This is a genomic window from Yoonia sp. 2307UL14-13, assembly GCF_037572755.1.
In the GTDB taxonomy this organism is placed as follows: domain Bacteria; phylum Pseudomonadota; class Alphaproteobacteria; order Rhodobacterales; family Rhodobacteraceae; genus Yoonia.
On record NZ_JBBIFZ010000001.1, the window covers coordinates 165,112 to 1,070,506 of the forward strand.

Below are 905,395 nucleotides of genomic sequence, written 5' to 3' on the forward strand. Positions count from 1 at the left end.
TATCAAGAGGGGTCGCGGCGGGATAGTCGCCTTCGAGGAAATTCGCTTTGGTCATGGGGCCTTGTCTGCCACAAGTGTTGCAGTCTGATGACAAGTATCGCGGGCTTAGCTGGGGTTGTCCAGCAACTCGGCCGCCAGCCGTTTGTTCAGCTTGCGCCCACGCGCGAGAGCCTGTTCATCCAGCCGCTGTACGATATCGGCAGCAGCCGCGTAGGATCGTTCGATCCGTGTGGCAAGATAACGGGCCAGATCCGGCTGTGGCGAAATCTGCCGGTCGGCGAACAGCTTCATGATCAGGGCCTGCAACAGCGCATCATCGGGGTTGCTGATCTGTGCAATGGTCGTGGCCTGCATCCGGCTGGCAAGGTCGGGCAGGGCGATAGGCCACCGGCTGGGCGGTGTTGCCGCGGTCATCAGCAATGTACCGTCGGTGTTATGCAGGTGATTGTGAAGGTGGAACATCGCCTCTTCCGACGCGGCAGGCAGCGTTTCCATGTCTTCGACGATGATCGTAGAGGCCCGTGGCATCGTGTCTTGCAACGCGCTGGCGTCCAGCAAATCGCCGCCTGTGCGGTTCTGGAATATCCGCGCCAGATGGCTTTTCCCGCAGCCATCCGGGCCGGTGATCACCAGCTTTCGGTCGGGCCAGCTTTCGGGCGCTTCCAACATGGCAAAGGCCTGCGCATTGGGTTCGGCCACAAAGAAATCATCCGGACCCAGCGCGACACCTGTCGGCCAGTCAAAGGAAAGTTGCCTTGCCATATCAGTCGTCTGTCGAAAGCCCGCGGTAAAGGCGGCTTTCCTTATAGCGGTCGATCCCGTAGCGGGCGATGACCCCAAGCATGGCGGCGACGGGGACAGCGACGAGCATGCCGACAAAACCGAAAAGCGACCCGAAGACGGAAAGCGCAAAGATCAGCCAGACCGGATGCAGCCCCACCGAACTGCCAACGAGCTTCGGGGTCAGGATGTTGCCTTCGAAGAACTGGCCAAGGGCGAAGATCGCGGCAACGATGCCGATCGAGAACCATTCTCCCCAGAACTGAAAGATGGCCAGGCCGATGGCGAGCACCCCGCCGACCAGCGCGCCCACGTACGGGATAAAGGAAATCAGCCCGGCAACAAAGCCGACGACCAGCCCGAAATTCAGTCCGGCGATCATCAGGGCGATGGCGTAGTAGGTGCCAAGGATCAAGCATACGGTGCCCTGGCCACGGATGAAAGAGGCGAGGGTGTTGTCGATATCCTTGGCGATCTGCCGGACGGTTGGGGCGTGATCGCGGGGCAGTAATTCGTCGATCTTCGCGGTCATGTTGTCCCAGTCCAAAAGCAGGTAGAAGGCAACGACCGGCACGACGACCAGCAGGATCACGACGTTGATCAGGCCAAGGGCGGAACTGAGGACGCCATTGACGAACTCGGCCCCTTTCGACTGGATCGTTTCGCCGATTTTCAGCAACTGTTGGCGGATCGTGCTTTGTTCATCGACTAGCGAAGGGAACCGTTCTGTCAGGAAGCCCTGCAGACGTTGGAACAATTCGGGCGCGGTGTTGATCAGTTGTGAAGTCTGTTCGACGAGGGTCGGAATGACCAGCAGGATCAACAGCACAAAGATCAAGATCGCCACCAGCGTGATGATCGAGACCGCCACGGCCCGGCTGCATCCGGCCTTTTCCAGACGGTCCGCGATGGGATCAAGGCAATAGGCAATCGCGCCGCCCAGTACGAATGGCAGGATCACATCGCCCAGAAACCACAAAATGACGACGAAGATCGCGATCGCGATCCCCCAGTATTTTGCTTGTTGTCCGACGGGTAGTGCCATGTGCGATCCATTTTAATCTCAGGCGATAAATGCGTTATGGATCGCGCATGTGCAAGGTGGTCGGCGGATTTACCGGCTTTGCGCCACCCGCGCGGCGATATCCAGGGTGATCTGGTCGGCCACCAGATCGCTGTATCCCGTCGCACCAAAAGCCGACCGGCTGACGGCACCGCTGATCCGAAAGCTAAGCTGGCTCAGGTCGTTTGCCGCCGTACCAGCTTGCCGGAACACGGCCGCGTTCAGGGTGACGGGGCGGGTGACACCGCGGATGGTCAGCATGCCCTCGATCTTGCCGCCGGCCGACAGGTTGCGTGGGTCATTGGCGCGGATCGCGGTCGAGCGAAAGCGGATCGTCGGGTGGGCGCCGGCATTCAGGACAGAGGCCCCTTTCAGCGCCTCAGTCGCAAAGATCAGCCCAGTGCGGGCGCGGCTGACATCGACGGTGACATCAACGGACGAGTTACTGAACTGGTCGAAATCGATGAGGATGCTGGCCTGTCGCACGGGCATGGAGCCACGGTTCTGGGCGCCGCTGAGCGAATAGATGAACCCGACTTCGGATCTTTCGGCTTGCAGCGCATAAGGCGTCGGCGCTGCCGCACTGGCGATCGGGATCAGAAACAGGAGGAAAGCGAAGAGGCGGGACATGGGACGTTCCTTTCATGTGGATTGTACATGGGATACGTCCGGCGAGGGTGGTTTATTCCCGCAGATCACGGCCAAGTTAGAGACCAACAAGAAAGTGTTGCAACTTATTATGGCGTGTATGGGTATGGATCATCGTAAAAGCGCTGCGAGGCTTTGGGCGGGTGTTCCGACCAAATGAACTATGCCCAGAGTATGCCCCATCAGCTTCGGGTCTTCTTCGAATTGATCGATCAGCACCAGAATTGAGGTTGTGTTTGGCATCTTCCAGACAGTGAGAATTTGCGTGACGGGATCAAATACATCGTCATCAGGTTCGGGCGCGGTGAAAGACATTGGCTCCCACGCCGTTCGCTGGGAAATTGCGGCGGTGATCTGGGCTGTTGCCTCAGCCATCTGCCTATCTACTTCGTCATATTCAAACGGCGTATCCTGAAGCGGATATGTGCGGAGAAGCGGAACCGGGAACGAAAAGGCTGCCTCCAGTGCGGCCTGCGCATCGTCTCTGAAGCCGCTCGTTTTGTCCCACCACCAGTCCTGAACACGCTCAAACAGGCGCCCGATCGCCGTTTTAGGTGCGCCCAAGTCATCAAGCTCTGCGACGGTCAGGCCAGTCGCCTGCTGCAAGCGGTCGAATTCAGCCTGATAGGCCTTCTCCGCCGTCTCACCAAGTTCTCCGTCTTGCGCTTCCGCCGCAATGCGAACGGCAAGGTTTGCGGTATCTTGGACGGGAACGAGGAATAAGTCGGTGTCGTTCATGACCTGCAGAAACTCCAATCAAATTGTGCGAGTTTGACGAATATCTGGCCAACGGCAAAAAAACCATGCCCGGTTTCCCGGGCATGGGTGTCTCAAATGTCCCGCATCACAAGGTCCGACCCCTTCCAGTCCAGATCGAACAGGTCACGCACCTCGTGCACCCGGTTTTCGGACCCGGAGGCCCATTTGAGCAGCTTGAGAACGGCTGCCCGCGCGTCACGCCCGTCGGCAAGGGCAAAGGCTGCGGGTTGCAGCCGCCGGTCGATCTTGTCCTTGACCGCCATCGCGTATGTCCGCCGGTCCGACATGTCGAACCCGTCGGCAAAATCCGTCAGGTCGGCCACGTGTCCGTTGACCTTTGCCATCAGCTGCGACTGATAGGTTCGCACCCGGTCGGCTACGTCATCATGCAGCAGCGGCAGCACGTCATCGACCGCGCCTTCGACGATCCAGGCCAGTACGTTTTTCTCCAAACTGACACCGGCCAGCGCCTTGTGCCGCAGGGCATAGGCGTCGGCCTTGAGTTTCAGCCGGTGCCCGTCCTCGAAGGCGACGACATAGCCTTCGACATCCCGCAGCGCCCGCCCTTGCAGGACAAAGGCGTTGGCATCGGTGACCTGCCCGAATGTGGCGGCCACTGGCACGCCATACCGACCTGCAAGCGCGACAAGATCGGCGTGGCTCAGGTAAGCCCCGCTGATGATGTCCCGCACGGCAAGCAGCGTGATCGCCGTCTCCGCGTATTCGACGACAACCCGGTTGTCGGGCCCGGTGAACTCGAAAATCGGGGTCTGACCTGCCGCCATCGCGTCAGCCGACAGCCGTTTCACCCCGTCAGAGGCCACGGCAAGCGCCGCCCGCGCCTGATCGGTGATCCCCATCCGGGTCATGAACACCATCTCATCTTTGATGATCGCCGGATGGATCATGGACCCGTCGAGTTTGTCCATGATCACATGCGGCCGCGTCCAGTCGACCTGATTCGGCTGTTCCCGTTCCCCGATATTGAAGAACTTGTGGAAAGGCCGCGCGATCAGTCGCTCATCGCCGCCGAATTTCAAACCACGGCATTGCTGGGCGATCGGGTTGGCGGATGTGTTGTCGGTGACGAACACATAGTCGACCATGGTGTAATCCGCGCGTTCCGACACCACGATCCCGTCATCATACGAGATATGGGGCAGCACATCGTCCAGGGTTTGAATTTCGATTTTCATTGTCCTTCTCCAGAAAATAAAGAAGCCGCTTCGGGGTGAAGCGGCTTGCGTCGGTTGTCATGTCGGATTGATTTACCCGATCGATAACCTTTCAAGCAGCCGCGTTTGCGCAATATTTGGCTGGCCATAGCCGAACAAGCCTTTGCGCAGGGCAATGGCTGAACACTGGCTGAGGTTTTGACGCATGATGTGCATGATCGGCTCCTTGAAACATTCGGATATGGCAAGGTGTGCAGGTGAATCAACCTCAATGTTGGAAACTATCCCTGCGTGTCATTTTTGCCCAAAACAGGGCGTCACAATTCGACAGGGGCGCACAGGGCTTGTGTGCATTTGTGTGCATCACCAACGGCACATTTCTTTGTGACACGCTCTTGCGGCGCGACGACCGTCGCATTTGCTGAGAAAACCAGCCTGTTTTTGGTAAGATGCCGATCTGCAAAACTGCATGTGATCACGCGCGGATCACGCGGTGACACGAGACATTCCGCAGGATGTGCAACGGCGTGAAGCGATGCCGGGTGTTGCCTACAATTTTCCGAAATAAGTTAACAAAAACAATATTTTAAATTGCACACTCTTGTGTCTTCTGCTGGGCTGTTTTCCGCCAATGACCGATGTTTAGTGGTAACGGCGCGGCCTGATCCCCCCGGTCGCCACACTCTCAAATACCGGAGCATTCCTATGAAGATTACCTATCTTGTGACCGCCAGCCTGCTGGCCCTTTCCACCGCCCCTGCCTTTGCCGAAACCGTCGAAAGCGGCGGAACGGGGCTAAGCCTGAAACTGTCCGGTCAGGTCAACCGCGGCGTTCTGTTCGCCGACGACGGCACCGACACCAACACGTTTTTTGTCGACAATGACAATTCTTCGACCCGCTTTCGCCTGACCGGCGAAGCGCCGATCAATGATGACTGGCGCGCGGGTTTCAACATCGAAATCCAGGCGGAGTCGAATTCGACGGCTGACGTCAATCAGAATGACCCAAATCCCAGCAGCGAAAACTTCCTGTCCGAGCGCAAGCTGGAAGGCTACATCGAAGGCAACAGCTTTGGCCGCCTGACCTTTGGTCAGGGCGATACGGCGTCCAACAACACGTCGGAGGTTGATCTTTCGGGCACCGCCGTCGTCGGCTATTCCGGCGTCGAGGATGCAGCGGGTGGCGTTCTGTTCCGCAATGCCGATGGCACATTGTCCGACACAAGCGTTGGCGCAGCATTTACCAACCTGGATGGCCTCAGCCGCCGTGACCGCGTGCGCTATGACACGCCGTCCTTTGGTGGTCTCAGCTTTGCCGCATCGGTGGGCGCCGATAGCGAAGACGCGGATGAGACGTTCTATGACATCGCCGCCAACTACAAAGGCAGGTTCGGGTCCTTACAAGTCGCTGGCGCGGTGGCTTACGCCAACCAGACCGTCGCGGATGCAGAACAGGAAATCGTCAACGGCTCGTTCTCGGCTTTGCATGACAGCGGGTTCAGCCTGACCCTGGCCGGTGGTGTGCAGGAAACCGAAGGCGTCTCGGACGATGTCACCTTTGGCTATGTCAAAGCCGGATATCAGGCCGATTGGACATCGCTGGGCACGACTGCCTTGGCCGTCGATTACGCCGTGAACGAACATGTGCTGGGTCTTGACGACGAAAGCACCTCTTATGGTCTGCTTGCCGTGCAGAACATCGATGCGGTCGGCACCGAGCTTTACGCCGGGCTGCGTAATTATGAGGTCGACGGCGCCGGTGATCTGGACGACGTCACCGTCCTGTTGGCCGGAGCACGGTTCAAGTTCTAAGTGTCCCCCGGGGCGATGCGCTGGTGAGAGGGCGCTCCCCCCAACATGTCTCGGCCGGGTTTCATGGGCCCGGCCGGGGCTTTTTGACCTCTCGCGCTTGCGCGTCGTGGCGGTGCCCCCTAAACGGTTGTTCACACAGCCGAAGTTGGGGTCAAAAGATGCGCCTGAGCCGCTATTTCCTGCCAGTTCTGAAAGAAACGCCGCGCGAGGCGCAGATCGTCAGCCACCGTTACATGTTGCAGGCGGGGATGATCCGCCAGTCGAGCGCCGGGATTTATTCCTGGCTGCCGCTGGGGTTCAAGGTGCTCAAGCGGTTGGAGCAGATCGTGCATGAAGAGCAGCAGCGGGTCGGCCATCTGCCGATGCTGATGCCGACCATTCAGTCGGGCGATCTGTGGAAGCAATCGGGCCGGCACAATTCCTACGGCCCTGAAATGCTGCGCTTTCATGACCGGCATGGGCGCGAGATGCTGTATGGCCCGACCAACGAAGAGATGATCACCGAGATCGTGGCGGCCTATGTCAAAAGCTACCGCGATCTGCCGCTGACGCTGTATCATATCCAATGGAAGTTTCGCGACGAACGCCGTCCAAGGTTCGGGGTCATGCGGGGCCGCGAGTTCTATATGAAAGACGGCTATAACTTCGACCTGTCGAAAGAGGCGGCATTGCACGCCTATAACCGCCATTTGGTCAGCTATCTGCGCACATATGAGCGGATGGGTCTGCAAGCGATCCCCATGCGCGCGGATTCCGGCCCGATTGGCGGGGATTACACGCATGAGTTTCTGGTGCTGGCAGATACGGGTGAATCCGAGGTCTTCTATGACAGCGCCATCACCGATCTGACGTTTGGCGATCGCGCGGTCGATGTGGACGATTACACCGCCTGTCAGGCGGTCATGGACGAATTCACGTCACGCTATGCCCGCACGGATGAGACCCATGATGAGGCGCTGTTCAACGAGGTGCCGGAGGATCGGCGCCGGTCTGCGCGGGGGATCGAGGTTGGTCAGATCTTCTATTTCGGAACCGAGTATTCCGAGAAGATGGGCGCCATTGTCCAGAATGAAGACGGCAAGCAGGTGCCGCTGCATATGGGATCGCATGGGATCGGCGTCAGCCGGTTGGTAGGCGCGATCATCGAGGCGTCGCATGACGACAAGGGGATCATCTGGCCCGAAGGTGTGACGCCGTTCCATTGCGGGATCGTGAACCTCAAGCAGGGGGATGAGGCGGCGGATGCGGAATGTGACAAGCTCTATGACAGCCTGAGCGCCCTGGGGCTTGAGCCGCTGTATGATGATCGGGATGAGCGGGCAGGGGCCAAGTTTGGGACGATGGACATGATCGGGCTGCCTTGGCGGATTACCGTCGGGCCACGGGGCCTCAAGAATGGTGTCGTCGAGTTGACGAGCCGCCGGACAGGTGAAAGCGAGGAATTGCCGCCTGAACAGGCGGTCGCGCGTATTGCCGAGATTTATCAGGGCGTCGCATGAGCCTTACCGATGTCGACTGGTCGCTGATCCCGTCACCGTCCGACGACGGTGGTGCCGACCATCTTGAAGGGATGGCTTTGGCAGACGTCGATTTACCATCGACTGACGGTGGGTCGGTGAACCTGTCGACCATGCGTGGTCTGGCCGTCGTCTACGTCTACCCCATGACAGGTCGCCCCGACCGCGATTTGCCCGATGGATGGGATGACATCCCCGGTGCGCGCGGTTGCACGCCGCAATCCTGTGCTTTTCGTGACCACTTTGCCGAGATGCAGGAATTCGAGGTGCAGTCGCTCTACGGTCTGTCGGTGCAGGACACCGGCTATCAGAAAGAGGCTGCAGGGCGGCTGCATCTGCCGTTTCCGCTGTTGTCGGATGCTGACGGCGCCTTTGGTGACGCAATGGAGCTGCCGCGGTTCGAGGCTGATGGGCAAAAGCTGCTCAAACGGCTGACGATGATCGCGCGGGATGGTGTGATCGAACAGGTATTCTATCCCGTCTTCCCGCCTGATCAGGATGCGCGGAATGTGATCGATTGGCTACGTGATAACGCCTGATGTCGCTTAGCGATTAACCTTGGTGGATGAATCTGCTAGCTTGCAAAAAAAAACGAGGCAGCAGATGACCACAATAGCAATAGGGGCGCGGGCATGATCCGTGCGCTTTGTCTGATCGGGGGCCTGACCGGGGCGGCGGGGCTTTCGCAGTTTCCCGAGTTTTCGCAGCAATACCTGCAGCGGTTGGCGGGGCAGGCAGAGGCCTTGACCCTTGTGGTCAAGGAATTCGATACAACCGCGCTTGAGGCCGGTCTGGGACGGGAACAAGCGTTGGAGCAGATGACCGGGACGCCCCTTTTGGACGGGCGACAGGCGGATATGCGCCGTGTCTTTGCCCGGCATGCAAGGTTGAGCGAGAACCTGACAATCCTGCGGGAGGCCTCTCCACTGCAGCTTTTGGTCCTGCCGCATCGTATGGCGGATGGCCCCACGGTGCAGGATGTCTGGGCGGATTTCGTCCCGGCTGTGCCGGTCAGTACCGCCGGGGTCACGGCGGCTGGTGCCGGGTTTCTGGGGGGATGGTTGGTTTTGGCAGTGGTGTTGAGCGTGATCACGGCGCCGATCCGATGGATGCGGCGCACGCCAACAAAGACGCAGAAGCGCCGTGAGCCGGCGATGCGTACCGATCCACCCGTCGCGCGTCCGACGCTGGTGTCCGATAATGAACCAAAACGGCCACGGCTTGCCGGGGTTCAACGGTAGTCTGGCGACCTGAAAGGGTGTGGCCCGGTTCTGCGCGAGGAGTGTGTGTGATGAGATGTCTCAAAGTTCTGTCCATCGCGGTGAGTGTAGCTACTCCGCTGGATGCGCAGGATGTGCCATCGGGTTGCTATGTCAGGGACTATTCCGAGGCGCACCTTGCGCAGAACCCAGAGCAGATTGTTGATCGCATCAGCATTATCTTCGGCCCGCATGACGGCGTCCTTTTGGCCGATGTCAAAGTGCTACTGGCAAATCAGGGCAGCGCGGCGCGCGATGGCAATGGCGGGGCGTATGTCTCTGAGACGGCAGCAAACTTCAGCAGCCCTCTTCAATTCGGCGTAGAATGCGACGGCGGTTACTTTGATGTCATTGAGTTCGATGATGAAGCCATGACGATCGAAACGCCCGGGATCCGGATATCGGGCGAGGGCTGCGGTGGTGAGGGGATCGAGACATATCTTGTCGAGGCGGGCAGTGAGGCCACACGCTACATTCTGTACCGGGACGAGCTGGGGGCGTGTTTCTGATACACGCGACCATCATGGCACCTGACGTCGCTCTCTCACCCTGTATTTAGCCGCTTGACGCTGTCACCCCTTCAACCCACTTTGCGCGCAAACCGCCCATAGGAGCTTTCATGGCCAAGGTGCAAACCACCGCCCCGTTTTCCAGGTTCGAATGGATCATCGCCTGGCGCTATATTCGTGCCAAACGGGCCGAAGGCGGGGTCAGCACGATGACCTGGATCAGTCTGATCGGGGTCACGCTGGCCGTTTTCGCGCTGATCGCAACTTTGGCCGTCCGGTCCGGCTTCCGGGCCGAGTTCATAGATACGATCGTGGGGGCGAATGCCCATGTTTCGGTCGTGCGCCCGCGTGAGACGATCGCGGACTTCGAGGGCATCGCCGAACAGATCGCGCTGGTCGACGGGGTCGTCAGCGTCTCGCCCTTGATCCGCGGTCAGTCGATGGCCGGGGCAGGCGGCCGCGTCGCGCTTGCCGATATCTATGGCATCCGACTGGAGGACCTGAAATCGTCCGAGGCGATTGTCGATAGCGAACGCACGATCGGCAATATCGACGATCTGCCGAACGGGATCGCGTTGGGATCTGCGCTTGCGAACAATCTCGGCCTGACGATCGGCGACAAGGTTGAAATTACCATCCGGTCGGGGGCGAATACGCCGTTCGGGCAGTCGATGCGGCGAAACGTCTATGACGTGGTCTTCATCTTCTCGACCGGGCGGTTCCAGATTGATGAGGTACGCGCCTATCTGCCGTTCGAAACCGCGCAGTTGATCTTCAACCGCGATGGAACGGCCGATGAGCTTGAGGTGCGGCTTGATGACATCAACCGCTCCGAAGAGCTGAAACAGGACATCGCCAACGCCGCCGGTCCCGACATGTGGGCCTATAGCTGGCAGGATCGCGTCGGCCGGTTCCTGCGCGCGCTGACGATCGAGGACAACGTGATGTTCATCATCCTGTCGATCCTCGTGCTGGTCGCGTCCATGAACATCATCAGCGGCCTGATCATGCTGGTAAAGAACAAGGGCCGCGATGTGGGCATCCTGCGCACGATGGGGCTGACCGAAGGGTCGATCCTGCGTGTGTTCTTTATCTGCGGTGCGGGGATCGGGACCTTGGGGACCTTGCTGGGCGTGGTTTTGGGCTGTTTTTTCGCGATCTACATCGACCAGATTTTCAGCCTTGTGAACTACGTCTCTGGCGGTGGCGTGTGGGATCCGTCGATCCGGGGCATCTACAATGTCCCTGCCGAATTGCACCTGACCGATGTGTTGAAAGCGGTGTCATTGTCGCTGGGTCTGTCATGGATCATCACGATCTTTCCAGCGCGTCGTGCCGCACGGATGAACCCGGTGGAGGCGTTGCGTTATGAGTGATCCGACGCTTGACATCAGCGGCCTTACGAAAGCCTACAACCACGGCCTGCCCAACGAGGTGCAGGTGTTGCAGGGGGCGTCATTGACCGTGCAACCGGGCGAGATTGTTGCGCTGGTCGCACCATCGGGGGCGGGCAAGTCGACCTTGCTGCATATCGCGGGCCTCTTGGACACCCCGGATCAGGGCACCGTGACGATCCGCGGTGAAGACATGACCAATCTGTCGGACCGCCGTCGCACCGCCGTCAGGCGGGCGACCGTCGGGTTCATCTATCAGTTCCACCATCTGCTGCCGGAATTCACTGCGCTCGAAAACATCGTGCTGCCGCAGCTGGCGAATGGCGTGCCGGACAAGGACGCCGAGGCGCGGGCGCTGGACCTGCTGGGCCGGGTCGGTGTCGCCGAGCGCGCCACGCACAGGCCCGCAGCGCTGTCCGGTGGCGAACAGCAGCGGGTCGCGTTTTGCCGTGCGCTGGCGAATGAACCGTCGCTTCTTTTGGCGGATGAACCAACCGGTAACCTTGACCCCGAAACATCCGACCGCGTGTTCGATGCGCTAATGGCGCTGGTACGGGACAAAGGGCTTGCCGCGGTGATCGCGACCCATAACCTTGAACTCGCCGCCCGGATGGATCGCCAGGTACGCCTCACCGGCGGCGCACTGGAGGCCGCATGAAAGTTGCGCTCACCGAGATCGAGGAACGCAGTTTCGCGGCGCTGACAGGCCATGGTGCGGGCAAGCGGCAGGCCCGGTCAGTGGCCAAGGCCGTCGCACGGGCCGAGGCGTTGGGAAATGTCATCTGTGGCCTCTACTATCTGGAAAGCTATTGCCTACAGCTGACATCCGGCCGGGTGAAGGGTCTGGTCGATCCTGTGGTCAGCCGCCCAAGGCCAGGCTCCGTCTTGTCGGACGCACGATACGGTTTCGCGCAATATGCGTTCGAGGTCGCGCTGCACGCAGCCACGAAGTCGGCCTGCACCAACGGCGTCGCGACGCTGGCAGTCGCGCATGCGCATACCTGCACCTCGCTCGGCTATTTCACCGAACAGATCGCGGGTGAGGGGCTGATCGGGATCGGGTTCACAAATGCGTCCCCCGTCGTCGCCCCGCCGGGCGGAAACAAGGCGGTGATCGGGACCAATCCCATCGCGATGTCGGTGCCGGGCGAGGACGGGTTGGCGATGCACTTCGATTTCTCCACCTCTGCCGTGGCGCTGGGCAAGATCACGATGGCCAAGGCAGCAGGCGAAGCTATCCCGCTTGGCTGGGCCGTCGACGCCGACGGACAGCCAACCACCGACCCTGACGCGGCCTTGAATGGCGCATTGGTCAGCGCAGGCGGTTACAAGGGGTGGGGTTTCGGCCTGATGGCGGAATTACTGGCGGCAGGCATGACCGGATCGGTGAATTCGCTGGATGTGGGTGGGCTGAAATTGCCAGACGGGCCGCCTCATGGCCTTGGGCAGTTCTACATCATGATGGATGCCGGCACCTATCACGACGGCTTTGCCGACCGCTTTGCGCGCGTGGCGCAGGCCGTTGCAGAACAAGACGGTGCGCGCATCCCCGGCGCTAACCGACAAGTCATGACAGAGGTCGACGTGCCCGATACGCTTTGGGAAAAGGTCCTCACACTCTCTGCGTGACGAAAATCCCCGCCGCCATCAGGGCAATCCCCGCAGCACGGGTCATTGACAGGGGCGTTTGCTGCGCGGTGAACAGCCCGAAATGATCAATCGCCGCGGCGGAAATCAGCTGACCCAGCAGCACGAAAAACACCGCATTGCCCACACCCATCGTCGGCGCGATCCACGTGATGGACAAAACGTAAAAGGCGATCAGCGCACCTGCCAGAAACAGATGGCGCGGGGCGCCGGCCAGCTTGGTCACTGCCGCTGGACTGGTGATCAAAGCCACAATCGCCGCGACAGCAAACGCCACGACGAACAATACGGTCGCGGCCACCGCTGGTGACCCGATGTACCGCCCCAGCGCCGCGTTCAGGGCGGCAAGGATCGGAATGCCGATACCCGCGCTGAGCATGATCAGAATGTGGTGGGGCATGGGCGATCCTTCGCTGTTATTCACATGCGGCTGATCCAGATCAAACGATTCTCGGCCACATTCGCTATACTCTAGCCAAAACAGGAGGCAGAGCATGCGGTATTTCATCATTTTGGCCACGATGGCTATGGCGGGCTGCGTCGCCGAGGAACCGATCGACGGTCGCAAGGCCTTCATCGCCGATTGCGCCGGGTGTCACGGGGCGGATGGCACAGGCAATGGACCTGATGCGCGCGCGCTGGCCACGACCCCGCCTGACCTGACGACGATCAGCGCCCGCAACGGCGGCACCTTCCCGCGCGATCAGGTCATGAGCACGATCGACGGGCTGGATCGCGGGGTCCATTTCAGCAATGCAATGCCCGAATTCGGGGCCGGTGACATGGGCGATACGATCATCGTCGAACGGGACGGATTGGGCACGCCGGTGCCAGAGCGGCTGCTGGCCCTGACCGAGTACTTGGAAGGCATTCAGCAGTAACGCCCCCTGACAATGGCGTGAAAAACGAAAGCGTGGGTTTCCTTATGGATAGGGTGCGGTAGGTCCTATGATCAAACGCACCAACGATAGGAGCCCCCAATGCGTCTTTTGCTCAACGCCGCCCTTGCCACCGCCATCGCGCTGCCCGCCGCCGCCGGGCCTGTCAGCTTTGCCAATGGCTGGCAGGAACAGCGCCTGTCATTGTTCAGTTCCAACGATTACAGCTTTGGCAACAACCTGAGCATGGTGTCCAACGGCTCGGTGTCCATCGCCTGGACCCGGGTTGGTCAGGCCGATTGGGGCAGCCGCAGCGCATCATGGAGCTGGACGGTCGAACAGTCGGTGCCCGCGACGAACCTCGCCCAAAAGGGTGGGGACGACCGCAATATCTCGCTCTATTTCGTCTTCGTCCCTGAAAGCGTGGCCCCCAGCCTGCAAGGCGCCAATATTCGTAGTCTGTTGGGCAATGATGACGTGCGCATCATCCAATATGCCTGGGGCGGAAACCATTCGCGCGGGCAGGTGATACCGTCACCTTATGGCCCCAGCGGGCAAGGTGTGACCGTCGCGCTGCGTCAGGCCGGGACCGGATCGCATAGCGAACGTGTTGATCTGGCTGCGGATTATGCGCGTGCCTTTGGCGGGCAGCCGGGGGCCTTGGTCGGTCTGGCCGTGTCGGGCGACAGCGATGATACCGACAGCGTAATCCGCGCGGCGATCGGGAACCTGAGCCTCGGCTAACGCGCAGCGATCTGGGTCGTGGGCGTTCGTCCCGCGATCTCGAGGATCAGCTTGCGTTTGACGGCCTCAGTGAATGCGGGGCCGCTTTCTGCGGGGATGACGAATGCGTTCGGACCGCCGATTATGTTCTGTTCATAGGCCGTCGGCAGGTCAAATCCGATCTGTCCGCCGCGCAGGATCGGCAGGGCGTTGATCGTGATGCCATCAGCGACGACCGTGTCGCGGGCTTGGCTGACCGGCGGGCCAAAACTGTTTCCCATACTATCCCCCGAAAAGTCGATCACGCGGCGGAAGCCTTTGATATCGTTGCCATTGATCTGCTCCATCCCATAAAGCAGGGCCGACCCGATCGCATTCCGCCCACCCGCTTGCCGGGGCGGCCCGATCAAGGCGTCAGCGAAGGCTGCGGCGCTCTCTGCGTCCGCGATGATCGTCCAATCGACGACCGTGGCCTGGTTCGTGGCCCATTCCACGTAAGTGACCGCGATAGAGCCGTAGAGCGTGTTCCGGATCGCCGAGACGACCGCCGGATCGGTGATCGCGGTGGCGTAGGATTGGCGCTGGAAGGCGAGTTCGTCCGCGTCGATAGAGCCTGAGGCGTCGGCCAGCAGGACAAGTTCGAGGTCGGTTTCGATCTGTTGGGCGGCGGCAGGGGTCGCGAGGGTGGCGAGGGTGAGGATGAGATGGCGCATGTGGGGGAGGTAGGGCGGATGGGGGTGTGAGCAATGGGTGCAGCAGGCGTACAGAATGTGTACACACGTTTGACGCGCAGTAGGGCGGGTTTTTTTTCCCACAGGCAATATGTCAGTTACTTCTTGACCAATCCATGACGCAGCTTGGTTTGATCCCGATTGCCAAAACGGGACATCCGCCGTTTCGCCCCGCGTCCAGCCGATAGAGCAATTTGCCCATCCATGTCGTTGATGCGCCAAACTTCTTGTAGACATCCTCGGTGCCCTCGGTTCCGTCCTTCTTGAGAACCTTTCCCAAGCTACGAAAGAACGTATTGTCGAGTGAATTGCCCCTTGTAAGGATAATCCCAACGTCGATCGCGCCGGCGTCATAAAACGCGGAGAACGCATAAAGATCGCGATCGTAGGTTTGATCTTTACTATTCCATTCAAGATCCAGCGCAACTTTGCCATTCACGAAGTCGATGCGATGCCCGTCAAGGAATCCTTCGCGGATGTACTCTCGGAGGATGTTCGACTTCTGCTTGGCGTGGATCAGCCGGACATGCAGATCGGCAACGATGCGTGCTTCGTCCCAGCCTTCGGCGAACAAGTCATCCACGTATTTTGCGATCTGGCCTTTGCTGCCTCCTGGTTCGCGGATCATTGCTGTCGAAATCTGGAACTGCTGCAGCGCCGAGAGGATATCTGCGAATTGATCTGGAAAACTAGATTGCAGAATTGTCGCGGCGTTTCGGTAGCTGACAATCTCGAACTTTTTGCGAATCTCTGCCGGAAATATCCGATCCACGGTGTCCGGGCTGTCTGCAACCTTGCCTTCGGAGACGTCACCGTCCGTTTCGGTCATTCCGCAGCGACGCCCGAGTTGTGCTTGTAGGTATCCCAGGTCGGCTTGTAATCATCATCTGCCTGATTGCCCCAGACGGTCCAGTTTTCCCTTTTTCCACGACCGAAAAGCTCAAGATAGGGGCCCCAGCTGCAGGATTCGATGATGTCGTACTGCTCGTCCGGTTTCCGCGAATGTTCCCGTTTCCGGGTCCCGAATAGGTTGACTTGGCGTCGACCGGCAGCGAGCGTCCGCGCGTTCTTGCCGCGCACGCCGAACAGGATGATTTCTGTCACGTTGCGGAAGTAAAACCCGACGCCACGCCCGTCGGATCCACCATCCTTTCTGACCTTATGCCAGATGATGTTGGATTTGTATTCGAAGCCCCAGGCAGAAAGAACCTGCAATCCTTGAGGTAGCAGTGCATTTGGGACCCAAAGATAGCAATGTGCCGTATCTTTCAGATGCTCGGCGACGGGTAAATCGCATATGTCCTGCAACTCCATCGTCGGATAGCGCGCCAGACGCTTGTGTTCCGGCGCGACCTTGCCGGTTCTGTTGGTGAAGCGCCAAGGTGGGTCTGCCATGACAGTTGCGAAGCGCTGGCTATCCAGAAAATTCGACAGATCCTGTGATGCTTCGTGTGTCATGCCGAGTCCCCTTGATTAAGCGCTATATAGAACAAATTCCGAACAAAACCTCAACATTTAGTTAAGGGACATGGGGCTCAAACATCCAACTCCTCCACAAACCGCGCGTTCTCCTGAATATACTGGAACCGCAATTCGGGCTTCTTCCCCATCAGACGCTCGACCAGATCGGCTGTATCCCCCGGCTCATCGTCATGCACGGTCACCCGGATCAGTTTGCGGGTTTTGGGGTCCATGGTGGTCTCTTTCAGGTCCTTGGCGTCCATTTCGCCCAGGCCCTTGAAGCGCTGCACGTCGATTTTGCCTTTGCCGCCCAGGCCCTTGGCCAGAACGGCCTCTTTTTCCGCGTCGTCGGCGACATAAACCCGCCGCGCCCCTTGCGTCAGCCGGTAGAGGGGCGGGCAGGCCAGGTAGAGGTGGCCCTGGTCGATCAGGGGCCGCATTTGGGTGAAGAAGAACGTCATCAGGAGCGAGGCGATATGGGCGCCGTCCACGTCCGCGTCGGTCATGATAATGATCTTGTCATAGCGCAGGTCATCGACGTTGAACCGGGTGCCCATGCCGACACCCAGCGCCTCGCAGAGGTCGTTGATTTCGGCGTTGGACGACAGCTTGTTGGATGCGGCGCCCAGCACGTTCAGGATCTTGCCTTTGAGCGGCAATAGCGCCTGATTTTCTCGGTTGCGCGCGCCCTTGCCAGAGCCGCCCGCTGAATCACCCTCGACAATGAACAGCTCGGTCCCCGCTCGGTCCTTGGACGTGCAGTCGGTCAGTTTGCCGGGCAGGCGCAGTTTCTTGGTGGCACTCTTGCGGGCGGTTTCCTTTTCCTGCTTGCGGCGCAGCCGTTCCTCGGCCCGCAGCACGAGGAAATCGAGGATGGCACCGGCGGATTTCGTGTCGTTCGCCAGCCAGTTGTCGAAATGGTCGCGCACGGCACCTTCGGTCATTTTTGCCGCCGCCTCGGTCGATAGCCGGTCTTTGGTCTGGCCTACAAAGGCGGGGTCACGGATGAAACAGCTGACCAGCGCGCAACCGCCCGACATCAAATCATCACGTGTAATCTGCGCCGACTTCTTGTTTCCTGACAATTCACCATAGCTTTTGATCCCTTTGAGGATCGCCGACCAGAAGCCTGTGACATGCGTCCCGCCTTCGGGCGTGGGTACCGTGTTGCAGTAGGACTGGATGAAACCATCGCGCACGGGCGTCCAGTTGATCGCCCATTCGACCTTGCCCGGCTCACCATATTTTTCGTTGAAATCGACGGTGCCGGAGAAGGGTTTGTCGGCATAGGTCGTGGCGGTGCCGAGTGTTTCTTTCAGATAGTCGGAAAGACCGCCGGGGAAGTGGAAGGTCGCCTCGGTCGGCGTTTCCCCATCGCCGATTTCGGATTTCCAGCGGATTTCGACGCCACTGAACAGGTAGGCCTTGGACCGGATGGATTTGAACAGGCGCGCGGGTTTGAATTTGTGGTGGCCAAAGATGTCGGGGTCCGCGTGGAACGTCGTCGTGGTGCCGCGCCGGTTCTGGGTCGGCCCGAGTTTCTGCACCGGGCCAAGGGGGACGCCGCGGGAAAAGCGCTGTTCGTAAAGCTCTTTGTTCCGCGCGACCTGCACGACCATGCTGTCGGACAGCGCGTTGACCACGGATGCCCCGACACCGTGCAGGCCGCCGGAGGTCTGGTAGGCCTTGCCGCTGAACTTGCCACCTGCATGCAGCGTGCAGAGGATCACCTCGAGCGCGCTCTTGTCAGGAAACTTGGGGTGAGGGTCGATGGGGATGCCGCGCCCGTTATCCTTGATCGTGATGGAATGGTCAGCATGCAGATCGACCTCGATCCGGTTGGCGTGGCCTGCGACGGCCTCGTCCATGGAATTGTCCAGCACCTCGGCCACGAGGTGGTGCAGGGCGCGTTCATCGGTGCCGCCGATATACATGCCCGGTCGTTTGCGGACGGGTTCGAGCCCTTCGAGAACTTCGATGGAATCCGCGTTGTAGTCGTCGGGTGAATCCCCGGGGAAGAGATCATCGGCCATGGCTGCTGCTCATTTCTTTTGGTTTGCACCATAATGGCAGGTGGGTCGGGTTCGGGCAATGTGCAAAGGCGCTAACGCTGCAGCATGTCGAGGGCGGTGGTCCAGTTTTCGGCGGGGATGATCAGCGTCTGAATATTGCCGCCATCGCTACGGACCGCCGAGACGATGCCAAGGACGATCATCTGGCCATCGATCATAGTGACCAGCGGCGCGCCGGAATCGCCCTGCATGATGGGGCAATCGTTGAGGACCATGATATCGGCACCCTCGCCGGACGGTGTGCAGTTTTCGGCCACCGACAGCACATGCGGTCTGATCCCGGGATAGCCCGCGATGCGGGGTTCGGGCCCGATCTCTTCACTATGGGTTTGATGGACCGCCCTTAGCGGTTGATCCAGAACCAAAAGCGCCCAATCGCTGGCGCGGCTTGGGCTGAGAGAATTACTGGTCGGGTCCTGATCGCCGGGAAGGGTGTAATAAAGCGCGTTCGCCGCACCTTGATGCGTCCCGCGCTGGTAACCCACGACGAAACGAATGCTTTCGGCCGGTATCCAGCGTTTTCGGGCGCGGTTGAACAGGCAATGGGCCGCCGTCACGACGATATCGTCGGCGATCAACGTGCCGGTGCAATGGCTGCGCACGTCGATACTGGCAAAATTGACGCGGCCGATGACGTGCCATGGTGGTTGGGCCGCGTCGACGATGGTGCGGGCGCGCACGGCGTCGCATCCGATATCAGGCGTCGGGCCGACCCCGCAGATATCGCTGCTGGTCTGCGCATATGCCGGCGCGGCCGTCAGCAGGGTGAGGAGGAGTGCTTTGATCACTCCGTATCCAGAAACTGGTCGCCGATCAGGATGCCGTCGCCGGTGTCAAAGATGATCTCGGCGGAGGTCTCTCCGCGCCGGTCGGTCATGATCAGAAGCCCGTTTTCGATCACATAGGTCCCGCTTTGTGCGTCACCGTCGCTGAAAGTGAAACCACCGCCATCGAAATTCCCACTGACCGAGCCAAAGCTGTCGCCGGTGAAGGTGCCGTCGGGGCGGAACGTCGTCTCGGACGAACTGGCGATACCGCCTTCGATCCCGCTGCCCGGGGTGAAGCCGGTATAGTTGAAATCGTAAAGCCCACCGTCGAGCGGCGTGCCATCCGCGACGGGGGTCACTTCGCGATAGTCGATCGTGCCATCGCTCCATGCCCGTTCGGATCGGTTCCAGGTCAGCTCTTCGCGGCGTCCGTCGGCATAGGTGATATCGATGCGCCGCCTGCCATTCTGGGTATAGATACCGAAATCGGGATCGAAGGCGTCCATCATGGAATTGCGGTCGATTGTGTCGACGCCACCGGGCGGCGTGCCCCGATACACGTGACCATCGGGGTAGAACACCAGTATTTCATGATCGATGTCGATCCGCGTCATACCGTCAAGCCCGATGCCGACGACCTGCCGCCAGCCCCACCAGACCCCCGACATCTCTCCGGCTGTGGCGACGGGGAGGAGCTGATCGTCCGTTCCGCCGACAAAGGTCAGGCCGTCGAAGAACGGGATGATCTCACCGGAGAAGGTATCGCTGATCTCGCGCAACTCGTCCTCGTCCGAGAAAGACCCGCGAAAGCCCAGCAGGGTTTTGCGGTCGCCCAGATCGACGGCGATCAGGATATAGAGCTTGCGACCGTCGAAACGATAACCACGCATCAGGGCGGGGCGTCCGGCCATTTCGATGGCATCGGCGGCGCCGAGCGCTTCAAAATCATCCCGATCCTCAGGGTCTTCGAACAGGGTCAGGTTGTCGATCAGGAACCGGCCCAACGTGCCGGTATCGGGCTGTGAGGTGCTGAGGAAGACGTAGCAGAATTCGCAACGATCGCCCGGCAGGTCAGAAAGGAAGATCTTGACGCCGTCCTTTTCCCGCCCTTCGTCCCAGCCTTGCGGCGGGTCATAGAGGATGTCCCCGAATTGACGGTCCTGCGCGGGCAGGGGGCCTGCCCAAAGCGTGGCGAAAATGGGTAGCAGGCGCAGATACGATTTCATCGAAGACATGATGGCAGTGTGCCGGACGAGCCGGTGCCCGGCAAGGTGGGGAAGTGCGGTTCCCATTTCCGCTCGTCAAGCGTGTGCGGTCGCCCTAAAGTAGCGCAAGCGACGACAGCGTAAAGGCAATGATGTAGCAGTTAAGACCCCCACCCGCATCGCCAACGCCAAAGCGTACAACTGGTTCCCTTGTCTTCACCAACCGGCAGATGCGGCAGCAGGCGCGGCGCTGGCATCGCGATAATCCCGCCTTTATGGAAGAAGCGCTGCAATCCATGGACCGCTGTCAGGACGCGGCAGAGCGGGATCTGGCGCGCCGTTGGCATACAGAGGCTTTGGATATCGGGTTCTGGACCAAGAAGGATGTCGTGCAATACCCGCTCGCTTGCCTTCATGCGGGTGGCAGCCTGATCACAGTCCCGTCGTTCTGCCAATATCTGGATCAATTTACCGAAGCGGATAAGGATATCATGCAAAAATTGCTCGACACCGCCCCGCTGCATTACTGGACCTATCTGAAAAACAAGACGGCTGAGGGGAGGTGGACGCCATGAGCGTTTGTGAAGAAACGCTGGGACCGGGCCTGGCCGCCTATCAGGAAATGACAGATGCCGGACGTTTCTGTGAACTTGCCGATTTCGACGACAACCTCGCCCGGATTTGCCGCGGTGCGACGGGTGAGGCCCGAAATCGGGCGTTGGAGGCGGCGGATAAACGGATGCTTTGTTCGGTCCTGCGTTGCTGCGATACGAACGCGATCCCGGCAGCGAGCGGTTCCGGGCGCAACCAGTATCAGACCTGTGCGGATCGCACCTTGTCGGCGGCAGAGGGATTCATGGGCCATGACAGCCGGTTCAAGCCCGAGGTCAGCTATAACATGCGCACAAATCCGCCGACCCCGCTGATGGAAAAGGGCCTGTTCGGCGGGCTGACGACCGAGAGCATTCCGTGGAACCCGGGCGGGATCGCCCACATCAAGAACCGGATCGAACAGGACGGGGGAGGGCCGTATGAGGCAGGCAACGCACGCAGGCCCGACGTCACAATCGTGCGCGACCCCAGTTCGCCGCCCGTTGGGCCGAACATCTTTCGGATCGTGGATTTTAAGTTTGGTGGGGATACGATGGGCGCACAGCAGGAGCTGGCTTACAAGCGGATAGGCGGTGGGCGAGACCCACTGGTTTTGGATACGCAGGAATGCGATTGTTCGAACGATGACGAAACGCGAGGACAAGTTGCCTTGGCGATTGCCTCTCAAAGTGCGCGGGAAAACGACCGCTCCGCGCTGGAACGGCTTGGATGGGGTGCATTGGGAACTGTGGCGATGGTCGGAGCTGCCGCTCTTGCGCTTGTGCCCTTAGACGGCCCTGCGGGTGAAACCGCGTCTGGCGCCGGCGCTCTTGCCGCCTTCTCACGCGCCTTTTCTGCGGTCGGTTGGACAGCGACCCGGCGACAGGCAGCAGCAGCGGCATCAGCGCAACGGTGGCGGGCGATCTATGGCGGAGGGCCTTGATATGGGTGAAATGGATTTCAATCCGTCCGAAGTGCTGGAGGCCATCGCGCCGACAGTGATGCATGGCAAATCAGAATATGTTGTCGGGCGTATTTGCTTTTCGATGATGTTTTTCATGCCAGCTGACGGTAACTATTCCACGCCGCCGCGGATGGTCGAGGCTGAGCAACGTGTTGCGACGGAGTTTCCAAGAGAAATCTATGAGCATTGGGTTTTCGAAGATCCTTATGCGCGAAACTCCAAAAAGGGCGAGACTGCGCCCTCGTTAACCGATCGTTTAGCCAATTTCATGACTAACAATGAAACGCATTACAACGGTGCATTTGGCGGAAAATATTGGGTTGGTCGGAAGGATGGCATGGCACCTCCTGTTCAATTTTTACAGTGGTACTATGATCGTGTCCTCGAAAAGGAGTCCCATGCGGAGTTGGACGAAGCGAATATTTTTCAACTCAACATACCGCTCACCGTTATTGATGACTTGGCTCGTCCAAAATTTACCCAAAAGCTGTTCAGCGACCTCTGCCAGATATTGCAACCGCTATCCGCTGTTGGCGGTTTGTGTATGGCCACGCCTTTGGCTGCCATCTTGCAGCAAAAGCAGAAAGAGCTGGAAACACTCCTCCCCATCACCGACAACCACCCCGGCCTTCTGTTCGGTAGCGCGTTCAACATGTCTCAGCACACCCGTTTCCGTATGAGCGCGGTCAACTGGCTGACCGCCATCCGTGGCGACTTGCTGGAGCTTTGCGGCGGGCGTGATGGTGTGCTGGACACCCTCACCCGCCCGGGGATCGAAACCGCGCCTTACGGTGACGCGGGGCTGCTCATCCAGGCGGGCGAGACGCCGCAGATGGGTAACCTGGCCGAAGGCGTGATCCTGCCGCATTACGGCGACGTGGCCCGCGCGCTACGCCCGGCGCGTCTGCATATCGATGGCGGGCGGGCGCCGCATGTTGCCTACTACGGCCCCGAGGCGACCAATTATTCGGACGAAAAGATGTGGGCCGCCCAAAACGCCTGGCTCGCCCGGTTCGACGAGATGGTCTAAGGCGCTACTCCCCCGCCGCCTTCGTCTCGAACCGCAGCCCCGCGGCGCTGCGGTTGGGGAAGCCTTCCCAATAGGTGTGCTCGTCCGTTTCGTTCCCGTTGTCATCCACCGCCCACACACCATCCTGCGCGACGGGGACAAGGTCGAAATAGGCCGCCTTGTCCGTATCCCTCTTCAAATGCAGGTCCAGATAGGCGCTGATAAAGTGCTGGCTGATATTGTTCATCCGCACATTGTCCCAGACGGGATCTGCATAGTGCTCGAACGGGGCCCAGCCAAGCGTCTCCGACACGGCATAGCTTTCGGTAGGCGCGGGCATGGGGGCGCCCGCATTGTGGTTGGCGTTGTCAAAGGTCAGCAGGTGCCGGGTCGTGTTCACCGTGTCATCAAAGATGCCCCGGATATCGTCATAGATCGACACGTCGTCGATGCCCCCCGCGATCAGCATCAGCGGTTTGTCGATCCCCGCCCAGCCATCGGCATCCCAGAACCCCGTGTTGTTCCCCCAGGGGCCGAAGGCGACAAAGGCTTTCACCCGGTCATCCTTCAGCGCCGCATGGCTGTCGGTACCCATCATGTTCCGCTCCAACAGCCCCTGCGGTGCGCCCCATTCGTATGCGGTCGACGCCCGCGTCACGCCAGCGCCCGCGTAGATCAGCGCGCCATAGCCGCCCATGGAATAGCCGATGATGGCCACGTTATCGGCCTGGATGATCTGCCCCAGATCGCCGTCCAGCGCCGTCACGCTGTCGATCACGAACCGCTGGTCCCACGGTCGGTTCACCAGGGTCGAGCCAAAGGCCGTCTGGTCGTCATATGTGCTGTCCGGATGGTCGATCGAGGCCACGACATATCCCTTGGAGGCGAGGTTTTCGCCCAAGGGTGACATCAGGTGCCGATTGCCAGGATAGCCGTGCGAAATAATGACGAGCGGGTAGGTTTCGGACGTGTCGGGATTTGCGTCGCGGGCGGCTTGGCCGGTCAGCGTCGCCTCGGTTTCGCCGTCCCGCAGGAATGTCGTATAGGTCCCGCCCGGTGCGGTATCGTCGGTGGCCGGGTACCAGATTTCCACGGTCAGTGCGCGATCATATCGCGCGATCTCACCGTCTGCCCCGGTGTTCACCACGTCGATCTGGTCGGGGTTGGTAAAGGTCATCGTCTGCACGCCGATCTTGTGGTCCCCGAACGCAGCGTGTTCCGGCGCGTCGGGGCGCACGATGTCGATCCGGTTTTCGGCGGTGGCTGTGCTGGCCGTGACGATGGCGAGAGTGGCGGGGAGGGCGCGCATGGGTGGTCTCCTGCTGGGTTGTTCGACGGGATGGTAACGCAGTGGGATTTGGATGCCAGCACAGAGTGCACGACCCCGATCATAGTGGTGACCCGTGTGGTCATCTCACCGAACGTTGCGGTATGGATTTCGACTATGTCAGTGGTCTTTTGGCGGATCGGGGTAAGCGTCGAATGGCCCTGAATGACGGTACAAGTGCGCGCCCACCGGGCTAGCGATGATGACCGGAACCGTCTTGGTAGGGCGCGTTACCCGTCGAATTCATCAAAAGCCACAGCCGACCGCAAAAAGCCTATCCGTTCGGCATTGCGCTCAGCAATGCAGCGGGCCATCCCACCGTCCGCAGCGAAGGGGAGCGTGCCGCTCAGTGCGCAGTCCAACTGGTGGCTTTCACGCCAGATGCCTTGGGCGTAGGATATTGCGGTGTCACCGGCATCGCCTTGGTTGTTCGTGATTGCCGCAATGGCGCTTGCTTCGCTTTCATTCAAAATAGCCTGCCAAACCATGCTTTCATGTGCCCAGCAATCGGTCCAATCCTGCCCCACCTTACAATGGTGGTCCCGTATGTCGGCGGCTTGCACAATGCCAAGACAGGATTGCGGGTCGGGGTTGTCGTTTACACAGTTGGACAGCAGGTCTATCCCTCCTGCCGTGGCGACGCTGGCGATCTGTCCGATCCCGTTGCGCGGTGTGTCCGGCGTGACGGAACCGCCATCGCAGGCAAGCATTGCGCCGCGTCCACCGGGTGAGTTTACTCTTATTCTGCCCTCGGCAATGCGGACAGTTTCGTTTTTATTGCCGTAGGAAAACACCGCAGCGGATACCTCATAAGATGTATCGCCATTGTAAAATCTTATTTGTTCGAAATAGCTGCCGCTCACCCGATTGAACGGCACGGCCTGAAGATCGCTTATCGTGGAGGACAGCGATAATTCTGGCCTGTCCAGATCAGCGCCGAACGCATAGGAAACGATATCATCGGATCGGCAAAGCGCCACTTGCTTTGCCCCATCGTCGAATGTGCAGTGCATCAACACTGTACTGCCGTTTCGGCAGGCGTCGGCCGCTTGCGCCGCGCCCATGTTCGGAAACACGAGGCAAAAAAGCCCAACTGTTGTTTGGATGATCGTGGATGATTTGATCATGTGCGGCCTCTGGCTTCGGCACCTCTTGACGCATGCAGAAAGCCTGCATCTTCGCTTTGTTGTCAAGGAACGGATCGGTACGCAGTTGGTGCCGCGTCCGCCCGAAGCCTATTATCGGTGACCTCGCCTGGCGGAATTACCAGATAATCTCAGCTCAACCGGAACAGCGTATTGTCGCGACCCGCAGCAGGGCAGCGGTCCATATCACGGCACCCACGGATGCCACGGCATTCAGTCCGCGGCCAAGCCAAAAATATTCATAAGGTGGGCCGAACCCATGCAAACCTTCCAACCACGTGCCAAGGGCATAGGTGGCTACCAACAACGTGAATGTCATCACCCATGTGATGGCGCGTCGTCCCAGATGCATTTTTCAGCCTTAGTTGGAATCCAAGTCAATGGGTATGCGAGGGTTGGGGGTCTACTCACCCCGCCCGCAAACCCGTTTCGACCAACAACCCCCGCCGCTTGGCTTCGTAATAATATCCACGTGCATACCAGCCGACCGCCGTATCCTCATCCCCGTCCGAGACGAGCCATGCCCCCCGCAGATACCGGCCCGCATAGATCAGGTTCGTTTCCGCGTCGAGCAGCCCCTCGGGCGATCCGCGATAGCCCATCGTGCGCGCCGTTTCGGGCAGGATTTGCATCAGCCCGTAATAGGGACCGTTCCGGGCGGCGGGGTTGTGGGTGCTTTCGCGGATGATCACTTTGTGCAGCAGGGTCACCGGAATGCCATGCACGTCGGCGTATCTGTTGATCAGGGCACGTAGTTCGGGTGTTTCGTTGGGATAAAGCGGAATGGCGCGGGATGCTTGCCGCGGTTCTGGCTCGCTGCGTCCGCAGGCGGCGAGGCCTGCCAGTAATCCGATAAGTGTCAGACGACGTGTGATCATGGTTTCTGCTCCTCTCTGCGATCTTTGCGGTCGCGTCTATCGGCCAGTCTGTTCGTTAACAAACCCCGGCAGCGACGCGCGGCGGGGTCCGATGGAATTCCGATAGAATTCCGATGGTTTTCCGATCACGTTTCAGACCCGTTTGTTATGCAATAACGCAGGCCCGGATCAGGGTGACCAACGCAGGAAATTCCCGATCATCCGCAACCCCGCGGCTTGGCTCTTTTCCGGGTGGAACTGGGTGCCGATGATCGTGTCGCGCCCCACGATCGCGGTGACGTCGCCCCCGTAATCCACATGGGCCAAGCGCTCGGCCGGGTTGGCGACATCCATCGCATAGGAGTGGACAAAATACGCATGTTCTCCGGTGCTTATCCCATCCAGAACGGGGTGCGGGTGGTCGATGACCAGGTCGTTCCACCCCATATGCGGCACCTTCAACGCCGGGTCCGTCGGAGCGATCCGCCGGATGTCACCGGCGATCCAGTCGAACCCGGGCGTTTCCTCGTATTCATGGCCCGTCGTCGCCAACATCTGCATGCCGACGCAAATGCCAAAGAACGGACGCGCCTTGACGGTGACCGCCTCCACAATCGCCTCTGCCAAGCCAGAGCGGGCAAACAACTCCGCCCGGCAATGCGGAAACGCCCCGTCACCCGGCAGCACGACGCGGTCGGCTTTGGCCACGACTTCGGGGGCGGACGTCACGACGATGTCGCCCGCCCCGACCTCGGCCGTCATACGTTCAAACGCCTTCTGGGCCGAGTGCAGGTTGCCGCTGTCGTAATCGACCAGCGCCGTGATCATAAGCTACCCTTGGTCGACGGGATCGCATCGGCCTTGCGCGGGTCGGTCTCGACCGCCTCGCGCAGCGCGCGGGCGACAGCTTTGAACGCCGCCTCGGCGATGTGGTGGGCGTTGAAGCCATGCAGTTTATCGATATGCAACGTGATGCCGCCGTGGGTGCTCAGCGCCTGAAAGAATTCGCGCACCAGCTCGGTATCGAAGGTGCCGATCTTGCCGAAGGGCAGGTCCAGATTGCAGATCAGATAGGGCCTGCCCGACAGGTCGAGCGCACAGCGGACCTGCGCGTCGTCCATCGCCAGATCGCACGCGCCATAGCGGCGGATGCCACGTTTGTCGCCCAATGCCGCGGTCAGCGCCTGACCAAGAACGATGCCCACATCCTCGACCGTGTGGTGGTCATCGATATGCAGGTCACCTTTCGCACGCACGGTCATGTCAATCAGCGCGTGGCGCGACAGCTGATCCAGCATGTGGTCGAAGAAACCGACCCCTGTCTGATTGTCGTAAACCCCGGTCCCATCTAGGTCGATGGTGACGGTGATATCCGTCTCGGCGGTTTTGCGGCTGATCGTGGCTGTCCGCATGGTCTGATCCCTCGTTACGTCACCGCTCTATAGGGCGATCGGGGAGGGGGGCCAAGGCCCCGTGCATTTTCAGCAATATTTAAGGGTTACGGTTTATCGATCGTGAAGACAGCAGCGAAAGGACCCGCGATGAAAGCGATGATCATGCGTGAACAGGCCGATAAGGCGACGGAAACCGCCCAGGTGCTGATGGATAAGGGGTTTCAGGTCGTCTGCGTCGAAAGCCAGCGCTATGCGCGGGCGGTTCTGGCGGCAGAGCCGATCGATCTGCTGGTGCTTGACGAAACGATCCACGGGCGGCTGACCCATGCCGTGGCGTTGCTGGGTGAATTGCGCCACCCTTACATCAGCACGATCCTGATGACCGACCTGCAGGGCGGGGATATGGGGGAACTCTACGATCTGATCCCGTCGCTTTATGCCATGGCGGGGTGCGACATCAGCGGCGATGTCCTGGGCAAGCTGGCCATCGCGGCCATCGAAAACGTGGATCAGGCGGCGGTGCGCGTGGCCCGACATCAGGCGGCCGATCTGGCCGAGGCTGCATTGGATGATGCGATGCCGGAACTGATCGCGGACGATGCGCCCCGCAAATCCGATCCAATGGCGGCCTTGGCTGCCGCAATCGCAAAGCCGGACGCGGATGAGATCCTCATTCTGACGGAAAAGGACAAGACCACCTTGCCACATTTCGTGCGCAGGCCCACGTCACGCACGATTTCTGCTCCGCAGTTTGCACGCATCAGTAGAAGTGCTGATGCCAGTTTGGCGCTGCAATAAGGCCAGATTGTCGGCAAACGGGTACATTGTCAGCGGTTCGGCAAAACAATCCGAACTGTTAACAATTCTTTATGCATGGGGGATCACCAGTCACGATTTCAACGAGGCCGCGCCCTAATTTGCGCCGGATCACTTGCCAATATGACGCCAAGGCAACGGCCTTTTCGACCGTCATGCCCGTTAATTGGTAAGGAGTTTATCGTGACCAAATTTATCCCTCTCGCCGCCATCGTTGTGACGTGTGTCCTTGGTTCCGCGGCGATTGCCGACGGCGATCAGCCTGCCCCGGCCTATATCAACGACATGCCCTATCCGGCCGAAGTCCCGGTGTACACGCCGCGCGTCGTCTTTGATGATATGCCGTTTCTGGCCGTCGGGCCTGTGTTCGGCGACATGCCTTATCCGGCGCAGATGGAGGCGTACACACCAATGCGCATCTTCGCCGATCTGCCCGCCCCGTCCTATGGCGCGCAGCCCGTCGATCATGCAGCGCTTGATATCGATGGATAAAATGCAAAAGGCCGGTCGCAACGACTGGCCTTTTTGCTTTCGAATGGAGCGGGCGATGAGATTCGAACTCACGACCCTAACCTTGGCAAGGTTATGCTCTACCCCTGAGCTACGCCCGCGCGCCAATTCGTGAAGCGTCATCTATAAAGAGACGGCCCGTTCCGCAAGGGGGAAAGTTGTCCTTCACACAGGTTTTTTCAACTTGCCGAAGATGATCGAACGTCAGTCAAGGTGAGCCCCTTGCTTCACCCTGCAGTACACTCTGCGCGCACTGCAAACAGTCCAAACTGTGCACCGCAAGTCAATCAATTAAGCGTAATTCAATTTGTGCCCCATCGGGCAAATCTCTGATCGCCAGTGCCCAATCGCCGGAATGTTCTATCAATTCCTCTATGGGCACGCTCCGAATGTTTGACGCATCATACTCGCCGCCAAGCACACCCGGAATAACCAAATAGTAAGCATAGCCTTCCTTTAAGCTACCCAAATTCTGACAGGCCAATTTGACCAGGTTGGACATATTCCAATCCACCTGAAAGTCTTCATCTTCAATAAGTTGGAGATAGTCTTGCGAGTTCTCTGCCACCATTGCGCAATCTAGCTCTTCCGGGCAAATACGCCAAACGGCTTGATTTTGGTCCAAAACTAGGAAGTTACCGAATTCATTGCGCCCGACAATTTCTGTAGCGTTCAGGCCGGTCCACCCCCAGTGTTCATTAATTTTGTGTATAATGCTCGACACTTGGTTCGACCGTTTAGTTCAGATATCAATATCAGCGACGCTGCAACTCTGATCAAGGTCGGTTTTGTCCCGCGTTGCCATCATCCTGTAATTGACCTCTCGGGTTAAGACGATGGCCGCCGCTGGTTTCATCCCGACCCCATGCCGCTCTCCCTGAACTGGATCAAATCCCACCGATTGCCGAACGGATCGGCGAAGACCGCGACCTGGCCATAGGGTTCATCGCGTGGTGGCTCTTCGAAAATCACGCCTTTGGCCACAATGGCAGCATGATCCCGATCAAAATCATCCGTTTGCAAAAACAACCAAACACGGCCGCCGCCCTGATTGCCGATGGCAGCGACCTGCTGGTCCCCGACGGCTTTGGCCAGCAGAAAAGCCGTCTCCGCCTCTTTCGGCGCCACCCGCACCCAGCGCTTGCCGCCGCCAAGGTCGGTATCTTCCAGCAGGTCGAACCCCATTTGACCCACGAAAAACGCGATGCCCGCGTCATAATCGGGGACGAGGATCGAGACGAGGGCAAGCCTCAATCGCAGGTCCAGTCTGCATCATATGGCGGGTTCGCCAGGGTTTGCAGAAACGCCTGATCACCCAGCTGTTCGTAAATGACGCGGGTGGTGTAGTGGCCATAGTTCAGGCCGTCCGGCCCTGTCCAACTCCAATCGACGATCATGTCATAGGTGAAATCCAACTGATCCCCGGCGTTCAGGCCTGGCATCGCATTGGGTTGGTTCGCCAGAAAACCGGCGAAATTTTCGCCGTCCCACGCGGCGAAGGGGCCAACCCAGATCACTTCGTGCGTGACCTCGGCGTTTTGAACGGGAACACGGACTTTCAAATAGCCATCGCCCGGCCCGTAACCTTCATCGTCCACCTTTTCGCAGAGGAAAAGCGGCAACGAAAACTGGGCCTGCGCAATGGCCACGTTCATGACCGGATCCGAAGAATCAAAGCCTGTGACAGGATCGCCGTCCTGCGCCAGAACAGGACCGGTAAGGCCGATGAAGAGGACCGTTGCAACACGACCGAGCATCACTCAAACTCCACCAGCAGATCCTTGGCATCGATCTGCCCGCCCGCCTGCACATGCACGGCCTTCACCACGGCGTCGCGTTCGGCGTGGATGCCCGTTTCCATCTTCATCGCCTCGATGGTCAGCAGCAGGTCGCCTTCCTTGACCTTCTTGCCCGCAACGGCGGCAACCGTTGCCACCACCCCCGGCATGGGCGCACCCAGATGGTTGGCATTGCCGTCCTCGGCCTTGGGGCGAAGGACCTTCTCGGCCGCCGCCAGCCGGTTCATCACCCGGATCGTGCGCGGCTGACCGTTGAGTTCGAAGAACACCTTGACCTCGCCATCCTCGTTCATATCCGCAACGGCCTGCAGCCGGATCTCGAGGATCTTGCCGGGGTCGATCTCGGCCACGATTTCCTCGCCCGGCTCCATCCCGTAGAAGAACGTCCGCGTCGGCAGCGTGCGCACGGGGCCATAGATGCGGTGACGGCCCATGTAATCAAGGTAAACCTTGGGGTACATCAGATAACCGTTCAGGTCCTCGTCATCGATCTCCATATCGTCCAGTTGCGCCGAAATCTCCGCCCGGGTCGCTTCCAGATCAACCGGTTTCAGGGATTTCCCGGGCCGTTCGGTGATCGGTTTTTCACCCTTGAGGATTTTCTTCTGGATCGCCTTGGGCCATCCACCGGGCGGTTGCCCCAGCGCGCCGCGCATCATGTCCACGACGCTGTCCGGGAAGACGACGTCGACGTTCGGGTCCTCGACCTGCGCCCGCGTCAGCCCCTGGCTGACCATCATCAGGGCCATGTCGCCGACCACCTTTGAGGACGGCGTGACTTTCACGATATCGCCGAACATCTGGTTCACGTCGGCATAGGTCTGCGCGACCTCGTGCCAGCGTTCTTCAAGGCCCAGGGAGCGCGCTTGCGCCTTGAGGTTGGTGAACTGGCCGCCGGGCATTTCGTGCAGATAGACCTCGGAAGCCGGGGCCTGCAGGCCGGACTCGAACGCCGCATAGTGGGCACGGACCTGTTCGAAGTAATTACTGATCTCGCGGATCGCGCTGATATCAAGGCCGGTATCGCGGGGATTGCCGCGCAGGGCCTCGACGATGGAGCCCAAGGTTGGCTGTGAGGTGTTCCCTGACAGCGCGTCCATTGCCGCGTCCACACAATCCACCCCGGCCTCGGTCGCGGCGAGGATCGTCGCGATGGCCGCACCCGATGTGTCGTGGGTGTGGAAGTGGATCGGCAGTTTGACCTCCTCCTTCAGTGCCTTGACCAGAGCTGTCACAGCAGCGGGCTTCATCAACCCCGCCATGTCCTTCAGCCCCAGCACATGGGCGCCTGCGGCCTCGAGTTCCTTGGCCATGCCGACGTAGTATTTCAGGTCATATTTGGACCGGTTGGGGTCCATCAGGTCGCCGGTGTAGCAGATCGTACCTTCGCAGACCTTGTTTGCCTTGATCACGGCGTCCATGGCGACACGCATGTTTTCAACCCAGTTCAGGCTGTCGAAAACGCGGAAGACGTCGACGCCCGATTTGGCTGCCTGGGCCACAAAGGCCTGCACCACATTGTCGGGATAGTTCGTGTAGCCCACCCCGTTAGAGGCGCGCAGCAGCATTTGCGTCATGATGTTCGGCATCACCGCACGGATATCCCGCAGCCGTTGCCAGGGACATTCCTGCAGGAACCGGTAGGCCACGTCGAACGTCGCACCGCCCCAGCATTCGACGCTGAACAGCTGATGCATCTTGGTGGCATAGGCCGGGGCCGCGCCGATCATGTCGATGGACCGCATGCGCGTCGCCAGCAGCGATTGGTGCCCATCCCGCATCGTCGTGTCGGTGATCAGCAGTTGCTTTTGATCGCGCATCCAGTCGGCCACGGCCTCCGGCCCGAATTCGTCCAGGATGTTGCGCGTGCCGGGCGTGATATCGGTCGTCGGCTTGACCGGCGGTTTCGGCATCCGCACTTCGGCGGCGGGGCGGGGGCGCCCCGCCGTTTCAGGGTGCCCGTTCACCGTGATGTCGGCGATATAGGTCAGGATTTTCGTCGCCCGGTCACGGCGTTTCTGGAAATCGAACAGCTCTGCCGTCTCGTCGATGAACTTCGTGTGGTATTCGTTGTTCAGGAAGGTCGGATGTTTCAGCAGGTTTTCGACGAACGCGATGTTGGTCGACACGCCGCGAATGCGGAATTCGCGCAAGGCGCGGTCCATCCGGGCAATCGCCATCTCTGGTGTTGGTGCCCGCGCAGTGACCTTGGTCAGCAGGGAGTCGTAATAGCGCGTGATCACAGCCCCCGAATAGGCCGTTCCGCCGTCCAGACGGATGCCGGGGCCGGTGGCTGACCGGTACATCTGAATGCGCCCGTAATCGGGGATGAAGTTGTTTTGGGGGTCTTCGGTCGTGACCCGGCATTGCAGGGCGTGGCCGTCGAGTTTCACGTCGTATTGAGACGCACATCCCGTCGCTTCGACAATCGACTTGCCCTCGGCAATCAGGATTTGGGCGCGAACAATGTCGATACCCGTGACCTCTTCGGTGACCGTGTGTTCGACTTGGACGCGCGGGTTCACCTCGATGAAGTAGAACTCGCCCGTGGCCATATCCATCAGGAATTCGACCGTGCCCGCGCATTCATAATTCACATGGGCGCAGATTTTCTTGCCCAGACTGCAGAGCTGCTCGCGCTGGGTGCCGGACAGGTACGGGGCAGGGGCGCGTTCGACGACCTTCTGGTTACGGCGCTGAACGGAACAGTCGCGTTCCCACAGGTGGTAGATCTGACCGTGACTGTCCCCGAGGATCTGCACCTCGACATGGCGGGCGCGCATGATCATCTTTTCCAGATAACCCTCGCCGTTGCCGAACGCCGCCTCGGCCTCGCGACGGCCTTCGAGCACCTTCTCTTCCAGTTCATCCTCGGACATGATCGGGCGCATGCCGCGCCCGCCACCGCCCCAGGACGCCTTGAGCATCAGGGGATAGCCGATTTCGGCGGCTTCCTTCTTGATGGCCTTCATATCGTCGCCAAGAACCTCCGTCGCGGGAATGACGGGGACACCTGCGGCGATGGCGACCTTGCGTGCGCTGGCCTTGTCGCCAAGGGCGCGCATCGTTTCGGCCTTGGGGCCGATGAATGTGATGCCATTGTCGGCGCAGGCATCCACGAATTCGGGGTTTTCGGACAAAAGACCGTAACCCGGATGGATCGCATCCGCGCCCGACATCTTGGCGACCCTGATAATCTCGTCGATCGACAGATAGGCCGCGACGGGCCCCAGCCCCTCACCGATCCGGTACGCCTCATCCGCTTTGAACCGGTGCAGACCCAGCTTGTCCTCTTCGGCGAAGACGGCGACCGTCTTCTTTCCCATTTCATTAGCTGCCCGCATGATGCGGATCGCGATCTCACCCCGGTTGGCAATCAAAATCTTCTTGAACTCGGCCATGATCCGTCCCCTTCGCAATCGCAGCATTGCTTAAGCAGTTTGTGACGGCAGGTAAACCGGTACTAATACGGATTTGGCGCTAACGGTCAGAGTTCCTTGGCCGGTTTGCGGGACAGCAGGATGTAGCGCGTGACGGCATAGTTCAGTTGAGCGGCGTCACCGGACGTGCCGAACAAGACCGCTTTTTCGTCATTGTGCGTGCGCGTGCGACCGTCCGGCGGACAAGAGCCGAAGGTGATCGATTTGGCCTTTCTGGCGGGATCCAGCGCCTTGATGCTGTCGCCGGTGACGCTGGTCAGCAAGAGCCAGTGATCACCCAACGCCTTCTTATAATCCGTCGTATATTTCTTGTCCTTGTAATCGACCCAGACGGCAACAAGACCGCCACCGTACAAATGGCCGATGATCTGCGCGTAACCATCATCTGGCGTCGGCAAAGCTGTGTTACCGTGGCCATATTCAACCGCCTTCATGCCAAGCGCACGCGCACCGGCCGCGACGGCCATCGCGGACGAGCCGGTTTGAAAAGCACCGCCCTTTTTGAGGATTTCATTTGCCTTGATGGGGGTCAAATCCGCCGGTTGAAGACCTGCGGGCCAATGTTTCGTGCGCGATCCGATCGCTGTTGCAGCCATCGTCAAAGAACACAGCGTACAGCCCCATTGGCTGATCGTCTTCGTGCCTTTGCCGAGGTTCGTCGTCGCATAATCCCGTTGTTTGAATGCGACGGGATCATCCGCTGTTTTGTTGGTCTGCTTGCCTGCCTTGGCGGCCATTTTGCCGGCGGATGCCCCGTGGCCCGCCGGCGGGGCAAAGGATTGGTTGCCGCCGAATGGATCAAAGGCAAAGCTCTGAAATCCGACCGACGCCCCGGCGAGGCCCGCGATCTCGCGGGTGACGGGCAGGAACGGGATTGCATGCGCGTTCGCGACGTTTCCATTCAGTTTGATCCATGTCTTACCATGCGGATCGATACGCCCGTCACAGCTGTCGGGGCGCCACCGCATGACGATGGACTGGAATGCGGTGATCGCAGCGACCGTCAAAGGGCCGCAATCACGATCGACGATAAGGGTCTTGCCCTCGCACGCGGCCTTGAATTGCGGGTCGTTTGCCATCCAGCAATTCAGCAGATCCTGCACGACGCCGGTGTCGCCCTTGTCGTTCGGTGCGCCCTTGCCAACGGCCTGTACAATCCCGTGCGTCATCATCTCGGCAAAACCCCTTCAACTCGTATCCGTGTTTGATGTCCACAAATCGTGACCATTTCAAGACAGACGGCCCGATCGGGCGGAACGTTCCGCACGGCACGATGTTGGTTTTCGGCAAACGATAGGAGAGCGACATGACACGGTTCGAAGGCAAACGCATTCTGATCACAGGCGGCACCAGCGGTATCGGCTTCGCCACGGCCAAACGGATCGTCGCAGAGGGTGGCGAGGTCGCCGTGACGGGCGTAACGCAGGACCACCTCGACGAGGCGGGGCGCGACCTGCCGTCGGGCAGTCTGGTCCTGCGAAATGATGCGGCCGACCCGCAAGCGGCCAAGGATCTCGCCGAAAAGATCAAAGAGCAGATGGGCCAGATCGATGGCGCCTATCTGAACGCGGGGTTCGGCACCAACATGGCGACCGAAGATGTCGATGCCGAAGGCTTCGATGCGATGATGGATGTCAATGTCCGTGGCGTTGCCTTGCAGATGGCCGCCCTGAAACCGCTGATTGCGGATGGTGGCGCGGTGTTGGTCACGTCGTCCGTCGCGCCCTATCTGGGTGGGGCGAAAGGCGCGATTTACGCCGCAACCAAGGCATCCTGCCTTGCAATGGCACGCAGTTGGGCCAAAGACCTCGCCTCGCGCAACATTCGCGTCAATGCCGTCGCACCCGGCCCGATCGAGACGAATTTCTTCGAAGCTCTGGGCGAGGGCGGTGAGGAGGCGGAAGAGATGAAAAAGCAGATTGCCCAGGCCGTGCCTTTGGGTCGGATGGGCAAACCCGAAGAGGTCGCCGCCGTGACATGTTTCCTTTTGTCGGACGATGCCGCCTATGTGTCGGGTTCGGAATACATGGTCGACGGAGGCATGACGCTTCGCTAAATGCGCAACGTGCCCGGCAGATCGGCAAGCGTTCGCGCCCCGATCTGCCCCATATTGCTGATCATGTCCTGCCGCAGGATATCCACCACATGGGCCGCACCTTTGGCGCCCAACGCCGCAAGACCATAGTGAAAGGCCCGCCCCAACATCACGAAATCCGCGCCAAGCGCCAATGCGCGGAGAATGTCCAGCCCGCCCTCGATTCCGCTATCCAAGATCACCGGCAGAGTGGTCGCCGCCCTGATCGCAGGCAGCACGTCGATCGTCGCCGGTCCCCCGTCGAACTGCCGCCCTGCATGGTTGCTGATCCAGATCGCGTCCGCCCCTTCATCGGTCAACCGTGCGGCATCATCGGCGCGACCCACGCCTTTGACGATCAGCGGGCCGTCCCAGACTTCGCGCAATGATTTGAAATAATCCCAGTCGGGCGAGGTCCGCAGCAGATAGCCGATATGCTGGTTCGAGGGCAGGGCGCTGCGGTTCTGCGAATAATCGTCCATCAGCTTCATCCGTGGCATGCCGGTCTGCCGGATACCGTTCAGCCAGACCGGGCACATCGCCGCCTGCATGGCAAGGCGTGGCGTCAGCTTGGGCGGGTTGGTCAGCCCCCCACGGGTTTGCCGTTCTCGTCGCGACGCGACAGGAACGTCCACGGTCATGACCAGCGTATTGAATCCCGCGGCCCTGACCCTTTTCAGAATGTCATCGCGAATATCCGGATCGCGCGGCGGGTAAAGCTGAAACCACGCATGATCGCCCGCCAGCGGACCCACATCCTCGGGCAACTGCGTAGAGACGGTGGATAGCGTAAACGGCAACCCTTCTTTCGCCGCGGTCCTGGCCAGCATCTTCTCGGCGCCCGGCCAGATCAGGCCCGACATGCCAACGGGGGCAATGCCGAAGGGCAGCGGGTAGGTCTGGCCCAGAAATCTCGTACCGAGGTCAGGATCGAATTCCCCATGCAGGATCGACGGATTCAGCAGCACCCGATCCAGCGCCGTGCGATTGCGCCGCTGCGTGGCCTCCACCCCGGTCGCGCTGTCCAGATATTCCCACACGAAATGCGGGATTCGCCAACGGGCGCGGGCCTTCAGATCGGAAATCGCGGGGTAGCGGCTGTGTAAACGCATGACTTATCCAATCAACAAATGTCCGCCGAGGCCCAGAAGAAATCCTGCCACCGCGCCCAGGGCCGGTCCAAACCGGTTTTTGACCTTCGCCTCCGGCGCGATGTCCTGAAACACCAGATAAAGGATCGCCCCTGCCGCTGCCAGCATGATCGTCGCGGTCAATTCCGGCCAACCTGCAAGAAGGAAGTAACCCGCCAGCGCCGCCGCCGGACCAATCAAGCCCAGCAAGACAAAGCGCCGCAGGATAGTATGACCGGTTGCTCCGGTCTGCAACTGCTCGCGATAGGCGTTGAATCCCTCCGGCAGGTTCTGAAGCCCGATCATCAGTGCCAATAACACGGCCGTGCTGCCGCCATTCGCGAAGACGGCGCCGAGGGCGAGGGCCTCTGGGATGAAATCGGCCAGCATGGCGACAAGCTGCGCCCGGCTCGAGCCACTGCGTTCAAGTTGCCGATCGATCAACGACATCACGACGGCACCCGCGGCGATCCAGCCGATCACGGCGAGCGGGCCAAGATGTTCCTGTCCTTCGGGGATCAGCACGAACACGACGGCGCTAAGAAGGGCGCCACCCCCGAACGCGATGACGGCATGTCTGAAATCGGTCCGCAACCAGTCGGACCGGATGTTTTCCTGACGGGCGAGCCACCCACCAAGCGGGATCATCGCACCAGCCAATCCGGAAAAGAGAACAAGCTGCAGCATGGCCATGAAGTATCGCAAGCAACCGTCTAACGGAAGCGCGGAACATTAGTAGAACAAGGGCTTTCCCTGTGTTTGGATTCGGGGTAGTTTGCCCGCTATGAGTGATTTCACCGAAGAAGATGCGTTCGAAGCCGCCGTGCCGCTAAGCCAGCGCGCGATGGCACGACCTGCCATGCCCTATCTGGACGGGCTGAACCCCGCACAGCGCAAGGCGGTCGAGACGTTGGATGGGCCCGTTTTGATGCTTGCCGGGGCAGGGACCGGCAAGACGAAGGCACTGACGACGCGGATCGCGCATTTGCTGGCGACAGGCACGGCGCGACCCAACGAAATTCTGGCGGTGACGTTCACGAACAAGGCCGCGCGCGAGATGAAAAACCGCATCGGCGGCCTGATGGGTGAGGCGGTTGAGGGGATGCCGTGGCTGGGGACGTTTCACGCGGTCTGTGCCAAGCTACTACGCCGTCATGCAGAACTGGTGGGGTTGAAATCGAATTTCACCATCCTCGACACAGACGACCAGATCAGGCTAATGAAACAGCTGATCGCTGCTGCCGATATCGACGACAAACGCTGGCCCGCGCGGATGCTGTCGGGGATTATCGATGGCTGGAAGAACAAGGCGTGGACGCCGGACAAAGTGCCCGTCGCGGAAAGCGGCGCGTTCGATCACAAGGGGGTGGACCTTTACGCGGCCTATCAGCGCCGCATGCTTGACCTGAACGCCGTCGATTTCGGCGACATCCTCTTGCACATGGTCACGATCTTTCAGAACCACGACGATATTCTGCAGCAATATCAACGCTGGTTCCGCTACATCCTCGTGGATGAATATCAGGATACGAACGTCGCCCAATATCTCTGGTTGCGCCTGCTCGCCGGTGGGCACAAGAACATCTGCTGCGTTGGCGATGACGACCAGTCGATCTATGGCTGGCGCGGGGCCGAGGTGGGCAATATCCTGCGGTTTGAAAAGGATTTTCCCGGCGCGCATGTGGTGCGGCTGGAGCAGAATTACCGATCGACCCCCCATATCCTCGCTGCCGCGTCCGGCGTGATCGCTGCGAATAAGGGGCGGCTGGGCAAGACGCTGTTCACCGCGCAGGAACACGGCGAAAAGGTTCGCCTGATCGGCCACTGGGACGGCGAGGAAGAGGCGCGTTGGATCGGTGAGGAAGTCGAGGCGATGCAGGGCGGCACCCGTGGCATGGACCCGATGAACCTCGACAAGATGGCGATCCTTGTCCGCGCGTCCCACCAGATGCGCGCGTTCGAGGATCGGTTTCTGACCATCGGCTTGCCCTACCGCGTCATCGGCGGCCCGCGTTTCTACGAACGGATGGAGATCCGGGATGCGATGGCCTATTTTCGCCTCGCCGTCAGCCCAGAGGATGATCTGGCGTTCGAGCGGATCGTGAACACCCCCAAACGCGGCCTTGGCGACAAGGCGGTGCAGACGATCCAGCGCACCGCGCGGTCAAACGGCGTGTCGCTGGTCGAAGGGGCGCGGCTGTGCTGTCAGGGTAAATTGCTTGGCGGTAAAGGGCTGAAAGAACTGACCAGCTTGGTCGCTTTTCTTGACTTGTGGAATTATTTGACCTTCGAAGCAGGGAACCCGGACGAAATCAACAAACGTCGTGACGAAGTGGCGGTTTTGGAGTCTGACGACTACGACGGCGATTTATCTGTTGATGAACGAAAAGGGCGAATCGAGTGGTTACAACGTATCATTGTCATTCTGAGTGGCGACCATATCGAATTTGCTAAGATGGTTTTAGAAGACTCCGGCTACATGGCCTTCTGGCAAAACGACAAAACGCCCGAGGCGCCCGGACGGCTCGAAAACCTCAAGGAACTGGTCAAGGCGCTGGAGAATTTCGAGAATCTGCAGGGGTTCCTCGAACATGTCAGCCTGATCATGGACAACGAAACCGAAGAGGCGGGCGAAAAGGTCAGCATCATGACCCTGCACGCGGCCAAGGGCCTCGAATTCCCCGCCGTGTTCCTGCCGGGGTGGGAAGACGGGCTGTTCCCCTCGCAACGGTCAATGGATGAAAGCGGGCTCAAGGGCCTGGAGGAAGAACGCAGGCTCGCCTATGTCGGCATCACGCGGGCCGAGGAGCTTTGCACGATTTCCTTCGCCGCGAACCGCCGCGTCTACGGCCAATGGCAGTCGCAAATGCCGTCGCGGTTCATCGACGAATTGCCCGAAGAGCATGTCGAGGTGCTGACGCCGCCCGGTCTTTACGGCGGCGGCTACGGGGCGGCGGGCATGTCGGCCAGCGCCTCGCCCGCCATTGCGGGCGGTTTGCAATCCGATCTGCACGAACGCGCGGCTGAGGCGAATGTGTATAACTCCCCCGGCTGGCGCCGCTTGCAAGCGCGGGGACAGCAACGCGGCATGTCGCAGCCGAGCGAGGCGCGGAATATGACCATTGATCTGGACGCCGTGTCTGCCTTTACCGAGGGCGACCGCGTCTTCCATCAGAAATTCGGCTATGGTGAGGTAATGGGGATCGAGGGCGACAAGCTGATGATCGAATTCGACAAGGCCGGGTCGAAACATGTTGTGGCGAAATTTGTCGTGTCCGCCGGGCAGGCGGATGATGTGCCGTTTTAGGGGGAGATTTTTCGTGACGAAAAATCTCCCGTCCCGAAAAATTTGGCCAAATTTTTCTTAGGTCATCAACATTGGCCAAAGTGACACGACCAGCAACACCGCCATCGTTACGTTGAACATGCGCAACCTGCGCGCCGTCCCCAGCCAGCGGCGTACCTGCACCCCCATCCATGCCCAGACAGTGACCGAGGGCAGGTTGGTCGCCGAAAATACTACGGCCACCAGCGACGACCCTGCCAATACACCCATGTTCTGCGGCGCATAGGCGCTGATCGCTGTGATCGCCATGAACCATGCCTTGGGGTTGACCCATTGAAACGCCGCTGCCTGAAGAAAGGTGAAGGGCTTGCCCGTCACCTCTTTCGCCTCAGGTGCCACGGCATTCGCGATCTTCCACGCTAGCCACAGCATATAGGCCGCGCTCAGCACTTTCAGGACGATGTTGAGAACCGGATAGCTTTCAAACATGCGCAGAAGGACGACACCGACCATCACCACCATGAACGCATGGCCCAGCGAAATGCCCAGCATATGCGGGACCGTCCGGCGCAGCCCGTAATTCGCACCAGAGGCCATCAGCATCAGGTTGTTCGGCCCCGGCGTGATGGAACTGGCAAAGGCAAAGCCGATGAGGGCGATGAGGATTTCGGTTGTCATACGCGCAATAATAGGCGCGCTTTGGCACAATGAAATTGCCAAATTGTGCAGCACCTTTATTCTTTCGCAATAAATGACGGTGAATGACCCCATCAACGGCGTGACATTGCGCGCCCTATCGGCGGATGGCCGGATCAGCAATCTATAGCTGGCGGACAAGGTGGGCCTGTCCCCTTCCGCCTGCCTGCTCCGGGTGCAGGATCTTGAACGCAGGGGGGTGATCAAAGGCTATCGGGCACGGCTTGACCCAGCCCAGACGGGGCGGGCTTATGTGGTCTACGTGGCCGTGGGTCTTGCCGAACATACCAAAGCCGCGCAAGAAGGGTTCGAACGGGCGATGCAGGCGGCGGAGGAAGTGACCGAATGCCACAACGTCGCTGGCGCGTTCGAATACATGCTGCGGGTTGAAGTCGCCGATCTGCCTGCTTACAAAGCGTTCCACACCGACATCCTCGGCACAGTGCCGCATGTGCGGTCGATCACCAGTTACATGGTGATGGGGTCGCCCAAGGACGTACGAAGTTAGGACATCCCGAGCTTTCGCCGCATGTCACGATAGACCGCCTCGCGCGCCGTGTCCTTTTTCCGGTTCCGCTTTTCCAGCGCCTTCAGCACACGGCGGGGATCGCAGCACCAGTAGGGCGTGCCGTCCGCGTCGCGTTCCGTGGCGCCGTCCATCAGGCTGTCATAGGGATCGGCATGCGCAATCACGATGTCCAGCATACCCCGTTCCGTCACGAACAGCCAATCCAGATGATCCGCTGTCGGCGGGTCTGGGCGCCACGCCGTGCAGGCCTCAAGCGTGCCGCGTTCGCCGCCCCAGCCGTCAAGGTAGGCAGCAACCGCTTCCAGATCGCGCAGACAGGCTGCGACCCGGTGCAGATTTTCAGGCGACAGTTCCGGCACGACGTCAAGGTCGTTCGGGGCCAGATCAGCCCCATGCAGGGCCAGCACCTGCGATCCGCAGAGCACCCATTGCACATCATGCGTCGCCAGCGCTTTGATCAGCGCGGTTGGCTGCAGGGCAGGGCGGTCCGTCGGATCAAGGCGCATGACCGACTAGATATCATCGCGCGGGATACGCAGCACCTGACCGGGAAAGATCAGGTTGGGGTCAGTCACGATATGCTGGTTGGCCTGCAGGATGGGTTGGAAGTCGGGGCTGCCGTATTGCGCCTGCGCGATGTTGGTCAGCGTGTCGCCCGCCTGCACGGTATAGGGCTGCCACCCGCGATAGCCGGGCAAGATCAGTGGACCAAACAGGATGGGGATCAGAGCCGACGGACCATCCGCGGTGGCGCCGTCATCGGCAATCGACAGGAAAACGCGGGTCAGCTTGAAAGCATTGGTATCAGGGACGGTGATCGACCCCTGAAACTGGCGCAAGCCCAGTGATCCGACGCTCAGTGTTCCTGAAACCTCATCATGACCTTCGGTGACACGCACGCTCAGCGTGCCTTCGAACCCGGCGGCATTGCCCGCGATCAGGATTTCGGACCCGACAAGATCGAAGGGCTTGGGTTGTTGAATATCAAGTGTAACGGACATGAAAATCATCCTTTCTGAGAAAATGTGCAGTCTTCAATGCGGGTCAGACTACAGCAAAATGCCTGCTTTTGATAGATCGGCGGCGCGGATGTGGCCGGTTTGGCCTTGGCAACGCGGCCCCGGCTTTTCATAGTGCGATCAGCAACGGCGGTCCCTGGATCGCTCCGACGCGGAGTGGGGCGGGGCATCCCCGTCTACGAGTATGAGCTTGGCAAACGCGGCGTTACCGGCGCTGGGCTGCACCCAGGACAGGTAACGCGGGACAGGAATAGCAGGGGCCGTTCGTTGCGTGACGTGATCAATCGTGAATAGGCGCAGGCTGGCACAAAATCTGGCGGCCTCTTTGGCGGGTGGGGCGTGGTCGGCTTCGCAGCTTGCCACAACCTTGCGCCGACGCTTACCGGCGCGGTTCGAGAAATACGCAGAACCACTTGCCGCCCATCTGATCCAGACACATCCAGCACCCTTTGCGCCACCCGCGTCAAAGATCGCCGCCGCGCTGAAAGCCGAACCGGGGTTCCGACGCATTGTGCGCAGTTGTCAGCGTCGGGGTGACTGGCCCGCACCGGATTTGCAGCCGCCCTGCATGGCCCCGGTTGATGCCTTTGCCCGGCTTGATCTGCCGCAACTGTCAACGCGCGAAGCATTGGCTGACTGGTTGATGCTGCCGCCGCGACGGCACGCTTACTTCGCTGATCCGACCAGCCGTTTCGAAGAGCATGGCGAAACGGCGATCAATCACTATCACTACCACATCCTGCCCAAACCCCGTGGCGGTCAGCGGCTGATCGAGGCGCCAAAGACCAGTTTGAAAGCGCTGCAGCGCAAAATTTTGAAAGATATCCTGTCGCCTGTGCCAACGCATCCCGATGCTTTCGGTTTTGTGCCGGGGCGCGATTGTCGTGCTGCGGCCGCGCGGCATACCGGCGAAGCGGTCGTCATTTGTTCCGACCTGCAGAATTTTTTCCCATCGATCGGGGCCGGGCGGGTGTTCGGGCTGTTCCGGTCCTTGGGATATCCGCACCAGGTCGCGACAGACCTGACGGGCCTGTGCACGAACTGCACGCCCATCCGGGTGCGCGACCGGATGTCTGGCGACATGCAACCCCTGCTGCGCGGGTCGCATCTGCCGCAAGGCGCGCCGACATCGCCGGCCTTGTCTAATCTTGTGGCCTATCGGCTCGACCTGCGCCTGTCCGCCCTCGCCAAGCGGCTTGGCGGGCAATATAGCCGCTATGCCGATGACCTAGCGTTTTCTGGGGATCGCACGATCATCGACACCGTGCATGGCCTTGTGCCCGACATCATCCGCGACGAAGGTTTTCGCCTGAACCCGCACAAAACCCGGACGATGGGCACGGCCTCGCGTCAATACGTCACCGGATTGGTCGTCAACCAGCACATCAACGTGGATCGGCGCAGCTATGATCGGATCAAGGCGGTGATCCATGCCTGTGGGAAACCGGGCGATCACCGTCTCGCCGATCCGGCATTTCGCGACAGTCTTTTGGGCTTGATCGGCTGGGTCGAGCAGGTCAATCCGCATCGCGGGCGTAAACTGCGGGAACGATTGGACCGCGCAGTCACAGGCGCCAGGCAATAAAAAAACGGCGATGCCCGGGAGGAGGTGGGCATCGCCGCTCTTATGTCTGCGCCTCACACAGGGAGGAGGAGAGGCAAGGCGCATTTGCCGCAGACCCGGGAGGAGGTGGGTCTTTGGCGTTCACGGTTCCGCCCGGGAGGAGGTGGGCGGTTCCGAAACCGGTGGCATAAAGTGGCGGTACCCGGGAGGAGGTGGATACCGCCACCTTATTGCTGACCTGACGTTCAGGGAGGAGGAAGAGCGTCAGGTCTGTGTCAGATCGGCCCTAAAGGGAGGAGGAGGCCGACCCGATCCTTGAATTACTTGCCGTAGGCGGCTTTGTAGGCGACGGCCTTGATCATCGACCGGTGAAGGCCCAGATCGGCGAGGTCACGGTCGGACAAAGCGGCCAGCTCGTTGAACGTCGTGCGGTACTCTTTGCGCTTCGCGGCACTCTCGACCCATTCGGCGCGCAGCGCGGCAAAGCGCTGTGCAAGGGAGAAACCGGCAAAGCCTGTTTCGGTATTGTATGTCATCTGCTCATCTTTCAATTTCGTCGTGTTGCGGTATCTTCCGCCCTGTTGCATCCATCATGTATGATGATGCTGCGCTTGCACAATGCTTGTCTGGTCAATGCTGCTATGCAGAAATTGCATAAGCATTATTGACCTAACGTCATCAATTTGTTGCATTTTTGGGCGTCTGTTTCCGCCACCTTGCGATTTGCCGAAAAAGTGCCAGATGTTGCCTGCGAAACAGTCAGTCTGCGAACCGGAGGAACCACATGCCCGTCACCCACGATGAAATTCTGGGCGCTTTGCGGCGCCTCACCTTGCCGGGCGGCGGTGACCTCGTCTCGCAGGACATGGTCCGGGCCTTGAATGTCGAAGCCGACACCGTCCGTTTCGTCATCGAAGCCGCCACGCCCGAGGAAGCGGCCAAGATGGACGGGGTTCGCAAAGCGGCCGAAGACATCGTCAAAACCCTGCCGGGCGTCAGCGCGGCGTCGGTCATCCTTACCGCCCATGGCCCGGCTGCCAAGGCGCCCGAACCGCCATCGCTGAAGGTCGGGCGTCATCCGACACCGCAGGCGGGTCCAGCCAGGGTCGCAGGCGTGGACCGGATTATCGCCATCGGCTCGGGCAAGGGTGGGGTCGGCAAATCCACCGTTTCGTCGAACCTCGCCGTCGCACTTGCGAAAGAGGGGCGGCGGGTCGGGCTGTTGGATGCCGATATCTATGGCCCGTCGCAACCGCGCATGATGGGTGTCAGCAAACGCCCGGCCAGCCCCGACGGCAAGACGATCATTCCCCTGCAGGCGCATGGCGTGACGATGATGTCCATCGGGCTGATGGTCGATCCGGACAAGGCCGTCGTCTGGCGCGGTCCGATGCTGATGGGGGCCTTGCAGCAGATGCTGGGACAGGTGCAGTGGGGCGAGCTTGACATATTGATCGTGGACCTCCCACCCGGAACGGGTGATGTGCAACTGACGCTTTGCCAGAAAACCCACCTGACCGGGGCCGTCGTCGTCAGCACGCCGCAGGACGTGGCGCTTCTGGATGCGCGCAAGGCCTTGGATATGTTCAAGACGTTGAACACGCCCGTGCTGGGGCTGATCGAAAACATGTCCACCTTTGTCTGCCCCACCTGCGGCACCGAAAGCCACATCTTTGGCCATGGCGGCGTGGCCGCCGAGGCGGAAAGGATCGGTGTCCCCTTCCTGGGCACGCTGCCCATCGATCTTGATACGCGGCTGGCCGGTGATGCGGGTGAGCCGATCGCGGTTGGTGATAACGCCATGGCCGAGGCCTACCGCCACCTTGCCCGCCGCTTTATCGACGGCGGCATGGCGTGATCATCCGGCGGGCAGAGGTGGCGGATTTCGACGCGCTCTGGCCGATCTTACGCGATGTCTTTCGGGCCGGGGACACCTATGCGGTCGATCCGCAGATCAGCAAGCACGCTTGCTTTGATTACTGGATGACCCAGCCCACCGCCACATATGTGGTCGAGACCGACGAAATCCTTGGCACCTATTACATCCGCACCAACCAACCCGGCGGCGGCGCGCATATCTGCAACTGCGGCTACATCGTCGCACCGAATGCGCGCGGGCATGGGCTCGCCGGGCAGATGTGTGAACACAGTCAGGATGAGGCGCGCAAACTGGGCTATCAGGCGATGCAGTTCAATTTCGTCCTGGCCAGCAACGAAGGTGCGGTGCGGCTGTGGCGCCGGTTGGGGTTCGAGACCGTAGGCACGATCCCGAATGCGTTCGATCATCCTAATCGGGGCATGGTGGATGCTTTCTTGATGTATAAGCGGCTTGAGTGATCAGAGCACGTCACTAGACGGTAGCCATCCCGCAGACTGTCGATGGACCGGCACGGCGGGCTTCTTCTCCGTCATGCAACGTCGACACATTGGCAGCTTACGCGAATGACCGGTTTGACTGTGTCATGATCGATTGCGGTGATGATGCCAGTAGGAGCGATCTGGGAAACCATGGAATCAATGTGGTTTCCGAATCACATTCATGGGATTTTCTGGCGATCACGCTGGTAAGTCAGCCTCGATTTGGTGAACAAAGTTACGCGAACCGGGCGTAATCCGTAAAATTTGAAACTTTTTTCAATCCCAACAAGTCGATTGTTCTATCTACATATTGTGTCCATTTGACCGAAATACCCCACAAATATGTCAAATGAAGGCCCAACACATCAATATCTTGTTCTAGGGGCCTCCCAAAAACACCATGTAGTACCATGAATTCCCAAAAAGTTGTTGATCGGTGAGGGAACTGGTGGCACAACTAAGACACGGTAACGACGGACAACATCAAAGAGGCGCCAAGAACCTCTACCGGCAAAAGCAGGTTTCATACAGGCTTCGTCATTACCCAACCAAATCCGGCGCGTGAGCGAGCAGACATCCCCCCAGGTGGCACGCGCGATCGGACTTTCCCCCAACGAGGGGCGGAACCGGCGGATTGTGCAGTGGCAGCAGCGCAATCCGCCGTTTTCATTTCAAGGGCATTGGGGGCGAATGAGTTAAGGGAACCAGGGGACAGTGGTTCAGAGTTTTACAGGCGAACACACCATCAAGGTGGACGGGAAGGGACGCATGTCGATCCCTGCCGATTTTCGTCGTGTGCTCGAAGAAGGTGACCCCGAGTGGACGCCCGGCCTGTCGCCCCGCATGTACCTGCTTTACGGCGATCACCTGAAAAATGAATTGCACGGCTACACGGTTGACGAATTCAACGCGGTCGTGGCCCAGATCAACGCGCTCCCCCGCGGATCTGACCGCAAGAAAAAGCTGTCCCGCTTGATCATCGGTCAATCCATCCGGCTGGATGTGGACAAGGACGGGCGGACCGTCATGCCGATCAAGCAGCGTCAGAAACTAGGCCTCAGCGAAGGGATGCTGACCTTCAGCGGGCTGGGCGATCACTTTGAAATCTGGAAGGCAGAAACATTCGAGGACAAGGTCGCCGATGACCTGCAGGGCTGGCTGAGTGAGCAGGAGGATGGGTTCGATCCGCTCATCCTGCTGGATGAGTAGATCATGCCACCTGCTGCCGCACCCGAACCTCATATCCCCGTCCTGATTAGACCGCTGATCGCAGCGGTCTCGCCTGTTTCCGGGACATGGCTTGACGGTACCTTCGGCAATGGTGGCTACACACGTGCTTTGCTGGACGCCGGGGCCGATAAGGTCATCGGCGTCGACCGTGATCCGCTTGCATTCGAGATGGCGGCGGACTGGGCAGGTGGCGACGACCGGATCGAGTTAGTCGAAGGCGTCTTTTCCAGGCTCGACGAATACGCCGCCGACATTGACGGCGTGGTCCTCGACCTGGGCGTCAGTTCCATGCAGCTTGACCTGCCCGAGCGTGGCTTTTCCTTCATGCGCGACGGGCCACTCGACATGCGGATGAGCCAGTCTGGCCCGTCAGCGGCAGATTTATGCAATGAGGCAGAGGAGGCGGACCTTGCCGATATCATCTATCTTTATGGCGAAGAGCGCGCGTCGCGCCGCATCGCCAAGGCCATCGTGGCGGCACGCCCTGTCACAACGACTGCGCAGCTGGCGAAAGTGGTGGAAGGGTGTCTCCCCCGCGCAAAACCCGGTCAGTCCCACCCGGCGACCCGCACCTTCCAGGCGCTCCGCATCGCGGTCAACAGCGAATACGAGGAACTGGCGCAAGGCCTGATGGCCGCTGAGCGGGCCTTGAAGCCCGGCGGGCAACTGGCGGTCGTGACCTTCCATTCGGTCGAGGACCGGATGGTCAAACGGTTCTTCGCCGCGCGGTCGGGCAATGTGGCGAACGCCAATCGCTACGCACCCGAAACCGAACAGGTCACGCCAGCCTTCCGCATCGAAAAGCGCAAGGCCATTGGCCCGGGCGATCAGGAACTGGCGGAAAACCCGCGCTCGCGGTCGGCCAAACTGCGCGTCGCGATCCGTACCGACGCACCGGCACAAGACATCGACCCGGCATCGCTTGGGATGCCAATCAGAAAGGGGGGCAGGTAATGCGTGGTTTTTTATATGTTTTCGCCGCTCTGGCCGTGATGGGGCTGGCCTTTTGGGCCTATCAGGAAAACTACAAGACGCAGCAGGCGATCAAAGAGGCGCGGCTGTTGCACGCTCAGATCGGCGCGGCGCATGAACGGCTGGGCATTCTGCGCGCCGAATGGGCGTATCTCAACCGGCCCGACCGGCTCGCCGACCTGGCCGAACTCAACTTCGACCGTCTGGGCTTGCTCCCGCTGATGCCCGACGCCTTCGGCAAGGTCGATCAGATCATCTATCCGATCCCGCCCATCGCGCCGATCACCAACCCGATCGAACTCTCCAGCGACGCCTTTGCCGATGTAAAGGACCCGCTATGAGAACGCCGCTCCGCCCACTCGCCCGTATTCTCAAGGCCCGCGCACAAGGCGAAGACCCCGCCGTCATCGAGGCTGAAAACAAGCGCCGCCGTCACGAGGAAATGGCAGACAAGGCACGGCAACGCGCCGAGGGGCGTTTGCTGGTGCTCGGCCTCGCGTTCTTCTGCGCCTTCGTCGTCATCGGCGGGCGCATGGGCACGCTTGCGTCTTCGATGCCCGAGGAGCCGCGCGCGTCGGCCGTCGGGAACCCGATCATCGGCCAACGCTCTGATATCGTTGACAGAAACGGGCGCATCCTCGCGACGAACCTTGAAACCCATTCGCTTTACGCCCACCCAAAGGACATGATCGACCCGCTGCATGCGGCGTCGGGTCTGGCCGCGATCTTCCCGGATCTGGACGAAGAGGAACTGATCCAGGATTTCACCGGCGACCGCAAATTCCTCTGGGTCCGCCGCCAGATCAGCCCTGAACAGATGCAGCAGGTCCACGATATCGGCTCGCCCGGTCTGCTCTTTGGCCCCCGCGAAATGCGGTTGTATCCAAATGGTCCCATCGCCGCCCATATCCTCGGCGGTGCCAGCTATGGCCGTGAGGGCGTGGCGAGCGCCGAGGTCATCGGCGTGGCCGGCGTCGAACGCAAATTCGACGCCTATCTGCGCGACCCCGCAAACGAAGGCGCACCACTGCAACTCTCCATCGACCTGACCGTTCAAGCCGCTGCCGAACAGGTGTTGGCGGGCGGCATGTCGATCATGAACGCCAAGGGCGCGGCATCGGTTCTGATGGATATCCATACGGGCGAGATCATCTCGATGGTCTCGCTGCCGGATTTCGACCCCAACAACCGCCCCCGCGTGCTGACCAATGGCGACCAATCCGACAGTCCGTTGTTCAACCGTGCGGTGCAGGGTGTTTATGAACTCGGCTCCGTCTTCAAGATATTCACGATTGCGCAGGCGATGCAGTTGGGCCTCGTCAATCCGAACACGGTTATCGACACGCAAGGGCCGCTGACCTGGGGCCGGTTCCGCATCCGCGATTTCCGCGATTACGGGCCGGAGCTGAGCGTGACGGATGTCATCGTCAAATCCTCGAATATCGGCACCGCCCGCATCGCCATGATGATCGGCGCTGACCGGCAAAGGGCGTTCCTCGGCTCACTCGGCTTCCTTGAACCCACCCCGGTCGAGATGGTCGAAGGGCCGACCGGTAAACCACTCCTCCCGCCGAACTGGTCGGAAATTTCAACGATGACAATCTCTTACGGGCACGGACTGTCATCTTCACCCCTGCATCTCGCCGCTGGTTATGCGACCCTCCTCAACGGCGGTACGCGGGTCAAACCAACGCTCCTGCGCCGCGAAAACGCGCCCGAGGGTGAGCGGGTCGTCAATGAAGCCGTCAGCCGCCGGTCCATGGCGATGCTGCGGCGGGTCGTGACCGATGGCACGGCGTCCTTCGCCGAGGTGCCGGGCTACAATATCGGTGGTAAGACCGGCACGGCCGACAAACCGCGTGAACGCGGCGGCGGCTATTACGACGACAAGGTCATAGCAACCTTTGCGTCTGCCTTTCCTGCCGAAGACCCGCAATATGTGTTGATCGTGACGCTCGATGAACCCTCAGAGGAATCCAGCGACGAACCACGCCGGACCGCGGGTTGGACAGCCGTACCCGTCGCCGCTGAAATGACCCGCCGCGTCGCCCCTCTTCTGGGCCTCAGACCGCAAGTGGACACCCCCCAATCCGTCGGTGTAACACTCACCCGAAACTAGGCAGGGGGCGCCGATGAAAACGCTGGCAGAGCTGGGATTACGGGCGCAGGGTGGATCCGACGCCACCATCACCGGGCTGTCCGTCGATAGCCGGGAGGTCAAACCCGGCCATCTCTTTGCGGCCCTTCCCGGCGCGCGCGTCCATGGCGGCGCATTCATCCAATACGCCTTGCGCATGCGGGCCGCCGCGATCCTGACCGATGCTGAGGGGGCCGCGATCGCAACCGACGAACTCGCCGCATCGGATGCCGCCCTGATCGTCTCGCAAGACCCGCGTCAGACGCTCGCCCAAACCGCCTCGCTTTGGTTCGGCCCGCACCCTGAAACCATCGTTGCGGTCACGGGGACCAATGGCAAAACTTCCGTCTCGACCTTTTGCCGCCAGATTTGGGAGGCGATGGGGATCGCAGGCGTCAACCTTGGCACAACCGGCGTCGAAGGCGCCTGGACCCATCCGCTGAAACACACCACGCCCGAGCCGATTACGCTGCACCGCGTCCTGGCCGAAGCGCGAGCCAACGACATCACCCATGTCGCGATGGAGGCGTCATCCCACGGCCTGGACCAACGCCGCCTCGACGGCGTGCTGCTGACCGCTGCCGGGTTTACCAACTTCACGCAAGACCACCTCGACTATCACGGCACGTTCGAGGCCTATTTCGACGCCAAGATGGGCCTCTTCAAACGGGTCCTGTCCGAGGATGGCGTGGCGGTCATCAACTATGACGACCCCAAGGGGCTTGAGGTCGCCGACATCTGCTCTGACCGCGGGCAAGAGGTGATCAGCGTCGGCCATTACAAGGACGCGCGTCTGCGTCTGACCGGCCAGCGGTTTGACGCCACGGGGCAGGACATCCTGTTCTCATGGCAGGGCCAGCCACATCAGGCGCGCCTCAATCTGATCGGTGGTTTTCAGGCCGAAAACGTCCTGCTCGCCGCCGGTCTGGTGATCGGGGCCGGTGCGAAGCCTGCCGAAGTCTTCGCCGCCCTCCCGCAACTTGGCACCGTGCGCGGTCGCATGGAACTCGCCGCGACCCGCGACAACGGGGCGGCGGTGTTCGTGGATTATTCGCACACGCCCGACTCCGTCGCGACCGCGCTCAAGGCCCTGCGCCCGCATGTCATGGGCCGCATCGTCGTCGTCGTCGGCGCAGGGGGCGACCGCGACACCGGCAAACGCCCCCTGATGGGCGCCGCCGCCGCTGAAAACGCCGAAATCGTCATCATCACCGACGACAATCCGCGGTCCGAGGACCCCGCCACCATCCGCGCCGCCGTCATGGCCGGGGCGCTGAACGCAGGCGGCACCGACAGCATCACCGAAATCGGTGACCGGGCCGAGGCGATCCTGCGCGGCATTGACGCGCTGCAACCGGGCGATGCCCTCTTGATCGCAGGGAAAGGCCACGAAACCGGCCAGATCGTCGGCGATGCCGTGCTGCCCTTCGACGATGCCGAGCAAGCGAGCGTCGCTGTCGCCGCGCTCGAGGGCAAGATATGACGCTCTGGACCTCTGCCGATGCCGTGGCCGCGACAGGCGGCGAAACCACCGCAGACTGGCAGGCCAGCGGCGTCTCTATCGACACCCGCACGATCCAGCCAGGTGACCTCTTCGTCGCCCTGAAAGACATCCGCGACGGCCACGATTTCGTTGCCCAAGCGCTCGAAAAAGGGGCCGCTGCCGCCTTGGTCAGCCACCGCCCTGAAAACGTCCCCGATGACGCCCCCCTCCTGATCACCCCCGACGTCCTGAAAGCGCTCGAAAGCCTCGGCACAGCCGCCCGCGTCCGCACCAAGGCGCGCATTGTCGCCATCACCGGCTCTGTTGGCAAAACTTCTGCCAAGGAAATGCTGCGCACGGTCCTTGCGACGCAAGGCAAAACCCACGCGGCAGAGGCATCGTACAACAACCACTGGGGAGTCCCTCTCACGCTCGCGCGAATGCCCGTCGACACCGATTACGCGATCATCGAAATCGGCATGAGCAACCCCGGCGAAATTGCACCCCTGTCCAAAATGGCCCGGCCCCACGTCGCGATGATCACGACCATCGCCGCTGCTCACCTCGCCGCCTTCGATAACCTCGCCGGCATCGCCGTCGAAAAAGCGAGCATCTTCGACGGCCTCGAACCCGGCGGCATCGCCATCATCAACGCGGATATCGAAACCACCCAAATTCTGCAGAACAACGCCCAGAACATCGTCCTCTTCGGCGAAACCGCGCCAGACTGGCAGGTCCAGGACGTCCGGCTGACCGGCGACGTCACCGTAATCAAGACGCGCAAAGGCGACCACGATTACCTCTTCAAACTCTCCGTCGCCGGGCGGCATTTTGCCATGAACGCCGTTGCCGTCCTCGCCGCGACCGAGGCGCTGAGCGCCGACCCCGTCGCCGCATCGCTACAGATCGCCCAATGGAAACCACCCGCCGGGCGGGGCACGCGCGAAACCATCGCACTCGACAGCGTGAACGAAGACGAAACGCTCGACCTGATCGATGACGCCTTCAACGCGAACCCGACGTCACTTAAAGCCGCGCTCGAGGTCATTGCAGGCAGCGCACCGCACAACAATGTGGGCCGGACGATCAAGGGGCGCCGGGTCGCGATCCTTGGTGACATGCTCGAACTTGGCCCGGACGAGGTGCAGATGCATCGCGACATGGCCGACGACAAGCACCTGAAATCGCTCGATTTGATCCACTGCGCCGGGCCGCTGATGCATCACCTCTGGCAAGCGCTGCCCGAACATCAGCGCGGGCGCTGGGCCGAACACGCAAGCGATCTGACGGGCCAGGTCACCCGCCTTGTCGATGCAGGCGACGTTGTGCTTGTCAAAGGCTCCAAAGGCAGCAAGGTCAGCCTGGTCGTTGACGCCATCCGCAAACTGGGGCATGCGCGCCCCCAAGAAAAATAAGGTCTTTCACATGCTCTATTGGCTCACAGCGCTTTCGGATGGCGGCGATTTTTTCAACCTCTTCCGGTACATCACGTTCCGGGCGGGCGGCGCTTTCATGACGGCGTTGTTCTTCGGCTTCATCTTCGGGCCACCGCTCATCAACGTGCTGCGGCGCAAGCAGGGCAAAGGGCAGCCGATCCGCAGCGACGGGCCGGAGGGTCATTTCGAGAAGGCGGGGACACCAACGATGGGCGGGCTCCTGATCGTCGGGGCGCTGGCCACATCCACGCTCCTCTGGGCGCGGCTCGACAACCCATTCGTCTGGATGGTGCTGTTCGTGACGCTTTCCTTCGCCGCCATCGGTTTCGCCGACGACTATGCTAAAGTGTCCAAACAAAACACGGCAGGTGTGTCCGGTAAGCTCCGGATTTTGCTGGGCATTATCATCGCAGGCATCGCCGGCTACTGGGCTGCAATGTACCACCCCGAGGACCTCAGCAACCAACTCGCGCTTCCCGTCTTCAAGGACGTGCTGATCAATCTCGGCGTCCTTTTCATCCCCTTCGCGATCATCGTCATCGTCGGTTCGGCCAATGCGGTGAACCTGACCGACGGGCTCGACGGCCTCGCCATCATGCCCGCAATGATCGCCGCCGGCACCTTCGGCATCATCGCCTATGCCGTCGGGCGCACCGATTTCACGCAATATCTCGACGTGCATTACGTGCCGCAAACGGGTGAAATCCTGATCTTCTGCGCGGGTCTGATCGGTGGCGGCCTTGGTTTCCTATGGTACAACGCGCCCCCCGCCGCCGTCTTCATGGGCGACACCGGGTCACTGGCTTTGGGCGGCGCGCTCGGCGCCATTGCCGTCGCCACGAAACACGAGATCGTCCTGGCCATCGTCGGCGGTCTCTTCGTAGTCGAGGCCCTCTCGGTCATCATCCAGGTCGCCTATTTCAAACGAACGGGCAAGCGCGTCTTCCTCATGGCCCCGATCCACCATCACTACGAGAAGAAGGGCTGGGCCGAGCCGCAGATCGTCATCCGCTTCTGGATCATTTCGCTGATTTTGGCGATGATTGGATTGGCGACGTTGAAAGTGCGGTAGGGTAGGTGAAACCCACGCGCGGTGAGGCCAAATGCGTCGTCACTCGGTTGTCGTTCTGGGTCCACCCTAGCGAACGCCGTAGGATGGGTGCTTGCATCCATCACACCGCCCAACGACCGGCTCGGCGCACAGTAAACGGGCAGTGTGTCGCGCAAAACCATTCAACGTCGTGGTGATGCTTACCAAACTGCGCTATCGCCATCAGATGACACAACTCCGACCAATCGGCACGCTGTTGTACGCTGACCCAGACGGTTTGCTGAGACGCTGCGCAAAACCACCTGCACCGATCTGGGCACCAATTCTGAAAGAACTGATCGAAAAACTCCACGCACATTACGGTGATGCGCTGGTCAGCATCGCATTACGCGGTTCGGTCGCGCGTGGCATGGATGTTGTTGGCGTGTCCGACCTTGACCTTGTCGTTTTTCTCAACGGGCGGAGTGACGGTTTGAACCTGCATTCGGCGCTCATGCCCGATCTACCGATCGAAGTTGCGGTTGTTGATGCAGCAACTTTTCCACATGGTGCATCCGGGGACTGGATGGCATTCACGCTTGCACTTTCCGGGTGGCACATCCACGGTGACGACTTCATTGCGGACTTGCCGCCACCACACCTTGGGCAGCATGCAATGGGCCACCTCCCACGCGCGGACCGGTGGCTCGCGAAGTGGTCCGTCTATTGGGTCGAGGAGCCTGAAGATGCTGACCGGCAAGATATCTGCCAATGGCTGATGAAGCGCATCGTCCGATCCCTGATGGAAAGCCAGATGATCCGCCTGAACGCTTATAGCCGCGATATCTATCCTTGCGCCAAAGTGGCGGCTGACGCTTTCCCTGCTCATCAAACAGCGATCTGGAAAGCGGCTGAATGCGCCATCGCGCCAACGACGAACCATGAAGAGATCGCAGCCATTGTCGCCGACCTTGCACCGGTTCTGTTGCGAGAGCAGGCAGTGCTCAGTTCTTAACCCCCCATTAACAAACCCCAACGCACGCGCCGTTAACCCGACCCAAGCTGCACAAACGTGCGCACGCTGTGTGTACGGCGTGTGTACGCAAAGCATACGCCGCAAACAGCTCTGAAACCCTTGTTAACCAAGGGATTCCTGTCCCGCCGGACCCGGACCCGCCTTTCCGGTTAACCCTTCCTTTACCGCTCTTGAACGTTGCATCCCCAAACGGCACTCTGCGCGCCACAAACAAGGGGCAGGGCGATGATTCCAGTGCAGGGTTTTGCGGGGCAGGTGGTGGCGATCCTTGGCCTCGGACGAACAGGCCGCGCCGCCGCCACAGCGCTCGAGGCAGGGGGCGCAGAGGTCGTCGTGTGGGATGACAGCGCCCCCGCGCGCGAGGCCGCCGAGGCCGATGATCTGACTTTGCGCGACATGACAAAAGTGCAGTCTTTCGAAGGGGTTAGCGCCCTCATCACCAGCCCTGGTATCCCGCACCTTTACCCTGCGCCGCACCCCGCCATCGCCGCGGCATGGGCCGCGGGCGTGCCTGTGGACAACGATATCGGCCTGTTCTTTCGGTCCTTCGCCACGCCCGATTGGAATAATTTCGACACGACGCCTAGGGTCATCGCCGTCACCGGCTCCAACGGGAAATCGACGACTGCCGCCCTCATCCACCACATCTTGATAGAAAACGGTCGCCCGACACAACTTGCAGGCAATATCGGGCGCGGTGTCCTTGATATCGACCCTGCCCACGACGGAGAGGTCGTGGTGCTGGAACTCTCTTCCTACCAAACCGACCTCGCCCGGTCGCTCACCCCGGATGTTGCTGTTTTCACGAACTTGTCGCCCGATCATCTCGACCGGCACGCGGGCCTCGGCGGGTACTTCGCGGCCAAGCGTAGGCTCTTCGCCGAAGGTGGTCCCGACCGTGCCGTCATCGGTGTAGACGAGGCGGAAGGGCAATACCTCGTCAACCAACTGACCGAAGGGCCGGAAGACGACCGCGTGATCCGTATCTCATCCGGCCAGAAACTGACCCGCGGTTGGTCGGTCTTCGCAAAGAAAGGGTTTCTGTCTGAATACCGCAAAGGGCGGCAGGTCGGGTCGATAGATTTACGTGATATTAAAGGCTTACCCGGCACACATAACCACCAGAACGCCTGCGCCGCTTATGCCGCATGCCGGACACTGGGATTGGGACCCAATGGGATCGAGGCTGCGATGCGGTCTTATCCCGGCCTGCCGCATCGCAGTCAGGTCATCGCAGAGATCGACGGCGTGGCTTACGTCAATGACAGCAAGGCGACCAATGTGGACAGCGCGGCAAAGGCCTTGCAGGCCTTCCCGAAAATCCGTTGGATTTGCGGGGGGTTACAGAAGGAAGGTGGCCTTGATGGGATGCTGCCGCATCTAGGAAGTGTGGTGAAAGCCTACGTGATCGGGCGCGAGGCCGAAGGCTTTGCGCGGCAGCTTGGCGGGTTGGTGGCAGAGGTTTGCACGACGATGGAGACGGCCGTTGCAAGAGCGGCGGCAGATGCGCAGACAGGCGAGGTCGTGTTGCTGGCACCGGCAGCGGCCTCGTTCGATCAGTACGATAACTTTGAAGAACGTGGCGACGACTTCATCGCTCAGGTGCAGCGGGTGACTGCGTAAGGTCGGTTTGAACCCACCTCAGGTCATCGCAATGGCACGGCCAGCCACCCATCCCGACGACCAGGCCCATTGGAAATTGTACCCACCGAGCCAGCCGGTCACGTCCATACATTCTCCGATGAAATACAGGCCGGGGACGTTTTGGGCCTGCATTGTTTTCGAGGACAAACCATCCGTGTCCACGCCACCGACAGTGACTTCGGCGGTCCGGTAACCTTCACTGCCCGATGGCTTTACCGGCCAGTCGGAGAGGCTGTTGCAGATATTTCTCAGCGCCGCATCGCTCTGGTCGCCGATATTGCCGTCGAGGGGGAAGGTTTCGCTCAGGTGATCGACCAATCGCGCGGGCAAGTGTTGGGACAGAACGGTTGTAAAGGCCCGACGACCGGCGGATTGACGATACGCTTGCAGGGTGGGCATCAGATCCGTGGTCGGTAAAAGGTCGATGCTCACCGTCTCGCCTTCGCACCAGTAAGACGAGGCCTGCAGTACGGCGGGCCCGGAGAGACCGCGATGGGTGAAAAGGATGGCTTCATCAAAGCTGACCCCGTTCGCAGTGACCCGCGCAGGGGCCGCGACGCCCGAGAGTGGCTTGAACTTGTCGTCAGAGAACGTGAGCGGCACGAGCCCAGGACGTGGCGTGACGACGGGCAGGCCGAATTGCCGAGCGATCTGGTAGCCAAGGCCAGTGGCACCCATCTTGGGGATGGATTTGCCGCCCGACGCCACAACGAGGTTGCGGGCAGTGATCTGCCTATCGCGCCCCTCACGAACTAATGTGACTGTGAAATGTGTGCCATCATGGCCGATTTCGCCAACGTCGGTTTGCAGCCAGAGCTGCGCGTCGGCCCTATCCATCTCTGCCCGAAGCATCGCGATGATGTCTTTTGCGGATGTGTCACAGAAGAGTTGGCCGAGCGTTTTCTCATGCCACGGAATCTTGTGCTGATCGACGAGATCGATGAAATCCCATTGCGTATAGCGGCTGAGTGCTGATTTACAGAAGTGTTCGTTCTGGCTGATGAAATTGGCGGGGCTGGTGTGCATGTTGGTGAAATTGCACCGCCCGCCACCCGAGATGCGGATTTTTTCGCCCGGTGCCTTGGCGTGATCGATCAGCAGCGTGTCCGGCCCGGCATGGGCGGCGCACATCAGGCCCGCAGCGCCTGCGCCGATGATCAACGTGTTGCATTTCATCCGGTCAGGAATGCGCGCCCAGATAAGCCACCAGAATATCCAGGGCCGCTTGCAGATCACGCTTGTCGATCATCTCGGTCACGGTGTGGATATAGCGCGTACCGACCGTGATTCCAACGGCGCGGGCGCCTGCGGCGGCTTGCTGCGCGGCCGCCCCGTCCTGACCACCGGCGGCCAGCATGGTGCGCTGATATGGGATCTTTTCCTTGATGGCGAGCGCTTCGATCTCCGACACCAATGCCTTGTCGGCAATGAAGGAACTGTCGCGCACGTGCAGCCCGAAACCCTCGCCCTGCTGTGTGGTTGCATCCTTTTCGGGGATGCCTGGCGTATCGCAGGCAAGCGTCACGTCAATCCCGAGCCCGATATCGGGCCGGATCGCGTAAGAGGCGGTGCGGGCACCCCTTAGACCCACTTCTTCCTGACACGTGAAGGCGACGTGGATTTCGGCGCCGCGCCCGTTGTCGCCCAGCTTGCGGATCGCTTCGATCCCCAGCCAACAGGCGATGCGATTGTCGAGCGCCTTGGACACGCACTTGTCCCCCATCTCAAGGAACGGTTCGTCCATGACCACAAAATCGCCGACTTTGACGACATCGTGCGCTTTTTTGCCCAGACCGAGATCGATAAAGAACTCGCCCACATCCGGCACCTTCTTGCGGTCTTCGGGTTTCGAGATATGGATGGGCTTGCCACCGGGATTCATGACCCCCTTGTAGTCACCGTCGTCGGTGCAGACCAGAACACGCCGCGAGAACAGATTGCGCGGATCGAAGCCGCCGACGGGTTGCAGATAAAGAAAACCGTTTTTGTCAATATGACTGACGAGAAAGCCGATTTCGTCCATATGACACAGCAGCATGATTTTCGGCGCGCCGTCCTTCGCGGCGTCCCTTCGGCAGAGAAGTGAGCCCATCGCATCCGTCTTGACACCATCGAACAACCCATCGATCTCGGTTGTGATCAGGTCGCGTACCCGATGTTCATTGCCTGGCACACCGGGCGTTTCGCAAAGACGTTTGAGCAGGTCGATGTTCAAAACTACATCCTCGTATACTGATTTGTTTTATTGACCCTACAACACCAGAAAGTCTTAACGCGCACAAATGTTTCTGGCATGTGGACAGCTAGATGTCATTGACCTCTTAGTCGTTGGGCGTTCTGGATGGTGCAGGCGTATGATTACACAATTATACGTGTATCGCGCCGTAAAAAAGCGATAGCCCTTATCTGATGAAGCTGCGATCCAGTGATTGCAAGGCTCTGACGCCATTTAACGATCTGTCCGCTTGGTGTGGTCGTGCATTTGCGTCGTAAGCGGTCGGACGCTGTCCCAAAAACCGTCGCATCGGACCGGGGTTTTCGGTAAGAACGGACTGTTATCGAGTGGTTTGATCTGTATATTCGGTTACGCACTTTTGTCGATATCGGTTAAATCCGATATGTTTTTGGACCATAGCGTTTGGCCGATCAAAGTTATTCTGCTCGCGTTATTCGCGACACAAGGATCACCACAGCTGCGTGGTGCGCAAGCTCACCCGATTGCGGTTTTTGATAGCGACTTCATCGGATCAGGATGGGCTATTTGGTCCGAATATGTTGTGCCGGTTCTACGGATTATTGTTTTTGGTATCCTCGTTTGTCTTCACGACAAACGACCATCACCACCTGATCTGGCTTGCATACGTGTCGATCTGTTTGATCGGCGTTTTTCAGACCGGCTCCGTCGGCGCAGTGTTCTTGGTCGTGACCGGCACAATACTGTTTTTCAAGCCCTCGCTGAAATCTACGATGTTGTTTAGGCCCCCAATTCTCCGGTGACCTGTCCGATAATTACGGTGTTGTTGGCTTGGCTGTTGCGATTGTCGCAAGAAAAATGTCGCTTGGGGTTTCCTGGTCGCAGAGATACCCCTCGGATGCAAAACCCGGATAAGACGGATCGTAGCCCGAGAGTTTTGACTTTGATATCATCACGTTATCTCATGTAGGGCAGGCGACAGGTTTCTGCTATTTCGTATTGTGACGTATGATCATGCCTTGGGAACTTTACGTCAAGATAGCCGGAATTTCGTCCCGCTACCCACTTATCCCCAAGAAACTGCTTTACACAACGCCCTCTTTGCATCCACCATATCTCGTAGGGGACAAGGTGATGAACACCGCCCCTAGAGCAGGCACCTAGCGTTTGGGCGCTGCCATGTCCCGGACGCCAAAGCAGTGAGGCCGAGCATATGGCATTGTCCGAGCAATACCTAGAGGCGGAAGACCTTCATCCCATTGATCTGGTGGAACACATCGCCGAGACCCATGCGTGGGAATTCGATCGCATCCATGATGACCAAATCGCCATGGCCGTAGAGGGCCAGTGGCGGACCTATTCCATCACGCTGGCCTGGTCCGGCTTTGACGAGACGCTGCGGTTGATCTGCACCTTCGATATGGAACCGCCCGCCGAACGGCTGCCCGCGATTTTCGAGACGCTGAACACGATCAACGACCGCTGCTGGGCCGGTGCATTTACGTGGTGGGACGAGCAGCAGTTGATGGTCTATCGTTATGGTCTTGTCTTGACGGGGGAACAAACGGCGGGGCCCGATCAGATCGATACGATGATCAACACCGCTGTCGCTGCATGTGAACAATACTATCCCGCGATTCAACTTGTCACCTGGGCGGATCGAACCGCGAAAGACGCGGTCGAGGTCGCGATCGGCGGTGCGTTCGGGCGCGCGTGATAAATCGGGTAAGGTGGGTTTAAACCCACCTGTCCTTTGCCTAACCTCCCGGTGTCGAAAGGGGGGATCATGATGGATCAAGACATCGCCACGCGCGGCCTTGTTTTACTGGGTTGCGGCAAGATGGGCTCGGCCATGTTGGCAGGATGGCTGACGCATGGTTTGCCATCGCAGTCCGTCTGGATCATCGATCCACATCCATCGGATTGGTTACACACGCAGCAGGTGCATCTGAATACCGACCTGCCCTCTGATCCGGCGATCGTCATCATCGCTGTAAAGCCGCAAATGATGGGCGACGCTTTGCCGGTCATGGCTGCGCTGGGCAATGGATCGACTTGTTTCGTCTCGATCGCCGCTGGAACCCCGATCGCGCATTTTGAAGATGTGCTTGGCCCGCAGACCCCGATCATTCGGGCGATGCCGAATACACCAGCGGCCGTTGGGCAGGGTATGACCGCCTTGATCGGCAATGACCAAATCACCGACAAGCACATGAACATGGCCGAGACGCTGCTGCAGGCGGTCGGCCGTACGGTGCGGCTGGAGGACGAGACGCAAATGGATGCGGTGACGGCCGTCTCGGGCTCTGGCCCGGCTTATGTCTTTCATATGATCGAGGCGATGGCGGCGGCGGGACAGGCCGAAGGCTTGTCGTCTGCTCTCGCTTTGGAATTGGCCAAGGCAACTGTTGCCGGGGCTGGTGCCCTGGCGATGACGGCGAAAGAAGATCCGACACAGCTGCGGGTGAACGTCACCTCGCCCAATGGCACGACGCAGGCCGGTCTGGATGTGTTGATGGATGAGCGTAAGGGTTTGAAGCATTTGATGAAAAACACGGTGAAAGCGGCTGCCGACAGATCCCGGGACCTGGCCCGTGGCTGAGATTTCCTTTGACGACTTTCTGAAGGTTGATGTTCGGGTCGGCACTGTCCTGCGCGCTGAACCTTACCCTGAGGCGCGCAAGCCCGCCATCAAGCTCTGGATCGATTTTGGGGACGATATCGGCGAAAAGAAGACGTCGGCCCAGATCACGGTCCACTATGCGCCTCAGGCCTTGGTCGGCCGTCAGGTGCTGGCTGTCGTGAATTTCCCGCCCCGCCAGATCGGTCGATTCATGTCCGAGGTTCTGGTGCTTGGTATGCCGGATGAAAATGGGGACGTCGTTTTGGTTGGTCCCGACAAACAGGTCCCGGAGGGAGGGCGCTTGCATTGAAAAAGTTGCTGATCACACGGGTGATTCCCGAAGCGAATATCGCTGCGGCACGTGCGCGTTTTGATGTGACGGTTCTGGATCGGACCGAAGGGTTGAGCGTGGTGGAATGTCAGGAGGCTTTGGCCACTTATGATGCGATCCTGCCAACGCTGGGTGACCAATTCGTCAAAGAAGCGTTTGCCGGAGACATTCGGTGTGGTGTGCTGGCCAATTTCGGCGTCGGGTACAATCATATCGATGTCGCGGCTGCGAAAGCCGCCGGTGTGTCCGTATCGAACACGCCGGACGTCGTGACGGATGCGACGGCCGATATCGGCATGACCTTGATCCTGTCCGCCTGTCGCCGTGCCGGTGAGGGTGAGCGGTTGGTCCGCGCAGGGAAATGGGATGGCTGGGGGCCGACGCAGATGCTGGGCACCCATGTGACCGGCAAGACCGTCGGTATCATCGGTATGGGCCGGATCGGACAGGCCGTCGCGCGCCGCTGCCACTATGGCTTTGAGATGCCTGTGATTTACTACAACCGGTCCCGGAAGGACGTGGATGTTCCAGCGCGTCAGGTGGATGGCCTACACGGTCTGATGGCGGCGGCAGATATCGTTGTCGTCACGGTGCCAGGCGGTGGTGCGAATACGCGGATGATCGATGCCAAGGCGCTGGCCGCGATGAAATCAACCGGGGTCTTTGTCAATATAGCCCGCGGTGACGTGGTCGATGAACAGGCATTGATCGATGCGCTGGCCAGCCGGTCGATCGCGGCGGCGGGTTTGGATGTTTTCGAGAGGGAACCTGTTGTGCCGGATGCGCTGACCGAGATGGAACATGTTGTTTTGCTGCCCCATTTGGGGACAGCGGCGCTGGAAGTGCGCGAGGCGATGGGGCAGATGGCGTTGGACAATATGATCGCTTGGGACGAAGGGCGTATCCTGCCGCAGGCGGTTTGAAGGTTGAGGCGATTATCGGAATGCGATCGGAGTGTCTGCGCCTTGATCCCAATGGGCCGTCAATGACAGGTCGGAGGCGCCGCTTGACAGTTCGCAGCCACCGCGCCAACCCTGCCTCATGATCGATCTGCGTCCCGTGGGGTATGTCATAGGCCTGCTCGTTGCGGCACTGGGCATCACAATGTTCGTGCCGATGGCGGCGGATATGATCGCGGGGAACGATCATTGGTTCATTTTCTTCGAAAGTGCCATCGTCAGTTTGCTGGTTGGCGGCCTGATGGCCCTCGCATGCGCGAATGGCGTGTCCGAGGGGTTATCCCTGCGGCAAACCTTTTTGCTGACTTCCCTCGTCTGGTTGACGCTGCCGGTTTTCGGTGCGTTGCCGTTTGTCCTGGGCGCGACCCAGGCCAGCATTACGGACGGCTTTTTCGAGGCGATGTCGGGGCTGACGACGACAGGGGCGACAACGTTGGAGGGGTTGCAAGCATTACCCGTCGGGCTGCAAATCTGGCGGGGTATTCTGCAATGGCTGGGCGGCGTGGGGATCGTCGTCGTGGCGATGGTGTTCTTGCCCGAGTTGCGCGTGGGCGGCATGCAAATCTTCCGGTCGGAGGGCTTCGATACGTCCGGCAAGATTCTACCCCGTGCGGGCGAGATCGCGAGCCGGATTTCCGTCATCTATGTTGGTCTGACCATCGCCTGCGTCACCGCATATTTCGCGGCAGGGATGAGTGGATTCGACGCGCTTGTGCACGCCATGACAACTGTCTCGACCGGCGGAATGGCGAATTATGACACATCTTTCGGCGCATTCGGCCCGGCTGTTCACTACGTCGCGATCACCTTCATGCTGCTTGCGGCGCTGCCGTTCGTGCGGTTCGTGCAACTTCTTGCAGGGTCGGCGCAACCGCTATTCCACGACCGGCAGATCAGGGCGTTCTTTCTGTCCATCGGGTTCAGCGCATTGTTGATAGCATCCTGGCTTTGGGGTCGGTCCGGGTCGGTCAGTGAAGGCGCGTTTCGCGATGCCTTGTTCAACGTCACCTCGATCATGACGGGCACCGGCTATGCCAGTGCCGATTACATGCGTTGGGGGACGTTCCCGGTGACGATGTTCTTTCTGATCGGTTTGATCGGAGGCTGTGCCGGGTCGACATCCTGTTCCGTGAAGGTGTTTCGTTATCAGCTGCTTTTCGCGTCGGTGAGAAGCCAGATCCGGCAAATTCATTCACCTCACGGGATCTTTACCCCCCGCTATGACGGACGCCCGGTGAGCGAGGATGTTTTGAATTCGGTTATGGCGTTTCTGGTCGCCTTCATCCTGTCTTTAGGCGCGACTGCGGTGCTGTTGGGCATGACAGGTCTGGACTTCATCACATCCGTTTCTGGCGCTGCGGCGGCCTTGGGCAATATCGGCCCCGGCTTGGGGCTAGAGATCGGCCCGGCAGGCAATTATGCCGATATCAATGATCCAGCCAAGTGGATTTTGGCCATCGCCATGCTGGTCGGGCGCTTGGAAATCATGGTCGTGCTGACAATTCTTTCGATCAAGTTCTGGCGGAACTGACGTCTACCAGCAACTGACCAGAACGGTCACATCAGCCGCCTTTCGCGTCAGCGCAACCGGAGAGATCGGGCCCGCGGGGTCCCGGGTAACCGCCGCGATCCCCTGATTGGCAAGAACGTCGACGATCTGCTGCGCGTCCAGTGAAAAGTTCACTTCTTGCGGAAGCACCTGTGTCGTACCGTCGGCGCGGGGCAAGAGCATGCCGATAACGGCCCCGCTGTCATCGAAGACAGGCCCACCGGCGTCACCCTCTTGCGGCAGGATGGATAACCGTTTGACCCTGTCATCACCGGTCAGCCCGCGGATATCGACGACCTGGCCAAAGGTCAGGGTCGGCGCACTAAGGACGCCATTGAACGGGTATCCGGCCACGGCGATCTGATCTTGCAGGCGGGGAACGGTCGTGAGGAATTCCGCGATGCCGATCGGGGCAAGGTCATCGGAAGGACGAAGGATGGTGATGCCCAATTCCTCGTCGGTGAACACGAGTTCGGCATCATGTTCGCGGTCAAAGGTGATCCGCTCGCATTGATCTATCACCGCCGGCGTCGTGACGACCGCGCCGTTATCAGAGACGAAAAAACCCGACCGTGACAGCTTTGGCTGCCGCACGGACAGTCCCGACACCATGTCGATCGCCTGATCTTCGCCCGGTGGCGTGATGTCAGGGTCGAGCACGCCATCCAGCCGCTGAAAGCTGACCTCCATCTCGTCCAGTATGCGGAGGCGACGCTGTTCATCATCCTGCGGCCATACCAGTGTGAAGCCTTTGATTTGGCCAGCCTCCAACGTCGCCATGGTATAGGAATGGATGCCGCCTCCGATGCCCTCGATGGTGAACCGGTTGCCGTCACGGCTGCGTGGCCCGTCAGGTGGTACGATATCGAGGATCTGCATCACTTCGTATAGCCCGACGAATTTGCCCTGATCACCTTTTTGGCTGATGAACAGCACCTGCGCGTCGGGAATATCGCCACTTGCGTCGAACCGGACGAACGGCGGTTGATATTCGGTAAAGCTGACGACATCGGTAGGAATTTCCATTTGGATGCCGGATGCGTCATCGCGCACCAGGCGCATGTTCATCCCGTCCAGCACGCTGTTGTATTGGTCCAGCAACATCGCCCGCTGTCTGGTGGTCAGAATACCGGTCGCCGCCTGATTGTTGGCTGTCTGCCACGCTTCCATCGCGCCACGTGTGCCGCGCCCGAACGATCCATCGATCGCGGCGTCGTAGAAACCGGCCCATTTGAGAGCCACCTGTAGTTCTTCGCGTTCTTCCCGACTTAGCGTGCGTTCCGATGCGCGCGCCTCTTGCGGTGTTTCGTCCGCCGCTTCGACAGGATCATCCGGAATCGAAGCGCCATTTTCGGAGGGGGCGGTGTCGGCAGGTGGCGTTGCTGCAGTCGCGCCGATGCCGCCGCCGATCGGCCAGAATTGTTGTTTGAAGAACTGCCCGTTTTTGACGAAACTGTCGGAGGGGATCGCGCCGCGCGACAGCAGCCGGTCCAGCGTGACCGTTGCATTTCGCTCGTCGAACGGGCCGATGAAGATGCCGTAAAACCCGTCACCCAAATAAAATCCGGCCACATCGTCCAGCCGCCGCGCGTATTCACGTGCGCGGTCCTGCGCGCCGGTCAGTGTCTGGCGTGCCTCGATCTGTACCCAAAACTGTCCTTGAGCCAAGGCAGAGGTCGCCCATAGACAGAAAAACAAGAATGTGATGATCGCCTTGATCATTGATGTCCCGATACCAATTTCGCCCCAGCAACTGACTGGCCCGCGATACGAAAAGAGGCAAGAGTTGATCCGATAAACTTTATGCAAATGCCGCATTAAGTCGCAACCCGTTGCCTAATTGACCCTGCACCCGGGCCGTCCTATTGAGCCGGTAAAGCAGATGAGGGTTAAGATGGCGGAAAAACCACGCAGTTTTCAGGAGATCATCCTGCGGCTTCAGACCTATTGGGCGGGCCGGGGCTGTGCGATCCTGCAGCCCTATGACATGGAGGTCGGGGCAGGGACGTTCCATCCGGCCACGACCTTGCGCGCCCTCGGATCAAAGCCATGGGCGGCCGCCTATGTCCAACCGTCGCGCCGTCCGACTGACGGGCGCTATGGCGAAAACCCGAACCGGCTGCAGCATTATTACCAATATCAGGTGCTGATCAAACCTTCGCCGCCTGATCTGCAGGACATCTATCTGGGGTCGCTCGAAGCTATCGGCATCGACGCCGCCATGCATGACATCCGCTTTGTCGAGGACGATTGGGAAAGCCCAACCTTGGGTGCTTGGGGCCTCGGGTGGGAGGTCTGGTGTGACGGGATGGAGGTCAGCCAGTTCACCTATTTCCAGCAGGTCGGCGGGCATGACTGCAAACCCGTCTCGGGCGAACTGACCTATGGGTTAGAGCGTCTGGCGATGTATGTTCTGGGCGTCGATCACGTGATGGACATGCCTTTCAACGATCCGCAAACGCCGATCCCGCTGACCTATGGCGATGTCTTCAAGCAAACCGAGCAGGAATATGCGCGCTGGAACTTCGACGTGGCGGATACCGAGGTTCTTCTGCAGCACTTCAAGGACGCCGAGGCCGAATGCCAGCGCATCCTGAATGAGCCGCATGATGACCCCAAAACCGGCATGCGGATTATCATGGCGCATCCGGCCTATGACCAATGCATCAAGGCGTCCCATGTCTTCAACCTGCTCGACGCGCGGGGCGTGATTTCGGTCACTGAACGGCAAGCCTATATCGGGCGGGTGCGGGCGCTGGCCAAGATGTGCGCCGATGCGTTTGTGCAGACCGAGGCCGGGGGGCAGGCCGCCTAATGGCACGTATCTTTATCTTGGGGATCCTTGTGACCGCCCTTATCGCTGGCATCGCGCTCTATTATTTTCAGGTCTACGCCTTCTACGACGAGGTGCAGGCGGACAATGCGGATGTGCGCCTGACCAGTGTCGTCACCGGCGAAGCGGAGCCGATCTTGTTTGAGAATTTCGAGGCGATTGACTCGGATTCCAGCCCCATCCGCTACCGCGCCTGTTTCACCACGCCGATCAGCCTGGCTACCCTGACCGAAACCTATGTGATCCGCGACGATGCCGAACCGCTGAATGCACCCGGATGGTTCGAGTGCTTTAATGCGGCCCAAATCGGCGCCGATCTGGACACCGAAGCTGTCGCCTTCCTTGGCGTCGCAAACATCACCTACGGCATCGATCGCCTTGTCGCCGTCTATCCCGATGGCCGCGCCTATGCCTGGCACCAGATCAACGCATGCGGCGAGGTTGTTTTCAACCGCGAGCCCGTCCCCGAAAACTGCCCCCCAGCCCCTGAAAGCCTGCAATAATGCCCGATCTTCTGATTGAACTCTTTTCCGAGGAAATTCCCGCGCGCATGCAATCCCGTGCGGCGCAGGATCTGAAAAAGCTGGTAACGGATGGGCTGGTTGAGGCGGGATTGACCTATGCGGGCGCGGCGGCGTTTTCGACGCCACGCAGGCTGGCGCTGTCGGTTGAGGGGCTGACGGCGGAAAGCAAGGCGGTGCGCGAGGAACGGCGCGGGCCGAAGGTCGGCGCGCCGGACAAGGCGGTTGAGGGGTTCCTGCGCGGGGCAGGGGTCACCCGCGAGGACCTTGAGGTGCGCGATGACAAGAAGGGTCAGGTCTACTTTGCGGTGATCGAAAAGCCAGGACGCAAGGCGGCGGATATCGTGGCCGAGGTGCTGGAAAGGACGATCCGCAACTTCCCATGGCCCAAGTCGATGCGTTGGGGGACCGGCGCGCTGAAATGGGTGCGCCCGTTGCAATCGATCCTTTGCATTCTGGCGGATGAGGCTGGGGCCGAAGTGGTGCCGCTGACCGTCGAAGGTTTCACCGCTAGTAACACGACCCGCGGCCACAGGTTCCTTGCCTCTGATCCGTTTTCTGTTGTGTCTTTCGATGATTACGAGGCGAAGCTGAAGCGCGCGCGCGTGATCCTGCGGGCCGAGGAACGGGCGGAGCTGATCTGGCAGGACGCCACCAATCAGGCCTTTGCGAATGGGCTTGAGGTGGTCGAGGATCGCGGGCTTTTGGCCGAGGTCGCGGGGCTGGTCGAATGGCCCGTCGTTCTGATGGGCAAAATCGACGATGACTTTCTGGGTCTGCCGCCCGAGGTGCTGCAGACATCCATGAAAGAACACCAGAAGTTCTTTTCGGTGAAGAACCCCAAGACGGGGCGGATCGAACGCTTTGTCACCGTCGCGAATATGGAAACCGCCGATAACGGGGCGACGATCCTCGCGGGGAACCAAAAGGTGCTGGCGGCGCGGTTGGCGGATGCGAAGTTCTTTTGGGAGAATGATTTGCGGGTCGCGCAGGCGGCGAAGATGCAGCCTTGGCTGGACTCGCTGGCGAATGTGACCTTTCACAACAAGCTGGGCAGCCAGAAGGACCGGATCGACCGGATCGCAGCGCTCGCGCGTGAGATCGCGCCGAGTGTCGGGGCCGATCCTGATCTGGCCGCGCAGGCAGCGCAGGTGGCCAAGGCCGATCTGTCGTCGGAAATGGTCTATGAATTTCCCGATCTGCAAGGGCTGATGGGGCGGTATTATGCAGAGGCCGCAGGTTTGCCCGCCGAGGTTGCGGCGACCTGCGAGGAACACTATTCGCCGCTGGGGCCGTCAGATGACGTGCCAACCGCGCCAATCTCGGTCGCCGTGGCTTTGGCGGACAAGATCGACACGTTAACCGGTTTTTGGGCGATTGATGAGAAACCCACCGGGAGCAAGGACCCATTTGCGCTGCGCAGGGCGGCGCTGGGGGTTATTCGGTTGGTTTTGGATAATAACTTGTCATTTTCATTTAAGAAATTGATGGATGATGCCTTGACCGCATTCACCGCGAATCGTCTCGAAGTGCTCCAGAATGAATTTCTCGATCCAACCGACGCACTGCTCTCACAAGTGAATGCAAAATTCATGGAATTGCCTGACCTCGATTTTAGGTCCAATGATCCTGTTGAGGTTATCAAACGGCTTGTTTCCAAACCTGAGGTGTTGGAACCAATGCTGATCGAAATGATGAAAGATCGGTTAGGGCGGCCCGAGTTCTCGATCCCTGTTACTGAGTCAATTCTCTCCTTCTTCCACGACCGCCTGAAAGTCTTCCTCCGCGACAAGGGTATTCGCCATGACATCATCGACGCTTGCATCGCGATGCCGGGGAATGATGATCTGACCTTGCTCGTCAAACGGGCGGAGGCTTTGGCCGAAACGCTTGCCACCGAGGACGGCGAAAACCTGATCCAGGGATTCAAGCGCGCGAACAATATTCTCACCCAGGCGGAAGAGGCGGATGGAGTCGAATACTCTTACGGGGCCGACGTCAAATACGCCGAGGAAGACGCCGAAAAGGCGCTTTTTGCGGCCCTTGATGCTGCAGATGCAAAGATCGCGCCGGCCATGGAAGTGGAAGATTTCAGCACGGCGATGACCGCTATGGCGGCACTTCGCGCACCGATTGATCAATTTTTCACCGATGTACAAGTGAATGCCGATAGCCAAATCCTCCGCCGTAACCGGCTTAACCTTTTGTCGCGTATTAGAAATATCTGCCTCAGCGTCGCGGATCTGGCGAAAATCGAAGGGTAGACTAAAGGTCACATATACCAGCCTATACACGTAAACGTTTTATGGCTTATGCTGCACTTGAACAATGATCGGTGCCGCAGTGCAGCAACAGACCCAATATCAGCCAATGACGCTCATCACCGCGACCGCGCCGATGAACGCGTCAGTGCATGGCGGGCGGGCGAAATGTCTGCAGCGGCTGGTGCGGTTGGACATGCCGGTGCCGGTCACCGTGGCGCTGTCTTTCGATACGGTTCACGACATCGCGAAGGGGCGCATGCCGGACATGGATTCGCTGCTGCAGCCTTTCGGGGACCAGCCGCTTTTGTCCGTCCGTCCCAGCAGTCAGGACCCGGATTGGGGTGGTCCCAGCGCGATCCTGAATATCGGGATGAATGATGCGCGCCACGCGGCGATGGCCCGACAAATGGGTGAGCATGCGGCGACGGCGCTGTATCTGCGCTTTGTCCAATCCTACGCGATCCATGTGGCACGGTTGGACCCGGAGGAGTTTTATCTGCCGGACGTGCCCGACGCCGACAGCCTGCGCGCAATGCTGGATACCTATGAAACCGAAACCGACGAGCTATTCCCGCAAGAAACGCGGGTGCAACTGTCCGAGGTGCTGCGATCCATGGCGCGTGCCTGGGACGGGACGACGGCCCGTCTGTTGCGGCAGGCGAAAGGCGCGCCCCAGGATGCCGGGCTTGGCCTTGTGGTGCAGGCCATGGCGCTGGGCGTCGGCAAAGGCGAATGCGGATCGGGGGTGATCCAGTATGTCAGCGGCGATACGGGTCTGCCACAGATCACCGGCCGTTACCTTGGCCAAAGCCAAGGGCGCGAGGCGTTGGGCGATGCCGATGGAGCGATCTATCTGACAAAGGACGCGCGCGGGCCGTCGCTGGAAGAGCTGAACCCCGATGCTTTCGAGGCATTGGTTGCCTTTGGCGATCTGTGCCGCAAGCATCTGCGCGAAGAGATGCAGATCGAATTTGCGATCGATGCGGATGGTCTGCATGTGTTGGACGCCATGCGCATCCAGCGTTCATCACGTGCAGCGGTGCGGATTGCGGTCGATCTTGCCACTGAACAGATCATTCCGCGGGAAGAGGCCGTGTTGCGGGTCGAACCTGCCGCCTTGTCCGAGATGCTGCATCGCCAGATCGATCCGCGCGCCAAACGGGATGTGATCGTGTCAGGGATCGCCGCCAGCCCCGGTGCCGCCGTGGGGCGGATCGTGCTGACTGCCGCCGAGGCGCAAGCCAGCGCGGCACGGGGTGAGCCATGCGTGCTGGTCCGGCGTGAAACGACGCCGGAAGACATTCGCGGCATGCATGCCGCTCAGGCCGTTCTGACCATGCGCGGTGGCGTCACCAGCCACGCCGCCGTGATCGGGCGTGGTCTGGGTGTGCCGTGCGTCGTGGGGGCTTCGGACCTCAGCATTGACCGTAAACATGGCCGGATCATCAGCCCCGACGGCCGGAGTTTCGCCGCCGGCGACATGATTACCGTCGACGGCACGACCGGTCAGGTTCTGGTAGGGGAGCCGCCGATGCTGGAAGCGGCGCTTGATAGTGCGTTTCAGACCCTGCTGGAATGGGCGGATGCGTTTCGCGACATCGGCGTGCGCGCGAATGCCGATACGCCTGCGGATGCGCGCACCGCCCGGAACTTCGCGGCCGAGGGGATCGGCCTCGTGCGGACGGAACATATGTTTTTCGAAGGCGATCGTCTTGGCGTGATGCGCGAGATGATCTTTGCCGAAGATGGTGATGACCGGCGGTCCGTTCTTGACCGGCTTTTGCCGATGCAACGCGCTGATTTCCAAGCGCTTTTCGAAATCATGGAGGGGCGCACCGTTTGCGTGCGCCTGTTTGACCCGCCGCTGCACGAGTTCCTGCCATCGGACAAGGCCGGGTTGCGCGATCTGGCCGAACAGCTTGCCATGCCGATCGCGGAAGTGGCTGAACGAGTCGATGCGCTAAGCGAATACAACCCAATGCTGGGCATGCGCGGCGTTCGATTGGGTATCGCTATCCCCGAAATCTATGACATGCAGGCCCGCGCGATATTCGAGGCGACGGCAGCGGTGATCAAATCCGGCATCGATATCACGGTCGAAATCATGATCCCGCTGGTCAGCGCGATGCGTGAGGTCGAATTGGTCAAGGCGCGGGTCGATGGTGCTGCGACCGCCGTAATGACGACGACCAAGACGCAGTTCGATTATCGCCTTGGCGTCATGGTCGAAACGCCGCGCGCAGCACTTCGTGCCGAAGATATCGCGGCGCATGCCGAATTCTTGTCTTTCGGGACCAATGACCTGACCCAGATGACCTATGGGTTGTCTCGCGATGATGCGGGCCGCTTTATGTCGGCATATGTGCAGCAGGGGGTCTATGCCGAGGATCCTTTTCATACGCTGGACATCGAGGGTGTGGGCGAACTGATCGCGATGGGCGCTGCGCGCGGGCGCATCGGGCGCAAAGATGTGATCCTTTCGATCTGTGGCGAACATGGCGGCAACCGCTCGGCCATTGCGTTTTGCCGGGAACATGGCTTTGACTATGTGTCCTGTTCGCCGTTTCGGGTGCCCGTTGCGCGACTCACCGCCGCACAGCTGGCGCTGCAAAGTCGGGCCAAAACCGTCACAAAGGCACCGCTTGTGACCTAAATGCGGCAATCTACACGATATTGAAGCAACAATAATGGTGTGACCCCCCGGTCTGGTTGCGAGTGCTGGGACAGTCCGGGGGTGGGGGTAGACGTGTGGGCTGCTTTCCCTTAAGGACACGCTCGCTACGCGGGGCGACCTGCAAAATTCCTGGGTGGGGAATACGGAAGATGATGAAGAATATGTTTCGCGCCGCTCTGGCGGTGGCGCTCATGCTTGGTTTTGTGTCTGCGGCTGCCGCAGATCAGGTTCTGGCCAGTCGTCTTGGCGCAGTGCTGGGACAAGAGCGTCAGGCGCTTTCTGTCGTTCCAGACAATAGACTGTCCGCATTGACCAGCTTGCCGCCGGCACCCGAACGCGGTGTATCGACCCGCAGTGGCGTGCGCTATGACCGCACATTCCTGGCGTCGCAACCCAAAGCGGACGGAGGCGCGCAGTGGCGCTGTCTGTCAGAGGCGCTGTATTTCGAAGCACGCGGTGAAACCGTGCGTGGTATGTTCGCGGTGGGCGAAGTGATCTTGAACCGGGTCGATAGCGGACTTTTCCCCGACTCGCTGTGTTCGGTCATCAATCAGGGCACAGGTCGCAAATATGCCTGTCAGTTCACCTATACCTGCGATGGTCTGGCTGAAACGATCGCCGAGCCGCGCGCATGGGACCGCGTGGGTAAAGTCGCCCGGATGTTGATGGATGGCGCGCCGCGCAATCTGACCAGCGGTGCGACCCATTATCACACCCGTGCCGTCAACCCGTCATGGGCGCGCGTTTACCCGCGCACCACGTCTATCGGTTCACATCATTTCTATCGGAAACCGACGCGGACGGCCTCGAACTGACGTCGCATCCTGCGCTTTGCGTGACGTGCCCGCCCTTGCTCTGACGTGGGTGGAGCTTTATCCAGCCCGGGTGACCTTTTGCCGCTGGACCCATGCATGACAGATGACATTCGCTTGGCCTTTGCACATCCCAGTGAACGGGCCGAGGCTAGCAGCACAACACCTTGCGACCGTATTTCGCTGCGCGACTATGTGGTCGAGGTCGAAATTGGCGCGTTCCAGCAAGAGCGCGGCAAATTGCAGCGCGTGCGCTTCAATGTCGTGGTTGAGGTCCTGCCGCTCAGCGGGCCGATCGACGACGACGTGGATCGCATCCTGTCCTATGACAAGGTGACCGAGGCGATCGGGATCGAGCTCGAGGCTGAGCGGCTCAATCTGCTTGAAACACTCGCTGCCCGCGTGGCCGAGCGTATTCTTCTTGAACCGCAGGCCGAGCGTGTTTTCGTGCGGATCGAAAAGCTGGATCGCGGTCCATTCGCCTTGGGGGTCGAGATTGTGCGTGCCCGGGACGGGATTGATCTGGCCGGGCAAGACCACGTGCCCGCCCCGCATCCCCGTGTCGTCTATATGTCCAATGATGCGATCAACGCCCCGCATATGTCCGCATGGATTGATCAACTTGCCGGGATGGATGCGCCGCTGATCATCTGTGTCGGTGCTGCGCCCGTCGCGGCCCCCCAAGCCAGCCACGCGCTTGCCCAACGCAGGATCGATCTGCTTGCGATCGAGCAGAACGCCTGGGTCCTCGCAGCCCGCGACCCGCGCTGCATGGTTGTCGGCACGCGGACCGAACTCGACTGGGCGATGAAGAACGACCAGATCTGCATCTGGGCCCCTTCCAAGATCGTGCTTGACGCGGTGGATGGCCCATCCGCCAGCCCAAGTGATGCCATGATGCTCGTTGCCTGGTTCGCTGAAGAGATCGAGGCGGCGGAACTTTTGGTGATCGGTGCGGATGCACCAAAGACTGACTGCCCCGTGCGCAGTATCGACGTCGCTGCGCGGGACCTATGAAAGACTATTATCAGCCGATCCCCCATTTCAACACCGCAAGACCCGCGGATGCGCTACCGCTTGCCGGGGGGTGGTGCTGGTTCGATCATGTCATTTTTCGCGACCGGGGCGGGCAGCATCGTATCATTGATGCCAAGGATGTGCCGGACGATGTGCTGCACCGGTTAACGGCAAGCCGCACGCCCATCGGTGCCTTGTCGATGGACCGCCCGCGCATCATGGGCATTTTGAACGTGACGCCAGACAGCTTTTCCGATGGGGGGCAGTTCGGTGACGTGACGCAGGCGACCCGGCATGCTTTGAAAATGGTCAAGAATGGCGCGGATATCATTGACATTGGCGGTGAGAGCACGCGGCCCGGTGCGGAGCCTGTGCCAGTACATGACGAAATCGCCCGCACGGTCCCGGCGATCAAGGCGATCGTGGCGCAGAGCAATGTCATGCTGTCGGTCGACACCCGCAAGGCGGCCGTCGCGCAGGCCGCGGTCGCTGCGGGGGCCGGGCTGATCAACGATGTGGCCGCAATGACCTTTGACCCCGGCATGGGTGCGATGATGGCGCAGGCGGGCTTGCCGGTCTGCCTGATGCATGCGCAGGGCGATCCTGCAACGATGCAGGCCGATCCGCGCTATGATGATGTTTTGCTGGACGTCTACGACCTTCTTGATGATCGGATCGGTGCAGCAGTCTCAGCCGGTATTTCCCGCGAATGCATCATCATCGACCCCGGCATCGGCTTTGGAAAAACGCTGCAGCATAATCTGGCATTGCTGCGCGGTCTTCCGTTGTTTCATGCGCTGGGCTGCCCGGTTCTGTTGGGTGCGTCGCGCAAACGGTTTATCGGCACTCTCGGCGCCACTGAGCAAACGCAGGACAGGATGGCCGGATCGGTGGCTGTCGCGCTGTACGCGCTGCGCCAGGGGGTGCAAATTGTCAGGGTCCACGATACATTCGAAACCAAACAGGCGTTCGACCTGGACTGGGCGATCAACAGGGCAGAGTGATCATGACACGCAGATTCTTTGGGACAGATGGAGTACGGGGTGAGGCGAATGCCTTTCCCATGACGGCTGATATGGCGCTCAAGGTCGGGGCGGCCGCTGGGCGCTATTTTCGGCGCGACGGATCCGCGGCGCATCGGGTGGTGATCGGCAAGGATACCCGGTTGTCGGGCTACATGTTCGAAAACGCGCTGACCGCCGGTCTTACCAGTACGGGGATGAACGTTTTTCTGTTGGGGCCGATCCCGACGCCAGCGGTCGGGATGCTGACGACATCATTGCGCGCCGATGTCGGCATCATGATCTCGGCCAGCCATAACCCGCACCACGACAATGGGATCAAATTCTTTGGGCCTGACGGGTTCAAACTTTCGGACGAGGCAGAGACCGAGATTGAAGCGTTGATTATGGGTGAGGTCGAACCCGCGCAGGCGCAGAATATCGGCCGAGCAAAGCGCATTGATGATGGCCGCTTTCGCTATGTGGAACGGGTCAAGGCGACGTTTCCGGCGGGCATGCGGCTGGATGGGCTGAAGGTCGTGATCGATTGTGCGAACGGCGCGGGCTACAAGGCCGCGCCCGAAGCACTATGGGAACTGGGCGCGACCGTCATTCCCATCGGTGTGGCGCCCGATGGTTTCAACATCAACGAGGGCTGCGGATCGACCAGCACCGCACTGGCAGCAGAAACGATCCTGCGAGAAGGGGCGGATGTGGGCATCTGCCTTGATGGTGACGCAGACAGGGTCATGATCCTGGATGAGACGGGGCAGGTCGCCGATGGCGATCAGGTCATGGCACTGCTTGCCAATCGATGGGCGGCGCAGGATCGTTTGAAGGGCGGCACGCTGGTGGCAACGGTCATGTCGAACCTCGGCCTGGAGCGGTTTCTGACGGGCCAGGGCCTGCGGCTCGAACGCACAGCTGTCGGCGACCGCTATGTCGTCGAGGCGATGCGCGCGAATGGCTGGAACCTGGGCGGCGAACAATCCGGCCACATCGTGATGACGGATTATGCGACGACTGGTGATGGGCTGTTGGCCGGGCTGCAGTTTCTGGCCGCGATGATCGAGACGGGGCAGCCCGCCAGCGCACTCAGCCACAACTTTGACACCGTACCGCAGATGCTGAAAAACGTGCGCTATGTTGATGGCAGCAGTCCACTGGAGGCCGAAAGCGTGCGCAAAGTGATCGCTGATGCTGAGGACCGCCTGGCCGGGAAAGGGCGCTTGTTGATCCGCAAATCAGGTACAGAACCCTTGATCCGGGTGATGGCCGAGTGCGAAGATGACGGACTGCTTGCGCAGGTCGTTGACGGAATCGTGGCCGAGGTCGAGGCTGTGGCTTAGAACAGTCGCCGCAAGCTGCGCCATTGGCTTATGGCGAGCCCGCACAGGATCAAAGCCAAGGCTGCGAAAAAACGCCATGGCAAAACCTCGTTCAGAAGCCACACGCCAAACAGCACCGACCATAGCGGCACCTGATAGTTGACTAGCGTCATAAAAACCGTCCCGGCGGTGCGGATCGTGGCGACGCGGATCAGCGCGGCCAGCGCGGTGGGGACCAGCCCCAACAGGATGATGGCGAGGGTCGGCAGGGATTCCCGCGGTGAGGGCACGCCTTCGACCAGCAACATCAACGGGATCAACGCGACGGCACCGACGCAAAGCAATATGGCGGCCATCGTGATCGGGTCGATCGGGGGGCAACGGCGGGTCATGACGCTGGAAATGGCATAGGACATCGCCGCTGCGATACAGGCAAGCTGCCCCCACGGCTCCAGCCCCGCACCGATGCGCAAAACGCCCGGGCCGATCAGAACCAACGCGCCGACAAAGCCAAGACTGACACCGATCGCATTGCGCGCGTTGAGCTTTTCATCGGTAAACATGTGGGCCAGGGGCAGCACGAACAAAGGCAGCGCCGCCATCGAAATACCGGCAAAGGCCGACGGTACGAATTGCTGCCCCCAGCTGAGCAACGCAAAGGGCAAAGCGGTGTTTAAAAGGCCGATCACGACAAGATAGCGGATCATCCGCCGGGACATGTCGGGCCACGGTCGCCGCATGACCCACATCAGGGCTAGCAGGGCCAGCGCCCCAAGGGTGGTGCGCGCGCAGGCGACGGTAAATGGCCCATAGCCGCGCAAGGCGACGGAAACGACCATGAACGTCCCACCCCAGATCAGGCCAAGTGCAGCGATCGACAGCCAATTCGCCGGGGTTGGATGGTTTACCATGATCAAATCGGTCCTTTATGCGTCGTTGCCGTTCTTGTCCCCATGCGGCGTGGAAGCCAAGCGCAGAAATGTGCGCTCCTCGCGCAGGATGAATTTTTCCCTCTGAGCGAAGGCATAGTTTTCCTGTCCGATCGGATCGGCGGCGAGCTTTTGGCGATATTCTTCATAGACCGCAAGCGACGGGATGTTGTAGATGCCGTAGGCCAGCGTCGTCGATCCTTCGTGCGGGGCAAAATAGCCGATCAAATCCGCGCCATTGCGCGGGATCGCCTGGCCCCAGTTGCGGGCATAGGTTTCGAATTGCGCCTTCTTGGTCGGGTCGATGTGGTAGCGAATGATGCAGGTCAGCATGTGGGTCCTTTCCTTATCTGTGATCAATTCAAAATATCCTATTGGTTGGCGTAAATGCTTCGACTAAGATCGAAGTATGAAAGAAGGACCACCCATCGCCCATGTCGCCAGCCTGATCGGGGATCCGGCCCGGGCCAACATGTTGACCGCCTTGCTGAGCGGGAAGGCCCTGACCGCGACCGAGCTGGCGCATGAGGCGGGGGTCAGCCAGCAAACCGCCAGCAGCCATCTGACGAAACTGCTGGACGGGGCATTGCTGCAAATGCGCAAACAGGGACGGCACAAGTATTTCGCCCTGGCGAATGCAGATGTGGCATCTGTGCTCGAGTCGCTGATGGGTCTTGCCGCATCCGACAGCGCGCCGCGCACACGCACGGGCCCCCGTGATGTGGCGATGCGCCATGCACGGGTGTGCTACAACCACCTGGCCGGAAAATGCGGTGTGCAGTTGTTCGAAAGCCTCCGCAATCGCGATTTTGTGGGCCAGGACGCTGAACAGATCACCCTGACGGATCGTGGCCGCGACTTCATGCGTGACTTCGGTATCGATATCGACGCATTGCAGGTGCAGCGCGCGCCGCTCTGCCGAACCTGTCTGGATTGGAGCGAACGGCGCACGCACCTTTCCGGATCATTGGGCCGGGCGATGCTGGCGCGGATGGAAGAACTGCGCTGGATCAAACGCGACCCCGACAGTCGGGTAATCCTATTTCAAGGCGAAGGCGCAGCGGCATTCGCGCAGACGTTCAGGATTTGACCGTCCCCTTGCGTTGTCTCACATCAAAGGCGGCGTCCGGCGCGGTGTTATGTTCGTGTCCCGCCGGAACGAAAGTCGGGTCGGAGCGTTTTGAATATAAGTAAAAACGGAAAGGAGTGTATCATGAGTAGTGGTTATCTCATTGCCGCATTGGCCCTTGCCACGATGGGTCTGGCTATCGGATTTACGATGTGGAGCAAGAAACGGACCGAAGAGCGGTTGCATAAGGACGCACCGAAGTCATCCTTGGCAAAGGATGGTCCTGGCCCGCAGCCGTTTCGCTGAATATAAAGGCCCGGTTTCCACCGGGCCTTTATGATCGGGAACGGGCCGAAACCCACCTTACTCAGGTTAATTCTTGGCCTTGTCGACCATCTTGCCGTCAGAAATCCACGGCATCATCGCCCGCAGTTTCTCGCCCACCTGTTCGATCTGGTGTTCATCGTTGATCCGACGGGTCGCCTTGAAGGATGGCTGACCTACGGCGTTTTCCTGCATAAAGTCACGCACGAATTTGCCGGTCTGAATGTCGGTCAAAACATCCTTCATCCGCTTCTTGGTTTCATCATATGGCAGGATGCGCGGGCCGCTGACATATTCGCCGTATTCGGCCGTGTTCGAGATGGAATAGTTCATGTTCGCGATCCCACCTTCGTAGATCAGGTCGACGATCAGCTTTACCTCGTGCAGGCACTCGAAATAGGCCATTTCGGGCTCGTACCCGGCCTCGACCAGTGTTTCGAAACCCATCCGGATCAGTTCGACCAGACCACCGCACAGCACGGCCTGTTCACCAAACAGGTCGGTTTCGCATTCCTGACGAAAGTTCGTTTCGATGATGCCAGAGCGCCCGCCACCGATTGCGGAACAATAGGACAGGCCAATTTCCATCGCCTTGCCCGAAGCGTCCGTGTCAACGGCCACAAGACATGGCACGCCGCCACCCTTGGTGTATTCACCGCGGACGGTGTGGCCCGGGCCCTTGGGTGCCATCATGATGACATCGACACCCGGCTTGGGTTCGATCAGACCGAAATGCACGTTCAGACCGTGGGCAAAGGCGATCGCGGCGCCCTCTTTAAGATTGTCATGCACGTATTTCTTGTAGGTTTCGGCCTGCAATTCGTCGGGCATGGTGAACATGATCAGGTCGCACCAGGCTGCGGCTTCGGCGATGCCCATGACTTTCAGGCCTTCGCCTTCGGCCTTCGCGGCCGAGGGCGATCCCTCGCGCAGGGCGACGACAAGGTTCTTGGCGCCTGAGTCGCGCAGGTTGAGGGCGTGGGCATGGCCTTGAGAGCCGTAGCCCAGAATGGCGACTTTCTTGTCTTTGATCAGGTTCACATCGCAATCGCGATCATAGTAAACGCGCATGGTTTATCCTTTCTGCTGGTTTGGTGCCGTGGTAGCGCGGAGCAGTGTATTTGGGCAGGTTGGAATTTTGAGTATTTTTCGCAAGATGATGATTGTTATGCGCAAACAGACGAATTATCCATATTCTTATGCTTGATGGTGCCGATCGCGCGATTTTGCGCCAACTACAGTCTGATCCGACCCTGACCATGCCGGAATTGGCCGACCGGGTGGGCAGCACACCTGTGCGGGTCACGCGGCGGGTGGATCGGATGATGGATGCCGGTGTGATCACCGGGCAAGAGGCGATCATCGATTGGCAGGCGCTGGGATATGCGGTGCAGGTGTCTTTGCGGATCACGCTGGACAAGACCGTCACGCGGGCATTCGACGATTTTCTGGCCGCGGCGCGGGCGGTGCCTGAGGTGTTGGAAATCCAGACCTTTCTTGGCCGCGTCGATGTACGCCTTTCCCTGATCGCAAGGGATTTGCCTGATTATCAACGGCTCTACCGCGACCGGATCCTGACGCTGCCGCATATCGCGGACATCGAGGCGCTGATGGATGTGGCCAATGTGAAATCGGATCGGACCATTCCGCTATGACCTTGGACGATATCGATTGGGCAATCGTCTCGGCGCTGCAGAAAGACGCAGCGCAACCGACGACACGATTGGCGAAGAAGTTAGGGCTGAGCCAGCCTGCCACATGGCGGCGGATCAAGCGGCTGCAAGACAGCGGCGTGATCACCGGGCGACGGCTGATGCTGGATCCGGCAAAGGTCGGCTTTGGGGTGACGGTATTTCTGGGGGTCAAGCTGGCGGCGAAGGGTCGGGTCAGTCTGGAGGACTTCGAGCGCGCGATCAGCGGCATCCCCGAGGTTCAGACCGTTGACCACGTGCTGGGCCTTTATGACTATCGGCTGAGGGTGATCGCCCGAGATCTGGCTGATTTCGAACGGGTCCTGCGGCGGCGTATCATGACCCTGCCCGGTGTCGGCGATGTCGAGGCTAATGTGCTGCTGAGCGAAGAAGGACGGCCAGGTCCGATCCCAAAGTAACTGGATGCTCATCTTTTCCGTCTATTCTTACGGCATGCAAATGAAAGGATATGTACGGCTGATGCATCGGGCGTTGCAAAGTTGGGCTGGTGTCGTGCTTGCTGCGGCACTGACGACAATGGCGGCCGTGTTGGTCGCCACTGCGCTCGCATATATTTTGTATCCGTCCGGTGCACTTGCCGACGCGATGTTCCTGACACCGATCATTACGATCACGACTGCATTTCCATTCTGTATATTTGTCTGGGCGCAGGTGCGGGACAAAATCCGTCTCAGCACCAAGCTCCAGCATCTGGTCAACCGCGATCGCCTGACCAACGTGGCCACGCGCGATTACTTTTTCCGCAGGATGGCCAGCAGGCCCAAATCGGACGGAATCATGCTGATGGTGGACATCGATCACTTCAAGCGGGTCAATGACACGTACGGCCATGTCGCCGGCGATGCCGTCATCCGTCATGTCGCGCAGATTCTGGTTGCGCAGACCCGGCGCGATGACATCGTGTGTCGTTTCGGCGGCGAGGAATTCATGGTCTTTCTGCGTGATCAGGACCTGGATGATGGTTTTGCAGTAGCCGAACGAATGCGGGCTGAAATCGCGACGGCCATGGCGAAATCCGGCGACACTCAGATCCCGGTGACAGTGTCCATTGGCGGCGCGATCAAGGAACCGGATGCGGATGTTGCTGTGGTGATCAGCGTCGCCGACGCGGCTCTTTATCAAGCGAAGCGCGACGGCCGGAACCGGACGCATTTCGCTGATCCGCGCGGGATAGAGGCAGCGCCGCAACAACGCGCAAGCTGAATCGGCCTTTGTTTCCCTGCCATGATCCGATACGCTGCAAGCCTCTGATCTGGGGAGAGTGGCAATGCATGACGGTGGTTTTTCAACGGTTGATCCGGATGGCCTGATGGAGTTTTCGGTCGTGTTCACCGACCGATCACTGAACCATATGTCCAAACGATTTCAGGGGGTGATGAACGACATCTCCGGGATGCTGAAAGAGGTCTATAAAGCCGATCACGTGGCGTTGATCCCTGGTGGCGGCACCTATGGGATGGAGGCCGTCGCCCGTCAATTCGGGCGGGATGCGCATGCCTTTATCGTCCGTAATGGCTGGTTTTCGTTCCGTTGGACGCAGATTTTCGATGCAGGCCAGTTCACTGCAAAGACGACGGTCATGAAGGCGCGGCAGGCGGGCAACGATACGCGCGCGCCCTTTGCGCCCGCCCCGATCGAGGATGTCGTCGCGGCGATCAAGGATGCGAAACCCGATGTGGTGTTCGCGCCGCACGTGGAGACATCCGCCGGGATCATCCTGCCGGATGAATACGTAACGGCGTTAGCCTCGGCCGCACATGAGGTCGGCGCGCTGATGGTGCTGGATTGCATCGCGTCCGGCTGTGCCTGGGTAGATATGAAGGCAACCGGCGTGGACGTTCTGATCTCGGCCCCGCAAAAGGGGTGGTCGTCGACGCCATCGGCCGGGTTGGTCATGATGTCTGACCGTGCGGCAGAAAGGTTGGCGGCGACGACGTCGAATTCTTTCACCGTCGACCTGAAAAAGTGGCACAACATCATGCAGACCTATGAAAATGGGGGCCACGCCTATCATGCGACGATGCCGACCGACGGGCTGTTGGCCTTCCGTGACACGATGCTGGAAACGCGGGAATTCGGGTTCGCGGCACTGAAAGAGGCGCAGTGGAAACTGGGCGATGCGGTGCGCAAGGCACTGAAAGACAAGGGCATTCGGTCGGTCGCGGCGGAAGGGTTCGGTGCGCCCGGCGTCGTGGTCAGTTATACCGATGACCCGGATATCCAGAACGGGTCGAAATTCGCGGCCGAGGGCATGCAGATTGCAGCAGGTGTACCCCTGCAATGCGACGAGCCCGATGATTTCCGTACGTTCCGGTTGGGTCTGTTCGGGTTGGACAAGCTGTATGATGTCGATGCAACGCTGGCGCGGTTGTTGCCGGTGCTGGATCGGCTGCTCTAGCCTTTTGCGCCAAGCCCCAGCTGCATCACGGCGCGTCGGATTGGGGCGATGTCATGCAGGGCGGTTATGCCCCGCGACCGGAGTTCCTGCATGAATGGATGGCCGGCGATAGAGGTTCGGTTCAGCACATCGATCCCGGTGACCCGCAGTGCGATATCGGCACGACGCGCGCGTTCATAGGCGCTCAGCATCTTTTCATTCCCCAGTCCGGCCGGGTCGTTTTGTGCCAATTCCAATAGCGTCGCCAGGTCTTTCAATGACATGTTCAGGCCCTGCGCGCCGATTGGTGGCATCACATGCGCCGCCTCGGCGACCAGAGCTGTACGTTGCGCAGTCAGCGCCTTTGCGGTTTGGCTGATGATCGGCCAAATGGTGCGCTTGCTGGCCAGTTTCAATGGCCCGTAATGATAGGCCGCGCGTTCGTTGGCCGCGGCTTCAAAGTCTTCATCCGGTAGGGCAGCCAAACGCTGCGCCTCGGCCCCATGTTCCATCCAGACAAGGGCGGAACAGGGCTCGCCGTTGTAATCGGGCAGGGGCACCAGCGTGAACGGACCGCCGGAATTGTGAATTTCGGTCGAGATGTTTTGATGCGGCGCATCGTGTGTGAGGGCGCAGGTGACCGCTTTTTGCCCGTAACGTCGGGTGCGCACCCCAATACCGGCGGCCTGCCGCACCGGCGATGATCGCCCATCGGCGCCGATCACCAAACGGGTCTGTATTCGGCTGCCATCGGTCAGCGTCACGATAGCCGTCTCAAGCCGGGGCAGCATGGCCGAAAAACCGACGCCGGGGCGAAAATCGACGTTCCGCAACGCATCCAACCGCCCGACCATCTCGCGACGGAGCAGCCAGTTGGGCAGATTCCAGCCAAAGGGCTTGTCCGAGATATCGCTGGCGTTGAAGTCGCGGATGACTGGCGGGTTTGCCGCCGCATCCATCATACGCATGACTTGCAAAGGTGTCGCATGTTTGGCAAGACGCGGCCACAAACCGGCGGTTTCAAGAAATCTCTGCGCAGGTTGCAGGAACGCCGTCGTGCGCAGATCCGCCCCGTCTGCATCCCGTTCCATCACCGGCGGCGTCGGATCGACGATGACTACATCGAACCCCGCAGCCCCAAACGCCGCTGCGGCGGTCAACCCGGCGACACCGCCGCCAGAGATCAGAATATCGGTCTTGGTCCGTTGCATATCAACGACATAAGCGGGTCTATTGCCGTGGAAAAGGTCTAGCGCACGGCCTGCGACAAGAAAGCCGCGAGATCATCGGTGTGATGGTGGATATGGTCGTCATACGCGCCGACAGGATGCACATGCACTGTGCGCATGCCCATGGCAAACGGCACGGCGAGATTGCGCGCCTCATCCTCGAACATGGCGGCCTTTTTCGTGACGACGCCGTCTTTTGTAAACACGGCGGAAAAGGCATCCTGCGTCGGTTTCGGTTTGAACGCGGCGTGTTCGACCCCGTAGACTGCATCGAACAACCGCGTCAGGCCACGCGCGGCGAGAACCCGTTTCGCGTGATTTTCCGATCCGTTGGTATACACGATGCGGCGGCCTGGTAGGGCTTTGATTGCATTGATCAAATGCGGATCGGGGGCCAGGTGCGAGATATCGATATCATGCACGTCGGCCAGAAAGTCATGCGGGTCGATATCGTGTTCGACCATTAGCCCGGCAAGCGTGGATCCATGCGTTTCCCAATAGTCGATGGCAAGCCGCCGCGCGCCAGGTTCATCCAGCCCGGTCAGTCGCATGACATAGGCGGCAAACCGAATATCCATCAGCCCGAACAGGTCCGCCGAGGGCGGATAGAGCGTGTTGTCGAGGTCGAAAACCCAGGTGTCGATATGTACGAAATGCTGCGCGACCATGGCCGGACCCTAGGTGTGGGCGGGGCCGTGCGCAATGTCTTTGGCTTGATCCACCAGCCGGGACAGGCGTAAGATCAAGAGGTTAACAGAAAGCAACCCATGCAAGACCAGCGCAATTCCCAAAAAGACGCCTATGCCCTTATCCTCGAGGCGATCGATAGCCACGTCTACACGCCCGGTGACAGGCTGGTCGAAAGCGAATTGGCCGAGCGCTTTGGCGTGTCTCGCACGCCCATCCGTGAGGCCCTGCAGCGGCTTGAGACGCAATCGCTTTTGACCCGCGACGGGCGGTCGCTGATCGTCGCCTCGCTGGATCATTCGCAATTATCCGAACTTTACGTGGTGCGCGGCGAGCTTGAAGGGCTGGCCGCCCGACTTGCCGCCCGCCACGCGACGCCGGAAGAGGTGAAAGTGCTGCGCGACATGCTGGAGGATGATCGCAAGCTGGTGGACGACCCCGCGGCACTGAGCCGTGCAAACCGCCGGTTTCACAAGCAGATTCACCTCGCGTCCCATAATCGTTTTCTCGTGCAGCAGCTTGATCTTGTTCACCGGTCCATGGCGCTTCTCGCCACGACATCGCTTGCGGCGGAGGGTCGTGGCGAAGGTACGTTGGAAGAACATGCCAAGATTGTCACCGCGATCGAGGCCGGGGATGGCGATGCGGCCGACCAGGCGTTGCGCGATCACATCTCTGAGGCGTTTGTGACCCGCCTGAAACTGGACGCAGCGGCGGTCGAAGCGGCGGAATGATTGCGCCAACCTTTGGGTAGCAAGACCCCGTGTGCCGTCTTGTCCCAATAGAACGGCCGCGCCGCCAATTCATAGATGCCTTTGTACGCTGCGATTGCAGCGAGCGGAAAATAGAATTGCAGGCTGAGCGCCCATGGGATCAGCCATGACTTTCCCGCCTTGCGGGCGCCAATCGCGGCGCAGGCAAAGCGCACCAGTTCAGACACGACGAACAACCCGACGATCGCCCAAAATATGCCCTTCGGCACCATATTTCCGAGCGGATGTTGCACACCGAACGGGATGATCCAAAAGCTCCACAAGAGCGGGGCGAGCAGGAATTGCGACAACGTGCCCAGCAGTAATAATTGCAGTCCCCAAAAGCGCCACGCGCCCAGATCCCGCCATAGCTTGTAAGGATTGCGCATATGCACACCATAGGTGATCGCATAGCCTTTCAACCAGCGTGACCGTTGTTTGATCCATGGCCAAGTGCGCCCGTTCGCCTCTTCCTCGGTCGTGGTGTCGATCAATGCGGTCCGATAGCCGTGACGGGCAAGCCGCACCCCAAGGTCGGCGTCTTCGGTGACGTTGTGGGCATCCCAACCGCCGAGTTTCTCCAATACATCGCGCCGGAAAAACAGGGTCGTGCCACCCAGGGGGATGACCAGGCCAAGCCGCTGCAATCCCGGCAGCACCACCCGAAACCAGGTGGCGTATTCAAGGCTGAAACAACGGGTAAGCCAGTTCACGCGGCTGTTGTAGTAATCAAGCGTTCCCTGAAGACATGCGGTCTGGGGTCCGGCATTGGCAAAGTGATGTGCGACCTTGTGCAACTGATCCGGTGCTGGCGCATCTTCGGCGTCCCAGATTCCGATGATGCTGCCGCGCGCGAAATCAAGCGCATAATTCATGGCGCGCGGTTTGGTTTTTATGGTGCCCTTGGGTACGACAACCGGCCGCATCCACGTGGGCAGGATCGTCCTGCCCAATGTCGTTCGGGTCGTCACATCGTCGGATTCCAGAACGATGATCACGTCCAGCAATTCACGCGGATAGTCGAGCGCCTTTAGCCGGGTGAGCAAATGGTCCGCGATAGCGGTTTCGTTGTAAAGCGGCACCAGCATCGTGATGACGGGCAGCCGAACCGGTGTGACATCGTGTTGTTGTGGCGGTGGTTTTCGCAGGCTCATCCAAATGATCGTAGCCTTGAGCGCCGTGTCGCAGGCGAGGATCAGGATGGTCCAAAGGGCAAGTGCGCCAAACAAGGCCGCGGGGGCCTGCCACATCGTCACCGCCGACAGGGCAACGACAATGGCGCCGACGAAAGCGGCCCTGCGATGGTTCCAGCTGCGACAGCTTTCGGTCGGGGCGGTCCGCGCCTCTGCCTTGTCGACCAGTGTCGGACCGCAAAGCGCATTGATTGTCCGGATCAACTGCTCTTCGGTCGTCAGCGCCATCCGGTGCCGCCCGAAACAGGCCTGCAACTCTGGTTCGAAATTGACGAATTTCTCTGGCCGGGTGGTGAGGATGATGGTCGTGCCGCCGATCTGCCGCCATGGCATCAATCCCGTCCGCAGACAGTGCTGCGCCCCGAACCGCCGGATCAGGGCGATGTCGGGCGGTTGGCAGGTCGGATCGATCCGTTGCGCGCCCGCTTGCTCTGCCAGGATCGTGGCGATGGAAAGCTGTGAAACACCGAAACGGCGACAGTAAATGTCGGCAAGCGATACGCCGCGTTTGCCGGCATCGTGCTCGGCTGCGCAGGCCATGTCGTACGAGATATGGGCCCCTTGCAAAAGCCCGCGGCTGAGCGGGTCTTGTGGCCCACCTTCGCCCGCTGCCTTGTTGTCCGTGCTGATCAGTTGCATTTCACCCTCGCCACGTCGTTCGAGACCATGGCGGAACGGGGTTAATGGCCGGTTAAGCCTATGTTTCGCCTAGGGATTGCTTTGATCGGCCATCGCCTGCGAGAACCTTTCGAACAGATAATAGCTGTCCTGCGGGCCGGGGCTTGCCTCGGGGTGGTATTGCACGCTGAAAACTGGCTTGTCCTTTAGTCGGATACCGCAATTCGATCCGTCGAAAAGCGATACATGTGTTTCGGCGACACCGTCGGGCAGAGTCTGGCTGTCGACCGTAAACCCGTGATTCATCGACGTGATTTCGACTTTTCCGGTTTCCATGTCCTTTACGGGGTGGTTTGCGCCGTGATGGCCGTGGTTCATCTTGATCGTTTTTGCACCCAACGCCAGCGCAAGCATCTGGTGACCAAGGCAGATGCCGAAAACGGGGATATCTTTGCGTAAAACCTCTTTGATCATCGGCACCGCATAAGCGCCTGTCGCCGCCGGGTCACCGGGGCCGTTGGAGAGAAACAGACCATCGGGATCGTGCGCCATGACCTCATCCGCAGTCGCGGTCGCGGGCAGGACCGTAACGTCGCAACCCGCACTGGCCAGGCAACGCAGGATGTTGCGTTTGGCCCCGTAGTCAATGGCGACGACTTTGTGTTTCGGATCGTCCTGTTTGGGATATCCATCGGGCCAGGCCCATCGCATTTCGTTCCAGCGATAGGATTGGGCGCAGGTGACGTCCTTAGCCAGATCGAGCCCCTCAAGCCCTTGAAATGCCCGGGCTTTGGCGACCAGCGCCTCGATATCGAAATTGCCTTCGGGGTCGTGGGACAGCGCGACGTGAGGGGCCCCCTGCTGCCGGATGGCGCGTGTCAGCCTGCGGGTGTCGACGCCGCCCATGCCGATGCGGTTGCGGCTGGCCAGCCACGTCGTCAGCTCTTCCGTCGCGCGCCAGTTCGACGCCAGTGTCGGATCCCATTTGACGACCATACCCGCCGCGAAAGGATCGGTGGTTTCGTCATCTTCCGGATTGACGCCCGTGTTGCCGATATGGGGGAAGGTGAAGGTCACGACCTGGCCCGCATACGAGGGGTCGGTCATGATTTCTTGGTAGCCTGTCATCGCGGTGTTGAAACAAAGCTCTGCCACGGTTTCGCCGGTCGCGCCAAAGCCGTTGCCGTAGAAAAGCGTGCCATCCGCCAGTGCCAGACATGCCGTTGGTTTCTGCGCCATTTTTCTTTCCCCGCTGCGGCCAAATTGGGCCGGGTTTAAGGGGCCATGACGGTGTGGTCAAGCCTTGGAAATAAGGGCCATGACGTTACGCGACCCCGCCTTGTCACATGGCGCCGCAACCGCTAGGCTGACTGCCTGAGATCGGGTCAGAACGGGACAATTTCATGGAAATGCGCGAGCGGGTCAATGCGGCCCTGAAGGATGCGATGCGGTCGAAAGAGGCGGACCGTTTGTCGACCTTGCGGCTGATCAACGCGGCCATAAAAGACAAGGATATCGCGATGCGCGGCGGAGAAGAGGACGCTGGTGTTTCCGATGCCGACGTGACCGCGATCATGAGTCGGATGGTCAAGCAGCGCCAGGAAAGCGCCCGCGCCTACGAAGAGGGCGGGCGGTTGGAACTGGCCGAGAAAGAACGCCTTGAAATCAAGGTGATAGAGGAATTTCTGCCCAAGCAGCTGAGCGAGGACGAAGCCGCGCAAGCCGTGGATGATGCCATTGCCACGGTCGGGGCCGAGAGCATTCGGGACATGGGCAAGGTGATGGGTGTTCTTAAGGAGAAATACACCGGCCAGATGGATTTTGGGAAGGCTGGTCCGCTGGTCAAATCCAAACTTGGTTAACGGCTGAAAACGTCCGTTTTCGCGATCGGAATTCTGTCGGAAAACCATCGGAATTCCATCGGACCTTCGCGTGCGGTCCGGTAAGAGCTTTGAAAGGTTAACGCGGCCCGATCCCATCGATATCGGCGACTGCATGCACCATTGCTGTCCGAAAAAGATCAAAGCGCTTGGTCTGTCGCGGTGCCGCAATAAAGGCGAGGTTGAGCGGCAGGCTTTCCGCCCGCCAATGGGGTAGGACGTCGATCAACGCCCCCGCCGCGAGCGCATCGGCCACCAGCCATTTCGGCATCACCGCAAAGCCGATACCGGACAGTGCCGCCTGCTGGGCGAGGAAGATATTGTCGGTTGTGATCGCGATGGGTGGGATGACCGTAACGGCGGGCTGATCAATGTGTTCCAACCGGATGCGCGCGCCGTCGAACGGCGTTATGGCAGCGCAGGGCAGCGCGTCGAGGTCCGCAGGCGCGCGGATCGTTTTGCCCTTTAGCAATGCAGGCGCTGCGACGACAAGCCGTTCGATTTTTCCCAATGTTTGCAGGACTAAAGTGTCGTCCGGCACCGGGCCGATCCTGATCCAGAGATCGCAGCCGATCTCAGTGAAACGGATCGGGTTATCATCCAGAAGCCAGCTTAAGCGGACTTGGGGATGCGCCTCTTGAAAGGCGATTGCCGCGCGGGCCAGATGCATCTGACCCAAGGCGACAGGCGCCACAACCTTGAGCGGCCCGCTGACGTCATCATCGCGCATCTTTTCCACGAGGCGATCCCACGCGGCCAACAGCAAATAGGCGTCTTGCAGGCAGGTCTGCCCCGCTTCGGTCAGGGCGAGCGCATGAGTGCTGCGGCGGATCAACGGGATGCCAAGTTGCGCCTCTAGTGTAGCGAGTTGCCGACTGGCGGAAGCCTGCGAGATATCCTGATCCCGTGCCGCGGCACTGATCGACCCGCGGGCCGCGATGCGGGTGAAGTTGCTGAGGAGAGTCAGGCGGTCAATCGGGTTGCTCATACGGCAGGTGTATAGCTGAAGTGCAGCTTATCCGTCTACCGTATGAGATGGAACAGGGTCATCTTACCACCCATCGCAATGACGAGGAGCAAGACGATGGAGACCTTTACCTTTTCCGATGGCCGCACAGTGAACCGGATGGGCTATGGCGCGATGCGTTTGACCGGACAGCCCGGCAATTTCGGCCCTTATGAAGACTGGGATCAGGGGGTGGCGCTCTTGCGCCGTGCGGCGGATCTGGGTGTCCAGTTTTTCGACACCGCCCGGTCCTATGGACCGCAGACTGCGGATCGGATCGTGGGCGAGGCGCTGGAAGGCCGCGATGTGTTTCTGGCGACGAAGGGCGGGATCGATAAGCTCAGCCCGACCGAGATGAAGGTGGACGGATCACGCGACACGCTGCTGCGGCAGGTGGATGATGCGCTGATCAATCTGCGGCGGGACCAGGTGGACCTGTTTCAGTTGCATCGGGTGGATCCGGAAGTGCCGATCGAAAAATCCATTGCCGCTTTGGCCGAGGCGCAGGCCGAGGGTCGGATCGCCCATATCGGGCTGTCGAACGTCACACGCGATCAACTGGATCGTGCGTTGGATGTGGCCCCGATCGTATCGGTTCAGAACCGGTTCAACATGGCCGAGGACGGGCAGGGCGATCTTGTCGATTTCACGGCTGCAAAGGGGATCGCATTCATTCCCTATGGTCCGTTGGGCGCGCATCCGATGCAGCAGGGGGCGAAACTGCCCGCGCGGGCAGCTTTGGACTGGCTGCTGAACCGGTCGCCGAATATCATCGTGATCCCGGGGACGACCTCGATTGCGCATTTGGAGGAGAACGTGGGGTGAGTGGGCCTAGCCCCGCAGCGCCCGTTTTAGGTCATCATAAAGCGCCAACCTTTCGCCTGCGTCGAGGAAAGCGCCGATTTCGACCTCGCGGTCACCGCCCCGCAGGGTGATGTAGTTTTCGACCGGCCCGCCCTTGGGGTGCAGGTGGACGGTGATCCAGTACCTGTTGGCCTCCCACTCCTGCGTGTCGCCTTTGGGGTTGTGACGGGTCAGGTGGGCCTTGGTTTCGTCCACCGTCAGTTCTTCGAGCACTTCGCCCCGCTTGTAACTGACATCGAGGGCGAACCAGAGGCCGCCGATCATCAACAAAAAGAAGGGCAGGAGGCCCCAGAGGATCGCGGTTCCGAGAAGTGTGATCAGCGGCAGCGACACAAGCGCCGCCGTCGCGCCCATGAACAGCACAAAGTCTTTGCGCAGCAGCGAACGATAGGGCCAGAGACTGAGCTGCCAGTCATGCGTTTGCGCGGTGGGTTCAGGCGACCATTCGTAGGGCATGGTGCGGTTCTAACTTTTTGGGCGGGCCGCGCCAAGGGAACGGATGTCGCGGGGCCTTGTAACCACCCCGCATTCGCCTGATGTAGAGAGGTGGAGGTGTTTGTCATGGCACGACCGAAAGTCGTTATCATCGGTGCAGGATTTGGCGGCTTGGCCGCTGCGAAGGCATTGAAGCGCGCACCGGTCGATATCGAGATTGTGGATCGCCGGAACTATCATCTGTTTCAGCCGCTTCTGTATCAGGTGGCGACCGCCGATCTATCGCCTGCAGACATCGCCTGGCCCATTCGCAGCATCTTTTCCCGGCAGAAGAATGTGGCTGTGACCTTGGCTGAGGTGCAGGGTGTCGATCTGGAGGCGCAGCAAGTGCTAAGTGCCGCTGGCCCGATCGACTATGATCATCTGATCGTCGCGACCGGCGCGCAGCATGCCTATTTCGGCAATGATCATTGGGAAGAACATGCGCCGGGGCTGAAGCGGTTGGTGGATGCGACCGAAATCCGTCGTCGCATTCTGATGGCCTTTGAACGCGCCGAGTTGGCACAGGACCCGGAGGCGCAGGCGCGCGAGTTGACCTTTGTCGTGGTTGGGGCGGGGCCGACGGGGGTCGAAATGGCGGGCGCGATCGCGGAATTGGCGCATTTCACGCTCGCCCGCGATTTCCGCCGCATCCGGTCACGCGATGCGCGGGTGATTTTGGTGGAGGCCGGGGACAGGGTGTTGTCGCCGTTTCCCGAGGATTTGTCTGCCAAGGCACGCGCTTCGTTGGAGAAGCTGGGGGTCGAGGTTTGGACCGGGGTAACGGTAGAGGATATCTCAACGGAGGGTGTGCAGACCTCGGACGGATTTGTGCCGTCAGCGACGGTGATTTGGGGTGCGGGTGTCGCGGTGAAGCATCTGGAGGCTTGGCTGGGTGTTGAGATCGACCGGGCAGGGCGCGCTATGGTTGGGCCGGATTTGACGGTGCCGGGGCATCCGGACGTGTTCGTGATCGGGGATGCCGCGAAGATGCCATGGGCGGATGGCAAGGATGTGCCGGGCATTGCGCCTGCGGCGAAGCAGGCAGGAGCCTATGTGGCGGATGTGATTGCGGCACAGGTGGCGGGGCGCGCGCGTCCGGGGCCGTTTCGGTATCGCCATGTGGGCAATCTGGCGACGATTGGCCGTCATGCCGCGGTGATCGATTTTGGCCGGGTGAAGCTGTCGGGCTTTGTCGCCTGGTGGCTATGGGGGGTCGCCCATATCTATTTTCTGATCGGTGTGCGGCAGCCCCTGATAGTGGCGGTCAGCTGGTTTTGGTCGTATGTGACGTATTCGAAGGGGGCCCGGTTGATTACGGGGCGGCCGGTGCAATCATCAAAGCAGCATCCGCCCCAGACTTGATCCGGGGCACTACACTTTCATGCGATGAGGTTTCGGGTCGGGTGTATCCCCGGTCCCGCGCTATGGTGGATGAGTTCCACTATGTATCAGCGTATTTGAGGGTGATGCAGCTTATTCCCCCAAGCGCGGGTTCTCACTGAAATGTACCGGCACGATCACGGCCCTTTGCCATAGTCGGGAATACACGAAGCGCCCCAAAATTCGCAGCTTCGCCGCCAAACGGCGAAACGGCCGCAAGAGTTCGCGCTTGATTTTATTCCACCCGAAAGGCATCCGTATCTTCGCTGCCGGTCTGACCGGCTCGGCGCGGGGAATGGTCGTTTTTGCAGCGGCTTTGGGAAGAAATCCCGATACGACTGCGTGGCTTGATTGCGTGCAAACCGCAGGATGCAGTTGGCGATAGTCGAGACCAAGAAAGTCCGGGTCTTCGACGCTGAACATCTGTCTGTCGACCGGTGCTGTGACGGTTCGTGTTTCTGATAGCAACCTTTCGGCACGTTGTCTTGAAATCAGATAACCTGCTGTACTGTGCAGGTCGGACACCGGTCGGGATAGTCGGAACCCTTCCGGCGAGATAGTTCGAAAATTTGCGTGAAGCGCAGTGACTTCGGAGGTATCGATCTTGATACATGCGACATTTTTCGGGATCCATGCGTCGCTGTTTAAAAACTGACCAATATCGGTTGATAACTTGACGTCGTCCTCGAGGACTATGCTGTATTCGTGATGAGACGCGCAGATCATACGCCAGACTTTTCTATGGCTAAGCAAGCAGGCGATCTCGGGCATCGTCATGTGCCATTTCTCTTTCGCCCGGGTCGATAGGGGCGGTATGTCGGCCGAGGCGAGTGTTTTGCCGTCGACGGCCTCGACTCTGATCGCATTCACGCCAAGCTGTTCGAACTGCTGTTCCATATGTTGGCGCCGGAGTGCCGAGCGTGCGAGATTAATATAATAGCACGAAATCGGATGCATGAATTCTTCATCTATATCGACGGAAGGCGACCTTGCGGGCCGCCTTCGTTATTCTTCGGTATTTCGGTATTGTCTGTCAATGAGACGGTTGCTTGTCCCAGTCTTCCTGCTTGGGCAGGGTTTCGAATGTATGCTCGGGCGGTGGGGATGGCAGTGTCCATTCCAGCGTGTCGGCATATTCGTTCCATGGGTTGTTCTCGGTCACACGCTTGCCTTTCAGTAGCGTGTAGAAAAGCACACCGATGAAGAACAGGAACGATGCGAAAGACAGGAAAGCGCCGAGGCTTGATACGTAGTTCCACGTCGCGAAGGCGTCGGGATAGTCGATATAGCGCCGTGGCATACCCTGCCGCCCGAGGAAGTGCTGTGGGAAGAAGGTGATGTTGGCACCGATGAACATGGCCCAAAAGTGCAGCTTACCCGCCCATTCGGGATACATGCGGCCCGACATCTTGGGCAGGTAGAAGTAGATCCCTGCGAAGATGGCGAACACCGCGCCCAGCGACATCACATAGTGGAAGTGGGCGACGACATAGTACGTGTCGTGATACACCCGGTCGACGGCGGCCTGTGACAGCACGATGCCCGTGACCCCACCGACGGTGAAGAGGAACAGGAAGCCGAAGGCCCAGAGCATGGGTGTCTTGAATTCGACCGAGCCGCCCCACATCGTTGCGATCCAGCTGAAGATCTTAACACCCGTCGGCACCGCGATGACCATCGTCGCCAGCATGAAGTAGGACTGCTGCGTCAGCGACATACCCACAGTATACATGTGGTGCGCCCAGACGACGAAACCCAGCACACCGATCGCGACCATCGCGTAGACCATCGGCAGGTAGCCGAAAATCGGCTTGCGGCTGAACGTGGCGATCACGTGGCTGATGATGCCGAAGCCGGGGATGATGATGATGTAAACCTCGGGGTGGCCGAAGAACCACAGGATGTGCTGATACAGGATCGGGTCACCGCCACCTTCGGGCTGGAAGAAGGTCGTGCCGAAATTCCGGTCGGTCAGCAGCATGGTGATCGCGCCGGCCAGAACGGGCAGGGCGAGAAGGATCAGCCATGCGGTCACAAAGATCGACCATGCGAAAAGCGGCACCTTGTGCAGCGTCATGCCGGGCGCGCGCATGTTCAGGAAGGTGGTGATCATGTTGATCGCGCCGAGGATCGAGGACGCGCCGGACAGGTGCACCGCGAAGATGGCGAGGTCCATGGACATCCCGCCTTCGGACGTGGACAGCGGCGGGTAAAGCACCCAGCCGACGCCCGAGCCCAGCTGACCATTGCCGCCGGGGGCCAGCATGGAGGCCACGCCGAGCGATGCACCGGCTACGAACATCCAGAAAGACAGGTTGTTCAGGCGCGGGAACGCCATGTCGGGCGCACCGATCTGCAATGGCATGAAGTAGTTGCCAAAGCCACCGAACAGCGCAGGGATGACGACAAAGAACATCATCAGAACGCCGTGATAGGTGATCATGACGTTCCAGAGGTGCCCGTTCGGCGTACATTCACCCGGTGCGGCGGCAAAGAACCGTGCCCCTTCAGCGCACATGTACTGCACGCCGGGATTCATGAGTTCCATCCGCATGTAGACGGTGAAGGCCACCGAGATGAAACCAAGTACACCGGCCACCCAGAGGTAGAGAATACCGATGTCTTTATGATTGGTGGACATGAACCAGCGGGTGAAGAACCCGCGTTCGTCGTGATGCTCTTCGCCGTGGATGGCTGCGTCTGCCATGTGGCTCTCCCTCGTGATGGCTACATTGGGATCGTCCGTGGACGGATTCCCATCTTTGCGACGCTTCTAGCCACTCGCCCGTGCGGGGGCAACAAAGGATGCTGATTTTGCGCTGGGTTAAATTGGCGCAGGTTTGCGACCCTTGTCAGGTCGCGGGGGACCTGCTTTGTTGCCTGCAGGCGATTGAAAGGATTGGCTTTTGGCGCAGGACGAACCGGCCTTCACCATTGGTATCGAAGAAGAATATCTGCTGGTGGATCGCCAGACAGGGGCGTTGGCCGCGGCACCGGATGCATTGATGGACGCTTGCAAGACCGATCTGGAGGGCAAGGTCAGCCCGGAATTCCTGGAATGCCAGATCGAGATCGGGACGGGCGTTTGCGCGACCATCGCCGAGGCGCGGGCCGATTTGCAGCATTTGCGCCGCACTGTGGCGCGGCATGCCGCCGATCATGGCTTGGCCCCGATTGCGGCTTCGTGCCACCCGTTTGGGGACTGGAAAGATCAGCATCATACCGACAAGGACCGTTATAAGGCTCTTTACCGCGATCTGGCGGGTGTCGCGCGCCGTATGCTGATTTGCGGGATGCATGTCCATGTAGGTATTCCGGACAAGGACATGCGGATCGATTTAGTCAATCAGCTCAAATACTTCTTGCCGCATCTTCATGCGTTGTCGACGTCTTCGCCTTATTGGCAGGGCCAGGATACGGGGCTGCATTCCTATCGCCTGAGCGTCTTTGACAATCTTCCCCGCACCGGTCTGCCGCCGCAGATGACGAATTGGGCCGATTTCGCATCGACCGTCGAGACGCTGATTGATCTGGACTTGATCGAGGACAGTTCGAAAATCTGGTGGGATCTGCGCCCATCGGCACGCTTCCCGACGATCGAGTTTCGCATTTGTGACGTGACCCCGCGGCTGGAGGATACGCTGACCCTGGCCGCGTTGATCCAGTGCCTGACCCGGATGGTATGGCGCTTGGGGCAGGATGGTGATGGCTGGCGTGTGATCGATAACTTCATGATCAGCGAAAACCGCTGGCGCGCGCAAAGGTACGGCGTGACCGAGGGGCAGATCGATTTCGGGCGGAAAGAGCTGATTTCGTTTGAGACGGCCATCGATGATTTGCTGGGCCTGATTGCCGAGGATGCCGAAGCGCTGGATTGCGTGGCCGAGGTCGGCGCCGCCCGGCGCATTGTGGCGGAAGGCAGCAGTGCGGATCGTCAGCGCGCGGTGCGGTACAAGGCGCTTGAGACGGGTGAAAGCGACCACGCTGCATTGCAGGCCGTGGTCGCATCATTGGTTGCGGAGTTTCATGAGGGGTTGGCGGATAGCTGACAGTCGTCGAGCCTTGTTGTCCCTGTGATCTATGCCTGGAATTCGGGGCGCTGCCCGGTCATAGCCTGATGAACACCTCGGCCAGCGCGATGAACAGCGGGATACTGAGAATGGCGATTGGCGTGCCCAGCCCCGTGGACGTGCCGACATAGGCCGAGGAATTCGCCTCGGGCAAGGCGGCCCGGATCGTGGGCGGGCCGGAGATGTCCGAGCTTGACGCCGCCATTACCGCGAGCAGGATAACGCCACCTGCAGAGAAACCGGTCAGTTCGTGGGCGATCATGCCGACGCCGAACCCCAGCAGGCCATGCAGGATCGGGGCGGTGATCCCGTAGAGGATATAGGCATGCGCGACCTTGCGCAGTTCGGCGAAGCGTGCCCAGGCCTCCATCCCCATGATCAGCATCAGGATCGACAGGAGGCCGCGGAAGAGCGGTTCGTAGAAGCTGGCATAGACGGTTTCGGGCCGCGCGAGGATGCCAAGGGCGAGGCCGGCCAGAAGGGCCGAGATGGCGGGGCTGCGCAGTGTCTCGACAAGGATGTCGCGGATCATGTTTGTGTCTTCAGCAGGTGCCCGGCGTGGGCCGCCAGCGGTCATCGTGCCACCTGCATTGATGGTCACGTTCGTTGCGGTTTTCCGCGCTGCACTGAGTTTCGCCATGGTGATGGCTGTGACTAGCGCGGCGATGTCCATGAAGGGGTAAAGCGCGCCGATGAAACCTTCGTAGGCGACCCCTTCGTCATCGAGGATCGCCATACCAGCAGCGAGGGTGGAGGCCGACACAGCGCCGAAGAGGCCTGCAGTGGCCAGACCGTCGATCTCTGACACGCCCTTCAGCCGCGCCAGCGTGCGGCTGCCGATCAGGACAATGCCGATCCCGACCAGGCAGGCGCCGATCCCCGGCACGAGGAGTGACATCAGGTCCGCGTCGCGAATTGAGATGCCGGCATTCATCCCGACCTTCAGCAAAAGGACGATGACGATGAATTTGTAGACCGGCTCTGGCACCTCGAAGCGGCTACCGAGGGCCGCCAACATCATCCCAGCGATCAGGAATGACAGCGTGGGCTTTTGCATTTGTTCGAGGATCGTCGTCGCGATGGTGGCGAGAATGTCCATGGCCGGGCTCCGCTAATGGGTTTCGGCTGATGTAGCGGTGCGGGCATAAGAAGAAAAATATATCTTTTATTATATTATATTCTATAAAAGCGAATGAATTTGAATTATCACCATCTGCGATACTTTCGCGCCGTCGCGCAGGAGGGGCATTTGGGCCGCACGGCTGAACGCATGAATGTGTCCCAATCCGCGTTATCGGTGCAGATTAAACAGTTGGAAGAAGCGTTGGGTCAGGCCTTGTTCGACAGGGTGGGGCGCACGCTGGTCCTGACCGAGGCCGGGCGGATCGCGCTGGATCATGCAGAGCGGATTTTCAGCGCGGGTGACGAGTTGCTGGCGACCCTACAGCGGAGCAATGCGGGCGCACCGCCATTGCGCGTCGGGGCGCTGTCCACGTTATCCCGGAATTTTCAGTTGCGGTTTCTACGTCCGCTGCTGGCGGACCAGGCGGCCCGTGTTTCGCTGAAATCGGGGAGCATGGGCGTCTTGATGGCGGATTTGCAGGCGCTGTCTTTGGATGTGGTCCTGACGACGCAAGTCCCGGAGGCCGAGGGCGACTTTGCCGCGCAACGCATCGCCGAGCAGCCGGTCGCGATTCACGGGGTGCCGGAATTGCTGGATCATCCGACCCTGGCTGATCTGCTGATCCATGCGCCGGTGATCCTGCCGACGGAAAGCGTCATCCGGGCGGGGTTCGAAAACCTTGTCGCGGGGCTTGGCCTGACCCCGCGGATCGTGGCGGATGTCGATGATATGGCGATGGTCCGCCTGCTGGCGCGCGAAGGTGTCGGGCTTGCCATTGCGCCGCCGGTCGTGGTGGCGGACGAGGTGGCAAGCGGTCTGTTGGCGACGGCGCCGTTCGACCTTGGCATTGTCGAGCCGTTCTTCGCCGTCACCATGCCGCGCCGTTTTCCTCATCCTGGCCTGGCGCAGTTGTTGCGCGCGCAGGTGTGATGCGCTTCGCGCGGTTATCCCGCTGCCGCACAGCCCGCGCAGCTGTTGCGGAGCCGCAAGCTGAAATCGTGGTCGGTGGCGTTGGGGTGGTAGAGATCGCCGTTGGCCTCGTAGTTCGTGGCGAAGCAGCCACCTTGATAGCTGTCGTCAATCCCTTGTGCGCCACAGGCGGTTTTCAGTTTGCCGCAGCCGACGAGATCGACCCGGTTCTTCAACTCGTAGAGCCCATGGGTGACGTCGCCCAGCCGGGCGAGCAGGTGGGTTTTGTCCATGGCGAGTACCTTGGAGCAGGGGGAGACTTCGCCGTCGACTGTGATCGAGACCGATGATCGCCCGGCCTGGCAGCCGAAATAGCTAGGCCCGGGGTCTTCTTCCTCGAATTCCGTCACCAGCAGCGGGCCGTCGCGGTGGGCCATGTACCAATGATGCAGCTTTTCGAGGTTGGTGACGTAGGCGCGGCGTTCGTCCTCGGGCCAGTCCACACCGGTGGCGTAGCCGATGGTGAACTGGTTGACGCCCGCATCATGCAGAAATTTGACGTCGTCCAGCAGCTTGTCGCAGTTGCCGGGCATGACCGTCATCTTAACGCCGACCCAGTCCTGATATCCGGCGAGTTTCATCAGCCCCGCGAAGGCCCGGTCGAAGGTGCCGCGCCCTTTCTTGTCGATGCGGAAGCGGTCATTGGCTTCCTGTAGCCCGTCGAGGCTGACCATGACCATGATGTTGTGGTCGGCGCAGTATTGGGCGATGTGATCGTTGATGAGCGTGCCGTTGGTGGTCATGTTGAAACAGACCTTTTTGCCCGTTTCACGCGCCTTTTCTTCGGCATATTCGGTTGTCATTTTGACGGCCCGGAAATTGACCAGCGGTTCGCCCCCGAAATGGGCGATGTGGAGTTCCTGTTCGTTCTTCGCATAGCGAAACAGCAGGTCGACGGCTTTCTTCGCGACCTCTTCGGGCATCCGTCGGTGGCCCAGCATGTCCTTTTCAAAACAATAGGTGCAGGCGAGGTTGCAGCCTTCGGTATAGACCATCTCGATCTGAGAAATGGCGGGGAAGAGCGTGTCGTTGACCTGTGCGACGGCCTCGAACAAGAGCGCGTCAAGGTTGTCCTGTGGCAGGTCGGAATTGCGGGCGAGCAGTTTCGCCATGTCCTGGCAGCCGGTCTTGCCGGATTGCAGGGCAGTGGGCAGTTGGGATGTGAGGATATCCTCCACATTGCCGATGTCGAGCATCGTGGCCTCCTGTGTATAGATGTCAGGTATCATCCCGCGCGGACGCGGGATGAACGGGATCAGGCGGTTTCGGCCTGGATCAGGAAGCTGGGACGGCAGCGGAAACGACCGCTGCAGGTGAAGCAGGAGGCGTCTTCGTCACCGATGGTGAATTCGCCGACCGTACCGCTGACGGGGCTGCCGGCGCCGGATCCGCCAAGCTCGCTGACGACGCTGGTGGCGACACGTTGGGCGATTTGCTGCATTTCTTCATTGGTCATGGAAATGGCCTTTCTGAAAAATGAATATTGAAAATAATAGTCTTGATAATGGATGCAGTATGCCAGAAAGCGTGTGTTTTCGCAATGATCGCGGTCGGTCAGGCCGTGGTCGGGACATTTCCCATTGTGCTTTCAAAGGCTTGCCTGAGCGCGACGTCAAGGTCGTTCATCGTCACCGGCAGCCCCAGACTGACCAGCGACGTCACCCCGTGATCGCTGATTCCGCAGGGTACGATTCCGTCGAAATGGCTGAGATCAGGATCGACGTTTATCGATAGTCCGTGGAAGCTGACCCATTTGCGCAGGCGGATGCCGATCGCGGCGATCTTGTCTTCTGCGAGGGTTCCGTCAGGTTGGCGTAGTTTCTCGGGTCGTTCGACCCAGACGCCGACGCGACCGTCGCGGATTTCGCCTTTGACGTTGAATGTGTCGAGCGTAGCGATCACCCAGTGTTCGAGGTCCTGGACAAATCTACGCACATCGCGGCCCCGTTTGCCGACATCGAGCATGACGTAGACGACCCTCTGCCCCGGGCCGTGATAGGTGTATTCTCCGCCGCGACGGGCTTCGTATACGGGAAAACGGTGCGGGTCGATCAGGTCGGTGGGCTTGGCGGAGGTACCAGCAGTATAGAGTGGCGGATGTTCGAGCAGCCAGATCGCCTCGTTCGCGGTGCCTGCGGCGATGCCTGCCACGCGCGCCTCCATCGTGCGCAGCGCCATGTCGTAATCGATCAAGCCGTTGCTGATGATCCACTCTACCATGCCTGTCAGGTAACGCTGCGGGGAGGGGATGAAAAGGCCCACGATTTCCCCCTTGGCAGGGGAAATGTGGTCGTCTATACGCCGCCAAGCACTTCGGCTTTGACATGCGGTCGTGGCGGAATTGGTAGACGCGCAGCGTTGAGGTCGCTGTGAGGTAACACTCGTGGGGGTTCGAGTCCCCCCGACCGCACCAAAGTTCTTGGAGGAGCGTCATGCCCAAAGGTTACATCATTGCCCACATCACCGTGCGTGATGCGGAGGCGTATAAAGAATACATCGTGCGGGATACGCCATTGATCGAGGCGTATGGAGGTCGTCCGCTGGTGCGCGGTGGTCAAGGGGAGGTTCCGGAAGGTGTGGCCTTTGACCGGCATGTCGTGTTCGAGTTCCCGGATTATGAGAGTGCGAAGGCCCTATATTATTCGCTGGGATATCAGGAGGTTGCCGAGATCAGGCGTAGGAATGCTGAAAGCATGATCGTGTTGGTTGAGGGCGTTTAAGGTAGGACCGCCAGCCAGACCCAGATCGTGAGGATCGAGAGTCCGGTGCCCATGAGGACCGCTGATGCCGCGACCCGCCGCGCAGTGCCGTAGAGATTGGCGAAGATGTAGGCATTGATGCCGGGCGCCATGGCGGCGGTGAGGACGGCGGAGCGGAGTTCGGTTTGTGTGAGCGCGTTGGCGTGACCGAGGCCGATGACGATGGCTGGATGGATGATCAGCGAGATTGTGACGACGAAGAGGATCGTACGCATGTCGCCCTCGGGCCGGTAGCGGTAGAGGACACCGCCGAGGCCGAAGAGGGCTGCAGGGAGGGCAGCGCGGATGATCAGGTCGAGCGCATCGGTCAGGACGTTTGGCAGGGGCAGACCGGTCAGGTTGACAATGAAGCCCAGCGTGATCCCGATGATCAGCGCGTTGTGGAACATCGCCTTGATGACTTTGCCGGGGAGGGATGGGAGGCTGCCGCCGCGGCTCCGGGCGATTTCCATCGCGGTGATGCCGACGGCGTAGCAGAAGGGCGAGTGGATCGCGATGATGGCGTAGTTCGCCTCGAGCGCGGTGGCCCCATAGGCCCGTTCGGTGATGGGCAGGCCGAGGAGGAGTGAGTTGGAGAAGAGGCAGCAGAAGCCGATGGCGACGCTGTCTTCCCATGGGCGGTTGAAGATGAGGCGTGCGCCGATCAGGCCGAGCAGAAAGCCAGCGAAGGCGCCCGCGTAGAAGGAGCCAAGGAGTCCGACGTCGAAGTTTTGGCCGAGATCGAGGGTGGAGATGGCCCGAAAGAGCAGGCATGGGATGGCGAAACCTTGGGTGAATTTCATCAGCCCGTCGACGCCGCTATCGCTGAAAAACCCTTTCCAGACAGCCAGATAGCCGAAGCCGATGACGATAAAGACAGGCAGGATGACGTCGATCAGGGCGGCCATGGTTGATCCGAATGGGCGGCTGCGCCGCATTATATTTTTGGATGCCTCCGGCAGAGGTATTTTTGAACAAAAGAAGGGGTGGGGTTAGGCCGGGAAGGTGAGGGTCATACCGTCATAGGCGGGGTGGATGTGGTCGGGGGTTTCGTTTTTGACCGTTTCGTAGTCGAGGTCGTTGTGCATGTTGGTGAGGACCGCCTGTTTGGGTTGGACCTTGGCGATCCACTCCAGCGTTTTGTCCAGATGGGCGTGGGTCGGGTGTGGCGTGCGGCGTAATGCGTCGACGATCCAGCAGTCCAGGTTTTTGAGCGTTGGCCAGGCGTCGTCGGGAATGTCGGAGACGTCGGGGAGGTAGGCGACGTCGTTTACCCGGAAGCCAAGGGCGTCGATGGGGCCGTGGTTCACTTGGAACGGGGTGAGAGTGATCGGACCGGCGGTGCCGTCTATCGTGATATCGCCGTCGATGTTGTTGAGTTCGCAGATCGGTGGATAGGCCGATCCCTTGGGTTGGACGAAGGCGTAGCCGAAGCGGGAGAGCAGGTCGTTTGTCGTGTCACCATCCGCCCAGACCTGCAGCCGCTGCTTCATATTGAAGACGATCATCCGCAGGTCATCGATGCCGTGGACGTGGTCGGCATGGCCATGCGTGTAGACGACCGCCTCGAGCGTGCCGACCTCGGCGTCGAGCAGCTGGCTGCGCAGGTCGGGGGAGGTGTCGATGAGGACGCGGGTGATGTTGTCTCCGCTCGCCCGGGTGATCAGGAGCGAGCAGCGGCGTCGGTGGTTTTTGGGGTTGGCGGGGTCGCACTCGCCCCAGAGACCGCCGAGCCGGGGGACTCCGCCGGAGGACCCGCAGCCGAGGATGGTGAAGGTGAGCGTGTCGCTCATTGCGCGGCCTTCCAGAAGAGCCGGTCGAAATTGGCGGTCGTTTGCGCGGCGAAGGCGGCGTAGTCCATGTTGAAGAGCTCTGCGCCGACTTTGGCGGTGTGGGCTGTGTAGGCCGGTTCGTTGCGTTTGCCCCGGTGGGGTGGCGGGGCGAGGTAGGGGCTGTCGGTTTCGACGAGTATGCGGTCGAAAGGTGCGGCGGCGAAAATGTCGCGCAGGTCCTGGCTTTTGGGGAAGGCGGCGATGCCGGACATAGACAGGTAGAAGCCGAGATCGAGAGCAGCTTTGGCAAGATCAGCGCCGCTGGAAAAGCAATGCATGATGCAGGTATAGGGGCCGTTCTTGAACTCATCTGTGAGGATTTGGGCCATGTCATCGTCGGCGGCGCGGGCGTGGATGATCAGCGGCAGCTTGGTTTCGCGGGCTGCGTCGATGTGGATGCGTAGCGACTGCTTTTGGATGTCGGCGCTTTCGCTCGTGTAGTGATAGTCGAGCCCGGTTTCGCCGATGCCGACGAATTTGGGGTGACCGGCGAGGGCGATCAGTTCGTCAGTGCTGACCAGCGGTTCGTCAGCGGCGCTCATCGGGTGGGTGCCGGCGGCGTAGAAGACTGGGGCGTGGGCCTCGGCGATGGCGCGGACTTGCGGCTCTAACCGGAGTTTCGTGCAGATCGTGACCATCCGGGTGACGCCCGCATCGAGGGCGCGCTGGATGATTGCGGGCCGTTCGTCGTCGAAATCCGGGAAGTCCAGATGGCAATGGCTGTCCACGATGTCAGGCTGGGTCATCTGTGCCGCTTTCACGCTGCGGCGACACCTTGCGCCGTCTGTTCGATCTTGAAAAGCATATCAAGGATCAGCGCGGCAGGGTCAAGGTTCACCGCCCGCCCGTGGCGGGAGCGGTTGGAGAGGTCTTGCTGTACCTGCGCCCAGGCCCGCGCGGCGCGGTCATCGGGGGAGAGGCGGGCGAGCAGGCGCGCCTCTCCCGGGGCCCCCTGGGCGCCGGGTTCGCCGATCAGGCCGGCGCGGGCTGTGCGGGACAGGAACATGTCGATCAGGTCGAGGGTTAGGCCGAAACGGGTGTCGGCGGTGCGGCCTGCGCAGCTATCGGCGAGTTTGAGGGCAGCGGGTCGGTCGATGATCGGGAGGCTGCCCATCAGTTTGACGATCTCGGCATAGAGGGGGAGCCCGTCATGGTTGAGGAGCCGGATCGCGTCGCCTGCGGAGCCACCTGCGAGGGTGGCGAGGCTTTCGGAGTTTTCCGCCGCGTTGCCCGCTTGGGTCAGCGCCTTTTGCAGGTCATCGGGTATGAGGGTCTGGCAGCGCAGGACGCGGCAGCGGGAGCGGATTGTTGGCAGAAGTCGCGACGGTTGGTGCGCGATCAACAGCAGCGTGGTGTTTGCGGGGGGCTCTTCGAGTTCTTTCAGAATGGCGTTGGCGGCGTTGCGATTGAGTTCGTCAGCCGCGTCCACGATGACGACCCGGTGTCCGCCATCGGCGGCGGACATCTGGAAGAAGGTTTTCAGGCTGCGGACGGCATCGACGGTGATATCCGCCTTCAGTTTCTTGGTCTTATCGTCCCATGGTCGCCGGATCAGGGCGAGCCGGGGATGGGCGCCGGATTGGATCAGGCGGGCATCGGGGTGATCGGGGGGTATGTCGAGGGTTGGGTCGAGCAGGTTGCCCTCAGCGCCTGAGAGAAGGAAGGCAGCGATTTTCCATGCGAGGGTGGCCTTGCCGACGCCGCGCGGGCCGGTGATCAGCCAGCCGGAATGGAGGCGGCCGGAGGCATGGGCGTCGAGGAAATCCCGTTGCGCCTGATCCTGTCCGTAGAGTATGACCGTCTCGCGCGGATGCGGAGCGCCGTCGATCCGATCGGGTTCGGGGATCGCGTCGTCGCTCATGCGTGGGCTGCGATTTCGCTGGCGATCTGGTCTTCGGTGCGGTTGCCGTCGATCAGGACGCAGCGGTTTGGGTGCGCATGGGCCAAGGCGAGGAAACCGTGGCGGAGCGTTTCCTGGAAGGGGAGTCCGAAATCCTCAAACCGGTCTTCGCCGGATTTTCGGGCGAGGCCGCGTTCCAACGCCGTTGCCGGGTCCATGTCGATGATGAAGGTCAGATCGGGCTCGCGTTTGATCATCAGCGTGTGGAGTTGATCGACCATGTTGCGCAGATCGCCACGTGTGGCGCCTTGGTAGATGCGGGTGCTGTCGGCGAAGCGGTCGCTGATGACGATCTTTCCTGCGGCCAAACTGGGTTCGATCGTCTTTTCCAGATGATCGCGGCGGGAGGCGGTGAAGAGCAGGATTTCGGTCTCGGCGGACCACCGATCCGGGTCGCCGGTCAGGACGAGTTGCCGGATTTCCTCGGCCCCCGGGCTGCCGCCCGGTTCGCGGGTGAGCACGACCTCATGTCCCTTGCCGCGCAGGTGATGCGCAAAGCGTCTTGCCTGAGTGGATTTGCCGGAACCGTCGATACCTTCAAACGTGATGAAACGCGGGGGTTTCATGCTTCTTCCGGCACCTCTTCGGCTGTGTCCGCGCCGGGGCCGAACTTGTCCCAAAGGACTAGGGCTGCGGTGCGCAGGCGTGTCGTAAAGCCGCCGCGGGCCACGTCGGTTTCCGCGACAAGCGGCAGGCGTTTCTCGGGCAGACCGTCAAGATTGATCACCAGCTCAGCCAGTTGATCACCTGCAGTGATCGGTGCCTCGATCGGACCGCTATACACCACCTCTGCATCGATACCGCCTTCGTTCAGGACCGGCACCAGCAGCGTCGTGTCTTCGGCGACGGTCAGTCCGACGGTGGGCGCATCGCCCATCCAGATTTCCGCCTCGGCGATCCGGGTGCCGGCGGTGGCGACCTCTTTCTCGGCGAATTGGCGGAAGGCCCAGTTGACGAGGCGTTCGGCCTCTTCGGCACGGGCCTCGCGGGTTTGCAGCCCGGTGATGACGAAGATCACGCGCCGGTCACCCTGCTTGGCAGAGCCGGTCAGGCCGTATCCGGCCTCTTGCGTGTGCCCGGTTTTGAGGCCGTCGGCGCCGATGCCCAGCGTCAGGAGTGGGTTTCGGTTGCGTGAATTGGAAGGAACCCGACCGTCGAAGGCGAATTCCGTTTCCGCGAAAAGCGGGTAGAACGTCGGGTAGTCGGTAATCAGGCGGTTCGCGAGAATGCCCAGATCTTCCATCGACATCCGGTGCCCGGCGGCAGGCCAGCCGTTGGAGTTGACGAAGGTGGAGTTCATCATACCCATCTGCTGCGCGCGTTGGGTCATCAGGCGGGCGAAACCCGCCTCTGTCCCGTCGGGTGACAGCGCCTCGGCCAGGACGGCGCTGGCATCATTGCCGGACAGCACGATGACGCCGCGCAGCAGGTCTTCGACGCTGACCCGGTCTGTCGTGTCGAGAAACATGGATGAGCCGTCATAGGCCGCGGCTTCGGCAGAGACGGGTAGAACCTCATCAACGGTCAAGCGGCCATCGGCGATGGCCTCGAACGTCATGTAGATCGTCATCAGTTTCGACATCGACGCCGGGGGCAGGGGCGTGTCCTCGTTCTTGGCGAGAAGAACGGTGCCTGTGCCCTGATCATAGACATATGCCGCCTCGGCACTGGTGTCGAAGCCCTGTCCGAGGGCCGCTGTCGCGGTCAGGCTGGCGCAGAGGGCAAAGATACGAGCTGAGAAAAGCATGGTCTAGCTATCCGTTTCCACAAGGAATGAATCAACAAAGCCCAGATCCTTGATCCGCGTCAGCGTCGTGTCGGCATCAGCACTTTCGGCGGGCGAGGAAACGACGCGCCAGACGGTGCGCCCACCGACCTCTTGCGCGACGACGGATGTGGGGATGTTTGCGGCGCGTAAACGATCGGCGGCTGCATCCGCATTGGCCTGCACGCTGAAGACGCCGATCTGCAGTTGTGGCCCGTCAAGGTTCGCAGATGCGGCGGCGGGTGTGGCAAGGATTGCGGTGTCGGCAGGCTCCTCCGTCGGTTCTGCGGGTGGCAGATTAACCTCTACCCGGTCCGGCGTGGCTGCGTCGGCTGCTGCCGCTGCCGTTCCGATCGCCGCTGTGGCGACGGTTGCGGTCGCCGCACTGGCCGTTTCTGCGGCCGCATCGGTCGCGGTATCGGCGGCGCCGTCGAGAGCCGTGGTTTCGACATTCACGGGTGCCGCCAGGTCAGCGACGACGGGATTTTCTTCGGATGTTTCGGTGACGGTTTCTTCACGCCGCAAGGCAACGACGTAGAGTTCGGTCGGCGCACCCGGCAGAACCCCGAGTTCTTCGGCAGCGTCGGATGAAATCTGCAGAAGCGGCCCGGGATTTTCCCGTTCGCGCCGGAACAATGCGCCGACCACGGTTTCGCCTGTGGCGGTGTTGCGGATCAGGGCGCGTTCGGGTTCGCGCACGTCGGGGTGTGCCACCCATGTGCCGCCCAGGGATGGGCGACCATCCCACAGGCCGCGATCGGTGACTTCGAAAATGTCGGGGCGTTCGACATCTTCTTCGCCGGTGGTGGTCCGCACGGTCGTGCCTGAGCTTGCCGCGGCGGTCGTGCTGTCCTCGTCGTCACCGCCGGGAAGGGCGAATTCGCCGTTTTCATCGCAACTGGCAAGGGCCAGCCCGGCAACCAATAAAAGCGACCGTCCCCATATGCCTGTGTTGTCCAGATTGATGCCTGTCATCATCCGCCCCCTTATTGCCCTGCTTTTACAGGGTTTTCGACTGTTCTTCAGCCCTTGTTTCGGTGCCACATGATGCGCTGCTCATTTTATGCGGCCCAATATTTGGACTTTACATCATGATTTGGCCGTTACGATAGCGTCGTGCATACGTTTTTGGAAGTCTTTGGGCCCGTTTGTCGGCGGATTTCCACGGAAGTTCGCGATGGTGGTTCGGTGGTTGTCCGAGCGGAGCCTGCGACAACGGCTTTTCGAATCGCACGGACGCCGATAAACGGTTCGGACGCGGAGGTTTGGCAGAGTGGTCGAATGCATCGGTCTTGAAAACCGACGGGCGTGAAAGCGTCCCCAGGGTTCGAATCCCTGAGCCTCCGCCAGAACACCACACGGGTCGGTTTGAGCCTTCGCTGTCGTCTGCGACGAGCGTATTTTGGTCGCCCGCGATTTTCATAAGATCGCCAGCAAAGCAGATGCCGGGCATGACGCTAGTCCGGCGGGGTGGTGACCGTCAGGTCGGCCAGAGTTTCGGCGACCGTGGGGTCCGGCAGGCATGTTTTGCGTGTGGTCAAGTCCACGTGCAGCATCAGGGAGGCGACCGTTGCGGCCAATTCGCCATCGCCGCGGTAGAGGTTATGGTGCAGACCAAGGCGCTTGCCTTCCTTGTCGGTCAACAGTGTCTCAACACGCAGGTGGTCGCCTGTGTGGACTTCGGCCAGATATTTGATCGTGTTTTCGACGGTGAAATAGCTTTTGCCTGCCGCAATATAGGCGGCATCGGCGCCGATCATCTCCATGAACAGGTCGTTGGCCTTGGAGGCGACGTCAAGATAATGGGTTTCGTTCATGTGACCGTTATAGTCGGCCCAACTGTTCGGCACCTGCCGCGTATGGACAAGTGGCACGGTAACGGTGGACGAGCGAAACAAGCGGTTTTCATGCGCCCCGATCACGCCACCCGCGCCATTGCCGGAGTACTTCAGCGCACGCATCATGCCGACTAGATTGTCGTCGCGAAGACGCTCCAGATCGCGGATCGACATGTGGCCGGATTGATCATCGGACTGGCCTGCGATCAGGTCGACCAGATCTTCGGTCAATTCGGGTGTATCCATCAGCTTGGTCCAGGGCCATTTCAGGGCCGGGCCGAATTGCGCCATGAAGTGTTTCATCCCCGCTTCGCCACCGGCGATCCGATAAGTTTCGAATATCCCCATCTGCGCCCAACGCAGGCCAAAGCCCATACGGATCGCGTCGTCCAGTTCCGCGGTCGTGCAGATGCCATCCTTGATAAGCCATAACCCCTCGCGCCAGACAGCTTCGAGCAGGCGATCGGCGATATGGGCGTCGATCTCTGCCCGGACATGCAGGGGGAACATGCCGATATCACGCAGGGTATCGGCGGCACGGATGCAGGTTTCGGCATCGCCCACCAATTCGACAAGCGGCAAGAGATACACGGGGTTGAAGGGGTGGGCGACGATGATGCCTGTGCCGCCCGTGTTCAATTCCGATGGTTTGAAGCCGGAGGTCGAAGAACCGATGACAGCACTCGATTTGGCCGCAGCGGTGATTTGCGCGAAGACCATGTGTTTGAGATCCAGCCGCTCAGGCACGCTTTCCTGAATCCAGTCTGCGTCTGCGACGGCCTCTGCCAAATCATCATGAAACGTCAGCGTCCCTTCATGCGGCAGGGACCGATCATAAAGCCCGGGCAGGCTGCGCCGCGCATTGGCGAGGACTTCGTCGATCTTGCGCGGGGCCTCTGGATCCGGGTCGAACAGGGCCACATCCCAACCGTTCAACAAAAAACGTGCGGCCCAGCCGCCGCCGATGACGCCGCCGCCGATGATCGCGGCCTTCATGCCGTGACCGGGGCGCGTTTGATCAGGCCCAGTCTTTCGCGGACCGCCTGCGGTCCGACGACCCTGGCGCCCATATTCTCGATCACCGTGACGGCCCGTTCGACCAGTTGGGCATTGCTGGCCAGCACACCTCTGTCGAGGAAGAGGTTGTCTTCCAGGCCGACACGCACGTTCCCACCTGCCAGCACGGCTGCCGCGACATAGGGCATCTGATCGCGACCGAGGGAGAATGCCGACCACGTCCAATCCTCGGGCACGTTGTTGACCATCGCCATCAGCGTGTTCAGGTCGTTGGGCGCGCCCCAAGGCACACCCATGCACAGCTGCACCAGCGCGGGTGTGGCGATCGTGCCTTCTTGCACCAGTTCCTTGGCGAACCACAGATGGCCGGTATCGAATGCCTCGATCTCGGGCTTCACGCCCATTTCGGTCATCATCCCGCCCATTGCCCGCAACATGCCCGGCGTGTTGGTCATGACATAATCGGCCTCTTCAAAGTTCATCGTGCCGCAATCAAGCGTACAGATCTCTGGCAGGCAATCACGTATGTGGGCGATCCGTTCGTGGGCGCCGACCATATCGGTGCTTTCGCGGTTTACCGGCAATGGCGCCTCGGTCGATCCGAAGACCATATCGCCACCCATCCCGGCAGTGAGGTTCAGGACGACATCGACCGCAGCGTCGCGGATGCGCTCTGTCACCTCGCGATAAAGGTCGAGCCGTCGCGATGGCGCCCCCGTTTCGGGATCGCGCACGTGGCAATGTACGATCGCCGCGCCGGCCTTGGCTGCATCGATCGCGCTTTCCGCGATCTGCTGTGGTGAGCGTGGGACGTGTTGCGAACGGTCTTGCGTGCTGCCGGACCCGGTCACGGCACAGGTGATGAAAACCTCGCGATTCATGGTCAATGGCATGTTGCTTTCCTTTCCACACGAGACCGCCGTTCTGACAGCGCAAAGGTCGCGTGATCGACTGGTTCAGTTTGCATCGCTGCTTCGGGTCGTCGACACTTTCACGATCCGCCGCGGCCCTTACGCAAGCATTCGCCACGTCGACAACATGCGATAAAGATATCGCAACACGCTGATGATCGACATCGATATGGCAGCGATCAAGCCAAAAGCGCTGAGCGCAAAAAGCGGTCCCCCGCCATCGGATAGGATAAAGGTCATGAAGAAAAGAACAGGCAGCAGGATGATCAAGATCGGTTTTCGCGCAGGGGTATTGGACTGTATTTGGTGCAAAGATGTGCGGTGCGCGCGCAGTGATCGTGATCTCAATGACTATCCTCCGAAGTTCTTGTTACACTATTGTATTTAATCATCTTTTTTGGTTTTTCAATGCTGTGGCATATCGTTTGGTGCAATTGTCGGGAAACATAAGGGCGGACCGGCGTGGCACGGAATATTGCCCATTTTAGCCAGTCGCCGGAAGGGATATGGTGGCGCATGCCGTGAAACGATCGTTCCGTTAATCGTGGGTTAGCGGAACTTTACTTTTCATTAACCGAGCAATACTAGACGTGCTTTCGTCGATATGAGTGCTGGTCCTATTTAATGATGAATCCTCCAAACATGGTCTGCGTTTTCTGATGACTGCCTTGCAGCGTAATCAGGCATTTATAGCGGATCAGGCTTGTTCGATGCTCCCGCAGAACGTTCTTATCGTCGAAGACGATGTGCTTGTGGCTTTGGATGCCGAGCATCTTTTGGAGCGACTGGGTATTCGCCAGACACGTCGTGCCGTTCGCTTGACCGAGGCGCTGGAGGTATTGCGGATGCAAGCATTCGATTTCGGCATACTCGATGTCAATCTGGGTGGCGAAACGGTGTTTCCGGTCGCCGATGCAATGATCGCGCGAGGAATCCCGTTTGTCTTTGCCAGCGGCTATGGTCGGCTGCCCGCCATGGCCAGCCGGTTCGCGCATGTCCCTTTGTTGGCCAAGCCTTATGACGGTGACCTGTTGCGCGACGCGATGCTTGCAGAGGACCGTCGCTAGGCGCGGGTCGCGAAAAATCCGATACAGTCGAATTTCTGGTCGGGTGTCTGCCAGGCGGTGTCCATGATCAGCCTGAGCGAATTCGCGAAGGTGCGCCGCTTGTTTCTGGGCGTTTCGCCGCGTGCGACGATCCGGTCATGAATGCTGTTTTCCCATCCACGCCACGCGGCGATGAATTGCCGTGTGTAGCCGTGATAGCGCCAGTCGATGATCTGCAGGCCGGCGGCTTTGCACAATTTTTGGAGCGAGGTTTTTGTGAAGAAATGCAGGTGCCGGGGCAGATCGAGCATTTCCGAAATCTGCGCGTTGCGTTGAAAATAGATCGCACCGCAATTCGGTACTTCGCAATAGAAAAGCCCGTCATCGGTCAGGTGATGTCGCACGTTTTCCAGCGCGCGTGTCGGCGATATGCAATGTTCCAGCACGTGGGTCATCGCGATCGTGTCGAAGGCGGTATTGCCCAGTTCGCGCGGCAGGTCTTCGGCGGTGCCCGCATAGGTTTCCAGCCCCGATTGCCCGGCATAGTCGCGCGCAGCCGCGTCCGGATCGACGCCGACAACCTGAAAACCCCGTTGCCGCATCGCCGTCAGCAGGTCGCCATTGCCGCAACCGATGTCGATGAATTTGCCTGCATGCACCGATTTTGCGGCAATCGCGTCGGCCAGGTGTGACGGCTCTTCGTCCGCCATCCAGGCGAGCTTGGTCAGGATCCTGTCGGCGAGCGTGACCGGAATATCGGGCATATGCGTTTCGGATCCTTGGGTATAGTAGGCCGCCAGATCGTAGTGCGCAGCGATCTGGTCGGGCGTCGGCATGTTCCGGACAAAGCCGCAATCGCAGTCCGGGCACCACATGACATCGCCAAAGGCAGTATCTTTGCCGGATTTGACGTCAAAAGTAAGTGAGAGCCATGGTTCGGCGTTGGTATGGCCGCAAAATTCGTCTGTCGTCCGCATAAAAAATCCACTTCAAAATAACCAGATTTTACGGCCTGAAAAATGTTGGCCGCAGATATTCAAATTGGGGCGAGCGTAAATCGCTCACCCCTACAATACGTCAAAACGGGCGATTGCGGTAAGTTTTTTGGGGTCGTGCGGTCAGACTTCGCTGAAACTGCCGTATTTTCCGGCATGAAATACCAAAGGTGCGCCACCTTTATGATGTGCCTTGGTGACAAGTCCGACGACGATGACATGGTCACCGGCATCGTGCGTGGCCTCGAGGTTGCATTCGAACGTCGCAAGCGCGCCATCGATCAGGGGCATGCCGCAATGCGATAAGTGTGTATCGACATCGTTAATGGCGGTCTTTGAACGCACGACGGCGGCGCAGACATCCTGCTGGTGGGCGCCGAGCACGTGGATGGCGAAACGCCGTGAGCCCGCGAAATGTTCGAACCTTTTCGATGACTTGGCGGGCGACCAAAGCACCAGCGGCGGGTCGAGCGAGACGCTGGCGAAGCTGTTGGCGACGATAGCGACGGGACCTTCGGGGCTGTCGGTGGTGACGACCGTGACGCCGGTGACGAATGTGCCAAGCGCATTACGAAAACTGTCTGCGTCGGTGCCGGGGTCGAAAGTCGCGATGGTGCCTGCATCCATTATGGAACCTCTTGCCCTAGGGCGGCTGTGTAAAGTTCGAACCAGGTCTGCCGGTCCATTTTTACATTCAAAGCGTCCGATAGCGATTTGATACGGTTGAGATTATTCGTTCCCATAACCGGCATGATGTTGGCTGGATGCGCGAGCAGCCAGGCCACGGCGACGGCCCCGATATCAGTGTCGTTGGTCTGCGCCACTTTGGTCATGGCTGTGCGCAGTTCCGCATTGCCTTCGCCGGAAACCAGCGCGCCGCCACCCAGGGGCGACCAAGCCATGATCGGGATGTTCCGCTCTTGCAGGTAAGCGACATCACCATTGGTAAAGCCTTTATGGGCTGATAGCGACAATTCGATCTGGTTGGTGATGAGCGATGTTTTCATCGCTGATTGCAGCAGCGTCCAGTCGTGGAGTTTGAAGTTGGACACACCGACACTGCGCACCTTGCCGCTGGCCACGATTTCGTCGAGCGCTGCGCCGGTCTCTTGATGGTCCATCATCGGGTCGGGGCGGTGAATGAGGAGTGTGTCGATCTTGTCGATGTTCATCAGACGAAGCGAGTGGTCGACAGACGCGATGATGTGGTCGCGGCTGGTGTCGTAGTATTTCACGCGGGCGTCGCTGTAGCGACCCATGGGGGCGACGATATCGCATTTGGTAACGATCTCGATCTGGTCCTTGAGGGCAGGGGCGGTCTTGAAGGCATTGCCCAGCACTTCCTCGGCCGCGTAACCGCCATAGATATCTGCCTGGTCCATCGTGGTGATGCCCTGTTCCAGACATGCCTCGATCTTGGCCTGCACATGGGCGGGCGAGGTGTCGCTGTCATCGCCCAGCCGCCACATCCCATAGATGATGCGGCTGAAGGAAAGGTCGTCGGTAATCTGGATGCGGTTCACGTGCGCGGTCCTGTGCCCAATGGGGTCGCTGGTGTTTCGGATGGCACACGGCCGTATTCATGCGGCAGTGAGCAGGTTTTCAAGTTCGGCATGACGCGGCTGCCGAAATGCTTGGCCTCGTCGATATGCGGGTAGCCAGAGAAGATGAAAGCACGGATACCCATCTTTTGATAGCCTTCGATTTTCGTCATGATCTGGTCGGTCGAGCCGACAAGGGCCGCGCCGCAGCCAGAGCGAGCGCGCCCGACACCTGTCCAAAGGCCGGGTTCGGTGTAGCCGTATTTGTCGGCCAGCTCGCGGGCGCGTGCCTGATGGGCGACGCCGAGGCTGATGCTGTCATGCGCCCGGTCGCGGATCAGTTTGCCGTATTCGTCATCCAGCTTGCTGGCGATGTAGTCGGCGTATTCCTTGGCTTCTTGTTCGGTGTCGCGCACGATCATGTGGACGCGCAGGCCATAGTCGAGCGTGCGGTTATGGGCCGCGGCCCGTTCGTTCACGTCCTTCATGCGCTGTTCGAGCATGTCGGTCGTTTCGGGCCACATCAGGTAGACGTCGCACTGCGCGCCGCAGAGTTCGAGGGCGGCTGGCGAGTAGCCGCCGAAGTATAGGAGTGGCCCGCCGTTTTGTTGATAAGGTTTTGCGGGGTCGGTGGGGACGTTCTTGAACTGGTAGATCTCGCCGTCGTGGTTGATTTCGTCCCGCGTCCACGCCTGACGCAGGATTTCGACGACCTCATGGGAGCGTTTATAGCGATAGGCGCTTTCGGCCACTTCGCCGGGGAAATCGCTGCTGATCACGTTCAGCGTCAGCCGACCCTTAAGCATGTGGTCCAGTGTCGCGACCGTGCGGGCGAGCATGATCGGCTGCATCTCACCGCAGCGGATGGCGGCGAGAAAGTTCATCTTGGTCGTCAGCGGCGCCATGCCTGCGACGAAGGACAGCGTGTCTTGGCCGACCTGATAGGAAGACGGGGCGAGGATGTTGCGGAAGCCCTGTTCTTCGGCGGTCAGCGCGATGTCGCGGCAGTGCTCCCAGGATGAGCGCAGATCGCCGTCGGGGACGCCCAGGAATTGGTAATCGTCCGAGCAGAGGGCGGAAAACCAGCTGACTTCGGCGCCGTCAAGATCGGCGCTGGTGACCGGAACGATGGTCATTGATTCTTATCCTCCCCTTGGCGTGTTCGCTCTTGCGTAACATGCGAATTTCAGTGCAACAATAGTATATCAATTTGCGTGGTTGCCAAGGGAGGGGCCGCTGTGGCGAAAGCCTCTGCCTTGCCGAAATACATTCAGGTCAGTGAGATGCTGATGCGCGAGATTGCCGCGGGGCATCTGGCAGATGGTGCGCGGTTGCCGCCTGAACGCGAGATGGCGGATGATCTGGGGCTTGCCGTGGGCACGCTGCGCAAGGCGCTGGCGGATGTTGAGGCGAAGGGGCTGCTGGAGCGCGTGCAAGGGTCTGGTAACTATGTGCGGCACAAGCCTGTGGTGGACTCGGTCTATGCGTTTTTCCGGTTGGAACTGCTGAAAGGCGGAGGATTGCCGACCGCCGAAGTATTGTCTGTCGACCGGATGATAAAGCCCGCCGATGCACCCGATTTCGGGCGAGACACCCACGGGCACCGCATCAGGCGGGTCCGGTCGCTGGATGACACGGTTATCGCGCTTGAAGAGATATGGCTGGATGGTGGGCAACGTGACGTCATCGGGGCTGATGACTTGTCAGAGTCACTTTATCACTTTTATCGCCACGATCTGGGGTTGGTGATCGCAGCCGTCGAGGATCGGATAGGTGTCGCAGACATGCCGGAGTGGACACCGGATGATTATCATCTGAAGGCCGGACAGGGCACCGGCTATATCGAGCGGGTCAGCCGCGATGGGGCCGGGCAACCGGCGGAATTTTCACGCACCTGGTTCGATCCGGATCGGGCGCGTTACGTCTCACGCATGGGTAAAGGTTAACAATCGTGGAAACGGTGAATTACGGCCTGATCGGCTGCGGCATGATGGGCCGCGAACACATCCTGAATATCAATCTGCTGCCGCATGGGCGAGTGTCGGTGGTCTATGACCCGGTGACGGAATTGGCCGAGTCAGCTGCGACGTTGGCGGGTGACGCCCATGTGGCGTCGTCGTTGGAGGACCTGCTGGCGTTCGAGGCGCTGGATGCGGTTGTCATCGTCAGCCCCAATTATCTGCACGTGCCGCAGTTGCAGCAGATCGTTGCGACCCGGCCACTTCCGATCCTGTGCGAAAAGCCATTGTACACCAAACCGGAAGATGCACCGCTGATCTCTGATCTGTTTGCCGATTACCCGCATCCGGTCTGGGTCGCGATGGAATATCGCTATATGCCCCCAATTTCCGCCCTGATCGCGCAGGCGGAACAGGCGACGGGCGGGATCAAGATGCTGACGATCCGCGAGCATCGCTTTCCGTTCCTTCCAAAGATCGGCGACTGGAACCGGTTCAACGCCAAATCAGGCGGGACATTGGTCGAAAAATGCTGCCATTTCTTCGACCTCATGCGTCTGATCCTGGACGACGAACCGGTGCGCGTGATGGCCAGCGCAGGCCAATCCTTGAACCATATTGACGAGCGTTACGATGGGCAGGTGCCGGATATCTGGGACAACGGCTATGTCATCCTTGATTTTGCGAAGGGTGCACGCGCGATGCTGGAATTATGCATGTTCGCGGAAGGGTCGAAATGGCAGGAAGAAGTGAGCGCCGTTGGTCCCAAGGGCAAGATCGAAGCGCTGGTGCCAGGGCCGGGGCGGTTCTGGCCCAAGTTGTTGGGCACACCACCGGTGCCGCAGCTGATCATCTCGCCGCGTGCGCCGAAGGGGCCGTATGTCTCTGAAATTCCGGTCGATCCCAAGCTGTTGGAAGCGGGCGATCACAATGGGTCGACCTTTTATCAGCACCAACGGTTCAACGCGGTCTTGCGTGGCGGGGGTGAGGTCGAAGTGACGTTGTCGGACGGCGCCAAAGCCATCGAAATCGGGTTGGCTGCACAGGAAAGCGCACGGACGGGGCAGGCGGTCACGCTTTAGCGCAACGGCCCGGGCCCGCTCTTATTCCACTGCGGCGATGTTGGCCGACAATGTGACGACGCAATCATCGCCTTCGCAGGTCACGTATTTGGACGGTATGTGGACCCGGCCAGCACTGGTCGAGATGATGTAGGCATTGTTTTCGTAGCCAACGTAATCACCCAATATCGTAATTCCGTTACCGTTAAGTGTGAGGGCCATTTCGTCTGCCGACGTCGCTATAGGCGTGAAAGCCATTACAGTCGCGACAATCATGAATTTGGATACAATGATATTTTGTTTGCGCATATTACCACCTAGACAGCTACAAAATTGACTAAATTATGCCACAATTATGTCCGGGTTTGGCTAAGTGTCAATGAAATAGTGCGGCGCATTTTCTTTGAGAGACAAAGGTGTCGCGCCGTCACAGCGGACCGTCACGAAGTGTGTTCCAGACAGGCGACCGTTGCTAAATCGATTGAAATCAGACACATGAAGCGATCCGCGAAGCAGGCGAACCAAAGTGGAGAATTCAGGAACGGCATGAGTAGCTTTTCGGAAACCGATCTGCGCGGCCACGCGCGCCTTTCTGTCGCACCCATGATGGACTGGACGGATCGGCATTGCCGGTATCTGCATCGGCTGATGTCGCGCCATGCATTGCTTTATACCGAAATGGTGACGGCCCCGGCCGTGCTGCATGGCGATCGGGATCGTTTGCTTGGCTTCGATCCGGCCGAGCAACCTGTCGCGCTGCAACTCGGTGGTTCCGATCCGGCACAGCTGGCAGAGGCGGCGCGGATCGCCGCGGCGTATGGTTATGCCGAAGTCAATCTGAATTGCGGATGTCCGTCGGATCGCGTCCAATCCGGGCGCTTTGGCGCCGTACTGATGGAAGAGCCGGCGCTGGTGGCGGAATGCTGCAGCGCGATGATTGCCGCGGTCGATATCCCGGTGACGGTCAAATGCCGGATCGGGGTCGATGAACAGGACCCAGCGCAAGTTTTGCCGGACTTTCTGGAGAAGGTGAGTGGTGCGGGCGTCAGCCGCTTTGCGGTTCATGCCCGAAAGGCCTGGTTGCAGGGGCTGTCGCCCAAGGAAAACAGGGACATTCCACCGCTGGATTATGATCTGGTGTTGCAGATGAAGGATCGGTTTCCACATTTACATCTGTCGATCAATGGCGGCATCGCGACGCTGGATCAGGCCGAGGCATTCCTTGCGCAGGGGCTGGATGGTGTGATGATCGGGAGGGCGGCGTATCATACGCCCAGCGATGTGCTGCTTGAGGCGGATGCGCGCATTTTCGGCAATCCGGCGACAATCACGGCGGAGGACGTGGTGCATCGCATGCTGCCCTATACCGAAAGTCATCTTTCGGCGGGCGGGCGGCTGCATCAGATCACCCGGCACATGCTTGGCCTCTTCCACGGTAAACCGGGGGCGCGGAAATGGCGATGGGCTTTGTCGGAAAACGCCCATCGCGAAGATGCGGGCATCGACGTTGTGTTGAACGCCTTGACCCATGTGTCATCGCTGGCGGTCGCTGAATAATCGGCCTACACCAGAGCCACGTTGAAACGACCCAAAGATTGAACAGCTATGGATGATGTATTGGTGTTGGCTGCGATGGCAGTCATGTTGCTGGTAACCGGGGCCGCGGCGGGTTTTTTGGCCGGATTGTTCGGGGTCGGTGGCGGGATCATTCTGGTTCCGGCGTTCTTTTTCGTTTTCAGCGCGCTTGGTTTCGATAGCCCGCAGCTGATGCAGATTTGTCTGGCCACGTCGCTGGCCACGATCATCGTGACATCGATCCGGTCGGTTCTGGCTCATGATCGCAAGGGCGCGGTCGATTGGTCTGTGCTGACAAGTTGGGGCCCGGGTATCGTGATCGGCGCTTTGGCGGGTGTTTTCATAGTGGCTCTCCTGCCGTCGGGCCTGTTGCAGGTGATCTTTGGACTTTTGGTCGTATTTGTTGGCCTATACATGTTTCTGGGCCAGGCGCGCTGGCGTTTGGGGCGCCGGATGCCCACGGGTATACCGCGCGCGGGCCTGTCTGCGTTGACAGGGTTTTTGTCGGTGTTGATGGGCGTTGGCGGTGGGTCGTTGGGCGTGCCGGTTATGACCCTTTACAACACGCCGATCCATCGGGCTGTAGGCACGGCAGCCGGTTTCGGTTTTTTCATCGCGGTGCCGTCAGTGATCGGGTTTTTGTTGGTCGATATCGCGGTCGCACCGCCGTTGACCTTTGGGGCCATCAATCTTGCCGCATTCGGTTTGATCGTTCTGATGACCCTGATCACCGCCCCGATAGGAGCGGCGACAGCGCACCGGATGGACCCGCAACCACTGCGCAAGTTTTTCGGGATGTTTTTGGTGCTGGTCGGGTTGGTCATGTTGTGGCAGGCGTTTTGAACGCCAGTAGCGCGCTTGACCAAGACGGCTATGCGGTGTTTCCGGTTGAGAGCGCCGTGTCGGCATGGGCTGCGGCGGCTTTGCCTTTGGCGACCGAGGTTGCGGCCCGAGATGATGCGCGCCGACATGGTGGGACGTGGTCCGTCGGGGTCGATGCGCTGCCCAATGCGCCGGACGGCAGCATTGGTGGGGTCGCCTTGACGGGCACTTGGCTGGACCATATCGAACCGCCAAAGGTGTGGCATCGCGCGCAGGTCTCCACAGTGTTTCCCGGATATCCACAGCAGGATGCGGATGAAAGCGATGCCGCCCATACCTACCGGATCAGGCGTGACGCGGCCCATGTTGATGGATTGCTGCCCGTTGGCCCAGATCGGCGGCGATTTCTGTTGGAGCCGCATGGGTTCATCGCGGGTATTCCGTTGAATGATGTCGCAGCCAGCCCCTTGGTCGTGTGGCCGGAGAGTCATCGGATCATGGGCCGGGCATTTGCCGCGTTGTTCGAGGGAGTCGGCCCCGACGGTTGGGCGAATGTCGACATGACCGACGTCTATCAGGCAGCGCGGCGCGAGGTGTTTGCCACCTGCGCGCGCGTACCCGTGATGGCCCGACCCGGGCAGGTGGTGCTGTTGCACCGACATCTGCTGCACGGTGTCGCCCCTTGGAAAGGTCACGCGGGGCATGTGCCACGGGTCGTCGCCTATTTCAGGCCGCAGATCGCTATTGAGAATTGGCTTTAGCTGCGCCTTCTAATTTTCTGAAATCGTGTAATGTTTTTCCGCCTTCATCGACGAACAGACCGGGGAGAACCTGTATTTCCGCCATATCGTCCAAACGCAGATCGGCAAAGCATCCGTCGGTTTCGTTCCAGACGATACAGGTCCAAAGGCGCCCCCAGAACATCAGCTTGAGCGGCCGCGCGATCAGGCGCCCATCGCCGGACCTGATGTCGAGCTTTTGCCGGGCGCGGATCGCTTGTCGGATCGTGGGCAGAAATCGCAACGCCTGTGCCGCTGATGCAAACGGGGGGACCGCCAGCGTTGCGGGGTCGTCGGGCATAATCGCATCGAGCTTGGTTGCAAGGGCGCTTGCGATGCTGGACAGTTCACTGTCGGCACCTTGCGCCACGGCAGAAAGACCAAGCTGCAATGCCTCGAGTTCGATCGTCGTCAGGTGCATCGGCGGAAGGGTGACGGTCTCTTCCACACGATACCCCGTCCCACGTTCGCCCAGGACCGGCAGGCCGGATGCAATCAATGTCTCCATGTCGCGGTAGATGGTGCGTGGCGACACATTTGTCTGCGCCGCCAGGTCCACTGCTTTGTGCAGGCCACCACCCCGCAAGATGTGTGTGATTTTCATAAGCCGTTGGGCGCGTGACATGGGGGTGATTGACCTCTTGCTGCTCACAACTGACATTTTTCTGTCACAAAAGGTCACCAAGTGCATCACAAATGATGCAGTTGCGCAGGGTCAGCCGCCCGTTATGCCTATCTTTGTGTCATGGATCGCCATATTTCTTAGGAAGATTGACGAAGTGTTTGCGCCACGGCGCTGGAGGAATGTGACATGCTCAACAATATCGGCCTTCCCGGCCTGCTACTGATCGCCGTTGTCGTTTTGGTCCTGTTCGGACGCGGCAAGATTTCCAGCCTGATGGGCGAGGTCGGCAAAGGCATCACTGCGTTCAAGAAAGGTGTCGATGATGGCAAGCAAGAGATCGACGACAGTCTTGCCAATGCCCGCGACGTGACCCCCGAAGAAGAAAAAGACAAAGTCTGAGTGCCGCAGAAGGACCGCGCCTGATGTTTGGTCTTGGCATGAGTGAGATGGTCGTGATCGGCATCGTTGCGCTGATCGTGATCGGACCGAAGGATTTGCCCGGTCTGTTCCGCACGATGGGGCAGTTCACTGGCAAGGCGCGTGCGATGGCACGGGAGTTTTCGCGCGCAATGGACGCCGCCGCCGACGAAGCGGGGGTCAAGGATATCTCGAAAACGATCAACGCGGCAGCCAACCCCAAACAGTTCGGCGTGGACAAGATCAAGGAAGCGACCGGTATGACCAAGGGCCCTGCGACGCAGGCCCTGTCCGAGGAGCGGCAGGCCGCCAAAGAGAAGATGAGCGAGGCCATGGCGAAGGCCGCTGTCGAACGCAAAGCGCGTGAGGAAGAGGCCATGGTGTCCAAGCCCGAGGCCGACACATGAGCGCCGCCGACGACATCGACGACAGCGCCGCCCCCCTGATCGAACATCTGGCCGAGCTGCGGACGCGATTGATATACAGCGTTTCCGCCTTTCTGGTGATGATGATCCTGTGCTTTTCGGTGGGTGGGGCGCTGTTGGATTTTCTGCTGACCCCGATCGAGCGGACGATGCGGAACCTTGGCAACCCGAACCCGGTGATGCAGTACACCGCACCGCAGGAATACTTTTTCACGTTGATTCGCATTTCCGTTGTGGGCGGATTGACCCTGGCCTTCCCGATCATCGCATATCAACTTTGGCGGTTCGTGGCGCCGGGACTGTATCGCAATGAAAAACAGGCGTTTTTGCCGTTCATCATCGCCTCACCGGTTTTGTTCGTCCTGGGTGCCGCCTTTGCGCATTACATCGTTGTGCCGTTGGCGATGGCGTTTTTCCTTGGTTTTGCGGACCTGCCGTCGTTCGTGACGGCAATTATGGCGGAGGCTGTGCCGCCGCCGCCGGGCGCAGAGTTGTTGCCTGGCGCCGATGACGCGGCACCTTTGCCAAGCAGCGGTGTGGACATCGTGTTCAACGGCAAGGTCAACGAAACGCTGGATATCACGCTGAAAATGATCGTCGCGTTTGGCGTGTGCTTTCAGCTGCCGGTGCTGTTGACGCTGATGGGGACCGCGGGGCTGGCCAGCTCGCGCGGGTTACGGGGCACGCGGAAATACGCGGTCGTGGGTATTTTGGTCGTCGCCGCGCTGGTCACGCCGCCTGATGTGACGACACAACTGATCCTGTTCGTCGTCGTGTATGGGCTTTACGAAATCTCGATCCATCTGGTCGCCGCGGTCGAGCGCAAGAAGGATCGGCAGGCGCGCAAGGATGGCGTGATCGGTGAGGACGAGAGCCTGTTCGACATCGATGGCGACGATGAGACCGAAGAAGGCGGCACCGCGTGAACGAAGACCATTTGGCGCGAATTGCCGATGCGCTGGAACGGATCAGCCCGCCGCCTTCAGTCGCTCCTGACTTTGGCGCGGCTTCGGCTTTTGTCTGGCATCCCGACCCCGACCGTTTGACGCCGGTGCAGCAGATCAACCGCGTCGATGTGGGTTTGCTGGTCGGTGTAGACCGCGCGCGTGATACGCTTTTGGCGAATACGGTCCAGTTTGCAAGGGGGCTACCTGCCAATAACGCCCTTCTCTGGGGCGCGCGGGGGATGGGAAAATCAAGCCTTGTGAAGGCGATCCATGGTGCGCTGCAATCCGATCATCCGAGGCTGAAGATTGTGGAAGTGCAGCGGGAGGATCTGCCCAGCATTGGCCGGTGCCTTGATCTTTTGCGTGGTGCTGCAGAGCGGTTCATCCTGTTCTGTGACGATCTGTCGTTCGGCCATGATGACGCGCATTACAAGTCGCTCAAAGCCGTTCTGGATGGCGGAATTGCCGGACGGCCCGATAATGTCGTGCTTTACGCCACGTCGAACCGGCGTCATCTCATGCCGCGCGACATGATCGAGAATGAGCGATCCACGGCCATTTCACCGTCCGAGGCGGTGGAGGAGAAGGTTTCCCTGTCCGATCGGTTCGGGCTGTGGTTGGGCTTTCACCCTTGTGATCAGGATGCGTACCTCGCGATGATACGCGGATATTGCGACGCCCATGGCGTTGAGATCGATGACGCGACTTTGCGTGCCGAAGCGATTGAATGGCAGGCGACGCGCGGGTCCCGGTCGGGCCGCGTCGCATGGCAATACTTTACCGATCTGGCCGGTCGCCAGGGCATTTCCATTACATAAGGTGGATCCGGGTCCACCTTACGTATCGAAGCGTTACGGCAGATAATCGGTCGGATCGACGCTTTGCAGGCCGCGCCGCACCTCGAAATGCAGGAAGCTCGGATCGCCCTCACGCACCTTGCCGATCGTCTGGCCGCGGGTTACGGCATCGCCCTTGGATACGGTAAGGTTGTCGATATTGGTGTAGACGGTCAGCAATCCATCGCTGTGCTTGACGACGATGATGGCGACGCCGCTGGTGTTGTTCGTGACAGCTGCGACGGTGCCGGCATCCGCCGCCTTCACATCCGTCCCGGCGGGCACCCCGATGTCAATGCCTTCATTGCTGCCAGGCGCATAGGCCCGGATGATACTGCCCTGCACCGGGAAACTGAACCGCGCAGCGCTGGCCGGGGTCTGATTGCCAAGGTCCGGCGCCTCGGGAATGGCCGCGGGCGCGATCGGGGCCGCCGATGCCGGTTCCGGCAACGGCGTCGCTGCGCTGGGCGGGACGGGGGTTTCGGTGCCGGCACCGGGCGCGGTCACCTCTGCCGGTGCGGCGGCTGCAGGCGTTGCCCCGCCACGCGGGATCAACAAAAACTGCCCTTCGCGGACGGTGAATTGTGAATCCAGCCCGTTCCAGTCGGCGATAGCGCTGACCGGTACGTTATAAAGGCGTGAGATTGCAAAGACCGTCTCACCCCGTGCGACCTGGTGGCGGATCGGCTCTGCCCCGGTCGGGGCGGCGGCTGGCGCTGCCGCCGTCGGTGTGGAGGTGACCGGGTCAAGCGAGGTGGTCGTGACCTGATTGTTCGCGTTTGCCCGGTCGATCGCCCCGCCCGCGATGGCAGAGACATCAAGCGGCTGCGTGCCTGCCGCCGGGATCGCACCTGTCGCGGCGGACGGTTCCGCCACCCGCGTGGGCAGAGCGATGATTTCATCGCGCCGCAGGATCACGTCCGGTTCAATCCCGTTATATTCGGCCAGTTCATTCGCATCGAGACCAAGGCGGATCGCGATCCCGCGGATCGTGTCATCCTGCCGGGCGACGACGACCTGATAATTCGGGTAGGATATGATCCCCCGATCATCGGGGCTGGGTCGACCAGGCAGGTTCTGGATCGCCCGGCTTGTGTCAAAGCCGTTCGCATTGTCCCGCAGATCGAAATCGAAAGGTTCATCACAGGCGGCCAGCAATGCCAATGCGGCCCCCGTCATGCATAAACGTGTCCTGATTTTGCGCCCATACGCCATAATACCGCTCCTCAAGTCAGTCGCCCCTTGTTGCCGGGGTCGTACTATATCTTGTGTCGCACTCTACTCCTGTCCGAGCCCTTCAAGCAAGGGGACAAAGCGCACAGCACGCAATTCGTCGTAATCATAGCCATTTTCGTGCCGTGTGACGCGGATCAGGCTTTGAACAGTGTCGGATTGACCGACCGGAAGGACCATGATGCCCCCTACACGTAGTTGTGCGAGCAGCGGCCCGGGCGGGTCTTCCGCTGCGGCGGTCAGCAGGATCCGGTCGAACGGGGCCTGTTCCGAAAAGCCATAGCTGCCGTCGGCGGTGAAGGTGGTGATATTCGTCATATCCTGCCGCTCGAATATCGCGCGGGCAGCGGTGACAAGGCTGCGATAGCGATCGACGGTATAGACCCGACGCGCGAGTTTGCTGAGGATCGCCGCCTGGTAACCAGAGCCGGTGCCAACCTCCAACACTTTGTCCCGGTCGGACACTTGCAAGGCCTGCGTCATCAGGCCCACGACCGAAGGCTGGCTGATCGTCTGCCCGCAGGTGATCGGCAGGGGCATGTCCTCATATGCGCGGTCGGCAAAGATGCCACGAACGAAAAGCGCACGGTCGACCTTTTCCATGGCGGTCAGGACCCGCGCATCGGTCACCCCCTTGCTGCGAAGGGCGTAGAGGAATTGCATCTTGGTCGCCGCGTCGAAGGTCACCTGAGCGCGCCTTTCAGCGTCTCGACCATGGCATAATCCGTCAGGTCTGCGCGCATCGGCGTGATCGAGATATAGCCGTCGAGGTTTGCCGCCGCATCCGTGCCGGGTGCTGTGGGTTCGTGCTGCGGGCCACCTCTGACCCAGAGAAACTTGCGCCCGGTGGGTGATGTCTGCGCCTCGGCCCGAAAGCGGGTGTTCAGGCGGAAACCTTGCGTCGTTGCCGCCATGCCTTTGACGGCATCGGCAGGAACGGGTGGGAAATTGACGTTGTAGAACAGCTTGTAATGCGCATCGTCCCACAGCGCGTCGTTCATCAGCGCCTGCACGGTGGCCACGCCATGTTCTGCTGCTGCTTCGAACGGGTTGTCCAGATTTGCATTGTCGGGCCCGTAGAATTGCGACAACGCGATCGACCTGACCCCTTGCAGCGCACCTTCGATACAGGCGCCGATCGTGCCGGAATAAAGCGTATTTTCGGCGGCGTTGTTCCCACGATTGACCCCCGAAAGGATTAGGTCAGGGGGCGTATCTTGCAACACATGATAGATGCCTGCGATCACGCAATCGGCGGGGGAACCTTCGGCGGCATAGCGCCTCTCTTCGAACCGCGAAATCATCGTGGGATGGGTGTAGCTGATGCAATGTCCCACGCCCGATTGTTCAAAGGCAGGCGCGACGGTCCAGACCTCTCCCTTTGGGCCCGCAACCGCGTGCGCGATATCGGTCAGCACCTTCAGCCCCGGTGCGTTGATCCCGTCGTCATTGGTGATGAGAATGCGCATATTCGCCCCTATCTTCGCAGAATTTACCTAAGCGAGGGGGCAGGGGACGGCAAGCAGCCGTGCCTAGGCGGTGCGATGTTGGCGCAAACCGTAGAAAGTCAGCAACGGTATCAGGATAAACGCGATCCACTGCGGCATGGGCCAGGGTGAACCCAGTTGCGTCAGGCCGTAGTAGATGAACAGGCCGGACCAGCCAAGCTGCATGGCCGCCAAAGCGATGGCAAGCGGCCAAGAGGGTATGCGGGCCAGCCAGAACAGCGCCAAGGCCATCACCACCAAATTGACCGTGATTGCGTGCCACAGCACGCCCGCCATAGACGTCAGATGCGGCGTTGCCAGCGTTTCCTGGTAGACCGCGTGATACTCCGGCCCGCCGCCGACCACGTGAACACCGGTGATCAGGGCCATCAGAACCGCGCAGATCGTGATAGGAATGTTCATCAAGGTGCTCCTTTATGGTCCGGGTCGGATGTGGGAATTCCACCTTCATATTGAAAGTACAATCAGTCGCTGACTGTGACGATTGTCACGCAACTTGAAGAAAATGTCTGGCGCGATGATCAGCCCAGAATTTCGGGCAATAGTCGGGCCGCCTCGACCGCTGGATCGGTCAGCACATCCCGGTTTTCGCCCGGATAGAAACGTGCGCGCGTCGCGGTCGGCATCGGGGCCGGTTCAAGGATGCGCACGACCGGACCGGTCTTGACCGTTTCCACCTGCCACGACCGGGCGAGCGCGATTTGCGCGGCCTTCGTCGCACCATATCCGCCGAAAAAGGCGGACCCACCGCGCGGATCATCGAAAAAGACCGCTTTGCCTTTATCACCAAGAAGCGGCGTGACGTAACCCATCAGGCGCGATGTGGCCGTGACATTGACGTCGATGGATTTGGCCATGTCTTTGGCGGCGATATGATTTGCAGGCGACAAGGGGGCGGCATGGATCGCCGTGTGCAGCCAAAGGTCCAGACGCCCCCAGCGGTCATAAATACCGCGGCAAAGCTGCTGCATCGCCTCATCGATGGTGATGTCCATCGGCGCCAGCGTCGCCTGTCCGCCTGCGGCCTGAATGGCATCGTCCAGCTCTTCCAATGCACCGACGGTTTTGCCCACGGCAATGATATGATGGGTCGGGGCCAGCGCCTTGGCCAGAGCCGCGCCCAGGCCCCGCGAGGCGCCGGTGATAAGAGCAGTCTTTGTCATGCCGCGCCTCATGCGCCGATGCGCGGCAAGGGTCAAGGGGCGCTTACGCGCCGGGTACGGTTAGGGTGTGGGTCGTACCGCTCCGATCCGACAGGATGACCTGCGTATCGCCGATTGCCGCGACCGTCATGCCAAAGGCGCGCTGTCCATTGGTCAATCGGGCGATCCGCCCACGGGATGACCGCAAAAGAACCATTGGCCCGTCATGGGCCTTCATAATCCCGATGACCGCGACGCCGCGCAAATCCATAGCGTCGACAAGCGTCGCTTGCGCGGCCACATGGGCCGACGTTTGATCTGTCATGATATTACCGCTTCGTTTTCTTGTTGGCGCGACTGATGCCAGAAACGTTTGTCAAGAAACAGGCAACAATACGTGATTGACGCGAGGTATTTCGTCGCGTTTTCGCCATAATCTGCGGGCTTCGGCAGGAAGCCGCCGGGTGACGTGGCGGCGGCCTATGCCGGCGCGCAGATCAGGGTGCCATCTTCCTTGTAGACCGGTGCGCTCAGCGGCATTTCGAGAAGCGGCAACACGGCCTCCGACGGGCGGCAAAGCGCGACACCTTTCGGCGTGCAGACGATCGGACGGTTGACCAGGATCGGATGGGCGACCATGGCGTCGAGCAGGGCGTCATCGCTTACATCGGCATCCGTCAGCCCAAGTTCCTCTGCCGGGGATTTTGACGTACGCAACGCTTGGCGTGGGGTCATGTCCGCAGCCGCGAAAAGGGCCTGAAGTTGCGGCCGGGTCCAGCCGGTCTGGAGGTAATCTACGACGACAGGTTCAGTGCCGGAGGCGCGGATGACGGCCAGAACATTGCGGGAGGTTCCGCAGTCTAGATTGTGGTGGATGACGGTGGTCATGAATAATTCTCAGCATCCGAAATTGCGTCTTGCACCTGCGAACGAAGCTCTGTGATTTCTTCGTGCGGGTTGAAGTCGGGATAGGCATCAAACCAAAAAGTCAGGCCTAAAGCGGTCATCTGCCTCTGCATATCCAAGGTCGTCACGAACTCGAAATTTCCGCCTAGCGAGACACAAACAACCTGACAGCTAAACTCTTCCTGCAACTTCAGTAGCTCAATCCGTTTTGGATACATCTTGCGTATAATGGCGCGAACATGCGCCTCTAACGGCTCTTCAGACTCGAGGGTGGAGTTGTATCTCCATAATGACTGTCGCCGCTTCAGCGTATGCCCCCGCGGCGTTTGATAGGCCTCACCCAACGAGTATGCACGATCGGGTTCAATCCCTAGAATTTCGGTGATCTTATTTGGATCAGTCGCACCTACCGCGCGGAAATACGCATATTGATCACGCTTGATCGGATAGTTCCACGGCAGGTCTGTCATTCCGCCGCCGTTTTCGCCTGAAATCCCTGCTCCATCATATCCGAAGGTGCGACCGGGTACTCGCCCGAGAAACAGGCGTCGCAATAGGCGGGCGCGTTGTCGTCGCGGCCCTGTGCCTCACCGACGGCGCGATAAAGACCGTCGAGCGAAATGAATTTCAGGCTGTCGACTTCAAGATGTTCGCGCATTTCCTCTTCGGACATCGTCGCCGCCAGCAGTTTTTCGCGCTGGGGTGTATCAACGCCATAAAAGCACGGCCAAGCGGTCGGCGGGCTGGCAATGCGAAAATGGACCTCTGCCGCGCCTGCATCCAGGATCATTTCCTTGATCTTGCGGCTGGTCGTTCCGCGCACCACGCTGTCGTCCACCAGGATGACCCGCTTTCCCTTGATCAGCGCGCGGTTGACGTTCAGTTTCAGCCGCACCCCCATGTTGCGGATCTGTTCGGTCGGTTCGATAAAGGTGCGCCCCATATACTGGTTCCGAATGATCCCCATGGCGTAGGGAATGCCTGATTCCAGCGCATAGCCGATGGCGGCGGGAGTACCGCTATCAGGTACGGGACACACAAGATCGGCCTCGACCGGTGCCTCCTTCGCCAGTTCCCGTCCGATGTTTTCGCGGGTTTCATAGACCGAACGACCGCCGAGGATGCTGTCGGGCCGACTGAAGTAGACATGTTCGAAGATGCAGAAACGGGACCGGTTCGGGCGGAAAGGAAAGTGACTTTCGACACCTTTTTCCGCCGTGATCACAACCATCTCACCCGGTTTGACTTCGCGAACAAACTCGGCCCCGATGATATCAAGTGCACAGGTTTCGGACGCCAATGCCCAACCATCGCCGATCTTGCCGAGGACCAGCGGCCGCACGCCAAGCGGATCGCGGCAACCCAGCAGTTTCGTTCGCGTCATGGCCACGATGGAAAACGCGCCTTCGACCTTGCGCAGGGCCTCTTCCATCCGGTCGGGGATATTGCGGCCCATCGATCGTGCCATAAGGTGGATGATGCATTCGCTGTCGGACGAGCTTTGAAAGATCGAACCGCGTTCGATTAATTCACGGCGCAGTTGCAGGGCGTTGGTGATGTTACCGTTATGTGCGATCGCGGCCCCACCCATCGCAAACTCACCGAAAAAGGGCTGTACGTCACGAATGGCGGTCTGCCCTTTGGACCCGGTCGTCGAATAACGGACATGGCCGATTCCGATCGGTCCCGGCAGGCGGGCCATCATCTCGGGCGAGGTGAAATTGTCGCGGACAAGCCCGATGCGGCGGGCCTGGTTGAAACCGGTCTCGGCGTCGTGGGTGACGATCCCACCGGCCTCTTGCCCCCGATGTTGCAGGGCGTGCAGGCCGAGCGCCACGAAACTGGCGGCATCAGCGACACCGACGACGCCGAAAACGCCGCATTCCTCCCGTAATTTATCATCATCGAAGGGATGGGCAGGGGGCATCTGAGGGGCCAAAGGGCAGCTCCGAATCCGGTGACACTGGTCTGGGTCTGTCTTAGTCCGTCACGGCCGATGTGTCACGAAACGATCATAATTTCTTGGCGTCATGCCTGGAAACAGACTTTTCGTGACAAAAAGTCTTGCAGCCAACCCGCACCAGAGGGTTGGCGCGCCATTTTTTAGGACAATACCGTTACTCGGCAGGTTGACCGCAGGTGCCCACCAGTTGCTGGTACTGCTCTGTAATCCATCCCAGCGCCTGTTCGGGATCCTGATCTTCCAGTTGACCGGTCATCTGGGCAAAGACCACCGCCGACCGGCTATCATCGACAATCGGCACTTCCTGATTGGCGAAGACCGTGTCGTAGACAAAGAACGCGACAGCGACCAAAAGAATACCGCGCAAGACACCGAAAAAGAAGCCAAGCGCCTGGTCCACACCGCCAAGGGCCGATCGCTGGACCACGCTCGAGAAGAGCGGTGTAAAGATGGATACGACGACCAACGCGACCGCGAACACCGCCGCAAAGGCTGCGATAATCGCCAATTCGCAGCTGTCACCGATGAAATCTCCAATAACCGGGGTCTGCTTGATCAGTGGCTCAACCTGATCGGCGAAGATGAACGCGACGATCGTCGCACCGATCCAGCCCAAGATCGCCATCGCCTCGCGGACAAAACCGCGGCTATAGGCCAACACCCCGGAAACCAGAATGATGAATGCCACCCCCGCATCGAGAAGTGTGAAGCCTTCCATGGTCTTTCTCCTGCCCGTCAGCGCTTACCGCGCGCCAAAAACCTCTTCCACAAATCCGGCAAGGTCTACCGCTTGGCGCAGCCCGATGCCAGAAACCGCCGGCTGTTTGGCCTGTTGCGGCATGATCGCGCTTGTAAAACCAAGTTTCTGGGCTTCTTTCAATCTATTTTCCGTTTGAACGACGGGACGGAGCGCGCCGGAGAGGCTGATTTCGCCAAAAACGACAGCCTCGGATGGGAGCGCGGCATCCTCTCGGGCCGAGACGAGCGCAGCGGCGACGGCGAGGTCCGCGGCGGGTTCCGAAATGCGCAAACCCCCTGCAACGTTGAGGTAAACGTCCAGTCCGGTGAAGGGGACGCCGCAGCGGGATTCCAGCACGGCGAGTATCATGGCGAGCCTGCCGCCATCCCATCCGACCACGGATCGGCGCGGTTGGCTGTGTGGCGAAGGTGCCACAAGTGCCTGGATCTCACAGAGCATGGTGCGGGTACCTTCGAGGCCTGCGAACACGACCGATCCAGGGGCAGGGGTGCCCCGTTCCGACAGGAAGATGGCCGAGGGATTCTTGACCTCGGCCAGGCCTTTGCCGGTCATTTCGAACACGCCGATTTCATCCGCGGGGCCGAAACGGTTCTTGACCGATCGCAGGATCCGGAACTGGTGGCCGCGTTCGCCTTCAAAATAAAGTACCGTATCGACCATGTGTTCGACGACGCGGGGACCCGCAATGGCGCCTTCTTTCGTGACGTGTCCGACCATGATGACGGACATGCCGTTTCGTTTGGCAAAGGTGGTCAGCTCGTGGGCGGAGGAGCGGACTTGGCTCACGCTGCCGGGGGCGCTGTCGACATTGTCCGCCCACATCGTCTGGATGGAGTCGATGATCGCGAGGTCGGGTTTTTCGGCCTCCAGCGTCGTCAGGATATCGCGCAAGTTCGTGGCGGCGGCGAGCATGACCGGGCTTTTCTCAAGCCCCAGACGGCGGGCGCGCATTTGGACCTGTGCGTTCGATTCCTCGCCAGAAATATAGATGACTTTCAGGCCATTACGGGCAAATCTTGCAGCGGCTTGGAGGAGTAGGGTCGATTTGCCGATCCCCGGATCGCCACCGACCAGCAAGGCGGAGGCTTTGACCAGACCGCCACCCAGCACACGGTCCAATTCGCCGACCCCCGCCTCGGTCCGGGGCGGCTCTTTCTCCTGTGTTTCAAGGTCGGTCAGGCTGATCGCTTTGCCACGCGAGGCGCCGAGTGTTTTGCCCTTCGGACCGCTGGCCAGCGCCTTGTCTTCGGTGATGGTGTTCCACGCGCCGCAGCCGTCACAACGGCCGGACCATTTGCTGAAGGTGGCGCCGCATGCGTTGCAGGAATAGGAGAGGTCTTTGGCCATGTTCACCTTTTGGACCAGTTTGGAGCATTCAGCAAGATCAGCAGGTCACCCGCTGCATCTTGTTCAGACGCCGCGAGGGATTATTGATCACAGCCATGGGCAGCGGCTTGGTTATGAAATGCATGGGCCAGGTCTTTTGCCTTCTGTTCAGTCGGCAATCTGAACTCGATGGTAGGAATGGCCACAACCTCGCCGGTCAACAGAGTATCAGCCGATGGACCACCCGGCGCATAGGCCGTCGTAATTCGATAAGATGCAGGTGACGGCAGTCGTTCGACCGCTTGCGCAAATTCGAAAAAGTTTGGCGCGTCCTCATGAGCAACCAAGGTTTGCTGGCCATCAATAGTGATGACCTCGGCCATCACTCTCACATAAAGCGTAAAACGATCGTTATTCAACAGGTCGCGAGCACCATCGCGATCTGGCCAAGACGACCTGTTGTCTTCGCTGCTCACCGCCCGAATATCGTCGAATTGGTTCAACATTGCTTCGGTCACAGGTTTGCGTGAGATGCGGAGCGTCACCTGTTGGTTGTTTGGCACCATCCTGATAGTCCCAAAGTTGTAGCTTTTCAAGTCCGCACGCATGACGACGCGGCTTATTGCGACGGGTTCGCCTTCCGACCCAACCTGATCAACGCTTACAAACAGATCGCAAGCATTGAGCGATATTATCGCTTCGTCACCGATTGCGTTGGTCAGTATGGCGACCAGTCTTTCATCGGTCGGTTGACGTATCAGGAATAAATAGGCAGCGATGGCAGCGGCGGCCAAGGTCAATACCTCTGCTAATCTCTTCAACTGACATGCTCCCTTTAGATTGCCGGAAGGCGTTAGCTATCTTACTTTTCTGCCTTTGCCTTTGGCGTCAGCGCCGAGATGATGATGGACGCCAGAATGCAGGCTGTGAACATGTATAGTCCCCAACCAGTTTCCACTTTCCCAACGCCGACGCCTTTGAAGACGACGATGTAGAGCGCGATGAGAAAAACATCGGCCATCGCGAGTTTGCCGATCCAAGACAAAACAGGAATAGTGTTATCTTTCAAAAGGTTAAAGTGAACAAGGGCGATGCCGATCGTTTTCAGATAGGGCGCGAACAACGCGAATGCCGTCACGAGAAGCGCGAGCGCAACGTCGCTTTCCCACAAAGCCTGCATGCCGGTGATGACGCTGATTTCGTTCAGCCCGAAGAGCGGTAAAAGCCCGGCCCGCATCAGGGGGGCGAACCAGGCGATGGGGAACAGGATCAGCAGCGTCAGATTGGCGATGCGCAAGATGTTTAACATGAGAAACCTTAATGAAACCTTGGACCTATGTAGGGGCGGGTCGGCCTATTTACCAAAGGTCTTGCGGTTGTAGCGGGCGCCAAGCTGGGTCAGCACCTCGTAACCGATTGTTTTTGCTTGGCTCGCGAGGTCGTCAACACTTTGTTTCGGGCCGATGAGCGACAGTTTAGTGGGCACTTCGGGCAGGTCGGTGACGTCGATGGTCAAAAGGTCCATTGAGACCCGCCCGACCAGTTTGCAGGGGATATCACCATGGTAGAGCGTCGCCTTGTCCGACAGGATGCGGAACAGGCCATCGGCGTAACCGCCTGAGACCGTTGCGATTTTTGTGGGCCGTTCGGCCTGCCACGTGTTGCCGTAACCCACAACCTCGCCCTCGGCCAGATCGCGCACCTGAATGACGGGCAGGTCGAGTTCGACGGTCGCTTGCGCCTGTTCGAACGGCAAACCGCCGTAAAGGCCGATGCCGGGGCGGGTCAGGTCGAAATGATAATCGGGGCCGAGGAGGATCCCGCCTGTCGCCGCCAGTGATCGTGGCGCGCCGATCCCGTCGGTCATTTTCTTAAAGTTATCAAGCTGATGCGGGTTCATCGGATGGTCGGGTTCATCCGCGCAGGCAAGATGCGACATCACCACGGTTGGACGTTGCGCCAATGCCAGTTCGGCGACTGCCGCCCATTCCTGCATCTCCATTCCCAGCCGGTTCATGCCCGTGTCGAGTTGAATGCCGAATGGATGGCCGGGCAGAGTTTCGAAATGCATGGTCAGCTGATCGACGCTGTTCAGCATCGGGGTCAGCCGCAATTCGCGGATCAGGTCGGTGTCGCCTTTCATATGCCCCGAAAACACCGAAATATCGGGCTTTTCACCCAGTTCGTTGCGGATCGCCACGGCCTCTTCCGCGACGGCGACGAAGAATTGGCGCACACCGGCCTTGAACAGTGCCTTGGCCACGTTGACTGCACCCAGCCCGTAGCCATTGGCCTTCACCACGGCGGCGGTCTTGCAATTCGTCATGCCATCCAGGGCGCGCCAGTTGGCGACGACGGCGTCGAGGTCGATGGTGAGGCGTCCGGTGCTCATGGCCCGTCTTTTGGCAGGGGGCGGGGAGGGCGGCAAGTGGTTAACGATGCGTGCGCCGAAATCCGGCGAAATAGCCGTGGCACGGCTGCAATGGTGGTTAACGCCAAGCAAAGTGGGGGTTTCGTGACTGACACATTGCGTGCAGCAGACGTACACACAGCGTACACACACTTGTGCAGCTTGGCCGTGATTAACGGGGCGTCCGGTGGCCCGCTGTTAACGATTGCCATTTTGTTGCCGATTTTTTCGGATTAACAGGCGCGAAAGAGGAATGAGGGACATTTTGGGCATTCTGAAGAAAGTCGTTACACAACTGGAAACACCTCGCGACGAGCGCCCTTTGGGCAGCGGGTGGCTGTCCGGCGCGCTCGCGCTGCTGGCGTCGTTGGCAGGGCTTTTGATCGTGCTGCTGCGATGGTTCCCCGAGACGTTTTCATACCCCGAAATCGCGTTTATTCAGGATAGCGGCGTCGTCACGGTGTTCCTGCGTTTCGTGTTGCTGTCGGGCTATGCCCTGTCGCTGCTGAGCCTGATCCTGAGCGCGCGGAAATCGCTGGGCTGGACAGCTTTGGCCGTGTCGGTCGTCGCGTCGCTGATGGCCAATACCCAACCGCAGATCGGGGCAGAGCCGCCGCAGGCGTTCTATTTCGGTCTCGACTATTTCATCATCAACGTGTTGGTCGTCGGTTTCCTGTTCGTCCCGCTGGAGCGGTTTTTCCCGGCACGTTCCGAGCAGACGGTGTTTCGCGCCGAATGGCAGGAGGACATGTTCTATTACCTCGTGTCGTCCATGCTGGTGCAGATTCTCGGGTTCATCACGCTGGCACCGTCGAACTATTTGAATGCGCAAATCCCGTTGGATGACGTGCGTGTCTGGATCGTCGCCATGCCGTTCTGGCTGCAGGTCGTCGTCATCATGATGGCCACGGATTTCGTGCAATATTGGGTGCATCGGGCCTTTCATACATTTCCGTTTCTGTGGCACTTTCACGCGATCCACCATTCGACGAAAAAGATGGATTGGCTGGCCGGCGCCCGCATGCATTTCATCGAAATCGCGGTGCTGCGCAGCTTGACGGCGGTGCCGATGTTCACGCTTGGGTTCGATCCGGCCGCGATCCAGGCGTATCTTTTGATCGTCTATTTCTATTCCAGCTTTATCCACGCCAATATCGGGTGGACGTTCGGGTTTATCGAACGGTTCCTGGTCACCCCGCGTTTTCACCATTGGCATCACGGATCGGACCGGGCGGCGATCGATATCAACTATGCCTCGCACTTTCCGATTTATGACTGGCTGTTCGGAACCCACCATTTGCCCGAGAAAGAATGGCCAGAAAATTACGGGGTTGTCGGTGATACGGTGCCGCGAGGATATTGGCGCCAATTCGTGTATCCGTTTCGAAAACCGAAACAGAACGAGCCGGCGGAGTAGCACCGTGCAAGGGCGTTAATCACGAAGGAAAAATTCTGTCGCTGACTGGGCACACTTAGCCAAAAGGCGATGCAAGAGCATTTGTGCCCCAACCTCTCTGCGGTACGCATGTCGTGTACGAGTATGAAAGGTTTATTATGCGAATTTGCTCTGCGCGTCTTTTCGCGCTGTTTCTAACGACGTCTTTGCCAGCCACAACATTCGCCCAAAACGATGCCCGCACCATTTCATGCGGCCAAGTCTATACGATTGCCTCTGGCGATACGCTGAGCCAGATCAACCGGCGGGCCTATGGGGACCTGGTGTTCGACAATCTCTACCAAGCCAACCGTGCCGTGATCGGGCCGAACCCGAACGTGATTTTCGTGGGTCAGCAGTTGGAGATTCCCTGTCCGTTGGATGAAACCGTTGCCGCCGCCGCGGCAGAGGCGCCGGTGGTGGAAGAGCCGACACCGGAGGAATTGGAGCCGGTCTCGACGACCGGTAAGCTGACTTTCACCTTCAACAAAGCTTCGGCCCCGAAATTCATCATCAATAGCGGGATCATCGATCTGTATCTGGCCGAAATTGCAGAGGTCACAGAGGGGCGCGTCAGCTTTGTCGATCCGGTCGTGATGAACCGCGATCCGGCGGTGCAGTTCGATCTGATCCAATCCGGTGATGTCGATGCGACCTATGTGTTCAACGGCTATCTAAGCGAGTCCCATCCGTTGCTCCAACTGCCGATGCTGCCGCTGATGGGTGGCTCTGCCGAGCAGACCGCCGTGTCGCTGTGGCGGTTGCACGCAGAGTATCTGGCCGAGACCAACTATTTTGACGATGCAAAGCTGTTGGGTTTCGTGGCAGCCCCGGCGGCGCATATCTGGCGGTTGAGCGATGAGCCGGTGGTGGCCGGGCAGGGCATCGTCGATCAGAACAATTATGCCGTCCCTTACTTTGATGGTCTGGACACGCGCGGCCCGGCCAAGGTGCGCGAAGAGAACGAGATGCGACTGGCGGCCTTCAATGAAGAGGCGAACGGGACGTTGACGTTCTTCATGGCCCATGGTGCGGCCCGCGCGGCGGGTGTCTGGACGGATGACCGGACGGTGACCGAAGTGGCCAATGGTCTTTACACGCCCACATTCTCGGTCGTTTTGTCGAACGATGCCTGGGGCCAGATATCGCCGCAGGATCAGGCGGCGATCGACGCGATCTCGGGTGAGGTTCTGGCGGTGCGCTCGGCCTCTTGGGATGCGTTCGACAATGGACACCGGTCGCATATGCTGACCACGGGGTTGAACGTGGTGAAAGCCGATGACGCGATCCTGGCAGAGCTCGAAGCGACGTTGGCAGATCGACTTGTCGCATGGTCGGCGGATGCTGCAGCTTTGGGTATTCCGGCCGTTGAGGCCATTTCGGCATATCGTGCGAATATCGCGGCGCTGCAGGACCTTCTGGTGTTTGAGTAGGACGTGGAATCAGAGCCGGGTTTGCCGGCTCTGGTCTTTTCTTTAGCTGGCTTGGGGCGGTCCTTCTTCGGGTCTGTCCAGCAGCGTTTCTATTTCGTCCATCTGTGCCTGCGTCAGCGGTCCTTTTTCCAAGGCACCGCACAGATCCACCACCTGTTCGGGCGTGCGAAAACCGGGGATCGGCATGGCGTTGGGCGTGCGGGCCCAAAGCCAGGCGATGGCGCCCTGAGGCAGGGTCCGTCCGTCGGATTTCAGGATGTCGCGGGTGGCGTCCAGTTGTCCCAGATAGTGGTCAGTGATCTTGCCGTCCTTGAAATAGTCCTGCCAGCCGGGGTTGCTGCCCCGGATTTCATCGCGACTGAATTGCGTCTTGCCGTCGTATTTGCCGCCCAGAACCCCCATCGCAAGGGGGGAACGGATGAGCGAGAGCAGGTTCAGCTTTTCGACAGCGGGCACCATGTGACCGGCGGGTTTCAGAACGTTCATAGCGTGTTCCACGGCCGTGAAACCGGGGCGGTCTGCGAAGGCGGCGGCACTTTCGGGAAAGTCGGTTGACCAGCCGTAGGCGCCGATCGTGCCGTTTTCATAGAGTTCGGCCAGCATGTCGAAGGTCGGTTCGGCCTCGGCGATTGGCAGTTCGTTGTTGTGGTGCAGCACCAGATCGATCCGGTCGCGCCCCAGCCGTTTGAGCGAGACGTCAATGGTTTGCCGGATCATGTCGGGGTCGTTGATCGGGCCTGTCAGTTGATTGGTTTCGGTGTCGATTTCCAGCCCGATCTTGGTGGCGATGGCTACGTCGGGGTGGTTTTTAAGCGCGGTGCCAAGCACGATTTCGGAATGCCCGCAGCCATAGGCCTGGGCCGTGTCAAAATGGGCGATCCCATGTTCGAGCGCTGTGGCGATGGCGGTCCGGGAAACGGTATCGTCGACCTCACCCCAGCCGACGGCGCGTCCGTCCATGAAGAACGGCCCGCCGATGGCCCAGCAACCAAGGCCGAGGGTGGGTTGTGTGGGAATGTTTTGGAAGTCAGCCATCTTTCGTCTCCAATCTGTCGGTGTAAATCTTGATCTTGTGGTTCAGGTAGGCCTCGCAAATGTCGAGTTCGGCGCGCCGCGCGGCCAGCGTTTCGGCGTGGGCCTGCAGCAGGGCGAGCCGTGTCGCCTGTTGTGCGGGGCTGTCGGCGTCCGGCGCGTGGGCAGAGGCCGCGAAGTGCTTGACGTCATCCAGCGGCATGCCGGTGACGCGCAGCCGTTCGAGCGTCGTCAGCCAGTTGACGTCATCGGCGGAAAAGTCACGCCAACCGCGCGCGTCGCGGGTAATCGGCGCGAGCATGTGCGACTTTTCGTAGAACCGGATGGTGTCCTGGGTCAGCCCCGAGCGGGCGGATGCTTCGGCGATTCGCATGGGCGGTCTCCTTTGACCGCCATGCGTAACGTATTGGAGTCACTCCAGGTCAAGGGGTGGGGTGTGAGACCGACCTTAGAAACGTTCATCCCCTTGTTGCCACGGCTTCACAAGGTTGCCGAAGCGGGTGAACTGGCTTTCGAAGCTAAGCTCGACCGTCCCGATGGGGCCGTGCCGTTGCTTGCCGATGATCACCTCGGCCTTGCCGTGCAGGCGCGACATGGCCTCTTGCCATTCGACCATTTTTTCCAGTTCGTGATCGCCGGGTTTTTCCCGCTCCTTGTAGTATTCCTCGCGGAAGACGAACATCACGACGTCGGCGTCCTGCTCGATCGTCCCGGATTCACGCAGGTCGGAAAGCTGCGGGCGCTTGTCGTCGCGGCTTTCGACCTGACGCGACAGCTGGGACAGGGCGACGACAGGGATGTTGAGCTCTTTGGCGATCGCTTTCAGCCCCATCGAAATCTCACCGATTTCCTGCACCCGGTTGTCGGATGTGCCCCGCACCAGTTGCAGATAGTCCACGATCAGCAGGTCCAGCCCGTGGGTCCGTTTGAGACGACGCGCCCGGGCGGCGAGTTGGGCGATGGGGATCGCAGCGGTGTCATCGATGAAGAGGGGGCAGGCTTCAAGGTCTTTGGCAGCCTCGACGAAGCGCCGAAACTCCGTTTCATCCATGTCACCCTGTCGGATCTTGTGGGATGAGACCTCGGACGCTTCGGCAAGGATCCGGCCGGCAAGCTGTTCGGCCGACATTTCGAGTGAGAAAAAGCCGACCACCCCACCGTCAACCGCGCCGTCAGAGCCGTCCGACAGCTTTCCCCTGCGATAGGCCTTGGCCACGTTGAAAGCGATATTGGTGGCCAGCGATGTTTTTCCCATGGACGGACGCCCGGCGAGGATCAGCAGGTCGGATTTGTGCAGGCCGCCCAGTTTCTTGTCCATATCGGTCAATCCGGTGGCCAGACCGGCGAGTCCGCCTTCGCGTTGATAGGCGCTGTTGGCGACATTCACGGCCTCGGTCACTGCGCGCAGGAAGGATTGGAACCCTTGTTCGGTCGTGCCCTGTTCGGCCAGATTGTAAAGCGCCTGTTCCGCTTCGACGATCTGTTCCTTGGGTTCGCTGTCCACGTCGACTTTGGCGGCCTTGTCGGCGATGTCGCGGCCCAGATTGATCAGTTCGCGGCGCGTCGCCATGTCATAGATCATCTGTGCATAGTCGCGCGCGGCAAAGGCCGAGATCGCGGCACCGGCAAGCCGGGCGAGATAGGCGGGACCGCCCAGTTCCTTGAGCCCCTCGTCGTCTTCGAGGAACGCCTTCAAAGTCACGGGCGAGGCGAGAGCGTTTTTCGAAATCCGTGCTGCAGCGGTTTCGAAAATCCGCGCATGAACAGGATCATAGAAATGCTTTGGCCCGATGACCGATGCGACACGGTCATAAACGTCGTTATTGGTCAGGATGGCGCCCAGAAGCTGCTGTTCGGCCTCGATGGAATGCGGCATCAGGTCGGCGGAGGTGGCCTCTACGCCGGTGGCGTTGAATGCGGTGACTTCGTTCATTTTTCTCTTACCCCTCGTGACGCGCCTCTTAGCAGGCCGATTGCAGGGGGCGCTATCAGGATATGATTGGGGATGTCCTGCGGGATAACTCTGTGGATTGTGTTTCTTTGCAATCAGCCATAGCACAGTTTGTGCATCGTGGGTGCAAAATCACCAGATAGGCAGTGTGGCACCGATTCTGTCACGCTATTTGTTCACAGGTCGGTGGACAAGTTTTTGACCAAATAGTTAAGCTGGTTTCCAGCTTTCAGGGTCATTCAGATAAGCCTCGACCGCATCCAAGGTACCGGCGTCATAGGCTTTGCGCGCCTTCGCCTCGGCCAGCACATCCCACCATGTGCACAGATAGATCAGCTGCACGCCATGATCGCCCAGCCGTTCGCGCACCCCGTCGTATATGTCGTAAAAGAATATCAACGCAGTGGCTTCGCATGTGGCACCCGTGTTGCGGATCGCGTCCACGAAAGACAGTTTCGAGCCGCCGTCAGTCGTCATGTCCTCGACCAGCAGTACGCGCTGACCCTCGGTCATGAGCCCTTCGATCCGGGCATTGCGCCCGTAACCTTTGGGTTTCTTGCGCACATAGGTCATCGGTAGGGCGAGGCGTTCTGCAATCATGGCACCAAAGGGGATACCCGCGGTTTCGCCGCCAGCCACGTTGTCGAAGGCTTCGAAACCCGCCTCGCGCATGATGGTGACGGCGAGAAAGTCCATCAGCGTCGTGCGGATGCGCGGGAAGCTGATCAGTCGTCTACAATCCACATAGGTCGGTGCCTGCCTGCCTGACGAGAACGTGAATGGGGTTTCGGCGTTGAAATCGACGGCCCCTGCTTCAATCAGCATGCCTGCGGTCAGCCGCGCGATTTCGTCTTTGCTGGGAAAGGACGTGGGGATCATGTGCGCTCTCTTCTGGTGTTCAGCCTTCGACGTGCCAATGCAGATCGAAACCCGGATCGAACACCGTGACCGGTCCGTCGGCGGTGTCGATATGGGTGGGATATGTGACCGGGTCGCCCTTGCGCAGGGTGATCCTGTCTTCGTTCGGTGGCAGCCGGTAGAATTGCGGGCCGTTGAGGGATGTGAAGGCTTCGAGTTTCTTCAGCCGGTCGGCGGCGTCGAACACCTCGGCCAGACAGGACATCGTGTTCGGCGCGGTGAAGATACCGGCGCATCCACATGGCTGCAGCTTGGCTGCATCCGTATGCGGTGCGCTATCGGTGCCGAGGAAAAAGCGCTTGTCGCCGGACACGGCCGCCTGGACGAGGGCGACCCTGTGTGCCTCGCGCTTGGCCACGGGCAGGCAGTAGAAATGTGGTTTGATCCCGCCGGCGAGGATGTTGTTGCGGTTGATGATCAGGTGATGGGTCGTGATCGTCGCCGCAAGGTTCTTGTGCGTGTCGCGGACGTAGTCGACGGCGTGCTGGGTCGTCACATGCTCCATCACGATGCGCAGGTCGGGAACCTTTTTGCGCAAGGGTTTCAGCACCTTGTCGATGAACACCGCCTCACGGTCGAAGATGTCCACGTCATTGTCGGTGACTTCGCCATGGACGCAGAGCGGCATCCCGATCTCGGCCATCGTTTCAAGCACCGGGCGGACCTTTTCCATATCCCGGACGCCGGAGGCGGAATTCGTCGTGGCCCCGGCGGGGTAGAGTTTGACGGCCGTGGCGATGCCTGCATCATGTGCCGCAGCCACCTCTTCGGGGTTGGTGTCCTCGGTCAGATAAAGTGTCATGAGCGGGGTGAAATCCGCGCCCGCGGGCAGCGCGGCAAGGATACGGGCACGGTATTCAACGGCGTCGGTCGCCGTCACCACGGGCGGAACAAGGTTCGGCATCACGATCGCCCGGGCAAAATGGCGTGTCGTCTCGGGCAGGACGGCCCGCATCATCGCGCCGTCGCGCAGGTGAAGATGCCAGTCATCCGGGCGGCGGATCGCCAGGCTGGTGATGGATTTATCGCTCATGTGGCTGGAGTTACACGTTTGCGCGGCAAGTGGCCAGTGGCCCTGTCATACCCCTTGCGCAGGGCGTGCAGGCCCTCGATATAGAGGTCACGGAACGGAAAATATTGCCGGAGAGATCGATGCTTGGCTTCATCATTGCTGTAATCGCAGGCTTTTTGACACCGCAACTGGAAGGCCCTGTGGGTGCGCCGATCGTGAAAGCGATGGAAGGCCATATTCCGGTTGAGTCCGTTGAAAAACGGCTGATCGCATTCATGATCGCCATGCTGATCGCCGGAGTAGCAGCGGCGTTTTTGAACAGCGGTACGCCATTCTGGGTAATCTTGGGCGGTATTCTGGGGTATTTCGGCACCCGCCTGTTCGAGGCGGGCAAGAAGGCAGTGGACGAACGCAACGGCAGCGCTGACTAAGCTGCGCGCTTTCCGTCCAGTCGCAGCAGCGTCTTTTCGAAGAAAGCGTCCTGCCGCCGGTTCAGCATGTATTGGCAAACAATCCGGGCGAGACCTTTGTGGTTGGTCCGCAACAGCTGCGTTACCAGCGATTTGGCGTAGGTCGGATCGTAGCGCCGCGCGCGCAGGAGTTGGCCAAAGCGTTTGCGGTCGAGTTTGCGTTCCATCGCAAGTTTGATCAGCAGGTCATGGATACCCAGCCGATCGAAAGCATGATCGAGCTGCGCCCCCAAAAGCGGGCAGGGCAGCATCGTCACATTCGGCCGTCTGAACAGCATCGCATGTATCGCATCGAGCGATTGGGTCGGGTCATAGGCAACAAAGACACGATCGGCGGCGTCGATCATGTCGGGCGCATAGCCATAACGGCTCGAGAAATCGCGCCGTCTTTCGGCAATATAGCGCGGATCCCAGCCGGTGATTTGCGCATTCAGCGTCGCTTGCGGGCGGATCGCCACAACAGTCGCACCGGGGGCCGCCACGGAATAGGCCGCCGCCGCATAACCGCCACCATGCGCGCCATGAAACAGGATGTTTTCGAAATCTTCAAAGAATCCGTCATCCGTCAATCGGTCGAAAAAGTCGAACAATGCCGGGTCGCGAAACCAGCTTTCGCCAGTCGACAAAAGTGCCAGATGTGACCAGCCATCCTGACGGGCGTAGCCAAAGCCGCGCGGTTCTGCATCGGTATTGTGCTGCCGCACGGTTTCCGTGTTTTCGAAGGTGACCAGCAGGTTGTTCCCGGCTTCCAGAAAGCATGCGAAATGATGCTGTCCGAGTTGTTCGAAGAATCCCAGGTCATCGCCCACATCGTCGATCTGCCCAAGCCAGGCATTCAGGTCCAGATCGACCAGATCCGTGTCGATGTTCAGTTGTGGGTCTTGCATGCAGCGCTCCGCCAGAGGTGAACGTCACCTCGTCACTATCCTTTACGCATGCATTGCGGCAGAAATGCGGGATTATAAAGCCCTGACTGGACGGAAACTGTACTAAAAGAACGCCTGTAGTCCGGTTTGTGCACGTCCAAGAATAAGTGCGTGCACGTCATGCGTGCCTTCGTAGGTGTTCACCGTCTCGAGATTCACCATGTGGCGCATGATCTGGAACTCCTCGCTGATTCCGTTGCCGCCATGCATGTCCCGCGCGGCGCGCGCGATATCCAGCGCCTTGCCACAGTTATTGCGCTTCATCAGGCTGATCATTTCCGGTGCTGCTGTGTCGTTTTCCATCAGCCGACCCAGTTGCAGCGCACTTTGCGTACCGATGGCAATCTCGGTCTGCATATCCGCAAGTTTTTTCTGGAAAAGCTGCATTTGCGCAAGCGGTCGCCCGAATTGCTTGCGATCCAGCCCATATTGTCGGGCGGCGTGCCAGCACGCCTCAGCCGCGCCCATGACACCCCAGGCGATCCCGTATCGTGCCCGATTCAGGCAACCGAAAGGCCCTTTCAGGCCCTGAACGCCCGGTAGCAATGCGTCTTCGCCGACCGCCACATCATCCATGACAATTTCGCCGGTGACCGAGGCACGAAGGGACAGCTTGCCACCGATCTTCAGCGCGCTGAGGCCCTTCATCCCCTTGTCCAGCACGAACCCCCGGATCTTGCCATCATGCGCGTCGGATTTCGCCCAGACGACAAACACATCGGCGATGGGCGCGTTGCTGATCCACATCTTCGCACCGTTGAGAACGTAGCCGCCATCAGTCTTCTTTGCGGTGGTTTTCATCCCCGCCGGGTCGCTACCCGCATCCGGTTCTGTCAACCCGAAACAGCCGATCAGATCGCCCGATGCCAGACCCGGCAGGTACTTTGCACGCTGGGCGTCCGACCCGTAGGCATGGATCGGATACATCACCAATGACGATTGCACCGACATCATCGACCGATAGCCGCTATCGACCCGCTCGATCTCGCGCGCGACAAGGCCGTAGGTGACATAGCCAGCACCCAACCCGCCATATTCCTCGGGGATCGTGATCCCCAACAGACCGGCATCGCCCATCGCCTTGAAAATGTCCGGATCGACCGTTTCCTCGCGATAGGCATCGGTGACCTTGGGCTGCAACGTGCCTTGCGCAAAAGTATGTGCCGCATCCCGCAGCATCCGTTCGTCTTCGGTCAACTGGTCTTCTAGCCGTAGCGGATCTGCCCAGTCGAACGGGCCGAGATCGGGGCCGAAGCCGGTGGCTTTGATAGGTGTCGCTTCGTTCATCGCTCGGGTCCTCCGCTATTGATATGAAGGTATGACTTTGGTCGGGCGGGGGCAATGGATGGGTTGACGCGGACAAGGCGGAATGCAGCTATGCGGAAACGGGAGGCATGGCGATGAAATCGATCGACAACGTGCAAACGGCGCTGGCCGACGAAAACTATGTCTGTGGGCGGGCGCTGGCGACGGTGGTATTTCTCTCGCTCAAACTGGGCCGTCCGCTGTTTCTGGAAGGCGAGGCCGGCACGGGAAAGACCGAAATCGCCAAAGCCATCGCAGCAGCTTTGGGCCGCCGCCTGATCCGGCTACAATGTTATGAAGGTCTCGACGCCGCATCGGCTGTCTACGAATGGAATTTCGCCGAGCAGATGATCGCCATCCGCGCGGCCGAGGCGGCGGGCGGGGCGGACCGCGATGCTCTCAAGACCGAGCTTTTTGCCGAAGACTACCTGATCGAACGTCCGCTCTTGCAGGCCATGCGCCCGCAAGAGGGTGGCGCGCCTGTTTTGCTGATCGACGAACTGGATCGCACCGATGCGCCGTTCGAGGCCTTCTTGCTGGAAGCATTGTCAGATTTCCAGGTTACAATCCCCGAACTGGGCACCGTCAAGGCCCCGGAGCCGCCTATCGTCATCCTCACCTCAAATCGCACGCGCGAGGTGCATGACGCGCTCAAACGCCGGTGTCTCTACCACTGGGTCGACTACCCCGATTTCGACCGCGAAATCGAAATCCTGCAGGCCCGGGCGCCCGAGGCCGCGATGGCGCTTTCACAGGAAGTCGTGGCCTTCGTCCAGAAATTACGCACCGAAGACCTGTTCAAGAAACCCGGCGTGGCCGAAACGATCGACTGGGCCAAATGCCTGCTCGCGCTTGACGTCATCAACCTCTCGCCCGAGGTCATCGCCGACACACTCGGCGCGATCCTCAAGTATCAGGACGACATACAGAAACTCGAAGGGTCCGAGGCCAAACGCATCCTGGACGAAGCCAAAGCCGACATCGCCACAGCATGATCCTTCTTTTGTTCAAAAATACCTCACAGGGGTCCGGGGATGTGAAATCCCCGGTCCGGCGTTGCCTATATGGCTGAGCTTGCCGAACTGGAGCTGCCGGACGATCCGAAACTTGCCCGGAACATCACCCATTTCGCGCGCGCCTTGCGCAAGGCAGGTTTGCCGATCGGACCGGGGCGGGTCGTCGAGGCGATCCGCGCTGTCGAAGCAGCAGGCTTTACCGAACGTGCGGATTTCTACTGGACGCTGCATGCCTGTTTCGTGTCGAAACCCGAAGAACGACAGGTTTTTGCCCAGCTGTTTCGGCTTTACTGGCGTGATCCGCGTTATCTGGAACAGATGATGTCGTTCATGACCCCCATGGTGCGGGGTGTGCAGGAAGAACGGCGCGCACAAGCGGCTGAGAAACGCGCCGCCGAGGCGTTGCTTGACGGGCAGGAACGGGATCTGCCCCGGCCGGAAGAGGCCGGGGAAGAGGTCGCGACTTCCATCGACGCTTCGCACACGATCTCGACCGGGGAACGACTGCGCAGCCTTGATTTCGAACAGATGAGCGGGGCCGAAATGGCGGCGGCCAAGCGGATGCTGGCGCGGTTGCGCCTGCCGGTGCCGCCGATCCAAAGCCGACGAACACAAGCGTTGCCCGGCCATTTGCCCGATTGGCAAGGGACCATGCGCAAGGCGATGCGCCGGGGTGGTGAGGTGACCGATTTCGTGACGAAACGACGGCGCGTACGATATCCCAATCTTGTGGTCCTTTGTGATATTTCCGGGTCGATGTCGCATTATTCACGCGCTGTTTTGCATTTCCTGCACAGCGTGGCCAACCGCGAGGGGCAGGGCTGGGCGCAGGTACATGCCTTTACCTTCGGCACCCGTCTGACCAACATCACCCGCCACCTGCGCACGCGCGATGTGGATGCCGCGCTCGCGGCGGCAGGGGCCGAAGCGCAGGATTGGGAAGGCGGCACGCGGATCGCGGCGTGCCTGCATGACTTCAACCGTGACTGGTCCCGGCGGGTGATGGGGCAGGGGGCTGTCGTGCTGCTGATCACCGACGGGCTCGACCGTGACCCGGATGCCGATCTGGGGCGCGAGATGGAGCGGTTAGGGCTGACCGCGCGCCAGCTGATCTGGCTTAACCCCTTATTACGATGGGAAGGTTTCGCGCCGAAAGCGCGGGGGATCATGCAGATGCTGCCCCACTGTTCGAGCTTTCGCGCGGGGCACAACATTGCATCCCTCGAAGGCCTGGCAGAGGCCCTGGCCCGACCGGAGGATGCCGGGCAGAAGGCGCGGTTGATGGCGATGTTGGCGTAAGATGGGTTTCAACCCATCCCACGGATGCGCAGCTTTCGGGTCGTTTGCCCCAAGGTCGCTTTGCTAGCCCAAGGTCATCGATCAAGGAGAGAATGATGACTTTGACCTATTTGCCCTACGACGCCGCCGAAGTTGCCAACCTGCGCGCAGGCGGGCCCGATGCCTATGGCCATCCGGCGGAACGCGCAGTGTCCTCCGGTGTCGGAACACCCTGCCGCGCCTGTCTCAGGAATGTGCCGGAAGGGGCCGATATGCTGGTTTGCGCCGCACGGCCTTTTGCGGATTTGCACCCCTACGCCGAGACGGGGCCGGTATTCTTTTGTGCGGATGAATGCACGCCACATCAGGGCGGGGATGTACCGCCGATCCTCGAGAACTCACCGGACTATCTGGTGAAGGCCTATGACGCGACCGATCGCATCGTCTACGGCACGGGGCAGATCACCCGAAAGGCCGACATCGCGCGCTATGCCGCCCAGCTTTTCGAACGCGATGAGGTGGCGTATGTTGATGTACGTTCGGCCCGCAACAACTGCTTTCTGACAAGGATCGTCGACCTGCCATGACAGACATCACCGACATGCCCAGGCTGGCCCTGGATTGGCATCGCGCCGGGCGCCGGGTGGCCATCGCGACGGTCGTTGAAACATGGGGGTCGGCACCGCGGGCGGTCGGGTCCCAACTGGTCATTGATGCCGATGGTGCGATGGAAGGGTCGGTGTCGGGCGGTTGTGTCGAAGGCGCTGTGATCGTCGAGGCGATCGAGGCGCTGGAAGACGGCAAATCCCGGGTGCTGGAATTCGGTGTCAGCGATGATGAGGCTTTTGCAGTAGGCCTTGCCTGCGGGGGAGAGATCAAGGTGCTGGTCGAGCCTGCGGGCACGGCGTTGCCTGTGTCAGTGCTGGAAAACCTGGTGGCTGCACGTGCAGCCACGCGGCCCGTTGCATACGTTGCCGATTTGCAAGGTGGCCCACCACACCTGTCCGGGACGACGGAGTATCCCGACCGCTTTCGTCTGGATCGGTCCGGCATTGAAGAGGACGGTCGCACCTTCGTCGCCATCCATAATCCGCCGCTGCGCATGATCATCGTGGGCGCCGTTCACATCGCTCAGGCTCTCGTGCCTATGGCGCGGGCCTGTGGTTATGCGCCGGTGATCATCGATCCCCGCGCCGCCTTTGGATCGGCTGAACGGTTTCCCGGAGAAACGATCATCGAGGATTGGCCCGATGCCGCCATGGCCGCATTGACGCCGGACGCGCGAACGGCGGTGGTGACCCTAACCCATGATCCGAAACTGGACGATCCCGCGATCATGGCAGTACTGCGGTCTGATATCTTTTATCTGGGCTGTCTCGGCTCGACCCGCACCCATGCCAAGCGGGTGGCCCGCCTGCAAGAGGCAGGGTTTTCGGCGGAAGAAATCGCGCGCATTCATGCCCCGGTCGGCCTTGATCTGGGTGGTCGCCAACCCGCCGAGATCGCGGTGAGTGTGATGGCGGAGGTCACGCAAGCCTTGCGGCAAGGGGCATGAAGTTCGGGCCGGTTCCAGTTGCGGACGCTGCTGGTTGCATCCTGGCGCATTCGGTGCCGTTGCCGGACGGGCGTTTGCGCAAGGGCCTTTGCCTAAACGCGGACGACATCGCGCTTTTGCGCGCGGCGGGGCGTCGGAACGTGATCGTCGCGCGGCTTGAGGCGGGCGATATCGGCGAGGATGACGCAGCTACCCGCTTGGCCGCGTCCCTGACCGCTGACAATGGTGATTTGCGTGTGACCAGGGCCGCGACTGGGCGCGTAAACGTTTACGCCACGCGGCCCGGTGTGATCGCGCTGGATGTCGCAGCCTTGCATGCCTTCAACGCGGTCAACCCGATGATTACCGTGGCCACGCTTGCCCAGCATACGCGCGTCGAGGTCGGGACGATGCTGGCGACCGTCAAAATTATCGCCTACGCGGTGCCCGAAGCGGATGTCGTACGTGCCGCGGACATTGCCATAGGTGCGATTGGACAGGCGCTGCCGGTTTTTCGAAGCGCGACATTGATCGAGACGGTTTCGCCGGGTGCAAAACCGTTGAAAGGGCGGGACGCGCTGCAAACGCGGTTGTCGCGTCTTGGGGTGGTGCTGACCGATCCGGTCAGTGTGGGGCACGGTGCCGCCGACATCGCAGCGGCGTTGGCCCGCGCACCGGGTGAAGTCCTGTTCATTCTCACCGCGTCGGCCACATCGGATGTCGGGGATGTGGGGCCAACCGGACTGATAGCCGCTGGCGGAGGATTGGTGCAGTTCGGCATGCCTGTCGATCCTGGAAACTTGTTGTTTTTAGGGACTTTGAAGGGCAAACCTGTCATAGGTCTTCCGGGCTGCGCCCGAGCGCCCGCATTGAATGGCGCTGATTGGGTGATGGAGCGAGTGATTTGCGGGATCGATCTGACCCCCACCGATTTCGCGGGGATGGGCGTTGGTGGTCTTCTCAAGGAAATCCCGAGCCGTCCAAAGCCGCGGGCAGACATCTGATATCAGCGCGTTTACGTTGCCGCGCCGATATGGGAGGGAACCGTCTCTGTTCTGGCGGGTTTTTCCGTGATGCCGACGAATGGCATGAAAGACTCGTGAGGACGATATGGAAAAGAAACATCTGAAAAGCACCACGTCGCTGGTGATGAGCCTGGCGCTGGTCGCCAACCCGCTTTGGGCACAAGAGACGACCGAGGCAACCGATATCGCAGCCTGCGCCGGTCTGACCGAAGAGGGTGTCTTTGGTGACATCATCGATCCGGAAGCACTGGATGCGACGTTTCCCTGCCGCGGGCCCGACGATCTGATCATCGCTGATCAAGACGCGCTGAATGCGGCGATCACGGCCCAGGTGGAAACCGATGCCGGTGAGGTTGTGGAGCAGGCGACAGATGAAGTTGCCGAGGGCGCTGAAGTCGTCGAAGAGCAAGTCACTGAAGGTGCCGAGAGCCTGACCGAAGCGACAGACGATGCGGCGGCAACTGTCGAGGAAAATCTGGCCGCGACGCCGGAAGAGGTGGCGCCGGACACGGAAGAAGCCGTGACGGCGGATGCCGAGGTCGAAGCGGAAGCGGATGCATCGACCCAGGAGGTTGCGACGTCTGATGTCGACAGCGAAGTCGCGTCCGAGGCCGACATCAATGCCGAAGCATCTGCCGACAACGAAGAGGCCGCTGAAACAGAAGCGGCGGAAGGGGCCACCGACCCGGCCCTGCCAGAGGGTGATGATGCCGCACAGATCGCGGACACGCCTGTCGTGAATGAAAACGCTACCGACACCCAAACCGATTTGGCCACCGAAGAAACCGTGACGCCCGAGGCTGATGCGGAGGTTGCCGTTGATGTGGATACCGACGCCGATGCCGAGGCCGAGGCCGAGGCCGCGACGGACGAAACGGCGACAGCCAACGATGAAACCGACGTCGCCGCTCAGGAGGCCGAGCCCGAGGTACCACCGGCGGCCGCCGATGTGGACATCGATGCCTTGGCCGACGCCGAAGCTGAAACGGTCACTGAAGAGGATGTCCGCACCAGCAATCAGGACTTTGATACCGATGTGACCGGCCAACAGGCGGCTGAAGCTGTTACCGACGATGATGACGATGAAGGTCTGACCGATTTCCAGCAAGCCCTGTTGCTGGGGCTTGGTGCGGTCGTTGTCGGCTCGGTTCTGGACAACGGCGATGAGGTCGTTTCGAACTCGGGCGACCGTGTCGTTGTCGAACGCAACGGTGATTTGGTCGTGCTGAAGGATGACGATGTTCTGTTGCGCCAGCCCGGATCGCAGGTGCAGACGCAAACATTCGACGACGGCTCGACCCTGACGGTTGTCACCCGTGCGGATAATACGCGGATCGTGACCATTCGCGGCGCCGATGGCCGTGTGATGCAGCGCAAGCGCGTGTTCGAGGACGGTAGCCAGGTGATCCTGTTCGATGACACACAAGCGGCGGAGCCTGTGGATGTCGCGACATTGCCCGAGCGGCCAAGCGCGCCGTCGGTCAGCATGTCCGACGATGTGGACACATTGCGCCAGGTCTTGCTGGCGAACCAGAATGCCCGATTTGACCGCTCTTACTCGTTGCGGCAGGTCCGCACCATCCGTGAAGTCCGGGAACTCGCCCCCGAGGTCGAGCTTGATACGGTGACGTTCGCCACCGGTTCGGCTGCGATAGACCCAAGCCAGGCCGAAGAACTGGTCGATCTTGGCAATACGATTTCGGACATCATCGCCGAGGATCCCGGTCAGGTGTTCCTGATCGAAGGTCATACGGATGCCGTAGGCGATGCGGGCTATAATCTGGCCCTGTCGGATCGTCGGGCAGAGACGGTTGCGCTGGCATTGACCGAGTATTTCAGGGTTCCGCCGGAAAACCTGATTACCCAGGGCTATGGCGAAAGCAATCTGAAGGTCGCGACGCTGGAGGCAGAGCGGCAGAACAGGCGCGCTGCCGTGCGAAATATCACGCCGCTATTGCAGTGATCGAAAACGGAAAAGCCCGCATTGCGCGGGCTTTTCTTTCGAAACTTGTGCGAAAAATTCGTTATTTTGGCAAAGGCCCGATCAACATGACCATTTGCCGACCTTCCATTTTTGGGAAGTTTTCGACGCGGCCCGTTTCTTTGGTGTCCTCTGCCACTCGCTCTAGCAGTTGCCGCCCCAGCTCCTGGTGCGCCATTTCCCGGCCACGGAACCGCAAGGTGATCTTTACCTTGTCGCCGTTTTCAAGAAATTTGAACACGTTTCGCATCTTCACATCATAATCGTGATTGTCGGTATTCGGGCGGAACTTGACCTCTTTGATTTCGATGGTCTTCTGCTTTTTCCGCGCTTCGGCCTCTTTCTTTTGCGTTTCGTACTTGAACTTGCCGTAATCCATGATCTTGCAGACCGGCGGATTGGCGTTGGGCGAGATTTCGACGAGGTCCAGGCCTGCGTCGTCTGCCATGTTCATGGCGCGGTCCGGGCTGACCACTCCGACGTTTTCTCCATCGGCCCCGATCAGGCGGATTTCGCTGGCGCGAATGTTTTCATTGATGCGGGGGCCGGTATCGCGCTGCGGTGGCGCGTTGTGGGGTCTACGTCCTATGGGTCTGATCCTTGAGTCGTTTCATGTGTGTAGCGTGTAAATTAGACGTCGTGTGTAGCGTCTTCAACCGCAAAAGGTGCGGTTTTCGGCCAATTCTCCGCCGTACTGCGCTTCACCTTTCCCTGCGCTTCTGACATATCCGACCCGAGGCCCGTGTGGGGGCCGATATCGTTCTTTTTGGAAGGATCAGACCGATGAGGGCAATCTTAATTCTGGTTGTGTTGGCTGTGTTGGGGTTTTTTGGATACCAATACGCCGTCGAAGGGCGTAGCCTGGGTGAAGCCGTGGGTGTGCTGACCGGCGATGCCGCGGCGCCCGATACGGCAGAGGCGACGGAGGATGCAACAGCCGAAGAAGAGGCGCCATCGGATGACGCACCGGCAGAGGAAGCAGCAGACGATGCCGCGGCTGCCGTCGATGAAGCGACTGATGATGCGGCTATAGCGGTTGACGAAGCCACAGACGATGCTGCGGCCGCCGTTGACGAAGCGACAGACGATGCCGCTGCTGCGATCGACGAGGCGACCGACGCGCTTGACGAAGCTGCGGATGCCGCGGCCGCAAGCACCGATCAGGCCGCGGATGCGGCTGCCGATGCGGGCGATGACCTGATGACAGGGGCGAGCGAGTTGCTGACCGTCGATGGTTTTGACGCCGATCGTGTCATCGAACTTGTCGAAGGTGCGGATATCCCGGACCTGCAAAAGACAACGCTGACCACAGCGATCAATTCGGCACGTGACAATCCCGAACTGCTGCAACCGGTTCTGGACCGGGTCAAGCAGGTGATGGGCTTGGAATAACAGCATCTGACCGATGAAAACGTATGGCCGCGTCTTGCAAGACGCGGCCATCTTGTTTTGGGCCACCGGTCATCTGTCTGGTCAACGATGCGGTATCCGGCGATGACACGACCGCAAAAAACCTGTCGCCAAGACCAGCTATTGGGCGATATCACCGTCAAAGATGTCCTCGTTGATCCGCATCAAGGATGCGTCCTGTGTTCGTTGCTAAAATAAAGCGACAACAAGGAGAGATCGTATGGAGTCATCAAAGCCCACATCCGATGTAGCAGAGTCCGCGGCAGAGATCACCGGGTTCGAAACTGGCGAGTATCCCTATGCCAAAAAGCTCGCCCGGGCGGAGTACGAGCATGAAAAGGCCGCGCTTCAGGTCGAGCTGCTCAAGGTGCAGCATTGGGTGCAGGAAACCAACCAGCGGATCGTGATGTTGTTCGAGGGCCGCGATGCCGCCGGGAAGGGGGGCACGATCAAGCGCTTTACCGAACACCTTAACCCGCGCAGTGCCCGCGTCGTTGCGTTGAACAAACCCACCGACAAAGAACGCGGTCAGTGGTTTTTTCAACGTTACGTCAAGCATTTACCGACACATGGCGAGATCGTCCTGTATGACCGATCGTGGTATAACCGTGCGGGCGTCGAACGGGTCATGAGTTTCTGTGAACCGTCCGAATATCTCGAATTCATGCGGCAGACACCAGAATTCGAACGCATGCTGACACGTAGCGGGATCCGGCTTTTTAAATATTGGTTTTCGGTCACGCAGGAAGAACAGCGCGCCCGGTTCAAATCGCGCGAGACCGATCCGCTGAAGCGTTGGAAACTGTCGCCCATCGATCAGGCAAGCCTTGATAAATGGGAGGACTATACCGAGGCAAAAGAGGCGATGTTCTTTTACACCGATACCGCTGATGCGCCTTGGACGGTTGTGCGGTCAAACGACAAAAAGCGTGCCCGGCTGAACTGTATGCGGCATTTCCTGGCCCAGTGCGACTATCCCGACAAAGACCCCGCCATTGCGAAGGCCCCCGATCCAAAGATCGTGATGCAGGCGAACCATGCGGTGACCCATTCCGATCACATTCTGTCCGCGTCGCTTCACCCCAAAAGCCGCCGATCCTGACCCAAGAAAAGGAATTGAGCCATGACACATACCCCACATGAACTGGCCGAAGAATTTCCCGACCAGATCGAACGGATGCATTCTCTTCGAGAGACTGACGGGCATTTTGCGCGCATGTCCGACGAATACCATGCGCTGAACCGCGCCGTGCACCGTGCGGAAACGGATGTAGAGCCGACCTCTGACACGCATATGCAACAGCTGCGCAAGGCGCGGATGAAGCTGAAGGATGAGATTTATAGCTATCTGAAATCCTAGGGGGCTGGCATTCGCGCCTATGGTTGCGTTGTCACGCCTCTCTCCAGTTGCCGGGTGCAATTCCGTCCAATGTCCATGAGCCGACCCGCCAGCGCACCAAGCGCAGCGTGGGAAAGCCGATATGCGCTGTCATGCGTCTTACCTGCCGGTTACGCCCTTCGCTGATCGTGATCTCGACCCATCTGTCCGGTACGGATTTGCGGAATCGGACCGGTGGATCGCGCTCCCATAAATCAGGCGGGTCGATGAGCCGGGCCTTGGCGGGTCGGGTCGGCCCGTCTTTCAGTGTGATCCCGTCGCGGAGCGGTTGCAGGTCGGTGTCGCTGGGCGCGCCTTCTACCTGCACCAGGTAGGTTTTTCCCAGCTTATTTTTCGGGTCCGCGATCTTGGCCTGGAGTTTGCCGTCATCGGTCAGAACCAGCAGCCCTTCGCTGTCCCGATCCAGCCGTCCTGCCGGATAGACCCGGTCCAGATCGATATGTGTCGACAAGGTGGGGCGCGGTGTCGGGCTGCGCGCATCGGTGAATTGCGACAGGACGCCGAAGGGTTTGTTGAACAGGATTACGCGGGTCATGGTGGGGGTGTAGCTGCGTGGGCAGCGGATGGCCATGACGACTTGGTTTCGTGTGGGCAGTGCATATGTTGGGCACACAGAGTGGAGGTGCCTGATGCCCCGTTTGGTTCGGATGTTTGGTCTTGTGGCGGGGCTTTGGCTGCTGTCGTTTCACGCGGTGTTTGCCCAGCAGGATGATGTGACGCTGCCTATTGACGATGTGGCGGCGTGGGTGGATGGCTTTGTGCCGCATGCCATCAGGCAGGCCAAGATCGCGGGCGCTGTCGTTGTCGTCGTTGACCGATCTGGCGTGGTGTTTCAGCGCGGATATGGCCTGTCCGATTGGGATGCGGGCACTGCCGTCGACCCTGAGCGGACCTTGTTCCGACCGGGGTCGATCTCGAAACTGTTTGTCTGGACGGCGGTGATGCAGCAGGTGGAGCGCGGTGCGATTGATCTGGATGCGGATATCAACACCTATCTGGATTTTGAGATCCCCCCGTTTGACGGCCAGCCGATCACGATGCGTCAGGTGATGACGCATACGGCGGGGTTCGAAGAGGCTTTGCGGTATTTGTTCGTGACCGACCCGATGCCGCTGGAGGATTACGTGAAGCAAGCCTTGCCCGCGCGTGTCTTTGCCCCCGGCAGCACCACCGCCTATTCGAATTATGCCACCAGCCTCGCTGGATATGTGGTTGAGCGGGTCAGCGGGCAATCTTTTGACGCTTATGTGGCCGAGAATATTTTCGCGCCGCTCGGGATGGACCGGTCCACATTCGCGCAGCCATTGCCCGATGAATTGGCCGATCAGATGTCGCAGCGCTATAACGAGGCGGGCGGTCCGGCGCTGGGTTTTGAGATGTTCGGGGCGGCGCCAGCGGGGGCTCTGACCGCAAGCGGTGCGGATATCGGGCGATTTATGGTTGCGCAACTGAATGATGGTGCGGGTCTTTTGCGCCCTGAGACCGCGCGGATGATGCAGGACTACCGCGCGCCGGGCATTGAGGGGCTCAACCGCATGGCGCTGGGGTTCTATGAGAAACGGGTGAATGGCCATCGCGGGATTGGCCATGGTGGTGATACGCAGGGGTTTCATAGTGATCTGACGATTTTTCCTGATGCGGGTGTCGGGCTTTATATCTCGATGAATAGCAGCGGGGTGGGGGCCGAGCGCCTCGCGATCCGGCATCTGCTGCTGGAAGGGTTTGCCGACCGCTATCTGCCGCCGCGTGGTCCGCAGGATGTCGTGCCGGGTGTTGACGCCGAGACGGCGCGGGCGCATGCGGAATTGGTCGCGGGGAGTTATTATGGCACGCGCGCGTCGTTTACGAATTTTCTCAGTCTTTTGGGGTTTTTGGGTCAGGCCAATGTTGGTGTGACCGAGGAGGGCGAACTGTCGTTTCCGGTGCTGTATGGGCTGGGGATCGGTGCCCCCGATTGGGTGGAGGTAGTGCCGTTCATTTGGCAGGATCGCTATTCCAGCAGCACTGTGGCGGCAGAGGTGGTGGATGGTGAGGTGGTGCGGCTGAGCACGGATATCTTCTCGCCCTTTATGGAGCTGATCCCGGCCCCGCCTGGCCGGAACGCTGCTGTTTTGGCACCGGTTTTGGGGGCTGCGCTTTTCGTCATTCTGTTGCAGGCCGTGTTGTGGCCCGTGCGTCGGATTGTCCGCGGCCGGATGGGCGTGCCATTTGCGTTGCAGGGTGGTCATCTAACAGTCTACCGCGCAACGGGGCTGTTCGGCTGGGGCGTCGTGCTGGCAGTGTTGGGATGGGTTGCGTTTGGCGCGATCGCGTCATCTGATCCGGCCTTGTTGGGTGGTGATTTGGATTGGCTGATGAATGGCTTGCGGGTGCTGACCCCGGTTGCGGCGGTTGGATTGTCACTGGCAGCAGTCGCGCATTTCCTGATGTCCTTGCAGGCCGGACGGTCGTGGTTTGCCCATGTGGGGCGGTTGGCGTTGCTTTTGTCTGCTTTGATGTTGGTCTGGGCCGTGATGTCGTTTCACCTTTACGGGTTTGATCTGCGGTTCTAGGCGCTTTGATATGCAACCGGGTTGTGGCTGGTATGAAAATATGCGGCCGTGCATTTTCCCTCTTGCAACGAATCCGCACTTGCCCCAAATGCGCCCTCACAAGACGCCAACGCACGCGCCTCTGGCCGGTGACAGTCATCACACGTGTTTACGTAGCGACGGTAACGTCTCTTTTGGAACTGAGCGGTCTGAGGCGGTGAAAATCCGTTATGGCCGGGTCTGCAGGAGATGACCCATGACTGTACACTTCGCGCCCGACGCGGCGCTTTTCGCTGTCGCATCCACCTCTCGTCTTGATGCTTACGTGGCCACTCGTCGCTTTGACAAACCAACGCTGGTGATGGACCTCGATCGTGTCGAAACGCAATATCGTGCCTTGCACGCCGGGCTGGGCCGCGCTGATATCCACTATGCGGTGAAGGCCAATCCGGCGCGTCAGATCATCGCGCGTCTGGTCGATCTGGGATCGCATTTCGATGCTGCGTCGCGGGCTGAAATCGCCCTGTGCCTCGAAGAAGGCGCCGACCCGTCAGAGGTTTCGTTTGGCAACACGATCAAGCGCGCGTCCGATATTGCATGGGCCCGGGATCAGGGGATCACCCTGTTCGCGGCGGATGCGGCGGAGGAGCTTGAGAAGATTGCGGAGAATGCGCCCGGTGCATCGGTTTATATCCGCTTGGTGGTCGAAACGTCACCCGGTGACTGGCCTTTGTCGCGCAAGTTCGGTTGTGATCGCGATATGGCGCTGCGCTTGCTGGATATGGCGAAGGCGCTGGGGCTGAACCCAGTCGGTTTTTCGTTCCATGTCGGCTCTCAGACCCGCCATGCCGAGATGTGGGTGCCGACGCTGGACGTGATGGCCGGTATCTGGCAGGCCGCGATTGATGCCGGCCACGACCTGACCATGTTGAATATCGGTGGCGGCTTCCCGGCCTTTCACGGTGAGCCGATAGACACGCCGACCCTTTACGCCGCCAAAGTGATGGAGATGGTCGAGGCCCGTTTCCCCGACGTGCCCCGCATCATGGCGGAGCCGGGGCGTGGCATGGTGGCCGAGGCTGGTGTGATCGTGGCCGAAGTCCTGCTGGTCAGCCGCAAGTCGGACCGTGACATGCATCGCTGGGTCTATCTGGATATCGGTCGCTTCTCGGGTCTGGCCGAGACCGAGGGCGAGGCGATCCGTTATCAGTTTGACACGGCGCGCGATGGCGATCCGATGGGCGCATGTATCTTGGCCGGGCCAAGCTGCGACAGTGCAGACGTTCTATATGAAAAACGCCCTGTCCTGTTGCCCCAAACACTAAGGGCTGGTGACCGGGTTTTGATCCGCAATACCGGGGCCTACACATCGACCTATTCGTCGGTCTGTTTCAACGGCTTTCCGCCGCTGGATGTCGTGGTAATCTGAACCGCGGCGGCGCACAGTATACATTTGTGCGCCGCTAACCATTTATAAAAGAACGGTTTTTTGTTTACAGGCTGGTAAAGCCCGCTAGTTTGCGTTGAAAGATCAGCGTGAAAGGCGCAGGCAATGCCACCGATTGAAGATCACCCGCTTCGCTATGCGATGGCCAATGAACTGCACGCGCGGCCGTTTCCGCCGGTGCTTGCCCCCAGCCGCGCCGCCTATCTGGCGATCAAGCCTGCGCAAAACGCTGCCGGACGGGATCGGGCGGCCGATCGCGCGCATTTGGTTGCGTTGTTGGACCGGTTCGCGGCACCACATCCGCAATCCGATGCGACCCATTATTATGGCCAGATTGGCAAACACTTTCTGAAATGGGAAAGCCATACAGAGTTCGTGACCTATACGATATTCGGCGAAGGCGTCGCGCAGAACCCGTTCGATGCCGCGACCTTTGCGATCTTTCCCGAAGACTGGCTGGCAGATGCGCCGGGAACGCGCGTGACCTCTGCCTTGATCCGCATCGAAGTGGCCGAGGGCGACGATGGTATCATCGAGAAAGTGAACGATTGGTTCGTGCCTGAAAGCCTGGCCATTTCGCGGGTGCTCGAGGATGATCTGGTGGTCGCGGGCGATTTCAGGATCGATCCGGCGGGGCACATGCGCTTTGCCGTTTTCGCGCGCCCGCAGACCGGCAAACGCCGGGTCGGACGTGTGGTGCAGCGGTTATGCGAGATCGAAACATACAAGGCGATGTCGATGCTGGGTCTGTCTCGTGCCCGGTCGCTGGGCCCACAAATGGCCGGGATCGACGCGACGCTGACCCGGCTTTTGGGCGATATGTGCGGCCCGATCAGCGAACCTGCGGTGGTACTGCAATCGCTGCTGGAGGTCTCGGCCGAGTTGGAGAATATCATTGCGCAATCGTCATTTCGTTTCGGCGCGACAGGGGCTTACGAGACGATCGTGAACCAGCGGGTCGAGGTCTTGCGCGAAGAGCGTTTCGGCGGGCGTCAAACCTTTCGCGAATTCATGATGCGCCGGTTCGATCCGGCAATGCGGACGGTGAAATCGACCGAAGGGCGGCTCAAGGCGATGTCGGACCGGGCGCTACGCGCTGGTGATTTGCTACGGACACGGGTGGATGTGGAACGCTCGGCGCAGAACCAGGAATTGCTGACCAGCATGGATAAGCGGGCCGATTTGCAGTTGCGGTTGCAGCGCACTGTCGAAGGGCTGTCCGTGGTTGCGATCAGCTATTACGCCGTGAACCTGGTGCTTTATCTGGTGGGGCCTTTGGAAGAGAGCTTTGGACTGTCCAAGGCGTTCATGGCCGCCGTGGCGACCCCGATTGTGCTGCTGGGTGTATGGATGATGGTGCAGCGCATTCGCAAGTCGATGGAGTGACGAACTTCATAGACCCCTGATTCTTGGGTCGAGCGCGTCACGCAGGCCGTCGCCGATATAGTTCACTGACAGCACGGTCAGCGAGATCGCGAGGCCGGGGAAAAGCACCCGTTCGGGAAAGGCGACCATACGGTCGACGCTGTCGAACAGGATTTTCCCCCAGGTGGGGAAGTCGGACGGGAAGCCGAGGCCGAGGAAGGACAGCGCGCTTTCGGTGATGATCGCTGTGGCGAGCCCCAGTGTGGCGGACACCATGATGGGCGACAGTACGTTGGGCAGGAGGTGCCGCGTGATCATCCGCCGTGCGGGTGTGCCGATGGACCGCGCGGCGAGGACGAATTCACGCTCTTTCAGCGCCATGACGTCGCCGCGCACGATGCGGGCGGTTTGCATCCAGGATGTGATTCCGATGCCTGTGACGATCAGGATGAAGATTCCGTTTTCGGGGCCGAAAGCGGCACGCAGCGGGTCCCGGAAGAGGAGCATCATCACGAGTAGCAGCGGCAGTAGGGGCAGGGCCAGAACGAGGTCGGTGAACCGCATGAGCAGCCCATCGAGGCGGCGGAAATAGCCTGCGACGACGCCGATCGTCGTGCCGATCAGGATCGCAAGGATCATCGCCGTCCATCCAACGGCGAGGCTGATCCGCCCGCCTTGCATGATGTTGGCCATGATATCGCGACCCAGATGATCGGTGCCCATGGGGCGCGTCCAGCTGACCTTGGCGTCGCCGTCCCAGAGCGCGACATAAAGCGGTCGGACATCTTTGTTGCGGATGTCGAGTTTACCGGGGTCGACGTCCCAGATGACCGGGCCGACAGCCGCGAAGAGAGTGATGAATACGAGAAATCCGAGGCCAAGCACCGCGCCCTTATGGGTTTTGAATTGATCCCACACATCCCACCATTGGCTGCGCGACACCGGGGCGGGTGCGTCTTCGGGAAGCAGGTCAGCGCCGGGTGTGATCTCAGTCATAGCGGATCCGTGGGTCAAGGACGCCGTAGAGGATGTCGGCGATCAGGTTCATCAGGACGATCAGGACGGCGAGGAGAAAGGTGATGGTCATGACCATCGGGATATCTGCACCTTGCAGCGCAAGGATCAGAAGCTGGCCGAGACCGTTCACCTTGAAGACCTGTTCGGTGATGATCGCGCCGCCGAAGATGGACGGGATGCCAAGCGCGATGACGGTCACGACGGGAATCATCGAATTGCGCAGGACGTGTTTCATGACCACGATGCTTTCCGACAGGCCCTTGGCGCGGGCGGTACGCACGTAATCCTGCCCGAGGTTGTCAAGCATGGAGGCGCGCATGTATCGGGCGATCTGTGCGGTGGTCTGCAGGGCCAGCACCATGACGGGCAGGACCATTTGCCAGATCTGGAATTTGAAGGTCTCCCAATCGCGGACGACGTGGGTTGTATCGTAGATCGACGGCAACCAATCGAGTTGCACCGCGAAGATCACGATCAGCAGCGGCCCGGTGAAAAAAGGCGGGATCGAGAAGCCGATCATCGTGATGAACGTGCCCGATTGGTCGAAGACCGAATATTGCTTGTAGGCCGAGATGATCCCGATGGGCAGCGCGATCAGGATACCGACGATATAGGACATGCCGACCACCCAAAGCGTCTGCGGCATCCGCTGGGCGATAATGTCGAAGACCGGCGCGCGGGACTGGAAGCTGATGATCCGCTGTTTGCCATCGGCGAAGTTGGTGCCAAAGGCATTGTCGATCCAGTATTGCGGCTCGACCACGAAGAACTGGTAGAGCCAGAGAGCGAAGCGGGTATACCATGGCTCGCCCAGTCCCAGCGCTTCACGCATCCGTTGTTTGACCTCGTCGGGGATGGTGAGTGGCATCTGCCCCATCGGATCGCCGGGGGCGAGTTCGAGCAGCATGAAGATGACAAAAGCGATGAACAAAAGCGTCGGGATCGACAAAAGCAATCTGCGGATTGTGAATGTCAGCATGGGGCGCCTTGGTTGATAGCTTTAGAGGGGCCCAGCCCCGGATCGCGGTCCGGGGCTGCGCGAGGCTTTAACGGTTATCGCCTGTACGGTACCAGTCGGCTGCATTCCACAGCTCACTGTCCCAGACGTTCAGATCCACACCGCCAAGGCTGTTGGCGTGGGCCGACAGACGACCACGGTGCACCAGCGGGATCATCCCGCCGCGGCTGACGATGATGTCATTGAGCTGACGCGCGATCGCTGCCCGCTCATCGGCGTCGGCCGTCTGTGTCAGCGCTGCGTGCAGTTCATCATACTCTTCGTCACAGAAGCGGCTGATGTTCTCACCCTGCCATTGGGTTGCCGGTGATGGTGCCTTGTCGCACAGACCATTGCCCAGATAGGATTGTGGATCGGTCCCGTTGAACGTGTTGGCATACATCTCGACGTCGGCGTAGAACTTCTGGAACGTATCCGGAGAGCCTGGATCGCCGCCGAAGAACACGGACGAGTCGACATTGCGCAATTCGGCTTCAATCCCGATTTCGGACCACCATTCCTTGATCAGTGCCTGAAAGTCCTGACGGACGGCATTTGTGGAGGTCTGGTAGAGGATCCTCATCGGAACACCGTTTACTTCGCGGACGCCGTCACCATCGGTATCGGTGAACCCGGCCTCGTCCAGAAGCGCGTTGGCCCCGTCGATGTCCTGCGTGTCGCAGGTGAAGGTGTCAGAGTTCACGGCCTCTGGCGCGGGCACCCAGTTGCAGGTCACTTTACCGGCCTGGCCATAGCCGACCTCGACCAGCAGCGGACGGTCGATAGCCATGGACATGGCTTGGTATACCGCTGGTTCGCCGAGAAACGGGTGTGGACGGATGACAGCGCGTTCGTCTGGTCCAAGCGCCGGATCAGGGTTGGTATTATTGAGCATGATCCGTTCGACCAGTGGGCCGAAGCCCGCGACCGGTGTACCCAGCCCGCCTGCTTCCATCGACGCGATCACATCGGGGGCCAGTTGTAGGTTCCAGGCATAGTCGAATTCGCCGGTTTCCATCACAGCGCGACCGGCTGCTGTCGCATCGCCACCACCCTTGAACGTCACTGTCGCGAAGGCCGGCTTGCTTGGGTCGCGGTAGTTTTCGTTCGCTTCCAGCTGGATCACGTCGTTGGTGCGGAAATCTGTCACCACGAAAGGACCGGTGCCGATGGGGCCAAAGTTCTGGTCGGTGCATTCGGGTGCGCGTGCGCCCATGCAATCGGCGAATTGCGCGGCCTGAATGATCGGGCTTTCACCGCCGACGAAGGGGCCGTAAGGGAAGGGCGTTTCGTTTTCGAAATTCACCACAACCGTCAGGTCATCAGGAGTTTCCACTGATGATACGCCTTCGAATTTCGTCACTTGCGCGCAGCCTGATTCAGGATCCGTGCAGTATTCATAGGTGAATTTCACATCAGCCGAGGTGAATGGTGTGCCATCCGACCATAGAATACCTTCGGTGATCTTCCACGTGATTGATTTGAGGTCTTCGGACACGCCGCCATTGGCGACCGTGGGGACTTCATCGACCAGCCAGGGGATCAACTCGCCCTGCGGATTGTAGCGCGCAAGCGGCTCGACGATCAGCGACGCGGATTCCACGTCCTTGGTGCCGCCGGACAGGAACGGGTTCAGGATCGAGGGTGCTTGCCAATAGATGATCTTGACCTCGCCGTCGCGTCCACGCTCGCCTTCATGCGCGTCGGCCAGGGCCATCGGCGCGAAGGCGGCTGTTGCAACTGCGCCCAGAAGGGCCGTTTTGAGTTTCATGTGAGTAGTCTCCTTGTTGGTTAGCTCTTATGGCCTCGGGTCGCCGCGTTTTATGATGCGGTCTCTTTTAACAGGTGGCAGGCGGTGAAATGGCCGGGTTTGACCTCGCGGTAGTCCGGTTCCACCTCTTTGCAGATATCCATGACCGCCGGGCAGCGGGTGCAGAAATTGCACCCCTTGGGCGGGTTGGCGGGTGAAGGCACGTCGCCTTGCAGGATGATCCGCTCGGTCGTCTGTGCAAGGCTCGGGTCCGGTTCGGGGACCGCTGACAGCAGCGCCTTGGTGTAGGGGTGCAGCGGGTCCGCATAGAGCGACTCGCGCGGGGCGAGTTCGACGATTTTACCGAGGTACATGACGGCGACCCGCGTCGCGATGTGGCGGACCATGGATAGGTCGTGGCTGATGAACAGGTAGGTGAGCCCGAATTGCTCCTGCAGGTCTTCGAGCAAGTTGACGACCTGTGCCTGGATCGAAACGTCGAGCGCCGCGATGGGTTCGTCGCAGACGATGAATTTGGGGTTGAGCGCGAGTGCGCGGGCTATCCCGATCCGTTGTCTTTGCCCGCCGGAAAAAGCGTGGGGGTAGCGTTTCGCGAATTTGCGGTTCAGACCAACCGCGTCCATCAGGTCACCGACCTTTGCCCGCTTTTCGTCCTCGGACAGGTTGGTGTGTTCGTCGAGCGGTTCCTTGATGATCGCCTCGACCGTCATGCGCGGATTGAGCGAGGCTTGCGGGTCCTGGAAGACCATCTGCATCGTGGGCCGCATCGTCCGCAGTTTGGGTTGCGGCGTCGCCCCGATTTCGGTGCCGTCGATACTGACCGAACCGGACGTGATATCGTAAAGCCGCAACACCGCCCGCCCGCAGGTGGATTTGCCGCAGCCGGACTCACCGACAAGGCCCAGCGTTTCGCCTTCCATCACGTCGAAGCTGACGCCATCGACGGCTTTCACTTCGCCGACCCGACGCCGCAAAAGGCCAGCATAGATCGGGAAGTGCATTTTTAGGTCACGAATGCTAACCAGGGCTTTGCGATCCTTCGACATATCAAGCATCGCGGGGCGCTCCGGTGCTTGCATCAAAGAAGCAGGCGGCGTCGTGCCCATGCCCGACATCATAGCGGGGCGGGTTTTCGCGGGCGCAGCGGTCGAAGGCCACATCGCAACGGTCGCGGAAGGCGCAGGCGCTGGGCTGGTCGACCATGATGGGCGGCTGCCCTTCAATGATGGTCAGCCGTTTAGAGCGTTCGCCATGGATCGTCGGGATCGTTTTCAGGAGGGCGCGGGTATAGGGGTGCTGCGGGTTCTGAAATAGTTCCTTCACGGGGGCGTGCTCGACCACCTGGCCCCCATACATCACCATCACCCGGTCGGCGATGCCTGCGATCACGCCCAGATCATGGGTAATCCAAATGACGGCCATGCCGAGTTTCGTCCGCAATTCCTTCATCAATTCAAGAATTTGCGCCTGGATCGTCACGTCGAGTGCGGTGGTCGGTTCGTCCGCGATCAGCACCTGTGGGTCGCAGGCCAAGGCGATGGCGATCATCACGCGCTGCCGCATGCCGCCGGAGAATTGGTGGGGATAATCGTTCAGCCGCCGCTTGGCGTCGGGGATACCGACCAGTTCAAGAAGCTCCTGCGCACGGGCTGTTGCCTGGCGCTTGTTCATGCCCATATGCTTGCGCAAAGGTTCAGCCAGCTGCGAGCCGACGGTAAAGACAGGGTTGAGCGAGGTCATGGGGTCCTGGAAAATAAACCCGATTTTGCCACCGCGGACAGACCGCAAGGTTTCTTGATCGACCGAAAGCAGGTTCTTGCCGTCGAAATTTACCTGACCACCGCGGATATCGGCTGGGGGAGTCGGCAGAAGGCCCAGCAGCGACATCATCGTCACGGATTTGCCCGATCCGCTTTCACCGACCACGCCCAGCAGTTCGCCTGGCTTGAGGTCAAAGCTGACATCATTTACCGCGTGAACCTCACCACCCCGTGTTTTGAACACAGTTTTGAGGTCCCGGACATCGAGAACAGGCAGCGCCCCGTCGGGCATATATAGAACCCTCCCCGGTGGTTCATTGTTTTTCGAACCGCTTTTTGCGGAATTGTTACGGACGGTAACAGGTATCTGGAATCCCGCAAGACGATTCCCGTTTGTGTTTCCCGACATTCGCCGCGACACTGGGCATGTGATGAATTGAGAGGCGCTTAGTTTGAAGTCTTACACAGCACGTGAACTGATGGATCGGCTGGTCGGGTTTCCGACAATCAGCAGTCAGAGCAATCTGGAGTTGATCTATTTTGTTGAGGATTATCTGACGGGTCTGGGTGTCGCGTCCGTGCGTGTTCCGAATGCTGATGGAACCAAGGCCGCGCTTTATGCCCATATCGGACCAGAGGTGGATGGCGGTGTTGTCCTGTCGGGTCACACGGATGTGGTCCCCGTTGAAGGGCAGAATTGGGACAGCAATCCGTTTGTGGTGACCGAGCGGGATGGCCGTCTGTATGGGCGGGGGACCTGCGACATGAAAGGCTTTGATGCCTTGGCGCTGTCCGCCGTGCCACTGGCGCTGGAGCGCGGGATCAAGCGGCCTTTGCAGATCGCGCTCAGCTATGATGAAGAGATCGGCTGTCTCGGTGCGCCACCGATGATCGACCATATGGTCGCCAACGGGATGCCCCGCGCCGATACTGTGCTGGTGGGCGAGCCGTCGATGATGAAGGTCGTGACCGGCCATAAGGGTGGCATGGGATATCACATGCATTTCAAAGGGTTCGAGGTGCATTCGTCGCTGCAGCATACCGGCGTGAACGCGATCATGATGGGGGCAAAGCTGATCGAATGGGCTAATGCGGTGAATGCCGAGAACGCGGCGCAAGCGCCTTCCGACTTGGCCGCGGATTTCGTGCCGCCCTACACGACCGTCCATGTCGGCATGATCAAGGGCGGAACGGCCCACAACATCACCGCCAAGGATTGCCATTTCGATGTGACGTTCCGTGTCGTGCCGGGTGAGGATGTCGCGGCGTGGGAGGCGCGGTTGGCTGAGAAAGTGTCGGAGATCGCTTCAGAGATGAGGGCGGTTCATCCCGACGCGGGCATTGATGTGGACCAGTTCTTTGCGATGCCCGGTCTTGCGCCGGAGGTAGACGGCAAGGCCGAGGGTATGGTGCGTCAACTGACCGGCGACAATGCGCGCGGCGTCGTCAGCTACGGCACCGAGGCGGGGCAGTTTCAGGAACGTGGTTACTCTGCCGTGATCTGCGGCCCCGGCGATATCGCGCAGGCGCATCAGCCGAACGAATTCATCAGCGTCGATCAGTTCCGGCAGGGCGAGGCGTTCATCAGTCGCCTTGTGGATATGCTCGCCGCCTGACACATGTTTGACGAGAGCCTTACAGGAGAGAACCGCATGCCCGTCAAAAACCGATTTGCCGAACTCCACCCCGAGATCACCGCGTGGCGACGGGATATTCACCAACACCCCGAAATCCTGTTCGAAACACATCGGACATCCGCGCTGGTGGCCGACAAATTGCGTGCCTTTGGCTGTGACGAGGTGACCGAAGGGATTGGCCGGACCGGTGTCGTCGGGGTGATCAATGGCCGCTCCGACACGTCGGGCAAGGTGATTGGCCTACGTGCCGATATGGATGCATTACCGATCCATGAGGCGACGGGGCTGGACTACAAGTCAAAGACCGATGGTGCGATGCATGCCTGTGGGCACGATGGTCATACAGCGATGTTGTTGGGCGCGGCGCTGTATCTGGCCGAGACACGGAATTTCGATGGGAAGGTCGTCGTGATCTTCCAGCCTGCAGAAGAAGGTGGCGGCGGGGGCCGCGAGATGTGCGAAGACGGCATGATGGACCGCTGGGGCATTCAGGAGGTCTATGGCATGCACAACTGGCCGGGACGGCCTGTGGGGACATTCGCGATCCGGGCGGGTGCGTTCTTTGCGGCGACCGATCAGTTTGACATCGTGATAGAAGGGAAGGGCGGTCATGCCGCCAAACCGCAAGAGACGGTGGATTCGACCCTCGTCGCGGCGCACGTGGTGACAGCGCTGCAATCTATCGCAAGCCGCAACGCCGACCCCGTGGATCAAGTTGTGGTGTCGGTGACGTCGATTGAATCATCGTCCAAGGCGTTCAACGTGATCGCGCAGCGGGTGACGATGAAGGGGACGGTCCGCACCATGTCGACGGGGATGCGCGACCTGGCCGAGAAGCGCCTGAAAGAGATCTGCGAAGGTGTGGCGGCGACATTCGGCGCGACGGCGAAGGTCGATTACTACCGTGGCTATCCCTGCATGGTGAACCACGAAGATCAGACGACCTTTGCCGCCGACGTGGCGCGATCGGTCTCTGGGCAGTGCGAAGACGCGCCTTTGGTTATGGGGGGCGAGGACTTTGCGTTCATGCTGGAGGAACGACCCGGCGCCTACATTCTGGTCGGTAATGGCGACACAGCCTCTGTCCATCACCCCGAGTACAATTTCAACGACGAGGCGATCCCAGCCGGATGCTCCTGGTGGGCGGAGATTGTCGAGCAGCGGATGCCTGTCGCGTGATGCTCAATCCCGAATTTCTGGTGTCGGATGAGGCGGCTTTGCGCGACCTGTTTCCGCAGACACATGCGGTGGCCATAGCGAAGTCGCTGACACATATCGATCAGCACGTGCGCGATTTCATTGCCCGCTCTCCCTTTGTCTGCATCGGCACGCAGGCCGCAGACGGCACCGCCGATGTCAGCCCGCGCGGTGACCCGTGCGGGTTCGTCAAAGTGCTGGATGAGAGGACGCTGCTGATCCCGGACCGCCCCGGCAATAATCGGTTGGATACATTGTCGAATATCGTCAGCAACCCGTCTGTTGGCCTGCTGTTCATGATCCCCGGCTATGATGAAACGATGCGGGTGAATGGCATGGCGCATGTGACGCGGGACCCGAAACTGCTGGCGGTGCAAGAGCGGGAACCGCGTGTGGCGATTGTTGTGACGGTGGCCGAGGTCTTTATCCACTGTGCCAAGGCATTCCGGCGGTCGAAACTATGGGACCCGGAGGCTTTGCAGGACCGGTCCGAGATGCCGTCGCTGATCAAGATTGTGCTGGATCAGACGTCTGGGGCGCCCGAGGATGCGGCAGAGCAGAAGAAGCTGGATGATGATCTGGAGGAGTCGTACCGGCGGTCTCTGTATTGATGTTGGCCCGGGCCGCGCCCGACCCTCCCCCCGGGGAGGGCGCTTTGCGACGTTTCAATCGGTAAGAGCAGTGTGGGTGTTGCGCGGTCTTTCACCGTCCAGCCGTCAGGAGCGCCCACCCAGGGTCGGGCGCGGCCCTCTGTTCCGGCTCACCCCCCCGTATGCGACATATGCCGACTGACCTGCCCATCGACCTGCTGCCGCGAATAGTCGAAATCGTGCCCTTTGGGTTTGAGCGCGATGGCGGCGCGGATGGCGTCTTCCAATTCGAAATCGGCCTCTGAGGCACGCAGAGGCCCGCGGAGGTCGGAGTGGCCCTCTTGCCCGAGGCAGGTGTAGATTTCCCCCGTACAGGTGATCCGCACGCGGTTACAGCTTTCGCAGAAGTTATGGCTCAGCGGCGTGATGAAGCCGATCTTTTGGCCTGTGTTTTCGACACGGACATAGCGAGCAGGGCCGCCGGTGCGTTCGGGCAGGTCGGTCAGGGCTGACCGTGTTTCCAGTTCCGCCCGCAGGTCTTTCAGTGACCAATATTGCCCTAGCCGGTCTTCGTTGCCGAGGTCACCCATGGGCATGACCTCGATAAATGTTAGGTCCATGTCGCGGCTGGCGCACCAATCGGTGAGTGTGAAAAGTTCTTCTTCGTTGAAGCCTTTCAACGCGACCGTGTTGATCTTGACCCGCAGGCCCGCGTGCTGGGCGGCGTCTATGCCTTTGATCACCTGCGGCAGGCGGCCCCAGCGGGTGATTTGGGCGAATTTCGCCTCATCCAGGGTGTCCAATGATACATTGATCCGGCGGACGCCCGCAGCATAGAGGTCATCTGCGAATTTCTCGAGCTGACTGCCATTGGTCGTGACCGTCAGTTCGCGCAACGCGCCGCTGTCCAGATGCCGCGACATGGATCGGAAGAAGGTCATGATATCACGGCGGACCAGCGGCTCACCCCCCGTGATCCGCAGTTTCCTGACCCCAAGCCGGATGAAGGCGGAACACATCCGGTCAAGCTCTTCCAGCGTCAGAAGTTCTTTCTTGGGCAGAAAGGTCATGTTTTCCGACATGCAATAGACGCAGCGGAAGTCGCAGCGGTCGGTGACCGAAACGCGCAGATATTCGATGGCGCGCGCAAAGGGATCAATGAGCGGAGCTGTCATGAGGTGCAGCGTATGGCCGGGCGGAGGGCTGCGCAAGCGGGAACGGGGTACTCTATGACGTTGGTCGCTGTCATGTGATGGCGGCGAAGATACGCCGCCGGTAGGTGGGGCTGCTATTGAATGACATAAGGGTGCCAGATAGCGTCAGCACCATGAAAAAACTTGTTTTGATCCTGCCCTTTGCGGCGCTCGCGGCCTGTACTGAGCAGCCAGGCCTCTTTGGTAACACCACTGGCACGCCCGCCACGGCGACACCCACGCCAACGCTGGACCCGACGCCGCCACCTCCGCCGCCGTCTGATGCACGAACGGTGGATCAGTTTGACACGACCAGCGAAGAGGACCGACAGGCCGCCGTAACGGTCGAGGCATCCGGCGGAGCGCGGTCCCTGGGGACGACGATCGCGTCGCTCGGGCCACCGACAGAGCCGGGGATCTGGATGAAGACGCCTTTGGTTAGCGAATTGACCCCGGGCCGCGTGGCGTATCAGGGGACAGAGATCAACGTGGAATTACGGCCCTCGGGAGGCGCGGCTGGCTCGGGGAGCCAGATCAGCCTCGCGGCGATGCGGCTGTTGAACGCCCCGCTGACCGGGTTGCCGGAGGTTGAGGTGTTTGCGCGGTAGTCGGGGTGATGGGTGCGAGCACTGATCGGTGCTGGCAGCAAGGAAATCAAGCGACGCTGACTTAAGGAGATTTCTGAGGCATATCATCAAGATCTGACCGAAATCTGATTAAGTCAGATGCTAGTTTGAAGCATCAAACATCAAATGGTGCTAAACAAGATGAAGATTAGAAGCGGGCTTTGCTGTATGCTCATGGTCGCTGATGCGACGTTCGCTGAAGACTGCAAACAGCTGTCAGATGAGGAACTCATAGAGGCAGTGCTGACATACGAGCAGTCGAGATTGTTAATACCAGACGAGTATGAATTTGGATCACCGCTCACCTTTTTAGAACGCCAACCCGGTTGCTGCGCTATCGAAAGGGAGAACCATGACTTCACTCCTTTGCCGAGTATTTTTGATTGGTTCATGCCTTATGATGCAGTTATGGTATCGATAGGATTTCCATATGAATTACCAAGCAGAGAAGAATACATCGTCGTATATCTCGTATCACCATGCGGCGTAGTCGGTGACCGCTTTGGCCAGCACGTATCCCCTTTGAGCTCTCAGGTGGATTAATTTGCTTGCTTCCATAAAGCGTAGGGTGGGTGATTTCACCCACCATCCGGTAACTTCCGTCCTGCCTCTTTCACCGCGAACGCTTTCATCCCGTCCGCGTGTTTTTCCAAAAACGCCCGCACCCGCGCCGCATCGTGCTTTGATAATTCCCGCAGCCACCAGGCGATGGCTTTCTGGATGAACCAGTCGTGGTCGCTTACGTAAGAGGCGGCCCAGCCGAGGATGCGGTCGCGGGCCTCTAGCTCCGCTGGTTTGGGGTTATTTTGTTTGGTCCAGGGCAGTGTCATCACGAGCGCGGCGCGGCGGGTCCACATGTGGTCGGACGTTATCCAGCGTTCGACTTCGTCCAGTCGCGATGGATCGGCTGTCAGACGTTTTTGCCCGGCGATGCTTGCATGATCGGCCACGGCCCAGGCGTCGAAATCGGGGACCCATGATGTGATCAGGTCCCATGCGCCTTGGTCGTCGGGGCGGATGCGCGCTTGGGTCAGCAGTTTTGCCGCGGCGATGCGGCCCTCGTGTGTGTTCCCTTTCCAGAGGCCCTTGGCGAGCGCGAGCCTTGTGTCGAGGTCAATCGCCGCGCGCCATTCCTTGACGAAGGCATCAATCTGCGGGTTCGCGACGCCCAGATAGGGGCGGTCGACCTTGTGATAGCGGTGCATCTCGGCCGCCTTGACCGGATCACCGGCGGCGCGGAGGAGAGCTGTGGCCTCTTTCGGGGTCACTCCACCGTCACCGATTTGGCGAGGTTGCGCGGTTGGTCGACGTCGGTCCCCTTGGCGACCGCCGTGTGGTAGGCGAGCAGTTGTGCGGGCACGGCGTAGAGGATGGGGGCGAGGAACGGGTCGATTTCGGGCATCAGGATCGTTTCCCAGACGCCGTCGCCGGCCTCCTTCGCGCCTTGGCTGTCGGTGATCAGAAGAACCTTGCCGCCGCGCGCCATGACCTCTTGCATGTTGGATATCGTCTTGTCGAAGAGGTCATCACGGGGGGCCATGACGATAACGGGAACGTGTTTGTCAACGAGGGCGATCGGGCCGTGTTTGAGTTCGCCGGATGCATAAGCCTCGGCGTGGATATAGCTGATTTCCTTGAGTTTTAGCGCACCTTCGTGGGCGAGGGGATACATGGCGCCGCGCCCGAGGAAGAGGATGTCGCGCGCTTCGGCAAGTTTGTAGGACAGGCTCGCTGTGCGTTCCTCGATTTGGAGTGCGAGGTTCAGGATGCCGGGGAGCGCACGCAGGGCGGTGAGCTTTTCGGTCAGTTCCGCGTCGCTGATATGCCCACGCGCTTGCGCCGCTTTCAGTGCGAGGATGGCGAGTGTCGTCAGCTGGCAGGTGAAGGCCTTGGTGGAGGCCACGCCGATCTCGGTCCCGGCGAGGATCGGTAGGGCGAGGTCGCTTTCGCGCGCGATGGAGCTTTCTGGGACGTTAACGACCGACAGGATCTTGTCGGCCTTGCCGTCCATGTAGCGCAGGGCGGCGAGCGTGTCGGCCGTTTCGCCGGATTGGCTGACAAATAGCGCGACCGTGCCGGGTGTGACGGGCGGTTCGCGATAGCGGAATTCAGAGGCCACGTCGATTTCGACAGGCAGCCGTGCGATCCGTTCGAACCAGTATTTCGCGACCATGCAGGCGTAATAGGCGGTGCCGCAGGCGACCAGCGTCAGCCGTTCGATCTGCGTGAAGTCGATGCCGGGGTTGGGCAGGGTCACCTCGGTCGCCTCGGCGTTGATGTAGTGGGCCAGCGCGCCTTGCAGCACGGTCGGCTGCTCGGCAATTTCCTTGGCCATGAAGTGTTTGTAACCGGCCTTGTCCACCTGCGCTGTGTCGATCTGAATCATCTTGAGCGCGCGGTTGGCGATGTTACCCTCGCGGTCGCGGATTTCGACGGAGTTGCGGGTGATGATCGCCCAGTCGCCCTCTTCCAGATAGGTGATCTTGTCGGTCATGGGGGCCAGCGCGATGGCGTCGGAGCCCACGAACATTTCGCCTTCGCCGTGCCCGATGGCGAGTGGGGAGCCTTTGCGGGCGGCGATCAGCAGGTCGTCTTCGCCGTCGAAGAGGAAACACAGCGCGTAGGCCCCTTCGAGCCGCGCGATGGTTTGCTCAGCCGCGTCGCGGGGGCTGAGGCCCCGGTCGCGGTAATGCTGGGCGAGGAGGGCGACGGTTTCGGTGTCAGTGTCGGTTTGGAAACTGACGCCGTTTTCGGCGAGAAATTCGCGGAGTTCGCGGAAGTTTTCGATGATGCCGTTATGGACGACGGCGACCCCGCCCGCCTGATGGGGGTGGGCGTTTTTGACGTTCGGTTCGCCATGGGTGGCCCAGCGTGTATGGCCGATGCCGGATTTGCCGGGGAGCGGTTCATGGACCAGCAGGTCGCTGAGGTTCACCAGTTTGCCAACGGCCCGCCGCCGGTCGAGCCGGTTGTCGTTGACCGTCGCTATCCCGGCGCTGTCATAGCCGCGATATTCCAAGCGTTTCAGCGCTTCGACCAGGATGGGCGCAGCTTCGTGATCGCCCAGAACGCCAACAATACCGCACATATCAGGATCCTTTTGCTTTTTTGGCCCGTAGCTTTTCGAACAGACGCTTGGCGAAACCGGGTTTGTTGTCTTGCTGCGCGCGGGCAACGGCGAGGTCACCGGCGGGCACGTCGCGGGTGATGACAGAGCCGCTGCCGGTCATGGCTTGATCGCCGACATTCACCGGCGCGACGAGCATGGTATTGGAGCCGATGAAGGCGTCCGCGCCGATCGTCGTTTTGTGTTTGAACACGCCGTCATAGTTGCAGGTAATGGTGCCCGCGCCGATATTGGCCCGCGCGCCGACTGCCGCGTCGCCGATGTAAGTCAGGTGGTTGACCTTGGCCCCTTCGTCGATCTGCGCGTTCTTGATTTCGACGAAATTGCCGACCTTTACGTCCTCGGCCAGTTCCGCGCCGGGGCGGAGGCGGGCATAGGGGCCGACGACTGCGCCGCGCGCGACATGGCAGCCTTCGAGATGGGAAAACGCGCGGATCGTGGCGCCGGATTCGACGGTGACGCCGGGGCCGAAGACGACGTTCGGCTCGATGATTGTGTCGCGTCCAATGACGGTGTCATGGGCGAAAAAGACGGTTTCGGGGGCGGTGAGAGTGACGCCGTTGTCTTGTGCCTCGGTCCGCGCGGCGGTTTGGAACAAGGCTTCGGCGCGGGCGAGGCCTGCGCGGGAATCGACGCCCAGTGTTTCGGCTTCGTCGCAGCGCACGACGGTGGCGGTGAGACCGCGTGCGCGAGCGATGCCGATGATGTCGGTGAGGTAGTATTCGCCCGCCGCATTGTCATCGCCGACCGCGTCGATCAGGTCGAAGAGCGTTTCGGATTTGGCGGCGATGACGCCGCTGTTGCAGAGGGTCACCGCGCGTTCTTCATCATTTGCGTCTTTGAATTCAACGATCCGGTCGAGTTGGTCGTCTTTCATGATCAGCCGCCCATAGCGGCCCGGATCGGCGGCCTCGAACCCCAAGACAACGACATCATGGGTCAGCCGCGCGGCGGTCATGGCGGCGAGCGTTTTGGGTCGGATAAAGGGTGTGTCGCCGTAGAGGACGATGACGTCACCGTCAAAGTCTTTCAGCGGGTCCTCTGCCTGCGCGACGGCATGGGCTGTGCCAAGTTGTTCGGTTTGTAGGGCAATTTGTGCGGTATCGTCATAGGCTTTCGCGGCTTTACCGACGGCCTCGGCCCCGTGCCCCGCCACGATAACGGTCTTCTCGGGCAAAAGCGCGGCGCCGGATTTCATCGCGTGGATCAGCATAGGTGCACCGCCGATCCGGTGCAGCACCTTGGGCATGTCGGAATTCATGCGGGTGCCCATGCCCGCGCCCAAGATGATCAATGCCGTGCTCATATTCGCCTCGAATGACTTTTCTGCGACTTCTAACCAGCTAGATGATTATCACAAGGTGCCGGGGTTCACATCAGTTTACACGGCGTTACAGAGAGCGGGCAAAAAGGGGTACGCGATGCGCTGTGTGATTTTCGATCTGGACGGGACGTTGGCGGATACGAGCGGTGATCTGATCGCTGCTGCCAATACGTGTTTCAGAGGCCTCGGCTTGGGTGATTTGCTGGATCCTGCGACCGATGCCGCGACGGCCCTGCGCGGTGGGCGCGCGATGCTGAACCTTGGCTTTTCGCGGGTTGAAGGGTTCGGCGCGGATGAAGTGGATCGGCAATACCGGGTCCTGCTCGAGGCTTATGCCGATGACATCAACACGCATACGGTGATGTATCCGGGCGCGATCGCTGCCGTCGATACCCTCAGACAACAGGGTTATGCCGTTGGGATCGCGACGAACAAACCGGAACATCTCGCCGAAAAGCTGATGCAGTCGCTTGGGGTCCGCGATCAGTTCGCCTCTTTGATCGGTGCAGACACGCTAAGCGTCCGCAAGCCCGATCCCGAACATCACTTCGAGGCTGTGCGTCGCGCTGGCGGTGACGCTGCGCGGTCGTTGCTGGTGGGGGATACGCAGACAGATCGCGATACGTCGCGCAATGCCGGCGTGCCTTCGGTGCTGGTCACATTCGGACCCGGACGCGATGCCGTTCTGGCCCTCGAGGCGGACGCCAAGATTGATGATTACGCCGAATTGCCCGATGTGGTGGCGCGTCTGATCGGTTGACCTTGCGGTAGATGCCCCGCAAAGTTTCAACATGACCGAAGTGTTCACCGGCAGTTTTACCCAGCAGGAACCTATCCCGGAGGACGGGATCGCGGCGGCATTGGCCGTGATGCAGCATGGTCGCCTGCACCGCTATAATGAGGCACCGGGTGAGGTGGCCGAGACGGTGCTGTTGGAAGAGGAATTTGCGGCTTCGGTCGGGGCCAAATATTGCCTTGCCGTCGCCTCGGGCGGTTACGCGATGACCACGGCTTTGCGGGCCAGTGGTGTCGGATATGGCGACCACGTGCTGACCAATGCCTTTACGCTGGCCCCCGTACCGGGGGCGATTGCGGCGGTCGGCGCTGTGCCGGTTTTTATCGGTGTGACCGAGGAACTGGTGATTGATCTGGACGATCTGGGAGCAAAGCTGGATCAGGCCAAGGTGCTGCTGCTCAGCCATATGCGTGGCCATATCTGCGACATGGACCGGTTGATGGCGCTATGTGATGCTGCAGGCGTCACCGTCATCGAGGATTGTGCGCATACGATGGGGGCGGCTTGGGATGGCGTTCCCAGCGGGCGCTGGGGCCGGTTCGGCTGTTATTCGACGCAAACGTACAAGCACATCAATTCGGGTGAGGGTGGCTTCCTCATCGGCGACGATCCCGATGATATGGCCCGCGCGATCATGCTGTCGGGCAGCTATATGCTGTTCGACAAGCACCGCGCGGCACCGCCGCCCGAGGTGTTTGCGCAGATCAAATACGAGACGCCGAATATCTCGGGGCGGATGGACAACCTGCGCGCGGCTGTGCTGCGACCACAGTTGAAACGGTTACCCGAACAGGCGGCACGCTGGAACGCGCGTTACCGAGCGTTGGAAGACGGCTTACGCGAAACGCCCGGCCTGCATCTGGTCGCGCGGCCCGCCAAAGAACAATTTTTCGCGTCATCGTTCCAGTTTCTTCTGTTGGATTGGAGCGCCGACGCCATTGCCGATGTGCTAGGCCACTGCAAGGCGCGAGGGGTCGAGCTGAAATGGTTCGGCGATGCAGAGCCTGTTGGCTTTACCTCTCGCTATGACAGTTGGCGCTATGCCCCGTCCGCGCCTATGCCGGTGTCGGATCGAATACTGGCCGGGGTTGTCGATATGCGCCTTCCGTTGACTTTCAGCCTTGAGGATTGCGCATTGATCGCGCGGATCATCAAGCAGGAGGTCGGGGCAGCATGGCAAAGGCAGGTCGCTGCCGAATAGGTGGAGAAATGACTCGACAGAGCGGACTGCCGGGCCTTATATCTGAACAAGCGTTCAATTAATGGGGTTCGTCCGATGTTCCACGCCTCAATGACATTTGATCTTGGCGATGACGTGAACGCCTTGCGCGACATGGTTCACGCCTGGTCGCAGGAACGGGTAAAGCCGATGGCCGCTGAGATCGACCGGACGAATACCTTTCCACCCGCGCTGTGGCCCGAAATGGGCGAACTGGGCCTGTTGGGGATTACCATAGATGAAGAATACGGTGGGGCCGGGATGTCTTATCTTGCCCACACAGTGGCGATCGAGGAAATCGCGCGAGCGAGCGCGTCTGTTTCGCTGTCCTACGGGGCGCATTCCAATCTGTGCGTCAATCAGATCAAGCTGAACGGGAACGAGGATCAGAAGGCGAAATATCTGCCGGGTTTGATTTCGGGTCAGCATGTCGGTGCATTGGCCATGTCCGAGGCCGGGGCTGGGTCGGACGTCGTGTCGATGTCGCTGCGTGCCGAGAAACGCAATGACCACTATCGCCTGAATGGCAACAAATACTGGATCACCAACGGCCCCGACGCCGACACGCTGGTCGTTTATGCCAAGACCGACCCCGATGCCGGATCGAAAGGAATCACCGCCTTTCTGATCGAGAAAGAGATGACCGGGTTCAGCACCTCGCCCCATTTCGACAAGCTGGGCATGCGGGGGTCGAACACGGCGGAACTGATCTTTGACGATGTGCAGGTCCCGTTCGAGAATGTGCTGGGCGAGGAAGGTAAAGGCGTCCGCGTCCTGATGTCCGGTCTGGATTACGAGCGCGTCGTGCTGGCGGGGATCGGCCTCGGCATCATGGCCGCCTGTCTGGACGAGGTGATGCCATACATTTCATCGCGCAAGCAGTTTGGTGAGCCGATCGGGAATTTTCAGCTGATGCAGGGCAAGATCGCGGATATGTATACGGCGATGAACTCCGCGCGGGCCTATGTCTATGAGGTCGCGCGCGCCTGCGATCGCGGTACGGTGACGCGGCAGGACGCGGCGGCGTGTTGTCTTTATGCCTCCGAAGAGGCGATGAAACAGGCCCATCAGGCGGTGCAGGCCATGGGTGGGGCTGGGTTTCTGAACGACGCCCCGGTCGCCCGGATTTTCCGCGATGCCAAGCTGATGGAGATCGGGGCCGGGACGTCGGAAATCCGTCGGATGCTTGTCGGGCGCGAGATGATGGGGGCGATGGTGTGACAGGGCGCCGCCGTATATTTCGGGGGATGAAGACACTGACTTGCACCAATGCACTGTCGGACGGCCACGCTGAAAGTGATCGATGAGATATTGGGCGTTCTTCCTGCCGGTCGGTTGCCTCGTTGCCTTCGCCGCCTACCTCGGTGTCCGCGCCGGGCAGGTCCCGACCGAAACCGAGATCATCAATCGATATGCGGCGGCCTATGTGGCCGAGGTTGGCGATGGCGCGGCGCTGACTGACTGCGCGGCGACGCCCCATCCCCATGACGCGATCCGCATGGTTGTTGTGTGTCAGCCAGCGCAGGGCGACCCTATGACCTTTCTTGTGGGTCCTCGGGGTCGTTTGATTTCCGAGGGTGAAAGAGGTGTCGGGGCATGAAGTTTCTGGTTTCACTTGCTTCCTGTTCAATCGCGAATGCGCAGAGTCTTGACGCCTTGACGGTTGATGCCGATGCCATCAGGGCCTGCCACACGTCAACTCCGATCGGCACGATCTATCCTGATTGTCTGGGTCAGGCATCGAATGCGTGTCAGGCGCAGGATGGCGGCAGCACAACGCAAGGCATCGCGGCCTGCATCAGCGCGGAAACAGCGGTATGGGATGCGTTGCTGAACGAAGAGTATCAGGCGCTACGCGCTCATTTCAGCGGTGTTCAAGGCGGCGGCACTGACGCCACGACGGATGAGTTGCTGGACTATCTGCGCGGTGCGCAGCGGGCTTGGATCGCTTTTCGTGATGCCGATTGTGACTTGCGCTATACACAGTATCAGGGCGGGGCGATCCGATCGATCGTGGGTGCGAATTGTCGGATGACCAAGACAGCAAGCCGTGCGCTGGAGCTTAGGGACATGCGGCAGCCATGAGCGTGACGGAACATGAAGCAGCCTTAGAGCTTGTCGCAGAGGCTGCCCGGAACGCGGCCTTGGGCGGTGGCGAAAAGGCCCGTGCCCGTCACCTGAGCCGGGGCAAGATGCTGCCGCGGGATCGCGTGGCGGGGCTGCTTGATCCCGGTTCGCCGTTTCTTGAGGTCGGTGCGACGGCTGCCCACGGCATGTATGACGGCGCTGCCCCCTGTGCCGGTGTCATTGCGGGCGTGGGGCGTGTGAACGGTGTCGAGGTCATGGTCGTTTGCAACGATGCGACTGTGAAGGGCGGCACCTACTACCCGCTGACCGTTAAGAAACACCTAAGAGCGCAGGAGATTGCCGAGAAATGTCATCTGCCTTGCGTCTATCTGGTGGACTCAGGCGGCGCGAACCTGCCCAATCAGGATGAGGTGTTCCCGGATCGCGACCACTTTGGCCGGATTTTCTATAATCAGGCGCAGATGTCCGCCAAGGGGATTCCGCAGATTGCAGTTGTGATGGGCTCTTGCACCGCTGGCGGGGCTTATGTGCCTGCGATGGCGGATGTATCGATCATCGTGAAGGAACAGGGGACGATCTTTCTGGCTGGCCCTCCGTTGGTAAAGGCGGCGACGGGCGAGGTGGTCTCGGCCGAGGATTTGGGCGGCGGCGATGTGCATACGCGCCTGTCCGGTGTGGCTGATTACCTGGCCGAGGATGACGCGCATGCGCTGGCTTTGGCGCGGCAGGCAGTGGCATCATCCGCATTAAAGAAGTCGTTTCATGTCAAGCGGTTGACGCCTGAATCTCCTGCGCTTAATCCGGCGTCTATGTTCGATGTCGTCCCCGCTGATCTGCGGACTCCTTATGACATCCGCGAGGTGATCCGCCGGATCGTGGATGGCTCTCGGTTCGATGAGTTCAAGGCGCGTTTCGGGGAAACGCTGGTCTGCGGATTTGCCCATATCGATGGCTGGCCCTGCGGCATTATCGCCAATAACGGGGTGCTTTTTTCGGAGAGTGCGCAGAAGGGTGCGCATTTCGTGGAACTGTGTTCTCAGCGGCGCATCCCGTTGGTGTTCCTGCAGAATATCACCGGATTTATGGTGGGACAGAAATACGAAAACGAAGGGATCGCGCGGCACGGGGCCAAGATGGTGACGGCGGTGGCGACGACGTCGGTGCCGAAGATCACGATGGTGGTCGGTGGGTCGTTTGGTGCAGGAAATTATGGAATGGCAGGAAGGGCTTACAGCCCGCATTTCATGTGGTCTTGGCCAACCTCACGCATTTCAGTGATGGGTGGTGAGCAGGCCGCGGGTGTGCTTGCGACCGTCAAACGCGACGCGATCGAGCGTGGTGGCGGGGAGTGGTCGGCGGAGGAAGAGGCGGCGTTCAAGAAGCCGACGATCGACATGTTCAATGAACAATCGCATCCGCTTTACGCCTCGGCCCGGCTCTGGGATGACGGGATCATCGACCCGCGCAAAAGCCGTGAGGTGCTGGCACTGTCGCTTTCCGCGGCGCTGCATGCACCCATCAGGGAGACACGTTTCGGCGTGTTTCGGATGTGATGCACCGGGCGTACACACGGCGTACACACAACGTACACACGATGTGCACACATTCCCTGATGTCAGGAGAGTGCGATGCGCAGCATTAAGGATCGCATTCTTGACCAAATGCCGCAGGTCAAGATGCCGACGCTGGGCCAGAGCGTCGATATCCCGGTTTATGTGATCCACAACAGCGGCGACCCAGAAGACTATTTCTTTATCTTCGATTTCGAACAGTTCGTGGAGCGGTCGCGGTCGGGCATCTTTGTCAGACCCAGGCTGAAGGTGTGGGCGGGGCGGAGCGACTTTGGACGCAGTGCGTTTGCGCGACAATTTCGTGAGAGTTTCGCGGCTGAGTTTGACGCGGCCCGGCAGGCGCTGGCTGCTGGCGGGGGGAAGAAGAACGGTTGGTTTAGCTGGAGCCTTGGCAAGGACCTGCTAGGTGGCGCGGTGAGCGGGTTTGTCGCCAATATTGTGCTGCTGGTGGCGATGTCGGCGGGCAAGCTGGTCTGGTCCGCGCTGCCGTTGCCGGGTTTTCTGCGCGAGAAAAGCGACGGTGAAAAGCTGGAAAGCAGCATCACCGAGACGCAAGGCAAGGTCGATCAGGCATTGGCAGGGATGCAGGTGACGTTGCATCGGGCGCTTTACGATCATGCCCGCAAATTTGGCCCGGTATCGCAGCGTGATCTGGATTATGATGCCTGGCCATTGCCCGCCTTTGTGACTGAACACCTGACGGATCGGACGTCGACATCATGGTGGTAGCAGGGGTGATGATCGGGGGCCGTGCATGAAACCGCAGATGCCCGAAGACGGTCAGTTTCGCGTTGGCAAGCCGGACAACGCCACGGATGCGCGTTGGATCTATGTAACGCCCGAGATGGCCCTGGCGCATCCGAAGGGGCAGTTGGGGCTGCTTTTATGGGCTTTGGTGGCGTTCAATCTGCTGATGGGTGTCGTTCGTGTTTATCAGGGTGTCACGATCACACCGCTTGCGCTGATCTTTGGCGTGGCGAACCTGACGGTGGCACTGCTTCTTGCTATCCGGTCGCCGTGGGCGCTGCCGGCCGTTTTCGTGCAGGTGATCGGGGGTATTCTTGCGGCTTTTTTCATCGTGCTTGGACCTGTTGATGTCGTCATCCGGGCCGCGTTGGGGATCGGGTTGCTGGTTTATCTCGTCGATGGCGACCGCCCCAACCTGATCTATCGCCACCGTTTCCGCGCCTATAGCGATCTGGAGGGCCAGGATCGCTGGACGGGAGGGGACAATGTTTGACAAGATTCTGATCGCCAATCGCGGTGAGATTGCCTGCCGCGTGATCCGCACGGCGCGGGCCATGGGCGTGCGGACTGTTGCAGTTTACTCTGACGCAGATGCCAAGGCGCTGCATGTGCAGCAGGCGGACGAGGCGGTGCGCTTGGGGCCAGCGCCGGTCGCGGAGAGCTATTTGCGGGGTGACCTGATTATCGCGGCAGCGCAGGCGACGGGCGCGCAGGCGATCCATCCGGGGTACGGTTTTCTGTCAGAGAACCCGGATTTCGTGGAGGAGGTCGAAGCGGCGGGTCTCGTTTTCATCGGACCGTCGGCCAAGGCGATCCGCGCAATGGGGCTGAAGGATGCGGCCAAGGCACTGATGGCGGAGGCCGGTGTGCCCGTCGTGCCGGGGTATCATGGTGACAATCAAAACCCTGACTTTCTGGCCGAGAAGGCTGAGGAGGTCGGTTATCCGGTGCTGATCAAGGCCGTTGCCGGTGGTGGCGGTAAGGGAATGCGGCTGGTCGAGGGGCCGACGGATTTTCTTGAAAACCTGTCCTCTGCTCAGGCTGAGGCGCGGACGGCGTTTGGCAATGCGGATGTCTTGATCGAGAAATTCGTGACCTCGCCCCGGCATATCGAGGTGCAGGTTTTTGGAGATGGCGACGACGCCGTGCATTTGTTCGAGCGGGATTGTTCGCTGCAGCGCCGCCATCAGAAAGTGATCGAAGAGGCGCCCGCGCCGGGCATGACGGACGCCGTGCGCAGAGCGATGGGCGATGCCGCTGTCCGCGCCGCCAGGGCGATCGGCTATACGGGTGCGGGTACGATCGAGTTTATTGTCGATGGATCGGATGGGCTGCGCGAAGACGGCTTCTGGTTCATGGAGATGAACACGCGGTTGCAGGTAGAACACCCGGTGACCGAGGCCATTACCGGCGTCGACCTTGTGGAGTGGCAGTTGCGTGTCGCGTCTGGGGAGCCTTTACCTGTGCGGCAAAAGGATTTGGCGATCAGCGGTCATGCGTTCGAGGCACGCCTTTATGCCGAGGATGTGCCCGCGGGGTTCCTGCCCGCGACCGGGGTGATCGATCATCTGGTCTTTCCAGACAGCGCGCGGATCGATAGCGGTGTCGATGCCGGATCGGAGATTTCGCCTTGGTATGATCCGATGATCGCGAAGGTCACCGTGCATGGACCGGATCGGGCGGTGGCCCTGCGGTCTTTGTCATCGGCATTGGATGCGACGCAGGTGGCGGGGACCGTCACCAATCTTGGCTTTTTGCGCAAGCTGGCGCGGGATCCGGGTTTTGCCGAAGGTGATGTGGATACGGGCCTGATCGCGCGGCGGCAGGATGATCTTTGCGTCGCGCTGCAGCCGCGTGCGCGCGACGTGGCGATTGCGGCGGTTGTCGCGGCGGATGTGCAGCGGGATGCGCTGACAGGATTTACCTTGTGGGCACCGCTGACTCGCGATGTTGTCCTGTCGTATGCGGATGAGCCTGTCACCGCCCGGCTGACGATCCGCGATGCGGATCATTGCGAGGTCGCCGTCGGCGATGAGGTCATTGCCCTGACATGGCATGGGCAATGGGGGGCGGAGGCGGTGCGTCATGGCGCGCGGGTCACCGTGTTCGGGGCAGAGACGCTAACGTTCGCGTTACCGGATCTGCTGGATCGTGGTGCGTTGTCCGCTGGTGGTGATGTGGTGCTTGCACCGATGCCCGGGCTGGTGCGCGATGTCGCGGTAACCGATGGCGCGCGCGTGGCCGCGGGTGACCGACTGGTTGTATTGGAGGCGATGAAGATGGAGCATGTCTTGCGTGCGCCGCGCGATGGTGTTGTCGCCTCTGTCGGGGTAAGCGCCGGTGATCAGGTGACGGCAGGCGCGCTGATGGTCGCGCTGGAGGCCGAGACATGATCCGCCTGCATCATTGTCATCAGACACGTTCGATGCGCAGCCTGTGGTTGCTTTATGAGCTGGGCGTGGATTTCGAGCTGCTGGTCTATCCGTTCGACAAGACGTTGCGGGAAGAACCGTATCGGTCGCTTAACCCGACGGGTCGCGTGCCGACATTGGAAATCGATGGCTTCGTGATCCATGAAAGCGGCGCGATCGCCGAATATCTGTGTGAGCGGTTTCCCGACGGTGGCCTGGGTCGAGACCCAGGCGACGACGATCGTGCCGCCTGGCTGGACTGGATCCATTTCGCCGAGACGATCAGCCAGCATACCGCCGCCCTGACCCAGCAGCACGTGGCGCTTTATGAGGATCACATGCGCTCGCCCATCGTCATGCAGCTGGAGGCGAAGCGGCTGGCGAAGACCTTGGGCAAGGTCGAGGCGGGTTTGGTGGGAGATTATCTGCTGTCATCGTTTTCAGCCGCTGATATCGGGGTGGGGCAGGCCGTCTATATGGCGGGGCATTTTGTGGAATTGGCGCGTTTCCCGCGGTTGTCGGATTGGTTCGACCGGTTGCAGGCCCGGCCTGCCTATCGGAAGGCGTTGCCGGGCGGGCCGGGGCTTTATGCGCAGGATTTATATCCGCCTTGGCCGTTGGATACATGAGCGGCTGTGCCGCATATCATGCTTTTGTGGGGGCTCTGCCCCCGGCCCGATGGGCCTCCCCCGAGGTATTTTTGAACAAAAGAAGGGTGGATCGTGGCTGAGGTCGTGCGCATTTATGAGGTTGGGCCACGGGATGGGTTGCAGAATGAGCCGGGAGTGATTTCGGTGGCGGACAAGGTGGCGCTGATCGATTTGCTGGCCCGGTCCGGGCTGCGCGATATCGAGGTGGGCAGTTTCGTGAGCCCGAAATGGGTGCCGCAGATGGCCGATACGGATCGTGTGCTGGCCGGTCTGACGCTGTTGGATGGCGTGCACTATGCCGTTTTGGTGCCGAACATGCGCGGGTGGGACGGCTTTGCGGCGGTCCGTGTGCCGGGCGTGACGTATGAGATCGCTGTGTTCATTTCCGCCTCGGAAGGGTTTTCGCGGGCCAATCTGAATTGTTCGATCGCCGAATCCGTCGCGCGGCTGGTGCCGGTTGTCCGCGCTGCCGAAGCGGCGGGTGTCGCCGTGCGCGGATATGTGTCTTGCGTCACCGACTGCCCTTTTGACGGGCCGGTTGCGCCAGATGCCGTGGCGCGCGCCTGTGAGATGCTGCGTGATGTGGCGCGGATGCCGCTGTCGCTGGGTGATACGATTGGACACGGCACGCCGGAAACGGTGGCACACATGCTGGATGCGGTGACCGCGATCGTTCCCGTCACGGATTTGGCCGGTCATTTCCATGACACTGGGGGGCAAGCCCTCGCCAATATCGAGGTCGCATTGGAGCAAGGCGTGCGCGCCTTCGACAGCGCCGTGGGCGGTCTGGGTGGCTGTCCCTATGCGCCGGGCGCGCCGGGCAATGTGGCGACCGAGGCGGTTCTGGCCCTGCTGCATGATCGCGGATTTGAAACGGGCGTCGATGCGCATGCCATTGCCCAGGCCGCGGCCATGGCGCGCGCGATACGGGAGAAAGCACATGCTGGTTGATCTTGAGGTGGATGCGCGCGGTGTCGCGACGCTTTGGCTGGCGCGACCGGACAAGCACAATGCGCTGTCGCAGGCCGTGATCGATGACCTGCAGGTGACGGCTGACAGGATCGCCGCGGATCGTGAGATTCGTGTTATCGTTCTGGCCGGGCGGGGCGCGTCGTTCTGCGCCGGTGGCGATCTGGGCTGGATGCGGGATCAAATGGCGGCAGATGCCGCGATGCGACGGGCCGCCGCCGGATCGATTGCGCGGATGTTGGGCGCTCTGAATGGCTTGCCCCAACCCGTCATCGGTCGGGTCCATGGCAATGCGTTCGGGGGCGGGGTCGGGATGGCCTGCGTTTGCGATGTGGCGATCGCTGCGGATCATGTGAAATTCGGCCTCACCGAGACCAGGCTGGGTCTGATTCCCGCGACCATCGGCCCTTATGTCCTGGCCCGTTTGGGCGAAGCGGCCGCCCGGCGCGTTTTCATGTCGTCGCGTGTGTTCGGCGTGGACGAAGCGGTGAGGCTTGGCATCGTGGCAAAGGCGGTGGCCGCGGATGCGCTGGATGCGGCCGTAGAGGCCGAGGTCGTGCCTTATCTGGCCTGTGCGCCCGGTGCCGTCGCGGCGGCGAAACGCTTTGCCCGTTCTCTTGGTCCGGTCATTGATGAAGCGGTCATCGCCCGATCCATCGATGCCTTGATCGCCCAATGGGAAGGCGACGAGGCGGCGGAAGGCATTGCCGCGTTTTTCGAAAAGCGCGCGCCGCGATGGAACCCCACGTCATAGCGTAATCGTCAGATTTCCGTCTCACTTTGGACCGATTTGCCCGGTTGATTGGTGCCGAAAAGGGGACGAACATGCAATTTGACTGGCCGACACCTGACCAAATCACCTATCGCATCCATCGCCTGCGCCGTCTTGTCGCGCTAGCCATCGCGCTGCCGGTTCTTGTCCTTTTGGGCGGATCGTTGATCGATACGGCCTTTATCAGCCCCGATCGTGCGACCCTGGCGGCGATGGCGGTCGCCGTCATGGTCGTTGGTCATGTGATCCTGTTTCCAAATGCCGGGCTTGAGACGATCGCCATGTCGCTTGGGGTGACGGCGATGAGTGTTGCAGCCCCCTGGATAAAGGCAATCGCTGTCGTGGCACCACTGGAATATCAAACGGCCGCGCTGGTCATGCTGATCATCCTTTCCGTGATCGCGACCGGTTTGTTGATCGCAGGTCTGCAAGTCGCTTTGGGATTTGTCATGATGATCGGCCCGATGAAGGCCTGGCGTCTGCGTGGCGCGGTGAATGTGCCCTGTTCCCCCGAAGTTGCCCGTGGTCAGTTTGCGCTTCAGCCGAATGTGCGGCGTGGTCGTATCCTGACGGGACAAGCAGACGAAAACGGGTTTTTCGATGTCGCGATCCTGGCACCGCAGATCGCCGATCCCGAGACGCCCGGCAATCCCATGATCGTCCGCGTGGCGGCGAAACTGATGGCCGAGACAACCGACAGCCAGCAGACGATGCTGGTCTTGCCGAATGGCCGCATGACCGTGACGTCCGAGCAGTTCACGAAAACGGCGGATGGTTGCCGCGTCGAAATTACCGAGTTGCCTGGCGATTTTACCATCGGGATGTACCTGATGTTCTGGTTGACCGATCAGCAGATGGATAACCTGACCGAAACCGCGGATCTGATTTCGGGCCATCTGGCACGGGCCAATGGTCTGGCACATGGTGTATCGTTCATGTCGATCATCGGCGCCGTGCTCGCGCCTCAGCCGAAGGTTGTTGGCGGCGCGGACTAGGCGGCGTCTGCATTTGGAACGCACCATCGGCGCGAGACCCATTTTTCCGCTGACAAGCTGATTTGACCGCAGCGATTTGGTTCATCGGAAGGGCAAATCGGCGATGATGGCAGAGGCAAATGGGCCGCGTCCCGCAGGGATTTCGCCAGTTAAGCGGATCAGAAAACAGTCCGGGGACTGTTTTTCCGCGCAGACGCCCATTTCGTCGTCAACAGAGCTTGAATTAGCCCGCTAGTCCTGCGCTTATTCGGCGGGTAAACGATCCCCCAGATCGCTTACTGGTCCGCCTCATCCTAGAACTGAGCAATTTTGGCTGAAACCGGTGGTGCGTTCTAATGCAGACGCTGCCTATGCGCGTTACACCATCATTTCTTTCGTCGCGCTGAGTGTAATATCGACATAGTCCCGTTCGACCCGATCAATGTCCCATTGCAGGCGGGTCAGGTAGACCGTGTCACCGTCATTGTCTTCGGCGATGTGCTGTTTGTTGGCGGTTGCGAATTTTTCGATGGCGTCCTTTTCGCCGTGGACCCAGCGGGCAGAGGTGAATTGCGATGCCTCGAACCGGACAGGCAGTCCGTATTCCATTTCGATCCGGCTGGCCAACACTTCGAATTGCAGTGCGCCCACGACACCCACGATGAAGCCGGATCCGAAGGTCGGTTTGAATACCTTGGCGGCACCCTCTTCGGCGAATTGCATCAGTGCTTTTTCGAGGTGTTTGGCCTTCATCGGGTCGCCCGCGCGGCAATTTTGCAAAAGCTCTGGCGCGAAGGAAGGGATGCCGGTGACCCGGATCGCTTCGCCTTCGGTCAGCGTGTCGCCGATGCGGAGTTGCCCGTGGTTGGGGATGCCGATGATGTCACCTGCCCAGGCCTCTTCCGCCAGTTCGCGGTCAGCGGCCAGGAAAAGGACAGGGTTGGTGATGGCCATCTGCTTTTTCGATCGTACATGGGTCAGCTTCATGCCGCGTTCGAAATGGCCGGAAGCCATGCGGACAAAGGCCACACGGTCGCGGTGTTTCGGGTCCATATTGGCCTGCACCTTGAACACGAAACCGGCCACGTTCGGTTCTTCGGGCGCGATTTCGCGTGGTTGGGCCGTTTGCACCTGTGGTTCGGGCCCGTAAGTGCCGATGCCATCCATCAATTCCTTGACGCCGAATGAGTTGATGGCGGAGCCGAACCAGATCGGCGTCATCGACCCGTTCAGGACGCTTTCGGGGTCGAGTTGGGGCAGCAACTCCTTGGCCATCTCGATGTCTTCGAGGAATTTCCCAAGGAGGTGTGCGGGCACATGTTCGGCCAGCTTGGGATCGTCGAGCCCCTTGATCTGGATGCTTTCGGCCACCTTGTTCCGGTCCGCCCGGTCCATCAGTTCCAGCCGGTCGCGCAGGATGTCGTAGGTGCCCATGAATTCGCGCCCGACACCGATCGGCCAGGCGGCGGGGGTCACGTCGATTGCCAGGTTTTCCTGGATCTCGTCGATGATTTCGAAGGTGTCGCGGCTTTCGCGGTCCATCTTGTTGCAGAAGGTCAGGATCGGCAGGTCGCGCAGGCGGCAGACCTCGAACAGTTTCTGCGTCTGGCTTTCGACGCCCTTGGCCCCGTCGATCACCATCACCGCCGCGTCGACGGCGGTGAGCGTGCGATAGGTATCTTCGGAAAAGTCCGAGTGGCCGGGCGTGTCGACGAGGTTGAACCGGTAGTTTTCGAAATCGAACGACATTGCCGATGCGCTGACCGAAATCCCCCGGTCTTTTTCCATCTGCATGAAATCGGACCGGGTGCGTCGCGCCTCGCCTTTGGCGCGGACCTGACCAGCCATCTGGATCGCACCGCCATACAGCAGGAATTTTTCGGTCAGCGTCGTCTTGCCCGCGTCGGGGTGCGAGATGATCGCGAAGGTCCGACGGCGGGCGATTTCGGGGGGAAGGTCAGGGCGGTTCGTCATGGCGGGTCGTTTATGCGGTCGCCGGAGAAAGGGCAATGCGCCGCGTCGTTAACCGGGGATTCGTTGTTGTCGGATAAGCAAGGGGAGAGGTAATCGGGAGTTTGGCATGCGGGGCCTGATGGTTTTGCTGATCGTGCCCATCGCCGCCTGCGGCGGTGGCGGAGGGGGTGGCGGCGGCAGCGGGATCGACCCTCGCCTTGCGCGGGTCGATGTCTATGAGGCGCAGCGTGTACGTGTTTTGGGCGATCCTGGCGCTGGTGTCGTGGGGATGGCTGCGACCGAGACAGCCGATGTGCCCATCACGGGGGCGATCACCTATGACGGGTCTGTGACCATCAGTGTCGAAACATCCGTTCCGATCTTTCTCGCGGGCGATGCTGCCATCACCATGGATTTCGCCGCTGGCGACGTGTCGGGCGAGATGCGGAACATGTTCGGCCGCAGGGAGGGTCAGGCCTTGCAAGACTATGCGGGCACGCTGGTGATCGCGGACGGTACGGTCGATGATGCGAATGGCTGGTCCGTCGACTATGCGGGCACGCTGGAGAGCGGCTCTGATACGCTCGTCTTCGCCGGGCAGGTCGTCGGGTCGCTTTATGGTGCAGAGGCCGAGGCCATCGCAGGGGCGGAGTTCGGTGCGCTGATCGATGTGAATGGCGACATCGTGGACGGGAGTCTGACGATCGTCGCGGAAGAGGAAGGCGGGGCATCTGATGTCGATTAATCGCGAGATGTAACCGGATGTTAACCAACCTGCGTTGATCATCCGGGTCGATGAGATATCCGTTCCTTTGGATGGCCGCGATCTGGGCCTTTTCCGCCTGTGGCGGCGGGAGTGGCGTCGGCGCCGACGCGCCGGACTATCGCGATCGTTTGGACGGCGTGCAGGCGATGTTCGCAACACCGGCGGCGGCGCTGCCGACCACAGGCCGCTTGACCTATACCGGGCAGATGCAGATCGACCTGGCATTGCCGGGTGGGGTCGGGCCCTACCTTGGTGACGCACATATGGCATTCGATTTCGATAGCCGGGACGCCGCTGTGACCGGGACAGTGGATGGGTTTCGACACGGTGCCGACACGTTGTCCGGCGCGCTGACCATCTCGGAAGGTCGGATTTATCCGGATGCCGATCCGATACGGGACTATCAATTCGAGGCTGAATTTTCGGGATCGCTGTCCGCCGCCACGGAAAATTATCGCCTGTCGGGTGAGGTCTATGGTGATTTCAAAGGGGCCGAGGCAGAGGCGGTCAATGGCGTCGTCGCAGGAACGATGCGGTCAGACACCGACGAGGTCACGCTGTTTGACGGTTCGTTTTTCGGGATCCAGGATTGATCCGCGCCGGAGGCACATCCGCGATTGGGCCACGATCACAAAGATGGACTGACAGCCTTATCCCGTCGACGACGACGATTGCATTTTGGTCGCATCGCAGTTGGACCAGCCGGTGGTCGGCGCTTTTGTCGATCGATGCATGCGGCGTTGACACCAGCTGATCCGCCCGTATCAGCGCCGTACCATCGATGATGGTTTGATGCGGATGCAAGATCAGGTCACGCCGGTTGCCCAGGGTTTGCGCCGGAACCTTGACCAGCCCGTCGGCAGCACAAGCGCGGGATGCGACCTTTCGCACCTGCAGAACGGTGCAGGCATCGTCATTGACCGCAAGGACCTCATCACCCGGTTTCAACGCCCCGACAGCGCGGTCCGATCCATCCCGCATTTTGACCATCGCCTGTTCCGGCAGGATTCCGAACGTTATCTTGTCCATCAAACTGGCCAGCGTCGTGTCGCTGCTGTGGATCAGGCGATAGCGGGCCTGTCCGTTTGGCTGGTCCAGTGAAAGTATAAATACCCGGGCATCGGTGGAAACGAGTTGAAAGCAGCGCAGCGTACCTCCCGCATCATCCATGAACGTCAGCGCCCGGCAGGGCCGGAGGGGCGTACCACATTGGGCCAGATGCAGTTTTTCGTCTTCATACATTGCCCGCGCGAGGGGGGCATGGGGCGTGACCGCATAGATGTCATCGCAGAGCGGGGGCCGCGGATTGGCCAAGGTTTCACCCATGGTCACACCGTCCGACACCACAAAAGAGCTGCCGTCGAAGACTGAAAATGTAAGGGCCAGATCGTCCATCACAGATGTATATCGCCCAAAGTCATGTAGGAAAATATAACCAAAAGCGCAGGGTACGCGACGTTCGGTCCTGCATTGCAGCAGTTTGGGGCGCTGTCCGTAAAATCTGCGGCGCAGATTTTTCGCTGTTTCGCGAACGGGCCGTCCTCACCTGTCTTGAAAACCAAGAATTCCGGTTCGGATTTCCTGGTTTTCGCTTTAAGCAGAGCGCGAGGTCGCATTGCGGCGAAAACAGTGGAGTGGATGATGGATCTGGGAATCAAGGGAAAGCGCGCGCTGGTTTGCGCGTCGTCAAAGGGGCTTGGACGTGGATGCGCTGCGGCGCTGGCCGAAGCGGGTGTCGACCTGGTGCTGAACGCCCGCGGCGCGGAGGCGCTGGACGCGACGGCTTTGGCCCTGCGGAACGCGCATGGCATCGATGTCACGACGGTCGCCGCTGATGTCGCCACAGACACGGGGCGTGATGCTCTTCTTTCTGCGGCGGGTGACGTCGATATTCTGGTGAACAATGCGGGCGGCCCGCCCCCCGGCCTTTGGTCCGACTGGGACAGGGACGATTTCATCAAGGCACTGGACGCCAACATGCTCGCGCCGATCGCGCTGATGAAAGCGCTGCTGCCCAGCATGATCGACAAAGGCTGGGGGCGTGTCGTCAACATCACCTCGGGGTCGGTCAAGGCGCCCATCCCGCAGTTGGGCCTCTCCAATTCCGCCCGGGCTGGTCTGACCGGCTATGTCGCCGGGACCGCCCGGCAGGTCGCCCAGCACGGTGTGGTCATCAACAACATGTTGCCCGGCATTCACGCGACGGATCGGGCGATCAGCCTTGATACGGGTGTGTCGCAGGCGCAAGGTATCTCGATGGACAAAGCCAAGGCGCAGCGTGAGGCGACAATCCCCGCCCGCCGTTATGGTACGGCGGAAGAGTTCGGGGCGATGTGTGCTTTCCTGTGTTCACAGCATGCGGGCTTTATCATCGGGCAGAACATCGTGCTGGATGGCGGCGCGATCAACGCGACGATTTGATGGCGGAAAAGTTCAGCCTCAAGGATCATCTATTCAATGTCGATACGGTCACTTTGCTTGGTGGTCATTTCGAGGATGCGGGGGTATTCGACGGGGCACCGTTCGTTTCTGCCGTCATGGCAGAGATGCCGCCGCTTGAGTTGAAGGCGCGGATCAATCTGATCGCGGACGTCCTGAGGCACCATCTGCCCGGTGACTTTCCGGCTGCCGCAGATGCGATCCTGGCGGCCTTACCGCCGCCATTGGACCCCACCTTGAAGGACGATGATTTCGGGCATTTCATCTATGCGCCGTTGGGTGTTTATGTCGAACGTCATGGCATGGAAGATCACCGCGACCGCGGTCTTGATGTGCTGGAAGCCGTGACCCAGCGTTTTTCGATGGAGTTCTCGATCCGTGCTTTCCTGAACCGGTGGGAAAGTAAAACGCTGGAGCGGATGCAGGATTGGGTGGTGCATGATCATTATCATGTCCGGCGTCTGGTCAGCGAAGGCACGCGGCCCAAACTGCCATGGGGGCAGAGCGTGGGCGTGACGCCGGAGCAGACACTGCCATTGCTGGATAAGTTGCATGGCGATCCGACCAGATTTGTCACGCGGTCTGTGGCCAATCATCTCAATGATTTGACAAAGAAGGATCCCGGGTTGGTGATCGGCCGGCTGGAGGCCTGGCAGGCTAGCGATGTGCAGAATGATGTCGAGTTGACCTGGATGCGCAAACACGCGCTGCGCGGGCTGATCAAGGCGGGTAATCCGGCGGCGATGACACATCTGGGCTATCGGCCCGATGTTTCGCTGACCGTGGATGGTTGGGCGATCACACCTGACGCTTTGGCGCGCGGTGCGGCGGCTGAGGTGAGATTGGGGCTGACCGCGCAGGAAGATGCCCCGCTGATCATCGACTATGTCGTCGATTTCGTGAAGGCCAACGGGACAACCGCGCCGAAAGTCTTCAAATTCAAGGTGTTGGACGCCAAGGCTGGAAAGCCGATGACGTTGAAGAAGAAACATGTGTTCAAGGACAATGCGACCACGTTCACCCTGTATCCCGGTCCGCATCGCATTCATGCGCAGATAAATGGCCGTATCGTTGCCTCGTCCTCATTCACGCTGACCTGACCTTGCCCCGGCTTGGCAGAGTTGTTAGGTGCGCTAAACCCAATCGTTTCAGTCAGGGATGTTACCCCGCCGCATGCCCCCGCCGCGTCTTGAGATCAGGAATATCGTAAAAGACTTTGGCGGGCGCCGTGTGGTCGACAATGTCGATCTGTCCGTGATGCCGGGGCAGGTGACCTGCCTTTTGGGCCCGTCCGGTTGCGGTAAGTCGACGACCTTGCGGATCGTTGCAGGGGTCGAGATGCAGGATAGCGGCACGATTCATGTGGATGGCGGGTTGATCTGCGATACGGTTTATCGCGTGCCGCCCGAGCGCCGGCAAATCGGGCTGATGTTCCAGGATTTCGCGCTGTTTCCCCATCTGACCGTTGGTCAGAATGTGGCCTTTGGGCTGAAGCGGCGTGGAGCGGCTGCGCGGGTGAAGGGGCTGCTGGACAAGGTCGGGATGGCGCATTTCATCGACGACTATCCGCATCAGTTGTCGGGGGGAGAGCAGCAAAGGGTGGCGCTTGCCCGCGCGCTGGCCCCCAAGCCGCATATCATGTTGATGGACGAACCGTTTTCGGGGCTGGACGATCGTTTGCGCGACGATATCCGCGACGAAACGCTGGCCATTCTGAAGGCCGAAGGTGCGGCCGTTCTGCTCGTCACGCATGAACCGGGCGAGGCGATGCGCATGGCGGACGAAATCGCATTGATGCGGGACGGCCGCATCGTGCAGCACGGCGCGCCTTATAACATCTACAACGCGCCCGTGGATATAGACGCAGCGCGTTTTTTCAGCGACATCAATGTGATAACCGGCAAAGTCCAAGGTGCATTGACCGATACGGCCTTTGGCCAGTTCCTTGCCCCGGGTGTCCCGGATGGCACCGAAGTCGATATCGTGATCCGCCCGCAACATCTGAAAATCGACTTTGACAGGCAAGGCCGAGGTCCCAATCCGACTTCTCAGGATGGCACGGCGGCCCGCGGCGTCGTCGAACGGGCGCGGTTTATGGGTATGTCGAGCCTTGTCGAATTCCGTATGGATTTCGACGGGTCGATCCTGAAAGCCACAGTGCCGTCAGTGTTTCTGCCGCAACCCGGCACGGCGCTATGGCTGATGATCCGCCGGGATCGGTGTTTCGTCTTTCCGAAAAGGCGGGCTTAGTCCTTATTGTATCGGTCCAGCACCTTCGCCATCTCGCGCGCCAGTGTGGGAACATGTGGTTCCTGCAAAAGTGACAGGTGACCGCCGGGCACATCGATCACCTCGAACCCTTTTTTGGCCACATCGGCCCAGCCAAGGCCGGATTTGATCGCCGCATCGGTGTCGTAGAACTGGCTTTCGGCGCGGAAGATGGTCAGCGGCACGTCAAGCGGTTGGGCGTCATAGGCGTTCACCGCCATTTCGTTCGATGCGATGAATTCGAACACAGTCATTGGTGCTTTGGTTTCGCCCTGCGCCTCGGCTTCGCTGATTTTCTTTTTGTTGATCTTGTTGCGCCAGTTATACAGACGGTTGCGCAACACGTCCTGCACAAAGCCGGGGCCCATGTAATGCGCCCGTCGGGCCATGGCGAACACCCGTCTAAGCCCACGGTACTCATCCCGCCCGCCCGGTCCGGCAGCATCGAACAGGGCGAGCATCCCGATCTCGCGCCCGATGTCCTTGAGCTGCCGGGCAAGCTCGAACGCCATGTAGCTTCCCAGCGATACGGCCATCAGATGGATCGGCCCGTCGGGGTAGTGATCGTTGATGTCAGCGCAGTAGCGGCTGGCGGTGTTGACGATCCCGGTAGGGGTGTTTTCGTCCAGCGATCCGACCGAGACGCCCATCATCGGCTGGTCATCACCAAGATGGGCGGCAAGGGGGCGAAAATACTCTTCGTTCGTGCCGAGAATATGGATGCCGAGCAGCGGCGGCTTGCTACCTTTGGGCTGGATTGGAATGATGTGTTTGGGACCGCTGCTGCCGTCTTTCAGCAGCCGCGCAAGCTGACTGGGGGTGGGGTTGGTCTGAAAGTCCATCAGGCCGATGGATGACCCCGACATCGCCTCGAGCCGCCCGATCAATTCAACAGACAACAGGGAGTGGCCGCCGAGATCGTAGAAACTCTGATCTGGTCCGACCTGATCCCGCCCCAGGACTTTGGCCATGATCGCGCAGATATCGGCCTCTAACCCGATGGTTGGTCGGAGGTCGGTTGAGCCGCCGATCTCACCTGCGCTGGGTGCGGGCAGGGCGGCCTTATCGATTTTACCACCAGCGGTTCGCGGGAATTCCGGGACGTGAACAAGGGTCGGTTGCATATGCGATGGCAAAACCTCGGCCACGTCCGTGGTCAGCGCATCGATATCAACTGCATCGCTGTCATTTTCCGGACTGACCCACGTGACGAGCTGTGCTGCCGGTGTGCCCTTGTTTGCCACGCCCGCGATCACGTGCAGATCGGGGGCAGCCTCTTCCACGGCTTGTTCCACCTGCCGCAGATCGATCCGGTATCCGCGGACTTTGACCTGCCGATCCTCGCGCCCGAGGAAGTGAAGCGTGCCGTCGGGCCGCCACTGCGCCGTGTCGCCACTGCGATACATGCGCCCGCCCGGCACGAACGGATCGGGCAGGAACGCTTTGTCCGTTTCCTCGGGGCGATTGATGTAACCGATGCTGACCGCCGGCCCGCCGATGACCAATTCGCCGGGCGCACCACGGGGGGCAAGGCTGCCATCCGCCGCCATGACATACGCGCGGGCATGGGCGGTGGGGCGTCCGATTGGGATGTCTTCGTCAGGCAGGGCCTGCCCGGCCGTGTGCAAGGTGCAGGTGATCGTCGTTTCCGTCGGCCCATAGCCGTTCATCCAAGTGACATCAGGTACCAGCTTTTGCCATGCGACAAGGCTTTGCGGTTTGACCTGTTCGCCACCGACGATGATCAGGCGCATGCTGTCCGGCGTCTGTTTGCCGCTATGGCCCATGAAATCCGTCAGAATGGCCCAGAAGGCCGTTGGCAGGTTCATGATCGTCGGTCGCAGCGTGGCGCATCGATCAAGAAACGTTCCGGCCGATTGGGCCATCTCGTCGCTCCGCAGGATCAGCGTCGCCCCGTTGAGCAGCGTCGGAATGACCTCTTCCAAGGCGACATCGAAAGACAGGCTTGCGAATTGCAGAACGCGGTCGTCGGCTGTCAACCCGAAAGCGTCCGTGATCGCGGCGATATGCGACAACAGGTTCGCACGCGAGACCTGGACACCTTTGGGTTTGCCGGTCGAGCCGGAGGTGTAGATGATGTAGGCCCGTGCATCCGGGTCGATCGCGGGCAACGGTGTGGCCGGTGCTGCGCTGGCTTGATCCGGGCGGATGAGGAGTAGCACGCTGTCATGATCATATGCGACGATGGCCCGCGCGCCACTATCGGACAGCATGTGCGCGCGGGTCGCTTCGGGATAGGTCGGGTCCACGGGCAGAAAGGCCGCCCCGGTGCGCAGGATCGCCAAAAGCGACACGATGAAATCGACCGACCGCGGCAGGCCGATGGCGACCACATCACCGGTCGAGATTCCTTGCGCGGTCAACGTCGCTGCCAACGCCGCCACGCGGTCGCGGAGGTCGGCGTAGGTCAGACGCTCATCTCCGCCAGCGATTTCCAATGCGGTCGCGTTTGGATTGCTCCGTACGACTTCGTCAAAGCGACGGGCAAGACAATCGCCGATCGTCCTTAGCGGGATATCGGGTGCCGCCAGCGCGATCAGTGCGTCATGCTCATCCTTGGGCAGCATCGACAATGTGCCGACCAAGGCGTCATCGGCCGTGTCCGCCATGCGATGCAACAATGTTTCGACGTGGCCTATCAGCCGCGCCGCGACCGGATCGGGGATGATTGCCGGATCATGTTCCAGCATCACCCGCAGCCTTTCGCCGCCATAGACGGCGAGGGTGAGGGGCAGACCGCCTTCCTCGTGCAAGGTGATGGGGATGTCCTTGTGCCAGTTCACGATACCCTGCAGATCGGCGTTTTCGTACATGACCAGACTGTTGAACAGGTTCTGCTGTCCCGACAGGCCGGCCCATTCGCGTATCTTCGGCAGGGGCGTCTGCTCGAACGGGTAAAGAGCCAGCGTATCCTGTCGCAACTTTTGCAACAGATCGCCGAATGTCAGGTCGCGGGACAACCGCACCCGCATGGGGAGCGTGTTGATGAGGCAACCGACGGTGTCATGCGTGCCGTGGATCGCGTGGCGGCCTGTCCGGACGATGCCGAACGTCGCCTCGTCGAGGCCCTGCCAGCGGGTGAGCGCAAGGGCCCAAGCGGCCTGAACCAGATTGGCCATCCTGCTGCCAGCGGACAGGGCGCGCCGTTCCAGTTGCGCAGTCAGTTCGGCAGACAGGTACCGCTCGGCCTGCTTTTTGCGTTGTGATTTGCCGTCGACCCTTTCAAAGGTGGACATGCTCGGGGCACCCATATCCTCAAAACCGGCAAGATATTCCCGAAAGTAAGTCTCGGCCGCGCATCGGTCTGGAATACCCGAGGCGAGCGTCCGGCTGAAATTCTCATAAGTGGACGGGACTGATGATTGTGGTGGCAACACGCCGTTTTCGACATAGCCCAGCAGGTCGCGCAAAACATGAGCGATACTTCGCCCATCGACGACTGCATGGTGCGCCGTCCAGATCATTTTCGCGGTTTGGTCAGGGAAACGGATCAGCGATACCCGCCATGGTGGCCCTTTGGCAAAGTCGAAGCCAGCGACACGGTCTTTTTCCAGAAAGCCTTCGAAATCGCCGGGTTGGTCCGATATTTCATACGCACTGACGGATGGCGTCGTCTGATCGACGACGCATTGCATCGGACGACCGCCTGTTTTGATGTCGAAAGCCAGCCGAAGCGCATCGTGCCGCTGAGAAATCGCCGCCCAGGCGTCATTCAGCGTAGGAATGGATGCGTCAGCAGCATCCAATTCAACCACCACTTGTTCGACATTGACCCACGGCTGTTCGCCAACCGTGCTTTCGTAGATCATGCCGAGTTGTAGCGAAGTGAGCGGAAATCCTTCGGACTGCACCTGCTGAAATGCTTCTTTCATGCCAACCCCAGAACCCAATAACGATACAAATACAAACAATAATTGGGTGAAATTTTAACGCAGTATTATTCTTTCGCAACTCTTTATGATTGTGCAGCCGATTTAGACGACGCCTAAGGCCACTCGACATCGCGCCAGCAGGGACCAAGTTATTGACAGTATTCAACTGAAACCCTGATTGGACCCACGATGAGCTGGAACCCTGCCCTTGATCCCGATTGCCCCACCGACGATGATATCGATGCGATCGAAACCGTGATCGTCCCGCGTGCCCGCGACCTTGGCGGTTTTGAGGTGCGGCGCGCCTTACCCGCGCCGCGCAGACAGATGGTCGGGCCGTTCATCTTTTTCGATCAGATGGGCCCGGCGGAATTCGTGACCGGCGAAGGGCTGGATGTGCGCCCGCATCCGCATATCGGCTTGGCGACGGTGACGTACCTGCTGAAGGGGGCCATTCACCATCGCGATAGTCTGGGCACGGATCAGTGGATTCATCCGGGCGCGATGAACCTGATGATCGCCGGGCAGGGGATCACCCATTCCGAACGGATGGATGGCGCCGCGCGGGCGCAACCCCAAAGCCTGCTTGGCATCCAGACATGGCTTGCCTTGCCCAAGGGAGCCGAAGACCGGGATGCCGGTTTTATCCATGCGCCAGAGGCCGACCTGCCGCTGATCACCGGGGAGGGGAAAGAGGTGCGCCTGGTGCTGGGCCATGCTTATGGAGAGCGTGCACCCGTCGAAACACCGTCCGAGATGTTCTATCTGGATGCGCAACTGCAACCCGGCGCGTCCCTTCCGATGCCGGATGATCACGAAGATCGCGGCGCTTATGTATTGGAGGGAACGGTCACGATCGCCGGGCAGGATTTTCCGGCTGGTCAGATGATGGTGTTTCGGCCAGGTGACCGCATCAATATGAAGGCGGGTCCGGAAGGGGCCCGTGTCATGCTGCTTGGTGGCGCGACGCTGGAGGGAGATCGCTACATCTGGTGGAATTTCGTCGCGTCGAGCCGCGAGCGGATCGAAGAGGCAAAAGAGGCATGGCGCGCCGGTGATTGGCAAAATGGGCGTTTTCAGCTGCCACCCGGTGATGATCAAGAGTTCATCCCGTTGCCGGATCGCTGATCACCAGTCTTTGTTGTGGTCCAACCATCGTTGGATATCCGCCGCCCGCGCCTTGGCGACAGGTACTTCGGTATCGTCATCCAGTTTTACCTGCGGCTTGCCGTTGGTTTGGATAAGCCGCGGCTGTGCAGCGGCGGAGATCCACCATGACCGATGCGGCTGAAAACCATCGGCGGCATCGACTTGCGCCAGGGCGTCCCGCATCCGTCCGCGGATCATGATCGTATCGTTGGGCAGGCCGATGCGGATGTAATGCTCTTGTGCATGCAGATAGCGCACGCGCGACAACGGCACCGATCGGTCGCCGATGTTCAACAGGCGCGGCGCGGCCTCTTCCTCGGCCTCGGTGTCCTGGCCGGTGCCTTGCAGGACGAAGCGAATGAACAACGTCTCGAGCGTCAGCCCGGTGACGAGGACGTTGAAATACAATGGGAACGCGCTTTCGCGGTGTTCCATACCGGTGAACACCACGATAAGACCACGGGCCAAAACGAAAACGGCCAACAGTCCCAGGGCCGATGTGATGGGTGTGTATAGCGGCAGGCGGGGGAGGGCGGTTTGCAGCATCGCCAAAAGGCCGATGACCAGAAAGACGACGCTGGTGTAGGCAAGGATCGATGTCGTCCAGATGAAAACGGCGAAGGGTGCGCCGTGGACCGCACGTACGTCGTTGGGGTCACCCGCAAACAACATGGCACCGCAAAGCGCAAGAAAAATGAGCCCGGTGGGGCGTACCAGCAATTTCACGTATCGTGAAATGCTCAACGTGAATTTCCCGAAAAACACGTCATGCAGAACGACTTCGCGACAAAAGGCTTTTTGGATGCGGCCAAGACGTGTCACAGAGAATTATCTTTCAAGTGGTGCCGCGGGAACGGCGCTGGTGTTGGATGAAAAGACTGTTTCAAAAGGGTCTTTCGGTAAGGGCATTTTCGATGAGTTTCATGGTAAATTTGTGTGCCCTTACCGCACTTTTTACGGCATAAAATAGATGAATTCTGTCACAATCACGGCATTGGCCCGGCAGCCGGGTCAATGCGGCGATGTATTGACTTGCCCGGTGTTTGTCGCGGCGGCGTTTTCTGACAAAAACCGGGAAAATGGCATTGACGGCTTGCGACACTTGGCCTATTCCGCCCTTCACGCGCGGTTGTAGCTCAGCTGGTTAGAGTACCGGCCTGTCACGCCGGGGGTCGCGGGTTCGAGCCCCGTCAACCGCGCCACTTTTTCACCCGTCGTTCAAGAATGCGATCGCGGCATCTAGCTGCGTATCGATGCCGTCTTTGGCCTTCTCCACGTCGACCGCGACAGTGAGATCGGGCGGGATGCCGATCCTCTCGTAAAGACGACCATCCGAAGTGAAATACCGCTGATGTGACAGCCCCAGTTCCCAGCCATTGGGCAAGCTGAAATCCAGGACATCGGATAGCCCGCCTGACGTCGGCGTGCCCAATACCGTCACCTGCGGCAGTTCACGCATGGCCATGGTAAAGATCTCGGCGGCGCTGCCGGTGAATCCGGTCGTCAAAACGACGGTTGGCTGCGTCAGATACGTTTCACCAGAGGGCCGCACACTGACATGCAGCGGATCGGTATAGCCGGTTTCCGTCCGGATTGTCTTGGACAGTGCGGGCCGTTCCTGATCGGTGAAATAACTGGCATAGGCCAGTGACACATCATCGCTGCCACCCGGATTGTATCGCACGTCGATGATGATGCCCTTGGCATTGGCAAAGGCCCTCGCGACATTGGCAAAGTCGGAACGGGCAGCGTCGGCCGTTTTGCGATTCAGCCCACCATCAGCCCGCATCTGGGTCAGGTAGACATATCCGATCCCCTCCGCCGCCCATCCATACAGGATGCCGCTGCCGTCGATCGCTGTCAGTTCATTGAATTGCGCCAGCGTATTGTCCCGCACCATGTGCCGGTCTTCATGCCACTCCGGCCGGGTTTCCGGAGAGTGGACCTCGCCTTGGGTGGTCGCGATGTAAAGGTGACCATCATTCAGCCCAGCGAGCGCCTGCTTGAACAGATCGAACAGCGCATCATCGTCCAACACCGTGTCCGTATCAGGTCTGTACCTTGTCCGTCGCGCCGCCCAATCGATCCCGTGCAGATCGAAAAAGGCATAATGTTCCGCCATCGCGTGCCAGAATACGTCGAAATTCTCTTGCGCGGTTCCGGGGCTGGCGGGGGGCGTGCTGCATAGATCAGGCAATGCCGTAATGGGATTGGCGTGGATCGGATTGATCACGCCCCCGGCATCGATCCGCAGGCGGTCGGCTTCGGCGGTGATTTCGACTTCTTCCAAAGCGTTCAGAAGCCATAGATGCGCGGGCAGGCGATCGACCCGCATACAACTGACATCGGTGACTTGATAAAGGTCGATGATGGCGGGTCCGATATCCAAATGCAGGCCATAGCCTTCGGTCTTCCAGGTGCCACGCATCTGGCTATTGGGTTTATAGACGAACCAGCTGACCGCGATGATCGCCACGACAGCCGTGATCGCCCCCAACACCCATTTCAGCGGTCTGATCACTTTGTCATCGCGTGCAGGATGCGCGCCCAGGATCGCATGCCCTTATGGAACGAAGACAGGTCGTATTTTTCGTTGGGTGAGTGGATTTGGTCGTCGTCTTTGCCGTAACCGATCAGCATCGCATCCATACCAAGGATATCCTTGAAATAACCTGCAATCGGGATCGACCCGCCGCACCCGACATAGGCCGCCGGGTTGGGCCATTCGTCCGACAGTGCCTTGCGCGCCTGTTCGAATGCGGGATGGGTCGTCGTCATCTGCCCGGCCGGACCGGCGCCATGATCGCTGAACGTGACCTCACAATCGGGTGGCAACATATCCTGCACCATCTTCCGAAAGTTTTTGCGGATTTTCAGCGGGTCCTGCTGCCCGACAAGGCGAAAACTGATCTTGGCATGCGCCTGTGACGGCAAAACCGTCTTGAAGCCCGCACCGGTATAACCGGACCACATCCCGTTGACCTCGCAAGTCGGGCGCGACCACAGCATTTCAAGCGGGCGGCGGCCATGCTCACCAGCGGGCTCGGACAGTCCAACCTCACCCAGAAAGCGCTTTTCATCGAATTTCAGGTCGTCCCAAGCGGCTGTCAGTTCGTTAGAGAGTTCAGGGACGCCATCATAGAAATCCGGGATTGTGATCCGGCCGGTATCGTCGTGAAGCGACGCGATGATCCGCGCCAAGACCCGGGCGGGGTTCATGGCAAGGCCCCCATACATGCCCGAATGCAGGTCCTTGTTTGGTCCTGTGATCGTCAGTTCCTCACCCAACAACCCACGCAGTTGGGTGATGATCGTCGGCGTGTCGTCACCATAAAGGCCGGTATCGCAAATCAGCGCGATATCGGCGGTCAGTTCATCCCGGTTCTCTTCCATGAACGGCACGAGGGAGGGCGAACCGGATTCCTCCTCACCCTCGAAAAAGATCGAGATATTGGCGGGCAGGCTTCCGTGAACAGCTTTCCACGCGCGGCAGGCCTCGACAAAGGTCATCAACTGGCCCTTGTCATCTGACGAACCACGTCCGCGAATGACCTTGCCATTTGGCGTATCCTCGACCTGCGGATCGAACGGGTCACGATCCCAAAGCTCAAGCGGATCAACAGGTTGCACGTCATAGTGCCCGTAGAACATGACATGTGGACCTGTGCCATCGCTATGCGCGACAACCATGGGGTGGCCCGGTGTTGTGCGTTTGCTGGCAGTAAATCCGATGGAATTCAGATCATTGACCAGCCAGTCCGCCGCTTTGTCGCATTCCGCGACATAAGCTGGATCTGTGGAAATCGACTGAATGCGCAGCAAGGCAAGCAGGCGGTCTGTCGCGTCCGACAGATGTGCATCGATATGTTCGAGGACGGGATCGAGCGTCATGATATGGCCTTTCTTTTCCGCTTTTTGGCAGGGTGACAGGATGTTGGCCGGGGTCAATCCGATTCCGCGAACGGAGGAAGGGATCGAAGATGTTGCAAGAGTATTGGGACATTTGGGCACATGACATTTTCGGCGGGCATGTGCGCCTTGCAGCTGCGGCCTTGGCAGGGATCGTGGGCGGCGGCGTGGTTGGTCTTTTCAAGATGTTTTTTCGCAATGACATCGATAGCGTTCAAAGAAAATTCCACGATGAGCGGCGCGAGAAAGTCGCGGGGCGCCTTGGGCCGGCGGCGACATCGGCAGAGATCGACGCAGAGATCGAACGTGTTATCGCGCGTGAGCGGGCCGAAGCGCTGGAGGTCCCCGACATTGTGATCCAACTGGCCCAGCGGCCGCAAGATGGGCGGTATTTCGACGCTTTGCGCCGTTTCGCACAGACCAAGTATCAAAACAGTCAGGCACTTCACCCCCTGGAAACCCTGTCGCGTGGTCCGCTGGGGTTTGTCGCGGATATGCTGGGATCGGATGGTCCTGCTTGTCTGGATCGCTACGACACCGCGCTGCCCCACAGAACGTGGGAATTGCAGAACGCCGTCCGTCAGATCGGCCTGCCCGATTACGCCGATCCGATCGACAAGGCGACGGGCATCTATCTGCATCGCAAACAATTTCTGATGGATGCGATTGCGACCGGCATGCCGCGGGAACAGGCTGCCGCGCATCCGGATTTGCCCGGCTATGACGGCGTTGCGGGGCAGCTTGGGCGCTTGGGGGGCTATGAGACGTTCGTTGCGGCGGCAGATGCGTATCTAAAGGAAAACTATCCATGGCAGGATGCAGGTCAGTAATCCCTGACTTGATCCAGATCATTGTCGGGTTACGCTGAACCCATACATTTTGATGACGTAGGGCGACAGTTTGTAGCGTATTGCCCGGGGCAATTCAGCCCTATATGACCTTAGAACGATTCAAAGACCGGACCGGCGTGCACTGCTTGGTGGATGGTATGAAGGGGAAATCAGTGGATTATTCTGCACAGCTGGACACCGCAATCGCACGCTTGCACGACGAAGGCCGTTATCGCACTTTTATCGATATCGAGCGGAAACGCGGCCAGTTTCCCCATGCGACATGGTCGAAACCCGACGGAACCGAAACGCCGGTCACCGTTTGGTGTGGCAATGATTATCTGGGCATGGGCCAGCATCCGGTGGTGCTGGAAGCGATGCACGAAGCGATCGATGCGACGGGGGCCGGATCGGGCGGGACGCGGAATATCTCGGGCACGACGGTTTATCACAAGCGGCTCGAGGCGGAGTTGTCCGACCTGCACCGTAAAGAGGCTGCTTTGCTTTTCACCAGCGCCTATATTGCCAATGACGCAACGCTCAGCACGCTGCCCAAACTTTTTCCCGGTCTGATCATCTATTCGGATCAACTGAATCACGCTTCGATGATCGAGGGCGTGCGCCGCAATGGCGGCGCCAAGCGGATTTTCCGGCATAACGATCTGGACCATCTTCGCGAATTGCTGGCAGCGGATGATCCCGCAGCGCCCAAACTGATCGCGTTCGAATCGATCTATTCGATGGATGGCGATTTTGGCCCGATCGCGGCGATCTGTGACCTGGCCGATGAATTCGGTGCGCTGACTTACATCGACGAGGTGCATGCCGTCGGCATGTATGGCCCACGCGGCGGCGGCGTGGCCGAGCGTGATGGCCTGATGGGGCGCATCGACATCATCAACGGGACGCTGGCAAAGGCCTATGGGGTAATGGGCGGCTATATCGCGGCATCGGCAAAAATGTGCGACGCGATAAGATCTTACGCGCCGGGTTTCATCTTTACGACGTCGCTGCCACCGGCCGTAGCGGCCGGTGCCGCGGCAAGTGTCGCGCATCTGAAGACCGATAATGCGCTGCGCGAACGGCATCAGACCCAAGCGAAGGTACTGAAATTGCGGCTGAAAGGGATGGGCCTGCCAATTATCGATCATGGCAGCCACATCGTGCCGCTGATCGTGGGTGATCCGGTTCACACCAAGCAGCTTTCGGACATGTTGCTGGCGGATTTCGGCATCTACGTTCAGCCGATCAATTTTCCAACCGTGCCCCGCGGCACCGAGCGGCTGCGCTTTACTCCGTCGCCCGTTCACGGACCGCGCGAAATGGATGCACTGGTCGGCGCCTTGGATGATCTTTGGTCGCATTGTGCGCTAAATCGCGCTGACCTTGCTGGCTAAGTCTTTTTCAAGATGTGCATGAAGGTTGTGGATATGTTACGGTTTTACAGCCGTTTTTTTCGATTTGATTCGGAAATGTCGCGGTGCGGGGCAGTAAACGACGGGACAGTCGATGATCGGGAAGGACTCCAGGCGCGATGATGCGGCCGATGTCGAGCAGGCCAAAGGGTTTGACGACTACGAGCTGCGTTTGGGCGACGTCATGCGTGGTGAGCGTGCGACGATGGGAAAGAGTCTGCTTGACGTTCAACGTGAATTAAAGATCAAAGCCGCTTACATCGCCGCTATCGAAAACGCCGATCCCTCCGCCTTTGACACGCCGGGATTTATCGCCGGGTATGTGCGGTCCTATGCCCGCTATCTGAACATGAACCCGGAAGAGACATTCGCGGCATTCTGCAAGGAAAGCGGTTTTGCGACAGCCCATGGCATGTCGGCTCAGGCGTCGTCGCGGAAAGCGTCGGCGGGCGAACCGGCGACGACCCCGCTTGGCAAGGATATTTTCGCTGACGCCCCCACACCGTTCATTCCGGCGGGCGAGGCGATGTTTTCGCAGATTGAACCGCGTGCCATCGGCTCGATCGCTGTCGTTCTCGCGATGATCGGCGGCCTTGGCTATGGTGGCTGGACGATCCTGCAAGAGGTGCAGAAGGTGCAATTCGCGCCGGTCGAACAAACACCGGTCGTGATTTCCGATCTTGATCCTTTGGCGGGCGCATCGAACGCGATCGAAAGCGGCAACAACGTCGCTGCGATCGATAATCCGTCGCCGGAAGCCCTGGATCGTCTTTATCGCCCGCAGGCCCTGGACGTGCCGGTGCTGGTCGCGCGCGACGCGCCGATTTCGACGCTGACACCGGGAACGATCGGCGCGCTGATCCCGCAGGAAGAGCCTGCCGAGGCGATGATCGTCGCTGATCTTCCCCCGACCGAGCGCAGCGCGCCACCGGTTCAGGTGGTCGAACCACCTGTGCCGGAGTTGCAGCTTGTCGCCGTTCGCCCCGCCTGGGTGCGTGTGCGCGCCGCGGATGGGTCTGTCATCTACGAAGGCGTGATGGAGCCCGGGCAGAACTTTGTCGTCCCCGCCACCGAAGAGCCTGCGACATTGCGGGTCGGTGAAAGCGGCGCGATGTATTTCGCCGTGAATGGCGTGCATTACGGCCCGGTGGGTGATCGTGGCGTGGTGACGTCCAATGTGCAGTTGACGACCAATAGCGTGACGGCGGCATACACCGTGGCCGACTTGACCGCAGATGATGATCTGGCCGAGATCGTCAACGTGGCCGAGGTCGTCTCGGACGAATAATCGCAGTCCTCACGGTTGCTGCACGCGCGTCAGCTGCCTAGGTTAAGGTTGAACCTATTCAGCGGAAAGCGCGCCCATGTCACTCAATCACATTCGTCCATGGCGGAACATCTATCGGCGAAAATCGCGCCAGATCATGGTCGGGTCCGTACCGGTGGGTGGCGATGCGCCGATTTCGGTGCAGACGATGACCAACACGCTGACGACGGATGTGAAGGCCACGATCGATCAGGTGAATGCGGCGACCGAGGCGGGGGCGGATATCGTCCGTATTTCGGTGCCCGACGAGGCGTCGAGCGCGGCGCTGAAACAGATCGTTCCGCATGTATCGGTGCCGATCGTTGCGGACATCCATTTCCACTACAAGCGCGGCATCGAGGCGGCTGAGGCGGGCGCGGCCTGTCTGCGGATCAATCCCGGCAATATCGGGGATGAAAGGCGCGTGCGCGAGGTGATCAAGGCGGCGCGCGATCATAATTGTTCGATCCGGATCGGTGTGAATGCCGGATCGTTGGAAAAACATCTGCTTGAGAAATATGGTGAGCCGACGCCGGAGGCGATGGTCGAAAGTGGCTTGGACCATATCAAGATATTGCAGGACAACGATTTTCACGAGTTCAAGATTTCCTGCAAGGCGTCCGATGTGTTCATGGCGGCTGCCGCGTATCAGCAACTGGCTGAGGCCACCGATGCCCCGATACATCTGGGGATCACCGAGGCCGGGGGGCTGGTGTCCGGGACGATCAAATCGGCGATCGGTTTGGGCAACTTACTGTGGATGGGGATCGGGGACACGATCCGGGTGAGCCTGTCGGCCGATCCCGTGGAAGAGGTGAAGGTCGGCTATGAAATCCTGAAATCGCTGGGATTACGCCATCGCGGTGTGAACATCATTTCCTGCCCATCCTGCGCGCGACAAGGGTTCGACGTGATCAAGACCGTCGAGATTTTGGAGAAGCGGCTGGAGCATATCAAGACACCGATGTCGCTGTCGATCATCGGTTGTGTGGTCAACGGCCCGGGTGAGGCGCTGATGACGGATGTCGGCTTTACCGGTGGCGGGAATGGGGCCGGCATGGTGTATCTGGCGGGCAAGCAGAGCCATAAGCAATCGAACGATGACATGATCGAACATATCGTAGAGCAGGTGGAAAAGAAGGCGGCCGAGCTGGATGCGCAGACGGATGTCGCGGCGGAGTAGGCTTAAAACGCTCTTGATTGTTAAGGTGTTGTAAAGAATTGGCTATTTTTGACGGAAATTTTCTGTTGAAGCTCTGCTGATGGGCTTTCTCTTCGTAATATCAATGCCTTAAATGACTCTGGTCCTGTCGGAAAAGCGTCGGATAAACGTCGGAGTTCCGTCGGACCCTCGCGCGCGTTCCAGCTGGATTTCCTTAACCTTTGGCAGTTTTCCGGGTGAACGATGACCAAAGCGTTATGGGTCCGTTCGCGGGGTCGCCGGGCTAAGACTTTTCGTTACGAAAAGTCTTTTGGGGCATCAGTCTTCGTGACGAAGACTTATTGGGCGTTGCCTTTAATTGGCTGTTCGCAGCTCTTCGACCAGTTGTTCCATCTGCGCCAGTTCGACATAGCCCCGCACCATTTGATCCTCGAACACGAAGGTCGGTGTACCGCTGATTTGCAGCCTTTGCGCAAGCGCACGGTTTTCGCGGATGATGTCGCTGACGTCATCGCTGTCCATCGCGGCGGTGATCGCCGCAGTATCGAGCCCTAACGTATCCCCGAGGCGGTTCAATGTCTGGGCCGTCACATCGCCCTGAAACTCCATCAGCGTGTCGTGCACGTCCTTGTAGGCGTCATCGCCCGCGACCAGTTGCGTGGCGATGGCAAAGCGCGAGGCCAGGACCGATTGTTCACCCAAGATCGGCAGTTCCTTGATCACATAGCGGATGTTCCGATCAGCCTCGATCAAGGCGACGACCTCGGGGTGGGCCCGTTTGCAAAAACCGCAGCGATAGTCGAGAAATTCGACGATGCGCACGTCGCCGTCGGGGTTGCCGCCGACGAAGGAGTGGTCGTCATAAAACAGGGCATCTTCGTTCGCACCCGCCATCGCGCGGTCGGCGACGGTTTGGGCATTCTGTTCGCGTTGGCGCAGAATGCCGATCGCCTCTTGCAGAACTTCGGGGTTTTCGAGCAAGTAGGACCGTACCTCTTCCCCGAAAATCGCCCGTTCTTCATCCGTCATCGCATCAAGCTCTAGCCCAAAGGTCGGTTGTGCGGTCAGCATGAGGATAGGAAGGGTCAGACGAAGAAGCATCATGCACGCTTTCAAAGGGATACCATGCCCTTTCAAAGATCATATCCGCCGCCGCGTGCCAAGATGCATTGACGTCACATGCCGGTGAGGGGCAAACAGGCACAAAACAAGAAGGGCAGCAGATGCGGCGATCGGTCAGAGGCGACGTTGATCCGTTTATCGTCATGGACGTGATGGAGGCCGCACGCCGGGCCGAGGCGTCGGGCCGCGATATCGTGCATATGGAGGTCGGGCAGCCGGGGACGGGCGCGCCGCGGGCCGCGCTGGAGAAGCTGGCGAGTGCTTTGGACCAGCCGCTTGGCTATACCGTTGGCCTGGGGCTGCCCGCGTTGCGGGATCGCATCGCGCGTCATTATGGCGAATGGTACGATCTGGACCTCGACCCCCATCGCATCGTCATCACGAGCGGGGCGTCGGGGGCTTTCCTGTTGGCCTTTTCCGCATTGTTCGACAACGGCGCGCGGGTGGGTTTGGGAACGCCCTGTTATCCGTCGTATCGTCAGATCCTGAAAGCCGTCGGGTTGGTGCCTGTCGATATTCCGACACGCTTTGAACATCGGTTCCAACCGCAACCTGCCGATGTGGCCGCCCGCGACCTTGAGGGTCTGATCGTCGCGTCCCCGGCCAATCCGACCGGTGCGATGCTGGACAAGGCGGCCTTGTCCGATCTTGCCGCGGCCTGCGCCGATCATGACGTCGCCTTCGTGTCGGACGAGATTTACCATGGCATCGATTACGACACATCCCCGGTAACGGCGTTGTCGGTCACGGATGATGTCTATGTGGTAAATTCGTTTTCCAAGTATTTTTCGATGACCGGTTGGCGGGTCGGTTGGATGGTCGTCCCCGAAGATCATGTGCGCACCGTGGAACGGCTGGCGCAGAACATGTTCATCTGCGCGCCGCATGCCGCCCAGCTTTTGGCGCTGCACGCGATGGATTGCACCGAAGAGTTGCAGGCGAACAAGGCGACCTATACCAAAAACCGCGACTTGATGATTGCAGGACTGCACGCTGCGGGTTTCGACAGGTTCGCCCCGCCGGATGGGGCCTTTTACATATATGTCGATGTGTCGGCTTACACGGATGATGCGCAGGTCTTTGCCCGCGAGATATTGGATCGGGCTGGTGTCGCCGTGACCCCCGGTCTTGATTTCGACGCGACGCGCGGCCATCGCTGGTTACGGTTTTCATATGCCCGATCCACAGCGGATATGCGGGAGGGGTTGGATCGTTTGGCGGCGTTCATGCAGGTCCGCGCCCGATGATCAGGCTTGCCGCTGCCATCATGATGCTGGCCAATGTGGCGATGGCGGAGGTGCGGGTGGACCCGGCGCGCAGCGTGATCAGCGACGGATGGTGGCGGTTGAATGTCGCGCTGGGTCTGTCGGATGTCACACCTTATCGCCTGTTCACGCTGGATGAACCCTATCGCCTTGTCGTTGACCTGCAGGATGTCACCTGGGGCGATGTTGCGGAGGAGCAGCTGTTGGCGCCTGGACGCGCACGTGCGGTTCAGTTCGGCACCCTTTATGATGGGTGGTCGCGTCTGGTGGTCGAATTGGCAGAGCCCATGGCCGTTGTCGAAGCGGAGATGACCACACGGCCAGACGGCCCCGCGCTTGCCATCGTGCTGAAAGGTGTCTCGGCCGAGGAATTCGCCGCGCATGCCGGTGCGCCACGCGCGGTGTTGGCGGCGGATGACAGCACGCCGCTTTCGCCCGTTGATGATGGCACCCGTGTCGTCGTTATCGACCCTGGCCATGGCGGGCTTGACCCAGGGGCGGATCAGGGCGGCGTGCATGAGGCCGACCTGATGCTTGATCTGGGTCGCGAGGTCGCGGCGGCCCTGCGGGATGTGCCGGGGATCACGGTCGTCCTGACCCGTGAGGACGACGTTTTCGTGCCGCTTGCCACCCGGGTCAGTCTGGCGCGGGCAGCGGGGGCCGATCTGCTGATTTCGTTACATGCAGATGCGCTTGAGGAGGACGAGGCGCGGGGCGCATCGGTCTATACGCTTGGCGCTGACCGGGGCGATGCGGCGAGCCGTCGGATGGTCGAACGGCATGAACGGGGTGATATCCTGTCCGACGTCGATCTGCAGGGGCAGGGGGATCTGGTCGCCAACGTGCTGATGGATATGGCGCGGCAACGGACGGGGCCAGAGGCCGCGGCGTTCGCCGATGATGTCGTCGCGCAAATGCGTGCCGCCGGCGTGCCGTTGAATTCCCGCCCGCGACGGGAAGGGCAGTTCGCCGTCCTGGCCGCCGCCGATTTCGCCGCGGTGTTGATCGAGACGGGGTTTTTGTCGGATGCGGGGGATCGCGCAAGGCTGCAGACGGCGGAAGGGCGCGCGCCGTTGGTTGATGCGATTGCCGCAGCCGTCGCAGACTGGGTCGACGGCTAACGTTTGTACTGGGCCAGCCAGACGGTGTGCTGTCCGCAATCCGGATCCTCGGGGGTGAAGCGCAGGACCTTGAACCCGTTTTCCGCAAGCAATGCATCATATTCGTCGGGTGCCAGAGAGGCGTGATAAATCGGTATGCCGGCGACGGTTCCGATCGCCTCACCCGCCATGTGCCCCGATGTGAACATCAGCGTGGCGCGGGGGGCTGCGTGCGCGGCGAAGACGGCGAACATTGCGCGCTGATCCTCGACCGACAGGTGGAAAAAACTGTCCCAGGCGATGATCGCATCGAAGGTCTGACCCAGCTTCAGCGCGCGCATGTCCGCCTCGATGACTTTGGCATGCGGTATGTTCCGGGCATAGGCCGCGACCATTGGTCCGGCCGCATCCACACCCGTCATCCGCGCGCCCCGGTCGGACAGGTAGGCGCCGATGGGTTGGCCTGTTCCGCAGCCCAGATCGAGGATGCGCACCGGCCCTGTCGCGCGCGGCGCTGCCGTCAGCATGCGGTCCAGCCAGGCCTTTTCCATCAGGCTGCGGCTGCGTGTTTTGGCCCATTCGTGGGCATGCTTTTCATAGGTTGGAATAACGTCTTCGGCTTTCATGACATCGACATGGGTAGGAACGGCCTATGCTGCAAGAGCAAGATCGTCCGACGGCGTCGTCTGAGCGACATTTGGCCTTTTGACGATCACCGGATGCGGGCGTATAAGCGAGTCCAAATAAATATAGGCAATCACTATCGTGCTGCGGTTCATCCTGTCATTTTTCGGCGCCATCTTCACCCTGCTTACGATGGGGGCGGTGATGGGTGCGCTTACGCTTGGCGGCGTATTTTACTTATATGGCCGTGACTTGCCGACATACGAGACATTGTCGCAGTACACGCCGCGGATGATCAGCCGAATCTATTCGCGCGAGGGGCGGATCATCGACGAATTCGCGCAGGAGCGTCGGCTGTATACGCCCGCCGAAGAGATTCCCGATATCGTCAAGCAGGCCTTTATCTCGGCCGAGGACAAGAATTTTTATACCCATGCCGGTTATGACCCGCGCGGTATGGCGGCTGCGTTGTACGATGCCGTCCAATCGCGGGGCGAGAATCTGCGCGGCGCGTCGACGATCACGCAGCAGGTGATGAAGAACTTTTTGCTGGACGGGTCGCGTACGGGTGTTGCGGGTATCGAACGCAAGATCAAGGAAATCATCCTTGCGACCCGGATCGAACAGGCGATGTCCAAGGAGAAGATCCTTGAACTCTACCTGACCGAAATCGACCTTGGCGTCCGGTCATTCGGTGTGACCGCCGCCTCCTTGTCATATTTCAACAAGCCCCTTGTCGAACTGACCCCGGCAGAGGCTGCATTCCTTGCGGTGCATCCAAAGGCGCCTTATAGCTATCACCCCGTAAATGACCGCGAAGCGGCGATCGGGCGGCGAAATTTCATCCTGCGCGAGATGTATCAGAACGGATATATCGACGCGAATGAGCTTGAGGTCGCGCTCGCCGATCCGCTGCGCACCGTGCAAAACGGTGATTTCCCCAGCTTCCGCGACAGCCTGCCGCCGCGTAGTTATTTCACGGATGAAATCCGTCGCCAGCTGAGTCAGAACTTTGGCGAGGAAGAGTTTTTCTCGGGCGGTCTATCGATCCGCGCGACGGTCGATCCAGAATTGCAGCTTTCCGCCGAAGAGGCGTTGCAGCGTGCGCTGGAGGAATATGACCGGAGCACCGGTGAATGGCGCGGCACGGGCGTCACCGTTCCCGAGCAGGCGTTGGACAGCGAAGAGACCTGGCGTGTCGCATTGCGCGCGGCGGATGTACCGCGCAACATCGCGCTGGAAAACAGATGGTATCCTGCCGTCGTTCTGGAGGTGGAAGAGAATCAGCTGCGTCTGGGTATCGAAGGTCTGCTTGATACAGATGCCCGGCCGTCTGTCGTCCCGCGTGAAGACATCCAATGGATGCGCGGAGATTTCTTTGAAAACTTCACACCCGGGGATGTCGTGCATGTCCGCCAGATGACGGCGGATGCGGACGGATCGTTCATTCGCTGGACGCTGCGCCAAGTGCCGGAAGTGCAAGGCGGTTTCATGGCGATGGATGTCAACAATGGTCGTGTCCTCGCCATGCAGGGTGGTTTCAGCTATGAGGATTCGGTGTTCAACCGTGCCACACAGGCACAGCGCCAGCCCGGATCATCGTTCAAGCCGTTTGTCTATGCTGCCGCGTTGGACAGTGGCTATTCACCCGCGACCATCGTCGTGGATGCCCCGATCGAGATCAATACGCCGCAAGGCACATGGCGGCCCAAGAACGCCTCGAACCAGTTTTATGGCCCAACCCCGCTGCGCACGGGGATCGAACGGTCGCGGAACCTGATGACCATTCGTCTGGCGCAGGAGATCGGGATCGATACCGTCGGTCGCTATGCCGAGCGTTTCGGCGTCTACAACGATATGAACCGGGTGCTTGCCGCATCGCTGGGGTCTGACGAGACGACGCTGTTCAAGATGGTCGCCGCCTATGCGATGTTTGCCAATGGCGGTGAGCGGGTCGAGCCTACATTGGTAGATCGTGTTCAGGACCGTTATGGCAATACGGTTTACCGTCATGATCAACGCATCTGCGAAGATTGCGATCTGGCCAATCTGCCGTCTGGACAAGGCCCGCGGATCACGTCGAACCGCGACCGTGTGATGAACGAGATCACGGCCTATCAGCTGACATCGATGATGCAGGGCGTGGTCGATCGGGGCACGGCAAGCAGCGCGATCAATCTGCCCGTGCCGATCGCCGGTAAGACGGGCACCACGAACGACGCCAAGGATGTCTGGTTCGTGGGCTTTTCGTCGAACGTCGTAGCGGGCTGTTACATCGGCTATGATACGCCCCGCACGTTGGGGCGTGGTGCATCTGGTGGTGGCCTATGCGGACCGGTGTTCAATCGCTTCATGACCGATGCGATCGAACGGTTCGGGGGCGAGCAGTTCAGCGTGCCCGCCGATTGCCAATTCATCAATATCGATCGCTTCAGCGGTGCACGCCTGCCCAACGGGGTATCGGGCGACAATGTGATCGGCGAATGTTTCCGCCCCGGCGAAGAACCGCTGTTCGGGATCATGTTCGACGGTGGCTTTGCCATGGCGGCTGACCTTCCGTTGTTCGACGAAGTGCCCCGTCAGGGCCGTCAGGTCAGGACATCGACCGGCGGCACCGCGACCGTTGGTCCGAAGGCGACGTTTGGAACGCTGTCTTCGGGTGGGTTGTACTGACCGCCGCTTCTTGCTGCGGTCGAAATCCCGCGTTATCACCTCTTGATCCCAACGCCAAATCAGGTGCCGAACATGCGCGCAGAAATCCAGAACTCGGTTGACGCGATCGAAAAGTCGCTGGCGCTGCTTGCCCAGCGGATGGATCGCGACACCGCGCCGCATCGGTTGGAGGAATTCAACGCGCGGGTCGAGGATCCGACTTTGTGGGACAACCCCGACGCGGCGCAAAAGCTGATGCGCGAGCGACAGATGCTGGTCGATGCAATGGGGAATTACGATGGTATCAAGCAGGAATTGTCGGACAACGTCGAACTGATCGAACTGGGCGAGATGGAAGACGACGCCGATGTCGTCGCCGAGGCGGAGGCGGCGATCGTGGCTTTGGAGAAAAAGGCAGCCGAGAGGGAGCTTGAAGCGCTTTTGGATGGTGAGGCCGATGGCAACGACACCTTCCTTGAAATCAATGCGGGCGCCGGTGGCACGGAATCATGCGACTGGGCCAATATGCTGGCGCGCATGTATGTCCGCTGGGCCGAGAAGAAGGGTTACAAGGTCGAATTGCAATCCGAGCAGGCGGGGGATGAGGCCGGGATCAAATCCGCCGCTTACAAGATCACGGGCCACAACGCCTATGGCTGGTTGAAATCGGAGAGCGGCGTGCATCGCCTGGTCCGGATTTCGCCGTTCGATAGCGCGGCCAAGCGGCATACGTCGTTTACGTCGGTGAAGGTCTATCCGGTCGTCGACGACAATATCGAGATTGAGGTGAACCCGGCCGATATCCGCATCGATACCTATCGTTCTTCGGGCGCGGGCGGGCAGCACGTGAACACCACGGACTCGGCGGTGCGCATCACGCACCATCCGACGGGGATCGTCGTGACCAGTTCCGAGAAATCGCAGCACCAGAACCGCGACATCGCGATGAAGGCGCTGAAATCGCGGTTGTATCAGATGGAGTTGGACAAACGCTCGGCCCTGGTCAACGAAGCGCATGAAAGCGCGGGGGACGCGGGATGGGGAAACCAGATCCGTTCGTATGTGCTGCAGCCTTATCAGATGGTCAAGGACCTGCGGACGAACCATGAGACGTCGGACACCAAGGGTGTGCTGGACGGTGATCTAGACGGGTTCATGGCGGCCACCCTGGCGATGGACATGTCGGGTAAGGGTCGCGACGAGGCGCATGCCGATTAGGCTGGGCGTCTTGCCCGCCGCGCTGTTGCTGGCTGCATGTATGTCCGATGCGCCCGCGACTCGCGCCGCCGAGACGGTTCTGCGTGTCGATCCGAATTTCCCCGGGCTCGCCTATTGCATCGTCAACAGTGAGTTGGAGATCGGGGGCGTCCGTTTAGGTATGTCCGAGGCAGACGTGATCGCGCGATTGGGTACGCCTGATCGTATTCAGCGCACACCGGAATTGCGGGTGGACTATGTCAGCACGCGCTTGACCTATGACGGTTTGCTGGTCGATCTGCATGTGGGCGGTGTCGTGGATATCTATGCGACGTCCCCGCGCTGGACGACGCCTTCGGGTTTCGCTGTCGGTATGTCCCAACAAGCGGTCTGGGACATGTTCGGCGTGCCGCTCAATCGGATCGCGTCGTCGGAAGGTGATGCTTATCATCAGGTCTATGGCTGTGATTTCTCGGAACTTGGTGAGGGCCTTGAGGTCTTTATCGATGATGACCTGCGCGCCAGTGGTGTGACCGTGTTTTCGGATAAGCCATAGACGTGGTGCTTGATCCAGAACAAAGTTTTCCCGATGTCTTGATGCGATGGTGACGGTGGGGAGGGCGTGATTGATGGAGAGTGGCGGGGCAGAGCGGCCAGTGGTCAAAACGTTGCAGGTTGCCGATTTGCGCGCAGCCCTTTCGGCGGCCTGGCGCGACTTTCGCCGGGCCCCGCAATTCGGCCTGTTCTTCAGTGCGGTTTATGTCTTGGGTGGTTTTGTCTTGCTTTGGCTGGGGGCGGGGCATGTCACGTGGATCCTGACGGCGTCATTGGGGTTTCCGTTAATCGCGCCATTCGCTGCCGCTGGCATGTACGAGGTCAGCCGTCGGATCGAACAGGATCAGCCGCTGATCTGGGGTGAAATTCTGGGCGTTGTCTGGGCCGAACGGGGTCGGCAGCTCCCGTGGCTTGGGGCGATCATCGTGATATATTTTCTGTTCTGGACCTTTCTGGCCCACATGATCTTTGCCCTGTTCATGGGGTTGTCGGTGATGACGAATGTGTCGGACAGCTGGGACATTTTCCTGACACCCAACGGCCTGATGATGATTGGGGTCGAGGTGATCGTCGGCGCGGTTCTGGCGTTTCTGTTGTTTGCGCTGACTGTCATCAGCTTGCCATTGGTCTTGGATCGTGAGGTGGATTTTGTGACCGCCATGCTGGTCAGCATGCAGGCGGTGCAACGTAACCGGGTCGTCATGCTGATCTGGGCGCTGATCATCGCGGTTGCGACTTTCGCTGCGCTTTTGCCTTGGTTTTTGGGACTGATGATCGTCCTGCCGCTCTTGGGGCATGCGACATGGCATCTGTATCGGCGCGCGGTGGTGTAAGGGTCGTTGCCGGCGCGTGTCAGATCTCAAAGCCAAAGCCGCCGTTCGCCGCGCGGCAGGTAAGGCGTAAAGGGCGGACTAAGCCGACTTTGTAGCTCTTGCTGTGAAGACACCCGCAATGAACAGGCAACTCGCTCCCATGCGGTTCAATATCCGCATTGCGATAGGCTTGCGGAACTGCGTTCGCAGGCCATGCGCGCTGAAGAGCCAGAACAGGCTATTGAGAGCGGCAACCGCCAAGAAAGTCGCAGTAAGTACGGAAAACTGCTGAAAGATAGGTCCCGCAGGATTAACGAATTGCGGGACGAACGCGACATAAAAAGCCGGGCCCTTTGGGTTTAGCACGCTAATCAGGAATGACTGCCAGAAAAGTCCTTTCAGAGGCTTTGAGTTGGAAGCGTTCTCGACAGAAATTCCATCTACAGGTGCAGTCCAAAGCGAATAAGCAAGCCATATCAGGTAGATCGCTCCGGCCAACTTCAGAAGTGTGAACAGAAATGCAGACGTGGCCAAAACTGCACCCGCACCAGCCAGCGACAAAGACATTGCAACGAATGCGCCCAAGACAACACCGGGTACAGTCGCCATTCCGGAGCGTTTACCCTCGCGGATCGCGTAATTGACGGTCAGAACGACAGCAGGGCCGGGAATGAGAACGACGATTGCGCTTGCCACGACAAACGCCAGCCAAGTTTCATATATCATAAGTTGCCCCGCTTCCTTTCACCAAAGACAGTAAATACCTAAACCGTTCTGCCGAGAAGGAGAATTCTGCACGTGCATGGTTAGGAGGTCAAAATCCCATTTCGCCGCATGCCGCCCCAACGACTGCTTATCTGACTGTTCCATTTCTCAAAGAAACTGGGCCTATTGATTGACCAAAGAAAAAGGGCACCCGTTTGGGTGCCCTTTCAAAAATCGATGTTGTCGGACCTTAGCTCTTGGGCGCTTCGCCCGGGGCCGCCGTTGGCATCTTCTTTGCGCCGGTGGCCAAGGGGTCATCCTGGCGCTGGACAGAGCCTTCGAAGTGGGCGCCGGACTCTATGGCGATCGTTTTGTGGATGATGTCGCCCTCGACCCGTGCGGTCGATGTCAGGCGCACCTTGAGCCCGCGTACGCGGCCCACGACGCGGCCATTGACGACGACATCGTCGGCCATGACTTCGCCCTTGACGGTGGCGCCTTCGCCGACGGTCAGCAGGTGTGCACGCACGTCGCCCTCGACCTGGCCTTCGACATTGACGTCACCGGTGGTCTTGATGTTGCCGGTGATCAGCAGGTCGGCGGACAGAACGGATGCCGGTGGCTTGGCCGTCGGTGCGCCGGTCTTGGCCGGGGGCGTTTTGCCCGCATCGGCGTTTTTGTCCTTGTCCGCAGCCTTTGGGCCAGGGTCGTTGATTTTGGATTTAGAAAACATTTTGTCCCGCTCTTATGTAGGTCATAGGGTTAACAGGTTTGCCCCCAACGCGAACCTCGTAGTGTAGGTGTGGGCCAGTCGACCGTCCGGAATTGCCCATATCACCAATTCTTTCGCCACGCGAGACTCTTTGTCCGACGGTGACGCGCATTGCGTTCAAGTGTGCGTATCTTGTCTCAATCCCAAAGTCGTGCCGGATCTTGATCAGGCGGCCATAGCCGGACGACCAGCTGGCATGCGTGACCACACCATCGGCGGTCGCGTAGATCGGTGTGCCGATCGGCCCTGCGAAATCGGTGCCTGCGTGCAGGCGGCCCCATCGCGGACCAAAGCCGGATGTGAACCGGAAGTTGGATTTGACCGGGATGTCGAACGGTGACTTTTCGGCGGCCAAACGATACAGGTTGATCCGGTCCATCGACGCCAGGATCGCGTTGGCGCGCGATGCGTCCGGATCAGGCGCGCCGCCGCGGGTCGAGAACTGCATGGGTGTCAGCGGACCGCCGGTGCCGGAATAGCCGCGACGCACCTGTTCGATCAGGCTGTCGGGATTCATGCCGGCGGCGCGAAACATTTCATCCAGCGGTTCGACCGAGACCAGCATCGCCTCTTCCAGTTGCCGGAAGATCTGATCGTTGCGTTCCTGCAGAAGCCGCAGTTCCAGTTCCATTTCGGTCGCGTGTTCGATGGCGAATTCGGCGTCGGCCGCGATCATATCCCGCTCGGCTGCGGTTTCCGCCAATGCGTTCGCAAGCAGATCAACCGTGCCAACTGCGTCTCCGCTGATCGTCGCGTCGCCGTTATCATCAGTTTCGGCAGACAGCGCGGCGATTTCGGCGCGCGCCGCTTCGCGTGCTTTCATCGCGTCGCGCAGGGTGGCCTGAACGGCCTCCATCCCGGTTTCAAGCTCGCGCCGTTTCTCTTCGGTCGCCAGCAGTTCGGATTGCATGATTGAAATCTGTCGCAGCGCGGAATTGAAACGCTCTTGCGCCGCGATCGCCTCGGCCGCGCGCGAATCCCGATCCTCGGACAATGCGTTTAGCCGCTGTTCATATGTCAGTTGATCCCGTTGCGCCTGCGCGCGGAAATTCCCGGCGCCGATACTGTCCATCAGCAGGATGGCTGTGGCGACGATCGTCCAGGCCACAACGATCGTGCTGCCGGTCCAGGCGACCAGTTGCGTTTCCGGCTTTAGCCGGATGAACCGCGTTTCGGTGTCCGACCTGAGAAAAAGCCGCTTCTCGGGAAACACCCGCTCGAGCGTGTGGTGGATTTTCGTCGCTAGTCGTGATCGCACGATGCCTGTCCCGTCCCTTGTCTTTGCCGGCCCCCATCCGGACTTTGCGCACTGTGTTAGTGAGCGATAGGCCCGGCTGCAAGATTTTTACGCATTTGGCGACGTTTCGCACCGCTGCGTCAGCGTTTGCGCGGGGTTTTGCCGATAATCCGTCGTTTACGTCAGGTCAGACCGCGTTGCTTTTGCGCAAGCGGCCAATAGAAATCGGGTGGAATGCCTGCCTCGGCCCGTTTTTCCTCGTTGAAGGGTGGTTTCAGCGACCCGTGAAAATGCTTGCGCACAAGGTCGTGGAAGACGCCCGTCGGGTCAAGGTTGTGCCGCCCACAAAGGAAGTGGAACCATTTGGAGCCATAGGCGACGTGGTGTACCTCTTCGGCGTAAATCACCTGGAGCGCGGCGACGGCCTGATCAACCTTGGCCCGCTTGAAGATGTCGATCATGCCGGGGGTGACGTTGAGCCCGCGTGCCTCGAGCACCATGGGCACGACGGCAAGCCGCCCCATCAGGTCATCGACGGTATCCTCGGCCGCGCGCCACATGCCTGCATGGGCGGGCAGGGCACCGTAATGGCTGCCAAGCGCCTCAAGACAATCGCAGACAAGGTTGAAGTGTTTGGATTCCTCGTCTGCCGCCTTGACCCAATCGTCATAGAATCCCATCGGCAGGGGTGTGTCGGTAAACCGCGCGATGATGTCCCAGTGCAGATCGACCGCGTTCAGTTCGATATGCGCGACCGCGTGAAGGAGCGCGATCCGCCCGGCTTCCGACCCCGGTTTGCGATGCGGGACATCCCGTGGGTTCAACAGTTCGGGCTTGTCAGGGCGGGCCGGGCGCAGGGGCGGTTTGGCGTGACCGATGGCGATGGTGTCGCGGTTTGACCGCCACTGCGCGGCATAGTCCCGGGACAGTGCGGTCTTGGCACGCCCGTCCGCCGTTTGCAGAACGGCCACGGCCATTTCGGCCAGGTTCACAGTGATTTCACTGCATCGAGCACGGCGTCGACATGCCCCGGTACCTTAACCTTGCGCCAGACCTGGGCGATCTTACCGTCGGCGCCGATCAGGAAAGTCGCGCGTTCGATGCCCATGTATTTCTTGCCATACATGCTTTTTTCGACCCAGACGCCGTAGCGTTCGCAGACGTCACCTTCCTCATCCGAAAGCAGGATGACTTTCAGATCGTGTTTCGACACGAATTTGTCGTGCTTTTTGACGCTGTCCTTGGAGACCCCCAGGATGACGGTATTCAGATCGTCGAAGGCCTGCAGATTCTCGGAAAACCCGATCGCCTCTTTCGTGCAGCCGGACGTGTCATCACGCGGATAGAAATACAGCACGACGTTCTTGCCCGCGAAGTCGGACAGGTTCACCATGTCGCCGCCATCGCGGGGGAGGTTGATATCCGGCGCAGTATCGCCAATCGTCAGCTCACTCATCTTGGCATCCTTCCTGCAAATTGTTTTCTTGGTGTGGTTTTAGCCTGCACGTGGCAAAGTTAAAGGGTGGCCTGACCCGGAAAGGAGCGTTTTGTCCGAAGACCCCGAACCAGAAACCGACGCCGCGCCAAAGCCGTCACGCCGTGGGCGGTGGCTGTTCTGGTTCCGCGTACTTTGGGTTCTGACGCTGAGTCCGTTGGTCTTTGCCGTGGTCGCAGCCGTGATGTTGATGGATCGTGATATCAGCGCGCCGACATGGATCGTCAATCTGGTCGAGGAACGTGCGGCCCAGGTTTTGGGCGGTGGCGCGTTGGAGTTCGGTGCGGTCGACTTGCACGTTGGTTGGGACCTTCATCCGACCGTGCGGTTGCGGGACGTGGCCTTACGTGATGCCGATGGAACGTTGATCACGCAGGTGCCACAGGCCGAGGGGTTGATGTCGCCGCGCGGCCTGATCTTTCGGCGCGAAGTATTGATGCAGCAAATCCGGCTGCAGGGTGCCCAGATTGATCTGCGTCGCGCCCGGGACGGCAGTGTCGCGGTTTCCTTTGGTGCGGGCGGGCGCAACGCGGGGGAGGCGCCGTCGCTGGTCGCGCTGCTGGAACAATTCGACAATGCGCTTGAGGAAGGGCCCTTAGAGGCGTTGGAGACCGTCGATATCGCGGGCGTGGTCGTCAACTTTGACGATGCCCGCGCAGGCCGTAGCTGGGTCGTCGATGGTGGAGAGTTGTCGCTTGACCTGCGCGATGATCAGACGCTGTTGCGCGGTAACTTTACCCTCTTGTCCGGTCGAGCCGAGGTGACGACGGCGAGCCTGTCCTATACCAGCCCAAGGGGTAGCAGGACTGCCACGCTGGGCCTGAACATCGACAATGCCATTGCTGCGGATATCGCAGCGCAATCGCCGGCCTTGCGCTGGCTGACGAATGTCGATGCACCGTTGTCCGCCGCCTTGCGCACCAGCCTTGACGTCAACGGAGCCCTCGGGCCGCTGAACGCGACCTTGGAGATCGGCAAGGGCGCGCTGCGTCCCAATCAGGCGACAGAACCCGTGTTGTTCGATGCCGCCAAGACATATCTGACCTATGACCCCGCACGTGACCGGATCAGGTTCAACGAAATCGACGTGCAAACCGAGTGGGGCAGCGTGAAAGGCAGCGGTGATGCCTATCTGCGAGAATTTGTGGATGATTTGCCGCGGGCCCTGCTGGCGCAGATCCAACTGCGCGATATCCGTCTCAATCCCGCTGGGCTTTATACCGATTTTCTGGAGGTCGATGGGGCTGTGGCCGATGTCAGGTTACGCTTCGCACCATTCGCGCTCGAAATCGGGCAAGTGGTCGTGAATGACGGCGCCGCGCGATTGATGGGCGCAGGTGAAGTCGCGGCGACGGATGCCGGATGGCAGGTCGCGCTGGACACCAACGTGGACGAGATGAGCCCGCAGCAGATGCTGTCATACTGGCCCGAGGGGTTCAGGCCGGGCACGCGGCGCTGGTTTGCCGAGAACCTGCAGGCCGGGCGATTGGTGGATGGGCACGGGGGCCTGCGGATCGGGCCAGATGTGCCGGTCCGGTTCGCCGGTCATTTCGGGTTTGACGCCGCGCGCATACAGTTCATGCGGACGATGCCCGCGATCACGGACGCGACGGGCACCGGTTTTCTGGCCGATAACGCGCTGACCATTGCGCTGGATCGGGGGAAAATGGCCGGACCGCAAGGGGGTGACCTGACGCTGGACGGATCGGTCTTTACGATCCCGACGCTGGGCATCAGGGATCCGCCTGCGACGATCGACCTTGCGGTGGAAAGCTCCGTCACCGCGATCCTGTCGGTACTGAACCGTCCGCCGTTCACGCTCATGGATCGGGCCAATATGCCGGAAACGCTGGTCGATGGCCGCGCCACGGTCAGCGGGCGGATGGCGATGCCGTTAAAGCCGCGCATCCCGCGTGAGGAGCTGATCTATGACTTCAGGGCAGATGTCACCCGCGCGCGCAGCACGGCGATCGTGCCTGAGCGTGTTTTGACGGCCTCCGCCGTGACAGTCGCGGTCGATCCGGAGGAGCTGAATATCAGCGGCCCGGTCCGGGTTGACGGGCTGCCGATGGAGATCGACTGGTCCCGGATGATGACCCCCGGCAGCAGCGGCAGCACATTGCAGGCGCGCACGCAGGTTTCGCCGGATTTTCTGGAAACCTTTGGTATTGCCTTGCCACCTGGTACGGTGACCGGTCGTGCGCCTGCCGATCTGGCGGTGCGCCTGTCGCCCAATGGTCCGCCGACATTCACGCTGCGCTCTGATCTGCGGGGCGCGCGCGTCAATATTCCGCCGTTGGGATGGACGAAGGCTGCCGACAGCGCCGGGACGCTACTGGTCGAAGGGACGCTGGGCCCCGTGCCCCGGGTGTCCAATCTGGCGCTGGATGCGGCAGGCCTTAGGGCGCGGGGCGTAGTGGAGTTGGACACCGACTTGCAACTGGCCACCGCCCGTTTCAGCCAGTTGCAAGTCGGAGATTGGTTCAATGCGCCTATCACGTTGCGCGGTCGCGGCCGGGGCGTGCCCGTCGGCGTCGAGATCGGGGGCGGCACGGTCGATCTGCGCCGCGCCCGGTTCGGCGGCGGGCAGGGGCAGGGCGGTCCGGTGACGATCGCGCTGGATCGGCTGCAAGTGACCGAAGGCATCGCGCTGACCGGTTTTCGCGGTGAATTCAGCAATGCCAGCGGGTTTACGGGGAACTTTTCCGCGCGGATCAATGGTGCGACGGCGTTGCGCGGGTCGGTTGCGCCGCGCAATGGACGGTCTGCGGTCAGGCTGGTGTCAGACGATGCAGGCGGTGTGGCCCGCGCCGCGGGATTCATGCGCAATGGGGTGGGTGGGACCCTAGATCTGACACTGCTGCCCACGGGCGGCGCGGGCACGTTTGACGGGTTTCTGGCGATAAGGGGCATTCGCGTCCGCGATGCACCGACGATGGCCGCCCTTTTGGATGCGATCAGCGTCGTCGGCCTTTTGCAGCAACTTGATGGGCAGGGTCTTGCCTTTGACGAGGTTGATGCACGGTTCCGCCTGACCCCGCAGCAGATGATCATCACAGAGGCAAGCGCCGTCGGACCGGGTCTTGGCATTTCGGTGGACGGGCTCTACACGCTCGCTTCGAAACAGTTGGATTTGCAGGGTGTCGTGTCACCATTTTACCTGGTCAACAGTATCGGATCGTTCCTGACCCGGCGGGGTGAGGGGCTGATCGGGTTCAACTTTAATATCGCAGGCACGGCGGATCGTCCGCAGGTGAATGTGAACCCGCTATCGGCCTTCACCCCCGGTATGTTCCGCGAGATTTTCCGCCGGCCGCCGCCGGTCGTGACCCAATGAAGCTAAGCAATTTCGATTTCGATCTGCCCGAGCGGTTGATCGCGACACGGCCCGCGCGCCCCCGGTCGTCGGCCCGGTTATTGCTGGCGGAGGGTGCAACGATTGCGGATCGGATCGTGAATGAACTGCCGGATATTCTGCGCCCTGGCGACAGGCTGGTGCTCAATGATACCAAGGTGATCCCGGCCCGGCTGTCCGGGCTGCGGCATCGGTCGGGCGAGGCTGGTGAGACGTCTGCGCGGATCGAAGTGACACTGCTGGAGCCGCGGGCGGATGGAACCTGGGCCGCGCTGGTCAAGCCATTGAAGAAGGTGCGGGATGGCGAGCGCGTCGTCTTTTCGGACGCGCTGTCGGCGACGGTCGAAGGGCGGGGTGATGGGCAGGCATACCTGCGGTTCAATATGACGGGTGATGATTTCGACGCTGCCTTGGCGGATGTCGGTGCGATGCCGTTGCCGCCTTACATCGCGGCCAAGCGTCCGGCGGACGAGGCGGACAACGATGATTATCAGACCTATTGGGCCAAGCATGCGGGGGCTGTCGCCGCGCCGACGGCTTCGCTGCATTTCGACGGCCCGTTGCTCGCGGCCTTGGAGGCGCGGGGCGTGCAGTTCACCCATGTGACGCTGCATGTGGGCGCGGGGACGTTTCTGCCGGTGAAAGTGGATGATATTCGAGATCACAAGATGCATGCGGAATGGGGAGAGGTCACGGCCAAGGCCGCGGCTGAGATCAACGCGACCAAAGCCGCGGGCGGGCGGGTGATCCCGGTGGGCACGACAGCTTTGAGGTTGATCGAAAGTGCGGCGCAGGATGGCGCGATGGCGTCGTGGGAGGGGCCGACCGACATTTTCATCACCCCCGGTTTCCAGTTCCAGATCGCCGATGGGCTGATGACGAATTTCCACCTGCCGAAATCGACGCTGATGATGCTGGTGTCCGCCCTGATGGGGGGCGAGGTGATCCGGGACATCTATGCGCATGCGATTGCAGAGGAATATCGGTTTTTCAGCTATGGGGACTCGTCGCTTTTGCTGCCGAACGACTGAAGGCCGCAGACAGGCGCGGCGGGGTCGTTTTCGGGTGATGAAATCGTTATCGAATCGTGACATAGGCCGACTGAACGCGGCGAAGGATCGGACGGATGTTTCAGGTACTGAGCGGATCATGGGCCCTATTCCTGGGCGTTTACATGTTGATGATCGGCAATGGCCTGCAGGGGACGTTGCTGGGTCTGCGGGGTGACCTGGAGGGGTTCAGCACGTTCAGCCTGTCGGTCGTGATGTCCGCCTACTTTCTGGGGTTCCTGTTCAGTTCGCGCTTCACCCCGGAGCTGATCCGCAGGGTCGGGCATGTGCGGGTTTTCGCAGCACTTGGGTCGACAATCTCGGCGATTTTGATCCTGTATCCGGTGCTGGTCGAACCGTGGGCCTGGACGATCGGGCGTGTCGTGATCGGCTTTTGTTTCTGCGGCGTCTATATCACCGCCGAAAGCTGGCTGAACGACGCCTCGACCAATGAGACACGCGGCAAGTCCCTGTCGCTTTACATGATCGTGCAGATGGCGGGGATCGTGACGGCGCAATACATCGTCAGTCGTGGGGACGTGTCGGGCTTTGCCTTGTTCATCATTCCATCGGTGCTCGTCTCGCTTGCCTTTGCGCCGATTCTGTTGTCGATCCGTCCGATGCCGGCGTTCGAGCAGACCAAGCCGATGACGATCCGTGAGGTCATCGATGCATCGCCCCTCGCCTGTTTCGGGATGTTCATGCTGGGCGGCGTTTTCGCGGCGCAGTTCGGAATGTCAGCCATCTATGCCAGTCGCGTCGGTCTTAGCCTTGGCGAGATTTCGTTCTTTATTTCCGCGATCTATGTGTCGGCTTTGGTGTTGCAGTATCCGATCGGCTATCTGTCCGATCGCATCGACCGCCGCGACCTGATCATCTGGATTTCGATTATCGGAGGCGTAGGGTCGCTGCCGGCCTTTTTTGTCTCTGACAGCTTTTTTCTTATCGTCCTGAGTGGCGCGATCGTCGGCGGCACGTCGAACCCGCTTTATGCGCTGCTGATCGCCTATACGAACGACTATCTGCAGAAAGAGGATATGGCAGCGGCCTCGGGCGGGTTGTTGTTCATCAACGGGGTCGGGGCGATCATGGGCCCGCTGATCGTGGGATGGATGATGGATACGGTCGGCAATAACGGGTTCTGGTTATTCACGGCCGCGCTGATGCTGGGCATCGGGGTATATGGTCTGTACCGGGCGACGCAGCGCAGCCGCAGCGACATGGATGTTGAGACGGTGCCCTATGCCGCGGTCTCGGCGTCGTCCACGGCGGTGGTCGCCGAGGTGGCGCAGGAGGTTTACATCGAAGCCGAAGAAGAGGCGGCGGGGGAGGATGAGCAAAGCTCTGCTTGGCCGGGCTACTGACCCTTTTCGCGGCGCGAGCATCGTGACAGATGGAAGGATCATGTGATCAATGGTGGAAAGGAATACCTTGTCAGCATTGGTTTTCTTTGTTTCCCTAATCTAGGGGAAGGCCGCGTGAGGATAAAGAAGATGGCGACCGCCGATGATGTTTTGCGTTTCTGGTTGGACGAGTGCAGCCCCGCCGATTGGTACAAATCCGATTTGGATTTCGACGCCCTGATCCGTGACAGTTTTTTGGAAACCTGGCAGCAGGCCTGCGATGGTGCGCTGGGCCTTTGGTTGACTTACCCGTCGGGGACGCTGGCCTATATCATCCTGACCGATCAATTTCCACGGAACATGTTCCGTGAGCAGGCCAAAGCGTTCGAGACCGATCCAATGGGTCTGGCGGCGGCCAAAATGGCGGTCGATCGTAAGTGGGACCTGAGGATCGACGAACCGGCGCGCCAGTTCTTTTACCTGCCGCTGATGCATTCCGAAAACCTGTGCGATCAGGATCGTGCCGTGCGGCTGATCCATACGCGGATGCCAGAGCATGGGGCGAATAACGAACAACACGCGCAGGCGCACCGGCAGGTGATCCGCGATTTCGGTCGTTTTCCCTATCGCAACGCTGCATTGGGCCGCCGCACGACCCCGGCCGAGCAGACGTTTCTGGATGCCGGCGGTTATGGCGCCGCGATCAAGGCGGTGCAACAAGCGGCGGAGTGACGCATTGCGCTGATTGCGGGGCGGCTATGCCGCTACGTCACTAGTGGTTCTCAGCAATATAGTTTAGCGTTCAACCAAATCGGATTTGGAGGGCGAGGCTATGGCTGACAAGAACTTTGACCTGATCGTGATCGGCGCAGGACCGGGTGGTTATGTGGCCGCCATTCGTGGCGCGCAGTTGGGCATGAAGGTTGCCGTTGTCGAGCGCGAGCATCTGGGCGGCATCTGTCTGAACTGGGGCTGTATTCCGACGAAAGCCATGCTGCGATCGTCGGAAGTGTTTCATTTGATGCACCGCGCCAAGGAATTCGGGCTGAAGGCCAGCGGGATTGATTATGATCTGGACGCCGTTGTGAAACGGTCGCGCGATGTGGCCGGGCAGTTATCGGGCGGTGTTGGCCACCTTTTGAAGAAAAACAAAGTCACGATGGTGATGGGAGAGGCGAGTATCCCGGCCAAGGGTAAAGTGAGCGTTAAGGGTGAGAAGGGTACTGAGGACCTGACCGCCAAGAATATAATTCTGGCCACCGGCGCCCGTGCGCGCGAACTGCCGGGGCTTGAGGCCGATGGTGATCTGGTCTGGACCTATAAGCACGCGCTGAAACCGCCGCGGATGCCGAAGAAATTGCTGGTGATCGGCTCTGGCGCGATCGGGATCGAGTTTGCCAGTTTCTACAATACGCTGGGCTGTGACACGACCGTGGTCGAGGTCATGGACCGTGTTCTGCCGGTGGAAGATGCGGAGATTTCGGCATTCGCCAAGAAGCAATTCACCAAGCAGGGCATGAAGATCATGGAGAAATCCATGGTCAAGCAACTGGATCGTGCAAAGGGCAAAGTGACCGCCCATATCGAGGCTGGCGGCAAGGTCGAAAAGCACGATTTTGACACTGTTATCAGTGCGGTAGGCATTGTCGGCAATGTCGAAGGGCTTGGCCTTGAAAAGCTGGGCGTGAAGGTCGATCGGACCCATGTCGTGACCGATGAATTCTGCCGCACGGGGGTCGAGGGGCTTTATGCGATCGGGGATATCGCCGGGGCGCCCTGGTTGGCGCACAAGGCGTCGCATGAGGGCGTGATGGTGGCCGAGTTGATTGCGGGCAAGAACGATGTGCATCCCGTGAAGCCGGAGAGCATTGCAGGCTGTACGTATTGCCATCCGCAGGTCGCATCCGTCGGGTATTCGGAGGCGAAGGCGAAAGAGTTGGGGTACGATATCAAGGTCGGCCGTTTTCCTTTTATCGGGAATGGCAAGGCGATTGCCCTGGGTGAGCCCGAGGGGATGGTGAAGACGGTTTTTGATAATAAAACCGGGGAGTTATTGGGCGCCCATATGGTGGGTGCCGAAGTGACCGAGTTGATCCAGGGCTATGTGGTTGGCCGTCAGTTGGAGACGACGGAAGAGGACCTGATGCACACCGTGTTCCCGCATCCGACGCTGTCTGAGATGATGCATGAAAGCGTGCTGGATGCCTATGGGAAGGCGATCCATTTTTGACCGGCAAGGTGGGTCGAGACCCACCTTACGCCGCCCGAGAATCGATGGTTAACGGGGGCGAGACGGCCGGAAATCGGTATATGAAAATCATATGAATTTCATATGAGTCCCATATGACTCTCGCGCGCGGTTTAACGCACCGTGCGGTGAAAATGGGCTCTGCTCGGGTGGGGCAGGAGTGTGGTAACAGTCGTTCACGCGGTTTTTGACGAAAGCGGGCTGAGAGCCCAAAGAACCATTGTTCTGCTTTGAGTCGAATGTCAGCTTTCGGAAGACTGACCGATAGCATCGGCAATTTTAGCCATCGCCTGCAAGAACTTCGGTCGTTCCGGCGGAGACAACGCATCCAGCATCGCTGCGGCGTTTCGTTTGTCCTGCCGCTCGATCGCGGCGAGCACATCTTTGCCATCATCGGTGAGACTGATGGTAATAGCGCGCCTGTCAGTCTTGTCAGCCGCCGTCACCACCAGCCCCTTTTTCAGCAGCGCTTTGACGGCTGCAGAAATTGTCGTGCGTGGAACGGCAAGATCAGCCGCAATATCTGAGGGGCGCGTCATCTGGTTGGCGCCCACGATACGAAGCATCTGAAAGTGAAGTGGATTGAAAGCCAATCGCCCTTCGGCTGGGGCGCCTTTCCGGCCGGTCACCAACAAGTTTCTGATGATCGTGCTGATGTGTTTGGCGAGTTGCTCGTTTGAACCTTCAGACATTTCCCGCGCTTCCCTTGAATAATGCGAACTTCGCATCATGTAGTGCGATATATGCACTAAAAGAGCGGATGCACATCATGCGACTTCCCCTACTTGCCCTTGGCCTCGCGATCATTCTAGCAGGTTGCAACGAACCCTCAATTCCGACAGAGCCGCCCGAGTTGACGGAACCACCCGAAGTTGCGACTTCCGGTTTTCTCACGGCCTATACCGCGCAAACAATAGCAATGCCGGTCGCGGATGTACGAACATTCATGGAGGCGCAACCGCTGACGAGCTTTCTCGAACCTACAGAAAACATCGCGAACCCGGTCGAAAGCGAAGTGATCCGGGGAGTATGGCCGAACCCGGGTGCATACCGCTGGCTCAAACTTGCAGATGGGCACTACATCATCGAACGGATCCTCGAAAACGAGGAAGACTTCTTCAAATACCAGGTCTTTGTCTTCACCAATGCCACCGGGCAAGGCGTTGAACAAATCGTGGGTGAGCAGCGATTTGTGTCGGTAGATAGCGGTACGCGGTTGGAATGGACCTACAACGTTCTGCCCACCAATTTCGTCACACGGCAATTCGTCCGACGCAGCATGGATGAAATAGAGACCTATATCTCCGGTGGCCTTGAAGGCTTTGCAGCAGCGGCCAACGCATCGATAGCAGAGGAGTAGGCTATGGCGCATGGTAACTTGCGAACTGCAGCACTCCATACTGGGCGCGTCCTACTTGCCTCTCTTTTCATTCTCGGCGGGGTCAACAAGATCATGAACTATGAAGCGACCACACTGACGATGAGCGAGATGGGCGTTCCGTTTGTCTCGCTTCTGCTACCGGCAACAATAGTACTGGAATTTGGAGGCGGGATGGCCGCAGCCATTGGCCGAACTGGGGCTGCAAGCAGCGCCGCAGTGCTTTTCACCTACACTCTTGTCGTCAACCTGATTTTTCACCGTTTCTGGGATATGCACGGCGACATGGCACAGGTTGAGTTATCCTTGTTCTTCAAGAATGTATCGCTGGCCGGTGGGATGTTGTATTTGGCCGCCCAAACCGCTGCGCAAAGCGACACAGTGCCAAACCGATCTTTGGGAAATTCGGAAGAGCGAACATAGTGGTTCGCTATCAGGAAGGCGGCTGATGTCCCGCAAAATTGTCCTTATGCGTTCGTGCTGGCAACGACAGGCATGGGAACAAACCCCGGCATCTGAGGCATTGGCCGCTGCATGCACGGGAGATTTGAATTCGGTCATGATTGGTGCAGCGCAATCCTGCCCCTTATCGGGGCACAACTCTAAATCCTCTATTTTGTGATCGTGATGGGCCGCGTCCCGATGATCATGTTGTCCTGCCGCATGAAGTACCGCAATTCGTAGTCGCCTGGGTTGTCCGGCATGCGCAGGGTCACCGGGTTGCCGTTATCGGTGTAGCTATAGCTGTCATAGCCGTCCTCGCCCACGCGCCCGATGCCGATATAGTCGCCATCATAATTCGGGCCGTCCCAGCCGACGATCAGCTCTTCGTCCACCGAGAGACTGTCCGGCGCGACGAGTTGCGCGGTGACCGCCGTGATCGTGATCGGGTGGCGCGCGATGATTTCGCTGTCCTGGCGGAGTTGATAGCGGATTTCGTAGTCGCCCGGCGTGGCGGGCATCAGCAGGTCGAGCGGCGCGCCGTTATCGGTGTAGGTGTAGCTGATATAGGCCTGCTCGCCGACCAGACCGACCGAGATGTAATCGCCGTCATAGTCGGGGCCCTCCCAATCGATACTGAGCGCAATGCCCGCCGGTGCTGTGTCGGGGGCGCGGAGCGACGCTTTGACGGCGGTGACTTCGATCGGTTTCGTCGCGATCACCTCGCTATTCTGCCGCAGGGTGTAGCGCAGTTCATAGGTGCCGGGTTCCGTCGGCATGCGGACCTGCAAAGGGCTGCCGTCGTCGGTATAGGTGTAGTTTTCATAGCCGCGTGCGTCGGGCTCGGCGACGGCGATGAAATCGCCATCATAGTCGGGGCCGGTCCAGTCGACGGTCACGAGGCTGCCAGCGATGGCGGTTTCGGGTGCGTTCAGGCTGACCTCGGCTGCGGTGACGGTGATGGGGCGTCGGGCGATGACTTCGCTATCCTGCCGCAATGTGTACCGGATTTCGTAATTGCCGGGAGTGGCGGGCATTTGCAGGCCCAGCGGATTGCCGTCGGATGTGTAGCTGTAGTTGATATAGGCCCGTTCGCCCGGTTCGCCGACGGCGATGAAGTCGTTGTCGTAATCGGGGCCAGTCCATTCAACCGAGACGGTTTCGCCTGCGGTGGCGGTGGCGGGCGCGTTCAGGCTGACCTGCGCCTTGGTGATGGTGATCGGTTGGGTCGCAATGATCGTGTTGTCCTGCCGCATGACATAGCGAATTTCATAGTCACCCGATTCGGGTGGCATTTGCAGGGCCAGCGGCGCGCCGTTGTCGGTGTAGTTGTAGTTGATGTAGTTCCGCTCACCGGGGATACCGACGGCGATGAAGTCGCGTTCATAATCCGGCCCGGTCCAGTTAATCGTGATCGTTTCGCCTGCGATTGCTGTGTCGGGGGCCGTCAGGCTGACTTCGGGTGCGGTGATTGTGATGGGCTTGGTCGCGATGATTTCGCGGTCTTGCCGCAGCCGGTAGCGGATTTCGTAGGTGCCGGGTTCCGGGGACATCTGCAGACCGACGGGGTTGCCGTCGGATGTATAGCTATAGTTGATATCGTTGTTTTCGCCCGGTTCGCCGATGGTGATCGTATCCCGATCGTAATTGGGGCCGTCCCAGCCGATTGCGATGGTCTCACCCGCGATGGCCGTATCCGGTGCGGTCAGTTGTGCCTTGAGATCGGTGACGGTGATTTCCCTGGATGCTAGCACTGTGGCCCCTTGTTGCATCCGGTAGCGGATTTCGTAGGCGCCGGGTTCGGTCGGCAGGACCATTTCGAGCGGGCTGCCTTGGCGTGTGCGGACCGGATTGAAGGCGCTGGAACCGCCATCCTGCGCCAGGACGATCATGTCGCCGCTATAGTCGGGGCCGGTCCATTCCACGCTGATCGTTTCGCCGATCACGCCGGTGTCGGGGGCGTCGATTGTGGCGGTCAGCGGTGTGACCTCGATCGTGGTGGAGGCGATGATCTTGTTGGGCCGGTCGCGGAGGAGGTAGTGGATTTCGTGCGGACCGGGTTCGGGCGGGAGTTGCAGCATGGCGGGGCTGCCGGAACTGGTGCGCTCATACGCGCGGGGCTGCGTTTCGCCGGCCCGAGAGGCGATGATCTGGTCACCTTCGCGGTTGGGGCCGGTCCATTCGACGGGGATGGTCGATCCAGCAGGGGCCGCGGCGGGGGCGCTGACCGTGGCTGTGGGGAGTGCTTCGGCGAAGATCAGCGTGGTGGTGACGTCGGCGTTGCCGGATATTGTGATCTCGGCGGATTGTGCGGCCTCGTCGATCAGGCGATAGGCGGTGGCCTGATAGGTGCCGGGGGTGAGGCCGAGGCTGAGGGGGTTGCCGGATTCGTCTTTGGCCAGATCTTCATCGCCGGACTGGATGGTCCAGAGGAGCGGATCGGTGATCAGTTCGCCGTTTTCGTCGTTGATCCGCGCCGCGAACGTGGCGGTGACGATGGCCGGTTCGGGTTCGGTCACCATTGCGGTCATGGCGAGGTTGAGCTCGGACGCGTTGGCGGCGGTCAGGAATTGCCCGCCGGTTTCATCGGCGATGCATTGCATTTGCGCGAGTGCTTCGGGGTCTTTGACGTCGAAGCCGATGACGTGGGCGGTGAAGTCAACGCCCGTCTCTTCGAGGGTTCGCGCGGCGGCGCAGGGATCGGGGTTGCAGGTTTCGACGCCGTCCGAGATGAGGATGACAGTGGCGCTGTCTTCGGTATAGCGCAGCGCCTCGGCGGCCGCGATGACGGCGTCGGTCATCGGGGTTTTGCCCAACGGTGAGATGCCGTTCACGGCGGTGACGATCTGGTCAACCTGCCCGGCGCCGGGGGCGACGATGGTTTCGATATCGGTGCAGTTGCCGCGTTCGCGGTGGCCATAGACGGTCAGGCCAAGGCCCTGATCGGTCGGGAAGTCGGCGAGGAGGTTGCCCACGACCTCTTGCGCGATGGTGATCTTGGCGGTGCCGTCGATCTGCCCCCACATGGAACCAGAGCCATCCATGACGAGGATTGTGTTGGGCCGGTCTTGGGCAGCAAGGCTGGTGGCGGCAAACAGAAATGTCGGGATGAGAAAGCGCATGAAAGAAAAACCCCCTATAAAAATATTCCATGAGCAAAGCACAAAGCGGGCGACCTGCATAGGTCGGGATTCCCGACTGCCGCCTTTTGCGGCGATGCCGTGTGCAACGGCCGTTCGTTGTCAGGATAGGGGTATTTGTTCATTCTTTGTTCGCACTTTTCGATTGGAGACTCGGGCGTGATGCCCTATCTGTTGCAGCGCAGAAGTGGGGACCAGAATGGCCGAGCTGAAAAATATCGAAGTCCGTGGCGCGCGCGAGCATAACCTGAAGAATATCGATGTGGATATTCCGCGTGATCAGCTTGTGGTGATCACGGGGTTGTCGGGGTCGGGCAAGTCGTCGCTGGCCTTTGATACGATCTATGCGGAGGGGCAGCGCCGGTATGTTGAATCGCTGTCGGCTTATGCCCGCCAGTTTCTGGATATGATGGAAAAGCCGGATGTGGATCATATCAGCGGTCTGTCTCCGGCGATTTCGATCGAGCAGAAGACGACTTCGAAGAACCCCCGGTCGACTGTCGGCACGATTACCGAGATTTACGACTATTTGCGTTTGCTGTTTGCCCGCGCCGGCACGCCGTACAGCCCGGCGACGGGTCTGCCGATTGAGGCGCAGCAGGTGCAGGATATGGTCGATCGCGTGATGGCGATGGAGGAGGGGACGCGGGGATATCTGCTGGCCCCGATCATTCGCGACCGGAAGGGTGAGTATCGGAAGGAATTTCTCGAGCTGCGCAAGCAGGGCTTTCAGCGGGTGAAGGTGGATGGTGAGTTCTATGAACTTGATGAACCGCCGACGCTGGACAAGAAATTTCGCCATGACATCGATGTAGTCGTTGATCGGATCGTCGTCCGGGAGGGGCTGGAGACGCGGCTGGCGGATTCGTTCCGGACCGCGTTGGATTTGGCGGATGGGATTGCGGTTTTGGAGACCGCACCGAAGGAGGGTGATCCGGAGCGGATCACGTTTTCGGAGAATTTCGCCTGTCCGGAGTCGGGGTTTACGATCCCCGAGATTGAACCGCGCCTGTTTTCGTTCAACGCGCCGTTTGGGGCCTGTCCCTCTTGTGATGGTCTTGGGGTGGAGTTGTTCTTTGACGAGCAGCTTGTTGTGCCGGATGTGACGTTGAAGATCGCCGACGGGGCGCTGGCGCCGTGGCGGAAGGGGAAAAGCCCGTATTTCCTCCAGACCATCGAGGCGATTGCAAAGCATTACGGGTTCAACAAGAACGCCCGCTGGAAGGATCTGGACCCGAAGGTGCAGCAGGTTTTTCTGTATGGTTCCGGCAAGGAAGAGATCAAGTTTCGCTATGATGAGGGCGGGCGCGTCTATCAGGTGGAGCGTCCGTTCGAGGGCGTGATCCCGAATATGGAACGCCGCTATCGCGAGACGGACAGCAACTGGATCCGGGAAGAGTTCGAGAATTACCAGAACAACCGGAATTGCGGGACTTGCGGGGGATATCGCCTGCGAGAGGAGGCGCTGGCGGTGAAGATCGGGCCTGCCAAGGGTAAGCCGGAGGAGCGCCTGCATGTGGGGCAGGTGGTGCGGATGTCGATCAAGGAAGCGTACGATTGGTGTCAATCCGTGCCCGATGCCTTGTCGAAGCAAAAGAACGAGATCGCCCATGCGATTTTGAAAGAAATCCGTGAGCGGCTGGGGTTTCTGAACAATGTGGGCCTCGAGTATCTGACGCTGTCGCGGAATTCTGGCACGCTGTCGGGTGGGGAAAGCCAGCGGATCAGGCTCGCGTCGCAGATCGGGTCGGGTCTGCAAGGCGTGCTTTATGTACTGGATGAGCCGTCGATCGGCCTGCATCAACGCGACAATGACCGGCTGTTGACGACGCTGAAAAACCTGCGTGATCAGGGGAATACCGTCATTGTCGTCGAGCATGACGAGGAGGCCATTCGCGAGGCTGATTACGTGTTCGATATCGGCCCCGGTGCCGGGGTGCATGGCGGACAGGTGGTTGCCAAGGGGACGCCGCAGGAGATCATGGCCGCCGATGGTTCGATCACTGGCGAATATCTGGTGGGCAAGCGCGAAATTGCAGTGCCTGCGACCCGCCGGAAAGGCAACAAGAAGAAGCTGACGGTCGTGAAGGCGACTGGCAACAATCTGCAGAATGTCACGGCGGATTTTCCGTTGGGCATGTTTACCTGCGTGACCGGCGTATCGGGTGGCGGAAAGTCGACACTGACGATCGAGACGTTGTTCAAGAATGCCTCGGTCAAGTTGAACGGCGCGCGGCAGACGCCGGGGCCGTGCGAGACGATCAAGGGGTTCGAGCATCTCGATAAGGTGATCGACATTGACCAACGCCCGATCGGGCGCACGCCGCGGTCGAACCCGGCGACGTATACTGGTGCATTTACGCCAATTCGCGACTGGTTCGCCGGCCTGCCGGAGGCGAAGGCGCGGGGGTATAAGCCGGGCCGGTTTTCGTTCAACGTGAAGGGCGGTCGGTGCGAGGCCTGTCAGGGCGACGGTGTCATCAAGATCGAGATGCACTTTCTGCCCGACGTCTACGTGACCTGCGAGACCTGCAAAGGTGCGCGCTACAACCGCGAGACGCTGGAGATTAAGTTCAAGGGCAAGTCCATCGCAGATGTGTTGGATATGACCGTTGAGGATGCGCAGCAGTTTTTCAGCGCGGTGCCGTCGATCCGCGAGAAGATGGATGCGCTGATGCGCGTTGGGTTGGGCTATATCAAGGTTGGCCAACAGGCGACGACGCTATCAGGTGGTGAAGCGCAGCGGGTGAAGCTGTCGAAGGAATTGGCCAAGCGGTCCACCGGGCGGACGCTGTATATTCTGGATGAGCCGACGACAGGTCTGCATTTCGAGGATGTGCGTAAGCTGTTGGAAGTGCTGCATGAATTGGTGGATCAGGGGAATTCGGTCATCGTGATCGAGCATAATCTGGATGTGATCAAGACGGCAGATCATATCATCGATATCGGTCCTGAGGGTGGTGATGGCGGTGGCAAGATCGTGGCTATCGGCACGCCGGAAAAGGTGGCTGAGGTCGCGGAAAGCCATACGGGCCGTTATCTGAAAGAAATGCTGGGCGCGCGGAAGGTGGCGGCGGAGTAGCTGGCGCATCTGTGAATTGTTTTTGTCGTTGGTCTTGGCTATCGCAAGTGACGACCATTGGAGACCGCGATGAAGATCATCACAGCTTTTTTCGTGGCCTTGTCCGCGAGTACCGCTTTCGCCGAAAGCGAAATCTATGAGACGGGTGCGTTTCGTGCCATTGACGTGCGGGACGGTGTGCAGGTTTCGGTAACGATCGGTGACGATTATGCGGTGACCGCGACGCCGGTGAAGGGTGATCTGGCGCAGCTGCGGCTGAAGGCGTTTTTGCCATGGTTGGCGATCGATCGCGACACAAGATGGCTGATCTGGCCGCAATGGCGGGATGATGTCTTTGCCGTGGATATCACGACGCCGGTCATGAATGGCGTGAAGGCGTTGGAAGGTGGCGTGTTGACGTTCACCGGTGATGCCGATCGCAGGTTGTGGGCCGAGGCCGGTGATGGGGGCGTGGTGACCTTGACCGATCTCGAGGTGTCCGAGCTGACCATCATGGGGCAGGCGGGTGGTAGGGTCATTGCCGATGGTGTGTGTGAGGAGCTGACCATTCGCGGGCGTGATGCATTTGTCGATCTGCGAGGGTTGGATTGTGCCAGTATCGTCGTGGATGCGCCGGGGTCGGACGTTTTGTTGCCCGATGGGGCGTGGGTTGTCGAGGAACATCCCGATCGCGAAAGTTGATGGGGTGGGTCAGAGACTTTTATGCCTCCGGCGGAGGTATTTTTGAACAAAAGAAGTTCAGGTGAAGATCGCGGCCGTGATGATCGCTGCGATGAACAGCCAGAAGATGATCCGGAATACGGCGAGGCCCTTGGGGAAGGGCGCGGTTTGGATCGGGTAGGGCAGGTGTCCTTCCGGTGAGGTGCCGGGGTTGAAGTTGATCTGGACGGTCTGGTCAGGCGTCGCGATTTCAAAGACACGGTTTTTGATGCCGGATTGCGTTTGGTAGAGCGTGGCGCTGGTGACGTCGCTGTGTTTGAGGGTCCAGCTGCCGATTTCGACTCGGTCGTCGAAGACCTTCATTTGGGTGCGTTTGGCTTTGGCCCAGGCGAGGGAGGGCCGGGGTGGCCCAGCGATTTCCGCGGCTTTGATGAAGGCCGTCCAGCTTGGGGTTTCTGTCATGTGCGGCTGCGCTTTTCGAAGCGGCGGAGCATGGCCGAGAAGTCTTGGCCTTTGCCGTCTTCTTGTTCGACGAATTGGGCGTAGAGGTCGCGGGCGGCTTCGCCCATGGGCGTGTCGGCGTTGGCGGCTTCGGCGGCTATTTGACTGAGGTTTAGGTCTTTCAGCATGAGGTCGGCGGCGAAGCCGGGTTTGTAGCCGTTGTCTGCTGGGCTTTGCGGCCCGATGCCGGGGGCGGGGCAGTAGGCGTTCATGCTCCATGAATAGCCTGAGGACGTGCTGACAACATCGAACATCGCCTGCCGGTCAAGCCCGAGTTTGTCGGCGAGCACGAAGGCCTCGCAGGTGGCGATCATGGTGACGCCGAGGATCATATTGTTGCAGATCTTGGCCGCCTGGCCGTTGCCTGCGGGACCGCAATGGACGGCTTTTTGGCCCATGATGTCAAAGAGCGGTTTGACCTTGGCGAAGGCGTCTTCGGGGCCGCCGGCCATGAACGTCAGGGTGCCGTTGGTGGCGCCGCCGATGCCGCCGGAGACGGGGGCGTCGATGGCTTGCAGGTCGTGGTTTTCGGCTTGGGTGGCGACCGCGCGAGCGGATTCGACGTCGACGGTGGAGCAGTCGAGGTGGATGGCGCCCTGCTTCATGGCGGGGTGGATTTCATTGGCGACGGCGCGGAGTATATCGCCGTTGGGGAGCATGGTGATGACGACGTCGGCGTCTTTGGCAGTCGCTGTGGCGCTGCTGGCGAGGCGGATGCCGTCGGGTTTGGCGATGGTGTCGAAGCCTGTGACATCGTGGGTTTTGGCGAGGTTGGCGGCCATGGGCGCGCCCATGTTGCCGAGACCGATGAAGCCTATTTTCATGTGTTATCCTCCCATTGCAGCCCTTGTTCGCCCAAGGGGGCCGTCATGACTGCGATTTGGTCTGCGGTGACGGGTTGCCATTTCGGGCTTTTATCCCGGTCGATGATGGCGGCGCGGATGCCTTCGATGAAGTCGCCCTGGGCCACGCAGCGATAGGTGTAGCGGAATTCGTGATTGAGGGCGGTTTGGATATCGGGGTTCTCGCGCACGGCGGCGAGGATTTTGCGGCAGACAGCTTGGGCAAGGGGTGCGTTGCGGGCGGAGAGTTTGTCGAAGCGTTGGGTCGCGTCGCTGTCGCTGCCGCTGATGAAATAGGCGTCTAGGTCGGGTTGCCATTTTTGGAGGCGGCTCTCTGGGGTCGGGTGCTTTGGTATGACCGCTTCGCCGGTTTCTGCGAGTTGTGCTTTTAGCGTCTCCCAATCGTCTTGCGGAACATAATGATCCGCAAAACCTGCATAGATGGCGTCGCCTGCGTCCATGCGGTCGCCGGTTAGACCAAGATATTCGCCGCAAGCGCCGGGTGCTTTCGCCAAAATGAGCGAGCCGCCGACATCTGGCACAAGTCCGATGGAGCATTCGGGCATGGCGATCTGGCTGCTTTCGCAGACGATCCGGTGGGAGCCGTGGCAGCCGACGCCGACGCCGCCGCCCATGGTGAAGCCGTGCAGGAAGGTGACGATGGGTTTGGGGTAGCTGTGGATTTTGGCGTTGAGTCGATACTCGTCGCGCCAGAAGCGACGGCCGTAGTCGAGGTCGCCGCGTTGGCCAGCGGCATACATTTCGGCGATGTCGCCGCCGGAGCAGAAGGCGCGGTCGCCCGCGCCGTCGATCATGATGAGCGCGATGGCGGGGTCGCTGCGCCACGTGTCGAGGGCATTTTCGATGGCGAGGCACATCTCCCACGTGAGCGCGTTGAGCGCTTTGGGGCGGTTGAGGGTGATGTGGCCGGCTTGGCCGTTTTGGCGGATTATCAGGTCTGACATTTGGTGTTGAGGTCCCGGATCAGGTCCGGGACTGCGTGGGTCATTGGATCAGGTGGCGCGCGGTGATGAGCCGCATGATTTCGTTGGTCCCTTCGAGGATCTGGTGGACGCGCAGGTCGCGCACGATTTTTTCGATCCCGTAGTCGGCCAGGTAGCCATAGCCGCCGTGGAGTTGCAGGCATTGGTCGGCGACTCTCGATCCCACTTCGGTGACTTGTTTCTTGGCCATAGCGCAGAACTTGGTGGCTTCGGGCGCGCCGGTGTCGAGTTTCCAGGCGGCTTGGCGGAGGAAGGTGCGGGCGGATTGCAGATCGATTTCCATATCCGCCAGTCGGAATTGTAGCCCCTGGAATTGGTCGATGGGTTTGCCGAAGGCTTTGCGTTCTTTCATGTAGGCGAGGGTTTGGTCGAGCGCGGCTTGCGCGGCGCCGAGGGAGCAAGCGGCGATGTTGAGGCGGCCGCCGTCGAGGCCTGCCATGGCGTATTTGAAGCCGTGTCCTTCTTGGCCCAGCAGATGGTCGGCGGCGGCTTTGCAGGCGTCCATTTGGACTTGCCGCGTGGGTTGGGAGCGCCAGCCCATTTTGTCTTCAAGACCGCCATAAGACAGCCCTTCGGCCCCGTCTTCGACAAGGATCGCGCTGATCCCTTTCGGGCCGTCATCGCCGGTACGGGCCATGACGATATAGGCGTCGGAATAGCCGCCGCCGGAGATGAAAGCCTTGGTGCCGGTCAATGCGAACCCTTCGTTCGTGCGGGTCGCTTTGGTTTTCAGCGCTGCGGCGTCGGAGCCGGAGCCGGGTTCGGTGAGGCAGTAGGAGAGGATCGTGTCCATCGTGAGTGCTTTGGGGATGATGCGGGCCTTGAGGGTGTCGGACCCGTAGGCGTCGATCATGCGGGCGCACATGTTGTGGATCGACAGGAACGCTGCGACCGAGGCGCAGGATTGCGAGAGGGCCTCGAAGACGAGGGTGGCGTCGAGGCGCGAGAGGCCTGCACCGCCGTGGTCTTCGCTGACGTAAAGCCCGCCGAAGCCAAGTTCGGCGAGTCTGGGCCAAAGGTCCTTGGGGATGGTGCCCTCGGCTTCCCATTGCCGCGCGTGGGGCGCGATGTGTTCAGCGCCGAAGGCTTGCGCCATGTCGAAGATCGCCGATTGTTCCTCGGTCAGGGCAAAGTCCATGATGCCTTCCTCAGCCATGAATTGAACGCTTGTTCATATCTTGGGCGGTTTGGGCATCGTTGGCAAGGGTGTCGATCAATCGACGATAATATTCGGTTGCGCGAGAATAAATGAGTAAGCCGATGCGTATTGCTGTCAGGTGCCTTTCAGAGCGCCGTAGAAATGTGTTTCAAAACGAGAGGAAGTTCCCATGTCCAATATTACCCGCCGTATGGCCCTGCGTCTTGCCGTGACTGCCGCTGCTGCCCCCTTGGCAGCCAAGATGGCCGCCGCCGATGGTCACGCCACGACCCATACTGTCGCCATCCGCGATTTTGCTTTTGCGCCTGCCAATCTGACGATCAGCGCTGGTGATACTGTGCGGTTCGTCAATGAAGATAGCGCGCCGCATACAGCCACAGCGGATAACGGATCGTTCGATACCGGTCGTCTGAGCGGTGGGCAGGCGGCTTCGCTGAAGTTTTCGTCTGCGGGCACGTTCAGTTATTTCTGCGCCGTGCATCCCAATATGAAGGGCAGCATTACGGTGGCTTGATCTATTCCATCACCGGAATCGAGAATTCGCCTCCCTCCTTGATCCCGGACGGCCACCGCGAGGTGATCGTTTTGGTTCTTGTGTAGAATTTGAATGCATCCGGTCCGTGCTGGTTGAGGTCGCCGAACATGGATTTTTTCCAGCCGCCGAATGTGTGGTAGGCGAGGGGGACGGGGATGGGGACGTTGACGCCGACCATGCCGATATTGATCCGGTTGGCGAAGTCGCGGGCGGTGTCGCCGTCGCGGGTGAAGATCGCGGTCCCGTTGCCGTATTCGTGGTGCATGGCGAGGCCGATGGCCTCTTCATAGCTTTCCGCGCGCACGGTTGATAGGACAGGGCCGAAGATTTCTGTTTTGTAGATGTCCATGTCCTTGGTGACGTGATCGAAGAGGTGCGCGCCGACGAAAAAGCCGTCTTCGTAGCCTTGCAGGCTGAAATTGCGTCCGTCCACGACGAGTTTCGCGCCCTGGTCGATGCCGGTTTGCACGAGCCGTTCGATGTTCGCTTTGGCGGCGGCGGTTACGACCGGACCGTAATCGACGTCATTGCCCGATGTGTAGGGGCCGACTTTCAGGGCCTCGACCCTAGGGGCCAGTTTTTCGATCAGCCGATCTGCAGTTTCGTCACCTACGGGGACGGCGACAGAGATCGCCATGCAGCGTTCGCCTGCCGCGCCGTAGCCTGCGCCGACCAAAGCATCGGCGGCTTGATCCATATCGGCATCAGGCATGATAATCATGTGGTTTTTGGCCCCACCGAAGCATTGCACACGCTTGCCGTTCGCGCACCCGCGTCCGTAGATATATTCGGCAATGGGTGTCGAGCCGACGAAGCCGATGGACTGGATCACGTCGTTGTCGAGAATCGCGTCGACCGCTTCCTTGTCGCCGTTGACGACCTGCAAGATGCCTTTGGGCAGGCCTGCCTCTTCCATCAACTCTGCCAGCATGAGGGGAACGGAGGGGTCACGTTCGGACGGTTTGAGGATGAAGGCGTTGCCGCAGACGATGGCGGGGGCGAACATCCACATGGGGATCATGGCGGGGAAGTTGAACGGGGTGATCCCGGCAGTGACGCCGAGGGGTTGTTTCATGGAATACATGTCGATGCCCGGGCCCGCGCTGTCGGTGTATTCGCCTTTCAGCAGTTGCGGCGCGCCGATGCAGTATTCGACGACCTCGAGCCCGCGGATGACGTCGCCTTTGGCGTCGGGGAGGGTTTTGCCGTGTTCGCGGGACAGCGCCTCGGCCAGTTTGTCCATGTCGCGGTGGAGGAGGCTGACGAACGCCATCATGACGCGCGCGCGCCGTTGTGGATTGGTGGCGGCCCATGCCGGTTGGGCCTCTGCCGCGATGGCGACGGCCTTGCCGAGTTCATCAGCAGTGGCGAGGGGGAGCTTTGCCTGCACCTCACCCGTGGCCGGGTTCATCACGTCGGCGAACCGTCCGGATGTGCCTTTGACATGTGCGCCGCCGATATAGTGGGTGAGTTCTTGCATGATATCCTCCGCAATCTTTGCGCCGACTATAGGGGTGGTTGTCGCGGGGTAAAGAGCTATGCTTGACAGATAGATGGTTGATTTGAGACGCTGAAATTCCGGAGCCATGGTGAGGAGGCCGCCCGATGATCATTTCCCAAATTTTGAAATCGAAGGCCGATGTCGGTGTGGTTTCCGTCAAGCCGTCGGACCCGGTCACTGACGCCGTGAAGCTGTTGTCGGAGAAACGGATCGGAACAGTGGTGGTTTCCTCTGATGGGAATGCACTGGATGGTATTCTGTCGGAGCGCGATATCGTGCGGGAAATCGGCAATCGGGGCGTCAGCTGCCTGACCGGCCCCGTCAGTGACATGATGACGGCGAAGATCGTGACCTGTACGCCCTCCCATACTGCGCTGGAAGTACTTGAGATGATGACGGAGGGCCGGTTTCGGCACTTGCCCGTGATGGATGACGGCAAGATGATCGGGTTGATATCGATCGGAGATGCGGTCAAGGCGCGTTTGGCCGAGTTGGCGATGGAAAAGGACGCATTGGAAGGCATGATCATGGGGCATTGATTGCCCTCTTGCCTTTGTTTGCGAAATATTGTTGCGTGCGCCCGCGATAAACAAAGAGGTGGCCCATGCGCACTGGTCTTTATCCCGGTACATTCGACCCCGTGACGTTGGGCCATCTGGATATCATTCGCCGTGCCTGTTCGTTAGTCGATCGGTTGGTGATCGGTGTGGCGATCAATCGGGACAAAGGCCCGCTGTTTTCGCTGGAAGAGCGTGTCGCGATGGTCGAAGCGGAATGTGCGCCGCTGAGCGCTGCGACGGGATGCGAGATTGTGGCCCATCCATTCGAGAATCTGCTGATCGATTGTGCGCGCGATGTGAATGCGTCGGTGATCCTGCGTGGCCTGCGCGCGGTGGCCGATTTCGAGTATGAATATCAGATGGTCGGTATGAATCGCGTTCTGGACGATTCGATCGAGACCGTGTTTCTGATGGCCGAGGCGCAGCATCAGGCGATTGCGTCGAAATTGGTGAAAGAGATTGCGCGACTGGGCGGCGATGTGTCGAAATTTGTCACGCCGGCGGTGAACGAGGCGCTGCTTGCGCGTTATGCCGGTTGAAGCTGCTTTGGATGTTGGCGGCGCTTTACATGACCTATGGCCTTGCGATGGTCTGGTTGCACCCGCAATTCATCTATCCCTTCGGTCCTGATCCGTTCGACGCGCGCGGATGGCAGCAAGAGGTTATCGGTGACCGCCAAGTTGCCATGGCTTTGTCCGCTGGATCTGAGGATGTCGCGACGCTTTTCTTTATGGGGAATGGCGGGGCGCTGGCCTATTTTACCTATACGCTGGATGCGCATGTCGCGGCGGGCCGCACCGTGGCGGCGATGGAGTATCCGGGCGGGGGTGGGATACCGGGAAAGCCATCGGAAAGGCGGCTGAAGGCGGATGCGCTGGTTGCCTATGACTGGTTGCGCGATCGCCATGACGGGCCGATTGTCGTGCATGGGTATTCCATGGGTTCGGGTCTGGCGCTGCATGTCGCGGCAGAACGGGAGGTTGCGGCGATCGTGCTGGATGCGCCGTTCGTGAAGATGTGCGAACTGATGACGCGGGCATCGTGGCTACCGGCGTGTTGGATGCCGGGGGTGCAAAAATGGAATTCGGCCCGATTGGTGCCGCGGCTGTCAGCGTCTGTGCTGGTGCAGCATGGGACGGCGGATCAGTTGATCCCGATGTCTGTTGGGCAGCGTTTGGTTGGGCTTATGCAGCGGGCCGGGCTGGATGTCACGTTTCATGCAGTGGAGGGTGCCACGCACAACAATCTGGCAGGGCAGGCGGGGTATCAAGACCGGATCGATACATTTCTTTCGAGGGCCATGAAATAACAAAGCCGCCCCGGTGGGACGGCTGGTTTTCGAAGCATTATGAGCGGCTTAGCCGTAGATCGCCCTCGCTGCGGTCTTGGCTGCGTCTTCGCGGAACATGCCCAGATCGATGGCTGTTTCCACCGGCATGTTTTGCAGTTCGCGCTTGAGACGGCTATAGGCCACGCGCTTTTCAATGGCGGTGCGTACTGTGTTCAGTGCGGTCATTTGCGTGCTCCTTTTAGATCATCGCGTTTCGTTTCACCAACCAGACATAATGATGCTGCGGTGCAGAACAACTGATGTATCGCGCTTGCGGCTATGCATTTTGTGCATGACGAAATCATGATTTGGTCACAAAAAAGCCGACCCGGTCTGGGTCGGCCTATTGTGTCGGCATATGATGAAGGTCAGATCAGTTTGCCCATCGCGACGGCGGTATCTGCCATGCGGTTCGAGAAGCCCCATTCGTTGTCGTACCACGACAGGATGCGGACCATGTTTCCGCCCAGCACCTTGGTCTGGTCGAGATGGAAGATCGACGAATGCGGGTCATGGTTGAAATCGGAGCTGACCATCGGCAGGTCGGTGTAGCCCAGAACGCCTTTCAGTGGGCCGTCAGCGGCCTTTTTGATTGCATTGTTGACCTCTTCGACGGTCGTGGCCTTGCTGGCCTCGAACGTCAGATCGACGACCGAGACGTTGGGCGTGGGCACCCGGATGGCCACACCGTCGAGTTTGCCGTTGAGTTCGGGCAGAACGAGGCCGACTGCCTTGGCCGCACCGGTGGAGGTTGGGATCATCGACAGGGCTGCGGCGCGGGCGCGGTACAGGTCCTTGTGCATGGTGTCCAGCGTGGGCTGGTCGCCGGTGTAACTGTGGATCGTCGTCATGAAACCTTTGGTGATGCCTACTGCATCATTCAGGACCTTTGCGACGGGAGACAGGCAGTTGGTGGTACAGGAGGCGTTCGAAACGACCAGATCATCGCCTGTAAGTGTATCGTGGTTTACGCCGTAGACGATTGTTTTGTCGGCATTTTTGCCCGGGGCCGAGATCAGCACGCGGCTTGATCCATTGTCGAGATGCGCCTGGCATGCCTCTTTCGAGGTGAAGATGCCGGTGCATTCAAGGACGACGTCGACATCTTTCCACGGCAGTTCCGCCGGATTCTTGGTCGCCGTGACCTCCATCGGGCCACGGCCGACGTCGATTGTGGTTTCGGTCGTCGTGACCGTCGCCGGGAAGCGCCCGTGCACGCTATCGAAACGCAAAAGGTGGGCATTGGTTTCGACCGGGCCCAGATCGTTGATCGCGACGACCTCGATATCGGTCCGTCCGCTTTCGATGATGGCGCGAAGTACGTTGCGGCCGATACGGCCAAATCCGTTGATGGCGACTTTGACGGCCATGGTCTTTCTCCTATCGGGACAATGTTGGCGCTAACATTGCGATTTATGACGAAAGGTCAACCCGGGGGGTCAGCGCCAGAAGGCCAGATATTCGATCAGGTCGCCGAGTTTTCTCATCAGGAAGGTGATTGTGTCGAATTCGATCAGGAAGATATCGGCTGCGATCAGGCCGAGGATCAGGATGCCGAGGCAGATGGCGATGGTGTTGGTCATGGGGGAGGTGTAGCGGCGGAGCTTGCGTATGTGAATGGTCGCAGTCCCGGACTTGATCCGGGACCTCTTTGTCGCGTTCGGTGGAGGCCCCGGATCAAGTCCGGGGCTGCGTTGCCACTAGTTCAGCCGCCCCATGGTCCCGGCGACGTCGGCCATGCGGGCGGAGAAGCCCCATTCGTTGTCGTACCAGGCGAGGACACGGACGGTTTTGCCGCCGATAACCTTGGTCTGGTCGGGGGCGAAGATGCAGCTTTGGGTTGTGTGGTTGAAGTCAATGCTGACCTTTGCCTCGGCGTCGTAGGCCATGACCATGCCCATGTAGCCAGCCGCGGCCCCGGCAACGATTGCATTCACGTCTTCGACCGTAACCGACTTGCCGGCCTCGAATGTCAGATCCACCGCGCTGACATTGGGGGTGGGGATCCGGATGGCGCTACCGTCGAGTTTGCCCTGGAGTTCCGGAAGGACTTGGCCCAGGGCCTTTGCCGCCCCGGTCGAGGTCGGGATCATCGCCATAGCGGCGGCGCGGGCGCGGTAGAGGTCGTCGTGCCGCCGGTCAAGCGTGGGTTGGTCGCCGGTGTAGCTGTGGATCGTGGTCATGATCCCGCGTTCAATGCCGATCGCGTCGTTGAGGACCTTGGCGAGAGGGGCAAGGCAGTTGGTGGTGCAGGAGCCGTTGGACACCATGCGTTCGGTTGGGTCGAGGTCGCGGTGGTTGACGCCATAGACCACTGTGCGGTCGACATTCTTGGCGGGGGCGGAGATGAGGACCTTTTTCGCACCGCGATCCAGATGGGTGTCGGCCTTATGCCCGTCGTTGAATTTGCCGGTGCATTCGAGGACGACATCGACGCCCTCCCAATCGAGTTCGGTCGGGTCATAGGTGGACATCACGTCGATCGGGCCGCGCCCCAAGTCGAGCGTGTCGTCCTTGACGGTGACTGTCTTGCCGAACCGTCCGTGCACGCTGTCGTAGCGGAGGAGATGGGCGTTGGTTTCGATCGGGCCGGTGGCGTTAATCTTGACGACCTGAACGTCGTTGCGCCCGGCCTCGGCGATGTGGGCAAGCGTGCAGCGCCCGATCCGTCCGAAGCCGTTGATCCCGAGTGTGACTGTCATGATCGTGCCCTTATACCTGTTGCCTTATGTTCGCTATAGGTAGCCAGGATTACGGACGTAAGGGTGAAAACGAAGCGAAACCAATATGTTAGCGATAAACCCACCTGTTGGCGCTAACTGTTTTCGCTAACGGATATCAGCTTTGTAGTGTTTCGAGTTCTTCGATGGTGTAGCGGTCCCGCCCGGGGTTGCGGGGATTGTGCCGATATGTCGGATCGTCGGTGAGGCAGGAACGCCCGCAGAGCATTTGCGAGATGCCGGTTTGTCCGTCGATCCGCCAGAACCGTCCCCCCGGCGTGCTGAGGTAATCGTCAAGTTCGGCGTCGAACGCCCCTTCGGCATCGTTCACCGATGGCAGTTCGTTGAAATAGCCGGGCAGATAGCCGCCATGTGTGTGGTAGCTGGCCACGACGTTTTCGGGGATGAACGCGATATAGCAGCCATCGGCTGTACCGGCGATCGGGTCGGTGCCGATGACGTTGCCGTCGGGTGTCCCGACGAAAAATCCGCAATATTCGCGGGATTCCGCGATGGAGACAGGTTGAATTTCGTTCAGGAAAGCCTTGGCATAGCTGCGGATTTGCGACACGGGCGCCGGGTCTACATTCGTCGGGGCCGGAATGGTTTCGGGTGTGAAAATGGCGTTACAACCCGCCATCAGTGTCACCATGAGAATGGTTCCGGCGAACCGGATTTTGGTGCGTTTCCGCATTGCTTTTGCCCCAATCTTTTTTCTTTTATGCCTTATATTGACCCGTGACCGGAGCGGTTGACAATGAAAAGAGAACGGACGTTCGGATCGGCGATGGCTTGCCGATCCTTATCGGGCCAATGTCACCCAATGCAGCGTTACTTGAGCAATGCGTCGACCTTGGCGACCGTCGCCTCGGCCGTGATGCCGAATTCTTCGAACAATCGTTCGGCCGGGGCGGATGCACCGAAACCGTGCATGCCGATGAAGCCGGATTTCTCGCGCTTGCCGCGTTCACCGAAGAGCCAGCGGTCCCAGCCAAAGCGGATCCCAGCCTCGATCGCCACACGCACCGGGCCTGCGGGCAGGACACGCTTGCGATAGCTTTCTTCCTGCTCTTCGAAGAGTTCCCAGCACGGCATGGAGACGACGCGGGTGCCGATCCCCTTGGCTTGCAACAGGTCGCGGGCCGCGAGGGCGACGCTGACCTCGGAACCGGTCGCCATCAGGATGGCCTGCCGCTTGCCTTCGGCGTCGGCGAGCACATAGGCGCCCTGCGCGGTGAGATTTTTGGTTTTATGGTCTTTGCGGACCGTGGGGAGACCTTGCCGGGTAAGGCTGAGGACGGTCGGTGTTTTCCGCGAAGTCAGCGCCAGTTCCCAGGCTTCGGCTGTTTCGACCGTATCGGCGGGACGGATCACGTTTATGTTTGGAGTCGCCCGCAGCATGGCGAGGTGTTCGACGGGCTGGTGTGTCGGTCCGTCCTCGCCAAGACCGATGCTGTCATGGGTCATCACATAGGTGACCGGCACGCCCATCAACGCAGAGAGACGCATGGCACCACGTGCGTAGTCGGTGAAGCACATGAACGTGCCGCCATAGGGTTTGGCACCGCCATGCAGCGCCATGCCGTTCATGGCAGCTGCCATGCCGTGTTCGCGGATGCCGTAGTAAATGTAGCGCCCCTTGCGGTTGTCGGGGGTGAAGACGCCCAGATCACTGGTCTTGGTGTTGTTGGAACCGGTGAGGTCGGCGGAGCCGCCGATGGTTTCCTTCATCACCGGGTTGATGACTTCGAGCACCATCTCAGACGATTTGCGCGTGGCGACCTTGGGTTGGCCTTCGGTCACCTGTTTTTTGAGCGCGCGGATCATGGCGCTGAGTTTTTTCGGTGCTTCACCCGCGTAGGTCCGGTTGAATTCGGCCTGTTTGCTGGCCGATAGGGTGGCGAAGCGGGCCTCCCAGTCTTTTCGGGTGTCTTCGCCGCGGGCGCCGATTGCTTCCCATTGTTTTTTGACGTCGGGGTCGACTTCGAAGTCGCCCATGGGGGCACCATAGGCCTCTTTCGCGGCTTTCAAATGCTCTTTATCGGTCAGTGCGCCGTGCCCTTTGGACGTGTCCTGCGCGGCGTGGCCCAAAGCGATGTGGGTCTTGCAGGCGATCATGGAGGGGCGATTGGTTTTCTTGGCGGCGGTGATGGCGGCGTCGATCGCGTCGGGGTCATGCCCGTCGATTTCCTGGACGTGCCAGCCGGCAGCGGCAAAGCGCTTGGGCTGATCAGTGATGTCGGCCATGTCGACGGTGCCGTCGATAGTGATGTTGTTGTTGTCGAAGAAGACGATCAGGTGGCCGAGTTTCTGCATGCCCGCCAGACCGATGGCTTCGTGGCTGACGCCTTCCATCAGGCAGCCATCACCGGCCATGACGTAGGTGTAGTGGTCGATGATCTTTTTGCCCCAGGTGGCGCGCTGGATTTCCTCGGCGATGGCGAAGCCGACGGAGTTGGCGATGCCCTGGCCGAGGGGGCCTGTTGTCGTTTCGATGCCGCGGGCGTGGCCGTATTCGGGGTGACCGGCGGTGCGGGCCCCCCATTGGCGGAAGTCCTTGACCTGGCTCAGCGGCATGTCTTCATAGCCGGTGAGGTACATCAGGGAATAAAGCAGCATGGAGCCGTGGCCTGCGGACAGGATGAAGCGGTCGCGGTCCGGCCAGTCGGGGGCTTTGGGGTCAAAGTTAAGGTGCTTTTCGAACAAGACCGTTGCCACATCTGCCATCCCCATTGGCATGCCGGAATGGCCGGAATTCGCCGCGGCGACCGCATCAAGCGTCAGGGTGCGGATTGCCGTGGCTTTCTTCCAGTGGTCGGGATGGGCGGAACGGAGGGCTGAGATATCCAAGGTGCTGGTCCTGTCAGAAATGATGATGGCTTGGTCGCCCAGCCTCATATCAGGCCCTTGGGTGAGTTCAAGCATGGACGCTAAGTGGTTCATATCCCTGATCTCGCCGGTTTGCGGGGGGTGCGGTGTTCGCTTAGGCTGCGGGAAACAAGGGACGATTCGGGTTAGCCGGATCGATTTTCACGCGGGCGGGGGCAACCGACTGCGTCGCAGGCCCCTTAGGCGGGGGTGTGAAAGGACGGGCGGATGAGTGACATAAGTGCATTGGAACGACGGATCACAGCTGCGCTGGACCGGATCAGGCAGGGTGTGGCGACACACGCTGGCGGTAGTGATGCTTTGGCTGCCGAGCAGGCCAAGAATGCGGAACTGGTGCGCCGGGTTGAAGAGCTGAAGGCGCGCCAGGATACGCAGGTGGCCGATTTGACCGCGAAGGTCGCGGCACAGAAAGAGCAGCTGAAGGCGCTGGATGGACAGTTGCAGGGTTTGCGGCAATCGAATGCGCAGATGCGTGAGATGAACACGGCGTTGCGCGAGGCGGTGACTCAGGGCCTGGCGCCGGAATTGGTGGATCAGGCGGTAGCGTCAGAGATTGCCGCATTGCAGGCGCAGCGTGCCGCCGATGCTGCCGAACTGGATGCGATTTTGGCGGAACTGACCCCGTTGATGAAGGAGGCGACACATGCCGCAGATTGAGATCAAGATCGGGGGCCGGAGTTTTGAAGTTGCCTGTCAGGATGGCGAAGAGCATTTCCTGCATTCTGCCGCCGCGATGTTGGATGTGGAAGCGTCGCATTTGGCAGACCAGATCGGGCGCATGCCGGAAGCACGGATGTTGCTGATGGCGGGGCTGATGCTGGCCGACAAGACGGCCGGGCTGGAGGACAAGCTGCGCGAGTCGGAGGCCGAGGCCGCACAGCTGCGCGCGCATGTCGAGACGATGCAATCGCGCGCGCCCGAGCGGATCGAGGTGCCGGTCGTGCCGCAGGCGGTGACGGATGCGCTGGCCGAGATTGCAGCGCGGGCCGAGGCGCTGGCGGATCAGGTGGAAGCGAACTAACCGTTCGCTTCGCGGATTTTGTCGGCGGCGTCTTTATCGAAGTTCACGCCGTTTTCAGAGAAGAGCGTGTCGAGTTCGCCTGAAAGCGTCATTTCCGTGATGATGTCGCAGCCTCCGACGAATTCACCTTTGACGTAAAGCTGCGGGATTGTCGGCCAGTCGGAATAATCCTTGATCCCCTGGCGAATGTCGTCATCGGCGAGGACGTTGATGTCGCTGTATTCGACGCCCATGAAATTCAAAACGCCAGCGACGCGGGATGAAAAGCCGCATTGTGGCATGGTTTTCGTGCCTTTCATGAAAAGGACGACGTCGTTGTTGGTGACGGTTTCTTTGATCTGGTCTTGGGCTGTCATTTTTGTCTCGCTTTTTCTGGCACAAAGGCCTTGGCGTGGATTTGCGGGTCCTTTGTGAAGGACTGGTCGACTGTATCGGTGAAGCAGGTGGTCCCGCTAACGATGATCTTATCAATCGCGCTATGTTCGGGCTCGATTCCTCGGTTTTGCTTTCGTGCAAATCGCTTTTTCTGCTCAAAGCGAATTATCTGCCAGGCGCCAATCACTATGAAGAGTGCGGCAATACCGTAAATGTAGAAGCTGGCGCCCATCAGTCGGGTGCCTTGGTCGTCAGAGCCAAGGCGTGGAGTTCGCCGCTGTCGATTTTGGGCTTTACCACCGCCATCACGGCCCGTTGTTGCTGGATGCGGTTCATGCCGCGGAAACTTTCGTCGATCACCATGCCTTGGAAATGCGCGCCGTCATTGCCCTCGATCTGTATCGTGGCGTTGGGGAAGCTGTCGCGCAGCAGCGTTTCGATTTCGTGGGCTGTGATGGGCATGTCTGTCCTCGGCTGTTGCGTTTAAGCTATGTGCGTCCGCGCCGGTGGACAAGGGCGGAGCCTCCGGCGGGAGTATTTTTGGCGAAATGATAAGGTGATTGTTACGCGAGTGCGGTTGCGAAAGATGTCCGGAAAACATGGGTAAGGTCGGCGAGTGGTGCGCTTTGGCTGCCGAAGGTGATCTGGTCACCGCCAACTTTGCCGATTGTCGTGAGTATGATGCCGGTTTGATTGGCGGCGATCATCAGCGCCTCGGCCTGGTCGAAATTGCAGGCGATGAGATATCGCGCCTGGTCTTCGCCGAAGAGGGTGGGGGTGTCTTCCACGTCGAGGGTGATACCAATTTGGGCCTCTTCCGCGAGTTCGAAGGCGGCGAGGGCGAGGCCGCCATCGCTGAGGTCGGTGCAGGCTTTGATGTAGGTGTGGTTGGCGCGGATGAAATCGCCGTTTTGCCTTTCGGCGACGAGATCGACCGGCGGCGCGTCGCCTTCGCTGCGTCCGTAAACTTCGGCCAGCAGTGCGGATTGACCCAGATGGCCCTTGGTTTCCCCAAGCAGCAGTAGAACATGGCCTTCGCGGATTTGCCCCGTGATCATGAGGTCGGGGTGATTGATCAGTCCGACCGCCCCGATGGTGGGGGTCGGCAGAATCCCCTTGCCGTCGGTTTCATTATAGAGCGACACGTTGCCCGAGACGATGGGCATGTCGAGTGCCTTGACGGCTTCGCCGATGCCCTGAATGGCCCCAACGAATTGCCCCATGATTTCAGGCTTTTCTGGGTTGCCGAAATTCATGTTGTCTGTCGTGGCGAGGGGTTTGGCGCCAACTGCAGTGAGGTTACGATAAGCTTCGGCCACGGCCTGTTTACCGCCTTCCACTGGGTTTGCCTTGATGTAGCGCGGTGTGACGTCGCAGGTGAAGGCAAGTGCCTTGTCGGTGCCGTGGACCCGGACGATGCCGGACCCATGGCCCGGGGTGCGGGCGGTGTCGGCCATGACCTGGCTGTCATATTGTTCGTAGACCCATTGTTTGCCCGCATAATTCGGACTGCTGATCAGGGCTTTGAGTCCGTCGATGGGATGCACGCCGGGGATTTCGCCGAGCAGTTCGGCGGGCGGTGTGGGCTCCCACGGCCGGTCATATTCGGGGGCGCTGCCGGAGAGTTTGGCGAGGGGCAGATCGGCCATGACCTTGCCGTTGTGTTCGACGATGAACCGGTCTTCGGCGATGGTTTCGCCGACGATGGCAAAGTCGAGGTCCCATTTTTCGAAGACGGCACGGGCCTCGGCCTCGAGTTCCGGTTTGAGGACCATGAGCATGCGTTCCTGGGATTCTGACAGCATCATCTCGTAGGCGGTCATGTCGTCTTCGCGCTGGGGGACGGCATCGAGGTTGAGTTTGACGCCAAGCCCGCCCTTGTCGCCCATTTCGACGGCAGAACAGGTGAGACCCGCCGCGCCCATATCCTGAATGCTGATGACGGCCCCGGTGGCCATGAGTTCCAGCGTCGCCTCCATCAGGCGTTTTTCGGTGAAGGGGTCGCCGACCTGGACGGTTGGCCGCTTTTCCTCGATCGTGTCGTCGAATTCGGCGCTGGCCATGGTGGCGCCGCCGACGCCGTCGCGCCCGGTTTTTGCGCCGAGATAAACGACGGGCATGCCGATGCCGCTCGCTGCAGAGTAGAAGATTTTGTCGGCGTCGGCGAGCCCTGCCGCGAAGGCGTTGACGAGACAGTTGCCATTATAGGCGGGGTCAAAGCGCACTTCGCCGCCGACCGTTGGGACGCCGAAACAGTTGCCGTAGCCGCCGATGCCGGCGACGACGCCGTTGACGAGTTGTCTGGTTTTCGGGTGCGACGGTTCGCCAAAGCTGAGCGAGTTCATCGCGGCGATGGGGCGCGCGCCCATGGTGAAGACGTCGCGGAGGATGCCGCCGACGCCGGTGGCCGCGCCTTGATACGGTTCGATGTAACTGGGGTGGTTGTGGCTTTCCATCTTGAACACGACGGCCTGGCCATCGCCGATATCGACGACGCCCGCGTTTTCACCGGGGCCGCAGATGACGTGGTGTCCTTCGGTGGGCAGGGTGCGCAGCCATTTCTTGGAAGACTTGTAGGAGCAATGCTCGTTCCACATCGCCGAGAAGATGCCGAGTTCGGTGAAGGTCGGTTCCCGGTTCAGGATGCGGAGGATGTCGGCGTATTCGTCGGGTTTGAGGCCGTGGGCGGCGATCAGGTCTTCGGTGATTTGTGGTTCGTGCATCTGTACCTCCGCCAGGTTGGGCGATGCTTTAGGCCATGGCGGCGGGAGGGGCAACGGATTTGGTGTGTACCAAAGGAAAAGCCGGGCGCGTCGCCCGGCTGTATCAGATATCGCGGATCGTTTAGAGGCTGTTGATGAAGTCGTTGACCTCTTTCTTCGCCTCTTCTTTCGATTTGCCATACTTCGCCTGGATCTTGCCTTCGAGTGCTTCGCGGTCGCCCTGCACCTCGTCGACTTCGTCATTTGTCAGTTCGCCCCACTTGGCCTGCGCCTGACCTTTGAATTGTTTCCAGTTACCTTGAATTTGATCCCAGTTCATCGTGCTCTCCATTTCAGCGTTGCTGTGAAGAGTAAACACATAGCGGTCGCCGACGTTCCGATACGCCCCAAAAAAAAGCCGGGCACAAGGCCCGGCAAAGTCCAACAGGGAGGTGAATTCGATGAGCGTTAGAGCATCATCGCCTTCGATCCTTGAGATAGGGTGCGATTTTTGACCATTCAAGAAAAATCGCCCGTTCGATGCGCAAACCAGATATGTGTTGCATGCATGGCTCAGTCATAGGTTGTATGTCAGTTTCCTTTTTCGGCTAAGATCGCATTGACCTTTTCCTGAAAGTTGCGCTGTTCGAACGGGTTGTCTGGCAAGTAGACCTCGACCCACGCGGCGGCATGCGCGCTGACCCCACCGCCGGAAAAACGTGCCGCACGATCGAGGTAAAAACCAGCGGTGCCGATGAGGCAGTTACCGTATTCCGCACGGAGGGCTGCGCACAGGTCCAGAATTTCCGCAAGAAAGGCTGTGCGCTCTTGGGGTATTTCATGGGTGCGATTTTCGTCGGTATCGGGCAGGAAGGCCGAGACGAAATCCCCGCCTTTGATCCGCGTTACGTTCCCGATCGCGTAATTGGGCACGTCGCCGACGAGGACGGCACCGGCCTGGGCCGCTTCGATCAGGTTTGTCGTCGCGCTGATGCCGAGTGTTTCGGTAAACCAGTGATCGTAGGCGTCGAAGCCTTTGTCCTGTCCGAACAGCAGGTTGCCATCGAGCGAATTTCCACGTTTCGCCCCGTTCCAGGCGCCCCAGCTTTCGTCGGGTTTGCGGTAGGGGGTGGTCATGCATTCCAGATCGCCGAGTTCGCTGTCATAATGGTAAAAGTCGGGCGGCGTGTCGAAATCAGCGGTGCGCACTGCCTCGAAACTTGCGTTTCCGATATTGCCGGTGAGGGCGGATGTTCTGTTCGAGATCATGGCGATATGGGCGATGTCGACGCCCCCGGTGGCGTGAATTTTCCACATGACGCCGCCATAGCTTTGAAGGGCGAGGTAGAGCGGCCCGCTGCTGTCGGTGACGACGACGTCGATCACGCCCAGCGTCCATCGTGGGATGGACATCATGCCGATCGAGTGCCCTTCCTCGAGCGCTTCTTTCGTTTGGCGTTCGATAACTTCGTGAATGCTGTCCTGATAGACCAGCTGGATCGGGGCCAGCATGTTTGGGCGCATGACGTTGACGTTCGCCAGCTTTTCATTCGGACGGATGGCGCGGAGCGTGCAGTTTTCGTTGGTGTCGAATGGCGTGATCGCACCGTGTGGGTGATTTGGACCGGTCGGCTGGAAGTTTGTGAAGACTTCATTCAACGCGACGGGTGCGTCACCGTCGGTGACAGCGTGGCCCATGCCGATCACCGCGCCCATGCGATCCGTCGTGACCGGTTCGGTGGGCGGTGCGGGATGTGCACGAGAAGGTGCGATGAGGGTCAGGTTGCGCGCCGCTTCTCTTTCGGCCAACTGCTCTTGCGCCTGTTTCTCTGCCGAGGCGAAAGCCGGGCCTAGAAGGATGCTTCCGCCGCTGTTCATCGTCGGAAGGCTGACATTCGATATGGCGTCCAGCTGGGCTGTGACCGTGCCTTTGAGAGAGGCATACGTTTCGCTTTTGCAGAAGGCGATGGCACCGGCGCCATCGACGAGGGCGATGCCGGCGATAAAGACGAGGCTGATAATCAGCTTACCGCTGCCCTCGGATGTCACAATGGCAGAGTCATCGGCTGTGTGGCCCTTTTGTTCCTCGATCCGCTAAAGTCTTTCGGCGAAAGCCTTTTTGTCCATGTCGGAAAATCCTGCTGCGTTTTCCGGCGGATTAGGCAAGCATTGCGGCAGGATTTTGAACCAATCGGGATGAAAATTCGACGGGTAGGGTATTGGTCAGAGCCCGGCGCTTTCGCGAATTTTCTTGCGATGGCTGAAGATTTCCTCCTGCACGAAATCCCGGAAGGCGCTGATCCGTTTGGATTGCCGCAATTCTTCGGGATAGGCGAGGAAAACGGGGACTTCCCCAGATTCGAGGTCCGGGAGAACGCGGATGAGATCGGGGAAATCTTCGGTGACATAATCAGGCAGGACGCCGATGCCGAGGTTGTTGAGGATCCCCTGCAGAACACCGAAATAATTGTTGACCGTGAACAGGTTGGGGATGTCGTAGGTCAGCAGGTGCTGGACGAGTGTGGCCCCCGCCGCGACCTGGATCGAATTGAGGCTTTGGCAGATCAGCCGGTGCTGGCTGATCTGGCTGACGTTGGTGGGTGTACCGTTTTTTTCCACATAGCTTTCGGAGGCGTAAAGCCGCATCCGCACTGACATCAGCCGTTTGCGGATCAGATCAGCCTGGGACGGTTCCTTCATGCGGATCGCGACGTCGGCTTCGCGCATGGGCAGGTCGAGCACGCGCTCTTCCAGCATCAGGTCGATTTTGAGGTCGGGGTATTGTTCGTACAGTTTCGGCAGACGCGGGGCGAGCCAGAGGGTTCCGAAGCCGGTCGTCGTCGTCACGCGGAGTTCGCCGAACACCTCTTCCTCGCTGTCGCGGATGCGTGCGGACGCGGCCTCGAGCCGTCTGTTCATCGACTTCGTCGCGTCGAACAGCAATTCGCCCTGTTCAGTCAGGATCAACCCGCGGGCGTGCCGATGGAACAGGGTCGTGTTGAGTGATTCTTCGAGTGCACGGATTTGCCGTGAAACGGCCGATTGCGACAGGTGCAGCGTGTCACCCGCGTGGGTGAGCGAACCGGCATCGGCGACGGCGTGAAATATTCTTAGTTTGTCCCAGTCCATGAAGCCCTGCCTGCCGCGCCGTTACCGTTATCATTAACCGATCATTACGCGAAGGGTCTTAATGGTTGCAAATCGGTCATGCGACAAAAATCTGCTTTGTAGGTCAGCATTTGTGACCTATGATATACCTTAGGTAAGGTTCACGCAGGGGAGTGCTTGATGACCGCCCAGAATGTTTCACTCAACGACCGTTATGATCTGGAGAAATCGCCGGTTCTGATGAATGGGACGCAGGCGCTGGTCCGGTTGATGCTGATGCAGAAGGCGCGGGATCGCGCGGCTGGATTGAGCACGGCAGGTTATGTGACCGGCTATCGCGGGTCGCCCTTGGGCGCGGTCGATATGCAGATGACGCGGGCCAATGCGGTGTTGGAGCCTGACGATATCAAGTTTCAACTTGGGTTGAACGAGGATTTGGCGGCGACCGCGTTGTGGGGCTCTCAGCAGGCGGAGTTGCGCGGTGAGGGCAAGTATGATGGTGTTTTCGGTCTTTGGTATGGCAAAGGCCCAGGTGTCGACCGTACTGGCGATGTGATGCGCCATGCCAATATGGCCGGGACGTCGCCGCATGGCGGTGTCATCATGGCCATGGGCGATGATCATACGGGTGAGAGCTCTACCACGTTACACCAGTCGGACTGGGCGATGGTCGATGCATATATGCCGATTGTGTCGCCCGCTGGGGTGCAGGAAATCCTTGATTATGGCCTCTATGCCTGGGAATTGTCGCGCTATGCGGGCGTCTGGGTCGGGCTAAAGACCATGAAGGATACGATCGAGGTGACCTCGGTCGTGGATGGCGATCCGCATCGGTTATCGTTTGTGCGCCCGACCATGGAATTGCCGGAGGGGGGGCTGAACATCCGGCTGGTCGATACGCCGCAGCTGCAGGAAGCGCGGATGATCGATTACAAGCGGTTTGCGGCAGAGGCGTTTAGCCGCGCGAACCGGATGGATCAGCGAAAATGGGGCAAACCGGGTGCGAAGATCGGCTTTGTTGCCGCGGGGAAGAACTGGCTGGATTTGCAGCATGCTTTGTCGCTGTTGAACATTGACGAGGCCGAGGCCGAGCGATTGGGGATTACGACTTACAAGGTCGGGCAGGTCTGGCCGCTGGATATGGCGTCGTTCCACGAATGGGCCGAGGGGCTCGACCTGATCGTCGTCGTCGAGGAAAAGCGCAAGTTGATCGAGGTTCAGGTGAAAGAGGCGATCTTTGATGATCGTCGCGGGCGTCGTGTTTATGGCTGGCATAAGGGGGACGAGCATTCCGAAGGCCGCCGGGAGGAGGTGTTTCCGACGAAGGGCGCGCTGGATCCAATTTGGATTGCCGAAAAGATCGGGTCGGTCCTGGTCGAAGAGGGCTGTGGGTCGGAGGGCGTGAAAGCGGGTCTGGCGCAGCTGTCAGAGGCACGGAGGGCGGATAATGCGCCGGAAATCGCGGCGCGGTTGCCGTATTTCTGTTCGGGCTGTCCGCATAATTCGTCGACCAAAGTGCCAGAGGGTTCGCGCGCTTATGCCGGGATTGGCTGCCATTACATGGTGCAATGGATGGATCGTGCGACGGTCGGCTTTACCCAGATGGGCGGTGAAGGGGCCAACTGGGTCGGTGAGGCCCCGTTTTCGACGCGCGACCATGTGTTTCAGAATTTGGGCGATGGCACCTACAACCATTCGGGCGTGCAGGCCATTCGCTTTGCGATGATGGCGGGGACGAATATCACTTACAAGATCCTGTACAATGACGCCGTCGCCATGACCGGCGGGCAGGGCAATGATGGCGGCCTGACCGCTGACCAGATCTGCCGCGAATTGCAGGCAATGGGAGTGCGAAATATCGCGCTTGTCTACGATGAGAAGGAAGATGTCGACCTTTCCCTGTTTCCTATAGGATTGGATGTGCATGAGCGGGTGGATATGCCTGCCGTGCAAGAGAAGTTCAGCAAATACAAGGGCGTGTCAGCCATTGTGTATGTGCAGACCTGTGCCGCGGAAAAGCGGCGGCGGCGAAAGCGTGGACAGTTTCCTGATCCGGACAAGCGGGTCTTTATTAACACGGAGGTTTGTGAAGGTTGCGGTGATTGTGGGGTGCAATCCAACTGTGTGTCCATCGTGCCGATCGAGACGGAATTGGGTCGCAAGCGGGCGATCGATCAGTCGTCCTGCAACAAGGATTATTCTTGTGTGAAAGGGTTCTGCCCGTCATTCGTAACAATTCAGGGCGCGAAAATCAGAAAAGAGGCGACGGCGGATGTCGATCTGCCGGAAATGCCGGAGCCGGAGTTGCCCACGATCGAGGGCACGCACAACGTGGTGATTACCGGCGTTGGTGGCACCGGTGTGGTGACTATTGGGGCCGTCATGGCGATGGCCGCCCATATGGACGGCAAGGGGGCTGGCATGATGGAGATGGCTGGCCTCGCCCAGAAGGGTGGCGCGGTGCATATCCATTGCCGGATCGCGGAAAAGCCGGGGGATATCAATGCGATCCGTGTTGCGGCAGGCGAATGCGATGCGTTGATCGGGGGCGATCTTGTGGTCAGCGCGGGGGCCAAGACGATTGGTCTGATGAAGACCGGGCGGACGAAGGGAGTGGTGAATTCGCACGAGATCATCACAGGCGATTTTACCCGTGATACCGCGTTCAAGCTGCCGACGGACCAGTTGGAGGTCGCCTTGCAGGCTCGGTTGGGTGATGGCCTGTCCATGTTCGATGCGTCGGAATTGGCCAAGGCGTTGTTGGGCGACAGTATCTTTTCCAACATGATGATCTTTGGTGCGGCCTGGCAGATGGGGGCGATCCCGCTGAGCTTTGGGGCGATCACCGAGGCGATCAAGCTGAATGGTGCATCGGTAGAGCGGAACCTGCGCGCGTTTGATCTGGGGCGGTGGGCCTATCTTTATCCGGATGATGCGGCGGCGATCTTGATCCCGAAAGTGGTGCAGTTGCCGAAGTCACTGGATGACAAGATCGCGTTTCGTGAAGAACACCTTATGAAGTATCAGGGTAAGCGTCTGGCCCGCCGCTATCGTCGCTTTGTCGATCAATTTCAGGACGGGCCGCTGCGCGAGGCGGTCGCCAAAGGCTATCACAAGCTGCTTGCTTACAAGGATGAATATGAGGTGGCCCGCTTGCTGGCCGATACGAAGGCAAAGGCAGAGGCGGCGTTCGACGGCGATTTGACGCTGACCCACCATCTAGCCCCACCAATACTATCGAAAATCGGGCCGGATGGCCGTCCGCTGAAAAAGGAATACGGGGCCTGGATGGCTTGGGCGTTTCCGAAGATGGCGAAGTTGAAGTTTCTACGGGGCACGCCATTCGATCCGTTTGGTCGGACAGCCGAACGCAGAATGGAGCGGGCGCTGATCAAGGAATATGAGGCGGATATGGCCGAGGTGCTGAAAATTTTGCGCCCTGATACCCGGGACGCTGCGATTGCCTTGGCGGCGCTTCCCTTGGACATTCGTGGTTTCGGCCCTGTGAAAGAGGCGAACGCCCAGAAGGCGGCCAAGCGGCGCGAGGAATTGCTGGCGGTATTGCGCGCGCAGCCGATGCAAGAGGCAGCTGAATGAGAAGTTGACTACAGCATGCGCATGAGTGTTTTGCGCGGGGGATCAATCGACGACAAAGGCACCACTTTCCCAACCGAATTCATCGGCTTCGGTATTCGTGTGACGGATGGCAATGCCGCCGACCGCCTCATTCCCTTCCGGGCCGACAATCATACCATCGTATTGGTGTCGGTGCGCGACATCGAAATCTTCTGCGATCATGGCACCGCCACTGATGTCCCCGGTAAAGCGACCGGCTGAAACGTCGGTCTCTTGGAGAATGACATCTTCGAAAACATTCCCCGCGCTATCGATCCGTTCGCTGATGCGGCCCTGGACTGTCGCATTCGTGTAGTTCAGATCGAGTTCGGTCGCACCGTAGATATACGTGAACTCTTTGGTGTCGCGTATCGCGCTGAAGTAGCCAAAGTAATCGCCGGATAATGTCGCTGACCCTGTCGTCGGCATCTCTGTTTCGATATGACGGGCCATCCCTTGATAGCCACCAAAACTCGGATGCGCCGATATAAACGTCACGCTGCCTCCGCCACTTTCGGTTTCGCCACGAAACCCCTCGAAATTGTAGGTTCGGGTAAAGCCGCCACCGCCTGGAAGATCTTCGATGACTTGGCCATCATAAAGTTTGAAACCCGTCGTTCCGACCGGACTTTGATCATCCGCGAGGCTGATTTGAAATGTGCCGCCCGAGCGGGATGGTTTGGTGATCGTTTCATTCGTTGCGTCGTATTGGACGTTCGAACTGAACTGTGATCTGAAACCATACATTGCCGGTGCAACCTGATTGTCGGGTATTGCAGCGGTATCTGACTGGCTTGCGCCTGATGAACCACCTCCGCATGCGGCCAAAAGGGACAAAACCAACCCTGCAACGGACATATTTGTGTATTTCGTTGACGAGGCCGTCATGTCTTTTCCCCACTCATTCAGATACATTTTTACGTGGTGTCAGAGCCGTTGGATGCTCTGCTTTGAGCAGAATTGCTAAAGACAGATTGCGTTCGAAATATGGAAAAGATTTAGATAAGTTGCGAATAAGCTTGATGTTGATTTCGGACGACATCACGGATTTTCATTGGCGGTGTGCGAAGCACTTGCTGAGGATTGCCGCGATGCTGCATAACGTTGTAAAATAACAGTTGAGGCATGATGCCCGATGAAAAATCATCACGTCGCGCGTGATATTACCTATGCCAATTCGGCGAAGGGCCGCCCGGGCCGGGCGATGATCCGAGTGATGGAAAACGCGACCGGCCGCCTGAAGCTGATCCGCAAGGCGAGAGGTTATGACCTGGAGGTCGCGCGCGGTCAGGATTTTTGGGAGGTGATAACCGAACGTTATGGCATCAGGTTGGACGTTGTAGGCGGTTCGCTGGAGCACATTCCCGATAAAGGGGCGGTGATTGTCGTTTCAAATCATCCTTACGGTATTCTGGACGGTTTGATGATGGGGCGCATTCTGTCGATGCGTCGCAAGGGTGAGTTTCGGGTGCTGGCGCACAAGGTTTTCCGCCGCGCCGCCGACCTGGAACGAGTCATCTTGCCGATTTCCTTCGATGAAACGAAAGAGGCGGCGCGCCTGAACCTCGAGACGCGGGCGGCGGCGATCCAGTATCTGAAAGACGGTGGAGCGATCGGGATATTTCCGGGTGGTACCGTGTCGACCTCGGCCAAGCCGTTTTCGCGACCGATGGACCCCAGTTGGCGGAATTTCACGGCTAAGATGATCGCGAAATCCGATGCCGTCGTGGTGCCCGTGTTCTTTGAGGGCGGGAATAGCCGCATTTTTCAACTGGCGAGCCATTTGCACTATACCTTGCGGATGGGCCTTTTGATCCGGGAATTCAAGGCGCGCATCAACAAGCCAGTCCGCGTTGTCGTGGGTGATCCGATCCCGTCGGCGGTTCTGGATCAATACCGAAAAGACCCGAAAGGATGCATGGATTTCCTGCGCAAAGCCACGTATGACCTGAGCCCGAAGCCTATCGACGCGAGCCGATTGGGCCATGAGTTCGAGGACAGATACAAGGTGAGCAATGGCCGTCGGGATCTTCGATAGCGGTTTGGGTGGGCTGACGGTGCTGGACGCCGTCGCCAAGCGTCTGCCTGATTTACCGATTGTCTATCTTGGGGACAGTGCCCATTCGCCTTACGGCGTGCGAACCCCCGATGATATATACGATCTGACGACCGCTGCCACGCAGCGCCTTTTCGATGCGGGCTGTGATCTGGTGATTTTGGCATGCAATACCGCCTCTGCCGCGGCGTTGCGCCGGATGCAGGAAGGCTGGGTGCCTGACGGCAAGCGCGTGCTAGGTGTTTTTGTGCCGCTGATCGAGGCGCTGACGGAACGGCATTGGGGTGACAATTCGCCACCGCGAGAAGTAGCGGTGAAGCATGTTGCCTTGTTTGCCACCCCTACGACGGTGAGCAGTCGGGCGTTTCAACGGGAGTTGGCCTTTCGGGCGATCGGCGTGGACGTCGAGGCGCAGGCCTGCGGGGGTGTGGTCGATGCGATCGAGGATGGCGACATGATCCTGGCCGAGGCGTTGGTGAAATCGCATGTCGATGCGCTGAAGCGGAAGATGCCCAATCCCGATGCCGCGGTGCTTGGGTGTACCCATTATCCTTTGATGCATGATCAGTTTCAGGATGCGCTGGGCGCTGATGTGAAGGTATTTTCACAAGCATCATTGGTCGCGGAAAGCCTTGCCGACTATCTGACGCGGCATCCCAAAATGGCCGGGCCGGGCATGGAGAGTGCGTTTTTGACAACGGGTGATCCCGGTCGCGTGTCGAGCCGTGCAACGCAGTTTTTGCGACGACAAATCACGTTTGAAGCCGCATAAACCTTTCCAAGACATTCATCCCAAAGGGATATCGAAATGACCCATAACGTCGCCATTCTTGGCGCTTCTGGCTATACCGGGGCAGAGCTTGTCCGGTTGATTGCCACGCATCCCAGCCTGAACATTGTCGGGCTGTCCGGAAATTCAAAGGCCGGGATGGCCATGGCGGCGGTGTTTCCGCATCTACGCCATCTTGACCTGCCGTGTCTGACCACGATTGAAGAGATGTCGTTCGATGGCGTCGAGATCGTGTTTTGCGGGTTGCCGCATGCGACCTCACAAAAGGTGATTGCTGGCCTGCCCGATCACGTGCGGATCGTCGATATGTCTGCCGATTTCCGGCTGCGTGACCCGGCGGATTACGAGAAATGGTATGGCAAGCCCCATGCCGCGCCGGAATTGCAAAAGACAGCCGTGTATGGGCTGACCGAGTTCTATCGCGATCAGATCAAGGATGCGCGGTTGGTCGCGGGCACGGGCTGCAATGCGGCGACGGGTCAGTATGCTCTGAGACCTTTGATTGCGGCGGGTATGATTGATCTGGATCACATCGTCATGGACCTGAAGGCAGCAGTATCCGGGGCAGGGCGCGCGTTGAAGGAGAACCTGTTGCATGCGGAATTGTCAGAAGGGGCGCATGGGTATGCTGTGGGGGGCATGCACCGGCATCTGGGCGAGTTTGATCAGGAATTCACAGCTGTTGCTGGTCGCCCCGTGTACATCCAGTTTACGCCGCATCTAATTCCCGCCAACCGCGGCATTTTGGCGACAACCTATGTGCAAGGGGACCCCAGCGCCATATATGACACGCTGGCCGCAGTTTACGCGGCCGAGCCGTTTATCGAGGTTCTACCGATGGGACAGCATCCGTCGATCAAGCATATCCGGGCGAGCAATTTCTGCCATATCGGGGTGGTCGCCGACCGCGTGCCCGGGCGGGCGATTGTGATTGCGGCGCTGGATAACCTGACTAAGGGGTCGTCAGGGCAGGCTTTGCAGAATGCCAATCTGATGTTGGGGCTGCCCGAGACGGAAGGCCTGATGCTGGCGCCGGTGTTTCCATGAGTGGGGGTTTGAAAAGTCTGAAAAAACGGCGGCGTATTCAGGTGATGTCACTTGCCGGGATCAGTATGGCGCTGGTGTTGGTGCTATTGTGGTTTCTGCCGGATGACAGTTTTCAGTTCTTCCGGTCACCGAGTGAAGTGTCAGAAGCGCCACCATCCCCGGCCGAGCGTTTTCGCATTGGCGGGTTGGTTGAGGCAGGGTCCTTGGTGCGTGGGCAGGGTGAGCAGATCAGCTTTCTTGTGACCGATGGCGGGGCATCTGTGCCGGTGGTTTACACCGGTATTCTGCCTGACCTGTTCGAGGAGGGTCAGGGAATGGTCGCGCAGGGAAATTACATCAACGGTCGCTTTGAAGCGGTTGAAATTCTTGCCAAACACGATGAGACATATATGCCAACCGAGGTGGTCGATGCTCTGAAAGAACAGGGTGTCTACAAACCAACGGACGGTGCCACAGTCACGAATTAACCATTTGCCCGCAGCTTTCTTGTCGATTGGACAAGAGGGCTGCACATGCACAATGTCAAAGAAATTGCCGAGGAAATCGTCGCCCGCGAGGGCGGCTATGTGAATGACCCGGATGATCCGGGTGGTGCGACAAAGTATGGCGTGACGATCCATACGATGCGCCGTCTGGGATTGGACCTGACGGCGGATGGTCGGATCGATGAGGCGGATGTGAAGGTGCTGACCAAGGCACGTGCCATCTCGATCTTTATCGAGCATTATTTCCGTCGTCCGAAAATCGATCAGCTGCCCGAGGTGCTGCATGCAACCGTGTTCGACATGTATGTCAATGCGGGTGCAAATGCTGTGAAAATCCTGCAGAGGCTGTTGGGCGATATGCGCATCAGCGTCACCGTTGATGGCGTGATCGGGCCACAGACGATTGCTGCGACGAAAAAGGCGCTGGAGGCGGCGCCGAAGCACTTTGTCGATGCCTACGGGATCGCGCGTCGCAGTTATTACTACGATCTGGCCGACCGTCGCGTGAACAGCCGCAAATATGCCCGCCGCCGGGATGGCGGGAAGGGCGGGTGGATCGCCCGAGCCGAAGAGTTCATCGCGCCCCGTTACCACTATACCGACGCACAACATGCACAGAGGACCGCGAAATGGGGTTGATTGGTGGTCTGATGACATTTCTATTCGGTGATGGTCGCAACGTGGTGGTCGAAACGGCAGAGGTCTTTACCGAGAATGCCGAGAAAGGTGCGGTGCGCGCGGCGAGCGCCCGGGCGGAGAGTTTGGAGCAATTCGCGGCGGAGTTCGTGCATCCGCGCCGTGGGCTGTTCGACCGGTTGGTCGATGGGTTGAATCGGCTGCCGCGGCCGGCCTTGGCCTTAGGCACGATCTGGCTGTTCGTGACCGCAATGCAAAGCCCCGAGGTTTTCGCCGAGGGTATGAAAGGCATGGCATTGGTGCCAGAGCCGCTTTGGTGGCTGATGGGGGCGATCGTCAGCTTTTACTTTGGCGCACGTCATCAGGCAAAAGGTCAAGAATTTCAGCAATCTATCGCGCGGAGTTTAATGGCTGCGCAATACCTGAAAGAGGCTGAAGCACCTGCACCGATCGTGGATAATGCCGCCTTGCGGGATTGGTGGCGTGATCATGGATAGCGAATGGATCGAAGCGGTCGACCGCCGTTTGACGGCGCTCGAGACCCGTAATGCGGTGGACGAGGTGCATCGCAGCAACGTGTCGGATCGGCTGGGCGCGATCGAAGATACGCTGAAGTGGTTGGTCCGGCTGATTATCGGTGGCCTGCTGATGGCCGCGCTGACCTATGCCGTCCAGGGGGGACTTGCCCAATGACAAGGGTATTGATCGCGGCCTCTGCGCTGTTGACGGTCATGTTCATCAACGCGGTCGGTGGACGTATTGAAGGTTATCTGTTTCCGGTTGTCACGCCGGGTAGCATTGAGCGGTTAGAGCGCGTGGGCGAGACCAGAACCCGCATTTGGGGCCGCTCTGCGCGGTTGCGCGATTGTTCGTTCGATCAACTGGTCTGGTTTTTGGGCGATAACGACCACGCGGCGCGGGCCGATCTGGTGTTCGAGGAAGGCACCAAGGTTCGCGGCGACGGTACGTTTTCGTTCGGACCTTGGGTGGTGCAGTTGACCCCTGAGCAACTGCAAGACCGATCTTATGCAGTTGTTTATCATCGTTGCCATATCTTCTGGCTGACCGAGACTCGCTTCTACCGCTAGGGCGCGCCGAAATGTAGCGCCGATTTGACCGGGGTGACCATGTTGCCCCGGTTCGCTTTGCGCTATGTCTGGTGCATGTTGGTGGAACTTGGACATTTCGCGCTGATTCTGGCGTTCGGCGTGGCGATCGTGCAGATGATCGTGCCGATGATCGGCGCGCATCGTGGGCATGCCGGTTGGATGGCCTTGGCCGACCCTGCGGCAACGACCCAATTCTTGCTGACGGCCTTTTCTTTTGCGGCGCTGACCTGGGCGTTTGTCACGTCCGACTTTTCGCTGCAGTTGGTGTATCAGAACTCCCATACCGATAAGCCGATGATCTACAAGATCACTGGTGTGTGGGGTAACCACGAAGGGTCGATGCTGTTATGGGTGTTGATCCTGACGCTGTTCGGCGCCTCGGCCGCGTGGTTTGGCGGCAATTTACCTACGCGACTGAAAGCGCGGGTGCTGGCTGTGCAGTCGTCGATCGCTGTCGCGTTCTTCGTCTTTATCCTGTTCACGTCGAACCCGTTTCTGCGCCTGTCGGTACCGCCTCTGAATGGTCGTGATCTAAATCCGCTGTTGCAGGACCCCGGCTTGGCCTTTCACCCGCCGTTTCTTTATCTTGGCTATGTCGGCCTGAGCATGGCGTTTTCGTTCGCTGTTGCCGCACTGATCGAAGGGCGCGTTGATGCCGCATGGGGCCGCTGGGTTCGCCCGTGGACGTTGGCCGCCTGGATGTTCCTGACCGTCGGGATCGCATTGGGGTCCTGGTGGGCCTATTACGAGCTGGGTTGGGGCGGCTTTTGGTTCTGGGATCCGGTCGAAAATGCGTCGTTCATGCCATGGCTGATTGCGGCAGCCTTGTTGCATTCGGCCATTGTCGTGGAAAAGCGCGAGGCGTTGAAATCGTGGACGATCCTTCTGGCGATCCTCGCTTTCGGGTTTTCGTTGCTGGGTGCATTTATCGTCCGGTCGGGCGTTCTGACCTCGGTCCATGCTTTTGCCAATGATCCTGAGCGTGGGATGTTGATCTTGCTGATCCTCGCATTCTACCTGGGCGGTGCGCTGACCCTTTTTGCTATGCGGGCTGGCGCGATGGATGCAAAGGGTGTCTTTTCGACTGTAAGCCGTGAGAGCGCGCTGATCCTGAACAACATCCTGTTGGCCGTCAGCTGCTTTGTCGTCTTTATTGGGACGATTTGGCCCCTGGTCGCCGAGATTATGTTCGACCGGACGTTGTCCGTAGGGCCACCATTCTTCGACGCTGCCTTTACCCCGTTCATGGTTGCGTTGGCGGTCGTTCTGCCGCTTGGCTCTATCATTGCGTGGAAACGTGGGAATTTCGATCGCGCCGGGAAGGCCTTGGGGGCATGGTTGATCCTGGCCGTCGCTTGCGCGGGTTTGGCCTATGCCGTGCAAAGCGGAAATTCTGCGCTTGGCCCGATTGGTTTGGCGCTGGGTATCTGGGTTGTGGGTGGCGCCCTGTCGGATTTATGGATGCGGTCGGGCCGCGATGGTTGGCGGGAACGACTGCGTCGCATGGGCCGTTTGCCCCGGGCGGATTGGGGAAAAGCGGTCGCCCATATGGGGATGGGCGTGACCATCTTTGGGGTCGCCGCGCTGCTGGCGTGGGAGCGCGAGGATATCCGCGTGGCCGATATTGGCGATCGTTGGTCGGTCGGACAGTTCGCATTCCAGTTGGATGATGTGCAGCGGCTGCAAGGGCCCAATTACGTGACGACGATGGCCGATATCTCGGTCTGGCGGGGCGAAGAGCAGGTCACTTCGCTGCGCCCCGAAAAGCGGTTCTATCCCGTAGCAGGCATGCCGACGACTGAAGCAGCAATCAGCAACGGCGTGTTGCGTGACCTTTACGTCGTGATTGGCGATCCGCAGACGAATGGCGGGTGGGCCGTGCGTGTCTATATCAAACCGTTCGCCAACTGGATCTGGGGTGGCGCCATTCTGATGGCTTTGGGTGGTTGTATCTCGCTTTCTGACCGGCGGCTACGGGTCGGGGCGGCGGCACCTAAAAAGATGCCCAAAGCGGTTCCTGCTGAATGAGGTGGCTGGCATTGATCGTCGTGTTGCTTGCCACGCCGGTATGGGCGGTGGAGCCGGGCGAAATGCTGGACGATCCTGTGCTCGAAGACAGGGCGCGCGCCTTGTCGCAGGGGTTGCGCTGCCCGGTTTGCCGCAACGAGAGCATCGACGAAAGCAATGCGACCCTCGCGAAAGAACTGCGCATTGTACTGCGTGAACGACTGGTCGCCGGTGATAGTGACCGGGAAGCGCTGGACTACATGGTTGCCCGCTATGGTGAATTTGTGCTGCTGCAGCCCGATACACGTGGCGCTAATCTGATCCTGTGGCTTGCGGCACCGGCGCTGTTGATTGTCGCCCTGGGTGTCGGTTGGACAACGATTCGCCGGAAGCGTGCGACGCCTGAGACCCTCACAGAGGCTGAACAGGCCGAGCTGGACAAAATAATGCGGTCGTGACGCCCGGTTGCTCTTTTCTGAACCGATTGGTTCATTAGATTGAGCGCAACGCAATCAGGGAAGGCGCGGCATGGATTATCAAGCGATTACACTGGTGGTACGGAACGGGGTGGCGGTGATTACGCTGAATCGTCCGGAATTGATGAATGCGCTGAACACGCAAATGCGGGCAGAGATCACACATGCGGTGAAAGCAGCGGAAAAGGATGCGCGGGTCCTGATCATGACAGGTGCGGGCAAATCCTTCTGTTCGGGTCAGGACCTTGGGGATGCTGGATCGGGGGGTGCGTTGGATCTCGAACGGACCCTACGGGATGAATATGTGCCGATGCTCAAGGCGATCTTTGATTGCCGTATTCCGACGATTGCGGCTGTAAACGGGCCGGCGGCGGGCGCGGGGGCCAATCTGGCACTGGCAGCCGATGTAGTGATTGCGTCAGAGGCCGCTTATTTCGTGCAGGCCTTTACCCGGATCGGCCTGATCCCGGATGCGGGCGGAACATATTGGTTGCCACGCCAAATGGGTGCGGCGAAGGCGATGGGCGCCGCGCTGTTCGGCGACAAGATTTCCGCGCAGGACGCGGCGGATTGGGGGATGATCTATGAAACCGCCCCGGCGGAGACGTTTCTGGAGCATGTGCAGGCACGTGCGGCGCAGCTCGCTCAGGGTCCCACGGTGGCGTACCGGCAGTTGAAGAAGGCGATCCGTGGGTCGTTCGAGAATTCACTGGATGCGCAACTCGCGCTCGAGGCCAAGCTGCAAGGCCGCTGTGGCCAGACCCGCGATTTCCAGGAAGGGGTCATGGCCTTTTTGGAGAAACGTCCGGCCCGTTACGAAGGGCGCTGAACCGCCGCGATCAGTTGCAACGCCTCGGGTGGAGGGGCGCGCTCGATCCGGCGGTAGGTTTTGCCGTCGGTCGTCCGCTCTGCCAGTCGGTGGTCGATTAAGGATCGACGGAGTAGGGCGTGATCGCCGAAACTGTTGCCGGATGTGAGGATCGTATTGATCTGCTTTTCGGTCAGGTCGGTTCTGGCGGGCAGCTGCGTCCAGAACACCCAGAGGCAAAGCCCCTGAACCGCTGTCTGGTTCGGCCACCGGATCATGATACCGTTTGCGTCAAAGACCCTGAGTGCTTTTTCCAGTTGCTTGCTATCGGCAGGCTTGGCTGCTGGTTTGGCGGCTTTCAGATGCTGATAGTTTTGGTAACCGGCGGCCTTGGCCACCAATGTCAACATCTTGCTGTGACCCGGCGTGCCTTCTTCCCGGATCAGGCTTTGTCTTAGGGTCCTAGTAAATGTCGAAAGATCATCGATCTTCAATGATGTTATGGCGCGTGGCATGGACTGGCCTTTCTTGATTGCCGGCCCGGTGAACGGGTGATGGTCGCCCTTGTCGTCCGGCTGAGAAAGATCAGCGGTTTTGTGTGCCAATATCAGGTTTAGCGAGATGGCGACGCCTTGGTGAACTGATGACCACCTTTGAGTTAACGCAGGTCGGTAGGGCGGTTCAATGCGAAATAGACACTGTCGGACCAGATCCCGTTGATGAAGAATGTCTTTTCAGCCCGATGTGTTTCGTGAAAGCCGAGTTTGCGAAGCAGAGCGCATGAGGCGGCGTTGTTGGGATCGGCATCCGCCATCAGATGATCGTGGTCGGTGACGTTCCACAGGTGGGGGATGACGACCGTCATCGCCTCGGTCAGGATGCCTTGCCGCCAGTATTCGGGGCTGAGCATGAAGCCGACTTCGTTGTCCTGAAAGTTGCCGCAGTTCCCGATGTAGGTGTCGTTGATAGTGATTTGAAAGGTCAGCGGGGCCTCTTGCCAGCGCGCAATGCGGCGGTCGAGGACCTCTTTGGTGACCTCCCTTGTTTCATGAGGGGCCGTCGACCAATAGCGCATCGCCTTTGGATCGCTGAAGACCTCAAACATCGGTTCCAGATCGTCGGGGCGCGGTTCACGCAGGATCAACCGTTTGGTCGCCAATATCATGGGTTTTGGAAACGATCTTGTATGTAGTCCGCGATTGCAGGCTCTACAGCAGCGATAAGCGCCGCGTCGGACAGATTTTCACCGTCAAGCGTAGTGGACGCAACACATGTGCTCCCCCAATAAGGCATACTGATGAGTATGCGGCGGCTGCCCCGTACAAAGTAAACCCGTGTTTGGTAGTTCCGCTCGTGGAGGGCTTGTAAAGCGATATGAGCATCATCGCAGCGGAATCCGCGATTTTCGTTGAACAGCATCGGCAAGATGGCGGTTTTCTCGGCCTCGGTCGGGTGTGACAACTTGCTCACTCTGCAATCGACGTTTCCAAGCGCCCTGACAAGACCTAATGGAATCGGGTCGGTTCGCCCAATTCTGACGGTAGCCGGTGAGCGGTTTTCCCGCGTAAATACCATGTCTTCGCCGATTTCTTTCGCGTCAAAAAGCGCGTTAATCGTGGCCTGATCTGACATCGCGACGCCGTCGATTTCCATCACAAGATCGCCGACCTCCAAACCGGCTGATTTCGCCGGGCTTAGTGGCGTAACATCCGTAAGTGTTATGCCGAACGCGCCGTAAGAATAGCGTATCCCGATCCAAGGGCTTTGCGACGTCAGATTGTCGAGTAGTGCGTCGCGGTCCAGCCATTCGGGCACGCCAAGGTCTTGTATTTCAACCTCGATGGGGCAAGGGTCACCTGCGCTCGCGACAGCGGGTGAAAAAAGAAGTGAAAGAACAATCAGTGGGATTTTCATCTGCAACGCTCCGCATGTGCAATGCATATTTTCAGCATGTTTCACGAATGAAAAGGGCCGCTGCAGCGGCCCCATCACTTAGCGTTTTTCGATGTCCACATAGTCTCGCGCCATCTCGCCCAGGTACAGCTGGCGTGGCCGTCCGATTTTCAGCTGTGGATCGGCAAGCTGTTCTTTCCATTGGGAAATCCAGCCGACCGTCCGCGCCAGCGCAAAGATCGGTGTGAACATCGAGGTGGGGAAACCCATCGCCTCGAGGATGATACCCGAATAGAAATCGACATTCGGGAACAGCTTTTTGTCGGCAAAGTAAGGATCGGCCAGTGCCTGTTTTTCCAGTTCCTTCGCCACCTGCAGGATCGGGTTGTTTTCGACGCCAAGCAGGTCGAGCACCTCATCCGCACTTTCCTTCATCACGGTCGCGCGGGGGTCGAAGTTTTTGTAAACGCGGTGGCCAAAGCCCATCAGGCGATAGCTGTCGTTCTTGTCCTTCGCGCGGGCGATGAATTCAGGGATCCGATCCGGTGTGCCGATTTCCTTGAGCATTTCCAGGCACGCCTGGTTGGCCCCACCATGTGCGGGGCCCCAGAGGCAGGCGATGCCGGCGGCGATACAGGCGAACGGGTTGGCCCCGGATGACGAGGCGAGACGCACGGTCGAGGTTGATGCGTTCTGTTCGTGATCGGCATGCAGGGTAAAGATGCGGTCCATCGCGCGGGCGAGGATCGGATCAACGTGGTACTCCTCGGCCGGGACCGAGAAACACATGTTCAGGAAATTCGACGCATAATCGAGATCATTTCGCGGATACACGAAGGGTTGGCCGATCGAATACTTGTAAGCCATCGCCGCCACTGTCGGCATTTTGGCGATCAGGCGGATCGTGGCAACCTCGCGCTGGTGAGGGTCGTTGATATCGGTCGAGTCGTGGTAGAATGCAGACATTGCGCCAACCACCCCGACCATCGTCGCCATGGGATGTGCGTCGCGGCGGAAGCCGCGGAAGAAGTTGTGCATCTGCTCGTGAATCATCGTGTGGTTCGTCACGAGCGATTCAAACTCTTCCAACTTTTCGGCAGAGGGGAGTTCGCCGTAAAGCAGCAGGTAACAAACCTCGAGGTAATGAGATTTGCTGGCCAACTGATCGATCGGATAGCCGCGATGCAAAAGCTCGCCCTTTTCTCCGTCGATGAATGTTATCGTGCTGTCACAGGCGGCCGTGGATGTGAAGCCAGGATCGTAAGTAAAGACATCGGCCTGCGCATAGAGCTTGCGGATGTCAATGACGTCGGGGCCGCCGGTGGGCGTATGGACGGGCAATTCATAGCTTTTGCCTTTCAGCGTCAGTGTCGCGGTGTCGGTGTTTTCTGCCATATCTCTTCCCCTCTGGGGCCTGCGCACGCATTTTGCGTCGCCGGCGCGTCTTCACTCGTCGGTCGCCAGTTACCTACCATTCGTAACGAATTGGTTTCAGGCGCTGGCGTCCTGCAGGCGGGCGATGGTTTCATCTTGCCCCAGGACCAACATCATATCAAAGACACTCGGCGTCACCGCACGCCCCGCCAAAGCCGCACGCAGCGGCCCTGCCAGCTTGCCCAACTTCATGTCATGAGTTTCGGCAACCGAGGCTACGACACCTTCAAGAGCGTCACGTGTCCAGCTAGCATTTTGCAGATGCGGCGTCAATTCCGACAGTATACCACGGGATACATCATCAAGGTTCTTTGATGATTTCTCATCTGGCGTGATTGGGCGGTTTGTCAGGATAAAGTGGGCTTTCTCAAGAAGTTCCGGGAAGGTCTTTGCGCGTTCTTTAAGGCAGTACATGCCGCGTGCCATGCCGTCGAATTGTGCTTTGGTCAGTTCATCAGATCCAGTTGCCGTAAGGAAATTCCGTAATTCGTGCAGCAGCGCAGCATCATCGCTGGCTGCGATGTGCTGCCCGCAAATATTTTCCAGTTTTTTGAAGTCGAACCGCGCGGGTGATTTGCCGATACCGTCCAGATCAAACCATTCCTTGGCTTGCGCATCGCTGAAGAATTCGTCGTCCCCATGGCTCCAACCTAACCGTGCAAGATAGTTGCGCATTCCTGCGGCGGGATATCCCATGGTCTGATATTCGGACGCCCCGGTCGCACCATGCCGTTTTGACAGTTTTTTTCCATCGGGTCCGAAGATCAACGGAATATGAGCGAGCGTCGGCTTGTCCCACCCCATGCCTTCATAGATCAGGTTCTGGCGGAACGCATTGGCAAGGTGATCATCCCCACGAATAACGTGTGTTACGCCCATATCGTGATCATCCACCACCACGGCGAGCATGTAGACCGGTGTACCGTCCGAGCGCAGCAGGATCATGTCGTCCAGTTGGTCGTTTTGCCATGTGACATCGCCCTGTACCTCATCGTGCAAGGTCGTCTGCCCGTCACGCGGGGCCTTGATGCGGATCACGTGGGGCGCATCGGGATGGTCACCGTCTTGGGTGTCCCGCCAAGGCGATCTGAAAAGCGTCGAGGTTTTCTCGGCCCGTGCCTTTTCGCGAAAGGCTTCGATTTCTTCGGGGGTGCTGAAGCATTTGTAGGCCTGGCCATTGGCCAAAAGGGCGTTGGCCACCTCTACATGACGCTCTGCATTGCCGCTTTGGCTGATCGGATCGCCGTCCCAATCCAGGCCCAACCAGTTCATCCCGTCGAGGATGACTTGCGTATTCTCCGCCGTCGAACGGGCCTTGTCGGTGTCTTCGATCCGCAACAGGAATTGACCACCGCGTCCCCGGGCATAAAGCCAGTTGAACAGCGCCGTCCGCGCGCTGCCGATATGCAGGGCGCCGGTTGGTGATGGTGCGAAACGGGTGACGACGGACATGAGGATTTTACCTTTCGCTAACCAGCTTTCCCCATAACCGGGGTCGTCGCGGGGATACTAAGCCAAAGGATCAAGGACAAGTGCGCGCAGTGATCGAAGATGTACTGCTGGCACAACGCGGCGCGCTGATCTGCTGGGTGCCGGTATGCCTTGGGATCGGCATCGGCGGGTATTTTGCGCTGGGGGAAGAGCCGGGATGGCCCCTTTTCGGTCTACTTGCAGGGATTTCGAGCATTTTAATTTTGGTTACCCGCTGGATCGGCGTGGCCTTTGCGCCGTTGCTCATCGGCGTCGTACTGGTGGTGGCCGGTGGCGCGTTGGCGAAATGGCGGACAGATCAGATGGCCGCGCCCGTTCTGGATTTTCGCTATTACGGTGCAATCGAGGGCCGTGTCGTCAATATCGACCGCTCGGCAAGCGACGCAACGCGCTTAACGCTGGATCGGGTTGTTTTGGAAGACATGTCCAGAGAACGCACACCCATCCGTGTGCGTGTATCGGTCCATGGTGACCAAGTGATCACGGCGTTCCGTCCCGGCGAAACACTGATTATGACCGGCCACTTGTCGCCACCTGCCGGTCCAGCCGAGCCGGGCGGTTTCGACTTTCAACGTCACGCATGGTTTATGCAGTTAGGGGCGGTGGGTTATACCCGCACGCCTGTTTTGCGATTGAAAGCACCTGATAAGCCCGGCTTGGGGATGTGGATATTTTCCGTCCGCATGGCCGTCTCGCAAGCCGTTCAAACGGCGATGCCGGGTGAAACAGGTGCCTTTGCCGCTGCTATCATAACCGGTGACCGGTCCGCTATGGGACAGGAGGTTCTGGAGGACCTGAGAGCCGCGAACCTCGCGCATCTGCTTGCGATCTCGGGGCTGCATATGGGGTTGCTGACCGGGTTTATCTTTGCTGTGGTGCGCTACGGGCTCGCATTTTGGCAACGTGTGGCGCTTTACTGGCCAACCAAAAAGATCGCTGCGGTTTGCGCCTTGGTCGTTGGTGCGTTCTACCTTGCGCTTTCGGGTGGGAATGTCGCGACTGAGCGGGCGTTTATCATGGTCGCCGTCATGCTGGTGGCGATCCTGTTGGACCGACGGGCGTTGACATTGCGGGCGGTCGCGATCGCCGCGATCATCGTGCTGGTTTGGCAACCCGAGGCGCTGACCGGCCCAGGATTTCAGATGTCGTTTGCAGCGACGACGGCGCTTGTGGCCGTCTTTGGCTATTTGCGGCGATTCGAGATGTACCGTTGGCCCCGTCCGGTGCAGGCTATCCTGTCGGTGGTGATTTCATCGGGTGTCGCGGGGTTGGCCACGGCACCGTTCGCGGCGGCGCATTTCAACCAGATTTCGCACTTCGGACTGATCGCCAACCTGTTCAGCGTACCGTTGATGGGCATGCTGGTCATGCCCGCCGCGGTATTCGCCGTCTGTCTTGCGCCGTTGGGATTGTGGTGGATTGGCTTATGGATGATGGATCTGGGTCTGCGCTGGATCCTCTTCGTCGCGCAGAATGTGGCGGGGTGGCCTGGCGCGCTTAGCCATGTCCATGCACCATATTGGACGGTATTGCCGATTATGGCGCTGGGGTTGCTTTGGATCGTATTGTGGCACGGACGATTGCGGTTCGGTGGACTGGTCGCGGTCGGGCTTGCCGCCATGCTCTGGCATCAAACCACGCGACCAGCCGTGCTGGTGGCCGATACCGGCGCATTGATCGGTCGGATCGGGCCTGATGGCCGCGCTTTGTCAAAAGAACGAGGCGGGAGTTTTGTTGCTGGCATATGGCTCGAGAATGACGGTGGGCCGGTCGCGCAAGAGGTCGCGGCTGCGCGTCCGGGTCTGACCAAGGCGGGGCGCATCGCATCGGTCGACTTGGGTGAGTGGCGGATCGCACAGGTTTCTGGAAAAACCGCCTTGGCCGACATGATCGGTTGCGGCGGCGCGGATGTACTGATCAGCAACCAAATCGATACAATCAAGCGCCCATGCAGGGTTTTCGATCTGGAGCAGTTGCGCAAGACCGGGGCATTGGCCATGGACCTTTCCGAGAGCGGCGATCTGATCATCACTACTGCTCACGGCATTGCAGGTAATCGTCCTTGGAATCAGCGCCAGGGGCCAGCGCAGCCGCCTTTGGTTCTGACAAAGGCGACCGGGCGCGTCGCCTCAGTAGGTACGGATTAGACCGACAAGTCGCCCTTGCACCTTGACCTGATCATCGCGGAAAACGCGGGTCTCATAGGCCGGGTTCGCGGCCTCGAGCGCGATGGCATTTCCGTTCTGACGGAAACGCTTCAGCGTCGCCTCTTGCCCTTCGACCAGGGCGACGACGATATCGCCGTTATCGGCGACCTCGGTTTCCTTGATCACCACCACATCGCCGTGATTGATCCCGGCATCGATCATCGAGTCGCCCTTGACCTCCAACGCATAGTGATCACCAGGCCCGACCATGGATTGGGGCACATGGACGTTGTGCGAAACCTGACTGATTGCCTCGATCGGCACACCGGCGGCGATGCGACCCATGACGGGCAGTTCGATCGCGCCGCTGTCCATCGGGATCGTGTTTGCAGGTCTGCTATCGGGTTTGTCGCCGTCGATGACACGGGGGGTAAAGCCGGTTTTGGCCTGCATCGAATCCGGCAGCTTCACAATTTCCAGCGCGCGCGCGCGATGGGCGAGGCGACGGATGAAACCCCGTTCCTCGAGCGCCGTGATCAACCGGTGGATTCCGGACTTTGAACGTAGGTCCAGCGCCTCTTTCATTTCGTCAAAGCTGGGTGGCACCCCATCGCTTTGGACACGCTTGTGGATGAATTCCAACAGGTCGAGTTGCTTCTTGGTCAACATATGCTCATCCCCATAAAGGTTTTGCTTATGTTCTACGCATGTTCTTGTTTTGTGTCAATCGGTGGTCAGATCAGGATGATTTCGACGGGATCGCCTTGCACACGGGCCGGATCGTCGATCGGGCGGACGGCAAGGCAATTCGCGTTTGCAAGAACCGTCAAAAGCGCGCTGTCCTGCCGTTCGAAGATCGTGACACCATCTGGGCCAAGATGCGCCCGCATGTAATGTTCGCGCGGACCGTTTGGGCCTGCATCTTTGGCAAGCGTGGCTGTCCGGCGCGTGGCGGGCGCTGTACCGAGCCGAAGCATCTTGCGGACTACAGGCGCCACGAAAATGTGCCCGCACACCATGGCTGATACCGGATTGCCGGGCAGGCCGATCATCGTCGCATTGCCCATCCTGCCAGCCATCAGGGGTTTGCCGGGTCGCATGGCAATTTTATAGAACGCGCGCCTCATCCCTTTTGCCTGGGCCACGTCGCCGACAAGGTCATGGTCTCCGACTGACGCACCACCGATCGTGATGATCAGGTCTGCGTCTTCGGCAAGATCAAACGCCAGTTCAAGCGATTTGACGTTGTCCCTTGCGATCGGCAGCAGGCGCGGATGTGCGCCGAGGTTCTGCAATAGAGCAGCAAGACCGTAGCTGTTGGAGGCGATAATCTGGTTGGGGCCGGGGGTTTCCCCTGGTTGGACCAGTTCATCGCCGGTCGCGATAATCGCGACATTCGGTTTGCGCGTAACCGGCACGTCAGCGACATTCATCGCGGCCAAAAGCGCGATGTCAGACGGGCCCAACAGGCGGGGGGTTTTGATCTCGTCTCCGGTTTTGAAGTCGGTGCCTGCAGGCCGGACATGGGATTTGATGTCGAGATTGTCACCAAGGGTGATTGTATCGCCATCCCGCATGACGTCCTCCTGGATGATGACCAAATCCGTTCCGGCGGGCATCGGCGCGCCCGTGAAGATGCGTGCCGCTTGTCCCTTACCAACCGTTTTGGCAAAGGCGTGACCAGCTGCCGCCTCACCGATGACAGCCAGTCTCGCACCGGGGCGCACGTCTTCGTTCGCGACAGCATATCCGTCCATGGCGGACGCGGCAAAAGGGGGCTGGTCGCGGCGCGCGATGACCGTGTCGGCAAGGACGCGACCATTGGCGTGGGCCAAAGGGACCGTTTCAGCATCAAGCGGCGCGACCAGCGCGAACAGATGGTCCAGCGCCTCTTCAACGCTGATCATGGATTTTCGAACCGCCCGGATTTCCCACCATCTTTCAGGGTGACCCTTATTCCACCGATTTCCATGTCCTTTTGAACCGCCTTGACCATGTCGTAGACCGTCAACGCAGCTACGCCGACAGCCGTCATCGCCTCCATTTCGACCCCGGTTTGCCCGCCGGTTTTGACCGTCGCAGTTATGCGGATACCGGGGAGCTTATCGTCGGGCGTCAGGTCCAACGCGACTTTGGTGATCGGCAGAGGGTGACAGAGCGGGATCATCTCGGCCGTTTTCTTCGCCCCCATGATCCCGGCGATACGGGCGATGCCGAGAACGTCGCCCTTATCCGCGCGGCCTTCGACGATCAGGGCGAGCGTTTCCGAGGCCATCTTGACGTAACCTTCAGCCGCGGCGATGCGGGCGGTAACGGGCTTGTCCGACACATCCACCATATGCGCCTTTCCGTCGGCATCGAAATGGCTCAGGCCGGACATCACATGCCTCCGGTCGGTGGGTTGGCGAGCAGGTGGCGCGTAGCGGCCTCGACATTGTCTTGCCGCATGAGGCTTTCGCCGATTAGGAAAGTGCGCGCGCCATATCGTGCCATGTCGGCAAGGTCTTCGGGTGTGTTCAGCCCGCTTTCGCAGACGATCATGCGATCTGCTGGTACCAGTTTGGACAGTTTGCGGGTCACATCCAGCGATGTTTCGAAGGTTTTGAGGTTGCGGTTGTTGATGCCCACCAAGGGCGATTTCAGCGCGGCGGCGCGTTCCAGTTCCACCGCGTCATGCACTTCGATCAGCACATCCATGTTCCACTCAATCGCCGCCTCTTCCAGTTCTTGCGCCTGATCGTCGCTGACGCTGGCCATGATGATCAGTATGCAATCGGCATGAAGCGCGCGGGCCTCAGCGACTTGATAGGTGTCGTACATGAAATCCTTGCGCAGCGCGGGCAGATCGACGGCGGATCGGGCGGCGGTCAGATAACTGTCGTCGCCCTGAAAGCTGGGGGCATCGGTCAGGACGGACAAGCAGGTCGCGCCGCCTTCGGCATACGCCTGTGCAAGGGCAGGTGGGTCGAAATCGGCGCGGATCAGGCCCTTGGATGGGCTGGCCTTCTTGATTTCGGCGATCAGGCCGTAACCTTCGCGGGAAGCATGGGCGAGCTTTTCCGCAAAACCGCGCGTCAGCGGCGCATCGTGGGCGCGCGCCTCGACCTCGCTGAGTGGCACAGCGGCCTTGCGATCGGCGATCTCTTCCAGCTTGTAGGCTTTGATTTTGTCGAGGATGTCACTCATGGGTCGGCCCATTGGATTGGTTCTTGACCACGATCAATAAGCCACCGGTTCACCTTTGAAAATGGTCGCGACCCGAAAAAGCCGCGATGGGCGGAGAGGGGGGAAGGATGTGCGGATCTGAGGATCAGATGATCGCCGTGTATGTGCTTTTCATAGTCGTGCGCCGGGCCGCCCCAAAGGATGTAGGCGCGGGGTTCGGCGTTGAGGTGTGTGATCACCTGACGGACAAGTTCGGCCCAACCGAGCTTTGCGTGCGCTTTTGGGCGACCCGGTGGAACGGTCAGCGCCGTGTTCAGCAAAAGCACACCCTGCCTGGCCCAATCGTGGAGTGACGTCTTGTGACGCTTTTGGCCAAGATCATTTTCGATTTCTTTGAAGATATTGCCGAGGCTGTCGAGGCGACCACCGAAATCATCCGGAATGGAAAAGGCAAGGCCATCGGCTTTGCCGGGTGTGTGATAGGGGTCCTGCCCGATGATGACCACGCGGGTCCGATCGGGTGCGGTATGGCGAAGGGCCGCGAATGTCAGGTTCGGGGGCGGCAGAAACGGCTCGGTCAGACGGCCGGTGATTTCAGGCAGATCGTCCTTGAAAAACGGAAGGTCCGACCAAGTGCCGATCGCTGAAAGATCAAACATTCTCGGTGCGGCGGCGAAAAATGCGACCACCACCGCCGACCACGAAAATCAGCAAGCCGATCCCGCAGATCATCAGCCCCGACGTCAGCTTGGATCGCGCCGTACCGGCGATCTGGCCCGGGAAAATCTCGTGCAGGTCGGGATCGCTGGGGCTGAACGTGACCTGAAACGGAGATCCCGAATGGACAACGCGGTGAAGCGCGACTGGCACCGCCCGCTCGAACACAAGCTCCTTGCCATCCAGAAGGAAACTATACCGGATGCGATGGCTGTTATCTCGGCTTTCCCCAGCAACGATCCATTTCTGCGACACGGTCGCCACGGCCTGCTGGCTGTCCAGTTGCAAGGCCGCTGCCTGGTTCAGTTGCTGGGTGGCGGTGATCGCCAACCAGATGCCCAGTGCAGTGACAAGCACCGAGGCGAGAATGACAAGGGTGACGCGAAGCCGGATCATGCCGCAGCCTCCTGAGAAATCGCGGCGAGCCTGGCGACGGCCTGTTTCGCCTTGCCGCTATCAATGCTTTCGCGGGCCGCCGCGACCCCCTCTTTGAGGTCACTGCAGGCCCCGGCCACCCGAAGTGCCGCGGCCGCGTTCAAAAGGACCGCATCACGATAAGCGCCAGGCGCACCATCCAAAAGCGCCTGCAGCGCTTTGGCGTTGTCCTGCGGTGTTCCTCCGACGATGTCACTGAACGGATGAAGCTGCAGGCCTGCATCCTCTGGGTGGATTTCAATATCCGTCACCCGTCCATCCGACAGCGCGGCGACCCAGGACACACCGGTGATTGTCAGCTCATCGGTGCCATCGGACCCGTGGACAAGCCATGCGTCCGTGCTGCCGAGTTTCTGCAATGTTTCGGCCATCGGTCGGATCAGATCGCGTGAGAATGCCCCGGTCAACTGACGCTTGACTCCGGCCGGATTCGTCAATGGACCCAATATGTTGAAGATCGTTCTTGTGCCCAGTTCCGCCCGGGTCGGCATCACATGCTTGATTGCGGGATGATGCATGGGCGCCATCATGAATCCGATCCCCGCCTCGCGCAGTCCGCGTTCGACGGTTTCGGGGCCGACCATGACCGCGATCCCCATCTCGCCCTGCACGTCCGCCGTGCCGGATTTCGATGACAGATTGCGATTTCCGTGCTTGGCGACCGGTACACCCGCCCCGGCGACGACAAAGGCCGTCGCGGTCGAGATGTTCAGCGTGTGTTTGCCGTCGCCCCCGGTGCCGACGATATCCATCGCACCTTCAGGGGCCTTGACCGGCACACATTTCGCCCGCATGACCGCTGCGGCAGCGGCATATTCATCGACCGTTTCACCCCGTGTACGCAGGGCCATCAGAAAACCACCGATCTGCGACGGCGTCGCGTCGCCTTCGAACAGGATTTCGAACGCCGTTTCGGCTTGCGCACGATTCAGAGGACCCTCTGCCGCAGCGGCGATCAATGGTTTGAGTGCGTCGCTCATGCAGGCACTTTGGCCAATTTCAGGAAGTTGTCCAACAACTTATGTCCATGTTCCGACGCGATGCTTTCGGGGTGAAACTGGACGCCGTGGATGGGCAGTGCCTTGTGTTGCAAGCCCATGATGGTGCCATCTTCCAGTTCAGCGGTAATTGTCAACTCTGCTGGCAGGCTGTCACGATCGACGATAAGCGAATGATAGCGCGTCGCGTCGAACGGCGTCGGCAGGCTCATGAACAAACCCGTGGCTTTGTGATGCATTCTGCCCATCTTGCCATGAACGATCTCGTGGCAGCGCACGACCTTGCCGCCGAATGCCTCTCCGATGGCTTGATGCCCCAGGCAGACGCCCATCAACGGCATACCCGTTTCCGCTGCCGCGTGAACCAGCGCCAGACAGATGCCCGCCTGCGACGGATCACAAGGACCGGGCGACAGCATGATCGCGGATGGGTTCATCGCCATGGCCTCTTGCACGTTCAGCGCGTCGTTGCGCTTGACCACGACATCGGCACCCAGTTCCCCCAGGTAATGCACCAGATTGTAGGTGAAGCTGTCGTAGTTATCGATCAACAGGAGCATGGAGAAAACTCGCGCAGGTGGATTTAGGGGCTACCGTCGCCCCCGATGGTAACGATATAAGGCTTGCCATACATGGGCCGGGATGCATGCTTGCGTCAAGGCGGAAGGCGCAAAAGCGCGGACGTAGAGGGTAGAGCCAGTATGCGGGGCATTTTTTCGGGCAGCCTGTGGGCGTTGATCGTGGGTGGTGTGGGCCTGGGGATTGCGTCGCAAATCGCCGCGCCGCCACAGCAAACGGTGGTCGATGCGCCGGGCGGAGATACCGCCAGCGAAACGCCTGACGCGCCGGTCGTTGCGGAAAACGTCGTGAATGCATCGCCCGAGCCAGCAGACGAGCCACCGCAACCCGAAACGCCCGCTGCGATCACGCCTTTGCCCGAAGAGGTTGTCGAGCCCTCGGTCGCCGAGCTCGAAGCGCCTGAACCCGAGACCGGAGCGGTCGGCGATGTCATTGCGCCCGATCGCCCGGTGCTGTCTGGTGCGCCGATCGCCCCCGATCCGGTGGTGACTCTGGAAGATGCAGCGCCCGCGGCACCCGAGGCACCATCTGAACCCGACGCCGAGATCGCGGCGACACCTGCGCCTGTCGAAACCGTGCCGGACGATGCGGTCGATGGCGATCAACCCGCCCGTGCTCCTGCAATCGCCGAGGGTGGGGCAGAGCCGACCCTGGCCCCGGGTGCGGTGGCGGAACAGCCAGCGATCGATGACCTACTGGCGGGTTTGCAAAACCCCGACAATACGCTGACGGCAGAGCCTGAAACGGTGGATGAGATCGGCCGCAACCTTGCCGATCGTGCTGATCCCGAGGTCGCCGAGGAAAGCCGCGCTGCACCTGTCGCGCCCGAAGCTGCACCAATCTTCGATGAGGCCGTCATCGCCCCCGAGGCGCGGGAACCGGCTGAGCCGGTCGCGCCATCCTCGTCCGAGATTGTCGTGGAAGAACCGACAGAGCCAGAGATCGTCGCTGAGGCAGCCCCTGAAACCGTTGCCGAACCCGCAGCGGAAACACCGCAATCCGACACATCGGTCGGTGTCCGCGTGAATCGGCCCGGTGCCGACCCGACACCGGCTCCAGCGGCCACCACTGACGAAATCCAGACCGAAGCGTCATCGGAGGATGCACCTGCGATCTTGCGCTACGCGACGCCATTCGAAAACCCGACCGACCTGCCCTTGATCAACCTGCTGCTTTTGGATGATGGACGTGTGCCAAGCGCAGACGTCGTCGCACTGGATTTTCCCGTCACCGTGATCCTCGACCCGCTTGCCCCGGATGCCGCGCTAAGGATGAAGGCCTATCGCGACGCAGGGATCGAAGTCGGTCTTCGGGCCGGGTTGCCGCAAGGCGCGACGCCAAGCGATGTCGAAATCACGATGGAGGCGGCACTGGCCGCTTTGCCCGAGGCGGTTGTACTGTATTCCGATGGCGAAGACGGCGTGCAAGCCAGCAGGTCTGTCGCCGATCAAGTGGTTCAGATTTTGGCGGTAGAAGGGCGTGGTTTCGTGGCGGTCCAAAAAGGGTTCGGCAATGCGCTTCGCTTTGCCGAGCAATCGGATGTTCCGGCATCAGAGATTACACGTAACCTCGATGAATTGGGCGAAAACGAAGCGGCGATCGGTCGGGCCCTCGATCAGACCGCATTTCGTGCGCGCCAATCCGGTGATGCCGTGGTGGTGGCGGAAACGTCGACCTATATGTTGTCGGCGCTAAGGTCATGGGCGCTGCAGAATGATGGTGGTCAGCTGCGGCTTGCCCCTGTGACGGCTGTGCTGGGCGTCGAGACGGTCAGCGATGCGGAAGAGGATGGCGTATCGGAATGACGCGCGCCGCCGGTCGTCAGTTTCCCGACCCCTGGAACATCGCCGCATCTGCCGCCGCTTTCCGGATCGCGTTCGATTTGTGGACAGTTTCCTGATATTCGGCCTCGGGGTCGCTGTCGTAGACAACCCCGCCGCCTGCCTGAATATATAGCTTTTGATCCTGCACCACAGCGGTGCGCAGCGCGATACACATGTCCATGTCGCCATTTGCGCTGAAATACCCACAGCCGCCGCCATAGACACCGCGTTTTTCCGGTTCGAGTTCGTCGATGATTTCCATCGCGCGGACTTTCGGGGCGCCAGACACCGTGCCCGCAGGCATGCCGGCGAAAAACGCACTAAGCGCGTCCTGATCATCGGCCAGTTCACCCACGACGTTCGACACGATATGCATCACGTGGCTATAGCGTTCGACGATGAATTGTTCGGTCGGGCGGACAGTACCGATCTTGCTGACCTTGCCGGTATCGTTGCGGCCCAGATCGAGAAGCATCAGATGCTCGGCCAACTCTTTTTTGTCGGCCATCAGGTCGACCTCGTTCGCCTTGTCCTCTGCCGGGGTGGCCCCGCGTGGTCGGGTACCGGCAATCGGGCGGATCGTGACCTCTTTCCCGAAGACGCGGACAAGGATTTCCGGGCTTGCGCCGATGACCTGAAAGCCGCCAAAGTTGAAATAGAACATGAAAGGTGAGGGGTTCGTGCGTCGCAGCGATCGGTACAGGGCAAAGGGCGGTTCGCGGAATTCCTGGGTCCAGCGTTGTGACGGGACGACCTGAAAGATGTCACCTGCGCGAATGTATTCCTTGGCGATCTCGACGGCCTGCAGATATGCGTCGTGGCTGAAGTTCGACACGGGCGGTGCAACCGGCGCCGGATCGACCAGGGCGCGGCTGTTGTCGGGCATCGCCCGCTCGAGCGCACGTTGGGCATCCATCACCCTTTCCGCCGCCTGGGCATAGGCGGCCCGGGCTGACACGTCGTCCGACACGTAAGCCGGTGCAACGATGATCACATCGCCCTTGACCCCATCCAGCACGGCCACCACCGATGGACGCAGCATCACAGCATCCGGCAGACCCAGAGGGTCGGGGTTGATATCGGGCAGGTGTTCGACCAGGCGGATCATGTCATAGCCCAGATATCCGAACAATCCGGCGGCGGCGGCTGGCAGATCGGCCGGCAGGTCGATCCGCGACTGGTCCAAAAGGCCGCGCAGTGCGGTCAGCGGATCATCGACCATGTCCGTCCAGCCGTCATTGTCAAAGCGGGCGCTGCGATTGATCCGCGATGTGGTGCCGCGGCATTCCCAGATCAGGTCGGGGTTCATTCCGATGATGGAATAGCGCCCGCGGACTTCTCCGCCAGTGACGCTTTCCAGCATAAAGGCGTTCTTGCCCGCGCCAGACAGTTTGAGCATCAGCGAAACGGGCGTGTCCAGATCCGCCGCGATGCGGGTATAGACGACCTGGCTTTCGCCCGCGTCGTATTTGCGCGCGAAATCATCATAATCCGGCAAAATCGCCATATCGGGGCCTATCGGAACTGCGCATTGACCGCGTTGACAGCGGCTTGGTTGATGCTCACATCGGTCCGCTGCTGCACAGCGTCGGCATAAGCATCAAAGATATCCTGGGCGAGACCCGCAGCGGCATCATCAGCAAAGGCCTGAAGTTGCGCGACGTTGGTTTCATCCTCGGGGTCCGCCGGTGCGATATTGTCGAGGCGCACGATGATCGCACGATCCTCGGCATCAAGCACCCGTACCTCGCCCATATTCATCTCGAACACCTGTTCGTTGAAATCGGGCGGGGTGCCCTCGATGAACGTACGGCGCGTCATGTCGGGTTCTTCATTCGCGGTCAAATCGAGGGTGCCAAAGGCGGTCAGTGGCGCAATATCTGGGGCGATCTCTTCCGCGCGGGCGATGATGGCGTCCTGTCTCGCCTGTTCTTGCCAAGCTGCCATCACGTCCTCCTGAACCTCATCGAAAGGCTGCACGGTGGGCGGTGTGACCCCATCAAGGCGTAGCGCGAAGACGCCGCCATCGGACAGGTTTTCAAGTTCGGGAAAATCGCCTTCGGTCGCGTTGGCTGCGGCCTGCCGGAAAGAATCATAGGCGGCGATCCCATCGGTCGTTTCGGGTGTCCAGTTTATTGTGCCCAGCTCCATGTCGGTGCGTTCGGCCAAATCCTCCATGCTGGCCCCGCCTGCCAGCAGATCGATGATCTGGTCGGCATTGCCGTTGATCACTTCGCGCGCAGCATCCGCGGCAAGTTCCTCGCGCAGGTCCGGCGCGGCTTCTTCCAGCGTCGTTTCCTGTGCCGCGAGGATCGCGTTCATCCGGAACAGGGCAGGGCCAAGGTCGGCGTTGAAGGGCCCCACGACCGCGCCCGGTGCAGCGGCGAAAACGGCCTCTCCGGCGTTGCCCAGATCGTCCTGCGCGACATCGCCTAGATCGATGTCAGCAAGGCCGAGCCCGCGTTCGACGACAAGGTCTTCGAATGTCACCTCACCCGCATCGAGCCGGGCCTTAGCCTCTTCCGCGCGTTCGTTGCTGATATAGACAAGCCGTTCGACCAAGCGCCGCTCTGGCTGGACGAATTGGTTGATACGTTCCTGATACAGTTGTTCTATCGCAGCGTCGGGGACATCCATATCGTCTTGCAGCATTGCGGGCTTCAGCCAAGCATAGGTGATGTCGCGGGTCTCGGGCAGGGTGAATTCGTCGGGGTTCGCCTCGTAATAGGCTTGTTGATCGGCCTCTGTCGCGCCGGGGACCGGCGCGGTCAGGAATTCCTGATCGACAACGGCCCAGGTCACATCACGCCGCTCGGCGATGTATGACAAAAGCGTTTGTGCATAGACGTCGTTTGACGGAATGCCGCCGACGACGGCATCTTGCAACAGTCCGCGCGCCAGCTCTTCGCGAATGCCGTTTTCGAACTGGGTTTCGTTTTGTCCCGTCCGCTCGAGCGCGAAACGATACGATTCACGGTTGAAACCACCTGCGCCGTTGAAATCCGGGATTTGCTGCAAGCGGGCGAGGACGTTTTCATCACCGGCAGACAGGCCAAGTTGCGTCGCTTCGTTGTCAAGCGTCCGGGTCAGGATCAACTGGCTTAGCGCGAGACGATCAATACCAAAGGCTTGTGCCTGCTGGAAAGAAATCGCCTGTCCGGCCTGCGCGGACAATGCACGAATACGGTCGTTGAGTGTGCTTTGATAGGCAAAGACGGAAACGTCCTTTTCACCGACCGATCCCAGCGACCGCATATTGCCCGACAGGCCACCGGTGCCGAAACCGGCCAGGCCGATCAGGATCAGAACGACGACGAACCATGCGCCATATTTCTTGTTTTTCTTTTCTGCCATCCTTGGGTCCGTCTGTCTGGAATTGTGCCGTTGCGGATGGCGCATCAATACGGTTCAGGGCAGGGGCGTGCAAGGGTCAGTAAGACAGTGCGGCAAGCCTGTCGAACAGCGTTTCCACACCTTCGCGGTCGATATTGGCGAAGGCGATGCGCAACTGGCTTTCGCCGCCGGGCATATCGTCCGGCATGAACATCGTCCCGGGAAGAAGCAGTATGCCTGCATCCTGCACCAGACGCGGGGCAAGGTCCGCCGAAGACATGCCGAAAGGGTGGGTGACGTAAGCGAAATACGCGCCGCATCCCAACAATTTCCACCCTTGGCCGGCAAGTGTCGAAAAGTTGTCGTGGATCGCAGCCCGGCGATCCAAAATCTCCAGCCGCTCGCCGGCCAGCCAATCACCAAGGTTCCGCATCCCCCAAAGCGCGGCCCGTTGGCCAAGCTGGTTGGGGCAGATCGCGACGGTATCCAGAAACTTTTCGATCTCTGCCAGACGGTCTTTCGACGCGACGACCGCCCCAATCCGGTGGCCTGTCAGGCGATACGACTTTGAAAAGGAATAAAGCTGGATCAGCGTGTCATCCCAATGCGGATCGGCAAACAGATCATGCGGCGCACCAGCGCGGCTGTCGAAGTCGCGGTAGGTCTCGTCCACAATCAGCGCGATGCCGTGCGCGCGGGTGAGATCCATGAAGGCGTGCAGAGTCTCTGATGGATACTCGACGCCGCAGGGATTGTTGGGACTGACTAGAGCAATGGCGCGGGTTCGGTCGGTGATCAACGCCGCTGCTTTGTCGGGATCAGGAATCATCCCGTCACCGGTCATCAAGGGAACCGTCCGGACACCTGACATATCCAACCACATCCGGTGGTTGAAATAATACGGTACGGGCACGACGACCTCATCCCCTTCGCCGCAAATAGTTGCGATCGCGGCGGCGAAGGCCTGGTTACAGCCCGACGTGATCGCGACCTGCGTAGGCTTTACCGCGCCGCCATATCCGCTGGTCCATTTCTGCGCGACTTCCCCACGTAATTCCGGAAGGCCGAGGACCGGACCATAAAGATGTGCATCCGGGTCATCCAGCACGATCTGTGCCATCGCCTCGCGCAGTGGTGCAGGTGGCGGGTCGATCGGGGCCGCTTGGCTGACGTTCAAAAGGGGGCGGTCGGACGGGTGGGTCACACCGTCAAGCCAGCGCCGCGCCTCCATCACCGGTGGCGCAAAGGTCGTCTGGGTGCGCGACAGGCTCAATCCTTCCCCCGGTAAGGCTCGACATATTGCAGTGCCATGTCCCACGGAAAGAAAATCCAGGTGTCCTGACTGACGCCGGTGATGAAGGTATCCACCTGCGGCTCACCCTGCGGTTTGGCGTAGACGGTCGCGAAATGGGCATTCGGATATTGCGCGCGCACGAGCTCGAGCGTCTTGCCGCTATCGACCAGATCATCGACGATCAGGATGCCGGTGCCATCACCCATCATCTTGGCATCGGGTGATTTCAGCACCTCGGCGTCGCGCCGTTCGTCCGCCTGTCCGCCGCCGGAATGATAGGATTTGACGCTGATCGTATCGACGGTGCGCACATCCAGTTCGCGCGCGACGATCATCGCCGGGGCCATGCCGCCGCGGGTGATCGCGACAATCGCCCGCCACGCGCCGTCATCCGGGCCCTTGCCATCAAGCCGCCAGGCCAGCGCGCGGCTATCGCGATGGATCTGGTCCCAACTGACATGAAAGCCTTTTTCGTGTGGAAGACGATTGTCGGTCATATATTACCTCCAGCTACCTGGGTATAGCAGCAAGAATTGCGGTTCAGCTATTCCTTGGCCATGTCGGGTGCATCCACGGCCTTCATGCCCACCACGTGATAACCTGCATCCACATGCAGATTTTCCCCCGTCGTACCACTGCCAAGGTCAGACAGTAAGAATAGTGCAGCCTTTCCCACATCCTCGGTCGTCACGTTGCGGCGCAGGGGCGAATTGTATTCGTTCCACTTCATGATGTAGCGGAAATCGCCGATGCCCGACGCCGCCAGCGTCTTGATTGGCCCGGCCGAGATCGCATTGACGCGGATGTTGTTCTTGCCCAGATCCTCGGCCAGATATTTGACCGATGCCTCCAGCGCCGCTTTGGCGACCCCCATCACATTGTAATGCGGCATGACCTTTTCGGCCCCGTAATAGGTCAGCGTCAGGCACGAACCGCCCTCTGCCATCATCTTTTCGGCGCGTTGCACGACCGCCGTGAAGGAATAGACCGAGATATCCATCGACATCTGGAAATTTGCGCGGCTCGTGTCGACATAGCGGCCCCGCAATTCGTTCTTGTCCGAAAACCCGATGGCATGAACGATAAAATCCAGCTTGCCCCATCGCCCCTGCAAGTCGGCGAACAACGCATCGATCGATTCCTCATCGCCGACATCGCACGGCAGAACGATATCCGACCCGACCGATGCGGCCAGTGGATCGACCCGCTTTTTCAGCGCATCGCCCTGGTACGAGAACGCAAGCTCCGCCCCGGCATCGGCGCAAGCCTTGGCGATTCCCCAGGCGATGGATTTTTCATTCGCGAGCCCCATGATCAGGCCCCGTTTGCCTTGCATCAAGTTCGTCGTCATGCCCCGTATCCCCGTTCTTCATTTGACGTGCCATTGAGGGTTTAGGCCATCGCAAAAGGCGCGGCAAGCGCTTGCCGAGGCGCGGCAATTCCCTTGCGGGCGTCGCCATAAGCCCCTAACAGTTGACGTGGGGGTAAGTAGAAGGATCGCTATGGCGGATCGCGATGGCATCTTTGCGGGTGACGACCCCTTCGATATCGTTCGGCGATGGCTGAATGAGGCCGAAAAAGTCGAGCCAAACGACCCCAACGCGATGGCGTTGTCGACGGTCGATACAGATGGCTTGCCGAATGTACGGATCGTTCTTTTGAAAGACATTGAGCCCGGCGCGTTCGTTTTCTATACAAACTACGAAAGCCAGAAGGGCGCGGAACTGGATCAGGCCGGCAAAGCGGCGTTCGTGATGCATTGGAAGTCGCTACGCCGACAGGTCAGGGTACGTGGCGTCGTCAGTAAAGAAGACGGCGAAATCGCCGATTCCTACTATGCCTCCCGGGCGTTGAATAGTAGGCTTGGCGCATGGGCGTCGCGGCAATCGCAGCCCCTGTCTTCGCGCGCGGCATTGGTGGCCAAGGTTGCGCAAGTGACACTTCGGCACGGGATGGATCCAAAACGTCCCCCGTTCTGGGGTGGGTATCGTATCACACCGTTGGAGATCGAGTTCTGGTCGGACGGTGAGTTCAGGTTGCACGATCGGTTTCGATGGTCACGCGAAACCACCAATCAAAGCTGGGAGATTTCCCGACTCAACCCGTGAATTTCACGCTTCGTGAAATGCAAGGCCTTGAAGTTTGGGGTGTTTTCTGGTCGAGATCGAAACAGAGTGAAGAAGTTGGTCTACGGGTCCTTTGCGGCTATCGGGCCGAGGGGAATATGAAATGAATACGCAAGACACCGGCGGACAACGGCAGGTGCATGGACAGGTCAAGTGGTTCGATCCCACCAAGGGGTTTGGGTTCGTCGTGGCTGACCTCGGCGGTCCCGATATTCTATTGCACGCGAATGTCTTGCGGAATTTTGGCCAGGGATCCGTGGTCGATGGGTCGCTGATCGAGATTCTGGTGCAGGATACGCAGCGTGGGCTTCAGGCCACGCAGGTATTGTCGATCACGCCACCACAAAGCGATGCGGCAGTCCCGCTCCGCGATATGGCGGAATTTACTGCGGAAGATATCGCCCAACGCCCGATCGAACCCGCCCGGGTCAAATGGTTCGACAAGGCCAAGGGGTTTGGCTTCGCCAACATCTTCGGCAACCATGAAGATGTCTTTATACACGTTGAGGTATTGCGTCGTTCCGGTTTGTCCGACCTTCAATCGGGCGAGGCCGTGGGGTTGCGTCTGGTTGATGGCGAACGTGGCCGCATGGCGATCGAGGTTGTCGGTTGGGAGGTCGCCGTAAAGTGAGGCGACTGCTGTCGACGTGTCTGATCTTTCTGGCAGGACCCGGATGGGCCGTTTGTGCGGATGACAAAGTGACGGTCATCGGCGATTGGGGCCAGGCCACGTTCACGGTCGAGATCGCCGACGATGCACAAGAACGTGCGCAGGGTTTGATGTTCGTCGATCGCATGGCGACCCTCGAGGGTATGCTCTTTGTCTACGACGAACCGCAAGCGGTCAGCTTCTGGATGAAGAATACCCTGATCCCTCTGGATATGCTCTTTGTTAGCCCTGCTGGCGAAGTCTTGTCGCTTCATGAAAACGCGATCCCGGGTGACCTGACCCCAATCCCCGGCGGCGATGGTGTACAGATGGTGCTCGAGATCAACGGCGGGTTGGTCGACCGGCTGGGTATCGGTGTGGGTGATGTGCTGCAGCATCCCAGCTTTGGCGCTGATGCGATCGCACCTTGTCTGATCGAGAGTGAAAGTTAGGGCTTTTCAAATCGGAACGGTGGGGCTAAAGACGCGCATGGTTCGGGGCGTGGCGCAGTCTGGTAGCGCACCTGTTTTGGGTACAGGGGGTCGTGAGTTCGAATCTCGCCGCCCCGACCATCCTCACAAAGCTCGATGATTCGCTCGTGCAGCGCATCGCTTTGCGGCAGCGCCAAGCTGTTGTTAATAATGCATTAATAAACGTTAATCTGCGGTTCTTTCACGCGACACCCTCAACCGCTGTCTCAGCGGCTTGTCGTAAGTCAGCCAAAGCAAACGGCTTTCCCGGTTTTGTGATGTGAATTGTTTTGTGGACAAACCGGTGGGTGAATCGGTTGTCGCTTTCCGCGCTGTTCGCTGCGAACCGCGTCAACAGAATTAATCGACATTTTGTGTTAAAAATCCGTTGACCCCCTAGGGCTAGATGCGTCAGGTTGTGCGGGCCAACGGACAACACACAACATGTTGTGGTGGCACGGGGACAGTATCAATACATGGACATCGCTGCCAGGCCATGTTCCGCGACCAACCGGTCACTGACCGGCAGGCATAGTGTTGACTGACTGACCTTGTTTGAGTGGGCGCCACCGTGTGGCGCAAGATCAGGTTCAGGCCGCAACGACGGCAAAAAAACGGGGCAGACCGATGAAAATCGAACGCAATTTCACAAAGGCCGATCAGGACGCATATGCCGACCTGGATTTCAAAATCACGACGTCGGAAATCCGGAATCCGGACGGCACGGTGGTTTTCAAATTGGACGAATGTGAAATTCCGGGCGGGTGGAGCCAGGTTGCGTCTGACGTGATCGCGCAGAAATATTTCCGCAAGGCCGGTGTCCCGTCAAAGCTGAAAAAGGTGAAGGAAAAGGGTGTGCCATCGTTCCTATGGCGGTCCGAACCAGCGACGGGCGCGACGTTCGGTGGCGAGACCTCGGCCAAGCAAGTGTTCGATCGTCTTGCGGGCGCCTGGACGTATTGGGGCTGGAAGGGCGGCTATTTCTCGACCGAGGATGATGCGCGCGCCTATTTTGACGAAATGCGTTACATGCTGGCGACACAGCGCGCCGCACCGAACTCGCCCCAATGGTTCAATACCGGCCTGCACTGGGCCTACGGTATCGATGGCCCGGCGCAGGGTCACTATTACGTCGATTTCGAAACAGGCAAGCTGACCAAATCAGCGTCGTCTTACGAGCACCCGCAACCGCATGCCTGTTTTATCCAGTCGGTCGATGACGATCTGGTCAATGACGGCGGTATCATGGACCTTTGGGTGCGTGAGGCGCGACTGTTCAAATACGGCTCTGGCACCGGCACCAACTTCTCATCGCTCCGGGGCGAGGGTGAGCCACTGTCCGGTGGTGGCAAATCCTCTGGCCTCATGGGCTTTCTGAAGATCGGTGACCGCGCCGCTGGCGCGATCAAATCAGGCGGGACAACCCGCAGGGCAGCGAAAATGGTGATCGTGGATGCCGATCACCCGGATATCGAGGAATTCATCAACTGGAAGGTCATTGAAGAGCAGAAAGTGGCGTCCATCGTCGCAGGCTCGAAGATGCACGAGCGCTACCTGAACGCGATCTTCCAGGCGATCAAATCCTGGGATGGGGACGCCGACGCGGCCTATGATCCCAAGACAAATACTTCTCTGGCCTCAGCCGTGCGCGACGCCAAAAAGTCTGCGATCCCAGAAACTTACATCAAGCGTGTGCTCGACTACGCCAAACAGGGCTATGACAGCATCGAATTCCCGACCTACGACACGGATTGGGACTCGGAGGCCTATTCCAGCGTTTCCGGCCAAAACTCCAACAACTCCATCCGCGTCACCGATGCCTTTTTGAAGGCCGTCGAAGATGACGCCAACTGGAAACTGATCAACCGCAAGAACGGCGAGGTCGCCAAGATCATCAAGGCCCGCGATCTGTGGGAGCAGGTGGGCCATGCTGCATGGGCCTGCGCCGACCCGGGCATTCAGTACCATGACACGGTCAATGCGTGGCACACCTGCCCGGAAGATGGTGAGATTCGCGGCTCAAACCCTTGCTCTGAATACATGTTCCTCGATGACACGGCCTGTAACCTGGCCTCGATGAACTTGCTGACCTTCTACAAGGACGGCGCCTTTCAGGCCGAGGATTACATCCACGCGACCCGTCTTTGGACCGTGACGCTTGAGATCAGCGTGCTGATGGCACAGTTCCCCTCCAAGGAAATCGCGCAGCGGTCCTATGACTTCCGCACGTTGGGGTTGGGCTACGCCAATATCGGCGGCCTCCTGATGAACATGGGCCTTGGTTATGACAGCGACGAAGGGCGCGCGATGGGGGCCGCGCTGACGGCGATCCTGTCCGGTGTGTCCTATGCGACCTCCGCCGAGATGGCGGGCGAGTTGGGCACCTTCCCGGGCTACAAAAAGAACGCCAAGCACATGCTGCGGGTGATCAAAAACCACCGGCAGGCCGCGCTTTGCAAGACGACCGGGTATGACAAGCTGGACGTGAAGCCGGTCGCGCTGGACCATGCCAACTGCCCCGATCCAAAGCTGATCGAACTGGCCGTGTCCGCTTGGGACGAAGCCTATGCGATGGGTAAGAAAAACGGTTACCGCAACGCGCAGGTCTCGGTCATCGCGCCGACCGGTACGATTGGTCTGGTAATGGATTGCGATACGACAGGGATCGAGCCTGACTTTGCACTGGTGAAGTTCAAGAAATTGGCTGGTGGCGGTTACTTTAAGATCATTAACCAGTCCGTGCCTGCGGCCCTGACCAAACTGGGCTATGGCTCTGCCCAGATCGAAGAAATCATCGCCTATGCCGTGGGCCACGGTTCCATCGGGCAGGCGCCAGCCATTAACCATACCTCGTTGATCGGGCATGGCTTCGGGCAGGCGGAACTCGATAAGGTGGAAGGCGCGCTCGCCTCTGCCTTTGACATCCGCTTTGTCTTCAACCAGTGGACGCTGGGCGAGGAATTCTGCACCAAGACGCTGGGTATCCCGGCCGAAAAGCTGAACGACCCGACATTCGATCTGCTGCGCCATCTTGGTTACAGCAAACAGGATATCGACGCCGCCAACGACCATGTCTGCGGAACGATGACGCTGGAAGGCGCACCACATCTGAAGGAAGAACACTACAATGTCTTCGATTGTGCCAACCCATGCGGCAAAAAAGGCAAGCGTTATCTGAGCGTTGACAGCCATATCTATATGATGGCTGCGGCGCAGTCCTTCATCTCGGGCGCGATTTCGAAGACGATCAACATGCCGAACGACGCGACGATCGAGGATTGCCAAAAGGCATACGAACTCAGCTGGTCGCTGGGGATCAAGGCGAATGCGCTTTACCGTGATGGGTCGAAACTGTCTCAACCTCTGGCGGCGGCCTTGGTTGAGGATGATGATGAAGCGATGGAGACCTTGGAATCAGGCACGCCGCAGCAAAAGGCTGCCGTTCTGGCCGAGAAAGTCGTCGAAAAGATCATCGTGCAAGAGGTTCGCAACCGTGAACGCGAGAAGATGCCGCAGCGGCGCAAGGGCTATACCCAAAAGGCGATTGTTGGCGGCCACAAGGTTTATCTGCGCACGGGTGAGTACGAAGATGGATCGCTTGGTGAGATCTTCATCGACATGCACAAGGAAGGTGCCGGTTTCCGCGCGATGATGAACAACTTCGCAATCGCCGTGTCGGTTGGTCTTCAATATGGCGTGCCGCTTGAGGAATTCGTGGATGCGTTCACATTCACCAAATTCGAACCGGCAGGCATGGTGCAGGGCAATGACAGCATCAAGAATGCGACGTCGATCCTTGATTACATCTTCCGCGAACTTGCCGTCAGCTACCTCGACCGCACCGATCTGGCGCATGTGAAGCCGGAAGGGGCCACATTCGATGATATCGGCCGGGGCGAGCAGGAAGGTGTCTCGAATATTCAGGCACCGACCGAGAATGCGGCGACCAAGTCCTTGGAAGTATTGAAGCAAATCTCATCGACAGGTTATCTGCGAAAGCGGATGCCACAGGATCTGGTGGTACTCCAGGGTGGGGTGGGGGCGACAGCCTTGGCCACCGGGACGGATGCATCTGCGGCGCTGCAGACCCTCGTGCCGCAAGTGGGCGAGGTCGTAACCTCAACAAGTATCTCGGCCCGCGACAAGGCCAAGATGCAGGGCTATGAGGGCGACCCTTGTGGCGAATGCGGCAACTATACGCTGGTACGGAACGGGACTTGCATGAAATGCAATACATGCGGAGGGACCTCCGGGTGTAGCTAAGCGGAATCTGGGGCGGGTGCGCCCGCCCCGGCGTGGATCGGGCCGCAGGCAAAAAACCGAGCGGTATATAATGAGTGAGCCTGATCGACGAAACTACGGGAGGACTTCGGTCCTCCCTTTTTTCTTTGTATGGGTATGGCTTTCCTTACATTGTGGTCAGAATGAGATTGCTTAAATATGAATATTAAGTCATTGAAAAGAGGAGTATTTTGATGCGTTGTCATGAAGTTGACTACGAAATTTTCGGCGATGATATGCAGATCGTCGAGGTTGAACTTGATCCGAAAGAAACCGTCATCGCCGAAGCGGGTGCGATGAATTACATAGAAGACGGGATCGGGTTCGAGACCAAGATGGGTGATGGATCGCGGCCCAATAGCGGTATCATGGATTCGCTGTTGAATGTCGGTAAGCGCGTGCTGACCGGTGAGTCGATCTTCATGACCCATTTCACCAATAACGGGCAGGGCAAGAAACGTGTGGCGTTCGCGGCGCCATATCCGGGCAAGATCATTCCGGTGAATATGGCCCTGATCGGAGAAGAGCTGATTTGTCAGAAGGATGCTTTCCTATGCGCGGCCTTTGGGACGTCGACTGACATCGCCTTTCAGAAACGTCTGGGTGCCGGGTTCTTCGGTGGAGAAGGCTTTATTTTACAAAGGCTTAGCGGTGATGGCATGGCGTTCATCCATATGGGTGGGACGGTCATCAAACGCGAGCTGCGTCCGGGTGAAGTGATGCGCGTCGATACCGGGTGTATTGGCGCGTTTTCAGCGGGTGTGGATTACGATATTGAGCGGGCTGGTGGTTTGAAATCTATGGTGTTTGGCGGTGAAGGCCTGTTTCTGGCGACCTTGCGCGGGCCGGGGACGGTGTATTTGCAAAGTCTGCCTTTTTCGCGTTTGGCGGATCGGATTTTGCGAGCGGCGGGGCCGGGCGGCAGTAAGGGCGAAGGGTCGGTGCTGGGCGGTTTGGGTGATTTGTTTGGGGACCGCTAGCGTGGGATATCAAAGCCGGGTTCAGCGAGGGTAAAGCCTTCGAACTGAAACCCGGGCGAGACGGTGCAGCCGACGAGCGTCCAATCGCCTGTGGTGCGGGCGGCTTGCCAAAACCCTTTGGGAACAATGGCTTGTGGGGTCTGGTGTAACGCCAGGTCCGGCCCGAGGATGTGGTCAATCGCTGGGCCTTTGTCGCTTTCGGCAATAGACAGGACCAGCGGCGCGCCCGCGTAGTAGTGCCAGATTTCGACGGCATCGACGTGGTGCCAATGGCTGGATTCCCCATCTTTCAGCAGGAAATAGATGCAGGTTCCGGTGGGGCGTTCGTCATTTTCGGCCACCCAGGTTTGCCGGTAATAACCGCCTTCGGGATGCGGTTTCAGGGCGAGTTGTGCGATTATGTCGTCGGCTTTCATACGCCATTTTCCTTTGTCGGAATTCTATCGGAATTGCATCGGAATTCCATCGGACCTTTGCGCGCGGGGGTGGTGAAATACGTTAACGATTCATGTGTGCGCTTGTGCACAGAAACCACCAAATTTATCATAGCGGATGCTCGTAGAAGACGACGAGGTCGATGAAAGCCTTGGGCAGGTCGTGATAGGGGGCGGCCCGGGTGAACCCCATCCCTTCGTAAAGCGCCATGGCCTCGGGCAGCCGGACCATCGTGTCGAGGACAAAGCGTTTGTAGCCTGCGGCTTTCGCCCATGTCATCGCATCTTTGCAGAGATGTCGTGCGATGCCTTTGCCGCGGCCCTCGGGAGTGACGTAGACCCGCTTGATCTCGCAAGTCTCCGCGTCGATCCGGTGGGTCATGCCGCAAGCGATGATATCGTCGCCTTCGGTTGCGACGAAGATTTCTCCGTCGGGCGGGATGTGTTTGCCGGGCAGATCATCCATCAGTTTTTGATAGATCGGTGTGGCGTAGTAGTGATCGACCAGCCCGGGCAAGTCTGTTGTTCTTTCGAGCAGTATATCCCGATAGGCCCAGCAGAGGTCGCGCACGGCGGCGAGGTCATAATCGCCGCGCGCTGGCCTTATCGTGATCACTTGAGGATCGACCGCCCGGCATAGATGGCGGTTTCGCCCAAGAGCTCCTCGATCCGGATCAGTTGGTTGTATTTCGCCAACCGGTCGGAGCGGGAGAGCGAACCGGTTTTGATCTGACCGCAATTCGTGGCGACGGCGAGGTCGGCGATGGTGGCGTCTTCGGTTTCGCCAGAGCGGTGGGACATGACGTTGGTGAATTTCGCGCGGTGGGCCATGTCGACGGCTTGCAAGGTTTCGGTCAGCGATCCGATTTGGTTGACCTTCACCAGCATGGAATTGGCGGAGCCCTTGGCGATGCCGTCGGCGAGGCGGGCAGGGTTGGTCACGAAAAGGTCGTCACCGACCAGCTGTACCTTGTCGCCGATCAGGTCGGTGAGGGTTTTCCATCCGTCCCAATCGTCTTCGCTCATCCCGTCTTCGATGCTGATGATCGGGTAGTCGCTGGCGAGTTTGGCGAGGTACTCGGCGTTTTCCTGGGACGTCAACGAGATGCCTTCGCCGACCATCTCGTATTTGCCGTCCTTGTAATATTCGGTGGCCGCGCAATCGAGGGCGAGGTAGATGTCTTCGCCGGGTTTGTAGCCTGCCTTTTCGATGGACGTCATGATGAAGTCCAAGGCGACCCGTGTGCTTTCAAGGTTCGGAGCAAAGCCGCCTTCGTCACCGATGCCGGTGTTGTGGCCTGCGGCGCTGAGTTCTTTTTTCAGGGTGTGGAAGACTTCGGAGCCCATGCGCACGGCCTCGCGGATGTTGTCCGCGCTGACGGGCATGATCATGAATTCTTGGATATCGATAGGGTTATCAGCATGTTCACCACCATTGATGATGTTCATCATAGGGACGGGCAGGGTGCGGGCGGAGGTGCCGCCGATATAGCGGAAGAGCGGTTGCGCGGTGAAATCGGCGGCGGCCTTGGCGACGGCGAGGGAGACCCCGAGGATGGCGTTGGCGCCAAGCCGGCCTTTGTTGGGGGTGCTATCAAGTTCGATCATGGCCTCGTCGATGGCGACCTGTTCGGTGGCGTCGAAACCGACCAGCGCCTCGGCGATTTCGCCGTTCACCGCGGCCACGGCCTCCAGCACGCCTTTGCCCATGTAGCGGGATTTGTCGCCGTCCCGCTTTTCGACGGCCTCATGCGCGCCGGTTGAGGCACCTGATGGCACGGCGGCGCGGCCCATTGTGCCGTCTTCCAGGATCACGTCGACCTCCACCGTGGGGTTGCCCCGGCTGTCGAGAATTTCGCGGGCATGGATGTCGATGATCGTGCTCATTTGAGGCTCCTTGGCGGGATGTTAGCGGTATCGGGCGCTCTATAACGCTGGTTGTGACGCAAGGGAAGTGCGGCGCAAGCGGGCCTCGCGCCAGAGGGTGAAAAGGCCCGCGCCGACAACGATAGTGATGCCGAAAATGGTGGCCAGATCGGGCCGTTCGTTGAAGGCGAAATAGCCGATGATCAGCGCGAACAGCATGCGGCTGTAGCGGAAGGATGAGATGATGCCGGCATTGCCGATCCGGGTGGCGGCGACGATGGCGAGGTAGGCGAGCGATCCGATCAGGACGCCGCCTGCGAGGAGCGCCCATTCGGTGCCTTGCGGGATGGCCAGTGTGTCGCCTTGTATGAATGACAGCAGCAATGCGGCGGGTGTGACCAGCGCAAATGCATGCATGCCGAATTGCATGCCTGTCAGTTGCACGTTCAGGCCCCGGGTGATCACGTCGCGGGCGGCGAGGCCCAGCATGCCACCGACGGCGAGGAGCGTGGCCGGGATGAACCCATCCATGCCGGGCCGGATGATCAGGACGACACCGCAAAAGCCGATGAAGATCGCCGTCCAGCGGGGCCAGCCCATGGGTTGGCCCAGAAACAGCGATGCGGCGAGGGCGACGAGAAGGGGGGTGGCCTGGATGACGGCGGATGCGGTTGTGAGCGGGATGAGCGCGAGGGCGGAAACAAAAAAGCACGATCCGATGATTTCGCAGGTGCTGCGCGCGATGACGCCGCGATGCAGATAGTCGCGATGCCAGAGGGGTTGGCGTGCGATGAGGGACCAGATGACGAATAGGACCAGCCCGCCGAAGCAGAGGAACCCGAGGACCTGTCCGGGTGGGATCGTGTCCGAGAGTTGCTTGATCAGCGCGTCCTCGATCGCAAAGCATAGCATGGCGATGACCATGAAGGCGGCCCCGCGCAGGTTATCCATCAGCGCGGCCTGACCATGAGTTGCGACCCTTCGCGCTTGGTTTCGATCCCGTCAATGGCGCGGGCGAGGGTGGAGAGTTTGCCATGCCCATAGGTGCGCGGATCAAAGTCAGGGTGATCGGCCGCTATCATGCTGCCCAGCCGTGCCAGATGCACCCATTCGTCGTCGCTATCGATCTTGGTGAAGGCCTTCTGGAAGAGCCCGAGCGCTTCTGCCGCGCGATCCTGTCCGGTGTCTTTTTTCCCATGCACGATGTTTTCGATGAAAATGAAACGGTTGCAGACCGAAATCAGGGATGGCGGTGTCTTCTTTTCACCGATGCCGAAGACCGACAAGCCGTCTTCGCGCAGACGGTTGGCAAGTGCAGTGAAGTCGCTGTCGGAGGACACGATGACGAAGGCGTCGAATTTGCCGGAATGCAGGATGTCCATCGCGTCGATCACCAGCCCGATATCGCTGGCGTTCTTGCCGGTCGTGTTCGCCGATTCCTGTCGCGCGACGAGGCCGAGCGCGGGGATGATCCCGGCCCAGTTGCCCAGCCGTTTGTTGGACCAATCACCATAGACCCGGCGCAGGGCGGGTTCGCCCAAGCCGTTGATTTCCTTCAGGATCGCCTCGGCATGTTTAGCGGGCACGTTGTCGGCGTCGATCAGGACGGCCAGCAGGGGGCGTTCTTTGCTCATGATTTGTCCTTCAGGGGGACGCCGTAGAGTTCTAGCCGGTGGCCCATGAGTTTGTAGCCGAGTTTGGCGGCGATTTTTTCCTGCAGCGCTTCGATTTCCTCGTCGACGAATTCGATGACCTCGCCGGAATGGACGTCGATCAGGTGGTCATGATGGTCACGATCGGCGGGTTCGTAGCGGGCGCGGCCATCGCCGAATTCGTGTTTGTCGAGGATTCCGGCCTCTTCAAACAGCTTCACCGTACGGTAGACGGTGGCGAGTGATATCCGTGGGTCGGCGGCGACGGCGCGGTTGTAGAGCTCTTCGACGTCCGGGTGGTCGGTCGCATCCTCCAGCACCGCGGCGATGGTCCGTCGTTGGTCGGTCATCCGCAGGCCGTTTGCCTCGCAGCGTGACAGGATGTTTTGCGCCATGGACTGCCCCCGGATCGTCAGGTGTGATCCATGGCTTAGCGTGACTGGGCGGCGGTGGCCAGCCGGGTCGGGCAGAAAACCGTTCATGATTTGCGGCACCTGTGGCAGGTTACGATTATCTGGTGGGAGGACAATCATGAGTTTGATGAAGACGCTTGCGAAAGTGGCGATTGGTGTGGCGGTGGCCAAAGGGGCCTCGTCGATGATGAATAGAGGTGGATCCGGCGGTCTGATGGGTGGTCTGCAGCAGGCCGGCAGCGGTGGCGGACTGGGCGGGATGATGGGCTCGCTTCTGGGCGGTCGTGGTGGGCAGGGTGGCCTTGGTGGATTGCTGGAAGGCATGGGCGGCGCGCAGGGGCGCGGTGGCTTGGATAGCGTGATGGGCGGCCTTGCGGGCGGTGGTCTGGGTGGTCTGCTTGGCGGTATGATGGGCCGCGGGGCGCAGCAGCAGGAGGGGAGTTTTGGTGAGGTCTTCGCCTCACAATTCGATGAAAACCCGGAACCTGCGCGTCAGGCGACAGCGGATCAGGAGGCCGCGGCTGCCCTGATGCTGTCTGCCATGTTGCAGGCGGCGAAGTCGGACGGGAAGTTCGATGCGGGCGAGCAGGCGAAGTTGCAGGACCAGTTGCAGGATGTCGGCTCGGAAGAGCGTGCCTTTGTCGAGGCGGAGTTGCGCAAGCCCGTCGATGTGCAGGCTCTGGCCCGCGACGTGCCGCGGGGCATGGAGAGTCAGGTTTACATGATGTCGGTACTTGGTATCGACCTCGATAATCAGGCAGAGGCCCGGTATCTGGATAAGCTGGCTGGTGAGATGCAACTGTCCAAGGATGAGGTCAACGGTATTCATGACCAACTGGGTGCGCCACGGATTTACGGCTGATCAGGAATAGACCAGCACGCCTTCCATTGTCTTGACCGCTGTGCCGCTGATTGTGCTGCTTTTCCCGTCCGACTCTGCGTGGATGACGGACCGACGACCCATTTTTTCGCCTTGAATGATTGTTAAGGTCTGAGGTGTCGCACGTGTCTGGGCGAGGAGCATGGCGAGCGTCGCGGCGGCGCTACCTGTCGCCGGGTCCTCGGGTATGTTGTCGAGCGGTGCGAACATGCGGGCGTCGATTTGGGACGATTTGCGGATGTAGGCGAAGATCGCGAAATCGAGGCCGGCCGGGTGTTTCGTGGCCCCTTCGCGGATGGCGTCGACGTTGGGCTGGCAGGCATCAAGCGCGGCCTTGTCGGTCAGTTCGGCGAAAACGAAGGGTAGGCCGAGTGTCGCTTGGACCGGTGCATGGCTTTGCGTTGTGATCTGATCAGGTGAAAGGCCGAGCGCACGCGCGACAAGGGCCGGGTCTGGGCGAGCGACTTGTTCGAGAGATGCGGTGGTTGTAAAGCTGGCCATATCACCGTTGAACCGGCAGGGGATTGGCCCCATGCCGAGTTCCAGCACCATGTCCCCGTGATGCCCCCGATCCCGTAATGCTATGGCAGTGCCGATGGTCGGGTGCCCGGCAAACGGGATTTCGGTCGTAGGTGTGAAAATGCGGACCTTTGCCGTGTGATCAGGGTTTTCGGGCGGGTAGACGAACGTCGTCTCTGAGAAATTGAATTCGCGGGCGATCCTTTGCAAGTCGCCCTCGGGGAGGCCTGTTGCGTCCGGAATCACGGCCAGTTGATTGCCGCCGAAAGGGGCTTCGGTGAAGACGTCGTAGATGACGAATTGGGTCATGGTGGCCTCCTGTCGCTGAACCGTAGCAGCGGTGTCGGCGGGTGCCAGCTAAATCGGGCAGCGGAGCCAGGTGCCGCCCAGAGGCCTGACCCGCGCACCACTGCCGATTTTGAACCGGGCGAGGCCGGGGGTGTTTTCAGTGTCCACGCTTCCGAGGTCGAGGCGGGTAACGCCTTGTTTGGTGATGTATTCCGCAGCCAGATCGAGGAGCAGATGATGCGCGCAGTGTCGGCGACCATCATGGTTGCTCCAGCCGATATGATAGGTGGCAACCGGTTGGTGGCAGAGAAAGAGCATTGCCGCGACGGGGGTCTTCTTCTTGTAAGCTATCAGAACGATCACGTTGTCCGGATCATATGCGTGGATGATCGCGTGGGGGAGCGCGCGGTAACCCTTGGCTTTTTGCTGGGACAGATCGGCGTCCAGCAGCCAGTGGTGTTTGGCCGAGAATGTTTCCGTCGTTACCCTGATTTCCGCTGCCTGCGCCTTGCGCAAGTTGTATCGCCATTTGGCATGCGGCGCCCGGCGGGCGGTCAGGTCGATCTCAGCGACATGTGCGGCTGTTATGATCTGTCGGTAGCCCGCTTTGCCAAGGTCGTTTGTGTCATCGCCGTTGACGGTCAGTGGGCCGTTCCGGCGCAATGCATCCATATCGGGCGTGCCCGTCCAAATTGGCCCACGTGCCGCGAAGCTGATCCCGAAGCGATGGATGACGTGCAGGGGGACGGCGCCCGGGATGTCGGTGACCGATACCTTGCGCCCCAAACGCCGTAGCGCATCGTTGAACAGGGGATGTTGTTGCAGCGGTAATTCCATGCCGCCGTTAAGACATTCGAAACCTAATGACTTGTTAATGGGGCCATGACGGGGGCAACCGAGCCGAACACCGTGTTAGGTGTCAAAGCCCCACCGCCACGGCCCACGATTTTCGGGGCGTTTGTCGTGGCGGTGGTGGTGACGCTGCCGTTTGCGGTGCTTTTGCTGATCTTTTAGCCGAGTTGGACCAGCGCGTGGCGTTTCTTGCCCGCGCTGAGTTTCATCGGGCTTTCGAGGGCAGCTGCATCGACCATCAGACCCGCATTCGTCAGCGGTTCATCGTTCAGCTTGGCGCCGTTTTCGTTGATCAGACGCTTCGCTTCTTTGCCGCTGCCCGCCAGTCCCGCGCGGACGATGAGTTGCACGATGGAAATGCCGTCGCCCACATCATCGCTGCTTAACGTCAGGGTGGGAAGGTCATCGCCGACGCCGCCTTTTTCGAAGACCTCGCGTGCCGTGGCCTCGGCTGCCTTGGCGGCCTCTGCACCGTGGAGGAGCGTTGTGACCCCGTTGGCGAGGATGATCTTGGCCTCGTTGATTTCGGACCCTTCCAGCGCGCCCAAGCGGTCGCATTCCGCGACCGGGAGTTCGGTGAAGAGTTTCAGGAATTTACCCGTGTCCGCATCGGTCGTGTTCCGCCAGAACTGCCAGAATTCGTAGGGTGACAGCATGTCGCCGTTTAGCCAGACGGCTCCGCCTTGCGACTTGCCCATCTTGCGGCCATCGCTGGTCGTCAGAAGCGGTGTGGTCAGCCCGTATATCTCTTGGTCGGCGACGCGCCGGGTCAGGTCGATCCCGTTGACGATGTTGCCCCATTGATCGGACCCGCCCATCTGCAGCAGGCAGCCATAGCGCCGGTTGAGTTCAAGGAAATCATAGGCCTGCAGGATCATGTAATTGAATTCGAGGAAGGACAGCGATTGTTCGCGGTCGATCCGGGATTTGACGGATTCGAACGACAGCATCCGGTTGACCGAGAAATGCCGCCCGATATCCCGCAGGAAATCGAGGTAATTCAGGCCGTCCAGCCATTCGGCGTTGTTCAGCATGATCGCGTCGGTGGGCGCGTCGCCGTAAGAGAGGTACCGGGCGAAGACCTTTTGCAGGCTGTCGATGTTGGCGTCGATGGCGGCGTTATCGAGCAGCGGGCGCTCTTCGGACCGGAAGGAGGGGTCACCGACCTTGGTCGTCCCGCCGCCCATCAGCGTGATCGGCTTGTGCCCGGTCTTTTGCAGCCAGCGCAGGACCATGATGTTCATCAGATGGCCCACATGCAGCGACTTGGCGGTCGCATCATAGCCGATATAGGCCGGGACCACCCCGTTCGACAGCGCCTCGTCGAGGCCCTGATAATCCGTGCAGTCGGCGAGAAAGCCGCGCTCCATCATCGTGGCGATGAAATCGGATTTGGGGTGGTACGTCATCTGCTTGTTCCCGTGTTTCGCGTGGGGCAGTCTATAGTCAGGTCGATTGCCAAGGGGAAGCAGATGTTGAAGGACGGTGTTGTGACCGCGCTTGGCACGATGTCGGGCACGTCGCTTGATGGGGTCGATGCGGCTGTTTTGCAGACGGATGGTGAGCGGATCGCGGGGTTCGGACCGACAGCGTACCGGCCCTACAGCAAAGCTGAGCGGGCGGTCTTGCAGGCGCATTTGGGGCGTTGGCCGGAGGATGACATTTCAGCCGCAAAGGAGGTTGTCGAAGCAGCCCATCTGGCGGTTATGGCACCTTTTGAAGGGATCGATGTTGCGGGTTTTCATGGTCAGACGCTGGCCCATGATCCAGGTCGCGGCCGAACCCACCAATGCGGAGACGGGGGGCGTCTGGCACGGTCGCTGGGGTATCCGGTGGTCGGCGATTTTCGCAGTGCCGATATGCGTGGCGGCGGGCAGGGTGCGCCGCTGGCCCCATTTTATCACTTTGCGCTGGCGCACTGGATCAGGGCCGATGCGCCGATCGCCTTTCTGAATCTCGGCGGTGTGGGCAACATCACCTGGGTCGATCCGCGATTTTCCCGGCCCGAGGAGGAAGGTGCCTTGCTGGCTTTCGATACCGGTCCGGCAAATGCCCCGATCAACGATGTAATGCAGCGGTTGGCCGGTGTGCCCTATGACGACGGGGGTAAGTTGGCTGCGGAGGGTCGCGTAGATGCGTCCGTGCTGTCGGCATTCCAGCGCGATCCGTATTTCACCACCTCGCCGCCGAAATCGTTGGATCGGAATGCGTTTGGCCGTTTGTCCGGTGCCGTATCGGGTATGGCGCTTGCCGATGCTGTCGCCACGCTGACGCAGGCGGCGGTCTGGGCCGTGGTGCAGGCTCTTGCGCTGTGTCCGACGCGGCCAAACATGCTTTATGTCACCGGAGGCGGCCGGAAAAACCGAACGATGATGGATTGGCTGGCGCGCGATTGCTCATGTGATGTCGCGGCGGTTGAAAGTGCGGGAATGGATGGCGATATGCTAGAGGCGCAGGCTTTCGCATATCTGGCGGTGCGCGCGGCACGTGGGTTGCCGATTTCGGCACCGGGAACGACCGGAATCACCCGGCCCGCGGTAGGTGGTTATGTTTTCACTGGCTGAGTGGCGCCGTAAAAATGCCGTATTCTGATAAGCTGCCTGCGGATTTCGTGAAATAAATCACAAAAACTGACAGTATTGTTTCATTTTTGCGCGAGTATCGGCCCAAGTTTCGCCATATTTATCCAAATTCCTGCCGAGGGCGATCACACGCGCGTGAGCCCTATGGAACTTTTGTCATTAACTGCCAGTTAGACGTCACGGTAACCCGATTAACGGAGAATAAAATGAAACCGACAAACAATATCGTCCGCTCGACTTTGGTCGCCCTTCCTTTGGCCGTCTTTGGCGGCATGGCAACTGCGGGCGGTCTTGCTGAGCCAGTCGCGGCACCCGTACCAGTGGCACCGCCACCGGTCGTTCCTGTTGGCACTGACTGGACAGGATTTTATGCAGGTGGGCAGTTGGGCTTTGGCAGCGTAGAGGCCGAAGATGACGCCGGTGATGACCCGATCACAGGGGACGAAACCGGTCTGTTGTATGGTGTACACGCTGGCTATCTATATGATTTCGGCAACCTGGTTCTGGGTGGCGAACTCGATTACGACCTATCGAACATCGAGCCTGAGGTTGGCGACGACGCGAATTTCGAGGTCGACTCGGTCGCACGCGCGAAGGTGCTGCTTGGCTATGATGCAGGTCAATTTCTGCCCTATGTCACCGGTGGTGTCGCACAGCTGACCACGACTTCAGACGACGTGGACGCATTGGATACAGACAATGACGGCACATTCGCCGGTATCGGTGCAAAGTACCTGCTGAGCGACAGTATCATGCTTGGTGGTGAAGTGCTTCAGCACCAGTTTGACGATTACGTCGATGGCACGGATGTCGAAGCGACAACAGCGACATTGCGCGCATCGTTCCGCTTCTAAGAACCCCGAAGGACCGCTGACTGCCTCGCGACTGTCCCTCCGTGGCAGGTGGTCCTCAAGACAGCCCCGCAGCTCCCCGCTGCGGGGCTTCGTTTATGTGAGCAGCCGGTCGATTTTGCCCCCGATGCTGTGACCGAGCGCGTTGAAGCTGCCGGTTTCGAACATCTCGGTTGCGGCGTCGTACATGACCCGATGGGCAATCCGTGCGAGCGATGACCCCAGAGAAATGCGGGCGACGCCGATTTTGCCGAAATCACTGACCGTTTGCGCCGTGTAGGGCCCCGCGACAAGTGCGTTTACCGGTGCGTTGGTTGCCGACACGATTTTGGCCAAAGCCTCCATATCCGGTGGGATCGGGGCGTAGAGGCAATCGGCGCCCGCGGCTTCGAACCCTTGCAGTCGCGCGATGGCTTCGTCGGTGTCGTATTGTCCGCGCAGGATACCGTCGGCGCGCGCAGTGAGAACGAAGTCATTGGGGAGCGCCTTCGCAGCGGAAGCAGCGGCTTTGATCCGTTCGATGGCGATGTCGCAGTCGTAGGCTGTATTGTCGGGCAGGGCGATATCTTCGATACAGATTCCTGCCAGGCCGATTTCCGCGGCCAAACGCACGGTTTCAGCACAGGTGTCGGGATCGTCACCAAACCCGTTTTCGAAATCGCCTTGAACCGGGACTTTGGCGACAGAGAGGATGTCCGCGGCGTGACTTAGTGCCTCGTCCCGGGTGACCCCGTCGGGTTTGCCCAATGTGAAGGCGTGGGCGGCGGAAGATGTGGCAAGCGCCTTGGCCCCCATGGCCTGCATCATCTTGGCGGTGCCAAGGTCCCAGACATTGGCCAGAATGAACGGATCGCCCTTGACGTGGAGCGCGCGGAAGGTTTCGGCGGGATGGGTCATTTTGGTCTCCTCATTGTTCAGGCGGCGTTGGTTTGGGCGAAGGTGATCAGCTTTTGCAGAGCGCTGGCGTAACGGTCATCGTCGATCGTCATTGCGACCCTGACATGCCCGGCCGCGGCTTGCCCGAAGCTCTCGCCGGGCATGACCGCGATATGTTCCGTGTCGAGCAGCGTGTTGGCGAAATTGATGCCGCTGAGGCCGGTCGCACGGATGTCGAGCATGACGTACATGGCGCCTTGGGCCGGGATGGCCTTGACCATGTTTTGTGCCTTGAGCGCATCCATGGTGATCTGACGTCTGCGGTTGAATGGGGCGGCGATTTCGGCCTCTAACGCTGCGCCTTGCTGCAGGGCGTATTCGGCGGCGTCCTGGATATAGCCGGGCACGCCGTAGGTTGTATGTGTGGCGAGGTTGGCGAGGTGGCTGATTGCCGCTGCCGGCCCGCAGATCCAGCCGATCCGGCTGCCGGTCATGGCGTGGCTTTTGGACATGGAGCCGATGACGAGCGTGCGGTTGGCCATATCGGGAAGTTGGCGCGGGCTGATATGGGTGCCGTCCCAGATTTGGGTGTCGTAGACCTCGTCAGAGATGAGCCAAAGATTGTGGGTACGGCAGATACCCGAAATCTGTTCGAGAATGTGCTGATTGTAGATAAATCCGGTTGGATTATTTGGTGTGTTGATGAGGAGGGACTTTGCTGCGGGTGCAGCTTTGGCCAAGACATCCATATTCGGCACGAAATTTTGCGCCGGATCAGTGACGATGGCCCGCGGCATCGCGCCCGCCCCGCGGATCGTGCCGGGATAGGTGGCGTAGTAGGGATCGATATAAAGCGCAGTGTCGCCCGGATCGCAGGCGGCAATGTGCGCCGCGAAGAGGGCAGCTTGACCGCCAGGAGTGATCAGAATGTTGTCGGCGGTTGTGGGCACGCCGGTTCGCGCGGCGATCCGATCAGCGACGGTTTTCCGCAGCGATAGCGTGCCGGGGACGGCGGCGTAGCCTGTATGCCCGCCCAGTGCGGCCTGATGCATATTCTTGAGGATATCGGGGGCGGTGCGGATATCATGTTCGCCGATGGTCAGTTCGGCGACTTGCGTCCCCGCCGCGATCATCCGTCGGGCCTTGTAGAACACATCCCAACCGTCTGACCCACCGCCGGTGATGTTCGTTATGCGTGTCGAAAGGTTCATGCGCAGATGGAGCGCGTGCAGATAGGCGAAGTCAACCCGGCAGTTGCTTGAGGTTCCGGGGGCCGGGGCCTTCGGTCGCTTTGACGTCTTTGGGGTTATAGAGCGCGCAGGATTTGAGACTGAGGCAGCCGCAGCCGATGCAGCCGTCGAGTTTGTCACGCAGTTCTTCCAGTGCCGCGATTCGCTGGTCGATTTCTTTGCGGAAACCTTTGCTGATCCGGGTCCAGTCGGCCTTGGTCGGGGCTTTGTGATCGGGCAGGGCGTGCAGGTGTTCGGCGATGTCAGAGAGTGGGAAGCCTAGCTTTTGCGCCGCCATCACAAAGGACAATCGCCGGATGTCCGCCCGCCCGTAGCGCCTGTGTCCGCCCTTGTTGCGTAAGGGTTTGACGATGCCATGCGTTTCGTAGAACCGGATCGCCGACACGGCGAGGCCGGTGCGATAGGCCAGGTCTCCGATCGCTAGTCCCTGGGTCATGAAAATAATCCTTGATCTCAAGTTAACTTGAGAAATTAGAACAGGTTTGCGTTTTGAAAGAAAGAGGAGAAAGCGATGCGACAGAAGCCAACACAGCGTTACTGTGCTGACCCTCAAGCCCTTGCCGCGATGAAACGTGATGGCATGGGCTGGGGGCATGATCTGGAATGCGGATGCTTTGAGGCGCCTGCAACGCCGCGCCGACCCTCTGTCGTTAAGCGCGTGAATGACTGGTTTCGGAAAGGAATTTGAACCATGGCACAGTTGGAACATGTGAATATCACTGTATCAGACCCCAAGAAGACCGCCGCGATGCTGGCGGAGTTGTTTGGGTGGAAAACCCGTTGGGAAGGGTCGGCCATGGATGGCGCGGGCTATACGGTGCATGTGGGCAGCGATGACAGCTATGTCGCTGTTTATTCGGGGTCCAATCCTGAACAGACCGTGCCGAAAGGCGATGCCAGCTACATGACCCGTGGCGGCATGAACCATATCGGTGTGGTCGTGGATGATCTGGACGGGACCGAAGAAAAGGTGCTGGCGATGGGCTATCAGCCGCATTCCCACGGCGATTACGAACCCGGTCGCCGGTTCTATTTTCATGATCACGATGGGGTCGAGTTCGAGGTGGTCAGCTACCGCTGATCTCGGCCTGCGCCTTTTTGGTCAGCCCTTTGAAGATGAGGTCGTAAGAGGTCTGGATGCGATGCCGCATCTCGTCCTCTGCGGCGTCGAACGGAACCAGGACCCAGCTTTTGTGGAAATAGGGCGCCTTGGTCGCCGCGCCTGCGTCGATCAGCATTTGCGCGGTGTCGACGCTGTCGGTTTTGGCGGCGAAGCCGTCGATCCGTTCACCGAAACAGACGAACATCTTCCCGCCGACTTTCCAGCTGTCAAGCTCGGTCGTAGGGTCGGAGGCCACGGCACTGGGCATTTCGCTGCAGATTTGGTTGACCATTTCGCGTGACATGTGGTCAGGATGCCGCAGGCGACGGGGGCTGACAATGGCGAAATGGGTGGCGTTTCTGCGCGGAATCAATGTGGGCGGGCATCGCAAGGTGCCGATGATGGATTTGCGTCGCATCGTGGCCGAGCGGTTGTCGGGCCAAGATGTCTGCACCTATATCGCGTCGGGCAATGTGGTTTTCGAGGCCGAAGGGCGCGCGGACGACATTGCAAAGATGCTTCAGTCAGGGATGGCTGAAGTGTTTGGTTTTGTTGTGCCCGTTCTGGTACTGAATGATAAGATGATGCGCGGGGTGCTCGACAGCTGTCCATTTCCGCGTGATGCCGGAAAGGCCGTGCATGCGTATTTATGCCATGGCCCGCCTCAGCTTGATCAAGCGGGTGTCGATGCCATGCGCGCGCCAAACGAGCAAGTGGCCGTTAATGGCCAAACCGTCTGGCTTTACGCGCCTGATGGTATTGGCCGTTCAAAACTGGCCGCCAAGATGGAGCGCCTGCTGGGTGTAGAAGCCACGGCACGGAACCTGAATACTGTCGCGAAGATGGTGGAAATGTCGAACAGCTAGAGGTTTTGCATGCCGATGTTGTCCCGCATCGTCGTCATGCCGCCCGACCATGTGGTCGGGCGTTGATTTCACCTCACTTGGCACGATGTACCAAACGCTATGGTTTGATGCGTTGGCTAACCTCGGCAGCCGCGCTCTTGACGTGCTTGCTGGATCGCGATGCGTTCTCCGCGGAGCCTTGCAATGGCCTCGTCATCTTCGCTTAGCGCAGTTGAGAAGACAGGTAACATGCCAAGGGTCGCGACAGTGTCCAACATCACAAGGCCGCGTTGATTATCAACGGCGTCTGCTAGTTCGGTTTCGATCTCTACTGCGCGCACCTGCATCTCGTTGCATGAATAGAGGTCGAAGTTTGAACTGGATACACTGTCTGCTTCAATACCGCCCGGTGTTCGAGCGCAGGCCGAAAGAAGAAGAGCAGAGATGAGGATTAGTCGTGTCATTGGTGTTTCCGTTTGTTTGATTTCTTCTGCGTAGTGCGATGGCTGATATTCATCAGGGATGATGGATCGGTTTTGTTGGTGTCTATGCAACGCAACCACGTTCCTTGAAGGCCTGCCGGATGGCGATTTGTTCGCCCCGTAGTGTCGCAATGTCTTCGTCGGTGTCGCTGAGTGCGTTTGAAACACCGCTTAGAGCACCAAGCATGATGAGATTTTCAAACTGCGCACCGCCGTTCTGGCTGTCTTCGGCCTTTGCCAAGTCTTCGTTTATCATCCGGCTGCGGCTTTTCATCTGTGAGCATGACAATGCGTCGTAAGTTGAAGAAGAAACATTGGCTGTTCCGATATCGTCCGCTGTCTTTGCGCAGGCTGAAAGCAGCAACGCGGATATGAGCATTGGTATTCTCATGTTAGGTTCTCGTTCATCTGTTGAATCTTGCGGTTTTTTGCGCTTGGTCATAGCTCCGAAAACGCTGTTTTAATGTATACCTCAAAGGGTATTGTTGTTTTATACGTAGAAATACGTCAATTTTGTGATGCGCTAGCCGAGCGTGCGATCACGCAGATATTCAAGAGGTCGTTTTCTCTTGATCGTCTCATGTTCTCATGCTTATTACCAAGATTATGAAGAGCATCTGCATCATTCCGTGCTGCATTATTATCTGCTGACATCTGTCGCGGGTTGCTCTTTCACGTTTTCCATCTGACCTGAAGTTGTTAAGCCCGCGGCGCAACCCCATGCGCGTGAGGCATCATGACGACCATCCGGCTGACCAATACCAAGACCCGCAGGCGCGAGGAATTCGTGCCGCTCGATCCACAGAACGTGCGCATGTATCTCTGCGGGCCGACGGTTTACGATCGCGCGCATCTGGGTAATTCGCGCAATGTGCTGCTTTTTGACGTGTTGTTTCGGTTGCTGCGGCATCTCTATGGCGACGATCACATCACTTATGTCCGCAACTTCACCGACGTGGATGACAAGATCAACGCACGGGCTGCCGAGAGCGGCCGGGAGATCGGTGACATTACCGCTGAGACGACGCGGTGGTATCATCAGGATATGGACGCATTGGGTGCCTTGCGCCCGACGCACGAGCCGCGTGCGACGCAATACATGGCGCAGATGATCGCGATGATTGGCGATTTGGTCGAGAAGGGCCATGCCTATGCTGCCGACGGCCATGTTCTGTTCGCTGTCGAAAGCTATGCCGATTACGGCAAGCTGTCGGGCCGGTCGATCGACGACATGATCGCCGGTGCGCGGGTCGAGGTGGCACCCTATAAACGAAATCCGATGGATTTCGTGTTGTGGAAGCCCTCGGGCGACGGTCTGCCGGGGTGGGACAGCCCATGGGGGTATGGCCGCCCGGGCTGGCATATCGAATGCTCGGCCATGGCGCATGATCTGCTGGGCGAGACGTTTGATATTCATGGCGGCGGAAACGACCTGATGTTCCCGCATCATGAAAACGAGATCGCGCAGTCGGCTTGCGCGCATCCGTCGGGTGAGTTCGCGCGCTACTGGATCCATAATGAGATGCTGATGGTCGAGGGCAAGAAGATGTCCAAGTCCCTGGGTAACTTCTTTACCGTCCGCGATCTGCTTGATCAGGGCGTCCCGGGCGAGGTGATCCGCTTTGTCATGCTGGGCACCCATTACGGCAAGACGATGGACTGGACCGAAAAGCGGCGGGAGGAAGCCGAAGCGACGTTGCGCCGGTGGTACGGCATCCTGCACGGGCACGGCTTTGGGTCTGATCTGGTGGCGGCATTGCGCGCAGAGGGCAAATGGGAACCGGATGCGGAGTTCATCGGTGTTCTGGCCAACGATCTGAACACGCCGGGTGCCATGGCGCGCCTTCACGTGTTGGCAAAGGGCAGGACGCCTGCCGCCTTGGCAGGTTTCGCACATGGAATGGAAATGCTGGGTTTGATCAATGACTGGGCCGCAATCCCCATGTTCGACGGGGGAGAGGCCGGACCTGACGTGACGCCAGCCGTGGCCGCGCAGGTCGATGGATTGCTGGCTGCGCGGGCCGAAGCACGGGCTGCCAAGGATTGGACCCGGGCTGATGCGCTGCGGGACGTTTTGAACGCGGCGGGGGTGCAGGTCACCGATGTCGGTGGGCAGGCGACATGGGTGCCGGGGCCGGATTTCGATGCGGCCAAGTTGGGGGATGTGTGATGAAGAGTTTTCGTGACGAAAACTCTTGCGGGTGCAAAAATTTTGAAAAATTTTTGTGGGAGTTGGGATGTTGAGGGAACGTCTTTATCTCTTTGACACCACGCTGCGGGATGGCGCCCAGACGCAAGGTGTGCAGTTTTCCGCGGATGAAAAGCATCAGATCGCGGCTGTGCTGGATGAGCTGGGTGTCGACTATATCGAGGGGGGCTGGCCGGGGGCGAACCCGACCGATACGGTCTTTTTCGCGCAGCCCCCAAAGACAAAGGCGACGTTCACGGCGTTCGGGATGACCAAACGCAGCGGACGTTCGGCGGAGAATGACGACGTATTGGCGGCGGTCATGAATGCCGGAACGCCAGCGGTTTGTCTTGTTGGCAAGGCGCATGATTATCACATCACCAAGGCGCTTGGCACGTCGTTGGAAGACAATACCGCGAACCTGCGCGCGAGCTTTGCCCATATCAAGGCGGCGGGTCGCGAGGGGCTGTTCGATGCCGAGCATTTTTTCGACGGCTACAAGGCCAATCCGGATTATGCGCTGGAAGCCGTGCATGCCGCGTATGATGCGGGCGCCCGCTGGATCGTGCTGTGTGACACCAATGGCGGAACGTTGCCACACGATATCTTTGATATCGTGAAAGCCGTTATCGCCAGCGGTCTTCCGGGCGGTCATCTGGCGATCCATACACATAACGATACCGAGAATGCCGTGGCGGGGTCTCTGGCCGCCGTGATGGCGGGGTGTCGGCAGATCCAGGGCACGTTGAACGGGCTTGGCGAACGTTGTGGCAACGCCAATCTGACAACGCTGATCCCGACGCTTTTGCTTAAGGAACCTTATGCCAGCATGTTCGAAACAGGCGTCTCGCAGGATGCCTTGCGCGGGCTGCGCAAGGCGTCGCGCCTGCTTGACGATGTCTTGAACCGGGTTCCGGCGAAGCAGGCGCCTTACGTGGGCGCATCGGCCTTTGCCCATAAATCGGGCCTGCATGCGAGTGCCATTGCCAAGGATCCCGGCCTTTACGAGCATGTCGATCCGGCATCGGTGGGCAATACCCGCGTTGTGCCCATGTCCAATCAGGCCGGCCAATCCAACCTGCGGGCGCGGTTGGCGGATATGGGGATCGAAGTGGACGCCGGGAATCCGGCTTTGCCAAGGATCGTCGAGCGGATCAAGGAACGGGAGGCGCAGGGATTCACCTATGACGGCGCGCAGGCGAGTTTCGAAATCCTGGCGCGTGAGGAACTGGGGATTCTGCCGAATTTCTTTGAGGTCAAACGCTATCGCGTGACCATCGAGCGGCGCAAGGACAAGCGCAACAGGATGGTGTCGATTTCCGAAGCCGTCGTCGTCACCAAGGTGGGTGGTCAGAAGTTTCTGAACGTGTCCGAAAGCCAGGGCCCGGACGGGTCCGATCAGGGGCCGGTGAATGCGCTGGCCCGCGCATTGGTGAAGGACCTTGGCCCGTATCAGCGTCTGATCGAAGATATGAAACTGGTCGATTTCAAGGTCCGCATCACCAATGGCGGGACTGAGGCGGTGACGCGCGTCATCATCGATAGCGAGGACGGGCAGGGCCGTCGCTGGTCGACCGTCGGGGTCAGCGCCAACATCGTGGATGCGTCATTCGATGCTTTGGTCGACGCGATCAACTGGAAACTGATCCGTGATGGGGCGACCGGATAACTTGAGTATTTTTGGCGAGATGATGAGGTCATGAGCGTTCACGCCTGTGCCGCCCTTGTCGAAAAGGCCGATCCGGAGCGGTTTCGTGCGGCTATGGCGGCCCCTGTCGCTGCGCGTCGTGTGCTGTTTCCGCTTTATGCGTTCAATGTGGAGGTCGCCCGCGCCCCGTGGGTGACCGAAGAGCCGATGATCGCCGAGATGCGCCTGCAATGGTGGCGCGATGCGTTGGAGGAGATCGCGGCGGGTGGTTCGGTGCGCAAGCATGAGGTCGTGGATGCGTTGGCGGATGTTCTGGACGCTGAGGGGGCCAGTTGTCTGGATGCTTTGGTCGCTGCTCGCCGCTGGGACGTCTACACGGATCCGTTCGAGGATCAGGCGCATTTTGACGAATACATCGATGCGACATCCGCCCATCTGATGTGGACTGCGGCGCGGTTGCTGGGTGATGCCGAAGAGAAGGTCGTGCGCAAATTCGCCTTTGCCGTTGGTGTGGCGAACCTGTTTCGGGCCGTTCCGGCGTTGGAGGCGCGCGGGCGTAAGCCGTTGGTCGATGGTACCGTCGGAGGGGTCTATGCACTTGCGAAAAAGGCCGTTGCCGGTCGCAGCTATGCTGGCAAGGCCCGTCGTGCCGTATCGCGTGCCGCAGCACCGGCGCTGTTGTCGGGGTACATGGCCAGTCCGGTCTTGGCTCGGGTCTATCGTGACCCGCGTGCCGTTGCCCGTGCCGATTTGGAGTTCAATCCGCTGCGCGCCCGTTTGCGTCTTGCCCGCGTCGCGACCTTCGGGTGGTGGCGATAGTCAGGTCCGCGATGGGTTCGTTTTCGGTTGTCGCGTCAGCCAGATCAGCGCGGCACCGGCAAGGACGAGGAACGGCACCATGGCGAGGTTCACCGCGTTCCAGCCTTCGACGGCAGAGCCGCCCGAACAATTCATCAATCCGCCCGAGGCGAGGGAAGCGATCGTGACCATGCCGAAGACGATCATATCGTTCATGCCCTGGACCACGCCCCGCTCTTCGGGCCGGTGCGCACCGGCGAGCATCGTCGTGGCCCCGATGAACCCGAAATTCCAGCCCAAGCCCAAAAGGATCAGGGCGGCGTAGAAGTTTGTCAGTTCCACTCCTGCCAGCGCCACGATCCCGGCGAGCGCAAGCAGCACGAGCCCGACGGATACGATCCGTTCGACCCCGAACCGTGCGATAAGGTGCCCTGTGAAAAAGGACGGCGCGAACATGGCCAGCACATGGGCCGAGACGATGTCATTGGCGTTGTTCGTCGTGAATCCGCAGCCGACGACGGCAAGCGGTGTCGATGTCATCACCAGCGTCATCAGGGAGTAGGAAACCATGCCTACGATGATCGCGACCGCGATCCGGGGATCGCGGAGGAGTTCTTTGCGCGTCCGCCCCTTGATCGATTTCATCTCGGGCGTGGATCTGGAGCCTTTCGGTAGATCCAGAAAGAAGAACAACAGCATTCCGACGATGTTCAATGCAGCCACCGCCTGATAGGTGCCGAGAAATGGAACAACCTGTGCGTCTTGTACCAGCTTGTTGAGTTGTGGACCGATGATCGCCGCAAGGAGACCTCCGGCCAGGACATAGGAAATCGCTTTTGGCCGGAACACATCCGACGCCGTGTCGGTGGCGGCGAAACGGTAAAAACCCTGCGCCGACATATAAATGCCTGTTAGGTAAGACCCGGCCAATAAAAGCGAAAACGAACCGCTCTTGAGCGCCTCGGCGGCGACCAATGCGCCCGCAGCCCCGGCGAAGGCCCCCAGGAAAAACCCGAACCGTCGCCCGTTGCGCTGCATCAGCGGGCTGAGCCAGGGTGCCGTCGTCATTGAACCGAACAACATGAACGAGATCGGCAGCGTGGCGAGGCAGGGATTTGAGGCCAGTTGACCGCCTGCCAGCCCGCCGATGACCATGATCATCGGCATCTGCGCGCCAAGGATCGCCTGTGCAAGCACCAGAACGGTCACGTTGCGTTTCGCGCGGGTGTCATCGGTGATCGTCATATCGCTATCGGTACGCTTGTGTGTGGGCAGAGGCAACTAGGCGCGGTCGATGATATGCGCGAATGAGCCCGCGACATTGTTCTGGATCAAACCGGCAGGTGGCAGTGTGGTGCCCTCGGCATCTTCGACGGTGAAGAGTGGTGTCCCTTCGGCGCGGAGTGTGGTGGCGTAGTGGAATTCATGCGCTGTCCAGCGACCGGGAAACGGGCCAACGGTTGCATGTAGCGACCGATAGCCCAGATGCAGCCTGCGATTGGCGAAGGATGTGTCGAGCGGTAACAGCCCCGCCATCTGGTGCGTGGCGCCATCCGCGTCGGTGAGCGTTTGTCCAAGTGTCATGTAGCCGCCGCATTCGCCGTATATCCGGGCATCGCTGTTGCGCAGGCTGTTAAGGAAAACTGTATTGGCGGCCAACCGCCCGGCATGCAGTTCGGGATAGCCGCCGGGAAGGTAGATCAGATCGGCGCGGGGTGCGGGGTCGTTGTTCAGCGGCGAAAAGAATGCCAGAGCCGCACCGCCTGCGCGCCAGTCATTCAGGATATGCGGATAGGTAAAGGCGTAAGCCTCGTCCTGCGCGATGGCGATGCTCTGCGCGGGTGGTTCAAGCCGCCTGCCTTTGTGCGATGGCAGTGGTTTCGCCAATTTCATGAGTGCATCGATGTCGAGAGCGGTGCCGATAAGATCAGCCGCATCATCGAGGTATGTTTCAAGATCCGGTCGCTCCTGCGCTTGGATCAGACCCAGATGCCGGGACGGTTGTGTGAGGTTGATCCGCCGCGGGACGGCGCCGAAAACCGGGATATCACCAAGGGCATGGCGCAGCATCGTTTCGTGCCGGGGGGAGCCAACATTGTTGAGGATGATCCCGGCGATCGCGACGTTTGGGTCATGTGCGATGAACCCTTTGGCGATGGCTGCAACGGACCCGGCCATCTTTGCCGCATCGATGATCAGGATGACCGGCAGGTTCAGAATGCGGGCGAGGTCTGCGGTGGCCCCTTTGCCGTCTGGCGGGGCGCCATCGAAAAGGCCCATCGCCCCTTCGATGATCAACGGTGTGTCGCCAGCGGCAAGGGCCACGATCCGGTCGGGTGCCATCGCCCAGGCGTCGAGGTTCAGGCACGGTTGCCCGCAAGCGGCCTCGTGAAAGCGCGGGTCGATGTAGTCGGGGCCGGATTTGGCGGCGCGGATCGGGATGATCCGGCTGATGGCGCGCAGGAGACCGAGCGTGATGGTCGTTTTGCCGCTGCCGGAGGCGGGGGCGGCGATGATGAAGCTCATTATGCCGATTCTGCAGGGCGGCCTCGGCCCAATGGGTCGAGGTTGCGGGGCGGTTGACCCGCGGACATGCCCTGCCAGTCGAGGACGTGGCGCATCAGGACGGACTGGCCGACGCAGATGATGGCGGGCGGTTCGAGTTGTGCTTTGTCGATGTCATCGACGATGGTGCCGAGCGTCGTTTCAAGGACCGTTTGGTCGTCCGTGGTCGCTGTCGTGACGACGGCGACCGGTTCGCTGGCGGGCCGTCCGGCGTTCAGCAGGTGACCGGCGATCTGGGCGATATGCTTCATCCCCATGTAAATGACGATGACCTGCGAGCCTTTGGAAATGCTGGCCCAATCGAGCGACCCGGGCGTTTGGCCGGACTGATCATGCCCGGTCACGAAGGTCACAGATTGGTTCACGTCCCGATGTGTGACGGGGATGCCCGCATAGGCGAGTCCGCCGATCCCGGCGCTGATGCCGGGGATGATCCGGATGGGGATGCCGTGTTGCACAAGCGTCTGTGCCTCTTCCCCGCCGCGACCAAAGACGAAGGGGTCACCCCCTTTCAATCGCAGGACACGCTTGCCCGCGCGGGCCAGATCGACCAGCCGGAGCGAGATGTCCCGTTGTTTGGCGGATGGTTTGCCGCCGCGTTTGCCCGCGTAGATGTGTTCGGCCTGCGGCGCCCATTGCAGGATGTCTTCCTGCACCAGCGCATCATAAATCACCACATCCGCCTGCCGCAGCGCATTGACCGCGTGCAGGGTGAGCAGCCCCGGATCACCTGGACCAGCGCCGCAAAGCCAGACCCAGCCGGGCTTTAGCGTGGGCCATGCATGATCGGGAAGGGTGATCTGTTCCATGACGCCTTTATGACGCCGATTGCGGATGCATGGAAGCCGCCAAACGACGCCCGATTGCGCAATGACGGCAGGTCCCTATAGTCCGCCTGATGACACGGAAACCGAACACGGATTTGCGCCGGGGCTGGACCACAGGGGCCTGTGCCACCGCCGCGACGAAGGCTGCGCTGATGCGCCTGTGGAGCGGTGCATTTCCGGCTGATGTCGGGATCGTGTTGCCCAAAGGTGAGACGCCTGTATTCCCGCTTGCGCTGGCCGAGGTAGGTGAAGGTTGGGCGCGTGTGGGTATTACGAAAGATGCTGGCGATGATCCTGACGTGACGCATGGCGCGTTGATCGTCGTCACGGTGTCGGCGTCGCATGGTGGGGTGCTGTTTCGGGGGGGAGAGGGAGTTGGTACGGTGACCAAGCCCGGTCTGCCGATCGCGGTGGGTGAGCCGTCGATCAACCCGGTGCCGCGCGAGATGATGACTGGTGTCGTGATCGAGATGGCGGCGCAGTTCGGGCAAGCGCCGGACGTGGTGATCAAGGTGTCCGTGCCCGGCGGTGCGGAGCTTGCGAAAAAGACGTGGAATCCCCGCTTGGGGATCAAAGACGGCATTTCGATCCTTGGCACGACCGGTGTCGTGCGTCCGTTTTCTTGTGCGGCCTGGATCGCGTCCATCCATCGCGGGATCGATGTCGCGCGCGCCGATGGTCTGAGCCATATGGCGGGGTGTACGGGTGCGACGTCGGAGAGGACCGTGCAGGGCCTCTACGGCCTTCCGGATCATGCCATGCTGGACATGGGTGATTTTGTCGGGGGCATGTTGAAGTACCTGCGCAGGCATCCGGTGGAACGGCTGACCATCGGCGGCGGGATCGGGAAGATGACGAAGCTGGCGCAGGGGGCGTCGGATTTGCATTCGGCGCGGAGCCAGGTGGATTTTGCGGCGCTTGCCGCCTGCATGGCAGAGCCGCGATTGGCCTATGCGAACACCGCGCTTGAAGCCTATGAGATTGCTGGCCCACCCTTGGCGGCGCGTGTGGCAAAGGATGCGCAGGAAGCAGCGATGCGATTATCAGGCAGTGACGACGTGCAAATTGATACGATTGTCATCGATCGGGCTGGCGCGATCATCGGAAGGGCCGGGCCGTGACGTTGCTGCTGTTGGCGGGGACGGGGGATGCAAAGCGTATTGCCGCGGGTTTGCGCGGTATCGAGGTGGTAGCCTCGCTGGCCGGTGCGACCCGTGATCCCGACGTTTTGCCGATCCCTATGCGTGTGGGCGGCTTTGGCGGCGAGGCGGGTTTTCGCGATTATCTGTCTGATGCCGGGATTTCGGCAGTGCTGGACGCGACCCATCCTTATGCGCACCGGATCACGGCCCGTACTGCGGCCGTCTGTGCCGATTTAGGGCTGCCTTTTCTGCAGTATCTCCGGCCCGGCTGGCTGCCTGAACCCGGCGACAACTGGACCGAGATCGCGCGGGAAGAGGATGCCGCCGCGCTGATCCCGGAAGGTGCGACCGTGTTTCTGGGAACCGGGCGGCAAACGCTGGAGCGGTTTGCCAACCTGCAGGGCAGGCGGGTCATTTGCCGCCGGATCGATCCGCCGCGTGGTCCGTTTCCTTTTGCCGGTGGTGAGTATCTAGTGGGGCGTCCCCCGTTTTCGGTGAAAGATGAGGTCGCGCTGTTCCAGCGGCTTGGGGTCGATTGGCTGGTGGTCAAGAACGCGGGCGGTGCGGCGAGCCGGACAAAGCTGACGGCGGCGCGGCAGCTTGGCATGCCGGTTTTGATGATCGCCCGACCGACCCAAGGCGATTGGTCGATTGTGCAGAGCGTTTCAGAGGCGTTGGATTGGGTGCGCAGCTTATGAAAGAGCGGTTGATCATCGGGGATGATTGCATTGACGAGGGTGCCGCCTGGCTTTGTGCGCAGGAGCCGCGTTTCAGTGAGGTGATGAGGGATCTGCCGCCTTTGCCGCTGCGCCTGAAGCCCGATGGCTTTGCCCAGTTGGTTAGCGCCATCGTCAGTCAACAGGTCAGCGTCGCGTCGGCCTCGGCGATTTGGGGGCGTTTGACCGATGCGGGGATGATCACACCACAGGCGGTGTCCGCTGCATCGGAGCAACGACTGAAGGAACTGGGGTTGAGCCGCCAGAAGGTGCGGTATGCACATGCGTTGGCAAGGGCGGGGATCGACTACGGTGCACTTCGTGAAGCCTCGACAGTGGATGTCGTCAAAACGCTTACCGCCGTGCCGGGGATCGGCACGTGGACGGCAGAGATCTACGCCATGTTCTCGCTGGGCCGCGCGGACGTCTTTGCGCCGGGTGATCTGGCCCTTCAAGAGGCCGCTCGGTTGATTTTCGGTCTACCTGAACGCCCGAAGGAACGCGCCCTGCGCGAGATGGCAGCGGCGTGGGCGCCGTGGCGGTCGGTTGCAGCGCGGATCATGTGGGCCTACTACGCCTATGACAAACAACGGGAAGGTATCCGATGACACGCGCGCTCGAGGCACAAAGACGGAAACCGGTATCCGGCGAGACACGATCATGTGTGGTGTTTCTGCATGGTTACGGGGCCAATGCGGCGGACCTGATGGGTTTGGCCGATCCGTTGGCCGAGCATCTGCCCGACACATTGTTCATCGCACCCGATGCGCCAGAGGCCTGTGCAGGGGCGCCGATGGGCTTTCAATGGTTTCCGATCCCATGGATCGACGGATCGTCCGAAGAAGAATCGCGTGCCGGGATGGCCCGGGCCGTCGCTGATCTGGATGCGTTTCTGGACGGGGTGATGGTGGATGAAGACCTGCTGCCCGAACAGGTGATGGTGCTTGGCTTTTCGCAGGGTACGATGATGGCCCTGCATGTGCTGCCCCGGCGCGAGGACCCTGTGGCGGGAATCGTCGCGTTTTCGGGGCGGCTGCTGGACCCGGAATTGCTGAGCGATGAGGTGGTGAGCCGCCCGCCCGTTCTATTGGTCCACGGGGATCAGGATGACGTGGTACCACCACAATCGCTGCCACAGGCCGCCGAGGCACTGCAAGAGGCAGGCTGGAAAGAGGTCTATGCGCATATCATGAAGGGCACTGGCCATGGGATCGCGCCGGATGGCCTGTCGGTCGCCTTGGCATTCATGCGGGACCGGCTCGGGTTGGGATAAACCCATCATACACGTACAGGTTGTTAAGCCTTTGGTTACCAAAGGTGTGGCATAGAACAGGCGTCACGTCCTGTTGCCGGTGCTTTTGATGTCAGTGTCCCCACATGTTCCTCGCCCTTTTTCTGTTCACAGTTTTCTGTGGCGGGCATCATTTTCGGCAGCGGCATTGATCACTTCTGGACTGGCCTGGTGGGTCAGTCAGATACTTCCTTTCCAGTCATGGATATGGGGCGCCGGGGTTCTTTCATCTGGCGGTTTGCTATGGCTTTTGATGCAGCAAAAGGCGGAAAGCCGCAGACTGGCAAGGGTCGCTGCCTGCGATCCTGTCACGGCGATTGCTCATCGTCAGGCATTTTCGGGTAATGTCGAAAATGTTCTGTCACAAAGCGGCGCATTCATTCTTTTGGATATCGATGACTTTCGCCGGGTCAACGACCGCTATGGCCGGGATGTTGGTGACCTTTGCCTGCGTGCCTTGGCGCAAAGGTTGCGGGAACTGACACGGACCACTGACGTGATCGGGCGTTTGGACGGGCCGTCATTCGCCGTTCATTTGCCCGGCGCCATGATGCAGCATGCTGGCGATATCGCGCAGCGTTTGTCCGATGGTCTGCTGATCATGATCGACGGTCGGCCGCTGCGGTTGACGATTTCGGCCGGTGTGGTTTTCGCGGATGGGCACACATCGCTGGATCAGCTGATCTTTACCGCGGAACGGGCGTTGGATCGGGCCAAGCTGCAGGGGCGCGCACGGGTCGAGATGGATGTGACGCCTTTCGCGGCATAGTCTGCGTTTCTTCGGCGCTGGATTGGCAGGGCAAAGCCTATCTGAACCCCCCGATGGTACAGCCGCGCTGCGTCCGCGAAAAACGTGCTGGTTTGCGGAAAATATCTATCCACAATCTGCCGCACATTGTGGGGGTTGTCACATTTCTGACGCGATATATAGTCCACATCAAACACAAAGCGGGGACGCCGCATTTGCAAAGTTCTCGCCCAAGTGATGTGCAGGATGAGAGCTATGACGCAGACAGAGTTTAGGACAGATTTCGTGCGGGAATCCGGTGCGTTGAAGCATTTTCCGGCGCTGGTTCTGAACGCGGATTACCGGCCTCTTTCTTACTATCCGCTATCGCTGTGGCCCTGGCAGGAGGCCGTCAAGGCATCATGGCTCGATCGGGTGGATATCGTGAGTGAATACGAAGAGGTCGTGCGCAGCCCATCGACCGTCATCCGGATACCATCTGTCGTGGTCCTGAAGGATTATGTGAAACCGCAAAAGCAGGTAGCTTTCACCCGTTTCAACCTGTTCCTGCGGGATGAGTTTTCGTGTCAATACTGCGGCGCAAAGGGCGATTTGACCTTTGACCACGTGGTGCCGCGCGCATCCGGCGGTGTCACCAGTTGGGAAAATGTCGTCGCGGCCTGCAGCCCGTGCAATTTGCGGAAAGGATCGCGATCCTTGCGGCAATGCGGCATGTCATTGCGCCGCCCGCCGCGAAGGCCCGCGTCCGAACAGTTGCACAATGTCGGTCGGAAGTTTCCGCCGAACCATCTGCATGAAAGCTGGGTCGACTTTCTGTATTGGGATGCCGAGCTGGAAGCCTGATGGCATTGTCCTGCTAGACTTGGACAGATGCGCGCGGTAGGAAGGCGGCGTTAGCGCTAACAAGTCAGCGGAGGCAACCCATGGTATCGCGAGTCATTCCGGTCGATACGTTCGATCTGGTCATCTTTGGCGGAACGGGGGACCTGGCCCGTCGCAAGATTTTGCCCGGACTGTTTCGCCGCTTTCTGGCGGGGCAGATGCCGGAAGGGGCGCGTGTTATCGGGGCGGCGCGGTCGGAATTGGACGCGGACGGCTATCGCGGAATGATCGCAGAAGCCATTGCCGAGTTTGGTGGAAAAGAATCAAAAGATAAGAAGGGTTTGGAAGCCTTTCTTGATTGCCTCGATTACGTCGCCATCGATGCGAAGGGCACCGGCGGCTGGGACAAGCTGGCGCAGATCGTCCGGTCTGATGTCGTGCAAGCCTTCTATTTTTCGGTTGCACCCTCTCTGTTCGGCGATCTGGCTGAGCGGTTGCACACCAACGGGATCGCGCGTGAGGATAGCCGGATCGTCGTCGAAAAACCCTTTGGTCGCGACCTCGACAGTGCGCAGGCGCTGAACGCCACCTTGGCCGCCCATTTCGATGAAGGCCAGATCTATCGGATCGACCATTATCTGGGCAAGGAAACGGTGCAAAATCTGATGGCGGTCCGGTTTGGCAACGTCCTGTTCGAGCCGCTGTGGAACAATCATTATGTGGACCATATCCAGATCACGGTGGCGGAAACCGTCGGGGTCGGGGGCCGCGGGGCCTATTACGACAAGTCGGGTGCGATGCGCGACATGGTGCAGAACCACCTGATGCAGCTTTTGTGCCTGATCGCGATGGAGCCACCCAGTCAGTTCGGCGCGGATGCAGTGCGCGACGAAAAGCTGAAGGTGATCAGGGCTTTGCAACCGATTGATTATCATCACATTGTCCGCGGGCAGTATGATAAAGGGCCGGACGGCCCAAGTTACCGCGAAGATGCCGAGAACCCGCGCAGTTTCACAGAAAGTTTCATCGCGATGCGCTGCCACATTGCGAATTGGCGCTGGGCGGGGGTGCCGTTCTACCTGCGCACGGGCAAGCGGATGAAGGCGCGGTCGTCGGAAATTGCCGTTGTTTTCAAGGACCTTGGCCACTCCATCTTTGAAGGGGATGAGGCGCGGCATCGCAATATCCTGTCGATCCGGCTGCAGCCAAATGAAGGGATGGACCTGCAGGTCACGATCAAGGAACCCGGGCCAGGGGGGATGCGCCTGATCGATGTGCCGCTGGACATGACTTTTGCGGAGGCGTTGGGCGAGGATGCGGAAGACGTGACCGACGCTTATGAACGCCTGATCATGGACGTCATCCGCGGCAATCAGACCCTGTTCATGCGCGGGGACGAGGTCGAGGCCGCGTGGGCCTGGACCGATCCGCTGATCGAAGGATGGGAGGCGCGCAATGATGTGCCGAAACTGTACGATGCGGGGTCAGCCGGGCCCGAGGATGCGCTGATGCTGATGCACCGTGACGGCCGCCGTTGGCGCGAGATCAAGGGCTGACGCGGGCGTGCACCGGACGTGCACACAGCGTACACACACTGTACACACACATTGGCACACGGGCTGAATAAGGGGGCGCGCCATGAAGATGTTCGAATATCCCGACGCGGAGATGATGATGATGGATCTGGCTGACAAGCTGGCCAGTGAACTCAAGAACTGCCTTCTGGTGCATGAACATGCATCCTTTGCCGTGCCGGGCGGCACGACACCGGGGCCGATTTTCGACCAACTGTGCGCGGTCGATCTGGACTGGGCGCGTGTGCATGTGATGCTGACAGATGAACGCTGGGTGCCCGAGACATCCGAACGGTCGAATACGCGGCTGCTGCGCGAAAGGCTGTTGATCGAGCGTGCGGCTGAGGCCGTCTATGTCCCGCTTTACGCTGATGCCGAAACGCCCGAGGAAAAGCTGGACGATCTGGCAGCGGCGCTGACGCCGGAACTGCCCATCTCGGTCATGTTGCTGGGGATGGGGACGGATATGCATACGGCCTCGATCTTTCCGGGGGCTGATCAGTTGGACCGCGCTTTGCACGGCGATGATCGGCTGGTAGCGATGCGCGCGCCGGGTGCGCCAGAGCCGCGGATCACGCTTTCGGCAAAGGTTCTGCAACAGGCGATGAGCCGGCATCTGGTGATCGTCGGGGCAGAGAAACGCGCGGCCTTGGAAAAGGCACGGAACTTGCCGCCGGAGGAGGCACCGGTGGCGGCGATCCTGAATGGAACGAACGTGCATTGGGCGGAGCGTTGAGCATGTGGGAAACCTTGCGTGCACATCACGCCCGGGTGAAAGATCGCCGGTTCGAAGCGCTGGTGGATACGGATAGGGCGGCTGATTTCTCGGCCCATACCGGGGACATGTTATTCGATTACGCCAAGACGAATATAGATGCCGAGGGGCGCGCGCTGTTGTTCGACCTGCTCGACCAGACCGGCGTCGCGGCAAAGCGTGACGCGATGTTCGCGGGCGCGCCGATCAATGAAACCGAAGGGCGGGCGGTTTTGCATACGGCCTTACGCAATCTGGATGGCGGACCGGTGATGGTGGATGGGCAGGACGTCATGCCCGACGTGCTGGACACGCTGACACGGATGGAGCGGTTCGCCAGTGATGTGCGTGAAGGTGACTTTACGGGGCAGGGCGGTAAGATCACCGATGTCGTCAATATTGGGATCGGCGGTTCCGATCTTGGCCCGGCCATGGCTGTGAAAGCCTTGGCCCCTTACCATGACGGCCCGCGCTGTCATTTCGTCAGCAATGTCGATCCGGCGGATATCGCAGATGTGCTGCGCCGATGCGATCCGACGACGACGTTGGTGATCGTCGCCTCAAAGACGTTCACCACGATCGAGACCATGACCAATGCCCGCACCGCGCAGGCGTGGATGGGCGAGACCGTCACCGACACCGGCGCGCAATTCGCGGCCCTGTCCACGGCCGAAGACAAAACCGCCGATTTCGGGATCGACCCGTCGCGTGTCTTCGGGTTCGAAGATTGGGTCGGCGGACGTTATTCGATGTGGGGGCCGATCGGGCTGTCGCTGATGATCGCTATTGGCCCGCAAGCCTTCCGTGCCTTTCTGCGCGGCGGGCAGGCGATGGACCAGCATTTCAAGGCTGCCAAGTGGCAGGAAAATCTGCCTGTGCTGTTGGCCATAGTGGGTATCTGGCACAATCAGATTTGTGGTTATGCGACCCGGGCGGTTTTGCCTTATGACAACCTTCTCAGTCGCTTACCGGCCTATCTTCAACAGCTTGAGATGGAAAGCAACGGCAAAGGCGTCAGCATGGACGGCGCTGATCTGGATGTCCATTCCGGTCCTGTCGTCTGGGGCGAGCCGGGGACGAACGGGCAGCATGCATTCTATCAGTTGATCCATCAGGGGACCCGCGTCATCCCCTGCGAATTTCTTGTCGCGGCGCGTGGACACCAGGACGATTTGCATCATCAGCATCAGTTGCTGGTCGCAAATTGTCTGGCTCAGTCGGAGGCGCTGATGCGTGGGCGGACATTGGAGGAGGCGCGGGCGAAAATAGCGGATAAGTTCACAGGTGATGAGTTGGAACGCCAAGCGCGCCATCGTGTGTTCGAAGGTAATCGGCCATCGGTGACGATCGCCTATCCGCAGTTGGATCCGTTCACGTTGGGCCGGATCATTGCGCTGTACGAACACCGGGTCTTTGTCGCGGGCGTGGTGCTGGGCATCAACTCTTACGACCAGTGGGGTGTGGAATTGGGCAAGGAATTGGCCACGGCCCTGCAGCCTATCGTAGAGGGGCGTGAAACGACGGATGGCAAGGATGGCTCAACTGCCGCACTTGTCGAGTTCCTGAAACGAAACGGGGTGTAAGCTGCGGATTTCGCTGCCATAAGGGGTGGACCGAAACGGAGTTTGATCATGCTGGCCCAATATGCCCCTTTTGTCATGACGGCGATCCTTGTGGTCGCGGTTTTTATTGAGCTGCGCACGGGCAAGATACCAAATTGGCTGACATTGGCGCCGTTTGTTCTGTTCATCGCCGTTGCGGCGACCCTGCCGGATCGCAGTGTGCTGCTCTGGCAGCTGGGCTTTGCGGCGGCTGTTTTTGCCGGGGGGCTGATGTTGTTCGCCTTTGCAGGTTTCGGGGCCGGGGCGGTGAAGCTGATGAGTGGGCTGGCGCTGTTTATACCGTTGACTAAGGTCATCTGGGCGATCGGATTGTTCGTTGGTTTGCTGTTTGTGGTCGCGATTGTGCTGGCCCAATTCCGCAGGCACCCGAAAGAGGATAGTGACTGGCACGTTCTGCGGACCAAATCACTGCCGATCAGCCTGCCCTTGGCCATCATGGGCGCGATGGTGTTTTTCGTCGTCTAGGCTGGAGCGGGTAACGGGAATCGAACCCGTAACTTAAGCTTGGGAAGCTCGCGTGATACCTTTTCACCATACCCGCGCTGGCAGGTCCGATAGTCCTGTCCCGGGAAAAGGTCAATATGCCAACGGCAAAGGGCCGCCCCGAAAGGCGGCCCCGCATGTCGATACGAACGTTTAGCTGTCTGGTGTCAGCACATTGTCGATCACGTGGATCACACCGTTCGATGCCATGATGTTGGCTTCGATGATGCTGGCCTCTGGCTCATTATCGCTGGGCGATGTGGCATAGGCCGACACGTAGAATGCGTCGCCGATTTTCTCGACCGCGATGTCGGACTGGACCAGTGAGTCCATCATGACCTTACCGTCCATGACTTCGACGTCCAGTTCACCGATTTCAGCAACGTCGCTACCGATTGCTGCCAGGTCAATGTCTTCAGATGTGACGACACCCGGGACGACGTGCGCTTTCAGCAATTCTTCCAGCTGGCCGATATTTTCCGGCTTCAGCAGCTCTTCTACCGTGCCTTCTGGCAGGGCGGCGAATGCTTCATCTGTTGGTGCGAAAATCGTGAACGGACCTTCGCCCATCAGGTCGTCGGCCAGACCAGCGGCTTCAACGGCTGCCATCAGCGTCGAGAAGTTCTGCACCTTGGCGGCGTTCTCGGTGATGGTCAGTTCATCGCTCAGCAGGTATTCGTTCTTGATGTCTGCATTGGCCAGGCTTGCCCCGGCAATCAATGTTGCACCCACAAGAGCGGTCGTTGTCAAAGTACGCATAATAGTTCCTTTCGTTTGCATGACCCTTTCAGGCCGCTGGGGTGACAACCGGCGCTGATGGAATTCGTTCCGGAGAAAGCCGAGAAATACGCTGATGGGTCATTAAATAATAAAAACAATATTTTAGATGGTATTTTATATCTATCCAGCCATGTTGATCGTCTGTTTTTCACAGCTGATGGACGTTTTTTGGATGTTCAGCCAGCCGTTTCCGCGCGGAAAAGATTGATGTTTGCCGGGATGCGCATGTTGTAGGGCGCGAAAGCCAAGGTGATGCCTTCGATGATCGCGGCCCGGTCAGCGGCGTTACCGTCGAAATGCCGCAGCGCCCGTTCCGCTGGTCCGATTTCGCAGCAGAGTTTGGCCGCGTCTTGGGCACCACCCGTGGGTGTCAGGTGCAGTTCATGCGTTTCAGCTTTGATATTGTGTAGTCGGGACCGCGTCAGCATATCGATGACCCTTGCCTGATCTTCGAGCGCGAAGGGGCCGGGAAGCGTCCGGTCGGTTTTGGACATCTTGCCCAGCCGGTCGGCGGCGACTTTGGCGGGGATCGTGAACCATGGGTTTTCCGGGGCCGGTCCCCAGCAGGCGAAGATCATGCGACTGCCGGGTTTCAGGGCCTGCCCCATGTTTCGGAACGCAACGACGCTGTCGGCGAAGAACATGACGCCGAAGCGCGAGATGAGTGCGTCGTAGTGATGTTGCGCAAAGGCGTGGGTTTGGGCGTCTGCCTTCAGCCACGTCATGTTGGGTGCTTCGCCGAATTGATGGCGGGCATGAGTCAGCAGTGTATCCGAGATATCAACGCCGGTGACGTTTCCCCGCGGGCCGACCTGCGCTGCAGCTTGTACCGTGCTGGTCCCGGCGCCGCAGCCGATGTCGAGGATGTGCTCACCCGGCTGAAGTGCTGCCTGAGACAACACCAGCTTGAGAACGGGCGCCATGAGTTTGTCCATGACCGTTTGGTTCACCACCCATTTCCGCCCTGCCGTCGTGCCCCAGAATTCGGCCTGATCCGTGTTGTCAGCAGGCCGGTCGGTCACGCCCGTCTCCGCCGTCGTCCTTGTCGATCTCCGCCCTGGTTGTGGTTGATGGCTGGGATGTCGACGATGCTGTTGAGGATCGGGAAGGGTTCGACGGCGTTGGGGATGGCCGAGGCGTTGACGAAGTGTTCCTGAAAGCGCGGTTCGATCGCGGTTTCGATCTTGTGGATTTTGTGGACGACATGTTCGATGTCCCGCCGCGCGTCGGTGTTGAGAAGCGCGATCCGTGCGCCGGTGCCTGCCGCATTGCCTGCGCTGGTCACTTTGTCCAGTGGCGCGTCGGGGATCATGCCGAGGATCATCGCGTGTTTAGGGCTGATATGCGCGCCGAACGCACCAGCGAGGACCACACGGTCAACTTTATCGACGCCGAATTTATCCATCAGCAGCCGCGCGCCGGAATAGAGCGCGGCCTTGGCCATCTGGATTTGGCGGATATCGGTGTTGGTGACGGTGATCTTGGGGCCGCCATTGGCGCTGCCATCATAGAGCAGATAGCTATTGGTGCGGCCGTCGGGGAAGCAGTTGGGCGATCCGGTTTGTTCGGCCGACCCGATCAGACCCGGACCGTCGAGAATGCCCACAATGCGCATTTCGGCGATGACTTCGATGATGCCGGACCCGCAGATACCGGTGACCCCGGTTTGCGCAATGGCGGCGTCGAACCCTTCCTCATCGGACCACAACTCGCTGCCGATGACCTGAAAGCGCGGGGTTTTAGTAGCGGGGTCGATCTGGACGTGTTCGATCGCGCCGGGTGCCGCGCGTTGGCCGCTGGAGATTTGCGCGCCCTCGAAAGCCGGGCCGGTGGGGGAAGAGCAGGCGAGGACTTTGTCGCGGTTCCCAAGAATGATCTCGGCGTTCGTACCCACATCCACGACCAGCACGAGGTTTTCGGATTTATCAGGTGCTTCGGAGAGGGCCACGGCCGCGGCATCCGCGCCGACATGGCCTGCGATGCAGGGCAGAAGGTAGACGCGGGCGGCGGGATGCAGGTTCAGGTCGAGTTCAACGGCGCGAAGGGATATCGCCTCGGATGTTGCCAGCGCAAACGGCGCTTGTCCCAGTTCATAGGCATCAATTCCGAGGAACAGGTGATGCATCACCGGGTTGCAGACGAAGACTGCGTCGACGATCAGGTTGCGGTCGATCCCCGCCTCGGCGGCGATCTGGACGAAAAGGGCGTTCATGCCTTCGCGCACCGCCTTGGTCATCTCATCCGAACCGGTGGGGTTCATCATACCATAGCTGACGCGGCTCATCAGGTCCTCGCCGAACCGGATTTGCGGGTTCATGATACCGGAGGAGGCGACAACCTCGCCCGATTGCAGGTTACAGAGATGGGCGGCGATGGTCGTGGAACCAAGGTCCACGGCGAGGCCATAGATCGTGCCATCATAGAAACCCGGCCAGATGTCGATGATGCGCGGGCTGAACACGGCGTCGCCGAGATGCACGGCGACGGTGACCTTCCATTCGCCCTTGCGCAGGGCCTTTTGCATGGATTTGAGCACGCCGAGGTCGGCCTCAAGTTCCGGCAGTTCCCAATCGCGCTTCAGCGCTTTGATGAGCCTTTCAAGATCACCGGACGGATCGTGCATGTCGGGTTCGGCCACCTCGACATAGTAGAGCCGGGTCGAGGGGTTCATGACGATATCCCGCGCCTCGGCCCGTTTGCGCACGACCTGTTTGTGGACCTGGCTTTCGGGGGGCACGTCGATGACGATGTCGGATTGGATCGTGGCCTGACAGCCCAGACGGCGACCGGGTTTCAGGCCGCGTTTCTGGTCGTAACGCTCTTCGACGCTGTTCCAGTCGGACAAGGCGTCGTCGGCGACGGTGAGCCCATGTTTGGAGAATTCACCGTAGGATGGGGTGATCTGACATTTTGAGCAGATGCCGCGCCCGCCGCAGACACTATCAAGGTCAACGCCCAACTTGCGGGCGGCAGTGAGCACGGGGGTGCCCGCCGGGAAATGCCCCCGCTTGCCGGAGGGGGTGAAGATGACAAGGGGATCGTCGGTCATGCGCGCGCCTTTTCGTTCCCCTCAAAACTATCTGCGGTGCGGCGGAAAGGAAGGTTCGTATCCGTCATAATGATTATGCGCAGCGGCACCGATATGGTTTCGTGGCGGTCTGATCCACTAAATCTGGTCCTTTTTGGGGCTTTTGCTGCCCGGCAATCCATGCGATAGGGACGTGCCAACGATACGTGCATGGGGGACCGACAGATGCAGATTCGTGAGGCGCTTACCTTTGATGATGTTTTGCTGGTGCCGGGCGAAAGCAGCGTGCTGCCCTCGACGGCGGATACGCGCACGAAGGTCACCAAATCCATCGCGATGAATATCCCACTGTTGTCCAGTGCCATGGACACGGTGACAGAGGCGCGGATGGCGATTGCCATGGCACAGGCGGGTGGCATTGGTGTGGTCCACAAGAACCTGAGCGTCGATGAGCAGGCCAAGGAAATCCGCCGGGTCAAGCGGTTCGTGTCGGGGACGGTCTACAACCCCGTGACCCTGCGACCGGATCAGACGCTTGCCGACGCAAAGGCGCTGATGGAGCGCTATCGCATCACCGGTTTTCCCGTCGTAGGCGAGGGTAACAAGGTGGTGGGTATCGTGACCAACCGCGATATGCGCTTTGCCGAGGATGATGCGACACCTGTTCGGGTCATGATGACATCGGACGATCTGGCGATCCTGCGCGAGCCTGCCGACCTGGATGAGGCGCGGTCGCTGATGAAGGCGCGACGGATCGAAAAGCTGTTGATCACGGATGGCACGGGCAGGCTGACCGGTCTGCTGACCCTCAAGGACAGCGAACAGGCGGTGCTGAACCCGATGGCGTGCAAGGACCATCTGGGGCGGTTGCGGGTCGCGGCCGCCTCGGGCGTTGGTGATGCGGGGTTCGAACGGTCAGAGGCGCTGGTGGATGCCGGTGTCGACATGATCGTCGTGGATACCGCGCATGGCCATTCCGAAGGTGTGGCCAAGGCGGTCGAACGTGCCAAGATGCTGTCGAACGAGGTGCAGATCGTTGCCGGCAATATCGCGACCGGGGAGGCCGCGCGTGCGCTGATCGATGCAGGTGCAGATGCGGTCAAAGTGGGGATTGGCCCCGGTTCGATTTGTACCACCCGGATGGTGGCGGGTGTCGGCGTGCCGCAGCTGACGGCAATCATGGATGCGGCGGATGCCGCGGGTGATGTGCCCGTGATTGCGGATGGTGGCATCAAGTTTTCCGGCGACTTCGCCAAGGCGATTGCCGCCGGGGCGTCCTGTGCCATGGTCGGTTCCATGATCGCGGGGACAGATGAAAGCCCGGGCGAGGTGATTCTGTATCAGGGCCGGTCTTTCAAGTCCTATCGCGGGATGGGGTCGCTGGGCGCGATGGCCCGCGGGTCGGCGGATCGCTATTTCCAGAAGGATGCAGCAAGCGACAAGCTGGTGCCGGAGGGGATCGAGGGGCAGGTGCCTTACAAAGGATCGGCAGGCGCGGTGATCCATCAGCTGGTGGGCGGGTTGCGGGCCGCCATGGGCTATACCGGTTGTGCCACGGTGGAAGAGATGCGCAAAAATTGTCAGTTTGTGAAAATCACTGGCGCGGGGCTCAAGGAAAGCCACGTGCATGATGTGCAGATCACCCGTGAAAGCCCGAATTACCGGGTGGGGTGACCCATCGACGAACGGCGCGGATCTGCCGGGCCGCTGTTTTCTGGCATATGACCGGAATTAAGCTGCGGCATTCGTCCGGCGTCTGCGCCGCCAGACGAATTTTGCCGCTGCGATGGCTGCAAGTACCAAGGCGATCTGATTGAGTAACGGTGCAGCGGTCGCCGCATCCGCGCGTCGTGGGGCGAGCGCCGCTTCACGGCCATCGAACCAAGGATCGAGGTAAAAGAAGTCCGGCGCAAGGCGCAGCCCTTCTTCCTCGGTCAACGCATCCTCGGCAACATCATCGTGGGATGTCCATGTCCGGTGTTTGCCGTTCAGGTGCATCACAGCGCCCAGTGGTCCGACATCGCTGATCTGATCGTTCAACCACGCCACGACGTCATCCTTTTGGCGTTTCGGGACGACGATGGCCGCCTGCACGACGCTTTCCTGCCCGTTGGCTTTCGGCCCGACGAGGACCCACATATAGTAAGGTGAGCTGGTGGCGGACCCTTCACGCAGTTCGTAATTGTAATCTGTGTTGATCTGCGCGGCGATGTGGACCTCGTCATAGGGTGCGAGGTTGTTCGGGTCGAAATCGTCGAGAGATATCACGGGCGGTATGCCGGCTTCGCGCGCTGCGACCTTTTCCGCCTCGGTATTCGCGGTGGTGCGGGTATCGACGACGCCCAGGCCAAAGACTGCGGCGGCGAGCAGCAGATAACCCCATGGTGGGAGCGTGAAAAAGGTAAAAAGCAGGCGCATGGTTGGTCCGATTTACTGGTTCTGTGACGTGCCCTCGTTTGCCGGATGTTCAGGGCGAAAGAATGACAGCTATATGGTTTTCCGCGCTGACCTTGGGGCATCTGGTGGCCATCGCCGAAAATGTCGGTAAGACAGATGACATGTGCCATTTCCCGACCCATCCGAGCGGTATTCACCGATGACCCCCGGCGCGCGGATCGCAGCGGCGATCGAAATCCTCGACCGGATCAAAGAAGGTTCGCCCGCTGAACGGGCCCTGATCGCCTGGGCACGTAACAGCCGTTTTGCAGGCTCCAAGGATCGTGCGGCGGTGCGGGATCATGTGTTCGATGTACTGCGCGCGCGACGATCCTTGGGTGATGGAGACGGTCGCGCGCTGATGATCGCGCTGGCGCTGCGCGAAGGCTGGGATGTGCCGGCGTTGTTCTCGGGGCAGGGCCACGCGCCTTCGCCTTTAACCGATGGTGAGGCTGTGTTGCCCGCGCCGGACGTTGCGGCCTTTGATATATCCGATTGGCTATGGCCCCAATGGACAGAGAGTTTGGGTCCGCAAGCTGCCACCGTCGCGCGAATCCAACAAGCGCGCGCAGGCGTCTTTGTCCGTGTGAATTTTCGTCGGACGCGCCTTGATGCTGCACAGGATGCCTTGGCGGAAGAGGATATCGTGACCGTTTCCCATCCTAAGGTGAAGACCGCCCTTGAGGTCACTGAAAATCATCGTAAAGTGAGGCTGAGCAAGCCGTATTCGAACGGCTTGATCGAGCTGCAGGACCCGTCCTCTCAGGCTGCTGTCGCGCATGTGCCGGTCCCGTCAGGCGCGCGCCTGCTGGATTATTGTGCAGGCGGCGGTGGCAAGGCGCTTGCCTTTGCCGATCTGCATGATTGCCAAGTCTTCGCGCATGACATTGCGCCGGACCGGATGGCGGACTTGCCCGTTCGCGCGGCGCGCGCCGATGTCACCGTGCAGCTGTTGAATAGTGATGATCTGGCCGCGCATGCGCCGTTCGATGTCGTGTTTTGCGATGCGCCGTGCAGCGGATCCGGGACCTGGCGGCGCAGTCCGGATGCGAAATGGCGCCTGACGGCAGAAGATCTGGCGCAACTGAACCACACGCAGTCCGAGGTGATTACCAAAGGGGCGACGCTGACGGCGCCGGACGGGTTGTTGGCCTATGCGACATGTTCGGTGCTGTCGTCGGAAAACGATCAGGTCGTTTCCGATTTTTTGCAGGCTGATGCGAACTGGATGAAGGTCGGTGAATATCGCTGGCTTCCGTCAGCGGAGGGCGATGGGTTCTATCTGAGCTTGCTTCGGAGAAGAGAAGCAACCTAAGATTGCGCAGGATGCTTAACCTTTGATTAACGATTCCTGCGTTAGGCCAAGATCCGTACCTGTTTCACGAGGTTTCCTGTGCCGACCGACCACACCATTGCAAGCGATGCAAGGCCAGATTTTGGGCGGTCCGGATGGGCCATGCCCCTGATCGTCGCGGCCGCCCTGCCACTGGGCCTGTCTGTCATCGCATCCCCGCCAAGCGTGCGGTTCGGTTTGATCGGGCTTGGTGTAGTGACGATGTTGGTCGGCATCGCAATGCTCACCCGACGCAGCCAGGCCCGGGCATCGCAGGCAACGATACTGACGTCGGCCAGCCGACTTTTCGCGGCCGAGCCGGATGCGGTGTTCCTGGTGGATCGTGATGACCGCGTCATCGATGCGAACCCGGCGGCCACAGCGGCCTTTGGCGAAAGCGCGGGGCGGTTCATTCCTGATATTCTGGGGTCGGTGATGGCGGACCCGGGCGGTCTGATCCGGCGGCTTGACCACGTGCGATCGGTCGGGACGGCGGCAAAGGAAGACGTCAGCACCTTGACCGGCCGATTTCGGTTATCGGTCACACCGCTGGAGAAAGACCTTTGGGCATGGCGCTTTGACGATCTATCCACGATCGATCATGGCCAGATCGACGGAAATTCCGGGGCCTGTCCGCCGCGGTTGCACGTCAGTCCCGCGGGGATCATCACCGGCATCAACGGTCCGGCACGACAGTTGCTGGGGCGGCTGCCGCGCAAGGTCGATGAACTGACCGATGGTGCCCCCTTGCGCACCGGTCAGGTGCAAGAGATCGTGACGGAATCAGGGAAAACAAGTGTTTTGATGCTGCGCGTCGATCGGCCCGGCGGGCAGCATGACATCTATCTTTTGCCGGATGCGACAACGAACGGCCCACCCAAGGTCAGCGCGGGTTGGGATGCGATCGAAGATTTGCCCGTACCTCTGATGCAGATCGCCCGCGATGGTGTCGTTCTGGCGTCAAATCGCGAGGCGCGGCAGTTGCTCAAGATCGACTCGTCCGATGGCAAGCGAGTGGCGGATTTGCTGGACGGGTTGGGACGTCCGATCAACGATTGGCTGCGTGAAGCAGCGGAGGGGCGGGGCCACCACATCTCGCAATTTCTGCGCGGGCGCGGCGACAATCAGGACACGTTCGTGCAGGTCACGCTGAATATGTCCAGTGATCCGGTCGATGCCCATCTGATTGCGGTATTGAACGACGTGACCGAACTGAAAACGCTGGAGGCGCAATTCGTTCAAAGCCAGAAAATGCAAGCGATCGGGCAGTTGGCCGGGGGCGTGGCGCATGATTTCAACAATCTGCTCACTGCTATTTCAGGCCATTGCGACCTTTTGCTGCTGCGCCATGACGAAGGCGATCAGAACTATAGCGACCTGATCCAGATCCACCAGAACGCCAACCGCGCCGCCAGCCTTGTGGGGCAGTTGCTGGCCTTTTCCCGCAAGCAGAATCTGCAGCCCGAGATTATCGACCTGCGTGATACGCTATCGGACCTGACCCATCTTTTGAATCGTCTGGTTGGCGAAAAGGTGATGCTGTCGCTGCACCACGACCCGGCGCTGGCGCAGATCAAGGCGGACAAACGGCAGCTGGAACAGGTGTTGATGAACCTTGTCGTCAACGCCCGGGATGCCATGCCGGATGGTGGCGCGATCCGGGTCGTGACCGAAAACCTGATTTTGAAATCGCAAATGATCAAGGATCGCGCGATTGTCCCACCGGGCGAATACGTGAAAGTGACCGTGATCGACGAGGGGCACGGGATCGCGCCCGAGAAATTGCCCAAGATATTCGAGCCGTTCTATACGACCAAACGCACGGGCGAGGGGACAGGATTGGGCCTGTCGACCGCCTACGGAATCGTCAAGCAAACGGGCGGTTTCATTTTTGCGGAAAGCGAACCGGGGAAGGGCACCCAGTTTTCCCTGCTGTTCCCCAGTTATGATCTGCCTGTTGCACCGCCTTTGTCGGTGCCAGCCAAAGGACCGCGGCCCATCAGCAGCAGCGCCGACGGGGTGATCCTGCTGGTCGAGGATGAGGCACCGGTGCGGGCCTTCGCCTCGCGTGCGTTGCGGCTGCGGGGTTACACCGTGCTGGAGGCCGATTGCGCGGAGGCCGCGCTCGAACTGTTGTCAGATCCGGAGCTTGCCGTGGATATGTTTGTGACCGATGTGATCATGCCGGGGATGGACGGGCCGACCTGGGTGCGCACGGCGCTTGAGGATCGGCCCGATACCAAGGTGGTGTTTGTGTCGGGCTATGCAGAGGATGCGTTTGGTGACGAAAATTCGCAGATACCGAATGCGGTCTTTTTGCCGAAACCCTTTTCGCTCAATGCCTTGAGCCAGACGGTGCAGGCGCAGATGCAGGCACCACGGCTTAGCGCATGAAATGGGTCCTGACCCGGTCTTACGCCGACAAAAGCGCCTTGAGATGGGCGGCGGAACCTGTCAGCGCGGCATAGTCGTCTTCGATCACATGCACCGCGAAATTCCCCATGAAACCGGCAAAGCGGCCTTTGTCGCGGAACGCCTCACCAAAGCCGAAGCCCGCCAGATGCGGGGCAAAGGCACGCGCCACACCGCCGACCAGATAGACGCCGCCGAATGGCAGTTGGATCAGGGACAGGTTACCGCAAACGGTGCCAAGGATGCGCGTGAACAGCCGCGCGGCGTCCACCGCGCGGGGGTCGCTGCCATCTGCGCAGGCTGCCATGATATCCTTGGCCGCGCTTTCGCGAGGATCATCCGCCTCTTGCCCCAGAAACGCATAAGCCCGTTCCAGCCCACGGCCTGACAGCACGTCTTCGACCGCCGGAAACCCGTGTGCGGTGGACACATATTGGCACAGCCGCAATTCCATCTCGTTGCGGATCGGCAAGTTCGCATGCCCGCATTCCGACGGTGCCACGATCCGCCCGTGTTCAAGGTCATAGACCGGGGCCGCGTTGAACCCGGTTCCCACGCCGACGACCAGCTTGGCCGCATGGGGCTGGCCCTCGGGTCCCTCGAGGATGTTGCGGATATTCGCGGGATCGAGATAACCAAGCGCATGGCCCTGCGCCTGCAAATCGTTGAGGATCGCGACGGTTTCGGCTTGGGTGGCGCGCTGCAACGTGTCTTTGTTGATGGTCCAGTCGAGATTGGTCATCGTGGCCCGCCCGTCGCGTACCGGGCCTGCGACGGCGACGCAGGCCGCGCATGGGTTCACGTTGCCTTCATCTGCGATGTAGCGCTGCAGCACCGATTCCAGCCCCGGAAAGTCCGTGTTCGCGTAACGTCGGATCGTCTGATCCAGCACCTCGCGCCCATTGGCGAGCGCGACGCGGGTATTGGTGCCGCCGATATCGGCGACCAGCGAGAGAGTGTTTGCAGGGTGATCCATACTGGTCCTTAGCGGGCGATAGCGGATTTCAGCGCGTGATAGGACGCTTTCGGCGTGCGCTTCAAGGTCTCAAAATCCACATGCACGATCCCGAACCGTTTTTCATAGCCGAACGCCCATTCGTAGTTGTCGAGAAGGGACCAATAAAAGAACCCCTGCACGTTGGCCCCGTCGGCGATGGCGCGTTTGGTGGCCAGCATGTGATCCGAAACGAATTTGGTGCGCACGGGGTCGTAGACCGCCCCGTTTTCGATCCTGTCATCCCAGGCCATCCCGTTTTCCGAGACATAGATCGGCATGTCCCCCACATAGTTCTTGGCCAGCCAAGTGATGAAGTGGTGCAGCCCATCGGGATAGATTTCCCAGCCCATCTGTGTTTTGTCGCCCGGGCCTTCGTGTCCTTTCAGATGCGGCCAGGGGGCTGATGGATCGGCCTCGATCTTGTGGCGGGTGTAGTAATTGACGCCCAACCAGTCCATCGGCTGGCTGATCTGGGCCATGTCGTCCTGCCAACCTTCGGGCATGTGAGGGGCGAAACCGGCGAGCGCCTCTTCGGGGTACGTGCCCTTGGTGATCGCTTCGATGAACCAGCGGTTGAAAATCGCGTCGTTCGTCGCAGCGGCGGTTGTGTCAGCGTCGCTGAGCGCCTCTCCATAGTCGAAATTCAGGACGATTCCGCAGTTTTTCATGCCCTTGGCGCGCAGCCGGGTCATCGCCTCACCATGGGCCAGCAGGATGTGGTGCATGGCGCGCGCCGTGGCGCGGATGTCCTTCAACCCCGGCGCATGATGGCCGAGAAAATGCGACAGGAAAGCCACGCACCAAGGTTCGTTGATCGTGGCGATGGCTGACACCCGATCGCCGATACGATCCGTGATGACGTCGGTGAAGTCACCAAAATACTTTGTGGTGTCCCGGTTGGTCCAACCGCCCTTATCCGCCAAAGCGGACGGCAATTCCCAGTGATAGAGCGTCTGGAACGGTTTCAACCCGCGTTCCAGCATTGCGTCCACGAGGCGGTCGTAGAAATCCAGACCCTCGGGATTCACGGTGCGCCCATCCGGCATCACACGCGCCCATGAGGTCGAGAAACGGTAGGCATCCATGCCCGCGTCTTTCAGCAGGTCAAGGTCTTCTGCGAACCGGTGATAGTGGTCGCAGGCCAGCGCCCCGTCTTCGGCCCGTATCACGTTGCCGGGTGTTGCGGCGAACGTATCCCAATGGGTGGGGCCGGCCCCGCCGAATTGGTGCCCTTCGATCTGATAGGCCGCGGTCGCGGCCCCGAAGAGGAAATCTTCGGGAAAGTCGCTGCGTTTGAAATCCATGCTTAGTCCTTTGAGGGGGCCGGGCCGGTCGAGCCGCCAATGACGAATTCAGCGTCCCATAGCGTCGTTTGCGGCAGTTGGTCGGGATCGGCGATCGCCTGCAGCAACATCTGCGCAAGATGCCGTCCGGCGTCGCGCACGGATGATCGGGTCGCCGTGAATATCGGAGTTTTCCCGCCGTTCTTGAGGTAAGACAGCGCATCATCGTGGGTCACAACGGACACATCCTGTCCCATCTTGAGCCCCGCATCCTCAATCCCGCGGCGCACGCCGATCGCGGAAATCAGGGATGAGCAGACGATCCCGGTCGGCGGGTCCGGGTGTTGCAACACGTCGCGTGTGGTTTCATAACCGAATTCCTCGGTCATTTCGTCCGACCGCATGATGGTGGGGTCGGGGCTGAGGCCAGCGTCGATCAGCGCGGCCTCGTATCCCGCCCGGCGTCGATGGGCGAAATCCATTACCTCGAGCCCGTTGATCAGGGCGATACGGCGATGACCCAGCCCGATCAGGTATTTCGTCAGCTGTCGAAACGCGCTGCGGTTATTGACGTCGAGCCATGGGTAGGGCGTTTCGCAACCGCTGACCCGGCCATGCACGACGAATGGCAATCCAAGTTCTTGCAGCAGGGTGATCCGGTTGTCGTTCATGCGCGGCCCGTGCACGACAACGCCGTCGACCGAATTCTTGGATTTCAGACCGCTGTAAATCTGTGCCTCGTCCTGGTCATCGACGATCGAGAGGGTCATTTCATACCCCTCACGGGCATAGGTTTCGCCAGCCCCTGCGATGAAATCGCCGAAAATCGGGTTCACCATCTCATGCTTGGTCGATAGCGGAATGACGTGCCCGATGGCATATGATTTGCCGGTCGCCAGCCCCTTGGCACGGTTGCTGGGGCGGTAGTTGAACTTGGCCGCGGCCTGTTCGACCCGTTGCCGGGTCTTGGCGCTCACTTCGGGGTAGCCGTTCAGCGCGCGGCTGACGGTCGTTTGGCTAAGTCCCAGATTTTGCGACAATTCTTTCAGGTTCATCGGCGGCGACAAGGTTCCAAAGCGCTGTGGTTTTCGGGGGGAGACAGGGGCGAAAGACTGCGTTAAACTGGCTCCGTAATCGTTTCAGTAAACGCGGTTCGAAAAAAATCCAAGTGTTTTTTGTCGGTTGAGTGTTTGGTTGACAGTAGCGTCAACTTGATCAAGTGTTGGTTTATCCAAAGCGCTTTGGGATTGATTCCACCGCGCGGCAGGTGAATGAGACGCACGCGATGTGCACAGAAAATGACGCGCGACACAGCGCGATTGGGAGGATAGCAATGAATAGGACACTGTATGCCAGCGTGGCAGCAGTCGCCCTGACTGCGGGTGCAGTTCAGGCGGAACAGATCACTGTTTTCGGTCCATGGCTGGGGCCTGACCAGGAAAACGTGGAAAAGGTGCTTGCGGCCTTTGCCGAGCAATCTGGCCATGATGTGCGTTACACCGGGTCGGACAGCTTTGAACAGCAGATCCTGATTGATGCCGAAGCCGGATCGGCCCCGAATGTGTCAGTGTTCCCACAGCCTGGTCTGGCATCGGATATGGCCAGCCGCGGGTTTCTGACACCTTTGCGTGACGGCACCGCCGAGTGGTTGCAGGAAAACTATGCCGCAGGTCAGTCATGGGTCGATCTTGGCACTTATGCGGACGAGAATGGCGAAGATCAGCTTTACGGTTTTTTCTACAAGGTCGATGTGAAATCGCTGGTCTGGTTCAGCCCCGAGAATTTCGAAGATGCCGGGTATGAAGTGCCCGAAACGATGGAAGAGCTGAAGGCGCTGAGCGATCAGATCGTCGCCGATGGTGAAACCCCATGGTGCATCGGTCTGGGTTCCGGTGGTGCGACAGGCTGGCCCGCGACCGACTGGGTCGAGGACATGATGCTGCGCACCCAGCCGCCCGAGGTCTATGATGCATGGGTCGCTAACGAGACGCCGTTCGATGCGCCCGAAGTCGTGGCCGCCATCGAAGAGTTTGGCGCATTTGCCCGCAATGATGACTATGTCGCCGGTGGCGCAGGTGCAGTTGCCACGACCGATTTCCGCGACAGCCCCAAGGGTTTGTTCACCTCGCCACCGCAATGCTACATGCATCGTCAGGCGTCGTTCATCCCTGCCTTCTTCGGTGATGACATCTCGGTCGGCGAGGACGCCGATTTCTTCTACTTCCCGGCATATGCCGAAAAGGATCTGGGATCGCCAGTTCTGGGTGCCGGTACGCTTTGGGCCATCACCAACGAGAACGAAGCGGCGCATGAGCTGATGGCATTCCTGCAGACGCCGGAAGCACATGAGATCTGGATGGGCCTCGGTGGTTTCCTGACACCACATACCGGCGTCGATCTGGATGCATTCAGCGATCCGACACTGGGCAAGATGAACGAAATCCTGCTGGGTGCCACGACCTTCCGCTTTGATGCATCCGACCTGATGCCCGGCGGTGTGGGCGCGGGGACCTTCTGGACCGGCATGGTCGATTATGCCGGTGGCAAGGACGCAGCAACGGTCGCCTCGGAAATCCAGGCATCCTGGGAATCGCTGAAGTAGGCGCGACTTATACGAATGGTCGGTCCGGTTCGCCGGGCTGACCGTCAGATGCAGAACCAAGGGAGGGGCGCATGCATCCAGCTTTATTGGGGCTGATCACCATCGTCATCGGTGTTGGCGGTTGCGTGGCATATTTCTATTTTTCGAACGTGATCCTCGACAAGGTAATCTTTCCGGCCAAGGGCAAACATGCCGGGCGCAACATCAACCGCGCCAACATGGTCCGGCCTTGGCTGTTTCTGTTGCCTGCCATCTTGGCGCTTGGTCTGTATCTTGCTTATCCTGTCGTCGAAACGCTGCGCCTGTCCTTCACGGACCGTTCTCAAGGCGGTGCGTTCGTTGGCTTCGCCAATTATCAGCAGATGATGAACGAGCCCAAGTTCTGGGAGGCCATGCGCAACAACATGCTGTGGCTGATCGTCGTCCCTGCGGCCTCGACCGCGTTTGGTTTGCTGGTCGCCCAGCTGACCGACCGGATCAAGTGGGGGAATATCGCGAAATCGCTGATCTTCATGCCGATGGCCATTTCGTTCGTCGGCGCCTCGGTCATCTTCAAGCTGATTTATGACACACGTCCAGTCGAGCAGAACCAGATTGGCGTGCTAAACGCGATCTGGCTGCAATTCGATGGCGGGATCGGGTCGGTTCTGCTGTTGCGGCTTGTGCCGATCTGCATGCTGATTTGTTTTATCATCCTCGCCGTTTACACGATGTGGATATTCCTGAAGCCTGTCTTTGTCTCGCATCATGCGCGTACAACTATCTGGACGTGGCCATTGCGTATTCTGATTGCCGTCGGCGGGGCTTATCTGATTTTTCTGTCGCTGCGGTCGATCCTCGGTCTCGCGACAGGATCGTTCCCTTATGGTGAGCCGCAGACCTGGCTGACGATCCCGTTCTGGAATTCGTTCCTGCTGATGGTGGTGCTGATCTGGATCCAGACCGGTTTTGCCATGGTGATCCTGTCCGCCGCCCTGCGCGGTATCCCGGAAGAAACGATTGAGGCGGCCATCGTGGACGGTGCCAACCCGTTTCAGGTGTTTTTCAAGATCAAGATGCCGCAGATCGCGGGCACGATCGTGGTGGTCTGGACGACGATCACGCTGGTTGTCCTGAAGGTTTTCGACATCGTTTTCGCGATGACGAACGGCCAATGGGAGACACAGGTTCTTGCCAATTACATGTACGACAAATTGTTCCGCGCGAATGATTGGGGTGTCGGTTCGGCCAGTGCGATCGTGATCATGCTGCTCGTCAGCCCGATCCTGATCTGGAACGTCTACAATGCCCGGAAGGAGATGCGCTGATGGCCCGCGACGGAGGAGCAAATCATGAGTAGTGTGGCTGGTGGCAAATCGAGCCTGACATGGGCGGTTCATATCTCGGTCGCGCTGCTCGTGGCGTTGTGGCTGTTCCCGACGGTCGGATTGCTGGTGTCGTCGTTCCGCACGGCGGATCAGATTTCCGGCTCTGGCTGGTGGCAATCGTTGTTCCCGACCGAACAGAACATGACCCTGCGCACCGCTGACCCGGATGATGAGGGCGTGCAGCAGTTGATCGACGGGGTCTATACGGTCAGCGGCAACCTGTTTGGCGAGGCGGGAGACGCCGAGATCAGCGTTTGGGGCACGTCGTCCCGCGCGATCGACGACTATGTTCCGGGTGATACCGCCGATCTGGGCGACGGTGAGACGATCACCGTGCAGGCGAACGGTGATTACGTCTGGACTGGCACCGAAGAATTGTCGGGGCGCGGCCAACGTGCCTTTGTCACGGCGGAAACGCCGCCGGATTTCACGCTGGGCAACTATGAACAGGTCCTGTTCAGTGGAAATGCGACGGACAGCATGGCTGGTGCCTTTTTCAACACGCTGACGGTCACCATCCCTGCCACGATCATTCCCATCGTGATCGCGGCATTTGCGGCCTATGCACTGGCCTGGATGGACTTTCCGGGCCGGGCGATCCTGATCGCGATTGTCGTGGGGCTGCTGGTCGTGCCCTTGCAACTTGCGCTGATCCCGCTGTTGAAACTGCATTTGGGGATCGGGATCGGGAAGGGATATCTCGGTACCTGGATGGCGCATACCGGGTTCGGGCTGCCGCTTGCCGTGTATCTCTTACGTAACTACATGGTCGGTTTGCCGCGTGACATCATCGAAAACGCCAAGGTGGACGGCGCGACGGATTTCCAGATCTTTACCAAGATCATCCTGCCGCTCAGCTTCCCTGCGCTGGCCTCTTTCGCGATCTTTCAGTTCCTTTGGACCTGGAATGACCTGCTGGTGGCCAAAGTCTTCCTGATCGATGCGACGGGCGATACGACGGTGATGACGAACCAGATTGTCGAGCTCTTGGGCACAAGGGGCGGGAATTGGGAAATTCTTGCAACAGCCGCCTTTGTATCCATCGCGGTGCCGCTGGTCGTGTTCTTTGCGATGCAAAGGTATCTGGTGCGCGGTCTTTTGGCCGGATCTGTGAAGTAAGACGAACGTCGTCCCGGACGTGATCCGGGACCTCCAACCCAACCCCGAGGTCCCGGGTCAAGCCCGGGACTGCGAATGAGACAGGAACAACGGGAATGAACACGGCCTTGGCCACGAATGCGGAAATCGCCATCGACAAGGATTGGTGGCGCGGTGCGGTGATCTATCAGATCTATCCGCGCAGCTATCAGGACAGCAACGGCGACGGGATTGGCGACCTTTTGGGCATCGTCCAACGGCTGCCCTACATCGCCTCGCTGGGTGTTGATGCGATCTGGATTTCGCCGTTCTTCATGTCGCCGATGAAGGATTTCGGTTATGACGTGAGCGATTACTGCGACGTCGATCCGATGTTCGGTTCACTGGCCGATTTCGATGCGGTTGTGGATACCGCCCATCGGCTTGGCATTCGCGTGATGATCGATCTCGTGCTCAGCCATACCAGCGATCAGCATCCGTGGTTCCAGCAATGCGCCCATAGCCGCGACAACGACAAATGCGACTGGTATGTCTGGTCGGACCCGAAACCCGACGGAACGCCGCCCAACAACTGGTTGTCGATCTTTGGCGGTTCCGCCTGGCAATGGGAGCCGCGGCGCGAGCAGTACTACCTGCACAATTTCCTGAAAGAGCAGCCCGATCTGAACTTTCACAACCCCGATGTGCAGGATGCGCTGCTGGATGTCGCCCGGTTCTGGTTGAACCGGGGTTGCGACGGCTTCCGCCTCGATACGATCAATTTCTACATGCACGACGCCGAATTGCGCGACAATCCGGCCCTGCCGAAAGAGAAGCGGAACGCGACGATAGCGCCCTCGGTCAACCCCTATAATCACCAGGAACACCTTTACGACAAGAACCACCCCGACAACGTCAAATTCCTCGCCCGCCTGCGCGAGGTGATGGAGCCTTACGGCGCTGCAGCCGTGGGTGAGGTGGGCGATGCGCAACGTGGCCTCGAGATCATGGGCGAATACACGGCTGGCGATGACCTTATGCAGATGTGCTATGCGTTTGAATTCCTTGCCAAGGATCAACCGACCGCCGCGCGTATCGTGGACGTGATGGCCCGTGTGGATGAGGCCGCATCAGACGGGTGGGCCTGCTGGGCCTTTTCGAACCACGACGTGATGCGCCATGCGTCCCGCTGGGACCTGCCGCCAGCGGCGCAGCGCATGTTCGCGACGCTGATCATGTGCCTGCGCGGGTCGGTCTGCCTGTATCAGGGCGAGGAACTGGGTCTGCCGGAGGCGGATGTCGCTTACGAGGACCTTCAGGACCCTTACGGCATCGAATTCTGGCCCGAATTCAAAGGGCGTGATGGCTGCCGCACCCCGATGGTGTGGGAGCCGAGCAACCAGAGTGCCGGGTTCTCGGCGGCACGGCCATGGTTGCCGGTAGCGTCCGAACACCTTCATCTGTCTGTCGCGGCACAAGAAGATGAGCCGGGTGCCTTGCTGCATCACTATCGCAAGGCGATCGCTTTTCGGCAAAATCACAGGGCGGTCAGCGTCGGTGATCATGATGGGGTCAAGGCCGATGGCGACGTCGTCTATTTCACCCGCACCGACGGTGATCAGACGATTTTCTGCGCGTTCAATGTCAGCGAAACGCCATCTGATTTCGATTTGCCCGCGGGGGAGTGGACGCCGATCGGCGCGGAATTGGGCAGTGCCCATGTGTCAGCGGATGGCAGGCTGCATCTGGGGCCGTGGCAAGTCAGCCTGGCGCTCAAAAGATAAGAATTGAAGGGGAGGGAAGTATGGCCGATCTCAAGTTGGTGGATGTCGCCAAGACCTACGGTGGTACGGTCGATGTGCTCAAAAACATCAATCTGGACATCAAGCAGGGGGAGCTGATCGTCTTTGTGGGGCCGTCAGGCTGCGGGAAATCGACGCTATTGCGGATGATCGCAGGGCTGGAAAGCATCACCGGCGGGACGCTGGAGATTGACGGCGTTTTGGTGAACGACGTGCCACCCGCGCAGCGCGGCATCGCGATGGTGTTCCAGTCCTATGCGCTTTATCCGCACATGACGGTGCGCGATAACATGTCATTCGCTTTGAAACTGGCAAAGAAATCGCCGCAAGAGATCGATGCGGCGGTGAACAAGGCAGCGAAGATTCTGCAGTTGGATGAATATCTGGATCGCCTGCCCAAGGCGCTTTCAGGCGGGCAGCGGCAGCGTGTCGCCATCGGCCGGTCGATCGTGCGCGACCCCAAGGTCTATCTGTTCGACGAACCTCTGTCGAACCTCGACGCCGCCTTGCGTGTCGCCACACGGATCGAGATCGCGCAGTTGAAAGAATCCATGCCTGAAAGCACGATGATCTACGTCACGCACGACCAGGTGGAGGCGATGACGCTTGCCTCGCGCATCGTCGTGCTGGCGAACAAGGGCATTGCGCAGGTGGGCACACCGCTGCAACTCTATGAACGGCCAGAAAACGAATTCGTCGCCCAGTTCATCGGCTCACCCGCGATGAACCTGCTGGGGGGAGAGATCGTTGGCACCGGGGCACAGACGACCGTCAAGCTGGACGATGGCGGCATGGCCCATTCCGCCGTTCCGACGGAAAGTTCCGACATGGGATTGAAGGTCAATATCGGCGTCCGGCCCGAGGACATGCTACTGACCGACGGCGACGAATACCTGTTCTCGGACAAGGTCAGCATCGTAGAGGCGTTGGGCGAGGTTACCCAACTGTATTTCGAACCGCCAAAAGCGGACGCCGATACCGATACCGTGATCGCCAAGCTGGCCGGGATTCACAAGGACATCCGCGGTAAGGAGCTGAAATTCACTGCCGATCCGGCCAAGGTCCAGATCTTCCATAACGGACATTCGCTTTACTATCGTTGACCAGTGAATGCTTGCGAGTGTCGCGCCGATGTGTTCGCATCGGCGCGATTTCTTTTGGGCGAGGATGTGATGCAAAACCCTGAAAACAAGCTGAAAACTGCGCTTTTGGCGGGACAGGTGCAGCATGGGCTTTGGTTGACGACTGGTTCATCCCTGAATGCGGAGGTTGCAGGCGATGCGGGTTTCGACTGGTGTTTGATCGATGGCGAACACGGGCCCAACACGATCACCGAAATGCTGCCGCAGGTGCAGGCCCTGCGCGCGACGGGGACGCCGGTTGTCGTGCGCATCCCGCAGGCAGAGGCGTGGATCGTCAAGCAGGTGCTTGATTTAGGTGTCCAGACAGTGCTGGCGCCGATGGTCGATGACGCCGCCAAAGCGCAAGAGATGGCGCGGGCGATGCGCTATCCCCCCGACGGCACTCGCGGCATGGGTGCGGTGCTGGCGCGCGCGTCCCGTTTCGGAGGGATCGCTGACTACCCGACCAGCGCCAATGCGCAGATGTGTCTGCTGGTCCAGGCCGAGAGCGCGAAAGCGGTCGAAAACGTCGATGAGATTGCCGCTGTTGAGGGTGTGGATGGCGTGTTTGTCGGCCCCGCCGATTTGTCCGCCGATATGGGCTATCCCGGTCAGCCGGATCATCCAAAGGTCGAACAGGCGATTGATCACCTGATCGCCCGGACGCTTGCGGCAGGCAAGATCGCCGGGATCGTGACCTTCGATGAAACCCGCTATGCCGAATATGCGCAGAAAGGCGTTACATTCTTGGGCGTCGGCGGCGATGCGCTGGTGCTGGCGAATGCGCTGCGCAACTTGGCCAAGCGGGTCAAAGACGCCTGATTTTCAGCGTGGCGATCCGGTTCTGTTCCTTTGCGACGACCTCGAACCGGAAGCCGTGGAAGGAAAAGACCTGTCCCTTCACCGGGATCATCTGCGCCTCATGGATGACAAGACCGGCGACAGTGTTCGCCTCGTCGTCCGGCAGGTTCCAGTCATGCGCGCGGTTGAGGTCACGGATCGTCATACCGCCATCCACGACATAAGACCCGTCGCTTGCGGTCGAGATGACGTCACCGCCATCTTCATCGAATTCGTCCGCGATCTCGCCCACGATTTCCTCGAGGATGTCTTCCAGTGTGATCAACCCTTCAAGCCCGCCATATTCATCGACCACCAGCGCAAAATGGGTCTTCCGCTTGAGAAAGTTGCGCATCTGGTCATCGAGTGTCGTGGTTTCCGGAATAAAGTAGGGGGGCATTGCGACCTTCGTTACGTCGAAATCGGCGAGGCCCTTGGCGTTGCCACCGGCCAGCAGTTTATGCATGGCGCGCAAAAGATCCTTGGCATGGATGACCCCGATGATGTTCTCTTGATCGTCCCGAAACAGCGGCAGGCGCGTGTGTTGGCTTTGCAAGATCAGGTCGAGGATTTCTTCAGGTGGAAGGGATGCATCGATCATCTCGATCCCAGACCGGTGCAGCATGACCTCTTCGACAGCGCGTTCGTTCAGGTCAAGCGCGCCCAGGATACGGTCACGGTCCTCTTTCTGCACGATCCCTTCGGAATGGCCGATCTGCAGGGCCCCGGCGATTTCCTCGCGCACGGCAAGGATATGGCTGTCGGGATCGGTGCGGACACCGAACAGGAACAGGACCCCCCGGACAAGGTAACGGACAGCCGTCACGACCGGAGAGAATACCAGAACGACGAAACTGATCGGTCCGGCGACACGGGCGGCGACGGTTTCGGGATAGGTGATTGCGAATGTTTTGGGCAGGACCTCGGCAAAGATCAGGACCAGCAGCGTCATGATCAGCGTTGCCGCCGCGACGCCGTTTTGGCCGAAAAGCTGGGTCAGCACCGCCGTTGCCAGCGACGTTGCCAGTATGTTCACGACATTGTTGCCCAAGAGGATCGAACCGATCAGTCGCTCGCTGTCTTCGGTGATGTCCAATGCGCGTTGTGCGCCGCCGGATCCCTTGTCAGCCGCCGATCGCAATTTCCCGCGTGACGATGCGGTCAACGCCGTCTCGGATCCGGAGAAAAAGCCGGACAGGACAAGAAGGACAAGGATAGCTGCCGCCGTCAGCCAGAAGGCGGCGTCAGAGACTGTGGATTCCATCAGGGACTCTCAAAGTAAACATTGCTTGGTTATGGGGTGCGGATGGTGTGGCTTCAAGTCTTGGCCGCTTTGGCCAGTGGATGATGTTCCATCACCAGCTCTTTCAGCCGCTCGTCCAGCACATGGGTGTAGATTTCTGTCGTGGCCACATCGGCATGGCCCAGCATGGTCTGGATCGACCGCAGATCGGCGCCGCCCGCCAGCAAATGCGTGGCAAAGGCATGACGCAGCGTGTGTGGGGTGACCTTGGCGGGTGAGATGCCCGCAGCGACGGCCAGTTCCTTGATAAGGCCAAAGAAACGCTGACGGGTCATGTGCCCTGCCTTCCCACGCGACGGAAACAGAAATTTCGCGGCCGGCTGACCATATTCGCGGGCGCGTTCGTGTATCTGGTCCCATTCCGCCAGATAGGCCGCCAGCGCATCACGCGCCGGGGGGGATAGCGGCACCAGCCGTTCCTTGCCCCCTTTACCACGCACCAGCAGCATCCGCGGGTCACCGCGGGCGGCGGAAACGGGCAGGCTGACCAGTTCGGTCACCCGCATGCCCGTCGCATACAGCAGTTCCATCAGGCAGGTATTGCGCAGCCGGTCGCGTTTGCCGCTGCGCGCGGCGTTCAAAAGGCGGTCGACCTGAGCAGTATCAAGCGTCATCGGCAGCCGCTGCGCGCGTCCCGGACCTTTGATCTGGAGGGCAGGGTTGTCGTCGCGCCAGCCTTCTTCAAAGGCAAAGCGGTAGAGTTGCTTGATCGCCGATAACCGCCGGGCACGGGTGGATTTGGCCAATCCATCAGCCTCGCAATCGATCAGATAGCCTTCGACATCGCTCTGCTTGGCGTTGGCGAAGTGCACGGATTTATTGCTAAGCCAGTCGCCGAAATTCTGAAGATCGCGGGCATAGGCCAGCTGCGTGTTCCGGGCCGCATCCAGTTCGGCCGCCTGCGCCTCGAGAAAGGATTGGATCCAATGCGACATGGGCATGTCCTGTGCGGTCATGTGGCCCGGTCCAGGATCAGCATCTGCAAAGACGCACGCCGCGCCACATCTTCGAGCCCGACGGATCGGAACAATGCAAGCGCGTCGGTCACGGATCGGGCATCGCCCCGATAGCCCGCGTTGAAAAGGGTGATGGCGCGCAACAGCGCTTCACCCAGCTTTCCTTCGTCGACCAGCGCGCGCAATGCCGGTGGTGGCTGTGCCCCATTGAATGCAGCCTGGATCGCGAGTTCGCGGGAGTTGGTCACCCGCACCTCTTGCGGGACGCCGCGCGCGAGGGCGGTCAAGAAGGCATCGGCACCATCGGGCGCGCTCAACGCGACCTCTTCATAGTCGGGCGACAAAAGCCCGATCCGAAAGGCCAGATCGGCATCACCGCCGGTCAAGGTTATATCCTGCAGCGCCGGACCGTAGAGCTTGGCGAATGCCACTTCTGCGCGGGCCGTTTCGATCGCTGTCCATACCGGCGCGAGGGTGTCGGTGACATCTTTGGACGACCGGGCACGCAAGGCTGCATCAAATGCCTGGACCGCCTTGGCCCGGTCCCAAATACCGCCGGATGCGGCGGGCGTGCCCCCGGTATAGACCCGCTGCAAAACGTTTTCCGACACCGCGCCGACGCGCGCCAGACGTTCGGCCGCTTCGATCTGGGCCTTCCAGGGGGCCGTACTGCGCAGATCGGCATGGGCAAAGGCCAGGGGTTGGTTGGCTGTAATCAGCGGCTCACCGATCGCTTCGTGCATGCGGAAGACCAGCGGGCTGATCCGGTCGGGTGGATCAAGGGCTGGTTCGTCTTCGTACAATTCCGGGTCGAGGAAGCGGGACAAAAGCGCCTCTTCCGCCGGGCCGATATCGCCAAGCACCCGATGGGTGTTCAGGGTAAGGGCGGCGGTATTCCAGTCGCCACTGCGCGCGAGACAAAAGATGCGGGCGGCATAGGTCGGGGCCACGGCGGGCGCATCTGCCATGACGTCGCAGGCGTCATCCTCTGTTCCTGTCAGCAGGGCCACATCGAACCAGCGACGGAACAGCGGGGCGGTATCTGGCGACGCCTCTTCGATGAGGGCCTGCGCCTGATCGAGCGCGCCCAGGTCAAGCAACTTGTCCACGCGGGCCAGGAACAGCGCACCGTCGGGGCCGGCCCCTGCGGGCGGATCGGCTTCGGCCAGCATCAGTACTTTCAGGAAATCCTGGATCGCGGGCAGTGTTTCGACCCGTTTCGATTGCACCAATGCGACCAACGTTTCTTCGTCGCTGCCCGCCCAGATGCTGGGTGGCAGGCCCGTCACGCTGGCGGGCAGAAGGCCCACGCGGTCCTTGGACGGTTGATCCAGCGGTGTCATGGTCACGGGGGGTGTCACGATACCCCTTGCCACCGGCGGTTCGACGGCGGAGGCCGGCTCGACGCTTTGAGACAGCCAGTCGATGGCGGATAGCGGCGCGCCGATATCCTGTGCGGCCGCCCCGGCGGCGACAGCGCAAAAGACCGGTGCGAATATGTATCGCCTAGTTTGCGTCAAGCGTGACAGGGCGCGTCACCTCTTCGGTTGGGGCAGCGAAATCCGCGGGAAAGAAGATCGGGCCGATATAGGCATAAGCGATCAACCCTATGCCGGCCAGGATCGTCAAAAACAACAATGCCTTAATCAATCGCCACATCGCCTGCCCCTCATACGCCTCTCTGCCGTTTTCGGTGGTCTGGTTGCCACCTTTTGCAGTGTTTATATATGGTCTTTTCCGCAATATCACGGCATTCATTCACTAATTTTTGCAGAGGGTGCGCAATGTGATCGGGGCGGTATGGGGCAGCGAATGACAGAGGCACCACCGGCCCGCCTGATCCGCACCGTGGTCCTGGTGGGCATGATGGGCGCGGGCAAGACCGCGATCGGCAGATCACTCGCCGCGCGGTTGGGTGTCGATTTCGTCGACAGCGACACGGCCATCGAAGAGGCCGCGGCGCTGAGCATCGCGGAGATTTTCGAACGCGATGGTGAACGGTTCTTTCGGCGGCGTGAAGCCGAAGTTCTGCGCCGCTTGCTGTCGGGTCCGCCGGGGGTCGTGTCGACCGGTGGTGGCGCATTTCTGTTTGACCGGAACCGCACTGCGATCGCCGAGATGGGCGTGGCTGTTTGGCTGGATGCCGATCTGGACACATTGTGGGAACGTGTGCGCCACAAGGATACTCGTCCGCTGCTGCGCACCGATGATCCCAAGGCTACGTTGACGGCTCTGTTCGCGGAACGTCGCCCGGTCTATGCGCAGGCCGGGGTGCGGGTGTCGATCGACCGCGCGGCATCGATCGAGGAAACGACCGATCGGGTGCTGGACGCACTGTCCGCGCATGGGAATATTCTGGAAGGCTGATAATGAACACAGTGCATGTGGACCTGCCGGGGCGGGAATATGATATTCATATCGGCCCGGGATTGCTGGCCGAGGCCGGCCGCCATTTGGCCGATCTGGGTGGACGACGGCATGTCTGCATCCTGACGGATGAGAACGTCGCGCGGCTGCATCTGGCCGATTTGCAGGCGGGCTTGTCCGCCGCCGGCCTGACCTCTGTGGCGCTGACCTCGCCTGCTGGCGAGGCGACGAAGTGCTGGGCACAGTTGGAACGGTCGGTCGAGTGGCTTTTGGCGCAAAAGGTAGAGCGCAACGATATCGTCATCGCCTTCGGCGGCGGCGTGATCGGCGACCTGGCGGGGTTTGCGGCGGCGATCCTGCGCCGTGGGGTGCGGTTCGTCCAGATCCCGACCAGCCTGCTGGCACAGGTCGATAGCTCTGTCGGGGGCAAGACCGGGATCAATTCGCCCAGCGGTAAGAACCTGATCGGTGCCTTTCACCAGCCGTCATTGGTGCTGGCTGATACGGGCCTGCTGGGCACGCTGACGCCGCGCGATTTTCTGGCCGGTTACGGCGAAGTCGTGAAATACGGCCTTCTGGGCGATGCGACGTTTTTTCACTGGCTCGAGGCCGAGGGGCGTGCATTGGCGGCTGGCGATATGGATGCGCGCGTGCGGGCCGTGACCCGATCCTGCCAGATGAAGGCCGATATCGTGCAGCGCGATGAGACCGAGCAGGGGGATCGCGCGCTATTGAACCTTGGCCATACGTTTTGTCACGCGCTGGAGGCCGCGACAGGTTATTCCGACCGATTGTTGCACGGCGAGGGCGTGGCGATTGGATGCGCGCTGGCTTTCGAATTGTCGGCACGGCTGGGGCTGTGTTCACAAGAGGACCCAAGCCGGGTGCGGGCGCATCTGCGCGATATGGGGATGAAGGTGGATATCGCCGATATTCCGGGGGATTTGCCGGACGCAGCAGGGCTGCTGGACCTGATGGGGCAGGACAAGAAGGTTGTGGATGGCAAGCTGCGGTTCATCCTCGCGCGCGGAATAGGCGAGGCGTTTATTACATCGGATGTGCCGCGCGAGGCTGTCATGGACGTGTTGGATGACGCGCTGCGGGGGAGGGTCTGAGGTCCCGGGTCAAGCCCGGGACTGCGTAGCGTCTAAAACGGAATTTCGTCGTCCAGATCGCTGTTGCTGCTGCCGCCTTGGGATGATCCGCCGCCATAGCCGCCATCGTTTCCGCCATAGCTGCCACCGCCGTAACCGCCGCCGCTGCTGCTGCCACCGCCATAGTTACCACCGCCGCCGCCTTCACCGCGACTGTCAAGCATGGTCAGATTGCCGCCGATCCCTTGCAGCACAACCTCGGTCGAGTACCGATCCTGCCCGGATTGGTCCTGCCATTTGCGGGTCTGCAGCTTACCCTCGATGTAAACCTTGGACCCTTTGCGCAGGTATTGTTCGGCAACCCGCACGAGCCCTTCCTGAAAAATGGCTACCGAATGCCATTCCGTTTTTTCGCGCCGCTCACCGGTGTTCCGGTCTTTCCAGTTTTCCGATGTCGCGATCCGCAGGTTACAAACCTTGCCGCCGTTCTGGAACGTCCGCACTTCGGGGTCGGCACCCAAATTCCCGATAAGGATGACTTTGTTCACTGATCCGGCCATTTTGGCGCCTCCCGCGATTCTGATTTGTGCTTTTGTGACAGACACCGAATGGGGCAACAAGGTTAAGGAAGGGCTGACAGTGGTGCAAAAAGGCTCTAGCGTGCCAGCAAACCTTCAAAAAGGGGCAGGCATGCGTAGGACAGGATTGAGTTTGGCAGCGACCTTGGTGCTGGTCGGGTCAGGCGGGTGGGCGCAACAGCAGGTTTCGACCAAGTCGCGTGCGGCCCTTTTTCAAAGCCAGTTATCCGTTCTGGATGGCCGCGCGGCAGAGCAATACAACAACTCGGTCCGATTGCAGCCACCGCAGATCGAGGTGCCCGGTGCACCGGGAAGCACACCGGCCTACACCGGCCGCTATCGCGGGCCATATCTGGATGTCGCCCGTTCAGCCGCGATCCGGCACGGGGTACCGGCGGATCTGTTCCTGCGGCTGGTACAACAGGAAAGCGGCTGGAACCCACATGCGCGGTCGCACAAGGGCGCCTTGGGGTTGGCGCAGTTAATGCCGCAGACGGCACGGGCGCTGGGGGTCGATCCGCACGACGCGGCGCAGAACCTTGACGGCGGGGCGCGGTATCTGCGGACGCAATATGACAAATTCGGCAACTGGCAGCATGCGCTGGCGGCCTACAATGCCGGGCCGGGGGCGGTCGAACGCTATCGCGGTATCCCGCCTTATCGGGAGACCCAGAATTACGTCAAAGTGATCTGGGGAAGCTAAGCTCCTATTTCGGCGAGACTTTTCAAGCTCGGATCGGTCAGGCCGGGAACCACCCGATATCGCGCATTCACGAACAGAAAAAGTGCAAAGCCCAAAAGCCCGAGACACAGGCCGGTCACGAGGGTTTGCCCGTAAATCTGTTGCGCCAACCAATCAAAGGTCTTGTCGAGACCGCCTGCCTCATCGGCGTCGTGCGTCCAGAACGCATACATCAGGAAAATGCTGACGATTACGATGACGATCCCCTGGGCGGCAACGCCGGCCTGCAACAGCCTATTCCAATGCTGGGTGAAATGATTGGCGGTCAAGTGATCGCGATATCCCTGTGACCATGCCTTGTGCAGATAGTAAAAACCGGCGCCACAGGTCAGGGCGCCGATGACTCCGACAAGCCAAACACCAAACGGGATCTCCATGATCATCTCTGTCGCACGGATGATGTGCGAACGTTGGTAGTCATCTTCCTGCCCTTCGAAGACCAAGATGATAGCGCCAACTCCGATCGCTGCATGAACCAATCCGGTGGTGACCATGCCACCGCGGGCGATGAGCCCCTTGATATCTTGACCGTAATTTTCCAAATCGGCCCAGGCGCTTATGAGTCGCCAGAGCGTATAGCACAGCAAGCCTATCCCGATGATCATCAGCGTTGCCGCACCCATCGGCGACGTTTCGATCTGTTCGAGCACTTCGGACGTGCCTTGCGCCTGCCCTCCGTGCCAGATCGCCCAAAGCGAGAGGCCCGCGATCGCGACATAGGTCAGACCGCGACCGGCATAGCCCAACCGCATAATGGGAAGCGCCCATTGCATTCGCCGATCCGCCATGCCGCTGTCTCCCACCCTGAACCGAAAGACAAACCGCGTGGACAAGCGGATGGTTCCCTTACTCCGCCGCGATCTGAATAACCGGCTCCATCGCTTCGAGATCGGCGTCGCTCAGGTGGCACTTGATCTGATGGCCTTCGGTCAGTTGCCGCACCGGCGGCACCTCTTTTTCGCACAGCCCGCCCGGTACTTGCGATTTCCACCGGCAGCGGGTCTGGAACGGGCAGCCGGGGGGCGGATTCATGGCCGACGGAATTTCGCCCTCCAGCACAATATGTTTCTTTTCTACATGCGTGTCGGCGATGGGTACCGCCGACAAAAGTGCCTCGGTATACGGGTGATAGGGCGGGGAAAATACCTGATCAGTCGTTCCCAATTCCACCACATGGCCCAGATACATGACCATTACCCGGTCGGACAGATAGCGCACGATCGACAGGTCGTGGCTGATGAACAAAAGCGTTGTCTTATGCTCACGTTGAATTTCCATTAATAGATCGGTCACCGCGGCCTGGACCGAGACATCGAGCGCCGAAACGGGTTCATCCGCAACGACGATCCGGGCATCACCGGCAAAGGCGCGGGCGATGCCGACCCGTTGTTTTTGCCCGCCGGATAGCTGCCGCGGCATCCGATCGGCGAAGGCGCGGGGAAGTTTCACAAGATCAAGGAGTTGCAGCATGCGCTCGCGCCGCTCGCCATCGTTTTTGCCGACGCCAAAGATTTCCAGTGCCCGCATGATCTGCCGCCCGACCGTCATGGACGGGTTGAGCGTGTCGAAGGGGTTCTGGAACACCATCTGCACGTCTGCGATGGTTTTCGTGTCGCGGTTTTCGATGGGCGTGTCGCCGATGGATTTGTTGTCGAGCAGGATCTGCCCTTCGGTTGCGGTCTCTAACCCCATGAGAACCTTGGCAAATGTCGATTTACCGCAGCCGGATTCGCCCACGATGGCGAGCGTTTCGCTTTCGCGCGCTTCGAAAGACAGCGTTTCGTTGGCTTTGACCACCTTTTTGTCGCCACCGCCGAAAAGGGCATTGGCCGCAACCTCGTAGTATTTCTTGAGGTCTTCCATTTTCAGGACAACCCGACCGGGTTCGGGTTTTTCTTTGGTTTCAGATACTTGGATCGGGGCATTCCAGTCGATTTCCTGGAATTTCAGGCAGCGGGTCTGATGGCGGTCGTTGCCCGGAACAGCGTCCATCGGGATGAAGCCCTGATCACACCGCCCCGCCTCGAAATAATCGCAGCGGGGGCCGAAATTGCAGCCGTGGGGCCGCTCATGGGGCAGGGGGAAGTTGCCCGGAATGGCGACCAGAGGCCGCGCGTTCTTGTCGGCGCCGGGCAGGGGAATGGACCGGAACAGGGCCTGCGTGTAGGGGTGCTGCATCTCGTCGAAGACGTCCGTGATGCTGCCCCGTTCGACGGCCTCGCCGGAATACATCACGCAAATCCGGTCGCAGGTTTCCAGCACTAACCCCAAGTTATGACTGATAAAAAGCATGCTGGTGCCGTATTTCTTGCCGAGGTCCTTGACCAGTTCGACGACCGCGGCCTCGACCGTTACGTCAAGTGCGGTTGTGGGTTCGTCGAGGATCAAAAGCGACGGGTTTGCCATCAGCGCCATGGCGATCACGATGCGCTGTTGTTGACCGCCGGAGAGCTGGTGCGGATAGCTTTTGAGCATGCGTTCGGGGTCGGGGAGTTTGACGTCTGTGACGACCTCAAGGGCTCGTTTGTAAGCCTCTTTTTCGCCCACGCCTTCGTGGATCATCGGCACTTCCATCAGCTGTTTGCCGATCTTCATGGCGGGATTTAGCGATGCCATAGGCTCTTGATATATCATGGCAATTTCGCTGCCGCGGATGTCGCGCAGGCGTTCGGGCGACATCTCGCACAGGTCTTCGCCCTTGAACTTGATAGAACCGCCGACGATGCGGCCGTTGACGCCAAGATCCTGCATGACGCCAAGGGCGACGGTGGATTTGCCGCAGCCGGATTCTCCAACCAAACCAAGGGCTTCGCCGGGCATGATATTGGCGGAGAAGTCCATGACGGCGGGGATTTCGCGCAGTCGGGTAAAGAAGGAAATGGACAGTTTGTCGATTTCGAGGATGGGTTCGGTCATCTGTTAACTATTTCCATTTTTGGCGTCTGAGGGCTGTCGGAATTCCATCGGAAAACCATCGGAATTCCATCGGACCTTTGCGCACGGTGCCATTGTTAACCATTAATCCTTGAGGCTTTCTTCGCGCAGCCCGTCGGCGAGCAGGTTGAGGCCCAGGACAAGTGACAGAAGCGCCACGGCGGGCGGCAGGGCCGGGTGAACATAGATCAGGAGTAGCTTGCGCCCTTCGTTGATCGTCGTTCCCCAATCGGGGCTTTCCGACGACAGGCCCAGGCCAAAGAACCCCAGCGTCCCCAACAGGATCGTGGTGTAGCCGATCCGCAGGCAGAAATCGACGATCAGCGGCCCGCGCGCATTGGGCAGGATTTCCCACAGCATGATGTACCAAGCGCCTTCGCCCCGTGTCTGCGCCGCCGCGACATAGTCGCGGGTCCGCAGATCCAGCGTCAGCCCGCGCACGATCCTGAACACGGTAGGCGCGTTCACGAAGACGACCGAGACGAAGACCACGAGGATGGTGATGTCGAACAGGTCGAACCAGCGGGGCAGGAAGTTGATCACCGTCCCAGGCTGGTTGATGACCGACAGATAGAGCCAGCTGAGAATGCCCAGGACGGGTACCATGATCGCCGTCCGTTTGGCGGGTTGCGTGTAGTAACGCGAATTCAGCAGAACCCCGAAAAAGATGATCGGGAAAACGAACAGGAAGGCGGCCATATAGCTGGGGATGCCCGTCAGCACGATTTCGGGTGTGACCAAAAGATAGAACAGAAGGATCACGGGGAAGGCGAGGATCAGGTTGGCGACGAAGGACAGAAACGTATCAAGCTTACCGCCATAATAGCCTGCGGGCAGGCCAAGTGTGATCCCGACCATAAAGGCGAACAGCGTCGCCAAGGGCGCGATCGCGATCACGATACCTGAGCCGGTGACGACCCGGCTGAAGATATCCCGCGCGAGGTTGTCGCCGCCGAGCAGGTAGTGCGGGTAAACGTCCGTGCCGTCCCCGTAGACCAGGCCGGGCACTCCGTTCTTGAGCGCGCGGGCGATCTGCAGATCGGTGGGCTGGGTCAGCGGGTCGAAGGTGGTGATCAGCCCGAATACACCGCTGAAGATCGCGGTGAAAACCCAGAACATCACAATCGCAAAGCCGATCATGCCGATCACGCTGTCGAAGAGTTTGCCGTAGAGCCCCAGCCTGCGTTTATACATGATCGACAGGCCGAACGTGATCAGCAGGGCCACCCAGACGGGCAGGAATTGGCGTGACATCTCGCCGACGATGCCGACGGTACCATAGGGTGTGACGATCCCGCCGATCAGGTAGGCGAGGATGATCCCAACGGTGAAAAGAAAGAGATATTTGTTTGTGTTTTCAACGATCCCCAGTGGTCCGCCGCGCGCGGCCAGTGTGCCATCGGGATTGGCCTGCAACGTGGCCGGGGCCGCGAAGAAACCGAGGATCAGTTGTGCCACGATCCCCAGCACCAGAAGGCCGACCAGAATGGTCAAAGCGGGATTGAGGATCACGCCGAGGCTGCCTGTCCATGTCAATGGTTCCATGTCCGGGTCCCCCTTATGAAATACGGATACGTGGGTTGAGGAAGACGTAGCCGATATCGGAAATCAGCTGTGTCACCAGTACCACGAAGACGGAAACGACGGAGACACCCAGCAGAAGCTCGATATCGTTGTTGCCGGCGGCCTGCACCAGCACCCAGCCGAAACCTTTGTAGTTAAAAAGCGTTTCGACGATCACCACCCCGTTCAGGAGCCACGGGAATTGCAGCATGATCACCGTGAACGGCGCGATCAGCGCGTTCCGCAGCGCGTGTTTGATCACGATCTTGGGGAAGCTCACCCCTTTGAGCCGTGCGGTGCGGATGTATTGCGCGGTCATGACCTCGGTCATGCTCGCCCGCGTCATCCGCGCGATGTAACCCATGCCATAAAGGGCGATGGTGATCACCGGGAGGAAAAAGTTGGCGAAGGTGGCGTCGTCCATGGCCGCGGTTGCGGTGCCTTTGAACGGGATCGTATCCCATTCGACAAAGGCCTTTGTCGCGAGTGCTGCGATCAGGATGACCCCTGACACATATTCGGGCGTTGCAGTGGATACGATTGAGACGGTCGATAGGGTCCGGTCGGTTCGCGAGCCTTCGCGCATCCCCGCCAGCACCCCGATGATCAGCGCGCCGGGGACCATGACCATCATGACCCAGAACATCAGTTTCCCGGTCAGACCAAGGCGGGTGGCCACGATGCTGCTCACATCGTCTTTGAATACGGTTGAAAAGCCCCAATCGCCCTGCAGGATGCCGCAGAATCCTGCGGCCTCTTCCACCGGTTGCCCGGGTTCCTGACAGCGGGCCCGGGTCGTTCCGTCGGAGCCTTCGATCACGTAACCGGGCAGGACGCCCAACCATTGGCCGTATTTGACGGGTAAGGGTTGCGAGTAGCCCCGGTTTTCAAGCCAGCTAACCACGGCATCGTCCGTCATCCGGGCATTGCCCTGGGTTTTGGCCAGCTTTTCCAGATTTGGTCCCAGATTGGTCAGCCAGAATACGATAAATGTCAGGCAGAGTGCCGTCAGGAGCATCACCCCCAACCGGCGTAGAATAAACAAACCCATAAAGGCCCCTGTTGCTAGGCAGCGTCAGGTCATTGCCCGACTTATCGTTCCTTGGTGGCCCCGGTTTTCCGGTGATCCACCTGTCGTGAAAAGGGCCGCCCCGGTGACAGGGCGGCCCTTCGATATCAGGCCGCGAAAGCCATTTTGTAGATCTGCGGCAGATAGGCGATATGCATGTCCCAATCTAGGATGCCCGGCTTGGCATGGCGGTAAAGCGAACGCCAATAGGGCTGCAGCGTCACGCCTTCGTCGCGCATGATGATCTGCAGTTTTTCCATCACCTCGCGGCGCGCATCGGCATCGGCGATCGAGTTCGCCTCGGCCAGCAGCGCATCGAATTCGGCATTGGCAAAGCCGCTTTCGTTCCAGGCCTCACCCGAACGGTAGGCGAGTGCGAGGATCTGCGTGCCCAGCGGGCGGTGGTTCCAGTTGGTCGAACTGAACGGATATTTCGTCCAGTCGTTCCAGAAGGTTGAACCGGGGATGATCGTCCGCTTGATGTTGAAGCCCGCGTCGCGCAGCTGGGCTGCCACGGCATCGGTCGTGTTCTTGCGCCAATCATCGTCGATGGAGATGATTTCGAATTCGAAATCAGCCATCCCGGCCTCTTCCAGCAGCGCCAAGGCGCCTTCGGGATCATACTCAAGCCCCGGAATATCAGCATATTCCGGGTGCATTGGTCCGACATGGAAGTTCTTGGCGGCCTGACCGCGGTTGGCATAGCCCAGTTCGAGGCAGACCTCGTTATTGACGGCCATCGCGATCGCCTTGCGCACGCGGACGTCAGCGTAGGGTTGTGTGCCGTCAACCTCGGCCTGTTGGTTGGGCCGGATGGCGATCGTGGCGCCTGATGCGACCTCGGACCGTTCCCAGCCGATGCCTTCGACCACGTCGACGAAGTCACCGACGGTTTCGTAGAACATGTCGACCTCGTCCGCCGCGGCGGCAGCGACCCAGGCGGAAGGATCCTGACCGTAGTCGATGAATTCGACGCGGTCGAGATAGGCCCCTTTGCCAGCCTCGTAGCCCCACCATTCGAAGCCTTCGTTGCGGATGAGCACGCCCTTGACGCCGACCTCGAGGCTTTCGGGCAGGTATGGCCCGGTGCCGATGGGGTTGCCCATCATGTTTTCCGCATCAAAGCTGCTGTGCACGATTGCGGCCGGATAGTCGGCCATGCCCGCGATCAGCGAGATGTCGGAGGTGGGCAGATTCAGTTTGACCGTTGTGGCATCCACGACCTCGATCGCGCCTTCGATGGCCTGACCCGATGCTTCATCGATCAGCGTGGCGAAACGACCCGCCATGGAGTTGCCTTCGAGGTTCTTGTCGCACCAGCCCGCGATGTTGCGCGCCACATCCTCGGCGGTGAAGTCGTCGCCGTTGTTCCATTTGACGCCGGGGCGGACGTTGAGGGTGTATTCGGTGGCGTCGTCGTTGACATCCCAGCTTTCCAGCAGCATGGGCGCGAACGTCCCGTCGTTGTTGTATTCAACGAGATATTCCAGCCAACCGTTGGTGAAATAGGCGATCTGGGTCCAGTCGAAGGTGCGCGGATCCTTGAGCGCGCGGACTTCCATCTGCATCCGCAGCGTGCCGCCTTGCTGGTGACCGCCAGCCTTTGCTGGCGATGACAGGCCCAGCAGCCCGTATGCCGCGGATGCGGTTAGGCCCAGACTGGTCGTACGCGCCAAAAACTCCCGGCGGCTGAGTTGCCCGGCCTTTTCTTCGGCGGCATACATAAGCGCAGCTGGGTGGATATTCGTCGGTTGCGTCATTCTTGTCTCCCTGTGACACACATTTTTTTTCGGAAAATTCAGTACTTCACGCCGTTTTTCGCGTGTTCCCTGCATTTCGTCCCGCACAATGGGGCACGATTTCCGGGGATAGGTCAACAGAGGCTTTGGGAAATTGAATGACATTTGCGACAGTTTCTTAGCCGAAAAGCGACATTTCGGCGCAGTTGTTCAAACCGCTTTGGTGCCGCGTCGCAGCATTATTGCGCTTGCTGGCGGCTGGCACTTCCTTTGTTGCGCCGGAACGCCGAGGGTGTCTGACCCGCGCGAGCCTGAAAGCTGCGGGTGAAATAAGCCGCCGAGCGAAAGCCCAGATGGCGGGCGATGTCCTGAACGGGGATTTTGGTGTCCTGCAACAAGGTGCAGGCCTCGAAATGGATCCGTTCGTTCAGCAGATCGAGCGCGGAGCGGTCGCAGCTTTGCCGACACACCCGAGAGAGATGGGTGGGTGTCACGCCAAGCGTTTTTGCATAATCGGCGATCCCGAGGTCGCGGTGGAAATCCTGCGCAATCAGCTTGGTATATCGCGCGACGATTCGCCCGGCGGCTGAGCTGCGGCGGGGGTCAGGTTGCGTATCATGTCTGGCCAGATGCCGTTCGACGAAGATGTGCAAGAGGCCCAGATGACAGAGCGCTGCGCGCATATCGCCCGCTGGCTGCAACTCGCGTTCGACCGCTTCGATCAGGCCTTGCAGTTCTTTTTGTATGGCGACGTCCAGAAAACGCAGGTGAAAGCTGTGTTCCGGCCAGGTGGGTCCATCGGCGGGCAATGTCATGATCTGGGCGAAAACCGTGGGCCCGATTTCGATCCCGTACATCGTGTTGGGCGGGATGTGGATCAGGTTGTTGGGCCCGTAACCGGTGGTCAGCCCGGCAAGCGTGATCCGCCCCTGGCCTTTGGTGACATGGATCAGTCGCCCGGTGTCATGGCTGCGCATCGCCTCGTGCCGCCAGCGCGCGGCGGGTCCGGTATAGGTCAATGCCTTGAGCGCCAACGGGCTGGTGTGACTGATCATGTTCATAGCTTGCCCCAATGTTGTTTTTTGACAAGTCTTCGCAGAAAGCCCTTTGGATTCAATCCGCTAGATCATCGACGAATCGCAGTGTTGCGGAAATGTCCGCCCTGTCGATCGGGATTTGGTGCCAATCCTTATGGCGCGACCGGAACCATGTGCGCTGTCGTTTGGCATATTGGCGCGAGGCGATGATGGCGGCATCGCGCGCTTGATCGAGTGTGATTTCGCCTTGCAGGTAGCCGATCAGTTCGGAGGCGCCTATCGCTTTGGACGACAGGTGGTTTGGGTTCCAGTGGGGCAGCATGGCCTTGGCTTCGTCGAGCGCGCCTTGATCGAGCATCTGGTCGAAGCGCCGGGTGATCCGGTCGTTGAGCCAGTCGGTGTCGGAGGTCAGGTTGATCCGGATCGCGTCTTCGGGCGGCAGGAGTGGCGGTTGTGTGTCGTCCTGCCATGCGGCAAGGCCGCGGCCTGTGTTCTGCAGCACTTCCCACGCCCGCTGGACCCGCATGCGGTTTTGGGTGTCGATGCGTGCGGTGGTTTCGGGGTCAAGTTCGCGGAGAAGGTGTTGAAGTGTCAATGTGTTGGCGTGCGTTCTTAAGTCATCTGGTGTTGCCGGTATCTCTGCGAGGCCCTGAGTAAGGGCATTGAAATTCAAGCCCGTGCCGCCGACGATAATGGGGCGCGGTCCGGTCAGATGGCGTGCCACGTCGCGCAGCCAATGCCCGACCGAGTAGTCCCCATCGAAAGGCACATGGCCATAAAGCACATGAGGGGCCACGGCGAGATCCGCGTCGTCGGGCCGCGCGGTCAGGATGCGCCAGCCATCGAAGACCTGCACCGCATCGGCGTTCACGATCACACCGCCCTGCGCCTTGGCGACATGGAGCGCCAGTGCTGATTTTCCCGATGCGGTGGGCCCCGCGATCAGGACGGGTTTGTCGGGTGGGATGGTGATCATTCCCCTTTCATGCCGGGTGGGCGATTTGCCCGCAAGCGCCCATTGAACCCCAGCCCGATTTCCGACATTTTGCGCTGCAATAAATAGCGCATCAGGGGGACGCCATGAGTGAGGCCGCGACGACGTATAACCGCGTCATGTTGAAGATTTCCGGTGAGGCGCTGATGGGCGATACCTCATTCGGGCTGCACCCGCCGACCGTGCAGCGGGTCGCGAAAGAGGTGAAGGCGGTTCATGACCTTGGCGTCGAGATCTGCATGGTCATCGGGGGTGGGAACATCTTTCGGGGCCTTCAGGGGTCGGCCCAGGGGATGGAGCGCACGACTGCCGACTACATGGGCATGCTGGCCACGGTGATGAACGCCCTGGCGATGCAATCGGCGCTGGAGGAGTTGGGCATTCATACGCGGGTCATTTCGGCAATAACCATGAACGAGGTGGCAGAGCCGTATATCCGCCGTCGCGCCGTGCGTCACCTGGAGAAGAAGCGGGTGTGCATCTTTGCGGCGGGGACGGGGAACCCGTATTTCACTACCGATACGGCGGCGACCCTGCGCGCGAGCGAAATGAACTGCGAGGCGATCTTCAAGGGCACCAAGGTGGACGGTGTCTATGACAAGGACCCGGCCAAGCATGATGACGCCGTGCGCTATGAGCGGGTGAGCTATGACGAGGTGCTGCAGAAACATCTGGGGGTGATGGATGCCTCGGCCATTGCGCTGGCGCGGGACAATGCGCTGCCGATCATCGTGTTCTCGCTGGATGAGCCGGGCGGGTTCCGTGGCGTGATGGCGGGCGAAGGGACTTATACGATCGTGAAGGATTAGGCGCGGTGGCCGAGTTCGATCCCGAGGTCTACGATATGGTCTGCGACGTGCTGACCGGCGAGTTCGGAATTTCGCCACATCGGACTGGTCCGGACGTGGAAATGATCAACCTCGACTTGGATTATCAGGAATACGATCGCCTTTATGTTGTCCTGTCTGAACGGACTGGCGTGTCGTTGCAGGAGATATCTGCGACGATGCCGGTCATCAATTGTGGTGAGAGCGAGAATGCCATGCAGAGCCTACGCAACATCGCGCCGTTCAGCGTATTCGCCGCGGATTACCTGAACAGGTGCGACATACGAGCCGAGCGTGAAACCATTGGCAGCATTGCGGCGACGTTCACAGCGGGGAAATACGTGCGTTCGGGTCTTCTTTTCCCGCTGACCCTGCCGCCGCATAGCCGTGCGCATGTTCTGATCAAACTTGTTGTGGTGCCCCTGTTGGTGGTCGTCGGGCTGCCGGTGGCCTACACGATGTGGCCTTGCAATCCGTTCGCCTGGTATTGTGGTTGGACGATGGATGGGCGGCTGGGCGATGTCATCGGCTTTCTTGTCGTTTCTTCAATCATTTTCACATCTGGTACGTTGTGGCCCGGGCTGCAGGCATTGCGCCGCCGTCGGGCCCGATTCCGTCGGCGTGGCGTGGGTGACTGAAAGGTGCGGCTGCGCCGCATTATGTTTCAGGTGCCTCCGGTGGCGGTATTTTTGAACAAAAGAAGCCATGATCCTGCGCGAATTTTGCACCGGTGCTGCGGATAACCTGACCTATACAAGGTGGCGCGCATCGCTTAAGACGATGAAAAGCCGGGCAAAGCCCCAAGGAAGAGCAGAGAATGTCTGACGATTTTGAACTTGATACCGATGACCTGGAACGCCGTATGGCAGGGGCGATCGCGAATTTGCGCACCGAGCTTGCGTCTTTGCGGACGGGCCGTGCCTCGGGCTCGATGCTGGAGCCGGTGATGGTGGATGCCTATGGTGCGATGACGCCGATCAACCAGGTGGGCACCGTCAACGTACCCGAACCGCGGATGGTCACCATCAATGTCTGGGACAAGGGCCTTGTCGGTAAGGTCGAGAAGGCCATTCGCGAAAGCGGGTTGGGGATCAATCCGCAGTTGAATGGCACGATCATTATGCTACCAATCCCCGAGTTGAACGAGGAACGTCGTCGCGAGTTGAGCAAGGTTGCCGGTCAGTACGCGGAAGGGGCGCGGGTATCGATCCGCAACCTGCGCAAGGACGGGATGGACCAGATCAAGAAGGCCAGGGGGGATGGCCTGTCCGAAGACGACCAGAAGTTTTGGGAAAGCGCCGTGCAGGAGATCACGGATGCCCATATCAAGACGGTCGATGATACGTTGGAGGCCAAGCAGGCCGAAATCATGCAGGTCTGACCCCCTGCCATAGATATGAAAGGGGCTGTGTGTGCCCAAGGATATCGACCGAAAGACCCCACCGTCCCATGTGGCGATCATTATGGATGGCAATGGCCGTTGGGCGCAGCAGCGTGGCCGTCCGCGCCTTTTCGGCCATCATGCCGGTGCCCGCCGCGTGCGCGAGATTTTGGCGGCCTGTCCCGATCTGGGGGTGAAGTATCTGACGATCTTCGCCTTTTCGACCGAGAACTGGAAGCGGACCCAGACCGAAGTGGCCGGACTGATGAGCCTGTTTCGCAAGTATCTGGAACGTGAGACCCAGGCGTTGGTCGAGAATGGCGTGTGTGTCCGTTTCATCGGCGACCGTATCCGGCTGGACGATAAGCTGGTCGCGCTGATGGACGACCTTGAATTGCGCACGGCGGACAATGACAAGGTGCATTTGACCGTGGCGCTGAATTATGGCGGGCGCGATGAGGTGACGCGCGCCGCCAAACGCCTTGCCTATGAGATCGAGATGGGCCGTCTGACCCATAATGATGTGGATGCCGAGACCCTGTCAAAGTTTCTCGATACTCACGTTCTGCCTGATCCCGATCTGGTGATCCGGACAAGTGGTGAGGCCCGGATTTCGAATTTCCTGCTGTGGCAATCGGCCTATGCGGAATATGAATTCATCGATACGCTTTGGCCGGATTTCACCAAGGCGGAGTTCGCGCGTGTGTTGCATGGTTTCGGGGCCCGGGAACGGCGTTTCGGGGCCGTGCCTGCATAAAGAATGACGACGAATGCCCCATTGCCCCCCAGCAACTGGGATGACCTGACCGTCCGCGTCGCGTCGAGCGCGGGCATGGTTATTGTCGGCGCGGCAGGTGTCATCATGGGCGGTGTCTGGTTTCAGATGCTCGTCGTCTTCGTCAGCGCGGTGATGATTTGGGAATTGTGGATGATGATCCGCGATGACGAGCCGACCAAGGGGATGCTGTTGGCCGCGCTGGTTGCCTCGGTCATGTCCGGGCAGCTGGGGCATGAGAGCCCCTGGGCACTGTTGTTGTTTCTGGTCGTCCCGTTGATCGGCGTCACCCAGCTGAAGACCGAGATCAAGACGTTCTTTATCTTCGCGCTTGGCATTCAGATCGCGGGTTGGGGGTTGGTCCATTTTCGCGATGACTTTGGCTTTACCTGGCTGTTGTGGCTGATGTCGGTGGTGATCGTCACCGATATTTTCGGCTATTTCGCGGGCAAGTCGTTTGGCGGACCGAAATTCTGGCCCAAGGTCAGCCCGAAAAAGACCTGGAGCGGGACGATCGCGGGCTGGCTGGGTGCCGCGCTTGTCGGTTACGTGTTCACGCTGTTCACCAATGCTGGACTGGTGATTATCCTGATTTCGATGGCGCTGAGCTTTGCCGGACAGATGGGTGATATCGCCGAGAGTGCGTTGAAACGCCGGATGGGTGTCAAGGATAGCTCGACCCTGATCCCGGGTCATGGTGGGCTGTTCGACCGGTTCGATGCGCTTTTGGGAGCGGCGCTATTCATGTTGTTGGTCGCAGACATATTCAACGTGCCGGGAGTGGCCTTTTGAGGCGGATCAGCGTGTTCGGTGCGACCGGGTCGGTGGGGCAAAGCGCGCTGGATTTGGTCAGGCGCGATGCCGGGGCCTATGACGTGGTGGCCTTGACGGGTGGCCGGAATGTCCGGCAGTTGGCCGATGATGCATGGGCTTTGAAGGCCGATATCGCGGTGACCTGCTATCCGGAATGTCATGACGATTTGAAGGCACTGCTGGATGGGAGCGGCGTTGACGTCGCCGCCGGGACGGAGGCGCTGTCAGAGGCGGCAACACGCCCGGTGGATTGGGCCCTATCGGCGATCGTGGGTGCCGCGGGGCTGATGCCGGGGCTGACGGCCCTTGAGCACGGAACGACGTTGGCCTTGGCGAACAAGGAGTCGCTGGTGACGGCCGGCCCATTGTTGCTGGGGAAAGCCAAGGCGCATGGCGCGACCGTTCTGCCAGTCGATAGTGAACATTCCGCGGTGTTTCAGGCCCTAGTGGGCGAGGATATGGCGGCGGTCGAGCGTGTCATCATCACCGCGAGCGGAGGGGCGTTTCGGGATTGGCCGGTTGAGAAACTGGCGACCGCAACGCTGGAACAGGCCTCGAGCCATCCGAATTGGGATATGGGGCAGCGGATCACGATCGACTCGGCCTCTATGTTCAACAAGGCGATGGAGCTGATTGAAACGAAAGAGTTTTTCGGCGTTTCGCCTGCGATGATCGAAGTGCTGGTGCACCGTGAAAGCCTGGTGCATGCGCTGGTGGGTTTCAATGACGGGGCGCTGATGGCCCATGTCGGTCCACCGGATATGCGTCATGCGATCGGCTATGCGCTGCATTGGCCCGAACGGAAAGAATTGCCGGTGGACCGGCTTGATCTGGCGGCTGTCGGCAGTTTGACCTTTGAATCCCCTGATGACGCGCGTTATCCGGCGCTGCGGCTTGCCCGCCGGGTAATGGAAGAGAGTGGCCTTTCGGGGGCCGCGTTCAATGCCGCGAAGGAACGTGCGTTGGATGGCTTTATTGCCGGTGAGATCGGGTTTCTGGACATGTGCCGCGTGGTCACGGCTGTGTTGGACAAAATGTCATCATCCGATGGGCTGCAAAATGTCGAAATCAGTTTAGATAATGTGTTGGATACCGATCGGCTGGCCCGTATACGCGCGGGCGAAGCCATCAGCCAATTAGGATAAAAGCGTGGATTTGACGCAGTTCGTGCCGATGTTCGGCAACCTTGCCTTTACACTTGTGGCCTTTGTCGTGGCCCTGTCGGTGATCGTGGCGATCCATGAATACGGTCACTACATCGTCGGGCGCTGGTCGGGCATTCATGCGGATGTGTTTTCGATCGGGTTCGGGCCGGTGATCTATAGCCGGACGGACAAACGCGGCACGGTGTGGCAGATCGCGGCGTTTCCCCTTGGTGGCTATGTAAAGTTCATGGGCGACAGCAACGCGGCGAGTGTCGGATCAACGGATGTGGACCCGGTGGATGCCCGCAAGACCATGCTGGGTGCGCCATTGTGGGCACGGACCGCGACGGTGGCGGCGGGCCCGATTTTCAACTTTATCCTCGCGATCCTGATCTTTGGCGGATCGATCATGTATGACGGGCGAGTCGTGGACCCGATCACCTTTGGCGATATACGTGATTTGCCGCCCGACTATGCCACGGAATTGCAGGACGGCGACGTGCTGGTGTCGGTCGGTGGTGTTCCGTTTTCCGAAGATGGTGCGCGGGTCGATGTCGTGGGTCGTGCACCGTTGGCGCCGCGTCTGGACTATACCATCCTGCGTGATGGGCAGGAGATGGTGGTCGAAGGGCCGTTTCCGATGCCTGCGGCGGTGTTGGGTGTGACCCCGCGATCAGCTGCGGATGATGCGGGTGTACGGGTGGGCGACGTGATCACCGCCATCGACGGCGAGACCGTGTTCGCCTTTCCGCAGGTGCAGGACATCGTGGCGGCGGCGGACGGGCGTGATCTGAACGTGACGCTTTGGCGGGATGGTGAAACGCGCGAGGTGACGCTTGCACCCCGTCGTATGGATTTGCCGACAGCCGACGGGTTCGAGACCCGCTGGCTGCTGGGCGTTCGCGGCGGGTATTTCTTTTCCCAGCAGACCGAGGCGATTGGCCTGTGGGAGGCTGTGCAGATCGGGGCCAATCAGCTTTGGGCGACGCTGACGACATCTTTGTCGGCGCTCAAGCACATTGTTCAGGGGCAGATTTCGACCTGCAACCTGTCGGGGCCGGTGGGCATTGCCGAAACAAGCGGGTCTATGGCCCGGCAGGGGACGATCGATTTCATCTTTTTCATCGGGGCGCTGTCTGCCGCCGTGGGTCTGGTAAACCTTTTCCCGATCCCGGTGCTGGATGGCGGGCATCTGATGTTTTACGCCTATGAGGCGGTGACCCGCCGCAAGCCGAGTGATCAGGTGATCCGCGTGTTCATGTTCGTGGGGCTGGGTCTGATCCTGTCGCTGATGTCCTTCACGATTCTGAACGATACATTGCTTTGTCCGTAAATGCCGGGCCGATTGCCACGGTTTTGCCGCAATCCGAGCCTATCCTAAAGTTAGGTGTTGACACTGAGAGGTGCGCAAATGGAAACGCTCACAGCTGGATATCGCGGATTTCGGACCCTTGTGCGGTTGAACATCGACTGGTTGCGCTTTGCCGTGATTTTGATGATCGCACTGAATAGTGCCGCCTACGTGATGTTGGGCTAGGCCCGAATCTCCGCACCAGATCGGGTACAAAGCGCGCTTTCGGGCGCGTTTGTTTTTTTGACAATGTCCTGCTGACGGGCTACTCCGGTAAAAAATCATTCTGGCAGCACGGGCGGTAACAATAATGGGACATGTGGTGGGGCGCGTCTGGGCGCGGGGTCTGACAGTGGTGCGGCGGTTGGGCGTTGTCCTGGTCATCGCGGCCATGGGTGGCGCGGCCATCGCGCAAAGTTTCTCATTCAGCGCCGTCAACATCGAAGGCAACCAGCGTGTCGCCGATGGTACGATCCTGACATTTGCGGGGATCGCGGCGGGGCAGGGCCTGTCGGCAGCGGAATTGAACGATGCTGCGCAGCGCATCCGCGATTCTGGCCTGTTCGAGAGTGTCGAGGTCACGCCGGTCGGGCGCACGTTGCGGATCAATGTCGTCGAGTTTCCCACCATCAACCGTATCAATATCGAAGGCAATGCGAGCATCCGTGACGCGCAGTTGCTCGAGATTGTCCGGTCGGAACCACGCCGGGTCTATAATCCGGCACAGGCTGAGCAGGATACCGCCGCCATCACGCAGGCCTATGCGCAACAAGGCCGCATCAATGCGGTGGTGACGCCGCGTATCATCCGTTTGCCCGACAATCGCGTCGATCTGGTGTTCGAAGTCGTCGAGTCGGGTGTCACCGAGATCGAGCGGCTGAGTTTTATCGGCAATCGGACCTATTCCGAGCGTCGTTTGCGCCGCGTGCTGGATACGAAACAGGCAGGTTTGCTGCGCACGATCATCGCGCGCGACACGTATTCGCCCGAACGGATTGCGCGCGACCGTGAGCTGTTGACCGATTTCTACCGTTCGCGTGGTTACGCCGATTTCGTGGTGCAGAACGTGGACGTGGGCCTGACCCGCGAACGTGACGCCTATTTGGTGACGTTCAATCTGCGCGAGGGGCAAAAGTTCAGCTTTGGCAATGTGACCGTTCGCAGTGAGATTCCGGGCGTGAATGCCGCCGATTACCAGCGTGTCGTGCGTGTCCGCCGCGGCGCGACCTACTCGCCGGTGCCGCTTGAAACGGACATTTCCCGGATGGAACGTGTGGCAGAGCGACAGGGAGTCAACTTTCTGCAGGTCGAGCCACGCATCACCCGCAATGATCGCGCGCTCGAGCTGAATGTCGAATATGTGCTGCGGCAGGGGCCGCGGGTTTTCGTCGAACGGATCGATATCGAGGGGAACGGGACGACGCTGGATCGCGTGATCCGCAACCAGTTCCGCGTGGTCGAAGGTGACCCGTTCAATCCGCGCGAAATCCGCGAAAGCGCACGGCGTATTCGCGCCCTTGGCTTTTTCCAGAATGCGGCTGTGAATGCACGTGAGGGATCGTCGAGCAGTCAGGTCATCATCGATGTCGATGTGGAAGAGGGTCCGACGGGAACGCTGTCATTCGGTGCGAACTATAATTCGGACCAGGGGGCGGGCCTGGTGGCGTCCTATCGCCAGTCGAACTTTCAGGGGCGGGGTCAGCGGCTGAGTTTCGAGCTTTCGACGGCCCGTAGCAATCGCCGTTTAGGGTTCAGCTTCGCCGAGCCGAACTTTCTCGGTCGTGATCTGCGCTTTGGTATCGATCTGTCCTATCGGATCACCGACAACGAAAACGCCCGCAATGACACCGAGACATTGCGCATCAGCCCCAGCCTGCGTTTTCCGGTCAGCGAAAATGGACGGCTGACGTTGTTCACCGCTTACGAATTCACCGATCTGTCCGACGTGTCGGACAGCGCCAGCGTGATCATCCAGAACGAGGCGGATGAGGGACGGGTCGCCAATACGTCCGTCGGCTATCGCTACAGCTTTGACACACGCCGCACAGGGCTTAATCCAAATGCCGGTGTGCTGCTGCGCTTTGGTCAGGAATTCGGTTTTGGCGATACGCAATATATCAAGACGACTGCGCTTGCAGGGGCCGAGACCAAGATCTTTAACGAAGAGGTCACCCTGCGTGCAACCCTGGAAGGGGGCCATCTTGAGTTTCAGGAAGGTTCTGGTCGTGTGACCGACCGCTTCTTTCTTGGCAGTCGCGTGATGCGCGGGTTCGAGGCCGGTGGCATCGGCCCACGGGACGATGCCACTGATGATGCGTTGGGTGGCAACCGCTTTGCGGTTCTGCGGCTCGAGGCGGAGTTCCCGCTGGGTCTACCGACGGAATACGGGATTTCGGGTGGTGCGTTCGTTGATTACGGATCGGTCTGGCAGGTGGGTGAGACGTTCGGGCAGGATGTGCTGTTTGATGAGTTCACTCCACGTGCGGTCGCTGGCGTGTCGATCTTTTGGGATACGCCGGTGGGCCCGCTCCGCTTTAACTTTACCGAGGCGCTGGAAGCCGAAGATCGCGACAAGCCACGTAACTTCGACGTGACGATTTCGTCCAGCTTCTGATGCGCATCTGGACGGCGATCCTGATTTGGCTGGCTGCGGCCGTTGCCGCGCCCGCACAGGAGACGCCTCCGCAGGTGTTGATCATCGATAGTGACCGCCTTTATGCGGAAACGCTGTATGGCAGGCGGCTCGAGGCCGAACTCGCCGCCGAAATTTCGGCAGTGCAGGACGAAAACGACCGTATCGCCGAGACGCTGCGGGAAGAGGAGCTGAACCTGACCGACCGCCGCCCCGACATGGACCCCGAGGCGTTTCGGGAAGAGGCACGCGCCTTTGACGAAAAGGTGCAAGAGGTGCGCACGTCACGCGACGCCAAGGCAGTGGAATTGCAGGCGAAACGCGCCGCTGCCCGCGCCCGGTTCGAAGAACAGGTGCAGGGGATCGTGGCCAACGTCATGCTGGAACGCGGCGCGGTGATGGTCATGGAACAGCGCAATGTCGTCCTGTCGGTGCGGACGGTGAACATCACCGATGACGTCATCGTGCGGGTGGACGCGCAGTTGGGTGATGGCAGCCAATAGCTTGCCCGATCCGGGCGGCCTTGCTAGTCAGAGGGTAAGCGGCGACAGAACCGCAACAAAAACAAGGAGCTGCCGCCGATGAGTGACCCGGTCACCGAAGCTGACATTCAGCTGATCCAAAAGATTTTGCCACATCGTTATCCGTTTCTGCTGGTCGACAAGGTCCATTCGATCGACGGGACGCAATCTGCGATCGGCATCAAGAACGTCACGATGAACGAACCGCATTTTCAGGGACACTTTCCCGGCAATCCGATCATGCCCGGTGTCACGATTGTCGAGGCGATGGCGCAGACGACTGCCGTGATGGTGGGCGCTTCGCTGGGCCTGACCGAAGGCAACCTGCTGGTCTATTTCATGGCGATCGATGGCTGCAAGTTCCGTCGCAAGGTGGTGCCGGGTGATGTGCTGGAGATGCATGTCAAGACGACACGCGGCAAACCGGGTGGCAAGGTTTGGCGGTTCAAGGGGGTCGCCAAGGTCGAAGGTGAGATGGCAGCAGAGGCCGAATTTACCGCCATGATGGATCTGCAGGGTTGATGGCCGATATCCACCCTTCATCCGTGATCGCGGATGGCGCCGTGATCGGGGCCGGGTGCACGATCGGTCCTTTCTGTGTCGTTGGCCCCGACGTCATGCTGGGTGAGCGGGTGCACCTGAAAAGCCATGTGGTGATCGATGGTGATACCCACGTGGGTGAAGACACGGTGATTTTTCCCTTCGCTGTGATCGGTGAAATCCCACAGGACAAGAAATTTGACGGTGAAAAGACCCGGCTGCGGATCGGTGCCCGCAACCGCATCCGCGAGCATGTGACGATGAATACCGGCACGGCGGGCGGCGGTGGCGAAACCCGTGTTGGAAATGACGGATTGTTTATGGCCGGTTGTCATATCGCCCATGATGCGCAGATTGGTGACCGGGTGATTATTGTGAACTCTTCCGCCATTGCGGGCCATTGCGTGATTGAAGATGACGTCATTGTTGGCGGTCTTTGCGGCGTGCATCAGTTTGTGCGCATCGGGCGCGGTGCCATTATCGGCGCTGTGACAATGGTGACGAACGATGTCGTCCCGCATGGTCTGGTGCAGGGGCCGCGGGGGGTGCTGGACGGGCTGAATCTGGTCGGACTTAAGCGCAAGGGCGTGGCCCGGTCGGACATCACGGCGCTGCGCGCTGCGTTTCAGATGCTCAAGGACGGGGAGGGCACGTTTCAGGATCGCGCCCGCCGGTTGGCGGATGAGACCGACAGCGATTACGTGCAGCAGATGGTCGATTTCATTCTGGGTGATACAGACCGCAATTTCCTGACGCCCGGTTGATGCTGGCCCTGATCGCGGGAACGGGGGATTTGCCGCCTGCCTTGCTGGCGCGGCTGGACGCGCGCCCTTTGGTCTGTGCGCTGGATGGATTTGCGCCAGCAGTGACGCCGGATGTCACGTTTCGGCTGGAACATCTGGGTACGTTTCTTGCCGATTTGCGCGACAGGGGTGTAGACCGGATTTGCATGGCCGGTGCGGTGCGGCGGCCGGAGATTGATCCTGCTGCGATCGATGCGGCTACGTTGCCGTTGATCCCAAAGGTGCAGGCGGCGATGGCGCAGGGGGATGACGTCGCGCTGCGTGCGATCATAACGCTGTTGGAGGAGGCGGGGTTCACGATTGTCGCCGCGCATGAGATCGCGCCCGATCTGCTGCCGAAGGCGGGCGTGCCGACCAAAGTAAGGCCCGAAGACTGGCACCGTGCCGATGCTGCCGAGGGCGAAGCCTGCGTAGCGGCCATGGGTGCTGCTGATACCGGGCAGGCTTGCATCGTCCGAGTTGGTCAGGTTCAGGCGCAAGAGGATCAGACAGGGACAGATGCGATGTTGGCGCGGTTTTGTGAACCGCTGGATCGGCGCGGGATGGCAGATGACCCGCTGACATATCTTTCTGATCTGGGCGCTGATCTTGTGGAACAGGTGCGCGATTGGATATCGGGCGCGGATGACACGCCGATTACTGCGGATGATGGTATTTTGTTCAAAGCGCCGAAACCGGGGCAGGATAGGCGTGCGGATTTGCCCATCATCGGGCCCGGAACGGCCATGGCGGCGGCAGAGGCCGGTCTGGCCGGGGTCGTGATCGAGGCGGGTGGGGTGATGGTGTTGGATCTTGCCGGGGTCGTGCAGATTTTGGACGGGCAGGGCATGTTCCTGTGGATCCGCGAACGGGGCGCGGTGTGAAGGTCTTTGTCATCGCGGGCGAACCTTCGGGTGACAAGCTGGGCAGTGCCTTGATGGCGGGGCTGAAACAGCTGCGTCCGAATGTGACCTTTGACGGTGTTGGTGGCCCGCTGATGCAAGCCGAGGGACTGGTCAGTCGCTTCCCGATGGATGAGCTGAGCGTCATGGGCCTCGCTGAGATATTGCCGAAGTACCGGGCGCTGAAGGCCCGTATCCGCCAGATGGCGGAGGCGGTTCTGGAGACCAAACCAGACCTGCTGATCACCATCGACAGCCCCGATTTCTGCCTGCGCGTGGCGCGCATGGTAAAGGCTGCCAGTGATATCCGCACCGTTCATTATGTGGCCCCGACGGTTTGGGCCTGGCGTCCGGGGCGGGCGGCGAAGATGGCGCAGCATATCGATCATGTGCTCGCGCTGTTCCCGTTCGAGCCGCCGTATATGGAAGCGGCGGGAATGGATTGCGACTTTGTCGGGCATCCAGTCGTGGCTGAACCGGTGGCGAGCGATGCAGAGGCGGCGGCATTGGGTGAGGGGACCGTGATCCTTGTCTTGCCGGGCAGTCGAAAGGGGGAGGTGTCGCGCCTGATCGATCGGTTTGGCAACGCGGTAGGGCGCATCGCGGCACGGACGCCGGATGCCCGTTTCGTCATCCCAACCACAGGGGCAGTGCATGATCTGGTGCAGGCGCGGACCGCGGATTGGTCGGTGCGTGTTACGGTGCTGCCACCCGGCTCGGATGAGAAGGCTGTATGGTTCAAGCGGGCGGATGTGGCGCTTGCGGCATCGGGGACCGTATCGCTCGAACTGGCGGCGAATGCGACGCCGATGGTGATCGCCTATGATATGGCGTGGCTGAGTCGCATCATCATCGCGCGCATGCTGTTGGTGGATACGGTGACGTTGGTCAATCTGGTCAGCGAAACCCGTGCGGTGCCGGAGTTTATAGGCAAGGATTGCCAGCCCGGGCCGATCGCCGACGCGGTGCTGGATGTGCTGGCCGATCCGGGGGCGCAAGCGACCGCGATGGCGACGACGATGGACCGTCTGGGCCATGGCGGCCCGCCGCCCGGTTTACGCGCGGCGCAGGCGGTGCTGGACCGTTTTGAGCAGGCGACCGTCGAGGATGACCAGGCCGAGGGCAAGTAGGCCGAAGCCGATGAAGGCGCGGGTGGGAAGGGCCTCACCCAGAACCACAGCGCCGAGCACGATGGCAATGGGTGCGATCAGAAGTGTGCACAGCATCAGATTGCCGCTGCCCGCCATGGCGAGAACACGGTAGTAGAGCAGATAGGCGAGCGCGGTAGCGATGATCGCGTAATAGGCGATGGCGGCCCACGTGCGCGGTGCCAGATCGAGGCCGATCGGCCCCTCCACAATCCATGCGGCGGGCAGTGTGATCAGGCTCGCCCCGGTCAGCATGCCTGCGGCGGCGACTTGCGGGGTGAGCTCGGACAGCATCTTGCGCGCCCAGACGCCCGCCAGCGCATAGCTGATCGTGCCGCCGATGATGGCGAGTTGGCCAAGGGATCGGATGTCGAACTGCGTCAGCGCCGACAGGCCGATGGCGGTTGCGACGCCGATAAAGCCGAGGGTGACCCCGATGGCTTTGCGTGGCGTCAGCCGTTCATCGGCGAAGAAGATCGCGGCGGCGATCACGCCGAAAATGGCGGTCGATGCGTTCAGGATGGAGGTGAGGCCGGTTTCGATATGCAGCTGACCCCAGGCCATCAGGCTGAACGGGATGACATTGTTGAGAAGGCCCATGAACAGGAACGCGGCCCAGATGCCTGGGTTGCGGGGCAGGGGCAGGCGGCGGATCGCGACATAGGCCCAGAGGATCAGCATCGCCCAGCCCGTGCGGTGGGCCACTGCCGTCAGCGGCCCGATTTCATCGAGTGCGATGCGGATCGACAGAAAAGACGCGCCCCAGATGAGGGCAAGGCCGAACAGTTCCGCCCATGCGCGGGAAGAGAGCGTCTTTTGCGTTGTCATGCGGGCAGATGAGCCCTTTGTCTGTTGGGGTGCAACCCGGATCATGCGCAGAAACGAAAAAGCCCCGCCAAGGGAGGCGGGGCTTTCTCTTGGGAATGTGTGGGTGGATTAGTAGTTATAGGCCACTTGGAAGCCGACGCCGATAGCGGAGTTGTCTTCGAAGTCTGCCACATTTGTTTCTGCATCGCCGATGGAAACATAGCTCACCCCACCGGACAATTCGACGCCGTTGGCCAGCGCATATGACCCACCAAGACCAACACTAAGGTTGCCGTCGGTAGGTGCGAGATTACTTGCTTCGCCGTCTGTTTCTCTCTCGTACCCGACTGATACAAATCCCGAGAAAGTGTCGGTGAAACGGCGACCGATACCAATGTTGTATGTCAAGGTATCATCTTCGAAGGACACCAGAGGATTGAGAGGATAGCCGGGGCTGTCGATGTCGCCAGCCGACCACTCGACCCAACGCAATGATCCGAACAATAGCGTGTCGGCTGCGATGCCAGACTGGAATTCAAGGTTCACGCTTTGTGGCAACGTATATTCCGTTTCGCCTTCTTGCTCTGGGCCAAGTGGGCCCGGAGGTGGTGCACCTACAGCAAACTGCGTATCGTGAGAAAATTCAGTTTCAGATGTATATGTCAATGCGACCCGAAGCGCGATATCTGGCACTTCGTAAGCCGCGCCAACAACAAATGCTGCCTGCGTATCGCGGTCATAGCTTGCTTCGTAGCCGAATGCGCCAGCGACATTGACAACAGCATCAGCATCAATCGAAATGACACGAACACCGCCATGAACGCTCAGCTTATCGCTGAATTTGTATCGACCAAGCGCAGTTACGCTCTGGCTCCGAAATTCTGCATCGGAACCTTCCAAAGGATAGCCTGCATCATTGTCATCATAGTTGACGTTGGCACCGAAGGGTTGTTCGAGAATGATCGCATAAGACAATCGTTCGTTGATATCGTCCTTGAAGGCGAGCCCGAACTGAAAGTAGTCCTCTGCAACATTGCCGCTATCCAACGGAGCAGCGCGAAGTTCGCCACTTACCGACGGCATAACGGTGCTAAAGCTCAATTCCGCGTAGGTTCCATCTTCAAATAGTGGTGCAATGCTTTGCCCAGACCGATCCAGCCCGCCCGCATGTGCCAAACCTGTGCTCAGCAGCAATGCTGCGCCTGCCGTCAATGTATGTTTCATGTCCTCATCCCTATCATGAAATCCTTTGTGAAGCGGACCTTAGAGACGCGCTGACTGCAGCGTCAATTAATGACGCCACGTCACAGAATGTCGCAGGTCCTAACGTTACAAAAATGCACTATGCGGCCGGGATGCGCAACTTTTGAGAAAGTGTTTTTACCGGGGTGTTGCCTGCCCGCGCGTGATGTTCAGGTAATTTGCCCCAAAGATCAGGGCTGCCCCGACGAAGACCAGCGCGTCCAATGGTTCGTTATAAAATAACGCTCCGACGATGGCGATTGCGGGCAATCGGACAAAGTCGATGGGCATCACGATGCTGGCCGGGGCGATCTGCAGGGCGGTAGTCAGGCAGAAATGGGCAAGCAGACCGGCGCAGCTGATCAGGACAACCCAAGGCAGTGCGCCCAGCGATGGGATGGCGATATCGCCGTCGTAGCCCGCGCTGATCAGGCCGAACCCGGCCTGCATGATTGTCAGGTAGAACAGGATCGTCGTGACGCTTTCGGTCCGCGTCAGTTTGCGGGTGAAGATGGCCGTCAGGGCGAAGAAGATGGCGCAACCGGCGGCGGACAGGATGCCGGGGCTGAGATTCGCGGCATCCGGGCGTGCGACGATCAGGATGCCGATGAACCCGATTGCCGCGCTGATCAGGCCGATCATGGTCAGCCGTTCCTGCAGGATCAGGGGCGACAGCAGGATCACCCAGATTGGCGTAGTAAACTCGAGCGCGAAAACCTGGGCAAGCGGGATCGTCGCGATGGCGTAGAACCACAGGTTCTGGCCGGTGAAGTGGCAGATGTTGCGGATGCCGTGCAGGGGCAGCTTTGTCGTCCCGACCTGCCCGATCGTGCCCGCCATCGTTGCGATACCGACCACGATGAAGATGCCGATGATACTGCGGAAGAGCATTATCTCGAACGTGTCGAGTTCCAGGCTGACGGCCCGCCCCGCGACCGCCATGGCGGTGAAGGATCCAATGGCGCCGATCATCCACAGCGCGGCTTTGAGAGTGTCGGAGGGGGGAGTCATGTGCCGGAATAGTGCCGTGTTCGAGGGGCTTTGCAAGCGCAATTATCTGTGCGTTTATGATGGTGATGATACGGTTTTTGTTGATGTGGTTTTTGATGGCGGGCGTGGCTGTGGCCAGCCCGGCGCAGGATGTGTCGGATACCGCCCGCGCGGCATTTGACCGGTTGCCTCCGTTGCGCATTGTTGACCGCATCGCGGGCCGCTGCGGGGCAGATGACGTGCCCGAGGGCGCGGCCTATTGCACGACGCAGAATGTGATCTTTCTGGAACGTGCGGTCGCGGGTGCACCGCAGGCGCCTTATCTGGTGGCGCATCTTTATGGGCATGCGGTGCAGGTGCGTCATGGGGTGGCGGATTTCGCGCTGGCCCAGATCAGGGCGCGGCGCAGCGAGGAGGACATGTTGCGCGGGTTGGTCGAGCGACAGGTCGATTGCATCGCCGGGTTTCTGATCGCGCGGGCAGGGCTAGCGCCGATGTCTTTGCCGGACCTGTTCGCGGGAGAGCCCTTTACCGGCAGCCATTGGGGCCGTGACCCGCTGCGGATCGGGCCGCAGGTCAGCATCGGCATGACCGCAAGCGAAGAATGGTTTCAGATCGGGCAGCGTGGGGACTTGGCGGCCTGTGGCCCAGGAGAGTTTACGGCGGATTTGTTACTTGCCGCCATGAAGGTGAGGGAATGATACCTGCCGATCACAGGTCGGCTTTGACGTACCAATCATCGTAGCGCGATATTGCATGAAAGGCGCGTCGATACCCGGACGATTCCAGTAATTGCCGGATATCTTCCCGCGATTTGGTATAGTTGTGTTCGCAGGTAATCACCGAGATGTCGTAGGCATCGAAATCGAAATGCCGCAATATGTCGAATTCCGACCCCTCCGTATCGATCGAGAGATAGTCGATTTGCCGGGGCGCGTCGTATTTTCGCAAAAGGTCCATCAAGGAAATGGTCGTGACATCATAGGTGATTGGCTTGGCACGGGCGCGTCGATGTTCATCGCTTTGCCGAAAGCTGGCCAATGTCGACAGGTAGGGGTCCTTTGTTTCGCTGAATTTCAGGGTTTTTCCCGTTTCAGACCACACACAATCGGTTTCGATGTGTGCCGATCTGTTTTTTCGTAGATCATCATGCCAGACGCGGGCGGGTTCTGCCAGAATGCCGGTCCAGCCATAGTCCTTTTCGAGGACGTAGGAATTACTGGACCCAATCCCATCGGTCGCACCGAAATCCACAAAGTATCCACCCGTTTTGAAACGGGTAATGATCAGGGCGAAGATATCCTGTCGGTATTGGGCATAACTTCGCACGCCCTGCTTTTCCGCGATCGTGTCGAAAAGCAGATCGACCTCTTTTTCGAGCGCAACAATCTTGCCGTGGTTTGGGCCGGCCAAAATACGACGCCAAACGGCGTTGCAATGACGGGCGACCTTGCGAAAACCTTTGCGCAATCCTAGTATCCTGATTTCATCAAGCTGAAAGTAATGTCCATTTGCGTCATTCCCATTCAATCGTCCCCGGCGGTTTTGAGGTGATGTCGTAGGTCACCCGGTTGATCCCCGGCACTCCGTTGATGATCCGCGTGGCGGTTTCGCCCAGAAATTCGTGGCTGAACGGATAGTAATCCGCCGTCATCCCATCAACCGATGTCACCGCCCGCAAGGCGCAGGCATAGTCATAGGTGCGTCCGTCGCCCATCACGCCGACCGTGCGCACGGGCAGGATGGCCACGAAGGCCTGCCAGATGTCATCGTAAAGCCCGTGTTTGCGGATCTGGTCGATATAGACGGCGTCTGCCTTGCGCAGGATATCCAGTTTTTCGCGTGTGATCTCGCCCGGGCAGCGGATGGCGAGGCCGGGGCCGGGAAAGGGGTGGCGCCCGATGAACGACGCAGGCAGGCCAAGTTCGCGGCCAAGCGCGCGCACCTCGTCCTTGAAAAGCTCGCGCAGGGGTTCGACCAGTTTCAGCCCCATTTTCTCGGGCAGACCGCCGACATTGTGGTGGGATTTGATGGTGACCGATGGCCCGCCCGAGAAGCTGACGCTTTCGATCACATCGGGGTAGAGCGTGCCCTGCGCCAAGAATTTCGCCCCTTCGATGCCGTTGGCGTATTTCTGGAAGACGTCGATGAAGAGCTTGCCGATGATCTTGCGCTTGGTCTCGGGGTCGCTGACGCCTTCGAGTTCACCCAGGAACAGGTCCTGTTCTTCTGCATGGATCACGTGCAGGTTCATGTGGTCACGGAACATGCCGACGACCTCTGTGGCTTCGTTCTGGCGGAGAAGGCCGTGGTCGACGAAAACGCAGGTGAGTTGGTCGCCCACGGCTTCGTGGATCAGCGCCGCCGCGACGGACGAATCGACTCCGCCGGAGAGGGCGCAGATGACGTGGGCATCGTCGACCTGTTCGCGGATCGCAGCGATGGCCTGTTCGCGGTAGGCCCCCATCGTCCAGTCACCCGAGAACCCTGCGAGGCGCACGAAATTTTCGTAGAGTTTTGCGCCGTTGGGCGTGTGGTGGACCTCGGGGTGGAATTGGACGGCGTAGAAGTTGCGTGCCACATCTGCGGTGATGGCGTAGGGGGCGTTGGGTGAGGTGCCGTAAACCTCAAAACCTTCAGCGATTTCAGAGACATGATCGCCATGGCTCATCCAGACCTGTTCCTTGTCGGTGGCGAACCAACCTTCGAGCAGCGCCAGCTTGCCTTTGGGTTTGACATAGGCGCGTCCGAATTCCGCTGTGCCCTCACCGCGAACGACCTTGCCACCAAGTTGCACCATCATTGTCTGCTGGCCATAGCAGATGCCCAGGATCGGCACGCCCAGATCGAACACCGATTGCGGGGCGCAGGGAGATCCTTCGCGTGTGACGGAATCAGGGCCGCCCGAAAAGATCACCGCCTTGGGTGCGAAATCCTGCAGGAATGCATCGGTGACGTTCTGATATGGGTGAATCTCGCAGTAAACATTCAGCTCGCGCAGGCGGCGGGCGATCAACTGGGTCACCTGGCTACCGAAATCGATGATCAGCAGGCGTTCGTGGGTATTTTGTTCCATGTCGCCTCTATAGACCGTCGGTGCAGGGGTGCAAGACAGGCGAATGTCGCTTTTGCGCGCCAAGCGGCGTAAACCCGGCAGGGGCGGCGGCGCGGCGCCGTTATCACACCGGATAACGAGATTGCCGGAGGGCCGCAGATGTCGGATGCACCAGTCAGATCAAGACGCCGTGGCGGTGGTGGCGCGGCGCGTCGGGCCGAGCGGACGGCAGTGAGCGTCGAGACGGCGAAGTATATCGAGCGGAACGTGCCAAATTACGAGGTGCTGACCGAAGACGCGCTGGATGTCATCGAGGCGAATGCCGAGACGGTGCTGGCCGAGATCGGTGTGAATTTCGTCGAAAACCCCGCCGCCCTGCAACGCTGGAAAGACGCGGGCGCAGAGGTGGACGGCGAACGGGTGCGGATCCCGCGTGGGCTGGCGAAAAAGCTGTGCGCGACCGCCCCGTCTGAATATGTGCAGCATGCCCGCAATCCGGACCGGAACGTCGTCGTGGGCGGCAAAAACCTGGTCCTGGCCCCGGTCTATGGTCCACCTTTCGTGCGCGATATCGCGGGCGGGCGCCGATATGCGACGATGGCCGATTTCGAGAAATTCGTGAAGCTGGGTTATATGTCCAAATGGCTGCACCATTCAGGTGGAACGGTTTGCGAGCCGACGGATGTTGCCGTGAACAAGCGCCACCTGGATATGCTGCTGGCCCATATGGTCTATAGCGACAAGCCCTTCATGGGGTCGGTGACCGAGCCGAGCCGCGCGCAGGATTCGGTCGAGATGTGCGAAATCCTGTTCGGCGAGGATTTCGTGCAGGACAACACGGTGATGACGTCGCTGATCAACATCAATTCCCCCCTGACATTCGACGGGATCATGATGGGCGCGATGGAGGTGTTCGCACGGAACAATCAGGCAAGCATCATCAGCCCGTTCATCGTCGGAGGTGCGATGGCCCCGGTTTCGGTTGCGGGCACGCTGACGCAGGTGCTGGCCGAGGTTATGGCCGGCGTGGCCTATTCCCAACTGGTCCGGCCGGGCGCGCCGGTTGTGTTCGGCACGTTCGTGACGTCCATCGACATGAATTCGGGTGCGCCGACATTCGGTACGCCCGAGGCTGCGCATATCACCTACGGTGCGGGTCAGCTCGCCCGGCGATTGGGCCTGCCTTACCGGTCCGCGGGTTCGTTTTGCGGATCGAAGCTGCCCGATGCACAGGCGGCGTATGAGACGGCGAACAGCCTGCAGATGGGGCTGCTTTCCGGTGTGAATTTCATGCTGCATGCCTGCGGCTGGCTGGAAGGTGGCCTTGTCGCGTCTTTCGAGAAATTTGTCATGGATGCGGATCAGTTGGGCACGCTTCACCATTTTGCGAAAGGCATCGATCTGGACGAGAACGGCCAGGCGATGGATGCGATCGAAGAGGTGGGGCCAGGCGGGCATTACCTGGGCTGCGCCCATACCCAGGCGAACTTCAAATCGGCGTTCTGGCGGTCCGACCTGCTGGATTACAAACCGTTCGAGACCTGGGACGAAGAGGGTGCGCGCGATACGCAAACCCTTGCTGCGGCGCGGGTCGAAAAGCTGTTGGCGGATTACCGGCAACCCGCGCTCGATCCGCAGATCGAGTCGCGGCTGCGGGCCTATGTGGCCGAGAAAAAGGCCAGCATGCCAGACGCTTTCACATAAGCGCCAGTGATTGCATCAACCGTGCTTCGCCCGCGATGGCGATCAGCACTTCCACATGATCGGCGACGCGGTAGTCGCCCGCGCGCGCAACGCGTGCGCGGTTCATGTCTTCCTCGATCTCGAACAATCTTACGATGGCTTCCGCATGTCGGGGCAGATCATCGTCAAAGAGGATCCGGGGCAGGTGGGTTTCGCGCCGATAGTGGTCGACACCAAAGCGTGTGGCCCGGACGAGCAATTTCGGGCGTTTGAGTTGTGCGAGGCGGCTGTGAATGTCCAACATGATGCGATCTTTCCTGTGTCTGGGTGAGTCGCAACAGGTTTGCACAACCGGCCGGGGTGTTGCCTCAACCGGATGAGTTGCGCACGCACCGGTCGGAAATCTTTATCCTTTGGCAAGAATGGTTGACGAACGCGACACAACGTTAACACTTAGGTAACGAAGCACGCATAGGTTGATCTGCCGAGACGCTGATGTTGTCGGCAGTACGCTTTTCGTGTGTGGAGTTTTTGGTTAAGGGGACGAGTGACATGACCATGGTTCATGGCCATCATCAATCTGACAATTTGCCCCGTTGGGTACCGGATGCGGCCCGCCACTACCTTGCGCATACAGAGACCGGACAATCCATCCGGGCCCTCGCGCGGGCGAGCGACTGCCATCCCTCGACGGTTCTGCGTCAGGTGCGCCGGTTTGAAGGCAGGCGGGATGACCCGCTTGTCGATGCCGCGCTACGATCCCTTTCGACCGAAGTTTTGGGGTGTGACGTTAACCATGAAAGGGACAAGAAAGTGATGAATGTCGAATGCGTCAGAGCGGAAGTGGGTCAGATTGCGGGTCTTACCCAGCACCGTATCGATCAGGAGGCCAAGCGCGTGCTGCGGCGGTTGTGCGAACCGGGTGCGGTTCTGGCGGTCGCGCGCGAGATGGAAACAGCCGTTATCGTCCGTGAAACCGGCGAAGGGGATCAGATGCGCACGGCGATGGTCGATCGCGAGATCGCGCAGGCGATGGCGCTGAAGGACTGGATCAACTGCGCCGATCCCGAAGCGCGTGTGGCGCGATATTTCATCACAAATACAGGGCGGTCGGCCTTGCGCCGTTTGACGGCAGAGGACGAGAACCGCGCCAGTGGCTTTTCCGAAAAGCCGATCGTGCAGGGCGGCGATACGGCGTGGAATATTGTCGAGATTGACGGCGGGGCCCGTCCACCCGTCCGCTATTTTTCAAGCGAAAGCCCGCTTGTCGGTCTGGCTCGCCGCCGGGACCGTGACGGTCAACGTTTCCTCAGCCGCGAACTGGTCGCCGCGGGTGAACGGCTGCGCGAGGATTTCGAGCTTGCGCAGGTTGGTACGAAACCGGTTGCGGATTGGTACGTGTTTACCACTGGTGCCGACGTCGATCTGCCGACCGAGGGCCCGAAGGGATCGATCGCCGCGCGCGACCGTGTCCGCCAGGCTTTGACCGATCTGGGCCCGGGCCTGGGCGACATCGTTCTGCGCTGTTGCTGTTTTCTGGAAGGGTTGGAGCAAACCGAAAAAACGATGGGCTGGTCGGCGCGATCGGGCAAGATCGTTCTGCGCATCGCGCTTCAGCGTCTGCAAAGGCATTACACTGAAACGCAGGGTGCCCTTGGCCCGATGATCGGCTGATCACCTTGGGGATGATCAATGTCATGCCGGGGGCACAAGGCCGTTATGCGGCGCCCCCGGCGCATTGGACAATATGTGTGCCTGACATTAGATAAGGGCCTGAACGTTCAGGAGATCAGGCCATGTCCGCGCGCGATCTGAAAATTCCAGCCCAGCGTCATCCGGAAAAGCAACGCCGCCCGGATGCGCCGCAGCCCAAGAAACCGGACTGGATCCGGGTCAAGGCGCCCACATCCGAAGGGTATAAGGCGACACGCGATATCATGCGTGAGCATAAGCTCGTTACCGTATGCGAAGAGGCGGGCTGCCCCAATGTCGGTGAATGCTGGTCGCAGGGCCACGCTACGATGATGATCATGGGTGAGGTCTGCACGCGGGCCTGCACCTTCTGCAACATCGCCACCGGCAAGCCGCCCGAAGCGCTGGATGTGTTCGAACCCGGTCGTGTGGCTGATGCGGTGAAAAAACTGGGGTTGAACCACGTCGTCATCACGTCGGTCGACCGCGATGATGTAGAAGACGGGGGGGCAGAACATTTCGCCCAGACCATCCGCGCGGTTCGTCGTCAATCGCCGGGTACGACGATCGAGATTCTGACGCCTGACTTTATCAAGGCCGATCCGTCGGTGCTGGAAACGGTCGTCGCGGCGAAACCGGACGTGTTCAACCACAACCTCGAAACCGTCCCGGGCCTTTACCCTCAGGTCCGGCCGGGTGCACGCTATTTCCATTCCCTGCGGCTCTTGCAACGGGTCAAGGAACTCGATCCGACGATGTTCACGAAATCGGGGATCATGGTGGGGCTGGGCGAAGATCGGCAGGCCGTCATTCAGGTGATGGAAGACATGCGCGCCGCCGATATCGATTTCCTGACGATCGGGCAGTATCTGCAGCCCACGCCCAAGCACCATGCCGTGGACCGCTTTGTGACGCCGGAAGAATTCGCGTCGTACGAAAAAGCCGCCTATGGCAAGGGCTTCCTGATGGTTTCCGCCACGCCGCTAACACGGTCGTCGTACCATGCGGGCGAGGATTTCGCCCGGCTGCGTGAGGCGCGATTGAAAAAGTTGGGATAGTGCAACGTCTGATGTTCGCGTGGCCCTGTGACGTTCTGACCATTCGTCGAAAAACCTCCCTGCGGTGAAGAGTCGACGGAAGGTCGCAACACACTGACTTTAGAGGGACGTATCAGGCCTGCGCGGAAAGTATTGGCAAGAAGGCGATTGATGCGTGACTGCCTTGTTGCCAAGGTGAACGAGGTCACAGAAGATAACGGGTGACGGCATGCCGTTCTTGGTGTCTTTGCGCCTCGGATTGTAGATCAGCTCAATGCACTCGATCACATCAAGCCCTTCCATAGTAAGGCCCAGACCTGATGCATTCCCGTTTCAGAGACTGAAAAGAAGCTCTTAGGCAGTTCATTTTCCCTGACGGTCTGCGCTGGTTTGCAGATTGTGCTCCGCCAGAAACCAATCTGAAAGGTGGCCCATCGAAATGGGGTTCGACCGTTCCCTGGAATGCGTCGCCACAAAGGAACGTATTTAGGATACTTTTTAGTGTGTATTGGCGGAGAGACAGGGATTCGAACCCTGGGTACCCGTGAAGGCACAACGGTTTTCGAGACCGCCCCGTTCGACCACTCCGGCACCTCTCCGCGGGGTGGGGGCGTCGTAAAGCGGGATGCGAACCGGTGCAAGACCAAAAGCGTGATCACGCCGCCTTCACCGTGAAGTGTTGTGCATCGCTTGGCTTGTGTGCCCAGCTGTCCTACACCCATAGATGCGATTTCTGACCGGAGGCTTCATGTTTCAACTGCGTTCGCTATCCTTTGCAGGTGCTCTTTGTCTGTTGACCCTGCCGTCCTTTGCCCAGACCGCGGGACAGGACAAGGTCAATGCGCTGATCGATGCGTTGCGCCTGACCGATATCCTGGACGTCATGCGGGACGAGGGCCTGGACTATGGCGAACAGATCGCCACCGACATGTTCCCCGGGCGGGACACGGCCCGCTGGTCGGCGCTGGTATCGGAAATCTACGATGTCGACGTGATGTACGAGGAAGTCGCCGCCGCTTTGGTCGAAGAACTGGATGGCGACGATGTGGATCAGATGATCGCCTTTTATACGTCGGAGCCGGGGCAAACCATCGTCGCTCTGGAAGTCAGCGCGCGCGCGGCCTTGCTGGACGAGGCGGTGGATGCGGCCAGCAAAGAGGATGCTGCGGTCGCCGCTGCCGATGAAACACCAAGGTTCCAGCTGATTGAGGAATTCGTCGAAACGAATGACCTGGTCGAAGCCAACGTGGTTGGTGCGCTGAACGCCAACTACGCCTTTTTCATGGGCCTGATGGATGGCGGTGCGATGCCCGCCGACATGACCCCGGATATGGCTTTGCAGGACGTTTGGGCGCAAGAGCCGCAGATCAGGCAGAATACCGAAGAATGGCTATATGCCTATCTGCTGATGGCCTATCAGCCGCTTGGCGACGGCGACATGGAAACGCTGATCGCCTTTTCACGGACCGAGGCGGGGCAGGATCTGAACGATGCGTTGATGGTGGCATTCAACGGGATGTTCGATGACATTTCGCGCGCATTGGGTCTGGCGTCGTCGCGGATGATGACCAGTCAGGATTTGTAAGCCAGCAAACTTCTGCGCGCCAATCAGTCTTTGAAGTTTAAACTTGGCAGCGTCATGCGGTCGTGACACGCGAATGGCACCACCATTTCATAGAAATCAATCGGTGGCCGCTGCGCACCCGATACGGAAAGTGACATCGGTACAGTGCGGGGATCGACACCACTCTTTATCAGGAAATAATCTGTGATGATCTGCGCCTGCGCTTCAACGTGCAGGTCCCAAAATCCCATGCGACCAATAGGTTGGAGGATGTAATTATAGTCAAGCGTCTCAGAGTCGATCCAATGTTGAACCATGCTTTGCCTGCTGGAAAAGTTCGCCCGAATCTCGGGGTTGCGCCACAGAAACTCAGAGAATGTCTCGCCCGGTTTCGGTGTTTCGTGATCGACGGATGAGTAAACCAGTGACCTTGTCATCTCCGCCTCGGCTCGTACTTGCCATTTGGGTTTTGGACCATGAACGACCGCGATCGGGTCGATATCGTTCACGAATTTTTCGTATTGGATCTTATAATTATTCGCCGCGTCCCAGGCTGCGTTTTCTTCCTCCATCATCCTGTTGAGATGCATAAGGGCCAGCTTTTCGATAATGGCCCGTTTTTCGGGTGCCATATCCTTCAGGGCAAGCTGATAGGCCTTTTCTTGTTTCGCGATGATGCGCTCATAGCTTTCGGCCTTTGCGATCAACTGCGATGAGGTACTGTGTTTTTCGGCGTTCTTTCCCTGCCAGATATGCGCCATTTCGTGGATAAAGATCGCCTTGGTGTTGATATCGGCCTCGGCATAATTGTCGCGAAAATCTCCATCCAGCATGTAAATGTCGCCATTCAACTCATGTGACCGGAGTCTTGTATTTTTGCGTTTTGCTTGCTCAATGGCTTCCGGCGTGGCCGTGTCGTATACCATGACCAGCTTGAAAACATCGCTTGACCCAAAAAACCGACCCAGCATGTCGAGTTCTTCGAATTTCAGGATACGGCCTTTTGGTTCGTCTTGCATCGCAACACCTCGATCAAATTCAGATTGTTCAAATCAAAGATTACGTGACCGTTCAACTATAGAATGTACCCATCTACGCATACGCTGTGTCATTCTAGTAAACTGAATAGACTAAGGCTGTCCATACACCATCAATGCCACGACCAATGCGCCCGGATTGGTTTGATACAGCGTGGTGTCGCCCTGCATCTGGATAATCCTTGCCGCGCGTTCGTCTGACGGGATACCTGCCACGTCCATCGCCTCGAGCAGGTTCGGGCCGCCGCCCTTGCGGATTTCATCGACGATCCCCGGATGGTTCGATTTGACGATGATCTCGACCCGACCACGCCTTTGATTATAGACAGCGTTTTCGGCTGCTGTGCCGAGGCCGGAGATTGGCAACAACAGGGGATTGCCAAGATGGTTGGCCTCACTTGTACAGGCCGTAATGGCAATCGCCGCGATCCATAGTCTGCGCATGGGTTTTCCACCTTCTTTTGGCTTGACTTGTAGGGTCATTGGTCACATAAGCCGCCATCTCGGCAAGGTGTTTGCCGGGATATCGCGAAAACTCGCCCACGGGCGCGCTGTCCACAGGCACAAAACGCTGGATGTTCCGGGGCCTTAGAGACGCGGAAAATGAGGAAGATAGCATGTTTGCGGTTCTGAAAACCGGCGGCAAGCAGTACAAGGTCGCATCAGGCGACATTCTGCGGGTCGAAAAGCTGGCGGCACAAGCTGGCGACAAAGTTCAATTCAACGACATTTTGATGGTCGGCGCCACCGTGGGTACGCCCCTTGTTGAAGGTGCTGGGGTCCAGGCCGAAGTGATCGACCAGATCAAAGGCGAAAAGACGATCAATTTCGTCAAGCGTCGCCGTAAGCACGGCTCTCAGCGCAAGAAGGGTCATCGTCAGCAACTGACGCTGGTGCGGATTGCCGATATCCTTGAAAAAGGTGCTGACAAGTCCGGCGTGATGGCTGCCGTTTCCGGCGCTGGCGTTGTGGCAGCACCTGCGGCCAAGCCTGCGAAGAAGGCGGCACCAAAGACAGAAGTCAAGGCAGAGGCACCGAAGGCTGAAAAGCCCAAGGCGGAAAAGAAAGCGGCACCAAAGAAAGCTGAAGGCGCTGACGATCTGAAGAAACTGTCCGGCGTTGGTCCTGCCTTGGAAAAGAAGCTGCATGAAGCTGGCGTGACCACATTCGCCCAGATCGCAGCATGGACCGAAGCAGATGTAGCTGCTATGGACGAGAAACTGTCGTTCAAAGGCCGGATCGAGCGTGAAGGCTGGATCGACCAGGCCAAAGAACTGGCAAAAGGCTAAGGAGAGCAACCAATGGCACATAAAAAAGCAGGCGGTTCATCCCGTAACGGGCGCGACTCGGCCGGTCGCCGTCTTGGCGTCAAGAAATTCGGCGGCGAAGCCGTCATTCCGGGCAACATCATCATGCGTCAGCGTGGTACGAAGATGTGGCCAGGGTCCGGCGTTGGGATGGGCAAGGATCATACGATCTTTGCGACGACAGAAGGCGCCGTGAAATTCCACAAGGGCCTGAAAGGGCGCACCTTTATTTCGGTTCTCCCGGTGGCGGAGGCCGCTGAATAAGCCGAAAATCTCAAGAACACGCATTTGGGGGGATCGGTGAACACCGGTCCCCTTTTTAATTCATAGTTTCGCCACCATCTGGGGTTAGAGGAGAGGCGAAGGCGGTAAGTTGGTTTCGAGGAGGAAAACAATGAGACACGCGGATATCACCGTGCAGGACACGATCGAGGCGGACCGCTTTATTCTGCGCCCCTGCCGTAAATCCGATGCAGGTCTCATTGCGATGTATGCTGCTGATGACCGTGTGTCCCGTGGTACCCGTGCCATGCCGCATCCGCTGCCGCCCGGCGCGGTCGAGGCGATGATCGAACGTGCGTCTCAGCCTGACCGGACAGAAGATGTCTGGGTCATCGACGGGTCTGCCCACGGCCATGCCGAGGCGTTGGGTCTGATCAGTCTGGAACGCATGGACCGCAACCAATCCGAGATTTTCTATTGGATCGCACCGGCCTTCTGGAACACCGGTTTCGCGACCGAGGCCGTGCGCACGCTGATCGCAGCCAACCCGCACAGGGCCGAGCGCATCTTTGCCGAGGCGTTTCAGGACAATCCGGGTTCTGCCCGCGTGCTGACGAATTGCGGTTTCGACTATCTGGGCGATGCCGAGGCGTTTTCCGTCGCACGCGGCGCGACGGTACCGACATGGACCTATACGCTCAAAATCGAAAAATGACGGTGTCGACGTTGCGCACGGACCGTCTGGTCCTGCGCGCGTTGCGGGAAACCGATGCGGCTGCGATCGTTGCGGAGCTCAATAATTATCAGGTCAGCAAATGGCTGACTGCCGTGCCGTTTCCTTACACGTCCGCCGATGCCGACTGGTTCATTGGTGAGAACATTGCCGGCCATGTGCGGGCCCTCATAATTCTTCGCGATGAAAGGCTGGTTGGCATGATCAGCTTGGGGCGGGAGTTGGGTTACTGGCTTGCCGAAAATGCTTGGGGCAATGGATATGCGACAGAGGCCGCCCGCGCCGTTGTGGAACATCATTTCGCGCAGAGCGATGATGATCTCGTGCAATCAAGTCATTTCGTCGAGAATATCACGTCGCGCAATGTTCTAACCAAGCTGGGTTTCGTCGACGTCGGCCCGCATATCCATTTCAGCAAGGCACGGCAGGCCGAAGTGGCCGGGCGATTGATGGAATTGACGCGGGAAAATTTCACGTATCGTGCCACGGCGGATGTCAAACCGGTCACATGACCGCGAACACGCGACTTCGTACTTGTCTGACCCGGCGCCGACACCGCATGTTTGCGAAATGATGCATACGCTCGTCACCGATACTGCCATTCTTTGCGCGCCATGAATGATATTACTTACCGCCCGTTGCAGCCAGCGGACGCCGATGCGCTGCATGATATCGTCAGCGATTGGGAGGTCGTGCGCCAGTTGGGATCATGGCCATGGCCGCCGGACCGTGCGTTCACCGAAAGCCGCTGCAAACCTTACGAAGGCGATGGTTTCGTTTGGGGCATCTTCGACGGTGACGCATTGATCGGCACGATGGGCGTGACCGATGGCGATCTGGGATATTGTCTGAAGAAAAGCCATTGGGGCAGGGGCATTGCCACACATGTCGGCATGCGGGCGGTGGAAAAGGCGTTCGCCGATCCTGATGTGACCAGGATCACGGCAAGCGCATGGCATGATAACGCGGCGTCGGATCGTGTGCTGACCAAACTGAGCTTTTCGCTGCTGAGCGAAAAATTGCAGCATGCCAAGGCGCGCGATGAACCGACACGCTGCTATAAATATCTGCTGACCCGCACCCATTGGGACGGCTTGAGAAGCCGCGGAGAATGGACTATCGCAGCGGCTGAATAGCCGGAAAGCCGATATGCCATGAAATTCCTCGATCTTGCCAAGGTCTATATCCGTTCGGGCGGCGGCGGCGCGGGCTGTATCTCGTTCCGGCGCGAGAAATTTATCGAATATGGCGGGCCTGACGGTGGCGATGGCGGCAAGGGCGGTGACGTCGTGGTCGAGGCCGTCGAAGGGTTGAACACGCTCATCGACTTTCGCTATCAGCAACACTTTTTTGCGGGCAACGGCCAGCATGGTATGGGCGCGCAACGCACCGGCAAGGACGGCGACGACAAGGTGCTGCGGGTGCCGGTCGGCACCGAAATCCTTGACGAGGATCAGGAAACGGTCATCGCCGACCTGACAGAGGTCGGCCAGCGGATCATCATCGCCAAGGGGGGTAATGGCGGCTGGGGCAACCTGCGCTTCAAATCCGCCACGAACCAGGCCCCGCGCCGCGCCAATCCGGGGCAAGAGGCGGTGGAGCGGACGATCTGGCTGCGCCTGAAACTGATCGCCGATGTGGGTCTGCTGGGGATGCCGAATGCCGGGAAATCGACTTTTCTGGCAGCGACATCAAACGCGAGACCCAAAGTTGCCGACTATCCGTTTACGACGCTGATCCCCAATCTGGGCGTTGTCGGCATCGATAACGTCGAATTCGTTGTCGCCGACATCCCGGGCCTGATTGCGGGCGCATCCGAGGGTAGGGGGCTGGGCGATACCTTCCTTGGCCATGTCGAACGCTGCGCGATCCTGCTGCATCTTGTGGATGGGACATCAGGTGATCCGGCTGCTGACTATACAACGATCATCAACGAACTTGAAGCCTATGGTGGTGTGCTTGCCGATAAGCCGCGGCTGACCGTCCTCAACAAGATCGACACGCTTGACGAAGAAGAGCGCGAATTTCTCCGCGATGAACTCGCCACCGTTTGCGATGGCCCGATCATGATGATGTCCGGTGTCAGCCGCGAAGGCATACCCGACGTGCTGCGCGCATTGCGCGCCGAAATCGACGACAACCGCCTGCGCGAACGCAAAGAGGCCGAGGAGGACACGCCGTGGCAACCTTGACCGAGGCCAAGCGCCTTGTCGTCAAGATCGGCTCGGCCTTGTTGGTGGACAGCGAAACGGGTGCGCTGCGGCAGGATTGGCTGACATCGCTCGCCAGCGACGTTGCCCGTATCCGGGCGCGGGGGACGGATGTGATCATCGTATCGTCGGGGTCAATCGCGCTGGGGCGCGGTGTTCTGGGGCTGCCGTTATCATCGCTTGCGTTGGAGCAATCGCAGGCAGCCGCCGCCGTAGGTCAGATCCGGCTGGCACGCGCCTATGAAGAGGCACTTGCGCCGCACAATATCATCACCGGTCAAGTCCTTGTCACACTTGAAGATTCCCAAGATCGCCGCCGCTATCTGAACAGTCGCGCGACGATGGAAACGATGCTTGGCCTCGGAGTGACACCTATCGTGAACGAGAACGACACGATAGCGACCGATGAAATCCGCTATGGCGATAATGATCGTCTGGCCGCGCAAGTTGCCGTGACCATCGGGGCAGATCAGCTGATCCTGTTGTCCGATGTCGACGGGCTTTACTCCGCCAATCCGAAAATCGATCCCAAGGCGCAGCACATCGCGCATGTCGACAAGATCAACACGACGATCGAGTCGATGGCCGGCGATGCGGGCTCTGGCCTATCCAAGGGTGGCATGATCACCAAGATCATCGCGGGTCGCATCGCGACCGAGGCCGGGTGTGCCATGGCCATCGCGCTTGGCACCGCGCTTTATCCGCTAGGCAAACTGGAAAACGGCGCACGGGCGACGTGGTTCGCCGCGCAGACCGATCCGCAGGCGGCGCGCAAGCGCTGGATTTCGTCGATGAAGCCAAAGGGTTACATCACGATCGACAACGGTGCGAAGGATGCTTTGAGTCGTGGCAAAAGTCTGTTGCCCGCTGGCGTTGTCGGCGTGAACGGCAGCTTTGGGCGCGGCGATCTGGTCGCGATCCTGGATGAAAACAACGATCAGATCGGCCAGGGCCTGATCCGCTATACCAGCGCAGAGTCGCGTCAGATCATGGGCCAACGCTCTGCTGACATCGTGGGCATCCTCGGCTATGAAGGGCGCGCCGCGCTGGTGCATCGCGACGATATGGTTTTGTGAGGACAAACAGATGAACGACCATGACGCAATCGGGCCCATGATGGCGCAGATCGGCGCAGATGCGCGTCAGGCCGCGACCGCTCTGGCCATGGCGAGTGGCGATGCAAAGCGATCAGCGCTCGAGAAAGCAGCGGATGCGATTTGGACACAGCGCGATCGGATCATAACAGCGAATGCGCAGGACATGGCATATGGCGCCGAAAAGAGGCTGTCAGCCGCCATGATGGATCGGCTGATGCTGGATGAGGATCGGATCAAAGGCATGGCCGACGGGCTCCGTGCCGTCGCCGCACAGAAAGACCCGGTGGGCGACGTCGTCGATGAATGGACCCAGCCAACGGGCCTGCATATCCAGCGTGTCCGGACCCCGATCGGCGTGATTGGCGTGATCTACGAAAGTCGCCCGAACGTGACCGCCGATGCCGGGGCGCTCTGCCTGAAATCCGGTAATGCCGTCATCCTGCGCGGCGGGTCCGAGAGCTTTCACTCCAGCCAAGCAATCCATGCATGCCTCGTGACGGGTCTGGAGGCAGCAGGTCTCCCCGCCGCCGCGATCCAGATCGTCCCGACCCGCGACCGTGCCGCCGTGTCGGCGATGCTGCAGGCCACCGACCATATTGACGTGATCGTGCCCCGCGGCGGCAAGGGCCTTGTCGGGCTGGTCCAGCGCGAGGCGCGGGTGCCTGTCTTTGCCCATCTCGAAGGCATCTGCCACATCTATGTCGATGCCAGCGCCGATCTGGAAAAGGCACGGAAGGTCGTGATCAACGCCAAGACCCGGCGCACTGGGATTTGCGGTGCGGCGGAATGCCTGCTGATCGACAAGGCGTTTCAGGAAAAGCATGGCGATGTGCTGATCACCGATCTGATCGGGGCCGGGGTCGAGGTGCGTGCAGATGCCGGAATCAATGGCAGCGTCGCCGCGCAAGCCGATGATTTCGGGAAAGAATTCCTCGATATGATCATCGCCGCCAAACTGGTGGATGGCGTCGATGGCGCGATCGACCATATCCGCACCTATGGATCGAACCACACCGACGCGATCCTGGCCAAGGATGATGCGACCGCCGACAGGTTCTTTCGCGAACTCGACAGCGCGATCCTGATGCGCAATGCCTCGACCCAGTTTGCCGATGGCGGCGAATTCGGCATGGGGGCCGAGATCGGGATCGCCACGGGCAAACTGCACGCGCGCGGGCCGGTCGGGGCGGCGCAACTGACCAGTTTCAAATATCTCGTGCGTGGCGACGGGACGGTGCGGGCCTAAAAGCGGGCGGTTATCGCGGTCTCGGTGATATCGAGGTCGATCCGACGGGTCTGCGCCGCCAAAAGATCGGGCAAAAGGGCGAACTGAACCTGCGCCGCCGTATGATCGAACGGGGCGTCCGGTTGCGTCAGCGTCTCCCAAAGGGCGGCGTCGACCTTCAACCGGCTGCCTGTGGCCGTGATCACCCAGCGATCGCCATCCAATGTGATGCGAACATCGCCGCCGAGGGGCAGGGCCGTCTCGACACATAACAGCATCAGAAAGGCGCAGCGCACCATCGGGCGCGGCTGTTCGACAGCAACTTGCCAGTCGTATTCGAAACGGGTGCCCGCCGCGATATCCCGCAAGATCCCCTGCACCTCCGATGTGCCGACCATCTGTCCCTCACCAGCCGACCCGAAAGCGATTCGAAAGAACCGAATTCGCGCATTGGCGTTTTCCACGCTGTCGGTGATCAGGTCCATTTCGGCGGGTGCGCTGCCACCCGTCAGCGCCAGCAATTCGATCCCGTTGCCGATCGCCCCGATCGGGCTGATCAGATCATGACAGATGCGCGACCCGACAAGTGCTGCAAGATCACGTGACATCAGCGTACCCTCCGGCTAAATGCGTAACATGAACGAATTGAACGCCCTTCTGAGCCCGGGGATGATTGTCCGCCATCCGACCCAACCTGATTGGGGCGAGGGGCAGGTGCAATCGAACATCGACGGCAGGATCACCGTGAATTTCCGGGATGAAGGCAAGGTCGTGATCGATGGCAATCATGTCGAATTGATCCTGGTGCAAGCGGGCTAAGAACCACAACCAAGGGTGGCGTCATTTAGGTTATGTCAATTTTTATCAACCCTAGCTAGCGCGGAATTGGTTGCCAAAAGGTTACCGGCTTTCTAGAAACCGCGCGGGGCAGGCGGGACAGCGCGATATGAGCCGAGAGGCACCGATATTTCAGGTCTCGATCGCCGAAACGCGGACAGAGATCGCCGCGGCGCAACGGCTGCGTTACGAGGTGTTCGTGAAAGAACTGGGCGCGGATGGCCCGATGATCGATCATGCGGCTGGGCTGGAACGCGACCGTTTCGACGATTTCGCCACGCATATCCTTCTGCGCGACAAACATCGGAGCCCGGATGATCAGATTGTCGGCGCTTACCGCGTGATGACCCCGGCGGATGCGGCGCGGGCGGGCCAATTCTATTGCGCCGATGAATATGATCTGGCGCCCCTGACCCAGGGTGGTCTGCGCCTGATGGAACTGGGCCGGTCCTGCATCCACAAGGACTATCGTGGTGGGCCGGGCCTGATGCATCTGTGGTCCGGCATTGCCGATCTTGTTGCAGCGCAAAAAACAGATGTGCTGTTCGGGGTCGCCTCTTTCCATGGCACCGATGTGCATGCGCTTGCCGCTCCGCTTAGCCTGCTGCACGATCGGCATTTGGCGCCACCACCGCTGCGGGTCGGCGCGCGCCAGCCCGGGCACCATGCGATGAACCTCGTGCCACCCGATGACATCGACCGACTGGCGGTCATGCGGCAGATACCCGCCCTGATCAAGGCCTATCTGCGGCTTGGGGCGGTGGTCGGTGACGGCGCATTTATCGATCACGCCTTCAACACGACCGATATCTGCCTGATCCTGGCAACAGATGCCATCGGCGCGATGCAGCGCCGCATCTACGCGCGAGGGCGGGGGCTTGGCTGAGACGTGGTATGGCGAAGCGCCGGTGCCCGATCCGCCCCGGATGACACCGGGCGGATGGGTCAGGGTCGTTCTGCGCGCCGTGCCCTTGGTGACGCTGGTCTTTGGCGGGTTGATCGTGATGCTACTGGTGCGCCTGATCGAGCGTCCGATTTACGGCCTGCGGCGGCCAGTCACGCCCTACATCACCCAATGCGTCTGTCGAGGGTTCTTTGTGATTCTCGGAATGACGCACAAGACCGTGGGACACCCAATGAAAGGGCCAGGCGCCGTCGTGGCCAATCACGTGTCCTGGCTGGATGTGTTTGCACTGAACCTGCGCAAGCGGATCTATTTCGTTTCCAAGGCCGAGGTGTCGCAATGGCCGGGCGTCGGCTGGCTGGCCCGCGCGACCGGCACAGTGTTTATCGAACGAAATCGGCGCAGCGCGGCGGCGCAGGTGGCGTTGTTTCGCGAACGTCTTGCGGTCGGGCACAAACTGCTTTTCTTCCCCGAGGGTACATCGACGGACGGCCAGCGGATTCTGCCGTTCAAACCCACCCTCTTCGCCGCCTTTTTCGATCCTGCCTTTGGCGATGCGCTTCAGATTCAGCCCGTCACGCTGTGTTATCAGGCACCGGACGGGCAGGACCCGCGTTATTATGGCTGGTGGGGAGATATGCGTTTCGGGGGCAGCATGGTCACCATGCTCGCCACACCAAGACATGGGCGGGTCACGGTCATTTATCATGATCCGGTCAAGGTCGCCGCTTTCGATGATCGCAAGCAGCTCGCGCGCGCGACCGAAGGCATGGTGCGCTCAGGCTTGCTCCGTCATCGCGGCCCGCAGATCGACAAGGGCTGAAACGGGCGCGTCCTGCCGCCAAATCTCATCCCCGATCCCGAAAAAGTCGGTATGGGGGGCAAGGGTGCGGATCAGGTCCGGCGACAGCGCACCTTCGGCGACGACCGGTACTTCGATCATCATCGACCACCATGCGAACAGCTCTTCCTCGGCCTGCCGCCCATCGCCAAGGGTGGTGACGCCAGCGGGGCCGAAACTGATGTAGTCTGCACTGAGTTCGCCTGCCGTCATGCCGTCATGCCGGGAATTGCCGCAAAAACTGCCGACGATGGCATCATCGCCAAGCTGTTTGCGCACCTTCCCGACCGACCGGGCCCCATCGGCCAGATGCACGCCGTCCAGTCCCAACCGTTCGACCATCATCATATGGCTGTCGATGACCAGCGCGACATCGCGCTGATGGGTGACCTCGCGCAGGGCATCGCCCGCCTTGGCGATCCGCGTCTCGTCCTTGGTGGACAGCGCCAGCCGCACACAGGCGACAGGCACCTGATCCAGGCAGGCGGCCAGCTGATCGGGAAAGGTCAAAAGATCGAACTCGGTCGGGGTGATCAGGTAAATCTGCGGGTGGTCTTGGTCATCCGACATCGGGGCGTTCCGGAATTCTGTTTTGTTCGGAACCTTTTAGCGGGGATGTCATGTCTTGACCATGGGTGTCCTTGCCTTGGCAGCGGGTGCGGCGTATCAGGCGGCTGCCGCGAAAGGAGGCCCGATGCCCAGCGATACCCAACAACCTGCCTTCGTGCTGATCCGGCCCCAGATGGGCGAAAATATCGGTGCGGCCGCGCGCGCGATGTGGAATTTCGGGTTGGACCGGATGCGGGTCGTGGCACCTCGGGATGGGTGGCCGAACCAGAAGGCGGTGGCGATGGCCAGCGGGGCGGGACGGTTGCTGGATGAGGCACAGCTTTATGACGACACCGCCGGGGCAATCGGCGATTGCGACTTTGTCTATGCAACGACGGCACGGCCGCGCGATTTGACAAAGCCGGTCTTTACGCCCGAGGCCGCGATGGAAGACGCGCGCCAGCGGATCGCGGCAGGCGGGAAAGTGGCCGTGCTGTTCGGCCCCGAACGCGCGGGGATGGAAAACGACGATATCGCGCGCGCCAATGCGATCATCTCGGTCCCCGTAAACCCCGACTTTCCGTCATTGAACCTGGCCCAGTGTGTTTTGCTGACGGGCTATGAATGGCGACGGTCGACCGTGCCGACCCGGCCGGTGACGGACGGCGGGGTGAGCGAACCCGCCGAACAGCTGGAAATCGACAAGCTGGCGCAGCACTACGAAGAGCGGCTGGAGACGGCGGGTTTCTTTTTTCCCGACCACAAGGCAGCCAACATGAAACTGAACATGCGCAACCTTTGGTCCCGGATGCCACTGACGCGGGCGGACGTGCAGATGCTGCATGGGATCATGCGGCAGATGGTGCGCTGGAAAGAAAGAGGGTAGGCGGGTCGAGACCCACCTTACGGTGCGGTACTCTGACGCTTGCAGCCGGTGGGGCCGGGGCCTAGGTTCCAGCCAGATCAAGACGGAGACATCATGGCCGCGAAACGCAGCATTTTCGAAGAGGTTGGGGATACGCCGCGCCAGACCGCGGCACCGGGTGCCATCGATGCCGCAGGCCAAGGTGCACGCGGTCTGATCCGGGGTTGGCTGATGGTGCTGTTCGCGCTGGTCGTCGTGATGATCGCGGTGGGCGGATTGACCCGGCTGACCGATAGCGGGCTGTCGATCACGGAATGGGCCCCGTTGACGGGTGCGCTACCGCCCATGTCGGCCGCGGCATGGGAGGCGGAATTCGACAAGTACCGTGCGATCCCGGAATACCAACTGCAGAACCGCGGCATGACCATGGCCGAATTCAAGATCATCTATTGGTGGGAATGGGGGCATCGGCAGTTGGGCCGTGTCATCGGGCTCGTCTGGGCCGCCGGGTTCCTGTTCTTTCTCGCGACACGGAAAATCCCCACGGGCTGGACGGGTCGTTTGCTGTTTCTGGGCGCCTTTGGTGGCCTGCAGGGGTTCATCGGCTGGTGGATGGTGTCTTCGGGCCTCCAAGAAGGGATGCTGGACGTCGCCTCCTATCGGTTGGCCACGCATCTAGGCCTTGCCTTCGTGATCCTTGGCTTCATCGCATGGTATATTTACCGTCTCGGTCGGACGCAGGCCGAACTCTTGCAGGCCCGGCGGGAAGGGAACCCGCGCCTCGCGATGCTGGGCTCGGTTCTGGTTGGTTTCGCCTTCTTGCAGATCCTGCTGGGCGCGCTGGTCGCCGGGATCGACGCGGGCCGCGCCTATCCCGATTGGCCGCTGATGGCTGGCGGGTTCCTTCCGCCGCAACCGTTCGATCTGCAACCCGTTTGGCGGAATTTCTTCGAGGATGACGGGCTGGTGCAATTCATGCACCGTATGGCGGGGTATCTGCTGTTTCTGTTTGCGATCGCCGTCTGGATACGCGCCCGGCGATCGGCAAACGCGCAGACCCGTTTCGCGTTCAACGCGATCGTGGGGGTGATGCTGTTGCAGATGGTGCTGGGCATCGTGACCGTCATCTATTCCGCCCCGTGGCACGTCGCGATCGTGCACCAATTCGGTGCCGTCATTCTATGGGCACTGATCCTGCGCGGTCGTTTCCTCGCCCGATATCCCATCCCACAATCCGTGAGAGGCACGTGACATGAGTGCATATAAAGACCTGATGGCGTTTCAGCGTGACACCGAAGCGTTGGGGCAGATTGCCGGGCGACTGGGCTGGGACCAGGAAACCGTGATGCCCGTGGGTGCGACCCCGCAACGGGCCGAGGAACACGGGGCCATGGCCAACGTGCTGCACGCGCGCCGGATCGACCCGCGCGTGGGGGAATGGCTGGAAAAGGCCGAAGCGGCGGATGAGGTCGCGGCGGCGAACCTGCGCGAAATCAGGCGCAGTTACGAACGCACGGCCAAAGTGCCTGCGACACTGGCCGCGGAACTGGCGAAAACGACATCGCTTGCGCATCGTATCTGGGCGCAGGCCCGGGCCGACGAAGACGTGGCCGCATTCCTGCCGATCCTGGAAAAGGTCGTGGACCTGCGCAAGCAAGAAGCGGCGGCGATTGCGGGCAACGATGATCCCTACGATGCGTTGCTGCAGGATTACGAACCGGGCGCGACGGCTGCAGGCCTGAGCGCGATATTCGACGCGCTGCGACCACGGCTGGTGGCCCTGCGGGCGGCGATCCTGGACAAGCCCGCGCCTGCTGCGCTCTGGGGCACGTTCGACGAGGCGGCGCAGCTGGCCTTATCGGAAAAGCTGGCCCTGACCTTCGGCTATGACGTCCAGCACGGACGGATCGACAAGGCGGTGCATCCTTTCATGTCCGGCTCGGGCCTGGATGTGCGGATCACGACCCGGACCGAAGCTCACGATCCGTTCAACTGCTTTTATTCGACGATCCACGAGGTCGGGCATGCGACCTATGAACAGGGGATCGATGCGGCATATCTGCTGACCCCTTTGGGCAGCGGCGCATCGATGGGCGTGCATGAAAGCCAAAGCCGCATCTATGAAAACCAGTTGGGACGCAGTCGGGCGTTCACCGGGTGGCTTTACGGGCAGATGCGCGACGCTTTCGGTGATTTCGGAATAGCGGATGAAGAGGGGTTCTATGCCACGGTGAACCGCGTGCATGACGGGTTCATCCGGACCGAGGCGGATGAGGTGCAGTATAACCTGCATGTGCTGCTGCGGTTCGATCTGGAGCGGGCGCTGATGGCGGGTGATCTGGTCGTGGGTGACCTCGAAGCGGCATGGAATGACCGGTTCAAGGCGGATTTCGGTTTCGCCGTCGACAAACCGTCGAACGGGCTGTTGCAGGATGTGCATTGGTCCGAAGGGCTGTTCGGGTATTTCCCGACCTATAGTTTGGGCAATGTTTACGCGGGGTGTCTGTATGCCGCCCTGCGCGCGGCTTTGCCTGATCTGGATGATGATCTGGCCAAGGGTGACACGACGCGGGCGATCAGCTGGCTGCGCGAGAACCTGCAGCGTCATGGGGGCTTGCGGATGCCGGTCGAAACGATCGAACACGCGACAGGGAGCACGCCGACCGAGGCACCGCTCTTGGATTATCTTGAGGCCAAGTTCGGCGACATCTACGGTCTGTAGTCAATAGGTGCGGCTCCGCCGCATTACATTTTAGGTGCCTCCGGCGGAGGTATTTTCGAACAAAAGAAGTTACCAGTCGGGGTGCCGTTTTTCGAGGAAGGCGGTGATGCCTTCATCGGTATCTTCGTCCATCATGTTTCGCGCCATGACATCCCCGGTAAAGCGATAAGCCTCTGCCGTGGGCAGCTCAATCTGCTGGTAAAAGGATTCCTTGCCGTATCTGACTGCCGCCGGCAGTTTCTTGGCGATCGCAGTGGCCAGTTCCTGTGTTTCACGCTCCAGCGCATCGGCGTGGACAGCCCGATTGATCAGGCCCAGATCCTGCGCCTCTCGCGCGTTGACGAACCGGCCCGTCGTCAGCATCTCGAACGCGGCCTTGCGGTGGATGTTGCGGGTCAGCGCGACCATGGGGGTCGAACAGAACAGCCCGATATTGACGCCGTTCACCCCGAAGCGGGTATCGTCGCTCGCAATGGCCATGTCGCAGGTCGCGACCAGTTGGCAGCCCGCGGCGGTGGCAATGCCGTGAACCTGGGCGATGACCGGTTGCGGGATCGACTGAATGCGCAGCATCAGCGCGGCGCAGCGATCGAACAGGTCTTTGAAATAGGCCGCACCGCCATCTTCCGCCTGCCGTCCGGCTTGCATCTCTTTCAGATCATGACCCGCGCAGAACGCCTTGCCGGTGCCTTTGAGGATCACGGCACGGACGCTCGTGTCGTCTGCGATGTCGTCCAGAGCGCCATGCAGGGCGGCCAGCATCGCATCGGACAAGGCATTCAAACGGTCCGGTGCATCCATCGTCAGGGTGGCGACAGACGCTGCGTCATTGCGGTGAAGGATTGTCATAAAGCTGTCCTCATGCTGATTTGACCTCAGGTTAAGCGGGGGAGGCGCAAGATGAAACCACAGATGGACATACCGGCCCTGCAGGCGTTCGTGGCGCGAGAGTTTCCGCAACTGGGTGACGATTTCGTCATCGAAGAGTTGACCAAAGACGGCGTAAGGGTGCGTTTGAAGGTGGCCGAACGGCATCTGCGCCCCGGCGGTACGGTGTCGGGGCCGTCGATGTTCGCGCTTGCGGATGTGGGCATGTATCTGGCGATCCTGGCGCGGATCGGACCCGTGGCACTTGCGGTGACGACGAATTGCGCGATCGATTTCATGCGCAAACCCGCCGCTGACGCGGACATGATCTGCGAGACCACGTTGCACAAGCTCGGGAGGGTCCTCGCCGTGGGGGATGCGATGCTGTATAGTGTCGGCCTGGACGCGCCTGTCGCGCGGGCTTCGTTGACCTATTCAATACCTCCGAGTGTTGGGGTAAAATAATACCTAATTTATACTGCATTGATATTACTGATATATTTCGCGCATACGGCGCTTGACTGCGCATCGCGCCCCTTTATAACGCCCCAATCCGAATGACAGCGGCCCACGCCGCCCCAACGATATTGGTGAGATATGAAAACCTTTACCGCGACCCCGGCGGATATCGACAAGAAATGGATCCTGATCGATGCCGAAGGCGTCGTTCTGGGCCGTCTTGCCTCGATCATCGCTATGCGCTTGCGTGGCAAGCACAAACCATCCTTCACGCCGCATATGGATATGGGCGACAACGTGATCGTCATCAACGCTGAAAAGGTCCAGATGACCGGCAACAAGCGTGATGAAAAGTATTACTGGCACACCGGTCACCCCGGCGGGATCAAATCCAAGACCAAGGCCGAGATCCTCGAAGGTGCGCATCCAGAGCGTGTTGTGATGAAAGCCGTTCAGCGGATGCTGCCCGGCGGCAAGCTCAGCCGTCAGCAAATGACCCATCTGCGCGTCTTTGCGGGTACTGAACATGGCATGGACGCCCAGAAGCCAGAGGTTCTGGATGTCAAATCCATGAACAAGAAAAACACGAGGACTGCATAATGGCCGATCAAGTGAACTCGCTCGAAGAGCTGGGCCAAGTCGCCGAAGGTGTTGAAGCGTCTGAAGCTGTCGTTGAAACGGCCACCCCCCGTGAACCTGTCCGTGACGAACTGGGCCGGTCCTACGCCACAGGCAAGCGGAAAGATGCGGTCGCCCGCGTCTGGATCAAGCCAGGTTCTGGCAAGGTCACCGTGAACGGCAAAGAGATGAACGTCTACTTTGCCCGTCCCGTTCTGCAGATGATCCTGGCGCAGCCCTTCTCTGTCGCCGGCGTCACCGATCAGTTCGACGTTGTGGCGACCGTCAAAGGTGGCGGTCTGTCGGGTCAGGCTGGTGCGGTTAAGCACGGTGTTTCCAAGGCACTGCAGCTTTACGATCCGTCGCTGCGCCCCGCGCTGAAAGCTGCGGGCTTCCTGACCCGCGACAGCCGCGTGGTCGAGCGGAAGAAATACGGTAAGCGCAAGGCGCGCCGCAGCTTCCAGTTCTCGAAGCGTTAATTGTCAAAAAGGGGCGGTCCAGCGGGCCGCCCTTTTTCGTTGTCGGGTGAGGTTGCGCGAAATGGCTTCCGATGAATGGGGTGACGCGATAACGGTCGGGCGGCTATTCGATCGCAAACCATCACGTTGGGGCTTGCGCGGGGATGAGCCGCTTTGGGAAGAATTGCAAAGTAGGCTCGCGGATGTCGCATTGCCTGATACCGTTGAAGATTTTCAGCGCCTGCTTGAAAACGCGTTTTGGGAAGCGACCGGTCAAAGTCTCGCATTCTGCCGTGACTTTGGTGTCCCCCGCTTTGATCGGGGTGGTATGTCGGGTGGAATGGTGAACGGTGACTTTTGGCGCAACGAGGGGTTTCCGCAGATCATTATGCGCTATCGCGCGGCCAAAACGGCAACCGGAACGATCTGGGATACGTGGCGTTAGAACGCCTTGAACGTCAATGTCGTCAACGTGCGTTCGATCCCGTCGATATCCAGCACATTATCATTGATGTATTTCCCCACATCCGCGCCCTCGGGGATGTAGAGCTTCATCAATAGGTCGTATTCCCCGCTGGTCGAATACAGTTCCGAATGGATTTCGCGCAACGCGATCGCGTCGGCCACATCGTAACCCGTTCCGGGGCGGCAGCGGATTTGGACGAAAACACAGTTCATGCGGGCCTCTGGCTTGGGGTTCCTCGCGACCTTAGCGCCTGACCCCGGCAATGCAAATTCCCCGCGATGCCGTATTGATCTTTTCCCTTACGCAGGAAAGCATCGACGCATGTGGCGGAAACCGACAATTACCGAGGGCGCGCGCGGCTGGTTGATGATCAGCCCACCGTTCTTCTACGCCTTGGCGCTGATGGCGGTGCCGCTTTGCGCAATCGTGCTGTTCAGTTTCTGGACACAGGATTTCATGACCGTCGATACGACCTTCACCCTCAACAACTACCGGGAAATCGCGGAAAAGCCGATCTATACCGCGCTGTTGCAGCGGTCGCTTTACGTCTCCACCTGTGTGACGATCGTCACAGTTTTGCTCGCCTTTCCAGTTGCTTATTACGTGTCTTTCTACGTTAAGCCGGAACGGAAATCGCTGTGGCTGTTCCTGATCACGATCCCATTCTGGACGTCCTATCTGATCCGCGTCTTCCTGTGGAAGGTGATCCTGGGCTTCAACGGTGTCATCAATACCGGCCTCATCAATATCGGGCTGATCGAGGAACCGCTGACCTTTATCCTTTATAACGTGAACGCCGTGATCATCACCTTGGCCCACGCCTTTGCGCCTTTCGCGATCCTGCCGATCTTTGTCGCGCTGGAAAAAATCGACCGGTCGCTTCTCGAGGCCGCGCAGGACCTTGGCGAAAACAGGGTGATGACCTTCTTTCGGGTCACATTGCCGCTGGCCATGCCCGGTGTTGTCGCGGCGGTACTGATCGTCTTCATCCCGACGATCGGCGATTATGTCACGCCGGAATTGATGGGCGGGGCCGGGGGTAAGTTGATCGCCAACATGATCCAGACGCAATTTTTGGCTTTGAACAATGCGCCACTGGGCGCAGCCCTGGCCGTCGTTGCGATGGTGTCGGTCTCGGCCATTGCGCTGTTCTTCGTGCTGCTCAACCGTCGTTGGCTGCGGGGGCGGTCATGAGCCTGCGTATCTACGCCATCATTTACCTCATCTTCCTATACGCACCCATCGCACTGTTGCCGCTTTTTGCGTTCAACGACGCCACCATCATCGCCTTCCCGCTGACCGGTTTTACCGGCAAATGGTTTGGCGAGTTGATGAACAACACATCGCTGCATACCGCCGTAGGAAACTCGCTTTTCATCGCGGTGATGACGGCAATCCTGTCAACGCTTTTGGGCATCTGCGCCGCAAGGGCAGGGGCCATGTACCGCTTTCCGCTGAAGGCGGGTGTGACCGGTTTCATCATGCTCCCCCTTGTTTTGCCCGAGATTATCGTCGCCGTGTCGTTACTGATCGTCGTCGTGCAAATCTTCGGGTGGAGCCTGTCGAACTGGACGATCATCGCGGCCCACGTTCTGATCTGCACACCATTTTGCATCGCGATCCTGAACGGCGCGTTCCAGAACCTCGACCCGTCGATGGAAGAGGCGGCGATGGATTTGGGCGAAAGCCGGTTCGGCGCCTTTCGGTCGGTGACATTGCCGCTGATCATGCCGGGGATCATTTCCTCGATGCTGATCGCATTCACCATCTCGCTCGACGAATTCATCATCGCGTTTTTCCTGTCCGGGACCAGCCCGACCATGCCGGTCTACATCTGGGGACTCCTGCGCTTCCCGCAATCGCTACCGGTCGTCATGGCCTTGGGCACGATCCTCGTCGCGCTGTCCATTCTGTTGCTGACCATCGCAGAGATCCTGCGCCGCCGGGGCATGGCCCGCGCAGGCGTCAAAGACAAAGGAGGGTTTTTGTGAGCCCGTTGATCAGCCTGAAGGGTGTGAACAAGTATTATGGCGACTATCACGCACTGCGCGATATCGACCTGACCATCGATCAGGGCGAATTCTTCTCGCTGCTGGGGCCGTCTGGGTGCGGAAAAACGACACTCCTACGCACGATCGCCGGTTTCGAAAGCGTGTCCAGCGGGGTCGTGGCGATCGCTGGCAAGGACATGGCGGGTGTCCCCGCCAATTTGCGGCCCACGAACATGGTGTTCCAATCCTACGCGATTTTCCCGCATCTCAGCGTCGCCGAAAACGTGGCGTTCGGGCTGCGCAAACGGTCTGATCTGAATAAACAGGCCAAGACTGCGCTGGTCGAAGACGCGCTGGATATGGTCGGGCTTGATGGCTATGGCAAACGCGCGGCCCACGCCCTGTCAGGCGGCCAAAGGCAGCGCGTGGCTCTGGCCAGGGCGTTGATACTCAAGCCAAAAGTCCTGCTGCTCGACGAACCGCTGTCAGCACTCGACAAGAAGATGCGCGAACAGATGCAGGTTGAACTGATGCGCCTGCAGCGGCATGTCGGGATCACCTTCATCCTGGTCACCCACGATCAGGAAGAGGCGTTGGTCATGTCCGACCGCATCGCCGTGATGTTCGAAGGGCGGATCGGGCAACTGGCGGATGCCGAAACACTCTACCGCCGTCCACGCAACCGACAGGTGGCTGCATTTATCGGGAAAATGAACTTTCTGGATGCAACGGTCGAACCTGCGGGCGACACATACACCGTCGATGTCGCAGGGCTGGGCCGGGTGCAAATCGGCGCGGATCAGGTGCCCGAACCGGTCACTGCAGGGCCCGCCTTTGTCGGGCTGCGCCCCGAAACGCTGGACATCCTGTTCGATGACACAGCTGCATCCGCCGTCATCGATGGCACCGTGGATGAGGTCGTCTACTACGGCGACATGACCTACTACGACGTCCGCATCCCGGGCGTCGAAAAGCCCCTCAACATCGCGATGAAAAACGCGATTGGGCGGCCTGTTCTGGATGTCGGGGCCAAGGCACGGGTCGGATGGGACGCGCGGTCGCTTGTGCTGCTCAAATAGCCAGAAAGGATGGCCGGGCACACCGCGATGCACCCGACCCAATGATCATTCCGCGACAAAGATGCCTGCCTCTGTATCTCCCGCTTCATGCAGGATCGACAGACCGCCGATCACCTCGCCACCGTCCGGCCCGGTCAGTAACCCGGCATAGGCACCATCCGACGTGCTTTCGCCAATCCGTCCACCACCGCTGATGGTTCCGGCGAAACCGCCATTTTCGATCGCTGCCAGATCAAGGGTCATATCCTGCCAAGCGTTTTCTCCACCACCTGTACGGTTGGTAATGACACCGGAGATCGTGCTGGTATCGTCAAAGTCCGCAGTCAGCGAAACGTCCCCGAAAATACGTGCGCTTTGGAAGAAAACGACATCGTCCGATGTGCTTTCAACAAACCTGCTGCCGAGGTAGGCACCCGTGTATTCGACATTGCCGGATGTCGGTACGGTCGTCTCACCGTCGCGGGTCAGTTGGACAAAGAATGGCTCAAATTCGTCGTCCGATACAAATTCCTCAAGGGTCGAGCTGACCAGAAAAACTTCACCAGAACCCGAAGACGTATCGCCGTGAATGGCAAGGTCATTAAAGTCACCACGACTTTCGCCGGGAATGTCTTCTGCCCGGCGGGCGGTCAGTCGACCATTGGTGTCGATGCTGAAATCATCATAGTCACGGCCATTGATGGTGATAACCTGCGTGTCAGCATCAAAGCTGGCCTCCAACCCCAACGGGTTCGCGCCAACGACAGTGGCTTGGGTTGCGCCGGCAATGACAGGGGCCTTTTCGCCACCTCCGCCGCCACCGCTACATGCGGCAAGTGTCGCGGCGGCTGGAATAATGAGAAACTTGGTAAATTTACGAGGCATTTTAATAGTCCTTTGCGACTGGATGTGTTGGTCGGTACAAAGGCTACGCACGTCGCCGCCGGGTTATTCTCGTCAGGATTCATTTTTTGTTAATAAAATGAAAAAGCGCCACCCGGGCAGGCGGCGCTTTGGGTATGATAAGGCCCGGTTCTTACGCGGCGGGGGCTGCACCGTTCGCCTTGGGGGCGTCGACCACATCACCTTCCGGCGACTGGATCACCTCGTCCGTTTTCGCTTGCGCAGGGTAGGCGCTGCCCGTCACCTCGGCCAAGCCACCCTCCATGCTCAGCCCCAGTTCCTCACCCAGCTTCTTCATCGCAGGCATCTGCAGCGCCATACCCATGATGCTGTCGAGCGCCTGGTTGACCGGGGCGCCCGACTTCCCGTCACCCGAAGTACCGCCATTCATGCCAGTGACCTGATGGATCTTGATACTGTCGATCTTTTCCGCAGGCTTCACCATTTCGGCCACGATGGCAGGCAGGGCCTCGAGCCGCGCGATGTCGAGCTTCATCTTGATGATCTCGGCGCTCAGCGCGTTTTCGGCACCGGCAATCGCGTGGCGACCTTCGGCCTCGGCCAGCATGTCGCTTTTCTTTGCGTCAGCCCGGATCGTGATCGCGTCAGCATCGGCAGTCGCCTCTTCCTTGAGCGCCGCGGCCCGGTCGCTTGCCGCGTCCTTTTCGGCCTGTGCGGCCAGACGAATCGCGGTTGCCTGACGCTCAGCCTCTTTCGTGGCTTCGATCAGTGCGATCTGCTTGGCACGGTCGGCTTCGGCGACGGCGCGGGCGGTCTCAATCGCCTCTTGCGCTTTCTTGGCTTCGGCGCGGGCCGCGTCGGCGGATGCGCGTGCGCGGCTTTCTTCCTCTGACTTTTGCGCGATGATGATCTGGCGTTCCTGATCGGCGACTTCCAACTCGCGTTCATTGGCGATTTCGGCCTCGCGGATGAAGCGCTCGCGTTCGATTTCGGACGTGCGAATGGCGCGTTCCTTTTCGATACGGGCTTGTTCCTTTGCCTGATCCGAGATTTCCTGATTGCGGATGATTTCCGCCTGCTGCTCGGCCTCAAGGATCTGGATTTCCTTGATCTGTGCGATCTCGGCCTCCTTCTGGTCGCGTTCGATCTGGTACTTCAGACGTTCGGCTTCCATTTCGGCACGGCGAACGGCCACGTCAGCCTCGGCCGTGATCGATGCGCGCTCTTTCTTCGAGGTCGCGATGACCTCGGCCAGTTTGCGCATACCGACGGCGTTAAAGGCGTTGTTTTCGTCAAGTGCCTCAAACGATGTCTGGTCAAGGGCTGTGAGTGACACGGCCTCAAGTTCCAGACCGTTCTTCAAAAGATCCTCCGAAATTGCGTTCTGCACCTCTTGAACAAATTCAGAGCGATTTTCGTGAAGTTCATCCATCGTCATCCGGGCCGCAACGGATCGCAGGCCGTCGATCAGTTTACCTTCGATCATCTCACGCAGTTGTTCGACGTTGAACGTACGGTCGCCAAGGGTCTGCGCTGCGCGGCTGATGCCGTCTTCGGTGGCGTTGACCGAGACGTAGAATTCCACACCCACATCGACCCGCATCCTGTCCTTGGTGATCAGCGATGCGTCGTCCTTGCGGTGAACCTCCAGCCGCAGGGTCTTCATATTGACCTGGCTGATTTCATGCAGGAAGGGGATGGCGATGGTGCCGCCGTCCATGATGACCTTTTTCCCGCCCGATCCGGTTTTGACAAGACTGACCTCGCGCGTCGCGCGTCGGTATAATCGGGCCATGATCAGACCGATGAAAATGAACAGGCCGATGATGGCGGCCGCAATGATAAGTATGGATTGTAACTCCATGTGCTTCTCCTTTGAAATTGTTTGATTTTTTGTGGTCGGTTAAGTGATGTCGACGACGTAGAACATGCCGTTGCGCTTGCGCAGCACGTGGACTTCGGCGCCTTGTCTGATCTCTGCATCGTCTTCCAGCGGTTCGACGCGCAAATAATGGGTGTTGCCGTGGCGGTCTTTGATCTTGGCCTCAGCGGGGCTGCCGCGGCGGGCGGTGCCTTGGGTGATCGTGCCGTAGTGGCCGCCCAGAAAGCGGGTGCGCATGGCGGTGCTTTCGGTTTTGGGCATGATTGCCGCAACCACGGTGGCGATGAAGCGCGTGCAGTAAGCGCTGATCACGGTAGCCGCCGGGATCGTCATGATCAAAGGCAGCGTGAGGCCGGTGATGGCGGTCCCCATTTGCAGGATGACGAGGCCAGACAGACCGAAGATGGTCAGGAAGGACACGAACCAGATTAGGAAGGGTACGTCCTTCAGCCCAAGCCAGCCGAGCAGCCCTGACGGCGCGATATCCGTATCGGGCGTGTTCATTTCGACATCCATCTCCGCGTCGACGTCGAAATCAGCGTCGATATCCATGTCAAAATCGGCATCCAAGTCGATATCGACGTCCGGTGCATCCGATCCGGCGGCCAGCACGCTGCCCCCGAGGATCAGGGCGATGATTTCGAGCAGAAACAGCCCGAAGACGACGCAGAGTGCGATTGAGAATGGGGCGGCTTCAGGTGTCAGAAATGTTGCGATCATTGTCCCTCCATTTGATGTATACATAGGTATACCGCTACATGATTTGAAGGGCTCGCCGGAAAAATATTATTTTTCAATGACATATAAGGGTCATTTGAATGCAAAAAATTTGATCGCTGACTAAAGGATTTGTCAGCGCGGATCACCTCACTCGCGTGTCGGTTGATGCCTTTATTTATACAGTTGATGACAAGCTTGTAACAGAATGCAGACACCGCTACCGGTTTGCACCAACCTGTGGCGAGATTGCACCATATGTTGTGGTTTGGGTCATTCAAAAGTGAACGCATAGCGGATTGCCAGCGTTTCCAGCCCCGGATTGACGTTCTGCGTATCCCCATTCGACCGGTGATCATAGCTGACCGTCAACGTCGCCCCGTTGTCAAAGACGTACCCCGCCCCCAACGCCGACCGGAAATGCAGCGCACCACCCAGATCCGGGCCATCACCGCGCGCATAAAGGCCCGGCATAAACGATGTTTCGATAAAAAACGGCCCGTCAAGGATATTCCGCGTCGTCCATTTCGCCCCGGCGCCGATCCATGCTGCGCCGTCATCGGTGACCGAGGCGCCGTAGGTCAGGTGAAACGGGCCGTAACGATAGGGCGAGTCGTAGCCGACATAAATCTCTTCACCGATATCATCCTCTTGAAAGATCACCTGTGCGCCCTGGATTGACAGCCGGGCAGGGGCGTCTTGCCGGGTCAGGCACCCGTTCGGGCATTCATTGATCTTCATATCGGTCAGGCTGGTCAGAAACCAGATCACGGCAAGCGTTCCGTCCATGTCAGCGATCCGGTGCGATCAGGCCAAGGCCGCGCAGGTAGATGCCGATCCCGCTTTCCAGCAGGTCCTCGGGCGGGAAGGGGCTTTTGGTGCCGGGGTTGGAGCGCGAGAACAGTTCGACAACCCCATGCGACATCGCCCAGATATGGGCGCTGAACATCTGCGGCGGCGGGCGCTTTTCTTCCGGGATATGCTGGCTCAACTCCGCAGCGGCCTTTTCCAGCACACCCATGGCGCGGGTCGCAACGGCGTGCAGTTCGGGCGTACGATTGATCGAGATGCCGGATTCGAACATCGCGATGTAATGGCCCGGATATTTGTTGGCAAAGGCAAGATAGGCGCGCCCCGTCGCCTCGAACGCCGTCAGCGCGGAAGGTTGGCCATCGCTATAGGCATACTCCATCAGATCGCCGAAAATCTCGTATCCCTGATGGGCAGCGGCGGCGATCAGGTCCTCGCGGCCTTCGAAATGACGATAGACGGCGGCGGGGGTCACGCCCGCCTCGCGCGCGGCCTCGGACAGGGTAAACCCGGTCGGGCCCCGCTTTTCGATCAGCGACAAGCACCCTGTGATCAGGGCCTCGCGCAGATTGCCGTGGTGATAACCGCGTTTAGGCATGCCAGAGGTCGGGGCCCCCTGCGATTTCCGGGTCAAGCGGGCCCAGCGCCTTTTCGTCCTTATGGGTGTAATCCAGCCGGTGCAGGATCGACCGGATCGTCTGCACACGTGCGCGGCGCTTGTCGTCCGACCGGATCACGGTCCATGGGGCATCGTCGGTATGGGTACGTTCCAGCGTTTCGCCGATCGCGGCGGAATAGGCATCCCATTTCGCGAGGCCCTCGACATCGATCCAACTGAGCTTCCACTGCTTCAAAGGGTCTTTTTCGCGGTCGAGGAAACGTTTCAGCTGTGTCGCCCGCCCGACATTCAGCCAGATCTTGATCAGCGTGATCCCTTCATCCACCAGCATCTGTTCGAATTCGGGCGTCTGGCTGAACCACCGTTCGCGCTGTTCCGGCGTGCAGAAGCCAAAGACATGTTCGACCACGCCGCGATTGTACCAGGACCGGTCAAAGATGGTCAGCTCACCTTTCGCGGGCAAATGCGCGATGTAGCGCTGGAAATACCATTGATCCGCCTCGGTTTCGGTCGGTTTCGACAGGGCCACGACCTTTGTGTTGCGCGGGTTTAGATTCTCGCGGATACGCTTGATCGTCCCGCCTTTGCCTGCCGCGTCGCGCCCCTCAAAGACGATGGCGATGCGTTGGCCAGTTTCTTTGACCCAGGATTGCATGCGGACCAGCTGAAGCTGCAACCGTTCCAGCGCGTCCTCGTATTCATCCTTGTCCCAACGGTCATCATATGGAAAATCGGGGTTCAGGATTTTCGATTTACCCGCATTTTCGATCGCCTTGCGCACCTCTTTCGGAGCATCCTCGCGGAAATAGCGGCTGATGCCGCCGTCAAAGGGTAAAACCATGAAAACTCTCCCGATCTTCTAAGGACTTATATGGGGGTTTCGGGGGCAGAGCGCAATTCTGGTGTGAGGAGGGGCAGACCCGTGGGGTGGCCTATCGACGGATCGACGCGCCGCGCACGTGTCCCCATCCGGGGCGCAGAGGGACAGGCGGCGTGACATGGCCTAGCAGCCATTCGTGGAGCATGCAGCGAAATTCGGCTGTGAGCCCATTGTACCGGATGCTGCGCCTGGCTCAAATGTCTGCAAAAGAGTGACCGACGTCCGCATCTCGTATGGTTCCGCAAGGTTGCCCTATAAGATTTTTGAAACGTCGTCCGTTTGTTGATGACATCGAGGCTTCAACGAGCTTGTATTGGACAGAAAATCGTCCAAGACCGCCCGCTTTATTTACTGACGCGGTTCTGGCATGTTCCCGCTAGCTCAAAGCAATTCCGAAGCAAAGGTGTAGCACCGGGCTAAAGGGCAATTCCAAACCAAGTGCATCAGCCGTTCGATCGTCGTCGAAACCCGCTACAAGTACCGAACCCAATCCCATGTTGGTGGCCATGAGCATCATATTCTGAGCTGCCGCACCCGCTTCGATTTCGACGTAGCGAGAGCCTCGCCGCCCATATGGTTTTTGGTCTGCGAATGCTCGACACGGTTTTGTGTAGTCAGCGCAAATGGATACGAGTAGAGGGGCATCGGCGATCCAAGTTTGATTGTCTACCGCGGCGTCTCTCAAAAGCGCCTGGACGTCCTTGTCGTGCATCTGCCGGAGCCTGTTTGTTTCTCGATCGACGTCATAAGTGCCGTTTGGCAAGCCGTCGACCCGTCCAGGCACCACAACCAGTCTGAGCGGCTGCAAACCATGCGCAGATGGAACGGTTCTGAGGCCGTCTTCGCTGGTTATGCCTTGCCCGGCCCACAGAATTCTCTCGACCTGTTCCACGGATAGAGCGGCCTTCGAATACCGCCGGACAGATCTTCTGTGTCTTATCGCGTCTTCAAGCGTTGTATTGATCCCACTGCACATGAATGCGGCTCCTTGTTTGACACTCTGCTACTAGCCTGTCGCATTGCTGCCGGATTGGTACTGAATGTCATCCAATGGATTGACACCACGCGCCTCAAAGAGGTGCCAATACGTTTCACTACCGCACTGGGGAACATAGGCCAGTTCGAGCTTCAACCCGTCCGGGTCGGCGAAGAAAACGGCATAATAGCCGGGTTCGTAGCCATAATCGGCAGGCGGGTCGAGGATTTCGACACCATTCTCGACCAGCAGGTTATGAAATTGGTCGACTTGCTCCCGAGTTTCTGCGTTCCAGGCGCAATGATGAAAACCGGCCGCGTAGCGATCATGTGGCTGGGCGTTTTCTGCCACGCTCAATATGAGGAACTGAAGGTTGCCATGTGACGCGGGCATCGCCCATGATAGGCGCGTCTCGGTTCGTTCTACTAGTTTGTAGCCCATAAATTCAGCAAACCGACCGTAGAAAACTTCGGAACGTGGAATGTCTGTAACCGTTAGGCGCAGGTGATTGATTGAGCCTGATTTTCGTGGGGTGTTTTCGTCTATCATCTTTCAGTCTCCTCCAATTCGAATGCCGGAAGTACGGGGACGCCACCAGTATGAATAAAGACCGCTGACCCGTTCTTTGGAATGTCTCCATTGCGGACGAGATCAATCAGACCGGCCATTGCTTTGCCGGTATAGATTGGATCGAGAAAAATCCCCTCCAATTCGGCAACCAATCGGATCGCTTGCCATGTCGCTTGATCGGGCACCCCATAAGATGGTCCTCGATAGGCGTCAGCGATTTCAATCTTAGTGCTTGCGGCGATCTCGCGGGCGTAACCCTCGACCTGTAGCGCTTGGATACAGTGTTCGACCTTTTCGCGCTGTCGATCTTCCGTGGCGCCAACGCTAAGACCGATTACACGCGAGATATTTTTTGCGTGGGGGGCATATGAGATAAACCCGGCCTGACTGCCCCCCGTGCCGGTTGCCAAGATGATGGTTGTATTGGTGGCGGCCAAATGCCCGAGTTGTCGGTCTGTTTCTTCAGCAAGATCTATTGAACCGAGACAACCAAGCGCCGTGGAACCGCCCGCCGGGATAGGATAGGGACGTCGACCTCGTTCCTTCTGGCCATCAACTTCCTGACATAGCAATTCATCGTAGCCGAGAAGCTTCGAGCGGTAATTCAACTCTGCACCGAGAAGCTGATCAAGTTGCACATTGCCCAACTTGTCCTTTTGGCTCCCAGCAACCTCTTCAACGAGTATGCCAACGCCCTGCATACCAAGCGCGCGCGCGACCCCCATGGTTTGACGCACATGGTTGGATTGTGCTGCACCAATCGTGACGAGCGTGTCGCAGTCTTTTAGGCGCGCATCGGCAGCAATGTACTCCAGTTTTCTGAGTTTGTTGCCGCCGCCAGCGATTGGCGTCAGATCCTCTCTTTTGATCCATATGTCGGGCCCGCCAAGATGGTCGCTGAGACGCGGAAGCGGCATTAAGGGTGTCGGGCCATTGAGCAATGATATTTTCGGCGGTTCACTCACGCGACGATCCTAAAGCTTTGATCGCCCAATCCGTCGATGCCGGACTCGACAATGTCTCCGCGCTTCAGCCAAGGCGGGTTGGCACGACCCATGGCGCACCCCTCGGGCGTTCCTGTCATGATCACGTCCCCTTCTTCCAGGGTCATGAGATTGCTCGCATATGCGATGATCTCAGCAACCGAGAAGATCATGTCTGCGGTGGAGCTGCGCTGAACCGTTTCACCGTTCACACGAGTCCACAAACTCAAGGATTGGATGTTTTCAACCTCGTCCGGTGTGACCAAATATGGACCCAGCGGGCAAAACCCATCTGCGCTCTTTCCCTTGGTCCACTGACCGCCCCGGTTCAGTTGAATTTCTCGGTCCGACAGATCGTTCCCAACGGCATAGCCAAAAACATGATCAAGTGCCTGGTCTGTGGTTATGTTTCGAGCCCGGCGCGCGATGACAACGCACAACTCCACTTCCCAATCGAGGGCGTTCGACCAAGATGGGAGATCCACGTCGTCGTTCGCACCAGATAGAGACGTTGGCGATTTCAAGAACAACACCGGTTCTTCCGGTACTTTTGCCCCTGCCTCGTTTACATGTGCGCGATAATTGAGGCCGGCACAGAGAACTTTGCCAGGTCGTGAGATAGGCGGTCCAAACCTTATCGACCCATTGGTTTCGTCGACCACGGGGAACCGATCCAAATCAATCTCGCCTGTGAGTTTATGAAGTGTATTGTGCCCGAAATCCTGCACCAGCGATGTCAGATCCCGCTTCTTGCCGCCTGCGTCAAAGGCACCGGGTCTCTCCTGGCCAACTGCACCCCAACGGAAAAACTTCATGAGCCAACTCCCTTTAGCTGCCCCGTTGCCTCCGCGATGCGCCGCAGTCCTTCAGCGACCCGTTCCGAAGAGGAGCCGAACGACATCCTGATAAAGGGGGACAAACCAAAAGCTCTGCCGGGTACCGTCACAACATGAGCGTGGTGCAACAAGTACATTGCGACATCCACATCGTCCTCAAGCCTGTCACCATTTTGTATTTGTGCGCCAATCAAGCCCTCGCAGCTCGCATACACGTAGAAAGCCCCTTCGCTCGACAAAGCGGACCATCCTGGGATTTGGTTCAGCCCGGAGACCAACATATCGCGACGTTCCTGAAGGAGACGGAGGCGATCGTTCAGATAGTCTTTAGGCCCATTCAGCGCTTCGACAGCCGCAACCTGACTGACATGACATGGGCTGGATGACGCAGGTGCTTGATACCATTTCATCGCAGTGAGCAAGTGGTGTGGCCCGACACCATACCCTATTCGCCAGCCTGTCATTCCGAACGTCTTCGCGACGCCATTGATCACCAGAACACGGTCTCGCAGATGTGGTGCCACATTCAGGATATTGAGAAACTCGGCGTCATCATAGACTTGATGCTCATAGAGATCGTCACTCATCACCGAAACGTGGGGATGTCTTTCCAAAACGTCCGCAATGGCCTGCAACTCCTTTGGGGAGTAGAGCGCGCCGGTCGGGTTGGACGGTGAATTTAGGATCAGCCAGCGAGTGCGGTCAGTGATTGCAGACTCAAGCTTTTGGGGCGTAAGTTTGAACCCTTCCACCTGTGTGGTAGCAAGCTCAACCACGTTCCCACGATTTGCGGTGACACCCAAAGAGAATACTGTCCATGCGGGTGTTGGAATGATGACCTCATCGCCCGGAGACAGTGTGACGGCAAAGGCGTTGAATATGACCTGCGAAGTTCCAGCGCCTACAAAGACCTCTTCATCAGAGAACTCGAGGTTGTTGTCCCGGCTCAGCTTTGCTCGGATCGCAGCCTTCAATTCAGGAGTGCCATCGACATTTGTGTAGAGCACGTGACCTTCTTCGGTGAAAGCATTCGCCGCAGCGATGACGTTGGCAGGGGTCGGAAAATCCATCTGCCCTTGTTCCATCGATACGAGGTCGACACCCTCAGCTGCCAGTCTTCTTGCGTTTTGTGCGAAGGTAAAAAGCAATGGCGGTTCAAAGCGTTCAAAATGATCGATGAGCTTCATGATGCCCTCCCATGTCAATTAGATGCGTCAGCGTGGGATTTGGAAAATGAAACATTTCGATGAGGTCATGAATAAAACTGCTTCGACCAAATCGGGCAAGTTTGGTAATCTCCGAAGGTTGAAACGCAGGATTTAACATGGCTGACCATCTACCACCGCTTGCAGCGCTTAGGGCATTCGAAGCCGTCGCGCGCCTTGGAAGCTTCACCGAGGCGGCGGGGGAGTTAAACCTGACCCAGACGGCCGTAAGCCATCAAATCAAGCTCTTGGAAGAGCGGCTGAATTGCCAGATGTTTTTCAGAATGAACAGAGCGATTGCCTTGACGCCGGAGGGCGAGGTCTACCTAGAGTCCGTTCGACCGTCATTGAAGGCACTTGAAGACGCCGGGCGCGCCGTCAAAGGTGCAACCGATGGTTCATCTCTTTCCATCAGCGTCTATCCGTCTTTTGCGGCGCGCTGGCTCGTACCCCGCCTGAACAGGTTTCAATCGCAGCACCCCGAGATCAGTATCAAGCTTGATATTTCCCAAGAACTTGAGGACCTACAGACCCGAAAATTCGATCTTTCAATTCGGTTCGGGCGAGGCAAATGGTCGGGACACAGGTCCACGAAACTGTTCGATGAAACCCTCCTACCGGTCGCGTCACCAACACTGTTGCGGGACAAACCGGTGACAAAACTCTCCGATCTGAGTGCACATGTCGCACTGCACGACGAAGCCTGTGATGGGTCTCAAGATGGCTGGACGACATGGCTTGCAGTGGCGGGAGAACCCGATCTGTCCTTCGCCGGGCATATGACATTCAGCGATAGTTTTTTATTGCTGGACGCAGCGGTGACAGGTCAGGGCATCGCCCTTGGCCGCGCAGTTCTGATCAGGGATGATTTAGAAGCGGGCCGGCTTGTCACGCTGCCGGGGCCACACCTCGAAGGGACGTACTCCTACTGGATGGTAGAACCGCATAGGCAAACTGAAGGGAGCAATGTTTTACTCTTCAAAGACTGGCTGACAGCTGAAACCAGAGCACAGCAGATGCGAAAAGATGCGCATTTGAAGCTTGTTGGTGAAGGCCGGGACAGGTAATGGCTGCGCCAGAAATCTCCACTGCTTTTGATGATGCTAGTCTTAGCTAGTCGATTTACTGAGTTCTTGAAAACAGACCTTGGCGCAGATGAAGCGAAAGTCCGGTTGGTCCCGCACTGCCGACCTTGGATGTCTACTGAGGCAACGCAGACTCAACGGAAAAGGTCAAATGTCGCTCTGAGCTCACTTCGACAGATGCTGCATCGCGCATGAATGGCGAGCATCCACGAAGAACTGCTTTGCAACCGTCGACGATTTAGCAGATCACTCCCAATTCACGACCTACGTCAGCGAACACATCAAGGGCTTTGTGAAGGTCAGTTTCGTTGAGAGCAGAGTTCATCGGGGTCCGAATTCGTGCTGTTCCCTTTGGCACCACCGGAAAGGAGAAAGCTGCGGCAAGAACGCCCCGTTCAAACAGCATCTGTGAGAATGTCTGTGCTGTATCTGCTTCCCCCAAATAAATGGGTACGATGGGATGTTCTGCGCCGCTGACAGCAAAACCCGCTTCGCTCAGGCCGCGCCACCACGTTGTTGCAAGGCGGAGCAGCTGATGTCGGCGCTCCGGCTCTTCCTCAATAATCTGGAGCGCTTCAAGCGACGCCGCACAGATCGAGGGTGGAAGCGCGTTAGAAAACAGATACGGACGTGATCGCCGGCGCAGCAGGTCAATGACGGGCTGTGGTCCTGCCACGTATCCCCCAAAGCGCCGCCCAATGCCTTTCCCAAAGTGCCGGTCAGTATGTCGACATTTTCAGCTACGTCGAAATGTTCATGACTGCCTCGACCACCCTCCCCCAGGATGCCGGTAGCATGGCAGTCATCTACCATGACGATTGCGTCATACTGGCCTGCCAACCGAACAATCTCTGGCAGCGGAGCGAGCGTTCCGTCCATGGAGAAAACGCCATCTGTTGCAATCATGACGTGGCGTGAATTGTCAGCGCGCGCATTCTTCAGGCATGTTTCCAGCTCATCCATGTCACGATTGGCATAGATGAAGCGTTTCGCTTTGCAGAGGCGGACATCGTCCACGATCGACGCATGATTGAGAGCGTCCGAGATGATCGCGTCTTGTGGGCCGAGTAGCGGTTCGAACAATCCGCCGTTCGCATCGAAACATGCCGCGTAGAGTATGGCATCGTCTTTTCCCAGAAAACGGGCGAGCTTTCGTTCTAGCGCGACGTGTAGATCATGCGTGCCGCAAATAAATCGCACACTTGCCGTGTCGTAACTACATTCTTCAAGCGCATCCTGTGCAGCCGTTACAAGGCGCGTTTCACCGGCAAGATCCAAATAATTGTTGGCGCAAAGGTTCATCACATCGGTCTCATTGATCCAGAAGTTTTTGCCTTGTGACGTCGCAATCGGCCTTGCTTCCTTCAAAAGACCATCCCTATTCAGTTCGGCTAAGGTGTCATGCACCTGAGTAAGAAACGCATCGCACATCTCTGATCCTCACCAATCTAGCATTGGTTGATCCGCCACAATCCCATGCGGGTTGTGGTCGCCGTCATTGAGGTAATAGCCGGACCGAATTTCATCAAAATTCACCGTCTTTCGCACATTCGGGAACCGATAGATATCTCGTGTGAAGTTCCACAGGTTTGGAAAATCCGTCAGCCTGTAGCGCGTGCAGCGAAAATGCGTCGCATACACGCTGTCAAAACGCACAAGTGTGGCGAATAGCCGGATATCAGGTTCCGTCAGATGGGTCGTGACCAGATACTTCCTGAACCTCAAGCGGTCTTCCAAGCTGTGCAAGGTGGTATAAACCAACGAGACCGCTTGGTCATATTCGTCCTGCCTTTGTGCCTTTCCAGCACGATAGACCGCGTTCGCAAGACCGCTGTGAATGCTCTCCAAAAGCGGGTCGATTTCATTAAGGTGCTCAGCTGGTCGCAAGTCGGTATCAGGGCCGGATACATCGAAGAACCGAAGGATAGAGGTGGACTCATTCGATATGATTTTGGAAGCCTTGCGGTCCCACAATAGAGGGACGGTCGCTCGACCTGTATAGTCGGGATCCGTCCGCCGATAGAGTTGGTGAACATACTCCTCACCACCTGCAAGTGGGCCGCTCTTTGCAAGCCGGTAGCCTTGCGTCCTTGGTCCGCTCGCTATGTGCATTGGAATTCGGTCACCAAGATCATTCAGCGCGTGGACAATCGTTGCAGCATGAGACCAAGGGCAACTCTGTGACGCGATGAAGATCAGATCGCCGGGACCAGTCGCTACACTTTCTGTCTCAGAGTCTAGGCTTTGCGGAAGCGTTGACGCCTGTCGACGATACCGACCATCCTGCATGGTTTCATCGGCTTCGTCAGTCCAGACCCCGTCGATCAGCATACCCACCGGTCAGACCTGCACGACGCGCTGACGGATCGCTCCAAAGACTGACTGTCCATTTGGATCAAGAACTTCGATCTGAACAGTGTCTCCGGTACTCAGAAATTGCGTTGTCGCCTCGCCAGTTTCGATCATCCGCTTCTCAGCCAGACAGCAAGACCCTTTGCTGTGATCCCGGTTCGACACCGTGCCCGAGCCAAGGATCGTGCCAGCTCTGAGGTTGCGTGTTTTGGCCGCGTGGCTGATCAGACGGGGGAAGTTGAACGTCATGTCCACGCCGCAGTCGGGATTGCCCATCAGCGTCTCGTTGAGATGACATTGAATGGGAAGGCACAGCTTGCCATCCTTCCAATGTTCGCCGAGAGCAGCAGGCGTGACCGCCACAGGTGAATAGGAATTTGCAACCTTGCTCTGGATAAAACCCACACCCTTAGCCAACTCGCCGGGAAGAATATTGCGCAGGGTCAAATCGTTTACCAACATCAGCAGCTTGATATGTCCTGCGGCTTGATCCTCACTGACGCCCACCGGCACATCGTCAAGTACCACGCAGACTTCGGCCTCAAGGTCTAACCCATGCTCTGGGTCAATCAGCTCCATGTCCGCGGTTGGTCCACGAAAATCATCGGAGGCCCCCTGGTGCATGGCGGGTTCGGTCAGCGCGTTCGGTGGCATGTCGGCACCACGCGCGCGGCGCGCAAGCTCCATGTGATGAATATATGCTCCGGCATCGAGCCATTGATATGCGCGTGGTAGGGGGGACGCTGCGCTATTGGCGTCAAAAGCAAAGCTGTCGACCTTTCCAGCCTCTAGATGGGCTGCCAATTTTTCCAGCTTTGGCTCGGTATTCGTCCAATCTTCCAAAGCGGTTTGTAAAGTAGGAGCGACACCTGATGCAAGGGTCGCTGTCTTGAGGTCGTGAGAGACAACGATCAACTTCCCGTCGCGACCTTCGTTGAGAGATGCAAGTTTCATAGTCTGTCCTTATGTTTGTGGGGGAGCGAATACGCTTGCGGCGGCTTCACCTGCCGCCAGCCGGACTGCCGCGTCCTCAAAGTCGATGTCGGCCCCGATTGGATCCCGTTCGAATGCACCCGTTGCAAACCACTCGTTCAAAGCTGCGATTGTCGGAAAATTATCCGCATAGAGCTCGATTTTGGTGCCGTCCGGATCAGGGTAGTAAAGCGAGGTGATCATGCCGTGGTTTGTGCTGCGGGCGGGAACGTGTCCCTTCGATTTCAACCGCGCATACTGAACCGCTAGATCATTGTGATCGCTGCATTTGAAGGCGATGTGGTCGACAAGCCGGTCTTCAGTCGCCGCAGGCGTACCCGCCTTACGTTTCGCGATGACCAAACGGTGATGAAATCCGTCGAAGGTCAGAAAGGCCAGCCGGTCTGTCTGAAGCACCATGTCCATTTCGAGAACTGCGCAATACCAGCTTGCGAGACGATCAACATCTTCCGTGATGAGCACGAAATGACCGAACTGTGGGGTCCAGCGAGACGCATCCCGTTCTGGGACATGTGCAGATTTCATTTCTTTGATCCTTTAATGTGTTGCCATCGATCGCGGTTCAACGCGCACCGAGTGAGTCCCGGTGGAAGCCGAAGCGCACCCACATCCAATCGCTCAAATCCCAGTTTGTTCAGAACGCGAAGGGACGCCGCATTCTGCGACTGGGCATGTGCGATAAGCGTGTCGTCCAGTAGCCTTTTAAATCCTGCGTCAATCATTGCGGTGGCGATTTCCGTGGCGATCCCACCGCCCCAGAATTTTGGACGAAGGCCGTAAGAGATTTCGACTAAGTCGGGTTGATCCGGCGCGTAGAGACGAAACCCACACTCACCGACAAAGATGTTTGAGCCGCGTTCGAACACGGCATAGAGGCCGAACCCACGCTTCTGCCAGAGGTCAACAAATGCCTTCAGTTGCTCTGCGGTTCCGGCCTTGTCCTGCACACCGATCTTGCGGGTCGTCATGACCTTGGGATCGCTATAGAGCACGTGCAGATCGTCGAGGTCGGCGAGTTCAAAGGGGCGAAGCCAGCACCGCTCGGTCTCGATCAACTCGGGCAGCAGCAGTATCATGCCTCTGTGCCCCGATGAAGCACGAAGACCTCATCATGCCCTTTCCTTACCCGGTGCGGCATATCGGGGGCTTGCCCCATGGCAGGACGGCCGATGGCAATCGCTGTGACCGGATCGATACCAGACGGAAGGTCAAGCAGACGCCGGCAGTCCGCCGGGAGAAACCCTTGCATCTGATGCAGTTGAAGGCCGCGCTCAAGGGCCGCGACCGTCATATGGGCTACGGCCTGGCCGGTGTCATAGAAGGCGTAGTCGTTTTTGAGCCCGTCGCGGTTGCGCTCTCGGCGTGCTACGCTGAAAATCAGGCCGGAGGCAGTCTCTGCCCATCCTCGATTGCCCTCGTTCAGCACGCTCAGAAACGATGCAAACGCGGCTTCGTTTTGCCGAAGCGCGATGTGAAATTTCCAAGGCTGCTCGTTGTAGGCTGAGGGTGCCCAAGCCGCAGCTTCCATGATGGATGCAACGTCAGCCTCATCAATCTCGGATTTGTCAAATTCCTTCGGGCTGAAACGTTTGCGCAGGTCGGTCATAGTCTTTCTCCAAATGAGTTGGGGAGACTGTACCTGTAAGGCTAAGAATTTCTGGACTATTTTAGGCTATTTTTGGTCTATTAATGTGACCATGAAAAATATACCGCTTAACCTGCTACGTACCTTCGCCGCAATTTACGAGACCGGTGGCATCCGTCCAGCTGCGCGTACCCTAGACGTCGCCCATTCTGCCGTGAGCCGCGCCTTGCGGGAGCTTGAGGCGCAACTGGATGTCGATTTGATTGAACGGGTAGAGGGACGGCGCATTCTCGAGTTCACCGAAGAGGGCAACAGAGTCGGGAGAGCTGCCTTAAAGGCTATTCGAGAATTAGAAAGAACCCTCGAAAGCGTGCGACGCATCAAAGGGAGAGCGTCGGTCGTTCTTGAAACCACGCCAAGCTTCGCCAGCAGATGGTTGTTTCCACGTCTCGGCGCGTTTGAGCAGGACTTGCCATGGATTGAACTGTCCGTCTCTGTCGACCAACGCATGTCACAGCCAGGACAATTGCGTGCGGATCTCGTGCTGCGAATGGGACAAGGACCATGGAACGGGTTCAGGTGCCACCCGCTATTGGACGATGAACTGATCGCTGTTGCCAGTCCGAGGTATATGAAATCTGTGAAGGGGAAACTTGCCCTCTCCAAGTGCCAGCTCCTGCATGATCGCGATCCTCTTGCAAGTTGGACGATCTGGCAGGATCGCTATCAGGAGTTGGGCGGCAACTTGAATGAGGGGCCGCGCTATACATCCGGTGATTTGGTGTTGCGCGCCGCTGAACAAGGTTTGGGGGTCGCGCTGTCACGACGCTCTTTGGCTGCGGAGAGCCTGGAGCGAGGCTTGATCGTTGATGTCGCTGACCCCAAATCCGTTCCTTTAGAAAACTCTATCTGGATCGTGACACCTCAAGACTTGCCACTCCGTAAACCGGTGCAGAAAGTCGTGGACTGGCTGAAGGAGCAAGTCGCTTGCCAAAGACACTCGCGGTGATGTCGGAAACTACCATGAACCAGTCATTGGCGCAGCTGCGACGAAAGTCTGGGGTGTCGCGCGCTGCAGCCCTTGGATGGCCGCGGAATTTGCGTCTGCCTAACGAAAGGGCCGGATGACGGCTTTGAGTCCAAACCACCCAAGTTGCTGCACCGAGGCGAATGTCGCCAGTCGAGTTTGAGCAAGAAACGGGTTGCGTAGCCGACTTGATGTCTCAAGGTGCGCAAAAACTTGGAGGCATTATGCGCAAGATATTCTCAGCACCCGCGTTTTCTCATTTTCACGATGAATGGCATCTGGCTCCCGGTCTCGACACTGGCAAATACGTCTTCTTCTCAGGCGTAACGGGGTGTCGGCCTGATGGAACAGTCGCGCATGACCCAGAGGAGCAGTTCAGCGACGCCTTCACATTTCTCGGAGAGACGCTCAGTGCTGGAAACTTGGATTGGACCGATATTGTCGAGATGACGACCTACCACGTCGATCTTCGAAAGCACCTCGACGCGTTCATCAAAGTCAAAGACGCCTTCATCGTCGCGCCCTATCCTGCTTGGTCCTGCATCGGAACCACGGAGCTGATCACCGAGGGGACACTGGTGGAAATCCGCATTATCTGCCAACGTGTTGGAAATACTTGACGCGAAAGGTTGGGGTGCGGCTTTGAAGGTGATGTGTCTGAACGGCTGGGGTGGAAAGCTCCATGAGGCACTACTGCCATACCTCGCCGGGACGGCTCCCGATATTTTGTGCTTGCAGGAGGTCATCCACAGTCCGGAATCCGAAAAAGACTGGCTGACTTATCGGGACGGCGATCACATCCTGCCGCAACGCGCCAATATGTTTCGCGACGTTAGCCTTGTTCTCCCAGAGCATGTCGCGATCTTTTGTCCGGCGGCCCAAGGGGTCCTTTGGGACGATAATACCTCGATCCCATCGCAATGGGGTCTGGCGACATTCGTGCATCACTCTTTTCCGATCATCGGACAGGTGCAGGGGTTCGTACACAAAGATTACTCGCCCGTCGGTTACGGCGAGCACCCGCGCTCACGTAGCGCGCATGGTGTGCGGGTATGGGACTATGACTCCAACCGAGCCCTCAGCATCACCCACATGCATGGTCTACGCGACCTGAATGGGAAAGTGGATACGCCAGAGCGAGCGCAGCAAGCGCGTAAGCTGCTCGACATGTCGCGCAACCTGACGGAGCCGGACGATCTCACGGTGATCTGCGGTGACTTCAATGTCGAGCCCGATAGCGAAACGCTTTCGATCCTCGGCAGTGCCGGACTGACCGAACTGGTGACGGGGCGGGGCTTCGACAGCACACGCAACTCGCAATACAAAAAACCAGGGCGCTTTGCCGACTACATGCTAATCGACCAAGAAAATGCAGTGAGGGCGTTCGACGTTATCCACGATCCTGAAGTTTCGGATCACTGCCCGCTTGTTCTGGAAATTTAGCTCACTCCAAAAAGCGGACATTCAAGCTGAAACGTCGAAAGGCCGCTCTGTCCCGCATCTTCCGCATTCATCAATAAAATGTTCAACGGAAGGCATCATAGGCAGACCCGCCATTCGCGGCGCGACCCGTACCATCTCAGCGAAACCCAATAACGCCGACCCAAAACGAACCCCACCAACCATAACCCGACGTTCCCAACAGATTGCAAAGCGGTGCGGAAAGGGGCACGTAACGCATAGCCGACACAACGTGTGAAAGGGCCCTCACATGATCCCCAACATCCTTTCCATCGCCGGGTCCGATCCCTCGGGCGGCGCGGGCATTCAGGCGGATATCAAGGCGATTTCGGCCAATGACGGCTATGCCATGGCCGTGATTACCGGCCTGACCGCGCAGAACACGCAAGGGGTAACCGCCGTTGATATGGTCAGCCCTGCGATGATCACGGCCCAGATCAAGGCGATCCGCGACGATATCCGCATCGATGCGATCAAGATCGGGATGTTGGGGGATGCCGTAACGATCGCGACAGTGGTAGAGGCCCTGGAAGGGGTCAACGCCCCGATCATCCTCGACCCCGTCATGGTCGCCAAAGGCGGTGACCGCCTGCTCGCGGCCGAGGCTGTGACCGCGCTGCGCGATACGCTCTTGCCCCGCGCCACAGTCATCACGCCGAACCTGCCCGAGGCGGCGGACCTTCTGGGCGAGGGCGAGGCGTCCGATACAAATACGATGCAAATCCAAGGGCAGGCGTTGCGCGATCTTGGCTGCAAAGCCGTGCTGATCAAGGGTGGCCACCTTGGTGATGCCGACGCCACCGACCTTTTGATCACCGATGACGGCATGACCACGCTGACAGCGACACGACACCGGACCAAGAACACCCATGGCACCGGCTGCACGCTTTCCAGCGCGCTTGCCACGCAAATCGGCCACGGCCATCCGCTGCCGGACGCCGCGCAGCGGGCCAAGGCCTATATCAGCGGCGCCATCGCAAAGGCCGATCAGCTGAGTGTCGGCCACGGCCACGGGCCCGTTCACCACTTCCACGCGCATCAGGACCGCACGGGCGATTAAGGGCATCCTCAGCAATTTCCGGGTAGCTGGCGAAACGTTAACAAATCGCCCCAGAACCGCGCGCCCGGGTCCGATGAAATTCCGATAGAATTCCGATGGTTTTCCGATAGGCGGAATCGGTATATTATGATTTTAAAACAGAAGCTTACGTGTTCACTGGGAAATTATGACCCGAATTGCACAACCAGATCGCCTTAAACGTGTAGGGTTGGGCGTAAAACGAGGCATCATCTGCGTGATAAGTCACTGAAAAGGCTGGCATCCACCGAAAACACACCGTACGAAGCGGAGATGATCTACAAAACCGCCTCTGCCTGGCGCAACGCGCCGCAAAAAAGGGTCCTGCTTTTCGCAATGTCAGGCCTCGGTAAAACCTATCTGTCCAAAATGCTGCGCGACAATGGGGACTGGTTTCACTACTCCATCGACTACCGGATCGGCACCCGCTACATGGGCGAAAAGATCGCCGATAACGCCAAGCAAGAGGCGATGAAGGTCCCGTTCCTGCGCGATCTTCTGCGGTCGAACAGCATCTATATCGGATCGAACATCTCTTTCGATGACCTCAAACCCATGTCGTCCTACCTCGGCAAACCGGGCGATCCTGACAAAGGCGGGCTGGCATGGAAGGAATACACCCGCCGCCAGGACGAATTCCAAGCCGCTGAAATCGCAGCACTTTATGATACCGGCCACTTTATCGACCGGGCGCAGGCGCTCTACCAATACCCGCATTTCATCTGCGACACGGGCGGGTCGATCTGCGAATGGGTGGACCCGCATGACCCAAACGACCCGATCCTGACCGACCTTTCCAGCAAGACCCTGATGGTCTGGATCAAAGGCGCCGAAGACCACACCGCCGAACTCATCCGTCGCTTCGACCGCGAGCCCAAGCCGATGTCCTACGACCCGGCTTTCCTTCTGGCGACATGGCAGGCCTACCTGACCGAGTTCAACGTCGCCCCGGACAAGGTCGACCCCGACGATTTCATCCGCTGGGCCTTTGCCAAGGCGCTTGCCCACAGACAGCCCCGCTATAAGGCCATGGCCGACAAATGGGGGATCACCGTGCCGATGGACGCGGTCACGCAAGTTCACGATCCGGAGGGCTTTGTCGGCATGATCGCTGACGCCCTTGAGATGCGCGGCTAAGCCGCCTATCTCTTTCCACGCGATCAGGAGCCACCGATGCCCATCAAACTACCCGCCGCACTTCCTGCCTATAATGTCCTTTCCAAAGAAGGGGTTATGGTGCTGGATGAAGTCGCCGCCGCCCGCCAGGATATCCGCCCCTTACGGATCGCGCTGCTGAACCTGATGCCCAAGAAGATCCAGACTGAAAACCAGTTTGCGCGGCTGATCGGGGCCACACCGTTGCAGATCGAGCTGTCGCTTATCCGTATGTCCGAACACCGGACGAAAAACACCGCCGCCGCCCACATGGCCGAATTCTATCGCCCCTTCAGCGATGTTCGCGAAGAAAAATTCGACGGGCTGATCATCACCGGTGCCCCGATCGAACACCTGCCGTTCGAAGAGGTCACCTATTGGGACGAACTGACCCAGGTCTTCGACTGGACCCAGACGAACGTGCATTCTACGTTCGGCGTCTGTTGGGGCGGCATGGCGATGATCAACTACTTCCACGGGGTTAAAAAACATATCCTCGACCACAAGGCCTTTGGCTGTTTCCGGCATCGGAACACAGCGCCTGCATCGCCTTATCTGCGTGGGTTTTCAGACGATTGCGTGATACCTGTCAGCCGCTGGACCGAGATGCGGCAGAACGAAATCGACACAGCCACAGGCCTCAAAACCCTGATCACCAGCGATGAGGCCGGGCCGTGTCTTGTCGAAGATCAGGCGCACAGGGCGCTCTATATCTTCAACCACCTCGAATATGACAGCGGGACACTGAAGCAGGAATACGACCGGGACATCGAGAACAATACGCCCATCAATGTGCCAATGAATTACTATCCCGGTGATGACCCAACGGAAGAACCGCAAAACAGGTGGCGAAGCCACGCGCATCTTCTATATGGCAACTGGATCAACGAGATTTACCAGACCACACAGTTCGAGTTGGATAAAATTGGCACGTAGAGCATTCACCATCACCGCCGCCGCCATTGGCCTCGGGGCCGTTTTGACAGGCTGTGGCGCGCAGTACCGCGCAACCCAGGCCGAACAGGACTTCCCGCCATCGGGCAATTTTGTCGACGTTGGCGGAGCCAAGGTGCACTACGTGCAAGACGGCTCTGGCCCGCATGTCGTCCTGCTGCACGGTGCAGGCGGAAACCTGCGTGACTTCACCTTCGACCTGATGGGGCGACTGACCGACCGCTACACGGTGACCGCCTTTGACCGGCCCGGTCTTGGCTATACCGACAGGGTCCCCGGTACGGCAACCGGCCCGACCGCAACCGAGGGCGAGGGCCCCATCGCACAGGCCCGCATGCTGCGTGCCGCGGCAGAGGCGCTGGACATCACCGACCCGATCGTGGTCGGTCATAGCTTTGGCGGGATCGTTGCCTATGGCTGGGCGGTCGACGGGCTGGATCAGGACAGCCCTGCAAATGCCGGCGCGGTGGTGTCGCTGGCCGGGGTAACGATGCCCTGGCCTGGTGGGCTGGGGTCATACTACACCGTCAATGGCAGCCCCTTCGGCGGGGTCGTCACGATTCCTTTGATCTCTGCCTTGGTCCCCGAGAGCGTGATCCGCGACCGGCTTGAGGGTACTTTCGCCCCGCAACCCGCCCCCGCAGGCTATGCCGATCATATCGGCGCCCGGCTGACCTTGCGGCCCGAAAACTTTCGCGCCAATATCCGGCAGGTCAATACGCTGCGACCCAAAGTCGTCGAGATGTCGGCCCGCTACCCCGAACTGACCCTCCCGATCGAGATCGTGCACGGCACCGCCGATGATACCGTGCCGATCCACATCCATGCCGAAGAGGTGATCAAGATCGTCCCCTCAGCCAACCTCGACCGGCGCGAAGGGATCGGCCACATGCCGCACCATGCCGAGCCCGAAGTGGTGGTGCAGGCCATCGACAAGGCGGCTGAGAGGGCAGGAATCCGTGCCCGTAACTGAACATAGACGGATCTATTGGTGACGACCCGTGGCAACCGAAGACATCCCCCAGCTGCCGCGTCCTGGATCGCGTGGATCGTCTGTCCGTTCTGGACCTGGCGGTTGATGACCTGCTGGCCGAGGTGGTTGTAGGCATACTCCGCGAAGACCACGCCGTTGACCGCGAAGGACGCCATCCGGTTGGCCGCGTCATATGTGTAGCCATAGTCCCGTGCGCCGATCTTGTCGGAGATGACGTTGCCTGCGCCGTCATAGAGGAACCGGCGGGCGTTGCCAGTGGCGAGGTCGACGCGGTCGAACTGATTCGTGTCGGACCAGTAGGTGTATGTGTCGGCAACGGAGATTCCACCTGTGAGGGTGCTCTGTTCCCGCCGGTTGCCGACGCTGTCGTGGAGGCAGTCGAGCTCGTCCCAGGCGCCGTCAGCTGAGGCGAGGAACTCCCGATCGGACGTGGTGAAGGGTCGATTTTGGCGGAGAGGTTAACGTAAAATTTTGGGGAGAAACGAGTGTCGGATAAGCGTCGGACTTTTGTCGGACATCGGTATGGCAGCGGGGACAGCGTGGGGCGGGTTAATGCGGCGAGGGGAGAAGTGTTAATGGATGTTTAGGATTATGGACGTTGTCAGATATAGGAGTTGGCCCATACCGTAACTGTTAGGTTCCCATGGCCACCTCATCAACCCATACGGCCAGCACAAATAGAATTGACATCGCCGCAAGAAGTCCAAAAAAGTACTTGAAGTGGATCACTCCTTTTTCCAGTGGTACGAATAGCGCAACGAAACTTGCTATCATAGTCCCTAAGAAAGACACGCTCATACAAATAATTATCGCAAAAAGAAAACCATTTAGAGCGCTGTCAATATTTGACGCTGCGCGACCAATGTATGAGCTCATCGTGTCTGACATGATATAGTAAATCGACAGATAATAGTACTCTGTCAAAAGGACCACGACCGACATTATTCGGTACAGCATTGTCCACCTGTCATCAATGGTCTCACTTTGTAGTAATCATTCTCTCTCCCAAGACGAATTGCGAGGTCATATGGCTGAACATCATGTCTCCAATGTTGACCCACGGAAGGTGGGTCATCAGGCCAGTTAGGCAAATATCGATCAGCGGTTCCCGCAGCAGGAGCCTGGGTCATCAAACGGCCATTTCGATCATAAACACACTGCCTTCTGGCGCCGCTTCCATCAGGCGAGGGTTTTCGTATCTCTTGATATCCGCCAGCATGATATCTTTCGCTGGACGGTCTTGGGTTGGTCCATCCATCACCACGATCATTTATGTTACATGGGCATGGCTCGGGAAGGTTATTGTGCCAACCCATATCGCCACGTTCCAAATCCAACCAAGAGTCGAAAAGCTCGTTATAGCGATTGTCCCATCTTCTTGGAACGTAGCCCGAGTCGTTGTTTAGCTTTGTTCGGGCGTCATCAAGAGTGAACAGTCCCCAAGGATCCACATGCCGCCCCGGGTTCTGCAGCGCATACCCATAGATCGCCGGTCCATCCACCAGCCCCAACGGATCGGCCTGCATGTACCGCCCGGTTGTCGGGTTATAGTCCCGCATCCAGTTTTGGTGCAGCCCGGTCTCGCTTTGGAACCATTGGCCGGGGAAGCGCAGGTCGGGGTTGGGGCCTGAGGATGCCTGCACGCCGCCGAAGGGCAGGTAGCCGCCGTCCAGACCTTAGCACCCGTATCATCCGTCGCAAAGACAGGTCGTCCGATGTGGTCGGTGCGGACGTAGCAGAGCGCTCCATTTTCGACCACGCCGACGATTTGCGCATTGGCCCAGATATATTCCGGGATCAGGGTGCTCGTGCCGCTGGCGTCGTTGTAGAGGTACTCGGCGATCCGTTGGCCTGCGGCGTCTTGGATTGAGTGGATCGTCTGCCCGTTCTGGACCTGCCGGTTCACCACCTGCTGGCCGAGGTGGTTGTACTCATATTCCGCGAAGACAACACCGTTGACCGAGAAGGACGCCATCCGGTTGGCGGCGTCGTAGGTGTAGCCGTAATCACGCGCGCCGACCTTGTCGGAGATGACGTTGCGGGCGGCGTCATAGAAGAACTGGCGGGCGTTGCCCGTGGCGAGGTCTATGCGGTCAAGCTGGTTGCTGTCGGCCCAGTAGGAATAGGTGTCGGCGATGGAGACGCCGCCCGAAAGCGTGCTTTGCTCGCGGCGGTTGCCGACGCTGTCATAGAGCCAATCGATCTTGCCCAAGGCGCCATCGGCTTAGGTGGTATAAGGTGAAAGCGGAGTATTACTCACTTATATGCTAGACTTGCACTACAGTTTCCGTTTGATCCACCAGTTCTCAGACCAAAATTCGCTGGGCACTTTAGTCCTATCTTCGCCAAAAGGATCGAACAACCTTAGACTATCGAGTTCTTCGATCCATTTTTGGAGCAGATCGTCAGGAAATCTACAGCCACACCAAGGGCAAAACTTGATAGTTTGGACAGATGTTTTGTGTCGTACATCAATCGAGTACTCTCGAATGAAGTCTCTGTAGCTTATCGCCACTTCTTGGCTTTCCAGATGCTTTTTAAGCTCATCACAACAATAGTTCATTAACGTAGATCCTGTTCACGCCTCCCTGGAACTGGAGGCTTAATCTGTCGTCCAGTATGTCCATCCACGGCACCAAGATGCCGACCGTTCCGGTCAAAAACCTCTATCTCACAGTAATGCAGGTAGTCCCATTTGTAATACTTAAGTCTTCGTCCACTCCCGCTGCTCCGGTACGGGCCACCTCTGACATTGTTCAGGCTATTCCAAAATGCGGCATTCGCGGGAGTGCATTCTTCATCGCATTCGTCCTCATCATCGGTCGGAACCGGCGGAATTGGGGGAATTGGAATACCCGGCCCAGTTCGACCTGAGCCTGAACTTGGCGCAGGTGCGGGGCTTGGAGAAGGGCTGGTTGTACTTCCGGGTTTAGGACCCGACGTCGGCGGCGCTGGCGATGGTGAGAACTTATTGCGGCCCCACAGCATATCCCACAGAGAACGGCTGTTCCAACTCGGTGAAATTGGAATACCTCCATGGCCGCGGCCACCACCGCCATCTGCAATGACGAGTGTGCCCCTCGGATCAACGTACCTTCCGGGATTCTGCAGCGCGTACCCATAGATCGCCGGTCCATCGACCAACCCCAACGGATCGGCCTGCATGTATCGCCCGGTTGTCGGATCGTAGTCGCGCATCCAGTTTTGATGCAGGCCGTTCTCGCTTTGGAACCACTGTCCCGGGAAGCGCAGGTCGGGGTTGGGGCCGCTGGACGCTTCCACCCCGCCGAAGGGCAGGTAGCTGGCCGTCCAGACCTTCGCCCCCATGTCGTCCGTCGCAAACACCGGCCGCCCGATGTGGTCGGTGCGGACGTAGTAGAGCGCTCCGTTTTCGACCACGCCGACGATCTGCGCGTTCGCCCAGATGTATTCGCGGATGAGGGTGCTGGTGCCGCTCGCGTCGTTGTAGAGATACTCGGCGATCCGTTGGCCCGCTGCGTCGTGGATCGAATGGATCGTCTGCCCATTCTGGACCTGCCGGTTGATGACCTGCTGGCCGAGGTGGTTGTACTCATATTCCGCGAAGACCACGCTGTTGACCGCGAACGACGACATGCGATTGGCCGCGTCGTAGGTGTAGCTGTACTCCCGCGCGCCGACCTTGTCGGAGATGACGTTGCCTGCGCCGTCGTAGAGGAACTGGCGGGCGTTGCCGGTGGCGAGGTCGACCCGGTCGAGCTGGTTGCTGTCGGCCCAGAATGTCTATGAGGTTGTGGTCAGGCTTAGTCGACATTACCCCTCTGAAAGTACACGATTTTTTTTCAGCCGCTCTAGCAAACGATGCAGTTTCTCCTCATCGATAGCCTCTCGCATTATTGTTTTGTACCGCTCGACCCACATCAGATAGCCGTCGGTTTTGCTCTCTCGCCTGTAGAAAAACAGGCACGAATATTGATACAATTTAGCAAAATCCTCGGAGGCGACCTTGGAAAAACGCGAAAATGTTTCAATAAAATGAGGTGTGTGACCGATCTTATAAGCTAGATCTAGTATCCACTCATCTTCTATCTTAAGATCCGACGTATTTTGAAGCTCTACCTCCGTTTCAGTTCGAATAGCTGCGGCTACACTTGCCAGTTCAGACAAGGCGTCAACGCTGATTTGCGCCTCTGGATCAGCATGCTCAATTTCCTCCAATAATAGGCGTAGACGAGATCTTAGGTGCCGAATCTTCATTATTGAACCTCTCAGTTGCTTACTAGCCGAGGAAATGGCCAATGGCCATTTGGCTGACCGCCGCCGCCTCTGGGGTTAGATGGTCGGCCCGGATTTACGACTGGGGGAGGCAAGTTATCGTACCAACGTCTTTCATTATCATGGGGTATGTGACGATCGTCAGGGTCAAAATCTTCCTCTTCTGACCATTCGGGTACGGTATCAGCTTCACCGCGAACACAACGATCTCTGCGTATACCTGCTCGATCTAGGCAACCTCGCAGATTCTTGATTTTGCCTTCGTCATGCAATCTGTAGCATCTGTCGCGCTCGCGATCTTCACGATCATAGCAATCACTTCTGTCGGCAGCGCAATGTAAAAAACTATCGTCTTCGTTGGGTAGTGGGTAAGGGTTCTTGGCTCCAACGGCGCTAAGACCTCTTGGATCAACATACCGCCCGGGGTTCTGCAAAGCATACCCGTATATCGCTGGTCCATCCACAAGCCCCAACGGATCCGCCTGCATGTACCGCCCAGTGGTCGGATCATAATCCCGCATCCAGTTTTGGTGCAGGCCGTTTTCGCTTTGGAACCATTGGCCGGGGAACCGGAGGTCAGGGTTGGGGCCAGATGACGCCTGCACGCCGCCAAACGGCAGGTAGCTGGCCGTCCAGACTTTCACACCCGTGTCGTCCGTCGCAAAGACCGGCCGTCCGATGTGGTCGGTGCGGACGTCGTAGAGGGCTCCGTTTTCGACCACCCCCACGACCATCGCATTCGCCCAGATGTATTCGCGGATCAGGCTGCTTGTGCCGCTGGCCTCGTTGTAGAGATACTCGGCGATCCGCTGCCCTGCGGCGTCGTGGATCGAGTGGATCGTCTGGCCGTTCTGGACCTGACGGTTGATGACCTGCTGGCCGAGGTGGTTGTATGCGTATTCCGCAAAGACCACGCCGTTGACGGAGAACGAGGACATCCGGTTCGCCGCGTCGTAGGTGTAGCCGTAGTCCCGCGCGCCGATCTTGTCGGAGATGACGTTGCCTGCGCCGTCATAGAGGAACTGGCGGGCGTTGCCGGTGGCGAGGTCCACCCGGTCAAGCTGGTTGCTGTCGGCCCAGTGAGAATAGGTGTCGGCGATGGAGACTCCACCGGACAGCGTGCTCTGTTCGTGGCGGTTGCTGACGCTGCCGCAGAGCCAGTCGACGCTCCACGGGCGACATCGGCGGAAGTTAGGAATGCACGGTTGGAATGAATGAAGATCGGGTCTGGTAAAGGCTATATTTGGCCTAAAATTTTACTTCGTTCTTTAGTCTGACGCGATAGATTTTCTTGATATTCTTATAGTTTATGCGATCTGCATCAGTCATCATAGCTGAAGTGTCGGCCCAGTTCTCGAAAACTATCAGATCAATGCCGACATCCGGCAGTCTTTTCCGTATTTCTGAAGATAAGTCCGGCGGCAATGACCTCATCTCACGATTTCTGACATCGTTGGAGAGCCAGCGATAGACATTCCGAATTAGATCAAAGTCATCCATTGCTTTATCCTTTGGAAGAAGTGTGCATCATTGACCTATTAACAGGGGGGAAGGGAAAGGTAGCGGGCTGCCGCCACCTGGTCCACGGGGCGTAGTTCGGGGGCGAGGCGGAATAATTACTGGCGGAACCGGGGGTATCTTATCCAACCAATCATTTCCGCCTTCGGGCGCCTGCCGTTCTGTTCCTGATCCTCGATTTGGATCAAGGGGGATTGGTGGTACAGAAGGTCGGCCACTTCCCGGTGGAGCACAGATCTCATTATATTTTTCTGCTGCCTCATTGAAGGCTTCAATACTTGGCCAATGTTCACCACCAAGACCTATGAGATCATCGTATAACTCCATCAAATCTTCGAACCATTCTCGACATGGGTCATCGTCCGTTACGCAATGCAACATTTCGTCGTTGAAGTTTTGTGGTTGTATCGGTCGTGCTATACTCAGACCCATTGGATCAACATACCGGCCTGGGTTCTGCAGTGCATATCCATAGATTGCTGGTCCATCCACCAGCCCCAACGGGTCCGCCTGCAGATACCGCCCGGTTGTTGGATCGTAGTCCCGCATCCAGTTTTGATGCAGTCCGTTCTCCGATTGGAACCACTGCCCGGGGAAGCGCAGGTCGGGGTTTGGTCCTGAGGACGCTTCCACCCCACCGAATGGCAGGTAGCTGGCTGTCCAGACCTTGGCCCCGGTGTCGTCTGTCGCAAAGACAGGCCGTCCGATATGGTCGGTGCGGACGTAGTAGAGCGCTCCGTTTTCGACCACGCCGACGATCTGCGCGTTCGCCCAGATGTATTCGCGGATGAGGGTGCTGGTGCCGCTCGCGTCGTTGTAGAGATACTCGGCGATCCGTTGGCCCGCTGCGTCGTGGATCGAATGGATCGTCTGCCCATTCTGGACCTGCCGGTTGATGACCTGCTGGCCGAGGTGGTTGTACTCATATTCCGCGAAGACCACGCCGTTGACAGCGAAAGACGCCATCCGGTTGGCCGCGTCGTAGGTGTAGCCATAGTCCCGCGCGCCGATCTTGTCGGAGATGACGTTGCCTGCGGTGTCGTAGAGGAACTGGCGGGCGTTGCCGGTGGCGAGGTCCACCCGGTCAAGCTGGTTGCTGTCGGCCCAGTAGGAGTAGGTGTCGGCAATCGATGCATCGAAACAATTTACAAGGACTTACATTTTATCGATCATTACAGAGCCTTTTGAATTTACAGTTTTCCGCACTTGAACAAGCGCACCGGCATCAGTTTGAACCATTACACCCGATTGAAGGTAGGACCACTCAGACAAATTGAAGTTTGGTACCGATTTTTCACTATCCAAACACATCACTACCGTTCCGACGTCTCCGCCGTCGAGCACAACTCGATCACCTACGTCTATTTCTGTACCATCAACGTAGTTCACAGTTTTTTCTCCGCTAAGGACTTAATGGAGGCAGTACTGAGCCCCTACCGCGGCCTGCTCCAAACACTTGGACCCAACCCGGTTCAGGAGGAGGATTGACCGCTTCACCGTAGCCTTTTGCTCCATCTCTCCAAAAGCACCTGCAGTTGTTGGGGTTTTGGTGGACTTGATGAAGGTTCAAATGTGGGTCTCCGGCTGGGTAATGCGTGTGTCCAGTATCATACCTATAGGCAATCGTTCCCGCAGGATACGGCGTACATGGCGGGCATCCCTCGCAATCATCATCACGATCAACAGGAACTGGCGGAATGGGTGGAATAGGAATACCCGGCCCAGTTCGACCTGAGCCTGAACTTGGCGCAGGTGCGGGGCTTGGAGAAGGGCTGGTTGTACTTCCGGGTTTAGGACCCGACGTCGGCGGCGCTGGCGATGGTGAGAACTTATTGCGGCCCCACAGCATATCCCACAGAGAACGGCTGTTCCAACTCGGTGAAATTGGAATACCTCCATGGCCGCGGCCACCACCGCCATCTGCAATGACGAGTGTGCCCCTCGGATCAACGTACCTTCCGGGATTCTGCAGCGCATACCCATAGATCGCCGGTCCATCCACCAACCCCAGCGGATCAGCCTGCATGTACCGCCCCGTCGGCGGATCGTAGTCGCGCATCCAGTTTTGATGCAGGCCGTTCTCGCTTTGGAACCACTGTCCCGGGAAGCGCAGGTCGGGGTTGGGGCCGCTGGACGCTTCCACCCCGCCGAAGGGCAGGTAGCTGGCCGTCCAGACCTTCGCCCCCATGTCGTCCGTCGCAAAGACCGGCCGCCCGATGTGGTCGGTGCGGACGTAGTAGAGCGCTCCGTTTTCGACCACGCCGACGACCATGTTGTTCGCCCAGATATATTCCCGGATCAGGGTGCTCGTGGCGGTCGTGTCGTTGTAGAGGTACTCGGCGATCCGTTGCCCTGCGGCGTCGTGGATGGAGTGGATCGTCTGGCCGTTTTGCACTTGCCGGTTCACCACCTGTTGACCCAGATGGTTGTATTCGTAGGCCGCAAAGACCACGCCATTGACCGCGAATGAGGACATCCGGTTGGCCGCGTCATAGGTGTAGCCGTACTCCCGCGCGCCGACCTTGTCGGAGATCACGTTGCCTGCGCCGTCATAGAGGAACTGGCGGGCGTTGCCGGTGGCGAGGTCGATGCGGTCGAGTTGATTGGTGTCGGACCAGTAGGAATAGGTGTCGGCAACGGAGATGCCGCCCGCGAGTGTGCTTTGTTCTCGTCTGTTGCCGACACTGTCGTAGAGCCAGTCGAACTCTCCCCATGCCCCGTCCGCTGACGCAAGGAATTCCCGGTTGGAATAGGTGAAAGCCTGGTCCTGGGCGGGGTCGAGATTATCGGTGACCCCGGCGAGGTTGTCGCGGTTGGTCCAGGTATAGGTCTCGTCCCGCAGGGCGATCCCGGCGCGGATGTCGGTCAGGCCGGTGAGCCGGTAGGACGTGTCGTAGGTGGCGGTCAGGACCCCGCCATCGCCATAGGTCAGCCCGGTCAGGGGACCCATGGGCGCGTAGGTCAGGCCACTGACCACGGGGATGGCCGCGTCATGGGTGCTGGTGGTCGGGTCAAAGGCGCGCCATTGCAGGTCGGTGATATCGCCGTCCGCATCGTAGCTGAACAGCACCTGCGACCCGCTGGGATAGTCCATTTGCGTGACCTGGCCCATCGCATCGCTGGTATAGCGGGTGCTGTATAGGGCGCTGTCGATCTGGCGCAGGTCTTCGTGGAAGGCGCCGCGGGTCGGATCGTTGGTGTAGCTGGTCTGCCCGGTCTGGTCGGTGACGGTGGCGAGCGTGCCCCGATCCTGCGGGGCGGCGCTGTTGTCGTGATAGGTGAAGGTCTGGTCCAGCGACGGATCGGACGGGAAGGTCTTGGAGACCAGCCGTCCACCGTCATCATAGGCGTAGTCGGTGACAATCCCGTTCCCGTCGGTCATCGATGTGACCAGCCCACGGTTGTTGTAGGTATAGGTCATCGTGCCCCGGTCCGCGCTGGTCTCGCGGATGAGGTCGCCGAAGCCGTTATACTCAAATGCCGTCTCGATGCCGCGCGGGTCGGTATAGGACGTCATCTGGTTGTCGGTGTCATGGGCCATGGCGGTGGTCCCATTGTCCCGATCCACGATCTGCACCATCCGGTTGAGCGCGTCGTAGCTGTTGGTGGTCGTCAGTCCGGCGGCGTCAGTGGTAGTGGCCAGGTTATCCTCGACGTCATGGGTAAAGCTGGTGACCTGCCCGTTGGACCCGATGGCCTGCAGGATGCGCCCGAGCGCGTCATAGCTGGTTTCCTGGATGTAGGTGGTGACGGCGGCGGGGTCGGAATATGTGGTCCGGGTGACGTTGCCCATGGCGTCATGGGTGAAGTTGACCGTGTCACCCGAGGGCTGCGTGATCCGCGTCAGCCTGCGCGCGCCGTCATAGGTGTATTGCGTCGTTCGCCCGAGCGCATCGGTGGATGACGTCATCTGCCCGGTGATGTCGTAGGTGTAGGTCGTCGTCTCGTCCAGCGTGCCGGGTTCAAATGTCGACGTCAGGAGCCGCCCGGCGAGGTCATAGGTGAGCGCCCACTCAAAGCCGCGGTGATCCCGGATCAGGCTGGGTTGGCCGGAAGGGCCGTATGCGAGCACTTCCTGCGTCAGCCCGTTCGCGTCGGTCGTGGTGAGCAACTGCCCGCGGCTGTTGTAGGTGTAGATCGTGACGTCATCGACGCCTTCGGATGCAAGCCCGGGCCCGTCGACGGATGTGAGGACCTTCAGACCGGAGGGCAGGGTGGTGTAATTGTAGACCCATGTGCGGGTTTTGCCATTGTCCGGGCTGCCGGGGAGGACGTCTGTGCGTGAGACACCGTCGAGGAGGTAGTTGTTTTCGTAGGTGAAGTCTTCCCGCAGTTCGGCGGTCGCACGGCTTTGGGGCAGTCGCACTGAATTCCATCGCGAGCGGGTATAGGTCGTGGTGCGCGGGTTCGGTCCGTCCGCGTTTTCGGTGCGGCTGATCACCCGACCGCGGCTGTCCCATGTCGTCATATGGCGGGATCCGTTGCGCGCGATGCGTTCGACGACGCGGCCGTCGCTGTCGAATGTCGCAGTGGTATCGGAGGGGAGGCAATTCACGGTCGAGACGCCGTGGACAGCGAACAATCTGTCCCGTCCAGCGTGGCGTTCGAAAGAATAGACGGTTTCCTTCCCCAGCGGATTGGTCACCGTCACGTCGTAGCCCCGATCGGTTTGGACGGGGAAACCGACCTCTGTGTGATCCGCACCGCCGGTATGCGACGTCGTGGTCGCGCGCCAGACGGGTTTGTGGGTGGGCGCTGCGGCCCCCCCGGTGATACTGCCGTCGGGGGGCAATAAATTCGTTGGCGGAGCAGTTCGGTCCCTTAGATCGATATATTGAACCTCAAGATCGAAGGTGGCGTAGTCGAATCTGTCGCCGTTGGCGTCCCGGCGGCCATCGGAGATACGTGAGAGGAAGCCGGGGTTCGCTTCGTGGTATTCGTAGCGCCGGTCCGACAGAATGCGCCCGGTTTCGACTTCTGTTACGCGGGCGGCGGTCGTTGCGCGGATACGCTTGAAGGCATTTTGCGTGTAAACATATCCGGCGATCGATTGTTCGTAATCGTAGTCGATCCGAACATCCGGCTGCAGGGTGTTGCCATTGTAGTCGAGATCGATATCGATACGCGAGATGACATTGGGCAAAGGGGCTTGCACTTGATCATCGCGGCGTATCCACCCACCACCACCGTTGTACGAAACACCCATCCCACCAGCGACGAGGCCCGTGGTTGAAATGGGGCCCTCCAGCCAATCGAACTCTGCCCGCTGGCCGCGGTTGTCCTGCATCCAGGATAGCTTTTTCTCATCATCGTAGCCGAAGCGAATAGAATAGCCGTCTGGCCAGCGCATTTCATCAAGTACTGAGTAGCCGCGATGATTGACGAACAAATACTGTTTGCCGCTGGGGAAATACAGAAGTGCTCTGTTTCCTTCCCTGCGCACCTTGCGATCATAGATGACTTCGTTGTCGGCGATCGCTTGGCCACCGCCGTCAAAGCGATACATCTTGGAGCCGCCGAGGAACACGTTGTGAACGTTGTAGTAGCCGAAAGAGCCGTAGTTCCGAACGGCGGCTGTCCACGGGGCGGACCATCCGTAGCCCAGCCCCCGGACGGCGCGGTCGAGGCCGTGGGGATCCGATGTGTAATTGCGGACGAAACTGAATCGCCCGTCAAATGGCGATACCCAATCGCTCTCGCGCTGCGTCTTCGTACCTCTTGCAATATCGATCGGATTGCCAGCTTCTGCTTCGCACGCGCCTAATTGAGGCGTAGGGCATTCATACTTGCTTGTTTCGAGTTCATCATCCTCGTCCAGATAATTGCAGTAGAGGTACGAGGTATGGGTGCGACGACTTGTTTCACCTGTGATGTCGTCGAAGGAAAATTTGCAAACGGCACGAACTTCCTTCACTTCTCCATATGAATTCCGCTTCTCTTCTTCGTAGGATTCATCAACTGTGTAGTTGCTACCTGCAAAGCCGCCCAACTCGTCGTAGTAAGCTCGAATACGTTCGCAGATCCCTGCCGCCGTCGATGAGTGGCGATGTCCGGAGGAATGGTTTGGGTCTCCGGGAACGCCGGCGCCGGCCCAGGTGAAGTATTCCGACCCGTCGCTGTGATCACCGTGGGCATGTGCGAGACTTGTCGAGAAGGCGATAAATGCGAGAAGAAGCGGCGCGGCGCGCATCTGCGCCATAAATTTTCGGAAATGCATGGTGATTACGTCTTCGGTTGAATGGCCTTAATTGTGATCACCGTTAGCGTGAATTCTTCAGACCGATTCGTCAATGCATACATCGATGCATTCTTTGGCGGCGTCGATCGTCCGTCATGGCACCTTGTATCAGGTGCTTGATGTCCCGGCTGCCGCTTTCCACAGATCCGTTATCGCTTGCGCGGCCCGCTGTGGGTCGTTGGCACGTGAAATGGCAGAGATGACGGCGACCCCTGCGCAGCCGCATTTTGCGATTGTTGGAATGTCTGCCGCCGACAACCCGCCGATGGCCATACAGGGCAGCGGCGTGGCACTGGCGATATGCGTGAGCCCTTCGAAACCGATGGGCGGCGCGTGGTCGGATTTCGAGCCGGTGGCGCGGATGGGGCCGACACCAAGATAGTCGACGCCATGTGCGGGGATCTGTGAAAGTTGTGCGGCGTTTTCGATGGAAAGACCCAGAACCATGTCTGGGCCTATTCTGGATCGGATTTGTGTCGGATCGCCGTCGGACTGACCGATATGCAAACCGAAGGCGCCAATGTGACGCGCGACCTCAACCCGGTCGTTGATGACCAGTTCCGATCCGAGGGCGGAGAGCCGTTCCCTGAGCGTTCGAGCGAGCCTTGCGAAATCTGCATCGGGGAGGGTTTTGTGTCTCAGCTGAACCCAACGGGCACCACCCCGCGCTGCCTTCTCGGCCTGGTCGAGGATCGGCAATGGCGCTTGGGGATCAGTGATGAAACATAGTTGTGGGATCATGCGGGAAGGATGCGCGCGCCGGCGTCAAGCTCGGTACCGCTGATGTTGTGCAGCGCATCGAGGAAGGCGGGCTGAAAACTGCCCGGTCCGGTTGCTGTTTCGGCGGCCCTTTCCCCCGCCAATCCATAATAGGCGAGGGCCGTCAGGGTTCCTTTGAACGGATCGTTCGTCGCGGCGAAAGCTGCGACCAGTCCTGTCAGGGCGCAGCCCAACGCGGTGACCTTCGGCATCAAGGGATGCCCGTTGGCGATGCGCGCAGCCCGGTGGCCATCGGTGACATAGTCCACTGGGCCGGTCACGGCGACGACGGTGTCGCGCGCCCGGGCCAATGCGCATGCGCCGTCTTCGGCGGCGGCGACCTGGTCGGCGCTATCGGCGCCACGACCCTGTGCCACGGCACCGGAGAGGGCGAGGATTTCAGAGGCGTTGCCGCGGATAACGGTCGGCTGGTGCTCAAGTAGCGTTGCGGCCACGTTTTGTCGAAAGGCCGTGGCGCCGATGGCGACAGGGTCCAGCACCCACGGCTTTTGCCGTTCATCCGCAGCTTTCGCCGCCTGCACCATGCAGTCGGCCCATTCCGCATCCAGCGTGCCGATATTGATGCTGAGCCCGTTGGCGATCCGGGTAAAATCCGCTCCTTCTTCGCGGGCATGCACCATCGCAGGGGATGCCCCGGCGGCGAGCATGACATTGGCCATGATGTTCATGGCGACGTAGTTGCTGATGTTCTGGATCAGCGGTGATGCCTGTTGCATCGCTTTCAGATGATCGGATGGCGTAATCATGTTGCCCCCTTTTTTGCTGACGGGGGAGGTGCGTCACCTCGTGCGTTGAGGGGGCATCCGCAACTTCCTCCGCCGGTATGAGCCGGTTCAGGTTCGAAGGGTGCTTCTCAATCCACGTTATGTGGATGCCCCTGTCGCTGGATCAGATGTGTCACAGAACGGCGCGGGGTGTCAAACGCCCGCGCCGATGATTGTCAAAGTGATGTCTTCATCCCGTACATCCGCCCGCCATCGCTTTGCCAGCCCTGAAGCGCATCGGGATAGTAGCGCACATTGGACAGACCGACGATTTCGGAGGCGTAGAACCACGATAGCGCGCTAAGTTCGCCTGTCTGGCAAATGCTGATCAGCATGCCGGTGTCAAAGTCGATGCCGCGGTCCCGAAGATCGGCGCGGAAGGCGTCTTGGGACCGCTCCGACAGACGTTCGACCGAAAGGTAGTTCGAGAAGAAACTGGCGGGAATGTATTGCGCCATCGGCATGCTGGTCAGTGGTCTGCCCGTTTCCGCCGCGCGTCGTACTTGCCCGTCAAGACGTGCATCGAGGATCGCGCCGTTGCTTTGTCGGGTGGTGACCCCGAAGATTTCCATGGGCCCGGCCCACCAGTCGTATCGATAGGTCACGTCGACGATGCCTGGTTGTGGTCTGGTATGTTCAGGCGTCAGCGGCAGGGCCTCGGCATCCCATGCCTTGAACCCGCCGTTGAGGATGGCGATTTCTTCCGCGCCTGCGGATTTCAGGATCCAATAGACGATCGCCGCCCGTCCGGATTGGATCGTGTGGTCAGAATGATTGTGGATGACGATCGGCTGGTCGAGTTGCAGGCCATTGTCGCCGAGAAACGCCTCCAACTCTGCCTCGGTCGGCGGTTGGCCGGGCCGTTCGGACGGGCCGCGCCAGTCGCTGAACGGCATCCAGACCGCACCGGGGATTGTACCATCACCAATATACTTTTCTTTCCGGATATCGATGACTTGGACATCGGGCCGTCGCTCAATGAGCGTATTGAGGACCATGGGTGTGATGAAAGGCGACCATACATCGCGGTTTTCGTCTTGCGTTTGCGCGGCGCCGACGCCCGCACTGCCCATGATCAGATTGACGGTCAGGCCCGCCATGATCACGGCACGTCTTATCGTGTTTCGCATCTTGTTACCTCACTTACTCACTCACGATTGCGGCACTCATAACGCAGGGCCGACATGACGTAGAGGCAACATGATTGTGGTCTCAGTAAGATTTTGTGGTGACGTCTTTGCGGAGGTAGGGGTCGATTTTCAGAATGTATGCCATATTTGATGGCTATCAGTTTCCCCGCCAGATCCAGCCGCCGCCCAGCACACGGGTGCTGTTCGGGTCATAAAAAACGCAGGCCTGTCCGGGGGAGACGCCTTGTTCGGCGACCGCGAGTTCGACTTCGGCCTCGGTGTCCGAGATCGGCCGCAGGATCGCGTCTGTCGGGGGCCGGGTGGACCGGACCCGCACCGCGATGTGTTGTTCGCCAAGGTCGCGAAAGCGACCGTCGCCCAGCCAGTTCACTTCGCGGATGGGGACGCGGCGGGTCGCCAGCAACTCTTTTGGGCCAACGATGACTTGTCGTTTGTCGACATCGAGTTTCACCACATAAAGCGGATCGGTGAGCCCGCCGATGCCCAGCCCCCGCCGTTGCCCGATCGTGTAGTGGATGACGCCTTGATGCGTGCCAAGGACGTTGCCGTCCATATCCACGATCTCACCGGGTTCCGCCGCACCGGGCCGCAGTTTTTCGATGACGGCGGCGTAGTTCCCGTTTGGTACGAAACAGATGTCCTGGCTGTCGGGCTTGTCCGCGACGCTAAGCCCGTATTTGGCCGCAAGCGCGCGGGTTTCGTCCTTGGAGGCGTGGTGACCTAAGGGGAAGCGCAGGTAGTCGAGTTGTTCCTGCGTCGTCGAGAACAGGAAATAGCTTTGGTCTTTGGCCGGGTCGGCGGCCGAGTGAAGTTCCGCGCCGTCCGCGCCCATCTTGCGCTGGATGTAGTGGCCCGTGGCCATGCAATCGGCGTCGAGGTCCTTGGCCGTTTCGAGCAGGTCCTTGAATTTCACCCGTTCGTTGCAGCGGATGCACGGCACGGGGGTAGCCCCGGCCAGATAGCTGTCGGCGAATTCGTCGATCACGGCCTCGCGGAAGGTGTTTTCGTAGTCGAGGACATAGTGGGGAAAGCCCATATCCTCGGCCACGCGGCGCGCATCGTGAATGTCGCGGCCCGCGCAGCAGGCGCCCTTTTTGGCCAGCGCCGCCCCGTGGTCGTATAGCTGCAGCGTGACGCCAACGACGTCGTACCCTTCTTCGGCCAGTTTCGCCGCCACGACGGAACTGTCCACACCGCCGGACATGGCGACGACGACCCGCGTATCGGTGGGGGCTTTGGCAAAGCCAAGGGAATTGAGTGGCGACTCAAGCGGCATGATCTATCCGATACGTGGGTTTCGCTGCGAAATATAGGAAAATGCTACCTATTCTCAAGGGGCGATTATACCAGTCTTTAAGGCCTCTGGCGCATACCTTTTCGCAGGAGTGAAGAAAGGGGTGCGTGATGTACTTGCGAAAAGTTGAAGGGCCGCGTTCGGTGACGCTGCCGGATGGGTCGATCATGACCCGGGCCGATTTGCCGGGCACGGATGTGCGGCGGTGGGTCGCCTCGCGCAAGGCGGCGGTGGTGCGGGCCGTGACGGCCGGGTTGATTACCCGGAAGGAAGCGTTGGAGCGTTACGGACTGTCGGACGAAGAATTCGCGGAATGGGAACAGGCGGTCGAACATCATGGCGAAGCGGCGTTACGTGCCACGGCATTGCAAAGATATCGACAACTTTAGGTCGATTTTCGATGTTAAACATCTCTGGTAACGGGTGGTTAACCTTTCAATGACAGGGTTAACCGAGCGGAAAAGAGAGAGAGAGAGCGGAGTTTGCCGGATGCGTGTCCTATTGGTTGAAGATGACCCGACCACGTCGAAAAGTATCGAGTTGATGCTCACCCATGCCAACCTGAACGTCTATGCGACGGATCTGGGTGAAGAGGGTATCGACCTTGCGAAGTTGTATGATTACGACCTGATCCTTCTGGATATCAACCTGCCGGACATGAACGGGCACGAGGTATTGCGGCAGCTGCGGCTCAGCCGGATCGACACGCCGATCCTGATCCTGTCGGGCGATGACGGGACCGAAAGCAAATTGAAGGGGTTCGGATTCGGCGCAGATGATTATCTGACCAAGCCGTTCCATCGCGAAGAACTGGTGGCGCGCATTCATGCGATCATCCGCCGGTCCAAGGGGCATGCGCAATCCGTGATCAAAACCGGGCGCATCAACGTCAATCTCGACGCGAAAACGGTCGACGTGGAGGGGACGACGGTGCATCTGACCGGCAAGGAATATCAGATGCTGGAGCTGTTGAGCCTGCGGAAAGGGACGACGCTGACCAAGGAAATGTTCCTGAACCATCTTTACGGCGGCATGGACGAACCGGAATTGAAGATCATCGACGTGTTCATCTGCAAGCTGCGCAAAAAGCTGAGCGAGGCAACGGATGGCGAGAATTACATCGAAACGGTCTGGGGTCGGGGGTATGTCCTGCGCGATCCGGAACCTGTCGAAGTTCCCGAAAAGATTGCAGTCGGGGCCTGACCGGACCCAACACAAAACACCACTCACCGAACCGGGGCAGGACGGACTGGACGACCTGAATGCACCCGCCTAAGAATTGCACCCATCGCCGGTCTGGCGGTGGGTGTAGTGTTGCAGCAGGGATGTGGGCGATATGTCGGACGTGGGTCATCCTGAAACAGGCGCCGTGGCGGTGGCAGAATTGTCATCGACGCAGGCGGAGGCAGAGCTTGCCTGGCTGGCCGAAACACTGACCCGGGCCAACGATGCCTATCATCGCGATGATGCGCCGGACATCAGCGACGCGGATTATGATGCGCTCAAGCGGCGTAATTTCGCGATTGAAGAAGCGTTTCCCGAATTGAAGCGCGTCGATAGCCCGTCGGAGCAGGTGGGCGGCGCTGTGGCCGAGGGCTTTGGTAAGGTGCGGCACGCGGTGCGGATGCTGTCGCTGGGCAATGCGTTCGATGACGACGATGTGTCGGACTTCGACAACCGGATCAGGCGATATCTGGGATTGGCCGAGGATGCCGTGCTGGCCTATACGGCCGAGCCGAAGATCGACGGTTTGTCGCTTTCACTGCGTTACGAGGGTGGCCGACTGGTACAGGCGGCGACCCGCGGTGATGGTGCGGTGGGCGAGAACGTGACCGCCAATGCCCGGACGATCGATGACATTCCCGAACGTCTGGTCGACGCACCGGATGTGCTGGAAGTCCGGGGCGAAGTTTACATGAGCCATGCGGATTTTGCAGCTTTGAACGAACGACAGGCGGAATCCGGTGGCAAGACCTTTGCCAATCCGCGTAATGCCGCGGCGGGGTCTTTGCGGCAGTTGGATGCCTCGATCACCAAGTCGCGCCCGTTGCGGTTCTTTGCTTATGCCTGGGGAGAGGTTTCAGCGCCCTTGGCAGACGCACAATCGGGGGCGATTGCGCGGCTGGCGGAATTGGGGTTTGTCACCAATGATCTGACGGTCACTTGTGATGGACCGTCCGAGATGCTGGCGCATTATCACAAGATTGAGGAACGCCGCGCAACGCTGGGCTATGACATCGATGGTGTTGTCTACAAGGTCGATGATCTGGAGTTGCAGCGCCGGTTGGGTTTTCGGTCGACGACGCCAAGATGGGCCGTGGCGCATAAGTTTCCGGCCGAGCTCGCCTGGACGGCGTTGGAGGCGATCGACATTCAGGTGGGGCGGACAGGCGCGCTTTCGCCCGTAGCGCGGTTGAAGCCGGTGACGGTGGGCGGTGTCGTCGTGTCGAATGCGACGTTGCACAATGAGGATTACATTGCCGGGCGCGGGGGTGATGGTCAGCCCATTCGCGAAGGGCGCGATATTCGCGTCGGCGATTGGGTGCAGGTCTATCGTGCCGGAGATGTCATCCCGAAGGTGAAGGATGTGGATCTGGCCCGGAGGCCTGAAGGTTCTGCGCCTTATGCGTTTCCCACGCAGTGCCCCGAATGTGGTTCCGATGCGATCCGCGAGGCGGGCGATGCGGTGCATCGCTGCACTGGTGGCATGATCTGTCCGGCGCAGGCGGTTGAAAAACTGAAGCATTTCGTATCACGGGCGGCGTTCGATATCGAAGGGCTGGGGTCAAAGCAGGTCGAGCAGTTTTACCATGACGGCTGGATCGCGACGCCAGCAGACATTTTTACCCTGCGCGACCGGTACGGGTCGGGCATGCAGCAGCTTAAGAACCGTGAAGGCTGGGGTGAGAAAAGTGCGAATAACTTGTTCGATGCCATTGATGAAAAAAGGAAAATTTCGCTGAACCGGCTGATCTTTTCGCTGGGAATCCGGCATGTCGGTGAATCCGCAGCGTCGCTTTTGGCCGGGCACTACGGATCATGGGCCGCTTTTGAAACGGCCATGACCGAGGCGCAGGTTGGTGAAGGGCCGGTTTGGGATGATTTGATCGGAATCGATGGTGTGGGTGCGGTGATGGCGACCTCGGTCATTACTGCGATGCAGCAAGAGGCGGAGCGCGCCTCGATCGACGCCTTGGTCGCGCATTTGGAGGTCGAGGACGCAGCGACGGTGACGACAGATAGTCCGGTGGCGGGCAAGACGGTGGTTTTCACGGGGACGCTGGAAAAGATGACGCGGGCCGAGGCGAAGGCGCGGGCCGAGGGGCTGGGTGCGAAAGTGTCGGGCTCGGTCAGTGCCAAGACGGATTTGCTGGTGGCGGGGCCGGGTGCCGGATCGAAGGCGAAAAAGGCCGCTGAACTGGATGTCGAAACCATTGACGAGGATGCCTGGCTGGCGCTGATTGGCGACGCATGAGTGGCAGGCCCGAGGTTCTGTTTCCGCTGTTTGGGGCGCTGACCAAGCTGGATGGCGTCGGGCCGAAGACGGCGCAGATTTTGATGGATGCGGGCGTTGAGAAGCCGCGTGATGTGCTGATGACATTGCCGCATGCGGGGGTGGACCGGCAGCGGCGGGAGTCGATCCGCGATGTCGTGGCGCCTGCGGTGGCAACGGTTGAGGTGGCGGTTGGTCCGCATTATCCGCCCCGGTCGAAGGGTCGCCCGTATCGCGTGCATGTGACCGATGCCAAGACGGAGTTTCAGTTGGTGTTCTTTCATGCGCGCGGGGATTACCTGCAGAAATTGCTGCCGACGGGACAGCGCCGGATCGTGTCGGGCAAGGTCGAGATTTTCGATGGGATCGCCCAGATCGTGCATCCTGATCATGTTTTGCCGGTGGCGGAGGCTGCTGAGATTCCGGCGTTCGAGCCGGTGTATCCGCTGCATGCGGGCATTTCGCAGAAGCTGATGTGGAAGGCCACGCGGTCGGCGTTGGAAATGGCACCGGAATTGCCCGAATGGATCGATGCCGCGCTCAAGGAACGCGAAGGGTGGCCGGATTGGCACGAAGCGCTGGCACATGTGCATGAGCCGGGGTCGGTTGCCGCGTTGTCGCCGGAGGACAAGGCGCGGCAGCGGTTGGCCTATGATGAATTATTGGCGCATCAGATGACCCTGGCGCTTGCGCGGTCGGTCGCGCGGCGAGCGAAGGGGGTTTCATCGCAGGCGACGGGCGTTTTGGGTGACAGGGTATTGGCGGCGTTGCCGTACAAGCCGACAGGCGCGCAGACCCGTGCCGTTTCTGAGATCGCTGGTGATTTGGCTTCTGGATTGCGGATGAACCGGTTGTTGCAGGGTGATGTGGGCGCGGGCAAGACGCTGGTGGCCTTGATGGCGCTTTTGCATGTGGTCGAGGCCGGCGGGCAGGGCGTGATGATGGCCCCGACCGAGATTTTGGCGCGGCAGCATCTGGAAGGGTTGCAGCCTTTGGCGGAAAGCGCGGGCGTGGTGCTGGAGATATTGACCGGTCGCGACAAGGGGGCGGAGCGACGGGCGAAGCTGGACGCGCTGGCTGAGGGGCGGATTTCGATCCTTGTCGGCACACATGCGGTGTTTCAGAAGGATGTGCATTTTCATGATCTGCGGCTGGCGGTGATTGATGAACAACACCGCTTTGGCGTTGCGCAGCGTATGGAATTGGGCGCCAAGGGGCAGGCGGTGGACGTGCTCGTGATGACGGCCACGCCGATCCCCCGCTCGCTGGCCTTGGCGCAATACGGCGATATGGATGTGTCGGTATTGGATGAAAAACCGCCGGGGCGGACGCCGGTGCAGACGGCCTTGGTGTCGACGGCGCGGATGGATGAAGTTGTAGAGAAATTACGCGCGGCGGTGGCTGAGGGACGGCAGGCCTATTGGGTCTGTCCGCTGGTCGAGGAAAGCGAAGTCGTGGATATGACCGCGGCGGAAGAGCGGTTCAAGCATCTGCGCGCGGCTTTGGGCGAAGACGTTGTTGGCCTCGTCCATGGCCAGATGCCGCCTGCCGAGAAAGACGCGGCGATGGCGCGGTTTGTGGCGGGTAAGACCAAGGTGCTGGTGGCCACGACGGTGATTGAGGTCGGGGTAAATGTGCCCAATGCGTCGATCATGATGATCGAGCGGGCAGAGAGCTTTGGGCTGGCGCAGCTGCATCAGTTGCGGGGTCGGGTCGGGCGCGGCGCGGCGGTCTCGACCTGTTTGTTGTTGTTTCAGGCGCCGTTGGGGGAAACGGCGCGGAGGCGGTTGGAGATCTTGCGCGAGACCGAGGACGGCTTTCGGATTTCGCAGGAAGATCTGGAGATGCGGGGCGCGGGTGATGTCATTGGTACCGCGCAGTCAGGTTTGCCGCGTTTTCGGATCGCTGATCTGGAGCGTCAGGCATCGCTTATGGCGTTGGCGCAGTCGGATGCGCGGAAACTGCTACATGATGATCCGAAATTGGAAAAGCCGCGCGGGCAGGCGGCACGGACGCTGTTGTGGCTGATGGAGCAGGACAAAGCGATCCGTTTGATTTCAGTGGGTTAATCGAAATGTTCACATCTGTTCTTAAAAAGTTCTTTACATGGCGTTAACCATATGAGAACAAAGTAGTAACAGAACGTTAGGAGAACATACCATGGCAGAAGAGATCAAATCAGTGATCATCCGGTCCCGGAATACGCTTTTTTCTGATGCCCTTGGTGTGCTGGCCCTGATGGTGATGTTGTTTGTCGGATTGGCTTTGCCTGGCTTGATCTGACCTCCCTGGCGAGGCGCGTCCGGCCCTGTACGCATTGCCCTGTCCCAAGCATGCAATGTTGATGACCTGCCTGTCTGATGTCCCAAGATTGGGGTTTGCCTCCCCCAACTGGACCTAGGTCGGACCCTCGCTTACCTGCCGCCGCCATCCTTGCCCGGGATGTGCGGCGGTTTTTTCTTGGGGCGTTCAGATTTTCGATGGCCACACCTCCGCTACGACGCCGTGATGGTCCGAACCGAGCAACGGGCGAAGTCGCGCTTTGCCACCCAAGGTCCAGACCTGGTCGAGGGGTAACCCGACACCCCAAAGATTGAATGTGGTCAGTTCAGGTGGCACGACCTTCGTATTGGTCAGCTGCCCGATTTTCCTTGCGGCCGCACTCCATGGGACGGTGTTGAAATCGCCCGCGACAACAGCCCCATCCTCGATCCCTGAAAGGGTGGGAAAGGCACTTTCGAGATGCTCCCATTGTACGTCGGGCCAGGGCTGTTGCAGATGCACGCCGACCGCCCAGAATGGCCCGTCTGCCTTCATGACCCTTACCGCCATCAATGATCTTTCCGGCGAGCATCGCGTTGTATCCCGGGAAAGCGGCCAACGCGACAGGATGGCCATACCGTTCCATCCTTGCCAGGGGCAGCGCGCCTGGTAGGACAGTTGTGATCGCAAGACGGACAGCAGGTCGCCGTTGGTTTCTGAAACTTCTTGCAGAAACACGATATCGGGTGTCGCATCTGTGATATCCGCAGCAAGTGCTGCAACTTTCGCATTCCCATGCCAAAGGTTTTTGGAATAGACGCGAATGGGTCCTGCCTTACCATCGCCTGTCACACGGGACATCGCCATGATCGACAGCAACGTAAGAAGGGTCATGACTGCCGGAATGCGCCGATAGCTTAGGACCATCAATAGGGAAAGAAACAGAAAAAAGGCGCAAATTGCCACCCGGCGGCCGATGGCGATGGCATCAAAGATGGGGTGCAGATGTCCCAAAAAACCGGATACAAAAAGAAGCGCTGCCAAGAGCGACGTCATAAGACACAGGGCTTTCATCTATTTTTCGCGCAGTTCGGCATGGGGCACCCAATGTATTGGAGGGTCGTGCAGCACTGTTGTCGGAAATATGGGCCAGATTTTGGCGCTTTGCGATTTGCTGGTGAAACCGTCAAACAACCATAATCTGCGTCTGCCAGTCCGCGCATCGGTTGATCAAAGCCTCAGACGGCACACGGTCGGTCACGAAGTGGTCCATCTGGGCGAGTGATGCGATCTTGACCGGCGCCTTGCGGCTGAATTTCGTGCTGTCGGCAACGAGGATCGTTTCTCGGGCCGCCTCGATGACCTGTTGGCTGACCCGCACCTCCTCAGGGTCGAAGTCGAGCAGGTCGCCGCTGAGGTCGATGGCGGAGGCGCCGATGACGGCGAAATCGACCTTGAACCGCGCGATCGCGATGGCGGCGAGGTCACCGACGAGGCCGCCGTCGGATCGTCGCAGCGTGCCACCAACAACGACGACTTTGCAGGACGGGTTTTCGGCGAGGATGTTAGCGACATTGAGATTATTCGTAGCCACCATGAGGTTGCGGTGGCCGTGCAGCGCATGCGCGACGGCCTCGGTCGTGGTCCCGATATTCAGGAATAGCGACGCATTGTCGGGGATCAAGCGTGCCGTCCGGCGTGCGATTTTCAGTTTGATATCGCGGTTCAGTGCCCGCCGGTCGCCATAGCCGATATTGCTGACGCCGGATGGCAGGATCGCGCCGCCATGCACCCGTTCGAGCAGGCCAGAGGCACAAAGCTGTCGCAAATCGCGACGGATGGTCTGGACCGCAACACCAAGATTGATGGCCAAATCAGTGGCGGTAACTTTGCCGTGGATTTGCGCCTCGTTTCGGATCAGGCGATGGCGCTCTGGCGTTTCCATATGTTCGCTTTGCGTCCGTTCCGAACATAAAGCAAGAAAAATGTTCAGAATTCATTAGGTTTTTCGTATTCGGTTTGTGTTCGCTCTTTCGTATGCGAACAATGCGACTTGCGATGTCTTGTGGATCGATCGTTGTGCTTCTAGCACCCGGTCAAAATAGGGGCGCATCATGCAGACAGATTTCGACATCTTTATCATCGGCGGTGGGATCAATGGGTGTGGCATCGCCCGGGATGCCGCGGGGCGCGGGTTAAAGGTTGGTCTGGCCGAGATGAACGATCTGGCCTCGGCTACCTCTTCGGCCTCGACCAAGCTGTTTCATGGCGGGCTGCGTTATCTTGAGTTTTTCGAGTTTGGCTTGGTCCGAAAGGCCCTGATCGAACGCGAGGTGCTGTTGCGCAACATGCCCCATATCTCGTGGCCGATGCGCTTTGTACTACCGTATCACAAGGACATGCGGTTCGAAAACGATACGCCCACATCCAAGCTGCTGTCGACCGTGATGCCGTGGATGAAGGGGCGCAGGCCTGCCTGGCTGATCCGGTTGGGACTATTCATGTACGACAATCTGGGCGGGCGGCAGATTTTACCCGGGACGTGGACGGTTGATTTGACGACAAAGCCTGTGGGCAACCCCCTGAAGGACAAGTTCAAACGCGCCTATGAATATTCGGACTGCTGGGTGGAAGATGCGCGTTTGGTCGTGCTGAATGCCCGTGACGCGGAAGAGCGAGGTGCGAAGATCATGACGCGCACAAAGGTGGTGAGTGCTGCGCGGGTGGAGGGCCGATGGCAGGTCGTGACCGAAGCAGGCGGTGAGCAGACGACATACACCGCCCGCGCCTTGGTGAATGCCGGTGGTCCGTGGGTCGAAAACATCGTGCGCGAAGTGGCGCGCCTGAACACGTCGGAGGGTGTCCGCCTTGTCCGCGGCAGCCATATCGTGACCAAGAAACTGTTTGATCACGACAAGAGCTATTTCTTTCAGGGCGAGGATGGCCGGATCATCTTTGCCATTCCTTACGAAGGTGATTTCACGCTGATCGGGACGACCGATGCCGAGCATGACAACCTATCCGATCAGCCTTTCGCGACTGAGCAGGAACAGGACTATCTGTGTGCCTTTGCGTCCGGGTACTTCAAAAAACCGGTGACCCGGGATGATGTCGTCTGGACCTATTCCGGTGTCCGTCCATTATACGATGACGGTGCAAAGTCGGCGACGGCGGCAACCCGCGATTATGTGTTGTCTTTAGACGAAAATGGCCCACCGCTGTTGAATATATTTGGTGGGAAAATCACGACCTATCGGAAATTGGCCGAGAATGCGATGAAGAAGCTGGTGCCTTTGGTCGGCGGCGGCGATGTGTGGACGCATGATGCGCCGTTGCCGGGCGGCGATTTCCCGGTCAGTGCGCGGGATCGGTTGGTTGCTGAGTTGAAGGAGGCGTATCCGTTCCTTAACGACAAATGGGCGCAGCGTCTGATCAAGGGCTATGGAACGGAGGCCAAGGTAATCCTGCGCGATGCCAAGACCGCCACCGATCTGGGTGAGGATTTCGGGGCGACCCTGACGGCAGCCGAGGTCAAATGGCTGATGGCCAAGGAATATGCCCAGACGGCCGAGGACGTCGTCTGGCGCCGCTCCAAACTGGGCCTGCGCATGACCAAGGATCAGATCGCGGCGCTTGACGCCTACATGGCAGCTTGAAACAACACCAAAAAGACGGGGGAGACCATGACCAACATTCTGGCCATCGACCAAGGCACGACATCAAGCCGGGCGATCATTTTTGACGCGCAGATGCGGATCAAGGCGACAGCGCAGGAGGAATTCACGCAGCATTTCCCGCAGTCAGGCTGGGTCGAACATGATCCGTCGGATATCTGGTCTTCGGTCGCCTCGACCTGTCGCGGTGCGATTGAAAAGGCGGGCATCACGGCATCGGACGTCGCCGCAATCGGGATCACGAACCAACGCGAGACGACGCTGGTGTGGGACAGGAAGACCGGCGAACCGGTTCACAATGCGATTGTCTGGCAAGACCGCCGAACCGCGCCGTTTTGCGAGGAGTTACGCAAGGAAGGGTTCGAGGCGACGATTACGCAAAAGACCGGGCTGCTGGCTGATCCGTATTTTTCAGGAACCAAGGTGCACCACATCCTGAACAAGGTCGATGGCGTCAAAGTTCGCGCTGACGCCGGTGATCTGCTGTTCGGCACCGTGGACTGCTACCTGATCTGGAAGCTGACCGGCGGCAAGGTGCATGCGACGGATGCGACGAATGCTGCCCGCACGATGCTTTACGACATCCGAAACGGGCGCTGGAGCACGACGATTTGCGAACGTTTCGGCATCCCGATGTCGATGCTGCCCGAGGTCCGCGATTGTGCCGCTGATTTTGGTATGACCCGCGCGGATTTGTTCGGGAAAGAGCTACGCATCCTGGGCGTTGCCGGGGACCAGCAGGCCGCGACCATTGGTCAGGCCTGTTTCCAACCAGGGATGCTGAAATCAACCTATGGGACGGGATGTTTTGCGCTGCTGAATACGGGCGATACACTGGTCGAAAGCAAGAAACGTTTGTTGGGAACGATCGCTTATCAGTTCGATGGGAAACCGACCTATGCGCTTGAAGGGTCGATATTTATCGCTGGCGCCGTGGTGCAATGGCTGCGCGACGGGCTGAAGATCATCCGCGAGGCCAGTGAAACGCAGCCCTTGGCGGAAAGAGCTGATGCGGGGCAGGAGCTTTACATGGTGCCTGCCTTTACCGGTCTTGGTGCGCCGTATTGGGACGCCGACGCGCGCGGCGCAATCTATGGCCTGACCCGGAATTCGGGACCCGCCGAGTTTGCAAGGGCTGCGTTGGAAAGCGTTGGTTTTCAGACTCGCGACCTGCTGGAAGCGATGAAGAGTGACTGGCAAGCCTCTGATGCGGATGGGGTTTTGCGGGTTGATGGGGGGATGAGCGCGTCGGATTGGTCGATGCAGTTCCTGTCCGACATCATTGGCGCGCCGGTGGATCGGCCCAAGGTGCTGGAAACGACGGCTTTGGGGGCTGCATGGCTCGCAGGGATGAAGGCAGGGGTGTACCCGGATCAAGCGGGCTTTGCCGAAAGCTGGGCGCTGGATCGGCGGTTCGAGCCGGAGATGCCGGATGATTTGCGCGAACAGCGATACGCCGGATGGCAGGATGCGGTGCGACGAACACTCAGTGGTTGAGGTGTGAAGACTGGTCTGAAGAACGCCTCTCACACCTCACGCGACGTCATCGATCCAAAGATCGAATTGCATATTGTCGCGATATCTACGCCTCAATCGGACCTCATTCGGCCCTTAGGCGCACCTTGACATCGTAAACCGAAAACAACCGAAAAAGGCCCGCCTATGCGCTTACTTCTTCTGGCGATATCACCGATCCTGTTGACCGCTTGTATGGGCGGCGGGGGTGGCGGCGGCGACGTTTCGCAACCGCAGACGGAAATCGAAATGCTTCGCGGTGAAGCCGATCGGTTACGCAGCGCCTTTGGTGCAAACAGTCCGACACCATCGATCAACATTCCACCCAGCGGCAGCGTGATGTATGAAGGCATTGCAACGCTCGGCTTTTTCACCGAGTCGGCGCGCGGCGATGGCATTGGCGGGGATATGATGCTTGATGTCGATTTTGCCGAAAACGGCGTGACGGGCCAGATCGATAACTTTTACAGCCGGGATGGCGACGCGCGCGAAGGGCAGTTGGCACTGACCAACGGACAAGTTGTCAGGGTGTCTGACGGTGCGCTTATCACGGCCGATGTCGCCGGGAATGTCGATATCGTTGCCGGTCCGAAGGACCTTGATGGTACGTTGACCGGTGTTTTTGTCGGTGAAAACGTGGATTACGTCGGCGGGACGATCGACGTCGCCTTTCCCCTGACATTGGGCGGCGATGGTGGTGTAGTCGACGTTGACGTCGATGGCAGCTTTATTGTCGAGAAACGGAATTGAGGGTGGCCTGGGTCAGCGCTGACCCAGTTCCCAAACGGCAAACTCTTCTGCACGTTTGTCCCGTAACTTCGTCGCGACGCCCGGTGACAGGTGCAAATCCATCACCGGTGACACATTCTTCCTTTTCAACGTAATCGTCATCTCGAGCCGTTCCTCGAGATAGCTAATGACTTTGTCCCATTGTTCATACTGAAACAGGTGTTGCGCGCCGATTTCGCCGTCGTTGATCCGTAGAAACTTGTTCTGTGACCCGACATTGGCGAACGGGGCGGGCTGCCCTTTGCAGTATTCCAGCACAAATTCATCAAAACTGACATAGCGGGTGCTGTTTTCATGCCCGATCAGGTCATCCCTTGTCCGATACCGATACCAGCTGCCCAGCCAGTCGATCGGGTTACGCACGATCGCCATCAATTCGGGTTTTTGCCCCCCGGCCTGAACGAAAAACGGTTTGAGGAATCGTTTGTAGCGGTAGCACGGCGCGTGTTTCAGATGCGGTGGATCACGCAGCACCATGGACGCGCGGGGCGCCAATGCCCCCTCCAGCGCGGTCGAGCCGGTTTTCGGAATCGCGAGAAGGACCAGATTTTCCTTCCAGAAAACAAGCATTTATTTCATGATCCTCAGAATTTTTCGCAAGTGCAGACTGGCATAAACCAATCTTTAACCCAACGCGCGCCAAGGTGAACGCGGAAAATTTGTGTTGCAATGTTCTTCTTTTGATCTCATGTAGATGAGAACACAATGAGAACAAAAGCAGTGATTGCCGCCCCTCGGGCCGCATGAAATAAGGACAGGAAAGATGGCAACGGCAGAACTCCTCAAAATGGCTGACAAGAAGACCGCGGACAAAGAAAAAGCGCTGGAAAGCGCGCTGGCGCAGATCGAACGGCAGTTCGGCAAGGGCTCGATCATGAAGCTGGGGGCGAATAACCCCCAGGCGGATATCGAGTCGACATCGACCGGCTCGCTGGGGCTGGATATCGCGCTGGGTATCGGTGGGTTGCCAAAAGGCCGGGTAGTCGAGATTTATGGACCTGAATCGTCCGGGAAAACGACGCTGACGCTGCATGCCATCGCGGAAGAGCAGAAAAAGGGTGGTGTCTGCGCCTTTGTTGACGCCGAACACGCGCTGGACCCGACTTATGCAAAAAAGCTGGGTGTGAACCTGGATGAGTTGCTGATTTCGCAGCCCGATACAGGTGAGCAGGCGCTTGAGATTGTCGATACGCTCGTGCGGTCAGGTGCGGTCAGCATGGTGATTGTCGACTCAGTCGCGGCGCTTACGCCGAAATCCGAGTTGGAAGGCGATATGGGTGACAGCAGCGTTGGTGTGCATGCCCGCCTGATGTCACAGGCCATGCGCAAACTGACAGGGTCGATCAACCGATCGGGCTGCATGGTAATTTTCATCAACCAGATTCGGATGAAGATCGGCGTGATGTTCGGCTCACCCGAGACGACGACGGGTGGTAACGCACTGAAATTCTATGCTTCCGTCCGTCTGGACATCCGCCGGATCGGCGCGATCAAGGACCGTGATGAGGTGGTGGGCAATGCGACCCGCGTGAAGGTGGTCAAGAACAAGGTCGCGCCGCCGTTCAAGCAGGTGGAATTCGACATCATGTATGGTGAAGGGATTTCCAAGACCGGCGAATTGCTCGACCTGGGCGTGAAGGCCGGTGTGGTCGAAAAGTCCGGTGCCTGGTTCAGCTATGGTGATGAACGGATCGGACAGGGCCGCGAGAATTCAAAAGTCTTCCTGAAGGAAAATCCGTCGGTCGCGCTGGAAATCGAGGATAAAATCCGCGCGGCGCATGGTCTGGACTTTGACCTGCCAGAGGGTGCCGTCGGCGAAGATGACGACGATCTGGTCGAAATGTAAGGTCGCAGATGGCGACTGCTGAAACGCCTACGTTGTCACTGACAGCGGAGAATATCCGGGAAGGGGTGTCGCTGTGCGGCACCCTTTTTCGTTGTCTGTAGACAGGGCAGGGATGCAGGGCTATCTCTGCGCTTCAACGCAGTGTTAACCTGAGAGTCTGCCATGACCGCCCTTGCCGATATCCGCGCGACGTTTCTGAACTATTTCAGCAAGAACGGCCACGCGGCAGTCGCGTCAAGCCCGCTTGTGCCGCGCAACGATCCGACGCTGATGTTCGCCAACTCCGGCATGGTCCAGTTCAAGAACCTCTTCACCGGGGTCGAGACGCGCGATTATACCCGCGCGACGACCAGCCAGAAATGCGTGCGCGCCGGGGGCAAGCATAATGACCTCGACAATGTCGGCTATACGGCCCGGCATCTGACATTCTTTGAAATGCTGGGAAACTTCAGCTTTGGCGATTATTTCAAAGAGACGGCCATTCCCTATGCGTGGGAGATGGTGACGAAAGAGCTGGCAATTCCGGCCGAAAAGCTGCTCGTCACCGTTTACCACACCGACGATGAAGCGGCTGATCTGTGGAAGAAGGTCGCCGGCTTGCCTGATGATCGGATCATCCGCATCGCGACGGACGACAATTTCTGGATGATGGGGCCGACCGGGCCGTGCGGCCCGTCATCCGAGATCTTCTATGACCATGGCGATCATATCTGGGGCGGACCCCCCGGATCACCCGAGGAAGATGGCGACCGGTTCATCGAAATCTGGAACCTCGTCTTCATGCAATATGAGCAGTTCGCCGATGGATCGCGGGCGGAACTGCCGAACCAGTCCATCGATACAGGCATGGGGCTGGAACGAATTTCATCGTTGCTGCAGGGCACCAACAACGTGTTCGAAACCGATCTGATGAAGGCGCTGGTCGAGGCCTCAGCCGATGCAACATCGACTGGCACGGATGACGATATCGTGGTGCATCACCGGGTGATTGCGGATCACTTGCGCTCCACGTCGTTCCTGATTGCCGAGGGTGTGCTGCCCTCGAATGAAGGGCGTGGCTACGTCCTGCGTCGCATCATGCGCCGCGCCATGCGCCATGCGCATCTGCTGGGCGCGAAGGATCCGGTGATGCATCAGTTGGTGCCCGCATTGGTGCAGCAGATGGGGGCGGCTTACCCTGAATTGGGGCAGGGGCAGCGATTGATCGAAGAAACCTTGCTGAATGAAGAAGTCCGGTTCAAGCAGACCCTGGATCGCGGGCTGAAGCTGCTGGATGACGAATTGGCCGACCTGCCGGACGACGCGGCGCTGCCCGGGGCGGCGGCGTTCAAGCTGTATGATACCTACGGCTTTCCGCTCGACCTGACGCAAGACGCGCTGCGCGAAAAGGGGCGTGAGGTTGATACCGACGGTTTTGATGCCGCGATGGCCGAACAAAAGGCCAAGGCGCGCGCGGCCTGGTCCGGCACGGGCGAGGCAGCGGATAGTGCTGTCTGGTTTGATATCGCCGACGAACATGGCACGACCGACTTTCTAGGTTACGATACGCTAACGGCAGAGGGCGAAATCGTGGCGCTGGTGACTGACGGTGCCGTGACGGACAAGGCCGATGGTAGGGTGCAGATCGTGCTGAACCAGACGCCGTTTTACGCAGAGGCGGGTGGCCAGGTTGGCGATGCCGGTATGATCAAGACGGAAACCGGCACGGCGCAAATCACCGACACCAAGAAGGTAGCCGGGCTTTACATGCACTTCGCCGAAGTCACGGAAGGTACGTTGTCCAAGGGGCAGGCCGCAGAGTTGGCGGTGGACGCAGATCGGCGGGCCAGGATCATGGCCAACCACTCGGCCACGCATTTGCTGAACGAGGCACTGCGTGAGGTATTAGGCGATCATGTCGTGCAGCGCGGATCGCTGAACGCGCCGGATCGCCTGCGCTTTGATTTCAGCCACACGAAGGCGCTTTCTTTGGAAGAACTGGAACAGCTCGAGCGTGACGTGAACGCCGTCATCCGCCAGAACGGCGCTGTGGAAACCCGGATCATGACGCCCGACGACGCGCGTGAAATGGGTGCACAGGCCCTGTTTGGCGAAAAATATGGCGATGAGGTGCGTGTCGTATCTATGGGCCGTAAAGAGGGTTCGGGAAAGGGAACGGATGGGAACACCTATTCGCTCGAACTATGCGGCGGGACGCACGTAAAGCAACTGGGTGAGATTGGGGCCTTTGTGACGCTGGGCGACAGCGCGTCAAGCGCGGGGGTGCGGCGGGTCGAGGCGCTGACAGGACAGGCCGCGCTGGATTATTTGCGGGCGCAGGATCATCGGTTGGCGCAGGCGGCATTGGCGCTGAAAGCCCCCGCGACCGAAGTGGCGGATCGGGTCAGGGCGCTGTTGGATGAGCGCAAGACGCTTACCAATGAGGTCGCGCAGTTGCGTCGTGATCTGGCGATGGGCGGCGGCGCGACGTCGTCACAACCCGCCGAAGTCATCAACGGGGTCGCGTTTCACGCGCAGGTCATGACCGGTGTCACAGGCAAGGACCTTCCATCGTTGATCGATGATATCAAATCGCGGATGGGCAGCGGTGCTGTCCTCTTGATCGCGGATACTGGCAGTAAGGCTGCCGTTGCGGTGGGTGTCACCGATGACATGATCGGGCGTGTTTCTGCCGTCGATATTCTGCGCGCGGCAACGCCCGAATTGGGCGGCAAGGGCGGCGGCGGTCGCCCGGATATGGCGCAGGGTGGCGGCGCATCGGCCGAAAACGCCGAGGCGGCGATTGCGGCGGCGAAAAAGGTCTTGGAGGATGCGAAATGAGCGCGTTGTGGATTGCCCATGTAACCGTCACGGATGAGACCGCTTATGGCGAGTACGCCAAACGGGCGACGGTCGCCATTGCTGATCATGGCGGCGTGTTCCTTGCCCGCGGTGGCGCTTATGAACAACTTGAAGGGCCTGATCGGTCACGGAACGTCGTGGCGCGCTTTCCCAGCCTGCAGGCGGCGCATGATTGCTATTATTCCGATGCCTATCAAGACGCCCTGAGCTTTGCCAAAGGTGCGTCGCAGCGTGAGTTGAGCATCGTCGAAGAGATTGCGTGAAAGGTCAACTGGCCGAAATGATGGCGCGCCATGCGGTGCCGGGTCGGCTCGACTGGATCGGGCTGCGATCAGCGCGCCATGCGCCTGTCGATATCGTCGAAACGGCCGAACTGACCGAGGGTGGATTGATCGGCGATCATGGTCGCGCAGGCAAGCGTGCCGTCACCCTGATCCAGGCCGAGCATCTGCCGGTCATTGCGGCGCTTTCGGGAAACGCAGATGTGGCACCCGAACGGCTGCGGCGCAACCTGGTCGTGTCCGGATTGAATCTTTGGGCAATCCGCAAGGGCCAACTTAGGGTCGGCGACGCCGTGATCGAACTTTATGGCCCATGCCCACCGTGTTCGCGGATGGAGAAAGAGCTTGGGCCAGGTGGCTACAACGCGATGCGCGGCCATGGCGGTTGGTATGCGTCGGTTATCACGCCCGGCAGGATAACGGTTGGTGATGTGGTTGAACCCATGTTCCACCCGCCCCGGACCTGATCCGGGGCCTCCACCTTGATTGTGAGGTCCCGGCGCAAGGCCGGGACGGGTTTAACTTGCCCGCGCTTGCCTTTTGCGTTCGTGCGGATCCAGGAACCGTTTGCGCAAACGTATCGCATTTGGCGTGACTTCGACCAACTCATCGTCGTCGATATAGGCAATCGCCTGTTCCAGCGACATGATCACGGGCGTGGTCAGCCGCACGGCCTCGTCCGTGCCGGATGCGCGGACATTCGTCAGCTTCTTCCCCTTCAGCGGGTTCACTTCCAGATCGTTTTCGCGGCTATGCTCACCGATGATCATGCCGGTGTAGACAGCCTCTTGCGCGCCGATGAACATCTTGCCCCGGTCTTCGAGGTTCCACAGGGCAAAGGCAACCGACGTGCCGTTTTCCATGGAGATCAGCACGCCTTGACGGCGCCCTTCGATCTTGCCCTTGTATGGCGTCATGCCGTGGAACAGCCGGTTCAGCACCCCCGATCCGCGTGTGTCCGTCAGGAATTCACCGTGATAGCCGATCAGCCCGCGCGATGGGACATGCGCGATGATGCGCGTCTTGCCCGCACCTGCGGGTTTCATCTCGGCTAGATCGCCTTTGCGTGGGCCGGTCAGCTTTTCGACCACGACACCGGTATATTCGTCGTCGACGTCGATTGTGACCTCTTCCACGGGTTCCATCCGTTGCCCGTCTTGTTCGGTGAAAATCACCTGCGGACGGGAAATCGACAGCTCAAACCCTTCGCGGCGCATGTTTTCGATCAATACACCCATCTGAAGTTCGCCACGGCCCGACACCTCAAAAGCATCGCCGCCCGGCGTGTCGGCAACCTTGATCGCGACATTCACCTCGGCCTCTTTCGTCAGGCGCTCGCGGATGACGCGCGATTGGACCTTTTTGCCATCGCGTCCGGCCAGTGGGCTGTCGTTGATCCCGAACGTTACGGTAATGGTCGGTGGATCAATCGGCTGGGCGGGGAGCGGGTCATCAACGCTTGGATCGCACAGCGTGTCTGCCACCGTCGCCTTGGTCATGCCCGCAATGGTGACGATGTCACCTGCCTCGGCGACGTCAATGGGTTGCTGTGCCAGGCCGCGAAACGCCAGAACCTTGGATACGCGGAACTGTTCGATCTTTTCACCTTCGCGGGTCAGCGCCTTGACCGTGTCACCGGCTTTCAACGTACCCGCCTCGACCCGACCGGTCAGGATACGTCCGATGAATGGATCGGCCGACAGCGTTGTGGCAAGCATCTGAAAAGGTTCGCCTTTTCGCGCGATCTGCTTTGGCGTGGGGACGTGATCGACGATGAGATCGAACAGGGCCGACAGGTCCTTGCGCGGGCCATCGAGCTCGGCATCGCACCAACCCGCACGGCCGGACGCATACATCGACGGAAAATCCAGCTGTTCATCGCTGGCATCCAACGCCGCGAACAGATCAAACACCTCGTCGACGGCTCGGTCCGGCTCACCATCCGGTTTGTCGACCTTGTTGACCACCACAATGGGGCGCAGGCCCAACGCCAATGCCTTGGAAGTCACGAACTTCGTCTGCGGCATCGGTCCTTCGGCCGCATCGACCAACAAAACAACGCCATCGACCATGGACAGGATCCGTTCGACCTCGCCCCCGAAATCGGCGTGGCCGGGCGTGTCGACAATATTGATCCGGGTCCCTTTCCATTCAACCGACGTGCATTTGGCGAGGATCGTGATCCCGCGTTCGCGTTCGATATCGTTGGAATCCATGGCCCGTTCGGATACAGCCTCGTTTTCGCGGAACACGCCCGATTGTTTGAGAAGTTCATCGACCAGCGTCGTCTTGCCGTGGTCGACGTGCGCGATGATCGCGATATTGCGGATATCCATGGATCGGGCCTTTTGGGTAAGTTGCCGGGCGGATACCGCGCATCTGCAGCAAAGGCTAGCCCCTAAAATGCCTGTGCACGCTGCGTACACACAGCGTGCACACGCTGTACACACACCGTGCGCACATATAACGAAAAGGGCCGCAAGCGGCGGCCCTTTGAAAACAGCTTTGGCGGGCTTACATCGCCGCGTTCAGGTTCTCGTCGATCTTTTCGAGGAAGCCTTCGGTCGTCAGCCATTTCTGATCCGGGCCGACAAGCAGCGCCAGGTCCTTGGTCATGTCGCCGCTTTCGACTGTGTCCACGATGACCTTTTCCAGTGTTTCGGCGAATTTCATCAGCTGCGCGTTATCGTCCAGTTTCGCGCGGTGCTTGAGCCCGCCGGTCCAGGCAAAGATCGACGCGATGGAGTTGGTCGACGTCGCCTGACCCGCCTGATGCTGGCGATAATGGCGGGTGACGGTGCCATGCGCCGCCTCGGCCTCAACGATTTTCCCATCGGGTGTCATCAGCTGTGATGTCATCAGCCCAAGCGAGCCAAAGCCTTGCGCAACCGTGTCGGACTGAACGTCGCCATCATAGTTCTTGCAGGCCCAGACGAAACCACCGGACCATTTCATGGCCGCGGCGACCATGTCGTCGATCAGGCGGTGTTCATAGGTGATCCCGGCCTCTTTGAACTTGTCCGCGAATTCCGCGTCAAAGATCCGCTGGAAGATCAGCATGAACTGACCGTCATACTGTTTCAGGATCGTGTTCTTGGTGGACAGGTAGACCGGCCAGCCGAGCGACAGACCGTAGTTGAACGATGCGCGGGCGAAATCCTCGATCGATTTGTCGAGGTTGTACATGCCCATATAGACACCGGATGATGGCGCATCGAAGACCTCGTGTTCGATGACTTTCCCGTCTTCGCCCACGAATTTCATTGACAGTTTGCCGGGGCCGGGGAATTTCATGTCGGTCGCGCGGTATTGGTCGCCATAGGCGTGGCGGCCGATTACGATGGGCCGGGTCCAGCCGGGGACAAGGCGCGGAACATTCTTACAGATGATCGGCGCGCGGAAGACGACGCCGCCCAGGATGTTGCGGATCGTGCCGTTGGGCGAGCGCCACATCTTTTTCAGACCGAATTCCTCGACCCGGCCTTCGTCGGGCGTGATCGTCGCGCATTTCACGCCAACGCCGATTTCCTTGATCTTTTCGGCGGCGTCGATGGTGATCTGGTCATCGGTGCGGTCGCGTTCCTCGATGCCGAGGTCATAGTAGAGAAGGTCTACGTCCAGATAGGGCAGGATCAGTTTCTTCTTGATGAAGTCCCAGATAATCCGGGTCATTTCGTCACCGTCGAGTTCGACGATGGGGTTCTCTACCTTGATCTTGGACATCAGTCCCTCCGCATTGCTTGGATTCTGTCGCTGCCATAGCGCAAAACATCGGGAACGGAAAGTCCGTATGCAGTCGTATACAGAAAGGTGGTAGGCCCGGCAGGACTTGAACCCGCAACCAAAGCGTTATGAGCGCTCTGCTCTGACCAGTTGAGCTACAGGCCCTTCCTGATGTGTCACTATCAGACGGGAAAACCGCGTCAAGTTTCTCGGCCGGTGTTGTCGTGAGTGTGTTTATGAGGTGGTGCCGTCCGCGAAATGCCGGACGGCACCACATTCAAACGCTAGCGCAGTACAAAAACATGAGGAGGTTGCTTTTGTCTGTCCCAGGCATCATGCCCCGAGAAAGATTAACAAGGCCTAAACAATGTGAGAATAATTGCCGCTTCCGTTGCGCTAACCGGTTCCATCCGCTATCGCAGCCGCAACTGCGAAACAGGGGCGACAATGACGAAAAATGGCCTGACATACGCTGATGCGGGCGTCGATATCGACGCGGGGAACGATCTGATTGACCGTATCAAGCCAGCCGCGCAGAAGACAAAGCGCCCCGGCGTTATGGCCGGGCTGGGCGGATTTGGGGCGCTGTTCGATCTTAAGGCGGCTGGCTATGTAGACCCCATTCTGGTGGCGGCGACCGACGGTGTGGGCACTAAGCTGCGCATTGCGATTGATACCGGCAATGTCGATACGATCGGTATCGATCTGGTCGCGATGTGCGTCAATGATCTGGTCTGTCAGGGCGCAGAGCCATTGTTTTTCTTGGATTATTTCGCAACCGGGAAACTGGAACTGGACGCGGCGACCCGGATTATCGAAGGGATTGCCGCGGGATGTGAAGCGTCGGGTTGCGCCCTGATCGGCGGAGAGACCGCTGAAATGCCGGGTATGTATCACGATGGTGACTTTGATCTGGCAGGCTTTGCGGTGGGCGCGATGGAGCGGGGCGCGGACTTGCCTGCGGGTGTTTCAGCAGGAGATGTGTTGCTTGGCCTCGCCTCGGATGGCGTGCACTCCAACGGTTATTCACTGGTGCGTCGGATCGTCGATGTTTCGGGCCTGACCTGGGCGGATCATGCGCCTTTTGCGTCCGGCAATCTGGGTGCTGCATTGCTGGCCCCAACACGGCTGTATGTGAAACCCGCGCTTGAGGCGGTACGGGCAGGGGGCGTGCATGCGCTGGCCCACATTACGGGCGGTGGATTGACCGAGAATCTGCCGCGCGTCCTGCCGGATGGCTGCGGTGCGCAGATCGATCTGGGCGCGTGGGCCTTGCCGCCTGTTTTTACATGGCTCGCCCAAACAGGCGGCATGGCAGAGGCCGAAATGCTGAAGACCTTCAATGCCGGGATCGGCATGGTGCTGGTGGTTAACCCAGCGCAGGCTGATCAACTGACCTGCTTGCTGACGGATGCGGGTGAAACCGTCTATCGGATCGGCCAGGTGAAAGACGGCGAAGGCGTTACCTATCAGGGCAGTCTTTTGTGACCAAACGTGTCGCGATTCTGATTTCGGGCGGCGGATCGAACATGGTGTCGCTGGTCGATTCCATGAAAGGCTATCATCCTGCGCGGCCTGTTCTGGTGATTTCGAACAATCCGGATGCCGGTGGGCTTGCCAAAGCACGGGCGCGACATGTGCCCACATTCGTGATCGATCACCGCCAGTTTGGCAAAGACCGCCCCGCGTTCGAGGCCGCATTGCATGACGCTTTGTGCAAGGCGCGCCCGGATATCATTTGCCTTGCCGGGTTCATGCGCATCTTCACGGCTGATTTCATCAGACAATGGGAGGGTCGAATGCTGAATATCCACCCGTCGCTGCTCCCGAAATACAAGGGGCTTCACACCCATGCCCGCGCGCTTGAGGCAGGCGATACCGAACATGGTTGCAGCGTGCATGAGGTGACCGCTGAATTGGATGGCGGACCGATCCTCGGGCAGGCGCGCATACAGATCGAACCCGATGATACGCCCGAGACCCTGGCCGCGCGCCTTTTGCCGCTTGAGCATCGCTTGTACCCTGCCGTCCTGCGCCGTTTCGCCGTCGGGGATCGCAGCAAGGTCACACTTTCCGGCTGATTTTTCTGGGTTCTTTCCTTGGGGCGGCTCTTAGCCTATAAAACCCAACTGGGTGGGGTGGCCCCAATAAGACGGAACCTGAATGAAGACGATCACCACGACCGAAGGCCTGAAGGCGTTTTGTGAAGCAGCAGCCCAGCGGCCTTACGTCACCGTCGATACAGAGTTTCTGCGCGAGCGGACCTACTATTCCAAACTTTGCCTTGTTCAGTTGGCTTACCGTGATGAAAGCGGTGAGGATGCGGTGTTGGTCGATCCGCTGGCCGATGATCTGTCGCTGGAACCGCTTTACGATCTGTTCCGCGATGTCGGTGTGGTAAAGGTCTTTCACGCGGCCCGACAAGACCTTGAGATTTTCTTTGTCGATGCGGGTGTGATCCCGGAGCCCTTGTTCGACACGCAGGTGGCCGCCATGGTCTGCGGGTTCGGCGAGCAGGTCGGGTACGAAACATTGGTGCGCAAGATCGCCAAGGCGGATCTGGACAAGTCGTCCCGTTTTACGGATTGGTCACGTCGCCCGCTGACCGACGCGCAGGCGAAATATGCGTTGGCCGATGTGACTCATTTACGCGACATCTACGAAGATTTGTCGGCGCGTCTGAAACAGACGGGCCGAATAAAATGGGTGGCCGAGGAGATCGGCGTTTTGATGGACCCGGCGACCTATCGGGTCGATCCGGCAGAGGCCTGGCAGCGGGTGAAGACACGTACCCAGTCGGGTCGCTTTCTGGCGATTGTGCGGGAACTGGCGCGGTTCCGCGAGATTTACGCGCAAGAGCGCAACGTGCCGCGTAACCGTGTGTTCAAGGATGACGCGCTGGTCGAACTGGCCTCGACCAAGCCGCAGAGCGAGCAGGATTTAGGCCGGTCCCGTCTTCTGCTGCGCGAGGCGCGGCGTGGGGATATCGCCGAAGGTATCCTGACCGCCATCAAAACCGGGCTGGAGACAAAGCCCGAGGATATGCCGCGCCCAGACAAAAACCGTGCAAAGCTGCAGGTCAACCCGGCGCTTGCCGATATGCTTCGGGTGTTGTTGAAGGCGAAAACCGATGAAGCGGGGGTGGCGCAAAAGCTGATCGCGCCGTCCGCTGATCTGGACGCGCTAGCGGCGGGTGAGAGGGATGTGGCGGCCTTGAAAGGCTGGCGGCGCGAGGTGTTCGGCAAGGATGCCTTGGCCCTCTGCGAAGGCAAGATCGGTCTTGCCGTTGACGGCCAAAAGGTGGTGACCGTCGCGCTTTGATCTGGACGCCGCAGGGTGCCGCGCCTATGTCAAACGGTGCAGATGAAAGGCACCTGGCGATGGCGAACCCCGACTTTGAAGAACTGGTCGAAACCTTTGAATTCCTTGACGATTGGGAGGATCGTTACCGTCATGTGATCGATATGGGCAAGGCGATGCCACCCTTGGAAGACGCTTTGCGTGTCCCCGCGACCAAAGTGGATGGCTGTGCCAGTCAGGTCTGGCTTGTCCCGCAGATCACGGACGGCGTTTTCAGCTTTCGCGGTGACAGCGATGCGATGATCGTTCGTGGACTGATCGCAGTTCTGCTGACGCTTTATGACAAACAGCCGGTTGCGGATGTCCTGGCGACGGATGCGGCGGCAGAATTGGGCCGGTTGGGTCTGAACGATCACCTGTCTGCGCAACGGTCGAACGGGCTGCGGGCGATGGTCGCGCGGATCAGGGAAACCGCGGCGTCATAACCCGGCGAGGGCGGTCTTAAGATCGCCGTATCCGGTGAACCGCCGTTCAAACGCCAGGCCAAGCCGGTCTGCGCAACTCTGCGCCTTTTCAGTCAAAGTGGGATCGTCTGTCTGCGCTTGATAGACGAGCTTGTCGTAGTGCTGGAAATACATGTCCCGCAGGTCCGGATGCCGGCCCAAGCCAAGCGGTTCCCAGACAAAGGCGTCGAACTGGCGCACAAGGAAGTCGGTCAAGTAAAAGGCCGTCATCTCGTCCCGCGCGGCGAAGACATCGTTGCCTTCGAAGAACGCATAGCAATGCGGGCCAGCGACCATTTGCACGCCCAATTCATCACATGCGGCCTGCAACAATCCGCCGGTGCCGCAATCGGCATAAACGACGAACATGTTTTCATAGGCCCCGCGATGTTTTGCCACCGCATCCCGCACGGCAGGCACGATCCGTTCCGGGTGGTTATGCAGGATCGCGGGCAGGCATTGCAGGTCGAGGTGGTCCCAGCCGTTCGCGTTTTTCAGGGCCAGAATTTCGCGGGCCAAGGCACCGCAGGCGATCAACAGCACGTGCCCCTGACCGTGCGGCGCGAGCCCCTTGGTGGTCAGGGTCTGGTCATCCATCGCGGCGGCGCAGGATCACCGAGGCGATCAGCGCGACAAGCCCGAGGATCGCAAAGGCCGGCACTGGTGTGATGCTGGCATGCACCGCGACTTCGGCGACGACCCAAATCGAGAGGGCGGAGAAGGCAATGACGGCGATGATCATGAATGCGAAATAGCGAAATGGCATCGGAAAACTCCTCTGCCAGTCTACATGTGCATGCGGCACGGCCATGTAAAGGGTCAGCCTGCGGCCACGCCCTGATTATGTTTGCGCGCCATGAAGGTCTTGGCCGTCTCCACCGCAACGGCGGCGTCCCGACAATAGGCGTCGGCGCCGATCGCCTTGCCAAATTCTTCGTTCAGCGGCGCACCGCCGACCAACACGACATAATCGTCGCGAATGCCTTTTTCGACCATCGTGTCGATGACGACCTTCATGTACGGCATCGTCGTCGTCAGCAGGGCCGACATGCCGAGGATATCGGGTTGTTCGGTTTCCATCGCCTCGAGATACGCCTCGACCGCGTTGTTGATCCCCAGATCGACAACCTCGAACCCGGCGCCTTCCATCATCATCGAGACGAGGTTCTTGCCGATATCGTGAATGTCGCCCTTGACCGTGCCGATCACCATCTTGCCCACGCGCGGCGCGCCGGTTTCTGCCAAGAGTGGCTTCAGGATCGCCATACCGCCTTTCATGGCATTCGCGGCCAGCAACACCTCGGGGACGAACAGAATGCCATCGCGGAAATCGTGACCGACGATGGTCATGCCGCCGACAAGTGCCTCGGTCAGGATGCGGTAGGGTTCCCATCCGCGTTCGAGGAGGATATTCACCCCTTCCTCGATCTCTTCCTTCATGCCGTCATACAGGTCGTCGAACATCTGCTGGACAAGCTCTTCGTCGTCCAGTTCCGACAGGATGATGTCGTCTTCTTCGTCGGACATTGCGGCGCCTCTTTAATCAATCACATATGCAGTCTTGCGCCCGATTGTCGCGCAGGACCAGCACAATAGCGACATTCGCAGAAACGTGACCGACTCTCCATTGCTGGCGTTCATGAAATGTTCTAATAACGATTATGTCCGAATACCCTGTGAAAGCGTTGCATCGCACGCCCGGTCGTGCAGCGGGATCGAACCCGGACAACCGGTTCGATATGCAGCATCGCGAGGTCGTGGATGACGGATGGGCGCGGGACGAAGATCTGCCGGTGTTGCGCACCGAGGTGACTGAAGAGATGGCGCGCAAGGTCATCACCCGGAATACGTCACCGGATTTGTCGTTCGATCGGTCGATCAATCCCTATCGCGGGTGCGAACATGGCTGCATCTACTGTTTTGCCCGGCCCAGCCATGCCTTTCTGGGTCTGTCGCCGGGTCTTGATTTCGAAACAAAGCTGATCGCCCGGCCCAATGCGGCAGAACGGTTGCGGAAAGAATTGTCCAATCCACGCTATCGACCGGCGACCTTGGCGATCGGCACGAATACCGACCCGTACCAACCGATCGAGCGTGATCGTGGCATCATGCGCGCGATCCTGGAGGTTCTGCGGGATTTCAACCATCCCGTTGCGATTGTGACCAAGGGGACGCTGATCGAACGGGATGCAGATATTCTGGGCGACATGGCCGCGAAGAACCTTGTACGTGTCGGCATTTCGGTGACGACGCTGGATAATCAGGTGTCGCGCGCGATGGAGCCGCGGGTGCCGCTGCCCGCCGCGCGGCTGCGCACGATCCGAAAGCTGACCGATGCGGGTATTCCGATCCGCGCGATGGTGTCACCCGTCATCCCGGCGTTGACGGATCACGAGATGGAGGCGATCCTGACCGCCTGCAGCGATGCGGGCGCAGTGGCTGCCTCATCGATCGTCCTGCGCTTGCCGTTGGAAGTCGCGCCGTTATTCAAGGATTGGCTGCAAGAATACTTCCCGGATCGGGCCGCGCGGGTGATGGGCCGTGTACGCGAATTGCATGGCGGCAAGGATTACGATCCGGAATTCGGGCGCCGCATGGTGGGGCAGGGGGAATGGGCTACGATAATGCAACAGCGGTTCAAACTGATCACGCGGAAACTGGGGTTGGACCGGTCGTTGTCGCCCTTACGCACCGATCTGTTTGCGCGACCGGCGCAAGCTGGTGACCAACTCTCTTTGTTCTGACCGCATTGAAAACTTAAATGTCGGAGCCTCCGGCGGAGGTATTTATAAACAAAAGAAGGATCCACCCCTGCACCGACCAATGACCGGGCAGGGGCTTCTTCCGTTACGGCCATCGGCTCCTCAGCCTGTGCCGCATCATCACCATCACGCACTTTGGTTAAGTGAGGGTAAATCCGTCTTCTTTTGTTCGAAAATACCTCGGGGGAGGCCGCAGGCCGGGGGCAGCGCCCCCTCCGACCGTCCGATCAGGCGCGGCGGCGGCGTCCGCGCCGTGGACTGGCCTGCGGGCCTGCGCCATCGGTGCCATCGGATTCAGAGGAGAACCCACCCAAAGCTGCAGCGATCACATCCAGCGTCGGCGCATCGCCCTTGGGCCGTGTCTCCAGCGCCTCCCGCATCTTCCGCAAATGATCGGGCGTCGTGCCACAGCAGCCGCCGATGATCGTCGCGCCGCAATCGCGGGCGAGTACTGCGTAATCCGCCATCAGATCAGGCGTGCCGTCATAATGGATATGACCATCGTGATACTTTGGAATCCCCGCGTTGCCTTTGGCGATCAGCGGGGTGTCCGGCCCCAAGGCGTTGAAGCCGAGCACCGTCCGCAGAAGATCGGACGCACCCACGCCGCAATTCGCGCCGAAAGCCAATGGTTGATGGTCGAGTTTGCCTACCATCTTGACCATATCCGCAGAGGTGTGGCCCATCATCGTGCGCCCTGCGGTGTCGAAACTCATCGTGCCGCACCATGGCATGTCGGCACGCGAAAAGGCCTCGGCGGCCGCTTTGAATTCATCCGACGCGCTGATCGTTTCGACCCACAACACGTCCGCGCCGCCGTCTTTCAGGCCCTCGGCCTGTTCGTGGAACATCTCGACGGCCGCGTCGAAGGTCAGGCTGCCCATCGGCGCCATGATCTCACCCGTCGGCCCGACGGAGCCTGCGACGATCACGGGATGATCCGCCTGATCGGCCACGTTGCGTGCAATCTCGGCTGCGGCCTTGTTCAGCTCGTGCACGCGCCGTTCGGCAGAATGCAGTTTCAGACGTGAGGCATTGGCGCCGAAGCTGTTGGTCAGGAACAGATCACTGCCGGCTTCCACCGCCCCACGATAGAGGGCGTCAATCTTGTCGGTTTCCTCGACATTCCACATTTCCGGGGCGTCGCCAGACATCAGCCCCATATTGAACAGGTTGGTGCCTGTGGCGCCGTCGGCCAGTAGCCAGTCGCGGGTTTCGAGTAACGCGGAAAGGGGATTTGTCATGGGCGCCGATGCTCCTCGCGATGTGCTGATCGCTTGTCACGCGCCGCAATGCCGCGCAATCACAAACGATCGGCGCCCACTTGATAAATTTGCATGATCATCATGATGCGGGGTTCATTAGGCTCCGGATGTCAGAGCTCGCTCAGCAACTGTGCTTTCGCCTCGGCCATGAATTCGATCATTTTCGTCCTGATCGTCACTTCGTCCGCGCGTTCGCCCAAGTCACCGGCCAGCTTGCGATAGACGTCTTCGTCGCCGGGTTCCTCGAAATCGGACTTGATCACCTCTTTGGCGTAGGCTTCGGCATCCGCCCCGCTTTTGCCAAGCAGATCGGCCGCCCATAGCCCGACCAGCTTGTTGCGCCGCGCTTCGGCCTTGAACTGCATTTCGGCGTCGTGGGCGAATTTGGCCTCAAAAGCGTGTTCGCGGTCTTCAAAGGTGCTCATTTCCGGGGCCTCTTGCGTTGGATACTGGCATGGCCCTGATATGCCCTCGCATCTGCTTGCCCGCAAGGGGTGCTTGGCTTATGAGGCGCGGTAAGTTGCCCGTTTTGGGCATGTTATGGTCAAGAGGTCCATATGGCACGCCGCAAGAAGATCTATGAGGGCAAAGCGAAGATTTTGTATGAAGGCCCCGAACCGGGCACGCTGGTCCAGTATTTCAAGGATGACGCCACCGCCTTCAACGCCGAAAAGAAGGATGTGATCGAAGGCAAGGGCGTGCTGAACAACCGCCTGTCCGAGTTTTTCATGACCGGTCTGACCCAGATCGGCATCCCGACCCATTTCATCAAGCGCCTGAACATGCGCGAGCAGTTGATCCGGCAGGTCGAGATCATTCCGCTGGAGGTCATCGTGCGCAACTTTGCCGCCGGGTCGATGGCCAAGCGGATGGGCATGGAAGAGGGCACACCGCTGCCGCGCCCGATTGTCGAATTTTCCTACAAGGACGACGGCCTTGGCGATCCGCTGGTGCCCGAGGAATACGTCATCGCCTTCGGCTGGGCCACGCAGCAGGACATGGACGACATCGTCAGCCTTGCCCTGCGTGTGAATGACTGGATGTCGGGCGTGATGTTCGGGGTCGGTATCCGGCTGGTCGACTTCAAGATCGAGGTCGGTCGTGTCTGGGACAACGAATTCCCCCGTCTTCTGCTGGCGGACGAGATCAGCCCCGACAGCTGCCGTTTGTGGGATATCGAAAGCGGGCAGAAGCTGGACAAGGATGTCTTCCGCCGCGATCTGGGCAATCTGACCGACGCCTATACCGAGGTGGCCAGACGTCTGGGCGTGATGCCGTCGAACGTGACCCACCGGCCCGCCAAGCCCACATTGATCAACTAGAAAGGCCCGATGATGAAAGCCCGCGTGCATGTGATGTTGAAAAATGGCGTTCTTGACCCGCAGGGCGAAGCGGTGCGCCACGCGCTTGGGTCGTTGGGCTTTGACGGGGTTGAAGGTGTGCGACAGGGCAAGGTGATCGAGCTTGATCTGGTGGATGAGACCAGCGCGGCGACGATCAACGAGATGTGTGAAAAGCTGCTCGCCAATACGGTTATCGAAAGCTACCGGGTCGAGGTGCTTTGATGCGCGCTGCCGTCATTGTTTTTCCCGGATCGAACTGTGATCGCGACATGGCCGTGGCGTTAAAGACCGCAGGGGCGGATGTGCACATGGTCTGGCACAAGGATGCGGACCTGCCCGATCGTGTCGATCTGGTCGCCGTGCCCGGCGGTTTTTCATTCGGTGATTACCTGCGCTGTGGCGCGATTGCCGCAAATTCGCCGATCTGCAAGGCCGTCATCGCCCATGCGGAACGCGGGGGCTATGTTTTGGGTGTGTGCAACGGGTTCCAGGTCTTGACCGAAACCGGTCTGCTTCCCGGCGTATTGATGCGCAACGCAAACCTGAAATTCGTGTGCAAAACCGTTGATCTTAAAGTGGAAACATCGGAAAGCGCCTTTACCCAAGGCTATGATGCCGGCGACATCGTTTCTTATCCTGTCGCCCATCATGACGGAAACTATACGGCCGGCCCCGAGACGTTGAAGGCGCTTGAAGGTCAGGCACGTATCCCGTTTCGGTATGTCCGGAATCTCAACGGCTCTGTCGCTGATATCGCCGGTGTTTTGTCGGAAAACCGGCGCGTTCTGGGCCTGATGCCCCATCCAGAACGCGCGGTAGACGTTGGCCACGGCGGGACCGACGGTCAGGCGCTTTTCCGCGGCTTGTTGGGTGAATTCCTCCCCGCGTGATTTGCGTTCTTGCTGCTATGGGGGTGCGGCTTTAGACTGCTGCCATGTCGGAACCGGTTAAACTGAAGACGCGACGCGCGCAGGGCAGATGGTATCTGCGTCTGTCGATCCTCGTGATCTGTCTGTTCGCCGTGATCGTGATTTATGTCAGCAACCAGTTTCTGACGCAGCGCTTTACCGAAACCATTCGCAATCGCGCCGATGTACGGCTGGCCAGCCATGTGGGTGATCTGGTCAGCGAACTTCGCAACAGCGCGCTGGGTCTGCAGTTTCTGGCCCGGGATCCGGAACTGATCACGGCGTTGGTGGATACGAATTATTCGTTGTCGACCGCGCGTTTGTTGTCCTTTGTGGATGATTTCGGCGCATCGTCCCTGATGTTGCTGGATCGCGATGGACGTGCCGTGGCCGCGACGGATCGGAACCGGATTGGCGAATTTCATCGATCCGAACCTTATTTCATCAATGCACAACGCGCGACCCAGACGATTTATACGACACACAAAGACGAGGACGGGGCGTTTTCATTCGTCTATTCCCGCCGGATCGAGTTGGATGGAGAGTTTTTGGGTGTCATCACCGTGGGTCTGGATGTCCCCACGCTCGAACGTGGCTGGGCCGGGTTTTCGGATGCCGTGATCGTCACCGATAGCGACGGCACGATCATCATGGCGACCGAGCCCAAATGGCGTGGCCTGGCCGAGGACGATGCCCTGACGCGGCAATCGGCCCCATCGGCCATCGAACGCGCGATCCGCCTGACCCAGGGCTGGGCCGCATTGCCCGCTGACGCCTACCTGAGCGGCGAGGCCGTTCTGCGCCGTGAGGCGCGCGTGCCGCATCAAGGTTGGAAGATGGTCAGCTTTACCGCCTATTCGTCGGTACGCGAGCGGGTGAATGGTATCTTGGCACTGGAAGTGATGGGATTCGCCCTGATCCTGGCGGTCGCGTTTTATTTGATGTCGCGAAAGACGGCGTCGCGGCTGGTGTTTTTCCAGCGGGAGTCAGCAGAGCTTCGCGCATTGAACCGCAGGCTGCAGCGGGAAATCGCCGAGCGTGAGAAGGTCGAAAAGACACTGCAGGTGGCTGAACAGACCATCGCGCAATCGTCCAAACTGGCCGCCCTGGGCGAGATGTCGGCGGCGGTGAGCCACGAATTGAACCAGCCGCTGGCGGCGATGAAAACGTACCTGGCGGGGGCGCGGTTGCTGCTGCAGCGGAAACGTCCCGATGAGGCGCTGTCGTCATTTCAGCGGATCGATGATTTGCTGGAACGTATGGGTGCGATTACACGGCAGTTGAAATCCTATGCCCGCAAGGGATCGGATGCGTTCGAACCCGTTGATACTAGGGCCGCCGTGTCATCGGCGTTGGCGATGATGGAGCCGCAGTTGAAGACCCGCGCGGTGAACATCATCCGTACATTGCCGAATGAGCCGGTGATGATTTTGGGGGACCGACTGCGTCTCGAACAAGTGATCATCAACCTCTTGCGCAATGCGTTCGATGCCACGAAAAGTGCCAGCAATCCAACGATTGAGATTTTGCTGGCCGCCGGTGAAAAGGTCAGCCTGCAGATCAGGGATAACGGGCCGGGGATCGAGAACCTGAATGAGCTGTTCGAACCATTTTATACCACCAAAGAGCCCGGGGATGGCGTCGGGCTGGGCCTTGCCATCTCATCCGGGATCGTCAACGATTTGAACGGACGCCTGACCGCGCGCAATGCGGTCGATGGTGGGGCGATATTCGAAGTGCAACTGCCTGCCTTGAAACAGGATGTGGCGGCGGCGGAGTAAGGAAAAGATCATGTCGAAAGCTATGAAAATCGCGATTGTGGATGACGAAAAGGACATGCGCCAGTCGATCAGCCAGTGGTTGGCGCTGTCGGGGTTCGACACAGAGACCTTTGCGTCGGCAGAAGATGCGTTGAAAGGGTTAGGGAATGATTACCCCGGCGTTGTGGTCAGCGATATCAAGATGCCGGGCATGGACGGAATGCAGTTTCTCAAAAAGCTGAAGGGCGTTGATAGCTCGCTCCCTGTGATCATGATCACAGGCCATGGCGATGTGCCAATGGCCGTTGAGGCGATGCGCGTGGGCGCGTTCGATTTCCTTGAGAAGCCGTTTAACCCGGACCGCATGACCGAGCTTGCCAAGAAAGCGACGCAGGCGCGTCGTTTGACGTTGGACAACCGTGCGCTGCGGAAAGAATTGTCCGATGGCTCGGCCCTGATCAAAAAGCTGATCGGTCAGTCGCCGCCGATGGAGCGGTTGAAAGAGGATATTCTGGACCTTGGGCAGGCCGATGGTCATGTGCTGGTCGAAGGGGAGACCGGGACGGGTAAGACCCTTGTGGCACATGCCCTGCATGCCGTCGGTGCGCGAGCGAACAAGAAGTTCGTTTTGCTGAGTTGTTCGGCCTATGACGAAGAAACCCTTGGTCGCCGCATCTTTGGCCCCGCCAATGATGATGAGCCGATCCCTGCGATGGAAGAGGCGCGGGGCGGGACGCTGGTTCTTGAGGATATTGAGGCACTTAGCCATGCGCTGCAGGCCCGTTTGCTGACCGCGATCAACGATCAGGGCACGCCTGCCGAGACGCGGATTGTGGCGATCTGTAACCTGCAGGAACAGGACAAGACCTGTGAAAGCGTGCTGCGTCCGGACCTGTTTTACAGGCTGGCCGCGCTGCGGATCACGGTGCCGCCGTTGCGGCAGCGGGGGGAGGATATTCTTGCCCTGTTCACCCGTCTGAGTGAGCAATTCGCCGATGAATATGGTTGCGAGGCGCCGGAGGTCAGCGCGCAGGAAGCGGCGCAGTTGTTGCAGGCACCGTGGCCCGGTAACGTGCGGCAGTTGATCAATGTGGCCGAACGTGCGGTGCTGCAAAATCGCCGCGGGACGGGGTCGATCGCGTCGCTTTTGATGGCCGATACGGAAGACAGCAAGCCTGCCATGACGACCGAAGGCAAGCCGCTGAAAGAGTTTGTCGAGGCGTTTGAGCGGATGCTGATCGACAATACGATGCGGCGCCATAAGGGATCGATCGTTTCGGTGATGGAAGAATTGTGCCTGCCGCGCCGGACGTTGAACGAAAAGATGGCCAAGTACGGGCTGCAAAGATCGGACTATTTGTAAACGTGCGTTAATGCAACTTGAGGGCGATTAACGGCGATCCGCGTTTGAAACGGTTAGAACCCTGCAAATCAGGGTTAACAGCTGTGAAAACAGGTATTTTGGCTGTCGGAATTCCGTCGGAAAAGCGTCGGACTTCCGTCGGACATTTTGTCGGACTTTTTGCGGGTTAACGGACCGTACTGACACAATGTTTTACAAGACCTTAACGACACAGGCCCGGTTTTCGCATGATGGAGATCGCCGAAATTGTCATTGTAAATCACTACACACCTCCCTTATGTATGGAGAAAGGTCGCGTGTCGCGGCCCGAGAGAATTCTCTGCCCGTCACGATCACCGATCAGACGGCAGCTGATTTGGCCGAAAGGTCAGGAGAACGCCCTTGGCTGCGGGATACTCAACCGCGGACCGGGCCTTGAACGGGCCGCAGCTTATAGCGGTCGGAGAAGAAACGCGATGCAACGCGCGCAAGAGAGAGCAAACGCATTGGCCGCCCCGAGGGGTGTCATCTTTGCCCGCGCGCAGATCGCCTTAAATAGACATGCCACGCGAACAAGTGCCCCCCCGGGGGCAAAACCGTCGTGTCATGCAAATGGACAACATGCCAAAGAAAATGCTTATCGATGCGACGCACGCGGAGGAAACTCGCGTCGTCGTTGTAGACGGGAACAAAGTCGAGGAATTTGATTTCGAAAGCCAGTTCAAGCGACAGCTTGCTGGGAACATTTATCTGGCCAAGGTGACACGGGTTGAACCGTCGCTGCAGGCCGCTTTCGTGGATTATGGCGGGAATCGCCATGGTTTCCTCGCCTTTTCGGAAATTCACCCGGATTACTATCAGATACCGGTCGCCGACCGCGAGGCGCTGATCGCCGAGGAAAGGGCCTATGCCGAGGCGCAGAAGGCCGAAGCCGATGCGGAAGACGCAAAGGACGAAAAACCCAAACCAAAGCGCCGCCGCAAGCCCAGGGCGAAGGCCGCAGAGGCCGAAGGTGATGACGCGGTCGCCACGGCCGAGGTGGAGACACCGGAAGAGGAAACATCCGGCGATATCGCAGGGATGGAGACGATCGACCTCGATGCCGACGAAGAGGGCAGTTCGCCCATGGAATTGGTCGGTGAGACGCCGGTCGACACGCCTGCCGCCGGTGAAGAGGATGACGAGGACGACCAGCCTTACGTCGCCATGGATGATGCATCCAAGAAGGATGAAACCATCGAAAGCGTCGCCGAGGAGGATGACACGGACGATGTGCGCCCCGTTCGTAAGCCGCGCCCGAAACGGTATAAGATTCAAGAGGTTATCAAGGTTCGTCAGATCCTGCTGATCCAGGTGGTCAAGGAGGAGCGCGGCAATAAGGGCGCTGCCTTGACGACCTATCTGTCGCTGGCGGGCCGGTACTGCGTGTTGATGCCCAATACCGCCCGTGGTGGCGGGATCAGCCGCAAGATCACCAATGCCGCTGACCGCAAGAAGCTGAAAGAGATCGCGGGTGCGATGACTGTTCCGGATGGGGCCGGTTTGATCATCCGTACCGCTGGTGCGCAGCGCACCAAGGCCGAGATCAAGCGGGATTATGAATACCTGCAGCGCATGTGGGAGCAGATCCGCGAACTGACCCTGAAATCCATCGCGCCTGCGAAGATTTACGAGGAAGGCGATCTGATCAAGCGTACGATCCGTGACCTTTATTCCAAAGAGATCGATGAGGTGATAGTGGCTGGTGAAGCTGGCTACCGGACGGCCAAGGACTTTATGAAGATGATCATGCCGTCCCACGCCAAGAACGTGAAGTATTACGCCGAGCAGCTGCCGCTTTTCGCCCGTTATCAGGTCGAGGGCTATCTGGGGGGCATGTTCAATCCGACGGTGCAGTTGCCGTCGGGCGGCTACATCGTGATCGGGATCACCGAGGCATTGGTGGCGATCGACGTCAACTCTGGCCGTGCGACCAAGGAAGGGTCGATCGAGCAGACGGCGCTGAAGACCAACCTTGAGGCTGCTGATGAGGTAGCCCGTCAGTTGCGGTTGCGTGATTTGGCTGGCCTGATCGTCATCGACTTTATCGATATGGACGAGCGGCGGAACAATCAGGCGGTCGAGAAGCGGTTCAAGGAGAAGCTGAAGACGGATCGGGCCCGGATTCAGGTCGGGCGGATTTCCGGCTTTGGCCTGATGGAGATGTCGCGTCAGCGGTTGCGCCCCGGTATGCTCGAGGCGACAACGCAGATGTGTGCGCATTGCCACGGCACCGGACTGTTGCGGTCGGATGACAATGTGGCCCTGGGCATAATTCGCGCGTTGGAAGAAGAAGGCGTGCGGGGGCGCAGCAAGGAAGTGTTGATCAAGGCGCCGATCGCGATCGCCAATTTTCTGATGAACGGCAAGCGCGAGCATATTGCGGATATCGAGGCCCGCTATGGCATGTCGGTGCGGATCGAGTGTGATCCGACGCTGGTGTCGCCTGACTATGCGCTGGAGAAATTCAAGACGGCGACGCGGATCGTCCCGGATGCGATGCCGGTGGTGACCAGCAACATCGTCATGGATGATGACGATGAGCCGGAAGAGGTTGCCGCCGAAGAGGTCGATGAGACCGAAGACAAGCCCAAGCGCAAGCGCCGTCGTCGGAGGCGCCGTCGGGGTGGCGGGAACAATGGTGACGGCCAGCAGAATGATGCGGCACAGAACGACGGCGATCAGAAGGCCGACGAGGTGCCGACCGAAGCGGCAGCGGCCCAAGAGGCGCAGTCCGACGAGGCGGTGACCGATGAAGCGCAGCCATCGGAAGCGGTGACGGAAGACGCGCCGGCGGCGGAAGAAAAGCCGAAGCGCAGCCGAAGCCGGAAGAAGAAAGCCGATGCGCCTGCTGAGGATGCAGCGGCCGCGAAGGAGGCTCCGGCTGAGGAAAAGCCCGCGCCGAAGAAGCGGACACGCAAGAAGAAGGAAGAGGTCGCAGCCGAGAGTGTGGCCGATGCGGATCCCAAAACGGAGACCGAACCGGCGACGGAAGAAAAGCCGAAGCCCAAGCGTCGGAGCCGGGCCAAGCCGAAAGCGGATACCGAAGAAGCGCCGACACCGGCACCGGAACCTGTGGCCGAGGCGCCAAAGGAAGACACCCCGGCGCCGGCTGAACCAGCGAAAGAGCCCGTGGCGGCGGAAACCGCGCCAGTGGCTGACGACACCCCACCCAAGCCGAAGCGCAAGGGTTGGTGGTCGCTCGGGCGGGGATGATGCGATTTGTTCGGCGCCGCCAATGGCGCCGAACCTGCCCTACCAGACGTTGTTGATGAATTCGATGTCCCAGTACCGTTCGGGCAGGATGGTGACGGCATCCGTTGCGTGGGGTGCGGTCAGGATGGGGAGAATGCGCCCGTCGAGCCGTCCGTAGAGGATGTGTTTTCGGAACACGATCATCGTCGTGTAGAAGCACTGGATCCCGTTGGTCAGCTCTGTCGGGACCGGTAATTTCAGGTCTGACGTCGTTTCATCGGCAAGCCGATCGGCGAAATGCTGGACCTCGGGGGTGGTGACACGGCCCTTGATTTCGAAAAGTCCTTCGGCTGCGTCCGTCAGGATTTCCGGATCTTCGAGGATACGCTTGTCGGTGCCGTAGATGAATGCAGCCGGATGGTCGTGCGGACCGTCCGAGAACAGCAATTCGTTCGCCTGGATGACTGCGCACCATGCGATCTGGCCGTTTTCGAGCAGGTATTCGTGCTGGTCCAGCTGCTGTTGCAGCACCGGGTCTTTTTGAAACCGCATCCATGACGGTTTTTTTACACGCCGGTAGCGGCGTTCGCGATGGCCGATGGATAGATTGCCGTCGGCCAGTGCGTTCTGCATGGCCTGGCGGGAGTGGGAAAACTTGAAGGATGGGTCCATCGGTGTGTTCTGTTCTTTGTCTGTTCAGCTGCGGGCAAGGTTGTCTTGGAGTTGTCTCATCAGTGCCTTTTGCGCAGCATGGTCGCGTGGTTTACCCAATTTCGCCAAGGCTTTCATTGTCTTGAGGAGATTTGTGCGCTGTCGTTTTGTCAGCCGTCTTTTCAGGATTTCGAGCGCGTTGATCATGTCACGTTTCGGTAGCCGACCGGACAGCACGCCCAGCAACTCGAACAGGTCGAAGTCTTCCTGCCAGGAAGAAAGTGAATTGGCGGCCTCGGTGATCCGGATGCCCGGTTGATCGGCGAGATCGATCAGAGGTTGCAATGCGGAGGCCATGGCGCTGGTCACGTCAGCACGGGGTGCCGCTGGCGGCGTATCGGGCCGGTTCGGGAGCGGGTCCAAAGCGTTGGCGATGTCGGCGGGATCGGCGATCAGATGATGCGCCGTGTTTTCAGCCGAAACAGTCAGCAATTCCTCGAGGTCGAGCTGTTTCAGCTTGATCCCGATGTTCTTCAATCGTTGAAGCGTCGGGGGGTGGGTGTCGAACGGGTGTTCGACCTTGTTCTTGCCGATGACCTTGGTCGCGGCGGTGGCAGCGGCGCTGCGGGTGAACATGTTGACGGCTTCTGCGTAGACGACGGAGATGTCGATCTTGTCCAGCCAGCCCTTGTCGACCCTTTTGACGTATTCCGCGGCGACCATGCCCCAGACCCGGTCGAAGATGCTGAGTTTGACCAGGACCGCCGCGAGCGCATCTGCTGACATCAGGTCGGCTGCGGTTTTGTCCGCGATCAGCTCTGCCCTTCTGTTCATGGCAGCCATATTGCGCGAAAAGGTGTTCAACAGATGGCGCTGTGCCTGTTCGTGCGACAGGAGCGCAATCGAAGCGATGGTTTCGGATTTGTTTTCGTCCTTTACGTCATCCGACATGTCCTGCACCGTGATGATCGCCGAAAAAAGCCGTTCGTAGGCCCGGTTGAATTCCTTTTTCGCCTCCAGATCGCCGCCCGAGTAATGCGCCATTTCATGGGCGATGACGGCCTGAAGTTCAGCCTTGGTGAGGATGCGCAGGAGCGGTAGCGAGAGATAGAGCGTGGGGCCGTTGAAGGACTTGTCTTCCACCTGCGAATAAAGCGGCTGCTCCGCGATCCACGCGCCGATGTCCCATCCGGTGATGACCTGACGTGGTGTCCGGACCCCCATCTTGACCGAGATGTCCTTGACCGTTTGCCAAAGCTCTGGCGCGTTTTCCCAGGTTAGTGAGACCGTATCGGTTTTCATCCATTCCTGCGGGCCTCTTTCGGGGAAAGCGGCCAGGAGTGCGTTGAGAACCATCAACACCCCCAGCAATCCCAAGCCGATGAGACCGACATTTTCGATTGTCTCGCCATAGGGGAGCGCCGTCAGTGGCCAAGAGAGGACCGTCAGAAGAACCAGCACCAGGCTGGTGTAATTCATGGCGACCAGAAATGGTGAGAACAAGAGCGAGAGCCGGATACAGGCGGGGAAGATGACGCTGAGCAGTGTCGCGCGTATGCCCGCGATCCGAGATGCGATCCAGATGATCAGCATGAACATGGCCGCCAGCGCGATGGTCGTCACCGCCGAGAGTTTCAGCGCAGCACTGGGGAGATTGTTGCGGCATTCGCGTGCGGCGATCTGCTGAGTGATCTCGTTTTGGCAGGCATATTCGCCGATCCAATGCGGGAATTGCGGCACATATGGTCCGACGAAATGCGCGATGGCCAAGAGAATCGTCGGCAACGTGATCATGGTGAGCGCCGATAGCGCCGGAGCGGTGCTGATGTAGTCGGCTATTTTCACGCTGGTAAGCTCATGTACGCGGCCATTCGGGGCAAATTCATGACCACGAGACGGGCCTTGCCACTAGCGTATACTTTGTGGGGGTTTCAGGAAAGAGGCGATCTTATAGGTGGGTGTTTTGAACGCTTTGCCCTTACCGTTTTCGGATCAGGTAGACCTGCACATCCGCCTGATCACTGGTAGAGAGGAGCGTATGTCCTGCTTCGTCACAGAAATGGGGGACGTCGACGATGGCGGCGGGGTCGTCAGCCTCGATCCGCAGGACTTGCCCGGATTGCAGCGCTTGCAGCCGTTTGCGCGCCTTGAGGACGGGCAGGGGGCAGAGCAGGCCGCGGGCGTCGAGTATGGCGTCGTAATCCATAGCGCAGAGCTATGTGTGATGTTTCAGCTTGTCCACCAAGATGTGAGGATTTGCCCCCGTGACGGATGCACCCGGATCGCTTAGGCAGGATCGGACGAAGGAGAGACGATGCTCGACACGACCATGTTTCTGGATGCGACCCTGCTGCCCGCGATGATGATCGCGATGCTGGCTGGTCTGTTGTCGTTTCTGAGCCCCTGTGTCTTGCCGATCGTCCCGCCGTATCTGGCCTATATGGGTGGTGTGTCCGTCACCGAGATGGATGAGACCCGCGATGCCCGCCGCAAGGTGTTAGTCGCCGCGGCATTTTTCGTGTTGGGCTTGTCCACGATCTTTTTGCTGCTTGGCATGGCCGCGTCAGCCATGGGCCGGATGTTGTTGCAGGCGCAGGATTGGTTCGTGCTGATCGCCGGGATCGTCGTGATGATCTTTGGTGCGCATTTCGTCGGCGTGTTCCGCATCGGGTTTCTGGATCGCGAGGCGCGGGTTGAAACCGGGGATCGCGGTGGGTCGGCCTTTGGTGCCTATGTGCTGGGGCTGGCCTTTGCCTTTGGCTGGACGCCGTGTCTGGGCCCGATCCTGGGTGCGATACTGGGGCTGGCGGCGAGCGAAGGCGATGTGGTGCGGGGGACGGTTTTGCTGGCGGTCTATGCGCTGGGATTGGGTATTCCGTTCCTGCTGGTCGCTGCGTTTTTCCCGCGCATGAAGCGGGTGATGCACTGGATGAAGCGGCATATGGGGCGGATCGAGCGGACCTCGGGTCTGCTGCTTTGGACAGTCGGTTTGATGATGGTCACCGGTCAGTTCACCGCGTTCAGCTTTTGGCTGCTTGAGCGGTTTCCTGCTTTGGCGACGGTTGGGTAACCATTTATCTTTAGGCATCGATCCGGATACTGTTCCTGCGGGGCGGAAAAGGAACGATGATGCGCGACGATCAGCGGCCGGTGCGACAGCGCCGCGTGTTTCACATTCCCGGCTATGATCCGATCCATCCGCGCCGGTATCGCGAATTGTATCGGACCGAAGGCGCGAAACAGGCCGAGATTGGCGGGTACGAGATCGCCGTGAAGGCCGCGCAATCCGAGGATACGTTTCGCTGGGCAGTGAAGACGCGTATTGATGGGGTCGAGACCGTGGCCCGCATCGATGTACTGGTCTGGTCGGATATCGTGCGCAAGAGTATGGCGCAAACCATCCCCGCGACCTATTGGCAGTTGTTGCGGACGGCGTGGATTTACATTGCCACGGGCACGCTGCGCCGGTTGATGTGGATGCGCAAAGGGCCGGTGATCGCGGCGCTGTATCCGGTGTTCATGCTGCTGGGTCAGCTTTTGATCGCCATTGTGCTGGGCCTGTATCTGGGTGGTTGGGCCGAGGCGGGTGTGTTGTGGTTTCAGCGCCTTTTCGGGCTGACCGACGGGTTTTTCTTTGCCCTGTTTGGTTGGATCGGGTTTGCGTTGAAATGTGCCATCCTGCTGGGCATGGTTTTGACACTGTTGCATTGGTTCAAAAGCAAGGACAGCCGTCTTTATGCCTATTACCTGATGCATGATTATGCGTTTTCGGCCGGAAAATGGGGTGCGACCCCGCCGGAGTTGCAGGCGCGGATGGATTTGTTCGCCGAAACCATCGCGGCTGCATTGTCGAGCGATGTGGACGAGGTGCTGGTTGTCGGTCATTCGTCGGGGGCGCATCTGGCGATTGCTGTGGTCGCGGATTTGATCCGCGAGGGGCGGGTGCCGACGGATGGGCCACGACTGGCGCTTTTGACATTGGGGCAGGTGGTGCCGATGGTGTCGTTCCTGCCGGATGCGCGGGAATTGCGCCGTGATCTGGCGTTTTTGGCGGGTCAGGATCGGGTGGCGTGGGTCGATGTGTCGGCGCCCGGCGACGGATGCTCGTTTGCCCTGTGCGATCCGGTGGCGGTAACCGGGGTTACCCCGCCGGGGAAGAAGTGGCCGCTGATCCTGTCGGCGTCGTTTACGCAGACGCTGAAACCCGAGACTTGGCGCAAACTGCGCTGGCGCTTCTTTCGGTTGCATTTTCAGTATTTGTGCGCGTTCGATCAGCCGAAGGACTATGATTATTTTCAGATCACTGCCGGGCCAGTGTCGCTGGCTGAACGGTATCGCGGCCGTGCGCCGTCGAAATCGCGGATTGATGTGCCGGCGTCGAAATACACGTCGCTTGCTCCGTGACTCGCCCCCCGAAACCGGAGGCACGGCCCGAGCGTGTGTCGCTGTGGCGGTATATGCGGCTGTTTCGGCGCGATATCCTGTCCGCCCAACCGGCAAAGCTGTACCGCGCGTGGATGGCGGAGTTTCGGACGCCGTTCTTTCGCAGCTATCTGGTGAATGATCCCGCGCTGATCGATTATGTGCTGCGCGAACGGCCCGATGATTTTCCGAAGTCGGATCGGGTCGGGGCCGGGCTGCGCCCGCTTTTGGGTGAGAGCGTGTTTCTGACGAATGGTGAGGTCTGGAAACGGCAGCGGCGGATCATTGATCCGGCATTTGAAGGGGGGCGTTTGCGCGATGCGTTTCCGGGCATTCTGGCGGCCGGGCAGGCGGGGGCGGCACGGTTGGCGGATATCGCGGATGGGTCGCCGCAAGAGATCGAGGCGGTGACGAGCCATATCGCGGCGGATGTCATTTTTCGCACGCTCTTTTCGATCCCGATCGAGGATGAAACGGCGTCGCGCGTGTTTGCCGCGTTTCGGGCGCATCAACGGACGCAGCCCATTTTGAACCTCGCCGCCTTTGTGCCGGGGCCGCGCTGGATGCCGCGGTTTTTTCGCCGCAAGACACTGGCGACCGCGCGTGAGATCAGGGCGTTGATTAAACGGCTGACCGCCGAGAGGTTGGATTTGATCGCGCGGGGCGACGCGCCGGACGATCTGGCGACGAAGATCATGACCATGGTCGACCCCGAGACCGGTGACCGGTTCGATGTGGATGAGATGGTGGACCAGGTCGCGATCTTTTTTCTTGCGGGGCATGAAACAAGTGCCTCGGCGCTGGCGTGGGCGTTATATCTGTTGGCGCTTTATCCGGATTGGCAGGACAGAGTGGTCGAAGAGGCCGCGGCGTTCGATGGTGATTTTGCCGGGTTATCCGGCTTGCCTGTCACGCGGGATGTGTTCCGTGAGACGCTGCGCCTTTATCCGCCGGTGCCGATGATGGTGCGCGAGGCCCGTCAGCCCGAGGTATTTCGGAGACGTGATGTGCGCGCCAGGTCACAGATCGTGCTGTCGCCGTGGCATCTGCATCGGCATGAGCGGTTTTGGGATGACCCTGACGGGTTCGATCCAGGGCGTTGGCAGCGTGACGATGGCAAGGCATCGGCGCGTAAAGCCTATCTTCCGTTCTCGGCCGGGCCCCGGGTTTGCATTGGTGCGGGCTTTGCGATGATTGAAGGGGTCGTGCTATTGGCGATGCTTTTGAGGCGCCATCGCTTTGAGGTTGTGAAAGGGCACGTCCCGCTGCCGATCGCCCATCTGACCGTCCGTGCACGGGACGGGATCAAACTGCGAATCACACATAGAGACTGAAATGTTTCTAAAGCGCGCATAAAGCAGCGCATTCGCCGATTATTCAGCCACTTGACGAAACGTAATGGGTCGAATTGAGTCATAATTCGGCGGAGTTACGCTGGTCTTCGCTGCGTAAAGCATTGTTTTATAGACACTTCGCCGGTTGCGACGCTTAATGACGTTAGTTCGTAACAACGTGCCGCGCCTTTCTTTCGCCATCTTTTTTGGCATATTTAGACGCTTGAAGCACTCAATAGTTAATCGGGGGATAACATGACGATTGCACTACCGGGTTCTTCCAAATCGGGCCTATCGGGACTTTTGGGCCGGAAGCGGAATGACAGCAAGCTTGGCACCACCAAGCCAGCTGCGACACGTAAGCTGAAGCCGCAGGATGTGGCCAAGCTGTTCGTTCAGGAAGCGGCACCGACGGTGTCCGTGCGCCCAGCGAAACTGAATGACAAGGAAAAGCGGGACCAGGATCGGCTGAGCAGCCTGCGCGGTGCGCTTTATTCGAAAGACTAAGTTTGGTCGCGCTTGATCGCGCGCTCATACACATAGACACGCAAGGCCGAGGCGAGACCGATGTCCCCTCGGCCTTCGTCTATTTCGGCGGCGAGTCTGTTGATGGTTTTCCCGTCTTCCTCTGCGATCTGGCGGAAGGCGTTCCAGAAAATGTCTTCGAGTGAGACCGATGTCCGGTGACCGCGGATCGTGAGGGAGCGTTTGACCGGGCGGCGGTGATCAGTCATCGCGCTTGTGCTGGTCGAGCCGGGTAACGGCGCGTTTAATCGCAGCCGCATCCTGCTGTTTTTCTGCCTTGGTGCGCCCGAAGCGGACGGCGTTTTCATCCGCTTGGGCTTTGGCCTGTAGCTTGGCGCGGGCTTTGCGTGCCTGATTGAGGTTGATCGGCTTCACTTGGGTCCGATCATGTTTTCGGGGCGGACGACCTTTTCGAAGGTTTCTTCGTCGACGAAGCCGAGGTTGATCGCCTCTTCCTTGAGGGTCGTTCCGTTCTTGTGCGCGGTCTTCGCGACCGTTGTCGCGTTGTCATAGCCGATCGTCGGGGCGAGGGCGGTGACGAGCATCAGCGATTCCCGCATCAGCTTTTCGATCCGGTCTTCGTTGGCCTTGATCCCGACGACGCAGTTATCGGTGAAGGCGCTGGCGGCGTCGCCGATCAACTGCATGGATTGCAGGACGTTGTAGGCCATCATGGGTTTCATGACGTTCAGTTCGAAATGTCCTTGGGACCCTGCAAAGCCAACGGCGGCGTCGTTGCCCATGACATGCGCGCAGACCTGGGTGATCGCCTCGACCTGGGTTGGGTTCACCTTGCCAGGCATAATCGAGGAGCCGGGTTCGTTTTCGGGCAGCATCAGCTCGCCCAAGCCGCAGCGGGGGCCGGAGCCGAGCATACGGATGTCGCAGGCGATTTTGTAGAGGCTGGCGGCGACGGTTTTGAGCGCGCCGGACATCTCGACAAGGGCGTCGTGGGCGGCGAGGGCTTCGAATTTGTTGGGGGCGGTGCGGAACGGCAGGCCGGTGATTTCGGCCATGTTTTTGGCCACGGTTTCGCCCCAGCCCTTGGGTGTGTTCAGCCCGGTACCGACGGCGGTGCCACCTTGTGCAAGTTCGTAGATGGCAGGCAGGGCGGCCTTGATCCGACGGATACCCATGGCGACCTGATGGACATAGCCCGAGAATTCCTGCCCAAGTGTGAGGGGCGTGGCGTCCATTGTATGCGTCCGCCCGATCTTGATGATCTTGTCGAATTCGCGCTGTTTCTGTTCAAGTGCCGCGTGCAGTTTCGCGAGGCCGGGCAGCAGGACGTCATGGGCGGTTGTTGCGACCGCGATGTGCATGGCGGTGGGGAAGGTGTCGTTGGACGATTGCCCCATATTGCAATGGTCGTTCGGGTGGATCGGGTCCTTGGACCCGATTTCGCCGCCGAGGATTTCGATGGCGCGGTTGCTGATGACCTCATTGGCGTTCATGTTCGACTGGGTGCCGGAACCGGTTTGCCAGACGACCAGCGGGAAGTGATCGTCGAGTTTGCCTGCGACGACCTCAGCAGCGGCCCCGATCATCGCGTCGGCGAGTTTCGCGTCGAGTTTGCCACGGTCCTTGTTGGCCATGGCGCAGGCTTGTTTGATCACGCCGAGCGCACGGACGATGGCGACGGGCTGCCTTTCCCAGCCGATGGGAAAGTTCATGATCGACCGTTGCGTTTGTGCGCCCCAATAACGGTCGGCGGGCACCTGGAGCGGGCCAAAGCTGTCGGTTTCGGTGCGTGTGTCGGTCATGATGGCGCCCTCTGCTGGATTTTGTCGAGGGTTTACGCGGCGCCCCATAGGATCGCAAGGCGTGCTTACTTGCGGAATTGATCGAGGCTGACGACCTCGGCTTCTTGCCGATCTTCGGGCGGTTCGGGATCGGGCTCCGCCATTTCCTTCATGGGGGCCTCGGGGGGTTCGTCGGCCTCATCCTCGTCATCCTGGGTTTCGAAGCGCAGGCCGAATTCGACCGAAGGATCGACGAATGTTTTGATGGCGACGTAAGGGATGTAGAGCGTTTCGGGATTGTCCCCGAAGTTCAGAGTGATGGTGAAACCTTCGTCGGTGACGTCGAGGTTTTCGAACCAATGCTGGATCACGACCGTCATTTCGCCCGGATAGCGATCGGACAGCCAATCGGCGATTTCCACGTCGGGGTGCATCGTGTCGAAGGTGACGAAGAAGTGGTGCGCGCCGGGCAGCCCATCCTGTGCGACACGTTCCAGCACCTCCTGGATCAGGCTGCGCATGGCCTTGTGCATCAGGTTCCCATAGTCGATGGACCGGCTCACAACATCTGCTTTCTTGGCTCCCGTTATTGTCAGCATAAGGGATTCGAGTGGAGTGTGAAGGGCGATCTTAGGCCAAACCTGGTATGGCGGCGACGCCGACGCTGAGCAGTGCTGAAATGATGAGCACAAGAGGCAGAGGCCAATGGCGCCATAGGAGCAGAATTGCGGCGATAACGGCGAGCCCGATTGCGGTGGGTTGTGCGGTGGTAACGTCGGGCCAGATGGTTTGGATCGGTCCGACCTCAATGTTAGCAAGTGTTCCGAAGAAAACATGCAGCGCGAACCAGAGCGACAGGTTGGCGATCACCCCGACGACCGCAGCGGTGATGCCTGACAGCGCCCCACGCAGCCGCGGTTTGCCGTCGAGCCAGTCGATCAGTGGGGCACCGGCGAATATCCAGATGAAGCAGGGTACGAAGGTGACCCAAAGGGTGAGCAGGCCCGCGGCGATGGCTGTACCCGTGCCGCCTTGGCCCAGCCCAGCGATCATGCCGACGAATTGGGTGACGAGGATCAGTGGGCCGGGGGTTGTCTCGGCAAGGCCGAGCGCGTCCATCATCTGGTCGGTGGTCAGCCAGTTGTAGGACACGACGACCTCTTGCGTCATGTAGGCCAGCACGGCGTAGGCGCCGCCGAAGGTGACGACAGCCAGTTTAGAGAAGAATATCCCGATATCCGTCAGGAAAGCGTTGCCCGACAGCAGGATGATCGGCGTGGCCCAGACGATGCCCCCGATGCCGATGATCAGCAGGCTTTTTCTCAGGCTGCCGGACGGGATGGGCTGGGTGACGGTTTCGCCCGTTTGCAGGAACGCCCCGATCAATGCAGCGACGCCGATGACCAATGGAAAGGGAAGTGCGAAGACAAAGAGCGCCGCGAAACCGCCGATGGCGATGGCGATGTGTTCGGGGCGGATGAGAGCACGTTTGCCGATTTTCATCAGGGCTTCGATCACGATGATGACGACGGTCGCTTTCACGCCGAGGAAGAGGGCCTGGACAAAGGGTAGGTTCCCATATGTGCCGTATGCCAGCGCGAGGGCGAAGATGACGAGCGCGCCGGGTAGTACGAACAGCCCGCCGCCGATCAGTCCGCCGATGATCCCCTGTCTTTTCCAGCCCGCATAGGTTGCCAGTTGCATCGCCTCTGGCCCCGGCAAAAGCATGCAGAACGAGAGGGCGCGCAGGAATTGCCGTTCGTCGAGCCAGTCGCGTTTTTCGACCAGTTCCTGGTGCATCAGCGCGATTTGCGCCGCCGGTCCGCCAAAGGAAAGCAGCCCAATGCGCCCGAAGATGCGGATAAGTTCACCGATCATTTTGCGGGCCTTGTCGGCCAGTCGTGACCTTCGTCCTGCCCGTCGCGGGCCCAGCGATACAATGCATCATAAAACGCCATGCCTGCGTCAAGCTGTGCGTGATCGTCTTTGTACATACGTGACAGGCCCACCGAAAAAGCCAGCAATCCCGCCGCTTGCGGGGCGAGGTCGTGCCGGTTCGTGTCGGCGCCACGGATGATGGTTGCCAGCGTGTCGAGCGCCGGGTGGCCAAGCCCGAATTCGGTGATCATCGTGTCGAATGTGCAGGTGTCATCCCGGTGGCTGAAGAAGGCGTCTTCGACGTCGAACGGTGTCGCTTTGAAGTGCTGTGCGACGCCCGCGACCTCGTTCGGGGGAACGAACAGGAATGTCGCGTCGGGATAAATAAAGCGTCGTATCAACCATGGGCAGGCGATCCGGTCGATCTTTGGCCGGTGCCGGGTGACCCAAATGGGGCCGGGGATGTTTCCTGCAGGTACGCGGGGCAGCCCGGCATCGCGCCATGCGTGATTGCCGCCTTGCAGGGCCTCGGCGATGATACCCCGCGCCCGTAGCGCACCTGCTGTGCCGTGGGACAGTTTCTTGCCCTTCTGGCAGATGACGATCGCGCGGTTATTGTTGATCCGCCATAGCAGCCCATCGATATCGGTATGTGGATGCCGGAATGCGGTCGGGATGAGATATGGGTCATCTGCAAAGTCTTCGTCGATGCAGACGTCGATCAATGTCGGGCAATCGGGCGTGCCGATCAGGCGCATGAGATTGGCGGGCGATATTTCGGTGAAGGCAGCCATTGCATCCTCTCTGAAAGCGGTCAGTGGATGCGACGCTTGGGCCGTGGCCTCACGGGGTGTTCGCGGACCCCATACCCTTTTGATGCGTGATCAGGGGCTTTTCGTCAACCGACGATCCGGCTGATTTCGCGCAGGATCTTGGCCCGGATGGCCGCAGGATATTCGCGATGGGTTCGCGCGGTCATGACAAAGCCGTTTCGGGTGATAATGGCGCCCTGGTAGAAATTGGTAATGGCGAGCCCCATGGATTCGATGGCGATACCGTTGATCGTCACGCCGGCACGTTCCGCGGCGTTGCGTGCGGCGCGCACGTCGCTTCCGCCATTTGGCGTGCCGTCGCCCGAGATGTCGATGACCTTGCGCGTGCAATCGGGGACCGCGTCGAAAAGGCCGAGCGAGAAATAGATTGCCTCGGCCGGGGCCGTGTCGGAGAGGACGAAGGCACGCTGCATCAGCCGCGCCCTGTTGGCGAGGTTGTCGGCATCGAGCGCCGTGCGGATACGCACCCATGGAATGGTCAGTTCCTGCCGATCCTCACCGGACCATTGCACGACGGCGACGGCCGTTTCGGTGCGGATCATGGTTTCGACGATTTCGGGATCGCGCAGAGCATCGGCGAGGCCATCGACCTGCAGCCGGTATTCACCTGTATCGACGGAGTTGGAAACATCGATCGTCAGAACAAGGGCGGTTTCACAGGCCGTCGCGACATTGGGCGAAAAACCAAGGAGCGCGGCACACATCAATCGGAAAAACTTCATTTGCTCATCCTGATCAGTGCGCGGCGCCAATTCAAGCGGGAAAGGTTAACGCAAGGTCATGATGATTTTGAACAAAGTTTCATCGGCCTCACCCAATCTTGCCGCTTTCCTGGCACATTTCGGCAAAACAACGTGCGCACGGTTTTCGTCGACCGCCAATAATTCAGCCTTTTGACCACCACTCACACCGCGGCGTCCGTGCTGCACCCAAAAAAGGAAGAGTTTTATATGCCGAATCTTACCATTTTGCGCGCCAGTATGTTCGGCCTGATCATGACCGGGACAGCGCATGCCGACACCGTGCTGACCGATCTTAGCGCGGCTGGCGACATCAACGTCTTGCTGCATCGGACCGCCGCCACTGTCTGCATGGTCGCTGCCGGTGCAGATGAAGTTGCGGAAAAGGAAGATCTTGCCTTGGCCCGGACGCGGTTCAACACCTTGCTGGATCAGCTTGCCGATGGTCGCCTGTCCGAGGAAACCGAGGCGGTTGCGGCCGCATGGCGGGATCAGGATGTGGCGTTAAGCATGATTTTGGCGGGTGATGACCCTGCCGCTTATGCCGATACGATCACCAATGGTCGGCCCGGCCTTGAATTTGCGGCACTGGCGCTGATGGACGCCGCGTCGCACCGATACGCGCAGCTTGAGGAGGTTGCGATGAACGATGTCGTGACTTTCGACGTGGCCGGACGTCAGGAAATCTATGTGCAGAAGATGAAGCATCTCGCCTGCGCGGCGATGGCCGACGATGCGGCGGTGGACGTTTTCGCCGATCTGACAGATGCAGTCGGCCTTTATGATCGCAGTTTGACTGCGCTGCGCGATGGCGTGCCCGCGATGGGGATTGATGCACCGGCGAGTTACGCCGTTCAGCAGGCGCTTGCCGCTGCGGCTTTTGATTGGCAGGGTGTGAAGTCGGTGCTTGCGACAATCGCTGCGGATGGTGTCGCCACGGCAGATGACCTGAGCACGCTGCGGATCAAGTCGACCGCGCTTGCCGCGAAAATGTCGGACGTGGTCGATATGTATCTGGCACCGGCCGATGTTAAAGGCGTGCCGCAGGTCGCATCACTTGAGGTTGCGGCGCAATAGATCGAAAAATCCTTCGGGACAGAGGGGGCCATCGCATACGCGGTGGCCTTTTCACAAGCGGGGTTAAGGTGCAGGTTTCTGTTGCCAGGTACCTGCGAACCCCGCCCAAGGTCGCAAAACCTTAGGAGTTAGGTTTCGATATTACGCACAGCTTACGCTGCGAGTGCCATCGGTGCTTTGTTGTCATTTGCAACTAGCTTTGTTGTACCGATAACGGTGGTAACTCACCGAGACAAAGCTAACCCCTTTAGACGTTCGTCGATCCTGTTTCGTCCCCATGATCCCCAAATGAAGGATGGTGGTGGAGACGCCGGGTACCGCCCCCGGGTCCGATCCGCTTATTACGAGCGCGTTTATGTCCATAGTTCCGAAGAACAATGGAGAGATAGGCGGAATGTCCCTGCTTTTCAAGTGCGGACACGTCGATACAGGTCAGAGATTGAGTGCGATTGCAGACAGGCCGACTGCGGCTTCGACCCAGAAATAAGTCCATTTCTTGCGCGATGCGCCGTCGAGTACGACCGAGGTCAGTCGCCCGACCGCCGCACCGGTCCAGCAAAAGCCGAGCATGACGTAGGCAGCGGATGTCCCGAGGATCAACGCGCCTATGCCCATGCCGACGAAAAGCGCGCCGACGGAGGCGCGGATTTCGGATGGGCCCATTTGCGAGGGCCCCGCGGTGAGGTCGAGCACCTCCATCGTGTATTTCGGGGCGAGCCAGCCGAAACAGCCAAGGCCGATGCTGGCCAATGCGAAAAGTATGTTGATGAATTCCATGGTCCGCGCCCCGTGTCCTTTCCATCGAAGCTGGGGCGATGGCGCTGCGGATCAACCCCCGCGATCAAGACGCCTGAGAGTATTGTGCCGCGACATCGCGGAAGGCGTCGTAGCGGTTGGCGATGAGCCTTGTCAAAGGTCGCCCGTTTGGCAGGATGCGGATGAACCGGTCATCCCGCGCGACGTAACCGGCGAATTCGGCACAGACCGCTTGATGTGTTTTGGCCAACGCCGCGGCGTTTTTATGGCGCGCGGCCAGCGCGGGCAGGTCGATCCGGAAGCTGCACATCAGCATACCGATTGCGTCAGCCCGCAATGCATCATCCGTCGAAAGCGCGTAGCCGCGACAACCCGCCAGTTGCCCGTGCCCGATACGTTCCCGATATGCCGCTGTGGCCGGTGCGTTCTGAACATAACCTTGCGGGAGCCGCGAGATGGCGGACGCGCCGATGCCGATCAGTGTCGGGCAGGTATCGTCCGTGTATCCCTGGAAATTCCGATGCAGATGTCCATGCTTCTTTGCGTGGGCCAGGCTGTCGGTCGGTTTCGCGAAATGGTCGATACCGATGGGCGTGTAGCCCGCATTGCGGAACACGTCTGCAGACAGTTGGGCCAAGTCGTATCGCGCAAGTTCGTCCGGCAGTGCATCGACCGGGATCATCTTTTGGCGGGCAGAGAACGTGGGTACATGGGCATAGCCGAACAGCGCGATGCGGTCGGGGTCCAACGCCAGTACGCTGTCAAGCGTATCGCGAAGCGTCGATAAGGTTTGGTGCGGCAGGCCGTATACGAGGTCGGCGTTGAGCGAACGTATCTTTGCGTCGCGTAGCGTATCGATGCAGGCGGCAGTCGTCTCATAGCTTTGCTGACGTCCGATCGCGTTCTGCACATCTGGCGCGAAATCCTGAATACCGATGCTCGCGCGGGTCATTCCCGCCTTTGCCAAAGCGGTGATTTTGGCTTGATCCACCAGCGTCGGATCGATTTCGACAGAAAAGTCGAAGTCAGGCGCGGCGGGGATGACATTGGTTATATCGGTGGCCAATGTCGTGATCATCTCGGGGGTCAGAATGGTCGGGGTACCGCCACCCCAGTGCAACTGCCGCATCTGGACGCCATCTGGGAGTATGTCACGCAACATGGCGAGTTCGGCCCGCAAGCTGTCAAGATATGCCGCGACGGGGCGCATGGTGCTGGTGCCCTGGGTCCGGCAGGCGCAAAACCAGCACAAACGTTCGCAGAACGGGATGTGAAGATAGACCGATACAGGCACGCCCGGGTCGAGATCGCCCAGCCATGCGGCCTGTTGGCCAGCGTTGACCGTTGCACCAAATGCCGTTGCGGGCGGATAGCTGGTGTAGCGGGGCACGCGCGCATCGAAAAGTCCGAGGCGGCGGAGTTCTGTGATATTTTCCATGCCACGAATGTCGCGGCTTACGGCCGCGACTTCCTTGCGCCAGATCAAATCGCGGGTGTCAGAACCCCGCCTTGATCAGTTCGAACGTTTCGGCCTGCCGTTCGCGTGCTTCGTTGCTCATCGGCAGTTGTGCCAGGACGGGTACGTCGATGACGCCAAGCCCGGAGGCTTCGAGATCTTCCTCGGTTACCTGGCTGGTCAGCGCGACCTTGTTCGATGCGCCATAGCCTGCGTCGAGAAGTGGCACGACGGACGTCTCGGCCAGCATGGCATTGATGTAGTCATAGGCCTTTTCTTCGACCCCTTGCCCGTCAGCGAGGTTGACGTAGCCGCAGAGCCAGAGTGATGAACCTTCGGCTGGTTCACGTTGGAAACCGATGGGGCGCCCTTCGGCGGCCATGGTGGGATAGGTTTCGTTCCAGGCCCAGCTGATCAGTATTTCGCCTGATGAGAGAAGCTGCGCCAATTCCGCCGGGTCGGTCCAGTAGGTCCGCAGGTTGGGGTGCACCTCGCGCAGCCAGTTCGATGCCGCCTCGAATTGCGCATCGGTCACATCGGTCCAGTTGTCCACGCCGGTTGCCAGATAAGCCAATGCATAGGCGTCATCGACATTGTCGGGAAGCGTAACCCGACCCGCATAGGCGGGGTCCTTGAAGACGTCGAGCGTCGCGACGGCCTCTTCCGGGACTTCCTCGGGGTTGTAGGCGATCGCAGTGGACCCGAAGTCGGTCGGGATGAAATAGGTCTCACCGCCGGCGATATCGGTGCCGGTGAGGTTGCTGTCGAGGTCGCCATAGGCGGGGATTTTCGAGATGTCCCAAGGCTCGATAATCCCGCTTTCGGTCCATTTGCTGACAGAGCCCGCACAGATATGCGCGATATCGGCCTGAAAGCCGCTGCGGACCTTTTGAAAGGCCTCGTCTTCGTCGCCAAAGAAGGAGAAGGTCGGGCTGTCCCCGTGTTTTTCGGTGTAGCCGACGTGGAAATCCGGGTTTTCAAAACCCGAATAGTCAAGGACGAGCAGTTCGGAATCCTGTGCGGTGACGGTCGTGGCGATGGCGATAAGCGACGCCGCACCCAGAAGCGGTGTGAGTTTCATATCTGCGTTCTCCCGGTTGGTGTTTTTTGTGACGTTAGGGCCGGTCCGCACGGTCGGCAAGCGTCATTTGACGCCCTGCGCCGCGGCACGTCGGGCGATTACGTCACGGGCAAGGGCCTGCGTGTAATCGGCCAGCTGCGCGAGGTTTTCGTCGGCTTTGGGTCCGTCCTGCGCATCGATGGCATCAGCGATGGCGGTGTGCAATGCAATGATCCGTTCACGCGAACGGGCGGTGAAGGTAATCATGTTCATCAGCGGTTGCATCGCCTCGACCGCGCCAGCCAGCTGGTAGGACAGGACCGGGTTATGGGCGGCGTCCACCAGGGCGCGATGAAAAGCGACGTCGGATGCGCAGAAGGCCTCGTCCGTCAGGCCCGGTTGTCGCTGCCGGTGGATTTCGGCGCGCATGGTCGCGAGGTGATCGGCGGTTCGGCGTTGCGCGGAAAGCGGCGCGCAGGCCCGTTCGAGCGCATACCGCGCCTCACAAGCTGTCGCGACGCTGACGGCATTCATGGAGAGGAGCAGGGTGGACGTGGTGATTTGCTGCCCGTAGGCGTCTTCGAACCGCAGGCGGTTGACGAAGGCGCCGCCGGTCGCCCCGCGCTGCGTGCGAATGAGCGATTGAGCGGCGAGCCGTTTGAGCGCCTCGCGCACGGTGGGGCGCGAGACGTTGAACTGATCGGCAAGCTCGGCCTCGGATGGGAGGCGCTCATCCACGGGGAGATCGCCCGCGATAATCGCATCTTTGATCGCTTTCGCGATCTGGGCGGAAAGATCGGCAGGTTTCGTCGGGTCAATTTTCATTTGTCAGACAATTAAACGTCTGACATATGATAACGCAAGTTTTGAATCGCCTGTAAGGAGGGCGGGTTGCCCGATTTGGTCCGATCAACGCTGTGGCTGTCCTTCTTTGGCGTGATCCTCGTTGCGTGGTGGATCATGTACGCCATGGCGATGGAGATGGACCTTGATCTGATCGGCAGGCCAGGCCCCGCCGGTCAGGCGATGGCCGCGATGGACCCGCGCATGCCGATGGATATGCCCATGGCGCGTTTTGGACCGCTGTTTTCGATGTGGGCCATCATGATGGCGGCGATGATGCTGCCGACAATGGTGCCGACATTGATGACGTATGAACGATTGATAGTCAGTGCGGATGGCACCCGGTCGGGATGGCTGGGTGTTTTACTGGGCTATTTCGTCGTGTGGGTGGCCTTCGCAGCGTTGATCGCGGGGCTGCAGCAGGCACTGCTGTTTGGTGGTGTCACCGATATGCTGGGTATCGCGCCGTTGTGGCTGTCGGCTGTGTTGCTGATCGTGGTCGGCGCGTTTCAATTCACACGGGCGAAAGAGGTGTGCCATGGCGTGTGCCATGCGCCGATGACCTATTTCCTTGGCCATTGGCGCACCGGTTTTGCCGGGGGCCTGCGCATGGGGCTGGGCCTTGGCGCGTTTTGCGTCGGCTGCTGTTGGGGCTTTATGGTGCTGGGTTTTGTCGGTGGTGTGATGAGCCTTTTATGGATGGGGCTCGCCACCTTGCTCATGATTTTTGAAAAATTGCCTCAGATTGGGCATCACGTGGTCAAACCGACCGGCATCTTGCTGATTGTCGGCGGCATTGCAGTGGCATTTGTCTAAGAAAGGAACCGGTATGGCGGAGAAAAAGGAAAGAGCCCCGGCGGACCGGCTGCCCATTTCCCAGCGGATCGACCAGCGGATGGAGAACAACCCGCTGCGCCGGAAGATGAAGCCGACCGAATGGGCGATCAAGGGTGAGCTGTTTCTGAACTGCTCTTGCACCGTGTTCTGCCCCTGTGTCGTCAGTCTGGGTGCGCATCCCCCGACCGAGGGTCATTGCCATGCCTGGATGGCGATCGCGATTGACGAGGGCCATTTCGAGGGCGAACCGCTGGATGGGCTGAATGTGGGGCTGCTGGTCGATATTCCAGGCCGTATGGCCGAAGGAAACTGGAAGGTTGCCGCTTATGTGGATGAGCGGTCGACGCAGAAGGCCTATAACGGGATCCTGAAGATATTCAGCGGTGTCGCGGGGGGTACGACGGGTCTGTTCACCATGCTCGTGTCCGAGATCATCGGGGCAGAGCGGGAGAAGGTGGAGATCGTTCGCGAAGGCGACAAGCGTGGCATTTATATTGGTCGCAAGATTCAGGGTGAGATCGAAACGATGAAAGGGGCGAGTCCGGATCATCCCGTCATGGTGACCAATTCTAAGTATTGGATGGGCCCCGATATCATCGCCGCCCAAGGGACCAAATCGAAGGTGCGCGATTATGGGCGCGTTTGGGATTTCGGGGGCAAATCGGCAGAGATCTGTCCGATCGACTGGAAAGGTCCCAAGCCGTGATCACGCCGGAGTATTGCCGCACGATGGCGCGTTACAATGCCTGGCAGAATGACGGACTGCGCGAGATGATTCCGTCGATGGACCGCGATGTTCTGTATGAAGATCGCGGTGCGTTCTTCGGGTCGATCATGCGTACACTAAACCATCTTTTGTGGGGTGACGCCATCTGGATGAGCCGGTTTGACGGTGGTGCGCCGCCCGATATCCCACTGGAAGACAGCTTTGAAATGGCACCGACACCCGCGGTTTGGGCGGCGGACCGTTTTCGTGCGGATGCCCGGATCACCCTTTGGGCGGAAAGCCTGCATGCGGTCGATCTGGTGGGTGACATTGAGTGGTATTCGGGCGCCATGAAAAAGCAGATGAAGATGCCGAAATCCATCTGCGTCATCCAGTTGTTCAACCATCAGACCCATCATCGTGGGCAGGTCCATGCGATGCTGACCGCTGTTGGCCAAAAGCCCAACGATACCGATCTACCATTCATGCCGGAGCGCGACTGACATGCCTGTTCTGATTTTGGCCGCTTTGGTCATTGCTTTTCTGTTCTGGCAACTTGGGCGGCAGGCTGGTGCCGCGCCCTCGCGGCCGGGGCGTTGCCGCTGGACGGCGACGGGGAATGATAACGTGTCACTGGGCGAATATTACTGCAAATCCTGCAAGGTGACTGCCTATGCGCAAGGTGGCAAACCGCCCCAAGAGTGCAAGCGCAGTTTGCGGGGCGGGGGGCTCTGATGGCGGTGATCGCGCCGTCGCGCCGCATTCGGCGCACACCGTTCACGCCGGGGGTCGAGGCGGCAGGGGTGAAAGGGTACACCGTCTACAATCACATGCTGTTGCCAACGGTGTTCGCCAGCGTGGAGGAGGATTACCGTCATCTGAAATCAGCTGTGCAGGTCTGGGATGTGGCGGTGGAGCGACAAATCGAGTTGCGTGGCCCTGATGCCGCCCGGTTGATGCAGATGCTGACGCCGCGCGATCTGCGCGGCATGATGCCGGGCCAGTGCTATTACGTGCCCATCGTCGATGAGACGGGCGGTATGCTGAACGATCCTGTCGCGCTGAAATTGTCCGAGGATCGTTGGTGGATTTCGATCGCCGACAGCGATTTGCTATTTTGGGTCAAGGGCTTGGCTTATGGTTATCGTCTGGACGTGCTGGTGGATGAGCCGGATGTGTCGCCTTTGGCGGTGCAAGGTCCGCATGCGGAGGAATTGGTCGCCCGCGTCTTTGGTGATGCGGTGCGTGCAATCAGATTCTTTCGCTTTGGCTGGTTTGATTTTCAGGGTGTTAGCATGGCGGTGGCGCGATCTGGCTATTCCAAGCAGGGTGGGTTCGAGATTTATGTGGACGGCACCGAGAACGGCATGCCCGTTTGGAACGCCTTGTTCGAGGCGGGCAAGGATCTGGATGTGCGGGCGGGATGCCCCAACCTGATCGAGCGGATCGAGGGTGGACTGTTGTCATACGGCAATGACATGACCCGCGAGAATACGCCACATGAATGCGGTTTGGGCCGGTTTTGTTCGACCCAGACGGCGATTGGCTGCGTCGGGCGGGATGCCCTGCTGCGCGTGGCCAAGGACGGACCGACCCAGCAGGTCCGTGCGATGAGCATCGACGGAGACATTCCATCTTGTGATCGGATTTGGCCGATAACGGCGAATGGAAAACGGGTGGGGCAGGTAACCTCGGCCGCCCGGTCGCCGGATTTTTGCACAAATGTCGCGATCGGGATGGTCAGGATGACCCATTGGGACGAAGGTACGCGGTTGCAGATCGAAACGCAGGACGGGACGCGGGATGCGACCGTACATGAAGAATTCTGGATTTAGGAGAGACGGCGATGTTCAAGGCTTTGATGGTCGAGAAAGATGACGACGGTAAAACCAGTGCAAGCGTGCAGGAGCTGTCGGAGGATCGGCTGCCTGATGGCGACGTGACGGTCGCAGTCGAGTATTCGACCGTGAACTACAAGGATGGTTTATGTGTCGGGCCCGGTGGTGGCCTTGTGCGCAACTACCCGCATGTGCCGGGCATCGATTTTTCCGGGACAGTCGAGGCGTCGGACGACGATCGTTATAAGCCGGGTGACAAGGTTGTTTTGACCGGTTGGCGTGTGGGCGAAGCGCATTGGGGCGGATATGCGCAGAAGGCGCGCGTTAAGGCCGATTGGCTGGTGCCGTTGCCCGCTGGGCTTGATACCCGGCAGGCCATGGCTGTGGGAACGGCCGGGTTCACGGCGATGCTGGCTGTCATGGCGCTTGAGGACCATGGGATCAAGGATGGCCCGGTTCTGGTCACCGGGGCGGCTGGTGGTGTCGGATCCGTCGCGACGGCCATTCTGGCGAAGTTGGGTCATGAGGTTGCCGGGGTGACCGGGCGGCCCGAGACGGCGGATTATCTGAAGGGGCTTGGTGCCTCGCAGATTGTCGCCCGCGAAGAGCTGAACGAGACGACCAAGCGCCCGCTGGAAGCCGAGACATGGGGTGGTTGCGTCGATGCAGTTGGCGGCGCGATGCTGGGCCGGTTGCTGGGTCAGATGCAATATGGCGCCTCGGTCGCCGCGGTGGGGCTGGCTGGCGGCGCGGCGCTGCCCGCGACGGTCATTCCGTTTCTTTTGCGCGGCGTGAACCTGTTGGGGATCGACAGTGTGATGCAACCTTACGAAAACCGCGTTCGTGCCTGGCAACGGATCGCGCAGGACTTGCCGATGGACAAGCTCGAGGCGATGATCCAGCCAGCGACGCTGTCGGATTTGCCGGGGGTGGGGGCGGATATTCTGAAAGGTCAGGTCAAGGGCCGGGTTGTCGTGGACGTCAATGGCTGACGCGATTCTTGTCAGAAATGCGACAGAAAGGACGCCAATAGCGTCGTCGATCCGCCAAAGCTCCCGGCATCTTGACGAATTTTTCCTAAATACTAGGCAAATTCAGCGGTTTGCGTATACCCTCTTGGTATAAACTAAAGAAACAAAACAGGGGGAAGCCGCATGGCACTGGAGCCACCACTTTCGGAACTTCCGATCAAGACCGCGAATACCGGTTTTTATCGGGGGTTCAGCGTCAACGTCACCGTCATCAGTAAGATCATTATCAGTGTGCTGGTGGTCTGGTGTATTGTCTGGCCCACCCAGGCCGGAACGGTACTGGGGAACTGGAACTCGGCCATTCTGGCGCAATTCGCGGCCTGGTATATCTGGGTCGTCACGGGGTTCGTGATTGTCTGTATCGGGCTGGCGCTCTGGCCGGCCGGGGGGCGTCTGAACCTGGGGCTTGAGGGCGAAAAGCCGGAATTCACCAACTTTTCGTGGTTTTCGATGATGTTTGGCGCCGGTATCGGCGTCGGTATGCTAACATGGGCGGTGGCCGAGCCCGTTGCGCATTTCGGCCAGAACCCTTCGGTCATCGCGGGTGAAACGACAGCCTTGGGTCCGGACAATGTGCGGACGGCCTATGTGTGGTCCTACCTGCATTGGGGTCTGGGTGCTTGGGCTTGCTATGCGATTGCAGGGCTTTCGCTGGCTTTCTTCAGCTATCGTCGCGGCCTGCCGCTGACGATCCGATCATCGCTGACACCGCTATTCGGTAAGTCGCTGTCCGGGACTTTGGGGCATATCATCGACATTGTGGCCGTGGTCGCAACGATCCTTGGCGTGGCGCAGACGCTTGGGTTCGGGGTCGATCAGTTCGTTGCAGGTCTGACCCGGATCGGGATTGATGGTCTTGTCCATCCCGAAGGCGCGGTAAATGCTGACGGAGATGCAATCGCCGGAACAGTGAATACGTTCGGGATCGTTGTCGCACTCCTGTTCATCATGGGCGCATCGACATTATCGGCGCTGTCGGGTGTCGGCAAGGGCATCAAATGGTTGTCGAACATCAACATGGTGCTGTCGATTATCCTGCTGGGCTTCTTCATCATCTTTGGTGCGACATGGTTTGGCGCGAGCGCCTTCTTTGTCGGCATCTGGGATTATCTGGTCGCGCTGCCGGTCCTTTCGTTCCAGGTTTATTCCGGATCGGGTCTTGATGCGTTCGTCGCGAACGCGCCGGCATCCATTCAGGCGCTGTCGCCGGAGAACGCGCAGACCGTGTTGACCGCGTTGTCCAGCCCGGGTGCGTCGGTCGACGGTGTCGCAGCCAGCCTGGCAAGTTCGGATATCGTCATACCGGCCGAAGATCTGACGGTCGCCTTCAACGCAACGTTGGAAGATCGCCTGACCACATGGCAGGGCTGGTGGCCGGTGTTCTACTGGGCCTGGTGGATCGCATTCGCACCTTTCGTCGGTCTGTTCCTTGCGCGCATCTCACGCGGGCGGTCGATCCGTGAATTCGTGCTGGGTGCGATGATCGTGCCGTCGCTGATGTGCTTTGTCTGGTTTGCCTGGGCAGGTGGCACGGCGGTCGATCTGGAACTGAACGGTGAGGCGAATGGCGTGATCCTGAATGCAGGCAACGGCGACAAGATCTTTGCCATGACCGAGTTCATGCTGTCACCCATCAGCGAGTGGCTGGCCTGGGGCATGGCGGTGATGATCGTGGTCCTGCTGATGACGTTCCTGGTGACTTCGGCTGACTCTGCCGTTTTGATCGTGAACACGATCAATGCAGCCGGTGATGAAGGGCCAAAGGCCCGTCCGCATATCATGTTCTGGGGCGCAGCCTTGGCGCTCGTGGTGGGCGGATTGCTGATCTCGGGCGGGACCGGGGCGATCCAGACCGCGATGGTCATTGGTGCCTTGCCGTTCTCGATCGTGATGGCGTTGATGTGTATCGCGTTGATCAAGGCGATCTATAACGACGGTCGTCGTGAAGCGGCGGGTGTTCCCACCACGTCGGACGAGATCGCGGCTATGCCTGCGGAATAATTCTGCATAACGCATGTCAAGGCCCCGGCGGTGACGCCGGGGCCTTTTTGCTGCGTATGGCTTGGGGGTAGAGGTTGACGCGGCCGTCCTTGCGCTATTCTTCAAACGAACCGGGGCCGATCCGCCCCGGCACAGGAGGTCTGATGAGCAAAGCACCTATCATCATGTGGTTTCGTCGTGATCTGCGGTTGGGCGATCATCCCGCACTGACGGCGGCTTGTGAGAGCGGACATCCGGTGATTCCCGTTTTCATTCATGATGAGATTGTCGAAACCCATGGCGCTGCGCCGCGGTTCCGGCTGGGATTATCGGTCGAGAATCTTGCGGCGTCCTTGAAAGAGAAAGGAAGTCGCCTGATCCTGCGCCGCGGTAAGGCGTTGGATGTGCTGCGGGATATGATCGAAAAGACCGGGGCAGGGGCGGTCTATTGGTCGCGACTTTACGATCCTGACAACAAGGCACGGGATACCGATTTGAAGGCCACGCTGAAAGAGGATGGTGTGGACGCCCAGAGTTTTGCGGGTCATGTTTTGTTCGAGCCATGGACGGTCGAGACGAAAACCGGCGGGTTCTACAAGGTTTTTACGCCAATGTGGAAAGCGGTGCGCGGTAACGAGGTCCCTCGTGATTTGCCCGCGCCGGGTTCCGTACCGGCACCAGAGACTTGGCCGGTTTCGGACAGCCTTGACGATTGGCATATGGCTGCCCCGATGGACCGGGGCGCCGAGATATTGCGAGGCCACTGCGTTGTCGGTGAGAGCGCGGCCTCGAACCGGTTGGGTGCTTTTATCGCTCACCGGGTAGCGGGGTATCAAAAGAACCGCGATCTGCCGGGGGTGGATGGGACATCCGGTTTGTCGGAGAACCTGACCTATGGCGAAATCAGCCCACGCCGATGCTGGCATGCGGGTTGGCGCGCGTTGAACGACGGCAAGGCGGATGCCGAGGTTTTTCTGAAAGAGTTGGTCTGGCGTGAATTTGCGTATCACCTGGCCTTTCACACGCCGCGGATCGTGTCGGACAACTGGAAAGAGGATTGGGATTCTTTCCCCTGGAACACCGATGAACGTATCGCTGAGGTGAAGGCATGGAAACGGGGCCGCACGGGTATTCAGTTCGTGGACGCCGCAATGCGCGAAATGTATGTGACCGGTGTGATGCACAATCGGGGCCGGATGATTGTCGCATCTTACCTGACCAAACATTTGATGTGTCATTGGAAGATCGGGATGGACTGGTTCGCCGATTGCCTGATCGACTGGGACCCGTGCAGCAATGCGATGGGCTGGCAATGGTCGGCAGGATCGGGGCCGGATGCGACGCCTTACTTTCGGGTGTTCAACCCCGTCACCCAGTTGGACAAGTTCGACAAGGATCGGGCCTATGTGAAGCGCTGGCTGGCGGAACCTTACTCTGGACCTTCTGATACGGCGCGCAGCTACTTCGATATGATCCCACGCCATTGGGCGATGTCGACCGGCGATGACTATCCCGAACCCATCGTCGCAGTGGATGAAGGGCGCAAACGTGCACTGGATGCCTATGAAAATCGTGGGTTCTGATGACGCAAGGTCAACCAGCCGTCATTTTTTGAACGTTTTCCGTGACTTCGCCGTATCAAGGGTTAGTTTGGCCAACAGAGTTGCCGACGGGGCATGTTGGAACACGGTAAGACAACAGGGCGATTGATGATACTGACGACCACAGAAGGGCAGCGTGAACTGCCTCGTTATTTCAAGGCTGTTTTCGACATTCTGCAGGGGATGGAACATGGCCGACTGGATGTGATCCTGCCGGATGGCCGCCACTTTCGCGTGGAGGGATCGGAACCCGGTTTCGTGGCAGAAGTGCACGTCCATAACCCGGATCTTTTCGCCCGGACCATACGCGAAGGCGATCTGGGGTTTTCAGAGGCTTACCTTGATGGTTGGTGGAGCACGCCCGACCTTATGGCCTTTATGGATTTTGTTCATGATGATGCCGAACATATGTATGATGGCTTTCCCGGTCAGCGGTTTGTTCAGATTTTCGAAAAGTTGCGATTCTGGTGGCTGGGTAACTCCAAGACCCAGGCCCGTAAAAACATCAGCTATCACTATGATCTGGGCAATGAGTTTTACGGTCTCTGGCTGGACGACACGATGACCTATTCGTCGGCCAAGTTCGATACGGGGCTGCAAAGCCTGGAGGCCGCGCAGATCGAGAAATACAAAAGCATGGTCGATGAAATGGGCGCACAGCCCGGTGACCACGTGCTCGAGATCGGGTGCGGTTGGGGTGGCTTTGCCGAATATGCCGCGAAAGAGCGGGGTCTGAAAGTGACCGGCCTGACGATCAGCCAACAACAGCATGATTACGCGGTGGATCGTATGGCCAAGGCCGGGCTGTCCGACATGGTCGAGATCAAGATGCAGGATTACCGGGATGAGAAAGGTATCTACGACGGTATCGCCAGCATCGAAATGTTCGAAGCAGTTGGCGAAAAATACTGGCCGCAGTATTTCGGCACGTTGCGTGAAAGGCTGAAACCGGGCAAACAGGCAACACTTCAGATCATCACTGTCGCCGACAGGAGATGGCATGTGTACAAGCGGGGTGTGGATTTCATCCAGAAGTACATCTTCCCGGGTGGAATGCTGCCGAGCCCCACGGTCTTGCGCCAAGAGATTGAAAAATCAGGATTAAATGTGGTCCGCTCAATCGAATTCGGCCCGAGTTATGACCAAACCCTTCGCCGTTGGTACGAGACTTTCAACGAGAAGTGGGATCAGGTCGCCGCGCTTGGCTTTGACGACAGGTTTCGGCGCATGTGGAACTTTTATCTGACATCTTGCGCGAGTACGTTCCATAGCGGAAACTGCGACGTAACGCAGATTACCGTGACGCGGACCCCGTGAAGAAGGCCGCGCGCGGACCGAACGAGGACGCAGTGCCATGCCAACCGCAGGACGCCTAGCCGCCGCCGTCGTGTTTTTCATCTATGGATGGTCGATCGCATTGCAGGCGACGCCCCTGTTTCCAGAGGCGAATCCACCGAATTACGTATTACCGTTGTCCATTATCATCGCGGTTCTGATCGGTTGGCGTGTCGTCGGTGCCAAATCCGGACGTGGGCTGAGCCCGGCGGTCGGGATCGGGCTGACTGCTGCCTTTCTGTATATTTTGTGGATGTCCTTCTTGATTTCGTTCTGGAACATGATCCGGAAGTCGATGCGCAACCTTTATGGCGGACCGATGGAAGCCGTCGTCGATGTCTTCAATCTGATGTTGGAATTCGCCGTCGACATGTTCGATGTGACCCTTATCATTTCGATCGTTGCGGGCGCTGTGATCTGTTCTTTGATCGCCGAATATTTTGGCCGACGGTATCCCTGATCCATGGACCTTTTCGTTTACGGCACGTTGCGCTGCCATGCCTTGATGGCAGCGGTTGCGGGGTCGCCGGATCTGTATTCGCAAACGGCTGTTCTTCACGATTTCGCGGTCGTGCCTGTCAAGAACGATGTGGTGCCGTTTGTCGTGCCGTGGCAGGGCGCGACGGCACGGGGCACGTTGTGGCGTGATCTGACGGCGCAGCAGATAGCCCGGTTGACGGCCTATGAAGGGGCGTTCGGATATCGGCTGGATGACGTGACAATTCAGACGGATGAGGGGCACGTGGAGGCTGCCTGCTTCTTGCCCCCCGACGGCATCGCGTCCGGGGAGGGGGAGTGGTCGTTGACTGACTGGGAAGCTGCGCATCTTGCCCCCGCCATCCTTGCCGCAGATGAATTATTCGCGCACCGCCCTTTGCCGGATGATGCGGCCTTGCGTAGAATGTGGCCGATGATCGAAAATCGGGCATGGGCAAAGCATCGTGCGCAGGCGGCACCGGCGACGGTTCGGCACAAGGCAGCGGAAAATGATTTCAGGATCGTGGCCGGTCATCCGCCACAAGGGGCGTTTTATCGATTGCAAAGCCTGGATGTGACCCACCGGCGCTTTGATGGGGAACGGTCGCATGTTCTGGTTCGGGAGGCATTTTTTGCCGTCGATGCGGCGTTGGTGCTGCCTTATGATCCAAAACGTGACAAGGTCGCCTTGGTGGAGCAGGCCCGGATGGGCCCTGCCGCACGCCGTGATCCCAACCCCTGGATGCTGGAACCGATCGCCGGGATCGTGGACGCGCGGGAAACACCGCAGGACGCCGCACATCGGGAGGCAAAGGAAGAAGCCGGGTTGGATCTGCGCCATCTTGAGCCAGCAGCGCAGTACTATCCGTCGCCCGGGGCATCGACCGACTATTTCTATGCGTTCGTCGGCCTTTGTGATTTGCCGGGATCGCGCCCCTATACGGGCGGTTTGCCGGAGGAGGCGGAAGACCTGCGCATCCATCCGATGCCGCTTTCGCAGGCCATGCAACTGGCTGAAAGCGGAGAGATCGCGACAGGCCCGCTTTTGCATCTGCTTTACTGGTTGGCCCTGAACAAGGATCGTCTGGCGGCGATCCCTTGATGTCCCTTTGCCGCGGTCCTACACATATTCCACTGGAATGAAGGACCTGCGCCATGACTATCCGATCCGATCTTGCCGATACCGTCGGCAATACCCCCTTGATCAAGTTGCGCGCAGCGTCCGAGGCGACGGGATGCACGATCCTTGGTAAAGCGGAGTTCCTGAATCCGGGCCAATCGGTCAAGGATCGCGCGGCGCTGTTCATCATTCGTGATGCTGTGGCGCGCGGTGCGCTGAAGCCCGGAGGTACGATCGTCGAAGGGACAGCGGGCAATACCGGGATTGGGTTGGCATTGGTCGGTGCATCGATGGGTTTCAAGACCGTCATCGTGATCCCCGAAACGCAGACCGAAGAGAAAAAGGAGATGCTGCGCCTGGCGGGTGCCGAATTGGTCGAAGTGCCCGCGGCGCCCTATAGCAATCCCAACAACTTTGTCCGGTACTCCGAGCGTTTGGCCAAGGTTCTGGATGCGGAATTGCCCAATGGTGCGGTGTGGGCCAATCAGTTCGACAATGTCGCCAACAGGCAGGCCCATATCGAGACGACGGCCCCCGAAATCTGGGCGCAGACGGACGGCAAGGTTGACGGGTTCATCTGTGCGTGCGGATCGGGTGGTACGTTGAGTGGCGTCGCCACGGTGCTGCAGGACAAGGGCGTCAAGATCGGGCTGGCCGATCCGGATGGCGCAGCGCTGTATTCGTTTTACACCTCCGGTGAACTGAAATCGGAGGGTAGCTCGATCTCGGAAGGGATCGGCCAGGGGCGTATCACGAAAAATCTGGAAGGGCTCAGTCCCGATTTTTCTTATAATATCAGCGACCAAGAGGCCATTCCTCTTGTCTATGATCTGTTGCGGAACGAAGGTCTGTGCATGGGCGGATCGACCGGCATCAACATTGCCGGGGCGATCCGGATGGCGCGCGATATGGGGCCGGGGCACACGATCGTGACGATCCTGTGCGACTATGGCACGCGGTATCAATCCAAGCTCTACAATCCAGACTTCATGCGTGAAAAAGGATTGCCGGTGCCGGAGTGGCTTGAACGGAGCGCGACGGTGCCATCGGTCTACGCCGACGTATGATGTTGCGGGGCATTCTGTGCGGGCTGTTGCTGTTTTGGCCAGTTGCGACAATGGCGCAGGAAGCACCAACTGATCTGCTCGCGCCTTTGACTGGGGCTGAGCAAGCGCCGGCGGAAGAGAGTACCGGCGAGCAGACCGAAAGCGCCCCAGCTGAGGAGGATCCCGCGCCTGAGGTGGAGACACCTCCGTTCGAGACGCTGACGGATGATTCCGATTGGCTGCGTCTGGCGAGGCGGGCGGAGGAACAGGTGAAGGCGGATGCGCTGTCGCCTTTTGCGGCGACGCGATTGCGCGCCGAACTGGTTGTCTGGCGCGATCGTTTTCTGGAACAGACCGGGGTGAATGGCGGACGTATCGCAACGGTTGACGGGCAGATCGCCGCTTTGGGCCCTGTTCCCGAAAATGGTGAGGAAACCGAAGCCGTTGCCATGCGGCGCGCAGAGTTGGAGGCGCAAAAGCGTGCGCTGACGGCCCCGCAGTTGCTGGCGCAAGAGGCGCATGCGCGGGCCAATGGGCTGATCAGTGAACTGGATGCACAAGCGCTTCAACAGCAGACCCGGGCATTGGCGGACCGGGTGCCATCGCCGTTGGACCTGACATCGATGGCTGGTGGTGTTTCGGCGGTCTGGAATGCCTCTGGTCTTTTGGTCGCAGAAACGGTGTCCGGCATCCGCGAAAGGTTGCGGGCCGGTCAGCTGTTCGCCAATTTACTTCGCGCTTCGCTCTATCTTGGGCTGGCCGGACTTTTGCTGATTTATCTGCGGCCATGGCTTGCGCGGCGGCGAAGCGAAAAGACCCACGATACCCAAAGTCGTTTTGCTCCCCTTTGGCGGCTATGTCTGTCTTTCGGGCAGTTGATGGTGTCGGTTCTGGGCCTGATCGCCCTTGCGACGGGGCTGGAGACGCTTGGCGTTTTTGGTCTGCGGGGCATGGCGGTGATCGATACGTTACCGCTGGCAGGTATGATCATCGTTGGAACATGGTGGCTGGCGCGGCATGTCTTTCCGCCCGGCGATGACGCGGGTTATCTGCGCTATGACGCGGCCACGCGACGGCGGGGGCGGCGTTACGGGATCGGGATGGCCTGGATCATCGGCATTTCGACCTTGTCGGTTGCAGCGCTTCAAACGACGGATGTCTCGGACGCAACGGCAGCGGCGCTGGCGTGGCCCATCCTTCTGATCCTCGGCATTTTGCTGTGGCGGTTTGGCCGTGTGATCCAGCAACCACCGATCGAGACGGAGGATGAAGGTGGATCCGGCGGGCGGACAAGAGGGTTGCTGGGTCGGTTGTGCACGCTTGTCGCGGTCGTTGCCCCGATGTTGGCGGCTTTTGGGTATATGGCGGCGGGGCAAACGTTGCTTGTATCATCCATCCTGTCGTTGGCGCTGATCGGTTTTGTGCTGGTACTGCAAAGGGTCGCCAATGATCTGACGGCACCAAGTCGCGCCGATGAAGAACAAAAGGGCCTGAACGCCCTTCTTCCCATTGTGATCAGTTTCCTCCTTTTTCTTGCCAGCCTGCCGCTATTTGCGCTGATCTGGGGCGCGCGGGTGGCTGACCTGTTGGAGCTTTGGCAGCGGTTTCGCGAGGGGTTCGCGATTGGTGAGACGCGCCTTTCTCCAACGGATTTCCTGACCTTCGCCTTTGTCTTTGCGATCGGTTACGGGCTGACCCGATTCATTCAGGGCACCTTGCGCAAAACCGTCCTGCCACGGACGCGGCTGGATATTGGCGGGCAGAACGCGATTGTCGCGGGCTTTGGTTATGTGGGGATAATCCTTGCCGCGATCATCGCGATCACCAGCGCCGGGATCGATCTGTCGAACCTGGCTATCGTGGCCGGTGCACTGTCGGTGGGCATCGGCTTTGGCCTGCAGAACATCGTGTCGAATTTCGTGTCGGGGATCATCCTGCTGATCGAACGGCCCGTCAGCGAAGGTGACTGGATCGAAGTGGGCGATCAGATGGGATATGTGCGGTCGATCTCGGTCCGGTCCACCCGGATCGAGACCTTTGACCGCACCGATGTGATCGTGCCGAATGCGGATCTGGTGAGCGGAACGGTGACGAACTGGACGCGCGGCAATCTGATCGGGCGCGTGATCGTACCTGTCGGCGTAGCCTATGGCACAGATGTCGAAAAGGTGCGGGACGTCCTGATGCAGGTAGCCGAGGAGCATCCGATGGTGATCGCAACCCCGCCGCCGGTTGTCCTGTTCCGCGGTTTTGGCGCGGATTCGCTGGATTTCGAGATTAGGGCGATCCTGAGAGATGTGAATTACGTGATGCCGACCCATTCCGAAATGAACTTTGCCATTGCACAAAAATTTGCGGAGGAAGGTATCGAAATTCCGTTTGCGCAGCGCGATATCTGGCTGCGCAATCCCGAAGTGCTGAAGGACGACAAAGCATGACAAAGTTGATGTTTCGTGACGACGCTTATCAGCGTGAGACCAAGGCAGAGGTGACGCGGATCACGGGCGAGGGCGGGATCGTACTGGACCGGACGCTGTTTTACCCCACCTCGGGGGGGCAGCCGGGCGATAGCGGGACGTTACATTGGGGCGGTCAAACCCTTGACGTCGCGACGACGGTCAAGGGGGAGAGCGGCGAGGTGATCCTTTTACCCGCCGAACCCGTGGGCCTGCCCAGCGTGGGGCAGGGGGTGACGCAAAAGCTGAACTGGGATCGGCGTTACCGGCATATGCGCGTCCATACTGCACTGCACCTTTTGTCGGTCGTCATTCCATTGCCTGTTTCCGGGGGCGCGATCACCGCCGAGAGGGGGCGGTTGGATTTCGATATGCCTGACGCGCCCGAAGACAAGGCCGCGTTGGAGGCTGATCTGAACCGGCTGATCGCCTGCAACATGAACGTGACCGAGGAATGGATTACCGATGCTGAACTGGATGCGCAGCCCGATCTGGTCAAAACCATGTCGGTTCAGCCGCCGCGCGGATCGGGCAAGGTTCGGCTGATCCGGATCGGGGTCGGGTCCGAGACTGCAGATTTGCAGCCTTGCGGCGGCACCCATGTGGCCAACACCGAGGAAATCGGGCGGGTCCATTTGGGCAAGATCGAAAAGAAGGGCCGTCAGAACAGGCGTGTCTATCTACATCTGGAGTGATCACATGACCCGCCTTTCCTTTATCGCAATCATGATCGGAATGTGGGCCACGCCGGTCGCGGCCGAGAATTTCGCGGGATGCGACAAGGCCGAGATGCGCGTGGCCTCGGATGCGTTGTCCAAAGCCAAAGATCTGACGTTGAAGGCTGCGGCCACCGTTGGCGATACGCCGCAATATCGCCGTTGGTTCGGTGAGTATTCCCCCGGCCATGCCGAAGAGGTTCGCGCCGGTCTGAAAGCGGTCGTAACCGCGATCCGTAGTGGCGCAGTCACCGTGCAATGCGATGATACCACGATGGACGGGTGCGAAGGCGGTACTTATGCGTGGGTTTATCCGCATGAGCATTATCGACTTTATCTGTGTCCAGCTTTTTTCAATCTGCCGCGGTTGATCGAGTTACGACCCGGCGCGCGCGCCAGTGAAAACGGTACGCGAGAGGGTACCATTGTTCACGAGCTGAGCCATTTCAATCGCGTGGCCCGGACCGAAGACCATTGCTACAGCCGGCCCGAATGTTCTGATATGGCCCGAGAGGATCCGCTGCTTGCCATCGAGAATGCCGACAGCTTTCAGTACTTTACCGAAGATGTGACGTATTTCGCGCGTCAGCCCGTTGCAGGCAAACCCGGGGCCGCAGATCGGGAGGATTAGCCGTGCTGATCTTCGGAGATTTCCTGGCCGAAAAGATCGCGTTCGATCTGCTGATCCAGCATTTTTTCCGATTCCGGCAGGCCCTCTCGCGATAGCAGGATGGCAAAGGGGCGCAGGTGCGGCACATGACTGCAGACCACCAACAGCATCACCATGATCGGCACCGACAGGAACATGCCCGGAATACCCCAAACGGCCCCCCAGAAGGCCAGCGACAGGATGATCCCAAACGATGACAGGCGCAACGCGCGGCCCATCAACATGGGGTCGATGACGCTGCCATTGATGAATTGAATAACCCCCGCGATCAGGAAAATCGCCGTCGTCGTCGTCGGATCACCCAGTTGCACATGAGCCATCAACGCGATCAGCGCGGTGGCGATGATCGACCCGATATTGGGAATGAAATTCAGTACGAAGGTGATGATCCCGATCGCCGTGGCAAGCTCGAGGCCGAAAAACTGGGCCAATACATAGATCATCGCGCCGGTGACGGCGCTGATGACGGTTTTGACCAGCAGATAATAGTTCACCCGATGGATGATCGATTGAATGATCTTGCCGACCCGTTCTGCCTGGGCCTCGTCTCCGACGAAATTGTTCAGCTTGGTTTGAAACCAGATACGCTCGGCGAAGAGAAAGCCCACGAACAGGATGACCAGGACGGTGGCTTGGGTCATCCCACTGGCCTGGCTGGCGGCGGTGCGCAGATAGCTGGGCACGTCGATGGATTGAAGCGCGTTCAGGATCGCCATCTGACTATCCGGGCCCAGCCATGTGAACAGCCCGGCGACAGCCGAAGGCACGCGGTCTGTGTAGGACAGCGCGGTGACGAGAACCGTATTCACCTGTGCCAAAAGGATCGAGGTCAGCGACAGGAGCGCAAGCGCGATCAACACCATCGCCGCAAGGCTCGCCAGTACGTTCGGGATACGGAAAGGCCCGATCCGCTGCCGGGCGATGAAGTTGATTACGTCGCTTGTCAGGCTGAAGACGATGATCGCGATAGCAAGCGAAATCAGGATGAACCGGGCCTGGACCAGAAGGAACAAAACGACCGCGAAGGCGATGATCACCAAGGCACCGGTTTGCAACCGCATCGCGTCATTGCGTTTATCGGTGGTGTTGTTTTTGGGCGGGTCGTGTAGCATGCGATCCTGAGTATCTGGGCCGGGGTTAGACGCTTATAGAATGTGGCCACGGCCAGAGTAAATGTCCCGATCAGGGGTCTTGCAAAAGGGGCGGCATTGACGTTAAACCGCTCGCCACGGACAGGTGGCCGAGTGGTCGAAGGCGCACGCCTGGAAAGTGTGTAGGCGGGAGACCGTCTCCAGGGTTCGAATCCCTGTCTGTCCGCCACTTCTTTCCCCAACGTCCGCCACCGGTTGCCGGTTCAGTCGTTCAGATTTTGCGCCTCGATCCAGTCCGTGATCAGTTTCGCGATCGTGTCGGAGTTTTTGTCCATCATCATCATATGGCTGTTGCCGGTGATGCCTTCGGCCGGAAGGTCGAGCCAATCGAATGTGCCGCCTGCGGCGCGTATTGCATCCCGCCACATGGCGCTGTTTGCGACCAGACGCGGCCATACCGGATCGTCACTTATATAGTCGCCCAGAATGACAAGATGCGGAATATCCGCCACGATGGCAGCGTCTGCTTGTGCGGGATCGGGTGCCCTGACAGATTCGATCACCACCAAGGCACGGACCAGATCGGGGTTGTTCAATGCCGCCCGATACCCGAAATTGCCGGCCTGACTATGGGCGATGATGATGCACGGGCAGGCGCGTTTTATGAGGGCATCGTATGCCGCCGTTGTCGCTGCGTTGTTGCTGACCCATCGGGGGACGAACGACTTGACCAGTTGGTCGAAATCATCGACGGGAAATTGCTGGCCTTTATACGCCTCAGATACGGATGCGCCTTCGCCGGACCAGCTATTTGGTGGGCCAAAGCGAAACAATTCCCATGCTTCTTGTTTGGTCCGACGAAATGGTGGGTTGGTGTAGATTTCGGGAAAGCGTGACCAGGATGCGCGGCCGCGTTCGACGGCATCAGACACATAGGTGTCATAACCTGCATCCAAGAAGAAGCGGTTCCAGCCCGCGCCGCCATCGGGTTTGGTTTCCCAAGTATTGCCCGTCAGGGCGCTGCCGTGCCACATCAGGATGGGCAGTTGGTTTTCCGGGTCGGCCAGTTGATAATTTTGGACATACATCTGCCCGGTCTCGAACGTGCCATTGGGATCGACCAGTATCGGATCAGCCCCCGGCCTGACCGTGATCTCTTCGTCAGGCAACCCTTCCAGAACGACTTCGCCGCCGCCGATGAAAAACGTTTCGATCTTGTCCAGGATCAGATCTGCCGTGGCGACAGCGGGGATCATCGACAAACCGATACAAACAACGCTAAGAATTTGCGGATGCATTAATGTATTCCTTATTTGATGGCGCCGCACATTTATAAGGCGTCGGATGCCTGCGCAAATCACGTCATCGTGGCGCGTTTCTTAAGCAGAATGAAAAGAATTCGTCAGCGCGATTGCACCAAAGCCCATGCTTGTTGGGCGATGGGCCCGGCCATGGCGCCGATCTGCTTGGCTTGTGCATCCGCTGCGTTGCCCGCCTCGGCCCGTTTTGCGACCCCCTGCAGAATAGCTGCAATTCGGAACATGCTGAGAATAATGTAGAAATCCCAGTCATCGGGCATCGTCAGCCCTGTGCGATCGAAATAGGCCGCAAGATAGGTCTGTTCATCAGGAATACCCAGCGCCGCAAGGTCGACACCGGCGAGTCCGCGAAACATCGTAGGCGCGAAACGCCATGCCATCATGTGATAAGCGAGGTCGGCGAGTGGGTTGCCGATCGTGGATAGCTCCCAATCGAGCACGGCGACTGCATGTGGCCTGGCCGGGTGCATCAGCACGTTATCCAGCCGGTAGTCTCCGTGTACAATGCTGGTCAGTTCATCGTCTGGTACGTTGTTCGGCAACCAGCGAATGATGTTGTCCATCGCTTCGTTCTCGACGGTGATCGAGGCCTGATATTGTTTGGTCCAAAGGCCGACCTGCCTTTGCAGATAGTTTTCGCTACGTCCGAAATCAGAAAGACCGACGCTGTCGGGGTCGACGCTGTGGATCGCGGCGATCGTCTGGTTCATCGAGTCGTAGATGGCTGTTCGGTCTGCTTTGCTTTGATCGTTAAGCCGCGGATCCCAGAAAACCCGCCCCTCGACCATTTCCATGACGTAGAAGATGCTGCCGATCACGCTTTCATCGGTGCATAGCGCGTAGACCTGCGGGACGGGGACATCCGTCTTGGCAAGTGCGGCGATAACACGATATTCGCGATCCACCGCATGCGCGCTTGGCAGCACCGGGCCCATAGGTTTGCGCCGCAATACATAATCGCCGTTTGGTGTGCTTAACTTGAAGGTCGGATTGGACTGGCCGCCCGCGAATTTCGAGACTGTCACGGGCCCTTCGAAACCCGCGATGTGCGAAGACAGCCACGGCGTCATGCTCTTTAAATCAAGCTGATCGGCATTGTGGTTACTTGTATCGCTTGGCATGATCCGCCCTTTCATTCCACTGTGCGGATGTTTGTCATCGCTCATTCGTCAGCGCGCAAGAACCAATTCCGCCTTAAGCCCCCCCAGACGAGCGCTATCACCCAAACGCAGGATGCCACCGTGGGTGCGTGCGATATCGGCGACGATGGCAAGCCCAAGGCCGACGCCGCTGCCCTTGTCCTGGTTGCGGGCAGGGTCGAGCCGGACGAAGGGGTTCACAGCATCTTCGCGTTGATCGGCCGGAATGCCGGGCCCGTCATCCTCGACCACAAAGCGGATGGCCCGTTCGGTGACGCTGACCCCGACCTCGGCCTGTTTGCCATAGCGCAGCGCGTTGCCCAGCAGATTTTCAAGGGCCCGACGGATCGCCATGGGGCGCAGGCTGATCGGGTCATCGGGGCCTTCGATCGTGCCAGCGCGTGCAGCCTGACCTGCCCGCGCTGCATCATCCAGCACATCGCGGACGAGCTTTTGAGGTACGATCGGTTCCAGGTGATCGCTTGCATCGCTGCGGGCGAAATCCAGAAACGCATCGACGAGCCGTTCCATATCATCGACATCGCGCAAAAGTGGGGCCACCTCGTCGTCATCGAGCATCGACAGGCCCAGCCGCAGCCGGGTCAGCGGCGTCCGTAGATCGTGGCTGACGCCAGACAACATCAGCGTCCGGCTCTGGGTTTGCTTTTCCAACCGGTTGCGCATGTCGAGAAAGGCCGTGCCAGCGGCCCTTACTTCGACCGCACCGGTCGGGTGAAATGGGGTCACCCGCCCCTTGCCGTAGTCGGCCGCGACGGTCGCCATCCGCTTAATCGGGCGTAGCTGGTTACGCAAAAATACATATGCAATGGCAGTCATCAATGCACCCGTGACGGCCATGATCACCAAGAGCTGATGGGGATTGCTCGCCGACACGCGCCGCCGACGAAACTGAAGTTCCAGCGGCCCGTGCCGCGTGTCGACCCACATCAGAACATCGCTCCGGTCTTCCAGAGATATGGCGATCACCTCATTGATGCCCTGCCGGAGCGCGTCGATCACCATGCTGCCCGTCAGATCGATGAAGGGTTTGATATCCGTATTGTTGGGCGTCGCGGGCAGAGTGGTCGTGATTTGCAAAGGTGCGTCGATCTTGGCGACAGCGGTCCTTGCCGCCGCGAGCGTCGGGGCGTCGTTGACCGTGTCGATCAGAAACCGCAGCTCGATGCTGACCGCACTTGTCATCAGCCGCGTAACCCCGTCAAAGTGACGCTGGATGAAAACGACCGAGACAAGCAGTTGCAGCAAAAGAACCGGCAAAATCAGGATCAACGCGGCCCGACCGTAAATGCCACGCGGCATGGATTTTTTGAGCCATCCGAAAGCCATGTCTGCACCCTATCGACCGGCCGGGTCGAGGCAAAGAGCATATGAGCGCGCCGGTTTCCGCTTTTTCGCCGCAGACCGGCGTGCCTTTGCAGCTTGCGCCTGATCTGCAACTGATATTGGCCCCGAACCCATCACCGATGACTTATCTGGGTACCAATACGTATCTGGTGGGGCATGATGATCTGATGGTGATCGATCCGGGGCCGGACGATCCGGCGCATCTGGCAGCGCTTATTTCAGCGATCGGGGGGCGCAACGTTACCCATATTCTGATCACCCACAGCCATTTGGATCATACACCTTTGGCGAGACCGCTGGCGCAGCGCGTTGATGCGCCGATCTGTGCATTCGGCGATAGCCGGGCCGGACGCAGCGCGGTGATGCAGGATCTGGCCATTGCGGGGCTGGCTGGTGGAGGAGAGGGGGTCGATATGGCGTTTCGTCCTGATGTCATTCTGACCGACGGGGCGGTGATCGATAACGAAGCCTTACGTCTGACGGCTATTCATACGCCCGGACACATGGGTAATCACCTGTGCTTTGTCAGGGACAATACGGTTTTTACCGGTGATCATGTGATGGGTTGGTCGAGTTCGCTGGTCTCGCCGCCGGACGGTGATCTGACCGATTTCATGGCATCTTGTCACAAGCTGTCCGCTATTACCGCGAAACGGTATTATCCGGGTCACGGCGCACCTATCGATGATCCGAAGGGGCGGTTGACATGGCTGATCGGGCATCGACAGCAACGCGAGGTACAGATTGTCGCCGCACTTGGTGCCGGACCGCTGGATGTCGGCGAGTTGACCCGGGCAGTTTATGCGGATTTGGCCCCGGGTCTATTGATTGCGGCAGAACGGAATATCTTTGCGCATCTTGTCGATTTGGTAGCGCGAGGCATCGTGGCAGCGGTTCCGGAGTTGCGACTGACGGCACGATTTCAGCAGGTCGGTGATCTGGAGACATCGAACCTTTTGTAATCGTCGAATCTGGCGAAAATCCTCTGGACGCCGGAATGCACCATTGCTATAGGCGCTGTTGTGTTCCGGCGTAGCTCAGCGGTAGAGCAGTTGACTGTTAATCAATTGGTCGTAGGTTCGATCCCTACCGCCGGAGCCAATTTATCAAGATAGATTGAGTCACGGGCCGGTTGGTCCGCAACACCGCATTGCGCTCACTCGATGATTGGCCTTGACAGAACATATCGTTCAGCTGTTCAGCACCTTTAGTTCGACGCCACCGCAACACCCGTATTGATCAATGACGGTACCAGTTGCTGTACCACGCGGTTCCAGCGCGTGATCGGCTGTTCCGCGATGAAAACGATGTCATTGGGTCGTAATTCGAGGCGGGTCGCTAGCAACATGTTCGCCACATTACGCCCATCCAAATGCCATGCCGTGACCGCGCCGAAAATGTCCGACGACCCGCGAAGCACGTAGATTTGCGATGGATTTGCGGTTTCGGAAGAAAAGCCGCCGTCGTTGTATAGGGCATCGGCCAACGTTGTCTGCCGCCCGAATGGCATGGCGAAACGCCCCGGCTGCGTGACCTCGCCGGTCAGATAAACGAAGTCTCGATCGACTGCGTCCAACTCTACCCGTTCCTGAAAATTGCTGCGTGTTTCGGCCAGTGCCGCCCGGCGCAGGTTGATTTCGGTTTCCAGTTCGGCAAGCGCCTGGGCCCGATCGCGCTGTCGAAACTCGGCCAAGGCGATTTGTTCGGTGAAATAGGCCTGTGCACGTTCCAGCGCGAATGCAGTGTCGACGAACACACTGTCGCCAGCCACCAGTTGCGTCCGCTGCAGATCAGGGTTGGCAAGATACTCGGTCAGCGGAATTTGGTACAATGTACCATCGCGGTAAATTCGAATGGATGCGAAATCGAGATCGGGCGTCGCCACGCCCCCGGCAATGTTCAGTGCCTCGTTCAGGAAAAGCGGCGTCAGCGTAATCGGGATGATCGCCGGTTGTGCCACGGCACCACCCAGCGATACGCGCTTGGAGTTGAATTCCGCGATTTCGAGGCTGAAGGTGGGGTCGATCTGGCTTTCGATCAGGCGTTGGAACAGCTGCGCCTCAGCCTCTTCGAGGGTGAGACCGACCAGTTGAACACGACCGACCTCGGGCACGGCGATCGCGCCGTCATCCTGAACGGTATAGCCCTGACGGCTGTTTTGCGCGGCGAGGAGGCCGGACAATTCCTCGACTGTTCCCGTGCTCGTCTTTGTCGCAAGAAGAACGACATCGCCGATCCCGATCCGATAAGGGCCGGTAGAAACGGGCGGGGGGGTGCGCGTCACTAAGGCGCCCGGGCGGTTCTGAGCGTCGAGGCTGGGCGGTGGTGTTGCACCCGAACTGCGCGCGGTGACCCCTGTGCCCGCCGTGCGAAAGAATGCATCGGGAAGTGTTTTGGGCCGATAGGGGTCACGATTGGCCGCAAGAACCGCTTCGGCTGTCATCGGTATGACCCGGATCTTGTCGCTTGACCTGTCCACCCCTGGCGAGATGTAGGCCGCGCCACAGGCGGACAATAGCGAAGTTAGCGCGAGAGCTTGTAAATATCTCAACATTTTAGACTCGCCATTGGACTTACAACATAAAAAAGCAGGCCAACGAATGACCTGCCTTCATATTCTTTGTAGCCATATTGATATGGCTTAGTTCGTGGTCCCGGTCGACGATCCGCTATCATCATCAGACCCGCTGGCAACGGCAACGATGATCAAGAGACCAGCGAGCGCCGCAATCGCAGGGCCGGATGCAAGACCACCTGCGCCGATTTCAGCAGATCCGACAGGCTGCTGGGGTTCCGCGCCTTGCGCGAAGCCGCTGGATGCGGCCATGGAGAGTGCAAGTGTGAGTGCCGTGATGCGTTTCATGCCGAGAGGTCCCCGAAAAGTTGTTGTTCACTACAAATATACATGAGCGGCCGCCGTTGTAAAACGTAATCTACCCAAGGGCGACTATCGGCATGTTTAGGTTGGCGGGCTGAGAAATTCCGCTGTGATGACGTATCCGATTTCAGGTGAAATCCACTGCTTGGCTTGTGCGATGCGACCGTCCGCGGCGAGGGTGTAAGTGTTCTCAAATGCCAAATCGTCCGCGCGGCAGCTTTCGATGATCTGATTCGATGCTGCCCGGGCGTAGGTGCACATGAAACTGCGCGACACCGTCTGATTTTCACCGTCGAGGAATTCGTGAATACGCACCGCTTGCTGTCTTTGCCCCGCCAATGTCGCGAGTGGTTCCGCTACATCGGCGATCATCAAATCGTTTCCCAAGCCCCTGGTCGCGACGATCATGCCGCGTTTTGTGCTGATACTGATGCCGTCCGGCGTCAGAAAGGTCATCACGTCGCCATTGACGCCGACGCGACCCAGTGCCGCCACCGCGCCGCGCGCGGGAATATCGACGATCAGAACACCACCGCCCGTCTGTGCGACGATCTCGGGCGTGATTCCCGCCCGCAATGCTGCACCGTCGACTCGCGGTCCGTCGGGTTGTTGCCCCGCGCGCAGCAGGCCAATCAACTGTTGCGCGACGCTGGGGCCTGTCGATGCGTTACCGCATGCGGCCAAAGCGCCAAGCAGGGTAAGGGTCAGAAAAGTTCTCATCGCCAGAACCGTCCCCAACTATCGCGCAACTGGGTTTGGTGGTGGTCACGCACGGTTTCGTAAAGGCGCCCGGGCACGTTGAGCCTTGCGCCGCCGTCGCGGACCAGCGGTCGGACCGTGGCGCTGTAGACCCGTCGCGACGGCGCACCGATGAAGTGGGTCAGCGGAACGCTGAACCGGATCCCCTTGTCGAATGAGCCTTCGCCGAAGTCGTCGAACGACACATCGGTGAATGTGGCAAAGCCACCGACCCGCCAGCCATTGTCGAATTCACGATCCAGCCCGAAAGTCGCACCATAATCACCCGCCAGATAGCGTCCGACATCGACCTGTGCGTGCCAGTTATTGGCGAAGTCATAATAGGCAGAGACATGACCGGTGACGATGTCATAATCCTGAAACCCGAATTGCTGATCGAAATCGCGCTGCCGTGCATAGTTCACTTCGACCCCGAGCCCCAGCCTGCTTTCGACGGGCTTCCAAAGCAGCTCGGTCGACATTCCGCCATACATCCGCTCGAGATATCCGGCTGTGATCCGACCGTAGTAATCGGGGGCAACGTTGAACTGGTAGGCTGCCGTGAGCCTGGTGATCGCTGGGTCGCCCTGGGCCACGTAAAGCGGACCGTTGGTCCGTACGGGCTCGATCAGGGAACCGGATGGTCCTGGATCGTCCGATCGGTCACCCGCGACCCGTTTGCGCAAAGCACCGGAAAGAACCAGGCCAGGTGCGATCACATAATCCGCGGCAAGCTCTGCGCCCACGTCGACGGCGACCGGATTGTTCGGATCGAAATATGTGGTGGCGATGTATGGCCCGAGTTGCCATGTAAAAGCCGGATACAGATCGTCGACCGGGGCAGGGGGGGCGCCTGCATCTGCGGCATCGCCAATCTGCGTCCGGATATAGGTCTCCCATGCATTGTCCGGCGCGAATTCAAGCCGCTCCAGATCGCTGCGCCGGATCGTGACGGCTGATGTCCGAACACCACCGACGACCGGCACGATGGTGAAGGTCTCGATCGAGGATGGCATGGCTTGCGACATCATTCGCGCGGTACGACCAAAGGCCTGTGCGCCGGACAGGTACGTGCGGTTGCGGATGTAGACCGTGGCGGTTCTCGGCGTTGTGCGGATGGCCTCGAGCGTCATTCCTTCGCTTTCCAGCAGCGTTTGCATGCTTTCGCGCAGGATTTTTGGCGCATCTGCCTGGGTCGTCCATTCTAGGTTGTTCAGATCACGTGGCGCACGCGGTACGACCGGCGTTGGCCGTTGATCGAGCCCGCCTTTCACCGCCGGTTCTTTGGGATTGAGGGTGAAGGTCAGCGCTACGCCGACTTCCGATCCGTAGAGTGAATAGGCCTGTGCGGTCGCATTTGGGCCAAGCGCATAGGAAACGCCGAAATTCCAAGGTGAATCGCGCGTGAAAAGGTCACGATCCGCCTTGGTTTCACCGGTATAGGCGTCTGATGAGTATTCGGCCTTGAAGCTGAGCCTGTTCGTCGGTCGCCAGCTGATACCCCCAAAAAGAGCCGCATCACCCCGGAAGAAGCGGTCGAATTCGACTTGACCACCAGTGCCCGTTTGACCCAGGCGCCGATCGGCAAAACGGTCATCGATGCGGCTAAGCGGGTTTTCGAAGCTGTCATAGCTGCCTAACCGCCCCCAGCCGATCCCGCCCGTTATTGCGACGGATGGGATGATTTGTTTGGTTGCGACCAGATATTCCCCGGAATAGATACCGGTGCCCGCAAAATCCTGTAACCCAATCGCAACGGCGGGACGCATAGGTCCTTCGTCAATAAACCGATACCGCAGATCGAATGAGCGGTCGAAGCGTTCGCTGCCATCCGTTTCCCAATCGTCGATCCGCGAATATCTGAAGCTGCCTGTCAGACGCGGATTGATCTGGAACGTGATCGTCGTGCGCAATGAGCCGCCGAAATAGCCAAGTGTCGTCGCAAGCTCGGCATCGCGCGCGCCTTGCGCGGTCGGCATGTCGATCAATCCGGGCGTGCCGTAGAGCGTGTAGGTGTAGTCACGTTCAGGCTCTGCGATCGCCAAGGTCGGGGCAATGACGACCAGCGCGGCGGACGCGCAAAAGAGGCGTCGCAAAGGTTGTCCGAACTTTGATCGCATTACACCCCCAACGTGTTCGCCATGAGCCTAACCAGCGTCTTCGACGGGCACAATGGCCCGCCGGCGCATCGGCGAAACCATGCGGCTTCCGGCATTGCCATTCCAAGGGCGCCATGGTGTTTTGCGGTCGAAGGCATCAGGCAGAAAGGACACCGTCGTGCGTCAAATTTTCAAGGCGTTTCGTCGCCGAAACGACGTCGCGAGCAGTCAGGCCCAGGGCCGCCCCAATGATCTGCGTCCTGATGCTCCTTTTTATGCGATCGGCGATATCCATGGTTGCGATGATCTTTTGGCACGGCTTTTGTCGCGGATCGATCCGGAGCATGATCAGCAGCTCATCTTTTTGGGCGATTACGTCGATCGTGGCCCCGAATCTGCGGCAGTCCTCGCCCGGCTTTTTGAGATGTCACAACGTTTCGGGAACCGCATCGTCTGTCTGCGTGGCAACCATGAACGGATGATGTGCCAGTTTATCGAGGACCCATTGGGCAAAGGTGCGCGATGGTTGGTCAATGGCGGAACGGAGACGCTGAAGAGCTTTGGGATCACCGGCATCGGGCGCAGACCAGATGCAGATGCGGCAATGGAGGCTTGCGATGCTCTTGAACACGCCATGCCAGAGGGGATGATCGCCTGGCTCGAAACATTGCCGTTGAGTTGGCAAAGCGGCAATGTTTGGTGCGCCCACGCAGCGATGGATCCAGCCATGCCGCCGGACGACCAAAAGTCGAACACGATCCTTTGGGGACATCCGACGTTTCTGGATACGGCGCGCCCCGACGATATTTGCGTTGTTCATGGTCATACGATCGTGCCGTCACCTAAGAATGCAGATAGCCGAATTTCGATCGATACAGGCGCCTACCGGACCGGTGTTTTGACTGCTGCACATATTTCAACTGAAAAATGCGCATTTATCCAAGAACGAGGCTAATTCGCCTGCGCCGCTTCGGCCTGTTCGATGTGGTATCCGTCGACGCGGGCCTCGACGATCCGCCGGAACGCGGTGGGATCGTTTTCAGCGATGGCGGCTGTTGTGTCACGCAACAGTGACGCCACCTCGAGTTCGCGCATGGGGGCTTCTTCGGCGCGCAGGATCTTGGGGTGGGGGGTCGCGCAAAGCGTGTCATCCACCAGCAACTCTTCGTGCAGCTTTTCGCCAGGGCGTAGTCCGGTTATCTGAATCGCGATATCACCCTCGCCGGTTTCGGGGTCTTTGACCTTGCGCCCAGACAGGCGGATCATACGTTCGGCGACGTCCAGTATGCGCTGTGGTTTTCCCATATCCAGAACAAATACGTCCCCGCCAGTCGCGTATGCGCCCGCCAACAAAACAAGGCGCGCCGATTCCGGGATCGTCATGAAGAACCGGGTGACATCGGGGTGCGTGACGGTGACAGGGCCACCATTTTCGATCTGCGCCTGAAAGAGTGGCAGGACAGAGCCGGACGAACCCAACACGTTACCGAAACGGACCATCGCGAATTTGGTGGCATCGCTGCGCGTCTGCATGTCCTGCACGATCAATTCGGCCATGCGTTTGGTCGCGCCCATGATATTTGTGGGGCGCACGGCCTTGTCGGTAGAGACGAGGATGAAACGTTTGATCCCGGCGGCATTCGCCACATCCGCCACGACCTTCGTGCCGATCACGTTGTTCTCGGCCCCTTGGACTTCGTTGTCTTCCACGAGCGGTACGTGCTTGTAAGCCGCTGCGTGCAGGATGATTTCGACGCCATCCTCGGCCACGACGTTTTCGACGCGGGCCCGATTGATGATCGAACCAAGACGGGCGATTATCTTAATGTCGGTCTCGCCTGCCAAAGCCCCGAGTTCCCGTTCGATCGAATACAGCGCGAATTCCGATTGTTCGAAAAGCACGATTGTTTTCGGTTTGCAGTTGATCAACTGACGGCACAGCTCCGCCCCGATGGAACCACCCGCGCCGGTGACCATGATTGTGCGGCCGGTATATGCCTTCGCTATTTCGGGCGTGTTCAGATCGACCTTGTCCCGGTCCAGCAATTCATCGGGCGACACCGAACGCCATGTATCTTCGCCGCCCCGTGCCGCCATCAACTCGATAAAAGAGGGCAGGACCTGAACATCGACGGGCAGGGCGGTCAGCTGTGCGATCAATTCCGCCCGTCGAACTTCGGACAATGAGGGGATCGCCAACAGAATGCGCGCGATGTTGTTTTTCGCTATCAATCGCGGCAATTCGGATGGCGGATATACCTTCAGGCCGGACACCATCACGTCGTGCAGGTTCGGATTGTCGTCCACGAACAAAATGGGCCGCGTTTCCACCGATTGACGCAGGGCCATCGCAAGCTGAATGCCAGCCGCGCCCGCGCCATAAATGATAACGGGAAGGCGCGTTGGGCTGTTGCCATCAAGGCGCCGCAGGAAAAACAGTGCCGCCATACGGCTGGTCACGGACAACATGAAAAACACGGCACCGAAGATCAGCGGTACAGATCGAGGACCGGACAAGCGCAACATGTAACTGGTCGCGATTGCGGCCATCGACAAGAGTGCCGCCGTCATCGCAATCCGCAGAATGCCATCGCTTTCGATCGCATGCAGTTTGATCCGATGTAGCCCCACTGCAGCGATTACGATGGGACCAAACGCTGCCATGATCGGGACGATCCACCAAGACACGCTTGTCATATGCGCGGGGTAGATTGTTCCAAACCGCAATGCCATCGCGGCGAACAGGCTGAGCACCACCAGCAGTGTGTCGAAGGAAAGAAAGAGGTATTTTTTGCCGGATCGCGGCATAGCAAGCAGAGATTGAATCAATTTGGCTTCCACCTACTCAACGGCGATTTCGTTCGAACCCTTAGCAACACGCTGAACCTAGGCATAGCTCAAAAACGCCTTAAGGGCGAATAGCTGCCAAGTTGCCTTTGTCCGTGTCATATGGGAAGGGTATTCCCAGCCAACGGTGTTCGGGCAGGTCAATGAATAACAATACTGGCACATTTTTCAACAAAGTCAGCAACATAAACGATGCGCGTGATGATGAGATTGATCTTGCGGAGTTGTTGCGAACGCTCTGGCGTGGCAAATTCAAAATAGTTTTCGCAACGCTCGTCGCGATACTGATCGGTGGTTACTACGCCTTTGTGCTGGCAGTGCCGATCTACTCTGCGAGCACTGCCGTCGCGCTCGAGAACCGGCAGGCACAGATCGTGGACATCACAGACGTGATATCAGGACTGCCCAGCGACCAAGTCAGCATCAATACCGAAGTCGAGGTGCTGAAATCCCGCCGGCTGATCGAAAAATTGGTGCTGGACATGAATCTGATCGCTGATCCGGAATTCAACCGAACGCTTCGTCCGGAACCGCTTTTGTCGCTTACGACGATTGCCGACATGGTCCGATCCCTCGCCGGAACGCAAACCGAGACCGTGCCCGACACGCCCGAGTCTATTCAAGATGGCGTGATCGACGAGGTGCTCGACGTTCTGTCGATCACAAATCTGCGGCAAAGCTACGTGTTCGTAATCACGGCCCGAACTGAAAATCCCGTCAAATCGGCACAGATCACGGACAGGTTGGCAGAACTGTATATCCAAGATCAGATCATCATCAAATTCGAAAAGACCGAAGAGGCGACAGAGTGGCTTAGCGAACGTGTCAGTGTCCTGCAAGTCGAACTCGAGACTGCAGAGACGGCGTTGGAAGAATTTTCGCGTAGCACCGATCTGATCAGTCCAGAGGGTCTGATGGCGCTGAACCGCCAACTCAAGGATTTACGTACGCGCCAGAATGATCTGCGGGCAGAAATCGCAGAGACATCTTTACGTATTGCGGACCTTGAAGCGGCGCGATCGACCAACGATCTGACTGCCATGACGGAAACTGCGCGCGATCCTGCGCTCAGTCGGCTACTAGGGCAGGGCGGAAACAACGATGCATTGTTCCTCCTTCGCTATGATCAACTGATCGACCAAACGAGACAGCAAAACACCCGCGCGCAGGACCAGCTTGTCGCGATCACCACATCTATTCAACAACTGACGCGCAATATCGACACCCAGGCATCCGAACTTGTCGAGCTGCAGCAATATCAACGCGAGGCAGAGGCCAGCCGGTTGATATATGAGTATTTCCTGGCACGGCTAAAAGAAACATCCGTCCAACAAGGCATCCAACAGGCGGAAAGCAGAATTCTGTCGTATGCCGTCATTCCACAGCGTCCATCGGCCCCACGCAAACCGATTGTTTTGATCCTTTCGACGATTCTCGGGGTGATGGCCGGTGCGGCGATGGTTCTTTGGCGGGAATATACGCAAAATACATTCCGTCTTGCGGCCGAACTGGAGCAAAAGACCGGCTATCCGGTTCTGGGTCAAGTGCCCGCCATCGCCTCGCGTCGGCGCAAAAAGGTGTTGAAATATCTGCAAGACAAACCGAACTCGGCCGCGGCCGAGGCGATCCGCAACCTGCGAACATCGCTGCTTTTGTCAAATCTCGACAATCCGCCCAAGGTTATCATGTCCACATCGTCGATACCGGGGGAGGGGAAGACGACCCAATCGATCGCATTGGCGCAAAACCTGGCCGGGCTCGGCAAGAAAATTCTCTTGCTGGAAGGGGATATCAGACGTCGTGTCTTTTCCGACTATTTCCAGATCGAGGAAAAACCCAGCTTTTTGAAGGTGTTGTTAGAAGATGTATCCTTGGATGACGCGGTCACACATATGCCGGAGTTCGGTATTGATGTGCTCATGGGTGAGAAATCGACAAGCAACGCCGCCGATATCTTTTCGTCAGACCGCTTCGTGCAATTCCTTGGCAAATTGCGCGATCGTTATGATTACGTGATCATCGACACGCCGCCGGTATTGGCGGTTACGGATGCGCGTATCATTGCCCGCGCTGTCGACGCCATCATCTACACCGTGAAATGGGACAGTACATCACATCGACAAGTCTTGGACGGGCTGCGATCACTCGAGCAGGTCAACGTTCGCGTATCGGGCCTTGTTCTTGGGCAAATCCATGGGCGGGGGATGAAGCGATACGGATATGGCGACAGTTCCGAAAGCTACCAAGCGTACTACGATCACTGACTTTTTGGCCGAATGGGCGGGCTTGCGATTTCGTATTGTAATGCCGAACCAAATTTTACAGGTTTAGCTGTTTTTGCACACGCACGATCCGTTTTTTTTAGTCGAATGCTTATTCCACACCTCATGAGCATCTAACCATTGAGATCGCGCAGCAAACGACCGTGCTTTCGCGTCTTCTGTATCAGTTGGCCCAACGTCCTGTGACCTTTGGCCTCCAGCAGCGGCAACAGCTTTACCAGCACTTCGGCGGTCGCCCTCGCGTCACCAAGGGCCGTGTGGCGCTGATCCGGGGGGATATTGATCGAAAGCCGGTCGCACAAGGCATCCAATGAATGTTGCTCGCTTACACCGAAAACAACTGCCGACAGGAGAACTGTGTCGAGAACTGGGTGGGTCCATTCGACCCCCATCTGTTTTTCGGACGCCCGCAGCAATCCGATGTCGAAGGGCGCGTTGTGCGCCACGAGAACGGCATCGCGCGCGAAGTGATGAAAGCGGCGCCCGACCTCTCCGATATCTGGGGCATCAGCCACATCCGCGTCGGTCACATTGTGGATTCTCGTAGAAGATGGCGGGATCGGGCGACCTGGGTTTACGTAAGCGTTCAGCACCTCGCCGTCGACGATCCGTCCGTTCAGCACACGCACCGCGCCCAGCTGCACGATGGCGTCGTGCTCTACCGAAAGCCCAGTCGTCTCGGTGTCGAAGGGCACATAGCAAAGATTACGAATGGGCGAGGTAGCGATATCTTTCGCCTCAGCGGCATTTATCAGGGCGAAGTCGAAGACCAGCGGGCGTGGTTTGATCTTGTCGTTTTGACCGGCCTCCACATCCATCAGGACCATATGGCCACCACCACCCAGCGCCTTCAGTCGTGCATCGAATTCAACCCGCCGCGTGTTGTCATAGAGCTTGAACGGGACCTCGGTTCTGGTTTCGGACAACTGGTCCAGCGCCGCAGCGAGGGCTTTGATGTCAAAATAGTCGGTCAGTGGCGCCTTCAGCCGCGGTGGTGCGATTTGCGACAACACATTTGCTGCCTGGCCGTCATAAAGCACGATTTCGTGCGCTGGGTTCAGCAGGATCGTGGCGATAGGGATTTCTGTCAGAAGCGCCGTCAGACGCTCGCTTTCTACCCGCAGTCGTTGTGTCTCTTGCGCGACCTGAGCGGCGCGGTCCAGCACCGATGCGCTCATCGTCTGTGTCAATGCAGTGGCGGCAGGACCAAGGTCACCCAGATATCGTGCTGTGTCAGGGCTTACCGTCGCTTCGCCCCCGGAATGGGCTTGCAATCGTAGCCCGGCAGACAGCTTCTTAATCGGTTTGGCGACATGTTCGTCGAACAAGAGCCATATCGCGACCACAAGGCCTGTGTTCAGGAAGACAAAAAAAACGAACGCCGTCAAAAACGGGGCGGCAGAAACGTCACTTTCGGCGCGCGACCAGCCAAAGACCATCGCCGCTGCCGCCAGTCCCGCCCCTGCAACTGCCAAAAAGCAGAAGAAGAGAAAAATGCGAAAGCGCAGGCTGAGGTGGGTGAACATCTCAGATCTCGCAAACCAGTTTCAGGATCGGATCACTGTCAGGCATGGCCTGCCAATCCGCATCCGCCACACTCCCATCATCCGCAAAATCAGCCCCGTCGATCAGCAAGGCTGAACGACCGCCCGCACAATCAAATAACATTGGCGCCTGATTGACCGGTGACCACCGGCCGAAAAAGTACAGATCGGCGAGCCGCTGGTCGGGCAGGTTGGTATTCTTGCGCGCGGTTGCCGTATCGACAGCGACAAAGCGTTTGGTATAGGGCCAGGCCTTGGTCCAGGGGCGCAGCCAGCTTTGTTCATCGACGGTCATGGCGATTTCCACGCCTTCTGGAATACGCGCTGCGGTGCGATCGAACCAAGTGTATTCGTTTGAAATCGTCATTCCGATCATACCCAAACCAGCTGCCACGGGCATGATCCATTTCGGAAGGCGTCGCCCTGTCGCGATGTTCAGCAACATGGCAATGCCAGCGCAAGCGACCCCGGCAAAGACGGTGGCGATAAGTTCGACGAACATGGGCTTATCCTAACGCAGCTTTTCCCGATCCGGCAGCAGATTGCATTGTTTTGACGACGACGAAGGCGTCGCGCAAATGGCTTCTCTCGAAATCCGAGAGCGCAGAGGGATCAAGGTGATTGTCGGGTTTTTGGCCAGCCTTGATCTGGCGCGCCTGATCTTCGAGGCGCGTGGTCGCGATCAGGTCGTAGGCCTCGATTAGATCGGCCCCGCCCGAGGGCGACAGAACACGTGCCTTGATCGCCGCTTCCAGCCGTGCGTGGGTATTGGTCGGTCGTAGCTGACCTTGCAGCGCGTAAATGCGCCCGAGATCCACGACCGGCACCACCCCTTTATGTTTCAGATCGAGCCGGTTGCGGTGCTCACCAGAGCGGACCGTGGCGAGCCCGCGCAACAAACCCAAGGGAGGCTGGTGTTTGAGCGAATTGGCAATCATATGCGCGGTGAAGATGGAGTTCTTCGACGCCACCTTCAGCGTGTCTTTCTGCAGACGGCCCCAGAGGGTTTCGTCGCCGCCGATAGACCGCAGATCGAACATCACCGAAGCCAGCATCTGCGCTTCGGGACTGGGCTTGGCGATCCATCCTTCGAAATAGCTGCGCCAGACATGACGCGGCTGGCACCAGCGCGGGTTCGTCGCCATCATATCGCCTGGACAGTAAAAGTAGCCGCAAGTATGAAGCCCGTCGCTCACGAATTTGGCAAGGTCCGCGAAATAAGGCATCTGCGCGTCGGTCACGTCATCCGAGAGGATCAGGCAGTTGTCCTGATCGGAAACGCCAGCCTGTTCCTGCCGTCCCTGCGAACCACAAGCCAGCCAAAGATAGGGGGCTGGCGGCGGTCCAAACTTCGCTTCGGCCAGTGCCAACAGGCGGCGCGTCGCAGTGTCGGCGATGTCGGTTATCAATCGGGTGACGACCTCGTGACGGTTGCCGGTCTCGATCAGCTGTACCAAAAGCTGTGGTATCTGGGCTGTCACGCGCGCCATCCCAGCGGCGTCGGTTGCGTTTGCCACACGGCGCACCAGATCAGCTGACGACATCTCTTGCGCGCGCGTCAGATCGGTCTGCGTCACGATACCCAAGAGTTTTGTGCCCTCAACGATGGGCACATGTCCGATGCCGCGTTCCACCATCAGGTGCAGAACGTCCATAACCAGGGCTTTTGGCCCTAGCATCAGCGGGTCTTTTGTCATGATCGAAGAAACCGGAGCGCTTGGGTCAGCGCCGCCGACGATCACCCGACCCGTCATGTCGCGCAAGGTCACGATGCCGCAGAACCTCCCTGTTTCGCCGATGCAGACCGATGAGATACGGTGTTGATCCATCAGGGCTGCCGCCTCGCGGATAGGCGTTTGCGGCGTGCAGGTCACCGGCTTGCGGGTCATAATTTGCCGAACCGGCATCGTGGCGGAGTTTTTGTCATCGGGTCGAGCCGGGCGGCGTCGATCAAAGAACTTAGCAACCTGGGCATGGCCGTCGATCAGATCGAACAGAACCGGTGCGGGCACGAGAATCATCATCGCATCTGCGGTCACCGTTGCGATGCGGCTTGCGGGGTCGTGGCGCAGAAGCGCGCGTTCACCAAAGGAATTTCGGGGGCCAAGTATCGATAGCTGAACATCCGTCTCGTCGGTGATTTCAATTTCTCCGGCAACGATGATGTAGAGGTGGCGCACCTCGTCGCCGACAGCGAAGAGCGTATCGCCTGCCGCAGCCCTCTTCAGCGTGCAGACGTTGGCCAAGGACAAAAGCGCCGCGTCCGGCAGGCTGTCATACGGATGTACCGAGGCAAGAAAACGCATTTGTTCTGCGGGAAGGGGCATAGAAGTCACCTTCTAGGGGTATGCCCTGACCACAATGCTGCGGACAGGGCGATGGCGCGGGGTGGGGTGGTTGCCACCGACAAGGTCGGCGGCCCCGACGATGTCAGTGACCTTCGACTGCGGTTCCCGCACCACGTGGAATACGTACGCTCTGCACCAGGTCCTTGATCTCCTGCGGGGTCTCTTTGGTCATACCCGACACCACATAGGCGATGACGAAGTTCACCATTGCGCCGATTGCGCCGAATGAAGTGGACTTGACCGGCCCGAGAAGCGGATTGTCATCTGTGAACGTATTGGTGTCCGGGATGAAGAACCAGCCCTTGTGCAGGAAGATATACAGTAAGGTCACGACGAGACCCGCCAGCATACCAGCAACCGCGCCGACATTGTTGATGCGCGTCGAGAAGATACCCATCATCAATGCAGGAAAGATCGACGCCGCCGCAAGACCAAAGGCCAGCGCCACCGTTTGGGCCGCGAACCCGGGTGGGTTGAGGCCCAGAAGCACCGCCACCACAATGGCAGCCGCCATTGAAATACGGGCGGCCAACAGCTCTGACTTCTCTGACATGTTGGGTGTCAGCTGACCCTTCAGCAGGTCGTGTGAAACTGCCGAAGAAATGGCCAGAAGTAGACCAGCCGCTGTTGAAAGGGCGGCCGCAAGTCCCCCAGCCGCGACCAGACCGATCACCCAGCCCGGCAGGTTGGCGATCTCCGGATTGGCCAGTACCAGAATGTCACGATTGAAGTTGGTCAACTCATTGCCTTCCCAGCCGTTGGCTTCTGCCTTGGCCTGCAGATCGGCGTTGGCATCGTTGTAGTACTGGATCTGGCCATCGCCGTTCTTGTCTTCCCAGCCGAGAAGGCCGGTCTTTTGCCAAGTGGCCATCCAGGCGTATTCCGGGTCAGTTTCGATCTGCTCGACGCTAACCGCCGCGGCATCCGTACCGTTGGGCCACATCAACTCCGAGATGTTCAGCCGCGCCATAGCACCGACGGCAGGAGCCGTAAGATAGAGAAGCGCGATGAAGACCAGCGTCCAACCAGCGGACCAGCGGGCATCAGACACTTTTGGTACAGTGAAAAAGCGCATTATGACATGTGGCAGACCAGCGGTGCCAATCATCAGCGACAGGGTGAAGAGTACCATGTTGATAGTGGACCCGTGTGCAGCCGTATATTCCGCGAAACCAAGATCGGTCACGATCTGGTTGAGCTTTGCCAAAAGCGGCTCACCACTTTCGGTATTGCCAAAAAGGCCAAGTGCCGGGATTGGGTTGCCCGTCAGTTGCAATGAGATGAAGACCGCGGGGATCGTGTAGGCAGTAATTAGGACACAGTATTGCGCAACCTGTGTATAGGTCACACCCTTCATGCCGCCGAATACCGCATAGGCAAAGACGACACATGCCCCGATCAGCAGCCCCCAGAAGGCGTCGATCTCGAGGAACCGTCCAAAGGCAATGCCCACGCCCTGCATCTGACCGATCACATAGGTGATCGACGCGACCAAAAGGCAGACGACCGCGACCATGCGTGCTGTTTTCGAATAGAACCGGTCACCGATGAACTCGGAGACCGTGAACTTGCCGAACTTGCGCAGATACGGCGCCAGCAGCAACGCCAGCAAGACATAACCGCCTGTCCAACCCATCAGGAAGGATGAATTGTCATATCCCGTAAAGGCGATCAGCCCCGCCATCGAGATGAACGAGGCCGCGGACATCCAGTCCGCTGCGGTCGCCATCCCGTTGGTGACGGGGTGAACGCCGCGTCCTGCAGCATAGAATTCCGACGTGGATCCGGCGCGGGCCCAAATTGCGATCCCGATGTAAAGCGCAAAGCTCGCACCGACAAACAGAAGGTTGAGAGTAAACTGATCCATGTGCCTATTCCTCGTCCACGCCGAATTGTTTATCGAGTTTGTTCATCCGCCAAGCGTAGAAAAAGATCAGCGCGAGGAAGACAAGAATCGAGCCTTGCTGGGCGAACCAGAAACCAAGATCGGTGCCGCCGACGGCGATGCCCGATAGCAACGGGCGTAGGATGATCCCGAACCCGAATGAAACCAGCGCCCAGATAACAAGGCTGATCAGGATGAGCCGCACATTTGCGGACCAATATGCATTACTGTCTTCATTAGCGCTCATTGTGCTTCCTCCATTTGCGATGATCTCAAAGTTGTGGTTGCAGGCTCGATGCCACGAACTTTCGTTACGATTGGTCGAACGATCTGGCGCAAACCGTCTGTGATCGCATCGATGTCGCCCATGGCGTCAACGGTCCGAATACACTTCTGACCTTCATAAAACTCGATAAGCGGTGCTGTTTCAGAGTGGTACGCCACCAGCCGACGGCGCACGGTATCGGGTTTGTCATCCGCCCGTCTGCAAAAGCGTTGCCCGTCGCATTTATCGCAAGTTCCGTCGATCGCCGGGCGTTTGAAGGTCTCGTGGTAACCTTCGCCGCAAGTGTCGCATGTGTAGCGGCCGGAAATCCGCGCAACCATTGCGTCATCTTCGACTTCCAGACTGATCGCGGCATGGACCCGCGTGCCCAGAGAGCCAAGAAGCTGGGACAAGGCCGTCGCTTGCGGGATTGTGCGCCGGAACCCGTCCAGAATGACTCCCGCCGCACAATCCGGATCGCCGAGGCGTTCGCGAAGGATGCGCAGGACAATCTCGTCACCGACAAGACCGCCCGCCGCCATGACCTCTTTGGCTTGCTGACCGGCCTTGGTGCCTGCCGCAACTGCCGCGCGCAAAAGGTCTCCGGTAGAGAGCTGGATCAAACCAAACTGGTCTTCCAGAATTTTGGCTTGCGTCCCTTTGCCGGCGCCCGGAGGTCCCAACAGAATAAGAACGGGTACATCGTTGAAATCACGCATGGATCACCCCCTGTTCATTCTATTTTCGATAAGGTCGTCGACAACCGATGGATCGGCCAGGGTCGAGATATCGCCCAGTGCGCCATAATCGTCCTCTGCGATCTTGCGCAGGATGCGACGCATGATTTTGCCGGATCGGGTTTTCGGCAAGCCGGGCGCCCACTGGATCAGATCGGGCCTGGCGATCGGGCCGATTTCCGTGCGCACCCAGGTTTCCAGCTCTTTGCGCAAGTCTTCGGACGGGGTTTCACCGTTCATCAGCGTCACATAGGCGTAGATGCCCTGTCCCTTCACGTCATGGGGATATCCCACCACAGCGCTTTCAGCGACCTTGGGATGCGCAACCAGCGCACTTTCCACCTCAGCCGTACCCATGCGATGACCCGAGACGTTGATCACGTCATCGACACGTCCGGTGATCCAATAATCGCCATCCTCGTCGCGTCGGCAGCCATCGCCGGAGAAGTAGTACCCTTTGTAATCAGTGAAATAGGTTTTCTCGAAGCGCGCGTGGTCGCCCCAGACAGTACGCATCTGTCCGGGCCAGCTGTCCGCAATGCAAAGAACACCTTCTACCCCGTTACCGTGGATGACCTCACCGCTGGTAGGTTCCAGAACGACCGGCTGGACCCCAAAGAACGGCTGTTGCGCGGCACCCGGTTTCAGGGTCGTGGCACCGGGGAAAGGTGTCAGCATGTGACCACCTGTTTCGGTCTGCCAGAACGTGTCGACGATCGGGCATCTGCCTTTGCCGACGACCTCATTGTACCAGTTCCACGCCTCGGGGTTGATCGGCTCGCCGACCGACCCCAGAACCCGCAGATCGGACAGATCGTGCTTTTCCACCCACTCATTTCCGGCGCCCATCAGGGCACGGATCGCAGTCGGTGCGGTGTAGAACTGATTGACCTTGTGCTTGGCGCAGACCTCCCAGAACCGACCGGCATCGGGATAAGTCGGGACGCCCTCAAACATGATCGTGGTGGCCCCGTTGGCAAGCGGGCCATAGACAATGTAGCTGTGGCCCGTGACCCAACCGACATCGGCTGTGCACCAGAAGACATCACCATCGTGATAATCGAACACAATCTCATGGGTCATCGATGCATAGACCAGATAGCCGCCGCTGCTGTGCACGACGCCCTTCGGTTGCCCGGTGGATCCAGATGTGTAGAGGATGAAAAGCGGGTCCTCCGCGTTCATTTCGACAGGCGGGCAATCCTCGGGTGCTTCCTGCATCATTTGATTGCAATCGTGATCGCGGTCGGTCCAGGTCGTCTGCGTGCCGGTACGTTTGACCACAAGGCACTGCACGTCGTCATTGCAGTGCAGCAGGGCCTTGTCGGTGTTGGATTTCAGCGCCGTCTGGCGTCCGCCCCGTGGCGCATGGTCCGCTGTAATAACAAGTTTCGCATCACAGCCAGTGATCCGTGCGCCCAGAGCTTCGGGTGAGAAGCCGGCAAAAACGATGGAGTGAATGGCACCGATCCGGGCACAGGCCAACATGGCATAGGCAGCTTCAGGGATCATCGGCAGGTATATGACGACACGGTCGCCTTTCTCGATGCCCAGTGACTTCAGCACGTTGGACATTTTGCCGACGGATCGGTAGAGATCACGATAGCTGATATGGAGGGCAGCATCCCTGGACGGATCGTCCGGCTCCCAGATGATGGCAGTCTGGTCACCGCGGGTGCTCAGATGCCGGTCGATGCAGTTCGCCGACACGTTAAGCGTGCCATCTTCGAACCATCGAATATCAATGTTGCCGGGGGTGAATGACGTGTTTTTGACGCGATTGAATCGCTTGATCCAGTCGATCCGCTTGCCGTGCTCCGCCCAAAACGCTTCCGGGTCGGCTACCGAGGTTTCGTACATTTTCGCATAGTCATCCGTACCGACATGCGGCTTGGGCTTTGCGGATCGCAGTCCGTCGGTACGGGTCAGTATGTCTTGGGTCATCGATCAATTCCCTTATCTGCCATCTTTGATAGCCTTCAACCAATGCGGGCCATCATGCACCTGCAGCAAAATTACACACTCTGATGAGAAGTTGAGCATATCGATGACTTTTTTAGCAAATATTGTAAATTTATGAGAAGGGATTTGTCGAAAATCGGCAAATTAATTTACAAAAACGAATTCAGCTAGTTTTTACGGCACGTTAGCTTGCACGAAAATCCCTCTAAGCGCCGTCCTAGGTATGCAACCGCATACATCCCGACCCCGCTGTAGCGCGAGTTGCGGAATGATGAAGTGTTTTGTCCACGGCTGCGAAGCACGACTGAAGGGTAATGGTCCGACTTGCTGAGTCGGCGATGGACAGGGGGCAGGGTGGCTCCTTCGGTCATTACATCGGTTCAGGCAAAACGCGCCCGAGTTGGATCACATCGTCATGTGCCTAATTGGCTTAGCGACCCCGGTCTTGGCACTATGAAATGAAACGTATTTATCATCCTCGGGCCGACAGCTTGCCAGCGCACCAGAATAAGCAAGCGTTCTTTCCGACTGCTACCAGCCTCAGTCAAACCGACGTACTGGGCGCGTCATCGAAACGGGCGAGGAGGATTCATGGATGGACTCAATCCTCGAACTGAACCGCGCCGGGTTTGTCGGAGGCTGAGTTGTCTTGGTTACGCGGCCATGTCTGCTCTTTCCAGAGCGACGTAGAAGTTCGCCTGTGCTTCGGTCGGTGGGATATTCCCGATTGGTTCCAGCAGGCGGCGATTGTTGAACCAGTCGACCCATTCCAGGGTGGCGTATTCAACGGCCTCGAAGCTGCGCCATGGGCCACGACGATAGATGACCTCGGCCTTGAACAATCCGTTGATCGTCTCGGCCGGGACATTGTCATAGGAATCCCCGATGCTGCCGACTGATGGTGCGATCTTCGCCTCTGCCAATCGTTCTGTGTACTTAATCGACAAATATTGCGATCCGCGATCGGAATGATGCACCAGCTGATCCTGTGCAGGCCTACGTTGATGAATGGCTTGTTCCAAAGCCTCCAGGACAAATCCGGCGGTGGCCGTGCGACTGACACGCCAACCCACGATCCTGCGTGCAAAGACAGCGATGACGAAGGCGACGTAGACAAACCCCTGCCCCCCTCTCATTGATTGCCTTGCAATCAACTGCCGGGCAGTGGTCGCGACGTAGGTAAAATCGCTCACCCAAAGGACGTTCGGGGCGGGTGCGTGGAACTGTCGGTTCACACGGTCCAGCGGACAGGGTAGCGCTTTGTCTGGTACGGTTGTTCTTGGCTTGCCCCCTTACTTTGAGCCGAGGAGGCGACCATGGGGACAAGCAACTACAGCGACGCGTTCAAGCGCGATGCGGTGCATCAGATCACCGTGCGCGGGTATCCTGTGCGGGAGGTATCCCGCCGTTTGGGCGTCAGCACGTATTCTCTCTACAAGTGGCTGAAGCTGTTCGGGGAACCTGTTGCGAAGCCGGACGTGGACCATGAGGCCGAGAACCGGCGCCTGAAGCGCGAACTGGCTCGGGTGACCGAGGAGCGCGACATCCTAAAAAAGGCAACGGCGTACTTCGCGCGCGCGTGCCAATGAAGTACACCTTCATCCGGGCGCATCGCGAGGAGTTCGGCGTCCGGGCCATGTGCCGGGTGCTGCGGGTGCACTTCTCCGGCTTCTATGCATGGCTCAAAGAGCCGCTGAGCCATCGCGCGGGGGAAGATGCGCGGCAGACTGAGCTGATCCGGCAGGCCTGGACCGAGAGCGGCAAGGTCTATGGATATCGCAAGCTGACCGACGATCTGCGCGACCAGGGTGAACGGATCTCGGAGAACCGGGTGGCGCGCCTGGCATCGCTGGCCGGGATCGCTGCGCAGATCGGCTACAGGCGTCGTCCCGGCCGATATGGCGGCAAACCCGCGATTGTGGCTGAGAACAGGCTGGAGCAGTGCTTCGATGCGTCTCAGCCCGATCAGGTCTGGGTGACCGACATCACCTACGTCAAGACTCATGAAGGCTGGCTGTACCTGTGCGTCGTCCTCGATCTGTTCTCGCGTCGGGTTGTCGGCTGGTCCGCCCAGTCCCGCATGACGACCGACCTCGCCCTGCAGGCCCTGCTGATGGCCGTCTGGCGACGAAAGCCCGACAACCGGGTCACGGTGCATTCCGACCAGGGCTCCCAGTTCACCAGCCGGGAGTGGCAGACCCTCCTCCGCCAGCACGACCTTGAGCCGAGCATGAGCCGATGCGGGAACTGCCACGACAACGCGGTCAGCACCAGTCATTAATGAACATATCCATCCAAGCGGAGAGATCATTGACTACTGCGACGAACTCCGTGCGTCTCTTGCGATCCCTGGCTATGGCCCAATGGTGAGGCAGGTTTCATTCCAGAAGACGCTTCATCTACTTGGTGCGCTGAACACGCGGATAGTCATCCTCGAGGACTTTCACCAGACCTACAATTTCAAGAAACATCAGATGGTCGCTTACCAGAACTTCGTTCATCCATTGATTTCGAAATACGATATCCGTGTTGTTCTCACCGGCGTGCCACAGATCTGGCGGTGGGCAATGGATGACGAGCAAACGCTTGGTAGGTCCATTCATCTGCAGTATCGCGCATGGGCGCCCTCAGATGATGATTTCATTGAATTTCTTGAGGGCTTTGAGCAATGGTGTCCGGTTCAAAAGGGCTCCGCGCTGTCAAGTGATCAAAAGTTGCGCAAAGCAATCGTTAGGAAGACCCATGGCGTCTGCCGCGAAGTCATGCGGGAATTGATCGGTCTTGACATATATGCAGTCGCTACCGGCCGTGAGCGTTTGGATTTTGAAACATGGCTGGCGTTCCGTGACCGAGATCTGAACTGATGCGGGTTACACCGTATACGCTTGAAAGCCTTTCGTCATTCATTGGGCGCGCGGCGGCGATGCAAGCAATGGACGTACGCACCTACCTGAGAGAAGTGCTTACCTCGACGACAATAGACCCCTATCCGAAAATTCCACATGATCTGGACATGCTCGCCGACCAGGCTCTGCTTGCGCAACTCAATGTTGCACTGGACCCGCAAAAGCACCGATTGGCGATGATGACGCTGCAAGGCTCGGAACCCGGTATTCACACAAAGTGGCTCAGGCGGGCAGGGGGCGCCAACATAGAGGGACGCGACCACTTTAGTCCGATGGCGCAATTGGCATGGTGTCCAAGATGCCTGCTGCGAGACCAACTTGATGGTCATGATCAGTTTCTGCACCTGTCATGGCCGCTGATCACACGAACCTTTTGCACGGTTCTCCAATGCATCGAAGTAGGTAAATGTGCTCTCCGATTGCACGAACCGTAGTTCCATCAGCGTACTGGTTGCATCGTCAATGAAGACGAGAAGGGTGCATGGATCGGCGCGGTCTTCAAACCACCGATGATCTGATCCGTCGATTTGGATCAGTTCGCCATAACATTCCCTGCGGAGTCGTGGCTGATGGAATGTGCGGCGCTGTTTGCGTGACAACCACAAACCATCTTCCTGCATCCACTTGCGCAGCGTCTCCCGCGACACTTTGAACGCATGAAGTTCGGCCAGCATCTCCGCCGCCAGGGTCGGCCCCAAGTCGGCATAGTTCTCTTTAACCAAGGCCAGAGCATAATCTCGCTTGGCATGATGGATGCGATTGTTCGGAGGTTTGCCACGCGCCTTGTGCCGGATCGCGAACGCGCCATCCTGCCTATAACGCTTCAAGAGCCTGAAAACCTGTCGGCGTGTCAGGTCTAATATGTTCGCGGCATTGTCGACGGTCAGCTGACCATCATCAACTTGTGCCAATACTTCTACGCGGTTCAGTTCGCGCTCGCTCATAATCACCCATCCCATGCCAGATCTCTCTGCCTGTTATCGTTGTCGGCGAGAGTGACATTCCTGAATTGCAGATAGGTGACATTTTAGCTTTGCTGCTACAAAATCGGATTCGCATAATCAGTATTATGTTAAATAAAGACAACATCTCAACGGTCATCATAATACTGAATATGCCAATCGACATAGGCCTTTACGCCATCGGTCGCGTTGGTCTCAGGTTTGAAGCCGGTCAATTTCCGGAGTAATGTCGTATCAGCCCATGTTGTCGGGACATCTCCTGGCTGGATTGGCAACATGCGCTTGTCGGCCTTACGTCCGGAAGCGGTTTCGATGGCCTCGATGAAATCCAAAAGCCTTACGGTTTCGCCGTTTCCGATATTGACGATCCGCCAAGGCGCCACCGGAGACAAGCTGTCACCCGTGGGCACGATTCCGTCCTTTGGGCGCGCTGGTGTGACGTCCATCAGTAATCTGATCCCACGGACCAAGTCCGTCACGAATGTAAAATCGCGTTGCATGTCGCCGTGGTTGAACACTTTTATCGGCTCTCTCTTCAGGATGGCCGACGTGAACAGATACGGTGCCATATCCGGGCGGCCCCATGGCCCATAGACGGTAAAGAAGCGAAACATGGTGATCGGCAGGTCGAACAGATGCGCATAGCTGTGCGCCATCGCTTCGGTCGCCTTCTTCGTCGCCGCATAGTATGACATTTGATGATCGGTCTGATCGGTCTCGCGGTACGGCATGGTCGTGTTCGCCCCATAAGCCGAGCTGGTCGATGCCAAAAGTGCATGTTTTGGTGGATGGGCCCGCATCGCCTCCAGCAATTCGAAGGTGCCCATCAAGTTCGCCTGGGTATAGGCGCGCGGGTTCTCGATCGAATAGCGGACGCCGGCCTGTGCGGCCAAATGAACCACAATGTCAGGCTTGTAGGCCTCGAAAAGCGCCTGTAGCGCACCCTGCTCTTCTACATGAGAATGACTGAATATGTAGTTGTTCTTCCGAATTAATTTCTCATTTCTATCGGTCTTCAACGTCGGATCGTAGTAGTCATTGAGGCTGTCCACCCCAACGACGGTCATACCTTCATCAAGAAGAAGGTTGCACAGATGAAACCCGATGAACCCGGCAGCTCCGGTGACCAGAATTGTGCGGTCCCGCATCAATTCACCTCAAAAAGATCGCGGGTGTAGACCTTGTCGGCGACGTCCCGAATGTCTTCGGTCAAGCGATTGGCGAGGATCAAATCTGCTTCGGACTTGAACCTTTCCAGATCACGGATAACCCGAGAGTTGAAAAACAGGTCGTCCTCCAGCACAGGTTCATAGACCGTGCATTCGATCCCCTTCGCCTTGATCCGTTTCATGATGCCCTGCACGGAGCTGTCCCGAAAATTGTCGGAACCGGCCTTCATCACCAGCCGATATACACCCACTAGCTTTGGTTTGCGGTTGATGATCTGGTCGGCGATGAAATCCTTGCGCGTGCGGTTCGACTGTACGATTGCAGCGATCAGGTTCTGCGGCACCTGGGCATAGTTGGATAACAGCTGCTTTGTGTCCTTGGGCAGGCAATAGCCGCCGTAGCCGAAGGATGGGTTGTTGTAATGACCACCGATCCGTGGGTCCAGGCTGACGCCCTCGATCACCTCGCGGGCGTCGAGCCCGTGCGCGATGGCGTAGCTGTCAAGTTCGTTGAAGTAAGCGACCCGCATGGCAAGGAACGTGTTCGAAAACAGCTTGATCGCCTCCGCCTCTGTGGATTTGGCGAACAGAACCGGCATGTCCTTGTCGATGGCACCTGCGACCAGTAGATCGGCAAAGGTCCGGGCCGTGTCGCTGTGCGCACCAACAACGATGCGGGAAGGGTGAAGGTTGTCTTCCAACGCCCTGCCCTCGCGCAGGAATTCAGGTGAAAAGATGATGTCGTCGTATCTGTATTTTTCCTTCATCTCGCGCGTAAAACCGACCGGAACAGTCGATTTGATGATGATCGTGGCCTCTGGCGCAATCTGTTGCGCCTGCGCGATAACGGCTTCGACGCTGGAGGTGTCGAACAGATTGGTCTTGGGATCGTAATTGGTGGGCGTCGCCACGATCACGTAATCCGCGCCTTCGAGGGCATCGCCGGCCTCTGCCGTCGCCCGCAGATGAAGCGGCTTTTCGGCCAGGAACCGTTCCATCATCGCGTCTTCGACCGTCGGACGCTTTTCATTGATCATGTCGACCCGATCCGGATCGATATCAAGCGCGACGACCGGATTGCTCTGGGCCAGAAGGATCGCATTGGACAGTCCGACATATCCCAAACCCGCCACCGCGATTTTCATGGCATCTTTCCTGCTTTTGCGATCATGTCTGACCGTCGATATATCAGCACGCACAATGCGACAAACGCTTTTGCATCATTCGAGTGCCTTCAGCCCTAGCCGTACCGCCCGATTGGGATTCTTCGCCAAGATATATTGCCCCAGTCTTTTTGCCAGTTTGATATGCCCATGCGACACTGCCCGATTGAACAACTCCCTTTGGTAGCGCAGAGAAGATTTTCTGGCGCGCAGCAGTTTATAGTAGTCATGCGCCGTCAGCGTTCCCTCGAGAGCCCCGAGGATGATCGGAGATAAAATTCCCATTTGATTCAGCGAACTCCCCAATCGATGCCCCAGCAAAGGCGCACGAAGATGTTGGGCATTCGGGTTGGTGAAGCGGGCGGCATGTTGCGCGTCCAGTGGCTCATAAGGATCATAAAGGATCGATACCCGACGCGCGGCAGCACTGACCTTGGCCGCATCGCCGTATTTGCCGGAAAAGTCTTTGTCCCAGACGACCTTATATCTGGTTTCCCAAGGCACGATTGTTTTGTCGACTGTAGACTGAGGTGATATCGCCACCACATCGCAGCCAGGTGCGGCAGGTGAAAATGCGCACGCCGCGTAGCCCCCCATCGACGCGCCGTAGAAGACGACCCGACCGAACTGATCAAAGAAACCTTCGGCCACCAACCGATCGAACTGGGCTGCGACCCATGGTTCGCGATACCATGTCCAACCGCCTGCCAGCACACTCAGCGCCGACCACCCCTGCCCTTCGATAAAGCTGTAGCCCCAAGGCCGCCGGTCTTCGCGCTTGGTCATGGCGATATCCAGATTGTCGAACGTCACGACAAGTGTGGATTTACTTCGCGGGGTATAGAGGAAACTATGCCCATTCGCCCCCGCTTCGAACCAGCCTTCGGGGCCTGTCAGGGTGTTGGCAATTCGTGCCCATCCCGCCGCGACATCGGACGCTTCCGGTGGTTTGGGGATGACCCGCACGCGCGAGACTGGCGTGTCATCCGAAAGGTGGGTCGACAACAGGACATTTATTCCAACATCGCGCAAGAAGGGAAATCCGCCCGAACCTGTACGGACATCCATGAAAATACGGGTGTCGGAATGAAGGCAGTTGTCAAGAAAACCCCGAAGAAATCGTACCTTATACCGATCACCGAACCCGCCAAGGTTACACAAAACATCGACCGGGCGCAGCTCTGCCTCTTTGCGAATGACATGGATCCGGTTTTCGTCGACATCGTGTGTTTTCAGGAACTTCATGTAGTCGGTGATCCAGTCAGGATCATCCCGACCCAGTTTACCCCGACGGTTCGTTGCGATCAGGTAAATATCGCAATCGAATTTGTGGTGCAGCGCCAGAACGAATGACCGCGCCGCGCCGGTCAGATCGGCCACCGTATTGACTTCACCCAGATCGACCTCGTCAATCAGGGCGCCGTCGAAAACCGTCTGCCCGCGACCTTTTATCGGGGCCAGATGGGGATTGATGTCATGTTGTTGCACAAGTTTGTCCAGGAAACTATCTTTGGGTGGTAAGCCGTTGTGGTTATTTCCTAACTGCCGCTTGTTTGAGGCCCAAAGGTGCAGCGCTGTCGTCTCGTCCGTGATCAGACCTTCGGCAAGGGACGCGCGGCGCAGGAACTTGAACCGCTCGCGAAATGTGATCGGGTAGAAGGCGTTTAGCGGCTGAACATGCTTCGTCAAACCAAGGTGATGCACAAAGTGGGTGACCATCAGTGGGCCCCACACGCCCCATGGTTGTTCGGAGACATGAACAGGTTTACCCTTCTCGGCTTGTTTGCGCATGGTCCGCTGTCGGGTCTTCGGTAGAAATGGCGCGATCGAGTGGCGATCGGATGTGAATTCGAGCATTTGCCGCAGCAATTCGCTGTCCGGGGGCAATCCCAATACCGCATTGTTGACCCGATGTTCTCCGGGGAGCTCGTAGCCCATCACATAGTCAGACTGGTACGTCATTGGACGATGACAATACACATCGGTGTCTACCCAGATCATGCCGGGGTTTTGGTGGATCATATGGAGACGAAACCAGTCGGCAAAAAGCGCATAACTGTTCTTTTGCTCGTATTTGATGAAATCATCGGTATCGATGACCTCTCTTCCATCCCGTCGGATGACACCTTGAGGAACATTCGGAATGTCTTCGTACGAGAACAGCGTGATTTTCTGGCCCTTGTCGACGAAGGATTTCAAGCAAAGCTGCTCGAGCCAGCTAAGCGGACCACCGATCCAAAGTGTTCCGACCTCGCGCACGCGCCCCATTTGCCTCATTGCTCCTGCCTTGTTTGCCAAACGCCATCTTGACCCCTGATAAGGTCCATGCAAGCAAAATCAAAGATATAGAGGATTGGCGAACCCGAATGAGCCGCGCGCAGAACATCGCAATAGAACGAACATTGGCATGACCGGTCGCATCATTATGCGATGTTTGGCGAGCCATGAGGTTGGTTCGATAACCCTTATCGATGCGATCGAGCGCGAGGTCGATGGTGGGCAGGAACTTACACTGTTTCTTGATGCGGGTGTTAATATCAACCTGATCACCCCACCGGATAAAGCCAAGCTGATTGCAGCGTCACAGATCGCCGGTGCCCCGATTCTGACTTATCGGCTGCCGGCTGGCGCCAAACGTACCTTTGTCTTTGGTGAAGCCACGTTGGATATCGTCCCGGCAGAGGCGGAAAGCCACGTATTCGAAGGGGCGAACGCGATCATCGCGACACGGAACGGCGAAACAGCACAAACCGTTATCGCGTGGCTGAACTATCATGTTGCGATCCAGGGTCTGCAGGTGGCGATTATCCTTGACCGGGCGCGCCCCGGCACGGACGGGGATTTTGTCCGTGAACTGCACGATTGCGATCCGGCCTGTGATATCGTTCTGGTCAAAAGCGACGTACCCCTTGGTCGTCGCGACCTGCCACCAGAGGCGCATCCATTCTGTGTTCCCGAAGCACCGGGAAAGGATCGGATGATTGTTCCCGCCCCATCGCCGTGGGACTCGCCGCTTCGCGCCGTCACCTGGTATGAAATCGCCCGTCGTCGTTTTCTTTTGGATGCCCGTGCGATCGCCAACATCGATGTGCACGACCTGATCCGCATGAGTGATCGGACGGTTTTTGATCAATCGATCGTGGCGGACGGTGGGTTGATCCGTCTGGAGGGTCGACACTGTTATCCTTGGCGGGTCAAACCTGACGAACCCGTTCTTTTCGCCGATCATATCTGCGTTCAGTTCGATGCGACCGGTGGTCGTCAACGTTGGTGCATCGCGCCGGCGAAAGCGCCGGAGAACACCATTTTGCGGCTGTTGCGGGTGGGCAATGCCGTGCCCGACCCGGCCCATATCGGTCACTTTGATCGCCACATGGCAATGCGGCACCCGACCGACAGCATCTCAAAAATCGTGCCCAAAACTTCGCTTATCGAGGATGAGGCGCTCCTCGCGCGCTCCAAAGAGTATTTTGGACACGATCCCGTGCCCATCCCGACATTACAAGCACCCAAGATCAACCCGGGGCGCGGACGCCGCGCCATCGTGACCACAATGAAGAACGAAGGACCGTTCATCCTCGAATGGTTGGCATATCACCGGGCGATCGGGTTCGACGATATCCTGATCTACACCAATGATTGCACCGATGGCACCGACACGATGCTGCAGATGTTGATGAACAAAGGCTATGTCCAGCATCGTCACAATCGCTTTCGCGAGATGAACCTCAAACCACAGCACGCTGCGCTGCAGATGGCGGAAGATGAAGCCGTCATCAGCGATGCAAAGTGGGTCACCTGTATCGATGTGGACGAGTTCGTGAACATCAAGACCGGGGATGGCACGCTGGATGCGCTGTTCGACGCCGTACCTGATGCGAATATGATAGCGATGACCTGGCGGCTGTTCGGAAACGCGAACGTGCACGACTTTGTCGATCGACCGATCACCGAACAATTCCTGCGTTGTGCCCCTGAACTGGCGCGCAAACCACATCAGGCCTGGGGCTTTAAAACGCTGTTCCAGAATATCGGTCTATTCAAGAAACTCGGTGTGCATCGACCCAAAGGGCTGAATCCGCAGTTGTGGGAGATGATCAACTGGGTGAACGGGTCCGGCACGCCCCTGCCCCGCGACATGTACCGCAATGGCTGGCGATCCACGACCGAGACGTATGGCTATGATCTGGTGCAACTGAACCATTACGCCGTGCGCTCGGCTGAGAGTTTTCTGGTCAAGCGTGATCGGGGCCGCGTGAACCATGTCGACCGTGATCAGGGTCTGGCCTATTGGTTCCGTATGAACAACAACTTTGAGGAAGATCGCTCGATCATACCCCGTCTTCCGATGATGCAGGCAGAATTGGATCTGATGTTGGCCGATCCTGATATCGTCGCCGCACACGCCAACGCCGTCGCCGCGCACCGGACCAAGATCTTGGAATTACGCGAAACAGCCAACTATGCCCGGTTTTTCGAAACCCTGACCAGCACCAGGCAAGAGAAGCTATCTTGCCTGCACAGTCATTTCGGGGCGAATGTCTTTCTGGCTGGGCCCGAAGTGGTGCCCGACGAGATTACTGACAAAGACCCCAAAGGGGACTGGTTCTTTACCGTGGAGAATCAGGGCGATACGGCGCATTAACTTTTCGCCTCGGCTATCAGCCGACGAACCGTCATCAGTTGGTCGAACAGATGCTTTTGCAGACTCAGCGGTAACACACGTGTAGGACCGGACTGTAGAAGGCGGGCCATCAAATAAAAGCTGTCCGACTGTGTCATCAATTCCGCAATTCGCGCCTTACGCCATGCCACGCCATTATCATGCAGGCGGACGATCTCGGGGTCGGCGCGTAGCGCCGCAACGTTATCCCGCACAGCACCTTGATGACGCAAGATCCGACGATCTTCGATCGCGTTGAAATTTCGATCCATCCAGTAGGCAAGATCGATTGGGTCGCCCGTATGATTTGGGCGCCCGCGCGCAACCTTGATCAAAAAGCTCTCAATAGACCCAACGGCATAGTGGTTAATCTGGGCCAAGCCATAGCGCGGCACAAGGGTTGGCACGACAGTCCCCCCGACCTCGGGCATCCCATGCCCGTTGCCATCGACCCAGCCATCGAACCCGCCACCCTTGGGGCGATGCACACCTAACCGATCATAGTGATTAACATTGCGATAAAGCGACTTGAACTGCACTGCGCGCCATGGCCACAGCAATCGGTCAGGCGCCGCCCTGGTGAATTGCTCAAGGATCGGCCTGTCCACGAAGCCGGCAACATCGTTACAACCGAACATCCGCCACGGTAGCGCAAAACCATTCGCATTCGGGCAAGCAGTTATCAGATCCTCGATCCGACCATCGCCGGTGTGAATACAAAGATATTCGTCTACATCGGTGACATAAATCCAATCCGCCGCGGCCAACAGAGGGTGGCGTCCGGCTTTGTTCAGCGCCCGCCATTGCACGGATTTCTTGCCACCGGAATGATTGCGTTCATGTCGAACGACACCCAATGCGGTAAGCCGATCCAGCAGATCGTCCGTTCCATCCTCGCAATCATTGGTGTAGATCAGGAAATCGGTGACGCCGATACGCTGGTGATAAGCGATCCATTCGAGGATGAATGGCGCCTCGTTCCGCATAGTCGTGACGGCAAGAATGCGCATCTGTCTCCTGTCTCAAACGGCTTTGCCTTGCTTGCATGCGCGCCAAGCAGGATCAAGTCACTCGCAACCAATTCTCTTTTGCTCAATGATCCAAAGATGTTAGAGGGGGTTATGAAACATGCCGTCCTGATCCTCAATGGTCCCAATCTGAATCTGCTGGGCACCCGGCAGCCCGAGGTCTATGGGACGACGACGCTGGCCGATATCGAACAGATGTGCCGGAATAAGGCGACCGCGCTTGGTATCGATGTCGCATTTCAGCAATCCAACCACGAGGGCGCGTTGGTCGACGCGATTCATAACGCAATCGGTGAATACCATGGGATCATTCTGAACGCGGGCGCTTATACGCACACTTCCATCGCACTTATGGATGCGATGGGCTCTGTCGAAGTGCCGGTTATCGAATTGCATCTGTCAAACATCCATGCACGCGAGGCGTTTCGCCATCACTCATATATAGCGCCCGTCGCGATCGGTCAGATTTGCGGTTTCGGCGCAAACGGGTATCCTTTGGCAATCGATGCGATGATGGCCCATCTTGGAGGTGACACATGACCAGCTTTGTGAAGCATCTCGATAAACTGACCAATGCGCAGACAGTGGAAGATCTTTGGGATCTGCACGTCAAGCAAATGAAAAGCTATGGTTTTGACCGGATCATGTACGGCTTTACCCGCTATCGCACCTCGAGCTCATTGGGCGATCCGCAGGATTGGGTGCTGTTGTCCACGCAAAGCCCGGAATACATGAAGGTCTTCTTTGATGAGGGCCTGTATTACCACGCACCGATGCTGAAATGGGCACTGGCCAATAACGGCGCCTGCAGCTGGCGGTGGATGATGGATATGAATCGGATCGACAACCTGACCCCTAGCGAAAAACGGGTGATGGAATTCAACAAGGAAATGGACGTGACGGCTGGTTACACCGTTAGCTTCCGCTCGATCTCGGAACGAACCAAAGGCGCGATTGCCCTGACTGCAAAAGCCGGTTTGTCTCAGGATGCGGTCGAACAGACTTGGGCCAAACACGGTGACGAGATCATCGTGATGAACAACGTGATGCACCTGAAATTACTCACCCTGCCCTATTCCGGCGAACGGCACCTGACCAAGCGACAGCGCGAGGTGCTGCAATGGGTTGGCGATGGCAAGACAACTCAGGATATTGCGATCCTTCTGGGCCTGACCGCGGCCACGGTGGAAAAGCATCTGCGCCTGGCCCGCGAGGCATTGGACGTGGAAACCACGGCTCAGGCCGTGCTGAAAGCGGCGTTCTACAACCAGATGTTCATCGTGGATGTCGAGGCCTGAGACGTAATATTTCGTCTGACGTGACGTGAAAAATCAGGAAATTGCTTCAGCAGTAAGGTTTCCCTGACTTTTGATCAGGCGGTCAAATTGGCAAAGTACACATGTTCCGTGAGTGGTGGCCTAAGGCCTGGAACTGCGATCACTAACCCTTTGATTTAAGGGCCCTGCTGGTCGTGCCGGGTGACCGGACGCCGATACCCTGGGTTTGCCCAACGGTATCGGCATTCCCGATGCATGTCGGTCCCCGTCCCGATTGGACCGGCGCACGCATCGTAGTGGCACCGCATTTCTCCCGAGTGCGGTGCCGCGTCTTTCACATAAAACGCGCATGTCCGGACACGAAATCACTCGCGTTCCGACACGGTTTTTGTTGAAACAGACCTATGCCCTGCCCTTTTGATTGGTGCGGCCTGCATGGGAATACGACAATGACCAAGAAAACCGAAACGCTTGAACTCCGGCTCTCGCCCGAGCTGAAAGAGGCGCTGAGTGACGTAAGCAAGTCACGTAACACACCGATGAGCCAAATCGTGCGGTCCCTGGTCGAATGCGAAATATCCCCGCAGACCATTCCCAAGAACGGAAAGGACCTGACCATGATGACCCCCACATGGACCAAGATGCTGACGGCGAGCGCCTGTATGCTCGGCCTTGCAAGCCTGTCCCTGTTGTCCAACCCCGGTAATGCTGCCGCCTTGGCCACCGCGCGCGTGACATTTGCCGAGTTCGACCTGAACGCTGATGGCAAGATCACGCCGGATGAATTCGAAGAGGTGGAGGCCGCCTGGCTGGCAGAAGACGCCCTAACCGACGCGGAGGAACCCACCCTACCCACGGCTTGCGCAGCGCTCTTCGAAGAAGAGGGCATCGGGGGAAGCGAAGACGGTTTCGCCAGCTATGATCTGAATGGCGACGGGCAGATCACCTTTGATGAGGTCACTGTGATGACCGAGGCGATGCTGACGCTTGAATTTCAGGATCTTGACCATGACGGCAACGGCCTGTTGTCCGAAGGCGAGATGACAAGCATCAGTTTCACGGTTGACGATTTGATCGAAGACGGATTGGACGCGGCCTGCGCGACAGTTTTGGTTGAACGCGAAAAGGAGTGGTTCGATGACGATGCGGTCTTTGACACATCATTCTTTGCCAGCATCGACACCAATCTTGATGGGCATGTAACGATGAGTGAATTCATCGAAAATCACTGACTTATGCAATCTCTTCGAGCGGAAACGACCGATTTGGAAAATAAAGACAGCCCGCTGCGATCCGCAACGGGCTGTTTCAGTTTGATATCTATAGCAGCTTAGCCGTTCAGTTTTGCCACTTCAGCGGCAAAGTCTTCCTCGGCCTTTTCGATACCTTCGCCAACCGCAAGGCGCGCATAGCCGGTGATTTCGACACCAGCTTCCTCTGCCGCTTTTGCAACCGTAAGGTCGGGGTTCACCACGAACTGCTGGTTCAGCAGCGTGACTTCGGCCATGTATTTTTTCATACGGCCGACGATCATCTTTTCGATCACGGCTTCGGGCTTGCCGGACTCGCGGGCGATGTCCATCTGAACCTGCTTTTCCTTCTCGACCACGGCTGGATCAAGGTCAGACTCGGACAGGGATGCCGGGTTCGCAGCAGCGATATGCATCGCAACCTGACGGCCAAACGCCGCATTGTCGCCATTCATCGCGACCAGCACACCGATATTCCCCATGCCGTCAGCCGCAGCATTGTGGACATAGTTCACAACGGTCTGACCTTCGATTGCCGCCATACGGCGAACGGACATGTTTTCACCGATCACGGCGACCGCGTCGGTGACGGTCTGCTCGACATTCTTGCCACCCATGTCGGCAGCTTTCAGTGCGTCCACGTCGGATACAGTCAACGCCGCCTGCGCAATACCGGCAACCATCTTTTGAAAGTCGGCGTTTTTCGCGACAAAGTCGGTTTCGGAGTTCACCTCGACCGCGACACCTTTGCCACCATCAACAGCAACGGCGACCAGACCTTCGGCAGCAGTACGGCCAGACTTTTTGGCAGCCTTCGCCAAACCCTTGGTGCGCAGCCAGTCAACAGCGGCTTCGATGTCGCCATCATTCTCGGTCAGCGCCTTTTTGGCATCCATCATGCCTGCGCCTGTACTGTCACGCAGCTCTTTCACCATTGCAGCGGTGATTGCCATCTTATGTCTCCTTAGCGGTGAATTTACCTGCGGGCGGGGGTAACCCCCCTGCCCGAACGTTTTATGACTGACGTCAGGAAGCGGCGGCTTCTTCTGTCGTGGCTTCTTCGGCGGCAGCTTCTTCAGCAACCACTTCTTCGGCCAGTTCTTCCATCGCGCCCATATCGACACCAGCGGCACCCAGTTGGGCAGTCATACCGTCAAGGGCGGCACGGGCAGCAAGATCGGTATAAAGCGCGATCGCGCGGGCGGCGTCATCATTCCCGGGAATGATGTAATCGACGCCTTCGGGCGAACAGTTTGTGTCAACCACTGCTACGACAGGGATACCCAGCTTCTTCGCTTCGGCGATGGCCAGGTCTTCTTTGTTCACGTCGATAACGAACAAGAGGTCAGGCGTACCGCCCATTTCGCGAATACCGCCCAGCGACGCTTGCAATTTGCCCTGCTCGCGTTCCATGCCCAGACGCTCTTTCTTGGTCAGGCCAGCGAAACCGGTCGTCGCGGCTTCATCGATCGCTTTCAGGCGGTTGATGGACTGCGATACCGTCTGCCAGTTGGTCAGCGTACCGCCCAGCCAGCGGTGGTTCATGTAAAACTGCGCGGATTTTTCGGCCGCATCCAGGATCGGCTTTTGGGCTTGCCGCTTGGTACCGACGAACAGCACACGACCGCCTTTGGCGACGGTGTCACGGATCACCTGCAATGCCTGGTCCAGCATGGGAACAGTCTGTGTCAGGTCCATGATGTGGATGCCGTTGCGCGAACCATAAATGTACTGCGACATCTTGGGGTTCCAGCGCGCGGTCTGGTGACCAAAGTGAACGCCAGCTTCCAACAACTGACGCATGGTGAACTCGGGAAGAGCCATGTCCGTTTTCCTTTTCCGGTTTCAAGCCTCAGCGGGGGAAAGATCCCGGATCAAGTCCGGGACAACCGATGGATCGTCTGGGATGTCTCCCCAACCGACCCGCCCCCGCCTGCGGGATTAAGTGCGCGCCGTATAGACACGGTACCGCCATGCCGCAAGCCCTTTTTGGTCAGCGTTTACAGGAAAATCCGCTCGTACACCCAATACGCCCCGACAAAAGCGATCGCGATCGAAGCGGGGATTGCAACAAACTGACGATATGCGTCCAAACGGTCGCGGAACTGGATGCTGGCGATGCATAGGATGAACACCGCGGCAAGCGGTCCAGCGAACAGCCAAACGGGATTTTCAAGGATCGTGACAAGCGCCGCAGGCTCAAGCGCCATCAGCGCCAAAGCGATGATCAACAAAACGGCATAGACCGCAAAGCCTTGATTGACCTCGTTTGCCCCGCGGTCGATCCGCAGCGCCTGCCAGACGCACAGGAACATGACCGCAATGACGAATAGCTGACCAACCTCGACACCAACGTTAAAGCCGATCAGAGCCGGGACAAAACTGCTGTCCGGCAGACCGAACTCTGCAAGGACCGACGCAAAACCAAGGCCGTGCAAAAGGCCAAAGACAAAGATCACGATCGGCCGCCAGGGGCTGATGCGACTGAAAAAGATATTTTCGACAGCGACATAGACAATCGACAGCGCGATTAGAACCTCGACGGCGGTGATGAACTCAAAATTGAATGTGTTCAAAAATGCGTCTTCGATCGACCGAGTGTATCCCAATGCAGCCAATGCAAGCGTAATCGTGTGCGCAACGGTAAACAGCGACACCTGCAGGATCAATGGACGCAGCCGCGCAGCAAGAAAGAACAAGCCCAGGACGAACAGAATGTGATCAAGCCCCTTGGGCACGATGTGATCAAAACCGACAGGAATGTAGTCGACGAATGTCTCCCATCCGCTGGCCTGGTTGCCCCCGGCCAGATTGATCGGATCGCTCAAAGCACCTTGATCCAGATACCCGTCATAAGGTTCCGGCACGTCCATCTGGCGCAGTACCAGCGCACCGTATTCCTGTGCCCAGCCAAAGGTCACCGTTTCAGCACCGGCAGGCAGTGGCGCACTGAACTGAATGCTGGACGGGCGCACGGCTTCGATGTTGCCAACCGGTCCGATCTCGACCGTATCAAGCTGAACCCGCAACGGCTCACCATCCGCCATAAGGGTCATCGCGTCGACCATGTTTGGCCAAAACGCGCGAAAGCGTGACTCCATCACGACCGGTTCAAGCGCACGCAATTCATCATATGTGGCCGCACGCGGTGCTTCATCGGTGTCGCTGACCGTGCTCAAGTCGATCCCGGCGACGAAACTTTCCAGATTCGCCTCCATTTCGAAAACAAGGCGGTCATCGACGCGCGTCATATCGACGATGGCAGGCACGATCTCATGCGCCTGCGCGGTCCCGATCAGCAGGGCCCATAGTAAAACCACGCTTGACAACAGGCGCAGGACCGACAGTTTGACGAATGAAAATGGGAATTTCGTGATGCGCATCTTGCCTCTACTTTTTGCTTTGGCCGCTGCACCGGTGGCAGCGCACGAATTATGGATTGAGCCGCTGGCCTACCAGGTCGGAGCGGACGGTAATATTGCAGCGCATATTGTCAATGGCGAGGAATTTGAAGGCACAAATCTCGCTTTTTTGCCCCGCGATATCCAGAATTTCGTTATGTTCGCCAACGACCAGACCGTGCGCGTTGACAGCCGACTGGGCGACCGCCCCGCACTGGACCGGTCGTCCCTTGGTGACGGGCTGCATATCGTGGCCTACCAAACAAACCCATCCACCGTGAATTACCCAAATTGGGAGAAGTTTCAGAAGTTTATCGACCACAAGGATCTAGGTGATCTGCGACCGATCCACAACGAACGTGGTTTGCCGGAAGAGGACTTTCTTGAGGTCTACACACGGTATTCAAAGTCCCTAATCGGCGTTGGCGACGCAGCGGGCGGCGACCGGCGGGTCGGGATGGAGACCGAGCTGGTCGCGCTGACGAACCCTTATACAGATGACATGTCCGACGGCATGCGTGTGCAGCTCTATTATCGCAATGACGTGCGTGGGGACGAACAGATCGAAGTTTTCGAGAAGGCCCCTGATGGGCAGGTCGAGATCACATTGCATCGGACCGATAGCGACGGAATCGGGACTTTCGATGTCAAACCCGGTCATGCATATATGGTCGATGCGGTCTACCTGCGCGAACCCAGTGAGCGCCTTGCAACCGAGACCCGTGGTGTTTGGGAAACGATGTGGGCAAACCTGACCTTCGCGGTGCCGGAATAGGCTACTGGTGACCACACAACCCGACATTCTGTGCATCGGTTCGGTCCTGTGGGACGTGATCGGGCGCGCAGCGTCGCATATGCGCGTCGGGTCGGACGTACCTGGCCGCATCACCCGCCTGCCCGGCGGTGTGGCCATGAACATCGCCATGACCCTGCGCCGTTTCGGCATGACCCCTGCCCTGCTGACAACCATCGGCAAAGATGCCGAAGGCGATGAACTCGTGGCAGAGGCGGCCCGGATGGGAATGATCTGTGATCATATCTATCGGTCCGAAGACCTGCCGACAGATGTCTATATGGCTATCGAGGGCGCTAACGGTCTAATCGCCGCGGTCGCTGATGCGCATTCCCTTGAGACGGCAGGTGACAAAATCCTACGCCCTTTGGCCAGTGGCGCACTTGGCTCATCCGAAGCACCGTTTGCGGGCCCGGTCGCCCTCGATGGCAACCTGACAGAGGACCTGCTGCAAGAGATCGCCCGCTCAGTGCTCTTTGCCCAAGCCGATTTGCGCGTCGCCCCCGCCTCACCCGGCAAGGCAGAACGCTTGCTTGCGCTTTTGGGGCATGCGTCGGCAACGCTCTACGTAAATCTTGAAGAGGCAGGATTGCTTTGCCAAACGACCTTCCCCGACTCTGAAACTGCAGCAGTCGCCCTGATCCATCGCGGCGCGCATCGTGTGCTGGTGACGGATGGCGGAAAATCCGCTTCCGAAGGAACCGAAGGCGATATCATTACCCAGACACCACCCGCCGTCATGGTGACCCGCGTGACCGGCGCCGGCGACACTTTCATGGCCGCCCATATCGCATCCGAGGCGCAAGGGATGGACCGTGCCGCCGCCCTCGCCCGCGCCTTGAACGCCGCGGCGATCTACGTTTCCGGAGAAACACCATTATGACCCCCATCGCGTACAGCACCGAAGTCGCTGCAGCACGAACCGCTGGCAAACCCATCGTAGCGCTGGAAAGCACGATCATCACCCACGGCATGCCCTTTCCACAAAACGTGAAAACTGCACGGATGGTCGAGGATGACATCCAACAAGCAGGCGCAATACCTGCCACGATTGCCGTGATGGATGGTCAACTACATATCGGGCTCGAAGCCGATCAACTCGACGCTCTGGGTCAGGCGCAGGATGTCGCAAAACTGTCGCGTGCCGATATCGCGGCCTGCATCGCAACCGGGGGCACCGGTGCGACGACCGTGGCAGCCACGATGATTGCGGCACATCTGGCTGACATCCCGGTTTTTGCCACCGGTGGCATTGGCGGCGTCCACAAAGGCGCAGAGACGACTTTTGACATTTCCGCAGACTTGCAGGAGCTTGCGCAAACACCCGTCACGGTCGTGGCCGCCGGGGCGAAAGCGATCCTGGATCTGCCCAAAACGTTCGAAGTGTTGGAAACGCTCGGCGTGCCTGTCATTGCATACGGGCAAGACGTCCTTCCTGCCTTCTGGTCTGCAACGTCGGATATGCCCGCGCCACTACGGATGGACAGCGCGTCAGACATCGCCAAAGCACACCGAATGCGCGCAGCGATGGGTCTCAAAGGTGGGCAACTTGTGACAAACCCAATCCCGGCTGCAGATGAAATTCCCTCCGGTGAACTTGCCCCGATCATCACCAAGGCGCTCGCCGAAGCCGAAGCGCAGAAAATCACCGCGAAAGAGGTTACGCCGTTCCTGCTGGATCGCATCTTCGCGTTGACCAAGGGCCGTTCATTGACCGCAAATATCGCTCTTGTCCGCAATAACGCCCGGCTTGCCGCACAAATTGCCATCGCTTTACGCACATGACGCATGCATATAGCTGACAGCGCTTGTGGGGTGGCCTGCCACACACTACCTATAAGCGGACTGTAGACCGGACCCTGATCATGATCGACCCCAACCACGAAGACATCAAACGCCGCAGCCGCCCCAGCTTTATTGCCCGGCTGCGCGGCAATTTCTTGGCGGGTCTGATCATCGTCGCTCCGATCGGTCTGACGATCTGGCTGATCTGGACAGTCGTGGGGTGGGTCGACGGCTGGGTTTGGCCCTTCATCCCTGATTCCTACCACCCGACAGCGCTGGTGAACCGGTTTCTTGGGTTACAGGGCGAGGATCAGATCGATATCAATGTACGCGGTGTGGGGGTCGTTATTTTTCTGGTCTTCACGGTGCTGGTTGGCTGGGTTGGTAAAGGTCTTATCGGGCGATCATTTCTGGGCATCGGCGAACGGCTGGTCGATCGCATGCCAGTCGTTCGCTCAATCTACAACGCCGCCAAACAGATCGCCGAAACGGTATTTTCGCAACGCGACACATCGTTCGACAAGGCCTGTATGGTCGAATATCCACGCAAGGGCATCTGGGCCATCGCATTCATCTCGACCAATGCAAAGGGTGAGATCGACGCAAAGCTGTCGGATGGCGAACCAATCGTAACGGTCTTTCTACCGACGACACCCAATCCCACGTCTGGCTTCCTGCTGTTCCTGCCGCGAAGCGAGGTGAAAGTACTTGATATGTCAGTCGAAGACGCGGCCAAGCTCGTGATTTCGGCTGGCCTGGTCTACCCGAACGGCGATCAGATAACACCACTGCCCCACGCTGCTGAATAATTGCTTCTCGCGCCGGCGCTTCATGGATTCACCACCGCTTTTGCGCTGATCCTGGCGATCGGTGCACAAAACGCCTTTGTCCTGCGACAAGGGCTGGCGAAGTTGCATGTGTTCTGGCTGTGCCTGCTCTGTGCCGCATCCGACGCTTTGCTGATCACCGCAGGCGTTCTGGGCTTCGGCTACATCGTTGATCTCTATCCTATGATGCCGCAGATCATGGCATGGGGCGGCGCGGCATTTCTGCTGGTTTACGGCGCAATGCGATTTCTGGCTGCGCGCAAGGGCGAATATGCGATGCAGTTGAGCGGCCAATCTGCAGGCCTCTGGGCTACCTTGGCAACCGGTGCGGCATTCACCTGGCTCAACCCACATGTATACCTTGATACGCTGGCGCTGATCGGGGCGATCTCGACGGACTATGAAGATACCGCGCGCAAAACCGCTTTCGGTATCGGTGCAGTCACATCATCCTTCGTGTTCTTTTTCAGCCTTGGCTACGGCGCGCGCCTGCTTGCCCCCGTCATGCAATCCACCCGTGCCTGGCGGATACTCGATATTATCATCGGACTTGTCATGTGGGCTCTTGCGATCAAGCTGCTTAGCTGAACATCGCCGCCAGATCGACCGAACTTTGCTTGCCCAGATCCTTTTTGTGCGACCTCAAAAACGCATCTGCAGCATTCTCGCCGGCCTCTTTCAACCGCGCAAGCACGACCGCATTCGGAATCGTCTTGGTCGCCACGTTCAACTCGTTCATCAGCCCGTCATCGGCGATCATATGGACAAGGACATCTTTCATCGTACCGCGCTTTATCGACCCGTCGGCAATTAGGCGTTTGACGAACTCGATCGCGCGCAATTCGCGTAAGAGAGATGTGTTGAAGCTAATTTCGTTGATGCGATTCTGAATACCCTGACTATCGACGGGCAAATCATCCCGCTGCAGTGGATTGATGTTCACGATCAGCACGTCATCCGGCAGATCATCCCGAAACAGCGGAAACAGCGCCGGGTTGCCGGTATAGCCGCCATCCCAAAATGCCCCGGTCTGGCCGGTTTTCGGGTCCGTGAATTCGACCGCCTGAAACAGGCTCGGCAAACACGCCGAGGCCAGGATGACGTCCGGCATAATTTCGTCACCCGAAAACACCCTGATCTTCCCCGAACGCACATTGGTGGCGCAGACATGCAGCTCTGGCCCCTCGTTGGCGCAAACCGCATCATAATGAAATCTTTCGACAATCTGTGTCAGCGGATTCCGCAACGTCGGGCCGTAAACATAAGGCGAGAACATGCGCGTGGTCATGTCAAAGGCGGCATAAGCCGGCGAATACTCCATCGCTTTGGCCCAAAGATGGGCCGTTGGCGCCAGTGATGACATCCATTCCGAAAAATGCGGGTTCGTGATCGCGCCGACCTGACCCCACAGCCACTCAAGGTTGTGGATCGCCCCTTCGCGTCCGTTCTCGACCCACCCGGATTTCAACGCCGCCGCATTCAAGGCCCCTGCCGAAGTTCCTGATATCGCCGCGATTTCGATGTCTTCTTCATGTAAAAGACGGCACAACACGCCCCACGTAAACGCGCCATGAGCACCACCGCCCTGCAAGCCGAGATTGATGCGCTTCATAGCGCGGTCCAACCGCCATCCACGCTGATCGTGGTGCCGGTGACCTGTGCGGCAGCGTCAGAGCAGAGATATACGGCAGTGCCACCGAGTTGTTCTACCGTCGCGAACTCTTTGGATGGCTGGCGTTCCAGCATGACGTTCTTGATCACGTCCTCGCGGGACATGTTGTATTCCTTCATCGTGCCGGGGATTTGGCTTTCGACCAACGGGGTCAGCACATAGCCTGGGCAGATCGCATTACAGGTGATCGGCTCTTGCGCCGTTTCCAGCCCAATCGTCCTGGTCAGGCCGATTATCCCATGTTTCGCAGACACATAGGCAGATTTGTATGGCGACGCGGTCAGGCCATGGGCCGAGGCAATATTAATGATGCGGCCCCACCCTTTTTCGCGCATTCCGGTCACGGCAGCGGCGATGGTGTGAAACGCCGACGACAGGTTGATCGCGATGATCGCGTCCCATTTCGCGGTCGGAAATTCCTGAATGGGGGCGACATGCTGAATGCCCGCATTGTTGATCAGGATATCGCAGCCCCCTGCGGCAACGATCAAGCGGCGGCAATCGTCGGCCTTGGACATATCGGCCTGCACATATTTCGCCTCGACCCCCGTCACTTTGGCGATCTCGGCGGCCAGCGCGTGGTCTTCCTCGTTGTCGGTGAAGGAATTCAGCACCACATTCGCGCCCGCCTTGGCCATTTCCCGGGCGACACCCAAGCCGATGCCAGAGTTCGACCCGGTGATGACCGCGGTTTTTCCTTCGAGTGACATGATGTTGGCTCCGATTCTTTGCGTTGTGATTCAGTCTATATGCTGCAACTGCGAATGCCACCAAACGATCCCGAGAGCCCATAAAAAAACGCCCGCACGAGGCGGGCGTAAAGTTATTGAGGCAGGTTTCATACAGGCAAGAAACCTATCGAGCAGTAACCTCTTTATAAGCAATCACTTGCACGGGTCCAAGCTAAAAGTTTGAAAAGGCTGAAAACCCTCTTTACCATCCGGGGAAACAATCAAATCAGCAGCAGGGGGCCTCACAAAATGAGATCGACAATACGCAGTTTCGCGCTGGGCGCAGCGCTTTGGGGCATCGGCCAACTTGCCGTTGCGGAACCCCAGCATGGCATAGCTATGTATGGCGATCCCGCCCTTCCACCTGATTTTGTGTCCCTGCCCTATGCCAACCCCGATGCGCCAACCGGTGGTCAGATCGTCACGGCCGAGGTCGGCAGCTTCGACAGCCTCAACCCATTCATCCGCAAAGGATCGGTGCCATGGCAGTTACGGTTCTTCCTGGGCGAGAGCTTCATGGGGCGGTCGCTGGATGAACCGTTCTCGCTTTACGGCGTTCTCGCCGAATCCATTGAGACCGGACCGAATCGCGAATGGGTTGAATTCACCCTGCGCGAAGGCGCCACCTTCTCTGATGGAAGCCCGGTCACCATCGAAGACGTCATGTGGTCGTATGAAACCTTGGGCACGATCGGCCACCCCCGCTATCTCGGCTTTTGGGAAAAGGTCGAAAGCATGGAACAGACCGGAGACCGCAAGATACGCTTCACCTTCAGCGAAGACGACCGAGAGCTCGCATTGCTCGCTGGCATGCGCCCGATCCTGAAGAAAGCGCAATGGGATGGCGTCGACTTCGCGGAAAGCACGACCGAAATCGTGCCGATCACCTCTGCCCCCTATATGATCGATGACTTCGAACCGGGCCGGTTCGTGTCGCTCAAACGTAACCCGGATTACTGGGGCAATGATGTGCCGTTCCGCGTCGGCACCAACAATATCGACGAAGTGCGTTTGGAATTCTTCGGCGATGAAACCGCTGCTTTTGAGGCATTCAAAGTGGGTGAAGTCAATTCAAACCGCGAATTCAACGTGGCCCGCTGGGACAGTCAATACAACTTTCCCGCCATACAGAACGGCGATGTTGTCCTGTCCGTCCTGCCCCACGGTCGTCCATCAGGGATGACGGGTTTCGTGATGAACACGCGCCGTGATCAGTTCAGTGATTGGCGGGTGCGGGATGCGATGCTGCATGTCTTCAATTTCGAGTTCATCAACGATGCCATGACAGGCGGTCAGCAACCGCGCATCACGTCCTACTGGTCCAACTCGCCACTCGGCATGTCCGACGGCCCGGCTGAGGGGCGTGTGGCGGAATTCCTTCAACCTTTCGCAGATGAATTGCTGCCCGGCGCTTTGGAGGGCTATTCCCTGCCCGTCGGCGATGGCACCGAACGCAATCGGGCCGGCACCGCCAAGGCGCTTGAGATGATGGAGGCCGCCGGTTGGACAGTGCAAAACGGCGTCATGTCCAACGAAGCCGGCGAACCCTTCACCTTTGAAATACTGCTCGATCAGGGCGCGTCCGAGAACCAGGCGATCATCGACATGTTCGTGGAATCGCTCGCCCGCATCGGCGTTACACCGACCATCATGGTCGCGGACAGTGCGCAGTTCAAAGAGCGCACCGATGCCTATGAATTCGATATGACGTATTACCGTCGCGGGGTGTCGCTGTCGCCGGGGAATGAGCAATACAACTACTATGGCTCCGAACAGGCCGACACACCCGGCGGACGCAACCTGATGGGCGTCAAATCAGAGGCGGTTGATACCACGATCGGGCGGCTTCTAACATCAGAAAGCCAGGATGATTTCGTCGCAGCCGTAAAGGCTTTGGACCGCGTCCTGACAACCGGCCGTTATGTCATTCCGATCTATCAATGGAACATCAGCCGCATCGCCCACGCGAAAGAGCTGAAGTATCCAGAGGTGATCCCCGTCTGGGGCGACTGGCCTGGCTGGCAGCCCGATGTCTGGTGGTACGAGGAATAGCCGACGACGCCCCGCCTGTCATGGAACTGTTACACCAGTTTCATAGGCGGGGCCGAAACACCAAAGGCTGCCATGAATATCCTTGTCCTCTGCACAGGCAACTCGGCGCGCTCCATCCTCCTTGAGTCGATCCTCACGCACCGCTCAGACGCGCGTATCAAGGCGTGGTCCGCCGGGTCAAAGCCCGCCGGAAAGGTGCATCCGCAATCCATCAAATTACTGGCAGAAAAAGGTTTCCCCATCGAAGGGCTGACATCGCAAAGTTGGGATGATTACGCCAAGGACGACGCGCCCGTGATGGATGCAGTGATCACAGTCTGCGGATCTGCCGCTGGCGAAGAATGCCCTTACTGGCCCGGCGCACCCCTTCGCGCACATTGGGGCGTTGAAGACCCCGCAGCCGCCGAACCAGCAGATCAGCCGGCGGCATTCGCCACCGCCTTCCGCCTGCTAACGGCGCGCGCGCAGCAACTGCTTGCCCTGCCCTTCGAAGATATGAACAAGGACGACCTCCAAGCCGAACTCGACAGGATCGGTCATGCATAACCAGAAATTGCTGGCCGAATTCATCGGCACGGCCTTCCTGCTGATCGGTGTCGTCGGTTCGGGGATCATGGGCGAGGCGTTGGCAGACGGCAATGTCGCCATCGCGCTTCTGGCGAACGCGATCGCCACAGGGTGCACGCTTTATTTCATCATCACCGTCCTTGGTCCGATTTCCGGCGCGCATTTCAATCCGGCGGTCACGCTTGCCTTTCTGATCCGCAAAGAAATCACACCCATCCTCGCCGGTGCGTTCGTGGTCGCACAGATCATCGGCGGCATTCTTGGTGTCTGGGCTTGCCACGTGATGTTCGACCTCGATATCCTGCAGTTCTCGACGACTGATCGGACCGGGATCAGCCAGTGGTTTTCCGAAATCCTCGCCACTTTCGGCCTGCTTTTTGTGATCTTCGGCGGGATTTACGCGAACCGCGATGCGGTGCCGACCCTCGTCGCACTCTACATCACGGGCGCATATTGGTTCACGTCCTCCACCAGCTTTGCCAACCCAGCCGTTACCATTGCACGCGGTTTCAGCGACACATTCGCAGGCATCAACCCGGCGCATATCCCGATGTTCATCCTGATGCAGATCATCGGCGTCGGTGTCGCCGCCCTGATCCTGCCTCGTCTTTTCCGGAACTAAGCGCCACGTCTTCGTGTTGTTCATCCAAGCAACGAAAAAGGAGACAGATATGCAATGGAAAGACATCGCGCAGAACTGGACAGCCTTCACACCGCGTATTCTGACCCGCTGGCCGATGCTCGAAGAAAACGATGTTCTGGCGATCGACGGCGATCAGGACCGGTTCATTAATTATCTTTCAGCGGCCAAAAGAGATGATCCTGTGACTGCGCAAATGGAACTTGCCGACTGGCTGATGGGGGAAGAACCCGCCGACGCCGTCATGGATCCGACCCGCGATAACGCGCGTATCAAAGCATCAGCACAGAGCATTCCGGCGGGCGAAGTCCCATCGAACGATGATCGCCGCTTTGGCGATGACAACACCGAAGAACCCCCGATAGCCAGGGCCAGCTGAATCAAACCAGAGACGTCACCCACAAAATGGTGGCGTCTTCCTGACTGATCGACACGACATTATGGCCCATCGCCGCGTCATAATAGGCACTTTCGCCGCGGCGCAATTCGACCGGTTCATAGAATTCGGTGTAGAGCCGCACCTGACCGGTCAGGACATACAGAAACTCTTCGCCATCATGGCGCACCCACCCATCGAAATCCTCCAATTTCCGCGCCCGCACCCGTGCCCGATAGGGCAGCATCTTCTTCGATGTCAGCGATGATGCAAGCAACGCATGCTCGTACGTCGTCGTGATCTGCTCTGTTTCTTCACCGGTCCGGGTAACTGCCATCCGTCCATTCACCTGCCCCTTTGATGGCGGCGTAAACAACTGCGGCACCGAAATTTCTAACCCGACCGCCAGCTTTTTCAACGCATCGTAGGTCGGCGACATCTGCCCGTTCTCGATCTTCGACAGCGTCGACCGTGCCAGCCCGGCCTGCTGCGCCGCTTGCTCGAGCGTCCAATCGCGCGCCTTGCGCAATTCGCGCACCCTTGCACCAAGGTCCAAGGGCTGTGCCACCGCGGTTTCACCATTCTCATGGGCGATGCGGATCAGGTTTTTCGGATCGATGTCTGACATTGCGTGTGTCTACTGCGCCGCCCCTCTTCTTGCAACTGACCCAAGGCGGGGATAGCGATGCGGCATGCTGTCCGTTACCGATCCCGCACCGTTTCCGGCACCTCCGATGTCTTTCAACATGGCCGCGCATGTGCTGCAGCATGTGGAACGACTTGAGGACAAAACAGCGCTTTCCATTATCGGGCTGCGGGCACAGACATTCACCTATTCACAACTCGCAAAGGCGATCCGCGGCACTGCGACAGGCCTCTTGCAGCACGGGCTGATACCGGGTGATCGTTTGCTCTTGCAACTCGGTAACCGCGCGGAATGCCCGATCACCTATCTGGGTGCCATCACGGCCGGGATTATTCCTGTGCCCGTATCTTCGCAGCTGACGGTCCATGAAATTCGCAACATCGTGGCAGAGATAAAACCGGCCCTTACCATCCGCGCTGACGGCATGGCAGAAGGGCCCGAACCTGTCCTCGGTGCAGAGGCGCTGCGCGCGTTCTGGGCACTACCTCCGGCGGAATATACCATGGGCGATCCTGATCGACCTGCCTATATCATCTATACATCCGGCACATCGGGCAAACCGCGCGCCGTTGTTCATGCACACCGGGCCATCTGGGCAAGGCAGATGATGTGGGATGGCTGGTATGGGTTGCGTGAAGATGACCGGATGCTGCACGCGGGTGCGTTCAACTGGACCTACACGCTTGGCACGGGACTAATGGACCCTTGGTCCATCGGCGCGACCGCCCTGATACCGGACGAGACGGTGACGCCCGATCAGCTGCCAGCGCTGCTGGCCGAACACCAGGCCACGATCTTCGCCGCCGCGCCTGGTATCTATCGCAGACTTCTCCGCGCCAACATCCCCGCCCTACCCTACCTGCGCCATGGGCTGTCCGCCGGCGAAAAACTGGCCGAAGATTACCGAACCGTTTGGCGGACAAAAACCGGCACGACCATCCACGAGGCATTCGGCATGTCCGAATGCTCTACCTTCATCTCGGGCAGTCCGACAAAACCGGCCCCCGCGGGAACGTCGGGCTTTCCGCAACCTGGCCGTATGGTTGCAATATTGGGCTCCGACGGGCCGGTCGAACATGGGCAGCCAGGGACCATCGCCATTCACAAATCCGACCCGGGCCTGATGATCGGCTACCTTGATGCACCCGAAGACACCGCCGCACGATTTCAGGGCGACTGGTTTCTCACCGGTGATATCGGGATCATGGATGATCAGGGGGCCATTACCTATGCTGGCCGTGCCGACGATATGATGAACGCGGGCGGCTACCGTGTCAGCCCTATCGAGGTTGAAAACGTCCTGACCGCCCATCCCGCTATCGCCGAGGCTGCGGCCTGTGGCGTGCAGGTGCGCAAAGGGACCACGATCATTGCGGCCTTTTACGTGACGACAGACATGATAGACGACGGTGATCTGCACGATTTCGTCGCTGCCCGCCTCGCTGGCTATAAATGTCCCCGGGTCTATATCGCCAAAGACACCCTGCCCCGCGGGGCCAACAACAAATTGCTGCGCCGCGTGCTGCGCACCGAATGGGAGGCCGAACATGGTCAAACTTGATATCATCTCCGACCCGATCTGCCCGTGGTGCTATATCGGCAAAGCGAATTTGGACAAGGCGCTGGCGCAGATCCCCGATCACCCGCTGGCTATCGAATGGCATCCGTTTCAGCTGAACCCCGAAATGCCGGCCGGGGGGATGGACAGGCGAACTTACCTCGAGACCAAATTCGGTGGCAAGGAAGGCGCTGTAAAGGCTTATGCACCGGTGGTCGAACATGCTGAGAAATCCGGCGCGCTGATCAATTTCGACGCGATCCAAAGGACACCCAACACGATCAACGCGCATCGGTTGATCCATTGGGCCGGGATCGAGCATCGGCAGACCTTTGTCGTCGACCTTCTATTCAAAGCCTACTTTGTCGACGGTCGCGATATCGGCGATCAAGAGGTTCTGTCGGATATCGCAGACACGGCCGAGATGGATGCGGCCATGGTCGCGAAATTGCTCGCCTCGGACGCTGATACCGACGATATCCGCGCCCGCGATGCGCATAGTCGCAAGATGGGCGTGAATTCCGTACCGACATTCATCGTCGCCGGTCAGCACGCCGTGCCCGGCGCGCAACCAGCCGAAATGTGGGTGAAAGTGATCAAGGAGATCATGGACCAGATCGCGACAACGGAATGACAATCGCTGCAGATACACCGGCTATCAGGCGGCTGCCCCAGACCGAGTTCATTGCGCTGATGGCCATGCTGGCAGCAACCGTTGCATTTTCCATCGATGCGATGTTGCCAGCCTTACCAGAGATCGGTGAGGACCTATCGCCCACCGACCTCAACCAAGCCCAGTTGATCATCACCAGCTTCGTGCTCGGCATGGGGATCGGCACTCTTTTTACCGGCCCGCTCTCCGACGCTTTCGGACGCAAACCGGTCATGGTTGGCGGTGCCATTGTCTATATCGCCGCCTCCGCCGCCGCCTGGGCTGCACAATCGCTCGAAGTCATGTTGGCCGCGCGTCTGGTGCAAGGTCTGGGCGCCGCAGGCCCCCGCGTTGTGGCGATGGCGCTGGTCCGCGACCTTTATGCCGGTCCGCAAATGGCGCGGATCATCTCGTTCGTGATGGTCGTCTTTTCCCTTGTGCCGGCCTTGGCGCCGACCATGGGCTACTACATCATCGGTGCCTTTGGCTGGCGCGGGATATTCGCCACATTCATCATGTTCTCGGTGATCTCCTTGCTTTGGTTGCTGATCCGCCAGCCAGAGACCCTGGCGCCCGCCAATCGGCGCCCATTGAGCATCTCGGCCCTCCTGAGTGCCGTGGCCGAAATGTTCGCCCATCCCACGGCACGCCTGTCGATCTTTGTCCAGACACTGACCTTCGGGATGCTGTTCACCATCCTGTCATCCACCCAGCAGGTGTTTGACGTCACCTTTGGCCAGGGCGACAGCTTTCACCTATGGTTTGGCGGCATCGCCGTGGTCGCGGCGACATCCAGCCTGATCAACGCGCGTTTCGTCGTCCAATTGGGCATGCGGGCGATCATCAAAACCATGTATAGCGTCCAGATCGGGGTGACGACGCTGATGATCATCATCACCCTGTCCGGCGGGCCCTATTGGCTGGCCTTCGGGATGTACGTCTTTTGGGTCGCCACAAACTTCTTCCAGGCGGGCCTGACCATCGGTAACCTCAACGCGCTTGCCATGGAAGAAATGGGCCACATCGCCGGTCTTGCCGCCTCTATCATCGCAGCGGTTGCTACGATCGGGGCGGTCTTTATCGCCGCGCCCGTCGCGATTTTGTTCGACGGCACCCCGCTGCCGATGGCCATCGGCGTATTCATCTGCGCGGGCTTTGCGCTGTGGCTGACGACGATGATCAAACGTCCTGGTGAACGTTAGAACGAAAGAGCATAGCGGCGGCGGCGGCAGACAGGATCGTCGCAAAGAGCAGCGGGAAAGCGTGATACAACGCACCGCTGATTTGACTGTAAATGAGGAATGTCACTATCGAAAAGATGATCGGCCATGCTTGCCATGGCGCTTGACGCGAAGCCATTGCTAAGCGGATCAGCAGCTCGCCGATCAAAGCAAGAAAAACTGCCGCGCCGACAAAACCCCAGGTCAATATTAATTGCAATAGGCCGTTGTGGGGTTGGGTGACATGTGTATCAAAGAAATTGAACAAACGGATTTCTCCGTAACCCAGCCAAGGGCGTTCTTTGATCAGCTCCCATGTCATCAGCCAGATCTCAATACGACCGGTGTCTGGGCTCTGACTTTCGACGGTGCCCTGAAAACGATGGAACATGCCAAACGACGTACAATCGGCAGGGGGCACGATCTGCGAAATGCCGAACGTGATGATCACGGTCACCACTACTGCGGCAACGACACGTGTTGAAACTGGGATGGGTGCAATCAAAAGCAGCAGCAACCCGGCCGCGCCGATTGCAACCGCCGCGCCGCGCGCTCCGGTATATTCGATGTAAAGCCACAGGATGATCGCAATCACACCAGCAAGAAAGCGCATTGCAAGAGACGCACGGCCCATTGCAGCGATCGCTACCGCTAAGCTCAAGGCGGGCCCCGAGAAATAGACGGTGTAACGCACGTTCTTGAAACCGGGCATGCTATTTGTGCACAGTGGCCCGCTTGGTGGGCCGTTGTACATAAACCATGCCGCCATCAGGCAAGCATACAATGCGCTCGCTCCAGCTAGCGCTGCTAGCACGGTGAAAAGAACGCCATTGGGCGAGGCCTGTCGAAACACACAAAGAAAGACCAAGCCAAGTATTAAGTACACCAACCACATCGCCGTCCGTTCGATCGTCAGCTGAAAGTTGGCATCAGCCAGCGACAGTCTGGACACCGCAATGGCAAACAAGATACCGATCATGATCCAGCTTCGCAGCGGGAGAGCGGCAAATACAGAGCCCGCGAAATAGCGCCGAGCCAGAACGACGGTCAAAAGACTGAACCCGACCAGAATGGTCAATCTGATCGAAATATGATGATGGCCAAACCCGTCGGCCGCGGCGAAGATCGTGATAAAGACAACGGGTAGCGCCATGATCCCCACGGCGAAGTAGCCTAGGAACCTGCCTGCATCTTTATTGGCTGGTATGTCCGTCATCAGATTCCGGCCTTTATTTGTCTTTGCCTGAATGGACGGCGTTTACCCATACGATATGACCAATTTATGGCCGACTGCCGCCACTCAAGTTTTGGCTTTTTTGTTCTCATCCTTCAACTTCTGCGCCAGATCGCGGGCGATGTTGAACGCGCCCTGAATCTTGTCCCGCTCTTTCGTCCAGTCCCGCCGCACGACGATCTTGTTATCTTTCACCTTCGCCAGTCCACGCTGGGCATCGATGAATTCGACCAATCCCTGCGGCGACGCGAATTTGTCGTTGTGGAATCGGATCGTTGCGCCCTTCGGCCCCGCGTCCAGCGCTGCGATCCCGGCGCGTTTACACATGGCCTTGATCCGGACGACCAGCATCAACGTGTTCACTTCCTTCGGCAGTTTCCCGAACCGGTCGATCATTTCTGCGGCAAAGCCTTCGAGTTCCACCTTCGTCGACAGCTCCGACAGCCGCCGATAAAGCCCCAACCGCACATCCAGATCGGGCACGTAGTCTTCGGGGATCAGCACCGGCACACCCAGATTGATCTGCGGGGCCCATTGACCGTCATCCACGATCCCTTCGGCAGCGCCTGATTTGATGGCCGAGATCTGCTCTTCCAGCATCTGCTGGTACAATTCATACCCCACTTCGCGCATCTGCCCGGATTGTTCTTCTCCCAGCAGATTGCCCGCGCCACGAATGTCCAGATCTTGCGACGCCAGGGTAAACCCCGCACCAAGCGTGTCAATCGACCCCAGCACCCGCAGCCGCTTCTGCGCAGTATCCGTCAGCTTGGCGCGCGGTTTCGTAGTCAGGTAAGCATAGGCGCGGGTCTTTGACCGCCCCACCCGCCCTCGGATCTGATAAAGCTGCGACAGGCCGAACATATCGGCGCGCCAAACGATCATCGTATTCGCCGTCGGAATATCGAGCCCTGATTCCACGATCGTCGTCGCCAGTAGAACATCGTATTTCCCATCATAGAAGGCGTTCATCCGGTCATCCAGCTCACCCGCCGCCATCTGGCCAGTGGCGGTGATATAAGACACTTCCGGCACCTGCTCTTTCAGAAACGCCTCCATCTCCGGCATGTCGCTGATACGCGGCACGACAAAAAAGGACTGCCCACCACGATAATGTTCGCGCAGCAGCGCCTCGCGGATCGTGATCGTATCGAATTCGCTGACATAAGTGCGGATCGCCAACCGGTCGATAGGCGGCGTTCCGATGATCGACAAATCACGAACGCCCGACAGCGACAGCTGCAGGGTGCGCGGAATTGGGGTCGCAGTCAGTGTCAGCACATGCACATCCGTGCGTAGTTGCTTCAGGCGCTCCTTATGTTGAACGCCGAATTTCTGTTCTTCATCAATGACAAGCAGGCCGAGGTTCTTGAAGCGCACACCCTTTGCCAAAAGCGCATGGGTGCCAACAACAATGTCGACGGTGCCGCGACTAATCCCGTCCCGCGTCTTCGCAGCATCGCCTGCACTGACAAAGCGCGACAGTGGCGCGACATTCACAGGGAAACCGCGAAAGCGCTCCGCAAAGTTCTGATAGTGTTGCCGGGCGAGCAGCGTCGTAGGTGCAATAATCGCCACCTGCACACCGGACAGGGCGGCCACAAACGCCGCCCGGATTGCAACCTCGGTCTTGCCGAAACCCACATCGCCACAGATCAACCGATCCATCGGCTTGCCCGCCGACATATCCATCAGAACATCCTCGATGGCCGCGAGCTGATCATCGGTCTCCGCATAAGGAAAACGGGCCAAGAACTGATCCCAAAGGCCCTCTGGCGGATCCAACACCGGCGCCGTCCGCAATTCCCGTTCAGCCGCGACGCGGATCAGCCGTTCGGCAATCTGCCGGATACGCTCTTTCAGCTTGGCCTTCTTCGCCTGCCATGCGCCACCGCCCAGCTTGTCCAACAGACCGGTCTCATGACCATATTTCGACAAAAGCTCGATATTTTCGACCGGCAGGTACAGCTTTGACTCTTCGGCATATTCCAACAGCAGGCATTCATGCGCCGCGCCAAGGGCTGTCACGACTTCCATCCCTTTGAACCGGCCCACCCCGTGATCCACGTGAACGACAAGATCACCGGGCGACAAACTGTTGGCTTCGCTCAGGAAATTCTCTGCACGGCGTTTCCGTTTGGTTTGACGGATCAAACGATCGCCCAAGACATCCTGTTCTGAAATGACGGTCAGACCCGATGCCTCGAACCCGTGATCCAGCGCCCAAACCGCCAGATGCAAACCCCGTTTACCGACGCGAGAGAAATCCGTGACGGGAATCGCCTCCGCGATCCCCTCATCCTCGATCAGACCTTCCAGACGCTCGCGTGCGCCCTCGGAATACGAAGCAACAACAACCGGCCCCTCGGCCATCCGGGTCTTAATGTGATCCGCCAACGCACCAAAAAGACTGATACTTTCCTGCTGGCGCTCGGGCGCAAAGTCGCGTCCAATGCGTCCACCGGCATCGATCACGCCTGGCCCCGTCGCCTGTTTCAACGGCGAGAACTGCAGCACGCGGCGGTCGGCAACCGCTGCCGACCAGGCATCATCATCCAGGTAAAGTAACTGCGGCGGTGCCGGTTTATAGACCGTATCCACTCGGCTTTTCTGGTTCAGCGCATGCATCCGGGTGCCGTACTGATCCGCAATCGTCTCCCACCGCGCAAGCCGCATCGGCGTCATCTGATCATCCAGCGTCACCGTTGCCCTGGGCAGATAATCGAACAGCGTTTCCAGATCATCCTGGAAAAATCCCAGCCAATGTTCGACCCCAGCATGTTTGCGTCCGGCGGATACGGCCTCATACAGCGGGTCATCCGTGCCCGCCGCGCCAAATTCGATCCGATAGTTTTGGCGAAACCGGGTGATTGCCGACTCATCCAGGATCACTTCCGAAACCGGTGCGAGTTCGATGTCACGCAACTTCTCCGTCGTGCGTTGCGTCGCCGGATCGAACCGCCGCGCGCCGTCCAGCACATCGCCGAACAGATCCAACCGAACCGGGCCGCTTTGGCCGGGTGGAAAGATGTCGATGATGCCACCGCGCACGGCGTAATCACCCGGCTCCATCACCGTCGGGCTTTGGGTAAAGCCCATGCGCACCAAAAAGGTGCGCAATGCCTCTTCGTCGATCCGGTTCCCGACCACCGCGGTGAACGCCGCCTCGCGCAAAATCCCACGCGCAGGAACCCGCTGCGTCGCCGCGGCAAGCGATGTCAGCAAAACAAACCGTTCCGGCATCCCGTGCACCAAGGCGGCCAGCGTCGCCATCCGCGCCGCCGAGATATCGGCGTTGGGCGAGACACGATCATAAGGCAGGCAATCCCAGGCCGGGAACGTGAACACCGGCATATCGGGTCCAAGAAAGGCCAACGCCGCCTGCATCGCCGCAAGCCGTTTGTCGTCGCGTGCGACATGCAAAACCGGGCCACTCTTGGCGACCTCTTTCAAGATCAGCTGCGCGTCAAAACCTTCAGGCGCGCCACTGACTGTCATGTGTTTGGGATCGGACATGCGCGCTCACCTACGGCAGCCAGCGGTGGTGTCAACCGCCCCGATCAGAAGCCGACGGGTAGCGAAAGAATATGATACATACCGTACATGGCAGTGAAAAAAATCGACACCACCGCGATCATCTGAAACCAGAACCGTGTTCGCAAAAGAGCGGTCGTCAACTGTTCACCTGTCGGTTGCCCGTCGGAAAAACGACGGCTGAGGCGAAAACTCAGGTAACCTGTCAAGGTCAGAGGCAGCGCAAGACAGAACATCCCCTGCGCAAGTTCGAACCCATAGTAAAAACCGGCCATGACAAGCCCGCTGAGCAAGAAAGTCACGAAACCGACGATCCACAGGCCCGCGACCTCGGTGATCCCCGTCAAGCGTCTCACATTGATCGCGACAAGTTGTTCAAGATCATCCAACGCCTCTCCACCATGGCGGCGGGCACGATGGATCATGTCAAAGGGCACACCCAAAATCCAATGGCTGGCAACGGACCAACTGACGGCAACGGCAAGCCAATACCAGATGCTGGAAAAAGTCCGTGTGCTGATCACCTGAAAAATCGCCTCGTTCCAACTCACACCATTACTACCCTTTCCTGCCTGTCCGACGACCCTAGCCGCACCATCACGCAATGCCCAGACTTGTCGCGCCGGAAATTACATGCGACCAAGAATGCGTGTCAAAACAAAGGGCAATCCGATGAAACCGACCGTGGCCCACTTCCCTGCCGCTCGCTTGCGCCGGTTACGGCAAAGCCCAGCCTTGCGCGCACTTTCGCGGCAAAACATGCTGACCGTTAATGATCTGATCTGGCCGGTTTTTGTGATGGACGGCAAAGATGACGAAACACCGGTGGCATCCATGCCCGGCGTTGTGCGGCGCACCGTCGATAGGATCGCCAAAGCCGCGGTCGAGGCACAGGCCCTTGGCATTCCGGCCATCTGTATCTTTCCCTATACCGGAATGGAGGCGCGCACGGAAGACTGCGCCATGGCGTGGGATCCCGAAAACCTGACCAATCAGGCGATCCGGGCAATAAAAGATGCAGCACCAGACATCGCAGTCATGACCGACATCGCGCTGGATCCCTACAATATCAACGGCCATGACGGATTTGTCGAAAACGGCGAGATCGTGAATGATCGGACGGTCGAAGCATTGGTCAAGATGGGTCTCGCCCAAGCCGCGGCTGGCGCCGACATTCTCGGGCCATCCGACATGATGGACGGGCGGATCGGCGCGCTGCGTCAGGCGCTGGAGGCTGAAGGGCATCACAATGTGACGATCCTCAGCTACACCGCCAAATATGCCTCTGCTTTCTATGGCCCGTTTCGCGACGCGGTCGGGGCCTCATCGGCGTTGACCGGCGACAAAAAGACCTACCAGATGGATCCAGGAAATTCGGATGAAGCGCTGCGCCTCGTTGAACGTGATCTTAGCGAAGGGGCCGACATGATCATGGTCAAACCCGGCATGCCCTATCTGGACATCTGCCGCCGGGTTAAAGATGCCTTTGGCGTGCCGACCTATGCTTATCAGGTCAGCGGCGAATACGCGATGATCCAGGCCGCTGTGCAGAATGGCTGGCTTGACGGTGAAAAGGTGATGCTGGAAAGCCTGCTTGCGTTCAAACGCGCCGGCTGTGACGGCATTTTGACCTATTTTGCACCATCCGCTGCGCGAATAATCGCTAACCAGTAAAAACTGTTCCCGTTTTTTCACGACAGGCCAATCGCTGCCTGTTATCCATTAATCAACGCATGCGTTAATGCATGCGGAGTATCAATTCTGATGGGGGAATGACAATGCATCTCGGTCACTTTGCAGGTACGGTATCCATTTTCGTATTATCTCTCGGCAATCCGGCACTTGCCGAAACCCTCAGCAAAACAGTCGGCGATGACATAATCGCAGCACAGCGGGCCGCTTTGGCGGCAGCGACCGCTGGTGCCGGCTTTGGCCCGCAATCGCCGCGCGACATCGACAGCGCAGACGGTGCGAACAAGCGAGTATTCGGAGCAGCACCACCATCGACATCCATGAACCTTTGCAACATCCACTTCCATGAAAACGCCGAACATCGCGGCGGGCGGTTCACGCGCTTTGCCGGCAACGGAAATGGTGAGGGCGCGGGCACAGGCTTCGCCTATGACGGCGACCTGACCGAGGCCGAACTTACACCCATCGCTGCGCCGCTGGGCCAAGGCCACTACGGCTCTCTCCAATCCGGCGACACGATTGAGGTTCACTATGTCTATTCAACCGCCAACATCGCACCCGGACCTACGTTGGCGTCATGCCTCAGCGAAGCGATCGGCAACCCACAACTACGGGTCGAAGCGCAAGTGATGGTATTGGTAAATGATGAAACTGCAGCAGATTTTTTGGAATTGGCTGCTGTCGCAGAGGTCGACGGTCTGTATCAGGCGGTCAACATTCCCGATGATACCGGGACGCCCGTCACCTATGCGGGCTCTACCACCGGCCCAGGTTACAACGAAAAGGGGTCGCCTTTTCAGGTGACCTGGAATGTACGGCCCGACATCGTGAAGGTAGACATCAACACCATCGGGACATGGCTTCAAAACAATGTCTTTGAAGAAGATCACGCCCACGGGGTTCGAAATCTCGTCACCAACCCCGACCTCCTGTCACCGATCAACTGATCAAAAGATGGAGCGTTTTCTAGCGCTCCATCGCGCCTTTCCCGGCGATGATCTTGTCGCGAAACTTTACAATGCGCGCGATGCGGGTCTCGGCTTTCTTGGCACCACCCAGATTGATGACATAGCTTTTTTGCCGCCCCGGTGTCAGCGCCTGAAATGCTTCGGCCAATTTTGCATCAGCATCTAACGCCGTAACCAATTCCTCTGGCAACTCCGGCACGTCCGTATTCTTCGGCGCCCTGATCCCGTCGCGCGCATAGCCCATCGCCTCTTGCAGATATGCCTGGATCACCGACGCGCGCTTCATTACCTGCACGTTGTCAGTGAACCGGATCATATCCGCGTGCTGGGTATTGGGCCCCTGCTTCTCCAGCACACCTTCGGGGTCCTTCATCAGGGCCGCATCAAAGAAACTGATCCGAAAATCCCCGCGGAACAAACCGACGATTGCGATATTCCTGCCTGCATGCATATAGCACGGATGGCCCCACTTCACCGTTTCGTCCAACCCGACATCCAGACACAGGGTCCGCAGGTCAGATAGACCCTGCATCCATCGTGTCGTGGAACAATCCGGCGTGTCGAACCGGTCGCAGCGACCGCAGCCCTTGATGAAATAATCTTCGATGTCCGTAATCATCACATACATGCTTATATGCTTTGGAAAAGTCGTGGCAAAGCCTGCAATGCTTCGCCCTTGACCGGCAAACCTTCCACGTGACACCCCGCCGCACTTCACCTATAATCATAACCAGAAAAGGCGGGAAACGCCCAACAGGCACATAAGGCGGACACGACAATGAGCAGTTTTTCACGGCGCAACTTTGCGTTTGGCATCTTCGCATCCACAGCATTGGCGGCATGCAGCAACGGGATTGGCGGCAGCGGGGCAGAAGTGATCGACGCCCGCGTCGAAAGCACTCTGAACTTCATGTACGAAACATATCCCGGCACACGCGATCTGGCGAACCGGGCGGCAGGGATGTTGGTCATGCCACTTATCACAGAGGCCGGTTTGGGGCTCGGCGGCGGTTTCGGGCGCGGCGCGCTGAAGGTGGGGCCGTCGACAGTTGATTACTACTCCGCCACATCCGGAAGCGCCGGCCTGCAGATCGGTGCGCAGCAATTCAGCTCTGTCCTGTTTTTCATGACACAAGACGCATTGCTGGAATTCCGCCAATCTCCCGGTTGGGCCGCCGGTGCAGATGTCGAATATGCCGTCAGCGATCAGGGCGACGGATTGCGGGCGGAAACAACGACGTCACTATCCCCTGTCATCGCGGTGAATTTCGCGCAAACGGGTCTGCGTCTCGGCGCGACACTCGAGGGTATCAAATACACGCGGATCATTCCCTAAAGATCGCCCTTCACCACAGCGGCCAGACGTGATCTGTCACCTTCCCCGGTGATGGCGTCATTTGCCTGCGCCAATGCATCCTGCGCAAGTGCGGTGGCGGCCTTTGCGATGGGGGCTGACGCATGGCGCGCAAGACCGGCAAGCCGCTTTTGCAAAACGATCTGCACTTCGACCAGCGACGCACCGTCTCGAACCAACGGCGCAAGCGCTTCGATCACCAGATCGCCGGGATCAAGAACAGGAACCCAGACATTCGGATAGTCGGGAACCGACCTACGATCGACCTCCGGCGCGAAACCCGCGATCAGGCGGACGATACGCCCAATCACGTCGATCGCCGTACCAGGGTCATTGATACCCGCGGACAAAGCCTTCGACCCCACCTCGCTCAGCATGATCAGACATAACCTGGGATCCTGATCGGGGGTGCGTGATGGTCCGATCGTGATCCAGTCGCCGATCCGATCCGAAAGAGCGGGATTACCAGCCGCCATATGCCCAATAACGTCGCCACGATGCACAAATCGCCCGATCGGTGCGAGAAAATAGATCTGTGCGCCAATCTCTTCTGCATCGGCGGCAACCTTTTCGAAAAGGATGGACTGTACATATCCTGTCTCTTTCGCCAACAGATCGACCGCATCCGCGGGCACGATCGTATCGGGCGTCAATGGATTTGCGCCATGGCAAGGGCGATCGTCGCGTTCGGCCAAGGCCCGTCGGGCCGCGCTTTCGATCGTCGACGCGATCTGTTCCAGACTGCCCCAGGTCTGCAGATGCATGATCCAGCGCAGGATCATGGCGACGATCAAGGCGATGACAACAAGGGTAACGCCGAACAGAACGACGATTTCGGCTTCGCCAAAAAATGGCGTCGACAGTAAAATCAACGATGTCAGCGCATAGATGTAGGCTCCGACGAACGTGGCGAGAATCGTCTGCATCGGCGCATCGCGCAACAGCATCTGATGCGCACGCGGTGTCCACTGCCCTGCTACGGCGCGATGGATGGTGACCATGACGCTCAGCGAAAACGTGGTCACGGCCAACATCGCGTTGGCGATGATGGTCAGTAATTCAGTGACCGATTCCGCACCCACCGCTTCGGCGAAACCGGACGGGATCAACCCTCCGGTCAGTTTGGCAATCAAGACAGCGAATAAACTCAGAACCGAGATCAACAGAACCCGCGTCCACAAATTGCGTGAAGCGGCCCTTATTCTGCGCCCGAATGTGATCAGGGCCGCGCCAAGCCTGGTAATTTTCATGTCTTGGGCAGCTCCATCAAAGTCGCGGTTCATATGCGACACAAACCGTCGCAGGTGGATAATCGTTCCGCCCGCGGCGTGCATCATGGTGTAAGCGTAAACGAGGGAACGCAGCATATGAAGTCTAGCACACGTGTCGCTATCATCGGGGGCGGGGTCGTCGGATGTTCGGTCCTTTATCACCTGACCAAACTGGGCTGGTCGGATGTCATGCTGATCGAACGGTCCGAACTTACGTCTGGCTCCACATGGCATGCGGCTGGCGGATTTCACACGCTCAACGGCGACACCAACATGGCGGCGCTGCAGGGTTATACGATTAAGCTCTATAAGGAACTGGAGGACATCACCGGCATGTCATGCGGCCTGCACCATTCCGGCGGGATCACTTTGGCCGACAATCAGGACAGGTTCGACATGCTCGTCGCCGAACGGGCCAAGCATCGTTACATGGGCCTCGACACCGAAATCCTCGGCCCCGCCGAAATCGGTAAACTCGCCCCAATCACCAATCTCGACGGCATTGTCGGTGGGCTTTACGACCCGCTCGACGGGCATCTTGACCCATCCGGCACCACCCATGCCTATGCCAAGGCTGCGCGGATGGATGGTGCCACGATCGAAACACACTGCAAAGTGACCGAAACCAATCAACGGCCTGACGGCACATGGGATGTAGTCACCGAAAAAGGCACGATCCATGCCGAACATGTAGTGAACGCGGGCGGCCTTTGGGCGCGCGAAGTCGCGGCCATGGCAGGCATTTACGCCCCCCTGCACCCGATGGAGCATCAATACATCGTCACAGACGACATTCCCGAAATCTACAACCGCGACAGCGAACATCCCCACGTCATCGATCCCGGCGGTGAAAGCTATCTGCGGCAGGAAGGGCGCGGGCTTTGTATCGGGTTCTACGAAAAACCCTGCAGGCCTTGGGGCGTTGACGGCACGCCATGGGACTTCGGGCATGAACTTCTGCCCGATGATTTCGACAAGATCGAGGATTCCATCGCATTCGCCTATGAACGGTTCCCCGTCCTCGCCACAGCTGGCGTCAAATCCGTCATCCACGGCCCCTTCACCTTTGCCCCCGACGGCAACCCGCTGGTTGGCCCCGTGCCCGGCGTGCGCAACTACTGGTCCGCTTGCGGGGTCATGGCCGGTTTCAGTCAGGGCGGCGGGGTCGGCCTGATGCTGGCGCAATGGATGATCGAAGGCGAATGCGAACGCGATGTGACCGCGCTTGACGTCGCCCGCTATGGGTCTTGGATCACGCCGGGCTATACGCGGCCCAAGGTGATCGAAAACTACCAGACACGTTTCTCGGTCAGCTACCCGAACGAAGAACTTCCCGCAGCACGCCCGCATCGGACAACCCCAATGTACGACACATTCACCGCGCTCGGCGCAGTCTGGGGCCACCAATTCGGACTCGAGGTCGTCAATTACTTCGCCAAGGACGGTGACCCGACCTATGAAACACCGACCTTCCGCCGTTCCGATGCCTGGAACGCGACCAAGCGCGAGGTGCAGGCGGTGCGCAACGGGGTCGGCATCAACGAGGTCCAGAACTTCGGTAAATTCCGCGTCACCGGCCCCGGCGCGCGTGCTTGGCTCGACCGGATCATGGCCGGGCGTATTCCACAGCCAGGGCGCATGTCGCTGACGCCGATGCTGTCACCAAAAGGGCGGCTTTGGGGCGATTTTACCGTCTCGTGCCTGTCCGAAGAAGAATTCCAACTGACCGCCAGCTATGGCGCACAAGATATCCATCACCGCTGGTTCCAGCAGAATGCAAGTGACGACTGCACCGTCGAAAACATCTCGAACAGACGAACCGGCTTCCAGATCGCCGGCCCCAAAGCGCGTGACCTGCTCAAAGCCTGCACCCGAAACGATGTCGACAGCATCAAGTTTCTCGACGTCCGCCATATGACAATCGGGCAGGTCGCCTGCATCGTCCAGCGGGTCAGTTACACCGGCGATCTGGGATTCGAAATTTTCTGCGACCCGATGGATCAGCGGCAACTCTGGCAAACGCTCTGGGAAGCCGGGCAACCGATGGGGATCACCCCGTTCGGGATGCGCGCGATGATGTCACTGCGGCTCGACCGGTTCTTCGGGTCCTGGCAACGCGAATTCTCGCCCGACTACACTGCGGCTGAAACCGGCATGGACCGTTTCATCAGCTTCAAGAAAAATACCGATTTCATCGGGCGCGCCGCGGCAGAGGCAGAACGGGCCAATCCCCCTGCCCGCACGCTGGTCAGTTTTGAGGTCGACGCAGACGACGCCGATGTCGTGGCCTACGAACCTGTCTTCATCAATGATCAGGTCGCGGGCTTCTGCACCTCGGGCGGCTATTCCCATCACGCCGACAAATCCATCGCCATGGCCCTCGTACCGCGCGAACATGCGGTCAACGGCCTCGTCGCTGAGATTGAGATCATGGGCAAACGGCACAAGGCCACCCGCGTCACCGAACACCTGTTCGACCCAGACATGACGGCCATGCGCGGATGATCCCGATTCTGATCCTCGCTGCAGGGTCATCCAGCCGGATGCGCGGCAGGGACAAATTGCTGGAAGAAGTCGATGGCGAGCCGCTCTTGCGCGTTCTGACGAAACGGGCCCTCGCGACAGATCATAACGTCTACGTCGCGCTTCCTGACAACGACCATTCACGACACACCGCTTTGAAGGGGCTCGCGGTCACCGCGCTCGACGTGCCCGAAGCATCCGAAGGCATGTCGGGCACCATGCGTGGCGCGATCCGCCAACTTCCGCCCTGCCCGGCCTTCATGATGCTGCTGGGTGATCTGGTCGCGATCACCACGGCAGACATGAACACGATCTTCGCCGCGCGCGAAGCTCATCCGGAACATCTGATCTGGCGTGGCGCGACGACGACGGGCAAACTTGGCCATCCAGTTATCTTCGACAGCAGTTTACGGCCAGAATTCGACAAACTGACGGGCGACGGCGGCGGCGAACAGCTGGTCCATCCCCTGCGCGACCGCACCCACCTGACACGTTTCGGCAATGACCGTGCGCGGTTCGACCTCGACACACCCGAAGAATGGGCGGCCTGGCGAAAATCTACTTGAACAGAACGTAAGATTCGAGCTTGCGCAGCGCCCGTCGGGCCGTGCCTACCGCACTGCGACCTTCGACATTCGCCAAGGCCGGATGCAAACGCAGCAATTCCTCCCGCTGCGCGGCAACGACACCTTTCAGCGCATAATCATTCGGTTGAAAACTTTCGGTCCAAGTGCCATCCGCAAGTACGATCTGGTGTTTTTCGCACATGAAATGGACATAGGCCGTCTGCTGAACGTTGACCACCTTTATGCCCGGTAATTTGGTCAGGTCTTTCGCGGGCACCAGCACTTCCGCCTCACCAAAATGCGCGCGTGCGATATCCGACACGACCAACATGCGATGCTGCGGCGACACAAGCATATCCCGCTCCGGCAAATCGGTGCCCAAACTGCCCGCCGGGATCAGGATCGGACGCAGGGCGGGATTGTCACGCAGTTCCTGCCCGGACATCGGACGCCAACCAGCCCAGGCGATTGTCTGAATACCATTGTCCCTTGTCAGGATGCGGTCACCGACCGTCAGGCTTTCAGCCAAGCGCTCACCTTTAGGCGTCGCTATCCGCGTTCCTGGCGTAAAGCAGGGCACGATCTTGGTATCGTTGCGCGGCGTGATAGGCCGACTGTGATCAGAAAAGTATTTGTTCATGTAAATTTACCCACCAACGTGAAAACAACAGCCCGCCGTTAAAATGTACCGACCACGCGGCGGGGCGCGGCAAGCGGAAAACCTTGGGCGACGCCATGACCAGATCGGCAGTTATTCGCCTATATAAGAATTAACACTAGGTTAATGAAAACGCCAAGCCCTGATCACAATTTTAAGCTTAAAAGCACCATATCGCCTTACAATCTGTGCCGTATGGCACATCTTTGCACATTTACGAAACGGTGAGCCCGTTCTTACAAGAATCGTATCGTGAGTTGGGATGCATTTGGTGCCGATGGAGAGACTCGAACTCTCACGATGTTGCCATCGGGGGATTTTGAATCCCCTGCGTCTACCATTCCGCCACATCGGCCTCGGTGCGATGTCCTAAAGCTGCCGAACCTTATCGTCAATCGCTAAAGCTGGTTCGTTGAAAACGTATCGCATGCGCTTAAATCGCCGCTTTCCCAGCCGCGCGAAAACCAGCGTTGACGCTGCGCACTCGAACCGTGGGTAAAGGTATGCGGTCGCACCACCTGCCCCGCATTACGCTGCATTGCGTCATCGCCGATTTGTTTTGCAGCATTCAACGCCTCGCCAAGATCGCCGCGCTCCAAACTGCCAAACTTCTGCTGCGCGGCGCGCGCCCAGATGCCGGAAAAACAATCCGCCTGAAGTTCGACCCGCACCGACATCGCATTGGAATCCGCCTGGCTCATCTGCGCCCGCATTTCATTGACCTGTCCCAGAATCCCCAATTCATTTTGCACGTGATGAGCGACCTCATGCGCCACGACATAAGCAGCTGCGAAATCGCCGCCTGCGCCGAAACGACGCTCCATGGTGGTAAAAAATGCCGTGTCAAGATAGGCTTTCTTTTCCGGCGGGCAGTAGAACGGCCCGGTCGCCGCAGAGGCCCCACCGCAGGCCGACCGGGTTTGCCCCTTGAACAGAACCAACACCGGCGGCTCATAGCTGCGGTTCAGTTGCCGGACAAAGATGTCGGACCATACCTCTTCCGTATCGGCCAAGGTGACCGACACAAACTGCGCCGCACGCTCGTCGGCCTCGGCGATCTCTGCCGATTGCTCGACGCTGCCGCCACCGCCCAGGTCAACGAACTGGCTGGTATCAACACCAAAGTACCACCCCGCCAGCAGGATCAACACACCGGCAATCCCTCCGATCCCACCAGCACGGCGTCCCGCACTACTGCGACGCCGATCCTCGATATTGCTGCTCCCGCGCCGTCCACGCCATTTCATCGCTACGCTCCCCTAAGTATGTCCACCTTAACCGGGTTCGACATGCTGACAAGGTTGACGGCTCCAGCGCAGCATGGCCTAACGCTGCGAAGAGTTTCGATAGGGATGGTCCATGCTGCGCGGCCTCTACAACTGGACCATGTCCCTCGCGGGATCGCCTTACGCGCTTTGGGCGCTCGCCATCATCTCATTCGTCGAGTCGTCGTTCTTCCCGATCCCACCCGATGTTCTGATGATCCCGATGATCATCGCCCGGCCCTCGCGAGCCTTTCTGATCGCAGGCATCTGCACCATCGCATCTGTATTGGGCGGTCTTTTTGGCTATTATATTGGCTTCGCCTTGATGGAGAGTGTCGGTCAGCCCATCGTCGATTTCTACGGAAAGGCCGAATATTTTGAGGAATTCGCGCTCCGTTACAACGAATGGGGTGCATGGGCGGTGCTGATCGCGGGCGTCACTCCCTTCCCCTTCAAGGTCATCACCATCGCATCCGGCGTCACCCAGCTGTCGTTGCCGGTCTTCATTATCGCATCCATCATCGCCCGGGGTTTACGGTTCTTCATAGTGGCGGCCTTGTTGTGGAAATTCGGCGCGCCAATCCGCGATTTCATCGAACGGCGCCTGGGCCTTGTTTTCATCATCTTCTGCGTCTTGCTGATTGGCGGGTTCGCAGTTATCGGACTGCTATGACGCGAAACCTGATGATCCTTCTGGCCACCGGCGGCTCCGTCGCGCTGCTGGGTGGGGCCTACATCTTTCAGATGCTCGGCTACCCGCCCTGCGCCATGTGTCTCTGGCAGCGCTGGCCGCATGCGGCAGCGATCGTCATCGGACTGATCGCGCTGAAAGTGCCGGGGCGACTGCTGCCTGCATTGGGTGCCGTTGCGGCCGGAACAACCGGCGCCATCGGCGTCTATCACACGGGGGTGGAGCGTGACTGGTGGGAAGGCCCCGCCAGCTGCTCTGGTGGCGGACTCGACGGCCTCAGCGGTGCCGACCTCCTCTCAACCGAAGGCCCCCGGATCGTCATGTGCGATCAGGTCAGCTGGGAATTCCTCAGCCTCTCCATGGCCAGCTGGAACGCGATCTTTTCTTTCGACCTGATGTTCGGCTGGATCATCGCCGTGATCCTCAGCGGCGCGTCGACAACAAAAGGCTCGTCTCGGACCGTGTGACACCCTCGATCCGGCGGATCGTGAACAGGACTGCATCGAACTGCTCGAGCGTCTGTGCACCGATCTCGGCGATCAGATCCCATGTGCCGTTCGTCGAATGCACGACCTGAACCTCGGGGATCGTGGTCAGCCGCTTCATCGCCCGTTCCGCGCCACGGCCCGCAATCTCCAGCATCATCAGACCTCGCACAGCATCCGGGCGGATGTCTGACCGGGTCAATACGGTGAATCCCGCAATCTCGCCGCTGTCGATCAACCGATCCAACCGCGTGCGTACAGTGCTGCGAGTCACCCCCAATATCGCCGCGAGGTCAGATACAGCGGCCCGCCCATTCTGCTTGAGCGCCCCGATCAGGCGACTATCCAAACTGTCCAAACCGATCCCTCACTTCGCATATTACACGCTCACCTTGCACAATTTGTCTGCTTATCCCAGCCACCTTTCTGCGCAACACTCCGCCCCATGACACATTGCATTCTTATCGGTGCCCCGGTCGATTGTGGCAAACGCCGCCGCGGCTGTCTCATGGGGCCAGACGCCTATCGTACCGCTGGCCTAGCGGAAACGCTGACGCAACTCGGGCATTCGGTCGAAGACCTCGGCAACCTGACACCCGCGCAGGTCGACGTGCCCGCACACCAAAACCCCAAGGTCCACGCGCTCGCGGAAAACGTTGGTTGGACGCAAACGCTCATGGCCGCGGCGCAAGAGGCCGCTCCGCGCGGCATGCCCATCTTCATGGGCGGCGATCACGCCCTGGCTGCAGGCTCCGTCGCAGGGATGGCCGCGCATGCGCAATCCGTCGGCAAACCCTTCTTCGCCCTCTGGCTCGACGCCCATAGCGACATCCACACGCCCGACACGACCGACACCGGTAATCTGCACGGCACACCTGTGGGCTATGTAACCGGTCGCGACGGCTTTGACGCTTACCCGCCCCTTCCGGCGCAGGTCGACCCCGCCAATATCTGCATGATCGGCCTGCGTTCCGTGGATGAGGCCGAACGCAAAGTGCTCGAAGGCGGCGATGTCACACTGGTCGACATGCGACGGATCGACGAAGAAGGGATCAGCGCACCGCTGCAAGCCTTCCTCAAATGCGTGGCAGAGGCCGACGGCATGCTGCACCTCTCCCTCGACGTCGATTTCCTCGACCCTTCCATCGCCCCCGCCGTCGGCACGACAGTGCCTGGCGGCGCGACCACGCGCGAAGGACACCTTGTCATGGAAATCCTGTCCGACAGCGGCCTCGTCACCTCTCTCGACCTCGTCGAACTCAACCCGTTCCTCGATGACCGGGGACGCACCGCCAACCTCATGGTCGATCTGACCGCATCCCTCATGGGCCGCCGAATCTTCGACCGACCCACACGGAGCAAGACATGAATCTCAAAGCCTCCGAATTGGCCATGGTGCCTTTTGTCAGCGTCGACAACATGATGCGGCTCGTTCACCACATCGGGATCGAGCAATTCATGGCCGACCTCGCGCACGAGATCGAGGTGGATTTCGCCCGCTGGGACCTCTTCGACAAAACACCCCGCGTCGGCAGCCACTCCGATGTCGGCGTGATCGAGCTCATGCCCACGTCCGACGGTACGCTTTACGGTTTCAAATACGTCAACGGCCACCCCAAAAACATGAAAGAGGGGCTGCAAACGGTCACCGCCTTCGGTGTGCTGGCCGAGGTCGACACCGGCTACCCGATCCTGTTCTCCGAAATGACGGTTCTGACTGCACTCCGTACCGCAGCCATGTCTGCCGTGGCGACCAAGCACCTTGCCAGCCCGGATGCCAAAACCATGGCGATGATCGGCAACGGCGCCCAATCGGAATTCCAATGCATCGCGCAAAAGGCCGTCAATGGCGTAGACACGATCCGGCTCTATGATATCGACCCGGCGGCGACCGAAAAATGCGCCCGTAACCTCGAAAATGCCGGGCTGACCCTGATCCCCTGCACCACGCCCGAGGACGCCATAGAAGGCGCCGGGATCATCACGACCGCCACGGCCGATAAGGACATGCAAACAATCCTGACCGACAACATGGTCGGCAATGGCGTCCACATCAACGCCATCGGCGGCGACTGCCCCGGCAAGACCGAACTGCACCGCGATATCGTCGCAAGGTCCACCGTTTTCGTCGAATACCCACCCCAAACGCGGATCGAAGGCGAAATCCAGCAGATGGCCCCGGACCATCCGGTCACGGAACTGTGGCAAGTGATCACAGGCGCCGCAAAGGGGCGGCAATCCGCGTCCGAAATCACGCTCTTCGACGGCGTCGGCTTCGCCATCGAAGACTTTAGCGCACTCCGCTACGTCCACGAAAAGATCAAGAACACGCCGTTCTATATCGACTTCGACCTCATCGCCGACCCGGATGATCCGCGGGATCTCTTCGGGATGGTTCGACGGGCAGGCGCAAGCATCTGAGGAACCAAAGCGCCGTCAATGGGTTATCGCTTTAACCGCCTCGGACGCGGTCAACCATGATAATGGAGCGATAAATGAACATTTTTGCAAAATCCACAATCCTTGCCGCTTTGCTGGCGGGCACTTGCACAATCGCAGCGGCTGACGCCCACGCAGACCCACTCACTGTGACATGCGCCGAATTTGAAGCGATGGAAATTTCCGATCAGGAATCCTTTCTGACCGCGCTGGCATCGGCAATGGACGAGGCTGACAACGAAGAACTTGATATCGGTAGCGTGCAGGTCCTTTGCAACGGCTCCGAAGAAGAGCCAGTCTCAGAGCAATTCGAAGATTAATTCACGTTTTGACATGCCCGCATAGGGCATGTCATTCTGCGCGCGGTTGCAGTCATAAAGACCGCAGCAAGTCGTACAATCAAGACAAACAAACCAACCTGGCGTCGTATTTCTTGGTCGATGATGCAGAGACCAACAATCATACGAATTTCATCAAGATACCCGTCGTCAAACTGCGGTATTTTCGCAGCGAGGCCCGCGAAGATTTAGTCGTAATCGGCCCGCAATCGTTCTTTGGCAAGATCAACGATGATGCGGCCCGCCGCGTCGATGCTGTGCTTCGCTGATTCAATACGGTGTAGCATGGCGCATAAAAGACAGAACCAACACACCAATGCGAACTGCCTTCACGACACCGCACTCCCAAAAATGTCTCACTTTCCCGATGAAAAAGATATAGACGGACTCGGTGCAAATCACCTGCGGATTTGCGACCTCATGTGTATTAGGAGGATGGCAGCCGATGGATATACCAGACAGGAAACAAGTATCGGTCAATCGTCAACCCTACCTGACCTACAGCGCCGCGCACCGCCATCCTGACGGTTTCACGAGCGCTGCCAATACGTTCTTCGCCGCCGATGCAAAGATCAACATCGTCCACCCATTCAACGATCTCAACGGGCCTGCGGCATACCACGAGACGGTGATTAGCCCATTGAAAGCCGCTTTTGACGGTCTTTATCGCCGCGACGACATCGTGATGGCGGGTCATTTCCAAAACGGCGATTGGATCAGCGCCACAGGCTACTATGTCGGCCATTTCCACCAGAACTGGATCGGCATCAAAGCGCCGGATCGCCTCAGCTATCTGCGCTATGGCGAATTTCACAGGATGGAAAACGACCGGGCCGTCGAAAGCTACATCTTTCTTGACCTCCCCGAATTGATGATCGCCTGCAATCAATGGCCCATTGCCATCGGCCCGGGCCTGAACCGTGGGCATACCGGTATGATCCAAGGCCCGGCGACACAGGACGGGATCATGACCAGCGCACCTGAACCGACTGAGGGCAAAAAAAGCTATCAAATTGTCACCGACATGCTGGCCGGCCTCGCAACAAAGGACGAGGCCTGGCGTCCCTACTGGCACGACAACATGATGTGGTATGGCCCGGGCGCTTTCGGGTCATTTGTCGGTATAGACCGCTTCGCATCCTTTCAGGTACCCTTCGAAAGCCAATTCGACGGCTGGTCCGGCGGTTCTGCCGGCAACGGCTTGACGAAACACTTCACCCGCTTCGGTGAGGGCAACTATACTTGCTCTGGCGGCTGGCCGTCACTGACCGGGATCAGCATCAAACCATTCCTGGGACAAGAGCCGACCAACGAAAGGGTCTACTTCCGCGTCTGTGACTGGTGGCGACGCGAAGGCGAACTGCTGGCCGAAAACTGGGTTTTCGTCGATGTCCCGCACGCCCTGCTGCAATTTGGCCATAACGTCCTGCCGCAATAGGTATGCCAAACGTGCGCACAGTGTGTGTACGCTGTGTGTACGCCCTGTGCACACCGATTTCAGTGATACTTGAACTCGCCCGTCACATGCCGCCATTCACCCGACGCAATCCGTTTGCGATGCACAAACCGAACCGAATGCAGCGGGCCGTCGATCTCTTCCTGCCAAAATCCGATGAATTTCAGTAACCGGTCATGGTCCGGCGCAAGGTCGTAATCCTGCCAGATAAACGTGTTCAGCACATGCGGATGATCCGGCATGTGATAGAACATCTCGGCCGTGGTCAGGCCATATCCTTTCATCATCAATTCGGTTTCTGATGCCATAGCTGCGCCTGCCTTTCTTGACCTTTTCCGAAAATGATTGCGAAACGATAAACTTTGTCAACAAAAACAGTCTGTTAGCATGACGAAACCTTGGCTGCCAAAGCATCTGTGCATCTTCCATTGCACGCAATATAAAGTGTCTGATATGTTGCACAAAACCAAATATAGCAGTGCCAGTAACAACAGGCGGACCACGTGAACGACACCCCGGAAACCCCTGAAAACGAAGACGAATTGCCACCGCAGCGCCCCGTATATGACGGGCCTTCGGTCACGATCGAACACGAATTAAAGAACAGCTACCTCGACTACGCGATGAGCGTCATCGTCTCCCGTGCGATCCCCGATCTGCGCGACGGCCTAAAACCTGTGCATCGGCGCATCATTTACTCGATGTATGAAAAAGGCATCACCGCCGACAAATCCTATCGTAAGTCGGCCAAATCAGTCGGCGACGTCATGGGTTCCTACCACCCGCATGGTGATTCCGCGATCTACGACGCGCTCGTGCGGATGGCGCAGGATTTCTCGATGTCCCTACCCCTGATCGACGGTCAGGGCAATTTTGGCTCCATGGACGGCGATGGCGCCGCGGCAATGCGCTACACCGAAAGCCGTTTGGCCAAAGTCGCGCAATACATGACCGAGGACCTGCCCAAGGACACGGTCGACTTCATGGACAATTACGACGGGAAGGAAAGCGAACCGACCGTCCTGCCGTCGCGCTTCCCAAACATGCTGGTCAACGGCGCCGGCGGCATCGCCGTCGGCATGGCTACCAACATCCCACCGCATAATTTGGGCGAAGTGATCGACGCTACGCTCGCACTGATCGACAATCCCGATTTATCGTCCGAAGGCCTGATTGAATACATCCCCGGCCCAGATTTTCCCACCGGCGGTATCATCCTGGGCCGGTCCGGTGCGCGCAAAGCCTATCTCGAAGGTCGCGGCTCGGTCATCATCCGCGCCAAGACGAAGGTCGAAGAAATCCGCAAAGATCGTTGGGCCATCGTGATCGAGGAAATTCCCTATCAGGTGAACAAGGCGACGATGATCGATCGCATCGCCGAGGCCGCCCGCGACAAGCGGATCGAAGGCATCGCCCACGTCCAAGACGAATCCGACCGGCACGGCGTGCGTGTGGTGATCGAACTCAAACGCGACGCTACAGCCGAGGTCGTTCTCAACCAGCTGTTCCGCTTTACGCCGATGCAAACCAGCTTTGGCTGCAACATGCTGGCGTTGAATGGCGGCAAGCCCGAGCAACTGACGCTGCATGGTTTCCTGAGCCATTTCATCGACTTCCGCGAAGATGTTGTCGCACGCCGAACGGCGTTCGAACTCCGCAAGGCACGCGAACGTGCCCATGTACTTTGCGGCCTCGCCGTTGCCGTTACCAATATCGACGAGGTGGTGGCGACCATCCGCAACTCGGCAGACGCGGCCACAGCGCGCGAAAAGTTGATGACCCGCCGCTGGCCCGCTGAACAGATCCTCGAATATATCGCCCTGATCGACGACCCGACGCACACTGCCAACGAAGACGGCACGTATAACTTGTCGGAAACCCAAGCCCGCGCGATCCTTGAACTCCGCCTGCAGCGCCTGACGCAGATCGGTGTGCAGGAAGTCACTGATGAACTGCAGGAGCTTGCCGGAAAAATCCGCGAATATCTCGACATTCTTGGCAGCCGCGAACGGATCCTGCAGATCATCCGGGACGAGTTGAACGAGGTCAAAGACCTTTTTGCCGTTCCCCGCCGCACCGAAATCGTCGATTGGTCCGGCGATATGGAAGACGAGGACCTGATCGAGCAGGAAGACATGGTCGTCACCGTGACCTCCGGCGGCTATATCAAACGGACCGCCCTCGCCGATTTCCGCGCGCAACGGCGGGGCGGCAAGGGGCTTTCCTCGATGCAGACAAAGGACGAGGACGTCGTCACCACCCTCTTCGTCGCCAACACGCATACCCAGCTTTTGTTCTTCACGACCGACGGCATGGTCTACAAACTCAAGACATGGCGCCTGCCGCTTGGCAATCGCACCGCGCGCGGTAAGGCTATCGTGAACATCCTGCCTATCCCGCAAGGCGTCTCTATCGCCGCGATCATGCCGGTCGATCGGCCCGAAGAGGAGTGGAACGACCTGCAAGTTGTCTTCGCGACCTCTGCAGGCACAGTGCGGCGCAACAAGCTGTCAGACTTCACCAACGTCATGCGCAACGGCAAGATCGCGATGAAGTTCGAAGGCGAACATGCTGAAACGACACTCATAAATGCCCGCATTGCCTCGAACGATGACGACGTGATGCTGGTCACCAGTTCCGGCCGCGCCATCCGTTTCCCTGCCACCGATGTGCGGATATTCAACAGCCGTGCCTCGGTCGGCGTCCGCGGGATCAAACTGAATGGCGATGACGATGTCGTCAGCATGTCCATCATCCGGCATTTCGAGGCCGACCCGGCTGAACGCGCCGCCTATCTCAAGATGCGCCGCGCGATGGCCGGGCTGACCGATGAGGCGGAAAACGACGACGAAGAGGCGGCTCCGGGTCAAATCAGTCAGGAACGCTATGTCGAAATGTCAGCGGCAGAGAACCTGATCCTGACGATCACAGCCAAGGGCGCTGGCAAACTCTCCTCTAGCCATGACTACCCTGTGCGCGGTCGCGGCGGCATGGGCGTCGCGGCGATGGATAAGGCGATGCGCGGTGGGCCGTTGGTCACGTCCTTCCCAGTCGATCTGTCTGACCAGATCATGTTGGTCACATCCACGGGCCAGTCCATCCGTGTACCGATCGATGGTATATCGTTCCGGTCGCGCGGTGCGGGCGGAGTAAAAGTATTTGACACCGGCAAGGATGAGACGGTGGTCAGTGTTGCCTGGATTGCTGACCAAGGCGACGAGACGGAGGATTGAAGAAGGCCCGCAGTATTCTGCGGGCCTTCCTGGCAATTAGAAGCCGAAACCGGCCAAGCTACGCGCACCGAAGATATTGCCGCCACGTTCACCAAGTGCGAATTCCGCACCGATCCCGATGTAATTCGTATCGTCTTCGCTGCTGAAGCTGACACCGTCTTCAAAGGCGCTTTGCAGCAGCGAACCGTACTCTGCATAGATCGACGCCTCTGGTGTGATGTTGTAACGGACCATCAAGGCGGTGTCCGAGAAGGTCGTGTCGTTCAGTATCTCGCCCTCGGTGGTCACCCCGGGCAACCCAGTAAACGATTCATATTGCAAACCAAGCGCAAAACCGTTGCCAATCGCGAACTCAAACGACGCGCCGAAAATCGTCAGATCGTCCCCGTCGAACGGATCCTCGACATCCGTGACGCCGTAAAAAACTTCATAGCGCCCGCGGGGCGAACGCCCGCCGACTTCGACACCGTAAAGCGCTGCATCATCGCCGTCGATCGAATCTGCAGCGGCAAACAAGCCGATAGCAGCGGTCGGCGACAGCACATAATAGCCGTGCACGGTTCCGTTGGCGTAGTCGAGGTCCTCGTCATTACGTCCAAAGCTGATATTGGCACCGAACCCGATGTCGGCCCCTACGCTAATGTCGCCACCGGCATCCAGCGTGAAACTGTTGCCCTCGACGTCATCGCCCGTGAATTCGCGATACTCGCCGTTGATCGATCCACCTGTGAATGTCTGCGCCGAAGCAGGCAAGGCTGCCGAGGCCAAAAGAGACGCGACAACTGTCATATGGATACTCATATCGATTCCTTTAAGAGTGAGCTTGTGCTATCGGTTACACCCCCAGATAGTGGCAAATGAACTGGGGAAAATGCGGTAATTCAAAGGCGTTTAATTTGTGCAACACAGGGGGCAAGGCCGGCACGATCCCCTTGTAAGGATTAGATTGTTTCCACACCTGTCATGTCACGTGTATCTGTCGGCAAATCTTTGCCAGAAATCGCGAAGTTCCCTATGCACACTATCCAAATAGCGCAGGTTCCGCGAAGTCCTTTAGTGGTGGTGGGTGCATACCGGCAGATCGGCGGTATGAATAATTGAAAAGGGTTCCGAATATGAAACGCATTCTGACGACAACTGCGCTGGTCGCGCTTGTCACTGGGACAGTCGCCGCCGAGGGCGTCAAATACGCCCAACTCAGTTACGATCGCAACAGCTATGACGCCGATGGCGCAGAACTGGACATCGACGAATTCGTAGCCGAGATCGAATATCAAACGGGGCAGTTTCTGATTACCGGTAACATCGAAAACCGGGCCGCCGAAACCGATGATGCCGAAGGCACGTCGCGTGAAATCTCGATCGGTGGCGGCTACTTTATCACGCCTGATGTCCTGATCGGTGGCACAGTTTCGAACTTCGACAACGACGTGGATGATCAGACAAGCGCGGGTGCGTTCGCGCAATTCGATAATGGTCAAATCGGCGCCGCGATCCGGATCGACCAGAATCTCGATACCAACGACACAGCCTATCTTGCCTATGGTGAATTTGCGGCCTCTCCCGGCTTTGATATCAGCGTGGGTTTGATTTCTTCAGGAGAAGACGACAGCGGCACGGCCTACGTTCTTGCTGCCGACTATGAACAGGGTCCTATCGACGCGCGAGGCTACCTATTTGGTAACAGCGAGACAGACTCCAACATTTTCGGTGTACGCGGCGCCTATGCGTTCGCGGGTCAGTTTCGCGGTACAGCTGGCTTCGAAAGCGGGTCTGGTGATGGGGCCGACTACACGGCCTACAATATCGGGGCTGGGTATGAGATCACCGATGGCGCATGGATCGACGCATCCATCGGCCAAATCGATGTCGATGGCGGAGCGAGCGTCGACACACTCAGCTTGTCGGTATCGTTCGAAACCGGCGATCACGTCAGGCTCGACCGAAAATTTGCCCGCGACCTTCGCGAAGACTTCAATTCGGGTGGCGCGTTGTTTGCAAGCACGGTCTCCGATTTCGAATCCTAAATCTGACGGCAATATCATCAAAAGGCCCGCGTCACCAGCGCGGGCCTTTTCATTTTACAACCATCAGCCTAAATCAGGCACATGGAACGCACACTCAACATCATTGGCGGCGGCATGGCCGGGTCCGAGGCCGCATGGCAAGCTGCCAATGCGGGCCTCCAGGTCGTCATTCACGAAATGCGCCCCAAGGTCGAAACCTTCGCGCACCGCACCGGCAATCTGGGCGAGATGGTGTGCTCTAACTCGTTCCGGTCCGATGACCATGAACAGAACGCGGTCGGGCTGCTTCATTGGGAGATGATGCAGGCAAATAGCCTCATCATGCAGACCGCCTACAAGCATCGGTTGCCTGCAGGCGGCGCGCTTGCCGTCGACCGCGATCCTTTTGCGCAAAGCGTCACAGCCGCACTGAAAGCGCACCCGAACATCACGATCGCATCCGATGAAATCACCGCCCTACCCGACGAAGGTCACTGGATCATTGCGACCGGCCCATTGACCTCCGGCGCGCTGGCCGAAGCCATCCAACAGGAAACAGGCGCCGAGGCGCTGGCTTTTTTCGATGCCATCGCCCCTATCGTTTATGCCGACAGCATCGACATGAGCGTAGCCTGGATGCAGTCACGCTACGACAAGGGTGAGACCGCGGCCGAACGTACCGCCTACCTGAACTGCCCGATGACAAAGGACCAGTACGAGGCATTTGTCGACGCGCTCCTCGCCGCCGAGAAAGCCGAGTTCAAGGAAGGCGAAACTGCAGGTTACTTCGACGGCTGCCTCCCGATCGAGGTCATGGCTGAACGCGGTCGCGAGACATTGCGTTTTGGCCCGATGAAACCTGTCGGCCTGACCAACGCTCACGATCCCGCAACCAAGGCCTATGCGGTCGTGCAGCTGCGCCGCGATAATGCGTTAGGCACCTTGTTCAACATCGTCGGCTTTCAGACCAAGATGAAATACGGGGCGCAAAAAGCTGTTTTCAAAACAATTCCCGGCTTGAAGAACGCCGAGTTCGCACGCCTTGGCGGCATCCATCGCAACACCTTCATCAACTCGCCCATGCTGCTCGACGACCAGATGCGTTTGCGTTCCAAACCGCATATTCGTTTCGCCGGGCAAATCACCGGGGTCGAAGGCTACGTCGAAAGTGCCGCGATGGGTCTTCTCGCCGGGCGGCTTGCCGTCGCCGAACTGACGGGACAAATCCTGGCGCCCGTCCCACCGACGACAGCGATGGGCGCACTCGTCACCCACATCACCGGCGGCGCTGACGCAAAGACATTCCAGCCAATGAACGTCAATTTCGGGCTCTTCCCGCCGATTGACGGCATCAAGGGTGGGCGGCGGAACCGTAAAGACCGCTACAAGGCTTATACCGACCGTGCCAAGGCCGATTGGTCCGTTTGGCTGGAACACACCCTGCAAAACGCGGCATGACCGATAAGAAGGTCATGCGCCCGCAACTATGGGCGCCGCGCAGCGTCGAGGACACGATGGCCGTCTATGCGGAATGGGCGGAAACCTACGACCAAGACGTGCTCGCACGTGGCTATCACACCCCCGACAGGATAGCTGCGGCCCTGAAAGATCACATGAAAGCCGACACGCAAATTCTTGATTTTGGGTGCGGAACAGGGATCGGAGCCAAGGCCCTCCAAAGGCAAGGTCTCACCAATCTGCACGGCACCGACATCAGTGCGGAAATGCTGGAAAAGGCGGAGGCCTGCGGCATTTACGACAAAATCTGGCTGTCTCAACCCGGCGAACTCAGTTTCGGGCGCGGTGCTTATCCGGTCATTGTCGCGGCTGGTGTCATAAGCCTCGGCGCTGCGCCCGCCGATCTGCTTGGACAACTCATAGCCAAACTCGATACCGGCAACTTGCTGGCCCTCTCGTTCAACGACCCCACGCTTGCCGATAATCGCTATGCCGACGCGCTTGGCACCGAGGTCGCAAAGGGCCGGGCGGAGGTCGTTTTCCGCGAGCACGGGCCCCATCTCGACGACGTTGACATGGGCTCTGACATCATCATCCTGCGCCGCCGGTGATCACACGCTTTGCACCTTCGCCCACAGGGCCGCTGCATCTAGGGCATGCCTATTCCGCCATGCTCGCCCACGATATGGCCAAGGCGACAGGCGGCATGTTTCTTCTTCGGATTGAAGACATCGACCGAACCCGCGCTCGACCGGAATGGGAGACGCAAATCTACGAAGACCTCCATTGGCTGGGCCTGTCATGGCCGGAACCCGTTATGCGACAGTCCGAGCGATTAAGCGCATATCACGAGGTCATTGATCAGATGTGGTGGGACAGACTGCTTTACCAATGCACGTGCACCCGGGCAGACATCCTCGCCGCTCTCTCTGCGCCGCAAGAGGGCATCAGCTACGGCCCTGACGGTCCTATCTATCCGGGCACATGCCGCAACCGCAACCAAGATCGTGATCACTATCCTTCACCCGCACCACATGAGGCCGTTTTGCGGCTCGATCTTCAGACTTACCCTGTAGGCCTGTCACCCTTCCAATTTCACGATGATGCCAAAGGCGATGTGCATTTTTCCTTGGAACAGTTGCAAACGCAGGTCGGCGACATCATCATCGGGCGAAAGGACATGGGCACCTCCTATCACCTCAGCGCCGTTCTCGATGACGCCATGCAAGGCGTCACGCACGTTATCCGAGGTGAGGATCTTTTCGAGGCGACGCAAATCCACGTCGCTTTGCAAAAGTTGCTGAATCTGCCCACACCCACGTACCACCATCACAAGCTGATCCGCGACGGCCAGGGCAAACGACTGGCCAAGCGGGACGACGCCCGCGCGATCCGCAAATACAGGGATGAGGGCGCAAGCCCCCATGATATCAGGCGGATGGTGGGTCTTCCGGCAGTTTGACGACCTCGATCTCGGCCCCGTCCTGCACCGCGGTATAAAAGCATGTCCGGCGACCGGTATGACAGGCCGGACCAACCTGTTCCACCTCAAGCAAAAGACAATCCCGGTCGCAATCAACACGAAAGTCCAACAATGTCTGGGTATGACCACTGGTCGCGCCCTTGATCCAGAATTCCTGCCGAGATCGCGACCAATACGTCACCTGACCCGTCTCAAGCGTCTTCGCCACGGCCTCCTTATTCATCCATGCCATCATCAGCACCTCGCCCGAGGATGCATCCTGCGCAATCGCCGGTATCAGACCTGCGTCATCATAAGTCAGGCTCGCGGGGTCGAAGGACATATGGAAAACCTTTGCATTGACGTGACTTGTGGCTATCTAATTGGGGTGGCGACAAAGGGCAAACGCGATGTCAGCAGAAACCGACCTGATCAGACTCTATTCCGGGCGCATCCTCGCGCTCGCTGCCGACATGCAGCGCACGACCCGATTGGACAACCCGACCGCGACCGCCAAGAAGCGGTCTCCATTGTGCGGGTCCACCGTCACGGTGGATATTACCGTTCAAGAGGGCGTCATTACCGACTACGGCCAAGACGTGAAAGCCTGCGCTCTCGGGCAGGCTGCAGCATCAGTAATCGGCGCCAACATCGTCGGCTGCACTTTGAGCCAGGTCCGGCAAGGTCGCGATGAACTTTACGCGATGCTCAAATCCGACGGATCAGCACCATCAGCGCCGTTCATTGAATTGGAAGTGCTGCAACCGGCCAAAGACTACAAAAACCGCCACGCCTCTATCCTCTTGGCCTTCGACGCCACGCTTGACGCGGTCCAAGAAGCACAGGCCTCAGCCTAAAGGCACGTCATGTTCGACCATGTCGAATACACGGTAACCAACATTCATGCAGCACGAGCGCTTTACGGCACGATCTGTCAGGCCATCGGGACGCAGGAATGCTTCTTCGACGCAGAAACAAGATGCGTCGGTTTCGGCACGCCCGACATCGTGCACATTCTGCTGACCGAAGGCCCAGCCACAACGCCACCCATGCATATCTGCTTTGCCGCGGCGGACAAGACTGCAGTGGAAACCGGCTATAATTCCGCCATAGCCGCAGGCGGCACGTGCAACGGCAAACCTGGCTACCGTCCCGAGTATGAACCTGGTTATTACGCCGCCTTCATCCATGACACGGACGGGCACAATATCGAAATCCTATACCGGGAGCGGCAAACACCATCAGCATCCTGATGCCAGACTTTTCGTTACGAAAAGTCTTTTCCCCAAAAACGATCAGTCGAACCACTCAGTAAATGTTCCGATTGGACTATTCGGCGAAGCTATCGCCGCGCTTGAACCCCATTGCCACGACGAACTTTTCCGAGCTGTCCGAGCGTGATGCGGGCGGTTTTACATTAACCACTTTCGCAAACCGCTGCTTGAGCAGCTTCTGCAAATCACCTTCAGCCCCGCCGGCCAACACCTTTGCCACGAACGTCCCACCCTCGGTCAGTACGTCGAAGGAGAAGTAGGCCGCCGCCTCGCAAAGCGCGATTATCCGCAGGTGATCCGTCTGTTTGTGCCCGGACGCCGCTGCTGCCATATCAGACATCACGACATCCGCTGTCCCGCCGATCCAGTCGCGAACCTTCTGATCTGCGTCGTCCTCCATGAAATCCAACTGATACAGTTCAGCACCCGCAATCGGTTCCACCTCTTGCAGATCGACGCCCAAAACATGGCCCTGCGCCTTGCTCGTCCGCTCACCAAGCGCATTCACCCGCTTGACAGCGACCTGACACCAACCGCCCGGCGCACAGCCCAGATCAACGACACGGGCACCCGGCACCAGAAAACGGTATTTATCGTCCAGCTCCAATATCTTGTAGGCCGCCCTGCCCCGATACCCATCGGCCTTGGCACGCTTTACATATGGATCGTTCAACTGGCGCTGCAGCCACTTGGTCGAACTTAACTTACGACCTCGCGCCGTGCGCACTTTAACGGTCAGATCGCGCTGACCCCGTCCGGATGTATTCTTTGTTTTCCGTGCCATCAAAAAGGCCTGTCTTCCAACACACCGTCCGCCGACATCTGGGCATAAAGCAACCCCTCGCGAAGTCCCCGATCCGCGACAGACAGACGGTCGGTCGGCCAGAGGCGCATGAGCGCCTGTAAAATCGCCGAACCTGACATGATCAGCGCCTGCCGGTCCTTGCCGATGCGGGGATCGGCGCGCCGTCCGGCGGGGCCAAGAGCCAAGTAGTCGCGAATGACCTGATCAATCTGATCAGAGGTCATCCGCAGCCCGTCGACCTTTGTGCGATCATATCGCTTGAGCCCCAGGAAACTGGCTGCAACGGTTGTGACCGTCCCGCTTGTGCCTATGATCTGAAATCCTTCGCGATCTTGCTCGGCTGTCGTCGGAGCGAAGGCTTCAAGGTTTTCTTCGAAAAACCAGCTCATCAGGGCAAAGCGGGCAGCATCGTCCTCCACATCCGCAAACTGATCGCGCAGAGTGGCAACACCAAGAGGCACCGAAATCCAATCCACCACCTTGGCCGCAGCGAACGGCCCCGGATCGGACTTGAAACCGGCATGCAGGCGCATGATGGCACGCGGGCGTTCGCGCATAGGAACATGCGTCAGATCGATCCAGACCAGTTCGGTCGAGCCGCCACCGATATCCACCACGAGCAGCTGCTCTGTATTCACGCTCACCAACGGCGCACAGGAAATGACAGCCAGACGCGCCTCTTCCTCGGGCTTGATGATCTCAAGCTCCAGCCCCGTCTCGCGACGGACCTGCGAGATGAAGTTGTCGCCATTCAGCGCGCGGCGACAGGCTTCGGTTGCCACCAGCCGCATGTGCTGAACACGATGGCGCTTTAGTTTCTCACGACAAATGCGCATGGCCGAAATGGTTCGGTTCATCGACGCACGCGACAACCTGCCCGTATTTTCCAGGCCATAACCAAGCTGTACCGACTTGGAAAAACTGTCTACCACATGGAATTGACTGCCCTTTGGTTGGGCAATCAGCATGCGGCAGCTATTCGTGCCCAAATCCAACGCTGCATATAGCTGCGCCGGATCAGGCGTTGTTGGCGCGGGGGTTTCGACCGCTTTGGGGAACGCGCCCGCACCTTTGGGACGCTTGGGCGCCATCTTCACGCCTTCCATTTCGAGTTATGTTCAAGCTAGGCCCCAGCCGCCTGTCGTGCAAGCCTTGTCATCAACTTCGTGAACGGCGCGCATCTTGGATATGAAGATTATGATCACCATGTCGGGTAGCATCGGCGATGGCGGCGCGATACGCCTCTGTCGTCGCTCATAGAATATGCGATGTCGAAATTCGACCTAGGCAGAGACAAACCGGTGCTACACCGGACGCAACGTGGAATGAGGAATCACATGCCTGACGTGACCATCGTTTACTGGCGCGATATTCCAGCCCAAGTGATCGTGGGGCGCGGGCGGCGTGGGACAAAGATGCCGCTTCCTGAAAGATTTGAACAGGCGATCGACCGCGCCGCGATGAAGTCGGGGGCGGCGCAATCAGATGAATACATGGCCGGCTTCCGCAAAGCTGACCCTTTATCCGTCGATGGCACCGATACAGAGGCGGCACAAACAACCGTCAGCCGCCTCGACACCGAATACGATCACGACCGGATCAAGACACTCATCACCAATGACGGTTGGGCTTGACCAAACCGCCGCTTCCTAACCGCCTTTCGGAGGTCATCATGTCCCTGCTTTCGTTCCGCAAACCAAAAGAGACGCCAGAAACTGTGAACCCGCAGTTAGAAGCCTTTCTGCAGGATTACTCGATCGAGGTCATGCCACGGACAGCGGAAAAGGTCGAAGACTTCCGCACGCTTCTTCCCGAAGGTACCCGTGTCTATATTGCGCATATCGAGGGCACACCGATCACCGACATGGTTGCCACCGCCAAACGACTGGCGTCGGGTGGTTACACGGTTATGCCGCATTTTCCAGCGCGGATCATCAAGGACAGGGCGACATTGGCCGAGTGGATCGCGCGGTATCAGGGTGAGGCTGGCGTCAATCAGGCCTTGCTGCTGGCGGGTGGTGTGGCTGAACCACATGGCGATTTCGAAAGCTCCATGGACCTGATGGAAACGGGCCTCTTCAGCGATTTTGAACGGCTGCACGTGGCCGGCCACCCCGAGGGAAACCGCGACATCGACAAGGACGGCAGCGACGCAAACATAATGGCCGCACTGCGTTGGAAGCAGCGTTTCAGCGAAACCACCGATGCCAAGATGGCACTTGCCACACAATTTGCTTTCGAAGCGAAACCAATCATCGCTTGGGCCAATGCTCTGAAAGACGCCGGGATTACAATTCCAATTCATATTGGCGTCGCCGGTCCCGCGAAATTGCAGACGCTGATCAAATTTGCGATCGCCTGCGGCGTCGGCCCCTCGCTGAAAGTGCTGCAGAAACGGGCGATGGATGTGACCAAGTTGCTCCTCCCCTACGAGCCGACGGAGGTGCTGACCGACCTCGCCGAGCACAAAGCCGCCACCCCCGATTTCAACATCACCAACGTTCATTTCTTCCCGCTTGGCGGGATCAAGACCAATGCAAACTGGGCCATGGCCCATGGCGGCGGCTCTGCCGTTCCCGCTGCCCAATAAGGACCCTTCAATGACCCGCACCATTGTCGAATCCAAAACGAAAACAGCAATCATTGGCTTCGACGAGCCCTTCTGCGTCATCGGCGAACGGATCAATCCGACCGGGCGCAAGATCCTCTCGGAAGAGTTGGAACGCGGCGATTTCAGCCGGGTCGAGGCGGACGCCATCGCCCAAGCGGCTGCAGGCGCAAATGTGCTGGATGTGAATTCCGGCGCGGTCTTCTCGAACAAGATGGCCGAAGACCCAAGGTACGCGGACAACAATTTCGTCGAGCCGCCGCTCATGAAAGAGTTGATCGAACGGGTACAAGCGGTGGTTGACATCCCCCTCTGCATTGACAGTTCGGTGCCAGGCGCCTTGGAAAACGGGTTGGCAGCGGCTGAGGGTCGTCCCCTCCTCAACTCGGTCACGGGCGAGGAGGAACGGCTCGAAATCGTCTTGCCGCTTGTGAAGAAATACAACGTACCGGTCGTGGCCATCTCGAACGACGACACCGGGATCAGCGAAGACCCCGACATCCGCTTCGCCGTTGCCAAAAAGATCGTCGAACGGGCTGCTGATTATGGTATTCCCGAACATGACATCGTCGTCGATCCTCTTGTGATGCCCATCGGAGCGATGGCCACAGCCGGGCACCAAGTGTTCACACTCGTCCGCCGCTTGCGGGATGAACTTGGGGTCAACACAACCTGCGGCGCGTCCAATATCAGCTTTGGTTTGCCGAACAGGCATGGGATCAACAACGCCTTCCTGCCTATGGCCATAACGGCCGGGATGACATCGGCGATTATGAATCCTATCGCACTGCCCATCGGCGCAAAGAAAATCGCGGAGAAAAAGGCAGAGGTCGCCGCCGCAGGCATCGTCCTGCCGGAAGGTATGGATGACGAAACCTTCGTTACCCTGTTTGGTCTTGGCTCGACCAAAGCCCGCGCAGGTAAGGAAATGGAAGCCATCCGCGCAGCCAACTTTTTGACGAACAACGATCCATCGGGTGGCGAATGGATCAAATTCAACCGCGCGCCCGCCAAACCCGGCGAAGGCCGCGCGCGTACTGGTCGAAGACGCCGCGCTTGACCGAACTTTAGCATATAATTCGGCACATTCTGCGCATGGCCATGATGCGCTATGTCTTCCCGGCTCAGTCTGTGCAGGCCCGTCGCGTCATCCGGCACAATACCACAGATTTGGAAAAAGAAGTCGCCGCAAGGGGTTCGAACCAGAGGTTAAGCGATGTGGTTTTCAAATGGTCGCGAACGGTCAGCACCTGATGGTCATCTGCAATAACGCACCGATCGCGATCATCCGCTAGACAATCTTTGTAGAAGATTTATGGATCTTGGACTTTCCGTGAAAAATCGTCCCTTGCCATCACCTTCCCCAAGGTCAACTGTAAGTTATCCCTAATAGAACGAGGACGATCATGTCTATTCGCGTGTTGTTTCCGTCATACTTAGTAACTTTGTTTTTCTTGTCTCCGGCCATCGCCCAACAAGCTACCGACGATGTGGCACCTGAAGAAGCCACCGAGACCGATGCCGTTACGGGGCTGTCCGAGGCTGCCGCTGCTGCGATGGCCGCCAAAGAGGCTGGCGAACCCGTCACTGCCCAAAATTGGATGGTCGCCGCAGCCAACCCGCTCGCGGTCGAAGCAGGCGCTGATGTTCTGGCAAGCGGCGGCACGGCGGCCGATGCCATGGTCGCGGTCCAGGCTGTTCTAGGTCTGGTCGAGCCGCAATCATCGGGCCTTGGCGGTGGTGCCTTCCTCGTGTGGTATGATGCGGAAAGCGGCGCGATGACCACACTCGACGGGCGCGAAACCGCACCACTGGCGGCCACACCAACCATGTTTCAAGACGAAAACGGCGAACGGTTGGGTTTCTTCGATGCCGTCGTCGGCGGTCTGTCGGTCGGCACACCTGGTACACCAAAATTGATGGAAGACGCTCACCGACGCTGGGGACAATCGAACTGGGCCGACCTCCTCGCACCCGCGATCCAACTGGCCGAGACAGGCTTTGCCGTTTCACCACGCATGGCCGACTCCATCGCCAATGACAGCGAACGCCTGCAACGGTTCCCGGCCACGGCAGAATACTTCTTTCCCGGAGGCACAGCGCTGGCCGCAGGCGATATTTTGCAAAACGAAGCGTACGCCGACACGCTTGGCCAGATCGCGGAACATGGCACCGACGCTTTCTATACCGGCCCGATCGCCGAAGACATTGTGGCCACGGTACGCAATGCCGAGGGCAATCCGGGGCGTCTGTCCACTCTTGATCTCGCGCTCTACAACATAATTGAACGCGACCCTGTATGTGCGAACTACAAGGCATACGAGGTCTGCGGCATGGGCCCACCCTCCTCCGGTGCGCTGACGGTCGGGCAAATCCTTGGCATGCTGGATAATGTCGATATTTCTGACCCGGCCAGCCCCGACACATGGCGGTTGATTGGCGATGCTTCCAGGCTCGCCTTCGCCGACCGGGGCCGATATATGGCCGATAGCGACTACGTGCCGATGCCGACCGAAGGGCTCGTCGCGTCCGAATACCTGGCCGAGCGGTCAGAACTCCTGTCCGGCGACACCGCGCTGGAAGATGTCGTACCGGGCAACCCTGAATGGAGCCATGCCCGGCTTTGGGGCGATGATGTCAGTATCGAATTCCCATCGACCTCGCATATCTCTATCGTCGACAGCTATGGCAATGCGCTGTCCATGACGACGACCATCGAAAACGGCTTCGGATCACGCCTGTTCGTGCGAGGGTTCTTACTGAATAACGAACTGACCGACTTCTCTTTCGCCACGCATGATGAAGGTCTGCCGATAGCGAACATTATTGAACCAGGTAAACGGCCGCGATCATCCATGTCACCCACGATCGTCATGGAAGATGGCGAACCGGTACTGGTGATCGGAAGCCCTGGCGGCAGTCGGATCATCGGTTATGTCGCCAAAACGATCATCGCCCACCTCGAATGGGGCATGGATGTGCAGCAAGCCATCGCCATGCCGCACCTGGTCAACCGCTTCGGCACTTATGATATCGAAGAGGGCACCGGTGCGGTCGCCGACTTCGAGGCACAGCTGACAGAGCTCGGTTACGAGGTTAATGTGCGCGGCTTGAACTCCGGCCTGCACGCGATCAGCATCAGTGACGACCTCAGCGGCGGTGCCGATCCGCGCCGCGAGGGGATCGCTCTGGGCGAATGAACTGGTTTGGGCGCCGATGCGGCGCCCTACCGCCCTTTGAATAGGCTGCCCAAAATACCGCGTACCAGCCGCCGTCCGGTTGTGCCTTTCAACTCTTTCGCGACAACAGACGCCAAAGCCCCGCCAAAGCCACCACCGGATGACCGAGACGATCGCTTTGATCGCGGCGAGGAACGGCCCTCATTGTAACGCCGCGCTGCTTTGAATTCCCGCTCCTTCGCCCCCAGCGCAGCTTCGTCCGCCTCCGCTTTCTCAGCGGCAGCGGCGGCCGCCTCCGCGCGCTTGCCCAGCATCTCGAACGCACTTTCGCGATCCAGCGGCGCATCATACTTACCCCTCATATCCGAGGCTCGCATGATCCCGTCACGCTCTGCCTGGGTAATCGGCCCTAGCTGGGACGATGGCGGCCGGATCAACGTACGCTCTACCACCATCGGGATACCCTTTTCGTTCAGGAAAGACGCCACGGCCTCTCCTGTCCCCACTTCCTGAATAGCGGTTGCTGTATCAAAGGCCGCGTTTTCACGATACGTTTCGGCGGCCGTCTTTAACTCTTTCCGATCCTTTGCCGTAAAGGCCCGCAATGCGTGCTGCACCCGGTTGCCCAACTGGCCTAAAACATCATCAGGGATGTCGCCCGGGTTCTGGGTCACAAAATACACCCCGACACCTTTTGAACGGATCAGCCGCGCAACCTGTTCGACCTTGTCAACCAATGCCTTTGGCGCATCATCGAAAAGCAGGTGTGCCTCATCGAAGAAGAACACCAACTTGGGTTTGTCCGGATTCCCCACCTCCGGCAGTTCCTCAAACAACTCGGACAAAAGCCAAAGCAGAAACGTCGCATATAAGCGGGGGCTGCCCATCAACTTGTCGGCGGCCAGAATGTTCACCTGCCCACGACCATCCGTCGCCCGCATCATATCCGCCAAATCAAGCGCAGGTTCGCCGAACAGGGCGGTGCCACCCTGGTTTTCCAAAATCAGCAACTGGCGTTGAATAGCGCCGACAGAAGACGTCGCAACGTTCCCGTATCGTAACGACAGCTCTTTCGCATTCTGGCCAACCCAAACAAGAAGCGCCTGCAAGTCCTTCAAATCCAGAAGCGGTAATCCCTCTTCATCGGCCACCCGAAAAGCCACATTCAGAACGCCCTCTTGTACATCCGTCAGTTCCATCAGGCGCGACAACAGCAACGGACCCATCTCAGCCACGGTCGCGCGGATTGGATGGCCCTGCTCACCGAAGAGATCCCAGAATGTCACCGGAAAGCTGTCGTAGGTCAGATCGAGGCCGATCGTCTCGGCCCGTTTCATGAACGGCTCATGCAGTTTGAAATCGGGTGATCCAGCTTTGGCCAAACCGGACAAATCACCTTTCACATCCGACAGGAACACAGGGACACCTGCGGCCGAAAACCCTTCAGTCATGATTTGCAATGTCACGGTCTTACCGGTCCCGGTCGCGCCCGCCACAAGACCATGGCGGTTCGCCTTGTCCAAAAGCAGAACCTGCGGGGCCGCATAGTCCGTCCCACCGCCGCCGATAAATATTTGATCCGTCATGAAAATGTCCCCTCGTGCCGTCTTTGTCGTCAAAATACATCCTTAACCATTCCATGCCACATTAAACGCGCTGTTCGCGCGAATTCGCGGGTTCGGCGCATTTTTCCCTATTGAACTGCCGTGCCCCCGGGCACGGTCTTTTTCGTTCGGGCCGCGACGAGCGCACCGCAACAAAACCGCTTATGATGTCATCAGATTTCCGGTTGACGCCTGCCAGCACTTTGCGTAGCTTCACGCCAATTAGTCGGCTAAGTCCGACAGGGAGATAATGGAAAAGGGTCCTTTTAGGGCCCTTTTTCTATGGAAAAACACTACGCGGAGCGCTGCTCATCACACGGCTTTTTGCGCTGACACTTCCGAAATGCCATGCTAAATCGCCACGAAAGAACACGAGGGATCGACAATATGCGCAGCATCACGAAAACTATCTTTCTCGCCGCCCTTTTGACACAGGCGAGCGGGGCATGGGCACAGGACACCACCACCGAAGAAGCCGAAGAGCCAACCGCCGAGGAGCAAGCAGAAGACGGAACGCCCAGCGACCTGAATCTGGGCGAACCGATTGGCCCAAAGGTCGGCGAAATATATGTGCTGCAAGAGTTCGGCGATTGGGAAATGCGCTGCGAAAAGGCGCCAGAGGGGCGTAACGACCCATGCAACCTGTATCAGCTTCTTTTGGATGACGACGGAAATCAGGTAGCCGAGGTCAATTTGTTCCGCTTGCCTGACGGGGGACGGGCCGCAGCAGGGGCGACGATCGTCGTCCCGCTCGAGACATTGCTGACCCAGCAACTGACGCTGTCGGTCGATGGCAGTGCGCCGCGGCGTTATCCCTTCACGTTCTGCAACCGTGCTGGCTGCGTATCGCGCGTCGGCTTCACACAGGCCGAGATCAACCAGTTCAAAGCCGGAAACTCTGCCACCTTGCGGCTTGTACCCGCGGCCGCACCGGATGAAGAGGTCATCCTGACGATGTCGCTGACCGGTTTTACCGCCGGGTTTGACGGCGTCGTCGAACTGGAACGTTAAGGGTTTCGCTGCGCGAACCTAGTGTTTGCGCAGCGCCAAAACTGCGTTCAACCCGCCAAAGGCGAAGGCGTTCGACAATGCGACGTTGACATTTGCCTGGCGCGCGACATTGGGCACCACGTCCAACGCACATTCCGGATCAGGTTCCTCGTATCCGATCGTCGGCGCCACGATCCCGTCGCGCAGCGCCATGATACAGGCGAGCAGTTCGACAGCACCCGTCCCACCGATCAAGTGACCATGCATGGATTTCGTCGATGAAATCATCAACTGATCCGCATGGGGGCCGAAAACGTCGGCAACAGCAGCGCTTTCGGTTTTGTCATTGGCTGCGGTCCCTGTGCCGTGGGCATTGATGTACCCCACGCTTTCTTTGGGCAGCTTCGCATCGCGCAATGCGCCCGCAATCGCGCGGGCCGCGCCCTGCTTGGACGGCATGACGATGTCGGCGGCATCCGACGACATCGCGAACCCCGCAACCTCGCATAACACCTCTGCCCCGCGGGCCACTGCGTGGTCATATTCCTCAAACACGAAAACTCCCGCTCCCTCGCCCTGCACCATGCCGTTGCGCGTGGCCGAGAACGGTCGGCAAGCGTCACGTGACATCACACGCAGGCCCTCCCAGGCCTTGATCCCGCCGAAACACAACATCGCCTCGGACCCGCCGGTGACCATGACCTTGGCCATGCCGCAACGCACCATGTTGAAAGCCTGACCCATCGCATGGTTCGACGATGCACATGCCGTCGCCACGGTAAAAGACGGCCCGCGCAGGTTCCATTCCATAGAGACATGGCTCGCGGCGGCATTGTTCATCAGCTTTGGCACAATGAACGGATGAACCCTGTTCTTGCCCGCCTCATAGACCGCGCGGTAATTCTCGTCCTGCGTATTCAATCCTCCGCCCGATGTCCCCAGGACAACACCGGATTGGTCGGCCAGATCACCGGAAAAACTCAAACCCGATTGCCCAATCGCCTGTCGGGCCGCCAACAACGTGAATTGCGTAAACCGATCATAAAGAGCGATCTGCTGCCGATTGAAATGGGCAGCCTCATCATAGTCTTTGACCTGCCCGCCAATCTGAATCGACAGCCGATCGACGTTCTCGATGTCAAGCGGGCCGATACCGCAATGGCCTTCCTTCATCGCAGCAAAAGTCGCAGGCACATCCGCCCCCAACGGATTGATTGTTCCCGCCCCGGTAATCACGACCCGATGCATCACTTCGCCTGCTGCGCCTTAAGCTGTTCGACTGCGGCGACAATGGCCGCGACGGACGAGATGTCGAAATCACTTTCGCTCGGGTTGTTGGCGTTGAACGGAACCGAGATATCAAATGTCTCTTCGATCGCGAAGATGCTCTCGACAAGCCCCAGACTGTCTATCGCCAAATCCTCCAATGTGTGGTCCAGCTTCACATCCTGCGGCTCGACCATCGCCTGCTCTGCGATGATGGCGATCACCTTTTCCTGCGTGTTCATTTAACTGTCTCGCGGTGGCCCTGTCCTTTTCGCCGATGTAGTCATTTCGAACCGATTTTGAAACGGGAACTTTGGGTCACGACCCTACCCTTTCTTCAGGCCTTGAAGAATGCGGGGCAATCGTCGCAACGCCTTGTAGCTTTCGACATGCGTCTGCATCTTCGTAGCAGGGTATCCCATCATCACGCGCCCTTTGGGCACATTGGACAAAACGACCGTCCCGCCACCCAGCACGACATCATCACCGACGATCAGATTGTCGGCCACCCCGGCTTTGCCACCTACGACCACGCGGTCACCGATCACACTCGAGCCGGCGATACCCGCCTGGGCACAAAGCAGGCAATGGTCGCCCACAACCACATTGTGGCCCACTTGTACGAGGTTATCGATCTTGGTGCCCTGCCCCACGCGGGTCGGGCGGATCGTCCCGGCATCGACCGTCGAATTGGCCCCGATCTCGACATCGTCACCAATCTCGACACCGCCAAGGGAATGGATACGATGCCATGTCGGATCCTCGGCGGCTTCGATCGGTGCCGCGCCCAGAGTCTCGCGCGCACGCTCCACATTCGATGGCGCAGCCGTGACAAAAGAAAACCCATCGCCGCCGATCACAACATTCGGATGTAGGATCAATCGCGCGCCAAGGCGCACGCCACGTTGGAGGCGCACACCCGCATGCAACACCGATCCCGCACCGACAAAGACGCCCGGTGCGATGGTTACATGATCTCCGATCCAGCAATCACTGCCGATCTCTGCATCCGCGCCGATGACCGCGAACGCGCCGACATGCGTACCGTCACCCAGCTTTGCTGTCGGATCGATGGCGGCATGCGGCGATACCCCGCCCGACGGCAATGGGCGATCCAACATCTGCGTCAGCCCCGCCATGGCCAGCCTCGCGCGCGGCGCAATGATCGCGGCATCCAATCCCAAAGCCTGCCAGTCAGCACCGGGCCAAATCACCGCCGCCCGGGCAGCGCCCTTGGCCAACGCATCGCCATAGGCCGGGGTCATTGCCAGGGCGAGGTCCCCAGGACCAGCGACGGCAGGCTCGGCCGCGCCGTCGACCGGTAGATCAATGGCGCCATAAGCGTCTGCGCCCAACGCCGCCGCGATATCCTTGATTGAATGCGCCATTACGTCCCCCGACCCATCGTCGGAAACAGCTTTAGCCGCGAACCTCTCGGATCGCTACCCCTTCGCGGGCAAGCGCATTCCAGATCCGCGCATCACGGCCATAGACGTCGCGGCGATACTGCATCCGACCATCCGCTTGCGTGAACGCGGTGCGGTAAACCAGGTGGACCGGCACCGGCTCATCAAGGTCCACCTGTTGTTCGCGCCCCGTACGCAGCTTCGCTTGAAAAAACCCTTCCGGGTCACTTTCCTGAACCGCCAACAGCGCATAGGCAAAGTCGAACGGATCGTTCAGACGGATACAACCATGGCTGAAGGCGCGGACTTCACGGCCGAACAGGCTCTTGGCCGGGGTGTCGTGTAAATAGATGTTGTAACGGTTGGGAAACATGAACTTGACCAAACCCAACGCATTGCCTCGACTGGGCGGCTGACGCATCGAATAAGGAAAATTCGACGCCGTATAGCGCGAAAAATCAACCGCACTACGGTTAATCTGACGACCACGACGATCTGTCAAAATCAGCTGGCTCTGGGCAAAGCGGTTCCTGCGAAGCTGCGGCAGATATTCCTTGGTCGCGATGGAACGTGGCACATACCAGCTTGGATTGATGACCATGAATTCCATGACATCTGAAAATTCCGGGCTCACACGGTCTTGTTCGTTCGCGCCGATGACAGAGCGGGTGCTGAAGGTCACGATATCATGATCGATGATCTTGGCCGTGAAATCGGTAAGGTTCACCCAGATATGGCGATCACCACGCGGGCGATTGATCCAGCGCTCGCGTTCCATGGCAACAATGATCGATTGCAAACGACGCTCTGCCGAAACATTCACCTGGGCGAGCGTGCCTGGCCCGGCGGTGCCATCCGTCGCTAACCCATGTGCTTGCTGAAAACGCTGCACGGCGGCCACGATCGTTTCATCATAGCTTTGGACATTCGTCCGTTGCAGGAAGCCCATCGCGATCAAACGGTTGCGCAGCGCAACGACCCGCGCGCCGGTATCACCGCGCTCCAGCTTACCTCCCGGTACCGTAGGGCCCCATCCACCAACGGCAACCAACCGCTCCATCGCCAGCTTTTCTCGCATCAGACGGGTGTATTCGGGCGAAGACGGCGGCAGTGACCGCAAAAATCCAGCCGGATTGGATTGAGCGAAGCCCTCAAGTGTCGCCAACGGCGAACGATAAGGCACCTCGCGACGGATATTCCGGTCCGCCTGAGCAGGCACGATGACACCGGTTTGAATATCCTGCGCGTATCGCAGAAACAGACGACTCACTTCGACTTCGACCTGCCCTTGCGCCTCGGGAGTGGTGGCCGATTGTAGCAAAGCGCGCAATGCTTCGGGGTCATAACGCGCTTGTGGTAGGCCGTGATCATCTGCCGACTCGAACGCCGCCAAAAGTGCATTACGACGTGCCCAACCTGCGTGACCGCTCCAGATCCCCTCAAAATTCCGGGCGCGATAGAATGTAACAAGGTCCTCATCCGCGGCGGCGGCCTGTGCGACCGCCTGCTGGAATATCGTGACTTGGGTTTGCGCGATCAATGCGGATGCATTGAATAACCACGCCAACAAGGCAGCAAAAACGAAACGCACAAAGGAATACCGAAACAGAATGCTGTGAATATGCATAAACACGATCCTCACACTTGCAACCTACGCTACCCCCGACGTGAGCGCTGTCAGAGTATCAATATCCTTACTTGCGCCAAGTCCATTCACAAAGCGGGCACCCCCTCGCTCCACCCAACCGGTGTGTCATTCTTGCCGCCGCGTAAAGAAAAAACATCTGCGCGTTTTCTGCGCAAGATGCCGCCGATTTCCCTGAAGTTAACCAAAACGCGGTTAAACAACTCTTGGTGAACGAATCGAAATATGCCATAACGTTCCTAACATCGGGGGCATTTGGGCAGAAAAGTCCGCTTGAAAGCGGATCATTTGGCGACGGGACAGGCGCTATAAACATGGCAAATACAAAATCCTCGGGGTTTACCCGACGTGGAATACTTACTGCATTCGCAGCGACAACAGTAACAGCAGCACCGACATTCGGACATGCGGCGGGCTTCCTGCGCGGCAACGCGGGCGATATTCGCCGCATCGCGATGCATTCAGGCCGGACGGGCGAGCGGATCGACACGATCTACTGGATCGACGGCGAGTACATCCCCGAAGCTATCCGCGAAATCAATGTTTTCATGCGCGACTGGCGCACCGGCGAGGCCATACAGATCGACCTACGGACGATCGACATCATGTCCGCCTCGCTGAACCTGATGGAGACACGCGAACCTTACCTGCTGCTATCCGGATATCGGTCCCCGCGCACGAACGCGATGCTGCGCAGCCGTTCTTCGGGCGTCGCACGTAATTCGTTGCACATGCGTGGCCAGGCGGCCGATCTGCGTTTGCAAGGACGGACGACCACCCAGATGGCCAACGCCGCAATCGCTTGCCGCGCCGGCGGTGTCGGGCGCTATGCCGGTTCGAATTTCGTCCATATGGATTGCGGTCCGATCCGCAGCTGGCGCGGCTAAAACCCGACGCTGCGTTTGCCCAAACAGCCCACAAAGCCCGCTTGCCAACTCGGATCGGCAATGCTAATTCCGCGCAAGTGCCCCTATAGCTCAGCTGGTAGAGCAACTGATTTGTAATCAGTAGGTCCGCGGTTCGAGTCCGTGTGGGGGCACCACTTCATTTCATCCGACTTAGCGCAGCCTGTTGAACAACCTCGCTTACCTGCCGCAGGTCCGATGCCAGCGGATGCGTTTTACGCCAGATCATACCAACTTGCCGCGTAGGACAAGGTCTGCCAAAGCGGGACACGGCAACTTTCGCAGCGCTGGTTTCCACATCAACCGCCATATCCGGTATCAGGGTCACACCGATCCCTGCCCCGACCATTTGCACCAAAGTCGATAAAGAGCTGCCGTCCAACCCCTCGCGCGGCAATCCCGACCGGAGATTGCAAAAGGCCAGTGCCTGATCGCGGAAACAATGCCCCTCTTCCAGCAAAAGCAGCCGCATCTCTCGCAGACGCGTCGCGCTTGGCACTGGTTTCGCCGCATCTTCTCGCGGGCGGACCAATACGAATTCCTCTGTGAACAAGGGAGCTTCTTCAAATGCAGGCTCTGAGATCGGCAAAGCCACCACCGCGGCATCAAGCCGCCCTTCCGACAATTCCTGCAGCAATTTCGGCGTCAGTGTTTCGCGCACATGCAAATCAAGGTCGGGATAGGTGTATGTAAGATGCCCGATCATCGTCGGCAAAAGATAAGGCGCGATCGTCGGAATAACGCCAAGGCGCAACCGCCCCGACAGCCCCTGACCCGCCACCCGCGCCAGATCGCCCAGTTCATCCACTGCCCGCAGTATATCGCGGACGCGGGCCGCGAAATCCTCGCCAAATGCGGTCAACCTGATCTGTCGTGCGCTGCGCTCGAATACCGGCGTGCCCAACGTTTGCTCCAGTTCCTTGATCTGCATGGACAGCGCCGGCTGCGAGATCGCACAGGCCTCTGCCGCATGTCCGAAATGGCGATGCTGGGCCAGAGCTTCGAAATAACGAAATTGCTTGAGCGTCAGATTCTTCATAATCCCAGCTTATCGTCACGATCAGTAGATTCAACTTAAACTAATCACAGGGCTTTGTTAAACTATCGATACAACGTCGGAGCAACCTGCGTTCGGCAAGCCAGAAACACCACCCAGCTACGGAGAGAGAAATGGACGGAAATGATGTCGGCAAATGCCCTGTCATGCACGGCGCGGCGATCAACACGACACATTCGGTACGATCGAACAAGGATTGGTGGCCGAACCAGCTGAACCTCAGCATCCTGCATCAGAATTCGGCCAAATCCGATCCGATGGGTCCAGATTTCGACTATGCAGACGAATTCAGGAAGCTCGACCTGAAGGCCTTAAAACAGGACCTGACCGCATTGATGACGGATAGCCAAGAGTGGTGGCCGGCCGATTATGGCCACTACGGCCCCTTTTTCATCCGCATGGCATGGCACAGCGCAGGCACTTACCGCACGGCCGATGGCCGCGGTGGTGGTTCGACCGGGCAGCAGCGTTTCGCGCCGCTCAACAGCTGGCCCGATAACGGTAACCTCGACAAAGCACGCCGCCTTTTGTGGCCGATCAAACAGAAATATGGCAACCAGATTTCCTGGGCCGACCTCTTCATCCTGACGGGAAATGTCGCTCTCGAATCCATGGGTTTCAAAACCTTCGGCTTTGCCGGTGGCCGGGCCGATGTGTGGGAACCCGAGGAAGACGTTTATTGGGGCGAGGAAGACGTTTGGCTCGGCGACAACCGCTATTCCGGTGAACGCGAATTGCAGAACCCGCTTGCAGCCGTCCAGATGGGCCTGATCTACGTCAATCCCGAAGGGCCTAATGGCAACCCAGACCCGGTCGCCTCGGCCCGCGACATTCGTGAAACCTTCGCGCGTATGGCGATGAACGATGAGGAAACCGTCGCACTGGTCGCTGGTGGCCATACATTCGGCAAGGCCCACGGGGCCGGTGATCCGCTTAAGGTTGCCGTCGAACCCGAAGGTGCGCCGATGCACCAACTGGGCCTTGGCTGGACCAACGGATTTGAAAGCGGCAAGGGTGTTCACACGACGACCAGCGGGATCGAGGGCCCATGGACGGCAAACCCGACCAAATGGGATATGGGCTATTTCGACGTGTTGTTCGGCTATGATTGGCAACTGACCAAAAGCCCAGCGGGCGCGCATATCTGGGAAGCCAAGGCGCTGAAAGAAGAAGATCACGCGCCAGAGGTCGATGGATCGGACAAGCCCGTCAAGCTGATGATGACAACCGCCGACATGGCCATGCGGATGGACCCGACATACGAGAAGATTTCGCGCGATTATCACGCCAACCCGGACAAATTTGCCGATGCTTTCGCGCGTGCGTGGTACAAGCTGACACACCGCGATATGGGGCCGAAGGTTCTGTATCTGGGTGACGAGGTTCCGCAGGAGGAACTGCTCTGGCAAGATCCTATTCCCGAAGTCGATCATCCTTTGATCGATGACGCGGACATTGCGGACCTCAAGACGAAAATTATGGACTCCGGTCTGTCGATTTCCGAACTGGTCTCTACGGCTTGGGCCTCCGCCTCCACCTTCCGCGGCTCCGATAGGCGGGGCGGTGCGAATGGTGCCCGCATCCGCCTCGCCCCGCAAAAGGATTGGGAGGTGAATGAACCTGCCAAGCTGAACAAAGTGCTGAAGGTGCTGGAAGACATTCAGTCCGATTTCAACACCGCGGCATCGGGCGGTAAGAAAGTGTCCATGGCCGACCTGATCGTTCTTGGCGGTACGGCCGCGGTTGAACAGGCGGCCAAGAACGCCGGTCATGCTGTAAACGCGCCTTTCGCGCCGGGTCGTATGGATGCAAGCCAGGAACAGACGGATGTGGAGTCGGTGAGCGTCCTCGAACCCGCAGCCGACGGTTTCCGTAACTACAGCAAGGAATCCTACAGCGTTCCCGCCGAAAAACTGCTGTTGGACCGTGCACAGCTTCTCAACCTCACCGCGCCCGAGATGACGGTTCTGGTTGGCGGTTTGCGGATGCTCGGCGCAAATACAGGCGACGCCAAACACGGCGTGCTGACTGACAGGTCGGATGCACTGACCACCGATTTCTTCACCAACTTGCTGGATATGGCCAATGAATGGGTTCCCGTCTCGGACGACGAAGAACTGTTCGAAGGTCGTGACCGTGCGACCGGCAAGGTCAAATGGACGGCCACGCGGGTTGATCTTGTCTTTGGATCACACTCGCAGTTGCGCGCCCTTTCGGAAGTCTACGGTCAGGCCGACGCACAACCGCGCTTCGCCAAGGATTTCGTGGCGGCATGGACCAAGGTGATGAACGCCGACCGCTTCGATCTCGTGGCCTGATCCCACACAACAGAAATCGCTCAACGGCCCGCACCGCGCGGGCCGTTTTGTTTTCGGGTTCTCTTTTTATCGCTTTCAAGGCAGCATGTTCGCCAAGGGGGACCGAATGAACGATCGACACGACAAGGGCATTGCTATGCGCCGCGCTGTTCTGGGGGATGATCACGTCGCCCAAGCCGAGGCACAAAAAACAGATTTCGACGCCCCCTTTCAGGATCTGATCACCGAAAGCGCCTGGGGTACGGTTTGGGCCAGCGATGCCATTTCCTTGCGCGAACGATCAATGATCACACTCGCTCTTCTTGCCGCGACAGGTAATTTTACGGAAATCCCCATGCATATTCGGGCGACCGCCAATACCGGGGCCAGCCAGCAAGACGTGATCGAGGTCTTTCAACATGTGGCCATCTATGCGGGCGTGCCAACAGCACGGCATGCGATCGCGTTGGCCAAACAAACCTATGCCGATATGAAAGAGGCGCAGACGTGATCAAACGCCTCATTCCGCGGGCCAAGAATTGGCACCCGCCACCCCTGACACCGGACTACAAAACAACCATCGCCCGCGCACCGCGGCAGCCTTTCGTCACGCTACCGGCGGCCGAAACCGAATTGACGGGGCCCACTTTCGGGCATGGCGATGTCGGGCCGCTTGACCATGATCTTACCCGTAACTTCTCGGCGGAAGGTGAGCCAATCGGCCCACGGATCATCGTGCATGGACGGGTGACGGATGAAAACGCACGGCCCGTCCCCGAAACGTTGATCGAGATCTGGCAAGCCAATGCCGGTGGGCGCTATCGGCATATGGCCGACACCTATCTTGCGCCGCTCGACCCGCATTTTGGCGGTGGCGGCAGAACACTGACCGATGAAAACGGTCATTATGAATTTCTGACGATCCGCCCGGGCGCTTATCCCTGGCCCAACGCCGGCAACAGCTGGCGCCCGGCCCACATCCATTTCTCGGTATTCGGAACGGCTTTCGCGCAACGACTGATCACACAGATGTATTTCGAAGGCGACCCGCTGATCGCCCTCTGCCCCATCGCGCAATCCATCCCCGACCCACGCGCGGTCGAACGGCTGATCGCACCGCTCGACATGGAGGCCACCCTGCCCTTCGACGCAATGGCATACCGGTTCGACATCGTCCTGCGGGGCTGGCAGGCCACCCATTTCGAAAACCAGCCGGAGGGCACATGAACAACCGGTTGCCACTAACACCATCGCAAACTGCAGGCCCATATCTGCATATTGGGCTGACCCCAGACCACGCAGGATTAGGACTGGAAAAGCAATCCGCACTGGGCCACGTAGATGCAGGCGACATCACCGTCACAGGCACCATTCGGGACGGCAAAGGCGAACCGGTGAAAGACGCATTGATTGAGGTCTGGAATGGAGCCGATCAATGGCTGCGCGCGGTCGCGGACCCCAACACAGGACGCTTCACGTTCCGCGCCACCCGCCCAATAGGTCCCGCACCGCATCTCGCGCTGTGGATCATCGCACGTGGGATCAATTCTGGCCTTCATACTCGCATGTATTTCCCCAGCGAATCCGTCGACGATGACGCTGCGTTGGCCGCGTTGCCAGAAAGCAGGCGCAAGACGCTCATCGCGAAACAAAGAGAAGATATGTTCCATTTTGATATTCATCTTCAAGGCGATGCCGAAACTGTGTTCTTTGATGTCTGACCGATGATTCAGCCCTGCATCATCTGTGTGGCCGTTACCGGTTCAGTCCCCACCAAGGCAGACAATCCGGCCGTGCCCATCTCGATCGCAGAGCAGATCGAAAGCACACATGCGGCATTTGAGGCAGGGGCCAGCATCGCGCATTGTCACGTCCGTGATGACGCGGGTCTTCCCACATCAGACCCCGATAGGTTTGCGCGGTTGATGGAAGGCATCGCCGCGCATTGCCCAGGCATGATCGTCCAACTCTCGACGGGCGGTCGCTCCGGCACCGGACGAGAACGCGGCGGTATGTTACCATTGCGGCCCGACATGGCCTCGCTCACGGTCGGATCGAATAACTTCCCCACCCGCGTCTACGAAAACAGCCCCGATCTGGTTGACTGGCTCGCAAAACAGATGGCGATTTACGACATCAAACCGGAAATCGAGGCATTCGATCTCAGCCACATCGTGCAAGCCGCCCGGATGGTGACGGACGGGCGGCTGCAAGGGCCACTCTATATCCAATTCGTGATGGGTGTGAAAAACGCGATGCCCGCAGATGAGCGGATTTTGGATATATACATAGAAACACTCGAACGTTTTGCCCCGGATGCGCTTTGGTGCGCTGCCGGGATTGGGCGTGACCAGATCATCGTCAACGAATGGGCCATCGCCCGCGGTGGCCACACACGGACCGGGCTCGAGGACAATGTGCGGATGGACAGGGACACGTTAGCTCCGTCCAACGCGGCACTGGTCGCGCGGACAGCCACCCTCTGCGCAAAATACGACCGCCCGGTGGCCACATGGCAGCAAACGCGCGCAATGCTGGGCCTGCATACGGCATGATCGGCGTATTCGATCACCCATGGTTTGGCGATCTGTTCGCCGATGCCACCACCAGGCAGATTTGGTCAACCGATCGGCAGTTCGGCCATATGATCGCCTTCGAAACCGCACTGGCGCGGGGTCTTGGCCACATCGGGAACGTCCCCTTGGACATGTCCCAAGCTGCGGTGAAGTCGCTCAAGGGCTTCTCACCCGATATCCCGGCCCTGATGGCTGGAACAGCGCGGGACGGGCTGCCGATCCCTGCATTGATCGAACAGCTACGCGATGCCGCAGGGCCACATGCGGCCGCGATCCATACCGGCGCGACATCGCAAGACGTGCTCGACACCGCTTTGGTCCTTTCTTTACGGGAGGTCGCAGCATTGACCACCACGCGCTTGATGACACTGGTGCAGGCCTTGGCCGACCTCGACAAACGCTTTGGGAAAAAACCGTTGATGGGGCGCACCCGCATGCAAGCGGCCTTGCCGATCACCGTGTCAGATAGGCTGCACCAATGGCGCGCGCCGTTAGAGAATTACCAAATGGAGCTGGCCGACAAAACCGAACAGGCATGTGTGGTACAACTGGGTGGCCCGGTAGGCACACGGGCCACCTGGGGCGCCAAAGCCGACGATCTGGCGCACCATGTTGCGGAAACGCTCGGCCTTACTACGCCAACCGGGAGCTGGCACACACAACGCGCGTCGCTCGTCGGTTTTGCAAACGTCATGACGCAAATCACCGGATCGCTTGCCAAGATGGGACAGGACATCTGCCTGATGGCCCAACAAGGCATCGACGAAATCGCTCTTGAGGGCGGCGGCACCTCTTCCGTCATGCGCCACAAAAACAACCCCGTAAGGGCCGAGCTCTTGGTGACGCTCGGGCGGTTCAACGCAACGCAAATCAGCGGGCTTCACCATGCGATGATCCACGAACAGGAAAGATCAGGCGCGGCCTGGACGTTAGAGTGGATGATTCTTCCTCAAATATGCACCGCCACATGCGCGGCACTTGGCAGCGCGCTGGATATTTGCAGGAAAATCACGCATATTGGGAGCAAAGATTAAGCGTTGAAAGGCTATACAGGCGAGACGGAAATCAAGAAACGGACCGGCTATGCTGAACGTGACCCAACGCATCGACTTAATGAAACTTGCCGTCGATCTCACCAAATTCGAAAACGGCGACGCGGACCCCCTGCCCGAGCGGGCCAAACACATCTTTTCGATCTTCAAAGAAGCGGTCGAAGCGGGCAACGCGCTGGACGACACGAACATAACAGACGTCAAAGCCGCCGTAGATGTGGCATCAGGTATTTAGGCCTTGATCGATCAAAACCGTTTCGATGGATGTTGTCGATCGCGTACGGCCGTAGCCACACCGCTAGAGCCAAAAGCACCTGCTAAGGCAGTATCGACGTATCGTTCTGCACCATAAACTGTCCGACAAGGATATCACGTTCGATGCCGTCCGTGACGACCGTTCCGTCCATGATCCCAAGCAAATACTCAGCATTGGCGCCGCGAAAATCTGCATCAACGGTCGCGTCGACCTCTGAGACGATACCATCTACATCAGTCAACACCCCAGTCACCGTGCCACCGACAACGTTCAACGGCCCGGGATCAATGCCAATCTGAACGCCCGTGCCTATTTCGTAGGAAGCTGCATCACCGACTTGCAGTCCTTCGATCTCCAGCACACCTTGGTAAGGGCGGAACTCATCTTCATTGTTGTCGACGATGCGATTGATCTGCCCAGAGATGTGATTGTTGTCAAAGTCAGCACTGATTTCGACCGCGCCGCGAATACTGGCTGTTTCAAAACCGTCAAGCTCCCACCGCATAAAGCTTGCACCTTCGTACTGAACGACCCCGCTCGTGGGAATCTCGGGATAAGGAGTCGTTTCGCCTCTGACCGCAAACCGGTCCATATCCTCGTTGATCTCATCAAGCTCGTCCGAGGTCAGCGGAACCAATTCGCCGTCACCACCACCAGACGACCCGCATGCACCCAGCATCAGCACAAGCGAAAGGATCGCTACGCCAGACTTCGTCACTTCATTCCCCATCATCGCATTATCGCCCATTGGTTGCGTTTGGAGCAAATTATCGCTCTCAGGATAGAACGCAACGGCCCAGAGCCCTCTTTTCGATGCACGACGTCATATTTTACAAAGCCCGAACTTGTTTTCCATGACCGGGTTGGCCAACATGCGGAAGGGTATCGAAGGGGTTATGTTTCAATGAAAGTATTTTGTCGTGGATATTTCTGGGCCGGAGCGTCTGCATCGTTTTTGGCTGCATGCGGTGGCGGTGGCGGCGACTCATCAATGTCATTTATCGACCCCATGACGCTTCCGACAAGCGGTGCAGCAACATATACGGACAGCGTTGATATCCTGGTGGCCGAGGAAGGCGGCAACCTCACCTTAAGTGGCGACCTGACCATGAATGTCACGTTTGGGGCAGACACGGTAACCGGAGACGTGTCCAATTTTACCGACTCAGCCAGCAACACCTATACGGGCGACTTCGACTTGACCGATGGCAGCATAGACCGGACGGTGCCAGCGGATGAATTCGCGTTGGCCGCAGACCTTGACGGTGAAATCTCGCGAAACGGTAGCGACGTATCCTATGGGTCGACCGGCTCGGCTTTCGTCGGCGGTGACTTTTTTGTGGCGCAGGGCGATCAGCCACCTGGAGAAGTCAGAGGCAATTTTGGCGGCTTCTTCCGCCGCGTTGAAGGCGGCACGCCAACCCAGGCTTTTATAGATCAAAGCGAAAGCGCGTTCATAGCAACCCAATAGCATAGCGCGATGCCCCTCCAAAACCGCGTCCTGCCAACCGGTGAAATCATCGCCCACCCGGCGCGCGGCACTTATACGGGCAACCGTGGGATCATCCATCGGCAGGACAGAACATTAGGCACCTCCCGCTGGTCGCATAAGCACTGGTTGATCTGTACGCTGACCCATCCGCGTGGCGTCTATCATGGGCCGATGCCCGATCGCGGGTGGTCAGCCCTGTTCTTCCTTGACGAAGCCGTCGCGCTGACCGCGGGGCATCGACCATGCCACTATTGCAGGCGGGATGCATATCGTGCGTTTCAATCGGCATGGGCACAGGCGACCGACGCCCAGCCTGAAAGGATGGCGATCGACACGACCCTTCATAAATCCCGGGTCACACGAACACGCCAGCAAATCCGGCACGAAGCATCGATAGAAACGCTGCCCAACGCCGCCTTTGTCCTGATCAATGAAACGGCACATCTGGTCCACGACGGCCAAGCGTTTCCCTTCACCCACGATGGCTACGAACCGCCCCGGGACGCGCCCAAGGGGAGGGTCACGGTGCTAACCCCTAAACCCACCGTTGCGGTCCTGCGGTCTGGCTACAGGCCGGTCATTCACGCCTCTGCGGGCTTGTAGGTCGATCATTTCGGACCCATTATCACGGGCAAATAGCAGGCATGATGTGAACAAACCTGATCAGACCTATCCGGGCGGCATCCGGGGCCTTCTTGGCCGGTATCAAAAGCGCCGTGCGCTTCTGACCCATGATGAGGGCGAGGACTTGCCACCGCTTGATATTGATTTCGAACCGTTGAAGCGTATCCCTTTGCCCCAACAGGAAAATCCACGACCTGACGGTCTTAGCCGGGTCGCCAAGAAACGGCATTTCCTTCTGGGGGAGCTTCCGGGGCAAAGCGAACTCGCCCTGCTGCATGGGTTGCTGATTTCGCATTTGCGCAAACATACATATCCCGACCACGCCCCGGCCCTGTTCAGACGGCTTTGGCGCGAAGAAGACACTTGGCTGCTCGAAAATCTCGATACACGCTGGCTGATATCCGCAGCCATTACCTTTGCCGATCACGGGGAAACGGAACAAGACCGATTTCTTGGCCAATCGCTCAAAATCCTGTTCTCGCTGATGAAGCTCTACGAGGCAGAGCGCAGCTTTTCCGGCGTGCCCCCGCAAAAGCACTTTCCCCTCGGCCAGCGTAACAGGGATCCACTGCCGATGGGGATGCAGGATTTCTCGCTGCTCTCTGGCGATCTGGAGGCGCACCTGCTGGCACCCTTGTGGAAGCTCTCGGAAAAAGCCCCCAATCTTGGACGGCTCGCGCAAGAGCTGCTGAACCGGCTTGATACCGATGACGGCACACTTTTTCGCCGACTGGCGATCATGCGCGAAAAGGCACAAAAGGCCCGAAACAAAAGGACTTCGGGGACACAACCTTGACCCACCACCCGAGATAAGTTATCGGCAGCCACGGCCTGAAATGGCCATGATGCCGGGGCGCTCGGAACATTGCGTCCTTTTATTTTTTGCGGACCGACCCGCAGTGACAGGACGTATATGACGAAGTTTACCGACCTCAACCTTGATCCCAAGGTTCTCAAAGCCGTCGCCGAAACAGGCTACGACACTCCCACCCCCATTCAGGCCGGTGCCATCGCCCCCGCCCTTGAAGGCAAGGATGTGCTGGGCATTGCCCAGACCGGCACCGGCAAGACTGCCGCCTTCACCCTGCCGATGATCACCCTTTTGGGCCGTGGCCGTGCGCGTGCCCGGATGCCACGTTCGTTGGTGCTGGCACCGACACGCGAACTGGCCGCGCAGGTCGCCGAGAATTTCGATACCTATGCCAAGTATACAAAGCTGACGAAGGCGCTGCTGATCGGCGGCACCAGCTTCAAGGATCAGGACAAGATCATCGACAAGGGCGTCGACGTGCTGATCGCGACCCCCGGTCGCCTGCTCGACCATCTGGAACGCGGCAAGCTGATCCTGACCGACGTCAAGGTCATGGTTGTGGATGAGGCCGACCGCATGCTCGACATGGGGTTCATCCCGGATATCGAGGAAATCTTCAAACGTACGCCATTTACCCGACAGACGCTGTTCTTTTCAGCGACGATGGCGCCTGAGATTGAGCGGATCACGAACACCTTCCTGTCCAATCCGGCCAAGATCGAAGTCGCGCGCGCAGCCACGACGAATGTGAACATCAAACAAGGTGTCGTGCTGTTCAAAGGGTCGGAAAAGCGCAAGGAACCGTCCGAGAAACGCGCCCTGCTCCGCGCTTTGATAGATGCCGAGGGTGAGGCGTGCACCAACGCGATCATCTTTTGTAATCGCAAATCCGACGTGGATATCGTCGCGAAATCATTGAACAAATACGGCTATGACGCCGCTGCGATTCACGGCGATCTGGACCAATCGCACCGGACCCGTACCCTCGACAAGTTCCGCGACAACGAATTGCGGTTCCTTGTGGCCTCGGACGTTGCCGCCCGCGGCCTCGACATTCCTGCCGTGACTCATGTGTTCAACTTCGACGTGCCCAGCCATGCAGAAGACTACGTGCACCGGATCGGTCGGACGGGCCGTGCTGGGCGAACCGGTACGGCGATCATGATCTGCATTCCGCGCGACGAGAAAAACCTCGAAGATGTGGAACGGCTGGTCAAGCAGAACATCCCGCGTCTGGACAATCCGATGAAGGGAGCCCCGGCGAAAGAGGAGGTGTCGCAGGACAAACCCAAACGCAGCCGGACGCGCCACACGAAGGACGACGAGACGCCAGAGACCAAACCGGCGGATAAGCCCAAGCGGGAAGACAAGCCCCGGCAAGAGCGGTCGCGCGGTGGACGTGGACGCGGGCGCGATCCTGAGGTGGTTGGCATGGGTGATGAGCCACCGGCCTTTATCGCGATGAGCTTTGCCGACCGTGCGAAGGTTTAGGCCAGATATCACCCGCTTGGCTGTACCGGCGGCCCTCTGTCTGATGGCGAGTGCGGCCAGCGCCGAAATTTGCACCGTGAAGGTCAATGCGCTCGACATCCCCGTCGATCCTGCCCAATTCGCTGCCGAGCAGTCTGCGCCGACACGGCGGGAGCAACTGCTGACATGGCCGTCTCGCAATTTCTCGCGTCTGCGCGGGAATATTCCGGCCTGCACAAGTGATGTAACGCTGGGCTTTCTGGCCAGCATGGACGAGATGCCGAATACGGACGGGTATTGCCTGGCCGAAGGCGATGATGACACCGGCTTTCTTCTGGTGCCCGGCGAGCGTAATTTCCGCGGTCGCTGCAAGACCAGCACATGCGAACGGGTGACAGGCACAGCGAGCGAGATACAGCGCCTGACCCAGACAGTGACGGATTTCGCTTATGGCGAGCGCGCGCCGAGTCCTGATACCGAAAGCGTCGCCCATGCGTCCGGGGCTGTTCTGTTTTCCGCGAGCCGTGGGGCATTGCAGCGCACGCTCGAGACCGGGGCCTCAACCGCTCTGTCGCTCGCGCTGTCGTCGCCGCAAGCCATGACGGCGAGCGCGTTGACCGTGACCGCTGTGGGCGGGACGGTCTGGTTGTGTAGCGAGTGAGTGTTTGGCCCGAAAGGGTCTGCTTCAAAACGGTGACTCGGTGGGCAAAGGCTTAGACTGTTCGATGGCCCGTTCTATGGGGTGTTTTCTTGTAGGCTTTAACAAACAATGAATTTTCGGCCGTTGTGGCGTGCAAAAAGCCCGCATCAGTGCGTAATTTGACATAGGGCATTGAATTTTCTCGTCTTTTTCTGCCCGTCGCCAATCGGAAACCTATCGGAATTCCATCGGACTTTCATCGGACCTTTGCGCGCGGCGTGTGGGTTTTGCGTTAACGAATTTAGTTTAGAGGTGGGTTGGCTGACAGATGGTTAATCCAGCGAATGCTGCGCATCGGTTTCTCGTCAAGTCTGGCATTTTGAAGGCGCCCAAAGGACGCCCTCGCAGGATTAGCTCATTTACCTTTGGAACCTGATGAGGATCCCTTGCCACTGGAGGATCCACCACCGCTCTTTGCTCCTCCATTGGATCGACCGCCGCCCGACGGATTGCCTGTCGTGCTTGGCCACCCGCCAGCGTTACCTTGACCTTTACCCATTACTGACCTTTCAAATCTCTGTAAGTTGGATGACTTACATATATCTCTCAAATCAGGATACAACCGTAAGCAAATGAGAATAGTATGTTTTAACTGACTTCTTGAAGCCATCCCGCCCGGCTCGCCGGGCATCGCCCGACCTCCCCCCGGAGGGCGATTTTGCGACGTTTCGGGAAGCGCGAGGTTGGATGATTGGCGATGTCGCGCCCAGCAGGAAGGTAACAACGCCCTCCAGGTCGGGCGACACCCTACCGTTCCGCTAAAGTTTCAAGGTTTGTTGTGAGGCTTTTTTCCAAGAGTTCACTTATAGCGCGCCCTTTAACCAACCTTCGTGGCGGAAAACATTGTTTATAGACGTCAGCGCGATAGTGAAAACTCTGAAGGAGTTTACCGCTGAAAAGTTATCTTTGCCGATATCACCGAGGAAGAGGCGATAAGACCTTTTCTGTCTTCCAAATAGTCCTTTTCCAGCATTCTCGCATACAAAGATAAAATCACTCTGTATTTGCGGGCAGCTTAGTACAAAGAAGCCTTCTTTCATGCCAGCGACTGCCTGCTCTCTTGCGGTAGCAAAACTGGGATGAAAGTGAACTTCTAGCCCACGCTGGTTCTGTTTCCTCATTACCAAGAACACCGTATCCACATCGGAATCTTTGAAGGGCAAACGGTTTGAAGTCCTCAGTACTTCATCCACGGTACATTCTTGCATCAGCTTCTCATTTTATATTTTCTTTCAGCTTCTCGCTGTTGCCTACCCCAACCTCGACACAATCACCGTCACTTCCGGCTTCTTCCCGATCTCCGCCTGCGCTGTCCGCCGCGCGATGGTGCGCAGTTCTTTCTCCAGCTTATCGTCATCAGCCAGCGTCTTGTCCTCGGCGCGGTTCAGGAATTGGCTGAGGTCTTCCTCGACCACTTCGACCAGTGGCGCGTTGGACGATCCGATCTCGGGCAGGCCGTTGATCTCGACCCATGGCTCGCCCAGCGGTTCGTCGTTTTCGTCGATGATCAGTGTGATGATCATATGCCCGTTCAGCGCCATGCGGATGCGGTTGCGGACGATGCCGTCGAGCGCGCCGACCTGGACCGATCCGTCGAGATAGGTGCGGCCTGTGTCCACATAGCCCGTGACCTTTGGCTGGTTGCCGGACAGGTCGATCATCATGCCGTTGACCGCGAGGATGCCGGTCAGCCCGCTGGAGTTGCCCAGTTTCACATGTTCGCGCAGGTGCCGGTGTTCGCCGTGCATGGGGATCAGCGTTTGGGGTTTGACGATCTGGTGCAGCCGCGCGAGGTCAGGCCGGTTGGCGTGGCCGGAGACGTGGTATTTGCCGCCCGCGTCGTCCACCACATCCACACCCAATTCAGAGAGTTGGTTCATGATGCGGATCACGCCGCGTTCATTGCCGGGGATGGTTTTTGAGGAAAACAGAAAGGTGTCGCCTTCTTTCAGTTTCAGACCCAGATAGGAGCCTTGCGCCAGTTGGGCCGAAGCCGCGCGGCGTTCGCCTTGGGAGCCTGTCACTAGCAGCATCAGGTTCTCGCGCGGGATGTTCAGCGCGTCTTCGGGTGTGACGGTGCTGGGGAAGCCGTGCAGAATGCCTTCCTCCGTCGCGGCCTCGACCATGCGCCTCATGGCGCGGCCCAGCAGGCAGACCGACCGCCCGGCCGCTTGCGCGGCCAAGGCGAGCGTTTTCAGGCGAGCGATATTAGAGGCGAAGGTGGTGGCAACGACCATGCCTTTGGCGTCGGACATGAGTTCCGTGATCGCGGGGCCGATGGAGGCCTCTGACCGTCCGGGCGCGTCGGTGAAGACGTTGGTGCTGTCGCAGACCAGGGCCTTGACCCCGTCTTTGGACACCTCTTCCCAGAGGAGTTCGTTCCACGGGTCACCGACAACAGGCGTTTCGTCGATCTTGAAATCCCCCGAATGCAAAACGCGACCATCGGGTGTGTCGATCAGCAGGCCGGAGCTTTCGGGGATCGAGTGGCTGATGGGCAGATAGGACACCTTGAACGGCCCGCAAGTGATCATGTGCGGATAGGGTTCGACCACCTTGACCACGCTTTCGGGGTGTCCGTGTTCATCCAACTTGCGCCGGGCGATGTTGGCTGTGAAGCGGCGGGCATAGACTGGCGCGCCGAGCCGTTCCCAGTAATGGCCGATGGCGCCCACGTGATCCTCATGCGCGTGGGTGATGAAGATGCCGTCGATCTGCGCCTTCCGCTCTTCCAGCCAGGCGATATCGGGCAGGATCAGGTCCACGCCCGGTGTGCCGTCCATGTCGGGGAAGGTCACGCCCAGATCGACGACGATCAACCGTTCCTTGTCCTGCGGTCCATAGCCGTAGACATAGGCATTCATGCCGATCTCTCCGGCGCCTCCGAGAGGTAGATAGATCAGGCGATCGCTCATTTATTGTCCTTATTGTATTGGTGGATGACGATCAGACCGTGCATGGTCAGATCGTCCTCGAACGCATCGAAAAGCGGTTCGGATTGTTGGAAAAGGGGTGCGAGGCCACCGGTCGAGATGACCTGCATCGGTACGCCGCGTTCGGCCTTGATCCGGGTACAAATCTCGCGGACGAGGCCGATATAGCCCCAGAAGACGCCGGATTGCATGCAGGCGACGGTGTTGGTGCCGATGACGGCTTGTGGTTTGGTGATGTCCACGTGCGGGAGAGCGGCGGCGGCGTTGTGCAGCGCCTCGAGCGAGAGGTTGACGCCGGGGGCGATGACGCCGCCCACGTAAGCGCCGTCTGTGGCGACGACGTCGAAGGTGGTTGCGGTGCCGAAATCGACGACGATCAGGTCTCCGCCGTGCCGGTCGAAGGCACCTGCGGTATTCACCAGCCGGTCTGGCCCGACTTGCGTGCCTTCATCGACGCGCGGTTGCGCGGGCAGCAGGCAGTCGGGTTTGCCGACGACGAGCGGGCGGCAATTATAGTATCGGTCTGCAAAGACGCGCAGGTTGAAGACGACGCGGGGGACGGTGGAACTGACGATCACCTCGTCGATATGCACGTCGAGGTTCTGGAACCGCATAAGCGTTGAGAGCCAGACGTAATACTGGTCAGCCGTCCGCTGCCATTCGGTGCTGGTGCGCCAGGTGGCGAGGAATTGCTCCCCGTCCCAGATCGAAAACACGGTGTTCGTGTTGCCGCAATCGATGGCCAAAAGCATGGGCGCCCTCCCCTAGAAAAACACGTCGGCGGCGGCGATGGTGCGTGGCCCGGTGCCGGTGATCAGGACGAGGTTGCCGTCATTGTCGATGCTGTCGAAGATACCCGTGATGTCCTCGCGCCCGGTGCTGGCGGTGATGACCTCACCCAGGCGGGCCGCGTTGGCGAGCCAGTCGTCGCGGATGCGTTTGAAGCCGAAATGTTCCAGCTTGTCCTCTTGCGTGGCGTAGGCGTCGGCGAGGGTGGCAAGGAAGTCCTCGGCGTCCACATCCCAGCCGCCAGCCTTCATCAGGCTGGTGGGGGCGAAGGCGGCGTCGGTGACCCCTTGCGGGACCTCGCGGAGGTTGACCCCGATGCCGATGGCCAGCCAATCGACGAAAGGCCCCTGCCCGCTGCTTTCCAGGAGGATACCGGCGACCTTGCCGCCAGCGAGCAGCACGTCGTTGGGCCATTTGAGACTGAGTTTCTCGGCCGGCACGTAGATGGCAAGCGCTTGGTACAGGGCGTTGGCGGCGAGGAAGGATCGCTTGGCGGCCTCGGCGGGTGTGGCGCCGGGGTTGAAGATGAGCGTGGCGCTCAGGTTACCCTTGGGCACGATCCACGACCGCCCGCGTCGTCCGCGTGCGGCTGTTTGATGGCGCGCCATGATCCAGGTGGGTTTGGTGATGTCGTTCGCCCGCCGCGCGGCCTCGGCCATAGTGCTGTCGACGCTGTCCAGCACCACCCGCCCGTAACCTTCGGGCCAATGCGCGTGGGCGTGATCCTTATTGGACAAGCGTCGCCGCCGCCGCAGCTGCCATCGGCTCGATCCCGAACAGGTTCACGACGCCGACGACCATGATCGTCGCCGAAGCCATCAGGAACCCCCAGAGGATCGGGTTCATCTTACCGTCGAGCGCCTCGGTCTCTTCACCAAAATACATGTAGTATACGATGCGCAGGTAGTAGAACGCGCCGATGACGGAAGCGATCACGCCTGCAACGGCGAGCCATGCGAGACCGCCGTCATAAGCGGCGCGCAGGACGTAGAACTTGCCGAAGAAGCCGACGAGTGGAGGAACGCCTGCGAGGCTGAAGAGGAGGAGCAGCATGGCAAGCGCGCGGGTTGGCTGGTTCTTTGAGTACATGCGTAGTGACTCGATGGTCGTGACGGGCCGCCCGTCGCGTTCCATCCCGAGGATGAAGGCGAAGGTGCCGATATTCATCGTCACGTAGATCGCCATATAGATCAGCATCGCCTGCACGCCGAAGGCTGTGCCTGCCGCGAGACCCATCAGCGCAAAGCCCATATGCGCGATGGAGGAATAGGCCATCAGGCGCTTGATATCGGTCTGGCCAATGGCCGCGATGGCGCCGAGGAACATGGAGACGACTGACAGGAAGGCCACGATCTGCTGCCAGTCGCCGACGATGCCGCCGAAGGCGTCATGGACGACGCGGGCGAATAAAGCCATCGCGGCGACCTTGGGCGCGGTTGCAAAGAACGCCGTGACTGGTGTGGGCGAGCCTTCGTAGACGTCCGGTGTCCACATGTGAAAGGGGGCGGCGGAGACCTTGAAGGCGAAACCGGCGAGCAAGAAGACGAGACCGAAGAGCAGTCCGAGCGATGCACCATCCGCTGTCGCCTCGACAATGCCGCTGAACAGCGTCGTCCCGGCAAAGCCGTAGGTCAGGGAAGCACCGTAGAGGAGCAGACCCGACGATAACGCACCGAGCACGAAATACTTTAGACCAGCTTCGGTCGATTTCACGCTGTCGCGACGCAGGGCGGCAACGACGTAGAGGGCCAGCGATTGCAGCTCGAGGCCCATATAGAGCGCCATCAGATCGCCCGCAGAGACCATGACCATCATGCCGACGACCGCCAATGCGACCAATAGCGGATATTCGAACCGCAACAGCCCGCGCCGGTGCATATAGCTTTCCGACATCAACAGCACGGCGGCAGCCGAGAACAGGATCAGTACCTTCGCGAAGCGAGCAAAGCCGTCATCGATGAACATGCCGTCAAAGGCGATGTTCGTCCCGCGTCCGTTGATCGCGATCCACACGCCCATCAGCACAAACAGACCCGATGTCGCCCAGGTCAGCATCGGCGCCGTGTCGTCCTTGGTCGTGTAAACCGCGCCCAACAGCGCGATCATGGCGTAAAGCGCCAGCACGATTTCGGGCATCAGGATTTGGAGGTCATTGGCCATGTGAGCGCCCGTTCCTTACCTTGCAGCGAACTGCGTGCCACCTTCGTGGATGGCGAGTGCAGTTTCATAATTTCCGACCAAAGCCGCAACGCTTGGCCCGATGATATCGAGGACCAGCGCCGGGTAGACACCCAAGAGCAGCGTCATTGCGACAAATGGGGCAAAGATCACCCGCTCGCGCCTGGTCATGTCGGTGATGGTCTTGAGGCTTTCCTTGATCAGATCGCCCATGACGACCCGGCGATAGAGCCACAGCGCATAGGCGGCGGACAGGATCACACCCGACGTCGCCACGACAGCGATCCATGTGTTGACCTGGAAGATGCCCATCAATGTGAGGAATTCCCCGATGAACCCGGACGTGCCGGGCAGACCGACATTGGCCATGGTGAAGAACATGAAGATCAGCGCATAGGCGGGCATGCGGTTCACGAGGCCACCATAGGCGTCGATCTCGCGCGTGTGCATCCGGTCATAGATGACCCCGACGCAGAGGAAAAGCGCGCCAGAGATAAAGCCATGGCTGATCATCTGGAAGATGGCCCCGTCGATCCCTTGCTGGTTGACGGCGAAGATGCCCATCGTGACATAACCCATATGGGCGACGGACGAGTAAGCGATCAGTTTTTTCATATCCTCCTGCACCAGCGCCACCAGCGAGGTGTAGACGATGGCGATGGCTGATAGCCACAGGACAAGCGGCCCCATGACCTCTGACCCGACGGGGAACATCGGCAGCGAGAAGCGCAGGAAGCCGTAGCCGCCCATCTTCAGAAGGATCGCGGCCAGTACGACTGAACCTGCAGTGGGTGCCTGCACGTGCGCGTCGGGCAGCCATGTGTGGACCGGCCACATCGGCATCTTGACGGCAAAGCTCGCGAAGAAGGCCAGCCAGAGAAGGGTCTGCATGCCCCCGATGATCTGGATGCCGAGGAGGCTGAATTCCTCCGTCCCAAAGGTGTGGTTCATCAGCGTCGGAATATCGGTGGTGCCCGCATCGCTGAACATCGCCACCATGGCCACCAGCATCAGGACCGAGCCGAGGAAGGTGTAAAGGAAGAACTTGAACGACGCATAGATGCGGTTCTTGCCCCCCCAGATGCCGATGATCAGGAACATCGGGATCAGACCGGCCTCGAAGAACAGGTAGAACAGGACCAGATCGAGCGCCATGAAAACGCCCAGCATCAGCGTTTCAAGGATCAGGAAGGCGACCATGTATTCTTTGACCCGCGTTTTCACGTCCCAGCAGGACGCGATGACAAGCGGCATAAGGAAGGTGGTCAGCATCACGAAGAGGATGCTGATCCCGTCAACGCCCATCTTGTATTGCAGGCCCAAGAGCCATTCCCGTTCTTCCACCATCTGGAAGTCGGTGTTGTTGGGGTCGAATTCGGCCAGGATAAAGATCGACGCGATGAGGGTCGTGACGGTCGTGACCAGCGCCACCCATTTGGCGTTACGCTGCGCGGCCTCGTCATCGCCACGCAGGAACAGCGCGAGGATCGCCGCGCCGATCAGCGGGATGAAGGTGGTGAGCGAGAGTAGGTTGCTCATTAGTTTGCGCCCCCAAACAGCGTGATCCATGTGAGAAGGACAGCGATCCCCAGCACCATGGCAAAGGCGTAGGTGAAGACATAGCCCGACTGCGCCCGGCCTGCGAGGCGGGTGAAGAACGGGATGATCCCCATGGCCAGCCCGTTGATGCCGCCGTCGATCGTGTTGGTGTCGCCCTGTTTCCAGAAGATGCGCCCAAGCGCCGAGGCGGGTTTGACGAAGACGAAATTGTAGATTTCGTCAAAATACCATTTGTTGAGCAGGAAGTTATACAGGGGCCGCTGCTGTTCGGCCAGTTTGCCGGGCAGGTCCGGGCGACGGATATACATCTGATAGGCCAAGGCGAGCCCCGCGAGCATCGCAACGAATGGTGCCAGTTTCACCCAGACGGGGACCTCATGCGCATCGTTCAGGACGTGGTTGTCAGGATTGTTGTGGATGGCACCGACACCGGGTTCTCCGACCAAATTGTAGTGCGCTTTCCCGTGGCCGTCGTCCTCGCCATGGCTTTCATCGCTATGCTCTGACGCTTCAGCGTAGGGCACCCCAAAGAATTTGCCGACCTTGTCGTTTGATCCGAAGAATTGCCCGTACCAGACCATGCCGCTGAAGATCGCGCCTATGGCCAGTACATAAAGCGGGATCAGCATCGAATTGGGGCTTTCATGCGCATGATCATGCGTATGCTTGTCGCCGCGCGGTTCGCCGTAGAAGGTCAGGAACATCAGGCGCCAGCTGTAAAAGCTGGTCATCAGGGCGGCCACGACCAGCATCCAGAACGCATAGCCACCCGCCGTGCCTGCGTAGGCGCTTTCGATAATCGCATCCTTCGACACGAAGCCTGCAAAGCCGATGGGGAAACCCACATAAAGCAACGGAATGCCGACGCCGGTGATCGCCAGCGTACCGATCATCATCATCCAGAACGTCTTGGGGATCTTATGGCGCAAACCGCCATAGTTCCGCATGTCCTGCTCATGGTGCATGGCATGGATGACCGAGCCCGCCCCGAGGAACAGCATCGCCTTGAAGAAGGCGTGGGTCAGCAGGTGGAACATCGCGACAGAATAGACGCCAAGGCCTGCGGCGACGAACATGTAACCCAGCTGCGAACAGGTCGAATAGGCGATGACGCGCTTGATGTCGTTTTGGACGAGGCCCACCGTGGCGGCAAAGAAGGCCGTGGTGGCGCCGAGGAAGACCACGAAAGCGGTGGCTGCGGGCGCATATTCCATCAACGGGGACATGCGGCAGACAAGGAACACCCCCGCGGTCACCATGGTTGCGGCGTGGATCAGGGCGGACACAGGGGTCGGGCCTTCCATCGCGTCGGGCAGCCATGTGTGCAGGAAAAGCTGGGCGGATTTACCCATTGCGCCGATGAAGAGGAGGACGGCGATGAGGTTGAGCGTGTCGAATTCCATCCCGAGGAAATTCAGCGTTTGGCCTTGCAGGTCCGGGATCGCGGCGAAGATATCCTCAAACCGGATGCTGTCCGTAACCATGTAAAGCGCAAAGATGCCGAGGGCGAAGCCGAAGTCTCCCACCCGGTTGACGACAAAGGCCTTGATCGCCGCGCCATTGGCGCTTGGCTTGCGATAGTAGAACCCGATGAGCAAGTACGATGCGACGCCGACGCCTTCCCAGCCAAAAAACATCTGGACGAGGTTGTCGGCCGTCACCAGCATAAGCATGGCGAAGGTGAAGAACGACAAGTAGGCAAAGAACCGGGGGCGATAGCTTTCGCCTTCCCTGAAGTTCTCGTCATGGGCCATGTAGCCGAAGGAATAGAGGTGAACGAGCGCCGACACGGTCGTGATCACGACCAGCATGATCGCGGTGAGGCGGTCCATGCGGATGGCCCAATCAGTGCTGAGCGTGCCACTTTCGATCCAGCGCAGGATGGTGACGGTGTAGCCGCCATTTGGATGGGCGCTGGGGTCGAATGTCAGGAACACGACCCAAGACAGGATGGCGGCGAGGAACAGGAGGCTGGTTGAGACCCACTGGGCCGCAGTCTCACCAATCAGCTTCCAGCCGAACCCGCACAGGATGGCACCGACCAACGGGGCGAAGAGGATGATGGTTTCCATAATTACTGATCCCCTCGGAGAGCGCTACAGTCGGTGGGGCTGACACTGCCAATAGCGGTCCGCGACGCACCGCTGTTGTAATTTGTCGCCATCTGCAAGACCGCATCCTCTGCGCCGGTTGCGGCCAAGCGACGAGCCGCCGCTGCAAAACGGTCGCGCTCGACATGACTGGTGCTCTTGCCCATTCTGACGCGCTCTAAAGAGCGGCAATCGACGAATGAGTCGCTAAATGTTAAAATACGAAACGGAAGCGTCACTTGAATGAGGTACAGGTCGTGACCCAGTTCGTGGCACGCTTTTGATGGGAAGGATGCAACGTCTTCAATGCAATACGGAGCATTCACGGCTTCGACCATGCGTTCGAGTCGCTTCTCATCCGCATTGCCCTCGCTCGTCGAGACAGCCAGCAGCGTCAACACCAACACAACACAGATTGACATGGATTCGACAGACAATCTGCTACCCCTTCATCACGTTGACGTCTTCAACGTCGATGGTCCCGCGGTTGCGGAAGAAACAGACGAGGATGGCCAGACCAATCGCGGCCTCGGCGGCGGCGACGGTCAGCACAAACAGGGTAAAGACCTGCCCCACCAGGTCGCCCAGATAGCTGGAGAAGGCGACGAGGTTGATGTTCACGGCCAGCAGCATCAACTCGATGCTCATCAACAGGATGATCACGTTCTTGCGATTCAGGAACAGGCCGAAAATCCCGATGACGAAGAGGGCCGCCGCCACGGTCAGGTAATGTTCAAGTCCGATCATCAGTAAACGCCTCCGGGCAGGTTGGGCTTGGCAACGCCGTAGATAGCGGGGCCGCCAAGGTTCGGGTTCCCATGCACGGCTGAAACCGCATCTGTGCCTGTCAGATGCCCAAAGGCCAGCGCAAAAATGATCAGTGCAAACAGAAAGCGCCCTGTATTCAGCCCGTTCGGATGGCGCGACGGTTGCGTCGTGCAATCGGTCTTTGCTGTCCCGTTCATTTTTTCCCTCCGAAGCACCTGGCCCCGATCTTTCATGTCGCGGTCCCAGACGTGATCCGGGACCTCTTAGCCCTCTGTGCGGCGGCCTTCAACCGGCCAGCGCGAACTCTTTCTTGTCGCCACGCAATTCCGGATAAGCGGCCGCGCAGGCGCATGTTTCCATAGCCAACGTCGTCACCTCGATATCGCGGGCGATAAAGCGCAAATCTTCGGCGATCCGATCAAAAGTTGCAAAAATGCGCGACCCCGATTGATGGCGATCAATCACGTCCAGCGCATCTTTGGTCCTGTCAAAGGCTGACCGTTCGACCGACATGTTATCCTCGGCCGTGCGAAACCGCAGCGCCTGACCCGGCGCGCAATCGACAATGGAAAAAGACGTCATGGTTCCTTCCTGCGACCACCAATCGCGCCACATCACACGGCCTTCGCCGAGGTCTGCGTGATCCGCCTCACCCCCGTGGCTGATATGTGTGGTGCGCGTGCATTCAGTGAGGGTGAGGGCCTGAGCATGACCGCCAAAGAGCATCGCTATCAATGTCATCACGCTGACGTGTCTCATTGCTGCGCCCCAACGGATTCGGGATAGTGTATTTTGCAGCCCATATATGGCTCGAAACCGTAAGCGAGCGAGGTCGCCACTATGTCGCTTCGCATGATATCGAGGCTGGCGGGATAGTCATTGCTCTGAGAAATCTGCACAAGTTCGTCCACCGAGCCGATTACTCTGAGGTCGAGCGCACCCTGCGGTTTCTGGATCAGGTCAATCGATGAGCCAGGAAACAAAGCCAGGTCGCCACCCTCGTGGGAAAGCCCATCGACAATCGCTGCCTCGGCTGTGCGACAATCGAGAAACAACAGCACCTCGCTTGCGCCGCAACTCGTATCATAAATCAAACGCTGACCAACGAAGCCGCCAATAAGATCAACCGGTGCGCGACCCTCATAAATCATATGTTGGACAGATTGACTAAAGCCACCATCGCGAAAGTGCGACATCGGCTCGTCGACCCATCCGCCCGGTGGTGGCCCCGCAACCTGGCATGCCATGGCCGACTGACCAATGCCCGCAAAAAACAGCAACGCTGCGGCTGGTTTCATCAAAGCCCCTGCCCCGGCTTCACATCGCGCAACTCCATCGCCTTTGCCGGGTCGCGGTACATCTGCGCAAGCACGTTCTGCCGCTTGATATCAACGCGGTGGCGCAAAGTCAGGACGATCGCCCCGATCATCGCAACCAGCAGGATCAGCCCGGCAAGCTGGAAAAGCAGGATATATCTGTCATAGAGCAGCAGACCGAGGGCCGCGGTATTGTCGAGCTCACCCACGGGGTTAGTGATCCGTGTCTGATATCCTTCCGAGAACTCCCAAGCGCCGAAAGCGATGGCCAACTGCATCAGGATGACCACGCCGATCAGCAGGGCGAGCGGCATGTATCGCGCCATTTCCGCCTTCAACTCGGCAAAGTCCACGTCCAGCATCATGACGACGAACAGGAAAAGCACTGCAACCGCGCCCACATAGACGATGATCAGCAGCATCGCGACGAATTCCGCCCCGAGGGTGACGAACAAACCCGCTGACGACAGGAAGGCCAGGATCAGCCACAGGACCGAATGCACCGGGTTCCGGCTGACCACTGTGAACAGGCCGCCGACCACGGTCGTGACCGCAAAGAGATAAAAGGTAAACGCGAAGACTGTCATGTCTCGTCCTTTTCCAATACGTCATTGGCCAGTTCCATGGCCTTGGTCATGGCAGGCACGCCGCCGAACATGCCCATCTGGGCGATGGTTTCGGCGACCTCCTGCTTGGTCGCACCGGCCTCGATCAGATGGCGGACTGTCATCCTGATCTGCGCCTCGGCCTGCGCACCCAGAATGGTGAGCGCAGCGAGGGTCAAAAGCAGGCGGGTCTTGGCATCCAGCCCATCGGGGCTGATCCCTTTGCCCATGAAGGCTTCCATCATGTCCTTGGGCATGGTCGGGAAAAGGGTCTCAAACCCCTTGGGCGTGAATGATTCCAGTGCCGGGTTCATTGCCTTGGCCCAGTCCTGGCCCATCTTCATCATGGCGTCGAAAGGGTTTTGATCGGTCATGCCGCCGCCAATCGCGATTTCACTTCGCGAACCTGTTCGGCCCATGCGTCCACTGCGCCGGCCTCTTCCCACAGATCATAAAGCTCTGACGACTCTGCCCCTGACAGCACCGCATCCAGCGCCTTGAGTGTCCGTGGCCGCAAATCATCGACCGCCAACAGCGCCGATCTGTGTTGCCCCAGCGGTCCGGAAAGCTGTTCTTGCAGGGCGGGATTCGGCTTGCCGCGGGACGCTGCAAGAATCTCGGCCAGCACGATGACGCCGCCACCGACATCCACGTCGATATAGCCTTCGGACAGGCTGTGATCGGTCGCGTCCAGAATTTCGACGGCCGCCTCCGGGCCCAGATCCTCGAAATCCGCCAGCCAATCCAGACTGCTGTCGTTTTCCAACGATCCCATACCCCAAGCGCCCATTTTCGTCGTCCTTCTTACCGATACGGCGCGTCGATTTCGAGATTGCGCGCAATCTCGGTCTCCCAACGGTCGCCGTTTTCAAGCAGCTTCTGCTTGTCGTAGTACAATTCTTCCCGCGTCTCGGTGCTGAATTCGAAATTCGGACCTTCGACGATGGCATCGACCGGACAGGCCTCTTGGCAGAAGCCGCAGTAGATGCATTTCGTCATGTCGATGTCATAACGGGTGGTCCGACGAGAGCCGTCATCACGTGGTTCGGCGTCGATGGTGATCGCCTGCGCCGGGCATATCGCCTCGCAGAGTTTGCAGGCAATGCAGCGTTCTTCGCCGTTTGGATAGCGACGCAAGGCATGTTCGCCACGGAAACGGGGGGATAGCGGCCCTTTCTCATGTGGGTAGTTCAGCGTGGCTTTCGGCGAGAAGAAGTACTTCAACCCGAGTTTGAAGCCCTGAAAGACGTCCTGAAGCAGAAAGTATTTTGCCGCGCGATTGTAGTCGATCTGGGTCATGTCAACAGCCCTCTCCAACGTAAGTGCCAGCGTTTTCGACGATGTTTGTCAGGTGATTGAACAACGCGGCTTCATTGCCGCTTAGTCCGGGGTTTGCGGGCACTTTGACGCGCATCGTTTCCGCCGCCTGCATCACCTCGGTCATGCCCGCGCAGCTGCCCGTCGTTGCCTTCCGCTGCACGGCCGCGCCTGACCGCCGCATGGCGTCTTCGAGCGCGAATGTTTCAAACGTGGCACTTGGCAGATCGCGTTCCAACATGCCGATCGGCATGTTGGCCATCACTTCACCAGCCCGCGCCGCCGGACAATTCTCGCTTCCAAACGGACCGGCTGAGCATCCGGTAATCCAACCGGGGAATACCTGTTTGTCTTGCGCAACAGATACCTCGTCGGCCTGCACACATGCGCCAAGCAGAATGATTGGGATGACACCGCGCTGCATGATCACGCCCCCACCCAACGCGCCCAGAAGCCGCCCATGACTTCGAATTTCGCAAGGAACGATACGATCACCACCCAGCCGAGCGACAGTGGCAGGAACACTTTCCAGCCGATCCGCATCAACTGGTCATAGCGATAGCGCGGCGTGATCGCCTTGATCATCGCGAAGACGAAGAAACACGCGACCATTTTCAGCGCCATCCAATGCGCGCCATCACCGAGGATGGGCACGTCGCTGACGCCGGGGATCGGGGACAGCCAACCGCCGAAGAAGAGAAGAGAGACCAGTGCGCACATCAGCACCACGGCCATCAATTCGCCGATCATGAACAGCAGAAACGGGGTCGAAGAGTATTCCACCTGATAGCCCGCCACCAGTTCGGATTCCGCTTCGGGCAGATCGAAGGGCGGACGGTTCGTCTCGGCCAGCGCACTGACGAAAAACAGGAATAGCATCGGGAAATGGGCGACCCAGAACCAGCTGAAGATGCCGCCCGCACCGTCTTGCGCGGCCACGATATCCCCGAAATTCATGGAGCCTGCCGAGATGATCACACCGATGATGATGAGGCCAATGGACACCTCGTAAGAGATCATCTGCGCCGCTGACCGCAACGACCCAAGGAACGGATACTTGGAGTTCGACGCCCAGCCGCCCATGATCACGCCGTAGACCTCGAGCGATCCGATGGCGAAGATGTAGAGGATCGCGACGTTGATATCGGCAAGTACCCAGCCTTCATCGAATGGAATCACCGCCCAAGAGATCACCGCCAGTACGAAGGCGATCATCGGGGCGAGGAAGAAAACGAATTTATCTGCGCCTGCAGGAACGACGATTTCTTTGACGATATACTTCAGGAAGTCCGCGAAAGATTGCAGCAGCCCGAATGGCCCCACCACGTTCGGCCCCTTGCGCATCTGCACGGCTGCCCAGACCTTGCGGTCGGCATACATCAGAAAGGCCAGCGCCAGCAGGATCGGGACAAGCAGCAGCAGACACTGGGCCAGAATGACCAGAACGATGCCGGTATTCGTGGTGGTGAAAAACTCAACCATCGTGATCGTCCTTTACTCCGCCGCCATCTTGGGTGTCTGGCGGGTCTTCGCAGCGGCGCTGAGTTCCGCCATCAGGCTGGAGGCGCGCGCAATCGGGTTCGTCAGGTAAAAATCCTGGACGGCATAGTGGAAATCGGCATCACCCAGTTTGCCTGCCGGTATGGCCTGCCAATCATTCTCGGCCACGTCATCGACCTGACCCAGATGCGGATGCGCAACGACGATGGACTGACGCAACTGCGCCATGCTGTCGAAGGGCAACGTGGCGTCCAACTCTGCGGACAGCGCCCGCAGGATCGCCCAGTTTTCCTTGGCCTCGCCAGGTGGGAAGCTGGCCCGCAGGGCCAGTTGCGGGCGACCTTCGGTGTTTACGAAAAGGCCGTTTTCCTCGGTATAGGCCGCCGATGGAAGGATCACATCGGCCCGATGCGCACCCCGGTCGCCGTGGCTGCCTTGGTAGACGACAAAGGCGCCCTGCGCGATTTCGACTTCATCGGCGCCGAGATTGTAGACCACCTCGGCCCCGTCGAGCGCCGCATTCAGGCCACCGTCGGTCACAGCATCGACATCCATGGCGCCAACGCGCCCCGCTGCGGTGTGCAGGACCATAAATCTGGATTGCGCAGCCTCAGCCGCCTTCATCGCTTGCGACAAAACAGCCCCGCCATCGGCCTCGTTCAGTGCGCCCTGCCCCACGATCATGACACCGCGCGTGCCGCGTTTGTCGGAATGATCCATCGCCGCCAGCTTTTCCAGCGCCGCACGATCCGTGCCAAGCTCGACAACATCATACGTCAGATCAACCGGCTCACCGATCCGGGCAACTTTCGCGCCTTTCAGCCATGCCTTGCGGATGCGGGCGTTCAGCACCGGCGCCTCATCGCGCGGGTTGGTGCCGACCAGCAAGATCATCTCGGCATCATCGATATCCTCGACGGTCGCGTTGCCGACATAACCAGAGCGATTGCCTGCGGGCAGCTTTGCGCCATCGGTGCGGCATTCGACATGACCGCCCTGCCCTTCGATCAGTTGCTTGAGCGCATATGCGGCCTCAACCGGGGCCAGATCACCGACCAGCCCGGCGATCTTCTTGCCCTTCATCGCGCCAGCTGCAGCCGACAAAGCCTCTGGCCATGTGGCCGGGCGCAGCTTGCCGTTTTCGCGGATGTAAGGCCGATCCAGACGCTGTTTGCGCAGCCCATCCCAGACAAAGCGGGTTTTGTCGGAAATCCATTCCTCATTCACGCCGTCATGATTGCGCGGCAGAAAGCGCATGACTTCGCGGCCTTTGGTGTCAACGCGAATGTTCGACCCCAACGCATCCATCACGTCGATGCTTTCGGTCTTGGTCAGCTCCCACGGGCGGGCTGTGAAGGCGTAGGGCTTCGAGACGAGCGCCCCAACCGGGCAGAGGTCGATGATGTTGCCCTGCAGGTTCGAATCCAGAGTCTCGCCCAGATAAGACGTAATCTCGGAATCCTCACCACGACCCGTCTGGCCCATCTGGTTGATACCCGCGACCTCGGTCGTGAAGCGCACGCAGCGCGTGCAGGAAATGCAGCGGGTCATGTGGGTTTCGACCAGTGGGCCAAGATCTAGATCATCGACAGCACGTTTTGGTTCGCGAAAGCGGCTGAAATCGACGCCATAGGCCATGGCCTGATCCTGCAGATCACACTCGCCTCCCTGATCGCAGATCGGGCAATCCAGCGGGTGGTTGATCAGTAGAAATTCCATGACGCCCTCGCGGGCCTTCTTGACCATGGGGCTGTTCGTCTTGACGACAGGCGGCTGACCTTCGGGGCCGGGCCGCAAATCCTTGACCTGCATAGCGCAGGATGCGGCGGGCTTGGGCGGGCCGCCCACGACCTCGACCAAGCACATCCGGCAGTTACCCGCGATGGACAACCGTTCATGATAGCAGAAGCGCGGGATTTCGATCCCGGCCTCTTCACAGGCCTGAATCAGGGTCATGGCCCCGTCGACTTCGACCTCATTTCCATCAATGACGACTTTGCGCAGATCAGACATGGCTGTGCCTTTTGTTCCCTATCGCGCAGCATGTCGCGTGGCAGCGGCTGCGCGTTGTCGCGTTCTAACGTGACATGGGGGGCGATGCCAGTCTGATCGGGAAAAAACCGTTCACTTTCTGAGGGTCTGGCAGCGACTTATCGCAGCAGCCAGCCGACACGGGTATTGGCATCCATCTGTGACCGGCCAACCGCGCAGTAGGTGGATTCGTCACCTTCGACGACACCCAGATCGGCCAGCAGGCCACGGGCCAGCGCTTCCAAGCGGCGCTGCTCGTCCTTGTCGTCGACATATTCGTCGATCTGCGCGTCGGTGAAGCCCTGGCTGATCGCATGCGCCTTCAGATCTTGCAAAAATCCGATACCGCGCAGCGTGCGTGCGCGGATCGCGCCGCATTTCTCGGAAATTTCGTAGGCCATGCCGACATAGACGATGCCGTCGCGCACGCGCGGCAGATCGCCGGGCGAACTTTGCGCCGACAGGCTGCCCGCAAAGGTCACGGCAGCTAAGGAAACCGCTGCGATCATTGTCGATAAACGTTTCATATCAAATCTCCTGCTCGGTACTTGGTTGCACCACTCGTCATCGTCAGCAGATCATCTTTTCGGTCGCGCTATTCAATAACGACGCCGTGCTATCCAACATTTTCCCGCATTTCCGCCAATGCTGCATCCCGTAAGCCCTTGGCTGCAAAGACATTGCCGGTTTGACCATGTCTCTGAAGCGCGCGCCAACGGGTCATACCTTCAACGACCTCCGGGCGATGGCCCTGCGGTACCCACCAGCACACCAGAAAGCCGCTATCGCCGTACACGAACCAATCGGCGGCCCCCGCCATGATCCGGGCGTGCAAAGTCTTGGTCACAAAACGAAAAAGCGGCGCCGCCCCCGTCCAGACCGAAAGGGTGGAGGCCGTATTCGGTCGATCGGCCAATGGTCCCTTTGGATCATTCTGTGCCGCATCCATGTCGTCATCCGACATGCGCCAGACAAAGCCGGGGCTACACGCAGCGATGCGGTTCACCTGATCGATGGCATTCTCGAACCCGGCGATGCGTGGATCGCCCCAAGGATAGCGCAAAGTGCCAAAGTTCAATTCTGCCAGATGCATCTACCCGGTGCGCCTGCGCCGCTGCCGCGTGGGCGCGATCCCTGCGAGGCCTTTGCGCACGAAAGCCAGCGTCAGGACAAGCCCGATCAGCGCAAGTAACCCTGCCGGAATGTAAGCCCATGGAGGCATGATCCCGTATCGCGCGGCGGCGATCGTTCCCCAGACGGGCACACCGCAGACCACACATGTCAAAAGGGCCGCAACGAAACTTGCGGCCCTGTCGAAAAAGATTTGCATCAGAAGGCCTTACGCAACCGGGACAAGCATCGCTGACAACGCGCCGCCTTCCTGCGTCTCGGTATCGGCGGCTGGGCACAAATCTGCACCGGCCCCGGGTTCAACCCCGTGTTTCGCCGTAAAGCTACGCTTGGCCACGTCGGATTCAAGCTCGATCTGGCTTGTCAGGCCCGCCGCGGACAGCGACCCGCGACCAAACTCGTTGCGACGTTCGTTGATCTGAGCATCCAGAACCGAATCGTAGCGATACCGCGCGCAGCTTTGCGCGACCTGATTGGCCAGCTGCAGTGTCGCGTAATATTGCGGGGTCGGCATGGCGAACAGTTTCTGCACCGCCGGATCATCGAATGACCGCGCCGCCTGCGGTCCATCTGCACAGGCCGCCAAGGTCAAAGCCGCCCCAACCATCAATCCACGCATCATCATTCCGCTGCCATCCCCGCTACACGTTTGTCTTTGATCCGGTCCTCGATCTCGTCCCGGAAATTCTTGATCAACCCCTGGATCGGCCATGCGGCCGCATCTCCGAGTGCACAGATCGTATGACCCTCGACCTGCTTTGTCACGTCAAGCAGCATATCGATCTCTTCGGGCCGCGCGTCGCCCTTCACAAGGCGGGCCATGACGCGCATCATCCAGCCGGTCCCTTCGCGACAGGGCGTACACTGTCCGCAGCTTTCATGTTTGTAGAATTTCGACAAACGCCAGATCGCCTTGATCATATCGGTGGACTGATCCATCACGATCACTGCCGCGGTGCCAAGGGACGATCCCTTCTCTTTCAGCGCGTCGAAATCCATGATCGCGTCACGCATGTTTTCACCGCGGACACACGGAACGGAAGACCCCCCGGGAATCACCGCCTTGAGATTGTCCCAGCCGCCGCGAATGCCGCCGCAATGCTTTTCGATCAGTTCTTCGAACGGGATCGACATCTCTTCCTCGACCACGCACGGATTGTTCACATGGCCCGAAATCGCGAACAGCTTCGTCCCCGCATTGTTCGGGCGACCCATTGAGGCGAACCATTCGCCCCCGCGCCGCAGGATCGTCGGGACCACAGCGATTGATTCGACGTTGTTCACCGTCGTCGGACAGCCATAAAGCCCTGCCCCAGCCGGAAACGGCGGCTTCATCCGCGGCATGCCCTTTTTGCCTTCGAGGCTTTCAAGCAGCGATGTCTCTTCGCCGCAGATATAGGCGCCAGCCCCATGCGTCAGATAGATATCGAAATCCCAACCGGACTTGGCCGCGTTCTTGCCCACAAGACCGGCCTCGTAAGCCTCATCAATGGCGGCCTGCAACGCCTCTTTCTCGCGGATGTATTCGCCGCGGATGTAGATGTAACAGGCATGCGCATTCATCGCGAACGACGCAATCAGGCAGCCCTCAACCAATGTATGCGGATCATGGCGCATGATTTCGCGGTCTTTACAGGTGCCCGGCTCGGATTCGTCGGCGTTGACAACCAGATATGCCGGACGGCCATCGCTTTCCTTGGGCATGAACGACCATTTCAACCCGGTCGGAAAGCCCGCGCCGCCACGACCACGCAGGCCGGATGTCTTCATCTCGTTGACGATCCAGTCACGCCCCTTCTTGATGATATCCGCAGTGCCATCCCAATGGCCACGCGCCTGCGCGCCATTCAGCGTGCGGTCATGCATCCCGTAAAGGTTCGTGAAAATCCGGTTCTCATCTGTGAGCATTACTCATCGCCCTTCTCATCCTGACGCGCCCGCCAGAGCCTGTATGTCTGCCATAGCGCAAACCCGAAACCGGCCAAAGCCGCAAGGTCAAAAAGCGCGCGCAGCCGGTTCGACCAGCCATATTCGGCACCGATCAGCGTGGTCAGTATCCAGAAAACACCGACACCGGCCAAGATCAACGCGACCCGTTGTCCAGCCTTGGCCTGTGCGGTGTCTCCATGCTTGGACATTGCCTAGTAAACGTCGCCGTCTTTCACCTTGTCCGAAAACTCGGTTGCGCCCCCAGCAGCCAGAATTTTCGCCTGTTCGACCCATTTGTCGCGAGAGGCCCGGCCCTTGAACCCCTTCAGGTTGTCATCCATCCAGGCTTGCTCATTCGGGCCCCAGGCGGCGATCTGGTCAAAGTGAAAAATGCCCATACCGTGCAGGGTTTCTTCCAGTTTCTTGCCGACACCTCTGATCTGTTTCAGATCGTCAGGGCCACCTTCGCGGGCTTCGCTCAAAAACTGCGGTTTCTCCGCTTCGCCCGCCGCGGCGGGTGCAGCGTCCTGCTCGGATCCAGGGCCGTCATATTTCCACTCACCTTTCTTGGCGTCCAGTTCGGCCTCACCCGGCAGGGGCTTGGAGGACTGCACAACGGGTGCCTCGGCCTCCATCGGCGCAGGGGCCGGCGCACCGGTCGGCTCGGGTTCGGACACAGGCGTCGGTGCCGCAGGTTCTTCAGGCTCCGCCACTTTGGCCAGCTCTGGTGCGGCGGCAGCGGCTGGCGCTGCAGCGGGTGCAGGCGTTGCGGCAGGTGCAGCGCTTGCGGATCGCGGTGTTCCCGTGGGCGCTACCTCGCGCGGAGCAGGCTCGCGCCAGCCCAGCATCAGAACAACCGCCGTGATCAAGGCGACCAACAGGCCGATCCCCAGACCGGCGGAAAAACCAAATTCGTAAAGGACATAAGCAACACCCGCCGCGATAATCCCGAACAATGCGGAAACGGCGATAATCCCCAAACTTTTAGGTGCGGTATCTTTCATCGTGCATTCTCTCCCCACAGGAGGCCGTGAGCGCGGCCTATTCTGACCGCCGCATGCAGCCATGCGCGCAGGTCACCCCACAGGTCTAACCGAAACCGGGCCGAAGCGTAAAGATTTTGTGTGATCAGCGCAGCTTAGGCGAAATCTATCCGTCCGACTTCGCCAGCTTGGCGGCTTGCGCGATCCAGCTGTCGCGCACGATCCGGCCCTTGAACTTCAACCGGTTATCGACCCAGGCGATTTCGGCATCGGTCCAAGCGGCGATCTGATCGAAATGCCAGAACCCCAGCTCGTTCAGCACGCCCTCCAGCTTGGGGCCGACACCGCTGATCTTTTTCAGGTCGTCGGCATCGCCGCCACGAGGGCCGTCCAAGGTTTCAGGCTTCGCTTCCACGACATCTGCAGCCGATTCAGGGTTGGACTTGCCTTGTGGCTTGGCGGCAGAGTCAGCGGTTGCCTCCTGTTTCGTGATACCCGTCTCGTCAGCAGGTTTGTCTGCAGCCGGTTTCGGCTCTTTCGCCTTCTTGGGCTTTGTCTTCGGTGCAACTTTCGTCTCGCCGTCGTCGATCCAGGGTGTGATCAAAGGCACTTCGGTGCCATCGATGCGCTTGATCGTATCGCCGATATCCACGGCAGCCTGAACGGATGCATTGTACTGGGTCTTGCCGCTTTCGTGATCCTTCAGCGTCGTGAGCCCCTTCAATGGCTCGGCCCCGTAGCGGCCATTTTGCGGCCCGGGCACAGGCACGTTGCCCGCAGCCATCTCGTCGATGATTTCGCGCAGGCGTTCAGCGGTCAGGTCCTCGTAATAATCCTTACCGATCTGCACCATCGGTGCGTTCGCGCAAGATCCCAGACACTCCACCTCTTCCCAGGAAAACTTGCCGTCGGCGGACAACATATGCGGCTCATCCGCGATCTTGTCCTTGCAGACGCCGATCAGGTCCTCTGCCCCGCAGATCATGCAAGACAAGGTGCCGCAGACCTGCACATGGGCGACCGATCCCACGGGTTGCAGCTGAAACATGAAATAGAACGATGCCACCTCGAGCGCGCGAATAAACGCCATATCAAGCATGCCCGCGACATGCTCGATCGCTGGACGGGTCAGCCAACCCTCTTGTTCCTGCGCGCGCCACAAAATCGGAATGATCGCCGAGGCCTGACGACCTTCGGGGAACTTCTTCATCTGGGCTTCGGCCCATGTCCGGTTTTCCGGCGTAAACGCGAAACTGTCAGGCTGGTCAGGATGAAGGCGGCGCAACATGGGTGAACCTCGGTAGATCAGTGGGGTGACAATGCCCGGCGAAGTGTCGGGTCCGACCTACACATGACCGCTCAGTTTGACAACGGCATCACATCGTATTTTGGATCAAACACCAACCAGTAATGCACCGAGGGTCACCGCGCCGAAGATCACATTCGGCACAACCGTCGATCCCAGTCCGCCGAACAGCAGCAGACCGGGGACGACACCAACGATCATCATGCACAGGCACCGGATGTCACACGAATTCCACCGGGCAAGACCTCGGCCCCGCCCTCGTTGCGCAATTCCTGTACGACGCGCGCCAAATCATCCCGCGACAATGTGGCCGAGGCCAGGATTGCATCGGATGTCTGCGCATTCACTTCGCAACCATTCTCTGCCGCCGCCCGCAGGAAACGCTCTTTCGCCGATCCGGGAATGATCTCGGGCGACGGTGGTGGAAGAACCGGCGCAGGTGGCGGCGGTGTCGGCACACGCACGGCGATGGGTGTGGCGCAACCTGCCAATGTGGCCAGGACAAGGACGGGAAGGTAACGGTTCATGACGGGCCTCCTGCAATCGAACTTTTGCGAACAACCTATCCAGCGCTCACGCTATTGACCAGATGACAGCCGCATAATCGGGGCTTTCTCGCGCACTCACAACAAGCTGCGCGCGATATCCAACAAAAATACGATAACTGCCCCGATGATCGCGCCTTTCGCGATCCGGTTACGGCCCCGGGCAACTGCGACCGCCACAGCGCCCGCAAAGGCACCGCCAAGCAACAACCAAATATCCAAGGAAATCGTCATCCGTATTCAGGCCCTTTCAGCACACTCGTCAACCACGGACCGCACACCACCGGTATCGCTGTCGACAAGAACACGACGCTGCATCAGGTCGACGACAAGATCACGCAAAACCTCTTTGGAAAAACCTGTCTTGGCCTCGATGCGCGCCGCCGTTGCATCATTGTCGACAACGCATCCCTCTTGTGCCAATGCCATCAGAAACAACCGCTCCTCATCGTCCGGTGAATGGCTGCAAGCCGCAGTGAAAACCAACGCCAGCGGCGCATATCGCATCAACGATCGATCTCACCGAACACGACATCCATCGTACCGATAATCGCCGCCACGTCCGCCAGCTGATGGCCCGTCGCTACGTGATCCATGGCCTGCAAATGCAGGTAGCCCGGCGCGCGCAGTTTGGCCCGGTATGGCTGGTTGGTACCGTCTGCCACCAGATACACCCCGAACTCCCCTTTCGGCGCTTCGACGGCGGCGTACACTTCACCGGCCGGGACGTGGAACCCCTCGGTATAAAGCTTGAAGTGATGGATCAGCGCCTCCATCGACGTCTTCATTTCACTCCTTGTGGGCGGCGTCAGCTTTCCGCGCGCCATCACATCGCCAAGCTCTTTGCGCAGCTTTTCGCAGGCCTGCCGGATGATATGCGTTGATTGGCGCATCTCCTCCATGCGGCACAGATAACGATCATAGCAATCGCCATTTTTGCCTACGGGCACCTGGAATTCGAACTCATCATAGCATTCATAGGGCTGCGCACGGCGCAGATCCCAGGCAAGGCCCGAGCCGCGGACCATCACGCCCGAAAAACCCCATTCCAGGATATCATCCTCGGTCACGACGCCGATATCGACGTTGCGTTGCTTGAAGATGCGGTTCTCCGTCAGCAGACCATCGATATCCTCCAGAAATTTCGGGAATTCCACCGCCCATTGATCGATGTCTTCGATCAGTTCGGGCGGCAGGTCCTGATGCACCCCACCGGGGCGGAAATAAGCGGCGTGCAAACGGGCACCGCAAGCGCGCTCATAAAACACCATCAGCTTCTCACGCTCTTCAAAACCCCATAACGGAGGCGTCAGCGCACCGACATCCATCGCCTGCGTGGTGACGTTCAACAGGTGATTCAGAACGCGCCCGATTTCGGAATACAGTACCCGGATCAGCGATGCGCGGCGCGGCACTTCGGTTTTCGTCAGTTTCTCGATGGCCAGACACCACGCATGTTCCTGGTTCATCGGGGCCACGTAATCGAGCCGGTCGAAATATGGCAGGTTCTGCAGATAGGTCCGCGATTCCATCAGCTTTTCGGTGCCACGATGCAGTAGGCCGATATGCGGATCACAACGCTCGACAATCTCACCGTCCAATTCAAGCACGAGCCGCAAAACACCATGTGCAGCAGGGTGTTGCGGACCGAAATTGATGTTGAAGTTGCGGATCTTCTGCTCACCTGTAACAGCATCTTTCGAGCCGTCATCATAGGTGTTCACACGAATATCGCCGTCCATCATGCTATCATCCTCGCGCGGTTTTCCTGCCATCTGTCCGGCAGTGGGCCGACATTGCGGGCGACCCAATCATAGTGTTCGTTCAATAATCCCAGCGCCCGGGGGCGCAGCTTGTCCAACATCACAACGGGCGGGCCTTCATGCACCGGCGCTGCGACATCGGGTGTTTGGTTGCTGATACCAAGGAACGAAGTGATATGCGAGATGCCATCGTGCCTCACCATGTTTTCCGTGAACGCAACCAACAGCCTGTCCTTCGGTACCAGGCGACGCAGCTTGCGGATGATGTTCGGATAATCGCCACGTTCGAGAATATGCGTCTCCTGCCCCCGGTTCAGGATGCGGTAGAGGATGTTGTTGGCCTTCTTTTCATAGACCTCATGCGTCTGCCGCTGTCGGCGGGCCTGCATACGGATGTGCGACCAAAGGCGATCCAGCGGGTCGCGGATCAGGAAAATCACCTTGGATTGCGGGGTGGCGTCCAGCATCCGTGCCAAAACCTCGTCCGGCAACGTCGCGTAATTCGGTGTCATGTCGGCAAACAGTCGGGGCTCCGTCCCGCGCCCGGTCAGCCAGTCCAGATATCGCGTATCCCCCGCACGGTCGCCCTCAAGCACGGCGATCAAACGCTTCATATCGTTGATCCGACGCTTTGCGTTCTCCACCTGCCACCCGCGCCCGGCCTCTTCGGCCTCATCCTTCAAATTGCGCATCTCGCGGAGGCGGACGCGGAAGTTGGTGACCTGCTTGGCGCACATGTCAGGATCAAACGTATCCCAATAATGCGCCTCTTTGACCGCAGGCACCGCACAATCGGTGTGATCGTGGAGATAGCGGTAAAGCCAGGATGTTCCGGCTTTGGTGGCGCCGACGCAGTAGAGAACGGAATGATCAGGCACCATCTGGTGCATATTTCGCAAAGACCTCAGCCTCGGTCATGTTCTCGGTTTTGTTGGCCAAGGCATAGCAGTCCGGTTTGCGATCAATGAAAATCTGAGTGGTCAGCGTGAATTGCGAAGGGTTGTCAAAGCAATGGACCGATGCGCTTTGATGCTGGCCGTCTTGTGTCTGCCAGATGAGCGATGACCCGCATTTGCTGCAAAACAACCGCTCACCCCACTCGCTTGCTTTGTAGGACCCAACGGGCGCGCTCTCATCGAAGATGATCGTATCGGCGCAATAGACATTCACGAACATGCCACCCGACCATTGGCTACATTGCCCACAATGGCAAACACCGGCCTCGAGGGCAGGTGGAAAAGCTGTAAACTGCACGGCGCCGCACATGCATTTGCCGCGCAATTCAGGCATCAGCCAGCCTTTTCGTCCGTCTTTTCATCACCGGGCAGAATGTATTCGGCCCCTTCCCAAGGTGACATGAAGTCGAACTGGCGATATTCCTGCACAAGGTTCACCGGCTCGTAGACAACGCGCTTTTGCACCTCGTCGTACCGCACCTCGGTATAGCCCGTCGTAGGGAAATCCTTGCGCAATGGATGACCACGGAACCCATAATCGGTCAGGATGCGGCGCAAATCCGGGTGGCCGCTGAACAGGATGCCGAACATGTCGAACACTTCCCGCTCGAACCAGTTGGCCGATGGATGAACCGAGATGATCGACGGCATCATGTCCTCTTCCCGGATCTGAACCCGCAAACGGATGCGGTGGTTCTGATACATGCTGAGGAAGTGATAGACGACGTCAAACCGCTTGGCCCGGTTGGGATAGTCCACGGCGGTAATGTCGATCAGGGTCGAAAACTGGCAGGCGCCGTCCGTCTTGAGAAATTCGACAAAGCTGACCAGCGACGACGGAGCCACCGTCACCGTCAGCTCATCATTGGCCACTTCCCAGGATAGCACACAATCTGTGCGTTTCACTTCCAGATGGGTCCCGAGTTCTTGTAACGCTTCGGTCATCTTACAATGGTCCCCGTCCGCCGCATTTTCCGCTGCAACTGCAGGATGCCATACAGCAACGCCTCTGCCGTCGGCGGGCAACCCGGCACGTAGACATCCACCGGCACGATCCGATCACACCCGCGCACCACGGAATAGCTGTAGTGGTAATAGCCACCACCATTTGCGCAGGACCCCATGGAAATCACGTAACGCGGTTCTGGCATCTGATCGTAGACCTTGCGCAAAGCTGGCGCCATCTTGTTGGTCAGCGTGCCTGCCACGATCATCAGGTCAGACTGACGCGGAGAGGCACGTGGCGCGGTCCCGAACCGTTCCAGATCATAGCGTGGCATGGACGTGTGCATCATCTCGACCGCGCAACAGGCCAGTCCGAACGTCATCCAGTGCAAAGACCCCGTCCGCGCCCAATTCACGATGTCGGCGGTTGACGTGACAAGGAACCCCTTGTCCTGCAGTTCGCTGTTGATCAGCTGCGCGCCGTGTTCCTTATCGGCCCCGACGGCGGTGCCTGTCATCACACCCATGGTGGCTCCCTTCTCTGGCAGGATGGCTGCCCTTGGCTATCAACCATGTAGCTGCAGGGCCGAGGGGCGTCAACGCGATCCGGCGTCGCGGCCCCTTGCATCATCAACGCGATATTTGCCGAGGAAATGAATTGTCAGGTGGCGCGAACCAGCTCATTCCCACTCAAGCGCGCCCTTTTTCCATTCATAGGCGAAGCCGACCGTCAAAACCGCCAAGAAGACCATCATCGACCAGAAGCCAACCATGCTGACCTCTTGAAATGCGACGGCCCATGGGAACAGGAACGCGACCTCAAGATCGAAGATAATGAAAAGGATCGACACGAGGTAGAACCGAACGTCGAATTTCATCCGCGCATCGTCAAAAGCATTGAACCCGCATTCATACGCCGACACCTTTTCCGGATCGGGGTTGCGCACGGCAATGACAGCAGCGGCGAGTATGAAAACCAGACCCAAAGTAATGGCCAGCCCCAGAAAAATCATGATGGGCAGGTAGTTGGACAACATTTCTTCCAACGCGACATCCTCTTGGCAAGGTACGCATATAGCGAACCGGTTCACTGGTTTGGCGTTGAATACCTGTGGCCACGGACCGGGTCAACCAATCGTGGCGATGGCTTTTTCGGATGATGTAGATAACCAGGTTTTAGTGGCGCACCCGAGAGGATTCGAACCTCTGGCCTCTGCCTTCGGAGGGCAGCGCTCTATCCAGCTGAGCTACGGGTGCCTGATTTGCGCCATAGCATTCCGTTTCCCGCCTCGCAATGGCCAAACCACGGGGTCTGGCAAACCCGACTTGCGAAAATCGGGTTTCGTGATACGATATAATCACTTTTTAGACGATCATTTTTAAGTAACTTATTTTTGGAGATGTATTATGAGCAAGCCCGCACACGGGATGTCCCGCCTTGATCAGTTGATTCATGAATGTCTGTGCAAGCACGCCCTCAACGACGACACACCGCTTCCGCAGATCTTTGGTTATTTACTCGGGGCGAACCCTGTCACCGGAAATCTGTCGCGTGAAAAAATCGTCGATGCCTTCGATGCCTTGGTGGAAACGATGCGCACCGATGAGGTCGGGGATGGGCCTGCCGATGCCGGGATGACCTTCCTGGGTCAGTTCGTCGACCACGACATCACACTGGATGCGACCAGCGCCATCGGCACGAAAATCGACCCCCGGTCGATCCGCAATATCCGAACGCCGGAACTTGATCTTGATTGCGTTTATGGCGACGGGCCCGAGGCATCGCCATACCTTTACGGGTCAGGTGACGCGCACGAATACCTGCTCTTCGGGCGCAAGGACAATCCCTATGATTTGCCGCGCAACTGTAAGGGTCGCGCGCTGATCGGCGATTTCCGCAACGACGAAAATATCATCGTCAGCCAGATTCAAGGTGCTTTCATTTGCCTGCACAACATTCTGATGGATGCGGTGAAGAAGGGCGATGATACTGCGCACGACATCACGAACTGCGCCGCCATGGGCGTGCGCAGCGATGCCTGGCACAACCATATCAAACCCGAACTCAGCGGTTTCGAAGAGGTGCGGCGATTCATCAGGCTCCACTATCACTGGATCATCCTGCATGAATTCCTGCCCAGCTTCGTCGATCAGACGGATATCGATCACGCGCTTGCGCACGATATCTTTCCATGTGCGCCGATCATGCCAGCCGAGTTTTCGGTCGCCGCATACCGGTTCGGACACGCCACCGTGCAGCCGTCCTACACGCTGCGCAAAGGCGAGGCACCGCTCGATCTTTTTGCACTGCGTGGTTTCCAACCGCGTGACGCAGGTGCCACCATCGAGATGGACCAGTTCTTCGGCAAGCACGCGCAAAAGGCGCTGCCGGTGGGCATCAAGATGGCCAAGACGTTGTTCGAATTGCCCGACAATATCGTCGGCAGCGGGCTTGAGTGGGGCAACCTGCAGATCCCGGTCGCAAAGGCAAAAAAGCTCGCCCTGCGCAACATCCTGCGGGATCGTACGGCGATGCAACTGCCATCGGGTCAGCAGATGGCGCGGCATCTGGGGCTGCCCCCCCTGCCCGCCCCCAAGGCGCTTACCGACCATCACGTGACCAAGACACCGCTGTGGTTCTATTGCCTGCAAGAAGCGGAAGAAAGTGGTAAGAAAAAGCTATCCGGTGTCGGCGGCAAGATCGTGGCCTCGGTCTTGGTCAACCTGCTGAAGCACGACTATGAAAGCGTGCTGCATCTGCCTGATTTCAAGCCGTGGAAAGGCTTTGGAAAGCATTGCACGATGGCCAACATCATGGCGTTCGTCGAAAAGCATCGCGACGACGTGAAGTTCCGCGAAGACCTGCTTTGCGGATAAACCGACGGGGCCGGAGATCATCCGGCCCCAGCCCCTTTGGCCGGGGATACATCCGTACCGAGATACTGTTGATAACGTCACTTATACCTTAAACGACATCGCCTTAGCCGCTCAATATGAAGGCCGTCGATGCCACAGCGAACAGACCGACACTCTTGGCACATCGGGTTACGCCGTTTTTTCCGCGAACAAAGCCCGCTTCGGGCATCGCAAATTCTAACTGAGTTTTTAGGCAGCTCTGTGCCCTACATCGCTCGATTTTAGGGCTTTTGTCGCAGTCCTGTATGGCGAAAATTGAAGTTGTTTGCATCAAGGCATGACCCCGCCGCCAGCATCGGGAGCGGTTTGAATACCGGTCGCTTTACCCTGCGCGCGTCACCGCCTTGTCCCATCCCGCCCGCCGATGGGCGCTGTCCCAGAACATCCATTCGTGCCAGGATGATCGGCGGAACGCCGTCTGCATGGCGCCCCGCATCTGTGCATCCGCGACTGCCGCCAGTCTGTCGGTGAGGTCTAGCATGGCTTGTACTGCGGTGGCGAAATCGTCGCTTGCATACGTGTCGATCCAGGCGCGGTAAGGATGATCTTGCGCGGCTTTGGCATGGATCGATGCACCGACCCGCTGGTATATCCAGAAACACGGCAATAGCGCTGCGACGGCGACCGGGAACGGATCGACCGTGGCGGACCGGATCAGAAAGCCGATATAGTGATCGCAGGCGCGCGATGGGGGTGTGGCCGCAAAATCTGCGGGGGAGACGCCGTACATCACCATATAGTCCGCATGCAGCTGCCGTTCGACCGCGATCGCACCGTTCGCCGCACCCGCCAGTTGCGCGATGCTGTCCGCATCGGGTGCCTTTGATGCGCCAAGCGCCAGCGCGCGGGCAAACCCTTCGAGGTAATGCGCATCCTGGATGATATATTCACGGAATGTCCCGGGTGGGAGCGTGCCTTCTGCCAGCTCGGCGTTGAAAGGCATCATGCGAATACCCTCTTGCAAGTCCGCCGTGTCGGACCAGAGGGTTTGGGTGAAGCTGTCTGTCGTCATTGTCATTCCTCCTTGTCAGGTCGGAGAAATGCGGGGCGGTGATCTGACGCGACGCACCACCCGCAACTTCCTCCGCCGGTATGAGCCGGGTCAGGTTCGAAGGGTGCTTCTCAATCCGCATGACGCAGATGCCCCTGTTGCCGCGGCGAGTTTCAGCGGAAAGATCGCGTGATGTCAAAGCGGAAATCGATGTGTGCCGGAAACAACAGGTCTGTCCGTTGCACATGCTGTCCGTTGACCCATCGCTGCGGATAATGGCCAATGCGTCTTATGTACCAAAATCCATCCGACACCGCCGCCCGCAAACGCGAACGCAAGCCTGTCGTCAACACGGTGACGGCGATCGTCGCTGTGCCGCTATTTTTTGCTTATTTCACAATGTGGCGGAACCCGGTATTTTCATGGCTGAAAGCGAACGGCATCTTTCCGCAATATGGGATCGATCAGTTCATTGATGGATCATCGATCGTCGATCATGATCGCGCATTGGTGAGTGGTTTGGCTGGCATGTTGTTTGCCGTGTCGGGCTATATGATCGGCACGGCGATTGCAAAGGTCGTGGTGCGGTAGGAGAACGACCCCGCCGATGATCGGCAGGGTCGTTGTAACGTCAGACGACTTCGAACATCAGGTCGAAACTTTCGATCAACTGCCGGTTCGCGCCAAGCACATCGATGTCGACCGTATGTGATCCACGTTCGAAATCGGTGCCGCCAAGGTAGTTATGGCCGTAATTGCCGAAAAGCGCATAGGGTTCGACCCGTTCAAGATGCGTGTGATCTTCATAGGAAAGCCGGACAGCCCCGACATCCACGCCGTCGCCCTCGACATCCATCGCGAAGATCGAAACCGGGCCATTCAGATCAGCGGCGCTGACCTGGCCGCCATTTTCGATCTTGCCGATGACCTTGTCGGTCGCGGTATTGACGAAGTAGAATTCCAGCGGATCCGGATCATCGACAGGCAATGGTGGCTTGGGGGCGGGCTGTCCGCCGCCCTTGCCGATATCGACCCGCAGCGTGCCGGTGGAGGTCTGCCCGTGATCGTCCTTGACCGTGTAGATGATTTCCTCGGTCCGGTCGTCGCGGTGCGCGCTGAGCGGATTGACCTTGATCTTGTCGCCCACGATCGACACCAGCGATGTGTTGCCGTCATAGGATACATCGACAAGCTGCGGTTTGTTGCCGTGCCCGTCCTTGTCGTTGGCCAGAACGTCCACATAGATCGTGCGGTTCTGGGCCGTCTGAGCGGTGTCATCGATGACCGTCGGGGCGTCATGCGGCGCGCCGTTATCCACTTGGTCGCCACCGTGACCACCATCCTGATGACCACCGCCATGATCATGATCGGGCATGGGCGTGACCGGTGACGGGCTTTGCGATGTGCCGCTGGCCTCACCGGGGGTAAAATCGAGTTTGTTCGCGACAGGCCCGTACTCCATCGTCTTTTCGAACTTCGCACGCCCTTCACCATGGCTTTTGTCGCTGCCGCCATGGCCTTTCTTGCCGATGCCCAGGAACACGCCGCCCGAATTGTCGCTGTCGAAGCCCACGAATTGCAGGCTGACACGATGCGAATCCACTTCAGCCCAACGGGGCAAGTTTACGCCGGACCATTCGGCCAGGTTACGCAGGCTTTTGGGGTGCAATGATTCACCCAGCATGCCATCGGCGGAATGGCCACCGTTTTCGCCGAACATGTCGGCGAACGTGACACCGTTCTTGAACATCTCGCGCAGTTCTGCGCCCTCGGCTTTGCTAAGCACGTTGTCGTCTAAGAAATATTCGCGGACATTGTCGGTTTCCTTCCGGGGGTTCAGGACATGCATGAGGGCATAGCTGCCCATATCCTGTTCCCCGCTATGTCCGCGCCCACCATGCATATTGGGTTTGTGGAACGACACGGTCAGCGCATGCAGGGCCAGTTCGTGCATCGCCGCGTCATCGCTGGCGATCATGTCGGTCATCGTCACATCGTACAGATATTTCGAGATCTTCTGCATCCCGACCGTTAGCGCCGCCGATTTTTCGATCTGGTTGTTGCCGTATTTGCCCGACAGATAGATTTCGGTGATCAGGGCGTTCAGCTCTTTCTTCATGCTGAAACCGGTCGCGGCCTCGATTTCGTCGTAGAGTGTTTTGAAATTCGTGCTGCCGTGATGATCGGTTGCGCCCGAGTAATGCGAATGGTGATCGTGTTGCTTCATGACTGTCCCTCACTGTCATTCATGAGATGCGTCGGAAACAACGCATCCATTAATCAACGCCTAGAGGGGTCGCGGCAGCGTTTCAAAATGTGAATTTTCCAGCTTCGTTTTCATGGCCGAAATGCGCTCACGGTTTCGTGAAATCCGGCGAGATGCCGCCGGATTTGGTTAAGTCATGCAACTTGTCGACTAGAAAGCATAGCGATTTCAATAAGTAAACGACGCTATAGCCGTCCGAAACGCTCTTTCTGAAGCGTGGTCCAATACACCGTCATCGCGTGCCCCTCATCGGTGGTCGTGTCGTCGGTCACGACCCCCTGTTCGAACAGCCAGGCCCGCTTTTTCCCATCGGCAAAACCGAGCGTCAGCACCTCTTCGCTGCGCGGCGCCTTTAGCTTTTCCGGGATAGCGGCAAGCAGCGGATCGACCCCCTGCCCGTCCAAGGCAGAAATGACGAACAGGTCCGCGCGCCGTTCGGCCTGTGTCATGAGCGGCGCGCGGTCGTCCTCTGGCACCAGATCGACCTTGTTCCAGACCTCGATCATCGGGGCCTCTTCCGCGACTCCGAGGCTTTCGAGGATGGCGTGAACGTCAGCTGCCTGTTCTTCGGTCTGTTCATGGCTGATGTCGCGCACATGCACGATCAGGTCGGCATCCAGCACCTCTTCCAATGTGGCCCGGAAAGCGGCGACCAGTTCGGTGGGCAGGCTGCTGATGAACCCCACCGTATCGGACATGATGATTTCGTCGCCCGCGGGCAGGATGATCTTGCGCATCGTCGGGTCGAGTGTGGCGAAGAGCATGTCTTTGGCAAAAACCTCTGCCCCCGTCAGCCGGTTGAACAACGTAGACTTGCCCGCGTTGGTGTAGCCGACAAGAGCCACGATGGGGAACGGCACCTTGGCGCGGGCGGCACGGTGCAGTTCGCGGGTTTTGACGACCTTCGCGAGTTGGCGGCGCAAGCGACCCAGTTGTTCATCGATGGCACGCCGGTCCGCCTCAATCTGGGTTTCCCCCGGTCCGCCGACAAAGCCCAGCCCGCCGCGCTGCCGTTCAAGGTGGGTCCAGGCACGGACAAGGCGCGTACGTTGGTATGAAAGGGCCGCCATTTCGACCTGCAGCACACCTTCGGAGGTGCGGGCGCGATCGCTGAAAATCTCGAGGATCAGGCCGGTCCGGTCCAGAAGTTTGACGCCCCAGGCCTTTTCCAGATTGCGTTGCTGCACGGGCGTGACGGGGCCGTCGATCAGGACGAGTTCGATATCGTTTGTTTTCAGGACCGCTTTCAGTTCGTCGATCTTACCCGACCCAAACAGCATCCCCGGATGCACCTTGGGCAGGCGCACGATATCTGCGCCGATCACCTGTAGGTCGGGCAAAGCTGCGGCCAGCGAAATGGCCTCTTGCAGTGCCGGTTCCGGCAGGCGCCGGTCAGAATTCGTCTTGATATCGGGGTGCAGGACCCAGGCCCGGGTTAAGGGCCGATCATGTGTCTGCAAGCCTATTCTTCACCTTCATACAGGCTGATCGGCTGGGCGGGCATGATCGTCGAAATCGCGCTTTTGTAGACAAGCTGCGATTGTCCGTCGCGGCGCAGCAGCACGCAAAAGCTGTCGAACCATGTAATGACGCCCTGCAATTTCACGCCGTTCACCAGGAATATGGTCACCGGCACTTTTGTTTTGCGGACGTGATTCAGGAATGCATCTTGCAAGTTGGCTTTGTCGGCGGCCATTCAGTCACCCATTTTTTGTTATTGCGGCCACAGACGGCCCCCCTCGTTCAACCTGCAGTATGTCGCGCGTTCATCAGAGTTTCCACCCCCAAAAACGTCAATCTTTACAAGGATTAGCGTCGCCAGATTTCAGGATTGAACAGTGCGATGATCGCCAGTGTTTCCAGCCGCCCCAGCACCATCGCCGCCGCCAGAATGACCTTGGCTCCGTCGGGGATGCCGGAATAGGCGATGGGGGTTTCGGCGGCGAAGGTCGCCAACGGTCCCGTCGTGGACAGGGCCGCCACCGCCAAAACCATTGCCGTTTCAAATTGCACACCGGTCAGTGACAGCATCAACATGATCGCAGCGATACTCAGCGCGAACAGCATGAAAAACAGCCACGAAATATAGGCACCTTGCTTACGGATGCGCCGCGCCTCCTTCCCGCCGCCACCGACGGACGAGGGATGCAGCAGCCGTTCCTGTTCCCGCTCGCCATGACGATAAAGCGCGTAGATACGCAACAGCTTGACCCCGCCTGCGGTCGTGGCGACCCCACCGCCCATCAGCGCCATGCCGATCAGGAACATGCCCGGCGTCTCAAGCCCCGACCAATCGGCGGCCCCGTTCCAATAATGGGATTCGAACCCCGTCGTCGTCAGGAAAGAGGTCACGGTGAATAGTGCGCCCCAAAGCGCCGCAAGCGCCTCTTGCAAGCTATCGCCCGTTTCGCTTTCCGACGCGCCAAGAAAGTGGCGCAGGAACAGAAGACCGGTGACGGTGCCAATCAGAACGAGTGCGGTCAGAAATTCCGGATCGCGCCGCAACCCGCCCTCGCCCTCGCCGGTGAGACCGCGGCTGAAGGTCAGGCGCGACAAAGCGAATGCGAAAAAACCGAAGATCAGCAACTCGCCCCAGAACTTGGACGCGGCAAAATAGAGCCCGTTGATCGGTGAAATCCCCGATGTCGACATAACCGACATGGCATGGCAGAGCGCGATATAGGGAAATTCGCCCAAGATCACGAGGCCGACCCACAACGCAAAGGTCAAACCGGTATAGATTGGCGCAAGGGCAAGCGAATAACGCAGCAAACGCTCGGTCGGGTCGGCGATGGCGCCGATCTGGGCAAATGACCGCACCGTGCCCCGCCCGCTTGCGACCGCCGCCCGCACCTCAAATCCGCCAAGATTCATTGGTGCAAAGATCGAGACCGCCGTGATCCAGATCAGCAAACCACCCAGCCAGCCGACAAGGGCCCGCCACAGGTGCAGTGAAGGTGTCAACCGCCCTGCATTTTCGTAAAGGGTGGCCCCTGTCGTGGTGAAACTGGACACCATTTCGAACCACGCATGCAGGTACGTCGTGTTCTGTACTGCCTCGGCGAAGGGAACCGCGAACATGAACGGCAGCACCGTGAACGCGGCGAGCAGTGCAACCAGTTGAGACCGCGCGACACTTTGCGGGGCGTAACCGGCTGTGGCCAACCCGATCAGCAGCGTCAGGATCGAAAACAGGATGAACCCGTAGAAAAAGACGCGCATCGTCATGAAATCCTCCATGATCGCGCCGTGGGCGGCGGGCACCAGCATCGCTGCTGCCCCAAAACCCATCAGGATCACGAAAAAAGGAAGGCGTTTGAGCGCGCTCATCAGAAAAAGTCGATCGAAACCTGTAAGAGCCGTTCGACCTCCGGCACATCATCGGCCATGGCGAAGATGGCGATCAGATCTGCCTCTTCGATGCGGGTGTCGCCAGTTGGTTTGACGACTTTCCCGCCTTTGATCAGGCCACCGACGATCGTACCTTCGGGAAAGGCCACATCCTTGATCTTTTGTCCGGCGATGGGCGATGTACCCAGCACCTGCGCCTCGATCACCTCGGCCTCGGCGTCGCCGATGGAATAGACGCCACGCACCCGCCCGTGCCGGATATGGCGCAGGATCGAACTGACCGTGGTGGCGCGTGGATTGATATAGGCGTCGATGTCCAGTGGTCCCATCAGCGGCACCAGCGTGGGATCGTTGATCAGCGTGATCGCCATCGGGCAGCCCATTTCCTTGGCCCGGACCGAGGCGAGAAGGTTGGTTTTGTCATCATCGGTCACCGCCAGCACCGCATCGGCATTGGCGATGTTGGCTTCTTCCAGCAACCCCGCCTCGAGGCCATCCCCATGCAGCACGATGGTCCGGTCCAGCGCATCGGCCGCCCGTTCGGCGCATTCGCGGTTTTTCTCGATGATTTTGACGCGAACACGGTCGGTGCGCGCCTCGAGCGCCTGCGCGACGCCAAGACCGACATTGCCACCACCGACGATGACGATCCGTTCCTGTTTCGAATGGGTTTTGCCAAAGATTTCCAGCGTGCGCGTCATATCCTCGGTATCGGTGAAGATATAGCAATCGTCATCGGGGAATATCTGATCACCCGGGGATGGCACGAACAACGCGCCATCGCGCCGGATGCCCACGACGATGGCCCGCAGGGTCGAAAACAGGTCGGTCAGCTGGCGCAGCGGCGTGTTGATGACGGGGCAATCCTCGTCGATGATGATGCCAAGAAGCTGACCCCGCCCCTCAAGAAAACTTTCCGTATCGAACGCGGCAGGGGCGGCAAGCCGTTGCAGGGCAGCCTCGGCCACCTCTTTCTCGGGTGAGATGACGACGTCGATGGGCAGGTGATCGCGCCGGTAAAGGTCGGAATAGATCGCATCCAGATAGCTTTGTGCCCGCAGCCGGGCGATCTTGCGCTGGATGGCAAAGACGGAATGCGCCACCTGACAGGTGACCATGTTCACCTCGTCCGAATGGGTGGCGGCGATGATCATGTCGGCATCGCTCGCGCCCGCCCGGTCGAGGATATCGGGGTAGCTCGCAAAGCCCGCGATCCCCTGTACATCCAGCGTATCGGTGGCGCGGCGCACCAGTTCTGGGTTATTGTCGACGACCGTCACGTCGTTGTTTTCACCCGACAAATGTCGGGCGATCTGCCAACCGACCTGACCGGCGCCGCAAATGATGACTTTCATCAGGCTTCGCCTTCGACATAGGCGACGCGGCCGCCCGCCTTGTTGGTCGTCACCACACCCAGTGATTTCAGTTTACGATGCAAAGCCGAACGTTCCATGCCAACAAACGATGCGGTGCGGCTTATGTTCCCGCCAAAGCGATTGATCTGGGTCAGCAAATATTCCCGTTCGAACAGTTCGCGCGCCTCACGCAGTGGGAGCGTGGCCAGGCTACCGGCCAGAACGATCCGGCCTTCATCGCTGCTGGCCTCTTCAGTACCGGGCAGTTCCTTTGCTGTAATTTCGTCCGTGTTTTCTCCAAGGATCAGAACACGTTCGACGACGTTCTTCAACTGACGCACATTGCCGGGCCAAAGCATGGTCTGCAAAAGCGCGCGCGCATCGTCAGCCAGCTTGCGCAGAGGTAGACCCTGAGCCTGATTGAAGGTTTCGATAAAGTGTTCGGCCAATAGCGGGATATCCTCGCGCCGCTCTTCAAGCGACGGCACGGCGATAGGGACGACGTTCAGCCGATGATACAACTCTTCCCGGAACCGCCCCGCTTCGATCTCGAGCGGCAGTTCGCGATTGGTGCTGGAAATCACGCGCAGATCGACCTGCACCTTGTCGCTGCCACCCACCCGTTGGAACCGCTGTTCGACAAGCACGCGCAAAATTTTGGACTGTGTGCCCAACGGCATATCGGCGATTTCGTCGAAATAGAGGACACCGCCATTGGCCTCTTCCAACAACCCCGGTTCGATCCCGCGCCCGCTGTCTTCGCGGCCGAACAGCACCTCTTCCATCCGTTCAGGCTGGATCGAGGCGGAATTGACGGTGATGAAAGGGGCAGAGGATCGGTTGGAATTGGTATGGATGTATCGCGCGGCGATTTCCTTGCCCGCACCTGCGGGGCCGGTCAACATGACGCGGCCATTTGATTTCGTGACCTTGTCGAGTTGCGATTTCAGATTGCGGAATGCAGCACTGTCGCCCAGCATCTCGGAACCGACGACATCGCCGCGTTTCAATTCAAGATTCTCGCGGCGCAGGCGGGATGTTTCCATCGCACGCCGGATCACGACCATCAGCTGGTCGATATTGAATGGCTTTTCAATAAAATCATATGCCCCCTGCTTGATCGCGGCGACGGCGATTTCGATATTACCGTGGCCCGAGATGATCACGATGGGGATATCCGGGTGATCACGCTTGACCGCCTTGAGGATGTCGATTCCGTCCATGTTGCTGTCTTTCAGCCAGATATCCAGGATCATAAGGGCCGGCGGTTCTTGCGCGATCTGGTTCATGCATTCGTCTGACGTGCCCGCCAGCCGGGTCGTGAACCCCTCGTCCAGCAGGATTTCCGAGATCAGCTCCCGAATGTCGCGTTCGTCGTCTGTGATAAGAATATCGCCCATATCTTTCCTCATGCCGGTATTTTTGTTGTTTGCGTGCGCATTGGCGCCATCGGTAGCTGGATCGTGGCGCAGGCACCGCTGTGGCCGTTGCCTTCGAACGTGTCGGCATCGGTCAGGATCAACGTGCCGCCGTGTTCTTCGATGATTTTCTTGACGATCGGCAGGCCCAGCCCGGTGCCGCGATCGCGGGTCGTCACGTACGGTTCGAATAGGCGGCTGCGATCTTCGGGCAGGCCGACCCCGTTATCGGCGATCGTGATGGTCACCGCATCGTCGTCGCGCAGGACGGACACCCGAATTTCGGGCTGATAGCCATCGACCGCCTTGGTTTCGAGATAGGTTTCGGTCGCTTCGGCCGCATTCTTGATCAGATTCAAAAGCGCCTGTGAGATCATCGTGCCGTCGACATCGGCCAATATCCCTTCTTTCGGTAGTTTGGCCTTGATCTTGACGCCCGGCTGGCCCGCCCGTTGCAAGGTGACGGCATCACGGACCAGTTTGGTCAGGTCGCAGATCGCCAGTTTTGGCTCGGGCATCCGCGCGAATTTCGAGAATTCATCGACGATGCGCCGCAGGTCGTTCGTTTGCCGTACGATGACGTCGGTCATCTGGTCCAGCTTATCCGCCTCTTCGCCGACCTTGCGGTGGAACTTGCGCTTGATCCGTTCCGCCGAAAGCTGGATCGGGGTCAACGGGTTCTTGATTTCGTGCGCGATCCGCCGCGCCACGTCACCCCAGGCCGCCATGCGCTGCGCACTGACCAGATCGGTGACGTCGTCGAAGGCCACGACGTATCCTTCCAGCGCGCCATCGGCGTTGCGCCGCGGCGACATGCGCACCAGCAGGGTTTCATGCACGCCGCCGCGGACCAAAGTCACCTGTTCCTGTACACCGTCGCTATGCGCGCTGCGCACCTGATCGAAAAGCGGCCCGAATTCCGGGATCGCCACCGACAGCGCCGTATCCGCCTGATCCGGCCCGACCGACAGCAGACGCTTGGCCGACGGGTTTACGAAGGCAATCCGCCCATCCGGGTCTAGCCCCACGACGCCCGATGTGACCGAGCTGAGCACGGAATCGAACAGCCGCCGCCGCCGTTCGGAGATCCGGTTGGTTTCCAGCAATTCCTCGCGCTGCCCTTTCAGACGGCCGGTCATCTGGTTGAAGTAGTGGCCCAGTTGGCTGATTTCGTCGTCGCCGTCGTCCTCGATCACGCGCACATCCAGATCACCGGACCCGACCCGCTGGGATGCGGATACCAAGCGCCCGACTGGCCGCGACAGCCGTTCAGCAAACCACAGCCCACCCCAGATCGCCCCCAGGATCAGGACCAGCGCAAAGCCGAGATACAGCAGGCCGAACTGAAACAAGAGCTGGCCGCGTTCATTGGCCAGATCTTCGTATTGTTCGACGGTTTCGGTCGTATCGTCGAGCAGGGACAGCACGTTGCCATCGACCTCGCGCGTGACATACAGATAACGATCACGAAACGCGCTAAGTGGGATCAGAGCGCGGAATTCGTTGCTGCGGGCGTCTTCAATGATGGCCAGACCGTTTTCCTGGGCATCATTGAAGACTGTATCGTCAGGCCGCTCAAAGGCGAATTCGTAGGATCGGGCGCCACGCGCAGTGATATTGCCCGCACCGTCGATCACGAAAGCCTCGGTCAGGCCGCGTTCGATTTGCGGCTGCACGTCGCCAAGGGCGCGGCGCACCTCGCCATCATCCATGAACAAGTTTGCCTGCCGTTCGCGGTTCAGATAGGCGGCCAGCGCGCGCCCATCGCGGCTAAGCTCTTGCCGGTGTTCTTCCTCATAGGCCTTTGCGGTGGTCAGCGACGTCCGCAGAACGTTGCCGACGGGCTCGGAAAACAACCCCTCCAGCGCGACCGAAATCAACAGGACCGAGAACACCGCGACCAGCACGGTTGGCACGAGCGCGGCCAGCGCGAACACACCGGTCAACCGCAAATGCAGCCGCGACCCGGCCGATTTTGCGCGGCGTGCGGCCACCATCCGAACCACCTGCCCCATGACCAGCGCCATGACGACAAGGATATAGATCAGGTCGATCAACAGGATCCCGCGCAGGGTCGTCGACCCCGCACCTTTCCCCAGTGGGCCGACCACGACATAGGTCAGTGCAGCAAGAATCGGGCCTAGCAGAACGACGATGGTCGTGAACGCGCTGCGCACATGCCGCTGGCGCTGCCAACGGCTAAGCCGGGTTAGATCCAGTCCCAAGAGGGTCCGCCGCACGTGCCACGCCCTGTATTGCTGTGGGCAAACCCACATACCGCCAAATCTGTGGTCTTTACGCTACGCTGACGCAGCGCCGCCACGGTTCTGTTGCGCTTTTACATCAATTTGCGACGGCGTGTCACGCGGATATCGAGGTCGGTGATCTTCTTTCGCAGCGTATTCCGGTTGATGCCCAGAAGGTCGGCGCATTTGGCCTGATTGCCGCCTGTGGCATCCAGCGCGATTTCGATCAGCGGCGCCTCGACCTCTTTCAGGATGCGGTTATACAGGCCCGGGGGGGGCAGCACCCCGCCATGCAGATCAAAATAGCGGCGTAAATGCTTGGCAACGCTGGCGGAAAGTTTCTCACCCTGATCCCCCGATCGCAATGGTTCGATGGCCGGTTGGTTACCAAGGACATGTTCGACTTCGCTGCGCGTGATCTCTTCCTCAGCCGCGGTGAACACCAGCCGCCGCACCGCGTTTTCCAGCTGTCGCACATTGCCGGGCCAGCTATAGGCGCGCACCAGTTCCAGCGCCGCATCGCCGAAACGGCGGGCGGGCGCGCCTTCGCGTTCGGCCCGGGCGAGGAAATGATCTGCCAAAAGCGGGATATCATCGACCCGTTCACGCAAGGACGGCACGTCGATCGTCACCCCGCTCAAACGATAGAACAGGTCCTCGCGAAAGCGCCCCTCTTCCATCCGGCTCATCAGGTGGGTCTGCGATGTGGCCATGATCCGGGGGGCATTGTCGCCTAAACTGTCCAGCATCCGCACGATCCGGCCCTGTGCCTCGTCCGACAAATCGCCGACCTCATCGAACAGGATCGACCCGCCCTTGGCGCGGCTAAGCACGGTCGACGGACCATCCATCCCCTCAAGATCAGCGGCGGACACGGTGGCGAATGGCAGGCTGCGCCGATCGGAAAAATCGTGAATAGCACGCGCAATCAACGACTTACCCGTCCCGCTTTCTCCGGTGATCAGCACAGGCAGTTGCGTGTTCATCACCCGGGCGACCAAACGATACAGCGCCTGCATCGCAGCGGTACGCCCGACAAGCGGCAGTTCGCCCTCCCTCTCATCGGGGTCGGCCCCATTGATCCGCTGCACCGGCGCGCGCCGCTTGACCTCGAGCGCGCGGGCAGCGCGTTTCATCAGATCGGGTAGATCGAAGGGTTTGGGCAGGTAATCATAGGCGTCGGCTTCAGCCGCCTGAATGGCCGTCATGATCGTGTTCTGCGCGGAAATGACGATGACCGGCAGACCGGGTCGGGCCGCAGAGATTTGGGGGAGTTGTTCAAGACCGTTGCCATCGGGCATGACGACGTCGGATATCACCAGATCGCCCTTGCCTTCATCAACCCACCGCATCAGCGTCACCAGCGACGAGGTGGCATGCACCTTGCATCCCGCCCGCGTCAGCGCCTGGGTCAAAACCGTCCGAATGGTGCGATCATCATCGGCGACAAGTACGGTTCCGTCCATCAACTCTCTCCTGTATCAACTTCTTTCGGTGCCAGCGGCAGCGATATCCGAAAGACGGTGCGTCCCGGCACGCTGTCAACGGTGATCCAGCCGCCCACGTCACCAATCAGTTTCGACACCAACGCGAGGCCCAGCCCGGTGCCGTTTTCACGGCCCGACACAAAGGGTTCGAACACGTCATCGGCGATATCGCGCGGCAGGCCCGGCCCGTCATCGATGATTTCGATCTGCAACGGCAGCCGCGCCTGCGTGCCGTCCGACCGATGCACGCGCAATGACGCATCGTAGAAGGTCCGCAGCCGGATCGAACCGCCTTCTTTGCTGGCCTCGGACGCATTCTTGAGAAGGTTCTGAAAGACCTGCAGCAACTGATCCGCATCCGCCATCGTTTGCGGCAGTGACGGATCGTAGTCCTCGATGAACAGCATATGCGCGCCGAAACCGACAGCGGCGGATTGTCGGGCACGGTCCAGCACGTCATGGATGTTCAGGGGTTTGGCAACCGGCGGACGCAGGTTTCCGAATTGTTCGACCTGTTCCAGCAACTTCACGATCCGGCGGCTTTCCTCGACGATCAGATCGGTCATTTCCTGATCATCAGGCTTCAGTCCCATGGACAAAAGCTGTGCCGCCCCGGTGATCCCGGCGAGCGGGTTTTTAATTTCGTGGGCCAGCATTTCGGCCATACCGATCGCCGATTTGGCGGCTTTTTCGGATGAATGATGCTGATTGATCCGGCTTGCGATCTCACGCGGGCTGATCATGACGATCATCGTGTCGTCAGTGCCTTGCAGCGGGGCGAATTGCAGGTTGCACAACATCGGCGCCCGTTCGCCGCTGCCCACATCGACATCGTTGACGAATAGCGATGTCTTGTTGGTGCGCGCCCGTGCGAATGGCGCCTCGAGCGGCGCATCGATCATCACCTTTTCCCAGATCTTCTGGCCCAGAAGGGCCTTGGCCGACAGGTTCAAAAACGTCTCGGCCGCCGGGTTGGTGGCGATGATCGTGTCGTCCCCATCCAGCAACAGCGCCGGCGCGGGCAGCGACGACCAAAGGGCGGTATCGATGATCATGCCGCCACCTTTTCGGTCAACGCATCCGGCAGAAGGCGCAGCACTTGGTCGGGATCGGCGCAAGTCAGGATCGCGCGACGCAGGTCGGGCGGTGTTCCGGCGCCATCCATGTACCACCCCAGATGTTTGCGCGCGACCTTGTTGCCAAGGGTGCTGCCATAGAATGACAGCATCGCTGTGTAGTGGTCGCAAATCATACGGACTAGATCGGCTCCTTGCGGAATCTTCGGCGCGTCGCGCCCGTCCAGATCGGCGGCCACCTGAGCAAGTTGCCAGGGCCGCCCCTGCGCGCCGCGCCCGATCATCACGCCGTCCGCACCGGATTTGTGTAGTGCAGCGTGCGCGGTGGCTGTGTCCGTGATATCACCGTTGGCGATGACCGGGATCGTCACGGCCTCTTTCACCGCGCCGATCGCATCCCAATCGGCGTGCCCTTTGTAAAACTGACACCGGGTACGCCCGTGGATGGTGACCATACGAATGCCCGCATCCTCCGCCCGCTTCGCCACATCGGCGGCGTTCAGGCAGTCATCATCCCAGCCCAGCCGGGTTTTCAGCGTCACGGGAATATCAACGGCATCCACGACAGCCTCAATCAGGCTGAGCGCGTGATCGGGCGTGCGCAGAAGGGCGGAACCGGCATATCCATTCGTGACCTTCTTGGCGGGGCAGCCCATATTGATGTCGATCATGGTGGCGCCGTTGGCCTCGATGAGCCGCGCGGCCTCGGCCATCCAATAGGCCTCGCGGCCCGCAATCTGGACGGCTGTGTTGGCCTCATCAAAGCCCAGCTCGGCCCTTTCGCGCACACCGGGTTTGGCCTGCACCATTTCCTGGCTCGCTACCATTTCGCTGACGACCCACCCCGCACCAAACGACGCCACCAGCTGCCGAAACGGCAGATCGGTGATCCCGGCCAGCGGCGCAAGCGCGACGGGCGGGTCGAGGATCACATCGTCGAATTGTATTGGTGCATCAGGTGCCAAAGGATCAGTCATTCGCTCAAGAAGGTGGCGTTGCAACAGAATTAGGGCGAATCCCGGAGGGCGACAACGTAAGCCGCGCCAACAAATGTGCAAAAAACAGCAACTGCATAAATTTTAAGCAATACGGCATGATTGCAGACAACCGACAGCAGACCTAAACAAGGGAAAACAGGGTATGAGACCTTTATGACCATCGCCGCCATTATCGTCGCCGCCGGGCGCGGCACCCGTGCGGGGGGCGAAATCCCCAAGCAATGGCAAATGCTTGGCGGAAAAAGCGTTGTGGCCCGTGCCGCCGCACCTTTCCTGCTTCACCCCGCGATCGAATCCGTTGTCGTTGTGCTTCACCCCGATGATGCCGATTTGTGCGAAATCGCCGGCGTAACGGCGGTGATCGGCGGCGCCACACGACAGGCCTCTGTCCTCGCGGGGCTCGAGGCGTTGGACAGCGTTGACAAGGTCCTGATCCACGATGCGGCGCGGCCCCTTGTGAGTACGGCGCTGATCGACCGGGTACTGGCGGCGCTTGATACGCATCAGGGCGCTGCCCCCGCCGTGCCGGTCACGGATACGCTATGGCGGGGTGCGGACGATCAGGTGCAGGGGGTCACCGACCGCAACGGCCTCTTTCGCGCCCAAACCCCGCAAGGCTTTCACCTTGCTGCTCTGCTTGCGGCCCATCACGCGATGACAGAGGATGCCACCGACGACGTCGCCGTCGCACGTGCCGCGGGGATTGCGGTCGCGATTGTCGATGGGGATGAAAACAATATCAAAATCACCACACCGGGTGATTTTGCGCGGGCAGAACGATTGATGGGGCAGGATTTGGATATCAGATGCGGCAATGGCTATGACGTGCACCGGTTCGGGCCGGGTGATCACGTGTGGCTCTGCGGCGTTCAGGTGCCGCATACGCGCAGCCTGCAGGGGCATTCCGATGCCGATGTCGGCATGCATGCGGTGACCGACGCGATCTATGGCGCGTTGGGCGCTGGCGATATCGGCCAGCATTTCCCGCCCTCTGATCCACAGTGGAAAGGGGCAGCGAGCCACATTTTCCTCGAACACGCTGTCGCGCTTGCCGCCGAACGCGGCTACCGGATCGGCAATGCCGATTGCACGCTGGTCTGCGAATATCCCAAGATCGGGCCGCACCAACCAGCCATGCGCGCCGCCATGGCTGGGATCATGGGGATGGACGCGGATCGGATCAGCGTAAAGGCCACAACGTCCGAGCGGCTGGGCTTCACCGGGCGCGAAGAAGGCATCGCGGCCCTTGCCACCGTCACATTGGTGAAATTATGACCCACCTGATCGCGACATTCTTCTACGCGGGCCATTTGCGCCCTGCCCCCGGCACATGGGGATCACTCGCCGCCCTGCCCGCCGCTTGGGTGATCTATGTGATCGCCGGACCATGGGGCCTGCTGATCGGCGCAGTCGCATCGTATTTCATCGGCGTCTGGGCGACCGAGGTCGAAACGCGCGGCAAGGATGACCACGACCCGTCCGAGATCGTCATCGACGAGGTCTGCGGGCAGTGGATCGCGTTGCTGCCAGTGGCTTTCGGCGCATGGTTCGCCGCCAGCAATATCCTCGCCCTCTGGCCCGGCTGGATCGCGGCCTTTGTTCTGTTCCGTCTCTTCGACATCACCAAATGGGGTCCGATCGGCTGGGCTGACCGGATGAAAGGGCCGACGGGCGTGATGCTGGATGACGTGATCGCGGGTATCTTTGCGGCAATCGGTGTCATGATCCTTGCCGCCATCGCCCATCTGCTGTGACGCTGGCATCCGATCTGTTGGACGCGGCCGAGGCGAAGGGCCTGATGATCGCCACGGCCGAAAGCTGCACCGGCGGTATGGTCAGCGCGGCCATCACGGATGTGGCGGGCAGCTCGGCAGTGTTCGACCGGGGGTTCGTGACCTACACCAATGCAGCCAAAACGCGGATGCTGGGTGTCGCCGCGGCAACTTTGGACGCCTACGGCGCGGTTTCGGAAGAGGTCGCCGCAGAAATGGCGACGGGGGCGCGGGACAATTCCGACGCGGATATCGCGGTGGCGATCACGGGGATCGCAGGTCCCGGTGGGTCAGAGTTCAAACCCGAAGGGCGCGTTTGCTTTGGGCTTGTAACACCGGACGGTGTGACGACCGAAACGGTCGATTTCGGGCCATTAGGCCGCAATGTCGTGCGGAAAAAGGCGACTGCCTATGCGCTCACTTTGTTGAGCCGCGCCGTGTCTCAGACATCGAAGTAATCCAACACCTCCATGATCAGGTCGACGCCGTCTTCCCAACCGGTAGACGGGGTTTCGCTCAGCACATCCACATAGCTGCGCAGGCTGTTTCCCTGCACCGCGTCCCAGACCTGCTCTGCCGCGTCTCCGATCAGCATCCGGCCCTTGTCACGCAGTTTGCGGGCCAGAACGTCATGCGGCAGAGTCGTGGATAGGTCGTGAAAGGCATCTTTCACGCGACCGTCTTTCAGCGTCACAGTAACACGCGCCTGCATTTCCGTAAGGCTATCATCGGTCACAACCGTGACCTTCTCTGCCACGGCGCTCACCGACGGATGCAACGCCACCGCATCATCAAAGGCCGCAACCCGCCCTGTGGCGATCCCCATCAGCGCCATCGACGCAGCCTGTTTGTAGCTGAACTTCGCCTCCAGACCTGTCCGGGGCGCGGGATTGTTGCACACGGACATCCAGCGGGGATGGGTTGCAATCTTCACCGACGCGACCTCATCCGCAGTCAGGTTCAGCGACCCAAGCGCTTCCAACATCGCATGCAGGCCGTGGCAGCAGGCGTGGAACTTGTGGCTGACGGCCTTCATCCGCCAATCGGCACCCATGCCATCGAACGCACTTCCTATGTTCTCTCCGTGGTAGGTTGCAGCAAATCCCAACGGTCCCGATACACCCCGTTCCGCCGCGCTCAGCCCCGCCTGCGCCCACAACGCGGCCTCGACCCCCGCCTCAGCCGCCAGCCCGGCATTCAGCGGTTTGCCCATCGTGCCGAACTGGCATTTCAGACCGGACGCGCGTGACGCGGCAAGACCAAGGCCCGCAATGATCTTTGGGCGCGTCGTCTCGATCAGTCGCAGGCCGGCCAAGGCGGCACCGAACGCGCCGGATGTCGCGGTCTGGTGAAATCCGACCTGATAGTGCGCGCGGCCCAGCCATGTGCCGATGCGGATCGCGGCCTCGGACCCGATCAACGCGGCATCGATGAATTCCGCCATCGTCCGACCCTGCGCCTGCGCCATGGTCAAAGCCGCAGGGATCACGGCGACGCTGGTATGGCCGATATGATCGAAATGGGTGTCGTCGTAGTCCAGCGCATGGCTGATCGCGCCGTTGATCAAGGCGGCACGGGGCGCGGGCAGCCTTACGCCCCCGATGACCGTCGCCTGCGGCGCGCCGCCTTCCATCTCACCCTTGCGGATCAGGATTTCAGCAACCGCTTCCCTCTGCCCCGCCAGCGCACAAACGGTCCAGTCGTAAAGCGACAGACGCATCATCGCACGGGCATCGTCGTCCAGTACGGTCGCGGTCGCAAACCGCGCAAGTTGCTGTTCGACGCTCTCAGCCATAAAGCGTGGCTGCGCGCCGTTCAAATGCACGGACAACGCGCTGCATCGCCTCGTTGAAAAACATCGTGGCAGCCCCTTGCAGTAGCCGGTTTCGGAATTCGAAATCGACAAAGAAAGACACGTCGCAACCACCCTCGACATCCCGAAAGCTCCAGGTGCTTTCCATATGCCGAAACGGGCCGTCCAGATATTCCGTGTCGATCTTCATCTCATCAGGCCACAGCACCACGCGGCTGCCGAATCGTTCGCGAAATACCTTGAACGAAATCACGAGGTCGGCCAGCATCACCTGCCTGTCGCCCTTATCATCGACAGAACGGATGCGGGCAGCCGCGGTCCAGGGCAGGAATTTCGGGTAGTTCGCGACATCCGCCACCAGATCATACATTTGCTGCGCTGTGTAAGGCAGCGTCTTGGTCTCGGAATGGGTCGGCATAACAGTCTTTCACGGGTGACTTCACTGGGTGATGTCGTAAACTCTGTCTGAAAAATCAAGTTTTCGCACCAGTCAGAGGCCCATATGCCGCAGAAACCCTATGTTATCGACGAAATGATCAGCGCCAAGGCGATCGCCGCTCGGGTCGAGGGGCTGGCCAAGGATATCCGGGCCGAGTTCGCCGATACCGACAAGCTGGTCGTCGTGGGCCTGTTGCGCGGATCTTTCGTGTTCATCGCCGATCTGGTCCGGGAACTGGATTTGCCGGTCGAGGTAGATTTTCTCGAGGCCTCGTCCTATGGCGACGGAATGGAGTCCAGCCGCGAAGTCCGTATTCTCAAGGACTTACGCGGCAAGATCGAAGGGCGCGACGTGCTGGTCGTCGAGGATATCGTCGATACCGGACACACGCTCAGCCACGTCAGCGACTACCTGTCGACACGGCACCCCGGTCGGCTGCGCACTATTGCGCTCTTGGACAAACCCGCCCGGCGAGAGGTCGATTTCAAGGCTGACTGGACCGGCTTCGAGATTCCCGATGAATTCGTCGTTGGCTACGGGATCGACTATGCGCAACGCAACCGGAACCTGCCGTTCATCGGGAAAGTGCGGTTCGTGGACGATCCGGCATGAACGCCCGCTGGCTCTTACGCATGAAACGCTGGGCGCAAAATCCGCCCTCGGAGGGGCGGGTAAAGCTCGCCTTCGGCGTGATCGCAGCGTGCCTGCTGTTGTTCGCGATCGAGCGTTTCATCGGTTGGCCGGACTGGATGACAGCGAGTAAGGTAGGAACGCCGAGGGTAAGGTAAACGGACATAAGTTCCGGCACTTCGGTTCACGTAGTGCCGGCCCCCATAATCCTGGCCGTCAATTTGCTGTAGCGGCGCTATTCATCCCTAAAACAGACTGTTTCCAGTGGCGGTATTGCATAGAAAGTATGCCCGTTTAAGTAGCGAAGGCGGAAAAATTTCAACTCAAAGCGCAGCTTATGGTCAAGGTAATCAGTAAAAGATGTTGTTAGATCATTCAACGAAGTCCGATCAGTTGGGCGCAAAGTCTACCACTATTCCCGTCGAAATCGACCAGTTGGTCATTAACTGGCATGTCAATGAGGCATGTAACTATCGGTGCGCTTACTGCTATGCAAAGTGGAGCGATCAGAAAGCCACACGCGATTTGGTTCGCGACACCAAAGCAACCGAGGCTTTACTACGGGAATTGTGGGCGTTTTTTGCACCCTCTAACTATTCCAACCCTCTAAAAGCGACCCTGAACTGGAAACGTGTTCGATTGAATTTTGCGGGGGGCGAGCCCTTGCTAAATGTTCCCTCCGTTCTTCATGCGATCCGTACGGCGCATGACCTTGGTTTTCAGGTGTCGATCATCACAAATGGCAGCAAGCTGGATCAAGAAACTCTTTGCGCGATGGCTCCCCATCTTGAGTGGTTGGGTTTGAGTATCGATGCCATTGATGCGCAAACAAATCAGGCGATTGGGCGTGTTGATCGCCGCGGTCAACTTCTAGACATGTACGCCCTGTCAGCCGCGATTGATCGCGCACATATGCTGTCTCCATCGATGAAGCTCAAAATCAACACCGTGGTCAGCGACGCCAATTTTGAAACTGACCTGACCCAGATGCTCGATACGTTGCGACCCGAAAAGTGGAAGGTGTTGCGTGTCCTTCCGATGGTAACAGGTACAGGAATAGTGTCCGATGAACAATTCGCGCACTTTGTCGAATTACACTCACAGTTTCGATCTGTCATGCGTGTCGAAGACAATATCGATATGTTGCAAACATATCTGATGATCGATCCCAAAGGTCGTTTCTTTCAGAACCATCCCAACGCTATACATTCCGGGTATTTTTACAGTTCAGTCATTCTTGAAAGAGGTGCGGCCGCGGCTTTTTCTGAAATCGCGCTCTCAGCACGTGGCTTTGCAAGCCGCTATATGTAACTGCAAGGACGGTCCGCTTTCTCGCCATGTGCTTTTCGCCTTGCATGCAGCCAATCGAAGGCTGTCATCGGTCATACATGTGGAAAGGCACCTTCGTCCGCAATGACGGCCCCAGCACAGAGATGACGTATGTTTTGATCAGAGGCGATTTCTGCGCTGCCGCAAACTGACACAAATCTTGGTGATCGCGCCCAGAAGGCGTCGACCTTCGACGACCACACCTCATAGGAATATCGTCCCATTTCATCGGCTCAGACAAATTGATACACTATTGTGCCACTCGCTTCGGCATGGTACCCATGCATAACGCAAGTTTCGGGGGGCTATGGTTCAGGTCGCAGCAGATACGGTGACCCGATCTACAAAATCACAAAAAATCTCGGCATCTGATCGGTTGACACCACCGCCAATCCGGGGAGAGCATTGGCGCAAGACGTCCACTGGATGATGAAAATGACAGGCAGCTAAAAAGACATGCCTGCATAAGGGGGGAGAAGCCGCAATGTCGGTGTTGTTTGGTCTGCTTTGGCCGCTGGAGCGTTTGAACGCAGGCGTTCTTGCCATTGGCCGGATAATCGCCGTTGCCGCCCTTGCCATCATGGTCTGCCTGATCCTCGGGCAGGTCTTTTTCCGTTATGTCATGAACGACGCGCCCAACTGGACCGAAGAAGGTGCGCGGTTCGGCATGCTTTGGATGACTGGCCTGATGGCCCCCATCGCCTATCGTCAGGGCGGCTTCGTCGCGATCGACATGCTCGAACGCGCCCTGCCCCGCATGCTGGCCGCCATTCTGATCCTCGGCATTCTGATCATGTCCTTTTTCGTTCTGATCGTCATGTGGGACAAAGGGCTGAATAATCATGTCGACAGCATCTCTGGGCGCGGTTGTTCATCCACGCTGCGCTGGCCGTTCGGTTTCGAGATCGGGAAATGCGGCGCGAAATTCTCGAACTACTACCAATACGCCGCCCTGTGGGTGGGCGTGAACCTGTTGATCGCCGTCAATGTCGAATTGATCCTGCGCCAGATTATCACGCTTCTGGGGCAAGGTGACCGGCTGACCCGTCTGGGTGAGGCCGACGAAACGGTGAGCGCTTCCTGATGCTGATCTTTTTTCTCCCGCTCTTCCTGCTGATCCTGATGATCGGCGTGCCGGTTGTTTTCGCCCTTCTTTTCGCCCCCGGTTTCATGACCTGGTTCAGCGGCAATGAACGCGACCTCGCGATCCTTTACCGCAACATCTATACCGGCATCGACAGCTTTCCGCTGATGGCCCTGCCGTTCTTTATGCTGGCGGGTGAGATCATGAACCGTGGCGGGATCACCACCCGCCTTGTCGAGTTTTCCCAAGCCTTCATGGGCCACCTGCGCGGGGGCCTGGCGCACGTAAACATCCTGTCGTCGATCCTGTTCGCTGGCCTGTCCGGCTCTGCGGTGGCCGATACCTCCGCCCTTGGCTCGACCCTGATTCCGGCGATGGAAAAGAACGGCTACAGCCGCAAATTCGCCGCGGCCGTCACTGCCGCATCCTCTGTCATCGGCCCCATCATCCCGCCGTCGGGCATCATGATCATCTATGCCTACGTGATGGGCGAAAGCGTGGCCGCCTTGTTCCTTGCCGGGATCGTGCCGGGCGTGATGGTCGGTATCGGGCTGATGTTGGTCGTCCGCCTGCTCGCCGACCGGTACGATCTGCCCAAGGCCGAGCGGATCGTGCAAAAGGACCAGAGCATCACATCGCTGGAAAGCGTCGTCAGCTTCATCCTGATCCGGGTCAATATCGCGGCCCTGCTCTATGCATTCTCCGGGATCATCACCCAATTCATCCCGCAAGAGGTCAATAACTGGCTGATCTTCTTGATCGCCCTGCCCATCGCCCACGCAATCACACAAGCGATCAAAGCGCGAGTAAGTCACGATTTCCGCATCGTCTGCAAAAAGGCCATCGCGCCCCTCCAGACACCTATCATCATCCTCGGCGGCATCCTGATCGGCGTGATGACCCCGACCGAGGCCTCTACCGTCGCCGTCGCCTACGCTCTGCTCGTCAGCGTCTTCATCCTGCGATCGATGACGCTCAATGATTTCTTCGATGTCCTCTCACGCTCTGCCCTCGCCTCTGCCGCCGTTCTCTTACTGGTCGGCGCGGCCGTCGCTTTCAAAACCGTCGTCGCTACATCGGGTGCGGCCACAACCATGGCCGACATCATCCTCGGCATGTCCGAAAACCCGCTGATCCTGCTGTTCCTGATCAACTTGCTGCTGTTCATCGTCGGCATGTTCCTTGATGCAGGTCCTGCGATTATCATCCTCGGCCCGATCCTTGGACCGATCTTTGTCGAGATCGGCGTTCACCCCGTCCATTTCGCCATCATCATGAGCGTCAACCTGACCGTCGGTCTCGCGACGCCGCCCATGGGGCTCGTCCTCTTCGTCGCCAGTACCGTGTCCCGCGAAAAGGTCGAAACCATCGCCAAGGCGATCCTGCCCTTCCTCGCGGTCGAGATCCTCGTGATTTTCCTCATCACCTATGTCCCCGCCATTTCCATGACGGTGCCATATCTGACCGGTTTTCTGGGCTGCGCCCCGGATGTCGGTTTCAACGCTTGTATCAGCCCCGCGCCGATACCAAACTGACAGCATCAACAGGGAGTAGAAAATGCTGAAAACCTTCACCAAAGTGGCCGCAATGGCGACGCTTCTGGCGACACCATTCGCCGCCTGGGCCGACGGACACCAGGAATTCACGATCCGGGCCACCGCGAACTCGAACGAAAATGACGAAGACTATGACGGTCTGATCGTCTTCAAGAACTATGTCGAAAGCGCCTCGAACGGTCGGATCGGCGTGGAGCTCTTCATCGGCACACAGCTTTGCTCGACCGGCGCCGAATGCCTCGAAGGCGTATCTGAGGGTTCCATTGACGTCTACATTTCCACGTCCGGCGGCGCGGCAGGCATCTTCCCCTATGTGCAGGTGCTCGACCTGCCCTACCTGATGGCCAATGACCGGATCGCCGAGCACGTGCTGACCTCAGACTTTGTCCGCACGATGCGCGACATGGCGCTGGAGGACAGCGACAACACGATCCGCCTGATGACGATCGGGAACACGGGTGGCTGGCGCAACTTCGCAAACACGCAACGCCGGATCGCCGCACCATCCGACATGGAAGGCCTCAAGATCCGCACGGTGGTCGCCGACCTGCCACAGGAACTGGTCCGCGCGCTTGGCGCATCGCCGACACCGATCCCATGGCCAGAGCTTTTCACGTCGTTCCAGACGGGCGTTGTCGAAGGCTCCAAAAACGGGATCACCGACATCATGGGCATGAAATTCCCGGATGCGGGCCTGCAATACATGACGCTGGACGGCCACGCCTATATGGGCGCGCTCTGGTGGATGTCGAACGAAAACTTCATGGCAATGCCAGAAGACCTGCGGCGCGTGGTGGTTGACGGCTTCGCCGAACTGCAGCAGGCGACCTTCGCGTCACCCAAGCGCAAATCCATCGAAGCCTACGAGGCCTTCGTCGCCGGTGGCGGTGACCTTTACGTGCCCACACCAGAAGAAAAAGCCGCATTCGCCGAAGCAGCAGAGCCCGTCCAAGGCTGGTTCCGTGAAAACGTGGACCGCGGCGGCGAAATCCTTGATGCGCTGATAACAGCCGTTGACGCCGCCGTGGGTGAAATCAACGCCGCTTACGAGAGCGATTTGAACTAAGTAACGATCGCCAATACAGACAGGGTCGCCCGCTCGGGCGGCTCTTTTCGTTTGCGAAGGACGAATGCCATACCCGGATGATAGGATGCCGGATAGAACAAGGACCGGACAGGATGGCGCTCAATCCCAAACCCATGATCAAGGGAAATCACACCTTTACAGACAACGAGAGCTTTGACGGCATGATTGGCGGCAATGCCACTGTGCCAGCAAACATATCCGTCACGATCAGCGGCATGATTGGTGGAACCATCACCGTCGAAGCCGGGGCAACGGTCACGCTCACCGGCATGGTAGGCGGGAAACTGATCAACAACGGCGGCCAAATTCTCTAAACCGCTCAGGGCAAACGATAATCTGCAATGACCGGATAATGATCCGTCGGCCATTCTCCGGCAAACTTTTCGCGCAGCACAACGGGCGCCCGGGCCAAGTCCGCCCCCTCTGTCACCGCAATATGATCAATCGCCCCAAATAGATTGATCCCGCGATTGAAATGATAGGTGGACCCCTGCACGGGCGCGAATGTCAGCCCCGCCCCCTCCAATATCTCAACCGTCGGCGCCCCCAGCCGCGCATTCAGATCACCGACCAGAAACACTGTCTCACCGTCCGCGACCCACGGGCCAATCCGATCCGCCACCAACTCCGCCGAAAGCAACCTGTTCGACCCGCTCGAATACTCAAAATGCACATTCACCACGCGAAAACGCCGCCCATCCGCCCGCACGAATGCAGCCCAGGACGCAAAAGCCGGAAAAGACCCATTAAACGTCCGCGAATAAATCACATCCGGCGTGTCCGAGAAAAAGAACCAGCCCTGATCAACCGCACTCAACCGGTCAGCACGGTAGAAAATCGGCTGGGTCGAAGGAAACACTTCCCAATCACCAACAGCCGCTGCGCCGTATCCCGGATTATTCTCCAGCAACCAATCCAACGTCAGGTTCACCGACCCGTCACTGCCACGCGCAAAACTCTCCATCTCCTGAAACGCCACGACATCCGCATCAAGCGCCTTGAATGCCTGATCAAGCGGTCCCTTGCGGCGCTCCCAATCGCCCACAGACCACGGTCCCGTCGCGCGGCCCAGCCAGATGTAATGGACGTTGTAAGTCGCGATGCGCAGCGTATCCGCTACACGCGAAGGCAAAGCAGAACTGCCCGAATTGCGGATATGTTGCACGCAAGCCGTCAGCGCCAGCAGCGTCACGAGAAAAATGATTGTCTTAAGAATGGCACCGATCATCAGATGATCGGACCATCCCAAACCCGTCAGGTCAATGCACAACGCTTATGACCGGCGGGTCATATAAGACGCAATCGCATCCAAAGCGGCCCGGATCGGCGGCTCATTCCGCGCATCGTGATGCGACACGATCCATTGTTCGCTCTGCAACTCCGCGATGGGGTCAGACAGACGGCTCAACCCCTCCATCGACTCGCCAATAAACATCGGCAGGACAACACGGCCCAGCCCAGCCTTGGCCAGCGCACAAGCCAGATGCGGGCTGTTGGCCTTTGTCACAACCCGGTCGCCATAGTGCTCTTTCACCCACAAGGCCGATGGCGTCATCGTGGCACCCCACGCCGACCCGATCCATCCGGTAACGTCGCGACTGGCCGCATATTCGGCGAAATCCACTATCGCGACCCGTTTGCGCGCGACCCATGGCTGTTCCGGGCAGCGGTTACGCAGCCCGATATCCACCTCGCGCCGGGCGATATCCAGATCATGATCGCAATAGACGAATTCCGGCAACCAAGACGCATCCGGGGTCCAATACTCCAAAACACGCTCTGCCAAATCAAGCGCTGTCCATGTGCCCGCCGAAATACGCACGCAGACCGGCCCTTGGGCGGCATCGCGCCATTGATCGATCCGCCGCGCGGCATCCTCCATGTGCAGCGTCTTCTGCGCCAACGCCGCACCATCGGCTGTCAGCGCATAACCCTCGGCGCCATGCTGAAACAAGCGGCGACCAAGCGCCGCCTCGAACGCCTTCATCCGCCTGCTCAGCGTCGCCTGAGAAACCCCCAAAGCATGCGCCGCGCGGGCCAGCCCCCCTGCCCGGGCAATGGCGGCAAAGTAGGCGAGATCATTCCAATCCGTTTTCATTTGCGAAAGTCCACATCCGGTTTTGGCGGCTGAACAGCACGACCCACCGCGCATAGGTCTGGGTCATCGCTCAACAAGGAGACCATCATGATGCCCATCATCCGCCCCATGACTATGCAATGCGAAGCGCCAACGGAATACCAGAATGAACAGGCGGTCTTTGCAAAAATGAAAGTGGACTTACGACGGCAAAAGTCGCCGTTCAGGCTGTCAGGATTGCCCATCGGTCGGAATAAGAAGACGACAGAATGCGGCCAACAAGGTCCGCTTTGCCCAAGCGATCGTCAATCCAGGCCAGGACTCACATTCTGACCGCTCGCAGCCCGCTTCGCTTCATACTTCTCCCAGACATCCATCCGGCCTTTCTGTCGCGCATCAGCCAACCACAGTTTCCGACGCGCATCTGCGGTTTCCAAATGGCTGTAAATCCCACCCGAAAACTTCGGCCAATCAAGCGCAAGACCCAGCTTCACCATTTCAGCCGATAGATCGCTCCCGTCCGACAAATAGCAACGTGCGACGAGACGACCATAATCGTCAATGTCTGCGGAAACGGCCATAACATCGCGCCCCTTGCACAATCCGTGCAAAGCCCATTTCGCCTTTTTTCCGTAAGGATGTTCGAATTCGGGTGCATCAATACCAAACAAGCGGATTTCCTGACCCTTGATACGCAGACCATCACCGTCAGTGACGTATGCACGGCCCAGAAGCACCTTCTCTTGTGGCGGTTCTCTGTCGTTAGAGACGGGCGGTTTCGGACGGTTATCAACGGCACTGATCGTGCGGCGGACAGGACGACGCGGTAATTGAACCCCTGGTGTCGAGACACGAATGCGCTGTCCACGGCGCCGACGTTTTCGCCGTAAAAGCACGATCACCCCCAACCCGACAAAAAGAAGAAATACTTCCAACGCAAACTCGATAACGTGTACTACAACGTCCACAGGAGGATACGATCGTTCAAGCTGTACGCAATATGAAATGTCCCGTTCCAATAGAGCGTGACGCAAACGGTCCACATCACCGAAACGGATACATCCACACCCGATAGTCATCCACCAGCACCTCCGCGCGCGCCCGCTCTTCTGCCGTCAGCCGGGGCGTGATCTCTTCAAGCGAGTCCAGCGCGTCAGGGTCCCCGCCTATTGCCGATAGCGCGTACCACAGATAGGCTCTGACCAGATCAGGCGCGGGCAGGCCCCGGCCAATTTCATAGTACCAACCCAGTCCCGATTGCGCCCCCGGATGCCCCTTCATCGACGCCCGCAGATACCAGTCAAAGGCCCGTTCATCATCGCGGGCGACGCCAAGGCCCATGGCGTACATGACGCCGATCAGTTCCTCGGCATCCGCATTGCCCGACCGCGCGTATACTTCGAACATTTCGCGCGCTTCTTCGAACTGCCCCGCCTCCATCAGATCGCGCGCCGTTTCCATATCGGCCTGCGCCGGAGCGGCGAAAAACAGGATGGCTGCACAAACGTGCGCACAGTGTGTGTACGCTGTGTGTACGCGATGCATACGTCTCTCCTCGGGCTGGTTTGCGGTGCCGGAATGGCCGCCGCACAGGGCATTTCCGCCGATGATTACATCGCCATCGATCCAGCACAAGCACGGATCGGGCAGTTGCTTTTCTACGATAAGGTACTGTCAGGTAACAGAAATATCTCATGCGGGACCTGTCATCACCACGATCATGCCGGGACGGACGGCCTGTCGCTCGGCATCGGCGAAGGCGGCGTCGGCGTCGGCCCCGACCGCACCCCCGGCACGGGCGCCGACCGCATCCGCAAGCGCATTCCCCGCAATGCGCCAAGCCTTTGGAATCTGGGGCATAATTCCATCGATGTCCTGTTCCATGATGGCCGACTGACCCGATCGAACCTATACGGCAATGGCTTCGACTCGCCCGCCGAAGAATGGCTACCCAAGGGTCTGGATAACCTCTTGGCCGCGCAGGCTTTGTTCCCCCTTGCAGCGCAATTCGAGATGGCCGGAAACCTTGGCGAAAACGACGTTATCGGTGCAGTGAACAACCGGATAGACAGGGGGTGGCCGATCATCGCCAAGCGCGTGCGGACAATCCCCGAATATGGGCAAATGTTCGTGCAAGCCTTTGATCATATTGAAGAACCCGGCGATGTGACCATCGTCGAAGTCGGCAACGCGCTTGGCGCCTTCGTTGCCAGCGAATGGCAAAGCTATGACAGCCCATACGACAAATGGCTAGCAGGCACGCCGCTACCCGATGACGCCGAACGCGGCCGTCAGCTTTTCTTTAACAATCGCTGCGCATCCTGCCATTCCGGGCCGCTTTTTACCGATCAGGGCTTTCATGCGCTTGGCCTGCCCGCCTTTGGCCCCGGCCGGACCCGGCGGTTTGATCCGATCCCCCGCGATGTGGGGCGGATGGGTGAAACGGACCTGCTGGCGGATGCCTACAAGTTCCGCACACCCTCGCTGAGGAACGTGGCGCTGACCGGTCCCTATGGTCACAACGGGGCCTATCCGACGCTGGAGGCGATGATCCGGCATCATGCGCACCCGATCCTGACGCGCGCGGGATGGAACCTTTCAGATGCCGGCCTACCCGACGTTCCGTGGCTGGCCGCGATCGATGCCGCCATTCACGCAGACGCGGCCGAGATGAAACGCCAGAACGCGGCCATCCGGATGCGCCCGATCAACCTGTCGGACGATGATATCACCGATCTGGTGGCGTTTCTGAACGCACTGACCGGCGAAAGCGCGCTTGACCGGCCGCTGGGGCGGCCCGAAAGCGTGCCCAGCGGGCTACCCGTCGACTGACCCGTTGTCACCGCCCCGGCAGAAGTCTAACCTGTCCTAAACTTGCAATTTAATCGTCAAATTTCTGCCCGATTGGGTCTGCACTCCTGACGCGAACAGATCGAAAGACCACCCATGCGCCGCCTGCCCGTCTACATTCTCCTCGACACCAGCGGATCGATGCGGGGTGAACCGATTCACGCCGTAAACAATGCGCTGCAAATCCTGATTTCGACCCTCCGACAAGACCCGCATGCGCTGGAAACGGTCCATATCGGCGTGATCACCTTCGACCTGGATGCGCGGGTCATGCAGGAGTTGACGCCTCTTGATGCGTTTCCGACGATCGAACTGACGACACCCAATAGTGGCCCGACGTTCTTGGGTGAGGCCCTGCGGGTCGTGCGTGGCAAGGTCGCATCCGAGGTCAAGCGCGGTGAAGAGGCGGATTGGGCACCGCTCTTGTTCATCATGACCGACGGCAAACCATCCGACACGATGACCTTCAACGAAGAGGTGAGCGCGATCAAATCGGCCGGATTTGCATCGATCGTGGGCTGTGGCGCAGGCCCGTCGGCAGATGTGACAGCGCTGCAGCGCTTTTGTACCTCGGTGGCGATGCTTGACACGCTTGACGGGCCCGGGTTCGAACAATTCTTCAAATGGGTTTCGGACGTCATCACGGATAGCGGCAGGTCGCCCGAGGCGAAATCCGCTGACACGACCCAACTCCCACCGCCCCCGAGCGAGATCAATATCGTCATTTAAGGAGCCTCACGATGCGGATGCTGCCGGTTTACTTTGTCGTCGATGTGTCGGAATCCATGATCGGGGACACGATGCGCCAGTTGGACGAAGGGTTGGCCAAACTGTCGGATACATTGAAGACCATCCCGGAAGCCCTTGAAACCGCGCAGATTTCGATCATCGCATTTGCCGGAAAACCCAAAGTGATCGCCCCGATGGTCGAGGTAGCGAATTTCTATCCGCCGCGTTTGCCGATTGGGGGCGGGACATCGCTGGGCGCGGCGCTTGATAAGCTGATGGAGCGGATCGACCGCGACGTCCGGCCCACGACACCTGACCGTAAGGGTGATTGGAAGCCCATCGTGTTCCTGCTGACCGATGGCGTTCCCACTGACAACCCGGCCCCTGCTATGGTGCGGTGGAAAGAGAAGTATGCCCGCAAAGCCAGCCTTGTTTCGATTTCGGTCGGGGGGCGTGCCGATCTGAAAGGCCTGCGTGATATCTCGGACAAAACGATGATCCTGAATGATATTTCGGATCAGGCATTCACTAATCTGATCACGTGGGTCACGCAGTCGATCACGATTCAAAGCCAAAGTGTCGGCATCGGTGCGAAGGATGATGGCGTAAACCTATCGAAGGCCCTGCCTGATGAGCTGTCAGAAGATGACGGGATCAGCGCGGGTCAGCCCGATGACCGTTATGCCGTCGTCGTCGGGAAATGCGAAACGAATGAACTGCCTTATCTTCTGAAATACGAAAAATCGCGCAGACAGGATGGCGTTTACGAATTCCGCGCCTCGCAAGGCGTCAGCAACCAGTACTTCGAAATGTGCGCCGATGGTGGCGCGATGCAGGAAATGAATGTGCGCAACCTGTTGGGTGGCGCATCATGCCCGCATTGCCCAAACGAAATCACGATGGCCCATTGCGGCAAATGCGGCGGTGTCCATTGCCTTGATCTGCGCACGAAACAGGCCGTTTGCCCGTGGTGCGGCGGAGCGGGCACATATGGTGCCTCGTCGCCGGATGACCCGGGCTTCAACGTCAATCGCGGGTTGGGCTAGGTGGGGGAGTTGGAAGGACGGCTGAGCCGGGCGGCGACCGCGGGCGAGTATTTCGTGGCGAAATTGGTGGAGCCGGATGGCCTTACCGATCTTGACGTCGATTGGCCGGATGACGTCGACCTGACGTTCGAGCAGACGAAGGATGGGACATGGATGCTTAGCGGGATGGTACAAACCGCCAAGCTCCATGAATTCACCTTGCGGGGACTGATCAAAGGCAAGAAGACGACCGTCAATCTGCGTCTGCCCGTCAGCCCCGATCCCTGGTCGATGTGGAAAGATCTTCCCGTTGATTGGGATACCCTGCCCTATCCCAAGGAAGACACCAACAGCAGGCGGCTGGTCGAGGACCATGTCATGATCGGCGCAAGCCGCCGCGGTCGATCGCATGCGCACAAGGGGATGCCGCGCGATGACGAACTGCGCATCGCCTTCGACGCCGTGAGCGGCTGGCACTTTTTGTTGGTGGCCGATGGCGCGGGCAGCGCCGCCTATTCACGGCGCGGGTCGCAAATCGCGGTGGAACAAGCGCGCGCGCACCTGACCACGTCATTGCCGAATGATCCACATGACAAGGTCACCCTGAGACAGAGCATGACCGACGCCATGCACGCAGCGGCAGAAGGGCTTGACGCTTTCGCCCAGAAAAACGGCCATGCCCTCAATACGCTTAACACGACGCTCCTCGTGGCGATTGCAAAGGAAATACCCGGGGGGTGGTTTCTGGCCAGCATGTCTGTCGGCGATGGCTTGATCGGGGTCGTCGCCCAAAACCAGCCGCCCCTCATGATGACGGTGGATCACGGTGACTTCGCCGGTCAGACAACGTTTCTGCGGCACGACACGATCGACCCCGACCGCGTACACACACGGATCGTCCCCGACTTTACCGCCCTCATTGCCATGACCGACGGCGTTTCCGATCCGATGTTCACCTCACAATCGGCAGCCGCCGATCCGGCGGCATGGGCCGACCTGATGGCCCGTTTGGAAAGCGCCGGCGTGCACCCGCATAATCCAGAGGCCCACAGCGCGCTGTTGGATTGGTTGAACTTCAGGGTCAAGGGCGAACATGATGATCGGACCATTGCGATCCTTTATCCTGATCGAGGCACGAAATGATCCGCATTCAAACGACGGACGGACAGCCCATCGCGTTCGAGCCGGATCATTTTGCCCAAGGCGGCATGAAGAACGTGCATTGGGTCGAAGGACGGCGCGCAGTTGTCGGATTCTACCGAAACAGACCCGACCCGCAGGGAATGGAGCGGTTGCAGGCCATCGTCGGGCCGCATCGCAAATCCATTCTCGAAGGCGCCGGTGGCGAAACGCTCGCGAAACTCTTTCGCTGGCCCGAGGCGTTGGTGGAATGGAATGGCACGATTGGCGTGGTCGTCCCGGTTTTCGATGGTCAATTCTTTTTCGATCACGGTTCTTTCGACAACGACCGTTTGCGGATCAAGGGAAAGGAAAAGGAAGGCAAGTGGTTCGCGTCGGCCCATAACCGGCATACGTTTCTCGATCCGCGCGAAGGCGGCGACTGGCTGGGCTATCTGAAAATCTGCATCCGGTTGGCACGGGCTGTGCGGCGGCTGCATGCCTCTGGCCTCGCGCATTCGGACCTGAGTTACAAGAATGTTCTGGTCGATCCGCTGACGGGCGACGCCTGCATCATCGACATCGATGGGCTGGTCGTCCCCGACAAGTTCCCGCCCGAGGTGGTTGGCACGCCCGATTTCGTCGCGCCCGAAGTCGTGGCCACCCAGCATCTGCCTATCACCGATCCACGCCGCAAACTGCCGAATATGCAGACCGACCTGCACGCCTTGGCGGTTCTGATCTATATGTACCTGACGTTGCGCCACCCCCTTAAAGGCCGCAAGATTCACGATACCGCAGACAGTGCACGGGACGATATGCTGTCGATGGGTCGACAGGCATTGTTCGTCGAACATCCGGATGACCCATCCAACCGGATCAACACCGCCCATGTGCGCGAGAGCGAGCTACCCTGGGCCGATACCGACAAGATGCCGATGTCGTTTTGTGGGCCACTAATCACCGATTTGTTCCAAAGGGCCTTTATCAACGGTCTGCACGATCCCGCCCAGCGTCCCCGTGCAGATGATTGGGAACTGGCGCTTGTCCGCACCGCTGATATGATGCTGCCTTGCGTCGACAAGCGATGCACGGGCAAGTGGTTTGTTTTCGACAACAGCACCAAACCGACCTGCCCGTTTTGCGCGACCGATTATGGTCAGGAGGTCCCCGTTCTGAACCTTTATTCCTCGCGCTCCGACGGTCCCTTCCGGCCCGACAATCATCGCGTTACCGTTTACGACGGGATCGGACTTTATGCATGGCATGCCAATCGGTTCAAATCGCCGAATGAACGGCTCCTTCCCGCCGACCGAACCAGACTGGCGTATTTTCGGCGGCACGATGACCAATGGTTCATCGTGAATGAAGGATTAAGCGGGATGAAAGATATCACGAATGACGCCCCGATCCCGATTGGTGGAAATACTATTTTGGACGATGGTGCGCAAATTTTGCTCGATCCGGCGCATGGCGGACGATTGCTTCATGTCCAACTGACCCAAAGCGTCGTTTCGGCACCCTAACCCCCTGTCAAGTCATCAAAATGACACTTTAAATCACAACATCATCACCTACATCTAACCACAACAAACAACTGGGAGACATTCATGGCCATTTCACTGTCTAAAGGGCAAACCATCAGCTTGAAGAAAGAGTCATCGGGGCTGAAACGGGTGCATATGGGCCTTGGTTGGGATCCCGTCGCGCCAAAAGGTTTCTTTGCAAAGCTGACGGGCCCAAAGGATATCGACCTCGACGCTTCGGTCATCACCTTCGACAGCGCGAAAGAGCCGACGGGAATTGTCTATTTTGGCCAGTTGCAGTCGCCCGATGGCGCGATTTTGCATACCGGCGACAACCTGACAGGTGAGGGCGAAGGCGACGACGAGTCGATCAAGGTTGACCTCGAACGCCTGCCAACCAATGTCGAAACCCTTGTTTTCTTTGTGAATTCCTATCAAGGCCAGACCTTTAACGAGGTCGACAACGCCTTTTGCCGCGTGCTGGACGACGACACGCAAAAGGAACTCTGCCGTTTCACCCTGACCGAACAAGGTGCGCATACCGGTGTCGTCATGGCGGTCCTGTCGCGTAATGGCGGTGACTGGCAGCTGAAAGCGATCGGCATGCCCGGCGTCGGACGTACGGCCGACCAACTGGTGCCGGACGCGCTGGCCCATATCTGATCCCGACAACCGGAGGGGTTGATATGGCAAGCCTGACGAAAGGCGGTAACGCACCGCTTGGTTCCACGTCTCTGCAGGTGACAGTCGCGTGGAAAGACCGCAATCCGAACGCCGAAGAGCTGGACGTCTCCTGTTTTTTGCTGACCGATGCAAAAAAAGTTCGCAGCGATGCCGATATGATCTTTTACGGTCAACGACAGGCCAATGACGGGTCGGTTCAGATCAAGGATCTGGCAACGGTGGATGCTGATGGGCGCAAGACGGTCTTTGACATGGATTTGTCAAAACTGGCAGGTGACGTCACATCTCTTGCCATCGTTGGAACGACGGCCAGCGGACCGGTCAGTTCGCTTGAGCGGCTTAAAGTCGTCGCTGCCCCGGATAGCGGTGAGGCGGTCGAGTTTGACATCGCGACAGGTGATGCATCCGAGGCCGCCCTCATCTTGGGTGAGCTGTACCTGCGCAATGGTCAGTGGAAATTCCGCGCTGTGGCGCAGGGCTTCAACGGTGGCCTCGGACCGCTGGCGACGAATTACGGCGTGGTCATCGACGAACCGGCAGCTCCGTCACCACCACCGCCCCCTGGACCAGGCGTACCACCTCCGCCCCCTCCCACGAATAATCCGACACCAGAGCCCCCTGCCCCTCCATCGGTCAACTTGTCCAAGGTCACGCTGACCAAGGACAAACCATCGGTCAGTCTGGCGAAGAAATCCGAAGGCTTTGGTCAGATCGAGATCAACCTGAACTGGACCCAGACGGGTGGCCAGAAAAAGGGCATCTTCGGACTCAAAGGTAAGGCGATTGACCTCGATCTTGGCTGTTTCTTCGAGATGTCGAATGGCCAAGTCGGTGCCGTGCAAGCTCTGGGCAACACGTTCGGCAGCTATGAACAGCCGCCCTTCATCGAACTGGCCGGCGACGACCGTACCGGTGCGGTGTCCGGCGGTGAATGGATGCGCATCAACGGCAGTCAATGGCATAACCTGCGCCGCGTCCTTGTCTACGCATTCATTTATGAAGGCGTGCCGAACTGGGCCTCTGCCGATGGGACCATTACCATCTATATCCCCGATAGTGGCCCGGTCGAGGTCAAGCTGGACGAGGCCAGTAATCTGGGTATGTGTGCCATCGCCGAGATCACCAACGACAATGGCGGGATCAAGTTTTCACGGCAGGTGCAATACTTCCCCGCCCATCCTCAAATGAGTGAACATTACCGGTATCCGCTGCAATGGCGTGCCGGCCGCAAGTAAGAAAGGAAAGATCATGCTGAATTGGCTGAAAACCAATGCGACCGCCGCGCGGGAAAAGATGAAGACCGAGGTGGCGAAATACAAGAATGCCGACTTTATGGAGGCTGTGGTGGCGGGCTGTGCCCTTGTGGCGGCTGCGGACGGCGACATCAGTTCCGAGGAAAAGCAGAAGATGGCGGCGTTCATCAACCGCTCCGAGGAACTCAGCGTATTCGACATGACCAAGGTGATCGAAGCGTTCAACAAGATCGTCGAAGGTTTCGAATTCGACGCCGCCATCGGCAAGATCGAAGCGATGAAGAAAATCACCCGCTTGCGGGGCAAGGATGAGGCCGCACGCACAATGGTCCGGGTCTGTTGCGCGATTGGCGCGGCCGACGGTGATTTCGACGCGGATGAGCGTAAGGTCGTGGCAGATATCTGCACCGAGCTTGGCCTGTCGCCCTCTGAATTCGATCTGTAATCAGGATTATCCAGTTGGAGCTTTCAAATTACGAGCTTTTCGTGCTCGCCGCCGGGGCCGTCATGTTCGGCCTCTACCTGCTGATCAAGGGCGGCGACTGGACGATCGATGCCGCCGTTTTCGTGGCAGAGAAAACGGGCCTGTCGCCCCTCTTTATCGGGGCGACGATCATCTCGTTCGGGACGTCCGTTCCCGAACTTTTCACGTCGGTGAACGCCAACTTGTCCGGCTTCCCAGGTATCTCGCTGGGTAACGTGCTGGGATCGAATATCGCGAATATTCTGCTGGTGTTGGGGGCTACAGCGACGATCCTGCAGGTCGAAGGCAAGGCCAAGGACCTGATGAAAGACTTGTTCATGATGCTGCTCGCCACAGCCATCCTGGTTTACGGGATGATGTCGGGGCAGTTCGGTATGCTGCTTGGCCTGATCATGTTCGCGATCCTGGTGGCCTTTGTCGCGTATCAGTATTTCACCAATACGCTCGAACTCGAAGAGGACGACGATGACGAGGAAGGCGGAATCGAAACGATGCAGACAGCCGTCTTTTTCCTGATCGGTGGTCTTGTGGCGCTGGCCATCGGGTCCGAGATGTTGGTGCGTGGCGCGGTCGTGACCGGGACGATCATCGGTGTGCCCGAGGCGATCATCGGCTTGACCGTCGTGGCGTTCGGGACATCCTTGCCGGAATTGTCGACCTGTATCGCGGCTGCGCGGCGGCAATCGCTCGGCCTGATCCTTGGCAACATCATCGGCTCGAACACGTTCAACATCCTGTCGATCGTCGCGCTGACCGCGATCATCAAACCGCTCGATGTCGTGTCGGTCCTGACCGGTGTGCAGATGTGGGCGACCGTGGCGGTATCGGTCGGCTTTGCCGTCTGGATGCTGACCGTCGGCAAAATCACCAAAACCCTGGGCTATGCGATGGTGGCGGCTTACGTCGCTTTCGTCGCAGCGCAATATCTTGTGCCGGCAATGGCAAACTAAACGAAGGAGGACCAAATGGGACTTTCACTGCAAAAAGGTGGCAACCTGAGCCTGACCAAAACCGACCCGAGCCTGCAGCGCATGGTTGTCGGCCTCGGCTGGGATGAACGGGGGACGGACGGGGCCGATTTCGATCTCGACGCATCGGCGTTCCTGCTGAACGCAACTGGCAAGGTGCGCGGCGACCATGATTTCATCTTCTACAACCAGATGGTCAGTGCCGAAGGTTCGGTCACTCATACCGGCGACAACCGGACCGGGGAAGGTGACGGCGATGATGAACAGATCAAGGTCGATCTGACAAAAATGGCCTCCGATGTGGACAAGATCGCAATCACCGTCACTATCCATGATGCCGAAAGTCGGAGCCAGAATTTCGGACAAGTGGTGAACGCCTTCATCCGGATCGTGAACGAAGACTCGGGCAACGAAGTCGTGCGCTTTGACCTGACCGAGGATTACTCGACCGAAACCGCCATGGTCTTTGGTGAGCTTTATCGCAACGACGGCGAATGGAAGTTCAAGGCCGTTGGTCAGGGCTATGCCGGTGGCCTTGGTGCGATGTGCAGTCAGTTCGGTGTGAATATCGGGTGACGCAAATCGCCGATTTTTCCCCCTAAAAGTCCGCGCAATCATGATTACGTCATGTGCAGTAACTTCAATGGCTTAACGCCATCAACAATCAAAAGAAGGAATTCAACATGGGTGTATCCCTCTCCAAAGGTGGTAACGTTTCTCTGTCCAAAGAGGCCCCGGGCCTTACCTCGGCCATGATCGGGCTGGGCTGGGATGTGCGCGCCACCGATGGTGCCGATTTTGACCTTGACGCTGTGATGTTCATCACCGGCGAAGACGGAAAAGTGCGGTCTGACGCCGACTTCATTTTCTACAACAACAAGACGGGGTCCGGCGTCGAGCATATGGGCGACAACCGCACGGGCGAAGGCGACGGCGATGACGAACAAATCAAGGTCGAGTTGCCGCAGGTCCCTGCCGAGGTGAAAAAGCTGGTGATCGGCGTGACGATCCACGATGCCGACAGCCGCGGCCAGAACTTTGGACAGGTCTCGAACGCTTTTGTGCGTGTGGTCAACAATGCAGGCGACGCGGAAATCGTACGCTTTGATCTGTCCGAGGATTATTCGACCGAAACGGCGATGATCTTTGGCGAACTCTATCGCCACAACGACGAATGGAAATTCAAGGCGGTGGGTCAGGGTTTCTCTGGCGGCCTGGGTGCTTTGGCATCAAGCCATGGTGTAAATATCGGCTAATAGCTGTCGGGGCATTGCGCCCCCTGCACACGCGATCCGGAAACCCGGGTCGCGTTCTTCTTTTTAAAACACCATATTGCGGAGGGCGCGGATGAAATTGACGGCTGACATGACAACAGGCAGTGCTGCCGTGGAAGTCTTTGACAGCCTCCTGCCGCCCGAAGACCTGTTCGGTTTCGCCGAGCGGCGCAATCCCAAGCGCGCATTCATCTTCGTCAGCAAAGTCCTGGGTCGTTATGTGCCCGTCTGCCCGCTTGTGATGCGACAGACATACACTGATCTTGCCGCGCAAATGCCTGCGGATCTTCCCGGCCCCGTTCTGGTGGTCGGTATGGCCGAAACCGCCATCGGCATGGGTGCTGGTGTGCATGATGCCCTTGGTCGGAATGATGCGCTTTATCTGCCCACGACCCGGCACCCACTGAAGGACGACATGCTGGCCCATTTCAAGGAAGAGCACAGCCACGCCACCCATCAACTGATCCATATGCCTGCCGATCCGGCGCACCGGGATATGCTGATGAACGCACAGACGCTGATCCTTGTCGATGACGAGGCGACGACCGGCAGGACACTATATAATCTTGCCACCGCGCTGCATGCGCAGGACATATCGCCACAAAACATCATCTGCACTTTCCTGACTGATTGGTCCGCTGGCAAAGCCGCTGCAGCTGTCGCGCGCGTTTTTCCGCAGGCGCGCGTGCGCAGCATCGCCCTTGCGAAGGGCAGCTACAGCTGGACCCCCAGCAACAACGTCGCCACGCATTCCCTACCCGCCGATATCGCCGAACGCGGCAGCTATGATCTGGCCACGAACATGGATTGGGGGCGTCTGGGTATTACGAAGAACGTCCGCATGCTCAACGCCAAAGCGCGGCCAGCACGGCGAACGCTTGTCCTGGGAACGTCGGAATTCGTCTGGCAACCGTTCCTTTTGGCCGAGGACCTGGCCCGGCAGGGTGAGCAGGTCAAATTCGCCGCCGTCGGACGGTCCCCCATCTTCAAAGGGCTGATGATCACCGATCTGATCCGCTGCCGCGACAATTACGGGTTGGGCGTACCGAACTACCTCTACAACGTCGATCCCGCAGCATATGACCGGATCATCCTGTGTGTCGAAACACCGCCCGACAGCATTGATCCCGTTTTGATCGATGCGCTGAAGCCCGAAGTGCTGAGCATCCATGCCTGACCCAAGACCTCTGGTCTTTGCCGACCTCGACGACACGCTGTTCCAGTCGCGGCGCAAGATGACGGAAGACCAGATCGCCCGCCCGGCAGCCGTGGCGGGCAATGGCGATCCGCGCAAAGCCTCGTTCATGACCGCCCGGCAAGCGACCCTTTTCGATTGGCTGAACACGACGACCGAACTGATACCGGTGACCGCCCGATCCGGCGATGCCTTCTCGCGGGTGGACCTGCCGTTTAGCTCCTGGGCCATCGTTTCGAATGGGGCCGTCATTCTGGAGCCGGGTGGTGCAACCAACATTCCTTGGCAGCAACAGATGAACATGCGTCTCTTGCCCTTGCAGGATCGGATGAATGCCCTGCTGGATGAGGGCCGCAGTGCTGCGACGAACGCGAGTATCGATGTCAGATCATGGATCGTGACAGAAGGTGATCTGGCCACCTATGTCGTTTTCAAGTTGAACGTCATCACGCCAGACAGCATCAGCGCTTTGAAGGCTCTTCCCGTCGACTGCACCGGCTGGACCCGGCATTTCAATACCGAGACGCTTGCGCTCATCCCGCCCGGTTCGGGTAAGGCGGCGGCTGTCAACTACCTTCATGCCGGGCTGAACGCGGATGGCGCCCGCCCGACGCTCGGCTTTGGTGACAGCCTTAGTGATCTCGACTTTATGCGCGCAACCGATGTGATGATGATCCCATCCCGCAGCCAGATCGCACAAACGCTATGATATTTTCAGGCTCTTACGATCCGGACGACGTCACGCTCCTTTTGCAACCGATCGACATGGCCCTCACCGATGTCGCAGAGAAAGAACGGTTGATCCAAAGCGGCGCGCTTCATTACTCCGAAATTCTCGCACCGGAACATCCGCCAAGTGCCGACTACATGGCGATCTATGAACAAGCGCTTGTAGCGAATGGTCAGCGGATGGCGGACGCTGTGGTTTCTCTGGCCAAGGGTCTTGCCCAACAGATCGACGGTGACATCGTCCTTGTCAGTCTCGCCCGTGCCGGGTTGCCCGTTGGCGTTCTTCTTAAACGTGCCCTAATACGGATGGGGCGGGACTGCCACCACTACGGCATCTCGATCATTCGCGATCGTGGGTTGGATGCGGTGGCGATGAAACACATCCTGGCGCGGCACCCCGCCCGGTCGGTCGTGTTCGTCGATGGATGGACCGGGAAAGGTGCAATCGCCGGAGAGCTGACCAAAGCCGCACCCGCCTGCGGTATCCCCACACCTCGGCTGGCGACGCTGGGGGATATCGGGGGGTTCGCCTGGATGGCCCCCACGGACGAAGATTGGTTGATCCCGTCGGGTATTCTGGGCGGCGTAATCTCGGGGCTTGTCAGCCGTACTTTGCTAAACGAAGCAATCAAGACAAACGGCGGCTATCACGGCTGTTCAACGCTCGACCATTTGGCCGGGCATGATGTCAGCCGGGATTTCGTCGACAAGATCACGGCACTTTTCGATTTCTCTAAGCCGACCTGCCAACCGCTCGGTGACCGGACGCGCCACCTGCGCCGTACCAGGGTCGATAGGACCATCGCCGCATTGCGCGACAAACATGGCATCACGAACCTGAACCGGATCAAACCCAGCCTTGCCGAGGCGACCCGCGCTGTCCTGCGCAGACGACCGCATATGGTCTATGTCGCAAGCACCAGCAGCACCGATACCGCCCCACTGATGCATTTGATCCGCGAACGTGACATCCCGTTCGTGATCGCACCCGACCTTATCCCGGGTTATCGCGCCGTGACGATCATCGAGAAAACATCTTGAGCGCCGCCAACGCGGACGACGCCGCATTGTTGGCAAAACTTGCAGCAATGTTCGAAGACGACGCCCCCGACCGACCGATCACCAATCTGCTTGCCAAGGTTCAACGCTATGAATTGGATGATCTGACCTTACCCATGACACTCAGCGATCCGCCCGACTGCTATATTTGCAGCCCGACTGTCGCCTATGTCGACTATGCGCTGGAGGAAACACGGCATTTCAATGCCCGACCTTCGCTGAAAACCGCCATCAGGCTGCTGCTGCGACTTTGCCGCCCGATAATGCAGGCGACAGGTCTTGACCGGCAGGTCCAGCCCAACAACTGGCTTTTCTCGACCAACCCTGTTCCCGATCTGACGCCCGATCAGGCCAAAGCCTTACGCGATGATCTGACCGAAACCTACCCGGACCGGGCCATCGTCATCCGGTCAATAAACGAAATGACGGATGCAAGCACGATCAACGCGCTGAAAAGCGCGGGCTTTGCGCTGCTGCCCGCGCGTCAAATCTACGCCTATGACACCCGGAAACGGCCCAAACCGACCATCGATATGAAACGCGATGCTGCCCTGCTTGCCACAGGACCGTATGACATTGTGCCTGCGGATGATTTCACGGATGCGGATTTCAATCGTGCCGCCGACCTTTATGCGATGTTGTATCTGGAAAAATACACGCCCCTGAACCCGACTTATACGGCTGCGTTTCTGACGCAGGCCCACCGGATCGGTCTGCTTCGGATTGTCGGTCTGCGAGGTGCGGATCAAATCCTCGATGGTGTGGTGGGAATGTTTACGCGCGGGAACACCATGACCGTACCCATCCTGGGCTATGACACGTCAAAACCCCAGAAATGGGGCCTCTATCGCATGTTGAACGCCCATGCACAGGCCGAGGCGATCGAGACGGGTCGTTTTTACAACATGAGCGCAGGTGCTGCCCGTTTCAAACGCTATCGCAATGCCGAACCGATGATCGAATACACCGCCGTTTATGTGCGCCATCGTGGCTGGCGTCAGCGTATCGCGACCGCGACGGTCAGGTCACTGCTGGACTGGATCGGCGTGCCCCTGCTACGGCGTTTCGGCCTCTGACCCATTCCAGGCGATATCGTATGTGCTGGCCGTCTGCAGGCTAATCCGATGCCGGACGGCGATACCAGCGATCTCGGCGAAGGCGCGTAGCTGCCGTGAAGCCGACACCCTGTCCCCTTGCCACGCGATAACATCCTGCGCACGCCGGAGGTCGTGCCAAAGTGCACGTAGTCGGCCCCATCGCACCCCATATAATGCCATTGCGAGTCTGACCCCATAAAGCCCGACCGTCACCGGCATCGCCTGCCCCTGTCCGAATAGCGCATCGGCGAATGACACACCGTTTTCGAACAGATGCAGACCGCTCGTCGCACGCGGATTGCATTCAATGAAAAACGGCCCTGTTTCCGTGCGGATGACATCGAAAGACAACTGACCGGTCCAGCGGTGATACGCCGCGAAGGCCGCGACGGCATCGGCGATGTCGGGCGCATCCAATGGCGCAAATGCCGTGCCACCGCCCTGCCCGGCCGGATAAAGCGGATGATAGATGGCACAAGCGGATATCTTGCCCGCATCCGCAACCGCATAGGCACAGCACAGATCGCCATGCAGGTATTCCTGCGCCACCCATGGCGATTGCGTGCTGGGTCGGAATGTGATCCGGCGGGGCCGGATCAAAACACGCTCACCGAACCGGGACCAAACGGGTTTGTAGACCAGCGCTGTGCTGGGCAAATTCGGTTCGTCCGGATCATCCCCGCTTTGCATCAGCCATGTGCGTGGAACCGCTACACCGGCAGCGCGCGCCATTTCGATGAATTGATACTTGTTGTGGGCGGACAGCAATGTCGCCGCATCGGGGGCGATCAGAGTCGCGTTCATGCGATGCACCTCCCACAGTCGGGCGAGATAGATAACCTCTTCACATGTCGGAAGGACATGCGTGATGGCATGATCGTCGATTACCGCTTGCATGACGTGGGCCAGAACAGGCGGATCCGCGTTGAACGGCGGCAAACGCACCGTCCCCTGATGCACACCCGAAGCAAAGCCCAATGCATGGCGCAGGCTGTCGGCCATCACCACGTGGCATCCCGCGGCCGACAACAGACGTGCCATATGCAAGGCCACCGGTGCTCGGGCTCCGGTGATCAATACACGCTCAGGACGCGCAGGCATTCTTGACCCGGCGCAATTTGCGGCCCTTCGGCGCGATCATCGGTTCGTGCGAGAGCAAGACGTTGACGTTGGCCCCCTTCTTGCGAAACAGGCTGATCAATCCGTCAAGCGCAACGTGACCTGCCACGTCCGTCTGCAACACAACCTGGTTCGGCCCTGTCTGTGTGACCCGAAAATCAGTAATCCGTCGATCGCTATCGACGATTGCATTGCGGATCAGATCGGGCGTGATCAAGACGCGGTGCGCACCAAGACGAAAGCAATCATCACGCCGTCCGACAACTTCGGAAATCGCCATCAGCGGCGATCCGCAAGGGCATGGTTGTGCTGCCAGTCGGACCAGGTCGTTCATTCGATACCGCGCCATGATCTGCGTCGTCCGGCTGAAGTCGCTGATGATGACCTCGCGCAGGTTTGGGTCGTCTCCTACAGGTGGCAATTCGAAATGCATCGTGTCTTCGCACAGATGCAGTGTTCCAAGCGGGCATGAGACGGCGAAAAGACCTTCGGTGGCCATATATATCTCGCGAATAGTCGTGGTGAAATATTCGGCGATCAGATGGCGATCAAGCAGATCCAGCTGCTCCGCACCGGAAAAGATGTGTTTTGGTGATATGGGTGTTCGCTGCTGCGCCAGATGAACCAGTATTTTCGGTGGCGCGATGATCACGGTAGGATCGAAATTGATCAACGCCTTTGTCCAGTCCTCAGCCAAATCAAAGAACTTCAGCCGCAAGGCCTTGGTCCGGTTGGCGCTGTCGTAAAGCGGCGTGTTGAGCGGCAGGATGACCGCAATCCGATGCCTCTGCCGCCAGAAACCGGGCAGCGCCTTGGCAAGGATCGTGCCCAACCAGCGATATCGCTCGGCCTGCGAGATGACGAACAGACCACGGTTCCCGCTTGTTCCAGTGCTGGCCCCGATGATGTAGTCGCCAATACGCTTGTCACCCGCAAACGCGGCCCACCCGGCATCGGCATCGATCCCCGCGGTGTTGAAACTGCCGAAATCCGCCATCAGCGCGACCTTGTCCATCATGGGCAAATCATCCAGCTTACCACGAAACCCTGCATATCGCGGTACGCGCGGCACAGAATTATGCAGCCAGTGATGCAAGCTGATGCGCTGTCTGTGCTTGAGATCGGCCTTCGTGCGCAAACGCCGCGCGCGCCAATAGGCGGTTATCGCGTGTCGCATTTCAAACATAGCGTGGTGCCCAGTCATATGCCGTCGGCGTGGGATCATGACATAGAACCAGATCACCACCGCCGCGCACGAAACGTTGGGCGAAATCGACACTTTCAGCGGTCCTGGCACGCCCTTCGCCGATCCATGACGCAGGAAAACCCGGTGTGCGCCCCTCGATAACCGCCGCACATAGCCATTGCAGGTCGGCGCCGTAAAGCAGCGGACGCCCGCCAGGGAAACACAGCCCGTAATGCCCCGGCGCATGACCCGGCAGCGGCACACCCAAAACGCTTCCGTCGCCCAAGACATCGAACCCCTCACCCAGATCGAACGGCAATATCTGCGTCGGATGTTCCTGCAGCATCCTGCACCGCCCGGCGAAGTCGGCGGGCAACAATTCGTTGAAGACGCCCTGCCGGAGGTCGCCGTGCACATGGTCATGGATCACGAAGGTCGCGTTCGGCAGATCGTTCAGATAGGCGATATGATCCGCATGCAGATGGGTCAAAAGAACCACACGTACATCATCCGGCAGGTACCCGTGATCGGCAAGCAGGGCCAGCGGGCTCTCCAACGGGTTGATTTTAAAACGCAAAAGCCTCGCATAGATGCGCAGCGCAAGCGATCGGCCCGGGGCCTGTGACACTTGCGGACCATAGCCGGCATCGATCAACACCGGACCCCACCGGGGATGTTCGATCAGCCCGACCCGTACTTTCAGCCGCACGCGCGCCATCCCACCGCCGCGCAGGATCAAACCACGTCGCGTGGTGATCCAGGCCGTGTTTGCAAAGACGGGGCGGATCATATCATACCCTTTTGCTGCACGCTTTTCTGGAAGGTCCGCGTCAGACCTTCCTCGAACGACACCATCGGGTGCCATCCAAGGCGTGCCCCTGCTTTCGTGATGTCCATGGTTTGACGGTATCGTAGAATGCCGAGGCTGTAGGCGGTCACCGGTGGCTCGGGTCGCCCCGGCAACAGCTTCGCTGCCGTTTCCAGTACGCGCGCACCGACCAATGCAGCCGGGAACGGCACGCGCCGCCAGCGCGGCACGACCCCTACCCGCGCGCAGGCGCTTTCGATGATGTCGGCTAATGGTATCCCCACGCCGCCCGAGATGTTGAAAACCTCGGCGTTCAGTTCCAGCGGTGCGGCAAGCGCCATATGGACGGCCCTGACAACATCGTGCACATGAGTTATGTCCGTCGCGCCGCCTTGGGCGAAACGGGGTAACGGGCGGCGACGGGCCACGCGCAAAAGACGCGGTAGCAGCGCGGTATCCCCCGCACCATATATGCCGCGTGGTCGCAGCACGATCGGGCCGATATCCGCGTGCGATAACACCTGCCGCTCTGCTGCGCGCTTGGTCCGTGCATAGGCGTTGACAAAACGGTCGGGCAACTGATCCTCGGACACATCGGACTGATCGGCGAAACGAAAATAGACGCTCGCGGTCGAGATCAGGACAAAACGCTTCACGCCGACCTGTTGAGCTATGGCGATCAGATGCCGCGTGGCGGTGACATTATGCGTGAAGAAATCCGCGTCGCGTCCCCATGGCGAGGACAGTCCAGCACAGTGCACGACAGTCTGCACCGACGAAAGGTGGTCCATCGCGTCATCTGTCATCGGTTGTGAGAGATCCAGCGCGATCGTGTGCAGGCCCGCAGAGCCAAGTTCGTTCAGCCGCGCGCGATTGCGGCCAGTTGCAACAACCTGCCGCCCGCCGCGCTGCAAGGATAGTGCGACGTGCGACCCCAGAAACCCCGTCGCGCCGGTGACAAGAACCGCCATCAGAGGATCAACGCCACGCCGCCGAAGGACACGCCGGCCGACGTGCCAAGTAGCAAGACGTTACTGCCTGCGGCCAGATGTGACCGCGCTTGGCAAAGACCAAAGGGGATCGACGCCGCAACCTGATTGCCGACCGTCGCGCTGATATTCAAAACCTGACTTTCGGCAAATCCGCATTGCCGGATCATCCTAGACAGCGCCCGGGGGCTTGCCTGATGAGGGACGACCAGATCGATCGCGTCCCGATGCCAACCGGACCGCGCGATCAGGTCATCGACGAAACCAGTGAAATATCGGGCCGTAACCCGAAACAGGTCCTTCCCTTCCATGTCGAACAGGGCATGTGCGGCAAAGGTCGGTTCATCTCGATGAAAGTCGAACCGGGTGCCCCCGGCGCCGATACCACAGCTTTCATATGCACTGGGATAGGTGCGGGTCAGTGTCGTCAGAGCACGCCCGCCTTTACGTACGACCACTGCCGCGGCACCATCTCCAAACAGACCCGCAACACCGGGGTGGGTCTTCCATGGCAAGGCCCGCGATGCGACCTCGGACGAGATGATCAGCGCGGTTTTGTACCGCTGACCCGCGAACAAACCTTCACAGACATCCAGCGCCGTTACAAAGCTCAGACAGGTGCTGTTGATGTCAAAGGCATAAGCGGTACCGTCCGCGATCCCAAGAGCACGCTGGTAAAGCGGTGCCGTCGACGGAATCGGCTGATACGGGACTGCGGCCGCACTGATGATCAGATCGATATCGGTATGGTCGACCTCCGCCTCTTTCATTGCCCGCCGCGCCGCCGCCACCCCCATGGAAATCTGATCATCCTGGTCACCGCAAAAATGACGGCTTTCCACGCCGGTCAGATGCCTGACGGTGCCGGGGTCCAACCCATGGATGGAATCCAGATCCGCGGAAAGGCGCGGCTTGCCCGGTAGGTATGATCCTGCTCCGCAGATTTGCATCGGTATCTCCAATCTCAAACTTGAACATTGATCACGTTTTTGAAAATTGCAAGTGCCGCGGCGTTTTCAATCCTGGTGATCCACCCTATACAACCGCTGAACTGCCTCGGAGGACAGCGGATGAGCGACGCGGAAATCGGCCTGATCGGCTTGGGAACGATGGGCGCAGCACTTGCGCTGAACATCGCGGATAACGGTTTCAAGATCGCGGTCTGGAACCGAACCACGAAAAAAACGACACGATTTCATGAAGATGCGAGCGATCTGTCGGATCGCATCATACCGACCGAAAAGCTCGATGAGCTGGTCGCTGCGATCGCAAAGCCACGCGCAATCATCCTGATGGTGCCTGCCGGTGATCCAGTCGATGATCAGATCGCCGCTCTGCGCCCCCTTTTGGAAGATGATGACATGATCATCGATGCTGGTAACGCGAATTTTCATGACACCAACCGTCGGGCACAAGCAGCAGGCGAACTGCCATTCCTGGGAATCGGTGTTTCGGGCGGTGAGGAAGGGGCGCGTTTCGGCCCATCGATCATGGGTGGCGGTAAGCGCGAACACTGGGATCGGGTCGCGCATATTCTAACCGCGATCGCGGCCGAACACGACGGCACGCCCTGCGCGACATGGATGGGCGATGAGGGCGCGGGGCATTTCGTCAAGGCGGTGCATAACGGCATCGAATATGCCGATATGCAGATGATCGCGGAAATCTATGGAGTCATGCGGGACGGACACGGCATGGATCATCCTGGTATCGCTAAAACCTTTGCCAAATGGGATGACGGCCCGCTGAAATCGTACCTTATCGAAATCTCTGCCAAAGTCGCCGCTGCGATCGACCCGGAAACGGGTTATCCAATGCTCGATGTGATCGTCGATGCTGCGGGTCAAAAGGGTACCGGGCGCTGGACGGCGATCGAGGCGCAGCATCTGGCCGCGCCGGTGCCGGTGATCGAGGCCGCGGTCGCCGCGCGTAACCTGTCATCGCAGAGAGAAGCCCGCGCCAAAGGCGAAGACCTGTTCGGCAGCGCCCCGAAACGGCTGCATGATGGCATGCTGCCGCACGACACCCTGGAAAGCGCGCTGATCGCGGGTAAGATCATCTGCTATGCGCAGGGTTTCGGCATGATCCATGCCGCATCGGATCAATTCGGCTGGGCGCTGCCCCTGCCAGAAATCGCCAAGGTCTGGCGCGCCGGCTGCATCATTCGATCGGCCATGCTGGACGATATGGCCTCTTCGCTGGCTGACGATGCAGATCGCAATCTGATGTTCGCGCCGCATTTCGCTTCGGTCCTCAAGAACACCCACACCGCGTTGCGAGAGGTCGTTGCCGTGTCGACCACGCACGGGCTTGCCGTGCCGGCGTTGTCCGCGGCCCTCGCCTATTTCGACACCATGCGTACCGCGCGCGGGACAGCAAATATGATCCAGGGACAGCGGGATTTCTTTGGTGCCCACGGCTTTGCCCGGTTCGACGGCAGAACCGATCAGCATGGGCCGTGGGAAGGTTAATCGATCACGGAACGCGCCTTATCCGATTGCATAACCATATCGGTCTGATAGCTTTCCGCGAAAGAGGAATGAGGGCAGACAGATGATCACACGTATCGTGGCAATCGGCGCATTGATCCTATCCGGCAGCGCCGCGTCGGCGGATGAAGCGAAATCCGAAGCGATGACGCCACCCGATTTCGGCGGATTCGAAACCGAAGCCGCGCAAACGTCTTCGTTAAATGCAACCTACATCGTTGTTGGTGTTCTGCTCGCCTTTCTGGCGGTGAACACAATAAACGATTCTTCGGACTAGCCCAAAGCGTATCCCGCACCGCGGACGGTGCGGACCGGGTCGGCACCGCCATGCTGTGTCAGCACCTTGCGGAGCCGCCCGACATGCACATCGACGGTTCGCGTATCCACATAGATGTCGCGCCCCCACACACGATCCAGCAGCATATCACGCGACCAGACCCTGCCCGGTTTTTCCATGAAGGTCGTCAATAGACGAAACTCGGTCGGGCCGAGCTTCAGCTGGTTATCGGCGCGCGTCACACGGTGGGTTTCGGCATCCAGGACGATATCGTCGAAAACCAGCACCTGGCCCACGGTCGCCGGACGTACACGTCGCAGCTGGGTGCGAACACGCGCCATCAACTCCGACACGGAGTACGGCTTGACGACATAGTCGTCGGCCCCGGTTTCCAAACCGCGAACCTTATCGACCTCTTCGGACCGCGCCGAGAGCATGATGATCGGGATGGTGCGCGTTTCGGGCCTGATCTTGATCCGCCGACACACTTCGATCCCCGACAGATGCGGCATCATCCAATCCAGCACGATAACGTCGGGCGTGTCTTCCTCGACGCATAACAGCCCTTCTTCCCCGTTCTCGGCGCGCGTCACCCGAAATCCCTCTGCCTCGAGGTTGTAGGCCAGCACTTCGCGTTGTGCAGCTTCGTCTTCGACGATCAGAACGTGGGGCTGTTGGGCCATTGCGTCAATGCGGGTCAGTGACAAAGGATGTTTTGTCGCCCTTCGGACGCGCCTCATCCGGCATGCTGCCCGTGACGAGATAGATGACCTGTTCGGCCATGTTGGTCGTCAGATCACCCATCCGTTCGATATTCTTTGCGATGAAATGCAGATGCATGCAGGCCGTGATGTTGCGCGGATCTTCCATCATGAACGTGAGGAATTCGCGAAACAAACCGTTATACATCTGGTCCACCTCCTGGTCGCGCTGGCGCACATCCTCGGCCAGATCGGCATCACCACGCACATAGGCGTCCAGGGTTTCCTTCATCATTACCTGCACCTCACGCGCCATCCGGCGCAGCGAAACATCAGATCCATTGACCGACCCCATCTCGACCAGCACGCTGGTTCGCTTGGCGATGTTTTTCGCATAATCACCGATGCGTTCCAGCGACGCGGCCAGGCGCAAAACGGTCAGGATGGTTCGCAAGTCTTTCGATACGGGCGCGCGCAGCGCGATGACGCGCGCGGCCTCTTCGTTGATCTGCTCTTCCAGCGCGTCGATCGCCTTGTCGCCCTTGCGAACCTCTTCCGCGAGTTCGACATCGCGGTCCGACAGCGATTTCGCCGACTTGATGATCGCATCTTCGACCAGCCCGCCCATCTTCATGATCAGCGTCGTGATCGCCTCGAGGTCGCGGTCATAGGCCGATGAGATATGTTCGTTCATCGTCATGTGCTCCTTACCCGATACGGCCCGAGATATAGCTCTCGGTCCGGTCATCTTCGGGATTGGTGAAAATCTTGTCGGTTTCGCCATATTCGACAAGGTTGCCCAGGTGGAAAAACGCGGTTTTCTGGCTGACCCGTGCGGCCTGCTGCATCGAGTGGGTGACGATCACCACCGAATAGTTCTGGCGCAATTCATCGATCAGTTCTTCGACCTGCGCCGTCGCAATCGGGTCTAGCGCCGAACAGGGTTCGTCCATCAACAGCACCTCGGGCTCTGTCGCGACCGCGCGCGCGATGCACAAACGCTGCTGCTGACCACCCGAAAGGCCGGTGCCGGGCGCGTTCAGGCGGTCCTTGACCTCGTCCCAGATCGCGCCGCGTCGCAGGGCCCTTTCGACGATTTCGTCCAGCTCGGCTTTGTTCCTGGCAAGGCCATGAATCTTGGGGCCGTAGGCGACGTTGTCATAGATCGACTTGGGGAACGGGTTCGGCTTCTGAAACACCATCCCCACCTTGGCCCGCAACTGTACCGGGTCGACCTTTGAGTCGTAGATATCTTCGTGATCGATCAAGATATCCCCTTCGACCCGACAAATATCGATCGTGTCGTTCATCCGGTTGATGCAGCGCAAAAACGTCGACTTCCCACAGCCCGACGGGCCGATGAAGGCCGTGACGGTCTTGTCCTCGATCTCGACGCTGACGTCCTTGATCGCATGGTTGTCGCCATAATAGACCTGTACGTCCTTGGCGGAAATCTTGACATCTTGCATTGTGCTGACAGCCCGATCTGCGTGGTACATATCTTCCATACTATCTCTCCTACCAGCGGCGTTCAAAGCGGCGGCGCAAAATGATCGCGATGATGTTCATGGTCAGCAGGAACAGCAGCAAAACGATGATGCCGCCCCAGGCACGTTCGTAATAGGCGGGGTCGGCACGTTTTGCCCATTCATAGATTTGCGCGGGCATGGCGGAGTTCGGGTCAAGAAAGCCCGCCGCGACCCCGTCAGGATAGTTCGACGCGATGAAACCGACCATCCCGATCAAGAGCAGCGGTGCCGTTTCGCCAAGCGCCTGCGCCAGACCGATGATCGTCCCGGTCAAGATACCGGGCATGGCCAGTGGCAACACGTGGTGGAACACCGATTGCATCTTCGATGCCCCAACGCCCAACGCGGCATCCCGTATCGATGGCGGCACCGCCTTCAGCGACGCCCGTGTCGAAATGACGATGGTCGGCAGCGTCATCAATGTCAGTGTCAGCCCCCCGACAATCGGGGCCGACTGCGGCAGATGCGCGAATTGAATGAACACGGCAAGGCCAAGGATACCGAAGACAATCGATGGTACCGCGGCAAGGTTCGAGATATTCACCTCGATCAGGTCGGTAAACTTATTCTGCGGCGCGAACTCTTCAAGATAGATCGACGCCGCTACCCCGATGGGCAGCGCAAGGAACAGCACCACCAGCATCATGAAGAACGACCCGATCATGGACACCCCAATGCCCGCCTGTTCCGGGCGACTTTCCGAGGCATCGGCACCGGTGATGAAATCCCAGTTGAACACCCGCTCTACCGACCCTGCCTCGACCATCACATCGATCAGGTCCAGATGCGCCGCATCCAGGTTTTTGTCTCGCGCCAAATCTTCGCGCTGCACGCGCCCTTTGAGGTATCCATCGACGCGCGACGACGTCAGCAGTCGAAACGTGACGGTATTCCCGATCTCATCAGGGTTTTCGATCACATAGTCCCGAACGATCGCGGCGGCCGATGCTGACAGGATCTTGGTCAGATCACCCTCTTCCACTTCTGTCGGGATATCGGCCGTCTTCGCGATCAGCGCCTCTTTGATCAGCGGATTATATCCGAAGGTCGATACTTTCTTGATATCCGCGGGGTCGCGATTACCGTTTGGGTCCAGCTTTTCCTCGACCAATTCGACCTCGAGGTTCACGAACGTCTGGGTAAAGGCCGGAATACCGTTCTGGACAATCGCCCAAAGTAGCGCGACCAGAAACAGCAGACCGACCGAAATCGCGGCGATCCCATAGGCCTGAAAACGCTTCTCGGCCGCGTTCCGCTTGCGGGTGCGGGTATCGACCTCAAGCAGGGATTTGCCCTTTGGTTTGGAGACCGGAATAGCTGCGTCGCTCATTCGTACTGCTCCCGATATTTGCGGACGATGTAAAGGGCCAGCACGTTCAGCCCCAGCGTGATGATGAACAGCGTGATGCCAAGGGCGAAGGCAACCAGCGTCTCGGGGCTGTTGAACTCACCATCCCCTGTCAACTGCGACACGATCTTGGCGGTCACCGTCGTCATCGCCTCGAACGGGTTCATCGACAGCGACGCCGCGGCCCCCGCCCCCAGCACGACGATCATCGTCTCGCCGATGGCGCGGCTGGCCGCCAAAAGGATCGCGCCCACGATCCCCGGCAAGGCAGCGGGCAGGATCACCTGCCTGATCGTCTCGGAATGCGTGGCACCAAGGCCCAACGATCCGTCGCGCATCGCCTGTGGTACCGAATTGATGATATCGTCCGACAGTGAACTGACGAAAGGGATCAGCATGATCCCCATGACCAGCCCCGCCGTCATTGCCGCCGTCCCGCCCGACATCCAGCCAAGGCCCAGCCAGCCCCGTGATCCGAAAGCCTCGAGCAACAGCGGCCCGACGGTCAACAGCGCAAAAAGCCCGTAAACGATGGTCGGAATACCGGCCAGCACCTCCAGCAATGGTTTCGCGATCGATCGTACGGCTTTCGTCGCGTATTCGGATAAATAGATCGCGGCGAACAGGCCGATCGGCACGGCCACCAGCAACGCGATGATCGAGATGTAAAGCGTCCCCCAGATCAGCGGAAGGAATCCAAGGTCGGATTGCCCGCCACGCCCGGAAAAGCTCGGCTCCCACCGCGTGCCGAACAGGAAATCCTGAATCGGATATCGCCCCAGAAAATCGACCGTGTTGAAGATAAGCGACAACACAATCCCCAGCGTCGTCAGAATGGCCACGCACGCCGCCGCGATCAGCACCATAAGGATCGCCGTTTCGACATAGTTGCGGGCGCGAAAATCGCGGTGTGTCATACGATATGCGATTGCCGCGCTGCCAAATCCGACCAGCAGCACCGCAATCAGGCGCAAGATGTTGCCCGTGCCGGACAAATCACGATAGCGCTGCGCCACTTGCAGGGTCGTTTCATCGACACCAGACCCAAGGACCACGCCGACGGCAGCCAGCCCATCGCGCACAGCCGCGATGTCTGAGCCGATATTGTCGGCTTCCTGTGCCGTAATCGCGCCTTCGGCGACCGCAAGATCCAACCCGTCGGCGACACGGCGCACATCGGCCAAGGCCAACGATCTCCGACCACTATCGGTCGCGATTTCGGGCGGCAGATCGGCACTGACGACACCGTTCAATACGATTGGCTGCGCGACCATCCAAATGGCCAGCAAGGCAAGGGCGGGCACAGCAGCGGCAAGGGCCGTGTTGACACCATAATATGATGGGAGCGAATGCAGTTTGCGGCCATCGCCGCCAGCGGATGCAATCGCCCGGGCTTGCGCAGCGAAATAGCCGACCGTCGCCATGGCCATCAGCAGCAAGAAAATCCATGTTGCAGGCATTCGCGATGTCCCCCGACATCTTTGGTACGATACCACGCCGCCTAGCAGCAGCGTGGTACGATTGTCTATACAACCTCAGATGAGGTTGGCATATTCGGCCATCAAAGCGTTTCTTCGCTGGCCACGGCTTCTTGCGTAACCGACAGCTCTGGATCAGAGACCAGACCATATGCCGACAGCGGACCATCGGGGCCTGCAATCTCGTTCGAGATAAAGAACTCCGCGAATTCCTTCAGGCCGGGAATGACGCCGATATGCGCCTTCTTGATGAAAAAGAACAGCGGGCGCGACACAGGGTATTCACCGGATGCGATCGTTTCGGTCTTGGGCTCGACGCCACCGATCGTCGCCACTTTCAGCGAGTCCGTGTTGTTTTCGTAGAAAGCTAGACCAAACACGCCGATACCGTTCGGGTTCGAGTCCACACGCGCCAGCGTCTCGGTATAGTCGCCGTCGATATCAACGGTGATACCGTTGCCGCGCACTTCGATACAGGCATCTTCGGCATCATCTTCGGACATGCCGCCTGCAATCATGGCTTCCATCGCGCCGGTGTCTTCGCAACCCTGCAGCAGAACCTTGTCCTCGAACACTTCGCGTGTGCCGTGCTTGGTGCCTGGGATAAAGGCCAGGATGTCGGCGGCAGGCAGATCGGCGTTGAAGTCAGCCCATTGCGTATGCGGGTTGTCGACGATTTCGCCATCGACCAGAACCTTGGCGCCCAAAGCGTTGAAGATGTCCGATGCTTCGAAAGCGGTGAATTCCGGGCCGTCGATCTGCGATGCGAAGACGATGCCATCATAGCCGATGCGCACTTCGATGATGTCGGTCACACCATTTTCGTTGCACAATTCCAAATCGCTTTCGCGGATTGGACGGGACGAGTTGGCGATATCGATGGTATTTTCGCCAACGCCCTCACAAAACCGCTTCAGACCGGCAGAAGAGCCGCCAGACTCGACGACAGGTGTGGGGAAATCAAAGTTTTCGCCGAACGCTTCTGCGACGATCGATGCATATGGCAGCACCGTCGAAGACCCAGCGACCTGTACATTGTCGCGGGCGACGGCCGATGTTGTGGTAAGGGCAATGGCTGCGGTTGTCGCAGTCAGTTTCATGATCGACATCAAATCACTCCTGTCAGTCAAACCAGGCACCACGCGAGCCGTAGCACCATTACCGCCCGCGTAGAAGGCGCGCAAAAACCTTTTGTGACGGTTTTGTAAAAGTTATGTGACAGTCAACGCGATGGCAGAAAAACCGATACTGATGTGCCCTGCCCCTCCTCACTTTCGATCACAAGCCTGCCGCGATGGCGGTTGACGATATGTTTGACGATGGCCAGGCCAAGTCCTGTTCCGCCCACCTCGCGCGACCGGTGACTGTCGACGCGATAAAAGCGCTCGGTGAGGCGCGCGATGTGATGGGATGGAATGCCCTCGCCCTTGTCCGCGACGACGATCTGCACCCCCTCACCGCGCAAACGCTGGTGAAATGCCTTGGGGTGAAGTGTCACAGACACGACGCCGCCCGCCGCGCCATATTTAATCCCGTTCTCGATCAGGTTGGTAAACACCTGCACAAGCTGTCCGGCATCACCTGGCACCATCTCTCCATCGCCGTCAGACTGCAGTAACACCTTGACGCTGGCCGCTTCAAGTTGAGGCTCCAACCCCTTGATCACGGAAGACAAAAGCGCCGCCATATCCACATGCTCGCGCGGCCTGACCCGCTCATCCTCTTCCACACGGCTGAGCGACAGCAGGTCGTCGACCAACCGCGTCATGCGACTGGCCTCGTGCTCCATGATCGCCAGAAATCGATCCCGCGCCGCGGCATCATTCCGCGCGGCACCACCTAGTGTCTCGATAAAGCCCAAAAGCGCCGTCAGAGGGGTTCGCAATTCATGACTGACATTCGCGACGAAATCCCGCCGCATCTGGCCCACCTCTTCCGCCGCGGTCTGATCTTCGAAAGTCAGTACGATGTTGCCGTCGGCTGGCGACAAAACAACACGATAATGCGTATCGGACGCCCCATCGCGCCCGACAAAGCGGGTGACCTGCGGCGTCCCTTCGGCTTGCGCTGCCACCACTGAATCGAGCAAGGCAGGCTGTCGCAATGCAGTTATATAGTGACGACCACGCAGATCGGGCCCCAAAACCGCGTCGATCGGCGGGTTGGCGGCGACCACCCGATTATCGGAACCGATGACGATGACGGGTAAAGGCAAGGCGTCGATCAAAGCGGAAAGAGAATGAGACGTCACAACCATACCTTGCATTGTCTGCTCACTTATCATTTCTTAACACTCATTAAGGTCGAGGGGGCTAAGTTTTAACCATTCGGAATATTCCAAACCGAGCTGAGGTTATCTAGGTACGTCTCGACCCCAATGAACAGACCGGACCCCCCCCATATGTCAGATCAAAACGATCCGGATCAAGCAATGCCGCTCGCTGCGACATTGAACGGGATGGACAGCAAGGCAGTCGTCATCGGTGACATGGCGCGATGGAAAGCGCAGGGGCGCGATATCCCACCACTTGACGGTTTCCAATTCATCGACATCGCTGACCTTGACGCTATTTTCAAAGATGGCTCGCAGCCTGACATCATTCTGTCACCGCTTGTCGCGGATGGCTTCGACGCCGTCGATGTCGCGATCAAGTTAATCAAATTGCAGTTTCGGGGACGTTATCGCGTTATCGCCAATGATATGCCCGATGCCGCCCTGATCCGGCAAGAGGTCCGCAGTTTCGCGCCGCAGTTGGATTTCGACCTGCTTTTGATGCCGACCGGCGGTAAAACCTAAACAGGTCTTAGCCGATCACGAAACCGCTTGGCATTTTCTTGATAATGTAAAGCCGAGGCTTTCAAGCCGTTTATCGCAGCGTCGTCCAGATTCCGAACGACCTTGCCCGGAACTCCCATCACCAGCGATCCGTCAGGAATCGTCTTGCCCTCCGTGATCAGCGCACCGGCCCCGATCAGGCAATTCGCCCCGACGATCGCCCCATTCAGGATCGTAGCACCCATGCCGACCAAGGTATTTTCGCCGATCACGCAGCCATGCAGCATTGCCTTGTGCCCGATCGTGCAACCCGCCCCAACCGTCAATGGAAAGCCCATATCGGTGTGCATGACGGTATTTTCCTGCACATTACTGCCCGCGCCGATGATGATGGACTCATTGTCGCCGCGCAGCGTGCTGCCGAACCAGACAGATGCGCCTGCGCCCAATACGACCTTGCCGATCAAATGACAGCCGGGTGCGACCCAGGCATCATCGGCGATATCGGGCGATACATCGCCAAGGACGTACAGGCTCATACATGTTCTCCAAATTGGGTCTGCAGGGCGCGGACATGATCGACCAGGTCGGGTTGCTGCGACCGGCGAAGCCGTTCCGCGCTGATGATCGTCTTCAGCCGTTCCTCGGTCTCGGCCAGATCATCATTGATCAGGACATAGTCGTACCCGTCCCAGTGGCTGATTTCATCCCAGCTTTTCAGCATCCGCTTTTCGATGACGTCGGGTGTGTCCTTTCCACGCTTGATCAGCCGCGCGTGCAATTCGGTGATGGAGGGCGGTAGGATAAAGATGGACAGCACGTGTTCCTGCAATGCCGAGTTGCTGATCTGCTGCGCCCCTTGCCAATCGATGTCAAACAACACATCGCGCCCGGCCTCGATCGCCTGCTGCACCGGGCTTTTGGGCGACCCGTAATAGTTCCCGAAAACCTGCGCATGTTCCAGCATCTCACCATCGGCCACCTGCCTTTGAAACCCGGCGACATCGACGAAATAATAATCCTGCCCGTCCACTTCGCCCTCGCGTGGGTGGCGCGTGGTGGCAGAAACTGAAAAGCGCAAGCTGGCGTCCCATTCACGCAAACGCCCCGCCAACGTGGATTTGCCTGCCCCCGACGGCGACGACAGAATGATTAACAAACCACGTCGGGACATCACGCTACTCCACATTCTGCACTTGTTCGCGCATCTGGTCGATCACCGCTTTGAGGTCAAGGCCGATGGCCGTCAGATCTTTTGCCTGCGCCTTGGAGCACAGCGTATTCGCCTCCCGGTTAAATTCCTGTGCAAGAAAATCAAGTTTTCGGCCGATCGGCTGATCCGCCGCCAGAAGATCGCGCGCGGCAGTGACATGGGCCTTCAAACGGTCGATCTCTTCGGTCACGTCCGCCTTGACGGCCAAAAGCGCGAGTTCCTGGGCCACCCGCGCCTCTTCGACCTCGGCTACATCATCGACGACCCGGCGCAGCGCCGTCTTCAGATTGTCCGCCATCTGCGGCTGCCGCGCGACTGCGGCGTCGGACGCCTGCCTGACAAGGGCATCGATCCGCGCGATCTGGTCAAGCAACACCGCTTTCAGCGCCTCACCTTCGTTTCGCCGCATGGCCACAAAATCGGCGAGCAGCGGCGCGATATCCGCAATCAGGGCTTCCTGTAGTTGCCCGGCCATATCATCGCCTTTCGCCGCAACCAGCACGCCGCGCTGCACAATAACGTCCGCCGCACTTGGCTGGGCAAGCGTGACACCGATATCGCAGGCGCGCTGCTGCACGTGTTCGAGCGCCCGCAGGACGGCATCCAACTGCACCGGGTCGATAACGGCGATACCCGCGCCATTCTCTTCGCGCGTCAGCCGCAAGTTGATCGTGATATTGCCACGTGCAAGGGCCTTGCCCACGGCACTGCGCACAGCCGCTTCCAGCCCGTCGATCCCGTCTGGCAACCGCAGTCGCAGATCGAGGCCGCGCGCATTTACACCCCGCATCTCCCAGCTCCATGAAACCTGATCCAACTGCCCGGTCCGGCTGGCAAAAGCGGTCATCGAATGGATCATGGGGCGGGTCCTGCACGTTGGTAATCCCCGGCACCTAAAGGCAAACGCGCGACCGTGGCAAGCGATCCACGACGGGCGGCGTTAACCAAGCGTTAGGATATTGAGTGAATTTAGCTGCAATTTTTGTTAAATCTTATGGCAATCACGGACGACCCTGAACGAAATGAAAGCCGACCCAAGATGCATATTATCGACAAACATCCGCAGCGCCGCCGTTCCGACGAGCCGCAAAATGGGCAGGACATTCTGACCAACCTCGAAGGTTACTGGCAAACGCTGCGCCACGCGCAACGTGTTCCGTCGCGCAACGATATCGAACCGCGGTTGATCGATGACGCGATCCCGCATGCGTTCATCCTGCAGCGTGTCGCGCCCGGCATCGGGCGGATCAGGGTCGCGGGGCAGCGTCTTCATGATCTGATCAAGATGGATGCCCGCGGCATGCCGATCAGCAGCTTTTTCGCGCCAGAGGCGCGCGATCGGCTTGCCAAACTGGTCGAGGCCGCATTCCGCGACCCGGCGATCATCAGCATACCGCTTTACATACCCGGCAGTTTTGGCCGCGCAGCGGTGACTGGCACGATGCTGTTGCTACCCCTGCGTGACCATACCGGTGCGACTTCGCGGATTCTTGGCGCTGTCGTGACCGAAGGCGATATCGGGCGGAAAGCCCGCCGGTTCACGATCGCAGACAACGTCCCCATCCGTCATGACAGCATTGGCCCACGGTTGGCGAGCGTCACGCCGCTTTTCCAACGCTCCGAGCTGAAAAAGCCGGACGCTGGGCGCCCGGCCCTTAGGTTGGTCGTCGATAACGCTTAACCGGCTTTGGCCTGCTGGATCTTGTTCCGACGGGCAGACAATTCCTCGGCGACGAGGAACGCCAATTCCAACGACTGCGAAGCATTCAGGCGCGGATCGCAGGCGGTATGATACCGGTCGGACAGATCCTCATCGGTCACTGCGCGGACACCGCCCGTGCATTCGGTCACGTCCTTGCCGGTCATCTCGAAATGCACACCGCCGGGGATCGTCCCTTCGGCGTTGTGAACAGCGAAAAACTCTTTCACCTCACGCAGCACGCTGTCGAAAGGCCGGGTTTTGTAACCCGTCGACGACTTGATCGTGTTGCCGTGCATCGCGTCACAGGTCCAGACGACATTTGCGCCCTCTTCCTGCACCGCCTTGATCAGACGCGGCAGATGCTCGCCTACAGCTCCGGCACCGAAACGCGCGATCAGCGTCAGACGCCCGGCCTCATTCTTGGGGTTCAGCGTTGCCATCAGCGATTTGAGGTGGCCGGATGTCATGCTGGGCCCGCACTTCAACCCGATCGGGTTCTGCACGCCCTTGGCAAATTCGACATGCGCGCCATCGGGCTGCCGCGTGCGATCACCGATCCAGATCATATGGCCGGACCCCGCCAGCCAGTCGCCAGACGTGGAATCAAGACGGCACAACGCCTCTTCATACTCCAACAACAGCGCCTCATGGCTCGTGTAGAAATCCACGGTCTGCAATTCATGGTTCGTGTCGGTCGTCAGACCCGCGGCTTCCATGAAATCCAGCGTGTCGCTGATCCGCTCGGCCATATCACTGTATTTCTTGACCTCGTTGGCGTCGGTGAAGCCAAGGGTCCATTTATGTACTTCATGCACATTCGCGAAACCACCGGTCGAAAACGCGCGCAACAGGTTCAGCGTCGCGGCGGCCTGCAAGTAAGCCTGCAACATCCGCTCCGGGTCCGGCACGCGGCTGTCAGAGGTGAAATCAAACCCGTTGATGATGTCACCGCGATAGCTGGGCAGTTCCACACCATCCACCGTCTCGGTGGGGGCAGAGCGTGGCTTGGCCATCTGCCCTGCCATCCGGCCAACCTTTACCACCGGCACCTTCGCGCCATAAGTCAGAACCATCGCCATCTGCAGCATGACCTTGAACGTATCGCGGATACCGTCGGCACCAAATTCAGCAAAGCTCTCGGCACAATCACCGCCCTGCAGCAAAAACGCCTCGCCCCGCGAAACGGCGGCGAGCTCGGCCTTCAAACGACGCGCCTCGCCTGCAAAAACCAAAGGGGGATAGCTGGCAAGACGACCTTCGACAGCGTTCAGCGCGGCTGCGTCAGGATAATCGGGCATCTGAACCCGGGGCTTGCTGCGCCAGTCAGATTTCATCCAATCGCTCATCGTCTTGCTCCATATCAGGTTGGTCACGGGTCGCTTTCACCTTGCGCGGGCCCGTATAGCGCGCGGATCGCTTAGGTCCAATGGGAAATCACCTCTCTCGGTAATGACCTGACGCTTTATCCTTGAAAGCACTCCGCAAACCTGATGAGGTCCGGCGAATATTTGCGTTTTGGACCCCGATATGACGACCGAACCACATATCGTCGATGTTGATCACAGCGGCAAACCGCGCCGCTTCGTCTTTGTGTTGATGCATAATTTCACCATGCTGTGCTTTGCCAGCGCACTGGAAAGCCTGCGGATCGCGAACCGGACGGCGGGAAAGACCCTCTACACCTGGAAGATCATCGGCGAAGGCGGGGAAGCAGCCACATGCTCCAATGGCTGCACCTTCCGGCTCGAGGATGACCTGACCGAACTTGACCGGGACGATACCGTCATGCTGTGCGGCGGCGTCGACGTGCAACAGGCGACGACCAAGAAAACGCTGAACTGGATCCGGCGCGAGGCGCGGCGCGGCGTCGTTGTCGCCGGGCTCTGTACGGCGGGTTACACCATGGCCAAGGCCGGTCTGCTGGACGGAAAGCGCGCAACGATCCATTGGGAAAATCAGGACAGTTTCACCGAGGAATTCGATGAGGTTGAGCTGACCAAGTCGGTCTTTGTCGTCGATGGCAACCGGATCACGACCGCAGGCGGCACCGCCTCCATCGACCTGATGCTCAAGATCATCGCCGATGATCATGGCGAAGATCTCGCCAATGCGGTGGCCGATATCCTGATCTATTCCGCCATTCGGACCGATCAGGATACCCAAAGGCTGTCGATCCCGACCCGGATCGGTGTCCGCCACCCGAAACTCAGCCTTGTCATCCAGATGATGGAACAGAACATCGAGGAACCCATCAGTCCCGCGATCCTCGCCCGCGATGTCGGCATGTCGACGCGGCAACTGGAACGGCTTTTCCGGCGCTATCTGTCCCGCAGCCCCAAGCGCTACTACATGGAGTTACGCCTGCAAAAGGCGCGCAACCTTTTGATGCAGACCGATATGACGGTCATCAACGTGGCGCTCGCCTGCGGCTTTGCTTCACCATCCCACTTCTCCAAATGCTACCGGTCGCACTACGACACAACACCTTACCGCGAACGCGGCAGCCACGCCGCGCGGCTTTCTGTCTAACCGGCATAACCCCGCTGCCTTCCCGCTTTCCTTTTGGAAACAGACTGCTAATCTGCGCGGCAGGATAAAGACATCCAACTGGGAGAAAACAATGAAAAAACTACTTTTGGCAACAAGCGCGCTGGCTGTCCTTGGCGCAGGCGCTTTCGCCGATGGTCACGCGGACGAGGTCAAGATCGGGGTGATCCTCGGGTTTACCGGTCCGCTGGAATCGATCACGCCCGCCATGGGCGCCGGCGCCGAACTGGCCATGCAGGAAGTTACCGAATCCGGTGCCCTTCTGGGCGGCGCCACCGTCACATCCGTTCGTGCAGACAGTACCTGCATCGACGCGGGCGCTGCGGCCACGGCGGCTGAGCGTCTGGTGACATCCGACAACGTCAACGCCATCATGGGTGCGGATTGTTCGGGCGTAACCGGCGCGATCCTCCAGAACGTCGCGCGCCCCAACGGGGTCGTGATGATCTCACCCTCGGCCACCTCGCCGGGCCTGTCCACGGCAGAAGATGACGGTCTGTTCTTCCGCACGGCACCGTCAGACGCACGCCAGGGTGTGATCATGACCGAGATCCTGCAGGATCGCGGCATCAGCGAAGTCGCTCTGACCTATACCAACAACGACTACGGCAAGGGTCTAGCAGACTCCTTCCAGGCCGCATTCGAAGAGGCTGGCGGCAGCGTCACCATCTCTGCGGCCCACGAAGACGGCAAGGCGGACTACTCTGCCGAAGTCGGCGCGCTGGCCTCTGCCGGTGGTGAAGTGCTGGTCGTTGCCGGTTATGTAGACCAAGGCGGCTCCGGCATCATCCGCTCGGCGTTGGATTCCGGAGCGTTCGACACGTTCTACGTTCCTGACGGCATGGTCGGCGCCAAGCTGAACGAAAACTTCGGCGAAGAACTCAACGGTTCCTTCGGCGCCTACCCGGGCACCGACAGCCCCGGTGCAGCCGCCTATATCGAAATGGCCGAAGCGGCGGGCTTTGACGGAACAGGCGCGTTCAGCCCCGAAAGCTATGACGCCGCCGCGCTGATCATGTTGGCCATGCAAGCGGCCGAGTCGACCGCCTCGGCCGACTTCAAGGATCACGTGATGGATGTGGCCAATGCCCCCGGCACCGAGATCTTCCCCGGCGAACTTCAGAAAGGTCTGGAACTCTTGGCCGCTGGTGAAGAGATCGACTATGTCGGCGCCTCCGCCGTCGAACTGATCGGGCCCGGTGAATCTGCCGGCAACTATCAGGAAGTCGAATTTGCCGACGGTGTTTACTCGACCATCGGCTATCGCTAAACGCTTTGTGATCGGCGCGGGGGCACCACCCCGCGCCGTTTGCATAAAGAAGACGCGGCAAGGGACAGCATGATCGTCGTAGACAACCTGGTGAAAACCTTTGGCGGTTTTCGGGCCGTTGATAATGCGTCCCTGACGATTGGCGAAGGCACGATCACCGGGCTGATTGGTCCGAATGGCGCCGGAAAAACCACACTTTTCAACGTGATCGCAGGCGTTCTTAAGCCAACGTCGGGTCGCGTGACCATGATGGGTGAGGACATCACCGGCCTCCCCCCGCATGATCTGTTCCACAAGGGTCTCTTGCGGACGTTCCAGATCGCGCATGAATTCTCCTCCATGACCGTCCGCGAGAACCTGATGATGGTGCCCGCGGGTCAATCGGGCGAAACGCTGTGGAACACATGGTTTGGACGCAAGCGGATCGCGGATGAAGAGCGTGCGCTGCAGGCCAAGGCCGATGAGGTCATCGAATTCCTCACCATCGATCATCTGAAAGAGGAAAAGGCAGGCAACCTGTCGGGCGGGCAGAAGAAATTGCTCGAACTCGGACGGACGATGATGGTCGATGCGCGGATCGTGTTCCTTGATGAGGTCGGCGCGGGCGTGAACCGCACGCTGCTCAATACGATTGGTGACGCGATCATCAGCCTCAACAAGGAACGAAACTATACATTCGTCGTGATCGAACACGATATGGATTTCATTGGCCGCCTCTGCGACCCCGTCATCTGCATGGCAGAGGGGCACGTACTGGCCGAAGGAACGCTGGCCGAAATCAAGGCCAATGAACAGGTGATCGAGGCCTATCTCGGCACCGGATTGAAGAACAAAGACAAGGTAGCTGCACTATGAAATTCCTGTTGACCATCCTGCTTGGGGCCATCATCGGCTCGGCCGCGACATTTTACTATATCTACAGCAATCACGCGGACCCCTCCGAACAGGCGCTGATGCGCGACACGCTGACCGGCTACCTGCCCTTCCTGGAAGAGTACATCAATCAGTGAGCGACCCGTTCCTGATCGGCGACGCCATGACCGGGGGGTATGGCAAAGGGCCCGACATTCTGCATTCCTGCACAATCGCTGCTGAAAAGGGTGAGATCGCCGTCATCGTCGGCCCCAATGGCGCGGGCAAATCGACGGCGATGAAGGCCGTGTTCGGGATGCTGAGCCTCAATGAAGGGGTCGTGCGGCTGGACGGCGTGGACATTACCCATCTGTCGCCACAGGAGCGTGTGGTGCATGGCATGGGATTTGTGCCGCAGACCTCGAACATCTTCACGTCGATGAGTGTCGAGGAAAACCTCGAAATGGGCGCCTTCATCCGTCGCGATGATTTCAGCGATACGATGGCGCAAGTCTATGACCTGTTCCCGATTTTGAAGGAGAAGCGCAAGCAAGCGGCGGGAGAACTGTCGGGCGGCCAACGCCAGCAAGTCGCCGTGGGCCGCGCGCTGATGACGCAACCGAAGGTGCTGATGCTGGACGAGCCGACCGCAGGCGTATCGCCCATCGTCATGGACGAGCTTTTCGACCGCATCATCGAAGTCGCCCGCACCGGCATCCCGATCCTGATGGTCGAACAAAACGCCCGCCAAGCGCTTGAGATCGCCGACAAAGCCTATGTGCTGGTGCAGGGCCGCAATGCGCATACGGGAACGGGGAAAGAACTTCTGGCGGACGCGGAAGTGAGACGGAGTTTTTTGGGGGGATGAGAAGTGTCGTCGTTGCGTCACTATTGTTCAGCTTTCCGGCAGATGTGTCCGCAGCATTTGCGATACTCTACCAATGCAAACTGCTCGATAGTGTTGAACTAAGTGCTGAAGCGGACTCAAAAACCTTCGCCACCGGTGCGCCATTTCGGATGTCTGTGGGAGACACCATGCGCGGATTGCGGATCGATGGTAGGACGTATGAGAAGCAGGTTGCTATCTTCAGGTCGGAGGAACGACTTGGCGTCCTACTGACCGTCCCATTAGGCAGGCCGATGGGAGAGCGGCTAGTCGAGGGCACCTTCCAGTATGACAAAGATGGCAGGTACTTTGATCAGTTGACCGATAATGAGATTGAGGGGCTTCAGCGTGCGAGGTTTGAGTGTGAATATTGATCAAACCTTTAACGGTCAGCAAGACCGAGCAAGATCAGGGAATGGACCCTACGCCTTACCACTAAAAAATTGTTGGTCTGAATACTAATGGACATCCTCAACGCCCTCGTCGCCTTTGCGAATTTCGTCTTTGTCCCCGGCCTCGCCTATGGCGCGCAGCTGGCCATCGGCGCCCTTGGCGTCACGCTGATCTACGGCATCCTCCGCTTTTCGAACTTCGCTCATGGCGACACGATGGCCTTCGGCACCGCGATGACGATCATCGCGACCAACGCCCTCCTCGCCCTTGGGATCACATTCGGGCCACTGCCCACCGCTCTGCTCGCCCTGCCCCTCGGGATCATTGCGACCGCACTTCTGGTCATCGCCATCGACTGGCTGGTCTATCAATTCTACCGCGATCAAAAGGCCTCGCCCGTGATCCTCGTCATCGTCTCCATGGGCGTGATGTTCGTCATGAATGGGATCGTTCGCTTTATCATCGGGGTCGACGACATCCGCTTTGCCGATGGCGAGCGTTTCATCATCACCGCTCGCGAATTCCGCGACATGACCGGCCTGCGCGAAGGCCTTGCGATCAAGACGACCCAAGCGCTGACCGTCGTGGTCGCGATCATCGTCGTCGCCCTTCTCTTCTGGTTCCTCAACAAGACCCGCACGGGCAAGTCGATGCGGGCGTTTTCGGACAACGAAGACCTTGCGCTGCTGTCGGGGATCAACCCCGACCGGGTGGTCAAGGTCACCTGGCTGATCGTGGCGGCGCTCGCCACGACAGCGGGTGTCCTCTACGGCCTCGACAAATCGTTCAAAGCCTTCACCTATTTCCAGCTGCTCCTGCCGATCTTCGCCGCCGCCATCGTCGGGGGCCTTGGCAACCCACTGGGTGCCATCGCCGGAGGCTTCGTGATCGCCTTCAGCGAGGTGACGATCACCTATGCCTGGAAAAAGGTGCTGACCTACCTGATGCCGGAAAGTCTGGAGCCCGACGGCCTCGTACAACTGCTGTCAACCGACTATAAATTCGCGGTCAGTTTCGGCATCCTGATCATCGTGCTGCTGTTCCGCCCGACCGGCCTGTTCAAGGGGCAATCCGTATGAACCCCACGTTGAAAAACACACTGCTTTTCTCGGTCGTTGGTGTCCTGATCCTTGGAACAGGGATCATTCAAGGCTGGAACACTGCTTTGCTGATCCTGAACATGGGGCTCATCTCGGCCATCATGTCGCTGGGCGTGAACCTGCAATGGGGCTTTGCGGGGCTGTTCAATATCGGAGTAATGGGCTTTGTGGCCTTGGGAGGCCTCGCCACCGTCCTCATCTCCATGCCGCCGGTGGGCGAGGCTTGGGCGGCAGGTGGCCTGCAGGTGATCCTTGGTTTGATCGCCGGGGCTGCCACCATCGCCGCCGCCTTCTTTGCCCAGAAACAGTTTCAGGGGCGCGCCAAAACATTGATCACGCTGGGCGTTCTGATCGTCGGCTTCTTTGTCTACCGGGCCGTTTTCGATCCTGGCGTCGCCGCGATCGAGGCGGTCAATCCGGCCGCGACCGGATATCTGGGCGGGCTTGGTCTGCCTGTGGTTCTGGCATGGCCCGTGGGTGGTTTGCTGGCCGCAGGGGCCGCGTGGGTTATCGGCAAGACGGCCCTTGGTCTGCGATCGGATTATCTGGCCATCGCCACCCTCGGCATCGCCGAGATCATCATCGCGATCATGAAGAACGAAGACTGGCTGGGCCGCGGCGTCAAGAACGTCATCGGCCTGCCCCGCCCCGTCCCTTTTGAAGTCGACCTGCAACAGGATGCCGGTTTCGTCGAGCGGGCGGCAAGCCTTGGGCTGGACCCGGTCACGGCCTCAACGCTTTATGTGAAGGTCGCCTACGGCATCCTCTTCGCCATCGTCCTGCTGATCCTCCTTTGGCTCGCCCAACGCGCGCTGCACAGCCCGTGGGGCCGGATGATGCGCGCGATCCGCGACAATGAAGTCGCAGCCGAGGCGATGGGCAAAGACGTCACAGCCCGGCATCTGCAAATCTTCATCCTTGGTTCGGCCGTCTGCGGCATCGCTGGCGCGATGATGACGACGCTGGATGGACAGTTGACCCCCGGCACTTATCAGCCGCTGCGGTTTACGTTCCTTGTCTGGGTCATGGTGATCGTCGGCGGGTCAGGCAACAATTTCGGCGCCGTCCTTGGCGGCATGCTGATCTGGTTCCTGTGGGTGCAGGTCGAGCCGCTGGGCCTCGCGCTGATGAATTTCCTCGCCAGCGGCCTGCCCGATGGCAGCGCATTGCGGGATACCCTGATCGACGGGGCGGCGCATATGCGCCTGTTGACCATGGGGCTGATCCTGCTGCTCGTGCTGCGCTTCAGCCCCCGGGGTCTCATCCCCGAACGGTAGGTTGCCCTTGACCGATGCCCTGTTAAAACGGGGCTTTCACGACGACGCGGAGACGCAATGCTGCGGACCATCAGATTGCTGGTACAGATCACGACGGGGGTAATCGTGCTGACCGTCGCCGGATTGGCCCTGATCTATTATTTTGCGGCCCGGTCGCTACCCGAATATAATACCACGCTGCAGGTCGCAGGCATCGGCGCCCCGGTCGAGATCGTGCGCAACAACGCCAATGTGCCGCATATCTTTGGTGAGACGGATCAGGATGTGTTCTTTGCCCTTGGCTATGCCCATGCGCAGGACAGGCTATGGCAGATGACGATGCTGCGCCGTGCCGCGCAAGGACGGCTGTCAGAGCTTTTCGGGGAACGGACCATCGGCGATGACAAGTTCCTGCGGCGCTTGGACATCTACAATCTCGCCGTGTCGTCTGTCGCCGCACAGGACGACCAGACCAAGACAGCATTGCGCGCCTATTCCGCGGGGGTCAATGCGTGGCTGAACGAGGTGAACGCGGGCGCGCGCGGGCGCGGCGCGCCCGAGATGTGGATTTTCAGCCATCCCGTCGCCCCGTGGGAGCCAGCGGATTCGATTGCGATCCTCAAGGTCATGGCCCTGCAACTGAGCGGGCATATGAAAAGCGAGGTTCTGCGCGCTCGTGCATCATTCGTTCTTGATGATGACCGGCTGCGCGACCTGCTGCCCGACGATCCGACAGGGGGCATCGCGGCACTGCCCGAATATGCAAGCCTTGTTCCCGGGATGTCAGGCGAACGCGCCTTTGCGCAGGTCGCGTACAGCCCGCTTTTCCCTGTAAAACCGCCGGAATTAAGCGGGGCCTCGAACGCCTGGGCCGCAAATGGCAGCCGCTCGGCCTCGGGGGCGACTTTGCTGGCGAACGATCCGCATCTGGGTCTGACCGCGCCGACGATCTGGTATCTGGCGCGGTTGGAGCTTTCGGCGGGCGGCGTGATCGGTGGAACGATCCCCGGCGTGCCGGCGATCCTGAGCGGGCGGAATGCCGAACTGGGCTGGGGCGTCACGACAGCCTATGTGGACGATCAGGATGTCCTCTTGGAAGAGCTCAATCCGGACAATAGCCGCCAATACCGCGATGTATCCGGCTGGGTGCCGTTCCGGACCCGCGACAGCATCATCCGCGTCAAGGACGCGCCCGCGCAGACGATCACCTTGCGCTGGACAGCCAATGGCCCGGTGATCCCCGGCGACAATCTTGATCTTGGCAAAATCACGCCGCCGGGCCACGTGACCGCACTGGCCTGGAGCGGATCGTCGGACCGGGACACGACGATGTCCGCCGCGATCCGGCTGATGCAGGCCCGATCTGTGACCGAGGGCATCACGGCAGGGCAGGATCACATTGCGCCCGCCCAGAACCTGATGCTGGCCGATCGCAACCGGATCGCGATGAAAACCGTGGGGGCGATACCGGCCCGTGACCCAAGACATCAGAGTCAGGGGCGTTATCCGTCTTTCGGCTATCTGCCCGAAAACCGCTGGCAGGGTCGCTTTCCCTATGCCGACAATCCCGAATTTCTGAACCCCGATGGCGGAATCATCGGGAACACGAACAACAAGACGATCGACCGCCCGTTTCCGCAGCATGTGTCGCACCGGTGGGGCGACAGCCAACGGATCTATCGGTGGCGGCGCCTGATGCAGGCACGCAATGTGCATACGCGCGACAGTTTCATCGAGGCACAGCAGGACACCGTCAGCTTCACCGCGCAAACGTTGCTGACTCTGATGGGGGCCGACCTGTGGTTTACCGGCGATGCCGCCCCCGAAGGTACGCCAGAGCGGCGCAGGCAGGTGGCGCTGGACCTGTTGTCGGCGTGGAACGGTGAGATGAACGAACACATGCCCGAACCGCTGATCTATGCAGCCTGGGTCCGTGAGTTTCACAATCGCCTCATCCGCGACGAACTTGGCCCGCTTGCCCCCCAATTCACGCACCCCGACCCGATCTTCATCGAGCGGGTGTTCCGCGATATCGACGGAGCCGGTATCTGGTGCGATGTCATCCAATCCGCGCCGATCGAAACCTGCACCGACATCGCCCGGCAGGCGTTGGACGACGCGCTGATCTGGATCACCGAAAACCACGATGGCGCGATCGAGACCATTCGTTGGGGTGATGCCCACGTGGCGACCCACGATCACGAGGTTCTGGGCGCGGTGCCACTGCTGAATTGGGTGGTCAATATTCACCAATCGACGAGCGGCGGGGACAACACGTTGCAGCGCGGGCGGACCGCTGGGACCGGTGAAAATCCGTTCCGGAATGTGCACGCCGCCGGCTATCGTGGCGTCTATGACTTCGCCGACCCCGACAGTTCGGTCTTTATCATCGCCACGGGGCAATCAGGGCATCCCTTGTCGCGCTATTACGACAATCTGGGCGAGTTGTGGCGGCGGGGAGAGTATATTCCGATGTCGCTCGACCCCGATCTGGCGCGCGCCGCGGCGGTTGGGGTGACCAACTTACAACCTGTAGGTGAGTGAACCGGTGCAAACCGGCAGTTTTTTGACGAAACCTTGTAACCGTTTGATTTTTTGATGTAATTCCTGAAAATGGGCGATCGGAAAAGCATCGGAATTCCATATGAATTCCATCGGACCCCGGCGCGCGGTCGCGACCAATTTCGTTAACCTTTGCAGTTTTTCACTACATAAGCTGAGAAAAGGTAAACGCCCCGCGCGCGGATGTCCTGTTGTCGGATGTGGTGCTCAGGTAAGTCAGGAATGGGTCTTGTCGGTGTTCGCCCGCCGCCGCCTTGCGGAATGGCCGAAAAAAAGCAAGACCGATCGGAATTCCATACCACATCGATCGGAACCCGGATCGGCGCGCCAAAGATTGGACGACAAACGTGGCAAAGTCGATTAAAGCGACCGTTGATGCAACAGGCCAAGGATGGCAGGAAAGAGCCTACCTTTCACATTTTCTGCAAGCCAGCCAATGTCTCCTTTTAGGAAACCGTCTCCAAACCCAAACGTGACGAAGACAGCCACCGACAGCGCGCAATTCCCTCACTTGCAAAAGCTCTACGGTGCATCAATGGGGCGTCGCCCGAGAAGGCGAAGAGTGAGTTTTCTGCCAAGGACAAGCGGCGGATACAACAGTTTCGAAACAGTCCTGTTGCCAAAGCCAAGACGTACAAGCCGGTTAAACAGACCTGAACGGGTGGTCATTGCGGCCAGTCGTGTCATCGCCGCATCGCCATGGTGAAATTCACCATCCATCGCAACCACCATACCTTCATCAAGATCAAATCCCTGCTCTCGGATAGTCCCCAAAATGGGATGATCCCCGCGCGCATCGATCAGTTCAACAACACCAACGGCGTCACGCAGGCGCACCATTTTCACGTATGCCGTGCAAAACGGACATTGGCCGTCATAGATGACGCTAAGTTTTGTATGGGACGTCATTTTAGGACCAACAGCTTTCCACAATCTCGCCATCAGTCAAAACTAAGTGGCTGATATCACAAATTCGCACAGTGTTCCAGAGACCGGGCGAAACCAGAAATCTAATTCCAAAGTAACCAAGGTCAAAAGTGTTTTATCGAGTGTTCGGCTCCCTAAAATCTCATCTCGAAACGCCGATCAGCATCCAGTCGCTGGTCGTCGTTCGTGTTGCCTTTGGTCTGATCCTTGCGTGGGACTGCTGGCGATATATCCACTACGACCGGATCTACCGGTACTACGTCGAACCGGACATGCTGTTTCCGTTTCTACCTTTCATCCACCCGCTTCCCGAACCGTATATTTACATCGTCTGGGGTGGGGTTGGTCTGTTTGGCATCATGGTGGCGGTTGGGTTGTTCTATCGCTTTTCCGTTGTCGCTCTGACAGTGATCTTTGCGTATTTCTTCCTGCTCGACCGGGCGCAATATCTCAATCACAACTACATGGTGATACTTTACGGCACGCTTTTGTGTTTCATGCCTGCGGGGCGCGCCTATTCCTTGGATGCAATCATATTTCCTCATGTCCGCACCTACGTGATACCGCGTTGGCCCGTTTCGGCCATCAAATTGCAGACCGAAATCATCCTGATCTACGCTGGCTGGGTAAAAATCGCCGATGACTGGCTTAGAGGCGAACCTCTACGGATGTGGCTACAGGACGACGGTGACAAGATTTTCTACGGCTTTCTGTTTCAATACGATGTCCTCTTCGTCGTAGCCGCATGGGGTACAGTATTGCTGCACATATTGGGTGCGCCTTTGCTCTTGTGGCACAGGACCCGATTGGCGGTGTTCTTGGTCTATGCATTTTTCCACTGGTCCAACGCGCAGCTTTTCAATATCGGGATTTTTCCCTGGATCACCCTCGCATTGACCACCGTCTTCTTCGCGCCGGACTGGCCGCAGCGACTTGTTTATCGCGCTTTTCGGTTTGCGGGTGCAGCGCCGGATATACCACCCTTGCCCAACGTCAGCTTCAAGCTGAGCCGCGCGGTGACCGTCGGGCTGGTCATTTGGTTTACGGTGCAAGTCTACCTGCCCGAGCGGCAGCTCTTGTTCAACAACAATGTCGCTTGGACGGGTGATGGGCATCGGTTTTCCTGGCGCATGCGCATCTACAGCCGACAGCGCGAGGGAGTCTTTCGCATTGTCTCGGCTGAGAGAAACGTAATATGGACGATCGACCCCTATGACCACATGGCCCGCAGGCAGGCCCGCAATGTGCTCGCCAGGCCCGACATCGTGTGGATGTATGCACAACAGCTGGAAAGAATATGGGCTGCGGATGGGTATCCGGGTGTTAGCGTCTACGCAGATATTCGTGTTTCGCTGAACGGGCGCCCGATGCAGCAATTTACCGACGCCAGTGTAGACCTGACCAAAGAAGCGTGGAGCCCGTTTGGGCCGACCAATTGGATATTCCCGCTTGAAGGCCGGGTTTCACTGGACTGGCTGCTCAACAGCTAATCAAGATATCGCGCCGCACTGTTCTGCTCAGCCGGAGACTCTCTGATTAGACCCGTCTGAGGAAAATGTGGGGTGTCAGCACCGCTTAGGCCAAATATTTCAGTGTTGTCGCTAGTCTGCAAACGAAGACTCTCGTCTCAAAGACATGAGTGTCCGCAAAGTCCCACAAAGCGGGCCTAGAACCAGCTGTGCTGGCGACCTTTGGCTTGCTCTGGCGCTGCAGGTCCGGTTTGCGTGCAGCGGACACTTGCTGCATCTGTGACCGCCGTCTGTTTCTGGCACTGAACCTGTCGTCAGGCACGTCTGCGCTTTGCAGTGGCAGATCACTCGTGTATAATTTTGATGAGTCTTCGGAACAGGAAAAATGAACGAATTCCCCTACTTGGATGGCGGTGGTGACCATCTTGATCTTATCCTTGCCACGTCGGAAATCGGAATTTGGGAACTGGACGCGGCCACCGGTACGGCGTCGCGCAATCTTCGCCATGACCAGATTTTCGGGCACGACACCCTGCTGGACGAATGGAGTGCGGACATCTTCCTGGGCTATGTCTTCGAAGAGGATCGCGAACGGGTGGGCACCCTGCTGACCAAATCCTTGAATGATGGACAGCCATGGTCGTTTGAAACCCGCATCCGCCGCGCGGACGGGGTCGATCGCTGGATCAGCGCGAAAGGTATGCCCAAGTTTTCGGATAGCGGGGACGTGACGAAACTTATCGGCCACGTGATCGACATCACGGAAACCAAGCAGAACGAAGATCGGCTGAAACTGCTTTCCAAGGAACTTAACCACCGTGTCGCGAACACGTTTACGATCATGAATTCGATGATCCGTCATGCGGCGAAAAACACGACGACGGTCGAAGACTTTGCAGAAACCTTGATGGAACGACTGGGCGCGTTATCCCGGGCCAACAGGGTTCTGGTGGCAGAGGAAGCGGAGCGGTCAAGCCTTCACGACATCCTTGACATGGAGCTGGAGGCGTTTGCCGGCTGGCGCACGCGGATTTCCATCACCGGAGACACATTGGTCTGGTTTTCCGGGGAGGCGTCGGAAGCGCTTGCCATGATCTTTCATGAATTGCTGACCAACGCGGTCAAGCACGGGGCGCTATCTGTACCGACCGGGCACGTTGCCGTGACCATCGATACCGGTCCCTCACGACAGGTTCTGATCAAGTGGGCTGAAACCGGTGGCCCACCCATCGCGCCCGCGCGGCGCACTGGTATTGGATCGACGATCCTGCAAAATGCCCTGCGCGACGAAGGCAGTGTAAACCTTGACTACGACACCAGCGGCCTGATTTGTGACGTCACCGTCAATCACAGCTTTCAACGCGAGATACCGGACGCGGTCGTGCCCCCGTCCACCGCCTTGCCGGACGGTCAACCAGTCGATCCGGACGGTTCTTTCGCCGGGTGGCGGGTCATGGTCGTCGAAGACGATCCGATCATCGGAATGGATATCGCCGAGATATTCGGGTCACGCGGTGCGACGGTGGTCGGCCCCTTCACCACCGTCGCAACTGCGCTGCAAGCATTGCGAGATGCGCCTGACGTTGCGTTGCTGGATGTGAACCTTGGGCAGGAAACGACCGATGCCGTCGCGACACAGCTATCCGATCTTTCGATACCGTTTCTGATTCTGAGTGGTCAGATGGACAGCTCTGATCTGGGTGAGGCGTTTCAAGGGGCGTCGATCATAGGCAAGCCGTTCGGGGAACAGGACCTGGTCAAGCGCGTGATGGCCATGATGTAGGGTCAGCACCTAGCCGAACAGGTCATGGCACAGCTCAAGCGCATCGACGAGCACGTCGACCTCTTCCCTGGTGTTGTACATCGCGAATGACGCCCGGCAGGTGGCGCCGACGCCCATATGTTCCATCAGCGGCATCGCGCAATGGGTTCCGGCGCGCACGGCGACGCCTTTCTTGTCCAGCACGGTCGAGATGTCGTGGGCGTGGGCCGCCCCATCGAGGGTCAGTGAAAAGATCGCGCCCTTCGTTTCCGACCGGCCCTGAACGTTGATCCAGTTCAGCCCGTCCAGACGGTCGCGGGCATAGTCACGGAGGCCGCGTTCGTGGGCGGCGATCGCCTCCATCCCGTGACCCATCATGTATTCCAGTGCCACGCCAAGGCCGATCATCTGGACAATCCCGGGCGTTCCTGCCTCGAACTTCATCGGTGGATCGTTCCATGTGACCGTATCGCGGGTCACGTCCCGGATCATGTCGCCGCCGCCGATAAACGGACGCATCTGGGCCATCTGATCGGGGTGAACGTAGATCGCGCCGGACCCGGATGGGCCATAGAGCTTATGCCCCGTGATCGCGTAGAAATCGCAGCCGATATCCTGCACGTCCACCGGCATGTGGACGGCGGCCTGCGATCCGTCGACCAGCACGGGCACGCCCTTGGCACGGGCGCCTTCGGTGATCGCCTTTACATCGACGACCGTGCCCAGAACGTTGGACATATGGGTGACGGCGACCAGCTTGGTTTTCGGGCCTATCGCGTCGATCACCTTTTGTGGGTCCAGATCGCCATTGGCATCCACATCGACCCATTTGATCACCACGCCTTGCCGTTCCCGCATGAAATGCCACGGCACGATATTGGCGTGATGCTCCATGATCGACAGCACGATCTCATCCCCCGCTTCAAACCGGGGCATGGCCCAGCCATAAGCGACCATGTTGATCCCCTCGGTCGTGCCGGAATTCATGATGATGTCGTTTTCGGACGGGGCATTCAGGAATTTGGCGATGATGCCCCGCACGCCCTCATACCGCTCGGTCGACAGGTTGCTGAGGTAGTGCAACCCGCGATGCACGTTGGCGTATTCCTCGGCGTAGCCACGGGTTACCGCATCGATCACGACCTGCGGTTTCTGGGCCGAGGCCCCGTTGTCGAGATAGACCAGCGGTTTGCCGTTCACCTCGCGCGACAGGATCGGGAAATCGGCACGAATTTTCGCCACATCGTAAGTCATGTCGCCCCTCCGGGATTGACGCCCAAAACAGCCAGAACCAAACCGCCGATCAGACCCATCCCGACAAGCGCCATGACCAGTACCACCAGCGATTTTGCGATGCTTTTGAAACCGTGCAGCACGTTGATGAAGTTCAGGATGCACCACAACAGGCCACCCAATGCAATCATGCTGTAAAGCGCTGCCATATAGGGGCTGATCAGGACAAGCGGGATCTGGATCGCTTCGACGGTCAGGCTGACGGCGTGGAACCACACCATCAGCGTCAGCGTGCCATGTAGATCACCGTCGCCATCCAGGGCGCGCCCGGAATAGAACAAGGCATAGATCATCAGGGCGAGTGACATCCCGATCAGACCGGCCAACCCGAATGGTGACATCGACACCGCGGCCGCACCCTCGGGCGCCGGAACAAGCGCCTGCACCGCCGCGAACATCAGCACATGCAATACGGCGATCAATGCGATCGCCAGCCACAGCGCCTGCGTTGGATAGCTTTGTTTCAGCGTTTCCCGCGCGATATCCGCGGGCTCGATCAGGCTTAGCCAGACCGCGCGCATCCACCCCTGAAAGGTTATCTGCATCAACCTCGTGCCGCCTCTTTGAATGACAGAAACCAGATCAGTGCAAAGGCCAGCAGCCACAACGCCCCGACCAGATTGGCCTCGAACCCCGGACCGATAAAGCCACGAACCAATCCATGCAACAGCAGCAGAGGCGTTGTTGCAAGAAGTGTCCAGAAGAAGACCAGACGGGCGGCGTACCAGCTGACGCTCGCACCGACGGCGCGACCGATGATCCGGGTCAGGGCCGCCAGCCCATACAAGGCCAGCGGCAGCATGATCACGACAGCATAGAAGGTATATGTCATCATCCCTTCCATATTCACATCCTCTGGCCAGGGTGACGGTTCGAACCCGCTAGAGATCCGCGACAGCCGTGGCCATTGCGCGACGAAAATCAGGAAACAGGCGATCATGACGAAGGCGATCGCGCGATCCTCACGTTTGCCACGGTTCAGCAAATCACGCGCCACTTCCCGTGGCGCGCGCCATGTACGCACGATGTCGGAAGTGACCGGCATTAATCTACGCGACGCAAAAGCCAACCGTCCAGCCGGTCGCGCAGCGCATCGGCCAGCACGTCATTGTCGATTTCCTCCAATGCTTCGGCAAGGAAGGCCAGGGTCAGCATATTCGTCGCCGTGTTTTCCGGCACCCCGCGCGAACGAAGGTAAAACAGCGCATCCTCATCGATCGCGCCTGAAGTGGACCCATGCGAACAGGCCACATCATCGGCGTAGATTTCCAGCTCGGGTTTGGCGAGGAACTGGCTGTCCTCATCCAACAGAAGCGACTGGCTGATCTGGTAGCCATCTGTCTTTTGTGCACCTTCCTTCACAAGAATTTTGCCCTGGAATACGCCCGTCGCGCCGTTGCGCAGGACCTTCTTGAACACCTGACGGCTTTCGCAATTCACTGCATCATGGGTGATGAAAACCGTGTCGTCGTGATGAAAGTCGTTGCCATCGCCCACGCAAACACCAGCGACATGGGCCACGGCCTCGTCTCCGACGATCTCGATCACACATTCGTTCCGGGTCAGTCGCCCGTTGAAGGTCAGTGTGAAGGACTTAAACGTCGCCTCCTTCCCGATCCGGGCAAAGCAATGCGTGATCGCGCGCCGTTCGTGATCGCGGCCTTGCGCGCGGACATGATGGAACGTGCCGCCGTCGGCGACATCGACCTCGAGTTGTTTAGAAAACCGGGCCGCAGCCGGGCCGGTTTCGAGGATCGTGACCTCGGCCCCGTCTTCGATCTTTACCACGTTGTGCAGGATGGCATCCGAGTTAACATCATTGTGCAAATAGATGAAATTGATCGGCTTTTCCGCCTTGCCGGTCGCACGAATGACAACACCGTCCGTGGCCATCGCCGTATTCAGCGCGGCCAGAGGTCGTTCTACCGGGTCCTGCCCCCGTGCCTCGAGCATGCCGTAGACATCCTTGACCCAGTGAATGTCGGTCTGCATCGCATCGGCCAGACGTTCGATTTCAACACCACCGGCCTGCAGATCATCCGACATCGCGGCATCGAAAACACCATCCACGAACACGATCCGCACACGGTCGACATCGTCGAACAGCGGGCCTTCGTCGTTGTGAAACAGGGCTGCCTTTGGCGCGGATATGTCGGTCAGCGAGGTCGGATCGGTGTATTTCCAATACTCATCCCGCTTCGTCGGAAGCCCCATCCTGCGCACGCGCGCCAGCGCATCCTGCCGCGCCTTTTGCGCCCAGGCGGCGCCGTCCGGCAGGGTCACCCCTGCCAGACGCGCCTCGGTCAGATCGGTTTTCATTTGTGCCAGTGCCATCAGGCCACCTCTGCCAGAATATCGCTGTAGCCGTTGTTTTCCACTTCGAGCGCCAGTTCGGGCCCGCCGGATTTCACGATCTTTCCGTCCGCCATGATGTGCACGACATCCGGTTTGATATGGTCCAGCAGGCGCTGATAATGGGTGATCACGAGGAACGACCGCCCTTCGGAGCGCAGGGCATTCACGCCTTCGGCCACCAGTTTCATCGCATCGACGTCGAGGCCCGAATCGGTTTCGTCCAGCACGCACATTTTCGGTTCCAGCATCGCCATCTGCAGTATTTCGTTGCGCTTTTTCTCACCACCGGAGAAACCGACGTTGACCGGGCGCTTGAGCATGTCGGCGTCGATCTTCAAGGTCTTCGCCTTGGCGCGCACCTCTTTCAGGAAATCCGCCGCCGAAAGCTCTTCCTCGCCGCGCGCTTTGCGCTGCGCGTTCACGGCGGTCCGCAGGAAGGTCATGTTACCGACACCAGGAATTTCCACCGGGTACTGAAAGGCGAGGAACAGCCCCAAGGCGGCCCGTTCGTCTGGCTCCATATCCAGCAGGTTCGCGCCCTCGAGCGCTGCTGATCCCGCCGTCACTTCATAGCCATCCTTGCCGGACAGAACGTAGGCCAATGTCGATTTCCCCGAACCATTCGGGCCCATGATCGCGTGCACCGATCCCGGCTCGATCTTCAGATCGACACCTTTGAGGATCTGTTTGTCTTCTTCTTCCAGTTGAACGGCCAGGCCTTTGATTTCCAGCATCTTTTTCTCCTTCAAATCGCGGTGGGGTCGTCTGTTCCCGGACACCGCGTGTTGTTTCATTCATTAGAAAGGTACGGTGAATACCGACATCATCCGGCTCAGCTGCATGGGATCGATCGCCTGCGGTTCGACCTCAAATCGGGCCATGCGCCCGCAAATGTCCGGCGCACCGCCATAGTCTTCGGCCACATGGTAACGGCGTCGTCCGACATAATCGTCAAAGTAGATCGTGATCGGTTTCTGCGTGCGAAAGACCGCCGTCAGAAAACATGCCGCGCGAAACCGACCGTCGATCAGTACCACGTCCGGCTGTACGAAATCAGCGCGATCCCATACACTTAGCGGATAGCTATGATAATTGCGCCACCGACTGTCATCGACCGGGCGCCCCCATTTTCCGACGGGCCCGATGTTGACCGGGTGCAATACCGGCATCGAGGCAGGCTTTGTCTGATCCAGATAGGCCTGCAGGTTGTCCGACCAGGCACTGTCGCTTTCGACGGAAAACACCGTCTTGCCCGGCATTTCGGACGCAAGGACCGTCGACCCGCCAGAGCCATACTCCAGGATGACGTCCGCCTTGTGATAAGCGTCAGTGATCCACGCCGCTTCACCTTCGGGGAGTGTCAGTTCGGGTCGGGAAATCGTCTTTACAGCCATGGGGAAAAGGCCCCCATGGTGGGATGGATCAGAGACCGATCGTGGTGTCGTGCAGTTGCAACGACATCGGTGCGGTCCGGGCACGGACGGTCTGGACGTATTCCGTCGAATAGATAACGGCAAGTTCCTGCGGGTAGGCCCACATCAGGTTGTGACCGGCCACCAGCATCGCTGCGGCCCCGATCATCTGTGACGCGCGCAATAGAAACTTGCGGTGACGCATCATCGCGGACATCAGCAGTAGAAAGAATGCACCCAGCAAAAGATCGGTCACCAGCGTCATGTGCGACACGTCCGACAGGCCCAGATACCGCACGCGCAACGCCTGCGCGATCACCATGGCCAGCGCGCCGATCAGCAGCGAGACAGTTATCTTGCCGAACGACATCTTGCGACGCTTCGCATCCTTGCGAATAGTCTCGTGAGAGGTGTGCTTGGGCACGTCCATGTTCAATTCGGGATCGTAGTACGATTTGTTGAGCGGATTCTTGATCCGCTTGATCCGCGCATTGAAATCCGATTGCCCCAAATTCGCCATATCGCCGTGCTCCACCACTCTCTGGTTGTGCGAACACTTTCACGCAATCGGGGCGGAAACGGGGCCGCGACATGACGGCGCGATGACCCTTTCGGGAATAATCGATGGGATGTGTCATGATAGAATCCTCACCCTTCATCCCGCGATCGGCGCAGGACCAACGCCGCGAAAAGCGAACCGCAAAAGCCCGATACGAAGGCGATGATCATGCCCGGAACGAACGTCACCAAAGTTCCCAACGCAGTCACCGCCAGCGCGAAAATGGCGCAGAAGCAGCCCGTCAGGCTGGCTGATATCAGGATCGTTTTCCACATCGCCCGTCCCCGCCGCGGATTTAACCGACCGAACCTTCCAGCGAAATCGCCACCAGCGCCTGCGCCTCCATCGCGAATTCCATCGGCAATTCCTGCAGCACTTCCTTGCAGAATCCGTTCACGACAAGGGCCACGGCCTCTTCCTCATCCATGCCGCGGCTGCGGCAATAGAAAAGCTGGTCGTCGTCCACCTTGGATGTGGTCGCCTCATGCTCTACCCGCGAGGAATTATTCTTCACCTCGATATAGGGCACGGTGTGCGCCCCACATTTGTCGCCGATCAGCAGTGAGTCACACTGGGTATAGTTGCGTGAATCCTTTGCCTTAGGGTGCATCGATACGAGGCCGCGATAGGTGTTCTGTGCCTTGCCCGCGCTGATCCCCTTGGACACGATCCGCGACTTCGTATTCTTGCCCAGATGCACCATTTTCGTGCCGGTATCGGCCTGCTGCATGTTGTTGGCGATGGCGATCGAGTAAAACTCGCCCTGGCTGTCGTTGCCGCGCAAGATGCAGCTTGGATATTTCCACGTGACCGCCGAACCGGTTTCCACCTGCGTCCACATCACCTTGGCCCGGTCTCCGCGGCAATCGGCGCGTTTGGTGACAAAATTGTAGATACCGCCATTGCCTTCCTCATCGCCGGGATACCAGTTCTGGACGGTGGAATACTTCACCTCGGCATCTTCCTCGACGATAATCTCGACGACGGCAGCGTGCAGCTGGGCCGTATCACGCTTGGGCGCAGTACAGCCTTCGAGATAGGACACGTAAGATCCCTTGTCGGCGATGATCAGCGTCCGCTCGAACTGGCCGGTATTTTCGGCATTGATGCGGAAATAGGTACTCAGTTCCATCGGGCAGCGCACGCCCGGTGGGACATAAACAAACGACCCGTCGGAAAACACTGCCGAATTCAATGTCGCATAGAAGTTATCCGACGGCGGTACGACCGATCCAAGATACTTTTTCACCAGTTCCGGATGCTTCTCGATCGCTTCGGAAATCGAACAGAAGATAACGCCGGCCTTCTCCAATTCCTTCTGGAACGTCGTTCCGACAGATACGGAGTCGAAGACCGCATCCACGGCGACCTTGCGACCTTCTGCCGGGGCGTCTTCGGCCCCTTCGACACCGGCCAGGATCATCTGTTCCTTCAGTGGGATACCCAGTTTTTCGTAAGTCGCCAGCAATTTGGGATCGACCTCGTCCAAAGATTTCGGTTTTTCCTCCATGCTTTTCGGGCGGGCATAATAGTAGATGTCCTGAAAATCGATGTCCGGGTAGCTGACCATCGCCCAGGTCGGCTCTTCGATCTTTTCCCAGCGTTCAAAGGCCGACAAACGCCAGTCGGTCATCCATTCCGGTTCCTTGTTCTTGGACGAGATCAGCCGCACGATATCAGGGTTCACGCCCTTGGGCGCATACTCCATCTCGATCTCGGTATTCCAACCATGCTTGTACGTGCCCGAGAGTTCCTTGACCGCATCGACCGTTTTCTGATCGACACCTTCCTTGACGTCTATTTGATCCATAGCGTTCATCTTCTTTCCCTCTCAGGCGGCCTTGCGCCGCGCCCGCTTTTCCGTCCAGGCCTGCACGAAACGCATGACCTCATCCTCTGTCGTGTCCAGCCCCAGCGATACGCGCAGCGCGCTGGCGGCTTGATCATCATTCAGGCCCAATGCCTTCAAAACCCGGCTGACCTTGACCTTGCCGCTCGAACAGGCCGACCCGGCCGATACGGCAAATCCGGCAAGGTCCATCGTCATCACCTGCGTCTCGCCTTTCCATCCCGGCGTGACGAAACACGACGTGTTGGGCAAACGATGCAAACCTTTCCCGACAAAAATAGTCTCGTTTTCGGTGGCCTCAATAGCACTTTCTAGAATATTTCTAAGTTTTGCGACACGGTCCCACTTTCCGGCCGCCAAATCGTCCTGCGCAGCTGCGGCGGCAGCGCCCATGCCTGCAATCGCAACCACATTTTCGGTGCCCGACCGGCGGCCCATCTCCTGCCCGCCGCCCTTGATCTGCGCGGCCACATCCGTTCCTTGCGGAAAGACCAGGGCGCCAACGCCTTTGGGCCCGCCGAACTTGTGGGCGGACAGAAAAACCATGCCGATCCCCGACCAGCCAACGGCAAATGGCAGACGGCCAAAGCCCTGCGTGATGTCCGACACGGCCAGACCCTGCGGCAGGTCCTGCACGATCCCGGTCTCCGAATTGGCCAGCTGCAGAGTGGATCCCGCCGGATCATCCACCTGCACAAAGCCGCTCACGACCGGCAAGGATGGATCTGTCCACGCATGCACCGCGTCATGCTCGATAGGTGCCGCCTTCAACGCGCGGCCGGCCAGTGCCAAAGCCGCCGCCTCGGTCGCCCCGGAAGTAAACACCACATCCGCGCCAGACGCTCCGACAGCCTGAGCCACCTGCGCCCGCGCGCGCTCGACAATCGCCTTTGCCGCACGCCCCTCGGCATGCACCGACGACGGATTGCCGACCACATCCATCGCCGCCAGCATCGCCTCCCGCGCCTCCGACCGCAGCGGCGCCGTCGCGTTATGATCCAGATAGATTCTCATCGCTTCTTTTGTTCAAAAATACCGCGGGGGAGGCCGCAGGCCGGGGGCAGCGCCCCCACAAAACATCTCTTGCTGCGCAGCCGCTCCGTTTGATTACGCATCATCCACGACCTCGAACAATGCCGGCACGGCCGGACAGGGCGCCAATTCATTTCCGACCACGTCGGACAATCTGGCCTGGTGCAGGAACACATAGACATGCGCACTCAACCCTTCCCATAGCCGGTTGGTCATCGATTGCGCGCGACTGCCTGAAGCGGCGCCCGTCGCCCCTGCCCCCTTGTGCATTGCCGAAACCGTCTCATCGACGGCACCCAAAATCTCGGACACGCGGATATCCGACGCGGGACGTGCCAACCGATAGCCGCCCCCCGGTCCACGGACCGACTCCACCAGACCTGCCCGGCGCAATTTCACGAACAACTGCTCCAGATAGGGCAGCGAGACATCCTGGCGCTTCGATATCTCCGTCAGGTTCACCAGATCATCACCCTCTTGCAGCGCCAGATCGGCAAGGGCTACCATCGCATAGCGTCCCTTGGTGCTCAATTTCATGCGGCCAGCCCCCCGATCCGTGCAATTCCATTGACGATACAGGCCCACGACATTAATTGCCGTGCAACCAGCGGCTTGGAACAGTACAAGTTTAGAATCTTTCTAAGGTGCCCTTGCGTTGTCGTCAACAATGCAAACGGGCCGACAAATAACGGAACATACATGCCCGAAGTCATCTTCCCCGGACCAGAAGGACGCCTCGAAGGGCGCTATCACCCGCAAAAGGACCGCGACGCGCCGATCGCCATCATCCTTCATCCGCATCCGCAATTCGGGGGCACGATGAACAATCGGGTGGTCTATAACCTTCACTACGCTTTCCACCAGATGGGCTTTACCGTCTTGCGGTTCAATTTCCGTGGCGTGGGGCGCAGCCAGGGGGAATACGATCAGGGTGTCGGTGAGCTCAGCGATGCGGCCTCCGCGCTCGATTATCTGCAATCGATGAACAACAATTCCAAGCATTGCTGGGTGGCGGGTTTCAGCTTTGGTGCCTGGATCGGCATGCAGCTTTTGATGCGGCGGCCCGAGATTACTGGCTTCATCTCTGTCTCGCCCCCAGCCAACATGTACGATTTCAGCTTCCTCGCCCCCTGCCCGTCATCCGGCCTGATCATCAACGGCACGAATGACCGCGTCGCCCCGCCGCGGGACACGGTCAGCCTCGTCAACAAGCTGCACGAACAAAAGGGCATCACCATCACCCATACCGAGATGGACGGCGCCGGACATTTCTTCGAAGATCCGCATATGGACCCCATGATTGACACAGTTAAGACCTATGTTCGGCGGCGACTCACCGAAAACACGAGATAGCAATGGCTCAATCCTACCTCGACAAAGTCGCCAATGAACTCGCCGATCTCGCGCTCGCGGATCAGGCGGCGTCGGGTGATATCGCTATTGTCGATCAGGTCGGGGAGGTGCTTGGCGCCTCTTCGCAAATCCTGCAAGAAACGTACAATACCGCCATCCGCGTTCGCCGGGCCGAGGCCCGCGCGCGTGAATTGCTGGCCGCGCGCAAGGCCAAGGGATTCAAACTATCACCAAAGCCCGCGCTCCCGTCACAGGACGTGCTGGAAGATGCGGAGATCGTCGAAACCACCACGGAAGAGGTCGTCACCGAGGTGACCGAAGAAACGTCTGCACCCGAGGAAATCTCGGCCACGAAAACCTTTGAAGAGGCCAAAGCGCGTGCCCGCGCCGAGGCGGAAGCGAAAGCGCAGGCCGAAGCCGAGGCGAAAGCCAAAGCGGCGGCAGCAGCGAAGGCGGCCGAAGAGGCGGCAAAGGCGAAATCCGACAAGCCCAAACCCAAAGCCGTGCCAGCGCCCTGGGATCTTGACGGGCTGGACGTCGACGATTCCTCACCCGCAGCCGACAACAAACCGGCAGCGCCAAGACGTGTTACACGATAGGTTCGCTTATCGGTTATCAACTCTGGATTGAAACCGCGCCGGTTGGTTGGTCGGCATATTCATCTTGCTGTGGATAGACGGGGCGACCAACGGCCACTTTTCTTATCAAGAAGCGGATTGTGCTGCCGGGCAAAAAATCTGCAGTACGATCCTCATTCTTGTTCCATATTGGTTTATGCCGATTTTGTTCATCGCCCCGTTGGCATTTGCCATCGCTCCAGTCCCTGTTCACTTTGAACTTGCGCGTCATTGGTTTTTCCCGGGCTGTGCTGCGTTGCTGATCGCCACACTGTTGTTGAAAGGCTGCTTTCATACCGAACCGTGGGACTGTTTACGGAATGAGGTGCAGATCGACATGCGCCCCGACAACCAGCCGGACCATCAGTAGTCGGTTCCGAGTGGCCACCGAGATATCGAAAATCTTTTTGCTGCCAATGCGACGACCGAATTCCGCGCAGATTTCACACGCCGCGTTACAGTTCTGTTGCACTGGCAGGCTTCACGCATATGCGAACAGAGTGTTTCCCATTCCAATGCCTTTGCAACTGGCGGGTATTAGCCTGTGGATAAAATCCATAAATCTCAATCACTTCCACCGCAAAACTAAGATGGGACCCTGCCAACCCCCCCCAAAAACAAGGGTATGGGTCACATATTTGTCACTTCACAACCCCGAGTAGGGCAAACCTGACTGGTCTGATCCGGCGTATCATGGATACACTTCAACCATAGTGAGTTGTTTTTTGTGTCACAGATAAGGACCAGGAACATGGCCTCGAACAAACCAAAAGAGCAGAACCAAGCCGCGGCACCGAAACCAAGAAAGCCGCGCCCGGAAAGCCCCAAGAAACCGCCGACGACCGTTTTCACGGATTTCGCGAGTATCTGAGGTTGACGAATTCCTGCCGCGCGATGTGCGCGTGCAGCCAATCAGGCCAGTGGGCCCGATCAAGATGCGATGGTCCTCCCCCGTCGCAGCGTGGTTCCACTGGCCCTTGGCGGTCGGGCTGATAATATCCCGACATGGCCAAATTGACGACCATCCGTAATATCGGACCCGCCTTTGAGGAATCCCTGATCGCTGCGGGGATCAATACGGCGGAAGAATTGCGTGAGATGGGTGCCGATACCGCCTATACCAAATTGCTTGAAAACGGGTCGAGGCCGCATTTCATCGGCTATTATGTCCTGCACATGGCCCTGCAAGGTCGCCCTTGGAATGATTGCAAAGGCGAAGAAAAGAAAGCCCTGCGCAAGCGGTTTGACGAGATCAAAGCGCAGTCTTTCGATGAGGACCGGTCCGCGTTCGAACGGATGCTGAACCAGATCGGCGTGGGGACATTTGAACGGTAACCTCAATTCATGTCGCTGATGTTCATCGTCTTTTGTTTCAGTGGCCTTGCGGCATTTGGTCTTGCTATTCTCACGATCAGGTATCGACAGTCTACGTCACGGTCCGAGGCGCTCTGCATCGTGTTGGTCGTCACGCTATCTGGGACTTTTTTCGGCGTATTGAGCTATCTTTTGATATCGGACACTTATGCGCGGCTGAGCTATCCCGACTTTCAAGCGACGATCGTCGATTATGAAAGCGAGACGGATGAGGACAACCTGCTCATGCATCGCGCGATACTCCGGTTCACCGACATGAACGGGGATATGATCACAAGACCCAGTCAACACAGTTCCAGCATTCGACCGACAATCGGTAGTACACCTCAAATCTACTATCAAGACGGGCATTTGTACGAACCCTCTTTCATTGGCCTGATCATATTCCTCATCTTTATTCCGCTCACCGGAATGATTGTCTTTTTTGCCCTCCGTTTTGTCATAAGCGCCTCAAGATCAACGGTAAATTTTTAAGTGAATACCCTTCACATTTGATATGTTCATACCTATGTAAAAGGTATGAACATTGAACAAGACATTGATTTTGAACTTGAGCGGATGCGCAAGGTCGCTTTGCGCATGGATGCGCTGTTTCTTATTCCGGGCACGAATGTCTCGCTGGGGCTGGACAATATCGTCGGTCTCGTTCCGGTCGTCGGTGACGTTGCCGCGATGATGCCAGGCGTCTGGATGATCCATCGGGCGCGACGCCTTGGCGCGCGTCCCGGTACGTTGGCCTATATGATCACCAATACGGTGATCGACTTTGCGATAGGGACGATCCCGATCGTTGGTGACATTTTCGATGCCGTTTACAACGCGAATATCAGGAATTATCGGGCGCTGATGCGTGATCTGAATAAGCGTAGCGCCATGGCAAAACCGGTACACAGACCATCGATGGGCTGCATCAAAGCCGTTTGATCGGGAACGAAACCCGGCCTGTCCGCATTATAATTTCAATCGTCAGTCATGAATGAAAGGACATATCATGGACCTGATCCGCATCATTTTCGCCGTCATCCTGCCCCCTCTTGGTACTTTTCTTCAGGTCGGTTTGGGCAAGCATTTCTGGCTGAACATCCTTCTGACGCTTCTTGGGTATGTTCCGGGTATCGTCCATGCCGTCTACATCATCGCACGCGACAAGCCATCGCATGCCTGACGACGCCGCCTTGACGCAGCTGGAGTGGCTGGCAGACCAGATGGATAACCTGGTCCGTATACCGGGCACGCGCGTCAGGGTCGGCCTTGACTCAATCCTTGGCTTGATCCCAGGTGTCGGCGATGTGGTCTCCCTGGCGCCGGCCGCCTTGATCATCCATCGCAGTCATCGCATGGGTGCCTCGAAACCGGTGCTGAGGCGGATGGTTTGGAACACATTTATTGACGCACTTATCGGCAGTATTCCCTTGGTCGGCGATATCTTCGATATCGGTCACAAGGCTAACAAGAAGAACGTTGCGCTGTTGCAGCAGGATCTGGAAAAGAAAAAGGTGCATGAGGCGGCACCTTCTACGCATTCAGATCGCGCGGCTTAACCGACCAATTCGAGGCCCGAGAAGAAAAACGCGATCTCTTCCGCGGCGGTTTCGGGGGCGTCGGACCCATGAACCGAATTTTCGCCGATCGACAGCGCGAATTCCTTACGGATCGTTCCGGGGGCCGCGTCTTCGGGGTTGGTTGCGCCCATGACTTCGCGGTTCTTCGCGATGGCGTCTTCGCCTTCCAGCACCTGCACGACGATCGGTTCCGAAATCATGAATTCGCACAACTCACCGAAGAACGGGCGATCCTTGTGAACGCCATAGAATTGCTGTGCCTGTGCAAGCGTCAGCTGGATGCGCTTGGATGCGACGACCCGCAATCCGGCCTCTTCGAATTTGGCGGTGATCTGACCCGTCAGGTTCCGTTTGGTCGCGTCGGGCTTGATGATGGAAAAGGTGCGCTGAATGGCCATGGTATTCCTCTATCGGGATGATGTGTTTCGGGCGGTCCGTATCACGGCTTTTTCCAGCGGAAAAGGGATGATCTGCGCCGAACTGGCGACAGGCACCCTCATCGGGTTAGTGTTTTGGTATGTTGCAGCTTTTGGTCCATCCCGTCTTCGGCAGGCTGTTCGCCGCACAGGTGGTCGCGTTGGTCGGCACGGGGCTATTGACCGTTGCCCTTGGCCTTTTGGCCTATGACCTGGCTGGCTCGGCGGCCAGCAGGGTTCTGGGTACGGCCTATGCGATCAAAATGGTCGCTTATGTGGGCCTCGCCCCCATTGCCGGAGCGCTTGTCGCGAAGATGCCCCGTAAGCGGGTCTTGATCGGGGCGGATATCGTCCGTGCGCTTGTTGCGCTTACCCTGCCCTTCATCAATGAAATCTGGCAGATTTATCTGGCGATCTTTTTGCTACAGACCGCTTCCGCGACTTTCACACCGACCTTTCAGGCCACGATCCCCGATATTTTGAAGGATGACGACGACTATGCCAAAGGTCTGTCCCTGTCCCGTCTTGCCTATGATCTGGAAAACCTGGTCAGCCCCGCACTGGCCGGACTGTTGTTGTTGATCATCACCTATCACTGGCTGTTCGGTGGAACGGTCATCGGTTTCGCGTTGTCGGCGCTGCTGATCGTCGGCACCCGGCTGCCGCAACGCACAGACGATAAAGATCGCCCGTTTCGCGACCGCCTGACCCGAGGTTTGCGGATCTATCTGGCCACCCCGCGGTTGCGCGGGCTTTTGGCCCTGACGCTGACCGCCGCAGCAGCGAGCGCCTTTGTCATCGTCAATACAGTGGTGTTGGTCCGCGACACCCTTGGCGGAACCGACGGAGATGTCGCGATCGCCCTTGCCGCCTTTGGCGCCGGATCAATGGCCGCCGCACTAACATTACCCCGGCTGTTGAAGAAACGCGGGGACCGCCCCGTCATGATCGGCGGTGCGGTTTTACTGTGTGTGATCATGGCGGTGCAGTCCGTGATCTATCCCGGCTGGATCGCATTCCTGTTGCTTTGGGGCGCGACCGGCATCGGCTATGCCACCACGCTGACGCCGCAAGGGCGGCTTTTGCGCCGGTCGGCCCATAATGAGGACCGCCCGGCTGTCTTTACCGCCCAATTCGCGCTATCCCATGCCTGCTGGTTGTTCCTTTACCCGTTGGCAGGCGGTCTGATGACGACTTATGGCGCGCACGTCACTTTGGGCGTGTTCGGTGTGATCGGTGCGGTGGGTGTCGCCCTTGCCCTGCGCCTGTGGCCCTCGGGCGATCCCGAAGTGATCCTGCACAGTCACCCCGACCTGCCGCCGGATCACCCCCATGTGCAGGCCCACGGACGCAGCCATGCACATGCGTTGATAATCGACGACGAACACCACGTCTGGCCAACGCAAGGCTGATTGACCCCACCGCCGCGATCAAGCATAGCCCGCCCCATGCTGAAGATTTCCGACATCACCTATTCCGTCGAAGGCCGCACGCTGGTCGAAAACGCGACCGTCACGATCCCGACCGGACACAAGGTGGGGCTGGTCGGGCGCAATGGCTCGGGAAAGACAACGCTCTTCCGGGTGATCCGCGGGGAGATGGTGCTGGATACAGGCACAGTCAGCATCCCCAAAGGCTGGCAAATCGGCGGCGTCAGTCAGGAAGTGCCAGGCAATGAGGTGTCGCTGATCGACACCGTACTCGCCGCGGATACCGAACGTGCGGCGCTATTGGCCGAGGCCGAAACCGCCACCGACCCCCAACGCATCGCCGAGGTCCAGACCCGCCTCGCCGATATCGATGCCTGGTCGGCAGAGGCACGGGCGGCCACCATCCTGCGCGGCCTCGGCTTTACCAATGACGAACAAAGGATGCCTTGCTCTGCCTTTTCGGGCGGTTGGCGGATGCGCGTCGCGCTGGCGGCTGTCCTGTTCAGTGAACCCGACCTCCTGCTGCTGGATGAACCGACCAACTATCTGGACCTCGAAGGCGCGTTGTGGCTCGAGGCTTATCTGGTCCGCTATCCTCACACCGTTCTGATCGTGAGCCATGACCGGGAACTTCTCAACCGCTCCGTCGGCGGCATCCTGCATCTGGAAGACAAGGGGCTGACCTATTACACCGGCACCTATGACAGCTTCGCCAAACAGCGCGTGGCCAAGCGCGCCGTGCAAGCAGCAGCGGCGAAAAAACAGGACGCCCAGCGCGCGCACCTGCAGGCGTTCGTGGACCGGTTCAAGGCCAAGGCCTCCAAGGCCAAACAGGCCCAATCGCGGGTCAAGATGCTGGAGCGGATGGAGACGATCCGCGCCCCCGAGGACGCCGCGCGCACCGTCTTCACCTTTCCGGAACCCGAAGAACTCTCGCCCCCCATCATCGCCACCGAAGGCGTCGCCGTCGGTTACGGCAACCACATCGTCCTCCACGATCTGGACCTGCGGATTGATCAGGACGACCGGATCGCGCTTCTGGGGCGGAACGGCGAGGGCAAATCAACCCTCTCAAAAATGCTCTCCGACCGGCTGCCCACAGCCCGCGGCAAGATGGTCCGGTCCAACAAGCTGCGCATCGGCTTCTTTGCCCAGCATCAGGTCGACGAACTCCGCATCGAGGAAACACCCCTCCAGCACCTCCAACGGGAGCGGCCTGAAGAACAACAATCCAAACTCCGCGCCCGCCTTGCGGGTTTCGGACTCGGCGCCGACCAAGCCGATACCGAGGTCGGACGTCTCTCCGGTGGCCAAAAGGCGCGGCTGTCGCTGCTGCTGGCCACCCTGCCCGCGCCACATCTGTTGATCCTCGACGAACCGACGAACCACCTCGACATCGAATCCCGCGAGGCGCTGGTCGAGGCGCTGACGGCCTATTCCGGCGCCGTCATCCTCGTCAGCCACGACATGCACCTGCTTTCCATGGTCGCCGACCGGCTCTGGCTGGTGAAAGGCGGACGGGTGAAACCCTACGAGGACGACCTGCAGGCCTATCGCAAGATGCTGCTGACGCCCGACAAACCGACGGAGAAACCCAAACCCGTCAAGGCGACCAAACCCAGCCGCGATGCGATCATGGCGCTTCGAGCAGAGGTGCGCAAAAGCGAAGAACGTGTGAACAAAATCAACGACATGCGCGACAAACTCGCCAAAAAACTCGCCGACCCGGCGCTCTACGAAGACGGGAAGGCGGGCGAGTTGGAGACGTGGAATAAGAAATACGCCGAAGTCATGGACGGGCTTGAGCGGGCCGAGGGGCTGTGGATGGCCGCGCTGGAGAAACTGGAGAAGGCGGAGAGTTAAAGCACAGATGTCGCTGACCCAAACGCAAATTATTCAATCACTGGCCGAAGGTCTTGCTTGGTTCGAAAAAGAACTGGGCTGGGGCGTATCACCCGGAGAGCTCAATCATCTCACTGGCCGCATCGGTGAATTGTACGCTGCCATGATAACACGCGGGCAGATGGCGCTGGAAACAAATCAACGCGGTTATGATGTCATCAGCGCCGAAAACGAACGCATCTCAGTAAAAACCGTCACCTCAAGCAATCACGTATCCTTCAACCCGAGCACCTTCGACCAAGTTGACAGGGTAATCGTGCTAAGGGTCAACATTGACGAAGAAGACGGAGTTTCTGTTGAGATCCTCCTTGATTGTTCATCGGTCGATTTTCTGGAAAATCATGGCCAGATCAAAAACAACGGAAAATACGTATTTGCCTTGTCAACAAATACTCGGCCAAAGAAGTCCTTAGAGAACTTGCAAGTTTCAAATGAGGCGCAATGGAAAAGCTATTCGATTAGACAGTTCGAAAACGGGACCATACAAGTGCTTATTGAGGGCAGTGTTCAACAGGTCGCAAAACCCCATTTGCGCGCCATCGCTGCCCAGATTGGTATTGATCTGCTTAACAGTAACTCTGGCACAAAAAACACACGTCAACTTGGGGCAGACCTTATCAAGATGATACGGGCGAAAGCTGAAAAGCAATTATGAAGCTAAGCGAAAAACTCTGAAATATCACATAGCATAGATAGATATCAGCACGTTTTATGACCGAACTCCCCGCCCTCATCACCGCTCTCACAACGATGTTCATCATCATCGACCCACCGGGTCTAGCGCCTGTATTCATTGCCCTCACCCAAGGCATGACTCCAGCACAACGCCGCGCCATCGCGGTCCGGGCTTGTGTCGTGTCCGCCGTGTTGATGATCGTTTTCCTGTTCCTTGGAGAAGCTGTCCTCGGCTTCATCGGCATCTCCATGGATGCTTTCCGTATCGCCGGTGGCATCCTTCTGTTCCTCACCGCACTTGACATGCTGTTCCAGCGCCGTCAGGCCCGGCGCGAGGATAGCGCGGCGGAGGGTCAGGCGGAACATCACGACGACCCGTCTGTCTTTCCACTCGCCCTGCCGCTGATCGTCGGGCCCGGCGCGATCACCACAATCATCCTGCTCGCCGGTCAGGCCGAGGGCGCCGCCGACTTCGGAGCCATCGCGGGCGTTCTGATGACCGTCCTGCTGATCGTCTTCCTCGCCTTCCTCGCCGCCCCCTCCATCGAACGCGCCTTGGGCAAGACCGGGCTGAACATCGTCACCCGCGTTCTTGGTATGCTGTTGGCCGCCCTCGCCGTACAGTTTGTGCTGGATGGGCTCAGGGGTTTCGGGATCGGCGGCTAGCCCCTATATCAGCATCATGAGCACAGACCAGTATATGCAAATGATCTATCTCGTCCTGCTTGGGACGGCGATCGCAGGATCATACCTCGTTTCCCAACGCGGCAATATGGGCCAAACGGCGCAATATGCGGCGATCTGGGGGCTGATTTTCGTCGGCGTTGTCGGGGCCTACGGGCTTTGGGGCGATATCTCGAACGATATGATCAGCCGCCAAAGCGTCGTTGATGGGGAAAGGGTCGAAGTGCCCCGCAGCCGCGACGGGCATTACTATCTGACCCTGCAGATCGACGATACACCTGTCAGGTTCGTGGTCGATACCGGGGCCAGTCAAGTCGTGCTTAGCGCTGAGGATGCGCGGCGGATCGGTTTCAACCCGGCCGATCTGAACTTCATCGGCCAGGCCAGCACTGCCAACGGCATCGTCCGCACCGCACCGGTCTGGCTGGAAGAGGTGGCGCTGGGCGATATCGTCGACCTGGACGTGCCGGCCGTGGTCAATGACGGACAGATGGATGAGTCCCTGCTTGGGATGACCTATCTGGGCCTTTATGACCGGATCGAGATTGCCGATGGCCGCCTGGTTCTGATCCGATGAGGGGTCTGTTGGTTGTGGTATTTTTCATCGCTGGATGCGCCCCGACGCCAAGCGAATTGCCCGAAGACTTCGACTCGACGTTCGCGTTCTTTCTGCCACGCTAGGCGATCAAATCGGGCCAGATTGCGGCGTTTCGGGCAGCGAACGGTCCGATATGGCCGATACGCTCCAACCCGTACTTCGACGGGCCCACGACAAGCTGCTGTTTGGGTGCCGTGGGATAGAATGACATCAACCGCCATACAGCGGCTGGAGGCACCATCTGATCATCCTTGATCGCGACGATCTTTGTCGGTGCCTTCACCCCGTCCCAATCCGGCATCGGCAGTTTATGCCCGATATCAGCAGCGAAGAACCCGCGGGACGTACACCACCGCCGCCATTGCCAAAAGACGCCGGCTGGGATGTCCGTGCCCATGCCGACACGCCGCCCGGGCATGTATCCGGCCAGCGCGGTAGCCGGAGGCCCGACCAGATACCAGTAAGCGGCGGCGACAAAACGATACGGGAATGGATGGTCGCTGAGATGGACAGGCCCGCTGGCAACGGTGATCACGCGATCGATCCGGTGCAGGTCTTTCTGAAATGGCAACAGAAAACCACCCAGCGAATGCCCTATGACCCAAAGCGGCGCACCGGGAAACGTCGCGGCCAGGTGATCGCGCGCCGCCTGCTGATCATGCACGCCCCAATCGGACATGTTCGCCCGGCTTTCGCGCATGTGTACGCGGGCCGATGCGCCAAAATCGCGGTAATCGTAGGTGAGGCACGCGATGTTCCGATCTTGCGCCAGCCACCGGGCGAAGTCCGCGTAATAGCGTTGGGGAACGCCGGTTGCCGGGTGCAAAACGGCGACAGCGCGCGGTGTCTCGGCGGTCAGGAACAACCGGGCACGCAACTTGTGGCCGCCCGAGTAGAAATAACGATCCTCGTATCCGATACCCACATGCATGTTCATGATGATCCCCTTCGCGAGTAGACCGGTCGGTCTATATTCGGAATAGACCATTCGGTCTATTCGTGCAATAGGGATGTTCATGACAACGACGCGCGACACATTGGCGATCGAAGCCGGGTATCTTTTCCAGCAAAAGGGCTATCACGGCGTCGGCCTGTCCGAGATCCTGGCGAAGGCAGGCGTTCCCAAGGGCTCACTCTACCACCATTATCCGAACGGCAAGGCCGACCTCGCGCTGGCCGCCGCCGACATCGCCTCGACCGAGGTTCTGCGGATCATCGACGCCTCATTCGACACCGCACCGGATTATCGGCATGGGCTGACGAGCTTTTGCCACAAGCTGGCAAAGTATTTCGACATCCACGAGGGCAAGATCGGTTGCCCGGTCTCGGCCACCCTGCTTGGCGGTCCCGACAACGCCGCTTTCCGCCAAGCGCTGAGCAAGATTTTCGCCGCATGGATCGCACGGTTGACCCACCACGGCATGCGGTTCGGTCAATCGGATGATGAGGCACGGCATCATGCGCAGCGGCTGCTCCTCTCCTTGGAAGGAGCCTGGACGATGGCCTGGGCGGACAACGACTCTGATTTGTTGAGAAGCTTGCCGGGGTTGTTGTTGGGGGAGGAATAGGTTCCACTAACAATAAGAACGACGCTGCCGTTTTGTGGGACCGTGGCGGGACTACGAATGCAGATTGATTATATAGCCGTCCGGGTCCTGGACCGAGAACTCCTCCCATCCCGCACGAGGGTTGTCCCATGGTTCGACCAAGATGTCCGCGCCCAAGTTCTTGGCCCGACGATAGACCGCCGGCAAATCATCAGTCGAGAACCATAGCGCGCAGCCGACGCCCCGGCGCTCGCCTTCTCGCGGCACCATCAAACCGTGCTCTCCTTCACTAATGCAATGAAGCATGACCAGAACATTCGACCCCGAAACAATCTGATCGAAGTCGTCGCGCTCGTGGTCATTGTCGGCTCCCAAGAGTTCGCAATACCAGCGCGCCGATGCCGGAACGTTCTCGACCATCAACATTGGCGTGCTTCGCATTCAAGCCTCCGTTCCCGCCATCTAACAACACCCCGGACACGATAAGAAGCAAGTCCGCTTCGCATCAACCCACCCCGCCTTTCTCAGCCTTCATCACCCAGCGCCCACCCTCCTGCGCCCAGTATTGCGCCGCGCAGCCAGCATCCGTGAGCGTTTTCCACTGACCGCGCGCATGTTGCAGCGCGTCGCCGTCGTGGCCGTCGAATAGAATGCACGTGCGTTCCAGCGTGCCGACCTCTGCCGCGCTCACCTCTGCGCCGCCGACGCTCATCAGGCAGCCGAACCCGTCGCTTGTCGCGTCCCCCAGCAGCACCGGCTGATCCGCGTCGTGCGGACCTCCGGCAACGCCATGCGGCAGGAACGCCTCCTCCGGGCCCAGCCACAGGACGTCATCCAGCCGCTTGGTCAGCGCGGCATCAAGGCTGCGCACCAGTACGCGCCACCCCGCCCCGCGCGCCTTGCCGATCAGCATCGGCAAGGTGGCCTCAAGCGGGCTATCGGTCAGGTGGTAAAAGAATACGGCGCCCAATCAAGCCTCGTACCTGTCGGCGATCAGCCGGTTGAGCGCCATGACACCCCAGCCGGTCGCGCCAGCGGGGGCAAAGGCCGTCTCTTTCTTCACGCTGGCCACACCGGCGATATCGAGATGGCACCAGGGGGTTTCCTCCCGCACAAACCGCTGCAGGAACTGTGCGGCGGTGATCGACCCAGCGGCCCGTCCGCCCACATTCTTCATATCTGCAATCCGAGATTTCAGCAGCGCGTCATAGGCCTTGCCCATCGGCATGCGCCACGCGCCTTCGCCTTCGACATCTGCAGCCTTCAGGAACGCGCCCGCCAGATCGTCTGAATTGGAGAAGACCCCGGCGTTTTCGTGCCCCAACGCTACGACCATCGCCCCGGTCAATGTCGCCAGGTTGATCATCCCCGCCGGTTTGAACCGGTCCTGTGCGTACCACAGCACATCCGCCAGAACCAAACGGCCCTCGGCGTCGGTGTTGATGATTTCGACCGTGTCGCCCTTCATCGAGCGGACGACATCGCCGGGCCGCGTGGCGGTGCCGGATGGCATGTTTTCAACCAAGCCGACCAAACCGACTACGTTGGCCTTCGCCTTGCGCAGGGCGAGGGTGCGCATCACGCCCGCGACGACGCCCGCGCCGCCCATATCCATGGTCATGTCTTCCATGCCGGCCGCCGGTTTCAAACTGATCCCGCCTGTGTCGAACACCACACCCTTACCGACCAGCGCGAAAGGCGCCTCATCCCCGCCGCCGTTCCATGACATCACGACGACTTTCGACGGGCTGGCCGAGCCCTGCCCCACGCTCAGAAGCGTCCGCATCCCCAGCTTTTCAAGGTCGCCCTCTTCCAGGATTTCGACATCGAGCCCCAGTTCCTGCATCGCCGCAAGCCGCGCCGCGAAATCGTCTGTGGTCAGGATGTTGGCCGGTTCGTTCGTCAGATCACGGGTAAAGAAAACACCTTCGGCGATCGCGCCCATGGGACCGGCGGATTTCGCCACCTCTTCGGCTTTCGACACCATGAAGGTCACGGCACCCCGATCGGCGTTGTCGCCGGTTTTATGATCGTCGAATTTGTATGACCGCAAGGCCAGCCCCAACGCGATTTCATCGGCGCGGCGGATCCTGCCCGCCACGACCAGCAAATCCGTATCACCCATGGCCTTGGCCAGCTGCGCACCCGCCTTTCGGGCGGCCGTCATATCGGGGCGCCGGGCCAGTTTGACCACGAGCACGGCATCGGCGGCCAGCCCCATCGGATAGGCCAGCGTTTTTATATCGCCCCCGTCCATCTTGCCGAAAGCGTCGCTTTCGGTCAGGCGGGTCAGCGCCTTGCGCGTCAAGCGATTGACCCGCCGGGCCCCTGCATCCAGCTTACCATCCGCACCGATAAAAACCGCGATCTTGCCCTTCGCCGCTGCAATGGCATCCAGATCGACATCCTTGAAGTGAATCTCGGGTGGTATGGTCATGCTGGCTCCTTTTGGTTGCGTGTCCGCCATAGGTAGCCTGCCCCCCTCGCAAAGGCCAGATAGCTGTTCAATCCCCGCGGCGAATGGGCTAGTTTGCCGAAAATCAGGCAGGCAAGCGGCAAGGAACGCGCATTGGGACGATTTGACAGATACATGCTGTCGCAGTTGATGATGCTGTTCGGGTTCTTCAGCCTTGTCCTTGTGCTGATCTATTGGATCAACAGGGCCGTGATCCTGTTCGATCAACTGATCGCGGATGGACAATCCGCCTTTGTTTTCCTGGAATTCACGGCGCTTACCCTACCCACCGTGATCCGGTTGGCCCTGCCGCTGGCGGCTTTTGCAGCGGCGATTTATGTCACGAACCGCATGACGACGGAATCCGAATTGGTCGTCGTGCAGGCGACGGGATATTCGGCATATCGTCTTGCGCGCCCAGTCTTTTATTTCGGGTTGATCGTCTTTGTGATCATGTCGATCCTGATGCACCTTCTGGTGCCGGCCAGTTCGGCGCGGCTGGACCAGCGCGAACGTGATATCGCGCAGAACGTCACCGCACGGCTGCTGACGCCCGGCCAGTTCATGGAGCCGGTCGCGAACGTCACCTTCTACGTGCGTGAGGTCACGCCGGCCGGCGAGCTTTTGGACATCTTCCTGTCGGACACGCGCAACCCGGACGAACAAATCACCTATACGGCCGCGCAGGCCTATCTGGTGCGTGACTCGGGCGAAACGCAGTTGGTCATGATCGACGGGATGGCGCAGACACTCCTGACCGAGGATCAACGGCTGTTCACCACATCTTTCGATGATTTCGTCTACAACATCGGCACGCTGGTCAACCGGACGCAGCGCAGCGGGCGCAGGGCATCGCATGTGCCGACGTGGGAATTGCTGAACCCGACAGCCACATTGCAAGAGGAAACCGGCGACTCCGCGTCAAAGCTATTGTCCCGTGCGCATGACCGTTTCGCTCAGTCCATTCTGGGCGTCGTCGCGGCGCTTTTGGGTTTTGCATCGCTTCTTGTCGGCGGGTTCAGCCGGTTCGGCGTGTGGCGACAAATCGTCGTCGCGATTTTTCTGATCATCATCGTCAAAGGCATCGAAACCGGCGCGCTGAACCTCGCGCGCAACGACCCGCGGCTTTGGTTCGCCGTCTACATTCCCGGCCTGGTCGGGTTCGTCATGGTTTGGTGCCTGCTTTTCGCCGCGGCTCGGCCCTATCTATTCAAACGGCACCCGGATGCAGGGGCAGCCCCAACATGATACTGCATCGATACTTTGCACGTCGATTTCTGACCACGTTTATGGGTATTCTCGCGATCTTCTTTCTGATCCTGTTATTCGTCGATTTCGTTGAACAACTTCGACGCTATACGCGCGAAAACGCAGGTTTCCTGGACGTGTTCGTCCTGACCTTGTTCAATGTCCCACAGGGGCTGTATCGGATCATGCCGCTGATCATGATCCTTTCGTCAATCGCATTGTTCCTCAGCCTGGCCCGATCGTCAGAGATGGTCGTGACCCGCGCAGCAGGGCGTTCTGCCCTGCGCGCCCTTCTTGCGCCGTTGGCGGTGGCCCTGTTCATCGGCCTGATCTGCGTGGCGATCCTCAACCCCATCGTCGCGGGGACCTCCAAACAGTTCGAGGCCCGCAGCAACGCACTGAAAGGGGAAAGCTCGGTCCTGACGATCGGGTCGTCCGGTCTTTGGCTGCGGCAGGGGGATGCCGACGGACAAACCGTCATCCGCGCCGAAAGCGCCAATCTGGACGGTACGGCGCTGAACAACGTGACCTTCATCACCTTCGCGCCCGGCGGCGGCCCCGCACAACGGGTGGATGCGGGTCGGGCCTTCCTCGTGTCGGATGGCTGGACGTTGCAGGATGCAAAGATATGGGACCTCCAAGGCGCGCAAACGCCCGAGGCCGCCGCAACGCAACAAGAGGTTCTGCAAATCGCGTCCAATCTGACGGCAGATCAAATCCGCAACAGTTTCGGCACGCCATCATCGATCCCGATCTGGGAGCTGCCGACCTTCATCGACCGGCTGCGCACGGCCGGATTTTCCGCGCAGCGTCACCTTGTCTGGTTCCACGGAGAACTCGCCCTGCCCGCCTTTCTGATGTCCATGGTCATGATCGGTGCCAGCTTCACCTTGCGGCATCAACGCGGTGGGCGGACGGGGTTGATGGTGATGTTCGCGATCCTCCTGGCCTTCGTCATCTATTTCATCCGCAATCTGGCGCAGGTCCTGGGTGAAAACGGGCAGCTTCCGGCGATCCTCGCGGCGTGGGCCCCGCCGTTGGCGGCCATGGGGATATCGCTTGGCTTTCTGCTGCATAACGAGGACGGCTGATGCGGCATGTTCTTCTGCTGCTCTGTCTGTTCTGGCCAACCCTCGGGCTTACGCAAGGGGCCGCCACACTTGTCGCCGATAGAGTCACGCTGAATGATCAGGATCAGCTGATCGCAAGCGGCAATATCGAGGTGCTTTACGAAGGCACGACATTGCGGGCCACCCAGATCATCTATGATCAGCCCAGCGACCGGCTGATCATAAACGGCCCGATCGTCATTCAGACACCAGACGGCACGATCCTGACCGCCGACCGCGCCAATATCGACGCACAACTAGAAAATGGGATGCTGCAAGGCGCGCGGCTGGTGCTGGATCAGCAACTGCAACTGGCGGCGAACCAGATCGACAGGCAGGACGGTCGTTATTCCCAGCTTTACAAAACCGCAGCGACATCCTGCAATGTCTGCGCCGGACGCGCCCCGCTCTGGAGCATCCGGGCCGAACGTGTCGTTCACGACGAACTGGAACGGCAGCTCTATTTCGACAGCGCCACATTTCTGATCCGCGATGTGCCGGTCTTCTGGGTCCCGCGCATGCGATTGCCTGATCCCACGCTGGAACGCGCGACGGGTCTGTTGATTCCGCAACAGCGCAACACGACGCAACTGGGTTTCGGCATCAAATTTCCCTATTTCATCACATTGGGCGATCACAGGGACCTGACGCTGACGCCTTATCTCGCTCCTGAAACGCGCACGCTTGAACTGATCTATCGACAGGCTTTCGCAAATGGCGACCTGCGCATCGACGGAGCCTACAGCAATGACAGCCTTGTCGACGAAAATCGGTCATACCTTTTCGCGGAAGGACGGTTCCGCCTGAATGACGCATACATCCTCGACTTCGATATCGAAGCGACCAGCGACAAGGCGTATCTGCTGGATTATGGCTATTCCGACAAAGACAGGCTCGACAGCGCGATCAGCCTGACCGAGGTCACCGCCGACACGCTCACACAGGCGCAACTTACCTACTATCAGACCCTGCGCGATGACGAGGTCAACTCATCGCTCCTACCGATCGTGGCCGATGTCAGCTATGAAATCCGACGGCGGCCGCGCTTTGGCGGTATGCTGAACATGTCCGCGTCTCTTGATACCGCCTACCGCTATAGCGATACGAACGGCGATGCGGGGCGGGACGTCACCCGGCTTGGCGTCGCCGCGCGGTGGCGCGACGATCTGACCTTCGACAGCGGTATTCTGGCCGAGATCGAAACGGGCCTGCGCGCCGATGCCTATGACATTCAGGATGACGGCCGTTTCGCACGCAGCGAAACCCGTGTCGTGCCGCATGCAGCCGTCGCATTGCGATGGCCCCTGTCGATGACCACTGGCGGCGGCACGTCTCATCTGATTGAACCTGCCCTGCATGTCGCCACATCGCGGGCCATCGGTGATACGCCACCCAACGAAGACAGCACGCGCAACGAATTCGACCAGGGCAACCTTTTCGATGTTTCGCGCTTTTCCGGCGATGATGCGGTCGAGACAGGCAATCGCATCGCCGTCGGCGGGAGCTGGACCCGGCTTGGTGCGCGCGGGATCACATCGACCCTGACATTCGGGCGGGTCTATCGCGACACTGTGCTGGACGATTTCACCCCGTCCTCGGGCCTTGACACCGACCAGTCCGATTGGCTGCTGGCCGGACAATTACGCATCCCCACCGGTTTCGTCTTCGACGCCCGCGCCTTGTTCGACGATGAAGGCGAGGTGACACGCGGTGCGGGTCTGATCGTCTGGCAGAACAACGATGTGTCCCTCTCCGCCGCCTATATCTGGGAACTGAAAGACCCGTTGGAAAACCGGCTGGACACCCTTTCGGAATGGACCGTGGACGGCCGGTTCAAACTGAACGACCAGTGGTCGGCCAACTTCGATGCGCGCTACAACGTGGCCGAGGACCGGCCCGTACGCGGTGGGGTGGGCCTGACCTGGCAGAACGAATGCGTGACCATCGACGTTTCCGCCTCGCGCCGCTACACATCTTCCGATACGGTCGATCCGACAACAACATACGGGCTCAGCGGGTCGCTTAGCGGCTTTTCCGCAGGACGCTCGGGCGGCGGAAAAGCAACCGCTTGCCGACAATGACGCAAAACAAGAGGAACCGCATGCGCGCACGTCTCTCCATCGTCACGCTCATCGCCATGATGCTGGCTTTCGCCACCGCCACGATCGGCAGCGCACAGGGCCAGTTCAGCCCAGCGATTACCGTCAACGACAGTGTGATCACCCGCTTCGAGCTCGACCAGCGCAAGCGCCTGCTCGAGGTGTTCCGCACGCCCGGGGATTTGGATGAACAGGCACGCGAAGGACTGATCGAGGACAGGCTCAGACAACAGGAACTGACCCGTGCCGGCGTCACATTGTCCGATGAGGCCTTGCAAAACGCCATGGAAGAATTCGCCGGTCGCGCCAATCTGAACCTTGAACAATTCACACGGGTCCTGCAGCAAAACGGGATCGATCAGGCCACCCTTCGCGACTTCGTGAAGGTCGGCGTCAGCTGGCGTGACTATGTGCGCGCCCGTTTCGGGCGGCAGGTGACGATCACCGATGCGGATATCGAACGCGCGATCGCACAACGTGGGGGGCGCAGCACGGCGATCCAGGTGCTCTTGTCCGAGATCATCATCCCCGCCCCGCCTGATCGCGCGCGTCAGGCGCAGGCCGCGGCCGAGCGTATCTCAAATTTCCGTTCTTTCGGCGCATTCGAATCCGCTGCGCGCGAAGTATCCGCCCTGCCGTCCCGTGACCAAGGCGGACGGTTGGGATGGCTGCCGATTACCAACTATCCACCGCAAATCCGTGCAATCCTGCTTGATCTGAAACCCGGCGAAGTCACCGATCCCCTGCCTATCACCAATGGCATCGCATTGTTCCAGATGCGCGGCGTGCGCGAGGTCGCACAGTCCGTCGCGGCCCCCAGCAGCATCGACTATGCCGCCTATTATATCACTGGCGATCAAGGTACCGCCGGGCAAGTCGCGGCCCGCGTCGACACCTGCGACGATCTTTACGGCATCGCCCGCAACCAGCCACCCGAAGTGCTGGACAGGCAAGACGTGGCGCCAGCTGAAATTCCGCGCGATGTGGCGCTGGAACTGGCCCGGCTGGACCCGGGCGAGATCTCGACCAACCTCGTCCGGAACAACGGCCAGACCACCATGTTGTTGATGCTGTGCAGCCGTACCGCTGCCGGTCAGGAAGAGGCTGACCCCGATGCGGTGCGCAACCAGATCCGCAGCCAACGGCTTGCCGCTTTCGCCGACGCGCTCTTGTCCGATCTGCGCGCCTCTGCGGTGATCAGGTAGCGATGAAACCCATCGCCATCAGCTGCGGCGAACCGGCGGGGATCGGCCCCGAAATCGCCGCGGCGGCCTGGGCAGCGACACGCGATGATATCCCGACCCTCTGGATCGGCGATCCGCGACATTTGCCTGACGGCACCACCTTTCAACCTATCTCGGACGTGGCCGATGCCAGCAAGATCTGCCCGCACGCGATGCCCGTCATCGTACGAGATTTCGGCGGCCCTGCGACACCCGGAATTGCGCAGGCAGCGCATGCGCAGGGCGTCATCGACGCGATCGCGACAGGTGTAAAACTGACTACACGCGGCGAGGCGAGCGCCCTTTGCACCGCCCCCATCAACAAGGCTGCGCTGCACGATGGTGCGCATTTCGTCTATCCCGGCCATACCGAATACCTCGCCGCATTGGCGGGGGTGGAACGGGTCGTGATGATGCTGGCCTGCAACGCCTTGCGAGTGGTGCCGACGACGATCCACATCCCCCTTGCAGAGGTGCCGCAACATCTGACGACCGACCTGCTCTCGGACACGATCCGGATCACGCATGATGCCTTGCAAAAAGACTTTGGCATCGTGGCCCCGCGGATCGCAGTCGCCGGCCTGAACCCACATGCCGGCGAGTTGGGCAAGATGGGCCGGGAAGAGATCGACATGATCATACCCACGCTGACGAACCTGCGCACCGAAGGTTTCGACATCGTCGGCCCTTTGCCCGCCGACACGATGTTCCACGACGGTGCCCGTGCGCGTTACGACGTGGCGATCTGCATGTATCACGATCAGGCCCTTGTCCCGATCAAGACCCTGGATTTCGCCGGTGGGGTCAACGTCACGCTGGGGCTGCCGTTCATCCGTACCTCGCCGGATCACGGCACGGCCTTCGATATCGCCGGTCAGGGCATCGCCGATGCCACATCCATGATAAATGCGCTGCGCATGGCGGCGGATATGGCCCGCGCGCGCGGATGAGCGGGATCGACGACCTGCCGCCCCTGCGCGATGTAATCGCGCAGCACAGGCTTGCCGCAAAGAAGTCACTGGGGCAGAACTTTCTCCTCGACCTCAACCTCACCGCCAAGATCGCGCGGATGGCGGGCGATCTGACGCAGTCGGATGTTCTGGAGATTGGCCCCGGACCCGGCGGGTTGACCCGAGGCCTCTTGGCCGAAGGCGCACGCAAGGTCCTCGCCATCGAAAAAGACCCACGCTGCATGCCCGCATTGGTCGAAATCGGCGCGGCCTATCCTAGACGGCTCGAGGCGATCCAGGGCGATGCGCTGGACGTCGATCCGCGCGCCCATCTGCAAAGCCCGATCAAGGTCGCGGCCAACCTGCCTTACAATGTGGGTACCGAATTGCTTGTTCGCTGGCTGACCCCACCCACATGGCCGCCCTTCTGGGACAGCTTGACGCTTATGTTTCAACGCGAAGTCGCACAGCGGATCGTCGCCACGCCCGGCAGCAAGGCCTATGGACGGCTCGCCCTACTCGCGCAATGGCGCACCGATGCGCGGATCGTCATGGAATTGCCGCCCGAGGCGTTCAGCCCCCCGCCCAAGGTGAACTCTGCCGTCGTGCATCTGACCGCCCTGCCCGCCCCGCGTTATCCTGCGGATGCGGATATCCTGAACCGGGTTGTCGCGGCGGCCTTTAACCAACGACGGAAAATGCTGCGGTCAGCTTTGAAGTCGGTTAGTCCCGATATCGAAGGTCATTTGCAGACCGTGGGTATCGCGCCGACCGAACGCGCGGAACAAGTCGGGCTGGAGGCATTCTGTGCGCTCGCAAGATCGCTGGCCCGGACGTGATCCCGGACCTCGGATCGGATGTCGCGGGCGGGTTTCGAGCTCATCCGTCTCCGGCCTGACCCGCAACCTCTCGCGCGGACCGCAACCAAAGGTCAACCTCTGCAACGGATTGTAACCTGACGACCGGCACCTCCGTGCCGTGCAAGGCCCGCGTGATCGCCGCCCGAAAGCCTTTGCCACCCGTAAAGGCCCGCCATGCGAACCGCCATTGCCGCGGCCCCGGCCAATCGCGATTGCCCGGCGGATGCTCGGGCCGCGTGCGACCGGCATACCGTATGCTGCGCCAAACAACCCTGCGAAATCGCAGGAAAGCGGGCAAATCCAGCCAGACGACCAATTCGGCCCTTGCCAGGACGGGCATTGAAAGAATCGATGGGCCGCCTTCCAGCACCCAGCGTTTCGCGTTGATCAGGCGGGCTATATCAACCTGAATCGTATCATAGGGCCGCTGCTGCCATCCGGTCGTCAAAGCCAGGGCATCTTTGGAGATCACCGGCAAACCAAGTCGCTGGGCGAGCCACGTCTTCCCGGCGCCATTTGCACCCACAACAACAATCCGCGAAAAAGAAAGCCCCCCGAAATCGGAGGGCTGATCTTTCACTCTGCCGCCTCTGGGGCTGTATCGCCGCCGCCATCCGGCTCGGGACGTGGCTTGCGTTGCCGCGGTTTACGCGGCGGACGCTTGGGTTTTTCTTCCGGTGTCTCGACCAGCCCGGTATCCCCCTCGTCCGCAGAACCACCGAGGTCAGGTTGGTCCATCGCCCCGGGATCATTCGACGCCGCTTCCTGCGCCTTCAGCCGCTCTTGCCGTTCGCGATCGCGTTCGGCCTGGCGTTGACGGTTCTGCTCTTCCTGCTCTTCGCGGCGGGCCTCGACCTCGCGCTGCGCCTCGGCCAGCATGCGGGTGTAGTGCTCGCCATGCTGGGCATAGTTTTCCGCATCCACACGGTCACCGGCCAGCACGGCATCGCGGTGCAGCTGATTGTACTTGTCGATGATCTGTTGCGGCGTACCGCGGACCTTCCCGTCGGGACCCGAGCTGTCAAATACCCGGTTGATGATGTTCCCGCCCGAGGGTCGGTTATTGCGGTTCTTGTTCCGCGACCGTGACTTCGATGATCTCATAAATGTGCTTTCAAGCCCTTGGCTGTCGTTTCGCTGACCTTCGCACCTGATGTGCGCATTCGATATGGCCTTGCGATGTATTGGCGACTGATCGGGGTGAGGCCAAAAGGCGATCAAACCAACCGATGCATGTGATTAAACATGTGAATGCGCGCAAAACAAGCCCAAATTACGCATTCTCGCGGTTTTCGCCAGCTTTCGCGCGATCAAAGCGGCTTTCGGCCCAAAACAACGCGATCGCGACCGTCAAGGTCCTGTCGCACCTCGATACCTGTCAAACCCGCAGCTTGCATCATATTCGACACGGCAATGGCCTGCGTCGGCCCGATCTCGACGATCAAGCGGCCACCCGGGTTCAGATGATCCGGCGCACCCGCGGTGATCTTGCGATAGGCGGTCAGGCCGTCCGCTTCGTCCGTGAGGGCGATGCGGGGTTCATAAAGACGCACCTCTGGCTGAAGGTCCTCCATTTCATCTGCCGCGATGTAGGGTGGGTTTGAGACGATGAGGTCATATTGCCCACCAATCGACCCATACCAATCCGACACTTCAAAATGCACGCGCGTATCAACCTCATGTGCAGTGGCATTCCGTATCGCCACGCACAGCGCGGGCTCTGAGATATCGCTGCCCACGCCAATAGCCACCGGTCGTTCTGCCAAGAGCGACGCAAGGATCGCCCCGGACCCAGTTCCCAAATCAAGCACATCTAGAAAAGTCTCTGACAACGCCTCTTGCACCAGGATTTCCGTCTCCGGACGCGGGTCCAGCACATCTTCGGTCACGACAAACCAGCGGCCAAAGAACTCCCGTCCACCCACCAGATGCGAAACCGGCGTCCCCTCTGCGCGCGCATAGACCGACGCAAAGAACGCGGCCTCTTGGATGTCGTCCAAAGCATCCTGGCTATGTAGCGTCACCCGATCCGGCCCCACGTCCAACGTCGCCGCCATCAGACGCCGCGCATCATGCGGCGCTCCAGCAATGCCAACCTCGGCCAAAACTAGGTTCGCCTGCCGCAACGCGTCCTGAACGGTGGTCACCCCCCCATCTCCGCCAGCAATGTGGCCTGCGCATCGGCCTGCAGCGCGCTGATCACCTCATCCAGATCGCCCTGCATCACCTGCCCCAGAGAATAAAGCGTCAGGTTGATCCTGTGGTCGGTCATCCGCCCCTGCGGAAAATTATAGGTCCGGATCCGCTCTGACCGGTCCCCCGACCCCACCTGCGCCTTGCGGTCGGCGGAACGTTCATCCGCGGCCTTCTGCCGTTCCAGATCAAACAGCCGGGTCTTGAGCACCTGCATCGCAATCTCGCGGTTGCGGTGCTGCGACTTTTCGGAGCTGACCACGATGATACCCGTCGGTTCATGCAGAATACGCACCGCCGAATCCGTCGTGTTCACGTGCTGTCCGCCTGACCCGGAGGCCCGCATGGTATCGATGCGGATATCGGCCGGGTTGATGTCGATGTCCACATCCGCCGCCTCGGGCAGAACGGCCACCGTCGCGGCTGAGGTATGGATGCGCCCGCCACTTTCCGTCTCGGGGACGCGCTGCACGCGGTGCACACCGCTTTCGAACTTCATCTTGGCAAAGACGCCATCCCCCGCGATCCGCGCGACCACCTCTTTAATGCCGCCCAACTCGGTCTGGCTTTCCTCCAAAATCTCGAATTTCCAGCCCTGCCCCTCGGCATAGCGTTGGTACATCCGCAAAAGATCACCGGCGAAAAGCGATGCCTCATCACCGCCGGTCCCCGGCCTGATCTCGATCAGCGCAGGGCGGCCATCGGCGGCATCCTTGGGCAGCAGCGCAAGCTGGACGTCGTGTTCGGACGCGGCCAACTGCGCCTTCAACTCGGGCAATTCCGCCTCGGCCAGTTCCTTCATCTCGGGGTCGGTCAGCATTTCCTCGGCCTGTGCGATCTGGCTGACAAGATCCTTGTAGGCGGTCACCGTTTCGACCACCGGGCGGAGTTCCGCATATTCCTTGCCCAACGCCGCGATATCCGCACCGGTGCTTCCCTCCGCCATCTTCGCTTCCAAAAACTGGAAACGGTCGATGAGCTGTTCGATCTTGTCTGCTGCAATCATGACGTTCCGCTTGGCCGATCAGGATAGCCTGGTCAAGAGGCTTCGATCATGCCATCCAACTGCGCCAGCCACGCCTGAACCCGGGCCTGATTGACGCCCAAATCGGAACGGCCAAAACGCAAACGCCCATAAATGCTGAGTGTATCCTCGTATATGGAGGCGGTCGTGTAGTCAGGAAAACCCATGATCCGCGACCGCGTGATGAATGTGATCAAACCGCTTTCAACTGATCCGGCCAAAATGTCTGTGCGCGGGGTGGCCAGCGCGATACTCCGCAATCTGGACAATACATCATCTGCTGGGGCCGCAATCCGGCGCTCCACCCGAAAACCGCCCTCTTCGGGATAATCGCCAGGACCTGTCAACATGCTCGGTTGATGCCAAGTATCCGCCTTGTTTGGCGCCAGCCTGATATACGCCATCAAGACAATGAACACGACAGCAAAGATCGCCAGAATACGCATCAGGTGAAGCCTCTCGAGTATCGGGACAGGCCCGGTCTGCCCGATCAGGCCTTGATGATCAACAGCCCGAGTTCGTCCAGCCAACGCCCGATCCGGCTGGCATTCGTACCATGGTCCGATCGGCCAAAACGCGGACGTCCGTCGATCATCAGGATCGGCGCATCGTCACCGTCGGGCGTCACGATCTGCACCGTCGTATAATCGGGCAAGCCCATCCAGGGTGATCGTGTCTGATAGGTCATGATCTGCTCCGCGATGCCTCCCGCGATCAGATCGGTGCGCGGCGTCCTGCGGATCACATCGTCCAGCACATGCAGCAGGCGGTCCGGTGTCGTCGTGATCTTGCGGACGACCAGAACACCGCCGTCGTGGGGATAGTCACCCGGCATTTCCACCTGCGGCGGACGATGCACGCTGGCGATATGCGCCGGCGCGAACCGCACGAAAAGCAGCCCGGCCACAACAAAACCAGCACACAAAACCAGTAACCAACGCATGTCGCCCACACCCAAATTCAGCCCTGTGAGAGCCATACAGCGATCGGCGGATTTCCGCCAGTCCCGATTATCGCAAACGTCGGGTCACTCAACCATTGCGTTTGTTCCAGAGGGCGAGGCAGCAAAGCTCCATCGCCACATGCGCGCCCGCAATCGCCGTCGCCCCGGTAGTATCGTAGGGTGGCGACACCTCGACCACATCACCGCCGACCATGTTGATCCCGGCCAGATCACGCAGCATCGCAGCCGCTTGCCATGATGCCAGCCCACCCCAGACCGGCGTGCCCGTTCCGGGGGCAAAGGCCGGATCGAGCGCGTCGATATCAAAGGTCACATAGGCCGGATGGTCCCCCACCCGATCCTTGATCCGGCCCACGACCCAATCGGTCCCTTTCTCGTGACAGGTGCGCGCATCAATGTAGGGCATCCCCACATAATCGTCGCATTCGGTCCGAATGCCGATCTGGATGGACCGCGTTACATCCACGACCCCCAGCTTGACCGCCTTGTACATCATCGTGCCGTGATCGATCCGGTCCATATCCTGATCGGGCCATAGATCGGAATGGGCGTCGAATTGGATGACGGACATCGGGCCATATGTGTCGGCATGGGCCCGCAAGATCGGCAGCGTGATGAAATGATCACCGCCCAAAGTGATCGCCCCGCAACCTTGCGCCAGGATGCCAGCGATATGGGCCTGCAACTGCCCGGGTACAGCCCGGACATCGGCGTAGTCGAACGGCATGTCACCATAATCGGCGATGGCGCATTCGCCCAGCGGGTCGAACCCATCCCACCCATAAGGCGGATCGAATGTCTGAAGGGTAGAGGCTTCGCGAATGGCGCGGGGCCCGAACCGCGTGCCGGGCCTGTGGGTCACCGCCTGATCGAAGGGGACGCCGGTGACGGCAAGGTCGAACCCACCCAAATCCTTGGTATAGGTCCGCCGCATGAACGATGTCGCCCCGCCAAAGGCATTCTCGTATGACAGGCCCCGCTTTTCCGTCCGCGTGAACGCGGTATCGACCACATCACGGGCCTTATCCAGCGTCATGCCGCACGCTCCGCCGGCAACGCCCGCTCGACCAGCCGCGCGAAAAACGACGCACCCACAGCGGCGATCTCATCATTGAAATCATAACCCGGATGATGCAGCCCTGCGCTGTCACCATTGCCGACAAACAGGTAGGCGCCCGGACGCTCTTGCAGCATATAGGCAAAATCCTCGGCCCCCATCTCGGGGCCTGCATCGTCGACGACATCAGCCGCGATCTCGCGCGCGACGTCAGCGGCAAAGGCCGTGCGCCCGGTATCGTTGACCGTCGCGGGATAGCCCACCTGATAATCCAGATCGCCGGTCACGCGATAGGCTTTTGCGTGCCCCTCGACGATCTCCTCCAGCCGTGCCATGACCATGCCCTGTACCTCTGATTTGAAGGTGCGGACGGTCCCGTTGATGTAGGCCGTCGCGGGAATGATGTTATCAGCCGATCCGGTATGAATCTGCGTGACCGAGATGACCAGTTCATCCTGTGCATAATGATTGCGGCTCACGATAGTTTGGATCGCATTGACGATGCCGGCCGCTGCAACGATCGGATCGGCGGTCTCATGCGGCATCGCACCGTGACCGCCGATACCGGTGATCCGGATATCGAACGTGTCAACCGCGGCCATGATCGGCCCCGGTGCCGTATGAAACGACCCAGCGGGACGACCGGGCGCGTTATGCAGGGCATAGATTTCCTTTATGTCGAACCGATCCATAACGCCGTCGCGCACCATCACGTCGGCCCCACCACCACCTTCCTCTGCAGGCTGAAAGATCAGCGCGACACGACCCGCAAAGTTCCGCGTCTCGGCCAGATAACGGGCCGCGCCCAGCAGCATCGTCGTATGACCGTCATGACCACAGGCATGCATTTTCCCGGGAATTGTCGAGGCATGATCGAGGCCGGTAATCTCGTCCATCGGCAGCGCGTCCATATCCGCACGCAGACCAATCGTCGGGCCCTCACCCTGCCCTTTGATAATGGCGACAATGCCAGAGGTGGCGATCCCCTCGTGGATTTCATCGACCCCAAACGCCCGTAATCTGTCGACAACGAACGCGGCCGTCTCATGGCAATCGAACTGCAATTCTGGATGGGCATGCAGATGACGACGCCACGCCGTCATGTCGTCCGAGAAATCAGCGATGCGGTTGATGATGGGCATCCGAGGGTCCTGTCCGGTTCAGAAATTATCATCGAAATCATGACCTTTGGCTGCCCTGACGGCAACCACGAAATGTCAGCAAACATTCCGTCTGCTATGACATACCGCGATCACGGCGTCGGTGCGGATGCATGGGGTTAAGGGCGTCTTTACACCTCTAACTCGGCAACGGTCAGGCCGAGTGCAACCGATCCTCCTCTGGCATTCTGCGGTGCAGCATTGCAGAAATGCAACGCTTTCAAAGACAACAATAAATTTCCGATCGACGGTCATGGACTCGCCACAATCACCGGGTGAATAGCACCGCATGAGCGCGTTTCCGCTCAACGACTCGAAAATAGGACTTATGAATATGACAACTTTGAAAAGCGTTGCACTTGCCACGACTTTCCTGCTGCCAACAGCAGCACTGGCCGACTGGACCGGCGGTTACTCCGGCCTTTCGTTCGGCCCCAACCTCACGAATGAATTCACGCTGGACAACGGGACAGACAGCGAAACATTCGAAGCGGAAGACAGCAACACAATCGGTTTCTTCGGTGGCTTCCTGGCGCAAAGCAACCAGATCGTCTACGGCGGTGAAATCGCTTTCTCGACAGCGACTGACGTCGAATTTGTCATCGACGGTGACAGTGTTTCCGGCGACATTGACCTGTTCGACCTGAAAGGTCGCGTTGGCTTCGATGCCGGTGAATTCCTGCCTTACGCTGTTGCGGGCATCTCGCGCGTTGATGACGACGCAACTGGCTTCAACTTCGGTGTTGGCGTTGACTATGCGATCAACCCCAGCTTCCTGGTCGGCGCTGAGTATCTGGCCCGCCGGACAACGTTCGACGACGACATCGACGGTATCGAAACGGATTTCGACATCGACACTTTCTCGATCCGCGGTTCTTTCAAGTTCTAAGCCGACTTGAAATCACCACGACAAAGCCGCGCCACAAACGGGCGCGGTTTTTTTGTGAAATGCAACAACGACCTGCACACCGCCCCTTGGCCCCCCGCCACCCTTTCGCTAGCGTCGCGGCAAAGGGGGACCGCATGACCGACGATCCACGCATCCACGACCCGCAGGGCGGTATGCCCCGCCTCCTGGAAATCATGCGCCGCCTGCGCGACCCCGACACCGGTTGCCCCTGGGACATCGAACAGGATTTCGACAGCATCGCCCCCTACACGATCGAAGAGGCCTATGAAGTGGCCGATGCGATCGCTCGCCAGGATTGGGCTGAATTGGAGGGTGAACTGGGCGATCTCCTCCTCCAAACCGTCTATCATGCCCAAATGGGGCAAGAGGCGGGGCATTTCACCTTCGACAGCATCGTCAAAAACATCGCCGACAAGATGGTCGCACGGCACCCGCATGTCTTCGGAAACGAATCCCGCGACAAGTCCGCCGAACAGCAGGTCGCCGATTGGGAAAAGATCAAGGCGGCGGAACGGGCGGGCAAGGCGCAGAAACGCACGCTGGACGGCGTGGCCATCGGTCTTCCGGCCCTGACCCGTGCCGTCAAACTGCAAAAACGGGCCGCGCGGGTCGGCTTTGACTGGCCCGATACGACCCATGTCATCGACAAGATCGTCGAAGAGGCCGGCGAACTGGTCGAAGCACGCGACACACTCGGCCCAGCGGAACGCAACGAGGAATTCGGCGATCTTCTGTTCGTCATGGCCAACCTCGCCCGGCATCTCAAGATCGACCCAGAAGAGGCATTGCGCGCCGCCAACGGCAAATTCACCCGCCGGTTCGAACAGATCGAAGATGCGCTTGCCGCCCGCGGCAAAACCCCAACCGACAGCGATCTGGCCGAGATGGACGCGCTTTGGGATCAGATCAAAGTGGCAGAAAAGAAACGGGCACGGAACGTTTCCCACGACGCGACCTGACAACCGCCCGGCTTTGGCTTACCCTTGCGTCAGATCGGTGTGGACTCACATCGACCGACGATCCGTTTTCCGATATTTTCGAAAGGCTTCCATTATGAGATTTCTGTTGAATTTCAGCATTTTCACCAGCCTGACTCTGGCTGGCCTGTCATTTTTTCCCGCGATCGCGGTTGCACAATGTGCGCCGGATGAACAGGACCCCGTGATCATCATCGACGATGGCGATGGCGACACCGGTATCGCAAGCGCAGCCCTGGCGCGCCCCGCAGCATCATCGGTTTGTCTGCAAAGCGGACGCGCCGCGGCCATTCTGGGCGATCAACCCGACCTTCTGACGCGGCGCGACATGCGCAATGTCGGTGACCTCGCCACACAGGGCGGCACCGATGACGGCGGTTTTGGCGGTCCGATCTGGGCCAACATCTCGGGACGTCGCGCCGAACTGAACGACAACACGCTCGACACCGCGACCGTCAGCATCGGCGGCGATGTCTGGAGCAACGACAGCACCATCATCGGTATCATGTTGCAGGGTGACACGGCCGAACAGGACGGTGTGACCACCAACAGTTTCGAAGCGACCGGTTACATGGCCGGTATCTATGGGATCTATCAGGTCACGGACTTCACCTTCGATGGTCGGATCATGGCCGGCCAATCCGAAAATGATGTCATCGACGGGGGCGACCGGACTGACGGTGTGGAAAGCACGCGCTGGCTGGCGACGCTCCAGATTTCCAGCCAACGGGAACTTGCGGGCGGCACGTGGTTCCTGCCCCGCGTGTCACTTGGCTGGCTCGAAGATACGATGGATGCCTACACGATCGGCACCGATGATATCGAAGAACAGATCGTGTCATACGGTCAGGCCGATATCGGGGCGAACGTCCTTGTTCCGGTGAATTTCGGCGGTACAGATGGAAACGTTATCCTTGGGGCCAGCGGCATCTTTGCCTTCGGTGAAGACGCCGACAGTCAGGTGCCACCCGATCTGCGCGGCCGCGTCGATCTTGGGCTAGAGCTTTTCGGCAGTGAAACATGGTCTGTGTCGGGCAAGGTCTTTGCCGACGGGTTCGGCGACGAAGATTATGTCAGCGCCGGTGCCGATCTTGGGGTCATGATCTGGTTCTGATCGGCCCGACGGGAAAAATCGGGGCGGCATGGCAATTTGCCGCCTTCGCGAACCGACCAAAGCAACCCCCTTTCTATCCCGGTAAAGAGCAGGTATCGAAGATATTACTGGATTATCTTGGGGGATTTTCTGCGTATGACACGCCTTTCAATGCTTTTCAAAGCATCGCTTCTTATTGTTTTCGGTCTGTTTTGGGCGGATATCGCCATCGCTCAGGAAGAGCCCGACGAACCCGATCCACCGCCGCTTCAGGGGCAGATCCCACCTTCGTTCCCTGATATTGGTGACTTCCCCGGCGGTGGCGGCGGCGGTTCACCTGTCGTCAGACCTTCACGTTTCGTGTCCCTGTCCACGCTTCAAGCGGCAGGCGTGACCCCGGACGAACGCGAAGAAATCGTGTCCAAGGCCCGCAGTTTCAGCAAAGAGGATAACGGTGGATATGGTGGCCCGATCTGGTCCGCCCTGACCGGCACCACATCCGAGCTCGAAGGAACCGGTCTTGACACGCTGGCTGCCACATTCGGCGCGGATGTGTGGGCGAACGATGTGGCGATATTCGGTGTCATGTTGCAGGGTGATACCGCCGAACAGGACGGAGCCGATGGCCTGGACTTCGACTCGACCGGATATATGGCAGGTGTCTACGGGATCTACCAAATCACGGACTTCACGTTCGACGGTCGTATCCTCGCCGGTCAGGCGCAAACCGATATCACCGACGGAACCGACACCGCCGACGGCGTGGACAGCACCCGTTGGCTGGCCAATCTGCAGATCTCCAGCCAGCGGGAATTCGACAACGGCACGCTTTTCGTACCGCGGGTCGCGTTGGGCTATCTCGTCGATGACACCGACGCCTATACGCTTGGCGCCAGCGATGTGGAAGACAAGCGCATCGCCTACGGCCAGGCCGACATCGGGTCCAGCTTTCTGATACCTTTCCAGGCGGGCGGTACGGACGGCAACATCGTCGCGGGTGCGACGGGCATCTGGGCGTTCGGCGAAGATGCCGACAGCCAGGTCCCGCGCGACCTGCGCGGACGTGTCGATCTTGGGGTCGAGCTCTTCAGCGCCAATAGCTGGTCCGTCTCGGGCAAGGTCTTCGCGGACGGCGTCGGTGAGGAAGATTTCGAGAGTTTCGGTGCCGATTTGGGCGTGATGTTCTGGTTCTGAAGTAATAAAACGACGGCGCCGCCATCGGATCGATACGATGGCGGCAAAAAAACCCAAAAAGCGAACAAAAACGCGATAACCTGCCTGATGCCAGCAGCCGCCGGCAATCTCTCGCGCGCATCGCGCGCAAACTCCACCGCGGTCTAGTATACCAGTCCATATCGATCGCGGCTTGGCCTCTTGTATTGGCCACACTTCAGCAACATTTTCCTCAAAAAACCCCCTTTCCATAACCTATTGGAAACACGCCACTTTTGTGTCGGCGGATTGTCGCAAATCGCCTCGGCAGGGTTTCGCTTTGGCAATGTATACGCAGTTGCCCGTTCAGATGTCGACTTGCTAACACGATTTAGACCGGCGGATTCGCAGGTCGAATTCAGGCGATCGGGACAGCTGCGACATGCCACATGCAAGACAAACCGGGAAACCCGTATCCGCGATCACCGGATTTCGACGGCGCGGACCCATCGCGACCAGAATACCCCGCCGACGTCACACCGGATGACGGCGCACCGAATAAAATAGACGAAGCAAAACGCAATCAGGCCCATGGCGAACAAGATCGTGCCCGGGGCGAGCATCCAAAGAGGGATACAGATGGATAACAGCGATATGCATATGGGCCACGATCACCACACGGGCAACGGCGGATCGGGCTATACCGACATCACCGCTTTTGGCACCTTCCACGGGACAAGCAGCCATACCCACCATGACAGTCTTGAAGGCGGACGGACCGCCATAACGACAGAGGCATTGGTGTCCTACAACGGGTTGCGTGCTTTCCTTGGTGTCGAACCGACCACGCTGGATCATATCGGCGATTGGGCCTATGCCAACCAGATGACCAACGACCCCAATCCGTATGGGCAAACCGTCAAGGGTGTCGGGCTCTACTACGGCATGCAGGGCGCCAAGGTCGGCTGGATCCGTGACGATGCCTTTGATCCCCAGATCCTTGCCGATATTCAGCGCGAAGCGCGGCTTGGCACGGTCGAAAACGTCATGGCAATGGTCGAAGAGGTCGGGCTTGACGGTTACGCCGCCTATCTGCGCGCGTCCGGGCTGGTGGACACCTTCGTCAACACCATGAAGATGGAGCCACATTACGGCGGATGGATGCACGGCGTCACGCACGGACGGCTAGGACTGGACGGTGCCACAGCGCATGATGTGAACCACCTGACGGTGCTCAGCCACGACCAGATGCAGCCCTTCATGAACGACACGTTCGATTATCCGCAATGGCCCGCGCTTGATGTGCCAGAGGCCGATGTTGCGAACTACTTCCAGGCTATGGTTCTGCTTAGTGATCCGTTGGGCGATGGTATCACATCCGGGACGACAGGCGTCGACAATCCCGATCCGGTCGATCCTGTCGATCCGGCACCGGTCGACCCCGATCCCGACATGGGCGGCGGCGACATGAACCCCGATATGGGCGGTGGTCACGATCACGGTGACCATGATCACGGCGGTGGTATGGATATGGGTGGCGGCGACACCGGCGGCGGATCTGCATCCGCCGCAGCATCGATCGACACAAGCAACAGCTGGGCCGACGGCTTTGTCGCCCAAGGCTCGTTCACGCCTGATAGCGCCGTGAACGGCTGGACGCTCTCCTTCGCGTCCTCCGCTGATATCACGAACATCTGGAACGCCGAGATCGTCAGCTATGAAAACGGCGTCTACACGATCAAAAACGCACCCTACAACGCGAACCTGAACGCGGGACAAGAGGTATCATTCGGCTTCCAGGCCGCCGGGTCAGACAACACGATCAGCGATATCATGGTGAACGGCGCACCCGTTGATACAGGCGGCGGCACCGGCGGGGACACGGGTGGCGACACTGGCGGTGATACAGGTGGAGATACCGGAGGCGACACTGGCGGCGGCGATACAGGTGGTGCGACCGCCCCGAATGTCAGCGTCTCCGACATCACCGTCAACGAAGGTGATCCCGGCACAATAACCGTCGGCGGTGGCGGCACGGGCAGCGGCGTGATCGCGCGTGGTCCGCTCTCGACCCAGGGCAACCAGATCATCGACAGCGCCGGGAACAACGTCGAAATCCGCGCCGTCAACTGGTTCGGTGCGGAAACCGATGTTGGCGCGCCACACGGGCTGTGGGCGCGCAACTGGCAGGACATGATGGACCAGATGGTCGATACGGGCTTTAACGCCATCCGCCTGCCCTTCTCGTCCGACATGGTGCTGAACAACCCGATGCCAGGGGGCATCAACACCGCCGAAAACCCAGACCTCGTGGGTCTCACCTCGCTCGAGGTGTTCGACAAGATCATCGATTACGCCGACGAAATCGGCTTGCGCGTGATGCTGGACCACCACCGCGGTATCGCGGGCAACAGCGCCACCGACAACGGCCTTTGGTACGGCGAAGGCGGCTATACCGAGGCCGACTGGATCGGTGTCTGGCAGATCATGGCGGACCGTTATGGCGACAGCCCCGCCGTTTTCGGGGCCGACCTGCACAACGAACCCCACGGGTCAGCGACCTGGGGCGACGGCGGCCCGACCGATTGGGGGCGCGCGGCCGAAGCCGCTGGCAACGCCGTCCTCGAAATCAACCCTGACTGGCTGATCGTCGTTGAAGGGATCGAAAACTACCAGGGCGACAGCTACTGGTGGGGCGGCAACCTGCAGGCCGTGCGCGACCATCCGGTCGAACTGAACGTGAACGACAAGCTGGTCTACTCACCCCACGACTACCCCGCTTCGGTCTTTGCCCAACCATGGTTCTTCGACGGCTCCGACCTGACCGAGGTCTTCCGCGAAAGCTGGGGCTACATCTACGAAGAGGGGATCGCACCGATCCTCTTGGGCGAATTCGGCTCCAAACTGGAAACCGACGTCGATCGGGCGTGGGCCGAGGCCATTGTCAAATATCTCAACGGCGACCTGAACGCCGACGGCACCATCGACATCCCCGAAGGTGACGCCGGGATGAGCTTTGCGTGGTGGTCCTGGAACCCGAATTCCGGCGATACGGGCGGCATCCTGAACGACGACTGGACAACCATCCGGAAAGAGGCCGTGGGCCTTCTCGAACCGCTGCTTGCCAACGACACGGGCGATGGCGGCACCCCGGTTGAGGTTCCTGCCCCCAACCCGACGACCAGCGTGACGATCACGCTCGACGAAGCCTCAGATGAGACCGTCACGCTCACCTACCGGACCGAGGACGGCACAGCGACCGCTGGGGAGGATTACGAAGCCGCCAGCGGCAGCGTGACATTCGCACCCGGCGAAACGTCCAAGACAATCGACATCACGCTTCTTCCCGACGATGTCGCGGAACCCACCGAAACCTTCAACATCATCGTTGAAGGTGGCGCAAACGGCCCGGTGACCGCAACCGCCACGATCCGAGACGATGACGGCTATACCGGCCCGGTCGATCCTGATCCGGTCGATCCGGCACCCAAACCCGTCATTTCCATTGCGGATGCATCCGTACAGGAAGGGGGCTCTGCCAGCTACACACCGACATCCTACGGCGATACGGCCGCCGGGCACGGCGCCATCGCTGCGGGTCCGCTTTCGACCCAGGGGCGATTCATCGTCGATAGCGACGGCAACCCGGTCAACCTGCGTGGCGTGAACTGGTTCGGATCGGAAAAGGCGGACCTGTCGGTGCCGGGCGGTGTCTGGACAAGGCCCATCGCCGAGATGATGGAGCAGATGGTCGATCTCGGGTTCAACACGATCCGACTTGCATTCTCGACCGAGCAAGTTCTGAACAACCCCGTCACCGGTGCGCAAGACTATTGGCCCGACAGTTTCCTTGAAGGCAAAACACTGCTCGAGGTCTGGGATTACATCGCCGACACCGCCGACAACCTCGGTCTCAAGATCATCTTCGAGCATCATCGCAGCGATGCTGGCTCTGGCGCGAACCTGACCGGTCTGTGGTACACCGATGAATTCGGAGAGGACAAATGGATCGAGGCGTGGCAAACGCTTGCCGAGCGGTACAAAGACAGCCCCGCCGTCATCGGTGCCGATCTGCACAACGAACCGGGTAATGCCTCCAAATGGGGTAATGGCGACCCGGCGACTGACTGGGCGGCGGCAGCCGAACGCGGTGGCAACGCCGTGCATGAAATCGCCCCCGACTGGCTGATCGTCGTGGAAGGCGTCGCCAATTATCAGGGCGATGAATACTGGTGGGGCGGGAACCTTCAGGGCGTCCGCGACCGACCCATCGAACTCGACCAACCGAACAAGGTCGTCTACTCACCGCATGATTACCCTGAATCCGTCTATCCCCGGCCATGGTTCAAGGACGGCTCTGACCTGCACGAGGTGTTCCGCGACCACTGGGGCTTTATCCACGAAGAGGATATCGCACCCGTCTGGCTGGGCGAGCTTGGGTCGCGGCTTGAAACGGACCTCGACAAAGCATGGGCCGACGCGATCATCGGCTATCTTTCCGGCGATTTCGACGGTGATGGCACGAATGATCTGCCCGCCGGTGATCCCGGTATCGGCTTTGGCTGGTGGGCGTGGAATCCGAATTCCGGCGATACCGGCGGCGTGGTCGAAGACGACTGGATGACACCCCGGGCCGATGTGTTCGAACTGCTTGCACCGCTGCTGGACGGGGCGCCCTCAGGGTCCGAACCCACAGATGGGGGGGCACCAACATATATCACGTTCGATGTCACGTTGGATGCGCCGGCGACCGAAGAGGTCACCGTCAACTACACGACGCAGGACGGCACGGCACAGGCCGGGCAGGATTATGTGGCAACGGCCGGCACGTTGACATTCGCACCTGGCGAGACGACCAAAACGATCAAGGTCGAGGTGCTCGGCGATGACGCTGTAGAGCCCGATGAGATGTTCACCGTGGCCCTCAGCGGCGACGTGACAGGCGACCTGACAGCGATCGGCACCATCATTAATGACGATGACGCTATGACGGACCCCGATCCGGACATGGGCGGTGGTGACACTGGCGGCGATACCGATGGTGGTGGCGACACTGGCGGCGGCGACACCGGCGGTGATTACGTCGGCGGCGGACAGACCTACAATGTCGGCACGGTCGCGGTGATCACAGGCTTTGATCCCACGAAAGACAAACTCGACCTTGGCTCTGACTCGATCCACAACCAGATCGGCGTCGACACGGCGGACGGCTTTGCCATGCTGCATATGTTCAACAGCGGCAAGTCCACGCTGCTCGAAGGCGTCTATCTCAAGGATCTGGTCGCAGCCAACTTCACCCCGATCGCGGACGCGCACCTGCAGCAAGACCTCAGCGCCGCATTGGCATTCGAAAACGGCACCGGTCTGGTACGCGACAATACGATCTACGTCCGCTCGCACGAGGCCGGCCTGAACGAGGTCGTCGATTTCGATCCCGCGACCGACACTGTCAGCATGTTCTACCTTAGTGTCCGGGGCGACCAGGAACTGAACTTCTCGGTCGAGGAAACGGCGCAAGGCGTGCGGTTCTTCAGCCCGCTCACGAACCAAAGCATCACGCTGCGCGACACGAAACTCAGCGACCTGACCAGCGACCATTTCGAATGGCGGGCCAACCAGCTCGAGGATAATGTCGCGGGCCGCATGGGACTGGCCGACAAGATCGACGGGTTCACCTACGAAAACATCTATAGCGGCAAAAGTGTCCCCATGGCGGGCCTTGTGGACCGGGCCCCCTATCACAGCCAGCCCGACTATACCGGCACGCCGATCGGTGGGTCAGACGGCGGGAATACCGGCGGTGACACGGGCGGCGGTGACATGGGCGGTGGCGATATGGGCGGTGGCGATATGCCAATCGTCGTGAACGTCACCGGCGGCTCTGTGACCGAAAGCGATCCGGGCATGACGCACATGCACGACGACGGCACATCCCACGTTCACGATGACGGTCATCGCTACATCATCTTCGAAGTGGTGCTGGAAGAGCCAGCCGCGGATACGGTCACCCTCACCTATGCCACGGCTGACGGCCTGGCCGTCGCCGACACGACCAACGATATGGCGTGGGACTATCATGAAACCACCGGAACGCTCGTCTTCGCCCCCGGCGAACAGACCAAGACGGTCTCGGTAGCCGTTCATCCCGACACACTTGTCGAGTTGACGGAGACATTCACCTTCCGGGTCTCGGGCGAAAACATCACCGGTGATCTGGTGGCGACGGGCATCATCTACGACAACGATGTCGAAGATACGTCTGGCGGTGGCGATATGGACATGGGCGGCGATGGCGGCATGGACATGGGTGACGGCGGTGATATGGGCGGCGGTAATGACGGCGGCGACACCGGCGGAACAGGCACGACCTACAAAGCCGGCACAATCGACGTGGTCACCGACTTTGACCCAGCGGTTGATGTGTTCGACCTCGGCACCGACTCGATCCACAACCAGATCGGTGTCGACACGGCTGATGGCTTTGCCATGATCCACATGTTCGACAGCAACAAATCCACGCTGCTGGAAGGCGTGTATTTGAAGGACCTGACGGCAGCGAACTTTGCACCCATCGCCGACGCGCACCTGCAACAGGACCTGAGCGCATCGCTCGCCTTCGAAAACGGCACCGGGCTCGTGCGCGAAAACACGATCTACGTCCGCTCGCACGAGGCTGGCCTGAACGAAGTCGTGGATTTCGATCCCGCAACCGACATGGTCAGCATGTTCTACCTCAGCGTTCGGGGTGACCAAAAACTGAACTTCGCTGTCGAAGAAACGGCGGACGGTGTCCGGTTCTTCAGCCCGCTCACCAATCAGAGCCTGACGCTGCGCGACACCAAACTCAGCGATCTGACCAGCGACCATTTCGAATGGCGCGCCAACCAGATCGAAGACAACGTCGCCGGGCGCATGGGATTGTCAGATGTGATCGATGGGTTCAGCTACGAAAACATCTACAGCGGCAAAAGCGTACCCATGGCGGGTCTTGTGGACCGGGCACCCTATCACAGCCAGCCCGACTATACCGGCACCCCGATCGGGTCATCCGACGGTGGCGATATGGGCGGCGGCAACCATGGTGGTGATCAAGGCGGTGGCGATATGGGCGGGGGCAACCCCGATCCGGTCGATCCGATGCCCGATACGGGCATGCCTGACGGTGCCCTGTCCGCCTATCTCGACGTCAAGGATGATTGGGGCAGCGGCGCGGTGATCGAAATGACGATCACCAATAATTCCGGCGCAGCGATCAACGATTGGGATGTGGATTTCAACCTTTCCGTCGATATCGCCAATGCATGGAACGCCCAGATCAGCGACGCGGGTATGGAACGGTTCAGCGCCGCCGATGCTGGCTGGAACGGGACGATCGCAGACGGGCAATCGGTGACCTTCGGGTTCCAGACGAATGGCGGGAACCTTGATGAAATGATGCTGAACGATGATGCGAACTTCACTTTCGACATGATGTAGGATCAAGGACCACTCACCACGAACGGGGGCGCGCACCGAAAGGTGACGCGCCCTTTTTTTTGCGGCCAAAATGCCGCATACCTGTCCAAGAACAGATTGTGTCCGAATTACGGCTTATCGCCGAAGGGCAATCAGGCTAGTGTCCCGCGGCATGCCGACAAGATATCGGATGCCACGAGCATAGAAACACAACAAATAGTTGAAAACGGTATAATATGATCAATCGATTTATCCAAACCACATCCATTTGCGCCGTTATCGTCACGTCCGCCTGTTCAAGTGGAGGTGACAGCGACGGCAACCATAATTCATCACGGGCCACCGCACTCTTTTTCGGAACGACGGATTCAAGCACTTCGGCAAACGGACTGGATTTCGCCACCGCGACGTCCGACATTCGCGACGTCGAAGGTCAGAACGCCACTGTCCGGCTTGTCCGTTTCGTGACGGATCAAGAAACCGGGGCAACCACGATCCAGGTCAGCGCCGAGACCTTTCAGGCCGACGATCTGGACGATGAAAACTACACCGCGACCTTCGGCGGCGAAACAATCACCTTCAGTGATGGGATCGGCACGCGCGGCGATGGCGCCACAGTCGATGTGCGCCGGGGGACGGCCGGCGATTTCGCACAAGCCTTTTCAATTTTCAGCTCTGTCGATGCCGGTGGTCTGGATGCAGGGGAAAACACCGAAGGTTTCCTGATCACCGGTTTCGAAACCAACCCTGACGATATCGCAGCTTTGACACCCAGCGGTGAAATCATATATGGAGGCACGCTTGGTGGCTCCGGCACCCTGATCCGCAATGGTGGGGAAGAGCTTACCAATGCCGTTCTGTTGTCCGGGATAACGACGATCACAGCGGATTTCGCCAATGGAACGGTCAGCGGCAACTCTGACATCACCGTTGGTATCCCGGACACGGTGCTTAATGTCGATCTGGCCTTTGAAGGTGCCGACATCTCGGGCAACGGCTTTTCGACCGATCTGACCGTGGCCGACTGCACGACGGGCCTGACCTGCACCTCGGACTCCCAACTCGCAGGCGTCTTCTACGGGCCGGATGCCGCTGAACTTGGTGGACTTGCTGCGATTGATGTCACCGGCACCGACGGTGACGGCGACACGATCCGCTATGTCGGCGGTGGTGCGATCATCGCAACACAGTAGTAACCCGGCAGGTCGCGTTTCATATCGAACGCGGCCTATTCCATTTCCCCAAACACTGATGCACCCTCCCCGCAAACGGGAGGATCATCATGGATATCACTGCAGCCCGCGCCATCGTCACCGGCGGTGCCTCTGGCCTTGGGGCCGCCGCCGCCAGGGGCCTGATCGACGCGGGCGCACTGGTCACGATCTTTGATCAAGATCCACGCGGGGCCAGCTTTGCCGCCGATATGGGCGCTTACTTCGCACAAGTTGACGTAACGAACGAAGGCAGCGTTTCCAAAGGGTTGGAAAACGCAGTTGATGCGATGGGCGGGTTGAACACGGCGATCAACTGCGCCGGAATCGCGACGACGGAAAAGACGCTGGGGCGCGACGGCCCGCATACGCAGGCCAGCTTCAAACGCACCATCGACATCAATCTGAACGGCAGTTTCAACATCGCACGTCTCGCCGCCGCGCGGATGACCGACGGTGGCGTGATCATCAACACCGCCTCGATCGCTGCCTTCGACGGGCAAAAAGGGCAAGCCGCCTACGCGGCGTCCAAAGCCGGGATCACCGGGCTGAGCCTACCAATGGCGCGTGACCTCGCCCGCAACGGCATTAGGGTCATGGCCATCGCCCCGGGTATCTTCCGCACCCCGATGCTCGAAGGGCTGGGGCAAGAGGTCATGGACACTCTCGCCGCCGACGTCACCTACCCACAACGGCTCGGCGACCCGGCAGAGTTCGCCGCCCTGGCACGGTTCATCGTGGAATGCGACTACTTGAATGGAACGACGATCCGGCTGGATGGGGCGCTGCGCATGCCTTGAAGACGGCTGCTGGTGCCAAGTGCCGTGAACAACAATGCTGGCCACGCCGGTGGCCAAGCGCCTTTCGCAGATCGCAGCACGGGAAGAGAATTCTGACATGACCATCTATCTCAAACACATGCCCAATTCCGCTGGTGACCCTTGGCCCGCCGCACCACAACCCGACACCATAGCCGGTTGGGAGGCCGCCAACATCACCCTGCCCGAGGCCTATCGCGCATTCATGCTGCGCTACAATGGCGGGGCGATCTATCCGCTGGAATTCGAAATCACGATCAACGAGGACGCCGCCGACATGCTGGACATTCCGGCGGAGTCCGGCGTCGATATCCTGTTCGACTGGAACACGTTCCAACAAACGAACACACAAACGCAGCCATGGCGGGATTACATGATCGCCATCGGATACGACACGACATCCAGCATCATTGGCCTGGGCTCTGACGGTCGCGTGCTGTACTGGTGGCGTAACCTGGCAAATGAATGGGAGGTCGAAGATGACGGCCCCTACCCCGTCGGCGTTCTGGGCAACGATTTCCAAGGGTTCATCGAAGACCTGTCCGGCGACACCGCCCCGCGCTGGAACCTGCCGGGTGATCTGGACAACGCGATGAAAATCGAATTCTGACACACTGCCCGGTCCATAACGTGGACGAGGCGCTGGCGCTGCTGCGATGGCCCGACGGACGCATCGGCCAATTCGTGCAAAACCGGATCGCGTCCAAGGCACCGACGGCGCTGATCATCAGCCCTTGGCGCGACGTTGCGGCCTCCAGCGAATTCCGGCTGTTCTACAAGGGCGGGCGGATGGTCGGGGCCTCACAATATCATCACAGCCGCGTCTATCCCGATATGGTCAGCCGCAAACAGGAACTCGCCGCAGCCATATTCGTCATTGCCCCGCAAATCGGTCAGGCGCTGCACATGCCAGACGTCGTTGTCGATATCGAACTCATCCCACAGGCGCGTGGTGCACTAACCATGACATTGATCGAACTGAACCCGTATCTCAGCATCACCGATCCCTGCCTGTTCAGTTGGGCCAGCGGCGGGAATTTCGACGGTACCTTGCGGGTGCGGCATTCATAGCGGAAAGCCAAGGCTGTTTCCTGCTCGATTTCCACTGCACGCTTGTCTTTGATCATCCAAAACATGTTTGGAACCTTCAGGGTCGCGATGCTAATCGCGCCGGTTCTTCCGCATGTCCCGATCAAGAATACGGTTACATTTCCCGTTTTCCGGCAGATACGCGACCAACTGATGATCGGCATCATCCAGATAAAGGCGACCGCACCTATCCCGCTGCCTTCTCTTCCAACATCAACCACTCGTCCTCCGCCGCAGCCAGCGCGCCTTGCCGTTCGACCAAAGCGTCCATCGCCTTTTGAAACTTCACCGGTTCACGGGTGAATAAATCCGGGTCGGCCAGCAATCCTTCCAGTTTGCCGATCTCGGCCGTCAACCGGTCGATCAACGCTGGCAACTCTTCCAACCGGTGCTTTTCTGTAAAGGATAGGCCGGACGGTGCCTTCCTCTCCGCAACTTTTTCTTTTTTGCCACCGGCCTTCGGCGCGGCCGGCGCCTCGGCAAAGTCGCCACCCCGTTGCGTCCGATAGTCGGTCCAGCCTCCGGCATAAACGACCGCTTGCCCGTTCCCTTCCATCGCCACCGTCGTCGTCGCCACACGGTCCAGAAAATCACGGTCGTGGCTCACCAGCAGGACGGTCCCGTCATATTCACCCAAGATATCCTGCAACAGATCCAGCGTCTCGACATCCAGATCATTCGTCGGCTCATCCAACACCAGCAGATTGCTTTCGCGCGCCATCAGACGGGCCAACAGCAGCCGTGCCTTCTCGCCCCCCGACAACGACCGGACAGGCGCACGGGCCTGCGCCTCGTCAAACAGAAACTCTTTGAGATACCCGACCACATGCTTTGGCGCGCCACGTACCATGATCTGATCCGATTTGCCCGACACGCCCAATTCAGGGTCATTCGCCAGATTTTCCCACAGCGACATGTCCGCCTGCAACGCCGCGCGGGTCTGATCGAACACCGCGACATCCAGATTGGTACCAAGCTTCACCCGTCCCTCGTCAGGTTTAATTTGACCCAGCAACATCTTGATTAGCGTGGTTTTTCCAACACCGTTCGGCCCAACGAAAGCGATCCTATCCCCACGCTGTACCGTCAGATCAAAGCCCTTCACGATCGACTTGCCGTCAAACGCCTTCGCCAGACCCACGGCCTCGATCACCTTGCGGCCCGAGGTTGGCCCACCGTCAAATGCCATCGCCGCCGTACCCTGCCGCTTGATCTGGCTCGCTCTCTCGGCCCGCAATTCCTGCAAGGCGCGCACGCGGCCCTGATTACGCTTGCGCCGGGCGCTGATCCCTTCGACAGCCCATCGCGCCTCTGCCTTGATCTTGCGGTTCAGCTTGTGGCGCTGCTGGTCCTCTTCCTCCCAGATCTTGTCGCGCCATTCTTCAAACCGATCAAAACCCTGCTCGGCCCGGCGCACCTGCCCGCGATCGATCCATAGGGTCGCGCGGGTCAATGCCCGCAAAAACGCCCGGTCGTGGGAAATCAATACAAACGCCGCCCGCGTCTGCTTCAGCTCCTGCTCCACCCACGCAATCGCCTCGATATCCAGATGGTTGGTCGGCTCGTCCAACAGCATCAATTCCGGCGCCTCGGCCATCAGCTTGGCCAAGGCCGCGCGGCGGCGTTCCCCGCCCGATGCGGTGGAGACATCGCCCGCAGGGTCAAACTTCAACCCCTCGGCCACCATCTCGACCTTATAGGAATCCTCCGGTGCCAGCCCGCTGGCCGCATAATCACCAAGTGTCGCGCAGCCCGCCATCGAAGGCTCTTGTTCCATGTAACCCGCGGTCACACCGGGCGACAAAACGCGGCTACCGCTGTCGGCCTCGACCAGTCCGGCCATGACCTTCATCAGCGTCGATTTACCCGACCCGTTGCGGCCAACCAGGGCCACCCTGTCCCCCGGCTGCACCACCAGCGACAGGTCGGAAAACACAGGATCGCCGCCGAAGGTCAGCGCAATATCGGAAAGTTGAAGCAAAGGAGCATGTGCCATCCCCGCCTGCTATTGCGGCAAGCGGAAAGGGTCAACCAGCGACAGCGCGCAGGGCCTTCGCACGGGCCGCGGGAATGGCGGCGACGGGCACGCAGGTGAACACATGCAAGGTCCCCAGATCGCGGTCCACCACCGCGTGATCGCTCACCCAGCCACCCATCGCCAGATAGGTCCGCAACAGCGGCGGCATGCGACGCATCCCCCCTGTAGTACGCGCGCGGTCAAACGTGACAACCTCTGGCGCCTTTTGACCCGGACGCAAATCATCAGGCGCACCAAAACGTGACCGCAGAAATGCGAATGTCGGCCCATAAGGCGTTGGATCAACGCCGGAAAAGCTCGTACAGCCAGTCAAATAGCGCGCGCCAGCCGCATCCACCAGCCGGGTCACCGCGCCCCAGACAATGCGCAAGACATCAACATCCAGCACCGCAGGGTCCACGCAAAATCGGCCCAACTCGGCAAAGGGTCCCGTGGCTTTCGAAAGGCGTGTCAGATCATAGAACTGCGCGGCATAGCCGCCCAACATCGCCGTACCGTCGGGCCACAACGCCACCCGCAACGTCGCGACCAGACGGCCCGCCTCCGTCTCGACCATGACATGCTGCGACAGTGCGTCGAACCGGTCTTTGTCAACACCGGCGCCCCCGAAAAAACAACGGTGGCGCAAGCGCTGACAGGCCAGAAGATCATCCGCCCCCCCGGCCATCCGCGCCACATAGGCGCCCTTGCACAACGGAATTGTCATTTTACCTCACCTTGGCGAACCGGTTACCCAGTCCTACGTTAAGCGCCAGCGACGGAAAAGGAAGACGGAAAGCAATGGATAAAGTCATCAAATCAGACGGGGAATGGCGCGAACAACTCAGCGAACTCGCCTACAAGGTTACCCGCAAACACGGGACCGAGCGGGCGGGCACCCACGAAAACTTCCCCAAAGGCCCCGGCACCTACATGTGCGTCTGCTGCGGCGCGCCGGTCTTCGACCAGGCACACAAATTCGACAGCGGCACCGGCTGGCCGTCCTTCTACCAACCCGTCGACCCCGAGATGGTCGGCGAAAGCGTGGACCGGAGTTTCTTCATGAAACGGACCGAGGTGCACTGCAACCGCTGCGACGCGCATCTGGGGCACGTGTTCCCCGATGGACCTCAGCCGACTGGGTTAAGGTATTGTATTAATGGGGTCGCGTTGGCGTTTGAGCCGGAGGATGGGTAAGTTTCCCAAATCACGTCCCAGAATTAGTGCTTGTCAGTGAAGATCTCAGTCTTCTGTCCGCAATCATCGCAAATAACATTCGTCAGCGAGGCTAGGGCGCAGCCATTCGTCTGACACCTCGGTAGATGGGCAATCTTCACCAGTGCATATACTTACGGGTTCATCGACAAGGGCGAACCAAGCGATAAATCCCGCGAAAAGTGTCCGGTTGGGGCCTTGATCAATCGGAATACAAACCATCGTAGCTTGTACCACGTTGGTCTGCTCCATATCCCTTGCAAAGCGGTTCGCCCAATCACCTCTGGACCATGCGCCTCTACAAAATTCTTTTCCACCAAAGTCGAAATCAGCACCAACGACGTATTCCTGCAGTATTGCCTGACGCTCTTCCCTCGTGAACTCATGCACCACGCCTTCGCCGTAAAGAACCTTCTCGCGGCCATCATGCTTTACGGTGATGTCCCATTTGCTATCGAGCAACTCGAACCCCATAGGTGAGAGACATATTGAGACGTATCCGTCCAATTCCAATACCGCATCCAGCCCTGAGATTCTCTCGGCAAGATCGGACTCGAAATTATCCCCGCAGGGTATTTGACGGTGGCGAGCATCACGACCAAAGCCCTCGTTGACATAGCATTTGCTGTCACTGACCCCACCCTCACGGGTGATCAAACCCGACGCATTCAAACCTGGATCATGAATTTGGTAGCTGAGTATTTCGGCACGTAACGGCACCTTGAATGCAATGCGGTCTCGTGCCGAACAGTTGGGGTGGTTTTCAATGGGCGTATATTGACCATAGAACCGGTTTCCAAAGCCTTCTTCAACTATTCTCGTATCCGCATAAGTGTTTTCTGGCATCAAAACCAGAAACAAGCTGCTGAAAGTCATGGCGGTAACACAATTCATGTAATACTCCTATCCTCTTAGCACCAACATAGGTAAGTGATGCTGCCATTTCAACGCATACGCTACGCCTCCTCCCGCATCACCCAAGCCCCTGCCACCAAAATCACCACCGCACCGACCCACATCAACCCCGGTGGTGCAAACCCGAAAAACACCAACCCCAACAACACGTTCAGCGGCAACTTCAAATGATCGAACGGCTGCAGATACGCCGCATCCGCCACCACATAGGCACGCACCAGCAAATACTGCGCCCCCGCGATCAGCAACCCGGACAACGCCACCAGCCACAGCGCCTCTGCCGCCACGGCGAACCCGGACCCCAAAGCGGCGATCCCGTTCACCGGCACCAACAGCACCAGAAGCGCCAGCGTCAACGTCCCCGCATCCTCGGTCGTGGTGAGGCGCTTGGTGACAAGCGACGAACCCGCCCAGAACGCAGCCGCGCCTACCGGTAACAGAGCGACCCACGTAAACGCCTCCTCCCACGGTGCCAAGATCAGCACACCGCCGAAACCACCTAGCAAGACCGCCAGAACACGCGACCGTGTCAGCCGCTCGCGCAAGATCAAACCCGCCCCCAATGTCACGAACAATGGTGATGTCAGGATCAGCGCGACGGCCTGCCAGATCGGCACATAAGCCAAACCCGCGACCCATAGCTGCACGCCGACAGCGGCCAAAATCACCCTTAGCATATGCAATCCGGGCCGCCCCGTACGCCACGGGGCAAACCAGACCAACGGCAAGGCAGCGACGCACGCCAGCGCATATTGCCAGAACGCGATCGTCGGCGACGCCACGCCATACAGCATCCCTGCCCCCTGAACGGCCGTATTGGCACCGGCAAACAACGCGCCCGCAGTGACAAAATACAAAGGGCCCATCACGGCCCCGGTTTTCATTTCCATCTGGATCATCGCATCTGTCCTTTCTCCTTGCGCATGACCCAAGGCAAACAGGACAGACCGGGCGCAAAAGCACCCGGGCTTACCCGCTCTCTTCCATCCGGACTGTGACCGTCGGCTCAGGCCTCTCACCTGATCTGCTGACCCTTTGGACAACCAAAGGCGCTCGCGGGCTTGGGGACGCACCCCATACCGCCGGTGGGGAATTCCACCCCGCCCTGAGAACAGTATGACGCTAGCGGTCAATGAACATTATATCAATAGTGTATCAATTTGCGCGGGCAACGCGCGTTGCGTTAACCGGCCTTCGTCCGTACGCGGCGGTCCGATGGAATTCCGATGAAAATCCGATAGAATTCCGATCGGCGATTTGGCTGTGTTAACAGAGATGCAAAGTCAGATATCGTCCGGGCTTTCACCCAGCAACGTCCCTGCATCGATCCGGCCCAAGCTGCCCAAAAGCTGGCTCAGCACGGTCACATCATTGATGCCATCATCCGTCACACGACGATCGAGAGAGACGACGCGGCCATCCTCGAGCGTGAAGCGTTCTATGTTCCGCACAACACCTTCAGGGGTGAAGGAAATGGCCAGAATCTCGCGGCTCACCTCCTCGGGGGCCAACGCGCCGAAATGGCGGAATTGGCTGGAAACATAGAATAAAGCGTCGTTTTCAAAGACGGCATTCGTGGTCGGTGGACCGAAACTTTCGATCACGCTTTCGCGGGTGCTTTGGCCGACTTGAACACTGGCCAATTCGGCATCCGTCGGGGTGAAACCGTGAAAACGGTTCATCGGTGTGCAACCGGCCGACATCGCCAAAACAAGCGTCAGGGCCGTGGCGCGCCGCCACGTGATCATATTGCCTGTCTTGCCGCTCATTTCAGTCCTCTTGCCTTGGCATTTCATGCCTTTTGCCCTAGTACATGACATCCCGCACCGAATTCAAGAATGGATGGCGTTTTGGCGAAATTGCCACGATCACAGTTGCGTTTAAGCGATCTGACAACGCGCGGCGCGACACCCTTTTCGCTTGTCCCGACGGCGGATGAACGCAAGGCAATCGCGGACGCGCTGGGGATCGCAGGGGTCAAAAAACTCAGCTTTTCCGGTCAGTTAGAACCTGTCGGCAAATCCGACTGGGCGCTTGATGCGGTATTGGGCGCCACTGTTGTACAGGCCTGCGTCATCTCGCTTATCCCCGTCACGACCCGGATCGATGAGGGCGTCAATCGGCGCTACATGACCGACTTGCCCCAGGTCACCACAGGCGAAATCGAGATGCCGCAGGACGACACGATCGATCCGCTGCCCGCGGCGCTCGATCTTGCGGCGGTGATGATCGAGGCCCTTTCACTTGCCCTGCCGCAATACCCCAAAGCCGAAGGTGCTACGCTGGGTGACGCCGTATTCACCGAAGATGGCATAACGCCCATGTCAGACGACGATGCCAAACCCTTTGCGGAACTCGCCAGTTTCCGCGAGCGCTTTGAAAAGAAAGAGGAATAACGCCACGTGACGGTGGTTGGAAAAAGGCTTGCACAAACACGGAATCGCAGTATGTTCGCGGCCTCTTTTACATCGAGTCTCGACAGGGCCGTCACGATGGCGTAGGACCCGCCGAGAGCGAAGGAAATCAGGGCTGTGGCCCTAACATGATAGGGTTGAGACATGGCTGTCCAGCAGAACAAAGTATCCAAATCACGCCGGAACAACCGGCGCGCGCACGACTCTCTGGTCGCTGCGAACCCCAATGAATGCGAAAACTGCGGTGAACTGAAACGCCCGCATCACATCTGCCCTTCTTGCGGGCATTATGCGACCCGCGAAGTCATTGCTGACACCACGGAAATCGATCTCGAAGACGACGCGGCCTAGACGCGCACATCGGGGTTACGGGGCATGACGGACAGCGCGCCGAACCCGGCCAACGTTATTTCAGTCGACGCCATGGGTGGCGACAACGGGCCTGCAACGGTTGTTGCGGGCCTGTCAAAGTTTTTGGGCAAGGCCTCACTGGCGACAGTGATCCTGCATGGACCAGAATCCGAACTCAAACCTTTGGTGATAAAGCATAAGATCCAAGATCGTGTTGTGATCCGCGACGCCAAAGACGTCGTGCGGATGACGGACGAGCCCAAGGCTGCGTATCGCAAGGGCGCGAAAACATCGATGTGGTCGACGATCGAGGCCGTCAGCAAGGGTGAGGCCGCCGTTTGCGTCAGTTGCGGCAATACCGGCGCGCTGATGCTGATGTCGACCATCCGGCTGCGCAAGACCGACGGGGTCAACAGACCCGCGATTGCGTGCCTCTGGCCCTCGCGCAACCCGACGGGTTTCAACGTTATGTTGGACGCTGGTGCGGATATCCGCGCCGATCAGGACGACCTGCTGAAATATGCGCTGATGGGGGCGTCGTACGCGCGCAACGGGATGGATATCGACCGCCCGCGTGTCGGCCTTTTGAACGTCGGGACCGAGGAACACAAAGGCCGGGCCGAGTTGAAGGTCGCCCACGAACTTATTGCGACTGCTGCAGAAATAGGTGATTTCGACTATGTCGGTTTTATCGAAGGTGGCGATCTGCCATCCGACAAAATCGACGTGATCGTCACTGACGGCTTTACCGGCAATGTCGCACTCAAAACCGGTGAGGGCACGGCCAGCCTGATCAGTGAATTCCTGCGCGCCGCATTTATGAAAACACCGCTTGCCATGCTGGCCGCGATCCTTGCCCGGGGTTCGCTGCAACGGTTGCGCAAGCGGATCGATCCACGGCGGGTGAATGGTGGCGTGTTCCTTGGCCTCAATCAAACGGTGGTCAAGAGCCATGGATCAGCCGACGCCACAGGAATGGCCGCCGCGCTGCATCTTGCCTACCGGCTGGCGCAAAGCGGATTTTCGGACAAACTCGCCGCACGGGTTGCATCCGCAGCCGCCCTTGCCCAAGATACCGGTCAAGAAGGTGAAGCGGAAGAACCCGACACCGAGGCAAGCTAGAGCAGCATGACACGTCGCGCAGTCGTCAAAGGGGTTGGGCATTATCTGCCGGAACGTGTCGTTCCGAATTCAGAATTCGAAAAGACGCTAGAGACCAGCGATACCTGGATCAAGACCCGATCCGGCATCGAACGCCGTCATTTCGCGGCCCCCGGTGAAACGACGTCAGACCTGGCGACCCACGCCGCCAAGGCCGCGTTGAAGATGGCCGGTATGGATGGCAACGACATCGACGCCATTGTCCTTGCAACCTCGACTGCCGATCTGACCTTCCCCTCCGCCGCCACAATGGTACAGCACGCGATCGGCAATACCACCGGCTATGCCTTTGACGTCCAAGCGGTTTGCGCCGGTTTCGTTTATGCGCTTTCGAATGCCAACGCGCTCATCACATCCGGCCAAGCAGACCGTGTGATGGTGATTGGCGCGGAAACATTCAGCCGCATCATGGACTGGTCGGACAGGTCAACCTGCGTGCTGTTCGGTGACGGGGCTGGTGCCGTCATCCTCGCGGCAGAGGGCGGCGATGGCACATCCGCCGACCGCGGGATCCTGTCGACCGACCTTAACTCGGACGGACGCTACAAGGACCTGCTTTACGTCGATGGCGGCGTGTCGACCCAAAACACCGGCATGCTGCGGATGGAGGGCAAAGAGGTCTTCCGCCACGCCGTGGAAAAACTGGCCCAGACCGCGCATACTGCCCTGGACAAGGTCGGGCTTGGCCCCGATGACGTGACCTGGGTGGTGCCGCATCAGGCCAATATCCGGATCATCCAATCCACGGCCAAGAAACTGGGCGTCGAAATGGACCGTGTTGTGGTGACCGTTCAGGACCACGGCAACACATCCGCCGCGTCGATCCCGCTGGCCCTTTCGGTCGGTGTGGCCAATGGGCAGATCAAACAGGGTGACCTGATCGTGACCGAGGCGATTGGCGGCGGCCTTGCCTGGGGTGCGGTGGTTCTGCGCTGGTAAGCAGAAACATACTGTCAAGGCCGATTGCCAAGTCCTTGTTATTGACTCTTATTTTGCGCCGCGCGTATGTTTCTTGGAATACTTAAGGGGGTTTTGATGACCGGAAAAACGTTAACCCGCATGGATTTGGCAGACGCAGTTCATAGCGAAGTCGGATTATCGCGCAACGACAGTGCCGATCTTGTCGAAAGTGTGCTGGGTCACATTTCGGATGCGCTCGTATCCGGGGAGACGGTGAAAATTTCTTCATTCGGCACATTTTCCGTCCGGGAAAAGGCCGCCCGCGTGGGTCGCAACCCGAAAACCGGGGAAGAGGTTCCCATTCACCCGCGCCGCGTGCTGACCTTCCGTCCTTCGCACTTGATGAAGGATCGGGTGGCCGCGGGCAATAAATCGTAAGCCATGGCAAAGGCCAAAGACGCCTTTCGAACCATCAGCGAAGTCGCCGAATGGCTTGAAACGCCGACCCACGTGTTGCGGTTCTGGGAAAGCAAATTCAGCCAGATCAAGCCGGTGAAGGGCGCCGGTGGCCGCCGCTATTACCGCCCGACCGATATGGATTTATTGGGCGGAATCAAATACTTGCTGCATGAACAGGGCATGACGATCAAGGGCACGCAAAAGCTGCTGCGCGAAAAGGGTGTCAAGCATGTGGCCAGCCTTGGCCTGTCGATGACAGTGCCGGAACCCGCCCTACCACCAGCCGAGAAACCTATACCCGAACCAAAACCTGCACCGCCAAAGAAAGCCGCGGCGCCCACACCGGAGCAGGACACGCTCCCTTTCGACGATCATCAGGTCCCCGATACGCCACAGATCGATTGGCCCGCGTTCCCGGACGAGATCGACAACCTGCCGGCCCGGTCGTTCGGTGTCATCTCGGCGGATGGATCGGGTCGAAATGCTGCACAACTTACGCCGCTGGTTGCCCGCCTGCACGCGCTGCGCAACCGGATGCGGCAGACCTGACGTCTTGGCAATGCTTTTCGGGCTTGCCCCCAAACGCATATTCGTTATGAAAGTCCAACGTCGGGCTATGGCGCAGCCTGGTAGCGCGTCCGTCTGGGGGACGGAAGGTCGCAGGTTCAAGTCCTGCTAGCCCGACCAATCACAACCGCCCGCTTGCGTGTCCGCGCAGCGGGCGTTTTGATACGGGGACGAGGGCCGACATGACAAACGGCGTACTGGCCGATCATCAGATCCGGGATATGATCGGCGCGGGGCAGATCACCGCCGGGGAAATTATAGAATCCAGTCAGATACAACCCGCCTCTCTTGATTTACGTTTGGGTTCAGTGGCTTATCGCGTCCGGGCGTCTTTTCTTGCGGGACGCACACGGACCGTGCGGGAACGGCTCGCCGATTTCACGATGCACGAGGTTCAGCTTGGTGGCGGGGCCGTTCTGGAAAAGGGCTGCGTTTATGTCGTGCCGCTTTTGGAAAGCCTCGCCCTGCCCCAAGGAATGAGCGCTGCGGCCAGCGCAAAATCCTCGATCGGGCGGCTTGACCTGCTGACGCGGATCATCACCGATCACGGGGTAGAGTTCGACCGCGTCCCGCTTGGTTACACAGGTCCGCTTTACGTCGAGATCTGCCCGCGTTCATTCTCTGTCGTCGCGCAACCGGGTCAGATGCTGAACCAGATCATTTTCCGCCATGGAAAGACGTTCCTGTCTGACGATGATCTGACGGCCCTGCATGCGCGAACGCCGATCGTGTCGAGCGATCCGGTCATCTCAGATGGTCTTGGTTTTTCCGTTGACTTGAAACCGGTGGATGGCAACCTCGTTGGCTATCGCGCCAAACCGCATACGGGCGTCATTGACCTGTCAAAACTGAACCACTACGACCCTGCAGAATATTGGGAACCTGTCCATACCAATGACGGCTGGATCATCCTTGATCCCGGCGCTTTCTATATCCTCGTCAGCCGTGAGGCGATCAGCATTCCGCCAATGCAAGCCGCTGAAATGGCACCATATTTGGCGATGGTCGGTGAATTCCGTGTTCACTATGCCGGTTTCTTCGACCCCGGCTTTGGCTATGCCGAGGCGGGCGGCGCAGGTTCACGCGGCGTGCTGGAGGTGCGCTGTCACGAAGCCCCGTTTGTGCTTGAACACGGCCAAATCGTCGGGCGCCTCGTCTATGAAAACATGGCCGCGATGCCCGATGCGCTTTATGGACGCGAGATCAAATCGAATTATCAGGGGCAAGGGTTGAAACTGTCGAAACATTTTCGGATGTAAATTTCCACGCAATCCGGGATCAGGTCCGGGACTGCGCGGCAGTTATCGCATAAACCGCCGCATGACATTCAAACCACGCCGGGCCTGTTGTGTGTTTTGCCGGGCCTGCTGCGCGGTCTGCCGCTCTTCCGGCGTCATATCTTCAGGCCGCTTCCCGCGACGCGCCGCCATGTCGATGCCTGCGTTCATCCCGCGCCGCATCAGCATCCGCATCCCCATATTGATCAGTCGGTTCATGTTCATCTGACATTCTCCATCGCCGCAGCCTTAAGGTAGGCGCTTCTATCTATTCTTCAAAGAGTTCGCTTTGATCTTCGTCCTCATCGGCATCATCCCCCGGTTCACCCAGTTCGGTCGCACCCGGCGGGGGCCGGTTTTCCAACAGACCCGCCGACCGCAATTCCTTGAGTCCGGGGAGGTCGCGCGCATTCTCTAACCCGAAATGATCAAGAAACCCTTGCGTGACGACAAACGTCACTGGCCTTCCGGGCGTCATCCGCCGACGACCCAGCCGGATCCACTCCATCTCGATCAGCTGATCGATCGTACCACGGCTGACGCTGACACCGCGGATTTCCTCGATCTCGGCCCGTGTGACAGGTTGGTGATATGCGACGATCGCCAGCGTCTCGATCGCGGCGCGCGACAGTTTCCGCGTCTCGACCGTTTCCTTCTGCATCAGAAAACCCAGGTCCGGCGCGGTGCGGATCGCCCAGGCATTGTCGATCCTGACGACCTGAACACCCCGCCCCTCATACCGTTTACGCAGATGCACCAAAGCCTCTGCCGGATCGCATCCATGGGGCATACGACCTGTCAGCTCTTTCACCGTCACCGGATCAGCGGTGGCGAACAGGATCGCCTCGACCATACGTTCCTGTTCACCCATAGGTGGCGCCTCGAACAGGCTGTCGTTTTCCGGTTCACTCATCACGCTGATCTTTCCTGCGGATTTGGATAGGGGAGAATGTGTCGCCCTGCCTGATTTCGATCTTGCCTTCCTTGGCGAGCTCCAACGACGCGGCAAAGGTCGCCGCTGTCGTGGACCGAACGCGCTGCGGGTCACCATCCCAGCCATCTGGCAGATAGGTGGAAATATCCGTCCATTCCCCCGCAAATCCGATCAGTTTGCGCATCCGATCCAGCGCCTGCTCCATCGTCATGACATGTTGGCGGTCCATGACGAACGGGCGGAAATCATCCTTGGTGCGGATGCGGGCATAGCCTTGCATCAGGTCGAGCAGTGTCGCCGTGTACGTCACTTTGCGAACCCGTTGGACGTCTTCGGTGATGCCGCGGGCGAAGAAATCACGGCCCAGTTGGTCGCGCGCCATCAGCTTGGCTGCCGCGTTGCGCATGGCCTCCAACCGCTCGAGCTGGAAAGCGAGATGCGCCGCCAGTTCCTCGCCCGTGGGTCCCTCTTCCGATGGGTCTGGTGGCAACAACAGCCGGGACTTCAAAAAGGCCAGCCACGCAGCCATCACCAGATAATCTGCCGCGAGTTCCAGCCGCAGTTGCTTGGCCTTCTCGACGAAGGCAAGGTACTGCTCGGCCAGCGCCAGGATGGAAATCTGCCGCAGATCCACCTTTTGCGTCCGCGACAGCGTCAGTAACAGATCAAGCGGCCCTTCGAAGGCGCCGACATCGACAATCAACGCTTCGGCGGCCATGCGCTCGGTCACACTGATCGTGTCTTCCTGAAACTCGTCGCCCTGCATCTGCCCTCAGCCTAGTAGCGCTGCAAATTCGGCTTCCAGGGCTGGGATGTCAATGTTTTCGGGGGATTTCCGCTGGGCCAAGGCACGATCCGCGCGGGTCTGCGCAGCGCCGGACATCTGCCCGGCCGCGTCGGCCACTTGCACCATTTCGTCCGCGTCACCGTTGCAATGCAGAACGATGTCGCAACCGGCGGAAATGGATGCCTTTGCCCGTTCTGCTGGCGTGCCAGACAAGGCCTCCATGGACAGATCATCGGTCATGATCAGCCCGTCGAAACCGATTTCTTCCCTAATGATCCGCATCATCTTTGCTGAGGTCGTCGCGGGTGCCGAGGGATCAATGTCGGAAAATACGATATGGGCCGTCATGCCCATTGCGATATCGTTCAAAGCCTTGAACGGGGCGAAGTCGCGGGCGGTAAGTTCCGCATGCGGAACGTCAACCCTGGGCAGATCTTTGTGGCTATCCACCGATGCCCGCCCATAGCCCGGAATATGCTTGAGAACCGGCAGCACGCCCCCCGCCAGATGTGCCTCGGCACAGATGCGCGCGGCCTTCACCACCGTCTCTTTATCACCGCCATAAAGCCTGTTCCACAGGACCGGATGCGTCGCATCCTCGACCAGGTCAGCCAGCGGCGCACAATTCACGTCGATGCCGACGGCATACAGCTCCGCCGCGATCAGCCGGTTGCGGACCCATTGCGAACGCATCGGGTCGCTGGCGCGATCCATCTGATCCAGCGCTGGCGGATATTCGCGCCAATGCGGTGCGCGCATGCGCTGCACACGACCGCCTTCCTGATCGATCAGGATTGGTGCATCGCGCCCCACCGTTTCGCGCAATTCGCCCGTCAGGCGACGCAGTTGATCGGGATCAGCGATGTTTCGGGCAAACAGAATGAAACCAAGCGGCTGGGTGTCGCGAAAGAACGCCCGCTCCCAATCCGTGACGACCTGCCCGTCCGGGCCGAAAATCGTCGCGTTCAGCGTCACCTAGTTGACCAAAAGCGCGTTGCAGGAGGCCCCTTCGGCCGAAAGCGCTGCACAGAAACGACGGGCGGCGGCGAGGTCATCAAAGCCAGCCGTGCGCAACCGATACCACGTCCCGCTGCTTTGGTTGCTGACCTGAATCACACGTTCGCGGTCAGTCAGCAATTCACCAAAGCGGCGCTGCAGACGTTCCCATTCGGACGCGGCCAATGTGGGCGATCTGAACGCGCCCAGCTGCACCAGCGGTGTACCGGGTTCGAAAGCTGTCGTGCTGATGGCGACTTCCTCCGCCGGGGCCGCCTGTTGGGGGGCCGTTGCGGGCGCTTCGGCTGCGGCGAGGATTTGCAGGCTGGCAGGCCGGATTGTCGGGCGCTGCGATACGGCAACGCCTGGAACGGACCGTGCAATGATCTCGACGTCAGGCTGGTCGTCTTGTGTGGCTTCTGAAGCGATCTGATCGGCCAACGCAAGGATATCGTCGGTGCTGATATCCGTTTGCTGCACGTCGACATTCTGACGCAATGCCGCCTGCGAGACCTGTTCGGTTTCCGCGGGTACGATCTCATCGGCCTCTGCGGTGGGTTGCACGGCCAAATCAGCCTCAGCCAGGCCGGTCGTCCGCGGGGCCAGTACCAGTCGATCTTCGGGGCCGCCAGCCTCACCCACGGCTGCGACCTCGTTGACGGAAAGGCCGGTATGCCGCGCGACGTCACCACCTGGGTTGTCCGGCAGAACGCGCATCTCGCCTTCCATCGCACGCACAACAGGGATGCCGCTGACATCGCGCATGATCAGCTTGTAGCCCCAGAACGCCACGCCGATAATCAGTGCCAGTGACATCGCCGCCCCGGCATAATTTGCGTAAACACCTGTGCGTGAACCGCCTGCAGCGGGCGCAAACCCGTCGTCGTAAACTGCCATCTCTCGCCTCACCGCCCCATGCCTTTGCGGCTTTCGGGGTCTCTTGAACTTGCTCGATCCGGCGATGGTGTATTGTTACATCTCTTCCGCCGGAGTCACGCCAAGAATACCAAGACCTTGCGAAATAACAATCGCTACGGCCCGACCAAGGGCTATTTTCGCCTGTGTGGTATCTGGGTCACCCTCGATAACAAAATTGAAACGATCAGATTCTTTGTTTCTGCTGTAGAGCGAGTTAAATTCCGACGCGAGATCATACAGGTAGAAAGCGATCCGATGAGGCTCATGACCTTTCGCCGCGATCTCGATTAGTCGCGGCCATTCACCCAGCTTCTTGATCACTCCGATTTCGGCTTCGTGCGACAGAACCGAAAGATCAGCCTTCGACAGGGTATCATCCTCTACAGCCACAAACTTCTTGGCTTTCGCTGTCGCTGAGTTCACGCGAGCATATGCGTAGTTGATGTAGAAAACCGGATTGTCCTTCGACTGCTCCAGCACCTTGTCAAAGTCGAAATCCAACGGTGCGTCGTTCTTCCGCGTCAGCATGTGGAACCGCGTCACGTCCGGCCCGACCTGATCAACCACATCGCGCAAGGTCACAAAGGTCCCTGCCCGCTTGGACATCTTGAATGGTTCACCATTTTTGTAGAGCTTTACCAGCTGCGTCAGCTTCACGTCCAAGGGCACCTTGCCTTCGGACAGCGCGGACACCGCCGCCTTCATCCGCTTGACATAGCCACCGTGATCAGCGCCGAAAACATCGATCAGCTGATCGAAACCGCGTTCGATCTTGTCATAGTGATAGGCAATGTCCGGCGCGAAATAAGTCCAGGACCCGTCCGATTTCTGCACGGGCCGGTCAACGTCGTCACCATGCTCGGTCGATTTGAACAAGGTCTGTTCGCGCGGTTCCCAATCCTCGGGCACTTTGCCCTTGGGTGGCTCCAGCACACCCCGATAGATCAGGCCCATCTGATCAAGCGTCTGGATCGCATCCTCGATCCGGCCCGAGCCATAGAGGGATTTCTCGGAAAAAAACGTATCCATTTCAATGCCAAGAACGGCCAGATCCTCGCGGATCAGGCCCATCATCGCCTCGGTCGCGAATTCCCGAACGTCTTCCAGCCAGAACTGCTCGCCCTTGTCGACATAGTCGTCGCCGACCTTGTCTTTCAGCCTTTGCCCGACCGCGATCAAGTAGTCGCCGGGATAGGTTCCATCCTCGAACGCGACCTCTTTCCCGTGGGCCTCCAGATACCGCAGGTAGACCGACCGCGCGAGCACATCGACCTGCGCGCCGCCATCGTTGATGTAATATTCGCGGGTCACGTCATACCCGGCATAGTCCAGTAGCGATGCCAAAGCGTCACCAAAAACCGCACCCCGCGTATGCCCTACGTGAAGCGGACCTGTCGGGTTGGCCGAGACATATTCGACCATCGTCTTTTGCCCCTGCCCCATCGACGACCGGCCAAAGCCCGGATCGGTCAGCGCGGCCTGGATCACGCCATGCCACACTTGTGGCTCAAGCCGCATGTTCAGGAAACCGGGGCCAGCGACCTCGGCCACAGCGATCTGCGGGTCTTCCAGCAGCTTCGCCGCCAAGGCTTCGGCAATCGCGCGCGGGTTCATCTTGGCGGGTTTCGCCAACACCATGGCCGCATTCGTTGCCATATCGCCATGCGCAGCATCTCGTGGCGGCTCGACCGTGATCGCAGCGGTGGATAGCCCGTCAGGCAACGTGCCCTCGGCCACCAGTTGATCAAGGCAACCCAGCACGCGGGCGCGAATATCGGCGAAAAGGTTCATAACGGTCTTTCGGATAAGCCATTCAGCGGTGCGCGACATGTACCACTGCGGACGGGCGCGTCAATCATTGACGGAAATCAAGGAAGGGCAAGGCCAAAGCGTCACAATGCGGGAAACACATATGCCGGAGAACCAAATGGCCGCGACCAACAAAGCCGATCTGATTGCGATCACCGAAAAGGAATGGGCGAAGCTGACGAAAACGCTCGACACTGTCAGCCCGGATATCGCACTCACAAAAGTTGACGACATGTCGATCAAGGACACGGTCGGGCACCGGGCGCACTGGATCGCTTTGTTTCTCGGTTGGTATCATGATGGTCGGACGGGCAAGGACGTTCACATTCCGGCGAAAGGGTACAAGTGGAACGAACTCAAGCGCTATAACGCCGACTTGCGCCAAAAGCAGGCCGATCTGACGTGGGAGGATGCGCGCGTGCTGCTGACCGAAAAGGCGGAAGAATTGCTGAAATTCATGCACGACCAGACGGACGAGGCGCTGTATGGTGGTTCGATGAAAGGTGGCAATGGCAAGTGGACGACGGGCCGGTTCGCCGAAGCCTCCGGCCCCAGCCATTACCGTTCAGCAACCAAATACATCAAAGACGTCTTGCGCCAGCTGGACGCTGCCTAGGTATCAGACGGCGGTTGTTCGTCGGCGACCTTGTCGGGCGGGCGTAACGTGATGATACGCACGTCCGGCGCGGGCCTTACTTGATCGTCATTGTTGGTCAGCGTGATCTCACCGCCCGGTGATATACGGGCAAAAACATATGCTTCTGGCCTTTTCGCACGCCATTCTTCAAAACCGAATTCCTCGGTCAGACGTGTGACGCGAAAGGTCCAGCCTTCCCAGATCAGCTTGTCCAGTCCGGCATGCGTTTCATCGGCGCCCAATGCCCGTCCGCCCAATGTCGATGGCAGTTGGTGGCGGGCGCTGTCGCGCTTTTCCCGGCGCACCTGAAAGACATTGTCACGACCATATTCCGGTGCCAGGTCCGTCGCGACCAACGTGTTGTAGGCATCGTTATCCGTCGCGGCGACAAGCATGGAATAACCCGCCAGTTCCAGCCTTTGTTCCGCCGCTTCCGACAGGATATCACCCGAAAAGGTCGGAATGCCCGCGCTGCGCGCGCCGCGCAGATGCCCGAAATTTGGATCGGTCATCAGGACGGGCACCTCGGCTTTCTGCAAGGCCTCGGCAAAGGCGGTTGTCCATGGCGATCCACCAATGATGACGACACCGGGCTTGTCCGTGCCGGTCAAACCCAAGAGCTTGGCAAAAGGCGCAAGCGTGAAACCGTGAACCACCACCGTCGTGGCGACCAGGACAAATGCCAAAGGGCCGATGGACGCCGCATCTTCCAGACCAAGGTCCAGCAGCCTGTCGCCGAAAAGCCCGGCGACAGCAATCAAGACAACGCCGCGTGGACCGGTCAGCGCGACCAGTAATTGTTCGCGATAAGGGATGCCCGACCCAATCAAAGACACCAGAACGGTCAGCGGGCGCGCGACAAAAACGACAAGCAGAACGAACAGAACCGCGCGCCAGTCCAACCGGCCGAGCGCCGCGAAATCAAGACCTGCCGCCAACAGGATGAACACACCCGACACCAACAGGACCGTCGCATGTTCCTTGAACCGGCGAAGCTCTTCGTAGCTGGGCAGGTTCGCGTTGGCGATGTAGATGCCCATGATCGTCACGGCCAGCAGTCCGCTTTCGTGCAGGACATAATCCGAAACACCAAAGATCGCCAAAAGCGACGCGAACAGCACCGGCACCTTCATATATTCGGGCACCCAGCCTTGCTTGAAAGCCCGGGCAATGCCAAAGCCGCCTGCAATGCCGAGGATCGTAGCGATGCCGATCCCCACCGTCAGATCCCAGACCGCGCCACCCACTGTCGTCGCGGTATTCAGGACCAGAACGACCTCGAACGCCAGCACGGCCGCCAGCGCGCCGATGGGGTCATTGACGATGGCCTCCCATTGCAGCAGCGCCGCGGGCCGCTTCGACAATCTTGCCGTTCGCAAAAGCGGTGCGATCACGGTTGGGCCTGTCACGATCATGATGCCGCCAAAGACCGCAGAGCTTTCCCAGCTCAGACCTGCCGCATAATGTAACGCCATCGCCGAGGTCAGCCATCCCAACGGGGCTCCGACAAAAACAAGCCGCCTGACGCCTTTGTCAGCGCCACTCAGCCTGTGAAAGTTCAGGGTCAGCCCGCCCTCGAACAGGATGATGGCGACGGCGATCGATATCATCGGGCCGACCAGCATCCCGATATCACGGTCCGGGTCGAAAACGCCCGTCACCGGCCCAATCAAAATCCCGGCCACCAGCATCAGCACGATGGCGGGCATCCGCAGCCGCCAAGCCAGCCATTGGGAACCCACGCCCAGCGCACCGACAAGCGCGAACGCCATCACGGGGGCCATTGCCCCGGCTTCAGTTTCAACTGCCATCGATCACCCCCACCGGCACATCCGCCCCGCCAATCAAACGCTTATGCTGCTGAATGGCAAATCTGTCGGTCATGCCGGCGATATAATCGGACACGATGCGCGCCAAAGTGGTCCGATCCGGCACATCGGCCACGTCCTTGCGCCATTGCTTTGGCAGTTCATCAGTGTTTTCCATGAAGAAAGGAAACAGTTCGTTGATCATTTTCGTCACAACCCCACGCATTTCGACGACCGCCGGGGCACGATACATCTTTTCGAACAGAAACTGACGGATAACCTTCAGGTCGGTCCAGAGTTCCGGGGAAAATTGCACCATCATCCGACCGGCGTGGCGCACATCATGGACCGTGGCCGGGGCAAGTTCTGTCAGGTTGCGGCGGCTGACGGTGATCACATCTTCGACCAAAACCCCGAAAAAGCGGCGCAGCGCCTCGTGACGGCGGCGATAATAGTTCAGGCCCGGATATTTGGCGTCCACCCGAGCAAAACAATCGCTCAGGATGGGCAGTTCAGCCAGATCATCGGTGCTGAAAAGCTCTGCCCGCAGGCCGTCATGCAGATCGTGGTTGTTGTATGCGATATCGTCGGCAAGCGCAGCCGCCTGCGCCTCGGCGCTGGCATGGGTCTGCAATTCCAGATCGTGCCGGGCATTGTAGGCGGCCAAGGCCCACGGGATATCCCCTTTGACCGGCCCGTTATGTTTGGCGATCCCCTCCAGTGCTTCCCAGGTCAGGTTCAGCCCGTCCCATTCGGCATAGTGGCGTTCCAGATTGGTCACGATATGCAGCGCCTGCGCATTGTGATCGAACCCGCCATAAGGCTGCATCAGCGCATCCAGCGCCTCTTCCCCCGTATGCCCGAACGGCGTATGGCCCAAATCATGGGCCAGCGCGACGGCCTCGGTCAGTTCCACATTCAGGTCCAACGCCGCCGCCACCGTCCGCGCCACTTGCGCGACCTCGATCGAATGGGTCAGGCGGGTACGGAAATAATCGCCCTCATGTTCGATGAACACCTGCGTCTTGTGCTTGAGCCTGCGAAAGGCGCTGGCATGGATGATCCGGTCCCGATCCCGCTGAAAAGGCGAACGAAAGGTGCTTTCTTCCTCGGCATAAAGCCGCCCGCGCGCATTTGCCGGGTCGGTCGCATAAGGTGCGGCCATCTTGTTTGCCTGTCTTGTCCGTTTTGCCTGCCACTCCTATATTGCAAGTGAGAACAGACCGATAGGTTGCATTATGCTGACGATCCCACCCAAAGTGACTGACCGTGCCTTTGAAAGGCTTGCCGAAATCGGTGCATCCGAACAGGGCAAGGCGCTGCGTGTGGCTGTCGAAGGCGGCGGGTGTTCCGGCTTTCAGTATGAAATCGACCTGGACGAACCCAAGGATGACGATCTGGTCCTGTCCGATAAGGGGGAAACAGTCGTGATCGACAGCGTTTCCCTGCCCTTTTTGGCCGATGCCGTGATTGACTTCAGCGAAGAACTGATCGGTGCGCGCTTTGTCATCAACAATCCCAATGCCACATCGTCCTGCGGTTGCGGCACGTCGTTTTCAATGTAATGCAGGATAATGAGCGGCTGGCCGCGCTGATTCTGGATCAGATCAGCGGCGAACATCGACTGGCCGTGGAAGAGACCGAATTCGTCGCATTGCTGCAAGCCGCCTTGCAAGACGGTTCATCCCGGCTGGATCTGCGCGACCGGCTGCTTGTCGGCGCACGGGACAGCAACAAGGTTACACTGACGGACATTATCGAGGTCATGTCGCAGAGTTTTTCCGATGAAATCCGGGATCTTGGCGAAGATATTTCACGCATGGAAAGCGACCTGATCCCCAGTCGTCTGGCACTAAGCAGCCTGGTGGGTCTTGTATTGGGCACGGGCGTGACCCTATTTCTGGGAGAGAGCGATGCAATGACGTCAGCCATCCTTCTGAGTGTGCTGGGCATTGGATCGGCGGCGGTGACGTTCATGCGCAAACGCGCCTTCCGCAAGATATCGGGCCTGCGCGTGCAAAAGGCAAACTACGAAAACTTTCGGGCGCTTTTGCAAGGGCTCAAGTAATATGCTAGGAAATGTGCAGGCAGTTTTGCGAGTATAGGCAAGTTTGATCAAGGAACCGGGGCAATTTGATGCAAGAAATGATGACGATTACATCCGGTGAATGGGTGTTGCTGGGGCTGGCCGGTATCGCGCTGGTCCACACTGCATATACATGCATGTCACTGCGCAGGGACGTTGTGCAAGCCGATGAACGGCAGCCCTTTCGCGGTTTGACGGCAGCTCTTTCCGACGTCCCCAAGCGGACGCAGCTGAAAGCGGCCAAGAGCGCATAAACACCTTGTGAACGTATCACCGTTCCGCCAAAACTGCCCCGACCAATGGGGGCAGACATGAAAATCGCGACTTTCAACATCAATGGCATCAAGGCCCGAATCGGCGCGCTGACCGACTGGATTGACGAAGCTGCGCCCGATGTCGCGATCCTGCAAGAGATCAAATCGGTTGATGAAGGCTTCCCGCGCGAGGTATTCGAGGACAAGGGGTACAACGTCGAAACCCATGGGCAAAAGGGCTTTAACGGCGTTGCGATCCTGTCCAAGCTGCCCCTTGAGGACGTCACCTGCGGCCTGCCGGGCGATGACAGCGACGAACAGGCGCGCTGGATCGAGGCGACGGTTGTTGGTGACACAGCTATCCGAATCTGCGGCTTGTATCTACCCAACGGCAACCCCGCCCCCGGTCCGAAATACGACTATAAGCTCGCCTGGATGGAACGGCTCCACGCCCGCGCGCAGGAATTGCTAACGCAAGAAGAACCGGCGCTTATGGCGGGCGACTATAACATCATACCACAGGCCGAAGATGCCGCCCGCCCCGATGCATGGCGCGACGATGCGTTGTTCCGGTTGGAAAGCCGCGACGCCTGGCGCCGTATCCAGAACCTTGGTTTTACCGAAGCATTCCGCGTCCGCCAAACCGGCACCGGGCATTATTCCTTCTGGGATTACCAGGCCGGGGCATGGGATAAAAACGATGGGATTCGCATCGATCACTTCCTACTGACGCCACAATGCGCCGATCTTTTGAATAACTGCTGGATCGAATCCGACGTTCGCGGACGGGAAAAGCCATCGGATCATGTTCCGGTCTGGGTTGATCTGGCGGCCTGATCCGATCACTTTTTGTGGAACGATCATTATAAAACTGTGTTACGGGTGCATGGAGGGTTGACCATGTTCGGCAGATTGATCACAGCGGCATCGTTTGCGACGGCTTTGCCCGCGGTAACGCAGGCACAATGTACGATATCCGTGCCGGGCACGGCATGTATCAAATCGTCTGACGAACAATCACTTGCAGCGCTGTCGACGCCAGTCGAAGCACCGACGCCCGAAGTAACTCCGGAACCAGCAGCAGCACCAACGCCAACATCAGCCGCAACAAGTATTGCCGCGCCCGGGTGTCGAAATGCGATTGCCGGAACGGTCTGCGTCGCCGTTCCGCAAAAACCCCGCCCGGCCCCCGTTGCGGTTGGTGATATGCTGGAACGCGGACAATATTCCATGTTGATGAACGCCCGTTACTACGGGCTGCCAAGCGCGGGTGACGGATGGGTATATATGCAGATCGAACGCGAGATCTATCGCGTGGACTGGCGCACCCATGAGGTATTGGAACAGGTCACCCACAAGGCCAGCCGTAACTGGCGGCGGTGGTGAACCTTCAGGCCGTCACATCATGATCGTATAGCCAGTCCAACCGGCGCAGAAAGGCCCCCGGCGCGAACCGGCCCATCAGGCGCAGGCCGCTATGCGCCACATCACGCCGCAAGCCCGTGAGATGATAGTTACGGGCATTGGTGTTTGCGGCGGCGATAGCCCGGCTGACCCTGGCATGACGCTTGACCTGATACTCCCCGAAGGCCAATGGTAGGTCCTCACGCGCGTCGCAGCAACTTGCCAGCACATATGCATCCTCAATCGCAAGGTTTGCCCCTTGCGCCAGAAACGGCAGCGTCGGATGGGCCGCGTCACCCAAAATGACGAACCGCCCCTTATACCAGCTTTTGGCGACGTTATGGCGGAAGAGACCCCACAGATGTGTCGTTTCGACCTCGCCCAACATGCCCTTCAGTTCCCAGCCTGCATCGCTGAAAGCGGCCCTTAAATTGCCGGGGTCGTCCTGATGGTGCCAGCCTTCGTCGGCCCATTGGCTGCGTGCCTGCACGGCGACCATGTTCACACGACCTTTCGACAACGGATAGGTTACCACATGGCGGCGGGGCAGCATCCAGATGCGGGCGACCGGCGGCAAATCGGCTTTGCGAATGACCGCGCGCCAGGCGACCTGCCCCGTGAAAAACGGTTGCTCTGGTACGATCACCTGCTTGCGCGTGACGGACCGAATACCATCGGCACCAATCGTGACATCCGGCTGAACCCGGCCATCCGAGGTCTGGAAAGAGCCGTCATCGGCAAAATCTTCGATCCGGCTATCCAGTTTGATCCGAACGCCGATCGCCTCGCACGCCCGACCAAGCAAGTCGATCAGGGCAGCCCGGTGGCAAAAATAGTAAGGTGCGGCCTGATCGGACAGATCAAACCGCGCCAGCGGTTTGCCCGTCAGTCCGTCAACAGGCTCAACCGCTTCGGCGCGCAGGCATGATGCGGCCATCGCGCCGGCAAGGTCCAGGCGGGTCAGCACACGCATTGCATTGGGGGTGATCTGAATACCGGCACCGACCTCCGTCAGGGCGGGCGCTTGTTCATATACAGTGACGTTGGCCCGCTGCCGAGCGAATGACAGTGCCGCCGTCAGGCCGCCGATACCGCCACCGATAATCGCGATGTTGCGGCCGCCATTGTGGGACATCAATCGTCGCGGTGCACTTTTTCGCGGCGCTCGTGGCGTTCCTGCGCCTCGAGGCTCATCGTGGCGATGGGGCGTGCATCCAGACGTTTCAGCGAAATCGGCTCACCCGTCATTTCACAGTAACCATATTCGCCTTCGTCGATCCGGCGCAGGGCCGCATCGATCTTGCTGACCAGCTTGCGCTGGCGGTCACGGGTGCGCAATTCCAGCGCCCGATCCGTCTCTTCCGAGGCGCGGTCGGCCACATCGGGGATATTGCGCGTCTGATCTTTCATGCCGGCGACGGTGTCGCGGCTGTCTTCGAGAATTTCGGATTTCCAGTTCAATAATTTACGTCGAAAATACTCTGTCTGCCGATCGTTCATGAATGGTTCGCTCTCGGCGGGGCGATAATCTTCTGGAAGAAAAACTTCGGCCTTCATCGTCATACCCTTTATCTCCTACGCGCCTTCGGACCACCCAACCCGTGACACGCTCCTGATTTTGTGGCGGGTTTACTCCCTTGCCGGACGGCTGTCACCCCCTCATTTCCGTTGCTGGCGAGGTGTTGATGATCCGTGACGGGCTGCTAGGTTGCGCCAAAGGATAAGGGGCTGAAAAACATGCGATTCACAGGCACCGACACTTATGTCGCGACCGACGATCTGACCATGGCGGTGAACGCTGCGGTGACTCTCGAGCGGCCATTGCTCGTTAAAGGCGAGCCTGGAACCGGCAAGACCGAATTGGCCCGTCAGGTCAGCGCCGCGCTGGGGTTACCGATGATCGAATGGCACATCAAATCGACGACCAAGGCACAGCAGGGCTTGTATGAATATGACGCGGTCAGCCGCCTGCGTGACAGCCAGCTCGGCGATGAACGTGTGCATGATGTCGCCAATTACATCAAACGCGGCAAGCTGTGGCAGGCCTTTGCCGCCGACGGCAAGGTCGTGCTTCTGATCGACGAAATCGACAAGGCGGATATCGAGTTTCCCAATGACCTGCTGCAAGAGCTCGACCGGATGGAGTTCCACGTCTACGAGACCGGCGAAACGATCAAGGCACGGCACCGCCCTGTCGTGATCATCACGTCGAACAACGAAAAGGAATTGCCTGACGCATTCCTGCGCCGCTGCTTTTTCCACTACATTCGGTTCCCCGATATCGACACCATGCGCCAGATCGTCGAGGTGCATCACCCCGGCATCAAAGAGGCACTGCTGACCACTGCGCTGGCCCAATTCTACGAGGTGCGTGAAACGGCCGGTCTGAAGAAAAAGCCATCGACCTCCGAAGTATTGGACTGGCTGAAATTGCTGCTTGCCGAGGACCTCGATCCGTCCGACCTGAAGCGGAATGGCGCGAATGCGTTACCGAAACTGCACGGCGCCTTGCTCAAAAACGAGCAGGATGTGCACCTGTTCGAGCGGCTCGCCTTCATGGCAAGGCGCGGCGGTTAGGTTGCCTCGGTGATGACCGACGCCGTAGCGGCGCGATCCGGAATACTGGCAACCGCCGTCAAGTAGCCCATCGCGCCAAGAACCAGCGCGTAAATCAGGATCAGGCTCAAGTCATCGGACCACTTGCGGGCCGGTTCGTATGTGATGTTCTGCATTTCTGCCTCCGTCGTATCAGACGGCTTATGTATTCGCGGGATGCTGCGGTTGTAAGGCAAGGCACCTCATACCCGCCATTACCACATTTCATACCTTTGCACGCCACCCACGGCGATTTGACTGGTCACCTGCGCAAAGCACGATATGTTCGCACGAAACGCCAAGCAGAGCAGTCGATGAACTCAACCCATGAAACGATGATCCGCCCCCGCCTGCGGGATAAGAGGCAATGCGCCGCATTCGTTTCGCGTGTCGATGAAAAGCGTCACGCCACATGAGATATGTCGCCGTTCTTGCCATCACATGGCTCGCCGCTTGCGCCCCGCAAACGCCGGCACCCGACCCGATCCGGTTGACCTTTCCGGAAATGCGTAGTTTTGCCGCGCGCAGCCCGGGCCCGGCGACGCGCCCCAATTCCGAGATCGCGCTGGATTTCGTCGACCTTGCCTTTCGGATGGAAAGTGGACGCATCTTGCCGGTTCTGGCACGGTTCGAAGGCCCGATCACGATCCGAATGGCCGGGCCTGTCAATCAGTCGATGACGAACGATCTGAACGGCCTGCTGGACCGCCTGCGCCGGGAGGCGCGGATCGATATCAGCGTGACCAACGCAGCCGACGCAAACATCGTGATCGAGGCGATTCCATCGCGGCAGTTGCAACGGGTCGCACCGAACGCTGCCTGTTTCGTCGTGCCGCGTGTACAAAGCTGGAGCGAGCTGCGCGCGGCCCGCGGCACCAGCAGGATCGATTGGGCCACGGTCACGCAACGGGACAAGGCGGCCATCTTTCTGCCCGCCGACGCCGCCCCGCAAGAAATCCGCGACTGCCTGCACGAGGAACTCGCCCAGGCGCTCGGCCCGCTCAACGATCTGTACCGCCTGCCGGACTCTGTGTTCAACGACGATAACTTTCACGCGGTTCTGACAGGGTTCGACATGCTGATCCTGCGTACATTCTACGCACCCGATCTGCGCAGCGGCATGACGCAGGAACAGGTCGCCGAACGTCTGCCGCGCATCCTTGCCCGGATCAACCCGCGGGGACAACGGCGTGGCGGCCAGATACCCAGCGCGACATCGCGCGAATGGATCGACGCGATGGAATCCGCGCTCAGCGGCAATACGTCGGATCGGCGCCGCCGGCGCGCTGCGCTCCAGGCGATCGAAATCGGGCGCAGTCTGGGATGGACCGGCCCGCGCGAGGGCTTCGCCAACTATGCCTACGGGCGGCTGCAACTTGGCAACGACTCGACGGTTGCACTTGCCGCCTTCAACGCCGCCGGTCGGGCCTACCGCCAAAGCGCGGTCACCAACATTCACGCCGCGCATATCGCCGTGCAGTTGGCAGCCTTCACGTTGATCTCGGGTGATCCCGACACGACGATAGAAATCACTGATGAGGCCATCCCGATCGCGCGGCAGCATCAGAACGCGGCCCTGATGGCGCTTCTGATGATGTTCAAAGCCGAGGCGCTCGATCAAAAAGGCGATCGCGAAGCGGGAATGAAGGTCCGGCTGGACAGCCTTGGCTGGGCGCGGTACGGCTTTGGAAGCCGAGACGAGGTGATCGACCGCCTGAACGAGATCGCCGCTCTGCCGCCTGCCCCGGCACCAAGCTAGAAGGAACAACCCCATGATCTATCCCCTGGCTGGTCTGGTATTCGGGGCTGTACTGGGTGCCGTTCGCGCCAAAATGCGCGGCGGCAAGGCGTTCGACCTTCTGCAATGGGGGGCCGTGTTCGCGATCATCTTCGGCCTGATCGGATTGTTCGTGTTGATCTTCATCGAACGCAGCTACGTCTAGGCCCATGTTCCTGCCGTTCTTCGACAATCTACGCGGCGCCGGGGTGCCCGTCTCTTTACGCGAATTCCTGTCGTTTCTCGAAGGGATGAAGGCTGGACTGGCGACCTATGATGTCGAAGCCTTCTACTTTCTCGCCCGCACTGTCATGGTCAAGGATGAACGCCATCTCGACAAATTCGACCGTGCATTCACCGCGACATTCGAAGGGCTGGACCAGATCCCGGCAGAGGCGGTACTGAACGCCGTCGACATCCCCGCCGACTGGCTGGAAAAGCTGGCCGAAAAGCACCTGAGCGACGAAGAAAAGGCCGAGATCAAGGCTATGGGCGGCTTCGACACACTCATGGAAACGCTGAAAAAGCGGCTGGAAGAACAAAAAGACCGTCATCAGGGCGGCAACAAATGGATCGGCACGGCGGGTATCTCTCCCTTTGGGGCCTATGGCTACAACCCCGAAGGCGTGCGCATCGGCCAAAAGGAAAGCCGCCACCAGCGCGCGGTCAAAGTCTGGGACAAGCGCGAGTTTCGCAATCTCGACGACACGGTCGAACTCGGCACGCGCAACATCAAGGTCGCGCTGAAACGGCTACGTCGTTGGGCGCGCGACGGCGCTGCGGAAGAACTGGACCTGAACGGCACGATCCGGGCCACTGCCGAACACGGCTATCTGGACGTGCAAACCCGGCCCGAGCGGCGCAATGCGGTCAAGGTTCTCCTTTTCCTCGATATCGGCGGCTCCATGGACCCGCATATCAAGGTGGTCGAGGAACTCTTCAGCGCCGCCAAATCCGAATTCAAGCATTTCGAATATTTCTACTTCCACAACTGCCTTTACGAAGGCGTCTGGAAGGACAACCGGCGGCGCTGGGACCAACAAACCCCCACATGGGAGGTCTTGCGCACCTACGGCCCCGACTACAAATGCATCTTCGTGGGGGACGCCAGCATGTCACCCTACGAAATCGCCTTCAAAGGCGGCGCGAACGAACACTGGAACGAAGAGGCTGGCGAGGTCTGGCTGTCCCGCGCCCGCGACCAATGGCCCGACCACCTCTGGATCAACCCGCTGGACGAACGTTACTGGCCCTACACGCAGTCGATCCAGATGATCCAACAGATCTTCGGGGCGGACCGTATGGTGCCCATGACGCTCGCGGGGATCGAGGCGGGGATGAAGGCGCTGGGGCGGTGATTTGACTAAGCGAAGGTCTGCAAAGAGCTGACGTAACCGATGCTGCGTAGCGATCCGGTTTCAGCCGACTTAAGACAGCAAAAGTAGTCGCAAGGCCTGCAGCTGGATCATCTCTCGATGAAAAGTGGAATATCATTCTAAAGGGATGTGACATATGCAGTTGGAACAAGTGTTTGAATTATGCGTTTTCGCCATTGTCCAAGCGACATTACCTGATGTGGCTTGGCGGCTGACAGAGGAGACAGCGGGTGGGCATCTTTATGTTGGTCACATTGAAACAGATGCCGGGCGCGTCACAGTTGTAGACAGCATTTCCCGCGGGCCCCGGTCGTGCGAAGTGTGGGGCATTGATCCATATGCGGAAGATGCAAAAGTGGAAGTAAGCTGGAAAGCCGTGGCTGATCGCGCGACAATCTGGGAGGACCAATACGCCAGTCGAAGTGACGTGATCGACCTGCGTGACGACGGTTATCATGAAAGCTTGTTTCTGACCAAACCAACAGAGCTCGCCGCTCAGCTTTTGTTCTCGGCCCAGGATCTAGAGCGTGAAATCGAAAGCAATGTACCGCGTTTCGCCGAGGGCGGCGCCTTGTTATTCGCAGTGACGGATGCAAAAGGCATGACAGTTCAAACGACAACTAGCCCATAAAACCGATATCAACATTAGCCGTTTCTCAAAGACGGCTTTGATACTGCCACTTCAACTAGCCGCTCCGTCCCGCAAACTACACCTTCCCACACCATCACATCAAACATTGCCCACATCGATCATGTCTGCATATTCAGACCTATGACATCTCACACTCTCCTCTCAATCCAAATCGGCAAACCAGAGCCGACCCCCGCCAAAGCGGGCCTTACCGGGCATTTCAAGAAACCCGTCACCGGGCCCGTCCACATCAAAAAGCTGGGCCTCGAAGGCGACACCATCTGTGATCTCGACAATCACGGCGGCGTCGATCAGGCCGTCTACATATTCGGCGAACCCGACCGGGTCTGGTGGTCGGGCGCGCTGGGTCAAGACCTGCCACCCGGCTATTTCGGCGAAAACCTCCTGATCTCCGACATCGAAAGCGCGCAACTCGCCATTGGTGATATCCTGCGAATGGGCGATGTCATTCTGCAAATCACCAGCCCCCGCATTCCCTGCGCGACCTATGCGGCGCATGTCCGGTCCGGTCAGGCGATCAAGCAATTCTACGCCGCCGAACGCCCCGGTGCCTATGTACGGGTCCTGCAACATGGTGAGGTGCAGGCAGGCATGAAGGTCACCTATGATGCCTATCCCGGCGACCGGATCACACTTGTCGAGAATATGCAGGCCTATCTGGCCCGTTTCGCTGACAAGGCGTTCCTGAAACGCGCCCTGCACGTCCCCGCACATTACAAACTGCATGATCTGGCGAAAGAACGCCTTGCCACCGGCGCATAAAATAGCGTCACCGCGTCAATCGGCACTTTGAAATCGACCTGTTCCACGCCCATATTCAAAGCATGATAAAATTCGCACCCATCCTCCTTGCCGTTCTTTACGGTCTCGTCATGTACCGTTTCTCCATCTGGCGGACCAAGCGGGAGCTGGATGAAAAATCCACCGAACTCGCCGATCCGATCCTCAAGCAGATGACCGATCAGATGGCCCAGGCGCTGGATATCGACCGGATCAAGGTGCATATCTATGAAATCGAGCCGGTGAACGGCCTTGCCGCGCCCGACGGGCGCATCTTCATCACGCGCGGGTTCTTCAACAAATACCGGCAGGGCGAAGTGACCTCCGGCGAAATGGCCAGCGTCATCGCCCACGAATTGGGGCACGTCGCCCTGGGCCATTCACGCAGGCGGATGATCGACTTTTCGGGCCAGAACGCCATGCGCACGGCCTTGGCGATGGTGCTGAACCGCTTCCTGCCGGGCATCGGCCCGTGGATCGCTGGAATGCTGATGTCGCTGGTCGCCGCACGGCTATCCCGCAACGACGAATTCGAGGCCGACGCCTATGCCTCCGCACTGCTGGTCAAAGCGGGCATCGGGACAGAGCCGCAAAAGACCCTGTTTACAAAACTGGAAAAGCTGACCGGCGCGCGCGGTGCCGCCGCACCCGCATGGCTGCTCAGCCATCCCAAGACGGACAAACGGATCGCGGCGATCGAGGCGAACGAAGCGAAATGGGCCGCTAGCTAAGCGCCTTGCCCAAGCGTGGCAGACGCGCCTTCTTCATCAGCGCCCGCATCTCCCAAGGCCTGTCCGAAATCGCGTTCGCCTGCGCCAAAACCCGCTCCGCCACACCCCGGACCTGATCCGGTACCTCTTCCAGAAGCCCCCTCAGAAACGCATCCGGATCAACGCGAAATAGCCCCTCTTCGGCCAGCACATTCCCCGGAAAATCCTTCGCGTTGATGGTCATGATCGCATCGCAAGACCCGCCAACAGCCGACGCCAGCACATGAATATCGTTCGGGTCCGGCAACCAAAGCCGCTGTTCCAGCCCTGCATGTTCAGGCACGACCGCATCGGGGAAAGCCGCCCCAAGCGCCGCGATTTCCCCTTCAGCGATCACCACCTGCGCTGGCCCCAGTTTCACCACCGCCCGCTGCCATTCCTCCAAGATACGACTTGACCAACGCACCTCGAACAGCCCTTCGGCCGCACAGCCAAGAACGACTTCGCGCATCACGGTGGGATACAGAACGCAAGTGTCGATCAGCACCCTCATAGACGATAGAACAACACCTTGAGATACCCGCTTTCCGCCAGATGCGGCATCAACGGATGGTCCGGCCCGGCAAAGCCGGTATGGATGATCTGCCCCCGGCGCCCGGCCCGCCCGATCCCGCGTGAACAGGCATTGCGGAACTTTGTCAGGTCCGCCGCGTGGGAACAGGAACACAGGCACAAATAGCCGCCCTCAGCGACCAGCGGTGCGGCCAGACGCGCAATTCGCTCATAAGCCCGCAATCCCGCATCCAGGGCCTGACGTGCCGGTGCAAAGGCTGGGGGATCGCAGATCACCAGATCATATTTCGCCGTCTCCACCCCAAGTGCGGCAAGCACATCGAAGGCATCCCCTTTGCGCGTCGTGAAGTGCGCACCCTGCCCCATCGACGCCGCACCTTGCTCTGCCAGGGCCAACGCATCGGCAGAGCCATCGACAGCCAATACCTCGGTCGCGCCATTGGCCAAAGCCGCCAAACCGAATCCGCCGACATGGGAAAAGACATCCAGCACCTTTGCATCCTTTGCCAAACCGGCGGCAAAGGCATGATTGGGGCGCTGGTCATAGAACAACCCCGTCTTTTGCCCACCCATCACATCTGCGAGGTACGTGGCCCCATTCATCGGCACCGGGATCGGTCCTGTCGGGGCTGTTCCATGCGCGACTTCCATCGTCTCCGGCAACCCTTCAAGGCCGCGTGCGCGCCCTGTTCCGTTCACGATAACGGTTTTCACATCGGTCACTCCAACCAACGCTGCGACCAGCTGCGAAACCAGTCGATCGGCCCATGCGGCGTTGGGCTGTACCACAGCCAGGTCGCCAAAGCGATCTATGATTACCCCCGGCAGCCCGTCCGCCTCTGCATGGACAAGACGATAAAACGGATCAGGATAAAGCCGGACGCGGTGCGCCAATGCCCGGCTGAGACGTAACGCGAACCAGTCCTGATCGATCGTCGCAGACGGATCACGATCCAGCATCCGGCAAATGATCTTTGAGGTCGGATTGACGCCAGCCACGCCCAACGGTTTGCGGTCTGCATCCTCCAATACCGCGACTGTTCCCGGTGTCAGCGCGCGGGTCCGCCGATCCGTCACCAATTCATTTGCATAGACCCAGGGAAAACCGTGGCGAATGGCACGCACTTCGGCTTTCGGGGACAGGCGGACAACAGGCAGGCGCGGGCTTTGATCATAACTCATGCCCGCCCTCCTAATCGTATTCCTTACGGGGGGAAAGCGGGCTTAGCGCAACTCGCCCCGCAGAACGCCCGTCAGGAAATCGACCACCCGCACCTTCTGGGTTTGCCCGCTTTCCTCCAGCCGCACAGCGACCTCACCCCCAGGCGCATCGAGATTGGCCCTCACCCGCCGTGCAGGTTCGATCACAGTGCCGGTACGTGCATCGCGCACAGTCATGTTGAAGACGATGTTGTAAACGCCACCGACGGTATAGCGCGTCTGATTGGTAACGCCATGGAACCGGACCAGTTGGACATCGACGACAACCGGCTGGTCACCATCAAGCACCCCACGATTGCGATCGAACGCGGTTTCGAACATCGCTGCGATTTGTGCGATACGATCACCGCGTGGGTCGCCGCGCCAAACGATGTCGGCGAAGGGGTAGTATCCCTCGGCTTCAGACACATCCAGCCCGGGCACGGTCGAAAACGTGTTACCCGCCAATGAATACGACCGCTGAACATCAGCCGGACCGCTTGACTGCACACCGGTCTGCTGGACCGAGCAAGCCGTCAGCATCACCAAAGCGAGACACAGGGCAAACAGCCTCAAAATCATGTCGAATATCCTCTACAAGTCTCATTGCTTGGCTGTGGTTAACCTGATGTTCAGGGCGCTTTTATGGCGAATTCGTCAACAATTCAGATGACTTCAGGGCAAGAATGCGCCGCTTGTTAGCGCTAACGGGGCGTGGTAGTATGGTTTTAAAGCGATCAGAGGAAGCCCGATGCCACTTCACCCCACAATCGCCGCGGTCACCGACCGCATCCGCACCCGGTCCGAGGACACGCGACGCAAATATATGGACACGATGATCAATGCCGCCGCCGAAGGGCCGCGGCGCGCGCATCTCAGCTGCGGAAATCAGGCACATGCCTATGCTGCGATGGGCGACGACAAGGATGCGCTGGTCGACGGGCCAAGCCCGAATATCGGGGTCATCACCGCCTATAACGACATGCTGTCCGCCCACCAACCGTTCGAGCGTTACCCCGATCTGATCCGCACCGCGGCCCGTGCCGCCGGAGGGACGGCACAGGTCGCGGGCGGCGTGCCCGCCATGTGCGACGGTGTCACCCAAGGGCAGACGGGGATGGAACTGTCGCTCTTTTCTCGCGACGTCATTGCCTTGGCCGCAGGTGTCGGCCTGTCCCACAACACCTTCGACGCCGCGATCTATCTGGGCGTCTGCGACAAGATCGTGCCGGGCCTCGTCATGTCTGCGGCGACCTTCGGCTATATCCCGTCTATCTTCATGCCCGCTGGCCCGATGACATCCGGCCTGCCCAACGATGAAAAGGCCAAGGTGCGCCAGCAATTCGCCGCTGGCGAAGTCGGCCGGGACAAGCTGATGGAGGCAGAAATGGCCTCTTACCACGGCCCGGGCACCTGTACCTTTTACGGCACGGCCAATTCCAACCAGATGCTGATGGAATTCATGGGCCTCCACCTGCCCGGCGCGTCCTTCGTCAACCCCGGCACACCCCTGCGGGATGCGCTGACCACAGCAGGCACTGAACGCGCGCTCGCGATCACCGCCCTGGGCAACGAATTTACACCGGTTTATGACGTCCTCGACGAACGCGCATTCGTCAATGGGATGGTCGGGCTGATGGCGACGGGCGGATCGACCAACCTGATCATCCACCTGCCCGCCATGGCCAAAGCCGCCGGAATCATCCTCGATCTCGAAGATTTCGGTGATCTTTCCGAAGTCACGCCCCTGATGGCCAAGGTCTATCCGAACGGTTTGGCCGACGTGAACCATTTCCACGCCGCAGGCGGGCTTGGCTTCATGATCGGCGAGCTACTTAACGCGGGACTGCTCCACGACGATACGCGGACAGTGGCGGGTGACGGGCTGGAACTCTACACCCAAGAGCCGAAGCTGAAGGATGGGCGGATCGACTATCAGCCGGGCACCAAGACCTCGCAAAACGACAAGATCCTGCGCCCCGCATCGAACCCGTTCCATGCGCATGGTGGTCTGACGCAACTATCCGGCAATCTGGGGCGTGGCGTGATCAAGACCTCTGCCGTCGCCGAAGAGCGCCATATCATCGAGGCCCCTGCCCGCATCTTCCACACGCAAGAGGCGGTGAAAGACGCATTCAAAGCGAATGAGATCACCGAAGACACGGTTATCGTCGTCCGCTTCCAGGGACCGAAATCCAACGGTATGCCGGAACTTCATAGCCTGACCCCGACACTGTCCGTGCTGCAGGATCGCGGATTGAAGGTAGCGCTGGTAACCGATGGTCGCATGTCCGGCGCATCGGGCAAGGCGCCGTCGGCCATCCATGTCTGCCCAGAGGCCGCCGATAACGGCCCGATCAGCCTGATCCAGGACGGTGATGTCATCCGGCTGGACGCCACGAAAGGCACGCTGGAAGTCCTCGATGTCGACCTGACCAATCGCACACCGGCCACCGCCGATCTGACCGGCAACGGGACCGGCGTGGGCCGCGAATTGTTCGAGGTTTTCCGCCAAAACGTTGGCCTCGCCGCGCATGGCGCGGGCGTTGTCGTCTAAATTACAAATGAGAATATCATGACACCTCAAGACGCTTCCATCGCCGCAGCAAAGGTCTGCAGGCTTGCCCCTGTTATCCCGGTTCTGGTCATCGATGACGCCAGCAGCGCCGCGCAGCTGGCCAAAGCACTTGTCGCCGGTGGCCTTCCGGCTTTGGAAATCACCTTGCGCACCCCTGCGGCGTTGGATGCGATCCGCGAAATGGCCAAGATTGATGGCGGCGTTGTCGGCGCGGGCACTTTGCTGACACCAAAGGATGTCGAAGCGGCCAAAGCCGCGGGCGCCACCTTCGGTGTCGCGCCAGGCGCCACGGACATACTGCTGGACGCATGCGAGGCGAATGACCTGCCGCTGCTGCCCGGTGCGGCCACCGCATCCGAGGCGATGCACCTGCTTGAACGGGGTTACAGCGTCCAGAAGTTCTTTCCGGCCGAAGCTAATGGCGGCGCGCGGGCGCTCAAGGCCATCGGCGCGCCGATCCCGCAGGTCAAATTCTGTCCGACCGGGGGTGTCAGCCTGAAGAACGCGAACGATTATTTGTCGCTTGGCAACACGCTCTGTGTCGGCGGCTCGTGGGTCGCACCGAAAGACAAGGTGACCGCAGGCGATTGGGCCGGGGTCACGGCGCTCGCGAAAGAGGCCGCCGCGCTGCCCCGATAAACGAACCGGGACCCCGCCGTTTTCGGGGCAATCCTTAACAGATCGTTATTTTTTGCGGCATTTTGGGTGAAAAAACACTTCTTGCGATTAGTTTTCACGTAAGACACTGAATTTATTTATTTTTAACCGATTTCCCAGCATCGGAAAAACGTCGGACTTTCATCGGACTTTCATATGACTCCGCCGCGCGGCGCCGGCAGATTTCATTTACCTTTCGGAATCGGGCTAGGACCGAGAGCTTAAGGCCACGTCAACGATCCGCGCCGATCACGCAGCGCCGAATGCGTCCGGCGGACGAACCGTGATCAAACCACTACGGAATTTCTCGAAAAGACCTGTCATCGTCAGCCCTCTCCCAAGATAAAGTGCACGCGGTATTCGATGGTATGTCTGGACATTGCCATTTGACGGCGGGCTTGGTCATAAACCTTCCCTTGGCCGGGGCTCTGAACAGACCCAAACGGACGTGTTGCCGACCGGCACCTGCACCTACAGAGGCGTGTCATCAATCAGTCAGGACACGACCGCCCTCAACGACGCAGGTCTGGTGTGCGGACAAACCGGACCTAGGATTTCTCCGCTTTGCTGACGCAGCAGTTGTTCGCGGGCGCGGCACGTCAATCTCTTTGTTGCGGCAAATGTCGCCGAACCGGTCATTCACAGCGGCAGATTGCGCGTGAACCAAAACCAAGCTTTCGCGGCACGCTCTGGCCGTACGAAAGACGCAAAGCGAAGCTGCTGTTGGTTTACCAAAGGCCAGCAACTTTTTGCTACGTTTTTTGCGCATCTACTTTTGGCATTGGCTTGTTGGTCATCAATCTGACTGAGGTAAGGTTCAATCGGAAGAAGTACGGACCTATCCTACATATCCATTACCGCGGCTCTCAATTTGTAGAATAGATGGGCAACCAAACAACGAATGCTCAATTTGGCTGCGGGTAAGTCGTTTGCGCGGGTAAGTGTCTCGCACGCCATTGACGTTCTCACGACCGGCTAAAATGACGGCATCATGAACCGTGATTTGCGAATTTTAGTCGTCGAGCCTGACCCAGAGCGCGTGCGTGGCATCATCGCTGCTCTGACGGACGCAGGGTGGTCGGATGTGAAGGCTCTCGCGCAGATTTCGGGACTGGACCGTTCGGTCAGGGAATTCACGCCCGACATCGTCTTGATTGATCTGACCAATCCGGACCGTGACACGCTTGAACATATTTCATTTGCGACGCAGACCAGCAAGCGCCCTGTTGCGCTGTTCGTAGATCAGACCGATGACGCCCTGACGCAGGCGGCACTGAACGCTGGGGTCAGTGCCTATGTGGTCGACGGCCTCAAGATGGAACGGATCAAATCAGTCCTTGAAACCGCCATTGCACGGTTCAAAATCATGCGACAGATGCGGTCGGAGCTGGATGCCGCGAAACAGGCGCTAGAGGATCGCAAAACCATCGATCGCGCCAAAGGCATCCTGATGCGCCAGCGCAATATCTCCGAAGATGACGCCTACACGTTGCTGCGCAAGACGGCGATGGGGCAGAACCGCAAGGTGATCGATGTGGCCCACGCACTGGTGACGGCGGCGGATTTGTTGTCATGAGCGATATTGTCCTGAATTGCGGTTACGTCCCGCTGGTGGATTGCGCGCCCTTGGTGATTGCAAAGGACCTCGGCTTTGCAGCGGAAGAAGGGCTTGCGCTTAATCTTGTGGCGCAACCGTCCTGGTCGGCGTTGCGCGATATGCTCGCGCTGGGTCATCTGGACGCCGCACATATGCTGTCCCCGATGCCGGTTGCCATGTCGATCGGACTGGGTGGATTGCCTGCGCGGGTTGACGCGCTGATGATCCTGTCGGTGAACGGTACGGTGTTCGGGGTTTCCAACGCTGTTGCGGCAGACCTGGGCGAGGTGCCGTTTGGCGACGCACGGGGGCTATTGGCGGCCCTTGCCACGCGCAGGTCCGGCCCGCTGAGGATCGGCGTTCCGTTTCATTATTCTATGCACCGACTTTTGCTGTCGTATTGGACCTCATCGGTGGAGGGCCTGAAGACGGAAGAGATCGTAGTTCCGCCGCCGCGCATGGCCGATGCGGTTGCGGACGGGTTTGTCGATGCGTTCTGGGTCGGTGAGCCATGGGGCAGCGTCGCGGTTCAACAGAACGTAGGGCAGTTGATGATGACAGGCCAGGACGTCTGGAAATTTGCGCCTGAAAAGGTTCTCGCCGTCCGTCATGACTGGGTTGAAACCAACGAGGACACAACCCGCAGGCTGATGCGTGCAGTCTATCGCGCCTCGGCATGGCTGGATGAGCGCACCAACCGCACGCTCGCTGTTGAGATTCTGGCCCGCAGTGAACACCTCAGCATGTCGCCTGATCTGATTGATCCCGCCCTGTCGGGCCACATTACGTCGCGATTGAATGACGGGCCAAAGCCCGTGGCGCGTTTCATGCAGTTTCACAGACATGCTGCATCCTTTCCGTGGCGCTCTCAGGCGGCATGGATCGCAGGGCAGTTGGGCGCGAACGCGGCAGGCATCCAAAAGGCAAAGGCCTGTTTCCGATCTGATCTATATCGTCAAAACCTGAGCGGGATAGGCGCCGACATGCCAGGTGCCTCTGAGAAAGTAGAAGGCGCGCTGCGGTTTGAAACCGCTGTGGCCTCCACCAATGGGCATATGATTCTTGCACAAGATGCTTTCTTTGACAGCAGAACCTTCGATTTCCCTCCGGCAAACTGATGAAATCTTGGGCAACTTCTGCACCGCAGAAAGAAACTTTGCGGCAATGCAGCATTTTCATTGCAAAGGACGTTTAAGGGGACGCATCGTGTTTTTAATGGGCAACGACGCCCGCTAACCCGCGCCGACCGATGCGGGTCGCGCACCATCCATGAGCAACGCCGCTCGTAGGGACCACGGACCTCCTCCCCCGTGATCTTTACGTGCGGCTTTTTTGTTTTTGCCCCTCTGGGGCGATGAAAGGACATGATTATGAAAAACACTCTTGCGATGTTGCTGGCGACATCCAGCCTCTTGGCAACCTCTGCCGTTGCTCAGTCTTTGGACCTCGAAAAAGAAGACCTTACACTGGGCTTCATCAAATTGACCGACATGGCACCTTTGGCCGTCGCCTATGAGCTGGGCTATTTCGAAGACGAGGGCCTGTTTGTCACGCTTGAAGCGCAGGCGAACTGGAAAGTGCTTCTCGACGGCGTCATCAGCGGAGAGTTGGACGGCGCGCACATGCTGGCCGGTCAGCCTTTGGCCGCGACCATCGGCTATGGCACCGAAGCACACATCATCACGCCCTTTTCCATGGACCTGAACGGCAACGCGATCACCGTGTCCAATGAAATTTGGGAAGAGATGCGCCCCAACGTGCCGCTGATGGACGATGGCCGCCCGCAGCACCCGATCAGCGCCAGCGCGCTGGCCCCCGTGGTCGAGGATTATCTCGATCGCGGCGAGCCGTTCAACATGGGCATGGTCTTCCCCGTGTCCACCCACAACTACGAAATCCGCTATTGGCTGGCCGCAGGCGGGCTTGAGCCTGGGTACTACAGCGACCAGGATATTTCCGGCCAGATCGGCGCAGATGTGCTCTTGTCCGTTACGCCCCCACCGCAAATGCCCGCCACGATGGAGGCCGGCACGATCTTTGGCTACGCCGTGGGCGAGCCATGGAACCAGCAGGCCGTGTTTAAGGACATCGGCGTGCCGGTCATCACAGACTATGACATGTGGAACAACAACCCCGAGAAGGTGTTCGGGATCACGGCTGAATTTGCGGAAGAGTACCCCAATACGACGCTGGCCCTGACCAAGGCGCTGATCCGCGCCGCGATCTGGCTTGATGAAAACGACAACGCAAACCGCGAAGAGGCGGTGCAGATGCTGTCGCGCCCCGAATACGTCGGTGCAGACGCCGAAGTCATCGCCAATTCCATGACCGGCTTCTTTGAATTCGAAAAGGGCGACGTGCGCCCTGCGCCCGATTTTAACGTGTTCTTCCGCTACAACGCGACCTACCCGTTCTATTCGGATGCTATCTGGTATCTGACGCAGATGCGCCGTTGGGGGCAAATCACCGAGACCATGTCCGACGAGTGGTATTTTGAAACCGCCGCTGACGTCTATCGCCCAGACATCTATTTGGAGGCCGCACGCCTGCTTGTCGACGACGGCCTGGCAAACGAGGCGGATTTCCCATGGGACAGCGACGGGTTCAAAGAGCCCACACCGGCCTCTGACATCATCGACGCCATTCCTTACGACGGCCGCGCCCCCAACGCCTACATCGACAGCCTGCCGATCGGGCTGAAATCCGGCCAAACCGTCATCGACGGCGAAGTCCAAGGCTAATCACAGGCCGCCCATTCTGCCCATAGCGGCGCGGGCGGCTGCTCCCTCCTCTTTTTCAAATGCAGCAGTTGGACATCCGATATGACCGCGATTGACCCCACCACACTCGACACAGAGGCCCGCCGCCAACGCCGGTTTTCCCGCATCAACAAGGCCGACGCATGGTTCCGCGTTTTGGGCCTATCCTGGATGACGCCTATTCTGAAAGCCGTCGCAGGAGACAATCCTCGGGGACAGGCCAAGGAAATCTGGCGTCTCTTGGGCGTGCCGTTGCTGGCGATCGCCGTATTCGTGGGGCTTTGGGCCGCGCTGGCACCGCAGGTTCAAACTTCGCTTGGCGCCGTGCCGGGCCCCGCGCAGGTATGGGAACAAGTGGGTGAGTTGCGCGCCGACGCGGTCCGCGAGGGCGAACGCGAGGCCGCGTTTTACGAACGCCAGGATGCCCGCAACGCCGAAGCCATCGCGAATGGCGACCCCGACGCGGTGCGCAACCGCGTCTATACCGGCAAGCCGACGTATTACGATCAAATCTGGACCTCGATCAAAACGGTCTTCTTCGGGTTTCTGATCGCCTCTATCGTGGCGATCCCGCTGGGCATTGCCGCAGGTCTGTCGGCCACGGCGAACGCGGCCCTGAACCCGCTCATTCAGATTTTCAAACCCGTCTCTCCGTTGGCGTGGCTGCCGATTGTCACGATGATCGTGTCTGCCGCCTATACGACGAATGACGGGATGTTCTCAAAGTCCTTCCTGATTTCAGCCATCACGGTGACGCTCTGCTCGCTGTGGCCCACGTTGATCAACACCGCCCTGGGTGTGTCCAGCATTGACAAGGACCTCATCAGCGTCAGCCGCGTGCTGAAAATGAACACCCACACCAAGATCACCAAACTGGTGCTGCCCTCCGCCCTGCCGCTGATCTTTACCGGTCTGCGCCTGTCGCTTGGCGTCGGCTGGATGGTGCTGATCGCGGCAGAAATGCTCGCCCAGAACCCTGGCCTTGGCAAGTTCGTCTGGGATGAATTCCAGAACGGCAGCTCCCAATCACTCGCTCGGATCATGGTCGCGGTGTTCACCATTGGCATCATCGGCTTCCTGCTGGATCGGGTGATGTATGCGCTGCAATCCATGTTCACATTCAGCAATAATCGGTGATCCAGATGAGCTTTCTTTCATTCAAGAACGTCTCGAAAAGCTACGGTGAAACGCCGGTTCTAAAAGACATCAAGCTGGACGTGGCGGAAGGTGAGTTTGTTGTCCTCCTCGGGTTTTCCGGCACGGGCAAAACCACGCTGATCAACCTTATGGCGGGCCTTGAGAGGCCCACCAGCGGGTCGGTGACATACAAGGGCGTGCCCATCACCGAACCAGGTCGAGAACGGGGCGTGATTTTTCAAAGCTATTCACTGATGCCGTGGTTGACGGTGCAGGGCAATGTGGCGCTGGCTGTAGACACGATGTTTCCGGACATGTCCAAGGCCGACCGCGCTGCCAAAGTCGATCACTACGTCGGGATGGTGGGTCTCAGGCACGCGGCCACGCGCCGCCCGGCTGAACTGTCCGGTGGTATGCGCCAGCGCGTCAACGTGGCCCGCGCACTGGCGATGGACCCTGAGATGTTGCTGCTAGATGAACCTCTCTCAGCGCTTGACGCGCTGACCCGGGCCAATCTGGCGGATGAGATTGAAGCGATCTGGGATGCTGACAAGAAGACTTGCATTCTCATCACCAACGACGTAGACGAGGCGATCATTCTGGCCGACCGCATCATCGCGCTGAACCCCGATGGCACCTTGGGCGATGAATTCAAGGTCGATATCCCTCGCCCCCGCGACCGCGTGGCGATGAACAATGACGCAACCTTCAAGTCCCTGCGTGCCCAGGTCACGACCTACCTGATGGACGTCGGCATCGCCGCCAAAGTCGAAGACACCCGCCTTCTGCCCAATGTCACGCCGATCCATTCGGTGCCTGCGGCGGTCGCGAAGGCGCAAGAGGGTGCGATCGAAGAGAAATTCCTCAACTTCTCGCAGCTTGACAAGGTGTACCCGACCCCGAAAGGCCCACTGACTGTGGTCGAGAACTTCGATCTGAAGGTCAACAAGGGTGAATTCATCTCGCTGATCGGGCATTCGGGCTGCGGCAAATCTACTGTGCTGACCATGGCTGCGGGGCTGAATCCGATCTCCAAAGGCGCGATCCGGCTCGATGGTTGGAATGTCGAAGGGGCCGATCCCGAGCGCGCCGTCGTATTCCAGTCGCCCAACCTCTTTCCCTGGCTCACCGCCAAGGAAAACGTCGCGATCGGCGTCGACAAGGTCTACCCCAAAGCGTCGCAGGCCGAACGGCAGGATGTCGTCGAATACTACCTCGAACGCGTCGATCTCGCTGACAGCATGGACAAAAACGCGGCAAGCCTGTCGAACGGGATGAAGCAACGCGTTGGCATTGCCCGCGCCTTTGCCCTGTCGCCCAAACTGCTGCTGCTGGATGAACCCTTCGGGATGCTCGACAGCCTGACCCGATGGGAACTGCAGGAGGTTCTCATGGAAGTCTGGTCGCGCACCAAGGTCACCGCGATCTGTGTGACCCATGACGTGGACGAGGCGATCCTGCTGGCCGACCGTGTCGTGATGATGACCAACGGCCCGCAGGCGACGATTGGCAAGATTACCGATGTGAACCTGCCGCGTCCCCGCACCCGCAAGGCGCTGCTCGAACACCCAGACTACTACGCCTACCGGCAAGAAGTCCTCGATTTCCTAGAGGAATACGAGCACGGCAGCACACCGAAACCCAAAGCCATCGCAGCGGAGTGACCGAGATGACCCAGAAACTGATCGTCATCGGCGCAGGCATGGCCACAGGCCGAATGCTTGAGGCGCTGGTCGAGGCGAACGCAGATTACCACATCACGCTGATCAATGGTGAGCCACGCGGCAACTACAACCGCATCATGCTCTCGCCGGTACTGTCGGGCGAAAAGACGTACGAAGAGATCGTGACGCACGATGACGCTTGGTACGCCAGTCAAGGCATCGCCGCCCGGTTCGGCTGTTTCGTGGACACTGTGGACCGCGCTGCCAAAACTGTGACGCTGACCACAGGCGAAGCGCTGGCCTATGACAAGCTCGTGTTCGGCACAGGGTCCAATCCCTTCATGATCCCCCTTCCGGGCCACGATCTTGACGGCGTCATCGCCTACCGCGATCTAGAAGACACCCAGAAGATGATGGACCTTGGCCCCGACAACCGCTGTGTCGTGATCGGCGGCGGTCTGCTGGGCCTGGAAGCCGCCGCAGGCATGGCCGCACGGGGCGTGAACGTCACGGTCGTACATATCATGGGCCACCTGATGGAGCGGCAGCTGGACGAAGCGGCGGGTTATCTGCTGCGCAAGGCGCTGATCGACAAGGGCATCACTGTCAAATGTTCGGCCAACTCCAAGGAAATTTTGGGTAAAGACGGTCGCGTCCGTGCACTGCTGCTGGATGACGGAACCGAACTGCCCTGCGATCTGCTCGTCATGGCCGTGGGCATCCGTCCCAACGTGAAACTGGCGCAGGACGCTGGCCTCGCCGTCGGCAAGGGCATTCATGTGGATGACCAGATGGTCACGTCGGACGCCGATGTCCTCGCCGTCGGCGAATGTGTCGAACACAACGGCGCAATCTTCGGGCTGGTCGCACCGCTCTACGATCAAGCTAAAGTCGCCGCCAAGACACTCATCGGAGAGGCCGATGCCTTTGTGCAAAAAGAGCTATCCACCAAGCTGAAAGTCACAGGCTGCGACCTGTTCAGCGCGGGTGACTTTGCCGATGGTGAGGGGCGCGAGGACATCGTGTTCCGCGATCCCGCGCGGGGTGTCTATCGCCGATTGGTCATCCAAGACAATGCCATCATCGGCGCGGTGATGTATGGCGACACCGCTGACAGCAACTGGTTCTTCGGCCTGATCCGCGACAAGACCGACATTTCAGAGATGCGCGAAACGTTGATCTTTGGCCCCGCCTACCAAGGGGGGACCCCCCTGGACCCTTTAGCAGCTGTTGCAGCCTTACCGCGTGATGCGGAGATCTGTGGCTGCAACGGGATCTGCAAAGGGCAAATCGAAGACGCCATCGCGGCGGGCGCCTCTGATCTGGGCGCGATCAAAGCCACGACCAAGGCAAGTGCGTCTTGTGGCACCTGCACCGGGCTGGTGGAACAGGTGCTGGCGGTCACGCTGGGCGACGATTTCGTCATCCCCGCCGCTGCGTCCATTTGCGGCTGCTGCGATATGACCCACGAAGACGTGCGGCGCATGATCAAAAGCCAAAAACTCACCTCGATGCCCGCCGTCTGGCAGGAATGTGGCTGGAAAACGCCCGATGGCTGCCATGTGTGCCGCCCTGCGTTGAACTTCTACCTGCTGGCCGATTGGCCGCTGGAATACCAAGACGACCCGCAAAGCCGTTTCATCAACGAACGCAAACACGCCAACATCCAGAAGGACGGGACCTACTCTGTCGTGCCGCGCATGTGGGGCGGGATTACGACCCCGAAAGAACTGCGAGCAATCGCGGATGCGGCGGACAAATTTATGGTGCCAACGGTCAAGGTGACCGGCGGTCAGCGCATCGACCTGCTGGGCGTGCGTGGCGAGGACCTGCCTGCGATCTGGAAAGACCTGAACGACGCGGGCATGGTGTCGGGATACGCCTATTCCAAAGGCCTTCGCACAGTGAAGACCTGTGTGGGCACCGATCATTGCCGCTTCGGCACGCAAGACAGCACCGGCCTTGGCATCAAGCTGGAACAGACGCTGCACGGCGCGTGGACCCCTCATAAACTGAAACTCGGTGTGTCGGGCTGCCCGCGCAACTGTGCGGAGGCGACGTGCAAGGACATTGGGGTGGTCTGTGTAGACAGTGGCTATCAGATCAGCATCGGTGGGGCCGCTGGCATGGACGTCAAGGAAACTGAGCTGCTGATGCAGGTCGACACCGAAGACGACGCAATTCTGACCATCAAGGCCGTCACGCAGCTTTACCGTGAAAATGCCAAATACCTCGACCGGATTTACAAATGGATGGCCAAGGTCGGGCTCGATTGGATCAAGGAGCGGGTTGAGGCGGAGCGCGACGCGCTGGTCGAACGGTTCGAGCTCAGCCAGACGATCTACCGCCATGATCCTTGGGCCGAGCATGCGGCCAAGCAGGCCAAGCGCTACCAGCCCCTTGCCAACCTATCGCTGGAGGCCGCCGAATGACCGACTGGATTGATATTGCGCCCCTCGAAGACGTGCCAGCGCGCGGTGCACGGATGATCAAGACCGCACTCGGGTGTGTCGCGGTGTTTCGCACCGCTGACGATCAGGTCTATGCGCTCGACAATGCCTGCCCGCACAAAGCGGGGCCGCTGGCCGAGGGGATCGTGCACGGCAAGGCGGTGACCTGCCCGCTGCACAACTGGGTGATTTCGCTGGAAACCGGCGAAGCGCAAGGCGCGGATGAGGGACGCGTGGCGACCTATCCGGCGCGTGTCGAGGGTGGGCGCATCCTGCTGGATCGCGCGTTCCTGAAAGCGCGAGTGGCCGCATGACCCTGACCCGCACAACCTGTCCCTATTGCGGCGTGGGTTGCGGCGTGCTGGTGGGGGCTGATGGCACGATCAAGGGCGATCCTGAGCATCCCGCGAACTTCGGGCGGCTGTGTTCCAAGGGTGCGGCCCTGGGCGAGACGATTGATCTGAACGGGCGGTTGCTGCACCCAAAGGTGAACGGCGAGCGCGTGGATTGGGACCACGCGCTGGACCTTGTGGCCTCAAAATTCAGCGAAGCCATTGCCGAATACGGCCCTGACAGTGTTGCCTTCTACGCCTCTGGTCAGCTTTTGACCGAGGATTACTACGTCGCCAACAAGCTGATGAAAGGCTTTATCGGGTCAGCCAACATCGACACCAACTCGCGCCTGTGTATGGCCTCCAGCGTTGCGGGCCACAAACGCGCATTCGGCACCGATACTGTGCCCGGCACCTACGAAGACCTCGAACGGGCCGACCTTATCGTCTTGGTCGGCTCAAACCTCGCGTGGTGCCATCCGGTGCTGTATCAACGCATCGCGGCGGCGAAAGAGGCGCGGCCAAACATGCGGATCGTCAACATCGACCCGCGCCGCACCGCCTCAAGTGATCTTGCGGACCTGCATCTTTCCATCGCGCCCGACGGGGATGTTGCGCTGTTCAACGGGCTGCTGGCGCATCTGGCAAAGACAGATCGGATCGACGACACCTATACATCCGTGCATGTAAACGGACTGGCGGAATCGATCGAAACAGCGCACGAATCAGACCTCGCCGATACAGGGCTGTCGGCACAAGACCTCGCCGCATTCTTCCAGCTTTGGGCCGAAACTGATAAGGTCGTCACCGTCTATTCCCAAGGTGTGAACCAGTCGCAAAGCGGCACTGATAAGGTCAACGCGATCCTGAACTGCCACTTGGTCACGGGGCGGATCGGCAAACCCGGTTGCGGGCCGTTCTCTGTCACCGGCCAACCCAACGCCATGGGCGGGCGCGAGGTTGGCGGGCTGGCCAATATGCTCGCCAATCATCTGGAGATCGACAATTCGGATCACCGCACCGCGGTACAGAGGTTCTGGAACAGCCCAACGATCTGCACCACGGCCGGCCTCAAGGCGGTCGATCTGTTTCAGGCCTGCGCAGACGGCAAGATCAAGGCGCTCTGGATCATGTCCACGAACCCTGCCGTGTCCTTGCCGGACAGTGACGGCGTGGCGTCGGCGATTGCCAATATCCCCTTCGTCGTGACGTCAGACATGATCGAGGCGACTGACACCAATGACCTCGCTCATGTGCTGCTTCCCGCCGCAGGCTGGGGGGAAAAAGACGGCACCGTCACCAATTCCGAGCGCCGCATCTCGCGCCAGCGGGCGTTTCTGAGGACACCTGGCGAGGCGCGCGCTGACTGGCGTATCATCTCCGATGTGGCCGCGCGCATGGGATTTTCTGACGCCTTTGCCTACCAAAAACCCGCCGACATCTTTGCGGAATATGTGGCATTGGACGCAGCGCTGTCCCCCTTCCCGCGCGATCTGGACCTGAGCGTGTTTGCCGACGCAGACTATGCCACCCTGATCCCGACGCAATGGCCGCAAGACGGCGAACGCTTTTTCGCGGACGGGCGGTTCTACCACCCAGATGGCAAAGCTCGCTTGATCCCTGTCACCGCGCCAACCCTCTCCAAACCCCGATTTGCCTTGAACACGGGCCGCAATCGCGACCAATGGCACACCATGACGCGCACCGGAAAATCCGCGCGGCTGGGCGCGCATCTGGCGGAGCCTTACGTGGAGCTCCACCCCGCCGACGCCGCCGAACTGGGCGCTGTAGCGGGGTCGATCATAACGGTCGAGACTATCTATGGCCGCAGCCTGCTGCGGGCGCTGATTACAGACCGCATCCCCCAAGGCCAGTTGTTCGCGCCAATGCACTGGACGCGGCAGCGCAGCACAAGCGGCACGATCAATAGCATCACGGCCCCAGTGGTTGATCCCATTTCAGGTCAGCCGTCGTTGAAGGCAGGTGCTGTGACCGCGCAGGTTTATCCGGCAACGTGGTATGGTTTCCTCGCGTGCCGAACGCAGCCCGTGCCTCGCATGCCTTATGCCGCCATCGCGCGCACGTCGACGGGGTGGCAAGTGGAACTGGCCTCGGATCAGACCATTGAGGACTGGAGCACCGAGGCGCAGCTGCTCGCGGGTGTGATGGATGCGCACGTGTCGACTCAGACGGATCGGGCCAGTGGCACGACCCGCGTGGCCCTGCATAGGGGCGGCGTGGTCGAGGCGCTTTTGTTTATCGCGCCGCGTCCGGTTGTTGTAGCGCGCAGTGCCGTTTGCGCATTGATCGGCACCGACACGTCGCCCCTTGAGGCCCTCGCCGGCCGCGGGGCGGCCGATTTGCCCGATCCGGGCGCGACCGTGTGCGCCTGTTTCAACGTCGGGCGCAACACGCTGCTTTCCGCCATCGCGGCGGGGGCGCGTTCGGTCAGCACACTTGGTGCTGCGACCTGTGCGGGCACCAATTGCGGGTCGTGCAAACCTGAACTGAAAACCCTAATCGCGGAGGCATCACTCCCGATGGCGGCAGAATGAGCCTTGCACCTTTCGTGCGGATCGTGGCGCGCGGTGCGGGCCGAGCGCGGCCTTTGACTATGGAGGAAGCGCAAGGCGCGATGTCGTTGATCCTGCAAGGCAGGGCCGCGCCGGAAGCCGTTGGTGCCCTTTTGATGGTGCTGCGGCTGCGGGGTGAAACACCCGACGAAATCGCAGGCTTCACCGCCGCGTTGCGAACCCATGTGTCTGGCAAACTGCCCACATCCGATCTTGATTGGCCGTCCTATGCCGCAGGGCGCAGCCGCGGCGCGGCGCTGTTCTTGCTGGCCGCCCGACTGGTTGCGCAGGCCGGTTACCGCGTGTCGCTGCACGGCTGGAATTCCCATCAGGCGGCCAGCGCTTCGGTGCGCGAATCCCTCGATCTCGCCGGGACGGGTGTCACCTATACACCTCTCGAAACACTGAGTCCCGCGGCGTTCAAGCTGTTGAACCTGCGCGATACCTTCGGCTTGCGGTCGTGCATCAACACCGTGCTGCGCATGTGGAACCCATCGCAGGCCCCTGTTAGCGTACAGGGCGTGTTTCATCCGTCCTATCGCGGGTTGCAGGCCCGTGCGGCAGACCTCCTTGGGCAGTGCGACCTTGCGATCATCAAAGGCGGCGGCGGAGAGTTTGAGCGTCATCCGTCCAAGGATATCACTGTCTTCGGCCTGCGTGACGGCACCCACTTCCAGACGCCTGCCCATGCCCTGACCGGCAACACCCGCCGGCTCCACGAGACAGGCGATGACATCGATCTGCACGGCCTCTGGTTCGGCGCGATCAAAGACGATTTTGCCGTGGCGACGGTCACCGGCACCGCTGCCCTTGCGCTGTTTGCGCTGAAAGCCGCGCCAACCATTGCTGACGCCGACACCCTCGCCCATGCCCTTTGGGATACACGCCACCAACCGGAAAGCCTGACCGCATGAAAACCTTTCCCATGTTCCTGCAAATGTCGGATCGCCGCGTTGTGATCGTCGGCGGCGGCGAACAGGCCGCCCAGAAGACGCGCCTGATGCTGAAAACGCGGGCACGGATCGAGGTTCTGGCACAGACCCTTGACCCGGAACTGGCTGATCTGGCCGCCGCTGGCCGTGTCACCCATCGCAGTGGCCCGATCACGCCGCATGTTTTTGCGGACACCGCGCTCGTTTTCGTGGCAACAGGCTGCCCGGCGATGGATATGGCCCTGCACGCACTGGCCAAGGCGGCAAGTGGGACGGTCAACGTCGTCGACCAGCCGGACCTGTGCGATGCGATCACGCCATCCATCGTTGATCGTGATCCGGTTGTTGTTGCCATTGGCACCGAGGGCACAGCCCCCGTTCTGGCCCGTCAGATCAAGACAAAACTGGAAGAAACCCTTGAGCCTCGGCTGGGTGATCTTGCCGCCCTCGCTGGCCGGATGCGCTCCACCGCAGCGGCCCGGCTTGCCCCGCGCGCGCGGCGCGATCTGTGGCGCTGGGTGTTCAACGACACCCCGCGCCGCCTGTTCGCAAGCGGGGCCGAAAGAGAAACGGCAAAAATTATCAAGACGGCCATCGAGACAGCTGAATTTGGCACAACAGACAGTGGCAGCGTCAGCCTCGTGGGCGCCGGTCCCGGTGCCAAAGACCTCATCACGCTACGCGGCGTGCAACGCCTGCAAGAGGCAGACGTGATCTACTACGACCGACTGCTCGACCCCGAGATCCTAGAACTGGCCCGCCGCGACGCGGAGCGTATTCATGTCGGCAAGGCGCCGGGCTGTCATTCGTGGCCACAGGAAAAGATCACCCAAACGCTGGTGTCGGCAGCACGGCGCGGCCAACGTGTTGTCAGGCTCAAATGCGGTGATCCGGGTATTTTCGGGCGCGGCACTGAAGAAGTCGACGCGCTGAAGCGTGCGGATATTCCCGTCGAGATCGTCCCAGGCGTCACCGCCGCCTGCGCGGCTGCGGCAAGTGCAGGGCAGAGCTTAACGGATCGCGAAGGCATCGACACGCTGGTCCTGACGACCGGACACCGTACGGATGGCTACGCGATCCCCGATGCCATCGCCAAAATCCGCCCCGGAACCTGCGTGGCCCTTTACATGGCGGTCGGTGCGGCGGGGCGGATTGTTCAACGTCTAAGCACGCGGCATCCAAACGTTCAGTTCGAAGTGCAAATTGCCTCCAAGGCGCAACGGAGGGGTGAAGTCCTGCTTGACTGTACGCTTGGGGATTTGCCGAAGACGCTGATGGAAAATGAAATTCTCGGGGAAACAATCATCTTCGTGCGCTGGCCGCGTGGGCAAGAGACTACCGAAAAACGGACGAGACACTTAGGCGCGGTGTCGTAGGTGGCAACCAAACGTAAGGATGAGAGGTTCCTACTTGCTTTCCCGCCACCCTACCCAAGCCGTGCGGTTCGCCCGCCACGTCTGCGCGGCGCGGGTGCGTCCTTTAAGGCCGCGACCAGCGTTTGCGTCATGGGGTGATCCGCCGGTTGGTCTGCATATGCGACCAAGAGCGCATGTACTGCTTGCTTGGCCTCGGTGCCATCCGGCAACCCCAACGCCCAATCAAGAAAGATCGTCCGGCATTCGCCCGCGGTGATCCCCTCGATCCGGTAGGCTTCGCGGACCAGCCCCTTTGGGTCATGGGTCTTTGTCATGACGTCCCCTTCAGTCTTTCGGCAATCACGGCCTGTGCCGCCTGCGCCACCTCTTGCATCGCGGCCAATAGCGCATCCATCGTCTCAAACCCCGTCTCGCGCAATAAAAAACGGCGTCCACCTTCACCAAGCGCGTCGGGATCGACCGGCCCACCGGTCAACAGCCGCGCTGCGGCCTGCACCCTCCAAAACAGCCGCCCTGCCCGCCGAACCGCATCTGCGTCGGCGGCGGATATCCAGCCATGCGCGACCCCGGCGTCCAACTGCGCTGCCGGATCGCGGGCGGCACAACCGGCGCGCAGCGCGACACTTTGCGAAAAAAGCTCAGTATCCTGCAACCGACCGGGGCCGATCTTGGCATCCCAGTTCCCTTGCGGGGCCTTTTCTTCCGCGATCCGCGCACGCATATCGGCCACATCCTGAAGGACCGTCGCACCCTGCCCCTTGTGGGCGAGCAAGGGTTCGCGAAATGCCTCGATCTCTTCCCCGATCGTCATTTCGCCAGCGATGGCCCGTGCACGGGTCAATGCCAGATGTTCCCATGTCCAGGCTTCATCTTGTTGATAGGTCCGGAACGCATCCAGTGACGTCGCGACCGGGCCCTGACGCCCTGACGGGCGCAGGCGCATGTCGACCTCGTAAAGGCGCCCCTCGGACATCGGTGCGCTAAGCGCGGTCACCAGCGCCTGGGTCAGGCGGGCGTAATAGGCGCGCGTCGCCAGGGGCCGCCGCCCGTCCGAGGCATCGACGCCGGCGGCATCGTAAATGACGATCAGATCAAGATCCGAGGTCGCGTTCAGCCGCCCTGCCCCCAGCGAACCCATGGCAAGCACGACCGCACCGCGTCCGGGCGGTGCCCCGTGTTTGCGCGCGAATTCGGCGACGATAACCGGCCACAGCGCCGTCAGAACCGCTTCGGCCAAATCGGCATATTGACGCCCGCTCGTCTCGGCATCGATCAGGCCGCGCAGATGATGCACCCCAATCCGAAAGTGCCATTCTTTCGCCCAGCGTCGCGCGGCGGTCAGTTGCGCCTCATAATCGGTGGCCTCGGCCAACGCGGCATCAAGCGACCGCGCCAAGCCGTTGACGCCCGGCCAATCACTGAAGAACGCCCCGCCCAAGACCGCATCCAGCACGCCTGAATTGCGTGACAGATACCGGGACAGCGCGGGCGCGGTGGCGGCGATATCCACGATCAACTGCGTCAGTTGCGGATTGGCCTCGAACAGCGAAAACAGCTGCACACCCGCAGGCAATCCGGCAAGGAACTGGTCGAACTGGGTCAGCGCCTCTTCCGGGCGGGCGGCCTCTTGCAACGCTTCCAGGATTTGCGGTGTCAGGCGGGTGAAAATCTCGGTCGCGCGGGGCGACCGCAAGGCGGGATAGCTGTGCCAGCGTGCGACGACCTCATGCCCCCAGTCGGACATTTCGGGTGGTGCGGCGTCCGGGGCAAAGAACCCTTCGGTCAGCGCGTGCACCTCCTCCAGCCGATCGGTCAGCTCTTGACGCAGACCGGCCACGTCACGGCCCATGAAAGCGGCCAATCGGTCGAACCCGGTCTGGTCCGTGGGAAGATCATGGGTCTGCGCATCGCCGATCATCTGCAACCGGTGTTCGACCTCGCGGTGGAATTGATAGTGATCATAGAGTTTGTCCGCCGTGTCCTGCGGGATCCAATCGGCAGCGGCAAGACGTGCAAGCCCCTCGCGCGTTTCGCGTACCCGCAACGATGCATCGCGACCACCGGCGATCAACTGCCGGGTCTGGGTGAAAAACTCGATCTCGCGGATACCGCCGCGGCCGAGTTTCATGTTGTGCCCTTCGAGGGTCAGTGGCCCATGCAGCCGCTTGTGGTCGCGGATGCGTAGCCGCATGTCATGCGCATCCTGAATCGCTGCAAAGTCCAGATGTTTCCGCCAAACAAACGGGCGCAGGGTTTTCACGAAGCGTTCACCCGCCGTGATGTCGCCCGCGCAGGGCCGGGCCTTGATATAGGCCGCCCTTTCCCATGTCCGCCCGACGCTTTCGTAATAGCGTTCCGCCGCCTCCATCGACAGGCAGACTGGCGTGACCGACGCATCGGGCCGTAACCGCAGGTCGGTGCGGAAGACATAGCCACCGGCCGTCATATCCGACAGGATCGCCGTCATCTTGCGGGTCACCCGGACAAAGCTCGCCCGCGCATCGTGATAATCATCGGGATCGAAACGCTGCTCGTCGAAAAGGCAGATCAGATCGATATCGGACGAGTAATTCAGCTCACCCGCCCCCATCTTGCCCATCGCCAATGCCACCATCCCGCCGCCAGTCGCCGAATCCTGATCGCCGGGCAGCTTGCCGCGTGCGATCTCGGCGGCCACCAAACGGGTCAGACAGGCACGGACCGCGGTATCGGCAAAGGTGGTCAGCATCAGCGTGACGGTTTCCAACGGCCAGACACCGGCCAGATCGGCCAGAGCGATCAACAGCGCCATGCGGCGCTTCGCCTGCCGCAATCCGGCTGGTAGCGCCGCGAGGTCCTGATCATCGATCTCGGCCAAGAGCGCCGTGAACGCACCTTCCGGGTCGTCCATCGCGGCGGGCAACCATTCGGCCTCGGTCCGGATCAATCCGGCAAGGTAAGGGCTGCAACCGGCCGCACCCTTGATCAGGGGATGCAAAGCCGGGTCGATATCCGGACACAACGCCAACGCCTCTGCCCCCCGCTCGGTATCGTGGGGCGTGGGGCAACGGGACATGCGAACGGCGATTGACATAAAATCAAATTGCGGCCCCGATCATCCAAGGTCAATCTGTCAACGCGATCACAACCGGGAATCCAACATGAGCAAAAGTCTGAAACGGGTCATCCGCGCATTGGAACAGACCGGGCTGGATATCACCCCGCTTGAAATGCCAGCAGAGACACGCACGGCACAACAGGCAGCGGATGCCGCTGGCTGTCATCTTGATCAGATCGCCAAATCCGTGATTTTTGCCGGTGAAGCGTCCGGGCAGGCGATCCTGTTCGTGACCGCAGGCGGCAATCGCGTTGATCACGCCAAAGCGAGCGCACTGGCAGGCGAACCATTGGGCAAAGCCGATGCCGCGCTGATCAGGCAACAAACAGGTTTCGCCATCGGTGGCGTCGCACCGGTCGGGCATCTGAATCCGATCCGCGCCTTCTTTGACCGGCGTTTACTGAATTTCGACCGGATTTTTGCGGCAGCGGGGACACCGCGACATATCTTTCCTATCGCGCCGACACATCTTCTTAAAATTTCTGATGCGCAACCTGCTGAATTTGCGATGTAATTCCGCGCAATGTAAAAAACATTCACATAAAGTCTTGAATAGCGCACCACATAATCCGATATCATTAATGTGAAAGACATTCACATCAACCCGATAACCTGAGAGGACCCGACAATGAACACCGCCACCACCCATTCCCCGATGGCTTATGACGACCACCGGAATGCGGGATTTTTCGCCCGTGCCGAGGCATGGCTCGATGCGCGCGGCAAGGGCGCGTGGATTGCCGCAATGGTCGTCGGCTTCATCTTTTTCTGGCCCATCGGCCTTGCCCTTCTGGCCTACATGATCTGGAGCAAGCGTATGTTCAACAAATCCTGCACCGCAATGACCCGCAGCCGCGCCCGGCACATGGGCAAATCATCCGGCAACAGCGCATTCGACGCCTACAAGGCCGAAACGCTGCGCCGGTTAGAGGAGGAACAGGACAAATTCGAAGATTTCCTCGAGCGTCTGCGCGATGCCAAGGACAAAGCCGAATTCGACCAGTTCATGAATGACCGGGCACAGGCCACGCCGAAATCCGGCAATGACGACGCCGAACCTGCCTGATCGCAAATGGGCCCCTGTTTCAGGGGCCCTTTCTATTCAAAGGAGACGTATTGATGACCAGCCTCGACGTGAACGGACAGATCATGAATAACCACACCCGCCCCGCCATGCCTGTTGCCGTACAAGTGCTATCCACCCTTCTGTTCGGGGTTTTCGGCATTCTCGCCATCATTTTCGCATTCAATGAATCAATGGTCGCAGGCGTCGTCGTCGCCGCCGTCATCGGCTGGCGTGGTGGCTTTGCGCCAGGCGGCTGGGGTCCCGCGCCGACGATGCCTTCGGTCGAAAACCTCATGCCACTTGCACCCGAGGCCAAGCAGCGCAGCAGCGGCAATGCCAGCTTTGACGCCTACCGCAACGACACGCTGCAACGGCTCGAAGAAGAGCAGGTCAGCTTCGAAAACTTCCTCGGACGGCTGCGGGCGGCCAAGGATAAATCGGAATTCGACGACTTTTTGGACCAAAGGGCCAAGCGCGTGAATGAGGTGAACCTGAAGAAAGGTGTTGATTTCGAATGGGGTAGCTGACGCCCTTCAATCAGCGCCACCAGTACGAAAACCGCCAGGCCCCAGCCTTAACCCCGAATTAATCAAGGGGCTTGGCGCATCCAAAATCGGTTGCTAAGGTTTTGTAACTCACACGGATCAACCTATGCGCCACACGCTACCGATCGCTCCACAATTCTACGTGACGGCTCCACAGCCGTGCCCGTATCTTGACGGGCGGATGGAGCGTAAATTGTTCACTGCGTTGCAAGGCGACACGGCGACCAAGCTGAACGACTCTTTGTCCAAACAAGGCTTTCGCCGATCGCAGAACGTTCTTTATCGTCCGTCGTGTGCCGAATGTTCCGCCTGTATGTCCGCGCGTATCGCCGTGTCTGCGTTTACACCCAGCAAAAGCCAGCGGCGCGTTTTGCGCCGGGCGCATGATCTGCAACGGCGCGCGACATCGCCATGGGCGACCGAGGAACAATACGCGCTTTTCCGCGAATATCTTGACGGGCGGCACGCCACCGGCGGCATGGCAGACATGGACATGTTCGAATTCGCCGCCATGGTGGAGGAAACGCCGATCCGGTCGCGCCTGATCGAATATCATGACGGCGACGATCTGGTGGCTGTTTGCCTGACCGATATCCTCGATGATGGTCTGTCGATGGTTTATTCGTTCTTTGACCCGGCACGTGCCCGATTGTCGCTTGGGACGTATATCATTCTTGACCACGTAACGATCGCCCAAGACCTTGGCCTGCCGTTCGTCTATCTGGGCTATTGGGTGCCCGGCAGCCCCAAAATGGGATACAAGGCGAATTTCAAAGGGCTCGAGGTCTATCGTGATGGCGGATGGCAGCAGTTGGGCGATCCGGGCGCATACGATGCCGACATCCACCCCCTGTCGACCGATCCCATCGCCGAACAAGTGGCGCGGATCAACTTGCCCGATGGGCGCAGTTGAAGGTCAACCAAAATCAAGAGGCAAGACCCACACGGTGCGCTGGCATCGCCAGTGTCATGTTCATCTCGGGCGGTGAGAGCGGTTTGCCAAAGTAAAACCCCTGCACTTCCTGACAGTTCAAGGACCGAAGAAATGCGAGTTCTTCCATGTTTTCCACACCCTCGGCAAGAACGGGGATTTTCATCGTTTCTGCGATCATCAAGGTCGCCCTGACGATGACCGCGCGTGTTTCGTCCCGATAGACGTCGGTGACGAAACTGCGATCGATCTTGATCTTGTCGAATGGAAACGCCTGCAACGTGGCAAGAGATGAATAGCCTGTGCCAAAATCGTCCATTGCCATGCGCACGCCCAACGCCTTGATATCCCGCATCACCGCCAGCGTGCGGTGATGATCGCCGATAATGCTCGCCTCGGTGATTTCGAGTTCCACGCGGGTCGGACAAAGCCCGGTGTCACGCAAGACATCCGCGACATCGGCGACGAACCCGGCACGCAGTAATTGCTGCGGAGCCACGTTGACGGCAACACGGTAAGGATGCGGCCAGGTCGCAGCATCTTTGCAGGCGCGACGCAGCACCCACCGGCCGATATCACAGATCATACCCGTTTCTTCGGCAACCGGAATGAACGCACCGGGCCCGATCAGCCCCTTTTCGGGATGCCGCCAGCGGATCAGCGCCTCAAAACCGACAACGCCCTCGGAGGCGATATCGTTCTGCCGCTGATAATGCAGCTCGAACTGATCATGTGCCAGCGCGTTGCGCAAACCCAGCCGAATGGCGGTCCGGGCGCGGTCCTCGTCATGCATATGGGCCTGAAACCAGCAGATCTGGTCACGGCCAGCCCTTTTCGCATGCGACATCGCGGCATCCGATTGCTCCAGCACCTTCGTGATCTGCCCGCTGCCCGCCGGCACGGCCGAGATACCGATGCTGGCCCCCAGCGTCAGGCAAAGGTCGTTGTGCTGAACCGGCGTCGTGATGGTATCGCGGATGCGTCCGGCAAACGCCATAAGCGCCTCGGACGTCTGACATCGCTTGTCGATAATCACGAATTCATCGCCCCCCGACCGCGCGACGAAAACTGCATCACCACATAAATCGCGAAGCCGACCACCGATGATTTCAAGAACGGCATCGCCCGTCAGCGGTCCGTACATGTCGTTGACGTATTTGAACATATCCAGATCGACGCTGATCACACCGATTTGCCCATGCCGGTGCGGTATCGCGGCGGCGATCCGATCCACTTCATCTTGCAACGCGATCCGGTTCGGCAGGCCCGTCAACGTGTCCGTCACGCTCATCCGCTGCAGACGAAAACGTGCCTCTTCGGTCAATCGCGACTCGATCATGAACGCGGACAGTCCCATGACCAGAATCAACACGATCGCGGCAAGGACAAGAGCGGCCAGCGTGTTGTCCGACAGCGGATTGGGTGGAACGACGATCGTAGGGTCGAGCATGATCGAAATCGCGCTCATCCCGACGAAATGCATCATGCAAATCGCCAAAACCATGGCAACCGCGCTGCCCAGCCAGCAATAGCGGGTGACAGGACGCCCGATCCGATTGAACGACAATGCGCCAAAGGCGATGCCAAGAAAGATCGACGCACCGGTCAAGGCGGGGTCCCACATGATCCGACCCGGGATCAAATAGGCGGACATGCCCACATAATGCATCGCCGCGACCGTCAATCCGAAGACGGCACCACCCAATTCCATCCAATACTTATGCGAATGAAAGGTGGCGATGATCAGTGCGGCCAGCACGCCGAGGATGCCGACAACCAACGACAACGCCGTCAGGACAGGTGCATATCCGTGTGCAACGGCCGGATCATAAGCCAGCATCGCCACAAAATGCGTGGCCCAGATCATGCCGCCACCGACGATCGACGTCAGCCCGATCTGCAATCGGCCTGCCGTGCGCGTCGCGTGACGCGCGCGCATGAACAGCCGCACGGTCAGTATCGCACCGGTCACGCAGATGAGCGCCGCCAATACCACCAGACGATAGTCATGTTCCTGTGTCAGACACGCGACGATCCGCAGCATGAAACCTCCTTCATCCGGTCGAATATGAACGGCCAGAGGTTAACGGCGACCTATGAAAGTGGAATTGAGACGTAATTTAACGACTTTGGTCTCAGCGGGCCCTGCGGCCCGCCCAAGACGTCAGTTCAGCAGGTTCGGCACGATCGTCACGACGGCCGGGAACATCCATAGCAGCAATAGTCCCAAAACCTGGATCCCGATAAAGGGCATCACACCGCGATAGATCTGACCTGTCGTGATCGTCTTCGGCGCCACCCCGCGCAAGTAAAACAGAGCGAAACCGAATGGTGGCGTCAGGAAAGATGTCTGCAGGTTCACGGCGATCATGATCGTTACCCATTTGGGATCGAACGTGCCGCCATAGATGACCGGCCCGACGATCGGAATGACGATGTAGATGATCTCAAGGAAATCCAGCACGAAGCCGAGGATGAAAAGGACCAGCATCACCAGCAGGAAAACCTGTAATTCACTGTCAAACGATCGCAGGAATTGCTGGATATAGTGTTCACCCCCGAACGAGATCAGGACCAGGTTCAACAACTGCGACCCGATGAGAATCGTGAAGACCATAGAGGTGACCTTGGCCGTTTCACGCACGACGGGGGCAAGCACGCCGCCGCTCAGCAGAACACCGCAAGACCAGACCAGCCCGAACATCGCGAAGAGGAAACAGGCGAAAGCCGCCAGATAGGCCAATTTGTTCTCGAACAGGACGACCTGTTGCCCGATGCGCATGTCAAAGTTGACGCCCAGAACCAGCATCAGAACAATCGCACCGGCAGTCAGCAGGACAAGCTGGCCCGACCGCCCCTGTTCCTGCAGTTTGCGATAGGTCGCCAGCAAGATCGCCCCGCCGGCGCCAAGCGCTGCGGCAGGCGTCGGGTTGGTGATCCCACCAAGGATGGAGCCCAGCACCGCCACGATCAGAACCAGCGGCGGGAATACGACGCGCAAAATCTCATTGCCCGCAAGATAGGCCGCCGCGGTTCGCAAACCGACAAAACTGATCAGCAGCGGTATCGCGATCATTAACGTGGTCGCACCCGGTGTCGTCAGGGGCCCGATCATCGCGACATCGACGGCCAGCAACAGCAAGAGCCCCAATGCGCCAAGAAACAGCGGTGCAGGGTTGGCATATGGGGCGACCCCGCGGGCGATGATCAGCATCAGCCCCAACAACATCGCGGTCACTGCGATACCGGTGCCGATGGGTGCAGCGGCGGCCACCCGTTCTTCGACCAGCGCCGCGCGCTCTTCATCGCTCAGGGCACGCGCTTGGGCCACGCCACCCGCCTCATCGATCGCCGTCTGCTCGGCCACGGCCCGCGCCCAGGCCTCTTCCCCGTGCAGTTCGATCATGGATGCCTGGCATTCCTCGCCAACGCGGGTGCGCAGTGACGCGGTTTGCCCGGCATCGGTAAAGCTGTCCACAATGACGGATTGGCTACCCACGACCCCGAATTGCCCCATGCCGATCGTCAGACCGATCAAAACGACCGGCGCGATCAGGAACCATGTCAAACCATTGCCTGCCGAGGCGGCTTGCTTGTCGCTCGCGTCGCCCAACTGCACCGCCGGCGCCTTGGACGGGTTGAGCAGTGCAAAGCCGAACGCATAGGCCGCATAGAGCGCTGCCAGCAGAATGCCCGGCAAGAGCGCCGCCTGGAACAATGTCCCGACCGACACGACTGCAGGTTCGCCCAGATAGGTCAGAGCATCCGTGCAACCCGCCATCCGCGCGCGGTCTTCCTGCGCGGCAGAGTACAGATCACCTGCCAAGGTCCCCAACAGAACGATCACGATCGATGGTGGGATGATCTGGCCCAGCGTGCCCGACGCAGCGATCACGCCGGTCGATAGTTCCGAGGAATAGCCGTTCTTCAACATGGTCGGCAGGGCCAACAGCCCCATGGTCACCACCGTCGCCCCGACGATCCCGGTCGACGCGGCCAGGAAAGCGCCCACGATCACGATCGACACGGCCAAACCACCGGGCAGCGGGCCAAAGACCTTGGCCATCGTGGTCAGCAATTCATCCGCGATCCGCGACCGTTCCAGCACGATGCCCATCATCACGAACATCAACACGGCCAGCAGGGTTTCAATCGATTGGCCCGCCAAAACACGTTCGTTCATCCGGTTGACGAGGAAGCCGACATTGCGGTCCAGCGCGACCTCCCACCCGTCGGGGAATAGCGCATCCTCATATCGCGGCAGATCAGGGTATCGGAACACGGATATCGCATCGGGCCTGACGCCTTCGGCGATCAGGGCCGCGTAGTCGGAGGAGCTTGTGTCGACAGCCGCGTGGATCAGGTATCCGGCGCTGTCCAGCCCCGCGATGATCGCAAAGGAAATGACGGCGGAACCACTGATGGCAAAGGCGACGGGGAACCCCGAGAGGATGCCGGCGAACAACGTCAAAAAGACGATGATGATGCCGATTTCGATACCGTCCAATCCGAAAAGCATAATCTGGCCGCCCTTTACCTAGTGAATTTTCGCGACCAGTTCGGCGGTCGGATCGCCAATGGGGTCTTTATCGAGATTTTTGCCTTCGCTCGCCGGACCCTCTTTCAGTTCGAGGTACGAGCGATAGAAAAACGCCACCGCCTGCAGCAACACCAGCGCGGTGAAGGCGATCAGCAGCACCTTGAACAGGAAGTAGGCATTGAAGCCGTTGGGCGAGAATCCGATGGTTTCGACATTCCAGCGCAAGGCACGGGCGCGGTTCAACAATCGATCCAGCCCGTCCGAAGCTGACGGGTTCGGCACCACCAGATGGCGCCACAGAAAGAACCAGCCGTAAAGCCAGGTCAGGATCGCCGCAGGCACCATCAGGAAAAGTGACCCGAACATGTCGATGATCCGTTTGGTGCGGTAGCCGACGGCGGAATAGACAAGGTCGACCCGCACATGTCCGCCCTGCACGAATGTGTAACTGACGCACATGCAGACGATCAGGGCGTTGTGGAATTTCAGCCCCTCGGCCCACCAGCTGACGTCCTTGCTGAACGTGGCACCCATCCCGATGCCGATCTCCGACACGGCGAAGACGCGCTGCATGAAGATGATCACGATTTGTTGCAGCACCATGAGCAAGCCAGCCCAGGCAAAGAACCGGCCCAGACCATTGGCGATCCCCTCGAGCACGCCGACGCAGCCCCACATAAAGCGGTTACTGATCAGCCCGACGATCGTCACGATCAGGAACAGGACAAGGACGACGAAAAAGAATTCGACCGACGCACCGTAATAGATGAAGCGCATCAATGATTGCTTGATTTCGAGGTCATCGATCGGCGCGTTAACGTAAGGCAGCCATGCCAGCCACAGGTGCGGACTAAGCAAGGCGGCACCAATATTATAGAAGGCCTCCAGAAGGTTACCGAGGACGAACTGCCACCAACCCTGCGCCTGGAATGCGTCAAGACAACTGATCGTGTCTTCAGAAGCTGCGCGAAAAAACCCAGTACAAACGTCTTCTTCCATTGCTCCCCCCGGACGTCACAGAGGCCGATGGCCGCGACCTGCGACTTGCGTCGTTGTGGGGCCCACCTTGCAGAACGGGCGGGCCCACACTTTGATCTATATCATGAAATGACTGTGCTTAGCCCATCACACGGTCGCGCTGCGCACGATATGCACCTTCGGACTGTGTGATCCAGCCAGAGGATGCAGCCATCGACGCATTGTAGGATGCACGCAGGCGGTCATAGATGTCGTCGCCGTTATACTGATCGAGCGTCTCGCGCGCGGCGCTGCCCATCGCATCCCAAACGCTGTCAGGGAATTCCAGAACCTTCACGCCACCGGCCTGCAGACGCTGCAAGGCGGCACCGTTATTGTTCATGAACTGCGCCAGGTTCCACTGATGCGCTTCGCCCGACGCGATCTCGATGATCTTCTGGTGCTCTGGCGACAGGCTTTCCCAGACATCCAGGTTCGTGGCCAGCGACAGCGCCGCACCGGGTTCGTGCATACCGGCGGTATAGTAGAACTTGGTGATTTCCTGGAAACCGGCCTTTTCGTCGGCCCACGGACCGATCCATTCGGTCCCGTCGATCGCACCGGATGCCAGCGCCTGATACACTTCGGCACCGGGCAGGTTCTGGACAGATGCGCCCATCTTGCCCAGCGCTTCGCCACCCAAACCGGGCATGCGGAACTTGAGACCCTGGAAATCCTCGGGGCCAGCGATCTCTTTCGCGAACCAGCCACCAGCCTGTGGGCCCGTGTTACCGGCAAGGAAAGATTTCAGGCCAAAGATCTCGCCCAACTCATCATGGAAGGCCTGGCCTTCACCATGGTAATACCAGTTCATGATCTCCATCGGTGTCATACCGAATGGTACCGACGTGAAGTATGCGTAACCCGGGTGCTGGTTGATAAAGTAGTAATCAGCGCCGTGATACATGTCTGCCTGACCCGAGGTCACGGCGTCGAACACCTCGAACGCGCCGACCAATTCGCCGGCCGCCTTCAGGTCGATGGTCAAAGACCCGCCCGACAGCGCCGTAATGGTGTCGGCGGCACGCTGTGCCGCATCATGAACACCTGCAAGACCACGACCCCAGGTCGTGACCAGCGTCAGCGTCCGGTTGCCTTGCGCAATGGCCGGTGCGGCCAGCGCCGTCGCAGCAGCAGCGCCACCACCCAAAGCTGAGTTTCTGAGAAAAGAACGACGATCCATAAAAAGCCTCCCACTTGTTCTTATGTGCCACTGAACCCTTTTTTGGATCAGGACAGATCGATTTCGTGCGCGCACCCTAGCCCGCGCAACCTTGTTGGAAAATACGTACTACTGCGTAGAAAACCGGCGATTGTCATGTTTTCTGACCAATTCGCGACCCGGTTTTGCGCTAACACTTGTGAACACCGCCGACACCACACCCCGACGCCGTTTGATTCGCAACCGATTCCCGCTTATCCGAAAAAACCATGAACACCGCCCTTTCTTATCTTCGGAACGCGCTCAGCCTGAATTACGGGCAAAAGGTCTTTCTTTTGGCGACTGTTCCGCTTGTCGTGGCGGTCTTCCTGATCTTTTTGGTCGTCACCGACCAGTCCCGCAAGCTGGCGGAACGTGAAATCCAAGCGCTCGAAACGCAACTGATCGAGGCCAAGCGCGACGAGTTGAAAAACTACCTTTCGATCGCGCGGACAGCGGTCGTGAACACCTATGGCCGTGCCGCGCCCGACGACGACGATGCGAAACTGGCCGTCAGCCGCGAATTCGCCGCGATGCTCTATGGGCAAGACGGTTATTTCTTCGTCTTCGACTATGAAGGCAACAACATCGTCGCCCCCCGGCAGACTTATCTGATCGGCAAGAACTGGACAGGCCTGACGGACCGGAACGGTACGCCCATCACCGACGAACTTATCCGGATCGCCCGCACGGGGGGCGGCTATCACAGTTTCGACTGGCCCAAACCCTCGACGGGCGCGACGGAACGGATGATCGTCTACGTCAACGGTCTGCAGGATTGGCGTTGGGCCATCGGCACGGGCATCTTCATCGACGACGTGCTGGAAAACGTGGCCGTCGCCCGTGCGGATGTCGAACAGCGGATCACCCGCACGTCATATTATATTTTCGCCATCGCGGTCGCTGCCGTCATCGCCGTTTTCACCACGGGCATGTCGCTGAACCTGCGCGAACGGCGGCTGGCGGATGTTAAGCTGAAGGACCTGACCCAACGCATCATCGACACGCAAGAGGAAGAGCGCGGGCGCGTCGCGCGCGAACTGCATGACGGCATCAGCCAGATGCTGGTCGGCGTGCGCTACACGCTTGAACTGGCGCGGCGCAAGATGGGGGGCAGCGGCGACACGCTGCAAAAAGGGATCGACGGGCTTGGCCACGCCATACAGGAGGTACGGCGCATCAGTCGCGATCTGCGGCCCGGCGTGCTGGACGATCTGGGGCTTGGCCCGGCCCTGCAGGCGCTGACCGACGATTTCAGCAAACGTACAGGCATCACGACGGATTTCGAAACCGTCGTGTTCCGCAACCGGCTGGACGAAGAGGCGCGGATCGCCCTCTACCGGATCGCGCAAGAGGCACTGACCAACGTAGAACGCCATGCCGAGGCGACCAACGTGCAAATCTCGCTCAAGGGACATCGCAATGGGGCGATGCTGAAAATCGTCGACGACGGCAAAGGTATGGTATGGCCGCAACCGGATCGGCGATCAAAGGGGCTGGGGCTGCGCAACATGCAGGAACGGATCGAGCAGTTGGGCGGCACACTGCGGGTGCTGTCCTCGAATACCGGCACGGTGATCGAGGCACAGGTGCCCCTGACCCACATGCTCAGCCCGCAAAAGACCGCAAGCAAGAAGGAAAGCGCATGACAATCCGCGTTCTTATCGTCGATGACCACCCGATGGTGACCGACGGTATTCAGGCCATTCTGGAAACCTATGACGATATCAACGTCGTCGGCACGCTCAACAACGGGCAAGAGGCCGTTGACCGGATCAGCACCCTCGCGCCGGACGTCGTGCTTCTGGACCTCAACATGCCGGGGCTTTCAGGGCTGAACGCCACCGAAATGATCCTTGAGGTCAGGCCCGAAACACGCATTCTGATCCTGTCGATGCATGACAGCCCCGAATACATTTCGACCGCGCTGAGTCATGGCGCCAAAGGCTATGTCCTGAAAGACGTACCAACGGATGAAATCCGCACAGCGATCGACACGGTCATGGCCGGGCAGGAATATTTGTGTACCGGCGCACAAGGGTCGCTACAGCCCAAGACCAGCGATGGGCGCGAGCCGCTCACCAGCCGTGAACAAACCGTGCTGCTTGAGCTTGCGCAGGGTCATTCGAACAAGGAAGTGGCCAACAGGCTGAACATCTCTGTACGGACGGTCGAGACCCATCGCAACAACATCAAGCGCAAGCTGGGGATCAGTTCGACAGCCGGCCTGACCCGTTATGCGATGGAACATGGTGTCCTGCAGGGCACGGGTATCTAAACCGGGCGTGTCGATAACGATGCATCTATGGATCGCAGTCAGAGCTGTTTGCCTGTTTTTTCGGCGCAGTGAAAAAATATGCCCCACATTTCACGTATCGGCATAAAATGGCCACTATTTCATCAGAATAGTACGAATACGCTATGTTTTGATACTTTTTTGTCAGTGCCCTGGTTCTTTTTCAACGCGAAGACACACAAACAGGAGCAGTCCGTTGTCCATGCCCTTCCCCATCCGTTCATCCGTCAGTGCCGTTGCCCTTGTGGGTGCGATCGCCTGTATCAGTACAAGCGCAGCGGCCCAGCAATGTGGTCAGACCTATCTTATCCAACCCGGCGACACGCTGTCGAAAATCGCTGCAACCGTCTACAACGATCCCGGCAGCTTTCAGATCATCTACAGTGCCAACTCCAACACAATCGGCCCGAACCCCGGGCTGATCACCGTTGGCATGCCCCTCGAGATTCCGTGCCTCGGGGACGTGACCGAATCCACCGCCGCCGCATTCCGACCCGAGCCGACGGTCGAACAACTGCCCGCACCCGATCTTGACCAGATCCGGATCGTCCAGGGCACCGGCTGGGCCCCGTTTTCTGACGAAGACCAGGAACAGGGCGGCATGCTGACCGAAATCGCCAACGTGGCGATGACGAACGCGGCCGAAAGCACACCTTACAAAATCGACTTCGTGAACGATTGGGGCGCGCATCTGAGCCCGCTGGTCACCGATCACGCCTATGACTTCAGCCTCGGTTGGTTCAAGCCAAACTGCGAACAGATTGCCCGCCTGGGTGAAGATTCGCAGTTCCGGTGCAACAACTTCGACTGGTCCGAACCGATGTTCGAACAGGTCTTCGGCTACTACAACCGCGCGAGCGAACCTGCACTGACCTCCTACGCCGACATGCTGGGCAAAACGATCTGCCGCCCGGCGGGATACGCGACCTTCCAGTTGGAAGAAAATGACCTGAAAGAGCCGAACATCACGCTCGCTCGTCCGAACGACGTCAATGAATGCTTCACGGGTCTGGCCAATGGCACCTATGACGCCGTTGCGCTGGCCGTCGATACGGCTGATGGCGCGATGGTCGAAACGGCCACGAAAGATGCCGTCCGCTATAACGAAAACCTGAGCCAGGTCCTGACGTTGCATGCGGTCATCGCAAAGAACCATCCGCAGGGGCAGGAAATGCTGGCCGAATTCAATTCGGGCCTGAACGCGATCAAGGAAACCGGTCAGTGGTTCGAAATCGTGCGCCGTCACCTGACGGAACATCGGGCGAAAACCCAAGGCTGACCATGCGATATCTGACCGCGATATCCACCGGTATCGCGGTCAGCCCCGGACCCAGATCGGATCGATCAGTTTTCGACGGTGGTCTGGATATTGCTGCGTACAATTTCGAACCATTCACCCGAAATACGCAGCTGTTCCTGCCCCGCATTCAGCATCGCAAGATACGCCGCACCATCGGGATGATCTTTGGGAACAAAGACGTGCAGCGTCTGTTTGGATGCGAGACTGTCCAACGTCGTGACCCGATCCGCAATGCCCAGCTCGGCAAAGTCTTCCTCGGCAGGCAGGGCATCATAGGTGATCACATCGACATCCCCGGCGAGCATCATTTCCCAACACGCCTCTTCGTTTTTGGCGAAAATCAAATCGACATTGGGATCGATCAGACCCTCCCCCTCCAGATCGAATGAAAACCAGCCGTCTGGACGGCACAGCGTCGCGCCATAAAGATCCGTATATTCGGTCGCACCGACATATGCGCTGCCATTCAACGTGTAATAACCCACGACAGCATCATAAAACGGTGCCGACGCATCGAATTCCGTGCAGCGCATCGCATTGGCCGGGGACAGATTGTCCACCTTGGTGCAATCGGGCAAAAACCACGGAAATCCCATGTCGAATGCACCACTTGGCAGCAGATCGGTCAGATGGGCCCCCCAATCATTGACGAAAATGATACGAAATTCCTGATCGGGACCGCCCAGTTCCATCGACCGTCGTACCATTTGCGTAAACAAACCGCCTTCGGGCAAATCTTCCTCTGTGAACGGCGCATACCCGCTTGCCGTGAGGAACCGGATGGGTTGGGCCGTCGCCGCCGCCTGCGCTGTCGGCTGAACCGCGGCGGTCGCAACTTGCGCACCGTCCGCATCGGGAAGCGAACCATCGGCGCAGGGTATTTTCAGAACCTGACCGACCTCCAGCAGATTTGGACTGGTCAGGATATCGGTATTCGCGTTGAACAAGACCTGAAATCCGCCCGGCACAGCGGCACGCCCTGCGATCTCACTCAGCGTATCGCCCCGGACGACACTGTATTGTGAACACTGAGCTTGCGCGTGGCCCGCACTCGCCGAAACCATTCCAAGCATTATTGATACAGCATAACGGGTCGTTTTGCCGAACCCTATGTCGCAAAAACCGCCTTTTATATTCATAATTGATCCTCCCTCGGTTGCCTTGCGTCACATTACGCGAAAACTGGTGTGTTCCAATAAAAAATGTCGACTAGTCGCCATATGAACCATTGATGCGATATGGTGACTTTCCTTCGTCCGGCGACATCTCTAACCGTACGGCACCAGAGGAGCCTCATATGCCGAACAATGACACCTACACCCCACCCAAAGTCTGGACATGGGACGCCGAAAGCGGCGGCAAATTCGCCAGTATCAACCGCCCCATCGCGGGCCCGACACATGATAAGGAGCTGCCTGTCGGCGACCATCCCCTCCAGCTATATTCACTGGCCACACCCAACGGGGTGAAGGTCACCGTCATGCTCGAAGAACTGCTCACCGCCGGTCATGATGCCGAATACGACGCATGGCTGATCAACATTCAGGAAGGCGACCAATTCGGCAGCGGCTTTGTTGGTGTGAACCCCAACTCGAAAATCCCGGCGCTGATGGATCGCAGCACCGGCAGCCGTGTCTTCGAGAGCGGTGCGATCCTGCTGTATCTTGCGGAAAAATTCGACGCATTCCTGCCCAAGGATGCCAAAGCGCGGACCGAGGCGCTGAACTGGCTCTTCTGGCTGCAGGGCTCTGCCCCTTATCTTGGCGGCGGCTTCGGGCATTTCTACGCCTATGCGCCGGAAAAATTCGAATACCCGATCAACCGCTTCGCGATGGAGGCCAAACGCCAGCTCGACGTGCTCGACCGCCAGCTCGCGAACAGCAAGTATATCGCGGGCGATGAATACACGATCGCCGACATGGCGATCGCACCTTGGTACGGCACGCTTATGCAAGGCACGATCTATGACGACGCGGCGACGTTTCTTGACACTGCCAGTTACAAAAACATGCAGCGCTGGACCGAACTGGTCACCGAACGCCCTGCCTACAAACGCGGCAAGATGGTCAACCGTGCATGGGGCGAAGAGAACGAACAACTGCGCGAACGCCATGCAGCTTCGGATTTCGACACCCGGACCTGGGACAAGATCAAACCGACCGAGGACAGCTAGACGCTGGTCCTGAAGCAGCCTTAGCAAAGGCTGCACATCCTCTTCACGAACGTCTCTGGCGCGCAGCAGGTGCTTTCGTGCCAGCGCCCTGTCCCGATCTGGGCCAAAAGCGAGCAAAAGCGCAAGCGTCGTGTCAGCGTCACCAGCCCATCCATGGGTTGTCGGTCAGCTTCCACGCATTTTCGACCCATAAAGCGCCGTTTCACCAAAGACCCGGCTGGAACCCGGCCGCCGAACCGGCGGGCTGCCGCAGGTATCGAGATGGCGCATGACGTGCCGGTAGGTCGCATCGGGGATACGCGACAGATATTCCGCAACCCGAACTCGATAATCCTGTGATACGTCGGAAAGAAATCGGCGCGGGTTTCCCCATCGGCGCTATCGCGACCTGCATCTGTACCATCATCGCGATGAACACCTGACCGATCCGTTCGAAGACCCCGAAAGCTATTTCTGGTCGGCGCATGACGCGCATCAAAGGCGCGTTTCCGCCGAATAGGCCTGCAGTATCGCAGCGCCGTTGAAAACACGCAGGTAGTGGGTACGTAATCGCATCCATGGAATATGCCGATTTGCGGGGGCGGATCGGCAAGACGCGAAGAAGACAATGTACCTGACCGAAGCCCTCACCGCCCTGTCCAGTGATCCCCAGCAAATGACCCGCGGTATCCTGCGGATATTTCATTTCATCGGTCTCGCCCTTGGGCTTGGGTCGGCATTGCTGCTGGATATGATGATCGTGCGGTTCTTCCTGGGGAAGGTGTTGACGCAACACGCCACCGATGTCTTCGCCTTCTGCGCCGAGGTCGTTGGCGTCGGGCTGAAACTCCTTTGGGTCACCGGGATCGGGTTCCTGATCTACTACTGGCTTTACGAGCCGATCAAACTGACGAATGAAAAGGTCTGGGCCAAGATGGTGATCGTCGCGATCCTGACGGTGAATGGCCACTTCATCCATAAGACGATCCTGCCGTTTCTGCAGGAACAGGTGGGCCGGACGATGCTGGAAGGTACGACGCGGCTGCGGCAGCATCTATTCGTCAGCGCCTCTATTGTCTCGCTCGTGTCGTGGTTCGGGCCGCTGATCATCGCCAACCTGCCGCAGTTGAATTTCCAGGTCCCCATGCTGCAGATTCTCGCCATCTACGCGATGGTTCTTGCCGCATTCTTCACTGTCGCACATCTGATCCTGATGATGGGAAACACGCATGCGAGCCTCGCCCGCAAATTTCGGCGCACCGGGGCAATCTGAAAGAAAGTTGCGAAACACTACCTGAAAACGACATTTTCTGCAGCAAGGCGGTTGACCCCCCCGCGCGGCGCAACTAATGTCCCCGCACACGAAGGAACCCCGATGAAGAACGTCGTACTAATCGTAGGAAAACAGCGCATGGGCCGGTAACGGTAAGACCATAACGATCCCATGCGCCCCCGACACAATCGGGGGTTTTTTTGTGACTGATAGAAACCAGATACGCGAAGGACGCGAGACAAATGACAAAAGCCATGACGGGCGCAAAAATGGTGGTTCAAGCTCTGATCGATCAGGGCGTGGACGTCGTCTTTGGTTACCCCGGTGGCGCCGTCCTACCGATCTATGACGAGATCTTTCAGCAGAACCATATCCAGCATGTTCTGGTGCGTCATGAGCAAGGCGCGGTACATGCCGCCGAAGGATACGCGCGCGCGACCGGCAAACCGGGCGTAGCACTGGTGACATCCGGACCCGGTGCGACCAACGCCGTCACCGGCCTGACCGATGCGCTGATGGATTCGATCCCGATCATCGTGCTGACCGGTCAGGTTCCCACATTCATGATCGGGTCCGATGCGTTTCAAGAGGCCGATACCGTCGGCATCACCCGCCCCTGCACCAAGCATAACTGGTTGGTGAAAGAGACCGACAAACTGTCTGCGGTGATGCACGAGGCGTTCCATATTGCCACGTCAGGCCGTCCCGGTCCGGTTGTCATCGACATTCCGAAGGACGTTCAGTTTGCGACGGGCACCTATACCGAGGCACGTCAGGTCGAGACGCATTACAACCCGCCGGTCAAAGGCGATCTGGAGATGATCACCGAACTCGCCGCCGCGATGGAAACGGCCAAACGCCCGGTGTTCTACACCGGCGGTGGCGTGATCAATTCCGGCCCTGCTGCATCGCAATTACTGCGTGAACTGGTTGCCGCCACAGGTTTTCCCATCACTTCGACCCTGATGGGGCTGGGTGCCTACCCCGCCTCGGGCGAAAACTGGATCGGCATGCTGGGCATGCATGGCCTTTATGAGGCGAACATGGCCATGCATGATTGCGATCTGATGATCAATATCGGGGCGCGTTTCGATGATCGGATCACTGGTCGTCTTGACGCATTCAGCCCGAAATCCAAGAAAGCCCATGTCGATATCGATGCGTCGTCGATCAACAAGGTCATCCATGTCGATATCCCGATCCTGGGTGACGTGGCGCATGTGTTGGAAGACCTGCTGAAGGTTTGGAAATCACGCGGGCGCAAGACCGACAAGGAAGCCGTCCAGAAATGGTGGCATCAGATCAACGACTGGAGAAAGGTCGATTGCCTGGCGTTCAAGCAGGAAGGCAAGGTCATCAAACCGCAATATGCCCTGCAACGGCTTGAGGAACTGACGAAAAAGCACGACCGTTACATCTGCACCGAGGTTGGCCAGCACCAGATGTGGGCCGCGCAATATCTGGGGTTCGAAGACCCGAACCGCTGGATGACCTCCGGCGGTCTGGGCACGATGGGCTATGGCTTCCCGGCCTCCATCGGCGTGCAGATGGGCCATCCCGACGCGCTGGTCATCAACGTCGCGGGCGAGGCATCATGGCTGATGAACATGCAGGAATTGGGCACCGCAATGCAGTATCGCCTGCCAGTGAAGCAGTTCATCCTGAACAACGAACGGCTGGGCATGGTGCGGCAATGGCAAGAACTGCTGCATGGCGAGCGCTATTCGAGCAGCTGGTCCGAGGCCCTGCCCGATTTCGTGAAACTGGCCGAGGCGTTTGGGGCCAAGGGCATCCTCTGCGATAACCCCGACGATCTGGACGACGCGATCATGGAGATGATCAATTACGACGGCCCGGTCCTGTTCGATTGTCTGGTGGAAAAGCACGAAAACTGCTTCCCGATGATCCCATCCGGCAAGGCCCATAACGAGATGCTGTTGGGTGAGGACGCGGATACGGCGAACGCCATTCAGGCTGGCGGGGCGGTGTTGGTTTGAGCCGATGGGTAATTCGCGTCCTGCTATCTTCTATCACTCTGATCGTCCTGACATTCATGGCGATCGGCGTATGGATATACGTTTCCGACCCGTATCTTGCCGAGGTTAGCTTCTTTGACGGTGAATGGAGCGAAACTGAAACTGGCTACATTGCTTCAACGACGGCGCAAAACCGTGGCCGAGTTTGCGCCTGCGCGGCGTATGAATGCGAAGGCTTCGTGGAATCCACAACAATCGCTCAGGACGGACCGTTTCGCCGAAGCTATCAGATTGTCCGTGACCCCGGAATGTTGCCAGACGACCCGAGTTGGGGAGCCAAGGTCACCACGACAAATCATTGCCTTGACGTCGTTCGCGACGACGTCGTTAGTCTGCACCTCTCATCATATAGGCCCAAACCTGAACACCGCCCCCGATACGCACTCGAAATCCGCAAATCGCAATGAACTTCGTTTTTCGTTTCAATTACCGAGAACCTACGCCTATGAGGTTTCAAAATCGTTAGCGTTTTCTGAAACCACCGAACGCCAAACGTGCGCACAGCGTGTGTACGCTGTGTGTACGCCCGCTGCACACCCGGAATACCACTTAAAAGGGACATCGCATGTCACCCCTCAAAATCAAAAAAGGCGCCACCAGCCACTCGGCCTATAACCTCCGCCCGACCTTTTCGGACAAGGAAGAACAGCACACCCTGGCCATTCTTGTCGAAAACGAACCCGGCGTTCTCGCCCGCGTCATCGGCCTTTTTTCGGGCCGTGGCTATAACATCGATAGCCTCACCGTGGCCGAGGTGGACCATCTGGGCCACCGCTCCCGCATCACGATCGTCACGACCGGGACCCCGCAAATCATCACGCAGATCAAGGCGCAGCTGGGTCGCATCGTGGATGTGCATAACGTCAATGACCTGACTGTCGAAGGCCCATCGGTGGAACGGGAATTGGCGCTGTTCAAGGTCATGGGCACTGGCGATCACCGGATCGAGGCCATTCGTCTGGCCGACATCTTTAGGGCAAATGTGGTCGATAGTACGTTGGAATCATTCGTTTTTGAGATCACCGGCACATCGGAAAAGATCGATGCCTTCGCCGATCTTATGCAGCCGCTTGGTCTTCAGGAAATCGCCCGGACAGGCGTCGCTGCCCTGTCCCGCGGATCGCAGACCTGAACGCAAAACGCGCGCCCCAGGGAGGAAGGGCGCGCGTCTAGTGCAACCCCCCGCACCCGATTGGGGCGCGGTGCGAGGGGCGCGGGGAGTGTCAGATCAGAGGCTGATCTAACGGGACCCACTTATGGGATCACCCTTGTCTTATTCCGCAGCGGGCAGAAGGCCTGCTTCGGTTGCAATGGTGATCTCGTCAGCGTCCAGCAGGCCGTCGCCTGTGGAATCAAGTGCTGTGAACTCGTCTTCTGTCATTTCAGGCATTACGGCCTGAAGCTCAGGAAAGCTGTACATCCCATCGCCGTTCACATCGATCGCAGCGTCCTGGGCAAAGGCCGGAGCGGCCAGAGCGAGGATAGCAACAGGTGTCAGCAGCTTTGTAGTCAGGGTCATTATCGTTCTCCTTTGAGACATGTTAGAAGGTCTTTTGCCTTCACCGATACATTTGGGGGCAACTGTCCCGATCCGCCATAGCCCGTTGAAAAATGGCAAAAAAGTGGCGCACTGGCGCCGTTTTGGGAACAATGATGCGCTAATTGGCGCTGACGTTTCCAAATCGGCGGTGCTTGTCCTACGATTTTGGGCATTTTGCGCAGATTTTGGCCGGCCGCGCTCAATCACGCCGGTTTTCTCTGGCCAGCATGTGGCGCCGACGCCCCCTTGCCCCCGTCGCGCCCAGAGGACACTCTGCCATAAACCTGTAAGGACAAGTCATGGCCCCACGCAAAATCATCATCGATACCGATCCCGGGCAGGACGACGCCGTCGCGATCCTCCTTGCTCTCGCATCGCCGGAAGACTTGACTTTACTAGGTATTACAGCGGTTGCCGGGAACGTACCGCTGCCACTGACCGCCAAAAACGCGCGGATCGTTTGCGAATTGGCAGGCCGCCCCGACACCAGGGTTTTCGCGGGCTGCGACTCACCCCTTGAACGCGAGCTGATCACGGCAGAGCATGTGCATGGCAAGACCGGCCTTGACGGCCCGCCGATGGATGACCCGACGATGCTGTTGCAGGAACAACACGGCGTTGATTTCATCATTGAAACATTGCGGACCGAAGAAAGCGGTACGGTCACCCTTTGCCCCATTGGCCCGATGACCAACATCGCAACGGCCTTTCAACGGGCGCCGGACGTTGTGGAACGGGTGCAAGAGATTGTGCTGATGGGCGGTGCTTACTTTGAGGTGGGCAACATCACCCCAAGTGCCGAGTTCAACATTTATGTTGACCCAGAGGCGGCCAAGATCGTGTTTGGGTCGGGTGTACGGATCACGATGATGCCGCTTGATGTGACTCACAAAGCGCTGACCACCAAACCGCGAGTCGATGCCTTCCGCGCCATGGGGACAAAAGTCGGTGATATGGTTGCCGCCTGGACCGATTTTTTCGAGCGGTTCGACATGGAGAAATACGGATCGGAAGGTGCACCACTGCATGATCCTTGCACGATCGCTTATCTAATCAAACCAGAGCTGTTTCAGGGCCGTCATATCAACGTCGAAATCGAAACGGAGTCCGAGTTGACCCTTGGCATGACGGTTGCGGATTGGTGGCGTGTCACGGACCGCCCGGCCAATGCGACATTCATGAAAGATATTGACGCGGAAGGGTTTTATGCCCTCCTTGCCGACCGTCTGGCGCGGCTGTGATGCGGATCGCCTTTGATAACAGCTACGCAAAACTGCCATCTCGGATGTTCACGGCGATGCCGCCGACACCGGTCGATACGCCAACGCTGATCGCTGCGAATGCTGATCTGGCCGCGCTGCTTGGTGTCGATATCGACAGCCCGGAAGCCGCTAGCATCTTTGCTGGTAACACCGTGCCAGATGGCGCGGCCCCCCTCGCCCAGGTTTATGCGGGTCATCAGTTCGGGAATTGGAACCCTCAGCTGGGCGATGGGCGTGCGATCATGCTGGGCGAAGTCGTCGGCACTGACGGTATCCGCCGCGATATTCAGCTGAAGGGGTCCGGCCCAACCCCATATTCGCGACAGGGGGATGGTCGCGCGTGGCTGGGCCCGGTGCTGCGTGAATATATCGTCAGCGAGGCGATGCATGCCCTTGGGGTGCCAACAACCCGCGCGCTGGCCGCTGTGACGACGGGTGAGCCCGTCTACCGCGAGGACGTGTTTCCCGGCGCGATCATCACCCGCGTGGCGCAGAGCCATATCCGGGTGGGTACTTTTCAGTATTTTGCAGCGCGCGGCGATGTTGAAGCACTGCAAGCGCTGACCGATCACGTGATTGCGCGGCATTATCCGGATGCCGCTGGCCCTGCCGATTTGCTGGATCAGGTGATCGCCCGCTATGCGGCTTTGATTGCGCGATGGATGAGCCTTGGGTTTATTCATGGGGTGATGAATACGGACAATGTCTCGATTGCCGGTGAGACGATTGATTATGGGCCATGTGCGTTCATGGACGTGTTTCACCCGCAGACAGTGTTCAGCGCCATCGATCAGTTTGGGCGCTATGCTTACATGAACCAGCCCGGGATTGGGGCGTGGAACATGGCCCAGTTTGCAACCGCGTTGATCCCGCTGATGTCGGATCGCGAAGAGGCAATTACCACTTTCACCGAGGCCGTTCATCGGTTTCCCGATATGCACGAGGCCGAGTGGCTGAAGCGGTTTGGCGCGAAGTTGGGCCTCGCTGCGCCCAGCGCGAAAGATGTATCACTGATCAACGACCTGCTGGATTTGATGGCGCGGGACGGTGCGGATTTCACGCATACTTTTGCGCAGCTTGGATCGGAAAAAGCGCGCGATCAGTTTCTTGATCGTGACGCTTTTGATGTGTGGCACTTGCGGTGGCAACGTCGCGACCCCGATACGGCACTGATGGCACAAGCCAATCCGCAGATCATTCCGCGTAATCATCGGGTTGAGGCGATGATTACGGCTGGTCGCGAAGGTGACTACGCACCGTTTCATGCTTTGCTGCGGGCAGTCACGCAGCCTTACGCGGCGCTGACGGACGACACCGCCAAATATGCGCGCGCACCCACTGATGATGAGCGGGTGCAACGCACGTTTTGTGGCACTTAGACCTTATTCAGTGACCCGAACGGCGGTCATCACATCAGGCTCACCGATAACAGAACCATTCGGACCTGTACCGCGCTTGATCGCATCGACGATATCCATTCCTTCGGTGACTTCACCAACGACGGTATATTGTCCATTCAGAAAGTAACCGGGTTCGAACATGATGAAGAACTGACTATTGGCCGAATTGGGATTTTGGGCGCGGGCCATGCCGATGACACCACGCTCAAATGGTTGGTCTGTGAATTCGGCCGGGATGTCCGGCAGATCAGAACCTCCGGTGCCCGCGCGGGACAGATCGCTGCCCAGTTTGCCGTTCTGGACGTCACCTGTCTGCGCCATGAAACCGTCGATCACCCGGTGGAAGACGACGCCGTCATAAGCGCCGGTTTCCGCAATAGCGGTGATTTGGGCGGCATGTAGCGGGGCCGTTTCTTCAAACAGGTCGATTTTGATGGTTCCGTTCGCCTCACCCGCGATGTCGATTTCGAGACCGTTGGACAACGCGGGTGTGGCAAGGATCGCAAAGGCTGCAGCGTACTTAAACATCGGCGGCCACCTTGACGCTGATCATGCGGTCTGGGTTCATCGGCGGTTCGCCGCGAGTGATCGCATCGACATGTTCCATGCCGGAGATGACCTGCCCGTAGACGGTGTATTGGCCGTTCAGGAAGTCGTTGTCCTTGAAGTTGATGAAAAACTGGCTGTTGGCCGAATTCGGGTTCTGCGAACGGGCCGCGCCCAAAGAACCGCGTGCATGAGGAACCTTGGAAAATTCTGCCGGGAGGTCGGGCATATCGGAGCCGCCTGTTCCCGCGCGTCCGATGTTGAAGTCTTTCTCCATGTTCCCGTTGGCCACATCACCCGTTTGTGCCATGAAACCGTCGATCACCCGGTGAAAACAAACATTGTCATAGGCACCAGCACGCGCCAGCTCTTTCATGCGGGCCGTGTGTTCAGGCGCTACGTCGGGCATCAGTGCAATAACCACGTCACCATCCTTGAGGGTCATGATGATCGTGTTTTCGGGGTCTTTGATCTCGGCCATCGGGCGCTCCTTATTCTCAGGTTGGGGACCCTCATATGCCCCAAGGCCGGAATTGCCAACCCGGTCCGGTTGACGCGGGCATGGGCTTGCCGCAAGAGAGACGAACACGTGACTGCAGGAGGTGGGGATGCCCTGGAAAACGCTCGATGATATGGATTTTGCGCGCAAGCGCGCCTTGGTCCGGGTGGATATCAATGTACCGGTCGAGGATGGTGAGGTCACCGATACGACGCGCATTGATCGGATTATACCGACGGTCGAGGATATCCGGGCCAAGGGTGGCAAGGTCATTCTGATGGCTCATTTCGGGCGGCCCAAGGGCCAGGTCGTGCCTGAAATGTCGTTGGAGATCATCGCGCCGGCGGTGGCCGATGCGCTGGGGCTGCCGGTGACGTGGGTGAACAGTGATTACGGTGATGCCGTTGCGGAGATGACGGATGATGAGGTGCTACTGCTGGAAAACCTGCGGTTCAATCCGGGAGAGGAGAAGAATGACGAGGCTTTCGCCAAACGCCTCGCCTCGCTGGGCGACATCTATGTGAATGATGCCTTTTCCGCCGCACATCGCGCGCATGCCAGCACCGAAGCTATTGCGCATTTGCTGCCATCTTGCGCGGGTCGGTTGATGGCCGAGGAATTGCGCGCTTTGGAAAAGGCGCTTGGGACGCCGGATCGGCCGGTTATGGCTGTCGTGGGCGGCGCGAAGGTGTCGACCAAGCTGGACCTGCTGGGCAATCTGGTCGGCAAGGTCGATCACCTGGTGATCGGCGGCGGTATGGCGAACACGTTCCTCGCCGCGCAAGGGATCGACGTGGGGAAATCGCTTTGCGAGCATGATCTGGCAGATACGGCACGGGACATTCTGGCCAAGGCCGAAGCGGCGGGCTGTGAGATTGTTCTGCCGCGTGACATCGTCGTCGCGCGGGAGTTCAAGGAACATGCCGAAGGTCAGACGGTTGCGCCCGACGCCTGCCCGGCTGATGCGATGATCCTCGATGCGGGGCCGGAAACCGTCGCCTATATCAATCAAGTGATGGAGGCCGCGAAAACGCTGGTCTGGAATGGGCCGTTGGGGGCGTTTGAGATCGCGCCTTTTGATGCCGCGACGAATGCGGCTGCCAGCCATGCGGCGGCGCTGTCGAAAGCTGGTTCATTGATATCGGTCGCCGGTGGCGGGGATACCGTCGCGGCCTTGAACAAGGCAGGAGCAGCGGACGATTTCACATATATTTCAACCGCTGGCGGGGCGTTCCTCGAGTGGATGGAAGGCAAAACACTGCCCGGTATCGCGGCGCTGGGTTAAAAATCGAATGTGCTCCTAAGTTTGAAAGCAAATGTTGACGCTTGATTTTTGAACAATGTTCATTTATTTCAGATCCGTAGAAGGAGACAAATTGATGAACAGATACGTTGCTTTCACGACAGCCACAGCAGTCGCCCTATCCACTACCCTAGCTGCGCATGCGCAGGACCCGCGCGCCGACTTTAGCGAATTCTTTGCGCCAGACCGCATTGCCACAGCTATCGCCAATTCAGCCATCTCAGCCATTCGGACCCGGATGGAGTTGCAGTATGACCACCTCTCGGCTGATCCCATGCGCGGGATCGTGTCGATTTCCGGCATCGTCGCGCGTCCGCTTTTGCCCTACGATCAAGCGCGGCAATGCGAGATCACAATCGAGCGCGCGACACTGAGCAGCGACCTTGCGCAGCCTTTCCAACTGGCTGCGGAGCTTGACATGAACATGATCGGGGCGCGGGCAAGCCTGGCCTGCGTTGAGCGCGATGTGGCTTTGGCCCTGCGCACTGCTGGTTACCGCGACTTGCCGCTTGATCAGTTCAAGATCCGCGCCAGCTATCAATATACGACGGGCGAAACGGCCATCGACAGCACCATCGCGATCAACGGCTTTGCAACAATGAATTACTCGGCCAGCGGAACGATCCTGCCCCGACTTGGCGAATTCGGCTATCCAGGTGACCCGGCGATCCGTGTCTCGCGCGTTGTTGCGACAGTGAAAGACAATGGTGGCTGGGAGGCGATTTCTCAGGTGCTGCCGGAAAACCTGCGTGATCCCGTCACGATACGTGAATTGGGGACAGAGGCCGTTTCGCAATTTCTGAGCGAAGGCGGTCTGCGTCCTCTTGGCGCCGTGGAGCGAAACTTTATTGGCGAACTCATGTCCGAGGTCGAAGCCTTTGTCGCGGATCCCGGTGAGATCACCGTTGAGGCCGATTTGCCGCCCAGTGGTGTCGTCATCGAGCCCGACATGTATGAAGCGCCACAAACGCTGATCGCTGCGCTGGGATTGCAGGCCCGCAGCACGCCGTTGGCCCGGACACAGATTTTGAGCGTTGCGGATTTGGCAGCGATTGAATCACCTGATGATTTGACACCGGATAGCCGAATCGCACTTGCCACGGCTTTGCTGAACGGCAGCGGCGTTCCCCGCGGTGAGGCGTTGGTCCCCGACCTGCTGTTGTCTTTGTTGGATGACACTGATGCCTCGGCATCAGCTGCTGCCCTGCTTGCGCAAGCCACCTTGGAAAGTGATCCACAAACCGCCTATGGCTATGCCTTGATCGCATCTGCGGGCGGGATCGATCGTGCGGTGTCCCTGCTTGATCGGCTTGAAGCACGCATGACCACACAAGACGTTCTTGCGGCACAGGCGACCCATCTGGAGCAGTCCAACAGCCCAGCACCGATCACGCTGGTCTCTGGCAATGATCCACGCAAGCTGCGCGCGCGGGCGCTGCGGCACTTCACGGGGTCGGGCTCGAGCAGGTCCTATGCCCGTGCATATTATTACGCGCTGTTGGCCGAAGCGGCAGGAGATATCGCCGCGACCTCGGTTCGCAAGGAGATTGAGGCCCGCTTTGGCGCGCGGGGGCCAGATGTGGCGGCTGCTTGGAACGCTGTTGCCGCAGATGCACAGCGTCAAGCCATCGCCGACTGGATCGAGGCCGATCTGCCGTCACGCTATGTGACGAACTGACGATGCGATGCCTCGGTCCATGATCGAGGCATCGTGTGCGCTTCGCGGATAATCGCGCGGCACCTCATTTTCTCGCAAACCGTTAGCGCCACCAGAATTGCAAGCAATAAACCCCTTGTTTACAAGCATTTTGACGGGCCAGACCCGGAAAATGCAAGAATTGATTAAGGTGGATTGGGATGTCGAGACAGCAACAAACGGCGCAGGTGCGTGATGGACATGGGTTTATCGCCGCGCTGGATCAAAGCGGAGGTTCGACCCCGAAGGCGCTGGCAGCGTACGGTATATCAAAAGACGCCTACGCGAACGACACCGAAATGTTCAACCTGATCCATGGGATGCGCAGCCGTATCGTCAACGCCCCCGCCTTTACCGGCGGCAAGATCGTGGGCGCGATCCTGTTCGAGATGACGATGGATCGCGAAATCAACGGCAAGCCGTCGGCACATTATCTGTGGGAGGACCGCAAAGTCGTGCCATTTCTGAAAATCGACAAAGGTCTGATGGATGATGCTGACGGTGTGCAGTTGATGAAGCCGATGGATCATCTGGATACGCTACTGCCACGTGCTGTCGAGGCGGGGATTTTCGGCACCAAGATGCGGTCGGTGATCAACGAAGCCTCACAAATGGGGATTGCCGCCAATGTCGCGCAGCAATTCGAGGTGGGTAATCAGGTGCTGGATCACGGTTTGGTGCCGATCCTGGAGCCCGAGATCAACATCAAGATGGCGAACAAGGGTGACGCCGAAGAGATGCTGCGCGATGAGATCCTGAACCAGCTGGACCGGATCGGCGACAATCGGATCATGCTGAAACTGACCTTGCCGGAAAAGCCGAACACCTATCTGCCGCTGGTGAACAACCCGAAAGTGATGCGTGTCGTCGCCTTGTCGGGGGGCTATGATCGTCAAGAGGCAAACCGTCGTCTTGCGCAGAACAAGGGTGTTATCGCCAGTTTCTCGCGCGCGCTGACCGAAGGCCTGTCGGCAGATCAGGACGATGACACGTTCAACGCGACGATCAACACCACGATCGATGACGTTTATGCAGCGTCCGTCGCGGGTTAGATTGGGGATTCACAAGCTGAGTTAAATATGCGAATCTGCCTGAAAGCTGCGCATCAGACGCGGTGTATGAGGCAGATACATGTTACGACGGAACCGCCCTGCGATGGGTGCCCTCTTTTACTTTTTCGGTGCGTTGATGCTGGGCCTTTATTTCACCTTTGCTGCCGTGCAGGGTGACTATGGCCTTTTCAAACGGATTGAGATCAAGGCGGAAAGCGAAGCGCTGCGTGCGGAACTTGCGCTGTTGCAGGAAGATGTGGCGAGGATGGAGAATCTGACGACGCGCCTGTCGGACACCTATCTGGATCTCGACCTGCTGGACGAACAGGCGCGCGATGTGCTGGGCCTGATCCGCGCCGACGAAATCGTCATTCGCTGAAGACAGACCGGCTATGCGCCCGGCGGTTTCCCCAGCGTCGCCTTTCCACTCGCATTCGGGAACGATATGCTTTAACGGATAGTTTAATGCTAAACTATTCACACAGCAGTCGGAGAACCGCTTATGCCACCCAAAAAGGCCGCCGCGAAACCCAACGTGTCTGCCGAGGAATTGCTCGGATATTATCGCGAAATGCTTTTGATCCGACGATTTGAGGAAAAGGCGGGTCAATTATACGGAATGGGGCTGATTGGTGGGTTCTGCCACCTTTATATCGGTCAGGAAGCCGTTGTTGTCGGGCTCGAAGCGGCCGCTGAGGAAGGTGACAAGCGCGTCACGTCCTACCGTGATCACGGGCATATGCTCGCCTGCGGGATGGATCCGAAAGGCATCATGGCCGAGTTGACCGGGCGCGAGGGCGGCTTTTCCAAGGGGAAAGGTGGCTCTATGCACATGTTCTCGAAAGAGAAACACTTTTATGGTGGTCACGGGATTGTCGCAGCACAGGTCCCGATCGGTGCGGGCTTGGCATTTGCCGACAAATACCGGGGGACTGACCGTGTGACATTTACCTATTTTGGTGACGGCGCGGCGAACCAAGGGCAGGTGTATGAGACGTATAACATGGCCGAGTTGTGGGACCTGCCCGTCATCTTCGTGATCGAGAACAACCAGTATGCCATGGGCACGTCGGTGAAGCGTTCGACCAAGTCACCATCGCTGTGGGAACGTGGTGCCGCCTATGGCATTCCCGGCGAAGAGGTGGATGGCATGGATGTGCTTGCCGTCAAGGCCGCGGGTGAAAAGGCGATCAAGCACTGCCGTGCAGGCAAGGGGCCATACATTCTGGAGGTGAATACCTACCGTTATCGCGGCCACTCGATGTCCGACCCGGCCAAGTATCGCACGCGCGAAGAAGTACAGAAGATGCGGGATGAGCGTGACCCGATCGAGCAAGTGCGTAGCATGTTGTTGACAGGCAAACACGCGACGGAGGATGACCTGAAAGCTGTGGACAAAGAGATCAAAGGCATCGTGAACGAGGCCGCAGAATTCTCGAAAGAAAGCGCCGAGCCACCGCTGGAAGAGCTGTGGACGGACATTTACGCAACCGAAATTCCGCAGGAGGCTTGAGCCATGGCAACAGAAATCCTCATGCCCGCCCTGTCCCCGACGATGGAAGAAGGAACCTTGGCCAAGTGGCTGGTCAAGGAAGGTGACACCGTATCATCCGGCGACATCATGGCCGAGATCGAAACCGACAAAGCCACGATGGAATTCGAGGCCGTCGATGAAGGGATCGTGGGTAAAATTCTGATCGGCGAAGGCACCGAAGGCGTCAAGGTAAACACGCCTATCGCAATCCTTGTGGAGGAAGGCGAAGATGCTGACAGCGTCGAGGTCGACACATCGCAGTCACAACAACCTGTCCCCGCCGACAAAGAGCAAAGTTCTGAAACTGCGCCGGCGGCAGCGATGTCACATCCCGATCCGGCGCCAATCCCTGACGCGACGCCCGATTGGGATACGGATGTCGAGGTAAAGCAGACCACGGTCCGCGAGGCGCTGCGCGATGCAATGGCAGAGGAAATGCGCCGCGACGAAGATGTATTTTTGATGGGTGAAGAGGTCGCCGAATATCAGGGGGCATATAAGATTTCCCAAGGTTTGCTGGATGAATTTGGGGCAAAGCGCGTGATCGATACGCCGATCACTGAACACGGCTTTGCCGGGATCGGTGTCGGCGCGGCCTTTGGTGGTCTTAAGCCAATCGTTGAGTTCATGACTTTCAACTTCGCCATGCAGGCCATCGACCAGATCATCAACTCTGCCGCCAAGACGCTATACATGTCGGGTGGTCAGATGGGTGCGCCCATGGTCTTTCGCGGCCCCAATGGTGCTGCGGCCCGCGTCGCCGCCCAGCACTCGCAGGATTATGCTGCTTGGTACATGCAGATTCCGGGGCTCAAAGTCTGCATGCCTTACTCTGCCGCAGATGCGAAAGGACTTATGAAAACTGCGATCCGGGACCCGAACCCGGTTATTTTCCTCGAAAACGAAATTCTCTATGGCAAGTCGTTCGACGTGCCGGTCATGGATGATTTCACCATCCCATTTGGCAAAGCCAAGATCGAACGTAGCGGTGATGACGTGACGATTGTCAGTTTCGGCATCGGCATGACGTATGCGCTGGATGCCGCGGAAAAGTTGGCCGAAGACGGGATCAATGCCGAGGTGATTAACCTGCGGACGCTTCGCCCGATGGATACCGATACGATCCTCGCTTCGGTCCGTAAAACGAACCGTTGTGTGACGGTCGAGGAAGGCTGGCCGCAAGGCAGCGTGGGGGGCTATATCAGTTCGGTCATCATGCAAGAGGCGTTCGACTATCTTGATGCCCCCGTGATCAACTGCACGGGTAAGGACGTGCCCATGCCATATGCCGCAAACCTTGAAAAACATGCGCTGGTGACAACCGCCGAGGTTGTCGATGCCTGCAAGCAAGTGACCTATCGTTAAGGAGACGCCGCGATGCCAACAGAAATTCTGATGCCCGCCCTGTCGCCCACGATGGAAGAAGGGACGCTTGCCAAGTGGCTGGTCAAAGAGGGCGACACCGTGTCATCCGGTGACATCATGGCCGAGATCGAGACCGACAAGGCCACGATGGAGTTCGAGGCCGTCGATGAGGGCACCATTGGTAAGATCATCGTGGCCGAAGGCACCGAAGGGGTGAAGGTCAACGACGTTATCGCCGTTCTATTAGAGGATGGCGAAAGTGCGGATGACATTGGGGATACGCCATCGAAATCGGAACCTGCGCCATCGCATGCAGCCCCGGCGGAGGCCAGCGACAAGACCGCGCCAGAGGCCGGCTATGGTCGCGGGAAAACCGACGCAACGCCTGCGCCTGCTGCACCAAAGGGTAAGGATGGTGAGCGCATCTTTGCGACCCCCCTCGCCCGGCGGATCGCTAAGGATAAAGGTTTGGACCTGAGTCAAATCAGGGGCACTGGCCCGCATGGCCGGATCATCAAAGCAGATGTGGAAAATGCAAAACCGGATGCCCAACCGGCGAAAGCCGAGGCGCCTGCGAAGGCTGACGCCCCGGTTGCCGCAATGGCGACCGGCCCTTCCACCGACGTTGTGTTGAAAACCTATGAGGGGCGTCCATTCGAAGAAGTCAAATTGGATGGTATGCGCAAGACCATCGCCGCGCGGCTGACCGAGGCCAAGCAGTCGGTGCCACATTTCTATCTGCGCCGCGACATCAATCTGGATGCGTTGCTGAAGTTCCGCAGCCAGTTGAACAAGCAGCTCGAGGCGCGGGGCGTGAAGTTGTCGGTAAATGACTTCATCATCAAGGCCTGTGCGCTAGCGCTGCAGGAAGTGCCGGAAGCGAATGCCGTCTGGGCCGGGGATCGGACACTACAATTCGAAAAATCGGATGTGGCCGTCGCAGTCGCCATCGAAGGCGGTTTGTTCACCCCGGTTCTGAAAGACGCTGACGTGAAGTCGCTTTCGGCCCTGTCGGCGGAGATGAAAGACCTCGCCAGTCGCGCGCGGGACCGCAAATTGGCGCCCCACGAATATCAGGGTGGGAGTTTCGCTATCTCGAACCTAGGCATGTTCGGCATCGATAATTTCGACGCGATCATCAATCCACCCCATGCCGCAATCCTCGCGGTTGGAGCCGGTGTGAAAAAGCCGATTGTGGGCGACGACGACGAGTTGACGGTCGGGACAATGATGTCGGTCACTTTGTCGGTAGATCACCGCGTCATCGACGGTGCGCTTGGAGCCGACCTGCTTCAGGCGATCAAGAACAACCTTGAGAGCCCGATGACAATGCTGGCCTGAAGCGGCAGCGGCGCGATTACATCGCGCCGTTCAGCAACTGGTGCATGGTCAGGGATGGCTGGGAACACCCCGCCTCCCCAACGATCTTCGCTGGCACCCCGGCGACTGTTTTCATCGGTGGGACTTCTTCCAATACGACCGACCCGGCGGCGATGCGGCTGCAATGACCGACCTTGATGTTGCCCAGTACCTTGGCCCCGGCGCCGATCAGAACGCCGTTGCCGATCTTGGGGTGCCGGTCGTCATCTTCCTTTCCGGTTCCACCCAACGTTACCGAGTGCAGCATTGAGACATTGTCACCGACAACCGCCGTTTCACCGATGACAATCGAATGAGCGTGATCGATCATGATGCCCTGCCCTATTTTCGCGGCGGGATGAATGTCGATCCCGAAAATCTCACTGACGCGCATTTGCACGAAATAAGCCAGATCGCGGCGGTCGTTGTTCCACAACCAGTGGCCCAAACGATAAGCCTGCACAGCCTGGAAACCCTTGAAGAACAGTAGCGGCTGCAGGAACCGGTGGCAGGCTGGATCGCGATCATATATCGCGACAAGATCGGCACGGGCAGCGTTTGCAAGCTCTGACGCCTGCGAAAGAGCAGTATCGGCAATCTCACGCAGAATCTGTTCCGACATCTCTGCTGATGCCAGCTTCATCGAAATCCGGTAGGCCAACGCCGCCTCGAAGGTCTTGTGATGCAGCACACCGGCGTGGATCAGGCCACCCATCAGCGGTTCTGATGCGATCGCGGCCTCCGCCTCTTCGCAGATACGATGCCAGACCGGATCAAGCTCGGTCAGTGATGGTTTAGGCTGTGCCATGGCGATACTCCCTCACCTTGAACCTTTGATTTAGTCCAAACAAGTGGCCTTCGCCAAGAACAAACCTGTGATCGACGTCATCATCGTCGGTGATACATGACTTATTGCCGAAGCCGGTCGACCACCAAAGCTAGACAATCAAGATATTCGGGACCGCACGATTTCGATCGTGCTGCCAACTGAAATTGCAAAGCGGCAGACATCAGCGTCCCGTTGCCGAACGAGACATGCTGTCGCCCAAAACGCTTCCGATATCGATCGCCATTACATGCCATTTCGCAGATGTTCGCGAGCTTGCGCTCGCGTAAGTCGGGTTTCTCCGCCAAAAGCACGCGGGTGACGACCTCGATATCGGCAATACTGACGGCGCGCATGGTCAGGCGCCCAAAACGATGCGCGTGAATGACCCGGCGCCGAAGCGCGCCGAAACTTGAGCCACTTCGACGGCGTAAGGTGATGCGCCGACTTCCCTACTGATTTCATCATCACCGTAGATCCAGGCCGGGTTATCCACCCGAATGTCCCGACGCACTTCGCCGTTCTGCACAACCCGCACAGTGTAGCGCTCGGTCTCTTCACCCAATGGAGTGTCGTCATCGGCCCAAATGTCGCCATCGATACGACTGCACCTGATCCAACTGAAGCAGATGCCCCCCTCGACCGATTTGGCGCGCAAATGCGCGACCGGGTATGGACGTAGGCCATTGCCTTGAAACGCATGAGAAACATGACGGTAGCTTGGCGCGCTGATCGGGCTTTTTGCCGGCCCATAGCGGAAATGGCGCAGATTGCCGCGCGCTGCAGACGGCAGGTCCATCTGATCCGGAACACCGTCCAGCATCACGACCCGCGACCCAATCGGCCAGATATCCGGGATCACTCCACGCGAACCGGCTTGCCCACGCAGAAGACCCGACAGGCGATAACGATCGGCGGCGATCGGTGTTGCATGAGTGAATTGAACGACTTCCCACAAATCTGCGGAACCATCACCGATCGCGAATACGTTCCCGCCCGCAAGGACGGTCGCAACCGTCGCAGAGCTCAGCGCGCCACTTACCAAAGTCACTTCGAAACCCTCTTGTCGATCCCAAATGCCGCTGGAACCGCGCAAAAGCGGTGTATGCGTCAATCCCATCGTCGCCGGATCGCGGATCACCTTTTGCAGTGTATAGCCTGCATCTTGTGGTGAACTGTGAATAGCGATGCTGCCGGGCCATGGCTGACCACTGGCTGCGACATAAGGGGCCGTCGGCGTCTCATCGCCGGTCAGTATGGGCAGATCGAGAAACAAGACCTCTGCCGGAACAGGTCCGATGTAACGCTGAACAACGCCCGGTTCTTCGCATGTCGTTTGTTGCGTATAAATTTGTGGTTCGATGCGCGTGGCTTCAATCAGGCGCAGACCGTCTTCCTCGACGCGGTCAATACGATAGATCCCATCGTGGTCAGTGGTATCCAGCGCTATGACATCACCAGCCGCGATCTGCTGCTGAGAGGGCGGAAGGGCAAAGTTCGCGACATCCCGTGCGATGCGGGCTTCCGCGATCCATCTCAACACGACTTGCCGCCCTTCGTTACGGGTCATCGCCAAAGACACCTCGGACCTGTTCACACCAAGGTTCACGTCATCTGGATGAACAGCTTCGCTGGCCACCATCTCATAATCGTCGTCAGCGCTGATGTAGCCCAGTTGAACACGCCCAGCGACTTCTGCAGCTGGCGCCCGGGTTAACGAAAGTTCACGATCGTTCTCTGGATCGACAGCAATGATGTTCCGATCCAGGGAATGCACGGTACGACCGCCGCGATTTTCGAAAAACAAGGTGCCATCACGCTCGATCGCATCGAAGCCGAAAGTGAGCATCAAAGGTTGCAATGCCGCACGGGCCGACCCGCTTTGCGGAACAGAGTAGCCCCGGACCACGCCGTACAGACGCGAGACGTCATAGCGTTTCACACCAGATCGCTCGCAAATCTCGGCGACGACCGATGCGAGTGATTGATTGGTCGCGCGCCCGTTCAGCCAATGACCGCGACCATAATTTTCGCCGTCAGCCCAGAGGTCCTGGTTACCTGGAAAGAAAGGATATGGTCGCGTATCCCATGCCCAAACGTGCATGCGATCCGTTGCAACCATCGCGCCCCCATAAACGTTTGAAACGGGGTTATTTTCCTCATCCGCGTAATGCGATGTCACGGCCCGCAGATATTGCATTTGCATGAAGTCGTCCCGGTTTCCCGTTGAAAAATAGGGCAACTGCGACTCTGACGACTTCGGGTCGAGAAACTTGTTGGGTTGGTTCGCACCTTTGTCAAGCGCTGCACAACCGAATTCATCCGCCCAGGCCGCATCGAATTGCGGACCGCGCAACGCCTCGGGTTCATGCGCCGAAAACAGCTGCGCGGTTGCACCATTGGGCCAACGCAACAACCTGCGCGATGGTAACCAATCGGGTCGCCTGTCCGGCGGACAGACAGCCAGTAATCCGCTATCGCCGAAAACCATCACCTCACGCGCCTGATCCAGCGTTTCCCCAACCAGCGCAACGCGCCGCGCCAGACCAGGCGCACGTGGCGTCGGCCCCTCTACCATCTGGCGCACCCATTCGGCTCCGGCGCGGGTCTTCCCCGCGCCGCGACCACCCAGGATCACCCAGCTGCGCCAATCGCAGCGTGGGGGCACCTGATGATCCAAGGCCCAATAGTCAAAAAGATAACGCAGACCGGCAGCGTCATTCGAATCCATCCCGGCAAAAAGGTCCCCCGATACGTCCTGCCGCGCGGAGGCGATCCATTTGGCTCTGAACCCGGGCACGAATGGCATCGAAGTCGAATTCGCCGGGGTGAGTGGTTTCTTCAGTTGTAACATCACGGGCCTCCTCGGCCATTCGCAGCCGCAAATGGACGATCTTCAATTCTTTCAGTTTCAAATCGATGTCACCTGCAGACGCATGGTCGGCAGGTTTCAAATCAGCAATCATGCGGTCGAGCTTGGCGACCATTAATTGGAACAGGCGGGTCATCTCCTTCACCCGCTCTGCCGAGTTATCGGGCCGTAATTCGGCCGGTACGTCTGGTTCACTCATCTTTATTCGCCTGTAAGGTGCTTCCGTTACAGTCGAGAGGCGGGAGGGCTCAAAAGCCCTGAAAATAGCCGCCTTCTAGCCGTTGAAAGATGCTTCATACGGCTGAAAAAAGTCAATCAATCGGCAGTTGCGGATCGTGCGCTGGGGTTCAGGTCGCGTTAACCATCACTCGCACGCTCGGCCTCGATCTCACGCCAGCGCGCGACATTGCGATTGTGATCATCCAGGTTGGTGGCAAAGGCATGACCACCCGTGCCGTCGGCCACAAAGAAAATATATTCGGTTTCGTCGGGGTTCAGCGCCGCTTCGATGCTGGCCTGCCCCGGGTTGGCGATCGGCGTTGGCGGCAGACCGTCGATGACATAAGTGTTCCACGGTGTTTCCCGCCGCAACTCACTCTGGCGCAGTCCGCGACCCAACACGCCTTCACCCTGCGTAATCCCGTAAATCACCGTCGGGTCGGTCTGTAACTTCATCCCTTGATTCAACCGGTTTACGAACACACTCGCCACTTGACGGCGCTCCTCTGCAACACCGGTTTCTTTCTCGACGATGCTGGCAAGGATCAACGCCTCTTCCGGCGTGGAAATCGGCAAACCGTCGGCGCGACTTGCCCATGCTTCTTCCAAAACACGTCCTTGCCGCTCTGTCATCTGCGCAAGCAACGTCGACGCATTCGTGCCGACCTCAACGTCATAGCTGCCCGGGGCAAGGCTCCCCTCCGGCGGCGTCTCGGCCACATCCGCGTTCAAAAGGTCAATCTCACCAAGAGAATAGGCAATCTGCCAACTGGTCACGCCCTCCGCAACAGTCACGCGATAGGTCGTGTCCGACGCTTCCCGTACCGCACCATATTCCGCAGGAACCTCGATGTCCTCGGCATCAAAACTGACGATCTCGACAAAGCGGTTCTCGGTCGGGTTCAACTCTCGCACATCGATCAGCGTTTGATTGATCCCAATGCGATAAATCACCTCGGTCCCGCAGGTATTGCGTCCACCGCGGGTGACGATCTCCACAATCTCGGCCATCGACGCATTTTCCGGCACACGAAAGCTCCCCGCCTTCAACAGCCCGGACTTGTCTTCGTAATCCGCACCGATGCGAAAGATCGTCGGTGAGGTCACTGCTTCTTTGTCGACCAAATCCTCGGCAACGCTGCTCATATTCGAACCCGAAGGAACCTGCAGGCAAATCGCGGCCTCGAGCGGTCCCTCGGCGCGGTATTGGTTGGCACCCCAGGTGACGGCACCGACCAGCAGGAACAGCGCCACGATCAAAAAGGTCAGCGCGTTAGAGGCGATATGGCGCCACATCAATCAGTCTTCCCAAAGATGACACAAGCATTCGTTCCGCCGAACCCGAAAGAGTTGGACAGGGCAATATTGATCTCTTTCGGGCGCTTCTCATTCGCACAAAGATCAATCGGCGTTTCAACCGCAGGTTTATCCAGATTGATCGTAGGCGGTGCGACCTGATCGCGGATCGCAAGAATCGAAAAGATCGCCTCGATCGCGCCAGCAGCACCCAGCAGATGCCCTGTCATCGATTTCGTCGATGACATCGCCAAATTGCCTGCAGCATCACCCATCAACCGTTCCACTGCACCTAGTTCAATGGTGTCAGCCATGGTCGATGTGCCATGCGCATTCACGTAATCAATCTGGCGTGGTTCGATCTTGGCGTTACGGCACGCCGCGCGCATCGCCCGCTCCGCGCCTTCATGATCCGGCGGGGGGGCTGTAATGTGATGGGCATCGCCGCTCAAACCGTAACCCAACACCTCTGCATAGATGTGGGCACCGCGGGCCTTGGCATGTTCGTATTCCTCCAGAACGACGACACCGGCCCCCTCGCCCATGACAAACCCGTCACGGTCTTCATCCCAAGGACGGCTGGCCTTTTCCGGATCATCATTGTGGGCCGTGCTCAGCGCCTTGCAGGCATTGAATCCGGCGATCCCCATCTCGCAAATGGCGGCCTCTGCACCACCGGCAATCATCACATCCGCGTCGCCGTATTGGATCAACCGCGATGCATCACCAATGGCATGGGCGCCGGTCGAACAGGCCGTCACGACGGAATGGTTCGGGCCGCGAAACCCGTATTTGATCGACACCTGACCAGAAATCAGATTGATCAATGCACCCGGCACGAAGAACGGCGAAACGCGACGCGGCCCGCGCTCGGCCATCAGCAGCGTCGTCTCGGCGATTGAGTTCAGACCCCCGATGCCCGATCCGATCAAGACGCCCGTACGCTCCTGCAGCTCACGATCTTCAGGCATCCACCCGGCATCCTCGATAGCCTGTTGTGCAGCCGCCATCCCAAACAGGATGAACGTATCCACCTTGCGCTGTTCTTTGGGCTCAAGATACGTATCGGCGTCAAAGGTGCCGTCTGTTCCATCACCAAGCGGCACTTCGCACGCATATTTGGTGGTGACACGTTCCGGATCAAAACCCGCAATACGGCCTGCACCGGACTGACCGTCCAGAATACGGCTCCAGGATTGCTCGACCCCATCCGCAAGGGGCGTAACCAGCCCCAAGCCTGTGACCACGACACGACGCATATTCTGCCCTCACCTCTTGGCGTGTTTGAGCTTAGATACCGCAGCCCACCGGGAGGGAGCAAGGGCGGTTCGTCGAACCAGCCACGATCCCCGCTTATCTGCAGTAAGCCCACGCAACAAAAAACGGCGCCACAACGGGCGCCGTTCGAAACATATCAGGTCGTCGCTTACTGCGCGCCCTTGATGTAGTTCACCGCATCGCCAAACGTCTGGATCGTCTCTGCGACGTCGTCCGGAATCTCGATACCGAACTCTTCTTCAAACGCCATGACCAGCTCGACAGTGTCCAGGCTGTCAGCACCCAGATCATCAATGAAAGACGCGCCCTCGGTCACTTTGTCTTCTTCTACACCAAGTTGTTCGACAACAATCTTGCGCACGCGGTCAGCTACGTCGCTCATATCAATTCCTCATGTCTTTCTGGGCCTCTGCCCGATTTTCACGCAGGGCATTTGCCCCTTTGACACCTTGTTCCCAAGGCTCTGCCGATCTGCGCCGCGATCATCCGACGTTACGTCACATGCGCCTTTCAGCAAATCTGCGTGGCCTATAGCAGAGATTGCGGGCCACGCAAACGGTTTCAGACCGGTCGTCAGAACATGGCCATGCCGCCATTCACATGCAAGGTTGTGCCGGTGACATAGGCCGCTTCGGGGCTCGCCAGATACAGAACCGCTGCCGCAATCTCATCAGCTTCGCCCATGCGCCCGGCAGGAACCTGCTGCAAAATACCCGCCTTTTGATCATCATTCAGCTTATCGGTCATCGCCGTTGTGATGAAACCCGGCGCGACGCAATTCACCGTAATGCCACGGCTCGCCACCTCATAAGCGATGGATTTCGACATGCCCACCATACCGGCCTTGGACGCAGCATAATTGGCCTGCCCCGGATTGCCTGTGGCACCGACCACGGACGAGATGTTCACAATCCGCCCCCACCGCGCCTTCATCATGCCACGGATCACACCTTTGCACAGGCGCATGGTGGCTGTCAGATTCACCTCGAGAACCGAAGCCCATTCATCATCGGACATGCGCATAAAGATGTTGTCGCGGGTAATCCCCGCATTGTTCACCAGCACATCGACTGATCCCATCGCCTCGACGGCCTGTTTTGGCAGGGCGTTCACGGCGTCAGCATCACTCAGATTGCAGGGCAGCACATGGGCGCGATCACCAAGGCTCGCAGCCAATTCCTCTAACGGGGCGACACGTGTACCGGACAGCGCAACCGTGGCACCCGCGCCATGCAACGCACGGGCAATCGCCGCGCCGATACCGCCGGATGCACCGGTCACCAGAACACTCTTTCCTTGCAAATCAAACATCTGCGGGCCCTTCCTCAAGTCAAAATTGCTGCTGCGGCAGCCTTTACATCGTCCGGACCGCCAACCGGCGTTGCAGCGACGGACCGATCGATCCGTCGGATCATTCCAGACAAGGCCTTACCTGCCCCGACCTCATAAATCTCCGTCACACCCTGCCCGACCATATAGGCCACGCTTTCACGCCAGCGGACAGCGCCCGTCACCTGCTGGACAAGCAGGGCCTTGATCCGTTCGGGGTCATCAACCGCTGACGCCAGCACATTGGCCACCACCGGCACCTGCGGCACTTGGATCGTCACATCGGCCAAGGCCGCGGCCATCCGCTCGGCCGCGGGGGCCATCAGGCTGCAATGAAACGGGGCGCTGACCGGCAGCAAAACCGCCCGTTTTGCACCCCTCTCTTTGGCAAGGTCGACAGCACGCTCCACCGCCGCCTTATGACCCGACACGACAACCTGTGCAGGATCGTTGTCATTGGCGGCTTCGCACACAGCATCACCGGCCGCTTCTGCAGCCACATCCTGAACAGTCGCGAAATCAAGGCCCAGCAGCGCCGCCATCGCACCGTCGCCCACTGCGACGGCCTCTTGCATGGCGGTCCCGCGCACACGCAAGAGGCGGGCGGTGTCCGCAACGCTCAACGCGCCCGCGGCAGCCAAGGCGGAATATTCACCCAGCGAATGCCCGGCGACAAACGATGCCGCCGCCATCGACACGCCTTCAGCCTCAAGCGCGCGGATCGCGGCAAGGGATGTGGCCATCAGCGCGGGTTGCGCATTGCGGGTCAAGGTCAGCGTTTCGATATCGCCAGCCCAGATCAGACCGGAAAGGTCCTCGCCCAAGGCCGCATCGACCTCATCGAAGACCGTTTTTGCGGCCGGATAGGCATCGGCCAGATCCTTGCCCATCCCGATCGTTTGCGCCCCCTGGCCCGGAAATACGAATGCCCGCATCTGGCCCTCCCTGTCCTGTTGTTGTTGATCATGGCTTATCGCGCCGATCTGGAAGGCACAAGCATGCGTAATACCACGGTGGCTGTGCGCCAACGGGCCTTTGCGCACCTGCCCTGCAATGCTAGCGTCCGGACAAACAAGGAAAAGCAAGATGCCCATCACCAACACGACAGACGCCTACGGAACAATCACCAAAACCTTCCACTGGCTCACTGCATTGTTGATCCTGACGATCATTCCCCTCGGCGCGATCGCCAACAGATTGCCGTTCGAGACCGACGCACAGCTGGCACTGAAGGCACAGCTTTTCTCGTTCCACAAAACACTTGGTGTCATGGTCTTCGCCGTCGCACTCATGCGCATCCTCTGGGCGATGACCCAGCCCAAACCGGGCGAACTACACCCCGAACGCACGGTCGAAACTTTTCTCGCCAACCTCGTTCACTGGCTTCTTTACATCTCGCTGATCGCCGTACCGCTGACGGGATGGATCCACCATGCATCGACCGCAGGCTTCGCCCCGATTCTCCTGCCCATCGGACAAGACCTGCCGCTGATCCCAAAGGATGAAACCTTGTCAGAGCTATTCGCCGGCCTCCACTGGATCTGGAGCAAAATCATGGTGGGCGCGATCCTGCTGCATATCGCCGGTGCGCTGAAACATGCCTTCGTCGACAAGGACGCCACGTTCGGGCGGATGTGGTTCGGTCGCACCAACCTGCCTGAAACTGCGGGCCACGCGGGCAGCCGCGTCGCACCCGTCGCCGCAATCGTCATCTATGCACTCGCCACGGGCGCTGGGGCCGCCACCGGCATTCTGGGCCACGCAGAGACAACAGAAGGCACAGAGCTCGCCGATGTCGCCTCTGACTGGACGGTGCAGGACGGAACGATCGCCCTGACGATCACTCAACTCGGCAGCCCGGTCAGCGGCACGTTCGAGGACTGGACAGCAGCCATCAACTTCGATCCCGACGCCGGAGAAATTCTCGGCGATGTGACAACAACGATCGCCATCGGTTCGTTACAACTCGGCTCGGTGACCAGCCAGGCCATGGGTGCTGACTTCTTCGACGCGGCTGCCTTCCCCACGGCAGAATTCCAGGCCAACATAACGGCGGGCGAATCCGATTACCTGGCCACCGGAACGCTGACGATCAAAGGTAACGCGGTGCCGGTGACCCTGCCATTCACCTTGGACATCACGGACGATCAGGCGGCGATGGCAGGCACGCTTTCCCTCGACCGCCGCGATTTTGGCATCGGCCAAAGCGTCGGCGATGAAAGCAATCTGGGCTTTGGCGTCGATGTCGAAATCAACCTGACAGCCACCCGCAGCGACACATAAAAAAAGCCGCGCCAGAACAGCGCGGCCTTTCGCATTGTAAGTGGTGCTTCTATTCGGCCTTTGACGCCTCGACCGAGATCATCACCTGCACTTCGTCACTGACGAAAGGCGCGAATGCGCCAACCTCAAAATCAGAGCGCACCAACGTGGTGGTCGCATCAAAGCCGGCCCACGGCTTTTCCGCCATCGGGTGCTCTCCGGTCTGGTTCAGTTTTGCATCAAGCACCACGGGTTTCGTGATGCCATTCAGTGTCAGATCACCGGTGATCATTGCGGTATCTTCGCCCGTGACCTCGATGCTGGTCGACGTAAACGTGACCATTTCATCTTCGCCCGCGCCAAAAAAGTCTTCGGCCATGAAATGGTCGAAACGGGCTTCCCAACCGGTGAACATGGAACGCACCGGGAAGGACACGTTGACAGAGGATTCAGCGGGGTTCTCCTGATCAAAGGCAATCGTCCCTTCAAAGCCCGAGAACATCCCCCATGTGGTCGAATAGCCCAGGTGGTCATAGCTGAACAAAATCTGGCTATGGCTCGGGTCAAGCACATAATCCTCAGCAGCGGAAAAGGCAGGTGCGGCGAATGTCGTTGCCGCGATTGCCGCAGCGGTCAGCAGGTTCTTCATCATCATCTCCCAAGGGTGAATTTATACAGCCCTAGAGATAGCGTGGTTCAGCGCAATGCAATCCTGCAATTCCGAACAATATCTGTTCAACATCTGTGATTTGGCGTGAGTCGTCGTGTCAGGCCGCCTGACCCAATGTCTGTGGCACCACCATCAGGTCGTTACCCAGCCGATCGCGCAGACTGATCAGCTGTGCCTCTGATCCTTCTGCAACCGGCACTGTCTGCACGGTATTGCGATATCGCAGCACGAGGGTGGACAGACCGGTCTCTTCGTCATTGTCCATGAAAACGCCACCGATCGAGTCGAAGCCATAGCATCCGACCGTCGTCGGGCGACCGGCGCGATTGCGGATCACTTCGCGAATTTCGCCGATACTGTTGTCGACATGCAGCTCGGCGCGCGTGCCGCGGCTGGCGAACCACAACAGATAGGCAGCGACCGCCCCCATCAACGTGGCGGCGCCGATGCGCATGACACCAAGATCGCCATCGAACATCATCGTCGGCAGCATCAGGATACCAAAACAGGCGGTCAGAAAACATGCACCAAGGAAATACGAAACCGCCTGAGAAACGATGACACCCAATGACGGGCCACGCTTGGACCGCACGATGTAGCCCCAATAGGTGTCTTCCACCTCAAAGGTCGATGTTTTCGCAAACCGATATGGCTCACCCTGGACCGAGACGTTCGTATCGCTCATCTCACTGCTCCTTGCCCGCTTTCGAACTATTTGATGCCGATAAAACGCGGCCATAAATGGGCAAGCTCAAGGCGGGGTTAAGAAATTTGCGATTGTTACCGTGGGGTCACGCCACAAATGCTTGCAACGGCGACCCTCAACGGTATAAGGCCCCATCTTTCTGCGACGGATATGAACTGCGCAGCCTCTCGTGGATGGGATGCAGAAAGCCAAACCGCCCGTCCTTTGAAATGCGCCGAGAAACGAACTGGAGAACGCATGCCGCTATACGAGCATGTCATGATTGCGCGTCAGGACTTGTCCAACACGCAAGCCGAAGGCCTCATCGAACATTTCGGAACCGTTCTTGCCGACAATGGCGGCAAGCTCTTGGAAAACGAATATTGGGGCGTGAAGACCATGGCCTACAAGATCAACAAGAACCGCAAAGGGCATTATGCCTTCATGCGGACCGATGCACCGGCCCCCGCCGTGCAGGAAATGGAACGTCTGATGCGTCTGCATGACGACGTGATGCGTGTTTTGACCATCAAGGTCGACGCCCACGAAGAAGGCCCCTCCATCCAGATGCAAAAGCGTGATGACCGCGACGGTCGCCGCGAACGTCGTTGATCAGGAAAGGACAATAACCCATGGCAACCAAACCATTTTTCCGCCGTCGCAAGTCCGATCCGTTTGAGGGCGATAACGCCCCCAAGATCGACTACAAGGACACGAAACTGCTGCAGCGCTACATCTCTGAGCGCGGCAAGATCGTCCCTGCCCGCATCACCGCAGTTGGTGCCAAGAACCAGCGTAGACTGGCCCAGGCCATCAAGCGCGCGCGGTTCCTGGCCCTGCTGCCCTACGCCGTCAAGTAAGGAGAAACCGACATGGAAATCATCCTGCTGGAACGTGTGGCCAAGCTGGGCCAGATGGGCGAAGTCGTGAACGTCAAGGAAGGCTACGCCCGGAACTTCCTGTTGCCCCAAGGCAAGGCTCTCCGCGCGAACGACGCCAATATGGCGCGGTTCGAGGCCGAAAAAGCCCAGATGGAAGCCCGCAACCTCGAGAGCAAGAAAGAGGCGGAGTCGCTGGCCGCCAAGCTGGACGGTGAGAAATTCATCGTGATTCGCTCGGCGTCTGACGCCGGTGCGCTCTACGGCTCTGTCACCACCCGTGACGCGGCTGACGCAGCGACCGAAAACGGGTTCAGCGTCGACAAGAAACAGGTCGTCCTGACCGGCCCGATCAAGGAATTGGGCTTGCACGAGGTCACGATCAACCTGCACCCCGAGGTCCAAGCGACGATCACACTGAACGTCGCCCGCTCTCAGGAAGAGGCTGAATTGCAAGCCTCCGGCAAGTCGATCCAGGAACTCGCCGCGGAAGAAGAAGCCGCCGCCGAATTCGAGATCCAGGAACTCTTCGACGATATCGGCTCTGCCGCATCCGACGACGAGGAACTGGCCGAGGCCGCTGGTGTGGAGACGCCAGAAGAGGCACCTGCCGAGGATAGCGACGAAGACTAAGCGTCTGTTAGCGCGAAATAAATCAGGCCGCTCCGTCTGGGGCGGCCTTTTTCGATTACATGGGCTCTGACCCGATCAAGATTCGTATATGGCGAGCGGCCGCCAAGAACATCAAGGCAAGCGCTGTTACGGCGATATTGGTTCTTGGGCAAGTTGGCGGATAACGCGAAACCCACGATATTCGCGACGACGATCTTCTGTCGGTCGGACACGTCGAGCCAATCGAAGTCCATCCATTGCCGTACCGTATCCTCCGCCTTTCGCGACACGCCGGCCACACGGAATTTCCGATTGAGCGTGCGCCAAATAGGCACTGCTGGTTGCCAATGCCAGATGCTTTTGCGACCAACACGACATAGTAACTTCCGCCACATTTCCAGACATGTGCCGTACGCCCCAAGCATTCGCTGCGTCAAGGTCTTCAACAGGCACAGGACGCTCCCTGTCCACAAGCTCAGGCATCCCTTCTGGTCGGTCGTATTGGCGAACATTCTCAGACGCTCTGCGCGAAAAATTCGCTTGATCAGCCGTCAGTTCGTCCCCTTGTGCAAATCTTGTCGTAGTTCCGGCCCGGGCCGCATACTCCCATTCAGCTTCGCTCGGCAATCGATAGACGTTGGCTCCGACAACGCCATTCAGCCAAGCAACATATTCGAGCGCGTCCAGATACGACACATTGACAACCGGGTGATTGGGACCAAGCGGGACGTAACCGTCCCTAAACGTCAGAACGGTATGGTCCGGTTCGTACGAACACCCGCCATCATCGACGCAAGCCATCCATTCCGCATGGGTGACTTCATTACGCGCCATCGCGTAAGGGATATCCATTTCGACGAGGTGGCGCGGATGTTCACTCGGGATGATATTGATCTCATTCGGGCCGCGGACAGTTCCGGTCGCGTTTTCGCCGTAGAAATCAAAAGGGTTACGGGACTCACCCCATTTCGCACCCATATGGAAACTTCCAAGCGGCATGACGATCATTTCGGGACAATCTGTGCATTCCGTAAATCGTTCAAGCGGGGTGACACTCCAACCATCGGTCAAAGAATAGGACGCCGCACTTTCTGATAGCGAAGAGCCGGGAAGAAAAGCGGTCAGAAAGGCCACTATGACTGCAAAGCGGTACGACAGTTTTTGATCCTTTCTGCTGCGCTCAGACCATCGGTTGTTGGATAAAAATCCGGCGAAACTTTGGCTTACTCTATTTGGTGAGCGCCATTGTCTAACTTGTATCTTCTCGGGTGCCACCAAACGGCTTCCTAGGCGCCTCTTTCCAAGATGGCGCCAAATCACCAAACAATCCAGCGTCGCCACCGCCCCACCTCACCATCCAAGAGTTAATGGCCGCGAAATCCTCCTCCCGTTCCCAGCGAAAGTATCCAAGCTCGCCTTTCGCCGGGATAGGCTCACATGCAACGGCATTCTCCAACACCAACCCCATCTGCCCACCGAACCACTCGCTTTCGGATTCGGACACGATATCAACCACATCCACGGCTCCGATGATCGCGCCACGCACCAATGCGTCCGGTCTTGGGCAGCGGACGCCATGCTTGTCCAGCCGCCACGCGCCCCAATCGTATTCGTCCTGTTTCATGCCGGTTGCGGCGTGAACGGCGATGCGGCGGCAGGTCATGCCGCCCGTCTTGATGGACCCGGCGGACCGGTTCTCGATCTTCTTGTACCCGGCCACAATCGACCACGCCCAAGGCTGGCGGACGGATAAGGCGACGTCAGGCAGGTCAATCATATCCCAGACCTATGCCGCCGCTGCGAAAAGACCAGCGTCATACCCTTGTGACACGGACCTTTCAGATGTCTACTGAACATCAGAAAAACCAACTGGGGGTTATCATGTCACTACGTCTGAACCGTCGTCATTTCATTGCTGGCTCTGCCGGTCTGATCGCGATGCATCCATTTTCCGCGCGCGCCGCGGGCAATCAGGCCCATCTGCGCCTGATGGAAACAACCGACCTGCATGTCCATGTTTTTCCTTATGATTATTACAGCGACCGACCAGTCGATACGGTGGGCCTGAGCCGTACGGCCAGCATCATCGAAGGGGTGCGGGCGGAGTCCACGAACTCGCTGCTGCTCGACAACGGCGACTTCCTGCAGGGCAACCCGATGGGCGATTACATCGCCTATGAGCGCGGCATGAAAGAGGGGGACATGCACCCGATCATCACCGCGATGAATACGCTTGGCTTCGATGCCTCGACCCTGGGCAATCACGAATTTAACTACGGTGTCTCCTTCCTGATGAAATCCGTCGCAGGCGCGGCCTTCCCGATCGTTTCCGCCAATGTTGTCAAAGAGATGGCCGGATCGCCGACCGAAGACACGACCCTCGTGCCGCCCTACGCAATCCTTGACCGCGAAATCACCGACGGCAATGGCGATACGCATCCGATCAAGATCGGCCTGATCGGCTTTGTCCCACCACAGATCATGAACTGGGACCGCCGCCATCTGGAAGGCAATGTGCAGGCCCGTGATATCATTGAAAGCGCCCGCGCCTACGTGCCGCAGATGAAAGAACAAGGCGCTGATATCATTGTCGCTTTGTGCCATTCAGGCATCGGCGAGGCGAAGGCGAGCGACGGAATGGAAAACGCGGCCATACCGCTGGCCGCCGTCGACGGAATCGACGCGATCCTGAGCGGGCACAGCCACCTCGTCTTTCCCTCGTCGAATTACGACGAATGGAAAGGCGTCGATACCGCCGCAGGCACGATCGGCGGCAAGCCCGGTGTCATGGGCGGGTTCTGGGGAAGCCATATGGGCCTTGTCGACCTCTTGATCGAGCGTGACCGCAATAGCTGGCGCGTCCTGTCCCATACCTCGGAAGCGCGACCCATCTCGCGCCGGGAGGAAGACCGCAGCATTACGCCGCTGGTCGAAGACTACGCGCCCGTCTTGGCCGCCGTGCAGCAGGATCACGACGAAACGCTGAATTACGTCCGCACCGCTGTCGGCAAAACCGCCGCACCGCTGCATTCCTATTTCGCGTTGGTGGCTGATGATCCGTCGGTGCAGATCGTCTCGAACGCGCAGATGTGGTATATCAAGGACCAGTTAACGGGAACCGAATATGCCGATCTGCCGCTTTTGTCGGCGGCCGCACCCTTCAAGGCGGGCGGTCGTGGCGGCCCGGAATACTATACGGACGTGCCTGTCGGTGATGTGGCGATCAAGAATGTCGCTGACCTTTACCTTTATCCCAACACCGTTCGCGCGGTGAAAGTCACGGGCGCGCAGGTCAAGAATTGGCTCGAGCGGAGCGCGGGGATGTTCAATCAGGTCGAGGCCGGGGCGACCGATGCCGTCCTGCTGAACCCCGATTTCCCCAGCTACAATTTCGATGTCATCGACGGGGTGACCTATCAGATCGACCTGTCGCAGCCGTCGAAATTCGACCGCGAGGGCGAGGTGATCAACCCCGATGCCAATCGGATCATCGACCTGCAATTCGATGGGCAACCGATTGATCCTGATCAGGAATTCATCATCGCGACGAACAATTATCGCGCAACTGGTGGCGGGAATTTCCCTGGCACTGGCGATACGATCATCTTTGAAGGACCGGATACGAACCGCGATGTGATCGTGCGCTATATCGTTGATCAGGGCACCGTCGATCCGAAGGCTGATGCCAACTGGTCGTTCAAACCGATGGAAGGGACGTCGATGATCTTTGAGACAGGCCCCGCAGGGGCGGCCTACGCAGATAGCGTCGAGGGTATGTCGATTACACCTGTGGGCACCTCCGACAGCGGATTTGCCCAGTTCCGGATTGAGATGTAGGCAATGCGCGGTGGGGTTCGTTGGAAAGGTGCAAAATCCGGAGCGGCCCCCACCCCGCAATTCCGTAAATTAACGCCTAAAAAATCGGCGATTTCGCGTATCGGAAAACCATCGGACTTTTATCGGAATTCCATCGGACTTTTTGTCAGAAACGAGATCGGTTAGGGCAGCGGGCTTTACGCTTCGTTGATCTTTCCGAACAAAGTCTGAACGTCAGAAATCACGCTCACGCTTCTCATAGATCACGTTGCAGGCGGCCTCATCCCGGACCAGCATGCGGTCACTTTGCCAAGGATGATCACCCGCGTCATAATTACGCTTCATCCGGGTCGCGTAGGGGAACGATAGTTCACGCATCGCCGCAATCGCGTCATCCATCGCGGCCTCTTGATTTGTCCCCTGCCCGATCAGGATCATCGCATTCGCACCAAGGAAGTAGCGGATGCGTGCGTCAACCGCCTCACGCTCTGCCTGCGGGAAGTTATCGATCCCGACAAGCTCTGTCTTGGCATGGAAGTAAGCGGCGCAGCGCTGGGTGCTGTAAAGCGGATCGGCCTCGCCCGCCATCATCATATCGGTCAGATCGCGCAGGGCCGCGTCGGGCTTTTCGATAATGACATCAAGCGGCACCTCAAGTTCCATCTGTTTGTCTGCAGGTCGGGTTTTGTCGATGAAAACAAAGCCTACGTCATATCGCCCCGGTGCGTTGAGCCGGGCGCTGACGGTGAAGCGGTCTTTGAAATAATCATCCTGCAGCGGCGTATCGATCCGCCGGACGCCGCGAAAGGTGTGGACGGGGCGCATTTGTTGCAACAGGTTGCCGTCCTTGTCGCGGATATTGATGAACAACTCCATCTCTTGCGGGTTGTCCGCCTGCCCTGGGTTCTGCTTGCCGACGTTGCCCAGATAGATGACCGCATCGATCTGCTCACCGGGCGCATAGACGTTGCTGCCACGGGCGCCCCATCCGCCGCGTTCATTGCGCGGCCCGTCCTTGTCCACGGTATAGGCTTCAATCAGGTAAAGCGGGTCCATGGCGTCTTGGGCTTGTTGCAAGGTCATGTCGGTCTCGGTGATTTGTGTTGGGGCGTCGTTAAGCTGAATGGTCTGGGCGGCGACCGGTGCAGTGAGCAACGCCGCGGTGACAACTGACGGTAGAAATCTAGGCACATCAATTTCCTTTATCTGGTTTTTTGTATGTCAGTATTGAACAATGTTCATACCTTAGTCAAGGAAAATGAACATTGCTCAATTTCGCTGATTGGTTTCGCTAGAAACAGATGGCTTTGCTTCGACGCTAACAAGAATGATGAGAAGCAGCATGACCGACACCGCCGGAGCGGCCACCTTGATCGCTGTGTATGGCCACAGACCAGTAATGAGACCAAAAAAAGCGACGAACAGGATCACCGCGCCGATCTCGTCCAGTGTGGCGTCGTTCAATTCAGGGCTTATGAGAACTTGCGCCAAAGTGATCGTCAATGGCGCCGTCAACGCCACAAAGAACCAAGCCAGTATGACAATCGCAACGACGTCTGATGCCAAGTAAGTTTCATGATTTGACAAACGCCAGACCGTTAAGCCCGCAAGCAGCGTCGAGGGGATGACAAATACTGCTATGTAATCCGATGGCCGCCCAAGCAGGAATGTGTCCATCATCCCCGTGCTAAAAATTAGGATACCGGCATTCAAGGGCCCACCGAAAAGAAACAACAGGCAAAGCCATAATCGTCGCGGCTCTTTCAGTTTTAGCTTCATAGGTGGATGATTATCATCACGCATATCTGCTTAATCCGTTATTTCTGTTTTAACAGAAATAACGGATTAAGCAGATATTTCAAGATTTGATGAACATACAAACAAAAAGGGGCGCGCAAAGGCGCCCTCTTTCAACTGCGAAGTTGTTGAACTTATTCTTCTTCCAGCTTCTCAACAGCTTTTTCAAGGTCGTCTTTGCTGACCTCTTTTTCCTTCACCGCGGCCTGTTCAAAGATGTGGTCCACGACCTTGTCTTCGAAGATCGGCGCCTGGATCTGCTGACGCATCTGGGCGTTCTGCTGGATGAAATCGAAGAACTGGCGTTCCTGACCGGGATACTGACGCGCCTGATTCATCACCGCTTGCGTCATTTCCTGATCGGTCACCTTGACCTCGGCTTTCTGGCCGATATCGGCAAGCAGCAGGCCAAGTTTCACCCGGCGTTCAGCCAGTTTAGTGTGTTCTTTGGTCGGCTCGATCTCGGGATGATCGTGGCCCTGCACGTCGGGATTTTCCTCGTGCCACAGCTGATGCGCGATCTGCTTGGCCTCGGCATCGACAAGCGATGGCGGCAGGTCGAATTTGACCTTCTTGTCCAACTCATCCAACAGCGCACGCTTGGCCACCGCGCGGGACGCGCCGGTATATTCGGCCTCCAGACGTTCTGAAATCTGCGCCTTCAGCGCGTCCAGATCCTCGGCCCCGAATTTCTTTGCCAGTTCATCATCGATCTTGGGCTTCTTCGGCCCCTTCACTTCCTTGATCGTGCAAGTGAAGACTGCGGCTTTGCCCTTGAGGTTCTCGGCCTGATAATCCTCGGGGAAGGTCACTTCGACGTCTTTTTCATCACCGGCTTTGACCTTGAGCAGGCCATCTTCGAAACCGGGAATGAAGGAACTCGAGCCCAGCACCAGCGGATAATCCTCGGCCGCGCCGCCTTCGAAGGGCTCACCATCGACCTTGCCGACGAAATCCAGAATGACCTGATCGCCGTCTTTCGCAGCGCCTTTCTTGGGCTCGTAATTCACCGCCTGCGGGCTGTCGGCGAGGTTGTCCAAGGCTTCCTTGACCGCGTCGTCATCGGCCTTGACCACCATCCGTTCCAGCTTGATCTTCGCGAAATCGACATCGTCAATCTCGGGCAGCTTCTCGTAAGACACCTCAACATTGACGTCGTCGCCTTCTTTCCAGTCCTCGTTGGTCATCTTCATTTCGGGCTGGGCAGCGGGACGGTCGCCGGAGTCTTCCAGATGCTTGGTCAGAGCGCCGTCGATGCTTTCCTGCATCGATTCCCCGATCAGGCGCTGGCCGAACTGCTTGCGCAGCAGGGCCATCGGCACCTTACCCTTGCGAAAGCCCTTCATCTCAACCGTCGGCTGCGCTTCTTTCAGCTTTTCCTCTACCTTCGCGTCGAGTTCGGCGGCAGTGACGGTGATCGCATAGCCGCGTTTGAGGCCTTCGTTCAGGGTCTCGGTGACCTGCATTTCTGTGTCCTTCTACATGTTTTGGTGCGGGTGAAGGGACTTGAACCCCCACGCCTTGCGGCGCCAGAACCTAAATCTGGTGCGTCTACCAATTCCGCCACACCCGCATTATCGAAAATGGGGCAAGCTGGCGCCTGCCCCTGATTTGCGCGCTGTCTAGCAAAGACATTCAGAGGATGCGAGAGGAAAAACACCCCAAAAAAAGCAGGTCCTCAACGTTTTTCCGCCATGATTGGCGGTGCATATGGCCGGGCTGCCACTGCCGAGGATCAAGATGATGCGCCTGACGGCCCGCCGGACTGAAACGCGATTGGATATACAAGGCCAGGAAACCGGCCTGTGCGCGGGAACGCTTGTGATGACCCTGGACGGGGACAAACCGGTCGAGGCGCTGCGCGCCGGTGATCGCGTCGTGACCCGCGACCGCGGTGTTGCGGTGCTGCGCGATGTCGGCCAGCGCCAACTGGATGTGCGCCCGGTCATGATCAAGGGTGGATCGCTGGGCCATACCCGGCCCGAGATGGATATGACCGTTACACCCGGAACGCGCATTCATGTGCGCGATTGGCGGGCGAAGGTTCTGTTCGGCCTGCCAAGCGCGAATATCGAGGCGCATCGTTTGGCCGATGGTGAATTTGTGTCACGACAGAAGCGACAACAGATGCAGGTATTCGATCTGCAATTCGATGCGGATCACATCATCTATGCCAACGGGGTCGAGGTGGCGTTGAAGGCGGCTTGACCCGTCACGCGATGCAGTCCGCAACCGCGTTCACAGAGCCACCCGGCCTTTGTTACAACCCACGTTCTCGGAGCACCTTGGGCAATTCCTCGGGCAAATCCTCGGCGATCAGACCGGGGCCGAAGCTGAGCGCACATTCCGTGTGTAACCAAGCCCCGGTCTCGGCCGCCTGCATTGGCGCGAAACCTCGGGCGACAAGCCCTGTGATGAAGCCCGCCAGCACGTCCCCCGACCCTGCCGTGGCAAGCCACGGGGCGGATCGTTCATAGACCGATGCGTTGATACTGCAACGGCCCGACGGATCGGCAATGACCGTATCCGGGCCTTTGAAGAGAACGACGCAGCCTGCGCGTTTGGCCGCCTCGCGGGTGGCGTCAACTTTGGAATAGGCGGGGCCTTTGGTGGCTGGTGCGTTCAGCTTTTCAGAAATGTCGGGGAAAAGCCGGGCGAATTCGCCTGCATGCGGGGTGAGGACGCAGTTCTTGTGGAGCTTGGCGAAGAGGGCTTCATCGCGAGACAACAGCGTCAGTGCATCGGCGTCCAGCACGAGACCCCGCCCGTGGTTTGCCCCGGGGCCACTGCCAGATATTCGAGGTCCCAGGTCAAGCCCGAGACGGGTGTTTTCCAGCGTTTTGGCGACAAGGGCAGCCTCCCACTCTCCCGTCCCCAGCCCGGGTCCGAGGCATAGCGCATTGATCCGCCCATCTTTCAACATCTCTACAAGCGCATCAGCGTCCTTCACGGCGGACAGCATGACAGCATTCAACTGCGCCGCGTTCTCAATCAACGCCGCAGGTGGACAGCCAACAGTCACGGCCCCCGCCCCAACCCGCAAAGCGCCCCGCGCCGCAAGGCGCGCCGCGCCGCCTTTGCCGACGCCGCCAGAAAGGACGAGGGTGTGGCCGTGGGAATATTTGTGCGTTTGAAGCGTCTTGTTCAGGCCATCACCGAAGAACCCGGTGAGGTCCAATTCGATGTCGTATGTCGTAATCCGCCCAACCGTTTCATCTCGGCGCGGACCAAAGCCGCTCAAGTCTAAATCCACGGTGGCAAGACGGCGAATATCATAACAAGTCGGCGGGCAGAAATGTCCAACCTTGGGTGCATGAAACGTTACGACCAGTTTGCTGAAGAGCCAGTTACCGCCGATGGGTTGGCCAGAGTCGCTGCACAGCCCGGAAGGTATATCAACTGCCACGCCATGCGCGTAGCATTCTTCGGTCCATTCAGCCGAGATGTCGAGCAACGGGTCGTCAAACTTTCTGGTCAAGCCAGTGCCGAACAAGGCATCAACGTAGATGGTCTGCGCGCCAAGGTTTATCTCTGTCTCATTCGCATGGTCGTAAAGAAAATCTGAGTATTCAAATGACCTGTCGATGGCTTGAGTAAGCGCGCCTGGAACGAGTGGATAAATGTCTCCCAATTCGCACCACTTGTCGTGATTTACTTTGGCATCCGGAGGCAGTTTGTCGGCCTCCCCATACAAAAACACCTCCACATCCCACCCCCTACTTTTCAATCGGCGCGCGATAACAAACCCATCTCCGCCATTGTTCCCCGGCCCGCACAACACAACCGCACGGTGGTTCTTTGCTTTCAGCTCCGGCCATTCCTCAAAAATCGCGTCCACCACCCCCTGCCCGGCGCGCTCCATCAGCTCCAGCCCGGTCACTTCTCCGCTCTCGATCGCCGCCTGTTCGATGGCGCGCATTTGGGCAGCGGTAAGGAGTTGGGTCATGGTTTCAGCACCTCAAGTTTGCAGAACGCCCAATCTGAAATCGGATTGCACAAAAAATGGGCAACCTCTAGGCTTTCCCCAGAACAGCCCGGCAACAGGGTCGGCTGCGAATTGTCCGCATGCAAGAGAAATGATCTGACCACTTGCAAAGACGAATGAGGGGAGTCGCGTTCACATGAAAAAGATCGAAGCGATCATCAAGCCGTTCAAGCTCGATGAGGTGAAAGAGGCGCTCCAAGAGGTCGGCGTTCAGGGTCTTTCCGTCGTGGAAGTAAAGGGTTTTGGCCGTCAGAAGGGCCATACAGAACTTTACCGCGGTGCGGAATATGTCGTCGATTTCCTGCCCAAGGTAAAGATCGAGGTCGTCCTCGCCGATGATCAGGTCGAAGGCGCGATCGAAGCGATCATCGACGCCGCCAAGACCGACAAGATCGGCGATGGCAAGATCTTTGTCTCCCCCATCGAACAGGCGATCCGCATCCGGACCGGCGAAACCGGAGACGACGCCCTTTAGACACCCGCGCCCTGGGTCACGCCCGGGGCGACACCAAAAAAAGCCTACGGAAGGAAAGGTAACTGCGTATGGACAACAAAGCTGTTCTGAAGATGATCAAGGATGAAGAGGTCGAATATGTCGATATCCGCTTCACCGACCCGCGCGGCAAACTGCAGCACGTTTCGGTGGTCGCGGATCTGGTCGACGAAGACTTTCTGGAAGAAGGCTTTATGTTCGACGGTTCGTCCATCGCCGGTTGGAAATCCATCGACCAATCCGACATGAAGCTGATGCCGCAGGCGGACAGCGCATATCTGGACCCGTTCTATGCCGAGAAGACCGTGTGTATTCACTGCAACGTGGTCGAGCCCGACACAGGTGAAGCCTATGCACGCGATCCGCGCGGCACGGCCGTCAAGGCCGAAGCCTATTTGAAGTCCACCGGCATTGGCGACACCGCCTATTTCGGCCCTGAGGCGGAATTCTTTGTCTTCGATGATGTCCGCTTCAGCGTGGCGATGAACAAGGTGTCTTATCAGGTCGATGCGATGGACGGCGCGTGGAACACCGACACCGAATACGAGATGGGCAATACCGGCCATCGCCCCGGCATCAAGGGCGGCTACTTTCCTGTGAACCCGATCGATGACGGGCAGGAAATGCGCTCTGAAATGTTGTCCACCATGAAGCGGATGGGCATGAAGGTCGACAAGCACCACCACGAGGTGGCGTCGTGTCAGCACGAGCTGGGCCTGATTTTCAGCACGCTCACGCAGCAGGCTGATGAGCTGCAGAAATACAAATATGTCATCCACAACGTGGCCCAGGCCTATGGCAAGTCGGCCACGTTCATGCCCAAGCCCATCGCGGGTGACAACGGCACCGGCATGCACGTAAACATGTCGATCTGGAAAGACGGCAAACCGCTGTTCGCGGGCGATAAGTATGCCGATCTGTCACAGGAAGCGCTGTATTTCATCGGCGGTATCCTCAAGCACGCGAAAGCGCTCAATGCGTTCACCAACCCGTCGACGAACAGCTACAAGCGTCTGATCCCCGGCTTTGAGGCCCCCGTGCTGCGCGCCTATTCCGCGCGTAACCGGTCGGGCTGTGTCCGGATCCCGTGGGCCGAAAGCCCCAAGGCCAAGCGTGTCGAGGCCCGCTTCCCCGATCCGGCCGCCAACCCATATCTGTGCTTTGCCGCCCTGTTGATGGCTGGCCTTGACGGTATCAAGAACAAGATCGATCCAGGGGCGTCGTCCGACAAGGACCTTTATGATCTGCCGCCGGAAGAGCTGGCCGAAATTCCG

Annotated in this window: 901 protein-coding genes, 15 tRNA genes, 1 other RNA gene, 5 pseudogenes and 3 riboswitches (2 of these 925 running past the window's edge); of the genes and pseudogenes, 471 read left to right on the forward strand and 451 right to left on the reverse strand. The window is 59.2% G+C overall.

The window, feature by feature from the left end; all coding sequences use genetic code 11:
- From V8J85_RS00910 to V8J85_RS00940, 7 genes are all read right to left on the reverse strand, one after another.
- Positions 1-55, reverse strand: the start of a protein-coding gene (locus tag V8J85_RS00910; protein WP_339951294.1) for an RNA degradosome polyphosphate kinase. 2,114 nt of this gene lie to the left of the window's left edge; 55 of the gene's 2,169 nt are visible here — the first part of the coding sequence; it begins with the start codon at positions 53-55; the stop codon falls past the left edge of the window.
- A gap of 50 nt (positions 56-105) precedes the next feature.
- Positions 106-762: a DnaA ATPase domain-containing protein gene (locus V8J85_RS00915; protein WP_339951296.1), complete on the reverse strand. Its 657-nt coding sequence runs from the start codon at positions 760-762 to the stop codon at positions 106-108.
- Between the two features lies 1 nt (position 763).
- Positions 764-1,825 (reverse strand): AI-2E family transporter, encoded by a 1,062-nt coding sequence (locus tag V8J85_RS00920; RefSeq protein ID WP_339951298.1) that lies wholly within the window; start codon positions 1,823-1,825, stop codon positions 764-766.
- A 69-nt stretch (positions 1,826-1,894) separates the two neighbouring features.
- A complete protein-coding gene (locus V8J85_RS00925; RefSeq protein ID WP_339951300.1) occupies positions 1,895-2,473 on the reverse strand; it encodes a YceI family protein in 579 nt (192 codons plus the stop codon).
- A 129-nt stretch (positions 2,474-2,602) separates the two neighbouring features.
- Positions 2,603-3,229 carry a hypothetical protein gene (locus V8J85_RS00930; protein ID WP_339951302.1) on the reverse strand — a complete coding sequence of 209 codons (627 nt, stop codon included), beginning with the start codon at positions 3,227-3,229 and terminating at the stop codon, positions 2,603-2,605.
- 92 nt (positions 3,230-3,321) lie between these two features.
- Complete coding sequence (locus V8J85_RS00935) at positions 3,322-4,446, reverse strand: RNA ligase (protein WP_339951304.1); 1,125 nt, start codon at positions 4,444-4,446, stop codon at positions 3,322-3,324.
- A 72-nt stretch (positions 4,447-4,518) separates the two neighbouring features.
- Positions 4,519-4,641, reverse strand: a complete 123-nt coding sequence (locus V8J85_RS00940) for a hypothetical protein (RefSeq protein WP_339951306.1) — start codon at positions 4,639-4,641, stop codon at positions 4,519-4,521.
- A gap of 489 nt (positions 4,642-5,130) precedes the next feature.
- Here V8J85_RS00940 and V8J85_RS00945 point away from each other — a divergent pair, with 489 nt between their 5' ends.
- The 8 genes from V8J85_RS00945 to V8J85_RS00980 all read left to right on the forward strand — a co-directional run bounded on the left by V8J85_RS00945 (position 5,131) and on the right by V8J85_RS00980 (position 12,545).
- Positions 5,131-6,237 carry a porin gene (locus V8J85_RS00945; protein WP_339951308.1) on the forward strand — a complete coding sequence of 369 codons (1,107 nt, stop codon included), beginning with the start codon at positions 5,131-5,133 and terminating at the stop codon, positions 6,235-6,237.
- A gap of 158 nt (positions 6,238-6,395) precedes the next feature.
- Positions 6,396-7,736, forward strand: coding sequence for a proline--tRNA ligase (proS, locus tag V8J85_RS00950; RefSeq protein WP_339951311.1), 1,341 nt, complete (start codon positions 6,396-6,398; stop codon positions 7,734-7,736).
- On the forward strand, positions 7,733-8,293 hold the full coding sequence (locus V8J85_RS00955; RefSeq protein ID WP_339951313.1) for a peroxiredoxin: 561 nt from the start codon (positions 7,733-7,735) through the stop codon (positions 8,291-8,293). The genes proS and V8J85_RS00955 overlap by 4 nt, the downstream gene beginning before the upstream one ends.
- Positions 8,294-8,386: 93 nt before the next feature.
- Positions 8,387-8,995 (forward strand): DUF2937 family protein, encoded by a 609-nt coding sequence (locus V8J85_RS00960; protein ID WP_339951315.1) that lies wholly within the window; start codon positions 8,387-8,389, stop codon positions 8,993-8,995.
- A 50-nt stretch (positions 8,996-9,045) separates the two neighbouring features.
- Positions 9,046-9,522: a hypothetical protein gene (locus V8J85_RS00965; protein WP_339951317.1), complete on the forward strand. Its 477-nt coding sequence runs from the start codon at positions 9,046-9,048 to the stop codon at positions 9,520-9,522.
- 110 nt (positions 9,523-9,632) lie between these two features.
- Positions 9,633-10,898: an ABC transporter permease gene (locus V8J85_RS00970; protein WP_339951319.1), complete on the forward strand. Its 1,266-nt coding sequence runs from the start codon at positions 9,633-9,635 to the stop codon at positions 10,896-10,898.
- Positions 10,891-11,574 carry an ABC transporter ATP-binding protein gene (locus V8J85_RS00975; RefSeq protein ID WP_339951321.1) on the forward strand — a complete coding sequence of 228 codons (684 nt, stop codon included), beginning with the start codon at positions 10,891-10,893 and terminating at the stop codon, positions 11,572-11,574. The genes V8J85_RS00970 and V8J85_RS00975 overlap by 8 nt, the downstream gene beginning before the upstream one ends.
- A complete protein-coding gene (locus V8J85_RS00980) occupies positions 11,571-12,545 on the forward strand; it encodes an Ldh family oxidoreductase (RefSeq protein ID WP_339951323.1) in 975 nt (324 codons plus the stop codon). The genes V8J85_RS00975 and V8J85_RS00980 overlap by 4 nt, the downstream gene beginning before the upstream one ends.
- Here V8J85_RS00980 and V8J85_RS00985 read toward each other — a convergent pair.
- Positions 12,529-12,963, reverse strand: a complete 435-nt coding sequence (locus V8J85_RS00985) for a DMT family transporter (protein WP_339951325.1) — start codon at positions 12,961-12,963, stop codon at positions 12,529-12,531. The two genes, V8J85_RS00980 and V8J85_RS00985, sit on opposite strands and share 17 nt — an antisense overlap.
- 94 nt (positions 12,964-13,057) lie before the next feature.
- On the opposite strand from V8J85_RS00985, the gene V8J85_RS00990 reads away from it, so the two are divergent.
- Both V8J85_RS00990 and V8J85_RS00995 read left to right on the forward strand, forming a co-directional pair.
- Entirely contained in the window at positions 13,058-13,444 is a 387-nt protein-coding gene (locus V8J85_RS00990; RefSeq protein ID WP_339951327.1) for a c-type cytochrome, read from the forward strand.
- A gap of 99 nt (positions 13,445-13,543) precedes the next feature.
- Positions 13,544-14,185, forward strand: a complete 642-nt coding sequence (locus V8J85_RS00995; protein WP_339951328.1) for a DUF3047 domain-containing protein — start codon at positions 13,544-13,546, stop codon at positions 14,183-14,185.
- Here the strand turns inward: V8J85_RS00995 and V8J85_RS01000 are convergent.
- From V8J85_RS01000 to V8J85_RS01025, 6 genes are all read right to left on the reverse strand, one after another.
- On the reverse strand, positions 14,182-14,877 hold the full coding sequence (locus V8J85_RS01000) for a DUF1194 domain-containing protein (protein WP_339951330.1): 696 nt from the start codon (positions 14,875-14,877) through the stop codon (positions 14,182-14,184). The two genes, V8J85_RS00995 and V8J85_RS01000, sit on opposite strands and share 4 nt — an antisense overlap.
- Before the next feature lie 112 nt (positions 14,878-14,989).
- Positions 14,990-15,724, reverse strand: a complete 735-nt coding sequence (locus V8J85_RS01005; protein ID WP_339951332.1) for a BglII/BstYI family type II restriction endonuclease — start codon at positions 15,722-15,724, stop codon at positions 14,990-14,992.
- Positions 15,721-16,353 (reverse strand): MT-A70 family methyltransferase, encoded by a 633-nt coding sequence (locus tag V8J85_RS01010; RefSeq protein ID WP_339951334.1) that lies wholly within the window; start codon positions 16,351-16,353, stop codon positions 15,721-15,723. Before V8J85_RS01010 ends, V8J85_RS01005 begins: the two co-directional genes overlap by 4 nt.
- A 77-nt stretch (positions 16,354-16,430) precedes the next feature.
- Positions 16,431-18,389: a DNA topoisomerase IV subunit B gene (parE, locus tag V8J85_RS01015; RefSeq protein ID WP_339951336.1), complete on the reverse strand. Its 1,959-nt coding sequence runs from the start codon at positions 18,387-18,389 to the stop codon at positions 16,431-16,433.
- Positions 18,390-18,460: 71 nt separating this feature from the next.
- Positions 18,461-19,216 carry a trypsin-like serine peptidase gene (locus V8J85_RS01020; protein WP_339951338.1) on the reverse strand — a complete coding sequence of 252 codons (756 nt, stop codon included), beginning with the start codon at positions 19,214-19,216 and terminating at the stop codon, positions 18,461-18,463.
- Positions 19,213-20,430, reverse strand: coding sequence for a hypothetical protein (locus tag V8J85_RS01025; RefSeq protein WP_339951340.1), 1,218 nt, complete (start codon positions 20,428-20,430; stop codon positions 19,213-19,215). Before V8J85_RS01025 ends, V8J85_RS01020 begins: the two co-directional genes overlap by 4 nt.
- Before the next feature lie 200 nt (positions 20,431-20,630).
- Between V8J85_RS01025 and V8J85_RS01030 the strand changes: the two genes are divergently transcribed.
- From V8J85_RS01030 to V8J85_RS01040, 3 genes are read left to right on the forward strand one after another with little or no spacing between them, the layout of a single operon-like run.
- Entirely contained in the window at positions 20,631-20,975 is a 345-nt protein-coding gene (locus V8J85_RS01030) for a hypothetical protein (RefSeq protein ID WP_339951342.1), read from the forward strand.
- On the forward strand, positions 20,972-21,934 hold the full coding sequence (locus tag V8J85_RS01035) for a hypothetical protein (protein WP_339951344.1): 963 nt from the start codon (positions 20,972-20,974) through the stop codon (positions 21,932-21,934). The genes V8J85_RS01030 and V8J85_RS01035 overlap by 4 nt, the downstream gene beginning before the upstream one ends.
- Complete coding sequence (locus V8J85_RS01040; protein WP_339951346.1) at positions 21,918-22,985, forward strand: type VI immunity family protein; 1,068 nt, start codon at positions 21,918-21,920, stop codon at positions 22,983-22,985. The genes V8J85_RS01035 and V8J85_RS01040 overlap by 17 nt, the downstream gene beginning before the upstream one ends.
- 4 nt (positions 22,986-22,989) lie before the next feature.
- Here the strand turns inward: V8J85_RS01040 and V8J85_RS01045 are convergent, their stop codons facing one another.
- From V8J85_RS01045 to hisB, 6 genes are all read right to left on the reverse strand, one after another.
- Complete coding sequence (locus V8J85_RS01045) at positions 22,990-24,273, reverse strand: alpha/beta hydrolase family protein (RefSeq protein WP_339951348.1); 1,284 nt, start codon at positions 24,271-24,273, stop codon at positions 22,990-22,992.
- Positions 24,274-24,521: 248 nt separating this feature from the next.
- Positions 24,522-25,418 (reverse strand): hypothetical protein, encoded by an 897-nt coding sequence (locus V8J85_RS01050; RefSeq protein ID WP_339951350.1) that lies wholly within the window; start codon positions 25,416-25,418, stop codon positions 24,522-24,524.
- A gap of 154 nt (positions 25,419-25,572) precedes the next feature.
- Positions 25,573-25,788 carry a hypothetical protein gene (locus V8J85_RS01055; RefSeq protein WP_339951352.1) on the reverse strand — a complete coding sequence of 72 codons (216 nt, stop codon included), beginning with the start codon at positions 25,786-25,788 and terminating at the stop codon, positions 25,573-25,575.
- Between the two features lie 55 nt (positions 25,789-25,843).
- Positions 25,844-26,314, reverse strand: a complete 471-nt coding sequence (locus tag V8J85_RS01060; protein ID WP_339951354.1) for a lytic transglycosylase domain-containing protein — start codon at positions 26,312-26,314, stop codon at positions 25,844-25,846.
- A gap of 168 nt (positions 26,315-26,482) precedes the next feature.
- The gene (gene hisH / locus V8J85_RS01065) at positions 26,483-27,121 is read right to left on the reverse strand and encodes an imidazole glycerol phosphate synthase subunit HisH (protein ID WP_339951356.1); all 639 of its coding nucleotides are present in this window, start codon (positions 27,119-27,121) and stop codon (positions 26,483-26,485) included.
- Positions 27,118-27,705 carry an imidazoleglycerol-phosphate dehydratase HisB gene (hisB, locus tag V8J85_RS01070; RefSeq protein ID WP_339951358.1) on the reverse strand — a complete coding sequence of 196 codons (588 nt, stop codon included), beginning with the start codon at positions 27,703-27,705 and terminating at the stop codon, positions 27,118-27,120. Before hisB ends, hisH begins: the two co-directional genes overlap by 4 nt.
- A 129-nt stretch (positions 27,706-27,834) precedes the next feature.
- Between hisB and V8J85_RS01075 the strand changes: the two genes are divergently transcribed.
- Both V8J85_RS01075 and V8J85_RS01080 read left to right on the forward strand, forming a co-directional pair.
- On the forward strand, positions 27,835-28,485 hold the full coding sequence (locus V8J85_RS01075) for an imidazoleglycerol-phosphate dehydratase (protein ID WP_339951360.1): 651 nt from the start codon (positions 27,835-27,837) through the stop codon (positions 28,483-28,485).
- A gap of 201 nt (positions 28,486-28,686) precedes the next feature.
- Positions 28,687-28,995, forward strand: coding sequence for a hypothetical protein (locus V8J85_RS01080; protein ID WP_339951362.1), 309 nt, complete (start codon positions 28,687-28,689; stop codon positions 28,993-28,995).
- Positions 28,996-29,039: 44 nt separating this feature from the next.
- Here the strand turns inward: V8J85_RS01080 and V8J85_RS01085 are convergent.
- The 6 genes from V8J85_RS01085 to V8J85_RS01110 form a co-directional block, all read right to left on the reverse strand.
- Positions 29,040-29,114: transfer RNA gene (locus V8J85_RS01085), tRNA-Gly, on the reverse strand.
- A gap of 182 nt (positions 29,115-29,296) precedes the next feature.
- Positions 29,297-29,737: a T6SS immunity protein Tdi1 domain-containing protein gene (locus tag V8J85_RS01090; protein WP_339951364.1), complete on the reverse strand. Its 441-nt coding sequence runs from the start codon at positions 29,735-29,737 to the stop codon at positions 29,297-29,299.
- A gap of 128 nt (positions 29,738-29,865) precedes the next feature.
- The gene (locus tag V8J85_RS01095) at positions 29,866-30,273 is read right to left on the reverse strand and encodes a VOC family protein (protein ID WP_339953047.1); all 408 of its coding nucleotides are present in this window, start codon (positions 30,271-30,273) and stop codon (positions 29,866-29,868) included.
- Positions 30,264-30,770, reverse strand: coding sequence for a DUF2314 domain-containing protein (locus V8J85_RS01100; protein ID WP_339951366.1), 507 nt, complete (start codon positions 30,768-30,770; stop codon positions 30,264-30,266). The genes V8J85_RS01095 and V8J85_RS01100 overlap by 10 nt, the downstream gene beginning before the upstream one ends.
- Positions 30,770-34,213, reverse strand: coding sequence for a pyruvate carboxylase (locus V8J85_RS01105; RefSeq protein ID WP_339951368.1), 3,444 nt, complete (start codon positions 34,211-34,213; stop codon positions 30,770-30,772). The genes V8J85_RS01100 and V8J85_RS01105 overlap by 1 nt, the downstream gene beginning before the upstream one ends.
- An 86-nt stretch (positions 34,214-34,299) precedes the next feature.
- Entirely contained in the window at positions 34,300-35,424 is a 1,125-nt protein-coding gene (locus V8J85_RS01110; protein ID WP_339951370.1) for a hypothetical protein, read from the reverse strand.
- A 134-nt stretch (positions 35,425-35,558) separates the two neighbouring features.
- On the opposite strand from V8J85_RS01110, the gene V8J85_RS01115 reads away from it, so the two are divergent.
- On the forward strand, positions 35,559-36,308 hold the full coding sequence (locus V8J85_RS01115; RefSeq protein ID WP_339951372.1) for an SDR family oxidoreductase: 750 nt from the start codon (positions 35,559-35,561) through the stop codon (positions 36,306-36,308).
- Here V8J85_RS01115 and V8J85_RS01120 read toward each other — a convergent pair.
- Complete coding sequence (locus V8J85_RS01120; RefSeq protein ID WP_339951374.1) at positions 36,305-37,438, reverse strand: alpha-hydroxy acid oxidase; 1,134 nt, start codon at positions 37,436-37,438, stop codon at positions 36,305-36,307. The two genes, V8J85_RS01115 and V8J85_RS01120, sit on opposite strands and share 4 nt — an antisense overlap.
- A 3-nt stretch (positions 37,439-37,441) precedes the next feature.
- On the reverse strand, positions 37,442-38,143 hold the full coding sequence (locus V8J85_RS01125) for a ZIP family metal transporter (protein WP_339951376.1): 702 nt from the start codon (positions 38,141-38,143) through the stop codon (positions 37,442-37,444).
- A gap of 97 nt (positions 38,144-38,240) precedes the next feature.
- Here V8J85_RS01125 and V8J85_RS01130 point away from each other — a divergent pair, with 97 nt between their 5' ends.
- Positions 38,241-40,763 (forward strand): ATP-dependent helicase, encoded by a 2,523-nt coding sequence (locus V8J85_RS01130; protein ID WP_339951378.1) that lies wholly within the window; start codon positions 38,241-38,243, stop codon positions 40,761-40,763.
- Between the two features lie 57 nt (positions 40,764-40,820).
- Here the strand turns inward: V8J85_RS01130 and V8J85_RS01135 are convergent, their stop codons facing one another.
- Positions 40,821-41,420 (reverse strand): LysE family translocator, encoded by a 600-nt coding sequence (locus V8J85_RS01135; RefSeq protein ID WP_339951380.1) that lies wholly within the window; start codon positions 41,418-41,420, stop codon positions 40,821-40,823.
- Between the two features lie 148 nt (positions 41,421-41,568).
- On the opposite strand from V8J85_RS01135, the gene V8J85_RS01140 reads away from it, so the two are divergent.
- Positions 41,569-41,946, forward strand: a complete 378-nt coding sequence (locus V8J85_RS01140) for an Lrp/AsnC family transcriptional regulator (RefSeq protein WP_339953048.1) — start codon at positions 41,569-41,571, stop codon at positions 41,944-41,946.
- Here the strand turns inward: V8J85_RS01140 and V8J85_RS01145 are convergent.
- Both V8J85_RS01145 and V8J85_RS01150 read right to left on the reverse strand, forming a co-directional pair.
- On the reverse strand, positions 41,943-42,473 hold the full coding sequence (locus tag V8J85_RS01145) for a hypothetical protein (RefSeq protein ID WP_339951382.1): 531 nt from the start codon (positions 42,471-42,473) through the stop codon (positions 41,943-41,945). The genes V8J85_RS01140 and V8J85_RS01145 overlap by 4 nt on opposite strands.
- A gap of 6 nt (positions 42,474-42,479) precedes the next feature.
- Positions 42,480-42,968 (reverse strand): LysM peptidoglycan-binding domain-containing protein, encoded by a 489-nt coding sequence (locus V8J85_RS01150; protein WP_339951384.1) that lies wholly within the window; start codon positions 42,966-42,968, stop codon positions 42,480-42,482.
- Positions 42,969-43,272: 304 nt separating this feature from the next.
- Between V8J85_RS01150 and V8J85_RS01155 the strand changes: the two genes are divergently transcribed.
- Positions 43,273-44,571, forward strand: a complete 1,299-nt coding sequence (locus V8J85_RS01155) for a reverse transcriptase family protein (protein ID WP_339951386.1) — start codon at positions 43,273-43,275, stop codon at positions 44,569-44,571.
- A gap of 299 nt (positions 44,572-44,870) precedes the next feature.
- On the opposite strand, the gene V8J85_RS01160 is transcribed toward V8J85_RS01155, so the two are convergent.
- On the reverse strand, positions 44,871-45,086 hold the full coding sequence (locus V8J85_RS01160) for a DUF1127 domain-containing protein (protein WP_339951388.1): 216 nt from the start codon (positions 45,084-45,086) through the stop codon (positions 44,871-44,873).
- A 248-nt stretch (positions 45,087-45,334) separates the two neighbouring features.
- On the opposite strand from V8J85_RS01160, the gene V8J85_RS01165 reads away from it, so the two are divergent.
- The 11 genes from V8J85_RS01165 to murD all read left to right on the forward strand — a co-directional run bounded on the left by V8J85_RS01165 (position 45,335) and on the right by murD (position 57,855).
- Complete coding sequence (locus tag V8J85_RS01165) at positions 45,335-46,408, forward strand: Mrp/NBP35 family ATP-binding protein (protein WP_339951390.1); 1,074 nt, start codon at positions 45,335-45,337, stop codon at positions 46,406-46,408.
- Positions 46,405-46,887: a GNAT family N-acetyltransferase gene (locus tag V8J85_RS01170; RefSeq protein ID WP_339951392.1), complete on the forward strand. Its 483-nt coding sequence runs from the start codon at positions 46,405-46,407 to the stop codon at positions 46,885-46,887. Before V8J85_RS01165 ends, V8J85_RS01170 begins: the two co-directional genes overlap by 4 nt.
- A gap of 735 nt (positions 46,888-47,622) precedes the next feature.
- Entirely contained in the window at positions 47,623-48,117 is a 495-nt protein-coding gene (locus tag V8J85_RS01175) for a division/cell wall cluster transcriptional repressor MraZ (protein ID WP_339951394.1), read from the forward strand.
- A 3-nt stretch (positions 48,118-48,120) separates the two neighbouring features.
- A complete protein-coding gene (rsmH, locus tag V8J85_RS01180; protein WP_339951396.1) occupies positions 48,121-49,092 on the forward strand; it encodes a 16S rRNA (cytosine(1402)-N(4))-methyltransferase RsmH in 972 nt (323 codons plus the stop codon).
- A complete protein-coding gene (ftsL, locus tag V8J85_RS01185) occupies positions 49,092-49,451 on the forward strand; it encodes a cell division protein FtsL (RefSeq protein WP_339951398.1) in 360 nt (119 codons plus the stop codon). Before rsmH ends, ftsL begins: the two co-directional genes overlap by 1 nt.
- Complete coding sequence (locus tag V8J85_RS01190) at positions 49,448-51,229, forward strand: peptidoglycan D,D-transpeptidase FtsI family protein (RefSeq protein WP_339951400.1); 1,782 nt, start codon at positions 49,448-49,450, stop codon at positions 51,227-51,229. The genes ftsL and V8J85_RS01190 overlap by 4 nt, the downstream gene beginning before the upstream one ends.
- 13 nt (positions 51,230-51,242) lie before the next feature.
- Entirely contained in the window at positions 51,243-52,730 is a 1,488-nt protein-coding gene (locus V8J85_RS01195; RefSeq protein ID WP_339951402.1) for a UDP-N-acetylmuramoyl-L-alanyl-D-glutamate--2,6-diaminopimelate ligase, read from the forward strand.
- A complete protein-coding gene (locus tag V8J85_RS01200; protein ID WP_339951404.1) occupies positions 52,727-54,145 on the forward strand; it encodes a UDP-N-acetylmuramoyl-tripeptide--D-alanyl-D-alanine ligase in 1,419 nt (472 codons plus the stop codon). Before V8J85_RS01195 ends, V8J85_RS01200 begins: the two co-directional genes overlap by 4 nt.
- Positions 54,146-54,155: 10 nt before the next feature.
- On the forward strand, positions 54,156-55,238 hold the full coding sequence (gene mraY, locus V8J85_RS01205) for a phospho-N-acetylmuramoyl-pentapeptide-transferase (protein ID WP_339951406.1): 1,083 nt from the start codon (positions 54,156-54,158) through the stop codon (positions 55,236-55,238).
- Positions 55,239-55,443: 205 nt separating this feature from the next.
- Positions 55,444-56,211 carry a hypothetical protein gene (locus tag V8J85_RS01210; RefSeq protein WP_339951408.1) on the forward strand — a complete coding sequence of 256 codons (768 nt, stop codon included), beginning with the start codon at positions 55,444-55,446 and terminating at the stop codon, positions 56,209-56,211.
- 246 nt (positions 56,212-56,457) lie between these two features.
- Positions 56,458-57,855, forward strand: coding sequence for a UDP-N-acetylmuramoyl-L-alanine--D-glutamate ligase (murD, locus tag V8J85_RS01215; RefSeq protein ID WP_339951410.1), 1,398 nt, complete (start codon positions 56,458-56,460; stop codon positions 57,853-57,855).
- A gap of 18 nt (positions 57,856-57,873) precedes the next feature.
- Here the strand turns inward: murD and V8J85_RS01220 are convergent, their stop codons facing one another.
- Both V8J85_RS01220 and V8J85_RS01225 read right to left on the reverse strand, forming a co-directional pair.
- Entirely contained in the window at positions 57,874-59,052 is a 1,179-nt protein-coding gene (locus tag V8J85_RS01220; RefSeq protein ID WP_339951412.1) for an NAD(P)/FAD-dependent oxidoreductase, read from the reverse strand.
- A gap of 4 nt (positions 59,053-59,056) precedes the next feature.
- The gene (locus tag V8J85_RS01225) at positions 59,057-60,091 is read right to left on the reverse strand and encodes a M42 family metallopeptidase (RefSeq protein ID WP_339951414.1); all 1,035 of its coding nucleotides are present in this window, start codon (positions 60,089-60,091) and stop codon (positions 59,057-59,059) included.
- 403 nt (positions 60,092-60,494) lie between these two features.
- Between V8J85_RS01225 and V8J85_RS01230 the strand changes: the two genes are divergently transcribed.
- The 6 genes from V8J85_RS01230 to V8J85_RS01255 all read left to right on the forward strand — a co-directional run bounded on the left by V8J85_RS01230 (position 60,495) and on the right by V8J85_RS01255 (position 65,514).
- Positions 60,495-60,854 carry a hypothetical protein gene (locus V8J85_RS01230; protein WP_339951416.1) on the forward strand — a complete coding sequence of 120 codons (360 nt, stop codon included), beginning with the start codon at positions 60,495-60,497 and terminating at the stop codon, positions 60,852-60,854.
- Positions 60,855-61,283: 429 nt separating this feature from the next.
- Entirely contained in the window at positions 61,284-61,787 is a 504-nt protein-coding gene (locus V8J85_RS01235) for a YbjN domain-containing protein (RefSeq protein WP_339951418.1), read from the forward strand.
- Positions 61,788-61,856: 69 nt separating this feature from the next.
- Positions 61,857-62,672: a pyrroline-5-carboxylate reductase gene (gene proC, locus V8J85_RS01240; RefSeq protein WP_339951420.1), complete on the forward strand. Its 816-nt coding sequence runs from the start codon at positions 61,857-61,859 to the stop codon at positions 62,670-62,672.
- The gene (locus tag V8J85_RS01245) at positions 62,665-63,003 is read left to right on the forward strand and encodes a tRNA-binding protein (protein WP_339951422.1); all 339 of its coding nucleotides are present in this window, start codon (positions 62,665-62,667) and stop codon (positions 63,001-63,003) included. The genes proC and V8J85_RS01245 overlap by 8 nt, the downstream gene beginning before the upstream one ends.
- The gene (locus V8J85_RS01250; protein ID WP_339951424.1) at positions 63,000-63,947 is read left to right on the forward strand and encodes a 2-hydroxyacid dehydrogenase; all 948 of its coding nucleotides are present in this window, start codon (positions 63,000-63,002) and stop codon (positions 63,945-63,947) included. The genes V8J85_RS01245 and V8J85_RS01250 overlap by 4 nt, the downstream gene beginning before the upstream one ends.
- Before the next feature lie 118 nt (positions 63,948-64,065).
- Positions 64,066-65,514 carry a TrkH family potassium uptake protein gene (locus V8J85_RS01255; RefSeq protein ID WP_339951426.1) on the forward strand — a complete coding sequence of 483 codons (1,449 nt, stop codon included), beginning with the start codon at positions 64,066-64,068 and terminating at the stop codon, positions 65,512-65,514.
- Between the two features lie 3 nt (positions 65,515-65,517).
- Here the strand turns inward: V8J85_RS01255 and V8J85_RS01260 are convergent, their stop codons facing one another.
- A complete protein-coding gene (locus V8J85_RS01260) occupies positions 65,518-67,254 on the reverse strand; it encodes a serine protease (RefSeq protein ID WP_339951428.1) in 1,737 nt (578 codons plus the stop codon).
- Between the two features lie 172 nt (positions 67,255-67,426).
- Between V8J85_RS01260 and V8J85_RS01265 the strand changes: the two genes are divergently transcribed.
- The 8 genes from V8J85_RS01265 (at position 67,427) to glmM (ending at position 78,003) form a co-directional block, all read left to right on the forward strand.
- The gene (locus V8J85_RS01265) at positions 67,427-68,347 is read left to right on the forward strand and encodes a glycine--tRNA ligase subunit alpha (RefSeq protein WP_339951430.1); all 921 of its coding nucleotides are present in this window, start codon (positions 67,427-67,429) and stop codon (positions 68,345-68,347) included.
- Positions 68,347-68,868, forward strand: a complete 522-nt coding sequence (locus tag V8J85_RS01270) for a DUF6446 family protein (protein WP_339951432.1) — start codon at positions 68,347-68,349, stop codon at positions 68,866-68,868. The genes V8J85_RS01265 and V8J85_RS01270 overlap by 1 nt, the downstream gene beginning before the upstream one ends.
- Positions 68,868-71,150, forward strand: a complete 2,283-nt coding sequence (glyS, locus tag V8J85_RS01275; protein ID WP_339951434.1) for a glycine--tRNA ligase subunit beta — start codon at positions 68,868-68,870, stop codon at positions 71,148-71,150. Before V8J85_RS01270 ends, glyS begins: the two co-directional genes overlap by 1 nt.
- Positions 71,151-71,214: 64 nt before the next feature.
- The gene (locus tag V8J85_RS01280; RefSeq protein ID WP_339951436.1) at positions 71,215-73,803 is read left to right on the forward strand and encodes a putative PEP-binding protein; all 2,589 of its coding nucleotides are present in this window, start codon (positions 71,215-71,217) and stop codon (positions 73,801-73,803) included.
- A 170-nt stretch (positions 73,804-73,973) separates the two neighbouring features.
- Positions 73,974-74,639, forward strand: coding sequence for a cell wall hydrolase (locus V8J85_RS01285; RefSeq protein ID WP_339951438.1), 666 nt, complete (start codon positions 73,974-73,976; stop codon positions 74,637-74,639).
- A gap of 96 nt (positions 74,640-74,735) precedes the next feature.
- Positions 74,736-75,653 carry a dihydroneopterin aldolase gene (locus V8J85_RS01290; RefSeq protein WP_339951440.1) on the forward strand — a complete coding sequence of 306 codons (918 nt, stop codon included), beginning with the start codon at positions 74,736-74,738 and terminating at the stop codon, positions 75,651-75,653.
- Positions 75,650-76,657, forward strand: a complete 1,008-nt coding sequence (gene folP, locus V8J85_RS01295) for a dihydropteroate synthase (RefSeq protein ID WP_339951442.1) — start codon at positions 75,650-75,652, stop codon at positions 76,655-76,657. The genes V8J85_RS01290 and folP overlap by 4 nt, the downstream gene beginning before the upstream one ends.
- A gap of 2 nt (positions 76,658-76,659) precedes the next feature.
- Positions 76,660-78,003 (forward strand): phosphoglucosamine mutase, encoded by a 1,344-nt coding sequence (gene glmM / locus V8J85_RS01300; RefSeq protein WP_339951444.1) that lies wholly within the window; start codon positions 76,660-76,662, stop codon positions 78,001-78,003.
- Here the strand turns inward: glmM and V8J85_RS01305 are convergent.
- Positions 78,000-78,893: a DMT family transporter gene (locus tag V8J85_RS01305; RefSeq protein WP_339951446.1), complete on the reverse strand. Its 894-nt coding sequence runs from the start codon at positions 78,891-78,893 to the stop codon at positions 78,000-78,002. The genes glmM and V8J85_RS01305 overlap by 4 nt on opposite strands.
- A 15-nt stretch (positions 78,894-78,908) precedes the next feature.
- On the reverse strand, positions 78,909-79,244 hold the full coding sequence (locus tag V8J85_RS01310) for an NIPSNAP family protein (protein ID WP_339951448.1): 336 nt from the start codon (positions 79,242-79,244) through the stop codon (positions 78,909-78,911).
- Between the two features lie 76 nt (positions 79,245-79,320).
- Here V8J85_RS01310 and V8J85_RS01315 point away from each other — a divergent pair, with 76 nt between their 5' ends.
- Together V8J85_RS01315 and V8J85_RS01320 are read left to right on the forward strand one after the other, a co-directional pair.
- Positions 79,321-80,001, forward strand: coding sequence for an ArsR/SmtB family transcription factor (locus V8J85_RS01315; RefSeq protein ID WP_339951450.1), 681 nt, complete (start codon positions 79,321-79,323; stop codon positions 79,999-80,001).
- A gap of 123 nt (positions 80,002-80,124) precedes the next feature.
- Entirely contained in the window at positions 80,125-80,286 is a 162-nt protein-coding gene (locus V8J85_RS01320; protein WP_339951452.1) for a hypothetical protein, read from the forward strand.
- Positions 80,287-80,352: 66 nt separating this feature from the next.
- Here the strand turns inward: V8J85_RS01320 and ilvC are convergent, their stop codons facing one another.
- Positions 80,353-81,375 (reverse strand): ketol-acid reductoisomerase, encoded by a 1,023-nt coding sequence (gene ilvC / locus V8J85_RS01325; protein ID WP_339951454.1) that lies wholly within the window; start codon positions 81,373-81,375, stop codon positions 80,353-80,355.
- 128 nt (positions 81,376-81,503) lie between these two features.
- On the opposite strand from ilvC, the gene V8J85_RS01330 reads away from it, so the two are divergent.
- From V8J85_RS01330 to V8J85_RS01345, 4 genes are all read left to right on the forward strand, one after another.
- Complete coding sequence (locus V8J85_RS01330; RefSeq protein ID WP_339951456.1) at positions 81,504-81,959, forward strand: Lrp/AsnC family transcriptional regulator; 456 nt, start codon at positions 81,504-81,506, stop codon at positions 81,957-81,959.
- Entirely contained in the window at positions 81,956-82,414 is a 459-nt protein-coding gene (locus tag V8J85_RS01335) for an Lrp/AsnC family transcriptional regulator (protein ID WP_339951458.1), read from the forward strand. The genes V8J85_RS01330 and V8J85_RS01335 overlap by 4 nt, the downstream gene beginning before the upstream one ends.
- A gap of 4 nt (positions 82,415-82,418) precedes the next feature.
- Entirely contained in the window at positions 82,419-83,219 is an 801-nt protein-coding gene (locus V8J85_RS01340; protein WP_339951460.1) for a GGDEF domain-containing protein, read from the forward strand.
- A gap of 64 nt (positions 83,220-83,283) precedes the next feature.
- Positions 83,284-84,414, forward strand: a complete 1,131-nt coding sequence (locus V8J85_RS01345; protein WP_339951462.1) for an aminotransferase class V-fold PLP-dependent enzyme — start codon at positions 83,284-83,286, stop codon at positions 84,412-84,414.
- Here the strand turns inward: V8J85_RS01345 and V8J85_RS01350 are convergent.
- Entirely contained in the window at positions 84,411-85,604 is a 1,194-nt protein-coding gene (locus tag V8J85_RS01350) for a UbiH/UbiF family hydroxylase (protein WP_339951464.1), read from the reverse strand. The genes V8J85_RS01345 and V8J85_RS01350 overlap by 4 nt on opposite strands.
- 38 nt (positions 85,605-85,642) lie before the next feature.
- Positions 85,643-86,290 carry a pyrimidine 5'-nucleotidase gene (locus V8J85_RS01355; protein WP_339951466.1) on the reverse strand — a complete coding sequence of 216 codons (648 nt, stop codon included), beginning with the start codon at positions 86,288-86,290 and terminating at the stop codon, positions 85,643-85,645.
- 99 nt (positions 86,291-86,389) lie between these two features.
- Here V8J85_RS01355 and V8J85_RS01360 point away from each other — a divergent pair, with 99 nt between their 5' ends.
- Positions 86,390-87,043, forward strand: coding sequence for a GntR family transcriptional regulator (locus V8J85_RS01360; protein WP_339951468.1), 654 nt, complete (start codon positions 86,390-86,392; stop codon positions 87,041-87,043).
- Here the strand turns inward: V8J85_RS01360 and V8J85_RS01365 are convergent.
- The gene (locus tag V8J85_RS01365) at positions 86,977-88,893 is read right to left on the reverse strand and encodes a glycosyltransferase family 2 protein (RefSeq protein ID WP_339951470.1); all 1,917 of its coding nucleotides are present in this window, start codon (positions 88,891-88,893) and stop codon (positions 86,977-86,979) included. The genes V8J85_RS01360 and V8J85_RS01365 overlap by 67 nt on opposite strands.
- Positions 88,894-88,962: 69 nt before the next feature.
- Complete coding sequence (gene carA, locus V8J85_RS01370) at positions 88,963-90,111, reverse strand: glutamine-hydrolyzing carbamoyl-phosphate synthase small subunit (protein ID WP_339951472.1); 1,149 nt, start codon at positions 90,109-90,111, stop codon at positions 88,963-88,965.
- A gap of 164 nt (positions 90,112-90,275) precedes the next feature.
- On the opposite strand from carA, the gene V8J85_RS01375 reads away from it, so the two are divergent.
- A complete protein-coding gene (locus V8J85_RS01375) occupies positions 90,276-90,734 on the forward strand; it encodes a GatB/YqeY domain-containing protein (protein ID WP_339951474.1) in 459 nt (152 codons plus the stop codon).
- A gap of 97 nt (positions 90,735-90,831) precedes the next feature.
- On the opposite strand, the gene V8J85_RS01380 is transcribed toward V8J85_RS01375, so the two are convergent.
- Positions 90,832-91,740 (reverse strand): LysR family transcriptional regulator, encoded by a 909-nt coding sequence (locus V8J85_RS01380; RefSeq protein ID WP_339951476.1) that lies wholly within the window; start codon positions 91,738-91,740, stop codon positions 90,832-90,834.
- A gap of 96 nt (positions 91,741-91,836) precedes the next feature.
- Between V8J85_RS01380 and V8J85_RS01385 the strand changes: the two genes are divergently transcribed.
- Positions 91,837-92,583 carry an aldo/keto reductase gene (locus V8J85_RS01385; protein WP_339951478.1) on the forward strand — a complete coding sequence of 249 codons (747 nt, stop codon included), beginning with the start codon at positions 91,837-91,839 and terminating at the stop codon, positions 92,581-92,583.
- A 6-nt stretch (positions 92,584-92,589) separates the two neighbouring features.
- Here V8J85_RS01385 and V8J85_RS01390 read toward each other — a convergent pair whose 3' ends face one another.
- Entirely contained in the window at positions 92,590-93,078 is a 489-nt protein-coding gene (locus V8J85_RS01390) for a DUF2244 domain-containing protein (RefSeq protein WP_339951480.1), read from the reverse strand.
- Between the two features lie 105 nt (positions 93,079-93,183).
- Here V8J85_RS01390 and V8J85_RS01395 point away from each other — a divergent pair, with 105 nt between their 5' ends.
- On the forward strand, positions 93,184-94,461 hold the full coding sequence (locus tag V8J85_RS01395) for an NAD(P)/FAD-dependent oxidoreductase (RefSeq protein WP_339951482.1): 1,278 nt from the start codon (positions 93,184-93,186) through the stop codon (positions 94,459-94,461).
- A gap of 111 nt (positions 94,462-94,572) precedes the next feature.
- Here the strand turns inward: V8J85_RS01395 and V8J85_RS01400 are convergent, their stop codons facing one another.
- Positions 94,573-95,436: a glycosyltransferase family 25 protein gene (locus V8J85_RS01400; protein ID WP_339951484.1), complete on the reverse strand. Its 864-nt coding sequence runs from the start codon at positions 95,434-95,436 to the stop codon at positions 94,573-94,575.
- Between the two features lie 76 nt (positions 95,437-95,512).
- Positions 95,513-97,186 (reverse strand): cytochrome c oxidase subunit I, encoded by a 1,674-nt coding sequence (gene ctaD, locus V8J85_RS01405; RefSeq protein WP_339951486.1) that lies wholly within the window; start codon positions 97,184-97,186, stop codon positions 95,513-95,515.
- Between the two features lie 199 nt (positions 97,187-97,385).
- On the opposite strand from ctaD, the gene V8J85_RS01410 reads away from it, so the two are divergent.
- On the forward strand, positions 97,386-98,528 hold the full coding sequence (locus tag V8J85_RS01410; protein WP_339951488.1) for a carboxylate-amine ligase: 1,143 nt from the start codon (positions 97,386-97,388) through the stop codon (positions 98,526-98,528).
- Between the two features lie 58 nt (positions 98,529-98,586).
- On the opposite strand, the gene V8J85_RS01415 is transcribed toward V8J85_RS01410, so the two are convergent.
- A complete protein-coding gene (locus tag V8J85_RS01415; protein WP_339951490.1) occupies positions 98,587-99,648 on the reverse strand; it encodes a sodium-dependent bicarbonate transport family permease in 1,062 nt (353 codons plus the stop codon).
- 93 nt (positions 99,649-99,741) lie between these two features.
- Between V8J85_RS01415 and V8J85_RS01420 the strand changes: the two genes are divergently transcribed.
- Positions 99,742-100,602 (forward strand): LysR family transcriptional regulator, encoded by an 861-nt coding sequence (locus V8J85_RS01420; RefSeq protein WP_339951492.1) that lies wholly within the window; start codon positions 99,742-99,744, stop codon positions 100,600-100,602.
- Between the two features lie 14 nt (positions 100,603-100,616).
- Here the strand turns inward: V8J85_RS01420 and V8J85_RS01425 are convergent, their stop codons facing one another.
- The 3 genes from V8J85_RS01425 to lipB form a co-directional block, all read right to left on the reverse strand.
- Positions 100,617-101,837: a radical SAM protein gene (locus V8J85_RS01425; protein ID WP_339951494.1), complete on the reverse strand. Its 1,221-nt coding sequence runs from the start codon at positions 101,835-101,837 to the stop codon at positions 100,617-100,619.
- 59 nt (positions 101,838-101,896) lie between these two features.
- A complete protein-coding gene (locus tag V8J85_RS01430) occupies positions 101,897-102,097 on the reverse strand; it encodes a hypothetical protein (RefSeq protein WP_339951496.1) in 201 nt (66 codons plus the stop codon).
- A 98-nt stretch (positions 102,098-102,195) separates the two neighbouring features.
- On the reverse strand, positions 102,196-102,861 hold the full coding sequence (gene lipB / locus V8J85_RS01435) for a lipoyl(octanoyl) transferase LipB (RefSeq protein ID WP_339953049.1): 666 nt from the start codon (positions 102,859-102,861) through the stop codon (positions 102,196-102,198).
- A gap of 106 nt (positions 102,862-102,967) precedes the next feature.
- On the opposite strand from lipB, the gene V8J85_RS01440 reads away from it, so the two are divergent.
- Positions 102,968-103,054 (forward strand) — tRNA-Leu (locus V8J85_RS01440).
- A gap of 19 nt (positions 103,055-103,073) precedes the next feature.
- Entirely contained in the window at positions 103,074-103,361 is a 288-nt protein-coding gene (locus V8J85_RS01445; RefSeq protein WP_339951498.1) for a DUF1330 domain-containing protein, read from the forward strand.
- Here the strand turns inward: V8J85_RS01445 and V8J85_RS01450 are convergent.
- The 7 genes from V8J85_RS01450 to V8J85_RS01480 all read right to left on the reverse strand — a co-directional run bounded on the left by V8J85_RS01450 (position 103,358) and on the right by V8J85_RS01480 (position 109,854).
- Positions 103,358-104,287, reverse strand: coding sequence for an AEC family transporter (locus V8J85_RS01450; RefSeq protein WP_339951500.1), 930 nt, complete (start codon positions 104,285-104,287; stop codon positions 103,358-103,360). The two genes, V8J85_RS01445 and V8J85_RS01450, sit on opposite strands and share 4 nt — an antisense overlap.
- Positions 104,288-104,371: 84 nt before the next feature.
- A complete protein-coding gene (locus V8J85_RS01455) occupies positions 104,372-105,172 on the reverse strand; it encodes an MBL fold metallo-hydrolase (protein WP_339951502.1) in 801 nt (266 codons plus the stop codon).
- Positions 105,169-105,957: a TatD family hydrolase gene (locus tag V8J85_RS01460; protein WP_339951504.1), complete on the reverse strand. Its 789-nt coding sequence runs from the start codon at positions 105,955-105,957 to the stop codon at positions 105,169-105,171. The genes V8J85_RS01455 and V8J85_RS01460 overlap by 4 nt, the downstream gene beginning before the upstream one ends.
- 11 nt (positions 105,958-105,968) lie before the next feature.
- Complete coding sequence (locus tag V8J85_RS01465; protein WP_339951506.1) at positions 105,969-107,072, reverse strand: DNA polymerase III subunit delta'; 1,104 nt, start codon at positions 107,070-107,072, stop codon at positions 105,969-105,971.
- Positions 107,069-107,677, reverse strand: coding sequence for a dTMP kinase (tmk, locus tag V8J85_RS01470; protein WP_339951508.1), 609 nt, complete (start codon positions 107,675-107,677; stop codon positions 107,069-107,071). Before tmk ends, V8J85_RS01465 begins: the two co-directional genes overlap by 4 nt.
- Positions 107,674-108,858 (reverse strand): D-alanyl-D-alanine carboxypeptidase family protein, encoded by a 1,185-nt coding sequence (locus V8J85_RS01475; RefSeq protein WP_339951510.1) that lies wholly within the window; start codon positions 108,856-108,858, stop codon positions 107,674-107,676. Before V8J85_RS01475 ends, tmk begins: the two co-directional genes overlap by 4 nt.
- 3 nt (positions 108,859-108,861) lie before the next feature.
- Entirely contained in the window at positions 108,862-109,854 is a 993-nt protein-coding gene (locus V8J85_RS01480) for an SPOR domain-containing protein (RefSeq protein WP_339951512.1), read from the reverse strand.
- A 281-nt stretch (positions 109,855-110,135) separates the two neighbouring features.
- Between V8J85_RS01480 and V8J85_RS01485 the strand changes: the two genes are divergently transcribed.
- A tRNA-Ser gene (locus V8J85_RS01485) sits at positions 110,136-110,225 on the forward strand.
- A 108-nt stretch (positions 110,226-110,333) separates the two neighbouring features.
- Here the strand turns inward: V8J85_RS01485 and V8J85_RS01490 are convergent.
- Together V8J85_RS01490 and V8J85_RS01495 are read right to left on the reverse strand one after the other, a co-directional pair.
- Positions 110,334-111,710 (reverse strand): carnitine 3-dehydrogenase, encoded by a 1,377-nt coding sequence (locus V8J85_RS01490; RefSeq protein WP_339951514.1) that lies wholly within the window; start codon positions 111,708-111,710, stop codon positions 110,334-110,336.
- A complete protein-coding gene (locus V8J85_RS01495; RefSeq protein ID WP_339951516.1) occupies positions 111,707-112,624 on the reverse strand; it encodes a 3-keto-5-aminohexanoate cleavage protein in 918 nt (305 codons plus the stop codon). The genes V8J85_RS01490 and V8J85_RS01495 overlap by 4 nt, the downstream gene beginning before the upstream one ends.
- Before the next feature lie 728 nt (positions 112,625-113,352).
- Here V8J85_RS01495 and V8J85_RS01500 point away from each other — a divergent pair.
- Positions 113,353-113,709, forward strand: coding sequence for a response regulator (locus V8J85_RS01500; protein WP_339951518.1), 357 nt, complete (start codon positions 113,353-113,355; stop codon positions 113,707-113,709).
- Here the strand turns inward: V8J85_RS01500 and V8J85_RS01505 are convergent.
- The 4 genes from V8J85_RS01505 to V8J85_RS01520 form a co-directional block, all read right to left on the reverse strand.
- On the reverse strand, positions 113,706-114,665 hold the full coding sequence (locus V8J85_RS01505; protein ID WP_339951520.1) for a class I SAM-dependent methyltransferase: 960 nt from the start codon (positions 114,663-114,665) through the stop codon (positions 113,706-113,708). The two genes, V8J85_RS01500 and V8J85_RS01505, sit on opposite strands and share 4 nt — an antisense overlap.
- 141 nt (positions 114,666-114,806) lie before the next feature.
- Complete coding sequence (locus V8J85_RS01510; RefSeq protein ID WP_339951522.1) at positions 114,807-115,310, reverse strand: flavin reductase family protein; 504 nt, start codon at positions 115,308-115,310, stop codon at positions 114,807-114,809.
- On the reverse strand, positions 115,310-116,206 hold the full coding sequence (locus V8J85_RS01515) for an aldo/keto reductase (RefSeq protein ID WP_339951524.1): 897 nt from the start codon (positions 116,204-116,206) through the stop codon (positions 115,310-115,312). Before V8J85_RS01515 ends, V8J85_RS01510 begins: the two co-directional genes overlap by 1 nt.
- Positions 116,203-117,360, reverse strand: a complete 1,158-nt coding sequence (locus V8J85_RS01520; RefSeq protein ID WP_339951526.1) for an LLM class flavin-dependent oxidoreductase — start codon at positions 117,358-117,360, stop codon at positions 116,203-116,205. The genes V8J85_RS01515 and V8J85_RS01520 overlap by 4 nt, the downstream gene beginning before the upstream one ends.
- A gap of 102 nt (positions 117,361-117,462) precedes the next feature.
- On the opposite strand from V8J85_RS01520, the gene V8J85_RS01525 reads away from it, so the two are divergent.
- Both V8J85_RS01525 and V8J85_RS01530 read left to right on the forward strand, forming a co-directional pair.
- A complete protein-coding gene (locus V8J85_RS01525; protein WP_339951528.1) occupies positions 117,463-118,170 on the forward strand; it encodes a GntR family transcriptional regulator in 708 nt (235 codons plus the stop codon).
- Positions 118,171-118,175: 5 nt separating this feature from the next.
- Positions 118,176-119,264, forward strand: coding sequence for a Gfo/Idh/MocA family protein (locus tag V8J85_RS01530; RefSeq protein WP_339951530.1), 1,089 nt, complete (start codon positions 118,176-118,178; stop codon positions 119,262-119,264).
- 21 nt (positions 119,265-119,285) lie between these two features.
- Here V8J85_RS01530 and V8J85_RS01535 read toward each other — a convergent pair whose 3' ends face one another.
- Positions 119,286-119,465, reverse strand: a complete 180-nt coding sequence (locus V8J85_RS01535; RefSeq protein WP_339951532.1) for a hypothetical protein — start codon at positions 119,463-119,465, stop codon at positions 119,286-119,288.
- Positions 119,466-119,789: 324 nt separating this feature from the next.
- Here V8J85_RS01535 and dusA point away from each other — a divergent pair, with 324 nt between their 5' ends.
- Genes dusA through V8J85_RS01550 form a run of 3 tightly spaced genes read left to right on the forward strand, consistent with a single transcriptional unit; the run spans position 119,790 to position 122,401 of the window.
- Entirely contained in the window at positions 119,790-120,800 is a 1,011-nt protein-coding gene (gene dusA, locus V8J85_RS01540) for a tRNA dihydrouridine(20/20a) synthase DusA (protein WP_339951533.1), read from the forward strand.
- A gap of 48 nt (positions 120,801-120,848) precedes the next feature.
- Positions 120,849-121,661, forward strand: coding sequence for a sulfite exporter TauE/SafE family protein (locus V8J85_RS01545; RefSeq protein ID WP_339951535.1), 813 nt, complete (start codon positions 120,849-120,851; stop codon positions 121,659-121,661).
- Positions 121,658-122,401, forward strand: a complete 744-nt coding sequence (locus tag V8J85_RS01550) for a hypothetical protein (protein WP_339951537.1) — start codon at positions 121,658-121,660, stop codon at positions 122,399-122,401. The genes V8J85_RS01545 and V8J85_RS01550 overlap by 4 nt, the downstream gene beginning before the upstream one ends.
- On the opposite strand, the gene V8J85_RS01555 is transcribed toward V8J85_RS01550, so the two are convergent.
- Complete coding sequence (locus V8J85_RS01555; protein WP_339951539.1) at positions 122,382-123,023, reverse strand: helix-turn-helix transcriptional regulator; 642 nt, start codon at positions 123,021-123,023, stop codon at positions 122,382-122,384. The two genes, V8J85_RS01550 and V8J85_RS01555, sit on opposite strands and share 20 nt — an antisense overlap.
- 207 nt (positions 123,024-123,230) lie before the next feature.
- On the opposite strand from V8J85_RS01555, the gene V8J85_RS01560 reads away from it, so the two are divergent.
- Genes V8J85_RS01560 through V8J85_RS01575 form a run of 4 tightly spaced genes read left to right on the forward strand, consistent with a single transcriptional unit; the run spans position 123,231 to position 125,651 of the window.
- The gene (locus tag V8J85_RS01560; RefSeq protein ID WP_339951541.1) at positions 123,231-123,443 is read left to right on the forward strand and encodes a twin-arginine translocase TatA/TatE family subunit; all 213 of its coding nucleotides are present in this window, start codon (positions 123,231-123,233) and stop codon (positions 123,441-123,443) included.
- A 23-nt stretch (positions 123,444-123,466) separates the two neighbouring features.
- A complete protein-coding gene (gene tatB / locus V8J85_RS01565) occupies positions 123,467-123,868 on the forward strand; it encodes a Sec-independent protein translocase protein TatB (protein WP_339951543.1) in 402 nt (133 codons plus the stop codon).
- Positions 123,865-124,812, forward strand: a complete 948-nt coding sequence (tatC, locus tag V8J85_RS01570; protein ID WP_339951544.1) for a twin-arginine translocase subunit TatC — start codon at positions 123,865-123,867, stop codon at positions 124,810-124,812. Before tatB ends, tatC begins: the two co-directional genes overlap by 4 nt.
- Positions 124,809-125,651, forward strand: a complete 843-nt coding sequence (locus V8J85_RS01575; protein ID WP_339951545.1) for an ATP-binding protein — start codon at positions 124,809-124,811, stop codon at positions 125,649-125,651. The genes tatC and V8J85_RS01575 overlap by 4 nt, the downstream gene beginning before the upstream one ends.
- Positions 125,652-125,684: 33 nt before the next feature.
- On the opposite strand, the gene V8J85_RS01580 is transcribed toward V8J85_RS01575, so the two are convergent.
- The 14 genes from V8J85_RS01580 to alr all read right to left on the reverse strand — a co-directional run bounded on the left by V8J85_RS01580 (position 125,685) and on the right by alr (position 136,899).
- Complete coding sequence (locus tag V8J85_RS01580; RefSeq protein WP_339951546.1) at positions 125,685-126,848, reverse strand: LysM peptidoglycan-binding domain-containing M23 family metallopeptidase; 1,164 nt, start codon at positions 126,846-126,848, stop codon at positions 125,685-125,687.
- Between the two features lie 99 nt (positions 126,849-126,947).
- A complete protein-coding gene (locus V8J85_RS01585; RefSeq protein WP_339951547.1) occupies positions 126,948-127,589 on the reverse strand; it encodes a protein-L-isoaspartate(D-aspartate) O-methyltransferase in 642 nt (213 codons plus the stop codon).
- On the reverse strand, positions 127,586-128,371 hold the full coding sequence (gene surE / locus V8J85_RS01590) for a 5'/3'-nucleotidase SurE (RefSeq protein ID WP_339951549.1): 786 nt from the start codon (positions 128,369-128,371) through the stop codon (positions 127,586-127,588). The genes V8J85_RS01585 and surE overlap by 4 nt, the downstream gene beginning before the upstream one ends.
- A 63-nt stretch (positions 128,372-128,434) precedes the next feature.
- Positions 128,435-128,812, reverse strand: a complete 378-nt coding sequence (locus V8J85_RS01595; protein WP_339951551.1) for a hypothetical protein — start codon at positions 128,810-128,812, stop codon at positions 128,435-128,437.
- A gap of 119 nt (positions 128,813-128,931) precedes the next feature.
- A complete protein-coding gene (locus V8J85_RS01600) occupies positions 128,932-129,573 on the reverse strand; it encodes an SDR family NAD(P)-dependent oxidoreductase (protein ID WP_339951553.1) in 642 nt (213 codons plus the stop codon).
- A gap of 43 nt (positions 129,574-129,616) precedes the next feature.
- Positions 129,617-129,877: a hypothetical protein gene (locus tag V8J85_RS01605; protein ID WP_339951555.1), complete on the reverse strand. Its 261-nt coding sequence runs from the start codon at positions 129,875-129,877 to the stop codon at positions 129,617-129,619.
- A 155-nt stretch (positions 129,878-130,032) separates the two neighbouring features.
- On the reverse strand, positions 130,033-130,440 hold the full coding sequence (arsC, locus tag V8J85_RS01610; protein ID WP_339951557.1) for an arsenate reductase (glutaredoxin): 408 nt from the start codon (positions 130,438-130,440) through the stop codon (positions 130,033-130,035).
- Entirely contained in the window at positions 130,437-130,928 is a 492-nt protein-coding gene (locus tag V8J85_RS01615) for a DUF4279 domain-containing protein (protein ID WP_339951559.1), read from the reverse strand. Before V8J85_RS01615 ends, arsC begins: the two co-directional genes overlap by 4 nt.
- A complete protein-coding gene (gene purF / locus V8J85_RS01620; protein WP_339951561.1) occupies positions 130,925-132,385 on the reverse strand; it encodes an amidophosphoribosyltransferase in 1,461 nt (486 codons plus the stop codon). The genes V8J85_RS01615 and purF overlap by 4 nt, the downstream gene beginning before the upstream one ends.
- Positions 132,386-132,575: 190 nt before the next feature.
- Positions 132,576-133,139 carry a CvpA family protein gene (locus V8J85_RS01625; protein ID WP_339951563.1) on the reverse strand — a complete coding sequence of 188 codons (564 nt, stop codon included), beginning with the start codon at positions 133,137-133,139 and terminating at the stop codon, positions 132,576-132,578.
- Between the two features lie 24 nt (positions 133,140-133,163).
- On the reverse strand, positions 133,164-134,528 hold the full coding sequence (gene radA / locus V8J85_RS01630; RefSeq protein ID WP_339951565.1) for a DNA repair protein RadA: 1,365 nt from the start codon (positions 134,526-134,528) through the stop codon (positions 133,164-133,166).
- Between the two features lie 80 nt (positions 134,529-134,608).
- Positions 134,609-135,328, reverse strand: a complete 720-nt coding sequence (locus V8J85_RS01635) for a hypothetical protein (protein WP_339951567.1) — start codon at positions 135,326-135,328, stop codon at positions 134,609-134,611.
- Positions 135,329-135,369: 41 nt separating this feature from the next.
- Complete coding sequence (locus tag V8J85_RS01640) at positions 135,370-135,816, reverse strand: paraquat-inducible protein A (protein ID WP_339951569.1); 447 nt, start codon at positions 135,814-135,816, stop codon at positions 135,370-135,372.
- Between the two features lie 45 nt (positions 135,817-135,861).
- The gene (gene alr, locus V8J85_RS01645; protein ID WP_339951571.1) at positions 135,862-136,899 is read right to left on the reverse strand and encodes an alanine racemase; all 1,038 of its coding nucleotides are present in this window, start codon (positions 136,897-136,899) and stop codon (positions 135,862-135,864) included.
- Between the two features lie 271 nt (positions 136,900-137,170).
- Here alr and V8J85_RS01650 point away from each other — a divergent pair, with 271 nt between their 5' ends.
- Both V8J85_RS01650 and V8J85_RS01655 read left to right on the forward strand, forming a co-directional pair.
- Positions 137,171-138,334: a sterol desaturase family protein gene (locus V8J85_RS01650; RefSeq protein WP_339951573.1), complete on the forward strand. Its 1,164-nt coding sequence runs from the start codon at positions 137,171-137,173 to the stop codon at positions 138,332-138,334.
- A 185-nt stretch (positions 138,335-138,519) separates the two neighbouring features.
- Positions 138,520-139,785: a LysM peptidoglycan-binding domain-containing protein gene (locus tag V8J85_RS01655; protein WP_339951575.1), complete on the forward strand. Its 1,266-nt coding sequence runs from the start codon at positions 138,520-138,522 to the stop codon at positions 139,783-139,785.
- Positions 139,786-139,827: 42 nt separating this feature from the next.
- Here V8J85_RS01655 and V8J85_RS01660 read toward each other — a convergent pair whose 3' ends face one another.
- The 5 genes from V8J85_RS01660 to pyrC all read right to left on the reverse strand — a co-directional run bounded on the left by V8J85_RS01660 (position 139,828) and on the right by pyrC (position 144,719).
- On the reverse strand, positions 139,828-140,820 hold the full coding sequence (locus V8J85_RS01660; protein WP_339951577.1) for an aldo/keto reductase: 993 nt from the start codon (positions 140,818-140,820) through the stop codon (positions 139,828-139,830).
- Complete coding sequence (locus V8J85_RS01665; protein ID WP_339951579.1) at positions 140,813-141,190, reverse strand: MerR family transcriptional regulator; 378 nt, start codon at positions 141,188-141,190, stop codon at positions 140,813-140,815. The genes V8J85_RS01660 and V8J85_RS01665 overlap by 8 nt, the downstream gene beginning before the upstream one ends.
- A 75-nt stretch (positions 141,191-141,265) precedes the next feature.
- Positions 141,266-142,750 (reverse strand): replicative DNA helicase, encoded by a 1,485-nt coding sequence (locus V8J85_RS01670; protein WP_339951581.1) that lies wholly within the window; start codon positions 142,748-142,750, stop codon positions 141,266-141,268.
- Between the two features lie 228 nt (positions 142,751-142,978).
- On the reverse strand, positions 142,979-143,647 hold the full coding sequence (locus V8J85_RS01675) for an orotate phosphoribosyltransferase (protein ID WP_339951583.1): 669 nt from the start codon (positions 143,645-143,647) through the stop codon (positions 142,979-142,981).
- A gap of 19 nt (positions 143,648-143,666) precedes the next feature.
- Positions 143,667-144,719 carry a dihydroorotase gene (gene pyrC / locus V8J85_RS01680; protein WP_339951585.1) on the reverse strand — a complete coding sequence of 351 codons (1,053 nt, stop codon included), beginning with the start codon at positions 144,717-144,719 and terminating at the stop codon, positions 143,667-143,669.
- A gap of 65 nt (positions 144,720-144,784) precedes the next feature.
- On the opposite strand from pyrC, the gene V8J85_RS01685 reads away from it, so the two are divergent.
- Entirely contained in the window at positions 144,785-145,129 is a 345-nt protein-coding gene (locus tag V8J85_RS01685; RefSeq protein WP_339951587.1) for a hypothetical protein, read from the forward strand.
- Here the strand turns inward: V8J85_RS01685 and V8J85_RS01690 are convergent.
- On the reverse strand, positions 145,126-146,055 hold the full coding sequence (locus tag V8J85_RS01690; RefSeq protein ID WP_339951589.1) for a hypothetical protein: 930 nt from the start codon (positions 146,053-146,055) through the stop codon (positions 145,126-145,128). The two genes, V8J85_RS01685 and V8J85_RS01690, sit on opposite strands and share 4 nt — an antisense overlap.
- Positions 146,056-146,157: 102 nt before the next feature.
- Positions 146,158-147,381: an acyl-CoA dehydrogenase gene (locus V8J85_RS01695; protein ID WP_339951591.1), complete on the reverse strand. Its 1,224-nt coding sequence runs from the start codon at positions 147,379-147,381 to the stop codon at positions 146,158-146,160.
- 107 nt (positions 147,382-147,488) lie between these two features.
- On the opposite strand from V8J85_RS01695, the gene V8J85_RS01700 reads away from it, so the two are divergent.
- The 6 genes from V8J85_RS01700 (at position 147,489) to V8J85_RS01725 (ending at position 154,215) form a co-directional block, all read left to right on the forward strand.
- Positions 147,489-148,394 (forward strand): AAA family ATPase, encoded by a 906-nt coding sequence (locus V8J85_RS01700; RefSeq protein WP_339951593.1) that lies wholly within the window; start codon positions 147,489-147,491, stop codon positions 148,392-148,394.
- A 69-nt stretch (positions 148,395-148,463) separates the two neighbouring features.
- Positions 148,464-149,714 carry a vWA domain-containing protein gene (locus V8J85_RS01705; protein WP_339951595.1) on the forward strand — a complete coding sequence of 417 codons (1,251 nt, stop codon included), beginning with the start codon at positions 148,464-148,466 and terminating at the stop codon, positions 149,712-149,714.
- Positions 149,715-149,806: 92 nt separating this feature from the next.
- Positions 149,807-150,280: a DUF1203 domain-containing protein gene (locus V8J85_RS01710; RefSeq protein ID WP_339951597.1), complete on the forward strand. Its 474-nt coding sequence runs from the start codon at positions 149,807-149,809 to the stop codon at positions 150,278-150,280.
- Positions 150,277-151,248 (forward strand): XdhC family protein, encoded by a 972-nt coding sequence (locus V8J85_RS01715; RefSeq protein WP_339951599.1) that lies wholly within the window; start codon positions 150,277-150,279, stop codon positions 151,246-151,248. The genes V8J85_RS01710 and V8J85_RS01715 overlap by 4 nt, the downstream gene beginning before the upstream one ends.
- The gene (locus tag V8J85_RS01720) at positions 151,245-152,231 is read left to right on the forward strand and encodes a molybdopterin-binding protein (RefSeq protein WP_339951601.1); all 987 of its coding nucleotides are present in this window, start codon (positions 151,245-151,247) and stop codon (positions 152,229-152,231) included. The genes V8J85_RS01715 and V8J85_RS01720 overlap by 4 nt, the downstream gene beginning before the upstream one ends.
- 106 nt (positions 152,232-152,337) lie before the next feature.
- On the forward strand, positions 152,338-154,215 hold the full coding sequence (locus tag V8J85_RS01725; RefSeq protein WP_339951603.1) for an OmpA family protein: 1,878 nt from the start codon (positions 152,338-152,340) through the stop codon (positions 154,213-154,215).
- 61 nt (positions 154,216-154,276) lie between these two features.
- On the opposite strand, the gene infC is transcribed toward V8J85_RS01725, so the two are convergent.
- The gene (infC, locus tag V8J85_RS01730; RefSeq protein ID WP_339953050.1) at positions 154,277-154,831 is read right to left on the reverse strand and encodes a translation initiation factor IF-3; all 555 of its coding nucleotides are present in this window, start codon (positions 154,829-154,831) and stop codon (positions 154,277-154,279) included.
- Between the two features lie 185 nt (positions 154,832-155,016).
- Between infC and V8J85_RS01735 the strand changes: the two genes are divergently transcribed.
- From V8J85_RS01735 to V8J85_RS01745, 3 genes are all read left to right on the forward strand, one after another.
- Positions 155,017-155,625, forward strand: coding sequence for a hypothetical protein (locus V8J85_RS01735; RefSeq protein WP_339951605.1), 609 nt, complete (start codon positions 155,017-155,019; stop codon positions 155,623-155,625).
- A gap of 238 nt (positions 155,626-155,863) precedes the next feature.
- A complete protein-coding gene (gene ppk2 / locus V8J85_RS01740) occupies positions 155,864-156,745 on the forward strand; it encodes a polyphosphate kinase 2 (RefSeq protein ID WP_339951607.1) in 882 nt (293 codons plus the stop codon).
- A 21-nt stretch (positions 156,746-156,766) separates the two neighbouring features.
- Positions 156,767-157,003 (forward strand): YdcH family protein, encoded by a 237-nt coding sequence (locus V8J85_RS01745; protein WP_339951609.1) that lies wholly within the window; start codon positions 156,767-156,769, stop codon positions 157,001-157,003.
- A 31-nt stretch (positions 157,004-157,034) separates the two neighbouring features.
- Here V8J85_RS01745 and V8J85_RS01750 read toward each other — a convergent pair whose 3' ends face one another.
- A complete protein-coding gene (locus tag V8J85_RS01750; RefSeq protein ID WP_339951611.1) occupies positions 157,035-157,577 on the reverse strand; it encodes a pseudouridine synthase in 543 nt (180 codons plus the stop codon).
- 94 nt (positions 157,578-157,671) lie between these two features.
- Between V8J85_RS01750 and V8J85_RS01755 the strand changes: the two genes are divergently transcribed.
- From V8J85_RS01755 to V8J85_RS01765, 3 genes are all read left to right on the forward strand, one after another.
- Positions 157,672-159,594: a serine hydrolase domain-containing protein gene (locus tag V8J85_RS01755; protein ID WP_339951613.1), complete on the forward strand. Its 1,923-nt coding sequence runs from the start codon at positions 157,672-157,674 to the stop codon at positions 159,592-159,594.
- 235 nt (positions 159,595-159,829) lie between these two features.
- Complete coding sequence (locus tag V8J85_RS01760) at positions 159,830-161,002, forward strand: type III PLP-dependent enzyme (protein ID WP_339951615.1); 1,173 nt, start codon at positions 159,830-159,832, stop codon at positions 161,000-161,002.
- 123 nt (positions 161,003-161,125) lie between these two features.
- Positions 161,126-162,406, forward strand: a complete 1,281-nt coding sequence (locus V8J85_RS01765; protein ID WP_339951617.1) for a DUF3422 family protein — start codon at positions 161,126-161,128, stop codon at positions 162,404-162,406.
- A gap of 6 nt (positions 162,407-162,412) precedes the next feature.
- Here V8J85_RS01765 and V8J85_RS01770 read toward each other — a convergent pair whose 3' ends face one another.
- The 5 genes from V8J85_RS01770 to V8J85_RS01790 all read right to left on the reverse strand — a co-directional run bounded on the left by V8J85_RS01770 (position 162,413) and on the right by V8J85_RS01790 (position 168,222).
- Positions 162,413-163,381: an ABC transporter permease gene (locus V8J85_RS01770; RefSeq protein WP_339951619.1), complete on the reverse strand. Its 969-nt coding sequence runs from the start codon at positions 163,379-163,381 to the stop codon at positions 162,413-162,415.
- Positions 163,374-164,381, reverse strand: a complete 1,008-nt coding sequence (locus V8J85_RS01775; RefSeq protein WP_339951621.1) for an ABC transporter permease — start codon at positions 164,379-164,381, stop codon at positions 163,374-163,376. The genes V8J85_RS01770 and V8J85_RS01775 overlap by 8 nt, the downstream gene beginning before the upstream one ends.
- Before the next feature lie 67 nt (positions 164,382-164,448).
- Entirely contained in the window at positions 164,449-166,170 is a 1,722-nt protein-coding gene (locus tag V8J85_RS01780; protein ID WP_339951624.1) for a peptide ABC transporter substrate-binding protein, read from the reverse strand.
- 50 nt (positions 166,171-166,220) lie between these two features.
- The gene (locus V8J85_RS01785; protein ID WP_339953051.1) at positions 166,221-167,225 is read right to left on the reverse strand and encodes an ABC transporter ATP-binding protein; all 1,005 of its coding nucleotides are present in this window, start codon (positions 167,223-167,225) and stop codon (positions 166,221-166,223) included.
- On the reverse strand, positions 167,218-168,222 hold the full coding sequence (locus tag V8J85_RS01790; RefSeq protein WP_339951626.1) for an ABC transporter ATP-binding protein: 1,005 nt from the start codon (positions 168,220-168,222) through the stop codon (positions 167,218-167,220). The genes V8J85_RS01785 and V8J85_RS01790 overlap by 8 nt, the downstream gene beginning before the upstream one ends.
- Positions 168,223-168,382: 160 nt before the next feature.
- Here V8J85_RS01790 and argE point away from each other — a divergent pair, with 160 nt between their 5' ends.
- From argE to V8J85_RS01805, 3 genes are read left to right on the forward strand one after another with little or no spacing between them, the layout of a single operon-like run.
- Positions 168,383-169,546, forward strand: a complete 1,164-nt coding sequence (gene argE, locus V8J85_RS01795; protein ID WP_339951628.1) for an acetylornithine deacetylase — start codon at positions 168,383-168,385, stop codon at positions 169,544-169,546.
- Between the two features lie 36 nt (positions 169,547-169,582).
- Positions 169,583-170,746: a M20 aminoacylase family protein gene (locus V8J85_RS01800; protein ID WP_339951630.1), complete on the forward strand. Its 1,164-nt coding sequence runs from the start codon at positions 169,583-169,585 to the stop codon at positions 170,744-170,746.
- A complete protein-coding gene (locus V8J85_RS01805; RefSeq protein WP_339951632.1) occupies positions 170,746-171,375 on the forward strand; it encodes a pyridoxamine 5'-phosphate oxidase family protein in 630 nt (209 codons plus the stop codon). The genes V8J85_RS01800 and V8J85_RS01805 overlap by 1 nt, the downstream gene beginning before the upstream one ends.
- Before the next feature lie 149 nt (positions 171,376-171,524).
- On the opposite strand, the gene moaA is transcribed toward V8J85_RS01805, so the two are convergent.
- Positions 171,525-172,529: a GTP 3',8-cyclase MoaA gene (gene moaA, locus V8J85_RS01810; protein WP_339951634.1), complete on the reverse strand. Its 1,005-nt coding sequence runs from the start codon at positions 172,527-172,529 to the stop codon at positions 171,525-171,527.
- A 152-nt stretch (positions 172,530-172,681) separates the two neighbouring features.
- On the opposite strand from moaA, the gene V8J85_RS01815 reads away from it, so the two are divergent.
- Both V8J85_RS01815 and V8J85_RS01820 read left to right on the forward strand, forming a co-directional pair.
- Positions 172,682-173,155 carry a D-galactarate dehydratase gene (locus V8J85_RS01815; protein ID WP_339951636.1) on the forward strand — a complete coding sequence of 158 codons (474 nt, stop codon included), beginning with the start codon at positions 172,682-172,684 and terminating at the stop codon, positions 173,153-173,155.
- A 186-nt stretch (positions 173,156-173,341) separates the two neighbouring features.
- Positions 173,342-173,716 (forward strand): hypothetical protein, encoded by a 375-nt coding sequence (locus V8J85_RS01820; RefSeq protein ID WP_339951638.1) that lies wholly within the window; start codon positions 173,342-173,344, stop codon positions 173,714-173,716.
- Positions 173,717-173,751: 35 nt separating this feature from the next.
- On the opposite strand, the gene V8J85_RS01825 is transcribed toward V8J85_RS01820, so the two are convergent.
- The 3 genes from V8J85_RS01825 to glmU are packed head-to-tail and all read right to left on the reverse strand — an operon-like array spanning position 173,752 to position 177,606.
- Positions 173,752-174,441, reverse strand: coding sequence for a DNA alkylation repair protein (locus V8J85_RS01825; protein ID WP_339951640.1), 690 nt, complete (start codon positions 174,439-174,441; stop codon positions 173,752-173,754).
- On the reverse strand, positions 174,438-176,261 hold the full coding sequence (glmS, locus tag V8J85_RS01830) for a glutamine--fructose-6-phosphate transaminase (isomerizing) (protein WP_339951642.1): 1,824 nt from the start codon (positions 176,259-176,261) through the stop codon (positions 174,438-174,440). The genes V8J85_RS01825 and glmS overlap by 4 nt, the downstream gene beginning before the upstream one ends.
- A 1-nt stretch (position 176,262) precedes the next feature.
- A complete protein-coding gene (gene glmU / locus V8J85_RS01835) occupies positions 176,263-177,606 on the reverse strand; it encodes a bifunctional UDP-N-acetylglucosamine diphosphorylase/glucosamine-1-phosphate N-acetyltransferase GlmU (RefSeq protein ID WP_339951644.1) in 1,344 nt (447 codons plus the stop codon).
- A gap of 115 nt (positions 177,607-177,721) precedes the next feature.
- Here glmU and V8J85_RS01840 point away from each other — a divergent pair, with 115 nt between their 5' ends.
- From V8J85_RS01840 to V8J85_RS01900, 13 genes are all read left to right on the forward strand, one after another.
- Positions 177,722-178,384 carry an HAD-IA family hydrolase gene (locus V8J85_RS01840; RefSeq protein WP_339951646.1) on the forward strand — a complete coding sequence of 221 codons (663 nt, stop codon included), beginning with the start codon at positions 177,722-177,724 and terminating at the stop codon, positions 178,382-178,384.
- A gap of 31 nt (positions 178,385-178,415) precedes the next feature.
- A complete protein-coding gene (locus tag V8J85_RS01845; protein ID WP_339951648.1) occupies positions 178,416-179,621 on the forward strand; it encodes a DegT/DnrJ/EryC1/StrS family aminotransferase in 1,206 nt (401 codons plus the stop codon).
- 75 nt (positions 179,622-179,696) lie between these two features.
- Positions 179,697-180,860 carry an isovaleryl-CoA dehydrogenase gene (locus V8J85_RS01850; protein WP_339951650.1) on the forward strand — a complete coding sequence of 388 codons (1,164 nt, stop codon included), beginning with the start codon at positions 179,697-179,699 and terminating at the stop codon, positions 180,858-180,860.
- 82 nt (positions 180,861-180,942) lie between these two features.
- Positions 180,943-181,239, forward strand: a complete 297-nt coding sequence (locus tag V8J85_RS01855) for a hypothetical protein (RefSeq protein WP_339951652.1) — start codon at positions 180,943-180,945, stop codon at positions 181,237-181,239.
- Entirely contained in the window at positions 181,236-181,724 is a 489-nt protein-coding gene (locus tag V8J85_RS01860) for a lysozyme inhibitor LprI family protein (RefSeq protein ID WP_339951654.1), read from the forward strand. Before V8J85_RS01855 ends, V8J85_RS01860 begins: the two co-directional genes overlap by 4 nt.
- A complete protein-coding gene (locus tag V8J85_RS01865) occupies positions 181,721-183,280 on the forward strand; it encodes a carboxyl transferase domain-containing protein (RefSeq protein WP_339951656.1) in 1,560 nt (519 codons plus the stop codon). Before V8J85_RS01860 ends, V8J85_RS01865 begins: the two co-directional genes overlap by 4 nt.
- A 75-nt stretch (positions 183,281-183,355) precedes the next feature.
- Entirely contained in the window at positions 183,356-184,027 is a 672-nt protein-coding gene (locus tag V8J85_RS01870) for a hypothetical protein (RefSeq protein ID WP_339951658.1), read from the forward strand.
- 25 nt (positions 184,028-184,052) lie between these two features.
- Positions 184,053-184,538, forward strand: a complete 486-nt coding sequence (locus V8J85_RS01875; RefSeq protein WP_339951660.1) for a hypothetical protein — start codon at positions 184,053-184,055, stop codon at positions 184,536-184,538.
- Positions 184,531-186,438, forward strand: a complete 1,908-nt coding sequence (locus V8J85_RS01880) for an acetyl/propionyl/methylcrotonyl-CoA carboxylase subunit alpha (protein WP_339951662.1) — start codon at positions 184,531-184,533, stop codon at positions 186,436-186,438. The genes V8J85_RS01875 and V8J85_RS01880 overlap by 8 nt, the downstream gene beginning before the upstream one ends.
- Entirely contained in the window at positions 186,435-187,085 is a 651-nt protein-coding gene (locus V8J85_RS01885) for a glutathione S-transferase family protein (RefSeq protein WP_339951664.1), read from the forward strand. Before V8J85_RS01880 ends, V8J85_RS01885 begins: the two co-directional genes overlap by 4 nt.
- 93 nt (positions 187,086-187,178) lie before the next feature.
- Positions 187,179-188,057: a hydroxymethylglutaryl-CoA lyase gene (locus tag V8J85_RS01890; protein WP_339951666.1), complete on the forward strand. Its 879-nt coding sequence runs from the start codon at positions 187,179-187,181 to the stop codon at positions 188,055-188,057.
- The gene (locus V8J85_RS01895; RefSeq protein WP_339951668.1) at positions 188,047-188,829 is read left to right on the forward strand and encodes a crotonase/enoyl-CoA hydratase family protein; all 783 of its coding nucleotides are present in this window, start codon (positions 188,047-188,049) and stop codon (positions 188,827-188,829) included. Before V8J85_RS01890 ends, V8J85_RS01895 begins: the two co-directional genes overlap by 11 nt.
- A 71-nt stretch (positions 188,830-188,900) precedes the next feature.
- Positions 188,901-189,842: a hypothetical protein gene (locus tag V8J85_RS01900; protein WP_339951670.1), complete on the forward strand. Its 942-nt coding sequence runs from the start codon at positions 188,901-188,903 to the stop codon at positions 189,840-189,842.
- A gap of 357 nt (positions 189,843-190,199) precedes the next feature.
- On the opposite strand, the gene V8J85_RS01905 is transcribed toward V8J85_RS01900, so the two are convergent.
- Positions 190,200-191,795, reverse strand: a complete 1,596-nt coding sequence (locus V8J85_RS01905; RefSeq protein WP_339951672.1) for a peptide chain release factor 3 — start codon at positions 191,793-191,795, stop codon at positions 190,200-190,202.
- A 106-nt stretch (positions 191,796-191,901) separates the two neighbouring features.
- Here V8J85_RS01905 and V8J85_RS01910 point away from each other — a divergent pair, with 106 nt between their 5' ends.
- The gene (locus V8J85_RS01910) at positions 191,902-192,519 is read left to right on the forward strand and encodes a hypothetical protein (RefSeq protein WP_339951674.1); all 618 of its coding nucleotides are present in this window, start codon (positions 191,902-191,904) and stop codon (positions 192,517-192,519) included.
- Positions 192,520-192,569: 50 nt separating this feature from the next.
- Positions 192,570-193,133, forward strand: a complete 564-nt coding sequence (locus V8J85_RS01915) for a hypothetical protein (protein WP_339951676.1) — start codon at positions 192,570-192,572, stop codon at positions 193,131-193,133.
- Here V8J85_RS01915 and V8J85_RS01920 read toward each other — a convergent pair.
- On the reverse strand, positions 193,093-193,935 hold the full coding sequence (locus V8J85_RS01920) for a hypothetical protein (protein WP_339951678.1): 843 nt from the start codon (positions 193,933-193,935) through the stop codon (positions 193,093-193,095). The two genes, V8J85_RS01915 and V8J85_RS01920, sit on opposite strands and share 41 nt — an antisense overlap.
- Before the next feature lie 246 nt (positions 193,936-194,181).
- Between V8J85_RS01920 and V8J85_RS01925 the strand changes: the two genes are divergently transcribed.
- The 3 genes from V8J85_RS01925 to V8J85_RS01935 all read left to right on the forward strand — a co-directional run bounded on the left by V8J85_RS01925 (position 194,182) and on the right by V8J85_RS01935 (position 197,229).
- Positions 194,182-194,961, forward strand: coding sequence for an SDR family oxidoreductase (locus tag V8J85_RS01925; RefSeq protein WP_339953052.1), 780 nt, complete (start codon positions 194,182-194,184; stop codon positions 194,959-194,961).
- Positions 194,961-196,079, forward strand: a complete 1,119-nt coding sequence (locus V8J85_RS01930) for a hypothetical protein (protein ID WP_339951680.1) — start codon at positions 194,961-194,963, stop codon at positions 196,077-196,079. Before V8J85_RS01925 ends, V8J85_RS01930 begins: the two co-directional genes overlap by 1 nt.
- Positions 196,080-196,152: 73 nt before the next feature.
- A complete protein-coding gene (locus V8J85_RS01935; protein WP_339951682.1) occupies positions 196,153-197,229 on the forward strand; it encodes an ABC transporter ATP-binding protein in 1,077 nt (358 codons plus the stop codon).
- On the opposite strand, the gene V8J85_RS01940 is transcribed toward V8J85_RS01935, so the two are convergent.
- Complete coding sequence (locus tag V8J85_RS01940) at positions 197,226-201,140, reverse strand: amino acid adenylation domain-containing protein (protein WP_339951684.1); 3,915 nt, start codon at positions 201,138-201,140, stop codon at positions 197,226-197,228. The genes V8J85_RS01935 and V8J85_RS01940 overlap by 4 nt on opposite strands.
- Before the next feature lie 189 nt (positions 201,141-201,329).
- On the opposite strand from V8J85_RS01940, the gene V8J85_RS01945 reads away from it, so the two are divergent.
- Positions 201,330-202,268, forward strand: coding sequence for a pirin family protein (locus tag V8J85_RS01945; RefSeq protein WP_339951686.1), 939 nt, complete (start codon positions 201,330-201,332; stop codon positions 202,266-202,268).
- Here the strand turns inward: V8J85_RS01945 and V8J85_RS01950 are convergent, their stop codons facing one another.
- A complete protein-coding gene (locus tag V8J85_RS01950) occupies positions 202,269-202,961 on the reverse strand; it encodes a LytTR family DNA-binding domain-containing protein (RefSeq protein WP_339951688.1) in 693 nt (230 codons plus the stop codon).
- Here V8J85_RS01950 and V8J85_RS01955 point away from each other — a divergent pair.
- Both V8J85_RS01955 and V8J85_RS01960 read left to right on the forward strand, forming a co-directional pair.
- Positions 202,960-203,259: a hypothetical protein gene (locus V8J85_RS01955; RefSeq protein WP_339951690.1), complete on the forward strand. Its 300-nt coding sequence runs from the start codon at positions 202,960-202,962 to the stop codon at positions 203,257-203,259. The genes V8J85_RS01950 and V8J85_RS01955 overlap by 2 nt on opposite strands.
- Positions 203,260-203,414: 155 nt before the next feature.
- Positions 203,415-203,491 (forward strand) — tRNA-Asp (locus tag V8J85_RS01960).
- 5 nt (positions 203,492-203,496) lie between these two features.
- On the opposite strand, the gene V8J85_RS01965 is transcribed toward V8J85_RS01960, so the two are convergent.
- Positions 203,497-204,810 (reverse strand): S41 family peptidase, encoded by a 1,314-nt coding sequence (locus V8J85_RS01965; RefSeq protein ID WP_339951692.1) that lies wholly within the window; start codon positions 204,808-204,810, stop codon positions 203,497-203,499.
- Positions 204,807-206,180, reverse strand: coding sequence for a M20/M25/M40 family metallo-hydrolase (locus V8J85_RS01970; RefSeq protein ID WP_339951694.1), 1,374 nt, complete (start codon positions 206,178-206,180; stop codon positions 204,807-204,809). Before V8J85_RS01970 ends, V8J85_RS01965 begins: the two co-directional genes overlap by 4 nt.
- Positions 206,181-206,269: 89 nt before the next feature.
- On the opposite strand from V8J85_RS01970, the gene V8J85_RS01975 reads away from it, so the two are divergent.
- The 4 genes from V8J85_RS01975 to ispG all read left to right on the forward strand — a co-directional run bounded on the left by V8J85_RS01975 (position 206,270) and on the right by ispG (position 210,932).
- Complete coding sequence (locus tag V8J85_RS01975; protein ID WP_339951696.1) at positions 206,270-207,028, forward strand: hypothetical protein; 759 nt, start codon at positions 206,270-206,272, stop codon at positions 207,026-207,028.
- 173 nt (positions 207,029-207,201) lie between these two features.
- Complete coding sequence (hemA, locus tag V8J85_RS01980; RefSeq protein WP_339951698.1) at positions 207,202-208,425, forward strand: 5-aminolevulinate synthase; 1,224 nt, start codon at positions 207,202-207,204, stop codon at positions 208,423-208,425.
- A gap of 112 nt (positions 208,426-208,537) precedes the next feature.
- Positions 208,538-209,731, forward strand: coding sequence for a helix-turn-helix domain-containing protein (locus V8J85_RS01985; RefSeq protein WP_339951700.1), 1,194 nt, complete (start codon positions 208,538-208,540; stop codon positions 209,729-209,731).
- Positions 209,732-209,807: 76 nt separating this feature from the next.
- Positions 209,808-210,932, forward strand: coding sequence for a flavodoxin-dependent (E)-4-hydroxy-3-methylbut-2-enyl-diphosphate synthase (gene ispG / locus V8J85_RS01990; RefSeq protein ID WP_339951702.1), 1,125 nt, complete (start codon positions 209,808-209,810; stop codon positions 210,930-210,932).
- Positions 210,933-211,265: 333 nt separating this feature from the next.
- Here ispG and V8J85_RS01995 read toward each other — a convergent pair whose 3' ends face one another.
- On the reverse strand, positions 211,266-212,015 hold the full coding sequence (locus V8J85_RS01995; RefSeq protein ID WP_339951704.1) for a DsbA family protein: 750 nt from the start codon (positions 212,013-212,015) through the stop codon (positions 211,266-211,268).
- A gap of 119 nt (positions 212,016-212,134) precedes the next feature.
- On the opposite strand from V8J85_RS01995, the gene V8J85_RS02000 reads away from it, so the two are divergent.
- Positions 212,135-213,280: a pyridoxal phosphate-dependent aminotransferase gene (locus tag V8J85_RS02000; protein WP_339951706.1), complete on the forward strand. Its 1,146-nt coding sequence runs from the start codon at positions 212,135-212,137 to the stop codon at positions 213,278-213,280.
- Positions 213,277-214,419: an N-acetylmuramoyl-L-alanine amidase gene (locus tag V8J85_RS02005; RefSeq protein ID WP_339951708.1), complete on the forward strand. Its 1,143-nt coding sequence runs from the start codon at positions 213,277-213,279 to the stop codon at positions 214,417-214,419. The genes V8J85_RS02000 and V8J85_RS02005 overlap by 4 nt, the downstream gene beginning before the upstream one ends.
- On the opposite strand, the gene V8J85_RS02010 is transcribed toward V8J85_RS02005, so the two are convergent.
- Positions 214,416-215,024 (reverse strand): class I SAM-dependent DNA methyltransferase, encoded by a 609-nt coding sequence (locus tag V8J85_RS02010; RefSeq protein ID WP_339951710.1) that lies wholly within the window; start codon positions 215,022-215,024, stop codon positions 214,416-214,418. The genes V8J85_RS02005 and V8J85_RS02010 overlap by 4 nt on opposite strands.
- Positions 215,025-215,163: 139 nt before the next feature.
- On the opposite strand from V8J85_RS02010, the gene V8J85_RS02015 reads away from it, so the two are divergent.
- From V8J85_RS02015 to V8J85_RS02030, 4 genes are all read left to right on the forward strand, one after another.
- Positions 215,164-217,695 (forward strand): penicillin-binding protein 1A, encoded by a 2,532-nt coding sequence (locus V8J85_RS02015; RefSeq protein WP_339951711.1) that lies wholly within the window; start codon positions 215,164-215,166, stop codon positions 217,693-217,695.
- A 72-nt stretch (positions 217,696-217,767) separates the two neighbouring features.
- Positions 217,768-218,892 (forward strand): peptide chain release factor 2, encoded by a 1,125-nt coding sequence (gene prfB, locus V8J85_RS02020; RefSeq protein WP_339951713.1) that lies wholly within the window; start codon positions 217,768-217,770, stop codon positions 218,890-218,892.
- Positions 218,882-219,427 carry a hypothetical protein gene (locus V8J85_RS02025; RefSeq protein ID WP_339951715.1) on the forward strand — a complete coding sequence of 182 codons (546 nt, stop codon included), beginning with the start codon at positions 218,882-218,884 and terminating at the stop codon, positions 219,425-219,427. Before prfB ends, V8J85_RS02025 begins: the two co-directional genes overlap by 11 nt.
- A gap of 73 nt (positions 219,428-219,500) precedes the next feature.
- On the forward strand, positions 219,501-220,259 hold the full coding sequence (locus V8J85_RS02030; protein ID WP_339953053.1) for a DUF2189 domain-containing protein: 759 nt from the start codon (positions 219,501-219,503) through the stop codon (positions 220,257-220,259).
- 78 nt (positions 220,260-220,337) lie between these two features.
- On the opposite strand, the gene V8J85_RS02035 is transcribed toward V8J85_RS02030, so the two are convergent.
- From V8J85_RS02035 to bcp, 5 genes are all read right to left on the reverse strand, one after another.
- Entirely contained in the window at positions 220,338-220,964 is a 627-nt protein-coding gene (locus V8J85_RS02035) for a LysE family translocator (protein WP_339951717.1), read from the reverse strand.
- A gap of 229 nt (positions 220,965-221,193) precedes the next feature.
- Positions 221,194-221,676, reverse strand: coding sequence for a bactofilin family protein (locus V8J85_RS02040; protein ID WP_339951719.1), 483 nt, complete (start codon positions 221,674-221,676; stop codon positions 221,194-221,196).
- The gene (locus V8J85_RS02045) at positions 221,666-222,973 is read right to left on the reverse strand and encodes a M23 family metallopeptidase (RefSeq protein WP_339951721.1); all 1,308 of its coding nucleotides are present in this window, start codon (positions 222,971-222,973) and stop codon (positions 221,666-221,668) included. Before V8J85_RS02045 ends, V8J85_RS02040 begins: the two co-directional genes overlap by 11 nt.
- A gap of 161 nt (positions 222,974-223,134) precedes the next feature.
- Complete coding sequence (locus V8J85_RS02050; protein ID WP_339953054.1) at positions 223,135-223,929, reverse strand: ferritin-like domain-containing protein; 795 nt, start codon at positions 223,927-223,929, stop codon at positions 223,135-223,137.
- An 11-nt stretch (positions 223,930-223,940) separates the two neighbouring features.
- Positions 223,941-224,408: a thioredoxin-dependent thiol peroxidase gene (gene bcp / locus V8J85_RS02055; protein WP_339951723.1), complete on the reverse strand. Its 468-nt coding sequence runs from the start codon at positions 224,406-224,408 to the stop codon at positions 223,941-223,943.
- Between the two features lie 91 nt (positions 224,409-224,499).
- On the opposite strand from bcp, the gene V8J85_RS02060 reads away from it, so the two are divergent.
- The 5 genes from V8J85_RS02060 (at position 224,500) to lpdA (ending at position 232,424) form a co-directional block, all read left to right on the forward strand.
- Complete coding sequence (locus V8J85_RS02060; protein ID WP_339951725.1) at positions 224,500-227,784, forward strand: YhdP family protein; 3,285 nt, start codon at positions 224,500-224,502, stop codon at positions 227,782-227,784.
- Positions 227,781-228,833, forward strand: a complete 1,053-nt coding sequence (gene queA / locus V8J85_RS02065; RefSeq protein ID WP_339951727.1) for a tRNA preQ1(34) S-adenosylmethionine ribosyltransferase-isomerase QueA — start codon at positions 227,781-227,783, stop codon at positions 228,831-228,833. Before V8J85_RS02060 ends, queA begins: the two co-directional genes overlap by 4 nt.
- Positions 228,834-228,928: 95 nt before the next feature.
- Positions 228,929-230,215, forward strand: coding sequence for an MFS transporter (locus V8J85_RS02070; protein ID WP_339951729.1), 1,287 nt, complete (start codon positions 228,929-228,931; stop codon positions 230,213-230,215).
- A 129-nt stretch (positions 230,216-230,344) separates the two neighbouring features.
- A complete protein-coding gene (locus V8J85_RS02075) occupies positions 230,345-230,926 on the forward strand; it encodes a DUF924 family protein (protein WP_339951731.1) in 582 nt (193 codons plus the stop codon).
- A 100-nt stretch (positions 230,927-231,026) separates the two neighbouring features.
- On the forward strand, positions 231,027-232,424 hold the full coding sequence (gene lpdA, locus V8J85_RS02080) for a dihydrolipoyl dehydrogenase (RefSeq protein WP_339951733.1): 1,398 nt from the start codon (positions 231,027-231,029) through the stop codon (positions 232,422-232,424).
- A gap of 260 nt (positions 232,425-232,684) precedes the next feature.
- Here lpdA and V8J85_RS02085 read toward each other — a convergent pair whose 3' ends face one another.
- Positions 232,685-233,134, reverse strand: coding sequence for a MarR family winged helix-turn-helix transcriptional regulator (locus V8J85_RS02085; protein WP_339951735.1), 450 nt, complete (start codon positions 233,132-233,134; stop codon positions 232,685-232,687).
- A 77-nt stretch (positions 233,135-233,211) separates the two neighbouring features.
- Between V8J85_RS02085 and V8J85_RS02090 the strand changes: the two genes are divergently transcribed.
- Complete coding sequence (locus V8J85_RS02090; protein ID WP_339951737.1) at positions 233,212-233,802, forward strand: hypothetical protein; 591 nt, start codon at positions 233,212-233,214, stop codon at positions 233,800-233,802.
- 3 nt (positions 233,803-233,805) lie between these two features.
- Entirely contained in the window at positions 233,806-234,243 is a 438-nt protein-coding gene (locus tag V8J85_RS02095; protein WP_339951739.1) for a DoxX family protein, read from the forward strand.
- Between the two features lie 188 nt (positions 234,244-234,431).
- Here the strand turns inward: V8J85_RS02095 and V8J85_RS02100 are convergent, their stop codons facing one another.
- Positions 234,432-237,383, reverse strand: coding sequence for a VWA domain-containing protein (locus V8J85_RS02100; protein WP_339951741.1), 2,952 nt, complete (start codon positions 237,381-237,383; stop codon positions 234,432-234,434).
- A gap of 217 nt (positions 237,384-237,600) precedes the next feature.
- On the opposite strand from V8J85_RS02100, the gene uvrA reads away from it, so the two are divergent.
- Both uvrA and V8J85_RS02110 read left to right on the forward strand, forming a co-directional pair.
- On the forward strand, positions 237,601-240,483 hold the full coding sequence (gene uvrA / locus V8J85_RS02105) for an excinuclease ABC subunit UvrA (protein ID WP_339951743.1): 2,883 nt from the start codon (positions 237,601-237,603) through the stop codon (positions 240,481-240,483).
- Between the two features lie 69 nt (positions 240,484-240,552).
- The gene (locus V8J85_RS02110) at positions 240,553-241,164 is read left to right on the forward strand and encodes a GIN domain-containing protein (protein ID WP_339951745.1); all 612 of its coding nucleotides are present in this window, start codon (positions 240,553-240,555) and stop codon (positions 241,162-241,164) included.
- 57 nt (positions 241,165-241,221) lie between these two features.
- On the opposite strand, the gene V8J85_RS02115 is transcribed toward V8J85_RS02110, so the two are convergent.
- From V8J85_RS02115 to V8J85_RS02130, 4 genes are read right to left on the reverse strand one after another with little or no spacing between them, the layout of a single operon-like run.
- Positions 241,222-241,605 carry a hypothetical protein gene (locus tag V8J85_RS02115; protein ID WP_339951747.1) on the reverse strand — a complete coding sequence of 128 codons (384 nt, stop codon included), beginning with the start codon at positions 241,603-241,605 and terminating at the stop codon, positions 241,222-241,224.
- The gene (gene mmsB / locus V8J85_RS02120) at positions 241,602-242,468 is read right to left on the reverse strand and encodes a 3-hydroxyisobutyrate dehydrogenase (RefSeq protein WP_339951749.1); all 867 of its coding nucleotides are present in this window, start codon (positions 242,466-242,468) and stop codon (positions 241,602-241,604) included. Before mmsB ends, V8J85_RS02115 begins: the two co-directional genes overlap by 4 nt.
- A complete protein-coding gene (locus V8J85_RS02125) occupies positions 242,465-243,451 on the reverse strand; it encodes an enoyl-CoA hydratase/isomerase family protein (protein WP_339951751.1) in 987 nt (328 codons plus the stop codon). The genes mmsB and V8J85_RS02125 overlap by 4 nt, the downstream gene beginning before the upstream one ends.
- Before the next feature lie 40 nt (positions 243,452-243,491).
- Positions 243,492-244,628 carry an acyl-CoA dehydrogenase family protein gene (locus V8J85_RS02130; RefSeq protein ID WP_339953055.1) on the reverse strand — a complete coding sequence of 379 codons (1,137 nt, stop codon included), beginning with the start codon at positions 244,626-244,628 and terminating at the stop codon, positions 243,492-243,494.
- 190 nt (positions 244,629-244,818) lie between these two features.
- Between V8J85_RS02130 and V8J85_RS02135 the strand changes: the two genes are divergently transcribed.
- Positions 244,819-245,163 carry a cupredoxin domain-containing protein gene (locus V8J85_RS02135; protein WP_339951753.1) on the forward strand — a complete coding sequence of 115 codons (345 nt, stop codon included), beginning with the start codon at positions 244,819-244,821 and terminating at the stop codon, positions 245,161-245,163.
- Between the two features lies 1 nt (position 245,164).
- Here V8J85_RS02135 and V8J85_RS02140 read toward each other — a convergent pair whose 3' ends face one another.
- A complete protein-coding gene (locus V8J85_RS02140) occupies positions 245,165-246,664 on the reverse strand; it encodes a CoA-acylating methylmalonate-semialdehyde dehydrogenase (protein ID WP_339951755.1) in 1,500 nt (499 codons plus the stop codon).
- Between the two features lie 125 nt (positions 246,665-246,789).
- Between V8J85_RS02140 and V8J85_RS02145 the strand changes: the two genes are divergently transcribed.
- The 3 genes from V8J85_RS02145 (at position 246,790) to V8J85_RS02155 (ending at position 248,554) form a co-directional block, all read left to right on the forward strand.
- Positions 246,790-247,224, forward strand: coding sequence for a CBS domain-containing protein (locus tag V8J85_RS02145; protein WP_339951757.1), 435 nt, complete (start codon positions 246,790-246,792; stop codon positions 247,222-247,224).
- A gap of 65 nt (positions 247,225-247,289) precedes the next feature.
- Positions 247,290-247,784 (forward strand): pantetheine-phosphate adenylyltransferase, encoded by a 495-nt coding sequence (coaD, locus tag V8J85_RS02150; RefSeq protein ID WP_339951759.1) that lies wholly within the window; start codon positions 247,290-247,292, stop codon positions 247,782-247,784.
- Positions 247,781-248,554: an alpha/beta hydrolase gene (locus tag V8J85_RS02155; protein ID WP_339951761.1), complete on the forward strand. Its 774-nt coding sequence runs from the start codon at positions 247,781-247,783 to the stop codon at positions 248,552-248,554. Before coaD ends, V8J85_RS02155 begins: the two co-directional genes overlap by 4 nt.
- A 48-nt stretch (positions 248,555-248,602) precedes the next feature.
- Here V8J85_RS02155 and V8J85_RS02160 read toward each other — a convergent pair whose 3' ends face one another.
- From V8J85_RS02160 to tkt, 6 genes are all read right to left on the reverse strand, one after another.
- Positions 248,603-248,761, reverse strand: a complete 159-nt coding sequence (locus tag V8J85_RS02160; RefSeq protein WP_339951764.1) for a hypothetical protein — start codon at positions 248,759-248,761, stop codon at positions 248,603-248,605.
- A 182-nt stretch (positions 248,762-248,943) separates the two neighbouring features.
- Positions 248,944-249,945 carry a type I glyceraldehyde-3-phosphate dehydrogenase gene (gene gap / locus V8J85_RS02165; protein ID WP_339951766.1) on the reverse strand — a complete coding sequence of 334 codons (1,002 nt, stop codon included), beginning with the start codon at positions 249,943-249,945 and terminating at the stop codon, positions 248,944-248,946.
- Between the two features lie 69 nt (positions 249,946-250,014).
- Positions 250,015-250,158, reverse strand: coding sequence for a hypothetical protein (locus tag V8J85_RS02170; protein WP_339951768.1), 144 nt, complete (start codon positions 250,156-250,158; stop codon positions 250,015-250,017).
- A gap of 117 nt (positions 250,159-250,275) precedes the next feature.
- Positions 250,276-251,277: a type I glyceraldehyde-3-phosphate dehydrogenase gene (gene gap, locus V8J85_RS02175; protein ID WP_339951769.1), complete on the reverse strand. Its 1,002-nt coding sequence runs from the start codon at positions 251,275-251,277 to the stop codon at positions 250,276-250,278.
- 136 nt (positions 251,278-251,413) lie between these two features.
- Entirely contained in the window at positions 251,414-251,989 is a 576-nt protein-coding gene (locus tag V8J85_RS02180; RefSeq protein WP_339951771.1) for a DUF4329 domain-containing protein, read from the reverse strand.
- A 137-nt stretch (positions 251,990-252,126) separates the two neighbouring features.
- Entirely contained in the window at positions 252,127-254,145 is a 2,019-nt protein-coding gene (tkt, locus tag V8J85_RS02185) for a transketolase (RefSeq protein WP_339953056.1), read from the reverse strand.
- A 246-nt stretch (positions 254,146-254,391) separates the two neighbouring features.
- Here tkt and V8J85_RS02190 point away from each other — a divergent pair, with 246 nt between their 5' ends.
- Both V8J85_RS02190 and V8J85_RS02195 read left to right on the forward strand, forming a co-directional pair.
- Positions 254,392-254,841, forward strand: a complete 450-nt coding sequence (locus V8J85_RS02190; RefSeq protein ID WP_339951773.1) for a hypothetical protein — start codon at positions 254,392-254,394, stop codon at positions 254,839-254,841.
- Positions 254,828-255,205, forward strand: coding sequence for a cell division protein ZapA (locus tag V8J85_RS02195; protein WP_339951775.1), 378 nt, complete (start codon positions 254,828-254,830; stop codon positions 255,203-255,205). Before V8J85_RS02190 ends, V8J85_RS02195 begins: the two co-directional genes overlap by 14 nt.
- Here the strand turns inward: V8J85_RS02195 and grxD are convergent.
- From grxD to V8J85_RS02230, 7 genes are all read right to left on the reverse strand, one after another.
- The gene (gene grxD / locus V8J85_RS02200) at positions 255,202-255,561 is read right to left on the reverse strand and encodes a Grx4 family monothiol glutaredoxin (protein ID WP_339951777.1); all 360 of its coding nucleotides are present in this window, start codon (positions 255,559-255,561) and stop codon (positions 255,202-255,204) included. The genes V8J85_RS02195 and grxD overlap by 4 nt on opposite strands.
- A complete protein-coding gene (locus V8J85_RS02205; protein WP_339951779.1) occupies positions 255,558-255,812 on the reverse strand; it encodes a hypothetical protein in 255 nt (84 codons plus the stop codon). The genes grxD and V8J85_RS02205 overlap by 4 nt, the downstream gene beginning before the upstream one ends.
- Positions 255,812-256,042 carry a BolA/IbaG family iron-sulfur metabolism protein gene (locus tag V8J85_RS02210; RefSeq protein ID WP_339951781.1) on the reverse strand — a complete coding sequence of 77 codons (231 nt, stop codon included), beginning with the start codon at positions 256,040-256,042 and terminating at the stop codon, positions 255,812-255,814. Before V8J85_RS02210 ends, V8J85_RS02205 begins: the two co-directional genes overlap by 1 nt.
- Before the next feature lie 101 nt (positions 256,043-256,143).
- Positions 256,144-258,303, reverse strand: a complete 2,160-nt coding sequence (gene purL / locus V8J85_RS02215) for a phosphoribosylformylglycinamidine synthase subunit PurL (RefSeq protein ID WP_339951783.1) — start codon at positions 258,301-258,303, stop codon at positions 256,144-256,146.
- 121 nt (positions 258,304-258,424) lie between these two features.
- Positions 258,425-258,622, reverse strand: a complete 198-nt coding sequence (locus V8J85_RS02220; RefSeq protein ID WP_339953057.1) for a CsbD family protein — start codon at positions 258,620-258,622, stop codon at positions 258,425-258,427.
- A 251-nt stretch (positions 258,623-258,873) separates the two neighbouring features.
- On the reverse strand, positions 258,874-260,331 hold the full coding sequence (locus V8J85_RS02225) for a hypothetical protein (protein WP_339951785.1): 1,458 nt from the start codon (positions 260,329-260,331) through the stop codon (positions 258,874-258,876).
- Between the two features lie 174 nt (positions 260,332-260,505).
- The gene (locus V8J85_RS02230; protein WP_339951787.1) at positions 260,506-261,411 is read right to left on the reverse strand and encodes a LysR family transcriptional regulator; all 906 of its coding nucleotides are present in this window, start codon (positions 261,409-261,411) and stop codon (positions 260,506-260,508) included.
- Between the two features lie 159 nt (positions 261,412-261,570).
- On the opposite strand from V8J85_RS02230, the gene V8J85_RS02235 reads away from it, so the two are divergent.
- Positions 261,571-264,987: an indolepyruvate ferredoxin oxidoreductase family protein gene (locus tag V8J85_RS02235; RefSeq protein WP_339951789.1), complete on the forward strand. Its 3,417-nt coding sequence runs from the start codon at positions 261,571-261,573 to the stop codon at positions 264,985-264,987.
- Between the two features lie 42 nt (positions 264,988-265,029).
- Here the strand turns inward: V8J85_RS02235 and V8J85_RS02240 are convergent, their stop codons facing one another.
- A complete protein-coding gene (locus tag V8J85_RS02240) occupies positions 265,030-265,752 on the reverse strand; it encodes a hypothetical protein (RefSeq protein WP_339951791.1) in 723 nt (240 codons plus the stop codon).
- A gap of 388 nt (positions 265,753-266,140) precedes the next feature.
- On the opposite strand from V8J85_RS02240, the gene V8J85_RS02245 reads away from it, so the two are divergent.
- From V8J85_RS02245 to V8J85_RS02295, 11 genes are all read left to right on the forward strand, one after another.
- Positions 266,141-267,043 (forward strand): lysophospholipid acyltransferase family protein, encoded by a 903-nt coding sequence (locus V8J85_RS02245; RefSeq protein WP_339951793.1) that lies wholly within the window; start codon positions 266,141-266,143, stop codon positions 267,041-267,043.
- Positions 267,021-267,833, forward strand: a complete 813-nt coding sequence (locus V8J85_RS02250) for a glutamate racemase (RefSeq protein WP_339951795.1) — start codon at positions 267,021-267,023, stop codon at positions 267,831-267,833. The genes V8J85_RS02245 and V8J85_RS02250 overlap by 23 nt, the downstream gene beginning before the upstream one ends.
- A gap of 36 nt (positions 267,834-267,869) precedes the next feature.
- On the forward strand, positions 267,870-268,898 hold the full coding sequence (argC, locus tag V8J85_RS02255; protein WP_339951797.1) for an N-acetyl-gamma-glutamyl-phosphate reductase: 1,029 nt from the start codon (positions 267,870-267,872) through the stop codon (positions 268,896-268,898).
- An 8-nt stretch (positions 268,899-268,906) separates the two neighbouring features.
- Positions 268,907-269,365, forward strand: a complete 459-nt coding sequence (gene ccmE, locus V8J85_RS02260) for a cytochrome c maturation protein CcmE (RefSeq protein ID WP_339951799.1) — start codon at positions 268,907-268,909, stop codon at positions 269,363-269,365.
- Between the two features lie 45 nt (positions 269,366-269,410).
- The gene (locus V8J85_RS02265) at positions 269,411-270,022 is read left to right on the forward strand and encodes a holin-associated N-acetylmuramidase (protein ID WP_339951801.1); all 612 of its coding nucleotides are present in this window, start codon (positions 269,411-269,413) and stop codon (positions 270,020-270,022) included.
- Complete coding sequence (locus V8J85_RS02270; protein WP_339951803.1) at positions 270,013-270,516, forward strand: holin family protein; 504 nt, start codon at positions 270,013-270,015, stop codon at positions 270,514-270,516. The genes V8J85_RS02265 and V8J85_RS02270 overlap by 10 nt, the downstream gene beginning before the upstream one ends.
- Positions 270,509-270,712 carry a pseudouridine synthase gene (locus V8J85_RS02275; RefSeq protein WP_339951805.1) on the forward strand — a complete coding sequence of 68 codons (204 nt, stop codon included), beginning with the start codon at positions 270,509-270,511 and terminating at the stop codon, positions 270,710-270,712. Before V8J85_RS02270 ends, V8J85_RS02275 begins: the two co-directional genes overlap by 8 nt.
- Positions 270,709-271,107 carry a hypothetical protein gene (locus V8J85_RS02280; RefSeq protein ID WP_339951807.1) on the forward strand — a complete coding sequence of 133 codons (399 nt, stop codon included), beginning with the start codon at positions 270,709-270,711 and terminating at the stop codon, positions 271,105-271,107. Before V8J85_RS02275 ends, V8J85_RS02280 begins: the two co-directional genes overlap by 4 nt.
- A gap of 75 nt (positions 271,108-271,182) precedes the next feature.
- A complete protein-coding gene (locus tag V8J85_RS02285; protein WP_339951809.1) occupies positions 271,183-273,156 on the forward strand; it encodes a heme lyase CcmF/NrfE family subunit in 1,974 nt (657 codons plus the stop codon).
- On the forward strand, positions 273,153-273,593 hold the full coding sequence (locus tag V8J85_RS02290) for a cytochrome c-type biogenesis protein (protein WP_339951811.1): 441 nt from the start codon (positions 273,153-273,155) through the stop codon (positions 273,591-273,593). The genes V8J85_RS02285 and V8J85_RS02290 overlap by 4 nt, the downstream gene beginning before the upstream one ends.
- Positions 273,594-273,663: 70 nt before the next feature.
- The gene (locus V8J85_RS02295) at positions 273,664-274,440 is read left to right on the forward strand and encodes an enoyl-CoA hydratase-related protein (RefSeq protein WP_339951813.1); all 777 of its coding nucleotides are present in this window, start codon (positions 273,664-273,666) and stop codon (positions 274,438-274,440) included.
- Here the strand turns inward: V8J85_RS02295 and V8J85_RS02300 are convergent.
- The 5 genes from V8J85_RS02300 to gltX all read right to left on the reverse strand — a co-directional run bounded on the left by V8J85_RS02300 (position 274,425) and on the right by gltX (position 279,198).
- Positions 274,425-275,024 carry a DUF2087 domain-containing protein gene (locus V8J85_RS02300; protein ID WP_339951815.1) on the reverse strand — a complete coding sequence of 200 codons (600 nt, stop codon included), beginning with the start codon at positions 275,022-275,024 and terminating at the stop codon, positions 274,425-274,427. The two genes, V8J85_RS02295 and V8J85_RS02300, sit on opposite strands and share 16 nt — an antisense overlap.
- Positions 275,025-275,077: 53 nt before the next feature.
- On the reverse strand, positions 275,078-275,584 hold the full coding sequence (locus V8J85_RS02305) for a GNAT family N-acetyltransferase (protein WP_339951817.1): 507 nt from the start codon (positions 275,582-275,584) through the stop codon (positions 275,078-275,080).
- Complete coding sequence (locus V8J85_RS02310) at positions 275,581-276,333, reverse strand: PDZ domain-containing protein (protein ID WP_339951819.1); 753 nt, start codon at positions 276,331-276,333, stop codon at positions 275,581-275,583. Before V8J85_RS02310 ends, V8J85_RS02305 begins: the two co-directional genes overlap by 4 nt.
- 78 nt (positions 276,334-276,411) lie before the next feature.
- Positions 276,412-277,707: a citrate synthase gene (locus tag V8J85_RS02315; protein ID WP_339951821.1), complete on the reverse strand. Its 1,296-nt coding sequence runs from the start codon at positions 277,705-277,707 to the stop codon at positions 276,412-276,414.
- A 96-nt stretch (positions 277,708-277,803) separates the two neighbouring features.
- Positions 277,804-279,198, reverse strand: coding sequence for a glutamate--tRNA ligase (gltX, locus tag V8J85_RS02320; RefSeq protein WP_339951823.1), 1,395 nt, complete (start codon positions 279,196-279,198; stop codon positions 277,804-277,806).
- Between the two features lie 80 nt (positions 279,199-279,278).
- Between gltX and V8J85_RS02325 the strand changes: the two genes are divergently transcribed.
- On the forward strand, positions 279,279-281,384 hold the full coding sequence (locus V8J85_RS02325; RefSeq protein ID WP_339951825.1) for a ComEC/Rec2 family competence protein: 2,106 nt from the start codon (positions 279,279-279,281) through the stop codon (positions 281,382-281,384).
- Here V8J85_RS02325 and lexA read toward each other — a convergent pair.
- From lexA to V8J85_RS02365, 8 genes are all read right to left on the reverse strand, one after another.
- Positions 281,367-282,053, reverse strand: coding sequence for a transcriptional repressor LexA (gene lexA / locus V8J85_RS02330; protein ID WP_339951827.1), 687 nt, complete (start codon positions 282,051-282,053; stop codon positions 281,367-281,369). The genes V8J85_RS02325 and lexA overlap by 18 nt on opposite strands.
- Positions 282,054-282,118: 65 nt before the next feature.
- Positions 282,119-283,291: a molybdopterin molybdotransferase MoeA gene (locus V8J85_RS02335; protein ID WP_339951829.1), complete on the reverse strand. Its 1,173-nt coding sequence runs from the start codon at positions 283,289-283,291 to the stop codon at positions 282,119-282,121.
- Complete coding sequence (gene moaC / locus V8J85_RS02340) at positions 283,288-283,764, reverse strand: cyclic pyranopterin monophosphate synthase MoaC (protein WP_339951831.1); 477 nt, start codon at positions 283,762-283,764, stop codon at positions 283,288-283,290. The genes V8J85_RS02335 and moaC overlap by 4 nt, the downstream gene beginning before the upstream one ends.
- Positions 283,764-284,570 carry an indole-3-glycerol phosphate synthase TrpC gene (gene trpC / locus V8J85_RS02345; protein ID WP_339951833.1) on the reverse strand — a complete coding sequence of 269 codons (807 nt, stop codon included), beginning with the start codon at positions 284,568-284,570 and terminating at the stop codon, positions 283,764-283,766. The genes moaC and trpC overlap by 1 nt, the downstream gene beginning before the upstream one ends.
- Positions 284,567-285,208: a uracil-DNA glycosylase gene (locus tag V8J85_RS02350; RefSeq protein WP_339951835.1), complete on the reverse strand. Its 642-nt coding sequence runs from the start codon at positions 285,206-285,208 to the stop codon at positions 284,567-284,569. The genes trpC and V8J85_RS02350 overlap by 4 nt, the downstream gene beginning before the upstream one ends.
- Positions 285,201-285,662 (reverse strand): DUF3592 domain-containing protein, encoded by a 462-nt coding sequence (locus V8J85_RS02355; protein WP_339951837.1) that lies wholly within the window; start codon positions 285,660-285,662, stop codon positions 285,201-285,203. The genes V8J85_RS02350 and V8J85_RS02355 overlap by 8 nt, the downstream gene beginning before the upstream one ends.
- On the reverse strand, positions 285,659-286,681 hold the full coding sequence (gene trpD / locus V8J85_RS02360; RefSeq protein ID WP_339951839.1) for an anthranilate phosphoribosyltransferase: 1,023 nt from the start codon (positions 286,679-286,681) through the stop codon (positions 285,659-285,661). The genes V8J85_RS02355 and trpD overlap by 4 nt, the downstream gene beginning before the upstream one ends.
- Positions 286,678-287,259, reverse strand: coding sequence for an anthranilate synthase component II (locus V8J85_RS02365; RefSeq protein ID WP_339951841.1), 582 nt, complete (start codon positions 287,257-287,259; stop codon positions 286,678-286,680). The genes trpD and V8J85_RS02365 overlap by 4 nt, the downstream gene beginning before the upstream one ends.
- 141 nt (positions 287,260-287,400) lie before the next feature.
- On the opposite strand from V8J85_RS02365, the gene V8J85_RS02370 reads away from it, so the two are divergent.
- Positions 287,401-289,083 (forward strand): divergent polysaccharide deacetylase family protein, encoded by a 1,683-nt coding sequence (locus V8J85_RS02370; RefSeq protein ID WP_339951843.1) that lies wholly within the window; start codon positions 287,401-287,403, stop codon positions 289,081-289,083.
- A 16-nt stretch (positions 289,084-289,099) separates the two neighbouring features.
- Here V8J85_RS02370 and trpE read toward each other — a convergent pair whose 3' ends face one another.
- The 5 genes from trpE to fabI form a co-directional block, all read right to left on the reverse strand.
- Complete coding sequence (gene trpE, locus V8J85_RS02375) at positions 289,100-290,608, reverse strand: anthranilate synthase component I (protein ID WP_339951845.1); 1,509 nt, start codon at positions 290,606-290,608, stop codon at positions 289,100-289,102.
- An 8-nt stretch (positions 290,609-290,616) separates the two neighbouring features.
- Complete coding sequence (locus tag V8J85_RS02380; RefSeq protein ID WP_339951847.1) at positions 290,617-292,455, reverse strand: peptidylprolyl isomerase; 1,839 nt, start codon at positions 292,453-292,455, stop codon at positions 290,617-290,619.
- Positions 292,456-292,531: 76 nt separating this feature from the next.
- Entirely contained in the window at positions 292,532-293,707 is a 1,176-nt protein-coding gene (locus tag V8J85_RS02385) for an aminotransferase (protein WP_339951849.1), read from the reverse strand.
- A complete protein-coding gene (gene gpt / locus V8J85_RS02390; RefSeq protein ID WP_339951851.1) occupies positions 293,704-294,225 on the reverse strand; it encodes a xanthine phosphoribosyltransferase in 522 nt (173 codons plus the stop codon). The genes V8J85_RS02385 and gpt overlap by 4 nt, the downstream gene beginning before the upstream one ends.
- Positions 294,226-294,272: 47 nt before the next feature.
- Positions 294,273-295,079 (reverse strand): enoyl-ACP reductase FabI, encoded by an 807-nt coding sequence (gene fabI / locus V8J85_RS02395; protein WP_339951853.1) that lies wholly within the window; start codon positions 295,077-295,079, stop codon positions 294,273-294,275.
- Positions 295,080-295,230: 151 nt separating this feature from the next.
- Between fabI and pdxH the strand changes: the two genes are divergently transcribed.
- The 6 genes from pdxH to V8J85_RS02425 all read left to right on the forward strand — a co-directional run bounded on the left by pdxH (position 295,231) and on the right by V8J85_RS02425 (position 302,234).
- Positions 295,231-295,836 carry a pyridoxamine 5'-phosphate oxidase gene (pdxH, locus tag V8J85_RS02400; RefSeq protein WP_339951855.1) on the forward strand — a complete coding sequence of 202 codons (606 nt, stop codon included), beginning with the start codon at positions 295,231-295,233 and terminating at the stop codon, positions 295,834-295,836.
- A gap of 121 nt (positions 295,837-295,957) precedes the next feature.
- The gene (locus V8J85_RS02405; protein ID WP_339951857.1) at positions 295,958-296,485 is read left to right on the forward strand and encodes a cold-shock protein; all 528 of its coding nucleotides are present in this window, start codon (positions 295,958-295,960) and stop codon (positions 296,483-296,485) included.
- Positions 296,482-296,955, forward strand: coding sequence for a DUF192 domain-containing protein (locus V8J85_RS02410; protein ID WP_339951859.1), 474 nt, complete (start codon positions 296,482-296,484; stop codon positions 296,953-296,955). The genes V8J85_RS02405 and V8J85_RS02410 overlap by 4 nt, the downstream gene beginning before the upstream one ends.
- Before the next feature lie 43 nt (positions 296,956-296,998).
- Positions 296,999-297,075 (forward strand) — tRNA-Pro (locus V8J85_RS02415).
- A gap of 525 nt (positions 297,076-297,600) precedes the next feature.
- Entirely contained in the window at positions 297,601-301,236 is a 3,636-nt protein-coding gene (locus V8J85_RS02420) for a vitamin B12-dependent ribonucleotide reductase (protein WP_339951861.1), read from the forward strand.
- Positions 301,237-301,448: 212 nt separating this feature from the next.
- Entirely contained in the window at positions 301,449-302,234 is a 786-nt protein-coding gene (locus V8J85_RS02425) for a TIGR00266 family protein (RefSeq protein WP_339951863.1), read from the forward strand.
- On the opposite strand, the gene V8J85_RS02430 is transcribed toward V8J85_RS02425, so the two are convergent.
- The 6 genes from V8J85_RS02430 to V8J85_RS02455 form a co-directional block, all read right to left on the reverse strand.
- Positions 302,231-302,650, reverse strand: a complete 420-nt coding sequence (locus tag V8J85_RS02430; RefSeq protein ID WP_339951865.1) for a cupin domain-containing protein — start codon at positions 302,648-302,650, stop codon at positions 302,231-302,233. The genes V8J85_RS02425 and V8J85_RS02430 overlap by 4 nt on opposite strands.
- A 127-nt stretch (positions 302,651-302,777) precedes the next feature.
- Entirely contained in the window at positions 302,778-303,284 is a 507-nt protein-coding gene (locus V8J85_RS02435; protein ID WP_339951867.1) for a GNAT family N-acetyltransferase, read from the reverse strand.
- Positions 303,281-304,555: a phosphopyruvate hydratase gene (eno, locus tag V8J85_RS02440; RefSeq protein WP_339951869.1), complete on the reverse strand. Its 1,275-nt coding sequence runs from the start codon at positions 304,553-304,555 to the stop codon at positions 303,281-303,283. Before eno ends, V8J85_RS02435 begins: the two co-directional genes overlap by 4 nt.
- Positions 304,556-304,594: 39 nt before the next feature.
- Positions 304,595-305,485 (reverse strand): DMT family transporter, encoded by an 891-nt coding sequence (locus V8J85_RS02445; protein WP_339951871.1) that lies wholly within the window; start codon positions 305,483-305,485, stop codon positions 304,595-304,597.
- Positions 305,485-306,168 (reverse strand): NYN domain-containing protein, encoded by a 684-nt coding sequence (locus tag V8J85_RS02450; protein ID WP_339951873.1) that lies wholly within the window; start codon positions 306,166-306,168, stop codon positions 305,485-305,487. The genes V8J85_RS02445 and V8J85_RS02450 overlap by 1 nt, the downstream gene beginning before the upstream one ends.
- Positions 306,165-306,581, reverse strand: a complete 417-nt coding sequence (locus tag V8J85_RS02455) for a Fur family transcriptional regulator (RefSeq protein WP_339953058.1) — start codon at positions 306,579-306,581, stop codon at positions 306,165-306,167. The genes V8J85_RS02450 and V8J85_RS02455 overlap by 4 nt, the downstream gene beginning before the upstream one ends.
- 136 nt (positions 306,582-306,717) lie before the next feature.
- Here V8J85_RS02455 and V8J85_RS02460 point away from each other — a divergent pair, with 136 nt between their 5' ends.
- Positions 306,718-307,461 (forward strand): DUF533 domain-containing protein, encoded by a 744-nt coding sequence (locus V8J85_RS02460; protein ID WP_339951875.1) that lies wholly within the window; start codon positions 306,718-306,720, stop codon positions 307,459-307,461.
- On the opposite strand, the gene V8J85_RS02465 is transcribed toward V8J85_RS02460, so the two are convergent.
- Positions 307,462-308,307, reverse strand: coding sequence for a PhzF family phenazine biosynthesis protein (locus tag V8J85_RS02465; protein ID WP_339951877.1), 846 nt, complete (start codon positions 308,305-308,307; stop codon positions 307,462-307,464). It lies immediately after the preceding gene.
- 48 nt (positions 308,308-308,355) lie between these two features.
- A complete protein-coding gene (locus V8J85_RS02470; RefSeq protein WP_339951879.1) occupies positions 308,356-309,123 on the reverse strand; it encodes a GNAT family N-acetyltransferase in 768 nt (255 codons plus the stop codon).
- 45 nt (positions 309,124-309,168) lie between these two features.
- On the opposite strand from V8J85_RS02470, the gene V8J85_RS02475 reads away from it, so the two are divergent.
- Positions 309,169-309,300 carry a hypothetical protein gene (locus tag V8J85_RS02475; protein ID WP_339951881.1) on the forward strand — a complete coding sequence of 44 codons (132 nt, stop codon included), beginning with the start codon at positions 309,169-309,171 and terminating at the stop codon, positions 309,298-309,300.
- Here the strand turns inward: V8J85_RS02475 and tyrS are convergent.
- Positions 309,297-310,547: a tyrosine--tRNA ligase gene (tyrS, locus tag V8J85_RS02480; RefSeq protein WP_339951883.1), complete on the reverse strand. Its 1,251-nt coding sequence runs from the start codon at positions 310,545-310,547 to the stop codon at positions 309,297-309,299. The genes V8J85_RS02475 and tyrS overlap by 4 nt on opposite strands.
- 63 nt (positions 310,548-310,610) lie before the next feature.
- Here tyrS and V8J85_RS02485 point away from each other — a divergent pair, with 63 nt between their 5' ends.
- Complete coding sequence (locus V8J85_RS02485; protein ID WP_339951885.1) at positions 310,611-311,702, forward strand: anhydro-N-acetylmuramic acid kinase; 1,092 nt, start codon at positions 310,611-310,613, stop codon at positions 311,700-311,702.
- Between the two features lie 224 nt (positions 311,703-311,926).
- Complete coding sequence (locus tag V8J85_RS02490) at positions 311,927-312,574, forward strand: outer membrane protein (RefSeq protein ID WP_339951887.1); 648 nt, start codon at positions 311,927-311,929, stop codon at positions 312,572-312,574.
- 93 nt (positions 312,575-312,667) lie between these two features.
- Here V8J85_RS02490 and V8J85_RS02495 read toward each other — a convergent pair whose 3' ends face one another.
- The 3 genes from V8J85_RS02495 to soxR are packed head-to-tail and all read right to left on the reverse strand — an operon-like array spanning position 312,668 to position 315,133.
- Positions 312,668-313,468 carry an isocitrate lyase/PEP mutase family protein gene (locus V8J85_RS02495; protein ID WP_339951889.1) on the reverse strand — a complete coding sequence of 267 codons (801 nt, stop codon included), beginning with the start codon at positions 313,466-313,468 and terminating at the stop codon, positions 312,668-312,670.
- Positions 313,469-313,485: 17 nt separating this feature from the next.
- A complete protein-coding gene (locus V8J85_RS02500; RefSeq protein ID WP_339951891.1) occupies positions 313,486-314,658 on the reverse strand; it encodes a pyridoxal phosphate-dependent aminotransferase in 1,173 nt (390 codons plus the stop codon).
- Between the two features lie 31 nt (positions 314,659-314,689).
- Positions 314,690-315,133, reverse strand: a complete 444-nt coding sequence (gene soxR / locus V8J85_RS02505; protein ID WP_339951893.1) for a redox-sensitive transcriptional activator SoxR — start codon at positions 315,131-315,133, stop codon at positions 314,690-314,692.
- A gap of 255 nt (positions 315,134-315,388) precedes the next feature.
- On the opposite strand from soxR, the gene V8J85_RS02510 reads away from it, so the two are divergent.
- A complete protein-coding gene (locus V8J85_RS02510; RefSeq protein WP_339951895.1) occupies positions 315,389-315,778 on the forward strand; it encodes a VOC family protein in 390 nt (129 codons plus the stop codon).
- On the opposite strand, the gene V8J85_RS02515 is transcribed toward V8J85_RS02510, so the two are convergent.
- Positions 315,765-316,103: an MmcQ/YjbR family DNA-binding protein gene (locus V8J85_RS02515; protein WP_339951897.1), complete on the reverse strand. Its 339-nt coding sequence runs from the start codon at positions 316,101-316,103 to the stop codon at positions 315,765-315,767. The two genes, V8J85_RS02510 and V8J85_RS02515, sit on opposite strands and share 14 nt — an antisense overlap.
- A gap of 34 nt (positions 316,104-316,137) precedes the next feature.
- Here V8J85_RS02515 and V8J85_RS02520 point away from each other — a divergent pair, with 34 nt between their 5' ends.
- Positions 316,138-316,665: a DUF1697 domain-containing protein gene (locus V8J85_RS02520; RefSeq protein ID WP_339951899.1), complete on the forward strand. Its 528-nt coding sequence runs from the start codon at positions 316,138-316,140 to the stop codon at positions 316,663-316,665.
- A 116-nt stretch (positions 316,666-316,781) separates the two neighbouring features.
- On the opposite strand, the gene V8J85_RS02525 is transcribed toward V8J85_RS02520, so the two are convergent.
- Complete coding sequence (locus V8J85_RS02525) at positions 316,782-317,198, reverse strand: hypothetical protein (RefSeq protein ID WP_339951901.1); 417 nt, start codon at positions 317,196-317,198, stop codon at positions 316,782-316,784.
- The gene (locus V8J85_RS02530; protein WP_339951903.1) at positions 317,191-317,568 is read right to left on the reverse strand and encodes a hypothetical protein; all 378 of its coding nucleotides are present in this window, start codon (positions 317,566-317,568) and stop codon (positions 317,191-317,193) included. Before V8J85_RS02530 ends, V8J85_RS02525 begins: the two co-directional genes overlap by 8 nt.
- Positions 317,569-317,862: 294 nt before the next feature.
- Here V8J85_RS02530 and cysS point away from each other — a divergent pair, with 294 nt between their 5' ends.
- The 3 genes from cysS (at position 317,863) to V8J85_RS02545 (ending at position 321,781) form a co-directional block, all read left to right on the forward strand.
- A complete protein-coding gene (cysS, locus tag V8J85_RS02535) occupies positions 317,863-319,296 on the forward strand; it encodes a cysteine--tRNA ligase (protein ID WP_339951905.1) in 1,434 nt (477 codons plus the stop codon).
- Positions 319,297-319,363: 67 nt separating this feature from the next.
- Positions 319,364-320,983 carry a citramalate synthase gene (gene cimA, locus V8J85_RS02540; protein ID WP_339951907.1) on the forward strand — a complete coding sequence of 540 codons (1,620 nt, stop codon included), beginning with the start codon at positions 319,364-319,366 and terminating at the stop codon, positions 320,981-320,983.
- Positions 320,984-321,013: 30 nt separating this feature from the next.
- Positions 321,014-321,781, forward strand: a complete 768-nt coding sequence (locus tag V8J85_RS02545) for a squalene/phytoene synthase family protein (RefSeq protein WP_339951909.1) — start codon at positions 321,014-321,016, stop codon at positions 321,779-321,781.
- Here the strand turns inward: V8J85_RS02545 and V8J85_RS02550 are convergent, their stop codons facing one another.
- Genes V8J85_RS02550 through cobA form a run of 3 tightly spaced genes read right to left on the reverse strand, consistent with a single transcriptional unit; the run spans position 321,782 to position 325,134 of the window.
- The gene (locus V8J85_RS02550; RefSeq protein WP_339951911.1) at positions 321,782-323,005 is read right to left on the reverse strand and encodes an MFS transporter; all 1,224 of its coding nucleotides are present in this window, start codon (positions 323,003-323,005) and stop codon (positions 321,782-321,784) included.
- A gap of 36 nt (positions 323,006-323,041) precedes the next feature.
- A complete protein-coding gene (locus V8J85_RS02555) occupies positions 323,042-324,286 on the reverse strand; it encodes a cobyrinate a,c-diamide synthase (protein ID WP_339951913.1) in 1,245 nt (414 codons plus the stop codon).
- Positions 324,286-325,134: a uroporphyrinogen-III C-methyltransferase gene (gene cobA / locus V8J85_RS02560; protein ID WP_339951915.1), complete on the reverse strand. Its 849-nt coding sequence runs from the start codon at positions 325,132-325,134 to the stop codon at positions 324,286-324,288. The genes V8J85_RS02555 and cobA overlap by 1 nt, the downstream gene beginning before the upstream one ends.
- 89 nt (positions 325,135-325,223) lie before the next feature.
- Between cobA and V8J85_RS02565 the strand changes: the two genes are divergently transcribed.
- The 10 genes from V8J85_RS02565 to V8J85_RS02610 all read left to right on the forward strand — a co-directional run bounded on the left by V8J85_RS02565 (position 325,224) and on the right by V8J85_RS02610 (position 334,286).
- Positions 325,224-326,273: a cobalt-precorrin-5B (C(1))-methyltransferase gene (locus tag V8J85_RS02565; protein WP_339951917.1), complete on the forward strand. Its 1,050-nt coding sequence runs from the start codon at positions 325,224-325,226 to the stop codon at positions 326,271-326,273.
- On the forward strand, positions 326,270-326,992 hold the full coding sequence (locus tag V8J85_RS02570; RefSeq protein WP_339951919.1) for a cobalt-precorrin-6A reductase: 723 nt from the start codon (positions 326,270-326,272) through the stop codon (positions 326,990-326,992). The genes V8J85_RS02565 and V8J85_RS02570 overlap by 4 nt, the downstream gene beginning before the upstream one ends.
- Positions 326,989-327,618: a DNA-3-methyladenine glycosylase family protein gene (locus tag V8J85_RS02575; protein ID WP_339953059.1), complete on the forward strand. Its 630-nt coding sequence runs from the start codon at positions 326,989-326,991 to the stop codon at positions 327,616-327,618. Before V8J85_RS02570 ends, V8J85_RS02575 begins: the two co-directional genes overlap by 4 nt.
- Entirely contained in the window at positions 327,615-328,283 is a 669-nt protein-coding gene (locus V8J85_RS02580) for an alpha/beta hydrolase (protein ID WP_339951921.1), read from the forward strand. Before V8J85_RS02575 ends, V8J85_RS02580 begins: the two co-directional genes overlap by 4 nt.
- A gap of 256 nt (positions 328,284-328,539) precedes the next feature.
- Complete coding sequence (locus tag V8J85_RS02585) at positions 328,540-329,070, forward strand: GGDEF domain-containing protein (RefSeq protein WP_339951923.1); 531 nt, start codon at positions 328,540-328,542, stop codon at positions 329,068-329,070.
- Positions 329,071-329,304: 234 nt separating this feature from the next.
- The gene (locus tag V8J85_RS02590) at positions 329,305-329,892 is read left to right on the forward strand and encodes an HNH endonuclease (protein WP_339951924.1); all 588 of its coding nucleotides are present in this window, start codon (positions 329,305-329,307) and stop codon (positions 329,890-329,892) included.
- A gap of 80 nt (positions 329,893-329,972) precedes the next feature.
- Positions 329,973-331,427, forward strand: coding sequence for a glucose-6-phosphate dehydrogenase (zwf, locus tag V8J85_RS02595; RefSeq protein WP_339951926.1), 1,455 nt, complete (start codon positions 329,973-329,975; stop codon positions 331,425-331,427).
- Between the two features lie 82 nt (positions 331,428-331,509).
- A complete protein-coding gene (pgl, locus tag V8J85_RS02600) occupies positions 331,510-332,181 on the forward strand; it encodes a 6-phosphogluconolactonase (protein ID WP_339951928.1) in 672 nt (223 codons plus the stop codon).
- A 2-nt stretch (positions 332,182-332,183) separates the two neighbouring features.
- Positions 332,184-333,782, forward strand: a complete 1,599-nt coding sequence (pgi, locus tag V8J85_RS02605) for a glucose-6-phosphate isomerase (protein ID WP_339951930.1) — start codon at positions 332,184-332,186, stop codon at positions 333,780-333,782.
- 48 nt (positions 333,783-333,830) lie between these two features.
- Positions 333,831-334,286: a prepilin peptidase gene (locus tag V8J85_RS02610; RefSeq protein WP_339951932.1), complete on the forward strand. Its 456-nt coding sequence runs from the start codon at positions 333,831-333,833 to the stop codon at positions 334,284-334,286.
- Positions 334,287-334,288: 2 nt separating this feature from the next.
- Here V8J85_RS02610 and V8J85_RS02615 read toward each other — a convergent pair.
- The 4 genes from V8J85_RS02615 to V8J85_RS02630 all read right to left on the reverse strand — a co-directional run bounded on the left by V8J85_RS02615 (position 334,289) and on the right by V8J85_RS02630 (position 338,133).
- A tRNA-Gly gene (locus tag V8J85_RS02615) sits at positions 334,289-334,362 on the reverse strand.
- Between the two features lie 95 nt (positions 334,363-334,457).
- A complete protein-coding gene (locus V8J85_RS02620) occupies positions 334,458-335,063 on the reverse strand; it encodes a fasciclin domain-containing protein (RefSeq protein WP_339951934.1) in 606 nt (201 codons plus the stop codon).
- Positions 335,064-335,260: 197 nt separating this feature from the next.
- Complete coding sequence (locus V8J85_RS02625; RefSeq protein WP_339951936.1) at positions 335,261-336,106, reverse strand: class I SAM-dependent methyltransferase; 846 nt, start codon at positions 336,104-336,106, stop codon at positions 335,261-335,263.
- Entirely contained in the window at positions 336,103-338,133 is a 2,031-nt protein-coding gene (locus V8J85_RS02630) for an ASKHA domain-containing protein (protein WP_339951938.1), read from the reverse strand. Before V8J85_RS02630 ends, V8J85_RS02625 begins: the two co-directional genes overlap by 4 nt.
- Before the next feature lie 204 nt (positions 338,134-338,337).
- Here V8J85_RS02630 and guaB point away from each other — a divergent pair, with 204 nt between their 5' ends.
- The gene (guaB, locus tag V8J85_RS02635; RefSeq protein WP_339951940.1) at positions 338,338-339,786 is read left to right on the forward strand and encodes an IMP dehydrogenase; all 1,449 of its coding nucleotides are present in this window, start codon (positions 338,338-338,340) and stop codon (positions 339,784-339,786) included.
- A 57-nt stretch (positions 339,787-339,843) separates the two neighbouring features.
- Here the strand turns inward: guaB and V8J85_RS02640 are convergent, their stop codons facing one another.
- A complete protein-coding gene (locus V8J85_RS02640) occupies positions 339,844-340,530 on the reverse strand; it encodes a hypothetical protein (protein ID WP_339951942.1) in 687 nt (228 codons plus the stop codon).
- A 178-nt stretch (positions 340,531-340,708) separates the two neighbouring features.
- On the opposite strand from V8J85_RS02640, the gene V8J85_RS02645 reads away from it, so the two are divergent.
- Together V8J85_RS02645 and V8J85_RS02650 are read left to right on the forward strand one after the other, a co-directional pair.
- Positions 340,709-341,863 (forward strand): RsmB/NOP family class I SAM-dependent RNA methyltransferase, encoded by a 1,155-nt coding sequence (locus V8J85_RS02645; RefSeq protein ID WP_339951944.1) that lies wholly within the window; start codon positions 340,709-340,711, stop codon positions 341,861-341,863.
- Positions 341,864-342,004: 141 nt separating this feature from the next.
- A complete protein-coding gene (locus V8J85_RS02650; protein ID WP_339951946.1) occupies positions 342,005-344,275 on the forward strand; it encodes an ATP-binding protein in 2,271 nt (756 codons plus the stop codon).
- A 19-nt stretch (positions 344,276-344,294) separates the two neighbouring features.
- On the opposite strand, the gene V8J85_RS02655 is transcribed toward V8J85_RS02650, so the two are convergent.
- From V8J85_RS02655 to V8J85_RS02665, 3 genes are read right to left on the reverse strand one after another with little or no spacing between them, the layout of a single operon-like run.
- Positions 344,295-345,269: a glucokinase gene (locus V8J85_RS02655; RefSeq protein WP_339951948.1), complete on the reverse strand. Its 975-nt coding sequence runs from the start codon at positions 345,267-345,269 to the stop codon at positions 344,295-344,297.
- A gap of 8 nt (positions 345,270-345,277) precedes the next feature.
- Entirely contained in the window at positions 345,278-346,594 is a 1,317-nt protein-coding gene (locus V8J85_RS02660) for a GH1 family beta-glucosidase (protein WP_339951950.1), read from the reverse strand.
- Positions 346,595-346,596: 2 nt separating this feature from the next.
- Positions 346,597-347,628 carry a LacI family DNA-binding transcriptional regulator gene (locus V8J85_RS02665; RefSeq protein ID WP_339951952.1) on the reverse strand — a complete coding sequence of 344 codons (1,032 nt, stop codon included), beginning with the start codon at positions 347,626-347,628 and terminating at the stop codon, positions 346,597-346,599.
- Positions 347,629-347,906: 278 nt separating this feature from the next.
- Here V8J85_RS02665 and V8J85_RS02670 point away from each other — a divergent pair, with 278 nt between their 5' ends.
- The 6 genes from V8J85_RS02670 (at position 347,907) to V8J85_RS02695 (ending at position 355,364) form a co-directional block, all read left to right on the forward strand.
- Positions 347,907-349,175 carry an ABC transporter substrate-binding protein gene (locus V8J85_RS02670; protein ID WP_339951954.1) on the forward strand — a complete coding sequence of 423 codons (1,269 nt, stop codon included), beginning with the start codon at positions 347,907-347,909 and terminating at the stop codon, positions 349,173-349,175.
- 71 nt (positions 349,176-349,246) lie between these two features.
- Positions 349,247-350,482: a carbohydrate ABC transporter permease gene (locus V8J85_RS02675; RefSeq protein ID WP_339951956.1), complete on the forward strand. Its 1,236-nt coding sequence runs from the start codon at positions 349,247-349,249 to the stop codon at positions 350,480-350,482.
- A gap of 24 nt (positions 350,483-350,506) precedes the next feature.
- Positions 350,507-351,661, forward strand: coding sequence for a carbohydrate ABC transporter permease (locus V8J85_RS02680; RefSeq protein ID WP_339951958.1), 1,155 nt, complete (start codon positions 350,507-350,509; stop codon positions 351,659-351,661).
- A gap of 95 nt (positions 351,662-351,756) precedes the next feature.
- The gene (locus tag V8J85_RS02685; RefSeq protein ID WP_339951960.1) at positions 351,757-353,403 is read left to right on the forward strand and encodes an alpha-glucosidase; all 1,647 of its coding nucleotides are present in this window, start codon (positions 351,757-351,759) and stop codon (positions 353,401-353,403) included.
- A gap of 20 nt (positions 353,404-353,423) precedes the next feature.
- Positions 353,424-354,524 (forward strand): ABC transporter ATP-binding protein, encoded by a 1,101-nt coding sequence (locus V8J85_RS02690; protein ID WP_339951962.1) that lies wholly within the window; start codon positions 353,424-353,426, stop codon positions 354,522-354,524.
- Positions 354,525-354,593: 69 nt separating this feature from the next.
- Positions 354,594-355,364 (forward strand): HpcH/HpaI aldolase family protein, encoded by a 771-nt coding sequence (locus tag V8J85_RS02695; protein WP_339951964.1) that lies wholly within the window; start codon positions 354,594-354,596, stop codon positions 355,362-355,364.
- Here the strand turns inward: V8J85_RS02695 and V8J85_RS02700 are convergent.
- The 4 genes from V8J85_RS02700 to V8J85_RS02715 are packed head-to-tail and all read right to left on the reverse strand — an operon-like array spanning position 355,351 to position 359,300.
- On the reverse strand, positions 355,351-356,646 hold the full coding sequence (locus V8J85_RS02700) for an HlyC/CorC family transporter (protein WP_339951966.1): 1,296 nt from the start codon (positions 356,644-356,646) through the stop codon (positions 355,351-355,353). The genes V8J85_RS02695 and V8J85_RS02700 overlap by 14 nt on opposite strands.
- 53 nt (positions 356,647-356,699) lie before the next feature.
- Positions 356,700-357,641 carry a site-specific tyrosine recombinase XerD gene (locus V8J85_RS02705; protein WP_339951968.1) on the reverse strand — a complete coding sequence of 314 codons (942 nt, stop codon included), beginning with the start codon at positions 357,639-357,641 and terminating at the stop codon, positions 356,700-356,702.
- On the reverse strand, positions 357,638-359,161 hold the full coding sequence (locus V8J85_RS02710) for a hypothetical protein (RefSeq protein ID WP_339951971.1): 1,524 nt from the start codon (positions 359,159-359,161) through the stop codon (positions 357,638-357,640). Before V8J85_RS02710 ends, V8J85_RS02705 begins: the two co-directional genes overlap by 4 nt.
- Positions 359,148-359,300, reverse strand: a complete 153-nt coding sequence (locus tag V8J85_RS02715; RefSeq protein WP_339951973.1) for a hypothetical protein — start codon at positions 359,298-359,300, stop codon at positions 359,148-359,150. Before V8J85_RS02715 ends, V8J85_RS02710 begins: the two co-directional genes overlap by 14 nt.
- Positions 359,301-359,453: 153 nt before the next feature.
- On the opposite strand from V8J85_RS02715, the gene V8J85_RS02720 reads away from it, so the two are divergent.
- Both V8J85_RS02720 and aroB read left to right on the forward strand, forming a co-directional pair.
- Complete coding sequence (locus tag V8J85_RS02720) at positions 359,454-360,008, forward strand: shikimate kinase (protein WP_339951975.1); 555 nt, start codon at positions 359,454-359,456, stop codon at positions 360,006-360,008.
- Positions 360,008-361,123 carry a 3-dehydroquinate synthase gene (gene aroB / locus V8J85_RS02725; RefSeq protein ID WP_339953060.1) on the forward strand — a complete coding sequence of 372 codons (1,116 nt, stop codon included), beginning with the start codon at positions 360,008-360,010 and terminating at the stop codon, positions 361,121-361,123. Before V8J85_RS02720 ends, aroB begins: the two co-directional genes overlap by 1 nt.
- Positions 361,124-361,155: 32 nt before the next feature.
- On the opposite strand, the gene V8J85_RS02730 is transcribed toward aroB, so the two are convergent.
- On the reverse strand, positions 361,156-361,662 hold the full coding sequence (locus V8J85_RS02730) for a single-stranded DNA-binding protein (RefSeq protein WP_339951977.1): 507 nt from the start codon (positions 361,660-361,662) through the stop codon (positions 361,156-361,158).
- Between the two features lie 130 nt (positions 361,663-361,792).
- Here V8J85_RS02730 and V8J85_RS02735 point away from each other — a divergent pair, with 130 nt between their 5' ends.
- The gene (locus tag V8J85_RS02735) at positions 361,793-362,383 is read left to right on the forward strand and encodes a lytic transglycosylase domain-containing protein (protein WP_339951979.1); all 591 of its coding nucleotides are present in this window, start codon (positions 361,793-361,795) and stop codon (positions 362,381-362,383) included.
- Here the strand turns inward: V8J85_RS02735 and V8J85_RS02740 are convergent.
- From V8J85_RS02740 to miaA, 7 genes are all read right to left on the reverse strand, one after another.
- Complete coding sequence (locus tag V8J85_RS02740; protein WP_339951981.1) at positions 362,380-363,210, reverse strand: DUF1206 domain-containing protein; 831 nt, start codon at positions 363,208-363,210, stop codon at positions 362,380-362,382. The genes V8J85_RS02735 and V8J85_RS02740 overlap by 4 nt on opposite strands.
- Before the next feature lie 58 nt (positions 363,211-363,268).
- Positions 363,269-365,338 carry an ABC transporter ATP-binding protein gene (locus tag V8J85_RS02745; protein WP_339951983.1) on the reverse strand — a complete coding sequence of 690 codons (2,070 nt, stop codon included), beginning with the start codon at positions 365,336-365,338 and terminating at the stop codon, positions 363,269-363,271.
- Positions 365,339-365,440: 102 nt separating this feature from the next.
- Complete coding sequence (locus tag V8J85_RS02750) at positions 365,441-366,901, reverse strand: ABC transporter permease (protein WP_339951985.1); 1,461 nt, start codon at positions 366,899-366,901, stop codon at positions 365,441-365,443.
- A gap of 13 nt (positions 366,902-366,914) precedes the next feature.
- Positions 366,915-367,970, reverse strand: a complete 1,056-nt coding sequence (locus V8J85_RS02755; protein WP_339951987.1) for an ABC transporter permease — start codon at positions 367,968-367,970, stop codon at positions 366,915-366,917.
- 125 nt (positions 367,971-368,095) lie between these two features.
- Positions 368,096-369,748 carry an ABC transporter substrate-binding protein gene (locus tag V8J85_RS02760; protein ID WP_339951989.1) on the reverse strand — a complete coding sequence of 551 codons (1,653 nt, stop codon included), beginning with the start codon at positions 369,746-369,748 and terminating at the stop codon, positions 368,096-368,098.
- A 218-nt stretch (positions 369,749-369,966) separates the two neighbouring features.
- A complete protein-coding gene (locus V8J85_RS02765) occupies positions 369,967-370,782 on the reverse strand; it encodes a helix-turn-helix transcriptional regulator (RefSeq protein ID WP_339951991.1) in 816 nt (271 codons plus the stop codon).
- A gap of 58 nt (positions 370,783-370,840) precedes the next feature.
- Positions 370,841-371,740 carry a tRNA (adenosine(37)-N6)-dimethylallyltransferase MiaA gene (gene miaA, locus V8J85_RS02770; protein WP_339951993.1) on the reverse strand — a complete coding sequence of 300 codons (900 nt, stop codon included), beginning with the start codon at positions 371,738-371,740 and terminating at the stop codon, positions 370,841-370,843.
- Positions 371,741-371,844: 104 nt separating this feature from the next.
- Between miaA and pyrH the strand changes: the two genes are divergently transcribed.
- The 14 genes from pyrH to lpxB all read left to right on the forward strand — a co-directional run bounded on the left by pyrH (position 371,845) and on the right by lpxB (position 384,557).
- Positions 371,845-372,567, forward strand: a complete 723-nt coding sequence (gene pyrH, locus V8J85_RS02775) for a UMP kinase (protein WP_339951995.1) — start codon at positions 371,845-371,847, stop codon at positions 372,565-372,567.
- A gap of 5 nt (positions 372,568-372,572) precedes the next feature.
- On the forward strand, positions 372,573-373,223 hold the full coding sequence (locus V8J85_RS02780) for a hypothetical protein (RefSeq protein ID WP_339951997.1): 651 nt from the start codon (positions 372,573-372,575) through the stop codon (positions 373,221-373,223).
- 179 nt (positions 373,224-373,402) lie between these two features.
- The gene (frr, locus tag V8J85_RS02785) at positions 373,403-373,966 is read left to right on the forward strand and encodes a ribosome recycling factor (RefSeq protein ID WP_339951999.1); all 564 of its coding nucleotides are present in this window, start codon (positions 373,403-373,405) and stop codon (positions 373,964-373,966) included.
- A 31-nt stretch (positions 373,967-373,997) separates the two neighbouring features.
- Positions 373,998-374,723 (forward strand): polyprenyl diphosphate synthase, encoded by a 726-nt coding sequence (uppS, locus tag V8J85_RS02790; RefSeq protein ID WP_339952001.1) that lies wholly within the window; start codon positions 373,998-374,000, stop codon positions 374,721-374,723.
- Positions 374,724-374,726: 3 nt separating this feature from the next.
- Entirely contained in the window at positions 374,727-375,533 is an 807-nt protein-coding gene (locus V8J85_RS02795; protein ID WP_339952003.1) for a phosphatidate cytidylyltransferase, read from the forward strand.
- Entirely contained in the window at positions 375,530-376,699 is a 1,170-nt protein-coding gene (gene dxr / locus V8J85_RS02800) for a 1-deoxy-D-xylulose-5-phosphate reductoisomerase (RefSeq protein ID WP_339952005.1), read from the forward strand. The genes V8J85_RS02795 and dxr overlap by 4 nt, the downstream gene beginning before the upstream one ends.
- A 4-nt stretch (positions 376,700-376,703) precedes the next feature.
- On the forward strand, positions 376,704-378,032 hold the full coding sequence (gene rseP, locus V8J85_RS02805) for an RIP metalloprotease RseP (RefSeq protein ID WP_339952007.1): 1,329 nt from the start codon (positions 376,704-376,706) through the stop codon (positions 378,030-378,032).
- A gap of 78 nt (positions 378,033-378,110) precedes the next feature.
- Positions 378,111-378,236 carry a hypothetical protein gene (locus V8J85_RS02810; RefSeq protein WP_339952009.1) on the forward strand — a complete coding sequence of 42 codons (126 nt, stop codon included), beginning with the start codon at positions 378,111-378,113 and terminating at the stop codon, positions 378,234-378,236.
- A 124-nt stretch (positions 378,237-378,360) separates the two neighbouring features.
- Positions 378,361-380,664, forward strand: coding sequence for an outer membrane protein assembly factor BamA (bamA, locus tag V8J85_RS02815; protein ID WP_339952011.1), 2,304 nt, complete (start codon positions 378,361-378,363; stop codon positions 380,662-380,664).
- Positions 380,664-381,185 (forward strand): OmpH family outer membrane protein, encoded by a 522-nt coding sequence (locus V8J85_RS02820; protein ID WP_339952013.1) that lies wholly within the window; start codon positions 380,664-380,666, stop codon positions 381,183-381,185. Before bamA ends, V8J85_RS02820 begins: the two co-directional genes overlap by 1 nt.
- Before the next feature lie 78 nt (positions 381,186-381,263).
- A complete protein-coding gene (gene fabZ, locus V8J85_RS02825) occupies positions 381,264-381,725 on the forward strand; it encodes a 3-hydroxyacyl-ACP dehydratase FabZ (RefSeq protein WP_339952015.1) in 462 nt (153 codons plus the stop codon).
- On the forward strand, positions 381,725-382,507 hold the full coding sequence (gene lpxA / locus V8J85_RS02830) for an acyl-ACP--UDP-N-acetylglucosamine O-acyltransferase (RefSeq protein WP_339952017.1): 783 nt from the start codon (positions 381,725-381,727) through the stop codon (positions 382,505-382,507). The genes fabZ and lpxA overlap by 1 nt, the downstream gene beginning before the upstream one ends.
- A complete protein-coding gene (locus V8J85_RS02835; protein WP_339952019.1) occupies positions 382,507-383,409 on the forward strand; it encodes an LpxI family protein in 903 nt (300 codons plus the stop codon). The genes lpxA and V8J85_RS02835 overlap by 1 nt, the downstream gene beginning before the upstream one ends.
- Positions 383,406-384,557, forward strand: coding sequence for a lipid-A-disaccharide synthase (gene lpxB, locus V8J85_RS02840; protein WP_339952021.1), 1,152 nt, complete (start codon positions 383,406-383,408; stop codon positions 384,555-384,557). The genes V8J85_RS02835 and lpxB overlap by 4 nt, the downstream gene beginning before the upstream one ends.
- Here lpxB and V8J85_RS02845 read toward each other — a convergent pair.
- From V8J85_RS02845 to V8J85_RS02855, 3 genes are all read right to left on the reverse strand, one after another.
- Positions 384,483-385,403 (reverse strand): DMT family transporter, encoded by a 921-nt coding sequence (locus V8J85_RS02845; RefSeq protein WP_339952023.1) that lies wholly within the window; start codon positions 385,401-385,403, stop codon positions 384,483-384,485. The two genes, lpxB and V8J85_RS02845, sit on opposite strands and share 75 nt — an antisense overlap.
- 108 nt (positions 385,404-385,511) lie before the next feature.
- Entirely contained in the window at positions 385,512-386,606 is a 1,095-nt protein-coding gene (locus V8J85_RS02850) for an OmpP1/FadL family transporter (RefSeq protein WP_339952025.1), read from the reverse strand.
- 156 nt (positions 386,607-386,762) lie between these two features.
- Complete coding sequence (locus V8J85_RS02855; protein ID WP_339952027.1) at positions 386,763-387,635, reverse strand: DMT family transporter; 873 nt, start codon at positions 387,633-387,635, stop codon at positions 386,763-386,765.
- Between the two features lie 65 nt (positions 387,636-387,700).
- On the opposite strand from V8J85_RS02855, the gene V8J85_RS02860 reads away from it, so the two are divergent.
- The gene (locus V8J85_RS02860) at positions 387,701-388,315 is read left to right on the forward strand and encodes a hypothetical protein (protein WP_339952029.1); all 615 of its coding nucleotides are present in this window, start codon (positions 387,701-387,703) and stop codon (positions 388,313-388,315) included.
- A 10-nt stretch (positions 388,316-388,325) separates the two neighbouring features.
- On the opposite strand, the gene V8J85_RS02865 is transcribed toward V8J85_RS02860, so the two are convergent.
- Complete coding sequence (locus V8J85_RS02865) at positions 388,326-389,084, reverse strand: FkbM family methyltransferase (RefSeq protein WP_339952031.1); 759 nt, start codon at positions 389,082-389,084, stop codon at positions 388,326-388,328.
- Between the two features lie 46 nt (positions 389,085-389,130).
- Positions 389,131-390,690: a glutamine-hydrolyzing GMP synthase gene (gene guaA / locus V8J85_RS02870; RefSeq protein WP_339952033.1), complete on the reverse strand. Its 1,560-nt coding sequence runs from the start codon at positions 390,688-390,690 to the stop codon at positions 389,131-389,133.
- Between the two features lie 138 nt (positions 390,691-390,828).
- On the opposite strand from guaA, the gene V8J85_RS02875 reads away from it, so the two are divergent.
- The gene (locus tag V8J85_RS02875; RefSeq protein ID WP_339952035.1) at positions 390,829-392,373 is read left to right on the forward strand and encodes a trimethylamine methyltransferase family protein; all 1,545 of its coding nucleotides are present in this window, start codon (positions 390,829-390,831) and stop codon (positions 392,371-392,373) included.
- On the opposite strand, the gene V8J85_RS02880 is transcribed toward V8J85_RS02875, so the two are convergent.
- Positions 392,366-392,656 (reverse strand): DUF6477 family protein, encoded by a 291-nt coding sequence (locus V8J85_RS02880; protein ID WP_339952037.1) that lies wholly within the window; start codon positions 392,654-392,656, stop codon positions 392,366-392,368. The genes V8J85_RS02875 and V8J85_RS02880 overlap by 8 nt on opposite strands.
- A 284-nt stretch (positions 392,657-392,940) precedes the next feature.
- Here V8J85_RS02880 and V8J85_RS02885 point away from each other — a divergent pair, with 284 nt between their 5' ends.
- On the forward strand, positions 392,941-394,026 hold the full coding sequence (locus tag V8J85_RS02885; RefSeq protein ID WP_339952039.1) for a DUF6456 domain-containing protein: 1,086 nt from the start codon (positions 392,941-392,943) through the stop codon (positions 394,024-394,026).
- A gap of 122 nt (positions 394,027-394,148) precedes the next feature.
- Positions 394,149-395,102, forward strand: coding sequence for a lipoyl synthase (gene lipA, locus V8J85_RS02890; RefSeq protein WP_339952041.1), 954 nt, complete (start codon positions 394,149-394,151; stop codon positions 395,100-395,102).
- A gap of 488 nt (positions 395,103-395,590) precedes the next feature.
- On the opposite strand, the gene V8J85_RS02895 is transcribed toward lipA, so the two are convergent.
- Positions 395,591-395,680: transfer RNA gene (locus tag V8J85_RS02895), tRNA-Ser, on the reverse strand.
- 149 nt (positions 395,681-395,829) lie between these two features.
- Here V8J85_RS02895 and V8J85_RS02900 point away from each other — a divergent pair.
- The gene (locus tag V8J85_RS02900; RefSeq protein ID WP_339952043.1) at positions 395,830-396,666 is read left to right on the forward strand and encodes a DUF2059 domain-containing protein; all 837 of its coding nucleotides are present in this window, start codon (positions 395,830-395,832) and stop codon (positions 396,664-396,666) included.
- A gap of 23 nt (positions 396,667-396,689) precedes the next feature.
- On the opposite strand, the gene V8J85_RS02905 is transcribed toward V8J85_RS02900, so the two are convergent.
- Positions 396,690-397,664: a hypothetical protein gene (locus V8J85_RS02905; protein ID WP_339952045.1), complete on the reverse strand. Its 975-nt coding sequence runs from the start codon at positions 397,662-397,664 to the stop codon at positions 396,690-396,692.
- A gap of 111 nt (positions 397,665-397,775) precedes the next feature.
- Complete coding sequence (locus V8J85_RS02910; protein ID WP_339952047.1) at positions 397,776-398,126, reverse strand: hypothetical protein; 351 nt, start codon at positions 398,124-398,126, stop codon at positions 397,776-397,778.
- 173 nt (positions 398,127-398,299) lie between these two features.
- Between V8J85_RS02910 and V8J85_RS02915 the strand changes: the two genes are divergently transcribed.
- The 8 genes from V8J85_RS02915 to V8J85_RS02950 all read left to right on the forward strand — a co-directional run bounded on the left by V8J85_RS02915 (position 398,300) and on the right by V8J85_RS02950 (position 404,497).
- Positions 398,300-398,971, forward strand: a complete 672-nt coding sequence (locus V8J85_RS02915) for a 50S ribosomal protein L21 (protein ID WP_339952049.1) — start codon at positions 398,300-398,302, stop codon at positions 398,969-398,971.
- Between the two features lie 12 nt (positions 398,972-398,983).
- A complete protein-coding gene (rpmA, locus tag V8J85_RS02920; protein ID WP_339952051.1) occupies positions 398,984-399,253 on the forward strand; it encodes a 50S ribosomal protein L27 in 270 nt (89 codons plus the stop codon).
- Between the two features lie 130 nt (positions 399,254-399,383).
- Complete coding sequence (locus tag V8J85_RS02925; protein ID WP_339952053.1) at positions 399,384-399,926, forward strand: GNAT family N-acetyltransferase; 543 nt, start codon at positions 399,384-399,386, stop codon at positions 399,924-399,926.
- The gene (locus tag V8J85_RS02930) at positions 399,923-400,456 is read left to right on the forward strand and encodes a GNAT family N-acetyltransferase (protein ID WP_339952055.1); all 534 of its coding nucleotides are present in this window, start codon (positions 399,923-399,925) and stop codon (positions 400,454-400,456) included. Before V8J85_RS02925 ends, V8J85_RS02930 begins: the two co-directional genes overlap by 4 nt.
- 102 nt (positions 400,457-400,558) lie before the next feature.
- On the forward strand, positions 400,559-401,080 hold the full coding sequence (locus tag V8J85_RS02935; protein WP_339952057.1) for a GNAT family N-acetyltransferase: 522 nt from the start codon (positions 400,559-400,561) through the stop codon (positions 401,078-401,080).
- Between the two features lie 18 nt (positions 401,081-401,098).
- Positions 401,099-402,136 (forward strand): GTPase ObgE, encoded by a 1,038-nt coding sequence (gene obgE, locus V8J85_RS02940; protein ID WP_339952059.1) that lies wholly within the window; start codon positions 401,099-401,101, stop codon positions 402,134-402,136.
- Positions 402,124-403,230, forward strand: coding sequence for a glutamate 5-kinase (gene proB / locus V8J85_RS02945; RefSeq protein WP_339952062.1), 1,107 nt, complete (start codon positions 402,124-402,126; stop codon positions 403,228-403,230). The genes obgE and proB overlap by 13 nt, the downstream gene beginning before the upstream one ends.
- Positions 403,231-403,240: 10 nt before the next feature.
- Positions 403,241-404,497 carry a glutamate-5-semialdehyde dehydrogenase gene (locus V8J85_RS02950; protein ID WP_339952064.1) on the forward strand — a complete coding sequence of 419 codons (1,257 nt, stop codon included), beginning with the start codon at positions 403,241-403,243 and terminating at the stop codon, positions 404,495-404,497.
- On the opposite strand, the gene V8J85_RS02955 is transcribed toward V8J85_RS02950, so the two are convergent.
- Entirely contained in the window at positions 404,494-405,084 is a 591-nt protein-coding gene (locus tag V8J85_RS02955; RefSeq protein ID WP_339952066.1) for a histidine phosphotransferase family protein, read from the reverse strand. The genes V8J85_RS02950 and V8J85_RS02955 overlap by 4 nt on opposite strands.
- Before the next feature lie 28 nt (positions 405,085-405,112).
- On the opposite strand from V8J85_RS02955, the gene V8J85_RS02960 reads away from it, so the two are divergent.
- The 3 genes from V8J85_RS02960 (at position 405,113) to V8J85_RS02970 (ending at position 407,040) form a co-directional block, all read left to right on the forward strand.
- Positions 405,113-405,295, forward strand: coding sequence for a DUF3553 domain-containing protein (locus tag V8J85_RS02960; protein ID WP_339952068.1), 183 nt, complete (start codon positions 405,113-405,115; stop codon positions 405,293-405,295).
- Positions 405,296-405,422: 127 nt separating this feature from the next.
- Complete coding sequence (locus V8J85_RS02965) at positions 405,423-406,199, forward strand: GNAT family N-acetyltransferase (protein ID WP_339952069.1); 777 nt, start codon at positions 405,423-405,425, stop codon at positions 406,197-406,199.
- Positions 406,192-407,040 (forward strand): lysophospholipid acyltransferase family protein, encoded by an 849-nt coding sequence (locus V8J85_RS02970; RefSeq protein WP_339952071.1) that lies wholly within the window; start codon positions 406,192-406,194, stop codon positions 407,038-407,040. Before V8J85_RS02965 ends, V8J85_RS02970 begins: the two co-directional genes overlap by 8 nt.
- Here the strand turns inward: V8J85_RS02970 and V8J85_RS02975 are convergent.
- A complete protein-coding gene (locus V8J85_RS02975; protein ID WP_339952073.1) occupies positions 406,996-407,628 on the reverse strand; it encodes a thiamine phosphate synthase in 633 nt (210 codons plus the stop codon). The genes V8J85_RS02970 and V8J85_RS02975 overlap by 45 nt on opposite strands.
- Before the next feature lie 124 nt (positions 407,629-407,752).
- On the opposite strand from V8J85_RS02975, the gene V8J85_RS02980 reads away from it, so the two are divergent.
- From V8J85_RS02980 to V8J85_RS02990, 3 genes are all read left to right on the forward strand, one after another.
- Entirely contained in the window at positions 407,753-408,493 is a 741-nt protein-coding gene (locus V8J85_RS02980) for an RNA methyltransferase (RefSeq protein WP_339952075.1), read from the forward strand.
- A 93-nt stretch (positions 408,494-408,586) separates the two neighbouring features.
- Positions 408,587-409,723, forward strand: coding sequence for a heme A synthase (gene ctaA / locus V8J85_RS02985; protein ID WP_339952077.1), 1,137 nt, complete (start codon positions 408,587-408,589; stop codon positions 409,721-409,723).
- A 1-nt stretch (position 409,724) separates the two neighbouring features.
- A complete protein-coding gene (locus tag V8J85_RS02990; RefSeq protein WP_339952079.1) occupies positions 409,725-411,194 on the forward strand; it encodes a carboxypeptidase M32 in 1,470 nt (489 codons plus the stop codon).
- Positions 411,195-411,263: 69 nt separating this feature from the next.
- Here the strand turns inward: V8J85_RS02990 and V8J85_RS02995 are convergent, their stop codons facing one another.
- Complete coding sequence (locus tag V8J85_RS02995; protein WP_339952081.1) at positions 411,264-412,043, reverse strand: enoyl-CoA hydratase; 780 nt, start codon at positions 412,041-412,043, stop codon at positions 411,264-411,266.
- A 51-nt stretch (positions 412,044-412,094) separates the two neighbouring features.
- Between V8J85_RS02995 and V8J85_RS03000 the strand changes: the two genes are divergently transcribed.
- The 4 genes from V8J85_RS03000 (at position 412,095) to V8J85_RS03015 (ending at position 414,041) form a co-directional block, all read left to right on the forward strand.
- Positions 412,095-412,526: a PaaI family thioesterase gene (locus tag V8J85_RS03000; protein WP_339952083.1), complete on the forward strand. Its 432-nt coding sequence runs from the start codon at positions 412,095-412,097 to the stop codon at positions 412,524-412,526.
- Between the two features lie 132 nt (positions 412,527-412,658).
- Positions 412,659-413,120, forward strand: a complete 462-nt coding sequence (rplM, locus tag V8J85_RS03005) for a 50S ribosomal protein L13 (protein WP_339952085.1) — start codon at positions 412,659-412,661, stop codon at positions 413,118-413,120.
- Entirely contained in the window at positions 413,120-413,617 is a 498-nt protein-coding gene (rpsI, locus tag V8J85_RS03010; protein ID WP_339952087.1) for a 30S ribosomal protein S9, read from the forward strand. Before rplM ends, rpsI begins: the two co-directional genes overlap by 1 nt.
- Before the next feature lie 61 nt (positions 413,618-413,678).
- The gene (locus V8J85_RS03015) at positions 413,679-414,041 is read left to right on the forward strand and encodes a hypothetical protein (RefSeq protein WP_339952089.1); all 363 of its coding nucleotides are present in this window, start codon (positions 413,679-413,681) and stop codon (positions 414,039-414,041) included.
- Here the strand turns inward: V8J85_RS03015 and V8J85_RS03020 are convergent.
- A complete protein-coding gene (locus tag V8J85_RS03020; protein ID WP_339952091.1) occupies positions 414,038-414,274 on the reverse strand; it encodes an Lrp/AsnC ligand binding domain-containing protein in 237 nt (78 codons plus the stop codon). The genes V8J85_RS03015 and V8J85_RS03020 overlap by 4 nt on opposite strands.
- 109 nt (positions 414,275-414,383) lie before the next feature.
- On the opposite strand from V8J85_RS03020, the gene V8J85_RS03025 reads away from it, so the two are divergent.
- Genes V8J85_RS03025 through V8J85_RS03035 form a run of 3 tightly spaced genes read left to right on the forward strand, consistent with a single transcriptional unit; the run spans position 414,384 to position 417,132 of the window.
- Entirely contained in the window at positions 414,384-415,256 is an 873-nt protein-coding gene (locus tag V8J85_RS03025; RefSeq protein ID WP_339952093.1) for an ABC transporter permease, read from the forward strand.
- The gene (locus V8J85_RS03030) at positions 415,253-416,053 is read left to right on the forward strand and encodes an ABC transporter permease (RefSeq protein WP_339952095.1); all 801 of its coding nucleotides are present in this window, start codon (positions 415,253-415,255) and stop codon (positions 416,051-416,053) included. Before V8J85_RS03025 ends, V8J85_RS03030 begins: the two co-directional genes overlap by 4 nt.
- Positions 416,050-417,132 (forward strand): ABC transporter ATP-binding protein, encoded by a 1,083-nt coding sequence (locus tag V8J85_RS03035; protein ID WP_339952097.1) that lies wholly within the window; start codon positions 416,050-416,052, stop codon positions 417,130-417,132. Before V8J85_RS03030 ends, V8J85_RS03035 begins: the two co-directional genes overlap by 4 nt.
- Positions 417,133-417,177: 45 nt before the next feature.
- Here the strand turns inward: V8J85_RS03035 and V8J85_RS03040 are convergent, their stop codons facing one another.
- The 11 genes from V8J85_RS03040 to V8J85_RS03090 all read right to left on the reverse strand — a co-directional run bounded on the left by V8J85_RS03040 (position 417,178) and on the right by V8J85_RS03090 (position 427,435).
- Positions 417,178-417,996 carry a hypothetical protein gene (locus tag V8J85_RS03040; RefSeq protein WP_339952099.1) on the reverse strand — a complete coding sequence of 273 codons (819 nt, stop codon included), beginning with the start codon at positions 417,994-417,996 and terminating at the stop codon, positions 417,178-417,180.
- A gap of 151 nt (positions 417,997-418,147) precedes the next feature.
- Positions 418,148-419,839, reverse strand: a complete 1,692-nt coding sequence (locus V8J85_RS03045; protein ID WP_339952101.1) for a flotillin family protein — start codon at positions 419,837-419,839, stop codon at positions 418,148-418,150.
- A gap of 39 nt (positions 419,840-419,878) precedes the next feature.
- Positions 419,879-420,577 (reverse strand): YqiJ family protein, encoded by a 699-nt coding sequence (locus V8J85_RS03050; protein ID WP_339952103.1) that lies wholly within the window; start codon positions 420,575-420,577, stop codon positions 419,879-419,881.
- 270 nt (positions 420,578-420,847) lie between these two features.
- Positions 420,848-421,363: an acyloxyacyl hydrolase gene (locus tag V8J85_RS03055; protein ID WP_339952105.1), complete on the reverse strand. Its 516-nt coding sequence runs from the start codon at positions 421,361-421,363 to the stop codon at positions 420,848-420,850.
- 1 nt (position 421,364) lies between these two features.
- Positions 421,365-421,982: a TetR/AcrR family transcriptional regulator gene (locus V8J85_RS03060; RefSeq protein WP_339952107.1), complete on the reverse strand. Its 618-nt coding sequence runs from the start codon at positions 421,980-421,982 to the stop codon at positions 421,365-421,367.
- Positions 421,975-422,844 carry a polyphosphate kinase 2 gene (gene ppk2, locus V8J85_RS03065; protein ID WP_339952109.1) on the reverse strand — a complete coding sequence of 290 codons (870 nt, stop codon included), beginning with the start codon at positions 422,842-422,844 and terminating at the stop codon, positions 421,975-421,977. The genes V8J85_RS03060 and ppk2 (V8J85_RS03065) overlap by 8 nt, the downstream gene beginning before the upstream one ends.
- 415 nt (positions 422,845-423,259) lie before the next feature.
- Positions 423,260-423,859, reverse strand: a complete 600-nt coding sequence (locus tag V8J85_RS03070) for a nitroreductase family protein (RefSeq protein WP_339952111.1) — start codon at positions 423,857-423,859, stop codon at positions 423,260-423,262.
- Positions 423,860-423,889: 30 nt separating this feature from the next.
- Entirely contained in the window at positions 423,890-424,408 is a 519-nt protein-coding gene (locus V8J85_RS03075; RefSeq protein ID WP_339952113.1) for a VOC family protein, read from the reverse strand.
- Complete coding sequence (locus V8J85_RS03080) at positions 424,405-425,394, reverse strand: 1-aminocyclopropane-1-carboxylate deaminase/D-cysteine desulfhydrase (RefSeq protein WP_339952115.1); 990 nt, start codon at positions 425,392-425,394, stop codon at positions 424,405-424,407. Before V8J85_RS03080 ends, V8J85_RS03075 begins: the two co-directional genes overlap by 4 nt.
- The gene (locus V8J85_RS03085; RefSeq protein ID WP_339952117.1) at positions 425,391-426,227 is read right to left on the reverse strand and encodes a fumarylacetoacetate hydrolase family protein; all 837 of its coding nucleotides are present in this window, start codon (positions 426,225-426,227) and stop codon (positions 425,391-425,393) included. Before V8J85_RS03085 ends, V8J85_RS03080 begins: the two co-directional genes overlap by 4 nt.
- On the reverse strand, positions 426,224-427,435 hold the full coding sequence (locus V8J85_RS03090; RefSeq protein WP_339952119.1) for a pyridoxal phosphate-dependent aminotransferase: 1,212 nt from the start codon (positions 427,433-427,435) through the stop codon (positions 426,224-426,226). The genes V8J85_RS03085 and V8J85_RS03090 overlap by 4 nt, the downstream gene beginning before the upstream one ends.
- 137 nt (positions 427,436-427,572) lie before the next feature.
- Here V8J85_RS03090 and gcvA point away from each other — a divergent pair, with 137 nt between their 5' ends.
- Positions 427,573-428,520 carry a transcriptional regulator GcvA gene (gene gcvA / locus V8J85_RS03095; RefSeq protein WP_339952121.1) on the forward strand — a complete coding sequence of 316 codons (948 nt, stop codon included), beginning with the start codon at positions 427,573-427,575 and terminating at the stop codon, positions 428,518-428,520.
- A gap of 256 nt (positions 428,521-428,776) precedes the next feature.
- On the opposite strand, the pseudogene V8J85_RS03100 reads toward gcvA, so the two are convergent.
- The 6 genes and pseudogenes from V8J85_RS03100 to V8J85_RS03125 all read right to left on the reverse strand — a co-directional run bounded on the left by V8J85_RS03100 (position 428,777) and on the right by V8J85_RS03125 (position 433,489).
- Positions 428,777-429,969: pseudogene (locus V8J85_RS03100) on the reverse strand (glycine C-acetyltransferase).
- A 9-nt stretch (positions 429,970-429,978) separates the two neighbouring features.
- Positions 429,979-430,869, reverse strand: a complete 891-nt coding sequence (locus V8J85_RS03105) for a glutathione S-transferase C-terminal domain-containing protein (protein ID WP_339953061.1) — start codon at positions 430,867-430,869, stop codon at positions 429,979-429,981.
- 9 nt (positions 430,870-430,878) lie between these two features.
- A complete protein-coding gene (locus tag V8J85_RS03110; protein WP_339952123.1) occupies positions 430,879-431,844 on the reverse strand; it encodes a fumarylacetoacetate hydrolase family protein in 966 nt (321 codons plus the stop codon).
- A gap of 9 nt (positions 431,845-431,853) precedes the next feature.
- Entirely contained in the window at positions 431,854-432,408 is a 555-nt protein-coding gene (locus tag V8J85_RS03115; RefSeq protein ID WP_339952125.1) for a VOC family protein, read from the reverse strand.
- The gene (locus tag V8J85_RS03120) at positions 432,405-432,959 is read right to left on the reverse strand and encodes a GNAT family N-acetyltransferase (RefSeq protein ID WP_339952127.1); all 555 of its coding nucleotides are present in this window, start codon (positions 432,957-432,959) and stop codon (positions 432,405-432,407) included. The genes V8J85_RS03115 and V8J85_RS03120 overlap by 4 nt, the downstream gene beginning before the upstream one ends.
- Positions 432,956-433,489 (reverse strand): nitroreductase family protein, encoded by a 534-nt coding sequence (locus tag V8J85_RS03125; protein ID WP_339952129.1) that lies wholly within the window; start codon positions 433,487-433,489, stop codon positions 432,956-432,958. Before V8J85_RS03125 ends, V8J85_RS03120 begins: the two co-directional genes overlap by 4 nt.
- A gap of 13 nt (positions 433,490-433,502) precedes the next feature.
- On the opposite strand from V8J85_RS03125, the gene V8J85_RS03130 reads away from it, so the two are divergent.
- From V8J85_RS03130 to V8J85_RS03160, 7 genes are all read left to right on the forward strand, one after another.
- Entirely contained in the window at positions 433,503-434,477 is a 975-nt protein-coding gene (locus tag V8J85_RS03130; RefSeq protein WP_339952131.1) for a LysR family transcriptional regulator, read from the forward strand.
- Positions 434,478-434,719: 242 nt separating this feature from the next.
- Complete coding sequence (locus V8J85_RS03135) at positions 434,720-435,115, forward strand: RidA family protein (protein ID WP_339952133.1); 396 nt, start codon at positions 434,720-434,722, stop codon at positions 435,113-435,115.
- Positions 435,116-435,146: 31 nt separating this feature from the next.
- A complete protein-coding gene (locus V8J85_RS03140) occupies positions 435,147-435,938 on the forward strand; it encodes an endonuclease/exonuclease/phosphatase family protein (RefSeq protein ID WP_339952135.1) in 792 nt (263 codons plus the stop codon).
- Positions 435,939-436,206: 268 nt separating this feature from the next.
- The gene (gene thiD, locus V8J85_RS03145) at positions 436,207-437,016 is read left to right on the forward strand and encodes a bifunctional hydroxymethylpyrimidine kinase/phosphomethylpyrimidine kinase (protein WP_339952137.1); all 810 of its coding nucleotides are present in this window, start codon (positions 436,207-436,209) and stop codon (positions 437,014-437,016) included.
- A gap of 291 nt (positions 437,017-437,307) precedes the next feature.
- Positions 437,308-438,171, forward strand: coding sequence for an ATPase (locus V8J85_RS03150; protein ID WP_339952139.1), 864 nt, complete (start codon positions 437,308-437,310; stop codon positions 438,169-438,171).
- Between the two features lie 36 nt (positions 438,172-438,207).
- A complete protein-coding gene (metA, locus tag V8J85_RS03155) occupies positions 438,208-439,125 on the forward strand; it encodes a homoserine O-acetyltransferase MetA (protein WP_339952141.1) in 918 nt (305 codons plus the stop codon).
- Positions 439,115-440,116: an alpha/beta fold hydrolase gene (locus V8J85_RS03160; RefSeq protein ID WP_339952143.1), complete on the forward strand. Its 1,002-nt coding sequence runs from the start codon at positions 439,115-439,117 to the stop codon at positions 440,114-440,116. The genes metA and V8J85_RS03160 overlap by 11 nt, the downstream gene beginning before the upstream one ends.
- A gap of 654 nt (positions 440,117-440,770) precedes the next feature.
- Here V8J85_RS03160 and V8J85_RS03165 read toward each other — a convergent pair.
- The 3 genes and pseudogenes from V8J85_RS03165 to V8J85_RS20015 form a co-directional block, all read right to left on the reverse strand.
- Positions 440,771-441,025 (reverse strand): hypothetical protein, encoded by a 255-nt coding sequence (locus V8J85_RS03165; RefSeq protein WP_339952145.1) that lies wholly within the window; start codon positions 441,023-441,025, stop codon positions 440,771-440,773.
- Between the two features lie 241 nt (positions 441,026-441,266).
- Positions 441,267-441,407 carry a hypothetical protein gene (locus V8J85_RS03170; protein WP_339952147.1) on the reverse strand — a complete coding sequence of 47 codons (141 nt, stop codon included), beginning with the start codon at positions 441,405-441,407 and terminating at the stop codon, positions 441,267-441,269.
- A 223-nt stretch (positions 441,408-441,630) separates the two neighbouring features.
- Positions 441,631-441,780: pseudogene (locus tag V8J85_RS20015) on the reverse strand (RHS repeat-associated core domain-containing protein); the annotation flags it as partial.
- Positions 441,781-442,007: 227 nt separating this feature from the next.
- Here V8J85_RS20015 and V8J85_RS20020 point away from each other — a divergent pair.
- On the forward strand, positions 442,008-442,379 hold the full coding sequence (locus V8J85_RS20020; RefSeq protein WP_445285867.1) for a hypothetical protein: 372 nt from the start codon (positions 442,008-442,010) through the stop codon (positions 442,377-442,379).
- A 36-nt stretch (positions 442,380-442,415) separates the two neighbouring features.
- Here V8J85_RS20020 and V8J85_RS20025 read toward each other — a convergent pair whose 3' ends face one another.
- The 12 genes from V8J85_RS20025 to mnmA form a co-directional block, all read right to left on the reverse strand.
- The gene (locus V8J85_RS20025) at positions 442,416-442,700 is read right to left on the reverse strand and encodes a DUF6980 family protein (RefSeq protein WP_445285868.1); all 285 of its coding nucleotides are present in this window, start codon (positions 442,698-442,700) and stop codon (positions 442,416-442,418) included.
- Positions 442,700-443,752 carry an RHS repeat-associated core domain-containing protein gene (locus V8J85_RS03180; protein ID WP_339952151.1) on the reverse strand — a complete coding sequence of 351 codons (1,053 nt, stop codon included), beginning with the start codon at positions 443,750-443,752 and terminating at the stop codon, positions 442,700-442,702. Before V8J85_RS03180 ends, V8J85_RS20025 begins: the two co-directional genes overlap by 1 nt.
- A 177-nt stretch (positions 443,753-443,929) precedes the next feature.
- Entirely contained in the window at positions 443,930-444,373 is a 444-nt protein-coding gene (locus V8J85_RS03185) for a hypothetical protein (protein WP_339952153.1), read from the reverse strand.
- 11 nt (positions 444,374-444,384) lie between these two features.
- Positions 444,385-445,443, reverse strand: coding sequence for an RHS repeat domain-containing protein (locus tag V8J85_RS03190; protein WP_339952155.1), 1,059 nt, complete (start codon positions 445,441-445,443; stop codon positions 444,385-444,387).
- A gap of 196 nt (positions 445,444-445,639) precedes the next feature.
- Positions 445,640-445,891, reverse strand: a complete 252-nt coding sequence (locus tag V8J85_RS03195; RefSeq protein WP_339952157.1) for a hypothetical protein — start codon at positions 445,889-445,891, stop codon at positions 445,640-445,642.
- Between the two features lie 27 nt (positions 445,892-445,918).
- Entirely contained in the window at positions 445,919-446,989 is a 1,071-nt protein-coding gene (locus V8J85_RS03200; protein ID WP_339952159.1) for an RHS repeat domain-containing protein, read from the reverse strand.
- Positions 446,990-447,064: 75 nt separating this feature from the next.
- On the reverse strand, positions 447,065-447,298 hold the full coding sequence (locus V8J85_RS03205) for a hypothetical protein (RefSeq protein ID WP_339952161.1): 234 nt from the start codon (positions 447,296-447,298) through the stop codon (positions 447,065-447,067).
- A 13-nt stretch (positions 447,299-447,311) separates the two neighbouring features.
- On the reverse strand, positions 447,312-452,108 hold the full coding sequence (locus tag V8J85_RS03210) for an RHS repeat-associated core domain-containing protein (protein ID WP_339952163.1): 4,797 nt from the start codon (positions 452,106-452,108) through the stop codon (positions 447,312-447,314).
- A 147-nt stretch (positions 452,109-452,255) separates the two neighbouring features.
- Positions 452,256-452,888 (reverse strand): thiamine phosphate synthase, encoded by a 633-nt coding sequence (gene thiE, locus V8J85_RS03215; RefSeq protein WP_339952165.1) that lies wholly within the window; start codon positions 452,886-452,888, stop codon positions 452,256-452,258.
- Positions 452,885-453,673, reverse strand: a complete 789-nt coding sequence (gene thiM, locus V8J85_RS03220) for a hydroxyethylthiazole kinase (RefSeq protein WP_339952167.1) — start codon at positions 453,671-453,673, stop codon at positions 452,885-452,887. Before thiM ends, thiE begins: the two co-directional genes overlap by 4 nt.
- Positions 453,674-453,720: 47 nt before the next feature.
- Positions 453,721-453,816: riboswitch (TPP riboswitch) on the reverse strand.
- Between the two features lie 51 nt (positions 453,817-453,867).
- Positions 453,868-454,821 carry a sulfurtransferase gene (locus V8J85_RS03225; RefSeq protein WP_339952169.1) on the reverse strand — a complete coding sequence of 318 codons (954 nt, stop codon included), beginning with the start codon at positions 454,819-454,821 and terminating at the stop codon, positions 453,868-453,870.
- Between the two features lie 157 nt (positions 454,822-454,978).
- On the reverse strand, positions 454,979-456,118 hold the full coding sequence (gene mnmA, locus V8J85_RS03230) for a tRNA 2-thiouridine(34) synthase MnmA (protein WP_339952171.1): 1,140 nt from the start codon (positions 456,116-456,118) through the stop codon (positions 454,979-454,981).
- Between the two features lie 128 nt (positions 456,119-456,246).
- Between mnmA and sciP the strand changes: the two genes are divergently transcribed.
- The 5 genes from sciP to V8J85_RS03255 all read left to right on the forward strand — a co-directional run bounded on the left by sciP (position 456,247) and on the right by V8J85_RS03255 (position 461,912).
- The gene (sciP, locus tag V8J85_RS03235) at positions 456,247-456,525 is read left to right on the forward strand and encodes a CtrA inhibitor SciP (RefSeq protein ID WP_339952173.1); all 279 of its coding nucleotides are present in this window, start codon (positions 456,247-456,249) and stop codon (positions 456,523-456,525) included.
- Positions 456,526-456,625: 100 nt separating this feature from the next.
- Positions 456,626-457,339 (forward strand): response regulator transcription factor CtrA, encoded by a 714-nt coding sequence (gene ctrA, locus V8J85_RS03240; protein WP_339952175.1) that lies wholly within the window; start codon positions 456,626-456,628, stop codon positions 457,337-457,339.
- A 133-nt stretch (positions 457,340-457,472) separates the two neighbouring features.
- Positions 457,473-459,611, forward strand: coding sequence for an NAD-dependent DNA ligase LigA (gene ligA / locus V8J85_RS03245; RefSeq protein ID WP_339952177.1), 2,139 nt, complete (start codon positions 457,473-457,475; stop codon positions 459,609-459,611).
- Positions 459,608-461,698, forward strand: a complete 2,091-nt coding sequence (gene recG / locus V8J85_RS03250) for an ATP-dependent DNA helicase RecG (protein WP_339952179.1) — start codon at positions 459,608-459,610, stop codon at positions 461,696-461,698. The genes ligA and recG overlap by 4 nt, the downstream gene beginning before the upstream one ends.
- 91 nt (positions 461,699-461,789) lie before the next feature.
- A complete protein-coding gene (locus tag V8J85_RS03255; RefSeq protein WP_339952181.1) occupies positions 461,790-461,912 on the forward strand; it encodes a hypothetical protein in 123 nt (40 codons plus the stop codon).
- A gap of 186 nt (positions 461,913-462,098) precedes the next feature.
- Here the strand turns inward: V8J85_RS03255 and V8J85_RS03260 are convergent, their stop codons facing one another.
- Both V8J85_RS03260 and V8J85_RS03265 read right to left on the reverse strand, forming a co-directional pair.
- Positions 462,099-462,785 carry an endonuclease/exonuclease/phosphatase family protein gene (locus V8J85_RS03260; RefSeq protein WP_339952183.1) on the reverse strand — a complete coding sequence of 229 codons (687 nt, stop codon included), beginning with the start codon at positions 462,783-462,785 and terminating at the stop codon, positions 462,099-462,101.
- 292 nt (positions 462,786-463,077) lie between these two features.
- The gene (locus V8J85_RS03265; RefSeq protein WP_339952185.1) at positions 463,078-463,836 is read right to left on the reverse strand and encodes a DeoR/GlpR family DNA-binding transcription regulator; all 759 of its coding nucleotides are present in this window, start codon (positions 463,834-463,836) and stop codon (positions 463,078-463,080) included.
- A 169-nt stretch (positions 463,837-464,005) separates the two neighbouring features.
- Between V8J85_RS03265 and glpD the strand changes: the two genes are divergently transcribed.
- The 3 genes from glpD (at position 464,006) to V8J85_RS03280 (ending at position 467,830) form a co-directional block, all read left to right on the forward strand.
- Entirely contained in the window at positions 464,006-465,547 is a 1,542-nt protein-coding gene (gene glpD, locus V8J85_RS03270; RefSeq protein WP_339952187.1) for a glycerol-3-phosphate dehydrogenase, read from the forward strand.
- 27 nt (positions 465,548-465,574) lie between these two features.
- The gene (gene glpK / locus V8J85_RS03275; RefSeq protein ID WP_339952189.1) at positions 465,575-467,062 is read left to right on the forward strand and encodes a glycerol kinase GlpK; all 1,488 of its coding nucleotides are present in this window, start codon (positions 465,575-465,577) and stop codon (positions 467,060-467,062) included.
- A gap of 165 nt (positions 467,063-467,227) precedes the next feature.
- Positions 467,228-467,830 (forward strand): hypothetical protein, encoded by a 603-nt coding sequence (locus tag V8J85_RS03280; RefSeq protein WP_339952190.1) that lies wholly within the window; start codon positions 467,228-467,230, stop codon positions 467,828-467,830.
- Between the two features lie 12 nt (positions 467,831-467,842).
- On the opposite strand, the gene V8J85_RS03285 is transcribed toward V8J85_RS03280, so the two are convergent.
- Positions 467,843-468,439 (reverse strand): gamma-glutamyl kinase, encoded by a 597-nt coding sequence (locus V8J85_RS03285; protein WP_339952192.1) that lies wholly within the window; start codon positions 468,437-468,439, stop codon positions 467,843-467,845.
- Between the two features lie 193 nt (positions 468,440-468,632).
- Between V8J85_RS03285 and recA the strand changes: the two genes are divergently transcribed.
- The 4 genes from recA (at position 468,633) to V8J85_RS03305 (ending at position 473,304) form a co-directional block, all read left to right on the forward strand.
- On the forward strand, positions 468,633-469,715 hold the full coding sequence (recA, locus tag V8J85_RS03290; protein ID WP_339952193.1) for a recombinase RecA: 1,083 nt from the start codon (positions 468,633-468,635) through the stop codon (positions 469,713-469,715).
- Positions 469,716-469,877: 162 nt separating this feature from the next.
- Complete coding sequence (alaS, locus tag V8J85_RS03295; RefSeq protein WP_339952194.1) at positions 469,878-472,535, forward strand: alanine--tRNA ligase; 2,658 nt, start codon at positions 469,878-469,880, stop codon at positions 472,533-472,535.
- Positions 472,532-472,819, forward strand: coding sequence for a DUF1330 domain-containing protein (locus V8J85_RS03300; RefSeq protein WP_339952196.1), 288 nt, complete (start codon positions 472,532-472,534; stop codon positions 472,817-472,819). The genes alaS and V8J85_RS03300 overlap by 4 nt, the downstream gene beginning before the upstream one ends.
- Positions 472,816-473,304: an MOSC domain-containing protein gene (locus V8J85_RS03305; protein WP_445285869.1), complete on the forward strand. Its 489-nt coding sequence runs from the start codon at positions 472,816-472,818 to the stop codon at positions 473,302-473,304. Before V8J85_RS03300 ends, V8J85_RS03305 begins: the two co-directional genes overlap by 4 nt.
- Positions 473,305-473,355: 51 nt before the next feature.
- Here V8J85_RS03305 and typA read toward each other — a convergent pair whose 3' ends face one another.
- The 3 genes from typA to V8J85_RS03320 all read right to left on the reverse strand — a co-directional run bounded on the left by typA (position 473,356) and on the right by V8J85_RS03320 (position 476,725).
- Complete coding sequence (gene typA, locus V8J85_RS03310) at positions 473,356-475,173, reverse strand: translational GTPase TypA (RefSeq protein ID WP_339952198.1); 1,818 nt, start codon at positions 475,171-475,173, stop codon at positions 473,356-473,358.
- 178 nt (positions 475,174-475,351) lie between these two features.
- A complete protein-coding gene (locus V8J85_RS03315; protein WP_339952200.1) occupies positions 475,352-476,560 on the reverse strand; it encodes an NADP-dependent isocitrate dehydrogenase in 1,209 nt (402 codons plus the stop codon).
- Between the two features lie 88 nt (positions 476,561-476,648).
- Positions 476,649-476,725: transfer RNA gene (locus V8J85_RS03320), tRNA-Ile, on the reverse strand.
- 282 nt (positions 476,726-477,007) lie between these two features.
- Between V8J85_RS03320 and purM the strand changes: the two genes are divergently transcribed.
- From purM to V8J85_RS03340, 4 genes are all read left to right on the forward strand, one after another.
- Positions 477,008-478,048, forward strand: coding sequence for a phosphoribosylformylglycinamidine cyclo-ligase (purM, locus tag V8J85_RS03325; RefSeq protein WP_339952202.1), 1,041 nt, complete (start codon positions 477,008-477,010; stop codon positions 478,046-478,048).
- A complete protein-coding gene (gene purN / locus V8J85_RS03330; RefSeq protein ID WP_339952204.1) occupies positions 478,045-478,641 on the forward strand; it encodes a phosphoribosylglycinamide formyltransferase in 597 nt (198 codons plus the stop codon). Before purM ends, purN begins: the two co-directional genes overlap by 4 nt.
- 82 nt (positions 478,642-478,723) lie before the next feature.
- Entirely contained in the window at positions 478,724-479,881 is a 1,158-nt protein-coding gene (gene rnd, locus V8J85_RS03335; protein WP_339952206.1) for a ribonuclease D, read from the forward strand.
- Positions 479,882-479,940: 59 nt separating this feature from the next.
- Positions 479,941-480,345 carry a SufE family protein gene (locus V8J85_RS03340; protein WP_339952208.1) on the forward strand — a complete coding sequence of 135 codons (405 nt, stop codon included), beginning with the start codon at positions 479,941-479,943 and terminating at the stop codon, positions 480,343-480,345.
- Here V8J85_RS03340 and V8J85_RS03345 read toward each other — a convergent pair.
- From V8J85_RS03345 to V8J85_RS03355, 3 genes are read right to left on the reverse strand one after another with little or no spacing between them, the layout of a single operon-like run.
- A complete protein-coding gene (locus tag V8J85_RS03345) occupies positions 480,340-480,960 on the reverse strand; it encodes a DUF1638 domain-containing protein (RefSeq protein WP_339952210.1) in 621 nt (206 codons plus the stop codon). The genes V8J85_RS03340 and V8J85_RS03345 overlap by 6 nt on opposite strands.
- Complete coding sequence (locus V8J85_RS03350) at positions 480,953-481,129, reverse strand: hypothetical protein (protein WP_339952212.1); 177 nt, start codon at positions 481,127-481,129, stop codon at positions 480,953-480,955. The genes V8J85_RS03345 and V8J85_RS03350 overlap by 8 nt, the downstream gene beginning before the upstream one ends.
- Positions 481,130-481,182: 53 nt before the next feature.
- Positions 481,183-481,890 (reverse strand): corrinoid protein, encoded by a 708-nt coding sequence (locus V8J85_RS03355; RefSeq protein ID WP_339952214.1) that lies wholly within the window; start codon positions 481,888-481,890, stop codon positions 481,183-481,185.
- 134 nt (positions 481,891-482,024) lie between these two features.
- Here V8J85_RS03355 and V8J85_RS03360 point away from each other — a divergent pair, with 134 nt between their 5' ends.
- A complete protein-coding gene (locus V8J85_RS03360) occupies positions 482,025-483,107 on the forward strand; it encodes a PA0069 family radical SAM protein (RefSeq protein WP_339952216.1) in 1,083 nt (360 codons plus the stop codon).
- Positions 483,108-483,352: 245 nt separating this feature from the next.
- Here V8J85_RS03360 and bmt read toward each other — a convergent pair whose 3' ends face one another.
- Entirely contained in the window at positions 483,353-484,369 is a 1,017-nt protein-coding gene (gene bmt, locus V8J85_RS03365) for a betaine--homocysteine S-methyltransferase (protein ID WP_339952218.1), read from the reverse strand.
- A gap of 131 nt (positions 484,370-484,500) precedes the next feature.
- Complete coding sequence (locus tag V8J85_RS03370) at positions 484,501-484,815, reverse strand: DUF1476 domain-containing protein (protein ID WP_339952220.1); 315 nt, start codon at positions 484,813-484,815, stop codon at positions 484,501-484,503.
- Positions 484,816-484,947: 132 nt separating this feature from the next.
- On the opposite strand from V8J85_RS03370, the gene purC reads away from it, so the two are divergent.
- From purC to V8J85_RS03400, 6 genes are all read left to right on the forward strand, one after another.
- The gene (gene purC, locus V8J85_RS03375; RefSeq protein WP_339952222.1) at positions 484,948-485,712 is read left to right on the forward strand and encodes a phosphoribosylaminoimidazolesuccinocarboxamide synthase; all 765 of its coding nucleotides are present in this window, start codon (positions 484,948-484,950) and stop codon (positions 485,710-485,712) included.
- Between the two features lie 12 nt (positions 485,713-485,724).
- Positions 485,725-485,955, forward strand: coding sequence for a phosphoribosylformylglycinamidine synthase subunit PurS (gene purS / locus V8J85_RS03380; protein WP_339953063.1), 231 nt, complete (start codon positions 485,725-485,727; stop codon positions 485,953-485,955).
- Complete coding sequence (gene purQ / locus V8J85_RS03385) at positions 485,955-486,623, forward strand: phosphoribosylformylglycinamidine synthase subunit PurQ (protein WP_339952224.1); 669 nt, start codon at positions 485,955-485,957, stop codon at positions 486,621-486,623. Before purS ends, purQ begins: the two co-directional genes overlap by 1 nt.
- Before the next feature lie 44 nt (positions 486,624-486,667).
- Entirely contained in the window at positions 486,668-488,422 is a 1,755-nt protein-coding gene (locus tag V8J85_RS03390) for a sensor histidine kinase (protein ID WP_339952226.1), read from the forward strand.
- A gap of 10 nt (positions 488,423-488,432) precedes the next feature.
- A complete protein-coding gene (locus V8J85_RS03395; RefSeq protein WP_339952228.1) occupies positions 488,433-489,764 on the forward strand; it encodes a sigma-54-dependent transcriptional regulator in 1,332 nt (443 codons plus the stop codon).
- A 600-nt stretch (positions 489,765-490,364) separates the two neighbouring features.
- Positions 490,365-492,998 (forward strand): Rne/Rng family ribonuclease, encoded by a 2,634-nt coding sequence (locus V8J85_RS03400; RefSeq protein ID WP_339952230.1) that lies wholly within the window; start codon positions 490,365-490,367, stop codon positions 492,996-492,998.
- A 39-nt stretch (positions 492,999-493,037) separates the two neighbouring features.
- Here the strand turns inward: V8J85_RS03400 and V8J85_RS03405 are convergent, their stop codons facing one another.
- From V8J85_RS03405 to V8J85_RS03415, 3 genes are all read right to left on the reverse strand, one after another.
- Entirely contained in the window at positions 493,038-493,610 is a 573-nt protein-coding gene (locus V8J85_RS03405; RefSeq protein ID WP_339952232.1) for a hypothetical protein, read from the reverse strand.
- A gap of 63 nt (positions 493,611-493,673) precedes the next feature.
- Entirely contained in the window at positions 493,674-495,473 is a 1,800-nt protein-coding gene (locus tag V8J85_RS03410; protein ID WP_339952234.1) for a M48 family metallopeptidase, read from the reverse strand.
- Positions 495,474-495,606: 133 nt separating this feature from the next.
- Entirely contained in the window at positions 495,607-495,834 is a 228-nt protein-coding gene (locus V8J85_RS03415) for a sulfurtransferase TusA family protein (protein WP_339952236.1), read from the reverse strand.
- Positions 495,835-495,942: 108 nt separating this feature from the next.
- Here V8J85_RS03415 and V8J85_RS03420 point away from each other — a divergent pair, with 108 nt between their 5' ends.
- From V8J85_RS03420 to V8J85_RS03435, 4 genes are all read left to right on the forward strand, one after another.
- Positions 495,943-496,698, forward strand: a complete 756-nt coding sequence (locus V8J85_RS03420) for a cytochrome c biogenesis CcdA family protein (protein WP_339952238.1) — start codon at positions 495,943-495,945, stop codon at positions 496,696-496,698.
- Positions 496,699-496,757: 59 nt separating this feature from the next.
- Positions 496,758-498,032 carry a hypothetical protein gene (locus V8J85_RS03425; protein WP_339953064.1) on the forward strand — a complete coding sequence of 425 codons (1,275 nt, stop codon included), beginning with the start codon at positions 496,758-496,760 and terminating at the stop codon, positions 498,030-498,032.
- A gap of 53 nt (positions 498,033-498,085) precedes the next feature.
- Positions 498,086-499,384: a cytochrome P450 gene (locus tag V8J85_RS03430; protein ID WP_339953065.1), complete on the forward strand. Its 1,299-nt coding sequence runs from the start codon at positions 498,086-498,088 to the stop codon at positions 499,382-499,384.
- Between the two features lie 255 nt (positions 499,385-499,639).
- Complete coding sequence (locus tag V8J85_RS03435; protein WP_339952240.1) at positions 499,640-499,891, forward strand: hypothetical protein; 252 nt, start codon at positions 499,640-499,642, stop codon at positions 499,889-499,891.
- Here V8J85_RS03435 and V8J85_RS03440 read toward each other — a convergent pair.
- The 7 genes from V8J85_RS03440 to V8J85_RS03470 form a co-directional block, all read right to left on the reverse strand.
- Positions 499,888-500,118, reverse strand: coding sequence for a ribbon-helix-helix domain-containing protein (locus tag V8J85_RS03440; protein ID WP_339952242.1), 231 nt, complete (start codon positions 500,116-500,118; stop codon positions 499,888-499,890). The two genes, V8J85_RS03435 and V8J85_RS03440, sit on opposite strands and share 4 nt — an antisense overlap.
- Positions 500,111-500,284: a DUF4169 family protein gene (locus tag V8J85_RS03445; RefSeq protein ID WP_339952244.1), complete on the reverse strand. Its 174-nt coding sequence runs from the start codon at positions 500,282-500,284 to the stop codon at positions 500,111-500,113. Before V8J85_RS03445 ends, V8J85_RS03440 begins: the two co-directional genes overlap by 8 nt.
- The gene (gene fumC, locus V8J85_RS03450) at positions 500,281-501,672 is read right to left on the reverse strand and encodes a class II fumarate hydratase (RefSeq protein ID WP_339952246.1); all 1,392 of its coding nucleotides are present in this window, start codon (positions 501,670-501,672) and stop codon (positions 500,281-500,283) included. The genes V8J85_RS03445 and fumC overlap by 4 nt, the downstream gene beginning before the upstream one ends.
- A gap of 65 nt (positions 501,673-501,737) precedes the next feature.
- On the reverse strand, positions 501,738-502,214 hold the full coding sequence (locus tag V8J85_RS03455) for an SspB family protein (RefSeq protein ID WP_339953066.1): 477 nt from the start codon (positions 502,212-502,214) through the stop codon (positions 501,738-501,740).
- Between the two features lie 67 nt (positions 502,215-502,281).
- The gene (gene chrA / locus V8J85_RS03460) at positions 502,282-503,529 is read right to left on the reverse strand and encodes a chromate efflux transporter (protein ID WP_339952248.1); all 1,248 of its coding nucleotides are present in this window, start codon (positions 503,527-503,529) and stop codon (positions 502,282-502,284) included.
- Positions 503,526-504,323, reverse strand: coding sequence for a sulfurtransferase/chromate resistance protein (locus V8J85_RS03465; RefSeq protein ID WP_339952250.1), 798 nt, complete (start codon positions 504,321-504,323; stop codon positions 503,526-503,528). Before V8J85_RS03465 ends, chrA begins: the two co-directional genes overlap by 4 nt.
- Before the next feature lie 104 nt (positions 504,324-504,427).
- A complete protein-coding gene (locus tag V8J85_RS03470; protein ID WP_339952252.1) occupies positions 504,428-505,084 on the reverse strand; it encodes a DUF1194 domain-containing protein in 657 nt (218 codons plus the stop codon).
- Positions 505,085-505,312: 228 nt separating this feature from the next.
- Here V8J85_RS03470 and V8J85_RS03475 point away from each other — a divergent pair, with 228 nt between their 5' ends.
- Entirely contained in the window at positions 505,313-506,179 is an 867-nt protein-coding gene (locus V8J85_RS03475) for a type IV pili methyl-accepting chemotaxis transducer N-terminal domain-containing protein (RefSeq protein ID WP_339952254.1), read from the forward strand.
- Positions 506,180-506,246: 67 nt separating this feature from the next.
- Here V8J85_RS03475 and ssrA read toward each other — a convergent pair.
- The 5 genes from ssrA to V8J85_RS03500 form a co-directional block, all read right to left on the reverse strand.
- Positions 506,247-506,594, reverse strand: a transfer-messenger RNA (tmRNA) gene (gene ssrA / locus V8J85_RS03480).
- 17 nt (positions 506,595-506,611) lie between these two features.
- Positions 506,612-506,956, reverse strand: coding sequence for a DUF4345 family protein (locus V8J85_RS03485; RefSeq protein WP_339952256.1), 345 nt, complete (start codon positions 506,954-506,956; stop codon positions 506,612-506,614).
- 64 nt (positions 506,957-507,020) lie between these two features.
- Complete coding sequence (hemN, locus tag V8J85_RS03490; protein WP_339952258.1) at positions 507,021-508,373, reverse strand: oxygen-independent coproporphyrinogen III oxidase; 1,353 nt, start codon at positions 508,371-508,373, stop codon at positions 507,021-507,023.
- A gap of 58 nt (positions 508,374-508,431) precedes the next feature.
- A complete protein-coding gene (locus tag V8J85_RS03495) occupies positions 508,432-509,472 on the reverse strand; it encodes an extracellular solute-binding protein (protein WP_339952260.1) in 1,041 nt (346 codons plus the stop codon).
- Between the two features lie 63 nt (positions 509,473-509,535).
- Positions 509,536-510,276, reverse strand: a complete 741-nt coding sequence (locus V8J85_RS03500) for a FadR/GntR family transcriptional regulator (RefSeq protein ID WP_339952262.1) — start codon at positions 510,274-510,276, stop codon at positions 509,536-509,538.
- Between the two features lie 66 nt (positions 510,277-510,342).
- Here V8J85_RS03500 and V8J85_RS03505 point away from each other — a divergent pair, with 66 nt between their 5' ends.
- The 15 genes from V8J85_RS03505 to V8J85_RS03575 all read left to right on the forward strand — a co-directional run bounded on the left by V8J85_RS03505 (position 510,343) and on the right by V8J85_RS03575 (position 526,068).
- The gene (locus V8J85_RS03505) at positions 510,343-511,110 is read left to right on the forward strand and encodes a DUF2182 domain-containing protein (protein ID WP_339952264.1); all 768 of its coding nucleotides are present in this window, start codon (positions 510,343-510,345) and stop codon (positions 511,108-511,110) included.
- 13 nt (positions 511,111-511,123) lie between these two features.
- The gene (locus V8J85_RS03510) at positions 511,124-511,837 is read left to right on the forward strand and encodes a DUF1326 domain-containing protein (protein ID WP_339952266.1); all 714 of its coding nucleotides are present in this window, start codon (positions 511,124-511,126) and stop codon (positions 511,835-511,837) included.
- A complete protein-coding gene (locus V8J85_RS03515; RefSeq protein WP_339952268.1) occupies positions 511,834-512,340 on the forward strand; it encodes a DinB family protein in 507 nt (168 codons plus the stop codon). Before V8J85_RS03510 ends, V8J85_RS03515 begins: the two co-directional genes overlap by 4 nt.
- A 1-nt stretch (position 512,341) precedes the next feature.
- The gene (locus V8J85_RS03520; RefSeq protein ID WP_339952270.1) at positions 512,342-512,572 is read left to right on the forward strand and encodes a hypothetical protein; all 231 of its coding nucleotides are present in this window, start codon (positions 512,342-512,344) and stop codon (positions 512,570-512,572) included.
- Positions 512,572-513,672, forward strand: coding sequence for a dimethylsulfoniopropionate demethylase (locus V8J85_RS03525; protein WP_339952272.1), 1,101 nt, complete (start codon positions 512,572-512,574; stop codon positions 513,670-513,672). The genes V8J85_RS03520 and V8J85_RS03525 overlap by 1 nt, the downstream gene beginning before the upstream one ends.
- A gap of 11 nt (positions 513,673-513,683) precedes the next feature.
- Positions 513,684-514,667 carry an acryloyl-CoA reductase gene (acuI, locus tag V8J85_RS03530; protein WP_339952274.1) on the forward strand — a complete coding sequence of 328 codons (984 nt, stop codon included), beginning with the start codon at positions 513,684-513,686 and terminating at the stop codon, positions 514,665-514,667.
- A gap of 162 nt (positions 514,668-514,829) precedes the next feature.
- Positions 514,830-516,707 carry a BCCT family transporter gene (locus V8J85_RS03535; RefSeq protein WP_339952276.1) on the forward strand — a complete coding sequence of 626 codons (1,878 nt, stop codon included), beginning with the start codon at positions 514,830-514,832 and terminating at the stop codon, positions 516,705-516,707.
- Positions 516,708-516,850: 143 nt separating this feature from the next.
- Positions 516,851-518,269, forward strand: coding sequence for a cryptochrome/photolyase family protein (locus V8J85_RS03540; protein WP_339952278.1), 1,419 nt, complete (start codon positions 516,851-516,853; stop codon positions 518,267-518,269).
- A 126-nt stretch (positions 518,270-518,395) separates the two neighbouring features.
- On the forward strand, positions 518,396-519,604 hold the full coding sequence (locus V8J85_RS03545; RefSeq protein WP_339952280.1) for a cyclopropane-fatty-acyl-phospholipid synthase family protein: 1,209 nt from the start codon (positions 518,396-518,398) through the stop codon (positions 519,602-519,604).
- Between the two features lie 37 nt (positions 519,605-519,641).
- Positions 519,642-520,082 (forward strand): TrgA family protein, encoded by a 441-nt coding sequence (locus V8J85_RS03550; protein ID WP_339952282.1) that lies wholly within the window; start codon positions 519,642-519,644, stop codon positions 520,080-520,082.
- Between the two features lie 3 nt (positions 520,083-520,085).
- Entirely contained in the window at positions 520,086-521,201 is a 1,116-nt protein-coding gene (locus tag V8J85_RS03555) for an NUDIX domain-containing protein (RefSeq protein WP_339952284.1), read from the forward strand.
- Positions 521,202-521,254: 53 nt separating this feature from the next.
- A complete protein-coding gene (locus V8J85_RS03560; RefSeq protein ID WP_339952286.1) occupies positions 521,255-522,286 on the forward strand; it encodes a cysteine synthase A in 1,032 nt (343 codons plus the stop codon).
- Positions 522,287-522,336: 50 nt separating this feature from the next.
- On the forward strand, positions 522,337-524,703 hold the full coding sequence (locus V8J85_RS03565; protein WP_339952288.1) for a mechanosensitive ion channel family protein: 2,367 nt from the start codon (positions 522,337-522,339) through the stop codon (positions 524,701-524,703).
- Positions 524,700-525,416: an alanyl-tRNA editing protein gene (locus tag V8J85_RS03570; RefSeq protein WP_339952290.1), complete on the forward strand. Its 717-nt coding sequence runs from the start codon at positions 524,700-524,702 to the stop codon at positions 525,414-525,416. The genes V8J85_RS03565 and V8J85_RS03570 overlap by 4 nt, the downstream gene beginning before the upstream one ends.
- Before the next feature lie 4 nt (positions 525,417-525,420).
- A complete protein-coding gene (locus V8J85_RS03575; RefSeq protein ID WP_339952292.1) occupies positions 525,421-526,068 on the forward strand; it encodes a M35 family metallo-endopeptidase in 648 nt (215 codons plus the stop codon).
- Here the strand turns inward: V8J85_RS03575 and V8J85_RS03580 are convergent.
- A complete protein-coding gene (locus V8J85_RS03580) occupies positions 526,065-527,219 on the reverse strand; it encodes an AI-2E family transporter (RefSeq protein WP_339952294.1) in 1,155 nt (384 codons plus the stop codon). The two genes, V8J85_RS03575 and V8J85_RS03580, sit on opposite strands and share 4 nt — an antisense overlap.
- Before the next feature lie 118 nt (positions 527,220-527,337).
- On the opposite strand from V8J85_RS03580, the gene V8J85_RS03585 reads away from it, so the two are divergent.
- Positions 527,338-527,427, forward strand: a tRNA-Ser gene (locus V8J85_RS03585).
- Positions 527,428-527,461: 34 nt separating this feature from the next.
- Here V8J85_RS03585 and V8J85_RS03590 read toward each other — a convergent pair.
- The 3 genes from V8J85_RS03590 to V8J85_RS03600 all read right to left on the reverse strand — a co-directional run bounded on the left by V8J85_RS03590 (position 527,462) and on the right by V8J85_RS03600 (position 531,003).
- A complete protein-coding gene (locus V8J85_RS03590; RefSeq protein ID WP_339952296.1) occupies positions 527,462-528,496 on the reverse strand; it encodes a hypothetical protein in 1,035 nt (344 codons plus the stop codon).
- Between the two features lie 104 nt (positions 528,497-528,600).
- Complete coding sequence (locus tag V8J85_RS03595; protein ID WP_339952298.1) at positions 528,601-529,683, reverse strand: phosphotransferase; 1,083 nt, start codon at positions 529,681-529,683, stop codon at positions 528,601-528,603.
- Between the two features lie 3 nt (positions 529,684-529,686).
- Complete coding sequence (locus V8J85_RS03600; RefSeq protein ID WP_339952300.1) at positions 529,687-531,003, reverse strand: ATP-binding protein; 1,317 nt, start codon at positions 531,001-531,003, stop codon at positions 529,687-529,689.
- Positions 531,004-531,044: 41 nt separating this feature from the next.
- Here V8J85_RS03600 and V8J85_RS03605 point away from each other — a divergent pair, with 41 nt between their 5' ends.
- Together V8J85_RS03605 and V8J85_RS03610 are read left to right on the forward strand one after the other, a co-directional pair.
- Positions 531,045-531,983 carry an MBL fold metallo-hydrolase gene (locus V8J85_RS03605; RefSeq protein WP_339952302.1) on the forward strand — a complete coding sequence of 313 codons (939 nt, stop codon included), beginning with the start codon at positions 531,045-531,047 and terminating at the stop codon, positions 531,981-531,983.
- Between the two features lie 64 nt (positions 531,984-532,047).
- Positions 532,048-532,122, forward strand: a tRNA-Asn gene (locus V8J85_RS03610).
- Between the two features lie 106 nt (positions 532,123-532,228).
- Here the strand turns inward: V8J85_RS03610 and V8J85_RS03615 are convergent.
- The 4 genes from V8J85_RS03615 to V8J85_RS03630 form a co-directional block, all read right to left on the reverse strand.
- The gene (locus tag V8J85_RS03615; protein ID WP_445285880.1) at positions 532,229-533,470 is read right to left on the reverse strand and encodes a polysaccharide biosynthesis/export family protein; all 1,242 of its coding nucleotides are present in this window, start codon (positions 533,468-533,470) and stop codon (positions 532,229-532,231) included.
- Positions 533,471-533,662: 192 nt separating this feature from the next.
- Positions 533,663-533,884 (reverse strand): hypothetical protein, encoded by a 222-nt coding sequence (locus V8J85_RS03620; protein WP_339952306.1) that lies wholly within the window; start codon positions 533,882-533,884, stop codon positions 533,663-533,665.
- 96 nt (positions 533,885-533,980) lie between these two features.
- Entirely contained in the window at positions 533,981-534,619 is a 639-nt protein-coding gene (locus V8J85_RS03625; RefSeq protein WP_339952308.1) for a YjbF family lipoprotein, read from the reverse strand.
- Complete coding sequence (locus tag V8J85_RS03630; RefSeq protein ID WP_339952310.1) at positions 534,616-536,757, reverse strand: YjbH domain-containing protein; 2,142 nt, start codon at positions 536,755-536,757, stop codon at positions 534,616-534,618. Before V8J85_RS03630 ends, V8J85_RS03625 begins: the two co-directional genes overlap by 4 nt.
- Positions 536,758-536,914: 157 nt before the next feature.
- On the opposite strand from V8J85_RS03630, the gene V8J85_RS03635 reads away from it, so the two are divergent.
- Positions 536,915-537,691 carry a metallophosphoesterase family protein gene (locus V8J85_RS03635; RefSeq protein WP_339952312.1) on the forward strand — a complete coding sequence of 259 codons (777 nt, stop codon included), beginning with the start codon at positions 536,915-536,917 and terminating at the stop codon, positions 537,689-537,691.
- Here the strand turns inward: V8J85_RS03635 and V8J85_RS03640 are convergent.
- Positions 537,688-539,577, reverse strand: coding sequence for a nucleoside-diphosphate sugar epimerase/dehydratase (locus tag V8J85_RS03640; protein ID WP_339952314.1), 1,890 nt, complete (start codon positions 539,575-539,577; stop codon positions 537,688-537,690). The genes V8J85_RS03635 and V8J85_RS03640 overlap by 4 nt on opposite strands.
- Positions 539,578-539,726: 149 nt before the next feature.
- Here V8J85_RS03640 and V8J85_RS03645 point away from each other — a divergent pair, with 149 nt between their 5' ends.
- The gene (locus V8J85_RS03645; protein WP_339952316.1) at positions 539,727-541,847 is read left to right on the forward strand and encodes a GumC family protein; all 2,121 of its coding nucleotides are present in this window, start codon (positions 539,727-539,729) and stop codon (positions 541,845-541,847) included.
- Positions 541,848-541,978: 131 nt separating this feature from the next.
- On the opposite strand, the gene V8J85_RS03650 is transcribed toward V8J85_RS03645, so the two are convergent.
- From V8J85_RS03650 to V8J85_RS03685, 8 genes and pseudogenes are all read right to left on the reverse strand, one after another.
- Positions 541,979-543,391: a 3'-5' exonuclease gene (locus tag V8J85_RS03650; protein WP_339952318.1), complete on the reverse strand. Its 1,413-nt coding sequence runs from the start codon at positions 543,389-543,391 to the stop codon at positions 541,979-541,981.
- Between the two features lies 1 nt (position 543,392).
- Positions 543,393-543,911, reverse strand: coding sequence for a hypothetical protein (locus V8J85_RS03655; RefSeq protein ID WP_339952320.1), 519 nt, complete (start codon positions 543,909-543,911; stop codon positions 543,393-543,395).
- A 4-nt stretch (positions 543,912-543,915) separates the two neighbouring features.
- On the reverse strand, positions 543,916-545,736 hold the full coding sequence (locus V8J85_RS03660) for a DUF294 nucleotidyltransferase-like domain-containing protein (protein ID WP_339952322.1): 1,821 nt from the start codon (positions 545,734-545,736) through the stop codon (positions 543,916-543,918).
- Positions 545,737-545,839: 103 nt separating this feature from the next.
- Entirely contained in the window at positions 545,840-547,624 is a 1,785-nt protein-coding gene (locus tag V8J85_RS03665; RefSeq protein WP_339952324.1) for a sodium:solute symporter family protein, read from the reverse strand.
- Between the two features lie 4 nt (positions 547,625-547,628).
- Positions 547,629-547,889 (reverse strand): DUF4212 domain-containing protein, encoded by a 261-nt coding sequence (locus V8J85_RS03670; protein ID WP_339952325.1) that lies wholly within the window; start codon positions 547,887-547,889, stop codon positions 547,629-547,631.
- Entirely contained in the window at positions 547,886-548,626 is a 741-nt protein-coding gene (locus V8J85_RS03675; RefSeq protein WP_339952326.1) for an adenylate kinase, read from the reverse strand. Before V8J85_RS03675 ends, V8J85_RS03670 begins: the two co-directional genes overlap by 4 nt.
- A gap of 3 nt (positions 548,627-548,629) precedes the next feature.
- On the reverse strand, positions 548,630-550,588 hold the full coding sequence (gene acs, locus V8J85_RS03680) for an acetate--CoA ligase (RefSeq protein ID WP_339952327.1): 1,959 nt from the start codon (positions 550,586-550,588) through the stop codon (positions 548,630-548,632).
- 671 nt (positions 550,589-551,259) lie between these two features.
- A pseudogene (locus tag V8J85_RS03685) lies at positions 551,260-551,895 on the reverse strand (IS3 family transposase); the annotation flags it as partial.
- 27 nt (positions 551,896-551,922) lie between these two features.
- Here V8J85_RS03685 and V8J85_RS03690 point away from each other — a divergent pair.
- The 3 genes and pseudogenes from V8J85_RS03690 to V8J85_RS20030 form a co-directional block, all read left to right on the forward strand.
- Positions 551,923-552,881: pseudogene (locus V8J85_RS03690) on the forward strand (IS3 family transposase); the annotation flags it as partial.
- Positions 552,882-552,915: 34 nt separating this feature from the next.
- On the forward strand, positions 552,916-553,470 hold the full coding sequence (locus tag V8J85_RS03695) for a TniB family NTP-binding protein (RefSeq protein WP_339953067.1): 555 nt from the start codon (positions 552,916-552,918) through the stop codon (positions 553,468-553,470).
- A gap of 59 nt (positions 553,471-553,529) precedes the next feature.
- Entirely contained in the window at positions 553,530-553,946 is a 417-nt protein-coding gene (locus tag V8J85_RS20030; RefSeq protein WP_445285881.1) for a hypothetical protein, read from the forward strand.
- Here the strand turns inward: V8J85_RS20030 and V8J85_RS03700 are convergent.
- From V8J85_RS03700 to V8J85_RS03715, 4 genes and pseudogenes are all read right to left on the reverse strand, one after another.
- Positions 553,899-554,471, reverse strand: a pseudogene (locus tag V8J85_RS03700) (helix-turn-helix domain-containing protein); the annotation flags it as partial. The gene V8J85_RS20030 and the pseudogene V8J85_RS03700 overlap by 48 nt on opposite strands.
- 131 nt (positions 554,472-554,602) lie before the next feature.
- Entirely contained in the window at positions 554,603-555,622 is a 1,020-nt protein-coding gene (locus V8J85_RS03705; protein WP_339952328.1) for an SDR family NAD(P)-dependent oxidoreductase, read from the reverse strand.
- Positions 555,622-556,788 (reverse strand): nucleotide sugar dehydrogenase, encoded by a 1,167-nt coding sequence (locus V8J85_RS03710; protein WP_339952329.1) that lies wholly within the window; start codon positions 556,786-556,788, stop codon positions 555,622-555,624. The genes V8J85_RS03705 and V8J85_RS03710 overlap by 1 nt, the downstream gene beginning before the upstream one ends.
- Before the next feature lie 75 nt (positions 556,789-556,863).
- Positions 556,864-559,083 (reverse strand): hypothetical protein, encoded by a 2,220-nt coding sequence (locus tag V8J85_RS03715; protein ID WP_339952330.1) that lies wholly within the window; start codon positions 559,081-559,083, stop codon positions 556,864-556,866.
- 130 nt (positions 559,084-559,213) lie between these two features.
- Between V8J85_RS03715 and V8J85_RS03720 the strand changes: the two genes are divergently transcribed.
- Complete coding sequence (locus V8J85_RS03720; protein WP_339952331.1) at positions 559,214-561,451, forward strand: glycosyltransferase family 2 protein; 2,238 nt, start codon at positions 559,214-559,216, stop codon at positions 561,449-561,451.
- On the opposite strand, the gene V8J85_RS03725 is transcribed toward V8J85_RS03720, so the two are convergent.
- A complete protein-coding gene (locus V8J85_RS03725) occupies positions 561,448-562,479 on the reverse strand; it encodes a glycosyltransferase family 2 protein (RefSeq protein ID WP_339952332.1) in 1,032 nt (343 codons plus the stop codon). The two genes, V8J85_RS03720 and V8J85_RS03725, sit on opposite strands and share 4 nt — an antisense overlap.
- Before the next feature lie 111 nt (positions 562,480-562,590).
- On the opposite strand from V8J85_RS03725, the gene aroQ reads away from it, so the two are divergent.
- The 3 genes from aroQ to V8J85_RS03740 all read left to right on the forward strand — a co-directional run bounded on the left by aroQ (position 562,591) and on the right by V8J85_RS03740 (position 565,006).
- Positions 562,591-563,037: a type II 3-dehydroquinate dehydratase gene (gene aroQ, locus V8J85_RS03730; protein WP_339952333.1), complete on the forward strand. Its 447-nt coding sequence runs from the start codon at positions 562,591-562,593 to the stop codon at positions 563,035-563,037.
- Positions 563,034-563,795 carry a helix-turn-helix transcriptional regulator gene (locus tag V8J85_RS03735; RefSeq protein ID WP_339952334.1) on the forward strand — a complete coding sequence of 254 codons (762 nt, stop codon included), beginning with the start codon at positions 563,034-563,036 and terminating at the stop codon, positions 563,793-563,795. Before aroQ ends, V8J85_RS03735 begins: the two co-directional genes overlap by 4 nt.
- A 428-nt stretch (positions 563,796-564,223) precedes the next feature.
- On the forward strand, positions 564,224-565,006 hold the full coding sequence (locus tag V8J85_RS03740; RefSeq protein ID WP_339952335.1) for an EF-hand domain-containing protein: 783 nt from the start codon (positions 564,224-564,226) through the stop codon (positions 565,004-565,006).
- Between the two features lie 98 nt (positions 565,007-565,104).
- On the opposite strand, the gene tsf is transcribed toward V8J85_RS03740, so the two are convergent.
- From tsf to V8J85_RS03755, 3 genes are all read right to left on the reverse strand, one after another.
- Entirely contained in the window at positions 565,105-565,977 is an 873-nt protein-coding gene (gene tsf / locus V8J85_RS03745; RefSeq protein ID WP_339952336.1) for a translation elongation factor Ts, read from the reverse strand.
- Positions 565,978-566,050: 73 nt separating this feature from the next.
- On the reverse strand, positions 566,051-566,848 hold the full coding sequence (gene rpsB / locus V8J85_RS03750; protein WP_339952337.1) for a 30S ribosomal protein S2: 798 nt from the start codon (positions 566,846-566,848) through the stop codon (positions 566,051-566,053).
- A 176-nt stretch (positions 566,849-567,024) separates the two neighbouring features.
- A complete protein-coding gene (locus tag V8J85_RS03755; protein WP_339952338.1) occupies positions 567,025-568,407 on the reverse strand; it encodes a HupE/UreJ family protein in 1,383 nt (460 codons plus the stop codon).
- Here V8J85_RS03755 and V8J85_RS03760 point away from each other — a divergent pair.
- The 5 genes from V8J85_RS03760 to V8J85_RS03780 all read left to right on the forward strand — a co-directional run bounded on the left by V8J85_RS03760 (position 568,400) and on the right by V8J85_RS03780 (position 572,418).
- Positions 568,400-569,200 (forward strand): DUF4198 domain-containing protein, encoded by an 801-nt coding sequence (locus V8J85_RS03760; protein WP_339952339.1) that lies wholly within the window; start codon positions 568,400-568,402, stop codon positions 569,198-569,200. The two genes, V8J85_RS03755 and V8J85_RS03760, sit on opposite strands and share 8 nt — an antisense overlap.
- A 7-nt stretch (positions 569,201-569,207) precedes the next feature.
- Positions 569,208-570,101, forward strand: a complete 894-nt coding sequence (locus V8J85_RS03765) for a PfkB family carbohydrate kinase (protein WP_339952340.1) — start codon at positions 569,208-569,210, stop codon at positions 570,099-570,101.
- Entirely contained in the window at positions 570,098-571,003 is a 906-nt protein-coding gene (locus V8J85_RS03770) for a pseudouridine-5'-phosphate glycosidase (RefSeq protein WP_339952341.1), read from the forward strand. The genes V8J85_RS03765 and V8J85_RS03770 overlap by 4 nt, the downstream gene beginning before the upstream one ends.
- Before the next feature lie 80 nt (positions 571,004-571,083).
- A complete protein-coding gene (locus tag V8J85_RS03775; RefSeq protein ID WP_339952342.1) occupies positions 571,084-571,812 on the forward strand; it encodes a DUF502 domain-containing protein in 729 nt (242 codons plus the stop codon).
- The gene (locus V8J85_RS03780) at positions 571,813-572,418 is read left to right on the forward strand and encodes a LysE/ArgO family amino acid transporter (protein ID WP_339952343.1); all 606 of its coding nucleotides are present in this window, start codon (positions 571,813-571,815) and stop codon (positions 572,416-572,418) included.
- On the opposite strand, the gene V8J85_RS03785 is transcribed toward V8J85_RS03780, so the two are convergent.
- Together V8J85_RS03785 and V8J85_RS03790 are read right to left on the reverse strand one after the other, a co-directional pair.
- Positions 572,411-573,442, reverse strand: a complete 1,032-nt coding sequence (locus V8J85_RS03785) for a patatin-like phospholipase family protein (RefSeq protein WP_339952344.1) — start codon at positions 573,440-573,442, stop codon at positions 572,411-572,413. The genes V8J85_RS03780 and V8J85_RS03785 overlap by 8 nt on opposite strands.
- Positions 573,439-574,212 (reverse strand): 3-hydroxybutyrate dehydrogenase, encoded by a 774-nt coding sequence (locus tag V8J85_RS03790; RefSeq protein WP_339952345.1) that lies wholly within the window; start codon positions 574,210-574,212, stop codon positions 573,439-573,441. Before V8J85_RS03790 ends, V8J85_RS03785 begins: the two co-directional genes overlap by 4 nt.
- Before the next feature lie 270 nt (positions 574,213-574,482).
- On the opposite strand from V8J85_RS03790, the gene V8J85_RS03795 reads away from it, so the two are divergent.
- The 4 genes from V8J85_RS03795 (at position 574,483) to V8J85_RS03810 (ending at position 577,871) form a co-directional block, all read left to right on the forward strand.
- Positions 574,483-576,285 carry an extracellular solute-binding protein gene (locus V8J85_RS03795; RefSeq protein WP_339952346.1) on the forward strand — a complete coding sequence of 601 codons (1,803 nt, stop codon included), beginning with the start codon at positions 574,483-574,485 and terminating at the stop codon, positions 576,283-576,285.
- Positions 576,286-576,357: 72 nt separating this feature from the next.
- Positions 576,358-576,831 (forward strand): arsenate reductase ArsC, encoded by a 474-nt coding sequence (locus V8J85_RS03800; RefSeq protein ID WP_339952347.1) that lies wholly within the window; start codon positions 576,358-576,360, stop codon positions 576,829-576,831.
- Positions 576,824-577,474: an MIP/aquaporin family protein gene (locus tag V8J85_RS03805; protein ID WP_339952348.1), complete on the forward strand. Its 651-nt coding sequence runs from the start codon at positions 576,824-576,826 to the stop codon at positions 577,472-577,474. The genes V8J85_RS03800 and V8J85_RS03805 overlap by 8 nt, the downstream gene beginning before the upstream one ends.
- 49 nt (positions 577,475-577,523) lie before the next feature.
- The gene (locus V8J85_RS03810) at positions 577,524-577,871 is read left to right on the forward strand and encodes a hypothetical protein (RefSeq protein WP_339952349.1); all 348 of its coding nucleotides are present in this window, start codon (positions 577,524-577,526) and stop codon (positions 577,869-577,871) included.
- A gap of 1 nt (position 577,872) precedes the next feature.
- On the opposite strand, the gene V8J85_RS03815 is transcribed toward V8J85_RS03810, so the two are convergent.
- Positions 577,873-578,496 (reverse strand): helix-turn-helix domain-containing protein, encoded by a 624-nt coding sequence (locus V8J85_RS03815; RefSeq protein WP_339952350.1) that lies wholly within the window; start codon positions 578,494-578,496, stop codon positions 577,873-577,875.
- Positions 578,497-578,560: 64 nt separating this feature from the next.
- On the opposite strand from V8J85_RS03815, the gene V8J85_RS03820 reads away from it, so the two are divergent.
- The 3 genes from V8J85_RS03820 to V8J85_RS03830 are packed head-to-tail and all read left to right on the forward strand — an operon-like array spanning position 578,561 to position 581,926.
- Positions 578,561-580,075 (forward strand): class I adenylate-forming enzyme family protein, encoded by a 1,515-nt coding sequence (locus V8J85_RS03820; RefSeq protein ID WP_339952351.1) that lies wholly within the window; start codon positions 578,561-578,563, stop codon positions 580,073-580,075.
- Positions 580,062-580,706, forward strand: coding sequence for a DsbA family oxidoreductase (locus V8J85_RS03825; protein ID WP_339952352.1), 645 nt, complete (start codon positions 580,062-580,064; stop codon positions 580,704-580,706). Before V8J85_RS03820 ends, V8J85_RS03825 begins: the two co-directional genes overlap by 14 nt.
- The gene (locus tag V8J85_RS03830) at positions 580,703-581,926 is read left to right on the forward strand and encodes a multidrug effflux MFS transporter (protein ID WP_339952353.1); all 1,224 of its coding nucleotides are present in this window, start codon (positions 580,703-580,705) and stop codon (positions 581,924-581,926) included. The genes V8J85_RS03825 and V8J85_RS03830 overlap by 4 nt, the downstream gene beginning before the upstream one ends.
- On the opposite strand, the gene V8J85_RS03835 is transcribed toward V8J85_RS03830, so the two are convergent.
- The 3 genes from V8J85_RS03835 to V8J85_RS03845 form a co-directional block, all read right to left on the reverse strand.
- A complete protein-coding gene (locus V8J85_RS03835; RefSeq protein ID WP_339952354.1) occupies positions 581,904-583,160 on the reverse strand; it encodes an O-antigen ligase family protein in 1,257 nt (418 codons plus the stop codon). The genes V8J85_RS03830 and V8J85_RS03835 overlap by 23 nt on opposite strands.
- Before the next feature lie 84 nt (positions 583,161-583,244).
- Complete coding sequence (gene mfd / locus V8J85_RS03840; protein WP_339952355.1) at positions 583,245-586,694, reverse strand: transcription-repair coupling factor; 3,450 nt, start codon at positions 586,692-586,694, stop codon at positions 583,245-583,247.
- 44 nt (positions 586,695-586,738) lie between these two features.
- Positions 586,739-587,137, reverse strand: a complete 399-nt coding sequence (locus V8J85_RS03845) for a hypothetical protein (RefSeq protein WP_339952356.1) — start codon at positions 587,135-587,137, stop codon at positions 586,739-586,741.
- Positions 587,138-587,384: 247 nt separating this feature from the next.
- Here V8J85_RS03845 and hemB point away from each other — a divergent pair, with 247 nt between their 5' ends.
- Together hemB and V8J85_RS03855 are read left to right on the forward strand one after the other, a co-directional pair.
- On the forward strand, positions 587,385-588,386 hold the full coding sequence (hemB, locus tag V8J85_RS03850; protein WP_339952357.1) for a porphobilinogen synthase: 1,002 nt from the start codon (positions 587,385-587,387) through the stop codon (positions 588,384-588,386).
- A gap of 98 nt (positions 588,387-588,484) precedes the next feature.
- Entirely contained in the window at positions 588,485-589,351 is an 867-nt protein-coding gene (locus V8J85_RS03855; protein WP_339952358.1) for a delta-class carbonic anhydrase, read from the forward strand.
- A 19-nt stretch (positions 589,352-589,370) separates the two neighbouring features.
- Here the strand turns inward: V8J85_RS03855 and V8J85_RS03860 are convergent, their stop codons facing one another.
- Positions 589,371-590,000: a YdeI/OmpD-associated family protein gene (locus V8J85_RS03860; protein ID WP_339952359.1), complete on the reverse strand. Its 630-nt coding sequence runs from the start codon at positions 589,998-590,000 to the stop codon at positions 589,371-589,373.
- 150 nt (positions 590,001-590,150) lie between these two features.
- Between V8J85_RS03860 and V8J85_RS03865 the strand changes: the two genes are divergently transcribed.
- Positions 590,151-590,708: a lipid-binding SYLF domain-containing protein gene (locus tag V8J85_RS03865; RefSeq protein WP_339952360.1), complete on the forward strand. Its 558-nt coding sequence runs from the start codon at positions 590,151-590,153 to the stop codon at positions 590,706-590,708.
- On the opposite strand, the gene V8J85_RS03870 is transcribed toward V8J85_RS03865, so the two are convergent.
- On the reverse strand, positions 590,705-591,976 hold the full coding sequence (locus tag V8J85_RS03870) for a DUF2254 domain-containing protein (RefSeq protein ID WP_339952361.1): 1,272 nt from the start codon (positions 591,974-591,976) through the stop codon (positions 590,705-590,707). The two genes, V8J85_RS03865 and V8J85_RS03870, sit on opposite strands and share 4 nt — an antisense overlap.
- 117 nt (positions 591,977-592,093) lie before the next feature.
- On the opposite strand from V8J85_RS03870, the gene V8J85_RS03875 reads away from it, so the two are divergent.
- Both V8J85_RS03875 and V8J85_RS03880 read left to right on the forward strand, forming a co-directional pair.
- Positions 592,094-594,502: a GcvT family protein gene (locus V8J85_RS03875; protein WP_339952362.1), complete on the forward strand. Its 2,409-nt coding sequence runs from the start codon at positions 592,094-592,096 to the stop codon at positions 594,500-594,502.
- Complete coding sequence (locus tag V8J85_RS03880) at positions 594,499-595,086, forward strand: nucleotidyltransferase family protein (RefSeq protein ID WP_339952363.1); 588 nt, start codon at positions 594,499-594,501, stop codon at positions 595,084-595,086. Before V8J85_RS03875 ends, V8J85_RS03880 begins: the two co-directional genes overlap by 4 nt.
- Here V8J85_RS03880 and V8J85_RS03885 read toward each other — a convergent pair.
- From V8J85_RS03885 to ypfJ, 3 genes are all read right to left on the reverse strand, one after another.
- Positions 595,079-595,726 (reverse strand): Hint domain-containing protein, encoded by a 648-nt coding sequence (locus V8J85_RS03885; protein WP_339952364.1) that lies wholly within the window; start codon positions 595,724-595,726, stop codon positions 595,079-595,081. The genes V8J85_RS03880 and V8J85_RS03885 overlap by 8 nt on opposite strands.
- Positions 595,727-596,013: 287 nt before the next feature.
- Positions 596,014-596,099, reverse strand: a tRNA-Leu gene (locus V8J85_RS03890).
- Between the two features lie 43 nt (positions 596,100-596,142).
- Positions 596,143-596,991, reverse strand: a complete 849-nt coding sequence (gene ypfJ / locus V8J85_RS03895; protein ID WP_339952365.1) for a KPN_02809 family neutral zinc metallopeptidase — start codon at positions 596,989-596,991, stop codon at positions 596,143-596,145.
- Between the two features lie 112 nt (positions 596,992-597,103).
- Here ypfJ and V8J85_RS03900 point away from each other — a divergent pair, with 112 nt between their 5' ends.
- Together V8J85_RS03900 and V8J85_RS03905 are read left to right on the forward strand one after the other, a co-directional pair.
- A complete protein-coding gene (locus V8J85_RS03900; protein ID WP_339952366.1) occupies positions 597,104-597,682 on the forward strand; it encodes a YqaA family protein in 579 nt (192 codons plus the stop codon).
- On the forward strand, positions 597,679-598,167 hold the full coding sequence (locus tag V8J85_RS03905) for a disulfide bond formation protein B (RefSeq protein WP_339952367.1): 489 nt from the start codon (positions 597,679-597,681) through the stop codon (positions 598,165-598,167). The genes V8J85_RS03900 and V8J85_RS03905 overlap by 4 nt, the downstream gene beginning before the upstream one ends.
- Here V8J85_RS03905 and V8J85_RS03910 read toward each other — a convergent pair.
- Complete coding sequence (locus V8J85_RS03910; RefSeq protein ID WP_339952368.1) at positions 598,124-598,543, reverse strand: Lrp/AsnC family transcriptional regulator; 420 nt, start codon at positions 598,541-598,543, stop codon at positions 598,124-598,126. The two genes, V8J85_RS03905 and V8J85_RS03910, sit on opposite strands and share 44 nt — an antisense overlap.
- A gap of 87 nt (positions 598,544-598,630) precedes the next feature.
- On the opposite strand from V8J85_RS03910, the gene rocF reads away from it, so the two are divergent.
- The 5 genes from rocF (at position 598,631) to V8J85_RS03935 (ending at position 602,400) form a co-directional block, all read left to right on the forward strand.
- Positions 598,631-599,554, forward strand: a complete 924-nt coding sequence (rocF, locus tag V8J85_RS03915) for an arginase (RefSeq protein ID WP_339952369.1) — start codon at positions 598,631-598,633, stop codon at positions 599,552-599,554.
- A complete protein-coding gene (locus V8J85_RS03920; RefSeq protein WP_339952370.1) occupies positions 599,551-600,606 on the forward strand; it encodes an ornithine cyclodeaminase in 1,056 nt (351 codons plus the stop codon). Before rocF ends, V8J85_RS03920 begins: the two co-directional genes overlap by 4 nt.
- A gap of 74 nt (positions 600,607-600,680) precedes the next feature.
- A complete protein-coding gene (locus tag V8J85_RS03925) occupies positions 600,681-600,944 on the forward strand; it encodes a hypothetical protein (RefSeq protein ID WP_339952371.1) in 264 nt (87 codons plus the stop codon).
- A 113-nt stretch (positions 600,945-601,057) separates the two neighbouring features.
- Positions 601,058-601,231 carry a hypothetical protein gene (locus V8J85_RS03930; protein WP_339952372.1) on the forward strand — a complete coding sequence of 58 codons (174 nt, stop codon included), beginning with the start codon at positions 601,058-601,060 and terminating at the stop codon, positions 601,229-601,231.
- A gap of 176 nt (positions 601,232-601,407) precedes the next feature.
- On the forward strand, positions 601,408-602,400 hold the full coding sequence (locus V8J85_RS03935; protein ID WP_339952373.1) for a hypothetical protein: 993 nt from the start codon (positions 601,408-601,410) through the stop codon (positions 602,398-602,400).
- Positions 602,401-602,459: 59 nt separating this feature from the next.
- Here the strand turns inward: V8J85_RS03935 and V8J85_RS03940 are convergent, their stop codons facing one another.
- Positions 602,460-602,726 (reverse strand): usg protein, encoded by a 267-nt coding sequence (locus V8J85_RS03940; RefSeq protein ID WP_339952374.1) that lies wholly within the window; start codon positions 602,724-602,726, stop codon positions 602,460-602,462.
- Positions 602,727-602,921: 195 nt separating this feature from the next.
- On the opposite strand from V8J85_RS03940, the gene gyrA reads away from it, so the two are divergent.
- Entirely contained in the window at positions 602,922-605,651 is a 2,730-nt protein-coding gene (gyrA, locus tag V8J85_RS03945; protein ID WP_339952375.1) for a DNA gyrase subunit A, read from the forward strand.
- Between the two features lie 36 nt (positions 605,652-605,687).
- On the opposite strand, the gene V8J85_RS03950 is transcribed toward gyrA, so the two are convergent.
- Positions 605,688-606,452 (reverse strand): hypothetical protein, encoded by a 765-nt coding sequence (locus V8J85_RS03950; protein WP_339952376.1) that lies wholly within the window; start codon positions 606,450-606,452, stop codon positions 605,688-605,690.
- A gap of 314 nt (positions 606,453-606,766) precedes the next feature.
- Here V8J85_RS03950 and V8J85_RS03955 point away from each other — a divergent pair, with 314 nt between their 5' ends.
- The 4 genes from V8J85_RS03955 (at position 606,767) to gluQRS (ending at position 610,577) form a co-directional block, all read left to right on the forward strand.
- On the forward strand, positions 606,767-607,678 hold the full coding sequence (locus tag V8J85_RS03955; protein WP_339952377.1) for a hypothetical protein: 912 nt from the start codon (positions 606,767-606,769) through the stop codon (positions 607,676-607,678).
- 81 nt (positions 607,679-607,759) lie between these two features.
- The gene (gene trmFO, locus V8J85_RS03960; protein ID WP_339952378.1) at positions 607,760-609,115 is read left to right on the forward strand and encodes a methylenetetrahydrofolate--tRNA-(uracil(54)-C(5))-methyltransferase (FADH(2)-oxidizing) TrmFO; all 1,356 of its coding nucleotides are present in this window, start codon (positions 607,760-607,762) and stop codon (positions 609,113-609,115) included.
- Positions 609,112-609,726, forward strand: a complete 615-nt coding sequence (locus V8J85_RS03965; RefSeq protein ID WP_339952379.1) for a class I SAM-dependent DNA methyltransferase — start codon at positions 609,112-609,114, stop codon at positions 609,724-609,726. Before trmFO ends, V8J85_RS03965 begins: the two co-directional genes overlap by 4 nt.
- Positions 609,723-610,577 (forward strand): tRNA glutamyl-Q(34) synthetase GluQRS, encoded by an 855-nt coding sequence (gluQRS, locus tag V8J85_RS03970; protein ID WP_339952380.1) that lies wholly within the window; start codon positions 609,723-609,725, stop codon positions 610,575-610,577. Before V8J85_RS03965 ends, gluQRS begins: the two co-directional genes overlap by 4 nt.
- Here the strand turns inward: gluQRS and hisI are convergent.
- Entirely contained in the window at positions 610,546-610,920 is a 375-nt protein-coding gene (hisI, locus tag V8J85_RS03975) for a phosphoribosyl-AMP cyclohydrolase (RefSeq protein ID WP_339952381.1), read from the reverse strand. The genes gluQRS and hisI overlap by 32 nt on opposite strands.
- Before the next feature lie 67 nt (positions 610,921-610,987).
- Here hisI and V8J85_RS03980 point away from each other — a divergent pair, with 67 nt between their 5' ends.
- Both V8J85_RS03980 and V8J85_RS03985 read left to right on the forward strand, forming a co-directional pair.
- The gene (locus V8J85_RS03980; RefSeq protein ID WP_339952382.1) at positions 610,988-611,434 is read left to right on the forward strand and encodes an iron-sulfur cluster assembly scaffold protein; all 447 of its coding nucleotides are present in this window, start codon (positions 610,988-610,990) and stop codon (positions 611,432-611,434) included.
- Between the two features lie 9 nt (positions 611,435-611,443).
- On the forward strand, positions 611,444-611,830 hold the full coding sequence (locus tag V8J85_RS03985) for a hypothetical protein (RefSeq protein ID WP_339952383.1): 387 nt from the start codon (positions 611,444-611,446) through the stop codon (positions 611,828-611,830).
- A 76-nt stretch (positions 611,831-611,906) separates the two neighbouring features.
- On the opposite strand, the gene V8J85_RS03990 is transcribed toward V8J85_RS03985, so the two are convergent.
- On the reverse strand, positions 611,907-612,635 hold the full coding sequence (locus V8J85_RS03990; RefSeq protein WP_339952384.1) for an RlmE family RNA methyltransferase: 729 nt from the start codon (positions 612,633-612,635) through the stop codon (positions 611,907-611,909).
- Positions 612,635-613,747, reverse strand: a complete 1,113-nt coding sequence (locus tag V8J85_RS03995; protein ID WP_339952385.1) for a Ppx/GppA phosphatase family protein — start codon at positions 613,745-613,747, stop codon at positions 612,635-612,637. The genes V8J85_RS03990 and V8J85_RS03995 overlap by 1 nt, the downstream gene beginning before the upstream one ends.
- A gap of 246 nt (positions 613,748-613,993) precedes the next feature.
- Here V8J85_RS03995 and V8J85_RS04000 point away from each other — a divergent pair, with 246 nt between their 5' ends.
- The 4 genes from V8J85_RS04000 (at position 613,994) to ggt (ending at position 618,464) form a co-directional block, all read left to right on the forward strand.
- A complete protein-coding gene (locus tag V8J85_RS04000) occupies positions 613,994-614,290 on the forward strand; it encodes a virulence factor (RefSeq protein WP_339952386.1) in 297 nt (98 codons plus the stop codon).
- A 38-nt stretch (positions 614,291-614,328) separates the two neighbouring features.
- On the forward strand, positions 614,329-615,246 hold the full coding sequence (locus tag V8J85_RS04005) for a methylenetetrahydrofolate reductase (protein WP_339952387.1): 918 nt from the start codon (positions 614,329-614,331) through the stop codon (positions 615,244-615,246).
- 10 nt (positions 615,247-615,256) lie between these two features.
- Positions 615,257-616,324 (forward strand): dihydropteroate synthase, encoded by a 1,068-nt coding sequence (locus V8J85_RS04010; RefSeq protein WP_339952388.1) that lies wholly within the window; start codon positions 615,257-615,259, stop codon positions 616,322-616,324.
- A gap of 346 nt (positions 616,325-616,670) precedes the next feature.
- Complete coding sequence (gene ggt / locus V8J85_RS04015; RefSeq protein WP_339952389.1) at positions 616,671-618,464, forward strand: gamma-glutamyltransferase; 1,794 nt, start codon at positions 616,671-616,673, stop codon at positions 618,462-618,464.
- A gap of 26 nt (positions 618,465-618,490) precedes the next feature.
- On the opposite strand, the gene V8J85_RS04020 is transcribed toward ggt, so the two are convergent.
- The gene (locus V8J85_RS04020; protein WP_339952390.1) at positions 618,491-620,029 is read right to left on the reverse strand and encodes a helicase HerA-like domain-containing protein; all 1,539 of its coding nucleotides are present in this window, start codon (positions 620,027-620,029) and stop codon (positions 618,491-618,493) included.
- A gap of 405 nt (positions 620,030-620,434) precedes the next feature.
- On the opposite strand from V8J85_RS04020, the gene V8J85_RS04025 reads away from it, so the two are divergent.
- Positions 620,435-621,058: an invasion associated locus B family protein gene (locus V8J85_RS04025; RefSeq protein WP_339952391.1), complete on the forward strand. Its 624-nt coding sequence runs from the start codon at positions 620,435-620,437 to the stop codon at positions 621,056-621,058.
- Between the two features lie 18 nt (positions 621,059-621,076).
- Here V8J85_RS04025 and V8J85_RS04030 read toward each other — a convergent pair whose 3' ends face one another.
- The 4 genes from V8J85_RS04030 to V8J85_RS04045 all read right to left on the reverse strand — a co-directional run bounded on the left by V8J85_RS04030 (position 621,077) and on the right by V8J85_RS04045 (position 625,336).
- Positions 621,077-622,285 (reverse strand): beta-ketoacyl-[acyl-carrier-protein] synthase family protein, encoded by a 1,209-nt coding sequence (locus V8J85_RS04030; protein ID WP_339952392.1) that lies wholly within the window; start codon positions 622,283-622,285, stop codon positions 621,077-621,079.
- Positions 622,285-622,545 (reverse strand): acyl carrier protein, encoded by a 261-nt coding sequence (locus tag V8J85_RS04035; protein ID WP_339952393.1) that lies wholly within the window; start codon positions 622,543-622,545, stop codon positions 622,285-622,287. Before V8J85_RS04035 ends, V8J85_RS04030 begins: the two co-directional genes overlap by 1 nt.
- Before the next feature lie 84 nt (positions 622,546-622,629).
- On the reverse strand, positions 622,630-623,691 hold the full coding sequence (gene lpxD, locus V8J85_RS04040) for a UDP-3-O-(3-hydroxymyristoyl)glucosamine N-acyltransferase (protein WP_339952394.1): 1,062 nt from the start codon (positions 623,689-623,691) through the stop codon (positions 622,630-622,632).
- A 31-nt stretch (positions 623,692-623,722) separates the two neighbouring features.
- Positions 623,723-625,336, reverse strand: a complete 1,614-nt coding sequence (locus V8J85_RS04045; protein WP_339952395.1) for a L,D-transpeptidase family protein — start codon at positions 625,334-625,336, stop codon at positions 623,723-623,725.
- A 332-nt stretch (positions 625,337-625,668) separates the two neighbouring features.
- Between V8J85_RS04045 and V8J85_RS04050 the strand changes: the two genes are divergently transcribed.
- The gene (locus V8J85_RS04050; RefSeq protein ID WP_339952396.1) at positions 625,669-626,241 is read left to right on the forward strand and encodes a YcbK family protein; all 573 of its coding nucleotides are present in this window, start codon (positions 625,669-625,671) and stop codon (positions 626,239-626,241) included.
- A 79-nt stretch (positions 626,242-626,320) separates the two neighbouring features.
- Positions 626,321-626,396: transfer RNA gene (locus tag V8J85_RS04055), tRNA-Thr, on the forward strand.
- A 2-nt stretch (positions 626,397-626,398) separates the two neighbouring features.
- On the opposite strand, the gene V8J85_RS04060 is transcribed toward V8J85_RS04055, so the two are convergent.
- The gene (locus V8J85_RS04060; protein WP_339952397.1) at positions 626,399-627,298 is read right to left on the reverse strand and encodes a hydrogen peroxide-inducible genes activator; all 900 of its coding nucleotides are present in this window, start codon (positions 627,296-627,298) and stop codon (positions 626,399-626,401) included.
- Between the two features lie 131 nt (positions 627,299-627,429).
- Here V8J85_RS04060 and katG point away from each other — a divergent pair, with 131 nt between their 5' ends.
- From katG to V8J85_RS04095, 7 genes are all read left to right on the forward strand, one after another.
- A complete protein-coding gene (gene katG / locus V8J85_RS04065; protein ID WP_339952398.1) occupies positions 627,430-629,634 on the forward strand; it encodes a catalase/peroxidase HPI in 2,205 nt (734 codons plus the stop codon).
- Between the two features lie 106 nt (positions 629,635-629,740).
- Positions 629,741-630,124, forward strand: a complete 384-nt coding sequence (gene pcaC / locus V8J85_RS04070; protein ID WP_339952399.1) for a 4-carboxymuconolactone decarboxylase — start codon at positions 629,741-629,743, stop codon at positions 630,122-630,124.
- The gene (gene pcaH, locus V8J85_RS04075) at positions 630,121-630,840 is read left to right on the forward strand and encodes a protocatechuate 3,4-dioxygenase subunit beta (RefSeq protein ID WP_339952400.1); all 720 of its coding nucleotides are present in this window, start codon (positions 630,121-630,123) and stop codon (positions 630,838-630,840) included. The genes pcaC and pcaH overlap by 4 nt, the downstream gene beginning before the upstream one ends.
- On the forward strand, positions 630,837-631,334 hold the full coding sequence (locus V8J85_RS04080) for a protocatechuate 3,4-dioxygenase subunit alpha (protein WP_339952401.1): 498 nt from the start codon (positions 630,837-630,839) through the stop codon (positions 631,332-631,334). Before pcaH ends, V8J85_RS04080 begins: the two co-directional genes overlap by 4 nt.
- Before the next feature lie 3 nt (positions 631,335-631,337).
- A complete protein-coding gene (locus tag V8J85_RS04085) occupies positions 631,338-632,168 on the forward strand; it encodes a 3-keto-5-aminohexanoate cleavage protein (RefSeq protein WP_339952402.1) in 831 nt (276 codons plus the stop codon).
- Positions 632,126-633,223 (forward strand): 3-carboxy-cis,cis-muconate cycloisomerase, encoded by a 1,098-nt coding sequence (locus tag V8J85_RS04090; protein ID WP_339952403.1) that lies wholly within the window; start codon positions 632,126-632,128, stop codon positions 633,221-633,223. Before V8J85_RS04085 ends, V8J85_RS04090 begins: the two co-directional genes overlap by 43 nt.
- A gap of 49 nt (positions 633,224-633,272) precedes the next feature.
- Positions 633,273-633,476 (forward strand): hypothetical protein, encoded by a 204-nt coding sequence (locus tag V8J85_RS04095; RefSeq protein ID WP_339952404.1) that lies wholly within the window; start codon positions 633,273-633,275, stop codon positions 633,474-633,476.
- An 82-nt stretch (positions 633,477-633,558) separates the two neighbouring features.
- On the opposite strand, the gene V8J85_RS04100 is transcribed toward V8J85_RS04095, so the two are convergent.
- A complete protein-coding gene (locus V8J85_RS04100; RefSeq protein ID WP_339952405.1) occupies positions 633,559-634,245 on the reverse strand; it encodes a hypothetical protein in 687 nt (228 codons plus the stop codon).
- Between the two features lie 9 nt (positions 634,246-634,254).
- Here V8J85_RS04100 and V8J85_RS04105 point away from each other — a divergent pair, with 9 nt between their 5' ends.
- The 5 genes from V8J85_RS04105 (at position 634,255) to V8J85_RS04125 (ending at position 638,555) form a co-directional block, all read left to right on the forward strand.
- Positions 634,255-634,968: a hypothetical protein gene (locus V8J85_RS04105; RefSeq protein ID WP_339952406.1), complete on the forward strand. Its 714-nt coding sequence runs from the start codon at positions 634,255-634,257 to the stop codon at positions 634,966-634,968.
- 9 nt (positions 634,969-634,977) lie between these two features.
- Entirely contained in the window at positions 634,978-635,592 is a 615-nt protein-coding gene (locus tag V8J85_RS04110; protein ID WP_339952407.1) for a hypothetical protein, read from the forward strand.
- Positions 635,593-635,638: 46 nt separating this feature from the next.
- Positions 635,639-636,409 carry a hypothetical protein gene (locus V8J85_RS04115; RefSeq protein ID WP_339952408.1) on the forward strand — a complete coding sequence of 257 codons (771 nt, stop codon included), beginning with the start codon at positions 635,639-635,641 and terminating at the stop codon, positions 636,407-636,409.
- Between the two features lie 117 nt (positions 636,410-636,526).
- On the forward strand, positions 636,527-637,915 hold the full coding sequence (locus V8J85_RS04120; RefSeq protein ID WP_339952409.1) for a DEAD/DEAH box helicase: 1,389 nt from the start codon (positions 636,527-636,529) through the stop codon (positions 637,913-637,915).
- Between the two features lie 43 nt (positions 637,916-637,958).
- Positions 637,959-638,555 (forward strand): hypothetical protein, encoded by a 597-nt coding sequence (locus tag V8J85_RS04125; protein ID WP_339952410.1) that lies wholly within the window; start codon positions 637,959-637,961, stop codon positions 638,553-638,555.
- Positions 638,556-639,397: 842 nt separating this feature from the next.
- Here V8J85_RS04125 and V8J85_RS04130 read toward each other — a convergent pair.
- The 37 genes from V8J85_RS04130 to V8J85_RS04310 all read right to left on the reverse strand — a co-directional run bounded on the left by V8J85_RS04130 (position 639,398) and on the right by V8J85_RS04310 (position 666,496).
- Complete coding sequence (locus tag V8J85_RS04130) at positions 639,398-639,802, reverse strand: hypothetical protein (RefSeq protein WP_339952411.1); 405 nt, start codon at positions 639,800-639,802, stop codon at positions 639,398-639,400.
- Positions 639,803-639,844: 42 nt separating this feature from the next.
- Positions 639,845-641,509 (reverse strand): ribonuclease J, encoded by a 1,665-nt coding sequence (locus V8J85_RS04135; protein WP_339952412.1) that lies wholly within the window; start codon positions 641,507-641,509, stop codon positions 639,845-639,847.
- The gene (locus V8J85_RS04140; protein WP_339952413.1) at positions 641,506-642,279 is read right to left on the reverse strand and encodes a type III pantothenate kinase; all 774 of its coding nucleotides are present in this window, start codon (positions 642,277-642,279) and stop codon (positions 641,506-641,508) included. The genes V8J85_RS04135 and V8J85_RS04140 overlap by 4 nt, the downstream gene beginning before the upstream one ends.
- A gap of 12 nt (positions 642,280-642,291) precedes the next feature.
- Positions 642,292-643,053 (reverse strand): biotin--[acetyl-CoA-carboxylase] ligase, encoded by a 762-nt coding sequence (locus V8J85_RS04145; protein ID WP_339952414.1) that lies wholly within the window; start codon positions 643,051-643,053, stop codon positions 642,292-642,294.
- On the reverse strand, positions 643,043-644,476 hold the full coding sequence (nuoN, locus tag V8J85_RS04150; protein ID WP_339952415.1) for an NADH-quinone oxidoreductase subunit NuoN: 1,434 nt from the start codon (positions 644,474-644,476) through the stop codon (positions 643,043-643,045). Before nuoN ends, V8J85_RS04145 begins: the two co-directional genes overlap by 11 nt.
- Positions 644,477-644,491: 15 nt before the next feature.
- Positions 644,492-646,033 carry an NADH-quinone oxidoreductase subunit M gene (locus tag V8J85_RS04155; RefSeq protein ID WP_339952416.1) on the reverse strand — a complete coding sequence of 514 codons (1,542 nt, stop codon included), beginning with the start codon at positions 646,031-646,033 and terminating at the stop codon, positions 644,492-644,494.
- Positions 646,033-648,126 carry an NADH-quinone oxidoreductase subunit L gene (nuoL, locus tag V8J85_RS04160; RefSeq protein WP_339952417.1) on the reverse strand — a complete coding sequence of 698 codons (2,094 nt, stop codon included), beginning with the start codon at positions 648,124-648,126 and terminating at the stop codon, positions 646,033-646,035. The genes V8J85_RS04155 and nuoL overlap by 1 nt, the downstream gene beginning before the upstream one ends.
- Positions 648,127-648,128: 2 nt before the next feature.
- A complete protein-coding gene (locus V8J85_RS04165; protein WP_339952418.1) occupies positions 648,129-648,545 on the reverse strand; it encodes a hypothetical protein in 417 nt (138 codons plus the stop codon).
- A 40-nt stretch (positions 648,546-648,585) separates the two neighbouring features.
- Entirely contained in the window at positions 648,586-648,891 is a 306-nt protein-coding gene (nuoK, locus tag V8J85_RS04170) for an NADH-quinone oxidoreductase subunit NuoK (protein ID WP_008235370.1), read from the reverse strand.
- Entirely contained in the window at positions 648,891-649,109 is a 219-nt protein-coding gene (locus tag V8J85_RS04175) for a hypothetical protein (protein ID WP_339952419.1), read from the reverse strand. Before V8J85_RS04175 ends, nuoK begins: the two co-directional genes overlap by 1 nt.
- A gap of 88 nt (positions 649,110-649,197) precedes the next feature.
- Entirely contained in the window at positions 649,198-649,671 is a 474-nt protein-coding gene (locus V8J85_RS04180) for a hypothetical protein (RefSeq protein ID WP_339952420.1), read from the reverse strand.
- Complete coding sequence (locus V8J85_RS04185) at positions 649,668-650,213, reverse strand: hypothetical protein (protein ID WP_339952421.1); 546 nt, start codon at positions 650,211-650,213, stop codon at positions 649,668-649,670. Before V8J85_RS04185 ends, V8J85_RS04180 begins: the two co-directional genes overlap by 4 nt.
- Positions 650,210-650,815, reverse strand: a complete 606-nt coding sequence (locus V8J85_RS04190) for an NADH-quinone oxidoreductase subunit J (protein ID WP_339952422.1) — start codon at positions 650,813-650,815, stop codon at positions 650,210-650,212. The genes V8J85_RS04185 and V8J85_RS04190 overlap by 4 nt, the downstream gene beginning before the upstream one ends.
- Positions 650,812-651,207, reverse strand: a complete 396-nt coding sequence (locus tag V8J85_RS04195) for a carboxymuconolactone decarboxylase family protein (RefSeq protein WP_339952423.1) — start codon at positions 651,205-651,207, stop codon at positions 650,812-650,814. The genes V8J85_RS04190 and V8J85_RS04195 overlap by 4 nt, the downstream gene beginning before the upstream one ends.
- On the reverse strand, positions 651,204-651,623 hold the full coding sequence (locus tag V8J85_RS04200; RefSeq protein WP_339952424.1) for a DUF4259 domain-containing protein: 420 nt from the start codon (positions 651,621-651,623) through the stop codon (positions 651,204-651,206). The genes V8J85_RS04195 and V8J85_RS04200 overlap by 4 nt, the downstream gene beginning before the upstream one ends.
- A gap of 14 nt (positions 651,624-651,637) precedes the next feature.
- Entirely contained in the window at positions 651,638-652,132 is a 495-nt protein-coding gene (nuoI, locus tag V8J85_RS04205) for an NADH-quinone oxidoreductase subunit NuoI (RefSeq protein ID WP_339952425.1), read from the reverse strand.
- 1 nt (position 652,133) lies between these two features.
- Positions 652,134-652,574, reverse strand: coding sequence for a hypothetical protein (locus V8J85_RS04210; RefSeq protein ID WP_339952426.1), 441 nt, complete (start codon positions 652,572-652,574; stop codon positions 652,134-652,136).
- A gap of 2 nt (positions 652,575-652,576) precedes the next feature.
- A complete protein-coding gene (nuoH, locus tag V8J85_RS04215) occupies positions 652,577-653,632 on the reverse strand; it encodes an NADH-quinone oxidoreductase subunit NuoH (protein ID WP_339952427.1) in 1,056 nt (351 codons plus the stop codon).
- Between the two features lie 12 nt (positions 653,633-653,644).
- The gene (gene nuoG / locus V8J85_RS04220; RefSeq protein WP_339952428.1) at positions 653,645-655,663 is read right to left on the reverse strand and encodes an NADH-quinone oxidoreductase subunit NuoG; all 2,019 of its coding nucleotides are present in this window, start codon (positions 655,661-655,663) and stop codon (positions 653,645-653,647) included.
- A 137-nt stretch (positions 655,664-655,800) separates the two neighbouring features.
- The gene (locus tag V8J85_RS04225; protein WP_339952429.1) at positions 655,801-656,208 is read right to left on the reverse strand and encodes a DUF5333 domain-containing protein; all 408 of its coding nucleotides are present in this window, start codon (positions 656,206-656,208) and stop codon (positions 655,801-655,803) included.
- A gap of 89 nt (positions 656,209-656,297) precedes the next feature.
- Positions 656,298-656,774: a DUF3291 domain-containing protein gene (locus V8J85_RS04230; protein WP_339952430.1), complete on the reverse strand. Its 477-nt coding sequence runs from the start codon at positions 656,772-656,774 to the stop codon at positions 656,298-656,300.
- Positions 656,775-657,011 (reverse strand): hypothetical protein, encoded by a 237-nt coding sequence (locus V8J85_RS04235; protein ID WP_339952431.1) that lies wholly within the window; start codon positions 657,009-657,011, stop codon positions 656,775-656,777.
- A 9-nt stretch (positions 657,012-657,020) separates the two neighbouring features.
- Positions 657,021-657,437 carry a hypothetical protein gene (locus tag V8J85_RS04240; protein ID WP_339952432.1) on the reverse strand — a complete coding sequence of 139 codons (417 nt, stop codon included), beginning with the start codon at positions 657,435-657,437 and terminating at the stop codon, positions 657,021-657,023.
- A complete protein-coding gene (gene nuoF, locus V8J85_RS04245; RefSeq protein WP_339952433.1) occupies positions 657,434-658,720 on the reverse strand; it encodes an NADH-quinone oxidoreductase subunit NuoF in 1,287 nt (428 codons plus the stop codon). Before nuoF ends, V8J85_RS04240 begins: the two co-directional genes overlap by 4 nt.
- Entirely contained in the window at positions 658,720-658,950 is a 231-nt protein-coding gene (locus V8J85_RS04250) for a DUF5337 domain-containing protein (protein WP_339952434.1), read from the reverse strand. Before V8J85_RS04250 ends, nuoF begins: the two co-directional genes overlap by 1 nt.
- Positions 658,951-658,953: 3 nt before the next feature.
- Positions 658,954-659,745: an NADH:ubiquinone oxidoreductase gene (locus V8J85_RS04255; protein ID WP_339952435.1), complete on the reverse strand. Its 792-nt coding sequence runs from the start codon at positions 659,743-659,745 to the stop codon at positions 658,954-658,956.
- 145 nt (positions 659,746-659,890) lie between these two features.
- The gene (locus V8J85_RS04260) at positions 659,891-661,012 is read right to left on the reverse strand and encodes an NADH-quinone oxidoreductase subunit E (protein ID WP_339952436.1); all 1,122 of its coding nucleotides are present in this window, start codon (positions 661,010-661,012) and stop codon (positions 659,891-659,893) included.
- 218 nt (positions 661,013-661,230) lie between these two features.
- Positions 661,231-661,557, reverse strand: a complete 327-nt coding sequence (locus tag V8J85_RS04265) for a hypothetical protein (RefSeq protein ID WP_339952437.1) — start codon at positions 661,555-661,557, stop codon at positions 661,231-661,233.
- A gap of 96 nt (positions 661,558-661,653) precedes the next feature.
- Complete coding sequence (locus V8J85_RS04270; protein ID WP_339952438.1) at positions 661,654-661,809, reverse strand: hypothetical protein; 156 nt, start codon at positions 661,807-661,809, stop codon at positions 661,654-661,656.
- Between the two features lie 6 nt (positions 661,810-661,815).
- On the reverse strand, positions 661,816-662,082 hold the full coding sequence (locus V8J85_RS04275) for a hypothetical protein (RefSeq protein WP_339952439.1): 267 nt from the start codon (positions 662,080-662,082) through the stop codon (positions 661,816-661,818).
- Positions 662,082-663,320 (reverse strand): NADH-quinone oxidoreductase subunit D, encoded by a 1,239-nt coding sequence (locus V8J85_RS04280; protein WP_339952440.1) that lies wholly within the window; start codon positions 663,318-663,320, stop codon positions 662,082-662,084. The genes V8J85_RS04275 and V8J85_RS04280 overlap by 1 nt, the downstream gene beginning before the upstream one ends.
- On the reverse strand, positions 663,317-664,228 hold the full coding sequence (locus tag V8J85_RS04285) for a sulfotransferase (protein ID WP_339952441.1): 912 nt from the start codon (positions 664,226-664,228) through the stop codon (positions 663,317-663,319). The genes V8J85_RS04280 and V8J85_RS04285 overlap by 4 nt, the downstream gene beginning before the upstream one ends.
- On the reverse strand, positions 664,209-664,628 hold the full coding sequence (locus V8J85_RS04290) for a GFA family protein (protein WP_339952442.1): 420 nt from the start codon (positions 664,626-664,628) through the stop codon (positions 664,209-664,211). The genes V8J85_RS04285 and V8J85_RS04290 overlap by 20 nt, the downstream gene beginning before the upstream one ends.
- Entirely contained in the window at positions 664,628-665,239 is a 612-nt protein-coding gene (locus V8J85_RS04295; RefSeq protein ID WP_339952443.1) for an NADH-quinone oxidoreductase subunit C, read from the reverse strand. The genes V8J85_RS04290 and V8J85_RS04295 overlap by 1 nt, the downstream gene beginning before the upstream one ends.
- Positions 665,236-665,766, reverse strand: coding sequence for a NuoB/complex I 20 kDa subunit family protein (locus V8J85_RS04300; protein ID WP_339952444.1), 531 nt, complete (start codon positions 665,764-665,766; stop codon positions 665,236-665,238). Before V8J85_RS04300 ends, V8J85_RS04295 begins: the two co-directional genes overlap by 4 nt.
- 153 nt (positions 665,767-665,919) lie before the next feature.
- The gene (locus V8J85_RS04305; RefSeq protein WP_445285882.1) at positions 665,920-666,276 is read right to left on the reverse strand and encodes an NADH-quinone oxidoreductase subunit A; all 357 of its coding nucleotides are present in this window, start codon (positions 666,274-666,276) and stop codon (positions 665,920-665,922) included.
- A gap of 143 nt (positions 666,277-666,419) precedes the next feature.
- A tRNA-Arg gene (locus tag V8J85_RS04310) sits at positions 666,420-666,496 on the reverse strand.
- A gap of 150 nt (positions 666,497-666,646) precedes the next feature.
- On the opposite strand from V8J85_RS04310, the gene V8J85_RS04315 reads away from it, so the two are divergent.
- A complete protein-coding gene (locus V8J85_RS04315; protein ID WP_339952446.1) occupies positions 666,647-668,116 on the forward strand; it encodes a peroxidase family protein in 1,470 nt (489 codons plus the stop codon).
- A gap of 361 nt (positions 668,117-668,477) precedes the next feature.
- Here V8J85_RS04315 and V8J85_RS04320 read toward each other — a convergent pair whose 3' ends face one another.
- Positions 668,478-669,167 (reverse strand): TenA family protein, encoded by a 690-nt coding sequence (locus V8J85_RS04320; protein ID WP_339952447.1) that lies wholly within the window; start codon positions 669,165-669,167, stop codon positions 668,478-668,480.
- Positions 669,168-669,217: 50 nt separating this feature from the next.
- Positions 669,218-669,313: riboswitch (TPP riboswitch) on the reverse strand.
- 124 nt (positions 669,314-669,437) lie between these two features.
- Between V8J85_RS04320 and V8J85_RS04325 the strand changes: the two genes are divergently transcribed.
- Positions 669,438-669,737 carry a hypothetical protein gene (locus tag V8J85_RS04325; protein ID WP_339952448.1) on the forward strand — a complete coding sequence of 100 codons (300 nt, stop codon included), beginning with the start codon at positions 669,438-669,440 and terminating at the stop codon, positions 669,735-669,737.
- Positions 669,738-669,777: 40 nt separating this feature from the next.
- Here V8J85_RS04325 and V8J85_RS04330 read toward each other — a convergent pair whose 3' ends face one another.
- From V8J85_RS04330 to dusB, 10 genes are all read right to left on the reverse strand, one after another.
- Positions 669,778-671,373, reverse strand: a complete 1,596-nt coding sequence (locus V8J85_RS04330; RefSeq protein ID WP_339952449.1) for an Ig-like domain-containing protein — start codon at positions 671,371-671,373, stop codon at positions 669,778-669,780.
- 224 nt (positions 671,374-671,597) lie between these two features.
- Entirely contained in the window at positions 671,598-672,872 is a 1,275-nt protein-coding gene (hflX, locus tag V8J85_RS04335) for a GTPase HflX (protein WP_339952450.1), read from the reverse strand.
- 2 nt (positions 672,873-672,874) lie between these two features.
- Complete coding sequence (hfq, locus tag V8J85_RS04340; RefSeq protein WP_007204924.1) at positions 672,875-673,108, reverse strand: RNA chaperone Hfq; 234 nt, start codon at positions 673,106-673,108, stop codon at positions 672,875-672,877.
- Between the two features lie 113 nt (positions 673,109-673,221).
- On the reverse strand, positions 673,222-674,742 hold the full coding sequence (locus V8J85_RS04345) for a TrkH family potassium uptake protein (RefSeq protein ID WP_339952451.1): 1,521 nt from the start codon (positions 674,740-674,742) through the stop codon (positions 673,222-673,224).
- On the reverse strand, positions 674,742-676,118 hold the full coding sequence (trkA, locus tag V8J85_RS04350; protein WP_339952452.1) for a Trk system potassium transporter TrkA: 1,377 nt from the start codon (positions 676,116-676,118) through the stop codon (positions 674,742-674,744). The genes V8J85_RS04345 and trkA overlap by 1 nt, the downstream gene beginning before the upstream one ends.
- Positions 676,118-677,518, reverse strand: coding sequence for a nitrogen assimilation response regulator NtrX (gene ntrX, locus V8J85_RS04355; protein WP_339952453.1), 1,401 nt, complete (start codon positions 677,516-677,518; stop codon positions 676,118-676,120). The genes trkA and ntrX overlap by 1 nt, the downstream gene beginning before the upstream one ends.
- Before the next feature lie 8 nt (positions 677,519-677,526).
- Positions 677,527-679,776, reverse strand: coding sequence for a sensor histidine kinase NtrY-like (locus tag V8J85_RS04360; RefSeq protein ID WP_339952454.1), 2,250 nt, complete (start codon positions 679,774-679,776; stop codon positions 677,527-677,529).
- A gap of 98 nt (positions 679,777-679,874) precedes the next feature.
- Positions 679,875-681,248, reverse strand: a complete 1,374-nt coding sequence (locus V8J85_RS04365; protein WP_339952455.1) for a response regulator — start codon at positions 681,246-681,248, stop codon at positions 679,875-679,877.
- On the reverse strand, positions 681,248-682,324 hold the full coding sequence (locus tag V8J85_RS04370; protein WP_339952456.1) for a two-component system sensor histidine kinase NtrB: 1,077 nt from the start codon (positions 682,322-682,324) through the stop codon (positions 681,248-681,250). The genes V8J85_RS04365 and V8J85_RS04370 overlap by 1 nt, the downstream gene beginning before the upstream one ends.
- Positions 682,321-683,322 carry a tRNA dihydrouridine synthase DusB gene (dusB, locus tag V8J85_RS04375; protein WP_339952457.1) on the reverse strand — a complete coding sequence of 334 codons (1,002 nt, stop codon included), beginning with the start codon at positions 683,320-683,322 and terminating at the stop codon, positions 682,321-682,323. Before dusB ends, V8J85_RS04370 begins: the two co-directional genes overlap by 4 nt.
- Positions 683,323-683,496: 174 nt before the next feature.
- Here dusB and V8J85_RS04380 point away from each other — a divergent pair, with 174 nt between their 5' ends.
- Genes V8J85_RS04380 through V8J85_RS04390 form a run of 3 tightly spaced genes read left to right on the forward strand, consistent with a single transcriptional unit; the run spans position 683,497 to position 685,573 of the window.
- Complete coding sequence (locus V8J85_RS04380) at positions 683,497-684,618, forward strand: bifunctional 2-C-methyl-D-erythritol 4-phosphate cytidylyltransferase/2-C-methyl-D-erythritol 2,4-cyclodiphosphate synthase (protein WP_339952458.1); 1,122 nt, start codon at positions 683,497-683,499, stop codon at positions 684,616-684,618.
- The gene (locus V8J85_RS04385) at positions 684,615-685,097 is read left to right on the forward strand and encodes a phosphatidylglycerophosphatase A family protein (RefSeq protein ID WP_339952459.1); all 483 of its coding nucleotides are present in this window, start codon (positions 684,615-684,617) and stop codon (positions 685,095-685,097) included. The genes V8J85_RS04380 and V8J85_RS04385 overlap by 4 nt, the downstream gene beginning before the upstream one ends.
- Positions 685,094-685,573, forward strand: a complete 480-nt coding sequence (locus V8J85_RS04390) for a CinA family protein (protein WP_339952460.1) — start codon at positions 685,094-685,096, stop codon at positions 685,571-685,573. The genes V8J85_RS04385 and V8J85_RS04390 overlap by 4 nt, the downstream gene beginning before the upstream one ends.
- Here the strand turns inward: V8J85_RS04390 and V8J85_RS04395 are convergent.
- Complete coding sequence (locus tag V8J85_RS04395; RefSeq protein WP_339952461.1) at positions 685,558-686,910, reverse strand: MmgE/PrpD family protein; 1,353 nt, start codon at positions 686,908-686,910, stop codon at positions 685,558-685,560. The genes V8J85_RS04390 and V8J85_RS04395 overlap by 16 nt on opposite strands.
- Positions 686,903-687,346 (reverse strand): type II toxin-antitoxin system RatA family toxin, encoded by a 444-nt coding sequence (locus V8J85_RS04400; RefSeq protein ID WP_339952462.1) that lies wholly within the window; start codon positions 687,344-687,346, stop codon positions 686,903-686,905. Before V8J85_RS04400 ends, V8J85_RS04395 begins: the two co-directional genes overlap by 8 nt.
- A gap of 84 nt (positions 687,347-687,430) precedes the next feature.
- Here V8J85_RS04400 and hpt point away from each other — a divergent pair, with 84 nt between their 5' ends.
- The 6 genes from hpt to V8J85_RS04430 all read left to right on the forward strand — a co-directional run bounded on the left by hpt (position 687,431) and on the right by V8J85_RS04430 (position 693,367).
- Entirely contained in the window at positions 687,431-687,979 is a 549-nt protein-coding gene (gene hpt / locus V8J85_RS04405) for a hypoxanthine phosphoribosyltransferase (RefSeq protein ID WP_339952463.1), read from the forward strand.
- Positions 687,980-688,357: 378 nt separating this feature from the next.
- Positions 688,358-689,308 carry a viperin family antiviral radical SAM protein gene (locus V8J85_RS04410; protein WP_339952464.1) on the forward strand — a complete coding sequence of 317 codons (951 nt, stop codon included), beginning with the start codon at positions 688,358-688,360 and terminating at the stop codon, positions 689,306-689,308.
- 502 nt (positions 689,309-689,810) lie between these two features.
- Entirely contained in the window at positions 689,811-690,410 is a 600-nt protein-coding gene (locus V8J85_RS04415; RefSeq protein WP_339952465.1) for a TRAP transporter small permease, read from the forward strand.
- The gene (locus V8J85_RS04420) at positions 690,410-691,945 is read left to right on the forward strand and encodes a TRAP transporter large permease (protein WP_339952466.1); all 1,536 of its coding nucleotides are present in this window, start codon (positions 690,410-690,412) and stop codon (positions 691,943-691,945) included. Before V8J85_RS04415 ends, V8J85_RS04420 begins: the two co-directional genes overlap by 1 nt.
- A 22-nt stretch (positions 691,946-691,967) precedes the next feature.
- On the forward strand, positions 691,968-693,032 hold the full coding sequence (locus V8J85_RS04425; protein WP_339952467.1) for a TRAP transporter substrate-binding protein: 1,065 nt from the start codon (positions 691,968-691,970) through the stop codon (positions 693,030-693,032).
- Between the two features lie 113 nt (positions 693,033-693,145).
- Entirely contained in the window at positions 693,146-693,367 is a 222-nt protein-coding gene (locus V8J85_RS04430; protein WP_339952468.1) for a hypothetical protein, read from the forward strand.
- A gap of 5 nt (positions 693,368-693,372) precedes the next feature.
- On the opposite strand, the gene V8J85_RS04435 is transcribed toward V8J85_RS04430, so the two are convergent.
- Genes V8J85_RS04435 through V8J85_RS04455 form a run of 5 tightly spaced genes read right to left on the reverse strand, consistent with a single transcriptional unit; the run spans position 693,373 to position 696,591 of the window.
- A complete protein-coding gene (locus tag V8J85_RS04435; protein WP_339952469.1) occupies positions 693,373-694,281 on the reverse strand; it encodes an endonuclease/exonuclease/phosphatase family protein in 909 nt (302 codons plus the stop codon).
- A gap of 45 nt (positions 694,282-694,326) precedes the next feature.
- On the reverse strand, positions 694,327-695,151 hold the full coding sequence (locus V8J85_RS04440; RefSeq protein WP_339952470.1) for a LysR family transcriptional regulator: 825 nt from the start codon (positions 695,149-695,151) through the stop codon (positions 694,327-694,329).
- On the reverse strand, positions 695,148-695,375 hold the full coding sequence (locus tag V8J85_RS04445; RefSeq protein WP_339952471.1) for a hypothetical protein: 228 nt from the start codon (positions 695,373-695,375) through the stop codon (positions 695,148-695,150). Before V8J85_RS04445 ends, V8J85_RS04440 begins: the two co-directional genes overlap by 4 nt.
- 60 nt (positions 695,376-695,435) lie before the next feature.
- The gene (locus V8J85_RS04450) at positions 695,436-696,173 is read right to left on the reverse strand and encodes a thermonuclease family protein (protein WP_339952472.1); all 738 of its coding nucleotides are present in this window, start codon (positions 696,171-696,173) and stop codon (positions 695,436-695,438) included.
- Between the two features lies 1 nt (position 696,174).
- On the reverse strand, positions 696,175-696,591 hold the full coding sequence (locus V8J85_RS04455) for a tetratricopeptide repeat protein (RefSeq protein WP_339953068.1): 417 nt from the start codon (positions 696,589-696,591) through the stop codon (positions 696,175-696,177).
- 117 nt (positions 696,592-696,708) lie between these two features.
- Between V8J85_RS04455 and V8J85_RS04460 the strand changes: the two genes are divergently transcribed.
- The 15 genes from V8J85_RS04460 (at position 696,709) to V8J85_RS04530 (ending at position 711,101) form a co-directional block, all read left to right on the forward strand.
- Positions 696,709-697,962: a cytochrome-c peroxidase gene (locus V8J85_RS04460; protein ID WP_339952473.1), complete on the forward strand. Its 1,254-nt coding sequence runs from the start codon at positions 696,709-696,711 to the stop codon at positions 697,960-697,962.
- A 114-nt stretch (positions 697,963-698,076) separates the two neighbouring features.
- The gene (locus V8J85_RS04465; RefSeq protein ID WP_339952474.1) at positions 698,077-698,709 is read left to right on the forward strand and encodes a vWA domain-containing protein; all 633 of its coding nucleotides are present in this window, start codon (positions 698,077-698,079) and stop codon (positions 698,707-698,709) included.
- Between the two features lie 11 nt (positions 698,710-698,720).
- Positions 698,721-699,755, forward strand: a complete 1,035-nt coding sequence (locus tag V8J85_RS04470; protein WP_339952475.1) for a TerY-C metal binding domain-containing protein — start codon at positions 698,721-698,723, stop codon at positions 699,753-699,755.
- Positions 699,756-700,877, forward strand: coding sequence for a PP2C family serine/threonine-protein phosphatase (locus tag V8J85_RS04475; protein ID WP_339952476.1), 1,122 nt, complete (start codon positions 699,756-699,758; stop codon positions 700,875-700,877).
- Positions 700,874-702,379 carry a helix-hairpin-helix domain-containing protein gene (locus tag V8J85_RS04480; RefSeq protein WP_339952477.1) on the forward strand — a complete coding sequence of 502 codons (1,506 nt, stop codon included), beginning with the start codon at positions 700,874-700,876 and terminating at the stop codon, positions 702,377-702,379. The genes V8J85_RS04475 and V8J85_RS04480 overlap by 4 nt, the downstream gene beginning before the upstream one ends.
- A gap of 84 nt (positions 702,380-702,463) precedes the next feature.
- The gene (locus tag V8J85_RS04485; protein ID WP_339952478.1) at positions 702,464-703,042 is read left to right on the forward strand and encodes a TerD family protein; all 579 of its coding nucleotides are present in this window, start codon (positions 702,464-702,466) and stop codon (positions 703,040-703,042) included.
- 23 nt (positions 703,043-703,065) lie between these two features.
- Entirely contained in the window at positions 703,066-704,298 is a 1,233-nt protein-coding gene (locus V8J85_RS04490; RefSeq protein ID WP_339952479.1) for a TerD family protein, read from the forward strand.
- Positions 704,299-704,311: 13 nt separating this feature from the next.
- Positions 704,312-704,761, forward strand: a complete 450-nt coding sequence (locus V8J85_RS04495; protein WP_339952480.1) for a tellurite resistance TerB family protein — start codon at positions 704,312-704,314, stop codon at positions 704,759-704,761.
- 14 nt (positions 704,762-704,775) lie between these two features.
- Positions 704,776-705,750, forward strand: coding sequence for a calcium/sodium antiporter (locus V8J85_RS04500; RefSeq protein WP_339952481.1), 975 nt, complete (start codon positions 704,776-704,778; stop codon positions 705,748-705,750).
- A 15-nt stretch (positions 705,751-705,765) separates the two neighbouring features.
- Positions 705,766-706,344, forward strand: a complete 579-nt coding sequence (locus tag V8J85_RS04505) for a TerD family protein (RefSeq protein ID WP_339952482.1) — start codon at positions 705,766-705,768, stop codon at positions 706,342-706,344.
- A 107-nt stretch (positions 706,345-706,451) separates the two neighbouring features.
- On the forward strand, positions 706,452-707,024 hold the full coding sequence (locus V8J85_RS04510; protein ID WP_339952483.1) for a TerD family protein: 573 nt from the start codon (positions 706,452-706,454) through the stop codon (positions 707,022-707,024).
- A 91-nt stretch (positions 707,025-707,115) separates the two neighbouring features.
- The gene (locus tag V8J85_RS04515) at positions 707,116-708,219 is read left to right on the forward strand and encodes a phosphoribosyltransferase domain-containing protein (RefSeq protein WP_339952484.1); all 1,104 of its coding nucleotides are present in this window, start codon (positions 707,116-707,118) and stop codon (positions 708,217-708,219) included.
- Positions 708,212-708,946 carry a hypothetical protein gene (locus V8J85_RS04520; RefSeq protein ID WP_339952485.1) on the forward strand — a complete coding sequence of 245 codons (735 nt, stop codon included), beginning with the start codon at positions 708,212-708,214 and terminating at the stop codon, positions 708,944-708,946. The genes V8J85_RS04515 and V8J85_RS04520 overlap by 8 nt, the downstream gene beginning before the upstream one ends.
- Positions 708,943-710,007 carry a cysteine protease StiP domain-containing protein gene (locus V8J85_RS04525; protein ID WP_339952486.1) on the forward strand — a complete coding sequence of 355 codons (1,065 nt, stop codon included), beginning with the start codon at positions 708,943-708,945 and terminating at the stop codon, positions 710,005-710,007. The genes V8J85_RS04520 and V8J85_RS04525 overlap by 4 nt, the downstream gene beginning before the upstream one ends.
- On the forward strand, positions 710,004-711,101 hold the full coding sequence (locus V8J85_RS04530; RefSeq protein ID WP_339952487.1) for a GNAT family N-acetyltransferase: 1,098 nt from the start codon (positions 710,004-710,006) through the stop codon (positions 711,099-711,101). The genes V8J85_RS04525 and V8J85_RS04530 overlap by 4 nt, the downstream gene beginning before the upstream one ends.
- Here V8J85_RS04530 and V8J85_RS04535 read toward each other — a convergent pair.
- The 5 genes from V8J85_RS04535 to V8J85_RS04555 are packed head-to-tail and all read right to left on the reverse strand — an operon-like array spanning position 711,081 to position 716,192.
- The gene (locus V8J85_RS04535; protein ID WP_339952488.1) at positions 711,081-712,163 is read right to left on the reverse strand and encodes an ATP-grasp domain-containing protein; all 1,083 of its coding nucleotides are present in this window, start codon (positions 712,161-712,163) and stop codon (positions 711,081-711,083) included. The two genes, V8J85_RS04530 and V8J85_RS04535, sit on opposite strands and share 21 nt — an antisense overlap.
- A gap of 43 nt (positions 712,164-712,206) precedes the next feature.
- Complete coding sequence (locus tag V8J85_RS04540) at positions 712,207-713,427, reverse strand: CoF synthetase (protein ID WP_339952489.1); 1,221 nt, start codon at positions 713,425-713,427, stop codon at positions 712,207-712,209.
- Positions 713,420-714,217 (reverse strand): MBL fold metallo-hydrolase, encoded by a 798-nt coding sequence (locus tag V8J85_RS04545; protein ID WP_339952490.1) that lies wholly within the window; start codon positions 714,215-714,217, stop codon positions 713,420-713,422. The genes V8J85_RS04540 and V8J85_RS04545 overlap by 8 nt, the downstream gene beginning before the upstream one ends.
- The gene (locus tag V8J85_RS04550) at positions 714,214-715,206 is read right to left on the reverse strand and encodes an NAD-dependent epimerase/dehydratase family protein (RefSeq protein ID WP_339952491.1); all 993 of its coding nucleotides are present in this window, start codon (positions 715,204-715,206) and stop codon (positions 714,214-714,216) included. Before V8J85_RS04550 ends, V8J85_RS04545 begins: the two co-directional genes overlap by 4 nt.
- Entirely contained in the window at positions 715,206-716,192 is a 987-nt protein-coding gene (locus tag V8J85_RS04555; protein ID WP_339952492.1) for a 3-oxoacyl-ACP synthase III family protein, read from the reverse strand. The genes V8J85_RS04550 and V8J85_RS04555 overlap by 1 nt, the downstream gene beginning before the upstream one ends.
- 102 nt (positions 716,193-716,294) lie before the next feature.
- On the opposite strand from V8J85_RS04555, the gene gndA reads away from it, so the two are divergent.
- The gene (gene gndA / locus V8J85_RS04560; RefSeq protein ID WP_339952493.1) at positions 716,295-717,695 is read left to right on the forward strand and encodes an NADP-dependent phosphogluconate dehydrogenase; all 1,401 of its coding nucleotides are present in this window, start codon (positions 716,295-716,297) and stop codon (positions 717,693-717,695) included.
- 82 nt (positions 717,696-717,777) lie between these two features.
- Complete coding sequence (locus V8J85_RS04565; RefSeq protein WP_339952494.1) at positions 717,778-717,990, forward strand: hypothetical protein; 213 nt, start codon at positions 717,778-717,780, stop codon at positions 717,988-717,990.
- Here the strand turns inward: V8J85_RS04565 and phoB are convergent.
- From phoB to V8J85_RS04600, 7 genes are all read right to left on the reverse strand, one after another.
- A complete protein-coding gene (phoB, locus tag V8J85_RS04570; protein WP_339952495.1) occupies positions 717,987-718,673 on the reverse strand; it encodes a phosphate regulon transcriptional regulator PhoB in 687 nt (228 codons plus the stop codon). The genes V8J85_RS04565 and phoB overlap by 4 nt on opposite strands.
- 4 nt (positions 718,674-718,677) lie before the next feature.
- Positions 718,678-719,385 (reverse strand): phosphate signaling complex protein PhoU, encoded by a 708-nt coding sequence (gene phoU / locus V8J85_RS04575; protein ID WP_339952496.1) that lies wholly within the window; start codon positions 719,383-719,385, stop codon positions 718,678-718,680.
- 13 nt (positions 719,386-719,398) lie between these two features.
- Positions 719,399-720,199: a phosphate ABC transporter ATP-binding protein PstB gene (pstB, locus tag V8J85_RS04580; RefSeq protein ID WP_339952497.1), complete on the reverse strand. Its 801-nt coding sequence runs from the start codon at positions 720,197-720,199 to the stop codon at positions 719,399-719,401.
- Positions 720,200-720,209: 10 nt separating this feature from the next.
- Positions 720,210-721,550, reverse strand: a complete 1,341-nt coding sequence (gene pstA, locus V8J85_RS04585; RefSeq protein WP_339952498.1) for a phosphate ABC transporter permease PstA — start codon at positions 721,548-721,550, stop codon at positions 720,210-720,212.
- Positions 721,547-723,028 carry a phosphate ABC transporter permease subunit PstC gene (gene pstC, locus V8J85_RS04590; RefSeq protein ID WP_339952499.1) on the reverse strand — a complete coding sequence of 494 codons (1,482 nt, stop codon included), beginning with the start codon at positions 723,026-723,028 and terminating at the stop codon, positions 721,547-721,549. Before pstC ends, pstA begins: the two co-directional genes overlap by 4 nt.
- Before the next feature lie 101 nt (positions 723,029-723,129).
- Positions 723,130-724,155: a PstS family phosphate ABC transporter substrate-binding protein gene (locus V8J85_RS04595; protein ID WP_339952500.1), complete on the reverse strand. Its 1,026-nt coding sequence runs from the start codon at positions 724,153-724,155 to the stop codon at positions 723,130-723,132.
- A gap of 113 nt (positions 724,156-724,268) precedes the next feature.
- On the reverse strand, positions 724,269-725,312 hold the full coding sequence (locus tag V8J85_RS04600) for a sensor histidine kinase (protein WP_339952501.1): 1,044 nt from the start codon (positions 725,310-725,312) through the stop codon (positions 724,269-724,271).
- Positions 725,313-725,447: 135 nt separating this feature from the next.
- On the opposite strand from V8J85_RS04600, the gene V8J85_RS04605 reads away from it, so the two are divergent.
- On the forward strand, positions 725,448-725,843 hold the full coding sequence (locus V8J85_RS04605; protein WP_339952502.1) for a hypothetical protein: 396 nt from the start codon (positions 725,448-725,450) through the stop codon (positions 725,841-725,843).
- On the opposite strand, the gene V8J85_RS04610 is transcribed toward V8J85_RS04605, so the two are convergent.
- From V8J85_RS04610 to V8J85_RS04620, 3 genes are read right to left on the reverse strand one after another with little or no spacing between them, the layout of a single operon-like run.
- Positions 725,840-726,361: a gamma carbonic anhydrase family protein gene (locus V8J85_RS04610; protein ID WP_339952503.1), complete on the reverse strand. Its 522-nt coding sequence runs from the start codon at positions 726,359-726,361 to the stop codon at positions 725,840-725,842. The genes V8J85_RS04605 and V8J85_RS04610 overlap by 4 nt on opposite strands.
- A complete protein-coding gene (gene gmk, locus V8J85_RS04615) occupies positions 726,358-726,996 on the reverse strand; it encodes a guanylate kinase (protein WP_339952504.1) in 639 nt (212 codons plus the stop codon). The genes V8J85_RS04610 and gmk overlap by 4 nt, the downstream gene beginning before the upstream one ends.
- Before the next feature lie 4 nt (positions 726,997-727,000).
- On the reverse strand, positions 727,001-727,894 hold the full coding sequence (locus V8J85_RS04620; protein WP_339952505.1) for a YicC/YloC family endoribonuclease: 894 nt from the start codon (positions 727,892-727,894) through the stop codon (positions 727,001-727,003).
- Between the two features lie 135 nt (positions 727,895-728,029).
- Between V8J85_RS04620 and V8J85_RS04625 the strand changes: the two genes are divergently transcribed.
- Positions 728,030-728,716 carry a PAS domain-containing protein gene (locus tag V8J85_RS04625; protein WP_339952506.1) on the forward strand — a complete coding sequence of 229 codons (687 nt, stop codon included), beginning with the start codon at positions 728,030-728,032 and terminating at the stop codon, positions 728,714-728,716.
- On the opposite strand, the gene V8J85_RS04630 is transcribed toward V8J85_RS04625, so the two are convergent.
- Positions 728,713-730,083: a class II 3-deoxy-7-phosphoheptulonate synthase gene (locus V8J85_RS04630; protein WP_339952507.1), complete on the reverse strand. Its 1,371-nt coding sequence runs from the start codon at positions 730,081-730,083 to the stop codon at positions 728,713-728,715. The two genes, V8J85_RS04625 and V8J85_RS04630, sit on opposite strands and share 4 nt — an antisense overlap.
- Positions 730,084-730,264: 181 nt before the next feature.
- On the opposite strand from V8J85_RS04630, the gene V8J85_RS04635 reads away from it, so the two are divergent.
- The 8 genes from V8J85_RS04635 (at position 730,265) to V8J85_RS04670 (ending at position 739,585) form a co-directional block, all read left to right on the forward strand.
- A complete protein-coding gene (locus V8J85_RS04635; protein WP_339952508.1) occupies positions 730,265-731,266 on the forward strand; it encodes a GlxA family transcriptional regulator in 1,002 nt (333 codons plus the stop codon).
- A gap of 91 nt (positions 731,267-731,357) precedes the next feature.
- Positions 731,358-732,554, forward strand: coding sequence for an ABC transporter substrate-binding protein (locus V8J85_RS04640; protein WP_339952509.1), 1,197 nt, complete (start codon positions 731,358-731,360; stop codon positions 732,552-732,554).
- Between the two features lie 69 nt (positions 732,555-732,623).
- Positions 732,624-733,409, forward strand: coding sequence for an ABC transporter ATP-binding protein (locus V8J85_RS04645; RefSeq protein ID WP_339952510.1), 786 nt, complete (start codon positions 732,624-732,626; stop codon positions 733,407-733,409).
- Positions 733,406-733,564 carry a hypothetical protein gene (locus tag V8J85_RS04650; RefSeq protein WP_339952511.1) on the forward strand — a complete coding sequence of 53 codons (159 nt, stop codon included), beginning with the start codon at positions 733,406-733,408 and terminating at the stop codon, positions 733,562-733,564. Before V8J85_RS04645 ends, V8J85_RS04650 begins: the two co-directional genes overlap by 4 nt.
- Positions 733,561-734,274, forward strand: a complete 714-nt coding sequence (locus V8J85_RS04655) for an ABC transporter ATP-binding protein (RefSeq protein WP_339952512.1) — start codon at positions 733,561-733,563, stop codon at positions 734,272-734,274. The genes V8J85_RS04650 and V8J85_RS04655 overlap by 4 nt, the downstream gene beginning before the upstream one ends.
- A 479-nt stretch (positions 734,275-734,753) precedes the next feature.
- Positions 734,754-735,764 (forward strand): branched-chain amino acid ABC transporter permease, encoded by a 1,011-nt coding sequence (locus V8J85_RS04660; RefSeq protein ID WP_339952513.1) that lies wholly within the window; start codon positions 734,754-734,756, stop codon positions 735,762-735,764.
- Complete coding sequence (locus V8J85_RS04665; protein ID WP_339952514.1) at positions 735,761-737,062, forward strand: branched-chain amino acid ABC transporter permease; 1,302 nt, start codon at positions 735,761-735,763, stop codon at positions 737,060-737,062. The genes V8J85_RS04660 and V8J85_RS04665 overlap by 4 nt, the downstream gene beginning before the upstream one ends.
- 57 nt (positions 737,063-737,119) lie before the next feature.
- Positions 737,120-739,585, forward strand: a complete 2,466-nt coding sequence (locus V8J85_RS04670) for a penicillin acylase family protein (protein ID WP_339952515.1) — start codon at positions 737,120-737,122, stop codon at positions 739,583-739,585.
- Positions 739,586-740,125: 540 nt separating this feature from the next.
- Here V8J85_RS04670 and V8J85_RS04675 read toward each other — a convergent pair.
- Positions 740,126-740,545 (reverse strand): DCC1-like thiol-disulfide oxidoreductase family protein, encoded by a 420-nt coding sequence (locus V8J85_RS04675; RefSeq protein WP_339952516.1) that lies wholly within the window; start codon positions 740,543-740,545, stop codon positions 740,126-740,128.
- A gap of 107 nt (positions 740,546-740,652) precedes the next feature.
- Between V8J85_RS04675 and V8J85_RS04680 the strand changes: the two genes are divergently transcribed.
- Positions 740,653-742,020 (forward strand): HTTM domain-containing protein, encoded by a 1,368-nt coding sequence (locus V8J85_RS04680; RefSeq protein WP_339952517.1) that lies wholly within the window; start codon positions 740,653-740,655, stop codon positions 742,018-742,020.
- 364 nt (positions 742,021-742,384) lie between these two features.
- Positions 742,385-743,782: an HWE histidine kinase domain-containing protein gene (locus tag V8J85_RS04685; RefSeq protein WP_339952518.1), complete on the forward strand. Its 1,398-nt coding sequence runs from the start codon at positions 742,385-742,387 to the stop codon at positions 743,780-743,782.
- A 9-nt stretch (positions 743,783-743,791) separates the two neighbouring features.
- On the opposite strand, the gene V8J85_RS04690 is transcribed toward V8J85_RS04685, so the two are convergent.
- From V8J85_RS04690 to V8J85_RS04740, 11 genes are all read right to left on the reverse strand, one after another.
- Positions 743,792-745,015: a cysteine desulfurase gene (locus V8J85_RS04690; RefSeq protein ID WP_339952519.1), complete on the reverse strand. Its 1,224-nt coding sequence runs from the start codon at positions 745,013-745,015 to the stop codon at positions 743,792-743,794.
- Entirely contained in the window at positions 745,012-745,599 is a 588-nt protein-coding gene (locus V8J85_RS04695; protein ID WP_339952520.1) for a YIP1 family protein, read from the reverse strand. The genes V8J85_RS04690 and V8J85_RS04695 overlap by 4 nt, the downstream gene beginning before the upstream one ends.
- Positions 745,599-746,099, reverse strand: a complete 501-nt coding sequence (locus tag V8J85_RS04700) for a hypothetical protein (protein WP_339952521.1) — start codon at positions 746,097-746,099, stop codon at positions 745,599-745,601. The genes V8J85_RS04695 and V8J85_RS04700 overlap by 1 nt, the downstream gene beginning before the upstream one ends.
- Positions 746,099-747,388, reverse strand: a complete 1,290-nt coding sequence (locus V8J85_RS04705) for a SufB/SufD family protein (RefSeq protein ID WP_339952522.1) — start codon at positions 747,386-747,388, stop codon at positions 746,099-746,101. The genes V8J85_RS04700 and V8J85_RS04705 overlap by 1 nt, the downstream gene beginning before the upstream one ends.
- The gene (sufC, locus tag V8J85_RS04710) at positions 747,388-748,143 is read right to left on the reverse strand and encodes a Fe-S cluster assembly ATPase SufC (RefSeq protein WP_339952523.1); all 756 of its coding nucleotides are present in this window, start codon (positions 748,141-748,143) and stop codon (positions 747,388-747,390) included. The genes V8J85_RS04705 and sufC overlap by 1 nt, the downstream gene beginning before the upstream one ends.
- A gap of 63 nt (positions 748,144-748,206) precedes the next feature.
- Positions 748,207-748,803: a hypothetical protein gene (locus tag V8J85_RS04715; RefSeq protein ID WP_339952524.1), complete on the reverse strand. Its 597-nt coding sequence runs from the start codon at positions 748,801-748,803 to the stop codon at positions 748,207-748,209.
- A gap of 28 nt (positions 748,804-748,831) precedes the next feature.
- Entirely contained in the window at positions 748,832-749,341 is a 510-nt protein-coding gene (locus tag V8J85_RS04720; RefSeq protein ID WP_339952525.1) for a hypothetical protein, read from the reverse strand.
- Between the two features lie 128 nt (positions 749,342-749,469).
- The gene (locus tag V8J85_RS04725) at positions 749,470-749,655 is read right to left on the reverse strand and encodes a hypothetical protein (protein WP_339952526.1); all 186 of its coding nucleotides are present in this window, start codon (positions 749,653-749,655) and stop codon (positions 749,470-749,472) included.
- Positions 749,656-749,675: 20 nt separating this feature from the next.
- Positions 749,676-751,199 carry a Fe-S cluster assembly protein SufB gene (sufB, locus tag V8J85_RS04730; RefSeq protein ID WP_339952527.1) on the reverse strand — a complete coding sequence of 508 codons (1,524 nt, stop codon included), beginning with the start codon at positions 751,197-751,199 and terminating at the stop codon, positions 749,676-749,678.
- Positions 751,200-751,211: 12 nt separating this feature from the next.
- The gene (locus V8J85_RS04735) at positions 751,212-752,243 is read right to left on the reverse strand and encodes a cysteine desulfurase family protein (RefSeq protein ID WP_339952528.1); all 1,032 of its coding nucleotides are present in this window, start codon (positions 752,241-752,243) and stop codon (positions 751,212-751,214) included.
- 93 nt (positions 752,244-752,336) lie between these two features.
- A complete protein-coding gene (locus tag V8J85_RS04740) occupies positions 752,337-752,798 on the reverse strand; it encodes an Rrf2 family transcriptional regulator (RefSeq protein WP_339952529.1) in 462 nt (153 codons plus the stop codon).
- A 162-nt stretch (positions 752,799-752,960) separates the two neighbouring features.
- Here V8J85_RS04740 and V8J85_RS04745 point away from each other — a divergent pair, with 162 nt between their 5' ends.
- Together V8J85_RS04745 and V8J85_RS04750 are read left to right on the forward strand one after the other, a co-directional pair.
- Complete coding sequence (locus V8J85_RS04745; RefSeq protein ID WP_339952530.1) at positions 752,961-753,614, forward strand: alpha/beta hydrolase; 654 nt, start codon at positions 752,961-752,963, stop codon at positions 753,612-753,614.
- 2 nt (positions 753,615-753,616) lie between these two features.
- Entirely contained in the window at positions 753,617-754,213 is a 597-nt protein-coding gene (locus V8J85_RS04750; protein ID WP_339952531.1) for a hypothetical protein, read from the forward strand.
- Positions 754,214-754,229: 16 nt separating this feature from the next.
- Here the strand turns inward: V8J85_RS04750 and V8J85_RS04755 are convergent, their stop codons facing one another.
- Positions 754,230-754,526, reverse strand: coding sequence for a hypothetical protein (locus V8J85_RS04755; RefSeq protein ID WP_339952532.1), 297 nt, complete (start codon positions 754,524-754,526; stop codon positions 754,230-754,232).
- A 710-nt stretch (positions 754,527-755,236) separates the two neighbouring features.
- Between V8J85_RS04755 and V8J85_RS04760 the strand changes: the two genes are divergently transcribed.
- The 5 genes from V8J85_RS04760 to V8J85_RS04780 all read left to right on the forward strand — a co-directional run bounded on the left by V8J85_RS04760 (position 755,237) and on the right by V8J85_RS04780 (position 757,146).
- Positions 755,237-755,566: a TfoX/Sxy family protein gene (locus V8J85_RS04760; protein ID WP_339952533.1), complete on the forward strand. Its 330-nt coding sequence runs from the start codon at positions 755,237-755,239 to the stop codon at positions 755,564-755,566.
- An 18-nt stretch (positions 755,567-755,584) separates the two neighbouring features.
- Entirely contained in the window at positions 755,585-756,079 is a 495-nt protein-coding gene (locus tag V8J85_RS04765; RefSeq protein ID WP_339952534.1) for a hypothetical protein, read from the forward strand.
- Positions 756,080-756,124: 45 nt separating this feature from the next.
- Positions 756,125-756,529: a DUF4112 domain-containing protein gene (locus tag V8J85_RS04770; RefSeq protein WP_339952535.1), complete on the forward strand. Its 405-nt coding sequence runs from the start codon at positions 756,125-756,127 to the stop codon at positions 756,527-756,529.
- A 67-nt stretch (positions 756,530-756,596) separates the two neighbouring features.
- Positions 756,597-756,770: a YqaE/Pmp3 family membrane protein gene (locus V8J85_RS04775; protein ID WP_339952536.1), complete on the forward strand. Its 174-nt coding sequence runs from the start codon at positions 756,597-756,599 to the stop codon at positions 756,768-756,770.
- Entirely contained in the window at positions 756,763-757,146 is a 384-nt protein-coding gene (locus V8J85_RS04780) for a DUF4112 domain-containing protein (RefSeq protein ID WP_339952537.1), read from the forward strand. The genes V8J85_RS04775 and V8J85_RS04780 overlap by 8 nt, the downstream gene beginning before the upstream one ends.
- Here the strand turns inward: V8J85_RS04780 and ndk are convergent.
- On the reverse strand, positions 757,143-757,565 hold the full coding sequence (gene ndk, locus V8J85_RS04785; RefSeq protein WP_339952538.1) for a nucleoside-diphosphate kinase: 423 nt from the start codon (positions 757,563-757,565) through the stop codon (positions 757,143-757,145). The two genes, V8J85_RS04780 and ndk, sit on opposite strands and share 4 nt — an antisense overlap.
- A gap of 119 nt (positions 757,566-757,684) precedes the next feature.
- Between ndk and V8J85_RS04790 the strand changes: the two genes are divergently transcribed.
- Genes V8J85_RS04790 through V8J85_RS04810 form a run of 5 tightly spaced genes read left to right on the forward strand, consistent with a single transcriptional unit; the run spans position 757,685 to position 762,851 of the window.
- A complete protein-coding gene (locus V8J85_RS04790; protein ID WP_339952539.1) occupies positions 757,685-758,995 on the forward strand; it encodes an MFS transporter in 1,311 nt (436 codons plus the stop codon).
- Positions 758,996-759,031: 36 nt separating this feature from the next.
- A complete protein-coding gene (locus V8J85_RS04795; RefSeq protein WP_339952540.1) occupies positions 759,032-760,876 on the forward strand; it encodes an ABC-F family ATP-binding cassette domain-containing protein in 1,845 nt (614 codons plus the stop codon).
- Between the two features lie 7 nt (positions 760,877-760,883).
- Positions 760,884-761,570 (forward strand): DUF6998 domain-containing protein, encoded by a 687-nt coding sequence (locus tag V8J85_RS04800; protein ID WP_339952541.1) that lies wholly within the window; start codon positions 760,884-760,886, stop codon positions 761,568-761,570.
- Positions 761,571-761,626: 56 nt separating this feature from the next.
- Positions 761,627-762,256: a MarC family protein gene (locus V8J85_RS04805; protein WP_339952542.1), complete on the forward strand. Its 630-nt coding sequence runs from the start codon at positions 761,627-761,629 to the stop codon at positions 762,254-762,256.
- A 16-nt stretch (positions 762,257-762,272) separates the two neighbouring features.
- Positions 762,273-762,851, forward strand: a complete 579-nt coding sequence (locus V8J85_RS04810; protein WP_339952543.1) for a retropepsin-like aspartic protease family protein — start codon at positions 762,273-762,275, stop codon at positions 762,849-762,851.
- A gap of 100 nt (positions 762,852-762,951) precedes the next feature.
- On the opposite strand, the gene V8J85_RS04815 is transcribed toward V8J85_RS04810, so the two are convergent.
- Positions 762,952-763,860, reverse strand: a complete 909-nt coding sequence (locus V8J85_RS04815; RefSeq protein WP_339952544.1) for an alpha/beta hydrolase family protein — start codon at positions 763,858-763,860, stop codon at positions 762,952-762,954.
- Positions 763,861-763,888: 28 nt separating this feature from the next.
- Here V8J85_RS04815 and V8J85_RS04820 point away from each other — a divergent pair, with 28 nt between their 5' ends.
- On the forward strand, positions 763,889-764,440 hold the full coding sequence (locus V8J85_RS04820; protein WP_339952545.1) for a TetR/AcrR family transcriptional regulator: 552 nt from the start codon (positions 763,889-763,891) through the stop codon (positions 764,438-764,440).
- Between the two features lie 51 nt (positions 764,441-764,491).
- On the opposite strand, the gene V8J85_RS04825 is transcribed toward V8J85_RS04820, so the two are convergent.
- The 3 genes from V8J85_RS04825 to V8J85_RS04835 all read right to left on the reverse strand — a co-directional run bounded on the left by V8J85_RS04825 (position 764,492) and on the right by V8J85_RS04835 (position 766,856).
- Positions 764,492-764,845: a VOC family protein gene (locus tag V8J85_RS04825; RefSeq protein ID WP_339952546.1), complete on the reverse strand. Its 354-nt coding sequence runs from the start codon at positions 764,843-764,845 to the stop codon at positions 764,492-764,494.
- A gap of 79 nt (positions 764,846-764,924) precedes the next feature.
- Entirely contained in the window at positions 764,925-765,389 is a 465-nt protein-coding gene (locus tag V8J85_RS04830) for a DNA polymerase III subunit chi (protein WP_339952547.1), read from the reverse strand.
- A complete protein-coding gene (locus V8J85_RS04835) occupies positions 765,390-766,856 on the reverse strand; it encodes a leucyl aminopeptidase (protein ID WP_339952548.1) in 1,467 nt (488 codons plus the stop codon).
- A gap of 153 nt (positions 766,857-767,009) precedes the next feature.
- Here V8J85_RS04835 and lptF point away from each other — a divergent pair, with 153 nt between their 5' ends.
- Genes lptF through rsmA form a run of 6 tightly spaced genes read left to right on the forward strand, consistent with a single transcriptional unit; the run spans position 767,010 to position 774,342 of the window.
- Positions 767,010-768,122 carry an LPS export ABC transporter permease LptF gene (lptF, locus tag V8J85_RS04840; RefSeq protein ID WP_339952549.1) on the forward strand — a complete coding sequence of 371 codons (1,113 nt, stop codon included), beginning with the start codon at positions 767,010-767,012 and terminating at the stop codon, positions 768,120-768,122.
- Entirely contained in the window at positions 768,119-769,213 is a 1,095-nt protein-coding gene (gene lptG, locus V8J85_RS04845) for an LPS export ABC transporter permease LptG (RefSeq protein WP_339952550.1), read from the forward strand. The genes lptF and lptG overlap by 4 nt, the downstream gene beginning before the upstream one ends.
- Entirely contained in the window at positions 769,213-771,312 is a 2,100-nt protein-coding gene (locus V8J85_RS04850; RefSeq protein ID WP_339952551.1) for an LPS-assembly protein LptD, read from the forward strand. Before lptG ends, V8J85_RS04850 begins: the two co-directional genes overlap by 1 nt.
- Entirely contained in the window at positions 771,309-772,535 is a 1,227-nt protein-coding gene (locus tag V8J85_RS04855; RefSeq protein WP_339952552.1) for a peptidylprolyl isomerase, read from the forward strand. Before V8J85_RS04850 ends, V8J85_RS04855 begins: the two co-directional genes overlap by 4 nt.
- 2 nt (positions 772,536-772,537) lie before the next feature.
- Entirely contained in the window at positions 772,538-773,503 is a 966-nt protein-coding gene (gene pdxA / locus V8J85_RS04860; RefSeq protein WP_339952553.1) for a 4-hydroxythreonine-4-phosphate dehydrogenase PdxA, read from the forward strand.
- Entirely contained in the window at positions 773,500-774,342 is an 843-nt protein-coding gene (rsmA, locus tag V8J85_RS04865) for a 16S rRNA (adenine(1518)-N(6)/adenine(1519)-N(6))-dimethyltransferase RsmA (protein WP_339952554.1), read from the forward strand. The genes pdxA and rsmA overlap by 4 nt, the downstream gene beginning before the upstream one ends.
- A 40-nt stretch (positions 774,343-774,382) precedes the next feature.
- Here the strand turns inward: rsmA and V8J85_RS04870 are convergent, their stop codons facing one another.
- The 8 genes from V8J85_RS04870 to V8J85_RS04905 form a co-directional block, all read right to left on the reverse strand.
- Positions 774,383-774,943, reverse strand: coding sequence for a DNA topology modulation protein FlaR (locus V8J85_RS04870; RefSeq protein ID WP_339952555.1), 561 nt, complete (start codon positions 774,941-774,943; stop codon positions 774,383-774,385).
- Positions 774,940-775,467 carry a DUF4167 domain-containing protein gene (locus V8J85_RS04875; RefSeq protein WP_339952556.1) on the reverse strand — a complete coding sequence of 176 codons (528 nt, stop codon included), beginning with the start codon at positions 775,465-775,467 and terminating at the stop codon, positions 774,940-774,942. Before V8J85_RS04875 ends, V8J85_RS04870 begins: the two co-directional genes overlap by 4 nt.
- Before the next feature lie 206 nt (positions 775,468-775,673).
- Positions 775,674-776,510, reverse strand: coding sequence for a peptide chain release factor N(5)-glutamine methyltransferase (prmC, locus tag V8J85_RS04880; RefSeq protein WP_339952557.1), 837 nt, complete (start codon positions 776,508-776,510; stop codon positions 775,674-775,676).
- The gene (gene prfA / locus V8J85_RS04885; RefSeq protein ID WP_339952558.1) at positions 776,507-777,562 is read right to left on the reverse strand and encodes a peptide chain release factor 1; all 1,056 of its coding nucleotides are present in this window, start codon (positions 777,560-777,562) and stop codon (positions 776,507-776,509) included. The genes prmC and prfA overlap by 4 nt, the downstream gene beginning before the upstream one ends.
- A 32-nt stretch (positions 777,563-777,594) precedes the next feature.
- Complete coding sequence (locus V8J85_RS04890) at positions 777,595-778,026, reverse strand: DUF1499 domain-containing protein (RefSeq protein WP_339952559.1); 432 nt, start codon at positions 778,024-778,026, stop codon at positions 777,595-777,597.
- A gap of 44 nt (positions 778,027-778,070) precedes the next feature.
- Positions 778,071-778,523 (reverse strand): DUF1499 domain-containing protein, encoded by a 453-nt coding sequence (locus tag V8J85_RS04895; RefSeq protein WP_339952560.1) that lies wholly within the window; start codon positions 778,521-778,523, stop codon positions 778,071-778,073.
- Between the two features lie 88 nt (positions 778,524-778,611).
- Positions 778,612-779,580, reverse strand: a complete 969-nt coding sequence (gene speB / locus V8J85_RS04900; RefSeq protein ID WP_339952561.1) for an agmatinase — start codon at positions 779,578-779,580, stop codon at positions 778,612-778,614.
- Positions 779,577-780,743, reverse strand: coding sequence for a M20 aminoacylase family protein (locus V8J85_RS04905; RefSeq protein WP_339952562.1), 1,167 nt, complete (start codon positions 780,741-780,743; stop codon positions 779,577-779,579). The genes speB and V8J85_RS04905 overlap by 4 nt, the downstream gene beginning before the upstream one ends.
- A gap of 352 nt (positions 780,744-781,095) precedes the next feature.
- Here V8J85_RS04905 and V8J85_RS04910 point away from each other — a divergent pair, with 352 nt between their 5' ends.
- From V8J85_RS04910 to V8J85_RS04950, 9 genes are all read left to right on the forward strand, one after another.
- A complete protein-coding gene (locus V8J85_RS04910; RefSeq protein WP_339952563.1) occupies positions 781,096-781,650 on the forward strand; it encodes an outer membrane protein in 555 nt (184 codons plus the stop codon).
- 134 nt (positions 781,651-781,784) lie between these two features.
- The gene (gene mazG / locus V8J85_RS04915; protein ID WP_339952564.1) at positions 781,785-782,630 is read left to right on the forward strand and encodes a nucleoside triphosphate pyrophosphohydrolase; all 846 of its coding nucleotides are present in this window, start codon (positions 781,785-781,787) and stop codon (positions 782,628-782,630) included.
- Between the two features lie 94 nt (positions 782,631-782,724).
- Positions 782,725-783,762 (forward strand): autotransporter outer membrane beta-barrel domain-containing protein, encoded by a 1,038-nt coding sequence (locus V8J85_RS04920; RefSeq protein WP_339952565.1) that lies wholly within the window; start codon positions 782,725-782,727, stop codon positions 783,760-783,762.
- 135 nt (positions 783,763-783,897) lie between these two features.
- Positions 783,898-784,935, forward strand: coding sequence for a hypothetical protein (locus tag V8J85_RS04925; RefSeq protein ID WP_339952566.1), 1,038 nt, complete (start codon positions 783,898-783,900; stop codon positions 784,933-784,935).
- Between the two features lie 597 nt (positions 784,936-785,532).
- Positions 785,533-792,369 (forward strand): cellulase family glycosylhydrolase, encoded by a 6,837-nt coding sequence (locus tag V8J85_RS04930; protein ID WP_339952567.1) that lies wholly within the window; start codon positions 785,533-785,535, stop codon positions 792,367-792,369.
- Positions 792,370-792,584: 215 nt separating this feature from the next.
- Positions 792,585-793,541: a transferrin-binding protein-like solute binding protein gene (locus tag V8J85_RS04935; protein ID WP_339952568.1), complete on the forward strand. Its 957-nt coding sequence runs from the start codon at positions 792,585-792,587 to the stop codon at positions 793,539-793,541.
- Between the two features lie 89 nt (positions 793,542-793,630).
- Positions 793,631-794,359 (forward strand): SDR family oxidoreductase, encoded by a 729-nt coding sequence (locus V8J85_RS04940; protein ID WP_339952569.1) that lies wholly within the window; start codon positions 793,631-793,633, stop codon positions 794,357-794,359.
- A 97-nt stretch (positions 794,360-794,456) separates the two neighbouring features.
- Positions 794,457-794,987, forward strand: a complete 531-nt coding sequence (locus V8J85_RS04945; RefSeq protein ID WP_339952570.1) for an SMI1/KNR4 family protein — start codon at positions 794,457-794,459, stop codon at positions 794,985-794,987.
- 20 nt (positions 794,988-795,007) lie between these two features.
- Positions 795,008-795,448: a hypothetical protein gene (locus V8J85_RS04950; RefSeq protein WP_339952571.1), complete on the forward strand. Its 441-nt coding sequence runs from the start codon at positions 795,008-795,010 to the stop codon at positions 795,446-795,448.
- A 205-nt stretch (positions 795,449-795,653) separates the two neighbouring features.
- On the opposite strand, the gene V8J85_RS04955 is transcribed toward V8J85_RS04950, so the two are convergent.
- The gene (locus V8J85_RS04955; RefSeq protein ID WP_339952572.1) at positions 795,654-797,462 is read right to left on the reverse strand and encodes an ABC-F family ATP-binding cassette domain-containing protein; all 1,809 of its coding nucleotides are present in this window, start codon (positions 797,460-797,462) and stop codon (positions 795,654-795,656) included.
- Positions 797,463-797,493: 31 nt separating this feature from the next.
- Entirely contained in the window at positions 797,494-798,210 is a 717-nt protein-coding gene (locus V8J85_RS04960; protein WP_339952573.1) for a GNAT family N-acetyltransferase, read from the reverse strand.
- A gap of 74 nt (positions 798,211-798,284) precedes the next feature.
- Here V8J85_RS04960 and msrB point away from each other — a divergent pair, with 74 nt between their 5' ends.
- Positions 798,285-798,680 (forward strand): peptide-methionine (R)-S-oxide reductase MsrB, encoded by a 396-nt coding sequence (msrB, locus tag V8J85_RS04965; protein ID WP_339952574.1) that lies wholly within the window; start codon positions 798,285-798,287, stop codon positions 798,678-798,680.
- Between the two features lie 63 nt (positions 798,681-798,743).
- Here the strand turns inward: msrB and V8J85_RS04970 are convergent, their stop codons facing one another.
- The 3 genes from V8J85_RS04970 to V8J85_RS04980 all read right to left on the reverse strand — a co-directional run bounded on the left by V8J85_RS04970 (position 798,744) and on the right by V8J85_RS04980 (position 801,382).
- A complete protein-coding gene (locus V8J85_RS04970) occupies positions 798,744-799,592 on the reverse strand; it encodes a hypothetical protein (RefSeq protein WP_339952575.1) in 849 nt (282 codons plus the stop codon).
- 62 nt (positions 799,593-799,654) lie between these two features.
- On the reverse strand, positions 799,655-800,512 hold the full coding sequence (locus tag V8J85_RS04975; RefSeq protein WP_339952576.1) for a DMT family transporter: 858 nt from the start codon (positions 800,510-800,512) through the stop codon (positions 799,655-799,657).
- A 72-nt stretch (positions 800,513-800,584) separates the two neighbouring features.
- Positions 800,585-800,730: riboswitch (FMN riboswitch) on the reverse strand.
- A 166-nt stretch (positions 800,731-800,896) separates the two neighbouring features.
- Entirely contained in the window at positions 800,897-801,382 is a 486-nt protein-coding gene (locus tag V8J85_RS04980; protein WP_339952577.1) for an outer membrane protein assembly factor BamE, read from the reverse strand.
- 105 nt (positions 801,383-801,487) lie between these two features.
- Here V8J85_RS04980 and V8J85_RS04985 point away from each other — a divergent pair, with 105 nt between their 5' ends.
- The 8 genes from V8J85_RS04985 to V8J85_RS05020 all read left to right on the forward strand — a co-directional run bounded on the left by V8J85_RS04985 (position 801,488) and on the right by V8J85_RS05020 (position 806,724).
- On the forward strand, positions 801,488-802,009 hold the full coding sequence (locus V8J85_RS04985) for a YceD family protein (protein ID WP_339952578.1): 522 nt from the start codon (positions 801,488-801,490) through the stop codon (positions 802,007-802,009).
- 162 nt (positions 802,010-802,171) lie between these two features.
- Entirely contained in the window at positions 802,172-802,378 is a 207-nt protein-coding gene (gene rpmF / locus V8J85_RS04990) for a 50S ribosomal protein L32 (protein ID WP_339952579.1), read from the forward strand.
- A gap of 24 nt (positions 802,379-802,402) precedes the next feature.
- Positions 802,403-803,500 carry a phosphate acyltransferase PlsX gene (gene plsX, locus V8J85_RS04995; protein ID WP_339952580.1) on the forward strand — a complete coding sequence of 366 codons (1,098 nt, stop codon included), beginning with the start codon at positions 802,403-802,405 and terminating at the stop codon, positions 803,498-803,500.
- A gap of 6 nt (positions 803,501-803,506) precedes the next feature.
- Complete coding sequence (locus V8J85_RS05000) at positions 803,507-804,478, forward strand: beta-ketoacyl-ACP synthase III (protein ID WP_339952581.1); 972 nt, start codon at positions 803,507-803,509, stop codon at positions 804,476-804,478.
- Positions 804,479-804,574: 96 nt separating this feature from the next.
- Positions 804,575-804,877 (forward strand): integration host factor subunit alpha, encoded by a 303-nt coding sequence (gene ihfA, locus V8J85_RS05005; protein WP_339952582.1) that lies wholly within the window; start codon positions 804,575-804,577, stop codon positions 804,875-804,877.
- A 3-nt stretch (positions 804,878-804,880) separates the two neighbouring features.
- Complete coding sequence (locus tag V8J85_RS05010) at positions 804,881-805,447, forward strand: MerR family transcriptional regulator (protein ID WP_339952583.1); 567 nt, start codon at positions 804,881-804,883, stop codon at positions 805,445-805,447.
- A gap of 61 nt (positions 805,448-805,508) precedes the next feature.
- A tRNA-Pro gene (locus tag V8J85_RS05015) sits at positions 805,509-805,585 on the forward strand.
- Positions 805,586-805,647: 62 nt separating this feature from the next.
- Positions 805,648-806,724 carry a 2'-deoxycytidine 5'-triphosphate deaminase gene (locus V8J85_RS05020; protein WP_339952584.1) on the forward strand — a complete coding sequence of 359 codons (1,077 nt, stop codon included), beginning with the start codon at positions 805,648-805,650 and terminating at the stop codon, positions 806,722-806,724.
- Positions 806,725-806,766: 42 nt separating this feature from the next.
- Here the strand turns inward: V8J85_RS05020 and V8J85_RS05025 are convergent, their stop codons facing one another.
- The 6 genes from V8J85_RS05025 to argS form a co-directional block, all read right to left on the reverse strand.
- Complete coding sequence (locus V8J85_RS05025) at positions 806,767-806,967, reverse strand: hypothetical protein (RefSeq protein ID WP_339952585.1); 201 nt, start codon at positions 806,965-806,967, stop codon at positions 806,767-806,769.
- Positions 806,968-807,010: 43 nt separating this feature from the next.
- The gene (gene scpB, locus V8J85_RS05030; protein ID WP_339952586.1) at positions 807,011-807,655 is read right to left on the reverse strand and encodes an SMC-Scp complex subunit ScpB; all 645 of its coding nucleotides are present in this window, start codon (positions 807,653-807,655) and stop codon (positions 807,011-807,013) included.
- Entirely contained in the window at positions 807,648-808,442 is a 795-nt protein-coding gene (locus V8J85_RS05035) for a segregation and condensation protein A (protein WP_339952587.1), read from the reverse strand. Before V8J85_RS05035 ends, scpB begins: the two co-directional genes overlap by 8 nt.
- A gap of 6 nt (positions 808,443-808,448) precedes the next feature.
- Complete coding sequence (locus V8J85_RS05040; RefSeq protein WP_339952588.1) at positions 808,449-809,438, reverse strand: glycoside hydrolase family 3 N-terminal domain-containing protein; 990 nt, start codon at positions 809,436-809,438, stop codon at positions 808,449-808,451.
- A complete protein-coding gene (locus V8J85_RS05045; protein ID WP_339952589.1) occupies positions 809,439-810,356 on the reverse strand; it encodes an SPOR domain-containing protein in 918 nt (305 codons plus the stop codon). It lies immediately after the preceding gene.
- Between the two features lie 75 nt (positions 810,357-810,431).
- Positions 810,432-812,168 (reverse strand): arginine--tRNA ligase, encoded by a 1,737-nt coding sequence (gene argS, locus V8J85_RS05050; protein WP_339952590.1) that lies wholly within the window; start codon positions 812,166-812,168, stop codon positions 810,432-810,434.
- A 121-nt stretch (positions 812,169-812,289) separates the two neighbouring features.
- Here argS and V8J85_RS05055 point away from each other — a divergent pair, with 121 nt between their 5' ends.
- Positions 812,290-812,802, forward strand: a complete 513-nt coding sequence (locus tag V8J85_RS05055; RefSeq protein ID WP_339952591.1) for a ClbS/DfsB family four-helix bundle protein — start codon at positions 812,290-812,292, stop codon at positions 812,800-812,802.
- Here V8J85_RS05055 and V8J85_RS05060 read toward each other — a convergent pair.
- Positions 812,799-814,634, reverse strand: a complete 1,836-nt coding sequence (locus V8J85_RS05060; RefSeq protein WP_339952592.1) for a cation:proton antiporter — start codon at positions 814,632-814,634, stop codon at positions 812,799-812,801. The two genes, V8J85_RS05055 and V8J85_RS05060, sit on opposite strands and share 4 nt — an antisense overlap.
- Positions 814,624-815,796, reverse strand: a complete 1,173-nt coding sequence (locus V8J85_RS05065; protein WP_339952593.1) for a deoxyguanosinetriphosphate triphosphohydrolase — start codon at positions 815,794-815,796, stop codon at positions 814,624-814,626. Before V8J85_RS05065 ends, V8J85_RS05060 begins: the two co-directional genes overlap by 11 nt.
- 76 nt (positions 815,797-815,872) lie before the next feature.
- On the opposite strand from V8J85_RS05065, the gene V8J85_RS05070 reads away from it, so the two are divergent.
- The 5 genes from V8J85_RS05070 (at position 815,873) to V8J85_RS05090 (ending at position 818,357) form a co-directional block, all read left to right on the forward strand.
- Positions 815,873-816,196, forward strand: coding sequence for a HesB/IscA family protein (locus V8J85_RS05070; RefSeq protein ID WP_339953069.1), 324 nt, complete (start codon positions 815,873-815,875; stop codon positions 816,194-816,196).
- Positions 816,196-816,699 carry a hypothetical protein gene (locus V8J85_RS05075; RefSeq protein ID WP_339952594.1) on the forward strand — a complete coding sequence of 168 codons (504 nt, stop codon included), beginning with the start codon at positions 816,196-816,198 and terminating at the stop codon, positions 816,697-816,699. Before V8J85_RS05070 ends, V8J85_RS05075 begins: the two co-directional genes overlap by 1 nt.
- Before the next feature lie 77 nt (positions 816,700-816,776).
- A complete protein-coding gene (locus tag V8J85_RS05080) occupies positions 816,777-816,971 on the forward strand; it encodes a hypothetical protein (RefSeq protein WP_339952595.1) in 195 nt (64 codons plus the stop codon).
- Positions 816,972-817,028: 57 nt separating this feature from the next.
- On the forward strand, positions 817,029-817,808 hold the full coding sequence (gene xth / locus V8J85_RS05085) for an exodeoxyribonuclease III (protein ID WP_339952596.1): 780 nt from the start codon (positions 817,029-817,031) through the stop codon (positions 817,806-817,808).
- Positions 817,809-817,871: 63 nt separating this feature from the next.
- Positions 817,872-818,357: a hypothetical protein gene (locus V8J85_RS05090; protein ID WP_339952597.1), complete on the forward strand. Its 486-nt coding sequence runs from the start codon at positions 817,872-817,874 to the stop codon at positions 818,355-818,357.
- A gap of 4 nt (positions 818,358-818,361) precedes the next feature.
- On the opposite strand, the gene V8J85_RS05095 is transcribed toward V8J85_RS05090, so the two are convergent.
- The gene (locus V8J85_RS05095; RefSeq protein ID WP_339952598.1) at positions 818,362-819,510 is read right to left on the reverse strand and encodes an FAD-dependent monooxygenase; all 1,149 of its coding nucleotides are present in this window, start codon (positions 819,508-819,510) and stop codon (positions 818,362-818,364) included.
- Positions 819,510-819,932 (reverse strand): RNA polymerase-binding protein DksA, encoded by a 423-nt coding sequence (gene dksA / locus V8J85_RS05100; protein WP_339952599.1) that lies wholly within the window; start codon positions 819,930-819,932, stop codon positions 819,510-819,512. Before dksA ends, V8J85_RS05095 begins: the two co-directional genes overlap by 1 nt.
- 180 nt (positions 819,933-820,112) lie before the next feature.
- Between dksA and V8J85_RS05105 the strand changes: the two genes are divergently transcribed.
- On the forward strand, positions 820,113-820,952 hold the full coding sequence (locus V8J85_RS05105; protein ID WP_339952600.1) for an AAA family ATPase: 840 nt from the start codon (positions 820,113-820,115) through the stop codon (positions 820,950-820,952).
- On the opposite strand, the gene V8J85_RS05110 is transcribed toward V8J85_RS05105, so the two are convergent.
- Complete coding sequence (locus V8J85_RS05110; RefSeq protein WP_339952601.1) at positions 820,949-821,107, reverse strand: hypothetical protein; 159 nt, start codon at positions 821,105-821,107, stop codon at positions 820,949-820,951. The two genes, V8J85_RS05105 and V8J85_RS05110, sit on opposite strands and share 4 nt — an antisense overlap.
- A 275-nt stretch (positions 821,108-821,382) precedes the next feature.
- Here V8J85_RS05110 and V8J85_RS05115 point away from each other — a divergent pair, with 275 nt between their 5' ends.
- The 6 genes from V8J85_RS05115 (at position 821,383) to V8J85_RS05140 (ending at position 826,286) form a co-directional block, all read left to right on the forward strand.
- On the forward strand, positions 821,383-822,729 hold the full coding sequence (locus V8J85_RS05115; protein WP_339952602.1) for a DUF2927 domain-containing protein: 1,347 nt from the start codon (positions 821,383-821,385) through the stop codon (positions 822,727-822,729).
- Between the two features lie 13 nt (positions 822,730-822,742).
- The gene (locus V8J85_RS05120) at positions 822,743-822,913 is read left to right on the forward strand and encodes a hypothetical protein (protein WP_339952603.1); all 171 of its coding nucleotides are present in this window, start codon (positions 822,743-822,745) and stop codon (positions 822,911-822,913) included.
- 4 nt (positions 822,914-822,917) lie between these two features.
- On the forward strand, positions 822,918-824,105 hold the full coding sequence (locus V8J85_RS05125) for a vWA domain-containing protein (protein ID WP_339952604.1): 1,188 nt from the start codon (positions 822,918-822,920) through the stop codon (positions 824,103-824,105).
- Positions 824,106-824,259: 154 nt separating this feature from the next.
- On the forward strand, positions 824,260-824,754 hold the full coding sequence (locus V8J85_RS05130) for a hypothetical protein (protein WP_339952605.1): 495 nt from the start codon (positions 824,260-824,262) through the stop codon (positions 824,752-824,754).
- A 141-nt stretch (positions 824,755-824,895) separates the two neighbouring features.
- Positions 824,896-825,537 (forward strand): MOSC domain-containing protein, encoded by a 642-nt coding sequence (locus V8J85_RS05135; RefSeq protein ID WP_339952606.1) that lies wholly within the window; start codon positions 824,896-824,898, stop codon positions 825,535-825,537.
- 62 nt (positions 825,538-825,599) lie between these two features.
- Complete coding sequence (locus tag V8J85_RS05140) at positions 825,600-826,286, forward strand: M48 family metallopeptidase (protein ID WP_339952607.1); 687 nt, start codon at positions 825,600-825,602, stop codon at positions 826,284-826,286.
- Here the strand turns inward: V8J85_RS05140 and V8J85_RS05145 are convergent.
- The 3 genes from V8J85_RS05145 to V8J85_RS05155 are packed head-to-tail and all read right to left on the reverse strand — an operon-like array spanning position 826,279 to position 828,620.
- Positions 826,279-826,818: an RSP_2648 family PIN domain-containing protein gene (locus V8J85_RS05145; protein WP_339952608.1), complete on the reverse strand. Its 540-nt coding sequence runs from the start codon at positions 826,816-826,818 to the stop codon at positions 826,279-826,281. The two genes, V8J85_RS05140 and V8J85_RS05145, sit on opposite strands and share 8 nt — an antisense overlap.
- The gene (locus V8J85_RS05150; RefSeq protein ID WP_339952609.1) at positions 826,815-828,020 is read right to left on the reverse strand and encodes an RSP_2647 family RNA methyltransferase; all 1,206 of its coding nucleotides are present in this window, start codon (positions 828,018-828,020) and stop codon (positions 826,815-826,817) included. The genes V8J85_RS05145 and V8J85_RS05150 overlap by 4 nt, the downstream gene beginning before the upstream one ends.
- A gap of 42 nt (positions 828,021-828,062) precedes the next feature.
- Positions 828,063-828,620: a DUF6778 family protein gene (locus tag V8J85_RS05155; RefSeq protein ID WP_339952610.1), complete on the reverse strand. Its 558-nt coding sequence runs from the start codon at positions 828,618-828,620 to the stop codon at positions 828,063-828,065.
- Positions 828,621-828,789: 169 nt separating this feature from the next.
- On the opposite strand from V8J85_RS05155, the gene edd reads away from it, so the two are divergent.
- The 12 genes from edd to cysG all read left to right on the forward strand — a co-directional run bounded on the left by edd (position 828,790) and on the right by cysG (position 846,093).
- Positions 828,790-830,595, forward strand: a complete 1,806-nt coding sequence (gene edd / locus V8J85_RS05160) for a phosphogluconate dehydratase (RefSeq protein WP_339952611.1) — start codon at positions 828,790-828,792, stop codon at positions 830,593-830,595.
- Positions 830,596-830,613: 18 nt separating this feature from the next.
- On the forward strand, positions 830,614-831,255 hold the full coding sequence (gene eda, locus V8J85_RS05165) for a bifunctional 4-hydroxy-2-oxoglutarate aldolase/2-dehydro-3-deoxy-phosphogluconate aldolase (RefSeq protein ID WP_339952612.1): 642 nt from the start codon (positions 830,614-830,616) through the stop codon (positions 831,253-831,255).
- A 1,009-nt stretch (positions 831,256-832,264) separates the two neighbouring features.
- The gene (locus V8J85_RS05170; RefSeq protein WP_339952613.1) at positions 832,265-832,849 is read left to right on the forward strand and encodes an ANTAR domain-containing response regulator; all 585 of its coding nucleotides are present in this window, start codon (positions 832,265-832,267) and stop codon (positions 832,847-832,849) included.
- A complete protein-coding gene (locus V8J85_RS05175; RefSeq protein WP_339952614.1) occupies positions 832,846-833,988 on the forward strand; it encodes a CmpA/NrtA family ABC transporter substrate-binding protein in 1,143 nt (380 codons plus the stop codon). The genes V8J85_RS05170 and V8J85_RS05175 overlap by 4 nt, the downstream gene beginning before the upstream one ends.
- 252 nt (positions 833,989-834,240) lie before the next feature.
- The gene (locus tag V8J85_RS05180; RefSeq protein WP_339952615.1) at positions 834,241-835,611 is read left to right on the forward strand and encodes a CmpA/NrtA family ABC transporter substrate-binding protein; all 1,371 of its coding nucleotides are present in this window, start codon (positions 834,241-834,243) and stop codon (positions 835,609-835,611) included.
- 81 nt (positions 835,612-835,692) lie between these two features.
- Positions 835,693-836,766, forward strand: coding sequence for an ABC transporter permease (locus tag V8J85_RS05185; RefSeq protein ID WP_339952616.1), 1,074 nt, complete (start codon positions 835,693-835,695; stop codon positions 836,764-836,766).
- Positions 836,767-836,771: 5 nt separating this feature from the next.
- Positions 836,772-838,430: an ABC transporter ATP-binding protein gene (locus tag V8J85_RS05190; RefSeq protein WP_339952617.1), complete on the forward strand. Its 1,659-nt coding sequence runs from the start codon at positions 836,772-836,774 to the stop codon at positions 838,428-838,430.
- 5 nt (positions 838,431-838,435) lie between these two features.
- The gene (nirB, locus tag V8J85_RS05195) at positions 838,436-840,862 is read left to right on the forward strand and encodes a nitrite reductase large subunit NirB (protein ID WP_339952618.1); all 2,427 of its coding nucleotides are present in this window, start codon (positions 838,436-838,438) and stop codon (positions 840,860-840,862) included.
- Positions 840,859-841,194: a nitrite reductase small subunit NirD gene (gene nirD, locus V8J85_RS05200; RefSeq protein WP_339952619.1), complete on the forward strand. Its 336-nt coding sequence runs from the start codon at positions 840,859-840,861 to the stop codon at positions 841,192-841,194. The genes nirB and nirD overlap by 4 nt, the downstream gene beginning before the upstream one ends.
- Positions 841,191-843,767 (forward strand): nitrate reductase, encoded by a 2,577-nt coding sequence (locus tag V8J85_RS05205; RefSeq protein ID WP_339952620.1) that lies wholly within the window; start codon positions 841,191-841,193, stop codon positions 843,765-843,767. The genes nirD and V8J85_RS05205 overlap by 4 nt, the downstream gene beginning before the upstream one ends.
- A complete protein-coding gene (locus V8J85_RS05210) occupies positions 843,764-844,699 on the forward strand; it encodes a glycosyl transferase family protein (RefSeq protein WP_339952621.1) in 936 nt (311 codons plus the stop codon). The genes V8J85_RS05205 and V8J85_RS05210 overlap by 4 nt, the downstream gene beginning before the upstream one ends.
- Entirely contained in the window at positions 844,696-846,093 is a 1,398-nt protein-coding gene (cysG, locus tag V8J85_RS05215) for a siroheme synthase CysG (RefSeq protein ID WP_339952622.1), read from the forward strand. The genes V8J85_RS05210 and cysG overlap by 4 nt, the downstream gene beginning before the upstream one ends.
- A gap of 50 nt (positions 846,094-846,143) precedes the next feature.
- On the opposite strand, the gene V8J85_RS05220 is transcribed toward cysG, so the two are convergent.
- Together V8J85_RS05220 and V8J85_RS05225 are read right to left on the reverse strand one after the other, a co-directional pair.
- The gene (locus V8J85_RS05220; protein ID WP_339952623.1) at positions 846,144-846,407 is read right to left on the reverse strand and encodes a hypothetical protein; all 264 of its coding nucleotides are present in this window, start codon (positions 846,405-846,407) and stop codon (positions 846,144-846,146) included.
- Complete coding sequence (locus V8J85_RS05225; RefSeq protein ID WP_339952624.1) at positions 846,404-849,166, reverse strand: glutamine-synthetase adenylyltransferase; 2,763 nt, start codon at positions 849,164-849,166, stop codon at positions 846,404-846,406. The genes V8J85_RS05220 and V8J85_RS05225 overlap by 4 nt, the downstream gene beginning before the upstream one ends.
- Positions 849,167-849,233: 67 nt before the next feature.
- Here V8J85_RS05225 and V8J85_RS05230 point away from each other — a divergent pair, with 67 nt between their 5' ends.
- From V8J85_RS05230 to V8J85_RS05245, 4 genes are all read left to right on the forward strand, one after another.
- Positions 849,234-849,704, forward strand: a complete 471-nt coding sequence (locus V8J85_RS05230; RefSeq protein WP_339952625.1) for a YbaK/EbsC family protein — start codon at positions 849,234-849,236, stop codon at positions 849,702-849,704.
- 114 nt (positions 849,705-849,818) lie between these two features.
- On the forward strand, positions 849,819-850,256 hold the full coding sequence (locus V8J85_RS05235) for a DUF2852 domain-containing protein (RefSeq protein WP_339952626.1): 438 nt from the start codon (positions 849,819-849,821) through the stop codon (positions 850,254-850,256).
- A 53-nt stretch (positions 850,257-850,309) separates the two neighbouring features.
- Positions 850,310-850,783 (forward strand): DUF2852 domain-containing protein, encoded by a 474-nt coding sequence (locus tag V8J85_RS05240; RefSeq protein WP_339952627.1) that lies wholly within the window; start codon positions 850,310-850,312, stop codon positions 850,781-850,783.
- A 124-nt stretch (positions 850,784-850,907) separates the two neighbouring features.
- Positions 850,908-851,714: an arginyltransferase gene (locus tag V8J85_RS05245; RefSeq protein WP_339952628.1), complete on the forward strand. Its 807-nt coding sequence runs from the start codon at positions 850,908-850,910 to the stop codon at positions 851,712-851,714.
- A 13-nt stretch (positions 851,715-851,727) separates the two neighbouring features.
- On the opposite strand, the gene V8J85_RS05250 is transcribed toward V8J85_RS05245, so the two are convergent.
- The 4 genes from V8J85_RS05250 to V8J85_RS05265 form a co-directional block, all read right to left on the reverse strand.
- The gene (locus V8J85_RS05250) at positions 851,728-853,776 is read right to left on the reverse strand and encodes a putative bifunctional diguanylate cyclase/phosphodiesterase (protein ID WP_339952629.1); all 2,049 of its coding nucleotides are present in this window, start codon (positions 853,774-853,776) and stop codon (positions 851,728-851,730) included.
- Positions 853,777-853,896: 120 nt separating this feature from the next.
- Positions 853,897-856,251, reverse strand: coding sequence for a TRAP transporter large permease (locus V8J85_RS05255; protein ID WP_339952630.1), 2,355 nt, complete (start codon positions 856,249-856,251; stop codon positions 853,897-853,899).
- A gap of 18 nt (positions 856,252-856,269) precedes the next feature.
- Positions 856,270-857,271, reverse strand: coding sequence for a TRAP transporter small permease subunit (locus V8J85_RS05260; protein WP_339952631.1), 1,002 nt, complete (start codon positions 857,269-857,271; stop codon positions 856,270-856,272).
- Positions 857,272-857,389: 118 nt separating this feature from the next.
- The gene (locus V8J85_RS05265; RefSeq protein ID WP_339952632.1) at positions 857,390-858,472 is read right to left on the reverse strand and encodes a TRAP transporter substrate-binding protein; all 1,083 of its coding nucleotides are present in this window, start codon (positions 858,470-858,472) and stop codon (positions 857,390-857,392) included.
- A 248-nt stretch (positions 858,473-858,720) separates the two neighbouring features.
- On the opposite strand from V8J85_RS05265, the gene V8J85_RS05270 reads away from it, so the two are divergent.
- The 3 genes from V8J85_RS05270 to V8J85_RS05280 all read left to right on the forward strand — a co-directional run bounded on the left by V8J85_RS05270 (position 858,721) and on the right by V8J85_RS05280 (position 862,065).
- Positions 858,721-860,139 (forward strand): cache domain-containing protein, encoded by a 1,419-nt coding sequence (locus tag V8J85_RS05270; RefSeq protein WP_339952633.1) that lies wholly within the window; start codon positions 858,721-858,723, stop codon positions 860,137-860,139.
- Complete coding sequence (locus V8J85_RS05275; RefSeq protein ID WP_339952634.1) at positions 860,136-860,768, forward strand: response regulator transcription factor; 633 nt, start codon at positions 860,136-860,138, stop codon at positions 860,766-860,768. Before V8J85_RS05270 ends, V8J85_RS05275 begins: the two co-directional genes overlap by 4 nt.
- Before the next feature lie 220 nt (positions 860,769-860,988).
- Positions 860,989-862,065, forward strand: a complete 1,077-nt coding sequence (locus V8J85_RS05280; RefSeq protein WP_339952635.1) for a LysM peptidoglycan-binding domain-containing protein — start codon at positions 860,989-860,991, stop codon at positions 862,063-862,065.
- A 65-nt stretch (positions 862,066-862,130) separates the two neighbouring features.
- Here V8J85_RS05280 and V8J85_RS05285 read toward each other — a convergent pair whose 3' ends face one another.
- Complete coding sequence (locus tag V8J85_RS05285; RefSeq protein ID WP_339952636.1) at positions 862,131-863,159, reverse strand: LysM peptidoglycan-binding domain-containing protein; 1,029 nt, start codon at positions 863,157-863,159, stop codon at positions 862,131-862,133.
- 224 nt (positions 863,160-863,383) lie between these two features.
- Here V8J85_RS05285 and yghU point away from each other — a divergent pair, with 224 nt between their 5' ends.
- The 5 genes from yghU (at position 863,384) to ilvN (ending at position 868,679) form a co-directional block, all read left to right on the forward strand.
- Positions 863,384-864,259, forward strand: a complete 876-nt coding sequence (gene yghU, locus V8J85_RS05290) for a glutathione-dependent disulfide-bond oxidoreductase (protein ID WP_339952637.1) — start codon at positions 863,384-863,386, stop codon at positions 864,257-864,259.
- A gap of 607 nt (positions 864,260-864,866) precedes the next feature.
- Positions 864,867-865,511 (forward strand): hypothetical protein, encoded by a 645-nt coding sequence (locus V8J85_RS05295; protein ID WP_339952638.1) that lies wholly within the window; start codon positions 864,867-864,869, stop codon positions 865,509-865,511.
- A gap of 242 nt (positions 865,512-865,753) precedes the next feature.
- Positions 865,754-867,508 carry an acetolactate synthase 3 large subunit gene (locus tag V8J85_RS05300; RefSeq protein ID WP_339952639.1) on the forward strand — a complete coding sequence of 585 codons (1,755 nt, stop codon included), beginning with the start codon at positions 865,754-865,756 and terminating at the stop codon, positions 867,506-867,508.
- 56 nt (positions 867,509-867,564) lie between these two features.
- Positions 867,565-867,954 (forward strand): hypothetical protein, encoded by a 390-nt coding sequence (locus tag V8J85_RS05305; protein ID WP_339952640.1) that lies wholly within the window; start codon positions 867,565-867,567, stop codon positions 867,952-867,954.
- Between the two features lie 158 nt (positions 867,955-868,112).
- A complete protein-coding gene (ilvN, locus tag V8J85_RS05310) occupies positions 868,113-868,679 on the forward strand; it encodes an acetolactate synthase small subunit (protein WP_339952641.1) in 567 nt (188 codons plus the stop codon).
- Positions 868,680-868,820: 141 nt separating this feature from the next.
- Here the strand turns inward: ilvN and V8J85_RS05315 are convergent, their stop codons facing one another.
- Complete coding sequence (locus V8J85_RS05315; protein WP_339952642.1) at positions 868,821-869,066, reverse strand: hypothetical protein; 246 nt, start codon at positions 869,064-869,066, stop codon at positions 868,821-868,823.
- 320 nt (positions 869,067-869,386) lie between these two features.
- Here V8J85_RS05315 and V8J85_RS05320 point away from each other — a divergent pair, with 320 nt between their 5' ends.
- A complete protein-coding gene (locus V8J85_RS05320; protein WP_339952643.1) occupies positions 869,387-870,328 on the forward strand; it encodes a nucleoside hydrolase in 942 nt (313 codons plus the stop codon).
- On the forward strand, positions 870,328-871,728 hold the full coding sequence (locus V8J85_RS05325) for a protein adenylyltransferase SelO (RefSeq protein WP_339952644.1): 1,401 nt from the start codon (positions 870,328-870,330) through the stop codon (positions 871,726-871,728). The genes V8J85_RS05320 and V8J85_RS05325 overlap by 1 nt, the downstream gene beginning before the upstream one ends.
- Positions 871,729-871,731: 3 nt before the next feature.
- Here the strand turns inward: V8J85_RS05325 and V8J85_RS05330 are convergent, their stop codons facing one another.
- Positions 871,732-872,277, reverse strand: coding sequence for a peptidylprolyl isomerase (locus V8J85_RS05330; protein WP_339952645.1), 546 nt, complete (start codon positions 872,275-872,277; stop codon positions 871,732-871,734).
- On the reverse strand, positions 872,270-872,776 hold the full coding sequence (locus V8J85_RS05335) for a peptidylprolyl isomerase (RefSeq protein ID WP_339952646.1): 507 nt from the start codon (positions 872,774-872,776) through the stop codon (positions 872,270-872,272). Before V8J85_RS05335 ends, V8J85_RS05330 begins: the two co-directional genes overlap by 8 nt.
- 127 nt (positions 872,777-872,903) lie before the next feature.
- Here V8J85_RS05335 and V8J85_RS05340 point away from each other — a divergent pair, with 127 nt between their 5' ends.
- The 7 genes from V8J85_RS05340 (at position 872,904) to V8J85_RS05370 (ending at position 881,085) form a co-directional block, all read left to right on the forward strand.
- Entirely contained in the window at positions 872,904-874,079 is a 1,176-nt protein-coding gene (locus tag V8J85_RS05340) for a phosphoglycerate kinase (protein ID WP_339952647.1), read from the forward strand.
- A gap of 94 nt (positions 874,080-874,173) precedes the next feature.
- A complete protein-coding gene (locus V8J85_RS05345) occupies positions 874,174-875,775 on the forward strand; it encodes a hypothetical protein (protein WP_339952648.1) in 1,602 nt (533 codons plus the stop codon).
- A gap of 179 nt (positions 875,776-875,954) precedes the next feature.
- Positions 875,955-876,845 (forward strand): fructose bisphosphate aldolase, encoded by an 891-nt coding sequence (locus V8J85_RS05350; protein ID WP_339952649.1) that lies wholly within the window; start codon positions 875,955-875,957, stop codon positions 876,843-876,845.
- 79 nt (positions 876,846-876,924) lie between these two features.
- Positions 876,925-877,224: an FtsB family cell division protein gene (locus V8J85_RS05355; RefSeq protein ID WP_339952650.1), complete on the forward strand. Its 300-nt coding sequence runs from the start codon at positions 876,925-876,927 to the stop codon at positions 877,222-877,224.
- Positions 877,225-877,347: 123 nt separating this feature from the next.
- A complete protein-coding gene (gene pdhA, locus V8J85_RS05360; RefSeq protein WP_339952651.1) occupies positions 877,348-878,358 on the forward strand; it encodes a pyruvate dehydrogenase (acetyl-transferring) E1 component subunit alpha in 1,011 nt (336 codons plus the stop codon).
- Positions 878,359-878,361: 3 nt separating this feature from the next.
- Positions 878,362-879,744: a pyruvate dehydrogenase complex E1 component subunit beta gene (locus tag V8J85_RS05365; RefSeq protein WP_339952652.1), complete on the forward strand. Its 1,383-nt coding sequence runs from the start codon at positions 878,362-878,364 to the stop codon at positions 879,742-879,744.
- A 12-nt stretch (positions 879,745-879,756) separates the two neighbouring features.
- Positions 879,757-881,085, forward strand: coding sequence for a pyruvate dehydrogenase complex dihydrolipoamide acetyltransferase (locus V8J85_RS05370; RefSeq protein WP_339952653.1), 1,329 nt, complete (start codon positions 879,757-879,759; stop codon positions 881,083-881,085).
- A 16-nt stretch (positions 881,086-881,101) separates the two neighbouring features.
- Here V8J85_RS05370 and cysE read toward each other — a convergent pair whose 3' ends face one another.
- From cysE to fabD, 9 genes are all read right to left on the reverse strand, one after another.
- The gene (gene cysE / locus V8J85_RS05375) at positions 881,102-881,911 is read right to left on the reverse strand and encodes a serine O-acetyltransferase (protein WP_339952654.1); all 810 of its coding nucleotides are present in this window, start codon (positions 881,909-881,911) and stop codon (positions 881,102-881,104) included.
- 101 nt (positions 881,912-882,012) lie between these two features.
- The gene (locus V8J85_RS05380; RefSeq protein ID WP_339952655.1) at positions 882,013-882,285 is read right to left on the reverse strand and encodes a DUF7742 family protein; all 273 of its coding nucleotides are present in this window, start codon (positions 882,283-882,285) and stop codon (positions 882,013-882,015) included.
- Between the two features lie 2 nt (positions 882,286-882,287).
- The gene (locus V8J85_RS05385; RefSeq protein ID WP_339952656.1) at positions 882,288-884,660 is read right to left on the reverse strand and encodes a baseplate megatron protein TIM-barrel domain-containing protein; all 2,373 of its coding nucleotides are present in this window, start codon (positions 884,658-884,660) and stop codon (positions 882,288-882,290) included.
- Positions 884,647-885,000 carry a hypothetical protein gene (locus V8J85_RS05390; RefSeq protein WP_339952657.1) on the reverse strand — a complete coding sequence of 118 codons (354 nt, stop codon included), beginning with the start codon at positions 884,998-885,000 and terminating at the stop codon, positions 884,647-884,649. Before V8J85_RS05390 ends, V8J85_RS05385 begins: the two co-directional genes overlap by 14 nt.
- A gap of 158 nt (positions 885,001-885,158) precedes the next feature.
- On the reverse strand, positions 885,159-886,316 hold the full coding sequence (gene mltG / locus V8J85_RS05395; protein WP_339952658.1) for an endolytic transglycosylase MltG: 1,158 nt from the start codon (positions 886,314-886,316) through the stop codon (positions 885,159-885,161).
- Positions 886,316-887,575: a beta-ketoacyl-ACP synthase II gene (fabF, locus tag V8J85_RS05400; protein WP_339952659.1), complete on the reverse strand. Its 1,260-nt coding sequence runs from the start codon at positions 887,573-887,575 to the stop codon at positions 886,316-886,318. The genes mltG and fabF overlap by 1 nt, the downstream gene beginning before the upstream one ends.
- A 167-nt stretch (positions 887,576-887,742) precedes the next feature.
- Complete coding sequence (locus tag V8J85_RS05405; protein ID WP_339952660.1) at positions 887,743-887,976, reverse strand: acyl carrier protein; 234 nt, start codon at positions 887,974-887,976, stop codon at positions 887,743-887,745.
- A gap of 191 nt (positions 887,977-888,167) precedes the next feature.
- Complete coding sequence (gene fabG / locus V8J85_RS05410) at positions 888,168-888,905, reverse strand: 3-oxoacyl-[acyl-carrier-protein] reductase (RefSeq protein WP_339952661.1); 738 nt, start codon at positions 888,903-888,905, stop codon at positions 888,168-888,170.
- A 14-nt stretch (positions 888,906-888,919) separates the two neighbouring features.
- Entirely contained in the window at positions 888,920-889,858 is a 939-nt protein-coding gene (gene fabD, locus V8J85_RS05415; protein WP_339952662.1) for an ACP S-malonyltransferase, read from the reverse strand.
- Between the two features lie 151 nt (positions 889,859-890,009).
- On the opposite strand from fabD, the gene V8J85_RS05420 reads away from it, so the two are divergent.
- Entirely contained in the window at positions 890,010-891,206 is a 1,197-nt protein-coding gene (locus tag V8J85_RS05420) for a cytochrome b/b6 domain-containing protein (protein ID WP_339952663.1), read from the forward strand.
- A gap of 49 nt (positions 891,207-891,255) precedes the next feature.
- On the opposite strand, the gene V8J85_RS05425 is transcribed toward V8J85_RS05420, so the two are convergent.
- Positions 891,256-891,834, reverse strand: coding sequence for a YceI family protein (locus tag V8J85_RS05425; RefSeq protein WP_339953070.1), 579 nt, complete (start codon positions 891,832-891,834; stop codon positions 891,256-891,258).
- Between the two features lie 118 nt (positions 891,835-891,952).
- Positions 891,953-892,540 carry a hypothetical protein gene (locus V8J85_RS05430; protein WP_339952664.1) on the reverse strand — a complete coding sequence of 196 codons (588 nt, stop codon included), beginning with the start codon at positions 892,538-892,540 and terminating at the stop codon, positions 891,953-891,955.
- A gap of 258 nt (positions 892,541-892,798) precedes the next feature.
- Here V8J85_RS05430 and rpsF point away from each other — a divergent pair, with 258 nt between their 5' ends.
- The 3 genes from rpsF to rplI are packed head-to-tail and all read left to right on the forward strand — an operon-like array spanning position 892,799 to position 894,051.
- Positions 892,799-893,152, forward strand: a complete 354-nt coding sequence (rpsF, locus tag V8J85_RS05435) for a 30S ribosomal protein S6 (protein WP_339952665.1) — start codon at positions 892,799-892,801, stop codon at positions 893,150-893,152.
- A 20-nt stretch (positions 893,153-893,172) separates the two neighbouring features.
- The gene (rpsR, locus tag V8J85_RS05440) at positions 893,173-893,400 is read left to right on the forward strand and encodes a 30S ribosomal protein S18 (protein WP_339952666.1); all 228 of its coding nucleotides are present in this window, start codon (positions 893,173-893,175) and stop codon (positions 893,398-893,400) included.
- Positions 893,401-893,412: 12 nt separating this feature from the next.
- Positions 893,413-894,051, forward strand: a complete 639-nt coding sequence (rplI, locus tag V8J85_RS05445) for a 50S ribosomal protein L9 (protein ID WP_339952667.1) — start codon at positions 893,413-893,415, stop codon at positions 894,049-894,051.
- A gap of 126 nt (positions 894,052-894,177) precedes the next feature.
- Here the strand turns inward: rplI and V8J85_RS05450 are convergent, their stop codons facing one another.
- Together V8J85_RS05450 and V8J85_RS05455 are read right to left on the reverse strand one after the other, a co-directional pair.
- Positions 894,178-895,305: a formylglycine-generating enzyme family protein gene (locus V8J85_RS05450; RefSeq protein ID WP_339952668.1), complete on the reverse strand. Its 1,128-nt coding sequence runs from the start codon at positions 895,303-895,305 to the stop codon at positions 894,178-894,180.
- On the reverse strand, positions 895,280-895,807 hold the full coding sequence (locus V8J85_RS05455) for a hypothetical protein (RefSeq protein WP_339952669.1): 528 nt from the start codon (positions 895,805-895,807) through the stop codon (positions 895,280-895,282). The genes V8J85_RS05450 and V8J85_RS05455 overlap by 26 nt, the downstream gene beginning before the upstream one ends.
- A 104-nt stretch (positions 895,808-895,911) precedes the next feature.
- On the opposite strand from V8J85_RS05455, the gene V8J85_RS05460 reads away from it, so the two are divergent.
- Entirely contained in the window at positions 895,912-897,867 is a 1,956-nt protein-coding gene (locus tag V8J85_RS05460) for a bifunctional 2',3'-cyclic-nucleotide 2'-phosphodiesterase/3'-nucleotidase (RefSeq protein ID WP_339952670.1), read from the forward strand.
- Positions 897,868-898,080: 213 nt separating this feature from the next.
- Here the strand turns inward: V8J85_RS05460 and V8J85_RS05465 are convergent, their stop codons facing one another.
- The 4 genes from V8J85_RS05465 to V8J85_RS05480 form a co-directional block, all read right to left on the reverse strand.
- A complete protein-coding gene (locus V8J85_RS05465; RefSeq protein ID WP_339952671.1) occupies positions 898,081-899,037 on the reverse strand; it encodes a hypothetical protein in 957 nt (318 codons plus the stop codon).
- Positions 899,038-899,115: 78 nt separating this feature from the next.
- Positions 899,116-899,649 carry a hypothetical protein gene (locus V8J85_RS05470; protein ID WP_339952672.1) on the reverse strand — a complete coding sequence of 178 codons (534 nt, stop codon included), beginning with the start codon at positions 899,647-899,649 and terminating at the stop codon, positions 899,116-899,118.
- Positions 899,650-899,777: 128 nt separating this feature from the next.
- Positions 899,778-901,109 carry a trigger factor gene (gene tig, locus V8J85_RS05475; RefSeq protein WP_339952673.1) on the reverse strand — a complete coding sequence of 444 codons (1,332 nt, stop codon included), beginning with the start codon at positions 901,107-901,109 and terminating at the stop codon, positions 899,778-899,780.
- Positions 901,110-901,131: 22 nt separating this feature from the next.
- A tRNA-Leu gene (locus tag V8J85_RS05480) sits at positions 901,132-901,216 on the reverse strand.
- A 167-nt stretch (positions 901,217-901,383) separates the two neighbouring features.
- Between V8J85_RS05480 and V8J85_RS05485 the strand changes: the two genes are divergently transcribed.
- A complete protein-coding gene (locus tag V8J85_RS05485) occupies positions 901,384-901,851 on the forward strand; it encodes a Hint domain-containing protein (protein ID WP_339952674.1) in 468 nt (155 codons plus the stop codon).
- Positions 901,852-901,903: 52 nt separating this feature from the next.
- Here V8J85_RS05485 and V8J85_RS05490 read toward each other — a convergent pair whose 3' ends face one another.
- Entirely contained in the window at positions 901,904-903,589 is a 1,686-nt protein-coding gene (locus V8J85_RS05490; RefSeq protein ID WP_339952675.1) for an NAD(P)H-hydrate dehydratase, read from the reverse strand.
- 175 nt (positions 903,590-903,764) lie between these two features.
- Here V8J85_RS05490 and V8J85_RS05495 point away from each other — a divergent pair, with 175 nt between their 5' ends.
- Both V8J85_RS05495 and glnA read left to right on the forward strand, forming a co-directional pair.
- Positions 903,765-904,103, forward strand: a complete 339-nt coding sequence (locus V8J85_RS05495; RefSeq protein WP_339952676.1) for a P-II family nitrogen regulator — start codon at positions 903,765-903,767, stop codon at positions 904,101-904,103.
- A 68-nt stretch (positions 904,104-904,171) separates the two neighbouring features.
- A protein-coding gene (glnA, locus tag V8J85_RS05500) for a type I glutamate--ammonia ligase (RefSeq protein WP_339952677.1) crosses the window boundary here: on the forward strand, positions 904,172-905,395 show its 5' portion. 183 nt of this gene lie beyond the right edge of the window; only the first 1,224 of its 1,407 coding nucleotides appear in the window; it begins with the start codon at positions 904,172-904,174; its stop codon lies beyond the right edge, outside the window.

Bases quoted from the DNA above. Each gene is read 5' to 3' on its own strand.
- V8J85_RS00915 (WP_339951296.1), bottom strand. From the start codon at position 762: ATGGCAAGGCAACTTTCCTTTGACTGGCCGACAGGTGTCGCGCTGGGT.
- V8J85_RS00920 (WP_339951298.1), bottom strand. From the start codon at position 1,825: ATGGCACTACCCGTCGGACAACAAGCAAAATACTGGGGGATCGCGATC.
- V8J85_RS00925 (WP_339951300.1), bottom strand. From the start codon at position 2,473: ATGTCCCGCCTCTTCGCTTTCCTCCTGTTTCTGATCCCGATCGCCAGT.
- V8J85_RS00930 (WP_339951302.1), bottom strand. From the start codon at position 3,229: ATGAACGACACCGACTTATTCCTCGTTCCCGTCCAAGATACCGCAAAC.
- V8J85_RS00935 (WP_339951304.1), bottom strand. From the start codon at position 4,446: ATGAAAATCGAAATTCAAACCCTGGACGATGTGCTGCCCCATATCTCG.
- V8J85_RS00940 (WP_339951306.1), bottom strand. From the start codon at position 4,641: ATGCACATCATGCGTCAAAACCTCAGCCAGTGTTCAGCCATTGCCCTG.
- V8J85_RS00945 (WP_339951308.1), top strand. From the start codon at position 5,131: ATGAAGATTACCTATCTTGTGACCGCCAGCCTGCTGGCCCTTTCCACC.
- proS (WP_339951311.1), top strand. From the start codon at position 6,396: ATGCGCCTGAGCCGCTATTTCCTGCCAGTTCTGAAAGAAACGCCGCGC.
- V8J85_RS00955 (WP_339951313.1), top strand. From the start codon at position 7,733: ATGAGCCTTACCGATGTCGACTGGTCGCTGATCCCGTCACCGTCCGAC.
- V8J85_RS00960 (WP_339951315.1), top strand. From the start codon at position 8,387: ATGATCCGTGCGCTTTGTCTGATCGGGGGCCTGACCGGGGCGGCGGGG.
- V8J85_RS00965 (WP_339951317.1), top strand. From the start codon at position 9,046: ATGAGATGTCTCAAAGTTCTGTCCATCGCGGTGAGTGTAGCTACTCCG.
- V8J85_RS00970 (WP_339951319.1), top strand. From the start codon at position 9,633: ATGGCCAAGGTGCAAACCACCGCCCCGTTTTCCAGGTTCGAATGGATC.
- V8J85_RS00975 (WP_339951321.1), top strand. From the start codon at position 10,891: ATGAGTGATCCGACGCTTGACATCAGCGGCCTTACGAAAGCCTACAAC.
- V8J85_RS00980 (WP_339951323.1), top strand. From the start codon at position 11,571: ATGAAAGTTGCGCTCACCGAGATCGAGGAACGCAGTTTCGCGGCGCTG.
- V8J85_RS00985 (WP_339951325.1), bottom strand. From the start codon at position 12,963: ATGCCCCACCACATTCTGATCATGCTCAGCGCGGGTATCGGCATTCCG.
- V8J85_RS00990 (WP_339951327.1), top strand. From the start codon at position 13,058: ATGCGGTATTTCATCATTTTGGCCACGATGGCTATGGCGGGCTGCGTC.
- V8J85_RS00995 (WP_339951328.1), top strand. From the start codon at position 13,544: ATGCGTCTTTTGCTCAACGCCGCCCTTGCCACCGCCATCGCGCTGCCC.
- V8J85_RS01000 (WP_339951330.1), bottom strand. From the start codon at position 14,877: ATGCGCCATCTCATCCTCACCCTCGCCACCCTCGCGACCCCTGCCGCC.
- V8J85_RS01005 (WP_339951332.1), bottom strand. From the start codon at position 15,724: ATGACCGAAACGGACGGTGACGTCTCCGAAGGCAAGGTTGCAGACAGC.
- V8J85_RS01010 (WP_339951334.1), bottom strand. From the start codon at position 16,353: ATGACACACGAAGCATCACAGGATCTGTCGAATTTTCTGGATAGCCAG.
- parE (WP_339951336.1), bottom strand. From the start codon at position 18,389: ATGGCCGATGATCTCTTCCCCGGGGATTCACCCGACGACTACAACGCG.
- V8J85_RS01025 (WP_339951340.1), bottom strand. From the start codon at position 20,430: ATGTCTTCGATGAAATCGTATCTGCGCCTGCTACCCATTTTCGCCACG.
- V8J85_RS01030 (WP_339951342.1), top strand. From the start codon at position 20,631: ATGCGGCAGCAGGCGCGGCGCTGGCATCGCGATAATCCCGCCTTTATG.
- V8J85_RS01035 (WP_339951344.1), top strand. From the start codon at position 20,972: ATGAGCGTTTGTGAAGAAACGCTGGGACCGGGCCTGGCCGCCTATCAG.
- V8J85_RS01040 (WP_339951346.1), top strand. From the start codon at position 21,918: ATGGCGGAGGGCCTTGATATGGGTGAAATGGATTTCAATCCGTCCGAA.
- V8J85_RS01045 (WP_339951348.1), bottom strand. From the start codon at position 24,273: ATGCGCGCCCTCCCCGCCACTCTCGCCATCGTCACGGCCAGCACAGCC.
- V8J85_RS01050 (WP_339951350.1), bottom strand. From the start codon at position 25,418: ATGATCAAATCATCCACGATCATCCAAACAACAGTTGGGCTTTTTTGC.
- V8J85_RS01055 (WP_339951352.1), bottom strand. From the start codon at position 25,788: ATGCATCTGGGACGACGCGCCATCACATGGGTGATGACATTCACGTTG.
- V8J85_RS01060 (WP_339951354.1), bottom strand. From the start codon at position 26,314: ATGATCACACGTCGTCTGACACTTATCGGATTACTGGCAGGCCTCGCC.
- hisH (WP_339951356.1), bottom strand. From the start codon at position 27,121: ATGATCACGGCGCTGGTCGATTACGACAGCGGCAACCTGCACTCGGCC.
- hisB (WP_339951358.1), bottom strand. From the start codon at position 27,705: ATGCGGACAGCCACGATCAGCCGCAAAACCGCCGAGACGGATATCACC.
- V8J85_RS01075 (WP_339951360.1), top strand. From the start codon at position 27,835: ATGAAAGCGATGATCATGCGTGAACAGGCCGATAAGGCGACGGAAACC.
- V8J85_RS01100 (WP_339951366.1), bottom strand. From the start codon at position 30,770: ATGCTCGGTCGTGTTGCAACGGTCCTCTTCATCGGCCTTACCGGTCCT.
- V8J85_RS01105 (WP_339951368.1), bottom strand. From the start codon at position 34,213: ATGGCCGAGTTCAAGAAGATTTTGATTGCCAACCGGGGTGAGATCGCG.
- V8J85_RS01110 (WP_339951370.1), bottom strand. From the start codon at position 35,424: ATGATGACGCACGGGATTGTACAGGCCGTTGGCAAGGGCGCACCGAAC.
- V8J85_RS01115 (WP_339951372.1), top strand. From the start codon at position 35,559: ATGACACGGTTCGAAGGCAAACGCATTCTGATCACAGGCGGCACCAGC.
- V8J85_RS01120 (WP_339951374.1), bottom strand. From the start codon at position 37,438: ATGCGTTTACACAGCCGCTACCCCGCGATTTCCGATCTGAAGGCCCGC.
- V8J85_RS01125 (WP_339951376.1), bottom strand. From the start codon at position 38,143: ATGCTGCAGCTTGTTCTCTTTTCCGGATTGGCTGGTGCGATGATCCCG.
- V8J85_RS01130 (WP_339951378.1), top strand. From the start codon at position 38,241: ATGAGTGATTTCACCGAAGAAGATGCGTTCGAAGCCGCCGTGCCGCTA.
- V8J85_RS01135 (WP_339951380.1), bottom strand. From the start codon at position 41,420: ATGACAACCGAAATCCTCATCGCCCTCATCGGCTTTGCCTTTGCCAGT.
- V8J85_RS01145 (WP_339951382.1), bottom strand. From the start codon at position 42,473: ATGCGCCTTGATCCGACGGACCGCCCTGCCCTGCAGCCAACCGCGCTG.
- V8J85_RS01150 (WP_339951384.1), bottom strand. From the start codon at position 42,968: ATGTCCGTTACACTTGATATTCAACAACCCAAGCCCTTCGATCTTGTC.
- V8J85_RS01160 (WP_339951388.1), bottom strand. From the start codon at position 45,086: ATGACATACAATACCGAAACAGGCTTTGCCGGTTTCTCCCTTGCACAG.
- V8J85_RS01165 (WP_339951390.1), top strand. From the start codon at position 45,335: ATGCCCGTCACCCACGATGAAATTCTGGGCGCTTTGCGGCGCCTCACC.
- rsmH (WP_339951396.1), top strand. From the start codon at position 48,121: ATGCCACCTGCTGCCGCACCCGAACCTCATATCCCCGTCCTGATTAGA.
- ftsL (WP_339951398.1), top strand. From the start codon at position 49,092: ATGCGTGGTTTTTTATATGTTTTCGCCGCTCTGGCCGTGATGGGGCTG.
- V8J85_RS01190 (WP_339951400.1), top strand. From the start codon at position 49,448: ATGAGAACGCCGCTCCGCCCACTCGCCCGTATTCTCAAGGCCCGCGCA.
- V8J85_RS01195 (WP_339951402.1), top strand. From the start codon at position 51,243: ATGAAAACGCTGGCAGAGCTGGGATTACGGGCGCAGGGTGGATCCGAC.
- V8J85_RS01200 (WP_339951404.1), top strand. From the start codon at position 52,727: ATGACGCTCTGGACCTCTGCCGATGCCGTGGCCGCGACAGGCGGCGAA.
- mraY (WP_339951406.1), top strand. From the start codon at position 54,156: ATGCTCTATTGGCTCACAGCGCTTTCGGATGGCGGCGATTTTTTCAAC.
- V8J85_RS01210 (WP_339951408.1), top strand. From the start codon at position 55,444: ATGACACAACTCCGACCAATCGGCACGCTGTTGTACGCTGACCCAGAC.
- murD (WP_339951410.1), top strand. From the start codon at position 56,458: ATGATTCCAGTGCAGGGTTTTGCGGGGCAGGTGGTGGCGATCCTTGGC.
- V8J85_RS01220 (WP_339951412.1), bottom strand. From the start codon at position 59,052: ATGAAATGCAACACGTTGATCATCGGCGCAGGCGCTGCGGGCCTGATG.
- V8J85_RS01230 (WP_339951416.1), top strand. From the start codon at position 60,495: ATGTTTTTGGACCATAGCGTTTGGCCGATCAAAGTTATTCTGCTCGCG.
- V8J85_RS01235 (WP_339951418.1), top strand. From the start codon at position 61,284: ATGGCATTGTCCGAGCAATACCTAGAGGCGGAAGACCTTCATCCCATT.
- proC (WP_339951420.1), top strand. From the start codon at position 61,857: ATGATGGATCAAGACATCGCCACGCGCGGCCTTGTTTTACTGGGTTGC.
- V8J85_RS01255 (WP_339951426.1), top strand. From the start codon at position 64,066: ATGATCGATCTGCGTCCCGTGGGGTATGTCATAGGCCTGCTCGTTGCG.
- V8J85_RS01260 (WP_339951428.1), bottom strand. From the start codon at position 67,254: ATGATCAAGGCGATCATCACATTCTTGTTTTTCTGTCTATGGGCGACC.
- V8J85_RS01265 (WP_339951430.1), top strand. From the start codon at position 67,427: ATGGCGGAAAAACCACGCAGTTTTCAGGAGATCATCCTGCGGCTTCAG.
- V8J85_RS01270 (WP_339951432.1), top strand. From the start codon at position 68,347: ATGGCACGTATCTTTATCTTGGGGATCCTTGTGACCGCCCTTATCGCT.
- glyS (WP_339951434.1), top strand. From the start codon at position 68,868: ATGCCCGATCTTCTGATTGAACTCTTTTCCGAGGAAATTCCCGCGCGC.
- V8J85_RS01280 (WP_339951436.1), top strand. From the start codon at position 71,215: ATGATCGGTGCCGCAGTGCAGCAACAGACCCAATATCAGCCAATGACG.
- V8J85_RS01285 (WP_339951438.1), top strand. From the start codon at position 73,974: ATGATGAAGAATATGTTTCGCGCCGCTCTGGCGGTGGCGCTCATGCTT.
- V8J85_RS01290 (WP_339951440.1), top strand. From the start codon at position 74,736: ATGACAGATGACATTCGCTTGGCCTTTGCACATCCCAGTGAACGGGCC.
- folP (WP_339951442.1), top strand. From the start codon at position 75,650: ATGAAAGACTATTATCAGCCGATCCCCCATTTCAACACCGCAAGACCC.
- glmM (WP_339951444.1), top strand. From the start codon at position 76,660: ATGACACGCAGATTCTTTGGGACAGATGGAGTACGGGGTGAGGCGAAT.
- V8J85_RS01305 (WP_339951446.1), bottom strand. From the start codon at position 78,893: ATGGTAAACCATCCAACCCCGGCGAATTGGCTGTCGATCGCTGCACTT.
- V8J85_RS01310 (WP_339951448.1), bottom strand. From the start codon at position 79,244: ATGCTGACCTGCATCATTCGCTACCACATCGACCCGACCAAGAAGGCG.
- V8J85_RS01315 (WP_339951450.1), top strand. From the start codon at position 79,321: ATGAAAGAAGGACCACCCATCGCCCATGTCGCCAGCCTGATCGGGGAT.
- V8J85_RS01320 (WP_339951452.1), top strand. From the start codon at position 80,125: ATGAGTAGTGGTTATCTCATTGCCGCATTGGCCCTTGCCACGATGGGT.
- ilvC (WP_339951454.1), bottom strand. From the start codon at position 81,375: ATGCGCGTTTACTATGATCGCGATTGCGATGTGAACCTGATCAAAGAC.
- V8J85_RS01330 (WP_339951456.1), top strand. From the start codon at position 81,504: ATGCTTGATGGTGCCGATCGCGCGATTTTGCGCCAACTACAGTCTGAT.
- V8J85_RS01335 (WP_339951458.1), top strand. From the start codon at position 81,956: ATGACCTTGGACGATATCGATTGGGCAATCGTCTCGGCGCTGCAGAAA.
- V8J85_RS01340 (WP_339951460.1), top strand. From the start codon at position 82,419: ATGCTCATCTTTTCCGTCTATTCTTACGGCATGCAAATGAAAGGATAT.
- V8J85_RS01345 (WP_339951462.1), top strand. From the start codon at position 83,284: ATGCATGACGGTGGTTTTTCAACGGTTGATCCGGATGGCCTGATGGAG.
- V8J85_RS01350 (WP_339951464.1), bottom strand. From the start codon at position 85,604: ATGCAACGGACCAAGACCGATATTCTGATCTCTGGCGGCGGTGTCGCC.
- V8J85_RS01355 (WP_339951466.1), bottom strand. From the start codon at position 86,290: ATGGTCGCGCAGCATTTCGTACATATCGACACCTGGGTTTTCGACCTC.
- V8J85_RS01360 (WP_339951468.1), top strand. From the start codon at position 86,390: ATGCAAGACCAGCGCAATTCCCAAAAAGACGCCTATGCCCTTATCCTC.
- V8J85_RS01365 (WP_339951470.1), bottom strand. From the start codon at position 88,893: ATGCAACTGATCAGCACGGACAACAAGGCAGCGGGCGAAGGTGGGCCA.
- carA (WP_339951472.1), bottom strand. From the start codon at position 90,111: ATGGCGCAGAAACCAACGGCATGTCTGGCACTGGCGGATGGCACGCTT.
- V8J85_RS01375 (WP_339951474.1), top strand. From the start codon at position 90,276: ATGGAAATGCGCGAGCGGGTCAATGCGGCCCTGAAGGATGCGATGCGG.
- V8J85_RS01380 (WP_339951476.1), bottom strand. From the start codon at position 91,740: ATGAGCAACCCGATTGACCGCCTGACTCTCCTCAGCAACTTCACCCGC.
- V8J85_RS01385 (WP_339951478.1), top strand. From the start codon at position 91,837: ATGGAGACCTTTACCTTTTCCGATGGCCGCACAGTGAACCGGATGGGC.
- V8J85_RS01390 (WP_339951480.1), bottom strand. From the start codon at position 93,078: ATGCCCTACGAATGGTCGCCTGAACCCACCGCGCAAACGCATGACTGG.
- V8J85_RS01395 (WP_339951482.1), top strand. From the start codon at position 93,184: ATGGCACGACCGAAAGTCGTTATCATCGGTGCAGGATTTGGCGGCTTG.
- V8J85_RS01400 (WP_339951484.1), bottom strand. From the start codon at position 95,436: ATGCATCCGATTTCGTGCTATTATATTAATCTCGCACGCTCGGCACTC.
- ctaD (WP_339951486.1), bottom strand. From the start codon at position 97,186: ATGGCAGACGCAGCCATCCACGGCGAAGAGCATCACGACGAACGCGGG.
- V8J85_RS01415 (WP_339951490.1), bottom strand. From the start codon at position 99,648: ATGGACATTCTCGCCACCATCGCGACGACGATCCTCGAACAAATGCAA.
- V8J85_RS01420 (WP_339951492.1), top strand. From the start codon at position 99,742: ATGAATTTGAATTATCACCATCTGCGATACTTTCGCGCCGTCGCGCAG.
- V8J85_RS01425 (WP_339951494.1), bottom strand. From the start codon at position 101,837: ATGCTCGACATCGGCAATGTGGAGGATATCCTCACATCCCAACTGCCC.
- V8J85_RS01430 (WP_339951496.1), bottom strand. From the start codon at position 102,097: ATGACCAATGAAGAAATGCAGCAAATCGCCCAACGTGTCGCCACCAGC.
- lipB (WP_339953049.1), bottom strand. From the start codon at position 102,861: ATGGTAGAGTGGATCATCAGCAACGGCTTGATCGATTACGACATGGCG.
- V8J85_RS01445 (WP_339951498.1), top strand. From the start codon at position 103,074: ATGCCCAAAGGTTACATCATTGCCCACATCACCGTGCGTGATGCGGAG.
- V8J85_RS01450 (WP_339951500.1), bottom strand. From the start codon at position 104,287: ATGGCCGCCCTGATCGACGTCATCCTGCCTGTCTTTATCGTCATCGGC.
- V8J85_RS01455 (WP_339951502.1), bottom strand. From the start codon at position 105,172: ATGAGCGACACGCTCACCTTCACCATCCTCGGCTGCGGGTCCTCCGGC.
- V8J85_RS01460 (WP_339951504.1), bottom strand. From the start codon at position 105,957: ATGACCCAGCCTGACATCGTGGACAGCCATTGCCATCTGGACTTCCCG.
- V8J85_RS01465 (WP_339951506.1), bottom strand. From the start codon at position 107,072: ATGAGCGACGACGCGATCCCCGAACCCGATCGGATCGACGGCGCTCCG.
- tmk (WP_339951508.1), bottom strand. From the start codon at position 107,677: ATGAAACCCCCGCGTTTCATCACGTTTGAAGGTATCGACGGTTCCGGC.
- V8J85_RS01475 (WP_339951510.1), bottom strand. From the start codon at position 108,858: ATGCTTTTCTCAGCTCGTATCTTTGCCCTCTGCGCCAGCCTGACCGCG.
- V8J85_RS01480 (WP_339951512.1), bottom strand. From the start codon at position 109,854: ATGATGACAGGCATCAATCTGGACAACACAGGCATATGGGGACGGTCG.
- V8J85_RS01490 (WP_339951514.1), bottom strand. From the start codon at position 111,710: ATGAAGGCCGCGATCATCGGCGGCGGCGTCATCGGCGGCGGCTGGGCC.
- V8J85_RS01495 (WP_339951516.1), bottom strand. From the start codon at position 112,624: ATGCCATTGACCATGAATCGCGAGGTTTTCATCACCTGTGCCGTGACC.
- V8J85_RS01500 (WP_339951518.1), top strand. From the start codon at position 113,353: ATGCTCCCGCAGAACGTTCTTATCGTCGAAGACGATGTGCTTGTGGCT.
- V8J85_RS01505 (WP_339951520.1), bottom strand. From the start codon at position 114,665: ATGCGGACGACAGACGAATTTTGCGGCCATACCAACGCCGAACCATGG.
- V8J85_RS01510 (WP_339951522.1), bottom strand. From the start codon at position 115,310: ATGGATGCAGGCACCATCGCGACTTTCGACCCCGGCACCGACGCAGAC.
- V8J85_RS01520 (WP_339951526.1), bottom strand. From the start codon at position 117,360: ATGACCATCGTTCCGGTCACCAGCGCCGATCTTGACGGCGCCGAAGTC.
- V8J85_RS01535 (WP_339951532.1), bottom strand. From the start codon at position 119,465: ATGGCCCTCACACTTAACGGTAACGGAATTACGATATTGGGTGATTAC.
- dusA (WP_339951533.1), top strand. From the start codon at position 119,790: ATGAGTAGCTTTTCGGAAACCGATCTGCGCGGCCACGCGCGCCTTTCT.
- V8J85_RS01545 (WP_339951535.1), top strand. From the start codon at position 120,849: ATGGATGATGTATTGGTGTTGGCTGCGATGGCAGTCATGTTGCTGGTA.
- V8J85_RS01555 (WP_339951539.1), bottom strand. From the start codon at position 123,023: ATGAAAATCACACACATCTTGCGGGGTGGTGGCCTGCACAAAGCAGTG.
- V8J85_RS01560 (WP_339951541.1), top strand. From the start codon at position 123,231: ATGCTCAACAATATCGGCCTTCCCGGCCTGCTACTGATCGCCGTTGTC.
- tatB (WP_339951543.1), top strand. From the start codon at position 123,467: ATGTTTGGTCTTGGCATGAGTGAGATGGTCGTGATCGGCATCGTTGCG.
- tatC (WP_339951544.1), top strand. From the start codon at position 123,865: ATGAGCGCCGCCGACGACATCGACGACAGCGCCGCCCCCCTGATCGAA.
- V8J85_RS01580 (WP_339951546.1), bottom strand. From the start codon at position 126,848: ATGACGGGGGCCGCATTGGCATTGCTGGCCGCCTGTGATGAACCTTTC.
- surE (WP_339951549.1), bottom strand. From the start codon at position 128,371: ATGCGCATTCTCATCACCAATGACGACGGGATCAACGCACCGGGGCTG.
- V8J85_RS01595 (WP_339951551.1), bottom strand. From the start codon at position 128,812: ATGAACATTCCTATCACGATCTGCGCGGTTCTGATGGCCCTGATCACC.
- V8J85_RS01600 (WP_339951553.1), bottom strand. From the start codon at position 129,573: ATGACAAAGACTGCTCTTATCACCGGCGCCTCGCGGGGCCTGGGCGCG.
- V8J85_RS01605 (WP_339951555.1), bottom strand. From the start codon at position 129,877: ATGACAGATCAAACGTCGGCCCATGTGGCCGCGCAAGCGACGCTTGTC.
- arsC (WP_339951557.1), bottom strand. From the start codon at position 130,440: ATGACCACCGTCATCCACCACAATCTAGACTGCGGAACCTCCCGCAAT.
- V8J85_RS01615 (WP_339951559.1), bottom strand. From the start codon at position 130,928: ATGACAGACCTGCCGTGGAACTATCCGATCAAGCGTGATCAATATGCG.
- purF (WP_339951561.1), bottom strand. From the start codon at position 132,385: ATGCCCCCTGCCCATCCCTTCGATGATGATAAATTACGGGAGGAATGC.
- V8J85_RS01625 (WP_339951563.1), bottom strand. From the start codon at position 133,139: ATGGAAGGCTTCACACTTCTCGATGCGGGGGTGGCATTCATCATTCTG.
- radA (WP_339951565.1), bottom strand. From the start codon at position 134,528: ATGGCCAAAGACCTCTCCTATTCCTGCAACGCATGCGGCGCCACCTTC.
- V8J85_RS01640 (WP_339951569.1), bottom strand. From the start codon at position 135,816: ATGTTAAACATCTTGCGCATCGCCAATCTGACGCTGCTGATCCTGTTC.
- alr (WP_339951571.1), bottom strand. From the start codon at position 136,899: ATGAGCACCGGACGCCTCACCATCGACCTCGACGCCGTCGTCGCCAAC.
- V8J85_RS01650 (WP_339951573.1), top strand. From the start codon at position 137,171: ATGAGGGACATTTTGGGCATTCTGAAGAAAGTCGTTACACAACTGGAA.
- V8J85_RS01660 (WP_339951577.1), bottom strand. From the start codon at position 140,820: ATGGCTGACTTCCAAAACATTCCCACACAACCCACCCTCGGCCTTGGT.
- V8J85_RS01665 (WP_339951579.1), bottom strand. From the start codon at position 141,190: ATGCGAATCGCCGAAGCATCCGCCCGCTCGGGGCTGACCCAGGACACC.
- V8J85_RS01670 (WP_339951581.1), bottom strand. From the start codon at position 142,750: ATGAACGAAGTCACCGCATTCAACGCCACCGGCGTAGAGGCCACCTCC.
- V8J85_RS01675 (WP_339951583.1), bottom strand. From the start codon at position 143,647: ATGATCCCCACGTCCTTTCCCAGCAAAGACGAAATCGCGCGGCTGACC.
- pyrC (WP_339951585.1), bottom strand. From the start codon at position 144,719: ATGAGCGATAAATCCATCACCAGCCTGGCGATCCGCCGCCCGGATGAC.
- V8J85_RS01690 (WP_339951589.1), bottom strand. From the start codon at position 146,055: ATGCAAGACCCACAACTGAACATCGACACGGATCTGGTCGATCTGGAC.
- V8J85_RS01695 (WP_339951591.1), bottom strand. From the start codon at position 147,381: ATGAACGAAGCGACACCTATCAAAGCCACCGGCTTCGGCCCCGATCTC.
- V8J85_RS01700 (WP_339951593.1), top strand. From the start codon at position 147,489: ATGGCGATGAAATCGATCGACAACGTGCAAACGGCGCTGGCCGACGAA.
- V8J85_RS01705 (WP_339951595.1), top strand. From the start codon at position 148,464: ATGGCTGAGCTTGCCGAACTGGAGCTGCCGGACGATCCGAAACTTGCC.
- V8J85_RS01710 (WP_339951597.1), top strand. From the start codon at position 149,807: ATGATGACTTTGACCTATTTGCCCTACGACGCCGCCGAAGTTGCCAAC.
- V8J85_RS01715 (WP_339951599.1), top strand. From the start codon at position 150,277: ATGACAGACATCACCGACATGCCCAGGCTGGCCCTGGATTGGCATCGC.
- V8J85_RS01720 (WP_339951601.1), top strand. From the start codon at position 151,245: ATGAAGTTCGGGCCGGTTCCAGTTGCGGACGCTGCTGGTTGCATCCTG.
- V8J85_RS01725 (WP_339951603.1), top strand. From the start codon at position 152,338: ATGGAAAAGAAACATCTGAAAAGCACCACGTCGCTGGTGATGAGCCTG.
- V8J85_RS01735 (WP_339951605.1), top strand. From the start codon at position 155,017: ATGAGGGCAATCTTAATTCTGGTTGTGTTGGCTGTGTTGGGGTTTTTT.
- ppk2 (WP_339951607.1), top strand. From the start codon at position 155,864: ATGGAGTCATCAAAGCCCACATCCGATGTAGCAGAGTCCGCGGCAGAG.
- V8J85_RS01745 (WP_339951609.1), top strand. From the start codon at position 156,767: ATGACACATACCCCACATGAACTGGCCGAAGAATTTCCCGACCAGATC.
- V8J85_RS01750 (WP_339951611.1), bottom strand. From the start codon at position 157,577: ATGACCCGCGTAATCCTGTTCAACAAACCCTTCGGCGTCCTGTCGCAA.
- V8J85_RS01755 (WP_339951613.1), top strand. From the start codon at position 157,672: ATGCCCCGTTTGGTTCGGATGTTTGGTCTTGTGGCGGGGCTTTGGCTG.
- V8J85_RS01760 (WP_339951615.1), top strand. From the start codon at position 159,830: ATGACTGTACACTTCGCGCCCGACGCGGCGCTTTTCGCTGTCGCATCC.
- V8J85_RS01765 (WP_339951617.1), top strand. From the start codon at position 161,126: ATGCCACCGATTGAAGATCACCCGCTTCGCTATGCGATGGCCAATGAA.
- V8J85_RS01770 (WP_339951619.1), bottom strand. From the start codon at position 163,381: ATGACTGAGATCACACCCGGCGCTGACCTGCTTCCCGAAGACGCACCC.
- V8J85_RS01775 (WP_339951621.1), bottom strand. From the start codon at position 164,381: ATGCTGACATTCACAATCCGCAGATTGCTTTTGTCGATCCCGACGCTT.
- V8J85_RS01780 (WP_339951624.1), bottom strand. From the start codon at position 166,170: ATGAAACTCAAAACGGCCCTTCTGGGCGCAGTTGCAACAGCCGCCTTC.
- V8J85_RS01785 (WP_339953051.1), bottom strand. From the start codon at position 167,225: ATGCTTGATATGTCGAAGGATCGCAAAGCCCTGGTTAGCATTCGTGAC.
- V8J85_RS01790 (WP_339951626.1), bottom strand. From the start codon at position 168,222: ATGCCCGACGGGGCGCTGCCTGTTCTCGATGTCCGGGACCTCAAAACT.
- V8J85_RS01800 (WP_339951630.1), top strand. From the start codon at position 169,583: ATGCCCGTCAAAAACCGATTTGCCGAACTCCACCCCGAGATCACCGCG.
- V8J85_RS01805 (WP_339951632.1), top strand. From the start codon at position 170,746: ATGCTCAATCCCGAATTTCTGGTGTCGGATGAGGCGGCTTTGCGCGAC.
- moaA (WP_339951634.1), bottom strand. From the start codon at position 172,529: ATGACAGCTCCGCTCATTGATCCCTTTGCGCGCGCCATCGAATATCTG.
- V8J85_RS01815 (WP_339951636.1), top strand. From the start codon at position 172,682: ATGAAAAAACTTGTTTTGATCCTGCCCTTTGCGGCGCTCGCGGCCTGT.
- V8J85_RS01820 (WP_339951638.1), top strand. From the start codon at position 173,342: ATGCTCATGGTCGCTGATGCGACGTTCGCTGAAGACTGCAAACAGCTG.
- glmS (WP_339951642.1), bottom strand. From the start codon at position 176,261: ATGTGCGGTATTGTTGGCGTTCTGGGCGATCACGAAGCTGCGCCCATC.
- glmU (WP_339951644.1), bottom strand. From the start codon at position 177,606: ATGAGCACGGCATTGATCATCTTGGGCGCGGGCATGGGCACCCGCATG.
- V8J85_RS01840 (WP_339951646.1), top strand. From the start codon at position 177,722: ATGCGCTGTGTGATTTTCGATCTGGACGGGACGTTGGCGGATACGAGC.
- V8J85_RS01845 (WP_339951648.1), top strand. From the start codon at position 178,416: ATGACCGAAGTGTTCACCGGCAGTTTTACCCAGCAGGAACCTATCCCG.
- V8J85_RS01850 (WP_339951650.1), top strand. From the start codon at position 179,697: ATGTTCCACGCCTCAATGACATTTGATCTTGGCGATGACGTGAACGCC.
- V8J85_RS01855 (WP_339951652.1), top strand. From the start codon at position 180,943: ATGAGATATTGGGCGTTCTTCCTGCCGGTCGGTTGCCTCGTTGCCTTC.
- V8J85_RS01860 (WP_339951654.1), top strand. From the start codon at position 181,236: ATGAAGTTTCTGGTTTCACTTGCTTCCTGTTCAATCGCGAATGCGCAG.
- V8J85_RS01865 (WP_339951656.1), top strand. From the start codon at position 181,721: ATGAGCGTGACGGAACATGAAGCAGCCTTAGAGCTTGTCGCAGAGGCT.
- V8J85_RS01870 (WP_339951658.1), top strand. From the start codon at position 183,356: ATGCGCAGCATTAAGGATCGCATTCTTGACCAAATGCCGCAGGTCAAG.
- V8J85_RS01875 (WP_339951660.1), top strand. From the start codon at position 184,053: ATGAAACCGCAGATGCCCGAAGACGGTCAGTTTCGCGTTGGCAAGCCG.
- V8J85_RS01880 (WP_339951662.1), top strand. From the start codon at position 184,531: ATGTTTGACAAGATTCTGATCGCCAATCGCGGTGAGATTGCCTGCCGC.
- V8J85_RS01885 (WP_339951664.1), top strand. From the start codon at position 186,435: ATGATCCGCCTGCATCATTGTCATCAGACACGTTCGATGCGCAGCCTG.
- V8J85_RS01895 (WP_339951668.1), top strand. From the start codon at position 188,047: ATGCTGGTTGATCTTGAGGTGGATGCGCGCGGTGTCGCGACGCTTTGG.
- V8J85_RS01900 (WP_339951670.1), top strand. From the start codon at position 188,901: ATGCAATTTGACTGGCCGACACCTGACCAAATCACCTATCGCATCCAT.
- V8J85_RS01905 (WP_339951672.1), bottom strand. From the start codon at position 191,795: ATGACGAACCGCCCTGACCTTCCCCCCGAAATCGCCCGCCGTCGGACC.
- V8J85_RS01910 (WP_339951674.1), top strand. From the start codon at position 191,902: ATGCGGGGCCTGATGGTTTTGCTGATCGTGCCCATCGCCGCCTGCGGC.
- V8J85_RS01915 (WP_339951676.1), top strand. From the start codon at position 192,570: ATGAGATATCCGTTCCTTTGGATGGCCGCGATCTGGGCCTTTTCCGCC.
- V8J85_RS01920 (WP_339951678.1), bottom strand. From the start codon at position 193,935: ATGGACGATCTGGCCCTTACATTTTCAGTCTTCGACGGCAGCTCTTTT.
- V8J85_RS01925 (WP_339953052.1), top strand. From the start codon at position 194,182: ATGGATCTGGGAATCAAGGGAAAGCGCGCGCTGGTTTGCGCGTCGTCA.
- V8J85_RS01930 (WP_339951680.1), top strand. From the start codon at position 194,961: ATGGCGGAAAAGTTCAGCCTCAAGGATCATCTATTCAATGTCGATACG.
- V8J85_RS01935 (WP_339951682.1), top strand. From the start codon at position 196,153: ATGCCCCCGCCGCGTCTTGAGATCAGGAATATCGTAAAAGACTTTGGC.
- V8J85_RS01940 (WP_339951684.1), bottom strand. From the start codon at position 201,140: ATGAAAGAAGCATTTCAGCAGGTGCAGTCCGAAGGATTTCCGCTCACT.
- V8J85_RS01945 (WP_339951686.1), top strand. From the start codon at position 201,330: ATGAGCTGGAACCCTGCCCTTGATCCCGATTGCCCCACCGACGATGAT.
- V8J85_RS01955 (WP_339951690.1), top strand. From the start codon at position 202,960: ATGGCACCGCAAAGCGCAAGAAAAATGAGCCCGGTGGGGCGTACCAGC.
- V8J85_RS01950 (WP_339951688.1), bottom strand. From the start codon at position 202,961: ATGTTGTTTGCGGGTGACCCCAACGACGTACGTGCGGTCCACGGCGCA.
- V8J85_RS01970 (WP_339951694.1), bottom strand. From the start codon at position 206,180: ATGACGCTCGATCCCGTCCTCGAACATATCGATGCACATCTGTCGGAC.
- V8J85_RS01975 (WP_339951696.1), top strand. From the start codon at position 206,270: ATGTTGCAAGAGTATTGGGACATTTGGGCACATGACATTTTCGGCGGG.
- V8J85_RS01985 (WP_339951700.1), top strand. From the start codon at position 208,538: ATGATCGGGAAGGACTCCAGGCGCGATGATGCGGCCGATGTCGAGCAG.
- ispG (WP_339951702.1), top strand. From the start codon at position 209,808: ATGTCACTCAATCACATTCGTCCATGGCGGAACATCTATCGGCGAAAA.
- V8J85_RS01995 (WP_339951704.1), bottom strand. From the start codon at position 212,015: ATGATGCTTCTTCGTCTGACCCTTCCTATCCTCATGCTGACCGCACAA.
- V8J85_RS02000 (WP_339951706.1), top strand. From the start codon at position 212,135: ATGCGGCGATCGGTCAGAGGCGACGTTGATCCGTTTATCGTCATGGAC.
- V8J85_RS02005 (WP_339951708.1), top strand. From the start codon at position 213,277: ATGATCAGGCTTGCCGCTGCCATCATGATGCTGGCCAATGTGGCGATG.
- V8J85_RS02010 (WP_339951710.1), bottom strand. From the start codon at position 215,024: ATGAAAGCCGAAGACGTTATTCCAACCTATGAAAAGCATGCCCACGAA.
- prfB (WP_339951713.1), top strand. From the start codon at position 217,768: ATGCGCGCAGAAATCCAGAACTCGGTTGACGCGATCGAAAAGTCGCTG.
- V8J85_RS02025 (WP_339951715.1), top strand. From the start codon at position 218,882: ATGCCGATTAGGCTGGGCGTCTTGCCCGCCGCGCTGTTGCTGGCTGCA.
- V8J85_RS02030 (WP_339953053.1), top strand. From the start codon at position 219,501: ATGGAGAGTGGCGGGGCAGAGCGGCCAGTGGTCAAAACGTTGCAGGTT.
- V8J85_RS02035 (WP_339951717.1), bottom strand. From the start codon at position 220,964: ATGATATATGAAACTTGGCTGGCGTTTGTCGTGGCAAGCGCAATCGTC.
- V8J85_RS02040 (WP_339951719.1), bottom strand. From the start codon at position 221,676: ATGTTTTCTAAATCCAAAATCAACGACCCTGGCCCAAAGGCTGCGGAC.
- V8J85_RS02050 (WP_339953054.1), bottom strand. From the start codon at position 223,929: ATGGCCGTGGCCGTTCTGCAAACGGCGGACGGGCGTGCCAAGACCGCA.
- bcp (WP_339951723.1), bottom strand. From the start codon at position 224,408: ATGAGTGAGCTGACGATTGGCGATACTGCGCCGGATATCAACCTCCCC.
- queA (WP_339951727.1), top strand. From the start codon at position 227,781: ATGAAGCTAAGCAATTTCGATTTCGATCTGCCCGAGCGGTTGATCGCG.
- V8J85_RS02070 (WP_339951729.1), top strand. From the start codon at position 228,929: ATGTTTCAGGTACTGAGCGGATCATGGGCCCTATTCCTGGGCGTTTAC.
- V8J85_RS02075 (WP_339951731.1), top strand. From the start codon at position 230,345: ATGGCGACCGCCGATGATGTTTTGCGTTTCTGGTTGGACGAGTGCAGC.
- lpdA (WP_339951733.1), top strand. From the start codon at position 231,027: ATGGCTGACAAGAACTTTGACCTGATCGTGATCGGCGCAGGACCGGGT.
- V8J85_RS02085 (WP_339951735.1), bottom strand. From the start codon at position 233,134: ATGTCTGAAGGTTCAAACGAGCAACTCGCCAAACACATCAGCACGATC.
- V8J85_RS02090 (WP_339951737.1), top strand. From the start codon at position 233,212: ATGCGACTTCCCCTACTTGCCCTTGGCCTCGCGATCATTCTAGCAGGT.
- V8J85_RS02095 (WP_339951739.1), top strand. From the start codon at position 233,806: ATGGCGCATGGTAACTTGCGAACTGCAGCACTCCATACTGGGCGCGTC.
- V8J85_RS02100 (WP_339951741.1), bottom strand. From the start codon at position 237,383: ATGCGCTTTCTCATCCCGACATTTCTGTTTGCCGCCACCAGCCTTGCT.
- uvrA (WP_339951743.1), top strand. From the start codon at position 237,601: ATGGCCGAGCTGAAAAATATCGAAGTCCGTGGCGCGCGCGAGCATAAC.
- V8J85_RS02110 (WP_339951745.1), top strand. From the start codon at position 240,553: ATGAAGATCATCACAGCTTTTTTCGTGGCCTTGTCCGCGAGTACCGCT.
- V8J85_RS02115 (WP_339951747.1), bottom strand. From the start codon at position 241,605: ATGACAGAAACCCCAAGCTGGACGGCCTTCATCAAAGCCGCGGAAATC.
- mmsB (WP_339951749.1), bottom strand. From the start codon at position 242,468: ATGAAAATAGGCTTCATCGGTCTCGGCAACATGGGCGCGCCCATGGCC.
- V8J85_RS02125 (WP_339951751.1), bottom strand. From the start codon at position 243,451: ATGTCAGACCTGATAATCCGCCAAAACGGCCAAGCCGGCCACATCACC.
- V8J85_RS02130 (WP_339953055.1), bottom strand. From the start codon at position 244,628: ATGGACTTTGCCCTGACCGAGGAACAATCGGCGATCTTCGACATGGCG.
- V8J85_RS02135 (WP_339951753.1), top strand. From the start codon at position 244,819: ATGTCCAATATTACCCGCCGTATGGCCCTGCGTCTTGCCGTGACTGCC.
- V8J85_RS02140 (WP_339951755.1), bottom strand. From the start codon at position 246,664: ATGCAAGAACTCACCCACTATATCGGCGGCGCACATGTCAAAGGCACA.
- V8J85_RS02145 (WP_339951757.1), top strand. From the start codon at position 246,790: ATGATCATTTCCCAAATTTTGAAATCGAAGGCCGATGTCGGTGTGGTT.
- coaD (WP_339951759.1), top strand. From the start codon at position 247,290: ATGCGCACTGGTCTTTATCCCGGTACATTCGACCCCGTGACGTTGGGC.
- V8J85_RS02160 (WP_339951764.1), bottom strand. From the start codon at position 248,761: ATGACCGCACTGAACACAGTACGCACCGCCATTGAAAAGCGCGTGGCC.
- gap (WP_339951766.1), bottom strand. From the start codon at position 249,945: ATGGCCGTCAAAGTCGCCATCAACGGATTTGGCCGTATCGGCCGCAAC.
- V8J85_RS02170 (WP_339951768.1), bottom strand. From the start codon at position 250,158: ATGACCAACACCATCGCCATCTGCCTCGGCATCCTGATCCTCGGCCTG.
- gap (WP_339951769.1), bottom strand. From the start codon at position 251,277: ATGACAGTCACACTCGGGATCAACGGCTTCGGACGGATCGGGCGCTGC.
- V8J85_RS02180 (WP_339951771.1), bottom strand. From the start codon at position 251,989: ATGCGGAAACGCACCAAAATCCGGTTCGCCGGAACCATTCTCATGGTG.
- V8J85_RS02190 (WP_339951773.1), top strand. From the start codon at position 254,392: ATGAGTGACATAAGTGCATTGGAACGACGGATCACAGCTGCGCTGGAC.
- V8J85_RS02195 (WP_339951775.1), top strand. From the start codon at position 254,828: ATGCCGCAGATTGAGATCAAGATCGGGGGCCGGAGTTTTGAAGTTGCC.
- grxD (WP_339951777.1), bottom strand. From the start codon at position 255,561: ATGACAGCCCAAGACCAGATCAAAGAAACCGTCACCAACAACGACGTC.
- V8J85_RS02205 (WP_339951779.1), bottom strand. From the start codon at position 255,812: ATGGGCGCCAGCTTCTACATTTACGGTATTGCCGCACTCTTCATAGTG.
- V8J85_RS02210 (WP_339951781.1), bottom strand. From the start codon at position 256,042: ATGCCCATCACAGCCCACGAAATCGAAACGCTGCTGCGCGACAGCTTC.
- purL (WP_339951783.1), bottom strand. From the start codon at position 258,303: ATGCACGAACCACAAATCACCGAAGACCTGATCGCCGCCCACGGCCTC.
- V8J85_RS02220 (WP_339953057.1), bottom strand. From the start codon at position 258,622: ATGAACTGGGATCAAATTCAAGGTAACTGGAAACAATTCAAAGGTCAG.
- V8J85_RS02230 (WP_339951787.1), bottom strand. From the start codon at position 261,411: ATGGACTGGGACAAACTAAGAATATTTCACGCCGTCGCCGATGCCGGT.
- V8J85_RS02235 (WP_339951789.1), top strand. From the start codon at position 261,571: ATGACCGCCCAGAATGTTTCACTCAACGACCGTTATGATCTGGAGAAA.
- V8J85_RS02240 (WP_339951791.1), bottom strand. From the start codon at position 265,752: ATGTATGGTTTCAGATCACAGTTCAGTTCGAACGTCCAATACGACGCA.
- V8J85_RS02245 (WP_339951793.1), top strand. From the start codon at position 266,141: ATGAAAAATCATCACGTCGCGCGTGATATTACCTATGCCAATTCGGCG.
- V8J85_RS02250 (WP_339951795.1), top strand. From the start codon at position 267,021: ATGGCCGTCGGGATCTTCGATAGCGGTTTGGGTGGGCTGACGGTGCTG.
- argC (WP_339951797.1), top strand. From the start codon at position 267,870: ATGACCCATAACGTCGCCATTCTTGGCGCTTCTGGCTATACCGGGGCA.
- V8J85_RS02265 (WP_339951801.1), top strand. From the start codon at position 269,411: ATGCACAATGTCAAAGAAATTGCCGAGGAAATCGTCGCCCGCGAGGGC.
- V8J85_RS02270 (WP_339951803.1), top strand. From the start codon at position 270,013: ATGGGGTTGATTGGTGGTCTGATGACATTTCTATTCGGTGATGGTCGC.
- V8J85_RS02275 (WP_339951805.1), top strand. From the start codon at position 270,509: ATGGATAGCGAATGGATCGAAGCGGTCGACCGCCGTTTGACGGCGCTC.
- V8J85_RS02280 (WP_339951807.1), top strand. From the start codon at position 270,709: ATGACAAGGGTATTGATCGCGGCCTCTGCGCTGTTGACGGTCATGTTC.
- V8J85_RS02285 (WP_339951809.1), top strand. From the start codon at position 271,183: ATGTTGGTGGAACTTGGACATTTCGCGCTGATTCTGGCGTTCGGCGTG.
- V8J85_RS02290 (WP_339951811.1), top strand. From the start codon at position 273,153: ATGAGGTGGCTGGCATTGATCGTCGTGTTGCTTGCCACGCCGGTATGG.
- V8J85_RS02295 (WP_339951813.1), top strand. From the start codon at position 273,664: ATGGATTATCAAGCGATTACACTGGTGGTACGGAACGGGGTGGCGGTG.
- V8J85_RS02305 (WP_339951817.1), bottom strand. From the start codon at position 275,584: ATGATATTGGCGACCAAACGGTTGATCCTGCGTGAACCGCGCCCCGAC.
- V8J85_RS02310 (WP_339951819.1), bottom strand. From the start codon at position 276,333: ATGAAAATCCCACTGATTGTTCTTTCACTTCTTTTTTCACCCGCTGTC.
- V8J85_RS02315 (WP_339951821.1), bottom strand. From the start codon at position 277,707: ATGGCAGAAAACACCGACACCGCGACACTGACGCTGAAAGGCAAAAGC.
- gltX (WP_339951823.1), bottom strand. From the start codon at position 279,198: ATGTCCGTCGTCACCCGTTTCGCACCATCACCAACCGGCGCCCTGCAT.
- lexA (WP_339951827.1), bottom strand. From the start codon at position 282,053: ATGTTGACCAAGAAGCAACTCGACCTGTTGGAATTCATCCACAAGCGT.
- V8J85_RS02335 (WP_339951829.1), bottom strand. From the start codon at position 283,291: ATGATCAGCGTTGAAGAGGCGCTGGACCATCTGTTCGCGCTGGTCGCG.
- moaC (WP_339951831.1), bottom strand. From the start codon at position 283,764: ATGTCCGGCCTGAGCCATTTCGATGCCGACGGAAAGGCGCATATGGTG.
- trpC (WP_339951833.1), bottom strand. From the start codon at position 284,570: ATGAGTGACATCCTCGACAAAATCAAAGCCTACAAGCTGGAAGAGATC.
- V8J85_RS02350 (WP_339951835.1), bottom strand. From the start codon at position 285,208: ATGTTTGATCTTTCAGCGATCGGCACTTGGTCGGACCTTCCGTTTTTC.
- V8J85_RS02355 (WP_339951837.1), bottom strand. From the start codon at position 285,662: ATGATCCGGCTTCGCGTCACCCTTGTCATTCTCGCCTCGGTGCTTGTC.
- trpD (WP_339951839.1), bottom strand. From the start codon at position 286,681: ATGAGCGACGCACTCAAACCATTGATCGCCGCTGCGGCAGAGGGTCCT.
- V8J85_RS02365 (WP_339951841.1), bottom strand. From the start codon at position 287,259: ATGCTCCTGTTGATCGATAACTACGACAGCTTCACCTACAATCTGGTG.
- V8J85_RS02370 (WP_339951843.1), top strand. From the start codon at position 287,401: ATGCGGGGCATTTTTTCGGGCAGCCTGTGGGCGTTGATCGTGGGTGGT.
- trpE (WP_339951845.1), bottom strand. From the start codon at position 290,608: ATGGCGATTTTGCCGGATTATGATGATTTCGCGCGCAAATACGACGCG.
- V8J85_RS02380 (WP_339951847.1), bottom strand. From the start codon at position 292,455: ATGGCAGAAAAGAAAAACAAGAAATATGGCGCATGGTTCGTCGTCGTT.
- gpt (WP_339951851.1), bottom strand. From the start codon at position 294,225: ATGACCGACAATCGTCTTCCACACGAAAAAGGCTTTCATGTCAGTTGG.
- fabI (WP_339951853.1), bottom strand. From the start codon at position 295,079: ATGACGACGAACTTGATGCAAGGCAAACGGGGCCTGATCATGGGGCTC.
- pdxH (WP_339951855.1), top strand. From the start codon at position 295,231: ATGGCGGATCGCGATGGCATCTTTGCGGGTGACGACCCCTTCGATATC.
- V8J85_RS02405 (WP_339951857.1), top strand. From the start codon at position 295,958: ATGAATACGCAAGACACCGGCGGACAACGGCAGGTGCATGGACAGGTC.
- V8J85_RS02420 (WP_339951861.1), top strand. From the start codon at position 297,601: ATGAAAATCGAACGCAATTTCACAAAGGCCGATCAGGACGCATATGCC.
- V8J85_RS02425 (WP_339951863.1), top strand. From the start codon at position 301,449: ATGCGTTGTCATGAAGTTGACTACGAAATTTTCGGCGATGATATGCAG.
- V8J85_RS02430 (WP_339951865.1), bottom strand. From the start codon at position 302,650: ATGAAAGCCGACGACATAATCGCACAACTCGCCCTGAAACCGCATCCC.
- eno (WP_339951869.1), bottom strand. From the start codon at position 304,555: ATGAGCACGATCATCGACATCCATGCCCGCGAAATTCTCGACAGCCGG.
- V8J85_RS02445 (WP_339951871.1), bottom strand. From the start codon at position 305,485: ATGGATAACCTGCGCGGGGCCGCCTTCATGGTCATCGCCATGCTATGC.
- V8J85_RS02450 (WP_339951873.1), bottom strand. From the start codon at position 306,168: ATGAGCAAAGAACGCCCCCTGCTGGCCGTCCTGATCGACGCCGACAAC.
- V8J85_RS02455 (WP_339953058.1), bottom strand. From the start codon at position 306,581: ATGGCGCAAAACATCCTGTCACGCTGCGAGGCAAACGGCCTGCGGATG.
- V8J85_RS02460 (WP_339951875.1), top strand. From the start codon at position 306,718: ATGAGTTTGATGAAGACGCTTGCGAAAGTGGCGATTGGTGTGGCGGTG.
- V8J85_RS02465 (WP_339951877.1), bottom strand. From the start codon at position 308,307: ATGACCCAATTCGTCATCTACGACGTCTTCACCGAAGCCCCTTTCGGC.
- V8J85_RS02470 (WP_339951879.1), bottom strand. From the start codon at position 309,123: ATGGAATTACCGCTGCAACAACATCCCCTGTTCAACGATGCGCTACGG.
- V8J85_RS02475 (WP_339951881.1), top strand. From the start codon at position 309,169: ATGACGGGGGCAACCGAGCCGAACACCGTGTTAGGTGTCAAAGCCCCA.
- tyrS (WP_339951883.1), bottom strand. From the start codon at position 310,547: ATGACGTACCACCCCAAATCCGATTTCATCGCCACGATGATGGAGCGC.
- V8J85_RS02485 (WP_339951885.1), top strand. From the start codon at position 310,611: ATGTTGAAGGACGGTGTTGTGACCGCGCTTGGCACGATGTCGGGCACG.
- V8J85_RS02490 (WP_339951887.1), top strand. From the start codon at position 311,927: ATGAAACCGACAAACAATATCGTCCGCTCGACTTTGGTCGCCCTTCCT.
- V8J85_RS02495 (WP_339951889.1), bottom strand. From the start codon at position 313,468: ATGACCCATCCCGCCGAAACCTTCCGCGCGCTCCACGTCAAGGGCGAT.
- V8J85_RS02500 (WP_339951891.1), bottom strand. From the start codon at position 314,658: ATGAACCTTTCGACACGCATAACGAACATCACCGGCGGTGGGTCAGAC.
- soxR (WP_339951893.1), bottom strand. From the start codon at position 315,133: ATGACCCAGGGACTAGCGATCGGAGACCTGGCCTATCGCACCGGCCTC.
- V8J85_RS02510 (WP_339951895.1), top strand. From the start codon at position 315,389: ATGGCACAGTTGGAACATGTGAATATCACTGTATCAGACCCCAAGAAG.
- V8J85_RS02515 (WP_339951897.1), bottom strand. From the start codon at position 316,103: ATGTCACGCGAAATGGTCAACCAAATCTGCAGCGAAATGCCCAGTGCC.
- V8J85_RS02520 (WP_339951899.1), top strand. From the start codon at position 316,138: ATGGCGAAATGGGTGGCGTTTCTGCGCGGAATCAATGTGGGCGGGCAT.
- V8J85_RS02530 (WP_339951903.1), bottom strand. From the start codon at position 317,568: ATGACCAAGCGCAAAAAACCGCAAGATTCAACAGATGAACGAGAACCT.
- cysS (WP_339951905.1), top strand. From the start codon at position 317,863: ATGACGACCATCCGGCTGACCAATACCAAGACCCGCAGGCGCGAGGAA.
- cimA (WP_339951907.1), top strand. From the start codon at position 319,364: ATGTTGAGGGAACGTCTTTATCTCTTTGACACCACGCTGCGGGATGGC.
- V8J85_RS02545 (WP_339951909.1), top strand. From the start codon at position 321,014: ATGAGCGTTCACGCCTGTGCCGCCCTTGTCGAAAAGGCCGATCCGGAG.
- V8J85_RS02550 (WP_339951911.1), bottom strand. From the start codon at position 323,005: ATGACGATCACCGATGACACCCGCGCGAAACGCAACGTGACCGTTCTG.
- V8J85_RS02555 (WP_339951913.1), bottom strand. From the start codon at position 324,286: ATGAGCTTCATCATCGCCGCCCCCGCCTCCGGCAGCGGCAAAACGACC.
- cobA (WP_339951915.1), bottom strand. From the start codon at position 325,134: ATGGAACAGATCACCCTTCCCGATCATGCATGGCCCACGCTAAAGCCC.
- V8J85_RS02565 (WP_339951917.1), top strand. From the start codon at position 325,224: ATGACACGGAAACCGAACACGGATTTGCGCCGGGGCTGGACCACAGGG.
- V8J85_RS02575 (WP_339953059.1), top strand. From the start codon at position 326,989: ATGAAAGAGCGGTTGATCATCGGGGATGATTGCATTGACGAGGGTGCC.
- V8J85_RS02580 (WP_339951921.1), top strand. From the start codon at position 327,615: ATGACACGCGCGCTCGAGGCACAAAGACGGAAACCGGTATCCGGCGAG.
- V8J85_RS02590 (WP_339951924.1), top strand. From the start codon at position 329,305: ATGACGCAGACAGAGTTTAGGACAGATTTCGTGCGGGAATCCGGTGCG.
- zwf (WP_339951926.1), top strand. From the start codon at position 329,973: ATGGTATCGCGAGTCATTCCGGTCGATACGTTCGATCTGGTCATCTTT.
- pgl (WP_339951928.1), top strand. From the start codon at position 331,510: ATGAAGATGTTCGAATATCCCGACGCGGAGATGATGATGATGGATCTG.
- pgi (WP_339951930.1), top strand. From the start codon at position 332,184: ATGTGGGAAACCTTGCGTGCACATCACGCCCGGGTGAAAGATCGCCGG.
- V8J85_RS02610 (WP_339951932.1), top strand. From the start codon at position 333,831: ATGCTGGCCCAATATGCCCCTTTTGTCATGACGGCGATCCTTGTGGTC.
- V8J85_RS02620 (WP_339951934.1), bottom strand. From the start codon at position 335,063: ATGCGTACTTTGACAACGACCGCTCTTGTGGGTGCAACATTGATTGCC.
- V8J85_RS02630 (WP_339951938.1), bottom strand. From the start codon at position 338,133: ATGACCGACGATCCCCTTGTCATCTTCACCCCCTCCGGCAAGCGGGGG.
- guaB (WP_339951940.1), top strand. From the start codon at position 338,338: ATGCAGATTCGTGAGGCGCTTACCTTTGATGATGTTTTGCTGGTGCCG.
- V8J85_RS02640 (WP_339951942.1), bottom strand. From the start codon at position 340,530: ATGCGCCTGCTTTTTACCTTTTTCACGCTCCCACCATGGGGTTATCTG.
- V8J85_RS02645 (WP_339951944.1), top strand. From the start codon at position 340,709: ATGACCCCCGGCGCGCGGATCGCAGCGGCGATCGAAATCCTCGACCGG.
- V8J85_RS02650 (WP_339951946.1), top strand. From the start codon at position 342,005: ATGCCCCTGATCGTCGCGGCCGCCCTGCCACTGGGCCTGTCTGTCATC.
- V8J85_RS02655 (WP_339951948.1), bottom strand. From the start codon at position 345,269: ATGGATCACCCTGCAAACACTCTCTCGCTGGTCGCCGATATCGGCGGC.
- V8J85_RS02660 (WP_339951950.1), bottom strand. From the start codon at position 346,594: ATGGATTTCAAACGCAGCGACTTTCCCGAAGATTTCCTCTTCGGGGCC.
- V8J85_RS02665 (WP_339951952.1), bottom strand. From the start codon at position 347,628: ATGAACCTGAAAGAATTGTCGCAAAATCTGGGACTTAGCCAAACGACC.
- V8J85_RS02670 (WP_339951954.1), top strand. From the start codon at position 347,907: ATGAATAGGACACTGTATGCCAGCGTGGCAGCAGTCGCCCTGACTGCG.
- V8J85_RS02675 (WP_339951956.1), top strand. From the start codon at position 349,247: ATGCATCCAGCTTTATTGGGGCTGATCACCATCGTCATCGGTGTTGGC.
- V8J85_RS02680 (WP_339951958.1), top strand. From the start codon at position 350,507: ATGAGTAGTGTGGCTGGTGGCAAATCGAGCCTGACATGGGCGGTTCAT.
- V8J85_RS02685 (WP_339951960.1), top strand. From the start codon at position 351,757: ATGAACACGGCCTTGGCCACGAATGCGGAAATCGCCATCGACAAGGAT.
- V8J85_RS02690 (WP_339951962.1), top strand. From the start codon at position 353,424: ATGGCCGATCTCAAGTTGGTGGATGTCGCCAAGACCTACGGTGGTACG.
- V8J85_RS02695 (WP_339951964.1), top strand. From the start codon at position 354,594: ATGCAAAACCCTGAAAACAAGCTGAAAACTGCGCTTTTGGCGGGACAG.
- V8J85_RS02700 (WP_339951966.1), bottom strand. From the start codon at position 356,646: ATGGAATCCACAGTCTCTGACGCCGCCTTCTGGCTGACGGCGGCAGCT.
- V8J85_RS02705 (WP_339951968.1), bottom strand. From the start codon at position 357,641: ATGACCGCACAGGACATGCCCATGTCGCATTGGATCCAATCCTTTCTC.
- V8J85_RS02715 (WP_339951973.1), bottom strand. From the start codon at position 359,300: ATGTGGCGATTGATTAAGGCATTGTTGTTTTTGACGATCCTGGCCGGC.
- V8J85_RS02720 (WP_339951975.1), top strand. From the start codon at position 359,454: ATGACAGAGGCACCACCGGCCCGCCTGATCCGCACCGTGGTCCTGGTG.
- V8J85_RS02730 (WP_339951977.1), bottom strand. From the start codon at position 361,662: ATGGCCGGATCAGTGAACAAAGTCATCCTTATCGGGAATTTGGGTGCC.
- V8J85_RS02735 (WP_339951979.1), top strand. From the start codon at position 361,793: ATGCGTAGGACAGGATTGAGTTTGGCAGCGACCTTGGTGCTGGTCGGG.
- V8J85_RS02740 (WP_339951981.1), bottom strand. From the start codon at position 363,210: ATGGCGGATCGGCGAATGCAATGGGCGCTTCCCATTATGCGGTTGGGC.
- V8J85_RS02745 (WP_339951983.1), bottom strand. From the start codon at position 365,338: ATGACCGAACCCATCCTCGAAATCGACAAACTGTCCATTTCCTTCTTT.
- V8J85_RS02750 (WP_339951985.1), bottom strand. From the start codon at position 366,901: ATGGAACCATTGACATGGACAGGCAGCCTCGGCGTGATCCTCAATCCC.
- V8J85_RS02755 (WP_339951987.1), bottom strand. From the start codon at position 367,970: ATGGGTTTGTTTATTCTACGCCGGTTGGGGGTGATGCTCCTGACGGCA.
- V8J85_RS02760 (WP_339951989.1), bottom strand. From the start codon at position 369,748: ATGACGCAACCGACGAATATCCACCCAGCTGCGCTTATGTATGCCGCC.
- V8J85_RS02765 (WP_339951991.1), bottom strand. From the start codon at position 370,782: ATGATCAGTCACACCAGCCCGTTGGCGCTCAAGGCATTGACCTATACC.
- miaA (WP_339951993.1), bottom strand. From the start codon at position 371,740: ATGATCACCATCCCACCCGACAAACCCGTCCTGATCGCGGGGCCCACC.
- pyrH (WP_339951995.1), top strand. From the start codon at position 371,845: ATGAGTGAGGCCGCGACGACGTATAACCGCGTCATGTTGAAGATTTCC.
- frr (WP_339951999.1), top strand. From the start codon at position 373,403: ATGTCTGACGATTTTGAACTTGATACCGATGACCTGGAACGCCGTATG.
- V8J85_RS02795 (WP_339952003.1), top strand. From the start codon at position 374,727: ATGACGACGAATGCCCCATTGCCCCCCAGCAACTGGGATGACCTGACC.
- V8J85_RS02810 (WP_339952009.1), top strand. From the start codon at position 378,111: ATGGAAACGCTCACAGCTGGATATCGCGGATTTCGGACCCTTGTGCGG.
- bamA (WP_339952011.1), top strand. From the start codon at position 378,361: ATGGGACATGTGGTGGGGCGCGTCTGGGCGCGGGGTCTGACAGTGGTG.
- V8J85_RS02820 (WP_339952013.1), top strand. From the start codon at position 380,664: ATGCGCATCTGGACGGCGATCCTGATTTGGCTGGCTGCGGCCGTTGCC.
- fabZ (WP_339952015.1), top strand. From the start codon at position 381,264: ATGAGTGACCCGGTCACCGAAGCTGACATTCAGCTGATCCAAAAGATT.
- lpxA (WP_339952017.1), top strand. From the start codon at position 381,725: ATGGCCGATATCCACCCTTCATCCGTGATCGCGGATGGCGCCGTGATC.
- V8J85_RS02835 (WP_339952019.1), top strand. From the start codon at position 382,507: ATGCTGGCCCTGATCGCGGGAACGGGGGATTTGCCGCCTGCCTTGCTG.
- V8J85_RS02845 (WP_339952023.1), bottom strand. From the start codon at position 385,403: ATGACAACGCAAAAGACGCTCTCTTCCCGCGCATGGGCGGAACTGTTC.
- V8J85_RS02850 (WP_339952025.1), bottom strand. From the start codon at position 386,606: ATGAAACATACATTGACGGCAGGCGCAGCATTGCTGCTGAGCACAGGT.
- V8J85_RS02855 (WP_339952027.1), bottom strand. From the start codon at position 387,635: ATGACTCCCCCCTCCGACACTCTCAAAGCCGCGCTGTGGATGATCGGC.
- V8J85_RS02860 (WP_339952029.1), top strand. From the start codon at position 387,701: ATGATACGGTTTTTGTTGATGTGGTTTTTGATGGCGGGCGTGGCTGTG.
- guaA (WP_339952033.1), bottom strand. From the start codon at position 390,690: ATGGAACAAAATACCCACGAACGCCTGCTGATCATCGATTTCGGTAGC.
- V8J85_RS02875 (WP_339952035.1), top strand. From the start codon at position 390,829: ATGTCGGATGCACCAGTCAGATCAAGACGCCGTGGCGGTGGTGGCGCG.
- V8J85_RS02880 (WP_339952037.1), bottom strand. From the start codon at position 392,656: ATGTTGGACATTCACAGCCGCCTCGCACAACTCAAACGCCCGAAATTG.
- lipA (WP_339952041.1), top strand. From the start codon at position 394,149: ATGTCCGCGCGCGATCTGAAAATTCCAGCCCAGCGTCATCCGGAAAAG.
- V8J85_RS02900 (WP_339952043.1), top strand. From the start codon at position 395,830: ATGTTTCAACTGCGTTCGCTATCCTTTGCAGGTGCTCTTTGTCTGTTG.
- V8J85_RS02905 (WP_339952045.1), bottom strand. From the start codon at position 397,664: ATGCAAGACGAACCAAAAGGCCGTATCCTGAAATTCGAAGAACTCGAC.
- V8J85_RS02910 (WP_339952047.1), bottom strand. From the start codon at position 398,126: ATGCGCAGACTATGGATCGCGGCGATTGCCATTACGGCCTGTACAAGT.
- V8J85_RS02915 (WP_339952049.1), top strand. From the start codon at position 398,300: ATGTTTGCGGTTCTGAAAACCGGCGGCAAGCAGTACAAGGTCGCATCA.
- rpmA (WP_339952051.1), top strand. From the start codon at position 398,984: ATGGCACATAAAAAAGCAGGCGGTTCATCCCGTAACGGGCGCGACTCG.
- V8J85_RS02925 (WP_339952053.1), top strand. From the start codon at position 399,384: ATGAGACACGCGGATATCACCGTGCAGGACACGATCGAGGCGGACCGC.
- V8J85_RS02930 (WP_339952055.1), top strand. From the start codon at position 399,923: ATGACGGTGTCGACGTTGCGCACGGACCGTCTGGTCCTGCGCGCGTTG.
- V8J85_RS02935 (WP_339952057.1), top strand. From the start codon at position 400,559: ATGAATGATATTACTTACCGCCCGTTGCAGCCAGCGGACGCCGATGCG.
- obgE (WP_339952059.1), top strand. From the start codon at position 401,099: ATGAAATTCCTCGATCTTGCCAAGGTCTATATCCGTTCGGGCGGCGGC.
- V8J85_RS02950 (WP_339952064.1), top strand. From the start codon at position 403,241: ATGAACGACCATGACGCAATCGGGCCCATGATGGCGCAGATCGGCGCA.
- V8J85_RS02955 (WP_339952066.1), bottom strand. From the start codon at position 405,084: ATGTCACGTGATCTTGCAGCACTTGTCGGGTCGCGCATCTGTCATGAT.
- V8J85_RS02960 (WP_339952068.1), top strand. From the start codon at position 405,113: ATGAACGAATTGAACGCCCTTCTGAGCCCGGGGATGATTGTCCGCCAT.
- V8J85_RS02965 (WP_339952069.1), top strand. From the start codon at position 405,423: ATGAGCCGAGAGGCACCGATATTTCAGGTCTCGATCGCCGAAACGCGG.
- V8J85_RS02975 (WP_339952073.1), bottom strand. From the start codon at position 407,628: ATGTCGGATGACCAAGACCACCCGCAGATTTACCTGATCACCCCGACC.
- V8J85_RS02980 (WP_339952075.1), top strand. From the start codon at position 407,753: ATGCCCAGCGATACCCAACAACCTGCCTTCGTGCTGATCCGGCCCCAG.
- ctaA (WP_339952077.1), top strand. From the start codon at position 408,587: ATGGCCGCGAAACGCAGCATTTTCGAAGAGGTTGGGGATACGCCGCGC.
- V8J85_RS02990 (WP_339952079.1), top strand. From the start codon at position 409,725: ATGAGTGCATATAAAGACCTGATGGCGTTTCAGCGTGACACCGAAGCG.
- V8J85_RS02995 (WP_339952081.1), bottom strand. From the start codon at position 412,043: ATGACAATCCTTCACCGCAATGACGCAGCGTCTGTCGCCACCCTGACG.
- V8J85_RS03000 (WP_339952083.1), top strand. From the start codon at position 412,095: ATGAAACCACAGATGGACATACCGGCCCTGCAGGCGTTCGTGGCGCGA.
- rplM (WP_339952085.1), top strand. From the start codon at position 412,659: ATGAAAACCTTTACCGCGACCCCGGCGGATATCGACAAGAAATGGATC.
- rpsI (WP_339952087.1), top strand. From the start codon at position 413,120: ATGGCCGATCAAGTGAACTCGCTCGAAGAGCTGGGCCAAGTCGCCGAA.
- V8J85_RS03015 (WP_339952089.1), top strand. From the start codon at position 413,679: ATGGCTTCCGATGAATGGGGTGACGCGATAACGGTCGGGCGGCTATTC.
- V8J85_RS03020 (WP_339952091.1), bottom strand. From the start codon at position 414,274: ATGAACTGTGTTTTCGTCCAAATCCGCTGCCGCCCCGGAACGGGTTAC.
- V8J85_RS03025 (WP_339952093.1), top strand. From the start codon at position 414,384: ATGTGGCGGAAACCGACAATTACCGAGGGCGCGCGCGGCTGGTTGATG.
- V8J85_RS03030 (WP_339952095.1), top strand. From the start codon at position 415,253: ATGAGCCTGCGTATCTACGCCATCATTTACCTCATCTTCCTATACGCA.
- V8J85_RS03040 (WP_339952099.1), bottom strand. From the start codon at position 417,996: ATGCCTCGTAAATTTACCAAGTTTCTCATTATTCCAGCCGCCGCGACA.
- V8J85_RS03045 (WP_339952101.1), bottom strand. From the start codon at position 419,839: ATGGAGTTACAATCCATACTTATCATTGCGGCCGCCATCATCGGCCTG.
- V8J85_RS03050 (WP_339952103.1), bottom strand. From the start codon at position 420,577: ATGATCGCAACATTTCTGACACCTGAAGCCGCCCCATTCTCAATCGCA.
- V8J85_RS03055 (WP_339952105.1), bottom strand. From the start codon at position 421,363: ATGGACGGAACGCTTGCCGTGATCTGGTTTCTGACCAGCCTGACCGAT.
- V8J85_RS03060 (WP_339952107.1), bottom strand. From the start codon at position 421,982: ATGCCTAAACGCGGTTATCACCACGGCAATCTGCGCGAGGCCCTGATC.
- ppk2 (WP_339952109.1), bottom strand. From the start codon at position 422,844: ATGGTTTTACCCTTTGACGGCGGCATCAGCCGCTATTTCCGCGAGGAT.
- V8J85_RS03070 (WP_339952111.1), bottom strand. From the start codon at position 423,859: ATGTGCAGTGGGATCAATACAACGCTTGAAGACGCGATAAGACACAGA.
- V8J85_RS03075 (WP_339952113.1), bottom strand. From the start codon at position 424,408: ATGATAGACGAAAACACCCCACGAAAATCAGGCTCAATCAATCACCTG.
- V8J85_RS03085 (WP_339952117.1), bottom strand. From the start codon at position 426,227: ATGAAGTTTTTCCGTTGGGGTGCAGTTGGCCAGGAGAGACCCGGTGCC.
- V8J85_RS03090 (WP_339952119.1), bottom strand. From the start codon at position 427,435: ATGAAGCTCATCGATCATTTTGAACGCTTTGAACCGCCATTGCTTTTT.
- gcvA (WP_339952121.1), top strand. From the start codon at position 427,573: ATGGCTGACCATCTACCACCGCTTGCAGCGCTTAGGGCATTCGAAGCC.
- V8J85_RS03105 (WP_339953061.1), bottom strand. From the start codon at position 430,869: ATGCTGATCGACGGGGTCTGGACTGACGAAGCCGATGAAACCATGCAG.
- V8J85_RS03110 (WP_339952123.1), bottom strand. From the start codon at position 431,844: ATGAAACTTGCATCTCTCAACGAAGGTCGCGACGGGAAGTTGATCGTT.
- V8J85_RS03115 (WP_339952125.1), bottom strand. From the start codon at position 432,408: ATGAAATCTGCACATGTCCCAGAACGGGATGCGTCTCGCTGGACCCCA.
- V8J85_RS03120 (WP_339952127.1), bottom strand. From the start codon at position 432,959: ATGATACTGCTGCTGCCCGAGTTGATCGAGACCGAGCGGTGCTGGCTT.
- V8J85_RS03125 (WP_339952129.1), bottom strand. From the start codon at position 433,489: ATGACCGACCTGCGCAAACGTTTCAGCCCGAAGGAATTTGACAAATCC.
- V8J85_RS03130 (WP_339952131.1), top strand. From the start codon at position 433,503: ATGAGTTGGGGAGACTGTACCTGTAAGGCTAAGAATTTCTGGACTATT.
- V8J85_RS03135 (WP_339952133.1), top strand. From the start codon at position 434,720: ATGCGCAAGATATTCTCAGCACCCGCGTTTTCTCATTTTCACGATGAA.
- V8J85_RS03140 (WP_339952135.1), top strand. From the start codon at position 435,147: ATGTGTCTGAACGGCTGGGGTGGAAAGCTCCATGAGGCACTACTGCCA.
- thiD (WP_339952137.1), top strand. From the start codon at position 436,207: ATGATCCCCAACATCCTTTCCATCGCCGGGTCCGATCCCTCGGGCGGC.
- V8J85_RS03150 (WP_339952139.1), top strand. From the start codon at position 437,308: ATGATCTACAAAACCGCCTCTGCCTGGCGCAACGCGCCGCAAAAAAGG.
- metA (WP_339952141.1), top strand. From the start codon at position 438,208: ATGCCCATCAAACTACCCGCCGCACTTCCTGCCTATAATGTCCTTTCC.
- V8J85_RS03165 (WP_339952145.1), bottom strand. From the start codon at position 441,025: ATGTCAGACACGATGAGCTCATACATTGGTCGCGCAGCGTCAAATATT.
- V8J85_RS03170 (WP_339952147.1), bottom strand. From the start codon at position 441,407: ATGATCGTGGTGATGGATGGACCAACCCAAGACCGTCCAGCGAAAGAT.
- V8J85_RS20025 (WP_445285868.1), bottom strand. From the start codon at position 442,700: ATGAACTATTGTTGTGATGAGCTTAAAAAGCATCTGGAAAGCCAAGAA.
- V8J85_RS03180 (WP_339952151.1), bottom strand. From the start codon at position 443,752: ATGTCGTCGTTCGCGGTCAACAGCGTGGTCTTCGCGGAATATGAGTAC.
- V8J85_RS03185 (WP_339952153.1), bottom strand. From the start codon at position 444,373: ATGAAGATTCGGCACCTAAGATCTCGTCTACGCCTATTATTGGAGGAA.
- V8J85_RS03195 (WP_339952157.1), bottom strand. From the start codon at position 445,891: ATGGATGACTTTGATCTAATTCGGAATGTCTATCGCTGGCTCTCCAAC.
- V8J85_RS03210 (WP_339952163.1), bottom strand. From the start codon at position 452,108: ATGGCGCAGATGCGCGCCGCGCCGCTTCTTCTCGCATTTATCGCCTTC.
- thiE (WP_339952165.1), bottom strand. From the start codon at position 452,888: ATGATCCCACAACTATGTTTCATCACTGATCCCCAAGCGCCATTGCCG.
- thiM (WP_339952167.1), bottom strand. From the start codon at position 453,673: ATGATTACGCCATCCGATCATCTGAAAGCGATGCAACAGGCATCACCG.
- V8J85_RS03225 (WP_339952169.1), bottom strand. From the start codon at position 454,821: ATGCGAAACACGATAAGACGTGCCGTGATCATGGCGGGCCTGACCGTC.
- mnmA (WP_339952171.1), bottom strand. From the start codon at position 456,118: ATGCCGCTTGAGTCGCCACTCAATTCCCTTGGCTTTGCCAAAGCCCCC.
- sciP (WP_339952173.1), top strand. From the start codon at position 456,247: ATGTACTTGCGAAAAGTTGAAGGGCCGCGTTCGGTGACGCTGCCGGAT.
- ctrA (WP_339952175.1), top strand. From the start codon at position 456,626: ATGCGTGTCCTATTGGTTGAAGATGACCCGACCACGTCGAAAAGTATC.
- ligA (WP_339952177.1), top strand. From the start codon at position 457,473: ATGTCGGACGTGGGTCATCCTGAAACAGGCGCCGTGGCGGTGGCAGAA.
- recG (WP_339952179.1), top strand. From the start codon at position 459,608: ATGAGTGGCAGGCCCGAGGTTCTGTTTCCGCTGTTTGGGGCGCTGACC.
- V8J85_RS03255 (WP_339952181.1), top strand. From the start codon at position 461,790: ATGGCAGAAGAGATCAAATCAGTGATCATCCGGTCCCGGAATACGCTT.
- V8J85_RS03260 (WP_339952183.1), bottom strand. From the start codon at position 462,785: ATGACCCTTCTTACGTTGCTGTCGATCATGGCGATGTCCCGTGTGACA.
- V8J85_RS03265 (WP_339952185.1), bottom strand. From the start codon at position 463,836: ATGGAAACGCCAGAGCGCCATCGCCTGATCCGAAACGAGGCGCAAATC.
- glpD (WP_339952187.1), top strand. From the start codon at position 464,006: ATGCAGACAGATTTCGACATCTTTATCATCGGCGGTGGGATCAATGGG.
- glpK (WP_339952189.1), top strand. From the start codon at position 465,575: ATGACCAACATTCTGGCCATCGACCAAGGCACGACATCAAGCCGGGCG.
- V8J85_RS03280 (WP_339952190.1), top strand. From the start codon at position 467,228: ATGCGCTTACTTCTTCTGGCGATATCACCGATCCTGTTGACCGCTTGT.
- V8J85_RS03285 (WP_339952192.1), bottom strand. From the start codon at position 468,439: ATGCTTGTTTTCTGGAAGGAAAATCTGGTCCTTCTCGCGATTCCGAAA.
- recA (WP_339952193.1), top strand. From the start codon at position 468,633: ATGGCAACGGCAGAACTCCTCAAAATGGCTGACAAGAAGACCGCGGAC.
- alaS (WP_339952194.1), top strand. From the start codon at position 469,878: ATGACCGCCCTTGCCGATATCCGCGCGACGTTTCTGAACTATTTCAGC.
- V8J85_RS03300 (WP_339952196.1), top strand. From the start codon at position 472,532: ATGAGCGCGTTGTGGATTGCCCATGTAACCGTCACGGATGAGACCGCT.
- typA (WP_339952198.1), bottom strand. From the start codon at position 475,173: ATGGATATCCGCAATATCGCGATCATCGCGCACGTCGACCACGGCAAG.
- V8J85_RS03315 (WP_339952200.1), bottom strand. From the start codon at position 476,560: ATGTCCAAGATCAAGGTAGAGAACCCCATCGTCGAACTCGACGGTGAC.
- purM (WP_339952202.1), top strand. From the start codon at position 477,008: ATGACGAAAAATGGCCTGACATACGCTGATGCGGGCGTCGATATCGAC.
- rnd (WP_339952206.1), top strand. From the start codon at position 478,724: ATGAAGACGATCACCACGACCGAAGGCCTGAAGGCGTTTTGTGAAGCA.
- V8J85_RS03340 (WP_339952208.1), top strand. From the start codon at position 479,941: ATGGCGAACCCCGACTTTGAAGAACTGGTCGAAACCTTTGAATTCCTT.
- V8J85_RS03345 (WP_339952210.1), bottom strand. From the start codon at position 480,960: ATGGATGACCAGACCCTGACCACCAAGGGGCTCGCGCCGCACGGTCAG.
- V8J85_RS03350 (WP_339952212.1), bottom strand. From the start codon at position 481,129: ATGCCATTTCGCTATTTCGCATTCATGATCATCGCCGTCATTGCCTTC.
- V8J85_RS03355 (WP_339952214.1), bottom strand. From the start codon at position 481,890: ATGTCCGACGAAGAAGACGACATCATCCTGTCGGAACTGGACGACGAA.
- V8J85_RS03360 (WP_339952216.1), top strand. From the start codon at position 482,025: ATGTCCGAATACCCTGTGAAAGCGTTGCATCGCACGCCCGGTCGTGCA.
- bmt (WP_339952218.1), bottom strand. From the start codon at position 484,369: ATGACAAATCCCCTTTCCGCGTTACTCGAAACCCGCGACTGGCTACTG.
- V8J85_RS03370 (WP_339952220.1), bottom strand. From the start codon at position 484,815: ATGAGCACCTTTGAAGACCGCGAACACGCTTTTGAGGCCAAATTCGCC.
- purC (WP_339952222.1), top strand. From the start codon at position 484,948: ATGGCACGCCGCAAGAAGATCTATGAGGGCAAAGCGAAGATTTTGTAT.
- purS (WP_339953063.1), top strand. From the start codon at position 485,725: ATGAAAGCCCGCGTGCATGTGATGTTGAAAAATGGCGTTCTTGACCCG.
- purQ (WP_339952224.1), top strand. From the start codon at position 485,955: ATGCGCGCTGCCGTCATTGTTTTTCCCGGATCGAACTGTGATCGCGAC.
- V8J85_RS03390 (WP_339952226.1), top strand. From the start codon at position 486,668: ATGTCGGAACCGGTTAAACTGAAGACGCGACGCGCGCAGGGCAGATGG.
- V8J85_RS03395 (WP_339952228.1), top strand. From the start codon at position 488,433: ATGTCGAAAGCTATGAAAATCGCGATTGTGGATGACGAAAAGGACATG.
- V8J85_RS03400 (WP_339952230.1), top strand. From the start codon at position 490,365: ATGCCAAAGAAAATGCTTATCGATGCGACGCACGCGGAGGAAACTCGC.
- V8J85_RS03405 (WP_339952232.1), bottom strand. From the start codon at position 493,610: ATGCAGAACGCACTGGCCGACGGCAATCTATCCATCGGCCATCGCGAA.
- V8J85_RS03415 (WP_339952236.1), bottom strand. From the start codon at position 495,834: ATGGATTACGACGCCATACTCGACGCCCGCGGCCTGCTCTGCCCCCTG.
- V8J85_RS03420 (WP_339952238.1), top strand. From the start codon at position 495,943: ATGCTCGACACGACCATGTTTCTGGATGCGACCCTGCTGCCCGCGATG.
- V8J85_RS03425 (WP_339953064.1), top strand. From the start codon at position 496,758: ATGCGCGACGATCAGCGGCCGGTGCGACAGCGCCGCGTGTTTCACATT.
- V8J85_RS03430 (WP_339953065.1), top strand. From the start codon at position 498,086: ATGCGGCTGTTTCGGCGCGATATCCTGTCCGCCCAACCGGCAAAGCTG.
- V8J85_RS03435 (WP_339952240.1), top strand. From the start codon at position 499,640: ATGACGATTGCACTACCGGGTTCTTCCAAATCGGGCCTATCGGGACTT.
- V8J85_RS03440 (WP_339952242.1), bottom strand. From the start codon at position 500,118: ATGACTGATCACCGCCGCCCGGTCAAACGCTCCCTCACGATCCGCGGT.
- fumC (WP_339952246.1), bottom strand. From the start codon at position 501,672: ATGACCGACACACGCACCGAAACCGACAGCTTTGGCCCGCTCCAGGTG.
- chrA (WP_339952248.1), bottom strand. From the start codon at position 503,529: ATGATCGGTGAACTTATCCGCATCTTCGGGCGCATTGGGCTGCTTTCC.
- V8J85_RS03465 (WP_339952250.1), bottom strand. From the start codon at position 504,323: ATGGCTGCCTTCACCGAAATATCGCCCGCCAATCTCATGCGCCTGATC.
- V8J85_RS03470 (WP_339952252.1), bottom strand. From the start codon at position 505,084: ATGAAGTTTTTCCGATTGATGTGTGCCGCGCTCCTTGGTTTTTCGCCC.
- V8J85_RS03475 (WP_339952254.1), top strand. From the start codon at position 505,313: ATGCCGAATCTTACCATTTTGCGCGCCAGTATGTTCGGCCTGATCATG.
- V8J85_RS03485 (WP_339952256.1), bottom strand. From the start codon at position 506,956: ATGGAATTCATCAACATACTTTTCGCATTGGCCAGCATCGGCCTTGGC.
- hemN (WP_339952258.1), bottom strand. From the start codon at position 508,373: ATGGAAAATATCACAGAACTCCGCCGCCTCGGACTTTTCGATGCGCGC.
- V8J85_RS03495 (WP_339952260.1), bottom strand. From the start codon at position 509,472: ATGAAACTCACACCGCTTCTGGGTGCGGCGTCGCTTATCGCCATCGCC.
- V8J85_RS03500 (WP_339952262.1), bottom strand. From the start codon at position 510,276: ATGAAAATTGACCCGACGAAACCTGCCGATCTTTCCGCCCAGATCGCG.
- V8J85_RS03510 (WP_339952266.1), top strand. From the start codon at position 511,124: ATGGCGGAGAAAAAGGAAAGAGCCCCGGCGGACCGGCTGCCCATTTCC.
- V8J85_RS03520 (WP_339952270.1), top strand. From the start codon at position 512,342: ATGCCTGTTCTGATTTTGGCCGCTTTGGTCATTGCTTTTCTGTTCTGG.
- V8J85_RS03525 (WP_339952272.1), top strand. From the start codon at position 512,572: ATGGCGGTGATCGCGCCGTCGCGCCGCATTCGGCGCACACCGTTCACG.
- acuI (WP_339952274.1), top strand. From the start codon at position 513,684: ATGTTCAAGGCTTTGATGGTCGAGAAAGATGACGACGGTAAAACCAGT.
- V8J85_RS03535 (WP_339952276.1), top strand. From the start codon at position 514,830: ATGGCACTGGAGCCACCACTTTCGGAACTTCCGATCAAGACCGCGAAT.
- V8J85_RS03540 (WP_339952278.1), top strand. From the start codon at position 516,851: ATGAGCAAAGCACCTATCATCATGTGGTTTCGTCGTGATCTGCGGTTG.
- V8J85_RS03545 (WP_339952280.1), top strand. From the start codon at position 518,396: ATGATACTGACGACCACAGAAGGGCAGCGTGAACTGCCTCGTTATTTC.
- V8J85_RS03550 (WP_339952282.1), top strand. From the start codon at position 519,642: ATGCCAACCGCAGGACGCCTAGCCGCCGCCGTCGTGTTTTTCATCTAT.
- V8J85_RS03555 (WP_339952284.1), top strand. From the start codon at position 520,086: ATGGACCTTTTCGTTTACGGCACGTTGCGCTGCCATGCCTTGATGGCA.
- V8J85_RS03560 (WP_339952286.1), top strand. From the start codon at position 521,255: ATGACTATCCGATCCGATCTTGCCGATACCGTCGGCAATACCCCCTTG.
- V8J85_RS03565 (WP_339952288.1), top strand. From the start codon at position 522,337: ATGGCGCAGGAAGCACCAACTGATCTGCTCGCGCCTTTGACTGGGGCT.
- V8J85_RS03570 (WP_339952290.1), top strand. From the start codon at position 524,700: ATGACAAAGTTGATGTTTCGTGACGACGCTTATCAGCGTGAGACCAAG.
- V8J85_RS03575 (WP_339952292.1), top strand. From the start codon at position 525,421: ATGACCCGCCTTTCCTTTATCGCAATCATGATCGGAATGTGGGCCACG.
- V8J85_RS03580 (WP_339952294.1), bottom strand. From the start codon at position 527,219: ATGCTACACGACCCGCCCAAAAACAACACCACCGATAAACGCAATGAC.
- V8J85_RS03590 (WP_339952296.1), bottom strand. From the start codon at position 528,496: ATGCATCCGCAAATTCTTAGCGTTGTTTGTATCGGTTTGTCGATGATC.
- V8J85_RS03595 (WP_339952298.1), bottom strand. From the start codon at position 529,683: ATGAGCGATGACAAACATCCGCACAGTGGAATGAAAGGGCGGATCATG.
- V8J85_RS03600 (WP_339952300.1), bottom strand. From the start codon at position 531,003: ATGGCTTTCGGATGGCTCAAAAAATCCATGCCGCGTGGCATTTACGGT.
- V8J85_RS03605 (WP_339952302.1), top strand. From the start codon at position 531,045: ATGAGCGCGCCGGTTTCCGCTTTTTCGCCGCAGACCGGCGTGCCTTTG.
- V8J85_RS03620 (WP_339952306.1), bottom strand. From the start codon at position 533,884: ATGAAACGCATCACGGCACTCACACTTGCACTCTCCATGGCCGCATCC.
- V8J85_RS03625 (WP_339952308.1), bottom strand. From the start codon at position 534,619: ATGAGAACTTTTCTGACCCTTACCCTGCTTGGCGCTTTGGCCGCATGC.
- V8J85_RS03630 (WP_339952310.1), bottom strand. From the start codon at position 536,757: ATGCGATCAAAGTTCGGACAACCTTTGCGACGCCTCTTTTGCGCGTCC.
- V8J85_RS03645 (WP_339952316.1), top strand. From the start codon at position 539,727: ATGAATAACAATACTGGCACATTTTTCAACAAAGTCAGCAACATAAAC.
- V8J85_RS03650 (WP_339952318.1), bottom strand. From the start codon at position 543,391: ATGTTCACCCACCTCAGCCTGCGCTTTCGCATTTTTCTCTTCTTCTGC.
- V8J85_RS03655 (WP_339952320.1), bottom strand. From the start codon at position 543,911: ATGTTCGTCGAACTTATCGCCACCGTCTTTGCCGGGGTCGCTTGCGCT.
- V8J85_RS03660 (WP_339952322.1), bottom strand. From the start codon at position 545,736: ATGCCCCTTCCCGCAGAACAAATGCGTTTTCTTGCCTCGGTACATCCG.
- V8J85_RS03665 (WP_339952324.1), bottom strand. From the start codon at position 547,624: ATGGATCAGTTTACTCTCAACCTTCTGTTTGTCGGTGCGAGCTTTGCG.
- V8J85_RS03670 (WP_339952325.1), bottom strand. From the start codon at position 547,889: ATGAGCGCTAATGAAGACAGTAATGCATATTGGTCCGCAAATGTGCGG.
- V8J85_RS03675 (WP_339952326.1), bottom strand. From the start codon at position 548,626: ATGCGTGATTTCAACGATGTACCCGTTCTTATTCTGTTGGGACCTCCG.
- acs (WP_339952327.1), bottom strand. From the start codon at position 550,588: ATGACCCAAGACATACTGACCCGTACCGACGGACTGCGATCCGCAAAG.
- V8J85_RS20030 (WP_445285881.1), top strand. From the start codon at position 553,530: ATGCAAGCAATGGACGTACGCACCTACCTGAGAGAAGTGCTTACCTCG.
- V8J85_RS03705 (WP_339952328.1), bottom strand. From the start codon at position 555,622: ATGCGGGACCGCACAATTCTGGTCACCGGAGCTGCCGGGTTCATCGGG.
- V8J85_RS03710 (WP_339952329.1), bottom strand. From the start codon at position 556,788: ATGAAAATCGCGGTGGCGGGTTTGGGATATGTCGGACTGTCCAATGCG.
- V8J85_RS03715 (WP_339952330.1), bottom strand. From the start codon at position 559,083: ATGAGGCAAATGGGGCGCGTGCGCGAGGTCGGAACACTTTGGATCGGT.
- V8J85_RS03720 (WP_339952331.1), top strand. From the start codon at position 559,214: ATGACCGGTCGCATCATTATGCGATGTTTGGCGAGCCATGAGGTTGGT.
- V8J85_RS03725 (WP_339952332.1), bottom strand. From the start codon at position 562,479: ATGCGCATTCTTGCCGTCACGACTATGCGGAACGAGGCGCCATTCATC.
- aroQ (WP_339952333.1), top strand. From the start codon at position 562,591: ATGAAACATGCCGTCCTGATCCTCAATGGTCCCAATCTGAATCTGCTG.
- V8J85_RS03735 (WP_339952334.1), top strand. From the start codon at position 563,034: ATGACCAGCTTTGTGAAGCATCTCGATAAACTGACCAATGCGCAGACA.
- V8J85_RS03740 (WP_339952335.1), top strand. From the start codon at position 564,224: ATGACCAAGAAAACCGAAACGCTTGAACTCCGGCTCTCGCCCGAGCTG.
- tsf (WP_339952336.1), bottom strand. From the start codon at position 565,977: ATGGCAATCACCGCTGCAATGGTGAAAGAGCTGCGTGACAGTACAGGC.
- rpsB (WP_339952337.1), bottom strand. From the start codon at position 566,848: ATGGCTCTTCCCGAGTTCACCATGCGTCAGTTGTTGGAAGCTGGCGTT.
- V8J85_RS03760 (WP_339952339.1), top strand. From the start codon at position 568,400: ATGCGCATCTTGCCTCTACTTTTTGCTTTGGCCGCTGCACCGGTGGCA.
- V8J85_RS03755 (WP_339952338.1), bottom strand. From the start codon at position 568,407: ATGCGCATCACGAAATTCCCATTTTCATTCGTCAAACTGTCGGTCCTG.
- V8J85_RS03770 (WP_339952341.1), top strand. From the start codon at position 570,098: ATGACCCCCATCGCGTACAGCACCGAAGTCGCTGCAGCACGAACCGCT.
- V8J85_RS03775 (WP_339952342.1), top strand. From the start codon at position 571,084: ATGATCGACCCCAACCACGAAGACATCAAACGCCGCAGCCGCCCCAGC.
- V8J85_RS03785 (WP_339952344.1), bottom strand. From the start codon at position 573,442: ATGAAGCGCATCAATCTCGGCTTGCAGGGCGGTGGTGCTCATGGCGCG.
- V8J85_RS03790 (WP_339952345.1), bottom strand. From the start codon at position 574,212: ATGTCACTCGAAGGAAAAACCGCGGTCATCACCGGGTCGAACTCTGGC.
- V8J85_RS03795 (WP_339952346.1), top strand. From the start codon at position 574,483: ATGAGATCGACAATACGCAGTTTCGCGCTGGGCGCAGCGCTTTGGGGC.
- V8J85_RS03800 (WP_339952347.1), top strand. From the start codon at position 576,358: ATGAATATCCTTGTCCTCTGCACAGGCAACTCGGCGCGCTCCATCCTC.
- V8J85_RS03805 (WP_339952348.1), top strand. From the start codon at position 576,824: ATGCATAACCAGAAATTGCTGGCCGAATTCATCGGCACGGCCTTCCTG.
- V8J85_RS03810 (WP_339952349.1), top strand. From the start codon at position 577,524: ATGCAATGGAAAGACATCGCGCAGAACTGGACAGCCTTCACACCGCGT.
- V8J85_RS03815 (WP_339952350.1), bottom strand. From the start codon at position 578,496: ATGTCAGACATCGATCCGAAAAACCTGATCCGCATCGCCCATGAGAAT.
- V8J85_RS03820 (WP_339952351.1), top strand. From the start codon at position 578,561: ATGCTGTCCGTTACCGATCCCGCACCGTTTCCGGCACCTCCGATGTCT.
- V8J85_RS03825 (WP_339952352.1), top strand. From the start codon at position 580,062: ATGGTCAAACTTGATATCATCTCCGACCCGATCTGCCCGTGGTGCTAT.
- V8J85_RS03830 (WP_339952353.1), top strand. From the start codon at position 580,703: ATGACAATCGCTGCAGATACACCGGCTATCAGGCGGCTGCCCCAGACC.
- V8J85_RS03835 (WP_339952354.1), bottom strand. From the start codon at position 583,160: ATGACGGACATACCAGCCAATAAAGATGCAGGCAGGTTCCTAGGCTAC.
- mfd (WP_339952355.1), bottom strand. From the start codon at position 586,694: ATGTCCGATCCCAAACACATGACAGTCAGTGGCGCGCCTGAAGGTTTT.
- V8J85_RS03845 (WP_339952356.1), bottom strand. From the start codon at position 587,137: ATGATCCATCGTGCCCGCCGCCATGGTGGAGAGGCGTTGGATGATCTT.
- hemB (WP_339952357.1), top strand. From the start codon at position 587,385: ATGAAACCGACCGTGGCCCACTTCCCTGCCGCTCGCTTGCGCCGGTTA.
- V8J85_RS03855 (WP_339952358.1), top strand. From the start codon at position 588,485: ATGACAATGCATCTCGGTCACTTTGCAGGTACGGTATCCATTTTCGTA.
- V8J85_RS03860 (WP_339952359.1), bottom strand. From the start codon at position 590,000: ATGTATGTGATGATTACGGACATCGAAGATTATTTCATCAAGGGCTGC.
- V8J85_RS03865 (WP_339952360.1), top strand. From the start codon at position 590,151: ATGAGCAGTTTTTCACGGCGCAACTTTGCGTTTGGCATCTTCGCATCC.
- V8J85_RS03870 (WP_339952361.1), bottom strand. From the start codon at position 591,976: ATGAAAATTACCAGGCTTGGCGCGGCCCTGATCACATTCGGGCGCAGA.
- V8J85_RS03875 (WP_339952362.1), top strand. From the start codon at position 592,094: ATGAAGTCTAGCACACGTGTCGCTATCATCGGGGGCGGGGTCGTCGGA.
- V8J85_RS03880 (WP_339952363.1), top strand. From the start codon at position 594,499: ATGATCCCGATTCTGATCCTCGCTGCAGGGTCATCCAGCCGGATGCGC.
- V8J85_RS03885 (WP_339952364.1), bottom strand. From the start codon at position 595,726: ATGAACAAATACTTTTCTGATCACAGTCGGCCTATCACGCCGCGCAAC.
- ypfJ (WP_339952365.1), bottom strand. From the start codon at position 596,991: ATGAAATGGCGTGGACGGCGCGGGAGCAGCAATATCGAGGATCGGCGT.
- V8J85_RS03900 (WP_339952366.1), top strand. From the start codon at position 597,104: ATGCTGCGCGGCCTCTACAACTGGACCATGTCCCTCGCGGGATCGCCT.
- V8J85_RS03905 (WP_339952367.1), top strand. From the start codon at position 597,679: ATGACGCGAAACCTGATGATCCTTCTGGCCACCGGCGGCTCCGTCGCG.
- rocF (WP_339952369.1), top strand. From the start codon at position 598,631: ATGACACATTGCATTCTTATCGGTGCCCCGGTCGATTGTGGCAAACGC.
- V8J85_RS03920 (WP_339952370.1), top strand. From the start codon at position 599,551: ATGAATCTCAAAGCCTCCGAATTGGCCATGGTGCCTTTTGTCAGCGTC.
- V8J85_RS03925 (WP_339952371.1), top strand. From the start codon at position 600,681: ATGAACATTTTTGCAAAATCCACAATCCTTGCCGCTTTGCTGGCGGGC.
- V8J85_RS03935 (WP_339952373.1), top strand. From the start codon at position 601,408: ATGGATATACCAGACAGGAAACAAGTATCGGTCAATCGTCAACCCTAC.
- V8J85_RS03940 (WP_339952374.1), bottom strand. From the start codon at position 602,726: ATGGCATCAGAAACCGAATTGATGATGAAAGGATATGGCCTGACCACG.
- V8J85_RS03950 (WP_339952376.1), bottom strand. From the start codon at position 606,452: ATGAGTATCCATATGACAGTTGTCGCGTCTCTTTTGGCCTCGGCAGCC.
- V8J85_RS03955 (WP_339952377.1), top strand. From the start codon at position 606,767: ATGAAACGCATTCTGACGACAACTGCGCTGGTCGCGCTTGTCACTGGG.
- trmFO (WP_339952378.1), top strand. From the start codon at position 607,760: ATGGAACGCACACTCAACATCATTGGCGGCGGCATGGCCGGGTCCGAG.
- V8J85_RS03965 (WP_339952379.1), top strand. From the start codon at position 609,112: ATGACCGATAAGAAGGTCATGCGCCCGCAACTATGGGCGCCGCGCAGC.
- hisI (WP_339952381.1), bottom strand. From the start codon at position 610,920: ATGTCCTTCGACCCCGCGAGCCTGACTTATGATGACGCAGGTCTGATA.
- V8J85_RS03980 (WP_339952382.1), top strand. From the start codon at position 610,988: ATGTCAGCAGAAACCGACCTGATCAGACTCTATTCCGGGCGCATCCTC.
- V8J85_RS03985 (WP_339952383.1), top strand. From the start codon at position 611,444: ATGTTCGACCATGTCGAATACACGGTAACCAACATTCATGCAGCACGA.
- V8J85_RS03990 (WP_339952384.1), bottom strand. From the start codon at position 612,635: ATGGCACGGAAAACAAAGAATACATCCGGACGGGGTCAGCGCGATCTG.
- V8J85_RS03995 (WP_339952385.1), bottom strand. From the start codon at position 613,747: ATGGCGCCCAAGCGTCCCAAAGGTGCGGGCGCGTTCCCCAAAGCGGTC.
- V8J85_RS04000 (WP_339952386.1), top strand. From the start codon at position 613,994: ATGCCTGACGTGACCATCGTTTACTGGCGCGATATTCCAGCCCAAGTG.
- V8J85_RS04005 (WP_339952387.1), top strand. From the start codon at position 614,329: ATGTCCCTGCTTTCGTTCCGCAAACCAAAAGAGACGCCAGAAACTGTG.
- V8J85_RS04010 (WP_339952388.1), top strand. From the start codon at position 615,257: ATGACCCGCACCATTGTCGAATCCAAAACGAAAACAGCAATCATTGGC.
- ggt (WP_339952389.1), top strand. From the start codon at position 616,671: ATGTCTATTCGCGTGTTGTTTCCGTCATACTTAGTAACTTTGTTTTTC.
- V8J85_RS04020 (WP_339952390.1), bottom strand. From the start codon at position 620,029: ATGACGGATCAAATATTTATCGGCGGCGGTGGGACGGACTATGCGGCC.
- V8J85_RS04025 (WP_339952391.1), top strand. From the start codon at position 620,435: ATGCGCAGCATCACGAAAACTATCTTTCTCGCCGCCCTTTTGACACAG.
- V8J85_RS04030 (WP_339952392.1), bottom strand. From the start codon at position 622,285: ATGCATCGGGTCGTGATTACCGGGGCGGGAACAATCAATCCGTTGGGG.
- V8J85_RS04035 (WP_339952393.1), bottom strand. From the start codon at position 622,545: ATGAACACGCAGGAAAAGGTGATCGCCATCATCGCAGAGCAGGCGATG.
- lpxD (WP_339952394.1), bottom strand. From the start codon at position 623,691: ATGGCGCATTCAATCAAGGATATCGCGGCGGCGTTGGGCGCAGACGCT.
- V8J85_RS04045 (WP_339952395.1), bottom strand. From the start codon at position 625,336: ATGCATATTCACAGCATTCTGTTTCGGTATTCCTTTGTGCGTTTCGTT.
- V8J85_RS04050 (WP_339952396.1), top strand. From the start codon at position 625,669: ATGGCAAATACAAAATCCTCGGGGTTTACCCGACGTGGAATACTTACT.
- V8J85_RS04060 (WP_339952397.1), bottom strand. From the start codon at position 627,298: ATGAAGAATCTGACGCTCAAGCAATTTCGTTATTTCGAAGCTCTGGCC.
- katG (WP_339952398.1), top strand. From the start codon at position 627,430: ATGGACGGAAATGATGTCGGCAAATGCCCTGTCATGCACGGCGCGGCG.
- pcaC (WP_339952399.1), top strand. From the start codon at position 629,741: ATGAACGATCGACACGACAAGGGCATTGCTATGCGCCGCGCTGTTCTG.
- V8J85_RS04080 (WP_339952401.1), top strand. From the start codon at position 630,837: ATGAACAACCGGTTGCCACTAACACCATCGCAAACTGCAGGCCCATAT.
- V8J85_RS04085 (WP_339952402.1), top strand. From the start codon at position 631,338: ATGATTCAGCCCTGCATCATCTGTGTGGCCGTTACCGGTTCAGTCCCC.
- V8J85_RS04090 (WP_339952403.1), top strand. From the start codon at position 632,126: ATGGCAGCAAACGCGCGCAATGCTGGGCCTGCATACGGCATGATCGGC.
- V8J85_RS04095 (WP_339952404.1), top strand. From the start codon at position 633,273: ATGCTGAACGTGACCCAACGCATCGACTTAATGAAACTTGCCGTCGAT.
- V8J85_RS04100 (WP_339952405.1), bottom strand. From the start codon at position 634,245: ATGGGCGATAATGCGATGATGGGGAATGAAGTGACGAAGTCTGGCGTA.
- V8J85_RS04110 (WP_339952407.1), top strand. From the start codon at position 634,978: ATGCCCCTCCAAAACCGCGTCCTGCCAACCGGTGAAATCATCGCCCAC.
- V8J85_RS04120 (WP_339952409.1), top strand. From the start codon at position 636,527: ATGACGAAGTTTACCGACCTCAACCTTGATCCCAAGGTTCTCAAAGCC.
- V8J85_RS04125 (WP_339952410.1), top strand. From the start codon at position 637,959: ATGGCGAGTGCGGCCAGCGCCGAAATTTGCACCGTGAAGGTCAATGCG.
- V8J85_RS04130 (WP_339952411.1), bottom strand. From the start codon at position 639,802: ATGCAAGAATGTACCGTGGATGAAGTACTGAGGACTTCAAACCGTTTG.
- V8J85_RS04135 (WP_339952412.1), bottom strand. From the start codon at position 641,509: ATGAGCGATCGCCTGATCTATCTACCTCTCGGAGGCGCCGGAGAGATC.
- V8J85_RS04140 (WP_339952413.1), bottom strand. From the start codon at position 642,279: ATGCTTTTGGCCATCGATTGCGGCAACACGAACACCGTGTTTTCGATC.
- nuoN (WP_339952415.1), bottom strand. From the start codon at position 644,476: ATGGCCAATGACCTCCAAATCCTGATGCCCGAAATCGTGCTGGCGCTT.
- V8J85_RS04155 (WP_339952416.1), bottom strand. From the start codon at position 646,033: ATGAGCAACCTACTCTCGCTCACCACCTTCATCCCGCTGATCGGCGCG.
- nuoL (WP_339952417.1), bottom strand. From the start codon at position 648,126: ATGGAAACCATCATCCTCTTCGCCCCGTTGGTCGGTGCCATCCTGTGC.
- nuoK (WP_008235370.1), bottom strand. From the start codon at position 648,891: ATGATCGGACTTGAACATTACCTGACCGTGGCGGCGGCCCTCTTCGTC.
- V8J85_RS04175 (WP_339952419.1), bottom strand. From the start codon at position 649,109: ATGAACGGGACAGCAAAGACCGATTGCACGACGCAACCGTCGCGCCAT.
- V8J85_RS04180 (WP_339952420.1), bottom strand. From the start codon at position 649,671: ATGAGACACGTCAGCGTGATGACATTGATAGCGATGCTCTTTGGCGGT.
- V8J85_RS04190 (WP_339952422.1), bottom strand. From the start codon at position 650,815: ATGACAGTCTTCGCGTTTACCTTTTATCTCTTTGCGGTCACGACCGTG.
- V8J85_RS04195 (WP_339952423.1), bottom strand. From the start codon at position 651,207: ATGACCGATCAAAACCCTTTCGACGCCATGATGAAGATGGGCCAGGAC.
- V8J85_RS04200 (WP_339952424.1), bottom strand. From the start codon at position 651,623: ATGGGCGCTTGGGGTATGGGATCGTTGGAAAACGACAGCAGTCTGGAT.
- nuoI (WP_339952425.1), bottom strand. From the start codon at position 652,132: ATGACCCAGATCGACTACAATCGCGCGGCAAAATACTTTCTGCTTCAG.
- V8J85_RS04210 (WP_339952426.1), bottom strand. From the start codon at position 652,574: ATGCAGCGCGGTGTCATCCCAATCATTCTGCTTGGCGCATGTGTGCAG.
- nuoH (WP_339952427.1), bottom strand. From the start codon at position 653,632: ATGGTTGAGTTTTTCACCACCACGAATACCGGCATCGTTCTGGTCATT.
- nuoG (WP_339952428.1), bottom strand. From the start codon at position 655,663: ATGTCTGATCTGCGCAAAGTCGTCATTGATGGAAATGAGGTCGAAGTC.
- V8J85_RS04225 (WP_339952429.1), bottom strand. From the start codon at position 656,208: ATGAAACGTTTATCGACAATGATCGCAGCGGTTTCCTTAGCTGCCGTG.
- V8J85_RS04230 (WP_339952430.1), bottom strand. From the start codon at position 656,774: ATGCATCTGGCAGAATTGAACTTTGGCACTTTGCGCTATCCTTGGGGC.
- V8J85_RS04235 (WP_339952431.1), bottom strand. From the start codon at position 657,011: ATGCAAATCTTTTTCGACAGGGCCGCAAGTTTCGTTGCGGCCCTTTTG.
- V8J85_RS04240 (WP_339952432.1), bottom strand. From the start codon at position 657,437: ATGATGATGCGTGGATTGATGGTTGGGGCGGCTTTGACCTTGGCGGCC.
- nuoF (WP_339952433.1), bottom strand. From the start codon at position 658,720: ATGCTCACAGATGAGAACCGGATTTTCACGAACCTTTACGGGATGCAT.
- V8J85_RS04250 (WP_339952434.1), bottom strand. From the start codon at position 658,950: ATGTCCAAGCATGGAGACACCGCACAGGCCAAGGCTGGACAACGGGTC.
- V8J85_RS04255 (WP_339952435.1), bottom strand. From the start codon at position 659,745: ATGAAAGATACCGCACCTAAAAGTTTGGGGATTATCGCCGTTTCCGCA.
- V8J85_RS04260 (WP_339952436.1), bottom strand. From the start codon at position 661,012: ATGTTGCGCCGCCTTCATCCTGACCAGCCTGACAGTTTCGCGTTTACG.
- V8J85_RS04265 (WP_339952437.1), bottom strand. From the start codon at position 661,557: ATGAACCGTTACCTTCCCGTCCTTGTCCTGGCCACATTGGCAGGTTGC.
- V8J85_RS04270 (WP_339952438.1), bottom strand. From the start codon at position 661,809: ATGACGATTTCCTTGGATATTTGGTTGTTGCTTGGCGGTGCCTTTGCG.
- V8J85_RS04275 (WP_339952439.1), bottom strand. From the start codon at position 662,082: ATGCGATATGCGCCGCTGGCGTTGGTTTTCACTGCGGCTTGCAGCCAT.
- V8J85_RS04280 (WP_339952440.1), bottom strand. From the start codon at position 663,320: ATGATGGACGGCGATATTCGTGTGAACACCTATGATGACGGCTCGAAA.
- V8J85_RS04285 (WP_339952441.1), bottom strand. From the start codon at position 664,228: ATGCACCAGATGGTGCCTGATCATTCCGTTCTCTACTGCGTCGGCGCC.
- V8J85_RS04290 (WP_339952442.1), bottom strand. From the start codon at position 664,628: ATGCCTGAATTGCGCGGCAAATGCATGTGCGGCGCCGTGCAGTTTACA.
- V8J85_RS04295 (WP_339952443.1), bottom strand. From the start codon at position 665,239: ATGACCGAAGCGTTACAAGAACTCGGGACCCATCTGGAAGTGAAACGC.
- V8J85_RS04300 (WP_339952444.1), bottom strand. From the start codon at position 665,766: ATGGGTGTGATGACAGGCACCGCCGTCGGGGCCGATAAGGAACACGGC.
- V8J85_RS04305 (WP_445285882.1), bottom strand. From the start codon at position 666,276: ATGTTGTCCAACTACCTGCCCATCATGATTTTTCTGGGGCTGGCCATT.
- V8J85_RS04315 (WP_339952446.1), top strand. From the start codon at position 666,647: ATGAGCAAGCCCGCACACGGGATGTCCCGCCTTGATCAGTTGATTCAT.
- V8J85_RS04320 (WP_339952447.1), bottom strand. From the start codon at position 669,167: ATGACGACAGACAGCTTCACCCAAACCCTCTGGTCCGACACGGCGGAC.
- V8J85_RS04325 (WP_339952448.1), top strand. From the start codon at position 669,438: ATGTACCAAAATCCATCCGACACCGCCGCCCGCAAACGCGAACGCAAG.
- V8J85_RS04330 (WP_339952449.1), bottom strand. From the start codon at position 671,373: ATGAAGCAACACGATCACCATTCGCATTACTCGGGCGCAACCGATCAT.
- hfq (WP_007204924.1), bottom strand. From the start codon at position 673,108: ATGGCCGCCGACAAAGCCAACTTGCAAGATGCATTCCTGAATCACGTC.
- V8J85_RS04345 (WP_339952451.1), bottom strand. From the start codon at position 674,742: ATGAGCGCGCTCAAACGCCTTCCTTTTTTCGTGATCCTGATGGGTTTT.
- trkA (WP_339952452.1), bottom strand. From the start codon at position 676,118: ATGAAAGTCATCATTTGCGGCGCCGGTCAGGTCGGTTGGCAGATCGCC.
- ntrX (WP_339952453.1), bottom strand. From the start codon at position 677,518: ATGGGCGATATTCTTATCACAGACGACGAACGCGACATTCGGGAGCTG.
- V8J85_RS04365 (WP_339952455.1), bottom strand. From the start codon at position 681,248: ATGGACGGAACCGTACTTGTCGCCGATGATGATCGCACCATTCGGACG.
- V8J85_RS04370 (WP_339952456.1), bottom strand. From the start codon at position 682,324: ATGATCATCGATACCGCCCTTTGGTCGTCGCTGCCCGCGCCGGCGCTG.
- dusB (WP_339952457.1), bottom strand. From the start codon at position 683,322: ATGACTGATCCTTTGGCACCTGATGCACCAATACAATTCGACGATGTG.
- V8J85_RS04380 (WP_339952458.1), top strand. From the start codon at position 683,497: ATGACCATCGCCGCCATTATCGTCGCCGCCGGGCGCGGCACCCGTGCG.
- V8J85_RS04385 (WP_339952459.1), top strand. From the start codon at position 684,615: ATGACCCACCTGATCGCGACATTCTTCTACGCGGGCCATTTGCGCCCT.
- V8J85_RS04395 (WP_339952461.1), bottom strand. From the start codon at position 686,910: ATGGCTGAGAGCGTCGAACAGCAACTTGCGCGGTTTGCGACCGCGACC.
- V8J85_RS04400 (WP_339952462.1), bottom strand. From the start codon at position 687,346: ATGCCGACCCATTCCGAGACCAAGACGCTGCCTTACACAGCGCAGCAA.
- hpt (WP_339952463.1), top strand. From the start codon at position 687,431: ATGCCGCAGAAACCCTATGTTATCGACGAAATGATCAGCGCCAAGGCG.
- V8J85_RS04410 (WP_339952464.1), top strand. From the start codon at position 688,358: ATGTTGTTAGATCATTCAACGAAGTCCGATCAGTTGGGCGCAAAGTCT.
- V8J85_RS04415 (WP_339952465.1), top strand. From the start codon at position 689,811: ATGTCGGTGTTGTTTGGTCTGCTTTGGCCGCTGGAGCGTTTGAACGCA.
- V8J85_RS04420 (WP_339952466.1), top strand. From the start codon at position 690,410: ATGCTGATCTTTTTTCTCCCGCTCTTCCTGCTGATCCTGATGATCGGC.
- V8J85_RS04425 (WP_339952467.1), top strand. From the start codon at position 691,968: ATGCTGAAAACCTTCACCAAAGTGGCCGCAATGGCGACGCTTCTGGCG.
- V8J85_RS04430 (WP_339952468.1), top strand. From the start codon at position 693,146: ATGGCGCTCAATCCCAAACCCATGATCAAGGGAAATCACACCTTTACA.
- V8J85_RS04435 (WP_339952469.1), bottom strand. From the start codon at position 694,281: ATGATCGGTGCCATTCTTAAGACAATCATTTTTCTCGTGACGCTGCTG.
- V8J85_RS04440 (WP_339952470.1), bottom strand. From the start codon at position 695,151: ATGAAAACGGATTGGAATGATCTCGCCTACTTTGCCGCCATTGCCCGG.
- V8J85_RS04445 (WP_339952471.1), bottom strand. From the start codon at position 695,375: ATGGGCAATCCTGACAGCCTGAACGGCGACTTTTGCCGTCGTAAGTCC.
- V8J85_RS04455 (WP_339953068.1), bottom strand. From the start codon at position 696,591: ATGGAAACGGCGCGCGATCTGATGGAGGCGGGGCAGTTCGAAGAAGCG.
- V8J85_RS04460 (WP_339952473.1), top strand. From the start codon at position 696,709: ATGGCCGCCGCACAGGGCATTTCCGCCGATGATTACATCGCCATCGAT.
- V8J85_RS04465 (WP_339952474.1), top strand. From the start codon at position 698,077: ATGCGCCGCCTGCCCGTCTACATTCTCCTCGACACCAGCGGATCGATG.
- V8J85_RS04470 (WP_339952475.1), top strand. From the start codon at position 698,721: ATGCGGATGCTGCCGGTTTACTTTGTCGTCGATGTGTCGGAATCCATG.
- V8J85_RS04480 (WP_339952477.1), top strand. From the start codon at position 700,874: ATGATCCGCATTCAAACGACGGACGGACAGCCCATCGCGTTCGAGCCG.
- V8J85_RS04485 (WP_339952478.1), top strand. From the start codon at position 702,464: ATGGCCATTTCACTGTCTAAAGGGCAAACCATCAGCTTGAAGAAAGAG.
- V8J85_RS04490 (WP_339952479.1), top strand. From the start codon at position 703,066: ATGGCAAGCCTGACGAAAGGCGGTAACGCACCGCTTGGTTCCACGTCT.
- V8J85_RS04495 (WP_339952480.1), top strand. From the start codon at position 704,312: ATGCTGAATTGGCTGAAAACCAATGCGACCGCCGCGCGGGAAAAGATG.
- V8J85_RS04505 (WP_339952482.1), top strand. From the start codon at position 705,766: ATGGGACTTTCACTGCAAAAAGGTGGCAACCTGAGCCTGACCAAAACC.
- V8J85_RS04510 (WP_339952483.1), top strand. From the start codon at position 706,452: ATGGGTGTATCCCTCTCCAAAGGTGGTAACGTTTCTCTGTCCAAAGAG.
- V8J85_RS04515 (WP_339952484.1), top strand. From the start codon at position 707,116: ATGAAATTGACGGCTGACATGACAACAGGCAGTGCTGCCGTGGAAGTC.
- V8J85_RS04520 (WP_339952485.1), top strand. From the start codon at position 708,212: ATGCCTGACCCAAGACCTCTGGTCTTTGCCGACCTCGACGACACGCTG.
- V8J85_RS04525 (WP_339952486.1), top strand. From the start codon at position 708,943: ATGATATTTTCAGGCTCTTACGATCCGGACGACGTCACGCTCCTTTTG.
- V8J85_RS04535 (WP_339952488.1), bottom strand. From the start codon at position 712,163: ATGGCACGTCTGTTGTCGGCCGCGGGATGCCACGTGGTGATGGCCGAC.
- V8J85_RS04540 (WP_339952489.1), bottom strand. From the start codon at position 713,427: ATGTTTGAAATGCGACACGCGATAACCGCCTATTGGCGCGCGCGGCGT.
- V8J85_RS04545 (WP_339952490.1), bottom strand. From the start codon at position 714,217: ATGATCCGCCCCGTCTTTGCAAACACGGCCTGGATCACCACGCGACGT.
- V8J85_RS04550 (WP_339952491.1), bottom strand. From the start codon at position 715,206: ATGGCGGTTCTTGTCACCGGCGCGACGGGGTTTCTGGGGTCGCACGTC.
- gndA (WP_339952493.1), top strand. From the start codon at position 716,295: ATGAGCGACGCGGAAATCGGCCTGATCGGCTTGGGAACGATGGGCGCA.
- V8J85_RS04565 (WP_339952494.1), top strand. From the start codon at position 717,778: ATGATCACACGTATCGTGGCAATCGGCGCATTGATCCTATCCGGCAGC.
- phoB (WP_339952495.1), bottom strand. From the start codon at position 718,673: ATGGCCCAACAGCCCCACGTTCTGATCGTCGAAGACGAAGCTGCACAA.
- phoU (WP_339952496.1), bottom strand. From the start codon at position 719,385: ATGAACGAACATATCTCATCGGCCTATGACCGCGACCTCGAGGCGATC.
- pstB (WP_339952497.1), bottom strand. From the start codon at position 720,199: ATGGAAGATATGTACCACGCAGATCGGGCTGTCAGCACAATGCAAGAT.
- pstA (WP_339952498.1), bottom strand. From the start codon at position 721,550: ATGAGCGACGCAGCTATTCCGGTCTCCAAACCAAAGGGCAAATCCCTG.
- pstC (WP_339952499.1), bottom strand. From the start codon at position 723,028: ATGCCTGCAACATGGATTTTCTTGCTGCTGATGGCCATGGCGACGGTC.
- V8J85_RS04595 (WP_339952500.1), bottom strand. From the start codon at position 724,155: ATGTCGATCATGAAACTGACTGCGACAACCGCAGCCATTGCCCTTACC.
- V8J85_RS04600 (WP_339952501.1), bottom strand. From the start codon at position 725,312: ATGCAAGGTATGGTTGTGACGTCTCATTCTCTTTCCGCTTTGATCGAC.
- V8J85_RS04605 (WP_339952502.1), top strand. From the start codon at position 725,448: ATGTCAGATCAAAACGATCCGGATCAAGCAATGCCGCTCGCTGCGACA.
- V8J85_RS04610 (WP_339952503.1), bottom strand. From the start codon at position 726,361: ATGAGCCTGTACGTCCTTGGCGATGTATCGCCCGATATCGCCGATGAT.
- gmk (WP_339952504.1), bottom strand. From the start codon at position 726,996: ATGTCCCGACGTGGTTTGTTAATCATTCTGTCGTCGCCGTCGGGGGCA.
- V8J85_RS04620 (WP_339952505.1), bottom strand. From the start codon at position 727,894: ATGATCCATTCGATGACCGCTTTTGCCAGCCGGACCGGGCAGTTGGAT.
- V8J85_RS04625 (WP_339952506.1), top strand. From the start codon at position 728,030: ATGGCAATCACGGACGACCCTGAACGAAATGAAAGCCGACCCAAGATG.
- V8J85_RS04630 (WP_339952507.1), bottom strand. From the start codon at position 730,083: ATGAGCGATTGGATGAAATCTGACTGGCGCAGCAAGCCCCGGGTTCAG.
- V8J85_RS04635 (WP_339952508.1), top strand. From the start codon at position 730,265: ATGACGACCGAACCACATATCGTCGATGTTGATCACAGCGGCAAACCG.
- V8J85_RS04640 (WP_339952509.1), top strand. From the start codon at position 731,358: ATGAAAAAACTACTTTTGGCAACAAGCGCGCTGGCTGTCCTTGGCGCA.
- V8J85_RS04645 (WP_339952510.1), top strand. From the start codon at position 732,624: ATGATCGTCGTAGACAACCTGGTGAAAACCTTTGGCGGTTTTCGGGCC.
- V8J85_RS04650 (WP_339952511.1), top strand. From the start codon at position 733,406: ATGAAATTCCTGTTGACCATCCTGCTTGGGGCCATCATCGGCTCGGCC.
- V8J85_RS04660 (WP_339952513.1), top strand. From the start codon at position 734,754: ATGGACATCCTCAACGCCCTCGTCGCCTTTGCGAATTTCGTCTTTGTC.
- V8J85_RS04665 (WP_339952514.1), top strand. From the start codon at position 735,761: ATGAACCCCACGTTGAAAAACACACTGCTTTTCTCGGTCGTTGGTGTC.
- V8J85_RS04670 (WP_339952515.1), top strand. From the start codon at position 737,120: ATGCTGCGGACCATCAGATTGCTGGTACAGATCACGACGGGGGTAATC.
- V8J85_RS04675 (WP_339952516.1), bottom strand. From the start codon at position 740,545: ATGGCGAGATTGTGGAAAGCTGTTGGTCCTAAAATGACGTCCCATACA.
- V8J85_RS04685 (WP_339952518.1), top strand. From the start codon at position 742,385: ATGAACGAATTCCCCTACTTGGATGGCGGTGGTGACCATCTTGATCTT.
- V8J85_RS04690 (WP_339952519.1), bottom strand. From the start codon at position 745,015: ATGACTTACGATGTGGCGAAAATTCGTGCCGATTTCCCGATCCTGTCG.
- V8J85_RS04695 (WP_339952520.1), bottom strand. From the start codon at position 745,599: ATGCAGATAACCTTTCAGGGGTGGATGCGCGCGGTCTGGCTAAGCCTG.
- V8J85_RS04700 (WP_339952521.1), bottom strand. From the start codon at position 746,099: ATGCCGGTCACTTCCGACATCGTGCGTACATGGCGCGCGCCACGGGAA.
- V8J85_RS04705 (WP_339952522.1), bottom strand. From the start codon at position 747,388: ATGGCACTGGCACAAATGAAAACCGATCTGACCGAGGCGCGTCTGGCA.
- sufC (WP_339952523.1), bottom strand. From the start codon at position 748,143: ATGCTGGAAATCAAAGGCCTGGCCGTTCAACTGGAAGAAGAAGACAAA.
- V8J85_RS04715 (WP_339952524.1), bottom strand. From the start codon at position 748,803: ATGGCTGTAAAGACGATTTCCCGACCCGAACTGACACTCCCCGAAGGT.
- V8J85_RS04720 (WP_339952525.1), bottom strand. From the start codon at position 749,341: ATGGCGAATTTGGGGCAATCGGATTTCAATGCGCGGATCAAGCGGATC.
- V8J85_RS04725 (WP_339952526.1), bottom strand. From the start codon at position 749,655: ATGTGGAAAACGATCCTGATATCAGCCAGCCTGACGGGCTGCTTCTGC.
- sufB (WP_339952527.1), bottom strand. From the start codon at position 751,199: ATGAACGCTATGGATCAAATAGACGTCAAGGAAGGTGTCGATCAGAAA.
- V8J85_RS04735 (WP_339952528.1), bottom strand. From the start codon at position 752,243: ATGAGAATCTATCTGGATCATAACGCGACGGCGCCGCTGCGGTCGGAG.
- V8J85_RS04740 (WP_339952529.1), bottom strand. From the start codon at position 752,798: ATGAAATTGAGCACCAAGGGACGCTATGCGATGGTAGCCCTTGCCGAT.
- V8J85_RS04745 (WP_339952530.1), top strand. From the start codon at position 752,961: ATGCCCGAAGTCATCTTCCCCGGACCAGAAGGACGCCTCGAAGGGCGC.
- V8J85_RS04750 (WP_339952531.1), top strand. From the start codon at position 753,617: ATGGCTCAATCCTACCTCGACAAAGTCGCCAATGAACTCGCCGATCTC.
- V8J85_RS04755 (WP_339952532.1), bottom strand. From the start codon at position 754,526: ATGAAAGCAGCCTTTCAACAACAGTGTGGCGATCAGCAACGCAGCACA.
- V8J85_RS04760 (WP_339952533.1), top strand. From the start codon at position 755,237: ATGGCCAAATTGACGACCATCCGTAATATCGGACCCGCCTTTGAGGAA.
- V8J85_RS04765 (WP_339952534.1), top strand. From the start codon at position 755,585: ATGTTCATCGTCTTTTGTTTCAGTGGCCTTGCGGCATTTGGTCTTGCT.
- V8J85_RS04770 (WP_339952535.1), top strand. From the start codon at position 756,125: ATGAACATTGAACAAGACATTGATTTTGAACTTGAGCGGATGCGCAAG.
- V8J85_RS04775 (WP_339952536.1), top strand. From the start codon at position 756,597: ATGGACCTGATCCGCATCATTTTCGCCGTCATCCTGCCCCCTCTTGGT.
- V8J85_RS04780 (WP_339952537.1), top strand. From the start codon at position 756,763: ATGCCTGACGACGCCGCCTTGACGCAGCTGGAGTGGCTGGCAGACCAG.
- ndk (WP_339952538.1), bottom strand. From the start codon at position 757,565: ATGGCCATTCAGCGCACCTTTTCCATCATCAAGCCCGACGCGACCAAA.
- V8J85_RS04790 (WP_339952539.1), top strand. From the start codon at position 757,685: ATGTTGCAGCTTTTGGTCCATCCCGTCTTCGGCAGGCTGTTCGCCGCA.
- V8J85_RS04795 (WP_339952540.1), top strand. From the start codon at position 759,032: ATGCTGAAGATTTCCGACATCACCTATTCCGTCGAAGGCCGCACGCTG.
- V8J85_RS04800 (WP_339952541.1), top strand. From the start codon at position 760,884: ATGTCGCTGACCCAAACGCAAATTATTCAATCACTGGCCGAAGGTCTT.
- V8J85_RS04805 (WP_339952542.1), top strand. From the start codon at position 761,627: ATGACCGAACTCCCCGCCCTCATCACCGCTCTCACAACGATGTTCATC.
- V8J85_RS04810 (WP_339952543.1), top strand. From the start codon at position 762,273: ATGAGCACAGACCAGTATATGCAAATGATCTATCTCGTCCTGCTTGGG.
- V8J85_RS04815 (WP_339952544.1), bottom strand. From the start codon at position 763,860: ATGGTCTATTCCGAATATAGACCGACCGGTCTACTCGCGAAGGGGATC.
- V8J85_RS04820 (WP_339952545.1), top strand. From the start codon at position 763,889: ATGACAACGACGCGCGACACATTGGCGATCGAAGCCGGGTATCTTTTC.
- V8J85_RS04825 (WP_339952546.1), bottom strand. From the start codon at position 764,845: ATGTTGATGGTCGAGAACGTTCCGGCATCGGCGCGCTGGTATTGCGAA.
- V8J85_RS04835 (WP_339952548.1), bottom strand. From the start codon at position 766,856: ATGACCATACCACCCGAGATTCACTTCAAGGATGTCGATCTGGATGCC.
- lptF (WP_339952549.1), top strand. From the start codon at position 767,010: ATGCTGTCGCAGTTGATGATGCTGTTCGGGTTCTTCAGCCTTGTCCTT.
- lptG (WP_339952550.1), top strand. From the start codon at position 768,119: ATGATACTGCATCGATACTTTGCACGTCGATTTCTGACCACGTTTATG.
- V8J85_RS04850 (WP_339952551.1), top strand. From the start codon at position 769,213: ATGCGGCATGTTCTTCTGCTGCTCTGTCTGTTCTGGCCAACCCTCGGG.
- V8J85_RS04855 (WP_339952552.1), top strand. From the start codon at position 771,309: ATGACGCAAAACAAGAGGAACCGCATGCGCGCACGTCTCTCCATCGTC.
- pdxA (WP_339952553.1), top strand. From the start codon at position 772,538: ATGAAACCCATCGCCATCAGCTGCGGCGAACCGGCGGGGATCGGCCCC.
- rsmA (WP_339952554.1), top strand. From the start codon at position 773,500: ATGAGCGGGATCGACGACCTGCCGCCCCTGCGCGATGTAATCGCGCAG.
- V8J85_RS04875 (WP_339952556.1), bottom strand. From the start codon at position 775,467: ATGAGATCATCGAAGTCACGGTCGCGGAACAAGAACCGCAATAACCGA.
- prfA (WP_339952558.1), bottom strand. From the start codon at position 777,562: ATGATTGCAGCAGACAAGATCGAACAGCTCATCGACCGTTTCCAGTTT.
- V8J85_RS04890 (WP_339952559.1), bottom strand. From the start codon at position 778,026: ATGCGTATTCTGGCGATCTTTGCTGTCGTGTTCATTGTCTTGATGGCG.
- V8J85_RS04895 (WP_339952560.1), bottom strand. From the start codon at position 778,523: ATGCGTTGGTTACTGGTTTTGTGTGCTGGTTTTGTTGTGGCCGGGCTG.
- speB (WP_339952561.1), bottom strand. From the start codon at position 779,580: ATGACGCTGGATAAGGCCCGTGATGTGGTCGATACCGCGTTCACGCGG.
- V8J85_RS04905 (WP_339952562.1), bottom strand. From the start codon at position 780,743: ATGCCCATCATCAACCGCATCGCTGATTTCTCGGACGACATGACGGCG.
- V8J85_RS04910 (WP_339952563.1), top strand. From the start codon at position 781,096: ATGACAACTTTGAAAAGCGTTGCACTTGCCACGACTTTCCTGCTGCCA.
- mazG (WP_339952564.1), top strand. From the start codon at position 781,785: ATGACCGACGATCCACGCATCCACGACCCGCAGGGCGGTATGCCCCGC.
- V8J85_RS04920 (WP_339952565.1), top strand. From the start codon at position 782,725: ATGAGATTTCTGTTGAATTTCAGCATTTTCACCAGCCTGACTCTGGCT.
- V8J85_RS04925 (WP_339952566.1), top strand. From the start codon at position 783,898: ATGACACGCCTTTCAATGCTTTTCAAAGCATCGCTTCTTATTGTTTTC.
- V8J85_RS04930 (WP_339952567.1), top strand. From the start codon at position 785,533: ATGGATAACAGCGATATGCATATGGGCCACGATCACCACACGGGCAAC.
- V8J85_RS04935 (WP_339952568.1), top strand. From the start codon at position 792,585: ATGATCAATCGATTTATCCAAACCACATCCATTTGCGCCGTTATCGTC.
- V8J85_RS04940 (WP_339952569.1), top strand. From the start codon at position 793,631: ATGGATATCACTGCAGCCCGCGCCATCGTCACCGGCGGTGCCTCTGGC.
- V8J85_RS04945 (WP_339952570.1), top strand. From the start codon at position 794,457: ATGACCATCTATCTCAAACACATGCCCAATTCCGCTGGTGACCCTTGG.
- V8J85_RS04955 (WP_339952572.1), bottom strand. From the start codon at position 797,462: ATGGCACATGCTCCTTTGCTTCAACTTTCCGATATTGCGCTGACCTTC.
- V8J85_RS04960 (WP_339952573.1), bottom strand. From the start codon at position 798,210: ATGACAATTCCGTTGTGCAAGGGCGCCTATGTGGCGCGGATGGCCGGG.
- msrB (WP_339952574.1), top strand. From the start codon at position 798,285: ATGGATAAAGTCATCAAATCAGACGGGGAATGGCGCGAACAACTCAGC.
- V8J85_RS04970 (WP_339952575.1), bottom strand. From the start codon at position 799,592: ATGAATTGTGTTACCGCCATGACTTTCAGCAGCTTGTTTCTGGTTTTG.
- V8J85_RS04975 (WP_339952576.1), bottom strand. From the start codon at position 800,512: ATGATCCAGATGGAAATGAAAACCGGGGCCGTGATGGGCCCTTTGTAT.
- V8J85_RS04980 (WP_339952577.1), bottom strand. From the start codon at position 801,382: ATGAGCGGCAAGACAGGCAATATGATCACGTGGCGGCGCGCCACGGCC.
- rpmF (WP_339952579.1), top strand. From the start codon at position 802,172: ATGGCTGTCCAGCAGAACAAAGTATCCAAATCACGCCGGAACAACCGG.
- plsX (WP_339952580.1), top strand. From the start codon at position 802,403: ATGACGGACAGCGCGCCGAACCCGGCCAACGTTATTTCAGTCGACGCC.
- V8J85_RS05000 (WP_339952581.1), top strand. From the start codon at position 803,507: ATGACACGTCGCGCAGTCGTCAAAGGGGTTGGGCATTATCTGCCGGAA.
- ihfA (WP_339952582.1), top strand. From the start codon at position 804,575: ATGACCGGAAAAACGTTAACCCGCATGGATTTGGCAGACGCAGTTCAT.
- V8J85_RS05010 (WP_339952583.1), top strand. From the start codon at position 804,881: ATGGCAAAGGCCAAAGACGCCTTTCGAACCATCAGCGAAGTCGCCGAA.
- V8J85_RS05020 (WP_339952584.1), top strand. From the start codon at position 805,648: ATGACAAACGGCGTACTGGCCGATCATCAGATCCGGGATATGATCGGC.
- V8J85_RS05025 (WP_339952585.1), bottom strand. From the start codon at position 806,967: ATGAACATGAACCGACTGATCAATATGGGGATGCGGATGCTGATGCGG.
- scpB (WP_339952586.1), bottom strand. From the start codon at position 807,655: ATGAGTGAACCGGAAAACGACAGCCTGTTCGAGGCGCCACCTATGGGT.
- V8J85_RS05035 (WP_339952587.1), bottom strand. From the start codon at position 808,442: ATGCAGGGCGACGAGTTTCAGGAAGACACGATCAGTGTGACCGAGCGC.
- V8J85_RS05045 (WP_339952589.1), bottom strand. From the start codon at position 810,356: ATGGCAGTTTACGACGACGGGTTTGCGCCCGCTGCAGGCGGTTCACGC.
- argS (WP_339952590.1), bottom strand. From the start codon at position 812,168: ATGAACCTTTTCGCCGATATTCGCGCCCGCGTGCTGGGTTGCCTTGAT.
- V8J85_RS05055 (WP_339952591.1), top strand. From the start codon at position 812,290: ATGCCGGAGAACCAAATGGCCGCGACCAACAAAGCCGATCTGATTGCG.
- V8J85_RS05060 (WP_339952592.1), bottom strand. From the start codon at position 814,634: ATGGCAGTTGAAACTGAAGCCGGGGCAATGGCCCCCGTGATGGCGTTC.
- V8J85_RS05065 (WP_339952593.1), bottom strand. From the start codon at position 815,796: ATGGCCGCACCTTATGCGACCGACCCGGCAAATGCGCGCGGGCGGCTT.
- V8J85_RS05075 (WP_339952594.1), top strand. From the start codon at position 816,196: ATGCAGGATAATGAGCGGCTGGCCGCGCTGATTCTGGATCAGATCAGC.
- V8J85_RS05080 (WP_339952595.1), top strand. From the start codon at position 816,777: ATGATGACGATTACATCCGGTGAATGGGTGTTGCTGGGGCTGGCCGGT.
- xth (WP_339952596.1), top strand. From the start codon at position 817,029: ATGAAAATCGCGACTTTCAACATCAATGGCATCAAGGCCCGAATCGGC.
- V8J85_RS05090 (WP_339952597.1), top strand. From the start codon at position 817,872: ATGTTCGGCAGATTGATCACAGCGGCATCGTTTGCGACGGCTTTGCCC.
- V8J85_RS05095 (WP_339952598.1), bottom strand. From the start codon at position 819,510: ATGTCCCACAATGGCGGCCGCAACATCGCGATTATCGGTGGCGGTATC.
- dksA (WP_339952599.1), bottom strand. From the start codon at position 819,932: ATGAAGGCCGAAGTTTTTCTTCCAGAAGATTATCGCCCCGCCGAGAGC.
- V8J85_RS05105 (WP_339952600.1), top strand. From the start codon at position 820,113: ATGCGATTCACAGGCACCGACACTTATGTCGCGACCGACGATCTGACC.
- V8J85_RS05110 (WP_339952601.1), bottom strand. From the start codon at position 821,107: ATGCAGAACATCACATACGAACCGGCCCGCAAGTGGTCCGATGACTTG.
- V8J85_RS05115 (WP_339952602.1), top strand. From the start codon at position 821,383: ATGAGATATGTCGCCGTTCTTGCCATCACATGGCTCGCCGCTTGCGCC.
- V8J85_RS05120 (WP_339952603.1), top strand. From the start codon at position 822,743: ATGATCTATCCCCTGGCTGGTCTGGTATTCGGGGCTGTACTGGGTGCC.
- V8J85_RS05125 (WP_339952604.1), top strand. From the start codon at position 822,918: ATGTTCCTGCCGTTCTTCGACAATCTACGCGGCGCCGGGGTGCCCGTC.
- V8J85_RS05130 (WP_339952605.1), top strand. From the start codon at position 824,260: ATGCAGTTGGAACAAGTGTTTGAATTATGCGTTTTCGCCATTGTCCAA.
- V8J85_RS05135 (WP_339952606.1), top strand. From the start codon at position 824,896: ATGACATCTCACACTCTCCTCTCAATCCAAATCGGCAAACCAGAGCCG.
- V8J85_RS05140 (WP_339952607.1), top strand. From the start codon at position 825,600: ATGATAAAATTCGCACCCATCCTCCTTGCCGTTCTTTACGGTCTCGTC.
- V8J85_RS05145 (WP_339952608.1), bottom strand. From the start codon at position 826,818: ATGAGGGTGCTGATCGACACTTGCGTTCTGTATCCCACCGTGATGCGC.
- V8J85_RS05150 (WP_339952609.1), bottom strand. From the start codon at position 828,020: ATGAGTTATGATCAAAGCCCGCGCCTGCCTGTTGTCCGCCTGTCCCCG.
- V8J85_RS05155 (WP_339952610.1), bottom strand. From the start codon at position 828,620: ATGATTTTGAGGCTGTTTGCCCTGTGTCTCGCTTTGGTGATGCTGACG.
- edd (WP_339952611.1), top strand. From the start codon at position 828,790: ATGCCACTTCACCCCACAATCGCCGCGGTCACCGACCGCATCCGCACC.
- eda (WP_339952612.1), top strand. From the start codon at position 830,614: ATGACACCTCAAGACGCTTCCATCGCCGCAGCAAAGGTCTGCAGGCTT.
- V8J85_RS05170 (WP_339952613.1), top strand. From the start codon at position 832,265: ATGAACCGTGATTTGCGAATTTTAGTCGTCGAGCCTGACCCAGAGCGC.
- V8J85_RS05175 (WP_339952614.1), top strand. From the start codon at position 832,846: ATGAGCGATATTGTCCTGAATTGCGGTTACGTCCCGCTGGTGGATTGC.
- V8J85_RS05180 (WP_339952615.1), top strand. From the start codon at position 834,241: ATGAAAAACACTCTTGCGATGTTGCTGGCGACATCCAGCCTCTTGGCA.
- V8J85_RS05185 (WP_339952616.1), top strand. From the start codon at position 835,693: ATGACCGCGATTGACCCCACCACACTCGACACAGAGGCCCGCCGCCAA.
- V8J85_RS05190 (WP_339952617.1), top strand. From the start codon at position 836,772: ATGAGCTTTCTTTCATTCAAGAACGTCTCGAAAAGCTACGGTGAAACG.
- nirB (WP_339952618.1), top strand. From the start codon at position 838,436: ATGACCCAGAAACTGATCGTCATCGGCGCAGGCATGGCCACAGGCCGA.
- nirD (WP_339952619.1), top strand. From the start codon at position 840,859: ATGACCGACTGGATTGATATTGCGCCCCTCGAAGACGTGCCAGCGCGC.
- V8J85_RS05205 (WP_339952620.1), top strand. From the start codon at position 841,191: ATGACCCTGACCCGCACAACCTGTCCCTATTGCGGCGTGGGTTGCGGC.
- V8J85_RS05210 (WP_339952621.1), top strand. From the start codon at position 843,764: ATGAGCCTTGCACCTTTCGTGCGGATCGTGGCGCGCGGTGCGGGCCGA.
- cysG (WP_339952622.1), top strand. From the start codon at position 844,696: ATGAAAACCTTTCCCATGTTCCTGCAAATGTCGGATCGCCGCGTTGTG.
- V8J85_RS05220 (WP_339952623.1), bottom strand. From the start codon at position 846,407: ATGACAAAGACCCATGACCCAAAGGGGCTGGTCCGCGAAGCCTACCGG.
- V8J85_RS05225 (WP_339952624.1), bottom strand. From the start codon at position 849,166: ATGTCAATCGCCGTTCGCATGTCCCGTTGCCCCACGCCCCACGATACC.
- V8J85_RS05230 (WP_339952625.1), top strand. From the start codon at position 849,234: ATGAGCAAAAGTCTGAAACGGGTCATCCGCGCATTGGAACAGACCGGG.
- V8J85_RS05235 (WP_339952626.1), top strand. From the start codon at position 849,819: ATGAACACCGCCACCACCCATTCCCCGATGGCTTATGACGACCACCGG.
- V8J85_RS05240 (WP_339952627.1), top strand. From the start codon at position 850,310: ATGACCAGCCTCGACGTGAACGGACAGATCATGAATAACCACACCCGC.
- V8J85_RS05245 (WP_339952628.1), top strand. From the start codon at position 850,908: ATGCGCCACACGCTACCGATCGCTCCACAATTCTACGTGACGGCTCCA.
- V8J85_RS05250 (WP_339952629.1), bottom strand. From the start codon at position 853,776: ATGCTGCGGATCGTCGCGTGTCTGACACAGGAACATGACTATCGTCTG.
- V8J85_RS05255 (WP_339952630.1), bottom strand. From the start codon at position 856,251: ATGCTTTTCGGATTGGACGGTATCGAAATCGGCATCATCATCGTCTTT.
- V8J85_RS05260 (WP_339952631.1), bottom strand. From the start codon at position 857,271: ATGGAAGAAGACGTTTGTACTGGGTTTTTTCGCGCAGCTTCTGAAGAC.
- V8J85_RS05265 (WP_339952632.1), bottom strand. From the start codon at position 858,472: ATGGATCGTCGTTCTTTTCTCAGAAACTCAGCTTTGGGTGGTGGCGCT.
- V8J85_RS05270 (WP_339952633.1), top strand. From the start codon at position 858,721: ATGAACACCGCCCTTTCTTATCTTCGGAACGCGCTCAGCCTGAATTAC.
- V8J85_RS05275 (WP_339952634.1), top strand. From the start codon at position 860,136: ATGACAATCCGCGTTCTTATCGTCGATGACCACCCGATGGTGACCGAC.
- V8J85_RS05280 (WP_339952635.1), top strand. From the start codon at position 860,989: ATGCCCTTCCCCATCCGTTCATCCGTCAGTGCCGTTGCCCTTGTGGGT.
- V8J85_RS05285 (WP_339952636.1), bottom strand. From the start codon at position 863,159: ATGCTTGGAATGGTTTCGGCGAGTGCGGGCCACGCGCAAGCTCAGTGT.
- yghU (WP_339952637.1), top strand. From the start codon at position 863,384: ATGCCGAACAATGACACCTACACCCCACCCAAAGTCTGGACATGGGAC.
- V8J85_RS05295 (WP_339952638.1), top strand. From the start codon at position 864,867: ATGTACCTGACCGAAGCCCTCACCGCCCTGTCCAGTGATCCCCAGCAA.
- V8J85_RS05300 (WP_339952639.1), top strand. From the start codon at position 865,754: ATGACAAAAGCCATGACGGGCGCAAAAATGGTGGTTCAAGCTCTGATC.
- V8J85_RS05305 (WP_339952640.1), top strand. From the start codon at position 867,565: ATGGCGATCGGCGTATGGATATACGTTTCCGACCCGTATCTTGCCGAG.
- ilvN (WP_339952641.1), top strand. From the start codon at position 868,113: ATGTCACCCCTCAAAATCAAAAAAGGCGCCACCAGCCACTCGGCCTAT.
- V8J85_RS05315 (WP_339952642.1), bottom strand. From the start codon at position 869,066: ATGACCCTGACTACAAAGCTGCTGACACCTGTTGCTATCCTCGCTCTG.
- V8J85_RS05320 (WP_339952643.1), top strand. From the start codon at position 869,387: ATGGCCCCACGCAAAATCATCATCGATACCGATCCCGGGCAGGACGAC.
- V8J85_RS05325 (WP_339952644.1), top strand. From the start codon at position 870,328: ATGCGGATCGCCTTTGATAACAGCTACGCAAAACTGCCATCTCGGATG.
- V8J85_RS05330 (WP_339952645.1), bottom strand. From the start codon at position 872,277: ATGTTTAAGTACGCTGCAGCCTTTGCGATCCTTGCCACACCCGCGTTG.
- V8J85_RS05335 (WP_339952646.1), bottom strand. From the start codon at position 872,776: ATGGCCGAGATCAAAGACCCCGAAAACACGATCATCATGACCCTCAAG.
- V8J85_RS05340 (WP_339952647.1), top strand. From the start codon at position 872,904: ATGCCCTGGAAAACGCTCGATGATATGGATTTTGCGCGCAAGCGCGCC.
- V8J85_RS05345 (WP_339952648.1), top strand. From the start codon at position 874,174: ATGAACAGATACGTTGCTTTCACGACAGCCACAGCAGTCGCCCTATCC.
- V8J85_RS05350 (WP_339952649.1), top strand. From the start codon at position 875,955: ATGTCGAGACAGCAACAAACGGCGCAGGTGCGTGATGGACATGGGTTT.
- V8J85_RS05355 (WP_339952650.1), top strand. From the start codon at position 876,925: ATGTTACGACGGAACCGCCCTGCGATGGGTGCCCTCTTTTACTTTTTC.
- pdhA (WP_339952651.1), top strand. From the start codon at position 877,348: ATGCCACCCAAAAAGGCCGCCGCGAAACCCAACGTGTCTGCCGAGGAA.
- V8J85_RS05365 (WP_339952652.1), top strand. From the start codon at position 878,362: ATGGCAACAGAAATCCTCATGCCCGCCCTGTCCCCGACGATGGAAGAA.
- V8J85_RS05370 (WP_339952653.1), top strand. From the start codon at position 879,757: ATGCCAACAGAAATTCTGATGCCCGCCCTGTCGCCCACGATGGAAGAA.
- cysE (WP_339952654.1), bottom strand. From the start codon at position 881,911: ATGGCACAGCCTAAACCATCACTGACCGAGCTTGATCCGGTCTGGCAT.
- V8J85_RS05380 (WP_339952655.1), bottom strand. From the start codon at position 882,285: ATGCGCGCCGTCAGTATTGCCGATATCGAGGTCGTCACCCGCGTGCTT.
- V8J85_RS05385 (WP_339952656.1), bottom strand. From the start codon at position 884,660: ATGGATTCGAATGACGCTGCCGGTCTGCGTTATCTTTTTGACTATTGG.
- V8J85_RS05390 (WP_339952657.1), bottom strand. From the start codon at position 885,000: ATGAGTGAACCAGACGTACCGGCCGAATTACGGCCCGATAACTCGGCA.
- mltG (WP_339952658.1), bottom strand. From the start codon at position 886,316: ATGTGGCGCCATATCGCCTCTAACGCGCTGACCTTTTTGATCGTGGCG.
- fabF (WP_339952659.1), bottom strand. From the start codon at position 887,575: ATGCGTCGTGTCGTGGTCACAGGCTTGGGGCTGGTTACGCCCCTTGCG.
- V8J85_RS05405 (WP_339952660.1), bottom strand. From the start codon at position 887,976: ATGAGCGACGTAGCTGACCGCGTGCGCAAGATTGTTGTCGAACAACTT.
- fabG (WP_339952661.1), bottom strand. From the start codon at position 888,905: ATGTTTGATTTGCAAGGAAAGAGTGTTCTGGTGACCGGTGCATCCGGC.
- fabD (WP_339952662.1), bottom strand. From the start codon at position 889,858: ATGCGGGCATTCGTATTTCCGGGCCAGGGGGCGCAAACGATCGGGATG.
- V8J85_RS05420 (WP_339952663.1), top strand. From the start codon at position 890,010: ATGCCCATCACCAACACGACAGACGCCTACGGAACAATCACCAAAACC.
- V8J85_RS05425 (WP_339953070.1), bottom strand. From the start codon at position 891,834: ATGAAGAACCTGCTGACCGCTGCGGCAATCGCGGCAACGACATTCGCC.
- V8J85_RS05430 (WP_339952664.1), bottom strand. From the start codon at position 892,540: ATGAGCGATACGAACGTCTCGGTCCAGGGTGAGCCATATCGGTTTGCG.
- rpsF (WP_339952665.1), top strand. From the start codon at position 892,799: ATGCCGCTATACGAGCATGTCATGATTGCGCGTCAGGACTTGTCCAAC.
- rpsR (WP_339952666.1), top strand. From the start codon at position 893,173: ATGGCAACCAAACCATTTTTCCGCCGTCGCAAGTCCGATCCGTTTGAG.
- rplI (WP_339952667.1), top strand. From the start codon at position 893,413: ATGGAAATCATCCTGCTGGAACGTGTGGCCAAGCTGGGCCAGATGGGC.
- V8J85_RS05455 (WP_339952669.1), bottom strand. From the start codon at position 895,807: ATGATTGACCTGCCTGACGTCGCCTTATCCGTCCGCCAGCCTTGGGCG.
- V8J85_RS05460 (WP_339952670.1), top strand. From the start codon at position 895,912: ATGTCACTACGTCTGAACCGTCGTCATTTCATTGCTGGCTCTGCCGGT.
- V8J85_RS05470 (WP_339952672.1), bottom strand. From the start codon at position 899,649: ATGCGTGATGATAATCATCCACCTATGAAGCTAAAACTGAAAGAGCCG.
- tig (WP_339952673.1), bottom strand. From the start codon at position 901,109: ATGCAGGTCACCGAGACCCTGAACGAAGGCCTCAAACGCGGCTATGCG.
- V8J85_RS05485 (WP_339952674.1), top strand. From the start codon at position 901,384: ATGATGCGCCTGACGGCCCGCCGGACTGAAACGCGATTGGATATACAA.
- V8J85_RS05490 (WP_339952675.1), bottom strand. From the start codon at position 903,589: ATGACCCAACTCCTTACCGCTGCCCAAATGCGCGCCATCGAACAGGCG.
- V8J85_RS05495 (WP_339952676.1), top strand. From the start codon at position 903,765: ATGAAAAAGATCGAAGCGATCATCAAGCCGTTCAAGCTCGATGAGGTG.